This is a genomic window from Bradyrhizobium sp. USDA 372 (assembly GCF_053629095.1).
This window is the reverse complement of sequence record NZ_JBRJHR010000001.1, coordinates 391,158-1,291,038: the sequence shown is the minus strand read 5'-3', so window position 1 is coordinate 1,291,038 and position 899,881 is coordinate 391,158. Positions and strand designations below refer to the sequence as shown.

Annotated in this window: 866 protein-coding genes, 13 tRNA genes and 14 pseudogenes (2 of these 893 only partly in view); 531 read left to right on the top strand and 362 right to left on the bottom strand. The window is 64.4% G+C overall.

All coding sequences use genetic code 11. From position 1 onward, the window contains the following. The 5 genes from AB7M16_RS06355 to AB7M16_RS06335 form a co-directional block, all read right to left on the bottom strand. A protein-coding gene (locus tag AB7M16_RS06355; protein ID WP_453943404.1) for an ABC transporter ATP-binding protein crosses the window boundary here: on the bottom strand, positions 1-648 show its beginning. Its footprint begins 1,002 nt before the window's first position; only the first 648 of its 1,650 coding nucleotides appear in the window; its start codon is at positions 646-648; its stop codon lies off the left edge, out of view. Between the two features lie 133 nt (positions 649-781). After that, entirely contained in the window at positions 782-1,669 is an 888-nt protein-coding gene (locus AB7M16_RS06350) for an ABC transporter permease (protein ID WP_212258103.1), read from the bottom strand. Positions 1,670-1,687: 18 nt separating this feature from the next. After that, positions 1,688-2,629 (bottom strand): ABC transporter permease, encoded by a 942-nt coding sequence (locus AB7M16_RS06345; RefSeq protein WP_172783060.1) that lies wholly within the window; start codon positions 2,627-2,629, stop codon positions 1,688-1,690. 225 nt (positions 2,630-2,854) lie between these two features. Then, the gene (locus AB7M16_RS06340; RefSeq protein WP_453943403.1) at positions 2,855-3,985 is read right to left on the bottom strand and encodes a M20/M25/M40 family metallo-hydrolase; all 1,131 of its coding nucleotides are present in this window, start codon (positions 3,983-3,985) and stop codon (positions 2,855-2,857) included. A 1-nt stretch (position 3,986) separates the two neighbouring features. Beyond that, entirely contained in the window at positions 3,987-4,265 is a 279-nt protein-coding gene (locus tag AB7M16_RS06335; protein ID WP_172783062.1) for a hypothetical protein, read from the bottom strand. Here AB7M16_RS06335 and AB7M16_RS06330 point away from each other — a divergent pair. From AB7M16_RS06330 to AB7M16_RS06320, 3 genes are all read left to right on the top strand, one after another. Next, the gene (locus tag AB7M16_RS06330; RefSeq protein ID WP_212258105.1) at positions 4,252-5,859 is read left to right on the top strand and encodes an ABC transporter substrate-binding protein; all 1,608 of its coding nucleotides are present in this window, start codon (positions 4,252-4,254) and stop codon (positions 5,857-5,859) included. The genes AB7M16_RS06335 and AB7M16_RS06330 overlap by 14 nt on opposite strands. Before the next feature lie 16 nt (positions 5,860-5,875). Further along, positions 5,876-5,998 (top strand): hypothetical protein, encoded by a 123-nt coding sequence (locus AB7M16_RS06325; RefSeq protein ID WP_453943402.1) that lies wholly within the window; start codon positions 5,876-5,878, stop codon positions 5,996-5,998. Positions 5,999-6,072: 74 nt separating this feature from the next. Continuing rightward, positions 6,073-7,662 carry a glycosyltransferase family 39 protein gene (locus tag AB7M16_RS06320; RefSeq protein ID WP_453943401.1) on the top strand — a complete coding sequence of 530 codons (1,590 nt, stop codon included), beginning with the start codon at positions 6,073-6,075 and terminating at the stop codon, positions 7,660-7,662. A gap of 223 nt (positions 7,663-7,885) precedes the next feature. Here the strand turns inward: AB7M16_RS06320 and AB7M16_RS06315 are convergent, their stop codons facing one another. Both AB7M16_RS06315 and AB7M16_RS06310 read right to left on the bottom strand, forming a co-directional pair. Next, positions 7,886-8,026, bottom strand: a complete 141-nt coding sequence (locus AB7M16_RS06315; protein WP_172783065.1) for a hypothetical protein — start codon at positions 8,024-8,026, stop codon at positions 7,886-7,888. 54 nt (positions 8,027-8,080) lie between these two features. Next, on the bottom strand, positions 8,081-9,328 hold the full coding sequence (locus AB7M16_RS06310; RefSeq protein ID WP_212258107.1) for a multidrug effflux MFS transporter: 1,248 nt from the start codon (positions 9,326-9,328) through the stop codon (positions 8,081-8,083). A 340-nt stretch (positions 9,329-9,668) separates the two neighbouring features. On the opposite strand from AB7M16_RS06310, the gene AB7M16_RS06305 reads away from it, so the two are divergent. After that, positions 9,669-10,970: a hypothetical protein gene (locus AB7M16_RS06305; RefSeq protein WP_453947136.1), complete on the top strand. Its 1,302-nt coding sequence runs from the start codon at positions 9,669-9,671 to the stop codon at positions 10,968-10,970. A gap of 9 nt (positions 10,971-10,979) precedes the next feature. Here AB7M16_RS06305 and AB7M16_RS06300 read toward each other — a convergent pair. Then, positions 10,980-11,068: transfer RNA gene (locus AB7M16_RS06300), tRNA-Leu, on the bottom strand. Positions 11,069-11,240: 172 nt separating this feature from the next. On the opposite strand from AB7M16_RS06300, the gene AB7M16_RS06295 reads away from it, so the two are divergent. Beyond that, the gene (locus AB7M16_RS06295; RefSeq protein ID WP_453943400.1) at positions 11,241-11,663 is read left to right on the top strand and encodes a twin-arginine translocation pathway signal; all 423 of its coding nucleotides are present in this window, start codon (positions 11,241-11,243) and stop codon (positions 11,661-11,663) included. Between the two features lie 23 nt (positions 11,664-11,686). Here the strand turns inward: AB7M16_RS06295 and AB7M16_RS06290 are convergent, their stop codons facing one another. Next, entirely contained in the window at positions 11,687-12,889 is a 1,203-nt protein-coding gene (locus AB7M16_RS06290; protein ID WP_453943399.1) for an FAD-dependent monooxygenase, read from the bottom strand. A gap of 20 nt (positions 12,890-12,909) precedes the next feature. Further along, positions 12,910-13,155, bottom strand: a complete 246-nt coding sequence (locus AB7M16_RS06285) for a zinc-finger domain-containing protein (protein WP_007602543.1) — start codon at positions 13,153-13,155, stop codon at positions 12,910-12,912. Between the two features lie 307 nt (positions 13,156-13,462). On the opposite strand from AB7M16_RS06285, the gene AB7M16_RS06280 reads away from it, so the two are divergent. Beyond that, positions 13,463-14,599 (top strand): hypothetical protein, encoded by a 1,137-nt coding sequence (locus AB7M16_RS06280; protein ID WP_172783069.1) that lies wholly within the window; start codon positions 13,463-13,465, stop codon positions 14,597-14,599. A gap of 164 nt (positions 14,600-14,763) precedes the next feature. Further along, positions 14,764-15,519, top strand: coding sequence for an alpha/beta fold hydrolase (locus AB7M16_RS06275; protein WP_453943398.1), 756 nt, complete (start codon positions 14,764-14,766; stop codon positions 15,517-15,519). 15 nt (positions 15,520-15,534) lie between these two features. On the opposite strand, the gene AB7M16_RS06270 is transcribed toward AB7M16_RS06275, so the two are convergent. Continuing rightward, positions 15,535-16,470 carry a LysR family transcriptional regulator gene (locus tag AB7M16_RS06270; protein WP_453943397.1) on the bottom strand — a complete coding sequence of 312 codons (936 nt, stop codon included), beginning with the start codon at positions 16,468-16,470 and terminating at the stop codon, positions 15,535-15,537. Between the two features lie 108 nt (positions 16,471-16,578). Between AB7M16_RS06270 and AB7M16_RS06265 the strand changes: the two genes are divergently transcribed. Then, on the top strand, positions 16,579-16,992 hold the full coding sequence (locus tag AB7M16_RS06265; protein WP_212258113.1) for a hypothetical protein: 414 nt from the start codon (positions 16,579-16,581) through the stop codon (positions 16,990-16,992). 207 nt (positions 16,993-17,199) lie between these two features. On the opposite strand, the gene AB7M16_RS06260 is transcribed toward AB7M16_RS06265, so the two are convergent. Continuing rightward, positions 17,200-18,021 carry a dienelactone hydrolase family protein gene (locus AB7M16_RS06260; protein ID WP_453943396.1) on the bottom strand — a complete coding sequence of 274 codons (822 nt, stop codon included), beginning with the start codon at positions 18,019-18,021 and terminating at the stop codon, positions 17,200-17,202. Positions 18,022-18,155: 134 nt separating this feature from the next. Then, positions 18,156-19,559 (bottom strand): hypothetical protein, encoded by a 1,404-nt coding sequence (locus AB7M16_RS06255; protein WP_453943395.1) that lies wholly within the window; start codon positions 19,557-19,559, stop codon positions 18,156-18,158. Positions 19,560-19,850: 291 nt separating this feature from the next. Between AB7M16_RS06255 and cysE the strand changes: the two genes are divergently transcribed. Then, a complete protein-coding gene (gene cysE / locus AB7M16_RS06250) occupies positions 19,851-20,675 on the top strand; it encodes a serine O-acetyltransferase (RefSeq protein WP_172783075.1) in 825 nt (274 codons plus the stop codon). 131 nt (positions 20,676-20,806) lie between these two features. Then, on the top strand, positions 20,807-21,025 hold the full coding sequence (locus tag AB7M16_RS06245) for a DUF3126 family protein (protein ID WP_007602550.1): 219 nt from the start codon (positions 20,807-20,809) through the stop codon (positions 21,023-21,025). 40 nt (positions 21,026-21,065) lie between these two features. Here AB7M16_RS06245 and AB7M16_RS06240 read toward each other — a convergent pair whose 3' ends face one another. Both AB7M16_RS06240 and AB7M16_RS06235 read right to left on the bottom strand, forming a co-directional pair. After that, the gene (locus AB7M16_RS06240) at positions 21,066-22,898 is read right to left on the bottom strand and encodes a caspase family protein (RefSeq protein ID WP_453943394.1); all 1,833 of its coding nucleotides are present in this window, start codon (positions 22,896-22,898) and stop codon (positions 21,066-21,068) included. Between the two features lie 288 nt (positions 22,899-23,186). Then, on the bottom strand, positions 23,187-23,894 hold the full coding sequence (locus tag AB7M16_RS06235) for a hypothetical protein (RefSeq protein WP_453943393.1): 708 nt from the start codon (positions 23,892-23,894) through the stop codon (positions 23,187-23,189). Positions 23,895-24,117: 223 nt separating this feature from the next. On the opposite strand from AB7M16_RS06235, the gene AB7M16_RS06230 reads away from it, so the two are divergent. Then, positions 24,118-24,447: a DUF6949 family protein gene (locus AB7M16_RS06230; protein WP_212258119.1), complete on the top strand. Its 330-nt coding sequence runs from the start codon at positions 24,118-24,120 to the stop codon at positions 24,445-24,447. 84 nt (positions 24,448-24,531) lie between these two features. After that, a complete protein-coding gene (locus tag AB7M16_RS06225; RefSeq protein ID WP_260379792.1) occupies positions 24,532-25,062 on the top strand; it encodes a gamma carbonic anhydrase family protein in 531 nt (176 codons plus the stop codon). On the opposite strand, the gene AB7M16_RS06220 is transcribed toward AB7M16_RS06225, so the two are convergent. Continuing rightward, the gene (locus AB7M16_RS06220; protein ID WP_212258121.1) at positions 25,063-25,227 is read right to left on the bottom strand and encodes a hypothetical protein; all 165 of its coding nucleotides are present in this window, start codon (positions 25,225-25,227) and stop codon (positions 25,063-25,065) included. A gap of 92 nt (positions 25,228-25,319) precedes the next feature. Between AB7M16_RS06220 and AB7M16_RS06215 the strand changes: the two genes are divergently transcribed. Both AB7M16_RS06215 and AB7M16_RS06210 read left to right on the top strand, forming a co-directional pair. Continuing rightward, the gene (locus tag AB7M16_RS06215; protein WP_453943392.1) at positions 25,320-25,655 is read left to right on the top strand and encodes a hypothetical protein; all 336 of its coding nucleotides are present in this window, start codon (positions 25,320-25,322) and stop codon (positions 25,653-25,655) included. 104 nt (positions 25,656-25,759) lie between these two features. Continuing rightward, positions 25,760-26,116 (top strand): annotated as a pseudogene (locus AB7M16_RS06210) (hypothetical protein). Positions 26,117-26,296: 180 nt separating this feature from the next. Here the strand turns inward: AB7M16_RS06210 and AB7M16_RS06205 are convergent. The 6 genes from AB7M16_RS06205 to AB7M16_RS06180 all read right to left on the bottom strand — a co-directional run bounded on the left by AB7M16_RS06205 (position 26,297) and on the right by AB7M16_RS06180 (position 31,888). Further along, positions 26,297-26,791, bottom strand: a complete 495-nt coding sequence (locus tag AB7M16_RS06205; RefSeq protein WP_453943391.1) for a hypothetical protein — start codon at positions 26,789-26,791, stop codon at positions 26,297-26,299. A gap of 169 nt (positions 26,792-26,960) precedes the next feature. Next, complete coding sequence (locus AB7M16_RS06200; RefSeq protein WP_172783084.1) at positions 26,961-27,692, bottom strand: aspartate/glutamate racemase family protein; 732 nt, start codon at positions 27,690-27,692, stop codon at positions 26,961-26,963. 35 nt (positions 27,693-27,727) lie between these two features. Then, positions 27,728-28,606 carry an ABC transporter permease gene (locus AB7M16_RS06195; RefSeq protein WP_157333548.1) on the bottom strand — a complete coding sequence of 293 codons (879 nt, stop codon included), beginning with the start codon at positions 28,604-28,606 and terminating at the stop codon, positions 27,728-27,730. 3 nt (positions 28,607-28,609) lie between these two features. Further along, positions 28,610-29,563, bottom strand: coding sequence for an ABC transporter permease (locus AB7M16_RS06190; RefSeq protein ID WP_453943390.1), 954 nt, complete (start codon positions 29,561-29,563; stop codon positions 28,610-28,612). 5 nt (positions 29,564-29,568) lie between these two features. Then, positions 29,569-30,858 carry an ABC transporter substrate-binding protein gene (locus AB7M16_RS06185; RefSeq protein ID WP_172783086.1) on the bottom strand — a complete coding sequence of 430 codons (1,290 nt, stop codon included), beginning with the start codon at positions 30,856-30,858 and terminating at the stop codon, positions 29,569-29,571. 43 nt (positions 30,859-30,901) lie between these two features. Then, positions 30,902-31,888 carry an ABC transporter ATP-binding protein gene (locus tag AB7M16_RS06180; RefSeq protein ID WP_172783087.1) on the bottom strand — a complete coding sequence of 329 codons (987 nt, stop codon included), beginning with the start codon at positions 31,886-31,888 and terminating at the stop codon, positions 30,902-30,904. Between the two features lie 258 nt (positions 31,889-32,146). On the opposite strand from AB7M16_RS06180, the gene AB7M16_RS06175 reads away from it, so the two are divergent. Beyond that, positions 32,147-32,854: a GntR family transcriptional regulator gene (locus AB7M16_RS06175; protein ID WP_453943389.1), complete on the top strand. Its 708-nt coding sequence runs from the start codon at positions 32,147-32,149 to the stop codon at positions 32,852-32,854. 38 nt (positions 32,855-32,892) lie between these two features. Here AB7M16_RS06175 and AB7M16_RS06170 read toward each other — a convergent pair whose 3' ends face one another. Next, complete coding sequence (locus AB7M16_RS06170) at positions 32,893-33,870, bottom strand: Bug family tripartite tricarboxylate transporter substrate binding protein (protein WP_257187444.1); 978 nt, start codon at positions 33,868-33,870, stop codon at positions 32,893-32,895. A gap of 703 nt (positions 33,871-34,573) precedes the next feature. On the opposite strand from AB7M16_RS06170, the gene AB7M16_RS06165 reads away from it, so the two are divergent. Next, a complete protein-coding gene (locus AB7M16_RS06165; RefSeq protein ID WP_453943388.1) occupies positions 34,574-36,121 on the top strand; it encodes an FAD-dependent oxidoreductase in 1,548 nt (515 codons plus the stop codon). A gap of 177 nt (positions 36,122-36,298) precedes the next feature. Continuing rightward, positions 36,299-38,059, top strand: a complete 1,761-nt coding sequence (locus AB7M16_RS06160) for a CYTH and CHAD domain-containing protein (RefSeq protein ID WP_453943387.1) — start codon at positions 36,299-36,301, stop codon at positions 38,057-38,059. A gap of 117 nt (positions 38,060-38,176) precedes the next feature. On the opposite strand, the gene AB7M16_RS06155 is transcribed toward AB7M16_RS06160, so the two are convergent. From AB7M16_RS06155 to AB7M16_RS06140, 4 genes are all read right to left on the bottom strand, one after another. Then, positions 38,177-38,803, bottom strand: coding sequence for a transglutaminase-like cysteine peptidase (locus tag AB7M16_RS06155; protein ID WP_212258130.1), 627 nt, complete (start codon positions 38,801-38,803; stop codon positions 38,177-38,179). A 330-nt stretch (positions 38,804-39,133) separates the two neighbouring features. Next, positions 39,134-39,745 (bottom strand): PilZ domain-containing protein, encoded by a 612-nt coding sequence (locus tag AB7M16_RS06150; protein WP_025037137.1) that lies wholly within the window; start codon positions 39,743-39,745, stop codon positions 39,134-39,136. A gap of 138 nt (positions 39,746-39,883) precedes the next feature. Beyond that, positions 39,884-41,101 carry an MFS transporter gene (locus AB7M16_RS06145; protein ID WP_453947135.1) on the bottom strand — a complete coding sequence of 406 codons (1,218 nt, stop codon included), beginning with the start codon at positions 41,099-41,101 and terminating at the stop codon, positions 39,884-39,886. A 301-nt stretch (positions 41,102-41,402) separates the two neighbouring features. Continuing rightward, the gene (locus AB7M16_RS06140) at positions 41,403-41,882 is read right to left on the bottom strand and encodes a GNAT family N-acetyltransferase (RefSeq protein WP_260379786.1); all 480 of its coding nucleotides are present in this window, start codon (positions 41,880-41,882) and stop codon (positions 41,403-41,405) included. Between the two features lie 176 nt (positions 41,883-42,058). Here AB7M16_RS06140 and AB7M16_RS06135 point away from each other — a divergent pair, with 176 nt between their 5' ends. The 4 genes and pseudogenes from AB7M16_RS06135 to AB7M16_RS06120 all read left to right on the top strand — a co-directional run bounded on the left by AB7M16_RS06135 (position 42,059) and on the right by AB7M16_RS06120 (position 46,809). Then, positions 42,059-43,210 (top strand): zinc-binding dehydrogenase, encoded by a 1,152-nt coding sequence (locus tag AB7M16_RS06135; protein WP_260379785.1) that lies wholly within the window; start codon positions 42,059-42,061, stop codon positions 43,208-43,210. A gap of 139 nt (positions 43,211-43,349) precedes the next feature. Then, on the top strand, positions 43,350-43,772 hold the full coding sequence (locus AB7M16_RS06130) for a VOC family protein (RefSeq protein ID WP_453943386.1): 423 nt from the start codon (positions 43,350-43,352) through the stop codon (positions 43,770-43,772). A 218-nt stretch (positions 43,773-43,990) separates the two neighbouring features. Then, a pseudogene (locus AB7M16_RS06125) lies at positions 43,991-45,918 on the top strand (DEAD/DEAH box helicase). A gap of 405 nt (positions 45,919-46,323) precedes the next feature. Continuing rightward, positions 46,324-46,809 carry a phasin gene (locus AB7M16_RS06120; protein ID WP_246708693.1) on the top strand — a complete coding sequence of 162 codons (486 nt, stop codon included), beginning with the start codon at positions 46,324-46,326 and terminating at the stop codon, positions 46,807-46,809. A gap of 432 nt (positions 46,810-47,241) precedes the next feature. Here AB7M16_RS06120 and AB7M16_RS06115 read toward each other — a convergent pair whose 3' ends face one another. Further along, complete coding sequence (locus tag AB7M16_RS06115; protein WP_453943385.1) at positions 47,242-47,748, bottom strand: GNAT family N-acetyltransferase; 507 nt, start codon at positions 47,746-47,748, stop codon at positions 47,242-47,244. A gap of 50 nt (positions 47,749-47,798) precedes the next feature. Next, positions 47,799-48,353: a PAS domain-containing protein gene (locus AB7M16_RS06110; protein ID WP_212258135.1), complete on the bottom strand. Its 555-nt coding sequence runs from the start codon at positions 48,351-48,353 to the stop codon at positions 47,799-47,801. 455 nt (positions 48,354-48,808) lie between these two features. Here AB7M16_RS06110 and AB7M16_RS06105 point away from each other — a divergent pair, with 455 nt between their 5' ends. Then, positions 48,809-49,615, top strand: coding sequence for a rhomboid family intramembrane serine protease (locus AB7M16_RS06105; RefSeq protein ID WP_373569498.1), 807 nt, complete (start codon positions 48,809-48,811; stop codon positions 49,613-49,615). A gap of 189 nt (positions 49,616-49,804) precedes the next feature. Then, entirely contained in the window at positions 49,805-50,233 is a 429-nt protein-coding gene (locus tag AB7M16_RS06100; protein ID WP_453943384.1) for a CBS domain-containing protein, read from the top strand. Here the strand turns inward: AB7M16_RS06100 and AB7M16_RS06095 are convergent, their stop codons facing one another. Next, positions 50,234-51,280 (bottom strand): patatin-like phospholipase family protein, encoded by a 1,047-nt coding sequence (locus tag AB7M16_RS06095; RefSeq protein WP_453943383.1) that lies wholly within the window; start codon positions 51,278-51,280, stop codon positions 50,234-50,236. A gap of 244 nt (positions 51,281-51,524) precedes the next feature. Here AB7M16_RS06095 and AB7M16_RS06090 point away from each other — a divergent pair, with 244 nt between their 5' ends. The 3 genes from AB7M16_RS06090 (at position 51,525) to AB7M16_RS06080 (ending at position 56,825) form a co-directional block, all read left to right on the top strand. Continuing rightward, positions 51,525-52,598, top strand: coding sequence for a hypothetical protein (locus tag AB7M16_RS06090; protein ID WP_172783100.1), 1,074 nt, complete (start codon positions 51,525-51,527; stop codon positions 52,596-52,598). A 322-nt stretch (positions 52,599-52,920) separates the two neighbouring features. After that, positions 52,921-53,160, top strand: coding sequence for a hypothetical protein (locus tag AB7M16_RS06085; protein WP_246571525.1), 240 nt, complete (start codon positions 52,921-52,923; stop codon positions 53,158-53,160). Positions 53,161-54,362: 1,202 nt separating this feature from the next. Continuing rightward, the gene (locus AB7M16_RS06080; protein WP_453943382.1) at positions 54,363-56,825 is read left to right on the top strand and encodes a putative bifunctional diguanylate cyclase/phosphodiesterase; all 2,463 of its coding nucleotides are present in this window, start codon (positions 54,363-54,365) and stop codon (positions 56,823-56,825) included. On the opposite strand, the gene AB7M16_RS06075 is transcribed toward AB7M16_RS06080, so the two are convergent. From AB7M16_RS06075 to thrS, 3 genes are all read right to left on the bottom strand, one after another. Next, positions 56,811-58,079, bottom strand: a complete 1,269-nt coding sequence (locus AB7M16_RS06075) for a serine hydrolase domain-containing protein (RefSeq protein ID WP_453943381.1) — start codon at positions 58,077-58,079, stop codon at positions 56,811-56,813. The two genes, AB7M16_RS06080 and AB7M16_RS06075, sit on opposite strands and share 15 nt — an antisense overlap. Positions 58,080-58,142: 63 nt before the next feature. Next, a complete protein-coding gene (locus AB7M16_RS06070) occupies positions 58,143-58,706 on the bottom strand; it encodes a nitroreductase family protein (RefSeq protein WP_212260297.1) in 564 nt (187 codons plus the stop codon). Positions 58,707-58,799: 93 nt separating this feature from the next. After that, the gene (thrS, locus tag AB7M16_RS06065) at positions 58,800-60,842 is read right to left on the bottom strand and encodes a threonine--tRNA ligase (RefSeq protein WP_172783104.1); all 2,043 of its coding nucleotides are present in this window, start codon (positions 60,840-60,842) and stop codon (positions 58,800-58,802) included. Between the two features lie 187 nt (positions 60,843-61,029). On the opposite strand from thrS, the gene AB7M16_RS06060 reads away from it, so the two are divergent. Both AB7M16_RS06060 and AB7M16_RS06055 read left to right on the top strand, forming a co-directional pair. Continuing rightward, entirely contained in the window at positions 61,030-62,205 is a 1,176-nt protein-coding gene (locus AB7M16_RS06060) for an MFS transporter (protein WP_453943380.1), read from the top strand. Positions 62,206-62,294: 89 nt separating this feature from the next. Beyond that, complete coding sequence (locus tag AB7M16_RS06055; RefSeq protein WP_172783106.1) at positions 62,295-62,672, top strand: hypothetical protein; 378 nt, start codon at positions 62,295-62,297, stop codon at positions 62,670-62,672. Positions 62,673-62,696: 24 nt separating this feature from the next. Here the strand turns inward: AB7M16_RS06055 and AB7M16_RS06050 are convergent, their stop codons facing one another. Further along, positions 62,697-64,019, bottom strand: coding sequence for an alpha/beta hydrolase (locus AB7M16_RS06050; RefSeq protein WP_453943379.1), 1,323 nt, complete (start codon positions 64,017-64,019; stop codon positions 62,697-62,699). A gap of 332 nt (positions 64,020-64,351) precedes the next feature. Between AB7M16_RS06050 and AB7M16_RS06045 the strand changes: the two genes are divergently transcribed. Then, positions 64,352-65,719, top strand: coding sequence for an APC family permease (locus tag AB7M16_RS06045; protein WP_260379778.1), 1,368 nt, complete (start codon positions 64,352-64,354; stop codon positions 65,717-65,719). Positions 65,720-65,721: 2 nt separating this feature from the next. Continuing rightward, a complete protein-coding gene (locus AB7M16_RS06040; protein WP_439366784.1) occupies positions 65,722-66,936 on the top strand; it encodes a hypothetical protein in 1,215 nt (404 codons plus the stop codon). On the opposite strand, the gene AB7M16_RS06035 is transcribed toward AB7M16_RS06040, so the two are convergent. Together AB7M16_RS06035 and yidD are read right to left on the bottom strand one after the other, a co-directional pair. Continuing rightward, positions 66,937-67,143 (bottom strand): hypothetical protein, encoded by a 207-nt coding sequence (locus tag AB7M16_RS06035; protein ID WP_172783110.1) that lies wholly within the window; start codon positions 67,141-67,143, stop codon positions 66,937-66,939. Between the two features lie 90 nt (positions 67,144-67,233). Then, on the bottom strand, positions 67,234-67,572 hold the full coding sequence (gene yidD, locus AB7M16_RS06030; protein ID WP_453943378.1) for a membrane protein insertion efficiency factor YidD: 339 nt from the start codon (positions 67,570-67,572) through the stop codon (positions 67,234-67,236). A gap of 255 nt (positions 67,573-67,827) precedes the next feature. On the opposite strand from yidD, the gene AB7M16_RS06025 reads away from it, so the two are divergent. Then, the gene (locus AB7M16_RS06025) at positions 67,828-68,721 is read left to right on the top strand and encodes a COG3904 family protein (RefSeq protein WP_172783112.1); all 894 of its coding nucleotides are present in this window, start codon (positions 67,828-67,830) and stop codon (positions 68,719-68,721) included. A 164-nt stretch (positions 68,722-68,885) separates the two neighbouring features. Here AB7M16_RS06025 and AB7M16_RS06020 read toward each other — a convergent pair whose 3' ends face one another. Next, positions 68,886-69,341, bottom strand: coding sequence for an iron-sulfur cluster assembly scaffold protein (locus tag AB7M16_RS06020; protein WP_172783113.1), 456 nt, complete (start codon positions 69,339-69,341; stop codon positions 68,886-68,888). Between the two features lie 252 nt (positions 69,342-69,593). Between AB7M16_RS06020 and folE the strand changes: the two genes are divergently transcribed. The 4 genes from folE to AB7M16_RS06000 all read left to right on the top strand — a co-directional run bounded on the left by folE (position 69,594) and on the right by AB7M16_RS06000 (position 73,359). Further along, complete coding sequence (folE, locus tag AB7M16_RS06015) at positions 69,594-70,274, top strand: GTP cyclohydrolase I FolE (RefSeq protein ID WP_172783114.1); 681 nt, start codon at positions 69,594-69,596, stop codon at positions 70,272-70,274. A 26-nt stretch (positions 70,275-70,300) separates the two neighbouring features. Then, positions 70,301-70,723, top strand: coding sequence for a phosphoribosyl-AMP cyclohydrolase (hisI, locus tag AB7M16_RS06010; protein WP_212260310.1), 423 nt, complete (start codon positions 70,301-70,303; stop codon positions 70,721-70,723). 215 nt (positions 70,724-70,938) lie between these two features. Further along, the gene (locus AB7M16_RS06005; protein WP_260379775.1) at positions 70,939-71,958 is read left to right on the top strand and encodes a lytic transglycosylase domain-containing protein; all 1,020 of its coding nucleotides are present in this window, start codon (positions 70,939-70,941) and stop codon (positions 71,956-71,958) included. A gap of 225 nt (positions 71,959-72,183) precedes the next feature. Then, positions 72,184-73,359 carry a DUF2336 domain-containing protein gene (locus tag AB7M16_RS06000; RefSeq protein WP_453943377.1) on the top strand — a complete coding sequence of 392 codons (1,176 nt, stop codon included), beginning with the start codon at positions 72,184-72,186 and terminating at the stop codon, positions 73,357-73,359. A 112-nt stretch (positions 73,360-73,471) separates the two neighbouring features. Here the strand turns inward: AB7M16_RS06000 and AB7M16_RS05995 are convergent, their stop codons facing one another. The 4 genes from AB7M16_RS05995 to AB7M16_RS05980 form a co-directional block, all read right to left on the bottom strand. Then, positions 73,472-74,050: an Hpt domain-containing protein gene (locus tag AB7M16_RS05995; protein WP_172783118.1), complete on the bottom strand. Its 579-nt coding sequence runs from the start codon at positions 74,048-74,050 to the stop codon at positions 73,472-73,474. A 28-nt stretch (positions 74,051-74,078) separates the two neighbouring features. Continuing rightward, on the bottom strand, positions 74,079-74,624 hold the full coding sequence (locus tag AB7M16_RS05990) for a response regulator (RefSeq protein WP_008549760.1): 546 nt from the start codon (positions 74,622-74,624) through the stop codon (positions 74,079-74,081). Between the two features lie 114 nt (positions 74,625-74,738). Continuing rightward, entirely contained in the window at positions 74,739-75,518 is a 780-nt protein-coding gene (locus tag AB7M16_RS05985) for an NAD kinase (protein WP_036010536.1), read from the bottom strand. A gap of 161 nt (positions 75,519-75,679) precedes the next feature. Further along, positions 75,680-77,647, bottom strand: coding sequence for an autotransporter domain-containing protein (locus tag AB7M16_RS05980; RefSeq protein ID WP_453943376.1), 1,968 nt, complete (start codon positions 77,645-77,647; stop codon positions 75,680-75,682). Positions 77,648-78,030: 383 nt separating this feature from the next. Here AB7M16_RS05980 and AB7M16_RS05975 point away from each other — a divergent pair, with 383 nt between their 5' ends. The 3 genes from AB7M16_RS05975 to AB7M16_RS05965 all read left to right on the top strand — a co-directional run bounded on the left by AB7M16_RS05975 (position 78,031) and on the right by AB7M16_RS05965 (position 82,475). Continuing rightward, positions 78,031-80,511 carry a caspase family protein gene (locus AB7M16_RS05975; protein ID WP_453943375.1) on the top strand — a complete coding sequence of 827 codons (2,481 nt, stop codon included), beginning with the start codon at positions 78,031-78,033 and terminating at the stop codon, positions 80,509-80,511. A gap of 49 nt (positions 80,512-80,560) precedes the next feature. After that, positions 80,561-80,815 carry a hypothetical protein gene (locus AB7M16_RS05970; protein WP_453943374.1) on the top strand — a complete coding sequence of 85 codons (255 nt, stop codon included), beginning with the start codon at positions 80,561-80,563 and terminating at the stop codon, positions 80,813-80,815. A gap of 97 nt (positions 80,816-80,912) precedes the next feature. Further along, positions 80,913-82,475, top strand: coding sequence for a S10 family peptidase (locus AB7M16_RS05965; protein WP_453947134.1), 1,563 nt, complete (start codon positions 80,913-80,915; stop codon positions 82,473-82,475). Here AB7M16_RS05965 and AB7M16_RS05960 read toward each other — a convergent pair. Together AB7M16_RS05960 and AB7M16_RS05955 are read right to left on the bottom strand one after the other, a co-directional pair. Beyond that, positions 82,465-83,850 (bottom strand): serine hydrolase domain-containing protein, encoded by a 1,386-nt coding sequence (locus AB7M16_RS05960; RefSeq protein ID WP_453943373.1) that lies wholly within the window; start codon positions 83,848-83,850, stop codon positions 82,465-82,467. The genes AB7M16_RS05965 and AB7M16_RS05960 overlap by 11 nt on opposite strands. 106 nt (positions 83,851-83,956) lie before the next feature. After that, positions 83,957-84,499 carry a tetratricopeptide repeat protein gene (locus AB7M16_RS05955; RefSeq protein WP_260379772.1) on the bottom strand — a complete coding sequence of 181 codons (543 nt, stop codon included), beginning with the start codon at positions 84,497-84,499 and terminating at the stop codon, positions 83,957-83,959. A 250-nt stretch (positions 84,500-84,749) separates the two neighbouring features. Between AB7M16_RS05955 and AB7M16_RS05950 the strand changes: the two genes are divergently transcribed. The 4 genes from AB7M16_RS05950 (at position 84,750) to AB7M16_RS05935 (ending at position 87,304) form a co-directional block, all read left to right on the top strand. Then, positions 84,750-85,175, top strand: a complete 426-nt coding sequence (locus AB7M16_RS05950; RefSeq protein ID WP_453943372.1) for a His-rich protein BRANT — start codon at positions 84,750-84,752, stop codon at positions 85,173-85,175. A 232-nt stretch (positions 85,176-85,407) separates the two neighbouring features. Further along, positions 85,408-85,803 (top strand): hypothetical protein, encoded by a 396-nt coding sequence (locus AB7M16_RS05945; RefSeq protein WP_172783802.1) that lies wholly within the window; start codon positions 85,408-85,410, stop codon positions 85,801-85,803. 285 nt (positions 85,804-86,088) lie between these two features. Beyond that, the gene (locus AB7M16_RS05940; RefSeq protein WP_439403194.1) at positions 86,089-86,796 is read left to right on the top strand and encodes an outer membrane beta-barrel protein; all 708 of its coding nucleotides are present in this window, start codon (positions 86,089-86,091) and stop codon (positions 86,794-86,796) included. A gap of 265 nt (positions 86,797-87,061) precedes the next feature. Continuing rightward, positions 87,062-87,304 (top strand): DUF6719 family protein, encoded by a 243-nt coding sequence (locus tag AB7M16_RS05935; RefSeq protein ID WP_172783126.1) that lies wholly within the window; start codon positions 87,062-87,064, stop codon positions 87,302-87,304. A gap of 27 nt (positions 87,305-87,331) precedes the next feature. On the opposite strand, the gene AB7M16_RS05930 is transcribed toward AB7M16_RS05935, so the two are convergent. Further along, on the bottom strand, positions 87,332-87,586 hold the full coding sequence (locus AB7M16_RS05930) for a hypothetical protein (RefSeq protein ID WP_172783127.1): 255 nt from the start codon (positions 87,584-87,586) through the stop codon (positions 87,332-87,334). 299 nt (positions 87,587-87,885) lie between these two features. Continuing rightward, entirely contained in the window at positions 87,886-88,251 is a 366-nt protein-coding gene (locus AB7M16_RS05925; RefSeq protein ID WP_172783128.1) for a hypothetical protein, read from the bottom strand. A 100-nt stretch (positions 88,252-88,351) separates the two neighbouring features. Between AB7M16_RS05925 and AB7M16_RS05920 the strand changes: the two genes are divergently transcribed. Then, a complete protein-coding gene (locus AB7M16_RS05920) occupies positions 88,352-88,516 on the top strand; it encodes a hypothetical protein (RefSeq protein WP_172783129.1) in 165 nt (54 codons plus the stop codon). A 3-nt stretch (positions 88,517-88,519) separates the two neighbouring features. Here the strand turns inward: AB7M16_RS05920 and AB7M16_RS05915 are convergent, their stop codons facing one another. After that, complete coding sequence (locus tag AB7M16_RS05915) at positions 88,520-88,723, bottom strand: hypothetical protein (RefSeq protein WP_453943371.1); 204 nt, start codon at positions 88,721-88,723, stop codon at positions 88,520-88,522. Between the two features lie 247 nt (positions 88,724-88,970). On the opposite strand from AB7M16_RS05915, the gene AB7M16_RS05910 reads away from it, so the two are divergent. The 4 genes from AB7M16_RS05910 to AB7M16_RS05895 all read left to right on the top strand — a co-directional run bounded on the left by AB7M16_RS05910 (position 88,971) and on the right by AB7M16_RS05895 (position 94,190). After that, positions 88,971-90,668, top strand: coding sequence for a methyl-accepting chemotaxis protein (locus tag AB7M16_RS05910; RefSeq protein WP_212260326.1), 1,698 nt, complete (start codon positions 88,971-88,973; stop codon positions 90,666-90,668). Between the two features lie 258 nt (positions 90,669-90,926). Beyond that, complete coding sequence (locus AB7M16_RS05905; protein ID WP_453943370.1) at positions 90,927-91,640, top strand: class I SAM-dependent methyltransferase; 714 nt, start codon at positions 90,927-90,929, stop codon at positions 91,638-91,640. A 96-nt stretch (positions 91,641-91,736) separates the two neighbouring features. After that, positions 91,737-93,569, top strand: coding sequence for an outer membrane protein assembly factor BamB family protein (locus AB7M16_RS05900; protein WP_453943369.1), 1,833 nt, complete (start codon positions 91,737-91,739; stop codon positions 93,567-93,569). Positions 93,570-93,770: 201 nt separating this feature from the next. Next, the gene (locus AB7M16_RS05895) at positions 93,771-94,190 is read left to right on the top strand and encodes a GFA family protein (RefSeq protein ID WP_453943368.1); all 420 of its coding nucleotides are present in this window, start codon (positions 93,771-93,773) and stop codon (positions 94,188-94,190) included. Positions 94,191-94,565: 375 nt separating this feature from the next. Here the strand turns inward: AB7M16_RS05895 and AB7M16_RS05890 are convergent. Together AB7M16_RS05890 and AB7M16_RS05885 are read right to left on the bottom strand one after the other, a co-directional pair. After that, positions 94,566-94,640 (bottom strand) — tRNA-Thr (locus AB7M16_RS05890). A 169-nt stretch (positions 94,641-94,809) separates the two neighbouring features. After that, positions 94,810-95,280 carry a hypothetical protein gene (locus tag AB7M16_RS05885; protein WP_453943367.1) on the bottom strand — a complete coding sequence of 157 codons (471 nt, stop codon included), beginning with the start codon at positions 95,278-95,280 and terminating at the stop codon, positions 94,810-94,812. A 283-nt stretch (positions 95,281-95,563) separates the two neighbouring features. Here AB7M16_RS05885 and AB7M16_RS05880 point away from each other — a divergent pair, with 283 nt between their 5' ends. Then, positions 95,564-96,046 carry a hypothetical protein gene (locus tag AB7M16_RS05880; RefSeq protein WP_212260333.1) on the top strand — a complete coding sequence of 161 codons (483 nt, stop codon included), beginning with the start codon at positions 95,564-95,566 and terminating at the stop codon, positions 96,044-96,046. A gap of 41 nt (positions 96,047-96,087) precedes the next feature. Continuing rightward, positions 96,088-96,582 carry a hypothetical protein gene (locus tag AB7M16_RS05875; RefSeq protein ID WP_172783137.1) on the top strand — a complete coding sequence of 165 codons (495 nt, stop codon included), beginning with the start codon at positions 96,088-96,090 and terminating at the stop codon, positions 96,580-96,582. Positions 96,583-96,642: 60 nt separating this feature from the next. On the opposite strand, the gene rlmB is transcribed toward AB7M16_RS05875, so the two are convergent. After that, positions 96,643-97,476, bottom strand: coding sequence for a 23S rRNA (guanosine(2251)-2'-O)-methyltransferase RlmB (gene rlmB, locus AB7M16_RS05870; RefSeq protein WP_172783138.1), 834 nt, complete (start codon positions 97,474-97,476; stop codon positions 96,643-96,645). A gap of 207 nt (positions 97,477-97,683) precedes the next feature. Here rlmB and AB7M16_RS05865 point away from each other — a divergent pair. Together AB7M16_RS05865 and AB7M16_RS05860 are read left to right on the top strand one after the other, a co-directional pair. Continuing rightward, a tRNA-Tyr gene (locus AB7M16_RS05865) sits at positions 97,684-97,769 on the top strand. 95 nt (positions 97,770-97,864) lie between these two features. Beyond that, positions 97,865-98,107 (top strand): GIY-YIG nuclease family protein, encoded by a 243-nt coding sequence (locus tag AB7M16_RS05860; RefSeq protein WP_453943366.1) that lies wholly within the window; start codon positions 97,865-97,867, stop codon positions 98,105-98,107. Between the two features lie 24 nt (positions 98,108-98,131). On the opposite strand, the gene AB7M16_RS05855 is transcribed toward AB7M16_RS05860, so the two are convergent. Together AB7M16_RS05855 and AB7M16_RS05850 are read right to left on the bottom strand one after the other, a co-directional pair. After that, a complete protein-coding gene (locus tag AB7M16_RS05855; RefSeq protein WP_260379762.1) occupies positions 98,132-99,163 on the bottom strand; it encodes an LLM class flavin-dependent oxidoreductase in 1,032 nt (343 codons plus the stop codon). A gap of 136 nt (positions 99,164-99,299) precedes the next feature. Continuing rightward, the gene (locus tag AB7M16_RS05850) at positions 99,300-100,223 is read right to left on the bottom strand and encodes a LysR family transcriptional regulator (protein ID WP_172783141.1); all 924 of its coding nucleotides are present in this window, start codon (positions 100,221-100,223) and stop codon (positions 99,300-99,302) included. 113 nt (positions 100,224-100,336) lie between these two features. Between AB7M16_RS05850 and AB7M16_RS05845 the strand changes: the two genes are divergently transcribed. From AB7M16_RS05845 to AB7M16_RS05835, 3 genes are read left to right on the top strand one after another with little or no spacing between them, the layout of a single operon-like run. Beyond that, positions 100,337-101,695, top strand: coding sequence for an MFS transporter (locus AB7M16_RS05845; RefSeq protein ID WP_172783142.1), 1,359 nt, complete (start codon positions 100,337-100,339; stop codon positions 101,693-101,695). Next, positions 101,692-102,195 carry a GAF domain-containing protein gene (locus tag AB7M16_RS05840; protein ID WP_453943365.1) on the top strand — a complete coding sequence of 168 codons (504 nt, stop codon included), beginning with the start codon at positions 101,692-101,694 and terminating at the stop codon, positions 102,193-102,195. Before AB7M16_RS05845 ends, AB7M16_RS05840 begins: the two co-directional genes overlap by 4 nt. 17 nt (positions 102,196-102,212) lie before the next feature. Next, entirely contained in the window at positions 102,213-103,460 is a 1,248-nt protein-coding gene (locus AB7M16_RS05835) for a metal-dependent hydrolase family protein (RefSeq protein WP_172783144.1), read from the top strand. A gap of 48 nt (positions 103,461-103,508) precedes the next feature. Here AB7M16_RS05835 and AB7M16_RS05830 read toward each other — a convergent pair whose 3' ends face one another. Further along, positions 103,509-104,489 (bottom strand): NADPH:quinone oxidoreductase family protein, encoded by a 981-nt coding sequence (locus tag AB7M16_RS05830; RefSeq protein ID WP_453943364.1) that lies wholly within the window; start codon positions 104,487-104,489, stop codon positions 103,509-103,511. A gap of 56 nt (positions 104,490-104,545) precedes the next feature. Further along, positions 104,546-106,603 carry an ATP-dependent helicase gene (locus AB7M16_RS05825; protein WP_453943363.1) on the bottom strand — a complete coding sequence of 686 codons (2,058 nt, stop codon included), beginning with the start codon at positions 106,601-106,603 and terminating at the stop codon, positions 104,546-104,548. 122 nt (positions 106,604-106,725) lie between these two features. On the opposite strand from AB7M16_RS05825, the gene AB7M16_RS05820 reads away from it, so the two are divergent. Continuing rightward, positions 106,726-107,316 carry a TMEM175 family protein gene (locus AB7M16_RS05820; protein WP_212260349.1) on the top strand — a complete coding sequence of 197 codons (591 nt, stop codon included), beginning with the start codon at positions 106,726-106,728 and terminating at the stop codon, positions 107,314-107,316. A 4-nt stretch (positions 107,317-107,320) separates the two neighbouring features. Here the strand turns inward: AB7M16_RS05820 and AB7M16_RS05815 are convergent, their stop codons facing one another. After that, on the bottom strand, positions 107,321-107,701 hold the full coding sequence (locus AB7M16_RS05815; RefSeq protein ID WP_172783148.1) for a YciI family protein: 381 nt from the start codon (positions 107,699-107,701) through the stop codon (positions 107,321-107,323). Between the two features lie 213 nt (positions 107,702-107,914). Between AB7M16_RS05815 and AB7M16_RS05810 the strand changes: the two genes are divergently transcribed. Both AB7M16_RS05810 and AB7M16_RS05805 read left to right on the top strand, forming a co-directional pair. After that, entirely contained in the window at positions 107,915-108,100 is a 186-nt protein-coding gene (locus tag AB7M16_RS05810; protein ID WP_172783149.1) for a hypothetical protein, read from the top strand. Positions 108,101-108,127: 27 nt separating this feature from the next. Further along, positions 108,128-108,331 carry a hypothetical protein gene (locus AB7M16_RS05805; protein WP_212260352.1) on the top strand — a complete coding sequence of 68 codons (204 nt, stop codon included), beginning with the start codon at positions 108,128-108,130 and terminating at the stop codon, positions 108,329-108,331. 11 nt (positions 108,332-108,342) lie between these two features. On the opposite strand, the gene AB7M16_RS05800 is transcribed toward AB7M16_RS05805, so the two are convergent. Next, complete coding sequence (locus AB7M16_RS05800) at positions 108,343-109,056, bottom strand: substrate-binding periplasmic protein (RefSeq protein WP_453943362.1); 714 nt, start codon at positions 109,054-109,056, stop codon at positions 108,343-108,345. 328 nt (positions 109,057-109,384) lie between these two features. Here AB7M16_RS05800 and AB7M16_RS05795 point away from each other — a divergent pair, with 328 nt between their 5' ends. The 5 genes from AB7M16_RS05795 to AB7M16_RS05775 all read left to right on the top strand — a co-directional run bounded on the left by AB7M16_RS05795 (position 109,385) and on the right by AB7M16_RS05775 (position 115,616). Continuing rightward, positions 109,385-111,787 carry an ATP-binding protein gene (locus AB7M16_RS05795; RefSeq protein ID WP_453943361.1) on the top strand — a complete coding sequence of 801 codons (2,403 nt, stop codon included), beginning with the start codon at positions 109,385-109,387 and terminating at the stop codon, positions 111,785-111,787. Positions 111,788-112,119: 332 nt separating this feature from the next. After that, a tRNA-Gly gene (locus tag AB7M16_RS05790) sits at positions 112,120-112,193 on the top strand. A 218-nt stretch (positions 112,194-112,411) separates the two neighbouring features. Next, positions 112,412-113,710 carry a DUF2235 domain-containing protein gene (locus tag AB7M16_RS05785; RefSeq protein ID WP_453943360.1) on the top strand — a complete coding sequence of 433 codons (1,299 nt, stop codon included), beginning with the start codon at positions 112,412-112,414 and terminating at the stop codon, positions 113,708-113,710. Positions 113,711-113,729: 19 nt separating this feature from the next. After that, positions 113,730-115,043 (top strand): pentapeptide repeat-containing protein, encoded by a 1,314-nt coding sequence (locus AB7M16_RS05780; protein WP_453943359.1) that lies wholly within the window; start codon positions 113,730-113,732, stop codon positions 115,041-115,043. 39 nt (positions 115,044-115,082) lie between these two features. Further along, positions 115,083-115,616: a hypothetical protein gene (locus tag AB7M16_RS05775; RefSeq protein ID WP_453943358.1), complete on the top strand. Its 534-nt coding sequence runs from the start codon at positions 115,083-115,085 to the stop codon at positions 115,614-115,616. A gap of 241 nt (positions 115,617-115,857) precedes the next feature. Here AB7M16_RS05775 and AB7M16_RS05770 read toward each other — a convergent pair whose 3' ends face one another. Continuing rightward, complete coding sequence (locus AB7M16_RS05770) at positions 115,858-116,064, bottom strand: hypothetical protein (RefSeq protein WP_453943357.1); 207 nt, start codon at positions 116,062-116,064, stop codon at positions 115,858-115,860. 342 nt (positions 116,065-116,406) lie between these two features. Here AB7M16_RS05770 and AB7M16_RS05765 point away from each other — a divergent pair, with 342 nt between their 5' ends. The 11 genes from AB7M16_RS05765 to AB7M16_RS05715 all read left to right on the top strand — a co-directional run bounded on the left by AB7M16_RS05765 (position 116,407) and on the right by AB7M16_RS05715 (position 127,273). Beyond that, positions 116,407-116,799, top strand: a complete 393-nt coding sequence (locus AB7M16_RS05765; RefSeq protein ID WP_210268127.1) for a DUF2231 domain-containing protein — start codon at positions 116,407-116,409, stop codon at positions 116,797-116,799. Continuing rightward, on the top strand, positions 116,796-118,130 hold the full coding sequence (locus tag AB7M16_RS05760) for a PQQ-dependent sugar dehydrogenase (protein WP_453943356.1): 1,335 nt from the start codon (positions 116,796-116,798) through the stop codon (positions 118,128-118,130). Before AB7M16_RS05765 ends, AB7M16_RS05760 begins: the two co-directional genes overlap by 4 nt. Positions 118,131-118,188: 58 nt before the next feature. Beyond that, a complete protein-coding gene (locus AB7M16_RS05755; protein ID WP_172783156.1) occupies positions 118,189-118,404 on the top strand; it encodes a hypothetical protein in 216 nt (71 codons plus the stop codon). A 13-nt stretch (positions 118,405-118,417) separates the two neighbouring features. Next, positions 118,418-118,588, top strand: a complete 171-nt coding sequence (locus AB7M16_RS05750) for a hypothetical protein (RefSeq protein WP_172783157.1) — start codon at positions 118,418-118,420, stop codon at positions 118,586-118,588. A gap of 374 nt (positions 118,589-118,962) precedes the next feature. Then, positions 118,963-120,360, top strand: a complete 1,398-nt coding sequence (locus AB7M16_RS05745) for an MFS transporter (RefSeq protein WP_439366810.1) — start codon at positions 118,963-118,965, stop codon at positions 120,358-120,360. Between the two features lie 117 nt (positions 120,361-120,477). Next, complete coding sequence (locus tag AB7M16_RS05740; protein ID WP_453943355.1) at positions 120,478-121,305, top strand: 3-keto-5-aminohexanoate cleavage protein; 828 nt, start codon at positions 120,478-120,480, stop codon at positions 121,303-121,305. 131 nt (positions 121,306-121,436) lie between these two features. Further along, positions 121,437-122,657 (top strand): MFS transporter, encoded by a 1,221-nt coding sequence (locus AB7M16_RS05735; protein WP_453943354.1) that lies wholly within the window; start codon positions 121,437-121,439, stop codon positions 122,655-122,657. Between the two features lie 102 nt (positions 122,658-122,759). After that, entirely contained in the window at positions 122,760-124,955 is a 2,196-nt protein-coding gene (locus AB7M16_RS05730) for a pentapeptide repeat-containing protein (protein WP_453943353.1), read from the top strand. Positions 124,956-125,141: 186 nt separating this feature from the next. Further along, complete coding sequence (locus AB7M16_RS05725) at positions 125,142-126,371, top strand: CaiB/BaiF CoA transferase family protein (RefSeq protein ID WP_260379751.1); 1,230 nt, start codon at positions 125,142-125,144, stop codon at positions 126,369-126,371. 200 nt (positions 126,372-126,571) lie between these two features. Next, positions 126,572-126,787, top strand: coding sequence for a hypothetical protein (locus AB7M16_RS05720; RefSeq protein WP_025037058.1), 216 nt, complete (start codon positions 126,572-126,574; stop codon positions 126,785-126,787). 93 nt (positions 126,788-126,880) lie between these two features. Then, the gene (locus AB7M16_RS05715; RefSeq protein ID WP_453943352.1) at positions 126,881-127,273 is read left to right on the top strand and encodes a RidA family protein; all 393 of its coding nucleotides are present in this window, start codon (positions 126,881-126,883) and stop codon (positions 127,271-127,273) included. Positions 127,274-127,455: 182 nt separating this feature from the next. Here AB7M16_RS05715 and AB7M16_RS05710 read toward each other — a convergent pair whose 3' ends face one another. Then, positions 127,456-128,127, bottom strand: a complete 672-nt coding sequence (locus AB7M16_RS05710; protein ID WP_453943351.1) for a TetR/AcrR family transcriptional regulator — start codon at positions 128,125-128,127, stop codon at positions 127,456-127,458. A 207-nt stretch (positions 128,128-128,334) separates the two neighbouring features. Between AB7M16_RS05710 and AB7M16_RS05705 the strand changes: the two genes are divergently transcribed. Both AB7M16_RS05705 and AB7M16_RS05700 read left to right on the top strand, forming a co-directional pair. Continuing rightward, on the top strand, positions 128,335-129,570 hold the full coding sequence (locus tag AB7M16_RS05705) for an acyl-CoA dehydrogenase family protein (protein WP_453943350.1): 1,236 nt from the start codon (positions 128,335-128,337) through the stop codon (positions 129,568-129,570). Between the two features lie 140 nt (positions 129,571-129,710). Continuing rightward, the gene (locus AB7M16_RS05700) at positions 129,711-130,769 is read left to right on the top strand and encodes a phosphotransferase family protein (protein WP_172783167.1); all 1,059 of its coding nucleotides are present in this window, start codon (positions 129,711-129,713) and stop codon (positions 130,767-130,769) included. 152 nt (positions 130,770-130,921) lie between these two features. Here the strand turns inward: AB7M16_RS05700 and AB7M16_RS05695 are convergent, their stop codons facing one another. Then, a complete protein-coding gene (locus AB7M16_RS05695) occupies positions 130,922-132,250 on the bottom strand; it encodes an IS1182 family transposase (RefSeq protein WP_212257604.1) in 1,329 nt (442 codons plus the stop codon). Positions 132,251-132,615: 365 nt separating this feature from the next. Between AB7M16_RS05695 and AB7M16_RS05690 the strand changes: the two genes are divergently transcribed. Next, a complete protein-coding gene (locus AB7M16_RS05690) occupies positions 132,616-133,242 on the top strand; it encodes a LysE family translocator (RefSeq protein ID WP_453943349.1) in 627 nt (208 codons plus the stop codon). A gap of 119 nt (positions 133,243-133,361) precedes the next feature. Here the strand turns inward: AB7M16_RS05690 and argE are convergent, their stop codons facing one another. Both argE and AB7M16_RS05680 read right to left on the bottom strand, forming a co-directional pair. Next, positions 133,362-134,540: an acetylornithine deacetylase gene (gene argE / locus AB7M16_RS05685; RefSeq protein ID WP_453943348.1), complete on the bottom strand. Its 1,179-nt coding sequence runs from the start codon at positions 134,538-134,540 to the stop codon at positions 133,362-133,364. 1,234 nt (positions 134,541-135,774) lie between these two features. After that, complete coding sequence (locus AB7M16_RS05680) at positions 135,775-136,560, bottom strand: SDR family NAD(P)-dependent oxidoreductase (protein WP_212254923.1); 786 nt, start codon at positions 136,558-136,560, stop codon at positions 135,775-135,777. A gap of 133 nt (positions 136,561-136,693) precedes the next feature. Between AB7M16_RS05680 and AB7M16_RS05675 the strand changes: the two genes are divergently transcribed. After that, entirely contained in the window at positions 136,694-137,392 is a 699-nt protein-coding gene (locus AB7M16_RS05675) for a histidine phosphatase family protein (protein WP_212254924.1), read from the top strand. Between the two features lie 33 nt (positions 137,393-137,425). Further along, positions 137,426-138,193, top strand: coding sequence for an SDR family NAD(P)-dependent oxidoreductase (locus AB7M16_RS05670; RefSeq protein ID WP_135169859.1), 768 nt, complete (start codon positions 137,426-137,428; stop codon positions 138,191-138,193). 141 nt (positions 138,194-138,334) lie between these two features. On the opposite strand, the gene AB7M16_RS05665 is transcribed toward AB7M16_RS05670, so the two are convergent. Continuing rightward, positions 138,335-139,570 carry a serine hydrolase domain-containing protein gene (locus tag AB7M16_RS05665; protein ID WP_453943347.1) on the bottom strand — a complete coding sequence of 412 codons (1,236 nt, stop codon included), beginning with the start codon at positions 139,568-139,570 and terminating at the stop codon, positions 138,335-138,337. A 148-nt stretch (positions 139,571-139,718) separates the two neighbouring features. Here AB7M16_RS05665 and AB7M16_RS05660 point away from each other — a divergent pair. Then, a tRNA-Trp gene (locus AB7M16_RS05660) sits at positions 139,719-139,794 on the top strand. A 117-nt stretch (positions 139,795-139,911) separates the two neighbouring features. Here AB7M16_RS05660 and AB7M16_RS05655 read toward each other — a convergent pair. The 3 genes from AB7M16_RS05655 to AB7M16_RS05645 all read right to left on the bottom strand — a co-directional run bounded on the left by AB7M16_RS05655 (position 139,912) and on the right by AB7M16_RS05645 (position 141,835). Next, positions 139,912-140,673 (bottom strand): glycosyltransferase family 2 protein, encoded by a 762-nt coding sequence (locus AB7M16_RS05655; RefSeq protein WP_212254926.1) that lies wholly within the window; start codon positions 140,671-140,673, stop codon positions 139,912-139,914. Positions 140,674-140,813: 140 nt separating this feature from the next. Next, a complete protein-coding gene (locus AB7M16_RS05650) occupies positions 140,814-141,320 on the bottom strand; it encodes a hypothetical protein (protein ID WP_172783174.1) in 507 nt (168 codons plus the stop codon). Positions 141,321-141,328: 8 nt separating this feature from the next. Continuing rightward, entirely contained in the window at positions 141,329-141,835 is a 507-nt protein-coding gene (locus AB7M16_RS05645; protein ID WP_172783175.1) for a hypothetical protein, read from the bottom strand. Between the two features lie 168 nt (positions 141,836-142,003). Here AB7M16_RS05645 and AB7M16_RS05640 point away from each other — a divergent pair, with 168 nt between their 5' ends. Further along, a complete protein-coding gene (locus AB7M16_RS05640; protein ID WP_453943346.1) occupies positions 142,004-143,665 on the top strand; it encodes a hypothetical protein in 1,662 nt (553 codons plus the stop codon). Here AB7M16_RS05640 and AB7M16_RS05635 read toward each other — a convergent pair. From AB7M16_RS05635 to AB7M16_RS05540, 20 genes and pseudogenes are all read right to left on the bottom strand, one after another. Then, complete coding sequence (locus tag AB7M16_RS05635; RefSeq protein WP_453943345.1) at positions 143,649-144,689, bottom strand: Gfo/Idh/MocA family protein; 1,041 nt, start codon at positions 144,687-144,689, stop codon at positions 143,649-143,651. The two genes, AB7M16_RS05640 and AB7M16_RS05635, sit on opposite strands and share 17 nt — an antisense overlap. Positions 144,690-144,692: 3 nt before the next feature. Further along, positions 144,693-145,898: a class I SAM-dependent methyltransferase gene (locus tag AB7M16_RS05630; RefSeq protein ID WP_453943344.1), complete on the bottom strand. Its 1,206-nt coding sequence runs from the start codon at positions 145,896-145,898 to the stop codon at positions 144,693-144,695. A 12-nt stretch (positions 145,899-145,910) separates the two neighbouring features. After that, entirely contained in the window at positions 145,911-146,045 is a 135-nt protein-coding gene (locus tag AB7M16_RS05625) for a hypothetical protein (protein WP_453943343.1), read from the bottom strand. A gap of 42 nt (positions 146,046-146,087) precedes the next feature. Further along, positions 146,088-146,180 (bottom strand): annotated as a pseudogene (locus AB7M16_RS05620) (hypothetical protein); the annotation flags it as partial. 293 nt (positions 146,181-146,473) lie between these two features. Next, positions 146,474-147,055, bottom strand: a pseudogene (locus AB7M16_RS05615) (methyltransferase domain-containing protein); the annotation flags it as partial. Positions 147,056-147,298: 243 nt separating this feature from the next. Beyond that, positions 147,299-149,614 carry a hypothetical protein gene (locus tag AB7M16_RS05610; RefSeq protein WP_453943342.1) on the bottom strand — a complete coding sequence of 772 codons (2,316 nt, stop codon included), beginning with the start codon at positions 149,612-149,614 and terminating at the stop codon, positions 147,299-147,301. A 1-nt stretch (position 149,615) separates the two neighbouring features. Continuing rightward, complete coding sequence (locus AB7M16_RS05605) at positions 149,616-150,596, bottom strand: lysylphosphatidylglycerol synthase transmembrane domain-containing protein (RefSeq protein ID WP_453943341.1); 981 nt, start codon at positions 150,594-150,596, stop codon at positions 149,616-149,618. A 54-nt stretch (positions 150,597-150,650) separates the two neighbouring features. Then, the gene (locus AB7M16_RS05600; protein WP_453943340.1) at positions 150,651-151,226 is read right to left on the bottom strand and encodes a WbuC family cupin fold metalloprotein; all 576 of its coding nucleotides are present in this window, start codon (positions 151,224-151,226) and stop codon (positions 150,651-150,653) included. Further along, a complete protein-coding gene (locus AB7M16_RS05595; RefSeq protein WP_453943339.1) occupies positions 151,204-151,869 on the bottom strand; it encodes a class I SAM-dependent methyltransferase in 666 nt (221 codons plus the stop codon). The genes AB7M16_RS05600 and AB7M16_RS05595 overlap by 23 nt, the downstream gene beginning before the upstream one ends. A 25-nt stretch (positions 151,870-151,894) precedes the next feature. Further along, positions 151,895-152,287: an LIC12192 family sporadic carbohydrate cluster protein gene (locus tag AB7M16_RS05590; protein ID WP_172783184.1), complete on the bottom strand. Its 393-nt coding sequence runs from the start codon at positions 152,285-152,287 to the stop codon at positions 151,895-151,897. Beyond that, positions 152,280-153,086 carry a sporadic carbohydrate cluster 2OG-Fe(II) oxygenase gene (locus tag AB7M16_RS05585; protein ID WP_025037016.1) on the bottom strand — a complete coding sequence of 269 codons (807 nt, stop codon included), beginning with the start codon at positions 153,084-153,086 and terminating at the stop codon, positions 152,280-152,282. Before AB7M16_RS05585 ends, AB7M16_RS05590 begins: the two co-directional genes overlap by 8 nt. Beyond that, positions 153,083-154,201 carry a DegT/DnrJ/EryC1/StrS family aminotransferase gene (locus tag AB7M16_RS05580; protein WP_453943338.1) on the bottom strand — a complete coding sequence of 373 codons (1,119 nt, stop codon included), beginning with the start codon at positions 154,199-154,201 and terminating at the stop codon, positions 153,083-153,085. The genes AB7M16_RS05585 and AB7M16_RS05580 overlap by 4 nt, the downstream gene beginning before the upstream one ends. Next, positions 154,191-155,297: a DegT/DnrJ/EryC1/StrS family aminotransferase gene (locus tag AB7M16_RS05575; RefSeq protein ID WP_453943337.1), complete on the bottom strand. Its 1,107-nt coding sequence runs from the start codon at positions 155,295-155,297 to the stop codon at positions 154,191-154,193. The genes AB7M16_RS05580 and AB7M16_RS05575 overlap by 11 nt, the downstream gene beginning before the upstream one ends. A gap of 8 nt (positions 155,298-155,305) precedes the next feature. Next, complete coding sequence (locus AB7M16_RS05570; protein WP_212254938.1) at positions 155,306-156,265, bottom strand: transketolase family protein; 960 nt, start codon at positions 156,263-156,265, stop codon at positions 155,306-155,308. Between the two features lie 10 nt (positions 156,266-156,275). Beyond that, positions 156,276-157,124, bottom strand: a complete 849-nt coding sequence (locus AB7M16_RS05565; protein ID WP_212254939.1) for a transketolase — start codon at positions 157,122-157,124, stop codon at positions 156,276-156,278. Beyond that, entirely contained in the window at positions 157,099-158,136 is a 1,038-nt protein-coding gene (locus AB7M16_RS05560) for a phosphotransferase (RefSeq protein WP_453943336.1), read from the bottom strand. Before AB7M16_RS05560 ends, AB7M16_RS05565 begins: the two co-directional genes overlap by 26 nt. After that, positions 158,133-158,744: an HAD family hydrolase gene (locus tag AB7M16_RS05555; RefSeq protein ID WP_246708698.1), complete on the bottom strand. Its 612-nt coding sequence runs from the start codon at positions 158,742-158,744 to the stop codon at positions 158,133-158,135. The genes AB7M16_RS05560 and AB7M16_RS05555 overlap by 4 nt, the downstream gene beginning before the upstream one ends. 5 nt (positions 158,745-158,749) lie before the next feature. Next, positions 158,750-159,751: an NAD-dependent epimerase/dehydratase family protein gene (locus AB7M16_RS05550; RefSeq protein WP_453943335.1), complete on the bottom strand. Its 1,002-nt coding sequence runs from the start codon at positions 159,749-159,751 to the stop codon at positions 158,750-158,752. A gap of 29 nt (positions 159,752-159,780) precedes the next feature. Then, positions 159,781-161,346, bottom strand: coding sequence for a PfkB family carbohydrate kinase (locus AB7M16_RS05545; protein WP_172783192.1), 1,566 nt, complete (start codon positions 161,344-161,346; stop codon positions 159,781-159,783). 87 nt (positions 161,347-161,433) lie between these two features. Beyond that, the gene (locus AB7M16_RS05540; RefSeq protein ID WP_453943334.1) at positions 161,434-162,447 is read right to left on the bottom strand and encodes an SDR family oxidoreductase; all 1,014 of its coding nucleotides are present in this window, start codon (positions 162,445-162,447) and stop codon (positions 161,434-161,436) included. Positions 162,448-162,612: 165 nt separating this feature from the next. Here AB7M16_RS05540 and AB7M16_RS05535 point away from each other — a divergent pair, with 165 nt between their 5' ends. The 49 genes and pseudogenes from AB7M16_RS05535 to AB7M16_RS05295 all read left to right on the top strand — a co-directional run bounded on the left by AB7M16_RS05535 (position 162,613) and on the right by AB7M16_RS05295 (position 206,465). Beyond that, positions 162,613-163,200: an SIS domain-containing protein gene (locus tag AB7M16_RS05535; RefSeq protein WP_246570705.1), complete on the top strand. Its 588-nt coding sequence runs from the start codon at positions 162,613-162,615 to the stop codon at positions 163,198-163,200. Between the two features lie 13 nt (positions 163,201-163,213). Continuing rightward, positions 163,214-164,230, top strand: a complete 1,017-nt coding sequence (locus tag AB7M16_RS05530) for a lysylphosphatidylglycerol synthase transmembrane domain-containing protein (protein ID WP_172783194.1) — start codon at positions 163,214-163,216, stop codon at positions 164,228-164,230. Positions 164,231-164,312: 82 nt separating this feature from the next. After that, the gene (locus tag AB7M16_RS05525) at positions 164,313-165,581 is read left to right on the top strand and encodes a class I SAM-dependent methyltransferase (RefSeq protein WP_172783195.1); all 1,269 of its coding nucleotides are present in this window, start codon (positions 164,313-164,315) and stop codon (positions 165,579-165,581) included. A gap of 307 nt (positions 165,582-165,888) precedes the next feature. Then, positions 165,889-166,080, top strand: coding sequence for a preprotein translocase subunit SecE (gene secE, locus AB7M16_RS05520; protein ID WP_026202711.1), 192 nt, complete (start codon positions 165,889-165,891; stop codon positions 166,078-166,080). Next, positions 166,080-166,634: a transcription termination/antitermination protein NusG gene (gene nusG, locus AB7M16_RS05515; protein WP_018647229.1), complete on the top strand. Its 555-nt coding sequence runs from the start codon at positions 166,080-166,082 to the stop codon at positions 166,632-166,634. Before secE ends, nusG begins: the two co-directional genes overlap by 1 nt. 131 nt (positions 166,635-166,765) lie before the next feature. Further along, the gene (gene rplK, locus AB7M16_RS05510) at positions 166,766-167,194 is read left to right on the top strand and encodes a 50S ribosomal protein L11 (RefSeq protein WP_011088164.1); all 429 of its coding nucleotides are present in this window, start codon (positions 166,766-166,768) and stop codon (positions 167,192-167,194) included. Between the two features lie 6 nt (positions 167,195-167,200). Beyond that, positions 167,201-167,893: a 50S ribosomal protein L1 gene (gene rplA / locus AB7M16_RS05505; RefSeq protein WP_025037003.1), complete on the top strand. Its 693-nt coding sequence runs from the start codon at positions 167,201-167,203 to the stop codon at positions 167,891-167,893. Positions 167,894-167,983: 90 nt separating this feature from the next. After that, positions 167,984-168,937 carry a 2-hydroxyacid dehydrogenase gene (locus AB7M16_RS05500; protein WP_453943333.1) on the top strand — a complete coding sequence of 318 codons (954 nt, stop codon included), beginning with the start codon at positions 167,984-167,986 and terminating at the stop codon, positions 168,935-168,937. 583 nt (positions 168,938-169,520) lie between these two features. Then, the gene (gene rplJ / locus AB7M16_RS05495; protein ID WP_025037001.1) at positions 169,521-170,039 is read left to right on the top strand and encodes a 50S ribosomal protein L10; all 519 of its coding nucleotides are present in this window, start codon (positions 169,521-169,523) and stop codon (positions 170,037-170,039) included. Between the two features lie 54 nt (positions 170,040-170,093). Then, positions 170,094-170,471, top strand: coding sequence for a 50S ribosomal protein L7/L12 (rplL, locus tag AB7M16_RS05490; RefSeq protein ID WP_024342440.1), 378 nt, complete (start codon positions 170,094-170,096; stop codon positions 170,469-170,471). A gap of 483 nt (positions 170,472-170,954) precedes the next feature. Further along, entirely contained in the window at positions 170,955-175,079 is a 4,125-nt protein-coding gene (gene rpoB, locus AB7M16_RS05485) for a DNA-directed RNA polymerase subunit beta (protein WP_124157675.1), read from the top strand. Between the two features lie 129 nt (positions 175,080-175,208). Next, complete coding sequence (gene rpoC / locus AB7M16_RS05480) at positions 175,209-179,405, top strand: DNA-directed RNA polymerase subunit beta' (RefSeq protein WP_172783197.1); 4,197 nt, start codon at positions 175,209-175,211, stop codon at positions 179,403-179,405. A 193-nt stretch (positions 179,406-179,598) separates the two neighbouring features. Further along, on the top strand, positions 179,599-181,653 hold the full coding sequence (locus tag AB7M16_RS05475) for an FAD-dependent oxidoreductase (protein WP_453943332.1): 2,055 nt from the start codon (positions 179,599-179,601) through the stop codon (positions 181,651-181,653). A gap of 133 nt (positions 181,654-181,786) precedes the next feature. Then, positions 181,787-183,784 (top strand): ABC transporter ATP-binding protein, encoded by a 1,998-nt coding sequence (locus AB7M16_RS05470; protein ID WP_453943331.1) that lies wholly within the window; start codon positions 181,787-181,789, stop codon positions 183,782-183,784. 884 nt (positions 183,785-184,668) lie between these two features. After that, a complete protein-coding gene (gene rpsL / locus AB7M16_RS05465) occupies positions 184,669-185,040 on the top strand; it encodes a 30S ribosomal protein S12 (protein ID WP_007603006.1) in 372 nt (123 codons plus the stop codon). Positions 185,041-185,055: 15 nt separating this feature from the next. Beyond that, positions 185,056-185,526, top strand: a complete 471-nt coding sequence (gene rpsG, locus AB7M16_RS05460) for a 30S ribosomal protein S7 (protein WP_018647239.1) — start codon at positions 185,056-185,058, stop codon at positions 185,524-185,526. Positions 185,527-185,559: 33 nt separating this feature from the next. Next, positions 185,560-187,633 (top strand): annotated as a pseudogene (fusA, locus tag AB7M16_RS05455) (elongation factor G). A 40-nt stretch (positions 187,634-187,673) separates the two neighbouring features. Further along, entirely contained in the window at positions 187,674-188,864 is a 1,191-nt protein-coding gene (gene tuf / locus AB7M16_RS05450; protein WP_025036994.1) for an elongation factor Tu, read from the top strand. A gap of 81 nt (positions 188,865-188,945) precedes the next feature. Then, on the top strand, positions 188,946-189,254 hold the full coding sequence (gene rpsJ / locus AB7M16_RS05445) for a 30S ribosomal protein S10 (RefSeq protein ID WP_002712302.1): 309 nt from the start codon (positions 188,946-188,948) through the stop codon (positions 189,252-189,254). Positions 189,255-189,306: 52 nt separating this feature from the next. Continuing rightward, on the top strand, positions 189,307-190,020 hold the full coding sequence (gene rplC, locus AB7M16_RS05440) for a 50S ribosomal protein L3 (protein ID WP_025036993.1): 714 nt from the start codon (positions 189,307-189,309) through the stop codon (positions 190,018-190,020). Between the two features lies 1 nt (position 190,021). Further along, positions 190,022-190,642: a 50S ribosomal protein L4 gene (gene rplD, locus AB7M16_RS05435; protein ID WP_018647243.1), complete on the top strand. Its 621-nt coding sequence runs from the start codon at positions 190,022-190,024 to the stop codon at positions 190,640-190,642. Continuing rightward, positions 190,639-190,941 (top strand): 50S ribosomal protein L23, encoded by a 303-nt coding sequence (locus tag AB7M16_RS05430; protein ID WP_025036992.1) that lies wholly within the window; start codon positions 190,639-190,641, stop codon positions 190,939-190,941. Before rplD ends, AB7M16_RS05430 begins: the two co-directional genes overlap by 4 nt. Before the next feature lie 12 nt (positions 190,942-190,953). Continuing rightward, on the top strand, positions 190,954-191,787 hold the full coding sequence (rplB, locus tag AB7M16_RS05425; protein WP_172783201.1) for a 50S ribosomal protein L2: 834 nt from the start codon (positions 190,954-190,956) through the stop codon (positions 191,785-191,787). Between the two features lie 12 nt (positions 191,788-191,799). Next, on the top strand, positions 191,800-192,078 hold the full coding sequence (gene rpsS, locus AB7M16_RS05420; protein ID WP_008136357.1) for a 30S ribosomal protein S19: 279 nt from the start codon (positions 191,800-191,802) through the stop codon (positions 192,076-192,078). Between the two features lie 10 nt (positions 192,079-192,088). Continuing rightward, a complete protein-coding gene (gene rplV, locus AB7M16_RS05415; protein ID WP_024342451.1) occupies positions 192,089-192,475 on the top strand; it encodes a 50S ribosomal protein L22 in 387 nt (128 codons plus the stop codon). A gap of 17 nt (positions 192,476-192,492) precedes the next feature. Further along, positions 192,493-193,218, top strand: coding sequence for a 30S ribosomal protein S3 (gene rpsC, locus AB7M16_RS05410; protein ID WP_061876881.1), 726 nt, complete (start codon positions 192,493-192,495; stop codon positions 193,216-193,218). A gap of 30 nt (positions 193,219-193,248) precedes the next feature. Then, positions 193,249-193,662, top strand: coding sequence for a 50S ribosomal protein L16 (gene rplP, locus AB7M16_RS05405; protein ID WP_008136349.1), 414 nt, complete (start codon positions 193,249-193,251; stop codon positions 193,660-193,662). A gap of 5 nt (positions 193,663-193,667) precedes the next feature. Further along, positions 193,668-193,874 carry a 50S ribosomal protein L29 gene (gene rpmC, locus AB7M16_RS05400; RefSeq protein ID WP_025036989.1) on the top strand — a complete coding sequence of 69 codons (207 nt, stop codon included), beginning with the start codon at positions 193,668-193,670 and terminating at the stop codon, positions 193,872-193,874. Between the two features lie 13 nt (positions 193,875-193,887). Continuing rightward, positions 193,888-194,136 carry a 30S ribosomal protein S17 gene (rpsQ, locus tag AB7M16_RS05395; protein WP_024342452.1) on the top strand — a complete coding sequence of 83 codons (249 nt, stop codon included), beginning with the start codon at positions 193,888-193,890 and terminating at the stop codon, positions 194,134-194,136. A gap of 84 nt (positions 194,137-194,220) precedes the next feature. Beyond that, positions 194,221-194,589, top strand: coding sequence for a 50S ribosomal protein L14 (gene rplN, locus AB7M16_RS05390; RefSeq protein WP_007603030.1), 369 nt, complete (start codon positions 194,221-194,223; stop codon positions 194,587-194,589). Next, entirely contained in the window at positions 194,589-194,903 is a 315-nt protein-coding gene (gene rplX, locus AB7M16_RS05385) for a 50S ribosomal protein L24 (RefSeq protein ID WP_011088142.1), read from the top strand. Before rplN ends, rplX begins: the two co-directional genes overlap by 1 nt. Further along, positions 194,896-195,453 carry a 50S ribosomal protein L5 gene (gene rplE / locus AB7M16_RS05380; RefSeq protein WP_025036988.1) on the top strand — a complete coding sequence of 186 codons (558 nt, stop codon included), beginning with the start codon at positions 194,896-194,898 and terminating at the stop codon, positions 195,451-195,453. Before rplX ends, rplE begins: the two co-directional genes overlap by 8 nt. Positions 195,454-195,499: 46 nt before the next feature. Beyond that, on the top strand, positions 195,500-195,805 hold the full coding sequence (gene rpsN / locus AB7M16_RS05375; protein ID WP_028137018.1) for a 30S ribosomal protein S14: 306 nt from the start codon (positions 195,500-195,502) through the stop codon (positions 195,803-195,805). Positions 195,806-195,819: 14 nt separating this feature from the next. After that, on the top strand, positions 195,820-196,218 hold the full coding sequence (gene rpsH, locus AB7M16_RS05370; protein ID WP_018322269.1) for a 30S ribosomal protein S8: 399 nt from the start codon (positions 195,820-195,822) through the stop codon (positions 196,216-196,218). 16 nt (positions 196,219-196,234) lie between these two features. Further along, on the top strand, positions 196,235-196,768 hold the full coding sequence (gene rplF / locus AB7M16_RS05365) for a 50S ribosomal protein L6 (RefSeq protein ID WP_172783202.1): 534 nt from the start codon (positions 196,235-196,237) through the stop codon (positions 196,766-196,768). 11 nt (positions 196,769-196,779) lie between these two features. Beyond that, a complete protein-coding gene (gene rplR, locus AB7M16_RS05360; protein ID WP_024342458.1) occupies positions 196,780-197,142 on the top strand; it encodes a 50S ribosomal protein L18 in 363 nt (120 codons plus the stop codon). Positions 197,143-197,189: 47 nt separating this feature from the next. After that, complete coding sequence (gene rpsE, locus AB7M16_RS05355) at positions 197,190-197,786, top strand: 30S ribosomal protein S5 (RefSeq protein WP_014494507.1); 597 nt, start codon at positions 197,190-197,192, stop codon at positions 197,784-197,786. A 25-nt stretch (positions 197,787-197,811) separates the two neighbouring features. Then, the gene (gene rpmD, locus AB7M16_RS05350) at positions 197,812-198,006 is read left to right on the top strand and encodes a 50S ribosomal protein L30 (protein ID WP_025036984.1); all 195 of its coding nucleotides are present in this window, start codon (positions 197,812-197,814) and stop codon (positions 198,004-198,006) included. A 75-nt stretch (positions 198,007-198,081) separates the two neighbouring features. Then, positions 198,082-198,567 (top strand): 50S ribosomal protein L15, encoded by a 486-nt coding sequence (rplO, locus tag AB7M16_RS05345; RefSeq protein WP_025036983.1) that lies wholly within the window; start codon positions 198,082-198,084, stop codon positions 198,565-198,567. Between the two features lie 148 nt (positions 198,568-198,715). After that, a complete protein-coding gene (gene secY, locus AB7M16_RS05340) occupies positions 198,716-200,047 on the top strand; it encodes a preprotein translocase subunit SecY (RefSeq protein WP_172783203.1) in 1,332 nt (443 codons plus the stop codon). A gap of 164 nt (positions 200,048-200,211) precedes the next feature. Next, positions 200,212-200,376: pseudogene (locus tag AB7M16_RS05335) on the top strand (preprotein translocase subunit SecY); the annotation flags it as partial. Beyond that, a complete protein-coding gene (locus AB7M16_RS05330; protein WP_453943330.1) occupies positions 200,373-201,584 on the top strand; it encodes a preprotein translocase subunit SecY in 1,212 nt (403 codons plus the stop codon). The pseudogene AB7M16_RS05335 and the gene AB7M16_RS05330, both read left to right, overlap by 4 nt. After that, positions 201,581-202,423, top strand: coding sequence for an adenylate kinase (locus AB7M16_RS05325; RefSeq protein ID WP_172783205.1), 843 nt, complete (start codon positions 201,581-201,583; stop codon positions 202,421-202,423). The genes AB7M16_RS05330 and AB7M16_RS05325 overlap by 4 nt, the downstream gene beginning before the upstream one ends. A gap of 187 nt (positions 202,424-202,610) precedes the next feature. Further along, positions 202,611-202,979 carry a 30S ribosomal protein S13 gene (gene rpsM / locus AB7M16_RS05320; RefSeq protein ID WP_008549231.1) on the top strand — a complete coding sequence of 123 codons (369 nt, stop codon included), beginning with the start codon at positions 202,611-202,613 and terminating at the stop codon, positions 202,977-202,979. Positions 202,980-203,101: 122 nt separating this feature from the next. Next, positions 203,102-203,491: a 30S ribosomal protein S11 gene (gene rpsK, locus AB7M16_RS05315; RefSeq protein ID WP_007603045.1), complete on the top strand. Its 390-nt coding sequence runs from the start codon at positions 203,102-203,104 to the stop codon at positions 203,489-203,491. Positions 203,492-203,606: 115 nt separating this feature from the next. After that, positions 203,607-204,638, top strand: a complete 1,032-nt coding sequence (locus tag AB7M16_RS05310; protein WP_029674561.1) for a DNA-directed RNA polymerase subunit alpha — start codon at positions 203,607-203,609, stop codon at positions 204,636-204,638. 121 nt (positions 204,639-204,759) lie between these two features. Beyond that, positions 204,760-205,176: a 50S ribosomal protein L17 gene (rplQ, locus tag AB7M16_RS05305; RefSeq protein ID WP_025036979.1), complete on the top strand. Its 417-nt coding sequence runs from the start codon at positions 204,760-204,762 to the stop codon at positions 205,174-205,176. A gap of 193 nt (positions 205,177-205,369) precedes the next feature. Continuing rightward, entirely contained in the window at positions 205,370-206,158 is a 789-nt protein-coding gene (locus AB7M16_RS05300) for an SDR family NAD(P)-dependent oxidoreductase (protein ID WP_172783206.1), read from the top strand. A gap of 10 nt (positions 206,159-206,168) precedes the next feature. Beyond that, positions 206,169-206,465 carry a DUF1330 domain-containing protein gene (locus AB7M16_RS05295; RefSeq protein WP_453943329.1) on the top strand — a complete coding sequence of 99 codons (297 nt, stop codon included), beginning with the start codon at positions 206,169-206,171 and terminating at the stop codon, positions 206,463-206,465. A gap of 8 nt (positions 206,466-206,473) precedes the next feature. On the opposite strand, the gene AB7M16_RS05290 is transcribed toward AB7M16_RS05295, so the two are convergent. From AB7M16_RS05290 to AB7M16_RS05280, 3 genes are all read right to left on the bottom strand, one after another. Next, positions 206,474-207,448 carry a Bug family tripartite tricarboxylate transporter substrate binding protein gene (locus AB7M16_RS05290; RefSeq protein WP_453943328.1) on the bottom strand — a complete coding sequence of 325 codons (975 nt, stop codon included), beginning with the start codon at positions 207,446-207,448 and terminating at the stop codon, positions 206,474-206,476. Between the two features lie 25 nt (positions 207,449-207,473). Next, positions 207,474-208,967 carry an amidase gene (locus AB7M16_RS05285; RefSeq protein WP_453947133.1) on the bottom strand — a complete coding sequence of 498 codons (1,494 nt, stop codon included), beginning with the start codon at positions 208,965-208,967 and terminating at the stop codon, positions 207,474-207,476. A 97-nt stretch (positions 208,968-209,064) separates the two neighbouring features. Continuing rightward, complete coding sequence (locus AB7M16_RS05280; protein ID WP_453943327.1) at positions 209,065-210,078, bottom strand: zinc-binding alcohol dehydrogenase family protein; 1,014 nt, start codon at positions 210,076-210,078, stop codon at positions 209,065-209,067. Between the two features lie 122 nt (positions 210,079-210,200). Here AB7M16_RS05280 and AB7M16_RS05275 point away from each other — a divergent pair, with 122 nt between their 5' ends. Then, positions 210,201-210,575, top strand: coding sequence for a winged helix-turn-helix transcriptional regulator (locus AB7M16_RS05275; RefSeq protein ID WP_057029641.1), 375 nt, complete (start codon positions 210,201-210,203; stop codon positions 210,573-210,575). 172 nt (positions 210,576-210,747) lie between these two features. Here the strand turns inward: AB7M16_RS05275 and AB7M16_RS05270 are convergent, their stop codons facing one another. Beyond that, complete coding sequence (locus AB7M16_RS05270) at positions 210,748-212,361, bottom strand: OprO/OprP family phosphate-selective porin (RefSeq protein ID WP_212254955.1); 1,614 nt, start codon at positions 212,359-212,361, stop codon at positions 210,748-210,750. A 312-nt stretch (positions 212,362-212,673) separates the two neighbouring features. Here AB7M16_RS05270 and AB7M16_RS05265 point away from each other — a divergent pair, with 312 nt between their 5' ends. Genes AB7M16_RS05265 through AB7M16_RS05255 form a run of 3 tightly spaced genes read left to right on the top strand, consistent with a single transcriptional unit; the run spans position 212,674 to position 216,690 of the window. Next, entirely contained in the window at positions 212,674-214,080 is a 1,407-nt protein-coding gene (locus AB7M16_RS05265) for a DegQ family serine endoprotease (protein ID WP_453943326.1), read from the top strand. Next, positions 214,077-215,414, top strand: a complete 1,338-nt coding sequence (locus AB7M16_RS05260; protein WP_260379722.1) for a replication-associated recombination protein A — start codon at positions 214,077-214,079, stop codon at positions 215,412-215,414. Before AB7M16_RS05265 ends, AB7M16_RS05260 begins: the two co-directional genes overlap by 4 nt. Positions 215,415-215,466: 52 nt before the next feature. Continuing rightward, the gene (locus tag AB7M16_RS05255) at positions 215,467-216,690 is read left to right on the top strand and encodes an RluA family pseudouridine synthase (RefSeq protein WP_453943325.1); all 1,224 of its coding nucleotides are present in this window, start codon (positions 215,467-215,469) and stop codon (positions 216,688-216,690) included. A 167-nt stretch (positions 216,691-216,857) separates the two neighbouring features. Here AB7M16_RS05255 and AB7M16_RS05250 read toward each other — a convergent pair whose 3' ends face one another. Next, positions 216,858-217,304, bottom strand: coding sequence for a hypothetical protein (locus tag AB7M16_RS05250; protein WP_212254957.1), 447 nt, complete (start codon positions 217,302-217,304; stop codon positions 216,858-216,860). A 75-nt stretch (positions 217,305-217,379) separates the two neighbouring features. Between AB7M16_RS05250 and AB7M16_RS05245 the strand changes: the two genes are divergently transcribed. The 4 genes from AB7M16_RS05245 (at position 217,380) to blaOXA (ending at position 221,017) form a co-directional block, all read left to right on the top strand. Next, positions 217,380-218,174, top strand: coding sequence for an ATP12 family chaperone protein (locus AB7M16_RS05245; RefSeq protein ID WP_453943324.1), 795 nt, complete (start codon positions 217,380-217,382; stop codon positions 218,172-218,174). 55 nt (positions 218,175-218,229) lie between these two features. Beyond that, complete coding sequence (fliK, locus tag AB7M16_RS05240) at positions 218,230-219,864, top strand: flagellar hook-length control protein FliK (RefSeq protein ID WP_453943323.1); 1,635 nt, start codon at positions 218,230-218,232, stop codon at positions 219,862-219,864. Continuing rightward, a complete protein-coding gene (locus AB7M16_RS05235; RefSeq protein ID WP_025036968.1) occupies positions 219,861-220,124 on the top strand; it encodes an EscU/YscU/HrcU family type III secretion system export apparatus switch protein in 264 nt (87 codons plus the stop codon). Before fliK ends, AB7M16_RS05235 begins: the two co-directional genes overlap by 4 nt. Before the next feature lie 74 nt (positions 220,125-220,198). Continuing rightward, complete coding sequence (gene blaOXA, locus AB7M16_RS05230; protein WP_453943322.1) at positions 220,199-221,017, top strand: class D beta-lactamase; 819 nt, start codon at positions 220,199-220,201, stop codon at positions 221,015-221,017. A gap of 921 nt (positions 221,018-221,938) precedes the next feature. Here blaOXA and AB7M16_RS05225 read toward each other — a convergent pair. Both AB7M16_RS05225 and AB7M16_RS05220 read right to left on the bottom strand, forming a co-directional pair. Further along, the gene (locus tag AB7M16_RS05225; RefSeq protein ID WP_453943321.1) at positions 221,939-222,529 is read right to left on the bottom strand and encodes a hypothetical protein; all 591 of its coding nucleotides are present in this window, start codon (positions 222,527-222,529) and stop codon (positions 221,939-221,941) included. Between the two features lie 149 nt (positions 222,530-222,678). Beyond that, the gene (locus tag AB7M16_RS05220; RefSeq protein ID WP_453943320.1) at positions 222,679-223,083 is read right to left on the bottom strand and encodes a DUF4260 domain-containing protein; all 405 of its coding nucleotides are present in this window, start codon (positions 223,081-223,083) and stop codon (positions 222,679-222,681) included. 140 nt (positions 223,084-223,223) lie between these two features. Between AB7M16_RS05220 and AB7M16_RS05215 the strand changes: the two genes are divergently transcribed. From AB7M16_RS05215 to AB7M16_RS05205, 3 genes are all read left to right on the top strand, one after another. Beyond that, positions 223,224-224,756 (top strand): acyl-CoA carboxylase subunit beta, encoded by a 1,533-nt coding sequence (locus AB7M16_RS05215; protein ID WP_172783220.1) that lies wholly within the window; start codon positions 223,224-223,226, stop codon positions 224,754-224,756. A gap of 102 nt (positions 224,757-224,858) precedes the next feature. Continuing rightward, positions 224,859-225,206 (top strand): hypothetical protein, encoded by a 348-nt coding sequence (locus AB7M16_RS05210; protein ID WP_453943319.1) that lies wholly within the window; start codon positions 224,859-224,861, stop codon positions 225,204-225,206. 313 nt (positions 225,207-225,519) lie between these two features. After that, on the top strand, positions 225,520-226,773 hold the full coding sequence (locus AB7M16_RS05205; protein WP_172789764.1) for an IS110 family RNA-guided transposase: 1,254 nt from the start codon (positions 225,520-225,522) through the stop codon (positions 226,771-226,773). Positions 226,774-226,988: 215 nt separating this feature from the next. Here the strand turns inward: AB7M16_RS05205 and AB7M16_RS05200 are convergent, their stop codons facing one another. Beyond that, positions 226,989-227,141: a hypothetical protein gene (locus tag AB7M16_RS05200; RefSeq protein ID WP_192859612.1), complete on the bottom strand. Its 153-nt coding sequence runs from the start codon at positions 227,139-227,141 to the stop codon at positions 226,989-226,991. 75 nt (positions 227,142-227,216) lie between these two features. Next, on the bottom strand, positions 227,217-227,870 hold the full coding sequence (locus AB7M16_RS05195; RefSeq protein ID WP_453943318.1) for a glutathione S-transferase family protein: 654 nt from the start codon (positions 227,868-227,870) through the stop codon (positions 227,217-227,219). 131 nt (positions 227,871-228,001) lie between these two features. Between AB7M16_RS05195 and AB7M16_RS05190 the strand changes: the two genes are divergently transcribed. Both AB7M16_RS05190 and AB7M16_RS05185 read left to right on the top strand, forming a co-directional pair. After that, the gene (locus AB7M16_RS05190) at positions 228,002-228,316 is read left to right on the top strand and encodes a hypothetical protein (RefSeq protein WP_453943317.1); all 315 of its coding nucleotides are present in this window, start codon (positions 228,002-228,004) and stop codon (positions 228,314-228,316) included. A gap of 113 nt (positions 228,317-228,429) precedes the next feature. Continuing rightward, complete coding sequence (locus AB7M16_RS05185; protein WP_453943316.1) at positions 228,430-228,717, top strand: twin-arginine translocation (Tat); 288 nt, start codon at positions 228,430-228,432, stop codon at positions 228,715-228,717. Between the two features lie 154 nt (positions 228,718-228,871). On the opposite strand, the gene AB7M16_RS05180 is transcribed toward AB7M16_RS05185, so the two are convergent. Both AB7M16_RS05180 and AB7M16_RS05175 read right to left on the bottom strand, forming a co-directional pair. Continuing rightward, the gene (locus tag AB7M16_RS05180; protein WP_453943315.1) at positions 228,872-229,123 is read right to left on the bottom strand and encodes a GCG_CRPN prefix-to-repeats domain-containing protein; all 252 of its coding nucleotides are present in this window, start codon (positions 229,121-229,123) and stop codon (positions 228,872-228,874) included. Positions 229,124-229,347: 224 nt separating this feature from the next. Then, entirely contained in the window at positions 229,348-230,037 is a 690-nt protein-coding gene (locus AB7M16_RS05175; protein ID WP_453943314.1) for a metalloregulator ArsR/SmtB family transcription factor, read from the bottom strand. A 164-nt stretch (positions 230,038-230,201) separates the two neighbouring features. On the opposite strand from AB7M16_RS05175, the gene AB7M16_RS05170 reads away from it, so the two are divergent. Genes AB7M16_RS05170 through AB7M16_RS05160 form a run of 3 tightly spaced genes read left to right on the top strand, consistent with a single transcriptional unit; the run spans position 230,202 to position 231,746 of the window. Further along, complete coding sequence (locus AB7M16_RS05170) at positions 230,202-230,510, top strand: NIPSNAP family protein (RefSeq protein ID WP_453943313.1); 309 nt, start codon at positions 230,202-230,204, stop codon at positions 230,508-230,510. Positions 230,511-230,534: 24 nt separating this feature from the next. After that, positions 230,535-230,894, top strand: coding sequence for an antibiotic biosynthesis monooxygenase family protein (locus tag AB7M16_RS05165; protein WP_453943312.1), 360 nt, complete (start codon positions 230,535-230,537; stop codon positions 230,892-230,894). Positions 230,895-230,936: 42 nt separating this feature from the next. Then, on the top strand, positions 230,937-231,746 hold the full coding sequence (locus AB7M16_RS05160) for an isocitrate lyase/PEP mutase family protein (protein ID WP_453943311.1): 810 nt from the start codon (positions 230,937-230,939) through the stop codon (positions 231,744-231,746). Positions 231,747-231,905: 159 nt separating this feature from the next. On the opposite strand, the gene AB7M16_RS05155 is transcribed toward AB7M16_RS05160, so the two are convergent. Then, complete coding sequence (locus AB7M16_RS05155) at positions 231,906-232,298, bottom strand: hypothetical protein (RefSeq protein WP_172783229.1); 393 nt, start codon at positions 232,296-232,298, stop codon at positions 231,906-231,908. A gap of 166 nt (positions 232,299-232,464) precedes the next feature. Here AB7M16_RS05155 and AB7M16_RS05150 point away from each other — a divergent pair, with 166 nt between their 5' ends. Continuing rightward, entirely contained in the window at positions 232,465-233,109 is a 645-nt protein-coding gene (locus AB7M16_RS05150; RefSeq protein WP_172783230.1) for a trimeric intracellular cation channel family protein, read from the top strand. 105 nt (positions 233,110-233,214) lie between these two features. On the opposite strand, the gene AB7M16_RS05145 is transcribed toward AB7M16_RS05150, so the two are convergent. Further along, on the bottom strand, positions 233,215-234,420 hold the full coding sequence (locus AB7M16_RS05145) for a cytochrome c (protein WP_453943310.1): 1,206 nt from the start codon (positions 234,418-234,420) through the stop codon (positions 233,215-233,217). Between the two features lie 282 nt (positions 234,421-234,702). On the opposite strand from AB7M16_RS05145, the gene AB7M16_RS05140 reads away from it, so the two are divergent. From AB7M16_RS05140 to AB7M16_RS05090, 11 genes are all read left to right on the top strand, one after another. Then, positions 234,703-238,194: an indolepyruvate ferredoxin oxidoreductase family protein gene (locus tag AB7M16_RS05140; protein ID WP_453943309.1), complete on the top strand. Its 3,492-nt coding sequence runs from the start codon at positions 234,703-234,705 to the stop codon at positions 238,192-238,194. Between the two features lie 212 nt (positions 238,195-238,406). Then, positions 238,407-239,423: a hypothetical protein gene (locus tag AB7M16_RS05135; RefSeq protein ID WP_453943308.1), complete on the top strand. Its 1,017-nt coding sequence runs from the start codon at positions 238,407-238,409 to the stop codon at positions 239,421-239,423. Positions 239,424-239,465: 42 nt separating this feature from the next. Continuing rightward, a complete protein-coding gene (locus AB7M16_RS05130; RefSeq protein WP_018322308.1) occupies positions 239,466-239,972 on the top strand; it encodes a DUF4262 domain-containing protein in 507 nt (168 codons plus the stop codon). Positions 239,973-240,877: 905 nt separating this feature from the next. Further along, complete coding sequence (locus tag AB7M16_RS05125; protein ID WP_453943307.1) at positions 240,878-242,035, top strand: thiolase domain-containing protein; 1,158 nt, start codon at positions 240,878-240,880, stop codon at positions 242,033-242,035. After that, positions 242,035-242,424, top strand: coding sequence for a Zn-ribbon domain-containing OB-fold protein (locus tag AB7M16_RS05120; RefSeq protein WP_172783234.1), 390 nt, complete (start codon positions 242,035-242,037; stop codon positions 242,422-242,424). The genes AB7M16_RS05125 and AB7M16_RS05120 overlap by 1 nt, the downstream gene beginning before the upstream one ends. 205 nt (positions 242,425-242,629) lie before the next feature. Beyond that, a complete protein-coding gene (locus AB7M16_RS05115) occupies positions 242,630-243,490 on the top strand; it encodes a MaoC family dehydratase (protein WP_172783235.1) in 861 nt (286 codons plus the stop codon). A gap of 182 nt (positions 243,491-243,672) precedes the next feature. Further along, complete coding sequence (locus AB7M16_RS05110) at positions 243,673-244,554, top strand: SDR family oxidoreductase (protein ID WP_453943306.1); 882 nt, start codon at positions 243,673-243,675, stop codon at positions 244,552-244,554. A 153-nt stretch (positions 244,555-244,707) separates the two neighbouring features. Next, positions 244,708-245,661 carry a dihydrodipicolinate synthase family protein gene (locus tag AB7M16_RS05105; protein WP_453943305.1) on the top strand — a complete coding sequence of 318 codons (954 nt, stop codon included), beginning with the start codon at positions 244,708-244,710 and terminating at the stop codon, positions 245,659-245,661. 4 nt (positions 245,662-245,665) lie between these two features. After that, positions 245,666-246,463, top strand: coding sequence for an NUDIX hydrolase (locus AB7M16_RS05100; protein ID WP_453943304.1), 798 nt, complete (start codon positions 245,666-245,668; stop codon positions 246,461-246,463). A 78-nt stretch (positions 246,464-246,541) separates the two neighbouring features. Continuing rightward, the gene (locus AB7M16_RS05095; protein WP_453947132.1) at positions 246,542-247,456 is read left to right on the top strand and encodes a DMT family transporter; all 915 of its coding nucleotides are present in this window, start codon (positions 246,542-246,544) and stop codon (positions 247,454-247,456) included. Positions 247,457-247,574: 118 nt separating this feature from the next. After that, positions 247,575-250,262 (top strand): PAS domain S-box protein, encoded by a 2,688-nt coding sequence (locus AB7M16_RS05090; protein WP_172783239.1) that lies wholly within the window; start codon positions 247,575-247,577, stop codon positions 250,260-250,262. Here AB7M16_RS05090 and AB7M16_RS05085 read toward each other — a convergent pair whose 3' ends face one another. Beyond that, positions 250,263-250,616 (bottom strand): GrlR family regulatory protein, encoded by a 354-nt coding sequence (locus AB7M16_RS05085; protein ID WP_260379699.1) that lies wholly within the window; start codon positions 250,614-250,616, stop codon positions 250,263-250,265. Positions 250,617-250,868: 252 nt separating this feature from the next. Here AB7M16_RS05085 and AB7M16_RS05080 point away from each other — a divergent pair, with 252 nt between their 5' ends. After that, positions 250,869-251,366, top strand: coding sequence for a hypothetical protein (locus AB7M16_RS05080; protein WP_453943303.1), 498 nt, complete (start codon positions 250,869-250,871; stop codon positions 251,364-251,366). 55 nt (positions 251,367-251,421) lie between these two features. Here the strand turns inward: AB7M16_RS05080 and AB7M16_RS05075 are convergent, their stop codons facing one another. Continuing rightward, positions 251,422-251,808 (bottom strand): VOC family protein, encoded by a 387-nt coding sequence (locus tag AB7M16_RS05075; protein ID WP_172783241.1) that lies wholly within the window; start codon positions 251,806-251,808, stop codon positions 251,422-251,424. Positions 251,809-251,987: 179 nt separating this feature from the next. Here AB7M16_RS05075 and AB7M16_RS05070 point away from each other — a divergent pair, with 179 nt between their 5' ends. The 3 genes from AB7M16_RS05070 to AB7M16_RS05060 all read left to right on the top strand — a co-directional run bounded on the left by AB7M16_RS05070 (position 251,988) and on the right by AB7M16_RS05060 (position 253,466). Next, on the top strand, positions 251,988-252,560 hold the full coding sequence (locus AB7M16_RS05070) for a hypothetical protein (protein ID WP_453943302.1): 573 nt from the start codon (positions 251,988-251,990) through the stop codon (positions 252,558-252,560). Positions 252,561-252,720: 160 nt separating this feature from the next. Continuing rightward, positions 252,721-253,239 (top strand): hypothetical protein, encoded by a 519-nt coding sequence (locus tag AB7M16_RS05065; protein ID WP_172783243.1) that lies wholly within the window; start codon positions 252,721-252,723, stop codon positions 253,237-253,239. Positions 253,240-253,389: 150 nt separating this feature from the next. Next, a tRNA-Arg gene (locus AB7M16_RS05060) sits at positions 253,390-253,466 on the top strand. A gap of 67 nt (positions 253,467-253,533) precedes the next feature. On the opposite strand, the gene AB7M16_RS05055 is transcribed toward AB7M16_RS05060, so the two are convergent. The 3 genes from AB7M16_RS05055 to AB7M16_RS05045 form a co-directional block, all read right to left on the bottom strand. Continuing rightward, positions 253,534-254,499, bottom strand: coding sequence for an AraC family transcriptional regulator (locus tag AB7M16_RS05055; protein WP_260379695.1), 966 nt, complete (start codon positions 254,497-254,499; stop codon positions 253,534-253,536). Between the two features lie 245 nt (positions 254,500-254,744). Then, positions 254,745-255,020 carry a hypothetical protein gene (locus tag AB7M16_RS05050; protein ID WP_172783245.1) on the bottom strand — a complete coding sequence of 92 codons (276 nt, stop codon included), beginning with the start codon at positions 255,018-255,020 and terminating at the stop codon, positions 254,745-254,747. A 109-nt stretch (positions 255,021-255,129) separates the two neighbouring features. Continuing rightward, positions 255,130-255,324: a hypothetical protein gene (locus tag AB7M16_RS05045; protein ID WP_453943301.1), complete on the bottom strand. Its 195-nt coding sequence runs from the start codon at positions 255,322-255,324 to the stop codon at positions 255,130-255,132. Between the two features lie 68 nt (positions 255,325-255,392). Here AB7M16_RS05045 and AB7M16_RS05040 point away from each other — a divergent pair. Further along, positions 255,393-255,515, top strand: a pseudogene (locus AB7M16_RS05040) (DUF3775 domain-containing protein); the annotation flags it as partial. Positions 255,516-255,584: 69 nt separating this feature from the next. After that, positions 255,585-256,046, top strand: a complete 462-nt coding sequence (locus AB7M16_RS05035; protein WP_453947130.1) for a host attachment protein — start codon at positions 255,585-255,587, stop codon at positions 256,044-256,046. Between the two features lie 24 nt (positions 256,047-256,070). On the opposite strand, the gene AB7M16_RS05030 is transcribed toward AB7M16_RS05035, so the two are convergent. Next, positions 256,071-256,334, bottom strand: a complete 264-nt coding sequence (locus tag AB7M16_RS05030; RefSeq protein WP_172783249.1) for a hypothetical protein — start codon at positions 256,332-256,334, stop codon at positions 256,071-256,073. Between the two features lie 299 nt (positions 256,335-256,633). Here AB7M16_RS05030 and AB7M16_RS05025 point away from each other — a divergent pair, with 299 nt between their 5' ends. Then, the gene (locus AB7M16_RS05025) at positions 256,634-257,080 is read left to right on the top strand and encodes a hypothetical protein (RefSeq protein ID WP_157280506.1); all 447 of its coding nucleotides are present in this window, start codon (positions 256,634-256,636) and stop codon (positions 257,078-257,080) included. 97 nt (positions 257,081-257,177) lie between these two features. Further along, complete coding sequence (locus AB7M16_RS05020) at positions 257,178-258,050, top strand: DMT family transporter (RefSeq protein WP_172783250.1); 873 nt, start codon at positions 257,178-257,180, stop codon at positions 258,048-258,050. 123 nt (positions 258,051-258,173) lie between these two features. On the opposite strand, the gene AB7M16_RS05015 is transcribed toward AB7M16_RS05020, so the two are convergent. After that, entirely contained in the window at positions 258,174-258,467 is a 294-nt protein-coding gene (locus AB7M16_RS05015) for a histone (protein WP_172783251.1), read from the bottom strand. A 66-nt stretch (positions 258,468-258,533) separates the two neighbouring features. After that, positions 258,534-259,925 (bottom strand): cryptochrome/photolyase family protein, encoded by a 1,392-nt coding sequence (locus AB7M16_RS05010; RefSeq protein WP_453947128.1) that lies wholly within the window; start codon positions 259,923-259,925, stop codon positions 258,534-258,536. 169 nt (positions 259,926-260,094) lie between these two features. Between AB7M16_RS05010 and AB7M16_RS05005 the strand changes: the two genes are divergently transcribed. Beyond that, positions 260,095-261,825: a methyl-accepting chemotaxis protein gene (locus AB7M16_RS05005; protein ID WP_172783253.1), complete on the top strand. Its 1,731-nt coding sequence runs from the start codon at positions 260,095-260,097 to the stop codon at positions 261,823-261,825. 114 nt (positions 261,826-261,939) lie between these two features. Here AB7M16_RS05005 and AB7M16_RS05000 read toward each other — a convergent pair whose 3' ends face one another. Then, on the bottom strand, positions 261,940-262,599 hold the full coding sequence (locus AB7M16_RS05000; protein WP_172783254.1) for a peroxiredoxin: 660 nt from the start codon (positions 262,597-262,599) through the stop codon (positions 261,940-261,942). Positions 262,600-262,991: 392 nt separating this feature from the next. Here AB7M16_RS05000 and AB7M16_RS04995 point away from each other — a divergent pair, with 392 nt between their 5' ends. Then, a complete protein-coding gene (locus AB7M16_RS04995; protein ID WP_172783255.1) occupies positions 262,992-263,564 on the top strand; it encodes a hypothetical protein in 573 nt (190 codons plus the stop codon). A 56-nt stretch (positions 263,565-263,620) separates the two neighbouring features. Here AB7M16_RS04995 and AB7M16_RS04990 read toward each other — a convergent pair whose 3' ends face one another. The 5 genes from AB7M16_RS04990 to AB7M16_RS04970 all read right to left on the bottom strand — a co-directional run bounded on the left by AB7M16_RS04990 (position 263,621) and on the right by AB7M16_RS04970 (position 270,362). Beyond that, the gene (locus tag AB7M16_RS04990; RefSeq protein ID WP_172783256.1) at positions 263,621-265,489 is read right to left on the bottom strand and encodes an alkaline phosphatase family protein; all 1,869 of its coding nucleotides are present in this window, start codon (positions 265,487-265,489) and stop codon (positions 263,621-263,623) included. Between the two features lie 1,152 nt (positions 265,490-266,641). Continuing rightward, on the bottom strand, positions 266,642-266,959 hold the full coding sequence (locus AB7M16_RS04985) for a response regulator transcription factor (protein WP_453943300.1): 318 nt from the start codon (positions 266,957-266,959) through the stop codon (positions 266,642-266,644). Positions 266,960-266,998: 39 nt separating this feature from the next. Next, positions 266,999-268,222, bottom strand: coding sequence for an ABC transporter permease (locus AB7M16_RS04980; RefSeq protein WP_453943299.1), 1,224 nt, complete (start codon positions 268,220-268,222; stop codon positions 266,999-267,001). Continuing rightward, complete coding sequence (locus AB7M16_RS04975) at positions 268,219-268,941, bottom strand: ABC transporter ATP-binding protein (protein ID WP_212254986.1); 723 nt, start codon at positions 268,939-268,941, stop codon at positions 268,219-268,221. Before AB7M16_RS04975 ends, AB7M16_RS04980 begins: the two co-directional genes overlap by 4 nt. Continuing rightward, a complete protein-coding gene (locus tag AB7M16_RS04970; RefSeq protein ID WP_453943298.1) occupies positions 268,938-270,362 on the bottom strand; it encodes an efflux RND transporter periplasmic adaptor subunit in 1,425 nt (474 codons plus the stop codon). The genes AB7M16_RS04975 and AB7M16_RS04970 overlap by 4 nt, the downstream gene beginning before the upstream one ends. 585 nt (positions 270,363-270,947) lie before the next feature. On the opposite strand from AB7M16_RS04970, the gene AB7M16_RS04965 reads away from it, so the two are divergent. From AB7M16_RS04965 to AB7M16_RS04935, 7 genes are all read left to right on the top strand, one after another. Beyond that, positions 270,948-271,589 (top strand): response regulator transcription factor, encoded by a 642-nt coding sequence (locus AB7M16_RS04965; RefSeq protein ID WP_212254988.1) that lies wholly within the window; start codon positions 270,948-270,950, stop codon positions 271,587-271,589. Between the two features lie 134 nt (positions 271,590-271,723). After that, a complete protein-coding gene (locus AB7M16_RS04960) occupies positions 271,724-272,125 on the top strand; it encodes a curlin subunit CsgB (protein ID WP_439366885.1) in 402 nt (133 codons plus the stop codon). A gap of 116 nt (positions 272,126-272,241) precedes the next feature. Then, the gene (locus AB7M16_RS04955; protein WP_453943297.1) at positions 272,242-272,634 is read left to right on the top strand and encodes a curlin; all 393 of its coding nucleotides are present in this window, start codon (positions 272,242-272,244) and stop codon (positions 272,632-272,634) included. A 25-nt stretch (positions 272,635-272,659) separates the two neighbouring features. Beyond that, entirely contained in the window at positions 272,660-273,070 is a 411-nt protein-coding gene (locus AB7M16_RS04950) for a curlin (protein WP_453943296.1), read from the top strand. 45 nt (positions 273,071-273,115) lie between these two features. Further along, positions 273,116-273,577 (top strand): curlin, encoded by a 462-nt coding sequence (locus AB7M16_RS04945; RefSeq protein WP_453943295.1) that lies wholly within the window; start codon positions 273,116-273,118, stop codon positions 273,575-273,577. Between the two features lie 12 nt (positions 273,578-273,589). Continuing rightward, positions 273,590-273,871, top strand: coding sequence for a hypothetical protein (locus tag AB7M16_RS04940; RefSeq protein ID WP_271503012.1), 282 nt, complete (start codon positions 273,590-273,592; stop codon positions 273,869-273,871). A 175-nt stretch (positions 273,872-274,046) separates the two neighbouring features. Continuing rightward, a complete protein-coding gene (locus tag AB7M16_RS04935) occupies positions 274,047-274,496 on the top strand; it encodes a hypothetical protein (RefSeq protein ID WP_260379685.1) in 450 nt (149 codons plus the stop codon). A 1-nt stretch (position 274,497) separates the two neighbouring features. Here the strand turns inward: AB7M16_RS04935 and AB7M16_RS04930 are convergent, their stop codons facing one another. Then, a complete protein-coding gene (locus AB7M16_RS04930) occupies positions 274,498-275,340 on the bottom strand; it encodes a GNAT family N-acetyltransferase (protein WP_453943294.1) in 843 nt (280 codons plus the stop codon). A 115-nt stretch (positions 275,341-275,455) separates the two neighbouring features. Between AB7M16_RS04930 and AB7M16_RS04925 the strand changes: the two genes are divergently transcribed. Beyond that, a complete protein-coding gene (locus tag AB7M16_RS04925; RefSeq protein WP_453943293.1) occupies positions 275,456-276,160 on the top strand; it encodes an SDR family oxidoreductase in 705 nt (234 codons plus the stop codon). Between the two features lie 10 nt (positions 276,161-276,170). Here AB7M16_RS04925 and AB7M16_RS04920 read toward each other — a convergent pair whose 3' ends face one another. Further along, on the bottom strand, positions 276,171-277,226 hold the full coding sequence (locus AB7M16_RS04920; RefSeq protein ID WP_453943292.1) for a serine hydrolase: 1,056 nt from the start codon (positions 277,224-277,226) through the stop codon (positions 276,171-276,173). 275 nt (positions 277,227-277,501) lie between these two features. Between AB7M16_RS04920 and AB7M16_RS04915 the strand changes: the two genes are divergently transcribed. The 3 genes from AB7M16_RS04915 to AB7M16_RS04905 all read left to right on the top strand — a co-directional run bounded on the left by AB7M16_RS04915 (position 277,502) and on the right by AB7M16_RS04905 (position 278,858). Beyond that, complete coding sequence (locus AB7M16_RS04915; RefSeq protein ID WP_212254994.1) at positions 277,502-277,888, top strand: ArsR/SmtB family transcription factor; 387 nt, start codon at positions 277,502-277,504, stop codon at positions 277,886-277,888. 2 nt (positions 277,889-277,890) lie between these two features. Next, positions 277,891-278,382 carry an SRPBCC family protein gene (locus tag AB7M16_RS04910; RefSeq protein WP_172783272.1) on the top strand — a complete coding sequence of 164 codons (492 nt, stop codon included), beginning with the start codon at positions 277,891-277,893 and terminating at the stop codon, positions 278,380-278,382. Positions 278,383-278,591: 209 nt separating this feature from the next. Continuing rightward, positions 278,592-278,858, top strand: a complete 267-nt coding sequence (locus tag AB7M16_RS04905; RefSeq protein ID WP_212254995.1) for a hypothetical protein — start codon at positions 278,592-278,594, stop codon at positions 278,856-278,858. A 57-nt stretch (positions 278,859-278,915) separates the two neighbouring features. On the opposite strand, the gene AB7M16_RS04900 is transcribed toward AB7M16_RS04905, so the two are convergent. Both AB7M16_RS04900 and AB7M16_RS04895 read right to left on the bottom strand, forming a co-directional pair. Next, positions 278,916-279,890 carry a Bug family tripartite tricarboxylate transporter substrate binding protein gene (locus AB7M16_RS04900; RefSeq protein ID WP_453943291.1) on the bottom strand — a complete coding sequence of 325 codons (975 nt, stop codon included), beginning with the start codon at positions 279,888-279,890 and terminating at the stop codon, positions 278,916-278,918. A gap of 36 nt (positions 279,891-279,926) precedes the next feature. Next, the gene (locus AB7M16_RS04895) at positions 279,927-280,811 is read right to left on the bottom strand and encodes an IclR family transcriptional regulator (RefSeq protein WP_172783275.1); all 885 of its coding nucleotides are present in this window, start codon (positions 280,809-280,811) and stop codon (positions 279,927-279,929) included. 217 nt (positions 280,812-281,028) lie between these two features. On the opposite strand from AB7M16_RS04895, the gene AB7M16_RS04890 reads away from it, so the two are divergent. Further along, a complete protein-coding gene (locus tag AB7M16_RS04890; protein WP_453943290.1) occupies positions 281,029-281,871 on the top strand; it encodes a hypothetical protein in 843 nt (280 codons plus the stop codon). A gap of 36 nt (positions 281,872-281,907) precedes the next feature. On the opposite strand, the gene AB7M16_RS04885 is transcribed toward AB7M16_RS04890, so the two are convergent. From AB7M16_RS04885 to AB7M16_RS04870, 4 genes and pseudogenes are all read right to left on the bottom strand, one after another. Further along, a complete protein-coding gene (locus tag AB7M16_RS04885; protein ID WP_453943289.1) occupies positions 281,908-283,119 on the bottom strand; it encodes an ABC transporter substrate-binding protein in 1,212 nt (403 codons plus the stop codon). A 41-nt stretch (positions 283,120-283,160) separates the two neighbouring features. Further along, positions 283,161-284,012: a fumarylacetoacetate hydrolase family protein gene (locus tag AB7M16_RS04880; RefSeq protein WP_453943288.1), complete on the bottom strand. Its 852-nt coding sequence runs from the start codon at positions 284,010-284,012 to the stop codon at positions 283,161-283,163. A gap of 22 nt (positions 284,013-284,034) precedes the next feature. Continuing rightward, positions 284,035-285,558: pseudogene (mhpA, locus tag AB7M16_RS04875) on the bottom strand (bifunctional 3-(3-hydroxy-phenyl)propionate/3-hydroxycinnamic acid hydroxylase MhpA). 72 nt (positions 285,559-285,630) lie between these two features. After that, the gene (locus tag AB7M16_RS04870) at positions 285,631-286,422 is read right to left on the bottom strand and encodes a DNA-binding transcriptional regulator (RefSeq protein WP_453943287.1); all 792 of its coding nucleotides are present in this window, start codon (positions 286,420-286,422) and stop codon (positions 285,631-285,633) included. Between the two features lie 147 nt (positions 286,423-286,569). Here AB7M16_RS04870 and AB7M16_RS04865 point away from each other — a divergent pair, with 147 nt between their 5' ends. Next, positions 286,570-287,553, top strand: a complete 984-nt coding sequence (locus AB7M16_RS04865) for a VOC family protein (RefSeq protein WP_453943286.1) — start codon at positions 286,570-286,572, stop codon at positions 287,551-287,553. Positions 287,554-287,571: 18 nt separating this feature from the next. Here AB7M16_RS04865 and AB7M16_RS04860 read toward each other — a convergent pair whose 3' ends face one another. Continuing rightward, positions 287,572-288,234, bottom strand: a complete 663-nt coding sequence (locus AB7M16_RS04860; RefSeq protein WP_172783282.1) for a response regulator — start codon at positions 288,232-288,234, stop codon at positions 287,572-287,574. Then, positions 288,231-289,613, bottom strand: coding sequence for a histidine kinase (locus AB7M16_RS04855; protein WP_453943285.1), 1,383 nt, complete (start codon positions 289,611-289,613; stop codon positions 288,231-288,233). The genes AB7M16_RS04860 and AB7M16_RS04855 overlap by 4 nt, the downstream gene beginning before the upstream one ends. A 187-nt stretch (positions 289,614-289,800) precedes the next feature. On the opposite strand from AB7M16_RS04855, the gene AB7M16_RS04850 reads away from it, so the two are divergent. Further along, positions 289,801-290,685, top strand: coding sequence for a DUF2380 domain-containing protein (locus AB7M16_RS04850; RefSeq protein WP_453943284.1), 885 nt, complete (start codon positions 289,801-289,803; stop codon positions 290,683-290,685). Here AB7M16_RS04850 and AB7M16_RS04845 read toward each other — a convergent pair. The 3 genes from AB7M16_RS04845 to AB7M16_RS04835 are packed head-to-tail and all read right to left on the bottom strand — an operon-like array spanning position 290,675 to position 293,714. Beyond that, positions 290,675-291,706 (bottom strand): L-idonate 5-dehydrogenase, encoded by a 1,032-nt coding sequence (locus AB7M16_RS04845; RefSeq protein WP_453943283.1) that lies wholly within the window; start codon positions 291,704-291,706, stop codon positions 290,675-290,677. The genes AB7M16_RS04850 and AB7M16_RS04845 overlap by 11 nt on opposite strands. A gap of 28 nt (positions 291,707-291,734) precedes the next feature. After that, positions 291,735-292,502 carry an SDR family oxidoreductase gene (locus AB7M16_RS04840; protein ID WP_453943282.1) on the bottom strand — a complete coding sequence of 256 codons (768 nt, stop codon included), beginning with the start codon at positions 292,500-292,502 and terminating at the stop codon, positions 291,735-291,737. Positions 292,503-292,514: 12 nt separating this feature from the next. Beyond that, a complete protein-coding gene (locus AB7M16_RS04835) occupies positions 292,515-293,714 on the bottom strand; it encodes a mandelate racemase/muconate lactonizing enzyme family protein (RefSeq protein WP_212255007.1) in 1,200 nt (399 codons plus the stop codon). Positions 293,715-293,890: 176 nt separating this feature from the next. Between AB7M16_RS04835 and AB7M16_RS04830 the strand changes: the two genes are divergently transcribed. Both AB7M16_RS04830 and AB7M16_RS04825 read left to right on the top strand, forming a co-directional pair. Further along, positions 293,891-294,658, top strand: a complete 768-nt coding sequence (locus AB7M16_RS04830; protein WP_172783288.1) for a GntR family transcriptional regulator — start codon at positions 293,891-293,893, stop codon at positions 294,656-294,658. A 142-nt stretch (positions 294,659-294,800) separates the two neighbouring features. Continuing rightward, positions 294,801-296,165: an MFS transporter gene (locus AB7M16_RS04825; RefSeq protein WP_172783289.1), complete on the top strand. Its 1,365-nt coding sequence runs from the start codon at positions 294,801-294,803 to the stop codon at positions 296,163-296,165. Positions 296,166-296,174: 9 nt separating this feature from the next. Here the strand turns inward: AB7M16_RS04825 and AB7M16_RS04820 are convergent, their stop codons facing one another. Further along, the gene (locus AB7M16_RS04820; RefSeq protein WP_453943281.1) at positions 296,175-297,425 is read right to left on the bottom strand and encodes an arsenic transporter; all 1,251 of its coding nucleotides are present in this window, start codon (positions 297,423-297,425) and stop codon (positions 296,175-296,177) included. 152 nt (positions 297,426-297,577) lie between these two features. Continuing rightward, the gene (locus AB7M16_RS04815; RefSeq protein ID WP_453943280.1) at positions 297,578-300,043 is read right to left on the bottom strand and encodes a PAS domain S-box protein; all 2,466 of its coding nucleotides are present in this window, start codon (positions 300,041-300,043) and stop codon (positions 297,578-297,580) included. A 229-nt stretch (positions 300,044-300,272) separates the two neighbouring features. Between AB7M16_RS04815 and AB7M16_RS04810 the strand changes: the two genes are divergently transcribed. The 4 genes from AB7M16_RS04810 to AB7M16_RS04795 all read left to right on the top strand — a co-directional run bounded on the left by AB7M16_RS04810 (position 300,273) and on the right by AB7M16_RS04795 (position 304,868). Further along, complete coding sequence (locus tag AB7M16_RS04810; RefSeq protein ID WP_172783292.1) at positions 300,273-301,343, top strand: zinc-binding metallopeptidase family protein; 1,071 nt, start codon at positions 300,273-300,275, stop codon at positions 301,341-301,343. A gap of 189 nt (positions 301,344-301,532) precedes the next feature. Beyond that, positions 301,533-303,548 (top strand): acetyl-CoA carboxylase biotin carboxylase subunit, encoded by a 2,016-nt coding sequence (locus tag AB7M16_RS04805; RefSeq protein WP_453943279.1) that lies wholly within the window; start codon positions 301,533-301,535, stop codon positions 303,546-303,548. Positions 303,549-303,705: 157 nt separating this feature from the next. Then, positions 303,706-304,572 (top strand): isocitrate lyase/PEP mutase family protein, encoded by an 867-nt coding sequence (locus AB7M16_RS04800; RefSeq protein ID WP_453943278.1) that lies wholly within the window; start codon positions 303,706-303,708, stop codon positions 304,570-304,572. Further along, positions 304,569-304,868 (top strand): acylphosphatase, encoded by a 300-nt coding sequence (locus AB7M16_RS04795; RefSeq protein ID WP_172783295.1) that lies wholly within the window; start codon positions 304,569-304,571, stop codon positions 304,866-304,868. Before AB7M16_RS04800 ends, AB7M16_RS04795 begins: the two co-directional genes overlap by 4 nt. A gap of 179 nt (positions 304,869-305,047) precedes the next feature. Here AB7M16_RS04795 and AB7M16_RS04790 read toward each other — a convergent pair whose 3' ends face one another. Next, entirely contained in the window at positions 305,048-306,565 is a 1,518-nt protein-coding gene (locus AB7M16_RS04790) for an ATP-binding protein (RefSeq protein ID WP_453943277.1), read from the bottom strand. Positions 306,566-306,705: 140 nt separating this feature from the next. Between AB7M16_RS04790 and AB7M16_RS04785 the strand changes: the two genes are divergently transcribed. Genes AB7M16_RS04785 through AB7M16_RS04770 form a run of 4 tightly spaced genes read left to right on the top strand, consistent with a single transcriptional unit; the run spans position 306,706 to position 309,820 of the window. After that, positions 306,706-307,263: a GbsR/MarR family transcriptional regulator gene (locus tag AB7M16_RS04785; RefSeq protein WP_453943276.1), complete on the top strand. Its 558-nt coding sequence runs from the start codon at positions 306,706-306,708 to the stop codon at positions 307,261-307,263. A gap of 17 nt (positions 307,264-307,280) precedes the next feature. Next, positions 307,281-307,946, top strand: a complete 666-nt coding sequence (locus tag AB7M16_RS04780; RefSeq protein WP_453943275.1) for a DUF4166 domain-containing protein — start codon at positions 307,281-307,283, stop codon at positions 307,944-307,946. Continuing rightward, positions 307,943-309,379, top strand: coding sequence for a TIGR01777 family oxidoreductase (locus tag AB7M16_RS04775; RefSeq protein WP_453943274.1), 1,437 nt, complete (start codon positions 307,943-307,945; stop codon positions 309,377-309,379). Before AB7M16_RS04780 ends, AB7M16_RS04775 begins: the two co-directional genes overlap by 4 nt. A 33-nt stretch (positions 309,380-309,412) precedes the next feature. Further along, the gene (locus tag AB7M16_RS04770) at positions 309,413-309,820 is read left to right on the top strand and encodes a hypothetical protein (RefSeq protein WP_453943273.1); all 408 of its coding nucleotides are present in this window, start codon (positions 309,413-309,415) and stop codon (positions 309,818-309,820) included. Here AB7M16_RS04770 and AB7M16_RS04765 read toward each other — a convergent pair. Further along, the gene (locus AB7M16_RS04765) at positions 309,817-310,671 is read right to left on the bottom strand and encodes a LysR family transcriptional regulator (RefSeq protein ID WP_453943272.1); all 855 of its coding nucleotides are present in this window, start codon (positions 310,669-310,671) and stop codon (positions 309,817-309,819) included. The two genes, AB7M16_RS04770 and AB7M16_RS04765, sit on opposite strands and share 4 nt — an antisense overlap. Before the next feature lie 111 nt (positions 310,672-310,782). Between AB7M16_RS04765 and AB7M16_RS04760 the strand changes: the two genes are divergently transcribed. After that, on the top strand, positions 310,783-311,205 hold the full coding sequence (locus AB7M16_RS04760) for a tautomerase family protein (RefSeq protein ID WP_453943271.1): 423 nt from the start codon (positions 310,783-310,785) through the stop codon (positions 311,203-311,205). Between the two features lie 45 nt (positions 311,206-311,250). On the opposite strand, the gene AB7M16_RS04755 is transcribed toward AB7M16_RS04760, so the two are convergent. Both AB7M16_RS04755 and lipB read right to left on the bottom strand, forming a co-directional pair. Beyond that, complete coding sequence (locus tag AB7M16_RS04755; protein WP_453943270.1) at positions 311,251-311,964, bottom strand: DNA helicase; 714 nt, start codon at positions 311,962-311,964, stop codon at positions 311,251-311,253. Between the two features lie 200 nt (positions 311,965-312,164). Beyond that, positions 312,165-312,926, bottom strand: coding sequence for a lipoyl(octanoyl) transferase LipB (gene lipB, locus AB7M16_RS04750; protein WP_453943269.1), 762 nt, complete (start codon positions 312,924-312,926; stop codon positions 312,165-312,167). 80 nt (positions 312,927-313,006) lie between these two features. On the opposite strand from lipB, the gene AB7M16_RS04745 reads away from it, so the two are divergent. The 3 genes from AB7M16_RS04745 (at position 313,007) to AB7M16_RS04735 (ending at position 314,238) form a co-directional block, all read left to right on the top strand. Beyond that, complete coding sequence (locus tag AB7M16_RS04745; RefSeq protein ID WP_018647371.1) at positions 313,007-313,249, top strand: FliM/FliN family flagellar motor switch protein; 243 nt, start codon at positions 313,007-313,009, stop codon at positions 313,247-313,249. Positions 313,250-313,417: 168 nt separating this feature from the next. Beyond that, positions 313,418-313,502, top strand: a tRNA-Leu gene (locus AB7M16_RS04740). A gap of 127 nt (positions 313,503-313,629) precedes the next feature. Then, entirely contained in the window at positions 313,630-314,238 is a 609-nt protein-coding gene (locus tag AB7M16_RS04735; protein ID WP_453943268.1) for a cysteine hydrolase family protein, read from the top strand. 57 nt (positions 314,239-314,295) lie between these two features. Here the strand turns inward: AB7M16_RS04735 and AB7M16_RS04730 are convergent, their stop codons facing one another. The 6 genes from AB7M16_RS04730 to AB7M16_RS04705 all read right to left on the bottom strand — a co-directional run bounded on the left by AB7M16_RS04730 (position 314,296) and on the right by AB7M16_RS04705 (position 320,043). Continuing rightward, complete coding sequence (locus AB7M16_RS04730; protein ID WP_453943267.1) at positions 314,296-315,078, bottom strand: Crp/Fnr family transcriptional regulator; 783 nt, start codon at positions 315,076-315,078, stop codon at positions 314,296-314,298. 127 nt (positions 315,079-315,205) lie between these two features. Continuing rightward, complete coding sequence (locus AB7M16_RS04725) at positions 315,206-316,360, bottom strand: DUF305 domain-containing protein (protein WP_453943266.1); 1,155 nt, start codon at positions 316,358-316,360, stop codon at positions 315,206-315,208. After that, positions 316,357-316,536, bottom strand: a complete 180-nt coding sequence (locus tag AB7M16_RS04720) for a CsbD family protein (RefSeq protein ID WP_172783307.1) — start codon at positions 316,534-316,536, stop codon at positions 316,357-316,359. The genes AB7M16_RS04725 and AB7M16_RS04720 overlap by 4 nt, the downstream gene beginning before the upstream one ends. A 165-nt stretch (positions 316,537-316,701) precedes the next feature. Continuing rightward, positions 316,702-318,306, bottom strand: a complete 1,605-nt coding sequence (locus tag AB7M16_RS04715; protein WP_453943265.1) for an alpha-amylase family glycosyl hydrolase — start codon at positions 318,304-318,306, stop codon at positions 316,702-316,704. Beyond that, positions 318,287-318,856, bottom strand: a complete 570-nt coding sequence (locus AB7M16_RS04710; protein ID WP_453943264.1) for a hypothetical protein — start codon at positions 318,854-318,856, stop codon at positions 318,287-318,289. Before AB7M16_RS04710 ends, AB7M16_RS04715 begins: the two co-directional genes overlap by 20 nt. An 11-nt stretch (positions 318,857-318,867) precedes the next feature. Then, complete coding sequence (locus AB7M16_RS04705) at positions 318,868-320,043, bottom strand: zinc-dependent alcohol dehydrogenase (RefSeq protein ID WP_453943263.1); 1,176 nt, start codon at positions 320,041-320,043, stop codon at positions 318,868-318,870. Between the two features lie 183 nt (positions 320,044-320,226). Here AB7M16_RS04705 and AB7M16_RS04700 point away from each other — a divergent pair, with 183 nt between their 5' ends. Continuing rightward, entirely contained in the window at positions 320,227-321,009 is a 783-nt protein-coding gene (locus AB7M16_RS04700) for an SDR family NAD(P)-dependent oxidoreductase (RefSeq protein WP_453943262.1), read from the top strand. 360 nt (positions 321,010-321,369) lie between these two features. Here the strand turns inward: AB7M16_RS04700 and AB7M16_RS04695 are convergent, their stop codons facing one another. Beyond that, positions 321,370-321,765 (bottom strand): response regulator, encoded by a 396-nt coding sequence (locus tag AB7M16_RS04695; protein ID WP_439366921.1) that lies wholly within the window; start codon positions 321,763-321,765, stop codon positions 321,370-321,372. An 87-nt stretch (positions 321,766-321,852) separates the two neighbouring features. On the opposite strand from AB7M16_RS04695, the gene AB7M16_RS04690 reads away from it, so the two are divergent. The 4 genes from AB7M16_RS04690 to AB7M16_RS04675 all read left to right on the top strand — a co-directional run bounded on the left by AB7M16_RS04690 (position 321,853) and on the right by AB7M16_RS04675 (position 327,271). Next, positions 321,853-322,860: a chemotaxis protein CheB gene (locus AB7M16_RS04690; RefSeq protein ID WP_453943261.1), complete on the top strand. Its 1,008-nt coding sequence runs from the start codon at positions 321,853-321,855 to the stop codon at positions 322,858-322,860. A 10-nt stretch (positions 322,861-322,870) separates the two neighbouring features. Continuing rightward, entirely contained in the window at positions 322,871-323,140 is a 270-nt protein-coding gene (locus AB7M16_RS04685; protein ID WP_453943260.1) for a hypothetical protein, read from the top strand. Positions 323,141-323,345: 205 nt separating this feature from the next. Continuing rightward, positions 323,346-326,513: a CheR family methyltransferase gene (locus tag AB7M16_RS04680; RefSeq protein WP_453943259.1), complete on the top strand. Its 3,168-nt coding sequence runs from the start codon at positions 323,346-323,348 to the stop codon at positions 326,511-326,513. After that, a complete protein-coding gene (locus tag AB7M16_RS04675; protein ID WP_439366925.1) occupies positions 326,513-327,271 on the top strand; it encodes a cyclic nucleotide-binding domain-containing protein in 759 nt (252 codons plus the stop codon). Before AB7M16_RS04680 ends, AB7M16_RS04675 begins: the two co-directional genes overlap by 1 nt. A 68-nt stretch (positions 327,272-327,339) precedes the next feature. Here AB7M16_RS04675 and AB7M16_RS04670 read toward each other — a convergent pair whose 3' ends face one another. Further along, positions 327,340-327,528 (bottom strand): hypothetical protein, encoded by a 189-nt coding sequence (locus tag AB7M16_RS04670; protein ID WP_453943258.1) that lies wholly within the window; start codon positions 327,526-327,528, stop codon positions 327,340-327,342. 295 nt (positions 327,529-327,823) lie between these two features. Here AB7M16_RS04670 and AB7M16_RS04665 point away from each other — a divergent pair, with 295 nt between their 5' ends. Continuing rightward, positions 327,824-328,006 carry a hypothetical protein gene (locus AB7M16_RS04665; RefSeq protein ID WP_212255034.1) on the top strand — a complete coding sequence of 61 codons (183 nt, stop codon included), beginning with the start codon at positions 327,824-327,826 and terminating at the stop codon, positions 328,004-328,006. A 137-nt stretch (positions 328,007-328,143) separates the two neighbouring features. Further along, positions 328,144-328,344: a hypothetical protein gene (locus AB7M16_RS04660; protein ID WP_212255035.1), complete on the top strand. Its 201-nt coding sequence runs from the start codon at positions 328,144-328,146 to the stop codon at positions 328,342-328,344. Between the two features lie 21 nt (positions 328,345-328,365). Here the strand turns inward: AB7M16_RS04660 and AB7M16_RS04655 are convergent, their stop codons facing one another. Further along, positions 328,366-328,650, bottom strand: coding sequence for a hypothetical protein (locus tag AB7M16_RS04655; protein ID WP_439366928.1), 285 nt, complete (start codon positions 328,648-328,650; stop codon positions 328,366-328,368). A gap of 276 nt (positions 328,651-328,926) precedes the next feature. On the opposite strand from AB7M16_RS04655, the gene AB7M16_RS04650 reads away from it, so the two are divergent. The 5 genes from AB7M16_RS04650 (at position 328,927) to AB7M16_RS04630 (ending at position 331,619) form a co-directional block, all read left to right on the top strand. Next, positions 328,927-329,136 carry a hypothetical protein gene (locus AB7M16_RS04650; protein WP_453943257.1) on the top strand — a complete coding sequence of 70 codons (210 nt, stop codon included), beginning with the start codon at positions 328,927-328,929 and terminating at the stop codon, positions 329,134-329,136. Continuing rightward, the gene (locus tag AB7M16_RS04645) at positions 329,136-329,336 is read left to right on the top strand and encodes a hypothetical protein (protein ID WP_212255037.1); all 201 of its coding nucleotides are present in this window, start codon (positions 329,136-329,138) and stop codon (positions 329,334-329,336) included. Before AB7M16_RS04650 ends, AB7M16_RS04645 begins: the two co-directional genes overlap by 1 nt. A gap of 65 nt (positions 329,337-329,401) precedes the next feature. Beyond that, positions 329,402-330,478 (top strand): NAD(P)H-dependent oxidoreductase, encoded by a 1,077-nt coding sequence (locus AB7M16_RS04640; RefSeq protein ID WP_439403272.1) that lies wholly within the window; start codon positions 329,402-329,404, stop codon positions 330,476-330,478. Next, positions 330,475-331,374 carry an NAD(P)/FAD-dependent oxidoreductase gene (locus AB7M16_RS04635; protein WP_453943256.1) on the top strand — a complete coding sequence of 300 codons (900 nt, stop codon included), beginning with the start codon at positions 330,475-330,477 and terminating at the stop codon, positions 331,372-331,374. Before AB7M16_RS04640 ends, AB7M16_RS04635 begins: the two co-directional genes overlap by 4 nt. Before the next feature lie 56 nt (positions 331,375-331,430). After that, the gene (locus AB7M16_RS04630; protein WP_453943255.1) at positions 331,431-331,619 is read left to right on the top strand and encodes a hypothetical protein; all 189 of its coding nucleotides are present in this window, start codon (positions 331,431-331,433) and stop codon (positions 331,617-331,619) included. On the opposite strand, the gene AB7M16_RS04625 is transcribed toward AB7M16_RS04630, so the two are convergent. Then, positions 331,616-332,575, bottom strand: coding sequence for a GlxA family transcriptional regulator (locus AB7M16_RS04625; protein ID WP_172783326.1), 960 nt, complete (start codon positions 332,573-332,575; stop codon positions 331,616-331,618). The genes AB7M16_RS04630 and AB7M16_RS04625 overlap by 4 nt on opposite strands. A 92-nt stretch (positions 332,576-332,667) precedes the next feature. On the opposite strand from AB7M16_RS04625, the gene AB7M16_RS04620 reads away from it, so the two are divergent. Beyond that, positions 332,668-333,354, top strand: coding sequence for a DJ-1/PfpI family protein (locus AB7M16_RS04620; RefSeq protein ID WP_453947126.1), 687 nt, complete (start codon positions 332,668-332,670; stop codon positions 333,352-333,354). A gap of 58 nt (positions 333,355-333,412) precedes the next feature. Further along, complete coding sequence (locus tag AB7M16_RS04615; RefSeq protein ID WP_453943254.1) at positions 333,413-334,678, top strand: ABC transporter substrate-binding protein; 1,266 nt, start codon at positions 333,413-333,415, stop codon at positions 334,676-334,678. 43 nt (positions 334,679-334,721) lie between these two features. On the opposite strand, the gene AB7M16_RS04610 is transcribed toward AB7M16_RS04615, so the two are convergent. Then, entirely contained in the window at positions 334,722-334,979 is a 258-nt protein-coding gene (locus AB7M16_RS04610; protein ID WP_172783329.1) for a hypothetical protein, read from the bottom strand. 285 nt (positions 334,980-335,264) lie between these two features. Between AB7M16_RS04610 and AB7M16_RS04605 the strand changes: the two genes are divergently transcribed. Continuing rightward, complete coding sequence (locus AB7M16_RS04605) at positions 335,265-335,639, top strand: hypothetical protein (protein WP_172783330.1); 375 nt, start codon at positions 335,265-335,267, stop codon at positions 335,637-335,639. A 4-nt stretch (positions 335,640-335,643) separates the two neighbouring features. On the opposite strand, the gene AB7M16_RS04600 is transcribed toward AB7M16_RS04605, so the two are convergent. Together AB7M16_RS04600 and AB7M16_RS04595 are read right to left on the bottom strand one after the other, a co-directional pair. Continuing rightward, positions 335,644-336,984: a polysaccharide deacetylase family protein gene (locus tag AB7M16_RS04600; protein WP_453943253.1), complete on the bottom strand. Its 1,341-nt coding sequence runs from the start codon at positions 336,982-336,984 to the stop codon at positions 335,644-335,646. A gap of 157 nt (positions 336,985-337,141) precedes the next feature. Then, positions 337,142-337,948 carry a polysaccharide deacetylase family protein gene (locus AB7M16_RS04595; RefSeq protein WP_453943252.1) on the bottom strand — a complete coding sequence of 269 codons (807 nt, stop codon included), beginning with the start codon at positions 337,946-337,948 and terminating at the stop codon, positions 337,142-337,144. Positions 337,949-338,031: 83 nt separating this feature from the next. Between AB7M16_RS04595 and mgtE the strand changes: the two genes are divergently transcribed. The 4 genes and pseudogenes from mgtE to AB7M16_RS04575 all read left to right on the top strand — a co-directional run bounded on the left by mgtE (position 338,032) and on the right by AB7M16_RS04575 (position 341,836). Next, positions 338,032-339,453, top strand: coding sequence for a magnesium transporter (gene mgtE / locus AB7M16_RS04590; protein WP_172783333.1), 1,422 nt, complete (start codon positions 338,032-338,034; stop codon positions 339,451-339,453). 211 nt (positions 339,454-339,664) lie between these two features. After that, positions 339,665-339,982 (top strand): helix-turn-helix domain-containing protein, encoded by a 318-nt coding sequence (locus tag AB7M16_RS04585; protein WP_453943251.1) that lies wholly within the window; start codon positions 339,665-339,667, stop codon positions 339,980-339,982. Between the two features lie 142 nt (positions 339,983-340,124). After that, positions 340,125-340,943 (top strand): aldo/keto reductase, encoded by an 819-nt coding sequence (locus AB7M16_RS04580; protein WP_453943250.1) that lies wholly within the window; start codon positions 340,125-340,127, stop codon positions 340,941-340,943. A 49-nt stretch (positions 340,944-340,992) separates the two neighbouring features. Then, positions 340,993-341,836: pseudogene (locus tag AB7M16_RS04575) on the top strand (hypothetical protein). A 99-nt stretch (positions 341,837-341,935) separates the two neighbouring features. Here the strand turns inward: AB7M16_RS04575 and AB7M16_RS04570 are convergent. Next, positions 341,936-342,655 carry a DUF599 domain-containing protein gene (locus AB7M16_RS04570; RefSeq protein ID WP_172783337.1) on the bottom strand — a complete coding sequence of 240 codons (720 nt, stop codon included), beginning with the start codon at positions 342,653-342,655 and terminating at the stop codon, positions 341,936-341,938. Positions 342,656-342,778: 123 nt separating this feature from the next. Here AB7M16_RS04570 and AB7M16_RS04565 point away from each other — a divergent pair, with 123 nt between their 5' ends. The 4 genes from AB7M16_RS04565 to AB7M16_RS04550 all read left to right on the top strand — a co-directional run bounded on the left by AB7M16_RS04565 (position 342,779) and on the right by AB7M16_RS04550 (position 345,588). Then, the gene (locus tag AB7M16_RS04565) at positions 342,779-343,441 is read left to right on the top strand and encodes a glutathione S-transferase family protein (protein WP_212255046.1); all 663 of its coding nucleotides are present in this window, start codon (positions 342,779-342,781) and stop codon (positions 343,439-343,441) included. Positions 343,442-343,746: 305 nt separating this feature from the next. Next, positions 343,747-343,950, top strand: coding sequence for a hypothetical protein (locus AB7M16_RS04560; protein ID WP_152033469.1), 204 nt, complete (start codon positions 343,747-343,749; stop codon positions 343,948-343,950). 156 nt (positions 343,951-344,106) lie between these two features. Beyond that, positions 344,107-345,105, top strand: a complete 999-nt coding sequence (locus AB7M16_RS04555) for a hypothetical protein (RefSeq protein ID WP_453943249.1) — start codon at positions 344,107-344,109, stop codon at positions 345,103-345,105. Positions 345,106-345,147: 42 nt separating this feature from the next. Continuing rightward, complete coding sequence (locus AB7M16_RS04550) at positions 345,148-345,588, top strand: DUF1489 family protein (RefSeq protein ID WP_439403278.1); 441 nt, start codon at positions 345,148-345,150, stop codon at positions 345,586-345,588. On the opposite strand, the gene panC is transcribed toward AB7M16_RS04550, so the two are convergent. After that, positions 345,585-346,436, bottom strand: a complete 852-nt coding sequence (panC, locus tag AB7M16_RS04545; protein WP_453943248.1) for a pantoate--beta-alanine ligase — start codon at positions 346,434-346,436, stop codon at positions 345,585-345,587. The two genes, AB7M16_RS04550 and panC, sit on opposite strands and share 4 nt — an antisense overlap. A 283-nt stretch (positions 346,437-346,719) precedes the next feature. On the opposite strand from panC, the gene AB7M16_RS04540 reads away from it, so the two are divergent. From AB7M16_RS04540 to AB7M16_RS04525, 4 genes are all read left to right on the top strand, one after another. Beyond that, positions 346,720-347,643 (top strand): division plane positioning ATPase MipZ, encoded by a 924-nt coding sequence (locus AB7M16_RS04540; RefSeq protein WP_172783342.1) that lies wholly within the window; start codon positions 346,720-346,722, stop codon positions 347,641-347,643. A gap of 346 nt (positions 347,644-347,989) precedes the next feature. Next, positions 347,990-348,850: an alpha/beta fold hydrolase gene (locus AB7M16_RS04535; RefSeq protein ID WP_172783343.1), complete on the top strand. Its 861-nt coding sequence runs from the start codon at positions 347,990-347,992 to the stop codon at positions 348,848-348,850. Positions 348,851-349,025: 175 nt separating this feature from the next. Beyond that, positions 349,026-349,775 (top strand): VWA domain-containing protein, encoded by a 750-nt coding sequence (locus AB7M16_RS04530; RefSeq protein ID WP_453943247.1) that lies wholly within the window; start codon positions 349,026-349,028, stop codon positions 349,773-349,775. Between the two features lie 70 nt (positions 349,776-349,845). Then, entirely contained in the window at positions 349,846-350,571 is a 726-nt protein-coding gene (locus AB7M16_RS04525) for a DnaJ domain-containing protein (protein WP_172783345.1), read from the top strand. A 232-nt stretch (positions 350,572-350,803) separates the two neighbouring features. On the opposite strand, the gene AB7M16_RS04520 is transcribed toward AB7M16_RS04525, so the two are convergent. Next, complete coding sequence (locus tag AB7M16_RS04520; protein WP_172783346.1) at positions 350,804-352,633, bottom strand: serine hydrolase; 1,830 nt, start codon at positions 352,631-352,633, stop codon at positions 350,804-350,806. 386 nt (positions 352,634-353,019) lie between these two features. Here AB7M16_RS04520 and AB7M16_RS04515 point away from each other — a divergent pair, with 386 nt between their 5' ends. Beyond that, positions 353,020-353,358 (top strand): phasin family protein, encoded by a 339-nt coding sequence (locus AB7M16_RS04515; protein WP_172783347.1) that lies wholly within the window; start codon positions 353,020-353,022, stop codon positions 353,356-353,358. 72 nt (positions 353,359-353,430) lie between these two features. Here the strand turns inward: AB7M16_RS04515 and AB7M16_RS04510 are convergent, their stop codons facing one another. Further along, on the bottom strand, positions 353,431-354,792 hold the full coding sequence (locus AB7M16_RS04510) for a pilus assembly protein TadG-related protein (RefSeq protein WP_453943246.1): 1,362 nt from the start codon (positions 354,790-354,792) through the stop codon (positions 353,431-353,433). A gap of 478 nt (positions 354,793-355,270) precedes the next feature. On the opposite strand from AB7M16_RS04510, the gene clpS reads away from it, so the two are divergent. Continuing rightward, positions 355,271-355,603: an ATP-dependent Clp protease adapter ClpS gene (gene clpS, locus AB7M16_RS04505; protein WP_172783349.1), complete on the top strand. Its 333-nt coding sequence runs from the start codon at positions 355,271-355,273 to the stop codon at positions 355,601-355,603. Positions 355,604-355,892: 289 nt separating this feature from the next. After that, positions 355,893-358,301, top strand: a complete 2,409-nt coding sequence (gene clpA / locus AB7M16_RS04500) for an ATP-dependent Clp protease ATP-binding subunit ClpA (RefSeq protein ID WP_453943245.1) — start codon at positions 355,893-355,895, stop codon at positions 358,299-358,301. A gap of 70 nt (positions 358,302-358,371) precedes the next feature. Here the strand turns inward: clpA and AB7M16_RS04495 are convergent, their stop codons facing one another. The 4 genes from AB7M16_RS04495 to AB7M16_RS04480 all read right to left on the bottom strand — a co-directional run bounded on the left by AB7M16_RS04495 (position 358,372) and on the right by AB7M16_RS04480 (position 362,561). Beyond that, positions 358,372-358,833, bottom strand: a complete 462-nt coding sequence (locus AB7M16_RS04495; protein ID WP_025036797.1) for a PEGA domain-containing protein — start codon at positions 358,831-358,833, stop codon at positions 358,372-358,374. A 116-nt stretch (positions 358,834-358,949) separates the two neighbouring features. Further along, the gene (locus AB7M16_RS04490) at positions 358,950-360,371 is read right to left on the bottom strand and encodes an MFS transporter (RefSeq protein ID WP_212255055.1); all 1,422 of its coding nucleotides are present in this window, start codon (positions 360,369-360,371) and stop codon (positions 358,950-358,952) included. 135 nt (positions 360,372-360,506) lie between these two features. Continuing rightward, positions 360,507-361,532 (bottom strand): aldo/keto reductase, encoded by a 1,026-nt coding sequence (locus AB7M16_RS04485; RefSeq protein WP_453943244.1) that lies wholly within the window; start codon positions 361,530-361,532, stop codon positions 360,507-360,509. Between the two features lie 123 nt (positions 361,533-361,655). Continuing rightward, the gene (locus AB7M16_RS04480; RefSeq protein WP_172783354.1) at positions 361,656-362,561 is read right to left on the bottom strand and encodes a LysR substrate-binding domain-containing protein; all 906 of its coding nucleotides are present in this window, start codon (positions 362,559-362,561) and stop codon (positions 361,656-361,658) included. A 227-nt stretch (positions 362,562-362,788) separates the two neighbouring features. Here AB7M16_RS04480 and AB7M16_RS04475 point away from each other — a divergent pair, with 227 nt between their 5' ends. Together AB7M16_RS04475 and AB7M16_RS04470 are read left to right on the top strand one after the other, a co-directional pair. Continuing rightward, entirely contained in the window at positions 362,789-364,111 is a 1,323-nt protein-coding gene (locus tag AB7M16_RS04475; protein WP_453943243.1) for an aspartate aminotransferase family protein, read from the top strand. A 20-nt stretch (positions 364,112-364,131) separates the two neighbouring features. Next, a complete protein-coding gene (locus tag AB7M16_RS04470; protein ID WP_453943242.1) occupies positions 364,132-365,034 on the top strand; it encodes an amino acid ABC transporter substrate-binding protein in 903 nt (300 codons plus the stop codon). Between the two features lie 5 nt (positions 365,035-365,039). On the opposite strand, the gene AB7M16_RS04465 is transcribed toward AB7M16_RS04470, so the two are convergent. Next, complete coding sequence (locus AB7M16_RS04465; RefSeq protein WP_453943241.1) at positions 365,040-365,996, bottom strand: AraC-like ligand-binding domain-containing protein; 957 nt, start codon at positions 365,994-365,996, stop codon at positions 365,040-365,042. Between the two features lie 189 nt (positions 365,997-366,185). Here AB7M16_RS04465 and AB7M16_RS04460 point away from each other — a divergent pair, with 189 nt between their 5' ends. Both AB7M16_RS04460 and AB7M16_RS04455 read left to right on the top strand, forming a co-directional pair. Continuing rightward, positions 366,186-367,202 carry a carbon-nitrogen hydrolase family protein gene (locus AB7M16_RS04460; protein WP_453943240.1) on the top strand — a complete coding sequence of 339 codons (1,017 nt, stop codon included), beginning with the start codon at positions 366,186-366,188 and terminating at the stop codon, positions 367,200-367,202. Positions 367,203-367,223: 21 nt separating this feature from the next. Beyond that, a complete protein-coding gene (locus AB7M16_RS04455) occupies positions 367,224-368,264 on the top strand; it encodes a phenylacetaldoxime dehydratase family protein (RefSeq protein ID WP_453943239.1) in 1,041 nt (346 codons plus the stop codon). Between the two features lie 4 nt (positions 368,265-368,268). Here the strand turns inward: AB7M16_RS04455 and AB7M16_RS04450 are convergent, their stop codons facing one another. Continuing rightward, complete coding sequence (locus tag AB7M16_RS04450; RefSeq protein WP_453943238.1) at positions 368,269-368,907, bottom strand: HAD family hydrolase; 639 nt, start codon at positions 368,905-368,907, stop codon at positions 368,269-368,271. Between the two features lie 88 nt (positions 368,908-368,995). Between AB7M16_RS04450 and AB7M16_RS04445 the strand changes: the two genes are divergently transcribed. The 4 genes from AB7M16_RS04445 (at position 368,996) to tsaA (ending at position 371,782) form a co-directional block, all read left to right on the top strand. Further along, positions 368,996-369,949, top strand: a complete 954-nt coding sequence (locus tag AB7M16_RS04445; RefSeq protein ID WP_453943237.1) for a transglycosylase SLT domain-containing protein — start codon at positions 368,996-368,998, stop codon at positions 369,947-369,949. 222 nt (positions 369,950-370,171) lie between these two features. Then, the gene (locus tag AB7M16_RS04440; RefSeq protein WP_453943236.1) at positions 370,172-370,912 is read left to right on the top strand and encodes an AzlC family ABC transporter permease; all 741 of its coding nucleotides are present in this window, start codon (positions 370,172-370,174) and stop codon (positions 370,910-370,912) included. Beyond that, on the top strand, positions 370,909-371,259 hold the full coding sequence (locus tag AB7M16_RS04435) for an AzlD domain-containing protein (RefSeq protein WP_172783363.1): 351 nt from the start codon (positions 370,909-370,911) through the stop codon (positions 371,257-371,259). The genes AB7M16_RS04440 and AB7M16_RS04435 overlap by 4 nt, the downstream gene beginning before the upstream one ends. 31 nt (positions 371,260-371,290) lie before the next feature. Continuing rightward, the gene (tsaA, locus tag AB7M16_RS04430; RefSeq protein WP_172783364.1) at positions 371,291-371,782 is read left to right on the top strand and encodes a tRNA (N6-threonylcarbamoyladenosine(37)-N6)-methyltransferase TrmO; all 492 of its coding nucleotides are present in this window, start codon (positions 371,291-371,293) and stop codon (positions 371,780-371,782) included. 110 nt (positions 371,783-371,892) lie between these two features. Here the strand turns inward: tsaA and AB7M16_RS04425 are convergent, their stop codons facing one another. The 4 genes from AB7M16_RS04425 to AB7M16_RS04410 all read right to left on the bottom strand — a co-directional run bounded on the left by AB7M16_RS04425 (position 371,893) and on the right by AB7M16_RS04410 (position 375,037). Continuing rightward, positions 371,893-372,321 carry an HIT family protein gene (locus AB7M16_RS04425; protein ID WP_260379443.1) on the bottom strand — a complete coding sequence of 143 codons (429 nt, stop codon included), beginning with the start codon at positions 372,319-372,321 and terminating at the stop codon, positions 371,893-371,895. A gap of 53 nt (positions 372,322-372,374) precedes the next feature. Next, on the bottom strand, positions 372,375-373,616 hold the full coding sequence (locus AB7M16_RS04420; protein WP_453943235.1) for a GNAT family N-acetyltransferase: 1,242 nt from the start codon (positions 373,614-373,616) through the stop codon (positions 372,375-372,377). A gap of 200 nt (positions 373,617-373,816) precedes the next feature. Then, on the bottom strand, positions 373,817-374,563 hold the full coding sequence (locus AB7M16_RS04415) for a glycerophosphodiester phosphodiesterase (RefSeq protein WP_453943234.1): 747 nt from the start codon (positions 374,561-374,563) through the stop codon (positions 373,817-373,819). Positions 374,564-374,569: 6 nt separating this feature from the next. Continuing rightward, entirely contained in the window at positions 374,570-375,037 is a 468-nt protein-coding gene (locus tag AB7M16_RS04410; RefSeq protein ID WP_014494672.1) for a RidA family protein, read from the bottom strand. Between the two features lie 228 nt (positions 375,038-375,265). Between AB7M16_RS04410 and AB7M16_RS04405 the strand changes: the two genes are divergently transcribed. The 3 genes from AB7M16_RS04405 to AB7M16_RS04395 all read left to right on the top strand — a co-directional run bounded on the left by AB7M16_RS04405 (position 375,266) and on the right by AB7M16_RS04395 (position 377,171). After that, on the top strand, positions 375,266-376,111 hold the full coding sequence (locus tag AB7M16_RS04405) for a cell envelope integrity EipB family protein (RefSeq protein ID WP_260379441.1): 846 nt from the start codon (positions 375,266-375,268) through the stop codon (positions 376,109-376,111). 160 nt (positions 376,112-376,271) lie between these two features. Next, complete coding sequence (locus AB7M16_RS04400; protein WP_172783369.1) at positions 376,272-376,673, top strand: RidA family protein; 402 nt, start codon at positions 376,272-376,274, stop codon at positions 376,671-376,673. Between the two features lie 57 nt (positions 376,674-376,730). Further along, a complete protein-coding gene (locus AB7M16_RS04395; RefSeq protein WP_172783370.1) occupies positions 376,731-377,171 on the top strand; it encodes a MerR family transcriptional regulator in 441 nt (146 codons plus the stop codon). Here AB7M16_RS04395 and AB7M16_RS04390 read toward each other — a convergent pair. Both AB7M16_RS04390 and AB7M16_RS04385 read right to left on the bottom strand, forming a co-directional pair. Then, positions 377,148-377,558: a nuclear transport factor 2 family protein gene (locus tag AB7M16_RS04390; protein ID WP_172783371.1), complete on the bottom strand. Its 411-nt coding sequence runs from the start codon at positions 377,556-377,558 to the stop codon at positions 377,148-377,150. The genes AB7M16_RS04395 and AB7M16_RS04390 overlap by 24 nt on opposite strands. A gap of 68 nt (positions 377,559-377,626) precedes the next feature. Further along, positions 377,627-378,034 carry an ACT domain-containing protein gene (locus AB7M16_RS04385; protein ID WP_453943233.1) on the bottom strand — a complete coding sequence of 136 codons (408 nt, stop codon included), beginning with the start codon at positions 378,032-378,034 and terminating at the stop codon, positions 377,627-377,629. A 199-nt stretch (positions 378,035-378,233) separates the two neighbouring features. Here AB7M16_RS04385 and AB7M16_RS04380 point away from each other — a divergent pair, with 199 nt between their 5' ends. After that, complete coding sequence (locus tag AB7M16_RS04380) at positions 378,234-378,389, top strand: hypothetical protein (RefSeq protein WP_008548553.1); 156 nt, start codon at positions 378,234-378,236, stop codon at positions 378,387-378,389. Between the two features lie 16 nt (positions 378,390-378,405). Here AB7M16_RS04380 and AB7M16_RS04375 read toward each other — a convergent pair whose 3' ends face one another. Further along, positions 378,406-379,710, bottom strand: a complete 1,305-nt coding sequence (locus tag AB7M16_RS04375) for a DNA polymerase IV (protein WP_453943232.1) — start codon at positions 379,708-379,710, stop codon at positions 378,406-378,408. Then, a complete protein-coding gene (locus tag AB7M16_RS04370; RefSeq protein ID WP_172783374.1) occupies positions 379,707-380,018 on the bottom strand; it encodes a DUF3572 domain-containing protein in 312 nt (103 codons plus the stop codon). The genes AB7M16_RS04375 and AB7M16_RS04370 overlap by 4 nt, the downstream gene beginning before the upstream one ends. Positions 380,019-380,260: 242 nt before the next feature. Between AB7M16_RS04370 and AB7M16_RS04365 the strand changes: the two genes are divergently transcribed. Next, positions 380,261-380,626 (top strand): response regulator, encoded by a 366-nt coding sequence (locus tag AB7M16_RS04365; RefSeq protein ID WP_008566616.1) that lies wholly within the window; start codon positions 380,261-380,263, stop codon positions 380,624-380,626. A gap of 14 nt (positions 380,627-380,640) precedes the next feature. After that, the gene (locus tag AB7M16_RS04360) at positions 380,641-382,014 is read left to right on the top strand and encodes a PleD family two-component system response regulator (RefSeq protein WP_212255071.1); all 1,374 of its coding nucleotides are present in this window, start codon (positions 380,641-380,643) and stop codon (positions 382,012-382,014) included. A gap of 295 nt (positions 382,015-382,309) precedes the next feature. Here AB7M16_RS04360 and AB7M16_RS04355 read toward each other — a convergent pair whose 3' ends face one another. Then, positions 382,310-382,906, bottom strand: coding sequence for a TetR/AcrR family transcriptional regulator (locus AB7M16_RS04355; RefSeq protein ID WP_453943231.1), 597 nt, complete (start codon positions 382,904-382,906; stop codon positions 382,310-382,312). A 130-nt stretch (positions 382,907-383,036) separates the two neighbouring features. Here AB7M16_RS04355 and AB7M16_RS04350 point away from each other — a divergent pair, with 130 nt between their 5' ends. Beyond that, the gene (locus tag AB7M16_RS04350; RefSeq protein WP_453943230.1) at positions 383,037-384,275 is read left to right on the top strand and encodes an MFS transporter; all 1,239 of its coding nucleotides are present in this window, start codon (positions 383,037-383,039) and stop codon (positions 384,273-384,275) included. 233 nt (positions 384,276-384,508) lie between these two features. Here the strand turns inward: AB7M16_RS04350 and AB7M16_RS04345 are convergent, their stop codons facing one another. Then, the gene (locus AB7M16_RS04345) at positions 384,509-385,519 is read right to left on the bottom strand and encodes a lipoprotein N-acyltransferase Lnb domain-containing protein (RefSeq protein WP_439366980.1); all 1,011 of its coding nucleotides are present in this window, start codon (positions 385,517-385,519) and stop codon (positions 384,509-384,511) included. A gap of 455 nt (positions 385,520-385,974) precedes the next feature. Between AB7M16_RS04345 and AB7M16_RS04340 the strand changes: the two genes are divergently transcribed. From AB7M16_RS04340 to AB7M16_RS04330, 3 genes are all read left to right on the top strand, one after another. After that, positions 385,975-386,178 (top strand): hypothetical protein, encoded by a 204-nt coding sequence (locus AB7M16_RS04340; protein ID WP_439366982.1) that lies wholly within the window; start codon positions 385,975-385,977, stop codon positions 386,176-386,178. A 166-nt stretch (positions 386,179-386,344) separates the two neighbouring features. After that, positions 386,345-387,706, top strand: a complete 1,362-nt coding sequence (locus tag AB7M16_RS04335; protein WP_453943229.1) for an amidohydrolase family protein — start codon at positions 386,345-386,347, stop codon at positions 387,704-387,706. Positions 387,707-388,063: 357 nt separating this feature from the next. Further along, a complete protein-coding gene (locus AB7M16_RS04330) occupies positions 388,064-391,456 on the top strand; it encodes an AAA family ATPase (protein ID WP_453943228.1) in 3,393 nt (1,130 codons plus the stop codon). Positions 391,457-391,598: 142 nt separating this feature from the next. Here the strand turns inward: AB7M16_RS04330 and AB7M16_RS04325 are convergent, their stop codons facing one another. Both AB7M16_RS04325 and AB7M16_RS04320 read right to left on the bottom strand, forming a co-directional pair. Further along, entirely contained in the window at positions 391,599-392,117 is a 519-nt protein-coding gene (locus AB7M16_RS04325) for a hypothetical protein (protein WP_453943227.1), read from the bottom strand. A 160-nt stretch (positions 392,118-392,277) separates the two neighbouring features. Next, positions 392,278-393,186, bottom strand: a complete 909-nt coding sequence (locus AB7M16_RS04320; protein WP_212255076.1) for a LysR substrate-binding domain-containing protein — start codon at positions 393,184-393,186, stop codon at positions 392,278-392,280. A 109-nt stretch (positions 393,187-393,295) separates the two neighbouring features. Here AB7M16_RS04320 and AB7M16_RS04315 point away from each other — a divergent pair, with 109 nt between their 5' ends. Together AB7M16_RS04315 and AB7M16_RS04310 are read left to right on the top strand one after the other, a co-directional pair. Beyond that, positions 393,296-394,669: an FAD-binding oxidoreductase gene (locus AB7M16_RS04315; RefSeq protein ID WP_453943226.1), complete on the top strand. Its 1,374-nt coding sequence runs from the start codon at positions 393,296-393,298 to the stop codon at positions 394,667-394,669. Between the two features lie 105 nt (positions 394,670-394,774). Continuing rightward, on the top strand, positions 394,775-395,674 hold the full coding sequence (locus AB7M16_RS04310) for a GNAT family N-acetyltransferase (protein WP_453943225.1): 900 nt from the start codon (positions 394,775-394,777) through the stop codon (positions 395,672-395,674). A 98-nt stretch (positions 395,675-395,772) separates the two neighbouring features. Here AB7M16_RS04310 and AB7M16_RS04305 read toward each other — a convergent pair whose 3' ends face one another. The 8 genes and pseudogenes from AB7M16_RS04305 to topA all read right to left on the bottom strand — a co-directional run bounded on the left by AB7M16_RS04305 (position 395,773) and on the right by topA (position 404,745). Then, positions 395,773-396,027 (bottom strand): DUF3551 domain-containing protein, encoded by a 255-nt coding sequence (locus AB7M16_RS04305; RefSeq protein ID WP_453947125.1) that lies wholly within the window; start codon positions 396,025-396,027, stop codon positions 395,773-395,775. A gap of 5 nt (positions 396,028-396,032) precedes the next feature. Next, complete coding sequence (locus AB7M16_RS04300; protein ID WP_172783385.1) at positions 396,033-396,263, bottom strand: DUF3551 domain-containing protein; 231 nt, start codon at positions 396,261-396,263, stop codon at positions 396,033-396,035. A 283-nt stretch (positions 396,264-396,546) separates the two neighbouring features. Next, positions 396,547-396,714, bottom strand: coding sequence for a 50S ribosomal protein L33 (gene rpmG, locus AB7M16_RS04295; RefSeq protein ID WP_007603295.1), 168 nt, complete (start codon positions 396,712-396,714; stop codon positions 396,547-396,549). A gap of 126 nt (positions 396,715-396,840) precedes the next feature. Further along, entirely contained in the window at positions 396,841-398,166 is a 1,326-nt protein-coding gene (locus AB7M16_RS04290; protein ID WP_453943224.1) for an LLM class flavin-dependent oxidoreductase, read from the bottom strand. Between the two features lie 255 nt (positions 398,167-398,421). Next, positions 398,422-399,174 (bottom strand): NUDIX hydrolase, encoded by a 753-nt coding sequence (locus tag AB7M16_RS04285; protein ID WP_172783387.1) that lies wholly within the window; start codon positions 399,172-399,174, stop codon positions 398,422-398,424. 32 nt (positions 399,175-399,206) lie between these two features. Then, on the bottom strand, positions 399,207-399,647 hold the full coding sequence (locus AB7M16_RS04280) for a DUF983 domain-containing protein (RefSeq protein ID WP_172783388.1): 441 nt from the start codon (positions 399,645-399,647) through the stop codon (positions 399,207-399,209). After that, positions 399,641-401,990, bottom strand: a pseudogene (gene rnr, locus AB7M16_RS04275) (ribonuclease R). Before rnr ends, AB7M16_RS04280 begins: the two are co-directional and overlap by 7 nt. 7 nt (positions 401,991-401,997) lie before the next feature. Continuing rightward, positions 401,998-404,745 carry a type I DNA topoisomerase gene (gene topA / locus AB7M16_RS04270; RefSeq protein WP_453943223.1) on the bottom strand — a complete coding sequence of 916 codons (2,748 nt, stop codon included), beginning with the start codon at positions 404,743-404,745 and terminating at the stop codon, positions 401,998-402,000. A gap of 322 nt (positions 404,746-405,067) precedes the next feature. Between topA and AB7M16_RS04265 the strand changes: the two genes are divergently transcribed. Next, on the top strand, positions 405,068-405,211 hold the full coding sequence (locus AB7M16_RS04265) for a hypothetical protein (protein ID WP_257187439.1): 144 nt from the start codon (positions 405,068-405,070) through the stop codon (positions 405,209-405,211). A gap of 255 nt (positions 405,212-405,466) precedes the next feature. Here the strand turns inward: AB7M16_RS04265 and AB7M16_RS04260 are convergent, their stop codons facing one another. Both AB7M16_RS04260 and AB7M16_RS04255 read right to left on the bottom strand, forming a co-directional pair. Continuing rightward, positions 405,467-406,048, bottom strand: coding sequence for an NAD(P)H-dependent oxidoreductase (locus tag AB7M16_RS04260; protein WP_439367004.1), 582 nt, complete (start codon positions 406,046-406,048; stop codon positions 405,467-405,469). Between the two features lie 141 nt (positions 406,049-406,189). Next, complete coding sequence (locus AB7M16_RS04255) at positions 406,190-406,657, bottom strand: winged helix-turn-helix transcriptional regulator (RefSeq protein WP_453943222.1); 468 nt, start codon at positions 406,655-406,657, stop codon at positions 406,190-406,192. Positions 406,658-406,778: 121 nt separating this feature from the next. Here AB7M16_RS04255 and AB7M16_RS04250 point away from each other — a divergent pair, with 121 nt between their 5' ends. Both AB7M16_RS04250 and AB7M16_RS04245 read left to right on the top strand, forming a co-directional pair. Next, on the top strand, positions 406,779-407,552 hold the full coding sequence (locus tag AB7M16_RS04250; protein WP_453943221.1) for an SDR family oxidoreductase: 774 nt from the start codon (positions 406,779-406,781) through the stop codon (positions 407,550-407,552). A gap of 155 nt (positions 407,553-407,707) precedes the next feature. Continuing rightward, positions 407,708-407,890, top strand: a complete 183-nt coding sequence (locus tag AB7M16_RS04245) for a hypothetical protein (RefSeq protein WP_172783394.1) — start codon at positions 407,708-407,710, stop codon at positions 407,888-407,890. 63 nt (positions 407,891-407,953) lie between these two features. Here the strand turns inward: AB7M16_RS04245 and AB7M16_RS04240 are convergent, their stop codons facing one another. After that, a complete protein-coding gene (locus AB7M16_RS04240) occupies positions 407,954-408,562 on the bottom strand; it encodes an FMN-dependent NADH-azoreductase (protein ID WP_453943220.1) in 609 nt (202 codons plus the stop codon). Between the two features lie 83 nt (positions 408,563-408,645). On the opposite strand from AB7M16_RS04240, the gene AB7M16_RS04235 reads away from it, so the two are divergent. Continuing rightward, a complete protein-coding gene (locus tag AB7M16_RS04235) occupies positions 408,646-409,086 on the top strand; it encodes a winged helix-turn-helix transcriptional regulator (RefSeq protein ID WP_212255085.1) in 441 nt (146 codons plus the stop codon). A gap of 84 nt (positions 409,087-409,170) precedes the next feature. Here AB7M16_RS04235 and dprA read toward each other — a convergent pair whose 3' ends face one another. Further along, a complete protein-coding gene (dprA, locus tag AB7M16_RS04230; RefSeq protein WP_453943219.1) occupies positions 409,171-410,313 on the bottom strand; it encodes a DNA-processing protein DprA in 1,143 nt (380 codons plus the stop codon). A 91-nt stretch (positions 410,314-410,404) separates the two neighbouring features. Between dprA and AB7M16_RS04225 the strand changes: the two genes are divergently transcribed. Further along, positions 410,405-411,649, top strand: a complete 1,245-nt coding sequence (locus tag AB7M16_RS04225) for an amidase (protein ID WP_453943218.1) — start codon at positions 410,405-410,407, stop codon at positions 411,647-411,649. Here AB7M16_RS04225 and AB7M16_RS04220 read toward each other — a convergent pair. From AB7M16_RS04220 to AB7M16_RS04205, 4 genes are all read right to left on the bottom strand, one after another. After that, positions 411,641-412,840 (bottom strand): patatin-like phospholipase family protein, encoded by a 1,200-nt coding sequence (locus AB7M16_RS04220; RefSeq protein ID WP_453943217.1) that lies wholly within the window; start codon positions 412,838-412,840, stop codon positions 411,641-411,643. The two genes, AB7M16_RS04225 and AB7M16_RS04220, sit on opposite strands and share 9 nt — an antisense overlap. 212 nt (positions 412,841-413,052) lie before the next feature. Continuing rightward, the gene (plsY, locus tag AB7M16_RS04215; RefSeq protein ID WP_439367018.1) at positions 413,053-413,649 is read right to left on the bottom strand and encodes a glycerol-3-phosphate 1-O-acyltransferase PlsY; all 597 of its coding nucleotides are present in this window, start codon (positions 413,647-413,649) and stop codon (positions 413,053-413,055) included. A gap of 44 nt (positions 413,650-413,693) precedes the next feature. Beyond that, on the bottom strand, positions 413,694-414,995 hold the full coding sequence (locus AB7M16_RS04210) for a dihydroorotase (protein WP_212255505.1): 1,302 nt from the start codon (positions 414,993-414,995) through the stop codon (positions 413,694-413,696). Positions 414,996-415,000: 5 nt separating this feature from the next. Next, positions 415,001-415,948: an aspartate carbamoyltransferase catalytic subunit gene (locus AB7M16_RS04205; protein ID WP_197952821.1), complete on the bottom strand. Its 948-nt coding sequence runs from the start codon at positions 415,946-415,948 to the stop codon at positions 415,001-415,003. Positions 415,949-416,173: 225 nt separating this feature from the next. Between AB7M16_RS04205 and AB7M16_RS04200 the strand changes: the two genes are divergently transcribed. The 4 genes from AB7M16_RS04200 to AB7M16_RS04185 all read left to right on the top strand — a co-directional run bounded on the left by AB7M16_RS04200 (position 416,174) and on the right by AB7M16_RS04185 (position 420,910). Continuing rightward, a complete protein-coding gene (locus AB7M16_RS04200) occupies positions 416,174-417,520 on the top strand; it encodes an NADase-type glycan-binding domain-containing protein (protein ID WP_453943216.1) in 1,347 nt (448 codons plus the stop codon). Beyond that, a complete protein-coding gene (locus AB7M16_RS04195) occupies positions 417,517-418,290 on the top strand; it encodes a M15 family metallopeptidase (protein ID WP_453943215.1) in 774 nt (257 codons plus the stop codon). The genes AB7M16_RS04200 and AB7M16_RS04195 overlap by 4 nt, the downstream gene beginning before the upstream one ends. Positions 418,291-418,478: 188 nt before the next feature. Continuing rightward, complete coding sequence (locus tag AB7M16_RS04190; protein ID WP_453943214.1) at positions 418,479-420,122, top strand: acyl-CoA dehydrogenase family protein; 1,644 nt, start codon at positions 418,479-418,481, stop codon at positions 420,120-420,122. A gap of 23 nt (positions 420,123-420,145) precedes the next feature. Next, complete coding sequence (locus AB7M16_RS04185; protein ID WP_453943213.1) at positions 420,146-420,910, top strand: CPBP family intramembrane glutamic endopeptidase; 765 nt, start codon at positions 420,146-420,148, stop codon at positions 420,908-420,910. Between the two features lie 130 nt (positions 420,911-421,040). Here AB7M16_RS04185 and AB7M16_RS04180 read toward each other — a convergent pair whose 3' ends face one another. Beyond that, positions 421,041-421,964 carry an AEC family transporter gene (locus AB7M16_RS04180; protein WP_439367029.1) on the bottom strand — a complete coding sequence of 308 codons (924 nt, stop codon included), beginning with the start codon at positions 421,962-421,964 and terminating at the stop codon, positions 421,041-421,043. A 4-nt stretch (positions 421,965-421,968) separates the two neighbouring features. Continuing rightward, complete coding sequence (gene ruvX / locus AB7M16_RS04175) at positions 421,969-422,454, bottom strand: Holliday junction resolvase RuvX (protein ID WP_212255095.1); 486 nt, start codon at positions 422,452-422,454, stop codon at positions 421,969-421,971. A 46-nt stretch (positions 422,455-422,500) separates the two neighbouring features. On the opposite strand from ruvX, the gene AB7M16_RS04170 reads away from it, so the two are divergent. Then, entirely contained in the window at positions 422,501-422,716 is a 216-nt protein-coding gene (locus tag AB7M16_RS04170; protein ID WP_172783408.1) for a hypothetical protein, read from the top strand. On the opposite strand, the gene AB7M16_RS04165 is transcribed toward AB7M16_RS04170, so the two are convergent. Then, the gene (locus tag AB7M16_RS04165) at positions 422,703-423,593 is read right to left on the bottom strand and encodes a LysR substrate-binding domain-containing protein (RefSeq protein WP_453943212.1); all 891 of its coding nucleotides are present in this window, start codon (positions 423,591-423,593) and stop codon (positions 422,703-422,705) included. The genes AB7M16_RS04170 and AB7M16_RS04165 overlap by 14 nt on opposite strands. A gap of 98 nt (positions 423,594-423,691) precedes the next feature. Between AB7M16_RS04165 and AB7M16_RS04160 the strand changes: the two genes are divergently transcribed. From AB7M16_RS04160 to AB7M16_RS04135, 6 genes are all read left to right on the top strand, one after another. After that, positions 423,692-424,669, top strand: a complete 978-nt coding sequence (locus AB7M16_RS04160; protein WP_453943211.1) for an NAD(P)H-dependent flavin oxidoreductase — start codon at positions 423,692-423,694, stop codon at positions 424,667-424,669. A gap of 188 nt (positions 424,670-424,857) precedes the next feature. Then, complete coding sequence (locus AB7M16_RS04155) at positions 424,858-425,934, top strand: NAD(P)H-dependent flavin oxidoreductase (protein ID WP_453943210.1); 1,077 nt, start codon at positions 424,858-424,860, stop codon at positions 425,932-425,934. 76 nt (positions 425,935-426,010) lie between these two features. Next, positions 426,011-426,298, top strand: a complete 288-nt coding sequence (gene gatC, locus AB7M16_RS04150; protein WP_453943209.1) for an Asp-tRNA(Asn)/Glu-tRNA(Gln) amidotransferase subunit GatC — start codon at positions 426,011-426,013, stop codon at positions 426,296-426,298. Between the two features lie 14 nt (positions 426,299-426,312). Continuing rightward, on the top strand, positions 426,313-426,525 hold the full coding sequence (locus AB7M16_RS04145) for a hypothetical protein (protein ID WP_027547180.1): 213 nt from the start codon (positions 426,313-426,315) through the stop codon (positions 426,523-426,525). After that, complete coding sequence (gatA, locus tag AB7M16_RS04140; protein ID WP_453943208.1) at positions 426,522-427,997, top strand: Asp-tRNA(Asn)/Glu-tRNA(Gln) amidotransferase subunit GatA; 1,476 nt, start codon at positions 426,522-426,524, stop codon at positions 427,995-427,997. Before AB7M16_RS04145 ends, gatA begins: the two co-directional genes overlap by 4 nt. Then, positions 427,988-428,284, top strand: a complete 297-nt coding sequence (locus AB7M16_RS04135) for a hypothetical protein (protein ID WP_453943207.1) — start codon at positions 427,988-427,990, stop codon at positions 428,282-428,284. Before gatA ends, AB7M16_RS04135 begins: the two co-directional genes overlap by 10 nt. A 14-nt stretch (positions 428,285-428,298) precedes the next feature. On the opposite strand, the gene AB7M16_RS04130 is transcribed toward AB7M16_RS04135, so the two are convergent. Then, positions 428,299-429,738, bottom strand: a complete 1,440-nt coding sequence (locus tag AB7M16_RS04130) for an FkbM family methyltransferase (RefSeq protein WP_453943206.1) — start codon at positions 429,736-429,738, stop codon at positions 428,299-428,301. Positions 429,739-429,938: 200 nt separating this feature from the next. On the opposite strand from AB7M16_RS04130, the gene gatB reads away from it, so the two are divergent. Then, positions 429,939-431,423, top strand: coding sequence for an Asp-tRNA(Asn)/Glu-tRNA(Gln) amidotransferase subunit GatB (gene gatB / locus AB7M16_RS04125; RefSeq protein WP_453943205.1), 1,485 nt, complete (start codon positions 429,939-429,941; stop codon positions 431,421-431,423). 1,605 nt (positions 431,424-433,028) lie between these two features. Then, the gene (locus AB7M16_RS04120) at positions 433,029-433,295 is read left to right on the top strand and encodes a hypothetical protein (protein ID WP_122402900.1); all 267 of its coding nucleotides are present in this window, start codon (positions 433,029-433,031) and stop codon (positions 433,293-433,295) included. 61 nt (positions 433,296-433,356) lie between these two features. Here AB7M16_RS04120 and AB7M16_RS04115 read toward each other — a convergent pair whose 3' ends face one another. Further along, positions 433,357-435,378, bottom strand: a complete 2,022-nt coding sequence (locus AB7M16_RS04115; protein ID WP_453943204.1) for an O-linked N-acetylglucosamine transferase, SPINDLY family protein — start codon at positions 435,376-435,378, stop codon at positions 433,357-433,359. A gap of 324 nt (positions 435,379-435,702) precedes the next feature. Here AB7M16_RS04115 and AB7M16_RS04110 point away from each other — a divergent pair. The 4 genes from AB7M16_RS04110 to AB7M16_RS04095 all read left to right on the top strand — a co-directional run bounded on the left by AB7M16_RS04110 (position 435,703) and on the right by AB7M16_RS04095 (position 441,215). Next, positions 435,703-435,796 (top strand) — tRNA-Ser (locus AB7M16_RS04110). Between the two features lie 374 nt (positions 435,797-436,170). Continuing rightward, positions 436,171-438,798: an O-linked N-acetylglucosamine transferase family protein gene (locus tag AB7M16_RS04105; protein WP_453943203.1), complete on the top strand. Its 2,628-nt coding sequence runs from the start codon at positions 436,171-436,173 to the stop codon at positions 438,796-438,798. Positions 438,799-439,298: 500 nt separating this feature from the next. Next, entirely contained in the window at positions 439,299-440,819 is a 1,521-nt protein-coding gene (locus tag AB7M16_RS04100; protein ID WP_172783418.1) for a porin, read from the top strand. Between the two features lie 138 nt (positions 440,820-440,957). Further along, the gene (locus tag AB7M16_RS04095; RefSeq protein ID WP_311739355.1) at positions 440,958-441,215 is read left to right on the top strand and encodes a DUF3551 domain-containing protein; all 258 of its coding nucleotides are present in this window, start codon (positions 440,958-440,960) and stop codon (positions 441,213-441,215) included. A gap of 150 nt (positions 441,216-441,365) precedes the next feature. On the opposite strand, the gene AB7M16_RS04090 is transcribed toward AB7M16_RS04095, so the two are convergent. Beyond that, a complete protein-coding gene (locus tag AB7M16_RS04090; protein WP_453947124.1) occupies positions 441,366-443,786 on the bottom strand; it encodes a lytic transglycosylase domain-containing protein in 2,421 nt (806 codons plus the stop codon). 279 nt (positions 443,787-444,065) lie between these two features. Here AB7M16_RS04090 and dapA point away from each other — a divergent pair, with 279 nt between their 5' ends. From dapA to AB7M16_RS04070, 4 genes are all read left to right on the top strand, one after another. Then, a complete protein-coding gene (dapA, locus tag AB7M16_RS04085) occupies positions 444,066-444,956 on the top strand; it encodes a 4-hydroxy-tetrahydrodipicolinate synthase (RefSeq protein WP_172783421.1) in 891 nt (296 codons plus the stop codon). 53 nt (positions 444,957-445,009) lie between these two features. Continuing rightward, positions 445,010-445,423, top strand: a complete 414-nt coding sequence (gene mscL / locus AB7M16_RS04080) for a large conductance mechanosensitive channel protein MscL (RefSeq protein WP_453947123.1) — start codon at positions 445,010-445,012, stop codon at positions 445,421-445,423. A 73-nt stretch (positions 445,424-445,496) separates the two neighbouring features. After that, entirely contained in the window at positions 445,497-445,970 is a 474-nt protein-coding gene (gene smpB, locus AB7M16_RS04075) for an SsrA-binding protein SmpB (RefSeq protein ID WP_025036727.1), read from the top strand. Between the two features lie 4 nt (positions 445,971-445,974). Further along, complete coding sequence (locus AB7M16_RS04070; RefSeq protein WP_453943202.1) at positions 445,975-446,556, top strand: peroxiredoxin; 582 nt, start codon at positions 445,975-445,977, stop codon at positions 446,554-446,556. On the opposite strand, the gene AB7M16_RS04065 is transcribed toward AB7M16_RS04070, so the two are convergent. Together AB7M16_RS04065 and AB7M16_RS04060 are read right to left on the bottom strand one after the other, a co-directional pair. Further along, positions 446,553-447,227: a uracil-DNA glycosylase gene (locus tag AB7M16_RS04065; protein ID WP_453943201.1), complete on the bottom strand. Its 675-nt coding sequence runs from the start codon at positions 447,225-447,227 to the stop codon at positions 446,553-446,555. The two genes, AB7M16_RS04070 and AB7M16_RS04065, sit on opposite strands and share 4 nt — an antisense overlap. Then, positions 447,208-447,852: a LabA-like NYN domain-containing protein gene (locus AB7M16_RS04060; RefSeq protein ID WP_025036724.1), complete on the bottom strand. Its 645-nt coding sequence runs from the start codon at positions 447,850-447,852 to the stop codon at positions 447,208-447,210. Before AB7M16_RS04060 ends, AB7M16_RS04065 begins: the two co-directional genes overlap by 20 nt. 329 nt (positions 447,853-448,181) lie before the next feature. On the opposite strand from AB7M16_RS04060, the gene rpoZ reads away from it, so the two are divergent. From rpoZ to AB7M16_RS03995, 13 genes are all read left to right on the top strand, one after another. Further along, a complete protein-coding gene (gene rpoZ, locus AB7M16_RS04055) occupies positions 448,182-448,574 on the top strand; it encodes a DNA-directed RNA polymerase subunit omega (protein ID WP_007603391.1) in 393 nt (130 codons plus the stop codon). Between the two features lie 205 nt (positions 448,575-448,779). Further along, complete coding sequence (locus tag AB7M16_RS04050; RefSeq protein WP_172783424.1) at positions 448,780-451,068, top strand: RelA/SpoT family protein; 2,289 nt, start codon at positions 448,780-448,782, stop codon at positions 451,066-451,068. A gap of 45 nt (positions 451,069-451,113) precedes the next feature. Beyond that, on the top strand, positions 451,114-451,866 hold the full coding sequence (locus tag AB7M16_RS04045) for a pyridoxine 5'-phosphate synthase (protein ID WP_453943200.1): 753 nt from the start codon (positions 451,114-451,116) through the stop codon (positions 451,864-451,866). Continuing rightward, entirely contained in the window at positions 451,863-452,282 is a 420-nt protein-coding gene (acpS, locus tag AB7M16_RS04040; protein WP_453943199.1) for a holo-ACP synthase, read from the top strand. Before AB7M16_RS04045 ends, acpS begins: the two co-directional genes overlap by 4 nt. A 249-nt stretch (positions 452,283-452,531) precedes the next feature. Further along, positions 452,532-453,296: a signal peptidase I gene (lepB, locus tag AB7M16_RS04035; protein WP_172783427.1), complete on the top strand. Its 765-nt coding sequence runs from the start codon at positions 452,532-452,534 to the stop codon at positions 453,294-453,296. Next, on the top strand, positions 453,293-454,159 hold the full coding sequence (gene rnc / locus AB7M16_RS04030) for a ribonuclease III (protein ID WP_172783428.1): 867 nt from the start codon (positions 453,293-453,295) through the stop codon (positions 454,157-454,159). Before lepB ends, rnc begins: the two co-directional genes overlap by 4 nt. Further along, complete coding sequence (gene era / locus AB7M16_RS04025) at positions 454,149-455,075, top strand: GTPase Era (RefSeq protein WP_172783429.1); 927 nt, start codon at positions 454,149-454,151, stop codon at positions 455,073-455,075. Before rnc ends, era begins: the two co-directional genes overlap by 11 nt. Before the next feature lie 21 nt (positions 455,076-455,096). Further along, positions 455,097-455,477, top strand: coding sequence for a hypothetical protein (locus AB7M16_RS04020; protein WP_172783430.1), 381 nt, complete (start codon positions 455,097-455,099; stop codon positions 455,475-455,477). A gap of 140 nt (positions 455,478-455,617) precedes the next feature. Further along, positions 455,618-456,370 carry a DNA repair protein RecO gene (gene recO / locus AB7M16_RS04015; protein WP_172783431.1) on the top strand — a complete coding sequence of 251 codons (753 nt, stop codon included), beginning with the start codon at positions 455,618-455,620 and terminating at the stop codon, positions 456,368-456,370. A gap of 101 nt (positions 456,371-456,471) precedes the next feature. Beyond that, positions 456,472-456,759, top strand: a complete 288-nt coding sequence (locus AB7M16_RS04010; RefSeq protein WP_172783432.1) for a hypothetical protein — start codon at positions 456,472-456,474, stop codon at positions 456,757-456,759. Between the two features lie 61 nt (positions 456,760-456,820). Continuing rightward, entirely contained in the window at positions 456,821-459,079 is a 2,259-nt protein-coding gene (gene parC, locus AB7M16_RS04005; RefSeq protein ID WP_453943198.1) for a DNA topoisomerase IV subunit A, read from the top strand. Between the two features lie 392 nt (positions 459,080-459,471). Continuing rightward, the gene (locus AB7M16_RS04000; protein ID WP_453943197.1) at positions 459,472-461,022 is read left to right on the top strand and encodes an ABC transporter substrate-binding protein; all 1,551 of its coding nucleotides are present in this window, start codon (positions 459,472-459,474) and stop codon (positions 461,020-461,022) included. 4 nt (positions 461,023-461,026) lie between these two features. Then, positions 461,027-462,571 (top strand): GMC family oxidoreductase, encoded by a 1,545-nt coding sequence (locus AB7M16_RS03995; protein WP_453943196.1) that lies wholly within the window; start codon positions 461,027-461,029, stop codon positions 462,569-462,571. A gap of 638 nt (positions 462,572-463,209) precedes the next feature. Here the strand turns inward: AB7M16_RS03995 and AB7M16_RS03990 are convergent. The 3 genes from AB7M16_RS03990 to AB7M16_RS03980 all read right to left on the bottom strand — a co-directional run bounded on the left by AB7M16_RS03990 (position 463,210) and on the right by AB7M16_RS03980 (position 465,763). Beyond that, the gene (locus tag AB7M16_RS03990) at positions 463,210-463,467 is read right to left on the bottom strand and encodes a hypothetical protein (protein ID WP_212255116.1); all 258 of its coding nucleotides are present in this window, start codon (positions 463,465-463,467) and stop codon (positions 463,210-463,212) included. 92 nt (positions 463,468-463,559) lie between these two features. Continuing rightward, positions 463,560-464,945, bottom strand: a complete 1,386-nt coding sequence (gene chrA / locus AB7M16_RS03985) for a chromate efflux transporter (protein ID WP_439367068.1) — start codon at positions 464,943-464,945, stop codon at positions 463,560-463,562. Next, positions 464,945-465,763: a chromate resistance protein ChrB domain-containing protein gene (locus tag AB7M16_RS03980; protein WP_212255118.1), complete on the bottom strand. Its 819-nt coding sequence runs from the start codon at positions 465,761-465,763 to the stop codon at positions 464,945-464,947. The genes chrA and AB7M16_RS03980 overlap by 1 nt, the downstream gene beginning before the upstream one ends. A 189-nt stretch (positions 465,764-465,952) precedes the next feature. Between AB7M16_RS03980 and dmeF the strand changes: the two genes are divergently transcribed. The 3 genes from dmeF to AB7M16_RS03965 all read left to right on the top strand — a co-directional run bounded on the left by dmeF (position 465,953) and on the right by AB7M16_RS03965 (position 468,802). Next, positions 465,953-466,936, top strand: a complete 984-nt coding sequence (gene dmeF / locus AB7M16_RS03975; protein ID WP_453943195.1) for a CDF family Co(II)/Ni(II) efflux transporter DmeF — start codon at positions 465,953-465,955, stop codon at positions 466,934-466,936. Between the two features lie 73 nt (positions 466,937-467,009). Next, the gene (locus AB7M16_RS03970) at positions 467,010-467,840 is read left to right on the top strand and encodes an N-acyl homoserine lactonase family protein (RefSeq protein ID WP_453943194.1); all 831 of its coding nucleotides are present in this window, start codon (positions 467,010-467,012) and stop codon (positions 467,838-467,840) included. A gap of 83 nt (positions 467,841-467,923) precedes the next feature. Further along, entirely contained in the window at positions 467,924-468,802 is an 879-nt protein-coding gene (locus tag AB7M16_RS03965) for a DMT family transporter (RefSeq protein WP_453943193.1), read from the top strand. Here AB7M16_RS03965 and AB7M16_RS03960 read toward each other — a convergent pair. Further along, on the bottom strand, positions 468,799-468,990 hold the full coding sequence (locus AB7M16_RS03960; protein WP_260379397.1) for a hypothetical protein: 192 nt from the start codon (positions 468,988-468,990) through the stop codon (positions 468,799-468,801). The two genes, AB7M16_RS03965 and AB7M16_RS03960, sit on opposite strands and share 4 nt — an antisense overlap. 31 nt (positions 468,991-469,021) lie before the next feature. Continuing rightward, on the bottom strand, positions 469,022-470,179 hold the full coding sequence (locus AB7M16_RS03955; protein WP_453943192.1) for an MFS transporter: 1,158 nt from the start codon (positions 470,177-470,179) through the stop codon (positions 469,022-469,024). Positions 470,180-470,357: 178 nt separating this feature from the next. On the opposite strand from AB7M16_RS03955, the gene AB7M16_RS03950 reads away from it, so the two are divergent. Further along, positions 470,358-471,617: an adenylate/guanylate cyclase domain-containing protein gene (locus AB7M16_RS03950; protein ID WP_453943191.1), complete on the top strand. Its 1,260-nt coding sequence runs from the start codon at positions 470,358-470,360 to the stop codon at positions 471,615-471,617. A 113-nt stretch (positions 471,618-471,730) separates the two neighbouring features. Here AB7M16_RS03950 and AB7M16_RS03945 read toward each other — a convergent pair whose 3' ends face one another. Further along, a complete protein-coding gene (locus tag AB7M16_RS03945) occupies positions 471,731-472,975 on the bottom strand; it encodes an MFS transporter (protein WP_453943190.1) in 1,245 nt (414 codons plus the stop codon). A 171-nt stretch (positions 472,976-473,146) separates the two neighbouring features. Between AB7M16_RS03945 and AB7M16_RS03940 the strand changes: the two genes are divergently transcribed. Further along, on the top strand, positions 473,147-474,499 hold the full coding sequence (locus tag AB7M16_RS03940) for an Nramp family divalent metal transporter (RefSeq protein WP_453943189.1): 1,353 nt from the start codon (positions 473,147-473,149) through the stop codon (positions 474,497-474,499). Positions 474,500-474,644: 145 nt separating this feature from the next. On the opposite strand, the gene AB7M16_RS03935 is transcribed toward AB7M16_RS03940, so the two are convergent. Both AB7M16_RS03935 and AB7M16_RS03930 read right to left on the bottom strand, forming a co-directional pair. Beyond that, entirely contained in the window at positions 474,645-475,421 is a 777-nt protein-coding gene (locus AB7M16_RS03935) for an arginyltransferase (protein ID WP_172783447.1), read from the bottom strand. A gap of 68 nt (positions 475,422-475,489) precedes the next feature. Further along, entirely contained in the window at positions 475,490-476,038 is a 549-nt protein-coding gene (locus tag AB7M16_RS03930) for an RDD family protein (RefSeq protein WP_453943188.1), read from the bottom strand. Between the two features lie 183 nt (positions 476,039-476,221). Between AB7M16_RS03930 and AB7M16_RS03925 the strand changes: the two genes are divergently transcribed. Continuing rightward, positions 476,222-476,857 (top strand): DUF6151 family protein, encoded by a 636-nt coding sequence (locus AB7M16_RS03925; protein WP_172783449.1) that lies wholly within the window; start codon positions 476,222-476,224, stop codon positions 476,855-476,857. Positions 476,858-476,945: 88 nt separating this feature from the next. On the opposite strand, the gene hemB is transcribed toward AB7M16_RS03925, so the two are convergent. After that, on the bottom strand, positions 476,946-478,007 hold the full coding sequence (gene hemB, locus AB7M16_RS03920) for a porphobilinogen synthase (protein WP_172783450.1): 1,062 nt from the start codon (positions 478,005-478,007) through the stop codon (positions 476,946-476,948). Between the two features lie 122 nt (positions 478,008-478,129). Between hemB and AB7M16_RS03915 the strand changes: the two genes are divergently transcribed. The 12 genes from AB7M16_RS03915 to AB7M16_RS03860 all read left to right on the top strand — a co-directional run bounded on the left by AB7M16_RS03915 (position 478,130) and on the right by AB7M16_RS03860 (position 488,735). Continuing rightward, positions 478,130-478,621: a DUF6163 family protein gene (locus tag AB7M16_RS03915; protein WP_172783451.1), complete on the top strand. Its 492-nt coding sequence runs from the start codon at positions 478,130-478,132 to the stop codon at positions 478,619-478,621. 505 nt (positions 478,622-479,126) lie between these two features. Next, on the top strand, positions 479,127-479,645 hold the full coding sequence (gene ldtR / locus AB7M16_RS03910) for a transcriptional regulator LdtR (protein ID WP_025036696.1): 519 nt from the start codon (positions 479,127-479,129) through the stop codon (positions 479,643-479,645). Positions 479,646-479,844: 199 nt separating this feature from the next. Further along, a complete protein-coding gene (locus tag AB7M16_RS03905) occupies positions 479,845-480,081 on the top strand; it encodes a hypothetical protein (protein WP_453943187.1) in 237 nt (78 codons plus the stop codon). 37 nt (positions 480,082-480,118) lie between these two features. Next, on the top strand, positions 480,119-480,340 hold the full coding sequence (locus AB7M16_RS03900; RefSeq protein ID WP_025036694.1) for a hypothetical protein: 222 nt from the start codon (positions 480,119-480,121) through the stop codon (positions 480,338-480,340). Between the two features lie 263 nt (positions 480,341-480,603). After that, positions 480,604-481,902, top strand: a complete 1,299-nt coding sequence (glyA, locus tag AB7M16_RS03895) for a serine hydroxymethyltransferase (protein WP_212255127.1) — start codon at positions 480,604-480,606, stop codon at positions 481,900-481,902. A 29-nt stretch (positions 481,903-481,931) separates the two neighbouring features. Next, entirely contained in the window at positions 481,932-482,414 is a 483-nt protein-coding gene (gene nrdR, locus AB7M16_RS03890; protein WP_011087793.1) for a transcriptional regulator NrdR, read from the top strand. Beyond that, positions 482,411-483,559 carry a bifunctional diaminohydroxyphosphoribosylaminopyrimidine deaminase/5-amino-6-(5-phosphoribosylamino)uracil reductase RibD gene (gene ribD, locus AB7M16_RS03885; protein ID WP_453943186.1) on the top strand — a complete coding sequence of 383 codons (1,149 nt, stop codon included), beginning with the start codon at positions 482,411-482,413 and terminating at the stop codon, positions 483,557-483,559. Before nrdR ends, ribD begins: the two co-directional genes overlap by 4 nt. After that, complete coding sequence (locus AB7M16_RS03880) at positions 483,559-484,188, top strand: riboflavin synthase (RefSeq protein WP_453943185.1); 630 nt, start codon at positions 483,559-483,561, stop codon at positions 484,186-484,188. Before ribD ends, AB7M16_RS03880 begins: the two co-directional genes overlap by 1 nt. 62 nt (positions 484,189-484,250) lie before the next feature. Further along, the gene (gene ribH, locus AB7M16_RS03875; RefSeq protein ID WP_172783457.1) at positions 484,251-484,742 is read left to right on the top strand and encodes a 6,7-dimethyl-8-ribityllumazine synthase; all 492 of its coding nucleotides are present in this window, start codon (positions 484,251-484,253) and stop codon (positions 484,740-484,742) included. 4 nt (positions 484,743-484,746) lie between these two features. Then, positions 484,747-485,241 carry a transcription antitermination factor NusB gene (nusB, locus tag AB7M16_RS03870; protein WP_172783458.1) on the top strand — a complete coding sequence of 165 codons (495 nt, stop codon included), beginning with the start codon at positions 484,747-484,749 and terminating at the stop codon, positions 485,239-485,241. A gap of 137 nt (positions 485,242-485,378) precedes the next feature. After that, a complete protein-coding gene (gene thiL / locus AB7M16_RS03865) occupies positions 485,379-486,377 on the top strand; it encodes a thiamine-phosphate kinase (RefSeq protein ID WP_453943184.1) in 999 nt (332 codons plus the stop codon). Positions 486,378-486,614: 237 nt separating this feature from the next. Beyond that, positions 486,615-488,735 carry a sodium-translocating pyrophosphatase gene (locus tag AB7M16_RS03860; protein ID WP_172783460.1) on the top strand — a complete coding sequence of 707 codons (2,121 nt, stop codon included), beginning with the start codon at positions 486,615-486,617 and terminating at the stop codon, positions 488,733-488,735. Positions 488,736-488,907: 172 nt separating this feature from the next. Here AB7M16_RS03860 and AB7M16_RS03855 read toward each other — a convergent pair. Together AB7M16_RS03855 and AB7M16_RS03850 are read right to left on the bottom strand one after the other, a co-directional pair. Next, a pseudogene (locus AB7M16_RS03855) lies at positions 488,908-489,920 on the bottom strand (Bug family tripartite tricarboxylate transporter substrate binding protein). A 201-nt stretch (positions 489,921-490,121) separates the two neighbouring features. Continuing rightward, positions 490,122-490,607, bottom strand: coding sequence for an outer membrane protein assembly factor BamE (locus AB7M16_RS03850; RefSeq protein WP_172783462.1), 486 nt, complete (start codon positions 490,605-490,607; stop codon positions 490,122-490,124). 98 nt (positions 490,608-490,705) lie between these two features. Between AB7M16_RS03850 and AB7M16_RS03845 the strand changes: the two genes are divergently transcribed. The 6 genes from AB7M16_RS03845 to AB7M16_RS03820 all read left to right on the top strand — a co-directional run bounded on the left by AB7M16_RS03845 (position 490,706) and on the right by AB7M16_RS03820 (position 495,234). Next, positions 490,706-491,257, top strand: a complete 552-nt coding sequence (locus tag AB7M16_RS03845; RefSeq protein WP_453943183.1) for a ubiquinol-cytochrome C chaperone family protein — start codon at positions 490,706-490,708, stop codon at positions 491,255-491,257. After that, positions 491,254-491,817 (top strand): YceD family protein, encoded by a 564-nt coding sequence (locus AB7M16_RS03840; protein WP_453943182.1) that lies wholly within the window; start codon positions 491,254-491,256, stop codon positions 491,815-491,817. Before AB7M16_RS03845 ends, AB7M16_RS03840 begins: the two co-directional genes overlap by 4 nt. Before the next feature lie 298 nt (positions 491,818-492,115). Continuing rightward, positions 492,116-493,177, top strand: coding sequence for a phosphate acyltransferase PlsX (gene plsX / locus AB7M16_RS03835; protein WP_439367100.1), 1,062 nt, complete (start codon positions 492,116-492,118; stop codon positions 493,175-493,177). Next, complete coding sequence (locus AB7M16_RS03830; protein WP_453943181.1) at positions 493,174-494,154, top strand: beta-ketoacyl-ACP synthase III; 981 nt, start codon at positions 493,174-493,176, stop codon at positions 494,152-494,154. The genes plsX and AB7M16_RS03830 overlap by 4 nt, the downstream gene beginning before the upstream one ends. A gap of 132 nt (positions 494,155-494,286) precedes the next feature. Then, positions 494,287-494,628 carry an integration host factor subunit alpha gene (locus AB7M16_RS03825; RefSeq protein ID WP_036010431.1) on the top strand — a complete coding sequence of 114 codons (342 nt, stop codon included), beginning with the start codon at positions 494,287-494,289 and terminating at the stop codon, positions 494,626-494,628. 24 nt (positions 494,629-494,652) lie between these two features. Beyond that, positions 494,653-495,234 (top strand): MerR family transcriptional regulator, encoded by a 582-nt coding sequence (locus tag AB7M16_RS03820; RefSeq protein WP_453943180.1) that lies wholly within the window; start codon positions 494,653-494,655, stop codon positions 495,232-495,234. Between the two features lie 160 nt (positions 495,235-495,394). On the opposite strand, the gene AB7M16_RS03815 is transcribed toward AB7M16_RS03820, so the two are convergent. Further along, positions 495,395-496,525 carry a tyrosine-type recombinase/integrase gene (locus AB7M16_RS03815; RefSeq protein ID WP_453943179.1) on the bottom strand — a complete coding sequence of 377 codons (1,131 nt, stop codon included), beginning with the start codon at positions 496,523-496,525 and terminating at the stop codon, positions 495,395-495,397. A 23-nt stretch (positions 496,526-496,548) separates the two neighbouring features. Next, a pseudogene (locus tag AB7M16_RS03810) lies at positions 496,549-496,737 on the bottom strand (helix-turn-helix domain-containing protein); the annotation flags it as partial. Between the two features lie 114 nt (positions 496,738-496,851). Between AB7M16_RS03810 and AB7M16_RS03805 the strand changes: the two are divergent. From AB7M16_RS03805 to AB7M16_RS03785, 5 genes are all read left to right on the top strand, one after another. Beyond that, positions 496,852-497,100 (top strand): helix-turn-helix domain-containing protein, encoded by a 249-nt coding sequence (locus AB7M16_RS03805; RefSeq protein WP_453943178.1) that lies wholly within the window; start codon positions 496,852-496,854, stop codon positions 497,098-497,100. A gap of 258 nt (positions 497,101-497,358) precedes the next feature. Beyond that, entirely contained in the window at positions 497,359-499,509 is a 2,151-nt protein-coding gene (locus AB7M16_RS03800) for an AIPR family protein (RefSeq protein WP_453943177.1), read from the top strand. A 71-nt stretch (positions 499,510-499,580) separates the two neighbouring features. Next, positions 499,581-499,769, top strand: coding sequence for a hypothetical protein (locus AB7M16_RS03795; RefSeq protein ID WP_453943176.1), 189 nt, complete (start codon positions 499,581-499,583; stop codon positions 499,767-499,769). Positions 499,770-499,796: 27 nt separating this feature from the next. Further along, entirely contained in the window at positions 499,797-500,129 is a 333-nt protein-coding gene (locus tag AB7M16_RS03790) for an AAA family ATPase (protein WP_453943175.1), read from the top strand. Next, the gene (locus AB7M16_RS03785) at positions 500,059-501,207 is read left to right on the top strand and encodes an ATP-dependent nuclease (protein WP_453943174.1); all 1,149 of its coding nucleotides are present in this window, start codon (positions 500,059-500,061) and stop codon (positions 501,205-501,207) included. The genes AB7M16_RS03790 and AB7M16_RS03785 overlap by 71 nt, the downstream gene beginning before the upstream one ends. On the opposite strand, the gene AB7M16_RS03780 is transcribed toward AB7M16_RS03785, so the two are convergent. The 7 genes from AB7M16_RS03780 to AB7M16_RS03750 all read right to left on the bottom strand — a co-directional run bounded on the left by AB7M16_RS03780 (position 501,176) and on the right by AB7M16_RS03750 (position 506,057). Beyond that, entirely contained in the window at positions 501,176-502,075 is a 900-nt protein-coding gene (locus AB7M16_RS03780) for a bifunctional DNA primase/polymerase (protein WP_453943173.1), read from the bottom strand. The genes AB7M16_RS03785 and AB7M16_RS03780 overlap by 32 nt on opposite strands. Next, positions 502,072-502,248 carry a hypothetical protein gene (locus AB7M16_RS03775; RefSeq protein ID WP_453943172.1) on the bottom strand — a complete coding sequence of 59 codons (177 nt, stop codon included), beginning with the start codon at positions 502,246-502,248 and terminating at the stop codon, positions 502,072-502,074. The genes AB7M16_RS03780 and AB7M16_RS03775 overlap by 4 nt, the downstream gene beginning before the upstream one ends. Before the next feature lie 20 nt (positions 502,249-502,268). Then, the gene (locus AB7M16_RS03770; RefSeq protein ID WP_453943171.1) at positions 502,269-502,610 is read right to left on the bottom strand and encodes a P27 family phage terminase small subunit; all 342 of its coding nucleotides are present in this window, start codon (positions 502,608-502,610) and stop codon (positions 502,269-502,271) included. 130 nt (positions 502,611-502,740) lie between these two features. Continuing rightward, a complete protein-coding gene (locus tag AB7M16_RS03765) occupies positions 502,741-503,838 on the bottom strand; it encodes a phage major capsid protein (RefSeq protein WP_453943170.1) in 1,098 nt (365 codons plus the stop codon). An 11-nt stretch (positions 503,839-503,849) separates the two neighbouring features. Then, complete coding sequence (locus AB7M16_RS03760; RefSeq protein ID WP_453943169.1) at positions 503,850-504,362, bottom strand: HK97 family phage prohead protease; 513 nt, start codon at positions 504,360-504,362, stop codon at positions 503,850-503,852. After that, positions 504,359-505,540 carry a phage portal protein gene (locus AB7M16_RS03755; RefSeq protein ID WP_453943168.1) on the bottom strand — a complete coding sequence of 394 codons (1,182 nt, stop codon included), beginning with the start codon at positions 505,538-505,540 and terminating at the stop codon, positions 504,359-504,361. The genes AB7M16_RS03760 and AB7M16_RS03755 overlap by 4 nt, the downstream gene beginning before the upstream one ends. Continuing rightward, the gene (locus AB7M16_RS03750) at positions 505,533-506,057 is read right to left on the bottom strand and encodes a hypothetical protein (RefSeq protein WP_453943167.1); all 525 of its coding nucleotides are present in this window, start codon (positions 506,055-506,057) and stop codon (positions 505,533-505,535) included. Before AB7M16_RS03750 ends, AB7M16_RS03755 begins: the two co-directional genes overlap by 8 nt. 682 nt (positions 506,058-506,739) lie before the next feature. Between AB7M16_RS03750 and AB7M16_RS03745 the strand changes: the two genes are divergently transcribed. From AB7M16_RS03745 to AB7M16_RS03730, 4 genes are all read left to right on the top strand, one after another. Then, positions 506,740-507,075, top strand: coding sequence for a hypothetical protein (locus AB7M16_RS03745; RefSeq protein ID WP_453943166.1), 336 nt, complete (start codon positions 506,740-506,742; stop codon positions 507,073-507,075). Between the two features lie 148 nt (positions 507,076-507,223). Then, on the top strand, positions 507,224-508,879 hold the full coding sequence (locus AB7M16_RS03740) for a recombinase family protein (RefSeq protein ID WP_453943165.1): 1,656 nt from the start codon (positions 507,224-507,226) through the stop codon (positions 508,877-508,879). Between the two features lie 508 nt (positions 508,880-509,387). Further along, positions 509,388-509,954 (top strand): hypothetical protein, encoded by a 567-nt coding sequence (locus tag AB7M16_RS03735; protein WP_453943164.1) that lies wholly within the window; start codon positions 509,388-509,390, stop codon positions 509,952-509,954. Further along, positions 509,951-510,736, top strand: coding sequence for a hypothetical protein (locus tag AB7M16_RS03730; protein ID WP_453943163.1), 786 nt, complete (start codon positions 509,951-509,953; stop codon positions 510,734-510,736). Before AB7M16_RS03735 ends, AB7M16_RS03730 begins: the two co-directional genes overlap by 4 nt. A 45-nt stretch (positions 510,737-510,781) precedes the next feature. Here the strand turns inward: AB7M16_RS03730 and AB7M16_RS03725 are convergent, their stop codons facing one another. After that, the gene (locus tag AB7M16_RS03725) at positions 510,782-511,861 is read right to left on the bottom strand and encodes an AAA family ATPase (RefSeq protein ID WP_453943162.1); all 1,080 of its coding nucleotides are present in this window, start codon (positions 511,859-511,861) and stop codon (positions 510,782-510,784) included. Next, positions 511,858-512,160: a hypothetical protein gene (locus AB7M16_RS03720; protein WP_453943161.1), complete on the bottom strand. Its 303-nt coding sequence runs from the start codon at positions 512,158-512,160 to the stop codon at positions 511,858-511,860. The genes AB7M16_RS03725 and AB7M16_RS03720 overlap by 4 nt, the downstream gene beginning before the upstream one ends. Before the next feature lie 224 nt (positions 512,161-512,384). On the opposite strand from AB7M16_RS03720, the gene AB7M16_RS03715 reads away from it, so the two are divergent. Further along, positions 512,385-512,462: transfer RNA gene (locus AB7M16_RS03715), tRNA-Pro, on the top strand. Between the two features lie 180 nt (positions 512,463-512,642). On the opposite strand, the gene AB7M16_RS03710 is transcribed toward AB7M16_RS03715, so the two are convergent. Continuing rightward, the gene (locus tag AB7M16_RS03710) at positions 512,643-512,927 is read right to left on the bottom strand and encodes a helix-turn-helix transcriptional regulator (protein ID WP_453943160.1); all 285 of its coding nucleotides are present in this window, start codon (positions 512,925-512,927) and stop codon (positions 512,643-512,645) included. Between the two features lie 72 nt (positions 512,928-512,999). Here AB7M16_RS03710 and AB7M16_RS03705 point away from each other — a divergent pair, with 72 nt between their 5' ends. The 3 genes from AB7M16_RS03705 to AB7M16_RS03695 all read left to right on the top strand — a co-directional run bounded on the left by AB7M16_RS03705 (position 513,000) and on the right by AB7M16_RS03695 (position 515,761). Next, positions 513,000-513,233: a helix-turn-helix domain-containing protein gene (locus tag AB7M16_RS03705; protein WP_453943159.1), complete on the top strand. Its 234-nt coding sequence runs from the start codon at positions 513,000-513,002 to the stop codon at positions 513,231-513,233. Next, the gene (locus tag AB7M16_RS03700; protein ID WP_453943158.1) at positions 513,230-514,342 is read left to right on the top strand and encodes a dienelactone hydrolase family protein; all 1,113 of its coding nucleotides are present in this window, start codon (positions 513,230-513,232) and stop codon (positions 514,340-514,342) included. Before AB7M16_RS03705 ends, AB7M16_RS03700 begins: the two co-directional genes overlap by 4 nt. Positions 514,343-514,885: 543 nt before the next feature. Further along, positions 514,886-515,761: an outer membrane protein gene (locus AB7M16_RS03695; RefSeq protein ID WP_257187438.1), complete on the top strand. Its 876-nt coding sequence runs from the start codon at positions 514,886-514,888 to the stop codon at positions 515,759-515,761. Between the two features lie 297 nt (positions 515,762-516,058). On the opposite strand, the gene AB7M16_RS03690 is transcribed toward AB7M16_RS03695, so the two are convergent. Further along, the gene (locus AB7M16_RS03690) at positions 516,059-516,565 is read right to left on the bottom strand and encodes a septal ring lytic transglycosylase RlpA family protein (RefSeq protein ID WP_246570722.1); all 507 of its coding nucleotides are present in this window, start codon (positions 516,563-516,565) and stop codon (positions 516,059-516,061) included. A gap of 337 nt (positions 516,566-516,902) precedes the next feature. Next, the gene (locus AB7M16_RS03685) at positions 516,903-517,526 is read right to left on the bottom strand and encodes a TetR/AcrR family transcriptional regulator (RefSeq protein WP_349628387.1); all 624 of its coding nucleotides are present in this window, start codon (positions 517,524-517,526) and stop codon (positions 516,903-516,905) included. 121 nt (positions 517,527-517,647) lie between these two features. Here AB7M16_RS03685 and AB7M16_RS03680 point away from each other — a divergent pair, with 121 nt between their 5' ends. Then, a complete protein-coding gene (locus AB7M16_RS03680; RefSeq protein WP_453943157.1) occupies positions 517,648-518,622 on the top strand; it encodes an alpha/beta fold hydrolase in 975 nt (324 codons plus the stop codon). 152 nt (positions 518,623-518,774) lie between these two features. Here AB7M16_RS03680 and AB7M16_RS03675 read toward each other — a convergent pair whose 3' ends face one another. Beyond that, on the bottom strand, positions 518,775-519,014 hold the full coding sequence (locus AB7M16_RS03675) for a hypothetical protein (RefSeq protein WP_025036674.1): 240 nt from the start codon (positions 519,012-519,014) through the stop codon (positions 518,775-518,777). A gap of 401 nt (positions 519,015-519,415) precedes the next feature. On the opposite strand from AB7M16_RS03675, the gene AB7M16_RS03670 reads away from it, so the two are divergent. Further along, on the top strand, positions 519,416-520,387 hold the full coding sequence (locus tag AB7M16_RS03670) for an SDR family NAD(P)-dependent oxidoreductase (RefSeq protein ID WP_453943156.1): 972 nt from the start codon (positions 519,416-519,418) through the stop codon (positions 520,385-520,387). Positions 520,388-520,638: 251 nt separating this feature from the next. After that, positions 520,639-521,751, top strand: a complete 1,113-nt coding sequence (locus AB7M16_RS03665) for an alpha/beta hydrolase family protein (RefSeq protein WP_453943155.1) — start codon at positions 520,639-520,641, stop codon at positions 521,749-521,751. A gap of 14 nt (positions 521,752-521,765) precedes the next feature. Here the strand turns inward: AB7M16_RS03665 and AB7M16_RS03660 are convergent, their stop codons facing one another. Further along, complete coding sequence (locus AB7M16_RS03660; RefSeq protein ID WP_212255139.1) at positions 521,766-522,272, bottom strand: MarR family winged helix-turn-helix transcriptional regulator; 507 nt, start codon at positions 522,270-522,272, stop codon at positions 521,766-521,768. Positions 522,273-522,683: 411 nt separating this feature from the next. On the opposite strand from AB7M16_RS03660, the gene AB7M16_RS03655 reads away from it, so the two are divergent. After that, positions 522,684-524,171, top strand: coding sequence for a porin (locus AB7M16_RS03655; RefSeq protein WP_172783473.1), 1,488 nt, complete (start codon positions 522,684-522,686; stop codon positions 524,169-524,171). A gap of 273 nt (positions 524,172-524,444) precedes the next feature. Here AB7M16_RS03655 and AB7M16_RS03650 read toward each other — a convergent pair whose 3' ends face one another. From AB7M16_RS03650 to AB7M16_RS03640, 3 genes are all read right to left on the bottom strand, one after another. After that, complete coding sequence (locus AB7M16_RS03650) at positions 524,445-524,924, bottom strand: GcrA family cell cycle regulator (RefSeq protein ID WP_271498798.1); 480 nt, start codon at positions 524,922-524,924, stop codon at positions 524,445-524,447. A 74-nt stretch (positions 524,925-524,998) separates the two neighbouring features. Further along, positions 524,999-525,196 (bottom strand): hypothetical protein, encoded by a 198-nt coding sequence (locus tag AB7M16_RS03645; protein WP_007603456.1) that lies wholly within the window; start codon positions 525,194-525,196, stop codon positions 524,999-525,001. Between the two features lie 201 nt (positions 525,197-525,397). Next, positions 525,398-526,339: an acetamidase/formamidase family protein gene (locus tag AB7M16_RS03640; RefSeq protein ID WP_453943154.1), complete on the bottom strand. Its 942-nt coding sequence runs from the start codon at positions 526,337-526,339 to the stop codon at positions 525,398-525,400. A 194-nt stretch (positions 526,340-526,533) separates the two neighbouring features. Here AB7M16_RS03640 and AB7M16_RS03635 point away from each other — a divergent pair, with 194 nt between their 5' ends. Genes AB7M16_RS03635 through AB7M16_RS03625 form a run of 3 tightly spaced genes read left to right on the top strand, consistent with a single transcriptional unit; the run spans position 526,534 to position 529,320 of the window. Then, positions 526,534-527,301: a YdcF family protein gene (locus tag AB7M16_RS03635; RefSeq protein ID WP_212255511.1), complete on the top strand. Its 768-nt coding sequence runs from the start codon at positions 526,534-526,536 to the stop codon at positions 527,299-527,301. 48 nt (positions 527,302-527,349) lie between these two features. Continuing rightward, positions 527,350-528,132, top strand: coding sequence for a DUF169 domain-containing protein (locus tag AB7M16_RS03630; RefSeq protein WP_172783477.1), 783 nt, complete (start codon positions 527,350-527,352; stop codon positions 528,130-528,132). Positions 528,133-528,141: 9 nt separating this feature from the next. Continuing rightward, entirely contained in the window at positions 528,142-529,320 is a 1,179-nt protein-coding gene (locus tag AB7M16_RS03625; RefSeq protein ID WP_453943153.1) for a saccharopine dehydrogenase family protein, read from the top strand. Between the two features lie 113 nt (positions 529,321-529,433). Here the strand turns inward: AB7M16_RS03625 and AB7M16_RS03620 are convergent. Then, a pseudogene (locus AB7M16_RS03620) lies at positions 529,434-530,632 on the bottom strand (FAD-dependent monooxygenase). 147 nt (positions 530,633-530,779) lie between these two features. Between AB7M16_RS03620 and AB7M16_RS03615 the strand changes: the two are divergent. After that, positions 530,780-531,256, top strand: a complete 477-nt coding sequence (locus AB7M16_RS03615) for a MarR family transcriptional regulator (protein WP_453947122.1) — start codon at positions 530,780-530,782, stop codon at positions 531,254-531,256. Here the strand turns inward: AB7M16_RS03615 and AB7M16_RS03610 are convergent. From AB7M16_RS03610 to AB7M16_RS03600, 3 genes are all read right to left on the bottom strand, one after another. Next, a complete protein-coding gene (locus AB7M16_RS03610; protein ID WP_453943152.1) occupies positions 531,225-532,481 on the bottom strand; it encodes an O-antigen ligase family protein in 1,257 nt (418 codons plus the stop codon). The two genes, AB7M16_RS03615 and AB7M16_RS03610, sit on opposite strands and share 32 nt — an antisense overlap. A gap of 153 nt (positions 532,482-532,634) precedes the next feature. Next, complete coding sequence (locus AB7M16_RS03605) at positions 532,635-534,185, bottom strand: undecaprenyl-phosphate glucose phosphotransferase (RefSeq protein WP_439367124.1); 1,551 nt, start codon at positions 534,183-534,185, stop codon at positions 532,635-532,637. Between the two features lie 118 nt (positions 534,186-534,303). Continuing rightward, the gene (locus AB7M16_RS03600) at positions 534,304-535,437 is read right to left on the bottom strand and encodes a glycosyltransferase family 4 protein (protein WP_453943151.1); all 1,134 of its coding nucleotides are present in this window, start codon (positions 535,435-535,437) and stop codon (positions 534,304-534,306) included. 201 nt (positions 535,438-535,638) lie between these two features. Here AB7M16_RS03600 and AB7M16_RS03595 point away from each other — a divergent pair, with 201 nt between their 5' ends. Beyond that, entirely contained in the window at positions 535,639-537,927 is a 2,289-nt protein-coding gene (locus AB7M16_RS03595) for a GumC family protein (protein WP_453943150.1), read from the top strand. 307 nt (positions 537,928-538,234) lie between these two features. Here AB7M16_RS03595 and AB7M16_RS03590 read toward each other — a convergent pair whose 3' ends face one another. Next, positions 538,235-539,416 carry a GNAT family N-acetyltransferase gene (locus tag AB7M16_RS03590; RefSeq protein ID WP_453943149.1) on the bottom strand — a complete coding sequence of 394 codons (1,182 nt, stop codon included), beginning with the start codon at positions 539,414-539,416 and terminating at the stop codon, positions 538,235-538,237. A gap of 129 nt (positions 539,417-539,545) precedes the next feature. Between AB7M16_RS03590 and AB7M16_RS03585 the strand changes: the two genes are divergently transcribed. Beyond that, the gene (locus tag AB7M16_RS03585) at positions 539,546-540,592 is read left to right on the top strand and encodes a polysaccharide deacetylase family protein (protein ID WP_453943148.1); all 1,047 of its coding nucleotides are present in this window, start codon (positions 539,546-539,548) and stop codon (positions 540,590-540,592) included. Here the strand turns inward: AB7M16_RS03585 and AB7M16_RS03580 are convergent. Continuing rightward, entirely contained in the window at positions 540,576-540,797 is a 222-nt protein-coding gene (locus AB7M16_RS03580) for a DUF2842 domain-containing protein (protein ID WP_453943147.1), read from the bottom strand. The genes AB7M16_RS03585 and AB7M16_RS03580 overlap by 17 nt on opposite strands. A 110-nt stretch (positions 540,798-540,907) precedes the next feature. Between AB7M16_RS03580 and AB7M16_RS03575 the strand changes: the two genes are divergently transcribed. After that, positions 540,908-541,990 (top strand): COX15/CtaA family protein, encoded by a 1,083-nt coding sequence (locus AB7M16_RS03575; protein WP_453943146.1) that lies wholly within the window; start codon positions 540,908-540,910, stop codon positions 541,988-541,990. Here AB7M16_RS03575 and AB7M16_RS03570 read toward each other — a convergent pair whose 3' ends face one another. The 4 genes from AB7M16_RS03570 to AB7M16_RS03555 all read right to left on the bottom strand — a co-directional run bounded on the left by AB7M16_RS03570 (position 541,991) and on the right by AB7M16_RS03555 (position 545,390). Next, the gene (locus AB7M16_RS03570; RefSeq protein WP_271498765.1) at positions 541,991-542,335 is read right to left on the bottom strand and encodes a hypothetical protein; all 345 of its coding nucleotides are present in this window, start codon (positions 542,333-542,335) and stop codon (positions 541,991-541,993) included. 107 nt (positions 542,336-542,442) lie between these two features. Next, the gene (locus AB7M16_RS03565; RefSeq protein WP_260379370.1) at positions 542,443-543,723 is read right to left on the bottom strand and encodes an O-acetylhomoserine aminocarboxypropyltransferase; all 1,281 of its coding nucleotides are present in this window, start codon (positions 543,721-543,723) and stop codon (positions 542,443-542,445) included. Positions 543,724-543,872: 149 nt separating this feature from the next. Beyond that, on the bottom strand, positions 543,873-544,457 hold the full coding sequence (locus tag AB7M16_RS03560; protein ID WP_453943145.1) for a CoA-binding protein: 585 nt from the start codon (positions 544,455-544,457) through the stop codon (positions 543,873-543,875). 108 nt (positions 544,458-544,565) lie between these two features. After that, positions 544,566-545,390, bottom strand: a complete 825-nt coding sequence (locus tag AB7M16_RS03555; protein WP_453943144.1) for an enoyl-CoA hydratase — start codon at positions 545,388-545,390, stop codon at positions 544,566-544,568. Between the two features lie 85 nt (positions 545,391-545,475). Between AB7M16_RS03555 and AB7M16_RS03550 the strand changes: the two genes are divergently transcribed. The 6 genes from AB7M16_RS03550 (at position 545,476) to AB7M16_RS03525 (ending at position 549,156) form a co-directional block, all read left to right on the top strand. Further along, positions 545,476-545,904, top strand: coding sequence for a PaaI family thioesterase (locus AB7M16_RS03550; protein WP_025036650.1), 429 nt, complete (start codon positions 545,476-545,478; stop codon positions 545,902-545,904). Between the two features lie 158 nt (positions 545,905-546,062). Continuing rightward, positions 546,063-546,527, top strand: coding sequence for a 50S ribosomal protein L13 (gene rplM / locus AB7M16_RS03545; RefSeq protein WP_018642440.1), 465 nt, complete (start codon positions 546,063-546,065; stop codon positions 546,525-546,527). Position 546,528: 1 nt separating this feature from the next. Continuing rightward, positions 546,529-547,008 carry a 30S ribosomal protein S9 gene (gene rpsI, locus AB7M16_RS03540; RefSeq protein ID WP_018642439.1) on the top strand — a complete coding sequence of 160 codons (480 nt, stop codon included), beginning with the start codon at positions 546,529-546,531 and terminating at the stop codon, positions 547,006-547,008. Positions 547,009-547,237: 229 nt separating this feature from the next. Next, positions 547,238-548,458, top strand: a complete 1,221-nt coding sequence (locus AB7M16_RS03535; protein ID WP_172783491.1) for a GGDEF domain-containing protein — start codon at positions 547,238-547,240, stop codon at positions 548,456-548,458. Positions 548,459-548,518: 60 nt separating this feature from the next. After that, positions 548,519-548,755, top strand: a complete 237-nt coding sequence (locus AB7M16_RS03530) for a hypothetical protein (RefSeq protein WP_172783492.1) — start codon at positions 548,519-548,521, stop codon at positions 548,753-548,755. Between the two features lie 101 nt (positions 548,756-548,856). After that, entirely contained in the window at positions 548,857-549,156 is a 300-nt protein-coding gene (locus AB7M16_RS03525; RefSeq protein ID WP_439403310.1) for an antibiotic biosynthesis monooxygenase, read from the top strand. Positions 549,157-549,159: 3 nt separating this feature from the next. Here AB7M16_RS03525 and AB7M16_RS03520 read toward each other — a convergent pair whose 3' ends face one another. After that, positions 549,160-550,311: an AI-2E family transporter gene (locus tag AB7M16_RS03520; protein ID WP_453943143.1), complete on the bottom strand. Its 1,152-nt coding sequence runs from the start codon at positions 550,309-550,311 to the stop codon at positions 549,160-549,162. Between the two features lie 136 nt (positions 550,312-550,447). Here AB7M16_RS03520 and AB7M16_RS03515 point away from each other — a divergent pair, with 136 nt between their 5' ends. The 6 genes from AB7M16_RS03515 (at position 550,448) to AB7M16_RS03490 (ending at position 555,621) form a co-directional block, all read left to right on the top strand. Then, positions 550,448-551,152, top strand: coding sequence for a hypothetical protein (locus AB7M16_RS03515; RefSeq protein ID WP_212255160.1), 705 nt, complete (start codon positions 550,448-550,450; stop codon positions 551,150-551,152). 90 nt (positions 551,153-551,242) lie between these two features. Beyond that, entirely contained in the window at positions 551,243-552,001 is a 759-nt protein-coding gene (locus AB7M16_RS03510) for a gamma-glutamyl-gamma-aminobutyrate hydrolase family protein (protein WP_212255161.1), read from the top strand. Between the two features lie 300 nt (positions 552,002-552,301). Next, positions 552,302-553,120: an alpha/beta hydrolase gene (locus AB7M16_RS03505; protein WP_453943142.1), complete on the top strand. Its 819-nt coding sequence runs from the start codon at positions 552,302-552,304 to the stop codon at positions 553,118-553,120. Positions 553,121-553,254: 134 nt separating this feature from the next. After that, on the top strand, positions 553,255-554,637 hold the full coding sequence (locus AB7M16_RS03500; protein ID WP_212255163.1) for an NfeD family protein: 1,383 nt from the start codon (positions 553,255-553,257) through the stop codon (positions 554,635-554,637). Next, positions 554,634-555,395 (top strand): slipin family protein, encoded by a 762-nt coding sequence (locus AB7M16_RS03495; protein WP_172783499.1) that lies wholly within the window; start codon positions 554,634-554,636, stop codon positions 555,393-555,395. The genes AB7M16_RS03500 and AB7M16_RS03495 overlap by 4 nt, the downstream gene beginning before the upstream one ends. A 55-nt stretch (positions 555,396-555,450) precedes the next feature. Beyond that, on the top strand, positions 555,451-555,621 hold the full coding sequence (locus tag AB7M16_RS03490; protein ID WP_453943141.1) for a hypothetical protein: 171 nt from the start codon (positions 555,451-555,453) through the stop codon (positions 555,619-555,621). Between the two features lie 118 nt (positions 555,622-555,739). Here AB7M16_RS03490 and AB7M16_RS03485 read toward each other — a convergent pair whose 3' ends face one another. Further along, the gene (locus AB7M16_RS03485) at positions 555,740-557,227 is read right to left on the bottom strand and encodes an outer membrane protein (RefSeq protein ID WP_453943140.1); all 1,488 of its coding nucleotides are present in this window, start codon (positions 557,225-557,227) and stop codon (positions 555,740-555,742) included. 307 nt (positions 557,228-557,534) lie between these two features. On the opposite strand from AB7M16_RS03485, the gene AB7M16_RS03480 reads away from it, so the two are divergent. After that, complete coding sequence (locus AB7M16_RS03480; protein WP_453943139.1) at positions 557,535-558,497, top strand: AraC family transcriptional regulator; 963 nt, start codon at positions 557,535-557,537, stop codon at positions 558,495-558,497. Positions 558,498-558,588: 91 nt separating this feature from the next. Here AB7M16_RS03480 and glnA read toward each other — a convergent pair whose 3' ends face one another. After that, positions 558,589-559,998, bottom strand: coding sequence for a type I glutamate--ammonia ligase (gene glnA / locus AB7M16_RS03475; RefSeq protein ID WP_172783502.1), 1,410 nt, complete (start codon positions 559,996-559,998; stop codon positions 558,589-558,591). A gap of 153 nt (positions 559,999-560,151) precedes the next feature. Next, complete coding sequence (locus AB7M16_RS03470) at positions 560,152-560,490, bottom strand: P-II family nitrogen regulator (RefSeq protein ID WP_007603495.1); 339 nt, start codon at positions 560,488-560,490, stop codon at positions 560,152-560,154. 380 nt (positions 560,491-560,870) lie between these two features. Between AB7M16_RS03470 and AB7M16_RS03465 the strand changes: the two genes are divergently transcribed. Next, entirely contained in the window at positions 560,871-562,370 is a 1,500-nt protein-coding gene (locus AB7M16_RS03465) for an NAD(P)H-hydrate dehydratase (RefSeq protein ID WP_453943138.1), read from the top strand. A 107-nt stretch (positions 562,371-562,477) separates the two neighbouring features. Here the strand turns inward: AB7M16_RS03465 and AB7M16_RS03460 are convergent, their stop codons facing one another. After that, a complete protein-coding gene (locus tag AB7M16_RS03460; protein WP_453943137.1) occupies positions 562,478-563,779 on the bottom strand; it encodes a multicopper oxidase family protein in 1,302 nt (433 codons plus the stop codon). Positions 563,780-563,933: 154 nt separating this feature from the next. On the opposite strand from AB7M16_RS03460, the gene AB7M16_RS03455 reads away from it, so the two are divergent. The 3 genes from AB7M16_RS03455 to AB7M16_RS03445 all read left to right on the top strand — a co-directional run bounded on the left by AB7M16_RS03455 (position 563,934) and on the right by AB7M16_RS03445 (position 566,467). After that, a tRNA-Leu gene (locus AB7M16_RS03455) sits at positions 563,934-564,018 on the top strand. Between the two features lie 171 nt (positions 564,019-564,189). Then, positions 564,190-565,551 carry a trigger factor gene (tig, locus tag AB7M16_RS03450; RefSeq protein ID WP_212255170.1) on the top strand — a complete coding sequence of 454 codons (1,362 nt, stop codon included), beginning with the start codon at positions 564,190-564,192 and terminating at the stop codon, positions 565,549-565,551. Between the two features lie 280 nt (positions 565,552-565,831). Beyond that, positions 565,832-566,467: an ATP-dependent Clp protease proteolytic subunit gene (locus AB7M16_RS03445; protein WP_027559514.1), complete on the top strand. Its 636-nt coding sequence runs from the start codon at positions 565,832-565,834 to the stop codon at positions 566,465-566,467. 62 nt (positions 566,468-566,529) lie between these two features. Here the strand turns inward: AB7M16_RS03445 and AB7M16_RS03440 are convergent, their stop codons facing one another. Then, a complete protein-coding gene (locus tag AB7M16_RS03440) occupies positions 566,530-566,736 on the bottom strand; it encodes a hypothetical protein (protein WP_453943136.1) in 207 nt (68 codons plus the stop codon). Between the two features lie 182 nt (positions 566,737-566,918). Here AB7M16_RS03440 and clpX point away from each other — a divergent pair, with 182 nt between their 5' ends. The 4 genes from clpX to AB7M16_RS03420 all read left to right on the top strand — a co-directional run bounded on the left by clpX (position 566,919) and on the right by AB7M16_RS03420 (position 571,573). Then, on the top strand, positions 566,919-568,190 hold the full coding sequence (gene clpX / locus AB7M16_RS03435) for an ATP-dependent Clp protease ATP-binding subunit ClpX (protein WP_008547851.1): 1,272 nt from the start codon (positions 566,919-566,921) through the stop codon (positions 568,188-568,190). 322 nt (positions 568,191-568,512) lie between these two features. After that, on the top strand, positions 568,513-570,936 hold the full coding sequence (lon, locus tag AB7M16_RS03430; RefSeq protein ID WP_172783507.1) for an endopeptidase La: 2,424 nt from the start codon (positions 568,513-568,515) through the stop codon (positions 570,934-570,936). 73 nt (positions 570,937-571,009) lie between these two features. Further along, positions 571,010-571,414 (top strand): GFA family protein, encoded by a 405-nt coding sequence (locus AB7M16_RS03425; protein WP_271498726.1) that lies wholly within the window; start codon positions 571,010-571,012, stop codon positions 571,412-571,414. An 82-nt stretch (positions 571,415-571,496) separates the two neighbouring features. Beyond that, positions 571,497-571,573, top strand: a tRNA-Val gene (locus AB7M16_RS03420). A 64-nt stretch (positions 571,574-571,637) separates the two neighbouring features. Here the strand turns inward: AB7M16_RS03420 and AB7M16_RS03415 are convergent. Then, complete coding sequence (locus AB7M16_RS03415) at positions 571,638-572,708, bottom strand: acyltransferase family protein (RefSeq protein ID WP_453943135.1); 1,071 nt, start codon at positions 572,706-572,708, stop codon at positions 571,638-571,640. A 176-nt stretch (positions 572,709-572,884) separates the two neighbouring features. Here AB7M16_RS03415 and AB7M16_RS03410 point away from each other — a divergent pair, with 176 nt between their 5' ends. From AB7M16_RS03410 to AB7M16_RS03380, 7 genes are all read left to right on the top strand, one after another. After that, the gene (locus AB7M16_RS03410) at positions 572,885-573,745 is read left to right on the top strand and encodes a class I SAM-dependent methyltransferase (protein ID WP_453943134.1); all 861 of its coding nucleotides are present in this window, start codon (positions 572,885-572,887) and stop codon (positions 573,743-573,745) included. 165 nt (positions 573,746-573,910) lie between these two features. Next, positions 573,911-574,945 (top strand): acyltransferase family protein, encoded by a 1,035-nt coding sequence (locus AB7M16_RS03405; RefSeq protein WP_453943133.1) that lies wholly within the window; start codon positions 573,911-573,913, stop codon positions 574,943-574,945. Positions 574,946-575,025: 80 nt separating this feature from the next. After that, positions 575,026-575,862, top strand: coding sequence for a class I SAM-dependent methyltransferase (locus AB7M16_RS03400; protein WP_172783511.1), 837 nt, complete (start codon positions 575,026-575,028; stop codon positions 575,860-575,862). Beyond that, entirely contained in the window at positions 575,859-576,725 is an 867-nt protein-coding gene (locus AB7M16_RS03395) for a glycosyltransferase family 2 protein (protein WP_172783512.1), read from the top strand. The genes AB7M16_RS03400 and AB7M16_RS03395 overlap by 4 nt, the downstream gene beginning before the upstream one ends. A 22-nt stretch (positions 576,726-576,747) precedes the next feature. Next, entirely contained in the window at positions 576,748-578,652 is a 1,905-nt protein-coding gene (asnB, locus tag AB7M16_RS03390; RefSeq protein WP_453943132.1) for an asparagine synthase (glutamine-hydrolyzing), read from the top strand. Beyond that, positions 578,592-579,518: a class I SAM-dependent methyltransferase gene (locus AB7M16_RS03385; RefSeq protein ID WP_453943131.1), complete on the top strand. Its 927-nt coding sequence runs from the start codon at positions 578,592-578,594 to the stop codon at positions 579,516-579,518. Before asnB ends, AB7M16_RS03385 begins: the two co-directional genes overlap by 61 nt. A gap of 2 nt (positions 579,519-579,520) precedes the next feature. Beyond that, positions 579,521-581,203 carry a hypothetical protein gene (locus AB7M16_RS03380; protein ID WP_453943130.1) on the top strand — a complete coding sequence of 561 codons (1,683 nt, stop codon included), beginning with the start codon at positions 579,521-579,523 and terminating at the stop codon, positions 581,201-581,203. 13 nt (positions 581,204-581,216) lie between these two features. Here AB7M16_RS03380 and AB7M16_RS03375 read toward each other — a convergent pair whose 3' ends face one another. From AB7M16_RS03375 to AB7M16_RS03350, 6 genes are all read right to left on the bottom strand, one after another. Then, the gene (locus AB7M16_RS03375; protein WP_453943129.1) at positions 581,217-582,188 is read right to left on the bottom strand and encodes a cation diffusion facilitator family transporter; all 972 of its coding nucleotides are present in this window, start codon (positions 582,186-582,188) and stop codon (positions 581,217-581,219) included. A gap of 2 nt (positions 582,189-582,190) precedes the next feature. Next, a complete protein-coding gene (locus AB7M16_RS03370) occupies positions 582,191-585,409 on the bottom strand; it encodes an efflux RND transporter permease subunit (protein ID WP_453943128.1) in 3,219 nt (1,072 codons plus the stop codon). Then, positions 585,402-586,379 (bottom strand): divalent metal ion exporter adaptor subunit IhpB, encoded by a 978-nt coding sequence (gene ihpB, locus AB7M16_RS03365; RefSeq protein ID WP_453943127.1) that lies wholly within the window; start codon positions 586,377-586,379, stop codon positions 585,402-585,404. Before ihpB ends, AB7M16_RS03370 begins: the two co-directional genes overlap by 8 nt. Next, the gene (gene ihpA, locus AB7M16_RS03360; protein ID WP_453943126.1) at positions 586,376-587,650 is read right to left on the bottom strand and encodes a divalent metal ion exporter subunit IhpA; all 1,275 of its coding nucleotides are present in this window, start codon (positions 587,648-587,650) and stop codon (positions 586,376-586,378) included. Before ihpA ends, ihpB begins: the two co-directional genes overlap by 4 nt. A gap of 55 nt (positions 587,651-587,705) precedes the next feature. Further along, positions 587,706-588,068 carry a hypothetical protein gene (locus tag AB7M16_RS03355; RefSeq protein WP_260379352.1) on the bottom strand — a complete coding sequence of 121 codons (363 nt, stop codon included), beginning with the start codon at positions 588,066-588,068 and terminating at the stop codon, positions 587,706-587,708. 119 nt (positions 588,069-588,187) lie between these two features. Further along, positions 588,188-588,418, bottom strand: a complete 231-nt coding sequence (locus AB7M16_RS03350; RefSeq protein ID WP_453943125.1) for a hypothetical protein — start codon at positions 588,416-588,418, stop codon at positions 588,188-588,190. Positions 588,419-588,776: 358 nt separating this feature from the next. Between AB7M16_RS03350 and AB7M16_RS03345 the strand changes: the two genes are divergently transcribed. After that, on the top strand, positions 588,777-589,667 hold the full coding sequence (locus AB7M16_RS03345) for a hypothetical protein (RefSeq protein ID WP_260379350.1): 891 nt from the start codon (positions 588,777-588,779) through the stop codon (positions 589,665-589,667). 56 nt (positions 589,668-589,723) lie between these two features. Here AB7M16_RS03345 and pepT read toward each other — a convergent pair whose 3' ends face one another. The 4 genes from pepT to AB7M16_RS03325 form a co-directional block, all read right to left on the bottom strand. After that, positions 589,724-590,974, bottom strand: coding sequence for a peptidase T (gene pepT, locus AB7M16_RS03340; RefSeq protein WP_453943124.1), 1,251 nt, complete (start codon positions 590,972-590,974; stop codon positions 589,724-589,726). Between the two features lie 114 nt (positions 590,975-591,088). Then, positions 591,089-591,418, bottom strand: a complete 330-nt coding sequence (locus AB7M16_RS03335) for an HU family DNA-binding protein (protein WP_172783522.1) — start codon at positions 591,416-591,418, stop codon at positions 591,089-591,091. 202 nt (positions 591,419-591,620) lie between these two features. Further along, positions 591,621-591,697 (bottom strand) — tRNA-Asp (locus AB7M16_RS03330). A 160-nt stretch (positions 591,698-591,857) separates the two neighbouring features. Further along, entirely contained in the window at positions 591,858-592,061 is a 204-nt protein-coding gene (locus tag AB7M16_RS03325) for a hypothetical protein (protein ID WP_453943123.1), read from the bottom strand. 420 nt (positions 592,062-592,481) lie between these two features. Between AB7M16_RS03325 and AB7M16_RS03320 the strand changes: the two genes are divergently transcribed. Next, positions 592,482-594,740, top strand: coding sequence for a TonB-dependent siderophore receptor (locus tag AB7M16_RS03320; protein ID WP_453943122.1), 2,259 nt, complete (start codon positions 592,482-592,484; stop codon positions 594,738-594,740). Positions 594,741-594,993: 253 nt separating this feature from the next. Here the strand turns inward: AB7M16_RS03320 and AB7M16_RS03315 are convergent, their stop codons facing one another. Then, complete coding sequence (locus AB7M16_RS03315; RefSeq protein WP_453943121.1) at positions 594,994-595,275, bottom strand: hypothetical protein; 282 nt, start codon at positions 595,273-595,275, stop codon at positions 594,994-594,996. Positions 595,276-595,438: 163 nt separating this feature from the next. On the opposite strand from AB7M16_RS03315, the gene AB7M16_RS03310 reads away from it, so the two are divergent. The 22 genes from AB7M16_RS03310 (at position 595,439) to mtnK (ending at position 616,132) form a co-directional block, all read left to right on the top strand. Beyond that, positions 595,439-595,804 carry an NADH-quinone oxidoreductase subunit A gene (locus AB7M16_RS03310; RefSeq protein ID WP_008136158.1) on the top strand — a complete coding sequence of 122 codons (366 nt, stop codon included), beginning with the start codon at positions 595,439-595,441 and terminating at the stop codon, positions 595,802-595,804. Further along, the gene (locus tag AB7M16_RS03305; RefSeq protein ID WP_036025347.1) at positions 595,795-596,385 is read left to right on the top strand and encodes a NuoB/complex I 20 kDa subunit family protein; all 591 of its coding nucleotides are present in this window, start codon (positions 595,795-595,797) and stop codon (positions 596,383-596,385) included. Before AB7M16_RS03310 ends, AB7M16_RS03305 begins: the two co-directional genes overlap by 10 nt. A gap of 11 nt (positions 596,386-596,396) precedes the next feature. Next, positions 596,397-597,011, top strand: coding sequence for an NADH-quinone oxidoreductase subunit C (locus AB7M16_RS03300; RefSeq protein ID WP_172783525.1), 615 nt, complete (start codon positions 596,397-596,399; stop codon positions 597,009-597,011). A gap of 2 nt (positions 597,012-597,013) precedes the next feature. Further along, a complete protein-coding gene (locus tag AB7M16_RS03295; protein ID WP_453943120.1) occupies positions 597,014-598,210 on the top strand; it encodes an NADH-quinone oxidoreductase subunit D in 1,197 nt (398 codons plus the stop codon). After that, the gene (locus tag AB7M16_RS03290) at positions 598,210-599,187 is read left to right on the top strand and encodes an FkbM family methyltransferase (protein ID WP_172783527.1); all 978 of its coding nucleotides are present in this window, start codon (positions 598,210-598,212) and stop codon (positions 599,185-599,187) included. The genes AB7M16_RS03295 and AB7M16_RS03290 overlap by 1 nt, the downstream gene beginning before the upstream one ends. 11 nt (positions 599,188-599,198) lie before the next feature. Beyond that, the gene (gene nuoE / locus AB7M16_RS03285; protein WP_061877839.1) at positions 599,199-599,810 is read left to right on the top strand and encodes an NADH-quinone oxidoreductase subunit NuoE; all 612 of its coding nucleotides are present in this window, start codon (positions 599,199-599,201) and stop codon (positions 599,808-599,810) included. Next, on the top strand, positions 599,810-600,016 hold the full coding sequence (locus AB7M16_RS03280; RefSeq protein WP_172783529.1) for a hypothetical protein: 207 nt from the start codon (positions 599,810-599,812) through the stop codon (positions 600,014-600,016). Before nuoE ends, AB7M16_RS03280 begins: the two co-directional genes overlap by 1 nt. A gap of 15 nt (positions 600,017-600,031) precedes the next feature. After that, positions 600,032-601,357 (top strand): NADH-quinone oxidoreductase subunit NuoF, encoded by a 1,326-nt coding sequence (nuoF, locus tag AB7M16_RS03275; RefSeq protein ID WP_018320146.1) that lies wholly within the window; start codon positions 600,032-600,034, stop codon positions 601,355-601,357. Between the two features lie 5 nt (positions 601,358-601,362). Beyond that, on the top strand, positions 601,363-603,438 hold the full coding sequence (gene nuoG / locus AB7M16_RS03270) for an NADH-quinone oxidoreductase subunit NuoG (protein WP_453943119.1): 2,076 nt from the start codon (positions 601,363-601,365) through the stop codon (positions 603,436-603,438). A 10-nt stretch (positions 603,439-603,448) separates the two neighbouring features. Beyond that, on the top strand, positions 603,449-604,516 hold the full coding sequence (gene nuoH / locus AB7M16_RS03265) for an NADH-quinone oxidoreductase subunit NuoH (RefSeq protein WP_172783531.1): 1,068 nt from the start codon (positions 603,449-603,451) through the stop codon (positions 604,514-604,516). Positions 604,517-604,524: 8 nt separating this feature from the next. Beyond that, positions 604,525-605,019: an NADH-quinone oxidoreductase subunit NuoI gene (gene nuoI / locus AB7M16_RS03260; protein ID WP_210268102.1), complete on the top strand. Its 495-nt coding sequence runs from the start codon at positions 604,525-604,527 to the stop codon at positions 605,017-605,019. A 9-nt stretch (positions 605,020-605,028) separates the two neighbouring features. Beyond that, complete coding sequence (locus AB7M16_RS03255; protein WP_212257264.1) at positions 605,029-605,667, top strand: NADH-quinone oxidoreductase subunit J; 639 nt, start codon at positions 605,029-605,031, stop codon at positions 605,665-605,667. Next, positions 605,664-605,972 carry an NADH-quinone oxidoreductase subunit NuoK gene (gene nuoK / locus AB7M16_RS03250; protein WP_008547737.1) on the top strand — a complete coding sequence of 103 codons (309 nt, stop codon included), beginning with the start codon at positions 605,664-605,666 and terminating at the stop codon, positions 605,970-605,972. Before AB7M16_RS03255 ends, nuoK begins: the two co-directional genes overlap by 4 nt. Before the next feature lie 8 nt (positions 605,973-605,980). Continuing rightward, entirely contained in the window at positions 605,981-608,083 is a 2,103-nt protein-coding gene (gene nuoL, locus AB7M16_RS03245; protein WP_453943118.1) for an NADH-quinone oxidoreductase subunit L, read from the top strand. Beyond that, complete coding sequence (locus AB7M16_RS03240) at positions 608,084-609,592, top strand: NADH-quinone oxidoreductase subunit M (RefSeq protein WP_453943117.1); 1,509 nt, start codon at positions 608,084-608,086, stop codon at positions 609,590-609,592. A gap of 22 nt (positions 609,593-609,614) precedes the next feature. Then, entirely contained in the window at positions 609,615-611,051 is a 1,437-nt protein-coding gene (gene nuoN, locus AB7M16_RS03235; protein WP_172783535.1) for an NADH-quinone oxidoreductase subunit NuoN, read from the top strand. A 1-nt stretch (position 611,052) separates the two neighbouring features. Beyond that, entirely contained in the window at positions 611,053-611,859 is an 807-nt protein-coding gene (locus AB7M16_RS03230; RefSeq protein WP_453943116.1) for a biotin--[acetyl-CoA-carboxylase] ligase, read from the top strand. Continuing rightward, the gene (locus tag AB7M16_RS03225; RefSeq protein ID WP_260379346.1) at positions 611,859-613,529 is read left to right on the top strand and encodes a ribonuclease J; all 1,671 of its coding nucleotides are present in this window, start codon (positions 611,859-611,861) and stop codon (positions 613,527-613,529) included. Before AB7M16_RS03230 ends, AB7M16_RS03225 begins: the two co-directional genes overlap by 1 nt. 42 nt (positions 613,530-613,571) lie before the next feature. After that, on the top strand, positions 613,572-613,976 hold the full coding sequence (mce, locus tag AB7M16_RS03220) for a methylmalonyl-CoA epimerase (protein WP_097662509.1): 405 nt from the start codon (positions 613,572-613,574) through the stop codon (positions 613,974-613,976). 9 nt (positions 613,977-613,985) lie between these two features. Beyond that, entirely contained in the window at positions 613,986-614,261 is a 276-nt protein-coding gene (locus AB7M16_RS03215; protein WP_439367188.1) for a DUF1467 family protein, read from the top strand. Between the two features lie 204 nt (positions 614,262-614,465). Further along, entirely contained in the window at positions 614,466-614,813 is a 348-nt protein-coding gene (locus tag AB7M16_RS03210) for a hypothetical protein (RefSeq protein ID WP_453943115.1), read from the top strand. Between the two features lie 32 nt (positions 614,814-614,845). Then, positions 614,846-616,132: an S-methyl-5-thioribose kinase gene (mtnK, locus tag AB7M16_RS03205; RefSeq protein ID WP_453943114.1), complete on the top strand. Its 1,287-nt coding sequence runs from the start codon at positions 614,846-614,848 to the stop codon at positions 616,130-616,132. Between the two features lie 15 nt (positions 616,133-616,147). On the opposite strand, the gene AB7M16_RS03200 is transcribed toward mtnK, so the two are convergent. Continuing rightward, complete coding sequence (locus AB7M16_RS03200) at positions 616,148-617,089, bottom strand: hypothetical protein (RefSeq protein ID WP_453943113.1); 942 nt, start codon at positions 617,087-617,089, stop codon at positions 616,148-616,150. A 167-nt stretch (positions 617,090-617,256) separates the two neighbouring features. Between AB7M16_RS03200 and AB7M16_RS03195 the strand changes: the two genes are divergently transcribed. The 6 genes from AB7M16_RS03195 (at position 617,257) to AB7M16_RS03170 (ending at position 623,479) form a co-directional block, all read left to right on the top strand. Next, positions 617,257-618,846 carry an ABC transporter substrate-binding protein gene (locus tag AB7M16_RS03195; RefSeq protein WP_453943112.1) on the top strand — a complete coding sequence of 530 codons (1,590 nt, stop codon included), beginning with the start codon at positions 617,257-617,259 and terminating at the stop codon, positions 618,844-618,846. A 54-nt stretch (positions 618,847-618,900) separates the two neighbouring features. Further along, the gene (locus AB7M16_RS03190) at positions 618,901-619,824 is read left to right on the top strand and encodes an ABC transporter permease (RefSeq protein ID WP_172783542.1); all 924 of its coding nucleotides are present in this window, start codon (positions 618,901-618,903) and stop codon (positions 619,822-619,824) included. Continuing rightward, a complete protein-coding gene (locus AB7M16_RS03185) occupies positions 619,821-620,642 on the top strand; it encodes an ABC transporter permease (protein ID WP_172783543.1) in 822 nt (273 codons plus the stop codon). Before AB7M16_RS03190 ends, AB7M16_RS03185 begins: the two co-directional genes overlap by 4 nt. Further along, a complete protein-coding gene (locus AB7M16_RS03180) occupies positions 620,639-621,619 on the top strand; it encodes an ABC transporter ATP-binding protein (RefSeq protein ID WP_453943111.1) in 981 nt (326 codons plus the stop codon). The genes AB7M16_RS03185 and AB7M16_RS03180 overlap by 4 nt, the downstream gene beginning before the upstream one ends. Further along, positions 621,612-622,640: an ABC transporter ATP-binding protein gene (locus AB7M16_RS03175; protein ID WP_453943110.1), complete on the top strand. Its 1,029-nt coding sequence runs from the start codon at positions 621,612-621,614 to the stop codon at positions 622,638-622,640. The genes AB7M16_RS03180 and AB7M16_RS03175 overlap by 8 nt, the downstream gene beginning before the upstream one ends. A 449-nt stretch (positions 622,641-623,089) precedes the next feature. Further along, entirely contained in the window at positions 623,090-623,479 is a 390-nt protein-coding gene (locus AB7M16_RS03170; protein ID WP_172782856.1) for a hypothetical protein, read from the top strand. Positions 623,480-623,788: 309 nt separating this feature from the next. Here AB7M16_RS03170 and AB7M16_RS03165 read toward each other — a convergent pair whose 3' ends face one another. Together AB7M16_RS03165 and AB7M16_RS03160 are read right to left on the bottom strand one after the other, a co-directional pair. After that, positions 623,789-624,775 carry a VOC family protein gene (locus AB7M16_RS03165; RefSeq protein WP_453943109.1) on the bottom strand — a complete coding sequence of 329 codons (987 nt, stop codon included), beginning with the start codon at positions 624,773-624,775 and terminating at the stop codon, positions 623,789-623,791. Positions 624,776-625,318: 543 nt separating this feature from the next. Further along, positions 625,319-627,115 (bottom strand): adenylate/guanylate cyclase domain-containing protein, encoded by a 1,797-nt coding sequence (locus AB7M16_RS03160; protein WP_453943108.1) that lies wholly within the window; start codon positions 627,113-627,115, stop codon positions 625,319-625,321. 551 nt (positions 627,116-627,666) lie between these two features. Between AB7M16_RS03160 and AB7M16_RS03155 the strand changes: the two genes are divergently transcribed. After that, positions 627,667-628,119 (top strand): cupin domain-containing protein, encoded by a 453-nt coding sequence (locus tag AB7M16_RS03155; RefSeq protein WP_453943107.1) that lies wholly within the window; start codon positions 627,667-627,669, stop codon positions 628,117-628,119. A gap of 232 nt (positions 628,120-628,351) precedes the next feature. Here the strand turns inward: AB7M16_RS03155 and AB7M16_RS03150 are convergent, their stop codons facing one another. Together AB7M16_RS03150 and AB7M16_RS03145 are read right to left on the bottom strand one after the other, a co-directional pair. Then, complete coding sequence (locus AB7M16_RS03150) at positions 628,352-628,921, bottom strand: hypothetical protein (RefSeq protein WP_453943106.1); 570 nt, start codon at positions 628,919-628,921, stop codon at positions 628,352-628,354. 276 nt (positions 628,922-629,197) lie between these two features. Next, positions 629,198-629,824, bottom strand: a complete 627-nt coding sequence (locus AB7M16_RS03145) for a LysR family transcriptional regulator (protein ID WP_453947121.1) — start codon at positions 629,822-629,824, stop codon at positions 629,198-629,200. Between the two features lie 130 nt (positions 629,825-629,954). Here AB7M16_RS03145 and AB7M16_RS03140 point away from each other — a divergent pair, with 130 nt between their 5' ends. Together AB7M16_RS03140 and AB7M16_RS03135 are read left to right on the top strand one after the other, a co-directional pair. Beyond that, positions 629,955-630,347, top strand: coding sequence for a RidA family protein (locus AB7M16_RS03140; RefSeq protein WP_453943105.1), 393 nt, complete (start codon positions 629,955-629,957; stop codon positions 630,345-630,347). A gap of 46 nt (positions 630,348-630,393) precedes the next feature. Further along, positions 630,394-631,083, top strand: a complete 690-nt coding sequence (locus tag AB7M16_RS03135) for an L-2-amino-thiazoline-4-carboxylic acid hydrolase (protein WP_453943104.1) — start codon at positions 630,394-630,396, stop codon at positions 631,081-631,083. Positions 631,084-631,388: 305 nt separating this feature from the next. Here AB7M16_RS03135 and AB7M16_RS03130 read toward each other — a convergent pair whose 3' ends face one another. The 4 genes from AB7M16_RS03130 to AB7M16_RS03115 form a co-directional block, all read right to left on the bottom strand. Then, on the bottom strand, positions 631,389-632,414 hold the full coding sequence (locus AB7M16_RS03130; protein WP_453943103.1) for an ABC transporter permease: 1,026 nt from the start codon (positions 632,412-632,414) through the stop codon (positions 631,389-631,391). An 11-nt stretch (positions 632,415-632,425) separates the two neighbouring features. Further along, positions 632,426-633,928 carry a sugar ABC transporter ATP-binding protein gene (locus AB7M16_RS03125; RefSeq protein ID WP_453943102.1) on the bottom strand — a complete coding sequence of 501 codons (1,503 nt, stop codon included), beginning with the start codon at positions 633,926-633,928 and terminating at the stop codon, positions 632,426-632,428. Between the two features lie 19 nt (positions 633,929-633,947). Further along, positions 633,948-634,970, bottom strand: coding sequence for a sugar ABC transporter substrate-binding protein (locus AB7M16_RS03120; RefSeq protein ID WP_172783556.1), 1,023 nt, complete (start codon positions 634,968-634,970; stop codon positions 633,948-633,950). Between the two features lie 143 nt (positions 634,971-635,113). Next, a complete protein-coding gene (locus tag AB7M16_RS03115; RefSeq protein ID WP_453943101.1) occupies positions 635,114-635,518 on the bottom strand; it encodes a globin in 405 nt (134 codons plus the stop codon). 483 nt (positions 635,519-636,001) lie between these two features. Between AB7M16_RS03115 and AB7M16_RS03110 the strand changes: the two genes are divergently transcribed. The 9 genes from AB7M16_RS03110 to AB7M16_RS03070 all read left to right on the top strand — a co-directional run bounded on the left by AB7M16_RS03110 (position 636,002) and on the right by AB7M16_RS03070 (position 645,756). Continuing rightward, positions 636,002-636,376: a DUF2946 domain-containing protein gene (locus AB7M16_RS03110; protein ID WP_260379329.1), complete on the top strand. Its 375-nt coding sequence runs from the start codon at positions 636,002-636,004 to the stop codon at positions 636,374-636,376. Between the two features lie 85 nt (positions 636,377-636,461). Further along, positions 636,462-638,672, top strand: coding sequence for a TonB-dependent receptor family protein (locus AB7M16_RS03105; protein WP_453943100.1), 2,211 nt, complete (start codon positions 636,462-636,464; stop codon positions 638,670-638,672). Between the two features lie 67 nt (positions 638,673-638,739). Further along, a complete protein-coding gene (locus AB7M16_RS03100; RefSeq protein ID WP_453943099.1) occupies positions 638,740-639,270 on the top strand; it encodes a copper chaperone PCu(A)C in 531 nt (176 codons plus the stop codon). Positions 639,271-639,306: 36 nt separating this feature from the next. Further along, positions 639,307-640,083: a DJ-1/PfpI family protein gene (locus AB7M16_RS03095; protein WP_453943098.1), complete on the top strand. Its 777-nt coding sequence runs from the start codon at positions 639,307-639,309 to the stop codon at positions 640,081-640,083. A 15-nt stretch (positions 640,084-640,098) separates the two neighbouring features. Further along, positions 640,099-640,626, top strand: a complete 528-nt coding sequence (locus AB7M16_RS03090; protein WP_453943097.1) for a YcnI family copper-binding membrane protein — start codon at positions 640,099-640,101, stop codon at positions 640,624-640,626. Continuing rightward, on the top strand, positions 640,626-642,188 hold the full coding sequence (locus tag AB7M16_RS03085) for a copper resistance CopC/CopD family protein (protein WP_453943096.1): 1,563 nt from the start codon (positions 640,626-640,628) through the stop codon (positions 642,186-642,188). The genes AB7M16_RS03090 and AB7M16_RS03085 overlap by 1 nt, the downstream gene beginning before the upstream one ends. 165 nt (positions 642,189-642,353) lie before the next feature. Next, positions 642,354-643,673, top strand: a complete 1,320-nt coding sequence (proS, locus tag AB7M16_RS03080; RefSeq protein WP_172783563.1) for a proline--tRNA ligase — start codon at positions 642,354-642,356, stop codon at positions 643,671-643,673. Between the two features lie 90 nt (positions 643,674-643,763). Next, on the top strand, positions 643,764-645,044 hold the full coding sequence (locus AB7M16_RS03075; RefSeq protein WP_172783564.1) for a lipoprotein-releasing ABC transporter permease subunit: 1,281 nt from the start codon (positions 643,764-643,766) through the stop codon (positions 645,042-645,044). 7 nt (positions 645,045-645,051) lie between these two features. Beyond that, positions 645,052-645,756 carry an ABC transporter ATP-binding protein gene (locus AB7M16_RS03070; RefSeq protein ID WP_212257241.1) on the top strand — a complete coding sequence of 235 codons (705 nt, stop codon included), beginning with the start codon at positions 645,052-645,054 and terminating at the stop codon, positions 645,754-645,756. A 93-nt stretch (positions 645,757-645,849) separates the two neighbouring features. Here the strand turns inward: AB7M16_RS03070 and AB7M16_RS03065 are convergent, their stop codons facing one another. Next, the gene (locus AB7M16_RS03065; RefSeq protein ID WP_453943095.1) at positions 645,850-646,929 is read right to left on the bottom strand and encodes an alcohol dehydrogenase catalytic domain-containing protein; all 1,080 of its coding nucleotides are present in this window, start codon (positions 646,927-646,929) and stop codon (positions 645,850-645,852) included. Positions 646,930-647,047: 118 nt separating this feature from the next. On the opposite strand from AB7M16_RS03065, the gene AB7M16_RS03060 reads away from it, so the two are divergent. Then, positions 647,048-647,821, top strand: a complete 774-nt coding sequence (locus tag AB7M16_RS03060) for a helix-turn-helix transcriptional regulator (protein ID WP_453943094.1) — start codon at positions 647,048-647,050, stop codon at positions 647,819-647,821. A 154-nt stretch (positions 647,822-647,975) separates the two neighbouring features. Next, positions 647,976-651,125, top strand: coding sequence for a GAF domain-containing protein (locus tag AB7M16_RS03055; RefSeq protein WP_453943093.1), 3,150 nt, complete (start codon positions 647,976-647,978; stop codon positions 651,123-651,125). Positions 651,126-651,171: 46 nt separating this feature from the next. On the opposite strand, the gene AB7M16_RS03050 is transcribed toward AB7M16_RS03055, so the two are convergent. After that, positions 651,172-652,491, bottom strand: coding sequence for a hypothetical protein (locus AB7M16_RS03050; RefSeq protein ID WP_453943092.1), 1,320 nt, complete (start codon positions 652,489-652,491; stop codon positions 651,172-651,174). Positions 652,492-653,220: 729 nt separating this feature from the next. On the opposite strand from AB7M16_RS03050, the gene AB7M16_RS03045 reads away from it, so the two are divergent. From AB7M16_RS03045 to fabZ, 16 genes are all read left to right on the top strand, one after another. Beyond that, entirely contained in the window at positions 653,221-653,943 is a 723-nt protein-coding gene (locus AB7M16_RS03045; RefSeq protein ID WP_172783568.1) for an outer membrane protein, read from the top strand. Between the two features lie 473 nt (positions 653,944-654,416). Then, a complete protein-coding gene (dnaE, locus tag AB7M16_RS03040; protein ID WP_453943091.1) occupies positions 654,417-657,920 on the top strand; it encodes a DNA polymerase III subunit alpha in 3,504 nt (1,167 codons plus the stop codon). A 96-nt stretch (positions 657,921-658,016) separates the two neighbouring features. Next, on the top strand, positions 658,017-658,556 hold the full coding sequence (locus AB7M16_RS03035; protein WP_439367222.1) for a DUF2846 domain-containing protein: 540 nt from the start codon (positions 658,017-658,019) through the stop codon (positions 658,554-658,556). A gap of 394 nt (positions 658,557-658,950) precedes the next feature. After that, positions 658,951-659,721, top strand: a complete 771-nt coding sequence (locus AB7M16_RS03030; RefSeq protein ID WP_453943090.1) for a carbonic anhydrase — start codon at positions 658,951-658,953, stop codon at positions 659,719-659,721. Between the two features lie 189 nt (positions 659,722-659,910). Then, positions 659,911-662,538 (top strand): caspase family protein, encoded by a 2,628-nt coding sequence (locus tag AB7M16_RS03025; protein ID WP_453943089.1) that lies wholly within the window; start codon positions 659,911-659,913, stop codon positions 662,536-662,538. A gap of 212 nt (positions 662,539-662,750) precedes the next feature. Continuing rightward, positions 662,751-663,746: a 30S ribosomal protein S2 gene (locus tag AB7M16_RS03020; RefSeq protein ID WP_172783573.1), complete on the top strand. Its 996-nt coding sequence runs from the start codon at positions 662,751-662,753 to the stop codon at positions 663,744-663,746. Between the two features lie 133 nt (positions 663,747-663,879). Next, positions 663,880-664,803, top strand: coding sequence for a translation elongation factor Ts (gene tsf, locus AB7M16_RS03015; RefSeq protein ID WP_124158103.1), 924 nt, complete (start codon positions 663,880-663,882; stop codon positions 664,801-664,803). A 60-nt stretch (positions 664,804-664,863) separates the two neighbouring features. After that, positions 664,864-665,580 (top strand): UMP kinase, encoded by a 717-nt coding sequence (gene pyrH / locus AB7M16_RS03010; RefSeq protein ID WP_172783574.1) that lies wholly within the window; start codon positions 664,864-664,866, stop codon positions 665,578-665,580. Between the two features lie 69 nt (positions 665,581-665,649). Then, the gene (frr, locus tag AB7M16_RS03005) at positions 665,650-666,213 is read left to right on the top strand and encodes a ribosome recycling factor (RefSeq protein WP_025036556.1); all 564 of its coding nucleotides are present in this window, start codon (positions 665,650-665,652) and stop codon (positions 666,211-666,213) included. Between the two features lie 12 nt (positions 666,214-666,225). Then, complete coding sequence (locus tag AB7M16_RS03000; protein WP_453943088.1) at positions 666,226-666,984, top strand: isoprenyl transferase; 759 nt, start codon at positions 666,226-666,228, stop codon at positions 666,982-666,984. Beyond that, positions 666,981-667,823, top strand: a complete 843-nt coding sequence (locus AB7M16_RS02995) for a phosphatidate cytidylyltransferase (protein ID WP_453943087.1) — start codon at positions 666,981-666,983, stop codon at positions 667,821-667,823. The genes AB7M16_RS03000 and AB7M16_RS02995 overlap by 4 nt, the downstream gene beginning before the upstream one ends. A 4-nt stretch (positions 667,824-667,827) precedes the next feature. Continuing rightward, positions 667,828-669,051, top strand: a complete 1,224-nt coding sequence (gene dxr, locus AB7M16_RS02990) for a 1-deoxy-D-xylulose-5-phosphate reductoisomerase (protein ID WP_453943086.1) — start codon at positions 667,828-667,830, stop codon at positions 669,049-669,051. A 44-nt stretch (positions 669,052-669,095) separates the two neighbouring features. Further along, positions 669,096-670,247 carry an RIP metalloprotease RseP gene (rseP, locus tag AB7M16_RS02985; protein ID WP_172783578.1) on the top strand — a complete coding sequence of 384 codons (1,152 nt, stop codon included), beginning with the start codon at positions 669,096-669,098 and terminating at the stop codon, positions 670,245-670,247. A gap of 176 nt (positions 670,248-670,423) precedes the next feature. Continuing rightward, on the top strand, positions 670,424-672,949 hold the full coding sequence (bamA, locus tag AB7M16_RS02980; RefSeq protein WP_453943085.1) for an outer membrane protein assembly factor BamA: 2,526 nt from the start codon (positions 670,424-670,426) through the stop codon (positions 672,947-672,949). Between the two features lie 125 nt (positions 672,950-673,074). Next, the gene (gene lpxD / locus AB7M16_RS02975; RefSeq protein WP_172783580.1) at positions 673,075-674,142 is read left to right on the top strand and encodes a UDP-3-O-(3-hydroxymyristoyl)glucosamine N-acyltransferase; all 1,068 of its coding nucleotides are present in this window, start codon (positions 673,075-673,077) and stop codon (positions 674,140-674,142) included. Beyond that, complete coding sequence (fabZ, locus tag AB7M16_RS02970) at positions 674,139-674,600, top strand: 3-hydroxyacyl-ACP dehydratase FabZ (RefSeq protein ID WP_024341283.1); 462 nt, start codon at positions 674,139-674,141, stop codon at positions 674,598-674,600. Before lpxD ends, fabZ begins: the two co-directional genes overlap by 4 nt. 19 nt (positions 674,601-674,619) lie before the next feature. Here the strand turns inward: fabZ and AB7M16_RS02965 are convergent, their stop codons facing one another. Beyond that, complete coding sequence (locus tag AB7M16_RS02965; RefSeq protein WP_260379316.1) at positions 674,620-674,940, bottom strand: KTSC domain-containing protein; 321 nt, start codon at positions 674,938-674,940, stop codon at positions 674,620-674,622. A gap of 176 nt (positions 674,941-675,116) precedes the next feature. Here AB7M16_RS02965 and lpxA point away from each other — a divergent pair, with 176 nt between their 5' ends. From lpxA to lpxB, 3 genes are read left to right on the top strand one after another with little or no spacing between them, the layout of a single operon-like run. Further along, complete coding sequence (lpxA, locus tag AB7M16_RS02960; protein WP_439403343.1) at positions 675,117-675,908, top strand: acyl-ACP--UDP-N-acetylglucosamine O-acyltransferase; 792 nt, start codon at positions 675,117-675,119, stop codon at positions 675,906-675,908. An 18-nt stretch (positions 675,909-675,926) separates the two neighbouring features. Next, positions 675,927-676,796 (top strand): LpxI family protein, encoded by an 870-nt coding sequence (locus tag AB7M16_RS02955; RefSeq protein ID WP_271506460.1) that lies wholly within the window; start codon positions 675,927-675,929, stop codon positions 676,794-676,796. Then, positions 676,796-677,974, top strand: a complete 1,179-nt coding sequence (lpxB, locus tag AB7M16_RS02950; protein ID WP_453947120.1) for a lipid-A-disaccharide synthase — start codon at positions 676,796-676,798, stop codon at positions 677,972-677,974. The genes AB7M16_RS02955 and lpxB overlap by 1 nt, the downstream gene beginning before the upstream one ends. Positions 677,975-677,981: 7 nt before the next feature. Here the strand turns inward: lpxB and AB7M16_RS02945 are convergent, their stop codons facing one another. The 4 genes from AB7M16_RS02945 to AB7M16_RS02930 all read right to left on the bottom strand — a co-directional run bounded on the left by AB7M16_RS02945 (position 677,982) and on the right by AB7M16_RS02930 (position 683,596). Continuing rightward, a complete protein-coding gene (locus AB7M16_RS02945) occupies positions 677,982-679,046 on the bottom strand; it encodes a G1 family glutamic endopeptidase (RefSeq protein ID WP_260379312.1) in 1,065 nt (354 codons plus the stop codon). Further along, positions 679,043-679,861: a phosphatase PAP2 family protein gene (locus tag AB7M16_RS02940; RefSeq protein ID WP_172782857.1), complete on the bottom strand. Its 819-nt coding sequence runs from the start codon at positions 679,859-679,861 to the stop codon at positions 679,043-679,045. The genes AB7M16_RS02945 and AB7M16_RS02940 overlap by 4 nt, the downstream gene beginning before the upstream one ends. A gap of 42 nt (positions 679,862-679,903) precedes the next feature. Then, positions 679,904-681,727 carry an adenylate/guanylate cyclase domain-containing protein gene (locus AB7M16_RS02935; protein WP_172783586.1) on the bottom strand — a complete coding sequence of 608 codons (1,824 nt, stop codon included), beginning with the start codon at positions 681,725-681,727 and terminating at the stop codon, positions 679,904-679,906. Positions 681,728-682,066: 339 nt separating this feature from the next. Beyond that, entirely contained in the window at positions 682,067-683,596 is a 1,530-nt protein-coding gene (locus tag AB7M16_RS02930) for a PAS domain S-box protein (RefSeq protein WP_453943084.1), read from the bottom strand. 313 nt (positions 683,597-683,909) lie between these two features. Between AB7M16_RS02930 and AB7M16_RS02925 the strand changes: the two genes are divergently transcribed. Beyond that, positions 683,910-684,911 (top strand): ABC transporter substrate-binding protein, encoded by a 1,002-nt coding sequence (locus AB7M16_RS02925; protein WP_212257225.1) that lies wholly within the window; start codon positions 683,910-683,912, stop codon positions 684,909-684,911. Between the two features lie 201 nt (positions 684,912-685,112). Here AB7M16_RS02925 and AB7M16_RS02920 read toward each other — a convergent pair whose 3' ends face one another. The 9 genes from AB7M16_RS02920 to gltX all read right to left on the bottom strand — a co-directional run bounded on the left by AB7M16_RS02920 (position 685,113) and on the right by gltX (position 694,993). Next, on the bottom strand, positions 685,113-685,430 hold the full coding sequence (locus AB7M16_RS02920) for a hypothetical protein (protein WP_453943083.1): 318 nt from the start codon (positions 685,428-685,430) through the stop codon (positions 685,113-685,115). 210 nt (positions 685,431-685,640) lie between these two features. Then, the gene (locus AB7M16_RS02915; protein WP_439367245.1) at positions 685,641-686,408 is read right to left on the bottom strand and encodes an SDR family oxidoreductase; all 768 of its coding nucleotides are present in this window, start codon (positions 686,406-686,408) and stop codon (positions 685,641-685,643) included. Further along, positions 686,405-687,514 (bottom strand): ABC transporter ATP-binding protein, encoded by a 1,110-nt coding sequence (locus AB7M16_RS02910; protein WP_453943082.1) that lies wholly within the window; start codon positions 687,512-687,514, stop codon positions 686,405-686,407. The genes AB7M16_RS02915 and AB7M16_RS02910 overlap by 4 nt, the downstream gene beginning before the upstream one ends. Before the next feature lie 10 nt (positions 687,515-687,524). Continuing rightward, positions 687,525-688,382: a carbohydrate ABC transporter permease gene (locus AB7M16_RS02905; RefSeq protein ID WP_172783591.1), complete on the bottom strand. Its 858-nt coding sequence runs from the start codon at positions 688,380-688,382 to the stop codon at positions 687,525-687,527. Beyond that, on the bottom strand, positions 688,375-689,250 hold the full coding sequence (locus tag AB7M16_RS02900; RefSeq protein WP_453947119.1) for a carbohydrate ABC transporter permease: 876 nt from the start codon (positions 689,248-689,250) through the stop codon (positions 688,375-688,377). The genes AB7M16_RS02905 and AB7M16_RS02900 overlap by 8 nt, the downstream gene beginning before the upstream one ends. Before the next feature lie 50 nt (positions 689,251-689,300). Next, on the bottom strand, positions 689,301-690,587 hold the full coding sequence (locus AB7M16_RS02895) for an ABC transporter substrate-binding protein (RefSeq protein ID WP_172783592.1): 1,287 nt from the start codon (positions 690,585-690,587) through the stop codon (positions 689,301-689,303). Between the two features lie 83 nt (positions 690,588-690,670). After that, positions 690,671-691,849, bottom strand: a complete 1,179-nt coding sequence (locus tag AB7M16_RS02890; protein ID WP_453943081.1) for an ROK family transcriptional regulator — start codon at positions 691,847-691,849, stop codon at positions 690,671-690,673. A 270-nt stretch (positions 691,850-692,119) separates the two neighbouring features. Continuing rightward, a complete protein-coding gene (gltA, locus tag AB7M16_RS02885) occupies positions 692,120-693,421 on the bottom strand; it encodes a citrate synthase (protein ID WP_172783593.1) in 1,302 nt (433 codons plus the stop codon). A 144-nt stretch (positions 693,422-693,565) separates the two neighbouring features. Further along, complete coding sequence (gene gltX / locus AB7M16_RS02880) at positions 693,566-694,993, bottom strand: glutamate--tRNA ligase (RefSeq protein WP_453943080.1); 1,428 nt, start codon at positions 694,991-694,993, stop codon at positions 693,566-693,568. A gap of 155 nt (positions 694,994-695,148) precedes the next feature. Between gltX and AB7M16_RS02875 the strand changes: the two genes are divergently transcribed. The 4 genes from AB7M16_RS02875 to AB7M16_RS02860 all read left to right on the top strand — a co-directional run bounded on the left by AB7M16_RS02875 (position 695,149) and on the right by AB7M16_RS02860 (position 700,027). Next, on the top strand, positions 695,149-696,825 hold the full coding sequence (locus AB7M16_RS02875; protein WP_172783595.1) for a glutamine--tRNA ligase/YqeY domain fusion protein: 1,677 nt from the start codon (positions 695,149-695,151) through the stop codon (positions 696,823-696,825). Positions 696,826-696,834: 9 nt separating this feature from the next. After that, entirely contained in the window at positions 696,835-697,221 is a 387-nt protein-coding gene (locus AB7M16_RS02870) for a YybH family protein (protein WP_212257219.1), read from the top strand. A gap of 196 nt (positions 697,222-697,417) precedes the next feature. Continuing rightward, complete coding sequence (locus tag AB7M16_RS02865; protein WP_172783597.1) at positions 697,418-697,651, top strand: DUF2171 domain-containing protein; 234 nt, start codon at positions 697,418-697,420, stop codon at positions 697,649-697,651. A gap of 96 nt (positions 697,652-697,747) precedes the next feature. Continuing rightward, positions 697,748-700,027, top strand: a complete 2,280-nt coding sequence (locus AB7M16_RS02860; protein ID WP_453943079.1) for a ComEC/Rec2 family competence protein — start codon at positions 697,748-697,750, stop codon at positions 700,025-700,027. A 124-nt stretch (positions 700,028-700,151) separates the two neighbouring features. Here AB7M16_RS02860 and AB7M16_RS02855 read toward each other — a convergent pair whose 3' ends face one another. The 6 genes from AB7M16_RS02855 to AB7M16_RS02830 all read right to left on the bottom strand — a co-directional run bounded on the left by AB7M16_RS02855 (position 700,152) and on the right by AB7M16_RS02830 (position 705,410). Then, positions 700,152-700,586 (bottom strand): hypothetical protein, encoded by a 435-nt coding sequence (locus AB7M16_RS02855; RefSeq protein WP_172783599.1) that lies wholly within the window; start codon positions 700,584-700,586, stop codon positions 700,152-700,154. Positions 700,587-700,961: 375 nt separating this feature from the next. Further along, entirely contained in the window at positions 700,962-701,663 is a 702-nt protein-coding gene (lexA, locus tag AB7M16_RS02850; protein ID WP_036009965.1) for a transcriptional repressor LexA, read from the bottom strand. Positions 701,664-701,839: 176 nt separating this feature from the next. Then, a complete protein-coding gene (locus AB7M16_RS02845) occupies positions 701,840-703,048 on the bottom strand; it encodes a molybdopterin molybdotransferase MoeA (RefSeq protein ID WP_453943078.1) in 1,209 nt (402 codons plus the stop codon). A 219-nt stretch (positions 703,049-703,267) separates the two neighbouring features. Next, a complete protein-coding gene (locus tag AB7M16_RS02840) occupies positions 703,268-703,471 on the bottom strand; it encodes a hypothetical protein (protein ID WP_128265692.1) in 204 nt (67 codons plus the stop codon). Positions 703,472-703,628: 157 nt separating this feature from the next. After that, positions 703,629-704,252: an HAD family hydrolase gene (locus AB7M16_RS02835; RefSeq protein WP_212257216.1), complete on the bottom strand. Its 624-nt coding sequence runs from the start codon at positions 704,250-704,252 to the stop codon at positions 703,629-703,631. Positions 704,253-704,276: 24 nt separating this feature from the next. After that, entirely contained in the window at positions 704,277-705,410 is a 1,134-nt protein-coding gene (locus AB7M16_RS02830; protein ID WP_172783604.1) for an alpha-hydroxy acid oxidase, read from the bottom strand. A gap of 305 nt (positions 705,411-705,715) precedes the next feature. Here AB7M16_RS02830 and AB7M16_RS02825 point away from each other — a divergent pair, with 305 nt between their 5' ends. Beyond that, a complete protein-coding gene (locus tag AB7M16_RS02825) occupies positions 705,716-707,053 on the top strand; it encodes a S41 family peptidase (RefSeq protein WP_453943077.1) in 1,338 nt (445 codons plus the stop codon). Between the two features lie 80 nt (positions 707,054-707,133). Here AB7M16_RS02825 and AB7M16_RS02820 read toward each other — a convergent pair whose 3' ends face one another. The 5 genes from AB7M16_RS02820 to AB7M16_RS02800 all read right to left on the bottom strand — a co-directional run bounded on the left by AB7M16_RS02820 (position 707,134) and on the right by AB7M16_RS02800 (position 714,334). Continuing rightward, a complete protein-coding gene (locus AB7M16_RS02820; RefSeq protein WP_453943076.1) occupies positions 707,134-709,866 on the bottom strand; it encodes a bifunctional diguanylate cyclase/phosphodiesterase in 2,733 nt (910 codons plus the stop codon). Positions 709,867-710,042: 176 nt separating this feature from the next. Next, positions 710,043-710,576: a cyclic pyranopterin monophosphate synthase MoaC gene (moaC, locus tag AB7M16_RS02815; protein WP_453943075.1), complete on the bottom strand. Its 534-nt coding sequence runs from the start codon at positions 710,574-710,576 to the stop codon at positions 710,043-710,045. A 1-nt stretch (position 710,577) separates the two neighbouring features. Then, entirely contained in the window at positions 710,578-711,399 is an 822-nt protein-coding gene (gene trpC / locus AB7M16_RS02810) for an indole-3-glycerol phosphate synthase TrpC (RefSeq protein WP_453943074.1), read from the bottom strand. Positions 711,400-711,407: 8 nt separating this feature from the next. After that, a complete protein-coding gene (trpD, locus tag AB7M16_RS02805) occupies positions 711,408-712,421 on the bottom strand; it encodes an anthranilate phosphoribosyltransferase (RefSeq protein WP_172783616.1) in 1,014 nt (337 codons plus the stop codon). A 14-nt stretch (positions 712,422-712,435) separates the two neighbouring features. Next, positions 712,436-714,334 carry a SurA N-terminal domain-containing protein gene (locus AB7M16_RS02800; RefSeq protein WP_453943073.1) on the bottom strand — a complete coding sequence of 633 codons (1,899 nt, stop codon included), beginning with the start codon at positions 714,332-714,334 and terminating at the stop codon, positions 712,436-712,438. A gap of 277 nt (positions 714,335-714,611) precedes the next feature. Here AB7M16_RS02800 and tpiA point away from each other — a divergent pair, with 277 nt between their 5' ends. The 3 genes from tpiA (at position 714,612) to AB7M16_RS02785 (ending at position 717,698) form a co-directional block, all read left to right on the top strand. Further along, entirely contained in the window at positions 714,612-715,370 is a 759-nt protein-coding gene (gene tpiA / locus AB7M16_RS02795; RefSeq protein ID WP_453943072.1) for a triose-phosphate isomerase, read from the top strand. A gap of 146 nt (positions 715,371-715,516) precedes the next feature. Further along, positions 715,517-715,900, top strand: coding sequence for a preprotein translocase subunit SecG (gene secG, locus AB7M16_RS02790; protein WP_036009912.1), 384 nt, complete (start codon positions 715,517-715,519; stop codon positions 715,898-715,900). Positions 715,901-716,066: 166 nt separating this feature from the next. Then, entirely contained in the window at positions 716,067-717,698 is a 1,632-nt protein-coding gene (locus AB7M16_RS02785; RefSeq protein ID WP_212257209.1) for a CTP synthase, read from the top strand. Between the two features lie 42 nt (positions 717,699-717,740). Here the strand turns inward: AB7M16_RS02785 and AB7M16_RS02780 are convergent, their stop codons facing one another. Continuing rightward, the gene (locus tag AB7M16_RS02780; protein WP_453943071.1) at positions 717,741-719,399 is read right to left on the bottom strand and encodes a hypothetical protein; all 1,659 of its coding nucleotides are present in this window, start codon (positions 719,397-719,399) and stop codon (positions 717,741-717,743) included. Positions 719,400-719,611: 212 nt separating this feature from the next. On the opposite strand from AB7M16_RS02780, the gene AB7M16_RS02775 reads away from it, so the two are divergent. The 4 genes from AB7M16_RS02775 to glsA all read left to right on the top strand — a co-directional run bounded on the left by AB7M16_RS02775 (position 719,612) and on the right by glsA (position 724,115). Further along, positions 719,612-719,938 (top strand): NIPSNAP family protein, encoded by a 327-nt coding sequence (locus AB7M16_RS02775; protein ID WP_212257207.1) that lies wholly within the window; start codon positions 719,612-719,614, stop codon positions 719,936-719,938. A 121-nt stretch (positions 719,939-720,059) separates the two neighbouring features. Then, complete coding sequence (kdsA, locus tag AB7M16_RS02770) at positions 720,060-720,923, top strand: 3-deoxy-8-phosphooctulonate synthase (RefSeq protein ID WP_453943070.1); 864 nt, start codon at positions 720,060-720,062, stop codon at positions 720,921-720,923. Further along, positions 720,923-722,131: an MFS transporter gene (locus AB7M16_RS02765; RefSeq protein ID WP_453943069.1), complete on the top strand. Its 1,209-nt coding sequence runs from the start codon at positions 720,923-720,925 to the stop codon at positions 722,129-722,131. The genes kdsA and AB7M16_RS02765 overlap by 1 nt, the downstream gene beginning before the upstream one ends. Before the next feature lie 109 nt (positions 722,132-722,240). After that, positions 722,241-724,115, top strand: coding sequence for a glutaminase A (glsA, locus tag AB7M16_RS02760; RefSeq protein WP_453943068.1), 1,875 nt, complete (start codon positions 722,241-722,243; stop codon positions 724,113-724,115). Between the two features lie 101 nt (positions 724,116-724,216). Here glsA and AB7M16_RS02755 read toward each other — a convergent pair whose 3' ends face one another. The 4 genes from AB7M16_RS02755 to AB7M16_RS02740 form a co-directional block, all read right to left on the bottom strand. After that, the gene (locus AB7M16_RS02755; RefSeq protein WP_453943067.1) at positions 724,217-724,858 is read right to left on the bottom strand and encodes a glutathione S-transferase family protein; all 642 of its coding nucleotides are present in this window, start codon (positions 724,856-724,858) and stop codon (positions 724,217-724,219) included. A 147-nt stretch (positions 724,859-725,005) separates the two neighbouring features. Further along, the gene (locus AB7M16_RS02750) at positions 725,006-725,806 is read right to left on the bottom strand and encodes a substrate-binding domain-containing protein (protein WP_453943066.1); all 801 of its coding nucleotides are present in this window, start codon (positions 725,804-725,806) and stop codon (positions 725,006-725,008) included. 15 nt (positions 725,807-725,821) lie between these two features. Next, positions 725,822-726,274 carry a preQ(1) synthase gene (gene queF / locus AB7M16_RS02745; RefSeq protein ID WP_453947118.1) on the bottom strand — a complete coding sequence of 151 codons (453 nt, stop codon included), beginning with the start codon at positions 726,272-726,274 and terminating at the stop codon, positions 725,822-725,824. A 51-nt stretch (positions 726,275-726,325) separates the two neighbouring features. Continuing rightward, positions 726,326-727,303, bottom strand: a complete 978-nt coding sequence (locus AB7M16_RS02740; RefSeq protein WP_453943065.1) for a Vgb family protein — start codon at positions 727,301-727,303, stop codon at positions 726,326-726,328. A 174-nt stretch (positions 727,304-727,477) separates the two neighbouring features. On the opposite strand from AB7M16_RS02740, the gene eno reads away from it, so the two are divergent. The 16 genes from eno (at position 727,478) to AB7M16_RS02660 (ending at position 743,439) form a co-directional block, all read left to right on the top strand. Continuing rightward, positions 727,478-728,761, top strand: coding sequence for a phosphopyruvate hydratase (gene eno / locus AB7M16_RS02735; RefSeq protein WP_453943064.1), 1,284 nt, complete (start codon positions 727,478-727,480; stop codon positions 728,759-728,761). Between the two features lie 46 nt (positions 728,762-728,807). Then, the gene (locus AB7M16_RS02730) at positions 728,808-729,941 is read left to right on the top strand and encodes a zinc-binding dehydrogenase (protein ID WP_453943063.1); all 1,134 of its coding nucleotides are present in this window, start codon (positions 728,808-728,810) and stop codon (positions 729,939-729,941) included. A 203-nt stretch (positions 729,942-730,144) separates the two neighbouring features. Beyond that, a complete protein-coding gene (locus AB7M16_RS02725; RefSeq protein WP_172783632.1) occupies positions 730,145-730,696 on the top strand; it encodes an NADPH-dependent FMN reductase in 552 nt (183 codons plus the stop codon). 162 nt (positions 730,697-730,858) lie between these two features. Further along, a complete protein-coding gene (locus tag AB7M16_RS02720; RefSeq protein WP_025036496.1) occupies positions 730,859-731,176 on the top strand; it encodes an FtsB family cell division protein in 318 nt (105 codons plus the stop codon). A gap of 216 nt (positions 731,177-731,392) precedes the next feature. After that, complete coding sequence (locus tag AB7M16_RS02715) at positions 731,393-732,352, top strand: helix-turn-helix domain-containing protein (RefSeq protein WP_172783633.1); 960 nt, start codon at positions 731,393-731,395, stop codon at positions 732,350-732,352. A 233-nt stretch (positions 732,353-732,585) separates the two neighbouring features. Then, positions 732,586-734,103, top strand: coding sequence for an aldehyde dehydrogenase (gene adh, locus AB7M16_RS02710; protein WP_453943062.1), 1,518 nt, complete (start codon positions 732,586-732,588; stop codon positions 734,101-734,103). Positions 734,104-734,367: 264 nt separating this feature from the next. After that, positions 734,368-735,390: a pyruvate dehydrogenase (acetyl-transferring) E1 component subunit alpha gene (pdhA, locus tag AB7M16_RS02705; RefSeq protein WP_453943061.1), complete on the top strand. Its 1,023-nt coding sequence runs from the start codon at positions 734,368-734,370 to the stop codon at positions 735,388-735,390. Positions 735,391-735,418: 28 nt separating this feature from the next. Beyond that, complete coding sequence (locus AB7M16_RS02700; protein WP_453943060.1) at positions 735,419-736,801, top strand: pyruvate dehydrogenase complex E1 component subunit beta; 1,383 nt, start codon at positions 735,419-735,421, stop codon at positions 736,799-736,801. An 11-nt stretch (positions 736,802-736,812) separates the two neighbouring features. Continuing rightward, positions 736,813-737,136 (top strand): hypothetical protein, encoded by a 324-nt coding sequence (locus AB7M16_RS02695; protein WP_172783637.1) that lies wholly within the window; start codon positions 736,813-736,815, stop codon positions 737,134-737,136. Further along, a complete protein-coding gene (locus AB7M16_RS02690) occupies positions 737,133-737,435 on the top strand; it encodes a DUF5076 domain-containing protein (protein WP_172783638.1) in 303 nt (100 codons plus the stop codon). Before AB7M16_RS02695 ends, AB7M16_RS02690 begins: the two co-directional genes overlap by 4 nt. A 2-nt stretch (positions 737,436-737,437) precedes the next feature. After that, a complete protein-coding gene (locus tag AB7M16_RS02685; RefSeq protein ID WP_172783639.1) occupies positions 737,438-737,890 on the top strand; it encodes a nucleoside deaminase in 453 nt (150 codons plus the stop codon). 62 nt (positions 737,891-737,952) lie between these two features. Beyond that, the gene (locus tag AB7M16_RS02680; RefSeq protein WP_212257196.1) at positions 737,953-739,305 is read left to right on the top strand and encodes a pyruvate dehydrogenase complex dihydrolipoamide acetyltransferase; all 1,353 of its coding nucleotides are present in this window, start codon (positions 737,953-737,955) and stop codon (positions 739,303-739,305) included. A 22-nt stretch (positions 739,306-739,327) separates the two neighbouring features. After that, on the top strand, positions 739,328-739,561 hold the full coding sequence (locus AB7M16_RS02675; RefSeq protein ID WP_453943059.1) for a hypothetical protein: 234 nt from the start codon (positions 739,328-739,330) through the stop codon (positions 739,559-739,561). Between the two features lie 17 nt (positions 739,562-739,578). Beyond that, a complete protein-coding gene (lpdA, locus tag AB7M16_RS02670; protein WP_453943058.1) occupies positions 739,579-741,000 on the top strand; it encodes a dihydrolipoyl dehydrogenase in 1,422 nt (473 codons plus the stop codon). Positions 741,001-741,144: 144 nt separating this feature from the next. After that, positions 741,145-742,386 (top strand): threonine synthase, encoded by a 1,242-nt coding sequence (locus AB7M16_RS02665; RefSeq protein ID WP_453943057.1) that lies wholly within the window; start codon positions 741,145-741,147, stop codon positions 742,384-742,386. 81 nt (positions 742,387-742,467) lie between these two features. Further along, a complete protein-coding gene (locus tag AB7M16_RS02660) occupies positions 742,468-743,439 on the top strand; it encodes a tripartite tricarboxylate transporter substrate binding protein BugD (RefSeq protein WP_453943056.1) in 972 nt (323 codons plus the stop codon). Between the two features lie 105 nt (positions 743,440-743,544). On the opposite strand, the gene AB7M16_RS02655 is transcribed toward AB7M16_RS02660, so the two are convergent. The 3 genes from AB7M16_RS02655 to AB7M16_RS02645 form a co-directional block, all read right to left on the bottom strand. Continuing rightward, positions 743,545-743,931, bottom strand: coding sequence for a response regulator transcription factor (locus AB7M16_RS02655; RefSeq protein WP_212257297.1), 387 nt, complete (start codon positions 743,929-743,931; stop codon positions 743,545-743,547). 97 nt (positions 743,932-744,028) lie between these two features. After that, positions 744,029-744,700: a response regulator transcription factor gene (locus AB7M16_RS02650; protein WP_172783645.1), complete on the bottom strand. Its 672-nt coding sequence runs from the start codon at positions 744,698-744,700 to the stop codon at positions 744,029-744,031. Then, positions 744,697-746,682 carry a PAS domain-containing sensor histidine kinase gene (locus AB7M16_RS02645; protein WP_453943055.1) on the bottom strand — a complete coding sequence of 662 codons (1,986 nt, stop codon included), beginning with the start codon at positions 746,680-746,682 and terminating at the stop codon, positions 744,697-744,699. The genes AB7M16_RS02650 and AB7M16_RS02645 overlap by 4 nt, the downstream gene beginning before the upstream one ends. Positions 746,683-747,327: 645 nt before the next feature. Between AB7M16_RS02645 and AB7M16_RS02640 the strand changes: the two genes are divergently transcribed. From AB7M16_RS02640 to AB7M16_RS02630, 3 genes are read left to right on the top strand one after another with little or no spacing between them, the layout of a single operon-like run. Beyond that, entirely contained in the window at positions 747,328-747,720 is a 393-nt protein-coding gene (locus AB7M16_RS02640) for a hypothetical protein (RefSeq protein ID WP_172783647.1), read from the top strand. Continuing rightward, on the top strand, positions 747,717-747,905 hold the full coding sequence (locus AB7M16_RS02635; RefSeq protein WP_172782859.1) for a hypothetical protein: 189 nt from the start codon (positions 747,717-747,719) through the stop codon (positions 747,903-747,905). The genes AB7M16_RS02640 and AB7M16_RS02635 overlap by 4 nt, the downstream gene beginning before the upstream one ends. Then, positions 747,902-748,264, top strand: coding sequence for a hypothetical protein (locus tag AB7M16_RS02630; RefSeq protein ID WP_172783648.1), 363 nt, complete (start codon positions 747,902-747,904; stop codon positions 748,262-748,264). Before AB7M16_RS02635 ends, AB7M16_RS02630 begins: the two co-directional genes overlap by 4 nt. Before the next feature lie 75 nt (positions 748,265-748,339). On the opposite strand, the gene AB7M16_RS02625 is transcribed toward AB7M16_RS02630, so the two are convergent. Beyond that, the gene (locus AB7M16_RS02625) at positions 748,340-750,529 is read right to left on the bottom strand and encodes a transglycosylase SLT domain-containing protein (RefSeq protein WP_453943054.1); all 2,190 of its coding nucleotides are present in this window, start codon (positions 750,527-750,529) and stop codon (positions 748,340-748,342) included. Positions 750,530-750,844: 315 nt separating this feature from the next. On the opposite strand from AB7M16_RS02625, the gene AB7M16_RS02620 reads away from it, so the two are divergent. The 7 genes from AB7M16_RS02620 (at position 750,845) to AB7M16_RS02590 (ending at position 757,379) form a co-directional block, all read left to right on the top strand. Then, positions 750,845-752,581: an adenylate/guanylate cyclase domain-containing protein gene (locus tag AB7M16_RS02620; RefSeq protein WP_453943053.1), complete on the top strand. Its 1,737-nt coding sequence runs from the start codon at positions 750,845-750,847 to the stop codon at positions 752,579-752,581. A 117-nt stretch (positions 752,582-752,698) separates the two neighbouring features. After that, a complete protein-coding gene (locus AB7M16_RS02615) occupies positions 752,699-752,875 on the top strand; it encodes a hypothetical protein (RefSeq protein WP_172783651.1) in 177 nt (58 codons plus the stop codon). A 151-nt stretch (positions 752,876-753,026) separates the two neighbouring features. Continuing rightward, positions 753,027-753,239, top strand: a complete 213-nt coding sequence (locus tag AB7M16_RS02610; RefSeq protein WP_260379275.1) for a hypothetical protein — start codon at positions 753,027-753,029, stop codon at positions 753,237-753,239. 189 nt (positions 753,240-753,428) lie between these two features. Next, positions 753,429-753,686, top strand: coding sequence for a hypothetical protein (locus tag AB7M16_RS02605; protein WP_260370635.1), 258 nt, complete (start codon positions 753,429-753,431; stop codon positions 753,684-753,686). Positions 753,687-753,874: 188 nt separating this feature from the next. Further along, a complete protein-coding gene (locus tag AB7M16_RS02600; RefSeq protein WP_453943052.1) occupies positions 753,875-754,456 on the top strand; it encodes a hypothetical protein in 582 nt (193 codons plus the stop codon). A gap of 387 nt (positions 754,457-754,843) precedes the next feature. Then, a complete protein-coding gene (gene ilvD / locus AB7M16_RS02595) occupies positions 754,844-756,565 on the top strand; it encodes a dihydroxy-acid dehydratase (RefSeq protein WP_172783655.1) in 1,722 nt (573 codons plus the stop codon). After that, entirely contained in the window at positions 756,552-757,379 is an 828-nt protein-coding gene (locus tag AB7M16_RS02590) for a tetratricopeptide repeat protein (protein ID WP_172783656.1), read from the top strand. Before ilvD ends, AB7M16_RS02590 begins: the two co-directional genes overlap by 14 nt. 64 nt (positions 757,380-757,443) lie before the next feature. Here the strand turns inward: AB7M16_RS02590 and xth are convergent, their stop codons facing one another. Continuing rightward, a complete protein-coding gene (xth, locus tag AB7M16_RS02585) occupies positions 757,444-758,241 on the bottom strand; it encodes an exodeoxyribonuclease III (RefSeq protein ID WP_453943051.1) in 798 nt (265 codons plus the stop codon). Positions 758,242-758,394: 153 nt separating this feature from the next. Here xth and AB7M16_RS02580 point away from each other — a divergent pair, with 153 nt between their 5' ends. Further along, on the top strand, positions 758,395-760,704 hold the full coding sequence (locus AB7M16_RS02580; RefSeq protein WP_453943050.1) for an ATP-binding protein: 2,310 nt from the start codon (positions 758,395-758,397) through the stop codon (positions 760,702-760,704). A 5-nt stretch (positions 760,705-760,709) separates the two neighbouring features. On the opposite strand, the gene erpA is transcribed toward AB7M16_RS02580, so the two are convergent. From erpA to AB7M16_RS02555, 5 genes are all read right to left on the bottom strand, one after another. After that, the gene (gene erpA, locus AB7M16_RS02575) at positions 760,710-761,039 is read right to left on the bottom strand and encodes an iron-sulfur cluster insertion protein ErpA (protein WP_172783659.1); all 330 of its coding nucleotides are present in this window, start codon (positions 761,037-761,039) and stop codon (positions 760,710-760,712) included. Between the two features lie 515 nt (positions 761,040-761,554). Continuing rightward, on the bottom strand, positions 761,555-762,283 hold the full coding sequence (locus AB7M16_RS02570) for a Crp/Fnr family transcriptional regulator (RefSeq protein ID WP_453943049.1): 729 nt from the start codon (positions 762,281-762,283) through the stop codon (positions 761,555-761,557). 587 nt (positions 762,284-762,870) lie between these two features. Beyond that, positions 762,871-763,089: a hypothetical protein gene (locus tag AB7M16_RS02565; RefSeq protein WP_453943048.1), complete on the bottom strand. Its 219-nt coding sequence runs from the start codon at positions 763,087-763,089 to the stop codon at positions 762,871-762,873. Between the two features lie 278 nt (positions 763,090-763,367). Continuing rightward, entirely contained in the window at positions 763,368-763,592 is a 225-nt protein-coding gene (locus AB7M16_RS02560; protein WP_453943047.1) for a hypothetical protein, read from the bottom strand. Positions 763,593-764,081: 489 nt separating this feature from the next. Further along, a complete protein-coding gene (locus AB7M16_RS02555) occupies positions 764,082-765,338 on the bottom strand; it encodes an nSTAND1 domain-containing NTPase (protein WP_453943046.1) in 1,257 nt (418 codons plus the stop codon). Between the two features lie 750 nt (positions 765,339-766,088). Between AB7M16_RS02555 and AB7M16_RS02550 the strand changes: the two genes are divergently transcribed. The 12 genes from AB7M16_RS02550 to surE all read left to right on the top strand — a co-directional run bounded on the left by AB7M16_RS02550 (position 766,089) and on the right by surE (position 778,105). Then, positions 766,089-767,297 (top strand): deoxyguanosinetriphosphate triphosphohydrolase, encoded by a 1,209-nt coding sequence (locus AB7M16_RS02550; protein WP_453943045.1) that lies wholly within the window; start codon positions 766,089-766,091, stop codon positions 767,295-767,297. A 9-nt stretch (positions 767,298-767,306) separates the two neighbouring features. Next, a complete protein-coding gene (gene argS, locus AB7M16_RS02545; protein ID WP_453943044.1) occupies positions 767,307-769,097 on the top strand; it encodes an arginine--tRNA ligase in 1,791 nt (596 codons plus the stop codon). A gap of 134 nt (positions 769,098-769,231) precedes the next feature. Continuing rightward, a complete protein-coding gene (locus AB7M16_RS02540) occupies positions 769,232-770,797 on the top strand; it encodes an SPOR domain-containing protein (RefSeq protein ID WP_172783662.1) in 1,566 nt (521 codons plus the stop codon). A gap of 46 nt (positions 770,798-770,843) precedes the next feature. Further along, positions 770,844-771,872: a beta-N-acetylhexosaminidase gene (nagZ, locus tag AB7M16_RS02535; RefSeq protein ID WP_453943043.1), complete on the top strand. Its 1,029-nt coding sequence runs from the start codon at positions 770,844-770,846 to the stop codon at positions 771,870-771,872. Further along, positions 771,869-772,708, top strand: a complete 840-nt coding sequence (locus AB7M16_RS02530; protein WP_172783664.1) for a segregation and condensation protein A — start codon at positions 771,869-771,871, stop codon at positions 772,706-772,708. Before nagZ ends, AB7M16_RS02530 begins: the two co-directional genes overlap by 4 nt. Before the next feature lie 21 nt (positions 772,709-772,729). Continuing rightward, positions 772,730-773,485, top strand: coding sequence for an SMC-Scp complex subunit ScpB (gene scpB, locus AB7M16_RS02525; RefSeq protein ID WP_453943042.1), 756 nt, complete (start codon positions 772,730-772,732; stop codon positions 773,483-773,485). 165 nt (positions 773,486-773,650) lie between these two features. Continuing rightward, complete coding sequence (locus AB7M16_RS02520) at positions 773,651-773,884, top strand: twin-arginine translocase TatA/TatE family subunit (RefSeq protein ID WP_018642198.1); 234 nt, start codon at positions 773,651-773,653, stop codon at positions 773,882-773,884. A gap of 91 nt (positions 773,885-773,975) precedes the next feature. Continuing rightward, positions 773,976-774,470, top strand: a complete 495-nt coding sequence (gene tatB, locus AB7M16_RS02515; protein WP_172783666.1) for a Sec-independent protein translocase protein TatB — start codon at positions 773,976-773,978, stop codon at positions 774,468-774,470. After that, positions 774,467-775,279 (top strand): twin-arginine translocase subunit TatC, encoded by an 813-nt coding sequence (gene tatC / locus AB7M16_RS02510; protein ID WP_260379267.1) that lies wholly within the window; start codon positions 774,467-774,469, stop codon positions 775,277-775,279. Before tatB ends, tatC begins: the two co-directional genes overlap by 4 nt. Before the next feature lie 137 nt (positions 775,280-775,416). After that, a complete protein-coding gene (serS, locus tag AB7M16_RS02505; RefSeq protein ID WP_260379266.1) occupies positions 775,417-776,748 on the top strand; it encodes a serine--tRNA ligase in 1,332 nt (443 codons plus the stop codon). Positions 776,749-776,866: 118 nt separating this feature from the next. After that, complete coding sequence (locus AB7M16_RS02500) at positions 776,867-777,229, top strand: hypothetical protein (protein ID WP_260379265.1); 363 nt, start codon at positions 776,867-776,869, stop codon at positions 777,227-777,229. A 108-nt stretch (positions 777,230-777,337) separates the two neighbouring features. Further along, complete coding sequence (gene surE, locus AB7M16_RS02495) at positions 777,338-778,105, top strand: 5'/3'-nucleotidase SurE (protein WP_260379264.1); 768 nt, start codon at positions 777,338-777,340, stop codon at positions 778,103-778,105. Positions 778,106-778,108: 3 nt separating this feature from the next. Here the strand turns inward: surE and AB7M16_RS02490 are convergent, their stop codons facing one another. Further along, positions 778,109-778,480, bottom strand: coding sequence for a response regulator (locus AB7M16_RS02490; protein WP_197959430.1), 372 nt, complete (start codon positions 778,478-778,480; stop codon positions 778,109-778,111). A gap of 228 nt (positions 778,481-778,708) precedes the next feature. On the opposite strand from AB7M16_RS02490, the gene AB7M16_RS02485 reads away from it, so the two are divergent. Continuing rightward, the gene (locus AB7M16_RS02485) at positions 778,709-779,359 is read left to right on the top strand and encodes a protein-L-isoaspartate(D-aspartate) O-methyltransferase (RefSeq protein ID WP_260379263.1); all 651 of its coding nucleotides are present in this window, start codon (positions 778,709-778,711) and stop codon (positions 779,357-779,359) included. Between the two features lie 109 nt (positions 779,360-779,468). Next, complete coding sequence (locus AB7M16_RS02480; protein ID WP_453943041.1) at positions 779,469-780,854, top strand: peptidoglycan DD-metalloendopeptidase family protein; 1,386 nt, start codon at positions 779,469-779,471, stop codon at positions 780,852-780,854. Positions 780,855-781,026: 172 nt separating this feature from the next. Here the strand turns inward: AB7M16_RS02480 and AB7M16_RS02475 are convergent, their stop codons facing one another. Further along, a complete protein-coding gene (locus AB7M16_RS02475; protein ID WP_172783674.1) occupies positions 781,027-782,010 on the bottom strand; it encodes an ATP-binding protein in 984 nt (327 codons plus the stop codon). A gap of 182 nt (positions 782,011-782,192) precedes the next feature. On the opposite strand from AB7M16_RS02475, the gene yajC reads away from it, so the two are divergent. From yajC to AB7M16_RS02445, 6 genes are read left to right on the top strand one after another with little or no spacing between them, the layout of a single operon-like run. Continuing rightward, positions 782,193-782,561: a preprotein translocase subunit YajC gene (yajC, locus tag AB7M16_RS02470; RefSeq protein WP_212257173.1), complete on the top strand. Its 369-nt coding sequence runs from the start codon at positions 782,193-782,195 to the stop codon at positions 782,559-782,561. A gap of 47 nt (positions 782,562-782,608) precedes the next feature. Next, the gene (gene secD / locus AB7M16_RS02465) at positions 782,609-784,213 is read left to right on the top strand and encodes a protein translocase subunit SecD (RefSeq protein WP_172783676.1); all 1,605 of its coding nucleotides are present in this window, start codon (positions 782,609-782,611) and stop codon (positions 784,211-784,213) included. A gap of 10 nt (positions 784,214-784,223) precedes the next feature. Continuing rightward, positions 784,224-785,243: a protein translocase subunit SecF gene (secF, locus tag AB7M16_RS02460; RefSeq protein WP_212257172.1), complete on the top strand. Its 1,020-nt coding sequence runs from the start codon at positions 784,224-784,226 to the stop codon at positions 785,241-785,243. A 60-nt stretch (positions 785,244-785,303) separates the two neighbouring features. After that, complete coding sequence (locus AB7M16_RS02455) at positions 785,304-785,687, top strand: Mth938-like domain-containing protein (RefSeq protein ID WP_453943040.1); 384 nt, start codon at positions 785,304-785,306, stop codon at positions 785,685-785,687. Continuing rightward, on the top strand, positions 785,684-786,547 hold the full coding sequence (locus tag AB7M16_RS02450; RefSeq protein ID WP_271506649.1) for a phytoene/squalene synthase family protein: 864 nt from the start codon (positions 785,684-785,686) through the stop codon (positions 786,545-786,547). The genes AB7M16_RS02455 and AB7M16_RS02450 overlap by 4 nt, the downstream gene beginning before the upstream one ends. Before the next feature lie 45 nt (positions 786,548-786,592). Next, positions 786,593-787,834 carry a threonine ammonia-lyase gene (locus AB7M16_RS02445; protein ID WP_271506652.1) on the top strand — a complete coding sequence of 414 codons (1,242 nt, stop codon included), beginning with the start codon at positions 786,593-786,595 and terminating at the stop codon, positions 787,832-787,834. 25 nt (positions 787,835-787,859) lie between these two features. On the opposite strand, the gene AB7M16_RS02440 is transcribed toward AB7M16_RS02445, so the two are convergent. Continuing rightward, positions 787,860-789,413, bottom strand: a complete 1,554-nt coding sequence (locus AB7M16_RS02440; RefSeq protein WP_453943039.1) for a winged helix-turn-helix domain-containing protein — start codon at positions 789,411-789,413, stop codon at positions 787,860-787,862. 126 nt (positions 789,414-789,539) lie between these two features. Here AB7M16_RS02440 and AB7M16_RS02435 point away from each other — a divergent pair, with 126 nt between their 5' ends. Then, entirely contained in the window at positions 789,540-790,001 is a 462-nt protein-coding gene (locus tag AB7M16_RS02435) for a cupin domain-containing protein (protein ID WP_260379257.1), read from the top strand. 62 nt (positions 790,002-790,063) lie between these two features. Here the strand turns inward: AB7M16_RS02435 and AB7M16_RS02430 are convergent, their stop codons facing one another. From AB7M16_RS02430 to AB7M16_RS02410, 5 genes are all read right to left on the bottom strand, one after another. Next, the gene (locus AB7M16_RS02430) at positions 790,064-791,239 is read right to left on the bottom strand and encodes an aminotransferase class V-fold PLP-dependent enzyme (protein ID WP_453943038.1); all 1,176 of its coding nucleotides are present in this window, start codon (positions 791,237-791,239) and stop codon (positions 790,064-790,066) included. 73 nt (positions 791,240-791,312) lie between these two features. Beyond that, positions 791,313-791,867 (bottom strand): CAP domain-containing protein, encoded by a 555-nt coding sequence (locus AB7M16_RS02425; protein ID WP_172783684.1) that lies wholly within the window; start codon positions 791,865-791,867, stop codon positions 791,313-791,315. Positions 791,868-791,961: 94 nt separating this feature from the next. After that, a complete protein-coding gene (locus AB7M16_RS02420) occupies positions 791,962-793,056 on the bottom strand; it encodes an AMP-binding enzyme (RefSeq protein WP_172783685.1) in 1,095 nt (364 codons plus the stop codon). Positions 793,057-793,063: 7 nt separating this feature from the next. Next, complete coding sequence (trmFO, locus tag AB7M16_RS02415; RefSeq protein ID WP_260379254.1) at positions 793,064-794,491, bottom strand: methylenetetrahydrofolate--tRNA-(uracil(54)-C(5))-methyltransferase (FADH(2)-oxidizing) TrmFO; 1,428 nt, start codon at positions 794,489-794,491, stop codon at positions 793,064-793,066. Between the two features lie 127 nt (positions 794,492-794,618). Continuing rightward, entirely contained in the window at positions 794,619-794,771 is a 153-nt protein-coding gene (locus AB7M16_RS02410; RefSeq protein ID WP_007590701.1) for a DUF1127 domain-containing protein, read from the bottom strand. Between the two features lie 568 nt (positions 794,772-795,339). Between AB7M16_RS02410 and AB7M16_RS02405 the strand changes: the two genes are divergently transcribed. Further along, a complete protein-coding gene (locus tag AB7M16_RS02405) occupies positions 795,340-795,666 on the top strand; it encodes a hypothetical protein (protein ID WP_172783687.1) in 327 nt (108 codons plus the stop codon). A gap of 60 nt (positions 795,667-795,726) precedes the next feature. On the opposite strand, the gene AB7M16_RS02400 is transcribed toward AB7M16_RS02405, so the two are convergent. Beyond that, positions 795,727-796,551 carry a lytic murein transglycosylase gene (locus AB7M16_RS02400; RefSeq protein WP_453943037.1) on the bottom strand — a complete coding sequence of 275 codons (825 nt, stop codon included), beginning with the start codon at positions 796,549-796,551 and terminating at the stop codon, positions 795,727-795,729. A 120-nt stretch (positions 796,552-796,671) separates the two neighbouring features. Further along, positions 796,672-797,580: a DUF2189 domain-containing protein gene (locus AB7M16_RS02395; protein WP_453943036.1), complete on the bottom strand. Its 909-nt coding sequence runs from the start codon at positions 797,578-797,580 to the stop codon at positions 796,672-796,674. A gap of 337 nt (positions 797,581-797,917) precedes the next feature. Here AB7M16_RS02395 and AB7M16_RS02390 point away from each other — a divergent pair, with 337 nt between their 5' ends. Then, positions 797,918-798,319, top strand: coding sequence for a DUF3597 domain-containing protein (locus tag AB7M16_RS02390; protein ID WP_211401963.1), 402 nt, complete (start codon positions 797,918-797,920; stop codon positions 798,317-798,319). A gap of 52 nt (positions 798,320-798,371) precedes the next feature. On the opposite strand, the gene AB7M16_RS02385 is transcribed toward AB7M16_RS02390, so the two are convergent. Further along, on the bottom strand, positions 798,372-798,647 hold the full coding sequence (locus AB7M16_RS02385) for a GNAT family N-acetyltransferase (protein WP_172783691.1): 276 nt from the start codon (positions 798,645-798,647) through the stop codon (positions 798,372-798,374). 325 nt (positions 798,648-798,972) lie between these two features. Between AB7M16_RS02385 and AB7M16_RS02380 the strand changes: the two genes are divergently transcribed. Beyond that, positions 798,973-799,368, top strand: a complete 396-nt coding sequence (locus AB7M16_RS02380) for an SPW repeat domain-containing protein (RefSeq protein WP_172783692.1) — start codon at positions 798,973-798,975, stop codon at positions 799,366-799,368. 51 nt (positions 799,369-799,419) lie between these two features. Here the strand turns inward: AB7M16_RS02380 and AB7M16_RS02375 are convergent, their stop codons facing one another. Both AB7M16_RS02375 and AB7M16_RS02370 read right to left on the bottom strand, forming a co-directional pair. Next, positions 799,420-799,695, bottom strand: a complete 276-nt coding sequence (locus tag AB7M16_RS02375) for a GNAT family N-acetyltransferase (RefSeq protein ID WP_453943035.1) — start codon at positions 799,693-799,695, stop codon at positions 799,420-799,422. A gap of 84 nt (positions 799,696-799,779) precedes the next feature. Beyond that, positions 799,780-800,109: a hypothetical protein gene (locus AB7M16_RS02370; RefSeq protein ID WP_260379250.1), complete on the bottom strand. Its 330-nt coding sequence runs from the start codon at positions 800,107-800,109 to the stop codon at positions 799,780-799,782. A 94-nt stretch (positions 800,110-800,203) separates the two neighbouring features. On the opposite strand from AB7M16_RS02370, the gene AB7M16_RS02365 reads away from it, so the two are divergent. The 3 genes and pseudogenes from AB7M16_RS02365 to AB7M16_RS02355 all read left to right on the top strand — a co-directional run bounded on the left by AB7M16_RS02365 (position 800,204) and on the right by AB7M16_RS02355 (position 803,282). Then, positions 800,204-800,701: a hypothetical protein gene (locus AB7M16_RS02365; RefSeq protein WP_453943034.1), complete on the top strand. Its 498-nt coding sequence runs from the start codon at positions 800,204-800,206 to the stop codon at positions 800,699-800,701. Positions 800,702-800,806: 105 nt separating this feature from the next. Then, positions 800,807-802,412 (top strand): annotated as a pseudogene (locus AB7M16_RS02360) (acyl-CoA synthetase). A 9-nt stretch (positions 802,413-802,421) separates the two neighbouring features. Then, on the top strand, positions 802,422-803,282 hold the full coding sequence (locus AB7M16_RS02355) for a PCC domain-containing protein (RefSeq protein WP_453943033.1): 861 nt from the start codon (positions 802,422-802,424) through the stop codon (positions 803,280-803,282). 13 nt (positions 803,283-803,295) lie between these two features. On the opposite strand, the gene AB7M16_RS02350 is transcribed toward AB7M16_RS02355, so the two are convergent. Next, positions 803,296-805,359 (bottom strand): DUF1217 domain-containing protein, encoded by a 2,064-nt coding sequence (locus AB7M16_RS02350; protein ID WP_453943032.1) that lies wholly within the window; start codon positions 805,357-805,359, stop codon positions 803,296-803,298. A gap of 257 nt (positions 805,360-805,616) precedes the next feature. On the opposite strand from AB7M16_RS02350, the gene AB7M16_RS02345 reads away from it, so the two are divergent. From AB7M16_RS02345 to AB7M16_RS02335, 3 genes are all read left to right on the top strand, one after another. Beyond that, positions 805,617-806,414 carry an AAA family ATPase gene (locus tag AB7M16_RS02345; protein WP_212257157.1) on the top strand — a complete coding sequence of 266 codons (798 nt, stop codon included), beginning with the start codon at positions 805,617-805,619 and terminating at the stop codon, positions 806,412-806,414. An 866-nt stretch (positions 806,415-807,280) separates the two neighbouring features. Further along, the gene (locus AB7M16_RS02340) at positions 807,281-807,844 is read left to right on the top strand and encodes an SRPBCC family protein (RefSeq protein WP_453943031.1); all 564 of its coding nucleotides are present in this window, start codon (positions 807,281-807,283) and stop codon (positions 807,842-807,844) included. Between the two features lie 2 nt (positions 807,845-807,846). Continuing rightward, complete coding sequence (locus AB7M16_RS02335) at positions 807,847-808,800, top strand: YVTN family beta-propeller repeat protein (protein WP_453943030.1); 954 nt, start codon at positions 807,847-807,849, stop codon at positions 808,798-808,800. 111 nt (positions 808,801-808,911) lie between these two features. Here AB7M16_RS02335 and AB7M16_RS02330 read toward each other — a convergent pair whose 3' ends face one another. The 6 genes from AB7M16_RS02330 to AB7M16_RS02305 all read right to left on the bottom strand — a co-directional run bounded on the left by AB7M16_RS02330 (position 808,912) and on the right by AB7M16_RS02305 (position 816,172). Then, entirely contained in the window at positions 808,912-809,553 is a 642-nt protein-coding gene (locus AB7M16_RS02330; RefSeq protein ID WP_453947117.1) for an HAD family hydrolase, read from the bottom strand. A 36-nt stretch (positions 809,554-809,589) separates the two neighbouring features. Further along, positions 809,590-810,153 (bottom strand): DinB family protein, encoded by a 564-nt coding sequence (locus AB7M16_RS02325; protein WP_453943029.1) that lies wholly within the window; start codon positions 810,151-810,153, stop codon positions 809,590-809,592. A gap of 49 nt (positions 810,154-810,202) precedes the next feature. Then, entirely contained in the window at positions 810,203-813,184 is a 2,982-nt protein-coding gene (gene uvrA / locus AB7M16_RS02320) for an excinuclease ABC subunit UvrA (RefSeq protein ID WP_453943028.1), read from the bottom strand. 271 nt (positions 813,185-813,455) lie between these two features. Beyond that, a complete protein-coding gene (locus tag AB7M16_RS02315) occupies positions 813,456-814,208 on the bottom strand; it encodes an outer membrane protein (protein ID WP_172783704.1) in 753 nt (250 codons plus the stop codon). 226 nt (positions 814,209-814,434) lie between these two features. Then, positions 814,435-815,130 (bottom strand): outer membrane protein, encoded by a 696-nt coding sequence (locus AB7M16_RS02310; RefSeq protein ID WP_172783705.1) that lies wholly within the window; start codon positions 815,128-815,130, stop codon positions 814,435-814,437. Positions 815,131-815,371: 241 nt separating this feature from the next. After that, positions 815,372-816,172, bottom strand: coding sequence for an outer membrane protein (locus AB7M16_RS02305; protein WP_260379242.1), 801 nt, complete (start codon positions 816,170-816,172; stop codon positions 815,372-815,374). A 439-nt stretch (positions 816,173-816,611) separates the two neighbouring features. Between AB7M16_RS02305 and AB7M16_RS02300 the strand changes: the two genes are divergently transcribed. Then, a complete protein-coding gene (locus AB7M16_RS02300; protein ID WP_172783707.1) occupies positions 816,612-817,106 on the top strand; it encodes a single-stranded DNA-binding protein in 495 nt (164 codons plus the stop codon). 357 nt (positions 817,107-817,463) lie between these two features. Next, a complete protein-coding gene (gyrA, locus tag AB7M16_RS02295; RefSeq protein WP_453943027.1) occupies positions 817,464-820,202 on the top strand; it encodes a DNA gyrase subunit A in 2,739 nt (912 codons plus the stop codon). Positions 820,203-820,210: 8 nt separating this feature from the next. Here gyrA and AB7M16_RS02290 read toward each other — a convergent pair whose 3' ends face one another. From AB7M16_RS02290 to AB7M16_RS02280, 3 genes are all read right to left on the bottom strand, one after another. Continuing rightward, positions 820,211-821,149, bottom strand: a complete 939-nt coding sequence (locus AB7M16_RS02290; RefSeq protein WP_453943026.1) for a phosphotransferase family protein — start codon at positions 821,147-821,149, stop codon at positions 820,211-820,213. 28 nt (positions 821,150-821,177) lie between these two features. Beyond that, complete coding sequence (locus tag AB7M16_RS02285) at positions 821,178-823,031, bottom strand: potassium transporter Kup (protein ID WP_453947116.1); 1,854 nt, start codon at positions 823,029-823,031, stop codon at positions 821,178-821,180. Positions 823,032-823,238: 207 nt separating this feature from the next. Continuing rightward, positions 823,239-823,496, bottom strand: coding sequence for a hypothetical protein (locus AB7M16_RS02280; protein WP_172783710.1), 258 nt, complete (start codon positions 823,494-823,496; stop codon positions 823,239-823,241). A 268-nt stretch (positions 823,497-823,764) separates the two neighbouring features. Between AB7M16_RS02280 and coaD the strand changes: the two genes are divergently transcribed. The 7 genes from coaD to AB7M16_RS02245 all read left to right on the top strand — a co-directional run bounded on the left by coaD (position 823,765) and on the right by AB7M16_RS02245 (position 827,477). Then, positions 823,765-824,262, top strand: a complete 498-nt coding sequence (gene coaD, locus AB7M16_RS02275; RefSeq protein ID WP_172783711.1) for a pantetheine-phosphate adenylyltransferase — start codon at positions 823,765-823,767, stop codon at positions 824,260-824,262. A 36-nt stretch (positions 824,263-824,298) separates the two neighbouring features. Further along, a complete protein-coding gene (locus AB7M16_RS02270) occupies positions 824,299-824,862 on the top strand; it encodes a peptidylprolyl isomerase (protein ID WP_439367370.1) in 564 nt (187 codons plus the stop codon). Between the two features lie 8 nt (positions 824,863-824,870). Beyond that, positions 824,871-825,296, top strand: a complete 426-nt coding sequence (locus tag AB7M16_RS02265) for a hypothetical protein (protein WP_439367372.1) — start codon at positions 824,871-824,873, stop codon at positions 825,294-825,296. Beyond that, the gene (locus tag AB7M16_RS02260; RefSeq protein ID WP_018642141.1) at positions 825,293-825,757 is read left to right on the top strand and encodes a peptidylprolyl isomerase; all 465 of its coding nucleotides are present in this window, start codon (positions 825,293-825,295) and stop codon (positions 825,755-825,757) included. The genes AB7M16_RS02265 and AB7M16_RS02260 overlap by 4 nt, the downstream gene beginning before the upstream one ends. Positions 825,758-825,880: 123 nt before the next feature. Beyond that, positions 825,881-826,954 carry a tRNA preQ1(34) S-adenosylmethionine ribosyltransferase-isomerase QueA gene (gene queA / locus AB7M16_RS02255; protein ID WP_453943025.1) on the top strand — a complete coding sequence of 358 codons (1,074 nt, stop codon included), beginning with the start codon at positions 825,881-825,883 and terminating at the stop codon, positions 826,952-826,954. A gap of 56 nt (positions 826,955-827,010) precedes the next feature. Further along, a complete protein-coding gene (locus AB7M16_RS02250) occupies positions 827,011-827,253 on the top strand; it encodes a type II toxin-antitoxin system VapB family antitoxin (protein ID WP_453943024.1) in 243 nt (80 codons plus the stop codon). After that, the gene (locus AB7M16_RS02245) at positions 827,253-827,477 is read left to right on the top strand and encodes a type II toxin-antitoxin system VapC family toxin (RefSeq protein ID WP_453943023.1); all 225 of its coding nucleotides are present in this window, start codon (positions 827,253-827,255) and stop codon (positions 827,475-827,477) included. Before AB7M16_RS02250 ends, AB7M16_RS02245 begins: the two co-directional genes overlap by 1 nt. Positions 827,478-827,604: 127 nt before the next feature. Here the strand turns inward: AB7M16_RS02245 and AB7M16_RS02240 are convergent, their stop codons facing one another. The 4 genes from AB7M16_RS02240 to AB7M16_RS02225 all read right to left on the bottom strand — a co-directional run bounded on the left by AB7M16_RS02240 (position 827,605) and on the right by AB7M16_RS02225 (position 831,821). Beyond that, positions 827,605-828,642 (bottom strand): aspartate-semialdehyde dehydrogenase, encoded by a 1,038-nt coding sequence (locus AB7M16_RS02240; protein WP_439367375.1) that lies wholly within the window; start codon positions 828,640-828,642, stop codon positions 827,605-827,607. Positions 828,643-828,896: 254 nt separating this feature from the next. Next, entirely contained in the window at positions 828,897-829,499 is a 603-nt protein-coding gene (locus tag AB7M16_RS02235) for a PepSY domain-containing protein (protein ID WP_172783824.1), read from the bottom strand. Positions 829,500-829,755: 256 nt separating this feature from the next. Then, complete coding sequence (locus AB7M16_RS02230; RefSeq protein ID WP_172783717.1) at positions 829,756-830,502, bottom strand: TetR/AcrR family transcriptional regulator; 747 nt, start codon at positions 830,500-830,502, stop codon at positions 829,756-829,758. A gap of 134 nt (positions 830,503-830,636) precedes the next feature. Next, positions 830,637-831,821 carry a patatin-like phospholipase family protein gene (locus tag AB7M16_RS02225; RefSeq protein ID WP_453943022.1) on the bottom strand — a complete coding sequence of 395 codons (1,185 nt, stop codon included), beginning with the start codon at positions 831,819-831,821 and terminating at the stop codon, positions 830,637-830,639. 218 nt (positions 831,822-832,039) lie between these two features. Between AB7M16_RS02225 and tgt the strand changes: the two genes are divergently transcribed. Beyond that, complete coding sequence (tgt, locus tag AB7M16_RS02220; RefSeq protein WP_453943021.1) at positions 832,040-833,185, top strand: tRNA guanosine(34) transglycosylase Tgt; 1,146 nt, start codon at positions 832,040-832,042, stop codon at positions 833,183-833,185. Between the two features lie 15 nt (positions 833,186-833,200). Here tgt and AB7M16_RS02215 read toward each other — a convergent pair whose 3' ends face one another. Continuing rightward, positions 833,201-833,419: a hypothetical protein gene (locus AB7M16_RS02215; RefSeq protein WP_172783720.1), complete on the bottom strand. Its 219-nt coding sequence runs from the start codon at positions 833,417-833,419 to the stop codon at positions 833,201-833,203. 222 nt (positions 833,420-833,641) lie between these two features. Between AB7M16_RS02215 and cysK the strand changes: the two genes are divergently transcribed. Both cysK and AB7M16_RS02205 read left to right on the top strand, forming a co-directional pair. Further along, a complete protein-coding gene (gene cysK, locus AB7M16_RS02210; RefSeq protein ID WP_453943020.1) occupies positions 833,642-834,619 on the top strand; it encodes a cysteine synthase A in 978 nt (325 codons plus the stop codon). A gap of 3 nt (positions 834,620-834,622) precedes the next feature. Then, the gene (locus tag AB7M16_RS02205) at positions 834,623-834,862 is read left to right on the top strand and encodes a BrnA antitoxin family protein (protein ID WP_172783722.1); all 240 of its coding nucleotides are present in this window, start codon (positions 834,623-834,625) and stop codon (positions 834,860-834,862) included. 242 nt (positions 834,863-835,104) lie between these two features. Here the strand turns inward: AB7M16_RS02205 and AB7M16_RS02200 are convergent, their stop codons facing one another. Together AB7M16_RS02200 and AB7M16_RS02195 are read right to left on the bottom strand one after the other, a co-directional pair. Further along, on the bottom strand, positions 835,105-836,538 hold the full coding sequence (locus tag AB7M16_RS02200; RefSeq protein ID WP_453943019.1) for a caspase family protein: 1,434 nt from the start codon (positions 836,536-836,538) through the stop codon (positions 835,105-835,107). Between the two features lie 200 nt (positions 836,539-836,738). Then, on the bottom strand, positions 836,739-837,614 hold the full coding sequence (locus AB7M16_RS02195; protein ID WP_172783825.1) for a DMT family transporter: 876 nt from the start codon (positions 837,612-837,614) through the stop codon (positions 836,739-836,741). A 145-nt stretch (positions 837,615-837,759) separates the two neighbouring features. On the opposite strand from AB7M16_RS02195, the gene AB7M16_RS02190 reads away from it, so the two are divergent. Then, positions 837,760-838,158, top strand: coding sequence for a RidA family protein (locus tag AB7M16_RS02190; protein WP_453943018.1), 399 nt, complete (start codon positions 837,760-837,762; stop codon positions 838,156-838,158). 49 nt (positions 838,159-838,207) lie between these two features. Here the strand turns inward: AB7M16_RS02190 and AB7M16_RS02185 are convergent, their stop codons facing one another. The 3 genes from AB7M16_RS02185 to AB7M16_RS02175 all read right to left on the bottom strand — a co-directional run bounded on the left by AB7M16_RS02185 (position 838,208) and on the right by AB7M16_RS02175 (position 839,845). Continuing rightward, positions 838,208-838,753, bottom strand: coding sequence for a hypothetical protein (locus tag AB7M16_RS02185; protein ID WP_172783725.1), 546 nt, complete (start codon positions 838,751-838,753; stop codon positions 838,208-838,210). Further along, positions 838,698-839,048 (bottom strand): hypothetical protein, encoded by a 351-nt coding sequence (locus AB7M16_RS02180; protein WP_453943017.1) that lies wholly within the window; start codon positions 839,046-839,048, stop codon positions 838,698-838,700. The genes AB7M16_RS02185 and AB7M16_RS02180 overlap by 56 nt, the downstream gene beginning before the upstream one ends. 209 nt (positions 839,049-839,257) lie before the next feature. Beyond that, complete coding sequence (locus tag AB7M16_RS02175; protein WP_172783727.1) at positions 839,258-839,845, bottom strand: formyltransferase family protein; 588 nt, start codon at positions 839,843-839,845, stop codon at positions 839,258-839,260. 189 nt (positions 839,846-840,034) lie between these two features. On the opposite strand from AB7M16_RS02175, the gene AB7M16_RS02170 reads away from it, so the two are divergent. The 3 genes from AB7M16_RS02170 to AB7M16_RS02160 all read left to right on the top strand — a co-directional run bounded on the left by AB7M16_RS02170 (position 840,035) and on the right by AB7M16_RS02160 (position 841,403). Further along, on the top strand, positions 840,035-840,328 hold the full coding sequence (locus tag AB7M16_RS02170) for a hypothetical protein (RefSeq protein WP_212257141.1): 294 nt from the start codon (positions 840,035-840,037) through the stop codon (positions 840,326-840,328). A 292-nt stretch (positions 840,329-840,620) separates the two neighbouring features. Continuing rightward, complete coding sequence (locus AB7M16_RS02165) at positions 840,621-840,836, top strand: hypothetical protein (protein WP_172783826.1); 216 nt, start codon at positions 840,621-840,623, stop codon at positions 840,834-840,836. A gap of 153 nt (positions 840,837-840,989) precedes the next feature. After that, on the top strand, positions 840,990-841,403 hold the full coding sequence (locus AB7M16_RS02160) for a hypothetical protein (RefSeq protein ID WP_453943016.1): 414 nt from the start codon (positions 840,990-840,992) through the stop codon (positions 841,401-841,403). 25 nt (positions 841,404-841,428) lie between these two features. On the opposite strand, the gene AB7M16_RS02155 is transcribed toward AB7M16_RS02160, so the two are convergent. Both AB7M16_RS02155 and AB7M16_RS02150 read right to left on the bottom strand, forming a co-directional pair. Beyond that, the gene (locus AB7M16_RS02155; RefSeq protein WP_027575377.1) at positions 841,429-841,731 is read right to left on the bottom strand and encodes a hypothetical protein; all 303 of its coding nucleotides are present in this window, start codon (positions 841,729-841,731) and stop codon (positions 841,429-841,431) included. Between the two features lie 102 nt (positions 841,732-841,833). Beyond that, a complete protein-coding gene (locus AB7M16_RS02150) occupies positions 841,834-842,061 on the bottom strand; it encodes a hypothetical protein (RefSeq protein WP_172783730.1) in 228 nt (75 codons plus the stop codon). 229 nt (positions 842,062-842,290) lie between these two features. Between AB7M16_RS02150 and AB7M16_RS02145 the strand changes: the two genes are divergently transcribed. After that, entirely contained in the window at positions 842,291-843,370 is a 1,080-nt protein-coding gene (locus tag AB7M16_RS02145) for an AI-2E family transporter (RefSeq protein WP_373569495.1), read from the top strand. 134 nt (positions 843,371-843,504) lie between these two features. After that, the gene (locus AB7M16_RS02140) at positions 843,505-843,897 is read left to right on the top strand and encodes an NUDIX hydrolase (RefSeq protein ID WP_172783732.1); all 393 of its coding nucleotides are present in this window, start codon (positions 843,505-843,507) and stop codon (positions 843,895-843,897) included. A 4-nt stretch (positions 843,898-843,901) separates the two neighbouring features. Here the strand turns inward: AB7M16_RS02140 and AB7M16_RS02135 are convergent, their stop codons facing one another. Together AB7M16_RS02135 and AB7M16_RS02130 are read right to left on the bottom strand one after the other, a co-directional pair. Next, positions 843,902-844,147, bottom strand: a complete 246-nt coding sequence (locus tag AB7M16_RS02135; RefSeq protein WP_306557883.1) for a hypothetical protein — start codon at positions 844,145-844,147, stop codon at positions 843,902-843,904. Positions 844,148-844,340: 193 nt separating this feature from the next. After that, positions 844,341-844,580, bottom strand: a complete 240-nt coding sequence (locus AB7M16_RS02130) for a hypothetical protein (RefSeq protein WP_172783734.1) — start codon at positions 844,578-844,580, stop codon at positions 844,341-844,343. A 512-nt stretch (positions 844,581-845,092) separates the two neighbouring features. Between AB7M16_RS02130 and AB7M16_RS02125 the strand changes: the two genes are divergently transcribed. Continuing rightward, positions 845,093-848,200, top strand: a complete 3,108-nt coding sequence (locus AB7M16_RS02125) for a DEAD/DEAH box helicase (RefSeq protein ID WP_453947115.1) — start codon at positions 845,093-845,095, stop codon at positions 848,198-848,200. Positions 848,201-849,459: 1,259 nt separating this feature from the next. Beyond that, the gene (locus AB7M16_RS02120; protein WP_453943015.1) at positions 849,460-850,122 is read left to right on the top strand and encodes a hypothetical protein; all 663 of its coding nucleotides are present in this window, start codon (positions 849,460-849,462) and stop codon (positions 850,120-850,122) included. 12 nt (positions 850,123-850,134) lie between these two features. Here AB7M16_RS02120 and AB7M16_RS02115 read toward each other — a convergent pair whose 3' ends face one another. Together AB7M16_RS02115 and AB7M16_RS02110 are read right to left on the bottom strand one after the other, a co-directional pair. Beyond that, positions 850,135-850,305: a hypothetical protein gene (locus AB7M16_RS02115; RefSeq protein WP_260379231.1), complete on the bottom strand. Its 171-nt coding sequence runs from the start codon at positions 850,303-850,305 to the stop codon at positions 850,135-850,137. A gap of 153 nt (positions 850,306-850,458) precedes the next feature. Next, entirely contained in the window at positions 850,459-850,689 is a 231-nt protein-coding gene (locus AB7M16_RS02110) for a type II toxin-antitoxin system HicB family antitoxin (protein ID WP_453943014.1), read from the bottom strand. A gap of 231 nt (positions 850,690-850,920) precedes the next feature. Between AB7M16_RS02110 and AB7M16_RS02105 the strand changes: the two genes are divergently transcribed. Further along, the gene (locus AB7M16_RS02105) at positions 850,921-852,297 is read left to right on the top strand and encodes a DUF6056 family protein (RefSeq protein WP_453943013.1); all 1,377 of its coding nucleotides are present in this window, start codon (positions 850,921-850,923) and stop codon (positions 852,295-852,297) included. 551 nt (positions 852,298-852,848) lie between these two features. Here the strand turns inward: AB7M16_RS02105 and AB7M16_RS02100 are convergent. The 6 genes from AB7M16_RS02100 to AB7M16_RS02075 form a co-directional block, all read right to left on the bottom strand. Next, complete coding sequence (locus tag AB7M16_RS02100) at positions 852,849-853,007, bottom strand: hypothetical protein (protein ID WP_164936882.1); 159 nt, start codon at positions 853,005-853,007, stop codon at positions 852,849-852,851. A 255-nt stretch (positions 853,008-853,262) separates the two neighbouring features. Beyond that, a complete protein-coding gene (locus tag AB7M16_RS02095) occupies positions 853,263-853,457 on the bottom strand; it encodes a hypothetical protein (RefSeq protein ID WP_453943012.1) in 195 nt (64 codons plus the stop codon). Positions 853,458-855,029: 1,572 nt separating this feature from the next. Then, on the bottom strand, positions 855,030-855,185 hold the full coding sequence (locus tag AB7M16_RS02090) for a hypothetical protein (protein WP_453943011.1): 156 nt from the start codon (positions 855,183-855,185) through the stop codon (positions 855,030-855,032). 324 nt (positions 855,186-855,509) lie between these two features. Next, positions 855,510-855,585: transfer RNA gene (locus AB7M16_RS02085), tRNA-Lys, on the bottom strand. 320 nt (positions 855,586-855,905) lie between these two features. After that, complete coding sequence (locus tag AB7M16_RS02080) at positions 855,906-858,575, bottom strand: glycosyltransferase (protein ID WP_453943010.1); 2,670 nt, start codon at positions 858,573-858,575, stop codon at positions 855,906-855,908. Between the two features lie 232 nt (positions 858,576-858,807). Further along, complete coding sequence (locus AB7M16_RS02075) at positions 858,808-859,395, bottom strand: beta-1-3, beta-1-6-glucan biosynthesis protein (protein WP_172783743.1); 588 nt, start codon at positions 859,393-859,395, stop codon at positions 858,808-858,810. A 330-nt stretch (positions 859,396-859,725) separates the two neighbouring features. Between AB7M16_RS02075 and AB7M16_RS02070 the strand changes: the two genes are divergently transcribed. Further along, positions 859,726-861,285, top strand: coding sequence for a glycoside hydrolase family 17 protein (locus tag AB7M16_RS02070; RefSeq protein ID WP_257187430.1), 1,560 nt, complete (start codon positions 859,726-859,728; stop codon positions 861,283-861,285). Here AB7M16_RS02070 and AB7M16_RS02065 read toward each other — a convergent pair. Continuing rightward, positions 861,245-861,625 (bottom strand): hypothetical protein, encoded by a 381-nt coding sequence (locus AB7M16_RS02065; RefSeq protein WP_453943009.1) that lies wholly within the window; start codon positions 861,623-861,625, stop codon positions 861,245-861,247. The genes AB7M16_RS02070 and AB7M16_RS02065 overlap by 41 nt on opposite strands. 151 nt (positions 861,626-861,776) lie before the next feature. Between AB7M16_RS02065 and AB7M16_RS02060 the strand changes: the two genes are divergently transcribed. After that, a complete protein-coding gene (locus tag AB7M16_RS02060) occupies positions 861,777-861,923 on the top strand; it encodes a hypothetical protein (protein WP_453943008.1) in 147 nt (48 codons plus the stop codon). A 22-nt stretch (positions 861,924-861,945) separates the two neighbouring features. On the opposite strand, the gene AB7M16_RS02055 is transcribed toward AB7M16_RS02060, so the two are convergent. From AB7M16_RS02055 to AB7M16_RS02045, 3 genes are all read right to left on the bottom strand, one after another. Beyond that, positions 861,946-862,101 carry a hypothetical protein gene (locus AB7M16_RS02055; RefSeq protein ID WP_172783746.1) on the bottom strand — a complete coding sequence of 52 codons (156 nt, stop codon included), beginning with the start codon at positions 862,099-862,101 and terminating at the stop codon, positions 861,946-861,948. 91 nt (positions 862,102-862,192) lie between these two features. Next, positions 862,193-862,633, bottom strand: a complete 441-nt coding sequence (locus tag AB7M16_RS02050; protein WP_172783747.1) for an MgtC/SapB family protein — start codon at positions 862,631-862,633, stop codon at positions 862,193-862,195. Positions 862,634-862,745: 112 nt separating this feature from the next. Beyond that, entirely contained in the window at positions 862,746-864,107 is a 1,362-nt protein-coding gene (locus AB7M16_RS02045) for a hypothetical protein (protein ID WP_453943007.1), read from the bottom strand. 175 nt (positions 864,108-864,282) lie between these two features. Here AB7M16_RS02045 and glmU point away from each other — a divergent pair, with 175 nt between their 5' ends. Next, the gene (gene glmU / locus AB7M16_RS02040; RefSeq protein ID WP_453943006.1) at positions 864,283-865,638 is read left to right on the top strand and encodes a bifunctional UDP-N-acetylglucosamine diphosphorylase/glucosamine-1-phosphate N-acetyltransferase GlmU; all 1,356 of its coding nucleotides are present in this window, start codon (positions 864,283-864,285) and stop codon (positions 865,636-865,638) included. Positions 865,639-865,711: 73 nt separating this feature from the next. Here the strand turns inward: glmU and AB7M16_RS02035 are convergent, their stop codons facing one another. After that, positions 865,712-866,635, bottom strand: a complete 924-nt coding sequence (locus tag AB7M16_RS02035) for a LysR substrate-binding domain-containing protein (protein WP_453943005.1) — start codon at positions 866,633-866,635, stop codon at positions 865,712-865,714. A 112-nt stretch (positions 866,636-866,747) separates the two neighbouring features. Between AB7M16_RS02035 and AB7M16_RS02030 the strand changes: the two genes are divergently transcribed. After that, on the top strand, positions 866,748-867,761 hold the full coding sequence (locus AB7M16_RS02030) for a zinc-dependent alcohol dehydrogenase family protein (RefSeq protein WP_453943004.1): 1,014 nt from the start codon (positions 866,748-866,750) through the stop codon (positions 867,759-867,761). Positions 867,762-867,794: 33 nt separating this feature from the next. Here the strand turns inward: AB7M16_RS02030 and AB7M16_RS02025 are convergent, their stop codons facing one another. Then, entirely contained in the window at positions 867,795-868,013 is a 219-nt protein-coding gene (locus tag AB7M16_RS02025) for a hypothetical protein (protein ID WP_212257132.1), read from the bottom strand. 224 nt (positions 868,014-868,237) lie between these two features. On the opposite strand from AB7M16_RS02025, the gene glmS reads away from it, so the two are divergent. Both glmS and AB7M16_RS02015 read left to right on the top strand, forming a co-directional pair. Next, entirely contained in the window at positions 868,238-870,064 is a 1,827-nt protein-coding gene (glmS, locus tag AB7M16_RS02020) for a glutamine--fructose-6-phosphate transaminase (isomerizing) (RefSeq protein WP_453943003.1), read from the top strand. Between the two features lie 84 nt (positions 870,065-870,148). Beyond that, positions 870,149-870,919, top strand: coding sequence for a DUF502 domain-containing protein (locus AB7M16_RS02015; RefSeq protein WP_172783754.1), 771 nt, complete (start codon positions 870,149-870,151; stop codon positions 870,917-870,919). 99 nt (positions 870,920-871,018) lie between these two features. On the opposite strand, the gene AB7M16_RS02010 is transcribed toward AB7M16_RS02015, so the two are convergent. Beyond that, a complete protein-coding gene (locus AB7M16_RS02010; RefSeq protein WP_453943002.1) occupies positions 871,019-872,026 on the bottom strand; it encodes a DUF1254 domain-containing protein in 1,008 nt (335 codons plus the stop codon). Positions 872,027-872,097: 71 nt separating this feature from the next. After that, positions 872,098-873,519: an invasion associated locus B family protein gene (locus tag AB7M16_RS02005; RefSeq protein ID WP_453943001.1), complete on the bottom strand. Its 1,422-nt coding sequence runs from the start codon at positions 873,517-873,519 to the stop codon at positions 872,098-872,100. A 305-nt stretch (positions 873,520-873,824) separates the two neighbouring features. On the opposite strand from AB7M16_RS02005, the gene AB7M16_RS02000 reads away from it, so the two are divergent. Next, positions 873,825-874,697, top strand: coding sequence for a DUF1932 domain-containing protein (locus AB7M16_RS02000; protein WP_453943000.1), 873 nt, complete (start codon positions 873,825-873,827; stop codon positions 874,695-874,697). A gap of 177 nt (positions 874,698-874,874) precedes the next feature. Here the strand turns inward: AB7M16_RS02000 and recG are convergent, their stop codons facing one another. The 3 genes from recG to AB7M16_RS01985 all read right to left on the bottom strand — a co-directional run bounded on the left by recG (position 874,875) and on the right by AB7M16_RS01985 (position 879,121). After that, positions 874,875-876,983 (bottom strand): ATP-dependent DNA helicase RecG, encoded by a 2,109-nt coding sequence (gene recG / locus AB7M16_RS01995; protein WP_453942999.1) that lies wholly within the window; start codon positions 876,981-876,983, stop codon positions 874,875-874,877. Between the two features lie 129 nt (positions 876,984-877,112). Then, positions 877,113-877,736 (bottom strand): peptide chain release factor H, encoded by a 624-nt coding sequence (prfH, locus tag AB7M16_RS01990; RefSeq protein ID WP_453942998.1) that lies wholly within the window; start codon positions 877,734-877,736, stop codon positions 877,113-877,115. Next, positions 877,733-879,121 (bottom strand): RNA ligase RtcB family protein, encoded by a 1,389-nt coding sequence (locus AB7M16_RS01985; protein WP_453942997.1) that lies wholly within the window; start codon positions 879,119-879,121, stop codon positions 877,733-877,735. Before AB7M16_RS01985 ends, prfH begins: the two co-directional genes overlap by 4 nt. A 181-nt stretch (positions 879,122-879,302) precedes the next feature. Here AB7M16_RS01985 and AB7M16_RS01980 point away from each other — a divergent pair, with 181 nt between their 5' ends. Both AB7M16_RS01980 and mfd read left to right on the top strand, forming a co-directional pair. After that, positions 879,303-879,593, top strand: coding sequence for an FAD assembly factor SdhE (locus AB7M16_RS01980; RefSeq protein WP_453942996.1), 291 nt, complete (start codon positions 879,303-879,305; stop codon positions 879,591-879,593). Beyond that, positions 879,590-883,108 (top strand): transcription-repair coupling factor, encoded by a 3,519-nt coding sequence (gene mfd, locus AB7M16_RS01975; protein WP_453942995.1) that lies wholly within the window; start codon positions 879,590-879,592, stop codon positions 883,106-883,108. The genes AB7M16_RS01980 and mfd overlap by 4 nt, the downstream gene beginning before the upstream one ends. A gap of 130 nt (positions 883,109-883,238) precedes the next feature. Here the strand turns inward: mfd and AB7M16_RS01970 are convergent, their stop codons facing one another. The 3 genes from AB7M16_RS01970 to AB7M16_RS01960 all read right to left on the bottom strand — a co-directional run bounded on the left by AB7M16_RS01970 (position 883,239) and on the right by AB7M16_RS01960 (position 887,900). Beyond that, a complete protein-coding gene (locus AB7M16_RS01970; RefSeq protein ID WP_453942994.1) occupies positions 883,239-884,462 on the bottom strand; it encodes a GGDEF domain-containing protein in 1,224 nt (407 codons plus the stop codon). A gap of 86 nt (positions 884,463-884,548) precedes the next feature. After that, positions 884,549-886,051: a class I adenylate-forming enzyme family protein gene (locus AB7M16_RS01965; protein ID WP_271506866.1), complete on the bottom strand. Its 1,503-nt coding sequence runs from the start codon at positions 886,049-886,051 to the stop codon at positions 884,549-884,551. 4 nt (positions 886,052-886,055) lie between these two features. After that, a complete protein-coding gene (locus tag AB7M16_RS01960; RefSeq protein WP_453947113.1) occupies positions 886,056-887,900 on the bottom strand; it encodes an extracellular solute-binding protein in 1,845 nt (614 codons plus the stop codon). A 260-nt stretch (positions 887,901-888,160) separates the two neighbouring features. Here AB7M16_RS01960 and AB7M16_RS01955 point away from each other — a divergent pair, with 260 nt between their 5' ends. Beyond that, positions 888,161-888,988 (top strand): invasion associated locus B family protein, encoded by an 828-nt coding sequence (locus tag AB7M16_RS01955; RefSeq protein WP_172783763.1) that lies wholly within the window; start codon positions 888,161-888,163, stop codon positions 888,986-888,988. A gap of 74 nt (positions 888,989-889,062) precedes the next feature. Here AB7M16_RS01955 and hspQ read toward each other — a convergent pair whose 3' ends face one another. Then, complete coding sequence (gene hspQ / locus AB7M16_RS01950; RefSeq protein ID WP_008564941.1) at positions 889,063-889,395, bottom strand: heat shock protein HspQ; 333 nt, start codon at positions 889,393-889,395, stop codon at positions 889,063-889,065. Positions 889,396-889,501: 106 nt separating this feature from the next. On the opposite strand from hspQ, the gene AB7M16_RS01945 reads away from it, so the two are divergent. Then, on the top strand, positions 889,502-890,455 hold the full coding sequence (locus tag AB7M16_RS01945) for an AEC family transporter (protein WP_453942993.1): 954 nt from the start codon (positions 889,502-889,504) through the stop codon (positions 890,453-890,455). A 22-nt stretch (positions 890,456-890,477) separates the two neighbouring features. On the opposite strand, the gene AB7M16_RS01940 is transcribed toward AB7M16_RS01945, so the two are convergent. Continuing rightward, on the bottom strand, positions 890,478-891,662 hold the full coding sequence (locus AB7M16_RS01940) for a UbiH/UbiF family hydroxylase (protein ID WP_453942992.1): 1,185 nt from the start codon (positions 891,660-891,662) through the stop codon (positions 890,478-890,480). An 87-nt stretch (positions 891,663-891,749) separates the two neighbouring features. Here AB7M16_RS01940 and pcsA point away from each other — a divergent pair, with 87 nt between their 5' ends. The 3 genes from pcsA to AB7M16_RS01925 all read left to right on the top strand — a co-directional run bounded on the left by pcsA (position 891,750) and on the right by AB7M16_RS01925 (position 894,310). Next, positions 891,750-892,529: a phosphatidylcholine synthase gene (gene pcsA / locus AB7M16_RS01935; RefSeq protein ID WP_453942991.1), complete on the top strand. Its 780-nt coding sequence runs from the start codon at positions 891,750-891,752 to the stop codon at positions 892,527-892,529. Further along, a complete protein-coding gene (locus tag AB7M16_RS01930; protein ID WP_453942990.1) occupies positions 892,526-893,260 on the top strand; it encodes a TerC family protein in 735 nt (244 codons plus the stop codon). The genes pcsA and AB7M16_RS01930 overlap by 4 nt, the downstream gene beginning before the upstream one ends. 75 nt (positions 893,261-893,335) lie before the next feature. Further along, positions 893,336-894,310 (top strand): NADPH:quinone reductase, encoded by a 975-nt coding sequence (locus AB7M16_RS01925; protein ID WP_439367401.1) that lies wholly within the window; start codon positions 893,336-893,338, stop codon positions 894,308-894,310. Positions 894,311-894,425: 115 nt separating this feature from the next. Here the strand turns inward: AB7M16_RS01925 and AB7M16_RS01920 are convergent, their stop codons facing one another. Together AB7M16_RS01920 and AB7M16_RS01915 are read right to left on the bottom strand one after the other, a co-directional pair. Then, the gene (locus AB7M16_RS01920) at positions 894,426-895,616 is read right to left on the bottom strand and encodes an acetylornithine transaminase (protein ID WP_453942989.1); all 1,191 of its coding nucleotides are present in this window, start codon (positions 895,614-895,616) and stop codon (positions 894,426-894,428) included. Between the two features lie 377 nt (positions 895,617-895,993). Continuing rightward, positions 895,994-897,151, bottom strand: a complete 1,158-nt coding sequence (locus AB7M16_RS01915; protein ID WP_453942988.1) for a tetratricopeptide repeat protein — start codon at positions 897,149-897,151, stop codon at positions 895,994-895,996. A gap of 123 nt (positions 897,152-897,274) precedes the next feature. On the opposite strand from AB7M16_RS01915, the gene AB7M16_RS01910 reads away from it, so the two are divergent. The 3 genes from AB7M16_RS01910 to AB7M16_RS01900 all read left to right on the top strand — a co-directional run bounded on the left by AB7M16_RS01910 (position 897,275) and on the right by AB7M16_RS01900 (position 899,150). Next, on the top strand, positions 897,275-898,222 hold the full coding sequence (locus tag AB7M16_RS01910) for a hypothetical protein (RefSeq protein WP_453942987.1): 948 nt from the start codon (positions 897,275-897,277) through the stop codon (positions 898,220-898,222). Positions 898,223-898,393: 171 nt separating this feature from the next. Then, positions 898,394-898,822 (top strand): MerR family transcriptional regulator, encoded by a 429-nt coding sequence (locus AB7M16_RS01905; RefSeq protein ID WP_172783772.1) that lies wholly within the window; start codon positions 898,394-898,396, stop codon positions 898,820-898,822. After that, complete coding sequence (locus tag AB7M16_RS01900; protein WP_172783773.1) at positions 898,758-899,150, top strand: carboxymuconolactone decarboxylase family protein; 393 nt, start codon at positions 898,758-898,760, stop codon at positions 899,148-899,150. The genes AB7M16_RS01905 and AB7M16_RS01900 overlap by 65 nt, the downstream gene beginning before the upstream one ends. Before the next feature lie 98 nt (positions 899,151-899,248). Here the strand turns inward: AB7M16_RS01900 and rimO are convergent, their stop codons facing one another. Beyond that, positions 899,249-899,881 carry the final stretch of a 30S ribosomal protein S12 methylthiotransferase RimO gene (gene rimO / locus AB7M16_RS01895; RefSeq protein WP_453942986.1) on the bottom strand. The gene runs 687 nt beyond the window's last position, so only the last 633 of its 1,320 coding nucleotides appear in the window; its start codon lies off the right edge, out of view; the stop codon is at positions 899,249-899,251.

Sequence of the window (899,881 nt, the reverse complement as noted above, 5' to 3'; positions counted from 1 at the left end):
GTCGTGGGTGATGAACAGCACGGCGGTGCCGTGATCGCGCTGGAGGTCGCGGATCAGGGTCAGGATCTGCTTCTGCGTGGTGACGTCGAGCGCGGTGGTCGGCTCGTCGGCAATGAGCAGCTTCGGCTCCAGCACCAGCGCCATCGCGATCATGATGCGCTGGCGCTGGCCGCCGGAGAGGCGGTGGGGATAGGAGGCGAAGATGCGCTCGACCTGGGGCAGGCGGACCTGCTCCATCATGTCGAGGATGCGCTTCTTGCGCGCCCTGGCATCGAGCTTGGTGTGCGCGCGCAGCACCTCGTCGATCTGGCGGCCGACCGGCACCACCGGATTGAGCGCGGTCATCGGCTCCTGGAAGATCATCGCCATCTTGGTCGCGCGCAGCTGGCGCAGGCGGCGGTCGGTGGCGGTGAGCAGCTCCTCGCCGACCAGCTTCACGCTGCCGGCGGTCGGCACCAGCGTGCCCTTCGGCAACAGGCCCATCGTGGTGAGCGAGGTCACCGACTTGCCCGAGCCGCTTTCGCCGACGAGGCACAGCGTCTCGCGCTCGCGCACCTGGATCGAGATGCCGTCGATGATCTTTGGCCCATTCGGCTTGTTGCCGACGGAAACGACGAGGTTGTTGATGTCGAGGATGGTGTTGGTCACGTCAATTCTCTCCGCCGTCATTCCGGGGCGCGCGTAGCGCGAACCCGGAATCCATTGAGCCGCGATGCAAGTGGTGAGATGGATTCCGGGCTCGCGACTTCGTCGCGCCCCGGAATGACGAAACGAAGGATCCTCACTTCCCCTCCCGCTGCTTCATGCGCGGATCGAGGGCGTCGCGGGCGGCGTCGCCGATCAGGTTGATGCTGAGGATGGCGATGGAGAGCAACAGGCCCGGCCAGAAGATCAGCGACGGCTTGATCTGGAAGTACTGGCGGCCCTCGGCCATGATGTTGCCCCAGGTCGGCGTCTCCGGCGAGATGCCGGCGCCGAGGAAGGAGAGGATGGCCTCGGTCAGGATGGCGCTGGCGCAGATATAGGTGCCCTGGACGATCAGCGGCGCGATCGTGTTGGGCATCAGGTGGCGCCACATGATCTTCGGCAGGCTCGAGCCGACCGAGATCGCGGCCTCGACGTAAGGCTCCTCGCGCGCCGACAGCACGACGGAGCGGACCAAGCGGGCCACGCGCGGAATCTCGGGGATCGTGATCGCGATCAGCACGGTCCAGAGGCTGGCGCCGGAGAGCGACACCACGGCGATTGCGAGCAGGATGCTCGGCATCGCCATCAGGCCGTCCATGACGCGCATCATCACGGAATCGACCAGCTTGAAGAAGCCGGAGACGAGGCCGATCGCAAGGCCGATGGCGATCGACAGGATCGCCGCGCCGATGCCGATCAAGAGCGAGACGCGGCCGCCATAGATCACGCGCGACAACAGGTCGCGGCCGTAGGCGTCGGTGCCGAGCAGGAATTGCGCGGAGGACGGCTTGAGCCGCTGCGACGGGGCGAGCTGGATCGGATCGTGCGGCGCGATCAGCGGCGCCAGGATCGAGATCAGCACGATCAAGGCGAGCAGGACCGTCGCCGCGGCGATGATCGGCGTCGAGGTGAGGAATCCGAAGCGCGGCCGCAGCGGCGACGTGATCGGAATGGACGACTGGGGAAGGGTATCGACCGACATTCTGTTCTTGTCCTTGCCTCAGTACCGGATCCGGGGATCGAGCAGGGTGTAGGCGACGTCGATGAGAAGATTGACGACGACGTAGATCAGCGACGTCAGCAGGATCATCGCCTGGATCACCGGATAATCGCGCGCCAGCACCGCATCCACGGTCAGGCGGCCGATGCCGGGGATGTTGAACACGCTCTCGGTGACGACGACGCCGGAGATCAAGAGCGCAAAGCCGGTGCCGATCACGGTGATCACGGGCACGGCGGCGTTGCGCAGCGCATGGCGCATCATCACCGCGACCTCGTTGATGCCCTTCGCGCGCGCCGTTCGCACGTAGTCCTCGCCGAGCACGTCGAGCATCGCCGCACGCGTCATGCGCGCGATCAGTGCGATGTAGATGAAGGACAGCGCGCAGGTCGGCAGGATCATGCGCTCGAAGAACGGACCGAAGCCGTTGAAGATGCTACGGAAGCCCTGCACCGGCACCAAGCGCAGCTCGATCGCGAAGACCTGGATGAGGACATAGCCGACCACGAACACCGGCACCGAGAAGCCGAGCACGGACAGACCCATCACGAAACGGTCGATCCAGGTGCCGTGCTTCCACGCCGCGATCACCCCCAAGGGAACTGCGACGATGACGGCGAGGATGATGGTGCACAGCGCGATCGAGATCGACGGCTCGACCCGCTGGCCGATCATCTTCATGACAGGCAGGTTGGAGATCAGCGAGGTTCCGAGATCGCCATGCAGCAGCTTGTTCACCCAGGTGATGAACTGCACGATCAGCGGCTCATTGAGACCGAGCGATTCGCGGATGCGCTCGAGCCGTTCCGGCGTCGCATTGTCGCCGGCGAGGATCGCGGCGGGATCGCCGGGGGTGAGGCGGAGCAGGAGGAACACGAACAGCGCGACCACGCCCATCACGGGCACGGCGGCGAGAATTCGGCGAAGGAGATATCCGAGCAAGGTGGATCCGTCAGTTTAGAGTCAAATCGGCGGCAGCGGCGAGAGGTCAGTTCTGCCACCAGCCTAACATTTCAGCAATTCCCGTGCCATGAGGGCCACAGTTTTTGCGGTGCAGCCAGTCCTGATGGGGTGGTCAAAGCGGAGCGTGCCCACCTCCTTTCACTCAGGAAAAACGGTGGGCCCGGCGCTTTGCGCCTTTGCCCACCCTACGGAATAGCTTCGCGATCACTCCAGCGTCGCCAGCAGCCCCGCCATTAGCCGACCACGCTCAACGAGACTTTCGACTTCGATATACTCCTCCAGCGTGTGGCCATTGCCGCCGCGCACGCCGAGGCCGTCGAGCGTCGGGATTCCCATCGCGCCGGTGAAGTTGCCGTCGGAGCCGCCGCCGGAGCTTGCATGCGGCAGTTCCATGCCAAGGGATTTGGCGATGCCGCGCGCCTTCTCATACAGCGCCATGGTGCCGGCATCCGGCTCCCAGACCGGCCGCGTCACGCCGCGCGTGACCTTGAAGGTGACATCGTTGCTGGTGCCCGACAGCGCCAGCATCCGCTCGACACCGCGATCGAGATCGGCCTGGCGCTTGGCCATCGACAGCGCTTCGCCCGTCGCGGTGGTGGCAACGCAATTGACCCACTGTCCGCCGTGCACGACGCCGACCGAGAAGGTGCAATCCTCCGTCGTCATCGCGTCGATGCTGAGAATCTGCCGCGCCATCTCGCGGATCGCCGAGCGTCCCGCCGACAGCGTGGCGCCGGCGTGGCTCGGCCGGCCCGTCGCCTCGAGGTTGAAGCGTGCGATGGCGTAACGTCCGGTGGTGACGCCGTTGTCGGCGCGACCGGGCTCCGGCACCAGCACGTATTTGTTGCGCGCGGCCTCAGCCTCGATGATGTCGCGCGTCGAGGGCGTGCCGACTTCCTCGTCCGGCGTGAACAGCACCGTGATCGGCAGCGGCGTGGTGAAGGATGCGCGCGCCAGCTGCCGGATCGCTTCCAGCGAGAGATAATTGCCGCCCTTCATGTCGTAGATGCCGGGGCCGTAGCATCTGTTGCCCTCGCGCCGCCATTTCAGCTTCTCGATGGTGCCGACCGGGTGGACGGTGTCCATGTGGCCGGCGATCAGGATGCCCGGCTCGCCCTGCTTCGGGTGGGGAAAGCGCGCGCGGATGACGCCGGCAAAACCCTGGCGGCCGGAGATGCGTTCGATCGTCGCACCCATGATCGCCATATCCCGCGCCGCGATATCGAGCATGCGGTCCACGGCGCCTGCGTTCCAGGTCGGACTTTCGCATTCGACCCAGCCGCGCAAGCCCTCGAGCATGGCCTCGGAATCAAAGGGGAGATTGGCAGGATTCATCTCAATGTCTCTCGAGCTGGAAAGATGGAACGCGCATTGCATCGGCGCGGTCAGGACAAGTGGAGGTGTTGTAGAGCCAAATCGATCCCGGTGGAGCCCGTGCATGCGCCGCAAGGGCTTGCAACGAAACCGGATTGACGCGCTCGGCACTGTCTGCAAGTCTCGAAAAGATAAAGGCATTGCATATGGTTAGTTCGCCCAAAGAACGAACCGGATGCTCAACCAATAATCCGCCTTTGAACAGTTTCACGTCAGGAGAACTTTCTATGTTCCACTTCATGCGCCGGGGGCCTCGTGCGTTCGCCTCCACACTTGCGCTGTCGGTCGTCGCGCTTTCGACCGCGCTGGCCTCGCCAGTGCTTGCGGCCGGCAAGACCCTCACCGCAGTGATGCACTCGGATTTGCGCATCATCGACCCGATCTTCACCACGGCCTACATCACGCGTGACCATGGCTACATGGTTTACGACACGCTGGTGGCCACCGATTCCAACTTCAAGGTCCAGCCGCAGATGGCGGACTGGAAGATCTCCGACGACAAGCTCACCTACACCTTCACGCTGCGCGACGGTCTGAAGTGGCATGACGGTGCGCCGGTTACGGCGGAAGATTGCGTCGCTTCGCTGAAGCGCTGGGCCGCGGTCGACGGCATGGGCCAGAAGCTCTTGGACTTCACCGCCAGCATCGAGGCGACCGACGCCAAGACCATCACGCTGAAGCTGAAGGAGCCCTACGGCCTCGTCCTCGATTCCATCGGCAAGCCGTCCTCGCGCGTCGCCTTCATGATGCCGAAGCGCCTTGCGGAGACGCCGCCGGACAAGCAGATCCCCGAGCAGATCGGCTCGGGCCCGTTCAAGTTCGTGCAGGGCGAATTCCAGCCCGGCGTGAAGGCGGTCTACGTCAAGAACACCGATTACGTGCCGCGCAAGGAGCCGGCGAGCTGGACCTCCGGCGGCAAGGTGGTGAAGGTCGATCGCGTCGAGTGGCTCACCATGCCGGACTCGCAGACCGCGGTGAATGCGCTGCAGTCGGGCGATATCGACTTCATGGAGAACCTGCCGTTCGACATGCTGCCGGTGCTGGAAGCGAACAAGGAGCTCACGATCCAGGTTCTGAACAAGTTCGGCTTTCAGACTCTCGGCCGGATGAACTTCCTTCATCCGCCGTTCGACAACGTGAAGGTGCGGCGTGCAGCGTTGCTGGCGATCAATCAGAAGGACGTGCTCGACGCGCTGGTCGGCAATGCCAAATATCAGAAGATCTGCGGCGCCTTCTTCATTTGCGACACGCCGCTCGCGACCGATGCAGGCTCCGAGACCCTGGTGAAGGGGAACGGCATGGCGGAAGCCAAGAAGGCGCTCGCCGAGTCCGGCTATGACGGCACGCCGATCGTGATCATGGCCCCCGGCGACGTCACGACGCTGAAGGCGCAGCCGATCGTCGCGGCCCAGCTGCTGCGCGAAGCCGGCTTCAAGGTCGACCTGCAGGCGACCGACTGGCAGACGGTGGTGAGCCGCCGTGCGAGCCAGAAGCCGCCGAAGGAAGGCGGCTGGAACATGTTCTTCACCAACTGGGTCGCGGCCGACGTGTCCAACCCGATCGCCAATCTCTCGATCGGCGGGCAGGGCAAGAAAGGCTGGTTCGGCTGGGCGGAGGACGCCAAGATCGAGCAGCTCAAGGACGCTTTCGTCCGCGCGTCCTCGATCGACGAGCAGAAGAAGATCGCCGCCGACATTCAGAAGCAAGCCTATGAGCAGGTGATCTACATTCCGCTCGGGCAGTATCTCATCCCGAGCGGCTGGCGCAAATCGCTGGCCGGCGTGCTCGACGGTCCCGCGACGCCGGTGTTCTGGAACGTCGACAAGTCGGAGTAAGCCGGGGACCTCCTTCGTGACCTCGGACAAAAAGGCGGCGCCGCTGATCAGCGGCGCCGCTGTCTTTTCGGCTAAGAAGGCGCGTGCTTTTATCCCTTCCAATCTGCAATTCTTGCTATTTGCTTCAATCCTGAAATAGATGCGTCGTCCGCGCGCACCTTATTTCCGTCTTCAAATCTGATTCCCGTGCCGATCGATTTTGCACTTCAGGCGATGGCCGAACGGTCAGATCGCGCACCGGCGCGTTGGCGGCGGCCGTTCCTGCGCTGGCTCGACGGTGTCGAGGCCGGCTGGGCCGTGCCGCTTCTCATCGCCTGCTTCGTTGTGATCTGGACGCTCTATCTGGCGATCGCCTATGCCGGCGGCGGTCTGCACCCCGATACGCTCGAGGCCTGGACCTTGGGCCGGCATTTCGCCTGGGGCTATCACAAGCACCCGCCCTTGAGCGGCTGGATTGCCGCCGCCTGGACCTCCGTCTTCCCGCTCAGCGACTGGTCGTTGCAGTTGATGGCGATGGCCAATGCCGGGCTTGCATTGGTCTTCGTCGACCGCATCGCGCGGCAATTCGTGACCGGGCACAGGCGCGTCCTGGTGCTGCTGCTCCTGATGCTGACGCCGGTCTATCAATTTCACGCCCAGCGCTTCAATGCCAATTCGGTGCTGCTGGCAATCTGGCCGCTTGCGACCTGGTGCTTCCTGCGCGCATTCGAGACGCGCGCCTGGCCCTGGGCAATCGCGGCGGGATGCACCACCGCGCTGGCGATGGTCGGCAAATATTACTCGATCTTCCTCGTCGCGAGCTTGGCCTTCGCCGCGCTGGCGCACCCGGCGCGGCGCGCTTATTTCAGCTCGGCTTCGCCATGGATATCGGTGGTCGTGGGGCTCGCGGCGCTGTCGCCCCACATCCATTGGCTCGCGACCACGGGCGCCTCGACCTTCACCTACGCGCTGACGCATGCCAACGGCAACCTCGCAACCTCACTCCACGAGGTGAGAAACTTTCTGCTCGGGCTGGCCGCGGCGATGAGCATATCGGCCGTGATCTGGCTGCTCATCGCAGGACCGCGCCTGAGGCGGTTTCCGGCCGACTTCGCGGCCATGAGCCCGGGCCTGCGGCTTCTGTTCTACGTCGCGATCGGCACGATCGTGCTTCCGGTGCTGACGTCGCTTGTGATGGGTACCGATCTGCCGTCGCTCTGGGCGTTGCAGGGCCTGTTCCTGTTCGCCACTCTCGTGGTCTGCGGCACGAGCTATCCGATCGAGCGCTTCCATACGGTCAACGTCACGATGATCGTTGCCGGCGCTGCGCTCGCCGCCGTCCTGGTCGCGGCGCCGATCCATGCCGTCCATCGCAACGATCACGGCTATGAAGAGGGCCGGAATTTTTACGTGCAGGCGGGCAACGAATTGACGCGCCAGTGGCGCGAGGTGACCGGCGAGCCGCTGAGCGCCGTCAGCGGCGACGATGCACTCGCCTTCGCGACGGCGTTCTACAGCCCCGACCATCCCTATTACGCGCGGCCCTTCGCGCATCAATATACCTGGGGCCTGCCGCGCAGGACGACGCTGGACCGCGGCTGGGCCGCACTCTGTTTCCAGGGGCAGGAGCACTGCAATCGCTGGCTGGAATGGGTGTCCGCCCGTGGCGGACGTTTCGTCAGGCGCGAGTTCACCGTGCAGGCCTCGCTATGGGGCCGGCTTGGCGTGTCTCGCGAGGTGATCGTGCTGATGGCGCTGCCGCAAGCAAGCCCGGCACCGAGCGCTGCGGATGATTTCAGCGCCAGCCGGCGAGGAACCCACTAGACGCCATGCTGAAGCGCGATGAAATGAAATCAATTCGCTGCAGCGACCGGGGTGCGCTCCCTCTCCCGCTTGCGGGAGAGGGTTGGGGGAGAGGGTGCTTCCGCAATGGGATAGTCTCCTAGAGGAGAAAGCCCTCACCCGCGCCGACGGCGCGACCTCTCCCGCAAGCGGGAGAGGTTGCACCGAGCCTGCCGCAATCGATTTGACCTAAACCCATTCCCGCCTAGCAATGGCTGTCGCGCACCTGCTCGAGCCCCTCGCTCGCAAGAGGCGCGGTGAACGTGACCTGCTCGGCCCGCGGTTCAGACGGCTCCACATTTTGAAGCTTTGCCTCAGCGTGGTCTTCGCGATGTTCCAGTTCCATTACAGCATCCTCTAGAATTGCTGCAGGACAACATCGAGGCCGCCTCCTGGTTCCTCAGACGGGACGATGATGCGGCCTGAACAGCCGTCCCTTCTCGACCACCAGCACGATCGCGACCGCGGCGAGGGTGGACAGGAAGAAGCCGATCGAGAAGGGCAGCAGCGTGCCGTCGAAGCTCTGCCCGATCGCCATGCCGACCACGATTCCGATCAGCGTGGTGATCGAACCGTAGAGCGAGGAGGCGGTGCCGGCGATGTGGCCCTGTGGCTCCATCGCGAGCGCGGTGAAGTTGGCGACCATCATGCCGAACGAGAACATCATCAGGGCGGAGAGCACCATGAACAGGGCGAGTGGCAGCACGCCGAGGCATTCCGTCAGGAGCATCACGCCGGCCACGAATGTGTAGAGCATCAGCGCGCCGTGGGAGATCACGCGCATGCCGAGCCGGCCGACCAGCCTCGCATTGAGGAAGCCGGCGATGGCGGTGCCGGCGGCGATCGCGGCGAAAGCGAGCGGGAAATATCGGCCGAGATGATAGATGCCGGTGAAGACCTGCTGGGCGCAGAAGACATAGGCGAACAGCGCGCCGATGACGCTGCCGGCCGCCGTGGCATAGCCGATGGTCTGGCGATGGGTCACGGTCTGCCGGAACGCCGAGAGCACGTCCGCGGGCGCCAGCGATCGGCGCTCGGACTGGGGGAGGGTTTCAGGTAGCCGCAGCACGCACCATGCGAGTGCGAGCAAGCCGTAGAGCATCAGCACCACGAAGATGCCGCGCCACGCCGTCACCAGCAGCACCGCCTGTCCGAACGAGGGGGCGACCACGGGCACCGCGATGAACACCATCATGGCGAGCGACATCACGCTCGCCATGCGGCGGCCGACATAGCAGTCGCGCACGATCGACGTCGCGATCACGCGCGTCGCCGAGGTGCCGAGCCCCTGGAGCGCACGTGCCAGCAACAGCGTCTCGAACGAGGGCGCGGCGACCGCCAGCACGCTCGCCACCGCATAGACCGCCATGCCGCCGAGCAGCACCGGCCGGCGTCCGAAACGGTCCGACAGCGGACCCATCACGAACTGGCCGGCGCCGAATCCGATCAGGAAGGTCGAGAGCACGAGTTGAAGATGGTTCTCGACGGGGATCTTGAAGGCGGCGCCGATGTTCGGCAGCGCCGGCAGCATCATGTCCATGGCGAGCGGATTCAGCGCCATGATGGACGCGATCACGATGACGAATTCCGGAAAACCCATCGGGCGGTGTCCCGCGGACACCCAATCGTCGGCATTGACGTCAGACAAGAAGCTTACCCCTGCAATCGAAGGACTTATCTATCCCTGATGCTGCGTTGCACAACCCATGTTTCGGGATGGCTGGCAGGCGGAGCAGGGGCGATCAAGACCTGGTGAGGCCCCCGCTGCCGGCCTGATGGTCATGCTCGACCGATCGCGGCGCGCATGGAAGCGCTTTCCGAAACCGCGTCAACGAGGGTAGGGCCCGGCAACCAGGGATTCACCATAAGATCGCGCATGGCCCGCCGGGGAGATGAATCGGCAACACGTCCTGTCCATTGTGGCCGGACCGGCTGCCGCAACGGCGCCGGGAGAAGCCAGGCCAAGCAGGGTATCGCCCGTGTCCGACATGTCCGGTGCAGCACGATGGTTGGCGCCTGCGGCGAGTGCCGGCAAGCGCAACGCCTGGCTTGCCTGCCTGATCGCGCTGACGGCGCTGCTGGCGCTCGGCAATCTCGCCAACGATGCCTCGCTCGACCTGCCATATGGCTGGGACGTCCGGGTCAATTGCGCAGCCGTCGGTGCGCATGCCGAAGGGCTCGATCCCTACTTCGTCAAGAACCTGAAGGGCACAAATTATTCTTACCCCTATCTGCCTGTGACGCTGGACGTTTTCCGTCCCCTCTGCGCGGGCGGTGTTCTGGTCGATCATTACAGAAGCATCTATTTCGTCCTCGCCGTGCTCTGCGGGTTGCTTCTGCCCGGCCTCGGCCGGACGCGTCCCAGCGCGCGCGATGCTGGCTTGAAAGTGCTCTGCGCGCTTGGCGCGTTCGTCGGTTTCGAATTTGTGCTGGCGTCGGGGAATTTTGCGCTGCTGAGCGGTGTGCTGACCGCGATCGCGCTGAAGCTCGTGCTACGTCCGCTCGCGTCCGGACGAGATCCGAGTTTTTCCTTGCACCTTGGCGGCGCTGCGCTGCTCGGCCTCGTGACCTCGTTCAAGCTGGTGTTCTTCCCGGTGCTGGCGGCGCTCTATTTCCTGCCGCTGCCGCGCGGCCGCAAGCTAGCCCTGATCGCGGTGGGCGCGGTCGCCTTCGCGTTGCCGGTCACAGTGTCGCGGCTGCTGCATCCCGATCTGTTCGCGAGCTGGCTGCTCGCGATCGCAGGACAGATTCCTGGCCAGCATGCCGTCGGTCTCGTGGAGACCAATCCGTCGCTCTTGCTGCTGGCGCGCGACCTCATGGCCCAGGCCGGCTTCGGCGACAGCAAGCCGGCGATGTTGGCGGCCTATGCGCTCGCGGCACTCGCGCTGGTGCTCGTGCCGTTCGCGCAGTGCGTCCTGCGCGCGGCCGCGAGCGGATCGGCGCGGGGATGGACATCGCTCCCGACCGAGCTCGATCGCTGGCTGATGGATCACCCCCGCACGGCCATGCGCATCACGGTGCTCGCCATGTTCGCGCTCTATCTCTGCTCGCCGCGTCTGAAGGAATATGCCTTCTTCGAGCTCGCGCTCTATGCCGCGATCCTCATCGTCGATCTTCCGCCCCTGGCGCTCGCCGCCATCCTCGGCGTCGGCCTCGCCTTGCCGGCACTGGTCTCGCTTCTGGGAGCGCCGATCGAGGGCACCTTCATCCTCCTCGCCTCCGCGCTGATCTGCTTCTGGATCCTGCTGCTCGATTTCCGCGCGGAGCCGAAGCGCCTCGAGCAGGGATGAGCCAATCGATGGTGCGGGCAGCCGGGGTCGAACCGGCACAGCGCTTGCGCACCGAGGGATTTTAAGTCCCTTGCGTCTACCAATTCCGCCATGCCCGCTTGATCCAACGAGATCAAACACTTAAGTCCGTTCCGGCGGTCTGGAATTGGCGCGTTCGCAGCCGAAAGGACGGTTCTTCCTTAAGCGAGCCGGGCGCACAAGGCAAAGCCTCAATCCGGACATCTGTTGCTGCTTTAGGCATTCTCAATCCACGGGGGCTATTCATCCGGCATGGCTGCTTCGTTTTCCTCTTCGCTGCGCGGCGTTGGCGCGCTGTTCGCGCTGCTTGCGGCTGGCCTTGCGCTGTCCGGCTGCGCCAGCGTGAGCGAGACGATCGCGCCGGCCTTCGCCGATCCCGCCAAATACGAATTGTACGATTGCAAGCAGCTGGAGACCGAGCGCAAGGGGCTCGCAAAGCGCACTGACGATCTGCGGGCGCTGATGCAGAAGGCCGAGACCGGGACCGGCGGGGCGGTCGTGTCCGAGCTCGCTTATCGCAACGACTATGTCGCCGTGCGCGGGCAGGCCCAAATGGCCGAGGACGCCTGGCGCCGCAACAGATGCCGGGAGTCGCCGCCTGAGGAGCCGCCGCCTCCGGCATCGCCCGCGGCCGCCGCCAAGCCCGCATCAAAATCCGGCAAGGCCGCCCGCTGAGGCGTCCTGCCGCGCGGTTCGCATCAGGGTCGCCAGCCGTAGATCCAGTCCTGCCGCGCCAGCATGCGCTCCGGGCCGAGCGCGCGGATCGCAAGATCGCGTGCGAGCGCGAGTGGCCCGCTGAGATGATAGATGCGGCCCTGCTGCCGCGCGGTCCGCTGCACCCGCCGCACCCGCGCCTGGCGCGCACGGCCGTATTGCGTCAGCGCGGCGGCAACCTCTTTGCTGCTCTCGGCGGCCTCGAGGCTCAAATGCCGGGCGAGCACGGCGGCATCCTCGATCGCCATGCCGGCGCCTTGCGCTGCGAACGGCAGCATCGCGTGCACGGCATCGCCGAGCAGCGCCACCGAACCCTTGCTCCAGGGGCAGCCTTCGGGGACGCCGAACAGCGCCCATTTGCGCCAGCTGTCGACCGCGGCGAGCATCATCCGCGCCGCCGGCGGCCAGCGTGGGCCGGCAAAGGCGTCCATCGCCTCGCTGACATCGCCTTGCGTGCTCCAGCCCGGCCGGTTCCAGGTGCCCGGCAGCACCGCGACCACGTTGATCTGGCGCCCGCCCGCGATCGGATAGGCCACCAGATGGGCGTTCGGCCCCATCCAGAGCTGCACCCGGCGCGCGGTATAGTCCTTCGGCAGTTGCGTGGCATCGAGCGTGCCGCGCCAGGCGATCAGGCCGGAGAAGCGCGGCTGCACCTCGGGAAACAGATGCTGGCGCACCGTCGACCAGATGCCATCGGCGCCGATCAGCGCGCTGGCGAGATCGCTGCGGCGGATCGTGCCGCTGCGATGGACCACCGTCAGGCCCTTGGCATGGGGCGCCACATCCTCGAACGTCGCGCCCAGCTTCAGGTCGATGTCGGGATGGTCGGCAACGGCGCCGGCGAGGGCCGATTGCAGGTCGGCACGGTGCACCACCCAATAGGGCGCGCCGGCGCGCAGCGAGGCGGCTTCGCCGAGCGGCATGCGCAGCAGCTCGCCGCCGGCGCGCGCGCTCATGATCGAAACCGCCTCCGGGGTGACGGCGCGAAGCTTGAGGCGTTCGGTCAGGCCGAGCTCGACCAGCACGCGGCTGGCATTGGGGGAGAGCTGCAGGCCGGCGCCGACTTCCTCGAGGCGTTCGGCCTTTTCCAGCACGACGATGCGGAAGCCGCGCGCGGCGAGCGCGAGTGCGGCCGTCAGGCCACCGATGCCGGCACCGGCGATGACAATCGTTCGGGAGAGCGCCACCCCTTAACCGGTGGACGCGGTCAGGCCACCTTGTCCTTCAGCACGCATTCCGGCGGGCGGGCTTCGCCCGCCTTCAGGTCGGCCGCGAAGCGGTACAGCGTCGAGCAATAGGGGCAGATGATCTCGTTGTCGTTGCCAAGGTCGAGGAAGACGTGCGGATGGTCGAACGGAGGGTTGGCGCCCACGCACATGAACTCTTGCGAGCCGATCTCGATGACGGGGACACCGGCATCGTTATGAAAGTGCGGGACGACATGGTCGGACATCGTAGTTCATCCTGGAGTGGCAGAGGCGGCAGACACAATCAACGACTGACGCGGCATCTTTGAGGCGCCGCGGACCATACTGGCGGGTGCAGATGATTGCTAGTCCAATGGAACCGAAAAGCTCCGCAAGCGCCCCATGCTCATTGGCTCATGCAAATTCGACACAATCTTGCGGCCTGAGAGAAGCCCTTCTTTCGTCGGGGACGTTGTGTCGCAATTTTGGCATACTATCTCTGTGGTTGCGTGAAATCGGGACGAAAGGCGTATCGTTCCGCGCGGGCATCCAAGGGCATCCGGGCTTTTCCACATGAAGTGGTTTCGAATCAGTACGGCGTTGGCGGGAGTGGCCGCGTGCGGCTTCATGCTTGCGCAGGTGGCGCCGCATGCCCGCGAGGCCGGCGCGATCCTGGCCGCCCAGGACGATCCGGCCTCACTCTCCGAGCTGAAGCTCGATGCAGTCCTGCGGCACAACGACCGCCTGGTTCAGGACAATATCGAGGCCGCGCTCGCCGCCGGCGATGCCGATCTCGCCGACAGTTTCGTGGCGCTGGCGCGTGACCGCAACATCGCGCTTCCCGACGATCTCCTGAGCCGCGTCGGCGACGCCGTGAAAGCCGAGAATTCGACCTCGCATTTCGCCAAGCGCTTCGCCACCGGTCTCGTCACCGGCAACGCGGACGATGTCGCGAGCCTGTCCGGGACCGTGGCCGGCGATCTCTTCGTGTTCGGCGACATCAGGGACGTGGTGCGCGAGGGCAAGCACCTCGCCATGGGCGAGGACACCGACCGCCTCGTGCTCTCTCTTGCGGCGGCCGGCCTTGCGGTGACGGCGGCAACCTACGTCTCCGTCGGCGGTGCCGCGCCGGTGCGCGCCGGGCTGACGCTGGTGAAGGATGCGCGCAAGCTCGGACGGCTCGGCGAGGGGCTCGCCGCATGGGCCGGCCGGTCCGCGCGCGAGGTCGTCGACACGCCGATGCTCCGGAACGCAGTGGCATCAGGCTCGGTGCTGCGCCCTGGCCAGACCGTGAGCGCGATCAAGGCCGCGTTCCGCGCAGAGAAGGCCGGTGCGCTGGTCCGGCTCGGCAAGGACGTCACGCGCGTCGCCGGAAAGACCGGCACGCGGGGCGCCATGGATACGCTGCGCATCGCCGAAGGCCCGAAGGACGTCGCCCGCGCGGCGCGGCTTGCGGAAGCGCAAGGCGGCAAGACGCGTGCGATCATCAAGCTGCTCGGCCGTGGCGCGCTGCTGCTCGTCGGCGGCGCGTTCGATCTGGCGCTCTGGCTGTTTGGCGCGGTCGTGACCCTGTTCGGCCTGCTCTCCTCCATCAAGGCGACGACCGAGCGCCTGACCCAGGCCTGGTGCGATCGCAGGCGAGCGCGGCGGCTTCGCCGCGCGCAGATCGCCGCCGAAGCTGCGCTGGAAGCTGCGGCTCTCAAGGCCTAAAGCGGACGAAATTGCGGTCAATCGTCGGCGCACTCCGGGTCCTTGTTTGAGCATGATCTCCGCGCAAGCGCGCTCCGCGTTTGTCGCGCGGAAAAACCGCTGCACATCTGTCCGGATCGTGCTCTAAGATCGGCCATTCCCCTCCAGACCTCACGGAACTGATGATGCCGAGCTTTCATAACGGCGCCGTTGAAATTGCCTATCTCGACGAAGGCGAGGGCGATCCGATCATCCTGGTGCACGGCTTTGCCTCCAGCAAGAACGTGAACTGGGTCTATCCGACCTGGGTTTCGGAACTGCGCAAGAACGGCCGGCGCGTGATTGCGCTCGACAATCGCGGCCACGGCGAGAGCGCAAAGCTCTACGAGCCCGCGCAATACTCCATTCCCGTGATGGCCGGCGACGTGCTCGCGCTGATGGATCATCTCGCCATCCCGCAGGCCGACATCATGGGCTATTCGATGGGCGGGCGGATGACGGCCTGGCTCTCCCTCAACGAGCCGCAGCGCCTGCGCTCGGCGATCCTCGGCGGCATCGGCATCGGCGGCCTGATCGAGGGCAGCGGCCCCGGCGAGAACGTGGCGAAGGCGCTGGAGGCGCCCGCGCTGGACGACGTCACCGATCCCGTCGGCCGCACGTTTCGCGCGTTCGCCGACCAGACCCGCTCCGACCGCCGCGCGCTCGCCGCCTGCCTCCGCGGCACGCGCGATCTCATGACCCGCGAGGAAGCCGCGCGCATCGACGTGCCGGTGCTGATCGCCGTCGGCTCGACCGATGACGTCGCAGGAAGCGCCAGCGCGCTCGGCGCCATCATCCCCGGCGCGGAAGTGCTGGACATTCCGAACCGCGACCACATGCGTGCGGTCGGCGACAAGGTCTACAAGACCGGCGTGCTGGAGTTTTTGGCGCGGCGGGGGTGAGGCGGCAAAGCTGCTTCACGCTGCCTCGTCGCTGAACACGGCGGGAAGCGTCTTGAGGAACGAGATGACGCGCTGCGTGCGCAGGGGCGGGCGGCGGTCGGAGGTGCGCACCATCCATAGCGGTTCCTTAGGTGCGCGCCAGGGCGCCAGCACTTCGACCAGCCGGCCGGTGCGAAGGTCTTCGCTGACGAGCCACGCTGGCCCCCAGCCGATCCCAAACCCATTCGCGATCAAAGCGAGCGAAGCATGCGCGTCGTCGCAAATGTGCTTGGGCTTGGGCGTGACGCGCATGGGTCCTTTGCCGCGCGGGTCGGCGAAGCGCCAGGTCAGGATCTGACCGCTCGCGGGATTGCGGAAGCCGACGTGGTCGTGCGCGGAAAGCTCAAAGGGAGTGGCCGGCGCGCCGCGCGCCTTCAGATAGGCGGGCGAAGCGCAAGCGATCCAGGAGAACGTGCAAAGCCGCCGGGCCTGATGGCCGGGCGCGCGGTCGAGGGGCCCTGAGCGGATCGCGACGTCGACGCCTTCCGCCGCGAGATCGAGAATCTCGTTGCGGAATTTGACCTCGATCTCGAGCTCCGGTCGTTCCCGCAGGAACGCGGGCAGCCGCGGCAGGATGCAGGCGCGCGCGAACGAAGCGGGGGCGGTCACGCGCACCCGTCCGCCATCGTCGCGCGCGACTTCGCCGAGCGCAGATTGGACACGGGCGAGACTTTCAACCAAGGCGCGTCCCGCCGCCATCAGCCGGTCGCCCTCCTCGGTCAGAGCCAACGAATGGGTGGAGCGATGCAAAAGCCGCAACCCGTGAGCCTTTTCGAAGCGGGCAACCGCCTTGGACATCGCCGAGGTGGTCGTCCCCGCCCGCCGCGCGGCTTCGGCGAAGGAGCCCGCCTCGACTACGCGGACGAAGGCGAGGAGACGCGAGAGATCGGGAGGCAAGGTCGTTGTGGACATGTAGTCCACATAGCCATGGCCGGGCGATCACTACAAGAGACATTCCCGAACGGCTAATTCAGGAAGCGTCAGCGCGCATTCTGCGGCGCTTAAAACGCGGGAAGTCCCATGAACCCCATCGAGATCACCCTGCAAGCCCTTGACGCCGCCGAGCGCGCGATTCCACCCGGCCAGCCGGTTTATATGCTCAATCTGCTGCGCTACCGCGCGCAGGCGCGTTACGAGGACGGCTTCGACGCCGCGCCCTGCTCGGGCCGCGAGGCTTTTCATGAACGCTACAGGCCGGCATTCCGGCGTCTTGCGGCCGGCAAGCCGCTCGCGCGGATGTTTTCCGGGCCGGTCCTCACGAGCCTCGTCGGCGCGTCAGGCGAACGCTGGGACGAAGCGGCGATCAATGAATACGGCGATTTCGCCACCTTCCGTTCGATCGTCGACACCGAGGCTTACCGGCGCGAAGCCGCCCCGCATCGGCACGCGGCGCTCGAGGATTTCCGGCTGTTCGCGCTCGCCAAGGAGATGTGAAAAATTGCGGATGAATTACGGTGACGGTGCAGCGATCACATGCGTGCGGTCGGCGGCAAGGTCTACAAGACCGGCGTGCTGGAGTTCTTGTCACGGCGCGGGTGAGGCCATGTTGCCTGAGTTGCCCAAGCGCTTCGACGTCCTCGCCCAGTATCTTTTACGTTGTAGACGCTAGCTGCTCGAACGTGCCGACCTGCGCCCAAAGGATCAGTTGCGATCCTTCCGCATTTTTGTCTTGAGATCATCCGTCAGGTGGCGAACGAAAAAATCAATCACTCGTTTTCGGCTGTCGGCCGTGGCGTCGGGGCTGTAGGCGAGCGTGTGTCCTCTGTATTTGAAGGGACGGTCGCGCTGTTGATCGAAGCCATGATGTGCGTTCGGATACTCGACCACGTCAAATTCGGCGCCGGCCACCCACTTGATGTTCTTGGCTCGCAGGCAGCCGTCTGGCAACGTCCAGTCGTCATTCCCGGCAACGAAGATCAACAGCGGCGATTGTATCGCGAAGTTCGGGCTGAATGCGTGGCACTCCGGGTAATAGGCCGCCGCGGCTCTAAATCGGGCTTCGGCTGTCCCCCTGGCGATCTCGATCGCTGCGCTACCTCCGCTGCTCAAGCCGAGCGCAAACAGATTGTCCTTGCTGACTTTCGGGTTCCTCTCCAGAAAAGCCTTCGCGTTAAAGGCATCGTCCTTTCGAAAGCGGGATGCCTCCAGTCCACAACCCTTTCCTCCGCCGAGATTCCGCGGCCCGAAACTATCAAGAATGAATGCGCCAAAGCCGGCCGCTTGCAGGTTCTTCGCGTGCGCCTGAAGGGTCGCCACGCCAAACCGGTCGAGCCCGCCACAGGGATGCATCAAGACGACCACGGGAAAAGGCCCGGGCCCTGGAGGAAGCGACAAGGTGCCAGTCAGAATTGCGGTCCGCTCGGAAGGAGAGACAACGCTCTCGAACGAGAGCGTTTCAGCCTCGAGCCGGGTCGACAATAGGACCGTCAACGCGGCCGCAATGGTGCAGGCGACACGATGCATAGATTTTCCCCCTTTTGAATCCAAACAGCGCGGTTGTTACCGCCGCACAGGGCAGGCGGCAGTCCAGTCGATCCGAGCGACGTAACCGCGCGGCGTTTCTCCATGGAAATACGACCTCGACGAAGCGGAAGCTGCTAATGCCGATGGCGGCCGCCTGGTTGGCGAACGTCCTCGCCCGCATCGCCAGGTCCCCAACGCCGCGCCGCCGCCATCAGCGCCACGAACGTCGCAACCCACACCATGCGCGCGCCGTAGCGGTCGTGGGGCCCTGAGATCACGCCGCAGATGAAGGCGTTGCCGAGCAGCGCCAGCGTCACCGTTCCAGCCAGCAGCGTCAGATCGTCCAGCCGGCGGGTCGCCAGCGCTTGGGCAAGCAGCGCGACCAGCGCCAGCATCGAGGCCAGCGCGACCGGGACATGCAGCCAGTTCACGTAATCGAAATTGATACCCCAGTTCTGCTGCCGCGCCGCGCGCATCGGCGCGGCCTGTGCGGGGATGTAGCGCTCGATGATGCCGCGGGTGTGGGGAATCCAGCCGTTGGTGCCTTCGCCGGTCGCCACATGCAGCAATTGCTGCCCCATCGCGCGGAGCGCCGCGCCGGCCTGCCAGGCCGGATAATCCTTCAGCGACTGCACGACGATGGTGCCCATCTCCTCGTTCATGCCTGCGAAACGGCCGAGCGTGTTGAACATGCTCTTGCCCCACAGGAACTCGTCGGCGCTCGCCGGCAGCTCGTTGCGGTAAGGGCAGAGCTTGTAGTGTTCGCGCGGGCAATGGTCGTTGAGATATTGCGCGACGATGCCGTCCTGCATCATGCGGCCGAAGGCGACGCCGTAACCGCCGGGCGTCCAGGCCAGCTTGCCGGACAGCGCATAATTCGCCGACACCAGCATCAGGCCGCCCGCGACGATGGCGAGACTCGCCTGCGTCAATCCGGCGAGCGGCAGCCGCCCGCCCACGAACGGCCGCATCATCCAGCCGGCGGCGCACAGCCCCAGCAACACGCCGAGCGTGGCGCTGTGGGTCGCCACGGCAAAGGCGGTGAAGATGAACAGCGAAATCTTCTCGAGCGACGAGGTGCGGCTTGCGCCGACCACCAGCAGGAACAGCGACAGCACGGCGAGCCCGGCAAAGATGTCGGTGAGCAGCATGCTCGCAAGCCAGGGCAGCGCGGTCGACAGCATCAGGCAGAAGCTGATCGCGACGAAGCGGAAGGTCTGCATCAAACCAAGCACGCGAAGCGTGAGCTGCAGCAGCCACAGCGTCGCCAGCGACTGGACCGCGAGGTTGATCCAGAAGCCAAAACCCTCGCCATAGTGCAGGTAGAGGCCGAACACCGTGGAGCGGCTGGGGACGAGGTAGCCCTCGTACCAGCGCGCCAGATAGCCGCCGGTATCCCATTGCAACAGCGGATAGCCGTTCCAGACCGCCGGCGCGATCATCAGGAGGGGCAAGAGAAGTGGCAAGGCCACCGCCGCCAGCCGCAGCCAAAACGTGCCAGCTGCGCGCGCGCGCAATTGATCGGTGGTGATGCTCAAATCAGCTCCCGCCCTCGCATTCGGACCAATCACCGCAATAACGGCTCAAAGAGAATTCACCAATAGTTTGAAGCCGCCCGGCTTGAATTTGGCGAAACTCTGACCACTTTGAGCCGACCTTGTCGCGTGGGGCGTCACAAGAAACTGTTATGTTTCAAGGCCTTGGCATGCCCAATGGGGCAAGGTGCTGTTCACTCTCAGGCAAGCCCGTCAGGACTTTCTCGTCTAGACTGTGCTATACAGAGAGCAAAAGACGCCCATTCGTAGAGCAAAATTCCAAAGAGAAAATCCATGGCAGTGCATCAGGTCAATCCGGGAGGAAAGCTCGCATCGCTCGATCCGATCTGGGACCGGATCCGCGGCGAAGCGGAGGACATCGTCCGACGCGAGCCCGAGCTTGCGACCTTCATCTATTCGGCGGTGCTGCATCACGGCCGCCTCGAAGATTCGGTGGTCCACCGCGTCGCCGACCGGCTCGATCATTCCGCGCTGTCGGGAGATCTCGTGCGCCAGGCCTATTCCGAGGCGCTGCGCGACGACCCTGATCTCGGCAACGCCTTCCGCGCCGATCTCGTTGCCGTCTACGACCGCGATCCCGCGACCTCGCGCTTCATCGATCCCTTGCTCTACTTCAAGGGCTTTCATGCCATCCAGACCCATCGCCTCGCGCACTGGCTGTATCTGAAGGGCCGCAAGGATTTCGCCTATTACCTTCAGAGCCGGTCGTCGGCGGTGTTCCAGACCGACATCAATCCCGCCGCGCGCATCGGCCGCGGCATCTTCCTCGACCACGCCACCGGCTTCGTCTGCGGCGAGACGGCTGTGATCGAAGACGACGTCTCGATCCTGCACGGCGTCACGCTCGGCGGCACCGGCAAGGAAAACGAGGATCGTCACCCGAAGATTCGCCACGGCGTGCTGATCGGGGCCGGCGCAAAAATCCTCGGCAATATCGAGATCGGCCATTGCGCGCGGATCGCCGCCGGTTCGGTCGTGGTCAAGCCGGTGCCGCACAATGTCACGGTCGCGGGCGTGCCGGCCAAGATCGTCGGCGAGGCCGGCTGCGCCGAGCCGTCGCGCACCATGGACCAGATGATCAACGCGATGGGGCTCTGAGCGGGCTTTTGACGCTGCGAAGGGCGGGATTTTCCGGCCCTTTTCGTCCCAAATTTCTTTGACAATTCGTGCTGGCGGTTCGCCGCATCTCGTCCTAAAACCCGCCGACCATTTTCGATCGGAGACTTGCCGTGGACGTCAAAGAAGTCAGAAAGTTGGATGCGTATCTGAAGCGCGTATTCGGCAATCCCAAGATCCGCGTCGTGCCGCGGCCGAAGAAGGACGATTCCGCCGAAGTCTATATCGGCGAGGAGTTCATCGGCGTGCTCTTCGTCGACGACGAGGACGACGATCGCTCGTTCCAGTTCCAGATGGCGATCCTCGAGGACGACCTGGTGGACCAGGAGTAGATGCGGCGTCGCGCCCCCGCTTGGGTCTCGCGAAGGCCTCTCAGTCGCACACTTCTACTAGTTGTGATGCCGAATTGGCCTTAATGTCTCGGACTATCCGACATCCGGATTTCACCGGACGACAGCCCGCGTTGTTACAGACCATTTGTCCAGATGCAGACGGCTTCGCGGGTGCAGCTTCGGTCTGCTTCCGCTCCGCATCTCGCTTCTTGGCGTCCTCGCGGGCCGCGACCGGCTTCTTGTCCTGCATCTTCTCGCATTCATTGTCGTCATTGACGCGATAGCCTGCGCGGCAGGTGATCTTCACGCAAGCGTCGCCATCAGCCTTGAACCCGTGGTCGCACACCAGCGGGCAGACCCGGCCCGGCTTGGCCTTGACCGCATCGAGCGCGTCGAAGCTCGCGAGCTTGGCGTCGAATTTCGTGCCGGCATATTTGTTGAAGAGCGTCAGCGAGCGCTGCGATGACGCATTCCAGTCGCCGTCCGCCGGTGTCGCCAGACAGCCGACGCGGCGCAGCTCTGACTGCACCAGTTTGGTAGTCTCCAGCGGCGAGAGAGTGGGCGGCGATTGAGTCGGAGCCACGGCCGCGACCTTCTGCTCACCGTCACGCTGAGCCTTCTCCGCCGCCTGTTTTGCGGCTAGCTCGGATGCTGCCTTTTCGCTGGCCATCTTCTCGGTGAGCGCCTTTTCGGCAGCCTGCTTGTCGGCCAAGGCTTTGGCGACAGCCGCTTCTGCGTCCTTCCTGCGCTGCTCGGCAGCAGCTGCCTTGGCTTCCTCGACCTGCTTGGCCTTCTCCGCCGCAGCCTTGGCGTCCTCAGCCGCCTTCGCGGCCGCAGCGGCTTTCTCCTGCTCGGCCTTCTTGGCGCGGTCGGACGCCAGCTTTGCCTTCTCGTCCTCGGCCTGTCTGGCCTTCTCCGCAGCGGCGGCGCGGGTTTCTTCGGCGGCAATCTTGTTCAACTGACCCTTGGCGAGATCGGCATAGAAACCGCTGGGAAAGCTAGCGAGGAAGGCGGTCCAGCCGTCACGCGTACCAAGCTGAAGCGCCAGCTCATAATCACGACGTACGGTGTCCTGTGGATTGGCTTGAGGGCCGGTGACGATTGGCTTGGCCGGAACCAGGGCCACGTCGTCGCCGCCGAGCGAGCCGTAGACAAACGGCTCCTGCTTGTTGCCGGTGGTCTTGAGCACATCATCGCGAACGAATCGAAAGGCCTTGCCGAGGTCGAGCCCCGGCGTCGGCAGGCGGTCGACCAGAGCCGTGGCAAACGGGCTGTTCTTCGCATCACCATCCGAGGCAGTCGAGCCCGCCTTGGCCGCGAAGGCAACCATCGTGTTCGGGCTGGTCGGCTCGACCTTGGCGAGCCCGCGGCCGACGGCACGCGAAGCGATGGTACGCTTCATCGTCTTGGCGAAGGGATTGTCGCGGCAGGCGTCCAGGATGACGAGGCGCAGCTGCTTGGCCGGCTCGACCGCAAACAGCACCCGGTCGAGCGGGAACGCCTCGTCGAGAACGTCGGTGTCGGTCTCTAGCGCGGCATCGGTCGGGATCAGATAATTGGTGCCGTCAAGCTCGATGCCATGGCCGGCGTAGTAGACGACTGCAACGTCCGCATCTCGGACCTTGCTGCCGAACTCGCGCAATGCCTTGCGCATGTCGACGACGCTCAGGTCGAGCTTGATGTCGACGGTATCGAACCCGGCCTTCCTGAACATGCCACCGACCAGGGCGGCATCGTTAGCGGGGTTCGCCAGCCTCGCCACGTTCGTGTAGGCCGAGTTGCCCATGACGAGCGCGACGCGCTTCTCGGCCAGCGCCGGTCCGGCTCCGACCCAGATCGCAACAATCAACAAAGCAAACAGCCGAAGCCGCATTCCAGCCCCCGAATGCAATAGCGTCAGATTATTCGCAGGATGGCCAAATGCAATCCGCGTTCAGTGATATCAATCACACATCCATGCGGCCATCCGGGCAAACCCCGGTGCCGGTGAAAGACGCCGGCCCCCCTAGTGGGCCACCGCATCGTGGCATCATGCCCTGTTTTGCCCCGACAGGTCAATCATTATTCGAAAAATACGAAAAAGCTCGATGCTGCCCACGCTTGGCTACTGTGCATGGGGTTGTTTTCGATTTTTTGTTTTGGAGGCTCCAGCCGGCCCCGCTCAGCCCCGCGGCCCGCGCAGCTGCGCCGTCAACCTGTCCATCGCCTCCGCCACGTCGCGCCATTGCGACAGCCAGCTTCGTGGAAAGCGGAAGGTGAGGTCGGCGCCGCCGACGCGGCGCTCGGCGAGGCACATGCCCGGGGTGGCCGCATCGCGTGTGCAGCGCGTGGTCAGCGCGGGGCTTGCTGCGGAATAGAGGTCCTCGCTGCCGTAGGGCGTGTCGGTGCGGAACATCCGCATCGTCAGGCCGTCCGCAGGCATCACTGCTGCCTGGTCGAGATAGCGCGGATAGATCGTCGTCGTTCGCTGCTCGGGCGAGAGCGCATCGTGATGGGCCGCGATCGACAGGAAGATGCGGTCGATCGATTGCAGCGCCGCTTCCGCCGTGTCGGAGGTGACGTGCTTGGGCGCGCCGGGCGGCTCCAGCGAAGGATAGAGGAAGTCGAGATCGATGCGTTCCTGCGGCCCCGAGTGCCGCTGGATCTTCATCCGGATCGCGGTGACCGGCAAGTTGAACAACGTGCCGCCGACGCTCACCGGCAGCTTGTCCGGGGCATTCGCGCCGCCGCTGCCCCAGGTCGGCCACAACAGATAGGCGACGAGCGCGACCGCACACGCCGCGGCAGCACCGCCGAGCACGATCGGGACGACGTGCGCCCGGGTGCGCGTGCGAGGGGACCTGAGGGAAGCTGCCGAGAACAAGGTCATGAATTGCGCAAGGTCGACCGGAGGTCGGCCGATGGCCGACGAATCAGCGGCGAATATGCCATGCGACGGCGATTTCGCGGAGCGTTCCCGGCTGCGGGAAGCGGGGACGGCCCCTGCGCGGGCCGGCCGGCCGCGTTAACCTTTCCTTAAGGATAATGTAGCGTTAAGGCGCACTCTTTGTCACAGGAAGGCACGCGCGTTGCGTAAGGGCGGAGCAGTTCCGATGACACCTGAAGCTCTCAACACCTTCTTCTCGATCTGCATCGGTTTCGCGCTCGCGGGCGCGCTCGTGAACGGATATCAGGCGCTTGCGCAGCGGCCCGCCGGTTTCGGCCTGCTGCAGGACGGCGTGGCGCCGAAAACCTTCGCGGCGGTTCCGTTCCTGGTGTTCGCCGCGCCCTTCATCATCATGCGCAACACGCTGCGCGGCATGCGGGTGGAAAGCCGCCGCGTCGAGTTCGTGATGATGGCAACCCTCATCGCCGGGTTCTGGAGCATGATGAGCGGCACCTTCTTCCTGATGACGCTGCGCGCCGCCGGCCTTCTGGCCTGATGCCCGCGCGCTCGAGCGCGGCCGGCCCTTTGCGTCGGGGCGGCCGTTTGGCTATGCCAGTCGTCAACGCGACAGGAGACCCCCATGGCCATCTACGAGCTCGACGGGCAGGCGCCCGACCTTCCCGCCGACGGCAATTATTTCATCGCCGAAACCGCGACCGTGATCGGCCGGGTGCGCCTGAAGCCGGGCGCGAGCGTCTGGTTCGGCGCGGTGCTGCGCGGCGACAATGAGTGGATCGAGATCGGCGAGGGCGCCAACGTGCAGGACGGCTCGACCTGCCACACCGATCTCGGCTTTCCGCTTGTCATCGGCAGGAACTGCACCGTCGGCCACAACGTCATCCTGCACGGCTGCACCATCGAGGAGGGCGCGCTGATCGGCATGGGCTCGATCGTGATGAACGGCGCGAAGATCGGCCGCAACAGCATCGTCGGTGCCGGCTCCGTCATCACCGAGGGCAAGGAGTTCCCCGAGCGCTCGCTGATCATCGGCTCGCCCGCGCGCGTGATCCGCACCCTCGACGACGCGCAGGTGCAGAAGATGGGGAGTGCGGCGAGGTTCTATGTGGCCAACGGTCCGCGCTTCAAGCAGGGCCTGAAGCGGATCGGCTGATCAGCTGCCTTCGGATTGGCGCGCTTCGATCGCGCCTGCCACCTTTTCGTGGCCGGCGGCCCAGAGCGCGTGCTCGTCGCTGCCGTCGCGATAGGGATTGGCCTCAGCCGGAATGTCTTCGCGCGCGGCGCGTTCGCCCTCTGCAAATGGATCGCGATCGGTCATCGTGACTGCTCCTGCGACGTCAAGCTGATGTGACGGCGTTTGTTCCGGAACAGGTCTTCGCGGCGACCGTTGACTGGCAAAGGAGATTTCCGATGGCCAGGTCGTGCGCTTCGATCAAGACCGCGCTTCTGATCCTCGCACTCGCGGCGATGCCGGCCGCGTCATTCGCGCAAACGGCGGGCGGGTCTGCCGGATCGAGCGGAGCCTCGATGGGGTCGACGGGAGGCTCGGTGGGATCGACCGGAGGTATCGCCAATTCGCCAGCATCGCCGCCTGGCACCAACAGCCTGGGGACGGCGCAATCTTCCGGGCCCGGCTCTGGAGTCACGACCGGCAGTGGCGCAGGTGGCGGCGGGGTTGATGCCGCCGTCAACGCCGAGAACCGCCAGCTCGACAGGAAATTGAAGAGCATCTGCCGCGGCTGCTGACGCTCGCGCGGAAGTGAGACAGTGTGGCTGTCACGAATGATCGCCTGACGTTAGCTTGGTCCTGCGTTGAAGCGTGGAGCGTGTCCACGCACAGGAATCGAGTGATGTTACGCAGGATGATGAAAGCGGCGCTGGCCGTTGCAGTGATCGGCTTGTCAGCGCCGCAGGCGGCCGAGGCGCGAGGATTCGGACACGGTGGCTGGGGTCATGGTGGCGGTTGGGGCCATCGCGGCCACTGGCATGGCGGCGGCTTCTGGCCTGGCGTGGCGATCGGAGCAGGCGTCGCCGGTGCCGGCCTGTACAGCGGCTATTACGGATAGGGCTACGGCTATCCGTATTACGCCGTACCCGACGACTATGGCCCCGCCTACAACGATGGCTACGGCGGCTGCTATGTCGCGCGGAAGCGTGTCATGACGCCATCGGGATGGCGCTACCGCCGGGTCGACGTCTGCGAGTGAGGCGGAATAGCTGTTAAAAAACAAGGCCGTTGACGCAGTATACCGTCAACGACCTTGCCAGCCCCGGATATTGAAATCGGCTCACGCCATCCGGTGATTGCGAGCATCGCGCGGAATCACACCGGCGAATGTGATCCAGTTCACAACTGGCTAAAATAAAGTTCCCGCCTTGTGATCGGCTCAGCCGCGCGAGCGCTTGCGCGCGCTGGCCTGGACGCGGTGCCGTGCCGGTTTCCTGCGGGTGACCGATGGCGTCTCGACCTCGGTCGCCCGTGCACTGGCAAAGGACTGCCGCAGGCCGTCGATGGACTCGTTCAAGGCTGTGACCTGCTCGGACAGACGCTTGGTGTCGGCCTGTTGCGCCGCCATCAGCCGCTTCATCGTCTGGAGCTGGTCCTGCACCACCTGAAGCTGGTCGATCGATTCCTGCTGGGTCGCTTCCAGCCCCTTGGTCTTCTCGACCAGCTGCTCGGAGGCCTGGGCGGTGCGGGCCTGAAGCTGCCGCGAGGCCACCACCCGGTCGGACTCGGGGGCGGTGCCGGAATAGGCTCGCCAGATCGCGATCGAGGTCACGCCGGCGATCAGCAGGAGAAGGGCGGCGGCGGTCAGCGCGATCGGCTGGGCGCCGAGGCGAAGGAGGGGGTTGGACGGCGTGTCCTCGGCGAGATCGATCATCGCTGACAAAACCCAAATTGAAACTTGGTGAGTGGCGAAGACCGGCAACCCAGAGGGGTCACCGGGGCGTCCCGAAAGCCTTACGTTTCGGCAAGGAATGGGACCAAAAAGAGGCTGAGCGCAAAAAAACCAGTGTTCAGCGAGCCTTGCCGGCGCCGAACGATACGGATCAAGGCTGAAATTGCGAAAACGGCCCGGAATAGCTCTTCGTGCGCGGGGCCGCATAGGGGCCGAGGCGGGACGTCGTCAGTCCCAGCCGCACCAGTGATTCCGCCAGCGTCACCGCGGCGGCGACGCCATCGACCACGGGCAGGCCGTGCGCGGCGGCGAGCTCGCCCGCGAGATCGGCCATGCCGGCGCAGCCGAGCACGATGGCCTCTGCCCGGTCGTCACGGATCGCGGCGGTGATCTCCGCCGAGATCTTGCCGAGCGCCTCAGCGTTGCGCGCCTCGAGCGCCAGCACCGGGACCTCGGCGGCACGGACGCGGGCGCAGCGTTCGGCCAGGCCGTACTTCCGCAGATTGTGCTCGATCGGAACGATGGAGACGCCGAGCGTGGTCACCACGGCAAAGCGCGCGGCGATCAGGCTCGCGAGGTGGAAGCCGGCCTCGCCGATACCGATCACCGGTGCCTTGGCGGCGGCACGCGCGGCATCCAAGCCGGTGTCGTCGAAGCAGGCGATGATGTGCGCGTCCGCGCCGTCGCGATCGGCCTCGCGGATGCAGCCGAGCATGCCCGGTACCGCAAAAGCTTCGTCGTAAAACCCCTCGATCGAGACCGGGCCCATCGCCGGCTGACGCGCATCGATCACGGTGTCGGCGAGGGCAACGCTGCGCGCGGCAGCGGCGATCTTCGCCGTCATCGACGCCGTTGTGTTGGGATTCACGACGTGAAGCCGCATCAGGTCAGACGAGTCCCTTCTCAGACGAGGCCTTCTCAGACAAGTCCCTTGCCGGCATCCGAGCCCTTGGCCGCCTGCCGCTTGTTGAGCATGTGGATGGTGCCGAGCGCAAGCGTGATGACCGTGAACGAGACCGCCGAGATCACGGTGCCGAGCGCGTAGATGTCGGGATTGGTCACGGTGGTGGTGAGGCCCTGCAGATCGAGCGGCAACGTGTTCACCGCGCCGATCGCCTGGCTGGAGCGCGCGAGCTCGTCCCAGGACAGCGTGAAGCCGAACAGGCCGATGCCGATCACCGAGGGCAGGATGATCGGCAGCACGACGTGACGAAAGGTCTGCCACGGTGTCGCGCCGAGATCGCGCGCGGCTTCTTCCAGCCGCGGATCGAAGCGGTTGAAGATCGCGAACATGATGAGCAGCCCGAACGGCAGCGTCCAGGTCAGGTGCGCGCCGAGCCCGGACGTGAGCAGGCCCATCGACGTCTCGAAATTCTCGTTCCAATGCGCCTTGATCAGGTCGTCGATGATGCGGAACTCGAGCGAGATGCCGAGCGAGGTGATGATCGAGGGCACGATGAGGCTGGCGATCGCCGAGTAGAACAGGATGCTCTGTGCCTTGAACTTGCGGCGGAACGCCATGCCGGCGGCGACCGACAGCACGACGGTGACGATCATCACGATGATGCCGAGCAGCAGCGAGCGGCGGAAGGCGGCGCCGAGATCGACGATGCCGGTGCCCTGGAACAGCTTTGCGATCCAGAACGTCGACACGCCGTTCATCGGGAAGGTGAGGCCGCCCTGCGGCCCCTGGAACGACAGCACGTAGATCGCGATCATCGGCCCGTAGAGAAACAGCACATAGGCCGCGAAGAAGATCGCGAGCACGTAGAACGAGCGCGGGCGTCCTTCCTTCATGCTCTAGAGCTCCTTCTTGATGTCGACGATGCGCGACATCATGGTGATGATCAGGAAGGTGATCGCGAGCAGGATCACGGCGTTGGCCGCGGCGGCGGGGAACTGCAGCGCGTTGACCCGGGTCTCGATGATCTTGCCGGCGGCGGCGATCTGCTGGCCGCCCATCACGCCGATGGTGATGAAGTCGCCCATCACGATGGTGATGACGAAGATCGAGCCGATCACGATGCCGGGCTTGGCGAGCGGAATGATGACGTTGACGAGGGTCTGGAGACCGGTGGCGCCGGCGTCATAGGCGGCCTCGATCAGCGACTTGTCGATGCGCACCATCGAGTTGAAGATCGGCACCACCATGAAGAAGGTGAAGAGGTGCACCAGCGCCAGCACCACCGAGAATTCGGAGAACAGCAGCCATTCCAGCGGATGATTGATCAAGCCGGTCTTGACCAGACCGGAATTGACGAGTCCGTTGCGGCCGAGCAGCGGGATCCAGGCGATCATGCGGATCACGTTGGAGGTCCAGAACGGGATCGTGCAGAGCAGCGACAAGCCCATCTGCCAGGTCTTGGACTTGACGTGGAAGGCGAGGAAGTAGGCGACCCAGAAGCCGACGAAGAGAGTGATGGCCCAGACCATGAAGCAGAGCTTCAGCGTCATCAGATAGGTCTTGCCGATGGTGCAGAGGTCGGGAAGCTGCGCGATGCAGCCCTCGAACGTGTCGGTGTAGCCGCGGCCGGAGAAAGCCGGCAGCAGCTGGTATTCGTTGTAGTCCCAGAACGAGACGATGACGACGAAGACGAGCGGAATGAGGAAGAAGGCGAGAAACACCAGCATCATCGGCCCGGCCTGGAGCCAGGAGATGAAGGACGGCGACAGGCGCGTCGGCTTTGCGGCGCGCGCTGTGCCCGACCCCGGGATCAAGCCCGGGGTAGCCTGTTGCAGGACTTCTTCCGACATGTCCGTTACGCCGCGATGAACTCGTTCCACTTGCGGACCATGTAGTCGTTCTCGTCCATCACGGCGTTCCAGCACGCGACGCCGCCCATGCGGTCCTCGTAGGAGCCGCCGTCACGCACCGCGCCGGCCTTTTCCAGCAGCGAGCCGTCGGGCGCCTTGATGTCCTTCTCGGCCGGCTTGCCTTCCATCCAGTAGGCCCATTCGTAGGGCTCCATGTGGGCCTTCGCGGTGGAGAGCACGGCGGAGTAATAGCCCTGGCGGTTGAGATAGGCGCCGGCAAAGCCGGACAGGAACCAGTTCACGAATTCATAGGCCCATTCGAGCTTTTGACCCGAGACGCCCTTGGAGACGCAGAAGCCGGACGCCCAGGAACGGTAGCCTTCCTTGAGCGGCTGGAAGGTGCAGGGGATGCCCATCGAACGGACCTTCGTCACCGCCGGCGACCACATCGACTGGATCACGGTCTCGCCCGATGCCATCAGGTTGACGCTCTCATTAAAATCCTTCCAGAAGGCGCGGAACTGGCCGGCCTTCTTGGCCTCGGTCATCACCTTCATGGTGAGATCGATCTCTTCCTTGGTCATGTTGCCCTTGTCGGCATATTTGTACTTGCCGGAGGCTTCCACGACCATCGCGGCATCCATGATGCCGATCGAGGGGATATTGAGGATCGAGGCCTTGCCCTTGAACTCGGGGTTGAGCAGCTCGGCCCAGGTGCTGATCGGACGCTTGATCAGGTCGGGGCGGATGCCGAGCGTGTCGGCGTTGTAGACGGTCGGGATCAGCGTGACGAATTCGGTGGCCGACGTCGCGAACTTCTTGGAATCCTTGCCTTCGAGATAGAGCACCTTCCAGGGCGCGGTGCCCTGGCCGCCGATCTTCTTGCCGCCGGGCGTCTCGCCCTTGGTGAAGACGGGCGTGATGTTGTCGAACTCCTTGATCTTCTTGGCGTCGAGCGCGAGGATGTTGCCCGACGGCACCAGCTTCTTCAGCGAGAAATATTCGGTGTCCAGCACGTCGAAGGAGTTCGGCTGGGTCATCACGCGCTTGGTGACGTCGTCGGTGGTCGCGGTGATGTATTCGATCTTGATGCCGGTGTCCTTCAGGCACTGCTTGGAGATGTCGTCGCCCTCGTTCACCGCCGTGCCGAGATAGCGCAGCACCTTCGCATCGGCCGACTTCACGTAGGGAAAGCCGGTGATCGCGCCGGAGCCGGCGGCGAGGCCGGCGAGACCTGCGGTGCCCTTCAATAGCGTGCGGCGGCTGACGCCGGTCTTCCTGGTCGTCTCGGTCATTTCGCTCACTCCTCTGTGTTGCGCATTTCCGTGGTGAAGGGTGCTATTGCAGGCGTTGCGCCTTGGCGGGATCCCAGGTCGCCAGGACGCGATCGCCCGGACGGAACGGATGCACGTCGAAGGTGGCCTCGGGAACGTGAGAGAACAGGGCGGTGCCGTCGTCGAGCGTGAGCGAGACGGCGATGTAGGAGCCCTGGTACTCGGTCTGGGTCAGCAGCGCCGGCGCGCCGAAGGCGCCGTCGGCGAACGGCGCGATGCCGAGCTGATCGGCGCGGACGGCGATGAGATTGCCGGCGTCGCTGAGCACGTTGTGGCCGCCGATGAAGCGGGCCACGAATTCGGTGCGGGGATGATGGAAGATGTCGCGCGCCGTGCCCTGCTGCTCGATCTTGCCGTGGTTCATCACCACGATGTGGTCGGCGAGCGCCATCGCCTCTTCCTGGCCGTGGGTGACCTGGATGAAGCTGATGCCGAGCTCGCGCTGCAGCCGCTTCAATTCGCCGCGCATCTTGACGCGCAGGAACGGGTCGAGCGCCGAGAGCGGCTCGTCGAGCAAGAGGATCTGCGGCTCGGTGATCAGCGCGCGGGCGAGCGCGACGCGCTGCTGCTGGCCGCCGGAGAGCTGCGCGGGAAGACGGCCTGCATATTGGCTCATCGCCACCAGCTCGAGCAATTCGCCGGCGCGCTTGTGCCGCGTCGGCTTGTCGATGCCGCGCATCTTTAAGGCGAACGCGACGTTGTCGATCACGGAGAGGTGCGGAAACAGCGCATAGGACTGGAACATCATCGCGGTGCCGCGCTCGGCCGGCGGCAGGTCGGTGACGTTCTGCGGGCCGAGGAGGATGTCGCCTTCGCTCACAGCCTCGTGGCCTGCGATCATGCGCAGCGTCGAGGTCTTGCCGCAGCCGGAGGGGCCGAGCAGGCAGCAATAGGTGCCGGCCGGGATCTTCAGGTTGACGTTATCGACCGCCAGCGTGGCGTCGTAGCGCTTGGTGACGGCGACCAGTTCGAGAGCGGCGGGAATGGCCATGGCGTATCCGAGGAGGGGCGATGCGTCCCGCCTCTCTCCGCAAGGTCCGTGCCAACAGCCAACGACAGTGCGAATTTCCAAAACTGTGCAACGGAGTCAGATCGTTAGATCGATTCCGGGCCAATTTGTCCGCCCGCCGCCTGTGCAGTCACCTGCACACAAAACGGGCGAAGATTGTATAAAGTTTCGCCTGTGATTGGATACAGCTCGTCGACTAACATTGCAGGCCGAACGTTCGTCGATCGAGCCCTCACAATCATGGCCGCCAAGACCCGCCGGAAACCCGATGCGCCCGATGCGAGCGATCGCGTCAGCCGCATCCGGGAGGGTGTGACCGCCGCGATCCTCGAGCATCGCCTGCTGCCCGGCACGAAGCTCGGCGAGGACGAGATCGGCGACATCTACGGCGCGAGCCGGACGCTGGTGCGCACCGCGCTGCAGCAGCTCGCGCATGAGGGCATCGTCAGCATCGAGAAGAATCGCGGCGCCTTCGTCGCGCGCCCGACCCCGGCCGACGCCCGCGAGGTGTTCGAGGCGCGCCGGCTGATCGAGCCCAGCATCGTCGATCACGCCATCGAGGCGGTCTCGCCGGCCTGGCTCGATCGCCTCGGCCAGCATCTTGATGAGGAGCGTGAAGCGGAATTGCGCGGCGATGCGCGCGCCTCCGTCCGTCTCTCCGGCGAGTTTCATCGCCTCGTCGCCGAGATGAGCGGCCACAGCATCTATGTCGGTTTCCTGAAGGAGCTGATCGCGCGCTCCTCGCTCATCATCCTGCTCTACCGCCGCCACGACACGCCGGCGTGCGGCACCGATCATCACGCCGAGATCGTCGCCGCGATCCGCAAGCGCGACAAGGCGCGCGCGGGCGCCTTGATGCTGTCGCACCTGAACGAGATCGAGGCAGAGCTTTTCCTGAAGGATCCCGCCGCCGACGAGCTGCGGCTGGCGGATGTGCTGGGGGCCTGAGGGCTGCTTGCGTCGGCATGGGACCGGCGAGCCGGGAGCTATTGCGGCTCCAGGCCGAGGTTCTTGATCGACTCCAGCCAGACCGGCCCTTCTTTTTCGTAGAGGGCGATCGAGGATGCGCGATCCATTGCCGGCGAGTCGACGCCGAAGGCGTCGAGCAGCTTCTGGACACGCTCTGTCTTGCCGCCTTCGACCATGAGCTTGGCGAGCAGTTCGATCCGGTCGGGCGGTGTTGCAGCGGGCGCCACCAGGGTCGTGAAGCTCGTGAGCTGGAACACCTTGCCGGTGACCCCCTGCTCGGTGAACGTCTTGGTGTCCGGCAGTTTCTTCATGCGAACCAGTGACGGAACGGCGATCGCGCGGCCGACGCCGGTATCGAGGACAGGAAGCGCAGCCTGATAGCTGCCGGTCGCCGCCTGGATGACGCCGGCCGCCAGGTCCTGCCACATTGGCGCTTCGCCGCGGTAGTGCACGATGGAGATGTCGAGTCCATATTGGCGGTTGAGCTCGGCGATCGCGATGTGTGCGAACGAACCGATCCCATACGAGCCTGCCGTGACCTTGTTACGGCGTGCATAGGCGACGAAATCTTCGATGGACTTTGCACCGGTGGCGGAATGGACGACCAGCGGAAGATGACCCGATGGCGTCACCGAGACGATCGTGAAATCCTTGTCCGGATCATAGGCCAGCGATTTCAGCAGCAGCCGGTTTCCAAGCAACGTGGATGAGATCGTGTACATCAGCGTGTGGCCGTCCGCCGGCGACTCCTTGACCGATTGCGCTGCCAGCGCGCCACTCGCCCCCGTCTTGTTTTCGACGATGACGGGCTGTCCGAGCTTCTGGGAGATGTAATCGCCATAGGCGCGGGCGAATGCATCGGTGATGCCGCCGGCGGGCGTCGAAACGACGATCTTGATGGCTCTGGTGGGCCAGGCTTCGGCTGCGGACCCTTCAGCGGTCGCTATCACAAGGCATGTAATTGCAGCCCCCAATATTCCGACGAATGTCCTCACTTGCCCCTCCCGTTCCGCTCTGCGTCTTGGGCGCCCTGCGGTCGCCGGGCAGAGATGTCACACGAGCGGAGGCAAATAGAAACAACATTTTACTGGGTGAAATGGCGGTCTCCAGACGACGATGACGGGCCTGCCGCAGCAAGGTTGGCGGCGAGCGCCTGGCCAGTGCGAGACGGCGCCGGAGATCTTCCTTGGGACGGAATAATGGCATGGCAGCTCTTTGTGGGGACCGTGCTGCTCGTCCATGAAGCAATCGCCGGATCAGTCAAACATATCCCGGCTGCCCGCCGAGCAAGTCGCGCTCCGACCCCAAGCGCGACAAGCCGCGCGCGGGCACCGCATTGGCTCCTCAGCGGCCGAGTTCGCTCTCGGCGGCAAGCTGCCCCTCTGGCGTGATTTCGTATTCGCCGTCCTGTTTTGTCATCCATCCCGACCTGACCATCTCTCGTGCGAGCTGCACTGAGCAGATCGGATGATTGCCTCCTGGGTAATACAGCCTGTCGTTTCGGACGAGCAAGTGGCCGTACAACTGGGCCTGACGCAATGCCCTTCGCATTCCGGGTGATGGATCTTTCATGCCGGTTCAAGCCTGAGCACGGTGAAGGTTCCTAATGAATGCGGCTATCTCATTGGCGTGTCGTTCGGCCGCGCACGTAGGAACCGTCATTCCGCTGCATCGTTTGTTGTTTCGAGGAGCAGCGCCATGAACGTACGGGATGAGCACACGCAGTCCCTCTGGATGGACGTATCTGTCGCGGAGGCTCCGGTGCTGTCGCGTACGGTCGGCGTGGACGTTGCCGTGGTCGGCTCCGGAATAGCCGGACTTTCGGTCGCATATGAACTTGCCCGCCATGGACGTTCGGTCGCAGTCATCGATCGTGGCCGCATCGGCAGCGGGATGACGGCGCGCACCACGGCGCATCTGGCGACCGCGCTCGATGACGGTTACGATGCGTTCGTGCGAGTCCGCGGCCCTGACTGTGCGCGGCGTTACTATCAGAGCGTTGCTGCCGCGATCGATCGCGTCGAGGCCATCCAGGGCGCCGAGCACATCGATTGCGGTTTCAAACGCGTCGATGGCTATTGGGTACAGGCACCCGAAACGTCCGCATCCGAGCTGGATAGTGAATTGGACCGCTGTCGCAAGCTGCAGATTCCGGTCGAAAATCGCCTTGAGCCGACACCATTCCATGACAGGGGTCAGACGCGTTCGCTGCGCTTTCCGCGCCAGGCGCGCCTGCATCCGACTAAATATCTCGCCGGTCTGGCGAGCGCACTGCAGCGCCGGGGCGCCCAGCTCTACGCCGACACCTGCGTCGAGAGCATCCAGCAACGCCAGGGCAGCATGGTCGTGACCACCGCCTCAGGCTACGAGGTTCACGCCGCCGACGTGGTGGTGGCGACCAACTCGCCCGTCAACGTGCAGGTGGCGATCCATACCAAGCAGGCGCCTTACCGCACTTATGCGCTCGCCGCGAAGATTGCGGCCGGCGCCGTGGAGGATGCGCTCTATTGGGATACGCTCGATCCTTATCATTATGTCCGCCTCCAGCCGTTGTCTGCCGACGAGGACATCGTGATCATCGGCGGCGAAGATCACAAGTCGGGTGAGGCAAATGATGGCGTACAGCGCCTTGACGCGCTTGAGCGCTGGGCGCGCGAGCGATTGCCGGATTTGCGCGAGGTCACTCATCGGTGGTCGGGTCAGGTGCTGGAGCCGGTCGATTTCGCCGGCTTCATCGGCCGCAGCCCCGACGAGGAGCATGTATTCATTGTCAGCGGCGATTCCGGGCAGGGGATCACGAACGGACTCGTGGCGGGCATGCTGATCGCGGATCTCGTCACCAGCGGCGCCAGTCCCTGGGAGGACGTCTACGCTCCGTCACGGAAGATTCAGAGGAATATCGGCGAGTTCATCAGCGAGAACATCACCCCTATCAAGAACTTCGCGGAGTATCTCACCGCAAGTGAAATCGCGAGCGCTGAACATCTGCGGCCCGGCGAGGGGCGTCTCTTCCGAAGTGGCCTGAAGAAGATCGCGGCGTGCCGCGACCGAAGCGGACATTTGCATTTGCATTCGGCGAGCTGCACCCATTTAGGCTGCGTCGTGCACTGGAACTCACTCGAACAGTGCTGGGATTGCCCATGTCACGGATCGCAGTTTGCACCCGATGGCACCGCGCTCAACGGCCCGGCGGTTTCCCCGCTCGGCGAGGCTGAAAAGCCGGCCAATCTTGAAGCGGCAGAATGACCGGCATCCCTCGGCGTGTTGTGGTCAGGCTATAAAAGGGGCTTGCCGCGACGGTTGCAGCTTTTACCTGGCGAGCTGCATGTGAATCATGATGCGCGCCGATCTGATGTGACTAGTCCTCGCAGGCTGTACAGGCTATATCCTGTCGCCTGTCATTGAACTGTCATGTTACCGCAAATGTTAAAGTCAGACGCTGCGTCGGCTCGCAAGACTCCGAGCGCGCCGGAAACCAATCCTGCTCTTGGGAACACCAAGAGAACGCAGCTCCGCACCGGCTTCCTGGGGCAACGAGAGGAAGTCAGCGTGGAACCGGCGACGGCCGAGGAGCGCACTCCCATTGAGCAGACGCCATCGCAGGATGTGGCGCCCGCGCCGAACCCAACGCAGCCCGCTCATCCCGCCGGTGAAATCGAGCTCAAGCTTCTCGTCGATGCCGATCGCATGGCGGATTTCCGCGCAGCGCCCGTCATCGCGGCGAACGCGCGCAACAAGGGCGCACGCAAACGCCTCAAATCCGTCTACTACGACACGCCCGAGCGGGCGCTACGTCGCGCCGGCCTGAGCTTGCGCGTCCGCCAGAGCGGCTCGCGTTTCGTGCAGACCGTGAAGACCGAGGTTGCGGACGATCCGTTGCGTCGGGGCGAATGGGAAGCAAGTGTGCCGTCGCTTGCGCCCGATTTCGCTTTGGCGATGCCGTTCATTCCGGACAAGCTCCGCGGCCATCTCGACGCGCAACCGCTCGAAGCGGTGTTCTCGGCCGATGTGCATCGGCACACGCGCATCGTCGACCTGCCGTCCGGCACGGTCGAGGTCGCCTTCGACCAGGGCGAGCTGAGCGCAGGCGGCAGGTCAATGCCGGTGAGCGAGATCGAGCTGGAGCTGAAGAGCGGCAGCCCGAGCGCGATCTACGAGATCGCGCTGCGCCTTGCAGAGCACGGAACGGTGAAGCCGTCCATCCGCAGCAAGTCCGCACGCGGCTTCGACCTTGCCGGGGACCTGCCGCCCTCGGCGCGCCGGCCGCGCAAGCTTCGCCTCGATCCTTCCGTGACGCTCGACGAGGCCTTCGCGACCATCCTGCGCGCCTGCTTCCTGCACCTGCTGCAATCGCTGCCGGCGGCCGAGGACGGCCGCAATCCGGAAGGCGTGCATCAGCTGCGTGTCTCGTTGCGCCGGCTGCGGTCTGCGCTCGACCTGATGCGATCGGTCGGCGCGCTCAGCCACGTCGATGCGCTGCGCTCGGAAGCCAAATGGCTGGCGCAAGGCCTGTCCGCGGCGCGCGACTGGGACGTGTTCCAGCTCGCCACCTTGCCGGCGATCGCAAAAGCCTGTCCTTCGGTCGCGGGCTTCGATGCGCTTGGGCAGGTCGCGGCTCAGCGTCAGGCGCAAGCCTATCGCAGGGCTCGCAATGCGCTCGATGATCGCCGCTGTGCCGTCTTCCTGATCGGCCTCGGCGGCTGGATCGAGACGCGCGGCTGGCGCAACGGCGTCGCGCCGGAAGATCTCGGCCGGCTCGCCGAGCCCGCCGTCAATTTCGCGCAGCGCGTCCTGTCCGAGCAGTATGCCAAGGTGCTCAAGCGCGGCCGCCGCTTCAAGTCGCTCACGGTCAACGAGCTGCACCGCCTGCGGCTCGCCACCAAGCGGCTGCGCTATCTCAGCGAGTTCCTGCTGCCGCTGTACGAGGATCGCAAGTCCGCCCGAAAATTCGCGCGCCGGCTCGCCGGCTTGCAGGAGGAGCTCGGCGTCTTCAACGACATGGCGGTGACGGCCTCGTTGCTCGACGGGCTCGGTTCCGAAGATCGCGACAGCGCCATTGCGGCGGCCGCGATCGCCGGCTGGCAGGCGCGGGCATCGATCGGCGTGCAGCAGGGCTTGCAGGATAGTTGGCGGGATTTCACCGCCGCGCGCGTGCCCTGGTCGCGCCAGGGCCAGCAGAGCTGATCGCGTCGCCCCAAAAAGTTGCGCCCAGCCATTGGGGGATGGCTGGGCGCGCGCGAACCGGTCTGGGACGGGGAGGGGTGGGGATGTGACCGGGTCGCGTAACCTGTTGTCTCGTTCCTACTGATCTTTGGCGCTGGCGGTGGAGACCGCCGGCTTGGTATCGCCCAGCGAGACCCAGACGTTGGGATCGCCCTGCGACTGGCGCTTGACGAAGCGGTAGCCGGTCTCCGTCCAGGCGAGGACATTCTCGTTCTGATTGTCGAGAATGAACTCGCCCTTGTCGGTCTTTACCGTCAGCACCGCGTGGCCTTCGCCCTTCTTGTCGCGCACCACGGTGATGAGCAGGGCCTGGCGCGGCCAGCCGGCATCCATCAGCATCTTGCGCTTCAACAGCACGTAGTCTTCACAGTCGCCGTAACCGTCTGATGGCAGCGACCACTTCTCGATCACGCCCCAGTGCTCCTGGTCGGTCAGAGGCTTGACGGTCTCGTTGACCCAGCGATTGACCTTGATGAGGTCGCGCCATGCCGCCTGCGACATCACGATGTCGCGCGGCTGCAGCGGCGCGCCCTGGCACTGAGCAGCATTGTCCGCGCAGAACTCGACCCAGCCGATCGGCGCACGCGTGGTATCGCCGAGGCTCGCGTAGAGCAGACGGCCTTCGCCGGCCTGCGCTGCCGCGCTGATCCCGAAGAGCATGGCGGCCAGCGCCAGTCCCTTCCCCTGTCCCCTGAAGTCAAACATTGCGGCCCCCGTTTCTTGTTGGGACCACATTTCGCACGGAGCTTTTGAGTTGCCGCTAAGTCGACCAAGTCAAGTCGAGACGAATACAAGTAAAACGAGCGGCGAATTCGATCTATACTTGAATAGAATTTGCGTAAAATTCGATATGACTGAAATTGATTCAAATTTTATCTGTTAACGCGGACGCGCTGGGCGAAGCGTTGTTTGCGCTCATCTGCAGCCCCTCCGTTAACCGCTGTCCGCTCGCCGCGGGACGTGAAAAAGGCGGCGTCCGCATCGCGGAAGCCGCCTTCGAGCCTGGAAATATCAGGGTTTTCGCGTCCCGGCGCTTTACCGCGCGGTAACGCTCTCTTCGAGTGTCTCCACCGGCTGCTCGTGCATGAACTCGAGCGCAAAGCCGTCTTCGAGGTTTCGGACCACGCGGCCCTGGACCCGGCCGAGCAGAACGGTCGACTTCAGCGGCGGGCGGTTCTCGGCAGCGATCGCCGCGCCCGACAGCGAGAGGTCGATGATGCGGCAGGTCATCTTGGTGCCGTCCTCGAGTGTCAGCACCGCGATCGGATTGCGCGGCACGATACGGTCGTGGCGGCGGTCCTCCGGCAGATTGAGGATGTCGCGATTGGCGAGCCAGGTCAGCTGTGCCGCGAGCTTGTCGCGCTTTCTGGGCGTCGCCCCGATCGTCATGGCGAAGCCGTTGTCGATGATCCGGGTGATCTTGCCCTCGACGCGGCCGATATGGTCGAGATAAGCGACCACGCGGTCGCCGACATTGCCGATGCCGGGGGCGAGCAAGGCGAGGCCGCCCGGCGACATGTTGATCACCTGGCAGGGGAATTCCCGGCGGTCCGGCAGCATGTAGCGGCCGAGCAGGTGCACCTTCACCCGCTGGAAGCGCCTGCGCTCCTCGGCGGCCGGAAGAAATTTTTTGTTCGCTAACGCCATTTCCAACACCCGACCCCCCGCCCGGGCGGAGTCCGGGACGACCCTAAGGTGCATAGGGTTAATGCCGCGTTAGGATCGGGCGCGCCGGTTGCGGACAGACACGATGCGCTCGAAAAGCCACATCAGGGGGAGTGATCGTCACGCCGTCCGTGCCCTGTGCCCATACAGCAGGCACAGCAGCGCCAGCAGCACGGCGGCCGACAGGCCGAGCGACCAGTGGATGCCGATCGCCGCGCCTGCTACCCCGACCGTGATGCCGCTGAAGGCCCGCATGCCGAGCCCGGCCATGTTGTAGAGGCCGACGACGCGGCCGCGGATGTCGTGCGGCGCGTTCAGCTGCACCAGCGCCTGCGCCATGGTGTTGAACGAGAGCTCGAAGAAGCCCGCGAAAAACAATAGCGCGATCGCGACCGGATAGACCGGCACCAGTGCGAAGCCGAGCAGCGCCACGCTCCACAGCATCGCCAGCGTGATCGCGGTGCGCGGGGTGCCCTTCAGCTGTCCCCAGGATTCCAGCGCAATGCCGGCCAGCAGTGCGCCGGCCGCGTCTGCTGCGAGCAGCACGCTGTAGGAGACGCCGGGATCGCCATGGCCGAGATCGCCGGCATAGCCCGGCATCTGGGCGTGATAGGCGTTGCCGATCATGAAGGAAGTGAGGCCGGCAAGCCACGTCATCGCCGACAGCACCGGTTGGGTGCCGATGGCGCGGATGGTCAGCACGATGTCGGCAAGGCCGCGCACCGCGAAGCGGCGCGCCGCCACGCTCTTGTCCCGCACCGGGGCCCAGAACAGCCAGAGCAGCATCGGCAGATAGAAAAGCGTGTTGAAGATGATGCCGTGCGAGGGACCGAGCGTCAGCATGATGAGGCCGCCGACTGCAGGCCCGACCAGGATGCCGAGATAGCGCGCCATCGCGTTCAGCCGCACCGCGCTCGGCAGATCGGCCGGGCCGACGAGGTCGTAGAGCAACAGCTGGTTCGGGGTCTGCCAGAGCACGCCGGCGCAGCCATGGATGACCAGGAGCAGCATCGCGTGCCACATCTGGATCGTATCGGTCAGGAAGAAGTAGCCCCAACCCGCGGAGGCGGCGATGAACAGCAGCATGCCGCACTGGATGATGCGGCGCGGATCGAACCGGTCGGCGAGGCCACCGACCGCGACGGAGAACAGCAGGAACGGCAGCCAGTGCGACAGCACGGCAAACCCGCCGAGCGTCGGCGAATGGAATTTCTGGAACACCACCCAATAGCTGATCACATGCTCGATATTGTCCGCCATCATCGCCAACACGTAAGAGGCGAACTGCAGACGGTAGGGCACGGACCTCATCGCCGCGAACGAGCCGGACGCGACCATGGGATTTTGGGGAAGGGGGTTCAAGCGATCACCTGGGTGGGACTTCAACCGTCCGTACACGGTCGCTGGTGAAGGCTCAAGACACTTGGGTGTGCTCGAACATCAGCCATGCAGTGCCGCCACATGCTCAGCCGTCCATCCCCGCGCAACCGCGAAGCGGCTGTCGCTGGAGGTGCGAGCCTTGCGATGCGTCAGCGTCGCAAGGAGAGCCTCGAAGGATGGACCACGGGTGCCTGCAGCCCATCCTTCGAGGCGCGCAACAGCGCGCACCTCAGGATGACGGCGGTATCTGTGGCCGCAGCTAACCCAGCGACTTCACGTATACCCCATACGGCACGCCCAGAATATCCGGCGCCTCGCCGATCCTCACAAATCCCATCCGCAGATACATCGACTCCGCGACCGTCATGATCTGCGTCGTGTGCAGGGCGATGGCCGGCGACTGGTCGCGCTCGGCGCGGCGCAGGCATTCTTCGGTCAATTGCCGGCCGATTCCCTTGCCGCGCGCACAGGGATCGACGACCAGCATGCGGATGATCGGCCATGACGGCTCGAAGAACGCGGGCTTCGGCGCTTGCGCACCGACATAAGCGACTGCGCCGACGATCTGGCCACCGTCTTCGGCAACGATGATCTCGCCTGTCTTGGCAAGCAGCGGCATCTTCGCGACGTTGGCCGTAAACAGCGGCCAGTCGGAATAGTGCTGCTCGAATTGTGCGAACGCGGACAGCGCGACTTGCACGATTGCTTCGGCATCCGTCGGCTGATAGTCGCGTAGCATCAGCGTTGTCCTCGTAGGCCGGATGGAGCGTAGCGCAATCCGGGGGCCGCGTCCCCGTATTCCGCTGCGCTCCATACGGGCTACGAGGCCGCACCTTGGCACGAGCGCGCATCTCACATACGCTTCGCCTCAGCCCGCATCATCAAAACACAACAAGCGGGCAGCGAGGAAACACCATGGAGCAAATCCGCGTCTGCACCCACGCAGGTCCCGGCTCGGAGCCCGTCATCCGCACCGTGCCGTGGCCGAAGGTCGGCCGGAAGGCCGCACTGATCAAGGTCGGCGCCTGCGGGGTCTGCGGCACCGACCTGCACATCCTCAAAGGACACTGGCCGAAGCCGCTGCCTTGGCCGTTCACGCTGGGACATGAGCTCGGCGGAATCATCGTCGAATGCGGCGATGAATTTTCCGAGGATTTTATGAGCAAGCCGCTTCAAGTCGGCTCCAAGGTGATGATCCCGCCCTTGATGCCGTGCGGCCGCTGCTATTACTGCATCCATTATCCGCAAACCGCGAACAAGTGCCTGACGCCGGTCTATTACGGCCGCTATCTCGGCTTCGACAAGCCGCCGCATTTGTGGGGCGGCTGGGCCGAATATGTCTATGTCGATCTCGAGATGCTGCCGGGCACCAAGATCTACAAGCTGCCGGACGACATGTCGTTGCGCCTGGGTGCGCTATCGGAGCCGTTGACATCCTGCATCCGCGCCTTCAATCGCGCCACGCGCGCCGGCGGATTCAGCTGGGGCGACACCGTGGTGATCCAGGGCTCCGGCCCGATCGGCATTTTGGCGGTCGCGGCCGCCAGGGAGATGGGGGCAGGGCGCGTGATCTGCGTAGGGGCGCCGGAGGAGCCGCGGCTCAAGCTGGCGCGCGAGTTCGGCGCGGAGGCGACCGTGAACATCGAGGAGCTGAAGTCACCCGAGGCGCGCATCGCGCGCGTGCGCGACATCGTCGGCGGCTTCGGCGCCGATCTCGTGATGGATTGCTCGGGACATCCCACCGCCGGCCCCGAAGGCATCGAGATGCTGCGCGACGGCGGCACCTATGTCGAGATGGGCCAGTTCACCGACGCCGGCTCGATCGACACCTCCTGGCACCGCATCTGCACCAAGGACCTCAACGTGCTGGGATCCTGGGGCTTCACCGGCAATGATCTCCCGCTCGGCGTCGACATGCTCTACCGCACGCGTGACAAATATCCGTGGCTGAAGATGCAGACGATCTACCCGTTCACGGAAGCCGGCGTTGCGCAGGCGGTGAAGGACGCGATGGCGATGAAGACGGTGAAGTCGACCATCGTGCCGTGGCCGGAGCTGGTGGAGTAGACAGCGCCGTCCGCGCCTCAAGATATTTCGCGAGTCTTCCCGGATGGAGCGAAGCGCAATCCGGGATTCTCGCCCGCGACTCCCCGTATTCCGCTGCGCTCCATACGGGCTACGAGTCGGAGTTTGGATCAATGACGAAATGACGGACCGGCAGACACCTGGCCAGCACGCTCGCTCCCCCTTCAACGCCATCCGCGCGATCGACTACACCGTCATCTTCGTGCGCGACATGGCGGCGATGCGCCGCTTCTACGAGGACGTCCTCGCCTTTCCACTCTCGCGCGAACTGTCGCCGAACTGGATCGAGTATGGCATCGGCAGCAACACGCTGGCGCTGGCACGGCCGAGCCGCACCTCAGGTGATGCACCAGTGCCGGCGGGCAGCGCCTCGCTGCAGCTCGCGTTCAAGGTCTCTGCGGCTGAGGTCGACGCGTGCGCCGATGAACTCGTGCGCCAGGGCGTGGCGCTGGTGTCGCCGCCGACGGACCAGTCCTTCGGTCATCGCACGCTGTTCTTCCGCGATCCCGACGGGAATTTGCTGGAGGTGTACGGGGAGATCTGAGGTGGCTCCGGATCCAGGAGGCCGTCAGAAATCGCCTGTCCACCTTCAGGCGCGGCTCCCCGTCAAGCCATGCATCAAAGCCATGGTGATTTCCCGGCGCATGGCGTAAAGAGCGCCCAGATCAAATCCAGCGTGCGGCCGGGCCGTTTGCCGCGCACGCAGCTTTAGGCGCCGGTTCACCGTTTGCGCGCCTGAATTCAACCAAGGTTCTCCATCTCGTGTCTCTTCCGGCCCTGACCCCGCCGCTCGCCCGCGCTTTGGCCGAGCGGAACTATGATTCACTGACGCCCGTCCAGCTCGCGGTGCTCGCTCATGAAGCCACCAGCCGCGACCTTCTGGTCTCGGCCCAGACCGGTTCCGGCAAGACCGTCGCTTACGGTCTGGCCATCGCGAAGAACATCCTCGATGACGCCGAGCAGTTCGCACAAGCGGCCGCGCGCCGCTCGCCTTGATCGTGGCGCCGACCCGCGAGCTCGCGCTCCAGGTTCAGCGCGAGCTGGCCTGGCTATATGGGCATGCCGGCGGGCGCGTCGTGTCCTGTGTCGGCGGCATGGATCCGCGGCGCGAGCAGCGGGAGCTCGCCGCCGGCGCGCACATCGTCGTCGGCACGCCCGGGCGTCTGTGCGATCATCTGCGGCGCGGCCGCCTCGATATCTCCGAGCTCGCCGCGGTCGTGCTCGACGAAGCCGACGAGATGCTCAATCTCGGCTTTCGCGAGGACATGGAATTCATCCTCGAGACCACGCCACAGGCGCGTCGCACCCTCTTGTTCTCGGCGACGTTTCCGCGCGGCATCGTCGCGCTGGCGCGGCAATATCAGCGCGACGCATTCCGGATCGAGGTCGCCGGTGACGAGGGCGGCCACGCCGACATCGAATACCGCGCGATCCGCATCGCGCCCGCCGACGTCGAGCATGCCGTCGTCAACGTGCTGCGCTTCTACGAGGCGCCGAGCGCGCTGGTGTTTTGCAGCACGCGCGATGCCGTCAGGCATTTGCAGGCAGCGCTCCTGGAGCGCGGCTTTTCGGTGGTCGCGCTGTCGGGTGAATTGACGCAGAACGAACGCACCCTGGCGCTGCAATCGCTGCGCGACGGCCGCGCCCGCGTCTGCGTTGCGACCGACGTTGCCGCCCGCGGCATCGACCTGCCGAGCCTCGACCTCGTCATTCATGCCGATTTGCCCAACGACGCCGAAGTCATGCAGCATCGCTCAGGCCGCACCGGGCGCGCGGGCCGGAAGGGGACGAGCGTTCTCCTGGTGCCGCCGGCGCGGCGGCGGCGCGCCGAGCTGTTGCTCAATCTCTCCGGTATCGACGCGGCCTGGGGCACGGCACCGCAGGCGGATGACATCCGCAAGCTCGATCACGCCCGCATGAAGGACGTGCTGTTCACGGAGGAGACGACGCCCGACGATCTGGCCCTGGCGCAGGCGCTCTTGGCCGAGCGCTCGCCCGAGGATATCGCCGCCGCGCTCGCGCGGCTTTATCGCGCGCGGCTGCCGTCGCCCGAGGACATCATCGATCCCGGCGAGCGAAGCGGCAAGCCGGAACGCGGACGTCATAGATTGGAAGAGGGCGACGACCGCGGCAAGCCGCGATCGAAGGCCGGGAAGGCGTCGAAGCACGGCATGGCTGAGGGCAGCGTCTGGTTTCGCGCCGCCATCGGGCGCCGCAAGAACGCGGAGGCACGCTGGCTGCTGCCGATGATCTGCCGCCGCGGCGGCATCGACAAGCGCGACATCGGCGCCATCAAGATCATGGACACCACCACCGAGTTCGAGATCTCCGAGCGGGTCGCCGGATCCTTTGCGGGGAAGATCAAGCGTCCGGACAAGGAAGACAGCATCCGGATCGAGCCGATGGCGGATGCGCCGCAGCGCCAAGAAGCTCCCCGGGAGCGCTCTCGCGCGCCGCAGCGCGAGGCCGGCGCTCATCATGAACGGCGCGATGATCGCCCGCGCGAGGCAAGTGGATTCAAGCCACGCAGCAAGCCTCACGCCGAGCGCGCGCCGAAATTCGACGATGCGCGTTCTTTCGCAAAGAAAAAGAAGCACAAGAACAAGCCGGGCCACGCAGAGCCGTCGGTTACGCCATGGCCTGTGAAGGGCGCGCCCGGAAAGAATGCGAAGAAGAAGCGTCGGGGCTGATCTGCCGCTTTCCGTCCACGGCTTGACTAGTGCCGCCGAAGGCTCGCGCGTTGCGCTATGGAGCGCTGCATCCACTCGCAATCAATCGGTAACATGGCGCCATCCGGACGCGTTGCGAGCCCGCGCCTTCTCGAGTTGGCAGAAGCCTTTTCGGCAACTTCAAAGAGGCAATAGCAGCGCCTGCGGCGAGTCGTCGCTTGAATCGAATTTAATCAAGTCGAGAGTCTGAAAGCGAACTGAAGGTCCGATCCTGGTTGGTCATAGTCGGCGGCAGGGGGCGAGAGCAGCTCATCAGCAGCATCCCTCCATTTTGAGAGTAGGGGCACTGGTTTCCCGGTGCGGCCCGCACCCGGGAGCTTCTGAAAGTCTTCAATCCAACAATCTGGTTTCGCGTGAAAGGATGGAATGACGATGAATGATGCCAATGTGAAAGCCGAAACGAATGCCACTCCCGCGGGTGGGAATGGTGACGCAAGGCTCAAGTTCGACGTGCCGTTTTTCAATATCCAGGGGATCTTCGGCGATCTTGCCGAGCAGGGCGCCGCGCGGGCCAAGGCAAATCTCGAGCAGATGAAGGCGGCTTCCGAGGAGATCACCGACGCTCTCCGCGAAGCCTGTGCGACCAATGCCACGCATGCCGCCCACTACGGCACCAAGGTCATCGAAATATCGAAAATCAATACCAGCTCCACGCTGGAATTCCTGTCCCAGCTCGCGGATGCAAGGTCGTTTGCGGATGTCGTGAACCTCTCCACCGCCCACAGCCGCAGGACCTTTGAAATGGCGTCAGGCCAAAACCGGGAGCTTTGGGACCTTGCCCAGAAGGTTGCGACCGAGACGGCCGAGCCGATCAAGAAGAGCTTCAACCGGGTTCTGCATAGGGCTGCCTGAATCGAGGCTATCGGCCGCGTGAATCGGCTGGACGAGCGTCTTCGCCAGAAGAGACGCCGTCCGGCCGATGGCGGCGACGCCTTTTCGTGAAGGGATGCCGAGCTGGAGGAAATCAGATGGGTATGGTGATGATCAAGTGCCCGGAAACGGGCCGGGCCATTTCGACCGGCATCGAGATGGACCGCGAAAGATTTCGGTGCAGTGCAGTATTCTTTTCTCGCACCTATTGCGGGATGTGTGCGGCAACGCACGAGTGGTTTGCCAAGGAGGCCTGGGTCTACGAAACGGCAAGTCCGGGGGCAGGCAGTTCGACGCGGGGGCGGCGTGAAGCGGCCTGACGACGTCCTGCGAAACAATCCGGATCGATCCTCGGGCTCATCACCTTGTAGCGGTTGAGCTTCTGTTGGCGTGAGCCGCCCCCTGGGGGTTGGCTTACGTCGCCGCGAGGTCGCGCAGCATATAGGTCGCGCCGTCGCCATAGGATGCGAGCTTTGCGCGCAACTCAGCATCCGCCGTCACGGCCAGAAAGCCCATGCGCTCCCATAGCGGCCGCGTGCCGTAGACCGAGACCAGCGCGAGTGTTGCGATGCCCGACGCACGCGCCAGCTTCTCGATATCGGCAACATAAGCGCGCACAACACCGCCACGGAAGTCCGGCAATACGGCGACGTCGTGGACGTAGAGACAGTCCGCGCCGTTAGGCAATTCCTGCAGAAAGCCGTCGAGCGGCGGAATCCGGTACTGCATCCAGGGATGCGCCAGTCCGTAGCCGACGATGCCTTGGTCCGTATCGAGCACGCCGCAGCCGTCCGGACATAGCCGCATCTTCTCCGCCAGCACCTCGGCGCGTTCGGGCAACGCCGGATGGATGCGTGCTGCAATCGCGCCGATTGCAGCGAGGTCCGAGGCGCGCGCGGGACGCCAATGCGGCTTGCTCATGTCGGTGCGTATCCTTGCGCGGCCGAGCCGGGACGCGCGACTTCTGACTTCTATCGCAGCCCCTCATACACCATCAGCCCGCGTGCGATCTGCAACTTCCGGATGGCGCGCGGCAGCAGTTTCTCCGGCTGATGCAGGTAGCGCCAGGAGGTGAGGGTGAAGGCGGAAAGCGTGCCGCATTCGTCGTCGAACGGCGCGAGCACGCCGGTGACGCTCACCGGCGTATGTGGGCGGGCGTTGAAGGGCAGCAGCAGGAGCTCGAGATGCGCCTTGCTGCCGTCCTCGCGCGCAGCGGTGACGCCGGCGATCGCGCCCAGCGTCTCGTCGGCGACGATCGTGGTGATCTCCTCGATCTCGCTGCGGCTGGCTGGCGTGAACAGCGCCGCAAAGCTCTGGTCCTTGAGGTCTGTTCCGGCCAGCGCGCAGACGCGCGTGCCGGCGACGCGGAACGGGAAGCCGAGTTTTGGCTCGCAGGACAGCACGAAGATGTCACCGAGCAGGCCGCGGACCGCGGCCGGATCGATGTCGGCCCGGTCAGGGGCCCGTGCAGTGCCGCGCTTCTTGTCCCAATACGCGAAGAACGCGCGGCTCGACGGATGTTTCATGACTGAACGCTCGCCGGGGGTGCGACCTCGAAGAGACAGACCTGTCCCGCTTCAGTGCACCCGCGATCCCTTCTGTTGTTGTGCAGGAGGGGATTTGCAGCGTCCATGCCGCGGGGGCGTTTTCGCGCCCGTTGAGGTGGTCTTTGCGTCGTTAACGTTAAATTAACTATGCGCTTCGTGTCGGCCGCGCGCCTGCTATGGTGATCGCGGTCGCAAGCCTCGCCGCTTTTCTCCAGGTTCTCGGCGGGGCCTGTACTTGAGGGCGTCAAACAGTTTGGTCACGGGCCGCGGGGAGGGGTGGGGATACGCCTTATCTCTCCGGCCATCGGAAGACCGACACGGACAGGCAGGGCTTTCCCAGGCCCTGCCTTTTCCTTTTGTGCACTTGCGCAGGGACGGCAAAGGCGACTATCTCCAAGCCTGTCGCTCCGATGTCGCCTGAAAGCGAAGCTGCCTTGGATTCCCCGCAAGATTCGTCGCCGGATGCGCCGGCCGTCAACGAGGAGGCTCCGCGCGAGCCGATCCTGACGCTGCCTCCGGCGCTGACCGCCTATGTCCTGCTCTTGGCGGCGATCCATCTGCGGGTGCTGTTGCCGCCGGAACTCGAGAACTGGACCATCGACGTCTTCGGCTTCATCCCGAAGCGCTACGATTCCTCGCTGCTCAATCTGCAGATCCCGGGCGGGGCGGGGGCGAAGGTCTGGACTTTCGTCACCTATTCGCTGCTGCACGCCAATCTCACCCATCTCGGCTTCAACGTGCTGTGGCTGCTGCCGTTCGGCAGCGCGCTGGCGCGGCGCTTCGGCACGGTCAGGTTCTTCGTCTTCCTGGCAGTGACGGCGGCGGCCGGCGCGCTCGCCCATCTCGTCACCCACGAGCATGCGGTGGCGCCGATGATCGGCGCCTCGGCCTCGGTATCGGGCGCGATGGCCGCCGCAATCCGCTTCGCCTTCGTGCGCGGCAGCTTCCTGTCGTTCAGCCGATCGGATGCCGATACCGCCGCGAAAGTTCCGGCGCTGCCGCTGTCGCGCGCGCTCCGCGACGGGCGGGTGGTCGGCTTCCTCGCCGTCTGGTTCGGCGTCAACATCATCTTCGGCGTGGGCGCGATCGGCATCGATGCCGAAACCACGAGCGTGGCCTGGCAGGCGCATATCGGCGGCTTCTTCGCCGGCCTGCTGTTGTTCGCGCTGTTCGATCCCGTGCCGCGCGTGCGAAGCGATGCTGCGGATGCGTCATCACGAGACGTTTCAGACCGTATCTGATGCGGCGCTTGCGACGCAGCCCGAATTCATCCATCATTCCGGGCGAGAATGTTCCGAAGCGACACGTCTTTAGCGACGATGCTTCGCAAAGCGCACGAGCGTGAAACCGGCGCTGAAACTGTTAGTTGAAGACTCGCGAACAAGTCCGGACCGCCGAAGGCGGACGGGCTCGGATTCAGGGAGGCGGCAATGACGGTACGTTCCATTCTGAACACCAAGGGCCACCAGATCATGAGCGTCGAGCCCGACGCCAAGCTGGCGGACGCGATCAAGCTGCTGGCTGAGAAGAAGATCGGCGCGGTGCTGGTGATGAACCAGAGCCGGCTCGAGGGCATCCTGTCCGAGCGCGACATTGTGCGCGTGCTCGGCGATCGCGGCGCCGGCGTGCTGGAGGCGCCGGTCTCGGAGGTGATGACCCGCAAGGTCGTGACCTGCAAGGAGACCGACACCGTCGCCGAGCTCATGGAGACGATGACGACGGGCAAGTTCCGCCATCTGCCCGTGATCGACAACGGCAAGGTGGTCGGCCTGATCTCGATCGGCGACATCGTCAAATGGCGTGTCCGCGAATACGAGACCGAGCAGGAAGCCCTGCGCGACTACATCAAGACGGCCTGATCAGGCCTGGTCGTCGGCTTTCGGCGCGGTGCCCGCGGGCGCCGGCGCCAGCACGTGGATCGCCTCCTGGATGGACTCCAATGCGCGCTCGGCGGCGCGCGTGCCATGTGCGATCAGGTCTTCGGAGCGGTGGAAGTCGAACCAGCCGAACTGGCCGACCCGCGGCGTGATCAGCATGTCGGGTGGATCGCCGGCCAGACGGGCGCGGGTGATGCGGTCCTGCATGATGTTGAAGGCGTCCACCATCACCGACGAGATGCCGGGCCGGCCGTTGCCGCCGAAGAACTCGCGCTTCATCGTCTTCTCGGGCGAGAACAGGCGCGGGAAGCGCCGCTTGGCCGCCGGCTCCTCGGTCGCCGGCACGACCGGGGCGGGCGCTGCGCCGTGTGAATAGATCGTGGTGGAATGGGTGAAGATGTCGCTGGAAAGATTTGCGGCGATGACGATTTCGGCGCCGAGCGCGCGGGCGGCCGAGACCGGCACCGGGTTCACCAGCGCGCCGTCGACCAGCCAGCGGTCGCCGATCAGCACCGGCGCGAAGATGCCGGGCAGGGCGTAGGACGCGCGCATGGCGTCGACGACGCGGCCGCGCGTCAGCCAAATCTCGTGGCCGGTGCGAACCTCGGTCGCGACGCTCGCGAATTTGATGGGCAGGTCCTCGATCAGCACGTGCCCGATCGCCTCCTCGAGCCGGGTCGCGAGCTTCTCGCCGCCAAGCAGGCCGGAGCCGTTGAGACGGATATCGAGATAGCCGAGGATGTTGCGCATCCCTTGCAGGCTGCGTCCCCAGTCTTCGAACGTATCGAGCCGGCCGGCCGCATGGAGGCCGCCGACCACGGCGCCGATGGACGTGCCGACCACGACATCGGGCACGATCCCATTGGCAATCAGTGTCCTCAGGATTCCGATATGGGCAAAGCCGCGCGCCGCGCCGCCGCCGAGGGCAAGGCCGATGACCGGCCGGCGGATGCTGCCCAAGCCGACTTTTTCGCCCACCTTCTCGCCGTTCGAGCCGTTCGCGCCCCGGCCTTTCAATCTGTCCAGCACCGCAACTCTCCTACGCCGGGCCAGCCCGCATCGTCAGACTAGGCATCGCACGTGCCCTCCGCCATATCAGGCGCGAGGCATGGTTTATGCCGCTTTGGAAAGGGCACGGGGCAGGAGTATGGCGAGGGTTGCTTGCGAACTAATCACGCAGCCGTCAACCCGGTTCCACAGAACCTTCCGGGGCCGTATTTCCTGGGGTTTCAGAGGCTTGAATTTGCCGCGTTTTCGGTGAAAAGCAAGGAGCATGACACGCGGGGGTGACGGCATCATTGGATGGCGGCGCAGCGGCAGGCTGCTGCCGGCGCTGATCCTTGCCGCGTGCGTCATTATCTCCGGCCGAAATGCTGCCCAGGCGCAGCTTTTCTCGGATCGTCCGCCGCCAGTGCCGCCGGCCTCTGTGCCCGACCCCGGCAACGCCGTCAGCCTCGCGCCGCCCTCCGGGCCGGGCGCGGGACCCCCAAGCCTGCCACCGACCCTGATGCAGCCGGCCACCCCGAGCATGCCGCCGCCCGCGGTCTCGACCGTGCCGCCGGCCGCCCCGCTGAATGCCGCCGTGCCCGGACAGGGCGTGCTGTCGCTGACCGCGAAATACGGCAAGGACTCGGCTCCGATCACCAGTGGCCTGGTCTGGCGCGTGTTTGCCGACCGGCCCGACGAGAACGGCACCTTCAAGCTGATCCGCGAGGACCGCAGCGGGACGCCGAACATCGTGCTGCCGCCCGGCAATTATGTCGTCCACGTTGCCTTCGGCCTCGTCAGCGCGGTGCGCACCGTCAGCCTGAAATCCGAGACCAACCGCGAATCCTTCGTGCTGCCGGCCGGCGGCCTGCGCATCGAGGGCCGCGTCGGCACCAGCCGCATTCCGCAGAACCAGATCTCGTTCGCGATCTACAAGGGCAGCCAGTTCGAATCCGGCGAGCGCGCTTCCCTGGTGCCGAACGTCGCCGCCGGCGACGTCGTGCTGATCCCGGAGGGCACCTACTACATTGTCTCCAACTACGGCGATGCCAATTCGGTGGTGCGCTCGGACATCCGCGTTCAGGCCGGCAAGCTCACAGACGTCACCATCACCCACCGCGCCGCCGTCATCACCCTCAAGCTGGTCAGCGACCGTGGCGGCGAGGCGCTCGCCAACACCGCCTGGTCGGTGCTGACCCCGGGCGGCGACGTCATCAAGGAATCGATCGGCGCGTTCCCGCGCGTCGTGCTGTCCGAAGGCGAGTACCGCGCCATCGCCAAGAACGAGGGCAAGGTCTACGAGCGCGGATTCAACGTCGTCAACGGCGTCGACGGCGAAGTCGAAGTCATCGCGCGCTAAGGCGGGGGCGGCCCGCGGCGAGAAGCTCCGGCACGACAATTCTCATCGCGCGCACGGATGTGCATCCTCCATTACCGTCGGCTTCAGCGGGTTTCTGCCAAGTAACCGTCCCCCACTCTTCTGTGTTCTGTCTTGAACACTGGTAGCGCCACCAGCCCCTGCAGCGGCCAACAAACACCGGCGGCATCGGCTTATTCCAGCAGCGGCGCGTCTCGCTCACGACCGTGGACGATACGTATTTCCGATCATCAATTTTATTCTCTTTCCATCCTGCTGCGCTATATGTCTGGCGTCCGTCCACGGGGGAAGCCGGAGCAGGCGCTTGCCTTGCAGGACCGGCTCGGAGCAGGGGACCAGGCTCGTCGGCATGTTCGAAGTGATCCTCACCAGGCGCAAGCGGTTCGGCTGGCGGTGGCAGGTGTGCGACCAGTCCGGCAAGATATTTGCCGACGGCTTCGAGCGCACGCGTCCGTCCGCCAAATATCAAGGCGAGCGCGCGTTGTTCTTCCTCCTTTCCCAGGCCCATTTGCGCAACCGCTCGGCGGCCTCCAGCGAGGATTAGTCGGGCGGGCTACGATCCCTTGCGTTGCCCGACGGGCAGAACACCCGATTTATGGGTCAATGGGCTCGGTCGAAAATATTCCGCTTTACCGAAATTCGGAAATGACGTATGTGTCGGCTCAACCCGGCCCAAGGAAGAGGGGCGTATCGCGATCGTCACGAACGCGGGCCGGGGGGCGGTGGACGCGAGCCACATCGGCGCGAAAAGCTTCGCAGGGCGGAGAGCCGTGAGCGAAGAGCTCGTGCCAACGACGGGTGCGGTTCGCGTACGGCAAAATCGTGTGGTCCTGACGCCCGGGGTCTGTGCGTCAAGTCTTGTGGTGATGTGGTTGCCCGACCGGGCGATGCGCATCAGCCATCCGCAAGGCGACGGGGGCAATAGTGCATCGCTCCCCGGGGAGAGCGCGACATAAGCCGTAAGACCACTGCGCAGGGAAGGCCGGATGTTTGGCTTCACCTGTATGCCGCTGTGCAAATTCTTGTTGCCACCTTTCGCACAGTGGACCGTGGGTGCCCGGCCGGCACCCGGTCTTCCCTGCGCCCTCTTTCAATTGAGGGTGAGACGACAAGGTATAACTCGGGCGAAATGCGCCGCGAGGATGCGAAGCTGTGTCTGCGACGACACACTCGCTGTCATCGCCCGGTTTAACCGGGCGATCCAGTACTCCGAGACAGTTATGGCTCAATCGATAGGCCGCGGCGTACTGGATTCCCCGCCTTCGCGGGGAATGACAGTAGCATTTGGAAAGCGATTTTCCTGCCACACGCCGTCATTGCGAGCGCAGCGAAGCAATCCAGAGTCTTTCCGCGGATGCATTCCTGGATTGCTTCGCTGCGCTCGCAATGACGGTGTTGAGGCAGGTGTGCGAAAACTCCCGCTCGCGTGCCCCGGACGCAGCGCAGCGTCTCCCCGGCGATGCGAAGCATCGTCCGGTGCGACGATGCGCTACAGAGCCGGGGCCCAGGCATCAGCGACTCCGCAGCGTGCTGGGTCCCGGCTCTGCGCCGCATCACTTGCGCTCCGCGTCGCCTCCGGGACATGAGAGCACCTTTCGCGCAACCGTCACAGTCTCTAACGCCCACTAACCAACACCTGACTTAAAACTGTCATAATCGCCGAATGGAACCCACGCCTTTGCGCTTTTTACACGTCGTTAAGCGCGCCTGCATTGGATGCGGCGGGAAAGTGCGTTGGGGACTGCAATGACTGCCGCGAAGAAGATGCCGGGAAAACCGGCCGCCGAAATGTTCGACGACATCCCGGTGCTTCAGCGCAAATGGCGTGCGGCGTTGAAGCCGGGCGAGCGGCTGCCGCGCTACGAGGACGTCATGCTCGGCAGCCTCGGACGCCTCGCCGACCACATCGCGCTGCTCAAGAACGATGGTGTGCTCGAGCTGTCGCGCAGCGGACGTTACGTGCAGAAATGGCTCGGCGAGGAGCGCTGGGACATTCCCCTTGCCGAGCTGTCGCCCGATTGCGCCACCGCGCTGTCGGAAGCGGCGGCGAGCGCGCTGGCGGCCGGGCGGCCGCACCGCGCCAGCGCGCATTGCGTGCGCGACGGCATGGTCAGGACCTACGACGTGCTGGCGCTGCCGACGTCCTCGCGCTGGGGCGCGACGCTGATCGGCGCCTATGTCAACGAGCGCGGCGCGCAATACAATCTCCTCGACGCCATCTTTTCCGCGACCGACGACGCAGTGGTCTCGCTGGCGACGCTGCGCGACGCCGCCGGCAAGGCGTTCGACCTTCAGGTTGTGCACCACAACAGGAGCGCGGGCGAGCTGCTGAAGGTTGTGGGTGGAAGCCTGCTGTGGCGGCGGATCGGCGAGGGCAGCACGCTGCTGGCCTTGCCCGAGGTGATGGAATTCCTGCTCAAGGCCGTGTCGGGCGGCCGCGGCGAGCAGCTCGAGATCGAGAGCGCGGGGCGCTACCTCAGGCTCAGCGCCACCGCCTTCGCCGACGTGGTCTCGCTGACCATCTCCGATGTCACCGTCTTGAAGCGGCGCGATGCTTCGTTCCGGCTGCTGTTCGACAACAACCCGATGCCGATGTGGGTGTTCGACGCAGAGACCAAGGCGTTCCTCAGCGTCAACGACGCCGCGGTCCAGCATTACGGCTACAGCCGCGCGACCTTCCTGCGCATGAAGCTGCACGAGATATGGCCGGAGGACGAATGGGATAGCCACGCCGCGGCGCTGGAGCGTCTCGGCGACGCCTACCACTCGTCGCGCAACTGGCGACACTTGCGCGCCGACGGTAGCGAGATCGAGGTGCTCACCTTCGGCCGTCGCGTCGCCTTCGACGAACGCGATGGCTATCTGGTTGCCGTGGTCGACATCACCGAGCGGCGCAAGGCCGAAGCGCGCATCGCCTATATGGCGCACCACGACGGGCTCACCGATTTGCCGAACCGCGAACACTTCCAGGAGCGGTTGAAGCAGGCGCTGGACCAGGCCGCGGGAAAACGAGTCGGCGTGCTCTACGTCGATCTCGACCTGTTCAAGAACATCAACGATTCCTTCGGCCATCCGGTGGGCGATCGCCTGTTGAAGCAGGTCGCCGAGCGCCTGACCATTGCGGTCCGCGGCAGCAATCTCGCCGCGCGGCTCGGCGGCGACGAGTTCGCCGTCATCTTGGCAACCGACGTCTCGCCGAACGAGGCAAGCGCCTGCGCGTCCCTGCTGATCGACATGCTGAAGGCGCCTTACGACGTCGATGGACAGGAGATGGTGATCGGCGCCAGCATCGGCATCGCGCTGTCGCCGGGCGACGGCACGACGCCGGAAGAGTTGATGCGCAATGCCGACATGGCGCTGTACCGGGCCAAGGCCGACGGCGGCGACGTGCACCACTTCTTCGAGCGCGAGATGGACCTCCAGGCGCAGAGGCGCCGCGACATGGAGCTGGATCTGCGCCGGGCGTTCGCCAATGGCGAGTTTGAGCTGCACTACCAGCCGCTGGTGTCGATCGCCTCCGACCGCATCTCCGGCTTCGAGTCGCTGCTGCGCTGGCGTCATCCGGACAAGGGCATGATCTCGCCCGCCGAGTTCATCCCGGTCGCCGAGGACATCGGCCTGATCACCCAGCTCGGCGAATGGGTGCTGCGCGAAGCCTGCACCGAGGCGGTGAAATGGCCCGTCGACGTCAAGGTCGCCGTCAACCTGTCGCCGGCGCAATTCCGCAGCCGCAACCTGGTCCAGATCGTGATCTCGGCCCTGGCGCAGTCCGGCCTGTCGCCGAAGCGGCTCGAGCTCGAGATCACCGAGTCGATCTTCCTGGCCGAGACCGATGCCAATGTCGCCACCTTGCACCAATTGCGCGAGCTCGGCGTCGGCATTTCCATGGACGATTTCGGCACCGGATATTCCAGCCTGAGCTATCTCCGCAGCTTTCCGTTCGACAAGATCAAGATCGACCGCTCCTTCGTCAAGGATCTGGCGCAGCGGCCCGATTGTGGTGCGATCGTGCGCGCGATCTCCGGGCTCGGCCGCAGCCTCAACATCACCACGACGGCCGAGGGCGTGGAGACCGAGGATCAGCTCGACTGGCTGCGTGCCGAAGGCTGCAACGAGGTGCAGGGATTTCTGTTCAGCGCCGCGCGGCCCGCGGCCGAGATCGGAAAGCTCCTCGCCGATTTCGGCCAGCGCACCTCACGGGCGGCGTAATGCGGGCGGATAGCAATCGTAGACCAGCGCCTTGAACGCGGGCGTGATGCGGCCGCGCTCGTTCTGGGTCTGCTGCATCATGAGGTAGACCATGTCGAGCTTGGGATCGACGCCGAAATAGGTGCCGCTCCCTGAGTCCCATTTCAGCTCGCCGAGCGAGCCCGGCGGCGGCGGCTTTGCGTTGCCGGGATCGGTGCGTACCGCAAGGCCGTAGCCATAGCCGAAGCCGTCGCCCGGGAAATAGAAATAGTCGCGTCCGACGCCGGAGCCCGGCCCGATCTGATCGCTCGTCATGGCCTTGAACGCGGCGGGGCTGAGATAGCGCCTGCCTTCGAGCTCGCCGCCGTTGAGCAGCATCTGCGCGAAGCGCTGATAGTCGGTGATGGTCGAGAGCAGGCCGCCGCCGCCCGACTGCCATTCTGGATGGTCCAGGCGGTCGCGCTCGCCGGCGAGCAGGATGAAGTCGTTCGGCAGCGGCCGCGCCATCCGCGCCAGCTCGTCCTCGGTCGCGAGCGCGAATTTGGTGCTGTTCATGCCGAGCGGATCGAAGATGCGGGCCTTCAGGAAGGCGTACAGCGTCTGTCCCGAGATGATCTCGATGACGCTGCCGAGCACGTCGGTGGAATGCCCGTAGCGCCACAGCGTTCCGGGCTGCCGCGCCAGCGGCAGTTTGGCGATGCGATCGGCGAATTCCCTGTTGTTGAAGTTCCCCTCGAAAATGTTGGCGGCCTTGTAGGCGTGCTCGACCCATTCGCTGCCGATATAATCGTAGCTGATGCCCGAAGTATGCCGAAGCAGATCCTCGATGTTGACGGGGCGGTCAGGTGGGACGAAGTCGAGCTCCAGCTTGCCACCGGGCCGGGTCACCTCGAGGCCGACCTTGGTCTCGGCAAACAGCGCAACGTATTTCGACACGGGGTCGGTCAGCGCAAGCTTGCCCTCGTCGATCAGCATCATCGCGCCGAGGCACGTGATCGGCTTGGTCATGGAGTGGATGGCGAAGATCGTATCCGGCGTCATCGCGAGGCCGGTCCTGGTGTCGCGCACGCCAAAGGTCTTGAGGTAGACCGGCTTGCCGTGCTGCTGCACCATGATCACCGCGCCCGGCAGGCGGCCGCTTGTCACCTCGTTGTCGAAGAACGCGGTGATGCGGTCGAGCCCGTCGGGCGAGGGGGCGGGGACGTCCGCGGCCCGGCTTCGCGCCATCGTACCGGCGAGCATCGCGGCCCCGACCAGAAATTCACGGCGTCTCATCCGCACCTTCCTTCCTCGGCGGGATCAAGCCGCAAGACGCTCGGTGCGTCAACACGACATCGATTAAAATCGCGTCACGATGTCGGAAAGCGACGGACGCGGACGGTCCTCGCTCGGCTTGGTCGGGGTGCCGACATGAATGAAGCCGGCGAGCTTCTCATCCGGCTTGAGGCCGAGGCCTTCGAGCACGTCGCGGTCGAACGAGAACCAGCCGGTCAGCCAGCAGGCGCCGTAGCCGAGCGCGGTGGCGGCCGTGACGATGTTCATGGCGCTGGCGCCCGCCGACAATTCCTGCTCGAACGCCGGCACCTTCGGATGCGGCTTGGTGAAGCTGACGATGCCGATCACCAGCGGCGCGTCCATGAGGCGCTTGCGCTCGGTCTCGACGTCGGCCGCAGGCGCGCCGGGATTCTTCCTGGCGAAGACCCTCGCGATCACCTCGCCGGCACGTGCACGGGCGTCGCCCTCGAAGATGATGAAGCGCCACGGCGCGAGTTTGCCGTGATCGGGCACGCGCGCCCCGATGGTGAGGATCGTCTCGAGCTCGGCCGGCGAGGGGCCGGGCCCCGTCATCTCGCGCGGCTTGACCGAGCGGCGGGTCTTCAGGAGTTCGATGGCATCGGGCACTGCGATATCCTCTTCAAATGGTCGGCGGGCGTGCCATGCCGAGATAAGCATGCACGCCCGCAACCGGAAGCGAATTTAGATCGATTTCAGGCCTCAGACGGCGCCGCGCGCCCGCTTCACATCCGGCGGCGTCGCCTCGTCGACCAGGGCGGCGATCGCCTCGGCGGTGGTCATCACCTTCTGGCCGTCGCTGCCGAGCCGGCGGACCGAGACCGAATGCGTCTCGGCCTCTTTTTTGCCGACCACGAGCAGGGCCGGGATCTTGGCCAGCGAGTGCTCGCGGACCTTGTAGTTGATCTTTTCGTTGCGCAGGTCGATCTCGACCCGAAGCCCCGCGCGCCGCGCCTGCTCCAGCACCACCTTGGCGTATTCGTCGCCTTCCGAGGTGATGGTGGTGACCACCGCCTGCACCGGCGAGAGCCAGAGCGGGAAGTTGCCGGCATAGTGCTCGATCAGGATGCCGATATAGCGCTCCATCGAGCCGCAGATCGCGCGGTGCACCATCACCGGCGGCTTCTTGCCGCCGTCATGGTCGATGTAGAACGCGCCGAACCGCTCCGGCAGGTTGAAGTCGACCTGCGTGGTGCCGCACTGCCAGTCGCGGCCGATGGCATCGCGCAGAACGTATTCGAACTTCGGCCCGTAGAACGCGCCTTCGCCCGGATTGATCTCGGTCTTGATGTGATTGTTCTGCGACTGGATCTCGCGCAGCACGGTGGCCATCACGCGTTCGGCGTGATCCCACATCGCATCGGTGCCGACGCGTTTCTCCGGCCGGGTCGACAGCTTCACCGTGAGGTCGCCGGTGAAGCCGAAGTCGGCATAGGTCGACAGAATGAGATCGTTGATCTTCAGGCACTCCTCGGCGAGCTGATCCTCGGTGCAGAAGATGTGCGCGTCGTCCTGGGTGAAGCCGCGCACGCGCATCAGGCCGTGCATGGCGCCCGAGGGCTCGTAGCGATGCACCACGCCGAACTCGGCGAGGCGCAGCGGCAGGTCGCGGTAGCTCTTCAGGCCGTGCTTGAAGATCTGCACGTGACCCGGGCAGTTCATCGGCTTCAGCGCAAACCAGCGCTTGTCCTCGGCCTCGTCGCCGGCCGATTGCGCCGCGAACATGTTCTCGCGGTACCAGCCCCAATGGCCCGAGGTCTCCCACAGCACCTTGTCGAGGATCTGCGGCGCGTTGACCTCACTGTAGTCGCCGGTCAGGCGCCGGCGCATATAGGCGATCAGCTGCTGGAAGATGGTCCAGCCCTTCGGATGCCAGAACACGACGCCCGGACCTTCCTCCTGGAAGTGGAAGAGGTCGAGCTCGCGCCCGAGCTTGCGATGGTCGCGCTTCTCCGCTTCCTCGATCTGCTTCAGGTAAGCGTCGAGGTCCTCCTGCTTCGCGAAGGCCGTGCCGTAGATGCGGGTCAGCATCGGGTTGTTGGAATCGCCGCGCCAATAGGCGCCGGCCACCTTCATCAGCTTGAAGGCGCCTCCGACCTTGCCGGTCGATGTCATGTGCGGGCCGCGGCACAGGTCGAACCAGTCGCCCTGGTAGTAGATCTTGATCGGCTCGTTGCCGGGAATGGCGTCGACCAGCTCGACCTTGAAGGCCTCGCCCTTGTCGCGGAACACCTGCTTGGTCTTTTCGCGATCCCAGACTTCCTTGGTGAAGGGCTTGTCGCGCGCGATGATCTCGCGCATCTTTTTCTCGATCGCGGCAAAATCTTCCGGCGTGAACGGCTCGTTGCGGAAGAAGTCGTAATAGAAGCCGTTCTCGATCACCGGGCCGATCGTGACCTGGGTGCCCGGCCACAGCGTCTGCACCGCTTCGGCCAGCACGTGCGCGCAGTCGTGGCGGATCAATTCGAGCGCGCGCGGATCATCGCGATTGACCAGCTCGATCCTGGCGTCTGCCTCGATTGGATCGTTGAGATCGGCGAGAGCGCCGTCGAGCGCCATCGCAACCGTGCGCTTGGCGAGCGAGGGCGAGATACCCTTGGCGATATCGAGGCCGGTGATGCCCTTGTCGAACTGACGCTGGGCGCCGTCGGGGAAGGTGAGGGTGACTTTGGGAGCGGGGGTCACGGGCTTCAAATTGGAGAGGCTGTACTGGAACCCGGACTCGGATTTGGGCTGGTCGGACATTGCTTTTCTCCTGAGGCTCACTCCTGCGAACGAGCGCAGGTAAGCGGGAACGAGCGATATATCAGGCGATTCGGCCCGTGCAATCCGGCATTTCCAAGAAAGTGGCGCGCAAAACCCGGGGCGGAGCCCGCAACTATTTGACGTTGTACCCTTTAACCCGCCGCAGGCCGCCGCTACATGCGTTTGCATGGAAAATGCCCCCGCCGCCGGTCGTTTCGCGCCGACCGCCCTGATGCTCGGCAATCTCGTCACCGGCTGCTCGGTCTTGGCACCGGCGGGCATGCTGCCGGAATTGTCGGCGGGGCTCGGGATCAGCATCCACGCGGCGGGGCTCCTGATCACCTTCGGCGCGGTGACGCTGTGCGTCGGCTCGCCGCTGACGGCGTGGCTGACCAGCCGCATCGAAAGGCGGACCCTGCTCGCCACGACGCTGGCGGTGCTTGCACTCGGCAATCTCGCCTCCGCGTTTGCGCCTGATTACACCAGCCTGCTCATCATTCGCCTCGTGATGCTCGCAGTCGGCGCGCTCTATACGCCCCAGGCCGCCGGCACGGCTGCACTGATCGTGCCGGCGGAACGGCGCGGCAGCACCATTGCGTACGTCTTCCTCGGCTGGTCGCTCGCAGCCGCCATCGGCCTGCCGCTGATCACCTTCATCGCCAGCCGTTATGGCTGGCGCGCGGCCTATGGCGGGATTGGCGCGCTCGGCTGCACCAGCCTGCTGTTGTTGCTGCTGCGTCTGCCGGGCGGCCTGAAGGGCGCACCGGTCGATCTGAAGACATGGGCCACCGTCGGCCGAAGCAGGACGATCCTGCTGCTGCTTGCGATCACGATGCTGCAAATGTCGGGGCAGTTCGTCGTGTTCACCTATATGGGGCCGCTGCTCAACAAGCTCACTGGCGCCGGCCCCGATGCGATCGGCTCGGTCTTCGCGCTCTACGGGATCTGCGGCTTCCTCGGCGTCGTCGTCGCGACCCGCATCGTCGACACTTCGGGGCCCTACCGCACCTCGTTGCTGTTCACGTGCCTGCTGCTCGCCGGGATGAGCGGCTGGGCGCTCGGTGCCGGCTCGCTCGTCATGATGGCGGGCGCGGTCGCGGTCTGGGGCCTTGGCTTCGCCTCGACCAACTCGATGCAGCAGGTCCGGCTGGTCGCGGCTGCGCCGCCGCTGGCCTCGGCCACCGTCGCGCTCAACACGTCCGTCCTCTATATAGGCCAGGCGGTCGGCTCCGCTGTCGGCGGGCTGCTGTTCGCCCGCGAGCTCCTGCACACGCTCGGCTTCGTCGCGGTCGGTTTCGTCGTGCTGGCACTGATCCTGGTGGTCGTGACCCGGCCCCGGCGGGCGGCTGCCGCCACCGCCTGAACGCTGCAGGTCGTATGCGCAAGGCGCTTGGCAAACCTCGCGCCGGAGCGGTAGAAGGCCGGCGTGGGGATCAAAGAGAGTTGACTGAGATGAGGATGATTCTGGCGGTTGCCGCGGTGCTCTATTCAGCCTCCGCGTTTGCGCAGACCGAGAAGCCACCGATGGTGGGGGACAAGCCGCTCGTGCAGGTCAAGCCCAAAGGGACCAAGGAGGCAGCGGCCAAGCCCGCTGCGGCGGCGAAGGGCAAGCCGCAATCGGTCGCCGTCCGTCTCCAGGCCTGCCTCGAGATCGACGACGGTACCAAGGATCGCCTCAACTGCTACGACGCCGTCATCCCGCCGGCGCCGAAGCCGAAGCCGGCCAAGGCCAAGGGCTACGCCGATTGCCGCTTCTTCAAGGAAGAGGACGAGCGACTGTCCTGCTTCAACGGCTTTGCCGAGAGCATTCCGAAGCTGCCCAAGAACTAATATTTGGAACTGATATCTGCGCGGCTAGGGATTTGTGGAGGCGACGCGCGTGAGCGCGAGCGACGGCGTCGCCGCCATCTTCACCAGCACGTCCTTGAGCGGATCGCGCGTCCAGGCGCGGGTGACATAGTCGCGGTGGGTGATGCCCTCGCCGGTCTCCACGAACACCACGCTGCCGGGCCGTAGCGGCCCTTCCATGTCCTCGGCGACGCTGATGCCCTTCTGCCTCAGCATGCTCATCAGCTCGCGGTCGCGCCGCGCGGTGTAGCGGGTGTAGGCGCTGACGAAGAAGCCGGAGCGGTGGCTCTCGATCCAGGACGCAAACTTGTCCATCTCGCCATAGACGGCATCGAGCAGCACCACGCCGCGCACGCGGTCGCTGATGCCGCCGACCTCGAGGCTCCAGGCCGTCGGCAGGAATCCGCCGCTATAGCCGACGATCACGATCGGCATGTTGGCGAAGGCGCGCGCGCTGCTGGGATCGCCGGTGAGGCGGGCGAGGTGGTCAGCCGATTCCGCCATGAAGCGCTTGAAGCCGCCCGGCTGCCAGAACTTGCCGGCGCTGGAATCGGCGGCGTCGACCGCCATCTGCGGCGCAAGCAATATGGCATTGGCGCCGGAATCGGTGATCTGTTTCGGCACCATCTGCCGGTCGCGGACGTCGCGCTCGAGCGTTGCGCCATTGCCGTGGAAGAACACCACGATCACGCCCGGCTTGCGCAGGTCGAAATGCTCGGGCACGTGCACCAGCACGCGGCTGTCGCTGTAGGTCTCGTCCTGCCAGTAGACGCGGCCGGAATAGCTGCGGTGGCCGCGGCGGTCGCCTTTGGAAATGTTGAGGAAGGGCGCGTCGGAGGCAGGGTTGTTGCCGAAATAGGGAAAGGCCGACGACTTCATGCTGACGAGTGTCGTCAGGTCCTCGCGCGCGGGGCGTTTATAGGGGACTTGCGGCTCGAGCGAGGCCACCTTGTAGGGCGCCTGCTCCGGCCCTTGTCGCTGGACCGCGCGCTTGGGCGAGAAGTCCGACATTTGGCGTTGCAGAAAGCCTTCACTCGCCGAGGGAAAGCGCTCCTTGAACTGCGGGGCAGGGAAGCGATCCTCGAACGTGTCGCCGCCTGCCACGCGCGCGTTCGCCGTCTGTGAATTGGTCTTGGCGACCACCTGGACATTCGCCTGGGAGTTCGCCGCCAGCGCCGCCGGATCTGGCGCCTTGCCGCATTGAACCAGCGTCAGCGACAGCGGCACCAGGGTTGAGATCAGACCGGCCCGGAGCGCACGACCATGCCGACCGGACGGTGTCCGATCGGCACGATCATCAGCTCTCAGTTTCGGAGCGGCCCCGACCATCCACCCATGACCCCAAGTCACGACCCAAGTCACACGCCCATCGGCAATCTTGAGACAATTGAGCCGACTGGCGTTTAGGCGACGTTAAGCGTCCGGAGAAACTCCCCACATCCGGAACGCTCAAAAGGACCATGCAATCGTGTCCTGATTGTGGGGAAGGGGAACGGGCTAATCCCGGTTAAATCCAGTGCCCTAGATCAAAAACGCGCGTTTACGGTGTTTCGGTACCTGCTTCCCTTGCCTCATTTAACCCTTGTTAACCCTGCTTGAATTGACTGGCCCAAAGTGCACGATGGGCCCACGAGGCGACGCGCCTGAGGTTAAGGACCCCGATGACGGCATCAGATGCGGGTACCCCGCCCTGGACGGACCGGCTGACCGGGAGCCGGGCCGGGGTCTCCGTTCCGGTCGCAACCGCCATCGTCGTGGCCGACATGATCGGGGTCGGCGTCTTCACCAGCCTCGGCTTTCAGGTCAAGGACATCCCGTCCGGCTTCTCCATCCTCCTGCTCTGGACGGTCGGCGGCATCGTCGCGCTGTGCGGTGTGTTCGCGTACAGCGAGCTCGGTGCGATGTTTCCGCGCTCGAGCGGCGAGTACAATTTCCTCGGCCGCGCCTTTCATCCGGCCTTCGGCTTCCTGGCCGGCTGGGTGTCGGCCACGGTCGGCTTCGCGGCGCCGGTCGCGCTCGCCGCGATGGCGTTCGGCGAATATGCCAAGTCGGTCGTACCCGATCTGCCGGCGATTCCGCTCGCCATCGGCGTCGTGTGGCTGGTTTCCCTCGTGCAACTGACCGGCGTCAGGCACTCATCCACATTCCAGCTGATCTCGACGGTCCTCAAGGTCGTGCTGATCGTCGCCTTCCTGGTCGCCGGCTTCGTCATCGCCGTGCCGCAGCCGATCACCTTCACGCCGCAGCCGGGCGATATCGCCCACATCGTCAGCGCGCCGTTCGCGATCGGACTCGTCTTCGTGATGTATTCGTTCTCGGGCTGGAACGCCGCGACCTACATCATCGGTGAGATGAAGACGCCGCAGCGCAGCCTGCCGCGCGCGCTGCTCGCGGGCACGCTGATCGTGCTCGTGCTGTACGTCGCGCTGAACGCGGTCTTTCTGCATTCCACGCCGGTCAGCGCGCTCGCCGGCCAGCTCGACGTCGCCAGTGTCGCCGGCACCGCCATCTTCGGCAGTCTCGGCGGTCGGATCGTCGGCGCCATGATTTGCTTCGGTCTGATCTCGTCGATCAGCGCGATGATGTGGATCGGCCCGCGCGTGATGATGACGATGGGAGAGGACATTCCTGCCTTGCGCGTCTTCTCGAAGCGGTCGGTAAGCGGCGCGCCGGCGTATGCCATCCTGTTCCAACTGGCCGTCGCCAATCTCCTGCTGTTCACGCGCAGCTTCGAGGCGGTGCTCGACTTCATCCAGTTCGCGCTGTTGTTCTGCTCGTTCTTCACGGTCGCCGGCGTCATCAAGCTGCGTATCACCGATCCCGATCTGCCGCGGCCCTATCGCGCCTGGGGATACCCGTTCACGCCGCTCGTTTTCCTGCTCGTGACCGCGTTCATGATGTACTACCTTTTGACGGAGCGGCCGGTTCAGTCGCTGTCGGGAATGCTGGTCATGCTCTCCGGCCTTTTGATTTACGCTGTTTTCCGCAGGCGGCCCGCTGCTGCTGCCGCCTCACCGCATCGCAAATAGACATGCTCCGCCCCCTGAGAATCGCGGCCGTTGCCTTCGCCCTCCTGGCTGCGGCCGTCTCGTTCGCGCGTGCCGCTGACGTCACCTTCGACGACACGGCGCGCTTCCTTGCGGGCATGCAGCCTTCGGCGGACTCGCCGCTGGTGCCGCTCACCAGGGACCCGGCCTGGCAGCGTCACGCGAAATTCTTTGACGGCGCCTTCGCTCAGCTCGAGCAGCGCCAGCTCTCCAAGATCCGCAGCTGGGCCGACCTCAATCTCGCCGCGCCGCGGCCGACCATGTTCTACATGTTCAGCGGCCCCGATTTCCTCTACGCCAATGCCTTCTATTCCAAGGCCAGCACCTACGTGCTCGGCGCGCTGGAGCCGGTCGGCGCGGTGCCCGATTTGACGCGGCTGCCGCGCGGCTCGGTCAGCGCTGCGCTCTACAACGTCGAACGCTCGCTCGGCTCCATCCTGAGCTTCTCCTTCTTCATCACCAAGCAGATGAAGGTCGACCTGCACGCCAACCAGGTCAACGGCACCTTGCCGATCCTCTACGTCTTCCTCGCCCGCTCCGGCAAGACCATCCGCAATGTCGAGATGGTCGCGCTCGACGACAAGGGCGGAGTACATGTCGGCGACGACAATCCCGGACGAAACGCCACGCGCGGCGTCCGCATCACCTTCGCCGGCAGCGACGGGGAAACGCGCACGCTGTATTATTTCTCGACCGACCTCTCCAATTCCGGCGCACGTGCCGCAGGCTTCCTGAAGTTCTGCGAGACGCTCGGACCCGGCAACAGCCTGCTCAAGAGTGCGTCCTACCTGTTGCATTCCGGCAATTTCACCGTCGTTCGGGACTGGTTGCTCGCCAACAGCGCCACCATCGTCCAGGACGATTCCGGCATCCCGCTCGCGAACTACAATGCGCGGCAATGGCGGTTCTTTCCGTTCGGCCGCTATCTCGGTCCGATTGACGAATTCCCCGGCCGCCACCAGCAGCGCTACGCCGAGCTGTTCACGCGGGCCCAGCCGATCGATTTCGGCGTCGGCTATCGCTGGCGCATGCATGAATCGAATTTGCTGCTGTCGGTGAAGGTGCCGGGCAGCGACGCCGCACCGGCTATGGAGACAACTTCGGCGGCCGAGCCGGCGCCGAAGCCGCCGCGCCCGAAGCGGCTACGGCCGCCGGAATCGGTCCCGCCGTCACAGGGACGTTTTTTCTGGTTCCGGTGATCACCAATGCACGCTCTGGCTTGGCACGATGAAGGTCGTCGTGCTCGGTTGTGTCGCAAGGCTCCTCGTCAGATACCAGCCGGAGCCGAGGACGAGCGCAAGCAAAGCGATGATGGCGAGCAGGTCGATGGTTCTCGGATCGTGGCCCCTGTGATCGAGATTCGGACCAGGCTTGACGTGAAAGTGCGGGCTGATTTTCCAGCGCATTGTTGTTTCCTCCCGTGGGAGTACCAAAACAACGCAAGTGGAAACTTCAAGGTTCCGGTCGAGGCAGCGCCGCACAAGTGCGCGGCAACGTCAGGATGCATTGACCCCGCGCCAGCGGCCGTAGCGCCAGGGCAGATACCAGCGTGCGCCCCGCGGCGCGGTGAGAGGCACGTTGTCGATGCCGGATGTGCCGAAGGGATTGCAGCGGAGCAGGCGCGCGAGCGTCATCCAGCCGCCGGCCCAGAGCCCGAACCGGTCGATCGCCTCATCGCCATAGACGGAGCAGGTCGGTAGGTGCCGGCAATTGTACCCGACCAGAGGCGACAGCGTATGGCGATACAGCCAGATCAGCGCGCGGCCGAATCTGCGCGGCAGCCGGAGCGCACGATCGCCGGAACTGGAACAATGCTCGCAGGCTGAATGCTTCATGTGCGTTATGCTGCAATGTTGAGCGAGGTGTTGCCCGGTTCCGGCGCAGGGAACTGTAAGCTGTTGTTTCCACGCCATATTTTGCATGCTTTTTGGGAGCAGTGCAGCAAGTATCTGTGGACGATCTGTATTCGCCCGGATACCATTTTTATGACGGCCGTGTGTAGAAACATACGCCTGTATGATGGACTCAGATAGCGCTACCGGGGATTGTTTGGGGACCTTGTGGCATTGGGGCTTGGGGAAGGAACCAGATTGAGACTTCTGAACTCCCTTAATCTTCGCGGCTGGTTGCTGGTGGGAACAGCCGTATGTGGAGTCGCGCTGGCTGGCGCCGTCGCAACATTCGGATCGTCGGCCCGCGCCGGCGTTGCCCTCGAAGAGCGCAAGCTGCCGATGAAGTTCAGCTGGGTCGCCTGTGAGCCGAACTGCCGCGGCTGGGTCAGCGCAGTCGGCATCATCACGGCCGATACGCCCAAAGAATTCGAAGAGTTTTCGCGCGGCCGGCAGCTCGGCGGCGCCACTGTGGTGCTCGATTCCAGCGGCGGTTCCGTCAATGACGCGATCACGCTCGGCCGGCGCTTCCGTAACCTCGGGCTTTTGACCACGGTCGGCGTAAGCCTCCGTGGGGGCCCATCGACGCGCCCGGCGGTCGCGCCGGAAGCCTATTGCGAATCCATGTGCGTGTTCCTGCTGCTGGCCGGCAAGAAGCGCTACGTGCCGGAAGCCGCCCATGTCCGGGTTCACCAGATCTGGATGGGCGACCGCGCCGACGATGCCAAGGCGGCGAGCTACAGCGCGCAGGACCTGATGATCGTAGAGCGCGACATCGGTCGCCTCGCCAAGTACACCTTCGACATGGGCGGGGCCGGCGATCTGCTGTCGCTTGCGCTCAGCGTCCCGCCCTGGGAGGACCTGCACGAGCTTGACGCCGGCGAACTCAAGCTCACCAACCTGGTCACGACCGATCTCGTGGCTGACGTGCTCCCGCACGTAGACATCTCGGCGCCGGCAATGGCGGAGCTTGCAGCGAAGACGCAGGCCAGGTTCGGCGCGGAACCGGAGCAGGCTTCCAAGTCGACCAAGACGGCGGAGGCCGTGGTGCCGACCGGTAGCGTTGCCACGCCGGCTGCGGCGACGCAGAAGTAAGCTCTTAAATCCTGGCAGTCATTCCGGGGCTCGCCTCAGCGCGAACCATGGTGCGCAAGTCCGCACCTGGGGTGCGCAAGTCCGCACACCTGAGGATTTCGCGCTGCAATCTCGGGATTTCGGGTTCGATGCTGCGCATCGCCCCGGAATGACGGAGAGGGGCTTCAGCCCTGCGCTGCGGCCGGCTGCTTGGTTCTGGCCTCGATCTGGCCGATGGCATCAACCACGGCATCGAAGGTGAGAAGCGTTGAGGCATGGCGCGCCTTGTAGTCGCGGACCGGCTCAAGGAACTTGATCTCCTCCCATTTGCCTTGAGGAGGCGCGCCGTTCTCCTTCAGCATCTTGCGAACGGTTTCGCGTAACTCACGGAGTTCGCTCGCAGTCGAGCCGACCACGTGACTTGCCATGATGGATGAAGAGGCCTGGCCCAAGGCGCAGGCCTTCACGTCATGGGCGAAGTCGGTGACGGTGTCCCCGTCCATCTTGAGATCGACCTTCACCGTCGAGCCGCACAGCTTGGAGTGGGCGGTCGCGCTGGCATCGGGGGCCGACAGCCGCCCGAGGCGCGGAATATTCCCGGCCAGCTCGATGATCCGCTTGTTATAAATGTCGTTCAGCATGTGATGGAGTCCAACACGTCCACACCCGCGTCCGGGCCGGATCGGCCTTGGCGGGCGCCGCCCACGGTCCTATATAGGGGCGGAACTGGTGGAAAAACAGTCCAGCGGTGCGTCGCCTGCGATCCAGATCTGCACTATCGACGTTGTGACCAAAGGGCCTTTTCGCCAAAACTGTTCTCTTCAGGCGTCTGGCGGCTTGCCGCCCCGTCTGCCGGTGACACTCCGGCCACAAGGCCGTCGAACGGAGTAGACATGGACGCTACAATCAAGCCGATCCGCCCCAACAAGCAGCCCGAGAGCCGCCCGGCCGAGCTTGATCCTGCCGAATTCCTCGCGGCCGCCGTCCGCGCCGACCAGCCGCGCCCTGCGCGCGCCGAGGCGGAAGCGGCGGTGAAGACGCTGCTCGCCTATATCGGCGAGAACACCGAGCGGGAGGGCCTGCTCGACACACCGCGTCGCGTCGTCGAGGCTTTCGACGAGCTGTATCAGGGCTACCACCAGTGCCCGGCCGAGGTGCTCGACCGCACCTTCGGCGAGACCGCAGGCTATGACGATTTCGTCCTGGTGCGCGACATCGAGTTCACCTCGCAATGCGAGCATCACATGATGCCGTTCTACGGCAAGGCGCACATCGCCTATACGCCGGTGGAGCGCGTCGTCGGCCTGTCCAAGCTTGCCCGCCTGACCGACATCTTCGCCCGCCGGCTCCAGACCCAGGAGCACCTCACCGCGCAGATCGCCGCCGCGATCGACGAGGTGCTCAAGCCGCGCGGTGTTGCGGTGCTGATCGAGGCCGAGCATACCTGCATGTCGGTGCGCGGCGTCGCCAAGCACGGCGCCTCCACCTTCACCAGCCGCTTCACCGGCATGTTCCGCGACAATCCGGCGGAGCAGGCCCGTTTCCTGTCCCTGGTGCGAGGCACGACGCGCTGACCTCGCGAAAACCGGCGAGAGTTGCTGTGTCCGCTCACTCCCATGAGATCGAGGAGGGCCTCGCCTTCCTGCCCAGGTTCGATGCCGCTGGCCTCGTGACGGTCGTCGCCACCGACGCCGCTACCGGCGACGTACTCATGGTCGCGCACATGAACGAGGAGGCGCTGCGCAAGACGATTGCGACCGGCGAGGCCTGGTACTTCAGCCGCTCGCGCAATGCCTTGTGGCGAAAAGGTGAGACGTCGGGTCAGACCCAGCGCGTGGTCGAGATGCGCACCGATTGCGATCAGGATGCGGTCTGGATCCGCGTCGAGCAGATCGGCGCGGCCTGCCACACCGGCCGGCGGTCGTGCTTCTACCGCAAGGTCGAGGCCGAGGGCGGAGGAGCGAAGCTGGTCTTCACCGACGCCGAGCGGCTGTTCGATCCGGACGAGGTCTACAAGAAGTAGCAAGCTGTCATTCCGGGGCGCGCGGAGCGCGAGCCCGGAATCCATCGCAAGGCATCACGCGCGGCTCAATGGATTCCGGGCTCATCGCTTCGCGATGCCCCGGAATGACGAGGGCAGCCGAATTAACCCCCCATTAACCATACCTGTCCCACGGTGATACGACGGGCGCCGAATTGCCGGCGTCGCTCAACGCCGCGCGGGGCGGGCACTTCATCATGTCGATCGACAATTTCAGTGCCACGCAGACGGCCGGCCTTGATCCGTCGCGGGCGCGTGTCGCCGGTGCGATCAAGCAGGCCTCGAACATCAGTGGCGTCAGCTTCCAATACATGCTGACCACGGCCAAGATGGAATCGGATTTCGATCCGACGGCCGGTGCCACCACCTCGTCCGCGCACGGGCTCTACCAGTTCATCGACCAGACCTGGCTCGGCACGGTGAAGGAGGCGGGCGCCCAGCTCGGCTATGGCAGCTATGCCGACGCCATCACCAGGACGTCGTCGGGCACCTACAGCGTCGATGATCCCGTCAAGAAGCGGTCGATCATGAAGCTGCGCGACGACCCCGAAGCCGCTTCCGCCATGGCGGCGGCGCTGACGCAGTCGAACAGCTTCAAGCTCACCGGTCTGCTCGGCCGCAGGCCGAGCGATAGCGAGCTCTACATGGCGCATTTCATGGGCGTCGGCGGCGCCGCAAAGCTGATCGCCAACGCCGAGGACAATCCGCAAGCGGTCGGGGCGCGGCTGTTTCCCAACGCGGCGGCCGCCAACCGCCCGATCTTCTACGCCAAGGACGGCCGCGCCCGCAGCGTTTCCGAAGTCTATTCGGTCCTGGACGCCCGCTATGCCGGCGCCGCGAATTCGAAAGTCACGCGCAGTGCGATGGCGATGTATGGCGGCACGCCGTCGACCACGCAGGTCGCGAGTGCCAATACAGTCGTGCCCACTGCACCTGTCATGGACAACGCCGCCTATCTCCAGACCTTCCCGAATACCCGCACAGTGACGCCCGTCAGCGCGACGTCGTCGACACAGGTCGCGGACAATGCGGCGAGTACGCCGGTGTTTCGTTCGATCTATCAGCCCGGCGATGCCACGCAGCCGGTCTCGACCACGGTGCAGAAACTCTGGGGCAACAATGCCTCGCTGACCTCGGTCGCCTCAGTGACGCCGGACGTGCGGCCGCCGCAGCCGCTCGATCTCTTCAGCGATCGCAGCGGGACGTTCTCGAGCTAGCCGAGTTCGCGTGTTCGAGGCCTGGGCCCCGGCTCTGCAGCGCATCGCCTGACGAGGCGCTGCGCTGCGTCCGGGGCACACAGCTGAGGCGGCTTTGTTCCCTTAACAAATCATCAATAAAACCAGCCAGTTATGGTGAACGCTTTGTTAAGCGTCGTGGTTTATTTTGTGTTGCAGGTGACGAGCCGTCACCGTTTTTCGTTTGTTGTGTAAGCCGGAAGCAGCATGATTGTTCGGCAGTTCATCAATTGGATCAGGACGGCGCCCGCAGGCGAGCGGGCCGAGGCAACACGGGCGCTGGCCCGGGCCTGGCTGATCTCGGACCTTTCTGCAGACGACCGCACCGCCGCCGAAGGCGCGCTTTTGATGCTGCTGGACGATCCCTCGCCGCTGGTACGGCAGGCGATGGCCGAAGCCTTTGCCCGCAGCCTCGACGCGCCGGCCGCAATCGTGCGGGCGCTGTCGGCCGATCAGCCGACGGTCGCGCTGCCGGTGCTCGAACATTCCCCGCTCTTGATCGACGCCGATCTCGTCGACATCGTCGCGACCGGCAGCGAGGAGGTGCAGTGCGCGGTGGCCCGGCGCATCGCATTGCCGGTCTCGGTGTGCGCCGCGATCGCCGAAGTCGGCTGCGCGGCTGCCGCGCTGGAGCTGATCGAAAATCCCCATGCCGAGCTCGCCCCGTTCTCCTGGGACCGGATCGTCGAGCGCCACGGCCATCTCGCAGCCATCCGCGAGGCGATGCTGGTGCTGGAGGATCTGCCGGCCGCAACGCGTGCGGCGCTGGTGGCAAAGCTCTCCGAGACGCTGGCCCAATTCGTCGTGGCGCGGAACTGGCTCAGCGCCGACCGCGCCGACCGCATCACCGTCGAAGCGCGCGACCGCTCCACCATGAACATTGCGGCGCGCTCGCGCGGCGATGACATGCAGGGCCTGGTCCGGCACTTGCGCATCACCGGCCAGCTGACCGCGGGCCTGATCCTGCGCGCACTGCTGTCGGGCAATCTGGGCTTGTTCGACGCCGCACTCGCCGAGCTCGCCGAGCTGCCGCTGGCGCGCGTCTCGGCGCTGCTGCACGACCGCGGCGGCAACAGCGTGCACGCGCTGCTCCGTCGCGCCGGGCTTCCGGAGGCGACGTTTGCGGCGTTCCAGGTCGCGCTCGATGCCTGCCACGAGCAGGGCTTCGTCGACAGCGACGATGGCGCGGTGCGGCTGCGCCGGCGTATGGTCGAACGCGTGCTGACCCATTGCGAGTCCGATCGCGGCGCCACCGAGCCCCTGATGGTCCTGCTGCGCCGCTTCGCAACCGAGTCCGCGCGCGAAGAGGCGCGGCTGTTCTGCGAGGAGATTGTCACGGATGATGTGATCGATCCGGTCTACGACGATCTGATCGCGGCGTAGATGGATCCGCAAATTCCGTCATTGCGAGCGCAGCGAAGCAATCCAGACTGTTTCCGCGGAGGGATTCTGGATTGCTTCGCTGCGCTCGCAATGACGAGGAGTGAGTGAAGCCTTACTCCACGGGCGCGATGCTCGGCGCCAGGATCACTTCGAGATGCTCGGGGCGGTCGCGGTTGACGTGGGCAAGATAATCGTCCGCAACCTTGCGCAGGCGGCGGCTGAGCTCGGCTGAGACGCTGATCCTGTCGAGCCTCGTGTTCTCGTGCACGATGGCGAGAATGGCGTTGATGTGGTGCGTGAACAGCTCGGCCGGCACCTTGTCCAGATCAGGCGCGTGCTCGATGACGCGGCACAGGCTTTCGGCGATGCCCGCTGCCGAAGGAAAGCCGAACGTCGCCGCATCGCCCTTGATGTCGTGTGCGGCGTGAAACAGCTCGTCGCGCAGTTTCTTCGTGAAGCCGTCCTTCTGCACGGCCGTCCAGGCGGCGGACAGTCTCTGGACCTCGATCGCCATCCAGTCCTTGAACTCACCGGAGAGGCTCGCGAGCGCCTGCTCGGCGCGGGCGATCGGGTCGTCCATGTCCTTGTCTTCGACACGGCGCAGGACCTTGCGCAGCGGATTCGGCTGCGTGATGACCTGGTGCGTGGCGAAGGCCTTGACCTCGATGTCCTTTGCGCTGTTCTTCGCCATGATGCCTGCCTCGTCTGAAGAGGTTGCGCTAGATGGAGGAGCGGGCCTTGTCGAGCAGCGAGGGCTGCTGCAGCACCTCGTGCTTTTCGCCGACGCGGCGCTCCGGGCCCATATAGGCGGAGTTGGTGTTGCGGCGCCGGTCGGGGCCGAAATAGGTCTTGGTCTTGATGAAGGGGCGGGGATTGGCGACGACGTTGAGGATGCGCTGATAGAGCCCCTTGGCCGAGATCGGCTTGGCCAGAAATTCCGTGACGCCGGCATCGCGGGCGACCGTGACGCGGCGCTTCTCCGAATGGCCGGTCAGCATGATGATCGGTGCGTAAGGATTGCCCTTGGATTCCGGCTGGCGGATCATCTGGGCGAGCTCGAGCCCGTCGAAGATCGGCATGGCCCAGTCCGTGATGACGATGTCGGGCACGTAATGGCTGTACATTTCGAGCGCCGTGGCACCGTCCTCGGCCTCGTAGACCTCGCGCGCGCCGAACGAATGCAGCAGCGTCCGCAGGATGCGGCGCATATGCGGATTGTCGTCGCAGACGAGGAAGCGCAGCTTGTTGAAGTCGATACGGAACATGACGCCCGGGCCAAAAGCGGGTCAACCTTCGTTAACCATATCGTGGCGTGGGTTAACGAAGGGTTGCCGGCAGGCGGGCGGCAGGAGGGCGGCAGGAGGCAGGAGGCAGGAGGCTCAGTAGCCGAACTGCTCCCGCAGGATGCGCTCTTCCAGGCTGTGGCCGGGGTCGAACAGCATCCGCATGGAGATGCTCTTGTCCGAAAGCACCTCGACACGCCGGACCCTGCGCACCTCCTCGTGGTCGGCGACGGCGGCGACGGGGCGCTTGTCATCCTCCAGCACCTCGATCACGACATAGGCCGTATTGGGCAGGAGGGCGCCGCGCCAGCGCCGCGGCCGGAAGGCGCTGATTGGCGTCAGTGCCAGCAGGGCGGCGTTGATTGGGAGAATGGGGCCCTGCGCCGACAGATTGTAGGCAGTCGAGCCTGCCGGCGTCGCCACGATGATGCCATCGGCGATCAGCTCCGGCATGCGCTCGCGCTCGTCGATCAGGATCCGCAAGCGCGCCGCCTGCGAGGTCTGGCGAAACAGGTAGACCTCGTTGATGGCGTGGTGCAGGTGGACGCGGTCGTTCACGTCGGTCGCGCGCATCAAGAGCGGATTGATCTCGGACTCATGCGCAGTCTCGAGCCGTTGGCGCAGATCATGCGTCGAGTACTCGTTCATCAGGAAGCCGACCGTGCCGCGGTGCATGCCGTAGATCGGCTTTCCCGTGCGCATGTGGTGGTGCAGCGTCTGCAGCATCAGGCCGTCGCCGCCGAGCGCGACGACCACGTCGGCCTCGTCGGGATCGCAATTGCCATAGTCCCTGGTCAGCTGGCCAAAGGCGGCCTGCGCCTCGTTGCTCGGGCTGGCGACGAAGGCGATCCGGTCGTATCTCGCGGGCTTGGTCATGGCGTCTCGGCAGGGCCGCTGGCTCGAGGAAGGTTCCGCCGGGCTCGTCTATACGAGGTGGGCCTGCATTGTCGAGGATGACCCGTTGCAAAGCAACCGGGCGGCCCGTTGAGCGGCCGCCCGGTTCAATTCAGGGTAAAGACAGGGTCGATTGCCGCGGATCAATATTTTGCGATGACGGCGCCCGGGGTGAAGCGATAGTTCACGCCGATCTTGACCTGGGACAGGCTGCCACTGTCGCGCATCGTGGTGACGCCGTCGCTCATCAGCGACGTCCGGCTGCCGAGATCGATATAGTCGTACTCGGCCTTTGCCGACCAGTTCTTGCCAAGGTCGAACTCGGTGCCGTAGCCGATCAGCCAGCCGCTGCGATAGCCGCTGCTGCTGAAGCCGTCGGTGGCCCCGCCGAACTGGTTGACGCAGGGACCGAGCTGGAAGACGCCGACGACGGCGCCATTGAGCGGGCCGAACACGCAATTGACGTTGGTGCGGTCCTGAGCCCAGGCGCCGCCGGCCTTTGCGTAGATCAGGGTGCGGTTCCAGGAATAGCCGACGCGGCCGGACAGGGTCGCGATCCAGTCCGACGAGTTCTGGCAATTGAGCAGCAACGCGAGGTTCTGGACCGTGGTGCAGGTGCGCGATCCGCGCAAATTCGTCGCCGCGATGTCGCCCTCGATGCCGAGCACCCAGTTGCTCGGCATCTGGTAATTATAGCCGACCTGGAGGCCGCCGAGGCCGCCGAACACGCGCGGATTGTTGCCGTCGATCGGATCGCCGGCAAAGCGGATGTCCGTCTTGCCGTATTCGACACCGAGCGAGCCGCCGACATAGACGCCGGTCCAGTTGGTCGGCGCAATGACGGTGCCTGCCGCCTTGGCCGGGGCCTTCAGCGGCATGATCGAGGCGATCTGTTCCGGCGTGAACTGGTAGCGAAGGCCGGCATTGGCGGTCCAGCCGTCGATGTTTTCGCCGTTGCGATAGTCACCGCGGACGAAGCCGAGCCAGCCGGTGTTGGCGAGCTGGCCGGCAACACCGAGCGAGTACTGACCATAGGTGCCGACCCGGCTCGTGCTGGTGTTCTGCGAAATCGCGATCGGGATGACGCCGAACACGCTGGCGTTCAGGCTGTTGACCGACGAGGTCACGTCGCCGGCGAACTCGTGGAAGACGCTGACCGAGGCGAAGGGCTGCAGGATCAGGTTGCCTGAGGTGATCGTCGTGCCGCCACGCAGGGTGAGGCGCCCGATCTTGCTCTCGATTGGCGAAGTGGTCACGGTCGAGACGATGCCTTGCGAGACGGCGCCGCCGCTCAAGGTGTAGTCGTCGACATTGGTCCGCGACCAGGTGAAGCCCGCGGACGGCTCGATGAACCAATTGTTGGCCAAGGCGAAGTTGTAGCCGACCGAGGCCGACACGGAGGTGCCGCGCGCGCCGATCTGCTGGTTGAACAGCCCGACGCCGACATTGGTCAGGTCGGCGCGGTAAAACTCTTCGCGCACCATGATGTCCGCGAAGAAGCGGCCGTAAGTTGCGACGACATAGGCGCCGAGGAAGGGAACCTCGAAATTCGTGCTGCCACCCGCGTTGTCGGTGGCCTTGGACGACAGATAGCCGGCGGTGGTGCCGACGTGAACGTTCCAGCCGCGCCAGTTCAGGCGAGAGATGTCCTGGCCGACCTGAACACCCCCGAAGCTCTGATGAACCGAGCCGGCGCAGTTGAAGTTCGATGCAGCACCGAGCACCGGATTGAAGATGCCGGCGTTGACCGTGCCGGTCGAGGTCGAGGTGAACTTGTTGGTGACCTCGCCGCCGACTCCGCGGATCCAGATCCCCCCACCGGGCTGCTCGGGCTTCGGATCGGCGGGCGCCGAGACGAATGCGCTGCCTTGCTGCGTGAGGAATGCGGTGTTGGTGGTGCCGAGCGCACCGGCGACTGACCCGGAGGCCGCGCCTGTCGCCGCCGAGATCGCCGCGAGTTGTGCCCCGAAGAATCCCGCACCAGCGCCTGTGACGGCACCGGTGCATTGCGCGAAGGCTGCCGATGAGCTCAGCGAAAGCGCGATCACGGCACCGGACAAGAGCTTCGTGCTGCTGATCCGCCCGGTCAGCGCGAGCACAAACTGCCTCATTCCCAGCCCCAACAATTCAAAAATCAAGGAATCAACAGACGCAGCAACACTCGGAAACAAAGCTAAAGGAGCCACGCTTGCACCGGAAGCGTAGCGGCGCGCATTCGACGTGATCGGCGGCGATTTCCAATCGGCTGTACCGGAGCCGCCACATGTGGCGGGATGTCGCAGGTTTGACCACGCAGGCTGTGATGGGCATCACGCAGGGACCAAGATGGCTCCGAATACCTTTTGTGAGCAGCCGCTCCGGCGCATTGATCGCGGCGGTCTGCGGCGATAAAACATGAATAGATTTAGCGATTTTCGGGCCAGCGCGTGGATGCCGAGTCCCTTGCAGGGGATCAGGATCGGCGCATTAGCGCACGCTCGGCATGGATTTTATGATGCTCCGGCGTCTGATCGCAGCGATGGCGATGATCGGCGGGACCCTCCTGGCCGTGGTCCTGGCGAGCGATTGCGCGTTCGCCGAGCGGCGCGTGGCGCTGGTGGTTGGCAACTCCCTCTATCAATCCGTGCCGCAACTGCCCAATCCATCGCGCGATGCCGTCTCGGTCGCGCAGATGTTTCGCGATGCCGGCTTCGACACCGTCGAGACGCTGAACAATGTCGGCAACCTCGAGTTCAAACGCGGGATCCGCAAGTTCGAGACGACGGCGGACCAGGCCGACATCGCGGTCGTCTATTATGCCGGACATGGGCTCGAGATCGGCGGCACCAATTATCTCATCCCGGTTGATGCGAGGCTGGCTTCCGACCGCGACGCCGACGACGAGGCCATCCCGCTGGAGCGGCTTGTCTCCTCGGCGGATGGCGCAAGGCGGCTTCGTCTGATCATTCTCGATGCTTGCCGCGACAATCCGTTCGTCGGCACGATGAAGCGCGAGCGGCGCAACCTTCCGACCCGCGCGGTCAGTGGCGGTCTCGGCAAGGTCGAGCCCACAATGACCGACACGTTGATCGCCTACGCGGCGAAGGCCGGCTCGACGGCGGATGATGGCGATGGCGATCACAGTCCGTTCACCACGTCGATCCTCAAGAATCTTCCCGTCCCTGGTCTCGACATTCGCCTTGCCTTCGGCCGCGTCAGGGATGAAGTCTTGAAGGCGACGGCCAATCGCCAGGAGCCGTATGTTTACGGCGCGCTCGGCGGCGGCACGATCTCGCTGGTACCGGCCCCGGCCGTGCCGCGCGAAGCGCCGGTCAGTGACGTCAAGGCGGATTACGACCTGGTGCAGAAGATCGGCACGCGGCGGGCATGGGAGGTCTTCCTCGCGACCCATCCGACCGGCTTCTATGCCGAGCTGGCGCGGGCGCAGATCGAGGCATTGGCGAGCCAGCCGCAAGCGCCGCCGTCCAATATCCAGGTTGCCGCCTATCCACAGTCGGCGCCGCCAAGCCGCGATGCGCCGCCCACCCGCGAACAGATCGAGTGGGACAAGATCAAGGACAGCGTCGACATCCCCGTGCTGCAGCGTTTCATCAGGCGTTTTCCCGACGCGCCGCTCGCGATCACCGCGCAGCAGCGCGTCGATCTGTTGAAACAGGCGATCCAGGAACGCGAGGACAAGGCGCGCGCCGAACGCGAGGCGGCGCGCCAGGCAGCCGAGGAGGCCAAGCGCAAGGCGGACGCGGAGAAGGCCGAACTCGCCGCACAGAAGAAGCGCGAGGACGACGAGCGCCGCGCCCGCGAGGCCGAGGCGGCCGAGAAGGCGAGGGCGGCTGCGGCCGCCGCTGCCGCAGAGAAGAAGCGCCAGGACGATGAACGCCGCGCCGCTGCAGCCGAAGCCGAGCGCCTTGCCAAAGCGGCCGAAGCCGAGCGCAAGGCGCAGGAAGCCAGGCAGAAAGCCGAGCAGGCCGAGCGCGACCGGCTTGCGGCGGAGGCTGCTGCAGCAAAGGCCGCCGCGGAGAAGCAGGCACGCGATGCGGAGGATGCGCGCAAGAAGGCCGAGATCGCCGCCGCCAAGGAGGCCAGCGCAGCCGAGAAGAAGCGTCTCGAGGACGAACGCCGCGCCGCAGCCGCCGAAGCCGAGCGCCTCGCCAAGGCGGCCGAGGCCGAGCGTAAGGCGCAGGAGGCCAGGCAGAAGGCGGAGCAGGCCGAGCGCGATCGTGCGGCAGCCGCGGCTGCTGCCGCGAAGGCGGCGGCCGAGAAGCAGGCGAGGGAGGCCGAGGAGGCGCGCAAGGCGGCCGAACTCGCCGCGTCCAGGGAAGTCGCCTGTAAAGAACAGCAGGGCAAGCTCGATGCGATCATCGCCAAGGGCAGCGAAGGCACGGGCATCGACGACCTCAAGGCATTCTCCAGGACGGTCACCTGCGACCGGCTCGGGCCGCTCGTCGTCGCCGCGATCGATCGTTTCAATGCAGAGGCCGCCAAGCGGGCGGCGACCCTGCCGAACTCGCCCCAGCTCGTCACCTCGGCGCAGACCGAGCTGGTCCGGCTGGGTTGCCTGACCGGCAAGCCCGACGGCAAGCTGAGCGAGCCGACCAAGGCCGCGCTCGTCCGCTATTTCAGCATCGGTGGGCAGCCCACCGAGGCCGACAAGGTCAGCGTGACTCAGGATCTCGTCGGGGAGCTCGCCAAGCGCGCCACGCGGGTCTGCCCGATCCAGTGCAAGGGCGACGAAACGCTGAAGGGCGACCTCTGCGTTGCCAATGAGAAACCGGCGCCGGCGGCGACCGCCTCGCGCAAGAACGAGGACGAGGACAAGCCGCGCCGCAAGCAGACGAGCCGCGAAGCCGACCGCGAGCCGGTCAGGCGTGCGAGGCCCGAGAATGATGCGCCGCGTGCCCGGCAGCAGGCTGTCGCACGTCCGAGCATCGTGAGTGGCGGCGGCGGTCATAGCACCATGATCGGCGTCGGGTTCTGAAACGATCGGCGGCCGGCGGCGTTAGCTGGGGTGAGGGACGGAGCGGGACATGAACCGGTTTCATTCGCTGACGCTTGCTGCGGCCGCCTCGGCGGCGGTCACGATGTCGGCGGCAGCGCCTGCTGCGGCTGATCAAGGCGAGGGACGCATCGCCAGGACCATCACATCGGGGCATCGGGCCTTGCATGCCGCTCGGCCGGCGATCGTGCGCGTCCGCCCACCGACCCGTGTTGCTTCGATACCCATGGATTCCTCCTGCCGCGGATGTCGCGATTTCGTGTTGATACTCGGCATCGGCTTTTAGGGCTCCGATCCCCCAAAGCGTCGCAATTGCCGGCTAGGGTCTCGCGTGCGATCGAGGCTGCGGTGAGCGCCGCCGAACAGGGAGAGCTGTCATGGTGATGCGTCGATCGGCGCTGCGTCGCGTAGGTCTGGCACTCGCTTTGTTCGTGCTCGCAGGCTTTGCGCATGCGGATGAACCGCAACCGCGCTCCGAAGCGGCCGCGCCGGCCGGACAGAAGGGTGGGCGCGGCGGCGGCGCGCAAAACGCGGCGCAGACGGCGCAGACGTCGTCGTCCGCGACCGAGCCGCACCGTCTGCCGCCGGATTCGACCACGAAGCAGACGCTCGATCTGCCCGGCCGGACGCTGAACTTCACGGCCACCGCCGGCTCGATCCGCGTGTTCGACGGCAAGGGCGAACCGCTGGCCGACATCGCCGTCACCTCCTATGAGCTCGACGGTGCCGATCGCGCCACGCGCCCGGTGACGTTCCTGTTCAACGGCGGGCCGGGCGCGTCCTCGGCGTGGCTACAGTTCGGCGCGGCAGGGCCGTGGCGCTTGCCGCTCGACGGCGAGGCGCTGTCGCCGTCGGCGTCGCCCGAGGTGAAGCCGAACGCGGAGACCTGGCTCGACTTCACCGATCTCGTCTTCGTCGACCCGGTCAGCACCGGCTACAGCCGCTTCGTGGCGAGCGGCGAGGACGCGCGCAAGTCGTTCTACTCCGTCGACGGCGACGTCAATTCGATCGCGCTCGTGATCCGCCGCTGGCTCGAACGGCACGAGCGGCTGACCTCGCCGAAATACGTCGCCGGCGAAAGCTATGGCGGCATTCGCGGGCCGAAGGTCGTGCGTCAATTGCAGCTCCAGCACGGCGTCGGCGTCAGGGGCTTGATCCTGGTCTCGCCGCTCTTGGACTTCCGCGAGTTCACCGGAACGAGCCTCCTGCAATATGTCGCGACACTGCCGAGCTATGTGGCGGTGGCGCGCGAAGCCAAAGGCCCGGTCAAGCGCGCCGACCTCGCCGACGTCGAGGCTTACGCGCGCGGTGAGTTTCTTGCCGACCTCGTCAAGGGCGAGGCGGACAAGGAGGCCACCAATCGTCTGGCCGACAAGGTCGCCGAGCTCACCGGCATCGACCAGGCGGTGAGCCGCCGCCTCGCCGGCCGCTTCGACGTCGGCGAATTCCGCCGCGAATTCGACCGCAAGAACGGCAAGGTGACCGGACGCTACGACGCCTCGGTGCGCGGCTTCGATCCCTATCCGGATTCCAGCAGCTCGCGCTTCGGCGATCCCTCCGGCGATGCGCTCCAGGCGCCGCTGACGAGCGCCGCGGTCGACGTGCTCTCGCGCAAGCTCAACTGGCGGCCCGACGGCTCCTATGAAGTCCTGAACGGCGCCGTCGAAGGTCACTGGGATTTCGGCCGTGGCATCAACCCGCCGCAATCGGTCTCCGAGCTGCGCCAGATCCTGGCCACCGATGCCAAGCTGAACGTGCTGGTCGCGCATGGCCTGTTCGACCTTGCCACGCCCTATTTCGGAACGAAGCGGGTGCTCGACCAGCTGCCGGCTTTCGCGACGCAGCGGGTGAAGTTCGTGGTCTATCCCGGCGGCCACATGTTCTATTCGCGCGACGGCTCACGGCAGGCGCTTCGCAGCGAGGTCGAGGCGCTCATCAGGGAGTAGGCCGGCGCTTGCGCGGCGGATACCGGCGCGCGATCTCGCGTGCGACGACTTTTTCCGGCTTCACGTTCGCGCCGGCGATCCAGATGTCGCTGATCTTGCCGCGCTTGTCGCGGATCCGGCGCACCGGCTCGCCATGGCTGGAATACCCGGCAGCCCAGGCGAGCTTGCCCGTGTCGCGGCCGGTCACCTCGATCTCGGCGGCATCCATGAACGGGTTGTTGAACTGCGGGTTGGCGACGAGCACGCGGTTGCCCGCCGGGACGAGATCGGTCGCGCCCCAGATCGTCCACCAGCGGCCGGTCCAGTCGCGCAGGCGCCGGTCGGGCGCGCCGCGGGTTTGGAACACGCGCAGGATCTGCATCGCGCCATCCATCCAGAACGGCGCCGCGCCGTCGATCGAGTTGCTGAGGACGCTGATCGAAAGCTCGCAAGCGGGAATGGAGCAGGTGCGCGAGATATAGCCCTGAAAACCGCCGCCATGGCCGAACCAGTCCCAACCATCGGTCTTGCCGGCATTGACGCCCAAGCCATAATAGGCCTCGAAGCTCTGCGGGATGCGCCAATGGTTTCGCGTCATCTCGCGGCGGCTCGCAGCCGACAGCACGCTCTTCTTCGCATTGGGTGCCAGCTGCGCGAAGAAGCGGGCGGTGTCGGCGGCGGTGGCGACGAAGCCTGCGGCAGATGCCATCGCATGTGCGGGATTGTCACCCGGGATCACGCAGCGCTCTCCAAACGGCACCTTTCGCGTGTGGCCGCGCGCGAACGGGGCGCCCTTGGGAAGCGGTGCGTCCGGCTCCGTCTCGCGCAGGCCGGCCGGCGCAATGATCTCGCGCTTGATCCAGGCGGAGTAGGGCTCCTTTGCAACAGCCTTAATCACGAGGCCGAGCAGACCAAAGCCGTGATTGGAATATTTGAAGCGCGTGCCGGGCTCGATCGCGGTCGGCAGCTTCAATTCCGTAAGCAACTCCCTCGCGTCGAGATAGGGGCGGCTGTCGATGAACTGGCCGGAATCGGTGCCGTCGCGCGTCAGCCCCGCGCTGTGCGACAGCACTTGCGCAATCGTGGTCTCGGCGACACGCGGATGGAGGCCGCCGACATATTGGCCGACATTGTCGTCGAGCCGGAGCTTGCGCTGCTCGCGCAGCTTCATGATGCCGGCCGAGGTGAAGCTCTTGGAGTGCGAGGCGATGCGAAAGCGATGGCGCGGGGTGAGCTTCTCGCCGGTGTCGAGATTGGCGAGGCCGAACGCATGCTCGGCGACGATCTCGCCGCGATGGGCGAAGGCCACGATGACGCCCGGCTGCTGGATCGTCGTCAGCTGGTAGTCGATCCAGGAGCCGATGTAATCGATCGCGGATCGCAGCCACGTGTCCATTGCGCTACCGGTTTGCGAGGGAGGTTGGTGCGCGAGGCTAACCGAAAACGCAGAACGGGCACAACCCTGAGGTTGTGCCCGTCCGCTTCGTTCAAAGATGCAATGATCAGTAGACGAGTGTCGCGCCGGTCGGCTTGTCGAGCGCTTCGGCCAGCGAGCGATACTCTGCGCTGCCGGTGCCGGCGAGCGAGGCGATCTTGCCAAGGTGATATTGCGCCTGCTCGCGGTTGCCCTGCTCGAGCTGCCACAGGCCATAATATTGCCAGGTGCGGACGTGGTTCGGATCGTCCTTCAGCGCCAGCTCGTAATAGACCTTCGACGATTGGTAGTCGCCGAGCTTGCGGTAGGAGTAACCGATCAGGTTGGCGACATCGGCGACGTCGTCACGCCGCAGCGACTTCAGCTGGTCGATTGCGCCCGTGTAATCGTGCTTGTCGTAGATCGCTGCGTAGGCGGTGCGATAGGCCGCGAGGAACTTGGGGTCGCTAACGGAAGAGCTCTTCTTCTTGCCCTTCTTGGTCGAGGAGTCCGAGCTCGGCGGCGACGAAGGGGAGTCGCCGGCCGCGGCATACGCATTGGACAGCACCGGCGCGGCCGCGAGCGTCACGGCGACGAGTCCAGGCACAACGAGCGTTGAGAGTTTGCGCATTCAAGTTCTCCGGTATGGAACGTGGCGATCCTACACGATTGCCCGAAGACCGGAACACCTCTCGGGCAAAAACATTCCCGCTTCGCACGATCTATTCGCCCGGCCGCGGATGACAAACTTGTCATCGAGATGAACGGAAGCCTGCTGAGGGCTTCAGACTGGGTTCAGTGCCCCCCGCCTAGGCTCCCACCCACGATCGATGGGTAGGCGAGAGGGCGCCGCCTGAAGATCCTTCCAAGAGGAGACCACCATGTTGAAGACCATTTCTGCAGCCTTGCTCGCAACGTCCGTGATCGCAGCCCCGGCTTTCGCTGCCGAGGCCGGCAAGACCACCACGGCCGCTCCGGTGATCAAGGCCGACCAGAGCCAGACCAAGGCGGCGACCACGGCCACGAAACCGGAAGCCGGCGTCAAGGCCGACGCCAAGACGACCGACGCCAAGACGACCGACGCCAAGACGGACGTGAAGACGACGGGCGTGAAGGCTCCCGACGTCAAGGCGGACGCCAAGGTGGATGGCAAGTCGAAGGCGCTGAACGCGAACGCCGCGGTCACCACCGACGAGCACAAGACCGTGCGCAAGCATCGCCATCACCGCAAGCAGGTCACGGCCAAGGACGCGCAGAAGGCGCAGCCGGATATCACCAAGCCCGCGACGTCAGACAAGCGCAACTGACGACTGATCCCGCGCGGCGGCATCCCTGGCATTGCCCCGCCGCCGCGCGCGGACGTCAGGCCTGGCCCGTTGCCACGCCTCGTGCGCAAGCCCGAGGCGTCGGCGGCTGGCCGGTGCGCTGTTTTAAGCCTCTGCAAGCGAATTCCCTTCATGCAGGCCAGGGGCTAGAACGTCTCCTGATCTGTTCGAGCGGAGAGCGCGGCCTGTGGGGCGATTGGCGAGATGTGCGGTGATCCTGGCGTTGCCGCTGGCGCTTGCGGCATGTTTCGGCAGCGACGGTGACCGTCCGACTTTCATGGGCGGGACCCAGGCCGGCGGGCCGCAGCCGTTTCCCGACAATTTCCGAAGCGACACGGTGGCGTTGATGCGGGCCTACCTCAACAATCCGGTCGGCGTGCGCAATGCCGGCATGGCCGAGCCGGTACAGCGCGAGGTCGGCGGCCGGCAGTTCTATGTGAGCTGCCTGCACTTCACCCCGCGCGAGACCGATGGCAGTTACAAGGGCGTGCGCGAGCGGGCCGTGATCTTCGTCAACGGCCGTGCGGATCGCGTGGTGGACCAGACCGGCGATCTCTGCGCCGGTGCGGTTTACGCACCCTTTCCGGAACTGGAAAAGATGACGCGGTAGCGCAAAGCCCGCCTTCATCGCCCGGTGTTAGACAGAAGCAGCCGGAGCCGCTGGATCACATTTCGGCGAGCTTTGAACGGGTGGTTTCGACTTGCGACAAATCGTAACGGCGAGCCTTGCGCGGGCGACAAAAACAGCCGGTGCAGCGCGACGTGACGGAACAAAATCGTGTTGTTGCCGACCCGTCACAGTCACGAACGATCAACGTTCCGGCATTGCCGCGAAGCAACCCAATTCACGCCACGTTGTTTCCCGAGTGTCGTTAATGAAAGAACGGGGATGATCATGAAATCGATCTTGCTGGGGGCAGCAGCTCTGCTTGCGCTGGCGGCGCCGGCCGCAGCCGCAGACGTGCAGCCGCGCACCTACACCAAGGCGCCGGCCTATACGCCGCCGCAGGTGATCTACAACTGGACCGGTTTCTACATCGGCGGCCATGTCGGCGGCGCGTTCGCCGGCGACAACAGCTTCCGCTCGAGCGACGCCCGCTTCCTTGGCGGCGTGCAGGGCGGCTTCGACTACCAGTTCGCGCCCAACTGGGTGGTGGGTATCGAGGCCCAGTATTCCTGGCTGCCGACCAACAACAACGGCGTTACCTTCCCGCTGGGCACCCAGGTCACCTCCAACACCGACCAGATCGGGTCGGTGACCGGTCGCGTCGGCTATACCTGGGGACCGACGCTGCTTTACGCCAAGGGCGGTTATGCCTGGCGGAATAACGGCCTTGGCGTGAACATCGCCGGGGTGCCGCAGGCCTTCACCACCACCGGCAACAACAAGGACGGCTATACCGTCGGCGCAGGCCTCGAATACATGTTCGCGCCGAACTGGTCGGCCAAGGCCGAGTACCAGTATTACAATTTCGGCAGCACCACCTTCACCTCCGGCCCGGCCGACATTGTCGGCGTTCGTGGTCGGGAGGACGAACATACCGTCAAGGCCGGTGTGAATTACCGCTTTGGCTGGGGCGGCCCGGCCGCCTCGCGGTACTGACGGTCAGCGCCGATCCAAGACCTGAACATCCAAGACCTGACAAAGGCCGGCTCCGCCGGCCTTTCGTTTGCCGATCTGCGTCCCGGCAGCGCCTTCTTTGCATTCCGTGAACCATCTGGCGCGTCATTTGCTTGCAAACGATGCTGGCGCGCATTCTCACGCGCGTCATGGGGCCGGTGTAAAGCAAAAATAATTTTTGCGATTTACGGAACTCGCGCTCCGGAACGCGTTATATGACAATTACCGGGCAGGTGGGACGACGGACATGCGTATCTTGGTGTCGGCAGTGGCGCTCTCGTGCTTCTCCTGCCTGCCGTGCTCTGCACAGACAATCCTCAAATCCGAGCCTCTGATGTTGGCACCGTATGAGGTGGCCTTCGTCAAGGACGCCTCCTGTCCGTCCGGCAAGGTGCTGAAGGTGACGGGCGCCATCCGCGGGCTGCACCGCCGCAAGGCCTGCGTGCCGATGCCGGGCGAGCAGGCCTCGCTTGCGGCCGCCACCCCCTGAGCTTTCGCTCCGGCTCCGTGCCGGAGCTCAGGAATTCAGCTCGAGCTCCATCCTCGACTGCCGATCGGCCTCCGCCTTGTTCTTTGCGGGGTCCTCGCCCTGGGCCGCCTGGCAGGGCTCGATCTTGTAGTCGTTGTCGAGCACCCGGCGCGGTCCCGGCCGCTCCTCGTCCGCCGTCACGTCCACGACGAGACCACTTCGCTCGGCGAGCTTCCAGACGTCGGCCTCGCTCGGATAGGCCTTGCTGATCTGGGCGTCGTTGCAGAACAGGGCGTAGGGCATGCATCCCGACTCCAGGAAAGCCCGTTAACGAGCTCACGGGGTGAGGGGTTCCGGCCATCGGGCCGATCACGGGGCCGTGATCGTGGCGGGCGGTCCCTGAGTCCTTAACGAGTCCTGAATCCCGGAAAAAAGAATCCCTGGGACTCGTCGGCCGGAATCAGCGGATGTTTTCGGCCATGACGAGCGACCTGAAGACATCCTGCGGGCACATGCTCTTGCCGCTCACGCTGGCGCTGTTCGGCGCCTGCGCGGCCAATCTCTGGCTGGTCTGGTCCTGGCTGTAGGTCCCTGGGCGGGCCTTATTTTTCGGCCGGTGGGCCGGAGGCGTCGCGGATGGCGGCACGCAACTTGGTCAGGGTCGCCGCACAATATTCCTCACGTTCGCGCTCGAAACGTTCCTGGTGCTTGCGGAAATTGGCGATGCGGGCCTGCATCTCGCTGCGGAAATCGCCGCTGGTCCGCGGCAGCAGAGGCGCGGGCCGCGGCGGAAGGGAGGCTTGCGGCGGCTCGACCTCGACCGCCTCCACGGTGACGATCTCCACTGCAACGGCGGGGCCAGATGCAGGCGTCTCCGGCTGAAGGACGTCATCCTTCCTGCTGGTCACCGATTGGACGAACGCCAGTGTCTGCGCGATCAGTGCGTCGCGCTCCCTGATCCATTTCATGATCCACCTCAGCCGCGCGCATTCCAGCAAAGCGGCTGCTTCGAATCAAGGCAGTTTGCAGGGGATTGCATAATTTTCCCGGTGGTCCGACACTGGGCAGATGGATGCATCGAAAGAACGCCCGAACGCGGCGGAGGGCCTGAGGCTCATCCGCGCGTTCCTGACGCTCCCGCCCGACAAGCGGGCGGAGGTGATCGCGTTTGTCGAGGAATTGGCACGTGTTCACGGCCGGCCCGAGGAGGGCGCGAAGGCTTCGCCGAGGTGAGCGCTACCGCTCGCGCGGATTGACGTTGGGCTCGAACGGCGCGCCGACCACCCGAACCGGGATCTGAGCAGGCATGCGCGTGGTGAGGTCGATCACGGCTCGATCGGCGACCAGCTTATCGGGCGCCTGTCCCCGCATTGGCTCGAACAGCGCCAACGTCCCGGCCACGGCGCTGCAGCACAGCGCCACCGCCGCCAGCAGAATCATGTTTCGGTTTTCTTCCTGGATCCGCATGCGCCGACAACGGTTGACGCCGGAGCCGGTTCCGGGCCTGCGCTCTCCGACGCGAAAACAGGCTGAAGCTTACGCCAAGCTTACGACGGAGTCCCAAAGCGTTATTTTTCCGTAAGACTACTCCTGTCACTTGGTATCAATTCTTAACGTCCGCTGGTTCCAATCCCACCGCTGGGAATTGCTCGCGGTGCTGCGAGTCGGAGATCATTGGGCGGCTGAAATGAGCTTTTTGAACAATCTGAAGATCGTGTGGAAGGTGGCGCTGATCGTGGCGGTGATGGGCTGCGCGATGATCGCCGTTGCGGGCTTCGGCCTGCGCGAGCTATCCGCGACGGTCGACGGCTTCGGCGAGCTCGCCGCTGCGCAATCCTCCGCTCTCAGCCTCGCGCGCGCCCAGCGCCGCGCGGAGACTTATCACGCCGCGCTCTATGCCGTCTTCACCGAGGCGACCGAGGCTGGCAATGCCGCCCGCCTGAAGATCGCGAACCAGAACCGCGACGAGATCCGTCAATACCTGGATGCGGCGGAGCAGGATGATCCGGCGCGCGCCAGCCAGATCAAGAGCATCGGTGACCAGCTGAAGGCGGCGTTCGCAGGCTGCGACCCGGTGCTGAAGGCCGGATCGCAGGCCAGCACCACGGAAGAGAACGCCAAGGCCGCCGAGCGGGCGCACAAGGAGTGCGATCCGTTGCTCGATGGGGCCCTGGCACGCGTCGCGCAGTTTACGACCGAGACCGGCCAGGCCGTTGCCAAGCGCAAGGATGCCATCAACCGCGACGCTCATGCCGCGACCTGGACCGTGATCGGCGTCAGCGCCGGCGGCCTGATCCTGGGCATCGCGATCGCGCTCTTCATCGGCCTCAAGGCGATGTCGCAGCCGATCGCCCGGCTCAAGCTCGCCATGGAGGGCCTCGCCCGCAACGATCTCACGACCGAGGTGCCCGAGAAGGATCGCCGCGACGAGATCGGCGACATGGCGAGGACGGTCGAGGTGTTCAAGACCAACGGGCTCGAGGTCGAACGTCTCAAGGCCGCGCAGACCGAAGCAGAGAAGCAGGCGGCCGAGCAGCGCCGCCGCGACATGATCAATCTTGCCGACGGTTTCGAGCGCGCGGTCGGTGAGATCATCGACACGGTCGGTTCGGCCTCCACCGAGCTCGAGGCGTCTTCCTCGACGCTGGCGACCACCGCGCAACGCGCCCAGGAGCTGACCTCGGTCGTCGTCGCTGCCTCCGGTGAAGCCACCGGCAACGTCCAGTCGGTGGCGACCGCGACGGAAGAGCTGTCCTCCTCGGTGAACGAGATCAGCCGCCAGGTGCAGGAATCGGCGCGGATGGCGGGCGAAGCCGTCGCCCAGGCCCGCACCACGACCGAGCGCGTCAGCGAGCTCTCGGTCGCGGCCACGCGCATCGGCGATGTCGTCGAGTTGATCAACACCATTGCCGGCCAGACCAACCTGCTGGCGCTGAACGCCACGATCGAGGCGGCGCGTGCCGGCGAGGCCGGCCGCGGCTTCGCGGTCGTCGCCTCCGAGGTGAAGACGCTGGCCGAGCAGACCGCCAAGGCGACCGGCGAGATCAGCCAGCAGATTTCCGGCATCCAGTCCGCGACCCAGGAATCGGTGAACGCCATCCGCGACATTTCCGCCACGATCGAGCGGCTCTCGGAGGTGTCCTCGACCATCGCTGCGGCCGTCGAGGAGCAGGGCGCGGCGACCCAGGAAATCTCGCGCAACGTTCAGCAGGCCGCGCACGGCACTCAGCAGGTCTCCTCGAACATCACCGATGTGCAGCGCGGCGCCGCCGAGACTGGCTCGGCTTCCTCGCAGGTGCTCTCGACCGCCAAGATGCTGGCGAGCGACAGTACCCGGCTGAAGGACGAGGTCGGAAAGTTCCTGCGCACGGTGCGCTCGGCGTAAGCCGTCGTACCGCGGCTTTCGTCCGCCGGCGCTGACCGCGCTTAATGCGGCAGCACAAGGCCGAGCGCGAACACGAACAGCATGGTCGTCATGACGACGGCCGTCACCGCGCCGGCGACGATCTTGGCCTTCTCTTTGGGAGTGGTGGAGCGCATGGGATCTGGACGGGACGAATACGCTTCGTAGGTTTGCTGCCAGGCAATTTTGAACAGTTCGCCTGGGTTGTATACTGTGCCCGCACCGGAAGAGGCTCGCCCCATGATCCCCGATCGTCCTCCCGTGCTCGCCCACGAGCGCTTCGTCGCCGACCGTGACAATTTCTCAGGGCTGGATCTCGCCGCGCGGTTCGAGCGGATCGAGCGTACGAACCTTTGGGGCGCTGCCGGCTCGGTATCGGGCCTCGGCTCGGAGGACCTTGCCACCGCGGCCATCCAGGACGCGCTTCCGCCATTGCTGCAGCAGCTCGGCGTGCGCTCGCTGCTCGATGCACCTTGCGGCGATGCGGGTTGGATCGGCCGCGTCAAGCTCGACCTCGACTATATCGGCATCGACATCGTGCCCTCGCTGATCGCCACCAACAACCGGCGTGTGGCGGACGGCGAATTCGCCGGCCGATTCCTGGTTGCGGACATCACGCGTGATGCGCTGCCGCGCGCAGATTTGATCCTGTGCCGCGACTGCCTGGTGCATCTGAGCTTTCAGAACATCGCCCGCGCCACCGCCCGTTTTCGCGAGAGCGGCGCGCAATATCTGCTCGTCACGACCTTTCCGGAATGGGACGACAACCACGATTGCGAGGACGGCGACTGGCGGGCGCTGAACCTGGAGAAGGCGCCGTTCGGCTGGCCGGCGCCGCACGCGCTGATCGATGAGCGTTGCGAGGAGGGCGGCGGCGGCTGGCGCGACAAGAGCCTCGGGCTGTGGCGGCTGGACGAATTGCCGGATTCAGTCCGCATGGCCGCGGATATCTGACAGCGGCGGGCACAACGTCCATTGCATCCGCGATCGCGCCGGGGATAGACTTCTGGTTGCGTGAAGCGATCACCCCTCGCATCGCCGGAGCCCACCATGAGCATACGTGCCGTCTTGGCCGCGTTGTTGATCTGGTGCAGCGCGCCGGCGCTGGCGCAGCAGGAAGGCGCCGCACTCTATGCCGCGCATTGCGCGCAGTGCCACGACGGCGATGCGCAGTCCCGCATGCCGGGTCGCGCCGCCCTGCAGGCGATGTCGTTCGACCACGTGCTGGGGACGTTGACGACAGGCAGCATGGCGGCGATGGCGAAGGACCGCAGCGATGCCGAACGCCGCGCGATCGCCTCGTTCGTGACCGGCAAGATGCCGACGGGCAGCGCCGCCGCCGACGCAGAAGGCCGCTGCGTGCAGCAGGCGGGCGGCTTTCCGCAAGCCCTCGACGGTCCGCGCTGGAACGGTTGGGGCGTTGACGCCAACAACAGCCGCTTCCAGTCGGCCGACATGGCCGGGTTGACCGCGGCGCAGGTGCCGCATTTGCGGCTGAAATGGGCCTATGCCTTTCCCGGCGCCTCGGTGTCGTTTGCGCCGCCCACCATCGTGGGCGGGATGCTGTTCATCGGCGGCACTGATCGCAAGGTCCACGCGCTCGATGCGCGAAGCGGCTGCACGCTGTGGACCTTGGCGCTTGATGCGGCGGTGCGCGCCGCGATCAGCTTTGCGCCGCTTCCGGGCTCCGATCAGTTCGCGATCTTCTTCGGCGATTTGCGCGCCAATGTCTATGCGGTGAACGCGCTGACGGGCGCGCTGATCTGGAAGGCCAAGGTGGAGGAGCATGCCGCCGCACGCATCACCGGCGCGCCGACGCTGCATTCCGGCGTGCTCTACGTGCCGGTGTCCTCGCTCGAGGAAGCCGCCGGCTCGCAAGCCTCCTACGAATGCTGCACCTTCCGCGGCAGCGTGGTGGCGTTGCAGGCCTCGACCGGCAAGATGATCTGGCAGGCGTACACGATCCCCGAGATGCCGCATCCGACCAGCAAGAATGCCAAGGGCACGCAGCTGTTCGGACCATCCGGCGCCGCCATCTGGTCGGCGCCGACGATCGATGTCCAGCGCGGCGCGGTCTATGTGGCGACCAGCAATTCCTATTCGAATCCGCCGGCCGCGACCGCCGATGCGATCCTTGCGTTCGATCTTGCAACCGGGAAGCTGCTCTGGACGCAGCAGGCGACGCCAAAGGACGCCTTCGTCGTCGCCTGCTTCAGCATGGACAAGACCAATTGTCCCGACCAGCCCGGGCCCGATCACGATTTCGGCCAGTCGCCGATCCTCGTCGCCTTGCGCGACGGCAGGCGCATTCTCGCCATCGCGCAGAAATCCGGCGTCGTGCACGCGCTCGATCCCGACGATGGCGGCAAGATCCTGTGGCAGACCCGGATCGGGAAGGGCGGTGCGCTCGGCGGCAGCGAATGGGGTTCGGCTGCGGACGGCGAGCGCATCTATGTCGCCAACTCCGACGTGCGCTTCAAGCGCGACGGCACGCGGCAGCTCGATTCCACGCAAGGCGGTGGCCTGTTCGGGCTCGACCTTGCCAGCGGCAGAGTCGTGATGGAGGTGCCGCCGGTCGCCTGCGGCGATCGCCCGCAATGCAGCCCCGCGCTCTCGGCGGCGGTGAGCCTGATCCCGGGTGTCGTGTTCTCAGGCAGCGTCAGCGGCTTCCTGCGCGCCTACGCCACCGACGGCAAGCTGCTCTGGGAGTTCGACACCGCGCGGGATTTCAAGGCGGTGAACGGGGTCCCTGCCCACGGCGGCGCGATCGACGGCCCCGGTCCCGTCATCGCCGGGGGCATGCTCTATACCAATTCCGGCTACGGCCAATGGAGCGGCGTCGCCGGCAACGTGCTGCTGGCATTCGAGGCCGGGACGGAGTGACAATCTCGCCGCGGTGTCCCGGACGCGCTGCAACGGGTTTGCAGACGGATTGAGGTTACCGCCGCGAACGCGTCATTGCGAGCGCAGCGAAGCATTCGGCGGAGGCAGTCTGGATTGCTTCGCTGCGCTCGCAATGACGGAGGTTGAGCGCGAACGTAACCTTTTCAATTCGCAGCCAGCCAATGAGGGAGATCAGATTCGATGATCGATGCCAGATGCAGCTGCGGCGCGCTTTCGCTGTCGCTTCCGGGACCCTCGCGCCTCGTCGTTGCCTGTCACTGCCTCGACTGTCAGCGACGAACCGGCGCGCCGTTCGGCGTCGGTGCCTTCTATGCCGCAGAGACCGTCACGATCTCTGGAGTATCCAAGTCGTATGTCCGAACCGCGATGAGCGGCGGCAAGGTCTGCAGATATTTCTGTCCCGACTGCGGCTCGACGGTCTACTGGCAAGCCGACAATGTGCCTGACATGATCGGCGTTGCCGTTGGCGCGATCGCAGATCCGGATTTTCCGGCCCCGGTCAGATCGGTGTTCGAGCAGTCGAAACATGGCTGGGTCGAGATCGGCGGCTCGGCTGTCGAGCATTTCGAACAGAGCAGCGCGCGCAAGAGTTCAGGCTGAGGCACAGGGTTCGAGCGCTGATGCCGGCGCGGCCGGCGTTCGGTCAAGGCCGCTGCCGATGATTTGCGTTGGACGGCGCTCCTGATGTCTGTATCGCCTCACCAGGAGCACGGTCCAGCGGCGGATGAGGCCTGGCGAGTCCTACCGTTCCGGGAGGTGCGTCGCTGCTGGCCGTACGGGTATTGACGTGCTCTAGCGTGACTGTCGATGCAACCACAATGGCGATGGCCAAGCCGACAGCGGCTAAGACTAAGGCTGTCCGATCATTCGGGTCCATCGCTAGACCTCCGCGAGACGGCTCTATGGTGAACGAGGAAACGCCGAACTGACGATTTGGTTCTTGCGTCAGGCCACGACGGGTGTCGGCTCAACCAATGGTGCCGGCTGAGGGGATTGAACCCCCGACCTTCGGTTTACAAAACCGCTGCTCTACCGCTGAGCTAAGCCGGCGACGCCTGGGAGGCAGGGGCGGAGCTCGGCTCGCGCCGGGGCCGTCCACCCGTGCGCGCCGCAATACCAGACTTGATCGGAAAGTGCCAGAACCGGGAGGTCACCAGCGGAAGACGTGAAACGGGCGGCCTCGCGGCCGCCCGATGTGTGGCGTTCGGATCAAGCCGCCTTACTGGCAGATGTGCCGGCGGCCGTCTGCGCCCTTGAACCAGGTGCCCGGCGTACAGACGAAGCCGTTGCGCTGGGCATAGGTGCGGGTGTCCCAGCTACGATTGTTCCAGCCGCGGTCCCACGAATTCTCATAGGCGTAGGAATTGTCCCAAGCGCGGAATGGGGCGGTGGCAATCGCACCAGCAGTGCCGATGGCGGCGCCGGCGACGCCGGCCGCGACGTCGGTTGGCCAGAACCCGGTGGGGCTCCTGTTCCAGTCGTTATTCCAATCGCGGTTGGTCTGGCGATAGGACATGCGACGGTGGCGGTAGCCGCTATCGGTTGATGCCTTTGCGGGGCCGAGGGTCTGGCAGTTGGCGTTGGGGAATTGCGCCGAACAGCGTGGATTATTGACGGCGGTCTGCGCCATGGCAGAGCCTGCCAGCATGGTCGCTGCGATCGCCGTGGCCCCGAGAAGCTTGATGGTCATGGTTGTTCGCTCCCATTTTGTTGACAGGAGCTAAACGCCGACGGCGCAGGACGTTCCGATGCAACCCTGGGATTTTTCGACTGCGAACCGTCAAACCGATGTGAGCAGCGTGCGCTGTTCCAGCCGCGCGGTTCCGCGCCGTTAACGCTTCGCTAGCTCGCCGTACAGCATTTGAGCGGCGTGCAATCCTTGCACGTTAGGCTTACCGGAATTTGGTGAGCAGGCCTTAACCCTCTCTGCGTCGCGATCGGTTAGGTTGCGCCCGGATAACCGGGGTCTCCTCATGCGTGCCGTGGCGCTCGCCGCCTTTCTGATCGGACTGCCTGCGACGGCGTTTGCCGGCGGCTTCGAGATTGTCGTGCCCGGCCGTCCCGGCGTGCCTGTCATCATCAACAACATCGACGCGTCCTATGCCGTCGTCGAGGGCACCTGGGGTCTCGGCAAGGGCCAGCAGGTGCAGCCCACGATCTATGGCGGACGCTATATCGCCGAGCGGCAGCCCGACGACGTCGGTCATTACTATCCGACGCTCGGCCTGCGGCCGGGCTACGGCCGACTCGAGGTCGAGCCGCCGGCGAACCGCAAATTGCCCAAACCCGCCGAGAGCTATCACCAGAGCTGGGGCGCCTCGTCCGCGCCGCTGCCGGCGCAGATGGACCCGCCCGTCGATCCGCCGCCGGTGATCTACGCGCCCGAGATCAACGACCGTCCTCGGCCTCCGCGGCCGCGGCCGCGCACAGAGATACCCGGCAGGCCGCCGGGTTGAGAAACGTGACAACCAAAAACGGAAATCAACAGGAGAGTATAATGCGTCAGATGATTTCGGGACTGGTCGCGGCAGCTGCCGTGATGTTCGCCGCCACCGCGCCGGCCGCGGCCTGCGGCTTCACCACGTGCGCGCCGGTGGCGCCGGTCTATACCGGCTGCAACACCGGGTGCGGCGGATATGGCTACGGCTACGCCGCCTATGAGCGTCTCGCCGAGCCGACCACGCAGTATTACTACGTCAACCAGGGCCCGACCTATACGGGTCCGGGCGCCTTCGCGCCGTATCCGACCTACCGCGAGGACGCGGTCGTCGCGCCCGCCAATTACGGCTACGGCTATGGCTATCGTGCCGCTGCGGTCGCGCCGCCGGCCGCTTATCCCTATCGCCGCCCGTACTTCCGTCCGTATCGCTACGGCTACGGCCCCCGCTACGGCTACCTGCCGCGCGTGCACTACGGCCCCCGCTACGGCTATGCCCGCCGCGCCGCGCCGTATTATTATGGCGGTCACCGCGTGCTGCGCCGCTATTACTGATCTCTGATCGGTTGAGACTAGCGAGGCGCCCGTTCGCGTGACGCGGACGGGCGTTTTGTTTTAGGAGCGCTTCATCAGCCCGAGCCGGCTCGCGCCGACATAGAGCGCGAGCACTGCAGCATTCGAAACGTTGAGGCTCTTGATCTCGCCGGGCATGTCGAGCCGCGCCACGACGCTGCAGGTTTCGCGGGTCAATTGCCTGAGGCCTTTGCCTTCGGCGCCCAGCACGAGCGCAAGCGGCTCGCGCAGCGCGACGTCGCTGATATCCTCACTGCCTTCACTGTCGAGGCCGACAGTCTGGAACCCGCGCTCGTTCAGCGCCGTCAGCGCACGGGCGAGATTTTGCACGGTGACAACAGGCACCAGCTCGAGCGCGCCGGAGGCTGCCTTCGCCAGCACGCCGGTCGCTTCCGGACTGTGGCGCGCGGTCGTGACGATCGCCTTCACCGCGAACGCGGCGGCCGAGCGCAGGATGGCACCGACATTGTGAGGATCGGTGATCTGGTCGAGCACCAGCACCATGCCGTCCTGCGTCAACGTCTCGATCTCGGGCGAGGGCAGGGGATCGGCCTCAGCGAGGAGGCCCTGGTGCACGGCGTCGGGCGACAGCAGCCGGTCGATCTCCTGGGGCCGCACGATCTCGGGCGCCACCCGCGTCTCGATGTGCTCTTCCGCAAGGCGCCTTGCGGCGTTCTCGGTCAGCGTCAGCTTGCGGATCCGCCGCCGCGGGTTGGCGAGCGCCATGGTGACGGTGTGCCAGCCGTAGAGAATGACCGGGCCGTCGCCGTGCGAATCACGGTCGCGCCAAGCCGGTCGGCCGGCCGATTTTCCGGGTCTGTTGAAGGGCTTAGCCCCGCCGCGAGCCCCCTTGGGGCCGAATTTTCGATCCTTCATGGGCTCGCTTCTGTCACGGGTTCCGGAATATGGCAATTTCGGTGCTTGTGAGGGCGATTTTAGCTGCTTGCCTCGGTTGACTTTGCCCCACCGCTTCGCCCATAAACGCGCCCGGTCGCGCCCCGATCCGGGTTGTCGCGGCCTTCACGTTCCATGGCCGTCTTCGGTCCGCCGGCAAGGTCCGGCCCGATTGTGCTGCCGTCGAGCGGGGGAGTGTCCCGAGTGGCAAAGGGAGCTGACTGTAAATCAGCCGCCTCATGGCTTCGCAGGTTCGAGTCCTGCCTCCCCCACCATCCTGCTTCGCGCTAACGCGCTTCGCAGGATTTGCAGCCTTCCACTGCGCGAAGCAGGATGCCCTCCGAAGCCTTGGCGAAGGAGGGCGGCGTCCATGCACTATGTCTATCTTCTGGAGAGCGAAGCTTTCGGAGGCCAGCGCTACATTGGCCTGACTACGGACCTCAAAAAGCGGCTAGCGGATCATAACGCAGGCAAATCATCGCATACCTCCAGATTCATGCCTTGGAAGTTGGCGGCCTATGTGGCCTTCTCGGATTTGCACAAGGCGAGAGCCTTCGAGCGTTATTTGAAGTCGGGTTCGGGCCACGCGTTCGCGAAGAAGAGACTCTGGTGAGCGAAAGCGAAGACGAACATTCCACTACCCCATCATCTCCCGCACCATCGGCACCACCTTCCGCCCGTAGAGCTCGATGCTCCGCATCAGCTTCTCGTGCGGCAATGGTCCCGCCGAATACTTCAACTGAAACCGCGAAATGCCGAGCGCCTTGGCGGTCTTCGCGATCTTGCGCGCCACCGTTTCCGGCGCGCCGACATAGAGCGAGCCATGCTCGGCCTCATGGACGAACTCGTCGCGTCCCATCGGCGGCCAGCCGCGCTCCTTGCCGATGCGGTCGCGCATCGCCTTGTAGTCGGGCCACAGCTCCTCGCGCGCCTGCGCATCCGTCTCGGCGACATAGCCGGGCGAATGCACGCCGATCGGCTGGGCCGGGCGGCCGAATTCCTTGAAGGCGCGATGATAGAGCTCGACATAGGGCGCAAAGCGGGCGGGATCGCCGCCGATGATCGCGAGCATCAGGGGCAGGTCATAATGCGCAGCGCGCACCACCGATTGCGGACTGCCGCCGACGCCGATCCAGGTTTTCAGCGTGCCGTTCTCGACCGGCGGATAGACCAGCTGATCCCGCAGCGGCGGACGCAGCTTGCCTTGCCAGGTGACCGGCTGCTGCGACAACAGCGCGGCGAACAGATCGAGCTTCTCCTCGAACAGCTCTTCGTATTTGCGCAGGTCGAAGCCGAACAGCGGGAAGGATTCGGTGAACGAGCCGCGGCCGAGGATCACCTCGGCGCGTCCGTTCGAAACCGCATCCAGCGTGGCAAAGCGCTGGAACACGCGGATGGGATCGTCCGAGGACAGCACCGTCACCGCCGAGCCGAGGTGGATGCGTTTGGTGCGCGATGCGATCGCCGCGAGCACGGTTTCAGGCGAGGAGATCGCGAAATCGGCGCGATGATGCTCGCCGAGGCCGATGAAGTCGAGGCCGAGCTCGTCGGCCAGCACCGCTTCATCGACGACGTTGCGGATCACCTGCGCATGCGAGATCAGGGCGCCGGACGCATCTCTCGTGACGTCGCCAAAGGTATCCAGTCCGAATTCGAGCGGTGTGGTCATCGATGAGGTCTCTGTGGGGCGCGACAGGCCCCTTATGGGAGGGAAATAGTTGCCGTCCAGCTAGGGCGGGGAGGCGGCTTCGACAATGCTGATCCGGGAAAGGCAACGTTTCCGATTCTACATCGAACCGGTGGGCTCAATCGGATCTGGCGAACATCTCGACCAGGGTCTCGCGCAGCCAGCGCTGCGCCGGCACGGTGTCGTTGCGCTGGTGCCAGAACAGGCTGACGATGCGTGGCGGCGCTTTGAGCGGAAGCGGCATGGCGTGCAGAAGCGGTGCATGCCTTGATTGCGAGCGCAGATCGCTCGGCAGCACCGCGATCAGGTCAGATTGCCGCACGACCTCGTAGGCGGCGCTGTAATGATTGACGGTCGCGACGAGGTTGCGGGACAGCCCGCGCGAGGCCAGGAAGAGGTCGTAGGACGGCATGGTCTTGCCGGCGAGGCTCACGTCCACATGTCCAGCGTTGAGGAAGGTGCGCGTGCTCAGCCGTTTCTGGGCGGCGAGCGGATGGCCGCGCCGCATGAAGCAGGCATAGTCGACCGTCCACAGCGAGCGCGAGCGGATGGCGGCCGGCTGCTGCGCCTCGTTGACATAGACGCTGAGCACGCAGTCCACCCTGTTGTCCTCGAGTTGGTCGGCGATCTCGACGACGGTATTGGGCACGGTGTGAACGCGCGACTTCGGCGCAACCTTGCCGAGATGGTCGAGCAGGTTCGGCATCACCAGCGAGGAGACGTAGTCCGACATCGACAGGCTGAATTCGGTCTGCGCACGTGCGGGATCGAACACCTGCTCGTCGAGCGCGCCCCGCACGCTTTCCAGCGCCTCGCCAATCGGCTCCCACAGCACCACGGCACGCTGGGTCGGGCGGATGCCGGTGCCGGCCCGCACGAACAGGGGATCGCCGAGCGCATCGCGCAGCCGCGCGAGCGCGTTGCTGACCGCGGGCTGGGTCATCCGCAACGCATTCGCGGCGCGCGTGACGCTGCCCTCGGTCATCAGCGCCTCGAACACTTTCAGGAGGTTGAGGTCGAGCGCGCGGAACGACACGGACATTCACCATCGTGATATATCAGATCATGATTATAAATTATGACGATAATGTCACTTTGTCTATGGTTCCCTCCCGAGCGGCGCGCCGGGGCCCGTGACATCAGAGGGGGACTTTCATGTCGATGATATCGGCGCGCATCGAGCGCCTTCCTTTCGCACGCTTCCACACGCATCTGCTGCTGATGGGCGGGCTCGGCTACATGTTCGACGCGATGGACGCGGCGGTGCTGGCCTTCATCCTGCCGGTGTTGCGCACGGCGTGGAATCTGACGAGCGTGCAGATCGGCGTGCTCGGCAGCAGCACCTATATCGGCTTTCTGTTCGGGGCGTTGCTGGCGGGCACGCTGGGCGACCTGATCGGCCGCCGCGCGGTGATGATGTCGGCGCTGGCGCTGTATTGCGCCGCATCGATCGTGAGCGCGATGGTCGACACATGGCCATCCTTCTTCGCCGCGCGCGTCGTGGCCGGCATGGGCACCGGCGCGGAGAGCGCGATCATCGCGCCTTATCTCGCGGAGTTCGTGGCGCGGCGTTATCGCGGCAGCTTCACCGGGGCGCTCGCGGGCTTCTTCTCCTTCGGCTTCGTTGCCGCGGCCTTGCTCGGTTACTTCATCGTTCCCACCTCCGACAACGGCTGGCGCATCGTGCTGGTGATCACCGCGGTGCCCGTCGTCATGCTGTTGTGGTGGCGCCGGGCGCTGCCGGAATCGCCGCGCTGGCTGGAGAGCAGGGGACGGGAGAAGGAAGCCGAAGCCGTGCTCGACCGGATCGAGGCGAGCTTTGCGCGCGAAGGCCGTGTCCTGCCGCCGCCGGTCGTCGAAGTCGCGGCACCCACCGGGACCGCTGGCACGCTGCTGGCCAATTTCGCGGCGCTTGTTGCGCCCCGCCAGGCGCGCATCACCATCATGACCTGGATCATGTGGCTGGCGATCACCTTCAGCTATTACTCTTTCTTCGTCTGGATCCCGGGCCTGCTGGTCCAGAACGGCATGAGCATCACCAAGAGCTTCGCCTATTCGATCGCGATCTATTGCGCGCAGATCCCCGGCTATTTCAGCGCCGCGTATTTCAACGAGCGCATCGGCCGGCAGGCGACGATCGCGACCTACATGGTGCTCGGCGGTATCAGCGCGCTCGGGCTCGCTTTCGCGCAAAGCGATCAACAAATCATGGCGGCAGGAATCTTCCTGTCCTTCTTCATGAACGGCACCTATGCGGGCGTCTATGCCTATACCGCCGAGGTGTTCCCGACGCCGGTCAGGACCACGGGCGCCGGGCTCGCTTCCGCAATCGGTCGCATCGGCGCGATCGTCTCGCCGATCCTGGTCGGCTATCTCTATCCGAACTTCGGCTTTGCCGGCGTGTTCGGCGTCACAACCACCGTGCTGCTGCTCGGGGCTGTCACCGTCGTGCTGATGGGCGTGCCGACGCGCGGCCGTTCGCTGGAGGAGATCGCGGCGGGCGAGGTGGCATGACGCGGACGAAATTTAAGGCCGATCCGCTGCTCTGCGCCGTCGCGGCGGCGCAGGGCAGGGTGGACCAGCCGGATGCTCTATTCGCTGCGCTCGACCAAGGCTTGAACTTGGCGATCGGGCACAAGCTGTTCACGGTCCTGACCTATGACGAGGCGGCCAGCGAACTGGCGCGGCTCTACTCCAATCTGCCTGGTGCGTACCCGGCTGGCGGACGCAAGTGCCTTGCACCGGGCCCGTGGACCGAGGCCGTGCTGGACCGCGGCGAGGCCTATATCGGCTATACGCGGGATGATCTGCGCACCGTGTTCTCCGATCACGAGCTGATCGCCTCGCTCGGCTGCGAGAGCGTGCTGAACATGCCCGTGCGCTGGCGTGGGCGCACGCTCGGCTCGCTCAATCTGCTTCACGAGGCGGGCTGGTACGGCGAAGATGATGTCGCCGCGTGCCTTCCCTTTGCACAGCTCGCGCTGCCCGCGCTGCTGACAGCGACTTCGTCCTGACCTGACAGGAAACGACCATGACCAGCATCCTCTTCAAGAACGCCGCTCTGCTCGACCCGCTCCAGCCGGATTTGCTGGAGGGACAGCACGTGCTGGTCGAGGACGATGTGATCAAGGAGGTCTCGCACCGGCCGCTCCAGGCCAGCGCAGATCGCATCATCGACCTCAAAGGCAAGACGCTGATGCCCGGGCTGATCGATTTGCATGTTCACGCCATCGCCGTCGAGCTCAATCTGGCGCAGCAGGTGCATATGCCGAACGTGCTGGTGACGCTGCGCTCGACGCTGCTCTTGCGCGGCATGCTGCGGCGGGGCTTCACCACTGTGCGCGACGCGGGCGGCGCCGGCCACGCGCTGAAGCAGGCGATCGACACCGGCCTGACCGACGGTCCTCGGCTGTTCGTCTCCGGCCGCGCGCTCAGCCAGACCGGCGGCCACGGCGACATGCGGGCACGCTCGGATTACCTCGCCAGCGATGCGCCATGTCCCTGCTGCGTGCGGGTCGGCGCGCTGGCGCGCGTCGCCGACGGTGTCGACGGCGTGCGCAAGGCGGCGCGCGAGGAGCTGCAGATGGGAGCCGACCAGATCAAGATCATGGCCTCCGGCGGCGTCGCCTCGCCGACCGATCCGGTCGGCGCCTTCGGCTACTCCGAGGACGAGATCCGCGCCATCGTCGAGGAGGCGCGCGGGCGCCAGACCTATGTGCTCGCCCACGCCTATACCGCTGCGGCCATCGAACGCGCGGTCCGCTGCGGCGTGCGCACCATCGAGCACGGCAATCTGGTCGATGCGCCGACCGCGCGTTTCATGGCCGAGAAGGGCGCCTATGTCGTGCCGACGCTCGTCACCTATGAGGCGCTGGCCAACGAGGGCGCCCAATATGGCCTGCCGCCGGAGAGCGTCGCCAAGATCGCCGATGTCCGCGACGCCGGGCTGCGCTCGCTCGCAATCTATCGCGACGCCGGTGTGAAGATGGGGTTCGGCAGCGACCTGCTCGGGCCGTCGCAGCGCCTGCAGAGCGACGAATTCCGCATTCGCGCCGAGATCCTCGGCCCGCGCGCCGTCATCGCCAGCGCGACATTGATCGGCGCCGAAGTGCTCGGCATGGAGGGCAAGCTCGGCCGGATCGCACCCGAAGCCATCGCGGACCTGCTGGTGGTCGACGGCAATCCGCTGCGCGACGTCGCCTGCCTGCTCGGTCAGGGCGAGCACATTCCGCTGGTGATGAAGGCAGGCAAGGTCCAGTTCGACCGGCTGGGCGCGTAGTTGCCGCCGCATCACGGGCATCTTCGCACCGATGTCGATCTTCGGCTCCTATTTCGAGATGCGCACGACCATCTTACCGAGCGCCCCACGCGTCTGCATGGTCCTGAACGCTTCCCGGAAATCGTCCAGCGCAAAGACACGACCGACCACAGGCTTCAGCTTGCCCTCGGCCAGCCAGCCCGTCAGCTCCGACATCAGGCGCTTCTGCAACTCGGGCTCGCGCGTTGGAAGCTGCGCGAGGTCGACGCCGAGCAGGGCGCCACCTTTCAGCAGCGGCAGATTGAACGGCAGCGCGGGGATGGCACCGGCGGCGAAGCCAACCGCCAGATGGCGTCCGCGCCAGGCGATGGAGCGAAAGGCTTGCACCGAGACGTCGCCACCGACGGGGTCGAAGATCACGTCGGCGCCGTGTCCTCCAGTCGATTCCTTCAGCTTGTCGCGCCAGCCGGTCTGCGTGTAGTCGATCACAGCGTCGGCGCCGTGTTGTTGCGCGAACTCGCGCTTGTCCGGTGTCGATGCCGCTGCGATTACGCGGGCGCGGAGCAACTTGCCGATCTGGACTGCCGCGACTCCCGTACCGCCGGCGGCGCCCAGCACCAGAAGCTGTTCGCCTGCGCAGAGCGAGGCGCGTGCACTGAGCGCATAGAGCGCGGTCAGGTAATTGGCGCGAAACGAGGCGGCGACCTCGGCCGCGACGCCGTCCGGCAGGGGATAGAGCGCCGCGGGGGTGACGACGATCTCTTCGGCAAGCGCGCCCGAGCGCGTCATCCCCATCACGCGCATGCCGGGTTGATAACCTCCCGGCCTGCCCGGGGCTTCGTCCACGATCCCTGCGAACTCCGTTCCGGGGATGAAGGGAAGGGGGTCCTTGGTTTGATAGAGGCCTTGAATCTTTAAGCCATCGACAAATCCGATTCCCGCCGCCTCCACCCGAATGCGCAACTGTCCGGGCTCCATGGACGGGGGCGGGATGTCCTTCAGCTCGATCTGATCGATGGGGGCGTATTGCTCGACGACGACGGCTTTCATGTCGGACCTCGGTTGTTCCAGATATCCTGACAGGTCCCGACACTAGCCTCTTGCGTCTACCGCCACATCCCGCGCATCCTTGCCCCGATGTCGATCTTCGGCCCCTGCGCCGCGGTGCGCGCGGCGCCCGCCGCTGCCTTCGGCCAGGCCGTGCGCTCGAACAAATAGACCAGCTGCTCCGGGATGAACCGGGTGCGCGAGGCGTAGACGTGGCGGTCGCCCTTGGCGGCCTGGCCGTGGACGAAGAAGCGCTGGGGAACGACGAGGTGGAGATCGTCCTTGGCGCGGGTCACGGCGACATAGAGCAGGCGGCGCTCCTCCTCGAGCTCGGCGCTGGTGCCGGCGCCGAGATCGGACGGCATGCAGCCGTCGACGACGTTGAGCACGAACACCGATTTCCACTCCTGGCCCTTGGCGGAGTGGATAGTGGAGAGGATCAGATAATCTTCGTCGCGCAAGGGTGGACCTGATTTGTCGCTGGTCGCATCCGGCGGATCGAGCGTGAGCTCGGTCAAAAACTTCTCGCGCGAGGCATAGCCGCTCGCGATTTGCTCGAGCTGCATCAGATCGGCGCGGCGTGTCTCGGCATCCTCGTGGATGCGATCGAGATGCGGCTCGTACCAGAGCCGCACGCGCTCGAGATCGACGGGCCATTCCGAATAGCGAAGGTTTTCGACCGTGCGGACGAAGCTGGTCCAGTCCTCGCCGGTGCGCGCCGGCACCGGCAGCCGGCTGAGCGCCGCAAGCGGGTCGGTGCTCTCCGCCATCTGGTCGAGCACGCGTTGCGCCGTCGCCGGGCCGACGCCCGGAAGCAGGTGCAGGATGCGAAAGCCGGCGACGCGGTCGCGCGGATTCTCGGCGAAGCGCAACAGGGCCAGCACGTCCTTGACATGCGCGGCATCGAGGAATTTCAGCCCGCCGAATTTCACGAACGGGATGTTGCGGCGGGTCAGCTCGATCTCCAGCGGACCCGAATGCGAGGAGGTGCGGAACAGCACCGCCTGGTGCTTGAGCAGCGCGCCTTGCTCGCGGTTCGCCAGCACCGCCTCGACGATGTAGCGCGCCTGGTCGGCCTCGTCGTGCACGGTGACGAGCTGCGGCTTGCTGCCCGAGGTGCGGTCGGTCCAGAGATTTTTTGTGAAGCGCTCGCGGGCGAGGCCGATGACGCCGTTCGCCGCCGACAGCACTGCTTGCGTCGAGCGGTAATTGCGGTCGAGCGTGATCATCTCCGCGCGCGGCGAGAAGCTCTGCGGAAAGTCCAGGATGTTGCGCACGGTGGCGGCGCGGAACGAGTAGATCGACTGCGCGTCGTCGCCGACCACGGTGAGGCCGCGCCCATTGGGCTTGAGCGCCAACAGGATCGAGGATTGCAGGCGGTTGGTGTCCTGATATTCGTCGACCAGCACGTGGTCGAAGCGGCCGCCGATCTCCTCAGTGATCAGCGCATCGCTCATCATCTGCGACCAGTACAGCAGCAAATCGTCGTAATCGAGCACGTGCTGGGCCTGCTTGGCCTCGACATAGGCGGCGAACAGGCCCTTCAGCTCAGCGGCCCAGCCTGCGCACCAGGGATAATGCTGGGCGAGCACCTTCTCGATCTCCATCTCGGCATTGACGCAGCGGGAATAGATCGACAGGCAGGTGCCCTTGGCGGGAAAGCGGCTCTCGGTCTTCGACAATCCACGCTCGTGCCGCACCAGGTTCATCAGGTCGGCGGAATCCTCGCGGTCATGGATGGTGAAGGCGGGATCGACGCCGATCCGCTCGGCATATTCCCGCAGCAGCCGCGCGCCGATGCCGTGGAAGGTGCCGGCCCAGGTCAGCGCATCGCGCATGATCGCGGCGTTGTGCTCGCCCAGCACCTTGCGGGCGATGCGCTCGACCCGGCCGGCCATCTCCGCGGCGGCTCGGCGGGAGAACGTCATCAGCAGAATGCGGCGGGGATCGGCGCCCGCGACGATCAGATGCGCGACGCGGTGGGCCAGCGTGTTGGTCTTGCCGGAGCCGGCACCGGCGATGACGAGCAGGGGGCCGCCCACGGTCGAGCCCTCGGCCACGCCATGCTCGACGGCGCGGCGCTGCTCCGCATTGAGCGTGTCCAGATATGTCGCCACGAATCGCCCCGGTGAAAGGAAGAGACTCGGCGATCCCGTCGCGAAGCGCAATGCGGCTGGACGGAACTGGAATTAGGATTTAGGGGGGAAGAGGCCCTTTGGTTCCAGCACCCCATGGCGAGATGACCGAGCTCAAGCCCGACCAGTTCGAGATGCGGCGGCTGGAATCGCTCAGCAACACCATTTTCGGCGTCGCCATGACGCTGTTGGCCTACGACCTGCCGAAGGCGGCGGTGTTCACCAGCGCCCCCGGCTGGAGCGAGCTCGCCCATGTCTATTCCGGCAAGCTGGCCGGGCTGGCGCTGAGCTTCATCATCTCCGGCGTGTTCTGGATCAGCCATCACCGCCGGCTGGCACGCCAGCCGATCGGCAGCCGCGGCGACGTGATCCTCAACCTGTTCTTCCTGCTCTCGATCGTGCTGCTGCCTGTCACAAACGGCCTCTACACCAATTACGGCATGAGCAACGCCGTCGCCGTGCTCTACGGCTTGCATCTGACCGCGATCGCCGGCCTCAACGCCTGGCTGTGGTGGACGATCCTCGGCGGCTGGCGCAACGAAATCATGGCCTCGCTGTTTCCGCTGCTGGTGTTCATTCCGGGCACGATCGTTGCGGCGTTCGCGCCGCAGGCAGCACCCTTCCTGTGGTTCGTCGCTTTCGGCGGCATCGTGATCCAGCGCTTCCTTCCCAACCGGACCGAGCCGGGCGCGTAGGACTTTAGCCGGATGTCGCGCCGAACCCATCGGCCGGCACGTAAAGCTTGACCGGGCGGATCTCGTACACCGCCGTCGGATTGACCGCACGCAGCTTCCGCGCCGCTGCGATCGCCTCCTCCTCGGTGGCGCATTGCATCAAATGGAAGCCCAGAAGCTGCTCCTTGGTCTCGGCAAACGGCCCGTCCAGCACCATTCCCGCGCCGGGGCCACGCAAGGTGCGGGCCTTCCGGGTCTCATCCAGCCGGGCCGCCGGTCCAAACTGGCCGCTGGCGCGCAGGGGCGCCTGAACCTCGATGACTTTGGCGACGACCGCGGCGTCCTGCTCCGGTGTCCAGGACAGGACTTCGTCTTCCACGTGGTAGGCCAGGATCGCGTAGAGCATCGTCACCTCTCTTTTTTCTTTTGCGCGTGGTTTTTACCCAAGTCCCAAGGACGCATCACGGCAGCCCCTGCCGACACTCCCGAAGCAGAATATTGCGTGGCCGGCAAGCGGCGAAACCATCCTGAAACCCAATTGCGGCCTTGCCATGTGAACGCCGCCGGAACAGGCCGCGACTGATGAACCACGAACAACAAGCTTTTGCTGGAGGCGGCAATGTCGGGTCAAACCATCAAGATCATCTGCGACGCGCGGCGGGCGGGACAGTCGGAGCCGGCCGATCTGCACGACCAGGCCGGCCATCACCGCTATTACGGGAGCTCCGCCGAGAACGGCGGCGAGCGGATCGTCGAGAGTCGGCGCGGCAAACGGCGGCGCGTGCTCAGCATCTTCGGTTTCTGAAGCCTCCCGGCAAGACCGGCATTCGAAATGGACGTGCTGCAGATATCGATCGCGGCGATGCCGTTCCTGCTCGCGCTGACGAGCCGGACCTGCAAGGCCATCGTCCCCTGCCTTCTGACGAGCCTGCTCACGGTGCTGCTCGGCGAGGAGCCGCACCGCGCGGTCGTGGCCTGGTGCGTCGGCATGCTGATCGCCGCCGTCGCGCTGCGCGAGCGGCTTCGCACCGGCTGACGCAGCATTCGTCATTGCCCGCTCAAGACCTGCCTGACCAGGGCCTCGCGCAGTGAGGCCAGCTCGCCGCTCGCCTGCATCCGAGCGATCACCTTGCCAACCTCAGGCACCAGATCGCGATGGCGTTCATGCAGGTAGTGGTAGATGTGGATGCGCTCGAGCGGCGGGGAGAGCGGGTAGATCCTGGCCTGCAGATTGAGTTTCCGCACCGTGGCGAGCCCGCTGAAGAGGTCGGTGACCATCACGTCGAAGCGGTCGGCATCGAGCATCCTGACCATGTTCTCGAGGCTGCTAGTCGCCGTGACGCGGGCCATGCCGCGTGTGCCGGCTTCCGAGGAGCCGACGCCGCGGACGATGCCGATGCTGTAGTCCTTGATCGAATCCCAACCTGCGACCTCGAACCGGAGCTTGGTCGCGAACACCGCCGGCTCGATGTAGTTGATCGCCGGCGTGACCTGGACCAGCGTCGGGTAGTCGCGCGAGAGCGTTCCGATCCGCTGGATCTCGCCGTCGACCTCGCCGGCGCTCGACAATGCGAGCGCGCGCTTGCCAGGCACGTCCTCGAACTCCAGCCTGATGTTCAGCTTGGCGTAGACGGCCCGCAGCATCTCGCCGCCGACATATTGATCGGGGATGTCGGCGATGCGCGCCAGCCGGATCGTGTCCTGCGCCAACGCAGGATCAGCGGCGAGCAGCGACAGGCAGGCGACGGCTAGCCGCCACATCAGGCGTCTCCTTCGGCCGTGCATCGCTACCCCAGGCATCCGGATGCCGGCGCGATCTACCGGGAGTTGGCGCCTGCACGCCGGCCGCAACGATCGCTGCCCGCTCGTGCCGCGAGCCTACCGGACTTTCACCGATGTCATTCTAGCACGGGCAGTGGTAGCTTGCCCACCGGTCCCGCTGCGGGGCGGAAGACGTGACTTGCCGACCTCGAGCCGCGGGCCGACGGGATGTCGCTTGCATCGGGTGACGAGACGGGCGTCTCATGGATTGCTCGAGACTGCAACCGCTCGACCGCAGCAGCGAGCCGCCATTTCGGGGACATGGTGCATGGCCAACGCAGGTGACGAGGACGCCAAGCGCAGCCACGCCATCTCGCCGATGGCGGCGAAGCCGGGTCTGACCGACATCGGCGCGCTTGCGCCGACGATGCTCTCATCGCTGCCGGCACGCTTCATCAACTGGTCGCGCAGCGGCGTAGGGCCGCGGCTGCTCGCGGCCGTGCTGCTGTTCTCTTCGGCCGTGACGCTGACGCTGACCGCGCTGCAGCTCTATCTCGACTACAATCGCGAGGTCGGTCTCATCGAGACGCGGCTCGACGAGATCGGCCGCAGCACGACCGGCAGTCTCGGCGAAAGCCTGTGGAATCTCGACCAGAACCAGCTCAAGCTCCAGCTCGAAGGTATCCTGCGGCTGCCCGATCTCCGTGCCGCCGAGGTGCGCGAGATTGCCGATCGTCCCAATCCGATCCGCATCGCGGTCGGCGAACCGGGCACGCGTTCGATCGTCACGCGCGACTATCCCTTGAACACCATCGTGCAGGGGACCGCGCGCCCGATCGGCGTGCTTCACGTCGAGGCCACGCTGAGCGAGGTCTATCAGCAATTGCTGAACCGGGCCCTGGTCATTCTGGCGAGCCAGGCCGCGAAGACCTTCCTGGTCTCGCTGTTCATCATCTACATGGTCCATCTGCTGGTGACGCGGCATCTGGTGGCCATCGCCGAGTTCGTCAGCAAGTACAACCTGGCGCGGCCGCCGCCGCCGTTACGGCTGGAGCGCCGGGCGCCCTCCGATGCCGACGAGCTCGACAAGGTGATCGAGGCCTTCAACGCGATGTGCGCGAACCTCCAGCAGGCCTATGGCGAGCTGCGCGAGGCCAATGCCAATCTCGAGCGCGACCTCACCATCCGCCGGCGCGCCGAAGCGGAGGCGCGGGCGAGCGAAGAGCGTTTCCGCGACTACGCCGAGACCGCGTCCGACTGGTTCTGGGAGACCGGGCCGGACCACCGCTTCACCTACCTCTCTGACCGGGTGATTGCCTTCGGCATGGATCCCAAAGTGCGGCTCGGCACGCGTCGCACCGATACGGCGCTCGATCGCGATACCGAGCCCGAGAAATGGCGCGCGCATCTGGCGACGCTGGACCGTCACGAGCCGTTCCGCAAATTCGAATATCGCGGACGCGACACGCGCGGGCGGATGCATCATTTCAGCGTCAACGGCAAGCCGGTTTTCGACGCCGATGGACGCTTCCTGGGCTACCGCGGCTCCGCGACCGACCTCACCGCGCAGCACGAGATCGAGGAGCGGCTGCGTCAATCCCAGAAAATGGACGCGATCGGCCAGCTCACCGGCGGCGTGGCGCACGATTTCAACAACGTGCTTACGGTCATCACCGGCACGATCGAGATCATCCAGGAGGGGCTTGCGGACAAGCCCGATCTCGCCGCGATCGCGCAATTGATCGACGATGCAGCCGCGCGCGGGGCGGAGATCACCTCGCAGCTCCTGACCTTCGCGCGCCGCCAGCCGCTGGAGCCGCGCGAGATAGACATCAACGCCCTCGTGGCCGAGACCGCGAAGCTGCTGAAGCCGATGCTCGGCGAGCAAATCGAGATCGAGGCGCGGCTCGCCGACGAGGCCTGGTCCGCGATGGTGGATCCGTCGCAACTGTCCTCCGCGATCGTCAACCTCGCCGTCAATGCGCGCGACGCGATGCCGGGCGGCGGCAAGCTCACCCTCGAGACCGCGAACCGCGAGCTCGACGGCACGGAGACCGCCGGCGGGGGCGTGCGCGGCGCCTTCGTGATGGTTGCGGTCGGCGACACCGGTCACGGCATTCCGGCCGACATTCGCGAGCGCGTATTCGAGCCGTTCTTCACCACCAAGGGGGTCGGCCGCGGCACCGGGCTGGGACTGAGCATGGTCTATGGCTTTGCCCGCCAGAGCGGCGGCGCCGTCGCGATTGAAAGCGAGGAGGGGCGCGGCACCGTGATGCGGTTGTTCCTGCCGCGGGCAAAGGGCGAGGCGGTGGCCAGGACGGCCCCGGTTCAGGCGCCCGCCACGGCGCGCGGGCAGGAGACGATACTCGTGGTGGAGGACGATCCGCTGGTCCAGGGCTATGTCATCGCGCAACTCGGCGGCCTCGGCTATCGCACGCTTGCCGCGAGCGACGGCGCGTCCGCGCTGGCGCTGGTCGACCAGGGCGCCAGATTCGATCTCCTGTTCACGGACATCATCATGCCCGGCGGCATGAACGGGCATGAATTGGCCGAAGCCGTCAGGCTCCGCCGGCCGGGCGTGAGGGTGCTCTACACCTCCGGCTACACCGACAATACCATCGTCCACGAAGGACATCTCGATCCCGGCGTGGCGCTGCTGTTCAAGCCATACCGGAAGGCGGACCTGTCGCAGAAGATTCGCGAGGTGCTTGCCGGCGAGCCGCCCGCCTGAGCCGCGCCGACAGACGAAAAAGGCGCGGCGGGGAGGCCCCGTCGCGCCCGATTTCTTGCTCGCTGGTCCAGGGCTGAGAGCGCCCCGATGCCAAGCCCTACTCAAAGCCTAGCGGGCGATCCCAGCGAGGTGACAGCGCTTGAGATAAGACACTGGATCACCTCCTTTCGTTGGTTGCGGAAGTCTCCAATATAGGCGGCGATCCCGCCGCTGTTAAGGGGCGGGGCGGCCAAGTCGGAACCAGCCCTCTGCGCAAAGCCCCGGAAAGCCGCCGAAAGCCGCCGTCCCGGCAGTTGAGACCGCCGCCGAGCCGTGTTAGGGGATCGCCCGACGCGGGTGTAGCTCAATGGTAGAGCAGCAGCCTTCCAAGCTGAATACGAGGGTTCGATTCCCTTCACCCGCTCCAAAAGCGTGCCGCGTCAGAATTGTCCGGCACCTGAGCGTATCGGCTGATCCCACGGCAATTGACGCCTTTCGAGTGTTCTTTGGCGCTCGCTGTGCGCTGACAGCGAACCGGCTGGACATCCTCGGAGCAAGTGTAGCATCCTCAAGTTGCCGGCAGGCAGACGATCTCGCTAGATTGATCGAGTTCTGCCGGGCGTGCCGTGAGGCCGGGGGGCTGGGGTGGCGAAGCGGATCATCTTGCTGCTGGACGGCACTTGGAACGACGCCGATGATGGCGGGGCCGACACCAACATCGTTCGCCTCAGGCAGAGAATTGCAGAGCATCTCTCCAACGCGCATTCGCGCGCCACGAGCGACGTCACCAGCACCGCTGCCGTGCCTCAGCAGACGTTCGTCCTGAAGGGAGGCAAGCCGGGCGGCCGGGACAACGTCATCTTTTACGAGCGAGGAGTTGGAACCAGCGGTTTTCTGAACCGGTTTAGCGGGGGTGCCCTTGGCGCAGGCCTGTCGGAAAACGTTCGCCGTGCCTACACTTTTCTGGCCCAGCACTACGACCGGGGAGATGAGATTTTCATCTTCGGCTTCTCGCGCGGCTCATACACCGCCCGGTCGTTGGTGGGTTGCCTGGCAGCCGTCGGTCTGGTCTATCGCAATAAATTCGACGCCAAGGCCTTGTCGCGGCTTTGGGCGCATTATCGCACGCATCCGGCCAACCGCCTCCCCTGTGACGAGATACTCCTCGGGAAGATTTCGTCAGGTCCGAAGAGCGTTCCAGTCAAGTTGCTCGGCCTGTTCGACACCGTGGGTGCCCTGGGGATACCGCTGAATGCGTTTTGGAAAGAGAATCGCGACCTGTACGGCTTCCACGACGTCGGCCTGTCGGAGATCTGCGAGCACAGCCTGCAGGCGCTGGCGATCGACGAACATCGGGAGGCCTTCGAAGCCACCCTCTGGCGGCGATTGCCCTTCACCGCACGGCCGGCAAACGTGGAGCAGGTCTGGTTCGCGGGGGCCCATGCCGACATCGGCGGCGGATATGTGCGGTCCGGGCCGCATCAGCTCGAAGACATCACCCTGGATTGGATGATCAAGCGCGTTCGCCAGATTGCCGGCGACGACTTCCCGTTGGATCCGCCGCCCGCACTCGCTCATGGCTGCATCACCGCGCCTCAGCACGAACCGCGTCAGGGGCTGTATCGCTTCATGCCGTATGTCTACCGCTCGATCGGAAATCTGCCGGTACCTGTCGCGCCCAGACCGTTCGAACGAAACGTCTGCGTCGACAGGCACGCCAAGCCTATCGGAGAGGCGATCCACATCAGCGCGATCGAGCGCCTGGGTCTACCCATCAGGATTGGCGGCGTTGACGCGACATACGCCCCGCGCAACCTCGTGTCGGCCCTCCAGCAATTGGTTCAGCTGAACGGCGATGTTGCCGTCGCGGACTGGAATGCCATATCGACACCGCTCCTGCTGGCGACGGTGTTGATGCGGCAGGGGCTGAAAAGAGTCGGGTAACCGCGAGCGGAGCCTAGTCATGTTTTACTTGATCGTGCCGCTAGTCTTCATTGCGATTTTCCTGCTCGGGGCGTTTTTCTGGTTCTGGTGGGCGGCGCCGCGCGCGCAGGTCCTGCTTCACTTCGATGCCGATCAGATCAAGCAGTTGGAGGTTCAGGATCGCCTGCGTCAGACGAACTATCAGGTCCTGACCGGGCTCGGACTCGTCGCGACCTTCATTGCCGGTGCCGTCCAGCTCTGGTTGACGAGCAATCAGTGGAATGCGGACTACAGGCTTCGTCTGGATCACGAGCGGGGCCAGCAATTTGCGGAGGCGACCCGCAGCCTGGTTGACGCCCCGGACAAACCCTATGCACTGGTGGCCGCGCAGCGGATCACCAGCCTCGTCTCGGAGAGCCCCGGCGCTTTCGGGCAGCAAGCTATCACAATCCTGGAAAGCGTCGTCGTCGATGGAACGAAGGCCAATCGGATGCAAGAATCCGGGACTTGCGACGCGGGAGATCCGACCCGGCCAAGGCCGGTCGTCGAGCGCCGCGAGGAGCCGCCACCTGCTGCTCAGGCCGCCATGCGGCAACTCGGCGGTGGTGTGCTATCGAGGGTCCGCAGTTTACCCAGCGGCAGGTTGTGTGCCGGCGATAGGCGCTTGAATCTGGCCAATCTCGGATTGGACAATTTCGATCTCAGCGGGCTCGACCTTTCTTGTTCGGTGATGACGCAAGCCCAGCTGCGTCGGGTCAGCTTACGATACGCCAATCTTTTTGGTGCTGATCTCGGTGGCGCAAGTCTGGCCGACTGGGATGTCCCAGGCTCGCCGGCGAGTTCGGGTTGGTTGTGGAAGGAATCCGAAAGGACGAAGCAATTTGTGAAGACGCGGTTCACCGCCGAGAGCATCGGCTTCGATGAAACCGATCCGGCTCCGAAGAAGGGAGAGGAAAGAAAGACCAACCCACTTCCTAAATTGGACGTCTGGCAGACCTATCGCTGCTTCATCACCGATTTGCGCGATGCCGATCTTCGCGGCGTCAACTTCGAGAACGCCTCCCTGGGAGGCGCCGATTTCAGGAACGCAGATCTGACCGGCGCCAATCTGTGCGGCGCCACGGTCAGCCGGGCCAATTTCAGGGGCGCCAAGGGTTTGACGACCGCGATGCTGCGACAAGTCTGCGTCGGTAGGTTTGGGGACAATGACGCCACCATCAACGCTGCGCAGCCCCTCGGCCTGGAGCCGTATTTTTCCGGCGAGTTCAGGCGCGTCGAGATGTGCGGAGTTCGGCGTGGTGATTGCCAGCCAACTGCCCAGACGTCGAAAGCTCTGAACCGGCCACGCCGCTGAGAGAGGCATCGGTCACCTAAGCGAATTTCGGGAGGAACGATGTACGCAATCACGTTCGCCGCGGCAGCCATCATCTGGCCGTTCATCGTGGCCATGATTTCGAGCAGGTTCGGCGCCGATGTGAGCGCTCGCTTCCTCGAACGCCCAGGACCCATTCCGTCGACTGGCGAGGCGCTCACCCGAAGATCGCTCGAGCAGTGGCTGCGGTCGCCCGCAAATGGTCCCTCCCGCAGGCCCTATGCTCGATGCATCATGCTTCTGGATCTCGTCTACATTTTCTTTGTCGGAGGGTTTTTCGTCACCGGCTCGCTATGGCTCGTTTCCGCGCTGACATGGCCTGACCCGGCCGATAGGTGGTATTGTGTCGCGGTCTGCATCGTGCCGACCGCCTACATTATTTGCGATCTCGTGGAAGACGCTATGATCGCGCACATCCTCCTGCGCCATGACGTGAGCGACTCCAAATTCACCCTGATGCGTCTGGCGACGACGATCAAGATCGTGACCTTCGGAGCGTCCGCGGCTCAGACCGTTGTCCTCGGCATTTGCGCGCTGCTCCTGAGTGCGGCCTGATGTTCCTTGGAGACGCTGCGTTGCGGCCAGGCCTCCATGCATTCGCCACCGGGTTGTGGTGGAACTAAGTTGACTGTGCACTTTATCGCGACCTGATCGCGGCGAATTGCAAAGCCGCCGGACGATTGAGGACGACGAGGTGCGCGAAAAGCTGGGTCTGACGCGCGTTCTCTGACAATACGCACTAAGGTCGGGCAGATCGATCTCCGTCGGCACCGCGGTCGCGCGCAATTGAGAGCCTCTATTTATCTTTCGAGTTCGCGTTCTCGCGTTCCTTCCGCGCGCGATCGACCGCGCCGCCTTGAGGCTGTCCGCTGACCTTCACGCCGGGGAGATGATCGACCTTGTTCTTGTCGGCCTCGTCGGCGCGCTGAAGTTCGCGATCGATGATGTCGCGTGAACCTTCGGCGGGTTCCTTGTCGAATGGGCTCTTGGTCTCGATGCTCATGAATGATCCTGCTATGTGGCCGCGTTGATTGCTAGGGCAAGTGCTAGGGCAAACCCGGTCCGGCGCTGTCGTTCCTGTCCAAAGCAGTTGCTTTCGTAGCGGCTCTATTCTCATCCACGCCGCGGCCTCCGGAAGTATGATCGAACTCGAGACTTCGGATCTCGCATTCAGTTCCTCGTGAACGGTGTGGCTGGCTCGGTGTGCGATGCAGAGCTCGCGAGGAACCTTCGCCGTGAGCGCGAGTTCGCCGTCGGGGCAAGGCTGAAAATCGCGAGGCCAATCGTGCCACACGACGTGCGCGTGCGTTCCACCGCGCAGATCGCGGGTCATCCGATTCATCCCATGCTGGTGCCGATCCCGATCGCGTGTTTCGTCGGAGCGCTGCTGACCGACATCGCCTATGTCGCAAGCGCCGAGATCATGTGGGCGGATTTTTCGGCCTGGCTGCTGCTCGCCGGCGTCATCTTCGGCGTGATGGCGGCGATCGCGGGTCTGACCGATTTCCTCGGCAACCGGCTGGTGCGGACGCAGGCGCCGGCCTGGCCGCATCTGATCGGCAATGCGGTGGCGCTGATCGTCGCGATCGTCAACACCATGATCCACATGCGTGATGCCTGGACCTCGGTGTGGCCGAGCGGGCTGGTTCTGTCCGCGCTCACCGTGCTGATCCTGCCGATCGCGGGATGGCTCGGCTGGGCCATGGTCTATCGCCACGGCGTGGGAGTTGCGCGATGAAGTCTGCGATTACCTGCGCGCTGATGTGCGCGTCGCTGCTGGTTCTCGCTGGCTGCAACGACGGCAGCGGCGATCCCAATGCGCAAGTCGGCGCCAACCCGGCACTTCCCGAGATCCAGCAATATCTGCTGCCGCCGATCCACATCGCTCGCATCGTCGGCTGGAAGAAGGACGAGACGCCGACGGTCGCGCAGGACTTGCAGGCCAAGGCCTTCGCCACAGGCCTGCAGCACCCGCGCTCGGTGTACGTCCTGCCCAACGGCGACGTGCTGGTGGTGGAATCCAAGGCGCCGACGGGCGCCCCGATCAAGCGGCCCAAGGAGATCGTGATGGGCTTCGTCGAGTCCTGGGCGACCTCCGGCGGCGACAGCGGCGAGAGCAACCGCATCACGCTGCTGCGCGACAGCAATGGCGACGGCGTGCCGGAGACGCAAAGCGTCTTCCTCGACCATCTCAACTCGCCCTTCGGCGTCGCGCTGGTCGGCAACGATCTCTACGTTGCCAACACCGACGCCATCGTCAGATATCCCTACACGGAAGGGGATACGAAGATCACCGCGCCCGGCACGGTGCTGACGCCGCTGCCGGGCGGTCCGATCAACCATCACTGGACCAAGAGCCTGGTCGCCAGCCCGGACGGCTCGAAGCTCTATGCGGGTGTCGGCTCCAACAGCAACATCACCGAGAACGGCCTGGAGGCCGAGCACAACCGCGCCGCCATCCTCGAGATCGATCGCGCCAGCGGCCGCTGGCGCGTCTTCGCAAGCGGCCTGCGCAATCCCAACGGCCTCAGCTTCGAGCCGCAGACCGGCGCATTGTGGACGGTCGTGAACGAGCGCGACGAGCTCGGTCCCGATCTCGTGCCCGATTACATGACCTCGGTGAAGGACGGCGGCTTCTACGGTTGGCCCTACAGCTATTTCGGCCAGCACGTCGATCCCCGCGTCAAGCCGGAGCGGCCGGATCTCGTCGCCAAGGCGATCGTGCCGGACTACGCGCTGAGCTCGCATGTCGCCCCGCTCGGGCTCGCCTTCAACACCGGCACCAGCCTGCCGGCCGCCTATCGCGGCGGCGCCTTCGTCGGCGAGCACGGCAGTTGGAACAGGCAGGTGCTCAACGGCTACAAGGTCGTGTTCGTGCCGTTCACGGACGGCAAGCCGAGCGGACCGGCGCAGGACGTCGTCACGGGGTTCCTCAACAGCGACAACCAGGCGCGCGGCCGCCCGGTCGGTGTCGCCATCGACAAATCAGGCGCGCTTTTGGTCGCGGACGACGGCGGCAACACGGTCTGGCGGGTAAGCGCGACCCATCCGCAGCTGACGCAACGTTAAGCCCGGTCCTGCGTTGAAGGTCAGACGATGTTTTGAACGCAAAGCCAGGAGTTGGACAATGGGTCTCGCTCAATACGCCATCGTGCCGGTGCAGGACGAATGGGGCGTGCTGCATGACGGCGACGTCAAGAGCCGGTACGCCACCAAGGAAGCCGCCTTCGAGTCCGCGGTCGCCGCGGCCTCCCTGGCCCTCCGTGAGGGCCACGAAGTGCATGTCAGCGTGCCCGGCCGCGAGGCGGGAGGCAACGCGCTCGGCGTCCGGGACAACGCTTGAGAAGGACGACGCGATGACCAAGCCCCGTGAGCCCAACGGCGTCGAGCCATCCCGCTCCGAAGACGACATCCAGCGCGAACAGCTCGGCCCGCGCGGCGTGCCGGGCGCGCCCGATCCGGCCAAGATGACGCCGCAGCGCGAGAAGAAGATGCCGAAGCACGTCGATCCCGGCCACACGGCTTGACGCGGCTCTGCGCAGCTAACTGATCAAACGATCAATCGCACGCGCCGCGCGGCAATCCTCCATCATTTCCGTATACGCATTTGAAATCGAGGCAGTCGGCTTCGATGTCATCGCGCGTGCTGCCGCCGGTCTCCGAGCATAGCCGCTGCCCGGGCGGGCGTTCGCCCGCCATAACATCATGTTAGGTTTATCGCATAACTGGGTAATTGTGTTATCCAGGCGAAAGCCTATGCTCCTCCTCACTCAAGACACCGACCGGCAGTGCCAAGCGCTCGCGGAGCCCCGCAGAGCGCGTGGGGATTGCTGCCCAATTTTCCAACGAAGCCCGCCAACGGGACGTCAACAAACAAAACAGATCGGGAGGACATTCTCTGATGGCTACCACGCGTGCGATCCATGACATGAGTCAGTCCAGAAAGGCTGCTGCAAGCGGCTGGATCGGCTCGGCTCTCGAATATTACGACTTCTTCATCTACGCGACGGCGGCGTCGCTGATCTTCCCGCAGATCTTCTTCCCATCCGACAACCCCACCGTTGCGATCGTCGCATCGCTTGCAACCTATGGCGTCGGCTACGTCGCGCGGCCGATCGGAGCCTTCGTCCTCGGTCATTGGGGCGACACGCATGGCCGCAAGACCGTGCTCATCGTCTGCATGTTCCTGATGGGCGTTTCGACCATGGCCGTCGGGTTGCTGCCGACCTATCAGCAAGCCGGCATCCTGGCGCCGATCCTGCTCGTGATGTTGCGCCTCGTGCAGGGGTTTGCCGTGGCCGGCGAAATCTCCGGCGCGAGCTCGATGATCCTGGAGCACGCGCCGTTCGGCCGGCGCGGCTTCTATGCGAGCTTCGCTCTTCAGGGCGTGCAGGCCGGACAAATTCTCGCGGCAGCCGTCTTCCTGCCGCTGGCGGCCTACATGCCGACCGAGGCCTTCAACAGCTGGGGCTGGCGGATCCCGTTCCTGCTCAGCTTCTTCGTCATCGTCGCCGGCTACATTATCCGCCGCGAAGTCGACGAAACGCCGGCCTTTGCCCGAGAGGAGAAGCGCGGAGAAACGCCGCGGGCCCCGATCGTCCAGGCCATCCGCTTGAGCTGGCCCGACATGCTCCGGGTTATCTGCATGGCGCTGATGAACGTGATTCCGGTCGTCGCGACCATCTTCGGCGCGGCCTATGCGGTGCAGCCGGCCTATGGCATCGGCTTTGCGAAGGACGTCTATCTCTGGATCCCGGTGCTCGGCAACATGCTGGCCGTGTTCGTCATCCCCTTCGTCGGCCATCTCTCCGATAAGGTCGGCCGCAAGCCTCCGATCATCGTGGGCGCGCTGCTCTCCGGCCTGCTCGCCTTCGGCTATCTCTATGCCATCAGCATCCGCAACGTGCCGCTCGCCATCCTGCTGTCGCTGCTGATGTGGGGCGTGGTCTATCAGGGCTACAACGCGATCTTCCCGAGCTTCTATCCAGAGCTGTTTCCGACCCGCACAAGGGTGTCGGCGATGGCGATCTCGCAGAACATCGGCACCACGATCACCGCATTGCTGCCTGCGCTGTTCGCGACAGTGGCGCCTCCCGGCTCGGCCAACATCCCATTGACTGTCGGGGCGATCGCCTTCGGCATCACGGTCATCGCGGCGCTGGCGGCTGTCACGGCCCGCGAAACCTATCGGATCAAGATCGACGATCTCGGCAATCCCCAGGCCGTTCCGATGGCCCGGGCCGATTATGAGCGGCAGCGTGCGGCAGCAGCAAGCCGGGCGACCGCACTTCCGACCTGATCCGGACGAACAAGGCCCTGTCGCCGCGATTGACCAATGTTGCGGCGGCAGGGTTTCACGCGTAGCAAGACGAGCCGAACGTTGTGCGCGCGAGCGCGAAGATCATGAGGTCGCTGGATGAACCCCGCTGTCATTGCCGTCGCCATCACCGGCTCCGTTCCGCGCAAGAAGGACAATCCGGCCGTGCCGATCCTGCCCTCCGAACAGATCGAATCGACGCACCAGGCCTTCGAGGCGGGCGCCACGCTCGCCCATATCCACGTCCGCAACGATGACGAGACGCCGTCCTCCGACCCCGGGCGTTTTGCTCAGGTGCAGGAGGGCATCAAGAAGCATTGTCCCGGAATGATCGTCCAGTTCTCGACCGGCGGGCGGGGCCGCGATCCCTCGGCGCGCGGATCGGCGCTCTACCTCAAGCCCGACATGGCCTCGCTGTCGACGGGATCGGTGAACTTTCCGACCATCGTCTACGAGAACAGCGCCGCGCTGGTCGAGACGCTCGCCACCGGCATGAAGGCGAACGGCATCCGGCCAGAAATCGAGATTTTCGATCTGTCGCATCTGCATGGCGCCCGCCGCCTGATCGAGGCGGGCCTCATCGACGCGCGTCCGCACGTGCAGTTCGTCATGGGCGTCAAGAACGCGATGCCGGCGGACGAGCATGTGCTCGACATTCTCCTGGGCGAGCTCAGGCGGCTGATCCCGAAGGCGACCTGGACCGCGGCCGGAATCGGCCGCCACCAGGCGGAGGTCATGGGCTGGGCGCTCGCCCGCGGCGCGGACGCGGTCCGCACCGGGCTCGAGGACAATATCCGCATCGACAAGACCCGCCTTGCTGCCAGCAATGCCGAGCTCGTGACCTTGGCCTGCGAGGCGGTCGCGCGCCATGGCCGGCGCGTTGCGACCGCGACCGAAGCGCGATCGCTGCTCGCCATCGCAGGGTAGGGCGACTTCCTCGCCTGACATGCTTCCGGCTGCCGCCTGCCATTCGGCGGCCGGCGTTCCGGTGCGCCGAGTCTCCGAGTAGACAGGTGCTACAGGCGTACTCGGCGCCTGCCGGGCAGGCGACGTTTGGAATGCAGTTCTTGAAATCTGACGGCAGGCTCATCGGGGTCCTGCTGGTGCTTGCGATCACGCAGCTGGTCGGATGGGGCACGATCGGGCTTCCCGCCATCGTCGGGCGCGACCTCGCCGCCGATCTCGGCATGAGCCTGCCGGCAGTGTTCGCCGGGACGTCCGTCCTCTACGTCTCGATGGGGCTGTGCGGCCCGTTGCTCGCCAAATCGTTTGCGCGGCACGGGGCGCGGACGGTCATGATGGTCGGCACGATCGTCACTGCGCCGGGCTTCGTGCTGCTGTCGCTCGCGCGCGAGCCGATGCTGTATTTCGCCGCATGGATCATCCTCGGCATCGCCGGCAGCGCGACGCTGTCGACCGGCGCCTACATCATGTTGAACGAGATCGCGGGGCGGCAGGCCAAGAACGCGATCGGCGCGCTGATGCTGGTGACGGGCCTGTCCAGCAGCATCTTCTGGCCAACGACCTCGTTCCTGAGCGGTCACCTCGGCTGGCGGGGGACATGCCTGGTCTACGCGGCGATGATGCTCCTCGTCAGCCTCCCGCTCTATGCGTTCGCCGCGCCGCGCCGGAAGATCGCAAAGGACGATGGCGCCGCGCCGGCGAAGCGGCTGCCGCCACCCGCGATTGCACGGAGCACGTTCGGCCTCGTCGTCGCCGCAATCACGCTGAACGCCTTCGTCAATTTCGGCACCGGCGCGATCCTGATCGAGCTGCTCCGGGCGGAGGGGCTGGCGCCGGCTCAGGCGCTTTTGTTCGGCTCGATGCTGGGCGTGATCCAGGTCAGCGCCCGCGGGCTGGATTTCCTCGGCGGCGGGCGATGGGACGGCATCACCACCGGGCTCGTCGCGGGCAGTGCGTTGCCGATCGCCATGCTGCTGCTGATGACAAGCGAGGGCGCCACCTGGGCGGTGGCGGTCTTCATCCTGCTCTATGGCGCCGGCAGCGGCGCAATGGCGGTGGCGCGGGCGACCATCCCGCTCGTGTTCTACGACCAGGCCGAGTTCGCCAAGGCGATGTCGATGATCGCGCTGCCGCTCAATCTGGCCTCCGCGATCTCGCCGCCGCTCCTGGTCGGTCTGCTCACCCAATTCGGCAGCCGCGGCGCGCTCGGCCTGACGCTGGCGTTCTCCTGCGCGACGGTGCTGATCCTGGTCCTGCTCGCTCGACGCCGGCCGCGGGCGGGGGCGGCCGGCGCGGTGTCAGGAATACACCCATAGATTGCCGACCCCCTTTCGGATAAAGTCGGCAGGGCCGCCTTGTGCGGCGATATTGCCGTTTGTTCTTTATTTCGGTCGCTTCGTCCGAAAGCGGTTTCAGCGATGACGGATCCGGTGGTGCCTGAAGGAGGTCCCGAGCCGTCCGCAGGCACCAATCCGGCGCCTGCGGACTCGCCTGCCGGGCATGCGTCTCCCCAGCCGAAGCCGAGCCTGCCGGCATTTGCTTCCAAGGCGAACGATCTCGACGCATTGCGCGGCGCGGTCGTCGATGCGGCAAATGTCAGCGCCGGCCTCTGGCTCAGCTATCTCTTCGTGCTGCTGTATCTCGCCATCGCAGCCGGCAGCGTGACCCATCGCGATCTCCTGTTCGAGAAATCGGTCAAGCTTCCGTTCCTGAATGTCGAACTGCCCCTAGTCGCCTTCTTCATCATGGGGCCGGCCCTTTTCCTCGTCGTCCATGCCTATGTGCTGCTGCATTTCATGCTGCTCGCCGACAAGGCGGGCGCCTTCCACCAGCAGCTCCGGCTGCAAATCGACGATGATGACATCCGCGCGAGCTTGCGCCGGCAATTGCCGAGCAACGTCTTCGTTCAATTCGTCGCCGGGCCTCCCGGCGTCCGATCGGGCGGAGTAGGTTTAATGTTTCGCCTCATTGCGCAGATCAGCTTGATCGTGCTGCCGATCGGGTTGCTGATGCTGTTTCAGCTCCAGTTCCTGGCCTATCACAGCGAGCAAGTCACCTGGTGGCAGCGGGTGGCCGTGGTGATCGACCTCGCTCTCATCTGGGCGATATGGCCCTCGATCAACCGGGGACGGATCGCGCGTCTCAGGTTACGCAATAGCCTGCGGTGGCCTGTTGAGGGGGCGGTTGTGGCAAGCGCGCTGGTGATACTGATGATCGGCGCGCTTGCGACATTCCCGGGGGAATGGCTGCATTCGGCGTTGCCGGCCCTGCGGTTTATCCCGGCCTCATGGGTGTCGCCGGCACTTCCGGCAAAGGCCGAGCAACACTCGCGCGAGGCCAAATTCCTGTCCCTGCATACGCTGCTGGTTGCAGGAGACGTCGATGCGGTGACGCGCAGGCCCGCAAGCGTCTGGTCCAACCGCCTTGTGCTGCCGGAGTTCAGTGCAGCGTCGTCCTCTAGCGAGCCGATGTCCTTGCGAGGCCGGCGACTGGAAGGGGCCGTGCTGACCGCGGCTCGGTTCACGGGTGTCGATTTCACCGGGGCCTATCTTCAGGAGGTCAATTTCGACGGTGCGGACCTGCGAGGTGCGCAATTCGGATGCGGCGAGACGCAGTTTGTCAGGACTGACTCGAACGGCAATGAAAAGCCGTGGGAGCATGACTGGGTCGACGATCTGACTTCGAGACTCGCCAATCCGCACGACAAACATGATTGCACCTGGCTTCGCGCAGCCTCCATGAGAAACGCTTCGCTGCAGGGAGCCCTGTTGGATGGGGCGCAAATGCAGGGGGCCGATCTGACCCGGGCTCATCTGCATGGGGCGTCGATGCAGCTGGCCAATCTGGATGGAGCCTCACTGTTTCGCGCTGAATTGCCGGGCGCCTCGCTCAGCGGCGCGTCCCTGATCGGTGCGGATCTGCAAACGACGAAAATGTACGGTGTAACGTTCCTGCTCTCCGATCTGTCGGCGGCCAAACTGAATTTTGCCGATCTCCAGGGCACCGAGTTCGCCGCGGCCAGATTAGAGGGGGCCAGACTTCAGGCATCATTCTTCTGGAGAAGCAGGCCTCCAAATCCGCTGACCGACGCCGCCGTCCAACCCTGGGTTCGCATTCCGGTTTTCGATCAAACCTATCGGGGCAACAGATTCGTGCCATGCAAGGGGATGGTCGGGAACGCTTGCCCCTGGACGAATGAGACGTTCGAAGCGCTCAAGCAATCGCTTCAGGACGGCATTTCCGATGTCAGGCGCCGAAACGATGCGATCAAGCGCATTAGTGTCCTTGATCCGGCTGTGTCCGACCAGCCTGAGTCTCGCCGGCCCTCAGTCTGGGAAGATCTGGAGCACAAAGCGCCGAGCGAGCCCAATTTCCTGAAGACGCGCGCGAAGCATCTGCATCGAGCGTGTTGCCGCGATGGCGGCATTTACGTCCTGCGCGCGTTGCTGAAGCGCCGGTTCGATGACATTCTGCTCGAGGACAGGGACGTGCTGAAGGAATTCGCGGGCGACTTGCTGGACGGCAAGTCCTGTCCGGAAATGAACAAGCTGAGTTCGCAGGACAGAGCTCTGCTCGAACGTGTGAGGACGAGCACAGCTTCCTTCGCACCGTAGGCCAAGGGGTGTGCCGAAGAACACGCGGGACCGGGCGGAATACCGCCGTGCGGAACGCCCTGCGGAGCAGCGTCCGAGGATAGCCGTATGCCCGGAGCGCAGGACTCAGCGCGAGAAAAATGGTGTATCCGCAAGGGATCCGGCCGCTTTGAGCCGCCAAGATCTAGTTCCCCGGAGGAAATCGACATGTCGGCCCTGCCGCTCTCAGGCATCAAGATCCTTGACCTCACCCGCGTGCTGGCCGGGCCGCTGTCGGCCCAGATGCTGGGCGATCTCGGTGCGGAGGTGATCAAGATCGAGCGGCCGGGCACCGGCGACGACGCGCGCGCCTTCGGACCGCCTTACCTGGCCGACCCCGAGGGCAAGGCCAACAACAACAATTCGTTCTATCTCTGCGCCAACCGCAACAAGAAGTCGGTCACCGTCAACATCGCCAAGCCCGAAGGGCAGGCGATCGTCCGCGAGCTCGCCAAGGATGCCGACGTCTTCATGGAGAACTACAAGGTCGGCGATCTCAAGCGCTACGGCCTCGACTACGAGACCATCAAGGCGATCAATCCCGGCATCATCTATTGCTCGGTGACCGGCTTCGGCCAGACCGGACCCTATGCGCCGCGCGCCGGCTACGACGCCATCCTGCAGGCGATGGGCGGGCTGATGAGCGTCACAGGCCATATCGACGGCGAGCCTGGCGAGGGCCCGATGAAGGTCGGCCCGTCGATCGTCGATTACATGACCGGCATGAACGCCTCGATCGGAATTCTCTCGGCGCTCTACCATCGCGACGCCAGGGGCGGGCAGGGACAGCACATCGACGTCTGCCTGTTCGATACCGTGATCGCATCCTTGTCGCACTGGCTGCAGATCTATCTCGTCAACGGCAAGACGCCGCCGCGCCGCGGCACCTGGGGCAATGGCGGCATGCCGGCCGGCGTGTTCCGCTGCGCCGACGGCGAGCTGATGCTGGTGGTCGGCAATGACGGCCAGTTTCAGCGCACCTGCGCCGTGCTCGGCGCGCCCGAGCTCGCGAACGATCCGCGCTTCGTCAAGAACAACGACCGCGTCGTGCACGGCAAGGAGATCATGGCGATCTTCGCCGGCCTGTTCCTGAAGCAAAAGGTAGCCTACTGGCTGGACAAGCTGGAGGAGGCCGGTGTGCCCTCGGGGCCGATCAACAATTTCGAGCAGGTGTTCTCCGACCCGCACGTCCAGTCGCGCGGGATGCGCGTGAAGGTCAACCACCCCTTCGAGCCCGATCTGTCGCTGGTCCGCAACGCGCTGACGCTCTCGGAGACCCCGATCAAGGACTACCGTGCCCCGCCGCTTCTGGGCGAGCACACACAGGAGGTGCTGGGCGGCAAGCTCGGCTATGATGCCGGCAAGATCGAGGCGCTGAAGCAGCAGGGCATCATCTGACGCTCTCTGTTCCCGCCGCCGAGAAGCCGGAATTCAGGCGCAGCGCGACTGTTGCGACAGCCATGGACGCGCGCGCCATGTTGGGCTTGCGTGAAGCTTGCCCACAATCCCCAGCTAATCCCGGTCCGTAGTCGCACAGGCTTCCGCTTTGCCTCAGACTCTGTTTCGATCTCTCCACTTGAGTTCGGGGAGGGAAGTGAATGTCCTACACGATCGGGTTCCAGGCCAAGGACCAGAAGGCCGTTCTGGCGACCGAGGCGGCCACCGCCAATCAGGCCGTCGCCATCATTGCCGCGCTGCGGCAGAGCGCTGACGAGATCAAGTTCATCCGCTCACCGCAGGAAGGTGAGATGGGAATCGAGATGCTGCTGCTGCTCGCCAAGGAAGAGGCTGAGGAGATGCCGCAGCGGGCGTAGTTCCCCGCATCCACACTTCGAGCTTAAGCGAACCATGCCGGCTACGATTAGTGTAGTCAGCGGATGGACTCGCTCGAACCGAAGGTGGCCGCCATGAAACGCGAAGCGCTCCGCGTCGAACCGATCTCGTCGTTCCTCGATCGCTGGAAGGCGCCGGCCTCGCCGGTGACGCGCGCCGGCAACATGATCTTCGTCTCCGGCCTGCCACCGTTCGACCCCGGCACCGGCGAGATCGCCGTTGCCCCGATCGAGCGCCAGAGCGAGATCATCATGGAGCAGATGAAGCTGTGCCTCGAGACGGCCGGCGCCTCCCTCGACAACGTCATGAAGTGCAACGTCTACTGCACCTCCACAAAACACTTCGCGGCCTTCAACGCGGTCTATGCGCGTTACTTCCCGCATGACCCGCCGGCGCGGATCTTCGTCTGCACGCCGGAATGGTTTGGCCCCTTCGACGTCGAGATCGACCGCATCGCGATGATGTGAGGTGGTGGCTTCACCTCTCCCCGCTTGCGGGGAGAGGTCGGATTGCATCGAAGATGCAATCCGGGTGAGGGGGTACAGGTGCCTCGAAAGTCTCACGCGCGGAGAGAGGCCCCTCACCCCAACCCTCTCCCCGTAAGAACGGGGCGAGGGAGCACACCGTCGCTGCGGCGGCGGCTCGATCTTCAACGCGCATCCCGCACCAATGTACGCGCCGGCGCCTTGCTCTCCGCCCGCCCCGCCGTCAGGGCCATCGTCGCCACGCTGACGACGCGCGCGACCACGTCCTCGACGTCGTCGAGATCGCATTTGCCTTCCGACAGCTTGGTCAGCCGCTCGCTCTCGCGGATGGTGTGATGCGCCATCGCGAGCGCGAAGTTGAGGCCCCAATAGATGTCGACGTCGCTGCGGTCGGGCAGGGATCGTCGCATCGCGCCGACGAATTTGCGCAAATGGTCGATCTCGCGGTTCTTGATGCGCCGGATCGGCGGCACGGATTCGATCGAGGCGCGGATCATAAAGCGCGCGGCGGTCGAGCGCTGGGTCTCCGGCCCCAGGCAACCGCGCAAGGTCGGCCCGACCAGCGCGCGCAGGATCACCTCGATCGGCGCGCGGCCGCCGCCTTGCTCCTCCGCCGCCTTCAATTCGCGCAGGCGCTCGCGGTTGGTGGCGATCGACCGCGTGACGAACAGTTCCGCGATCAGCTCGTCCTTGGAGCCGAAATGATAGTTCACAGCGGCGAGGTTGACGCCCGCCTCCGCGACGATGTCGCGCAGCGTCACGTCGCCGAAGCCGCGGTCGGCATAGAGCCGTTCCGCGGAGGCGAGAATGGCAGACCTCGTATGATCGCTGGCCATGGGTGCCCTCGGGGAGGGGAGTTGCAATTCAAACACTTGTATGAAACTATCGTTTGAAGACCCGGAAAAGTCAATCCGCAATCGGGACTCGTTCGCAACTGCGGCTGGGTTCGACAGGTCCGCATCGCCGGCGCATTCGCGCTTGCGGGCCACGCGATGCGGGAGGACAGTCCGGGCAAAAGGACTAGTGAAAGAGAGGAGCGTCCCATGGACTTCGATATGTCGCCCAAGCAGAAGGAATGGCTCGACCGCGTGCGGTCCTTCATGGCCAAGCACGTGCGCCCGGCTGTGCCGATCTACGATCAGCAGGACAAGAGCGGCGACCGCTGGAAGGTGATCCCGGTCCTCGAGGACCTCAAGAAGAAGGCGAAGACCGAAGGCCTCTGGAACATGTTCATGCCGCCGAGCGAGCATGAGGACGACGAATTCCGCGGCGCGGGACTGACCAATCTCGAATACGCGCTTTTGTCGGAAGAGATGGGCCGCATCACCTGGGCATCGGAAGTGTTCAATTGTTCCGCGCCCGACACCGGCAACATGGAAGTGTTCATCCGCTACGGCACCAAGGAGCAGAAGCGGAAATGGCTGCGCCCGCTGATGGACGGTGAGATCCGCTCCGCCTTCCTGATGACGGAACCGGCGGTCGCCTCGTCCGACGCCACCAACATCGAGACCCGCATCGAGCGCGACGGCGACCATTACGTCATCAACGGCCGCAAATGGTGGTCGTCCGGCGTCGGCGATCCCCGCTGCAAGATCGCGATCCTGATGGGCAAGACCGACTTCAAGGCGGCCAAGCACCAGCAGCAGTCGCAGATCCTGGTTCCGCTCGACACGCCAGGCATCAAGGTGGAGAAGATGCTGCCCGTGTTCGGCTTCGACGACGCGCCGCATGGCCATGCCCAGGTGCTGCTCGAGAACGTGCGCGTGCCGAAAGAGAACATCCTGCTCGGCGAAGGCCGCGGCTTCGAGATCGCGCAGGGCCGCCTCGGTCCGGGCCGTATCCATCACTGCATGCGCACCATCGGCAAGGCCGAGGAGGCGCTGGAGAAGATGGTGAAGCGGCTCGCATCGCGCACCGCGTTCGGCAAGAAGATCGTCGAGCACTCTGTGTGGGAACAGCGCATCGGTGAAGCCCGGACCAACATCGAGATGACGCGGCTTCTGTGCCTCAAGGCGGCCGACATGATGGACAAGGTCGGCAACAAGACCGCGCAGGCCGAGATCGCCATGATCAAGGTCGCCGCGCCCAACATGGCGTTGAAGATCATCGACGAGGCGATCCAGGCCTTCGGCGGCGGCGGCGTCTCGGATGAAGCGGGCCTTGCCAAGGACTACGCCCACATCCGCACGCTGCGGCTCGCCGACGGCCCGGACGAGGTGCACAACCGCGCCATTGCCAGGCTCGAGCTTCGGAAGTATGCAAACTCTCCAAGTCACTGAGAGGGAGGGCCCGACGGCGCTCCCGACCTGAAGCAACGACAGGGCTTGATCCGGTGACCGCTTGACGCAAGTGCGTCAGCGGTTACCGATTAGGATCATGCTCGACCTGAAATGGTCAGGACTGAAGAGGGAGCGTCACCGTGGCTGACGGCGTCAGGAAAGACGAAGAGTTCTCGGGCACCAAGCCGGTCGAGGAGCGGCATCGTTTCGACGAGCTGCGCCTCGAGGCGTGGATGCGCGAGCACGTCGAAGGTTATGAAGGCCCGCTGGTCGTGCTCCAGTTCAAGGGCGGCCAGTCCAACCCGACCTATCGCCTTAACACGCCGAACCGTTCCTACGTGATGCGCCGCAAGCCGTTCGGCAAGCTGCTGCCCTCGGCGCATGCGGTCGACCGCGAATATCGCGTTATCGCGGCCCTTGGAAAGCAGGGCTTCCCGGTCGCGCGCGCCTATGCGCTGTGCCAGGACGACGGCGTCATCGGCGCGGCCTTCTACATCATGTCGATGGAGGAGGGGCGCGTGTTCTGGGATCCGACGTTGCCGAGCCAGGACAACGATGCGCGCCGAAAGATCTTCACCAGCAAGATCGAGACGCTGGCCAAGCTCCACATGTTCGATCCCGTTGCGATCGGGCTCGGCGATTTCGGCAAGCCCGGCAACTATTTTGCGCGGCAGATCGACCGCTGGACCAAGCAGTACCGGGCGTCCGAGACCCAGCACATTCCCGAGTTCGAGAAGGTCGCCGAATGGCTGCCCAGGACCGTGCCGGAGCAGGCGCGCGTCTCGATCGTCCATGGCGATTACCGCCTCGACAACATGATTTTCCACGCGACGGAACCGCGCGTGCAGGCCGTGCTGGACTGGGAGCTGTCGACGCTCGGCGATCCCATGGCCGACTTCACCTATCTGTTGATGCAATGGATCATGCCGGGCCTCGAGGGGGCCGACCTCAAGGCGCTCAACATCCCGAGCCTGGAAGAGGCCGCGCAGATCTATTGCGACGTCACAAAGATGACGGTGCCCGATCTCAACTGGTATTTCGCCTACAACCTATTCCGTCTCGCCGGCATCACCCAAGGCATCGCCGGCCGCGTCCGCGACGGCACCGCCGCCAACGCCAAGGCGCTGGAGTCAGCCAAGCGCACCGTGCCGCTGTCAAAGGCCTCATGGGAATACGCGCAGAAGGCAGGCGCGGTGTAGGAACAACGAAGGCGCGGCTGATGGCCGCGCCTTTTTTCTTCGCGGCTGGTTTCGTAGAGCCTGTGAGCCAATTCGTTTTGTTTCGGCTTCGGCATCAAGGGGTGGTATCGCCCCTTGATGGGGGAAGCCGGCGGCGTCAGGCTGTTGGTTATCTATGCTTTTGCGAGACGATGCCCTTGCAGGATGTTGTTGGTGAGGGCGTACCAGAGCACGACGGCACGGACCTTCTCGATGCCGCGCACGGTCAGTTGCCTGAGGTCCCAGTTGCGCCAGCGGGCATGGATGCATTCGCAGATGGTACGGGCCTGGTACTGTGCCTTGCCGGCTTCGCTGGCCATGCGAGCACGCCAGGCCGCTATGCCAGGACCGTCGCTGCTCCGGGGTAAGAAGGGATCGACACCGCTCCTGGATTGGGGCGGTGGACAGTAAACCTCGATGCCCTCGCCATGCGCCCATTCGATGTCGTCGCCAGTGCAGAACCCGCCATCGGCGAGGTAGCGGCGTGGCAAGCGCTTCAGCCGAGCGCGCGTTCGCTCCAGCATCGGGCGCATCAAGCCACGATCTGAGCCGCTGTTGTCGACATCGATCGCGACCACGATCAGTTCGCCAGCCGCGCTAGCCACCTGCACATTATAGGCCGGACGGAAGCCGGCATCGGCCATCTTCATCACCCTGGCCTGCGGGTCGGTGGTGGAGGCCCGAGGCTCCTTCGGCTTCTTGCCATTGCCGCCCTTGTCGTCGAGCTGTTTTCGCTTGCGCTTGATCTCGGCCAGCGCGGCCTGCGCGGCTTGCACCCGCTCGCTGCGTTCGCGCGCCGCCCGCTCTTTGGCGGCCCGGATCCGCCGATTGCTGGCTTCCGGGTCCGCATCGACCTCGCGCTTGAGCTCTTCCACAATGGCCTCGGCCTGCGCCATCTGCCGATCCAGCGTCGCCTCCCGCCGGAAAGATCCGGTCCCGGCATTCGCTCGTATCCGCACCCCGTCCTGGGTCAGCTTCTCCAGATCGACCAGCCCTGCCTCGTTCAGGGCCACCAGATGTTCAACCAGCAAACGGTCGAGCAAGTCGGCACAGCCGACCCGGAAGTCCGACAGCCCGTGATGGTTCAACGACACGCCACCGCAGAGCCAGCGGTAGACGTCGTGGCTGTCGCAGAGCCGGTCCAGCGCCCGCGCGCTGCCAACGGCATCGCTCGCGGCGTACAGCCAAAGCGCCAGCAACAACCGTGGCGATGGCGCCGGATGGCCCGGCCTGTTTTCCCGTGCCTTGACGCGATCTTCCAGCTCGCTCAGGTCCAGCCCTTCGACATAAGCCCAGATCACCCGCGCTGGATGATCCTGCCCGATCAGGCTGTCGATATCGACCGCTCGCAATTCGACCTGATTGCGCACAGGCTCGCGCAGCCGAGGTGCGCCTTGCGGCACCGCTTCGGTTCGTGCCGACTGCTCCGGCAATTCACCAAAAAGTCCGTCGTCAGCCATCATCCTCTCCAGCAGATCAGTCTGCCCAGAGAATCACATTCGTCTGACGCGCGGTACAAAAGATTCACAGTCTCGTAGGGTGGGCAAAGGCGCGTAGCGCCGTGCCCACCATCTCTCCGCGATCACACGAAAACGGTGGGCACGCTTCGCTTTGCCCACCCTACGGCGCTGCTCCACACGCGCCGTCATTGCGAGCGCAGCGAAGCAATCCAGATTCTTTCCGCGGCGGCAGCCTGGATTGCTTCGCTGCGCTCGCAATGACGAGGAGGCGGAATGCGAGACTCGCAATTCACACCGCGCAAGCGCCTTTCGCAGCGACCGAGTCCTTGTATTCCTTGTGTGCCCAATCCGCTCCGGGAGACCCGCGCATGATCGACCACACTACCCTCATCACTTACGTCCTCATCGTGCTCGGTTTCGTCTTCATTCCGGGACCGGCAACGCTGCTCACCATGGCGCGGGCGGCAAGCTCGGGAACGAAGGTCGGCATCGCCACGGGTGCGGGAATCGCCGCTGGAGACCTGGTACACACGGGGATGGCGATTGTCGGACTCTCGGCGATCATCGCCACATCGGCGTTGCTGTTCAGCATCGTCAAATATGCGGGTGCCGCGTTCCTGATCTATCTCGGCATTCGCGCGATGCTGGACAAGGCGCCAATCGAGCTGAACGGCAGCGCCCCTATGATCAGCGCAGGTCGCGCATTCCGCGAGGCCGTGCTGGCCGAAGTGCTCAATCCCAAGACCGCGCTGTTCTTCCTGGCGTTCCTGCCGCAATTCGTCCAGCCGGAGTCAGGATCAACCGCTCTTCAGCTTGCGATCCTCGGCATGGTCTTCGTGCTGCTCGGCCTCGTCAGCACGGTCGTGTTCGCCGTGGGGGCGGGGCGTCTCGGCCAACTTCTTCGCCGCCACCCGGCTGTCGTCAGATGGCAGGGCAAGGTGGTCGGGACCATTTACTTCGCAGTCGGCGTTCGGCTCGCCCTGCAGGAGCGGTGAGGCGGCCAGGCTGGCTCTCGTAGGGTGGGCAAAAGCGCGTAGCTTGTGCCCACCATCTTTGCGCGATCAGGTAATAGTGGCGGGCACGCTTCGCTTTGCCCACCCTACGGCAATGCCGCCTAAGACGCCGTCTTCGCACAATGCGCGATCAGCCTTTCCACGAAGCCCGCGCATTTCTCCAGCTCCGCCATCTCCACGAACTCGTCCGGCGTATGCGCCTGCGCTATCGCGCCGGGGCCGATCACCACCGAGGGGATGTCGGCGATGCTGGCGAACAGGCTCGCCTCGGTGCCGAAGGCGACCTTGGCGTGGTCGTTGCGCCCTGCGAGGCTCTTGGCCAGCGTGACGATGGCGGCGTCGGCGGCGGTGTCGAGCGCGGGATAGTCGAGGATCTCCTCGAAATCGATGCCGCAGTCGGCATGTCTCGCCTTCATCGCCGGCTCGATCTCGGCCTTGGCCCAGGCGACGATCGCATCGGTCACCTCCTTGGACTCGGTGATGCCGATGCCGCGGCATTCGAAATCCACGGTGCAGGTATCAGGCACGATGTTCAGCGCTGCGCCGCCATGCACGATGCTGGTGAGCAGCGTCGAATGCGGGACGTCGTAGAGGCTGTCCGCCGATCGCGCGGCCTCGAGCGCGACGGCGCGGCGGCGGATCTCGACGATCAGCTCGGCGGCATATTCGATCGCATTGACGCCGTCGGGGGCGATCGAGGAATGACGCGCGAGCCCGCGGAACGTGGCGCGTACGCCATGCTTGCCCTTGTGGCCGATGATGACCTGCATCTGGGTCGGCTCGCCGATGAAGGCGCCGAGCGGCCTGATCGTCTTCTTCTCGACCTCGTGCAGCATCGGCCTCACGCCGACGCAGCCGATCTCCTCGTCATAGGAAATCGCCAGATGAATCGGCGTCTTGAGTCTCGCCTCCGTCATCTCCGGCACCATGGCGAGGCACACCGCGACATAGCCCTTCATGTCGGTGGTGCCGCGGCCGTAGAGCTTGCCGTCGCGCTCCACCAGCTTGAACGGATCATGGCTCCAGTCCTGGCCCACGACAGGCACGACATCGGTATGGCCCGACAGCACGAATCCCGGCCGATCCTCCGGCCCGATCGTGACCCAGAGCGAAGCCTTCTCGCCGGTGTCGTCGACGATGCGCTCGCCCTTGATCCCGAAGGAGGCGAGATAGCCCTCGATATGGGCGATCAGGGGCAGGTTGGTGCGGTCGCTGACGGTGTCGAACGAGACGAGGTCGGCGAGGAGCTTTCGGATGCGGTCGGGTCTTGAGCTTGGCATTGTCATATTCTGTTGGAGAGCAGGAAGGCTGAGGTGCCTGCAGGAACCATACCAACGTGGCGGTGGGATGGGCAAATCAACACCGCAGCCGTCATTCCGGGGCGATGCGCAGCATCGAGCTATGGTGCGCAATTGCGCACCTGAGAATCCATCGGACCGCACGACGCGCTGTGAAATGGATTCCGGGCTCGCGACTTCGTCGCGCCCCGGAATGACGGGGAGGTCTACCAAACCTTGCGTTGTCCGTCGGGCAAAACACCAAGGCATCGGTCAAGACGAGGCCGATGAAATATTCCGCTTTACCGAAATTCGGAAATGACGTATGTGTCGGCTCAACCCGGCCCAAGGAAGAGGGGCGTATCGCGATCGTCACGAACGCGGGCCGGGGGGCGGTGGACGCGAGCCACATCGGCGCGAAAAGCTTCGCAGGGCGGAGAGCCGTGAGCGAAGACCTCGTGCCAACGACGGGTGCGGTTCGCGTACGGCAAAATCGTGTGGTCCTGACGCCCGGGGTCTGTGCGTCAAGTCTTGTGGTGATGTGGTTGCCCGACCGGGCGATGCGCATCAGCCATCCGCAAGGCGACGGGGGCAATAGTGCATCGCTCCCCGGGGAGAGCGCGACATAAGCCGTAAAACCACTGCGCAGGGAAGGCCGGATGTTTGGCTTCACCTGTATGCCGCTGTGCAAATTCTTGTTGCCACCTTTCGCACAGTGGACCGTGGGTGCCCGGCCGGCACCCGGTCTTCCCTGCGCCCTCTTTCAATTGAGGGTGAGACGACGAGCAAAGCTCGGGCGGAATGCGCCGCGAGGATGCGAAGCTGTGTCTGCGACGACACACTCGCTGTCATCGTCCGGTTTAACCGGGCGATCCAGTACTCCGAGACAGTTATGGCTCAATCGATAGGCCGCGGCGTACTGGATTCCCCGCCTTCGCGGGGAATGACAGTAGCATTTGGAAAGCGATTTTCCTGCCACCCCGTCATTGCGAGCGCAGCGAAGCAATCCAGGGTCTTTCCGCGGATGCATTCCTGGATTGCTTCGCTGCGCTCGCAATGACGATGCGGAGGCAGGTGTGCACCAAAACTCCCGCTCTCGTGCCCCGGACGCTGCGCAGCACGAAGTGATGCGCTGCAGAGCCGGGGCCCATGCAGCAGCGAGCGACGTCGCCTGCTGGGTTCCGGCTCTGCGCCGCAACGCTTGCGCGCTGCGTCGCGTCCGGGACACGAGTGCGAACTAAACCGGCTTGCCCGTATACGGCATCGATGCCGTCAAGCCGCCGTCCACCGGGAACGCTTGCCCGTTGACATACGAGGCCTCGTCGCTCGCCAGGAACAGTCCCATCGCCGCGAGCTCGTGCGGCTGGCCGGGGCGCTTGAGCGGATTGAGCTGGCCGATCTTGTCGGCGGTGCCGCGCTCCTTGGCGCGGTCGAAGATCGGCTTGGTCATGCCGGTCTCGATCAGGCCGGGGCAGACCGCATTGATGCGCACGCCGGTGCCGGTGAGCGAATAGGCCGTCGTTTGCACCAGGCTGATCACGCCGGCCTTGCTCGCGGCATAGGGATGCCCGCTCGCGCCAGCCTTGAGACCGGCAACAGAGGCGGTCAGCACGATCGCGCCGGACTGCTGCTTGACCATATGCGGCATCGCGTATTTCACCGCGAGGAACGGCCCGATGAGGTTGACGCGCAGGATCTCCTGCCAATGCTCGACGGTCTGCTCGGCGAGTGGAACGAGCCCGCCGGAGACGCCGGCATTGGCCCAGATGACGTCGAGCCGGCCGTGCGTCTTCACCGCCTTGTCGATCATTGCGATGACGTCCTTTTCGGAGCCGGCATCTGCAACCATCGCTTCCGCGACGCCGCCGGCCTTTTTGATCTCCTCGACCGTCTCCTTCACAGCTTCGGTGCGATCGACCGCGATCAGCTTGCCGCCTTCCCTGGTGAACAGCAGCGCAGCCGCACGGCCGATGCCGCTGCCGGCGCCGGTGATGATGACGGATTTGCCTTGCAGACGGCCCATGCGTTTCTCCCTTTTGCTCGCGCACGACGCTTGCCGTGCGACGGAATTTCAAACAAGATTTCAAACGGCAAAGTGTCTTGAGACACGTTCGCTACTCACGTACAGCGACATCAGACGGGATGGAAGGGTTTCGATGGCAGGTGCAGACAAGCCGAATGTGGTCATCACGCGGTGGTGGTGGGTCCGTCACGCGCCGGTGCGCAATGACGGCGGCAACATCTACGGGCAGAGCGACATCGCCTGTGACACCAGCGATACCTATGTGTTCAATGCTGTCGCCAAGGTGCTGCCACATCAGGCGGTCTGGTATTCGAGCAATCTGATGCGCACCCATCAGACCGCCGAGGCGATCTGGGCCGCAGGTTTTCCAAGGCCGGCATCGATGAAGCGGGAGGCGGATCTCGCCGAGCAGAACCTCGGCCGCTGGCAGGGCATGAACCGCGCCCAGTTCATTGCCAGCCGCCCCGTCGGCGCGAGCTGGTTCGCCGACATCAACGAGCCTGCGCCCGGCGGCGAAAGCTTCATGGACCTCTACAACCGCACGCGACGCACCATCGAGCGGATCAACAGCGAGGCGGCCGGGCAGGACATTATCGCGGTGGCGCATGGCGGCACCATCAAGGCGGCGGTCGGTCTTGCGCTCGGTGACCGGCCGGAGCAGGGGCTCGGATTCGATATCGACAATGTGTCGGTGACGCGGCTCGATCATTTCGCGAGCCCCGAGCGCACCCTCTGGCGGCTGCCGATGGTCAATCAGCAGCCGTGGATCGCGGATCCCGCGCACGCGGCGATGCATCAGCCGGCGGGACCGGAAGTCAAGAAGCTGGCCTGACACTGAATACGAAAATCAATCTGGGAGAGAAGCATGACCTTGTTCGACATGAAGGGGAAAGTCGCCGTCATCACGGGATCGACGCGTGGCATCGGGCTCGCGATCGCCGAGCGCATGGCCGAGCACGGCGCCAAGGTGGTGATCTCCTCGCGCAAGGCCGACGTGTGCGAGCAGGTGGCGAAGGGCATCAACGATAAGTTCGGCAAGGGCACCGCGGTCGCGGTCGCCGCCAACATCTCGTCGAAAGAGAACCTGCAAAACCTCGTCGACGAGAGCAACCGTGCCTTCGGCAAGATCGACGTGCTGGTCTGCAACGCGGCGTCGAATCCGTATTACGGCCCGCTCGCCGGCATTTCCGACGATCAGTTCAGGAAGATCCTGGACAACAACATCGTCGCCAACAATTGGCTGATCTCGATGGTTGTGCCGCAGATGATCGAGCGCAAGGACGGCTCGATCATCATCGTCTCCTCGATCGGCGGCCTGAAGGGCTCGACCATCCTCGGCGCCTACGCCATTTCGAAAGCCGCCGACATGCAGCTCGCACGCAATCTCGCCTGCGAATACGGCAAGCACAACATTCGCGTGAACTGCATCGCGCCCGGCCTGATCAAGACCGATTTCGCAAAGGCGCTGTGGGACAATCCGGAGAACCTGAAAGCCTCGACCTCGCGCTCGCCGCTCTTGCGCATCGGCATCCCCGACGAGATCGCGGGCGCGGCCGTGTTCCTGGGCTCGAAGGCCGGTGACTTCATGACCGGCCAGACCATGGTGATCGACGGCGGCGCGACGATCAGCTGATGGTCTCGTGTCCCGGACAAGCGCGCTTCAGGCGCGCGCCGATCCGGGACCCAGAAGGCTGCCGACGAGATCGTGGATGCATGGGCCCCGGCTCTGCGCCGCAACGCGAAGCGCGTTGCAGCGCGTCCGGGGCACGAGACCTCACTCCACCGCCGCGTACACCAGATCCCGCACCAGGGTCCGCGTGTAGTCGCGCTGGCCCGGCCCCTGGCTCATGAACACCGCAAACAGATCCTCCTTCGGATCGATCCAGAAGAACGTACCGGCAATGCCGCTCCAGAAATACTGGCCGACGCTGCCGGGGAAGGGGGCGATACCGGCCTCGCGGCGCACGGCAAAGCCGAGACCGAAGCCATGGCCCGGCGACAGCAGCGTGCCATTGGTGGGCACGCCAGGGCCGAGGTGATCGGAGGCCATCAGCTCCAGCGTCTTGCGGCCGATGATCCTGTTGCCGTCCAGCGTGCCGCCATTGCGCAGCATCAGGCAGAAGCGGGCATAATCCATCGTGGTCGAGACCAGGCCGCCGCCGCCGGACTCCATCACCGGCTGCTCGAGCATGTTGAACAGCGCGACCTTGTCGCCGGTCCAGGGATCGGTCGCGAACGGCTCGGCAAGGCGGCCGGCATTGGCCTGGCTTGTCGAGAAGCCGGTTTCGGCCATCTGCAGCGGCGCGAGCACGCGCTCGGTGAGGAAGGTGCCGAGCGATATGCCGCTGACGACTTCGATGATGCGGCCCAAAATATCCGTGGAGCGGCTGTAGTTGAATTCCGCGCCGGGCTGGCAGACCAGCGGGAAGCTCGCCACCAGCGCGGCGTGCTCGGCATTGGTGATCTTGCGGCTGCGGACGCGGGACTCCTGGTAAAGCTTGTGCACGGGGCCGTCGCCCTGGTGCTCGTAGGTGAGGCCGGAGGTGTGGCGGAGCAGGTCCTGAACGGTCATGGGCCGCGCCGGCGGCACCAGCTCCAGCTTGCCGTCCTTGACGATGCCGACCTGCTGGCTCGCAAACTCCGGGATGAACTTTGCGACGGCATCGCTGAGCAGGAGCTGGCCGTCCTCGACCAGCGCCATGATGCCGACCGAGACGATCGGCTTGGTCATCGAGAAGATGCGAAAGATCGAATCCCGCGCCATCGGCGCCGCGCCTGCCGGGCTCTGCTTGCCGAGCGCCTCGAACCAGCCGATTTGGCCACGCCGCGCCACCAGCACGGTGACCCCCGGAACGGTTCCCTTGTCGATCTCGCGCTTGAAGGCGTCCGACATGGCCTGCAGACGCGGCCGCGACAGCCTGAGCGTCTCCGGGCGGGCTTCCGGCAAAGCCGGGGTATGGAGCGCGGTCGGGGCCTGTGGGGCGGCTGTGGCGGTCGCTGTAACGGTCATGGGCACTCCCGATTGTTCTTCGTTATGGCCGATGGACTGTGGCCCAGAACCCCCGGCACAAACAAGCGAAGCCGGCGCGGTTCACCCTTGCAAACCGGCTGCTCTCTGTGCTTGAAAGCGCCCCTGATCCGCGGCGACGCGGGTTCGTAGGAGTGTAGCTCAATTGGTAGAGCACCGGTCTCCAAAACCGGGGGTCGCAGGTTCGAGCCCTGCCACTCCTGCCAGTCAAATCAATCACTTAGATTAGGACTTGGTAGGGTCTTGGCGGGAAGGCGTCCCGCGTGCGCGCTGGGATGCTGCAGCCCCTGTGCTGGACGTCCCGTGTCAGGGCCCGGCGAGGCCTAGCGCGCCGGGGTCCGTTCCGCGTCGGCGGGGATCTGACTGAGATTGACGTTCCGGATGGGAACGCGGCGCAGCAGTGAAAGGATGGTCCCGCCGAGCTCGAAATAGGTGCGCAGCCGCAGCGCGCGGGACGAGCCCTTCAGCTCCGCGTTCAGGCTCACCGGAACCTGGACGTAGGTGAGGCCGAGCTGGAGCAGCGAGATCAGGGCACAGATCTGATAGCCGTAGCCGTCGGCCTTGACCGCGATCTGGCGCAGCCATTTCACGGGGTAGACGATCATGCTGTGGTAATCGGACAGCCAGAAGCCGAACAGGCAGTTCAGGATGAACCGCAGCGAATGCGACTGCAATGAGCGGTTGACCGAGCGGTCCGACTGGTTGTCGCGATAGGTAATGACGAGGTCGGCGGCGCCCGCCGCCTTGAACATCCGGGCAATACCTTCGTTCTGGAAGGCGTGATCGCCGGGGATGAGCGTGATGGCATCGAATTTCGCGCGCGACAGCGCATATTCGAAGCCGGCACCGACACCGCGCCGTTCGGCATTGTGATGCACGATGATGCGCGGCTCGCCGGCCGCGAATTCGTCCATGATCGCGCCGGTGGCGTCGGTGCTGCCGTCGTCGATCAGGAAGATCTCGAAATCGTCGAGCAGCTCGCGGGCAAGCGGCAGCACGCCGCCGATCGTATCGGCGATCTTGTCCTGCTCGTTCAGAGCAGGAATGACGATCGTAAGCCTTTTTGCCGCCCTGGAAGGTGTCATTTGATACCGCCGTTGCCGGCCACTCTTTACTGGTGAACCCTCAGCGCAACTCTAGGTCATCTGCGCCGGGCGAACAATGCGACTGGCCGATATGATCCACACAACCGGCACGAAACCGGCGATGTGTGTGTTCCGCGCAACTAGTCGGAAAAATCATAGAGGCTGGTATCACCGATGCCGAAGGCGCGGCGCAGCCGGCCGACGTGAGCTGCCATTTTCCGCCCGGCCGTGGTCGCCGACAAGCCTGAATTGACCCGTTCGACCAGGCCGCGATCGACCAGGATCCCAATTCGTCCCTGGAACAAATCTGGAACCTGCCTTTCGATGATCTCCGAAAGCGGCGCGGTCCGACCGGGGCGGTCGACGAGGCCGAGCAGGATCTCCAGGGACACCGACTTGTACACTGCGCCAAAGGCGAAAACGTAGGCCATGACGCAAAATGCGAATATCGATGCGGCGTCCCAATACTGAAATTGCGGAATCGCGACGATGCCGAGCGCCACGCCGAGACCATGCGAAACGAGTGCGGCGATCGCAAGCAGGGTGACGGGTCCGAGCGGCCATGCGCGAGCGCGGGCCATGATCTGCAAGGCAGGCGCGAGCAGGGCGAAAACGGCAACGGCGATGAGCCCGACGGCGAAGGACATCGTGCCGCTCACCCAAGGCCCGTCGACAAACGAACAAGCTTGGCGAGATGCGCGATCGCTACCCCCTTGGCTGTCGGGACCAGCCTGCCGTCTGCCGTGATCACCATTCCCGCGCCGACCAGGAGCTTCAGGCGGTTGTGCGTGAACGTGCCGAGATCTCCGCCCTGCATGTACGCCTCGGCCCATTGCTCCAGGGTGAGGGGACGTTCGGCCTGGACGAGGGCCGTGAGCAGCGTCAGCGTAAAGCCCCATGCCAGCAGGCTGAACAGGATGTAGCAAAACATCATCGCTGTCCCCAACAGCAGGAGACCGCCAAGCACGTCCGCGAGCTGGCGTTGCCCCGGAAGCGCGAGACAGGCGATCGCGTAGAGCACGACGATGGTGACGCAGCCCAGCCGGAAGCGGCGGCCCGATCCGCCGGTGGCGGCGATGCGCGCGTAGCACAGCAACAGCAATGGAAAGGCGATGCTGAGACCAATCGCAGCGGCTTGCGCAGGGCCAGGGAGCATGTTCATCGTGGAAAATCGTCCCGGACGCCTCTCAGGCCCAGCCAGAGCAAAAGTCTATAGGAGGTCGCATTTTTGCGGTCAAGGGAGCCCCGGCGCCCCGGCCTTGCGGTCGTCCCGTGGGCGTGCGAATCCTCGCCGACGATGTCCTCCCTTTCCCCTCCGAGCTTGCCCCCGTTGCTGCGAGCGATAGCCATCCTGATCGTCGTGTTGCTGGTTGCGCATGCGCCGATGCTCCTCAATGACGGCCTCTTCATGGACGACTGGCTGGTGCTCAAGCCGCGTCCGGACTATTTCATCGACATCGATTTCCTGCTGAATGGCGCCGGCCATCCGATTTTCTACAGCTACGACAGGTTCGCGAACTGGACCGGCGCCCCGGTCGTCGTGATGGTATCGCTGGCGTTCGCCGGAATCGTCTTCGGCGCGGTGTGTCTGATGCTGACGGCGACACGGCTCGGTCTGCTCGATCGCGCCGAAGCGGTCGGCTTCGCGCTGATCGTCTGGACCTATCCCGGCTATCAACTCTGGGCGGGCAAGGCGAACGCGGTCTACGTGTTCAGCTTCGGGCTATTGTTCATCGGTGCATGGCTGTTGACGCTCGCCTTCAGCGCCGTCGGCCTGCGGCGCGTGCTGCTTCGTGTGCTCGCTTCGCTGGTGTTCCTGCTGAGCTTCGCGCTCAACTCGACGATCGTGCTGTATGCCGTCGTGATGTTCGGCCTGTTCGTTGCGATATGGCGGAGCGGAGACGCGGCGCATGGCTTCGTTCGCCGGACATGGCTCGCAGCCTGGCGCGCTGTCCTGCGCTATCCGGAATTGGTGGTGCTTCCGCTGGTCTATTGGGGCACGCTCAATATCTGGTTCAAGCGGATCGGCGTCTACGCACAGCACTATGGCGCCCATTTTCCGACGCTCGGCGAGTTGGCGCGGGGGTGGTCGGCGTTCTTCGCCGCCAGCTACAGGGATGTCCTCACCCACGCGATCCGCGCCGCGATTCAGGTCCCAGCGCTCTTCATCGCGGCTGCAGTCCTCGTTGGAATCGTGTTGTTATTGCTGCGTCGGGACGCGAAGACGACCGCATCCAGAAGCGCGATCACCGTGCCGCTCGCACTCGCCGTGGTCTTGTTCCTCGCATTGTCGTCACCGTATCTGATCGCCGGCCTGCGGCCGTCTTCCGTGCATTTCTATGAGAGCCGTCACCTGCTGATGTTCGGCGTGCCGCTCGCGCTGACACTGCTGGCGTTCAAGCGACAGGCCGAACGATGGATGGGCCCCGGCGCCGCCCTTGCTGCGATATTCGGGGCAAGCCTGATCGTGTCGATCGGCATGCTCTGGAGCGACTACGTCTTCATGCAGGCAAGAACCCTGAAGCAGCAGGCCTTGGCGCGCGACCTTGCCAGCCGGGTGCAGCCGGCGGCGACGGTTTATGCGCTCGATGATGGTTTCTTCGACTACCCGTCGCGGCACGTGCCTTTCGGTGTCGCCGAAGTCACGGGCATGCTCCGCCTTGCCTGGGGCAATCAGCCGGTCTTCGGATTTGCCCTGCGTGCCGAGCGGCCCGACATCCTCCGAGAGATGGACGAGGCGCGGAAGGCTCCGGGAAGTGCGTTCCGTCATTTCGATCCGACGGGGCCGCAGTCAACCATCTCGCTGCAGCCGGGGCCGGGAGCCGCACCGAACCACATTTTGGCGCGGAAGTACTACGTGTGTCGGTTGCTGGCGCGCTGCGATGTTGCGGAATTGCTCTCCCAACTTGCAGAGGTCACGATCAAGCTTGGCCCGATCGGCGGCATCCTGCCGCTCGACGGCGCGAGCAAGAGTGTCACGCCTGGCCGCTGACTTGCCGCTTCCAGATCGCCTCGGCCAGCGCGATGTCGGTCACCGAATCTGCGCCGGACGCAAGCGGCGTCCTTCGTTCGACGATGTCGGCGACGAAAGCATCAGCCTGACGCCGAAACGCCCAGCTGCCTTCACCCGTCAAGCGCGTGATTTGTCCGCCCTGGTCGAGGATGACCCCCGCCTCCCGCTCGGCAAAGGGCGGGGGCAGTTCGATGGTCACTGCGCCGTGCTCGAAATCGATCGACAGCCCCTCGCGCCACGCACCTTCGGGCCCGTTCGCAAGCTGCAGCACACAGGCAACGCCCTCGAAGTCGAGCGTCACCGTCGCAGTGCCAGAAGTCTCGACGGTGCTTTCGGCGACAGTCGGCGATGATCCGAGCAGGTAGCGCGCGAGGTTGATGATATGGCTGAACACGTTCAGAAAGTTGTCGTAGCCAGGCCGCAACGCGCCCGGCATCCAGTCGGGCCCATCCTGCCAGAGCTCGAGTCCGTCCGGCCGGGTCTCGCCGGTCATGACGAAGTTGTCCTGCGATCGGCCGGTGTCGCCGCCGAAGCACCAGCCTCTTGCTCCGACGACGCGTCCGAGCGAGCCGTCCGTGCGCAAGCGCGCGAGCTCGGCCAGCGCGCGTGCCACACCGGCATCGTGACGCTTCATGTAGCCGATGCTGTAGACGCGGTGCTGTCGCCGCGCCGCTTCGACCAGCGACGCGGCCTGAACCGTCGTGTAGGCCATCGGCTTCTCCGACAGCACGTGCCGGCCACTTTTCAACGCGTCCAGCACGATCGGGCCGGTGGCTCGCCGCTTCGTCACGACCACGACGGCGGACACCGCAGCGTCCGCGAGCAACTCGCGGTGCGTGCCGTAGACCCGCGAGATACCGAATTTCTGCGCGGCGGCGGCCGCCAGATCGGGCCGGAGATCGGCGATGGCGACGACGCGGCAGGCGGGATTGGCGACGAAATTGGCGAGGTGGCACATCTGGCCGACCATCCCCGTTCCGATGATGCCAATGCCTGGCCTCACTGGCTATGATCCCCCGAAGCGCTTCCGCATGACGAGGAAGTGCGCCGGCTGTCCCCAGGTGTTGATGAACGCCGCATCAGTCTGGGTGAGGGCAGCGACCGCCGACGCATCCCGCCGCCCGATCGCGCTGAAGATGCGATGGAAGCTGTCGAGCGTGGCAACGATCGTTTCGATGTCCGAAGCATCGTCGGCGAGAATGTCCGTCGTCCGGATCGCCTCGCGTAAGGACGCAAGGTTCGCGACCGCGCGCGGCAGGCTCTCGCCGAAGGGGTCGTCGATCATCGCATCGACGTCGAGAACCAGCGTTTCGATCGATGCCGAAATCGCCGCCGCCGCATCGGCCTTGCCGACCAGGTAGAGCTTGCGTCCGCCGAGGAAGCTGAGACGGCTGCGGTCGAGATGGCGCGCCGCGCGCCGCAGCTTCTCGTCCGGGGAGAGAACCTTCTTGTGCCAGTAGACGTCCAGGCTGTCGCGATAGGCTGGCCAGGCCGAATGGATGTCGAATCCCTGTGCATGCGCCGCCGTGCACAAAGCCGTTGCGTCGAGGAAGTACCGATGCCGGACGAACGGATTTTCGAGCACGTCCATCAGCCAGGATTCGAAGCTGCGGGTGTGCGGAATACTGTTCCACTTCGCCTCGAACAGCGACCTTGCCGTTTCCAGTGCAGGATGGCCTGACAATGCCTTGCCGGCCGCATGGATTGCCTTGAGCGCGAGCTCGAAGAAGCCGCCATAGCGTTCGTAATACGACACGATGGCGAAACCGTCCGGATTGAGCAGCCGGTGGAAGACGCCGAGCCAATTTTCAGTCGGCTGCACGGTGTAAATGAAACCTTCGGCATCGATGATGTCGTAGCGGCGCTCGCTGCGAAATCCTTCGACGTCGGCCAATGCGAGCTCGCGCAGACGCTCGGTCAGGCCAAAATGCGCGAAATAGGCCTCGATTTTCGGATGCGCATGCCGGTTCGGTTCGGCGAGCGTCATGTTCGCGCCCCAGCCGGCGAACACCAGCGCGTTCTCACCGGAATCAGGACCGAATTCGAGCACCTCCGCATCGCGGAACAGCCGCGGCGGCAGCACCAGCTTGTCTGAAAACAGCTCGCGCCGCTGGCTGGCATATGCGTCGAGTTCGGCGGCCGATTTGAAATTCCCGAACGTCGGTAGGACGTCCTGACGTTCGTAGTAATTGAAGAGCTTCTCGTCAGCCATGCCGCGGCGTCCCTAACCCAAGGCCGCGTCGAGCCGGTCGAGCTCGCTCCAGATGTCGGAGGGCGCGAAGATCGAAACGATGTGCAGCGGCCGCTTCGCGTTCTCGCGCAGCCGGCTGCTGACCTTGGCTTCGTTCTCCTGGTTCACGGCGAGGAGGCAGACGAGCGGACCCGACTTGCCGGCGAGCTCGTCCGGCGAACGGATCGGTATGCCGGTGCCGGGCAGGAACAGCCCCTGGCGCTCCTTCTGGTCGTCGACCGAGAGATCGACGAGATCCGCCAGTTCATGCGCGTTGGTGAAGGTGCAGGCGCGCGGCAGCCCGCGCCGTAGATGGCGATCTCGGCGCCGCTCGCGCGGGCCTTGGCGAGGATCGGCCGCAGGCGCGCGCCGTATTCCCTTGCGCGCCGACCGAATTTCTCGCCGACGCCAGCGGGCGCAGGCGGCGGCGTCACGTCACGCGTCGCACGACGGGCGGCGATCGCGAGGCTGCCGCCGCTGAAATTGTACTTCTTCACGGAGACCGCCTCGAAGCCGTGGCGAGCCAGTAGCGCCAGCAGGGTCGGCTCGGTGAAGTAGCTGACGTGCTCCTCCCACAGGACCGAGAGGTCGCCCGCCGTCGAACCGGGATCAAAGTCGGGCACGTCGATGAACAGCAGCCCTTCATCGCTGAGCGCGATCTTCACGCAAGCGAAGAAGTTCTCGAAATCGACGATGTGCTCGAGCACCTGGCGCGAGACGACGAGGTCGAACTTGCCGGACTGAGCCACCGCGTCGTGGGCCATCTCCGGACTGAGCATGTCGGCATAGACCTTGATGCCGCGCTCGCGGGCGATCTTGCCTGAGACCGGATTCGGTTCGACACCGACCATGACCTTGGTGCCGCGCTCGCGAAGCTTGTCCATGAACAGGCCGTCGTTGCAGCCGATCTCGAACACGGATTGATGCTTCGAGAACCTCGCGATGGTGTCGAGCTCGTCGACCTGGTGCGGCTCCGGCTTCCAGCTGCTGAAATTGTAGTTGAACTGGCGATACAGGATGTCTGGATCGATCGGCTTGACGATCTGCGGCAGGCCGCATTCGCCGCACGCCAGCACCTCGAACGGATAGCGTTCCTCCTGCTCGTTTCGGCTATGCCGAAGCCGATGCGCAATCGGCATCAAACCGAGGTCGATGACCGGTCGCAGGTCGGTCGAATGGCAGAGGCGGCAATGGTCGGTCACGGCTCTAGCTCTTTGCAGGAAAGCAAGGGAACATCGGCGCCTCGAAACGGTACGCGGCGCAGTTGAAGCCTATATAGTGCAACGGGCCGTGCTACAATTCTTAAGTTGCCGATGCTGGCGCCGATTCGTGGTCGTCGGACATGGCGCTTCTGGGGAGAGGGCCGGCGGCCGTGGCGAGGCTCAGAAGCATTGGGATAGCTGGCCGAGGACATCGAGATCTCCACGTCTGCTATTCGGTGGTAGACGGTGCTTGACCACCTCGAATGGTTCGACGCCGTATGCCTCCCGGTAGATCTCTTTTGATCTTGTCCTGAGCGCTGAGATCGCGGTCGCGTCTTCCGGACTTAATGATTGATCACCTTGCGTCCACGTCAATAACCAATACTCCGGGGTCTCGCGACGAACAGCAAAACGTCGCACGAGTTCGTCCTTTTGAAACAGGTCGGAGAAACCGTTGACCCAAAAGTCGCAATTGTTCTTCTGGACGTAGAATAGTTTTACGCCCAGTGATCGAAGCGCGGCTTCCGCCGTTTCGGCGCTTCCGAGTGCGATCATCGCGAAATCGCGTGCGACGTCGCTCTCGTAGGTATGAATGATCTTGCCGCGCGTGAGCAGCGACGAGAAATAGCAGGGCACCATGGCGCGATAACCGTTGAGCGCGAGGATGCGATCCGAGCCCGTCGATTGCTCCAGCTCGTCACACCGCTTCCAGTCCTGGGTGACCCGAGGCATATGAGTGAGAGGAGTTCCCCCCACGAAGGTGATGGCCTCATCAACTTTGAAGCTCTTCCAGGGATGCGCTGCCGTCATCCAGGTGCCGGCGAGCAAGATGGCAGCGAGAGCGGCATGGGGAGCGAGGCGGTCGCTGAACCAAGCCGGCTTGAAGCGTCGCGCGACAGCCAATCCCCAGTAGGCCATGCCGACGGTCGCAAGCGGGAAAAGCGCGTTCACGTGGACCGACAATCTCATGAGGCTCGGGATATTCAGCGCCATGTCCAGCAGCCGGACGCTGGCGACATAGGCGACCACGACAAAAAGTCCCGCGGGATTGGGCAGCGGCGCGAGCTTTTGGGATTCCGGGCGATCGGAACGAAGCTTTGAGTCCACGAAAGCGACGGCATAGGTCGCCAGCGCGAGGAGCAGCGCGACCGCGAGAACGGACCTGGCCTCCCTGAGGAAGGCGACGAAGCCCGATTTGCTCAGAAAGTCGGTGACCTCCAGCGACTGTGACACCACGAAATAATCCAGAAGATCGAGGCTGCCGAACTTCGAAAAGCGTTCGAGTGAAACGACGTGCCGGAACAGAGAGTATGGATTCGTCGCGGGGATTCCGAGGTAGAGGTAATTGATCGAGAGACTAAGGATGCAGCCCGCGATCGCCCCCGCGCCCAGCAGGACGCTGGTGATGAAGCCGGATCGGTCGCGCTGAACCGCCTTGGCAAACGCGCCCAACGACGAAATCACGAAGACCAGCGCTGCGTACGGTGGATAGGATGCCGCGACGGCGATGGCGCAAATCCCTGCGGCGAACTTGTCGCGTTTTTGGGACGTTCGCGCAACGACAAGCAGGAAATAGACAAAGAACGCCGCCGTCTGAAGGTGGTACTTGCCGAATTCCATGATGTAGAGGCCGGGCGAGACGCGCGGCATCGTTCGCGGCCACGCAAGTCCGAGGATCGCCAGCGCAAGTGCAATCGGGATCGCCGCATCCTCCCAACGGCGTCCGAGCGCCTGCCACGGCAGAACGATGCGGGCGAGCTCAAAAATGACTGCACCGATCGCGACGAAATAGAGGAAGGAAACAATCTGCGCGACGTGGGGAGGCAAGAACGTCGCAAACATCAAATGCAGGCCGTTGCCGTGGCCGATCTCGAAGTCGGAGAAGATGGGATTGTCAGCTGCAAGCCAGATGCTGTGATTTCTCGCGACCTCTGCAAGATAGGGCGCATAGAGCTGCTGAACGTCGGTCGAAATGACGTCGGGTATGACGGCTCTGTCGATGAACACCGTTACGAGGAGCCAAAGACCCAGTAGCGAAGTTGCCATCAGCGGCAAGGTCAGCGCGAATTTTTGCGGCTTCCTGCAGCTGCGGCTATCCCACAGCAGCACGAGGGTCGCAAATCCGAGGACGATTTGGGGGTACAGGACGGAGAGAGCGCCGAAGCCAAATCCCGTCAAGATGAGCGCGGCCGCGCCGACGAAGAACTCGTCGACACGCTGAGTGGGCTCGTGCTTGATGAGCGAGAACGTCAGGCGTCCGGTCGCCATGACGAGCCAGCCGAGATACGGCGTCAGCACAATCCAGGCGAGGACGTAAAATCGCGTCGTCCAGCCGCCATCGAAGAGCAGGGTGCGGTAGGTGCCCGTTCGGTTGACGAACCAGATGGACAGTGCAGCAGGCACGAGAATGAGGATACGCAACGACCACGTCTCGACGATGGTGCGCAGGCGCAGCTCGGCGGCTACCACCGCTTGATCTTGTCTGGGGTCGCCCATGCTAGACCGGCGCTGCATCGGCTCGTTCGGTGACGGTCCGCGCCTGGTCGGGGCTGAAGCTGGCGCGCTCCGGCGCGATCAGCCATACCAGCCCGCCGAACAACCCGACGATAAGGGCGCCAAGTCCCAGCAAGACCGATATCGCGAGTGCCTTGTCGGATGCGATTCCGGCAAGACCGAGCACCGCGACCATAGCGCCTTCGCGCACGCCCCATCCCCCGATCGAGATGGGAATCGCAGAGGACAGGATGACGAGCGGGACCAGGACGAAGGCGTCGAGTGCGGAGAGCGGCGCCTGCAGTCCGATCGCGAGGACATAGCAGGTCGCGACGGTGATGAGATGGACCGCGATGGCAGATCCGATCAGCATCGCTCGCCCCGCGGTCGCCAGCAACGGAGCTCTGATCAGCATCGCGAACTGCACGACCCTGGCCGGCACGGCCGCGATCACATGCGGCGGCCACCGGTCCAGCGTGACCAGGGCGATTGCGCCGAGGCATGCGGCCGCCAGAATGATCGCGATCGCGAACAGGAGCGAATTGTCGGGGACGCGCGCCAGCAGAAACGGCAATCCCGCCAGGAGGATGAAACCAAGACCCAACAGGCCGAGAAAGCGGTCAGCCACGATGCTGCCGATCGTTTGCGACCATTGCACGCCCTGCCGCCGGAGCATCCAGATCCGAACCGCGTCGCCGCCCGCGGGTAATACTTGATTGAAAAAAGTGCTGACGATGAGAATGCGCCAGCCGGGCAGCCAATCGAGCGGTACGTTCATGGCACGGAGGATCAGCATCCAGCGGTGGCAAAGGACGAAGGTCTGGGCGAACAGCAGCAGCACCGCAAGCGCCAGCACGTTGAGATCGACGGCGAGAAGGTCGGCTTTCAGGGTCGACGGATCCTGACCGCGCAACAGCAACACCAGGATCCCGATCGACACCGCGAACTTGACCAGGGTAACCAGTGCTTTTGCAGGCAACTTCATCGTCTGGTGTCGTCCTCGATCATTCACGGTGCGATCGTCGAAAGCGGTCGAAATCTATGGTCTCGCCAGATGCTCCGCAGCGAGCGCGCCAGTCCGTGTGACGTAGTCCTGGACCTCGGCGGCGTCGCGGCCGTCCGGGGCCCAGTCGGGAAATGCCGTGCGCGAAGGATCGAACGGGCCGGCGGTGGTTTCGTGAAACACCAGCCATTCCGAGGTGATCAGGATCGAGTGGAAGACCTTTTCGGGCATGCGGTAATAGCAGCGTTTGCCCTGACCGTAGGGCGCCATCTCGAGCACTTCGCGAATGCGGCCGTCATCCTCGAAGATCACGACCTGCGCGGTGCCCTCGATCACGTGGAACGATTCAGGCTTGCCAAGGTGCTTGTGCGGCCGCACATACGCCTCGCGATGGTGCACGATCAGCATCTCGTGCAGGCCCGAGGCGGGATCGGGATGCGTGCACAGCCGGCTGCGCAGGCGCGGGTTGCCGGCGGCGATGCGCTTCAGCTCCGCGATCGTGGCATCGTCCGCGGTGACGATGGCGTCGTCGGAATAGTACACTTCCGGATTCTGTGCGCGCAATGAGGTCGGCCGGCGCCGGCCCGTTTCATTCGAAAAAGATGAACCCATGGTCGCCCCGGTACCCGCATTTGTCGTATATCCAGGCCCATGTTTGCGGGCCGTGGAAGCTCAGGCAGGTGAGCTGCCAGTAAAGCAGATTGGCCTTCTCCCGCTCGTTGCGGAAGGATTCGACCATCAGATATTTCGAGGTGCCGCGTCCGACGCGCTCGATCTCAGGTACGGCGCGGAACACGTCCTCGAGCGGAAGATTGTGCAACACGCCGAGCGAGACGACGAGATCGAAGCTGTGGTCGGGGTAGGGGAGGGCGACGGCGCTGCCGACGTTCAAATGCGGCCGCACCTCCTCCTTGGCGTTGGCGATGCCGTACTCGGAGATGTCGATGCCGGCGATCCTGAGGTCGGGGACGAGCTGGGCGAACTCGTAGAGCAGGTAGCCCTTGCCGCAGCCGACGTCGAGCACGCTCATGCCCGGCTTGATGCCGTAGCGCTCGATCAGGGTCTGGGCCAGCGGGCGCCACCGTCCGTCATAGCGATAGCCGCCGTAGCCGTAGCGCCGCTCGCCGTCCCAATAGTCGCGTCCCCATTGCCGGGCGACGGTGGCGGATTCCGCCTTGTCGTGCTCGACCACGCGCTGGACGTAGTCCCGCCTCGTCGATGCGTGCATCGGCTGGAGCAGGTTGATCTCGGTCATGGGGGCCAACCAGTCCGCGGCATCGTCACAGGATGGTTGCGAACTTGTTGACGAGCAGGATGTCCTCGACGGCCTGGATGTCTTTCTGCGACGCCAGCGTGATCTCCTCGACCGCCGCGTGAAGGTCGCAGCCCTCGCGCAGCACGCGGTCGTAGATCTGCCGCCGCCGAGCCTCGTCGGGCGGCAGCATGAAGATGCTGTAGAGAATTAGCCCACGCAGCTGCGGCAGCTCGTCCAGGATATCTTCCAGCACCATGTAGCTGCCGGGCATGGTGTGCTCGGCGGCGCTGAGAAGATATTGCAGGTTCTTCCGCCGCGCATAGTCGCGGATCACGATGTTCTGGACGTGCTGGGGGGTGCGGCTGCCGTTCAGCGGCCTGGCGCCGATATAGCCGCGGTGGCCGGCTCGCTCAGCCATGGAAGCCTCCTGGCAACTTGTACTGCATGCCGACCCGGGTTGCCGGGCGCAGCAGGATCGGCTCGAAGAACTCGCCGAAGCGCTTGTCCGCATAGGGCGACATGATGCTCTTGAAGCGGCAGTTCATGCTCCAGCGCGTGCCGGCTTCCTCGTTGACGCGATTGCCGTGCATCAGGGTCTGGTTGAACAGCATCACGTGACCGTAGGGGATCTCGATGAAGGTCGCGTGCGGCTTGATGGTCTTGTACAGCTCTTCGGCGCTGCGCAAGGCCGCCATGCGGTCCTGCATCTCGCCGTTCAGGGACGGCGGCAGCAGATACATCGATTTGGTGCGGTGGACGTCGACCAGCGGCACCCACACCACGACCTCGAACGGCGAGTCGCCCGACCAGACGTCGGAATGGGTCGCGAGCAGCGAGGAGCTGTCGCCGGGAAGCTGGATGCTGAGATTGACGCGGCGCTGCATGCAGAGCTCGTTGCCGACGATGGTCTCGATCGTCGAGCGCGCCAGGCGGAAATAGGTCGGGCGGAACCAGGGCTCGGCGTTGAGGCCGTTGAAGACGTGCAGCCGCAATCCGTTGAGATCATCCACGCTCACCCGCGTGTGGATCGTGTCCAGCATCGCGTAGGGATCGTTGCTGTGCGGCAACTTCAGGTAGTCGGCCGCGAGCTCGGCGGCGCGGCGCTGGATCCGGTCGAGCCCGGCGCGATCGTCGGCCGGCGTGGTGACGAAGCCATCGTCGATGAAGCGTTGCGCCAGCGCCTGCTCGTCGGCGTGCAGGAAGTCCGTGTCCGTCATGCAAAATACTCCCGGGCGGTCGCGCAAATATAGCTGATGTCGGCGGCCGACAGGAACTGGTTGATGGGAAGCGTGAGGATCTGGTCCGCCTGCCGTTCCGTCACCGGGAACGCGCCGCGGCCATGGCCCAGATGCGCCGCTGCCGGCTGCAGGTGGATCGGGACCGGATAGTGAATCGCAGTCTCGATGCCCTTGTCGGCAAGATATTTCTGGAAGTCGTTGCGCCGCTCGGTCTGCACCACGAAGGTGTGGAAGGTGTTGAACTCGATCTTCCGACAAGGCGGAATGAACAGGGGTAGCCCTGCGAGCTCGGCGCGGTATTGCGCGGCGTTGCGCCGCCGGCGTTCGATCACCGAGGGCAGATGACGCAGGCGAATGCGCAGCACCTCGGCCTGCAGCGTGTCGAGCCGCGACACGATCCCCCATTCCTGGACGTCGCTGCGGTTGATCAGGCCGTGATTGCGCAGCCGGCGGATTCTTGCGGCAAGCTCCGCATCGGCGGTGACGAGGAAGCCGGCATCGCCGGCGGCATTGAGATTCTTCAAGGGGTGGGCGGAGAAGCAGCCGAACGTGCCGAGGGTGCCGCTCATGCGCCCGTCATAGGTCGAGCCGACCGCTTGGGCGCTGTCCTCGATCACGGCGAGCGCGTGCTTGGCCGCTATTGCCATCAGCGGAGCCATGTCGGCCATGCGTCCGGTCAGATGCACCGGCATGATCGCCTTGGTGCGCGGTGTGACGGCGGCCTCGACCGCGGCCGGATCGATGTTCTGGTCGGGCAGCACGTCGGCAAACACCGGCGTGGCGCCGACCGCGATGATCGCGGCGGTCGATGCCACGAACGAGTTCGGCGGCGTGATGACTTCGTCGCCGGGGCCGATGTCGAGCGCCCGCATGGCGAGGATCAGCGCGTCGGTGCCCGAATTCAGCGTCACGACATGCGGCGAGCCGAGATAGGCGGACAATTCCTCCTCGAGCTTTCCAACCGCGGCGCCGCCGATGAAGTCGCCGCGGGAAAACACGCCCTCGACCGCCTGCACGATCTCGGCGCGCTCTTCCTCGAACTGCGCGGGAAGATTGACGTAACCGATGCGCCGGCGGCCGGTGTCAGCGTCCATGGCAGAACTTCCTGACGGTCTCCATGACGCGGTCCTGCTGGGCGCGCGTCAGGTGCTGGTCGACCGGGAAACTGATGACTTCCTTGGCGTGGCGGTCGGTGACCGGGAACGTGCCCGGCGCGTAGCCGAGATGCTTCAGGCCTTCCTGCTGATACAGCGGGATCGGATAGTGGATCTTGGCCTCGATGCCGTTGTCCAGACAGTACTTGTAGAGCTCGTCGCGGCGTTCGGCGAACACCATGTAGAGATGGTAGACGTGCTTCACGTTGGGACGGCGCGGCGGGATGCGCAGGCCGGGCAGGCCGGCGAGACCCGCATCGTAATAGGCCGCATTCTCGATTCTGCGGCGCGTGATCTCGCTGGTCTGGCCGATCAGCCAGTTGCCGACCACGGCCTGCAAGGAATCGAGCCGCGAGTTGCAGCCGAGGATCGCGATCTCGTCGCGGTTCTTCATGCCGTGGTTGCGGATCAGACGCAGCTTCTCGTTCATGCCGTCGTCATTGGTGACGACGACGCCGGCATCGCCCCAGACGTTGAGGTTCTTGAGCGGATGCAGCGAGAAGCCGGCCGCGATGCCGTGGGTGCCGGAGCGTTTCCCCGCAAACTCCGACAGGATGCCCTGGCAGGCGTCCTCGACCACCGGCAGGTTGTGACGCTGCGCGATCGGCATCAGCTTGCCCATGTCGGTGACCTCGCCGGTCAACTGGACCGGCATGATCGCCTTGGTCTTGCCAGTGATCGCAGCCTCGACCTGGTCCACGTTCATGCAGAAGGAATCGTCGCAATCGACCAGGACGGGCGTCGCGCCGGTTTCCGCGATCGCGCCGACGGTGGCGATGAAGGTGTTGGCGGCGGTGATGACCTCGTCGCCATGACCGATGCCGAGCGCCTTGAGCGGCAGCTTGAGCGCGTCGGTGCCCGATCCGACGCCGATGGCGTGACGGACGCCGATCAATTCGGCGAAGCGTTTCTCGAATTCGGCGACGGGCTTGCCAAGGGTGAAGTCACCGGTCGCAACCAGCCGGCCGATCTCGGCGAGGATCGGTGCGGGATCGGCGAATTGCTCGAGCAGATAGGAATATCGAACGTCGTACATGTGACCCGTCAGGTGGAATGAAGTTGAGGAGCGGAAGTGTGCGACGCCGCGAGCGCATGCTCGATCGAGGTCGCGATGGCGCTGGCCGAGAGCCCGTGCTTCTTCAGCAGCGAGTCCTGCGAACCGTAATTGTGCATGAAGCGGTCCGGCAGCGACAGCCGCAGCATCGCAGGGAAACCGGAGCCGAGCTTGTCGATCAGCGCCTCCGCGACCGCGCTGCCGAGGCCGCCGGAGGGCACGTGCTCCTCCAGCGTGACCAAGAGCCTGGTGCCGCGGATCGCCTGCAGCAGCGCTGCGGTGTCGAGCGGTTTCACGGTATGCATGTGCAGGATGCCGGCGCGAATGCCTTGCGCGGCCAGCAGGTCGGCTGCAGCGAGGGCGCGCTGGAGCATGATGCCGGTGGTCACCATGAGGACGTCGCCCTGCGGGCGCATCAGGATGGCCTTGCCGATCTCAAAACCGTGCTCGGCCTTGGAGACGATGGCATCGCCGCCCTTGCCGAGCCGGATGTAGATCGGACCCTTCCAATCCAGCGTCTGCTCCATCATGCGCGCGGCTTCATCGGCATCGCACGGGCAGATCACCGTCATGTTCGGCAGCGCCCGCATGATGGCGATGTCCTCGATCGCCTGGTGGGTGGGACCGAGCGGCGCGTAGACGAGGCCACCGCCATTGGCGATCAGCCGCACCGGCAGATTGTGCAGGCAGAGATCGACAGCCACCTGCTCGTAGCAGCGGCGGGTGAGGAAGGTCGCGATAGTGTTGACGTAGGGCACGAAGCCCTCCATCGCGAGACCTGCCGACATGCCGATGATGTGTGCTTCCGAAATGCCCTCGATCAGATGGCGCTTGGGAAACTCCTTGCTCATCGCGCGCAGCGTGCCGGCACCGGGATCGGAGCCGATGTAGAGCACCCGCTCGTCGCGCGCGGCGAGCTTGTGGACCATGTTCATCGCGGTGTTGCGCATGGGGAGCCGATCAAAAATCGCCGACGGCGACGCGAATGGCGTCGAGCTCGCTGTCGGTCAGCTTGTTCTTGTGATGCCAATCGGCATTGGATTCCGCAGCCGGAAGACCCTTGCCCTTGACGGTATGGCAGATGATGGCGCTAGGCTTGCCGGCCACGGCCGGGACCTGCTTCAGCACCGTGCGCAGCGCGCCGACGTCGTGGCCGTTGACCTCCTGCACCGCGAAGCCGAAGCTGCGCCATTTGTCCGCGAGCGGCTCCAGCGGCAGCACGTAGTCGGTGGGGCCGTAGCTCTGCAGCTTGTTGTAGTCGATCAGCGCGACCAGATTGTCCAGGCCGTGCTTGGCCGCGCCCATCGCAGCTTCCCACACCGATCCCTCGTTGATCTCGCCGTCGCCGAGCAGCACGAAGGTCCGGTAGCTGCGCTCGCGCATGCGGGCGGCAAGCGCAAGGCCGACGCCGATCGACAGACCGTGTCCGAGTGCGCCGGTCGAGGCCTCGACGCCGGGCACCATGCCGTATTCGGGATGCCCGCCCAAAATGCTGTCGGAGCCGCAAAAACCCTCCAGCTCCGTCAGCGGGAAGAAGCCGCGGTCGGCCAATAGCGCGTAGAGCGCCAGACAACCATGTCCCTTGCTGAGGATGGCGCGGTCGCGATCGGGATCGCCCGGGTTCTGCGGGTCGATCCGCAGCACATCGTCGTAGAGCACGCGGACCATCTCGATCAGCGACAGGGCAGGCCCGACATGGCCGCGCCCCGCGGAACGGACCGAACCGAGGACCAGGCGGCGCAAATACAGGCTGCGCTCGTCCAGCGTGCAGGTGAGAGCAGCTTCAGCGTGGGGTGAGATCTGGATCACGTTGGTAAATCGTTTGATGGAGCCGGCGGGCTTTGTCGAGCTGGCCGGCAAGGCGGACCGTCAGATCGCCACCTTGCGCAGCCAGGGCGCGCCGGGAGCGGCTTTCCGGCAAATAGGCATTCAGGACAATCAGGCACCAAATCGCCCCGAACACAGGATACAGTACGTCAAGACGGATCGCAAACGCGTCATCCCCAGCCGCGAAGGCCTGGGAGAGCCGCTCGATCAATCGGTTCGCGTCGGCGTCGGGCAGACCGCTGCCGGGGTGAATCGCAGTGTCGGACACGAGCTTGACCGGGTCGTCCCAGCCGAAATACTCGAAGTCGATGAAGCGCAATTTGCCGTCGTCGGCACGCAGCGCGTTGTGCAGTCCGAAATCCGACGGGCTCAATGCGCGATGGGCGGGCGCAAGGTCCGCGGCGGGATCGAGGCTCAGTTCCGCATAGCGCCTACGCAGTTGCCGGATTGCGACGGCAGTGGTGGGAACGAGGCTGCCGTCCATGAACGCACGCAGGTCCGGATCATCATCCGAGGCCCGCCGAAGGCCGTCGAGGCGTTGCTCGTACTGGGCGATGGCCGCCTCGGGCGAAAAGATGCTGGCCGATGCGTTCCGCAAAGTCTGCGCGCCTTCAGCGTCGCGCAGTCTTTGCAGCGCGATCAGGAAATCGGCCAGCTGGTCGGCGTCGTCGTGCCGGGGATGCAGGACCGCGGCGTCACCGTCGAACCATTGATACAGCGCGCAGAACGCCGCCGGATCCTTCGCGACCGGCCGCGGTGTCGACGTGATGCCGTGGCGCGAGAGAAACGTGAGCGCGTCATATTCCTGTCCCAGGCGATCACGTCCGTCGGACGGGTAGTGCTTGAGGGCGAGGGGCGGACCTTTCGCCATCTCCAGCCGGAACACCCGGTTGTTGCCGCCGGACCGCGCCGGTTGCGCGGCCGCGACCTGCGCCCCGGCGAGACGACTGCCGATCGAGACCGCATCCTGTACGCTGATGTCCGGCTCGCTCATGCCGTGAACACTCCGCGGTGGATATCGGCCCAGGTCGCGAGCGGCTCGCAATGCGCGGGATGCGGCGGCCGCGCCTGCGTGAACAGGATCGATCGCGTCGTCTTCGGAAAATGCGGCTGCGCGAAAACGTCGACGAGATCGTCAATGAAGATGTCGAGCTGCAGGCTTGCGAGCCGCTCGACCTTGGCCGCCAACGTGTCCTCGAAATAGACATTGCCCGCCGAGATCGCCGCGTCGGCGATGTCGATGAGGCCCGCGCTCTTCAGCCAGCCGCGCGCAGCCTCGCGCAAGTCGACCCGATCGGGATCCTGATGGCCGAACTGCGTCTTGTGGCTGACGATATAGACGCTCGCGCCGGCCTTGCGGCACGCGACAAGGAACTCGCGGACTCCAGGGTAGATCTCGGCGCCGCCGATGCCCTTGCCGTAGACGAAGCCTTGCAGCCCCTGCCAGGCAAGCTCGCCGCCGGCGCCGGAGCGCAGATAGTCCCGCACGTCGGTCTTCAGCCCGTCCCAGCCCTCCGGCACCAGCCCGCGCTGGCGCGCGGCCGCGGCAAAGACCTTGTCGTAGCAGATGATCGTGTTGTCGAAATCGATGCCGATCCGCACGCCGCTCACTTCAGGCTGATGTTCTGCATCATCTTGATGTTGAAATACCTGGGATCGTTGAGCGAGTTCGGCAGGCGGCCCGCCTTGAAGGCATCGACGAGGCCGGACACGGCCTGCTCGATCGTATGCGTCGGCGCAAACCCGAGCTCGCGGCGGATCTTCTCCGACGACACGTGGTAGGAGCGCAGATCGTCGGTCGGCTCGACGGCCACGTCGACATTGTTTCCGACCACCGATTTGACGATGTCGGCGATCTTCATCAGCGAGTGGTTTTCGTAGCCGATGTTGTAGGTCTTGCCGTCGATCTTCGCATCGTCCTGCTGCAGCAGGAACAGATAGGCCGCCGACATGTCCTGGATGTGCAAATTGGGCCGCTTCTGCGTTCCGCCGAACACGCGGATGCGGCCGGTGTTGACGGCGAGATTGGTCAGGATGTTGACGACGACGTCGAGCCGCTGCCGCGGAGCGTAGCCGCAGACGGTGGCTGGACGAACCGTGCAGGTGACGAAGCCCGACGCGGCCTCGTCGGCAAGATCGGTCTCGCACATCGCCTTGAACTTGGAGTAGTCGGTGAGCGGCTCGCAGGACAGCTCCTCTGTCACCTCGGCCTCGTCCTTGATGCCGTAGACGCTCGATGAGGAAGCATAGATGAAGCGCTTGATGCCTGCCTTCTTCGCGGCGCGCACCATCGGACGGAAGCAGTCGTAGTTGATGGACTTGCCGAGCCCCGGGTCCAGCTCGAACGAGGGATCGTTGGAGATGCAGGCGAGGTGAATCACCGCGTTGTTGCCGCGCAGGGCCTCGTTGATCGCGGCCTCATCGCGGATGTCGCCCTTGATGAGGCGCAGGTTCGGATTGTCGCGAACGGCGTTGAAGACGTCCTCGCCATACATGAACAAGTCGAGCACGGTGACCTTGTGACCCGCTGCAAGCAGCTGGGGGACCAGCACGCTGCCGACATAGCCGGCGCCACCGGTGACCATCACACTCCATTTTTGACCAATCACTGTCGCTCTCCGGGATTTTTCTTTTTGCGCTATTTCAACAACGCGGTGACGAACTTGACCAGCGGCGCCTTTTCGACCGAGTTGCGGTGACCGACGATGCCGACCTTGATCGCGCCCGCCGCGTTGCCGATGAAGGCGACGTCCTCGATATTGCCGCCGGCCGCGACCAGCGGCGCCGTGATCGTCAGGAAGGCGTCGCCCGCGCCGACGGTGTCGACGACGGTCTTGGTGAAGGCGGGGACGCGCGCAACGCCGGTCTTCGACGAGAAGGGGTAGCAGCCGAAGGAGCCGTGCGTGATGATCATGTTGTCGCAATCGATCTTGCGATGCAGGCCGCCCTCGATCACCGATGCGATGTCGTTGAACTTGTCTGTGGCGGCGAGGCGCGCTTCCGGTGCGTCGATGCAGACGTAGTCGGCCCGCGGATACTTCGTGATCAGGTTGTAGCCGTGATTGCCGCTGTTGCTCTGGGCGTTGACCGCCAGGAACTTGGAATTCGCGATCAGGGTGTCGATCGTGCTGGATGCGATCATGCCGTGACCGAAATCGGTGACGATGACGACGTCCGCCCCGCGGACGCGCTCGGCGGTGACGCGGTCGATCTCCGTGCGCGCGGCTTCGTCGAGCGGCGTGTCGTCCATCGTGTAGACTTCGAACAGCTTGTGCAGATAGCCCATCTCGACGTACCGCAGCTTGCGGGTGGTCGGACGGCCCTGAACGCGGATCGGCGTGAGCTTTACGTTCGGGCGGACATGCGCCCGAATGAACTCTTCGGGGTAGTCGTTGCCGCCCAGCGTCGTGACGATCTCGACCGACTTGCAGAAGCTCGCGACGTGATTGGCGGCGGCAATGACGCCACCGGCAAACTGCTCGCCATTCTTGAGCAGGGTCGCGACGATGTTCTCCTTGGAGGCCTTCCCGAGCGCCGTGACGTACTGGTATTCGTCGATGATGGTGTCGCCGACCAGCACGACGTGCATGTCCTGGATCTTGTCGATCAGCTTCAGCAGGCGTTCGGCGCCGCCGCCATCGCGCACCTTCTGGAGGTAGTCGCGCAAGGGGGGATCGTAGATGTCGAAATAGCGGTTCAGCAGCGACGAGGAGCTGAACGTCACGTCGCGCGTGAAAACGATTCGTCCGCCATGACGCTCGACGGCCTCGCGCTCCACCGCGATCTTGCCGGTCACGTCATCCTCGGGATTCTCGTAGTCCGAGCCCTTCACGTAGATGTCGGGGCGCACGGTATCGAGGACCGGCTCGGCGCTGGAGGTCTGATTGATGCCGACCCAGTCGACCGTGCCGAGCGCGGCCAGCATCTCGGCGCGCATGTTCTCCGGGAAGATCGGCCGTCCCGGGCCCTTGTTGACGTAACGGTCGGCGGTGATGGTCACCACGACCACGTCGGCCTCGTTGCGGGCTGCCAGGATGTGCCGGACGTGGCCGAGATGCACCAGATCGAAGACGCCGTGGCAGAGCGCGACGGTCAGGCCCTTTGCCTGTGCGGTGCGCGCAATCTCGCCGAGCTCCTCGATCGTCTTGATCTTCTCGTGCGGTGCCGGATGGCCGGCCGGCCTGTCTGTCGCAGCATTACCCATGTGAATGACCCAAGGCGCCGGTCGGTCTCAGTTGGCCGACCCGGAAATGATTGGCTGGCGGCAAAATATGCGGGTGAACGAATCTGCTCAACGGCCTGCCTTCTGCGGGGGGACCTCGTCACCGAGATATTTGAACCAGTCCTTGGTGGCGTCGGCGATCTTGTCCACCGTCCAGAGCGGAGCGTCCTTGTACTGGTCCATCGATTTCAACATCGTCGCGACGCCGTCCTCGAACTTCACCTTCGGCGCCCATTTCAGGACGCGCTTGATCTTAGTGATGTCGGCGTAGGTGCAGTCGGGCTCGCCGGGACGCTTGGGAATGTGGACCTTGTCGCCGCCGAGGAGCTCGACCAGGCGGTTCACGCTGTAGGTGTTGTCCGAGCCGACATTGAAGATCTCGTGCGAGACGTCGGATCGGGCGGCGGTCACGAAGGCATCGGCGACGTCGCTGACGAAGGTGAAGTCGCGCGTCTGCTCGCCGTCGCCGACCACCGTGAAGGGCTTGCCAGCGAGCTTCTGTGCCATGAACACGCCGAACACGGCACCGTAGGTGCCGGTGGTGCGATGGCGCGGTCCGAACACGTTGAACAGGCGCAGCGCCACGGCGGGCAGCTTGTAGACCTGGCACCAGTGCATGACGCACTGCTCGCCGACGTTCTTGGTGAGCGCATAGGGATACATCGGCCGGATCTCGGCACTCTCCGGCGTGGGATAAACATCCGGAATGCCGTAGCAGGAGGAGGAAGCCGCATAGATGAAGCGGCGGGCGCCGGCGTGCCGCGCCGCCTCGAGAACGTTGACCGTGCCATCGACATTGGCGCGGTGATAGGGGATCGGCGACTCGATCGAGGGAACGATGTCCGCCAGCGCGGCGAGATGGAAGACCCAATCCACCCCGTGGAAATACGGCTTGATCGCGTCGAGATCGGTGACGTCTGCCCGCACGACCTTCAACTGGCTCGAACCGGCGCGCGCGGCGAGGTTTTCGGCGCGTCCGATCACGAAATTATCGAGCGCGGTGACCTCGTGGCCGTCATCGAGCAGGCGATCGACGAGGTGACTTCCAATGAAACCGGCGCCGCCAGTAACGATGCATTTCATGGGGAACATCCGTGACGCGAATGCCCAGCGAAACAGGCCCGCCAATGTTGAGTGAAACCCGAAAGCCGACTATCAGCCGCTCGCAAACTTTGCAAGTATTATACCTTTGCAATCCTTGGTAATAGCCGGTATCACCCCGTGATGTTGCAATCGAGCCGCCAGCCCATGCCTGCCGAATCCGTCGATCCCGAGCATAAAGCCTTCCTCGACGATTACGTGGGGCGCCTGCATCGCGCGACGGCGGTCGACGACGGTATTTTTGCAAGGATCTCCGCGACACGCGCGTCCTGGTTGCGCACGCGCGAGCAGGGCGGCCGCGTCATCTTCGTCGGCAACGGCGGATCGGCCGGGATCGCCTCGCATCTGGCGATCGATCTGGCGAAGAATGCGTCGGTGCCTGCACTGTGCTTCAGCGATGCGAGCATGATGTCGTGCCTTGCCAACGATTACGGGTTCGAGGACTGGATCGCCCACGCCGTGCGGCTGAATGCGCGCGCCGGCGATTGCCTCGTCGCGATCAGTTCGTCGGGACGTTCGAAGAACATCCTCAACGCGGTTGCGCAGGCGCGCAAGATGAAGCTCGACGTGATCACGTTGTCGGGCATGCACACGGACAATCCGCTGCGCAATCTCGGCGACGTCAATTTCTGGGTCGACAGCCGCAGCTACAACATTGTCGAGACCACGCACCAGTTCTGGATGATGGCCGCAATCGACCTCGTCATCGGTCGTGCGGAATATCCGGCGTCCTGAGGCGGGCATCTTGATGCGGACGCGATTCAAGCATGCGGCCCTGTTTTCGGTGAAGCTGCTGCTGTCGATCGCCGTGCTGGTCTACATCGCGCGTGGTCTCGACCTGCGCCAGTTGCGCAATCATCTCGTCTCGGTCGATCCGGTCCTGTTCGTCGTCGCGCTTGCGCTGATCTTCTTTCAGACCTTCCTGCTCAACGGCCGGTGGGAGCTGATCATGCGCGCGCTCGGCGTGTCGCTGGATTGGCTCGCGGGCTGGCGGATTCTCATGATCAGCCTCTGGTTCAATCAGGTGTTGCCGTCGTCGGTCGGCGGGGATGCGGTGCGGATGTGGCTGCTGCGCCAACGCGACGTGCAGTGGCCCGAGGCGGTCAAGGGCGTTGCAGCTGACCGCTTCACGGCGTTGATCGGGCTGATCGTGCTGATGGTGGCCGGATTGCCGTTTCTGCTGTCACGCGTGTCGAATCAGGCCGCGATCCTGGCCATCGGCGGACTGACGGTGGCGGGCGTCGCCGGCACGGTGGTCCTGTTGACGCTCGACCGTCTGCCGAAGCGTTTCATCGCGCTGCCCGCTATCGCGAGCTTCGTGCGGTTCGGAACGCTGGTCAGGTTCTTGCTCCTGCAGTCCGATCATCGCGCGCTGCTGTTCGGATCGGCGCTCCTCATCCACCTCGTCACCGCCGCGGCCTGTTACGCCCTGGCGCGCGGTGTCGGAGCGCAGCTCTCTGTCCTCGACGCCGGCATCCTGATTCCGCCGGTGGTGCTGCTCACGGCCGTCCCCATCTCGATCAGCGGCTGGGGCGTTCGCGAGGGAGCGATGGTCGCCTGCCTTGGTCTGGCGGGTGTGCCGTCCGAGGAGGCGCTGTCGATATCGCTCCTGCTGGGCGCCATCAGCGTGATCATCGGGCTGGCCGGTGGCGCAATCTGGTTGGCAAGTCGGGAGCGCGGCTCGTATGCGGCCGACAAGGCGGCCAAGGCGGCAGAGGACGCACCCAGTTACGGGCTGGGCAATGAGGCCTCGAGCCACCCATGACCCGCTTCAGCCCGTTGCCGAACTGGTCTTCACAGGGTGGGATGATCTCACTCGCGCGCGTATCTCATTTTTCGGTTGCACGATGAAAAACCTGTTCTACGTCCGCAATACCTGCCGCCTCTGTCATTCGGACAACCAAGAGCTGGTCGTCCCGATGGCAGGCATGCCCATCGGCACGCCGAACTTCCAGGTGCCGAATGCCAGCGTCGACGATCCCGTCTTCCGGGCTGCGGTGCCGATGTCGCTGCATCTGTGCCGGGATTGCGGCCACCTCCAGATTCTCCATGTCGGCAATCCGGAGATCCAGTACCGAAACTACGTCTATACCACCTCGCTCTCGCTCGGCCTGCGCGAGCATTTCGCAGGCTATGCCAACGACGTCGTCAGCCGTTTCGGCATCGCGCCGGGTTCGCTGGTGGTCGAGCTCGGCAGCAATGACGGATCGCTGCTCGGATTCTTCAAGGAGCGCGGCATGCGGGTGCTGGGCGTCGATCCCGCCGTCGACATCGCGCGGCGCGCCACGGAGGCGGGCATTGAGACCATCGGCGATTTCTTCACCGATGCCATCGGTCGCCGCATCCTGCAGAGCCATGGCGCGGCGAGCGTCGTGATCGCCAACAACATGATCGCCAATGTCGACAATCTGGATCCGCTGGTGATCGGGGTTCGTGACGTGCTCGCGCCGGACGGATTGTTCGTCTTCGAAACGCAATACGGCGTCGACGTCACCGAGAAGAACCTGCTCGATACCGTCTATCACGAGCATCTGTCCTACTTTAACATCAAGCCGCTGATCCGTTTCTTCGCCCGGCTGGGCATGGAGCTGATCGACGTCCAGCACATCTGGACCAAGGGCGGCTCGATCCGCGTCACCGTGCAGCGCGCCGGCGGCGCCAAGAAGCCGTCGGCCGAGGTCGCGCGTTTCGTTGCGGAGGAAGAACGGCTCGGTGTCGATCAGCCGGCCTATTATGCGCCGTATGTGAAGAGGATCGCCGCCATCCGCGACGAACTGGTCGCGATGGCCGATGCGGCCCATGCGCGCGGTCAGCTGGTCGCCGGCTATGGCGTGTCGGTGGGAACCACGACGCTGCTGCCGCAGTTCGGCCTGGAGAACAAGATCGACTTCCTGGTGGACGACGACCCCAACAAGGGGAAGGTGATGGCCGGACCCGGCTACGACATCCCGATCCTGCCGCCTGCCGCCCTTTACGAGCGGAAGCCGGCGTTCGTGGTGGTCTTCGCCTGGCGCTATGTCGACCCGATCCGGGCCAAGCACGCCCGCTATTTCGCCGATGGCGGGAAGTTCGTGGTGCCGCTGCCGGGGATTTCCATGGTCGACCGGGCCGACTGACGGGCCGGGCTTCGGATAGCCTCCTGCGGGCGCCTTGCGGGCGGACGACAAGTCCTTGATCCACATGGCTTCTGCATGGCCGTCCGGGGGAGGGCAGCCTGCCCGGGCGAACTCTCTCTACCTTGACCTTTGGCCCCATCCGCAGTAGATACCCCGCACTCGCAGCCGGCCCGTTAGACGCGGATTTCCGGCGCGGCCTTGAAATCCCCGAACAATCGAGCCCGGTTTCCGGCTCATCCTTCGAGACAGAGGGCTGGGCCAACGGCGGCTGTTCGGATCCCTGAAATCCTTATTGGCGTCTCAAGCGATGGCAGTCAGCCCGTTCAAGTTCTTGCAGGAAGTGCGCTCGGAGACCGCCAAGGTCACCTGGCCGACCCGCCGTGAGACCACGATCACCACCATCATGGTGTTCGTGATGGTCGCCGTGGCCTCGATCTTCTTCTTCGCCGCCGACCAGATCATCCGTGTTCTCATCACCTACCTTCTGGGCATTCACTGATGGCAACAGCAACCGCTCAAGTGTCCGACAAGCGCTGGTACATCGTCCACGCCTATTCGAACTTCGAGAAGAAGGTCGCCGAATCGATCCGCGAGCAGGCCAAGCAGCGCGGGCTCGAGGAGCTGTTCGAACTGGTGCTGGTTCCGACCGAGAAGGTCACGGAAGTGCGCCGCGGCCGCAAGATCGACGCCGAGCGCAAGTTCTTCCCCGGCTACGTGCTGGTGAAGATGAAGCTGACCGACGAGGCATTCCATCTGATCAAGAACACGCCGAAGGTCACGGGCTTCCTCGGCGCCGAGAACAAGCCGATGCCGATCTCGGAAGCCGAGGCCATGCGCATCCTGCACCAGGTGCAGGAGGGCGTGGAGCGGCCGAAGGCGTCGGTGTCGTTCGAGATCGGTGAGAACGTGCGCGTGGCCGACGGCCCGTTCGCCTCGTTCTCGGGTGTGGTCGAGGAAATCGACGAGGCGCGTTCGCGCGTGAAGGTCGCGGTGTCGATCTTCGGCCGCGCCACTCCGGTCGAGCTGGAATTCGGTCAGGTCGAGAAGGTCTGATCGGGTAACGCGCGAGGCTTCGGTCTCGCGCAACAAGAGGCCGTGGGAGGACGAGGGCGGTTGCCAGCCGCCCGTTGATCCCGACCACGAACCTGAAACCGCCGGCTCTGCCGGCACAACAGGAGTGATACATGGCAAAGAAAGTGACCGGATACCTGAAGCTTCAGGTCCCGGCCGGTGCGGCGAATCCCTCGCCCCCGATCGGTCCCGCGCTCGGTCAGCGCGGTCTCAACATCATGGAGTTCTGCAAGGCGTTCAACGCCCAGACCCAGAAGGAAGAGAAGAACACCCCGATCCCGGTGATCATCACCATCTATGCGGACCGTTCCTTCACCTTCGAGATGAAGACGCCGCCGATGTCCTACTTCCTCAAGCAGGCTGCCAAGATCCAGTCCGGCTCGAAGGCGCCGGGCCGTGACAAGGCCGGCAAGGTGACCAAGGCGCAGGTGCGCGAGATCGCCGAGAAGAAGATGAAGGACTTGAATTGCGACACCATCGAATCGGCCATGAAGATGGTCGAGGGCTCGGCCCGTTCGATGGGTCTGGAAGTTGCGGGGTAAGCGGCTATGGCAATCGGAAAGCGTTTGAACAAAGCCCGCGAAGGCATTGACCGCGAAAAGCTTTACCCGCTCGCGGACGCCATCAAGATGGTCAAGGAGCGCGCGAAAGCGAAGTTCGACGAGACCATCGAGGTCGCGATCAATCTCGGCGTCGATCCGCGTCACGCCGACCAGATGGTCCGCGGTGTCGTGACCCTGCCGAACGGCACCGGCCGGACGCTGCGCGTCGGCGTGTTCGCCCGCGGCGCCAAGGCCGACGAAGCCAAGGCCGCCGGTGCCGACGTCGTCGGCGCCGAGGACCTGGTCGAGAAGGTGCAGAACGGCACGATCGATTTCGACCGCTGCATCGCCACTCCCGACATGATGCCGCTGGTCGGCCGCCTCGGTAAGGTGCTGGGCCCGCGCGGCCTGATGCCGAACCCGAAGATCGGCACCGTGACCATGGATGTCACCGGTGCGGTGAAGGGCGCCAAGGGCGGCTCGGTCGAGTTCCGCGTTGAGAAGGCCGGCATCCTGCAGGCCGGCGTCGGCAAGGCCTCGTTCTCCGAGGAGAAGCTGGTCGAGAACATCAAGGCTCTGGCCGATGCTGTTTCGAAGGCGAAGCCGGCCGGTTCCAAGGGCACCTACATCCAGCGCGTTGCGGTGTCCTCGACGATGGGCCCCGGCGTGAAGGTCGAGCCGGGCACCATTCTCGGCTGAGGTTTGGAAATTGCATGAGGCGAGGGGCGGAATCGGGTGACCGATTCCGCCCCTCGTCGTTTGTGGCGCCGCTGACCGGAAACAACAACAATGACTGACAAGGTCCTGATCTACTCGCGCTTTCCCAAGTCGATGATGGCGCGTTTCGCCGAGCGGTTCGAGCTGCTCGACACCGGCGGCAAGCCGGCGCGCGAGGTGTTTCCGGTCGAGGAGCTCAACGGCATCCGCGCGCTGCTCACCGCGGGCGGCTCGCCGTTCGGTGCGGAGGCGATGGACCTGTTTCCGAAGCTCGGCGCCATCGTCTGCTACGGCACCGGTTATGACGGCGTCGATCTGAAGGCAGCGGCCAGCCGCAACATCGCAGTCGGCCACAGCCCGGGCGCCAATGCGGCTTCCGTCGCCGACATCGCGATGACCTTGATGCTGGCGACCACGCGGCGGATTTTGGTGGCCGACCAATATGTCCGCAGCGGCGATTGGGCGGCCTCGAAACAATCGCCGATGATGCGGCCCCAGGCCGGCATGCCCGGGCGCCGCATCGGCGTCTACGGCATGGGCGAGATCGGCCGCAAGATCGCGGCGCGCTGCGCCGCCTTCGAGAGCGAGGTCGGCTATTTCAGCCGCACCAAATACGATCTGCCTTATCAATATTTCCCATCGCTGGAGGCGCTGGCCGACTGGTGCAGCGTCCTGATGATCGCGGTGCGGGCAGGGGCCGAGACCCAACATGTCGTCAACGCCGATATCCTCAAGCGCCTCGGCGCGGACGGCTATGTCGTCAACATCTCCCGCGGCTCGGTCATCGACGCGAAGGCCCTGGTCGCGGCGCTCACCGACAAGACCATCGCGGGGGCCGGCCTCGACGTCTTCGAGAAGGAACCGCACGCGCCGGACGCGCTGACGGCCCTTCCCAACGTCGTGCTCGCCCCGCATATCGGCGGCCACACCCTGGATTCGCACGTCGCCATGCAGAACTGCGTGCTGGCCAACCTGACGGCGTTCTTCGAGGGCAAGCCGCTGCCTTATAGGGTCAAATCGGCCTGAATCGGTCCTTGTTGGGCCATCTCAAACCCAACCGGCAATCGATTGGAACTGGTGTGAATTTTGCTCTTGGCAAGCAGGCTCCGAGCGGTTAAAGAACCGCCTCCGGACGTGCCGGCCTCGGCAGGCGCGTTCGTGCACGCATTCCGAAAACCCGACACGACAGGAGATCATTCCTTTTCAGGACGTCCGCAAGGATTTGCCCGAAAAGGAAGGCAAACCCGTCGGTTGGCAGGGATGCGGGCAGAGGTCGGGCGGTTCGCCGGCTGGCCTCGTCCTGTCCAAGACTGCAGGCGCCCGCGAAGAATTTCGATTCCTCAACGGCTTAATCGCATGGCCTGCATAGACGGGTGAAGACCGGATTTCACTTCGCATCCAGCTTTAAGGGCTGACTTTGCGAAACGGGTCTGGTTCGGACCTCGACACGCCGTGGGCCCTTGGGCTCCCGGAGGGCAGGCTTTGAATTGTCGTCTTGCCCGGCGTGTCCGATGGGTTTTTGACCCGGAGGTTCAGGTTTGGGCGGGACGATGGGTGCAACCCGGCGGTCCCGCTTCTCGCGATGACCGCCAACCGGAGAGAGCTTGCTGTGGAACGAGCGGCAAAAAAAGAAGCGGTCGAACAGCTCAATGAGGTCTTCAAGACCACGAGCGTCGCGGTCGTTGCTCAATATTCCGGCCTCACCGTCGCCCAGATGCAGAAGCTGCGCCAGCAGATGAAGCAGGCGGGCGCTGCGGTGAAGGTCTCGAAGAACCGTCTCGCCAAAATTGCTCTTGAAGGCACTGACGTCGTTGCCATCGGCCCCATGCTGAAGGGGCCGACCGTGATCGCGACTTCCAACGATCCGGTGGCGGCGCCGAAGGTCGCCATTGAATTCGCCAAGGCGAACGAGAAGTTCGTCATCGTCGGCGGATCGATGGGCAAGACCGTCCTGAATGTCGACGGCGTGAAGGCGCTTGCCTCGCTGCCGTCGCTTGACGAACTGCGCGGCAAGATCGTCGGCCTCATCGTGGCCCCGGCGACCAAGCTGGCCCAGCTCGCCAACGCGCCCGCGGGCAAGCTCGCGCGCGTCATCCAGGCTCATGCCTCAAAGGGCGAAGCGGCCTGACGCCCTTCGCAAAACTCAAACCCGAACCAGACTTACACTCAAGGAAACTGAACAATGGCTGACCTGCAGAAGATCGTTGACGACCTCTCGAGCCTGACCGTGCTCGAAGCTGCCGAACTCGCGAAGCTCCTCGAAGAGAAGTGGGGCGTTTCGGCTGCCGCGGCTGTCGCCGTGGCCGGCCCGGCTGCTGGTGGCGCTGCCGCCGCTCCGGCGGAAGAGAAGACCGAGTTCACGGTCGTTCTGGCCTCCGCCGGCGACAAGAAGATCGAGGTCATCAAGGAAGTCCGCGCCATCACCGGTCTCGGCCTGAAGGAAGCAAAGGACCTCGTCGAGGGTGCTCCGAAGCCGCTGAAGGAAGGCGTGAACAAGGAAGAAGCCGACAAGATCAAGGCCCAGCTCGAGAAGGCTGGCGCCAAGGTCGAGCTCAAGTAAGCACTGCTTACTGGCGGGGGATCCCGGGCGGGCAACGGCGCTGCCCGGGATCCTGGTCCCCTTCGCGAGGGTGGACCGGATGCAAAAGGCGTGCGACGGAACGATCCGACGCGGGCCGAACACGAAAAAGTGTGGGGATTTGAGGGTTTGACCCTCGAATCTGCACTATTGTCGCCCCATATCGGGTCGGCAGCACGAAAGCGCGGTGGGCAGGGATGCCGGATTTCCCTGTAAGCCGTTGGGAGAGCAGGCTATTTCGGGCTTTTGCAGTCCGTGAAGATGATCGTTGTGACGGGCGGGCGCGCATCTGCGCCCCGCGCGTCGTTTTGCGTTTTGAAGGTCTGAAGAACAGATTCAGGACATCGGCGCCTGAAACTGCGTCTCCGGCCCCCCAAGACGGGTTCGAAAATTCAACCCGGAAAGCGGTGGCAGCCGCGTTCCGGACGGTGCGCCCAGGGCGGGCGACGAAAATGAGAGGCCACGATGGCGCAGCAGACATTCACCGGTCGCAAACGCGTTCGCAAGTTCTTCGGACACATCAAGGAAGTCGCCGAGATGCCGAACCTCATCGAGGTTCAGAAGGCGTCCTATGACCAGTTCCTGATGGTGGACGAACCCCAGGGCGGACGTCTCGACGAGGGTCTGCAGGCGGTGTTCCGCTCGGTGTTTCCGATCTCCGACTTCTCGGGCACCTCGATGCTGGAATTCGTCCGCTACGAGTTCGAGCAGCCCAAATACGACGTCGACGAGTGCCGTCAGCGCGGCATGACCTTCGCGGCGCCCCTCAAGGTGACGCTGCGCCTCATCGTGTTCGATATCGACGAGGAAACCGGCGCGAAGTCGGTGAAGGACATCAAGGAGCAGGACGTCTACATGGGCGACATTCCGCTCATGACGATGAACGGCACCTTCATCGTCAACGGCACCGAGCGCGTCATCGTCTCGCAGATGCACCGTTCGCCCGGCGTGTTCTTCGACCACGACAAGGGCAAGACCCATTCCTCGGGCAAGCTGCTGTTCGCCGCCCGCGTCATCCCGTATCGCGGCTCCTGGCTCGACATCGAGTTCGACGCCAAGGACATCGTCTATGCGCGTATCGACCGTCGCCGCAAGATTCCGGTGACGTCGCTGATGTTCGCCCTCGGTCTCGACGGCGAGGCGATCCTGTCCACGTTCTACAAGAAGATTCTCTACAAGCGGACCAAGGAAGGCTGGCGCGTTCCGTTCGACGCCAACCGCTTCCGCGGCTACTCCACGGTCAACGACCTGATCGATGCCGACACCGGCAAGGTCGTGCTCGAGGCCGGCAAGAAGCTCACCGTCCGCGCCGCCCGCCAGCTCCAGGAAAAGGGGCTGAAGGCGCTGCGCATGGCCGATGAGGAGCTGGTCGGCAACTACGTCGCCGAGGATCTCGTCAACCCCAAGACCGGCGAGATCCACGCCGAGGCCGGTGAGGAGATCACCGACAAGCTGATGAAGGCGCTCAACGAGCAGGGCTACAAGGAGCTGCCGCTGCTCGACATCGACCACGTCAATGTCGGCCCCTACATCCGCAACACGCTCTCGGCCGACAAGAACATGACGCGCGAGGACGCGCTGTTCGACATCTACCGCGTGATGCGTCCGGGCGAGCCGCCGACGCTGGAATCGGCGCAGGCCATGTTCCAGTCGCTGTTCTTCGACGCCGAGCGCTACGATCTCTCCGCGGTCGGCCGCGTCAAGATGAACATGCGCCTCGACCTCGATGCGCCCGATACCCAGCGCACGCTGCGCAAGGAGGACATCCTCTCCGTCATCAAGACGCTGGTGGATCTGCGCGACGGCAAGGGCGAGATCGACGACATCGACCATCTCGGCAACCGCCGGGTGCGTTCGGTCGGCGAGCTCATGGAGAACCAGTACCGCATCGGCCTGTTGCGCATGGAGCGCGCGATCAAGGAGCGCATGTCCTCGGTCGACATCGACACGGTCATGCCGCAGGACCTGATCAACGCCAAGCCGGCGGCCGCCGCGGTGCGCGAGTTCTTCGGCTCCTCGCAGCTCTCGCAGTTCATGGACCAGACCAACCCGCTCAGCGAGATCACCCACAAGCGCCGCCTCTCGGCGCTCGGACCGGGCGGTCTGACCCGCGAGCGCGCCGGCTTCGAGGTGCGCGACGTGCATCCGACGCATTACGGCCGCATCTGCCCGATCGAGACGCCGGAAGGTCCGAACATCGGCCTGATCAACTCGCTCGCGACCTTCGCGCGCGTGAACAAGTACGGCTTCGTCGAGACGCCGTATCGCAAGGTCAAGGATGGTCGTGTCACCGACGAGGTCGTGTACCTGTCGGCGATGGAGGAAGGGCGCTATTCCGTGGCCCAGGCCAACGTGCCGGTCGACGCCAAGGGCCGCTTCACCGAAGACCTCGTGGTCTGCCGTTCGAGCGGCACCCGCGACGTCGTGCCGATGACGCCCGACAAGGTCGACTACATGGACGTCTCGCCGAAGCAGCTCGTTTCGGTCGCCGCGGCGCTGATCCCGTTCCTCGAGAACGACGACGCCAACCGCGCGCTGATGGGCTCGAACATGCAGCGCCAGGCGGTGCCGCTGGTTCGCGCCGAGGCGCCGTTCGTCGGCACCGGCATGGAGGGCGTGGTTGCCCGCGACTCGGGCGCTGCGATCGCGGCGCGCCGTTCGGGCGTGATCGACCAGATCGACGCGACCCGCGTCGTCATCCGCGCCACGGAAGATCTCGATCCGACCAAGTCGGGCGTCGATATCTACCGCCTCATGAAGTACCAGCGCTCCAACCAGTCGACCTGCATCAACCAGCGTCCGCTGGTGAAGGTCGGCGACATCGTCAAGAAGGGCGACATCATCGCCGACGGTCCCTCGACCGATCTCGGCGAGCTCGCTCTGGGGCGCAACGTGCTGGTCGCGTTCATGCCGTGGAACGGCTACAACTTCGAAGACTCGATCCTGCTCTCCGAGCGGATCGTGAAGGAAGACGTCTTCACCTCGATCCACATCGAGGAGTTCGAGGTGATGGCCCGCGACACCAAGCTCGGACCCGAGGAAATCACCCGCGACATTCCGAACGTCTCGGAAGAAGCGCTGAAGAACCTCGACGAAGCCGGTATCGTCTACATCGGCGCGGAAGTGCGCGCCGGCGACATCCTGGTCGGCAAGATCACGCCGAAGGGCGAAAGCCCGATGACGCCGGAAGAGAAGCTGCTGCGCGCCATCTTCGGCGAGAAGGCCTCCGACGTCCGCGACACCTCGCTGCGCGTTCCCCCGGGCGTGCAGGGCACGATCGTCGAAGTGCGCGTGTTCAACCGCCACGGCGTCGACAAGGACGAGCGTGCGCTGGCGATCGAGCGGGAGGAGATCGAGCGCCTTGCCAAGGACCGCGACGACGAGCAGGCGATCCTGGACCGCAACGTCTACAACCGTCTTGCCGAGCTGCTCGAGGGGCGGCAGGGCATTGCCGGCCCGAAGGGCTTCAAGAAGGACACCAAGATCACCCGTGCGGTGCTCGAGGAGTACCCGAAGTCGCAATGGTGGCTGTTCGCTTCGCCGAACGACAAGCTGATGGCCGAGATCGAGGCCATGCGGAAGCAGTACGACGAGTCGAAGAAGGGGCTGGAACAGCGCTTCCTCGACAAGGTCGAGAAGCTTCAGCGCGGTGACGAATTGCCGCCCGGCGTGATGAAGATGGTCAAGGTCTTCGTCGCGGTGAAGCGCAAGATCCAGCCCGGCGACAAGATGGCCGGCCGCCACGGCAACAAGGGCGTGGTGTCGAAGATCGTGCCGATCGAGGACATGCCGTTCCTCGAAGACGGCACGCATGCCGACATCGTGCTCAATCCGCTCGGCGTGCCTTCGCGCATGAACGTCGGACAGATCCTCGAGACCCATCTCGGCTGGGCCTGCGCCGGCCTCGGCAAGCGTATCGGCCAGACCGTCGATGCGTACCTGTCGAAGCAGGACATCAAGCCGCTGAAGGAAACCTTGAAGAAGGTCTACGGCGAGGACGAGACGATCAAGTCGCTCAACGACAACGAGCTGCTTGAACTCGGCCATAACCTCAGCCGCGGCGTGCCGATCGCAACCCCGGTGTTCGACGGCGCCAAGGAAGCCGACATCGAAGAGATGCTGAAGCTTGCCGGTCTCGACGCTTCGGGTCAGTCGACCGTCTATGACGGCCGCACCGGCGATCCGTTCGATCGCAAGGTGACGGTGGGCTACATCTACATGCTCAAGCTGCACCATCTGGTCGACGACAAGATCCATGCGCGTTCGATCGGTCCGTACTCGCTCGTCACCCAGCAGCCGCTGGGCGGCAAGGCGCAGTTCGGCGGCCAGCGCTTCGGCGAAATGGAGGTGTGGGCGCTCGAGGCTTACGGCGCGGCGTACACGCTCCAGGAGATGCTGACGGTGAAGTCGGACGACGTCGCCGGCCGTACCAAGGTGTACGAGGCGATCGTGCGCGGCGACGACACGTTCGAGGCCGGTATTCCGGAATCGTTCAACGTGCTGGTCAAGGAAATGCGCTCGCTCGGCCTCAACGTCGACCTGCACAACTCCAAGATGGGACCAGCGCCGACGTCGGAAGCGGCCGAGTAATTCGACCTGTCATGCCCGGCCTTCGCGGCCGGGCATCGGCGCCCCGCCCGAGGCCTTGAGGGCAGAGTGCCGTGCAGAAGTGATTTTCGAATTTGCGGCCGGAGGCGACCGGCACGCGAGGAGAAGACGATGAACCAAGAAATTATGAATCTCTTCAACCCGACGACGCCGGCTCAGGTCTTCGACCAGATCCGGATCTCGATCGCGTCTCCAGAGAAGATTCTGTCCTGGTCCTACGGCGAGATCAAGAAGCCGGAGACCATCAACTATCGCACCTTCAAGCCCGAGCGCGACGGCCTGTTCTGCGCCCGCATCTTCGGGCCGATCAAGGACTACGAGTGCTTGTGCGGCAAGTACAAGCGCATGAAGTACAAGGGCATCATCTGCGAGAAGTGCTCGGTCGAGGTCACGCTGTCGCGCGTCCGGCGCGAGCGCATGGGCCATATCGAGCTCGCAGCCCCCGTCGCCCACATCTGGTTCCTGAAGTCGCTGCCCTCTCGCATCGGCCTCCTGCTCGACATGACGCTGAAGGATCTCGAGCGGATCCTCTACTTCGAATATTACGTCGTGCTCGAGCCGGGCCTCACCGCGCTGAAGGACCGTCAGCTGCTGTCGGAAGACGAGTATCTGAAGGCCCAGGACGAGTACGGCCAGGACAGCTTCACCGCCATGATCGGCGCCGAGGCGATCCGCGAGCTGCTCAAGGGCATGGACCTCGAGAAGCTCGAGGCCTCGCTGCGTGCCGAGATGCAGGAGACCGACTCCGACATCAAGCACAAGAAGCTCGCCAAGCGCCTGAAGATCGTGGAAGCGTTCCGCCATTCCGGCAACAAGCCGGAATGGATGATCATGACCGTGATCCCGGTGATTCCGCCGGACCTGCGTCCGCTGGTGCCGCTGGACGGCGGCCGCTTCGCGACCTCTGATCTCAACGACCTCTATCGCCGCGTCATCAACCGCAACAACCGCTTGAAGCGGCTGATGGAGCTGCGCGCGCCCGACATCATCATCCGCAACGAGAAGCGCATGCTTCAGGAAGCGGTCGATGCGCTGTTCGACAACGGCCGCCGCGGCCGCGTCATCACCGGCGCCAACAAGCGTCCGCTGAAGTCGCTCGCCGACATGCTCAAGGGCAAGCAGGGCCGCTTCCGCCAGAACCTGCTCGGCAAGCGCGTCGACTATTCGGGCCGTTCGGTGATCGTGGTCGGTCCCGAGCTGCGCCTGCATCAGTGCGGCCTGCCGAAGAAGATGGCGCTCGAGCTGTTCAAGCCGTTCATCTATTCGCGGCTCGACGCCAAGGGCCTGTCCACCACCGTGAAGCAGGCCAAGAAGCTGGTCGAGAAGGAACGGCCCGAGGTCTGGGACATCCTGGACGAGGTGATCCGCGAGCATCCGGTGCTGCTCAACCGCGCACCGACGCTGCACCGCCTCGGCATTCAGGCGTTCGAGCCCGTGCTGATCGAGGGCAAGGCGATCCAGCTTCACCCGCTGGTCTGCTCCGCGTTCAACGCCGACTTCGACGGCGACCAGATGGCCGTGCACGTTCCGCTGTCGCTTGAAGCGCAGCTGGAAGCGCGCGTCCTGATGATGTCGACCAACAACATCCTGCATCCGGCGAACGGCCAGCCGATCATCGTGCCGTCGCAGGACATCGTGCTCGGCCTGTACTACGTCTCGATCATGCGCGAAGGCCTGCCCGGCGAGGGCAAGGTGTTCGGCGACATGGCCGAGCTCGAGCACGCGCTGCACGCGAAGGTCATCCACCTCCACACCAAGATCAAGTACCGGTGGGAGGGCATGGACGAGACCGGCAAGGTCTCCAAGCGCTGGATCGAGACCACCGCCGGCCGCGTCATGCTAGGCAATCTGCTGCCGAAGAACCCGCGCATCTCCTACGAGATCATCAACAAGCTGATGACCAAGCGCGAGATCTCCGGCGTCATCGACCAGGTCTACCGCCACTGCGGCCAGAAGGAGACGGTGATCTTCTGCGACCGCATCATGGCGCTCGGCTTCTACAACGCGTTCAAGGCCGGCATCTCGTTCGGCAAGGACGACATGGTCGTGCCGCACGGCAAGTGGAAGATCGTCGACACCACCCGTACGCTGGCGAAGGATTTCGAGCAGCAGTACAACGACGGCCTGATCACCCATGGCGAGAAGTACAACAAGGTCGTCGACGCCTGGTCGAAGGCCACCGAAGAAATCGCCAAGGCGATGATGAAGGAGATCTCCGCCACCAAGAAGACGGCGAGCGGAGCCGACGCCGACATCAACTCGATCTACATGATGGCTCACTCCGGTGCCCGCGGTTCGCCGGCCCAGATGCGCCAACTCGCGGGCATGCGCGGCCTGATGGCCAAGCCGTCGGGCGAGATCATCGAGACGCCGATCATCTCGAACTTCAAGGAAGGCCTCTCGGTGCTCGAGTACTTCAACTCGACCCACGGCGCCCGCAAGGGCCTCGCGGACACCGCGTTGAAGACCGCGAACTCCGGCTACCTGACCCGTCGTCTCGTCGACGTGGCGCAGGACTGCATCATCACGCAGAGCGACTGCGGCACCAAGCTCGGCATCAAGATGCGGGCCATCGTCGATGCCGGCACCGTGGTCGCCTCGCTCGGCTCGCGCATCCTCGGACGCACGGCCTGCGAAGACGTGCGTGACAGCTCCGGCCAGGTGATCGTCAAGCGCGATACGCTGATGGAAGAGAGCCACGTGGATGCCATCCATCAGGCCGGCATCCAGGAGGTGAAGATCCGCTCGGCACTGACCTGCGAGCTCGTCAACGGCATCTGCGGCAAGTGTTACGGCCGCGACCTCGCCCGCGGCACGCCGGTCAACCACGGCGAAGCGGTCGGCGTCATCGCGGCGCAGTCGATCGGCGAGCCGGGCACCCAGCTCACCATGCGCACCTTCCACATCGGCGGTGCGGCGCAGCTCAACGAGCAGTCCTTCGTCGAAGCCAACTTCGACGGCAAGATCGTGATCAGGAACAAGGCCATCGCCCGCAACAGCGAAGGTCACCTGATCGCGATGGTGCGCAACATGGTTGTCGCGATCGTCGATGCCGACGGCACCGAGCGTGCGACGCACCGTATCCAGTACGGTTCGCGCCTGCACGTCGACGAGGGCGACATGGTCAAGCGCGGCCAGCGCATCGTCGAGTGGGATCCCTACACCCGTCCGCTGCTCACCGAGGTCGAAGGTACCATCGGCTTCGAGGATCTGGTCGAGGGGCAGTCGATCTCGGAAACGCTCGACGAGGCCACCGGTATCGCCAAGCGCGTGGTCATCGACTGGCGCTCGACGCGCGGCGGCTCGGACCTGCGTCCGGCCATCGTGATCAAGGGCAAGGACGGCAAGGTGCTCAAGCTCGCCCGTGGCGGCGACGCCCGCTACATGCTGTCGGTCGACGCCATTCTCTCGGTTGACATCGGAGCCAAGGTCCAGCCGGGCGACATCCTCGCCCGTGTCTCGACCGAAAGCGCCAAGACGCGTGACATCACCGGCGGTCTGCCGCGGGTGGCGGAACTGTTCGAGGCTCGGCGCCCGAAGGATGCGGCGATCATCGCCGAAATCGCGGGCACCATCCGGTTCGGGCGCGACTACAAGAACAAGCGTCGCATCTCGATCGAGCCGATGGACAAGACCGACGAGCCGCGCGAGTACCTGATCCCGAAGGGCAAGCACATCCACCTTCAGGACGGCGACGTCGTCGAAAAGGGCGACTTCATCGTGGAAGGCAACCCGGCGCCGCACGACATCCTTGCGGTCAAGGGCATCGAGGAGCTCGCGGCCTATTTGGTCAACGAGATCCAGGAGGTCTACCGGCTGCAGGGCGTGCTCATCAACGACAAGCACATCGAGGTGATTGTCCGTCAGATGCTCCAGAAGGTGGAAGTCACCGACCAGGGCGACACGGACATGATCTCCGGCGAGCAGGTCGACAAGATCGAGTTCGACGCGCTGAACGAGAAGGCCAGGGAAGAGGGCAAGAAGCCCGCCACGGGAACGCCGGTTCTGCTCGGCATCACCAAGGCGAGCCTCCAGACCCGCTCCTTCTTCTCGGCGGCATCGTTCCAGGAGACCACCCGCGTCCTCACCGAGGCGGCGGTCAACGGCAAGATCGATCCGCTCGAAGGCCTCAAGGAGAACGTCATTGTCGGCCGGCTGATCCCGGCGGGCACCGGCGCCTCCATGGCCAAGATCCGCGAAGTCGCCATGAAGCGCGACAAGCTGATCCTGGACGAGCGCGAGAAGCAGGCCGCCGTCGTGTCGCCGGCGCCGGAAGCCGAGCTTCCTGCGCTGCCGCCTGCGGAATGATCGTTCATCCGTAGGAATACCGAGGACAATGAAAAGGCCGGCTTTTGCCGGCCTTTTTGCTGCTTTCTTTGCTTGCTGCGATGCAGGATCGCCCTTTGTTCATCTTTCCTTCAGCCGCAAAAGCGCTTCTGCTAAGGCGACTTAGACCGGTGGTCCCGTGAAGGGGGCAGGGCCGGAAGACCACGGAACTCTCATGCTTGATCTTGCAATCGTAGGCGGCGGCCCCGGCGGGCTGATGAGCGCCTGGTACCTGAAGCGCAAGCTCGGCGACCTCTGCCGCGTCACCCTCTACGAGGCCTCCGACCGGCTCGGCGGCAAGATCGTCACGCGCACGTTCGATTCGGCGCCCGCGATGTACGAGGCCGGCGTTGCCGAGATCTACGACTACTCGATGACGGGCCCGGACCCCTTGCGCGAGCTGATCCAGCATTTCGGCCTGCAGACCATTCCGATGGATGCCGAGCAGGTCCAGTTCGGCGGTGAGCTGCTCAACGACGTTCCGGGCATGCGCCGCAAATACGGCGCCAAGACTGCGGCCGCGATCGAAGCCTTCCGCAAGCGCTGCGCCGAGGTGATGTCGCCGGTGGAATATTACGAGGGCGTCGGCGCGCACGACAACGAGCATCCCTGGGCCTACAAGACGGCCGAGCAGGTGCTCGACGAGGAGGTCGAGGACGCCATCGCAAAGCGCTTCTTCAAGGTGATGGCGCGCTCCGACATCGCGACCGAAAGCCACAACACCAACGGCCTCAACGCGCTCAAGAACTATCTGATGGACGTCGACGGCTATATCGGCCTCTATTCCATCCAGAACGGCAACGAGCAGCTGATCGAATGCCTGCAGTCGGAGGTCAATGCCGACATCCAGCTCAATCACCGCGTGCTCACCGTCGGCAAGGCGCCGACCGGCCGCTACCAGCTCAAGATGATGAACGGCAAGGGTCCGGAGACGCGCGACTTCGATCTCGTGCTGGTCTGCTTGCCGCATTCCTGGCTCGCCACCATGGGGTGGGAAGGCGAGCAGCTGCGCAAGTCGATGGTCAAGCACGTCTCATACTTCGACCGGCCCGCGCATTATTTGCGCGTCTCGATCCTGTTCGACGAGCCGTTCTGGGGCGACAGGATTCCGGGCGCATGGTTCATGTCGGAAGCCTTCGGCGGCTGCTGCGTCTACAACGAGGGCGCACGTCACGACGTCGGCAAGCATGGTGTTCTGAACTGGCTCATTCCCGGCTGCGACGCGCTGGCTTTTGCCAATCTGTCGGACCAGGAGCTGATCGATGCCGCCCTGAAGTCGCTGCCGGCCTCTCTCGGCGACGCGCGTCTGCACTTCATCGAAGGCAAGATCCACCGCTGGCTGTCCTCGGTGAATGCGTTGCCTGGTGGCTTGCCCGTGCGCGACGTCATGACCAATCACAGGCCCGAGCCGAAGGAGCACCCCGGCATCGTGGTGGTCGGCGACTATCTGTTCGATTCGACGCTGAACGGCCTGCTCGATTCCTCGGACGCGGCGACCGACATCATCCTGACCGAGATGATGCGCTTGCGCCGCGAACGCGCGCAGAGCGAGAAGCCGCTCTCTGACAAGATCGATCGCGATTATTTCGAGAATTATCGCGGCCTCGGCCCCTATCACCAGGCGTGGCGGCACTTCACCGATCCCGACTACCTGACCAAGCTGATCGGCATCGTCTGGGGCAAGGCGGCGGGCGCCAAGCTGCTCATCGCGGGTTCCGCCAGCGGCGAACTGGTCGGCGCGCTGCGCGATCGCGGCATCGATGCATGGGGAATCGAGAACAACCGCGTCATCCATGCCAAGACGCCGAAGGCGCTGAAGAAGTACAACAAGCTCGGCTCGATCACCGACATGCCGTTCAAGGACGGCACGTTCGACTTCGTGTTCGAGACCAGCCTCTGCCACGTTTCCCCGAAGCAGGTGGTCCGCGCCATCCGCGAGTTCAACCGCGTGGTCAAGACCGGTCTCGTGTTCGGCTCCGTCACCTCGGACATGGCGCCGGCATTGATCGACCGCTACGACCTCCTGCGCGGGGTCAAGAAGCTCGGCACCTGGTGGGAATGGTCCGAGCTGTTCTTCGGCAACGGCTTCGACCTGTCGATGCACCGCAAGGATTGCACCGATGCGCTGTGGGAGGCGACACTCGCCGCCAACAAGGGGCCGGGGCAGTGGTACGCCGACGCGGACAGCTTGCGCTATTCCTTCTTCGACAAGGTCGAGGACGAGGACTAGTCCTGGGGAAGGGAAACGAATTCGCCAATTGTTTTGCCGAATTCATCCTGATCGCATAGAATCGGTGCAATAGCGGTTGCCGCTATTCCTGCGTTCTCTGCGGTCATGCCGGCCGTCAGCATCGGTTGGTTTCATGGCGTCCAAACCCCTCCCGCCCGACAAACAGAAGCTCGCCGCGGAAGAAGCGGCCGAGCTCGACGACAAGCTTGCCCTCGCCAAGCCGGACCTCGACGAGGACGACGACGATGAGGCGGATGACGAGCTTGAGCTCGAGGACGACGACGAAGAAGACGAGGACCTCGTCGTCTTTACCGCGCGCGAAGCTGCCGGCGCCCTCGCGACCATCGTCGGGTTCGTCAAGCCCTATCTCTCCAATTACAAGCGGATGCTGTCATTCGTGGCATTCGGCGTCGTGATCGAGACGTTGTTCAACGTCATCATGCCGCTCAGCCTCAAGTTCCTGATCGACGATGCGCTCGGCGAGGAGGATTTTCAGGCGCTCTACAAGATCCTCGGCGTGCTCGCCGTCGCCGGCATCTTCACCTCGATCGTTGCGGTCTGGTACGAACGCTGGGACGCGCGCCTTGCCGCTTGCATCATCTCCGATGTCCGCAAGCGCCTGTTCGAGCACGTTCAGGATTTGCCGGCGGCCTATTTCGGCCGCACCAGGCGCGGCGAGATCCTGTCGCGCTTCTCGGTCGATCTCTCGGCCTTCGAAGGGGCGGTCAAGACGTTCGCCAACAGTGCCGCGCTGCCGTTCCTGGAACTGATCGCCGGCATTATCCTGATGGTCTTCCTCAACTGGCAGCTCGCCGTCGTCGCCCTGCTGGTGTTCCCGATCACGCTGATCGGCCCCCGGATCCTGACGCCGAAGGCGGTGCAGGCCAATTACGAGCAGAAGCTCAACGAATCGGCGCTGCTCGGCCTGGTGCAGGAGAACGTGGCGGCCCAGGCGGTGATCAAGGCGTTCAGCCTGCAACGCAAGATGTTCGGTTTCTTCACCTTGCGCAACGACGAGACCCGCAACAGGATTGCCTCGGCCACATTCCTCTCGACCATGGTGGAGCGGACGGTCACCATCTCGGTGCTCCTCCTGCACCTCGTGGTGCTCGCGATCGGCGCCTATCTGGCGACCAAGGGCCAGATCACCATCGGCACCTTCGTCACCTTCGAGAGCGCGTTCTGGGAGGTCTCCTACAACATCGCCCATGTGATGCATTTCATCCCGGTGTCGATCTCCTCGGCCGCCGCGATCCGTCACATTCAGGAACTGCTCGACGAGCCAACCCGCGGGGCCGATCGTCCCGGCGCGCCGGACCTGCCGCGCATCACCAACGACATCACTTTCGATCACGTCACCTTCCAGTACGAGGGCAGCCAGACGCCGGTGCTGGACAATCTCAGCCTCAAGCTCAATGCCGGCAAGCGCATCGCGATCGTCGGTCCGAGCGGCTCCGGCAAGAGCACGCTGCTGAATCTGATCCTGCGGCTCTACGTGCCCGACGAAGGCCGCGTCGCCATCGACGGCGTCGACGTCCGCAAGGTGACGCTGGACTCGCTGCGCCGGAGCATGGCGGTGGTGTTCCAGGAGAACATGCTGTTCAACATGTCGATCCGCGAGAACATCCGGCTCGGCAAGGAGGGCGCAACCGACGAGGAGGTGGAGGAGGCCGCCAAGAAGGCCGAGATCCACCGCTACATCATGAGCCTGCCGCAGCGCTACGACACGCCGGTCGGCGAGCGTGGCGATACGCTGTCGGGCGGCCAGCGCCAGCGCATCGCGATCGCGCGCGCGATCATCCGGAACCCCTCCGTGCTGCTGCTGGACGAAGCCACCTCGGCGCTGGACCAGACCACCGAGGCCGCGATCAACCGCACGCTGCTCAAGGTCGCCAAGGGCCGCACCATGATCTGGTCGACCCACCGCCTGACCTCGGTGGTCGAAATGGACGAGATCATCGTGATTTCAGGGGGCAGGGCGATCGAGCGCGGCTCCCACGCCGAGCTGCTCGCCAAGAACGGCACCTATCGCAAGCTGTGGAACGATCAGATCCACCAGCCCCACGGCACCGCAGCTCACGCCGCCGACGACCGCGACGATGACGACGATGACGACGACGAGGAGGACTGACCGGGCTGTAGCGAGCCCGTGATTCCGGTCCGTGGCGCGCGGGCCGAACCTGGCGGCGAGTTCTTCGATTCGAAAACGCGGTCAGATGGCTCTCATGCAGACCGGCCGGGCCGTCGAAAAGCGCGTGCAGCCGACACCGCCGTTGTCGGTCGGACCGCACCACCCCACGCCGATCATGGTGATGTTCGTCGCGGATTGCTGCCGACGCGGAGAGATTAACGCGCCTTAACGCATTTCGAGCACAAAAGCCCCTCGACGCCGATAATAAAGTTTCTTTTTGTCCGGATATAAATTGTTTGTGGGCTGGCGAATTGGAGACTTAGGTCCCATATCAGGGTGGCGCGGCGAGGGCGGCAAACAGCGATTTTGGCAAGCGCATGAAGCGCTTTGTGACTGTGGTTTCACCTTGACTTGACCGATTCTCACTTATAGAAAGCGCCTCACTTAACGACAGGCGGTGAGCATCGCCAGCGTCGGAACGGGCCACCCGTTGATCCCCAAAGACTAGATCTGCCAGGGGTCGCAAAGACGGGCACCAACCTCGACGAATGCCGCTCAAACGCTGTCGATCATAGCTAGGCAATGCCAGTGCGACTTTAGTTCTCTCGAGCACGTTCTCTTGAGATCGAATTCGGATGCATGACCTCAGTGCGCGGGCCGCGGCACTAAGCTGAACGGCTTCAAGACTGCGGTCCTCTGTGGCGTCGAAGCGCTTTCCGCTCGTTGATGGAGCGGTTGGCGCAATTTCGCTTTGCGCGGGTTATTTCGCGCAAGGTGGCCTCCTCGGGCGGGTTGGCTCGAACAGAATTTGCGGACCCGGTGACGGGCCGCGGCAAGACAGCGGACCCGAGAGGGGCCGCGGCAGAAAAAGGGTGAAGGCCAGTATGCCGACGATCAACCAGCTGATCGCTCAACCGCGGGAAGTGCAGAAGTCGCGCAAGAAGGTGCCGGCGCTGCAGCAGTCGCCGCAGAAGCGTGGTGTTTGCACGCGCGTCTACACCACGACCCCGAAGAAGCCGAACTCGGCGCTTCGTAAGGTTGCCAAGGTGCGCCTGACCAACGGCTTCGAGGTGATCGGCTACATCCCCGGCGAGGGCCATAACCTCCAGGAGCACTCGGTGGTCATGATCCGCGGCGGCCGCGTCAAGGACTTGCCGGGCGTGCGCTACCACATCCTCCGCGGCGTTCTGGACACCCAGGGCGTCAAGAACCGTAAGCAGCGTCGTTCGAAGTACGGCGCCAAGCGTCCGAAGTAAGCGGGAACCAAGCCTATGTCTCGTCGCCACTCTGCGGAAAAGCGCGAAGTTCTTCCGGATCCGAAGTTCGGGAACATCATCGTCACGAAGTTCATGAACTCGGTGATGTACGCCGGCAAGAAGTCGGTTGCGGAAGGCATCGTCTATGGTGCGTTCGGCATCATCGAATCCAAGACCAAGCAGAACCCGCTCGGCGTGTTCGAGCAGGCGCTCGAGAACGTCATGCCGACCATCGAGGTTCGCTCCCGCCGCGTCGGCGGCGCGACCTACCAGGTTCCGGTCGAGGTTCGCTCGACCCGCCGTCAGGCTCTCGGCATTCGCTGGCTGATCGCGGCTGCGCGCGAGCGCAACGAGAAGACGATGACCGAGCGGCTCTCGGCGGAGCTCTTGGACGCATCGAACAACCGGGGGAACGCCGTCAAGAAGCGCGAAGACGTGCACCGCATGGCGGAAGCCAACCGCGCCTTCTCGCACTACCGCTGGTAACGGCGACACACTCGGACTCGCAAGGAACGACCCATGCCCCGCCAACATGCCATCGAGGACTACCGTAACTTCGGTATCATGGCGCATATCGACGCCGGCAAGACCACGACCACCGAGCGCATCCTCTATTACACCGGCAAGAGCCACAAGATCGGCGAAGTGCACGAAGGTGCCGCGACGATGGACTGGATGGAGCAGGAGCAGGAGCGTGGCATCACGATCACCTCGGCTGCGACCACCGCGTTCTGGAACGGCAAGCGCCTGAACATCATCGACACGCCCGGCCACGTCGACTTCACCATCGAAGTCGAGCGTTCGCTGCGCGTGCTCGACGGCGCCGTCTGCGTGCTCGACTCCAACCAGGGCGTCGAGCCCCAGACCGAGACCGTCTGGCGCCAGGGCGACAAGTACAAGGTTCCGCGCATCGTCTTCGCCAACAAGATGGACAAGATCGGTGCCGACTTCTTCAAATGTCTGTCGGACATCGTCGATCGTCTGGGCGCCAAGCCCGTCGCGATCCAGCTTCCGATCGGTGCCGAGAACAACTTCAAGGGTCTCGTCGACCTCGTGAAGATGAAGGGCGTCGTCTGGAACGACGAGTCGCTCGGTGCCAAGTTCGACTATGTCGACATTCCGGAAGACCTCGTCGACCAGGCCAAGGAATACCGCGAGAAGATGGTGGAAGCCGCCGTCGAGCTCGACGATGACGCCATGGCCGCCTATCTCGACGGCAAGGAGCCGGACGAGGCGACCCTGAAGCGCCTGATCCGCAAGGCGGTGCTGACCGGCGCGTTCTATCCCGTGCTGTGCGGCTCGGCCTTCAAGAACAAGGGCGTGCAGCCGCTGCTCGACGCCGTCGTCGACTACCTGCCGTCGCCGCTCGACGTGCCCGCGATCAAGGGCACCGACGACAAGGGCAACGAAGTCGTGCGCAAGGCGGACGACAAGGAGCCGCTGGCGCTGCTCGCGTTCAAGATCATGGACGACCCGTTCGTCGGCACCATCACCTTCTGCCGCATCTACTCCGGCATTCTGCAGAGCGGCACCGGCGTCGTGAACTCGACCCGCGAGAAGAAGGAGCGGATCGGGCGCATGCTGTTGATGCATGCGAACAACCGCGAGGACATCAAGGAAGCCTACGCCGGCGACATCGTCGCGCTGGCCGGCCTGAAGGAAGCGCGCACCGGTGACACGCTGTGCGATCCCGACAAGCAGGTGATCCTGGAGAAGATGGAATTCCCCGAGCCGGTCATCGAGATCGCGATCGAGCCGAAGTCCAAGGCCGACCAGGAGAAGCTGGGCGTGGCGCTGGCCAAGCTCGCCGCGGAGGATCCGTCCTTCCGCGTGTCGACCGACCACGAGTCCGGCCAGACCATCCTCAAGGGCATGGGCGAGCTCCATCTCGACATCAAGGTCGACATCCTCAAGCGCACCTACAAGGTCGACGCCAACATCGGCGCGCCGCAGGTGGCGTTCCGCGAGCGCATCACCAAGCGGGTGGAGCACAGCTACACCCACAAGAAGCAGACCGGCGGTACCGGCCAGTTCGCGGCCGTGTCGTTCATCGTCGAGCCGAACGAAGCCGGCAAGGGCTTCGAGTTCGAATCGAAGATCGTCGGCGGCGCGGTGCCGAAGGAATACATCCCCGGCGTCGAGAAGGGCCTGGAGAGCGTGCTGTCGTCCGGGCGTGGTCGCGGGCTTCCCCGTGGTCGACGTCAAGGTGCAGCTGGTCGACGGCAAGTATCACGACGTCGACTCGTCGGCGCTCGCCTTCGAAATCGCCTCGCGTGCCTGCTTCCGCGAAGCGCTGCAGATGGGCAAGTCCGTCCTGCTCGAGCCGATCATGAAGGTCGAGGTGGTGACCCCGGAAGACTACACCGGCTCGGTCATCGGCGACCTGAATTCCCGGCGCGGTCAGATCCAGGGGCAGGACATGCGCGGCAACGCCAACGTCATCAACGCGATGGTGCCGCTCATGAACATGTTCGGTTACGTGAACAATCTGCGCTCGATGAGCCAGGGTCGCGCGACCTTCACCATGCAGTTCGATCACTACGCAGAAGCGCCGGCCAACGTGTCGGCAGAAGTCCAGAAGAAGTTTGCCTGATTGTCGTCGGTTGAAAGCTGACGATTGAACGGAGAGTCAAATGGCCAAAGCAAAGTTTGAACGTACCAAGCCGCACTGCAACATCGGCACCATCGGTCACGTCGACCATGGCAAGACGTCGCTGACCGCGGCGATCACCAAGGTTCTCGCCGAAGCCGGCGGTGCGACGTTCACCGCGTACGACCAGATCGACAAGGCGCCGGAAGAGAAGGCCCGCGGCATCACCATCTCGACCGCGCACGTCGAGTACGAGACGCCGAACCGGCACTACGCCCACGTCGACTGCCCCGGCCACGCCGACTACGTGAAGAACATGATCACCGGCGCTGCCCAGATGGACGGCGCGATCCTGGTCGTGTCGGCCGCTGACGGCCCGATGCCGCAGACCCGCGAGCACATCCTGCTCGCCCGCCAGGTCGGCGTGCCCGCGCTCGTGGTGTTCCTCAACAAGTGCGACATGGTCGACGATCCGGAGCTGCTCGAGCTCGTCGAGCTCGAAGTCCGCGAGCTGCTCTCGAAGTACGAATTCCCCGGCGACAAGATCCCGATCATCAAGGGTTCGGCGCTGGCCGCTCTCGAAGACTCCGACAAGAAGCTCGGCCACGACGCCATCCTCGAGCTGATGAAGAACGTCGACGAGTACATCCCGCAGCCGGAGCGTCCGATCGACCAGCCGTTCCTGATGCCGGTTGAAGACGTGTTCTCGATCTCGGGCCGCGGCACCGTCGTGACCGGCCGTGTCGAGCGCGGCGTCGTCAAGGTCGGCGAGGAAATCGAGATCGTCGGTCTCCGCGCCACCCAGAAGACCACCGTCACCGGCGTCGAAATGTTCCGCAAGCTGCTCGATCAGGGCCAGGCCGGCGACAACATCGGCGCGCTGCTCCGCGGCACCAAGCGCGAGGACGTCGAGCGCGGCCAGGTTCTGGCCAAGCCGGGTTCGGTCAAGCCGCACACCAAGTTCAAGGCTGAGGCCTACATCCTCACCAAGGAAGAGGGCGGTCGCCACACCCCGTTCTTCACCAACTACCGTCCGCAGTTCTACTTCCGCACCACCGACGTGACCGGTGTCGTGCACCTGCCGGAAGGCACCGAGATGGTGATGCCGGGCGACAACATCGCGATGGAAGTGCACCTGATCGTGCCGATCGCGATGGAAGAGAAGCTCCGCTTCGCGATCCGCGAAGGCGGCCGCACCGTCGGCGCCGGCGTCGTCGCCTCGATCATCGAGTAATTACGAGAAAAGGGACGGCGAGTAGCGAATGGTGACATTCGCTATTCGCTATTCGCCACCCACTGAAGAGAGACCACGGCAATGAACGGCCAAAACATTCGTATCCGTCTCAAGGCGTTCGACCATCGTATCCTCGATACGTCGACCCGCGAGATCGTGAACACGGCGAAGCGCACCGGCGCGCAGGTCCGCGGACCCATTCCGCTGCCCACCCGCATCGAGAAGTTCACCGTCAACCGTTCGCCCCACGTCGACAAGAAGAGCCGCGAACAGTTCGAGATGCGCACTCACAAGCGCCTGCTCGACATCGTCGATCCGACCCCGCAGACCGTCGATGCTTTGATGAAGCTCGATCTGGCCGCCGGTGTCGACGTCGAGATCAAGCTCTAAGATTTTGGATCCCGTTCGCCAAAAGCGGACAAAGAGAACAGGAAGCAAGCCGATGCGCTCCGGAGTGATCGCACAAAAGGTCGGGATGACGCGGGTCTTCACGGAGGCCGGCGAACATATCCCCGTGACCGTGCTGAAGCTCGGCAATTGCCAGGTCGTAGGCCACCGCACCGAAGAGAAGAACGGTTACGTCGCGCTCCAGCTCGGTTCGGGCAGCCGCAAGACCGTTTACATGCCGAAGGCCGAGCGCGGCCAGTTCGCGGTCGCCAAGGTCGAGCCGAAGCGCCGGGTCGAGGAATTCCGCGTCACCGCGGACGCCATGATCCCGGTCGGCGCTGAGATCCAGGCTGACCACTTCGTCGTCGGTCAGTTCGTCGACGTCACCGGCACCTCGGTCGGTAAGGGCTTCGCCGGCGGCATGAAGCGCTGGAACTTCGGCGGTCTGCGCGCCACGCACGGTGTGTCGATCTCGCACCGCTCGATCGGTTCGACCGGTGGCCGTCAGGACCCCGGCAAGACCTGGAAGAACAAGAAGATGCCCGGCCACATGGGTGTCGACCGCATCACCACGCTCAACCTTCGCGTCGTCCAGACCGATGTCGAGCGTGGCCTGATCCTCGTCGAGGGCGCCGTTCCCGGCTCCAAGGGCGGCTGGATCCGCGTGCGCGACGCCGTCAAGAAGCCGCTGCCGAAGGAAGCTCCGAAGCCCGGCAAGTTCAAGGTTGCTGGCGACGCGGAAGCCGCTCCGGCTGCGCAGGAGGCGTGAGATGGAATTGAAGGTCACCACCCTCGAAGGTAAGGAAGCCGGCTCCGTCCAGCTGTCCGACGCCATTTTCGGTCTCGAGCCGCGCGAGGACATCATCGCGCGCTGCGTGCAGTGGCAGCTCAACAAGCGCCAGGCCGGCACGCACAAGGCCAAGGGCCGCGCCGAGATCTGGCGCACCGGCAAGAAGATGTACAAGCAGAAGGGCACCGGCGGTGCTCGTCACGGCTCGGCCCGCGTGCCGCAGTTCCGCGGCGGCGGTCGTGCCTTCGGTCCGGTGGTGCGTTCGCACGCCACCGACCTGCCGAAGAAGGTCCGTGCGCTCGCACTGAAGCATGCGCTCTCGGCCAAGGCCAAGGACGGCGATCTCGTCGTGATCGAGAAGGCCGCGCTGGAAGCCGCCAAGACCAAGGCGCTGCTCGGCCACTTCTCGGGCCTCGGCCTCACCAACGCGCTGATCATCGACGGTGCCGAGCTCAACAACGGCTTCGCCGCTGCGGCCCGCAACATCCCGAACATGGACGTGCTGCCGATCCAGGGCATCAACGTCTATGACATCCTGCGCCGTCAGAAGCTCGTTCTGACCAAGGCCGCCATCGATGCGCTGGAGGCGCGCTTCAAATGAGCAAGAACATCGAGCCTCGCCACTACGACGTGATCCTGTCGCCGGTCGTGACCGAAAAGGCGACGATCGCTTCGGAGCACAACAAGGTGCTGTTCAAGGTGGCCGCCAAGGCGACCAAGCCGCAGATCAAGGAAGCGATCGAGAAGCTGTTCGACGTCAAGGTCAAGAGCGTCAACACGCTGGTCCGCAAGGGCAAGGTCAAGGCCTTCCGCGGCACCATCGGCTCGCAGTCGAACAGCAAACGCGCGATCGTGACCCTCGAAGAGGGTCACCGGATCGACGTCACCACCGGTCTGTAAGGTCGTACGACGATGGCACTGAAGACATTCAATCCCACGACGCCGGGCCAGCGCCAGCTGGTCATGGTCGATCGTTCGGCCCTGTACAAGGGCAAGCCGGTCAAGGCGCTCACCGAAGGCAAGAAGTCCTCGGGCGGTCGCAACAACACCGGTCGCATCACCGTGCGCTTCCGCGGCGGCGGTCACAAGCAGACGCTGCGCCTCGTCGACTTCAAGCGCGACAAGGTCGATGCGCCCGCGACGGTCGAGCGGCTGGAATACGATCCGAACCGCACTGCGTTCATCGCGCTGATCAAGTACCAGGACGGCGAGCAGGCCTATATCCTGGCGCCGCAGCGTCTGGCCGTGGGCGACACCATCGTGGCCGGGAACTATGTCGACGTGAAGCCGGGCAACGTCATGCCGCTCGGCAATATGCCAGTCGGCACGATCATCCACAACATCGAGGTCAAGATCGGGAAGGGTGGCCAGCTGGCCCGTTCCGCGGGGACGTACGCCCAGCTCGTCGGCCGCGACCAGGACTACGTCATCATCCGCCTGAATTCGGGCGAGCAGCGCCTGGTGCACGGCCGTTGCCGCGGCACGATCGGCGCGGTGTCGAACCCGGATCACATGAACACCTCGATCGGCAAGGCCGGCCGCAACCGTTGGCTGGGCCGCAAGCCGCATAACCGCGGTGTTTCGATGAACCCGATCGACCATCCGCACGGCGGTGGTGAAGGTCGTACCTCGGGCGGTCGTCACCCGGTCACTCCGTGGGGCAAGCCGACCAAGGGCAAGAAGACCCGCTCCAACAAGTCGACCAACAAATTCATTCTCCTAAGCCGCCACAAGCGGAAGAAGTAAGGAACGCCGGACATGGTTCGTTCAGTCTGGAAAGGCCCGTTCGTCGAGGGTTCTCTGCTCAAGAAGGCAGATGCCGCGCGCGCGTCCGGCCGTCACGACGTCATCAAGATCTGGAGCCGTCGCTCGACGATCCTGCCGCAATTCGTCGGTCTGACCTTCGGCGTCTACAACGGTCAGAAGCACGTGCCGGTGGCCGTGAACGAGGAAATGGTCGGTCACAAGTTCGGCGAGTTCTCGCCGACCCGGACCTTCCATGGCCACTCCGGCGACAAGAAAGCCAAGAAGGCTTGAGGATTAAACGATGAGCAAACCTAAGCGCGAACGGAGCCTCGCCGAGAACGAGGCCAAGGCGGTCGCCCGGATGCTGCGGGTGAGCCCGCAGAAGCTCAACCTGGTCGCCCAGCTCATTCGCGGCCGGAAGGCGTCTGCCGCGCTCGCCGACCTGCAGTTTTCGCGCAAGCGGATCGCGGTCGACGTGAAGAAGTGCCTGGAATCGGCGATCGCCAACGCCGAGAACAACCACGACCTCGACGTCGACGATCTCGTCGTGGCGCAGGCCTTCGTCGGCAACGGCCTCGTGATGAAGCGCTTCGCCGCCCGCGGCCGTGGCCGCTCGGGCCGTGTCTACAAACCGTTTTCGCAGCTGACGATCATCGTTCGTCAGGTCGAAGCTGAAGCCGCCGCTTAAGGGCGCAGGAGAACACGATGGGTCAAAAGATCAATCCGATCGGTCTGCGCCTCGGCATCAACCGGACCTGGGATTCCCGCTGGTTCGCCGGCAAGCAGGAATACGGCAAGCTGCTGCACGAGGACGTCAAGATCCGTGAGATCCTGCACAAGGAGCTCAAGCAGGCGGCCGTCGCCCGCATCGTGATCGAGCGTCCGCACAAGAAGTGCCGCGTCACCATCCACTCGGCCCGTCCGGGCGTGGTGATCGGCAAGAAGGGCGCCGACATCGACAAGTTGCGCAAGAAGGTCGCGGACATCACCTCGTCCGACGTCGTCATCAACATCGTCGAAATCCGCAAGCCGGAGCTCGATGCGACGCTGGTGGCCGAGTCGATCGCGCAGCAGCTCGAGCGCCGCGTGGCTTTCCGCCGTGCCATGAAGCGCGCCGTGCAGTCGGCGATGCGTCTCGGCGCGGAAGGCATCCGCATCAACTGCTCGGGTCGTCTGGGCGGTGCGGAAATCGCGCGCATGGAGTGGTACCGCGAAGGCCGCGTGCCGCTGCACACGTTGCGTGCCGACATCGACTACGGCGTTGCGACGGCGTTCACGACCTTCGGCACCTGCGGCGTCAAGGTCTGGATCTTCAAGGGCGAGATCCTCGAGCACGATCCGATGGCCCAGGACAAGAGAATGGCCGAAGGCGAGACCGGCGGCAGTGGCGATCGCGGTGGCCGTCAGCGCCGCGAGACGGCCGCTGCCTAAAGCCAGACAGGAATTTGAGGGCTTAAAGCCATGATGCAACCTAAGAAAACGAAGTTCCGGAAGGCGCATAAGGGCCGCATCCACGGCGTTGCGTCTTCGGGCGCGACGTTGGCGTTCGGCCAGTTCGGCCTGAAGGCGACCGAGCCTGAGCGCGTCACCGCGCGCCAGATCGAAGCCGCCCGCCGCGCGCTGACCCGCCACATGAAGCGCGCCGGCCGCGTCTGGATCCGCGTGTTCCCCGACGTTCCGGTGTCGAAGAAGCCGGCCGAAGTCCGCATGGGCTCCGGCAAGGGTTCGCCGGAATTGTGGGTCGCGCGCGTCAAGCCGGGCCGGGTGCTGTTCGAGATCGACGGCGTCAACACCCAGACGGCGCGTGAGGCGCTGACCCTGGCGGCCGCCAAGCTGCCGATCAAGACGCGCTTCGTCGAGCGCATTGCGGAGTAATGGCCATGGCCCAGATGAAGATCGAAGACATCCGCGCGATGAGCCCCGACCAGCAGGATGAGGCCATCCTGAACCTGAAGAAGGAGCGCTTCAACCTGCGCTTCCAGCGCGCCACCGGGCAGCTCGAGAACACCTCGCGCCTGCGCGAGGCCCGCCGTGACATCGCCCGGATCAAGACCATCGCCGCGCAGACGCGCGCGAAGAAGAAGTAAGAGGCTTACGAAGATGCCGAAACGTACTTTGCAGGGCGTGGTCGTCAGCGACAAGCAAGCCAAGACCATCGTGGTGCGCGTCGACCGCCGCTTCACGCACCCGATCTACAAGAAGACGATCCGCCGTTCCAAGAACTACCACGCGCACGACGAGAGCAACCAGTTCAAGCCGGGCGACATGGTGTGGATCGAGGAAACCAAGCCGATTTCGAAGTTGAAGCGCTGGGTCGTGATCCGGGGCGAACACAAGAAAAGCGCCTGATCTGTTGGCTTTAGCCGACTGACTTCAGGGAAATGTTGAGCGCCGGCTGGGCTGGCGCAAAGAGAAAGAGGACGAGGTGCATCAATGATTCAGATGCAGACCAACCTCGACGTGGCCGACAATTCTGGCGCACGCCGTGTCATGTGTATCAAGGTGCTCGGGGGCTCCAAGCGCCGCTACGCCACGATCGGCGACATCATCGTCGTGTCGATCAAGGAAGCCATTCCGCGTGGCAAGGTGAAGAAGGGCGACGTGATGAAGGCCGTCGTGGTGCGCGTCCGCAAGGACATCCGCCGCGCCGACGGCTCGGTCATCCGCTTCGACCGCAACGCCGCCGTGCTGATCAACAACCAGTCCGAGCCGGTCGGCACCCGTATCTTCGGGCCCGTGCCGCGCGAGCTGCGCGCCAAGAACCACATGAAGATCATCTCGCTCGCGCCGGAGGTGCTGTGATGGCTGCGAAGATCCGCAAGGGCGACAAGGTCGTCGTGCTGACCGGCCGCGACAAGGGCCGCACCGGCGAAGTGTTCGAGGTTCGCCCCGACGCCGGCACCGCGCTGGTGCGCGGCATCAACATGGTCAAGCGTCATCAGAAGCAGACGCAGGCCCAGGAGGGCGGCATCATCTCGAAAGAGGCGCCGATCCAACTGTCCAACATCGCGTATGTCGGCAAGGACGGAAAGCCGACCCGCGTCGGATTCAAGATTCTGGCGGACGGCAAGAAGGTCCGCATCGCCAAGAGCTCGGGAGCTGAGATCGATGGCTGAGGCCGCTTACACGCCGCGCCTGCGCGCGGAATATGACGCGAAGATCCGCACGGCTCTGACCGAGAAGTTCGGTTACGAGAACGTCATGCAGGTTCCGCGCCTGGACAAGGTCGTGCTGAACATGGGCGTTGGCGATTCCGTCAACGACCGCAAGAAGGCCGAGACCGCCGCTGCCGAATTGACCCAGATCGCCGGCCAGAAGGCGATCGTGACCTATTCGCGCATCGCGATCGCGACCTTCAAGCTGCGTGAGAACCAGCCGATCGGCTGCAAGGTCACGCTGCGCAAGGCCCGCATGTACGAGTTCATCGATCGCCTGGTGAACGTTGCGCTGCCGCGCGTGCGCGACTTCCGCGGCCTGAACCCGAAGAGCTTCGACGGCCGCGGCAACTACTCGCTCGGCATCAAGGAGCACATCATTTTCCCCGAGATCGACTTCGACAAGGTCACGGAAGCCCGCGGTATGGACATCACCGTCTGCACCACGGCCAAGACCGACGAAGAGGCGAGGGCCTTGTTGACCGCTTTCAATTTCCCGTTCCGGCAGTGAGACGCTGACTTAGAGCCTCTCAAACGCGGATACCCAGGAGCCAAGCATGGCAAAGAAGAGTTCAGTCGAGAAGAACAACCGGCGCAAGCGGATGGTGAAGAACGCCGCCGCCAAGCGCGAGCGGTTGAAGGCGATCATCGCCGACAAGACGCTGCCGATGGAGGAGCGGTTCGCCGCGACCCTGAAGCTGGCGGAAATGCCGCGCAACTCGTCGGCGACCCGCATCCGCCTGCGCTGCGAGCTGTCGGGCCGTCCGCGCTCGAACTATCGCAAGAACAAGCTGTCCCGTATCGCGCTGCGCGAACTTGGCTCCAAGGGCATGGTCCCGGGCCTCGTGAAGTCCAGCTGGTAAGGAGGGTCGTTTAGATGTCTACGCACGATCCAATCAGCGATCTGATCACCCGTATCCGCAACGCGCAGATGCGCTCCAAGACCAAGGTCTCCACGCCTGGTTCGAAGATGCGCGAGAACGTGCTCGAGGTCCTCAAGTCCGAGGGCTACATCCGCGGCTACGCCACGCTCGAGCACTCCTCGGGCCGCAGCGAGATCGAGATCGAGCTGAAGTATTTCGACGGCGAGCCCGTCATCCGCGAGATCGAACGTGTCTCCAAGCCCGGGCGCCGTGTTTACGCCTCGGTGAAGAACCTGCCGCGGGTGAATAACGGTCTCGGCATTTCGGTGTTGTCGACGCCGAAGGGGATCATGGCCGACCACAGCGCGCGCGACGCGAATGTGGGCGGTGAAGTCCTCTTCACGGTGTTCTGAGAAGGATTTTTCATCCATGTCACGAGTTGGCAAAAGGCCTGTGGCGGTTCCGTCGGGTGTGACCGCGACCGTCGATGGGCAGACCGTCAAGATGAAGGGGCCGAAGGGCCAGCTTCAGTTCGTCGTTCATGACGACGTCGAGGTGAAGCTCGAGAACGGCCAGGTCAAGGTCAAGCCGCGCGCTGAGACCAACCGCGCGCGGGCGCTGTACGGCACCGCTCGCGCCCAGGTCGCGAATCTGGTCGAAGGCGTCACCAAGGGCTTCGAGAAGAAGCTCGAGATCACCGGCGTCGGCTATCGCGCCGCGATGCAGGGCAAGAATCTGCAGCTCGCGCTCGGTTACAGCCATGACGTGATCTATCCGATCCCCGAGGGGATCACGATCACCGTGCCGAAGCCGACCGAGATCACGGTGACGGGCAGCGACGTCCAGCGTGTCGGCCAGGTCGCCGCCGAGATCCGCTCCTATCGCCCGCCGGAGCCCTACAAGGGCAAAGGCGTGAAGTATGTTGGCGAATTCATCTTCCGCAAGGAAGGCAAGAAGAAGTAACGGAGCCGGTCATGTCCAAAGCCAAGGTTACGAATGCCCGGCGCAAGCGGAGTGTGCGGCTGAAGCTGCGCCGTTCCGCCGGCGGCCGTCCGCGCCTGTCGGTGTTCCGCTCGTCCAAGCACATCTACGCCCAGGTCATCGACGACCTGAAGGGCGAGACGCTGGCCTCTGCCTCGTCGCTCGAGAAGTCGATGCGCGACGGCGGCAAGACCGGCGCCGACATCGATGCGGCGAAGGCGGTCGGCAAGTTGCTGGCCGAGCGCGCCGCCGAGAAGGGCGTCAAGGAAGTCGTGTTCGATCGCGGCAGCTATCTCTATCACGGGCGCGTCAAGGCTCTGGCCGACGCGGCGCGTGAGAGCGGGCTGAGCTTCTAACAGAATTTGAGGATTGAGGCGCAAGCCTCTGAAGGATTGGAAAAACCATGGCAGCTGAACGCGAACAACGTGGTGGACGCGATCAACGCGGCGGCGGACGTGAACGCAGGGAGCGCGAGGAGCGCGACAGCGAGTTCGTCGACAAGCTCGTCCACATCAACCGCGTGGCCAAGGTCGTCAAGGGCGGCAAGCGCTTCGGTTTCGCGGCGCTGGTCGTGATCGGCGACCAGAAGGGCCGCGCCGGCTTCGGTCACGGCAAGGCGCGCGAAGTGCCTGAGGCGATCCGCAAGGCGACCGAGTCCGCCAAGCGCAACCTGACGCGGGTGTCGCTGCGCGAGGGCCGTACGCTCCATCACGACATCGCCGGCCGTCATGGCGCGGGCCGTGTCTACCTGCGTGCAGCTCCGGCCGGTACCGGCATCATCGCCGGCGGCCCGATGCGCGCCGTGTTCGAGACGCTCGGCGTCCAGGACGTGGTGGCGAAGTCGATCGGCTCGTCGAACCCGTACAACATGGTGCGCGCGACCTTCGACGCGCTGAAGCACCAGGATTCGCCGCGTTCGGTCGCAGCCCGCCGCAACATCAAGGTGTCCACCCTCCAGTCCCGTCGTATCGGCGGCGATGCCGAGGCGGCCGCCGACTAACGGAAGCTTTTCGGAGTAGACTCCCATGGCCAAGGCCGCAAAGACGATCAAGGTCGAGCAGACCGGCAGCGCGATCCGCCGCCATCACTCGCAGCGTTCGACCCTGATCGGGCTCAAGCTCAACAAGATCGGCCGCACCAGCGAACTGCCGGATACCCCGGCGGTCCGCGGCATGATCGAGAAAGTTCACCATCTCGTCCGCATCATCGACGAGAAGTAAGCAAAGGCGAACGGTCCCGGAAAGCCGGAAGCGGTTTTCGGTGAAGATCGTGCGCAAGACACAAGGAGAAGGGCGATGAAGCTCAGCGATATCGCCGACAACGCCGGCTCGCGCAAGAAGCGTATGCGCGTCGGCCGCGGCATCGGTTCCGGCAAGGGCAAGCAGTCCGGCCGCGGCGGCAAGGGCCAGACCGCGCGTTCGGGCGTGCGCATCAAGGGTTTCGAAGGCGGCCAGATGCCGATGCATCGCCGTCTGCCCAAGCGCGGCTTCAACAACATCTTCCGCGTCGAGTTCGCCGAGATCAATCTCGACCGGCTCCAGGAAGCGGTCGATGCCAAGAAGATCGACGCCGGCAGCGTCGTCAACGTCGAGGCCCTGGTGAAGGGCGGCGTGCTGCGCCGCGCCAAGGCCGGCCTGCGGCTGCTCGGCCGTGGCGAGCTCAAGTCCAAGCTCAACATCGAAGTGCACGGCGCCAGCAAGACCGCGATCGCGGCGGTCGAGAAGGCCGGCGGCTCGGTGAAGATCCTCGCCCAGCCCAAGGAAGAAGGCGAGGCGGCGTAACAACTGCGTCATTGGCCCGCGGCGCGCGGGCCTTTACGCATGCGGGACGTGGACTTATCGAAGCCGAGCCCCAGATAATGTCCGGCGTCCGCTAAACTAGCCCGGCCGCGGGCATGACGGCGCAACAGGCGGCGGGAGAAAGTCCAAGATGGTCTCTGCAGCGGAACAACTGGCAGCCAATCTCAATTTCGGCGCGTTTGCCAAGGCCGACGAACTGAAGAAGCGCATCTGGTTCACCCTGGGTGCGCTGCTCGTTTATCGGCTCGGGACCTACATCCCGCTGCCCGGCATCGATCCCAACGTCTGGGAGCAGGTGTTCCGCTCCCAGGCGGGCGGCATTCTCGGCATGTTCAACATGTTCGCCGGCGGCGGCATCCACCGCATGGCGATCTTCGCGCTGAACATCATGCCGTACATCTCGGCCTCGATCATCATCCAGCTCCTCACCACCGTCTCGCCGCAGCTCGAGGCCCTGAAGAAGGAAGGTGAGGCCGGCCGCAAGACGCTGAACCAGTACACGCGCTATCTGACCGTCATCCTGGCCGCGTTCCAGTCCTACGGCATCGCGGTGGGCCTCGAAGGCGCCGGCAACGTCGTCGCCGACCCCGGCTTGTTCTTCCGCCTGTCCACGGCGATCACGCTGACCGGCGGCACCATGTTCCTGATGTGGCTCGGCGAGCAGATCACCTCGCGCGGCATCGGCAACGGTATCTCGCTGATCATTCTCGCCGGCATCGTCGCCGAGCTGCCCGCGGCGCTCGCCGGCATGCTCGAGCTCGGCCGTCAGGGCGCGATGTCGACCGGCCTGATCCTGGTCGTCATCGTCATGGCCGTCGCCGTGATCGCCTTCATCGTGTTCATGGAGCGCGCCCAGCGCCGGCTCTTGATCCAGTATCCGAAGCGCCAGGTCGGCAACAAGATGTTCGAGGGCCAGTCCTCGCATCTGCCGCTCAAGCTCAACACCTCCGGCGTGATCCCGCCGATCTTCGCATCCTCGCTGCTCTTGCTGCCGACCACGGTTGCGAACTTCAACACGGGAAGTGGGCCGGAGTGGTTCCAGTGGATCACCACCCAGCTCGGCCATGGCCGCCCGCTGTTCCTGATCATGTATCTGGCGCTGATCGTGTTCTTCGCCTTCTTCTACACCGCGATCGTGTTCAACCCGACCGAGACCGCGGACAATCTGAAGAAGCACGGCGGCTTCATTCCGGGCATTCGCCCGGGCGAGCGCACCGCGGAATACATCGACTATGTGCTGTCGCGCATCACCGTGCTGGGCGCGATCTATCTCGCCATCGTCTGCTTGATCCCGGAAATCCTGATCTCCTACGCCTCGGTGCCGTTCTATTTCGGCGGCACCTCGCTCTTGATCGTCGTCAGCGTCACCATGGACACGGTGGCCCAGGTGCAAGGCTATCTGCTGGCGCACCAGTACGAAGGCCTGATCCGCAAGTCCAAGCTGCGGGGCCGCCGTAGATGAGCAGGGAGCTCGCGCGCCGAATCGCTTTCACGATCGGCGCGCTGCTCCTTTTCAGGCTCGGCACACAGATCCCGATTCCGGGACTGGATCTCTCCGACGTCTCGCCGACGCTGGATCTCGTCTCCCGGCTTTCGATCTTTGCGCTCGGCCTCATTCCCTATCTGATCCTGATCTCCTACGCCTCGGTGCCGTTCTATTTCGGCGGCACCTCGCTCTTGATCGTCGTCAGCGTCACCATGGACACGGTGGCCCAGGTGCAAGGCTATCTGCTGGCGCACCAGTACGAAGGCCTGATCCGCAAGTCCAAGCTGCGGGGCCGCCGTAGATGAGCAGGGAGCTCGCGCGCCGAATCGCTTTCACGATCGGCGCGCTGCTCCTTTTCAGGCTCGGCACACAGATCCCGATTCCGGGACTGGATCTCTCCGACGTCTCGCCGACGCTGGATCTCGTCTCCCGGCTTTCGATCTTTGCGCTCGGCCTCATTCCCTATCTGACTGCGGCAATCTTCATCCGGCTGCTCTCCGTGGTGTGGCGCGGCCTGAATTCGCTCGAACGGTCGGGCGAGGGCGGACGGCGCAAGATCGCGCGCGCCACGCTCGGTCTCACACTCGGGCTTGCGGCCTTTCAGGCCTACGGCATCGCCTCGGCACTGACGTCGATCCCGGGCCTGGTCAAAAATCCCGACGGCTGGTTCGTGACGACGGCTACGGCCTCGATGGTCGGCGGCGTCTTCGTGCTGGTGTGGCTCAGCGAACAGATGACCCGCTACGGCATTGGCAATGGCTTGGCGTTGATCTTGAGCGCGGGCTTCATCGTCGCCATTCCGCAAAACATTGCCGGTATCGCGGATCTCGTGCGGAGCGGGGCGATCTCGGGCAATCTTGTGCTCGGCCATGTCGTGTTCTGGATCGCGACCGTCGTCGTGATCGTGCTTGTCGAAGGCGCGCGGCGAAATATCCGGGTCCAGTTCGCCGCACACAGCGTCGGCACGCGGCAACTGCCTGTGCGCGAAGCAATGCTGCCGATCAAGCTCAACAGCGCCGGGTTCCTGATTCCCGTCACCGTAGCGCCGTGGATATTCTATCTGCCGCTTGCCTTTGCAGGCTTCCTTCTGGGCAGCGATCATCCCCTCGTCGCCGCGGCCTACCGGCATCTCCAGCTCGGGCAGCCGGTGCACGTTATTCTGGTGTCGATCGCCGTGTTCGTGCTCGCCTTCGTCTATACCGCCTATGTCGTCGATCCCGAACACACGGCCAAATCCCTGGCGGATCGTGGCGGCACCATTCCTGGTGTCGCTCGGGGTGAAGCCACGGCCGACTATCTCGATCGCGTGGTGTCATTGACGACAGTCGTCGGAGCCGTCTACCTGACGGCGTTGCAGTTGATTCCGGAGGTGTTCGAGCTTTACGGGATCGGGCTGCCTTATAGTATGGTCGTCAATGGCGGTGGGGCGCTGGTTGTGGTTTGCACCGCTCTTGATATCAAAGCACAGGTGCGCGACGTATCGCTCACCAATCCGGGGGGCGTACGCCGATGAGAATTATACTTCTGGGACCGCCGGGGTCGGGCAAGGGGACTCAGGCCCAGCTCTTGGTGCAGCGCTATGGCATCGTCCAGCTCTCGACCGGCGAGATGCTGCGTGCCGCGGTTGCGGCCGGCACCCCGGTCGGGTTGAAGGCCAAGGAGATCATGGCCAGCGGCGGCCTCGTGCCCGATGACGTCGTGGTGGGAATCATTTCCGACCGCATCGACCAGCCGGATGCCAAGAACGGTTTCATCCTCGACGGTTTTCCGCGCACCGTGCCGCAGGCCGAGGCGCTGGACGAGCTGCTCAAGCGCAAGCACCTCAAGCTCGACGCCGTGATCGAGCTCCGCGTCAACGAGAGCGCGCTTCTGAGCCGCGTCGAGACCCGCGTCGCCCAGATGCGGGAGCGCGGCGAGGAGGTCCGACTCGACGACACCCCGGAGGTCCTGACCAAGCGGCTGGCCAGCTACCGCAGCCAGACGGAACCGCTGATTCACTACTATTCCGAGCGTCGGAAGCTCTCGACCATCGACGGCATGATGGCCATCGACGAGGTCACCCGCGCCATCCACCGCCAGCTGCTGGCGCTGGGGGCGGTCGAGCCCAAGACGCATGCCCGGAGCGCCGCCAAGGCAGCGCCGGCCAAGAAGGCCAAGGCGGGGAAGAAATCGCCCCAAAAGCCGGCGAAGGCTGCCAAGAAGGCCGCCAAATCGGCCAAAACCGCCAAAAAGGCCAAGAAAACCGCCAAGAAGACGGTCAAAAAGGCAGCCAAAAAGACCGCCAAGAAGGCCGTCAAAAAGGGTGCCAAAAAGGCTGCAAAAAAGGTCACGAAAAAGCGAGCCAAACGCTAGCAGCGGTTGACGAAAGCCCCTGGAATCCCCTAATAAGCCCCGCATCCAAGTCGGATAGTTTCAGACGATGCCGGGCCCCAGGAAGACCGGGGGTGGGCGTCGTGTTCGCGTTTGTGAACACCTGCCCGAGAACGCAAGCACTTAAAGCCCGATTCCTGACGAGGGGTCGGCAACAGGAGAGAAGGCCGTGGCCCGTATTGCCGGCGTGAACATTCCCACCAACAAGCGCGTGCTGATCGCGCTCCAGTACATCCATGGCATCGGTCAGAAGATCGCCGGTGAGATCCTGGAGAAGGTCAAGATCCCCGTGGATCGTCGCGTCAACCAGCTCAGCGACGCCGAAGTGCTCCAGATCCGCGAAGTCATCGACCGCGACTATCTCGTCGAGGGCGACCTGCGTCGTGAGGTCGGCATCAACATCAAGCGTCTGATGGACCTCGGATGCTATCGCGGCCTGCGTCATCGTCGCGGTCTGCCGGTGCGCGGTCAGCGGACCCACACCAATGCGCGCACGCGCAAGGGCCCGGCCAAGGCCATCGCCGGCAAGAAGAAGTAAGTTTTCGAATCCAGTCACGGCGTGTGGCGATGCGGGGAGGCCCGTTCGCCACGCGCTTTTCGTTCCACAGGTGTAGCCGCTGGCATTACGGCGGCGTTTGAGATCTTCAGGAAAGGGACTCAATGGGCAAGGAAGCCACCCGCGTTCGTCGTCGTGAGCGCAAGAACATCGCCTCGGGCGTCGCGCATGTGAACTCGTCGTTCAACAACACGACCATCACCATCACCGACGCGCAGGGCAACACGATCGCCTGGTCTTCGGCCGGCACGATGGGCTTCAAGGGCTCGCGCAAGTCGACCCCGTACGCCGCGCAGGTTGCCGCCGAGGACGTGTCCAAGAAGGCGCAGGAGCACGGCATGCGCACGCTGGAAGTCGAGGTCGCCGGTCCCGGTTCGGGCCGCGAATCGGCGCTCCGCGCGCTCCAGGCCGCCGGCTTCACCGTCACCTCGATCCGCGACGTGACCACGATCCCGCACAACGGTTGCCGTCCGCGCAAGCGTCGTCGCGTTTGATTTTTGACGAGCTGCGGGCGCATCGGCGCCCGCAGCGACTTTGCAAGAAGCCGCGGGTGCGACCTGCGGCCTTTCTCCAACGCCAGTATTTGCACCGTCAAATCGACTGGCCTGTATGGGTGAAACAGTGACGATCCAGAAAAATTGGCAAGAACTGATTCGGCCGAACAAGCTCCAGGTCACGCCCGGCAGCGATCCCTCGCGTTTTGCGACCATCGTCGCCGAACCGCTCGAGCGTGGTTTCGGCCAGACCCTCGGCAATGCGCTGCGCCGCATCCTGCTCTCCTCGCTTCAGGGCGCGGCCGTGCAGTCGGTGCACATCGACGGCGTGCTGCACGAGTTCTCCTCGATCGCGGGCGTCCGTGAGGACGTCACCGACATCGTGCTGAACATCAAGGACATCTCGATCAAGATGCAGGGCGAAGGCCCCAAGCGCATGGTCGTGAAGAAGCAGGGTCCGGGCGTCGTCACCGCCGGCGACATCCAGACCGTCGGCGACGTGGTCGTGCTCAATCCCGATCTGCAGATCTGCACGCTCGACGAGGGCGCCGAGATCCGCATGGAGTTCACGGTCTCGACCGGCAAGGGCTACGTGCCCGCCGAGCGCAATCGTCCCGAGGACGCGCCGATCGGCCTGATCCCGGTCGACAGCCTGTACTCGCCGGTCCGCAAGGTCTCCTACAAGGTCGAGAACACCCGCGAGGGCCAGATCCTCGACTACGACAAGCTGACCATGACGATCGAGACCAACGGCGCGATCACGCCGGATGACTCGGTGGCTTACGCCGCCCGCATCCTGCAGGATCAGCTCAACGTGTTCGTCAACTTCGAAGAGCCGCGCAAGGAAGTCGCCCAGGAGATCATTCCGGACCTCGCCTTCAACCCGGCCTTCCTCAAGAAGGTGGACGAGCTCGAGCTGTCGGTGCGTTCGGCCAACTGCCTGAAGAACGACAACATCGTCTACATCGGCGACCTCGTGCAGAAGAGCGAGGCGGAAATGCTCCGCACCCCGAACTTCGGCCGCAAGTCGCTGAACGAGATCAAGGAAGTGCTGGCCCAGATGGGTCTGCACCTCGGCATGGAAGTGCCGGGCTGGCCGCCGGAGAACATCGACGAGCTCGCCAAGCGCTTCGAGGATCATTACTGATCGACTTCACCGTCGCGGCCGGAGACATCTGGCCGCGATTTTTATGGGCGAACGCAGGAAGCCCACCTGAGCAACTGGTCCGACGAACCGTCGCGGCAGTTCATACGTAAGGAATAGACACATGCGTCACGGCAAGGTTCATCGGAAGCTCAACCGCACGGCCGAGCACCGCAAGGCGATGTTCGCCAACATGGCGGCCGCGCTGATCAAGCACGAGCAGATCGTCACCACGCTGCCCAAGGCCAAGGAGCTCCGCCCGATCGTCGAGAAGCTCGTCACGCTCGGCAAGAAGGGCGGCCTGTCGCTGCGCCGTCAGGCCATCTCCGAGCTGCGCGACGTCGACATGGTCAAGAAGCTCTTCGACACGCTGGCGACCCGCTACAAGGACCGCCAGGGCGGCTATACCCGCATCATCAAGGCCGGCTTCCGCTACGGCGACAACGCCGCGATGGCCGTGATCGAGTTCGTCGATCGCGACGTCGATGCCAAGGGCCAGGATTCCGGCCCGGTGCAGGAGAAGGAAGCCGAGGCGGCGTAAGCCCGACCGGCATCGAGTTTCAAAAGCGGCGCCTTCGGCGCCGCTTTTTCGTTGCGTAGAAGGGTAGGGTGGGAAAGGCGCGCGCTCTTCGCGCGCCGTGCCCACCATTCACAATCCTCACGCGTCAGTGAGTCCTGATTGCAGCTGAGGGAGCCGCTTCCGATATCTCCATCCACATCCATGGAGATATCGCATGAACATCGACCTTTCCGGAAAGACCGCCCTCGTCACCGGCTCGACCGCCGGCATTGGCCATGCCATCGCCAAGGGCCTTGCCGCCTCGGGCGCCAGCGTCGTCATCAACGGCCGCAGCCAGGACAAGGTCGATGCGGCGGTACGCAAGCTGGAAGGGACGGGCGCCAAGGTCCGCGGAATCGCGGCCGACGTCTCGACCGCGGCAGGCTGCAAAGCACTCGTCGCGGCGCTACCCGAGGTCGACATCCTCATCAACAATGCCGGCATCTTCGAGCCCAAGGATTTCTTCGACATCCCCGACGAGGACTGGAGCCGTTTCTTCGAGGTCAATGTGATGAGCGGCGTGCGGCTGTCGCGGGCCTACATGAAGGGCATGCTCGCGCGCAATTGGGGCCGCATCGTCTTCATCTCCTCGGAGTCCGGGCTCAACATTCCCGTCGAGATGATCCACTATGGCATGACCAAGACGGCCCAGCTTTCCGTCGCGCGCGGCCTGGCGCAGCTCACCGCTGGCACCGGCGTCACCGTCAATTCCGTGCTGCCGGGCCCGACCATGTCGGAGGGCGTCGAGACGTTCGTCAAGGATCTCGCCAGGCAGAACGGCCAGTCCGTGGACGAAGCCGCGGCCAACTTCGTCAGGCAGCATCGCCCGAGCTCGCTGCTGCAGCGTTTCGCCAGCGTCGACGAGATCGCCAACATGGTGGTCTATGTCGCCTCGAAGGAGGCCTCAGCGACCAACGGCGCTGCGCTGCGCGCCGAGGGCGGCATCGTCAACACGATCGCCTGAGGCGATGCGCATGACGGCCTATGTGATCTCCGAGATCGAGGTGCGCGATCCCGCTGCATTCGAGGCCTATCGCGCCTTGGCTGCCGAGACGATCGCGCGGTACGGCGGGCGTTATCTCGTCCGCGGCGGCCAGGCCGAGCTGCTTGAGGGCGGTCCATCACCGAAGGCCATCGTCATCGTCGAGTTCCCGACGATGGCACGGCTGAAGGAGTGGTACGCCTCTTCCGAGTATGCCGAGGCCCTGAAGCTGCGCGCGAGCGCGCTTCAGCGCAGACTGCTGCTTGTCGAAGGCGTATCGACGCCGTAGGCGTCCGGCTACTCGTCCTTGATGCCGGCCTTCTGCGCGATGTCCTTCATCTCGGCCGTCTCTTTGGTCACCGCTCCGGCCCAGTCGTCAAAGCGTGCGAAGCCGGGCTCGAAGCCGACCTTGACGAAGCGCTCCACAACGGAAGGGCTGTTGATGATCTCCTCCAGCGTCGCCGTGAGCTTGTCGCGAACCGGCGGCGGCAGCCCCTTGGGCGCGACCACCGCGCCCCATGACGAAAAGTCGATGGCGGGATAGCCGAGCTCTGCCAATGTCGGTGTGTCGGGCTGGAATGGTGTGCGCTGGCCGGAGAATACGGCCATCACCTTGACGGTGCCGGCCTCGATCTGCGGCTTCACGGCGATCACGGTGTCGACATGGTACTGGATGTGCTTGCCGATGAGATCGTTCATCGCCGGCGCGCTGCCCTTGTAGGGCAGGTGGACCATCTTGATTCCGGCGTTCGACTTGAACAACTCGCCGGCGAAATGCGACACCGTCGCGACGCCGAAGGAGGCCAGCGACAGCTTGTCCGGATTGGCCTTTGCCTCCGCGACCAGCGCAGGCAGATCCTTGACCGGATTGTCCTTGTAGGTGACCAGCGCCAGGGTGATCTTGCCGACCCGGCCGAGCGGCTCGAAATCCTTGGCCGCATCGTAAGGAACGCTCTCCTTCACGGCGGCCGGCAAGGTGAAGCTCGAGTTCGAGCTGAAGAACAGGGTGTATCCGTCGGGCGCCGCGCGCGCCACCTCCTTGGCCGCGATCGTGGTGCCCCCGCCGGGACGGTTCATGATGATGACGGGCTTGCCGAGCCGGGCTTCGAGCTCGCCGCCGATGATGCGGGCCACCACGTCGGAGGCTCCGCCCGGCGGGAACGGGACGATCAATTGCAGTGATTTCTCGGGATACGATTGCGCGGTTGCGAGCGAGTTGACGCTGATCGAGCCGATCGCGGCGAGCACTAGCGTCAGGAACGTTGTTTTCATCGTGTCGTTTTCCGCGGTTGACGTTTCAATCGAAGGCGAGAAATCCCGGCTTGTCCGCAATCGGCGGCTGCCTGGCAAGCCACGCAACGTCGGGAACAGGGCGGGCGGTATCCGGATTGGCAGCGAGCACCGCTTCGATTTCGCGCGCGACCGCGAGCGTGGCGAGATCGCCGCCGCGCGGGCCGATCACCTGGATGCCGAACGGCAGGCCGGCGTCGTCGCGTCCGGCCGGGATTGCGACGGTGGGATGGCCGACATTGGTGACGGCATAGGCGAGCGCGAGCCAGTGGAAATAGCTCTTGGTCGGCCGGCCGTCGATCTCGGCTGGATAGAGCTCCGACCACGGCCGTGGGCTGATGGTGACCGCAGGCGCGAGAATGAAATCGTGATCCGCGAAGAAGGTTTGCCAGCGCCGGTACAGGTCGGTCTGCATCGAGAGCGCACGCGCCACGTCGGCGGCGGAATAGCCGAGCCCCTCCGCGACGTTGTCGCGAACGTTGGGCCCGATCTTGTCCGGAAACTTCTCCACGAGCTCGCGATGGCGGCCGAGGAATGCGACGGCGCGCAGGATGCTGAATACCTCGTCCGCGCCGGTGCAATCAGGATGAGCCCATTCGACTCCGCGAAATACAGTTTCGAACGAATTGAGCTTCTGTCCGAAGGCGCGGGCGACCACCCCCTCGGTCGGCGCAAAGCCGAAATCGCTGGTTGCAGCAATGCGGAGCGCGGAGAGATCGACGCGCGGCGGATTGCGATAGAGCGCCGCCGAGGGCGAACCGCCCGCATGAAGGATCGCCGATAACGGATCGCGGGCGTCACGATCCAGCATGCAGGACAGCATGAGGCAAGCGTCGGGCACGGTTCTCGCCATCGGCCCGAGCTGCGAGATCTGCAGCCAGGCCATGTTGCGGCTGTTGCTGGCGATCAGTCCGGGCGAGGGCCGGAAGCCGACCACGCCGCAAAAGGATGCCGGATTCCGCACGGAGCCACCGGTATCGGATCCGGTCGCGAGCGGCACCATCCCAGTGGCGAGCGCGACGGCCGATCCTCCCGACGAACCGGCGGCCGATCGATTGGGATCGAAGGGATTGCCGGTCGCGCCATACACGGCGTTGCGCGTGTTGCCGCCGGCGCCCCATTCCGGCACGTTGGTCTTGCCGATGACGATCGCGCCCTCGCGCTTGAGCATCGCGACGATGGCCTCGTCCTGCCTGGCGACATTGTCCGCGAACAGCACGCTGCCGAAGCTGGTCGGCAATCCTTCCGCATCGATCAGGTCTTTGACACCGAGCGGCAGCCCATGCACGGCGCCGAGGGTCTCACCGCGCATCACGGCGGCCTCGCGCTCGCGCGCCGTCTTGCGCGCGGTTTCGAACGAGCGCGCAACGACGGCGTTGACCGCCGGATCGACCGCTTCGATGCGGCGGATGCAGCTATCCGTCAGCTCGACGGGGGAGAGCTTGCGTTGGCCAATCAGCGCGCGTGCCGCGACCGCCGACAGGTCGCATGGTTCGGTCATCATCAATCTGCTTGTTGCTGGTCCCGGCGGGCGGGGGTCGGCCCTCTTTTCCGGGACCGCAGACGCATGATGCCTCAATTGACGCGGAGTGCCAAGCCTACCATCCCTCCAGCACGATCTTGCCGCGCGACTTGCCGCTCTCCAGCAGCGCGTGCGCGCGCTTGAGGTTGGCGGCGTTGATCGTGCCGAAAGTTTGGTCGAGCGTGGTGCGCAACACGCCCTTGTCGATGAGGTCGGCCACATCATTGAGCAGATGATGCTGCGCGATCATGTCAGGCGTCTGGAACGAGGAGCGCGTGAACATGGATTCCCAGTGCACCGAGATCGCCTTGCCCTTGAATGCGGCAACCGTGAACTCAGGGGGATCGTCAATCAGGCCGAACTTGCCCTGCGGGGCCATGAATTCCGCGATCGCCTTGTAGTGCTGGTCGGTGTAGGTGAGGCTGGCCACCAGCGCGACCGGCGGCAGCTTCAACTTCTCGATCTGCTCCTTCATCGGCTTGCCATGGTCGATCACCGCATGCGCGCCGAGATCGAGGCACCATTTTTGCGATTCCGGCCGCGTGGCGGTGGCGAGCACCGTCAGGCCGGTGAGGCGGCGCGCGAGCTGGATCAGGATCGAGCCGACGCCGCCGGCGCCGCCCGTGATCAACAGCGTGCGCGGATCGACGCTCTTGCCCGGCACCGCGCCGAGCCGGTCGAACAGCAATTCCCAGGCGGTGATGGAGGTGAGGGGAAGGGCGGCGGCCTGCGCGAACGACAGGCTCGTCGGCTTGTTGCCGACGATGCGCTCGTCGGCCAGGTGGAATTCGGCATTGGTGCCCTGGCGCAGGATCGAGCCGGCGTAGAACACTTCGTCGCCCGGCTTGAACAGCGTGACCTCGGGCCCGACCGCATCGACCACGCCGGCCGCGTCATAGCCCAGGATCTTGGTCTCGCCCTCGGGGGGCGCTGCGCGCTTGCGCACCTTGTAGTCGACCGGGTTGGCCGAGATCGCTTTTACCGCGACGCGGATGTCGCGCCCTTTGGGGTCGGGTTTTGCGGTCTCGAAATCGAACAGTGAATCCGCGTCCTCGATCGGGAGCGATTTTTTGTAGCCGACGGCCTTCATGGCGTGTCTCCATCAGATGGTTTTATTCGCCTGCCGCCCTAACTGTCGCTCTGGCTCCGATTTGGCAAGTACTGTAAATTCGGGGATATAGTCCCTGTTTGGATACTATTGGGAAAACCCGCATGAAACGCCGCAATTTCGCCCGTCGTCCCGGCTGCTCGGTCGAGGCGACGCTGGACCTGATCGACGGCAAGTGGAAGGGCGTGATCCTCTACCACCTGCAGAGCGGCACCCAGCGCTTTGGCGAATTGCGCCGCCGGATGCCCGGCATCACCCAGCGCATGCTGACGAAGCAGCTGCGCGCGCTGGAGGAAGACAAGCTCGTCATCCGCAAGGTCTATGCCGAGGTGCCGCCGCGCGTGGAGTATTGCTTGTCCGAGCTGGGTGAGAGCCTGAGGCCCGTGATCGATATCCTGAAGGCCTGGGGCGAGAGCCACCAGGAGCGGCTGTCCTGCGCGCCGCCACCCGTGGTCGTGAAGAAGAAGCGCGCAGCGTGATGAAGGTGAGGGATGGTGCCGTTACCTCTCCCCGACGGGGAGAGGTCGAATTACGCCTGGCGATGCGCAGCATCGTCCAGAGCAATTCGGGTGAGGGGGCGCGGCATCCTCGATAGAGCGTAACCCCTCACACCGCGCCTTCGCGACTTCTCCCTGCGGGAGAGGTGTAAAGTCAGAACGCGAACTGCGTGCGCATCGCGACCGCGTCGAACTTCGAGCCGACGTCTGCGGTCGATATCGGCGAGGCCTGCCGCGACACCGTGCCGTGCAGATAGTCGAGCATGAAGCGCACGTTGCCGTTGACGTACCAGTTGAGCGCGAGCGTATAGACCGTCTGTCGGCCACCTGCGACGCCGCTCGCCGTGGCGAGCTGATCGTTGAGGTCGATCGTCGAGAAGCGTCCGGCGATCTCCCACGCGCCCCAGCCGCCGCCGTCGAGCGAGAACGGATGCGCCGGCTTGACGCCGCTATAGGCCGCGTTCGCCGCATTGTAGGAGCGGCCTTCGCCGGTCAGCACATAGCCGGCCTGCGCGTAGCCGCCCTGGAATTTCAGGCTCGGTGCGCCGACCAGCGGCACACCGGTGTTGGCGGTGCGATCGACATTGTACCAGAAATACTCGCCCTGGACGATGAACGGGCCGTAGGTCGCCGCCGCCTCGACGCTGTAGACCTGCGCGCCCGAGGCATTGGCGATGGCGCCGGTCGAGATCAGCGTGGTCGGGTCGAGACGCAATTCCGGACGATCGCTCAGCGTGACCGTCTGCGTGTTGGCGATGAGATTGCGCGGCGGCTGGATCAGCCATTGCGCATCGGCGCCGATATGCACCGAATAATCCTTGCCGCTGATGGGATTGCCGGCCACGCGTGCCACGGCGCCATATTGCTCGCTGGTGCCCGCCGGCGCCGCGCTCGAGGCGGAATGGATCGCGCCGGTCGAGGGCCCCGTGACATAGCCGCCGATCCACAGCTGGTCGTTGAACCAGCGCGCACCGGCTGCGGAACGGAAGTCACCGGCGGCGATGTTGGTCGCGATCACGCCGGGCGAGGCGCGCTCCATGAACATGATGTCGTTCGAGCTCGTCGCCTCGTCCATGGTGTAGGGCAAGTCCATGATGCCGGCCTCGATCGCCATCTTGCCGCCGAACGGCTTCAGGCCGGTGTAGCTGAGATACGCGTTCTCGACGCCGGAGACGCCGCCGCCCGGCAGCGATCCCGGAGCTGTGCCGCCAAATCCGTCGGACGAGCCGCCGAAATCGTAGACCAGCGCAAAATTCCAGTCGTTGAAGAACTTGCCGGTGACGCCGATGCGCGCGCGGCGGACATTCTGGCCGCTGTCGAGCTTTTGCGGCACGGTGGCTGCGGTGTTGGGGCGGTAGTCATAGCCGCCGACGTCCCAATGCACGCGGCTGGTGATGGCGACGCAGTTGGCCTGGTCGGCGGTGCAGATCGTCGGCCGGTTGTTTGGCATCGTCACGACGACGCCGGATGCCGGCGCCGGCCCCTTGACCGGGATTGCCGCGTTGGCATTGGCCACCGCGGCCTTTGCCTCCGCGCGCGCCTCCGCTTTGGCCTCTGCCTTGGTTTCGGCTTTTGCCTTTGCCGCGGCTGCCGTGTTCGCCGCGGTCTGGCTCTGCAGCTTGTCTAGCTTCTGCTCGAGCATTTTCAGCTGCTGCTTCAACAGCGCGATCTCCTGCTCGCTGCTGCTTGCCGATTGGGCTTGGGCCTGCGATGCCGCCAGCGCGCCGGCGAGACCAATCGCGGTGGCCGCAATTCTTGTTCTGCTCACGTTACGCTCCATCATTTGACTGTTTCCCCAAGTCGCGAACGGAGAGCCTAGGTGTGATCGATGACTGCCCCGCGACGCTGCGAACGGTTGCGTGGGTTCCCACTGATGCAAATTCGCCGCAACCGAATCCGCCTCACACCACCATGCAAGATGATGCACATCATGCCAATCCGCCGCCCGGGTAAATTGCAGATTCGCACGGCACCCTTGCATGCCGGACACGCCGGAGAAGGGGGCGAATATTGCCCTCCGGCGCCCTTCTATTGGGGGGCGAACGCGCCTATATTCCGGCGTCTTTTCCAAGAGGTAGGAATGTTTCGAGCGACCTGGACTGCCGCCGTCACGGCGCTGTGCGTAGCCCTTTCGGCCACCTTCAATCCGGCTGTTGCGCAGGACCGTCGGGTCCCGTCGTCGCCGGCCGAGCTGCGGATGTCCTATGCGCCGATCGTGCAGCGGGTGCAGCCGGCGGTCGTCAACGTCTATGCCGCAAAGGTCGTGCAGAACCGCAACCCGCTGCTGGATGATCCGATCTTCCGCCGCTTCTTCGGCGTGCCGGGCCAGCAGCCCGAGCAGATGCAGCGCTCGCTCGGCTCCGGCGTCATCGTCGATGCCTCCGGTCTCGTCGTCACCAACGTTCACGTCATCGAGGGCGCCGACCAGGTGAAGGTGTCGCTGTCGGACAAGCGCGAGTTCGAGGCCGAGATCCTGCTCAAGGATTCCCGGACCGATCTCGCCGTGCTGCGCCTGAAGGACAGCAGGGAGAAGTTCCCAACGCTCGACTTCACCAATTCCGATGAACTCCTGGTCGGCGACGTCGTGCTCGCGATCGGCAATCCCTTCGGCGTCGGCCAGACCGTGACCCGCGGCATCATCTCGGCGCTGGCGCGCACGCAAGTCGGCATCACCGACTATCAGTTCTTCATTCAGACCGATGCGGCGATCAATCCCGGCAATTCCGGCGGCGCGCTGGTCGACATGGCCGGCAAGCTCGCCGGCATCAACACCGCGATCTATTCGCGCTCCGGCGGCTCGCAAGGAATCGGCTTTGCGATTCCCGCCAACATGGTGCGCGTCGTCGTCGCCTCCGCCAAGAGCGGCGGCAAGGCGGTGAAGCGTCCCTGGCTCGGTGCGAAATTGCAGGCGGTCACGCCGGAGATCGCCGAAAGCCTCGGCCTGCGCTCGCCGACCGGTGCGCTGGTCGCGAACGTGGTGTCGAACGGTCCGGCGGCGAAAGCCGGCCTGAAATCCTCCGACCTCATCACCGGGATCGACGGCCAGACCGTGGATGATCCCAACGCTTTCGACTATCGCTTCGCAACCCGTCCGCTCGGCGGCACCGCGCAGCTCGACGTGCAGCGCGGCGGCAAGTCGGTGAAGCTGACGGTGGCGCTGGAGACGGCACCCGACACCGGGCGCAACGAGCTCGTCGTCACCGCGCGCTCGCCGTTCCAGGGCGCCAAGGTTTCGACCATCACGCCGGCCGTGGCCGATGAGCTGCGTCTGGATGCCGACACCGAAGGTGTCGTGATCACCGATATCGGCGGCGATACCGCGGCTGCGAGTGTCGGCTTCCAGAAAGGCGACATCATCCTCGCCGTGAACAACCAGAAGATCAGCAAGACCGGCGACCTCGAGAAGGCCGCGGGCGAGCGGCCGCGGATCTGGCGCATTACGCTGGTGCGCGGCGGCCAGCAGATCAACGTCACGCTGGGCGGATGAGTCCGAAGCGACCACAGGAGACGCCGACTCTCTTTGCCGCGGCAGGGCTCGATCACGATGCTCCGCATCCGCTGCCGGACCGGCTGCGCCCGCGCACGCTCTCGGAGGTCGTCGGCCAGGATCACATCCTCGGTCCGGACGGTGCGCTGACGCGCATGCTGGAGACGCGCACGCTGGGCTCGCTGGTGTTCTGGGGCCCGCCCGGCACCGGCAAGACCACGGTGGCGCGGCTCTTGGCTGACGCGACCGATCTGCATTTCGAGCAGATCTCGGCGGTGTTCTCCGGCGTCGCCGATCTGAAGAAGGCATTCGACGCCGCGCGCGCCCGCCGCGAGATGGGCAAGGGCACGCTGCTGTTCGTCGATGAGGTCCACCGCTTCAACCGCGCCCAGCAGGACTCCTTTCTGCCCGTGATGGAAGACGGCACGGTCGTCATGGTCGGCGCCACCACCGAGAACCCGTCGTTCGAGCTCAACGCGGCGTTGCTCTCGCGGGCGCGCGTGCTGGTATTCCGCTCGCTCGATGCGGCCGCGATCGAAAAGCTGTTCGCGCATGCTGAAGCCGTCGAGGGCAGGAAGCTGCCGCTCGATGCGGAGGCGCGCGCGGTGCTGGTCCGCATGGCCGACGGCGATGGCCGTGCGTCGTTGACGCTCGCCGAAGAGGTCTGGCGTTCGGCGCGTGCGGACGAGATCTTCAATGCCGTGCAGCTGCAGGAGATCCTGCAGCGCCGCGCGCCGATCTACGACAAATCGGCCGACGGCCATTACAATCTGATCTCGGCGCTGCATAAATCGGTGCGCGGCTCGGATCCCGATGCGGCGCTGTATTACCTCGCGCGCATGCTGGACGCCGGCGAGGACCCGCTGTTCCTGGCTCGCCGCGTCGTGCGCATGGCGGTGGAGGATATCGGCCTTGCCGATCCGCAGGCGCTCGTCATCGCCAATGCGGCGAAAGACGCCTTCGATTTCCTCGGCCATCCCGAGGGCGAGCTCGCCATCGCGCAGGCCGTGGTCTATCTCGCCACCGCGCCGAAATCGAACGCGGTCTACACCGCCTTCGGCACCGCGATGCAGGTCGCCAAGCAGGCCGGCTCGCTGCTGCCGCCAAAGCACATCCTCAATTCCCCGACCAAGCTGATGAAGTCGGAAGGGTACGGCTCCGGATACGAATACGACCACGACGCGCCGGACGCCTTCTCCGGCCAGGACTATTTCCCGGAAGCCTTGGGTCGCCAGACCTTCTACGACCCGCCCGAGCGCGGCTTCGAGCGCGAGATCAGGAAGCGGCTGGATTATTGGGCCAAGCTAAGGAAGGAGCGGGGCGGCTCGCCCTAGAAGCGGCCATTTCGTCGTGACGGCAGGCGGCTTTTAGGGTACGCAGGCAATCATGAGCCGCCGCATCAAGAGAATGAACCCTAAGCCGCGTTCGCGTGACGAGCGTGACGATTCGCGCCCGCATCAGGCGCGTAGCGCGAAGAAGGCCGGGCCGCGTCCGGGTGGCAAGCCCGGCGGCAAGCCGGGTGCAAAGCCGCGCTTTGTGGGCGAGCGCGCCGAGCGGCGTCCGCCGAAAGCGGTCCAGGAGAGGCCTGCGCCTGAAAAGTCCGTCGAGGCGCTGCTGCCGACCAAGGTGCAGACCGTTACGGTCACGGCCGACGAGAACAACATGCGCGTTGACCGCTTCCTGGAAGCGCGCTTTCCGGGCCTGTCGTTCTCCCACATCCAGCGCGTCGTGCGCAAAGGCGAGCTGCGCGTCGACGGCAAGCGCGTCGACAGCAAGGACCGGCTGGAGGAGGGCCAGAGCGTTCGCATTCCGCCGCTGAAGCTCGACGCGCCGAAGGCGATCGGCGAGCTTTCGGAAGCCGCGCAGAAGACGCTCAAGGCGCTGAAGGAGATGACGATCTGGGAGGACGACGACGTCCTCGTCCTGAACAAGCCCGCCGGCCTTGCCGTACAGGGCGGATCGGGCATGACGCGGCACATCGACCAGATGCTGGAGGTGATGCGCGACGCCAAGGGCCAGAAGCCGCGTCTCGTCCACCGTATCGATCGCGAGACGTCGGGCTGTCTCCTGATCGCCAAGACACGCTTTGCCGCCTCGCATCTGACCGGCGCGTTCCGCTCGCGCTCGGCGCGAAAGGTCTATTGGGCCCTGGTGCCGGGCCTGCCGAAGCCGAAGCAGGGCCGCATCTCGACCTTCCTCGCAAAGGAGGAGGGCGAGGACGACACCATCATGCGCATCGCCCAGCATGGCGATGAGGGCGCGAGCCACGCGGTGACGTACTACGCCGTGGTCGAGACCGCCGGCAACAAGCTGACCTGGGTGTCGCTGAAGCCGGTGACGGGCCGCACCCACCAGCTGCGCGCCCACATGGCCCATATCGGCCATCCCATCGTCGGCGATCCCAAATATTTCAACATCGAGAACTGGCAGCTGCCGGGCGGCCTGCAGAACCGGCTGCATCTGCTCGCACGCCGCATCGTCATCCCGCATCCGCGCGGCGGCGTGATCGACGCCACCGCGCCATTGCCACCGCACATGCAGCAGTCGTGGAACCTGCTCGGGCTCGACGCAACCAGATTTGATCCGATCGAGAACGCGCCAGAGGAGTAGGGCTGAGCTCCGCTGTTAGTCCCGTCATTGCGAGGAGCCCGCGACAAAATTGCGTAGCAATTTTGCGCTGGTGCGACGAAGCAATCCAGACTGCCTCCGCGGAGAGATTCTGGATTGCCTCGCTACGCTCGCAATGACGGTGCGGAGACAGCAATGGTTGGCCACCCTCAATTCCGGAACTGCTCCAGAAACATCCGCAAGGAGTCATGCGGACTCTCGACATCTGTGATCAGCCAGCCCTCGGGCCCGTTGACCACGACAAAGTTCAGCGCCACCCGGCGACCGCGATTGTCGAAATTCGCGGCGACATATGTCTTGTCGTATTGCCTGCGGACGACCGCGATCGTAACAGGGCCGATCTTCCAGCTCTGGCTCTGCACCAGGAAATCATAGGGCTCGACTCTCGGCGCGCTCCAGGCCTTGCGCAGTGGCGGATCGAAGAATTGGCGGGCGGTCACGGCATCCCGCGGCAAGCCTTTTGACAGCTCCGGCGCCCCTTCGCCGTAATGGGCATAGACGTTGCGGACCAGCGATTCCGGGGTGCGGAAGCCGGCCTCCGCCGCGGCCAGCCAAAATCCTGCCAACAGGGCCCCAATGCCCGCAACTTCCCTCATGCCCGCCGCTCGCTTTATCGGCCGCCGGTCTTATCTTAGAAGCCTAGCATCCAGCGACCGGAACCGAAAACCGACATGCGCGAATTGTTCGAAGAAGCAGCAAGCCAGCCCCCGCCGGATCCCCGGGACTCGGCGCGCGCCTCCACGCGCACGCCGCTGCGCAAGCGCTTCTACAAGGAGGCCGGCGTCGCCGATGCCGAGGGCGGCTTCGCCATCACTCTCGACGGCAAGCCGATCCGCACGCCGTCGGGTCGCCAGGTGGTGATCCCGACGCGCGCGCTCGCAGATCGCGTCGCCGCGGAATGGGCGGCCCAGGGTGAGACGATCGATCCCGTGACCATGCCGTTGACGCGGATCGCCAACAGCGTGGTCGAGGGCGTCGTCGATCGCGTCGAACTCGTCAGCGACGACCTCGCCAAATATTTCGAGTCTGACTTGCTGTTCTATCGTGCCGGCCATCCCGAGGGACTGGTCGCCCGCGAGGCTGCGCATTGGGACCCCGTGCTGTTCTGGGCGGCGGAGACGCTGGGGGCGCATTTCATCCTGTCGGAGGGCGTGATGCACGTGAAGCAGCCGGACGAGGCTTTGAAGGCCGCACGGGCCGCGCTGCCCGGCGACCCCTGGTCGGTCGCCGCGCTCCACATGGTGACCACCCTGACCGGCTCGGCGCTGCTGGCGCTGGCGCTGGACCAGGGCGTGCGCGATGCCGACCAGGTCTGGGCCGCCGCCCATGTCGACGAGGACTGGAACGCGGAGCAATGGGGCGTGGACGAGGAGGCGGCCGCCCGCCGCGCCGCCCGCCTGAAGGATTTCCAGGCCGCCGTGACGGTTCTTGCGGCGGTGAAGTCGCCGTCCGTCCAAGGTCCTTAACGAGAGGTTTACGAGGCAGCGGTTACGGTAGCCGGCGCTCCCTAAGGCTGCCGAGATGCCGACGCCGGTCACTTCCATTGCTCCCGTCAACGCTGCCAGCCGCCCGGCTGATGCGGCGACACCGGATCTCGTGCTTCAAGCCGGCAGTGTGGTCGATGCCAGGGTGGTCAGCGTGCTCGCCGACAATCTGGTGCGGATCGCGATCGCCAACCTGTCGATGGACGTGATGTCGGAGGTGGCGCTGACGCCGGGGCAGAACCTCCAGCTCGCGGTCTCGCAGAACAACGGCACCATTCGCCTCGCCGTCATGAGCGGGGCAGGCGAGGCGGCGGGCGATCAGGTTACGCTGACGCCGCGGGCGGCCGCGCTGGTGGACAGCCCGCCGCTGGCGCCGTCAGTGGCAACGGCACGGAACACCCTGACGCCGTCCGAGCAGGCCGCCGTCGCGACGGCCTCTGCCGAGGCCGCGACCAAACAGGGGAGCCAGGCGCCGCTGTTCGCCAACCTGGCCTCCGTCGTGACAGGCAGCAACCTGCCCGCAGGGCTGAAGCAGGCGGTGCTCGACGTGCTTGCGCAACAGACGCCGCTCAACCAGGCCCTCGACGGCGGCGATATCGAATCTGCCTTCCAGAAGTCCGGGCTGTTTTTCGAGGCGTCATTGGCCGCAGGCACAACGCCGTCCTCCGGCGTGATCCCGGACTTGAAGGCCGCACTGCTGGTGTTGCGCCAGACGCTGGCGTCGACCTCCGGCGCGATCGAGACGGGAGTGCCGCAGGCAACTCCGCAAGGTGTGTCGCTGCCGGCGAGTGCTGCGGCCACGACGCGGACCGCAGCCTCCGCGGCTGGGCTGGCGGGCGAGACGGCACAAGCGGCGTTGCCGTCACCGGATGCGGACGTCGCCCAACCGGCGCAATTGTCGCGCGGTGCGCTCGCTGCCGCCGTGCTGGCCGAGGTGACGGGCAACAATCCGCAAGCCGCGGTGCCGCGAACCATGTCCGCCGGCCTTGCCGCGAGCCTGCTGCAAGAGCTCACGCAAAACCTGCCGCGCCTGACCGGCAACGTGCCGGGCTCCAGCAAGGCCGTGCCGGATGCCCATGTCTTCGAGGCTGCCGCACACCCGACGCCTCCGCCAATCCGCAGTGCGCTGCCGGCGCCGCAGTCCATTGCCGCGCCGTCGCTTGCGCCGGACACGCCACTGACTGCGACCGTGCATCGTCTGCTCGATGACACCGATGCCGCGATCGCCCGGCAGACGCTGTTGCAGATTGCTTCGCTCCCCGATCGCACCGACGCCAGCGGCCACCGCACCGATCCGGCCGTGCCGCAGTGGAATTTCGAGATTCCGTTCGCGACTCCGCAAGGCACCGCGATGGCGCAGTTTGAGATCTCGCGCGATGGCGGCAACGAGTCCGCCGATCCCGTCAAGCGCGCCTGGCGCGCGCGCTTCTCGCTCAATGTCGAGCCGGCCGGACCCGTGCATGCGCTGATCACGCTGAACGGCGACAAGACCTTCGTACGGATGTGGGCAGAGCGGCCGGCGACGGCGCAGCAGCTCCGCGCCGGCATCGGTGAGCTCAGCCAGGCCTTGACGAAGGCCGAGCTCAAGCCCGGCGATATCGTGGTCCGCGACGGCACGCCGCCGCCACCGGCGCCGGCCCGCGCCGGCCACTTCCTGGATCGCGCCACATGAGCGATCCGTCCAAGCTCGCGATCGCGCTGCATTACGAGAAGGGCTCCGGCGCGCCGGTCGTCGTCGCCAAGGGCAAGGGCACGATCGGCGAAAAGATCGTCGAGATCGCCAAGGCCCACGACATTCCGATCGAGGAGAACGAGGTTCTGGCCGGCGCGCTGTCGAAGGTCGAGCTCGGTGACGAAATCCCGCCGGATCTCTACAAGGCCGTCGCCGAGGTGCTGGTGTTCGTGCTGCGGCTGTCGGGCCGGGGGCGATAGAAACCACCTGTCATCGTTTCACCACGTCTCGGCTGCATGGTCGCGGCCACTTTCATCATTCGACGGACACTGCCTTGCTCACCCGCCGTTCCACCCTCGGCCTCCTCGCCGCAACCGCGATCCTGCCCCGACGCGCGCGCGCCCATGTCGCGCCACCGCGCAATGAAATCAGCGACACTCTTGCAAAGCGCTTCACCGACCTCGGCACGTCAGGCACCTTCGTCGGCTACAAGGTCGAAGATTATCTGATCGTCGACAGCGACAAGGAACGCTCGGGCGAGGGCAAGCTGCCGGCCTCGACCTTCAAGATTCCCAACGCGCTGATTGCGCTCGAGAGCGGTGTCGTCACTGATCCCGACAAGGACGTGTTTCCCTGGGACGGCGTCAAGCGCCCGATCGAGGCCTGGAACAAGGATCACACGCTGCGCAGCGCGATTCTCGTGAGCGCGGTGCCGGTCTATCAGGAGATCGCGCGCCGCATCGGCGAGGTGCGCATGCAGCAATACGTCGACGCGTTCGACTACGGCAATCGCGACATCGGCGGCGGCATCGACCAGTTCTGGCTCACCGGGGCCTTGCGCATCGATCCGGTCGAGCAAGTCGATTTCGTCGACCGGCTGCGCCGCCGTGCGCTGCCGATCTCAAAGCGCAGCCAGGACCTCGTCTGCGACATCCTGCCGGCGACCAAGGTCGGCAACAGCGTCATCCGCGCCAAGTCCGGCCTCCTGGGCGCCGAGCGCGGCGAGCCGTCGCTCGGCTGGATGGTCGGCTGGGCCGAGAAGGGCGAGGCACACACTGTTTTCGCGCTCAACATGGATTGCAAGGAGCCGCGCCACATCGAGGCTCGCATGACGCTGACGCAAGCCTGCCTTTCCGAGATCGGCGCGATCTAGCGCGACCGTCGTCAAGCCGGCCACCTGAACCTCGGTCGTCGCAATCAGACGCCAATCGGCGAGCGCGGCCAAGCGGTGGGGCTCGGCCTCACGTCGGTAGTCGGAGCTCAAGACGATGGCTCGAAAGGTCGCGAAGTCGGGGTAGCGGACGATTGCGGCGTCGTGCCAGGCTTCGCCTTGCGCCGCTACCAGCAGGGCTCCGACAGAGCCAAGCCAAGTCGGCGTGACCCCTAGCGGAATTGCGACCTTGCGAAATGCGGGGACATAGCGCGTGTAATAGGCTTCGCGCCCGCTGCAGGCCGGAAGCTCGGACTTGTCCCGGTACAAGGCCTCATCCCGATAGCGTAGAAGATTGAGCATGAAGATGGGTTGATCTCCGGGCAAGCTCGAGCCTGCGGTCACGAGTGGTCCATTATCGATATCGACGAACATTGTTCTCTCCGGTCGTGAGTTCTTGCTGCGAGCTGATATCGCTTCGGACGCCCGGCCTTGTAGTGGTTTCGAAGTCACTGCTATGATGACGTCATGGCAACACCACGCAGCCATCAGCAACTCCGGCTGGCGCGTGCCGAATACGCCGATCCACGCCGTCCAGGTCAGCCGCAAACAGATGCCGACACGGATCCGCAGTCTCTTGCGGGTCCTCTCAGAGAGTGCATCGACATGGGATTATCGTGGCTAAAGCATGATGAAACTCGATTGCTGCGACTGAGGTGCGCTCCCTCTCCCGCTTGCGGGAGAGGGTTGGGGAGAGGGTGTTTCCGCAATGGGACAATCTCCAAGAGGAAAGAACCCTCACCCGGCGCTTCGCGCCGACCTCTCCCGCAAGCGGGAGAGGTGAAGGAACCGCGGCCATCGATTCAACCGACGGCCATTTCGCTTTAGGCCGCGGCAGCGCCTGCTTCGGTCGCCGGGCGGAGTTCAGGCAGGGTCAGGCTTCGCCGCCAGCGCCTGGTCAATGGCAAAGCCGCCGATCTCGCTCATGGCCTGCGAGATTGGATCGCCGCGCCGGGCAAAGCCGCTCGAGAGATAATCGAACTGCGTCCGCGCCAGCCGCAGCGCCTCGATCGGCACCGAGACCGCTGTCTCGTTGAAACTGTCGACGGAGGCGCGCAGGCTGTCGAGCTCGCCGGTGATTTTGACGATATGGCTTTCCGCATGCTGCATCAGGCCGACAAGCTTGTTGCGTTCGGCATCGAATGCCGCGCGGTCCGCGGCGGCAGCCGCGGTGACTTCCGCGAGCTGCGCCCGCAGCGCCGCGATCTGGCCGACCATGGCGTCGGAAGCGAGTTCGGCGGACTCGCGCAGCTCGGCGTTGCGCGTGCTCTCTTCCTGAACCTGATGATAGAGCCGCTCGGCCGACATCGCCCGCTGGCTCAGCGACTCGATCATGCTGGCTGCACGCAGCAGCATCTCGCCGTTCCGCCCCGACACCATGCCGGCCATGCGGCGCAGGAAGTCGATGGTTTCGGACGATGGGTTCGGCGGCAGGGGGACGACCGTCGCGGACATCTCGGTGATGCCAGTTGGTGATGCTCGAGCTAAGGCGTAAAGAACCGCCGCCGTACCGACTGGGCTCACGCAACATTCGGCGCCTGATCGTTCCGGAGCAAGCCTGAATCGGTCGGCCCGGTCAACCTGCCGGGCTGCCAAATTTGAGATCAGAAGTCCCTCTGCCGCCCGATCCGCCCCAAATGGGTGAAGCCGAACCCGGCGGAATATTTCAGGCCGTAGCCGAGCGCCCGGTCGAGGCCGATATGGGCAAGCCAGATCAAGGCGATGGAAAGGGTGAGGGGCGAGGCGAGGCCGAAGCCCAGCGTCAGCAACGCCACCGGGGCCATGTAGCTGTGGGCAGCGTTGTAGACCATCGCGCCGAACCTGGCGTCGGACAGGTAGGCCAGGAAGCTCAGATCGGGCACGAAGAACAGCAGGGCAAACACCAGCCACGACCCATCCCAGGCCGCATAGAGCGTCACCATCGCTGCAAACAGGGTCAGGCCCTCCAGCCGCAGCAGGATGTTGACGCCGCCAGTCGCGGCGCCCGTCTCGCCCCTTCCTTCCGTCACGCTCGCCTCCTCGGCAAAACTTTGTAATTCCTTGCGCTTTCCCGCTACGGCAAGCCAGCCCTGCGACGGCGAAAGCGGCTTTCCGGGTCGCAAAATGCCGTGTTAGAACCCGCCCATCACTTAAGAACTGGCGGGAGCAAATGAAACACATCCTGGACGCCCTTGAAGATCGTCGTGCCGGCGCAAAGCTCGGCGGCGGGGAGAAGCGCATCGAGGCGCAGCACGCCCGCGGCAAGCTGACGGCGCGCGAGCGCATCGAGCTGTTGCTCGACAAGGGGTCGTTCGAGGAGTTCGACATGTTCGTCGAGCACCGCTCCACCGAGTTCGGCATGGAGAAGACGAAGGTGCCGGGCGACGGCGTCGTCACGGGATGGGGCACCGTCAACGGCCGCAAGACTTTTGTCTTCGCCAAAGACTTTACGGTGTTCGGCGGCTCGCTGTCCGAGACCCACGCGCTCAAGATCACCAAGTTGCAGGACATGGCGATGAAGGCGAGGGCGCCCATCATCGGCCTCTATGACGCCGGCGGCGCCCGCATCCAGGAAGGCGTCGCCGCGCTCGCCGGCTATTCCTACGTGTTCCGCCGCAACGTGCTCGCCTCGGGCGTGATCCCGCAGATCTCCGTCATCATGGGCCCCTGCGCCGGCGGCGACGTCTATTCACCTGCGATGACCGACTTCATCTTCATGGTGAAGAACACCAGCTACATGTTCGTCACGGGCCCCGACGTGGTGAAGACCGTGACCAACGAGGTCGTCACCGCCGAGGAGCTCGGCGGCGCCTCGGTGCATGCGACGCGATCCTCGATCGCCGACGGCGCCTTCGAGAACGACGTCGAGACGCTGTTGCAGATGCGTCGCCTGATCGACTTTCTGCCCTCCAACAACACCGACGGCGTGCCGGAATGGCCGAGCTTCGATGACATCGAGCGGGTCGACATGTCGCTCGACACGCTGATCCCCGACAATCCGAACAAGCCCTATGACATGAAGGAGCTGATCCTGAAGGTCGTGGACGAGGGCGACTTCTTCGAGATCGCGGAAGCCTTCGCCAAGAACATCGTCACCGGCTTCGGCCGCATTGCGGGGCGCACCGTCGGCTTCGTCGCCAACCAGCCGATGGTGCTGGCCGGCGTGCTCGACAGCGACGCCTCGCGCAAGGCGGCGCGCTTCGTCCGCTTCTGCGACGCCTTCAACATCCCGATCGTCACCTTCGTCGACGTGCCGGGCTTCCTGCCCGGCACCGCGCAGGAATATGGCGGCCTGATCAAGCACGGCGCCAAGCTCCTGTTCGCCTATTCGCAATGCACCGTGCCGCTGGTCACCATCATCACCCGCAAGGCCTATGGCGGCGCCTTCGACGTCATGGCCTCCAAGGAGATCGGCGCCGACATGAACTACGCCTGGCCGACCGCGCAGATCGCGGTGATGGGCGCCAAGGGCGCGGTCGAGATCATCTTCCGCAGCGACATCGGCGACCCCGACAAGATCGCAGCCCGCACCAAGGAATACGAAGACCGCTTCCTGTCGCCGTTCATCGCTGCCGAGCGCGGCTACATCGACGACGTCATCATGCCGCACTCGACCCGCAAGCGGATCGCGCGGGCGCTTTCGATGCTGAAGGACAAGAAGACGGAAATGCCGGCGAAGAAGCACGACAATTTGCCGTTGTGAGGGGAGGCGTAGGGCGGGTTAGCGAAGCGTAACCCGCCACTCATCCGAACCCGCGGATTACGGCTGCGCCTAATCCGCCCTACAATCGGTATCCTCAATCCAATGACCGAAGACGACCCGACCGACGAAATCTCCGACATCGAAGATCGGATCGAGCGGCTCGCCGAGATCGCCGAACGATGCCGGAAGTACATCCTGGCGTCCAAGATCGCGATCGGCGGCGGGGCGGCGCTGCTGCTGGTGACGATCCTCGGTGTGTTCGGCTTCGGTCAGACCGCAGCGCTGGGATCGATCGCACTGGTGCTGGGCGGGATCGTCTCGCTCGGCTCGAACGTCTCGACGTTGCGGCAGACGGACGAGGCCATCAGTGCGGCGGAGGCGCGGCGTTCAGCGTTGATCGGCAGCATTGATCTGAGGGTCGTCGCCGATGCTCCGCTGAAGCTGGTGTGACGGGTAGGGTGGATTAGCGACAGCGTAATCCACCAAGGTATGCGTCACCGGGATGGAGAAGTGGCGGATTACGCTAGCGCTAATCCGCCCTGTACCCTTGTGGGGTTCGTGGCGGCCTTCGGATGTAGACTGGCCGTCCGGGCCGATCCGCCGGGAGCAGCCTTGTCCACCTGTGCCTCGAGCACCGACGTAGGAACCGCGCCCCGGCGGAGCGACCGCGATCGAGATCCGGTAGGAGGTCGCGCCAAGAGCGCCGGTACAGGGACTGATCAGGATCGTGGTGGCCCGCCTTGCGAGCAAGGAGGTCTCAACAATGATCGAAGATGTACGCTGGTTCGTCGGGATCGACTGGGCAACGCGGAGCCATAGCGTTTGCCTGCTGGATGCCGCGGGAAGACAGGTTGCGCAGCACGAGTTCGACCATGGCGGCGCCGGGCTGACGGAGTTGCGTGACTGGCTGCTGGAGAAGACCAAGGCCGCACCGGGACAGATCGCCGTGGCGATCGAGATGCCGCACGGCCCGGTGGTGGAGATGCTGCTCGAGCACGGGTTTGCGGTGTTTGCCATCAATCCCAAGCAACTGGATCGCTTCCGCGATCGCTTCACGGTGGCCGGTGCCAAGGACGACCGCCGCGATGCTCATGTGCTCGGCGCCTCGCTGCGCACTGACCGTGCTGCTTTCCGTCGGCTTGTGGCAGACGATGCGGCGATGATTGAGCTACGGGAGTGGTCGCGCCTGGCGGACGAACTGCAGCAGGAACGCACGCGGCTTGCCAACCGCTTGCGTCAGCAGTTGTGGCGATATTATCCCCAGGCCACCAAGTTGACCGACGATGTCGCCGACGAATGGTTCCTGGCGCTTTGGCAGAAGGTGCCGACCCCCGCCAGTGCGGTCAAGGCCAGCGAGAAGGCCATCGCAGGTGTTCTCAGGGACTATCGTATCCGCCGTCTCAATGCGGCGACGGTGCTCGGGACTTTGCGCGAGGCACCGCTGTTCGTAGCCCCCGGCACGACGGAGGCAGCCTGCGCTCACATCCGCAGCCTGGCGGCACGTCTGCACCTGGTCAATCGGCAGATCAAAGAGGCTCATCAGAACCTGGACCGGCTATGTGCCGAGTTCGAAGGAGAGGAGAAGCCGTCGGGGCAGAGCTCGGAGCAGTGCGACGTGACGATCCTACGCTCCTGGCCAGGAATCGGCAGGATCAATCTCGCCACACTGCTCGCCGAGGCCGCAGAGCCCCTGCGCAGACGAGATTACCATGCTCTGCGCGCCTTGGCAGGGGCTGCGCCGGTGACGCGGCAAAGCGGCAAACAACGCTTCGTGATCCGCCGCCTCGCCTGCAACAGGCGGCTACAGAGCGCCGTCCATCACTGGTCGCGTGTCGCCATCCAACACGACGCTGCCAGCAGGCGACGGTATGATGCCTTGCGCAGAAAAGGACACGGTCACGCGCGGGCTCTGCGCAGCGTGGGAGATCGCTTGCTTTTTGCCCTGTGCACGACGCTCAAGCGACAGACCCCATACGATGCGGACCATAACGGCACAAAGAACTCCGCGAACGGGTGAGCCCCATTCCTTTGTTCGGCCGGGCGACCATTCCTTCGTCCCGACCTGCCGAGCGCCAGAGCGCCGCCCGCAGATGCTGTCCAGGATGCCGAAGGCACCGGCAAAGCCGGCGCGCAGCGTCCTGGACTGCATCGAGCACGGCGCTACCATATTGCCCTATAAGGACGTTCCCCTTGACCAAGGGTAGGAGGTCCTACGTATCTCCCCGGTCCGCCTCACGCGGCGGTCTTGAGCGTCAGCTCCGACAATTCGGCGCGGCATTCGGCGGCGTAGGCCTGGAGGCGCTCGGCGGTCTGCCGGTCGAGGATGGCCTTGGCCAGCCGCTCGGCGCGGGCGATCTGTCGCTTGAGATATTCGATGCGGACCATGCGTCACCTTTCGAATTGGGTCCTTCCGGTGGTGGCGACTCTACGCCCGGCACCGGATCGATTGTGTGAGGCGCATCACGCCCCGCGCGCCCGATCCGCGGCGGCAAAATGCGCCATCTGGTCGGCGTGCGCCTTGGTGAACGCCGGCCGGGCCGTGGCGCGCGTGGCGTAGGCGCGGCAGGCAGGATTGTCCGTCAGCCCTCCAAATCGATCGACGACGCGCAGCACGTCCGCCATCAGGATGTCGGCGACGGAGAAGGAGCCAGCCAGCCAGTCGCGGCCGGCCAGCACCGGCTCGAGACGCCTCAGCCGGAGCTTGAGGAAGTCGTCGACGAATTTCCACGCCGCCGTGTCGGTCGGATGTCCCATGAACTTTGACATCGTCCAGGGCAGGCTGGCCATCTCCACCGAATTGAGCGCCGCGAACACCCATTTCGTCGCTTCAGTGCGGCCGCGCGGATCTGTCGGCATCAGCTTGTCGCTGCGCTCGCCGAGATGCAGCAGGATCGCGCCGGTCTCGAAGATCGAGATGTCGCCGTCGGTCAGCCACGGCACCTGGCCGAACGGCTGGTGCGCGAGGTGCGCAGGCCCGCGATCGTCGAACGGGGTGCTGGCGACGCGATAGGGCAAGGCGGCCTCTTCGAGGGCCCAGCGCACGCGCAAGTCGCGCACGAGCCCACGCGGCGGTTCGGGAACCCAATTGAAGGTGGTCAGGATGAGGTCGGCCATTTGCTGTCTCCGTGTCCTGGTTCGACGCAAAGGACGAGCGAAGGGCGTCCATTCCGACACCAACATCAACTCTTTTTGTCGCGGGCGGCGGAAAGCGGTTAATCTCGCAGCAAACAATGGGAGGAAATTAGATGCCGGCAGCCTTCTTCGTCGTTCGCGCCATCGTCTCCGATGCCAGCAAGCGCGCTGCTTTCGACCGATGGTACGAGACGGAACATTTGCCCGACGCGGTGAAGGACTTCGGCGTAGCTAAGGCGTGGCGGTTCTGGAGCTTCGACGATCCCTCGCTGCACCAGGCGATGTATCAGTTCGAAGACGAGACCAAGCTGAATGCGATGCTGAAAGGTGATGCGCTGCGAAAGCTCGTCGCCGACTTCAACCGCGACTGGCCCGAGGTGAAGCGCTCGCGCGAGACGCTGGTGCTGGCGCAGGAATTTTCCCGGTAGGGCACACCGAATGTCCGCTCGCAGCGAATCTGAACACGCGATTCAGCCTTGGTTCATGTCGTGGCCGCGACACTTCCTCTGCATCACTTGCCAGGTAGCCTAGAGGAATTGCCATGGAGCGCCGGAACTTTTTGAAACTTGCTTTGGGATTGACGGCGGGCGCCGCCGCCTTCGCCGCGACTGCCGCGCAGGCCGCGCCGCTGTCACCGCAGCCGCTCGCTGATCCCGCCCGCACGCCGCAAGGCAATCCCGACGCTCATCCTGCCGTCACCACCAGCGAGGAAGCCGCCAAGCTGACGCCGGAGCAGGTTCACTGGCGTGGGCGTGGCCGCCACTGGGGCTGGCACCGCCGTCATTGGCGCCGGCATCGCCGGCGCTGGCACCGCCGCCATTACTGGTAAGCTCGCGACCATTCGCGGAGGAAACGGGGATCGCCGCTGGCGGTCCCCGTTTCAATTCGGGAAGCGCTCCGGTTCCGCTGCGGATGAATCATCAGCAACAAAAAATGGCCGCGCAGGCTTTCGCCGCGCGGCCATTTTCACGTCATGAAGGAGATCAGAACGGGCGGCAGCGGCCGGCGTACCAGCGGAAGCCGTAGGGGCACACGCGCGCACGAGGCACGACGACGACCGGCGCCGGGGCGACCACCACCGGGGCGGGGCGAACCACGACGGCGCCGCGCATCGGACGGCAGCCGCCGTAGGGGCCGCGATACCAGCCCGGGCCGCAACCGCCGGCGGCGCTGGCCACCTCGCTGAAACCGACGACAGCACTGGCGAGCATCAAGCCGGCAAACAGGTATTTCATTTGGTCTTCCTTCTTGTCCTTGAGGACCAGGCTTAGGGGAATGGCGCTTGCGGGCGCACAATGAATCAAGAGACACGATTCGACACGTTAAATCTGGGACGTGCCGAGACGTCGCGATCCAAACCTGCCAATCATGACCTGAATGCGGCATGAACGTTGGCAGCATTGGGTCTCGGACGACACGCTGCTGTCGCTAGCGGCCGCGAAGGTGACCGATGCCTGCCTCACTTGCCGAACAACGCAGCGAACTGCTTCTCGCCGGTGCGGGTGAAATTCACGACGCGGCTGCCGGGCGCGGGATCGCGCGCCGCCCATTTCAGCTCGGCAAAGCGCTGCATCATGGCAGCCCCCAACGTGCCGGCGAGGTGGTGACGCCGTTCGCTCCAGTCGAGGCAGGCCTTGCAGACCGGGCGGCGCGGGTGGCTGAGCATGTCGGGCGAGATCTGCAGGTGCCTTGCGAGAAAGCGCTCGCCCTCGGCCGTCAGCTCGATCTCCTGCTTCCTCTGCCTGACCAGATGCCGCTCGCGCAAGGAGTCCAGCATCTGCACGCCGAGATCGCCGGCGAGATGGTCGTAGCAGATCCGCGCGCGCCGGAGCGCAGGGTCCTTCGGCCCGGTGCGCACGCGCATATGGCCGGTGCGCGCCGCAAGCCCAGCCAGCCCCTCGAGCACGCCGGCGACGTCGTCGTCGGTGAGGCGGTAATAGCGATGGCGGCCCTGCTTCTCCGGCTCGATGAGGCCGCCGGCCTCGAGCTTCGACAGATGCGAGCTCGCGGTCTGCGGCGTGATGCCGGCCTCCTGCGCCAGCTCGCTCGCCGTGAGCGCGCGGCCGTTCATCAGCGCCGTGAGCATGTTGGCGCGGGCGGGGTCGCCGACCAGCGAGGCGACCATGGCGATGTCGGGTCCTGATTTCATGCTTCGATGGTAACCGAAGCATTGCCGTCGGGCAAGCCGGTAATCTTTCAACACGTCGTCATTGCGAGGAGCGTAGCGACGAAGCAATCCAGACTGTCCCCGCGGAGGGATTCCTGGATTGCTTCGCTGCGCTCGCAATGACGCCATGGAAACAGGAGCCCATCATGTCCGTCACCGTCTTCATCCGCTACCAGCTCGATCCGTTCAAGCGCGCCCAGTTCGAGGAATATGCGAAGCGCTGGCTCACCATCATCCCGAAATGCGGCGGCGACCTGATCGGCTATTTCATGCCGCACGAGGGCACCAACAACATCGCGTTCGGGCTGATCAGCTTCGAGAGCCTGGCCGCCTATGAAGCCTATCGTGCGCGGTTGCGGCAGGACTCCGAGGGCATGGCCAACTTCCACTTCGCCGAGGAACACAGATTCATCCTCGCCGAAGAACGCACCTTCCTGCGCAAGGTGGTATTGTAAGTCCACCAACAGCAGGAGACGCCCATGATCGCCGTGATCTTCGAGGTCTGGCCCAAGCCGGAACACCGCCAGGACTATTTCGACCTCGCGGCCGATCTGAAGCCGCTGCTGCAGACCATCGACGGCTTCATCTCGGTCGAGCGTTTCGAGAGCCTGACTGAGAAGGGCAAGATCCTGTCGGTGTCGTTCTGGCGCGACGAGGCAGCAGTCGCCGCCTGGCGGAACACCATGGAGCACCGCCGCACCCAGGCCAAAGGCAGGGCACAGATCTTCGCCGATTATCACCTGCGCATCGCCAGCGTGATCCGGGACTATGGCATGACCGACCGCGAGCAGGCCCCGAAGGACAGCCGCGCCGTGCACGGCGCGCACTGGCGGAGTTGAGAACGCACGCCTATCTCTGCGCGGCCAACAAGGGAGAGAAACATGCACGTGACGACCGCTGACAAGCGCGCGACGTTCAGGAAGATGCACGAGAGCGGCTGCTTCATTTTGCCCAATCCGGTCGATGTCGGCAGTGCGAAAGCCTTGCAGCATCTCGGTTTCAAGGCGATTGCGTCGTCGAGCGCGGGCTTTGCCTGGACCATCGGCAAGGCCGACAACCACGTCACCGTCGAGGACGTCTGTCAGCATCTGGCAGCATTGAGCTCGGCCGTCGACATCCCCGTGAACGCCGATTTCGAGGGCGGCTTTGCGGTCGAGCCCGACAAGGTCGCCGACAATGTCGAGCGCGGTGTGCGCACCGGCGTCGCCGGCCTGTCGATCGAGGATTCCACCGGCGACAAGGACAAGCCGCTCTACGACCGTGCGCTGGCCGTCCAGCGCATCAAGGCCTCGCGCAAGGCGATCGGCGACAGCGGCACGCTGCTGGTCGGCCGATGCGAGGCGTATCTCTGGGGCGTGACGGATCTCAAGCTCGTCATCGACCGGCTCACCGCCTATGCCGATGCCGGCGCCGACTGCCTCTATGCGCCGGGTCTGAAGAGCCGCGCGGACATCGCCGCAGTGGTGAAGGCTGTCGCACCAAAACCGTTCAATCTTCTGATCGGCGCGTCCGGCCTGTCGCTGCAGGAAGCCGAAGATCTCGGCGTGCGCCGCATCAGCGTCGGCGGCTCGCTGGCTCGCGCCGCCTGGGGCGGCTTCATGCGCGCGGCGAAGGAGATGGCGGAGAAGGGCACCTTCACCGAGCTCGGCGGCGGTTATCCCGGTGGCGAGCTCAACAAGATGTTCGGCTAGACATGATCCGGAAAAGTGTGAAGCGGTTTTCCGAAACGATCATGCTCAAACAAAGATCTAAAGCGCGATGACGATTCGTCCAAATCTCATCGCGCTTTAGACAAACGAAAAGCGGCGGGATGTTGGATCCCGCCGCTCTCGCGCTTTTACTGCGAAATGTTACTTCGCGCCGTCGGACGGAGCCGGCGTCGTCGGGGCCGGCCTGCTCGGCGCGGCACCGGTGGTCGTGCCCGGCTCAGTGTTGCTGCGTGGCGTCACGTCACGCATGCCGGGAGGTGCGGCCGGACTGGCCGGCGCGGTCTGCTGAGCGGTTCGCGATGCCGGCTCGTTGCTCGCCTGGTTGCCGGTGGTCGTGTTGTTCAAGCCGTAGAACACCGCGCCCAGCACCAGGGCGACGGCCACCGCGAACAGTGCGATCTTGCCGCTGGAGGCGGGACCTTCCCCGAGCTCGGGATCGGCCTGCAGGTCGGCATCCCGGCGCGCCGCGCGAGTATACTCATCGTCGGCGAGGTTCGGGCGGTACGGATCGTTGGGAAAACGGTCGTCAGCCATCGATTGGATCTCCTCGGGTTATGACCCCCGGACAACCCACAGCTGCGAGATTCTGTTCCGCGCCACCTGATGCTTTCGTCGCATATTGCCCCCATCCGGGGAATCGGGAACCTGTTCTGTCTGACCCCGGGCCTTGAGTTCCATATCGGGGAGGAGGAACACGGCGATGTGGAGCCTGCCGCCGACGGATAGCGTGCTGCATTTCCTGTCCCTTGTGGCGGTGGCCGCGCAGGGCATGACGGCTGCGCTTGCCGCCGGACGCCGCAGCATGGATTGGCTAGGGGTCTGCTTCCTCGGCTGCATCACCGCGCTTGGCGGCGGCACGTTGCGCGATCTCTTCCTCGGACATTATCCGCTGGCCTGGGTGCAGAGCCCCATCTATCTCGCGCTCGCCGGCGGCGCCGCCTTCCTCACCATCCTGTTTGCGCGTCTCGTGCACCGGCTGAAGGTCGCCTTCATCGTGCTCGATGCCATCGGTCTCGTCGTCTTCACCATGGCCGGCTGCGACGTGGCCTGGCAGATGGATGCGACACTGCCCATCGTCATCGTCTCCGGCATGGTGACGGGCTGCGCCGGTGGCGTGCTGCGCGACGTGCTCTGCAACGACGTGCCGCTGCTGTTTCGCTCCGAGCTCTACGCCAGCGTCTCGGTGGTGACGGGATTGTTCTATGCCACCGCGTTTGGTCTCAAGCTCAATGCGGAGCTCTGGACCATCCTGACCTTCGTCCTCGGCATCAGCTTCCGCCTGCTTGCGGTGCGCTACAAATGGGAGATGCCGAAGTTTGTCTTCACGGGGGATGAGGAGCGATAGCTCCATCCACGCCGTCATTGCGAGCGCAGCGAAGCAATCCAGAGTCCCTCCGCGGAAAGATGCTGGATTGCTTCGCTGCGCTCGCAATGACGGGGAGAGAGCTGACTACTTCTCCTTCCTTGCCTTCGCCACCTGCGCCGGCGTCACCAGCGGGCCCGCATTGCCCCAGGAATTGCGGATGTAGTTCGTCACCGCGGCGATCTCGGCGTCGGACAGCTGCTTGGCGTAAGCAGGCATCTCGCCAATGTTCGGCGCGCGCGGTGTCGTCACGGTGTGAGCACCGTCGAGGATGATGCGCAAGGTCGAGGACGGATTGACCGATTGCAGCAGCGCATTGCCCGGCAGCGGCGGATAGATGCGCGGGCTGCCGGTGCCGTCGGTCTCGTGGCAGGCGACGCAGAGCTTCGCATAGACGGCCTGTCCGGCCGTCATCTCGGCTTCCTCGGGCGGCGTCACGATCGTCTCGCGCCGCGCCGGCGGCAGGCTCTTCAGGTAAACCGCGATCGAACGCACATCGGCATCGCTCATCTTCGCCGTCGAGCCAACGATCACCTCGGCCATCGGTCCGCCGGCATGGCTCCTGGCGTTGCGGCCGCTCTGCAGATATTCGGCGATGTCTGCCTCGCTCCAGGATTTCAGCCCCGTGCGGGTGGCACCGTCGAGCCGCGGCGCGTACCAGCCGCCGACCTCATTGCCCGAGAGCGCCTGCGCCTGCTTGTCGGCGCCGAAATAGTTCTTCGGCGTATGGCAGGCGCCGCAATGGCCGAGCCCGGTGACGAGATAGCCGCCTCTGTTCCACGCCGCGCTCTGGCTCTGGTCCGGCTCGAACAGGCCGGGCTTGAAATACAGGGCGTTCCAGATCCGCATCAGGCCGCGATAGCCGAATGGCCAGCGCAGTTCCGGCGGCTTGTTGCGGCTGACGACGGGCGCAAGGCTGCCGAGATAGGCCCGGATCGCCAGCGTGTCGTCCTTCGTCATCTTCGTGAAGTAGGGGTAGGGGAACGCCGGGTAATAGTTCGAGCCGTCGGGCGCGATGCCATAGCGCAGGGCGCGGGTGAAATCGGCATCCGCCCAGGCGCCGATCCCGGTGTCGCGGTCGGGCGTCAGGTTCGGCGCGTAGATCGCGCCGAAGGGCGTGTCGATGCGTTTGCCGCCGGCAAACGGTTTGGCCGGATCGGCGGTGTGGCAGCCCGCGCAGTCGCCGGCTTCGACCAGCGCCTTGCCATAGGCGATCAGCTCCGGCGCCGGCTCGGCAATCGCCGCGCTGGCGACTGCACTGCACAACGCGATACCGGCCAGAATCGTCCGCATGCTCGGTCTCTCCTGCGACCAATCGACCCCACCCGCATGAACGCAGCGTCGATTCATTTCGCAACGACGGGGGTATGGTGACACAAATTGAAAATCGCCAACGTGTTTCAGGCCACGAAATTGCGATTTTTACCCGAGGCCTCCTTTGGTCCAGATTTGTGGTGCGGATCATGAAATATCCGACATAGAGTGGCGCAGATGGTCGGCGCGCCCTAGCTAAAAACAACGGGCAGGCAACGACTTAAGTCAGCAAGACCTGAACAGGGCGCAAACGAGGACAGCATGGGCATCAACCAGGGTCCGATCAGTCTCGATCAAAAGTACACGCAGCAGACCGGACCTGTCTTCACCACTGGCATCCAGGCCCTGGTCCGCTTGCCGATGGCCCAGATCCGGCGCGACCGCGCCAACGGCCTCAACACCGCGGGCTTCATCTCGGGCTATCGCGGCTCGCCGCTCGGGGGTTACGACCAGCAGCTGTTCGCCGCCCGCAAGCACCTCGAGCAGTACAACATCAAGTTCCAGCCGGGCGTGAACGAGGACCTCGCCGCGACCGCGGTGTGGGGCTCGCAGCAGCTCAACCTCTCGCCGGGCGCCAAATACGACGGCGTGGTCGGGATCTGGTACGGCAAGGGCCCGGGCGTCGACCGCTGCGGCGACGTGTTCCGCCACGGCAATGCCGCGGGCTCGGCCAAGAACGGCGGCGTGCTCTGCCTTGCCGGCGATGACCACGGCGCCAAATCCTCCACCGTCCCGCATCAGTCCGACCACGCCTTCATCTCGGCGCTGATGCCCTATCTCTATCCCTCGAGCATCCACGAGATGATCGAGATGGGCCTGCTCGGCATCGCGATGTCGCGCTATTCCGGCTGCTGGGTCGGCATGAAGGTGATCACGGAGACGGTGGAGACCACCGCCGAGATCGATCTCACCGACGAGATGAAGCCGTTCATCATCCCCACCGATTTCGAGCTGCCACCCGGCGGCCTCAACCTGCGCTGGCCCGACGACCGCTTCGAGCAGGATCGCCGCCTGCAGGACTACAAGGGCTTTGCCGCCATCGCCTTTGCCCGCGCCAACAAGGTCAACCGCGTCACCATGGATTCGCCGAATGCGCGTTTCGGCATCATGGCCTCGGGCAAGAGCTACGAGGACGTGCGCCAGGCGCTGCGCGAGCTCGGGATCACCGAGGAGGTCGCCGCTCGAATCGGCCTTCGCCTCTACAAGATCGGCATGCCCTGGCCGCTGGAGCCGGAGGGCGTGCGCAACTTCGCGGTCGGGCTCGAGGAGATCTTCATCGTCGAGGAGCGCCGCGAGATCGTCGAGAACCAGGTCAAGCAGGAGCTGTTCAACTGGCGCGACGACGTCCGGCCCCGCATCGTCGGCAAGATGGACGAGCACGACAAGCGTTTCCTGACCTTCGCCGCCGAGCTCAGCGTCGCCTCGCTCGCGACCTCGCTCACCGAGCGACTGCTTCGACTTGATCTCAACCCCGAGATCGCGGAGATGCTCCGCGCCAAGGCCGACTGGTTCAACGGCCGCCAGGCCACGCAAATGCAGGCTGTCGCGCCGGTCTCCCGCACTCCTTATTTCTGCTCCGGCTGCCCCCACAACACCTCGACGAAAGTCCCCGAAGGCAGCCGCGCCCTGGCCGGCATCGGCTGTCACTTCATGGCGCTGTGGATGGACCGCTCGACCGAGACGTTTACGCATATGGGCGGCGAGGGCGTGCCCTGGGTCGGCATCGCGCCCTTCACCAACGAGAACCACATTTTCGCCAATCTCGGCGACGGCACCTACTTCCACTCCGGCATTCTCGCCATCCGCCAGGCGATCGCCTCCAAGGCCAACATCACCTACAAGATCCTCTACAACGACGCGGTGGCCATGACTGGCGGCCAGCGTCATGACGGCGATCTCTCGCCGCAGAAGATCATGGCCCAGCTTCATGCCGAGGGCATCAGCGAAATTTATCTGGTCTCGGAAAATCCCGACGCTTACCCGGCAGACACCATCGCGCCCGGGGTGAAGAAGTATCACCGCGACGAGCTCGACAACGTCATGAAGATGTGCCGCGAATACAAGGGCACCTCCGCGATCGTGTTCGTGCAGACCTGCGCCGCCGAGAAGCGCCGTCGTCGCAAGCGCGGCCTGATGGAGGATCCGGCGCGCCGCGTCATGATCAATCCGGCCGTCTGCGAAGGCTGCGGCGATTGCTCGGTGCAGTCGAACTGCATCTCGGTCGAGCCGCTGGAGACCGAGTTCGGCCGCAAGCGCGCCATCAACCAGTCGTCCTGCAACAAGGACTATTCCTGCCTGAAGGGATTCTGTCCGTCCTTCGTCACCATCGACGGCGGCGCGCCGCGCCACCGCGCGCCTGCCGAGTTCGCCGAGATCGGCGCGCTGCCCGAGCCGGCCTCACGCCCGACGCTCGACAAGCCCTATAACATTGCCGTCGGCGGCGTCGGCGGCACCGGCGTGCTCACCATCGGCGCGCTGCTCGGCATGGCCGCCCATATCGAGGGCAAGGCCTCGATGATCCTCGACATGTCGGGCCTCGCGCAAAAGGGCGGGGCGGTGCTCAGCCATGTCCGTTTGTCCGATCATCCTGCCGAGGTGACCTGCTCGCGCATCGTCACCGGCACGGCCGATCTCGTGCTCGCCGCCGATGAAGTCGTCGCGGTCGCCAAGGACACGATCACCCTTTGTGACTCCACCCGCACCCGCGGCATCATCAACAGCCACGTCATTCCCACCGCCGACTTCGTCCTCAACCGCGATTTCAATTTCCAGACCCGCAAGCTGACCGGGCTGTTGGAAACCGCGCTGCACAAGGATTCAGCGTTCTTCGACTTCACCAAGCCTGCCGAGCAGCTGCTCGGCGATGCCATCGCCACCAACATGATGATGATGGGCTATGCCTATCAGAAGGGTCTGTTGCCCCTCTCCGCGGAAGCAATCGAGCAGGCCATCGAGGTCAATGGCGTCTCGATCAAGATGAACAAGGAAGCCTTCCGCCTCGGCCGTCTCGCAGTCGCCGATCCCCAGCGTCTTGCCGACATGCTGAAGGGCGCGGACGGGGTGATCGCGCCGAAGACGCTGGATGCCATGACGCTGGACGAAGTCATCGAGCATCGCGCCAAGCATCTGACCGCCTACCAGAACGCTCGTCTCGCCAAGCGCTTTCGCAAGCTGGTCGACCAGGTCCGCGATGCCGCCGCGAAGGGCGGCTATGGCGATGCGCTGCCGCGCGCAGTCGCGGTGAACTACGCCAAGCTGCTGGCCTACAAGGACGAATACGAGGTCGCACGCCTCTACACCGACGGCGCCTTTGAGCAGCAGCTCCGCGACCAGTTCGAGGGCGACTTCAAGTTCAATTTCAACCTCGCGCCGCCCATCCTGGCAAGCGGTGTCGATGCCTTGGGCCGTCCTAAGAAGCGCGCCTTCGGCCCGTGGATGCTGAACGTCTTCCGCGTCCTGGCCAAGTTCAAGTTCCTGCGCGGCACGCCGTTCGACATCTTCGGCCGCAGCGCCGACCGCAAGCTCGAGCGCGACCTCATCGCCGGCTATGAAAAGGACGTCGCCACCGTGCTCGGCCTGCTGTCGCCCGTCACGATCGACACCGCGGTCGAGCTGCTCTCGCTGCCCGACCGCATCCGCGGCTACGGCCCGGTGAAGGAGAAGGCCGTACACGACGCCAAGGCCCGCTACGCCCAGCTCGCCGCGGATTTGGCGAACCCGCCGCCGGCGCCACGGCAGATCGCGGCGGAGTAGGGCGGTCTCGTAGGACGGATTAGCGAAGCGTAATCCGCCACACCTATTGCCGTGGCGATCAATACGGCGGATTACGCCTTCGGCTAATCCGCCCTACGCCAGCGGACGACAATTCATCCGTTTGACAAGAGTTGTGGCGCCGCGATATCAGCAACTTGCGATAGTGAGGTGCGCCGGGCGATGCGGCCCTGCGCTATGCGGGGCGATGATCGATGTCATTGCGCACTGTGTTGATTCTGTTCCTGGCCGTCGGTGTTTTGGCGGCGTTGGGGATGTTCTGGAATCAGCATGCCATCGAACGCGTCATGCGCGATGGCTATGGCACCACCGGAAAGATCATTTCGGCCAAAGTCGTCTCGCCGCGGTTTCCGTTCGTGTTTGACGGCGGCTGGCCGCGCTATGTCGACGAAAATCTGTCGATCGGATTGCAGTGGACCGGCAGGGATGGCGTCCAGCGCGAGCGCACGGGCATTGCGGTCAGTGCTGCCTATGCGGCGCGGATCATGGTTGGCAATCAGCTCAAGCTCCTGACGATTCCCATTCAGGCTGTTGACGACGATTCATCGCTTCCGGTCATTGTCGAGGATCTCGACGACCATCTGAACCATATCCGGTCCATGTCCAGGTTCATGGCGGCGGGAGCAGGCGTTTGCGCCGTGCTCCTGATGCTCGTGATCGGATGGCAGACATGGTCGGCGCGTCGAGGCGGGCCGGGGAGTGCGACGATCGCCGCCGGAGCAAGACGTCCCTTTCCTTACATCCTCGGGACCCTGACTGCTGTGATGCTTCCGTTCGGCGGCTACATGCTGGTGAACTCCTACATTGAGCAAAGCACGTTGAATGAGATCCTTGCCCATGGCGATGAAGCCACCGCCGATGTGACCCGCGCCTACGGTGAGGTGAACAAGGCCGGTGAGGCCCCGAGCTATCTCGTGACGCTGGCGTGGACCGACAAGAGCGGACGACAGCAGGCCTACGGACCGACCCATATCAGCCCGGCGTTCTGGCGGCAGATCACGCGCAACGGCGTCCAGACCGTCAGACAGATCAGGATCCGCTATCTCACGGGCAGACCTGATGCGCGACCCCTGATCGTCGACGACGCGGCCGAGCGCCAACACCAGGACAGTTTTGGCGTGAAGGGAGGCGCTGTTTTTCTTGTCCTCGGCCTGATAATGGCCGGGCTGACCGCGTTCCGTTATCGCGCGAGCCCGAGCACCGCCTCGTAGCGAAGAGTCTGTCTTTCACCCCTCGTATCGGACGAGCGAGCAATGTTCACAGCTCTTGATGCGCCTCCCGATCGGCTCGATAAGCACGAGCAGAACTTCGTCGAGAAAGTTCGCAATCACGGCTGGTTTGGCACGCATGTCTTCCCCGATGGCGAAGGACCGGGCTTCGCCTACACGACCGGATTCTGGCTGAAGTTCAGGTTTCCGGAGATGATCGTGTTTTCAATGGGGCAGCAGACCGCCCAGGATACGTTCTGGACGATCTACCACGAACTCGACGCAGGACGGCGACCGCTGGTTGGCGAGCCCACCGATGCGCTGTTTGAGAATGTCGCCGCCGTGCTCCTTCCGGTGTCGTTGCAGCACTACCGCTCGCATCTCGGATGGAGCAGATGGTTCTACGGCAATGATGAGTTCGAATGCCTGCAAGTCGCGTACCCCGATCGCGACGGGCATTTTCCCTGGGCTGCGGAGGCATCCGCTGAGGCCCGTGCCGCACAGCCCGACCTGACGGAAGGCAACTGGTTGGGACGGCGCAAGGTCCCGTAGGGTGGGCAAAGGCGCAAAGCGCCGTGCCCACCATCTCGCCGGATGCCACCAAAGACGTGGGCACGCTCCGCTTTGTTCACCCTACGACACCATCGCTTGCGTTGCCCGTCAGGCAAACACCCACGCCGTAGGTCAATCCGGGCGTGCAAAAACATTCCGCTTTACCGAAATTCGGAATTGGCGTATCCATCCGCCACCTCATCCCTCTCAGAGGGGCGTATCGCGATCGTCACGAAACGCGGGATGAGCGGCGGTGGACGCGGGCTGCGTCGCGCGGGGGGATTGTCTCTCGTGCACGACGGGCGCGGTCTCGCGTACGGCAAAATCGTGTGGTCCTGGCGCCCGGGGTCTGTGCGTCAAGTCTTGCGGGTCACTCGCAAGGCGACGGGGGCAATAGTGCATCGCTCCCCGGGGAGAGCGCGACATAAGCCGGATGTTTGGCTTCACCTGTATGCCGCTGTGCATCTGTTCTTCGCGCAATTCGCGCACAGCGGACCGTGGGTGCCAGCCGGCACCCGGTCTTCCCTGCGCCCTCTGTTTCCGGAGGGAGGCAAGACGGGAGCATAACTCGGGCGAGATACGCCGCGAGGATGCGGGACTGTGTCTGCGATCCAGTTGTGAGTGGAAAGAGCGACGTCGGTATCCGCGAACTCCGTCATTGCGAGCGCAGCGAAGCAATCCAGAATCCCTCCATTGCGGGACTCTGGATTGCTTCGTCGCAAGAGCTCCTCGCAATGACGACGTGGCGGGCAGGGTCGCTTCCTATCCAAGGCCGGCTTTGGGATGGACACCACTTGCGCTCACCCGCCGCTCTCTCGCGGCGCGGAATATTTCCGCGCTTGCCAATCAGCCCGGTGCGGTTCAGAAAAAAGAGCCAAGACGAGACGCGAGCGGAGACAGAAGTTTTGACCATCAAGGGCAAGGCCTACATTGCCGGGATCTACGAACACCCGACCCGGCATGCGCCGGACAAATCCACCGCCCAGCTTCATGCCGAGGTCGCCAAGGGTGCGATCGAGGATGCCGGGATCAGCAAGGACGATGTCGACGGCTATTTCTGCGCGGGCGATGCGCCCGGCGGCGCCTGGCCGATGGTCGATTATCTCGGCCTGAACACCAAGAAGCTCCGCCACATCGATTCCACCGAGACCGGCGGCTGTTCCTACATCATCCATCTCGGCCATGCCGCCGAGGCGATCGCCGCGGGCAAATGCTCGATCGCGCTCGTTACGCTCGCCGGCAAGCCGCGCACCGGCGCGATGCCGCCCCGCGCAGCCGGCGCCGAGGCCGATTTCGAATCCGCTTACGGGGCGACCACGCACAATGCCTATGGCATGTGTGCCATGCGCCACATGCACGACTATGGCACCACCAGCGAGCAACTCGCCTGGATCAAGGTCGCGGCCTCGCATCATGCGCAATACAATCCGCATGCGATGCTCAAGGACGTCGTCACTGTCGAGGATGTCCTGAACTCGCCGATGATCTCCGATCCGCTGCATCGCATGGATTGCTGCGTCGTCTCCGACGGCGGCGGCGCGCTGATCGTGACGACACCGGAGATTGCCAAGAGCCTGAAGAAGCCGCTGGTGCGCCTGATCGGCCATGGCGAAGCCATGAAGGGTCCGCGCGGCGGCAAGGATCTCGACCTCACATATTCTGCCGGCGTCTGGTCCGGCCCGCGCGCGTTCGAGGAAGCCGGCATCACGCCGAAGGACATCAAATACGCCTCGATCTATGACAGCTTCACCATCACTGTCCTGATGCAGCTCGAAGACCTCGGCTTCTGCAAGAAGGGCGAGGGCGGCAAATTCGTCGCCGACGGCAATCTGATCTCGGGCGTCGGCAAGCTGCCGTTCAACACCGATGGCGGCGGCCTCTGCAGCAACCATCCGGTCAACCGCGGCGGCATGACCAAGATCCTCGAGGCTGTCAGGCAGCTGCGCGGCGAGGCGCATCCGAAGGTGCAGGTCAAGAACTGCGATCTCGCCATCGCCCACGGCACCGGCGGTCTGCTCGGCGTCCGCCACGCCGCCTCGACGGCCATTCTGGAGCGCGTGTGATGAGCGAAGTGAAAAAGTATCCGGCACCTGTCACGAACCCCGAAACCGCCGCGTTCTGGGACGCGGCGAAAGAGGGCAAGTTCATGATCAAGCGCTGCACCGCCTGCGGCGAGGCGCATTACTTCCCGCGCTCGATCTGTCCGTTCTGCTACTCCGACAAGACGGTGTGGGAGCAGGCTTCCGGCGAGGGCACGATCTACACCTACAGCCTGATGCGGAAATCGCCGACCGGCCCTTATGCGATCGGCTACGTCACGCTGAAGGAGGGGCCCTCGGTGCAGACCAATTTCGTCGACTGCGATCTCGAGAAGCTCAAGATCGGCCAGAAGGTGAAGGTGGTGTTCAAGCCGACCGACGGCGCACCATTGCCGTTCTTCACGGCTGTCTAAGATTCTTCCCTTCTCCCCTTGTGGGAGAAGGTGGCGCGAAGCGCCGGATGAGGGGTCTGTCTCAACGGAGAGAGCTATCGATGTGGAAGCAACCCCTTACCCAAATGAGTTTGCGGCACGGCTCTCGTTGCCCTCTCCCACAAGGGGAGAGGGCACATTAACGAGCGCCGCTGCTCGCGGAGATACCTGGGAGAAAGACAAACAAATGTCCGCCAGATACGAAGAGCTCAAAGGCCTGAAAAACCTCGGCCAGAAATACGCCTACACCGACCGCGAGGTGATGCTCTACGCCTACGGCATCGGGCTCGGCGCCGATCCCATGGACGAGAACGAGCTCGCCTTCGTCAACGAGGGCACATACACGCCGCGCCCGCTGAAGGTGGTGCCGACCTTCGCCTCCGTCGCGGCTTGGGGCTCGGGGCCCGGCGAGATGAATCTCAACCGCGTCATGGTGGTCGACGGCGAACGCGACATCACCTTCCATCAGCCGCTGCCGGTCGCTGCGAACATCACAGCCGACTCCTCCGTGCTCGAAGTCTACGACAAGGGCAAGGACAAAGGCGTCGTCATCGTTCACCAGACCGTGCTGAAGAACGAGAAGGGCGACAAGCTGGCAACGCTGGTCGCCTCGCGCTTTGCCCGCGGCGATGGCGGCTTCGGCGGACCGAACCTGACGCAGCCGGATCCGCACAAGATCCCATCACGCGCGCCCGACAAGACCATCGACATCACCACGCGCCCCGACCAGGCACTGGTCTATCGCCTCTGCGGCGATCGCAACCCGTTGCACTCCGATCCGGAGTTCGCCAGGAAGGCCGGCTTCCCGCGTCCGATCCTGCACGGCATGTGCACCTACGGCATCACCTGCCGCGGCGTGCTGCAGACCTATGCCGATTACGACGCGAGCGCCTTCCGCCAGCACGTCGCGCGGTTCTCCTCGCCGGTCTATCCCGGCGAGACCGTGACCATGGACCTCTGGAAGGACGGCAACGTGATCTCGTTCGAAGCCAAGGTGAAGTCGCGCGGGGTGACGGTGATCAAGAACGGCAAGACGGTGCTGGGTTAGGTCGGTCTCGTGCCCCGGACGCAGCGCAACGTTCCCGGCGATGCGAAGCATCGTCCGGTGCGGTGCGCTGCAGAGCCGGGGCCCAGAGTGCCCGACAAGAACTGGGTCCCGGCTCTGCGACGCAGCGTTTCACGCTGCATCGCGTCCGGGACACGAAAGAATAGAAACAGGGAGACGCCACCATGGGAGGACTACTCGACGGCAAGGTTGCGCTGATCACCGGCGCGGGCGGTGGGCTCGGTGAGGCCTATGCAAAGCTGTTCGCGCGGGAAGGGGCCTCGGTCGTCGTGAACGATCTCGGCGGTCCCCGCGACGGCTCCGGCGCCGACAAGTCCATGGCGCAGCAGGTGGTGGACGCGATCAAGGCCGAGGGCGGCAAGGCGGTCGCCAACGGTGCCGACATCTCCACCATGGAAGGCGGTCAGTCGGTGTTCGACGACGCCATCAAGCACTTCGGCCGGGCCGACATCCTCGTCAACAATGCCGGCATTTTGCGTGATCAGACCTTCGCAAAAGCGTCGGAAGCCGACTGGGACAAGGTCATGAAGGTCCATCTGAAGGGCACCTTTTGTTGCACCCTGCCGGTGTTTCGCTGGATGCGGGAAAACGGCGGCGGCGTCATCGTCAACACCTCCTCGACCTCAGGCCTGATCGGCAATTTCGGCCAGACCAATTACGGTGCGGCGAAGGGCGGCATCTGGGGCCTGTCCAACGTGCTCGCGATTGAGGGTCGCAAGTACAACATTCGGGTCTGGACGCTGGCCCCGGGCGCCCTGACCCGCATGACCGCAGACCTGCCCCGCTATAAGGAGAACCCCGGCGCCGCGCTCGGGCCGGACGGCATCGCGCCGGCCGTGCTATACATGGTCAGCGACTTGTCGGGCGACCAGACCGGCAAGGTGCTGGGCGTGTCCGGGCCCCGCGGCGTACGCGAAATGCGGATGATGGAGATGGAAGGCTGGAAGCCGCCGCACTCGGGCTGGAAGGCCCAGGACATCGTCGATCACGCCAAGGAGATCTTCTTCTCCGAGGAGCAGATCAAGATGGGGGCGCGGCGGTTTTAGCCACACGGTCATTCCGGGGCGCGACGAAGTCGCGAGCTATGATACGCAATTGCGTATCTGAGAATCCATAACCACCAGCCGTGGTTATGGATTCCGGGCCTGGCACTGCGGGCCATCCCGGAATGACGACAAAGAGAGAGACAAGGAAAGACGATGAAACTCACCGCCGACGCCAAGGGCACCTTCGCAATCGCGCCGACGCCGTTCCACGACGACGGCCGGATCGACGAGCGCTCGATCGACCGCCTGACCGATTTCTACGAGGAGGTCGGCTGCGACGGCGTCACGGTGCTGGGCATCCTCGGCGAGGCGCCCAAGCTCGATGCCGTCGAGGCCGAGCAGGTGGCGGTGCGCTACGTCAAGCGCGCCAGGAAGATGCAGGTGATCGTCGGCGTCTCCGCGCCGGGCTTTGCCACCATGCGCTCGCTGGCGAAGGCCTCGATGGACGCGGGCGCGGCCGGCGTCATGATCGCGCCGCCGCCCTCGCTTCGCACCGACGACCAGATCGTCGGCTATTTCAAGCAGGCGGCGGAAGCGATCGGCCCTGATGTGCCCTGGGTGCTGCAGGACTATCCGCTAACCTTGCAGGTCGTGTTCACCCCCGCCGTGATCCGCAAGATCGTCATGGACAATCCGAACTGCGTGATGCTCAAGCACGAGGACTGGCCGGGCCTGGAGAAGATCTCGACGTTGCGCGGCTTCCAGAAAGACGGCTCCCTTCGTCCGCTGTCGATCCTCTGCGGCAATGGCGGCACGTTCCTGGACTTCGAGATGGAGCGCGGCGCCGACGGCGCCATGACCGGTTACGCCTTCCCCGAGCTCCTGATCGACGTCGTGAACCTCTCCAAGGCCGGCAAGCGCGACGCCGCGCATGACATCTTCGACGCGCATCTGCCGCTGATCCGCTACGAGCAGCAGCCCGGCGTCGGCCTGACGGTGCGCAAATACGTGCTCCAGAAGCGCGGCATCATCGCCTCCAGCGCGCAGCGCAAGCCCGGCGCGACGATGACGGCGACGGCCAAGGCCGAGGTCGATTATCTCTTGTCGCGGGTCGCCCGCTTCGACAAGCGCGCCAATCTCGGCCCGCAATCCAGCGCCGCGGGTTAGTTGCATGGCCGAGACATCAGCATCACGCCCGGCCTCGACGATCCTGCTGCTGCGCGACGGCGCAGCACGGGAAATCGAAGTCTTCATGATGGTTCGCCATCATCAGATCGAGTTCAACTCGGGCGCGCTGGTGTTTCCCGGCGGCAGCGTCGATGCCGGCGACAACGAGATCGTCGCCCGCGCCGACCTCTATTCGGGCGGCGAAGGCCTCAGCGAAGCCGACCGCGGCTTCCGAATCGCCGCAATCCGCGAGACCTTCGAGGAGAGCGGCATTCTGCTGGCGCGGTCGAAAGACACTGGCGCGCCAATCGACGCCAAGCGCGCCGGCGAGATCGCCGACAAGCATCGCGTCGCGCTCAACGAGCACAAGATCAGCTTCCTCAGCATTCTCGGCGACATCGGTCTCCAGCTCGCGCTCGACACGCTGGTGCCTTACGCCCACTGGATCACGCCCGAGGGCATGCCGAAGCGATTCGACACCTGGTTTTTCCTCGCGGCGGCACCGCCCGACCAGCTCGGCGCGCATGACGGCCGCGAGTCTACCGATTCGATCTGGATCTCGCCGCGCGAGGCGGTGGAGGGCGGGGAGAGCGGCCGCTTCAAGCTGCCGTTCCCGACCACGCGCAACCTGATCCGGCTCGCCAAGCAGCCGAGCGTGAGTGCGGCGCTGGAGCACGCCCGCGGCCTCTCCATCGTCACGGTGATGCCCGTCATGACCAAGACCGAAACGGGCCGCCAGCTCCGCATCCCTCGCGACGCCGGCTATGACGGCGAGGTGTTCGAGGTTGGGGCGGTCGGCTAGTACACTTCGATATTGAACGAAGTATCGAGGGCCGCGTTGGCGCTAGATTCCGTCCACGAGAAGGACGGAATGCGCACCATGGACACCCGGCAGGACACCAACATCGCGCTCGAGCTGGCCCTGCTGGTCGCGCTCGCAACGCTGTGGGGCGGCTCCTACACTTTCATCAAGCTCGGCGTCGCCACCATCCCGCCGGTCACGCTGATCGCGGCGCGCACGGCCATTGCCGGCCTGCTGCTGCTCGTGATCATGTGGATGCGGGGCATCAGAATGCCGACCGATGTCGCGAGCTGGCAGCGCTTCGCGTTCCAGGCCGTGCTGAACAGCGTCATCCCCTGGACGCTGATCGCCTGGGGCGAGCGCCATGTCGACGCCGCCCTCGCCACCATCCTCAACTCGGCCGGGCCGATCTTCACCTTCCTGCTCACGGCCTTGATCACCCGTCACGAGGCAACCACACCACGAAAGCTGTTCGGCGTGGTCGCAGGCATGGCCGGCATCCTGCTGATCGTCGGCGTCGATGCCTTTCATGAGATCGGCAGCGGCCTGATCGCCGAGGCGGCCATCGTCGCCGCCACCATCTGCTATGCCTGCGCCGCGATCTTCGGCCGCAGCTTCAAAGGCCTCGATCCCATGGCGCCCGCGGCCGGCTCGCTGCTGGCGGGGGCAGCGGTCCTGATCCCGGCCTCCCTGCTCGTCGAGCAGCCCTGGACGCTGTCGCCTTCGCTGAGCTCGGTGCTGGCACTGTCGGCGCTCGCGGTGTTTTCGACCGCGGCAGCGTTCGTGATCTATTTCCGCCTGATCCAGACCCTGGGCTCGGTCGGCACCACCGCGCAGGCCTATCTGCGGGTGCCGATCGGGGTCGCCATCAGCGTCGCCTTCCTCGGCGAGGCCTTGAGCCGGACCGCCTGGATCGGCTTGGCCTGCGTCGTCCTCGGCGTCGCCGCCATGACGATCCCGGCCCGCAGGGCAGCCAGAGTCAAACTGTCGTAAAGCTGAAGGCGGGCGCCAAGTCCCGATATTAACGATATTCCGCGTCCCGAGGCATGTTCCCCCCGGGCAGCAATACGTCGTATATTGGACTTCCAGCAGTCCGGTCCTCAAGCCACCAATGTCCGCCGAATTGACGCCGCCCCCTGAGAAAAGGCGAACCTTCTCGCTCTCCATCGGCCAGCTCACCTTCGGCAGCTTCCTGTTGGTGCTGGCGGTGATCATCGTCACCTCGACGGCGAGCGTGATCGCGATCCGGCACATCGATACGACCTTCGCCGAGCTGCAGCGGCTGCAGAGCGTCGGCGACCTCGCCGAGGACATCGATCGCCGCATGAACGAATTGCGCCTTGCCGCGCGCGACTTCGTCACGGATCCCGGGGCCGGCATCCAGTTCCAGCAGGTCGGCGAGGCGGCCTCGACGCTCAGCGATATCCTGAAGAAGACCCGCATCGAGCTCGCGCCCGAGCAGCAGGACATGATCGACGGCGTCACCGAGCGGCTTGCGACCTATCGCACCGGCCTCGAGCGGATCTCCACCCTGATCGACCGCCGCGCCCAGCTGCTCGCCGGACTGCCGCCGCTGCGCGAACAATTCGACGAAGCCGTCGCAAGCACCCCGGACCGCGAGCTGGCGTCCCGCCTGTCCGAGGCGCAGAGCCGGATCGCGCTCGGACTGCTGGCGCGCAACCCGTCCGCGGCCGAGCAGGCCGCACAGGGAATGCGGGGGCTCGATATTGGCGATGCCAAGCTGAAGTCGGCGGTGAATGACTATGCCGAGGCCATCATGGCCGTCGCCGTCCGCGAGCGGCAGATCGCCGACATCGATCGCGAGGTACTGGGAACGGAAGGCCGGCTGATCGGCCGCGTCACCGAATTGCTGCGTGAGGTCAGCTCCCGGCGCGGCCACGTGCTGTCGCGCGACTTCGCCCGGACGCTGACCGAGGCGCGATGGCAGAGCATCGTGCTCGGCACGGTCGGCGTGCTCATCGGCATCGGCGCTGCGTGGTTCGTGGTGCGCAGGACGGTGCGTCCGCTCGCTCAGATTGCGCGATCCATTCGCGCGCTCGCCGCCGGCCGGAAAGACACGTCGATTCCATCCGCCGACCTCGACAACGAGATCGGCGACATTGCGCGGGCGGCCGAAGTGTTTCGACGCGCGCTGGAGGAGGCCGACACCGCGCGCGAGGCGGCGGTGCGCGCGCTCACCGAGCAGCGCCTCGCCGAGGAGAGCTACCGGAAACTGTTCGAGGGCTCCATCGACGGCATCTATGTGACGACGCCGGCCGGTGACCTCCTCAACGCCAATCCGGCGCTGGCGCGCATGATGGGCTATGACAGCCCCCAGCAGCTGATCGACAGCATCAGCGACATCGCTCACACCATCTACGTCCACCCCGAGGCGCGCGCGGAATATCAGCGGTTGATGGCGCGCGACGGCATGGTGCGCGAGTTCGAGTATCAGGTGCGCCAGCGCAGCGGCGACATCCTCTGGCTCTCCGATAGCGCCACCGGCGTGCGCGACGAAGCGGGCAACATCGTCCGCTACGAGGGCACGCTGCGCGACATCACCGACCAGAAGCGGGCGGAGGAGGCCATCGCCGAAGGCCGGCGCCTGCTCCAGCAGGTCATCGACACCGTGCCCGCGGTGATCAACGTCAAGGATCGCAATCTGCGCTACGTGCTGATGAACCGCTACATGGCCGGCATCTTCGGCATCGAGCCCGGCGAGGCGCTCGGCCGCACCACGGCCGACCTGATGTCGCGCTACGGCGCGGCAAAGTCCGACGAGAGCGACAAGCGGGTGCTCAAGCTTCGCAAGGGGCTCGGTTTCTATGAGGAGGAGTACCAGGACGCTTCCGGCAACATGCGGCAATGGCTGGTCAACAAATTGCCGCTGCTCGACCCCGAGGGCGAGATCGAGCGGATCGTGACCGTTGCGCTCGATATCGGCGAGCGCAAGCGCGGCGAGCAGGAGATGCGCAAGGCCAAGGAAGCCGCCGAGACCGCGCTGCGCAATTTGCGCGAAACGCAGGCCTCGCTGATCGAGGCCGAGAAGCTGGCCGCGCTCGGGCGCCTGGTCGCCGGCGTCGCCCACGAGGTCAACAATCCCGTCGGCATCAGCCTCACCGTCGCCTCCGCGCTGGAGCGCAAGACCGCGATGTTCAGCGCCGAAGTCGAGCGCGGCGAATTGCGCCGTTCCACGCTCAATGACTTCCTCAACACCAGCCGCGATGCGTCCTCGCAGCTCGTCTCCAATCTCAACCGCGCCGCCGAGCTGATCCAGTCGTTCAAGCAGGTCGCCGCCGACCGCAACTATTCGGATCAGCGGACCTTCGATCTCGGCGACCTCACCGAGCAGGTGGTGATGAGCCTGCGGCCGGGGCTGCGTAAGCACAATCTGACGCTCAACGTCGAATGTCAGCCGGATCTGACCATGAACAGCTATCCCGGCCCGTACGGCCAGGTGCTGACCAATCTGTTCCTGAATTCGGTGGCGCACGCCTTCCCGGACGGAAGGCCCGGGACGATCGAGATCCAGGTGCGCGAGTCCGGCAAGGACAACGTCGAGATCATCTTCTCCGACAATGGTTGCGGCATGTCGCTCGACGTCCGCCGCCGCGCCTTCGATCCGTTTTTCACGACGCGGCGCGACCAGGGCGGCACCGGCCTCGGGCTGCACATCGTCTACAGCATCGTCACCAATCGGCTCGGCGGCCGGCTCGATCTCGATTCCGAGCCGGGTGGCGGCACGCGCATCCAGATGATCCTGCCGCGTGTTGCACCGCTCGAACAGGCCGCGGAATAGCTAGTCGACGTCCGCGAGCTTATGCAGGGTGGCGCCGAAAATCAGGCTGGCCTTGCCGACCAGCGCTGTGCCCGTCATTTCCGCGCGCGTGTCGGTGTAGGTGCCGCTGACGCCGATGCCGACCGGGGCAGGGCCGCCGAACAGCGGATTATCATCGCCGCGAGGCGAGGTGTGCCGCTGCACCAGCACCTCGCCTTTGAAGGTGCCGCTGTCCTTCACGGTGTAGCTGCCGGTGTAATAGAGGTAGGCATCGCCGCCGAGAATCTTGCCGTCGCGGAAAAGAATCACGCCGCTGCCCTTGCCGACTCGACCATCGAGCAGGGTCACGTGAATTGAATAGAGGCCGTTCTTCATAACGTCCCGCAGGCCGGCCGCCATCGCCCAATGGCGTAACCGGTCCGGCTTTTATGCCAAAGCCTATCTCCTCGCGCAACGCGGCAGTTTGCCGGCCAGCAGCGGCCTGCGAGCCGTAGTTGTCCCGGCTTGTCCGTGACACGATCATGACGCTCTGATGGTGAGGCGAGGCCTAACGTTGCGAATCAGAGTTGGCCCGCGAAATGCATAACCATTGTTGCACTGGCCGCGGGGTGCTGGAGCAAGACGAACGTGACCAACTGGATCGATTCCGGCGGCGATGAGCCGCGTCTGTACAGTGCGCGTCCCACGAATTGCAAAAGCGAACGACGGCGGATTGGCTATGCGATACGCCGGCGAAACCCGACGAGGCTGGCGTGCGCTTTGGCCTTGATCGCGCTCGCAGCCTCCTCGGGGCATGCGCGCGACCGCGGGCAGTTCGCCAACACCAATCCCGAATTGAAGTCCTGGTTCGATAGTCTGCGCAGCGGCAAAGGGCCTTGCTGCTCTGATGCCGATGGTTCGGCGGTCTCGGACTCCGACTGGGACAGCAAGGACGGGCATTATCGCGTCCGCGTCCCGCGCTATGGCTCTGCGCTCGATGGCCAGCAGCAGGAGCTCGTCTGGGTCGACGTGCCCGAGGAGGCCGTGATCTCGGAGCCGAACCGGGTGGGACGCACCATGGTCTGGCCAATCTACGGCTACATGGGCGTCACCATCCGCTGCTTTATGCCCGGTAGCATGACCTAGCCCCTCGGGCGTGACCTCGTCGCCGGCTCGGATGCCTGTTAGGGCCGGCGGCGCCTCAGGTGTATTTCTTGTCGCGTTCGAGCAGCTCGATCGAGATGCCTTCGGGCCCGCGGATGAAGCAGATGCGTACGCCGGGCCGGATGGTCGTCGGCTCGCGCGTGAAGGTGACACCCTTGGCCTTGATCTCGGCCGCGACGGCGTCGATGTCCTTCACCGTCAAGCCGAAATGATCGAGGCCCTGATGCGGGTGCGGAGGCGGCGGGTTGACCGCGCCATCGCCCTCGAGCGGCGCGATGAAGATCCTGGCGCCGCCGAGATTCACGTCGATCCGTCCGGGCGCGTGCACAATCTCGCCACCAAGGATGTCCCGCAGCCAGGCCGCCGTTGCCTCCGGATCGGGGCTGCGCAGATGGACGTGATCCCAAGTGACGGCGAATGGCATTTCATGGTCTCCAGAGGGTGTTTTCGATGTTGCGGCGCATGTTAGCGGCCTCGGCCGGTGGTCGCCACCGCCTTGCCGACTCGCATGATCCGCGGGAACCTTAGTTCGTTGGCCGGATTAAGGTAAGTTGTGGCCGAGTCCATCTTCGATGGTGCTGCGGCTCCGATCGGTGGGCATCCATGAACGCCAAGATCGACCGAACCGGATTGGGGCGCTTCGCCGGCAGCGGCGAACGACTGGCACGGGCAGTGACGATCGCAAGCGTCTCATTTGGCCGAACCCTTCTGTGGCTGCTGGCGGCTATCATCGTCGGCTCCGGCATCTGGATGCTGTTGCCTCTTTCCAAGGGCAACAGTGCTGAGCCGGTCGGGGCGGAGCTGGCGGCTGTTGAAACGCCTCCCTCCGGCGATGCGTCGGCAATAGCCTCGGGGGCCTCCGAAGCACAGGTGCCGGCGACGGCAGAACTTGGTCGTCTCAGGATTTCATCGCAGACCTGGCGTCGCGGCGGCCTCGGCTCCAAAGCCCTGGTGACGTTCACGCTGCGAAACGACAACGACTATGCCGTAAAGGATGTCGAGATCGTCTGCTCCTTCACACGGCGCGACGGCAGCCATCTGACCGACCGCAGCCGCGTGCTGGCGGATCCGGTCAGCATGAAGAGCCGCAAGACCTTTGTGCGTATCCCAATCGGCGTCGTCAACGTGAATGCCGATCAGGCAAAATGCTCGCTGGTTGCGGCACGCCGCGCATGAAGGCGGCCTGTTCCGGTAGCTGAAAAGTTACCCTCTGCGGTCCTTGGCCAAAAACCATGCATCACCATTTGAACCGAACGGCTGGGCCAGGAACCAATTGGTAGATCGCCTGTTGAGGCGAGGAGAGCCCACGCGGGGTGCGGGGGGCGGAGCGCGGCCAATGCCCATCTTTAGGTATTTCATTTTCGTCGGTGGAGCTTTGCTCGCACTGCTGTTCGCGGCGGATTTCGTTTTCCCGGCGCCGCCCGTGGCGCATGCGGTCGCAACCGCAGGCAACGACCAGCCGCTGATCCGAATCCGGTCCGATCGTCATATGCCTGAGCGTGTCGTCCTCGACACCAGCCAGCCGACGATTGGCGCACCCGCGGTTCAGACCGCCGCAGTGGCAGCTCCCCAGCCAGCGGTACAGGAAAGCCTGTCGCCGGCTCTGGCCGAGATGTCGGCCAAGATGCGGGTGCGCGAGACCTTCGCCCAGTTCACGCCGGCGCCGAGGGCCGGGACCGCCACGGCCAAGACCTCCGAGACCGCTCAGCCCCAGACTTCCCAGGCTCAAGCTTCTCCGGTGCAGGCTCAGCCCAAGCGTAAGATCGTCCGGACGCATCCCGCGCCGCAGCCGGGCCGTCCTATGATGCTGGTCGCGCAGCAGCCGCATTTCGGCCTCTTCAGCACGACCTGGTAACGGCGCTTTCGGCCAGCCTCGATCGAGGTGGGAAGGGCTTTTTATTGGCCGGCCTCTCTGCTAATTCGAACCGATCCGAACGCCGTCGGGTGAGCTGGCTCCTCGCCAGCGCCGGCCGGCGAATCTCGGTGGCCCGCTACCCGGGCCAGGGCGCTCGTAGCTCAGCTGGATAGAGCATCGGATTTCGATTCCGAGGGTCGGAGGTTCGAATCCTTCCGAGCGCGCCAGTCGTCTCTGTTCCGCATATGTTCTGGAACGACGCGAACGGGTCAGCGCCGCGAGGGCGCGGCGTCCTCAGCTTGCCGGGACACCGCTTTGCCGTCCGCGTGCCAGCGTGTCGGAGGGCGCCTCGTGGAAGATCGCGCGGTAGGCCGCCGCAAATTCGCCGAGATGATGGAAGCCCTGGGCACGTGCGCAGCTGGTCACGGTGACGCCGCCGCCCTTGAGCAGGCGGGCGCGGGTCGCCCACAGCCTCTTCAGGCGAATGTACTGGTGCAGGCTCATGCCGCGCACCTTGCTGACGGCGCCGCCGAGCGTGCGGATCGAGACGTCGAATTCGCGGGCGAGATCGGCCGTATAGATCGGAGCGGTCGGGAAGGTCGCGACGTAGTCGTCGATGCGCTGCACGAGCTTGATCGCCCGCTCGCCCTGGACCGAGGTGCTCCGATCCGACATCGGATCGATTCGAAACAGATCGTCGAGCGCGAGCAGCAGGCCTTCCTGGAGATGGGCCGCAACCTCCGTCGTCTCGAACAGGCGCGGCTGCACTGACGCGGTGCGCAGGATATCGAGCAGGAGCTGTCGCGTGTGGAGCAGGGCGGGCCGATTCGCGACATGGGCCCGCAAATGGTCGGCGCGGTCGAACCAGCCACGGTCTCTCAGTTTGGGGGAGAAGATGATCATGGCGTGATGATTGGTCCGGGGCTCGACGAAATGGCACTCATCGTTGCCGCGGAGGGCAGCGAAGAAGCGCGCGTCCAGATCCACACCCTTGAAGTTGGCCTGAAGATCGTCGGTCATCGACAGGATCACCATCCCGCCCGGCATGCGATAGGCAGTGTCGAGGATTCGCGCGAACGATCTCATCATGATGATGCGGCACGCCGGCAGGGAAACGATGGCCCGGGCCGCCGCGAAGTTTGGGATGTCGAGCGGAATGCTCCTCGCATCCTCCATCGTCTCGACCGGCCGAAACGCGTCGACATCGGAAAAGCTGATCAGTTGTAGCGCGGAGGAGGGAACGAGGTTGTCCAACAACATGATTCTGGCCGGCCGCTGAAATGAGACAATCAAATGAACGCCGATGCATCGCCATCAATGCCGAAACATCGCGTTTCAGTAAACGGAATTTCAGGCCGTAGTATTGCGGACATCATGTCATGAAGACCGTCCGGTCAATGTCACCGTCAACCTTCTCGGTCCATCGGTTCGCCGGCGGCGAGGCCAGCGATCGCTCTGCAAGATGATCTCGCAAAAGCGAAGGGGCCCGAGGGCCCCTTCAAACGTCACCAGCGGCGATAGCCGTAGTGCCCATAGTAGCGCGGACCGTAATAGCGCGGCCGATAATACCGCGGGCCGTAGTAAGGCCGCGGCCCGTAGTAGCCATAGTAGTTCGGCCGCCACCAGCACTGTCCCCAGGCGTCGCAGACCATGCGGACCTGCTCGACGCCGGAGACCTGCGGTGTCGCAGGTGCAGGCGCGATGGGCATGGCGGATGCCGTCGACGATGCAGCGAGGGCGCCGAACAAGCACGCGGCCAAAAGGCCAGTCTTGAGATTCATGATGTCTTCCTCCGCTTACGCGATGCAGGATATCGAGGTTGTTCTGATCAAATTGTGGCCGAACCGAAATGTAATACAGATGAACAAACCTTCAGCGAGCTGACCCAAGTCACAGCTCGGCAGCGGGGCGTAGATCGCCGGGCGATGCCGTGACTAGACCTTGATCCTGCGCAATTCGCAAGTTTGCCTTGGCTCTTACTGTCACCGTCATGGCAGCGCCGTGGTGCCTGTTGCCGGCCAAGGTGAGCTGAATGCAAGTCATTCCAGATCTGTCGATCTCGCCGGAGAAGGTCTTCTTCGTCATCTCGAAATCGCGCCGGCCCGACAGCGAAGCGGGCGGGTGTGGCGTCGTCCTGGACTGGCGACGACGACATGAGCTACGGCCGCGGCGGGCGCGGCGAAACCACCGACCGTGCGGAGCTCGCGGGCTTCATCCGCGCTCTCAATGTTGACGAGCAGATCGATCTCGTGGCGCTGGCCTGGCTCGGCCGCGGCGACGGTGATCTCTCGAAGAGCTACTCTGATGCCGGATGCGGCGTCTGCAAGTGTCAAGGAGAAGTTGCAATGGACAAGATGAGAATTGACAAGGGTGACTGGCTGGTCGTGTGCGACGGGCGCAAGGCGCTCATTCTGGAAAACCTCGGCGACGAGATGTTTCCGAACCTCCACACCAGGGAGGTGCACGAGCAGCCCAATCCCGCGACCGCCGCTCAAGGGTTAGCCGCGCCGGGCCGATTGCATGGCGCAGCCGGCGGCGCACGCAGCTCGATCGAGCAGACCGATTGGCACGACGAGGCCGAGCGCGCCTTTCTGCGGAGCCTGGCCGGCCGGCTCGATGCCGCCGTCAGCTCCGGCGAGACCACGGCCCTGACCATGGTGGCCTCGCCGCGCGCGCTCGGCATGATCCGCGCCGACTATTCGGAAGGCGTGCGCAATGCGCTGCAGGGGGAGGTCGGCAAGGACCTCGTCAAGCTGCCGGTCTACGAGATCGAGAAGCAATTGCTGCGGTCGGGCGCAGCCAAATAAGCGACCCGCAGCGGCCGCGGCGCCTCAATAGCAGGGGTGCCGCCGGCCGTCCTGACCGATATAAGCAGCCGCGCTGCGATAACAGTGGTTGGTCGCCGGGCCGTCATAGTATGCGAAGGTGCCAGGGGTGATACCGGGGCCGTAATTGTGCAGGTAGCTGATCGGGTAGGGCAGCGGGTTGGCGTAGGAGCGGTGGTACCGGTGGCGGCCGTGCGCCTCGGCGAGGGCAGGGGCCAGGACCGCAGCCGTCAGGGCCGCAACCGCGGCTACACGCGTCAACTTGCTCATCTCAATTCTCCGGAACCCGCTCGAATAGGTCAGCCGTTATAGCAATTTCGAGCGGTCGGGCATCGCTTCGGGGGGCCGAAATCAATGCCAATGCCGCAGATTTCCGTGTGGGTGTGACAGAATTGCCGGACATGCGGCCAAAAGCTGCCCATTTTTGGCCTTTTCGGGATGCTTAACGAATTCCCCACACAAGTATGACCAAAGACTATTCGGTTCAGAATTCTGCCGCCGGACCTGGGGATCACTTGCCGGTCCCTCGTGTCAGGTGCATTCCTGAAGGCCTTCGCCGTCATCTCGCCATGCGCATCACGCTTCCGAGTCTGCTGTTGCTCTGCCTCGCCGCTGCCACGCCGGCACGCGCCGAGCTGCACATCACCCGCGACCACGGCGGCTATGTCGAGGAGTACAAGGCCAAGTACAAGCGGGTGCGCGAGAAGGGCGAGCGGGTCATCATCGACGGCATCTGCAATTCGGCCTGCACGCTCGTGCTCGGAATCGTGCCGATGAACAAGATCTGCGTGACGCCGCGCGCGAGCCTCGGCTTCCACCAGGCCTATTACGACAAGGCGTTCACCTTCGGCATCAAGGTCACCAGCGCCGAGGGTACCTCCGATCTCATGTCCTACTACCCCGACACGGTGAAGGACTGGATACGCCGCAATGGCGGGCTCACCACCGACATGAAAAAGATCAAGAACGGCGTCGAGCTCTGGAAGATCGTCAATCCCTGTCCGGAAGAATGGTGAGCGGCTGAGCCGGACCGCGATCGTCCGTCGCAGCGCAACATCGTCACGACGAAATTCGCATTGCCGCATGGCCGACGGTCGGGCAATGAGGGCGGCAATGAACCATAATCAAGAAACCCTGGCCGCCCGCGCCGCGCCGATCCTGTTCGTGCTGCTCTGGAGCACCGGATTCATCGGCACCAAATACGTCGTCAACAATGCCGATCCCTTGACCTATCTCGCCATCCGCATGGCGATCGTGGTCGGGTTGATGGCGATCATCGCAGGCATCGCGCGGCCGAAATGGCCGGACCGCGCAGGCATCGCGCACAGCGCGGTCGCCGGCATCCTCGTCCACGGCTTCTATCTCGGCGGCACCGCGATTGCGATCGCGCATTCGATTCCGGCCGGCCTTTCGGCGCTGATTCCGGGCTTGCAGCCGATCCTGACCTCGACCATTGCCAATCGCTGGCTCGGCGAACGGGTCACGCCGCTGCAATGGGCCGGGCTCGTGCTCGGTCTCGGCGGGGTGGTCCTGATCCTGCACAACCGCCCGATGACCGGCGAAGCCGGGCTCGGCTGGCTCGCCTCGGTGGTCTCGCTGGTCAGCATCACGCTCGGCACGCTTTATCAGCGCCGCTACTGCAATCACATCGACTGGCGCGCCGGAAATCTCGTGCAGTACGTGGCGGTCACCATTTTCTTCGCGATCGGCGCCTTCCTGTTCGAGGATCGCGTGGTGCACTGGACGCAGGAGTTCGTGCTTGCGCTCGCCTGGCTCGCGGTCGCGCTCTCGATCGGATCAATCGGGCTGTTGTACTGGCTGATCCGCCACGCCGCGGCGACCTCGGTCGCGAGCCTGTTCTATTTGGTTCCGGCCGTCACGGCCCTGATGGCCTATCTGCTGTTCGGAGAAAAGCTGGACGCGATTGCCATTGCGGGCATGGCGCTCTGCGCCACGGCGGTCTTCGTCGTCAATCGGCGGTCCTGACGGCATGCACAGCCCTGACCCCGAGCGCGAGCATCATCCGGGTCGGCGCGCAGCCAAGCGGCGCGGGTAGGTGTGCGCTGTCTCCGGGGCGCGCCCGCACCCGGAGACGTCTGCACGGTGCGATCAGCGCTTGGTCTTCTTGGCCTTCTTCTTCGACTTGCCGGCTTTCTTGGTCGCCTTCTTCGCAGACTTTTTCGCGGCCTTCTTGGACGACTTCTTGGCGGCTTTCTTCGTCGTCTTCTTCGCAGCCTTCTTGGCCTTCTTCTTGGCTGCCTTCTTCGGCGCTACTTTCTTCGCGACCTTCTTGGCGGCTTTCTTCACCTGCTTGACTGCAGTGACTGCCGCGTCCTTGGTCGTTTCCACGGCACTGGTGATCGTCTCCATCGCCTGTTCGGTGATCGGCTTCTCGTCGTCCATATCGTCCCCCACGGTTTGTATGGAGCGATGACGATAGCGGGTTTCGAAATTGTGTCAAAGCGACGCTCAACCTTTGCGGATCTTTGCGTAGGCGGCGAGCGCGCGTTCGCGTCCCCTGGCATGATCGACGATCGGCTGCGGATAGGTCTTGCCGATCGTGATGCCCGCGCTCGCTAGCTCGATCGGCGTCGCCTGCCAGGGCCGGTGGATCAGCTTGGCCGGCAGGGCCTTCAGTTCCGGAACCCAACGTCGAACGTAGGCGCCGTCAGGATCAAACTTCTCGCCCTGGAGCTGCGGATTGAACACGCGGAAATAGGGCGCAGCGTCTGCGCCGCAGCCGGCGACCCATTGCCAGTTGGCAGGATTGCTGCCGGCGTCCGCGTCGACCAGCGTGTCCCAGAACCAGGCTTCGCCTTGACGCCAGTCGATCAGGAGGTGCTTGACCAGGAAGGAGGCCACCACCATCCGCACCCGGTTGTGCATCACCCCGGTGTGCCAGAGCTCGCGCAGGCCGGCATCGACGATGGGATATCCGGTGCGCCCGCGCTGCCAGGCGGCGAGCGCTTGTTTGTCGGGCTGCCAAGGAAGGCGATCGAAGTTCGTCTGCAGGTTTTCGGCGGCGAGGTTGGGGTGATCGTGGAGGAGGTGGCGGCAGAATTCGCGCCAGCCGAGCTCGCTCAGGAATTTTTCGACGCCTTGCCCGAGTGCCGGATCTTCCGCCGCGGCAAACCGGGCGGCGTGCCAGACCTGACGCGGGCTGAGCTCGCCGAAGCGGAGATGCGGCGACAGCCGTGAGGTGCCCTCTCGGTCCGGGCGATCGCGGTCGCCGGGATACATTCGAACAGTGTGCTTGAGGAAGTCGCGCAGGCGCAGATGGGCGGACGCGGCGCCGGGGGTCCATGCCTCGCGCAGGCCACCCGCCCAATCCGGCGCGGTCGGCTCGAGCTTCCAGCCCTCCAGTCGATCGCTTGCAACGCGCGGCGCAGGGCGCAGCTGCTTCGGCGCGGGCAGGGGCTTGGGCAGGTCGCCGAGCGCCAGCACGCGGCGCCAGAACGGGGTGAACACACGCAGGCCCCGGCCGTCCTTGGTGCGGATCGCCGCGGGCGGGACCAGCAGGTCGCCAGGAAAGCTTTGCGCGTGCGTGCCGAGCTTAGCCAGGGCCGCTTCGAGCTGTCGCTCGACGGCCTGATGAGGCGCCTGCGCGATTTCGTTCCAATAGACGGCGCGGGCGCCGCTCTCTTGCGCCAGCTCTGGGATCACCTTGGCCGCCGATCCCCTGCGCAGGACGAGCGAGCCGCCGCGCGCGGCGATCTCGGCACTGAGCGATCGCAGCGACTGCGCCAGCCACCAGCGTGCCGCGCCGCCTGGCGCTCGCCCCGCCGCCTCGTCCAGTACATAGAGACAAAGCACCGGCGCTCGGGAGTTGGCGGCGGCGTCGAGGGCGGGGTGGTCGGACAGGCGGAGATCGTCGCGAAACCAGACGATGATGGATGGCTGACTTGGCGGGGTCAGGGAGGGCCTCGTTTACCAATTGGAAACCGTACCGCGCGCGGCGGCGGGAACCGCCGTTAATGCGGCCGTAAGTCAATTGCACGAATATGCAGGAATTACGGGGGTCATTCCATCCATGTCCAATCTTCTAACGGCGAAGTTCCTGCCGCGGTTCAAGCTCGGCACCAAGGCCGTCCTGTGCGCGGTGCTGCTGATCGCAATGAACACGGCGCTGGTGGTCGGCGCCGGCTATTGGTCGCTGACATCCGCCTTCAACGACCGCGCCTTGCGCGACATCGAGATCAATCTGCGCACGCTGGCGCTGGCTTTTGCGGAGACCGTTCCCGAAGCCAAGATCACGATCCGGGACGGGGCGGTGGTCCGCGCCGAGATCCCGAAAATGCCCGACCTCAAGGATCACGCCATCGTCGATCGGTCGGTGTCCTATGTCGGCGGCAACGCGACCCTGTTCGTGTTCGACGCGGCGAGCGGACAGTTCGTCCGCCGCTCGACCAACGTGAAAAAGGAAAATGGCGACCGCGCCGTCGGGACCCAGCTTGCCGCGGATCATCCCGGGCAGGCCCCGCTGCGCCGTGGCGAGGCCTATAAGGGGCCGGCCACGCTGTTCGGCAAGACGTTCATGACCGCCTATTTCCCGATTGCGGATGGCACCGGCAAGGTCGCCGGCATTCTCTATGTCGGCATCCCCATGGCGCAGTTCGAGGGCATGCTGTCTCAGGCGATGGAGAGCATGGCGGCCGCCGCCGGGCTTGCCGCGCTTCTGGTGCTGGTCCTGACCCTGCTGGTCGTCCGCCGCATCACCCGGCCGCTGACCTCGGTGACGCATTCGCTCACCGCGCTTGCCAACGGCCAGGGCGACGTCGCGATCGAATGCGAGGACCGGGCCGACGAGATCGGCGAGATCGCCCGCACGGTCGCGGTGTTCAAGAGCAACTCGCAGGAGCGGGCGCGCATGCGCAGCGAGCAGGCGGCGGCAACCGCCGCCGCAGCCGAGCAGCGCAAGGCCGAGCTGCGCAACTTCGTCGAGGGGTTCCGCGGCAGTGTCGGCGGCATTCTCGACAAGGTGCTGGCATCGTCGGGCGAGTTCGAGCGCGCAGCGCGACAACTCACCGACGCCGCGCGCTCCACGGCCGATCTGTCGGCGCAGTCGGCGGGAGCTTCCGAAAGCGCCTCCGAGCATGTGCGTTCGGCGGCGTCGGCTTCCGACGAATTGTCCCAATCCATCTCCGAGATCACCCGCCGGGTGCAGGAATCGAACGAGATCTCCGCCGAGGCGGTGCGGCAGGCCGAAGCGACCGACCAGCGCATTGCGCAGCTCTCGGAAGCCGGCTCGCGCATCGGCGACGTCGTCAAGCTGATCACCTCGATTGCCGAGCAGACCAACCTGCTGGCGCTGAATGCGACCATCGAGGCCGCACGCGCGGGCGATGCCGGTCGCGGCTTCGCGGTGGTGGCTCAGGAGGTCAAGACGCTCGCCGGCCAGACCGCGAAGGCGACCGACGAGATATCGAGCCAGATCGAGAGCATGCAGCTTGCGACCGAGGAATCGGTCGCCGCCATCAAGGCGATCAGCCAGACCATCGAGCGCATCAGCGGCATCGCAGGCTCGATCTCGGCCGCGGTCGAGCAACAGAAAAGCGCGACTCACAACATCGTGGCCAGCGTGCGCGCGGCGGTGTCAGGCACGGCCGATGTCGCGGTCAATGTCCGTCACGCCGCCAAGGGCGCCAGCGAGACGGGCGAGACGTCGAGCCGGATGTTTGCTTCCGCCCAGGCGCTGTCGGGCGAGAGCCTGCATCTGAAGGCCGAGGTCGAGAGCTTCCTCGACCGCGTGCACGCGGCCTGATTCCACGCAGTCGAGGCGGTCCGTTGGACCCCAGGAATCTCGAGATCCCGGGTTCGATGCTGACGCATCGCCCCGGGATGACTTTTTGCGGTCGCTATCCGCGACCGCCAAAAGTCATTTAGGCTGCGGGACGATGCGGATGTAGGGCTTCGGCTCTTTCCAGCCCTGCGGATAGATCGTCTTGGCCTCGTCGTTGGAGACCGAGCCCGCGATGATGACGTCCTCGCCCTGCGACCAGTCGGCCGGGGTGGCGACGCGATGCTTGGCGGTGAGCTGGAGCGAGTCGATGACGCGCAGGATCTCCTGGAAGTTCCGACCCGTCGTCATCGGATAGACCAGCACCAGCTTGATCTTCTTGTCCGGCCCGATGATGAAGACGTTGCGGACGGTCTGGTTGTCGGCCGGCGTGCGGGTGAGGGGATCGCCCGAGGTCGAGGCCGGCAACATTTCGTAGAGCTTGGAGACGTTGAAATCGATGTCGCCGATCATCGGGTAGTTGGGCGCGGCGCCTTGGGTCTCCTTGATGTCATCCGACCATTTGGCATGGCGATCGACCGGATCGACCGAGAGGCCCATCAGCTTCACGCCGCGCTTGTCGAACTCCGGCTTCAGCTTGGCGAGAGCGCCGAGCTCGGTCGTACAAACCGGCGTGAAGTCCTTCGGGTGCGAGAACAAGAGGGCCCAGCTGTTGCCGATCCAGTCGTGGAACTTGATCTTCCCTTCGGTGGTCTCGGCTTCGAAGTCGGGGGCGGTGGCGCCGATCGGAAGTGTCATGGTTCTACCTCATCTCGTTGAATTTACTGAAGAACTCACCTTCGGCCATCGGAGCCATTATAGGGGCTTGGCCGGCCCAAGTGAACGCCAAGTGAACCGCTTCAAGTAAAATGTGAATTCTTTCTCCGAAGGGCCGATTTCCCAGCAACTTTCTGTTACAGCGGCGCCTGCGACGAAACATCTCCACCGGAGCCGCCCGGGGCTCGATTGCCCCGATAATGCCTTTTATGACTTTCATCACGCTCCCCCGGCGCGTCTAGAACCAGATTGGTCCTGATAGCGACCAATTGGCAACCATCTAGAAAAGTCGCGATCCCCGTATCGAATCGTTAACCACCCCTTTACGCCGGCATGAAAATGCTGGTCGATCAGAAGAAGTCTGGAAGTGAACTATGTCTGCCGCTGCGCCTAAGCCTACCGAGTCGTCGTCCCTCGTGCCGTCCTGCCGCGATACCGCAGCCCATGCCCTCTCCATCGTGCGTGACGGCGTGATCACGGGCGAAGGCCCGACCACCAAGGGAAGGGTGCATTTCTCCCGCTCGCTCGATGCCGATGACACCGCCTGGTGCATGCGCATCCTCACCGCGACCGCCGTCAACGACCAGCCGGTCAGCCGCGCCGAGGCCGAAGTTCTGTTCGAGATCAACGAGGCCGCGACCGAACGCACCGACGGCGGCCGGTTCGACGACCTGCTTGCCAAGGCGGTCGCCCATTATGCCGCCAGCGCCTCGGGCCTGAAGGTGCCGCCGCGCAGCGTCGCGCTGTCGGCTGACACCGAGATCGAGAGCTGGGCGCCGTCCTATGCCTCCAAGGTCAATAGCGAGATGCTGGAGTGGATTGCCGGCCAGATGCGCGGCAAGCGCCAGAACAACCGTCGCCTGATGGCGATGGTGGCGACCTTCCTGGGCGCCACTGCACTGCCTCTGGCGGGCCAATTGCCGAACGTGTTCGACATTGGGATGTAAGATTTTGGGGATGTAAGATTTTGCGCCTCACGTGAGGACGCGAGGGAACGGCGGGGTTATTTCCCCGCCGTTTTTTGTTTGCGGTCCTCCAATCCAAGCTTGTCCACCTCGAGCCCCAGCGTGCGGCCCGGGAAACCAGCGGCATCGAAATAGCGCTGGCTGCCGACGCGCTGGAAGTTCAGCACGGTGACGAGGCCGCCCTCGGCGGGCTTCGACTTCACCGTGCCGGCATAGGCCTTCGGCACGATGCCATTGGGCATGGCCTCGGACATCACGCGGCCGATCAGGCCGCCATTGTGCGAGCTGCGCAGACCCATGAGCTGCGCGGCCGTCATGCCGACATCGGCATTGCTGACCGGAATCTCGTCGACATAGCCGGCTTTGAAGTCCGGACCGATGGCGGCCATGAAGTTCATGGTATCGCCGCGGCTGAAGCTGCCATGCATGCCCTGGCCCTGGCGCAGCACGGTGTCGGCGACCTGCACCGAGCAATTGGTCGGCGCCTCGCCGCAATCGCTGGCATAGGAGCGGAAGTTGACGACGATCGACGGCGTCGGGGTCGCCGACTTGCCGCGCAGATTGATGCTCGACAGCGGCAGCGTCCCGGGGAAGCGGCCGAGCGAATCCTCGACGAACAGGCCGGAGACGTAGTCTTGCTCGAGCAGCGCCTTGATGGTCTTCGCGGCGAGCTTCTTGTCCTTGTTCGGCAGGTAGATCAGGTCCGAGCCGCCATTGGTGGCGACGACGAGGTCCGGCTTGGTGGGATCCTTGCCGAGCACGCCGTTGCCGGCCTTGGGATGCTTGTTGCCTTCGATCTTCACGTTCTTGTCGTTGGGATCGAACAAGGGCAGGTCGAGCACTTTCGCAAGGTCGAGCGCCAGGAAGCCCATCGGCAGGAAGTCCTTGGGCGTATCGTCATAGCTGACCTTGGCCGACGGGCTGGTCTTGCTCTCCTTGGAGATGGTCGAGAAGCCGTGGTCGGCCGAGACGATGATGTTGGTCGAGGCCGCGAGCCCGAGCTCGTCGAGCCCCTTGCGGAGCTGGGCGAGGTTGGCGTCGGCGTTCTTGATGCCGGCCATCGAGGTCGGGCCGTTGATGCCCGGCATGATCTGGTTGAGGCTGTCGCCGGTGTTGTGCTGGCTGCCGTCGGGGTCGCGCGACCAGAACACCAGCACGAAGGGCTTGTTGCGCGCCTTGAACATCGGCAACACCACCTTGGTGGCGACGTCGGCAAAATAGGCCTGCTGCGCGACGTTGGCGACAGTGGTGCCCGGCGTCTTGGCGTCGCCCGCCTTGGAATTGTCGCCGCGCGGCGGCGTGGCGAGGGGCAGGCCGGCCTTGGTCAAAGCGTCCTTCACCTCGTCCGACAGTGCCACGCCGTTCTTGCCGCCGGTGGAATCGTCGAACACGATCGAGTGCAGGCCGGGCTTCTCAGGCTTATCGGTGTGGTCGAACTGGTAGGTCGGGCCGACCTTGCCGATCGCCGCGGTGCTCAGCCCCTTGTCGCGGGCCATCTTCAGAACGGTCTCTTCGTTGAGGTAGTCGCCCTTGAAATGCTCGTCGATATCGCCGAGCACGGCGTCGTTCTCGATGAAGGGAACCACGGTGTCGCCGGCGGGTACTGAGGTGTAGTTGGTCCAGATCGTGTTGGAGAACACGCCGGTGTCGCCGAGATAATGGCCGGTCGACATCGCCGAGCCGTTGGCCATGGTGAAGGTGGGAAAGAGCGAATGCGGGTTCTTGAAGTTGACGCCCTTGTCGCGAACCTCGGCCATCGCGGGCGTCGTCTCCGGGGTGACCTTCAGCGCGCGCAGACCGTCCGGAATGAACAGGATCAGGTTGCGGGGCGTGTTGTTCTGGGCGGAGGCAAGTCCGGTGGACAGCACGGCCAGTCCGGCGGACAGCAACACCAGTGAACGGCGCATCAAGGTCTCTCCTGCAGTGAGGCGGCATGGCCGCGCTGGCGGCTCGCAGCTTCGTTTAGTTTCGCTGCATGACGGTTTTGTTACAAGGGCCCCGGCCGATGCAGGAGGGTTGGGGAGGGGGTGATAGCGTCACGCTCGTGTCCCGGACGCGACGCAGCGCGGAAGCGTTGCGGCGCAGAGCCGGGACCCAGCAGGCGACGTCGCTCGCTGCTGCATGGGCCCCGGCTCTGCAGCGCATCGTCGAAGAGACGCTGCGCTGCGTCCGGGGCACGCGACCTGAATTTGCGGCACACAGTTGCCTCAACATCGTCATTGCGAGCGCAGCGAAGCAATCCAGGATGCATCCGCGGAGAGACTCTGGATTGCTTCGCTGCGCTCGCAATGACGGGGTGGCAGGAAAATCGCTTTCCAAATGCTACTGTCATTCCCCGCGAAGGCGGGGAATCCAGTACGCCGCGGCCTATCGATTGAGCCATAACTGTCTCGGAGTACTGGACCGCCCGGTTAAACCGGGCGATGACAGCGAGTGTGTCGTCGCAGACACAGCTTCGCATCCTCGCGGCGCATTTCGCCCGAGCTTTGCTCGTCGTCTCACCCTCGATTGAAAGAGGGCGCAGGGAAGACCGGGTGCCGGCCGGGCACCCACGGTCCACTGTGCGAAAGGTGGCAACAAGAATTTGCACAGCGGCATACAGGTGAAGCCAAACATCCGGCCTTCCCTGCGCAGTGGTTTTACGGCTTATGTCGCGCTCTCCCCGGGGAGCGATGCACTATTGCCCCCGTCACCTTGCGGATGGCTGATGCGCATCGCCCGGTCGGGCAACCACATCACCACAAGACTTGACGCACAGACCCCGGGCGTCAGGACCACACGATTTTGCCGTACGCTGATGACACCGGTCGTATGCGCGACGACCTCGCTCACGGTTGCCCGCCCTGCAAAGCCGTTCGCGCCGACGCCATCCGCGTCCACCGCCCCCCGACCCGCGTTCGTGACGATCGCGATACGCCCCTCTTCCTTGGGCCGGGTTGCGCGACACATACGCGTGTTTCCGAATTTCGGTAAAGCGGAATATTTTCAACCGAATGCATTGACCCATGAATCGGGTGTTTTGCCCGTCGGGCAGCGCAAGGGATTGTGGCCGCAACCATTCAATCCGGCGCGGTCTGCGCCCGTGGATTGGGTGCAAGGGCCTGCGCCGGCTTCGTCGCGGCCGGAAAGAGCGCTGTCTTGGCGAGATCGCGGCGGAGCGACGACGGCGCGGTGTGCAGGGCAAAGGCGATCGCGATCTGCGTTCTGTTCTGAAGCCGGTACTTGCGCATGATGTTGCCGATGTGCGCCCGCACCGTGTTCTCCGAGATGTTGAGCTCGTAGGCGATGTTCTTGTTCTGCATCCCCCGCGCGATCAGCGTCATCAGCTCCCGTTCGCGCGGTGTCGGTGCGATCAAATCTTTCGGATCCGAGCTCACGGCTGCCTCCCTGGCCTTTGCGAACATCCCGGCATGCTCTCACTCCGTCTTGAGCGCCTCGATCGGACTCAGCTTGGACGCCTTGTGAGCTGGATAAAAACCAAAGACGAGGCCGGTCGCGATCGAGAAGACGAGAGACAGGCCGATCGCCTGGCCGTCGATCGAGGTGACCCACCCGGCCATGCGGGCGACCGTCATCGAGAGCGTGATGCCGCCGGCGACGCCGATGGCACCGCCGAGCAGGCAGAGGACGAGCGCTTCGCAGAGAAACTGCAGACGGATGTCGCGCATCCGCCCGCCGAGCGCCCGGCGGATGCCGATCTCCCGGGTGCGCTCGGTGACCGACACGATCATGACGTTCATGATGCTGATGCCGCCGACGAGCAGCGAGACCGAGGCGATGGCGACGAGCAGCAACGCGACGGTGCGGATCGCGCCCTGCTGCGCCTCCATTGCGGCGGCGGGATCCTGGACCTTGAAGTCGTCGTCCTGGCCGGCGGGGATGCGGTGGCGCTGCCGCAGCAGGTTCTCGATCTCCGCTCGCACGCCCGCCATCTGACCGTCTGCGGCCACCTTGGCGATGATGTAGGCGACCGAGTCGCGGTTGATGTTGCTGGCGCTGCCGAGGAAGCGCAGCTTGGCCGTGGTGAGCGGCACGAAGGCGACGTCGTCCTGAGCGGGTCCCTTGCGGTCGAGCACGCCGACCACCTCGAGCGGGACCTTCATGATCCTGATCTGCGCGCCGATGGGATCGTCGCCGGGTGCGAACAGCTCGCGCGCGACCGTGCTTCCGAGGATCACGACCTTGCCGGCGCCGGCTTCCTCGGTGGCGGAGAAATAGCGCCCGGCCGCGAGCTGCCAGTCGCGCACCATGAAGTGGCCGGTGGTCGTGCCGTTGATCGTCGTGTTCCAGTTCTTGCCCTCGTGGATGACCTGCGCCGTCCCGGCGATGGAGCCGGCCGCGGCCTGGATTTCCGGGATCTGCTCGAGAATGGCCTGCACGTCGCTCTCGGTCATCGTCAGCTTGCTGCCGTCCTTGAGACGCACGCCGCCCTGATAGACCGCGCCGGGGGTGATCATCAGCACGTTGGCGCCGATCGAACGGATCTGCTCCTGCAGACGCAGCTGCGCGCCGGCGCCGATCGCGAACACCGTCACGATCGAGGCGACCCCGATCACGATGCCGAGCATGGTGAGGAAGCTGCGCAGCGGATTGAGGCGAAGGGCGTGCAACGCGATCTGAAAGCCCTGGAGTATCGTCATGACGCAGCGCTCCGTCTCGGCAGCAGCTCCGCCACCGTTTCGTCGCTGACGAGCTCACCGTCATGCAGGTGGATCGTGCGCCGGCACTGGGTCGCGATGCCGGGATCGTGGGTGATCATGACGATGGTCTGGCCGGTCCGGTTGAGCGCGGCGAACAGGGAGAGAATCTCGGCACCGGTGCGGCTGTCGAGCGCGCCGGTCGGCTCGTCGGCGAGCACGATCAGCGGGGAGGCGATCAGTGCGCGCGCGATCGCGACGCGCTGCTGCTCGCCGCCGGAGAGCTGCCGCGGGAAGTGATGGGCCCGGTGCAGCATGCCGACGGCCTGAAGGCTCGCTTCCGCGCGCGCCAGCCGTTCCTTGCGCGCGATGCCGCAATAGACCAGCGGCAGTGCGACGTTCTCGATGGCATCGTGGCGCGCGAGCAGATTGTAGGATTGGAACACGAAGCCGATGCTGCGGGCGCGCAGGGACGACCGGCGATCTTCCGTGAGATCGGCGACGTTGGCGCCCTGGAGATAGACCGCGCCCTCGCTCGGCAGGTCGAGCAATCCGATCATGTTCATCAGCGTCGACTTGCCGGAGCCGGAAGGCCCCATCACCGCGACGATCTCGCCTTGCGCGATATCGAAGCTGACATTGCGCACCGCCGCCACCGCGACTCCCTCGGTGCGATAGGTCCTGCTGACCGACTGGAGGCTGATGAGGGGCGAGGCGGTCATGATCCGAACCTGATGCCGAGAATTTCCATGCCGGCCGGACGGATGGCCTGGCCGACGGCGACCTCGCTGCCCTCGACGAGATCTCCGCTCCGGAGCGCGACCTGCTCGGTGCCGGCGGCGCCGACCGTCACCGCGACCCGCTGCAGCGCGCCGCCGGCGGTGCGCACCCACACGCCGCTACGTGCCGCGGTGTCCGGCCGTGTGCCGGCCGGCTGGAACCGCAGCGCTGCGAGCGGCACTTTCAGCACGTCGTCCTGGCGTTCGATGACGATCTTCACCAGGGCGGTCATTCCCGGCAGCAGCGCGCCGTCGAGATTGGCGGTCGCCAGCACCACGGTGTAGGTGACGACGTGCTGCTGGGTCTGCGGCGCCTTGCGCACCTGGCGCACCACCGCCTCGAAGCGGCGATCCGGGTAGGCGTCGACGGTGAAATGCGCGTGCTGCCCGGGCGCGATGCGGCCGATGTCGGCTTCATCGACCTGCGCGTGAATCTCCATGTCCTCCAGGCGGTGCGCCACCATGAAGGTGGTGCGTGCTTCCAGTCCGACCGCGAGCGTCTGCCCCTCGTTGACGAACCGGCCGACCACGACGCCGTCGATCGGCGAACGGATCACGGTGCGGTCGAGATCGGCCTGGGCCGCGGCGAGAACGGCGGCTTTCTCCGGCACCGCCATGCGAGCCTGCTGCAGCTCCGCCTCGATGCGGCGGACGTCGGCCTGCGCGCCCTCCACCGAAAAGGAGTTGAGGGACATCAGGATCTCGGCTTCACGTTCCTGGGCGAGGCGCGCGGTGAACTCGGTCTGCGCGTCGTCGACCGCCGTGGTCGCCACCACGTTCTGCGATTGCAGCGCCAGCTTCCGCTGCAGCGTCTTCTGAGCCGAGGACTTCACCGCCTGCGCGCTCTCGAGCTTGGCCGCGAGCACGTCGCGGCTGCCCCTCGCGTTCTGCAGATCGATCCTGGCGCGATCGAGCTTGGCCCTGGCGATGTCGACCAGGGCATTGGCGACGGCCAGCGACGCCCTGGCCTCGTCGACCTTGGCTGCAAAGCTGCGCGGATCGATCAGAGCGAGCGGCTGATCCTTGGCGACGGGGTCGTTGAAGTCGACATAGACACGGGCGAGCTGCCCCGACAGTTGGGAGCCGACCTCGATCGTCTTGACCGGCTGCAGGGCGCCGGTGACGGTGACGGTCTGCTCGACGCTGCCGCGCTGGATCGAGGCATAGCGGAACATGGGTGCGTCCGACCCGTAGGCCGGAACCTCGCGGGTGGAGGGGATCAGCAGCCGCCTGGTCTGGTCATAGGCGCGAGCCGCCGTGTCTGCCGCGCTCCCGGCGGCGCCGGCGATCATGCCCGGCCCGGCGTAGATCGCAGCGAGGCCGCACGCAGCTCCGAGCAAGGCAAATGCTGGCACAAATCGCATATCAAAACTCGCCGATTGAAATGACTTCGGGGAATCGGGAAAAAGTGGCACGCTCGCTATGGTTGTAAAGTATGGAAAGTCGTATCGAACGTCAGTATGTCGTCCTCGCCGGGCCGACGGTCGGGTGCGCCTCGTCATCCAGTAGTAAAGCAGGTGGGGTGCTACTTTTCGTGATTTGATCGGGATGCATACCGAGCGTATCGATACGAGGCGCGCGGTATCGAACTCGATAAGCTGACTGAACGTCCCGTCTGATCCGGCCAGAGCGGCCAGCAGCAGGCGTGCGAGTCGGCACGTGGGTGGCGATGCCATGACGCAGCCGGCGATCCGACGACGCAGCATTGCCGCATTCTCCAAATCGTCCCGCCGCGATGCCGCCGGCGACAAGATCGAAGCCCTCCCATCACGAAGCCCGATATGTGAACGCCTTCACTCGTCTCCGGCGCGTGTTGGCCCTATGACTTCGAACCGGCGGACCGACGCGCTTCGCTCGATCTGCGCGAATCATCCAAGCACCTTGATCTCGCTTGCAAGAAGAATGGATAGCTCGTTGCGTTTTCATCGAGCCCCAAGCCGGGGAGCCCCATGAGTTCAGATCAAGCCACAGTTTACGTCGTTGACGACGAAGCCCAGATTCGAGCCGCGATCGGAAGTCTCTGCGAGGAGACCGGGCATCAGGTCAAGCTGTTCGCCTCGACCGAAGAGTTTCTCGCCGAGACCGTTTCGCCCGGGCCGTCATGCCTCGTGCTCGACGTGCGGTTTCCCGGCACGTCGCCGACCGGGCTCGAGCTGCAGCGCCGGCTGGCCGAGATGGGCGTGTCAATTCCGATCGTCTTCATCAGCGGCTACTCCGACGTCCGCGTCTCGGTCGAGGCGATGAAGCGCGGCGCGGTGGAGTTTCTGCCCAAGCCCTTTCGCGAGCAGGAGATCCTCGATGCCATCAGGCACGGCATCGAGCGCGACCGCAGGCGGCTGCAACGCGAAGACAGCGTGCGTGAAGCCCGCCAGCGTGTCGAGATGCTGACGGCGAGAGAGCGCGAGATCATGCTGCTGATGGCCGAAGGGCTCGTCGCCAAGCAGATCGCAGCAAGACTTGGCGTGAGCGAAGTGACGGCGAAGGTCCATCGCACCAGGATGATGCGAAAGCTGGAGCTGCGTACGCCGATCGAAGTGGTGCGGCTGGTCGACAGCATGGGGCGCGAAGCGGAGACGACACGCAGCGTCTAGTCCGGAGCGACTAGCATGAACTGCAGTCTGTCGCGCAGGCCAGGATCGGTTCAGAGTCATCCCTACGATGTCGGCCTCTTTTCCGGGAAGGCATCCGAAACCAGTCAGACAACTTGGCCAGAAAGGGATACTCCATGCGTAAATTGTTTTTTGCATCCGTTGCCGTGCTCGCTCTGTCCTCCGCGGCTCAGGCCGCCAACACCTCCACCACGGTGCAGGTCGGCGTCGTGAATACTTCGAGCGTTTCGCAGCAGGGCCTCACCAACGACACGTCCTCGACCAGCCAGCTCGGCATCATCAACAGTGCGACGACGATGCAGGGCACCAGCGCGGCCTCGCTCAACAACGGCAGCACGGTGAACCAGGTCGGCGTGCAGAACTCGGCGGCCACCGGCCAGGTGGCGTTCGGCAACAACGGCAGCTCGATCACCCAGAACTCGTTCGGGCCCGCCGCGCTCCAGAACAACGCCGCCGCCGTCGGCCAGATCAGTGCATTCGGCATCAACGGCAGCACCGTCTCGCAGACGGCGCACTGAAGCCACGGTTCGTTTGGGCCGGACGCATCCAGGTCGGTGCGTCCGGGCCATTCCGGCACCGCAACCGGGCAGGGCGATCAATTGCGACGCTCGCTCATTCTCGCGGAGGACATGACATGCGGATCACCTATTTCATTGCAACGGTTGCGGCATTCGCTGCACTGACGGCAGCCGATGCCCGGGCCGGCAACTCGGCCAGCGTGCTGCAATTCGGCACGACCAACACGTCGTTCATTTCGCAGAGCGGCGGCACCAGCAACAGCGCCACGACGCTGCAGTTCGGCGCCACCAATAACGCGACCACCTTGCAGACGGGCTCGCTGCTCACGGTCAACACAGCGGTGATCGGGCAGGGCGGCACCATTGCGACCGCAACCAATACCGCACTGACCGGCCAGGTCGGCGGCGCCAATTCGAGCCTGATAGGCCAGATCGGCGCGAACAACACCGCCGGAGTCGGACAGCTCGGGATCCTGAACGGATCGACTGTTCTCCAGCAGGCGCCGTGAGCAGATCGAAGTGGTGAGGCATGTCATGAAACGTCATCTGGGCGGCGCATGCGCCGCAACGCTCGCTCTGTATCTGGCCAGCGCCCTTTCGGCGACAGCACAGACCGCCGACATCAAGACCATCGTCTCGGTCGGCGGACCGCCCGTCGTGCTGAACCAGAACAGCCAGCTCAACATGGCGGGTGTGTTCATGATCGGAGGCACGACCAGCGCGACCGTGACGCAGAACGGCAGCAACAACGCCACGGGCGTCCTGCAGTTCGGCGGAACGAGTTCCGCATCGGTCGGGCAGACCGGGGGCAACAACTTCGCCTATGTCGGCCAGGCCGGCCAGTCGGCGACCAGCCTGATATCCCAGCTCGGCGCGATGAATGCGGGCACGGTGGCGCAGTTCGGCACCGTCAACACCTCGACCATCGTCCAGACCGGCCCCTGACGCGCGAGCGATCTCGTCAGTGTCGACAACGAACGGGGAAGCGCGATGCGAGGCGGCAGTCAGGTGCTGAGGCGGGCTTTGGCCCTGGCGGCAATGCTCGCCGCCATCGGTGCGGCGACGCAGGCGTGCGCCGGGACGGTCCAGCGCAGCGTGACCAACCGGAACGTCAGCATCGAAACGGTCGTGCAGTTCGGCGACAATGTTCAGCCTGTCACGATCGAGGAGAACAGCCGCATCAACATCGCGCGGGTGATCCAGATCGGCGGGACCGGCACGGTGGACGCGACCATCATCCAGAACGGCACGCGCAACCATGCCAATGTGATCCAGGTCGGCGGCACCACCAATGCGGCGATCGGTCAATCCGGGGTGAGCAACACCGCCGAGATCACCCAGATCGGCCATTCGACCAACGCGCTCCTGCTCCAGATCGGAGACATGAACACGGGAGCGGTGAGGCAGTTCGGGCGTTTCAACTGGCTGGCGATCTTCCAGTTCGGCCGATGATGGAGGTGTGACATGAAGCTGCTTCTGCTCGCATCCGGACTGGGGTTCATGAGCGTGGTTGCAATGGCGCCGGCCGGGGCCGGCGACGGTCATACCACCGTGGTCCAGGACGAGAACGGCACCTCGGTCATCACGCAGAGCGGTGATCCGGCAGAAGCCGAGGTCAAGATCGAGAAGGAGCCCGGGCGCACGACGGTCTATCGCCGCAGCGGCGGCAATACCGCGATCGTGACACAGGGCAGCGGAAGCCCGCAGGACATGCTCGACTGGCTGCGCAAGCAGCAGGGCCGCTGACGGGACGAAGTCGCTGAAATCAGACGCGAATTCCGGGCGTTCTGCCGCATCCGGTTCCCGGCTAATCGCGTGCCTTAACCAATAATTAATTATACGTTTGCGGGTGGGCGACGGCCCGGCCTAGCCTCCCCGCGGGGAGCTGCTTTCGCAAAGCCAAACCAGTGTGGTGCGTATCATGATTGCCAGATCACATGGGGCGTTGGTCGCCTCGCTCAGCGCCGCTATGCTGCTGCTGAGCTCCGCTGACAGTTTTTCCAGACCTGCTGGCGCCGCGGCGCCAGGCGTCGCAGCAGCAGCCGCCCCGCCGCACGGGGCCCGTCCGCACGTGGGGCCGGGCGCCCGGTTCCACCGCCGCAGCGCGCCATGGGTCTACTGGCCGGGCGGCGGCGGATACTTCTACGACGGCGCCGGCTACAGCCAGCCCTTCGCCGATATGAACCAGTCGCTCTCCGCCGATGTTCGCTACACCTACACCTATGATGTGCCCTGGGATTGGACGCATCGTTATCCGCCGAATGTCGTGCCGTCCGATCGGCCCTATGTGCCGAGCTGCCCGACGGAGCAGGTGACGGTGCCCGGCCGCGGCGGCAGCGAGCACACCGTCAACATCATGCGCTGCTACTGAGTTAACCCAGCTCGAAGCTGGTCACGCCGAAGACGCGGTCGAGCCGCAGCGGCGGGATCGGCCCGGTGTACATCCGCGCCGTCTCGAACACCGGCTTCAGGCCGAGCTCCTCGGCGAGCGCGATTGCGGCGGGATTGACGGCGGGGACGTCGAGGAAGACCTCGCCGGCGCCCGCGCTTCCGAGCAGGGCCTGCACGACTTGATCCGCGGCTGTGCGGTCGTCGGCGACGAGCGGGCCGATCTTGTAGCCCGTCCGGCAGGGGCGGATCACGCCCCATGCGGTGAGCCTGCCGTCGCGCAGCAACGCGCGGCCGACGTGACCTCGTGTGTTGATCCAGGCGCGCAGGAAGGCGCTGCGCCTGGCGGGGAATACGGTGGCGTCATCGGCTTCCACGAGTGCAAACGGGACCTTGTCGAGCGCAACGACATCGGCCGGCGGCTTCGCGGATCCTGCAACAGTGCCGCCATAGCGGATGTTGGCGTAAGCGAGCTGGAATCCCGACTTCTTGTAATTCTCCTGCTGCGCCACCACGCCGTCGAGACCAATCACGCGCGCGCCCGCATGCGCGATCGCTGCATTCCAGATGCGCAGGCCATGGCCGGCGCCGCGAAAGCGCTCGCGCACGATATAGAAGCCCAGGAAGGCGAAGCGGTCGTCGTAATTGACGCAGGAGACGGTCGCGACCGGCTCACCGTCGATCTCGCCGACGAAGAAGCCTTGGCGATCGGGGATCGCAAAGCAGGCGGCATCCGCCAGCCCCGGATTCCAGCCCTCCGCCGCGGCCCAGTCGATTGCGAGGGCGATTTCGTCGGGCCGCAAATTGCGGATCTGCAGATCACTCATTTCAAGCCGCTCGTGATGGATGCCTTGGGCCATGGACCTGCCGACAGGTCTGGCTGTAGAAGGCCTCATGATAGGACGAGCCTGCGGCTCGCCTCAACTGAAGGGATCATCGGTCATGGCAGCGGAGAAGGTTGCGCTCGTTACCGCCGGCGGCAGCGGCATGGGGGCGGGGGCTGCGCGGCGGCTGGCGGCGGACGGGTTTCGCGTTGCGATCCTGTCGTCCTCGGGCAAGGGCGAGGCGCTGGCGGCCGAGCTCGGCGGGATCGGCGTCACCGGCTCGAATCAGTCGAACGACGACCTGATGCGCCTCGTCGAGGCCGCGATGGCGAAGTGGGGGCGGATCGACGTGCTCGTCAACAGCGCCGGGCATGGGCCGCGTGCCCCCATCACCGAGATCACCGACGAGCAGTGGCACACCGGCCTCGACACTTATCTCCTGAACGTGATCCGTCCGACCCGGCTGGTCACGCCGCTGATGCAGGCGCAGAAGGGCGGCGCCATCATCAACATCTCGACCGCCTGGGCGTTCGAGCCCAGCGCGATGTTCCCGACCTCGGCGGTGTTCCGCGCAGGGCTCGCCGCCTTCACCAAGATCTTCACCGACACTTACGCGGCCGACAATGTCCGCATGAACAACGTGCTGCCGGGCTGGATCGACAGCCTGCCGCAGCAGGACGCGCGACGCGACAGCGTGCCGATGAAGCGCTACGGCAAGGTCGAGGAGATCGCGGCGACGATCTCGTTCCTGGCCTCCGACGGCGCCGCCTACATCACCGGCCAGAACATCCGCGTCGATGGCGGGCTGATGCGCTCGGTCTGAGGCGGCCGTCTCAATGTGAGGCTATCAGCCGCGCCAGTTCCGGCAGGATCTTGTAGCGGGCGATCTCGTGCGGATATTCGCCGCGATTGGCCAGCAGAACGATGCCGATCCGCCGCGCCGGCACCAGGCCGATATAGCCGGAGGCGTTGTTGAGCCCGCCGGGCTTGTCGACGATGGTGACACCTGGGAGGCGCACGGTCTCCCAGGCCATGCCTTGGCCGAATTTTTCATCGACATGGAAGGCCTCGCGCTGCGTCAGCCGCAGGGCTTCGCGCAAATGCGGATCGATCGCGGGGCCGTCGACGCAGGCGGCGACGAACGTCGCGAGGTCGCGCGCCGAGGAGAACATCTGCCCGGTGCCGGGAAAGTCGAAATAGCTCTGCTGGTTGCCGATCGGGCCGATTGCCGTGCCCTGGTCGGAATAGCCCTGGACCACGCGCTGTATCGCCGCCCCGTCCAAGATGGCGCGATTGTCCGGGCCGCGCTCGGGGACGAAAGTTGAGTGCATGACGAGGGGGCGGAGAATGCGGTGCTCGATCAGCGCTTGGATAGGCATGCCGTAGCGGCGCTCCAGCACGAGCTGAAGCAGCACGTAGCCGGCATGGGTGTAGACGCGTTGCCGGCCGGGTGCGACGCCGGGCGCCGGCTCGAAGGCGTTCAGCATCGCGATGAACTGCTCGCGCGTAAACTCTTCGTTTGGCCAGGGCGGATGATCGGTCGGGAGCAGCAGCCCCGACGTGTGCGCCGCCAACTCGCCAACAGTGACGTTGCGGATATAGCTGCCGGTCAGCTCGGGCAGATATTTCGGCAGATGATCGTCGAGCCGCAGCTCGCCGCGCAGCATGCCGAGCGCCACGAGCGTGGCCTCGAACGGCTTTCGCAAGGAGGCGAGGTTGAACAGCGTGTCGGGCGTCACCGGCCGCCTGGCGGCATCGTCGGCGAACCCGTAGCTGAAGAACTCGACATGGCGGCCGGCATAGAGCGCGGCGGCGAGGCCGCCCGCATGGTCCGGCATCGCAGTCGGCGCCAGCGCGCCGGCGACGATGTCGCGTATCTGCGCGATCATGTCGGAATCCGCGGAGGCGCGGCGCGGGCAAAGCGCCATTGCAACCGGAATGAATGCGGCGCGGGCGAAGCTTCGCCGGGTGATCGGGGATGAGATGACAACAGGCGGCACGTGCTCTGATCGATCATGCTGATGCGCCCCCGGATATGGTTTAGCGAGGAGGGGGCGAGGTCCCAATTCACAATTGCGCGTTGTGGGTTCCCATCGATCGACGAAACTGAGCCATCAGGCTAACAATTGTTGACGTCCGCGATCCCGGGTGTATAGTTAGCTTCATGGCTAACCAATCGCCCCATCTCGACCAGATCTTCGCAGCGCTCGCCGACCCGACGCGGCGGGCCATCGTGATGCGGCTGTGCGCGGGCGAGGCGTCGGTCGGCGAGCTCGCCGGTCCCTTCGACATGGCGCTGCCGAGCTTCATGAAGCACATCCATGTGCTGGAAACGAGCGGGCTCGTTCAGTCCGAGAAATCGGGGCGCGTGCGCACCTGCCGTCTCAGCGCGGACGCGCTTGTCGGCGCCGAGGATTGGTTCCAGCAGCAGCGCGCGGTCTGGGAGGCGCGGCTCGACCGCTTCGAGGCCTATGTGATGAAGCTCAAGAAAGAGAAAGAAAGGGCGGGCGCCAAGCGGCCGTCCAAGACAACCAAACGGAAAGGTTCCTAATCATGACGAGTTCTGCCAACCCCGCTCTGTCGCAATGGTCGCTCGACCGCGAGATCGTGATGTCGCGCGTGATCGACGCGCCGCGCGATCTGGTGTTCGAGGCATGGTCCGACCCGAAACATCTGCCGCAATGGTTCGGCCCGAAGGGATTCAAGGTCGAGACCTTCGAGATCGATGTGCGTGTCGGCGGCGTCTGGCGCTTCAACATGATCGGGCCCGACGGCACGGTCTATCCGAACCGGATGCGCTTCCGCCGCATCGAGCGGCCGTCGCTGATGGAGATGGATCATGGCCTCGACCAGGACGACGATCCCGGCATGTTCCGTTTCACCGTCACCTTTGCCGAGCAGAGCAACGGCAAGACCGTGCTGATGATGCGGCAACTGGCCTCGAGCGCAGAGCAGCGCGACGGCATGATCGGCTTCGGCGCCGTCGAATACGGCTACCAGACGCTCGACAAGCTGGCGGCTTATGTGGCGGGAATGAAGCGGTGATACGAGGTGATTGTTCGGGCATCGATGTATCGCATCATCCCGAACGACGGATGACCAGTTGAACGCGCTCTGGATTCAGCCTTCAGCGGCTTGCACATGCGATCCGGCTCCGGCGGCAATTCGCCGGGGCCGCATTCACGCGCGGCGCTGCCGGTTCCCTCGCATGCGCGAGCCATAGGAACGATCGCTGCCATCAGGGTTTGGCAGTGATGACGCACATCATCTTCAGCGACTATCGCAATCCCGCGGCGGAGCAGGCCTACGAGATCGCCTGGGACTTTCTGGTGCGGACGGGCGCCATTCGCGACGAATTCGAGGCCTGCGTGTTCCTGGCGCAGCGTATCACCGTGATGGTCGAGAAGGGACACACGAATCGAATCCGCATGGCCAACCGCGCGATCTCCGAATACCAGCGCCACGCCGAGGAACGCGACGGTCTCATCCGCGGCGGTGGCCGTTACGCCGAAGGGCGCTAGGCGCCGGCCAAACGGGCTCTCGCCACCTCAGTCCAGTGCGAGAAGCAGCGCCAGCTCCTACTCGCCCTTGAGACCGGCCTCGCGGATCAATCTGGCCCACTTCTGCGTCTCGGCGTCGATGAACTGGCCGAACTCGGCCGCGGTGCCGGCACGCACCTCGAGGCCCTGGGCCGTCAGCTTGTCCTTGATCGCAGGCTCGGCGAGCGCGCGCAGAACCTCGGCCTGGAGCTTGTCGACGACGGCGCGCGGCGTCGTGGACGGCACCATGAAGCCGTACCAGCCGGCGGCGACGACGTTGGGAAAGCCCTGCTCGCGCAGCGTCGGCGCCCGCGGGTAGAGCGCGCTGCGCTCGGCCGAAGCGACGCCGAGAACGGTGAACTTGCCGCTCTGGATGTAGGGCAGGGCGGTCGGCAGCGCGGTCAGCGTGGCATCGACGCGTCCGGCGAGCAGCTCGGTGTAGGAGGCGGCATCGCCGCGGAACGGGATGTTGAGACCCTTGACGCCGGCATCGCGAAACAGGAGCTCTCCGGCAAGATGCGGCTGCGAGCCGGCGCCGGGAGAGGCGAAGGTCAGTCCGTCCGGCTTCGACTTGCCGTAGGCGATCAAGTCGGGAAGCGTCTTGAACGGCGCATCGGCACTGATGATGAGGAACAGCGGTGCGATCACGGCCATCGCGATCGGCTGCAGATCCCCGCGCTCATAGGTCAGCTTGCCGAATAGCGCCTCGGCGGTGGCGTAGGGCGCCGCGACGTAGAGGATCGTATAGCCGTCGCCAGGCGCATGGGCGACCATGTCGTTGGCGATGCGTGTGCCGGCGCCGGGCTTGTTCTCGACGATGAATTGCTGGCGCAGACTGCGGCTGAACTCCTCGGCCAGCAAGCGCAGCGAGATGTCGTTGGAGCCGCCGGGACCGTAAGGCGAGATCAGCCGCACCATCCGCGACGGCCAGACGTCCTCAGCGTAGGCGGAAAATGACGAGGCCGAGACGCCGACGGCGACGGCGCCCAGCAGTGCTCGGCGTGTGATGGTCATGATGGCCTCCCGGAGATGGGGCGCCAGCTCTTTTGTTCATGTCCTGGCGCTCTTCTTGTTTTGCTTGCGCGTCTCGGCCGTGGGCATCGCCGCTCCGACCACGGCCCGGACGCTGTCGGCGAGCGCCGCGATGCGCGGACCGATTTCGCCCTCGAGCTGCCCGGGCTGGAGCCGGAAGGCAGGGATGCCGCAATTGATCGAGAACGACTGCTTCGATTCGCTTACATGAAACAGCGGCGCGGCGACGGCGTGGATCGAGGCCATGTACTCGCCCCAGCAGGTGCAGAAGCCGCGGCTTTTGCATTGCGCGATCCCGGCGCGGTATTTGTCGCGGACGGCCGACCACAGGCCGGCATCTTCGGCCGCGAGATTCCGTTCCAGCCGGTCTGCATCGGCCGGCGGCAGGGCCGCCGCCGCAGCGCGGCCCATGGCGGTCATCACGACGGGAATGGGCATGCCGATATCGGGCACGTGCGGGCCGACATCCCCGGAGCGCGCGGTCTCGACATAGATCATCGAGGTCGCATCGAGCAGGCCGATGGAGACCGTGCCGCGGACGCTGTGGGCCAGCTCCTGCATCATCGGCCGCGCCAGTTGGCGGAATTGCATCCCGGCGAGCAGAGGATGCGCCATGCGCAGCGCCCGTGCACCGACGCGGTACTTCGACCGCTCGGCGTCGTAGCGGAGATAGCCAAGCTGGGCCAGCGTATGGGTCAGCCTCGCCACGGTCGGGCGCGGGATGCCCGTCAGCGTCGACAGCTCCATGTTGCCCAACAGCGTGCTCCCGGCCTTGAACGCCTCGAGCACGACCAGCCCTTTGGCCAGCGTGGTGGCGAAAGCGGCGTCGTCGGCGCTCTCCGCCAGCACGGCTGCGGCGGAGGAGAGCGGATGCTGCGGTTTGGAGGAGCCGGTCGGAGCCATCCCCGGAATATCAGACGGACAGATTTCGAATGTCCAATAAATTCGCTATCTGCGGCGGAATTGTCCGATATGTGGACGCTCCCTGTCCGCCTGTTTTCCGGTTGCGGGCACCGCTGGAACGACAGGGCACACACAGATTTTTGTCGTGGTTGCATGCCGTTCTGTGACAGGATTATTACGACGACATGTCAGATCGATAAATTTTGCGGAGCGGTTCATGTTGCAGTGGCAGGCGCGGTCAAATCCCCTCGCGTGGTGGTGGGGATCCCTCACGCTTGTGAGCAGTGCCAACATCCTCGTCTGGTTCATGCTGTACCGTGAGTTCTACCCGACGGTCGCAGGCAGCATCAGTGGCGGCTCGGATATCGGGCTGATGTTCCTGCTGTGCGCCGGCTATGTGTTCGGCTGCGCGTTCCGTTCGGTGCTGCCGCGCGCCGACGTGCAGCGCATCTGCCTGTTCGACACCTGGCTCTCCAGCGTCTTCGTCGGACGTTCGGTTGCGACCGTGGCCGAGGTCTGCTTCGCCGCGCAATGGGCGATCATCCTGCATCAGCTGGGCACCATGACCGGCGCCGAGACGGCGGTGAACATCGCGTGGGTGATTGTCCCGGTGATCATCATCGCCGAGTGCTTCTCCTGGTACGCGGTGGTCACCACCAATTATCTCTACAACGCGATCGAGAATTCGCTGTGGGCGGTGACCTTCTTCCTCGCCGGCATCGCGCTGTGCCGCCTGATGCCGGAATTCCACGGCGTGGTGCGCTGGGCGTTGATCGCGGGCATCGTCGGCATCGCCTGCTTCCTCGCCTTCCTCGTCACCGTCGACGTGCCGATGTATCTCAGCCGCTGGCGGGCAGGGCACGCCGAGGGCGGCAGGTTCTTGGGCCTGCTCGAAGGTCTGCACGACGTTGCGACGCGCTGGGTGGTGACCCACGACATCGCGCATTGGAAGGGCGAGCTGACCTGGATGTTCCTGTATTTCAGCGCGGCGGTGTGGTCGAGCCTCGCGCTCTGCGCGCTCTACGCGATGGAAGGCTATCTGGCGCGCTATCTCGCCTGACGGTCAAAGTCTTGTTTGAGGCGTTTTCCAAGCGCCTTACTTGCCGACCAGGCTGCATTTGCTGCGATCGAGCGGGCGGAAGGCCTGGTCGGGCGGGATCGTCGCGACCAGCTTGACGAAGTCCCACGGGCCTTTGGATTCCTCCGGAGTCTTGACCTGCACCAGATAGAGATCGTGCACCATGCGTTGGTCCTCGCGGATGCGGCCGTTGGTGGTGTAGGCGTCCGACACCGGCGTCGCCTTCATTTTGGCCATCACGACGGCGCCCTCGTCGGAATCGGTGTCCTTCACGGCTTGCAGATAGTGGCGCACGGCGGAATAGACGCCGGCCTGGATCTGCGAGGGCATCGCCTTGCGGCGAGCATGGAACGTATCGGAGAATTTCCGGGCTGCCGGCGAGACATCCTCGAAGAAAGAGGTGACGATGAGATCACCGCGCGTCGCTTTGAGCCCAACCGCTTCGATGTCGACGTTCTGGAACGACATCGGCACGATCTTCATGCCCTGGCTGGCGAGCCCGAACTCCTCGGCCTGCTTGATCGCGGTCGCGTTGTCGCCGGCAACGTTGATGGCCAGGATCCTGGCGCCTGACGACTGCGCCTGAAGCAGGAATGAGCTGTAATCGGGCGTGCCGAGCTGCGCCTTGACGCTGCCGGCGACCTTGCCGCCGAGTGCGGCGATGCGCTCGCGCGCGGTCACCTCGATCGAATGACCGAAGGCGTAGTCGCCGGTGATGAAGAACCAGGGCTCCTTGCTGGTCTGCATGATGCCGGAGACCACGGCGGTCGCGGTGGAATAGGCGTCCTGGGTCCATTGCACGCTGGTTGGGGCGCATGCGTCATCGGTCAGCTGGTTCGCGCCGGCGCCGGAGATGAGGAATATCTTGCCGTTGCCGCGCACCAGCTCCTGCACCGCCAGCGCCGCGCCGGAGCTACCGCCATCGGCGATCGCCTGGACCCCGTCGCTGAACCATTTTCGCGCCAGCGACGCGGCGAGATCCGGCTTGTTCTGGTGATCGGCCTGTAGGATCTCGATCGGCTTGCCGTTGATCTTGCCGCCGAACTCCTCGGCGGCCATCCGCGCCGCTTCGACCGAGCCCGGACCCATGGCGGTCGCGAACACGCCGTTCATGTCGGTGAGGACGCCGATGCGGATGGCGTCGCCCTTGATCTCGGCCCGCGCGGCGGAGCCCGCGAGCGCAAGTGTGATCAGGAGCGTGGCGGCGGAGCTGGTGCGGGTCGTGCCCATGGCGTTCCTCAAGTTTATCGTTGATGGATTGGTCTTGGCGGTCAGGCCGGTTCGGCGATCACCGTGTTGCGCAAGGTGCCGATGCCGGAGATCTCGACCTCGACGGTGTCGCCGGGCCGCATCCACAGCGGCGGCGTGCGCTTGGCGCCGACACCGCCCGGCGTGCCCGTGACAATGACGTCGCCGGGCACGAGCGGGCAGATGGTGGAGATGTAGGCGATCAGCTCGGGGATGGCGGTGATCAGGAGATCCGTCGTGGTGTTCTGCACGACGTTGCCGTTCAGCCTTGTCTGCAAGGTGAGCTTTGACGGATCCGGAATCTCGTCCGTCGTCACCAGCCACGGACCGAAACTGCCGCTTTCGGCAAAGGTCTTGCCGGCGAGAAATTGGCTGGTGTGGCGCTGCCAGTCGCGGATGCTGCCTTCGTTGTAGCAGGAATAGCCGGCGACGTAGTCGAGCGCGCGGCCAGGCGGGATGTGACGGCCCGCCTTGCCGATGACGAGCGCGAGCTCGCCTTCATAGTCGAAGTCGTCGCTCACCCCTGGTTTCACGATGGGCTGGAGATGGCCAACGTGGCTGCAGGCGAAGCGCGCAAACAGCGCCGGCCTTTCGGTGACGGTGCGGCCGGTCTCGGCCACGTGATCGCGATAATTGAGGCCGACGCAGATGATCTTGCCGGGATCGGGGATCACGGGCGCGAAGCTGACCTTGTCGAGCGAATGATCGGGGGCCGCGGAGGCGGCCAGTCTTGCCGCCTCGCCGAGGCGACCGGCTTCGAGCAGCTGCCGCAGCGTGGTGCAGCCCGCCATCCGCGCGCCGAGATCGACGACACCACTATCCTTGACGGCACCGAAGGAGGGGCGTCCGTCCACGATGAATGAGAGCAGCTTCATGAAATGTCCTTGAGAGGTTCGGTCAGGCCGCGGACGGCGCTTGGGCTGAAGGAATTTGGGTTGGAGGCGCGATGGCGGCGATGAGGCGGTCGAGCTCGGCCTCGTTGCAGGCGGTGCCGCGGATGTACCGGTCGGGACGAACCAGTGCGGCGATGATGCCGTGCTGGCGCAGCCAGTCTCGGACACCTTCGGCCTCGTCGCCGGCGAGGATCTCGATCCCGGTCTGCGACAGCGCGAGGCGCGATGGCAGTGCGGCCGCCGTCTCGATGAGCAGCACAAGATGATAGCCGGTCCGGTCGTCGCTGCGGCGTCCGTCGCTCAGCATGAATTGGGGTGCGAGATGTCCGGCGAGCGGCAGGTCGCCGAACCCTAGTCCGGGGCCGAGCAGGGGCTTCTTCACTTCCAGCTTGACCGGCGCGTTCTCGCGCGCCTCGCCGGCGGCAAGGCCGGCCTCGATCGCCTTGGTGTTGATGACACCGCCGAGGCGAATGGCGAGCTCGATGAACTCGCGCACATGCGGCAGGCGTTCGCTCTGATAGGTGTCGAGCAGATCGGGTGCGGCGCCGTCGCGGATCACGCTCGCCAGCTTCCAGGCGAGGTTCGCGGCATCACGAATGCCGGCGCACATGCCCTGACCGAGAAAGGGCGGGGTCTGGTGCGCGGAATCGCCCGCGAGCAGCAATCGCCCGTTGCGCCATTGCTGCGCGATGACGGAATGAAAAGTGTAGACCGAAGCGCGCTCGATCTCGGCATCGTCGGGCGTGATCCAGCGCGACAGCAGCTCCCAGACCTTCGCCGGTTGCGTGACGTCCTGCGAGTCTTCGTCCGGGAGAACCGTGATCTCCCAGCGCCGCCGCGTGCCGGTGCCGCGCACGTAAGTTGCGGGCCGCCTGGGATCGCAATGCTGGAGGCTGTAGTCGCCGAGATCGTCGCGCGCGCGGTTGAGCAGAACGTCGATCACCAGCCAGCGCTCGTGGAAGCCGAGGTCGTCCATTCCCGAGCCGATGAAGCGGCGCACCAGGGAGCGGGCGCCGTCGCAGCCGATCACGTAGCCGGCACGGACCTCGCTGAGCCTTCCGTTGGAGAGGTCTTCGTAGCGGACGCGCACGCCGTGCTCGTCCTGATCGAGCGCGAACACATCGCAGCGGCTCTGCAAGGTGACGTGTGGCCAGCGGGCCAGGCCGCCGATCAACACGTCCTCCAGATCCGGCTGGTGGAAGCGGTAGCTGAGATGTCAGCCCATCGGCGTCAACGTCTGCGGACGGGACCAATCCAGCAGCATGCGGCCGGCGGCATCGAGAAAGAGCATGCCAGGACTGAGAATGACATGCGGCAGGATCGCGTCGGCAAGAGCGATGGTCTGGAACACGCGCATGCATTCATCGTCGAAATGCACGGCTCGCGGCAAATGATAGGTCCGCGCTTCGCGCTCCAGCACCAGCGTCCGCACGCCGCACAGGCCGAGCAGGTTGGCGAGCGTGGCACCCACCGGCCCGCGGCCGACGATCACGACGTCAAACTCTTTTGGGGTGGATTTATCTTGCATGGGGTATCTTTTCCCCAGGCAAGGCCGGCCCTTCAACGCCGGCGTGCCAAGTGTCCGCCCAGCGGACGGTCTCTAACCCGCGACAGGAATGGCCGACGCCGTGTCCAGCAGCTGGCTTGCGAACTGCGCCACCGCTTCGTCGATCCCCAGCGCCGAGCGGATCCATATGATCGAGATGCAGCCGAATACGGCGCCGTCCCGCACGATGGCAACGGCAATCGATGCCGTCTTGGGATTGTATTCGCCCTCGCTTCGGATGGCGTAACCTCGCGCGGCGGTCTCGGCGATCATGCGGTCGAGCCGACCCGGGTCGAGGAAGGGGCGGTCGTCGGCCTCGTCGATGCGGCGAAGATGATTGATGATGAGATCGCGTTCGCGCGCAGGACAGGCGGCGAGATAGGCGCCGCCTGCGGACGTGCGCAGCATCGGCAGGCGCTTGCCGATCATGCCGCGGTCGATCGAGAGCGGGCTGCGCGAATGCGTGGTCTCCTGCACCACCATCGCCGCGTTCTCGTAAGTCGAGAGATCGACCGGCCAGACCAGTCTCTTGCTGAGGTCGGCGAGATAAGGCGCCGCTGCCTGGCAGATCACCACGCCGGGATCATAGCCGTCGCCGAGGCTCAGGGCGCGCCGGGTGACCCGAAACCGGTCGTCGCTGGCGCTGCGGGCGATATAGCCGAGCTCCTCCAGGGTTTCGAGCAGGCGGTAGACGGTGGGCCTGGGCAGGTCGAGCGCGCGGGCGACATCGCCGGCGCGAATGCCGCCGGAGCGGTTGACCTCGTGCAGCACGTCGAGCCCGCGCTTGAAGGCGCGGACGCCCTCGGACTGCCGCGGCTGGCCGTTCCGCGTCCGCTCCTTGGACACTCCGTATTTCCTCCCTTGTGGCACGTCGCCGCGCGCGTATTGTCGTTGCGAACGCGAGGCGATTGCGGAACGCCACCGTAGGATCGCGCGCGGCCGGTATCAAGCTCGCCGCAATACGGCGATCGCGATGCCTTCGGGAGGAATTCGATGGAAATCGCAGCGCTCGGCTATATCGGAATCAGCTCGTCCCAGCTCGACCAGTGGAGCCGGATGGCGACCGGACTGCTCGGCATGCAGCAGGTCGATCGCGGCGGCAAGATGCGGGCCTTCCGCATGGACGACCGCAAGCAGCGGCTGATCGTGGACGGGGGCAGCGATGCCGGCCTTGCGGTGATGGGATGGGAAGTTGCTTCGACCACTGAGCTGGACAAGTTGGCAGGACGGCTGGAAAGCCATGGCATCAAGGTGGTGCGAGGCTCGCGCGCGCTCGCTGACGAGCGGCATGTCGGCGAGCTGATCGCGTTCGCCGATCCCGCCGGCAACCGGCTGGAGGCCTTTTGCAAGCCGGAGCTTGCGAGCGAGCCGTTCAGGCCGGGCCGCCCGATCTCGGGCTTCCGCACCGGGGCGCTCGGCATGGGGCATGTCGTGCTCAATGTGGAGGATGTCGAGCCGCTGTTGCCGTTCTATCGCGACGTGCTCGGCTTTCACGTCTCCGATTTCGGGCTGAAGCCTTACGGGCTCTATTTCTTCCACGTCAACGGCCGCCACCACTCCTTTGCGATGGTCGGCTCAGGGCGAAAGGCGATGCATCACTTCATGGTCGAGCTCGGCTGCCTCGACGATGTCGGGCAGGGCTACGACCTCGCGCAAATGGACGAGGGACGCATCGCCTACACGATGGGCCGGCACACCAATGACCACATGACCTCGTTCTATGTGAATACGCCGTCCGGCTTCTTCATCGAGTACGGCTGGGGCGGACGCGTCATCGATCCCGAGACCTGGCAGCCGCACGAGACCTTTGATGGGCCATCGCTCTGGGGGCACGAGCGGCTGAATATGCCGGAAGAGCAGCGCAAGCGCCTGCGCGATATGCGGATGGATGCGGCTGCGCGCGGCGTGCGCGTCGCCGATCCGCGCGTGCCGCCGCTCAACTGCGCGTGGCTGGACTCGGTGGTCGCGCGGGAATGATCTACGGGCGCGCCGCGATCAAGCTTCGCCGAGATCGACCTCGGTCAAAATGCCCTGGCGCAGCGCCAGCCGGACCAGCTCGATGTCGGAGCCGACGCCGAGCTTGTCCTTGATCAGCGAATGCAGGTTCGCCACCGTCTTCGGGCTGACGTGGAGCGTCTCGGCGATCTCCTCCGTCGTGTTCTCGGCGAGCAGCAGCCGCAGCACCTCGAACTCGCGCGGCGTCAGCACGTCAGCGGCCAAGGTCTCGCCGCTGATCCGGCTGAGCGCAAGTTCGTGGTCGATGTCGGGGCTGATGGCGATCTTGCCGGCGAGCACGTCCTTGACCGCGCGCACCAAGGTCTCGGGCGGACTGGTCTTGGTGACGTAACCCCGTGCACCGGCGCGGATCGCCTGCACGGCAAAGCCGGCATTCTCGTGCATGGTGAAAACGAGAATCCGCGCAGTCTTGTCCCACTGCCTGATCCGCCTGACCGCCTCGATGCCGCCGATGCCGGGCATGCTGAGGTCCATGATGACGAGGTCGGGCGTCTCGGATTTGTACAGGCGATAGGCTTCCGCACCGTCGGCCGCCTCGGCGACGACGCGCAAGCCCGGCTGTTTCTGGAGCACCGAGCGATAGCCCTCGCGGACGACGGAATGGTCGTCGACCAGCAGGATCGTCGCTTCAACTGCGCTCATGCCGCATGCTCCAGGGCCCCAGACGCGGCAGCCGCGAGCGGAATGATTACGCGCAGCGCCGAGCCGTGAGGGCCGGTCTCAAAGCTGAGCCGGCCGCGAAGTGCAGCGACGCGCTCGCGCATGCCGAGCAGGCCCATACCGGACTTGGCGGCAGCTTCGTTCGGCCGGCCATCGTCCTCGATCGCGAGTGCGATCTCGCTGTCGGCCATGGTCAGATGCAGGCTGACCTTCGTTGCGCCGGCGTGCTTGGCGGCGTTGGTGAGCGCCTCCTGCACGATGCGATACAGGTTGGCACTGACGGCGGCGGGCACGCTGTCGAAATCGCCATCGAACCGGATCTCGAAGCGGGGCTGGCCGCGGCTGCGGCCGTTCCATCCCGAGACCAGGCCTTCGAGGCTGGCGACCAGGCCAAGCTCGTCGACATCGGGCGGCCGCAGCCGGAACAGCGCGCCGCGCAGCGTCTCCATCATGCCGGTCGCGGTGCGGGCAATGCTGTCGCATTCGCCGAGCAAGCCGGGACAGTCCTGCGCCGCAGTCTGGCGGGCGGATGCGGCCAGGGCGCGAATCGCGGCGAGCGACTGGCCGAATTCGTCATGCAGCTCGCGGGCGAGATGGCGGCGCTCCTCGTCCTGGAGCGCGATCAGCTTCCGCGTCAGTTCGCTCCGCTCGGCGAGCGCGGTGTCGAGGCTTTCGGCGAGATGGTTGAAGACGTCGCGGATGGCGGAGAGCTCGGCGAGGTCGAATGGCGGCAGCCGGGCGGTGAGGTCGCCGGCGGCGATGCGTTCGAGGCCGCTGCCGATCATGCGGGTGGGGCGCAGCGCGCGGGCCAGTGCGGCATAGACCAGCGCGCACAGCAGCGGCAGCGCGATCGCAAGCGCGATCATCAGGCGGCCGGCCTCGTGCCAGGCGTCCGCCGTCTGCACCGCCGGGTCGAGCGAGACCACGGTCTCGCCGAGCTTGGTTCCGCGCACGATCACGGGCCGCGCCGCCTCGCGGCCGGGGTCGAACACGCCGCGATAGAAGGCGGCGAAGGCTTGCGGCGGCGGGCTGGCCGGGGCAGGCGCGCCGCTACAGAAACGCTGCAGCATCTCGCCGCTCGGCCCACGGAATCCAAGACACAGGCCGGGCGTCATGACATGGGCCGACACCGGGTCGAGGTTCGGAAAGTCCGAGCGAGGGCTTGCCGCCCACTGCACCTTGCCTTGCTGCAGCTCCAGCGTCTTCGCCACGATGGCGGCGATACCGTCGATGCGCGCATGCGCGGCGCGGTCAGCCGTGACAAGGAAATAGGTGGAGATCGCGGCGAAGCAGGCGGCCGATATCGCGGCCACGCGCAGCGTCAGACGGACCTTGAGATCGAACCTCGGGCGATTCCACATCGGCTTGCACCTGGTGCGAACGGGCTTGTCGCGCGCTCATTTAAAAGCAGAACGCCAGCGGCGGGAAGCGTTCCCGACTTGCCGCAGTGCAACGTCGTGAAATTTTCCCGGCGTTGGTCGGGACGGCGACGGCTGCGGGGCGTGAGGTGGCCCGCGCAGATTTGCGTTCCATCCACGAGGTCCGTTCATGCACCGCTCCCGGCCGGTTCTCTCTGCCTGTCTCCTCTTCCTCCTCTCCTGCTCGCCCGTCGCTGCGCAGTCCGCCATCGGGGTTGCCATGGACGATTTCAGCTACACCGACACCTCGGCCGAGCCGACCAACCAGACCGCCGCCCACGAGCGGCGGCTGGCGGCGTTCATGGCCGCACTCAGACGAGACATCGGCGAGGGTGGGCGCTATCGGCTGGTGCCCTCGGCCCAGGACGGCGCGGTGTTCAAGGTAGTCGGCGGCATTCAGAAGACGAGCACGCTGGTGCAATGGGCCAAGGTTGCCGTGATCAACGTCGGCGCCAAGACGCTCGTGCTGGACAAGCTCTACAGCTTCCGCGGCGACAATGATGAAGCATGGGAGCGCGCCGAGATCTTTGTGTCTCGCGAGGTCATGGCTGCGCTCGGCACGCCTGCGCCGGTCGAGCTTGCCGTGTTCGATTTCGAGCTCGAGGACATGACGGCCGCTTCAGCGGGCGCGTCCGCTGCGTCAGATGCGTCATATCTCGCGGAGGTCACTGGCGGTGTGCGCGAGGCGCTCGGGCATTCCGGCCGTTACCGGATCGTCGACGTTAGCGGAGAGGCGGAGAAAACCGGCGCTTTGCGGGATTGCGGCGGCTGCGAGGCTTCCATTGCACGCAAGCTCGGTGCGGACCAATCGCTGATCGGCGTGGTGCGCCGCGTCAGCCGCACCGAATACACGCTCGGCTTCCAGGTTCGCGATGCCAGGACCGGCGCGGTGCTGGCGCGGGGCGACAGCGGCCTGCGCATGGGCGCCGACTATTCCTGGAAACGCGGTGCGGTGCGGCTGATCAGCGACCGGCTGATCGACAGCCAGCAGGCCACCGACGCACCTAGAAGGTAAGCTGCACCTTCATCGACTGCGAGCGGTCGCTGGCGAGCTCGAAGGCGGCGACGGCATTCTCGAACGGCATGGTGGCCGTGATCAGCGGCTTGACGTCGATCAGGCCCTCGCCCATCAGGCGTACCGCGAGCTCGAACTCGGGATCGAAACGGAAGGTGCCGCGGAGCTGCAATTCCTTGGCGACGATCGAATTGATCGGCAGCGTCATCTCGCCGCCGAGGCCGAGCTGCACCAGCGTCGCACCGGGCCTGAGCACGTCGAGCGCGGTGCGGAGCGCGGCCTGGTTGCCGGAGGCCTCGAACAGCGTGTCGAACACGCCCTTGTTGGCGCGCCAGGGATCGAGCGCGGCGGCATTGGTCGCGACGTTGATGGCATGCGTGGCGCCGAGCTTTTTCGCGACCGCGAGCGGCGCGTCGGCGACATCGGTCACCACGATCTCGGCGGCGCCGCCGAAACGCGAGACCAGGATCATCAGTGCGCCGATCGGGCCGCAGCCGGTGATCAGCACGCGCTTGCCGAGGAGGGGACCGGCCTGCTTGCCGGCATGAAGGCATACCGCGAGCGGTTCGGCGACCGCGGCCTCGGCCAGCGACAGCTTGTCCGCGATCGGCACGGCCTGCGTCGCATCGACCGTGAGGAACTCACGGAAGCCGCCCTGCACGTGGGGAAAGCGCATCGCGCTGCCGAGGAAGCGCATGTCGAGGCACTGGTTGCGCATGCCTTCCTGGCAATGCAGGCACTGGCCGCACGGCTTGCTCGGATTGACGGCGACGCGCGTGCCTGATTTCACGCTGGTGACGCCGTCACCGACCGCCGCGATCACGCCGGCGATCTCATGGCCCAGCGCCATCGGCTGCTGGATGCGCACGACGCCGAAGCCGCCGTGATGATAGTAATGCAGGTCCGAGCCGCAGATGCCGCCATTGGCGATCTTGACGCGGACCTCGCCCGGGCCGGGTGCCGGATCGGGGTAGCTGTCGATCCGCAGGTCTTTCGGGGCGTGAATGACGACGGCGCGCATGGGCTCGCTCCTCAATATTCTTCGCGGATCACATCGCGGCGATCATGCCGCCATCGACATAGATGATCTGGCCGTTGACGTAAGTGGAGGCGTCCGACGCCAGGAAGATCGCCGCGCCCACCAGCTCGTCCGGCCGGCCCCAGCGCTTCGAGGGAATGCGGCCCATCAGCCAGTTGTTGAAGTCGGCGTTGTTGACCAGGGCCTCGTTCATGTCGGTGAGCATGTAGCCGGGGCCGATCGCGTTGGCCTGGATGCCGTGCTGGGCCCATTCCACCGCCATCGAGCGGGTCAGGTTCTTGATGCCGCCCTTGGCGGCGGTGTAGGGCGCGATGGTGGGACGCGCGAGCTCGCTGCCGAGCGAGCCGATATTGATGATCTTGCCGTGCTTGCGCGGGATCATGCGCTTGGCGGCCTCGCGGCCGATCACGAAGGCGCTGGTCAGGTTGGTCTCGATCACCTTGCGCCATTCGTCGGTGGTGAACTCGACCAGCGGCTTGCGATGCTGGATGCCGGCATTGTTGACGACGATATCGACGGCGATCCCCTTCTTGTCGAAGTCGTTGAACGCCGCCACGATTGCGGCCTCATCGGTGACGTTGAAGGCGGCGCCTTCGGCCTGATGGCCGGCGGCGCGAAACTCGGCGACGGCCTGCTCGACACGCTCGGGATCGACGCCGTTGATGATCAGCTTGGCGCCGGCCTTGGCCATGCCCTCGGCAATGGCGCGGCCGAGGCCGCGGGAGGAGCCGGTCACGAGCGCGGTGCGGCCGGAAAGGTCGAAAAGGGCGGTGCTCATCTCAATAGATCCTCAAGCGTTGGAGCGGCGCACGATGAGATCGGTGCGCGCGAAGACGGCTGGCAGAAGGTCGACGCCCAGGCCGGGACCTTCCATCGGGAAGACATAGCCGTCCTTGATGGTGGGCATCGTGGTGACGAGCTCATTGTACCAGCCCTTGTAGAAGGCACGCACGGATTCCTGGATCAGGGTGTTGGGCTGGCTGAAGGACATGTGGATGGCGGCGATGAAGCCGATCGGGCCGATGCAATCATGCGGTGCGAAGGGCCGGTGATAGGTCTCGGCCATCGCCGCGATCTTGCGGCCTTCGGTGAGACCGCCGGTCCAGCACAGATCGGCCATCACCACATGCATGGCGTCGCGGTCGAGCATGTCCTTGTAGGGGAAGCGCGAACCCAGCGTCTCGCTGGCGCAGACCCAGACGTCGGTCGAGCGGGCATATTCGGCCAGCGCCTGCGGCGAGTTCATCCGGATCGGGTCTTCGTACCAGGTCGGCTTGTACGGCTCGAGCGCACGGGCGATCTGCTTGGCAGTCGGCAAATTCCACAGCGAGTGCAGCTCGACCATGATCTCCATCCTGTCGCCGACCGCTTTGCGGATCTTCTCGAACGGCTCGATCGCCTGCTTCATCTGCGATGCGGTGATGTAGAGGCCCTTGTTCTCCTGCGCCGCCGGATCGAACGGCCAGATCTTCATCGCCGAGATGCCGCTTTCGAGCAGGCTTTCGGCCAGCGCATCGGCATGGTTCATGAAGCCGTCGAGATCTTCATAGGGCCCCTTGGAGGCGCCGAGATTCCAATTGGCCACCGGGCTGATATTGGTCGAGCGCACATATTGGGTGCCGGCGCAGGTGTTGTAGATGCGCTGCTTGTCGCGGCAGAGGCCGCCGAGCATCTGGTGCACCGGCTGGCCGCAGACCTTGCCGAACAGATCCCATAGCGCGATGTCGATCGCGGAGGCCGCGCGGTATTCGACGCCGGTGGAGGACTGCGCCATCGGCAGGTTCAGCATGTCGCGATGGATCGCTTCGATGTGCAGTGGATTGCGGCCGAGCAGGCGGCCGGCAAAGGTGTCGTGGATCTGCGCTTCGACGGCGCCGGCGCCGTAGAAGGTTTCGCCGAGACCGATCAGACCGGTGTCGGTGTGAACGCGGACCCAGATGACGTTGGAAAATTCCTCGGTGCGCAGTGTCTCGATCGACGTGATCTTCACGGCAACTATCCTCCCCTCGAAAGGCGCTTCGCACCCGACGTCTCATTTTGCGCTGCAACATGTTGCAGGCCGTGCCGACGTCTTACGCCTACTTGTAATATATCACAACATGTTTTAAGGGTGCCACAAACAGAGCGCCATCCTGCAACGAGAGCGCGGGCTGACGGGAGGACGACATGGCACGGCGCAAGCGCGCGCTCGAAGTGGTGAAAGACGAGGATGACGGCGGAGGCCGGCGCTCCCGCAGCAATCGTCTCAACTTTTTCGAGTTGGCCTATCAAAGGATCGAAGAGCTCCTGGTTCATTGCGAGCTCAAGCCCGGCCAGTTCATGACCATGCTGGAATTGCAGCAAATCACCGGTTTTGGCCGCACGCCGGTGCATCACGCCGTCAATCGTCTCTCCGCCGACACCCTCATCATCATCCGGCCCCGTCATGGCCTCAACATCGCGCCGATCGATCTGGCGCGCGAACGCATGCTGCTCGGCCTGCGACGCGACATGGAGCGTTTTGTCATTCGCCTCGCGGCGGATCGCGCCAGTCTTTCCCACCGCAATCAGGCCTTGCACATCGAGCGTTTGCTGCGCGAACGTCGCGCCACTTTGACACTCGACGAGTTCAACAGCCTCGACCGCCGCATCGACGCGCTGGTGCTGGAGGCCGCTGGCGAGCCGTTCCTGGTGCACACGCTGCGGCCGCTGCACACGCTGTATCGCCGCATCGGCTACATCCACCACCGCTTCATGCCGGGGCAGGCGGACCTGTCAGGCACGATCGATCACCATCTCGCCATTCTTGCAGCCGTCGCCAACCGCCGCGTCGAGGACGCGGTGAAGGCGAGCGATGCATTGATCGACTACATGGGCGAGATGTTCTCAGGGATGGAGGCCGGGATCGATCCGCGCCTGCTCGATTGCAGCATCGAGCCGCTGCTCGGTGCGTAGAGCATGGTCCGGACCCGAAGGGCCGCGCTCGCGCAAAGTGTGCAGCGGTTTTCCGAAGCGATCATGCACAACACAGCAAGCTAAAGCGCGATGAGATCCTGATCTCATCGCGCTTTAGAGAGTTCTGAAGAAAGGAAGAAGAATGTCAACGATGGCGATGCCACAAGCGACCGCGAGCGAAGCCGCGGTCCGCTACCTCATCACGAACTACAGTCCCAAGGGCAACAAGGTCGGCTGGCTGATGATGGCCTCCATCCTGGTCGAGGCCTGGGACCTCTATTCGATCGCCTTCGTGCTGATCTTCATCAAGGAGCAGTACAATCCCGATCCGCTGATGCTCGGCCTTGCCGCCGCGGGCACGCAAGGTGGGGCGCTGATCGGTGCGCTGCTCGGCGGCTGGCTGTCGGACAAGATCGGCCGCCGCGTGATGTTCCTGGTCACGATGGTGCTGTTCATCGTGCTGGCACTGGCGCAGGCCTTCGTGCCCAGCGTCGGCTGGCTCGTCGTGATCCGCTTCCTGCTCGGCATTCCGCTCGGCTCGGACATCTCGACCGGCTACACCTACATCATGGAATCCATGGCCAAGGGCGAGCGCGAGGTCATGGGCAACCGCTGGCAGTTCATGTTTGCCGTCGGTGAGGTCCTCACCATCGGCGTCATTGTGATCTTCCTTCTGGTCGACATGAACCACGAGATGCTGTGGCGCGTGACGCTCGGCCTCGGCGCGGTGCCGGCGCTGATCATCCTCATCATGCGTCACGACGTGCCGGAGACGGCGGTGTGGCTGGTGCAGAAGGGCCGCTATCGGGAAGCCAAGCAGGTCGCGCGCGAGATGTTCAACGACAATCTCGACATGCTGCCGGATCGGGACGTCGTGGTTCCCAAAACCAGCACCCGCGCGTTCCTCGCCGACCTCAAGAAAGATCCGATTCGCTGGCGCGCCACGTTGTATGGCTGGATCGCCTGCTTCGCGCAGGCCAGCGAGTTCTCGACCTTCGCGTTCTACCTGCCGGTGCTGTTCGTGATGGTCGGCGTGTCGAGCGTGCTCGGCATCAACCTGGTGACAATGGCGCTGTTTTCCTTCGCAGCGCTGTCGGGATGGGTCGGGCCGCTGCTGACGCCGAAAATCGGCCATCGCGGCATCTCCATCGCGGGCTTCTCCATCGTGCTGGTATCGCTGCTGGTCGCCGCGTTCGCGCTCTACACCGACAACAAGATGCTGCTGCCGTTCGCCGCGGCCGGCATGCTGTGGGGCCACTATTGGGACGCCTCGAACTGCATGACCATCCCGACCATGGTCGCCCGTCCGCAATATCGCGGCACCGCCAGCGGCTTCGCCTACATGTTCGTGAAGCTGCCGTCGTTCCTGGCGATCTTCCTGTTCCCGACGGTGTTTGCCGCGATCGGGCAGGCGAATGCCACGCTGATGGTCGCGATCTTCCCGCTGATCGGATTGCTCGCGGCAATCTTCATCCTGCCGGAAGTCTATGGCTACGAGAACGACTGAAGATGAGTGCTATCTGATCGCGGCGGCTAACGCCGCGATCAGGGCCGGCGGCGTCACCAAGAGGCCGAGCTTGAGGAATGGCCAGGCGCCGACCTCGATCTTCTCGCGCCGGAGCGCGACCAGCCAGAGGATCGTGGCGAGCGAGCCGGTGATCGACAGATTGGGGCCGAGATCGACGCCGATCAGAATGGCGCTGACCACCGGCGCGGGCAGATGATCGCCGGCGGCGACCGAGCCGGCGACGAGGCCGACCGGGAGGTTGTTGGCGATGTTGTCGGCGAGCGCGGTGGCAATACCGACACTCCAGGCGGCCTTCGTCACGGACTGCGCAACCGCCTGATGCAGCAGCGCGCTGAGCTGCGCGATCACGCCGGTCTTCACCAGCGCTTCGACCATGACAAAGAGCCCGCCGACCAGCGGCAGCACGCTCCAGGACACGCCGCGCAGCACGGGCAAGGGCGATTGCCGGTTGATCAGCAGCACGATGGCGGCCGTCGCCACGCCGCAGACGAAGGTCGGCAGACCCAGTTGCCTGTCCAGCGCCGACGCAGTGACCAGCACGATGCCGATCGCGACGATGCCTATTGCGGTGAGCTTGCCGCCGCGTCCGAGCTTGGGATGCGGTACGCTGCGCGCGATCGTCTCTTCCTTCAGCGCGCGGTGCTGGGTCAGGCGCAACACGATGTAGGTCAGCAGGATCGACGCCGCCGAGGGCAGGGCGAACAGGCGCAGCCATTCCGTAAGGTGCGGCATGTGCGCGCCGAACACGACGAGGTTGGCGGGGTTGGAGATCGGCAGCACGAAACTCGCGGCATTGGCAATGAAGGCGCAGACGAACAGATAGGGCAGCGGCTTCGCGCCGGCCGCGCGCGTCGCGGCATAGACGGCCGGCGTCAGCACGATCGCGGTGGCATCGTTGGAGAGCAGCACCGTCACCAGCGTGCCGACGAGGTAGATCAGCAGGAACAACCGCTGCGGCGAGCCACGTGCATATTCCACCGCAAGCGCGGCGAGATAATCGAACAGGCCTTCGAGCCGCGCCAGTTCGGCGATCAGCATCATGCCGATCAGGAAGAGATAGACGTCGACACCTTTCTCGATGCCGACAAGGGCGTCCTGCCACGGCAGCAAGCCGAGCAGCACCAGCGCGCTCGCGCCGATCACGGCCCAGAGCGCCTCGGGCAGGGATAGGGGCCGGATGATGACGCCTGCGGTCGCGACGGCGGTGATGCTCCAGGCCCAGATGGCGTTAGACGGCACGGTCAGTCCTTGAGGTTCGGTCAGTCATTCGGCATCGATAACCGATGTCGGAACGGCTGTCTTCCCCCAGAGTCTTGCCGCAGGAACAGTCTGGATTGCTTCGCTGCGCTCGCAATGCCGGAATTTGTGGCTGCTTCTAGCGAATGTCAGGCTCACCGAGCCACCGATAGCTTCTCCGTGATCGCCTTGCGCAGGATGCGCGAGAGCGATTCCACCGAATACGGCTTCTGGATCAGCTCGAAACCGCGGTGGGCGTTCTCGGCGAGCACGTTGCTGTAGCCGGAGGTGAGCACCACGGGCAGGCCTGGATAGCGCTCCCGGATGATCCCGGCGAGCTCGACGCCGTTCATTCCAGGCATGATGACGTCGGAGAACACGAGGTCGACGGCAAATTCGTTTTCGCCGAGGATCGCCAGCGCCGCGTTCGCATTGGCAGCGCGGCGGACGACATAGCCGAGATCCTCCAAGAGCTCGGTGGAGAAGCGGCCGACCTCGTCATCGTCCTCGACCACGAGCACGCGATAGCCACGCCCGGTCGTGGCCGCCTCGTGGCTCAGCGCCGCGGCTTCCTTGTCCGTCGCCGGGCTTTGCGCCCGCGGCAGATAGATGGTGAAGGTCGCGCCCTTGCCCGGCGTGCTCGTCACAGCAATGTCACCCTCGGACTGCTTCGCGAAGCCGAAGGCCTGGCTGAGGCCGAGGCCGGTGCCCTTGCCGACCTCCTTGGTGGTGAAGAACGGCTCGAAGATCGAGTCGAGATGTTCCGGCGCGATGCCGCTGCCGGTGTCGCTGACGGAGATCGCGACATAGTCGCCGCCGCGCGCCGATTGTGCGCGCAGGCTCGGGATTCCCGAGACCTTGCGCACGGCGATGGTGAGGCGGCCTTCGCCGTCCATGGCATCACGGGCGTTGATGGCGAGGTTGATCAGCGCGGCCTCGAACTGGGCGATGTCGGCCACCGTGAAGCAATCGGCGTCCTGAATCTCCACGGCGATCTCGATGCGGCCGCCGACCAGCGGGCGGACCAGCTGCGCCACGCCCTCGACCTGACTGCCGACGTTGAAGATCTGCGGCTTGAGCGGCTGGCGGCGCGCGAAGGCCAGAAGCTGCGCAGTCAGCTTGGAGGCGCGCTCGACCGTCTCGGAGATGGCATCGACGTAGCGGCGGCGGCGCTCCTCCGGCAGCTCGCGCCGGCGCAGGAAATCGGTCGCCGAGCGGATGATGGTGAGGAGATTGTTGAAGTCGTGCGCGACGCCGCCGGTGAGCTGACCGATCGCCTCCATCTTCTGCGACTGCCGCAGCGCTTCCTCGCCGCGACGCCGCTCGGTGATGTCGACCGCCTCGGGCACGGCGCCGGTGATGGCGCCGTGGCGGTCGAGTACGGGGCGCATGCCGAAGTCGAAATCGCGCTCGCCGACGGGAAGGCGCAGGCGCATCTCCAGCCGCACGGGTTCGCCCTTGAGCACCGTCTCGAAGGCCTCGCGCACGGCGGCACTCATACCGTCGGTGCCGGTGAACCAGGGCGTGTCCCAGAACGGCTTTCCGATCACGTCGGCGGAATTCGCCTTGATGCCGGCGAGCGCGGTCTTGTTGGCGTAGACCAGTTCGCCCTCGAGATTGACCAGGCCCTGATACTGATTGCTGGTCTCCAGGATCGCGCGCAGCCGCGCCTGGTTGGCTTCGAGCTCGGCTGTGCGCTCGGCGATGCGCTCTTCCAGCGTCTCGTTCAGCCGCCTGAGCTCGATCTCGGCCTGCTTGGCGACGGTGACGTCGTGGGCGACGCCGATGAAGCCGATATGCTTGCCGGTCGCATCCCAGCGGGGCTGCGATTCCGAGCGCAGCCAGCGCCATTCGCCGCTGGCGTTCTTGTAACGCGCTTCCAGCACGAAGGGCTTGAGGGACGCTTCACCCTGGACGGATTGCTGCAGCACGTGCGGCAGGTCGTCGGGGTGCAGCACCTTGCGCCAGTCGAAATCGATGGCCTGATCGTAGGGCAGGCCGACGAAATCGACATAGGCCTGGTTGGCGAAGGACCGCTTGCGGTCGAGCTTGGTGACCCAGATCGGCACCGGCGCGCTGTCGGCGATCAGCCGGAAGCGCTCCTCGCTTTCGCGCAGTGTCTCGCGCGCCAGCGCCTGGTCGGTCATATCGATATGGGCGCCGACGAGCCGGATGGCGCGGCCGTCCTTGTCGCGCTCGATCTTGGCGACCACCCGGATCCAGCGGGTCTCGCCGTCGCTGGGGCGAATGATGCGGTATTCGGCGCTATAGTCTTCGTTCGCTCCCGCGAGTGCGTCGAAGAAATGCTTGACGGTGGCGTCGCGGTCGTCGGGATGGATGCGGTTGACCCAATCCTCGTGCGACTCCTCGGCGGCTTCCGGCGGAAGGCCGTGGATCATCAGATATTCGGGCGAGCGACGGTTCTTGAAGCCTTCGCGGAAATCGACCTCGACGCCGCCGACCTTGCCGATGCGCTGGATGCGCGCCAGCTCGGCCTCGCGCTCCTGCAGCGCGCGATAGGCGTTGTCGCGCTCGCGCGCGACGTCTTCGAGGTGCTGGCGCAGCCTTTCGGCGGCGATGGTTTCGGGCAAGGGATCGTTCAAGGCATCGGCCGTTGTCATCTAGGTGCGCGCGTGCCGGACCGATATTCACACAGACGGGGCGTGATGGCCATTGTTTAGAGGGCAGGTGGTGCCCGGAAATGGTGGCGCGAGCCTGAACGTGGAGAAGTACGCGGTGGCAACGTCCGGTCTGGCAATTTGTTCCGAATACTGGAACGATCGGCTGATTGATGCGTCGTCGCGAGGCGCCAGCTCTCTTACAAGCTTTCCTTTCCCACGAGGCTAAATCTTGAAGCTCTTTGTCTGCCAGGCCTGCGGCAACGTCCTCTATTTCGAGAACCGCGCCTGCGAACGCTGCGGCCACCGGATCGCCTTCCTGCCGGAGAAGGAGACGATGTCGGCGATCGAGGCCGACGGGGCGGCATGGAGAATCCTCGCCGACAAGGGCGAAAGCCGGATGCTGTGCCGGAATGCCGAGTACGACGCCTGCAACTGGCTGACCGACGCCGCCGATACCACTGGCTATTGCCGCGCCTGCCGTCACAATGGGACGGTGCCAAACCTCTCGGATCCGGCGCAGCTCGCCGGCTGGCGCGAGCTGGAGGTGGCAAAACACCGTCTATTCTATTCCCTGATCCGCTGGAAGCTGCCCCTCCAGACCCGCCAGGACAATCCCGAGCATGGCCTGATCTTTAATTTTCTCGCCGATGATCCGCACAGCGGCGAGAAGGTCATGACCGGCCACGACAACGGCCTAATCACGATCGCACTGACCGAGGCCGACGACATCGAGCGCGAGCGGCGCCGGCTCGAGATGGGCGAGCCGTACCGGACGCTGCTCGGGCATTTCCGCCACGAGGTCGGGCACTATTTCTGGGACGTGCTGGTGCGCGATGGCGGCAAGCTCGACCAGTGCCGCGCGGTCTTCGGCGATGATTCCGTCGATTACGGCCAGGCGTTGCAGCGTCACTACGCCGAAGGACCGCCGCCGGACTGGCAGCAGAACTACGTCTCGGCCTATGCCACGACCCACCCCTGGGAGGATTTTGCCGAGACCTGGGCGCATTACCTCCACATCGTCGACACCCTGGAAATGGCGGCCGAGTTCGGCATGGAGGTGCGTCCCAAGATCGACCGCGGCGGGGAGTTGACCGCGCGCATCCGCTTCAACCCCTACGAAGCGAGGGATGTCGAGGCGCTGGTGAACGCATGGCTGCCCTTCACCTTCGCCATGAACAGCGTCAATCGCGCTATGGGCCTGCGCGACCTCTATCCCTTTATCCTGTCGTCCGCGGTGGTCGGCAAGCTGGGCTTCATCCATGACCTGGTCCGGGACGTGGCCAAGCCTGGGAAGCCCTAGGGATGCCGCACGGCGTGCCCAGGGCGCGCCGGGTGGCCCATTTCGGTCTTGCGCTGGTACGCCAGAGTCCCCGGATTTAGACCGTTGCCTCCGGCCCATTTTGATGTACCACGGGAGCCACACGGCCCCTCCCATAGGCTCGAACGGCCAGGGAAGGGGTCCCGCCCAAGGTCGAGACTCAAGAAAAGCATGTTCAAACGCATTCTGATCGCCAATCGCGGCGAAATCGCCTGCCGGGTCATCAAGACTGCCCGCAAGATGGGAATTCAAACGGTTGCGGTCTATTCTGAGGCCGACCGCGATGCCCTTCATGTCGAGATGGCCGATGAGGCGGTGCTGATCGGCCCGCCGGCCGCGGCCGAGAGCTATCTGGTGATCGAGAAGATCGTGGAGGCCTGTCGCAAGACGGGCGCCGAGGCCGTGCATCCCGGCTATGGCTTCCTGTCCGAGCGCGAGGCGTTTCCGCGCGCGCTGGAAGCCGCCGGCATCGTCTTCATCGGCCCGAACTCCGGGGCGATCGCGGCAATGGGCGACAAGATCGAGTCCAAGAAGGCCGCCGCAAAAGCAAAAGTCTCGACCGTGCCGGGCTATCTCGGCGTCATCGAGGACGACAAGCACGCGGTCCGCATCGCCGACGAGATCGGCTACCCCGTCATGATCAAGGCCTCCGCCGGCGGCGGCGGCAAGGGCATGCGCATCGCCCATTCCAAGGCCGAGGTCGCCGAGGGCTTCAACCTCGCCAAGGCGGAGGCGAAGGCCTCGTTCGGCGACGACCGCGTCTTCGTCGAGAAGTTCATCGTCGATCCCCGCCACATCGAGATCCAGGTGCTGGGCGACAAGCATGGCAACGTGATCTATCTGGGCGAGCGCGAATGCTCGATTCAGCGCCGCAACCAGAAGGTCATCGAGGAAGCGCCGTCGCCGCTGCTGGACGAGGCGACCCGCCGAAAGATGGGCGAGCAGGCGGTCGCGCTCGCCAAGGCCGTGAACTATGATTCCGCCGGCACGGTCGAGTTCGTCGCAGGCCAGGACAAGAGCTTCTACTTCCTGGAGATGAACACGCGCCTCCAGGTCGAGCATCCCGTCACCGAGCTCGTCACCGGCGTCGACCTCGTCGAGCAGATGATCCGCGTCGCCGCCGGCGAGAAGCTCACCATCGCGCAGAAGGACGTCACGCTGACGGGCTGGGCGGTGGAATCGCGCCTCTATGCCGAAGATCCGTTCCGCAACTTCCTGCCCTCGATCGGGCGGCTCGTGAAATATCGCCCGCCGGCGGAGGCCAGCAAGGACGGCATCACCATCCGCAACGATACCGGCGTGCAGGAGGGCGGCGAGATCTCGATCCACTACGATCCGATGATCGCCAAGCTCGTCACCCATGCGCCTTCGCGCGCGGCTGCGATCGAGGCGCAGGCCACCGCGCTGGATTCGTTCTATGTCGACGGAATCCGCCACAACATCCCGTTCCTGTCGGCGCTGATGCATCATCCGCGCTGGCGCGAGGGAAGGCTGTCGACCGGCTTCATCGCCGAGGAATTCCCCAAGGGCTTTGCGGTGCGCGTGCCCGAAGGCGAGGTCGCCCGTCGCATCGCCGCGGTCGGCGCCGCGATCGATCACGTGCTCGGGGCGCGCAAGCGGCAGATCTCCGGCCAGATGGGCGGCCGCGTCGTGCAGCGCGAGCGCCGTCGCGCAGTCTGGCTCGACCGCCAGGAGATCCTGCTCGAGGTCGCGCGCGAAGGCGAGGCGATCGCGATCCGCTTCATCGATGCCGACGGCAAGGCCGGCACTGCGCATCTGTTGCAGTCGCCGTGGAAGCCGGGCGATCCGGTCTGGCAGGGCACCATCGACGGGCAGTTCGTCGCCGTGCAGGCGCGGCCGATTCCGAACGGCATCCGTCTCGCGCATCAGGGCGTCGAGGTCCCGGTCTATGTCTGGACCGAGGCCGAAGCGACCTCCGCACGGCTGATGCCGGTGACGACGGCCTCCGACAGCGGCAAGAAGCTGCTCTGCCCGATGCCGGGCCTCGTCGTCTCGATCGCGGTGAACGAGGGGCAGGAGGTCAAGGCCGGCGAGACGCTCGCCGTGGTCGAAGCCATGAAGATGCAGAACGTGCTGCGCGCCGAGCAGGACGGCACGGTGAAGAAGATTCACGCCAGCGCCGGCGCGACACTTGCGGTCGACGCGCTGATCCTGGAGTTTGCGTAAGCGTGTGAGTGGGGCTCTCGTCGGGCCCCATCAACACCGTCATTGCGAGCGCAGCGAAGCAATCCAGACTGCCTCCGCGGAAAGATTCTGGATTGCTTCGCTGCGCTCGCAATGACGGAGTATGTTGCGGCTGCGTCGCAACAATTGAGAGGGCACCATGGCCTTTCGTTCCCGCCGCGAGAAACTGCGCTCCACCCTGTCGGGCCCAATTTGCGTCCATCCCGGCTCGGTCTATGACGCGATCTCGATCCGAATTGCCGAGGATCTCGGCTTTCCGCTCGGCATGTTCGGCGGATCGGTGGCCTCTCTCGCCGTGCTCGGCGACCCCGATGTCACGCTGATCACGCTCACCGAGCTCGCCGAGCAGATGCGGCGGATGTCCCGCGCCTCCGCGCTGCCGGTGCTCGTCGATGCCGATCACGGCTACGGCAATGCGCTCAACGTGCGCCGCACGGTGCAGGAGCTGGAGACGGCCGGCGCGGCCGGCCTCACCATCGAGGACACGCTGCTGCCGGCGGCATTCGGTGAGACGAAGGCGCAGCTGATCTCCCTCGAAGAGGGCGTCGGCAAGATGAAGGCGGCGCTCGCCGGCCGCAGCGATCCCTCGCTGGTCATCATGGGCCGCACGGGCGCAGCCGCGATCACCTCGATCGAGGATGCGGTGCGCCGCGCCCAGGCTTACGAGGCGGCCGGCGTCGATGCGCTGTTTTTCACCGGCATCAAGTCGCGCGCCGAGCTCGAGGCGATCGCCGCCGCCACGCGCCTGCCGATCGTGCTCGGCGGCGCGTCGGAGGAATTGAGCGGGCTCGATTATCTTGCCGGTCAGCGCGTCCGCATCGCGCTGCAGGGCCATGCGCCGATCGCCGCGGCGACGCAAGCCGTGTACGAGACGCAGAAGGCGTTGCGCGAGGGCACGGCGCCAAAGAGCCTCAAGGGCGTGGCATCGTCGGAGCTGATGGCCCGCGTTGCGCGCGAGGCCGCAGTCAAGGCGCGTAGCGCCGATTGGCTCGGATCGAAGCCATGAGCCGGGTGATTCTCCAGGTCATGATCCGCGGCCGCGTGCAGGGCGTCGGTTATCGGGCCTGGGTGGAGTTCCAGGCCGCCGCGTGTGGCCTCGAAGGCTGGGTCCGCAACCGCCGTGACGGCAGCGTGGAAGCGCTGTTCGCGGGTGCGCCGACGCACGTTGCCGACATGGTCGCGCTGTGCCGCCACGGCCCGCCGCTCTCGCGCGTCGACAGTGTCACCAGTGAAACCGCAAGCGTGGATGAGCTGAATTTGCGCAGGGCAGGGGAGGCGTTTTCCGTACTGCCGACGGTGTAGGTGTTTCTTTCCCCGCAGGCGGTGCGTTCCCTCGCCCCGTTCTTACGGGGAGAGGGTTAGGGTGAGGGGCTTCTCTCAACGCGAGCGGTCGTAGAAAGACCTGTACCCCCTCACCCGAATTCGATCTGCGATCGAATTCGACCTCTCCCCGCAAGCGGGGAGAGGTGAAGAAGAAACATTCACCTTGGCAGTTTCGAGATCGCCTCGCTCAGCTCGTGGATCTCGTAGGGTTTGCGCAGGATCGGGAAATCGCCGCGCACGCCGGCGGCGACCTCGCTGTAACCGGTGGCGAGCAGGATCGGCAGGCCGGGACGGATCTGGCGGAGGTGATGGGCGAGGCTGAGGCCGTCCATCTTGCCGGGCATGACGATGTCCGAGAACACGAAATCGACGCCGTCGCTCTCGATCTCGCGCAATGCCGCTTCGGCATCGGCGACACGGCGCACCTGATAACCGAGCTGCTCCAGAAGACCGATACTGACCAGCGCGACATCGGGATTGTCCTCGACCAGCAGCACCGTGCCGCTGCCGCGGAACGCCGTTCCCGCCGTCTCCCGCGACGGCACATCCGTGCCGCGCGGCAGGACGATGGTGAATGTCGTGCCCTTGCCGAGCTCGCTTGCCACCTTCACCGTGCCGCCGGCCTGGTGGGCGAAGCCGTGGACCTGCGAAAGGCCGAGGCCCGTGCCTTTTCCGATCGCCTTGGTCGTGAAGAACGGCTCGAAGATCTTGTCGAGGACGTCGGAGGGAATTCCAAGCCCGGTATCGCGGACGTCGATCGCGATGAAATCGCCGACGAGGGGCGCCTCATTCAGCACGATGTTGCGTGCCGCGATCGTCACCGTGCCGCCGTCCGGCATCGCGTCGCGGGCATTGATGACGAGGTTGAGCAGCGCGGTCTCGAGCTCGGAGACGTCGGCCTTGATCGGCCAGGTGTCGGAGTGAATGTCGAAGGCGATACGCACGGAGCTGCCGACGCCCGCGTCGAGCACCTCGCGGATGGCCGCGACGCGTTCGGCAAAATCGATCGCCTGCGGGTTGACGCTCTGCCGCCGGGCGAAGGTGAGAAGCTGGTTGGTCAGCGCTGCGCCGCGCTTGGTCGCGGTGTCGATCGCCGAAATGGCGCGCTCGAGCTTGGGGTCGTCGGCGGCGTTCTTCTTCAGGATGTGAAGGCTGCCGCTGATGATCATCAGAAGATTGTTGAAGTCGTGGGCCACCCCGCCAGTGAGCTGTCCGAGCGCATCGAATTTCTGCGACTCGGCCAGCTGCTTCTGCATCGCCTCGAGCTTGAGCTGGGCATTGCGACGCTCTGTGATGTCGCGTGTGATCTTGGCGAAGCCGATCAGCTTGCCGTCCTCGTAGATCGGGTCGATTACGACGCTCGCCCAGAAGAACGTGCCGTCCTTGCGGACGCGCCAGCCTTCCTCCTCGTATCGGCCCTTTTCGCGCGCGATTCCGAGCGCCCGCGCCGGCTTGCCATTGGCCCGGTCGGTCTCGGTGTAGAAACGGGAAAAATGCTGGCCGAGGATTTCTTCGGGGGGGTAACCCTTGATGCGTTCGCCGCCGATGTTCCAGCTGGTGATGGTCCCGTTTGGGTCAAGCATATAGAGGGCGTAGTCGGCGACACCCTCAACCAACAGCCGAAAACTGCGCTCGCTCTCGAACAGGTCTCTCTGTTGACTGAACTTTTCGGCCATTCCGGACCCCGCCTCGACGGGAACAAACGCCGAAGAGGTCGGGATGGTTCCCGCCATCTGGGACATTTTTAGGCAGGCCTGGGGGGCCGTATGCAAGGCTTCTTCTTGACAAGAAATGGGGTTCGTCAGATATTTCTGTCATGACAGAAATAACCGGAAAGAAGAAACTTCCCGCCGCCGTCGAGCGCTTCATCCTGCATTGGGGCGATATGGGCGACGAGTGGGGAGTGAATCGCTCGGTGAGCCAGATTCATGGGCTGCTTTATCTCGCCGAGGCGCCGATGACCGCCGAGGACATCGCCGACACGCTCGGCATGGCACGCTCCAACGTCTCCAACTCGCTGAAGGAGCTGCTCGCCTGGAACCTGATCCGGCGGGTGCCGATCCTGGGCGACCGCCGCGACCATTACGAGGCCGAGACCGACATCTGGGAGATCGCCGCGAGGATCGCGGCGCGGCGCAAGGAGCGGGAGATCGACCCGGCGATCGCAGCGCTTCGCGCCTGCGTGTCCGATGCCACGGACGATCCCGGCATCAGTCCCGTCGCGGCCAAGCGCCTGAACGAGATGCTCGCGTTCACCGAGCTCGCCGACCACTGGTTCACGCAGATGCTGAAAGTGCCGCGGCCGCGGCTGGTCGCGTTGATGCGGCTTGGCGAGAAGATCGCCAACCTGCTGCCGATCGGCAAGGTCAAATAGGATCTGAGGAGGTTGCGATGACGTCGGCAAGACTATCAGGCTCCAACGCATCGACCTCCGCTCACACGAGACTGCTCGACGACCGCCGTTTCCGCGCGCTGCTGTCGGACGAGGATTGGGGCCGCTTGCCGCTGGCGACCTGGCGGCGCTTCTCGAAACGCGTCGCCGACGGCGACAGTGTCGTCTATGTCGGCGTGGTCGACGAGCTCGCCTTCAGCGATTTCGGCTGGTGGTTCGCGCATGCCGCGCGCCTGATCGGCGGACCATTGCCCACCGGCCGCGACATCGGGGTGCCCATGATCGTCACGGTCACCGAGGACGGTGCGACCGGCGGCCAGACCTGGACGCGCATCTGCGCACGCAAGCGCGGCTTTCCGCAGGTGATCCATTCCGCCAAGCGCTTTGCCGGTCCTACCGGGCTCGAGGAATATGTCGGCTTCGGCGTGTCGATGGCGCTGCGCATCGCGGTCGAGGATCAGGTGCTGATCTTTCGCAGCGCCGGCTACGGCCTTCAGCTTGGACGCCTGTGGCTTCCGCTGCCGCGCTGGCTGACGCCGGGCGAGCTGACCGTGACGCATCGAGATCTCGGCGAGGGTGCTTTCCGCTTCACCCTCGATGTCACTCACCCGCGTCACGGCGCGCTGATCCATCAGTCCGTCCTGTTCAGGGAGGCCGTATCATGACGCCGCTGTTGTGGACACTCATCGCCATCCAGATCGTGATGGGTGTGTTCGACACCTTCTATCACCACGAATTCACCGAGCGCCTGGCCTGGCGGTCGTCACAGCGCTTCGAGCTGAAGCTGCACGGCATCCGCAACATGCTCTATGCGCTGCTGTTCCTGGTGCTCGGCTGGCTCGAGGTTCACGGCGTGCTGGCGCTGTTGATCGTCGCGGTGCTGGTCGCCGAGATCATCATCACCTTGATGGATTTCGTCGAGGAGGATCTGAGCCGCAAGCTGCCGCCGAGCGAGCGCATCAATCACACGCTGCTTGCGATCAATTACGGCGCCATCCTGGTGCTGCTGATGCCCGTACTGATCGCCTGGGCGATGCAGCCCGTCGGCGTGATCGTCGTCTACGAGGGTCTGCTCAGCATCGCCGCGACCGCCTGCGCACTCGGCGCTGCGCTGTGCGGCGTCAGGGATTTTGCGGCGATGCGCCGGCTCGCCCGCATGCGAAGCGTGCCGGCGGCGGGACTTGTCGAAAAGCTACCCAGCCGCAAGACCGTGCTGATATCGGGCGCCACCGGCTTCATCGGCAGCCGTCTTGCGGCAAGCCTTAGCGGGGCAGGGCATCACGTCATCGCGCTGATCCGCAATCCCGCGAAAGCCGAGATGCTGCCGCCGCCGGTGACGCTGATCACGAGCCTCGATCAGCTCGCCTCGGACACGCAGATCGATGCCATTGTCAACCTCGCCGGTGAGCCGATCGGCAACGGCCTGTGGACCGAAGCGAAGCGCGCGAAGATCATCGGCTCGCGCATCGGCATGACCGGCGATATCGTCAAACTGATCGCGCGGCTCGCGCGCAAGCCAGAGGTACTGATCAGCGGCTCGGCGATCGGCTGGTACGGCCTTTGGGCGGACCAGGTGCTGACCGAGTCGGCCAAATCTCACGCCTGCTTCAGCCACGAGCTGTGCGCGGCCTGGGAGGCAGCGGCGCGGCCGGCGGAGGAGCTTGGCGTGCGCGTGGTGTATTTGCGCATCGGCCTCGTGCTCGGCACCGAAGGCGGCTTCATCACGCGCATGCTGACGCCGTTCGAGTTCGGCCTCGGCGGCCCGCTCGGCACCGGGCGGCAGTGGATGTCCTGGATCGAACGCGACGATCTGATCCGCCTGATCGCCTATGTGATCGCGACGCCGGATCTGGCGGGTCCCGTCAATGCCACCGCGCCGATCCCGGTCACCAATGCAAAATTCACGGAAGAACTCGGCCGCCGCCTGCACCGGCCTGCGGTGTTCCGTATCCCCGGCGGCCTGCTCCGCCGGATCGGCGGCGGCTTTGCCGACGAGCTGCTGCTCGGCGGCCAGCGCGTGCTGCCGAACAAGGCGCTGAGCCGCGGCTTCGTGTTCCGCCACGAGACGCTGCGCAGTGCGTTCGAGGCGATCTTGTGAGGTGATGTCATGTCTTGCGAGAGCGTTGCTCGAATGACGCGAGGCTGGTTTGGCGCATGCTTGACGGCAACGGCTGTTATCGAGCTATTTCTCCTGCTCCTCCTTGCGCTGCCGCGCGTCGACAGTTTCGCCGTGCGGTCCGTGGCCGATTTCGGCGTGGCGATCCTGATTGGCGTGCCGGCCGTGCTGGTGTTCGTTTGCGCGCTGAGCGGAATTCCGTCAGCGGTGGCAATATGGCTCAGCGAACGGTTCTGCATCCGGTCATTGCCCTTCTTCGTCCTTGCTGGCGGGGTGGCCGGAGCCGTGAGCCAGACAGTGCTCTTCGGAAGGGTCGACGGATCGATCTGGCTCTTTGTCGTGGCCGGGTGCTTTGCCGGACTGGCCTATTGGCATATCGCAGGGCGCCACGCGGGCAAGGAGCGCCCGCGATCTCAGCACTAGTTCGCCGCCACACTCCGAAACGTCGCCGCCACCGCACGCAGCGCGGCGAGTTTTGCCGGATCGCTGATCTTCGAATGCAGCATCACCTTCGAGCTGCCGAGTTTCGGCAGCTTGTGCGCAGGCCCGACGTCGACCAACCCGGCAGGCGCGATCCGCCGCGCCAGCGGCGCGATTGCGAGACCGGCGAGCGCGGCAGCGACCACCGCCGTCACGCCGCCGCCGACGAAGCGTTCGCGCCAGGGGATGCGGGCCTTGTCGAGCGCGCGCACGGCGACGGCGCGCACCCCGCAGGGCGGGGCGAGTGTCGCAAGCGGCAAAGGTTCGCCCTTCGGCAGGGTGAGGCGCCGTGACGCGAACCAGCCAAACTCGTCCTCGGCCAGCTTCTCGCCGCCGCGGCGGCTGCCTTCCTGGCGCACGATCACTGCATCGAGCTCGCCCGCATCATAGGCATCCTGCATCTCGCGCGAGAAGCCGATGGTGACGGCGAGGGTGAGGTTCGACGACATCGCATGCAACCGTTCGAGCAGCGGCACCAGTTCGGGTCCCGCGGCGTGATCGGAGATGCCGAGTGTGAGCGACTGCGCGGCTGACGCGTCGCCCGACAGCGCGCGATCATGCGCCGCCATCAGCGCGCGGGCGCGATCGAGGAAGGCCGCACCATCGGCGGTGAGCCGGACCGCACGCGGCGAGCGCTCGACGAGCCGCTTTGCCAGCAGCGTCTCCAGACGCTGCAGCTTCAGGCTGACAGCCGCCTGCGTCGTGCCGAGCGCTTCGGCGGCGCGGGTAAAGCTCTGGAGGTCGGCGACCAGCAGGAAGGCCTGGACGGTGGCGATGTCGAGCGTGGCTGTCATTACAGATCGTTATCATTGATATCACTAGAGATAAGATACCAAAATGACGCCCGCAGGTCTAGCTTCTCACCAACGCCGCGCAGGTCGCGTGGCATCTTAGGGAGAACCACCATGCCGCTGATCACCGTGTCCTACACCTCGTCCCGCCAGTCGCCGTCGCTGAAGGCCGACATCGCCAATGCCGTGTCCGAGCTCACCGCTGAGATCCTGCACAAGGACCCGAAGGTCACCGCCATCATCGTGAAGTCGGTCGATGCCGGCGACTGGTTCGCCGGCGGCAAGTCGCTCGCGGAGCAGAAGCTCGCCAGCTACTGGATCGACATCCATGTCACCGAGGGCACCAACACCAAGGACGAGAAGGCGGCCTATCTCGCCGCCATGTTCAAGCGCATGGCCGAGATCCTGGGCCCGCTGCATCCCGAGACTTACCTGCATGTCGACGAGGTCAAGGGCGACGCCTACGGCTTTGGCGGCCTGACCCAGGAGCGGCGCTACATCGCCGGCAAGCTCGAGGTTACGCTGCAGGCGGCATGACGTTGCAGGCCGCGGGTGAACGATCTCACCCGCGGCCCGAAGCCATCAGCTGGCGGCGCGGAACTGCACTTCGGCGTTGTTGATGAAGCACGTCTTGTCGAACAGTGTTAGGTCCAGCGGGTTCGGCAAGCGGACATCGCCGAGATCGGGGCAGGGCTTGACCGCGGGATCGTAGGACCGGTCGATTTGCGAGATGAAGACGACGATCAGCCCCATGTCGCGCGCAAACGATTTCAGCGCGCGCACCTGCACCGTCAGATCGGGATTTTCCCGCCTTTGGTCGAGCAGTTGCAGATAGTCGATCACGATGAGCGTGCCGCGCGGCGCCGATGCCATTTGTTTCACGACATAGTCGGCGCTGATGACGTCCGAGCAATCCACCTCGAACAGCTTGTCGAACTGCGCCGGCTCCGCGCCGATGACCCGCAGACGTTCCAGCACATCCTTCTCGGTATATTCGAGCGAGAAGAACGCGGCGCGATGGCCGGACTTCATGGTTTCGACGGCAAGTTCGAGACTCATCAGCGTCTTGCCCTGGCCGGGACGCGCCCCGACCAGCACCAGATCGCCCGGACGGAATTGCGCGAACAGTTTGCTCGCCGGAGTCCGTGCGGCTGCCTTTGCCGCCAGCATGCTCCAGGCGGAAAACCCTTCCGTCGCAGCGACGCGGTCAAGCGCGTCGTGGAGCGGAATGCCGGCCTCGCGGGACAGGCGCTTGGCCGTGCGCTTCAGATGGTAGATGGGTGCAGACAGTTTCATCGTCAAAACCTCCCATTGCGAGCATGGATCGCAACCCCTCCTTATGCCTGGCGCTCGAACAGTCGGCCGATGATCAACTCGCCCGGCATGAGGTCTGCTTTCCCGGCGGAGGGGGGAGGCGTGGGCGACACCGGAATGAAGCATAGCTGATTCCGCCAGGGGCGGAGAGCGTGCGCGGTCAGCTCAAACAGAAAAAAGTATTAGACGGCCGCTTCCGGCAGCAGCGCGCGGGTCGGTCCGAACAGCTCTTCGAACGCCTGCCGAAGCGCGATATCGACATCGGCCATGGTCACGAGCTGGCCGAGATCGACCAGCGAGGTGACTCCGTAGCGGGGGTCGACGACGCCGCAGGGCACGATGCCGGCGAAATGCGACAGCTCCGGCTCGACATTGATCGCGATGCCGTGAAACGAGACCCAGCGCTTCAGGCGGACGCCGATCGCCGCGATCTTGTCTTCGTGCTCAGGCCCCTTGTCGGGGCGTCTGACCCAGACGCCGACCCGGTCCTCGCGCCGTTCGCCGCGGACGTTGAAGGCGGCCAGCGTCTTCAGGATCAGCTCCTCCAGGCTCGCGACATAGGCGCGCACGTCCGGCCGGCGGCGCTTGAGGTCGAGCATGATGTAGGCCACGCGCTGGCCGGGCCCGTGATAGGTGAGCTGCCCGCCGCGCCCCGTCGCGAAGGTCGGGAATCGGGCTTCGAGCAGGTCGCTCTCCTTGCCCGATGTGCCCGACGTGTAGAGCGGGGGGTGCTCGAGCAGCCAGACCAATTCCGGCGCCTCGCCCGCGGCAATCGCCGCGACGCGCGCCTCCATGGTCGCCACCGCCTCCGGATAGGGCACCGGAGCGTCCGAAATCCGCCATTCGACGACTTCGCCGCCCGCGGCGGAAAACGACGTCAAATCGAGGTGTTGACGCTGGTCCTGACGCCGTTCTTGGCCGGGGTTTTGGGGCGAATTAACCATTGGCTAACCATAACGTGGTGATGATCAGGAGCAAATGCCAAGTCCTTTGGCGTAAGTCCCAAGTTGCGGCGGTCCTGACAGTGCCCACTCTCGACAAAGTCACCGTGGATCTCATGGTCGTCCTCGGGACCACCACCATGCCGATCCATCAGGTATTACGCCTTTCCCGCGGCGCCATCATCGAGCTGGACGCAACCGAGGCCGACGAGGTCAAGGTGCTCGCCAATAACCTGCCGGTCGCCTCCGGCGTCGTGCTGGTCGACCGCAACCGAATCGCGGTCGAGGTCAAGCAGATGCTGCCGCGCTCGCCGGGGACCCGGTAGGGCACGCCATTGGCGCCAGGGCCTTGATAGGGCCGATCCGGGCAGGTGAGAATTCCTGCCAAGCTTGTGGAATTCAGGGTCTTTGCAGGCTTGTATCCCCCTGATGGATTTGTTAGATCGGCGGCCGCTGATCCGGCCACCCGAACGACCTCAGGCCGGCATCTCCTAGCGCTCGTGGCGGAACTGGTAGACGCGCTGCCTTGAGGTGGCAGTGGGTAACACCGTGGGGGTTCGAGTCCCTCCGAGCGCACCACCTTCATTTTTATAGCTTTTCTGGGCGGGTTTTCGCCCAGGTTCGCGCCGCATCGCGGCGCTTCGGAACCAAAGCCCTCGCCTTGCATTCGCAACTGGTCGCCGAATGCGCTTGAAGGTGGAGGCTGATGAGGGACGCTACGTCCGATGTTGCCGAGGTCCGCGGCGCGGTTCACTTGTGCATCGACATGCAGAACATTTTCGCTCCGGACGGCCTTTGGGCGACGCCGTGGATGGAGCGCGTCCTGCCGACGGTAGTCTCGGTCGTTTCGCGCCACGCGGAAAGAACGATCTTCACGCGTTTCATCACCCCTGAGGATCCGGAGGATCGACCGGGGCAATGGCAGAGCTATTTCCGCCGCTGGCGCCAAGCGACGCGCAGGCATCTGCCATCATCGGCTCTGGAGCTCGTGCCGGCCTTGGCCCGGTTCATTCCGCCGGCCGCTGTGATCGACAAGCCGGCCTATTCCGCGTTCAGCAATCCCGGTCTTGCGAGCCTGCTGGTCGAGAAGAACGTCGGCACCGTCGTGATATCGGGCGCGGAAACGGACGTCTGCGTGCTCTCGACAGTCCTGAGCGCCGTCGATCTCGGCTTCAGGATCGTCATCATCGAGGACGCGCTGTGCAGCTCGTCCGACGTCGGCCACGATGCGCTCATGACGATGTATCGCACCCGCTTCCACGGCCAGGTCGACTTGGTGACGGCAGAAGAGTTGGGCGAGATCTGGCGGGAGTAGGGAGCTACGATCCGATCTCATCGGCTGCACAAGCTTCCTCGCCGCCATCGAGTCAGATCAAGCGACTGCGACGTCGGCGGTCACCGGTCTCGCATGCGGCGGCTGCGCGTGGTCTGCGCCGGATCGCATGTTCAGATAGGCCGGGTCGAAACCGGCAAGCCGGACCAGGCCCGGCCAGTCCGTGATGGTCAAGGTCTTGCCCTGCCATTGCAGCAGATTGCAGCGGCGCAGCTCCTGGATGGTGCGGTTGGCATGAACCGGGGAGATGCTGCAGGCCGCGGCGAGATCGGACTGGGTGAACGGCGAGGACAATCTGAAGTCTCTGGCGAGCCCGACGGCTTGCAGCCGAACGGTGATCTCGCAAAGCAGATGCGCCACGCGCGTCAATGCGTCCCGGCTGCCGAGGTTCACCGTCCAGTTGCGCTGGATGGCGTGATCGGCAAGCAGAATCAACAGCAGGGCATGCGACATCGCCGGAGAACGCACCGCGAGCTCGCGAAAGAAGCGGTGCGGCACGAGCGCGACGATTGCGGGGCCGAGTGCGGTCAGGTTGCCCTCGATGCGCGGGCGATACAGGCTTTGCAGGTTGGCGATGTCGCCGGGCACGCAGATCGCGGTGATCTGGCCATCCGCGCTTTCGTCATTTAGCCAGGACAGATATCCCTGAAGCACCAGGCAGCATTGCGTTGCCTCATCGCCGTGGCGCAGGATGGTCTGATGCGCGCCGAAATGCGCGATGCTGCTCGGCATGTCCGCGAGCAGATCGAGATGGTCCGGGGTCAGTTCGACGAGGCTCGTCAGGCGGTCGGCGAGTTTCGAGAATGCAAATCCTGCCTGCATTTGATCTCCGATCCCCCATCGCTCCAAGTGTGGCCGAGAACGACGGCGGAAAGCATTAACGTTTGATACGTTCGCTTGGGGTATCGCGGAGGCAGCAAGCCGCTCGCCGATCCAAGGTTCCTCGCACTCAATTGACGTTGTCGCCGAGCATGTTGCGTACGCCTGTGGTCACGGCGGCGACGCCGCTCGTGCCGTGCATCAGTGCGATCTCGCCCTGCTGCGCGTGGCGGATGGCGTGCGCCATGATGCGCAGGCGAGGGTCGCCGCGGCTGTGCCACATCCGGTCGGCCATCCTGACCGCACCGCGGTGGTGCCTGCTCATCGCCTCGACGAACAGCGCGTCGAACTGGTCCGGCGGCGCGGTCTTGACCTGGCGCATCTCGGCCGGTGTCAGAAAGCCCGGCATCGCCGCACGCTCCTCGGTGCTGCAATCGGGCATCTCCGTGTCGAACCAGCTCAGCCACCAATTCTCGAAGATCTGGTTCTCTCCGGTCTGGCTCGCGACCATCAGCATCGCGAGCTTCCGTAGATGTGGATCCTGCGCGCGCTCGGCCGCTGTCCGTGCCAGCTCGATGCCCTGGGCATGATGCGTGGTCATGTGACGGATGTAGGCCTGGTCGTGATCCCTGTCGCGGCCCATCCACGGCGGCTCGTAACCGTGACCGCCGAACATTGCGACCGCACCGAGCACCGCAATCACGGCCAGCGCGCCGGTCATCCACATGTTGGTGAACCGCACGTCGCTGTCAGGCGCAGTCCCGCGCTTCCAGCGCAGGCGCGCGAACAGAGGATACATCACGGCCGAGGAGCCGTGGACCAGCAGGCCGATCCAGTAGGGTTGTTGCAGCGTGAACAGCGGCTGCCAAAACGGAAACAGCGGCACCAGCACGAACCATTCCATGCCTGAAGAGAACACGGCCCAGGGCAGCGCCAGCAGCAGGATCGTCATCGGCCGCAAGTCGGCCGTCCAGCGTCCGAGCACGCCAAAGAAAACCAACGCCCAGGAAAAATCGGCCCATTGGTGAAAGGCGATCCCGGTCAGGATTGCGCTCCAGGATGGCTCGGAGCTGATCGCCCAATCGCGCGCAGGAATTGCGGCAACCGTCATCCAGTCGACGGCGGCATCGCGGCCGATGCGGGCGGCGAAGAGTTGGCTGACGATGGTCGAGAACGTGCTGCTGATCAGGCCGAGGGCGGCCGCGGCAATCCAGCGCGAACGCCGCCGCTCGCCGATGCTGCGCCGCGCCCCACTCGCGAGCGCTGGTCGCGGCTCTGCGTTCACGTCAGCTGCTTGAGCTTCTTCAGCGGATTGAGCTCGCTCGGCTTGTCTTGTTCGGCGCGCCCGCGCTCGGCTTGTGCCTTGCCGTCATCGTGCAGATCCTGGTCGCCGATGATTTCGCCGACGGCCTGCTTGGTCTTGCCGGCGATCCGTTGCTGCAGACCTTTGGTCTTGCCCATGAGCTGCCTCCGATATGTCCTGCCGACGGGCTCACGCCGCTACCCCGGCGCCTGAAGGGGGCGTGGGCGCCGGGGCTGCGGTCTTGCAAACTGCCTCCGGCGGCGGGGGGAGACGCCGGAAAGCATTGATGAGACTCTTCGAAACGCGGATGGTTCCTGCTGATATCACCGAGGTTCGAGCGTGATGATCACGCCTTCGTTGCCGCGGAGCAGGATGGACGCATCCGGCACCGGCTCGGCCTGTCGATCCAGATGCGTCGACATCAAGAGACGGCCGCGACCTTGCCAGTGGAATTTCCGCGGTTCGGCCGCGATATTGAGCGCGACCAGAATCTCGTTATGGCCATCCCTCCGCTTGTAGGCGAGGACATCGTTCTGCGACCGCAGCGGCTCGTATTCGCCCCGTTGCAAACCAATATGCTCGCGCCGCAGCGCCATCAGCGCGCGAAACAGCGCCAGGATCGAACGCTTGTCGCGCTGCTGTCCGGCGACGTTGGCCGCATCATCGGGCGGCTCGAGCGGCAGCCATGGACGGCCCGTGGTGAAGCCGCCGTCGGGACTGTCGTCCCATCGCATCGGTGCGCGTTCGGGATCGCGGCACAGGCCATAGCCGGGCACGAGCTTCTCGAAGGGATCGTGAACGCGGCCCGGCGGGATCGGCACGCGCTTGCGGCCGATCTCGTCGCCCATGAAGAAGAACGGCGTTCCCCGCAGCGTCATCAGCAGCATCGCCAGCACGCGCATCTGCGCCTCGCCGATCTTGCTCGCGACCCGCTGCTTGTCGTGGCCGCCGATGACCCAGACCGGCCAGCCATCGTCCGGGATGGCGTTGAGATAGGCGTCGATCGTGGCCTGCAGCGAGAGGGCGTCCCATTTGGAATCGAGCAGGGCGAAGTTGAGCGGCAGATGCAGGCGCGGCCGGCCGTTGCCGTAGAAGTGGCCGATGCGGTCGGTCTTGCCCTGGACCTCGCCGCACAGCATCCGCCCGGAATAGGCATCGATCACCTCCCGGATGAACTCGATGCAATCCATCGTCTCGGGCCGGTCATCGGTAAACACCGTCGTGTTCCGCTGCGGCGGCGGCTTGCCCTCGGCCTCGGGGTTCGGCGGGTTGTCGCGCAAGAGCCGGTCCTTGATCAGGACCGCGCTGGCGTCGACGCGAAAGCCGTCGACGCCGCGGTCGAGCCAGAACCGCATGGTCTCGGCGATCGCGACGCGCACTTGTGGGTTGCGCCAGTTGAGGTCGGGCTGCTCGACCAGGAAGGAATGGTAGTAAAATTGCCGGCGCGCCTCGCACCATTCCCAGCCGCTGCCACCGAAGCGGCTCAGCCAGTTGTTGGGCGGCCCGCCGTTCTCGGCGGGATCAGCCCAGATGTACCAATCCGCCTTCGCGCTGTTGCGCGAGCTTGCGCTCTCGACGAACCATGCATGATCGTTCGCGGTGTGATTTGGGACGAGGTCGAGAATGAGCCGGATGCCCGCACCGTGCAGCGCCTCGAGCAGCCGATCGAACTCCTCGAGGCTGCCGAAGGCGGGATCGATCGAACAATAGTCGGAGATGTCGTAGCCGAGGTCGCGGAAGGGGCTCTTGTGGATCGGCGTCAGCCACACCGCATCGACGCCGAGCCATTTCAAATAGTCGATGCGCGACATCAATCCGGCAAGGTCGCCCTTGCCGTCGCCGTTGGAGTCCTGAAATGAGATCAGCGCGATCTCGTAGATGACGGCGGATTCCCACCACGCAGCTTCCTCACGGGACTCGACGCTCATCACCTTGCTTCACCTCGTTGTGCCCAACATGCCCCGCGATCTGCCTTGCCGCAGTTCGGACACTCTCGATACCCTTCGGGAATCCGCTGCGGTTCGGATAGAGCTTGCGCCGTGCATCGCGCGGCGGGCGGCGCGGCTTGGTGTCCTGCGCGGCGCGGTAGTCGAGCACGGCGATGCCGCCGACCATCAACAGTGCCAGCGCGATATTGCCCTTCTTGGGATTGTCCGACGTCAGCCCGGACATCAACGCGGCGGCATCGAGGCCGTCGCCGCCGACACGGGCCCATAGGCCGGCGTTCTTGTCGACCGAGAGCGACATGATCCCGGCAAGGATCTCGCGCACGCCGAAGGCGCGGACCAGCGTCTCACGGCCTTCCATGCCCAGCGTGTGCGTGACGCGCCTCGGTGCGAAGAGCTCGACGACGCCGAGGCCGATGCTGAACCAGCCGAGTGCGCGCGCGAGCTGGTCCGCCGGCTGCTTCAGGCTCGGTCCGCCCGCGACGATCTTGGGGTCGCCCTTGGTACGCACGATGTTGGAGAAGTGAAACATGGCTTTGCTCCTCAGGGCTTCAGCACGACCTTGACGCAGGAATCGCGCTTGTCGCGAAACACCTGGTACATCTCCGGTCCCTGGGCGAGCGGGACGGTGTGGGTGATGACGAAGGACGGATCGATCTCGCCTTCTTCGATGCGGCGAAGCAGATCGTCGGTCCAGCGGTTGACGTGGGTCTGGCCGGTTCGCATGGTCAGGCCCTTGTTCATGAAGGCGCCCATCGGGAGCATGTCGGACAGGCCGCTGTACACGCCTGGCACCGAGATGATGCCGCCGGGACGGCAGACATAGATCATCTCGCGCAGTACGTGGGGCCTGTCACTCTCGGCCATCACCATCTGCTTGGCGCGGTCGAGCAGGGTGTCGGGCAGAGATGGCATCACATGCGCCTCCATGCCGACGCAATCGATGCATTTTTCCGGGCCCTTGCCGTCGGTCAGCTCCTGGAGCCGCTCCACCACGCTCTCGGTCTCGAAGTTGATCGTGGTGGCGCCGCCGGCCTCGGCCATGCTGAGCCGCTCCGGCAGGCAGTCGATCGCGATGACCTGGTTGGCGCCGAGCAGGATGGCGCTGCGGATCGCCATCTGTCCGACCGGGCCACAGCCCCAGATCGCGACCGTGTCGGTCGGCTCGATGTCGCATTGCGCGGCGGCCTGCCAGCCGGTCGGGAAGATGTCGCTGAGGAACAGCAATTGCTCGTCGGGAATGCCCGCCGGCACCTTGATGTGGGTGGCGTCGGCAAAGGGCACGCGGAGATATTCGGCCTGGCCGCCGGGATAACCGCCGGTCAGATGGGTGTAGCCGAACAGGCCTGCCGTCGCGTGCCCGAACACCTTGTCGGCTAGATGACGCTTGCGGTTGGTGGTCTCACAGACCGAGAAATTGCCGCGCTTGCACTGGTCGCATTCACCGCAAATGATCGTGAACGGCACGACGACGCGGTCGCCCTTCTTGAGCTTGCCGTTGACGCCCGCGCCGACCTCGACCACTTCGCCCATGGTCTCGTGGCCCATGATGTCGCCGGGCAGCATGCCCGGAATGAAATTGTGGAAGAGGTGCAGGTCGGAGCCGCAGATGGCGCAGCTCGTCACCTTGATGATGGCGTCACGCGGATCCTGAATCTCCGGGTCGGTGACGGTGTCGCACCGGATGTCCTCCTTGCCGTGCCAGACCAGCGCCTTCATCGTCCGTCCTCCCGGTTGAGCCACGTGCCATCTAAGTCCAGGCACGAACGATGGTTGCTATCGCCTGCGCGCAAATTCTTCGCCCTTCGCAACAGGAACGACGACGCAATAGGAACGAGAGAGCGGGGCGGCGATTGAGCGTGATCACCTCGATTCCAAGGACTCAATCGCAAGGATCTGCCTATGCCCGCCAATCATCTCGCAGTCGTCACAGGCGCCTCAACCGGTATCGGTCTGGAACTCGCCAGGTGCTGCGCGCAGGCCGGGTTCAACCTCGTCATCGCCGCGGACGAGCCTCAGATCGAGCGGGTGGCCGTCGATCTGCGCCGGCACGGCGTCAGCGTGGAGCCGGTCGAGACTGATCTCGCCACCACCGAGGGCGTCGACAAGCTGTGCGCGGCGATCGGCGACCGGCCGATCGACGCGCTGCTCGCCAATGCCGGCATCGGCCTCGGCAAGGCTTTCCTCGACCAGGACTTTGCCAGGGTGAAGCACCTCATCGACACCAACATCACCGGCACGCTGTATCTGATCCACCGCGTCGGCAATGAGATGCTCCGCCGCAATGCCGGCCGCATCCTGATCACCGGCTCGATCGCCGGCTTCATGCCCGGCAGTTTCCAGGCCGCCTACAACGCCAGCAAGGCGTTCCTCGATTCATTCTCGTTTGCGCTGCGTGAGGAGCTGCGCGACAGCGGCGTCACAGTGACCTGCCTGATGCCGGGTGCGACCGAGACCGAGTTCTTCCGCCGCGCCGACATGATGGACACCAAGGTCGGCACCGACAAGAAGGACGGCGCCTACGATGTCGCCAAGGCGGGTTTCGATGCGATGCTGCGCGGGGACGCCGATATCGTCACCGGGCTGAAGAACAAGATCCAGACCACGGTTGCGAACGTCACGCCGAACGAGATGCTGGCCAAGCAGCACCGCAAGATGGCGGAGCCGGGTACCGCAAGATCGTAAGCGACGCGCGCGCAATGCTGCGGAGCGGCGCGAACCGTCTTGCGGAGAAAGGAGACCTTCGATTCACATAGCCTAATGCGCCGCGGCGTTCAAACCGTCAAATTGCACGGGCTGAAACAAGCGGGGGCTGCGATGGCAATGGATCGTATCGAACAGGCCTTTGTCGCGACTGCGGTTACGGGTTTTCTCGTAATGATGGTGGCAATCGTCTGGATGATGATGAGCTGAAGTGGGGGAGCTTGCCGTCTTGCGCGTCGCGCTACCTTACGCCGCAGTTGTCCTGTGCTTGGCGGTGACCGCCTGGCTTGCCATCGCGCATTTATTTTGATCGTCGCTGGGTTGCACCCGTTCAACCGCTGTTCACTGGATCGGCTGCTCGGCGATGAGCCCGGCCAGCTTCCGTGCCATCGCCGCAAGATCGATCGGCTTTTCCAATAGCGGCACGTCCTGGAACTCCGGACCGAGCGTGATCTTGTCGTATCCGGTCGTGAACAGGAACGGCACGTTCCGCGCTCTCAGCTCGCGCGCGATCGGGAAGATCATCTCGCTGCGGATGTTCACGTCGAGCACGGCGGCGTCCAGGACGCTACCGTCGTGCAGGATCTTGAGCGCGTCTTCGAGGTGGCCGACGGGACCGGCGATCTCCGCACCCAGCGCGCGGAAGGTCTTGCCGATGTCATCGGCGAGAAAATACTCGTCCTCGACGACGAAGATGCGGCGCCCCTTGAGCTCTGCGCGCTGATGCGACGTCGCCATGCTGTTTCGGCCTCCAAACGCATAGGAACATAGGCCGGCGAACCGCCTTGGTGCAAACTGCAAACGATGCAATTGGAGGCGGGTTCCATGGCCAACCGCGACATCATTGTCATCGGGGGCTCGGCCGGAGCGACCGCTCCATTGAAGCAGATTCTGGGCCGTTTTCCCGCGGATTTGCCGGCAGCCGTCTTCGTCGTCCTGCACATTCCGGCGCAGGGCATCGGCATCCTCTCCACGGTCGCCGGCAGTGCCGGGCCGCTGCCGGTGCGGCAGGCCGAGAACGGCATGAAGATCGAGCCCGGCCAGATCTACCTGGGTGCCCCGGACCATCACCTTCTCCTCACCGAGGACCGCATCTTCCTCGGCCGCGGCCCGCGCGAGAACATGGTGCGGCCGGCGATCGATGCGTTGTTCCGCTCGGCCGCGCTCTATCACGGGCCGCGCGTCATCGGCGTGCTCCTGAGCGGCCTGTTGTCCGACGGTGCGGCCGGCCTCAACGCCATCAAGCGCTGCGGCGGCTTGGCCATGGTGCAGGACCCCGCAGATGCGATCTCCGACGAGATGCCGCGGCGCGCCATGGAGGCGACCACGGTCGACCTCTGCGTTCCCGGTGCCACCATGGGCGACGTGCTGTCCGAGCTGGTCAGGGAGCAGGCCGGCGCCGCGCTGCCGATCCCGCCCGAGATCAGGCTCGAGGTCGAGATCGCGGCCGGTGAGCGGATCGGAAGTGACAGTCTCGTCTCTATGGCTGACCCTGTCGCTCTGACCTGTCCAGCCTGCGGCGGGGTGCTCTCGGAGGTCCAGAACGCCCGCCCGATGCGTTTCCGCTGCCAGGTCGGCCACGGTTTCACCGCCGATGCGCTCGCCAAGGAGCAGGAGGGGCGCGTCGACGAAGCCTTGCGCGTGGCATTGCGGATCATCGAGGAGCGGGCGGAGCTGGTGCACCGCATGGCCGCCGATGGCCGGCGCAGCGGCCGGGCTGCGGTCGCCGAAATGTACGAGGCTCGGGCGCTCGAATACCGCGAATATGCCGACATGATCCGGCGCGTCGTGCTAAAGTCGCTCGATCCTTCCGTGGGCAAACGGGAGGCGTGAAGGCGCGGCCATGGCCATCTCCCTTGCCGAACGCACCGCACAGCTCGATGCCGAGCGACGCCTGCTGGTGAAGGCGGATCAGGATATCGAGAGCGGTTGGCAGCGGGTTCGCGATCAGGAGGACCGGCTGCGCGAGCTCATGGCGGGCGGTCATGACACCTGCCAGGCGGAGCGGCTGGTCGATCTGCTCAAGCAGACGCTGGTCGAATGGGAGCGCCACCGCATCCTGATCGAGCAGCGCGTGACCTATCTCCAGCGCGAGGTCAATTCGGGAGCGTAGGGCGCCGTCCCCCATCTCCCGAACTGCGCTCGACGCAGCGCAGCAGCGGGCGGCCCACTCGCGCTCGTCCCCTGAATCGGGCTAGTTGGATCAAAGAGATGCCCGGGACATTTCTGCCTTTGATGTGTTGGGATAATATCGAATTCTGCTATCTGCAGGGCGGGGCTTCCATCGGGTTCCCGCCAGCCAGTGAGCGACCAGAGCCATGACCGAAAACGGCGACCAGCCGGTCGATGCACAGCGCCAGAGCAAGAACCCGCTGATCATAGGGGTCGGCGCCTCGCCCGGCGCGCGGGACAGCATCGAACGCTTCTTCGCCAAGCTGACTGTCGGGGCCGATCAGGCCATCGTGCTGGCGCTTCAGCACCACGAGGCGTTCGACGAGCCGCAGCTGCGCGACGTCGTGCGGAATTCCAATGGCAGCAAGATCGCCGAGATCGCCGACGGCCACCCGATCGAGGGCGGCACCATCTATCTGTGTCCGCCGGCCATGATCACCACCATCCAGGGCGATCGCTTCGCAATCCGCAAGGCCGAGCAGGCGCCCGGCGAACGCGCCACGATCGACAGCTTCCTGGTCTCGCTGGCCGAGGAGCGCGCCGAGCAGTCCATCGGTGTCATCCTTGCCGGTACCGGGGGCGACGGCACGCTGGGCACGGCGACGCTGAAGGATCACGGCGGCCTCGCCATCGCCGAGAAGATCGCAAACGCGGAGGAGGCCGGCCATCTCGACGGCAACACGCCCGCTGCGATTGCCGACTATGTGCTTCCGCCCGAGGATATCCCCGAGCACATCCAGGTCTATGCCCGTCATCTCAGGCGTCTGGAGGAAAAGCAGGGCTTCGACGAGGTCCTCGCCGCGGCCGCCACCTCGCTGTCGCGCATCGCCGACATCCTGCGAAACAAGACCGGCAACGATTTCCACGGCTACAAGCAGAACACCTTCCTGCGCCGCGTGCAGCGGCGCATGCAGGTGGTCCGGATCGACGACATCGCCGCTTATGTGGATTACCTTCGCAGCGACAAGGACGAGGCGCAGTACCTCTTCAACGACCTCCTGATCGGCGTCACCGAATTCTTCCGGGACAAGCGCGAGTTCGAGGTGCTGGAGACGCAGATCATTCCGAAGATCTTCGAGGGCAAGGCGGCAGGCCAGCAGGTCCGCGTCTGGGTGCTCGGCTGCGCCACCGGCGAGGAGGCCTATTCGATCGGCATCCTCCTGCGCGAGCACATGGCGCGGATGGATTCCGTGCCGCAGGTCCAGATCTTCGCCACCGACATCGATGGACGGGCGCTCGCGACCGCCCGCGTCGGCCGCTATCGCACCAATGTCGAGGCGGATATGACCAGCGAGCGCCTGGCGCGCTGGTTCGTGCGCGAGGGCGATACCTATTGCGTGGTGAAGGAGCTGCGCGAAATGTGCATCTTCTCACAGCACAACGTCATCAAGGATGCACCGTTCTCCAAGCTCGACCTCGTCTCCTGCCGCAATTTGCTGATCTATCTCAACGCCGAGCTGCAGAATCGCGTGATTCCGCTGTTCCATTTCGCGCTGCTATCGGAGCGCTATCTGTTCCTCGGGAATTCCGAGAACGTGACTCGGCATCCGAAGCTGTTCTCTCCGGTCGATCGCCGCGCCCGGATCTTCAAGAAGCTCGAGACCGGAACGCGGCTGCCGCCAGAATTTCCGATCACGACTGCGGCGGGCAGGGTGCCGGTCGAGGTGCCGACGATGCGCTCGTTCGGCCCCGACGTCGGCCTGGAGCGGCGCGCGCATCGCATCGCGGAGCGCTATGCGCCGGCCTATGTCATCACCGACGACAATTTCCAGGTTCTGCATTTCTCCGGGCGCACCGGCCGCTACATCGAACCGACCGCAGGCGCTGCCACGCTCGACCTGCTGCAGCTCGTGCACCGCGATCTCAGGCTGGAACTGCGCACCACGCTCAGCCGCGCCGCCGAAACCAACGAGCCGGTTCATGCCGAGCAGGTGCAGCTTGGCGTGAACGGTCACCGCGTCCTGGTGGACATTACGGTCGAGCCGATCCAGGAGGGCGCCGGCGGTCACCGTAATTTCGTCGTCCTGTTCAAGGACGGCCCGGCGCGAGCCGTCGAAGGCGACAAGAGCAATCCCAACGCGCTGGTGCGCACCGAGCATGTCGAGCGCCTCGAGAACGATCTGCGGGCCACGCGCGAGCGCCTCCAGGCGACGATCGAGGAGCTCGAGAGCACCAACGAGGAGCTGAAATCCTCGAACGAGGAATATCAATCGCTGAACGAGGAGTTGCAGTCGGCCAATGAGGAGCTTGAGACCTCACGCGAGGAGCTGCAGTCGGTCAACGAGGAGCTGACCACCGTGAACGGCGAGTTGGCGCACCGCGTTCAGGAGCTGACGCGTGCCACCAGTGACCTCAAGAACTTCCTCGAGAGCACGCAGATCGCCACAGTATTCCTCGACAACGATCTGCGCGTGATGAACTTCACGCCCGCCATCACGCAGCTCCTGCATCTGGTCGAGACCGACACTGGCCGGCCGATCAGCCATATCAAGGCGCGCATCCCGATCGAGGAGCTTTACGACGACGTTCGCCGCGTTCTGCGCACGCTCGCCAGCGTCGAGCGCGAGCTGAGCGCACCGGACAGCGGCACGCGTTACATCGTGCGCATCCTGCCGTATCGCAGCACCGACAACTTCATCGCGGGCGTCGTCATCACCTTCATCGACGTCACCGCAATCACCCGTGCCGAGGAGCGGCAGCGCCTGCTGCTGGCCGAGCTCCAACACCGGGTTCGCAACACGCTCGGCGTGGTGCGCTCGATTGCCCGCCGCTCGGCGGAAACGAGCTCGACCGTGGAGGAATACGCCTCCCATCTCGACGGGCGTCTCAATGCCTTCGCCCGCACCCAGGCGCTGGTGACGCGTGATCCCGAAGGCGGCGTCGATCTGGAATATCTCGTGGTCGAGGAGCTGCTCGCCTACAATGCTAGGGAAGGCGAGCAGATGCGGGTCTCGGGCCCCAAAATCCGCTTCCAGCCCAAGGCCGCCGAAACCTTCGCGCTCGCCATCCACGAGCTCGCGACCAACGCGCTCAAATACGGCGCCTTAAGTCAGCCGAGCGGGCGCATCGAGGTGACCTGGCGCGTCATTGAGAGCGCCGATCCGGCGGAGCTGGTGTTCGAGTGGCGCGAGCGCGGCGGGCCGCCGGTGACGGCTAGGCCGCGAAAAGGATTCGGGACCGAGCTTCTGGAGCGCACGCTGGCGTTCGAGCTGAAGGGGCAGACCACGATGACATTCAACACCGCCGGGTTGCAATGCACCATCACCATCCCCCTGACCAAGCGTGCCTTCCACACACCGGTGGTGGCCGCCTGATGCCGTTGTCGACAGCCGATCGCACCGTCCTGGAGCCGGTCGTTCGCCGGCTGAGCGCGTTGCGGCCGTTGTCGAGCGAGGCACGCGCATCGCTGGAATACGCCATGCTCGAGGGCCTTCAGCGTGCCGGATCCGGCGAGGATCTGATCACCGAGGGTGATCCCGTCGATGGCGTCCGAATCCTGTTGTCGGGCTGGCTCGGCCGCTACAAGACGCTGGAGGATGGCCGGCGACAGATCGTCAATTTCATCTTCCCGGGCGAGAGCTGCGATGCGCACGCTTACCTGCTTTCGGAAATGGACCATTCAATCGTGGCGCTGACGCCCGTGGTCTATGCCGAGATCAAGCGCGCTCGCTTCGAGAACCTCCTCGCCAACAACCCCACGCTGTCGGAAGCGTTCTGGTGCGAGACGCTGCTCAACAGCGCGATCCAGCGCGAATGGGCGATCAATCTCGGCCGTCGCGTCGCGCTGGAGCGCGTGGCGCATCTGTTCTGCGAAATCATGGAGCGGCTGCGCCCGGTGGGGATGGTCGACGGAAAATCCTGCCTCATGCCCGTGACGCAAATGGATCTCGCCGATGCTACGGGACTTTCCGTCGTCCACCTCAATCGGACGCTCCAGGAGCTGCGCGCGGCGGGGCTGATCGTGCTGCGGGAGCGCACGTTGACCATCCCGGACCTCGATGCGCTCAAGAACGCGGCGCTGTATTCGCCGAGCTATCTGCGGCTGTACCGGACGACCGAAGCGGTCCGTTGACGCCGTTCCGGCGCGGCGCGGACGAGTCTCTTCGCTGACATCGGCCGGCGCAGGCGTCATGCTCGCAATCAGGCCGGTTTATGCCGATGCCCGTCCTGCACATCGTGTTCACTTGGAAAAGGCTCTTGAGTTTGCCGGCCGAGAAACGTATCCGGCAGGGGCAGCTCCAGTGCTGTTCGCGCCTCGCGGATGGTCTTGCGAACCTGCTCGACGTGCTTCTCGTCCGACTGCAACAGACGGCGAATCTGCTTGGCCATCAAGCGCTCCCTGGATCATGCAGGCGGGAGCACCATCGGTCTCTCAGCCACCGGCGCCTACGGGCAGAGCCTCAGCCAGTGATAATGTCACCGTACACCCGCTGCGGCGTTTCAGCTAAGCAAATCGGGGATCTGCCCGTAAATCCCCTTCAGGGCCACCGGGCGCGCGGTTGAGAACGGCCCGGCGGGTTTTGACGGCTTAATCCAGGTTAATCGCCGGCGCTTTTTGAGCGGTTAGCGCGATTTGAGTAACCTATGCAAGCGCGCGCGCTCGAGCATTATGGCACCGTAACGGATGCCTGACGCCCTGTTTGCCCGCGCCACTCGCGCTATCGAAGAGAGCCGCGCCCTCCGGGAGCAGCACAGACGAGTCGCGGGGCGCTACGGCGAGGCGGTGAACGATTTGCGTTTGGCCGTCATGGACAGCGCCATGCTTCGCTCCGAGATCAAGGCGCGCCGCGACAACGAGGAATCGTAACTGCGGTGTTTTCGCAGAAACTGCAACCGTTCCGTTTCTGGAACGTTAGATCATCGGCCCCGCTATGCAGCCGGGAAGCCACCAACCCCGTCGGAACGCAACGGCGCGCTCGACCTCATGCACCAGGAGGACGCCTGATGAGGACGCGACATCGGTTCAAGCAAATCGACACCCTGGAAGCGCGGCTCGCCGCCGAGGCGGAGCGGCTACGCGAACAGGCCAGCTTGCTTCCGCCCGGCGCGGCGCGCGACGAGATCTTGCGCAAGGCGCGCCAGGCGGAAACGGGGTCTCAGATGAGCGAGTGGCTGAGGTCGCCGGGCCTGCAGCCGCCGAGCTAGACTAGCCCGGCGGGTCCGTCGTCAGCGCCGCTTCGCGGCCTTGCTTCGCCGGTTGTAGGGCGAGCGGTTGACCGGCCTCAGCGAAATCCCTTCGCGTTGCGCCTTGCTGCGGATCGCCGCGACGGGGCGCCGCAGCTTGATGCTCATCACGCCGGTCGGCGTGTTGCCCTTGGCAAGCTGCTTCAGCTTGCTCACATCCGCCGCTGTCCAAGGCTCGCGCGCGCGGCGCTTGTAGGCGGGATTTGCCTTGCGCGGGCCTTTGCGGCCGATCGGCGAGCCCGGTCGTTTCCATGCTGCTTTTGCCATGATGATCCTCCTTCAAGTCGTCCTTGAACATACGAATCAGCATTTCGGTTCCGGCGCAGTCCGGATCGATCGGTCCTGCGTTGTGCTTTGCGCAAAATCGCGCAGCGTTAACTTATTGAAATGCTGGAACCGGCCGTTGCGACGGAAGCTACAATCGTTGCCGGGCTGAGCCGCCTCAACCGGCAAGCGACTTGAGTGACAAGAGAACTCGGGCCCCGGCGCCCGATCCCCCGCCGGGGCCTATTTCCCTACAACCGTATTTTCCGCGAAAGTGACATGACCGCCAAACGTAACCGCAGGAAACAGACCCAATCGCTTCAGGAGCGGCTGGCCGCCTTTGCCGAAAGCGCGCGCGAGCGCGCGCTCAGCATGCCGCCGGGCCGGGAACGCGAGATGCTGCTGCGCCGCGCCAAGCAGAACGAAGTGACCTCGAACCTCACGGATTGGCTGAGCGCACCCGTCGCTCCAAGGCGAGGACAATCATAGTGGCAAGCATCAAGCATTACCGCGCATTCCAGATCGATCCGGACGGGCACGTGTTCGGATGCATCAACCTGGTCTGCGACGACGACGAGCAGGCCAAGCGCGAAGCCGCCTCGCTCGTCCTGGTGCATCGCATCGAGCTGTGGCGGCTCGATCAACGGATCGCCAAATTCGATGCGCCGCAGGAGCTTGCTCGCCGGTAAAGTGTTGGGAACCGCACGCTGGGCGCCGGGTTGGTCGGAGGACATCGACTTCGCCAGGAGCCAGCATGACGGATGCCGACATTCGCAAGGGGATGCCGCCCGTCAAGTTGTCGCGCGAGGAGTTCGAGCGGCGCTACAGGCGTCAGTTCGTCGATCCCGTCTTTGCTCCGCTCGGCCGTGAGCTCGATGCCATCATCGCGGCGGCCTGGGACGCCTACAGCCATTCGCGCAAGGCACCATTGACGCGGAAGGCCGGCGCAGGCTTCGCCGACCCCGACTACGATCTCGCCGTCGACTGGCTGGATGCGCGCGCAAAAATCCTGGAGGCGCAGCGGCGCCATGACGATGCCGACGTGGCGCCTCGCATCCTAATCATCAACGGCTCGGCGCGCAGCGAGCACACCTGTCCCGGCGAGATGTCCAAGACCTGGCGGCTGGTCGAGCTGGCCGAGCCCGTCTTCATCGAGATGGGATTTGCCGTCGACATCCTCGATCTGTCGCGCCTCGCCTCGGAATTCGGCAAGACCATTCATCCCTGCAAGTCCTGCGTCGGCACCGCCATGCCGCTGTGCCACTGGCCGTGCAGCTGCTATCCGAACTATTCGCTGGGCCAGACCCAGGACTGGATGAACGAGATCTATCCGCTCTGGGTTGCGGCGCACGGCATTCTGATCGTGACTCCAGTGAACTGGTATCACGTGCCCGCCGGGCTCAAGGCGATGATGGACCGCATGGTCTGCGCCGACGGCGGCAATCCCGATCCGACCTCGACCCACGGCAAGAATGCCGCGGAAGCCAAGGCCATCGAGCTGAAGGGTTGGCCTTATCCGCGGCATCTCGCCGGCCGCCATTTCGGCGTCGTCGTTCACGGCGACGCGGTCGGCGCCGAGGGCGTGCGCCGGACCTTGTCCGATTGGCTGACCGACATGCAGCTGATCTCGGCGGGCCGCTACGCCGAACTCGACGGCTATGTCGGCTACGGGGAGCCATACGCCACATCGCATCGCGAGCTCGACGAGGACCACGAATTCCAGCAGGGGGTGCAGAATGCGGCGCGCGCGCTCGGCAACGCGGTCCGGCTGGCGCGGAGCGGGCACCTCGAGGAGCCCGGCGCCGCTCTTGCGGACCCGAACCCGAAATGACCGGCGCGCAGCTTGAATGCCTGATCGTCGGAGGCGGCCCGGCCGGACTGATGGCCGCGATCTATCTGGCGCGCTTTCGCCGCCGCGTCTGCGTCGTGGACGCCGGCGCGAGCCGGGCGGCGCTGATCCCGCGCAGCCACAATGTCCCGGGCTTCGTCCACGGCCTGTCCGGCACCGAGCTGATCGAGCGGATGTCGGCCCAGCTGCGCGATCTTGCCGTCACGCGCGTGAAGGCCGAGATCAACGCGTTGCAGCGTCACGAACATGGCTTTGAAGCGAGCTGGAATGGCCGCAAGTATACGGCCGCCACCGTCATTCTCGCCTGCGGGATCGTCGACACGCATCCGCCGTTCGACGATTGGCGCGCCGCCGTCGCCGATGGCCTGTTGCGCTATTGCCCGGTCTGCGACGCCTTCGAGGCGACCGGCCGCCGCATCGGCGTCATCGGGCCGCTCGCGCGCGCTGAGGGCAAGGCGCTGTTCCTGCGCGGCTATTCGCGCGACGTGACGCTGCTCGCGACCGGACCGGATGACGATCGGTCGGCAACGTCACGGCTGGCCGAGGCGGGCGTCGAGGTCGTCTTCGCGCCCGATCTGCGTTTGCGGCGAAGAGGCGAGGGCGTCGAAGCCGTCTTCGCCGACGGCCATACGGCGCAGTTCGAGATGGTCTATCCCGCGATGGGTGCGCAGGTGCGCTCGCAGCTCGCGATGGCGCTTGGCGCCGACCATACCGGGGAGGATTATCTAGAGGTCGACGATCATCAGCGCACGTCGATCACCGGACTCTACGGCATCGGCGACGTCGTCACCGACCTGCACCAGATATCGGTCGCGTTCGGCCATGCCGCCGTCGCCGCCTGCACGATCCACAACAGCCTGCCGCCGCGGTTTGCGTGACGGGAACGAAGCGCGGGCTGCCGTCTTGACTGGACGGACCCGCGAAGGAAGAGCCCATGCTGGAAGAGAAGCTCAAGGAAGCCATCGTCGGCGAGTTGCAGCGCCAGGCCGCCGACCGGCCGCAATCGCTGAAGGTCCACGGCGCGGCAGACGCGAAGGGCTCGGAGGAGCTGACCGTCAACGGCAAGATCGACCTCGGCGCGCTGGTCATGGTGATCGCGGGATCGGTCGCCGGCGGGCCTTAAACCCGGTCTTCCGGAGCTCTCGCGATCCGGGCGGAGCGTCGCACCGACTGTGGCGGCTGACCGAAGGCCCGGATGAAGGCCCTCCGCATCCGCTCGGGGTCGCGAAAGCCGGTGGTTCGCGCGACGCGCTCGATCGTCTCGCCGGAGGACTGCACCCGCTCCCGCGCCACCTCGACGCGCAAGCGCTCGACCGCCTTTGTCGGCGTGGATCCTGTTTCGGCGATGAAGGAGCGGACGAAATGCCTTGAGCTCAGCCCAGCGCGCTCGGCGAGCGCCTCGACCGTGAGAGACGCATCCAGATTCTCGCGCACCCACGACAACAGGCTGCCGAAGCGCCCGTTCGGCGTCTTCAGCTCGAGAAGACTCGAGAACTGCGATTGGCCGCCGCTGCGGCGATGGTAGAGCACGAGCTGGCGGGCGGTTGCCTGCGAAATCTCCTCGCCATGGTCCTCCGCGATCATGGCGAGCGCCAGATCGATCCCGGCCGTGATGCCCGCCGAAGTCCATACGCCGCCATCGCGCGTGAAGATCTGGTCCGGTTCGAGCCTGACCTTCGGATAGCGCCCGATGAAGTCGCGGGTACAGGACCAATGCGTGGTTGCGCAGCGGCCATCGAGGACGCCGGCCTCGGCGAGCAGATAGGCGCCGGAGCAAACGCTGGCCATGCGCACGCCACGGCGCGCCAGTCTTTGAATGAAGGAGATCGTGGTGTTGCAACGCGCCGCAGCTTCGACGCCCTCTCCACCAGCCACGAAAAGAGTCGTAACGGAGCTCGCCGATCGCAGGCTGCGCGCCAGCATCTCGGTGCCAGACGAACTGCGCACCGCCCCGGCCTTCGCCGCAACGTTGATCACGCGCGGTGCATTCGGCGTGTGACGTCTTGCGATCTCGAACACCGAGATCGGCCCGGCCGCATCCAGCAGCTGGAATTCGGGAAAGATCAGGAAGCCGATCATGGACGCGTCCAAAAATGAGGGAATTACGCCGTTTCCGACCACAAGGCCAACATGGCACGCTGACGTCGTCAAGCGCGATGTCGAGGTTGGATATGTCGGGTCCGTTGCAGATCGGCCTTCTGGTGTTTCCCCGCGTTACACAGCTCGATCTCACCGGTCCTGCCCAGGTCTTCTCCAGCCTGCCTGACGTCATGGTGCATTTGATCTGGAAATGCATCGAGCCCGTACCGAGCGATTCCGTGATCGCGTTAACGCCGACCATCACATTCGCTGATTGCCCGCAACTCGACGTGATCTGTGTCCCCGGCGGCTATGGCACCGACGAGCTGATGCTGGACGAGGAGGTGCTTGCCTTTCTGCGTCGGCAGGCGCGCGGCGCGAAATACGTCACGTCGGTCTGCACCGGTTCGCTCGTACTCGGCGCAGCCGGTCTCCTGAAAGGCTATCGCGCGGCCACGCATTGGACGGCGACCGATGCCTTGCCGTTTTTCGGAGCGGAGGTGTCGCGGGAGAGGGTGTGCATCGACCGCAACCGCATGACCGGCGGCGGCATAACCGCCGGCATCGACTTTGCACTCACGCTGGTCTCGATGTTGAGAGGCCGCGCGGCAGCGGAAATGGTCCAGCTCCGCATGGAATACAATCCCGCACCCCCATTCAATGCCGGTTCGCCGGATACGGCACCGGCGGCGATCCTGGCCGCCATGAAGGAGCGGGTTGCGCCGGCGCAGGCGCGTCGACTGGAACTCGTCAGGAAAGTTGTTCACCAGGAAGGATAGCCCGGCGATTTCAGGGCAGTCATCGCCAGCAGTCCTCGCGGGCAGAGTGGAGGGGAAGATGGTGGATCGCGCAGGCGCGTCGAAGTCATGGCCTATCCGGCTTTGCCGGTCGGCCTTTGGCCTCATCCTGACGCTCGGGGCGGTCGTATGCGCCGAACGGAGTCAGGCCGGCGATTTTTCCGGCGATGTGATCCGCATCGGCATCATCAACGACCAGGCGGGACCCTTGTCGGACCTTGCCGGACCAGGCTCTGTTGTCGCCGCGAAGATGGCGGTCGAGGATTTTCAGAAGGCCACGCCTGGGCTCAAGGTCAACATTGTCGTCGCCGATCATCAGAACAAGCCGGACATCGGTGCCCAGATCGTCCGCAAATGGTTCGACGTGGACGGCATCGACATGGTGGCCGATGTCGGAAATTCTGCCGTTGCGCTCGCCATCCAGTCGATCGCACGCGACAAGAACAGGATCGTTATCTACTCTGCGGTCGGGACCACCGAAATCGGTGGCAGGCAATGTTCGCCCACCGGCCTGATGTGGTTGCACGACAATTACAATCTGGTCGCCGGCTCGGTCCGCAGGCTGGTGTCGCAAGGATATGACAGCTGGTTCTTCATCGCGTCCGACTACGCGTTCGGACGCAACATGGTCGAAGTGTCACAGCGCGTGCTCGCGGCGAGCGGCGCCAAGTCGCTCGGCGCAGTCTTTCATCCGCTGGGAAATGCCGATTACAGCTCGTTCTTGCTCCAGGCCCAGGCCTCAAAGGCCAAGGTGATCGCATTCGCCAATGCCGGCGAACAGCTCGTGACCTCGATGAAGCAATGGAACGAATTCGGCATGAATACGGGGCCTCAGAAGGCGGTCGCCGAACTCATGTTCCTGACCGATGTTCACGCCATGGGTCCTGAAACCGCCAAGGGCCTTACCACGGTCACCGCTTGGTACTGGGCTCTCAACGAAGCGACGCGGGCGTTCGCCCAGAGGTTCTACAAGCTTCACAACGCCATGCCGACCGCGCCACAAGCCGCCGTCTATTCGGCCGTCCTGCAATATCTGAGGGCCGCGGCTGCCGCGGGCACAGATGAAACCAATGCCGTCCTGGAGAAGATGCGGTCAATGCCGGTAGACGATTTCTATGCACCGGGCGCGCGGCTGCGCGCCGACAACAAGCTGGTGCACGATTTCTATCTCGTCGAGGTCAAGAAGCCTGCGGACGTGAAAGCCCCCTGGGACTACTACAGCGTGGTCGAGACGATCCCTGCCGAGGAAGCCTATCTTCCGCTGAGCCAAAGCGAATGCCCGCTGCTGAAGACCTCGCAAAACTAACCCGCTGCGCCGCGCAGGGCTTGTGCTGCCCTGAGGCGCCGCCTCAGCCATACTCATCGCCGATGCCGTATTCCCGGTAGATCTCCAGCGGGTCGAGCTCGGGAAACAGGCGGCATTTGGCCTGCGCGAGGTGCAGGCTCACCGCTGCCGGCTCCTTGCCGTTCGCGAGCAGCTTGCGGATGTCGTCCATATGCGCGTTCGGCTGGTGCTTCGGCTCGAGCTGCTCCAGCGCGACCAGGGCGGTCGCGAGAGCCTCGGTCAGAACCCAGTCGTCGTGGCCCGTGATTCCCTTCTTCGGCATCGGAAGAACCCCACATCTGGCGGCGGTCGCAGTTTACCGCGCCTTCGGCCAAATCGCTATTGAGCCGTTGCGGGCCCTTCGCGCGCGCGAGGCCAGGGGCCAGGCTCCGGCTTGCCTTATGGCCGCGTCAGGCTAAAAGGCGGCTAGTTGCGGGGGCGGCAGTATCTTTGTTGAAATAAACTTGGCGTAGACGGGCCGTATCCAGGCTCGCCGTTCCGGTCTGGGTCCCGATCCCGCACTTTGCAACATCGTAGAGTTGCGACCCCCCTCAAGGTTCGAGCCAGCATGGTCTTTCTCAGCTTCGTCTATCGCTTCCTCACCAATTTCGCCTTCATGGCTGTGGTCTATTTCAGCCTGAACTTCATGGAGAAGTATCCGAACCGGGCGATCCTGGCGATCCTGGTGCTGGTCTATGCCGCCATGCGCGCGGCCTCGACGCTGCGGGCGTTCTACTTCTTCCAGAAGATCGAGAAGCTGGAGGCCGAGACCAAGCGCCTTCAGGCTCCGATCAACGACGGTTCGGGCGGCACCAGCGCGCGCAAGCAGGTGATCGCCGACGTCGCGCGGCTAAGGCGTGACGGCGAGCTCAAGTCCTACATGGACCTGTTCTTCCTGGCGCTGATCGTGCTGCTCTGCGTCGCCGCGATCATGCGGCAATAGCGGCCTAAGCGCGCTTCTTCAGGCTGGCGACGCGGGTCGGACGGGGCGCTGCGCTCTTGGAAGCGGCACCCTTGGAAGCGGTGCCCTTGGATGCGGCGTTCTTGGGTACGATGTCGACGGGCTGCGCGGCATGATCCGCTGCCGCCGGCGCCGCTTGGGCGGTCCTCCGCCCGTGCAGCTTGGCCGTCTTGCCCTTCGCAGCTCTGCCCTGTGCTGCCTTGTCCTTGGCCGGATGGGGCTTCTCGGCCGCCATGGCAAGCCGGGTCGCGGCGCGCCGCGACAAGGTCGTCGACAGCAGCACCTCGACCGAGCCTTCCGGGATCGCGAACAGATCGCGGCCGGGCACGGGCAGGGTGGATGCGAGGTCCATCTGGCCCTTGCTCCGGCGCGGCAGCAGCGACTGGTGCTCGGCCTGCGCATTGAGGTCGGCGAGCGCGGGCGCCGGCAGCGTCTTGGTCTGCGTGAACACGAAATTCGGCACGCGCGGCCAGCGCGCGATCGGCGTCGTCTCCGATGGCGGATGCAGCAGCCATTCGACCTGCGTGGTCGGCGTCGCCGGCCGCTCGGCGGTGGCGGGCACCACATGCACGATGCGATAGCCGCGCGCCTTGAGGTCGCGGATGATCCTGGGCAGCGCCGCCACCGTGCGGGCCTGAATGTCATGCAGCAGCAGGATGCCCTTACCCTTGGCCTCCAGCCGCTGGATCGCGAGCTGGTAGACGCGGTCGGACGACACGTGCCGCCAATCATCCGCCGGGAAGTCGGCGCTCCAGACCTGGATGCCGCGCGAGATCAGATGGTTCTCCACGCCCTCGGCGCGCATCAGGCCGGGAATGCGGAAGAACGGGGCGAGCTGCGAGGGATCGGTCATCGCGGCTGCGGTCCATTCGATGCCGCCATTGATCTCCGCCTCGGCCTTCTCGATCGGCATCCGGTCGAACGTCAGGGGATGGTCCATGCTGTGCGTACCGACGGTGTGGCCCGCCGCCACCAGCTTGCGCACGCCGTCCGGATTGGCCTTGGCCTGGTTGCCGACGATGAAGAAGGTCGCCTTGATGCATTCGTCGGCGAGGATCTTGAGCACCTGGTTGGAATATTTCGGGATCGGACCGTCGTCGAAGGTCAGGACGACCTCATGGTCCTTCAGCGGCAGCGTCTCGCGGTACTGCATGGTGCCGATCAGCGGATGCTCGCGCGGATCGACAACGAGGGTGCGGGAGGTGCCGAGGGCGTCGGGGTGGCCGGGACAGTCGGCCGCAAGCGCAGCCGGCGAACCGACGGTGAGCATTCCCAGACAAAGGACGAACCACGATCGCGTCCGCAAAACAACGCTACTTCCGATCATGAACCTCGTCTGCCCCCATGCAATTGGCGCCTAGATAGGTCGGAGATGGCTCAAAACGGTTCAGCCGTAGCCGCCCTCATCTTTGCACGCCGTAGCATGAACAGAGTGTTAATTGCCCCCAAATCACCCCATTTTGCCCCGGCGTGACATTCCGGCATCAGCGCGTTTCGGCGCTTTTCTGTGATGCGCCAGCCGGTACGATGTGGACGACCCGATAGCCGTTCTCCCTCAGATACCGCAGAAACCCCGGCATCATTGCGGCCGTGCGCGCCTTGTTGTCGTGGAAGAGGATGATGCCCTTGCCGCTCGCGGTGAGGCGATCGGTGACGAGCTTCAATTGCTGCTCCGGCGTCATCTCCTCCCAGTCGCTGGCCCATAGATCGGCGCCGAACACAATGATGCCCCGCGACTGGAGCAGGTCGAGCTGTGCTTGTGTCGACTCGAAATAGGGGAAGCGGAAGAACGGCGTCGAAGGTGTCGTCGTCGAGGTTCCGTGCAGCGCCATTTCGTCCGCGGCAATGCCCCGGTCGATGTCGGCCATGGCCTTCTCGAACGGAATATGCCCCATGAACGGATGCGAGAAGGAGTGATGGCCGACGGTGTGGCCCTCGCGGGCGATGCGCTTGACCATGTCGGGATGCTCGGAGGCGTGCTGGCCGATCAGGAAAAAGGTCGCGCGCACGCATTCCCGTTCCAGCGCCGCCAGCACCTTCGACGTGGTCGGCGGGTTCGGCCCGTCGTCGAAGGTCAGCACGACCTCGCGATCGGCCAGCGGCAGCGTCTGCGGAAAGCTCTTCACGCCAACGCGCGGGTAGGTCTTGGGATCGACCCTGAGGACGCGCGAGGTGCCGAGTGCGTCCTTGCGCGGGCATTCGGCGGCCTTTGTCGCGGCAGTGCCGATGACGGTCGCGGCGAGCGCGCCCGTCATGGTCGAGGTCCACCTCAGTCGCAGCATCTTTGTCATTGCGCTCGGCTTTGCGTTGTGGGTATTGCCTGAACCCTCAGCTCATACCACCCGTTCCAACCTGTCAAACGGCGAGGCGCGCCATGGATGAACATATGGACGTTGCCCCATCCGCTGCGGATTCGGTACTCGACCACGTGCCGATGCGCAATGAAGACGGCGAAATTCGTCACGAATTCGTCGAGGAAATTGCCCGAGCGATCGAGGCCGGCGACAGTGCTGCGCTGCGTGCCTGCGTCGCGGAGCTGCACGAGGCCGATCTCGGCGATCTGATCGGCGCCCTCGAGCCCGACGATCGCGTCCGCCTGGTCGAGCTCACCGGCCGCGATTTCGACTTCTCGGCGCTGAACGAGGTCGATGAGACCGTGCGCGAGGAGATCCTCGAGGAGCTGCCGCCGGAGACGGTCGCCGAGGGCGTCCGCGAGCTCGAATCCGACGATGCGGTCGAGCTCTTGGAAACCCTCGACGCCGAGGAGCAGGAGGAGATCCTGGAGAAGCTGCCGCTCAAGGAGCGCGTCGCGCTCGAGCGCAGCCTACTGTATCCGGAAAACTCCGCCGGCCGCCGCATGCAAACCGAGTTCATCGCCGTGCCCCAGGATTTCACGGTGGGCCAGGCGATCGACTACATGCGCGAGACGCCGGATCTGCCCGACCGCTTCTACGAGATCTACGTCGTCGACAAGGAGCAGCACTGGCAGGGCGCGGTGCCGCTCGACGTGCTCCTGCGCACGCGCCGGCCGGTGGCGCTGACCGAGCTCACCGACGAGGACCGCCGCCGCGTCTCCGTCCTGGAGGACCAGGAGGAGGTGGCGCGCATGTTCGGCAAGTACAATCTCGTCGCCGCACCCGTGCTCGACACCCAGGACCGCCTCGTCGGTGTCATCACCGTCGACGACGTCGTCGACGTCATCGAGGAAGAGGCCGACGAGGACCTCAAGGCGCTCGGTGGCGTCACCAGCGACGAAGAGCTGTCGGATACCTTCCTCACCATCGCCCGCGGCCGTTTCAACTGGCTGCTGGTGAACCTCGCCACCGCGTTTCTGGCGTCCTCCGTGCTCGGCCTGTTCGAGGGGCAGCTGGAGAAGATGGTCGCGCTCGCGGTGCTGGCGCCGATCGTGGCGAGCCAGGGCGGCAATGCCGCCACCCAGACCATGACGGTGGCGGTGCGGGCGCTGGCGACGCGCGAGCTCGGCTCCTCCAACGCCTGGCGCGTGGTGATGCGCGAGGCCCTGGTTGGCCTCGTCAACGGCCTCGCCTTCGCCGTGATCACGGGCATCGCGGCAGTGGCCTGGTTCAAGATCCCGGGTCTCGGCATCGTCATCGGGCTCGCCATCATCTGCAACCTCGTCGCCGGCGCGCTCGGCGGCATCCTGATCCCGATGGCGCTGGATCGCGTGCGGGCCGACCCGGCGGTGGCATCGGGCACCTTCGTCACCACTGTGACCGACGTCGTCGGCTTCTTCTCCTTCCTTGGAATTGCCACGCTCTGGTTCGGGTTGAAGTAGGGGAGGCGCACGCTCTCTCCACGTCATTGCGAGCGTAGCGAAGCAATCCAGATTCCCTCCGCGGAAAGATCCTGGATTGCCTCGTCGCAAGAGCTCCTCGCAATGACGGGGGGAGGCGGCGGGGGGCACCCCTAACCCTCGTGCCCCGAGTGCGCTGCGTTTTTAATCCGACTTTAAGCGACCTGCCGCATCATCGCCTCTGCTTGGGGGAATGGGCATGCGGTTGCGGCTGAAGGCGGACGGACGGATCGTCGAATTGCGGGATGGGCAGGAACTTCCGGTCCAGCCGCGTTCGGTTGAGCCGAAGGCCCATGCGGCGCCGGCTGATACCGGCCCGCTCGCAGTGCGCGATCTGCGCCGGCGCGCCTGCCTGACCCAGATGGAGTTCGCCGCCAAGCTCGGCGTTCCCGTCGAGACCATCCGCAACTGGGAGCAGGGCAAGCGCGCCCCGCGCGGCCCGGCCCGCGCGCTGCTGGCGGTGATCGCGCATGCGCCCGACACCGTGTTCCAGGCGCTCGCCAAGGCGTGACATCAAGGCGTGAAGCCTCGTGCGAACCTCCTGTTAGCATTGCCCTGAATATCCCTCCCGATAGCACTGACGTCCGTTGGCAACCAACACGGACGAGGTCCATAATGTCGACCGGGGCTGCCGCAACGGAAGAGGATTCCTCATGCTGTTCGTTGAGGCCAATGGCGCAAGGATCCCGGCGATCGGGCTCGGGACCTGGGAGCTGGAAGGGCGCACCTGCGCGCGCGTGGTCGAGCAGGCGCTACGGCTCGGCTATCGTCATATCGACACCGCGCAGGTCTACGACAATGAGCGCGAGGTCGGCGACGGCTTGCGCGCCTCCGGCGTGCGCCGCGACGACGTCTTCCTCACGACCAAGGTCTGGACCAACCATTTCGCGCCCTATGATCTCGAGCGCTCGGTCAAGGAGAGCCTCGCCCGCCTGCGGCTTCCCTCGGTCGATCTGTTGCTGTTGCACTGGCCCAATCCCCACGTGCCGCTGGCGGAGACGCTGGGTGCGCTGTCGCATGCGAAGACGATGGGCCTGACCCGCCACATCGGCGTCTCCAATTTCACCGTGGCGTTGATCGAGCAGGCGGTCGCGCTGTCGGCGGAGCCGCTCGTCTGCAACCAGGTCGAATATCACCCCTATCTCGACCAGGCGAAGGTGAGGTTGGCCTGCGACCGGCATGGCCTTGCCCTCGTCGCCTACAGCCCGATCGCCAAGGGCCGCATCAAGTCCGATCAGACGCTGGCCGATATCGGTCGCGTCCACCGCAAGACGCCGGCGCAGGTCTGCCTGCGCTGGCTGGTGCAACAGAATGTCGCTGCGATCCCGCGCACCTCGCGCATCGAGCGCCTGTCGGAAAACCTCGAGATCTTCGATTTCGAGCTGTCGGAAGATGAGATGAGCCGCATCGCCGCGCTCGCCCATCCGAGGGGACGCCTAACCGATTTCGGCTTCGCCCCGAAATGGGATTGAGAGGGACCCGGGGTATGCTAGGACCACGGCGGCAACCCCAGATCGGTCCATGGAACTGCGGAAGATCATACGGACGGACATCGCGGCGCTCGGCAATCGCCCATCTGACGCTGGTGGCGCTGATCATCGTGATCAGCGAGGTCCGTCCGTTTCAGAGCCGGCCGCCCGAGACTGTCACGGTCGACATCGTCACGCCGGAGCAGGTGAAGCATGAGGAAGCCAAGGCCGAGGAGAAGAAGGAAGAGGCGAAGCCGCCGGAGTCGCTTCCCGATCTGAAGCTGCCGAAGCCGGACGTCACCGACAAGGCCGAGGCATCGAAGCCCGCGGCCAAGCCGCAGGCGGCAGCACCATCACAGCAGGCCTCGCCCGAGCCGCAGCAGAAGCAGCCGCAACCCTCTCAGGCCGCGAAGCAGCGTGAACCCAACGCGCAGCCGCCACCGCAGACCGCGCCGCAGCCGGCCTATCAGGCCCCGCAGCCGGACGTCACCATCAAGTACGGGGTCATGCTGGGCCTGCCGCCCGAATTGCCGGTCGAGCCGAAAGGCGCCAGGGACGACGGCGGCGATGCCAACGATTCAATCGCTGCAAAGCTTCCGTCCGAGGTCATCGCGGAGCTTCGCCGTCATTTGCGTACCTGCGCCAAGCTGCCGGCCGGGGTCGCACCGACCGACAACGTCCGTGTCAAGCTGCGCACGGTGTTCGCCACCGACGGCACGCTGGCGCGCGAGCCCATCCTGATCGCGGCGCCGCCGTCCGCGAAGGGCGTGGCCATCGTCAAGTCCGCGACGAGCGCGCTGCAGAACTGCCAGCCCTACAAGATGCTGCCGGCCAATTTGTACGAGGAATGGAAGGTGCTGGACCTGCCGTTCAGCCCGCGGGATTTTGGCGGGTAGCGCGTAGTCTCGTAGTTGCCTCCGAGCAATCCGTGTGGCGCTGGGTCCCGGCTCTGCGAAGCAGCGCTTCGCGCTGCATTGCGTCCGGGACAAGAGAGATCAATGCCCGCGCTTCATTCCCTCGTCACCATTCACCACCACCTCCGGTGCCATCGCGGCCCAGGCGCTGGACGCGAACTGCCGTCGCCAGGTCACGACCACCACGGCTGCCGTGGTCACGAACAGCACCCAGGGACTGACGAACCAGCCGAGATAGCCGAGCGCGAAGAAGAAGGCGCGCTGGCCGCGGTTGAAGTGCCGGCCGGCGGATTCGAACAGGCGCGAGGTGCGGATGACGTGGGCTTCGGCCTCAGGCGTGTCGCGCTGCGAGGCCGGCGGCATGCCGCCGAACAGGATCGCGACATAGTTGAACAGGCGATAGGCCCAGGCGAATTTGAAGAAGGCGTAGACGCAGATCAGCACGAGGCCGACGCATTTCAGCTCCCACATCGCCGGCGAGGTGCTGAGGTCCATCGGCAGCTTGCTCAGGATCGTGATGGCGTCGTTGGTGGCGTGCAGCAGCGCCAGCGCGCCGCCGAGCGCGAACAGGCTGGTGGAGGCGAAGAAGGCGGTGCCGTTCTGCAGCGAGGCCATGATCTGCATGTCGACCATCCGCGTGTCGCGGTCGAGCAGCCGGCGCACCCAAACCTCGCGATAGCGGTTCATGCGCGCCGACAGGCTGTTGCGGGCATAGGCCGAGTGCTCCAGCGTCAGGGCATAGGCCAGCCATTCGATGATGAAGAAGCCGACGGCGGTAATGTCGACCCAATGCCTGCTCATGTCCGTCTCCTGGCAAGGATCGCAACGATTGCCACGCATGACGGGACGCAGCAACGATTGATTGGCGGCAGGCGATGGCGTTAAAAGCGGCTGCAACCGCAGGACTAATGAAGGACCAGTGACATGACTGCGCTAAAGCTCGCGATCGGCAACAAGAACTACTCGTCATGGTCGATGCGGCCCTGGCTCGCGCTCCGCGCCAACGACATCCCGTTCGTGGAGACGCTGATCCCGCTCTACACCGACGATCCCGCCGACAAGGAGCAGATCCTGTCCTTCAGCCGCGCCGGCAAGGTGCCGGTGCTGGTCGACGGCGACGTCACGGTGTGGGATTCGCTCGCCATCATCGAATACATCGCCGAGCGTTACCCGGAAAAGAAGCTGTGGCCCGACGATGTCGCGGCGCGCGCGCATGCCCGTTCGGTGTGCGCCGAGATGCATTCCGGATTCGTGCCGCTGCGCAACGAATGCGGCATGAACCTGCATCGGCCGATCGGTCCCGTGGCGCTGTCGGCGGACGCCAAGGCCAACATCGCGCGCATCGAGGAGCTCTGGCGCGAGTGCCGTACCCGCTATGGCGCGAAGGGGCCGTTCCTGTTCGGCCGCTTCGGTGCCGCGGACGCCATGTACGCCCCTGTCGTGCATCGCTTCCGCACCTATGCGATCGAGGTGGCGCCGGACACCAAGGCCTACATGGAGACGATGATGGCGCTGCCGGCGTTCCAGGAATGGACGCGCGACGGGCTGGCCGAAACGCTGGTCATTGCCAAGTTCGAGGACGCCTGACCGGAAGGTCTGACGGCGGCGGCCGGCCGCGTGCCGGCTGGCCGCCTCTCGGGGGTTGCAATGGGCGAGGGCCGTGGGATCGGGGGGCTGCGACACCGCCTGCGACATGCCGGGGGGAATGAGCCGCTCCAGCGGTACCATCGGCCCGCCGGCTGTCTCCTATCATTCTGAAATGACTGCAAAATCCGAGCGCGTGCCATGCCGGCATGGCGCTGGCCAAAACGGCGCGACGCGTGCTATACAGCGGCCCGGGTTTCCGGCCGCCATCGCAGTGGGACACTGGGCGAGGCGGCGCTGTTTGAGTGATGGAGAGGGTGTTGAAGCACAAATTCCCCGTGGGAACGCGCGTCCTGTTCACGGCCAGCAATGTCGCGCGTCCGGCTGCGAGCGGCGCGTATGAGGTTATCCGTCTGCTTCCGACCGACGGCGACGACTGCCAGTACCGGATCAAAAGCTCGACCGAAGCCTTCGAGCGCGTTGCCAAGGAAAGCCAGCTCGCGCTCTCCTGAACGCCGACGCCGTCAGCGCATAGGCGCCTCCCGGGGATTGTATTCTGCCGCCGTCAAAAGGCCCGCTTCGCCTTCACAAGGTGAGCCGGGGGCAGTCGCCGACTCGCGGTGCTCGCTTGACCATCCGCTCTTTGCTCGCGTGAGGGGACGTCGCGCATGAACTGGGCATGGGCCACTTCGCTCGACCAAATCTGGCGTTCGCCGGCCTTCCCGATGTGGATGACGCTGGCGGCTGCCGGATTCTTCGGATTGATCCTCCTGATCACGCTGCTGCGCGCCGACAGATCCGTCGCCAACGGGGCGCTGACCGTCATCACCCTGCTATCCATCGTGATCGCCGGTGCAGCCACGATGCGTCTCTATGGACCGGAGGCGTCGTCCGCTCCGGCCGAGGCGCGCGCACAAGCTGTGGTGACGGCGAGCATGCCTGCGCTGTCCTGTCTCGACGATCTCGCTGGCGATGTCGTCGCCGCCGGCTGCGAGAAGGCGCTGTTCGGCGCGCCTGATGCTGCGGCTGCGGCAGTCTCCTCCACGGCGGCCAGGATCGACCGGCTGACCGCACTCGGCGACGCCGCCACGGCCGAGAAGAGCCTGACACTCGACATGAAGGCGCTGCGCAAGTCGCTCGAGCGCGATCGCTACGGCCTCGTTGCGCATGTGCTGGTGGCACGCGATGGCTGCACGCAGTTCGATTGTGCGGCGTTCCGCTCGCTGACCGACCAGCAGCAGGTCGCCGCCAACATGGACTCCCATCTCTACGACACGCTGGTGGCGCGCTATGCGCCGACCTGGAACGCGCCCGCTGCAGCGCCGGCGATGGCGGCCAACGCCGCGCTCGCCGGACTGCCGCCGTCGGTGCCGACGGGCAAGCCGACCAATGCCGAGTTCCCGAGCGCGTCCTCGACGCCGCCGGTGAGCATCATGAATCCGGAGCCCACGGCGGCGACGCGCCAGGCCGCGCCGGCCGCGAATGCGGCGGCGGCACCGCGTGCGCCGGCCGCAGCCTCCGCACAGGCCGCAGCGCCTGCGGCATCAAGCCCGCCGGCTGCGAAAAAACCGCCGGCCCAAAAGGCTGCACGTGCGCCTGCCACGCCGGTTCCGCTCGCGCCGCCGCCGGCCTCGACGGCTGCTCCCGCACCTGCGGATAACGAGTAGATCGGCATTCCAAATGCGCGGCTGCCCGGCTAATGCTTGGGCATGCCACTCCATCTGATCAAGCTCGCCGTCGGCTGCGACTCCGTCAAGGAATTGAAGGAGTGGGTGGCCGAACGGATGCAGACCGCCAAGAAGAAGGGTCTGCCGCAACATCACATCCACATCACCCGCATGGTCCCCAAGCGCGACGCCGAGATCCTCGCCGGCGGTTCGCTCTACTGGGTGATCAAGGGCGAGATCGCCGCGCGCGAAAAGATCATCGCCATCGAGCCGTTCCGCGACAAGGATGGCATCGGGCGCTGCCGCATCGTGATGCAGCCGAAGGTGATCTCGGTGTCGCCGCGGCCGATGCGCCCGTTCCAGGGCTGGCGTTATCTGACCGATGATTCGGTACCGTCCGATCTCGGCAAGTCCGCGGCCGGCTCGATTGCGGCGATGCCGGAACCGATGCGGCGCGAGCTGCGTGACCTCGGGCTGCTCTAAACCGCGATATTGTCGATCAGCCGGGTGGTGCCGAGCTTGGCCGCGACCAGGATCCGCAACGGGCCGTCCTTGCGCGAGGTAACCTTTGCCAACGTCTCGGCGTGGCGCAGCTCGAAATAGTCGAGCGCAAGGCCGGCCGACTTGATCATCGCGGCGCCGCCCGCCATCGCCGGCGCAATCGCATCGCCGGTTCGGATGCGCCCGGCGCTCTCTTTCATGGCGCGGTAGAGGACGGTGGCGGTCTGGCGCTCCTCGGGCGAGAGGTAGACGTTGCGCGAGGACATCGCGAGTCCGTCGCGCTCGCGCACGGTGCGGGAGCCGATCACCTTGACGCCGAGGTCGAGGTCGCGCGCCATCTGCGTCACCACCCGCAATTGCTGGAAATCCTTTTCGCCGAAGATCGCGACATCCGGCCGGCACTGCGTGAACAGCTTGCCGACGACGGTGGCAACGCCGCCGAAGAAGTGCGGACGGAAGCGGTCCTCGAGGCTGGCGAGCGCCGGCCCCTCCGGCACGATGCGGGTGGCAAAGCCCTCCGGATACATGGCCGCGACGCCGGGATGCCAGACGATATCGACGTCCTCGGCCGCGAGCTTGGCGATGTCGGCCTTCCAGGTGCGCGGATAGGCGCCGAAATCCTCGGTCGGGGCGAACTGGGTCGGGTTGACGAAGATCGACACCACGACGCGGCTGGCGCGCCGCCTGGCGAGGCGAACCAGCGACACATGCCCGTCATGGAGCGCCCCCATGGTCGGGACCAGCGCGATCGTGGCCTTTCGCTTGCGGAGATCGTCGACGGCGCGTCGCAGGGCAGGGACCGTGCGAGCGATCAATGGGCGTGCTGACATCGGGACTCGACGGATTGGAAAGCGGCGCAGGTGCGGGCCTTGCGCCCGGCCAGCTAACCTTAACAAGCGGAGATCGTGGACGCTATGCATCCGGATGCGGCACAGCATCCCGCGCAAGGCCGCGCAAAACGTCGCGACATTGTGGGCTGGATCACAGACGAAAGACGGCGCCGCGATACATCGTGAGAACGGCGCATTGCAATTTGCATTACCTGTCACGCATTTCACTTGACCGCTGACGCGGTCAACTCGAAGATATTCGCCAGGGGCGTTGAGGATCACCATGCTTGTGCAGGCTAGCCAAGGCCAATCCGGCTCGGCGCATGTGGTCGTGCTCGGCAACGAGAAGGGCGGCTCCGGCAAATCGACCACCGCCTTGCACATCGCCGTTGCACTCCTGAAGGCTGGTCAGCGCGTCGCCACCATCGACCTCGACTGCCGCCAGCAGAGCTTCACGCGCTACATCGGCAACCGGTCTGCCTGGGCCCAGCGTACCAAGCTCGACCTCGAGCTTCCGGTGCATCGCTGCATCAAGCTCGGCGAGACCATGCAGATTGCCGAGAATGAGAATTCCGAGTTCCAGCAGTTCATGGAAGCCGTCTCGGCGGTCGAGAGCAGCTTCGACTTCATCGTCATCGATACGCCCGGCACCGACAGCTATCTGATGCGGCTCGCGCATTCGATGGCCGATACCCTGGTCACGCCGATCAACGACAGCTTCCTCGATTTCGACGTGCTCGGCACGGTCGATCCCGCGACTTACGCGGTGACGGGCGAGAGCCACTATGCCGAGATGGTGCGCGATGTCAGGCGCAAGCGACGCCAGCTCGACGGCGCCACCACCGATTGGATCGTCGTGCGCAACCGCCTGTCCATGCTCGGCTCGCGCAACAAGCAACTCGTGGCCGAGGGGCTGAAGGATCTGTCGCTGCGGCTCGGCTTCCGCTACGTCGACGGCTTCGCCGAGCGCGTCGTCTACCGCGAATTCTTCCCGCGCGGGCTGACCGCCCTGGACGAGATCGACGAGGCCACACTCGGCATGCGGCCCAATCTCGGCCATCTCACAGCGCGGGAGGAGGTGACGAGCCTGCTCCGCCAGCTCAAGCTCCCGCTCGACGAGCGCGGCCGCCGCCGCGCCGCCAACCGGGCCGAGTGGTTCAGCCAGGTCGACAAGCCGCTCGAGGTCCACGATATCCTCGGCGCCTGACGTCGCGGTATATCGTTACTCCCGACCGATCCGAGTCTGTCGGCTGGCGCGGGAACCCGGGCGGCGCCGCGCGCGTTTTCACCCTGCATTTACTGCGAAGTCGAACCCGGTCGAGACCGGTTGCGTCAAATAGGGACCTGCACGCTGACGTAGCGGTATGAGAATGGGGTGCTTACGAAACGAGTGCGACGCACAATGAAAGGGCTGCCGGTTCACAACATTTAGCCTTCCTGTCACGCTGCTGTGACATATATTAGGGAATAGGCGACAAGGGGACGAAGAGCCCCGGAAGAACACGATTTTCAACAGGGATTCAGGCCGCTTAGGCCTGAGGCTGAGGACGAAAATGAAGCGTGGAATTGCCGTTCTGGTTTCGGTCAGTGCCCTCTGCGGCATCGCCTATTTCACGGCGAGCAAGTGGGCGATCAAGCACGAGACCATCACATTCTACGACGCCTCTCGCGACAACCGTCCGGTGCCCGTCTCTATCGCGGTGCGGCGCGACAAGGAAATGCAGGCCAATGCCGGCATGATCAAGCTGCCCGTCGCAGTGATCAATCACGGCAATACCGTCAAGAACACCGAGTACGGCTTCCTCGCCAACGCCTTCGCTGCGCGCGGCTACATGGTCGTAAGCCCGCAGCACGATCTGCCGACTGATCCTCCGATGGTCACGAAGCCCGGCGAGCTCTATGTCGGCCGGCTGCCGCAAATTCTGCGGGGCGTCGCCAACATCCATCTCGCCATGCAGGAGATGAAGAAGGTTCAGGCCAACGCCGACTACGACAAGGTGACGATGGTCGGCCATTCCATGGGCGGCGACATCACCATGTACTTCGCCAAGCAATATCCGGACGAGGTCAAGAAGGTCGTCACGCTCGACAATCTGCGCGTGCCCTTCGTCACTGCCGGCAAGTTCAAGATCCTGTCGTTCCGCTCCCAGGATCCGCAGTTCAAGGCCGACGCCGGTGTGATTCCGACCGACGAGGAATGCGAGAAGGCGGGCATTCAGGTCGTGAAGACCGAATTCCAGCACAACGACATGCGCGATACCGGTCCGGATGTGGCGAAAAGCTCGATCCAGAGCATGCTCGACAAGTTCCTGAGCACGACGGACAGCGAGATCGCGCCGGTCGACACGCAATCGGCCCCGCCCAAGATCCTCGAGCCGGGCCCTGTCGCTCTAATGGCACCCGCCAAAAGCTGACTGACAGCAGCTGACCGACAGCAGCTAGGCCACAAGAGCTGACCGAGCTGACGTCACCGCTCGGTTGCACCAATCGTCGTCGAAGCCTCCGCCGGCGCCCGCCCGCGGAGGCTTTGCGCATTGACCGGGCCGCATGTGCTGACCACATTAGCTGCTGACGCAAGGTGTAGCTGCGATGTCGGGCGAACCCATCAAACCGCGCGGCCGCGATGCCGTCTCGGCGCAAGCAGACGGCGCATTGCCGCAAGCGAAAACCTCAACCTCGGAAGACATCGCCGCGTTCGTCGCCAAGGCGCGGGCGCTCTCGCCGCATGCGCCGGGCGCGAGGGGACGGCTGATCTTCGCACTGGATGCGACGATGAGCCGGCAGCCGACCTGGGACATGGCGTGCGCGCTCCAGGCCGACATGTTTCGCGAGACCGCGGCGCTCGGCAGTCTCGACATCCGGCTGGTCTACTATCGCGGCTTCAACGAGTGCCGTGCCACGGGTTGGATTTCCGACAGCGCCAGGCTGGCGACACTGATGGGCAAGATCGATTGCCGCGGCGGCGATACCCAGATCGGCAAGGTGCTGAGCGAGGTCAGGCGCGAGGCAGTCGCATCCGGCGTGCGGGCCGTGGTCTTCGTCGGCGATGCCATGGAGGAAGACATCGACGAGCTCTCCGCCAAGGCCGGCGAGCTCGGCATGCTCAAGGTGCCCGTATTCGTGTTTCAGGAGGGCCATGACGCGGTCGCCGAACAGGCCTTCCGGGAGATCGCGCGCCTGACGGGCGGTGCCTGGTGCCGGTTCGATCCTGGTGCGGCGGCGCAGCTGCGCGAACTGCTGCGGGCAGCTGCGGCCTATGCCGCCGGCGGACGCGAGGCGCTGCTGAAACTGGCTGGAAGCGTGAGCGGCGCGGCGAAGCTGATCAGCCAGATGAAGTAGCGGTCGGGGCGGCGCGGCATGCGGCGGTGGACGCCATGCTTTTTGACAAGAGGACGACTATATTCCGGCCATGACCCTGATCGCCGGCGCTGTCGCCGTTATCACGCTTTACCTGCTGCTCCAGACGTTCCGCTCCGCCAATCCGGCGGTGCTGGCGCGCACAATTAAATTCGGCGGCGGCGTGCTGGCGCTGGCGGTTGCGGCCTTCACCGGCTTGCGGGGCGAGCTGGCGGTTGCGATCCCGCTCGGAATTTTCGGCGCCGGGCTGCTCGGCTGGACGCCATTGGCGAATGCCGGCTTCGGCAATGTCGGCGGGCTGTTCGGCGGCGGTGCGACGCGCCCGTCCGGGCAGGCGTCGCGGGTGCGCTCGCAATTCCTGGACATGCGGCTGGACCACGATTCCGGCCAGCTTTCCGGCCAGATCGTCGCGGGGCCTCACGCCGGGCGCAGTCTCGATGAGTTCGATCTCGCCGGCTTGCTCGCAATAGTCCCGACGTTTGACGCCGAGAGCGTGGCCTTACTTGAAAGCTATCTGGACCGCCGGTTTCCCGCTTGGCGTCAGAACGCGCAGGGCGATGCGGCAGGGCGGCAGCGCCGCACGGCGGCGAGCGGCAAAATGACGGCGGAGGAAGCCTATCAGATCCTTGGCTTGCAGCCGGGAGCGGGGCGCGACGACATCAGCCGGGCCCACAAGTCCCTGATGAAGAAACTCCATCCCGACCAGGGGGGCTCGACGTATCTCGCTGCCCGGGTAAACGAGGCCAAGGATACTCTGCTTCGCACGCATAACGGCTAACTCCGGCACTACGCTACAAACGCCCGTACCGCGTGAGCTCCGTTTGCTCTGTCTGACGTCGCCCGCCCTTGTCGGCGTGGTCGATCCCTTGAGCAAAGTTTTAACCGTAAATCCTTGACGAGAGGTTGTCGTGGAACAGCCTCGTCCTGAACAGCCTCGGCGTTACCGCCTCACCAAAACGAAAATGCCCGCGCAAGGCGCGGGCATTTTTGATTTGGAGCGAAGAAGGAGATCAGTTGCGAACGGTGATGCAGGAGATCTCGGCGCGCTTCAAGGTGCGGCAGACGGCTTCGGCCTGGTCGCGCTCGAGCCCGGCGAAGCGGGCGCGGTAGAGCTTGCGATTGTCCTTGGCGACGACGGGCTCGGTGAACGGGTCAGCCTTGCTGAGCAGGCCGCGGGCTGAGTTGCGGGCCGCGTCGATGCGCTGCTGAGCTTCGTTCTCGCTCTCGAGCGCGCCGACCTGGACGATCCAGCCGCTGTGGGTGACGGCGGGCTTCGTGGTCGCGCTCATCTGCATCGGCTGCGGCGCCGGGTCGGCGGACGCGAGCTTCGGAGCGGCGGGAGCGGGCGCGGCAGCGGTTGCGGCCGGGAGCACGCCGAGGATGCCGTTACCGGTGCCGAAGCCGGCCGGCTGACGCGGCAGTTCGGTGCGGGCCATCTCGGCCTTCGGCGCTTCCGGCTGGCTCACCGCCTCCGGCTTGTTGATGAGATCTGCCCTGGCGACGACGGCGCCGGAGGTTTCCGCGACGTCGGAACGGGGCGGGACGGTGCTGGTGACCGGCGGCGCAACGACCTGAGCCGGAGCCGCGGAGGCGACCTTCACGGCGCCGGCCTTGACCTGAACCGTCTTGACCCGAACCGGCTTCATCGGCTCGGACGAGCCGGGGATGATGGAGAGCGGCTGGCTCGAGATCACGCCATTGGTGAGCGGCGCCGGCTCCACCTTGGACTCCGTCGGCCGAACTTCGGGTTTGGGCTGAGCGGGCGGCATCGCCGCAGTCGCTGCGGCCAGCGTCGACAGGCGCGCGGCGAGGCGCGAGGGGGCAGCTTCGGGAGCAGGGGCCTGGACCTGCGGGGCGGGACGTGCCGGCGTGTCCGAGGCATCGGCGACATCGGTGTTGGCTTCAGCGCCGTTGCGCTCCGTGACTGCGACGACGGTGCGGACGGTCGCGCCCTTTTCGAGGTTCTCCGCGAGCAGGTTGCGCATGATGGCGTCGCGCGAGCCGCCGCTGCGGCCGCCGAGCACCACGCCGATCAGGTGGCGGTTGCCGCGCCGCATCGAGCTGACGAGGTTGAAGCCGGAGGCGCGGGTGTAGCCGGTCTTGATGCCGTCCACGCCCTCGACGCTGCCGAGCAGGTGATTGTGGTTGCGGATCGACTGTCCGCGCCAATTGAACGTCGAGGTCGCGAAATAGCGATAGTAGCGGGGGAAGCGCTCCTGAATGGCGCGACCCAGCGTGGCCTGGTCGCGCGCGGTCGTGACCTGCTCGTCGTTGGGGAGGCCGTTGGCGTTGCGGTAGACCGTCTTGGACATGCCGAGCGAGCGCGCCTTCCGCGTCATCATCTGGGCGAAGTCGTCTTCATCTCCGGCGATCGCTTCCGCGATTACCACGGCTGCGTCGTTGGCAGAGCGGGTGACGAGGCCCTTGATTGCGTCTTCGACGCGAATGGTCTGGCCGGCACGCAGATTAAGCTTGGTCGGATCCTGGTCGGCGGCGTGCTTGGACACCGGCATCTCGGTGTCGAGCTTCATCCTGCCGGATTCGAGACGCTCGAACAGCAGATAGAGCGTCATGATCTTGGTCAGCGACGCCGGATGGCGGATTCCGTCAGGGCTTGTCGCCTGGAGCACCGCGCCGGAATTGCCGTCGACGATGATGGACGCGAATTTCGGGCTGGAGCTCTCGGACACATCGCGCTGCACCCGGTGGTGCGCATAGTGTCGACGATGGCGCCGCGCCTCGGCTGCGTCGGTGGTGAAGATGACTGCGGTGGTGACCGTAAGAAGCCCGAAAACGCCAACCCGCGCCAAGCGCGAGGAAGACAAGTTTTTACGAAGCATGGAACCCCGTCCCCGTTTCTGACTTGATCACCGGCTCGTGAGGCGAAATTGTGCCCAACGGACCCGGGATCATTACCTGCTCAGGCTGTCCCTCCGCTGGTGTTCGCCGCGGGGGACGTTGGACCCGAGCCGCTGTTCTGGCTAAGGTGATGTTCTCAAACGGCTTTTGGCCGCTCGCGGAAGTGAACACGTCCAGGGAATCAAAGTAGGGTGGGCCGGTTTCCAAAAGCTTAAGGAACCCTTGCGGGAAACCCCGGGAATCTCTGCAATTTGCGCCTAGTTTTGTGCGACGCACAAGATTCTTGACTTTTTTGTGCGTTGCACTAATTTTGGGCGGAGTCAGGGAGCCGGGGCTTCCCGACGCGAGCCAGGGAAAAGGATCCGAAATGTTCAAGGTTGAAGACTTCCAGAACTACGGGAAAGAGCAGTTCGAGCAGTGCGTTGCCTCCGCGACCTCGGTGCAGCATGGCATCCAGGCGATCGCCAGCGCCTATGGCGACTACACGAAGAAGTCGTTCGAAGACACCAAGTCCTTCGTCGAGAAGCTTTCCGGCGTGAAGTCGCTGGACAAGGCGATGGAAGCGCAGACCGATTTTGCCCGTTCCGCCTACGAAACCTTCGTTGCGGAATCGCAGAAGATCGCCGGCCTCTACAGCGACCTCGCCAAGCAGGCGTTCAAGCCGGTCGAGACCATGGTGTCGAAGTTCACCCCGACCGCCCAGTAACGTCTCGGGACATCCTGGAATCGAAAAGCCCGGCTGACCAGCCGGGCTTTTTATTGGGAGCGATGGGACCCGTCAGCGTGCGACGCGCAGCTTCGACAGTGACGTGCCGATATCCTTGAACACCGATACGGTCTGGCTTGCCGAGGTGACCAGATAGAACTTGTCGCTGCTGCTGGCGCAATATTGCAGCACGCTCGAGGTCGGATCGCTGCCGGTGTTCACCTGCACCGTGTAGATCGTGATGTTGTTGGGCTGGGCTTTGGCGTTGTCGCAGAGCAGCTTCTGTCGGTTGTCGATCTGCGAAGCACCGCTGTACCAGCGGTTTTGTGTGTTGAGACCGTCGGAGAGCAGGACGATCGCGTCCTTGTAGGTGTAGTTCGTGTCTTTGGCCGGAGCATTCATGGGCTCGCCCGTCGACAGTGTCATCCAGCCCCAGGCAAGGCCGATGCCCTGGTTGGTGTTGCCGGTCGGAACCAGATTGTCGATCAGAGACTTGAGCGCGGTCCAATCGTAGCTGAGCGGCATGACGGGCTGGATGTATGCCGAATTGCTGGAGTTGCAGTAGGAATATTGCTCGGCCGGGAAAAGCGTCGCGGAATTGCTGCTCACCGGAGTCGTGTTCTTGGTATCGTAGTCCTGGTCGCGGTCAGTGATGCAGCCGGTCCACTTGTTGTGGTTCTTCGGCGTCCAGGTCTTGCCGGCACTCACGCAGCTTGACTGTTGTTTGTACGAATTGTCGCTGCAGCTGCCATTCACCGCTTCCCAGTCGCTCCAGTCGATCCAGGACTTGTCATAGTTGCTGCTGCCGACGTTGACGTCCTTGGAAAACGGTACGATCGAGATGTAGACGTCGCCGTTGGTCTTCGCGAGCGCGCTGAGTTGATCGACCAGGTTCTTCGCGGCCGTCTGCATCGCCGGCATCTTGCCGTCGGACGCCATCGATCCCGTGACGTCGAGCACCAAGGCCACGCGCATGCGCGTCAGGCCCCAGGCGCTGGTGGATGAGGTGCCGACGTCGAGCGTCGGGAAGCCGGCGATCTTCATGAAGCTGGTCGTGTAGGTGCCGGTTCCGGTCAGCTGGATCGTCGAGCCGATGCTGGTGCTCGAGTTATAGGTGGCGCCGACGCTAACCGACGGCAGGGTCTTGGTGTCCGTGAACAGGGCGTTGAAATAGGTTTGCGCTTTGGTGGAGATCTGTGACGTCGTGATGGTGCCGGCCGACAGATCCCTGGAAAGCATCAGCGCGGTGGAATCGAGGGCTGACTGCATCGCGGTGCGCGCCTGGGCCGCGCGGCTATAGTCGATCGCCGCGCCGACAAAGCTCAGCACCGGAACGAGCGCAATGGCGAAGATCACGGCGATATTGCCTTGCTCGGCCGCTGCGAAACGGGCGAGTTGTCGACCAAGGCGGCTGACGAGGGGCAGACCAGACATGACGATCCCCGAAATCGGTGTTTTGCCCGATTTCGCGCTACGTCATTGAATGGCAGGTAAATTGGACCGTAGAAAACCGGAGCCTTCTGCCGAAAACCGTCCCGTGCGGGCTAACGGCCGGGTTCCTGGTCAACATGTTCTAAGCGTGCCGGCCGGAAATTTTTGTCAAATCGCTCCGGATTGATTAACCTCATCAGGATCGCCCGGACTGGGAATCGGGACTGCTGCGACCGCATGGGCCGGACCCCCGCGTGCTTGCGGCGGGCCGGGGGCAGGGCCATATTGCTGGCGAGCGATCCGGCCTGAACCGGATTTGTCGGGAGCGGCGATCCAAGGCGGCGCGCCTGCGCCAGGCTCCGAAGGAGGGGTCGCGCAGTGACCGCCATTCGCTTCCGTGGGGAATTTGAACGCCTGTGCCATGCTGCAATTGACTTCCAGCCTTGATCTGTCCGCGCCAGCCGCCGCCGACGCGCCTCGTATGAGCAATGACGACAACCGTCCGGGCACTCCCTCGGGTCCGAGCACGTCGGTCATCACCAAGGTCAAGCCGAAGACCAAGCGGCCGAACCTGTACCGCGTGCTGATCCTGAACGACGACTACACGCCGATGGAGTTCGTCGTTCACGTGCTGGAGAAGTTCTTCAACAAGGACGTCGAAGCCGCAACCAAGATCATGCTGCACGTCCATCATCATGGCATCGGGGAGTGCGGCGTGTTCACCTACGAGATCGCCGAGACCAAGGTGACGCAGGTGATGGATTTCGCCCGCAAGCACCAGCACCCGCTGCAATGCGTGATGGAAAAGAAGTAAGCCCGGCCTGCGGCGCGTTTGAAGGCGGGGCTCCTGCAACCCGCGGTGTGATTGTCGCGTGACGGCTGCGCGCGATGGCGGTCGCAGCTGGCAAAACTACGGAATTCTGCGCTGGCGCCGATCCCGCCCAAATCGGAACGGGTTTTGCATTGAAAATAGCCCAGGTGGCTAGCTGCCGAGTCGCGGAACCGGTCTTTCGCCGCGATCTTGTATAACTATATGTGACAAAGGTTGTTGTTGCCTGACCGGGCGATGGCGATCATGATGGTGGGGGCCATAGAGGACGCGAATGCCGACTTTTTCCCAAAGCCTTGAACAATCCCTGCATCGTGCGCTGGCGATCGCAAACGAGCGTCATCACCAATACGCGACGCTCGAGCATCTCCTGCTCTCCTTGATCGACGACTCCGATGCAGCCGCCGTCATGCGCGCCTGTAGCGTCGATCTCGACAAGCTCCGTACGAGCCTCGTCAACTACCTTGAGACCGAATTCGAAAACCTGGTGACGGATGGCGCCGACGATGCCAAGCCGACCGCCGGTTTCCAGCGCGTGATTCAGCGCGCGGTGATCCACGTCCAGTCGTCCGGTCGCGAAGAGGTGACCGGTGCCAACGTGCTGATCGCGATCTTCGCCGAACGCGAGAGTCATGCCGCCTATTTCCTGCAGGAGCAGGACATGACGCGCTACGACGCGGTCAACTACATCAGCCACGGCATTGCCAAGCGGCCGGGCGTCTCCGAGGCGCGGCCCGTGCGCGGCGTCGACGAGGAGACCGAGACCAAGGGCAACGAGGACGCCAAGAAGAAGGGCGAGGCGCTCGAGACCTATTGCGTCAATCTCAACAAGAAGGCGCGCGACGGCAAGATCGACCCGGTGATCGGACGCAATTCCGAAATCAACCGCGCGATCCAGGTGCTGTGCCGCCGGCAGAAGAACAATCCGCTGTTCGTCGGTGAAGCCGGCGTCGGCAAGACTGCGATCGCAGAAGGCCTCGCCAAGCGCATCGTCGACAGCGAGGTGCCGGAGGTGCTGGCGGCCGCGACCGTGTTCTCGCTGGACATGGGCACGCTGCTGGCCGGCACGCGCTATCGTGGCGACTTCGAGGAGCGCCTGAAGCAGGTGCTCAAGGAGCTCGAGGCGCATCCCAACGCCATCCTGTTCATCGACGAGATCCACACCGTGATCGGCGCGGGCGCGACGTCGGGCGGGGCGATGGATGCCTCGAACCTGCTCAAGCCTGCGCTCGCCTCGGGCACGATCCGCTGCATGGGCTCGACCACCTACAAGGAATACCGCCAGCACTTCGAGAAGGACCGCGCGCTGGTGCGGCGCTTCCAGAAGATCGACATCAACGAGCCGACCGTCGAGGATGCCATCGCGATCCTCAAGGGCCTCAAGCCGTATTTCGAGGACTACCACCGGCTGAAGTACACCAATGAGGCGATCGAGGCTGCGGTGCAGCTCTCCTCGCGCTACATCCACGACCGCAAGCTGCCCGACAAGGCGATCGACGTGATCGACGAGTCCGGCGCGGCGCAGATGCTGGTCGCCGAGAACAAGCGCAAGAAGACCATCGGCATCAAGGAGATCGAGACCACGATCGCCTCGATGGCGCGGATCCCGCCGAAGAGCGTGTCGAAGGACGATGCCGAGGTGCTCAAGCATCTCGAGCAGACCCTGAAGCGCACGGTGTTCGGCCAGGACAAGGCGATTGAATCGCTTGCCGCCTCGATCAAGCTCGCACGTGCGGGCCTGCGCGAGCCGGAGAAGCCGATCGGCTGCTACCTGTTCTCGGGGCCGACCGGCGTCGGCAAGACCGAAGTTGCCAAGCAGCTCGCGGCGTCGCTCGGCGTCGAGCTGTTGCGCTTCGACATGTCCGAATACATGGAGCGGCACACCGTGTCGCGCCTGATCGGCGCGCCTCCCGGCTATGTCGGCTTCGACCAGGGCGGCCTGCTCACCGACGGCGTCGACCAGCATCCGCATTGCGTGGTGCTGCTCGACGAAATCGAGAAGGCGCATCCCGACCTCTACAACGTGCTGCTCCAGATCATGGATCACGGCCGGCTCACCGACCACAACGGCAAGCAGGTCAACTTCCGTAACGTGATCCTGATCATGACCACGAACGCAGGCGCTTCGGATCTCGCCAAGCAGGCGTTCGGCTTCACGCGCTCGAAGCGGGAAGGCGACGATCACGAGGCGATCAACCGCCAGTTCGCGCCGGAATTCCGCAACCGTCTCGATGCCGTCGTCTCGTTCGGCCATCTCAGCGTCGAGGTGATCGGCACCGTGGTCGAGAAGTTCGTGCTTCAGCTCGAGGCGCAGCTCGGCGACCGCGACGTCACCATCGAGCTGTCCGAGCCGGCCAAGGCCTGGCTGGTCCAGCATGGCTACGACGAGCAGATGGGCGCACGTCCCATGGCTCGCGTGATCCAGGAGCACATCAAGAAGCCGCTGGCCGACGAAGTGCTGTTCGGCAAGCTGAAGGGCGGCGGCCACGTTCGCGTCGTGCTCGTCAAGGACGAGACCGACGAGGCCAAGGAGAAGATCGGCTTCGAGTTCGTCGAGGGTCCGGTCACGCCGAAGCAGGAGAAGCTGCCCGGCGCCCGCAAGCGTCCGCCGGGCAAGTCCAAGCCGGGCGGCCCCGGCGGCTCGAAGGGGCCGACCTCGAAGGGCCCGCTGGTCAAGGTCTGATCGGCACTGATGAAATCGAAAAGGCCGGCTGCGAAGCCGGCCTTTTTGTTTGCTTGGCAGCTACCGAATTTTAGGTGCCGGTGTCGGGCGGAGGCGGCGCAGGTGCTCGCGGCTTCCGGGGCGCGGGCGGCCGTGCGCTGCGGGGAGGGGCCGCCGGCTGCATCGTCACGATGACCGGGTTCGGCTTGTGATCGGTCGCGGCTCCGGTCGCTGCGTCGACGCCCATGCCGATGACACCGCCCAGCAGGAGATTGCCGGCGAAACCCGCGGCGCCGCCCGTCTGGACGTCCCGGCTGAGCGGAACGATTTGCGGCTCATAGCCTTCCTTCTGGAAGGTGATCGAGATGTCGGCGTTCCGCTTGACGACCACCGAGCAAGGCGTCGTGCAGGTGGTCGGAACGTCCATTCCGCTGACGACGGCTTCCACGCCTGAAGGTGTTGATGAAATGCTGATATTCTCCGTCGTGCCGCGCGTGACCGACGCGCAGCCGCCCAGCATGACGCTGAGCGCCACAATTCCCAATGAACGCATGAAATGCCCCTTGTCCCACCGCCACTATGCGCAACCGGAGCGGGAGGGCAATAGGCTATTGCGCTGAATAGTTAAGCCACGCAAAGGTTGTGCACGACAATGCGCGAACCCGGGTGCTAATCCCCGCGCAGGCGCTGATCGTCCTGCACGCGGACCTGCTCGGCACCGCGCGCGCCGGCCGGGGAAAGCCGCAGCATGCTCAGCATCGCACCGCAGAGCGCAAAACCGACGCCCGCGAGCAGTGCCAGCCTGGTTCCGTCGAGTGGATAGCGGCCGAGCAACAGCGCCACCAGCGCCGCTCCGGTGGTCTGGCCGAGGAGGCGCGCCGTCCCCAGCATGCCGCTGGCGCCGCCGGCGCGCTCGCGCGGCGCGGCTGCGATCATGGTGCGGTTATTGGGGGTCTGGAACAGACCGAAGCCGGCGCCGGCGAGCGCCATCCGCCAGATCACGTCGAGCGGCGTTGGCGTCGCCGGCAGGAAGGCCAGCGCGGCAAGGCCGCAGGCAAACAGCGTGAGCCCAATACCGCCGAGCAGGCCGGCCGGATAATGCTCGACCAGGCGGCCTGCGAGGGGGGCTGCAAACGCCAGCGCGATCGGCCATGGCGTGATCAACAGGCCCATATGGACGGCCGAATAGCCGAAGCGGCTCTGGAGATAGAAGGGGATCGCGACGAAGGCCAGCATCTGCCCGCAGAACGATGCGATCGAGGTCGCAATCGACAGCGCGAACACGGGGATGCGCAGCAGGTCGATCGGCAAGAGCGGCGAGGTCATGTGAGTCTCGCGATAGATCAGCAGCGCACCGGCAACGATCGCGACGGCGAACTGCACGAGGCAGGTGATCGCGGCCTCGCCATGACCGACACTGTCCACCGCAGCGATGCCGACGCCGAAGGTGATCGCCGACAGACCCGCACTTTGCCAGTCGAACGAGCGGCTCGCGGGCTTGGTGTGCGGCAGGCTGCGCAGGCCCAGCACCAGCGTCACCGCGCCGAGCGGCACGTTGATCGCGAACAGCCAGGGCCAGCTTCCGACCGCGAGGATGCCGGCGGCGAGCGTCGGGCCGATCGCGGCCGAGAAGGCGACGACGAGAGCGTTGAGGCCGATGCCACGGCCGAGCAGGCTGCGCGGATAGGTGAAACGTACCAGCGCCGCGTTGACGCTCATGATGCCGGCCGCGCCAAAGCCCTGGAGGATGCGCGCGATCGTCAGCTGCGGCAGCGTGTGGGCCAGCGCGCAGAAAGCGGAGGCCACCGTGAACAGCGCCAGCCCGACCAGGTAGACGCGGCGATAGCCGACGATCTCGCCGAGCGAAGCCAGCGGCAGCAGCGAGATCGTGATCGCGAGTTGGTAGCCGTTGACGATCCAGATCGAGAAGGCCGGGCTCGCATCGAGGTCGGCTGCGATCGTCGGCAGCGCCACATTGGCGATGGCGCTGTCGACCACCGCCATGACGATGCCGAGCGCAATGGTCAGCACCGCCTGGTTGCGTTGCGGCTGCGGCAGGCCGTCGGCATGCTCGATGGTGACTGTCGACATCGTGAGCGGCGTATCGTTGGCGAATCGGACTCGGCCACGGGCCGAGTATTGCGCCAACAGGGCAGGGCCGCGATAGTTCCGGAACCGCACTGTCAGCGCGCCGTCGCCTTACCAAGCGTGCTTGATGCGGCTGTCCTACACCGCCGGCGGATTGCGGTCGCTGAAGGTCACGCGCTGGTGCCAATAGGGGTAGGGCAGCGTCACCGTGCTCGCGGCGTCGAGCTTTGCGACCTGGTCCTTGGTCAAGGACCAGCCGACCGCGCCGAGATTCTCGCGCAGCTGGGTCTCGTTGCGTGCACCGATGATCAGCGTCGAGACCGTCGGACGCTGCAGCAGCCAGTTCAGCGCGATCTGCGAGACGCTCTTGCCGGTCTCCTTCGCGATCTCGTCGATCGCATCGACGACGCGGTAGACATGCTCGTCCGACACGGGCGGTCCGAACTCGGCCGTCTTGGGCAGGCGGCTGACTTCCGGTTTCGGCTGACCGCGGCGGATCTTTCCGGTGAGGCGCCCCCATCCGAGTGGCGACCAGACCACGGCGCCCAGCCCCTGGTCGAGGCCGAGCGGCATCAACTCCCATTCATAGTCGCGCCCGATCAGTGAATAGTAGGTCTGGTTGGCGACGTAACGCGGAAAGCCGTGTGTGTCGGCGACGCCGAGCGACCTCATCAGGTGCCAACCAGAGAAATTCGAGACGCCGACATAGCGGATCTTGCCCGCGCGAACGAGCACGTCGAGAGTCGATAGCACCTCTTCGGGCGGAGTGAAGGCGTCGAAGCCGTGGAGCTGGAACAGGTCGATATAATCGGTGCCGAGCCGACTCAGCGAACCGTCGATCGCCGCAAGCAGATTCTGGCGCGATGAGCCGATGTCGTTCGGGTCGTCGCCGAAGCGGAACGTCGCCTTGGTCGAGATCAGGACCTTGTCGCGGCGCCCCTTGATGGCTTGCCCGAGCACCCGCTCGGATTCGCCGAGCGAATAGACATTCGCGGTATCGAACATCGACACGCCGGCCTCGAGGCAGATGTCCAGAAGACGCCGCGCTTCAGTCGCATCCGTCGTGCCCCACGCCGCAAGGCGGCCGACGCCGCCGAACGTGCCCGTTCCCAGGCTTAAAGCAGGCACCATCAGGCCGGACCGGCCCAAGCGTCGGTATTCCATCGATCTGCTCCTCGGCTGGCCGCTCGTTGATCGGTGCGGCCTTGGTGCCGAGTTTAGCGCAAGCGGGTGCCTTGTCCTATCACGCGCTCACATGGCGGCTCTGCTTGGGTAGTCCGCATTTTGCTAGGCCACGCTCGTGGTCTGCAAGTTTGCAGCCGAGATCTTCGCGCGCAGCCAAGCCTCGAACGCGCTGACATGGCTACGTCCTTTCGCCTCAGCCGAGCGCACCAGATAGTAGGAGACCGTCTCCACCTCGAATTCGGGTTGGCGGAACGGTACGACGAGCGTGCCCTTGTCCAGCTCCTCGGCGGCGAGGATTTCGCTCTCCAGCACGACGCCAAGACCCTCGACGGCTGCATCGATCGCCATGGTGGAGCGGTCGAACCACAATTCGTGACGCGCCTTGATGCTCGCGCCTGTGACCTTGCGCAGATAATCGGTCCAGGTCAGCGCGTTCGAGGAATGGATCAGCGTGGCGCGGGCGAGATCGCCGGGCTCGCGCAGGTCGAGCTGCTCGATCAGCCGCGGGCTGCAGAGTGGGCGCAGGCGCTCGGCGAGGAGCGGCTCAATCTGCCTGTCGTTCACGACCGGTGGGCGCCCATAGGCGATCGCGAGGTCGAAGCGGATGGTTTCGAGATCGCGCAGATCGGCGATGGTCGACAGCCTGATCCCGATCTCCGGATGCTGGCCGATGAAATTGCCGATCCGCGGTTGTAGCCATTTGGCGGCAAAGCTTGGTCCGCTGGCGATGAACAAATGATCGCGCTGCGATTGCGGCGCCACCAGCCGCGTCGCACCCATGATCGTGCCGAACGCGCGCTCGATCTCGCCGGCATAGAGGCGGCCGGCATTGGTGAGCACAGCACGGCCGGCGTGCCGCGAGAACACGCGCACGCCGAGAAAATCCTCGAGGTTCTGGATGTGATGGCTGATCGCAGAAGGCGTGACCCCGAGCTCCTCGGCAGCGCGGCTGAAGCTGCCGTGGCGGGAAGCGGCTTCGAACGCCGACAGCGCCTTCAGCGGCGGCATGCGCGGCCGCCCCGTTGAGCTTGCTTCATCGGCTGCTGAGTTTTTTGAACTGGCGCCCATCATGTCTGCCCGGTTACGAATTTCTCCGTTGCACTGGCAAGTTTCGTACCGCGAACGCCCAGACGCAACAGCTTCGTGCCCACAACCTGACCCGAGACCGGTGAGCGGACTCCGCATCGCCGCGCCATGCCCGCGCGCGGCAGATGCCGCTTGCTTAAGGAGACGCCATGACTTCAGCGCTGAAACAAGCCGCCGACGAATTTCTGGTGCGGTACGGCGGAGACGTGTTCCCGAACCTTTTCACGACCGCGAAGGGGACAATCGTCACCGACAGCGACGGGCGCGACTATCTCGATTTCACCTCGGGGCAGATGTGCGCGACGATCGGCCACAACCACCCTGCCATTGTCGCGGCGGTGGAGCGGGCCGGGAAGAAGGCGTTCCATCTCTTCAGCGGGATGATCCCCGAAGTCGTGGCCGAGCTCGCCCAGGTGCTGGCGACGGATTGGCTGCCCGGCGACCTCAAGCGCTCGATCTTCATCAACACCGGCTCGGAGGCGACCGAAGTCGCGCTCCGGATGGCCAAGATGTACACCGGCGGCTACGAGGTGCTTGTCCTCGGCGGCTCTTGGCACGGTATCACCGGCGGCGCCGCCTCGGTCTCGATGGCGAGCGACCGCAAAGGCTATGGCGTGCCGCCGCCCGGGGTGTTCGTCATCCCCGAGCCGAATGCCTATCGTCCCTACATCGACAAGGGGAGTGAGGAAGCATCCGCACTCGCCAATCTCGAGCTGGCGCTGAAAATGTTCGACATGCAGTCGAGCGGGCGGGGCGCGGCGATCATCGCCGAGCCCGTGATCAGCGCTGGCGGCGTGCTGGTGCCGCCGAAGGCCTTCATGGAGGCGCTGCGCAAGGCCGCCGACCAGCGCGGTATGCTGCTGATCTTCGACGAGGCCCAGACGGCGTTCGGGCGCGTCGGCAAGAAGACGGGATCGGAATATTTCGGCGTCGTCCCCGACATCATGACCATGTCGAAGACGCTCGGTGGGGGCCTTCCGCTCGCGGCGGTCTCGACCACCGAAGCGATCGAGAGCAAGCTGCACGAGGATCACTTCACCTATTACACCAGCCACGTCTCCGATCCGCTGCTGGCCGAGGTCGGGCTCTCGGTGCTGCGTGTGATCGCGGAGGAGAAGCTGGTCGAGCGTGCCAATGTCATGGGCGCCTATCTGCGCCGCCGCTTCGAGGGTCTTCAGCAGAAATACGAGCAGATCGGCGACATCAGGGGCATGGGGCTTCTGCTCGGCGTCGAGCTGGTCACCGACCGCAACAGTCGGCGCGCGGCCCACCAGCTCGGCGGCCTGACGACCAAGAAGTGCTTTGAACATGGGCTGAGCATGAACATCCGCCGTCGCCCCGAGCGCGGATCGGTGTGGCGCATCGCGCCGCCGCTCACCGTGTCGACCGAGGAGATCGACCGCGCCGTCGAGATCCTGGACCGCTCCTTGAGGGAGAGCCTCGACGAATTGTCGCGAAATCCCGCCGCTTGATCGACAGTCCGGAGGCCGACATGATCCGCAGACACGCGCTGACGCTTGCCATTGCCGCACTTTCGCTTGCGCTGTTGGACGTTCCAACAGCGCAAGCGGCCAGCCCGACCCTCGACAAGATCAGAGAGGTCGGCAAGATCACCCTCGGCTATCGGGAGGCTTCGATCCCGTTCGCCTATCTTGGATCGGGTCAGAAGCCGACCGGACTTTCGCTCGATCTCTGCTCCGCGGTGGCCGACAAGATCAGGATCGTGCTGCGCCGGCCGGAGCTGGGGATCGACTACGTCCCGGTGAATGCGTCCAATCGCATTCCGCTGCTCCAGAACGGCACCATCGACGTCGAGTGCGGCAGCACGACCAACACCGCGGAACGTCAGAAGCAGGTTTCGTTCTCCGTCGCGACCTATGTGGCGTCGCCGCGCTGGCTCGTGGCCGTCGCCTCGGGGGTGACGGAGCCGAAGGGGCTCGATGGGCGGACGGTCGTCATCACACAGGGCTCGCTGAATTTTGCGGTCGCAAAGCAGGTCCTCGACGAGCAGAAGCTGAACGTGACGATCGTCCAGGCCAAGGACCATGCCGAGTCGTTGCTGATGCTGGGAACGGGCCGCGCCGCCGCCTGGTTCGAGGACGACATTCTGATCGCCGGGCTCGTCGCGAACGCGACCGATCCGACGGCCTTCCGGATGCTGGGCGTGACCTATGCGCCGTCCTATTACGGATTGATGACCCGTCGGGAAGATCCTGAGTTCAAGGCCCTGGTCGACACCGTGATCAAGGAGAACATGGCCTCCGGCGCGTTCGACAAGCTCTATGCCAAATGGTTCGAGGCGCCGATCCCGCCGAAGGGACAGAACCTCCGGCTTCCGATGAGTGCGGCGATGAAGGCCCGTGTCGCCTCTCCGAGCGATGCACTCGCGCCGTAGGGGCGTCAATGCCGCAACTGGCTGTGCCGGAAGTCGCGGGGCGACGCGCCAAAATGCTCGCGGAAGACGCGGCCGAAATGCGAGAGGTCGTTGAAGCCCCAGGCGAAGGCGATCTCGCTGATGTGGCGATGGGCGAGCAGTGGCGAGGCGAGATCCCGCCGACATCGGGCGAGGCGCTCGGCGAGGACATGGCGCTGGAAGGAGGTGTCCTCGTCCGCGAGAAGATCGTTGACATAGCGCGGCGAGATGCCGAGCGCGGCCGCGGTTTCAGCGAGCGAGAGATCGGGATCGGCGAGGTGCGCGCGGATATGCGCCTTCAATCGGTAGAGCAGGGCCGAGCGGTGGGTCGAGGACGGCAGCGATGACTTGCCGAGCCGCTCGCTCAAAGCCATCGCAAGCAGGTCAACTGCCTGCTCCGACAGCGCTGTGGCGGTGTCCGGAGCCAAACCATCTGCATTCTGGCAGAGCCGGACAATGAAATCATAGGCGAGACGTTCGAGCGGTGCGTCAGTGCCAAATGACATCGCGGTCAACGTCTCGGTGCCGCCGAGCCGCCGCTGCAGCATCTCGCGCGGTACCTTGAAAATGGTCTGCGTGAAACTGTCGTTGAACTTCAGCTCGTACGGGCGCGTGGTGTCGTAGAGCGCAAACTCGCCGGGATGGATCACGGTCTCGCGGCCGTCCTGCACGACGCCACCGTTGCCGCTATTTCCGAGGGCTACGAGAACGAAATCCTGGTGTGAACGCGCGATGCGCGACGGCGTGCGGAATACGTGCTGGCGGTCCGAGCAGACTTCGGAGCAGACGGCTTTGCCGAGCGAAGCCTGGGTGACCGATCCGCGAAAGGCGCTGCCGAGGTCCGACTTGCAGTCGAGCCCGACGAAGACGTCGCAGACGATGTCCTGCCAGAGAGCGAGCCGCCGATAGCCGGGACTGCCGTCCGTCGTGAACTGGATGGGCATCTGAACAGCCTCCCTTTCACATCCTGCAAAATCGCCCTGGGGAGCCAGTCTGACCGGAGGCAAATCCCGTACCGGTCGGTAGCGTCCAGTCGAGTTTTTGTTCCGCCGCGGTCGAGCGGCCGGCTGCCCGGCTTGGCCAAATAGACTGCATCGGACGTGGCTTGGGATCAACCGGCAATGGAGGCAGGAATGGGCATCGAGCATCCGAAATACAAGGTTGCGGTCGTTCAGGCGGCGCCGGCCTGGCTCGACCTCGACGCCTCGATCGACAAGTCGATCGCGCTGATCGGGGAGGCCGCGGAAAAGGGCGCCAAGCTGATCGCCTTTCCGGAAGCTTTCATCCCCGGTTACCCCTGGCATATCTGGCTGGACTCCCCTGCCTGGGCGATCGGGCGGGGCTTCGTGCAGCGCTATTTCGACAATTCGCTATCCTATGACAGCCCGCAGGCCGAGCGCCTGCGCGAGGCCGTGCGCAAGGCAAAGCTCACCGCCGTGGTCGGCCTGTCCGAGCGCGACGGCGGCAGCCTTTACCTCGCGCAATGGTTGATTGGCCCCGATGGCGAGACCATCGCAAAGCGCCGCAAGCTGCGGCCGACCCATGCCGAGCGCACGGTCTATGGCGAGGGCGACGGCAGCGATCTCGCCGTTCATGCGCGGCTCGACATCGGCCGGCTCGGCGCGCTGTGCTGCTGGGAGCATCTTCAGCCGCTGTCGAAATACGCGATGTACGCCCAGAACGAGCAGGTCCATGTCGCGGCCTGGCCGAGCTTCTCGCTCTACGATCCCTTCGCGCCGGCGCTTGGCGCCGAGGTCAACAACGCGGCGTCGCGCGTCTATGCCGTGGAAGGCTCCTGCTTCGTGCTCGCGCCTTGCGCCATCGTTTCGCAAGCCATGATCGATGAGCTCTGCGACCGGCCCGACAAGAATGCGCTGCTACATGTGGGCGGCGGGTTTGCCGCGATCTACGGCCCCGACGGCAGCCAGATCGGGGAGAAGCTGGCGCCCGATCAGGAGGGCCTGCTGATCGCAGAGATCGATCTCGGCGCCATTGGCGTTGCCAAGAATGCCGCCGATCCCGCCGGACATTATTCGCGGCCTGACGTCACACGGCTGCTGCTCAACAAGAAGCGGTACCAGCGGGTCGAGCAGTTCGCGCTGCCGGTCGATGCTGTCGAGCCCATGGACATTGCGGCGGCGGCCAGCTGATCGCTACGAGGGGAGGGCTTCATGGAATCCGCAATCCCTGCGCATCTCGAAACTCCACGCACGCGCCACAAGCGCGTGCCCGACGATTATCAGCCGCCATATCCATCCTTCGTCGCACGCTACAAGCCTGCGGTCAGCCGCGTCGTGATGGCTTATTTCGGTGTCCAGTATGGCGGTGCGGCACCGGCGGCAGCAATGGACGCGTTGAAGGAAATCGCAGGACTGTTCGCAGTGGATGGCGGTCCGTCGCATTGGGACCGGGCGCGTTATGTCGATCAGTGCGCCTGCGAAAATGTTGTCACGGTCGCTTATTGGGACGATCTCGCACGCTTTAATGCCTGGTTCGCTCGGGCGCGCGAGATGTGGACCGGCCGAAAGCGCGAAGGCGTCGGTACCTTCATCGAGGTGCTGCGTCCCAGTGTCGCCCGTCACGAGACGCTTTTCTCATCACCCGATCGGCCCGAAGGTATCGCCGTCGCCGCGGAAGGCATGAGCGGCGAGGTGCAGGAGCACGCTTACTGGGGCGGCATGCGCGATCGTCTCCCGCTGTCACAGACGGATGCGATGGCGCCTGATGGCGCGCCTGAGCTGATCCACGACGGCGCGCGGCTGCGTGTCGTGGCTCATGACAATCTCTGTCTGATCCGCTCCGGGCAGGACTGGAGCGATACCGCAGCGTCCGAGCGCAAGCTCTATCTCGACGACGTCGAACCGGTGCTGCGCGAGGGCATGGACTTTCTGCGCGATGATGGCCTTACCATCGGCTGCTACGCCAACCGGTACATGCAGGTGCTTGCGGCCGACGGCAGCGTCAGCGAGAAGTCCTACGGCCAGAGCTGGTGGAAGAGCCTCGCCGCGCTCGAACGCTGGGCGGAGTCGCATCCGACCCACGTCAAGATCTTCGGCGCGGCTATGAAATATCTCTCGACGCTCGGGCCGTCAGCCAAGCTGCGGCTCTATCACGAGGTGACGGTGGCAGCCGCCGACGAGCAGTTCTTCGAATATCTGAACTGTCATCCAAAGACAGGCATGCTGGCAGCGGTGGAGACCGTCGGAGCCTGACCGACTAGGTCATGCAATGGCCGAGCAACTCGGGATGCGCGGCGCAGATGTGGTGCGCGCCGGCATCGCGTAGCTCGGCTTCGCTGCCATAGCCGTAGAGCACGCCGATGGCGGTCATGCCGTTAGTGCGGGCGCCGACCACGTCGTGGCTGCGGTCGCCGATCATGATCGCGCTGTTGGCATCGACCTTGGCCTCGTCGAGCGCATAGCGGAGCAGGTCGCGCTTGTCGACGCGCGTGCCGTCGAGCTCGGAGCCGAACACGCGTTCGAAATACGGGTTCAGGCCGAAATGATCGACGATGCGGGTGGCGTAGACGGCGGGCTTGCTGGTCGCCACGAACATGCGCTGACGTGTCGCTGCGAGCGACGACAACGTATCCGCAATCCCGCCGTAAGCCTCGTTCTCGAACAGGCCGATATCGCTGAAGCGCTCGCGATAGAGCAACAGTGCGCGGTCGGCGAGCTCATCGGCTCCGGTGAGCTTTCGAAGACTGGCAAGCAGCGGTGGGCCGATGCACCAGGTCAGCTCGTCCTCGCTCGGCACCGGAACGCCGAGCCGTTCCAGCGCATATTGGATCGAGCGGGTGATCCCGGGCTTCGGGTTTGTCAGCGTGCCGTCGAGATCAAAAAAGATTGTCACCATCAGGCTCGACCCGTGTTGATACTGCCGTCCGTTGCTAGTTGGCTCTGGTTCCAAGTCAAGGTCCGATTTGTCCGATGGCGTCAATACCATGCGAATAGCTCGGGTCATTGCTGTCTTGTGCCAGGCCCTCCTGCTGTGGCCGGCGCTCGCGGAGGAGGCGCCGCCCGCCGACGCGCCTGCGAAGGCCGAGGAACCCGCGACGCCGGCGGAGAAGGCGAAAGAGGCCCGCGAGAGCGACACGCGGGAGTCGATCTGCCTGATCGTGGAGGCGGCTGCGCGCGACAATGACCTGCCGCTGGAATTCTTCGCGCGGGTGATCTGGCAGGAGAGCCGCTTCCAGGCCGATGCGGTCGGGCCCATGACGCGCAGCGGCGATCATGCGCGAGGGATCGCGCAGTTCATGCCGGGCACCGCCAGCGAGCGCGGGCTGCTCGATCCCTTCAATCCGGTGCAGGCCTTGCCGAAGTCGGCCGAATTCCTCAAAGAGCTGCGCAACCAGTTTGGCAATTTCGGCCTTGCCGCGGCCGCCTACAATGCCGGCCCCCGGCGCGTGCAGGAATGGCTCGCCGGCACCGGGCCGATGCCGGAGCAGACCCGCAACTACGTCTATGCGATCACCGGCACCAGCGTCGATGCCTGGGCCAAGGCGGGGAGCACCGGCAAGGGGCCGCCGAGCTCGCCACCGACGAGCTGCCGTGACCTGATGGCGTTGCTCAAGCGTGCTCCCAGCCCGTTCGTCGCCGAGCTCGAGCAGCATGTCGAGCTTGCCGCGGCAAAGATCTGGGGCGTCCAGCTCGCGGCCGGCTTCGACCGCAACAAGGCGCTGGCGATGTATTCCCGAGCCGTCACGAAACTGAGCACCGTGATCGGCGAGCGTGATCCGAGCCTGCTAAGCTCGGTGATGCGCAGCCGCGGCACACGCGCGTTCTACCAGGTCCGCGTCGGCGCGGACACGCGCGCCGAGGCCGATGATCTGTGCAACCGCATCCGCAAGGCGGGCGGCGCCTGCTTCGTGCTGAAGAACAGGGGTGTGGCGGGGTAGGATCAGCTGTCATTCCGGGGCGCGACGAAGTCGCGAACCCGGAATCCATCGTGCAGCGATTTCTGTGGCCTGATGGATCCCGGGTTCGCGCCAAGTGGCGCGCCCCGGAATGACGACGGTGGGTCTGGGCCTCGCGCATGCCAGCCCCGCCGCGCCCTTCCTTGACGCGCGCCGCTCTCTCGCCCGTTATGCAGCCACGATTCCTCACCAGCCAAAGCTCCCGTGGCGCTTCCTCCGCTCGATTCACCACAATGGCAAAGTCCCTGGCGCGCCTTCGCTTGGGGACTGCGCTCGATCACGCAGACGATCCTCACCATCGTGCTGTTCGTGACCTATCTCGGCATCGGTGCGCTCGCCCACGACACCCATTTCAGCCTGCTCTGGGCGCTGTGCTCGACGCTGTTCGTCTGGGTAGGTCCGGCGCAGATCATCCTGATCACCACGCTCGGCTCGGGCGCCACCATCATCCAGTCGGCGATCGCGGTGACCGTCAGCGCCATCCGCCTGTTTCCGATGGTGGTCTCGGTACTGCCGCTGATGCGCACACCGAAGACCAAGCGGCGCGAGCTGATTTTCGCCGCGCATCTTACCGCAGTGACGCTGTGGGTCGAATGCCACCGCTTCCTGCCGCAGGTGCCGCGCGAACGGCGGATCGCCTTCGTCCACGGGCTCGGCTGCGGGCTCGTCTCGGTGTGCCTCGTCGCCAACACGGTCGGTTATTTCCTCGCCGCCAACCTGACGCAGACCCTTGGTGCGGCGATCCTGCTGCTGACGCCGCTGTCGTTCCTGTTCTCGACGGCACGCAACAGCCGCGAGGTTGCCGACGTCGTCGCGCTCGTGCTGGGCATCGTGCTCTATCCGCTGGCGGCGAAGATGAACTCCGGTCTCGATATCCTCGTCAGCGGCGTGGTCGCCGGGACGATCGCTTATGGCGTGCATTGGTGGCGGGAGGTGCGCGCATGAGCTTTGCGCAAGCGATCGGCGACTGGCACGCGCTGGCGGTGCTGTTCATTGCCGGGGTCGTTCCCAACCAGATCTGGCGCATGCTGGGCCTGTGGTTCGGCGGCGGCATCGACGAGGGCTCAGAGCTGCTGGTCTGGGTGAGGGCGGTCGCCACCGCGATCCTGGCCGGCGTCATCGCCCAGATCGTGGTCCAGCCACCGGGCGCGCTGGCCAGCGTGCCCGATGTGCTGCGCTATGGCGCGGTCGGCGCCGGGCTCGTCGCCTTCCTGCTGACCCGCCGTTCGATCTTCGCGGGCGTGGTCACGGGCGAAGTCTTCATGCTGGCCGGCAAGTGGTGGTTGGGCTAAAACCGCCGGCGAACAGCCAGGGAACAGGAAAATGGTTCGCGAACAGGAGCTCCGCGAGGGCGAGGTCGCCATCGAGCTGCCGCCGACGCAAGATGCCGGTCTCGTCTTCATCGGTCGTATCCGCACGCCCTGGTCATCCCGGCTGGAGACGCCGCGGCAGGGACGTCAGGACGGCCCGATCTGCCGCCTCGAGATCTTCGAGCCCTTCGTGCCGGCGATCAAAGGAGTCGACTTCTACAGCAATCTCGAAGTGCTCTATTGGCTCGACCGGTCGCGCCGCGACATCATCCTGCAGAGCCCGAAGAACAACGAGAAGACCCGCGGCACCTTCTCGCTGCGCTCGCCGGTGCGGCCCAACCCGATCGGCACATCGATCGTGAAGCTGGTCGGCATCGAGGGCAATGCCATCCTGGTGCGCGGCCTCGACTGCATCGACAACACGCCGCTGATCGACATCAAGCCCGACCGCTGCGAGTTCACGCCGCTGGCCGCGCCGCAGAAGGGCGATTTCGAGACCGAGTGAGGGGCGCTCCGCCGTCATTGCGAGGAGCTCTTGCGACGAAGCAATCCAGACTGTTTCTGCGGAGGCAGTCTGGATTGCTTCGCTTCGCTCGCAATGACGAGTGGAGAGACCTAGCCCGCCTTCAACGCCGCCATCAGCTTCGCCGCGTGCTCTTGCAGCACCTTGTCGTCCTCCTTGCGGCTCGCCGGCGGCAGCATGGCGACGCCGTCATGGCGCGGCATCACGTGCATGTGCAGGTGAAACACCACCTGTCCGCCCGCAGGCTCGTTGAATTGCTGCACGGTGATGCCGTCGGCGTCAAACGCCTTCATTGCGGCGGCTGCGATCTTGTGCGCGCCGCGGGCGACATGGGCGTAGTCGTCGGGCTTGATATCGAGGATGTTGCGGGCAGGGACCTTCGGGATCACCAGCGTGTGACCGGGCACGCGCGGCATGATGTCGAGGAAGGCGAAGACGTGCTCGTCCTCGTACACTTTGTAGCAGGGCAGCTCGCCGCGCAGGATTTTTGCGAAGATGTTGTTGCTGTCGTAGGCGGTCATGGCGGCGGCTCCTCGAACGATTTGCGCTTACTGTCACCAGCAATTGCGAGGCGTCAAGGCGCCTCGTCAGCCCCTTTGCGGAACGGGCCGAGCTCGGCGAGCTCTCGTCCCGCTTCCGCAACATAAGCGCGCTCGCGCTTGAGGTAATCGTCGATGGCGCGGCGCAGGCCGGGATCGGCGATAAAGTGAGCGGAATGGGTGGTGCGCGGCAGGTAGCCGCGCGCGATCTTGTGCTCGCCCTGCGCGCCGGCCTCGACGTGCTTGAGGCCGCGTTTGATCGCGAAATCGATCGCCTGGTAGTAGCAGACCTCGAAATGCAGGAAGGGGTGATGCTCGACCGCGCCCCAGTTGCGGCCGAACAGCGTGTCCGAGCCGATGAAGTTGATCGCGCCCGCAATCCAGCGATTGTTGCGGCGGGCCATCACCAGCAGCACGTCCTCGCTCATGGTCTCGCCGATCAGCGAGAAGAACTCGCGCGTCAGATACGGCCGCCCCCATTTGCGCGAGCCGGTCTCCATGTAGAATGTGAAGAAGGCGTCCCACGCATCCTCGGTGATGTCCTTGCCGGTGAGCCAATGGATCGTGATCCCGGCCGCCAGCGCCTCGCGCCGCTCGCGCTTGATCGATTTGCGGTGGCGTGAGTTCAGCGTCGCCAGGAAGTCGTCGAAGCTCGCAAAGCCCTCATTGTGCCAGTGGAACTGCTGGTCGGTGCGCTGGAGAAAGCCGTGCTCGGCGAGCAGCTTCCATTCTGACTCCCGCGCGAAGGTCACGTGGACGGAGGAGGCCTTGCTGACGCCGCACAGCGCTATGAGGCCACTCGCCAGCGCCTCGGTGATGCGCTCGCGATCGACGCCGTCGCGCACCAGCAGCCGCGGTCCGGTCGCCGGCGTGAAGGGAACCGAGACCTGGAGCTTCGGGTAATACCGCCCGCCGGCGCGCTCATAGGCATCCGCCCAGCCGCGGTCGAAGACGTATTCGCCCTGGCTGTGCGATTTCAGATAGCAGGGCACGATTCCGGCAACGCGGCCATCGAGCTTGGCGATCAGGTGCCGCGGCGCCCAGCCGGTGCGGATCGTGGCCGAACCCGATTTCTCGGCTGCTGAGAGAAAGGCGTGGGAGACGAACGGGTTATAGGCAGGTCTTGAGAGGCCGAGGGAATCGCCTGGAAGGACGGATGAGGTTCCCGGGCCAGCCCCATTGCACAATCCGCCGGGATTGGCGCAGGCGTCCCAATCCTCCGGTGACACGTCGCCAATCGAAGGTACGGCCTCGAGCGTGATTTCCGATGATGCCATCGTGCCCAAGATCGTGCATTGCAGCAGCGACTTCAAGGGGTGGGGAAGGCTCGCTCTCGTGCCCCGGACGAAGCGCAGCGCTTCTTCAGCGATGCGCTGCAGAGTCGGGGCCCAAGTTGCACCGGATTCCTGGAGAGATGGGTCTCGGCTCTGCGCAGCAACGCTGATGCGTTGCTGCTTGTCCGGGACACGGGCAAGCCCTACGGCACGAACCCCTCGAAGATCATCTGGTCCGCATAGCGCCCGACCCGCGTCCGCTGCTCCGCCGTGCGGACGGTCCAGCCGAGCAGGGCGCAGCCGAACAGGTTGCGGGCGATCCAGGGGGCGGGGGCCGGGAGGTGGTCGACCTTGAAGGCAACGAAATGCGGCTGGGTCTGGAAGCCATGGCGCAGGTACAGCATGCTGTCGCGCTGCTCTTGGGTGAGCTTGGCCCAGTACTCGTCCTCATAGCTCCGCTGCGCGACGATGCCGCGGGGGCGAGAGGGGAGCAATTCACGTAGCGCCAGAACCTGGTCGGGATCGAAGGACATGCCGACGGCGGGGCCATCATAGGACGCCAGCACCTCGGCCATCCGCTTCACCAGCTTGCGGTCGCCGCCGAAATGGCTCTTCACCTCGATCACCAGGGGCACACGTCCGGCGACCATGGCGCAGAGGTCTGCGAGCGACATCATCCGCTCATCGGTGTCCTTGAACCTGACGGCCTTGAGGTCGGCCGCGGTCTTTGCGACCACATCGCCGGTGGCCTCGGTGAGTCGGCCCAGGGCATGGTCGTGATGGACCATGGCCTCGCCGTCGGCCGAGAGCTGGATATCGACCTCGATCGCGAAATTGCCGGCAATTGCAGCCTGCACCGCGCCCGGCATGTTCTCGACGATGCCGCGCGAAATGTCGTGCAGGCCGCGATGGGCGACCGGCCGGGCTGTCAGCCAATCCGGAGCGCGCATTTGGCGTCAGGCGACCTCGAACACGCCTTCGACCTCGACCGCCGCATCCGCGGGCAGCGAGGCGACGCCGACGGTGGTACGGGCGTGGCGGCCCTTGTCGCCGAAGGCGGCGACCATCAGGTCGGAGGCGCCATTCAGCACCTTGGGCCCGTCCAGGAAATCCGGGGCCGAGTTGATGAAGCCGCCGAGCCGCACCACGCGTACGACCTTGTCGAGATCGCCGAGCGCCGCCTTGACCTGGGCCAGCAGGTTGACCGCGCAGCCGCGCGCGGCTGCGGCGCCGTCCTCGATCGAGACGCCGGCGCCCAGCTTGCCCTTGGCAATCAGCTTGCCGGCGGGGTCGAAGCAGACCTGGCCGGAGACGAACAGGAGGTTGCCAGTGCGCACGAAGGGCACGTAATTGGCGACGGGGGTGGGGGCCTCGTGCAGCTTGATACCCTGCTCCGCCAGTTTCTGCTCGACCGTGCCCGCCATGTCCGACCTCGTTGTCCAAAAATCCTTCGCTCCGGCGCGACTGCCGGCCGGGCGCGCCCTGTTTCGCCCATCGTGCCGCCACATGCAAGCAACCGGAGGGGCTGCATTTTGTTGAGGCAGGCCAGCAGGTTCAACGTGAGGGGCAAACTTTTAGTGAAACGGCCTCAGTTGCGGCGCAATGGAACGGTCATTAAAATGTCGAATCTGCGCTTTCCTCAGGGAACAGACATGGTGCACCTTTTCCGGACTTCGCTCGGTGTGATGGCGCTCGCCGCGGCCAGTGTCGGCCTTGGCGGCGGGGCTCAAGCCGCCAACGGTCCGTTTCTCGCGCATCAGGCGCTCTATGACCTCAGCCTGGTCAAATCGCGCAGCAATTCGGTGAACAGCGCCCGCGGCCGGATCCTCTACAATTTCACGGGGAACGCCTGCGAGGGCTATACCTCGGAATTCCGCCAGGTCTCCGAGCTCGACAGCGGCGAGGGCAAGGTCACGCTCAGCGACCTCCGCTCCAATTCGTGGGAGGACGCCTCCGGCAAGAGCTACCGTTTCAAGATCGAGACGCGCATGAACCAGACGGATGCGGGCCGGGTCGACGGCTCAGCCGAGCGCGACGGCGACCACATCAACGTCAAGCTGAAGCTGCCGGCGCCGAAGACGTTCACGCTCGACGGCAAGATCGTGTTCCCGACCGAGCAGATCCAGCGCATCATCGCCGCCGCCAAGGACGGCAAGTCGCTGCTGGAGCTCTCGGTCTATGACGGCTCCGATGACGGTCAGAAGGTCTACAACACGCTGACCGTGATCGGCCAGCCGGTCGCCCCCGACCGTGCCACCTCGACCGATCCGTCGACGTCGGACGAGCACATGAAGTCGCTGAAGCGCTGGCCGGTCACCGTCAGCTATTTCGACCGCGACGCCCAGCAGAAGGAAGGCGAGCAGACCCCGGTCTACGCGATGGCGTTCGAGCTCTACGAGAACGGCGTCTCGCGCCAGCTCGTGCTCGACTACAATGATTTCGTCATCTCCGGCGCGATGGGCAAGTTCGACGTCAAGGACAGCAAGCCCTGTAATTGAGGGCTTCTCCGTCATTGCGAGCGTAGCGAAGCAATCCAGAATCCTCCGCGGAAGCAGTCTGGATTGCTTCGTCGCAAGAGCTCCTCGCAATGACGGGGCTAGCTCTCGTCATACTCTCCAGCTACGCTCCTTCCCAACCACAAACTCGGGGAGACAGCCCATGCCCAAGCTCGACCATCTCCGCCCCAGCGGCCTGCATCACAATCCGGCTTATTCCCACGTCGTCACCGCCTCGGGCGCTCGGACCATCTACATCTCCGGGCAGGTCTCCACCGACGAGGAGGGGCGGATCGTCGGCGAGGGCGATATCGCCGCGCAGACCACGCAGGTGATGCAGAATCTTGGGCACGCGCTGAAGGCGGCCGGTGCGAGCTATTCCAACATCGTGAAAATCACGACCTTCGTCGTGAACTACAAGCCGGAGCTGCGCCCCATCATCGGCAAGGCCCGCTCGGCTTTCTTCGAAGGCATGGAGCCGCCGGCCTCGACGCTGGTCGGTGTCACCGCACTCGCCGCGCCGGAATGGCTGATCGAGATCGAGGCGGTGGCGGTCGCGGACTGAGGAGACCTCGCAGGGTAGATTGAGCCTTGCGAGGCGGTTTCGAAGAAAGGAAAGGCCATGTCGCGAGGGCTTCGCATCGGAGAGGTCGCCGGCCGAACGGGCCGCAGCATTCACACCATCCGTTGGTATGAGGCTCAGGGCCTGATCCCCGGCGTCGTCAGGGACCGCGGCGGCCGGCGCGTCTACAGCGATTTTCACGTTGGTTGGCTAGATCTGATGGAACGCCTGCGCGGCACCGGCATGTCGGTCAAGCAGATGCGCGAATATGCGGCGCTTGCGAAACGAGGCGAAGCAGCGCTGACCGAGCGTCACGCGCTGCTCGCAGCGCACCAGCAGCGGGTGCAGGACAACATCCACCGCTGGTCGCAGGCTTTGGCACTCATCGAAGCCAAGGTCGAATTCTATGAGGAGTGGATCGCCAGCGGGGAGAGACCCGCCGTGTCGCCGCATGGACGCCTCAAGGCCGCGCCGGCCTCATTGGTTGCCGGGCGGCCTTAGCACCCGCTCGACCAATGCGGTGTCCATGTATTCGGTCAACTCGCGCAGTTTCCCGTCCGCCATGCGAATGACGAAGCAGTAGGTGTTGGCGTAGAGCTCGCCGGCAAGCGTCGTTGCATTGCCCCGGCACTCGGCGACGACGTAATCGCCTTCGGCGATGATGCGGGATAGCGTGAGGCTGTTGGGGGCAGTGAATTGTCCGCTGAGAGGCTTCATCAGCCGTTCCAGCACGTCGGCCTTGCCGACATAGTCGCCGGACCAGGCCGTCGAGCCGGTGATGCGCCAGACGAAATCATCGGCCATCGCGGCGATGAACGGGCCGGGGTCGCGACGTGCGCGCGCATCCATGATGTCCTGAATGAGCGCCTTGTTGTCGATCACTGTCATAGGCTGTCTCCTTGAATCGAGGCCAGCCATCTCTCTACAGGCTAGAGCATGCTCTAGATCAAGCGCAATCAGCCCTGTTGCGGCTTGAACCTGTCAAGCAGGAGAGCCATCGCCTCATCGGCCTGGTCGACAGGCACAAAGAGATGATCGTGGTGAAAAGCCGACACGGCATTCACGCTAATGCCGGCTTGGGCCAGACGTGCCGTGATGGCTGCCAGAAAGCCCACCGCATCGAGGGCGGAATGAACCGTCAAGGTGATGAGGCGCGAGGGATATTCATGGCGTAGCCCGGCACGTTCGGCCTCCTCCTGCAGCACCACCAGCGTGGTCCCTTCGCGTTCGCGGAACGTCAGGATAGGGCTGATGGTGGCCGGAATGCTCGCGCTCGGCGCAAGCGTGCAAAACGCGAAGATGCCGTCCAGGATCTCCGGCTTCATGTTACTCAGCAGCGCATCGAGATCGCGTTCGCCTGTCACCGTGCCAGCTCCCGAACCGGTAAGATCGGTTGAGCCCTTGCGAAGCTATCGGCGCCAGCGGCTGTTGGAGCCATCGTCAACATACCTTTGTATATCTCCTCCAATCCTTCTCATGCGCTGACCTTACACTGGTACAATTGAGCGACGGCGGGAGATTCTTACAATTTGAGTCCACTCGGGTCACTGCGAAGAGGCTCAAATGAACGTCGTCATTCGAAAGCTCAACGGCTTGTGGCACCTCATCGTCGGGTCTTGTCAGATCCGAACGCCGTTCCTGGAAACTCAGGACCGGCAGTTGGTCGTTCAGTATGCCAGGCGTGCCTATCCGGGTGCACGAATCTTCGAACGCGACTGAGTTGAGCAGGAATAGATCACTCCTGCGCCTTCTCCGGGCCCTCATAGGCGATGCCGCGGATCACCGCGGCGCTGCCGAACTTCTTGCGCAGGCTGTCCACCGCGCGTTCGGCGTGGGCGGCGCGGCGGTCGAGCATGTCGGTGTCGTCGATCGCCGAGCCCTCGCGCAGCGCGCTGACGCCGGCGCCCATCAGGCGAAAGGCGGTGCCGTCGACTTCCTTGGCCAGCATCTCCCGGCAGATCGAGAAGATCTTCGCCGCGAGCTGCGTCGGGGCGGCGATCGACTGCGAGCGCGTGCGCTGGCGGAAATCGGCGGTCTTCAGCTTCAGCGTCACGGTCGAGCCAGCGAGCTCGCTGCTCTTCAGGCGCGTCGATGTCTTTTCGCAGAGCCGCCACAGGATTCTTTCCAGCGTCGCGAAATCGCGGATGTCGGTCTCGAACGTGGTCTCGCTGGAAATCGTCTTGGCGCCGCGGTCGGGCTCGACGCGGCGGTCGTCGATGCCGCGCGCGAGTCGCCACAGCCGGCGGCCGTCGCTCGGAAACTGCCGCATCATCTCGATCTCGTCGGCTTTCTGCAGGTCGGCGATGATGCGAAAGCCGCGCTGCACCAGACGCTCCTGCGTGGCGGGGCCGACGCCGAAGATGAAGCCGACCGGCTTTTCCGCCAGCATCGCGCGCGCTTCCTCCTGATCGAGCGCGGCAAAGCCTCTGGGCTTGTCGAGGTCGGAGGCGATCTTGGCCAGGAACTTGTTGCAGGACAGGCCGACCGAGACAGTGATGCCGATGTCGCGCTCGACGTCACGGGCAAAGCGCGCCAGCACCTTGGCCGGGATCATGCCGTGCACACGCTCGGTGCCGGAGAGATCGAGGAAGGCCTCGTCGATCGAGAGCGGCTCGATCAGCGGCGTCAGCGCCTGCATGGCCTGGCGGACCTCGCGGCCGACCCGGACATATTTCGCCATGTCGGGGCGGATCACGGTCGCATGCGGGCAGGCCTCCAAAGCCTTGAACATCGGCATCGCCGAGCGAACACCATAGGTGCGCGCGATGTAACAGGCGGCCGACACCACGCCGCGCTTGCCGCCGCCGATGATGACGGGCTTGTCGGCGATCTCAGGGTTGTCCCGCTTCTCGACCGTTGCGTAGAAGGCGTCGCAGTCGATATGGGCGATGGTCAGGCTGGCGAGCGCGCGGTGGCGAACGAGGCGAGGGGAACCGCAGGCCGAGCAGCGCCGCACGCCCAAGTTCTGTACGCCCATGTCGAGGCCGGCCAGACAATCCCGGCAGAAGCAGCGGGGCCCGGCCGCCTCAGGGGTGGTCACGGCACGTCGCGCTCCCAGGAGGGGTCGCCGAGCGCATCGCCGAGGACCTGCCGCGCTGCGGCAACGTTGGTTGGATGCAGTTCCGCGGCCTCGGCAAAGGCCTTCACCGTGGCATCGTCCCGCATCACGAAATCGAGCACGCTGAGGAGGAAATTCGGGTCCGCGGCGGCATTGCGCAGGGTCTCCGGACCGACCCCCGTCTCGGCCAGGAACAGGCCCAGCCGCTCAGGCTCGCCCGCGACGAAGGACAGGGCCTGAATCGCAACGATTTCAGCGACTTCGCGGGGGTTGTGAACAGGCTTTTTCACGGGGACGGTTTGCCTTTCCGTTAACTTTCGGTCTCTAATTTGGAATCATCATGCCCGAGTCTCGTCCTCAAGTCTTCCGGCCCCGACAAGCAACTGGAAACCACATCGCAGAAAGTGGGCCGTCGGGTTTAACGAAACTCAAGCGAATCTGCGGCTAGTTTGAATCCAGTTTTCGAAACGCCGGGAAAGCGGCGTCTGAGGCGTCACATGGACCGGTCCTTCGGACCAATCAGGAGGGCGGGATGGCTAAGACCGTCCTGATCGTGGAAGACAACGAGCTCAACATGAAGCTCTTCCGCGACCTGTTGGAGGCGCACGGATACCAGACCTCCGGCACCAGCAACGGCTACGAGGCGCTCGACCTCGTGCGCAAGATGCGGCCCGACCTCGTGCTGATGGACATCCAGCTGCCGCAGGTCTCCGGCCTCGAGGTGACGCGCTGGATCAAGGACGATCCGGAACTGCGTGCCATTCCCGTCGTCGCGGTCACGGCGTTCGCGATGAAGGGCGACGAAGAGCGCATCCGCGAGGGCGGCTGCGAAGCCTATTTGTCCAAGCCGATCTCGGTCGGCAAATTCATTGAGACGGTCCGGCGTTTTATCGGATAGGAAGTGAGTTCACAGTGTCCGCGCGTATCCTGGTCGTCGATGACGTCCCTGCCAACGTCAAGCTGCTCGAAGCCCGCCTGTCCGCCGAATATTTCGACGTGATGACCGCCGCGAACGGCGCCGAGGCGCTCGCGATCTCGAGGCGTGCCGAATGCGACATCATCCTGCTCGACGTGATGATGCCCGACATGGACGGCTTCGAGGTCTGCCGCCGCCTCAAGACCGATCCGGCCACGCACCACATTCCTGTCGTGATGGTCACCGCGCTCGACAGCCCCGCCGACCGCAATCGCGGGCTCGAGGCCGGCGCTGATGACTTCCTGACAAAACCCGTCTCCGATGTCGTGCTGATCGCGCGGGTGCGCTCGCTGACGCGGCTGAAGATGATGACCGATGAGCTGCGCATGCGCGCCATCACCTCGCTCGAGATCGGCATGCAGGCGCCCGAGCGCAGTGCGATCGCCGACACCGGCAAGGGTGGCCGCATCCTCCTGGTCGACGACCGCCAGTCCTCCTACGAGCGGCTGGCGACGATCCTCGCCGCCGAGCACACCATCGACGTCGAGCCGAACCCGACGGAGGCGCTGTTCCACGCCGCCGAGGGCAATTACGACCTGCTGATCGTCTCGCTCGACCTCAACAATTTCGACGGCCTGCGCCTGTGCAGCCAGGCGCGCTCGCTGGAGCGCACGCGCCATGTGCCGATCCTGGCCATCGCCGAGCCCGAGAACTCGACGCGGCTGCTGCGCGGCCTCGAGATCGGCGTCAACGACTATCTGCTGCGCCCGATCGACAAGACCGAGCTCTTGGCGCGCGCCCGCACCCAGATCCGCCGCCGCCGCTACACCGACCATTTGCGCGACAACGTGCAGAACTCGATCGAGATGGCGATCACCGACGCTCTCACCGGCCTGCACAATCGCCGCTACATGGAGAGCCATCTGGCGACGCTCGCCGAACAGGCCGCGACCCGCGGCAAGCCGCTGGCGCTGATGATCCTGGACATCGACTACTTCAAGTCGATCAACGACAATTACGGCCACGACGCCGGCGACGACGTGCTGCGCGAGTTCGCGGTGCGCGTGCGCAAATCGATCCGCGGCATTGATCTCGCCTGCCGCTACGGCGGCGAGGAATTCGTCATCGTGATGCCGGAGACCGATCTCCACGTCGCCGGCATGGTCGCCGAGCGCCTGCGCCGCTCGATCGCGGGCGAGCCGTTCGCCATCCACAAGGGTGCGAAGCGCATCGAGGTCACGATCTCGATCGGCCTCACCACGCTGGAGCACAAGGGCGAGGCGGTTGCCGACGTCCTCAAGCGCGCCGACACCGCGCTCTACCGCGCCAAGCACGACGGCCGCAATCGCGTCGTGTCGCAGGCGGCGTGAGGGCCGCCCGCACAAAGTTGCGAAAACAACCCCATGCACAGTAGCCGGCGGTAGTCGGATCAATGGGTTATGCGGGGTGGCGAGATGGCTGGCGCCGGCAGCGGCGTCGTTTGACCCGTCGGGCAAAACAGGAGCATATTGGTAGGGTCGCGGCGGTCCTCGAAACACCGCTGGATTCCCCGCGAAGGCGGGGAATCCAGTACGCCGCGCCCTCTCGGTCCAATCACAACCGGCTCTGGAATACTGGATCATCCGCCTTCGCGGGTGATGACACCTGACGATACGACGACAGCGGCTATTTCGCGCGCTTGCGTCTCTTCTGCGCATCACCACCCACATCCACGCCCGCATTCCGTAGCAGCACCGTCGCCGCTTCCTTGGCGGCCCTTGCCATCGCCGGATCATCACGCACCAAGTCCTGCGCGATCGAGCCGTCAACCAGCAGCACCAGCTGTGTTGACAGCGCGTCCGCTTCCGCAACGCCGAGCTCGTTCAACCGGTCGCGAAACCAGAGGCGGCGACTTTCCTTGAAGGCGATTGCGATCTTTTTCACGGCGCGGTCTTGAGGGCCGAGCTCGGCGACCGCGTTGACGAACGGGCAGCCGCGAAAATCCTTGGCGGCAAAGCGCCGCTCCAGCGAATCGAAGGTGGCGAGGATCTGCTCGGCGGGCAGCTTGTCGGAAGGGCGTGCGCTGACGAAGCGGCGCTCGAGATAGGCCGCGATCAGCGCGTCCTTGGACGGGAAGTGGTTGTAGAGCGTGCGCTTGGAGATGCCGACCTCGGCCGCGATGGTGTCGACGCCGATGGCGCGAATGCCTTGCAGGTAGAACAGCTTGTCGGCGGTCTGAAGGATCCGCTCTTTCATCGTCTGTGGGGCAGGCGGGGGAGCCATGCGGAGCTAAGCATCCTGTTCGCTTGACAGCAGCGGATATCTATAGCCTAAGTACACAGGTCTGTGTACCAAAAAACATCGGCAAAAGCAGACGACGGCACCCGTGCCGCGCCCAAAAGGGAGAAGAAGAATGCCCCTGCTGCAGGTCCTGCGCCCGACCTTGCCGATCCTGATCGGCGCCTCGATCATGCTGACGTTGAGCATGGGGCTACGGCAGTCGCTCGGCATCTTCATGCAGCCGCTGACGCACGACATCCATATTTCGATCTCGGATTTCACGCTGGCGCTGGCCGTGCAGAACCTCGCCTGGGGCTTCCTGCAGCCGCCCGCCGGCGCTCTCACCGTGCGCTACGGCTTTCGCCCGATCATGATCGTGGGCGCGCTGATGTACATCGCGGGCCTCGCGCTGATGGCGACGGCGAACGGGCTTCTCAGCATCATGATCGGCGCCGGCGTGCTGATCGGCACCTCGCTCGCCTGCACCGCGGCGGCGATCGCGATGTCGGTGGCGGCGCGCGCGGTGCCTGAAACGGTGCGCTCGACGGTGCTCGGCATCGTCTCCGGCGCGGGATCGCTCGGGGCGCTGCTGTCGGCGCCGATCGGCCAGATGCTCAACGAGGGCTTTGGCTGGCGCATCGGGCTTGCCGGCTTCGTCATCATGTCGGTGCTGATGATCCCGGCGGCCTGGTATGCCGGGCGCGTCGACAAGATCCCGCTGCCCAAGCCGGCCGCCGACGACATCGACGATGCCACGGCCGCGACGGCTGCAAGGACCGCGTTCGGCAATGCGTCCTTCGTGGTAATGACCTGCGCCTATCTCGTCTGCGGCATGCAGCTCGTGTTCCTCACCACGCACCTGCCGTCGTACCTTGCAATCTGCGGCCTCGATCCGATGCTGAGCGCGCAGACGCTCGGCATGATCGGCGGCTTCAACGTGCTGGGCTCGCTGTTCTTCGGCTGGGCGGGCCAGCGCTGGAACAAGCTGGCGCTCTTGGGCGGGATCTACATCCTGCGCTCGCTGGCGCTCGCCTGGTACTTCATGCTGCCGGCAACATCGTTCTCCACGCTGCTGTTCGGCGCGATCATGGGCTTCCTGTGGATGGGCGTAGGCCCGCTGGTCGCAGGCGCGGTCGCCGAGATGTTCGGCCTGCGCTGGCAGGCGATGATCCAGGGCCTCGCCTTCATGAGCCACCAGATCGGCAGCTTCCTCGGCGCCTACGGAGGAGGGCTGCTCTACGACGCACTCGGCTCCTACACCATGGCCTGGCGCATCGGCGTCGCGCTCGGCCTTGCCGGCGGCATCGTGCAGGTCGCATTCGCGCTGATCCGCCCATCGCAGCCGCCAGCGCCGGTGTTGCGGACGGCCTAGCAGGGGCAACTGGTCGCTTTCGTCAGCTTGGGAGCTTACCGCGGACGCCGCGCTGTTTAGCCGTCATGGGCCGATTGTAAACCAGCGCAGACTACAACCGTTCAAGCCGGGCAGAGACAGCTTGCCGCCTCCGATCATGGCCAACTGCCGTAGACAAGCAGGACCCGAGATGGACATGGGCAGGAGAGGAGAACCCGGCGGATCGGCGGCGGCTCTTGTGAGCCCAATAGGGGTCAGGGTCGCACCATTGTCGGCAAGGACAAGCGGATCCGCTGTGAGAAATCGGCTGCGCCATCGGCCGCCTGTGCGGCTTCGTTGATCAAGGACCCCCGCCTCAATTCATCAAACGGCAGCGTCGCATCTATCCGGCCGGAGTGGTAGAGATAGCTATCGATCAGTCCGTTGAACAGATGTCGAATGTCGAAGCGCCCCCGTCGGCCCGCCGCATTTGCATAGCGCACGATGTTGATCGTACAGCTGTTGGTCAACAGATGGTAGAACTCCGGCCGATCGGCTAGCTCGTTGATGCGCGTCAAATAGATCATCAGCAGCCGGCGCGCGTCGTCAACCGATGTATTGAGGCGATACAGGTACACCGGCTCGTGGCGATGGTTGGTGCGCACGCCCACAACATCACGCTCTTCACCGACCACGTAGATGAGCTCGAATTGCTTGAACAGGGAGGCGACGGGCGCAAAGCCTTCGCCGACCTCAGGACGCGTCTCGATGGAGATGGCCAGTGGTGGCGCATTGTCGAAGACAAAACTCACAAACGTGTGCCCGACTAGCCCCTCGGTGAAATAGGAAACGTAGAAATCGAGGGCTATCAAGTGCGACAGCGACAGCTCGCGCTCCTCGTAGCGCACCGTGAAGTCGCTTCGACTTCGGTAGTCGAAGTTACGGACGCCGGTCAGGCGCACGCGGTCGCCGTCGATGGCCGCCCGCGGCATCACCGCGACTTCCGGTCGCCAATCCCGATCGTGTGATGGAGGGATTGAGATCCACCATACGACGACACCGAAAAACATGACGAGGAAGAGAGCGGACATGCGCGGTTGGCGCGAACGCCAGAGCGCCCAAATCGCAAAGCCCGCAAACGCTCCGGCCGCAATCGTACGCAGCCAGGACCAAGGCAAGTTCGAGTAGTAGATGGCCAGTACGGCCCATGTGACGAGCAGGACCCGAATGAGAAGGCCAATCGGCTTTCTCGGCCACATGACCAACATTGATACGAATTTGCGCACTGAAGTCACCTGGCTGCTCCTGCCGCGAAGCTGCGGCCATGCCCTTCGACAGCTGCGTTGTGTCAGATCACCTGTCGTTTCATTGTGAGCGGCTACACGCTACAGTAGCTTTTCGCGAACGAGAAGCGATGGCCTCGTTTTTACAGCGCGTTCAAGGGGCTGCGCGACATCACCTTCGTGGCGCGCGTGTTGCTGCCGATGTCCGTCGGTTCGACTCTTTCCGGGCCTCCGCCACTGGAAGGATGCGGGCTGGGTGATGCTGCTGTCCGGCGCATTCGGAATTCTCCCTGGCCTCGCTATGCTCACGGGAATCCCGATGACAGGTCCTTTGCTCGGATTTGTGCTCGGCGTCGATCTGATCTCTCGCGGCATAGCCTGGCTGGCTATGCGTGGCGCCCGGCGGCGAGAACGGCATAACGGAATGAATCGATAAATAGTGAATAGGGAGTGCGCTGATGGCGATCGCAGTTGAAAGACCAATCCTCCTGATCAAGAAGTTCGCGGGTATGCTTCTCCTGCTTTTCGGTTTGCTATTCACGGCGCTCGGCTTGAGTAACGAGTCCAGCGGATTCGCCGCGATCGGTGTTGCCTTCCTTGTTGCCGGCGCGATCTTTCTGGCTCTCAAGATCATCAGGCGCAACCAGGGCGGTCCGCTCTGACCGAGGTCGCAAGATCGTCGCTGCGAGAGCCATGCACAGCATCGCAATCGCAAAGGTCCGGCCGCTTCAACCGGACGCAGCTGACACGCAACGAGAAGGGCCGTGCGCAGTGATGACAGGAACTCTGTTGAATGCGTTGTACAGCGCGCGGCGGATCCGACCGTCGATGAGCGTAACATTTCGTTCGCTGTCGATCGCGGTGATGCTCTCGGCCGGGCCCGGTGGAGCGAGCCTGGCGCAGCAAGCGCTTCAGACAGGTGGCGCGGCCACGCTCTTTCAGAACGTCCGCATCTTCGATGGCAAGAGCGCCACGCTGTCTGCCTCCTCCAACGTCTTGGTGCGCGGCAACAAGATAGAATCAATCTCGCTACAGCCGATAGCGGTGGATAGCCCGGCGGAGATTCGCATTATCGAAGGCGGCGGACGCACATTGATGCCCGGCCTCATCGACAACCATTGGCATGCGATGCTGATCCGAGTCACGCCGGCACAGTCGCTCGGCGACGTCGGCTACGTCAATCTTGTCGCTGGCGACGAGGCCACGCACACTCTGATGCGCGGTTTTACTAGCGTTCGAGATGTGGGCGGGCCGGTGTTCGGGCTCAAAAGCGCCATCGACGAAGGTATCATCAAGGGTCCGCGCATTTATCCGTCCGGCGCGGTCATTACTGTCACGAGTGGGCATGGGGACTTCCGCCAGCTTACCGACCTGCCGCGGACGATCGGCGGCATGCTCACCCGCATGGAGCAGACCGGCGGGGCAATGGTTGCGGACAGTCCCGACGAGGTTCGCGTCCGTGTCCGCGAACAGCTCATGCAAGGCGCCTCCCAAGTCAAGTTGACGGCTGGCGGCGGAGTGTCGTCGCCTTTCAGTCCAATCGACGTGACCACGTTCACCGAACCCGAAATACGCGCGGCCGTCGAAGCGGCTGAGAACTGGGGCACGTACGTCGCTGCGCATGCCTTTACGGCTGCTGCAATTCGGGGAGCCATTGCGGCTGGGGTGAAGTGTATCGAACACGGCTTCCTGATGGACGACGCAACAGCGAAGCTGATGGCAGAGAAGGGTGTTTGGCTGAGTATGCAGCCTCTCCCCGAGGATTTGAGGCTGGGCTTTCCTGTAGGCTCCATCCAGCGAGCCAAGGCGGATGAGGTCTGGCCCGGCATAGCCAGATCCTACGAGTTGGCGAGGAAGTACAAGATCAAGACGGCGTGGGGCACCGACGTCCTGTTCTCTGCAGCGCTCGCGCGCCAACAGGGGGCCATCCTGGCCTCACTCGCTCGCTGGTACACGCCCGCCGAAGCGCTGACCATGGCGACATCGACGAATGCCGAACTGCTGGCGCTATCGGGCAAGCGGAATCCTTATCCCGGCAAACTTGGCGTCGTGGAACAGGGCGCACTCGCGGATTTGCTGCTCGTCGACGGAAATCCCCTGGACAATATCGGCCTTCTTGCCGACCCCGCCAACAATTTCAAGATCATCATGAAAGATGGAATTATCTACAAAGATACGCTTGCCCGTTAGCAGCAACGTCATCGCCCTTTCGATCGACCAGCTCGCGATCGATCCCAACGGTGGGCTGCCAAATTTCGCGTTTGGGTCGTGTCAGGCTGTGGTCGGCCTTCTCAGATTGAAAATGGGCTTGAGTTGCAGAGTGTTAGCCAGTTCATAATCCTAATCGCGCCGGCCAGCTTAAGCTTTTCGAGACAACCGCTCGGGAGGCAACGATGACACCCGGCTGGCTCATTTTCCCTGCGACTATCGCCTGTGTCTGCTTCCTGGCCATTGTGAGTTTGATCATGCTTGGCGCTTGGTAGGCGGCTGACGAAGAATCTTGAAAGAGCGCGCTCTGAAGATTCGTCCATAGACCGACGCGAACTCATGTCGGTCGGAATTCGATCGGGTGCGGCCATGGATTGCGCGAATTGCGGCAGAGTCAACCCGGAGGGAACGAAGGTCTGCGGCGATTGCGGCGCGCCGCTGTTCGTTCGCTGCCCTGCGTGCGGGGGCGACAATCCGACGGGCAAGAACTTCTGTGGCGACTGCGGTGCCGCGCTCACGCCGACCGTATCGCCGCAAGTGACGACAGGGGCCGGCGCATCGACGTCCATCGTGGCACCGGTCACGGAGCGCGCAGGCTTGTTAGCCGCACCAAGTTCTTCCGCCGAGCGTCGTCAGCTCACAGTGATGTTCTGCGATCTCGTCGGCTCGACGGCACTGGCGACAAAGCTCGACCCGGAAGATCTACGGGACATCATTGCTGAGTACCGCGATAGCGTAGCGGCGGTCGTCCGCAAGTACGGTGGCACCGTCAGCCGTTACATCGGCGATGGCATGCTCATCCTGTTCGGTCATCCTTCAGCGCATGAGGACGATGCCGAACGCGCAGTGCGCGCTGCGCTTGAGATCGCCGCGACCAGGCACGCGCCGGGAGCCCCACCGGAGCTCGAGCTGCGGGTTCGTCTTGGGCTCGCAACTGGCCTCGTCGTCGTAGGCGACCTTATCGGCAGCGAAGCGGCGGAGGCGCAGGCAGTCCTTGGCGAGACGCCGAACCTTGCCGCTCGACTGCAAGCGCTCGCCGAACCGGATGGGGTCGTCATCGCTGAGGACACGCGGCGGCTCATCGGCGGGCTCTTTGACTACGAGAATCTCGGCGCCGTGACGCTGAAGGGTTTCGCCGCACCGGTGCAAGCCTGGCGGGTGCTTCATGAGGGAACAGCGGAAAGCCGCTTCGAGGCGTTGCACCCTTCGGTCCTCGCCCCGCTGGTTGGGCGTGAGGAAGAACTCGCGCGGTTGGAGCGGAGCTGGAGCCATGCGCGGGCGGGTACCGGTCAAGTCATGCTGCTCGTCGGCGAGGCGGGGATCGGCAAGTCGCGCCTCGTTGCGGCTCTTCAGGAGCGTATCGAGCGGGAGCCGCACACCTGCTTGCGCTACTTCTGCTCGCCTCATCATCAGGAAAGCGCGCTTTACCCCTTCACCGCACAACTCCAGCGGGCGGCTGGCTTCGATCGTGAGGACACACCGACGACCAAGCTCGACAAACTTCGAGCGCTCCTATCGCCTGCATTGCCGCCCGACGACGACGTGGCGATCCTGGCCGAGTTGCTGTCGATCCCCAACGATAATCTATACTTGCCGGTTACGAGTACGCCGCAACAAAAGAAGGAGAGAAGCTTCGCCGCTCTGGTTCGCCAGCTTGAAGCTCTCGCGCAAAGATGTCCAATCATGATCGTGTTCGAGGACATGCAATGGATCGATCCAAGCTCGCGCGAGCTGCTGGACCGAACCGTCGATCGCGTAGCAAGCCTACCGGTTTTGGTCCTGATCACCTACCGCCCCGAGTTCCAGTTGGTATGGACCGGAAAGCCGCATGTCAGCTCGCTCGTGCTGAACCGGCTTGACCAGAAAGCGGGCGCTGCGCTGATCCGGAGCGTGGCAGGTGGCCAGACGCTGCCGACCGAAATCGTCAATGAAATTGCCGAACGAACGGATGGCGTGCCGCTGTTCGTTGAGGAGTTGACCAAAGCGGTGCTCGAAACGAGCCCCGAGGGTATCGCGCGAGCGATCTCCTTCGCGCCGCTGCCCGGACTTGCCGTACCGGCCACGCTACATGCTTCGTTGATGGCGCGCCTCGACCGGATTGGTCCGATCGCCAAGGAGGTGGCACAAATCGGCGCGGCTATCGGCCGCGAGTTCTCCTACGATCTGCTGGCCTCGGTCGCACAGCGGTGCGACAGCGAGTTGCGGGCGGCGCTCGACCGGCTGATCAACACCGGCCTCGTGTTTGGGAGTGTCGAGCCGCCCGACGCCAATTTCTTGTTCAAACATGCACTGGTCCAGGATGCGGCATACGGCACAATGTTGCGCGGCCAACGCCGCGAGCTGCACGCGCGGATCGCTGGCGCACTGGAGGAGAGGCTCGCCAGGGGCATCCAAGAGCAGCCGGAAATCCTCGCCCACCACTGCGGACATGCGGGCCTGGCCGAAAAGGCGGTTTCCTATTGGCAGGAGGCTGGTGAGCGTTCAAAGGCTCGATCGGCAATGACAGAAGCAATCGCGCAGATGCGAAAGGCGCTCGATCTGCTATCCGAACTGCCGGATACTCCCGCGCGCCAGCGCACCGAAACTGACCTTCAACTCGCGCTCGGCGGTGCACTGATCGCCGCGAAGGGCCACGCGGCCGAAGAGACCGGCAGGGCCTACGCCCGGGCGCGTTGCCTCTGCGAGGCACTCAACGACACGCCGAACCTGCTCAAGGCACTCTGGGGCGAGTTCGTGCATTATCACGTCCGTGGTGAAACGGACCGATCGCATCGCATCGCCGAGAATTTGCTCGATTTGGCCGGACGACAGAACGATGCGGCCATTCTTGTCGCCGGTCATCGGGCAGTCGGCGATAGCTGGCTTCATCGCGGACAATTGGCCTTGGCGCGCAGCCATCTCGAGCGGGGGCTCGCCCTTTACGATCCGGCGCAGCAGCGCTCTCTGACGGCCCTGTTCGCAGAAAACGCCCGCGTGGCGATGCTTTCGTTCCTCTCGCTGACATGTGGCCTTCTTGGCTTCGCCGATCAGGCGCGCGTGCAGAGCAGTGACGCCCTGGCAGAGGCCCGCGATTCGTCGCACCCGATCAGCCTCGCATTCGCGCTGAGCGTTGCCTGCCGGTTGCATTTCGTGCTCGAAGACGCGGGCATGGTTGGGCAACGGGCGGACGAGCTGGTTGCGCTCACCACCGAGCAGCGCTTTGCCTTCTTTCTCGCGATGGGGACGGCATATCGCGGCTGGACGCTGGCCGAAGCCGGCGACCCCGAGGCCGGGGTGGACTTGCTGCGGCGCGGCATCGAGGGATTCCAGGCGTCCGGCGCAGCATGGACTCTTCCGTTCTACCTCGCGCAGCTCGCAGCAGCCGAGGCAAAGGCAGCACGATTTGAAACCGGGCTCGGCCAACTCTCCGACGCCTTGGCACTCACCCAGAAATCGGGGGTGCGGTGGTTCGAGGCCGAGCTGCATCGGCGACGAGGCGAGTTGATGCTGAGGGCTCGGCCAGGCGCCGAGGCCGATGCGGAGACCGAGTTTCGCCACGCCATTGCGATTGCTCACCAGCAGGAGGCGAAACTCTGGGAACTTCGCTCCGCCGTCAGTCTCGCCCGGCTCTGGCGTGATCAGGACAGGGGTGATGAAGCACGCGGTCTTCTCGCGCCGGTCTACGGTTGGTTCGACGAGGGCTTTGATACCCGCGACTTGAAGGAAAGCAAGGCGCTGCTGGAAGAACTCTGAAGCGCGCTCCATTGGAGCTCCGTAGCGTTCTCGTGTTGGGCGACTCCGCTGCACCCGAAAGACACATGAGGGCAACGGTGACCTGCTCGGCGCCGTCAATTCTCGGGGCGGCCCCGTCACTCCGGATTCGCAGCTGGAGTTGTCACCGTTGCGGCGCTGAGAGTTCGTAATTGATGCAGTCCATCTTGATCTCGTATGGACCCGCAAAGGCGCCGTTGCCGACCCACCGAAACACCTTCCGGTACTGGGTCGTCTCCTCAGAGCGCGGCAGACGTCCGGGTGGACGGTAAACATCCGACGTCCTCTTGGACGATATCTCGGTCAGTGTCAGCTTCTCCTCGGGTTCCCCTTCGCGCTTGAACTCCATCTTCTTGTCGAGGCCCGAATTGATGTCGATCGCCTCGAATTTCGCGATCTGGAGATCGTCGTTGACAGCCGTGAGCAACGGCCCGTTCAGCCACGCCTTCGGCAATATCACAAGCGATGACCGGCTAAAGACCACCACCGGTGCATCGTCACTCGGTAGCACGCCTCGGCAACCGTAGCGCCATTGGCCGGCCGTGCTCGGTGAGGCCATGGCAATGAGGGCGACGGCGATCAAGCCCTGCAGGATGCGGATGGCGGGGCAAGCTCTCGCGACGGCAGACATCGGGCTCGGCATGGTGTCGTTTCCAAGAGATCAGCTTTTGGTCGCGCCGAAGCGGCCAAATGTTCATTCTCTGTGGGCGGAGGGCGCATGTTCGTTCTGCTGGTTCACGGGCTTCAGGAAAAGTCTGCACATGACGACTTCGCCGTTTGTGCTGAGCCCTTCCGAACCCGGATCAGGTACTCGACCGCAACCACTGCGAAAAGACCCGAATGGTCCGCGCGCGCGGATGGCTTGGCCTGCTGACCACATAGAAGCCATAGCCGGGCAGGCTCAACGAGAATGCCTTCACGAGCGTGCCGGTGGCGAGGTCGTGCGCCACGAGCACATCACTGAAGATCCCGACGCCCTGCCCACTGATCACCGCCTCGATGGCGTGCAGTTCTTCCCGGAAACTCAAGTGCTGCAGGTCCTTGTATGGGGGCACCTCGCGCCACCGGCGCTGGGCTGCACCAAGCCATCTCTGCCACGTCGGTGGCTCGCGATCGGCCGGCGACCAATAGGAGTGGATCAAAACATGCTTTGCGAGGTCGACTGGTCTCTTCAGGCGTCCCGTTGAAAGCAAATCCGGACTGCAGACCGGCCAGAACGTATCGCTGAAGAGCTCATCGACGATCCCGTCTGTCGGCGGTACGCGGCTGGTCGCATAGCGAATGGCAACGTCACTATCTCCGGCCTGCAGATCGAGCACCGTGTCAGTGCCGATCACTTCCAGCGGCACGTCGGGATGCAACTTCCGCCACAGGGGCAGGCGGGGCACGAGCCAGCGGCTGGCGAAGGCATTGGTCGTCGTCACCCGGAGCGGCTGCTGGTCACCTTCCTCCTTGACGGACGCAATGGCAGCGGCAAACGCCTCGAGCCCGCCGCGAATGGCCGGAAACAGCCGCGCGCCGGCCTCGGTCAACGAAAGCGGACGTGGTCTGCGCCGGAACAAGGCGCGGCCGCAATACTGCTCGAGCAAGCCGATCTGGTGGCTGATCGCGGTTGGCGTGACGCCGAGTTCTGCCGCGGCTTTCTTGAAGCTCAGATGACGGGCGGCAGCTTCGAAAGCGCGGAGCTCGATCAGGGGAGGCAGCTTGTGCATGCGCGGTCAGTCTAGGTGAAATCAGTTCATCGTCACCTGAATTCTTCGGATTTGCTCTGAGACAGCCCAGGATCGAGGATATGGCGGGTCAAGCTGAGGAGCCCATGTCATGTCCATCGCATCTGTCGCCAGCGCTGCCGCCGAACTTGGCGCCTCCTTCGGAGGAGAACTGCTCAAACCAGCAGACGAGGGCTACGATGAGGCGCGCAAGGTCCACAACGGGCTGGTCGACAAACGGCCAGCATTGATTGCCAGGTGCCGCAGTGCGGCCGATGTCGTGGACGCGGTGACACTTGCGACCAAGCTCGGCCTCGAGGTCGCGGTTCGCGGCGGCGGCCACAATGTGGCGGGGCGCGCAACCATCGACGGCGGGATCATGATCGACCTCTCACCCATGAAGGGGGTTCGGGTCGACGCCATCGGCAAGACCGTATGGGCGCAGGGCGGGGTCACCTGGGGCGAGCTCAATCGAGAAACGCAACTTCACGGACTTGCGGTGACCGGCGGCGTGGTCTCGACCACCGGCATCGCGGGCCTGACGCTCGGCGGAGGGCTGGGCTGGCTGATGGGCAAGTACGGCCTCGCATTGGACAATCTGCGGGCTGTCGAACTCGTCACGGCTGATGGCAAGGTTCTGCGGGCCAGCAAGCAAGAGCAGCCCGATCTGTTTTGGGCCGTCCGCGGCGGCGGCGGAAACTTCGGGATTGCCACCAGCCTCGAATACGACCTCCATAAGGTAGGGCCGGTCATCACCGGCGGCCCGATCGTCCACCCAATCGAGCGCTCCCGCGACGTGCTGGAATTTTTCCGGACCAGCACGCGATCGCTCACGGACGAGCACATGCTGTTCGCATCCCTGACCCATGCGCCGGACGGGTCCGGCAGGGAGGTCGCGGCCCTGGTCACCAGCCACTGCGGTGAAGTCGCCGAGGCCGAACGAGAGATGCAGCCGCTGAAACAGTTCGGAACTCCGATTCTGGATGCAGTCGGACCGATGACCTATTGCGAGCTCAACCGGATGCTCGACGCCAACTATCCGAAAGGCGCCTTCAACTATTGGAAGTCGAACTTCCTCGTGGAGCTGAGCGATGGGGCGATTGCGACGATGATCGAATGTTTCGCCCGCTGCCCGACTCCCATGGGGCAGCTGCTGCTCGAGCATATCCACGGTGCCGCGGCCCGCGTGGATGCCGGGGATACGGCATTCGTGCATCGGCAGGAGGGCTACAATTTCCTGATCCTCGCGCAATGGACGCAGGCCAGCGATAGCAGCCGCTGCATCTCGTGGGCACGCGCAACCTATGAAAGGATGCGGCCCTTCTTTGCGCCCGGACGCTATGTCAATTATCTCGATGATGACGAGACAGGCGATCCCGTTGCCGCTGCCTATGGGCGGAATTACCGCCGCCTGCAGCAGATCAAAGCGAAATACGACCCTACGAACTTCTTCCGGATGAACCAGAACATCCGGCCGCTCGCTTGATTGCCGGCTGACGATTCCTCGCTCTCGTCAGGATGTGAGTAGAAACCAAGCCGCGACCTGATCCAAAGTGGGTGGGGCGAGCTGATGCCCGGGAGGGACTTGAGAATGGCGGTCGTGTGCAGGCCCGCTCGCATCGACGACTTGAAGCAGGCCGATGACCTCGTCGTCGCCAGCATCAACGAGCTCACTGAACGGCGGGGGTTCGGGAAGATGGCATCCTCTCGCCCGCCGAATTTTCAGGCCTTCTCGCTGGCGGATGATCCCGAAGGCTTATGGGTGGCCGATGACGACGGAGAGATTGTCGGCTTCGCGTGGAGTTGGGTCTGTGGCGAGCTTTGGTTCTTGGCTCAATTGTTCGTCGCGCCTGATCGTCAGAGCGATGGCATTGGCAATCAACTCCTCAACAAGGCGTTCGCGCATGCAGACATGCGCGGAGCGCCCATCAAGGCACTGATCACCTTCACGTTCAACAACGTATCTCAAGGCCTCTACATTCGCCACGGACTGTTCCCGCGCTTTCCAATCTACATGGTCAGCGTCCCTCGCGACCACCTGGCGCCACGATTGGCTGCGCCGCGGCTCCGTCTTGAATCTCTCACTGCCGACGCAATCGCATACGACGAGCTGGCGGCGATCGATGTCAGTGCTGTCGGCGTTTCCAGGGAGAAGCATCATCGATTTCTCCTGGGCGACAGCACGATTCGCGGATTCACCATCCACGCCGGCAATGAGTGCGTCGGGTATGTCTATATTTCGGGTGGACACATTGGTCCGCTTGCAGTCCGCAGGCCAGATCTCGTTGACGCCGCTTTTGCCACTGCGTTGTCGTTCGCGGCACAGACCGATTGTCCAACCATTTCGGCCTTTGTGCCGGGCGCGAGCGAGCCAGCGCTCAAGGCGGCGACCGACCACGGGATGCGTCTGACGTTCCCGATGCTGCTGATGTCGAACAGACCGTTCGGAGATTGGGGCAGCTACCTCCCGCGCAATCCGGGTTTCATGTAGAGGATTCAACCGAGAAGGCTGGCGTCGCGGGGCAGGCAGGAAGGCCACGGAATGATGGCTGGATCGGCGCTCGTTCCGTGCCGGGTCATGCTCTAGCCTTATCGGGACCGCGGGCTGCGCTCTGGATGGAGCGGCCGTTGCGCATAAGGGTTATCCATGCACATGGCCGAAAGGCCTGCAGCGCTCGCTCTACACTCGTCCCATGAACGATACTGGCAGGAAATCCAGGTGACGCCGCCCCATTCCCATCTCTGCATGCATACCGGATAGTTGCCGCCGAACCGCTGTGCTGCGGCTGGACTGGGCGCGGACATGGTGATCAAGACCAAGAGGAGACAGGCAAGCGCGCGCATCATGATCAGCGCGGCCGGGGCGGAGGCGGCTGCTTGAACCTCACGCGCGGGTTCACGTCGCAATAGGTGTTCCATCGCCCGGACGCCGACGCCAGGCATTGCTCTCGCGTCGAATACATGCATTCGCCGGGAAAACCGAGGTGTCCGCCGACGACGCACCAGGGATAGTCGCGCTCAGCGTTTGCTGCGGGAGAAAATCCGATGACCATGAGGACAATCAGTAGAGCGATGCGCATGCGATCTCCATCATGTCAACTGAGCGGCAACGCCAGAGGTTCGCCTTCGAAAAATAGCCGCTTGATGATCGTGGCTCAAGAATAATGGCCTAAGCTGGTTAGAGGCGCAGGCAACAATTCCGTGTCGCACTGCATCGTTCCTGCCAACGTTCGACGGCTTGTCGCCGGTGCTTAGGAACGTCCGCAGGGCTTGGTAGCTGGCCCAGGGACACGCGAACACGCGCGCCAAAACAGCAACGGGGCCCGCAAGGGCCCCGTAAAAATCCTTGGCGCTGCGCCGATCTTACTTGATCTTGGCTTCGCGGAATTCGACGTGCTTGCGTGCGACCGGGTCGTACTTCTTCTTGACCAGCTTGTCGGTCATGGTGCGCGAATTCTTCTTGGCGACGTAGTAGAAGCCGGTGTCGGCCGAGGACACGAGCTTGACCTTGATGGTGACCGCTTTGGCCATGTTCTGAACCTCAGAATATCAGGGGGAATCTGGAGCCGGCCAAACGGCCCGCGTTGGCCGGCAACCTAGCCAGAAACGGCGGGAAGTCAAGGTTTCAGGGGGCACAAACCGCTCAAATCGGGCCCATCAGGCCTCAAAGAACCGGCTTTTCGGCCGGGGCAGGCCCAGATTCTCCCTCAAGGTGGGCCCTTCATAGTCTTTGCGGAAAATCCCGCGCCGCTGCAGCTCCGGGACCACCTTGTCGACGAAATCGTCGAGGCCGGCGGGCAGGAACGGGAACATGATGTTGAAGCCGTCCGAGCCGCGCCCGACCAGCCATTCCTCCATCTGGTCGGCGATGGTCTTGGCCGTGCCGACGAAGGACAGGCCGCCATAGCCGCCGACGCGCTGGGCGAGCTGGCGCACGGTGAGCTTCTCGCGGGCGGCGAGGTCGACCAGGCGCTGCCGGCCGCTCTTGCTGGCATTGGTCTCGGGGATCTCGGGCAGGGGGCCATCGGGATCGAAGCCGGAAGCGTCGGTGCCGAGGATGACGGAGAGCGAGGCGATGGCGCTGTCGTAATGCACGCGGCTGTCGAGCAGAGCGCGCTTCTCCTTGGCTTCATCGACGCTGTCGCCCACGACGACGAAGGCGCCGGGGAGGATCTTCAGGTGCTCGGGGTCGCGGCCGATCTTCTCCATGCGGCCCTTGATGTCGGCATAGAGTTTTTGGCCGTCGGCGAGGCTGCCGCCGCCGGTGAACACGGCTTCCGCAGTCTCGGCGGCGAGCTGCTTGCCGTCTTCGGAGGCGCCGGCCTGCACGATCACCGGCCAGCCCTGCACGGGGCGGGCGATGTTGAGGGGCCCGCGCACTTTGAAGTATTTGCCCTTGTGGTCGAGCGTGTGCATCCGGGCGGGATCGAAGAACAGACCGCTCTCGACGTCGCGCACGAAGGCATCGTCGGCGAAGGAATCCCAGAGGCCGGTGACGACATCGTAGAATTCGCGGGCACGCTTGTAGCGCTCGGCGTGCTCCATGTGGTCGTCGAGGCCGAAATTCAGCGCCGCATCCGGGTTCGAGGTGGTGACGATATTCCACCCCGCACGGCCGCCGCTGAGATGGTCGAGCGAGGCGAAGCGGCGCGCGACGTGATAGGGCTCGTCGAACGTGGTCGAGCCGGTCGCGATCAGGCCGATGCGCTCGGTCACCGCCGAGAGCGCCGACAGCAGCGTGAACGGCTCGAACGAGGTCACGGTGTGGCTGCGCTTGAGCGCGTTGATCGGCATGTTCAGCACGGCCAAGTGATCGGCCATGAAGAAGGCGTCGAACTTGCCGGCCTCGAGCTTTCGGATCAGCGTCTTGATGTGCGAGAAGTTGAAATTGGCGTCGGGCCAGGCCCCGGGATAGCGCCAGGCGCCGGTGTGGATGCTGATCGGGCGCATGAACGCGCCAAGCTTGAGTTGTCGTTGTGCCATCGCCCGCTGTCCTTCTTCATTGTCGTTCGGAAAGACATAGGTGCGGGCGGGAACTCCGCCATTGGGGGAGGCGGGAAGAATTTTTTGTTTTTCGCAGATCTTTCAGCACGTCATTCTGGGGCGCCGCAAAGCGGCGAACCCGGAATCCATTGGGCCGCAAAGACTGCCGAGCGATGGATTCCGGGTTCGCGCTTCGCGCGCCCCGGAATGACGGAGGATAGAACTCGGACTTCGAACTACGCCGCAGCGCGCCAACTAGCTCAAGACATCCTTCTGCATCTTGCCGCCGTAGAAATGGAAAAACGGCACCGGCGCGTCGTGGCGGAGCGGGCCGGTGGCAAGACGGGTGTCGAGCTCGTTGAGGACGTTACGCGTCATCGGATGCAGATCGGCGAGCGGCTTCGAGCCGAGCTCGACCCAGACCAGCTCGACCAGCTCGGCATCGGCATGGATCACGCCCTCGACGCGGTGGGTGATCGCGGAGGCATCGGCGGTGAAGAAGCGCGTGTCGAAGCGCTTGACGCGGCCGGGCGGGGTGATCGCGCGCGCGATCAGGAACAGGCCGGAGGGATCGGGCAGCAGGCCGGCATCCGCGAACGGCTTCCAGGGGCCGTCGAGCTTCGGCACCTTGCCTTCGGCCTTGCGGCCGAGGCAGAGGCCGGTCTCCTCGCAGGCTTCGCGGATCGCGGCAATGGCGAGCGATTTCGCGCGCGAGGCCGGCGTCTTCGGGCTGCCCTTGGCGAGATTGGCTTCCAGCTCCGCAGTGATGGGCGCAGCGCAGGGCACGCGATAGTCGGCCTTGTCGACGCGCCCGCCGGGGAAGACGAATTTCCCGGGCATGAACACCACCTTGTCGTGGCGCTTGCCGACCAGCACTTTCGGAATGGCGCCGCTGCGGTCGACCAGGATCAGCGTCGCCGCATCCCGGGGACGGAAATAGGGATGGTGGTCGGCTTCCTTTTCCTCGTGGACCTTGGCCTTTTCCGCAACCTGCGCAATATCCGTCATGTCCTCACCCGAACTCTTCTTGCTTATTTTGCCTATACCGGCGGAATACCATCCGGAGGGTTGTCGTCAAACCCGTGCATGCGCAGAGCCCATTGCAAGCCGACCACAGCTCCCTTCACCGGCTGCAAGAGCGCGAGCGAGGCGACGAAGGTGAAGGGCAGATAGGCGGCGAAGCTGATCCAGACCGGCGTGGTGTAATTGGTCTCGATCCACAAAACGGCCGGCACGACGATGTGACCGACAATGACGATGACGAGATAGGCCGGCAGATCGTCGGCGCGATGCGGGGTGAAGTCGAGGCCGCATTTGCCGCAATGATCGGCGGTCTTCAGGAAGGCGCGGAACAGCTTGCCTTCGCCGCAGCGCGGGCAGCGGCCGCGAAAGCCGCGCTTCATTGCCGTCATGACATCGCGCTTCTCGACGAGCCCGCTCTCGCGCGTCCAGATCTTTGGGGCCGTCCTCATCGTCACCACGCCTTGCCCTTCTTGCCCTTACCCTTGTTCTTTGCTTTGGCCTTCTTCCCCTTGCCGGACTTTTGCTTCTCCGGCTTGCGTTTTCTCTCCGGGCTGCGTCCGGGATGCGCTTTGGACGACTTGCGCTGCGGACGCAACGGCCTGCGCTGGCGCGGACCGCTGTCGCTCTCCGACGACAGCAGCTCGAAGCGCAGCGCGCCCGCGATCGGAGCGGCCTCGATCAGGCGGACGTCGACGACGTCGCCGAGCTGGTACATGGTGCCGCTGCGTGTGCCGACGAGAGCATGGCGGCCCTCGTCATAGTTGAAATATTCCGTGCCGAGGGATCGGATCGGGATCAAGCCGTCGGCGCCGGTCTCGGAGAGCTTCACGAACAGGCCGGGCGCGGGTGACGCCGGAGACGCGGCCCTGGAAGCTGGCCCCGATGCGGTCGGCGAGGTGATGGGCGATCAGGCGGTCGACGGTCTCGCGCTCCGCCTTCATCGCGCGCCGCTCGGTCAGCGAGATATGCGCGGCGACTTCGCTCAAGCTTTCCGGCGTCTCGCTGTCGGGCAGGGCGCCTTCGCCGAGCCCGAGCGCACGGACCAGCGCGCGGTGCACGACGAGGTCGGCATAGCGGCGGATCGGCGAGGTGAAATGCGCATAGCGGCGCAGGTTCAGGCCGAAATGGCCGTAGTTCTCGGATGAGTACTCGGCCTGCGCCTGGGCGCGCAGCACGACTTCGCTCACCAGCGGATAGTAGTCATGGCCTTCGAGCTGAGCCAGCACGCGGTTGAACGTGGTGGGGCGGAGCGCGCCCGATTTGGCGAAGGGTACGTCCAGCGTCTCCAGGAATTCCGCGAGCGCGTGGACCTTTTCCAATGTCGGCTCGTCGTGCACGCGGTAGATCAGCGGGAGCGATTTCTTCTCCAATGTCTCCGCCGCGGCGACATTAGCGAGGATCATGAACTCCTCGATCAGCTTGTGCGCATCGAGACGCTCGGGGACCACGACGCGATCGACCGTGCCGTCGCTCTTCAAGAGGATCTTGCGCTCGGGCAGATCGAGGTTGAGCGGATCGCGCTCGTCGCGCGCGCGCTTGGCGCAGGCGTAAGCCGCATAGAGCGGCCTCAGGATCGGATCGAGCAGGGGGCCGGTGGTGTCATCAGGCCGGCCGTCGATCGCGGCCTGCGCCTGCGCGTAAGCGAGCTTGGCCGCCGAGCGCATCAGGATGCGATGAAAACTGTGCGAGCGCTTGCGACCGTCGGGGCCGAGCACCATGCGCACCGCCAGCGCGCCGCGCGGCTCGCCCGGCACCAGCGAGCAGAGATTGTTGGAGATGCGCTCGGGCAGCATCGGCACGACGCGGTCGGGGAAATAGACCGAATTGCCGCGGTCGAGCGCGTCGCGGTCGAGTGCCGTGCCAGGGCGCACGTAGAAGCTGACGTCGGCGATGGCGACGTTGACGATGAAGCCGCCCTTGTTGTTGGGATCAGGATCCGGCTCGGCATGCACCGCGTCGTCATGATCCTTGGCGTCGGGCGGATCGATGGTGACGAGCGGGACGTCGCGCCAATCTTCGCGGCCCTTCAGGTTGGCGGGCTCTGCAGCTTCCGCCTCGCGCTCCGCAGCGGAGGAGAACTGCAAGGGAATGTCGTGGGCGTAGATCGCGATCAGGCTGATCGCCTTCTCGGACTTGACCGAGCCGAGCTTCTCTTTGACCCGGCCGGAGGCGAGGCCGAAGCCGCGGGTGCGGACGATGTCGACGCTGACGAGGTCGCCATCCTCGGCGCCGCCGGTGTCGGTCCTGGCGATGTTCAGCTCGCGGTCGGCGAACTTCTTGTCGACCGGGACCAGCCGCCCGCCGCCCTCGGGCAGGCTGCGGAACACGCCGAGAATGCGGCTCTTGGCCTTGTCGATCACCTTGATGATGCGGCCGCGATAGGCGGGGCCTTCGTCATCATCGCTGCGCTCGACGCGCAGCAGCGCGCGGTCGCCGACGCCGGCGGCGGTGCCGGGCTTGGGCCGGCGCGGCATCTCGATGAGGATCTTTGGCGGCTCGCCGTTCTCGACCTCGTCCCATTCGGCGGGGGAGGCGATCAGCTCGCCATCGGAGTCTCGGCCGGTGATGTCGGCCAGCAGCGTCGGCGGCAGCGCGTCCGGCTCGGAGACCTTGTGGCGCTTCTTCTTGATGATGCCGTCGTCGGCGAGCTCGCGCAGCATGCGCCTGAGCTCGGCGCGATCGGCGTTCTTCAGGCCGAACTCGCGCGCAATTTCGCGAGTCCCGACCTTTCCTGGATTTGCCTTGATGAAGGCGACGATGGCTTGCCTGTCGGGAAAGCCACGGTCTTTCTTTGGTTTCACTTAACCTCTAATTCTTGCCGGCACTCTTCTTGGCCGGAGCCTTGGTGGCGGCTGCCTTGGTCGGCGACGTCTTTGTAGCAGAAGTCTTGGCGGTCGACGGCACGGGAGCGCGCGCCTTGCTGGTGGATTCGGATTTGGATTTGGCCGCGGCTTTTTTCGCAGCCGGCTTCTTCGGCTTCGGTGCGGCGTCCTCGCCGTCCGCAGCCTTCTTGGTCTTGGCGGGCTTTGCAGCCTTCTTGACCTTGCCGCCACCTTTGGCCGCGCGCTCGTCGATCAGCGCGATCGCCTGCGGCAGCGTGATCGTGTCCTTCTCGAACTCGGCCGGAATGGTCGCGTTGACGCCGCCGGCCGTGACATAGGCGCCGTAGCGGCCGCTCTTCACGGTGACGGTGCCGAGCGTCGGATGATCGCCGAGCGCCTTGCCGGGATCGGCGCCGAAGCGGCGGCTCGGGCCCTTGGCGACCTTCTCGGCGATCAGCGTCACCGCGCGGTTGAGGCCGATGTCGAACACCTCGTCGCCGGCTTCGAGGCTCGCATAGGTCTTCTCGTGCTTCACGAACGGTCCGAAGCGGCCGAGGCCGGCGATGATCGGCTGGCCGGTTTCCGGATGCTTGCCGATCTCGCGCGGCAGCGACAAGAGTTTCAGCGCAAGCTCGAGGTCGACGTCGCTGGGCGATGTGCCCTTGGGGATGCCCGCGCGCTTGGGCTTCTCGCCTTCCTCGTAATCCTTCTGCTCGCCGAGCTGGATATAGGGGCCGAAGCGGCCGGCCTTGACCCAGACATCGCGACCTGTTTCGGGATCCTGACCGAGCGAGCGGTCCGCGGTCGTTTCGCCGTCGGCGGCGAGCTGACGGGTGTAGCGGCATTCCGGATAGTTCGAGCAGCCGACGAAGGCGCCGAACTTGCCGGCCTTCAGGTTCAGCCGGCCGGTGCCGCAATTCGGACATTGCCTGATATCGCCGCCATCGGCGCGAGGCGGATAGATGTGCTGGCCCAGCATGTCGTCGAGTACGTCGAGCACCTGCGCGACGCGCAGATCCTTGATGTCGTCGACGGCGCCGATGAAGCCGGTCCAGAAATCCTTCAGCACCTGCTGCCAGGAGATCTCGTTGTTTGAGATGCGGTCGAGCTGCTCTTCGAGGCTGGCCGTGAAATCGTATTCGACGTAGCGGGCAAAGAAGCTTTCCAGGAACGCGACCACGACGCGGCCCTTGTCCTCGCCGTGCAGGCGCTTCTTCTCCAGCTTGACGTAGCCGCGGTCCTTCAGGACCTGCAGGATCGAGGCGTAGGTCGAGGGACGGCCGATGCCGAGCTCTTCCATGCGCTTGACCAGCGAAGCCTCGGAGAAGCGCGGCGGCGGCTCGGTGAAGTGCTGGGTGACCGACAGGCTCTGCCGCTTCACGGCCTCGCCCTGGCTCATCGCGGGCAGGCGGCGGGAATCCTCGTCCTCTTCGTCGTCGCGGCCTTCCTGGTAGAGCGCGAGGAAGCCGTCGAACTTCACGACCTGGCCGGTGGCACGCAGCTCCAGCGTGCGGCCACCTGCCTTCGCCGTGATGTCGACGGTGGTACGCTCGAGCTCGGCGGATTCCATCTGGCTCGCGATGGTGCGCTTCCAGATCAACTCATAGAGCTTCGCCTGATCGGCATCGAGCTTGCGGCTCATGCTGTCGGGGCGGCGGGAGAGGTCGGTCGGGCGGATCGCTTCGTGCGCTTCCTGGGCGTTCTTGGCCTTGGCCTGGTACTGACGCGGGGTATCCGGCACATAGGCGTTGCCGTAATCCTCGCCGATCACCTTGCGCGCCTGGGTGATCGCTTCGGGGGCGATCTGCACGCCGTCGGTACGCATATAAGTAATGAGTCCGGTGGTCTCGCCGCCGATGTCGATGCCCTCATAAAGACGCTGGGCGATGCGCATGGTGTGCGCCGGCGCAAAGCCGTATTTGCGGCTGGCTTCCTGCTGCAGCGTCGAGGTGGTGAAGGGCGCCTGCGGATTGCGCCGGGCCGGCTTGGCATCGACCGCGGTGACGGCGTAGGTCGCTGCTTCCAGCGCCTTCTTGAAGTCTTCGGCTGCCGCGCCGGTGCCGATGTCGAGGCGCTGGATCTTCTTGCCGTCGGCGCCGACGAGGCGTGCCTCGAAGGCATCGCCCCGCGGGGTGAGCAGGGTCGCGATCAGCGACCAATATTCGCGCGGCACGAACTTCTCGATCTCGAGCTCGCGGTCGCAGACGAGACGCAGCGCCACCGACTGCACGCGGCCAGCCGAGCGGGCGCCGGGCAGCTTGCGCCACAACACGGGGGAGAGGGTGAAGCCGACGAGGTAATCGAGGGCGCGGCGCGCCATATAGGCGTCGACCAGCGCGCCGTCGATCTCGCGCGGGTGCTTCATCGCCTCGGAGACCGCCTGCTTGGTGATGGCGTTGAACACCACGCGCTCGATCTTCTGATCCTTCAGCGCGCGCTTCTCCTTCATCACCTCCAGCACGTGCCAGGAGATGGCTTCGCCCTCGCGATCGGGGTCGGTCGCGAGAATCAGGCGGTCGGCGCCCTTCAGCGACTTGGCGATATCATTGAGCCGGCCGGCCGCCTTGGGGTCGACCTCCCAGATCATCTTGAAATTGGCGTCGGGATCGACGGAACCGTTCTTCGCCGGGAGATCGCGGACATGGCCGAACGAGGCCAGAACCTCGTAGGACGAGCCCAAATACTTGTTGATCGTCTTGGCTTTCGCCGGCGACTCCACGATAACGATATTCATGTAGTTCCAGTAACTTACGGGAAAATCTTGGGCCGAAAACGAAAGGATTCGGGTCGGCCGTTTCGACCCGAACATGGGTGGTGAGGCGGTCGCTGTCAAATCGTGGGGTGTTGAAAGCCGCCGCGATGGGAAAAGTTTCATATCGAGAAAGTTGCAAAATACCACCTTGGAGTTGCGGTTGATGTGGGCGTAATGTCCTGTCGGGCATGGATTCGGGTGGGGTCTGGTGACTAGGCCAGGAAAGAAACGGGCGCGCGCTGGATCAGGCGCGCCGGGGGGCTCGCGCAACGAGGAACCGGGGGAGGGCGGCGCGGACGAAGCCGTGGCCTTCATCGCCGAGCAGACCGGCGCCCTGCGCAAGCTGGCCGAGCGCCACAAGCTGGACGTGCTGCATTATCTCTTAGGCATGACTCAGCTCGAGGCCGACGAGCATCTGCGGCTACGGACCAGGCGCAAGCTGTCGTGAGGGTGGGGCCTTCGTTCCCGTCATCCTGAGGTGTGAGGCTTGAGATGCGAATGCATCGCAAGCCGAGCCTCGGCGCCGCTGATGCAGCCGGGCCGTCGCCCTTCGAGGGCCGCTGAAGAACGGCCACCTCAGGGTGACGGTGATAGTATCGAGCGCGCTGCGCTAACCCAGTCATTGCGAGCGCAGCGAAGCAATCCAGAATCCCACCTTGGCAAGACTCTGGATTGCTTAACTGCGCTCGCAATGACGGTGTGGTTAGCCGTTGCGCTTTGCCAGTTTGGCCAATCGCTGGCCGAGATATTCGGCGGTGGTCAAGTCGCTGTGGGGCAATGCACCGTCGATGATGTTTGTTGCCAGTCCAAGCTGGCTGCCCAGACGATTGCGGCCGGTCGGGTCCTCTCCTCCCGGGACGTCCAGACCGCACCAGAGCATGCCGTGCTGAGCAGCCAGGATGGTAAAGTAGGTCAGCGTGTGGAGCTGATCGCCGCTCGCACAGGCGCCCGTGGTGAATCCGGCCGCGATCTTGTTGGCCCATCGCTGCTGACTCCATCGGTCACTTGAAGCGTCTGCGAAGGCTTTGAATTGCGCCGCTGGTCCGCCCATGTAGGTCGGACTGCCAAACGCGACCGCGCTGGCGTGGTCGATCGTTTCCAGGAAGCTCTCGTTCTGGAAGCGGCCTGACATGATGTCGTTGCCCGTAATGCGGCAACGCGCGACGTCCGCTATGCCATCCGCTCCGCGCGCCACCGCATGCGCCAGCTTCTCAGTGGTACCGGTGATGGAGAAATAAATGATGGCGAGCAGGGGCATGGCGGCCACTTTCGGGAATTTAGCCATCTTCGACGCCCTTTATGCTTTGTACAAGTCGCACGACGTCGTCATTGCGAGCGTAGCGAAGCAATCCAGAGTCTTGCCGCGGGAGGCAGTCTGGATTGCTTCGCTGCGCTCGCAATGACGGGGTGGGACCGCTTGGGACGATCACGCCGACTTTCGTCGCGGCGCCGGCCGCGGCTTCAGCGTGGTGTCGGCAGGGTTGAGCAGGCGGCCGTCTTCGGCGTGCATTTCGAGCTTCTTCACCGGACGGCCCTTCTCGCGGTCGACCAGGATGGTCGCGATCTCCTCGGGGCGGTCATCGAACTCCTCGCTCCATTGCCGCAGCGCGACCAGGATCGGGAAGGTGCCGCGGCCCTTCGGCGTCAGCACATATTCCTGATAGGCGCTGCCGTCGGAGGCGGGGGCGGTTGCCAGAATGCCGTGATCGACCAGCGACCGCAGCCGCGTCGCCAGAATGTTCTTGGCCATGCCGAGCTTGTTCTGAAACTCGCCGAAGCGGCGGACGCCGAACAGCGCCTCGCGGATGATCAAGAGCGACCACCAGTCGCCGAGCGCATCCAGCGACCGCGCGATCGGGCAGGCATCGCCAGCAAAGCTCGTCCGTTTCACCATTTCGTCCGTCCCGTCGCCTTCGCACGGCGCCAGCGCCGATCACGCGCTTGTGTGGTTGCATTATAAAACCGAATGCCCTAGATGGCAATGTAGTTTCATAATGCAACTACTGGAGGCGAGCGTGAGACTGAAGGACAAGATGGCCCTGATCACCGGCGGCAATAGCGGCATCGGGCTGGCAACGGCAAAACTGTTCGTGGCCGAGGGCGCCAAGGTGGTGATCACCGGGCGCAACAAGGAGACGCTGGCGGCGGCCGCGAAGGAGCTCGGGCCGAACGCGCTCGCGCTGCCGGCCGACGCGATGGACATCGCGGCGACGGAAGCTGCGATCAAGCAGGGCGCGGAGAAATTCGGCAAGTTCGACATCGTGTTCGCCAATGCCGGCATCGCCGGCGGCACGCCGCTGGGATCGGCGACACCAGAGGTGTTCGAGAAGGTGATCAGCACCAATCTGACCGGCGTGTTCTTCACCGTTCAATCCGCGTTGCCCCATCTCAACGACAACGCCTCGATCATTCTCAACGGCTCGGTGATCTCAGTGCTCGGCATTCCCGGCTATTCGGCCTATGGCGCGGCGAAGGCCGGCGTGCGCGCGATGGCGCGGATCATGGCTTCAGAACTGTCGCCGCGCGGCATCCGCGTCAATGTCGTTGCGCCCGGCGCGATCCGCACGCCGATCTGGGGGCCCGCGACCGCGACGCCCGAAGCCGAGAAAGCGTTCGAGAAGCGGATTGCGCTGTCGACGCCGCTCGGCCGCATCGGTGAAACCGATCACGTTGCGAAGACGGTGCTGTTCCTCGCCTCCGATGATGCCGCGCATGTGCAGGGCCAGGAAATCTTCGTCGACGGCGGCGCGGTGGCCTCGCCGAGCGGCGCGCCGATCTATCGCGGCTGATCAAACCAAGCGCAAATTGAATCGGCCGGCGCAGTGCGGCTGCGCCTGCCGGTTCCTACGTCTTGAGATGCATTGACGAGGCGTTGAACCTTCGCGCAAGCTGCAAAGACTTTTTACGGGCAGGGGACAGACACACTATCTAAGGAGGGTCGATCATGACAAAAGCGGCCCGCATTTTCGCGTCGATTTCATCACCGCGCGTCTTCACCGAACGACCCGCCGTTCCGGCCAAGCGTTCCGACACGGCCGAGTTCGTGGCCATCGCATTGTTCTCCGGGATCGGCCTGTTCGTTTCGCTCGTTGCCGTGATCTTGGGCATGCAGGGCGTCTGGTCTTAGCGTTGCGGATCGTGCCGCCGTCAGCCGCCGCGCAATCCGGCGGCGGCCGATTTCGGCACGGCGTCAGGCCGCGTGCAGGCTGGTGGCTGCCTGAAGCGCGCCCGCAAGTGCTTTCTCGCGGTGATCCGGTCCGACCTGGATGCCGTCGGCGATGATGAACTCGGCATTGTGGATGCCCATGAAGCCGAACACACCGCGCAGATAGCTTTCGAGGTGCTCCAGCGCTGCGGCGGGTGAGCCCGCGCCGTAATAGCCGCCGCGCGAGATCGCGACGATCACGCGCTTGCCGCCGGCGAGCCCCTCCGGCCCGGCCGCGCCATACTTAAAGGTCTTCCCCGCTACAAGGATGCGGTCGATCCAGGCCTTGAGCTGGCTCGGGATGGTGAAGTTGTACATGGGCGCGCCGATCACGACGATGTCAGCAGCCAGGAACTCGTCCAGCGCGGCCGCGCTTGCGGCAAGGTCCGGTCCGAGTTCCGCCGGCGCAGGCACGCCTTGGGCGGCGGCGAGATGCGAGCCGGAAAGGTGGGCTAGCGGCGTCTGGGTCAGGTCGCGGTAGACGATCTCGAGCGAGGGCGTGGCCTGCCGGAGCCGGTCGACGATGGCGGCGGAAACCTGCCGGCTGACGGAGTGGGGGCCGAGCACGCTGGAGTCGATGTGGAGGAGTTTCATGTGGGGTCACCCTGGTATAAGTTTGTAACCAGCGCTACATGAGTGACTGTCGAAATCTCCGCAAGAACGCACTTTTTTGAGCCATGGGCACATCATTGAAACCTGCGAACATCGAAATGCCTGCTCCGCCGCGGCCAAATCCGGGGCCGGATCCAAGGCCCATGCCGGATCCCAACCATGCGGACTGCCGTGGGGTCGCCTCCGTGCTGTCGCGCGTCGGCGACAAGTGGAGCGTGTTCGTCATCATGATGCTGAGCGACGGGCCAAAGCGCTTCAACGAGCTCAAGCGCATGATCAACGGCATCTCGCAGCGGATGTTGACCCTGACGCTGCGCGGCCTCGAGCGCGACGGCCTCGTCACGCGCACGATCTTTCCGACCATCCCGCCACGGGTGGACTATGAGCTGACCGAGCTTGGCCACGGCCTGTCGCGCCCCGTCGAGGCGCTCGGCAAATGGGCGAAGGACCATCTGGATCGGATCGAGGCAGCGCGCACGAAATTCGACCAGCGCAACGAGGGCTAAAGCGCGATATTCATCGCGCTTTGACCTCTTTTTTTTGAGCATGATCTTTTCGAAAAACCGCTGCACACTTTTTCGGATCATGCTCTAAAGCAGCGACACCAATCCGCCGCCGTGACGCTCGAGCTTTCCGGCGAGCTCGAGCTCCAGCAGCACGGTGCGCACGATCGCAGGCGAGGCGCCGGACATCCGTACGAGGTCGTCGATCGAGATCGGGGCCGGGCCGAGCAGGCCGGTGATCTGGTCGCGATCATGGCTTTGCGGATCGCTTTCGAACGGCTCGCTGTCGGGCTCGCCCGCGGGATGCATCAGCGGCCGCTCCATGATCGGCTGAACCGCGTTGACGATGTCGGCGGCCTCGGTGACGAGCGTTGCGCCCTGCTTGATCAGGTCGTTGGTGCCGGCGGCGCGCGGATCGAGCGGCGAGCCCGGAACGGCGAACACCTCGCGTCCCTGTTCGGCCGCCATGCGTGCTGTGATCAGCGAGCCCGAGCGGTGCGCCGCCTCGACCACGACGACGCCGAGCGAGGCGCCCGAGATCAGCCGGTTGCGACGGGGAAAGTCGCGGGCGCGCGGCTCGTGGCCGAGCGGCATCTCGGAGATCGCTGCGCCCGAATGGTCGAGGATCGCGGCGAGCAGGTCGCCATGCTCGGGCGGATAGATGCAGTCATGGCCGCCGGCGAGCACGGCGATCGTGCCGCTCTCGACGCTGGTGCGATGCGCGGCCTGGTCGACGCCGCGGGCAAGCCCGGAGATGACGACGAAGCCGGCCTCGCCGAGCTCGCGCGCGAGCTGGCCGGCGAATTTCAGGCCGGCGCCGGAAGCGTTGCGCGAGCCGACGATCGCGATCATAGGCCGCATCAGGGATTTGGTGTCGCCGCGCACGGCGAGCAGCGGCGGCGCATCGTCGATCATCGCCAGCCGCGCCGGATAGCCGTCCTCGCCGGGCGCACGCCAGGCGATGCCGAACTTGCGGCTCGCGGCGAGCTCGGCCTTCGCTTCATCCGTACTGCAGATGCGCGCCGATCGCGCCGCGCCGCCGCGGCGGGCGAGATCAGGCAGCCGTTCCAGCGCGGCGCGCGGGCTGCCGAAATGATCGACCAGCGAGCGGAAGGTGCGCGGCCCGACATTGTCGGAACGGATCAGCCGCAGGCGGTCGATCCGCTCAGTCTCGGTCAGCTCTATGCTCGGATTGATGGCGTCCACGGCGTCTCCTTGTGGGCGCAGCATGGAACAACCTGAGGGCGTTGCGCAACAGTGACGTGCGCTTGCACGACCTCGCTGCGATGCTAAAAGCGGTCGCAATAAGAAGGATGTTGCCATGATCTCACTTGCCGACCTCCAGCGCCGCATCGAAGCGGGGGAGCTTTCGCCCGATGACGCCATCGCGCAATCACATGCGACGATCGAGGCCAGGGAGAAGGACGTCCGTGCCTTCGTCCGCCATGACAAATCCGCGAGGGCGCAAGCCTCGGGCCCGCTGCGTGGCATCGCGGTCGGGATCAAGGACATCATCGACACCGCCGATATGCCGACCGAGATGGGCTCGGAGATCTATCGCGGCTGGCAGCCGCGCGCGGATGCGCCCATCGTAATGATGCTGAAGCGGGCCGGGGCCACCATCATCGGCAAGACCACCACGACTGCGTTCGCCTCGAGCGATCCGACCCCGACGCTCAATCCGCACAATCCCGGACACACGCCCGGCGGCTCGTCCTCGGGTTCGGCGGCGGCCGTCGGCGCCGGCATGATCCCGCTGGCGCTGGGCACCCAGACCGGCGGCTCGGTGATCCGGCCGGCGGCCTATTGCGGCGCTGCCGCAATCAAACCGTCGTTCCGGATGCTGCCGACGATTGGCGTGAAGTGTTATTCGTGGGCACTCGACACGGTCGGCCTGTTCGGCAGCCGCGCGGAAGATCTCGCGCGCGGATTGCTGGCGATCACCGGCCGCACTGAATTCGACGGCATCGGTCCAGCCAAGGCACCGCGCATCGGCGTGGTCAGGCAGGAGTTTGCCGAAGCCGTGGAGCCGGCGGCAGAGGAGGGCTTGCAGGCTGCGATCAAGGCGGCCGAGAAGGCCGGCGCCCGCGTGCAGACCATCGATCTGCCCGAGGCGGTCAAGGAAGCCTGGCGCATCCACCCCGTCATCCAGAACTTCGAGGCGCATCGCGCGCTGGCCTGGGAGTTTTCCGAGCGTCACGACGAGATCGCGCCGCTGCTGCGCGCCAGCCTCGATGAGACGGTCGGACTGACACCGAAGGAATACGACGATGCGCGCCGCATCGCCCGCCGTGGCCGTCGCGAGCTCAGCGAGCTGTTCGAAGGGTTCGACGTGCTGCTGACCTATTCGGCGCCGGGCACGGCGCCGGCCAAGGAGCTCGCCTCGACCGGCTCGCCCCGTTACAACCGGCTGTGGACGCTGATGGGCAATCCTTGCGTCAATGTGCCGGTGCTGAAGGTTGGCGGCCTGCCTGTTGGCGTTCAGGTGATCGCGCGGTTCGGCAATGATCCTGTCGCGTTGACATCTGCCTGGTTCCTGGAGGACGCGTTGGCGAAATCAGGCTAGCGCGGGTTCGGAACGAGCAGGGGGCTGAGCGGGCGCTGAGGGCGCTGCGCCGGCTCTTGCACCTTGCCCGAGCCAGCGCTCGGCGGCTTCGCGGCCGCTTCGGTGCAAGAGGCGAATGAAGCCGCGGCCGAGATCGGTGGATGAGCGTTGCGCCAGGCCGTCAACGGAGTCTTCCGCCGCGATCCTGGAGAGCCGCAGCGACGGCGCGGCATGGGCCTTTGCCCATTCAATCGCGGCAATCTCGGCGTTGAGCGCGGCGTTGGCCGCGATCTGGTCGAGCCGCCGGTCGATCGCGGCGAGCGTGATCGGCACGTAGCTGTCGCGCGTCGGCGTGACCTGGACCAGCAGCAGATCCGTTGCCGCCGTGTCCTGCACCAGCCGCAGCAGCGGCGGATTGCCGCCAAAGCCGCCGTCCCAATAGGCTTCGCCGTCGATCTCGAGCGCACAATGGACCAGCGGCGGGCAGGTCGAGGCCAGCGCGACGTCGGCGGTGATGGCCTCGTTGCCAAAAACCTGCTGCTGCCCGTCGCGGATCCGCGTCGCCGCGATCAGCAGCTTCGGGCAGCGCGCATCGCGCAAGGCGGAGAAGTTGATGTCACGGCAGACCGCCTGCCGCAGCGGATCGAGGTCGAACGGATCGAACTGGCCGGAGCGCAGGGTCGGGCCGAATGCGACCGAGCTTCCCGCCGGCGAGAAGCCGCCGATCAGCATCAGCGAGCGGAACGAGGCCTCGTGCATCAGCCGGACCCAGAACCGGCTCAGTCGCGACCGGGCGCCTTCGCGGCCGCCTTCGGCCAGGCCGCAAGCAAGCAGCAGCGCGTTGATGGCGCCGGCGCTGGCGCCGCTGATGGTGTCGATCTCGATATCCGTCTCTTCCAGCAGCCGCTCCAGCACGCCCCAGGTGAAGGCGGCAAAGGTGCCGCCGCCCTGCAGCGCCAGCGAAAGTCTTCGCGGCGGCCATTGGTCGGAACGCGCCTGCGCGGGCGCGACCGGTGCAGCCCGGGTGACGACGATGTCGAGCGGAGCGTGGGGTTTAACGGCGAGCTCCGGCTGCGGCGCTGGCCGTGAAGTAGGGACAGGGGTGGGCGCGTCGGACCAGATATTGGTCGCCGAGAGCAGCCGGCTTGCCGCAGTGCCGGAAGCACCGAGCGAACCGATCCCGTCATTTGCGCCGACAATCTTCTCGCTCATTCTGAGCAACCGCCTAATGCCGTTTCCCGTATCAGGATGACAGGCATGGAACCCGTTCGCTACAGCCTGCCGTGACTCGCAGGACAATTGCGAACAGGATTTCGCATATAATGCGGAAGAGGTGCGGCGGTATCCGTACTTTTTCCGGCTTCAGATTCTCGTTTGACGCGTTCTCTTGACGCGAACCGGCATCCACTTCGCTCGAAAACGCTCTAGGCCTTCTCGCCGATCCGGCTTTCCTTGCCTGCTTGCAACCGCTTGATGTTCTCGCGATGCGCGTAGAACAACAGCAGCGTCAGCACCGCTGCCAGCGCCGACAATGCGAGGTGACCGAACCACCACAGGAATATCGGCGTGATGAATGCCGCCACCAGCGCCGACAGCGAGGAATAGCGGGTGGTGAAGGCGGTCGCCAGCCAGAGCAGGCAGAACACGACGGCGCCCGGCCAGAACAGCCCGAGCAGGATGCCGATATAGACCGCCACGCCCTTGCCGCCTTTGAACTTGAGCCAGACCGGGAAGAGATGGCCGAGGAACGCGCCGAGCCCCGCCACCATCGCGGCATTGGGGCCTGCGATGTAGCCGGCGATCACCACCGCCACGGTGCCCTTGAGCGCGTCGAACAGCAGGGTGCCCGCGGCAAGGCTCTTGCGTCCGGTGCGCAGCACATTGGTGGCGCCGATGCTGCCGGAGCCGATCGAGCGGATGTCCTGGGTGCCCGCGAGCCTGGTCAGGATCAGCCCGAATGGAATCGAGCCGAGGAGATAGCCGATGACGAAAGCCACCGGCAGAAACGGTTCAAGCGCCATGGCGGTATCTCCAAAGGCCCATCCACGTCGAACGAATCCGCTGCTCAGACATGCTCATACACCGTTCGTCCGCCGACAATGGTGCGCACCACCCGGCCTGTAAAGCGGGCCTCGTCGAACGGGGTGTTCTTGCAGGGCGACTTGAGGTCGGCGGGATCGACCACCCATGGCACGTCGGGGTCGATCACGATGACGTCGGCCGGGCTGCCGGCGCGCAGGGTTCCGCCCGACAGGCCGAGCAGCTCGGCCGGCCGGGTCGACATCGCGCGGATCAGCGTCTTCAGCTCGATCTCGCCATTATGCACCAGCCGCAGGCCGGCCGGCAGCATGGTCTCGAGCCCGATGGCGCCGGGCGCGGCTTCCGCGAACGGCAGGCGCTTGCCCTCGACGTCCTGCGGATTGTGGTCGGACATGATGACGTCGAGCAGGCCGGAGCCGATCGCCGCCACCAGGGCGCGGCGGTCGTCCTCGGTGCGCAGCGGCGGCGACAGCTTCAGGAACGAACGGTAAGGACCGATGTCGTTCTCGTTCAGAGCCAGATGGTTGATCGAGACCGAGGCGCTGACGGCGAGCCCGGCGTCGCGGGCGCGCTGGAGGATGTCGAGGGAATCGATGCAGGTCAGCGACGCCGCGTGGTAGCGGCCGCCGGTGAGGGCGACGAGGCGCAGATCGCGCTCCAGCATCACGGCTTCGGCGGCATTGGGGATGCCCACCAGCCCGAGCCGCGAGGCGAACTCGCCCTCGTTCATGACGCCCTCGCCGACCAGATCGGGGTCCTCGGTGTAATGCACGATCAGCGCGTCGAAATCGCGCGCATAGGTCAGCGCGCGGCGCATCACCTGCGCATTGATCACGCTTCTGGCGCCATCGCTGAAGGCGACGGCGCCCGCGGCCTTGAGCAGGCCGAACTCGGTCATCTCCTGGCCGTGCATGCCCTTGGTGAGGGCGGCCATCGGCTGGATGTTGACGATCGCGGTGTCGCGGGCGCGGCGCATCACGAAATCGACCGTCGCCGAATTGTCGATCACCGGCGAGGTGTCGGGCTGGCAGATGATGGTGGTGATGCCGCCGGTTGCGGCCGCCTGGCTCGCCGAGGCGAAGGTCTCGCGGTGGCTGAAGCCGGGCTCGCCGACAAAGGCGCGCATGTCGATCAGGCCGGGTGCGACGATCTTCCCGGCGCAGTTGACGATGTCGGTGCCCTCGGGGACGCCGGCAGCGCCAATGCCGCGGCGGGTCTCGCGGATGGTGCCGTCGGCGATCAGGACGTCGCCGACCCCGTCGAAATCCCTGGAGGGATCGACGACGCGGGCATTGGCGAGCAGGATGGGGCGGCGATCGGTCAACATCGGCATCACGCGTTCGGCAGGTTACGGGCGAGCGCTTCCAGCACCGCCATGCGCACGGCGACGCCCATCTCCACCTGCTCGCGGATCAGGGATTGCGCACCGTCGGCGACCGCGGTGTCGATTTCGACGCCGCGGTTCATGGGGCCGGGATGCATCACGAGCGCGTCCGGCTTGGCGTAGGCGAGCTTCTTCTGGTCGAGCCCGAAATAGTGGAAGTATTCGCTCGACGACGGCACGAAGGAGCCGTTCATGCGCTCGCGCTGCAGCCGCAGCATCATGACGATGTCGGCGCCGTTGAGACCCTCGCGCATGTCGCGCGCGACCTCGACGCCCATCCGTTCGATGCCGGGCGGCAAGAGCGTGGACGGACCGACGACGCGAACGCGCGCGCCCATCGTGTTGAGCAGGATGATGTTGGAGCGGGCGACGCGCGAATGCAGCACGTCGCCGCAGATCGCGACCACGAGGCCCTCGATCCGGCCCTTGTTGCGCCGGATGGTGAGTGCGTCGAGCAGCGCCTGGGTCGGATGCTCATGCGCGCCGTCGCCGGCATTGATCACGGAACCGTCGACCTTGCGCGCCAGCAGCTCCACCGCGCCGGAGGCGTGATGGCGCATCACCAGGATGTCCGGGTGCATCGCATTGAGCGTCATCGCGGTGTCGATCAGCGTCTCGCCCTTCTTGATGGACGAGGAGGCGACCGACATGTTCATGACGTCGGCACCCAGCCGCTTGCCGGCGAGCTCGAACGAGGATTGGGTCCGGGTGGAGGCCTCGAAGAAGAGGTTCACCTGCGTCCGTCCGCGCAGGACGGTGCGCTTCTTGTCAACCTGGCGGTTGAGCTCGACGTATTCTTCGGACAGGTCGAGGAGGCCGCTGATGTCGGCCGCGGAAAGGCCCTCGATGCCCAGCAAATGCCGGTGGCCGAGGACGAAGGTCGATTTCGATGTCATTAAAAGCAGAGCTATAGGGGCGGACGGCGGGGGGAGCAAGCTTCAAATCCCGCCGCCGGACTTATCCACGGCGCTTTGCCGGCCGGGACGGGCGCCCCGCCTGTGTTCGGGGCAGCCGCTTTGCGCTAGACTCGTGCCGTTCGTTGCGTCACGGGCTGGATCATGACGAGCATGCGGTATTTTAATCGACTGGCGCGCAATGTTGCTGCGCTCGCGACCGCGTGCATGGCGGGCCTAGCGACACCGGCTTGGGCCGAAAAACGCGTCGCACTCGTGATCGGCAACGATCTCTATCCGAACCTGCCGGCCGACAGGCAATTGAAGAAGGCCGGCAATGACGCGACGACCGTGGCCGACGCGCTGAGGTCGCTGGGGTTCGACATCGTGCTCGGGACCAATCTTGGTCGCCAGGGCATGATCGACCGGCTCGCGGACTTCACGGCGCGGCTCGAGCCGGGCGATACCGCCGCCGTGTTCTATGCCGGACATGGCGTTGCGATCGCGGGGGTGAACTACCTCGTGCCGAGCGACGTTCCCACTGTCAATGAGGGCGCCGAAGCGCGGGTGCGCGGCGCCTCGATCGCCGAGCCCGACGTGATTGCGGAGCTTCAAGCCAAGGCGGTGCGAGTCGCCTTCGTCGTCATCGATGCCTGCCGTGACAATCCGTTTTCGCGCGCCGCTGGGCGTTCGATCGGGAACACGCGCGGGCTCGCCGACGCCCGGCCCGCACGCGGGATCTTCACGCTCTATTCCGCAGGCATCGGCCAGACCGCGCTCGACCAGCTCAGCAGCAACGATACCGCGCACAATTCGGTGTTCACGCGGATCTTCGTCGAGCAGCTCAAGCGGCCCGAGCTGCATCTTGGCGATCTCGCGGTCGAGGTGCGCGAGCGCGTGGCGGCGCTGACCCTGACGGCGACGGATGCCGGCGGACAGCCGGCACCGCACGATCAGACGCCCGCCTATTACGACCAGACGCTCGGCGGGCGCATCTTTCTCTGGAATGCGGGAGCGTCGAACGGGGCGCCGAAAGTGGCGGGCATGCTGGTGAAGCCGCCGGCAAAGCCTGCGGTCGCGGAGCGCGCCACCATGCGTCCGCCGCGTCCCTCCGCGGCAGGCGAAAGCTGCGCCCGCAGCGGCTTCGAGACTTATTGCGTCAGCTCGATGCTGAAGCCGCAATTCGGCAATTCATACGGCGCAGCGAATTTGTTCGACGCCTCGACAGGGACGGCCTGGGTCGAGGGCGCCTCGGGCAACGGCATCGGCGAATGGATCACCATCGAGTTCGAAAGCGTGCGGCGGGTCAAGTCGATCCACGTGCAGAACGGCTACCAGAAGACCCCCGACATCTTCGCCAAGAACAACAGGGTCCGCCAGCTCCGCGTGCTGTTCTCGGGCGGCGAGTCGCGGATATTCATCCTCAACGATGAGCTGTCGGCGCAATTGCTGACATTGCGGACGCCGATTACAGCCTATTGGATGCAATTCATCATCGACGACGTCTGGGCCGGCAACAAATATACGGACACCGCCATCACGAAGCTTCTGGTCAGCTCGGATCCGGTGCAATGATCGCGAGGACCGGAACCGAGGCGCGCGCAACGCTTGTCGCGCTGCTTGCACTATCGTTTCTCGCCCCTGTGCAGGCGCAAACCTTGCCCGGCGACTTCGTCTATCTGCGCGACATCGATCCCAGCATCATCCAGGACATCCGCTACGCCACGTCGAACAATTTCGTCGGGCGTCCGCTCGCCGGCTACAATGCCGGCGAATGCGTGGTGAAGCGCGAGGTGGGGCTGCGGCTGAAGGCGGTGCAGCAGGAGCTGTCGGCGCAAAATCTCTCGCTCAAGATGTTCGACTGCTACCGGCCGGCGCGGGCCTCGCTCGACATGGTGAAGTGGTCGCAGAACGGCCACGAGACCGCTGCGGAGCGGCGCTACAACCCGAAGATTGCGAAGACCGAGCTGTTCCGCCTCGGCTACATTGCGAGCCGCTCCCAGCATTCGACCGGTGCGGCGCTCGATCTCACGCTGGTCGATCTCAAGGCGGACAATTCCGCCAAGTTTGATCCAGCAAAGGCCTATGCGGATTGCACCGCGCCGGTCGAGGCGCGGGCACCGGAGGGCAGCATCGACATGGGCACAGGCTACGACTGTACCGACGCGAAGGGGCATACCGCCGCAACCTCGATCAATGCGGAGCAGCGTACCTGGCGCAAGCGGCTGGTGGCTGCGATGGCCAGGCAAGGCTTTGTGAACTATTCGAAGGAGTGGTGGCATTTTTCCCTGCCGGGAACGGGCGGGGCGGCCTATGATTTCCCGATCCAGCCGCGAAGAAGGTAGAGTTTGATTGAAGCGGATGCAGCCGCGGGTCGGGTTACCTCTCCCAAGGGGAGAGGTCGGCGCGAAGCGCCGGGTGAGGGGATCAACCCCCTCGGTAGACCGTAACCCCTCACCCGCGCCTGCGGCGCGACCTCTCCCGCCGGGAGAGGTGGCACTGCCCGAGCCGAGATAGATTCGATGGAAGCACAATGACCCAGCCCGCATTTGCGACCCACGAGGTCTTCAACCAGTCGCCACCATTCGAGGACGTTGATCTTTTCGCCGTGGACCGGCCGCTGGTCGAGGCGGTCAGGGCCAATGGCGGCGCGGCGGCGGAGCGTGAGCTCTCCGAGTTCGGCCGGCATTGGGGCTCGGCTGCGATGGCCGATCGCGGGCGCGTGGCGAACGAGAATACGCCGAAGCTGCGCAGCTTCGATGCCAAGGGCAACCGCCGCGACCAGGTCGAGTTTCATCCCGCCTATCACGAGCTGATGGCGCACAGTGCGCATGCCGGCGTGCACAATTCCACCTGGACCGCGGATGGTAAGCCGGCGGGCGCTGGCGCCGAGGTCATTCGCGCCGCAAAGTTCTACATGGCAGCCCAGGTTGAAACCGGCCACCTCTGCCCGATCACGATGACGCGCGCTTCCGTCGGTGCCCTGGCGATGCAGCCCGACTTGCTCGCGGGGGTAATGCCCGTGCTGTCGACGAAGAGCTACGACCCGGGGTTTGCACCGTGGTGGGGCAAGCGCGGCATGACGCTCGGCATGGGCATGACCGAGAAGCAGGGCGGCACGGACGTGCGCGCCAACATGACGCGCGCGGTGCGCGACGGGGACGGCTATCGCATCACCGGCCACAAATGGTTCATGTCGGCGCCGATGTGCGATGCGTTCCTCGTGCTGGCGCAGGCCGAGGGCGGGCTGACCTGTTTCTTCATGCCGCGCTTCGCGCCGGATGGTTCGGTCAACGCCATCCAGTTCCAGCGGCTGAAGGACAAGCTTGGCAACCGCTCCAATGCCTCGTCCGAGGTCGAGTTCGTCGGCGCCTACGCCGAAAGGGTCGGCGAGGAGGGCAAGGGCATCCGCACCATCATCCAGATGGTGCAGCTGACGCGACAGGATTGCGCGATCGCCTCCGTCGGCCTAATGCGGTCGGGGCTTGCGCATGCGCTGCACCACGCCCGCCACCGCAGCGTGTTCCAGAAGCATCTGGCCGATCAGCCCTTGATGCAGGCCGTGCTGTCGGACATGGCGCTGCATGTGGAGGCGAGCACGGCGCTGGTGATGCGGCTCTGCCGCGCCTTCGACCGCACGCCGCACGATGCGGCGGAAGCGGCCTATATGCGGCTGCTCACGCCCGCGATCAAATACTGGACCTGCAAGAGCGCGCCGCCGTTCCTTTTTGAGGCGATGGAGTGCCTCGGCGGCAACGGCTATGTCGAGGACGGCATTTTGGCGCGCCATTATCGCGAGTCGCCGGTCAACGCGATCTGGGAAGGTTCGGGCAACGTGATGTGCCTCGACGTACTCCGCGCGCTCTCGCGCGAGCCGGAGCCCGCGATGGCGGTGCTTCAGGCGCTGGCGGTCGAGACCAAGGGCCTGACCGGGGCGGGGGAGGCGGTCAGCTTCATCGGCAAGACTTTCCGGCGCGCCGACGGCGAGCGCGTCGCGCGGCTTGCCGTCGAGAAGCTTTCGCTGCTGGCTGCGGCTGCGGCGCTCAATGGCGTGTCGCCACACCATGCCGAATTGTTCGCGAGCACCCGTCTTGCGGCCAATCACGCTAGCATGTACGGCGCTGTCGAGCTGGAGAGCGGCGACGTGCGCGCGCTGCTGGAGCGGGCGCTGCCGTGAGTCTCCAAAACGAAAGCCTTCCGATGGACTCCCTCAATCCCGATCATCCGCCGCTGACCGAGACGCCGACGACGCCGCGCGTCTGGAAGTTCTGGGGCACGGCGCTGTGGGGCCTCTTCATCTTCGTCGCGATGTTCGTCGGGCAGATCGGTGCCGTAATTGTGCTGGCAGCGCTACGTGGTCTTCCCATGGACCTTTCTTCGCTTCAGCTTGTCGGCCATGAGCCCCAGACTCTCGCGCTCTCGGTCATCATGGGGCTGCCGGCGACGCTGCTTGCGGTCTGGCTCGCCATTCGCATCAAGAAGGTCTCCTTCGTCGACTATCTCGCGCTGCATTGGCCGTCATGGAAGCAGCTGCTGTTCGGCGCGGTCGGCCTCATCCTGATCGTGCTGCTCTGGGAGACGATGTCGCGCGCGCTCGGCCGCGAGGCGACGCCGGGCTTCATGACCGATCTGTTGAAATCGGGCCGCGACAAGGGCGCGGCGCTGCTGCTGCTGGCCGCATTCGCGGTGGCGGCGCCGATGTCGGAAGAGGTGCTGGCGCGCGGCTTCCTCTACCGCGGCTGGTCGGCGAGCTTCTTGCGCGCGCCCGGCGCCATCCTGCTGTCGTCGCTGGTCTGGACGGTAGTCCACCTGCAATACGACATGTACTTCCTGGCCGAAGTCTTCTGCATCGGATTATGGTTCGGCTACATGCGCTACCGCTCCGGCTCGCTGTGGCTCACCATCGCGCTGCATGCGTTGAACAATCTCACCGCGGTGGTGCTGACGATGTGGCTGGGGAGCTAGGGCTTCATACTCCGTCATTGCGAGGAGCCCTTGCGACGAAGCAATCCAGAGTGTCTCCGCGGAGGGATTCTGGATTGCTCCGCTGCGCTCGCAATGACGGCGGAGAGAGTTGCGCTCTTAATGACGCCTGCTAGGCCACCAGCGCGATCGCGATCGGCATCGTGATCGCGGCCAGGATCGTCTGCAGCGTGATGATCTGTGCGAGCAGCGGCGCGTCGCCGCCCATCTGGCGGGCCAGCACATAGGCGCTCGACGAGGTCGGGACCGCCGAGCAGATCGCAACGATCGCCAGGCTGTCGCCGGTTAGTCCGAACCAGACGGCAAGCGCGAGCGCGAGTGCAGGCATCAGCACTAGCTTGAAACCGACGCCGATCGCCGCGGCAGCGCTCGGGCGCAGCAGGCCTTCCAGATGCAGTCCCGCGCCGGTGACGAGCAGGCCGATGGCGAGCGAGGATCGGCTGAGCGCGTCGGCAACCTCATGCCAGAGCTTTGGCAGCGGCAGGTGAGTGACGTTGATCAAGAGGCCGATAGCGCAAGCCCAGATCAGCGGATTGCGGATCACCGTTATGACGATCGTGCGGGCGGACTTCTTTTCGGGCGAAGCATAGTGCGCGAGCACGGCGACGCTGAACACGTTGACCAGGGGAATGATCGCGACCATCGCCACGGAAGCGAGGGCCAGCCCGAGGTCGCCGAACATGTTGGCGGCGACCGACAGCCCGACGAAGGTCTGCCAGCGCGTCGCGCCCTGAAAGATCGAGGTGAAGGCGGGGCCGTCGATGTCGAGCCGGGACAGGGCCGGGCGCAATGCGAGGCAGAGCAGCGACATCGCCAGCGCCGACAGCAGCAGCGCGCCGCCGACGCCGGCGACCGGAACCTTCGTGAGGTCCGCCTTCACCAGCGTCTGGATCAGCAGCATCGGAAACAGCACGAAATAGGTCAGCCGCTCCAGCCCGTGCCATTGCGTGTCCAGCCGCATCAGGCTGCGCTTCAGCACGACGCCGAGCACGATGAGGATGAAGACCGGCAGCAGCGCCGCGACGACGACCGCCATGGGATCAGCCGGGTCCCTTGCGCAGGTTTGCCAGGCGATCGAGCGCGCCTTGCAGGATGAAGATCGCGGCGTGCTCGTCGATGACCTCGGCGCGCTTGGCGCGGCTCACGTCCATCCCGATCAGCTCGCGTTCGACTGCCGCGGTCGAAAGGCGCTCGTCCCAGAGACCGATGGGCAGGGCGGTCAGTCCGGCCAGATTGCGCGCGAAGGCGCGGGTCGATTGCGCGCGCGGTCCCTCGCTGCCGTCCATGTTGATGGGCAGGCCGAGCACGAAGCCGACCGCCTTGCGCTCGGCGGCGATGGCAAGCAGCCTGGCGGCGTCCTGCTTGAACTGCTTGCGCTGGATCGTTTCAACGCCAGTGGCCAAGCGGCGGTCGGGGTCGGACACGGCAACGCCGATGGTCTTGGTGCCCAAGTCGAGCCCGACCAGCGCGCCGCGTTCGGGCCAGTGGGTTGCAGCATCGACCAAGGTGAGGATAAGAGCCGGCATGGATTTAGCGCATATCATGCGTCGCGCTGCAGAGTGAACCCGGAACGTGGATGCGCTGACATTATTCGGCCTGTTCGCCGTCACGGCGATGCTGGTCACTTACGCCTTGGAAGCCCGCAGCCATTGGTTCGTGCTGCTGTTTGCGGTGTCCTGCGCCCTCGGCTCGGCCTACGGCTTCCTTCAGGGCGCCTGGCCGTTCGGTCTCGTCGAAGCCATCTGGGCCGTCGTAGCGCTGCGACGGTGGTCGATCAGGCCGCGATGACGTCGTCATTCTTGGTCAGGCAGGCGATGAAACCGTGCAGCGCGCTGTACTGATGTCCGGTGCTGCGCCGGATGAAGAGTGTCTCGACACGTGCGTGTGACGGGCTCAGCGTGTGGATGGCGACCGCGCCATTCATCGCGCTGCGTTCCACGACGGCGCGTGGCAGCAGCGTCACACCCATGTCGGCGGCAACGCAGCCGATCATGCCGTCGAGCGTGCCGAGCTCGAAGCGCGCCGCCGACGGCCAGCCGAACTCGACGAAGATCTGTTCGAGCCGCTGGCGATAGGTGCAGCCGGTGCGGAACACCAGCGCGGTCGGGCCCGACTCCGGCGTGCCGGCGCGCAGCTCGGCGAGCGAAGTCCAGCGCCGCGCGCTGACGAGCACCAGCTCTTCGCGGAAGGCGCTCGTCGCGGCGAGATCGTCATGGGTGATGGGTCCTGCGACGAAGGCGCCGTCGAGCGTGCCGTCGAGCACGCTGGCGACGAGGTCGGCGGTCGGCGCGGTGCGCAAGGAAAGGCGCACAGCCGGGAAGCGGCGGTGGAAATCGGCGAGCAGCGGCGGCAGCCGCACCGCGGCCGTGGTCTCCATCGAGCCGATCGCGAGTGGACCCTTCGGCTCGCCATCGTCGCGCGCGGCGAGCAAGGCTTCGCGCGAGAGCGCCGCCATCTTTTGCGCGTAGGGGAGAAGGCGCTTGCCGGCACCCGTCAGCGTCATGCCGCGTGAGTGCCGCTCGAACAGCGGCGTGCCGATCTCCGCCTCCAGTGCCTTCACGCGCTGGGTGACGTTCGACTGCACGGTGTTGAGCTCTTCGGCGGCGCGGGTGATGCCGCCGGTGCGGGCGACCGCGGCGAAGGTCTTGATATCGCTGAGTTCCATGGCGTCGTTTCGCTTTTGAGATTGCAGCGTTCGCAACAATTCATTTTTCGAGAATGCTAGTCGCGCCTAGTCTCGCTGTCCAGACCGGGGGAGGAGCCATGCCGATGACGACGCCGCTGACCACGCTGCTTAGGATCAAGCATCCCATCCTGCTGGCGCCGATGGATGTCATCGCCGGCAGCCGTCTGGTCGCGGCGGTGAGCCGCGCCGGCGGGTTCGGCATTCTCGGCGGCGGCTATGGCGAGCGGGCGTGGCTGGAGCAGGAGACGGCGACGCTCGCCGACCTCAGTGCACCGTTCGGGATCGGCTTCATCACCTGGAGCCTTGCCAAGCGGCCCGAGCTTCTCGATGTCGCGCTCGCTGCAAAACCAGCTGCGATCATGTTGTCGTTCGGCGATCCCGCGCCGTTCGCGTCCAGGATCAAGTCCGCCGGCGCGCGCCTGATCTGCCAGGCGCAGGATGAAGCGATGGCTCAGCAGGCGCTCGATGCCGGTGCCGACATCCTGATTGCGCAGGGAACGGAGGCGGGCGGTCATGGCGCGTCGCGCACCACCGTCGATCTCGTGCCTGCTGTCGTCGATCTCGCCGCGGGGCGCGTTCCCGTGGTGGCGGCCGGCGGCATCGCGGATGGGCGCGGCCTCGCTGCCATGGTGATGCTCGGCGCGAGCGGCGTGCTGCTCGGCACGCGCTTCTATGCCAGCCAGGAGGCCGACGGCGCGGAGGAGGCCAAGCGACGCATCTGCGCGGCGAACTCGGGTTCGACCGTGCGCGGCATCATCTTCGATCTCTCCCGCAACAATGTCTGGCCGGCGCCGTTCACGGGACGGTGCCTGGTCAACGATCATGCGAGGCGCTGGATCGGCCGCGAGGTCGAGCTGATGCAGAATGTTGCCGCAGTCGCGGCCGAGTATGCGGCAGCAAGGGCGGCGGGCAATTTCGATGTCGCGGCCGTGATCGCGGGAGAGGCGGTTGGGTTGATTCATGATATCCCACCGGCGGCCGAGATCGTCGAGCGGATTGCGATCGAAGCGGAGCAGTTGATCGCCGGGCGCAGAAATTCGGTGACGGCGGTGTAGACTTCTTACCCTCCCCTGGAGGGGGAGGGTCGATCGCGCGAAGCGCGAGCGGGGTGGGGTGACAGTCTCTCCATTGAGGCGGTGCCCGTGTTGAGAGATCACCCACCCCGCTTCGCATTTCGCTTCGCTACATGCGAACCGACCCTCCCCCTCCAGGGGAGGGTAAGAAAGAACGAGAGAGAACAACCATGTGGCCTGACCGTCGACTGATCGACCTGTTCAAGACCGAATTTCCGATCGTGCTGGCGCCGATGGCGGGCGTGATGGATGCGGAGCTGGTGATTGCCGTGGCGCAGGGCGGTGGGCTCGGCTCGCTGCCAAGTGCGATGATCTCGCCGGAGAAGGCGCGCGAGCAGGTCGGTCTGATCCGCCAGCGCGTCAAGGCCCCGGTCAACATGAACTTCTTCTGCCATACGCCGGTCGAGCTGACGCGCGAAGCGGAGGCGCGGTGGAAGCAGCGGCTCGCGGGCTACTACGCCGAGCACGGTCTCGATCCCTCAGCGCCGATCGCGGCTGCGAACCGCGCGCCGTTCGATGCGGCGTTCTGCGAGGTGGTCGAGGAGCTGAAGCCGGAGATCGTCAGCTTCCATTTCGGCCTGCCGGAGCAAGCGATGCTGAAGCGCGTCAAGGCGGCGGGCTGCCTCGTCATCTCGTCCGCGACGACGGTGAAGGAGGCGGTCTGGCTGGAAGAACGCGGGGCCGATGCCGTGATCGCGCAAGGGGCCGAGGCGGGCGGCCATCGCGGCATGTTCCTGACCGACAAGGCCGCCGAGCAGCCCGGGACCTTCGCGCTGGTGCCGCAGGTCGTCGACGCCGTGAAGGTGCCGGTGATCGCGGCGGGCGGCATCGCGGACGGACGCGGCATTGCCGCAGCCTTCGCGCTCGGCGCCTCGGGCGTGCAGATCGGCAGCGCCTATCTGCGCTGCCCGGAATCCAAGCTCAGCGCGGGCGGCCGCAAGGCGCTCGCCGAGGCGCGGGACGATTCCACCGTCATCACCAATGTCATGACCGGCCGGCCTGCGCGGGGGGTCCAGAACCGGCTGATGCGCGAGGCTGGCCCGCTCTCGCCGGATGCGCCGCCGTTTCCCCACGCCGCGACCGCGCTGGGGCCGCTGAAGGCGGCTGCCGAAAAGCAGGGCAGGGTGGATTTCACCAATCTCTGGGCGGGACAGGCCGTTGCGCTGGGCCGCGAGGTCCCCGCCGCCGAATTGACCCGGGATCTCGCCAAATCGGCGCTCGGGCGCCTGAAGGCCCTCGCCGGATAGGGGGAAGCGCCGGTTGCGGCGCAAAAGCGGCCTCTGCTATACGGCACATAGGTTTTGCCGTGAGAGGCCTTATATAATGTCCGTCGACGCCGCTACCGTCCGCCGCATCGCGCATCTGGCGCGTATTGCGGTTTCCGAGGACGAAGTTCCGCATCTGCAGGGCGAGCTCAACGCCATGCTCGCCTTCGTCGAGCAGCTCTCGGAGGTCAATGTCGAGGGCGTGGACCCGATGACCTCGGTCGCCCCGATGCAGATGAAGAAGCGGCAGGACGTGGTCGATGACGGCGAGATCGCCGACGATATCGTTGCCAACGCGCCCGCGACTGAAGGTCACTTCTTCCTGGTGCCGAAGGTCGTTGAATAAACAGGTTAGGTCCGATGTGCCTGCTTTGCGACGATGAGAAGGCCTATCAGGCCTACATGAATTACCTCGACAAGATGGAGCGGCAGGGCAAGGCTGCCGATCCCAACGTCGCCGTCAATGCCGTGCTCGACGAGATCGAGGCGGCCGCGAAAGCCGCCGCCAAAAAAGACGACCCGGCCAACGACAAGACCCTGTCTCCGTTCTTCTGCAGCCCGATCAATAAATGACCGATTTGACATCGCTGACGCTCGCCGAGGCCCGGAAGGGTCTCGCCGACAAGACTTTCACGTCGCTCGAGCTGACCGACGCACATCTGAATGCGATCGAAGCCGCGCGCGTGCTCAACGCCTTCGTGATGGAGACGCCCGATCGCGCGCGCGACATGGCGAAGGCCGTGGACGCGAAGATCGCCAAGGGTGAAGGCGGCCCGCTCGCGGGCATCCCGCTGGGCATCAAGGACCTGTTCGCGACCAAGGGCGTGCGCACCACGGCCTGCTCGAAGATCCTCGGCAATTTCGTGCCGACGTACGAGTCCACAGTGACCTCGCAGCTCTGGCGCGACGGCGCGGTGATGCTCGGCAAGCTCAACAATGACGAGTTCGCGATGGGCTCGGCCAACGAGACCTCGTGCTTCGGTCCCGTCGGCAATCCCTGGCGGCGCGAGGGCAGCAACACGACGCTGGTGCCGGGCGGCTCGTCCGGCGGCTCGGCCTCGGCCGTGGCGGCGCTGCTGTGCATGGGTGCGACTGCGACCGACACCGGTGGCTCGATCCGCCAGCCGGCCGCGTTCACCGCGACCGTCGGCATCAAGCCGACCTATGGCCGCTGCTCGCGCTGGGGCATCGTCGCCTTTGCCTCCTCGCTCGACCAGGCAGGTCCGATCGCGCGCAGCGTACGCGACGCCGCGATGCTGCTGCGCTCGATGGCCGGACACGATCCCAAGGATACGACGTCGGTCGATATCCATGTGCCGGATTACGAGGCGGCGATCGGCAAGTCCGTGAAGGGCATGAAGATCGGCATTCCCAAGGAGTATCGTCTCGACGGCATGCCGGCCGAGATCGAGAAGCTCTGGAGCGAGGGCGCCAAGTGGCTCAGGAGCGCCGGCGCCGAGCTCGTCGAGGTGTCGCTGCCGCACACCAAGTACGCCCTACCGGCCTACTATATCGTGGCGCCGGCGGAGGCCTCGTCCAACCTCGCGCGCTACGACGGCGTGCGCTACGGCCTTCGCGAGCAGGGCAAGAACATCATCGAGCTCTACGAGAACACCCGCGCGGCCGGGTTTGGCGCAGAGGTGCGCCGCCGCGTCATGATCGGCACCTACGTGCTCTCGGCCGGCTATTACGACGCTTATTATTTGCGCGCGCAGAAGGTGCGCACGCTGATCAAGAAGGACTTCGAGGATTGCTTCGCGAGGGGCGTCGACGCGATCCTGACGCCTGCGACGCCGTCGGCGGCCTTCGGCATCGGCGAGAAGGGCGGCGCCGACCCGGTCGAGATGTATCTCAACGACATCTTCACGGTGACCGTGAACATGGCGGGCCTGCCCGGAATCGCGGTGCCAGCCGGCAAGGATGCACAGGGGCTGCCGCTCGGCCTGCAACTGATCGGCCGTCCGTTCGATGAGGAGACGCTGTTCTCGCTCGGCGAGGTGATCGAGCAGGCCGCCGGCCGCTTCACGCCCCCGAGGTGGTGGTGAATGTCGCCGATTTCATCGCGAGCCTCGGCGGCGCGGCGCCCGCGCCGGACTTGAACGCGCCGCTCGCCGGCCTCTGGTGGGCGGCGAAGGGCGACTGGGACCGCGCGCACACGATCGTTCAGGACGAGAGCAGCCGTGAGGCCGCCTGGGTGCATGCTTATTTGCACCGTGTCGAAGGCGATCTCGGCAATGCCGGCTATTGGTACCGCCAGGCCGGCCAGCCCGCGGCAAGGGATTCATTGGAAGCGGAGTGGGAGCGGATCGCTGTCACGCTGCTCGGGGCTTGACAGGGCCGGCCCGCTCACACGCACGTGTTGGGAACTGCGCCGGCACGCCAAATCGCGTCATTAACGTGGTCGGGTGCCGTCACGCGCAGGCGCGGTGGGACCTCGACCCGTTGGCCCGCGCGCGCCCGCTGAAGAATGCGCCGGCGTTCGATCTCGGCACCAACCAGCGGCTGGCCGGCAAGCCAGTCGAGATCGACGAGGGAGGGAGCAAAGCAGGAGGAGAACGATGCCATCTGCTCGAGCCGCTCGAGTGCTGCGACCACGAACCAGCCGACGGGATTGGTCCCGGGCTCGAGATGGTCGAATCTCGGGCTTGCGGGCCAGAATGGCTCCAGGATTCGGCCCTTGCCGCCCTTGAGTACATCCGCCACGTACCGCAGTGCGTTGACGGCGATGGCGCGGCTGCCGATATCCGAGGCAATGCGGGCGAGCGTTGAAAGGCGCGACAGCGAGGCCTGGTTCTGGCACAGCGCGCCGAGTGTATCGCAGGCGAATTTCAGCGCCGCATAACGCCTGGGCAAGGCGAGTTCCTCGGAGCGCCAGGTCGCATAGGCGGCGAGGGCGTCGCGGTAAACCGGGTCCTGCGCCGTGGCGCCGCCCGACATGGCCGCAAAAATGTGCGCGAAGGGTTGGGCTTCGAACTGGGTGAGTGCCCAGTCCCGCACCGTGTCGTCAGGCTCCCATGACGGGATGGTCTCGATCAAGAAGCCCTCTTCGGCGAGCGCTCTGGCGCGATCGCGCTTGGCTGCGAACAGGTTCAGCTCGTAGGGATCGAGCGGCTCGCCGAGCTTCACCGGCACCAGAACCGGCCCTCCGCCGATCAGCCGATAGATGTCGAAACCCATGCTAGCGAAAGCGGCCGGCAGACCGTCGTTCTGCTTGTCACCGGCTTTTATCTCGAACATGACCAGCGGGGAGCGTTCGGAGAGAAAGCCCTTCGCGCCGGCCAGGATTCGCTCCTCCTCGCCTTCCGCGTCCATCTTGACGAAGTCGATCGGGCCCCACTGCCTGGATCTCTGTTCGGCATCGAGCGAGGTGATCTGAATGCTTTCGGTGGGACCGCTGCCTTGCAGCGAGTTGAGCTCGCTGGAGGCGCCGAGCACCAGACGGCCCTCGCGCTCGCCATCCGACAGCGCCGCGGCGATGATATGCAGGTTGGCGACCTCGTTCTTCGCCTTGCCGAGCGCGAGTAGCCGTCGTGGCTCGCTGGCCGGTTCATAGGCGAACACCTGCCCATGAGGGGCGAGCCGCCGCGCCATTGGCAGGCTGTAGACGCCGAGATTGGCCCCGATGTCGAGCGCGGACATGCCCGGCTTCAGCCAGCTTGCGAGGAACGCCGTCTCCTTCTCGAACCACGTCTCCTGCTCGAGGATGACGTAGGTGGTGATGGCCTCGAGGGAGGCCGTCACGACGATCTGCGTCCCATCGACCATCCGAAGCGTGAGCTCACCCATCTTCCCTCTGGCATTTGATCCCTTGCGCCTTGTCATGACACGGTTCGGGTGCGATTTCACGCCCAATTCCGCCGGGGCTAGAGACGGTGGCGAGGTTGCATCGCCTCCAGCATCGGCTTAATTAGTCGATCGCAGCAGCTCCCTCGCACGATCGCAGCCTGATCGGGGCTTATCCTCCAACGCAGAACGACATCTTCTCCATGAACGCTGACGCGACACCTCACAAGCTTCTCAAGGGTTCAACCGGTGAGTGGGAGATGGTCATCGGCATGGAGATCCATGCCCAGGTGACCTCGAACGCCAAACTGTTCTCGGGCGCGTCCACCGCCTTCGGCGGCGAGCCGAACAGCCACGTCTCGCTGGTCGACGTCGCGATGCCGGGCATGCTGCCCGTGATCAACGAGGAATGCGTCAGGCAGGCTGTCCGGACCGGGCTCGGCCTCAACGCGCAGATCAACCTGCGCTCGGTGTTCGACCGCAAGAACTATTTCTATCCGGACCTGGCGCAGGGCTACCAGATCAGCCAGTACAAGTCGCCCGTCGTCGGCGAGGGCGAGGTGATCATCGATCTCGACGGCGGCAAGACCGCCGCCATCGGTATCGAGCGGCTGCATCTGGAGCAGGATCCCGGCAAGATGCTGCACGACCGGTCGCCGTCGCTCTCCTACATCGATTTCAATCGTTCTGGCGTGGCGCTGATGGAGATCGTCTCGAAGCCGGATATCCGCGACGCCGAGCAGGCCAAGGCCTATGTGACCAAGCTGCGCTCGATCATGCGCTATCTCGGCACCTGCGACGGCGACATGGAGAAGGGATCCTTGCGCGCCGACGTCAACGTCTCCGTGCGCAGGCCCGGCGCGCCGCTCGGCACCCGCTGCGAGATCAAGAACATGAACTCCATCGCCTTCATCGGCCAGGCGATCGAGTATGAAGCGCGGCGCCAGATCGAGATCCTCGAGGACGGGGGCGAGATCGAGCAGGAGACGCGCCGGTTCGATCCCAACAGGGGCGAGACGCGCTCGATGCGGTCGAAGGAAGAGGCGCACGACTATCGCTACTTCCCCGACCCCGACCTGTTGCCGCTGGAGTTCAGCCAGGAATTCGTCGACGAGCTGAAGGCGGAGCTGCCGGAGCTGCCGGACCAGAAGAAGGCGCGCTTCGTCGCCGATTTCGGCCTCTCGGCCTATGATGCGAGCGTGCTGGTCGCCGAGCGCGAGAGCGCGGTGTTCTACGAGACGGTGCTCGACAAGCTCGCCAGCCGTGCCCGCGACGGCAAGATGGCGGCGAACTGGGTGATCAACGAGCTGTTCGGCCGTCTCAACAAGGAAGGCCGGGATATTACGGCCTCGCCCGTCAATGCCGCGCAGCTGGCTGCGATCATCGACCTGATCGGCGACGGCACGATCTCGGGCAAGATCGCCAAGGATCTGTTCGAGATCGTCTGGCAGGAGGGCGGCGATCCCCGCGCGCTGGTCGAAAGCCGCGGCATGAAGCAGGTCACGGATCTTTCCGCGATCGAAAAGGTGGTCGACGACATCATCGCGGCCAATCCCGACAAGGCGGCGCAGGTGAAGGACAAGCCGCAATCGCTCGGCTGGTTCGTCGGCCAGGTGATGAAGGCGTCCGGCGGCAAGGCCAACCCGCAGAGCGTCAACGACCTGCTCAAGTCCAAGCTCGGCGTCTGAGCCTCACGTTCGAACGAGGTGACGGAGACGCGTCGTCACCTCGCTTTCGGTTCTCGCTGCGACGCTCGCGCGCATCCGCGAACGGCAAACTCCATCCCGATCGACGGCGATGCGGCGGCCGAATCGCCGCCGCGCGATTCGCCCGAAACGGCGGCTTGAACGCGCTCCGGCGAGCGCCCGCGCCGTTAAGCATGAAAATATTTTCGTTGCCAAAAATCGCGACTCAGAGTCCGCGAAACGCCTTCGCGAGGCGATCGCGCGATTGCCGATGCGCATCGTGGCGTTGATCGCGCGCGATGCACGCGTGCGAAAAAATACTTGCTGCATAGTGTTTTCGTGCAATCGCATCGTTCGCGAACGTCGATGATGCGAGCGCTCTGCATGATCGCAAGTGCACGTCGAACGAAGCGCCTGCGTCGCGCCCGCCAAGCGCACGCGCCTTGCTGCGTCAACACTTCTTTAAGCGAGAAGCTGTTTTTTTCTTCGTGTTGGTGTATTCGGGGTGAGTGCATTCGATCCCCGAGTGCACGCAGCGATTAAAGCCATCTCACACATCGGAGGGCAACATGGCCAAGAAAGCGAAGAAGGCGAAGAAGGCGAAGAGCGCAGTGAAGAAGACTGCGAAGAAGACCCGCAAGGTCGCGAAGAAGAAGAAGTAACTTCGCTTCTGAAGTTGCCGGCTCCAGATAGCCGGCACGTCATCAGCGCCTCCTAGAGGTTCTGGTCGACGATAGAGGGTGTCGGCGAGACATCAGGTCAACGGTCGGACCGTTCTCTTTCGCGGTTCGGCAGAAGAAACGAGTTTTCTTCGTTCGGTGCGGTTCTCCTCAAACGGGCTCCGCAATTTCACGACAGGCCTTCGGGCCAAAGTGGAATCTGGTCCTGACGTGTTCGCCGACGCCCTCGTTCCCTTGAAGCCGGGGCATTGCCGGCATTCCTTTTCCCCCGACATTGCTGATCTGAAACGCGCGACGTCATCGCGCCCTTGCTCGAACTGCCTTGGGGCACGCCCGGGCTGCGGCCTGATGCACGCTGTTCGCACGCCGCTTCTCCGTTCGCGGTGTCATCGCCCGGCTTGCCGCCTTTGCTGAAGCTTCGGCGCGCCGAGCACCCGTGTAACCCTCGGCGTAGCCTTGGCGGAGCCGGGACCGGGCGATCCAGTACTCCGAGACGGCAGCGATGGAATCGATAAGCTGCGGCGTACTGGATTCCCCGCCTGCGCGGGGAATGACGGCACGGGGTGCGGCCACGACAGTGATCCGCCCTTCACATTCTAACCACACGGCCACGAGCCACCGCGCGTGATGGTTATCGTTCTCCCAAAATCCCGGGGTAAACAGAGTCTGACGAATCGTAGAAGTGCCTGCAAATCAGGGGCTTCTTGAATCCTCCGCGCACGCGCCGCGCGCCCCCGTTTACGTCTGCTTCATCGCGATACTTAAACTGCCATTCAAATTTGCCCGCCATCATCGCCTCCAACAAGCCGGCAAACGGCGATGGGGAAGAGTTGAACAGTGCACGATCCCGGGAAGGGTCATGCACATCAGAATTGGACGGGAGCCGCGCTCGGGGGACGAGGCGGCATAAGAACAAAGGGGATGCGTGATGTTTCAGGGTACATTCGATCTGGAGACGGCAACGCCGGTCGATGCGAGCGCGCTGTCGGACGTGCTGTTCGAGCGCGGGATCTATTGGGCGAGCGGCCGCTCCGGGATCGTCGATCTCGTCGCCGCGCACAAATGGTTCAATCTCGCGGCGCTGAAGGGCCGCAAGGACGCCGTGGCGCTGCGCCAGGAAGTCGCCGGGCAGATGTCGGACGCCGAGATCTCGGTCGCGCAGCGCGAGGCGAGGGCCTGGGTCTGTGCGCACTGAGCGGTTCACTTCGCTTGGGAACCGACCTCGACCGGCCGGCACCATCGCGCCGAGGCGGGCCTCATGGTAAGGTTTGCACGGCAAACGAGGCCGGCGCTTCGCCGGCGCAATGCCTGCGCCAGATTTCGCTCAATGCCTCTTCGATATGTCGCGTCATGCGGACAGTATCGAAAAGCGGCCAAGTGGTCCGGCGCGTCGCCAGCTTGCTCCTGAGCGCGACCCGAAGCTCGGGATCGTGGGCGATCCGCAGTGCCAAGGCCTCGTATTCGTCGAGCGATCGCGTCACCAGCTCGGGAAGGCCGACGGCGTTCAGGAGACTGGCTGCAACGCGTCCGGCAAAGGTGGTGCCAAGGCACGTCAGAACCGGCAAGCCAGCCCAGAGGGCGTCGCTGGCCCCGGTGTGGGCGTTGTAAGGCAATGTGTCCAGGAACAGATCGGCGACCTGGTGGCGCGCCAGATGCTCGTCAGCAGGGACGCGCGGAGCGAACACGATTCTCTCGGCGGCAATCCCCCGCGCAACGGCTTCACGCTTCAGATTCTCCGTGGCGACCGGGTCTCCATCCAGCAGCCAAAGGACGCTTCCGGGGGTCCTGTCGAGCAGCCGCATCCAGACGCCGAACAGCGGGGGGTTGATCTTGGGGTTTCTGTTGAACGCGCAGTAGACCAACGCATCGTCCGCCAATCCGAGCTCGGTGCGGCTTGGTGGATTTGACGGGAGCGCTCGCTTCGCGTCGGTCGCCTGGTAGCTATTCGGAAGATAGATCACCTTCTCGGCGTAATAAAGCTGCTCCGTTTCGGGGATGACGATCCGGTCGGCCATGAGGTAGTCGACATAGGGGGCACCCATCGTGCCGGGAAAGCCGAGATAGCTGACCTGGATAGGAGCCGGCCGGCGCGCAATGATGTTCGGACGCGCACCGGCGGTGAAGCCGCCGAGATCGACGAGAACCTCGATCTCGAGCTGGCGGATCAGCTTGACGACGTCCTCGTCGGCGAGATGGCTGACATCTTCAAAGCGTTCGAATGCGGCCTTCAGGCGGTTGCGCATCTGGCTATCGTCGTCGGGCCCGTAGGAGATGGCGGTGATGTCGAAGCGCTCACGGTCGTGCGCCTCGAAGACTCCGGCCATCAAATACGCGGTGGCATGATTGCGAAAATCGGCCGACATGTATGCGACCCGGAGCCGGGACGCCGGGCTCGGCGTTCCTGGCCTGGCGGCGCGTCCGTCGGGGGCCACCTTGGCGACATAGGTCTTTGCACAGGTCAATTGGCGTGCAGGCGATGAGGAGACATGAAAGAAGGTGAAGGGGTCGATCGGCACGTCCGCCTCGACAGCCTCGTCCATGGCGGCCTGTTCACGTTCGAAACTGCTCCAGTCGGCGCGCTTGCGCCTGCAGGCAACGAGGTTGCTCAGCGCAAACGGGAACGCCTTATCAAGTGCGACCGTTCGTTCCAGCGCCGCGATCGCTTCGTCGTCGCGCCCCAGCTGGCCAAGAACCTCAGACAACGCGAAATGGTTCTGGGGGTCGGCCGGTGCAAGCTCGATGGCGCGGCCGAAGCTGTCACGCGCTTCCTCGAGTCGACCAAGCTGCTGCAACGCGCTGCCTCGGTTGGCGAACGCGGCGCTCGATGGTGCGATCACTATGGCGCGATCAAACTCGGCTATGGCGTCGCGAAGCTGCTGCCGTGCAATGAGAATCGCTCCGCGATTGAGATGCGCGTCCGCGAAGTTCGGGGACAGGGCGATCACTTTCGCAAGCCAGGCGAGCGCATCATCCGGCTTGTTCAGCGCACGCAGCACGTTGGCATAGTTGAAAAGAACGTCGGGATTGCCGGGGTCGACGCGTGCAGCCTTCTTCAGCAAAGGCTCGGCGTCCGCAAATTGGCCGCGCTGGGCGTGCAACAGCCCCAGCATGTGGAGCGCGACGGCATGCGTTCTGCTCGCCTTCAGGATGGCCGTGTAGGCCCGTTCCGCATCCGGCAGATTGCCCGAGCGGTGCGCTGCAATTGCCTGGTCCAGAATAGTGGACGGATGGAGTGAGGAGGGGGCCGAAGCTCCCTTGTTGCGGCCTTGTTGTGGCATGTGATTGGGTATCTCGACCCCGACGTCGGGTCCGTGCTCTGGCGAAGAGGTGCAAAAAACACTAATCGCCTTTGTCGGAGAGAACAACGGCTCGCTGTTTCAGGGCAGATAACGATCAGCTTGTTGCCAGATTGGCGTGCGAAGATGCAGGCCAGCTGGTGGAAATACAGCGGGCGGGACGATGGCGTGACGCGCCTCGGACGTCGCATTCCCGATCCGTCCCTTATATCTGTCGCTCTCAAAGCGTTTCATGTGCAAAGAAACTCGCTCGCCCCAATTCTGCCGCTTGCGGCCCGCCTCCGTGTCGGGCATACCCGGCGTATTGGAGACGTGGCCGAGTGGCTGAAGGCGGCGGTTTGCTAAACCGTTATAGGCTTGTAAAGGCCTATCGAGGGTTCGAATCCCTCCGTCTCCGCCACGTATATCCCATTGAAATAGCAGGTATTTTCCAGTGTGAGGCGCTCGCTTCGGGGTCGGAGGGTCGCCGAAAGCAGGCCGATCATCGCGCCGCTACACAATGGTCCATGGCAACCGGTCTCGCAGCCTGGCGAATCGACACAAGGAAGCCTCCTCACAAGCTCGAATCCGCTGTTCTCGATTGTGGCAAACCCCGGAAGAGGGGCCTATCCGAGTCCTCCCGCTGAAATCATGCTGCCGAGCATATGTTCAACCCGGCCGGCGTGGAGTACGTCACACCGTCCTTCCGCAGGATTGGCAATGTGCACGGTTCGATGCTGAACGCGGCGCCGGTCCATCGGTGTGAGGGGCGTCGCGAAAGGGTCTATTCCGTCGATGAGGAACATCGCAGCAATCTTCAATGAGGCTCTCGCGGCCCTGAATGGGCGCGATCTCAGGAAGGCCGAAGAGGGCTTCAGACGCGTCATCAAGTTTGAGCCGTCGCATGTTCCGGCGCTCAACCTGCTGACCATCGTTCTCATGAACACAAACCGGTTTGCCGAGGCCGAGCCGTTCATCGCGCGCGCCGTCAAGCTCAATCAAGGATCAGATGTCTCCTTCTATAATTACGGGCTGATCGCCAAGCAGCTCGGCAAGCCAGCGCTGGCGCACGAGCAATTCACCAGAGCCCTGCGCCTCAATCCCAATGTGAGAGAGAGCTGGAATAACCGCGGCGCGGTTTGCAACGTGCTCGAGCAATACGAGGCGGCGATATCCGACTTCGACAGAGCGATTGCCCTGGACCCGAACTACGCCGACGCCCATGCGAACAAGGGCAAGTCGCTGCTCGAGATCGGACGGCACGCCGAGGCGTTGACCTCCTACGACCGGGCGCTGTCGGTCAGGCCCGACCTGGCGGAAGCCTGGCTCGGCCGCGGCACGGCACTGGCTCGATCCAGCCGCCGCGATGAGGCTCTTGATGCCTATGACAAGGCGCTCTCCATCAGGGCAGATCTGGCGGAGGCCTGGATAGGCCGGGGCAATGTCCTGTACGGACTGAGGCGTCACGCGGATGCCTTCGCATCCTACGACCGCGCGCTCGATATCGCGCCGCAAGCCGCGGCCGCCTGGCTTGGCAGGGGCAATGCGTACGCTGATCTCAAGCGTTATGACGAAGCGCTTGCAGCCTACGACAAGGCACTCACGATCAGGCCGGATTCGATTGAAGCCATGATTGGTCGCGGCAACGTCTTCGCCGGCCTCAAAGGCCGCGATGACGCTCTGGCGCTTTATGACGCGGCGCTTTCGATCAAGCCCAATTCGGCCGAAGCCTGGCTCGGCCGCGGCAGTGTCTTTCTGGATCTGCGGCGTCGCGACGAGGCGCTCGCCGCCTTCGACAAGGCGCTCTCCATTGCGCCGGACCTGGCCGAAGCTTGGCTCGGTCGGGGGAACGTGTTCGGAGACGTCAAGCGCCACGCGGAAGCGCTCGAGGCCTACGACACGGCGCTATCCATCAGGTCCGACCTGGCGGAGGCCTGGTTCGGGCGAGGGAATATCTTCGCCGACCTTCGGCGCCATGACGAGGCGTTCGCGGCGTTCGACAGAGCGCTCACGCTCGATCGCGACCTGCCCGGAGTAGAGGGCGCGAGGCTCTATTCCAAGCTGAATTGCTGCGACTGGACAGAACTAGAGGCTGAGACAAGGCGCCTTATCGAATCCATTCGTGCGGGCAAGGGGGGCTGCCAGCCGTTCGCGCTGCTGTCGATTGCGGCATTGGCCGAGGACCAGCGACGAAGCGCCGATTTCTGGATCGAAAGGCTGCTTAACCTTGCCGGGCGCAAGGCCATCGACGGCGTCCCGGCGCAGGCTGACAAGATCCGCGTCGGTTACTTGTCGGCGGATTTTCGGACCCACCCGGTGAGCTATCTGGCCGCAGGTCTTTTCGAGGCCCACGATCGCACCAGGTTTGAAACGCACGCTTTCTCGATCGGCCCGGCCGAGGACAGCGATCTGCGCGCAAGATTGGCGCGAAGTTTCGATCAATTCGTCGATCTCCACGGGCGGAGCGATGATGACATCGTCGGCTGCATCAAGGCGGCCAATATCGACATCCTCGTGGATCTGATGGGGCATACGCTCGGGGCGCGGCTCGGTGTTCTCGCGCAGCGGCCCGCCCCCGTTCTTGCGGGCTATCTCGGCTTCGCCGGCACCGTCGGCGGGGCGTTACTGGACTATGTGATCGCCGACGAGAGCAGCATCCCTGCCGAGCATCGCAAGCACTTTTCGGAGAAGGTCGTCTGGCTGCCGCACTGCTTCATGCCCCACGATGCCAAGGGGCGTGAAATCTCGCGTGTCGGGCTCGACAGGCGAGAGCAGGGATTGCCGGCCGAGGGCTTCGTCTTCTGCGGCTTCAACAATGCCTACAAACTGAATCCGCCGACGTTTCAGAGCTGGATGCGAATCCTGAAGGAGGTGGATGGCTCCGTGGTCTGGCTTTCCGATCTCCAGGATGTCGCAAAATCCAACTTGCGAAGAGAGGCCGAGGCGAGCGGCGTCGATCCCCAGCGCCTGGTCTTTGCAACGCGCGTCGCCTCCACTGCGGACCATCTGGCAAGACACCGCCTGGCGGATCTGTTTTTGGACACGGTGCCCTATAACGCCCATACCACCGCAAGCGACGCGCTCTGGGCCGGACTGCCGCTGCTGACGCTGGCCGGAGACGCCTTCGCGGGACGGGTCGCGGCCAGCTTGCTGCATGCCCTCGATCTTCCCGAGCTGATCACGCATTCTCGTGATGAATATGAGGGGCGCGCGATCGAATTGGCTCGCGATCATGAGCGGCTCCGCGGCATTCGAGAAACTCTGGAAGAGCGTCGTCTCACGTCGCCGCTCTTCAATACGCCTTTGCTTACCCGAAGCCTCGAAGAAGCTTTCGAAGCCATGGTCCGGCGGTACCGCGCCGGATTGGCGCCGGGTCACATAGAAGTTCCCGCGGCAGGTTCCGTGCTCTTTATCAGCGAATAAGTCAGCGGCCGGACTGACCAGCCGATTGTCCCCAACCCACCGAGCGCGGACCAGATTCGAAAGATTCGCGCGGCCGGTTCGGAGCGAGTCGACGTTGTAGGGACGCCGAGGGGCTGCGTTGTTCGAACCGGGGATTTTTCAAGGCAAACGGAACCCCAAAAAATTCCTCTGAGTTTTCAAGTGCTTGCTCGGGCGCTTTGATCACAACTGCGTGTTATTTGTGCAACACCCATCGGAAAACAAGCGTTTGAGGCCCGGTCCGAAGCGTTCTTTTGTTGTGTGTGCAAGGACCTTCAGTAATTGTGACTGAGCGACGGAGGGGGGCATCCCGAGGTCGTCCCGTTCTAGGTGGTTCGCTTAAGTCCCTCGCGTTTCAGCGGGTGTGTCCGAAAACGCGAAGCGGCTAAGCGGTGGTTACAAGGGACAAGGGAACCAACCTTAGGGTGTCGTCACCCAGCGGATCCGGAACCTTCCCTATAGAGCAAACTTGGAGGTTTAACATGAAGTTTAAGAGCCTTTTGCTCGGTTCGGCGGCGGGTCTGCTCGCCGTTGGCGGAGCTCAGGCAGCCGATCTTCCCGTGAAGGCCAAGGCGGTCGAATACGTGAAGATCTGCTCCCTGTACGGTGCCGGATTCTACTATATTCCGGGTACCGACACCTGCATCAAGCTCGGCGGCTATGTGCGCGCCGACGTGCTGGCCAACACCAACAGCGACTACGGCATCGGTCAGGGTGCTCCCGGCGGCGCTAACAACCGTCTGGACAACTACTATCAGACCCGCGCTCGTTTCGACTTCAACGTCGATACCCGCACGGCGACCGAGTATGGCGTGGTCCGCACCTACGCCGATACGATTTTCTCCTGGGATACGACCGCGGTCACCGGCAGCAACCCGTCGACGTTCTCGACCGGTTCGGCTTCGCTCGGCCTCTACCATGCGTTCATTCAGTTCGCTGGTTTCACCTTCGGCCGCACGGTCTCGATCTTCGACACACCGTGGCAGAGCTATCCGGCTGGCGGTCCCGACTTCCTTCCGGGCGGCTCCAACAACGTCACCGGTGTGAACCAGATCGCTTATACGGCTGATTTCGGCCAGGGCATCACCGCTTCGGTGGCGTTGCAGGACCTGACGACCGCCGCTGGTGGCCAGACCAACCTCTATAACGCCAGCATCACTGCTGGTGGTCTCAGTGGCTTCACTTCGGCTTCGGCCGCCGGCGCTGCCTTCATCCAGGGCATCTACGGCACCAACGATTGGGGTGGCACGCGTATGCCCGACATCGTCGGTGCGGTTCGTGTCGACCAGGCTTGGGGTCTTGCCCAGTTCTCGGTAGCGGCGCACGAACTCCACACGGCCTACTACGGCACGACGGAACCCACTGGCCATCCCGACGACAAGTGGGGCTGGGCCGTGCAGGGCGCCTTGTCGATCAAGAACATCCCGACCGGTGCGGGTGACTCGATCAACTTGCAGGCGGTCTACACCGATGGTGCATCGCGCTACAACTTCCAGAGCCTGTTCCCGCAGAACATCTACATCTACGGCGGCAGTGGCATCGGTGCCTACCAGAGCCTCGGCTTTGCTGGTATTGCTGATGGCGTGTTCGGCACCGGTACCGGGATCGACACGGTCAAGACCTGGGGCTTCCGCGGTGGTTACACCCACAACTGGTCGCCGAACTGGGTGTCGGCCATCTACGGTGCCTATGCATCGCTTCGCTATGGCAACACGGGCAAGGCTCTGATCTGCGCGAACTTCGTCGCAGCCTACGGTGCCGCCACTGCCACGTGTAACCCCGACTTCAACCTCGCGGTTATCGGCGGTAACGTGGTCTGGACCCCGGTCAAGAACCTCGCCTTCACCGCGGACCTGAGCTATGTCTGGCTCGACCAGAAGTACTCGGGCACGATCGCGGGCGCTGCCACGGCGAACGCCGCGGTTGCGAAGCCGGCAGCCACCTACGAGCTGAAGGATCAGGGCAACCTGCAGCTTCTGCTTCGCGCTCAGCGCACCTTCTAAGATCGATCTTCGAATTGATCAGCGAACCCCGGCAGGAAACTGCCGGGGTTTTTCTTTGCGTGGATTCTAGAGTGATCTAGAAGCTGCGGTGGGGTGCATCTATTGGAGCTTCAGCGCGTGAAGGTTTTGACCGGACGGATGTTGGCCATGACAGCGGCATCGATGATTGCGACGGTCATCGCACTTGTTGCGCCTGCAGCTGCCGAACCCCTCGATCCCCGTTACCCGGTCTGCCTCCAGAAATGGGAGTGGGGTGGCAGCAGCAGGACTTACTGTAGCTTCCTGTCTTGGGAGGACTGCAGGGCCGCGGCTATGGGACTATCTGCGATGTGCCTGGCTAATCCATATTGGTCGCAGCCGGGCCAATCCGGTCCCTCCGGCGCCCCGCCCCGATGACCAGGACGTGGTGAATTGCCCGCGTGTGCCCGGGGCCGGCTTCGGATCTTCCGGCAGCAGAGATAACCGCACGAGAACGGGCTAGACTACCATCTCGGACCGTTCCACTCCTGGAAGGTGTAGGTTGGGTTCAAGCCGCAGGAAGCGCGGCTATTCCACGCTTCCGGCGCCGCGGCGCAGATCGGCCTCGATCTGCAGGCGGGTGCCGCCGCCGAAGCGGGCGCGGTAGACCTGAAGGTTCTCCATGATTCGCTGCACGTAGTTGCGCGTCTCGGAGAACGGAATCAGCTCGACCCAGTCGACGGCGTCGACCTTGGGGTCGCGCGGATCGCCGTAACGCTCGACCCACTTCTTCACGCTGCCGCGGCCGGCATTGTAAGCGGCGAAGGTCATGATGTAGGAGCCGCGATAATCCTCGAGCAGTCCGCCCAGCTCCGCCGAGCCGAGCGTGGCGTTGTAGACCGAATCGTTCTTCAGCCGTCCCAGGTCATAGGTTGCGCCATGGCGCTTGCAGACGTAGCGGGCGGCGTCGGGCGTCACCTGCATCAGCCCGTAGGCCTGCGCCGGCGACACCACCGACGGGTTGAATGCGCTTTCCTGCCGCGCGATCGCATAGACGATGCTGCGCTCGACCTCGGGGCCGATCGGCGTGAACTGAGGAATGCCGTTGACGGGGTAGGCATAGAAATCGAACGGCAGGCCGCGGTTGAGTGCGGCCTTGCCGAGCAGCAGCATGCCGCGCGCATCGCTATAGCGCTGCGTCAGCTCGCCGAGGCCGGCAAGCGCCTCGGGATCGCCGTTCTCGCCCATATCGGCGAGCAGCGGAATCGCCATCTCGCGCTCGTCGAGCTCGTAGAGCAGCTGCGCCGCGCGCACGATCTCGAGCCGCTCGGCGCCGCGCCCGCGCGGCTGGTTGTTGAGCTCGATCTGCGGCAGGCCGAGCTTTGCGCGCGCGAGCTGGCCGTAATAGCTGGTCGATTGCTCGGCCGCCCGCGCATAGGCGTTGCGCGCCTCCTGCTGGCGGCCCATCGCCTCGGCAGCGCGGCCCTGCCAATAGCCGGCACGCGCCAGCGTGGTCGGATTGACGCTGCCGACGCCGATGCGGGCGAAGTGCTGGGCGGCGGTCGTGGGGTCGTTGAGGAAGCGCAGCGCGATCCACCCCGCGGTGAATTCCTGCTCGGTCTTGTAGATGTCGCGCGAGGGCAGGGCGGCGTCGCGCGCGATCAGATAGGCGCTGCGGAATTCCTCGGTGTCGATCATCTTGCGCGCCAAGAGGCGCCGCTCGATCCACCATTCGTCGAGATTGTGGAGGCGACCCGGATCCTTCGGCGCGGACAGCATCAGCTGGGCGGCTTCAGTGAACTTCTCCTCGCGACGCAGGAGCTGGATCTTGCTGAAGACGAAGCCGGGATCGCTGTGCAGCTCGCGCGGCACCGCATCGAGCAGTGCCCGCGCGTTCGGCGCCTTCTTGACCGCGGCGATGCGGGCCTTGGCGAGCGCGACATAGCCGGCGCCGAGGCGCTTGGCGGCGCGCAGCGCCGCCTCGTTCTCGCTGCCGTAGAGCAGGTTGTCCATCCGCGCCTTCTGGTCGCCCGGCGTGAGCAGGGCGCCGAACTGGTCCAGCGCGTTGTTCTCGGTATCCTCCGACATCGGGTCGCCGCGCCAGGCCTCGCGCACCAGCCGCTCGGCATTGGCGCGGTCGCCGCGGGCGAGCATCGCCTTGGCGAGCGTGAAGCGGCCCTTCGCGGAAATCGGCGACTCGTTCTCGAACCACGACCACGCGACCGTCTCGTCGCGCCTGTCGTCCCACATCGCGGCCTCGAGGCGCCGGCGCAGGAAGGTCTGCGACGGCCAGCTCGGATTGGCGGAGAGGAAGGCGCGATAGCGTTCCACGGTCGCGCCATTGTCGTCGCTGCGCAGGATGATCCATTCGGCGAGCTTTCGCGCGACCGGATCGGAGATACCGGCCGCGGCATTGGTGGCGTCGCCGGCCTTGCGCTTGCGCACGAGCTCGATGACGCTCTCCAGCGTGTCCTTGTCGGCCTGCGACGTCGACGATGTCGCCGCGACGGCAGCCGGGATGACCGGCTTGCGCGGCGTTGCATGCTGGCGGGTTGCAGGCGCCAGCATGGGAGCTGCGGCCGGCCTCGCGGGGGCTGGCGCAGCCGGTTTGATCGTGGCCGTCGCGGCCGGGGCGGGGGCTGCCTTGGGCGGCGCGCCGCTCACAGTCGGCGCCGCCTTTGGCGCGGCTGCAGGGGTTGCGGCTGCAGGCTTGGGTTTGTCGTTGGGCTTGTCCTTCGCCGGTTCCTTGCTGGCGTTCTTGCCGGCGTCGGGCTTCTTCGCGGCGTCCTTGGCGGGGGTGCCAGGCGCACCCTTGCTCGCGGCTTTCGCGGCGTCCTTGCCGGTTCCCTTGGCTGTGTCCTTCGCTGTTTCCTTGGTCGATCCCTGGGTCGATCCCTTGGTCGCGCCCTTCGCCGCGTCCTTGGCGGCCGGCTTGGCGGGATCCTTGGTTTCCGCGGCCGTCTCGTTGGACTTGGCGAGGGCGGCGCAGCCCATCGACAGCCCTGCCATCAGGCACACGGCCATACCCAGGGATCGCCATGCGGCAGAAGCAAAGGAGGTCACGGCGTTTCGTCGCCCCGAATCAGTGAAGTGGCTCAAGACCTAGCTGAATTTGCTTGAATATGCGGAGAAAATACCAACAGCCGCTTACCTCCGGCCGATTTGCACCAGCACCGCGGCAAAATCGCGGCCTAAACCCAGCCGCGCACAGACCGCGGGCCTTTTACCGGCCGGATAGACCCGATATGAAGGGAGCTTGCTCAAGAAAGCCGCGTACGGAGGAAGTCCATGGCAGCCAAGACGAAATTCCGAGGGTCGTTCACCGCCTTGGTCACCCCGTTCAAGAACGGCGCGCTGGACGAGGCGGCGTTTCGCTCCCTGGTCAACTGGCAGATCTCCGAGGGCACCAATGGCCTCGTTCCGGTCGGCACCACCGGCGAGAGCCCGACGCTCAGCCATGACGAGCACAAGAAGGTCGTGGAATGGTGCATCGCTGAAGCCAAGGGCCGCGTGCCCGTCATCGCGGGGGCCGGCTCCAACTCGACCAAGGAGGCGATCGAGCTCTCCCAGCACGCCGAAAAGGCGGGCGCGGACGCCGTGCTGATCGTCACGCCCTATTACAACAAGCCGACCCAGGAAGGGATGTACCAGCACTTCAAGGCGATCAACGATGCGATCGGGATTCCGATCATCATCTACAACATCCCGCCGCGCTCGGTGATCGACATGTCGGTCGACACCATGAAGCGGCTGTGGGAGCTGAAGAACATCGCCGGCGTCAAGGATGCCACCGCCAGCATGGTCCGTGTGTCGCAGCAGCGCGCGGCAATGGGCGAGGATTTCAACCAACTCTCCGGCGAGGACGCCACCATCATCGGCTACATGGCCCATGGCGGCCATGGCTGCATCTCGGTGACCTCGAACGTCGCGCCGCGCCTGTGCTCGGAGTTCCACGCCGCCTGGCAGAAGGGCGACACCAAGGCGGCGCTCGCGATCCACGACAAGCTGATGCCGCTGCACAACAACCTCTTCATTGAGAGCAATCCGGCGCCGATCAAGTACGCGATGTCACTGCTCGGCAAGCTGGACGAGACGTTGCGGCTGCCAATGGTTCCGGTGTCCGAGCCGACCCGCGTTGCCGTGAAAAGCGCGATGGTTCACGCCGGCCTGATCAACTGACGCAATAGCCGTTCGGGGGGCCTTTCATGAGCGTGGACGAAAAGGGCGCGCGTATGCTCAAGGAGTTCCGTGAGTTCGCCATGAAGGGCAACGTCGTCGACCTCGCGGTCGGCGTCATCATCGGCGCGGCCTTCGGCGCCATCGTCACCTCGCTGGTCGGTGACGTCATCATGCCGATCATCGGCGCTGCGACAGGCGGCCTCGACTTCTCGAACTACTTCATCCCCTTGTCGAAGGCGGTCACCGCCACCAACTTAGCGGATGCGAAAAAGCAAGGCGCCGTCCTTGCTTACGGCAGCTTCCTGACGCTGACGATCAACTTCATCATCGTCGCCTTCGTGCTGTTCCTGGTGATCCGCGCCATGAACACCTTGAAGCGCAAGGAGGAGGCGGCGCCCGCCGCTTCGCCAAAGCCGTCGGCCGAAGTCGAGCTGCTGACCGAGATCCGCGATCTCCTCAAGAAGTGACGCGCCCACTTCATCCGAACTGTTAGAATCCGAGCGCATCTCGATCAGGTTTGCCCGTCAGGTTTTGTAGGTCATGGCCGATAAGAACGAACGTCCGATCAAGGTGATGGCGGAAAATCGCAAGGCGCGTTTCAACTACGCCATCGAGGACACGATCGAGGCGGGCATTGCGCTGACCGGCACCGAGGTCAAGTCGATCCGCAACGGCAAGAGCACGATCGCGGAATCCTATGCCGATTCCAAGAACGGCGAGATCTGGCTGATCAACGCCACCATTCCCGAATATCTGCAAGGCAACCGCTTCAACCACGAGCCCAAGCGGCCGCGAAAGCTGCTGCTCCACCGCCGGCAGATCAACAAGCTGATCGGCGCGGTCGATCGCGAGGGCATGACGCTGATCCCGCTCAAGCTTTACTTCAACGAGCGCGGCCGGGCCAAGCTGCAGCTGGCGGTTGCGAAGGGCAAGAAGCTGCACGACAAGCGCGAATCCGAGAAGAAGCGCGACTGGAGCCGGGAGAAGGGCCGGCTGCTGCGGGCGAGGGGATGACGAGATGAATCAACGGAACCTGCTCGAGGTCGACTGGAGCCAGATTCCCGCGCCTTCCGACGACGGCGGCGCTGCCCATCTGGAGGGCATGACGTTGCCGCCGATCGCCCTGCTCGCGACCGACGATACGTCGGTCACGCTGTCGGCGCTGCGCCGCCGCACCGTGGTGTTCGCCTATCCCCGCACCGGAGAGCCCGGCAAGATCGCGCTGGTCGACGATTGGGACATGATCCCCGGAGCGCGCGGCTGCACGCCCCAGACCTGCGCATTCCGCGATCTCTACGCCGAGCTGAAAGCCGCCGGCGCCTCGCACGTGTTCGGCCTCTCGACCCAGAGCAACGACTACCAGATCGAGATGGCTTCGCGCCTGCATCTGCCGTTCCCGGTGCTCTCGGACGAGAAGCTGGCGCTGACGCGCGCCTTGAACTTGCCGACCATGGAGGTCGCGGGCCTGACGCTGATCAAGCGCCTCGCGCTTGTTATCGACGACGCCAGGATCACACACGTGTTCTATCCCGTGTTTCCGCCCGATCGGAACGCCGGCGACGTGCTGGCCTGGCTCAAGGCGAATCCCGCCAATAGCTAGTCGAGATCCGCCTTCACCTTCGCGAACACCGATCTGAACATGTCCGGGGTCAGCACGCCGGTATTCGTGTTGTAGCGGGAGCAGTGATAGCTGTCGTAGAGCCTGAACGCGCCGGCCTGATGCACCGCGCCATGGCCGAAGGGAGCTTGTGAGGCCTTCAGGTTCAGCGGCTTGAGCACGCTGTCGTGCGCAATCCGCCCGAGCGCGACGATCGCGCGCAGGTTCGGCATCATCGCCAGATTGGCCACGAGGAACTGGCGGCAGGTGTTGATCTCGACCGGCAGCGGCTTGTTCTGCGGCGGCACGCAATGCACGGCATTGGCGATCCGGCAATCGACGAGTTTCAGGCCGTCGTCCGGGCGCGCCTGATAGGTGCCCCTGGCAAAGCCGTATTCGATCAGCGTGGCGTAGAGCAGGTCGCCGGCATAGTCGCCGGTGAACGGCCGCCCCGTGCGGTTGGCGCCCTGCATTCCCGGCGCGAGGCCCACGATCAGGAGGCGGGCCTTGATGTCGCCGAAGGGCGCAACAGGCGCATTGTGCCACGATGGCTCGCGCGCGCGGTTCGCCTCGCGAAAGGCGACCAGGCGCGGACAGAGCGGGCAGTCGCGGTCGGGAACGACGGTGAGAGGCTGGCGGCTGGACCGTGCCGCCTCACTCCTCGAAGTCGTCATCGCCCCTCGGCGCCATCGTGGTCGCGCGCTGGAGGAATTGCGGGGCGTGATGACGTTCGCCACGCTCGCCGCGGTCACGCGGGGCGGGGCGCTCGGACGGATCGCGGCCGAGCTTGGATTGCAGCTCGACGAGATCGGTGAAGACGTCGGCCTGGCGGCGCAGCTCGTCGGCGATCATCGGCGGCTGGCTGGCAATGGTGGAGACCACCGTGACCCGCACGCCGCGGCGCTGGACGGCCTCGACCAGCGAGCGGAAGTCGCCGTCACCCGAGAACAGCACCATCTGGTCGATGTGCTCGGCGAGCTCCATGGCGTCCACGGCGAGCTCGATGTCCATGTTGCCCTTCACCTTGCGGCGGCCGGAGGCGTCGATGAATTCCTTGGTCGCCTTGGTGACGACGGTGTAGCCGTTGTAGTCCAGCCAGTCGATCAGCGGGCGGATCGAGGAGTATTCCTGGTCTTCGATGATGGCGGTGTAATAGAACGCCCGCAACAACGTACCGCGGCTCTGAAACTCCTTCAGCAGGCGCTTGTAGTCGATGTCGAAGCCGAGGGTTTTCGCCGTCGCGTAGAGATTGGCCCCGTCGATGAAGAGCGCGATCTTGTTGGTAGGAGAAGGTGACATTCAGTTTGCTCGCGTAGCGTTCGTGATTGATCGTTTTTTGTTGGCGCGGCGACAATGGGCCGCGCAGTTCTAGAGTGCCGCAGAGATCCGTCGAAACCGCAAATCCGGAGAAGTCGGGGCAATCAAGGTATAGTTATGGCGGACTTGCATGCACCCGGCGCCGCCCCCAACGGCAGCCCGGAAAACCACCCATCCCAGCCCCAATGTGGGGGTAGCAGAGCCGTTTGGCGAGGCCAAATCACAAATTGGCCTTGCGAAACCGTCCCGGCCCCTATAACTAGCCCCAATCATCCACATATTTCGTCCCACCCACAACGGAGCGACAGTCCATGGCTCGCGTCACCGTAGAAGATTGTATCGACAAGGTCGACAACCGGTTTGACTTGGTCCTGCTGGCCGCCCACCGTGCCCGCATGATCTCGTCCGGTTCACAACTAACGGTTGACCGCGATAACGACAAGAACCCTGTTGTGTCTTTACGTGAAATTGCCGAGACGACGATCTCGCCGGAGGACCTCCGCGAGGAGCTGGTCCACTCGCTCCAGAAGTTCGTCGAGGTGGATGAGCCCGAGCCGGATACGGTGCCGCTGATCGGTTCCGCGGGCGCAAGCGTCGATGCCGACGACACCGAGGTCGCGGTGGAGCGCATGACCGAAGAGGAGCTGCTGAAGGGCCTGGAAGGCCTCGCGCCCCCCGAGGAGCAGCCCGAGGAAGACGAGTAATTCCTCCATCGCGATCATCTTCTTCTTGTGATCATATCAAAGGCCCGAACCGCTGTTCGGGCCTTTGCTTTTGTTGACCTTTTCGTGGTTACCATAGCGCTGCGGTTGGCGCTTTGCCCTGTCACTGAATTGATCGGACACGAGCGCGATCGGAGTTAGGATGTATGCAGCGGGCCGGTTCGAGCCCGTTTGAAGGCAGGACGGCATGGTATATCGGCGCCGCAGATCCACGCAGATGCAGGCCGCAACCGAATCGGTTGCCGTGGCCCCGACTGCGCCGGTCGCGCGCCCGGCCAGGCCCCGCGCCCGCATGATGCGTCAATATGACCTCGTCGAGCGCGTCAGGTCCTACAATCCCAACACCAACGAAGACCTGCTGAACCGGGCCTACGTCTACGCCATGAAGGCGCACGGCTCGCAGACCCGCGCCTCGGGCGATCCGTATTTCTCGCACCCGCTCGAAGTGGCGGCGATTCTCACCGACCTCAAGCTCGACGACGCCACCATCGTGGCCGCGCTGCTGCACGACACGATCGAGGACACCGAGGCGACGCGGGCCGAGATCGACCAGATCTTCGGATCCGAAATCGGGGCGCTGGTCGAGGGCCTGACCAAGCTGAAGCGGCTCGAGCTGGTCTCGCGCGAAGCCAAGCAGGCCGAGAACCTGCGCAAATTGTTGCTGGCCATTGCCGACGATGTCCGCGTGCTTCTGGTCAAGCTCGCCGACCGCCTGCACAACATGCGCACGCTGGATTTCGTGCCCACGGAATCGCGCCGGCGCATCGCCGAGGAGACGCTCGACATCTACGCGCCGCTGGCGGGCCGCATGGGCATGCAGGAGATGCGCGAGGAGCTGGAGGACCTGTCCTTCCGCACCCTCGATCCCGAAGCCTATTCGGTGGTGATGCAGCGGCTCGATGCGCTCGCCGAGCGCAACCGCAACCTGATCGGCGAGATCGAGGACCAGCTCTCCAACAATCTGCGCCATCGGGGTCTGGGGGCGCGGGTCTATGGCCGGCGCAAGAAGCCGTTCTCGATCTGGACCAAGATGGAGCGCAAGTCCGTCGGCTTCGAGCAATTGTCCGACATCTTCGGCTTCCGCCTCGTCGTCAGCGACATCGAGGCCTGCTATCGCGCGCTCGGGATCGTCCACACCACCTGGCCGGTCGTGCCGGGGCGCTTCAAGGACTACATCTCGACGCCGAAGCAGAACGACTACCGCTCGATCCACACCACCGTGATCGGCCCCGGCAATCAGCGCGTCGAGCTCCAGATCCGCACCGAGGCGATGGACCAGATCGCCGAGCGCGGCATCGCCGCGCACGTCTTCTACAAGGAGGGTGTGGGTTCGCCGACCGAATTCCTCAAGCGCGAGTCCAACGCCTTCGCCTGGTTGCGCCACACCATCGGCATCCTCTCGGAAAGCGCGAACCCGGAGGAATTCCTCGAGCACACCAAGCTCGAGCTGTTCCACGACCAGGTGTTCTGCTTCACCCCCAAGGGCAAGCTGATCGCGCTGCCGCGCCATGCCAACGTGATCGACTTTGCCTATGCCGTGCATACCGACGTCGGCAACAGCGCGGTCGGCTGCAAGATCAACGGCAAGTTCGCGCCGCTGTCCTCGGAGCTCCAGAACGGCGACGAGGTCGAGGTGCTGACCTCGGAGGCGCAGTCGGCGCCGCCCTCGGCCTGGGAGACGCTGGCCGTCACCGGCAAGGCGCGCGCCGCGATCCGCCGCGCCACGCGTACCGCGGTGCGCGATCAATATGTCGGGCTCGGCCGGCGCATCGTGGAGCGCCTGTTCGAGCGCGCCAAGATCGAATACGCCGACGACAAGCTCAAGGGCGCGCTGCCGCGGCTCGCGCGCACTTCGATCGAGGACGTCATGGCGGCGGTGGGGCGAGGGGAGATCAAGGCCTCCCATGTCGCACGTGCGATGTACCCCGATTACAAGGAGGAGCGCATCGCGCGCTACGGCGTCAAGAAGGGGCTTGCCGCCAAGCTCAAGGAGAAGGGAGTCTCCGAACCGGCGCGCAGCCCGGTTGCGATCCCCATCCGCGGCATCAATTCCGACCTTCCGGTGAAGTTCGCGCCGAACGGCGGCGCGGTCCCCGGCGATCGCATCGTCGGCATCGTCACCCCGGGCGAGGGCATCACGATCTATCCGATCCAGGCACCGGCCCTGAAGGATTTCGAGGAGGAGCCGGAGCGCTGGCTCGACGTCCGCTGGGACATCGAGGACTCCGCGCCGCAGCGCTTCCCCGCCCGCATCAAGGTCGAGAACGTCAACGAGCCCGGCGCGCTGGCGCAGATCGCGACCGTGATCGCCGAGCACGACGGCAACATCGACAACATCAGCATGCAGCGCCGCTCGCCCGATTTCACGGAGACGACGATCGATCTCGAAGTCTACGATTTGAAGCACCTGAGCGCGATCCTGGCCCAGCTGCGCGCGAAGGCGGTGGTCGCCAAAGTCGAACGTGTTAATGGATAGGCGCATCTCGCATGCGCCGTTCCCTCTGATTTCGCGAGTCCTGAAATGCCCGCTTCGAAGCTCCGCCTCGGCGTCAACATCGATCACGTTGCAACCGTGCGCAACGCGCGCGGCGGCCGCCATCCCGATCCGGTGCGCGCGGCGCTGCTCGCGATCGAGGCCGGCGCCGACGGCATCACCGCACATTTGCGCGAGGACCGCCGGCACATCCGCGACGAGGACATGGCGCGCCTGAAGGCGGAGATCTCCAAGCCGCTCAATTTCGAGATGGCCGCAACGGACGACATGATGCGGATCTCGCTCGCCACCAAGCCGCACGCGGTGTGCCTCGTGCCGGAGCGGCGCCAGGAGGTGACGACCGAAGGCGGGTTGGATGTGGTCGGCCAGCGCGACGCGCTCGCGCCCTATATCGCGCGGCTGAACGAGGCCGGCATCCGCGTGTCGCTGTTCATTGCGGCCGACCCCGCCCAGATCGAGATGGCGGCGCGGCTGCGCGCGCCCGTGATCGAGATCCACACCGGCGCCTGGTGCGATGCCGTCACCGACGGCCACAGCGACAAGGCCGAGGCCGAATGGCGGCGGATCGTAGCGGGAGCGAAGCTGGCCAAGGACGCGGGGCTGGAGGTTCACGCCGGTCACGGGCTGGACTATGCGACGGCGGAGAAGATCGCGGGCTTGTCGGAAATCATGGAGCTGAACATCGGCTATTACATGATCGGCGAGGCGCTGTTCGTGGGGCTGGCCGAGACCGTGCGCAGCATGCGCGCGGCGATGGACCGTGGCCGGAGCCGGGCATGATCATCGGCATCGGCTCCGACCTGATCGACATTACCCGCGTGGCCAAGGTGATCGAGCGCCATGGCGAGCGGTTCCTCGACCGCATCTTCACGGCCGCCGAGCGGGCCAAGGCGGAGCGGCGGGCCAAGAACGAGAAGATGGTGGTGGCGACTTACGCCAAGCGTTTCGCCGCCAAGGAGGCCTGCTCCAAGGCGCTCGGCACCGGCATCAGGCGCGGCGTCTGGTGGCGCGACATGGGGGTGGTCAACCTGCCGAGCGGGCGGCCGACCATGCAGCTGACCGGCGGCGCCCTGGCCCGGCTCCAGGCCCTGACGCCGGAGGGCTTCGAGGCGCGGATCGACCTTTCGATCACCGACGACTGGCCGCTGGCGCAGGCCTTCGTCATCATTTCGGCCGTGCCGCTGGCGAAGCCCTGATGCGATCCGGTCGATTTTATAATTCGTATTTGGAATCAATGTCTTATTCAGTTTTGATGCGATCCTTGATTGCGTGGCCTCCGACAACCGTCTAAAAGTCCGCCGACGCAAACCAGCTTGGGCGAATTCGGCTTTACGCCGGAATTGGCCCCCACTATCAGAATCAGGACAATCTCCATGGGCCGCGAAGCGATGGGCTGTTCGCGCCAGGAGGGCGCTCTGTGACCGCCGGCCGGAATTGAGAGAGCAATGAGCGTGACTTCAGGAACGAAAACTGAGAGCGGCGTCGGCGAAACGATCCGGGTCGTCATTCATGCTCTCCTGATCGCGCTCGTGATCCGCACCTTCCTGTTTCAGCCCTTCAACATCCCGTCCGGCTCGATGAAGGCGACGTTGCTGGTCGGCGACTATCTGTTCGTCTCGAAATATTCCTACGGCTACAGCCATTTTTCGATTCCGTTCTCGCCGCCGCTGTTCTCGGGACGGATCTGGGGCTCGGACCCGGCCCGCGGCGACATCGTCGTGTTCCGCCTGCCGAAGGACGATTCCACCGACTACATCAAGCGCGTGATCGGGCTTCCCGGCGACCGCATCCAGATGCGGGACGGGCTGCTCTACATCAACGATGTGCCTGTCGAGCGGCAGCGCATGAGCGAATATGTCGGCGAGGACCCTTGCGGCTCGGAGGGCGGCGGCATCTCCCGGGTGAAGCGCTGGAAGGAGACGCTGCCGAACGGCGTGTCCTATGAGACGCTGGACTGCGCCGACAACGGCTACATGGACAACACCAACGTCTACACCGTGCCGGCCGGCCGCTTCTTCATGATGGGTGACAACCGCGACAATTCCACCGATAGCCGCTTTCTCGGCCAGGTCGGCTATGTCCCGCAGGAGAACTTGATCGGCCGCGCCCAGATGATCTTCTTCTCGATCGCTGAAGGCGAGCATGCCTGGATGTTCTGGCGCTGGCCGTGGGCGGTGCGCTGGAATCGCTTCTTCAAAATCGTCCGATGAAAGACGAAGCAAAGGACATCGCGACCCAACCAATCGAGGCGCAGGCGGGCCCCGAAGGGGAAGCCGCGACCAAGTCGCCCGCAAACAAAACACCGGCCGACAAGGCATCTGCAGACAAGGCGCCTGCGAAGAAGAAGCGGGCGCGGAGCAGCAAGGCCAAAGGCACGGACGCGAATGCGGCGGTCGAAGCGCGCATCGGCCACAGCTTCACTGACCCGAACCTCTTGATGCAGGCGATCACGCATGTCTCGGCCCTGAAGTCCGGGCGCAAGCGCGGCGACAGTTATCAGCGGCTGGAATTCCTCGGCGACCACGTGCTCGGCCTCGTCGTCTCTGACATGCTCTATCACGCCTTCCCGAACGCCGACGAAGGCGAGCTGTCGAAGCGTCTTGCCGAGCTCGTGCGCAAGGAGAGCTGCGCGGACGTCGCCAAGTCGCTCGGTCTCGTCGACGACATCAAGCTGGGCTCGGTCGGCTCCAGTGCCGATGCCCGCCTGCGCAAATCCATTCTCGGCGACATCTGCGAGGCCGTGATCGGCGCCGTCTATCTCGACGGCGGCCATGCGGCGGCAGCCGAATTCGTCAAGCGTAACTGGACCGAGCGTATGCACAAGCCGCGCCGTCCGTTGCGCGATCCCAAGACCGTGCTGCAGGAATGGGCGCAAGGCAAGGGACTGCCGACGCCGGTTTATCGCGAGGTCGAGCGTACCGGCCCGCATCACGATCCGCAGTTCCGCGTCGCCGTCGATCTGCCGGGCCTGGCGCCGGCCGAGGGCATCGGCGGCAGCAAGCGCGCGGCAGAGAAGGTGGCAGCCTCAGTAATGATCGAACGCGAAGGCGTCGGCGGCGGCAATGATGGTTGAAGCAAGCGGCGAGGCACCCAGCGCGACGCGCTGTGGTTTCGTCGCGCTGATCGGCGCGCCGAATGTCGGCAAGTCCACGCTCGTCAACGCGCTGGTCGGGGCCAAGGTCACGATCGTCTCGCGCAAGGTGCAGACCACGCGCGCGCTGATCCGCGGCATCGTCATCGAGAACAACGCGCAAATCATCCTGGTCGACACGCCCGGCATCTTCTCGCCCAAGCGCCGGCTTGACCGCGCCATGGTCTCGACCGCCTGGAGCGGGGCCCACGATGCCGATCTCGTCTGCGTGCTGCTCGATGCCAAGACCGGGATCGACGAGGAGGCGGAGGCGATCCTCGCCAAGGCGGCCAGCGTCAATCACGACAAGATCCTCGTCATCAACAAGGTCGATCTGGTCCAGCGCGAGAAGCTGTTGGCCCTGGCGCAGGCCGCGAACGAGCGCATGAGCTTCGTGCGGACGTTCATGATATCGGCGATCTCGGGCGACGGCGTCGACGACATCCGCAAGACGCTCGCGGACATGGTGCCGCCGGGCCCGTTCCTCTATCCTGAGGACCAGATGTCGGACGCGCCGATGCGGCAGCTGGCGGCGGAGATCACGCGCGAGAAGATCTATCAGAAGCTGCACCAGGAATTGCCGTACCAGTCCACGGTCGAGACCGACAAGTGGGAGGAGCGCAAGGACAAGTCGGTGCGGATCGAGCAGACGATCTATGTCGAGCGCGAAAGCCAGCGCAAGATCGTGCTCGGCAAGGGCGGCGCCACCATCAAGTCGATCGGCGCCGACTCGCGCAAGGAGCTGATGCAGATCCTGGACGTGCCGGTGCACCTGTTCCTGTTCGTCAAGGTGCGCGAGAACTGGGGCGACGATCCCGATCGCTACCGCGAGATGGGTCTGGACTTCCCGAAAGAATAACCAAGAAAAGATCGGCATTCGATGAGCCTACCCGTCAACGTCCAGCGCTTCGAAGCGCTGCTCTATGCATCGTTGATGCTGGATGCCGTCTCGGTGGCCGTGCAGGACCGCACGCCTAGTGCCGAGGTGAGCGAGCAGATGATCATGACCGGGACGTTGCTCGCCGGGGGCATGATCCTCCTGCTGCTCTATTTCGTCCGGCTGGCTGCGCATCACCGCAAGAACTGGCCGCGCTGGGTGCTGGCGGCGGCCCTCGTGCTGTCGGTGATCTCGCTCGGCCAGATCATCGGCGCGAAGGGACTGGAGCTCGACAGCGCCATCGAGATCGTCTCCTGCGCGCTGACGACGATCGGCCTCTATTTCTCCTTCAGCGGCGACGCGCAGGGCTGGTTCAACGCGTGAGGTTTGGCGCGCTGCCGTAGGGTGGGCAAAGGCGCGCCTTGCGCGCCGTGCCCACCATCTCATCCTGGTCGCAAAAATTGCGTGGGCACGCTTCGCTTTGCCCACCCTACGACAGCTCGAAATGCGATAAGATCTCCCCCATGGAATGGTCCGATGAAGGCATCGTGCTGGGGGTGCGGCGGCATGGCGAGTCTAGCGCCATCGTCGAGCTGTTGACGCGCGCGCATGGCCGGCATCTGGGGCTGGTCCGCGGCGGCGCCGGCGCGCGGATGCGGCCGCTGCTGCAGCCGGGGAATAGCGTCAGTGCGGTGTGGCGGGCGCGGCTCGACGAGCATCTGGGCACTTATACGATCGAGGGATTGAAGCTGCGCGCGGCGACGCTGCTGGGGTCATCCCATGGCGTCTATGGCGTCACCCATCTCGCCTCGATCGCGCGGCTCTTGCCGGAGCGCGATCCGCATGAAGACATCTTTGCGCTGCTCGAACATTCGCTCGACGATTTCGACGACATCGGCAGCGCGGCCGTGCACCTGATCCATTTCGAGCTGGCGATGCTCGCCGAGCTGGGTTTCGGTCTGGCGCTGGACAATTGTACGGTGACCGGCGAGACCACGGACCTGATCTATGTCTCGCCGAAATCCGGCGGCGCGGTATCGCGCGGCGCGGGCGAGCCGTGGCGCGACCGGCTGTTGCGCCTGCCGCCGTTCCTGCGCCAGGGTGAAACCGCGAGCGATCTTACCGAGCAGGATCTCCAGGACGGCTTCCGACTCACGGGCCTGTTTCTGCTCCGCCACGTGTTGGAGCCGCGCGGCCAGGGCCATTCAGATGCGCGGGCCGGCTTCATCAACGCCTTGATGCGGCAGCAGGCGAGGGCGGCGATCCCCGCGCCATGACGTAACGGCTGCCCAGACTTGCACATTGGCATTTGGTTCCGGGGAACCAAATCGGCCCGAGCTGAATTGGGCCCCAGGTTCCACATCGGGGGACAGCCCAAATGTTGATCAAGGGATTCGCCTTGTCCGCGACGCTGCTTGCCTTCGCGCCCGACGCCATGGCCGGCGAGCCGCAGCCCGGGGTATTTCGCCGGGCCTCGTGCACGGTGGTGCGATACTACGTCGCGAAATATTCCGCTGCCGCGGCAGAGACATGGGCGCGGTCCCATGGCGCCACCGAGGCCGAGATCGAGGCCGCCCGGCGTTGCCTAGTCAATGTGCCGGCGCCCGCTCAAGCGCCGGGTGCGGCCAAAACCCAGACGGTCACCGCCGGCTGGGCGGGCCAGTAGGCCGCCCACGGGGAACCATTCGATCCTTGCCCGATTCGCTTCCACGGTTTAACCGGGCGGCATGGGAAAACGAATCGTTCCGCCGGAAGAACCGGCTGAAATCCACGAGGTGCCGCTGCGTGAGGCGCTGGAAGAGCGCTATCTCGCTTATGCCCTCTCCACCATCATGCACCGTGCGCTGCCGGACGCGCGCGACGGCCTGAAGCCGGTGCACCGGCGCATCCTCTACGGCATGCGCCTGCTCAGGCTCGACCCCGGCACGCCCTTCAAGAAGTCGGCCAAGATCGTCGGCGACGTGATGGGCTCGTTCCATCCGCATGGCGACCAGGCGATCTACGACGCCATGGTCCGTCTCGCGCAGGATTTCTCCTCGCGCTATCCGCTGGTCGACGGCCAAGGCAATTTCGGCAATATCGACGGCGATAACCCCGCCGCCTACCGCTACACCGAAGCGCGCATGACCGACGTCGCGCGGCTTCTGCTCGAGGGCATCGACGAGGACGGCGTCGAGTTCCGCGCCAATTACGACGGCCAGTCGAAAGAACCCGTCGTGCTGCCGGGCGGTTTCCCGAACCTGCTCGCCAACGGCGCACAAGGCATCGCCGTCGGCATGGCGACCTCGATCCCGCCGCACAATGCCGCCGAGCTGTGCGATGCCGCGCTGCATCTGATCGAGAAGCCCGACGCGAAGTCGAAGGCGCTCTTGAAGTGGGTGAAGGGCCCGGATTTTCCGACCGGCGGCATCATCGTCGATTCCAAGCAGGCGATTGCGGAGGCCTACACCACCGGCCGCGGCTCGTTCCGCGTCCGTGCGCGGTGGACGCAGGAGGAGGGTGCGCGCGGCACCTGGGTCGTCGTCGTCACCGAGATTCCGTTCCTGGTGCAGAAGTCGCGCCTGATCGAGAAGGTCGCCGAGCTGCTGGACCAGAAGAAGCTGCCGCTGGTCGGCGACATCAGGGACGAGTCGGCCGAAGACGTCCGCATCGTGATCGAGCCGAAGTCGAAGAACGTCGATCCGGCGCTGATGATGGAATCGCTGTTCCGGCTCACCGAGCTCGAAAACAAGATTCCGCTGAACCTCAACGTGCTGATCAAGGGCCGCATTCCCAAGGTCGTGGGGCTCGCGGAATGCTTGCGCGAATGGCTCGACCATCTGCGCGACGTCCTGATCCGTCGCACCAATTACCGCAAGGGCGAGATCGAGCACCGGCTCGAAATCCTCGGCGGTCTGCTGATCGCCTATCTCAACATCGACGAGGTGATCCGGATCATCCGCAACGAGGACGAGCCGAAGCCGGCCTTGATGAAGGCGTTCAAGCTCACCGACCTGCAGGCCGACTCCATTCTCAACATGCGGCTGCGCAATCTGCGCAAGCTCGAGGAAATGGACATCCGCACCGAGGACAAGGATCTGCGCAAGGAGCTGAAGGGCATCCAGGCCCTGCTGGCCTCCGAGTCCGAGCAGTGGAAGAAGGTCGGCGAGCAGGTCGGCAAGGTCCGCGACATGTTCGGGCCGAAGACGCCGCTCGGCAAGCGCCGCACCACCTTTGCGGATGCGCCGGAGCACGACCTCGCCGCGATCGAGGAGGCCTTCGTCGAGCGCGAGCCAGTCACCGTCGTCGTCTCCGACAAGGGCTGGATCCGCACCATGAAGGGCCATGTCGAGGATCTCTCGGGCCTCGCCTTCAAGCAGGATGACAAGCTCGGCTTCGCGTTCTTTGCCGAGACGACCTCGAAGCTGCTGCTGTTCGCCACCAACGGCAAGTTCTACTCGCTCGACGTTGCGAAGCTGCCGGGCGGCCGCGGCCATGGCGAGCCGATCCGACTGTTCATCGATCTGGAGCAGGAGGCCGCGCCCGTCGCGCTGTTCGTCAACAAGGGTGGCCGCAAATTCCTGGTCGCGAGCCACGAGGGCCAGGGCTTTGTGGTCAACGAGGACGATTGCGTCGGCACCACCAAGAAGGGCAAGCAGGTCCTCAACGTCGACATGCCGAACGAGGCGCGCGCGATCACCGAGGTGACGGGCGACACCGTCGCCGTCATCGGCGAGAACCGCAAGATGCTGGTCTTCCCGCTCGACCAGGTGCCGGAAATGGCGCGCGGCCGCGGCGTGCGGCTGCAGAAGTACAAGGACGGCGGTCTCTCCGACGTTGCGGTATTCGACTCCAAGGCGGGCCTGATCTGGAAGGACTCCGCAGGACGCGAATTCTCCGCGACCATGAAGGAGCTCGCGGAGTGGCAAGGCACCCGCGCCGACGCCGGCCGCCTGCCGCCTAAGGGTTTTCCGAAGTCGAACAAGTTCGGCCGGGTGATCGGGTAGGGCGATCTGGTGTCCCGGACGCGCTGCAACGCATCTTGCGTTGCTGCGCAGAGCCGGGACCCACGCTGCACGGATTTCTGGGAGACATGGGCCCCGGCTCAGCAGCGCACCGTCGAAGTGACGCTGCGCTGGTCCGGGGCACGAGGGTGTGGCGCGCATCTGTCCCCACATCGTCATTGCGAGCGCAGCGAAGCAATCCAGAATCCCACCGCGGAAAGACTCTGGATTGCTTCGCTGCGCTCGCAATGACGAGAGGCGATAGCGCTGTTCTCCAACTGACATTGAGTACCCCGCAAACGCGTGGCAGCTAGCCGCGAGCGCATACGTGCGGGCACGAACATTGCTTTTTCCTGGCGACTGCAAACGGCTGGTCGAAAGGCAAAAACATCCCAATGCTCAAACTGAAGGCTTTCATTCCGGCGCTGTTCGGCCTCGCGCTGGTGGCGGCGCCTGCGCATGCGGCGGGCAATCTCGTCGCGGTGCTCGAGGCGGAGATCGTCACGCTCGATCCGCATTTCTCCACGGCCTATATTTCGCGCACGTTCGGCTACATGGTGTTCGACACGCTGTTTGCGAAGGATTCCAAGGGCGACATCAAGCCGCAAATGGTGCAGGACTGGAAGGTCTCGCCCGACGGGTTGACCTATACGTTCACGCTGCGCGAAGGCCTGAAATGGCATGACGGCCAGCCGGTCACATCAGCCGATTGCGTGGCCTCGCTGCGTCGCTGGGGCACGCGCAGCGCGCTCGGCCGCCGCATCTTCGCGATCACGGCTTCCCTCGAGCCGACCGATGCGACAACCTTCGTGCTGACGCTGAAGGAGCCGTCCGGCCTCGTCATCGACGCACTCGGTAATCCCGTCAGCCCGGTCGCGTTCATGATGCCCGAGCGCATCGCGAAGACGCCGGGCGACCAGCGTATCGCCGAGATCATCGGCTCCGGACCGTTCGTCTACAGCAAGGCCGAGCACCGCACCGGCGACCGCATGATCCTGAAGAAGTTCGGCGACTATGTGCCCCGCCCCGAGCCCGCGGACTTCCTGGCCGGCGGCAAGCGCGTCAATGTCGACACACTCGAGATCCGCGTCATTCCCGATGGTGCGACCGCCGCCTCTGCGCTGCAGGCCGGCGAAGTCGATTTCATGCAGTACGCGCCGTTCGATCTGTTGCCGCAGCTTGAGAAGAACACGCGCGTCAAGCTCGTCAACTTCACCGGCGGCAACATGTTCGCCGGTGCCTATCGTCTCAACGCCGCCTCGAAGCCGTTCGATGATCCGGAAATCCGCCGCGTGCTGTGGAAGCTGGTCGACCAGCGCGAAGTGCTGGATGCGCTCGGGCTCGACGCCAAGTACGCCACGCCTTGCGCGACTTACTTCACCTGCGGCACCACCTACGAGAGCAAGGCCGGCACGGAAGTGGCGGCCAAGCCCTCGATAGAAGCAGCGAAGGCTGCGCTGAAGGCGACCAAATATGCCGGCGAGCCCGTCGTCGTGATGCAGGCCAACGACCTCGAAGCCCCGCGCGTTTCGGCGCAGGTGCTCGCCGAGCGGCTGAAGGCTGCCGGCTTCAACGTCGATCTGCAGGTGATGGACTGGGCGAGCGTGCTGGCGCGCCGCGCCAAGAAGGAGGGCTGGAGCGTCTATGGCGTCCACGCCGGCGGCTTCGATCTGGGCTCGCCGCTGACCAATGTCATGGTCGCCTTCAACTGCGCCGACTTCACCGGCTGGCAATGCGATGCGCGCATCACGCCGCTGATGGAAGCCTTCGCCAAGGCGCCGGCCGAGGAGGACCGGAAGAAGATCGCGGGCGAGATCCAGGCCGTCATGTACGACCAGGCGCCCGGAATCCCGTGGGGGCAGTTCGCCCAGCCGGCCGCCTATCGCGCGACTTTGCGCGGTCTGATACCGTCCGCCATCCCGGTGTTCTGGAATGTTGAGAAGTAAGGCGATGTACGATGTCATTGTTGTCGGCGGTGGCTCCGCTGGCGCCGCCGTTGCCGCGCGGCTCTCCGAGGATCCGGCACGGCGCGTGCTGCTGCTAGAGGCGGGGCGCGACTGGCGCGCTGACGAGGCACCCTGGGAGGTGAGGACGCCGAATCCGATCCCGATCATCCACAAGCGCGAGTACCAGGAGAAATGGCAGTGGCCCGATCTGCTGACGCGCCGCGTCGCGGGGCAGGAGCCACGCTTCTACTGGCGCGGCAAGGGCCTTGGCGGCTCGTCGATGATGAACGGCCAGATCGCGATCCGCGGTGTTGCCGATGCCTTCGACGAATGGGCGGCCAATGGCTGCACCGGCTGGTCGGCGAAAGAGGTGATGCCGCTGTTCTCGGTGATCGAGGACGATCTGGAGTTCGGTGACGCCGAGGGACACGGACGCGGCGGGCCGTTGCCGGTCTATCGCGCGCCGCCGGAGACATGGGGCCCGATCGACCGGGGCTTGCGCGATGCGGCGCTGGCGAGCGGCTATCCCTGGTGCGCCGACGTCAATGGTCCGGACGGCGAGGGCGTTGCGTGCTACCCCATCAACAGCCGCAACTTGCGCCGCATCACCACCAACGAGGGCTATCTCGAGCCCGCGCGCGGGCGCGCCAATCTGGAGATCCGCGGGCATGCGCTGGTCGATCGAGTGCTGATCAGCGACGGACGGGCGACCGGCGTCCGCGTTCATATCGAGGGGCAGGGCACCCACGAGATCAGCGCACGCCAGATCGTGCTGTGCGCCGGCGCCATCCACAGTCCGGCGATCCTGCTGCGCTCGGGCATCGGCCCGGCCGAGGAATTGAAGGCGATGGGGATTAAGGTCGAACGCGATCTGCCGGTCGGCCGCCATTTCTTCGACCATCCGCTGTTTCGCGCCACGATCCAGCTGCGGGAGGAGCTTCGTCCCACCGATGCAGATACGCGCCACACCAATTGCTGCGTGACCTATTCCTCGGGCCTCGCCAACGGCGGCAAGCGCGACATGATTCTGATTGCGTTCAATCATCGCGGCATCGGCGTGCCCGGCGCGATCGGCGCCGGGCTGTTCAACGCCTATTCGCGTGGAACGCTCAAGCTGGCCTCGACCGATCCTGCAATCGATCCCGTCGTCGAGGAGAACATGCTGGCCGATCCCCGCGACATGCTGCGCATGATGGATGCGGTGAAACGCCTCGCCGTCATCACCTCGCAGCCGGCCCTGTCAGGGATTGCCGACTGGATCAGGCTCGCCGACACGGATTTGACGCTGCCGCAGGCCGCCGGCCTGCCCGATCACGAGCTCGACTCCGTGCTGCGCCGTGAGACCGGCGACATCCAGCATGCTGCCGGCAGCTGCCGCATGAGCGGCGTGGGCGACGCGGATGGCGTGGTCAACCCCGACGGCAACGTGAAAGGAATCAGCGGCCTGCGCGTCGCCGATGCCTCGATCATGCCGTCCGATTGCCGCGCCAACACGCACTTCACCACGGTGGTGATCGGGGAAGCGATCGCGCGGATGATGATGCGGTAGTCGGCGGTCAGAATTCAAGCCGCATTGGGATGAGTCACGCGCGCTTCGCGGAAGGGTGCGTGGAGTGGCCGCGGGACTGGAATTAATTCAACGTTGCGCAACATCGTTCCTACGAATGTCGAAAGCTTGGGACGAAGGTCCTCAGGAACGTTTGCGCGCCGCTTTGATTGGCATGTCATCGTCAATCGGAGTTTTGAACAATGCGAAAGACAATCTTCTCAGTGGCCATGTGTGCGTTGCTTGCCGGCGCGTCGATCGGGTTCGCTCATGCGCAGGCAGGAGGAGGCGCGGGAGGCGCAGGTGGAGCGGGCGGCGCAGGTGCGGGCGCCAGCGCCGGAGCTGGAGGAACCAGCGGCGGCTCGGGGAGCGGAACGAGCGGCGCGGCGGGTGGAACAGGGGCGGGCAGTGTTGGCGCCGGCACTGGGACGGGATCCAGCGCAGGTACCAGCAGTGGCAATGGCGCGGGTACCGGCCAGGGCGGCCCTCAGACCATCCGTCCCGGCGGCTCCAACGATCCAACCCGAAAGTAACAACATCCTCGCCGGGTGACTTCAAGAACGGGAAGCTGCGGGTTCAACTCAGCAGCTTTCCCACGGCGTCCGTCGCACAACGGGCCCGCCCAAGGTGGTACGGCCTCTTTATGGACTGAACACGCTGTGGAGAAACCGCTCCTTTTCGCCGGGCGCGTAACCTTGAGAGGCGCCAAAATACGGCTCAGTGGCGCCGTGGGGCGCCGATGGAGGCGGCGCGTAGGCAAAACCTGAAGCGGCACCTGGCGGGATCATGCCCTGACCGGAATGAACGGTCGCGTGCCGCCGGTGTGTGTGATGCACCTGTGCCGCGTCGGCAACGCCACCCAAGGTGATCAGAAGACTTAAAGCCAGAATGAAACGCATCGCTGTGTCTCCAAACGCCCCACCTGCTTAGCTGGCGTTCGGCCGCGGCGTTCCAACCCATTCTGGCCTCACGATTGGTCACATCCCTGGCATCAGATGACTCCCGCTAGCCGCAGCGCCACGCCCGCCGCGCAGCTGCCCGCGAGCACCGTCAGCATGCCGAGCTTGAAGCGGAAGATCGCGGTGGCCGCCGCGATTGCCAGCACCAGCGCCGGCACATCGACGCTTCTCAGCACCGGCATGTCGAAGTTCAGCGGAAACGCATGCACCGGCACGGTCTCGCGGAACAGGGTGTGCAGCGCGAACCAGATCGAGAGGTTGAGGATCACGCCGACCACGGCAGCTGTAATCGCGCTGAGCGCGCCGGCGAGGCCGGTGTTGCCACGCAGGCGCTCGATATAGGGCGCGCCGACGAAGATCCAGAGGAAGCAGGGCGTGAAGGTGACCCAGGTCGCGAGCAGGCCGCCGTAGGTTGCCGCCAGCATCGGCGACAGTCCGCCCGGGTCGCGATAGGCCGCCATGAAGCCCACGAATTGCAGCACCATGATCAGCGGGCCGGGGGTGGTCTCGGCCATGCCGAGACCGTCGAGCATCTCGTGCGGCTTCAGCCAATGATAATGCTCGACCGCCTGCTGGGCGACATAGGCCAGCACGGCGTAGGCGCCGCCGAACGTCACCAGCGCCATTTTCGAGAAGAACAGCGCGATCTGGCTGAACACGTTGGCCTGGCCGAAGGCGACGAGCAGCGCGATAACCGGCACCAGCCAAAGCGCCAGCCATACTGCACCGACGCGGATCGTGCGCGCGGTGTTGGGGCGGATGTGATCGGGCGCGGCCTCGCCGAGCATGCTGTCGATCGCGGCGCCGCTGCCGCCATGACCGTGACCGGCCGGCGCGAATTCCGGCCGGCCGCTTCGGGCGCCGGCATAGCCGATGAGGCCGGCGGCGATGATGATGATCGGGAAGGGCACCGCGAAGAAGAAGATCGCGACGAAGGCCGCGGCCGCGAGCGCGACCATGATGCGGTTCTTCAGCGCGCGCTTGCCGACGCGGACCACGGCCTCGACCACGACGGCGAGCACGGCGGCCTTGAGACCGAAGAACAGCGCCTCGACGAAGCTGACATTGCCGAAGGCGGCATAGATGTAGCTGAGGCCCATGATGGCGATGATGCCGGGCAGGATGAACAGCCCGCCCGCCATCAGCCCGCCGGCGGTACGATGCATCAGCCAGCCGACATAGGTCGCGAGCTGCTGCGCTTCAGGTCCCGGCAGCAGCATGCAGTAGTTCAGCGCGTGCAGGAACCTGCCCTCGGAGATCCATTTCTTCTCCTCGACCAGGATGCGGTGCATCACCGCGATCTGGCCCGCGGGCCCGCCAAAGCTCAAGCAGGCGACACGGAGCCAGACGCGGAACGCTTCGTTGAAGCTGATGCCGTGACCGGCATCAGCTCCCGTTTGATCGGCGCGAACGTCCATTACGCCTTCACCTTGTTGGTCGGCCAGTTGTGCGTCTCGGTGGTGGCGTCGCGGCACCAGCGGTAGAAGGCATCATAGAGCAGCATGCCGGCCTCGAGCTGCTCGAGGTCGTCGTCATACATGCGCGACAGCCCGAGCGAGGCTGCGAGCAGGCCGGGCGCCTCTGGCGCCAGGTCCGGTCGCGCGGTGTCGGCGCCGCGCACCAGCGTCGCGAGGCGCAGCAGGGGCGCCGTCGCGATGCCGAACTCCTCGATCATCACGTCGAAGGTGCAGAGCTCGCCGCGGTGGCTCCAGAACACGTTCTCGATGTCGAAGGGCGCTGCGCCAAAGCGCTCGCCGACGGCGACCACCTCGGACGGCGCGACATAGAGGAACACTGCGCCCGGATCGACGAAGCGGCGGATCAGCCACGGGCAGGCGATGCGGTCGACTTTCGGCCGCGCCCGCGTCACCCAGACGGTGCGCCCCTTGGCATCGCGCGGCGGCAGCTTGCGGGCGTCGACCAGCGGCAGCTTGGCTGCCTTCCAGCCCTCGAAGCCGCCCTCCAGCGTCTCGGCCTGCGCGCCGAGCTGGCGCAACCAGGCCGCGGTGCCTTGCGCGAGCTTCTCGCCGCGGAGGCAGGAGACCACGGCGCGGCGGCCGGCGAAGGCGCCGCCCCAGTCCGTCACGTTGTCGTGGCTGAGCTTGAGGGAGCCGGGAATCAGCCGCCGGTCGGCGGCAAAATCCTGCTCGGTGCGCACATCGATCAGAACAGGCGCGTTCGCCGTGCCGATCAGGCGTGCCATTTTGTCGGATGATATGGTCGTGAATGTAGACATGATGCGTCCTCGCAAGAACTAAACGGGACGCGATGCTTGGGCCTGTCGCCTCGTGGGGAGATCGCTCAAATCCCCATGGCGCAGATTACAGCGAAACTAAGAAGCACTGTCAATCCGCGGGGACCTTAGAAAATTGCTGCCTGCCGTCTATATTGCAGGCCAACGGACCTGAATTTTCTGGAGAATTCGATGCATTCCCATTCCGTCGAACAATGGACCCATGACCACGCCTTCCTGGGCGAGAAGCACGACGAGAACGAGCGGCGCACCTGGTTCGTGGTGGTGCTGACGTTGGTCATGATGGTCGGCGAGATCGTCGCCGGCTCGCTGTTCGGTTCGATGGCGCTGCTCGCCGACGGCTGGCACATGGGCACCCATGCGGCGGCGCTCGGCATTGCCGCCTTCGCCTATCGCTTCGCGCGGCGGCATCTGGGCAATGCGCATTTCACCTTCGGCACCGGCAAGTTCGGCGATCTTGCCGCCTTCGCCAGCGCGATCATCCTCGGCCTGATCGCGGTCGAGATCGCCTACGAGAGCGTGCTGCGGCTGATCAACCCGGTGCCGATCGTCTATGGTGAGGCGATCGCGGTGGCCGCTCTCGGGCTGTGCGTCAACCTCGCCAGTGTTTGGCTGCTGCGCGACAGCCACGATCATCACCATCACGGTCATGGCCATGCGCATGACCACGACGATCATGGCCACGACCATCATGGCCACGACCACGATCATCACGGCCATCATCAACATCACCGCGACAACAACCTCCGCGCGGCTTACGTCCATGTCATGACGGATGCCGCAACGTCCGTGCTGGCGATCGCGGCGCTTGCCGTCGCCATGTATTCCGGCTGGGTCTGGGCCGATCCGGCGGTGGGTCTGATCGGCAGCGTTGTGATCGGAAGCTGGGCATTCGGCCTGATCAAGTCATCCGGTGCGGTGCTGCTCGACGTGCGCGCCGACGAGAAGCTGGAGCGGGTGATCCGCGCCCGCATCGAGGTCGGCGAGGATCGCGTCACCGACCTGCATCTCTGGCAGGTCGGACCCGGCCACTGCGCCGTGCTGCTCTCGGTCGTGTCGGACAAGCCGAAGCAGCCGGCCATCTACAAGCGGCGGCTGGCGGGGTTGAAGGGCCTCAGCCACGTCACGGTCGAGGTCGAGACCTGTCCGCATTGACAGGGGCCGGAATTCTGCTGCGCAGCCGGGGTTGATACTCGATCGCAGCCAGCATGGCAGTATGGGAGGACCGATGATGCGCATGACCAGGCTCGCTCTTGCCATGGCTGCACTGGCGCTATCAAACCCTGCGGCGCTGGCGCAATCGGACAAGACCGGCGTCGAGAAACTCTACGTGCTCAATTGCGGGGAGGGCACCGCGGGTGACATCTCGCGCTGGACGCCCGGCCTGAACGAAGGCAAGGCGATGGACTTCGTCGACACCTGCTATCTGATCAAGCACGCCAAGGGCTGGTTCCTGTGGGACACCGGCATCGCCGATGCCGTCGCGGCCATGCCGAACGGCTTGGTACCGGCCGATCCCAAGGCCGTCACCTGGCGCCGGCCGAAGACCCTTGCAGCCCAGCTCGAGCAGCTCGGCATCAAGCCCGACGACGTCAAGGCCATGGCGGTCTCGCACACGCATCCGGACCATACCGGCAATGTCGAGCTGTTCCCGCAGGCTGTGCTCTACGTACAGAAGGCGGAATATGATTGGCCCGGCGCCAACAACACGCCGCGCTTCAAGCCCTCGCACCCGGCCGAGCTGCTCACGGGCGACAAGGATGTCTTTGGCGACGGCAGCGTGACCATCCTGTCGACACCCGGCCACACGCCGGGGCACCAGTCGCTGCTCGTCAAACTGCCCAAGACCGGTGCGGTGGTGCTGTCGGGCGATGCCGTGCATTTCAAAGACAACTGGGACAACCGTCGCGTGCCCAGCATGAACGTCGACAAGGACCACACCGCGGCCTCGATGCAGAAGATCGCCGACACGCTCACCAAGGAGAAGGCGCAGCTCTGGATCAACCACGACAAGGCCCAGCGCGACACCCAGAAGATGGCGCCGGAGTTCTACGATTAGTCTTCCCGGCATCCCTGTTGCCACACCGGTGTCAGCAGGGCCGTGCTAGCCGCTCCCAAAAGCTCCGGGACAGGAGATGACGCGTGGGAGAATGGCTCGGGGTTGCGATCGCGCTGGTCTCGAGCAGCATCGGCGGCACCGCCGCGGCGATCACGCGCTATCTCGTCGGTGGCGCCGATCCGATCCTGCTCGCGATCCTGCGCTGGGGGATCGGCTTCCTCTGCCTGCTACCATGCGCGCTGCTGCTTCGCGTGCGCTGGCCGCAGCGATCCGACTGGCCGGCAGTCATGCTGCTCGGCATCTGCTTCTTCGGCCTGTTCTTCATCCTCTACAATATCGCGGTGTCCTACACGACGGCGGCGCGCGCAAGTCTCGCGCTGGCGACGCTGCCGCTCCACACCATGGTGGTTGGCGCAATCCTCGGCGTGGAGCAATTGACGGTGCGGAAGATGACGGGCGTGGGCATCGCCGTGCTCGGCGTCGCGGCGGCGCTCGCCGCGGGCCTCGCGCAAAGTCCGCCGGGCGCGTGGCGCGGCGAGCTGATCATGACCGCGGCCGTGTTCTGCATGGCGTTCTACAATGTACTGTCGCGCCCTTTGATGCAGCGTTCCAGCGCGCTCGGCTTCCTCACGGTCGGCATGGGCTCGGGCGCTGCGGTGCTGGTGCTAGCGGGTTTCGTGAAGGGCAGCTTTGCGGCGCTCGATCATTTCACCACGGGGCAGTGGATCGCCGGCATCTATCTCGGCGCCGGCGGCGGCGCGCTCGCCTTCATCCTCTGGGTCATGGCGCTGGCGCGGGCGACGCCGACCCGGGTCGCCAACACCATGACGGTCAATCCGATCGCCGCCACAGTGCTGGCCGCGCTGCTGATCGGCGAGCCGATCACGGCAAACCTCTTGATCGGGCTGGTTGCGGTGTTCGCGGGGATCTGGATTGCGACCAGCGAAGCGAAGCCGGCCTAGCTCTTCGGCGCGGTCGCCATCGGCGGGCTCGTCTCCGGCGTCTTCTTCGGCTTCAGCGTGCCGGCGTAGAACGAGAGCAGCCAGACCAGCAGGACGGCGAGCAGATAGACGCCCCAGGCCTGTGGCGGCGTGGTCGCCCAGCGCAAGAGGCCCTTGAAGGTGCGTGGCGGGCTGTTGTCGTCGCTCATGGACCGCTTGTGCGCGAAACCATTGGTGCGGTCAATCCGGCCGCCGGCCGGCGCGGATCAGGAACAGCGCTGCCAGTGCCGAGAGGCTGAGCGCGGATGAGACGATCAGCACCTTGGCGCCCATGAGGTCGATGAGCAGGCCGAAGGCGAGCGGCGCCACCGCCTGCGCCATCCGTGCCGGCGCGCCGATGATGCCGAGGCGATAGCCGAAATCCTTCGGGCCGAAGATCGACAGCGGCAGCGTGCCGCGCGCGATGGTCAGAATGCCGTTGCCGGAGCCATGGAACAACGCGAACGCGCTCGCCGCAGCGCCGCCGAAGATCGCGACGATCACGGCACCGACCGGATGGGTGAGGCAGGCGAGCCGCGTCGACCACAGCGGATGGAAGCGGCTGAGAAAGCCGGCTTCCAGCATGCGGGCACCGACTTGCGCCGGGCCGATCAATGCGCCGGCCGCGATCGCCTCGGCCGGCGAGGCCCCCGTCGTCTCCAGGATGCGCGGGAAATGCGCGGCCATCGCGCCGGTGACGGTCCAGACCGCCGCGAAGATGAAGGCAAGCAAGATCATGGTGCGGTCGAGCGGCACATGCGGCTTCTCGGCCGTGGCCGCCGCCTGCTTGGCGCCCTTGATCGCCGGCAGCATGAAGAAGTTGAGCGGCAGGCCGATCAGAATGTTGGCAGCGGCCCAGGCAAAACAGGTCTCGCGCCAGCCGATATGGGCGAGGCCCCAGGCGGTGAGCGGCCAGCCGACGGTGGAGGCGAAGCCCGCCATCAGCGTGATGCCGGTGATCGGCCGGCGCGCCTCGGTGCCGTAGATGCGCCCCAGAGCGGCGAAGGCGGCATCGTAGAGGCCCATCGCCATGCCGATGCCGAGCACCAGCCAGGCGATCGCCATCACCGTCACGGACTGCGAGAGGCCGAGCAGCACGAGGCCGGCGGCAATGGTCAGGTTGGAGGCCGACAGCACCTGACGGCCGCCGACGAGATCGATCTGCCGTCCGATGCGCGGGCCGAGCATCGCGGAGATCACCAGCGCGGCCGAGAACGCGCCGAAGATCCAGTTGGAGGAGACACCGAGATCGCGCCCCATGGGGTCGGCGAGCAGCGCCGGCAGATAATAGCTGGAGGCCCAGGCCAGGGTCTGCGTGGTGCCGAGCGCCAAGATGATCGGAAGCTGGCGCTGGCTCATCTGCGCATGCTTCCGATTCTGGCCGGCAACGTCATCATCATGAGCATTTGCCGCCCGCGCGGCGAGTGCGTCAACCGGGGCTGCGGCATATTCGACCTGCGCGGGAGGGGGAACCTCGCGCTCGGCTTACGCGTGGCTTGCGCCTTTCGCCCGTCACGAATGCACGCCATAATGGCGCATGCAATTGACCTCGCGCCTTTCGCTGATGAACTGGCTGACCGGCCAGGGGCTCACGGGCCTGCCTGAAAATGAACTGCTCCGCGGCTTCTGCGAGCGCTGCTGCGCCGAGGGGCTGGAACTGTCGCGTGGCCTCGTCGTCATCGACACGCTGCATCCGATCTATGAGGGCCGCGGCTTCCGCTGGAGCGATCGTCCCAGCAACGAGAGCGATGCCTTCGAATACGGCTCGACCGCAGACGGCGACGCCGCCAAGAGCTGGCGCCGCTCGGTGTTCTTCCACATGCTCGAGAATGGCGACGACGAGATGGTGATCGATCTCGCCGATGCGCCGTCGATGGATTTCTCGCAGATCGGCGAGCTCGCCGAGAAGGGCCACAAGCACTATCTCGCCTTCGTCCACCGCTTCGGCGAGAACGGCGCGCTCGGCCTGATGGATTGCCTCTATTCCTGCTGGACCACCCGCCGCGAGAGCGGTTTCTCCGGACTGGAGCTGGAAGCGCTGCGCGATCTGGTTCCGGTGCTGGGGCTCGCAATCAAGTCGGCGCAGCAGGTCGACATCGCGCGCACGCTTGGCCGGGTCTATCTCGGCCGCGACGCCTCCGAGCAGGTGCTGCGCGGGCGCATCTCGCGCGGCGTCACCGAGCGCATCAACGCCGTGCTGTGGTATTCGGATTTGCGCGGCTCGACCGGGATCAGCGAGAGCATCGGTCCCGACGAGATCATCCCATTCCTCAATGACTATGCGCAGGCCGTGATCGATCCGATCCACGAAGCCGGCGGCGACGTGCTGAAGCTGATCGGCGACGGCGTGCTCGCGATGTTCTGGGGCGAGGACATGGCGGATGCGCGGCGTGCGGCGCTCCGCGCCGAGCACCTGTTCCGCAAGAACGTCGCCGCGCTGAACGAGCGGCGGGCAGCGGAGGGCCGTCCGACCACGTCGGCCTATATCGGCCTGCATGTCGGCGAGGTCTTCTACGGCAATATCGGCAGCGAGGACCGGCTTGATTTCACCGTGGTCGGCCCGACCGTCAACGAGGTCAGCCGCATCGCTTCGATGAGCCGCTCTGTCGATCGCGAGCTGCTGGCTTCGTCGGAGTTCTACAAGGGCCTCGACGCCGCCGGTCGCCGCTACCTCGTCTCCACCGGCCGCTATGCGCTGCGGGGAATCGGCCGCGCGCAGGATCTCTATACGCTTGATCCGGAAGTCGATGCGAGCGAGCCGGTAAAGGGAAGCTACGAGCGCTATCTGGCGGTTTAGTCTCCGCGGTCTCAACATGCGTCATTGCGAGGAGCCCTTGCGACGAAGCAATCCAGTCTGTCTCCGCGGAAGGATTCTGGATTGCTTCGCTGCGCTCGCAATGACGGCTGTGGCTAGCACCGCGCCGCCGCTTCATCTCCCACCATGTCCGGCTGCCGGTCCAGTCCCACCGCCGGTGACAGCAGGATCACCAGCGCCTGCACGCCGAACACGGCCGCAGCGAGATAGAGGCACGCTTCCGCGCTCCAGAAGCCGCCGACGATCGCGCCCAGCGCCGAGCCGAGCGGGCGGGCGCCGTAGCTCATGATGTTGATGGCGGAGACGCGGCCGAGCAGGCGCGGCGGCGTCACGGACTGGCGCAGCGTCGTGGTCGAGATCACCCACAGGATCGGGCCAACGCCGAGCAGGAAGAAGCTCAAGCCGGCAAGCCAGGGCGAGGGGACCAGCACCGTCGATGCCATCACCAGGGCGGCGACGAAGCCGCTGACGGGGCCGAGCCCCACCACGGTGCCAAAGGCGATGCGCTGCATCACGCGCGTGGCAAGGAGCGCGCCGATCACCATGCCGACGCCGTACATCGTCAGCACCGTGCCGACACCGGCAGCGCTCAGGCCGAGATGGCGCACGGCGTAGGGCACGAGCACCGCGATCTGCAGGAACCAGCCGGTGTTGAAGATGAACTGGGTGATGAACACCGGCCGCAGGAGCGGATGGTGAAACACGAAGGCCGCGCCTTCGCGGACGTCCTGGAGCGGATCCCGCCGCGGCGCCGGCGCGCGCGCGGGCTCGTAGATGCCGGACAGCAGCACGACGGCAATGGCCGAGAGCGCCGCGGCAAAGCCGAACGCCGGGCTCGCGCCCCACCATCCCACCAGCGCACCGCCGAGTGCGGGGCCGCTGGCGAAGGCGATGGTGCGCGCCAGCTCGATGCGCGCATTCGCTGCCGGCAGCAGGTCGGAGCTCACCAGCGCCGGCACCAGCGCCGGCGCCGCCACGCTGTAGACGACGGTGCCGCACACGGCGGCGAAGCCGAGCAGGGCCAGCAGCGGCAGATTGAGCGCCCCCAGCGCGAGCAGGAGCACGACGGCCGCGAGCGCCACGGCCCGCAGCGCCTCGGCGCTCGCCATCAGCCTGCGGCGGGAGATGCGGTCTGCGAGCACGCCGGCGGGGATGGCGAACAGGACGAAAGGCAGGGTGAGCGCGGTCTGCAGCAGGCCGGTCTGCCCTTCGGCCACCCCCAGCGTCAGCACGGCGACGATGGGCGCTGCCGCGAGCGCAATCTGCTCGGCCGACTGCGCGGCGAGATTGGACCAGGCGAGGCGGTTGAAGGTGTCAGGGAGGCGAGGCGGCGTTGACATGGCGCATATCCTGCAAAGGCGAATTTGCGCCAATGTTCGCCCCCGACGACCACCAAACCAACCCGCTTCCCGACAAGAGGCGATTTCCCCATGCTCCGCGGCGGGAACACTTGCCGCTAGATGCAGTTGCAAATGAGTTGCAATAAGAACGAAGTTGGGTATTCTGCCGACATGGATGCCCGATCACCCCACATGACTCCCGACCTCGCCGGCTGGCGCGCTGATGCGCCCACCACCAAGAGCCTCGCTGAGGTTAATTCCACAGTCGCCATTCCCGCCGCGGGCCGCTGGTGGCGGCGGCTGCTGGCCTTCGTCGGGCCGGGGTACCTCGTCTCGGTCGGCTACATGGACCCCGGAAATTGGGCGACCGACCTCGCCGGCGGGTCGAAGTTCGGCTACACGCTGCTCTCCGTCATCCTGCTCTCGAATTTGATGGCGATCCTGCTCCAGTCGCTGGCGGCGCGGCTTGGCATTGTCACCGACCGCGATCTCGCCCAGGCCTGCCGCGCCACCTATTCGCCGGCGGTGAACTTCCTGCTCTGGCTCGCCTGCGAGGCGGCGATCATCGCCTGCGATCTCGCCGAGGTGATCGGCACGGCGATCGCGCTGAAGCTGCTGTTCGGCATTCCGCTGATCGGCGGCGCATTGCTCGCAGCCCTCGACGCTTTCCTGCTGCTGCTGCTGATGAACCGCGGTTTCCGCTTCCTGGAGGCTTTCGTCATCGCGCTGCTGGCGGTGATCGCGGTCTGCTTCGTGGTTCAAATCGCGGCGGCGGCTCCGCCGGTGGCGGAGGTCTTGCGCGGCTTCGTGCCGAAGAGCGAGATCTTCACCAATTCCGACATGCTCTACATCGCGATCGGCATCATCGGCGCCACCGTGATGCCGCATAACCTCTACCTGCACTCCTCGATCGTGCAGACGCGCGCCTATGAGCGTAACGACACCGGCCGGCGCGAAGCGATCAAATGGGCGACGACGGACTCGACCATCGCACTGATGCTGGCGCTGTTCATCAATGCAGCGATCCTCGTCGTGGCCGCCGCGACCTTCCACAAAAGCGGTCATTCCGACGTCGCCGAGATCGGACAGGCCTTCGAGCTGTTGTCGCCGTTGCTCGGGCTCGGCATCGCCTCGACGCTGTTCGCGGTGGCGCTGCTCGCCTCGGGCCTCAATTCGACGGTCACCGCGACGCTCGCCGGCCAGATCGTGATGGAGGGCTTTCTCAACCTGCGCCTGCCCAGCTGGGCGCGCCGCCTGCTCACGCGCGGCATTGCCATTGTCCCCGTGATCATCGTCACGGCGATCTATGGCGAGCGCGGCACGGCGGATTTGCTGGTGTTCAGCCAGGTCGTGCTGTCAATGCAGCTGCCTTTTGCGGTGATCCCGCTGGTCCGCTTCGTCTCCGACCGCCGCAAGATGGGCCAGTTTGCGATACCGACATCGGTCGCCGCGGTCGCCTGGATCGTCGCCGGCGTTATCGTGATTTTGAACGTGAAGCTGCTGGCCGATACGCTGTTCGGCTGAGTGGCGCCGCCACGTTGCTGTCATCGCCCGCGAAGGCGGGCGATCCAGTACTCCGTGAGGCCTGCGATAGAACCGAGAAGCTGCGGCGTGCTGGATGCCCCGCCTTCGCGGGGCATGACGGAGAGCGAGTGCGCGTTAGCTGAGCTTAGTCCTGCGGCTCGGATGCCGTATCGCCCTGAGCATCGACCCGAAGCCAGCCTGACGGGGCAAGGCGCTGCTGCGGCAGGAAGCGGGCCTTGTAGTCCATCTTCTTGGAGCCCTCGATCCAGTAGCCGAGATAGACGTAAGGCAGGCCCTGACGTCGCGCGCGCGCGATGTGGTCGAGGATCATGAAGGTGCCCATCGAGCGGCTGACCTGGCCAGGATCGAAGAACGAATAGACCATCGACAGGCCGTCGCTGAGGACGTCCGTGAGCGCTACCGCGATCAGCTCCTCGCCGCGGCCGGTGATGCCGCTGTCGGGACCGCGCTTGCGGTATTCGATGATGCGGGTCTCGACATGGCTGTCCTCGACCATCATGGCGTAGTCGAGCACGGTCATGTCGGCCATGCCGCCGTGGCGGTGGCGGGCGTCGAGATAGGCGCGGAACACCGAATATTGCTCGGAGGTCGGCACTGCGCTGCGCTGCTCGCCGATGATGTCGGCGTTGCGGGCCATCACCTTGCGGAAGTTGCGCGAGGGGCGGAACTCGTTGGCGATGACCCGGACCGAGACGCAGGCCCGGCACTGGTCGCAGGCCGGCCGGTAGGCGATCGACTGGCTGCGGCGGAAGCCGCCATGGGTCAGCAGGTCGTTGAGATCACCGGCGCGGTCCCCCACGAGGTGCGTGAACACCTTGCGCTCATGCCGGCCCGGCAAATACGGGCAGGGGGAGGGCGCCGTGAGGTAAAATTGTGGGGTGTCGCGCGAGTGCTGGGTCAAGGGACGTCGTGGGCCTCCAAAACAGGCATCAGCATCGCGCTCCAGAAGCCCCCGGTCAATCGATTAGCTCACCACGTCCGCGCCGCCTGGGGTGCGGGTATGCGAACCGAATTGTTGATTACGACCGTTCCCAGCACGAAGTCGTGCAACAGGCGACGGCGGCCGTTGAACAGGCCGACCAGCACCACGAATGGCGACAGGAACGAGACCGTCACCCAGAACAGCACGGCATGGGTGGCGCCGAGCACGAAATAGCCAGGCGCGCCGTACCAGGTGCGCAGCTCCAGGTCCATCAGGCGCATGCCGACCGTGGCGGAGGACGGACCGCCGATGCTGGCGCCGTAATAGACGATGGCCCAGATCACGGAGGCCGGCCAGGCGATCCAGAACAGCGCCCAGCCGATGCCGAGGGTGACCACGCCGAACAAGGCGATGAAGATGTAGCCGAGGATCACCGGGACCGAGATCACGACCATGTCGATCAGGAAGGCGAACACCCGCCGCGTCGCGACGCCCCGGAACAGGTCCGGATGCAGTGCGGGGTCAAAGGCATGCGGTTGCATGGCGCCGTCATTGCGCCAGGCGCCGCCGTCATTTGGCGAACCAGAATATGACACGAGCTTCCCCTTCCGCTTTTGGATATCTCACCGCAGCACATGGGAACAGCCAGGCCGCACGCCAAGGCTGTCGGCCCAGTACCACCGCAAAATATTCCGGCGATTCGGCGGCCGTGGCCGCTTGCGCGGTCCGTGATTTGCACCATGCTGGGGCGGGGTGATCCCTCACAGGAACGATTTTCAATGGATCGTCAGATCGAATTGCGTTGCCGCTGTGGCGGGGTCTGCGCCGTCGTCACGGGCGTGTCGCGGCAGACCGTCAATCGCGTGGTCTGCTACTGCGACGACTGCCAGGCCTTTGCACACCAGCTCGGTCGCGCCGATCTGTTGAATGCGAAAGGCGGCAGCGACATTGTCCAGGTCGCGCCATCGACGCTTACATTCGTGCAGGGGCAGGACCGGATCGCGGGGGTGCGGCTGACCCCGAAAGGCCTTTATCGATGGTATGCAAGCTGCTGCAACACACCGGTCGGCAACACCCTTTCGCCGAGCATTCCCTTCGTCGGCATCATCGCGCAGGCGTTCGAGGGTGGCACGCCGGCGGTCGACGAAGTCGCGGGAGCGCCGATCGGCGCCATTCTCGGCAAGTACGCGGTCGGCGAGCCACCAGCGGGCGCGACGGGACTTAATCTTTCTCTCATCCTGCGCGCCATCGGCAAGGTGCTGGCATGGAAGCTGCGGGGGAAGGCATCGCCGCATCCGTTCTTCAAGCGGGCGACGCGCGAGCCGATCTATCCAATCACCGTGCTGTCGCGCGAGCAGCGCGAGGCGCTGCGTCCGTTGTGCGGGCCTCAGCCGAACGCGCAAGCGGCGGGTTGAGTGTTGCAGCGGTAAGGTGCGGGCAACTCTGCCCTCGCGTCCCGACAAGCGCCGCGCAGAGCCGGGACCCGGACGCCCGCAAGTGGGATCAAGCCTGGGCCCGCAGCTTCTCCGCGGCCTTCGGCGCAAAATAGCTCAGCACGCCGTCGGCGCCGGCGCGCTTGAAGGCGAGCAGGCTTTCCATCATGGCGCGGTCGCCGTCGAGCCAGCCGTTGTTCGCGGCCGCGGCGATCATCGCGTATTCGCCGGAGACCTGATAGGCGAAGGTCGGCATCGCGAACGTGTCCTTCACGCGGCGGACCACGTCGAGATAGGGCATGCCGGGCTTCACCATCACCATGTCGGCACCCTCGGCGATGTCGAGCTCGACCTCGCGCAGCGCTTCATCGGTGTTGGCGCTGTCCATCTGATAGGTGCGCTTGTCGCCGGTGAGCGTCTTGGCCGAGCCGATGGCGTCACGGAACGGGCCATAAAAGGCGGAGGCGTATTTGGCCGCATAGGCCATGATCTGCACGTCGAGCAGGCCGGCGCGGTCCAGCCCCTCGCGGATCGCGGCGACGCGGCCGTCCATCATGTCGGAGGGCGCGATGATGTCGCAGCCGGCTTCGGCCTGCACCAGCGCCTGGCGCACCAGCACGGCGACCGTCTCATCGTTCAAAATCTTGCCGTCGGAGATCAGGCCGTCATGGCCGTGGCTGGTGAAGGGATCGAGCGCGACGTCGCAGAGGATTCCGATCTCCGGAAACTCCTTCTTGATCGCGCGCACGGCCTGGCAGACCAGGTTGTTCGGGTTGGTGGCTTCGGAGCCTTCCTCGTCGCGCAGGGAGGGATCGGTGTAGGGAAACAGCGCGATGCAGGGAATGGTCAGCTTCATGGCGCGCTCGGCCTCGCGCACGGCCTGATCGACGCTGAGGCGGTCGACGCCGGGCATCGAGGCGACCTGCTCGCGCTTGTTGGTGCCGTCGATCAGGAACAGCGGCCAGATCAGATCGTCGGTGGTGAGGACGTTCTCGCGCACCATTCGCCGGGCCCACTCGGCCTTGCGGTTGCGGCGCGGACGAACGGTCAGATCGAGGGCATGCGGCACTGCCGTGCTGTCCCGGCGCGAAACGTCGCGCAATTCGATCGGACGTCCGTATTTGATCGCCATTACTCTTCCTCCGGCTGGAATTATTCTTATACCAGCTCGCACGGTTCCCGTCACCGCGGCTTGACCTGCCGCAAGGGATGGCAGGCGATTGATTTTGCGGGCCGAAGCAGCCAGAAGGGGCCATGTCCGAGATCTCCACCCGCGATACGGCCCAGGGCGGCGTCAATGCCAGGGACGCTGCCCGAGAGAGTGCACTCTCAGTCGAGGCGATCTCCTCGGAGCGCTCGGAGTCCGACGACAATGTCTGGACCCGCCGACTGGTGCTTTTCCTGCGGGTGATGGCGCTGCTCTCGATCCTCAAAGGCCTCTATCACTGGGCGCAGGTCACGGGCTTCGTTGGCGGCGAGGACGAGGCGTTCGAGAACCAGTCGATGGCCTGGCAGGCCGCGACCGTCTACTTCGCCGTGATCGAGCTCGTCGCCGCCGTCGGCCTCTGGCTGGCAACGCCATGGGGCGCGGTGGTGTGGCTGACGACCGTGGTGTCGATGGCCGTGATCGAGCTGATGTTCCCGGGGATCTACGGCGGCAGCCTCGTCGTGGTCGGCGTCGAGGTCTTCATGCTCGCCGCATATCTCGCGCTCGCCTGGATGGCCGCGCGCGAGCGGCCGCCGTAGCGCGGCAACGGCTTGGATAGATGCTCTCGTGCCCCGGACGCAGCGCGCCGCGCTTGCGGCGTGATGCGTTGCAGAGCCGGGGCCCATCTCTCCGACATCTCGTTTGTGGCTTTGGGTCCCGGATCTTCGCTTCGCTCGTCCGGGACACGAGCGGAGTTGTGCGCGTTTGGTTGACCGCTGGTTGCCTAAAATTCGCGGTAAGTTTTCATTGACCAGCCGGTTCCGCCACAGCTCTTACGCATGCGTTTCGAAACAGGGCGGGGCTGTTCTGGAATGCGACAACAGGGGCGGACGGAGGGTGAACAGGACCTTGCGAAGGTCAACAGAGGCTTTCGAAAAGTGCTTGTGGCACAGGCTTAATGCGCAATTCACTGTCTTAAATTCATGATCTCTTTATTCTCTTATTTAAGCCGATCTTCAAACGCGCCCCTTAAGTTGCAGCTATCAGACGGGACACAAGTTTCGTCGAATAAGTGTCGATAAAAACGACAACAGGGGAAGTGTCATGATGAAAGCCGTCGCAACTGCGGCAGATACCGCAGAGCGCGTCTCCGGCCAGCAGGGTTCGGTGCAGTCGCTCTATCTGGAAGCTTTGACTCTGGTGGAGCGGCTGCATCGCCGTCTCCTCGACGTGATCAAGGATGAATTCGATCGCCGCGGCCGTGCGGACATCAACTCGGTCCAGGCGCTCTTGCTCTACAACATCGGCGACAAGGAGCTGACCGCGGGCGAATTGCGCACGCGCGGTTACTATCTCGGCTCCAACGTCTCCTACAATCTGAAGAAGCTCGTCGAGCTCGGCTTCCTCGATCATCAGCGCTCGCGCGTCGATCGCCGCTCGGTGCGCATCCGACTGACCCCGCAGGGCCAGGAAGTCCGTCGCATCGTCGACGCGCTCTACCAGAAGCACGTCAAGACGGTGGAGCAGGTCGGCGGCATCTCCGGCGACGAGTTCGCGACCCTCAACAAGTCGCTGCACCGTCTCGAGCGGTTCTGGACCGACCAGATCCTCTATCGCCTCTGAGTTTAAATGGGATCAGGGCGATGCCGGCCCGCAACAAGACCGGCAGCCCTCCCGAACGTGCCTGACTTCCCCAAGCGCGCCGGTCCGGAGTTGCCCCCGGACCGGTGCGTTGATGTTTTTGCACCTGCGAAAAAATCCCTGGCTGCCTGGAACCAGTTCCCGGCTCGGCGCTTATCTCCTTCGGATCGGAGAAACGTCGATGCTGGTCGAGCGCGGGCTTCAGGTGATGAACGTGGAACTCGTCAGCGAGGCCTATGCCATCGCCGCGAACTACCTTCGCCGCTCCGGGGCGATCCCGGACACTCTCGCCACCGATGAACGCCTGCTCGGCCTGATCGTCAAGCTGCTTCAACAGGGCGAATTCAACAAGATCAGGCTGGCCAACAAGGCCATCGCCCGGTTCCAGGCGCAGACCGAGGCCAGAGCGGTTGCCTGATCAAAACCCCCAAGATCCCGACGAACCAGAGGATGCCATGGAAGCCGCCATCGACCGCATCATGCAGACCTATGACCTGCTCGCCAACCGCACCGCGGCGGCCAGCGCCGAGGCGCGTGAAAAGGTCACGAATTACCTCAATATCCTGATGGAGGCCGGCGAGACCGACACCCACAGGTTGACCGTCTGCGGCCTGACCTATCTGCGCCAGCTCGACGGCAGCGTCGACCCGGTGAAAGCGGGGTATACGGGGCTGTGAGGAGGGCGCTGGCTGCGCCCGATGGGCAGCTGGCAAAAGATGAGGCCCAAAGCGGCCCCACCCGGATATTGATGGGCAGGGGTCTTGCAAAACCGCTCCCGGGCTGACCCCCCAATCCCACCATATCTTGCATAAATATCAGGCCCGACCCGCAAATGCTTGGCCTGTTGCGGGCGATGTGGTAGATCGCGCGTGCTTCCGACCGCCACACCAGACCCGCCCGTAGCCCGCCAAAAGGCTGCGGCGGTGGAGATATTCGCAAGATGACCCTCGCAAAAACCGCCTCCGCGCCCGATTCGTTTTTCACCGCCTCGCTCGAGCAGGCCGATCCGGAAATCGCCGCCGCCATCAAGGGCGAGCTCGGCAGGCAGCGCCACGAGGTCGAGTTGATCGCCTCCGAGAACATCGTCAGCCGGGCCGTGCTGGAAGCGCAGGGTTCGGTCATGACCAACAAATACGCGGAAGGTTATCCGGGCGCGCGCTACTATGGCGGTTGTGAGTGGGTCGACGTCGCCGAGAACCTTGCGATCGATCGCGCCAAGAAGCTGTTCGGCGCCAATTTCGCCAACGTGCAGCCGAACTCCGGCAGTCAGATGAACCAGGCGGTGTTCCTGGCGCTGCTGCAGCCCGGCGACACCTTCATGGGTCTCGATCTCGCGGCCGGCGGCCATCTCACCCATGGCTCGCCCGTCAACATGAGCGGCAAGTGGTTCAAGGCCGCGCACTACACGGTGCGCCGCGAGGACCAGATCATCGACATGGACGCGGTGGCCAAGCAGGCCGAGCAGGTCAAGCCGAAGCTGATCATCGCCGGCGGCTCCGCCTATTCGCGCGCCTGGGATTTCAAGCGCTTCCGCGAGATCGCCGACAGCGTCGGCGCCTACCTCCTGGTCGACATGGCGCATTTCGCCGGGCTCGTCGCCGGCGGCGTGCATGCTTCGCCCGTGCCGTATGCGCACGTCACCACCACCACGACGCACAAGTCGCTGCGCGGTCCGCGCGGCGGCCTCATGCTGTGGAATGACGAGACGCTGACCAAGAAGCTCAACTCGGCGATCTTCCCGGGCCTGCAGGGCGGTCCCCTGATGCACGTGATCGCGGCTAAGGCGGTCGCCTTCGGCGAGGCGCTGCGTCCGGACTTCAAGGTCTACGCCAAGAACATCGTCGAGAACGCCAAGGCCTTGGCCGAGACCCTGAAGGGTCATGGTCTCGACATCGTCTCCGGCGGCACCGACAATCATCTGATGCTGGTCGATCTCAGGCCGAAGGGCCTGAAGGGCAACGTCTCGGAGAAGGCGCTGGTCCGCGCGGCCATCACCTGCAACAAGAACGGCATTCCGTTCGATCCGGAATCGCCCTTCGTCACCTCGGGCATTCGGCTCGGCACGCCGGCTGCGACCAGCCGCGGGTTCGGCGTCGCCGAATTCCAGCAGGTCGGCGGCATGATCGCCGAGGTCCTCAACGCGATCGCGCAATCCTCCGACGGCAAGGCGCCGCTGGTGGAGGCTGCGATCAAGGAACGGGTCAAGGCGCTCACCGACCGGTTCCCGATCTATCAGTAAGGTCCAAGAAAACCTTTCAAGGTACACGGATGCGCTGCCCGAACTGCAACAGTCTCGATACGCAGGTAAAGGACTCGCGTCCGACCGAGGACTCGTCCGTGATCCGCAGGCGGCGCGTGTGCGTCGCCTGCAATTTCCGCTTCACCACCTTCGAGCGCGTGCAGCTGCGTGAGCTCACGGTGATCAAGCGCAACGGCCGCCGCGTGCCGTTCGACCGCGACAAGCTGATGCGCTCGGTCCAGATCTCACTTCGCAAGCGGCAGGTCGAGCCGGAGCGGGTCGAGAAGATGGTCTCCACCATCGTGCGCGAGCTAGAGACCGGAGGCGAGGCCGAGATCTCCTCGGAGGTGATCGGCGAGACCGTGATGGAGCATCTGCGCACGCTCGACGACGTCGCCTATGTTCGCTTTGCCTCGGTCTACCGCAATTTCCGCGAGGCCAAGGATTTCGCCGACGTGCTCGGCGAGCTCTCCGGTGAGGAGGAAGCGCGGCTCGCCGCGATCCGCAAATGATCTTCCGCATCCTGGAAGACCAGTTCGCGCAGAAGGCCCGCGAGGCCAAGGATGCTGATCGCCGTTTCATGGAGCTGGCGCTCGCGCTGGGCAGGCGCGGGCAGGGGCGGACCTGGCCCAATCCGGCCGTGGGCGCCGTCATCGTCAAGGATGGCGTCATCGTCGGCCGCGGCTGGACGCAGCCGGGCGGACGGCCGCATGGCGAGCCCGAAGCGTTGCGGCGCGCCGGCGAGGCTGCGCTGGGCGCCACGCTCTATGTCACGCTGGAGCCGTGCTCGCATTTCGGCAAGTCGCCGCCTTGCGCCGATGCGGTGATCGCCGCCGGCATCACGCGGGTGGTGGCGGCGATCGAGGACCCCAATCCGGAAGTGGCGGGGCAGGGCCATGCGCGCCTGCGCGCTGCCGGCATCACGGTGGATGTCGGTCTTTGCGCGGCGGAGGCCGCGTTCGACCATGCCGGCCATTTCCGCCGCATCCGGGACAAGCGTCCGCATGTGATCCTGAAGCTCGCGGTCTCGCCCCACGGCAAGATCGGTGCGGCCGGCGGCAAGCCGCTTGCGATCACGGGCGAGGCGGCACGCAATCGCGTGCATCTGCTCCGCGCGCAAAGCGACGCCATCCTGGTCGGCATCGGCACGGTGATGGCGGATGATCCGCAGCTCAACTGCCGCCTGCCGGGCATGGCGGAGCGCTCGCCGGTGCGTGTGGTGCTCGACCGCAGCCTGCGCATACCCGCATCGAGCCAGCTGGTTCGATCCGCGCGCGAGACGCCGCTTTGGGTGATCGCGTCCGAGCTTGCGGAAGCGGCCGCCGCGACACGCCTTGGCGCGGCCGGTGCGCAAATCATGCGCATGCCTCCGGGGAGTGCATCCGGGCTCGATCTGGCGATCGTGCTGCAGGCGCTGGGAGAGAAGGGCATCACGCGGCTGATGGTCGAGGGCGGCAGCCGCGTTGCGGCGTCCTTCGTCGCGGCCGATCTCGTCGACGAGATCTGGCTGTTCCGCGGCGCGGAAGCGGTCGGCGATGGCGGCGTCGATGCGCTCGATGCATTGCCCCTGTCGAAAATCACGCAGTCGCCGGCCTACAAGGTTCATGCTAGCGAGACCTACGGCAAGGATACTCTCACCATCTACGAGCGCGCGTAATGTTCACCGGCATTGTCACCGATATCGGCGAGATCGTCAGCTTCACGCCAACGGCGCAGGGCCAGCTGCACCGGCTCCGCATCGCCTGCCGCTACGATCAGAGCACGATTGCGGACGGCGCCTCGATCGCCTGCAACGGCGTCTGCCTGACCGTGGTCGCCTCGGGCGTTGCGGACGGCAGGGACTCTAAGCAAAGGACCTGGTTCGAGGTCGATACCGCGGCCGAGACGCTGGCGCTGACGACGGCCAAGCACTGGAGGGTCGGGACGAAGCTCAACCTCGAGCGCGCGCTGAAGATCGGCGATGAGCTCGGCGGCCATATCGTCGCCGGCCACGCCGACGGCATTGCAACCATCGTCAGCCGCGAGGACTTGCCGGATATGGCGCGGTTCGTGCTCTCGACGACGCGGGAGCTGGCACGATTCATCGCCACCAAGGGCTCGATCACGCTCGACGGCGTCTCGCTGACGATCAATACGGTTGCAGACGTGACCTTTTCGGTGCTCATCATTCCGCACACGCTTGATGTCACGACGATCGGCAGCTGGAAGGCGGGCTCCGAGGTCAATATCGAGGTCGATTTGATGGCCCGGTATGCGGCGCGACTGACGGAAATGACGGTCTCTTAGAACTTGGCTTACATGCTGCCGGCGACTACATAGCGCCGACCCCATTCGAAACGGATTGAACGATGGCAGACGCGCGGCGCGCACCCCTGAAGGACCAGACCGACATTTCCGGCGCGCGCGCGCTTGTAGTCGAGGCAAGGTTCTATGACGATCTCCAGGACGCGCTGCTGGATGGCGCAGTCGCCGAGTTGAAGGCAGCCGGCCTGACGCACGACGTCATCACGGTTCCCGGTGCGCTGGAGATCCCAGCGGCAGTGGCCATCGCGGTCGATGCCGCCGCGGCGAACGGCAAGCCGTATGACGCGGTGATCGCGCTCGGCTGCGTGATCCGCGGCGACACCATCCATTTCGAGATCGTCTCGCAGGAATCCTCGCGCGCGCTGATGGACCTCGCGGTGGCGCGAAAGCTGCCGCTCGGTAACGGCATCCTCACCGTCAACACCGAGGCGCAGGCCTGGGCGCGGGCGCGCGCCAGCGAGCTCAACAAGGGCGGCGATGCCGCGCGCGCCGCGCTTGCGATGCTGCGCATCAAACGCCGCCTGGCGCAGGCCTGAAGCCATGGCTGAGATCAAGAAACCGGCGGGCGTTCCGGAGAAGAAGGCGAACCGGCGCGGTGCGGCACGGCTCGCGGCCGTGCAGGCGCTGTATCAGATGGACATCGCCGGTGCGGGCATCAACGATATCTTTGCCGAGTTCGAAAGCCATTGGCTCGGCAACGAGGTCGAGGGCGACACCTATCTGCCGGCGGAAGCTGCCTTTTTCCGCGACGTCGTCTCCGGCGTCGTACGCGACCAGAAGAAGCTCGATCCCCTGATCGACGAGGCGCTGTCGAAGGGCTGGCCGCTCAAGCGGATCGAGGCGATCCTGCGGGCGGTGCTGCGGGCCGGAGCCTATGAGCTCCAGCACCGCAAGGACGTGCCCGGCCGGGTGGTGGTCTCCGAATATGTCGACGTCGCCAACGCCTTCGTCGATCGCGAGGAGACCGGCATGGTCAACGCCGTGCTCGACCAGATCGGCCGGCAGTTTCGCGGCGACGAGTTCGGGCGGGGGTAGTCACACATTCCGCTGTCATCACCCGCGTAAGCGGGTGATCCAGTACGCCGCGGCAGCGGTTATTGAGATCGGCTTCTCGGCGTACTGGATCGCCCGGTCAAGCCGGGCGATGACAGCGGAGGGTGGAGTTGGCGCCGATGACGAACGCACAGGATCCCTCCGGCGAAGACTCCCTCATCGCGCGCTATTTCAAGCCGCTGGCGACCGATCCCGGCGCGTTCGGGCTGGTCGACGACGCTGCGGTCCTGTCCTCGTCCGGCGAGGACGTCGTCGTCACCACCGACGCTATCGTCGAGGGCGTGCATTATCTTGCCGGTGATCCGCCTGACACCATCGCGCGCAAGGCGCTGCGGGTGAACCTGTCCGATCTCGCGGCGAAGGGAGCAACCCCAGCAGGCTTCGTGCTGACGCTGGCGTTGCGCAGCAAGGAGGATGCCTGGCTGCGCCCCTTTGCGGACGCGCTGGGCGAGGACGCCAAGACCTTCGCTTGTCCTCTGCTCGGCGGCGACACGGTGTCGACGCCGGGCCCGCAGATGATCTCGATCACCGCCTTTGGCCGTGTGCCTCGGGGGCGGATGGTCGGCCGGACCGGCGCAACGCCGGGCGACCGCATCCTGGTGACGGGGACGATCGGCGATGCCGCGCTCGGCCTCGACGTGCTCAAAGGCGGCGCTGTGGCCGCCGCGCTGGCATCCGATCCCGCGGCACGGGATTTTCTGGTCTCGCGCTATCGGGTGCCGCAGCCGCGCAACGTGCTGGCGCGGGCGGTGCGCGACCATGCCACCGCAGCGATGGACATCTCCGATGGCCTCGCCGGCGATCTGACCAAGCTCTGCGCCGCGTCCGGGGTCTCGGCCTCGGTCGACGTGACGAGCGTGCCAATCTCGGCCGCGGCGGCCGGCCTGCGCGCCCGCAACGTCGGGTCTGTCGAGACGCTGCTTGCCGGAGGCGATGACTACGAGGTGCTGTGCACCGCTCCGCCGGCACAGTGTGACGCGCTGATTGCCGCGGGGCGGGCCCTGGGCGTTGCCGTGACCGCGATCGGTACGATCACGGAAGGGCAGAAGCCGCCGCGCTTCCTGGATGGTCAGGGCCAGGACCTGCTTTTGACGCGGCTGTCCTACAGCCACTTCTAGCAATTGCTCCAACCCGGCATCTTAGTTCTCAGCACTTGGTCCTAAATACCTGCCGAGATCGGCCTTTTCGGCCTTATCCGGCGTTGCACCCTCAATTTGATTTTGGCAAGCTCGCGGCCGACTGGAGCCGCCCCTTAAGGGCAAGGGGGCGGCTTTGTTCAAAATCAAGGCGCCGCACCGCACGACGGAACACAAAAGGCGCCGGGGGTACATCAAGGAATCTGAGGCAAAAATCACATGACAGCATTATGGTTGATAGTGCTCTGCGGAGCGCTTTCCGTCGCCTACGCGATTTGGGCGACGTCTTCGGTGTTGGGCGCGGATGCGGGGTCGCCGCGCATGCAGGAGATCGCAGGGGCCGTGCGCGAAGGCGCACAGGCGTATCTCCGGCGCCAGTACACCACGATTGGTATCGTCGGCATCGTCATCTTCGTGCTGCTTGCCTATTTCCTCGGGCTCTATGTCGCGATTGGTTTCGCCATCGGCGCGATCCTGTCCGGCGCTGCGGGCTTCATCGGTATGAACGTCTCGGTGCGCGCCAATGTGCGCACCGCCCAGGCTGCGACGACGTCGCTCGCCGGCGGCCTGGAGCTCGCCTTCAAGGCGGGCGCCATCACCGGACTTCTGGTGGCCGGTCTCGCGCTGCTGGGTGTGACCCTCTATTTCGGCTTCCTGGTCCACTCGCTGAAGCTCGCGCCCGATAGCCGTGTCGTCGTCGACGCCCTGGTGGCGCTCGGCTTTGGCGCCTCGCTGATCTCGATCTTCGCCCGTCTCGGCGGCGGCATCTTCACCAAGGGTGCGGACGTCGGCGGCGACCTCGTCGGCAAGGTCGAGGCCGGCATTCCCGAGGACGATCCGCGCAACCCCGCGACCATCGCAGACAACGTCGGTGACAACGTGGGCGACTGCGCCGGCATGGCCGCCGACCTGTTCGAGACCTATGCGGTGACCGCGGTCGCCACCATGGTCCTGGCGGCGATCTTCTTCGCCAAGACGCCGATCCTCGCCAACATGATGACGCTGCCGCTCGCGATCGGCGGCATCTGCATCATCACCTCGATCATCGGCACCTTCTTCGTCAAGCTCGGGCCGAGCCAGTCGATCATGGGCGCGCTCTACAAGGGCCTGATCGCGACCGGCATCCTGTCGCTGATCGGCATCGCCCTGGTGATCTACTACCTGATCGGCTTCGGCAAGCTCGACGGCGTCAACTACACCGGCATGGCGCTGTTCGAGTGCGGCGTGGTCGGTCTCGTCGTCACCGCGCTGATCATCTGGATCACCGAATACTATACCGGGACCGACTATCGTCCGGTGAAGTCGATCGCCCAGTCCTCGGTCACCGGCCACGGCACCAACGTGATCCAGGGCCTCGCCATCTCGATGGAAGCGACCGCGTTGCCTGCGATCGTGATCATCGCCGGCATCCTGGTCACCTACAGCCTCGCCGGGCTGTTCGGCATCGCGATCGCGACCGCCACCATGCTGGCGCTGGCCGGCATGATCGTCGCCCTCGACGCCTTCGGCCCCGTCACCGACAATGCCGGCGGCATTGCCGAAATGGCGGGGCTGCCGAAGGAGGTGCGCAAGTCGACCGACGCGCTCGATGCGGTCGGCAACACCACCAAGGCGGTCACCAAAGGCTACGCGATCGGCTCGGCCGGTCTGGGTGCACTGGTGCTATTCGCGGCCTACAACGAGGACCTCAAGTTCTTCGTGGCCCGCTCCGCGCAGCATCCCTACTTCGCCGGCGTCAATCCGGACTTCTCGCTGAACAATCCCTACGTGGTGGTGGGCCTGCTGTTCGGTGGCCTCCTGCCGTACCTGTTCGGCGCGATGGGCATGACCGCGGTCGGCCGTGCGGCCGGCGCGATCGTCGAGGAGGTTCGTCGCCAGTTCCGCGAGAAGCCGGGCATCATGCAGGGCACCGACAAGCCTGACTATGGCAAGGCGGTCGACCTGCTGACCCGCGCGGCGATCAAGGAGATGATCATCCCCTCGCTGCTGCCGGTGCTCTCGCCGATCGTCGTCTACTTCCTGATTTATGCGATCGCGGGCGGCGGCGCGGCCGGCAAGTCGGCGGCGTTCTCGGCCGTCGGCGCGATGCTGCTCGGTGTGATCGTGACGGGTCTGTTCGTCGCGATCTCCATGACCTCGGGCGGCGGCGCCTGGGACAACGCCAAGAAGTACATCGAGGACGGTCATTTCGGTGGAAAGGGCTCTGATGCCCACAAGTCCGCGGTGACCGGCGACACCGTCGGCGATCCCTACAAGGACACGGCCGGACCTGCGGTGAACCCGATGATCAAGATCACCAACATCGTGGCCCTGCTGCTGCTGGCGATTTTGGCGCACTGAGCGGCGCTGGTGAAAGACAAAACCCCGCGGTGCAAACCGCGGGGTTTTTGTTTTATTGATCCGCCGCACTCACCACGTCATTGCGAGGAGCTCTTGCGACGAAGCAATCCAGGGTCTTTCCACGGAGAGATTCTGGATTGCTTCGCTTCGCTCGCAATGACGAGGGAGAGACCTACTGCACGTCCATCTGCAGGCCTTCCTTCTGGATGATGCCGGCGAACTTCTTCGTCTCGGCGTCCACGAAGGCGGCGAACTGCTCCGGCGTGCCGTAGTCGGCACGGGCGCCCATGGCGGCGATCTGCTTCTTGACGTCGTCGCGCTCCAGCATCGCCTTGACCTGGAGATTGAGCGCATTGAGCACCTCGGGCGAGACGCCCTTCGGCAGGAACACGGAGAACCAGGAGGAGATGTCGAAGTTCGCGAGCTCCGGTGCGCTCTCGCGCATGGTCGGCAGGTCTTTCGCGAGCTCGCTGCGCTCGGGCGTGGTGACGCACAGGCCGTTGAGCGTGCCGTTCTGCACCTGCGGCAGGCTCGGATAGAGGTTGTCGAACAGGATCTGGATGTCGCCGGCGAGCGCCGCCTGCAACGCGGGTCCGGCCCCACGGAACGGGATGTGCGTCATCTTCAGGCCGGTGAGCTGGAGGAACCAGGCGCCGGTGAGGTGAGGGCTCTGGCCGACGCCTGAAGAGGCGTAGCTGAGCTTGTCCGGATTGGCCTTCAGGAACGCGATCAGCTCGGGAATCGACTTGATGCCGGTCTTCGGATGCGCCGAGACGATGTTCGGAATCCGGATCATGTTCGAGACCGGCTGAAGCTGCTCCGGCTTGTAGCTGAGGTTCTTGAAGATGCTGTAGGCGATCGCGTTCGGGCCCGGATTGCCGACCAGGATGGTGTGACCATCCGGCTTGGCGCGCACGGCCTCGGCCGTGCCGATGGTGCCGCCGCCGCCGGAGCGGTTTTCCACCACGGCCGACTGGCCCCAGGCGGCTGCAGATGCGCAGCCAGGAGCCGGCCCATCACGTCGGTCGAACCGCCGGCCGCGGCCGGCACGATGAGCCGAACGTTTTCTGTGGGCTTCCAGTCGGCAAGGCTCGATCGCGGCAGAAAAGCTGCGGCCGAAAGGCCGGCAGCACCGGCGAGCACGCGACGGCGCGACAATAAAGTGTTTTGAAATTTCTTGGGCACGAATCCACTCCTGCTTCTTGCTTTGCAGGAAGCGTAGGGAACGCTACGTGCGACCGCAAGTCGCGCGCGACGACAAGTGCCGCGCAGAGGGCGGCACGACGACGCAGGCGCGAAGCCATTTACCTTCCGATGGAATTAGCCGGCTCCGAAGGCTGGTTCGATGCGAAGCGACAAGCGCTTCGATCGAAACCTTCGGCGGCTTCAGTTGAAGCTCAGCAGCTTGAACAGCGGTGTGAGGTAGCTCATCTCCTGACCCGACGTCGGCGTGGTGCGGCTGATGAAGTCGAAGATCTTGCCATCCTGGAGACCGTAATTCGCAAGCCTGCGCACGCGCCGGTTCTTGTCGAAATAGACCGCGATGACGCGCTGATCGACCACCTTCTGGTTCATGAAGGCGACCGGGCGCTCCGAGCGCTGCGAGATGTAGTAGAACACTTCACCGTCGAGGGTCGCGACCGTCGAGGGCGTACCCATCACGATCAGCACCTGGTCCTGGCTCGCGCCGATCGGAATCTGCTCGAGCGCGCCGGGCGGCAGGATGTAGCCCTTCTGGAACTGCTCGCCGGTGCAGGCCGCAAGGGCCACGCCGACCATTGCGGTCGCCGCGAGCATGCGCAAGCCGCGCCAGCAGGCATGAAGGCCGCGCCGCACGTCCGCGCGCGGGCTGATCTGGTTCGTTGTCGTCATAGCGGAACTGATTCCGTCCCCTTGCGTCGCGCGAGGCGCTGAAGTACCGGGCTGGGCGTCTGAATGCAACTCGCGCGCGCCCGCTTGCGGAAACCACAATGCTTTGGCCGTTCAATCACTTCAGGAAACCCCGGCGAACCCCGCCAGGCACCATTGAAGCCATCTATGGCATGATCGTGACGCAGGCGCGAGAACCCATATTTTACCGGGACTTGGGCGTGCCCGATACGGTTAACGGGCGTTTCGACCTGTTGCTGCTGCATCTGTGGCTGCTGCTGCGCCGCCTGCGCGCGGTTCAGGGCGCCACGGAGCTGTCCCAGGCGCTGTTCGATCGCTTCTGCGAGGACATGGACGACAATCTGCGCGAGATGGGGGTGGGCGACCAGACCGTGCCGAAGCGGATGCGGGCCTTCGGCGAGGCCTTCTACGGCCGCGTCCAGGCCTATGACCAGGCGATGGAAGCCGGCGGCGAGGCTCTGGCATCGGCGATCTGCAAGAATATCTTGAATGGGACCGGTTTCGACCAGGCCAGGCGGCTCGCGGCCTATGCGCGGGCCTGCGAGGCCGATCTCGGCCGGGCCGAAGAGGCTGCGCTGCTGCGCGCGTCCTTCACGTTTCCCCCGGCGTTGCCAGAGGGTGTCACGCCATGAGCCGACCAGATTCCGCACCCGATCCGTGGCGGGCGCCCGTCATCGTTGCCCAGATCCCGGACGCCGGGCTGCATCGCGAGCTCGAAGCATCGGCGGCCGAGCGGCAGGCGATGTCGGAGGTCGCGGGCCTGCGCGAGATCCTGTCCGCTCATGCCAGCTTCGATGTCGTGCCGAAAAGCGGCGGACGGGTCCAGGTCACAGGCCTCGTCCGCGGCCGCGTCGGCCAGACCTGCGTCGTCACGCTCGACCCGATCGAGACCGAGATTGAGGAGGAGGTGGACCTGATGTTCGCCCCGGAGGCCGAGGCGCGCCGCCTGGCCGATCTGATCGAGGAGGGGCAGGACGATGAGGCGCCGCCCGAGGTCGTCGACCCGCCCGAGCCGATCACGGGCGGCATCATCGATCTCGGCCGGCTCGCCACCGACGTTCTGTTCCTGGCGATCGATCCCTATCCGCGCAAGGAGGGGGCTGTGTTCGAGGCGGAGGTCACCGCTCCCGACCCCGAGGACCATCCCTTCGCCGTGCTGAAGGCATTGCAGGACAAGAAGAAGGAACAGTGAGGGGCATTTTCCGCTCGCGGCCGCCTTGCCAGGGCACGCGAGCCATTTGCCTCGATGGTTTGAGACAGCCATTTATCCGTCTGATTTCAATGTGTTTCCTGCGAAATCCGCGGCCGGCGGCCGGATCGCCTCGGATGCAAAAGGCTGGGGGCAAGAGGTTGTTTCGGGGGCACAAAACGCTATTGTCGCGCCCCGGTTCGGGTGCGGCGTGGCGCTTGGCCGGTCGCCATCTCGGTGGCAAACCCATTTTGCGGCCCCGCTAGCTCAGACTGCACCAGACCAGGTTTCCAGGACTTTCATGCCAAGCAAGGTTCGCATCGCGCTGGACGCCATGGGGGGCGATGTCGGCCCCGCCGTGGTCATTCCGGGCGCCGCCATCTCGCTTGGCCGGCATCGCGACACCGAGTTCCTGCTGGTCGGCGACCGCGCCCGGATCGAGCCCGAGCTCGACAAGCACCCGAAGCTGAAAGCCGCCTCCAGAATCGTCCATACCGACGTCGCCGTCAGCATGGAGGACAAGCCGAGCCAGGCGCTGCGGCGCGGCCGCAAGACCTCCTCGATGTGGCTCGCGATCGATGCGGTCAAGAAAGGCGAGGCGGATGTCGCGATCTCCGCCGGCAATACCGGCGCGCTGATGGCGATGGCCCGCTTCCACCTGCGCACCCTGCCGGGCATCGACCGCCCCGCGATCTCGGCGATCTGGCCGACCCTGCGCGGGGAGTCCGTCGTGCTCGACCTCGGCGCCACCCTCGGCGGCGATGCCCACCACCTGGTCTCGATGGCGGTGATGGGCGCGGCCAAGGCGAGCGTGCTGTTCAACAAGACCCGGCCCACGGTCGGGCTGCTCAATATCGGCGCCGAGGAGATCAAGGGGCACGAGGAGATCCGCGAGGCCAGCGAGATCCTGCGGGCGCGGAACCTGCCGGAGCTCGACTATGTCGGCTTCGTCGAGGGCGACGGCATCGGCAAGGGCCTGGCCGACGTGATCGTCACCGAAGGCTTCAGCGGCAACATCGCGCTGAAGGCGGCCGAGGGAACCGCACGGCAGATGGCGGAATTGCTCCGTAACGAGATGCAGCGGAGCTGGACGTCCAAGCTCGGCTATCTCTTCGCCCGCAGCGCCTTTCAGGCCCTGCGTAACAAGATGGACCCCAACAAGTCCAATGGTGGCGTGCTGCTGGGACTGAACGGGGTGGTGGTCAAGAGCCACGGCGGAACCAACGCCGAAGGCTTTGCCTATGCGATCGATGTTGGCTATGAGATGGCTCACTACGATCTCCTGAACAAGATCAATCAGATGCTCAACCGCGAGGGTGGTGCACTCAAATCCGTGCAGCCCGCGCCGGAGGATGTTTCGTGACTCAGATTCGTTCGGTCGTGCTCGGCTGCGGCTCTTATCTGCCGGAGCAGGTGGTGACCAACGCCCAATTGGCGGCGCGCATCGACACCTCCGACGAGTGGATCGTGCAGCGCACCGGCATTCGCGAGCGGCACATCGCGGCCGAGGGCGAGTTCACCTCGCACCTCGCCATCAAGGCGGCACAGGCGGCGCTCCGCGACGCCGGCGTGGACGCGCAGTCGATCGAGCTGATCGTGCTGGCGACCTCGACGCCCGACAACACCTTCCCTGCAACCGCGGTTGCCGTGCAGCACGGGCTCGGCATCAATCATGGCGCGGCCTTCGATCTCCAGGCGGTGTGCTCGGGCTTCGTGTTTGCGCTGGCCACCGCCGACAATTTCCTGCGCTGCGGCGCCTACAAGCGCGCGCTTGTGATCGGCGCGGAGACCTTCTCGCGCATCCTCGATTGGAATGATCGCGGCACCTGCGTGCTGTTCGGTGACGGCGCCGGCGCCGTGGTGCTGGAGGCGCAGGAGCAGCCCGGCAATGCCGCGACCGACCGCGGCATCGTGACCACGCATCTGCGCTCCGATGGCCGCCACAAGGCCAAGCTGTTCGTGGACGGCGGGCCGTCCTCGACCCAGACCGTCGGTCATCTGCGCATGGAGGGCCGCGAGGTCTTCAAGCATGCGGTCGGCATGATCACCGACGTGATCGTCGATGCCTTCAAGGCGACCGGGCTCAATGCCGACGGCATCGACTGGTTCGTGCCGCACCAGGCCAACAAGCGAATCATCGACGCTTCCGCGCACAAGCTGCACATCGCGCCCGAGAAGGTGGTGCTGACGGTGGACCGCCACGGCAATACCTCGGCGGCCTCGATCCCGCTGGCGCTCTCCGTAGCGCGCAGGGACGGCCGCATCAAGAAGGGCGACATGGTCCTTCTGGAGGCCATGGGCGGCGGCTTCACCTGGGGCTCCGCGCTGGTGCGCTGGTAAGCCACACCGATAAAATTTTGCCGGAATCCACGCCGATTATCGCTAGGTCTGCATTGATGTGCGGTGTTGACCGCCGTATCGTAAGCTCATAATTTCAGACGAGAATTGTTCGCCGTGAGGTGGGGCAGGGCGATGAGCGAGACCAGCAAAACCGTAACGCGTGTCGATCTGTGCGAAGCCGTCTACCAGAAGGTGGGCCTGTCGCGCACGGAATCGTCCGCCTTCGTGGAACTCGTGCTGAAGGAGATCACCGACTGCCTGGAGAAGGGCGAGACGGTGAAATTGTCCTCGTTCGGCTCCTTTATGGTGCGCAAGAAGGGCCAGCGCATCGGCCGCAACCCGAAGACCGGCACCGAGGTGCCGATCTCGCCGCGCCGCGTCATGGTGTTCAAGCCCTCGGCGATCCTGAAGCAGCGGATCAACGCCCAGCACCGTACCAACGGCGACGCCACCCAGGCTCAGGAAGAGGCGTAACCGCCTTTCGGAAAGGACTGGCATTTGGATAAGGCGCCGGATGCGTTCCGAACCATCAGCGAAGTAGCGCAGGAACTCGACATTCCGCAGCACGTGCTGCGGTTCTGGGAGACCCGCTTCTCCCAGATCAAGCCGATGAAGCGCAGCGGCGGCCGCCGCTATTACCGCCCCGACGACGTCGACCTGCTCAAGGGCATCCGCCGGCTGCTCTACGGCGAGGGCTACACCATCCGCGGGGTGCAGCGGATCCTCAAAGAGCACGGCGTCAAATCGGTGCAGGGCCTCGCCGACAGCGCGGCCGCGGTCTCTTTCGGCGCCATCGAGGACGCCATCGGCGCGAGCCTGATGGAGCCCGAGGACGAGGAGGCGCCCATCAAGGGCGTCACCGACACTGACGATGACGACTTCCAGGGCGACGAAGAGGAAGGCATCGACTTCCGCTTCACCGAGATCGACGACGAGGAGATTCTCACCACCTTCCGCAAGGGTGGTGCCGCCGCCGCGCCCGCCGGCCCCAGCGCGCTCGACCGGGAGCGGCTGGAGCGGGTGCTCGGCGACCTCGTCGCCTGCAGGGACATGCTGGACCAGGCCCTCAAGGACGGCTAGGGGCGGGCCGGCCGGCTTTCCGGGGCAGTTCCGGCCCGCTTGGGCGGATACACCAAAATGCTGCGGCCTCGCCTTGCGCAAAGCGGCGATCCTAGCTAATGGAACGACATTCGGAGCGTGGCGCAGCCCGGTTAGCGCACTAGTCTGGGAGACGTTGGCGCTAACCCGTTTTCGTATTTTCTTCCAATGGGTTAGCGGTGCCTGTGTTCGAATTCCGGGAGTTATTCCGGGACTCGGCGGCTTCCATAGCATCCCGAACATCGTCGATCATGGCGTGAGCGTACTTCGCTGTTGTGGCAATGTCGGCATGCCTCAGTAGCTTCTGAACGGCTTTCAGATTTCCAGTCGCCCGCAGGATGCCTGTAGCGGCCGTATGGCGATTATCGTGAAAGCGGTAGTCGAGAAGCTTTGCGTCGAGCTTAGCCCTTCTCCACTCCGTCTTTAGCCCTTCGCGCGTGGTCGGATACCGATTTCCGCGTACCCTGTCGGATGAGCGCTTCTGAGCAATGTAGGTGAACACGAATTCGTCGTGTTGCCCTTGAAGCGGGAAGAGCAATTCGCGGATGCCTGAGGAAATCGGAATGGTACCGATCACACGGCCTTTGCCAAGCACCGTAATTTGCCGTTCCGCCCAATCGACATCTTTCCACCGAATTCCCGGAAATTCTTTCCCCGGAACTATCTCGCATAGCCTGCATCCCGATAGCATCGCGAAGCGAACCACCGGGTGATAATCGGGTCGGAGGCGGTGGAAGAGTGCCATCTCTTCGGCCTGCGTCATTTCGCGGACGCGTTCTTTCGGCTCCTTGAGGAGATGTCGTTTCCAATCAATCCTGGCTATCTTCTGCGACCAAGTATCGCGCGCCCGGTTCAAAATCTTGCGAAGCGGCTCGATCATGCTCCGGTTGACGGTTGCGGGCTTCACGCCTTCACCGCGCCGAATGCCAACTAGACGAGCTACCAAATCGTCATCGATCGCTGACAATAGAGTGTTGCTGCCGATTTCGCGCTCAAGCCATTCTATGGACCATTTACAGTTGCTCGCGCCGTCGCCTCTAAGGTGCTGGCCTACCTGAATATAGTATTTCGCGGCCGCAGTTGCGAAGGTCAGCGGGGCGGTTTCTCTGGCAATCAGCGCCTTCACTTCTATCCGAGCTTCGTCCCTCCGCCGCTTCTCGAAATTCTCCGCGTCTCGTTTGCTAGTGCAGCCTGTAGAGCCGGTGAACCGAACACCACGGATTTGGAAGTCGAATGCGTAGTACGGACTTTTTGCAGGTTTGTAGACGGACAATCAAATCTCCGCTGTGTGTTCTGAAATTCTGCAAGGTCACGGGCTGCGATCTTGCGCTTCAAGCGCTGGCGTCCCAGCCCCACCACAATGTAGGGCACGGCTCCTTCTGAGAGGTGGCGTTCTAGTGTGCGGCGGCATATCCCAAGCCGTTGTGCCGCCTCATCCAACGACAGCAATCGTTCGTTGTCGTTCGCTGCAATAGGTATTTCCATCCGTTTCCTTCTTTGAAGTGTGTGCGAGCTAAAAGCGCTCGTCAACCATAAAGACTCATAAGATACTAAAAGTTCGGATTGGCGAATGGCGGATTTGGGCTATGGTCACCCACTATGGCTGAAGTTTCGGTGCCCCAAGTAAAGGCTGCCCGCGCACTATTGGGCTGGACGCAAGCTGAGCTTGCCATCGCAGCGAGTGTAAGCCTGCCAACAATCAAGCGTTTCGAAACAGGTACGTCACCAATACCTGTGGTGCGGGCGGCTATAATTCAGGCGCTAGAGCACGCTGGTGTGGTATTCGTGAACGACGTGAAGTATTGCGGCGTGAAGCTGACATTGCGCACCAGATCGGCTCATCGCTAGGACGGCCCCGCAGCGGCAACGCTCGGCTTAGCAATCATCAAGAATGAGCGGCGGAGAGACGATGCCCGCGAACCTAAGGGCTATCGGACGCGCGCCCGAAGAGGCAGGCGTCGAGTTGATTCCGGCGAAGGGCAGAAGGCCGTCGGGGTCCGTTGCATAAGGCTTAAGTCTAAGACTGGTACCAAGCACCCCATCGGCCTTGCGGGCGAATAACCCTTCCGGCTAACTTGTGGTTGTTAGGACATTGGGGGAATTGCCGTGGACGCCTTGCCGGAGCAGAAGATACCAACGTCACAAAGGACTAACTTTGTGAAAGTCTTGGAGCGCCAGTTACAGCGCGAACAGGACGAAGAGCAATTAAGCCCTGAAGCGGCATTCCTCAGCGTTGGTGTCAGGAATCTCGGCTACGATTTGGAAAACGGGTACTTGACAGACGGCCCCAAGGATTACGGGTTCGACTTTTTAGATATTTCAACGGATAGCTGTACGATTTTTCAATCCAAGTCTGTAAGCTATGTCAACGGTATAGACCTGGGCGTGCAAATCGGTCCCAGTTACTTGAATGACGTTCGGCAGATCAAGGAAGTGTTGAGTAATCTCGACAACGTTCCGAAGGATTGCAACAAACAGGTTTCACGCGCACTTACTGCGCTCAGGAATGAGATATCGCGACAGTCACTCAAGAAGATCGCCCAGGGGGATGATCAAGCAACTCTTCCGTTTCCTGTATCGGTTATGCTCCTAGTGATGGGTGAGAAATTTACTCCGCAAGCCAATACCGAATTTGAAATGTTGTCGCAGACGACGGTGCAGTATGCGGGCGTTGATCTTCAGATATCTGTCATACCGGTTTTCATCGACGATCTACTTGAGGAGCTTTGGAGTCAGCGCAATGACGATTGGAAGGATCGGACTGGTGTCAAAAGAGACAAAGTGATCCTTCATGCAGTGGGAGACGTGATCAAAGACGCAAAGACTGCGATCTTCTACGCGAAAGCCTACGATTTCGTCGAAGCCTTTGACATGCTTGGTTATCAGATTTTCGAACCGAACGTCCGCTCGGAAATAAAGGCGTCCAAAGTCAACAAGGCCATCAAAGATACCGTTTCGACGCGCGCTGGTCGGCGAGACTTCAGGCACCTGAATAATGGCATCACAGTTATCTGCGACGGTTACTCGCCGCGTGGTTCTAAGGATCGTCCAACGGCATTCGAATTACGACGGCCTGGGGTGGTTAATGGCTTGCAGACTGTAAAGTCAATGCACGACGCTTTCAGGAAACTGAAGCATGAGGACCAGATTGACTTTCAGGAAAATTGTTTAGTTCTCTGTCGTCTTCATCAACCCGACTCCGTGCGCCACATTGAGGACCTGATTAAGGCGACGAATAATCAGAATCCTATGAAGCCCAGGAATCTTAAGTCTAATGATCCCGAACAACGGGCTTTCGAGACGCTGTTTGCTGAGCTTGGCTGGTTTTACGAACGTAAAGAAGGAGCTTGGAGCGCATTCGCTAGTGATGCGCGTGGTTGGAAGTCCTTGGGCGGAAAGAGGGCCGACTTCTTTAAGAGCCGAGCAAACGGCTATAAGAAGTTGGACAACGCGGATGTGGCGCAGAATTGGCTCGCCTTTATCGGCTTCTCCACTGAAGCGATCAACGACAAGAGATCGATCTTCGCCGAAGATCACTTGTATTCGCTCAGCTTTCTCAGGCGAACTGCGAAGCACGGTTTTGATTATGACTTCAAATTAACGCGAGAGTCACAGGTCTATACGGAAGCGAAGGAAAAATCGCCGGACCCAGCCGCGTTGATTTTGGCGACGCTTCTTCGTGAAGTGGCAGATCAATTGGCGCCGACCCGTAAAGTGAATCGCGAACGCGCTATTGCGAATTTGGACATCGGACGAAAAAGCCGAGACGAGCAGGATCGTGAGTTGGATGCTGATCCCGGTTATCAAAAGGGAAAGATGCTTCGCGGAATGCTCACTCTGTTCGTGGAATTTGTCGGCTTCGCCCTTTTCCGGTCGCTTGGCGACAACGTGCATGAAAGAATTGCCAATCTCCGCAAAACTCCCAGCATGAGCGCAATCTTCGAAGGTTTGGACTACGAACCGCTTGTGCAAGTTTATAAAGAGAGAAATTTCAGGCCCAATGATTTGGTGCCGGTCCTATTCGCTGCGTTTGAGCATTGCGTCGGCGCCCTGTATGAGAATGCTAGCTGGCTACGCGGCTACAACGACGCCCCTGTAAAAAACAAGTACATCTATTCGGCTCAGACGCGAAAACAGTTGCTTGAAGAATTGCTTGAATTGGACAAGCGTTTCAAGCGCGCTGAATGGGTTCGGGACTGGGCTGATGGGTTCAACGAGAAGAAGGGCGTCTTCCGCCAAATCGCGGCCGCGCTCTAGCTGGTCAAGTGAAAGGCCGCCAACTGACGCGGCCTAAAGGCTGATTTATGTGGACGTTGGTGCTTTACACGATGCTGATCAACACCGTTAGCGGCGGTGCTCATTCGACTACCACGACCTTAAAGTTCGAGACCGAAGCGCAATGCAAAGCGGCTTTTGAGCGGCTTATGGTGCTGCCTGTGACGCCGGTCTTCGACCAATCGAACAAGCCGGTTGGAATATTCCGGCTCTCGGCTCAATGCATCGGCGACGCAAAGTAGGACAATGCGGGAATCAACAGGCATTTCATGCTCCGATCAATAACTATCGGCCACATCAAATCTTTTCATGAGCCCCAGACACTAACTTTTTCCGAAGCCAACGGCACGAAGGGAAGCGGCTACAACGTCATTGTCGGCGCAAATAACAGCGGCAAGTCAACTGTCATTTCCCTAGCTGCGCAGTTGCTCGCTCCTGACGAACATCTAACCATCGGTCGAGAGAGCCGCCACGTCGAAAAGCCTCTCATCGAAGTGGCTCTGGGCGTATTCCAACGGCGAAGTAGCTGTGGTGACCATAGATCGCAACGCAGATGGCGCTCTCTTCAGAAAGATGGGCAACTATCAAGGCTTACACAATAGCCTCAGGTTTGTCCCATCTCGGAGACCTTTTGCGCCCGACTACCAGATCAATGGAATCATGCCTTCTCAATATGAGTATGGAGACCTGCTCAATCGTCGGGGAAACCAAAGCTACTTCGACACTCAATTGGCGTCTGCTATCGCAAGACACTTCAACGATCCATCAGACAAGGAGCTATTCTTAGCCGAGCTTCAGGAGGTTGACCCATCTTCCGCTAACTTCATGACAGATAATGTCGGTGGGCGAAACGTGATGCTATATGAGGGGCCGTCGAAAACACCTCACGTACTTTCTGATACCGGTGATGGAATCACGAACCTCCTAAGAATCATCTTCGCGTTGTCAACAAGTCGAGCAGGCGATTGCCTCATTGTTGATGAGCCAGAACTATCTCTACATCCTCAACTGCAAAGAAATCTGTATCAAGTTTTGCTGTCTTACAGCGACGATCGGCAGATAGTCGTAGTTACACACTCGCCGCACTTCGTCGGCTGGAAAGAGATTTCTTCAGTATCCCGCTTATGTCGCGTTTACGTGAACCAAACCGGAAGATCGACTGTATCTTCCCCCAGCGCGACTTCTTTCAACGCTGTGAAAGCTCACGCCAACATCACAAGTAGAAAGTTTTATGATGCAGTTTGCAAAGAATTATTCTTTGCGGATAAGGCGATATTGGTCGAGGGGGCTGACGACGTGCATTACCTCGAAAATTACTTGGATGCGCTCAATGCAAAGCCGCTTCCATTCATGGGGTACGGATGTGGCGGAGCAAGCGCAATAGTCCCTTGGATGCGGCTCTGCGTAGAAATGGGAATAAAATGTGCTGCTCTCTTTGACGGAGACAAGAACGAAGAATACACAGCGGCTCTCGCTGAGTTTGCCACTAAACCGGATAGTGCACGCTCATACATCCTCTTCAAGGATGACATTAGAGATAAGCACAAGCGGACTGACTCTGGCTCAGAGACTAACGAAGTGTTGAAAGAGGGGGTATTCAATCGGCGGGGTCAAATCCATCCTCAGAATGCGACAAGGCTAGACGCTCTTATCGAGTCAATCCGCATATTTCTGGCGTGAATCGACCTGAAAGCCATGTCGTTGCCAACGGTAGATCGAGGTCAAGCGCCCTCATGACGAGATTGATAGGAGTGTGTGCCTCGCCCGCGCCCCAATCACGAATCCCATCGGGATGAAACGACAGGTTCGCGTTCTCGACGCCACGCCAAGCCGCAACTGCTCTGTACCCTCTACCGCAACGGCGCGTACCCGGCAGGCCGAGCGCGGGCACCCATTTATCGAGGTTGCGCAATGCGGTGTCGTTAAGCTCACGCCAGATCGTGTCACCTTCGCCCGCCTGATGAGCTTCAAGCGGCTTGTAGCCAAAAGGCTCCAACGCCGCTTCAAGCCTTAAAGCCATGTCGTCTGGTAGCTCTGGCAATTGATCCATAGGCGTATTCTCAAGGGTGTCACTGCCATTCCAGGCATACGGCATCAGCGTGGTCGGGTGGATTGTCGGCGGAAGCACCGTCTGGCGGCCGTAACAAAGCAGATCGATCACCCGCTCTTTGCCGACGCTGAAAGGCTGAGAGACGATGGAAGAGCTTCCGCGATAGAAGGCGCTGAAGCCCTTCGCGCCACGCTTGATCACATCGCTGAAGGGGATCGCAGACAGCACCGCGCCCATCAAGGCGTGATCGTTAGTGTCGATATCGACCACCTTCAGCTTATGGTCAATTGCAATGCAAACCCCGGCATCAGGCCACTTGTCCCAAATGCCGGTTTCAATGTCAGTCGGAAGCCGGTCACAAAAGCGTTGCCATTCAGTCATTCCGCGCCATTCGTTCATTGAGAACGCACCGGGGCGCTTGGTTAATGGCGCGACTGGAATGGCCGAATAGCCGCAATCGATTAGCCGCCGTCCGGCGCTGGCGTAAGGCGAAGTCATTTCGGCTCCGGGGCGTACATTCCGGGATGCCAATGCATGTTTACGTGGTCGCCATAAGCTTCCCAAAGGGCAATAAGCGTTTCGTCATGCAGAAAGGGAACGAAGCCTGCATTGTCACGGTCTCCTTCCAGCCAAGCCGCTTCTGTGGCTTCAAGGGCAGGGCGGCGTTTCATGTTGCGTCTGCGGACCGGCATTAGCGGTTAGCCTTCAAAGCGGGAGGGCGGGATTCGACGGGTGGCGCTACATCGAGGCCGAGTTCTCGAACCAACCGGGCAAACGCCAAGCGGCTGTCGCGCTCAATGCCAACTTCCGGCCGTGCATGCGGGGCGCCGAACCGGTCTTCGAATGTCATGCCGTATTTGGCGATAGCCTCGCGAGCCTCTTCCGAGCGGTCCCAAGCCTCGCAAGCTTTCACAAGAAGGCGGAAGTGATGTTGATCAAGCTCGAATTCCTGGACGACCGCGTTGAACCACGCGGCCGTATCGGTACGAAGATGGGTAGGCGGCCGATATTCGGCGGTTGCAGTTGCTGTCATCGGTGTTCCAAATTTCAATTTGAACCGGGGAATCCGGCGTACAAATTCGCCTGGGTGCCGGTTTTGGGGTGTTTCTGAAAAGTTTGTAAGGCCGATGGCACAAGGTGCGCCACCGGCTGGCCGTTGTTAGTTAGCTAATCGAGACCTTCAGCTTGCGAAGGGCTTCGGCCCTGCCGATGCCGCCACCGACGCGGCGCCGACCGTAGAAACGAGTCATACCTGTAGCGGCTTGGCTGTAGGGATCGCGCAAGATCGAAAGGCTAACGCGGTCGAAGATACGATAACCATTGCTGAAGTCGCCGAACACGATGGGATTGGTGTTCAGGCCAATATCCGGCAAATCCGGCATTTCGATCACAGGGCGGCCAAGGATCGTTGTAACGGGCGCGTTTGCAATGCCCGCAACGGCCATGAGGTAGTTGTTCGTTGTATCCTTGAGCTTGCGAACGGCGGCCATGGTGTTCGAGTTCATGCCCCACACGGCATTGCTGCGATAGGGCGACTTCACGGCATGATAGAGGTCAATCAAACTGTCGGCGGTGATCGAAGAGGCCGAACCGCTCGGCGTGTACTGCACGGTCGTGTCTTGCATGAAGCCGGAAGGTGCAGTGACGCTCGACCCGTTCACGAACGCGGCTGACTCGGCCCGGCCGAACTCTTCCGCGAATTCAAAGTTGAGCAAGGCACCAATATCAAGCGCGGCATCTTCAAGCATCTGATTGCTAACATCGACATAGGCGCTTAGCTCAAACACTTGATAGCGGCGTTCGCCGAACGTGACATTCGTGCTTGGCCTTGTGGCAGTCTCGCCAACCCATTGCGCTGTCATACCGGCTTGGCGATTAGGCCAAAGAACAGCGGGGCTGCTCGTTTGCACAACTCGCGCGACTGAACGGATAGGGGAGAACAAGACCACATTGCGGTCAAGCTCAGCGTTATAGTAGTCGGGCACGAAGTAGCCGCCAGCCGTGTCATCGGCAACGCGAAGCGCTTTTGCCTCTTCGCCTCGCCGAAGGAAGGCGTCGAATGTTTTCCGTTCCGGTGAGTTCGGGTTGTTGTCATTTGCAGCAACAAGCCCTTGCCTGTTGAGCTTTAGTTCGAGCGCGTCAATGCGATTGTCGTTAGCAGCCGTCTTAGTGTTGACCGTTTCAGTCAGGTGCGAAAGGGCTGTTTCAACGCGTGCAAAATCGTGATCCGCCTTCTCAAGGCGGAGTGCAGTGGTAATCAAAGTAATTGTCCTTAGTGAATTGCCGCGTTTGCGGCGTTGATGGCTTCAACAAGCCGAGCAAGTTCAGATTGCGCCTTCACGCGATCTACTGTCGCGGAAGGGAGCATCGGAAAAGTGACGATAGAAATTTCGAACAAATCAATTTCTTCGAGCCGCCGCACGTTCTTTGTGCGGTCGAATGAGTCCTTCTTGGAAACGTAACCAATTGATAAGCCGTCTAGAGCGCCTGCTCGCAGCAATGCATAAGTATCGCGTCCAAGCGATGTATCTAGCACAAGTTGGCCGGTTACCTTCAGGCCGATTTGGTCTTCAGCAAGCGACTTCCAGACACCGATTGGCTGTGACTGTTCGTGCTGCAAAAGCATCTTGACTTTCGCAGACTGTTGAAGGGTCTTTGTGAAAGCGCCCGGCATCACAACGTCGCGCCCCAGGTCAGTCACACCGAATCTACTGGCGTAGCCGGAGAAGGTGCCGTCGTCGCTCAATGACTTGGTATCGAATTCGAATAATGCGCCTGTATTCATGCGGCGCGATTCCTTTCTCTTAGGTTGTTGTCGTTGGCAGCAACAAGCTTGTCGCCGCCCTCGATGGGCGCGCGGTTTTCTAGTGCGCGTGCTTCGTTCGGTGTCATCCAAGGTCCGCCAACGGCGGCCGAATAGGCTTCGGTGCGGGCTTGGAGGTTGGCGCGGGTAAGAGCGCTCGTATCGAATTCAACCGAATGAGTCAGGCGCTCCTCCGGTGTGAACAGTGTTCGGTTCAGGACTCCCTGCCACTGGAGTAACCAAGGCATGAGGGTGGAGTCCAAGAACGAACGGTTCATTTCGACTGAATTGCCCCACGTCGCCCGCCCTAGCTCGGAGAGAAGGTGCGGTGGCACACGGAACGCGCGGCTGATTTCTTCGATCTGGAACTTGCGAAGTTCGATGAATTGCAGATCGACGCTGGAAAACGTCAGCGGTTGAAAGTCGGCATCGAAGTCGAGAACCGCTGTGCGTCCCGAGTTGGCACTTCCGCCGATGAAATTCTGCCAGTTTTGCTTGAAGCGTTCCATCGACTTGTCATCAAGTCGGTTCTTGATCTTCAGGATTCCACCGGGTCGAGCGCCTTTACCCATAAGCGATGATGCGTGTTGCTCCATTGCCAATGCCAAGCCAATTGCTTCGCGCGCATGCTGGATAGGAGCCGTACCGCTGATCCCGTCAACGCTCACAGCCTTGATGTGGATCATATCGCGGTGACGGATGGTGCGCGTGCGGCCTCCGGCATCCCTCACAGTGTAGAACGGTTCGCCTGTGTCCGCGTCGTATTCGACAGTGACTGTGGCCGGGGGGACTCGGATCAACTCGCGCGGGGTTCCGTCAATGCGATTGACGAAGGCATAGCCGTTTCCCGTCAACAACGTGTCAAGCTGAAGCTGGAGTCGTAGGTCGAAAGACGACTGCCAGTCGTTTGGCTGGTAACGCACTAACCGAAACACTGGATGGTCCCGAGCAGGCGTCTTGCTGTCGCCGTCTAGCTTCAAGATGTTAACAGGTAATGACGCAACGCTTTCCGCGATCACGCGCACCGCCGCATTCACGGCTGGTACCCTCATAGCCGAATGAGGATCGACGGCGAGTCCCGACGTTGTGTTCTGATGGATCGGGAATGGATGGGCTAAGCTATATGACTTCCTGAAAAGCTTGGTGATGAAATCAAACACGCTCTGGCCATTGATTGAAGTGCAGGCCACATGCGAGGTCGAACAAGCATTTGCCGCTGATGGTCATTGACCGACGAACCCTCTCGTCTGCCCACTGTTTTGTCTGACGGCCAAAGAGCAATTCTAGCTGTCCATCCTTTGTTTCGATGGACAGGCAAGCTCGCGGATGACCGCAATCGACTTCGAGACGAGACTTATATGCAACCGTTGCAACGATGCTGCGGTTCTTGAAGCTGTCGATAAAACGTGTGAGTGCTTCGCCGAGAGTGTCACCTTCGTCGTTGATCATGCCGTAATATGAGCAAGCCGTGCTTGCCATGTCCTTGCCGGGAACGTCGGCAAGCAATGCGAGCAAGAGCATAACGAGCGAGTAAGTATTCATTTCTGGTACGTGCGAACCGGTGCTCGACTCCCAAATCCCGGCTTCGATCAAGCGGCGCTTAGCCGATTGAACATGTGCGGGCGGGAGGCCAGTTACCAGCGCTGTACCTTCCATAAGTTCTTTTGCCGTTGCCACGGCGTAATCCTTTCGTAAGTGAGTGTGCTCCGAGCGGCGAGCGTCCGTCGCAAAGCGTTGTAAAAATAAAACCCGGCTGAGGGGCCGGGTATTGAACGGGCGAATGGTCTGAGACTAGAGGCTTCGCCGAGAATCAAAAACCCGCCTCGCGGCGGGTCCGTGACACATTTCGCGCCACTATCTAAGTCTTAGCAAAATTTTGTACGTTTTTCTATGGTGGCCCCCACTATCTCGCGCTTGGCGCTCGACGGCCACCGGGCACACCTTTCGGGTCTAATTATTGTCTACCATAAGACGGTACATTTTTCCATAGTGGCCCCCACTATCTCGCGTTTCTACGCTTCAGTGGCCGAAGCCTAGTGAAGCTTTAGAGGCGTGAACCGCGATGCTGCACCGTTGAAACTGACACTGTGCAATGGACGGCCAACTCTGATGAGCCTCCAGCTAATTGCAAGCCGTGTTTCTTTTAGCTCGCGTTTTGCTTTTAGTCGGGCGAAACGCGACACCCTAAATGCAGTTTTAGACCCTAAAAGCAAATGACTTGCTTTTAGGATTTGTTCAATAGAGTCAGGATGATGATGGAGTCTTATAGTATTAAAAGAAACCCCCCTATACACCCTCTTCTTATATGGAACTCTAGGGGTGGTATCTATTCGCGCGCGAGAAGGAAGAAAGCGTTTCGGTGCTGGAAAGCGCAGAGTATTTGTTGAGCAATCTTGCAACGTGCGTGGCTTGTGGTGATGGCATTTCGTGCGCCGGCCATCCCATCACCAAGATAGCTCAAGAGGCGAACAAGGAGCATGCTCTTGGGCTTTCGGCTGCGCGCCGCCGCTTCGCGCGCAAGGTCAAGCTCTATCAGCGCATCTGCAAGCTTAAGCCCGCAGAAGCACGCGAGTTGAAAGCTACGTTCGCTTTGATCGGAGGCAATCGCGTGTTGGACAGCGGCGGCTTGGAAGATGTTGAGCGTTGGTGCCGAGAGGCGGGAGCGCTGCAAGAGCAGGAGAGGGTACTTACCTGATGTGAAACGTTCGGGCTTTCTAAATGGTGTGCTGAGGTCACAAGCCCCAAAAACATTCATGAAACAGTATTGCTGCGTGACTCGCTTGCTAACGGCTCGAAAGGGGCCTTTGCTATTGCGTTGGGTTGGGTCCTTGATAGGCTTGGGCATGAGTAACGAACTCATCGTTCGAAGGTCCACCATTCCGACGGCTCAAATGATGCGCCGAGCCGCCCAGTACGTGCGTATGTCAACTGAGCGGCAGCAATATTCGATCCAAAACCAAGCCGCTGTGATCGCCGCCTACGCCCATGCGCACCACCTAACAATCGTCCGAACCTATCGAGACGAAGGCGAAAGTGGCCTTCTCCTAAAGAACCGTGCGGGCCTTATTCAATTACTAGAGGACGTACAGAGGGGAGAAGCGGATTTCGGCCAAATCCTAGTTTATGACGTAAGCAGATGGGGACGCTTCCAAGATGCAGACGAAAGTGCCCATTACGAATTCGTCTGCAAGCGTAGCGGCATCAAAGTGGCGTATTGCGCTGAGCAGTTCGATAATGACGGCAGCATGCTCGCAAGCATCGTCAAGAACATCAAGAGAGTTATGGCTGCCGAGTACAGTCGCGAACTTTCGGCAAAGGTCTATGCTGGCCAGTGCCGATTTGCTCGCTTGGGCTACAAAGCTTGTGGCAAAGTGGGCTATGGCTTGGTACGCGAGCTTGTGGACGAGAAAGAACAGTCAAAGGGCATTCTTAGAGATGGTGAACGCAAATACCTCACCACCGACCATATTCGGGTTCGGCCGGGTGAACCGCATGAGGTAGCCACAGTCCGATGGATCTTCTCTCGTTTCGTAGAGACAAAATCTGAGACCGTCGTTGCGTGGGAATTGAACAAGAAGCGGGTGCCGACCCGCACGGGCAAGCCGTGGACGCGGGTGATGGTTGGGGCCATTCTCAGAGACGAAAGTTACATCGGGAATCTAGTTTTCAATCGGCGATCATGGAAGCTACGTCAGACACGAACATACAATCCGCCCGACCAGTGGATTCGTGCGGAAGGATGCCTCGAACCGATTGTTGATCGGGAGGTCTTCACGCAAGCTAATAAAATCATCGAAGAGCGCCGCGTCGATCTCTCGGAAGAAGAGATGCTTGTCCGATTGCGACGGACTTTGGTCAAGGAAGGCCGCTTGAGCATCAGTATAATCGATCGCACACCGGGCTTGCCCTGTGTTGCGACCTGCCAAACGCATTTCGGCAGCATGAGAAATCTTTATCGGTTGCTCGGCTTCTCCCCGAAGCGGAACTATGAGTTCTTAGAATCGCGTCCTCTTTGGTCTGAACAGAAGACAGGGCTGGCATCGCGCATTCGCGCTGCCTTAAGAAAAGCCGGGTGCCGAACGAGTACGGGCGGATGGACAGATTCGTTGCGTGTGAACGGCAGCACCTGCGTATCAGTCCGAGCGGCGCGCTGGACGCCAGGTAGATTGGATTCACATTCGCCACATTGGACGGTTCAATGTGATGCGCATGTTCCCGCTGGATGGATCGCCGCCATCAGACTTTCCGAGCATAACCGGGGCGTGTTAGATTACGTTTTGCTGCCAACCGACGGTAAAGTGAAGCGAACGATTAGGTTCTCGGACGCGGCGCGTGAGCGGCGCAAAGTAGCCTGCTTCAAAACGGCCGACGCGCTTGTTCGGGCTATCACCCGGAGGATAACCAAGAATGGCCGTGCTTCCCGAGCCATGCCAGCGCCGCCGAGCACGCGATCGAAAATAAGCCGGCCCAAAACCAAGAGCGGCCACGCGCGGCGCTGATTGATCGCAGATAGAGGAATGCGCCGAGCAGTGTGCCGTAGTTCCGTTTGAAATCTCCGTTGAGCTTCGCAATCTTGGCCAGTTCCGAAGGTTCAGGGTCGTTCTGCATAAGCTGGCTCCATTCACCAGCACCCTATGAACCACTGTTTTGCCCGACGGCGCAAGTGAATTGTGGTAATTCCGAAAACTCAAATCGGGGAGCCGGGCGTCCGTTCCGATGGGTTCAGTGCCAAGGCCAAAACCGACCGTTGCTTTGACGGCGGCCCAACCGTCACGATCTTGAGCACACCGCTGGCGGCGCGGGGCTAAACCGGCCCCGTCTTCGGACCGGGGCCGGGTTTCGCACCGGCCGGGGGTATATAGGGGGGTGCGAAGCACAAGGGTGCCAAGGGTTCGAAGCAGTGCGAAGGAGAGGGTGCGAAGCACGGCCATATGGCGGCGGTCATATTGAAATTCCCGCTCCAGTTGTCATAGTCTTCCGGTAGTGGGTGAGGGAGCGTGGTCCGCGATGGCAGGGACAGAGAACAAGTCGAACGGCGAAACAGCGCCACAAGCCAAGGCGCCTGAAGCCAAACCGCCGGAAGCCAAACCGTTAGTAGTCAAACCGGCGGAAGCCGGAATCGCAGAAGGCTTCACCAGCGATGACCGGGCAGTTTTGGCAGCTTGGGCGTACCTCAGGTCTCACTGGAAGGAGATCGCAGTTTTGACCGGCAGTGCGATCACGACCTTGGTTGGCGCTGTAATTTGGGTGGTTGCCTATTTTGCTACCCAGGAACAGGTCACGCGCATCGAATGCATTCTGTCAACGAACATATCCATTCAGTCACTGCCTCTGGAGCTTGCGCTGATCAAATATCAGTTGGATGAGTCGATGGTGGAAGCGTCAACTCTCGAAGATCGTCTTAAGAAGACGAAGTACACGCCAGAGGATCAAAAAATGTACGCAAGAGTCTCTAGTGAGAGAAAGAGGCTCGAGTCTCGGCAAGACCGGGCAGAGAAGGAATTGCAAGACGCGCGCGCTCGGCAATTGGAGTGCATCAAGGGTTCAAGGACGACGGAGAAGAAGCAGCCGTGAATCGATTTATCGTCTTCGCTATTATTTCTGCGTTAGGCTCAGCATCGGCAGCGCTCGCACAGGTTCCAGACGAAATTAAAGTAGGAAAGTTTCGCGAGTGCCCATTGGCAAGCGCGTGTACGCGCGATTGCAGTCAAACACTGGAATGTTCGGCCAAAGTTGATACGCGTGAGTGCAGGAATCGCAACCTTATAGTTCAGTGGAACGATCCTGTCTGTGAAGCTACGAAGGCATCCCAAAATGCATTGTACGATGCGCAGAAGGCTGCCTGCGAAGCTCAGAAAGCTCAAATGAAAGCGGTGTGTGAAGCGAAAAAGCAAAGTTGTCGAATAGACGCCGAGCTGTGTTCATCACTTCGGAGTGCGGAGATAGCAAGCACGCAAGATGAAGTAGGTCGTGTTCAAGCGATCTTTGACTCGGCACGACAGCTTCCAAGCGAATTGTTTCCGTCTGAGAGAATGCCAGCCGCTGGCAACTTTGGGTTTCCTTCTGGGTATGAAGTGCGATATTCGACTTTAGAGTCCCCAAAATTTTCAGAAATGAGATGGGGACCGTTCACCGAAAATTCGTTGATCGTGCTTCCCGTTCAGGATCGTCTCATTTTCAAGCAGGTAGCGTCACCCGACTTCAACTCGCCTCAGGTCTGGCGCTCTCTTATATGGCTCGGATTTTTGCAGAGGCTCGGTGCCGAAGGCGTCGTGCAGATACTCAAACTGTCTCCCGGTGTACTCGAGAAATCGGCGGACGAACAATTGGCGAAGTTATGTTCAGGCAAGTGCTAGATCGGAGTGAAGGGGCGGCTGGGATAGCCGCCCGAGAATGGTTTCTCAGTTGGACACGGACGCCAACACGTCATACCGCCTCGAAGGCGGCCCGTGCGTCTCAATACGCAAAACACCGGCATCCAAAAGCCGCTGCATAGCGTCTTTCATCTTGGGCTTGGTGTAGCCCTTCGCGTCTCGGTGCTCAGCAACCATCTTCGGCGCATATGTGGCACACGGCTTGGGACTCAGCCGATGGCCTTGCGCTGTCAGCTTGATGAAGGTCGCAAGGAACACGTCATCAGCCGCCCGTTGCGCCATGCTTGCACCGGCTCCGTCGCCGCCCTGATCAAGCACGAAGGCGCCATTGTTCCAGCGCAAAGCAATCTCTTCACCGACTGCGCCGTAGTTGGCTTTCATGACCTTCAATAGACGGCGGTCAGGATCATCAGCATCGGCTTGCAAATACAAACGAGACCGCACGCTGTTGGACCATGCCGTGGAGCCGCTGGTACCTCGACCTGTCATCATGCCCGAAAGGGACGGGTGGCTTAGCAACAGCACAGCGCATTCGTTATCGAGAGCCAGCTTGGCGAGCTTCTGAACGAACTGGCGCACTTGGACGCGCTTGATTTCGTCCCCCGCGTAAACGTCAGCGGCCGGGTCGATTGCGACCAAGCGTGGCCTGGTATCTGCGACGATCTTTGAAAGCTTCGCAAATTGCGATGACATCGATATGCCGCCCAGATCGTTTCCAGTAGCCAACGTAGCGTCCAAGCCTGCCATTGGAATGATCTGCACCCCGGCTAGATCGGCTAACCGGTGGCCGCTAGAAGCCGTTACAGCGGCAAAGCGACGGTGGAGTTCTTCCGCATCATCTTCAGCCGTGTACAAGAGTGCCGGTCCTTGCTGCACCGGCTTTCCGAACCACGAAAGACCAAGCGACATCGCAGTCATCAACTGGATGGCCGTTAGCGTCTTGCCCGTTCCGCCGTCCCCAGACAGGTTTGTAACAACGCCGTCCGGGATCAGGTCTTGCACAATCCATTTGCGCGGTGGCACCGGCTTGTCTTGCCAATCGCGTGGATCGATGATCGGCAACGGATCACGGGCCAGTTGGGCGTTGACGATGGCGTCCCAACTCATTGCAGCGCCTCAATCAGTTGCCCCGCATAAGCATCGAAGCTGTCGAAGCCGGGCCGCATGCCAACACACCGGCTTGTATCGGACAGGGCTTCGTTCCAGCGCTCTACATCGTCCAGGTGAGGGGCGAGTGCCGTGATTTGGTCGGGCGTGAGCGCCACGTTGCGGGATAGCTCGCCTAGGCGCTCGGCTGCGGCGATGTTCCGGGGGTCGGTAGGAAAGCGCTTGGCTACGGATTGGCGCCAACGCGCGGTTCTTCTAAGGCTGGCGTAAATCGCCGCCTCGACTTCTGTTCTAGTCATTGTTCCTGTTGAAAATGGCCGGGGACGCCCGGCCGAGCGGCGCACGAAAAGAAAAACCCGCCGTACGCGGCGGGCAGGGAACGAGGGAAGAACATGGTCCGGGACTTTTCCGGGACTTTTGGGTCAGAAACCTGCGTTTCGTGTCCCTTATGTTCCCAAAAGGGGCTCAGACGGGCTTGCGCTCGGCAACGATTTTCCCTATGGGATCAAAGCCGTTAGGCATTCGGAGCGTGGCGCAGCCCGGTTAGCGCACTAGTCTGGGAGACTAGGGGTCGGAGGTTCAAATCCTCTCGCTCCGACCAAAAACACCAAAAAAGATCAATAGTTTGATCATTCCGGTCTAACCGTTGAAACGTGGTTCCCTTAGTGCCCAGTTAGGGCTGGGGTAGTGCTCGGTCTTCTTGCCGATCAATATTCACCTGTAAAATCAAGGGCCTTAGTCGTCTAGAGCGCTAGTCTGACGGACTAGGGGTCTAAAATCGCTAGGTTTTGCGCTTGACACGCACCGACGCAGCAGAGCGTCGGCTTATCCGATTGTTGAGCGGCAGAGCCTTGTGCCAAGCCAATACTTCATCCGCATACCAAGCGCGCTTGCCGGCGCTGATACTATGACTGGGCGGAAACACTCCGTCCCGTTCCATTCTGAACAGCGTCGTCCGACTTAGCGGCAGGATTTCCAACACCTGTTCGACGCTCAGCATGCGGCGAGGGGCCTCCGCGTTGGGGCGCGGTTCTTGATCAAGCTCGTTTGCGGCGCTGGCCGACACGGAAATCTCCTCTCTTCGTTTTGTTCAATATATCGAGGTGCTATATACTGAACAATAGCCATCCTTGCCCGCATGGATTTGCGGGACACTTTCGCCAGCAACTTGCGCCGTATACGAGCCGAGAAGGGGTTCTCGCAGGATGACCTCGCCTATGACGCTAAGATCAGTCGAAGCTATTTGAGCCAGATCGAGAAGGGCTCGTTCTATGTAAGCCTCAAGGTAATCGGAAAATTGGCTGCGACGTTGGGTGTTGAACCGGAAGAATTTCTGAAGCGCCGAGTGAAGCGGTCCGGAGTGCCTAAATGACGGTAGACGCAAACTCAGGCACTGAAGAAAAAGTTCAATCGCGCCCGTTTAGGCATTTCCTGCAACATAAAAATCTCGCCGGGCAGATTTATTATCACTACTGCTCGATGGAAACATTTCGCCTGATCTGCGAGATGAAGACGCTCCGCTATAGCGACATCAACATGATGAACGATGTTGCCGAGAACGCTTGGGGGCTCGCCTCGGCGAGTGAACGTTTAGAACGACAATTGTCGGCGGTTCTGTCGGCACCTTTTTGGCAGGGATTTTCAGCGATGCGCGGCCTAACTCTGATGCTGGCCTATTTTCTTTTTATTGACATGGCAGTCGCTGAAGTACTTTCCTTTCGGAGTGAGGTACTTCCAAGTAATTTTACAGCTACCATTGGTGGCGAGCTCACGTTTCCAAAAGGAAACGGACCGTTTCCAGTCGTCATCATGTTACACCCGTGCAGCGGATTGGCGCCGGCGCCGCTCGCCTCACTTCAAGCTCACTCCAGAGAGTTATTGGCTAGCGGGTTCGCTACGCTTATCCTAGATAGCTATGGTCCCCGCAATTTGGGGAATAACAAGGCGTGCGGTTCTCAACCGCTGGGCTTTGTAAGAATAAGCGACGCATCTAACGCGATGACTGTCTTGCAGGGTCTCGCGAAAATCGACAAGGATAATATTTTCCTATTGGGACAAAGTGACGGAGCGAGCGCTGCGATCCTCAGTGCACGAGTGGGAGGATCGAAGGGACGATTTCGCGCAGTCGCAGCATATTACCCGGGATGCGAACGGTTGTTGGGAGTTGGTGTCACCTTTCTCTCCCCAACCATTATTTTTGTCGGGGAAAAGGACACTTGGACGCCGCCCACCGACTGCATTAAAGCCAGACACTCCGGCATCGACACAGGCGCAGAATTACAGGTCATTTCGTATCCCAACGCACACCATAGCTTTGATCAACCACGTTCCGCGCCTCTAAAATATTCGGGCCACATATTAGAGTACAGTCGCGAGGCGACCGTTGACAGCCGCAAAAAATATCTCGAGTTTTTCAAGAAATATCTGACTCCGTCGATTGGAGCTTCGCCTGCAGTGGCGACACCTCAGAGACCCAACTGAAATCTGGTACCGGCACCGTACTCGGCGTCCTATTCCGCCGCTGGCCCAAAGCGGCGGTCCCAGAATGTCTGGTCTCGCGCCGCTGTTGGGGCTTAGCGGACATCACCCCGCTAGATTTATGACGCCCTAGCTAGCCCTGGCTTGGGTGGGGCGGGCTTCTGACACGCCAGATTAGCCTCGTAGGGCTCAGCCCTAATTGCGACGAAACAGAGTAGTGCCCAGCACTAAATGCGACGAAACCTCATGAAACGCCGAGGACCTCGTGGACGCCAATGCACTGAAAATTCAGCATATACTTCGTTTCTGTTTGTTTCACAAACTGTCAAGAAAAAGTCTGGGAGACTAGGGGTCGGAGGTTCAAATCCTCTCGCTCCGACCAAATTCCTCAAGAATCGAATTCCTTTCCGGCCGTCGGTTTACCGCGGGCCGGCCGTTTGCGGTTGATTCTGCAACGTCCCGCAGGTGTTGCCCTCGCGTCACAGCGTCCAGCGTCAACATGATTTATGAATTTCGGGCACTTTGGAATCGCGGAGGGGGCGTCCCGTGAGAAGAGGACTGGCTGCTATAGCAGTCTTGGCGAGCGTCGCGTCGGGGGCGGAAGCTGCTGACCAAAGCCCTGCACTTTTGACGAAGGCGCGCCCGGCTGACTCCAACCCAAGCTGGACGGGATTTTACGCTGGCGGCAACGTTGGCGGCGCATGGGCAGACCGGTCGGTGAATTTCACGAGTGACGCGGCCTCCGCTTTCATCTTCAATCCTGGAGTCCCGCTTTTGCCTCCGTTTGCGGGGCAGGTTGCTCCCAGCCCTCACGATTTTTCGATGAGTGGTGTAACGGGAGGGCTGCAAGCGGGCTACAATTGGCAACTCGATGGCAAATGGCTGGTCGGCGTAGAAGGTGACTTGAGCGCATCCAGCTTGCGCGGCGGCGGTCGTGAAACAACGCCGCTTCTACCCCCAGCTTTCGCACAGACCATCTCGGCTGAGCAAAAGATTGACTGGTGGGGGAGCATTCGTGGGCGTCTGGGGGCGCTGGTCACGCCTAGCGTTCTTTTGTATGGCACCGGCGGCTTTGCTTTTGGTCGAGTAGCGACATTTGACGACTACATCGCGAACGGACCGGGTGGCGCTTTCGATATCTCCGTCGCCGGCACTTCATTCAACTGTACGATCGGATCGACTTGCTTCACGGGGACCGATTCCCGCATTCAGACTGGCTGGACGGTCGGTGGAGGCGGCGAATGGCGCTTTGCGCCTCGTTGGAGCTTCAAGGCCGAATATCTCTACGTTGACCTCGGCAAATCGTCGGTGGCAGTCAACGCACTCGCAACGGGCATCGGTCCGAACCTGTCCAGATACACCGCAAATTTCGGCCGGGCGGATTTCCACGTCGCCCGAGTCGGCGTGAACTATCATTTTTGACCTTTGGAGCAGATCGTGCCCTCGGAATGATAGGGACCTCCGGCAATCGGTCGCGCAAGCCTCGCCGGAATGTTTTCCAGTCACCACATCGTTCTATCTGTAAGGGCCACCTACCTCAAATACCCGCGTCGTCTCGTCCACCAGCGTCCGCATCATCTCCGTGGCCATCACGCCAGCACGGTATTGTGCGCGACGCCTTTTATCGCGCTGACGCCGATGAAGGCGGCGAGTACTGGAAGGGTTATATCCACAAGCGCGTCGGGTTATTTAATGTCACCGCCCTTCAAATGTCATCCGCTACAACACCTCGGCACGAACCTGAGCTACGCCGCGATTCGTAATCCCCAAGCTGCGCGCGGCAGCGAGCGAGAGATCGAGGACGCGGCCACGAATGAACGGGCCTCTGTCATTGATGGTGACGATGACGCTGCTTTCTCCATGGGTCACGCGGACCTTGGTGCCGAATGGCAGGCTGCGATGCGCTGCCGTGAGGTGATTCCGATTGAATGACGAACCGCTCGCTGTCTTGCCTTTGGAATACGAATAATAGGAGGCCTTTCCCGAAAAGACTCGATTGAACGATCGCATGCCCGAGCGATCAGCCGATGGCTCTTGTGCGGTTGGAGGTGGCGCCTCAATCTGATCCTTCTTCGTCTGTTCGACTCCAGCAGGCGCCGGCTCTGCCTGCGCGCTCGGAATGATGGACCATCGGTCCTTGAAATCCTGTGCCGCAGCGCCGTTCGCGTTCAATCCGATCCAAGCAGGGAATGTCGCAATCGCCGCCATTCTGATGAGAAGATGCATTGTCGACCTCATGAACGATTGAAGATCAAGCCGACAATGCAAGCTCCCGAGGTCGCGTTCCTAACAAGCGCGGAACGGTGATGGCATACCGACACCGCGGAGCACCTGACTGAGATTGACCGCGGTCCCGCTCTCCAACCTCAAATAATAAGGCATTTATTTTCCGGAATTAAATATATTTAAATATTTAAATCAACGAGGTGGTCGCGTCCGGGCGGAGGTGGGGCGCGCGATACGATCAGCTTCGGAGGCAGGGAGAGCGATCTTCATCAGGCCAGGTGCGAAGCTAGAAGCGTCGTGCGTAGCTAGATCGCAAGTGCCCTGGCTCGGCGCCCACCTACCTCAAATACCCCACCACCATCCGGGTCGTCTCGTCCACCAGCACCTTCACCATCTTCTCCGACAGCATCTCGGCGCCGTTCAGCACCGTGTTGTGCGCGATGGCTTCGATCGTGCTCACGCACATGAACGCTGCGAGCGCGGGATCGATCTTGCGCATCTCCTTGCGGTGGCGTTCGAGATAGGTGCGCACGAGGGCGTGGATCTCGTGGCTGTAGGCTTCGACCTCCGCGAGGTGGCCGGAGCGGGGGATCTGCTCGGCGAGGACGCGGTGCAGGTTCGGATCGATGTGATGGGCCTCGATCGCGACCGTGACGAGGCGGCGCACGGCCTTCTCGATCGGCAGGTCGGCGACCTCCGCGAAGGCGGCGCGCACGACCGTCATGATCGCATCGTTGTGGCGGTCGATCACGGCGGCGACGAGGGCTTCCTTGCTTGGAAAATATTGATAGAGCGAGCCGACGCTGACCCCGGCGATCTCGGCGATGCGGTTGGTGCTGGCCTTCTCGAAGCCTTCCTTGACCAGAATGCGAGCAGTTGCCTCGACCAGCGCGTCGACGGTGGCGCGGGATCGCTCCTGCGAGGCGTTTTTCCGGGGTTTTGTGGGCGGTTTGCGGGCCACGGTCTTGTGATCTGAATGCGAGTAGGAAAAGCGAGCGAATGCTCGCATTATATCGGCAAGTGGCGGCGGGTCGGCAAGCCTCTTTGTCGCCGGGTCGAAACAGCCGGATGGGGATGTGGCGATGAGCGTTGCGAGACTTGTATCGGCCCTTCAATTCTGTCCGGGCGGCTGCGTATTCGGCGCGCGGGCGCCGCGCGATCCAGCACCAAGCCTGCAAAGCCGGGCCTTCAACCTGCTGCTGCGGCTGCTGCCGTTCAAGAAGCAGCTGGCATCAGCCGAGGTCGTGCAGGCACACGTGCAGAAGCTCGCATTGGATCCGGCCTCGTTCGAGCCGACGGGACTTGGCGGCGGCGTCGAGGTGACCCTGACCAAGATGGGCGGCTGGCCGGTCTATTACACCGCGCCGGCGTCAGGCCACGAGGGCTGCAACTACGTCATGTTCCTGCATGGCGGCGGCTACATCAACGAGATCGTGCCGGCGCATTGGCGCTTCGTCGGCGAGATGACGCGCAAGGCGCGCGTCTGCTGCGTCGTGCCGATCTATCCGCTGGCGCCGCGGGCGACCGCCAAGGACGTCGTGCCGGCGACGGCCGAGCTGCTGCGCATGCTGCTGGAAGACGCGGGCGAGGCGAAGGTGACGGTCGTCGGCAATTCGGCGGGCGCTGGCCTTGCCCTCGCCGCCTGCCAATGGCTGCGCGATCGCGGTCATCGGCAGCCGAGCCGGATGCTGCTGATCTCGCCTGCGGCCGATGCCTCTATCAGCCGTCCGGAGCAGGTTGCGATCGCGGCGCTCGATCCGATCCAGGACATTCCGGGCATCGTCGAGGCGGCACGTCTTTATGCCGGCGAGCTCGATGTCGGCCATCCCTTCGTCAGCCCGCTCAACGGCTCCTTCCGCGCGCTGGCGCCGATGACGATCTTTTCGGGCACGCGCGATCTTCTGTATCCCGACAGCGTCGATCTTGCCGCGAGGGCGAGGGCGGTGGGCGTGCCGGTCGAGCTGCATCTCCTGCGCGAGCAACCGCACAACTTCGCGCTGATGCCGACCCCGGAAGGGCGGCGGGCGCGTGCGATCATCGTGCGTGAGGTGGCTTAGAAGGAGGGCGTGATCATTGTCACAGAGCGCCTGCCGCGATCGGTCTGGCGCTGGCACTGTCCGCACGGAGGGATAAGCGGCCCCCGGGGCGTTTCCTCTTGGCTCGGTCGTCCTGGTATCCGTGGTCTTGGCACCAGTAGTTTTGCGGGGCCTTAAGCGTGGCCCTTGATCTCATAGTGACCCGGCACGCATTTGTAGCGCTCGAGGCGCCAGTTCGCGTGATAGATCGGATGCTCGCCCATCCACTTCGCAAGAGGCGCTTGTGCGCCGATCGCGCACTGCATCAGCGAAATCTCGGGCGTCATGTTGCTGTCGGTCACGATTTCCTCGACGCAACTGCCTGAGCTGGCTGCGCCAAGCCGGCAAAGCACGGCAACGACGGTCACGAACATTCCTATCACCTCGTCGGTTGTTTCTGACCACGAAGAGGATGCAAGCGGAGTGCCAGAGCCTGTGACACGCAAACAACACGCTGGCCCAGTCGATTCAACCCAGCGTCCCCATTTGACGATTCGGATTGTAAAAAAAATGCCATTAACCCGAAGCCGGACAAATACGGGGGACCTGCAGGAAAATACCCGGGAATGATCGATTGTCCGGGCCGCGTTGCCTATGAGCCACTTCACAAGGCCCGCACAGCGTCGCCCGTAGTCCGCCTGCCGAAATAACCGAAGGCGAGGATGGCAGCGCACGCTTTTACCCGTGGATGTCGCGCTGCTACAGTTTTGCGCGCGCCGCGGTCAGCGGCGCCGTGACCAAGAAACACACCGACAAGGGGAGGGACCGAAGTCCCATGAAGGATTTTGCTGGAAAGATCGCAGTCATCACCGGCGGCGGCACGGGAATGGGGCGCGAGCTCGCGCGGCAGCTCGTCGCCGAAGGCTGCAACGTCGCGATGTGCGACGTCTCGGAAGCGGCCATGGCCGAGACCAAGCGGCTCTGCGAAGTCGAGAAGCTGCCGCAGGGCCTGCGCGTCACGACGCACGTCGCCGACGTCGCGATCGAGGATCACCTGAAGCGCTTTCGCGACGAGCTCGCCGAGCAGCAGAAGACGGACAGGATCCATCTGTTGTTCAACAATGCCGGCATCGGCGGCGGCGGCAGCCTGTTCACCAACACCCGCGAGCAATGGGAGCGCACCTTCAACATCTGCTGGGGCGGCGTCTATCTCGGGGTGCGCACGTTCCTGCCGATGCTGGTCGCCGCGGACGAGGCCCACATCGTCAACACCGCGAGCGTCAACGGCTTCTGGGCCTCGATCGGCATGAACCAGGCGCACACCGCCTACAGCGCAGCCAAGTTCGCGGTGAAGGGATTTACCGAAGCGCTGATCAACGATCTTCGCCTGCATGCCCCGCACGTCAAATGCTCGGTGGTGATGCCCGGCCACATCGGCACGTCGATCGTCTCCAATTCGCGCAAGGTGCAGAGCGGCGACGGTTCGGAGAAGCTCAATGCCGACGAGGTGGCGCTGACCCGCAAGCGCATGGCCGCGGCCGGTGTGCCGGATGCCGACAAGATGTCGGACGAGGACATCCAGGCGGCGTTCGCCGAGCGCGCCCGCAGCTTCCTGAAGGACGCGCCGACCACGGCCGCGCAGGCGGCGAAGATCATTCTCGACGGCCTCAAGGCGGAGCGGTGGCGCATCCTCGTCGGCGAGGATGCCAAGCGCCTCGACGAGCGCGTGCGCGCCACGCCGGAGCAGGCTTACGACCGCGCCTTCTACGAAAGTTTGACGCAGGAGGTCGGCTGGCGGCTTGGTTGAGGCCGCCCTTGGGGGCGCGCCAATATGGGTATGATGATCGTCATGGCAAGAGAGGCTCGAACAATTTTGTGTGCCAGCTCCTGCCAACGTTCGCCCCACTCGATGAGCTGTGGGGGAGGTCACGCATGCATCATGACGATGTTCAAGCGATGTTGATCTCAAATGCCTGTAATGGCGCGCGCGGCGGCTTGGTCGGCGATCTGAAATGGTTTAGTCAGTCCTGTGTAAGGCGACATAGAACGTAGCTCCCGATGATCCCCGCATGCCTCTCCGAAGACTGGACCCTTTGCCCGGAACGAGAGGACATCTCGGCTGAGTTCACGCGGCTCCTCACCGCAGCCCAAGAAGGCGGCGCCACGATCGCGGAATGCCTGATGATCGCGCGGCGGCTGAAAGGCGCCGACGACCATTCATGGTATCGCGAGTGGAAGACGCTGGCGCAGACCAATCGGCAGCGCGCGGAGACCGCGTTCGCGGAAGGACACCTGGCCAGCGCGCAGCGCAATTGGCTGCGCGCGATGAACTATTATGGTGCCGCGGCGATGCCGCTCGACCCCTCCGATGAGCGCCGCTGGGTCGCGGTGCTGGCGATGCAAGAATGCGCGCGCCGCTATCTCGCCGCGCGCAGCCCCGCCGGAGAGGTGGTGACGATACCCTGGCTCGACGGGCATTCGCTGCAGGGCTATTTCCTTCCTGCGTCATCGGGGAAGGAGCCGGCTCCGACCGTGATCTGCATCGGTGAGCCCGGCCACCGCAAGGAAGAATTTCTGTTCAAGCTCGTGCCGCATGCGCGCGAGCGCGGCTTCTCGATGCTGGCGCTCGACCTGTTCGGCGACCAGCGCGACGATTTTCTCGATGCGCTGCTGCGGCGCCAGGATCTCGAGAGCGCGATTCCCGGCGTCATGGACTATCTGGAGACGCGGCAGGACGTCGACTTCGCCCGCGTCGGGATCATCGCCGATGGCTGGGGCTCGTCCTTCGTCGCACGTGCGGTGCTGCAGGAGCCGCGGCTTGCCGCCGCCGTCTGCGACGGCGGCCTGTGGGACCTGCACGAGCGGGCCTTCTTCGCCAGCCGATTCGCGATGAGCGACGTCAGCATCGTCCCGGTGCCGCATGCGCCGCTGATGGCCTCCAGCGCCGACTGCCCGGTGCTGATCACGCTCGGCGAGGACGGCTGGCTCAAGGCGGACCGGGCGCGTCAGCTCGTCCGGGACTCCCGGCTCGGCAGCTCGGATGTGATGCTGAAAGTGTTCACCGCGGCGGAGACCGGCGCGGCGCAGGCCCATGCCGACAATCCGAGTCTTGCCAACGAATTCATCTTCGACTGGCTGGAATCGCGGCTCGGCGGCGGCCTGCGAATCTAGCGGCGGCGCGACCGTCAGAAGTCCAGGGTGAGGCGGACGCAGGCCTTTTCCAGGCGGGTCTTCAACGTCGCGAGCTTGGTGGTGAATTCGGTGAGCTCGGCCTCGTCGAACTCCTGGAAGACGAATTCCTTGATGGTCTTGTACTGCTCGTTGAGGCTCACCAGGTGCTTCTGCGTCTTCTCGGTCAGGGAGAGCCGGACCACGCGCGCGTCGGTCGGCGAGGGGCGGCGGCGCAACAGGCCCTTCTTTTCCAGCAGCTTGGACTGGGTGGTGACGAAGGAGGGATCGACGTGAAGGAGCTTGGACACGACGTTGACCGGAATGCCGTCGTCCTTGTCGAGGTCGGAAATCGCCATCAGGATCAGCCATTGCGGCCCGCTGATGCCGAGCGTCCTCGCCCAGAACTGACGCAGCTCCTCAAGATACATGTTGATCGACGATATCTCCCAGGTGAAGCGCCTGATGATATCCAGGTTGCCGATGGTGCGCAGGCGCGCGCCTTCCTTCCTCGTCGCGGACACAGCGTCACTCCCGCAAGCTGATTCTCTTTCCCACGGCTCATATGGGGTGGGCATAGTCCACGCAACTCTGCTCTGATGCAAGTGCAGAGCAGGGTAATCGTGTCACGAAAACTACAAATATGACCCAGTCAGTCTTTTTCGCTCAGCACCGGTGTTGCGCCGCAGACACAGGGTTAGTGAAACCACAAAGCTGATCTAATAAACTATTTTGATTAACGGAACTGTGCGGGCATATTGATCCGTGACGGTGGGGGGTTCTCGATCGTCCCGTTGCAGGTGGTTCGCTCACGTCCCTCGCGAATGCGGGTACGTCCGAAAACGCGAAGCGGCCGAGCGGATTTGATGAAGAGACGGGGATCTGGGGGGCCGCACGGTCCGGTCTCCGTCAAATGAGCAACTTGGAGGTTTTAAATGAAAATGGTGAAGAGCCTTTTGCTCGGCACTGCGGCGACCCTGATCGCCGTCGGTGGAGCTCAGGCGGCTGATCTTCCGGTCAAGGCCAAGGCGGTCGAATACGTGAAGATCTGCTCGCTGTACGGCGCAGGTTTCTACTACATCCCGGGCACCGACACCTGCATCAAGCTGGGTGGTTACGTCCGCGCTGACATGCTTCTCGGCGGCGGCGGCGACTATGGCTTCAGGAACAGCTCGAGCACTGTGAACGGCGGGTCCAACAACCGTCTGACCAACTACTATTTCAGCCGCGCTCGTTTCGACTTCAACGTCGACACGCGCACGGCGACCGAATACGGCGTCGTTCGCACCTACGCCGACGCGGTCTTCAGCTATGACTCTACGAACGTCACCGGCAGCAATCCCTCGGCGTTCTCGGCCAGTTCGGCTTCGCTCGGCCTCTACCATGCGTTCATTCAGTTCGCGGGCTTCACCTTCGGCCGCACGGTCTCGATCTTCGACGCTCCTTGGCAGAGCTATCCGGCTGGCGGCCCCGATACCATTCCGGGCGGCTCCAACCACGTCAACGGCGTGAACCAGGTTGCCTACACGGCTGACTTCGGCCAGGGCATCACTGCTTCGTTTGCGCTGCAGGACGAGACCTCGGCGAATAATGGTCAGTCGAACCTCTGGAACGTGTCCTCGGGCACGGCTGCTCAGTTCGTGACCGGCGTCTATGGCGCCAGCGCCTGGGGCGGCACGCGTTCGCCCGAAATCATCGGTCAGGTTCGTGTCGACCAGGCCTGGGGCATGGCTCAGCTGTCGGTTGCCGCGCATGAGCTCCATGCAGCCTATTACGGCGCGACCGAAGTCTCCGGTCATCCCTCCGACAAGTGGGGCTGGGCCGTGCAGGGCGCTTTGTCGATCAAGAACATCCCGACCGGCGCGGGTGACGTGATCAACCTGCAGGCTGTCTACACGGACGGCGCGACGCGCTACAACTTCCAGAGCCTGTTCCCGCAGAGCTTCTTCATGTTCAGCGGAAGCAGCAATGGCGCGTATCAGAGCACCGGGTTCGCCGGTCTGGCTGACGGCGTGTTCGGAACGGCTACCGGCATCGATACCGTCAAGACCTGGGGCGTCCGTGGTGGCTACACCCACAACTGGAGCCCGAACTGGGCGAGCGCAGTGTACGGTGGTTATGCCCAGCTGAGGTACGGCACGACAGGCAAAGGCCTGATCTGCACCAACTTCGCTGCGATCGCCGTGGCCGGTGCGACCTGCAATCCGGACTTCAACTTCGCGGTGGTCGGTGTCAACACCGTGTGGACCCCCGTCAAGAACCTGGCGTTCACGGCCGACTTGAGCTGGTCGCGTCTGGACCAGAAGTACTCTGGCTCCATCGCCAGCCCGGGCATTGCCTCGGCTGCGAAGCCGGCGGCCGTGTACGAGCTGAAGGACCAGAACTCGGTCAGCATGCTGCTGCGCGCTCAGCGCAACTTCTGATCATCGATCGCGCAATCGATCGGAGAACCTCGGCGGGAAACCGCCGGGGTTTTTTCATGGGCATTTGTCTTCTGAAAAATCGAATTGCCGTTGCGGAACACGAAGGCGAGCCATGCGATTCGATGGCGTCAAACTTATTTACTTACTTGAGCTACTAAGCTATATAGCTTTCAGCCAGATACGAAAGTTGCGGCTCTTAGCTTCATGCTAAGCCTCCAGAAACCTCCGGCGATGCCCCGCCGGAGGTTTTTTGTTGTCGAGATGCGCGCAACGTCAGCCGCGTATCGCGCGCCCGCGCACAGGCGGCCGGTAGGCGAGGCGGCTGTGGCCGGCGCAATAGGGCTGGCCGTCCGGCGCCGCGTTGCCGCAGAAGCAGAAATCGTCTGCGCCCGGCGTCGAGATAGGCCAGCGGCAGCGATTCTCGGACAGCTCCAGCAGCGAGCAGCGGTTGGCCTCGTCGATCGGGCCTGCAAGTACCGGCGCATCGGTCTCGCCATAGATCGTGGCGAGCATCTCGTATTGGAGCCGCGGCACGGCCTTGCGCAGCCGCGCCGGCGCCTGGCCTCTGTCCTGAACCTTGCGGTCGTCGACCGTCCGGCCGCGCGTCAGATTCAGCCGCGACAATTTGCCGATCACCGCGTTGCGGCTGACGCCGATGTCGGCGGCGATCTCGCGGCAGGAGAGGCCGGCCTCGAAGTGCTGCTTCAGGAGTTCAATTCGTTCGTCGGTCCAGGTGGGTGAGAGAACAGGCATTTGTGGACGATCCCAGGTTGCAGATGTCGGCCATCCGCTTCTCGAGATCCGTCCGCCTCACGCCCCAAGCGCGCTCACGTCCTGCCATTGTCGCGAATCGACAGCAGTCCGTCCTTGATGGCGAGACGGATGCCTTCCTCGATCAAGGTACGTGCGACGCCGGGAACGCTGGTGCCGTGGGTGCCCTGTCTCACCAGCTTCTCCAGGTAGGTGATGGTCGAGAGCGCCAAGGTTACGGGAATGCGGTCAGTCTCGGCTTTTTCGGTGGCCATGGCCCGAACGCTAGCCTCTTACTCGGGTACATAAAAGTAACGATTAAGACTCTATTTAGGTTCGGGGGTGGAAGTCAAATGCGGGCTGGGCGTGACGCTCAGCATGTTGGAATCGCACGGGAAATTATCCGCGCCTCGGCGCGCCGCGCGGCAGACCAGGCGGCGGGGGCCGTCAATCGGTCGGGGAAGGGGCGGTCCGGCTCAGCCGTGCACGATCGCCTTTTCGATCATGCAATGGATGCCTTTGGCGCCGTTGACAGTCTGGGTCACCCGGAGATCGGCGGCCAGGCTGCACAGCGTGTAGGCGTCCTCGCGTGACAGATTTCGCGTCTCGCCGAGCAGCGCGATCATGTCGCGCAGCGCGCGCACCACGCATTGGTCGAGATCGGGGTCCATCGCCATGGTCATGTAGTGCGTCGGTGTCTCGGCGCGCGGGTAGTCGAGCTTCAGGTCCTTGCGCAGCGTCAGGCGGAAGCGGCCCTTAAGCGCGGTCTCGATCGCGGTGACGCAGACCTCGCCGTCGCCCTGCACGCCATGGCCGTCGCCGCAGGAGAACATCGCCCCCGGCACGAATACCGGCAGGTACAGCGTCGCACCGGCGCCCAGCTCCTTGTTGTCGAGATTGCCGCCCATGGCGCGCGGGATCAGCGATGAGATGCGGCCCCAGGCCGGCGGCGGCGACACGCCCATCACGCCGAAGAACGGCTTGAGCGGCAGGTCGAGGCCCCACGGCATGCGGCCGACCATCCGCGTCCGGTCGAGCGGGATGTTCAGGATCCGCGTCTCGTGAAAATCGTCGGGCAGGGTGCCGGACAGCGGCTTGATCAAGTTCCAGCCCCAATCCTGCCGGAGCTGCACGTCGAGGATCTCGACCGCAAGCACGTCGCCGGGCTCGGCCCCTTCGACCGCGATCGGACCGGTGAGGATGTGGCCCGGCAGCATGCGCTCGCTTGTGGCATGAACCTCGTGCATTTCGGGCGGAATGTGAAACTTGTCCCGATCAGGCAGCACATCAGGCCCGCCGCTGATGGTGTCGACCGTCACCTCGTCGCCGCTGGCCACGGTGAGGACCGGCTTGAGTGCGGCTTCGAAGAAGCCCCAATGGCAGGTTTGGGGGTTGGAATGCAGGTGATGATGGGTCATGTGCCGCGTCCGCTTTCGTTTCATCAGCGCGGGCTTGACCCGGCGATCGATCCTCTTTCAAGAAGATTTCTGAAGATGGCGGGGCCGGTCAAGCCCCGCACAGACCGGCCAAGTCATTCAGGCCAGTAATTCAGACCAGTGATTTCAGCGAGGCTCCCCTGTTTTTCGTTCTTTCCAAGACCTTGGGCACCGCGCTGCTGCCGATCAATCTCCTGGTCGAGCTCGGAATTGTGGCTGTGGTGTTGATGGGGACACGCTTTGCCGCATTTGGCCGCAGGCTTGCGATAACGACGCTGGTGCTGCTGGCGCTCGCGGCGTTCTCGCCGCTCGGCAATCTCCTGCTCTATCCGCTGGAGTCGCGCTTCCCGCCCTGGGACGCCGCGCGCGGCGCGCCCGACGGCATCATCGTGCTCGGCGGCTCGGTCGACACCGATCTATCGGCGGCGCATCGCACGCCGGTCGTCGCGCGCGCGGCCGATCGCCTGTTTGCGCCGGCCGAGCTTGCGCGCCGCTATCCCCATGCGCGCATCGTCTTCACCGGAGGCACCGCGAACCTGATGTCGACCGAGGCCAGGGAGGCCGACTATTCCGCGCCGATCCTGGAGAATCTCGGCATCGCGAAGGACCGCCTGATCCTCGAACGTCACTCCCGCAACACCTGGGAGAATGCGATCTTCACCAAGCAATTGGTCTCGCCAAAGCCCGGCGAGCGCTGGCTCCTGGTGACGTCGGCCTTCCACATGCCGCGCTCGATGGGAATCTTCCGCAAGGCCGGATTTGACGTCGAGGCCTATCCGGTGGACTGGCGGATGGGAGGACGCGACGATCTGTTCTCCTTCACCAATATGGGCGCGGACGGGCTCGGCCGAACGGAAGTCGCCATCCGCGAGTGGATTGGTCTCGTGGCCTACCGCCTGATGGGCAGGACCGGCGAGTTGCTTCCGGGACCGGGCAAGGACTAGAACGAGGCCACAAGAACACGGCGCGCGATCGCCGGCGCGGAGGAAGCCATGCAACAGCAGAGTGCGGACAGGATCGATCTCGCCGGCCTCGTCGCCGATCTCAACAGCCTCTTGCGGCTGAAGACGAATGTGATCGGCATGAAGCTGTTCGCGAGCGTCGCGGAGATGGAGGCGATCCCGAAGATCCGCCGCCCGAACGCAATTCACACCACCGACCAGATCGTCAGCATGGCCGCGCGCCTGGGCTGGACCGTCGGTATCACCGCCGACGATCTCGTAGGCGCGCAATGCCGCGCGGTGATCGGTCTCAGCCCCCAGGACGAGAAATGGCTCGCCGGCGAAAACTATGTCGGGGTCTGGCACGGCACCGCGGAAGACGCGCGCAAGCGCCAGGAGGCGCTGGACGTGGTTCCGTTCGGACACTATCAGGCGCTCGTCGTCAGTCCGCTGGCGAGCGGCCGGCTCGATCCGCCCGACATCTGCCTCGTCTATGCAACGCCCGGGCAGATGATCATCCTGATCAACGGGCTGCAATATACCGGCTACAAGAAGTTCGAATGGGGTGTGGTCGGCGAGACCGCCTGTGCGGATTCCTGGGGGCGGGCGCTCAAGACCGGGGAGCCCAGCCTGTCCTTGCCATGCTATGCCGAACGGCGCTATGGCGGCGTGCCGGACGAGGAGATGCTGATGGCGCTGAAGCCCTCGCATCTCGCCAAGGCAATTGAAGGCATGAAGGCGCTGGCGAAGAACGGCCTGCGCTATCCGATCCCGCCCTATGGCATTCAAAGCGACGTCCGTGCCGGCATGGGCGTGAGTTATGCGAAGAAGTAAAGGCCGATCATGAGCTCTGCGAAATTCGACATCGTCGTCTACGGCGCGACCGGTTTCACCGGCCAGCTCGTCGCCGAATATCTGGCGGCGCATTACAAGGACGACAAGGCGCTCAAATGGGCGATGGCGGGCCGCAGCCTCGACAAGCTGAAATCGGTGCGCGATACGATCGGCGCGCCGGCCGACACGCCGCTGATCGTCGCGGACGCGTCGGACGCGGCGTCGCTGAAGGCGATGGTAGCGCAGACCAAATCGGTGATCACGACGGTCGGTCCGTATCAGCTCTATGGCGAGGATCTGTTAGCTGCCTGCGTCGCTGCGGGTGCGGATTATTTCGATCTCTGCGGCGAGCCGGTGTGGATGCGGCAGATGATCGACAAGTACGACGCGGCGGCCAAGGCGAGCGGCGCGCGCATCGTGTTCTCCTGCGGCTATGATTCCGTGCCGTTCGAGCTCGGTACCTTCTTCGTGCAGGAGGAGGCAAAGCGCGTGTTCGGCGCGCCGGCACCGCGCGTGAAGGGCCGCGTGCGCGACATGCGCGGCACGCTGTCAGGCGGCACCGCGGCGAGCGCGAAGGCGACCTTCGATGCCGTCGCCAAGGACCTCAGCCTCGTCGCCATCCTCAACGACCATTTCGCGCTGACGCCCGGCTTCACCGGCCCGAAGCAGCCGAAGGGCAACAGGGCCGTCTTTGAGGAGGACCTGCAGTCCTGGGCCGCGCCGTTCATGATGGCGCTGATCAACACGCGCAACGTCCACCGCTCCAACATGCTGATGGGCTTTCCCTACGGCCAGGACTTTGTCTACGACGAGATGGTCCTGACCGGCGCCGGCGAGAAGGGCGAGGCCAACGCCAAGCGCGTCATGGCGGCCAATGCCGAGAAGACCGGGCCGAACGCGCCGAAGCCGGGCGAGGGGCCGTCGAAGGAGGAGCGGGAGAACGGCCGGTTCAACCTGCTCTATGTCGCGATCGCCCCCGACGGCCGCATGGTCCGCGCCGGCGTCACCGGTGATCGCGATCCCGGCTACGGCTCGACCTCCAAGATGATCTCCGAATGCGCGATCTGCCTGCTGCGTGATGCGAGGGACGTTCCCGTCGGCGTCTGGACGCCGGGCGCGGCGATGCAGCACAAGCTGATCAAGCGGCTGCAGGACAACGCGGGGCTGACATTCAAGGTGGAGAGCTAGTTCGGTATCGTAGGGTGGGCAAAGCGGAGCGTGCCCACCGCTTCTATTGCGATTGCGGAGAGATGGTGGGCACGGCGCAAGTGCGCCTTTGCCCACCCTACAGCAGCGGAGTCCTACGCCGCCCGCGCGTCATACGCGTACATGAACTCCATGCTCTTCGATCCCAGCGGCAGCAGCCATTTCAGCATCTGATTGCGGACCCAGGCGCGCCGGTGGCGCTGAACTCGCGCTTGCTGTTGCCGTTGCGGCGGGCCATGGCAACGATCTTCTCGGTGCGCGGGCGGCGCTCGGCCTCGAAAGCCTGGAAGGTGGCGCCGAGCTCCTGGCCCTCCTGCATCAGACGAGCGAGCCGCATCGCGTCCTCCAGCGCGAGCGAGGCCCCCTGGCCGGCATGGGGGCTGGTTGCGTGCGCGGCATCGCCGATCAAGAGCGAACGCTTGCGCGACCAGGTCGGCAGGGTCGCGACATCGAGCGTGTCGGTGACGACGATGCTCTCGGCCGCTTCGATGATGGCGGGAATCGGATCATGCCAGCCGCGATGGAAGCCGCGCAGATGCTGCTTCAGCGTCGCAGGGTCAAGCGCGCGGAACATCGCCGCGTCCATGCCGTGTGCCGGCTGCGTGCTCCACCACATCACGCCGTCCATCGGATCGGGGCCGCAATAGCCGTAGCCGAAGAAGCCGCTCTGGCCGAACGTCGTTTCGACGTGCTGGCCGATGGATCTGCCGTCGAGCACGGCGTGCGGCACGAAGCCGCCGAAGCCGATCAGGCCGGTGTCGAACGGCTGCGGGCCATCCGGCACGACCTGGCGGCGCACGACCGAGTGGACGCCGTCGGCGCCGATCAGGAAGTCGCCTTCGGCGGTGGTGCCGTCGGCGAAGTAGGCGATGATCGGCTGGTCGCCGCGGTCCTCGATCTTGATCAGGCGCTTCTCGAAATAGAGCGAGACGCAGGCGCACCAGGCCTTGTCGATCAGGATCTCGTTCAACGCGGCGCGGGCGATGTTGACGGCCGGCTGGCCGAAGCGCCGCGCCATGTCGCGATTGATCGAGCCGAGCTTCTCGCCGCGCTGCGAGTAGAAGTCGAAGGCTTCCGCGACCGAGCCGCGACTGATCAGCTCCTTCGCAAGCCCGATCTCGTCCAGGACATGCATGCCGTTCGGCGCGATCTGCAGGCCGCCGCCGATACCTTTCGAATAGGGCCACGCCTCGTAGATCGCGGATTCGATGCCGGCGCGGCGCAGCAGGATTGCGGCGACGGGTCCGGCGATGCCGGCGCCGATGATCAGCGCCTTGCGGGGACGGTGGGCCATGGCTTGCTCCGGACGTTTGCGTGGTGCTAGGAGAAAATACGGTCGCTAAATATCTTAGCGACTAAGATATATATCAGCTAAGATAAGAGGCCGGTCTTGTCAAGGACGAAGGCGCGCGCGGCGCTGTTGCTGGAGCTCGAAGAGGCGATGCGCAGGTCGTCGGCGCAAGGCGTGCTCTATGGCCAGACCGTCGCCAACGTTGCCGGAATTGCCAATTCCGACCTCGAATGCATGGACATCCTCTATCTCGAGGGCCGCGTCACCGCGGGCCGGCTCGCGGAGGTCACCGGCCTGACCACCGGCGCGATCACCGGCGTGGTCGACCGGCTCGAGAAGGCGGGCCTCGTGCGCCGCGAGCGCGACGAGAAGGACCGCCGCAAGGTTTTCATCGCGGTCGTGCCCGAGGCGATCGCAAGGCTCAGCCAATTCTACGTGCCGATGCAGCAGGCGATGGAGAAGGTCTTTGGCGCCTATTCCGACAACGAGCTGCGCTTGCTGCTGCGCTTTGCCAATGAGGCTCACAAGGGTGTGCTGACGGCAACCGAGGCGCTGAAGGGGCTGCTCGACACGCCGCCGGAGAAGCGGCCCGAGCTCAAGCTGAAGAAGCGTCCTCGCCAGTCCTAGTCTTGTAGGCCTGCGCGGCCGCGATCATGCCCCACACCGCGCCCAGCATCATCCAGAAGTGCCGCCAGTGGTCGGTGTCGATCACGAAGCTTTCGCCGACGGTGCCGAGGAAGGCGGAAAACACCGCGAGGTATGCGCGCTGCCACGGCACAGGGATGAAGACGTGGCGGAACCCCATGATGACGGTGGTGAAGACCAGCGCGGGATAGCACACGCCGGACAGCCAGCCGCCGGACATGAAGGCGTTGAGGTAGGAGTTGTGAGTGTCTTCGGGGAAGTAGCGGTGGAATTGCAATGGGCCGATGCCGAACGGCAGGTCGAGCGCCATCTCAGCGCCGAGGATGTGGCGGCCGAAGCGGCCGAAGCGGCCTTCGTCATAACTCTGGTCGAAGCTCGCGCGCTGCTTGAACATCTCCGCGGTGGCATCAAGCGACAGCAGCACGGCGATCAGCGCGAGGCCGAGCACCGCGGCGACGATCGCCATGATGACGATGCGCGAGCGCTGCGCGTTGGTGCGGCTGGTCAGCACCATCAGCGCCAGCATGAAGGCGGAGGTCAGCACCAGGCCGCCCCAGGCGGCGCGCGAGAAGGCGAGCAGGATCGCCAGCGACATGATGCCGAAGGCGATGACGTTGCGGAAGGCCTTGGCCAATTTGTCGGAGACCACGCTCTGGAGCGCGAACAGCGCCGGCAGGATCAGGAAGGCGCCGAGCACGTTCGGGTCCTTGAACGTGCCGCGCGCGCGGCCGTAGAGCGTGAGCAGGTCGTTTCCCCCGGGGATCAGGTGGAAGTAGCCGGCGACTGCCAAAAGCGAGGCGATCATCGCGCCGACCACGAGGCCTCGGCGCAGCATGTCGAGCCGCGCCGTCGTGTCCTCCGAGACGACCATCGCGAAGAACACCACCGTCACCGCCATGTACCAGGAGGTCGCGATCCAGCTCACCACCTCTGACTTGTCGAACAGCGGAATCGCGCTGATGGTGTAGCCGACATTGAGCAGGACCAGCAGCAGCACCAGCGGCATCAGCACGAGCTTCAGCCGCAGGCCGGTGGCGAAGAAGGTGACGGTGGCGAGCAGCGTGGCGATCTCGTAGGGGCTCGGCTCGATGAACACGATGGCGCCGGAGGCGCCGACCAGCCACACCATCGCGCGCTGCAGCGCCAGCACGCCGGGCGCAGCCGGTGCGGCTACGTTCACTCCACCGGCTGTCGCCGCATACGTCATCACACGCTCTACGCTACTCTTAACGCTACAAATACAGCTGTCATCGCCCGGCTTGACCGGTCGATCCAGTACGCCCCGGTGGCCATTTGCGGAAAATCACTGGCGCCGCGGCGTACTGGATGCCCCGGTCAAGCCGGGGCATGACAGCGAAACTCAATACGCGTTCTCGTTCTTGGTCAGCAGCGAGATCGGCGTCTTCAGGAGAATGACGAGGTCGAACAGCACCGACCAGTTCTCGATGTAATAGAGGTCGAACTCGACGCGCTTCTGGATCTTCTCTTCGTTGTCGATCTCGCCGCGCCAGCCGTTGATCTGGGCCCAGCCGGTGATGCCCGGCTTGACGCGGTGGCGGGCGAAATAGCCGTCCACGGCTTCGTCGAACAGGCGGCTCTGGAGCTTGCCCTGCACCGCATGCGGGCGCGGGCCGACCAGCGAGAGATTGCCTGAAAACACCACGTTGAAGAGCTGCGGCAGCTCGTCCAGGCTGGTCTTACGGATGAAGCGGCCGACGCGGGTGACGCGCGGATCGTTCTTGGTCACGACCTTGGAGGCGGTCGGATCGGCCTGATGGTGGTACATCGAACGGAACTTGTAGACGTCGATGCGCTCGTTGTTGAAGCCGAAGCGCTTCTGGCGGAACAGCACCGGGCCGGGGCTGTCGAGCTTGACGGCCAGCGCAACCAATCCCATCACCGGCAGGGCTGCGAGCAGCGCGAGGCTGCCGACGATGCGGTCGAACAGCCATTTCATCACCAGGTCCCAATCGGTGATCGGCGCCTCGAACACGTCGAGCGTCGGCACCTCACCTAGATAGGAATAGGAGCGGGGCCGGAAGCGCAGCTTGTTGGTGTGCGCGGAGAGGCGAATGTCGACCGGGAGCACCCAGAGCTTCTTCAGCATCTCCAGGATGCGCGTCTCCGCCGAGATCGGCAGCGCGAATAGAACGAGATCGACGCGGGTGCGGCGGGCGAACTCGACGATGTCGTCGACCTTGCCGAGCTTGCGCGCGCCGGCGCAGGTGTCGAGCGCGCGGCTGTCGTTGCGGTCGTCGAACACGCCGAGCACGTGGATGTCGGAATCTTCCTGCGCCTTCAGCGCCTCGACCAGCTGCTCGCCGTTGCTGTCGGAGCCGACGATGATGGTGCGCCGGTCGAGCCGGCCCTCTCGCGCCCAGGCGCGGACCAGCGAGCGCAGCACCAGACGCTCGGCCATCAGGGCCGCGAGTCCGAGGAAGTAGAAGGCCGCCAACCACAGCCGCGAGACCTCGCTGCCGAACTTGGCGAAGAAGGAAATGCCGATGAAGAGCAGGAAGACGAACGACCAGGACGAGATCATCCGCGTCATCTGCCGGAGCTGACCACGGAACAGCTGCACCTGGTAGATGTCGGCGGCCTGGAAGCAGACCACGGCGGCGATGGCGACGGCGATGACCTCGGCTGGATAGACCCAGCTGAACGCCCCCGCGAGCGGCATGACATAGCCGAGATAGACCGCGATACCGACGAGGCTCAGCAGCGCGAAATCGGCAAGGCGCACGAAACCGGCGATCACGATCGGCGAATAGGCACGCGCGACCTTCTGGTTGACGACGTCGAGCGCCGCAGGCGAGAGCCGGCGACGGCGCTCCACGAAGGGCTGGTCAGCAGGCTTTGCCGCAGCGCTGGCCGCGGCATCGAACATCGAGCGTGCGTTGAGCGGTTCCACGGGCGTCCACGTCCATTCCAAAACCCGCGGCACGGCCTTGCGCGCCCGGGCAAGCATCCCCTGGCGCTTCGATTATCGGACAAATCGGAAGATTCTCTAAAGCCGGACTTAAGGGTGGTTAATGATTGGCAAATGCGTCGCGATAGCCGGCGAGCACGCCCTCGACCATCGCGGCCTGCGAGAAATGCGCCGAGATGCGCTCGCGCAAGGAGACCGCGCGTTGCGCGGTGGTGTGCGGATCATCGAGTGCTGCGGCGATCGCCTCTGCCATGGCTTCGGGATCGCTGGGCGCGAACAGCGCCGGGCTGTCGGCGCCCAGGATCTCGGGGATGCCGCCGATCTTGGATGCGATCATCGGAATGCCCGCGGCGCCGGCCTCGATCACCACGTAAGGCATGGAATCGCCGCGCGAGGGGACGACGAGCAGCCGCCCCTTGGAGAAGCCGTAGCGCGCCTTGACGTGACCGATGAAGCGGATGGCGCTCCCGAGGCCGAGCCGCTCGCTCTGTGCCTTCAGCGCGGCCGTCTCCTCGCCGTCACCGCCGAGCGTGAGCGTGACCTTCTTGCCGCCCTCGTGCAGGCGCGCCACGGCGTCGACCAGCAGGTCGGCGCCCTTGATGTGCCTGAACTCGCCGACATAGCAGAGGTCGGTCGCATCCTCGCCGGTAATGACCGGCTCGAATTCCTCCGGCGTCACGCCGTTGAAGACGCAATGCACCACGCCCTTGGGCGTGCCGACGATGCGCTGATAGGTGTCGCGCGCAAAGGCACTCTCGAACAGGAACAGGTCCGTCGAATCCATCAACGCACGCTCGAGCCGCGCGTAGAACTCGCCCTTGAAGGTATTGAGCGGGTAGTGCAGCGAGCCGCCGTGCGGGGTGTAGATGCGGATCGTCTTGTCCGAGCGTCGCCGCATGCGGATGAAGGCGCCTGCCTTGGCACCGTGGCCGTGCATCACGTCGGGCTTGAGTGCGGCGATGAGCCGCCGCATGCGGAGCCATACCAGGACGTCGTCCGGCGACGGTTCGCGGCGGATCGCCATACGATGCACGCCGAGCTTCAAGCGCGGCGCGAGCTCGGTCAGCGCCTTGTCGGCGCGCTCGCCGCCGGTGAGGCTGTCGGCGAGGATGCCGACATGATGGCCGCGGTCGACCTGGCCGTTGGCGACGTCCAGGATGTGACGGAAGATGCCGCCGACCGGAGCGCGCACGGCGTGAAGGATGCGAAGCGGCCGGTCGGGAGAGGGGGGCATGATCAAAACCAGCTCGACGGCGACTGCCGAACAATTGTCACGAAATAATCGCGATGGATTAAGGGGCCTCGTGGTTAACAAACGGTGACGGGCGCGCGCGCGTCAGGCGCGTGCTGTCGCGATTAACCCAGCGGCAACCTTAATGGAGTGTAATCGCCCCGGTTGAGGTAGAGTCGCAGCGTTGCCCTGCGGGAGTGTTCGATGCGTTTAGCGTTCTGGCGTGCCGGCAAGGACAAGGCTGTAATCGAGCGGGCCGTCGCGAAGTCCAAGGGCGAGGCTGCGCCCAAGATCGAAGCCACCATCGAAAAGATCGACGCCAAGATCGAGGCGAAGCCTGCGTCCGTCAGCGCGAAGCCAGGGCAAGTCGAATCCGGCGATATCGACCTGCACGCGCTCGGTGCCGCCCTGGCGCGCAAGCGCGGCTGGGTCATCGTGCCGACAGTGCTGGCGCTCGTTGCGTCCCTCGCCATCGTCAATCTCGTCACGCCGCGCTACAAGTCCGAAACCCGCATCCTGATCGACGGCCGCGAGAACGTGTTCCTGCGTCCGAACAGCGACCGCACCGAGGAGCGGCAGGCGCTCGATGCCGAGGCCGTCACCAGCCAGGTGCAGCTGGTGCTGTCGCGCGATCTCGCGCGCGAGATCATCAAGAAGAACAAGCTCGCCGAGCGCCCGGAATTCGATCCCGTCCTGCAGGGCATCTCGCCGCTGAAGTCGCTTGCCGCGCTCATCGGCATCGGCCGCGATCCTTTCGCAATGACGCCGGAAGAGCGCGTGCTCGATTCCTATTATGAACGCCTTCAGGCCTACGCCGTCGACAAGTCGCGCGTGATCGTGGTCGAATTCCAGTCCGCCGATCCCGAGCTTGCCGCGCGCGTCGCCAACTCGATCGCCGACGGCTATCTCGTGCTGCAGCAGGCGGCGCGCCAGGAGCAGGCCAAGAACGCCAGCCAATGGCTGGCCGGCGAGATCGAGAGTTTGCGCAAGAAGGTCTCGGAGGCCGAAGCCAGGGTCGAGGACTTCCGTTCCAAGTCCAGCCTGTTCGTCGGCACCAACAACACCACGCTGTCGAACCAGCAGATGGGCGAGGTCAACACCCAGCTCAACAACGCGCGCTCGATGAAGGCGGATGCAGAATCCAAGGCACGGCTGATCAAGGAGATGCTCCAGAGCGGCAAGCCGATCGAGGCATCCGAGGTCGTGAACTCCGAATTGATGCGCCGGCTGTCGGAGCAGAGGGTGACGCTGCGGGCGCAACTCGCCGAACAATCCTCGACGCTGCTCGGCAATCATCCCCGGATCAAGGAGCTGAAGGCGCAGCTCGGCGACCTCGACAATCAGATTCGCGACGAAGCGGCCAAGATCTCGCGCTCGCTCGAGAACGATGCCCGGATCGCCAGCGGCCGGGTCGATGGCCTGACCGTGAGCCTCGAGCAGCTCAAGAAGCAGGCGGCCTCCACCAACGGCCAGGACGTCCAGCTCCGCGCGCTCGAGCGCGAAGCCAAGGCGCAGCGCGATCTGCTCGAGACTTACCTTGCCAAGTATCGCGAGGCCAACACCCGCGAGACCATCGACACCGCGCCGACCGATGGCCGCATCATCTCGCGCGCCATCGTCTCGAACACGCCGGCCTATCCGAAGAAGCTGCCGATCGTGCTGATCGCGACGATCGCCACGCTGCTGCTCTCGTCCGGCGTCGTCGTCACCGGCGAGCTGCTGCGCCAGACCGCGCCGCGCGCGGCGACGGGTCCTGCGCGCGCGCCGGTGCGTGAGGAGCGGCGGGTCGTTCAACGGGCCATCGAGCCCGCGTTCGACAGGGCCGTGGATCCGGTGTTGGCGGAGCCCGCGCCGCTGCAGCCGGAGATGACGGCCGATTTGGACACCGGCGAATTCACCGAGATCGAACGTCTGGCCGACGATCTGCGTGCCGCGGGCGCCGCGGCCAAGAAGGTGACGGTGCTCGGCACCGCGCCGGGCGAAGCCATCACGCTGTCGACGCTGACGCTGGCGCGGAACCTGGCGCGCGATGCCCGCGCCGTCGTGGTCGATCTCGCCGCATCCTCGCCGACGATTGCCGCAGTCTCCGTCGATGCGCAGTCGCCGGGCCTTGCCGAGCTGATGCAGGGCGAGGCCTCGTTCGCGCAAGTCATCACCCGGGACAAGCTGTCGCGGCTGCATCTGGTCATGGCCGGCCGCCCCGGCTTCGATCGCAGCCTGCTGCAATCGCCGCGCGTCGCGCTTGCGATCGACGCGCTGCTGCGGGCCTACGATCACGTGCTGATCGACGCCGGCAGCGCCTCCGACCTTCCGGCCGAGCTGTTGACGGCGCATGCCCGCGCCGTCGTGGTGCCTGACGCCGCGATGGCTCCGGATGCGCGCACGCAGATGTGCGAGCAGCTGAGAGCCGTCGGCTTCAGCGCGGTGACGATGCTGAGCAAGCCGGTGCAGCCGTCCGATGCCGCCGAGACGCCGCGCGTGGTAGCGGCGTAGGCGTTCTTACCCTCTCCCTTGTGGGAGAGGGTGGCTTCGCGTAGCGAAGCCGGGTGAGGGGTCTCTATCCTCACGAACAATCCGGCGAGTCGAGAGAACCCCTCATCCGGCGCTTCGCGCCACCTTCTCCCACAAGGGGAGAAGGGAAGATAGAACTCGTAGGGTGGGCAAAGGCGCCCTTGCGCCGTGCCCACCGCCTGTCCAATGCAGTAACGGAAGAGGTGGGCACGCTTCCGCCTTCGCTCTTCGAGCTACGGCGGACAAGTCGCTTTGCCCACCCTACGAAATTGGCGTTTGTGGAGAGATCTTACCCGAACGCCTGCCGCAGCCGCCGGGCCATGTCGAACAGCATCTGGTTCTGCTTCACCAGCCGCTTGCCATGGCTGAGCGAGGACATCGCCATGGCCGCGAGCTTGCCGCGCGAGGTCAGGGGGACGAAGCTGTCGAAGATCGCATCGTCGTCCTTGCAGAACATCCGCTTGTAATCGTCCGAACCGATGCCGAGGTCGAGCGAGCGGTAGCCGCGCTCGCCATAGCGGTCGATGATGTAGCGCATCAGGATCAGGCCGGGGCTGTAGCGGGCGTGCTCGGTCATCGTGTAGGTGTTGAACATCATCGAGAAGCGCGTCCCGTCGGCGACGCCGGCGAAGATCGCGATCACCTCCTCGTCGCATTCCAGCGCATGAATGTCGATGACATGACCTTCACCGCGCGGTGCAAGACAGGCGCTGCGGACGAATTGCTCGACGCCGGGTTCGGCGAAGACGTTCGGGAGCTTCTGCTCTGCCATCCGCGCCGGCTTGACGCGGAAGAACCAGTCGAGCAGGCGGGTGATGTCTGCGTCTGACGTGGCCAGGTGATAGCGATAGCCGGCGAGGGACTGAAGCTTCTTTTCCTTGCTCTTGAGGCGGCGGCGGAGGGAATTGCTGATCCGCGATGCCGGCGGACCGCCCGGCTCCATCAGCAGCCGCGGACAGGCGTTGATCGCGCGCTGCCGCGGCAGGGCTGCAAAAGGGTTCTGCTGGTCGTGCCAGCGCTCAGGTTGCTGCGTCAGCGCGAGCACGTCGACGTGCTCACCGAGCGGCGCAAGCAGTGCATGGAGATCGGCGCCGGCGGCCTCTGCTGCGAACTCTGCGTTCCACAGGCCCATGTTGAAGGTCGTATGCTTGCCGCCCATGAAGCCGGCGGTGCGCAAGCCGTGGCGCTCGCGCAGCGAGAGCGGCAGCAGCAGCAGCGGCCGGCGCTCGGCGTCGCGGGCGATCACGATGAACGGCCGCGCACCTTCGTGGGCGCCGACCAGTCGCTGCCACGGACTGAGCAGGTCGAAGCGCTGGTAGGGCGTGAAGAGATGGCCGTGTTCCTCGAAGGCACGCCAGACCGCCTCGGCCTCGGCGAGATCGGTGACGATATCGACCTGCGCAATACGGCTCGCTTTCGACCGCGCTGGCGCTTCTGCCGTCCGGCTTTGCATCGCCGCAGCCATGGTCATTCGCGAAACCTGTCGAGAAATCGAAAATACGTATTTCGGCCTGTGGCCGACCTTTGCAAACAAAGGTCAACAAAGGGTAATGACAATGGCAGAGGGAACGGACCGCCGGCGCGCGCGAAGGGTGGGATTTTGGCTTCCGACGACAGATGGCTGGAACGGCTGCGCCTCGAGCTGGCCTGGTTCACCAGCCAGGCCATGCTGCGCAGTCGCGGTGCCGGCGCCATCCTGCGCTTCCAGCACGTGCGGCCGCGGCGGCGCGGATTTCAGCCGCTGCGCGAGCACGAGATCACGCCGCAATTCCTCGATCGCGCCATCCGCGCGCTGAAGCGGTGGAAGTACGATTTCCTCGGCATGGACGAGGTCTGCCGGCGCGCGGTGACGCTGCCGGAGAAGCGGCGCTTCGTGGCGCTGACCTTCGATGGCGCGCCCAAGGATCTCATCACCTTCGCCTATCCTGTGCTGGCGCGTCACGCCGTGCCATTCACGGTCTATGTGCCGACCGCTTTTCCCGACGGCGTCGGCGAGGCCTGGTGGCTCGGGCTGGAGCAGGTGATCGCACGCGAGAGCCGCATCAGCCTGATGATGGGCGAGAAGGAGCAGCGCTTCACCGTCGCCGACAAGGCGGGGAAACAGGCGCTGTTTTCGTATCTGGAGAGCTGGTTGCGCTCGCTGCCGCCGGCGGATCTGTCGGTCGCGATCGCCGATCTCTGCACGCGCTACCGGATCGACCTCGCCGCGCTCTCCCGCGAGGCGTCGATGGATTGGGAAGACCTTGCCAGGCTCGCCGCCGACCCGCTCGTGACGATCGGCAGCGCAACGGTGAACTATCCGGTCCTGGCCAACCTGAAGGACGCAGCCGCGCTGCGCGAGATGACGATGGGCAAGGCCGTGGCGGAATCGGCCTTCCAGCGCGAGATCAGGCATTTCGCCTTTCCGTTCGGCGACCGCGCTTCGTTCCGGCGCGGCCACGTCGTGATGGCGGAGGAGGCGGGCTTCGCCAGCGCCGCCTCGACGATCCCGGGCATCGTTGAGGCGGAGGGACGCACAAACTTGCGCGCGCTGCCGCGGATCCCCTGGGACGGGCGCGTGCGCTCGCTGCGGATGCTGCGCGTGCTGGTCTCGGGCGTCGCCTTTGCGCCGGTGAGGCCGACCGGGAGCGCTAAGAGCCAGACTTGACGCGATCGGGCCGCTGCATCCAGCTCACGATCGGCATCGCCGGCAGCACCCAGCCCATGCCGACCACCACATAGTAGATCGCCTGCCGCCAGCCGGATTCGGCGATCCACGGCATCTGCGCCGCCGCCATGCCGAGCAGGGCCCAGACGGTGGCCAGCACCAGGAGCAGGATGGCGCCGACGAACTTGCGGGTGCGGATCGTCATGGCTGGGACTTTAAGGCTTTCGCGTAACTTGCGCTGCGGGAGCGGGGGACTATAAGGGGCACGCAATCCGGTTCAAGTCTCTTAGCCACAGGCTTGGTTTTGTCTCTGAAATGACGACGATTTCCGCCCCATCCGAGCCGCATCGCGCCGTGCGCTGGTGGCTGATCTGCGTGGCCGTGCTGATCGCGCTGATGGTGCTGGTCGGTGGTGCGACACGGCTGACGGAATCCGGCCTTTCGATCGTCGAATGGAAGCCGGTCACGGGCAGTGTTCCGCCGCTATCGGAGGCGGCGTGGGCCGAGGCGTTCGAGGCCTACAAGAAGATCCCGCAATATCGCGAACTCAATTCAGGCATGAGCCTGTCCGAGTTCAAGGAGATCTTCTGGTGGGAATGGAGCCACCGGCTGCTCGGCCGCTTCATCGGCGTCGCCTATCTCTTGCCGTTCCTGTTCTTCCTCTGGCGCGGCGGGTTGTCGGGTGAGCTGAAGCGCAGGCTGTGGCTGCTGTTCGCGCTCGGCGGGCTGCAGGGGGCGGTCGGCTGGTGGATGGTGGCCTCGGGCCTCACGGAGCGGGTCGAGGTGTCGCAATATCGGCTGGCGACGCATCTTTCGCTCGCGCTCCTGATCTTCGCCGGCATCGTCTGGACGGTGCGGCGGCTCAAGGAGCGCCCGCACATCGCCGTGTCCGCGCGGCTGCGGTTCACGAGCGCGCTGCTGCTCGTGGTGACGTTCGTGCAGATCTATTTCGGCGCGCTGGTCGCGGGCCTGCGTGCCGGGCGGACCTACAACACCTGGCCTGAGATCGACGGGGCGCTCATCCCGTCGGCGGAGCGGCTGTGGTTCGAGACGCCGTGGTGGCGCAACATGTTCGACAATGTGCTGACGGTACAGTTCGAGCACCGCATGACCGCCTATGCGCTGTTCGTGCTCGCGCTGCTGCATGCGATCGACGCGGTGCGTTTGCGGGCAGGGGCGGCAGCCAGCGGCGCGTTGTGGCTGTTCGCGGCGGTGAGCGTGCAGGCGGTGCTCGGCATCCTCACGCTGCTCAACCAGGTGCCGATCGACCTTGCGCTTTCGCACCAGGCCGTAGCGATCGTGGTGTTGACGCTGGCAGTGATGCAGGTCGAGCGGCTCGCCTCACGACAGTCCGCGCAAGCGCAGCCGCGCGCGGTCCCCTTGGGGCAGCCCGGCTGATCAGCAATAGCCGTAGACGCCGCACGCATAGGGCAGGCGCCAGAAATAATCGACCTGCTTGCCGCCGTAATACGCGCCCTGATAATCGTAGCTCCAGGGGCGGCCATAATAGCCGGGCAGCGTGTGCGAGCCCGGCAGCAGCGGCGTACCAGGCAGGTTGCGGATATAGCTGCCGATGCCATAGGCCGGCGAGATCAGCGCATCCGGATCGGTCTCGACATAGACCTGTGGCGGGTCCTGCGGCGGCCCGGCCGCGCGCCGCTTCGGCGTCGCCGGCAGATCGGCGGCAACGGCAGCCGAGACCGTCAGCATCACTGCCAGGGCGGGCACCATCCAGCGCAGCATCGTCGGCTCCGAATCAAAGGGCGATCCAAGCACGATGTATGGGGCAGATATGGTTAATGAGGATTAACCGACGGCGGCCAAAGCGGCCGCCGTCGTTCCGGGGCGCGCTACGCCCCCAGCGCCTGTTCCAGATCCGCGATCAGGTCTTCCTTGTCCTCGATGCCGATCGAGAGCCGGACCACGTCGGGGCCGGCGCCGGACTTGATCTTGGCGGCGTCGTCGAGCTGGCTGTGCGTGGTCGAGGCCGGATGGATCACCAGCGAGCGGGTATCGCCGACATTGGCGAGGTGCGAGAACAGCTGCAGCTTCGACACCAGGCTGACGCCGGCATCATAGCCGCCCTTCAGGCTGAAGGTGAACACCGCGCCGGCGCCCCTTGGTGCGTATTTGCGCGCGAGCTGGTTGTACTTATCGTTCGGCAGGCCAGCATAGCTCACCGAGGCCACCGCAGGATGTCCCGCGAGGTATTCGGCAATGGCCTTGGCATTGTCGCAGTGCTTCTGCATGCGCAGCGGCAGCGTCTCGATGCCGGTCAGGATCATGAAGGCGTTGAACGGCGACAGCGCCGGGCCGAGATCGCGCAGGCCGAGCACGCGGCAGGCGATCGCGAAGGCGAAATTGCCGAAGGTCTCCTGCAGGCGGATGCCGTGATATTCGGGGCGCGGCTCCGACAGCATCGGATATTTGCCCCCCGTGGACCAGTCGAAGGTGCCGGCATCGACGATGATGCCGCCGAGCGAGTTGCCGTGGCCGCCCAAAAATTTCGTCAACGAGTGTACGACGATGTCGGCGCCGTGATCGATCGGACGGATCAAATAGGGCGAGGCCAGCGTGTTGTCGACGATCAGCGGAACGCCCGCCTTGCGTGCCACGGTCGAGATCGCCTCGATGTCGGTGATGCTGCCGCCGGGGTTGGCGATGGACTCGATGAAGATCGCCTTGGTGCGCGGCGTCACCGCGCGCTCGAAGCTTGCGATGTCGTCGGGATCGGCCCACACCACGTTCCAGCCAAAGCTCTTGAAGGCGTGCGTGAACTGGTTGATCGAGCCGCCATAGAGTTTTCGCGCGGCGATGAACTCGTCGCCGGGTTGAAGCAGCTGCTGCAGCACCACGACCTGCGCGGCATGGCCCGAGGCCACCGCGAGCGCGGCCGTGCCGCCCTCGAGCGCGGCGACGCGCTCTTCCAGCACGGCATTGGTGGGGTTGCCGATGCGGGTATAGATGTTGCCGAACGCCTGCAGTCCGAACAGCGAGGCGGCGTGGTCGGCATCGTTGAAGACGAAAGAGGTCGTTTGATAAATCGGAGTTGCGCGCGCGCCGGTGGTGGGGTCGGGCTGTGCACCGGCATGCACGGCAAGCGTTGAAAATCCCGGAAGGCGATCGCTCATTGAGGGCGTCCTGTTCTTGTGGTCTGAAATCGCGCGGCATGCTGATGGGCGGGGCGCCCGCCGTCAAGGCGCCGCTTCACATCAGGATCATTTGGGAATGATCGTGCTACGCATTGTCGCGCTCGCGAAACGAAGCCTTCGCAAGTGCGTCAGCTTTGCTCGCTCTTGTTCTTCGCAGCACGATCCGATGCGGCGGTGTTGCCACCGCTGACGCTCATCCGATTGAGTGATAGCCGCATGCCCTGCGTCGGCGCCGGCGCGCGCTTGGAGCTGAGCGTGCGCGAATTCACGCCCATCCAGGAGATTTCGGACGACAGGCGGCCATATTCGATCTTCGGGCAACGGTTCATGACCACCTTGATACCGACTGATTCCGCTTTCGCCGCAGCGGCATCGTCGCGCGCGCCGAGCTGCATCCAGATCACCTTCGGCAGCGGGTCGAGCGTGAGCGCCTCCTCGACGACCGGCATGATGTGGCTGGAGTTCCGAAAGATGTCGATCATGTCGACGGGACGGCCGATGTCCGAAAGTGACGCGACGAACGGCTTGCCGAGCAGCTCCTTGCCGACATGGCCGGGATTGATCGGGATCATGTCGTAGCCGCGCTGCGCCAGATATTTGAACGCGAAATAGCTCGGCCGCACATTGACCGGCGAGGCGCCGACCATCGCGATCGACTTCACGCTGTTGAGGATGCCGCGGATGTAATTGTCGGGATAGGCGTCGTGGTTCATTTGTCGTTCTTCTTTCTTGTCATTGCGAGGAGCGAAGCGACGAAGCAATTCAGGCTGTTTCCGCGGAGGGATTCCTGGATTGCTTCGCTTCGCTCGCAATGACGAATTTCACTCATCCCGCCATGTCGGCGTGCGCTTCTCGATGAAGGCGCCGATGCCTTCCTCGGCGTCGCGCGCCATCATGTTCTCGGTCATCACCTCTGCGGCATAGCGATAGGCGTCCGCAAGGCTCATCTCGGCCTGGCGGTAGAACGCCTCCTTGCCGAGCTTGATCGTGTAGGCGGATTTCAGCGCGACCTGCTGCGCGAGCTCGATCGCGGCGCCGAGCTCGGTGCCGGCAGGCACCACGCGGTTGACGAGACCGATCTCGCGGCCGCGGTCGGCCGTGACAGGCTCGCCCGTCAGCAGCATCTCCATGGCCTGCTTGCGCGGCACGTTGCGCGACAGCGCCACCATCGGCGTCGAGCAGAACAGTCCGATGTCGATGCCGGGCGTGGCGAACTTCGCCGCCTCCGATGCGATCGCCAGATCGCAGCTTGCCACCAGCTGGCAGCCCGCCGCGGTGGCGATGCCTTGGACGGCAGCGACCACGGGCTTGGGCAGGCGCACGATCGCCTGCATCATGGCACTGCATGCCGTCATGATCTGCGCAAAATAAGCCCGGCCGTGATCCGGATCGGTGCGGCGCGCGGTCAGTTCCTTCAGGTCGTGGCCGGCGGAAAAAGCCGGGCCGTTGGCTGCGATCACGACCGCACGGATGTGCCTGTGTTCCGCGATCGCATTGAGGCTCGCATGCAGCTGTCCGATCATTGCCTCCGACAGGCTGTTGCGCGCGGCTGGTCGGTTCAGCGTGAGCACGGCGACGCTGCCGACGATCTCGCGCAGCAGGATCGGCGGTTGCGGGGAGGGGGCGCGGGCGGCCTGGGAGGACATTGACGCGATTTCCCCTAAATGATTGCAATTGGATGACACCGATAACTTAATGTAACAGGGCAGGCGAAGCGAGGGTGGGGACGGCATGGCGTTAGCGAAAATGAGCGTGGCGGAGCTGGAGCAGTTCCTCCGTGACGAGTTTCCCCAGGCCTTCAGCGGTGACGACATCACGATCGAGAGCGCGGACGGCCAGACCAGCCTCTTGCGCCAGCGCTACAGCGAACGGATGCTGCGGCCGGGCGGAACCGTGTCGGGCCCGACCCTGATGGCGCTTGCGGATTTCGCGATGTACGTGGTGCTGCTGTCCGCGATCGGGCCGATCGGGCTCGCCGTCACCACCAATCTCAACATCAACTTCCTGCGCAAGGGCCAGCCCGGGCAGGACGTGCTGGCCGAGGCGCGGCTGCTCAAGCTTGGCAAGCGCCTTGCTGTGGGGGAGGTGAACCTCCTGTCCGGGACCTCACCCGATCCGATCGCCCACGTTACTTCGACCTATTCCATTCCAAATGTTTGAGCTTTTTGCAGGTAATATCACACCATATTTTTAAGCCATTGATTTTACGTTGCTAATTTGCACTCTGGGGCATTGACCGTTGCGCCTCTCTTCTCTAGAAACCCGCGCAGTCCGGCGCGATGTTCGCGCCGATATCTCCCGTCCACGGAAACTCCGACATGAAAACCTTTTCGGCAAAGCCGGCTGAGGTGACGAAGAAGTGGGTGCTGATCGACGCCAAGGGTCTGGTCGTCGGCCGTCTCGCCACCATTGTCGCCATGCGCCTGCGCGGCAAGCACCTCCCGACCTACACCCCGCACGTCGATTGCGGCGACAACGTCATCATCATCAATGCGCAGCATGCGGTCCTCACCGGTCGCAAGCGCGAGCAGAAGACCTACTACAAGCACACCGGCTATGTCGGCCACGTCAAGGAGCGCACCGCGCGCCAGATCCTCGAGGGCCGTCATCCCGAGCGCGTGCTCGAGAAGGCCGTCGAGCGCATGATCCCGCGTGGTCCGCTCGGTCGCGTCCAGATGGGCAACCTCCGCGTCTACGGCGGGGCTGATCATCCGCACGAGGCGCAGCAGCCCGAGAAGATCGACATCGCCAAGTTGAACCGCAAGAACACGAGGGCCGCATAACATGGCCGAATCCATTCAGTCGCTCGACCAGCTCTCGCAGCTCAAGACGGCGGCCGCGCCCGAGGCGCCCAAGCACGAGAAGAAGGTCGACAAGTTCAACCGCGCCTATGCGACCGGCAAGCGCAAGGATGCGGTCGCCCGCGTCTGGATCAAGCCGGGCGCCGGCAAGGTCACCGTCAACTCGCGCGAGGTCGAGGTCTATTTCGCCCGTCCCGTGCTGCGCATGATGATCGAGCAGCCGTTCTCGGTGGCCCAGCGTTCGGGCCAGTACGACGTGATCTGCACCGTCGCCGGCGGCGGTCTGTCCGGCCAGGCCGGTGCGGTCCGTCACGGTATCTCCAAGGCGCTCACCTATTTCGAGCCGGAGCTGCGCTCTGTGCTCAAGAAGGGCGGCTTCCTCACCCGCGACTCGCGCGTGGTCGAGCGCAAGAAGTACGGCAAGGCCAAGGCCCGCCGGTCCTTCCAGTTCTCGAAGCGTTAATCGCTTCGGTCGCATTCGCCGCGAAAGCGGCTTCAATGAGATGCAAAAGGGCGCTGATTTCAGCGCCCTTTTTGTTGTTCGTTTGTATGCAAATTGATGGCGTGTTTCCCGAAAACTTAGGGATCCGCGAAAACCTGAATGGAACCCGCGCGACCTAGCGTCGCCTTCGGAAGGGCGCGCAAATCGGCTGGGCCGATCGCGTAACTGCTATTTTCTAAAGGGGGCCGACATGATGTCGCTCGATAGCATCACGCTCTATTTGGTCGCCACCATGGTCGCCGCACTGCTCGGCGCCATGATGGTGTTTTTCGGCAAGCAGGAGAACAGCCCGGCGCTGAAATGGTGGGGCACCGCCTATCTGCTCGGTGCCGCCTCCGTCGCGTTATGGACCGCGGCGGGCGACAGGCTGGGGCCGCACTTGTACCTCGCGCTGAACGCCGTCGGTTTCGTCGCCTGCGGCATGGTATGGAACGCGGCGCGCGTCTTCCACGGACGCAAGCCGAACTGGCCCGGGCTCGTGCTCGGCGCGCTCGCCTGGGTCGCGGCTGCGACGCTGCTCGATCCCACGGCATCGATGCTGCGCATGCTCGTCGGTGCCGGCATCGTCTCGGTGTACGCGGCGCTGACTGCGAGCGAGCTCTGGACCGAACGGCGCAAGAGCGTGCAACGGCGCTGGCCGGCCCTCGTGATGCCGGTGATGCACGGCTGCGTGTTGATGCTGCCGATCGTGATCGGCAGCGTCCTGCGTCCGCATGATGCCGGCTTCTCCTCGAGCATCTGGGTTACGGTGTTCGCGGTCGAGCTCATCCTCTATGCCGTCGGTACGGTGTTCGTGATCTTCATGCTGGTGTCGGAGCGCACCGTCACCGCGCACCGGACTGCGGCATCGACCGATCCTTTGACCGGTATGCTCAACCGCCGCGGCTTCTCGGAGGCCTGTGCGCGCGTGATCGAGCGCGAGGCCAAGGCCGGGCGGCCCGTGACCGTGATGATCTTCGACATCGACCACTTCAAGTCGATCAATGACCGTTTCGGCCATCCCGCCGGCGACGAGATGCTCAAACTGTTCTCCACCGTCGTGGTCAGCAACTTGCGCATCTCCGACCTTTCGGGCCGGATCGGCGGCGAGGAGTTCGCCGCGCTGTTGCCGTGCGCGCTGGAGGAGGGCGTGCTGGTCGCCGAGCGCGTGCGCGAGGCGTTCGAGACCTCCGGCGTCGTGGTCGACGAAGGTCCGGTCGACACCACCGTCAGCATCGGCGTCGCCGGCGGTCCGGCCGGCACCGAGCTCGAGGTGCTGCTGGCCTCGGCCGACACCGCGCTCTACCAGGCCAAGCGCGGCGGCCGCAACCGCGTCGAGGCGGCCGAGGAGCTGCCGCTGTCGCTGGAGAACTGGCGGCGCCAGAGCGCGGCGCGGATCGGCGCATCGCAGGCGCGTCCGGTCACCGCGTGAGAATGCAGGGCGGGCTTGCGGTAAATCTCTGTTTACCATTCGATCCCTACCATCGTGGCCATGGAATCGATCCGCCGACAGAATCCGCAAGCCGCCCTGATGTCGCTCGAAGCCGAGGCCGCCTCGGCCCGCGGCGGCTTCGCCTGTCTGTTCTCGACTGCGGACGAATACGAGAGCGCGCTGATCACCGAGCGCCGCGCGCAAGGGCGCTACACGCAGCACCGTAGCTACTGGCCGTTCGTGCTGTTCGTGGGGTGTGCGCTGATCGTGACCGGCACCGTTCTGCTGTTCGCCTGACGCACCCGCAATTCGGCTGGGGCAGGGCGCCGTTCCGGCGCCTTTTTCTTTGGCTCCGGCTACGCTAGACACGGGCATCGAACAAACAGGGTGGAAAGCCGATGATCACCGAGATCGCGCAAATCGACGTCAAGCCGGGCAGCGAGAAGGATTTCGAGGCGGCCGTCGCCAAGGCCAAGGCCGCTTTCGGACGCTCCAAGGGCTTTCACGGCTTCGAGCTGCACAAGTCGATCGAGAAGCCGCAGCGTTACCGGCTGATGGTGAAATGGGCGACGCTGGAGAACCACACCGTGGACTTCCGCGGCTCGGAGAATTTCGCGGAATGGCGCGGCCTGGTCGGCCAGTATTTTGCCGCGCCCCCCGAGGTCGAGCACACCGAGACCGTGCTGACCACGGAATGAGTGTCAGGCCGCCTCCGCCAGAGGCGGCGCCTCATACATCTTGACATGGTCGATCATGACCTTGGCGATGGCGACCAGCGGGAGCGCCAGCGCGAGGCCCCAGATGCCGAAGACGACGCCGAGCAGGATCTGGAACGCGAACAGCGTGGCCGGCGGGATGTCGAGCGCCTGGCGCTGCAGGATCGGCGTCAGCACGTAGCTTTCCATGGCGTGCACGCCCATGAAGAGCAGAAACGCCGACAAGGCGGGAATCCATCCCGAGGCGAGGCTCGCCAGCACCACGATGACGCCGGCGATGATGGCTCCCACCGTGGGGATGAAGGCGAGCAGGCCCGCCTGAATCCCTAAGATGAACGCGCCGGGGATGCCGATGACGGCAAGTCCGATCCAGGTCACGGCACCGACCGCGATCATGACGATGATCTGGGCGATCAGCCAGCGCTCCAGCGTCTCCGCGATACGGTCGATGACGATGGCGACACGGGTACGCTGCCGCGCCGGTGCCAGGAACAGCAGGCCGTCATGATAGACTTTGGGCTGGGCGGCGAAGGCAAGGCCCAGGAACAGCACGATGAAGATGTTGCCCACGCCGTGAATGGTGCCGAGCAGCAGCTTGAGGGTCTGGCTCACGATCGCGCCGCCGCTGGAGGCGAGCGCGCCGGCGCTAGGCAGGGGAGCGCGCGAGGGTGTTGCCGGCGCGGGTGTCGCCTCCGAGGACGCGTTGGTCGCGGAGTCCGGCGCAGCGTTGCCGAGATCGAAGAAGCTGGTGTCGATGCCGTAGTTCTCGAGCAAGGACCTGACATTGGTGATCTGCGACTTGATGGTCTTGCTCAGGAGCGAGGCCTGTTCGGCAATGGTGGCGCCGCCGAGATAGGCGACGCCCGCAAGCAGCAGAGCGAGCGCGACGCAGACGATTGCAAGCCGCATTGTGTGAGGCAGGTGGACCCGTCGACCGAGCGCATTGACCAGCGCGTTGAGACCGAGGCCGAGCAGCATGCCGGTGAAGATCAGCAGCACGGTGGTCGCAAAAAACCAGGTGAAGGCGAGCAGCGCGGTGAACAGCACGACGCCGATGCCGCCGACCGCGATCGCCCAGGCCTGATCCCGCGCGAGGTCGGCACGGGCGCGGGGTCGTTCATCTGCGGGAAAGGTCACATCGTATCCTGTCTTTGGTAGCTGCAATCGGGGCACTCTTTCGACAAACGCGCCTCCGATCAAGAGCGGCAACGCGCCCGTTTGACGCCCCCGCGCGAACGGTGCAGAGCGGTGAGGAAACAGAAGTGAGGGGCGCTTGGGCACTATCAGCAAGTGGGCCGGTCTGCTCGGGCTCTTGGCTTTGCTCGTCGGTGGCGACCAGATCCGGATCAACCGGCCGGACCATAAATTCCGCCTGACGGTCGAGGTGACGACGCCAGCCGGGATCAAGACCGCCTCGGGCATTCTGGCTGTCGTGCCCGATCGCAACTACAACCGCAGTGGCCGCACCACGATGCGCGGGGAGGCCGTGTTCGTCGATCTCGGCCAAGGCAAGAACCTCGTGGTCTTGCTGGCGCATCAGCAGGGCGCCAAGCTCGACCTCGACGACATCAACTATGTGGCGCTCCGCGCCTATGGCATTGCGCGCGGCAGCCGGGTGTCGTTCAAGGACATGAGCCGGCAGACCGGCGTTGTCCCGGTGCAAGGGGAGCTCATCCCCGTGCTCGTGAGCTTCGGCGATCCTAGGGATCCCAAGACCGCGCGCCTTGTCGACAGCGGCCATGCAGAGGCAATCCTGGGAGACGGCTACGCGATCCGCGGCTTCTCCGCCGAGGTGGTGCCCAACGGGTTCTGGCCCATCGACTTCGGGGGCGCGCTCGGAGAGCCCGTGACGCGCGGTATCGAGGCCAGGCTTCCCTGGCTGGACGCGCCGGGCGAGACAGCGGCAATTGCGCTGAAGGCGGCCGGTCTGCCCGTGACCGGCGGGATGGAAGCCCGGGAGGCATTTGCGCGAAAATAGCATTGCCGTCCCGCGATCCCTTCTGTTGAATTTGTTTCATCTGAGGGGCATGTTTGGGGAATCTTCTTATCGGGAGGCGCGGAACGACAGATGAGAAAGCCGGTCGTCGGCGTGATCGGGAATTCCTATCGCGTCGAAAATCGATTTCAGGTCCAGATGGTTGGCGAGCGAAACCTGCGCGCCGTGGCCGAAGTCTCCGGCGGCTTGCCGCTGATGTTCGCGGGCTCGCCCGACATCACTGATATCCCGGCGCTGCTCGATACCGTGGACGGCATCATCCTGACCGGCGCCCGGGCCAACGTTCACCCGACCCGCTTCAACGTCGATCCCTGCGAGAAGCACGAGCCTTACGACATCCACCGCGACGAGGTCGCGCTGGCCCTTTCGGTCGCCTGCGTCGCCCGCGGCATTCCGCTGTTCGGCATTTGCCGCGGCCTGCAGGAGATGAACGTCGCCTTCGGCGGCTCGCTGCATCCCGAGATCCGCGAGATCCCCGGCCGCATGAACCACCGCATGCCCAGGCTCGAGAACGGCGATATCCATCCCGATCCGACCGTGGTGTTCGCCGACCGTCACGACGTCGACCTGACGCCTGGCGGCGCCTTCGCGACGATTCTCGGCTGCGAGAAGATCCGGGTCAATTCGCTGCACGGGCAGGGCATCCTCGATCCCGGCAAGCGCGTGCTGATCGAAGGCATCGCCGAGGACGGCACCATCGAGGCGATCCGCATCGCCGAAGCCCCGAGCTTTGCTCTCGGCGTGCAATGGCACGCGGAGTACGACCCGCAGCACAATCCGATCAACCGCAAGCTGTTCGAGGCCTTCGGCGAAGCGCTGGTGACACGGTAAAAGGCGGCGGCGTAGGCCACGCGGGCGCGAGTCTCGCTCTGTCCTCGTCATTGCGAGGAGCCCTTGCGACGAAGCAATCCAGGATCTTCCAGCGGAGGCAGTCTGGATTGCTTCGCTGCGCTCGCAATGACGGAATACGCGGCATTGCCGGTATTCTCTAGTTCTCAGCTCAACTTGCAAGCACGCGTTGACGATCTCCCGGCGGCTTTTGCCCGAGGCCTGACGTTGCGTGCTCGCGACCCGCGTTATGCAATCATGGTTCGTTCGAAATTCCGCCCGCGATAAACCAATCAGTAGGAATTGGTCCGCCGCGATAATCGCGGCTCTGATTTGTTCTTTGAGAACGAACTGGAGTCAGATGCAGAACGAAAGCTGACATCAGTATCGGCTTGCGGAAAGCCTTGCGAGCTGCAGAAGGCTTTCACGGCGACGTGGTATAGTGGAGGTAGATCCCATCTTAGTTGCGCGGTTGAAGGTGAGGAATTGCCATTGTCGGCTCATGACCATTGTTTCATCAAGGGTGCCGCTCCGGATCACACCCCGTTGCTGATGCTTCACGGTTCGAGCGGCACGGAGCTGGACATGGTGCCGCTGGCTGGGCGGCTCGCCCCGGGCTCGATGGCCGTCGCGCTTCGAGGCGCCGTGCCCTGGGAGGCCGGCTTCGCTTTCTTTCGCCGGTTCGAGGATCGCTCGATCGATGAACGCGATCTACTTGCCCGAGCCGATGTGCTGGCCGGCGAGGTGGTCCGGATCGGGAAGAACTATCGCTTCCCGAGGCCGCCGGTCGCGATCGGCTTTTCGAACGGCGCCATCATGGCCGCTGCGCTGCTCATGCTCTATCCTCGCTGTCTCTCCGGTGCCGTTCTTTTCAGGCCGCTGTCGCCGTTCGCGGTCGCTCCAGACACGCGCCTCTCGCGCGTCCCGGCTCTCCTGGTCGATGGTGACAATGACGAGCGGCGGCTGCGCGGCGACGGGGCTGGTCTGGCACAACGGCTGGCGCACATGGGCGCCGACGTAGCGCATCACGTGCTGCCGACGGGGCATTCGATCACGGAAGACGACATTGGCCTGACGCGCGAATGGTTGAAGCCGCTGCTAGGCCAGGCAGAAAGTGGATAGAGCCGCGCCGCGATCACATCGCAATCCTGCATGGGGCATTCCCATTGCGTTGCACAATGGCAACGTTGATCTCCATGCGCAGCATTGAGGTTTCATGAGAAGAATACCATATGCTCTGCAAGGGAGCCCGTGCCGTGCAGACCATGAAGGCGGCCCTCGTTGCGGCGATCACCGTCGTGGCTTTGATCTGCTGCCTCCTTCCCAGCTCAGCGGAGGAGAGCAAGCGCGTAGCCCTCGTTGTCTCGATCGACGGGGCGATTGGCCCGGCGTCAGCCAGCTACGTGCGGGAGGCCTTGGCCAGCGCGAGCGAACGGCGCGCCGAGGTCGTACTTCTGAGGATGAACACGCCCGGCGGGCTCAATTCCAGCATGCGCGAGATCATCGCGGATGTGCTCGCCTCGCCCGTCCCTGTCATTGGCTACGTCGCTCCCTCCGGCGCCCACGCGGCGAGTGCGGGGACCTATATCCTTTATGCGACCCACATCGCGGCGATGGCGCCAGGCACCAACATAGGTGCGGCGACGCCGGTCCAGATTGGCGGGCCGCTTCCGGGCCTGCCGAGCGGCACACCCGATAAGGATGGCAAAGACAAGAAGCATGAGCCGAAGGACGCGATGACGGCGAAGGCCACGAACGATGCCGTCGCCTTCATCCGAAGCCTCGCCGAGCTGCGCAACCGCAATGTGGACTGGGCAGAGAAGGCGGTCCGCGAGGCTGCAACACTCTCTGCCAACGGCGCGCTGGAGGCACATGCCATTGATCTCGTCGCGCGCGATCAGGCTGAATTGCTGCGGCAGGTTGATGGCCGCGTGGTGGAGCTCGCAGGCGGCAGGACGCAACGCCTCGCAACAAAGGATGCTGTCGTCGAAGCGGTCGAGCCCGGACGGATATCCCGGTTCCTGGCGGTCATCACCGACCCCAACGTGGCGTTCATTCTGCTGATGGTCGGCATCTACGGCCTGATCTTCGAGTTCATGTCTCCCGGAGCCGTCGCCCCGGGAGTCGTCGGCGCGATCTGCCTGCTGATCGGCCTCTATGCGCTCAATTTGCTGCCGATCAACTATGCCGGCCTCGCCCTGATGCTGGTGGGACTCGTGCTTCTCACCATCGAAGCCTTCAACCCGACCGTGGTGGTCGGCTTCGGCGGGATCATCGCCTTCGTGCTCGGAGCAATGATGCTGTTCAGGAGCGAGGCGCCTGGATACCAATTGTCGTGGTGGGTGATCGGTGTCACTGCGGTCGTGTTCAGCGGCTTTGCTCTGGTCGTGCTTGGTTCGCTGCGGCGCGTCCGCAAAGCTCCTGCGCTGGTCGGCGCGCAGGCCATGCGCGGCTTGCCCGCCGAGGTTCTCGACTGGAACGGGAACGAAGGCCATGTCTTCGCCCATGGTGAGCGCTGGCAGGCGCGCGGCGCCGAAACCTTCAAGCCCGGAGAGACGGTGGAGGTCGCCAATGTCGTCGACCTGACGCTGCTGATACGCCGCACACCCGCCCGGACAGGCGAGGGAGGTCCATCATGATGCTGGAATATCTGACGTATGCGGCGCTTGCGCTGCTTGTCATCGTGTTTCTATCCCAGGCTATTCGAATCCTGCGCGAGTACGAGCGCGGCGTCGTCTTCACGCTCGGCCGCTTTACCGGTGTGAAGGGCCCAGGCCTCATCCTGCTCGTCCCGATCGTGCAGCAACTCGTCAAGGTCGATCTGCGGGTGATGGTGCAGGTGGTGCCGCCGCAGGACGTAATTTCGCGAGACAACGTCTCCGTCAAGGTCAACGCCGTCCTGTACTTCCGCATCGTCGACCCCGAGCGCGCCATCATCAAGGTCGGTGACTACATGGCGGCGACCAGCCAGCTCGCCCAGACCACGTTGCGTTCGGTGCTCGGCAAGCACGAGCTCGACGAGATGCTTGCCGAGCGCGACAGGTTGAACGCCGATATCCAGGAGATCCTCGACAAGCAGACCGACGTCTGGGGCATCAAGGTCACCGGCATAGAGATCAAGGACGTCGATATCAACGAAACCATGGTTCGCGCGATTGCCAAACAGGCCGAGGCGGAGCGCCTGCGGCGGGCAAAGGTGATCAATGCGATGGGCGAGCAGCAGGCCGCCGAAAAGCTCGTCGAAGCCGGCCGGATCCTGGCGCAGGAGCCTCAGGCAATGCAGCTGCGTTACTTCGCGGCTCTGCACGACATCGCCGGTGAACGCTCGTCGACAGTGGTGTTTCCGCTCCCCACCGGCCTGCTCGACCATTTGATGCCGCGACCTAACAACCCGTAACGGAAGGCGGCGAGCGCGAGCGCGTCGAGGCCGGCCTTTGCGGGACGGCTGCACCGTGACCATCCGCTTCGGCAAGAAGGCCGGAGCGCCGAGGTCGCTCTCCGGTGACGGCGTGAAGATCGCCTCCGACAACGCGACGCTGGTGAAATGGGCGCCCATGGTGACCGAGATCGGCGTCAACTTTCCGGACAAGTGGCGTGCGCATTCCAAATCTCGATCCGAATAAACCAATCGGTAGGAATTGCTCCGATGCGATTTTTGCGGCTCTGATTTGTTCTTCGAGAACGAACTGGAGTCAGATGCGGAACGAAAGCTGACGGGCGCATCGAAGCCCGGTCATCGGATCAGTAGCGTGCGGTGATGGCTCCGGGCAGCGGATTGAAGTGATAGTTCACGCCTAGCTTGAACAGCTGCAGATCCTGCGTGATCGCGCTGTTGACAGCGGCCGCTGCCGGGGCCCACAGGGGCTGACTGTAAGTGCCGCTCTGACTCGTCTGCTGGTTGAACATGCGGATGTAGTTGTACTCGCCTTTGACCGACCAATTGCCCGCCAATGCATATTCAAGCCCGGTTCCGATCACGGCGCCTGAGTGTAGGGCCTTGCCGCTGGCTGCGAGAGATTCGCTGAGGGCTCCAAAGACTTCTACGCCATTCATTGCGTGGTTTTCATTGGCGAGCGCAAGACCAGCCTTGCCATAGACAAGCAGGCGATCGCCGACGACAAAGCCGGCGCGGCCGCTGGCGATCGCAAGCCAGTCGGTCGAGGTGTTCAGACCGGACGTTACCATCGATCCGCCCAACGGGAACGTGGAGGATCGGCTGCCCTTGATACCCGTCCACATCCATTCGCCTTCCACGCCGAGCACAAACACGCCGGACTGAACGTTGACGCCGCCGTCAAAGCCTCCAAGCCATCCGCTGACATCAAAACTGCCACTGCCCGGCAGGGGTGCGGGAGCTTGGCTCCGCCACTCGCGACCAAAGCCATAGCCACCCTGCACGCCGACAAAGCCGCCGGTCCAGTTCGTGCCGGGCACCGCCCTGACGGGCGGATATTTGGGATCGACCGCAGGATCAGCAATTCGGTAGTTCGCGCCCACCTTGATCAGGTGGATGGAATCCTGCGTGATCGGTACATCAACCGAGAAAGGAGTCGGAAGAGCTGTGGAGCTACCGCTCATCCGCACCGACCGCGTGCCGAAATGCAAGTAGTCGTATTCGGCTTTGACCGACCAATTCCCCTCCAATGCATATTCGGCGCCAAGGCCGATCATCGGTGCCCAACGGTATTCATTCCCGCTGAAGCTCGATGACGAGGTGCCGGCGAAGAAGTCGTTGCTCGCTGCATTGCTACTGTGCTTTTCCCACGCGCCGGCGATGCCACCCTTTGCGAACACCAGCCAGCGGTCGGCCGCCAAGCCGACGCGGCCCGCCGCCGTTGCCAATGCCTCGATCCTCGATGTGACCGTGGCGGTCGTATCGATGAAGAACGGCTCTTCAACGCGCATGTTCTGAGAGCCGCGGATATTGGCCCATGACCCGTCCAGCTCAAGACCGAAAACCAGACTTGCGATCTGCTTGTTGATGCCGATCTGTCCGCCCGCGAGGAAGCCGCTCGCGGCATAATCATTGTTCGGTCCAAACACGTTACCGACCCACCAGTCCTTCATGCCGCCACCATAGCCGGCATGCACGCCGACATAGACGCCGCTCCAGTCGACAGCGGCAGGCGCAAGCGCAACTGCCTTGACGGGCAGATCCGCGGCTGAGGCCGCCTGCGTCAGTGCAAGACCGAACGCAGCGGTCGAAAGAAATCTTTCCGTGATTGCCATTGAGCCCCCTGCAACCGGCGCGCGTATTCGAAAGCGACGTCAGGTAGCTATCCTGGGAGCGGCGCTGCTTCGGCTTGGGGCACGCGCCACACCCACTTGGACGGATCACCACAAATCTGGCGATTGCCATCACCTGTGATCGCATTGCCACATCAGCCGGCGCGCTGGTCCAGCGCCAACGTCGTATCGAGCCGCAGTTGAAGTGGCGTGTGATCCGAGTTGGACCTTGCAATGAAAGGCCTTTGAACACCGCCAGTTTCCTGCGACAAAAGAGCGCCGGGCAATCTCACTTTTATGGAGAGGTGTGTTGGATACTGGCGACGAATTGATTGCACTGGAGCTGTCCAGCTCGGAATTTGCCGATCGCGAGAGGACCGAAGCATTTCACCAGATCTACGGCCGCGAAATTCTCAAGCTGGAAATCGAGCCGTTGCCCGATACGGCGCTTCAGATCGACATGAAGCTGCGTGCGTTGCCTGGAATGTCCGTCGCGGCCGCGACCGCTTCTCCGATTTTCTGTCGGCACACCGAAGCGATGATCGACAACGACGATCCCGTGCTCGTGTTCAACCTCGATGGTACGGCGATCCACAATCAAAATGGTCACGAGACGTGCCTCGGCCCCGGGGAGGCGGTTTTGACAACGAATGGATTGCCGGGGACGGCAACCAATCCCACGACGAGGCGTGTCGTCACCTGGCGGATCAGCCGCGCCCTGATTGCGCCCTTGGTCAGGAATTTCGACGACGCGATCGGCAGACCACTCGACAGAGGCAATCCCGCGCTTTCGCTGTTTCTGGATTATCTCGGCATCGTCAATGAGAGACAGACGCTTGCGAACGCCGCCATGCGGCGGGCGGTTGTGAACCACATGATCGATCTCGGCGCCCTGGTCCTGGGCGCGACTCCGGATGCCGTCGAGCTGGCGAACATGCGCGGCGTTGCAGCCGCCCGAATGCGGAGCATCAAGACCCACATTCGCGCCCAGTTCGGTAATCCTGGCTTGAGCCTGGATTCCGTCGCAGCCAAGCAGGGCATCTCGAAGTCCTACGTCCGCAGGCTCTTCGAAGCCGAAGGCACGAGCTTTACGGAGTTCGTCCTCAACCAGCGCCTGGCCTCTGCCTACAAGATGCTGACGGATCCAGGCCTTGCAGGCCGCTCGATCAGCGAAATCGCACACCAGTCAGGCTTCAACGACATCTCGTACTTCAACCGCAGCTTTCGGCGTGCTTACGGTGCGTCCCCGTCCGATATTCGCATGCGCAAGTGAGCCGCAGGCGGGCGGACGATCTTACAGTTGCAAACGAAAAGGCGCCTCCTTCCGGAAGCGCCTTTTGCTTGTCGCGGATGGTTCGGGCCGCTCAGCCCGAATAGTACATGTCGAACTCGATCGGGTGCGGGGTCATCTCGAAGCGCTCGACCTCGGTCATCTTCAGCTCGATATAGGCGTCGATGAAGTCGTCGTCGAACACGCCGCCGGCCTTGAGGAAGGCGCGGTCCTTGTCGAGGTTTTCGAGCGCCTCGCGAAGCGAGCCGCACACCGTCGGGATCTGCTTCAGCTCTTCCTTCGGCAGATCGTAGAGGTCCTTGTCCATCGCCGGACCCGGATCGATCTTGTTCTTGATGCCGTCGAGGCCGGCCATCAGCATCGCGGCGAAGCCGAGATAGGGATTGGCGAGCGGATCGGGGAAGCGGACCTCGACGCGCTTGGCCTTGGGCGAAGCGGTGTAGGGGATGCGGCAGGAGGCCGAGCGGTTGCGCGCAGAATAGGCGAGCAGCACGGGGGCCTCATAGCCCGGGACCAGACGCTTGTACGAATTGGTCGACGGGTTGGTGAAGGCGTTGATCGCCTTGGCGTGCTTGATGATGCCGCCGATATAGTGGAGGCAGGTCTCCGACAGGTCGGCATACTTGTTGCCGGCGAACACCGGCTTGCCGTCCTTCCAAATCGACTGGTGCACGTGCATGCCCGAGCCGTTGTCGCCGTAGACCGGCTTCGGCATGAAGGTGGCGGTCTTGCCGTAGATGTGGGCGACCTGATGGATGCAGTATTTGTAGATCTGCAGGTGGTCGGCCATCAGCGTCAGCGTGTCGAACTTCATGCCGAGCTCGTGCTGGGCGGAAGCGACCTCGTGGTGATGCTTCTCGACCTTGACGCCCATCTTGGCCATGGCCCCTAACATCTCGGAGCGCATGTCCTGCACGGAGTCCTGCGGCGGGACGGGGAAGTAGCCGGCCTTGGTGCGGATGCGGTGGCCGAGGTTGCCGCCTTCATATTCCGTGTCGGTGTTGGTCGGCAGTTCCGAGGAGTCGAGGCGGAAGCCGGTGTTGTAGGGGGAGGAGGAGAAGCGCACGTCGTCGAACACGAAGAACTCCGCTTCGGGGCCGACGAACACGGCGTCGCCCACGCCCATCGACTTCACCATCGCCTCGGCCTTCTTGGCGATGCCGCGGGGGTCGCGATTGTAGGGCTCGCCGGTGGTCGGCTCGAGCACGTCGCAGGTGATGACCATGGTGGTCTCGGCGAAGAACGGATCGATCGTCGCGGTCACCGGATCGGGCATCAGGCACATGTCGGACTCGTTGATCGCCTTCCAGCCGGCGATCGAGGAGCCGTCGAACATCGTCCCTTCGGCGAAGATGTCTTCATCGATCATGCTGACGTCGAACGTGACGTGCTGCCACTTGCCGCGCGGATCGGTGAAGCGCAGGTCGACGTACTTCACGTCGTTGTCCTTGATCGATTTCAGGACGTCTTTGGCGGTCTTCATGCATACCCCTTATGGCTCTGCGGGTCGGTTTCCAGGTGAGCAAGATTGTTCTCGCTTTTGGCGAGTTCGCGCGCGACCGCACAAACGAAATCAGGCCGCCGAAGCAGCCTTATTTCTTGTCAGAGTGTCGCAAAATGCGGGATAGCACCCGGCTCAGATAGCGTCCAGCCCGGATTCGCCGGTTCGGATGCGGATCGCCTCTTCGATGTTGGAGACGAAAATCTTGCCGTCGCCGATGCGGCCGGTCTGCGCGGCGCGGCGGATCGCGTCGATGGCGCGCTCGACCAGATCGTCGCCGATCACGATCTCGATTTTGACCTTCGGCAGGAAGTCGACGATGTATTCTGCGCCGCGGTAAAGCTCGGCGTGACCCTTCTGCCGGCCAAAGCCCTTGGCCTCGGTGACGGTGATGCCCTGCAGACCGACTTCCTGAAGCGCTTCCTTCACCTCGTCGAGCTTGAATGGCTTGATGATGGCTTCGATTTTCTTCACTGCGCGACTCCCGGCCTTTCGATCCAATAGCAACGTCTTCGTCAGGGCGCGCATTTCTCAACGCACGATCTTGTCTTCTCTATGCCGGGATCCCTGACCGGTCCGGCAACAACGGCCAGCCACACCCTTGAAGACGCCAGTGAGCACGACGAACCGAAGCGGCTTCCTCGAAAGCAGGGTCTATGCCAAGTTGCAAATGCCCTGATTATCGGAGCGTTATCAGCCTTTTAACGAGCATCTCTGAGTGGTGTGCCGACCTGCACAAAATACCGAAGACTACGAAATAGGCAAACGGTTCAATATGTGTGCAGATCGACGTTCCCGCCGCCGGATCGGCGCCAAAGATGCCTGTTCAAGAGGCGATTGTACTAGGAAGTGGCATGGAAGTTCTGACCAACGCCGAAATGCAGCGCGCCGACCAGCTCGCCATCGCGGCCGGCACGCCCGGTTTCAAGCTGATGCTCAGCGCCGGCCAGGCGGTCGCCGAGGCCGCCCAGGGATTGGCAGAGGAGGGGCCGATCCTGATCGTGGCCGGCCCCGGCAATAATGGCGGGGACGGTTTCGTCGCCGCCGCCGAGCTCGCCGCACAGGGGCGGGAGGTCTCGGTGATCCTGATGTGCGAGCGCGACCAGCTCCAGGGCGATGCCGCCTCCGCCGCGCGCGGCTGGAAGCATCCGGTGCTGCCGTTCAACCCGCAGGCGATCGGCAGACCTGCGCTGATCATCGATGCGCTGTTCGGTGCGGGCCTCAGCCGCACCGTGGACGGCGAGGCGCGGGAGCTGATCGAGGCGATCAACGCCAACGGCGCCCCGGTGCTCGCGGTCGACCTGCCGAGCGGCATCAACGGCACCAGCGCGGCCGTGATGGGCGTGGCGGTGAACGCCACCGAGACCGTCACCTTCTTCCGCAAGAAACCGGCGCACCTGCTGCTGCCGGGACGTGTGCATTGTGGCCGCGTCCGCGTTGCCGACATCGGCATCGATGCGCAGGTGCTGGACGAGATCGCGCCGCAGATTTTCGAAAACGATCCCGATGTCTGGGGCGCAGCGTTTCCGGTGCCGCGCATCGATGGCCACAAATATGCGCGAGGGCACGTGCTCGCGGTCTCGGGCGATGCGGCCGCGACCGGCGCGGCACGGCTCGCGGCGCGCGGCGCGCTGCGCGCCGGCGCGGGCCTCGTGACGCTGGCGAGCCCGCGCGATGCGCTCGCGATCAATGCGAGCGCGCTCACCGCGGTCATGGTGCGCCCCGTCGACAGCGCGATCGAGTTCGGCGAGCTGCTCGGCGACAAGCGCTATAACACCTGCATCATCGGCCCCGGTGCCGGCATCGGCGAACGCACTTGCGATTTCGTCCATACCGCGCTTGCCGCGCAGCGGCATCTGGTGCTCGATGCGGATGCGCTGACCAGCTTTGCCGCAACCCCCGAGCGCCTGTTCGAGTTGATCAAGTCCTCGCAGGACAATGCGGTGGTGCTGACCCCGCATGAAGGCGAGTTTCCGCGCCTGTTCTCCGATCTCAGCAACAAGCATCCCGGCCGCTCCAAGCTCGAGCGCGTCCGCGCCGCCGCCGAGCGCTCCGGCGCCGTCGTGCTGCTGAAGGGCCCGGACACCACGATCGCCGCGCCCGATGGCCGCGCCACCATTGCCGCCAACGCGCCGCCCTGGCTCGCCACGGCCGGCGCCGGCGACGTGCTGTCCGGGATCATCGCGGGGCTCTTGGCGCAAGGCGTGCCGGCGTTCGAGGCCGCCAGCATCGGCGTCTGGATGCATGGCGAGGCGGCAAGCGAAGCCGGGCCGGGCCTGATCGCAGAGGATCTGACCGAGACGCTGCCGGCCGTGCACCGGCGGATCTATGATGCGCTCGGCGTGGAGTTTTGAGCTGTTTGCTACCGAGGTAGGATGGGTAGAGCGCAGCGAAACCCATCATCTCAAGCCTGGGCGCGATGGCGATGGGTTTGGCTGCGCTCCACCCAACCTACAAAATCTCACTCCACTCCATACCAGCGCACCAGGCGCGGCGCGGCCCAGTCGGTCACGACGGATTCGATCAGCCAGCGTCCGGGCGAGGTGGCGGCGAAGGCGATGCGCTGGGTCTGGCCGGGCTCGATCGCGAGCGTGTCGAGCCAATAGGGCTTCCAACCGTCGTCGAGCTTGTCGAGCAGGCGGAACGGGTGGCCGTGCAGGTGAAACACCGTGGTGACCGGGGCGGGGTTCTGCAGGGCTAGCACCACGGTGCGGCCGGTCTTGGCGCGGAAGGCGGGGGCAGATTCGGTGGAGAATGTCGCCGGCCGTGCCCAGCCGGAATCGGCGGCGCCGAGCGCGACATCGAACCGCAGGGCGCCTCTCAGATCAAGCTTCTCGGGGAGATCGTTCGACGGGAGCGGTTGGGGAGGCGACAGCGGGGCGCGCTCCAGCTTCCCGGAGATGGTCAGATTTCCGACCTGGCGCGCGTCCTTGCCGTCATGGAGCAGGAATGGGGCCGAGGCGGCCGCATCCACGAAGGCGTCGGCCCGTGCGCCGGGCGCCAGCACCAACGCGCCGTTGCGCGCGGAAAACGGCTCGGCCGGTTGGCCGTCCAGGGCCATCACACGGACCTCGTGGTTCTCCAATTTGATTGCCAGAACAGTACGTTGGGAGCCGTTGATGAAGCGCAGCCGCAGCCGCTCACGAGCCGCGGCTGAGAGTTCGAATGAAGTCTTGCCGTTGACGGTGTAGAGCGGCGTCGTGTCCTTCGGGTCCTGGCCCGCAGGGACCGCGGTGCCATCCGGCCGCAGGCGCCATTCCTCGATCAACAGGATCTCGTCACGGTCGACGGCAACGTGGCTGGTCTCGGCCGCAATAATCGGAAGCGGGCGCGCGGGCTGCTTCAGGCTGCCCTCGAAGAGGCGGAAGTCCGCCAGCAGGGTTCCCGCGCTTGGCATTGAAATATTTGATACTTCTGTCGTAGCTGGCGCTGCCGGCGCGCGCCCTCGGAGCGGGTCGGAAGTGGCCGGGCCATGGAGGCCGTACCAGACGGGTGCAATCGGCACAGGCAGGTCGTTGCGGAAGACCACCTCGCAGCGGTCAAAACGCTTGAGACGGACGTCCCCGAGGTGGCTTACGGCGGCCAACTCCCAGATCGGTGTAGCCGGCTGACCCGATCTCAGAGCCAGCGTTGCCAGCCGCGCCTGCAGCGCGAGCTGGGCCGTCACGGACGGGCCCGCACCCCCTACGATCAGCCCGGCTGCCGAGGCTCCGAGACCTGCCAAAACCTCGCGCCGGGTAGGGTCAGAAATCCGCATTGTCATGGCACGATCCGGACCACGCCGTGCTGGATAAGTCCAGCCGTCGTGCCTATTTGAAGCCTGCCTCCATCAGGCCATTTTTTTGCTGCGAACAGTCAGGCGCATGCTATAAGCCCGGCCGCCCGCGGCATCGCGGCCGGTCTTGATGCAAATTCACGCGGGCGTGGCGGAACTGGTAGACGCGCTGGATTTAGGTTCCAGTGACGAAAGTTGTGGGGGTTCGAGTCCCTCCGCCCGCACCAAGCGCTTATCGCGTTTGCACGGATTACGAGGCCTGCTTCCAAGCGGATGATCCGCCTGGAACGGGTCCGATGAACCACCGGCGTGGAGGCGTTTGCCTCGCGCCGGATCGATTAACGACAGCGTCCCGACGCGCGACGTGCCGGGGCCGAACGAAAAGAAGATTGGACGCCATGCAGGTCACAGAAACCCTCTCGGAAGGTTTGAAGCACGAGTTCAAGATCAGCGTTCCCGCGTCTGATCTTGACGCCAAGGCCGGTGCCAAGCTCGTCGACCTCAAGGACAAGGTCCGCATCAACGGCTTCCGTCCGGGCAAGGTGCCGGTCTCGCACCTGAAGAAGGTCTATGGCCGCTCGGTCATGGCCGAAACCATCGACCAGACCATCCGAGACACCAACACGCAGCTGTTCTCCGAGCGCGGCTTCCGTCTGGCGACCGAGCCGAAGATCACCATGCCGACGGAGCAGAAGGACGTCGAGGAGCTGCTGAGCGGCAAGACGGATCTGACCTACACGGTCGCGATCGAGGTGGTGCCGGCGATCGCGCTCGCCGACTTCAAGACCTTCCAGGTCGAGAAGCCCGTTGCCGAGGTCACCGACGCCGACGTCGACGAGGCGATCAAGCGCATCGCCGATTCCAACCGCACCTATGCCGCCAAGGGCGAGGGCACCAAGGCGGAGTCGGGCGACCGCGTCACCATCAACTTCAAGGGCACCATCAACGGCGAAGTCTTCGAGGGCGGCACCGGCGAGGGCATCCAGGTCGTCATCGGCTCCAACACCTTCATCCCGGGCTTCGAGGAGCAGCTGATCGGCATCGGCGCGGGTGAGACGCGCACGCTGAAAGTGTCGTTCCCGAAGAACTACATGAACGACAAGCTCGCCGGCCAGCCGGCGGAGTTCGAGACCACTGCGACGCTGATCGAGGCGCCGCAGGACCTCGCGATCGACGACGAGTTCGCCAAGTCGCTCGGCCTGGAATCGCTGGACAAGCTGAAGGAGGCCGCGCGCGAGCGGCTGACCGCCGAGTTCGCCACCGCCACGCGCCAGCGCGTCAAGCGCGCGCTGCTCGACCGCCTCGACGAGGCGCATCGCTTCGAGGCGCCGCCCTCGCTGGTGGACGAGGAGTTCAGCCTGATGTGGAACTCGGTCAAGGCCGAGATGGACTCCGCCGGCAAGACCTTTGCCGACGAGGACACCACCGAGGACAAGGCGAAGGAGGAGTATCGCAAGATCGCCGATCGCCGCGTGCGGCTCGGCCTCGTGCTCTCCGAGATCGGCGAGAAGAACAAGATCACCGTGACCGACGACGAGGTCGGCCGTGCCGTGATCGAGCGCGCGCGCTCGATGCCTGGCCGCGAGAAGGAGGTCTGGGACTTTTACCGCAACAATGCCCAGGCGTTGGCCCAGCTTCGTGCGCCGATCTATGAGGACAAGGTGGTCGACTTCATCCTCGAGCTCGCCAACGTGACCGAGAAGAAGGTCTCGCGCGAGGACCTCTACAAGGACGACGAGGCGGAAAAGACCGCAGCCTGAAGGGTTTGAGGCAGCCTTCCATTAATGATGATCAGCGAAGAGGCCCAGCTAGCCAGGTGGCCGGCTGGGCCTCTTTGCGCGAATCAGCTTCAACTGCCCCTCGGGTTAAGCCTTAATGCGCTCCGCACTTGTCAGAAGCGAATTGGGCTATATCTGTCGCTACGCCTTCTACTTCTTACCCAAGTTCCTGCATCACAGGACGTCCATTCGCCTTCCGGCAAATTCAGCCAAAGTGGCAAGCCTGCCCGGCGATGTCCGTCTCCGAAACACTAGGTGACTCATGCGCGACCCGGTTGAAACCTACATGAACCTCGTGCCCATGGTGGTCGAGCAGACCAACCGTGGCGAGCGCGCCTACGACATTTTCTCGCGCCTCTTGAAGGAGCGCATCATCTTCGTGACCGGCCCGGTCGAGGACGGCATGTCGACGCTGATCGTCGCGCAGCTGTTGTTCCTCGAGGCAGAAAATCCGAAGAAGGAAATCTCGATGTACATCAACTCGCCGGGCGGCGTGGTGACGTCGGGCCTTGCGATCTACGACACCATGCAGTTCATCCGCCCGCCGGTCTCGACGCTGTGCACCGGTCAGGCGGCTTCGATGGGCTCGCTGCTGCTCGCCGCCGGCGAGAAGGACATGCGCTTCTCGCTGCCGAACGCACGCATCATGGTGCACCAGCCCTCCGGCGGCTTCCAGGGCCAGGCCACCGACATCATGCTGCACGCCCAGGAAATCCTGAACCTGAAGAAGCGGCTCAACGAGATCTACGTCAAGCACACCGGCCAGACCTACAAGTCGATCGAGGATGCGTTGGAACGCGACAAGTTCCTGACCGCGAACGACGCCAAGGAGTTCGGCCTTGTCGACAAGGTGATCGACAAGCGCGCCGAGGAGCCGGCGCCGGCGAAGGCCCCGTAGCACTACTGGGGCGTCAAGACGACCCCTCAGTTTGCCGTGGACCCGTCAGGGCGGCGTTCACGTTAGGTGCGCGTGCGCGCGGCGCAAAACGCGGTTTTGCGCCCTGCGGCAAGCAGAAAGTTCCGCTTTCGTGCTTGTTTTTCGTGGCAATCCAGCAACGCCGGGGCGTTTTCGATCACTTCGCTCGTGCCAAGACCGGAAATCACGGTATTGTCACGGGTAGCCGGCGACCCCCGATTAGCGAATTCTTGATAGTCGGGTGACAGCATGGTTGGCTACGATTGATCGGCTATGATCGCGGGGGAATCGAGTGACCGTGATTCGCACGGGATGTAGTAAAGCGTAGGGTCTTTTTTGGTACGGAATTTGCTCTACTTAAGCTTCATACCGACCACCGTGTCGGAATGGAGCGATCGAGCGGAACGGGATCGAACCGCGGACGGAGACATGAATGAGTAAGGTCGGCACGAGCGACTCCAAGAACACGCTATATTGCTCGTTCTGCGGCAAGAGCCAGCACGAAGTCCGCAAACTGATCGCGGGTCCCACGGTCTTCATCTGCGACGAGTGCGTCGAGCTCTGCATGGACATCATCCGCGAGGAGAACAAGTCCTCGCTGGTCAAGTCGCGCGACGGTATTCCGACGCCGAAGGAAATCTGCAAGGTGCTGGACGATTACGTCATCGGCCAGAGCCATGCGAAGAAGGTCCTGTCGGTCGCGGTGCACAATCACTACAAGCGCCTCAACCATCAGACCAAGCACAACGACGTCGAGCTCGCGAAGTCGAACATCCTGCTGATCGGTCCGACCGGCTCGGGCAAGACGCTGCTCGCGCAGACGCTCGCCCGCATCCTGGACGTGCCGTTCACGATGGCCGATGCGACGACGCTGACCGAAGCGGGCTATGTCGGCGAGGACGTCGAGAACATCATCCTGAAGCTGCTCCAGGCCGCCGATTACAACGTCGAGCGCGCCCAGCGCGGCATCGTCTACATCGACGAAATCGACAAGATCAGCCGCAAGTCCGACAACCCCTCGATCACGCGCGACGTGTCGGGTGAGGGCGTGCAGCAGGCGCTGCTCAAGATCATGGAAGGCACGGTGGCTTCGGTCCCGCCGCAAGGCGGCCGCAAGCATCCGCAGCAGGAGTTCCTGCAGGTGGATACCACCAACATCCTGTTCATCTGCGGCGGCGCGTTCGCCGGCCTCGAGAAGATCATCTCGGCACGCGGTCGGTCGACCTCGATCGGCTTCGGCGCCCAGGTGCTCGCGCCGGAGGATCGCCGGACCGGCGAGATCTTCCGTCACGTCGAGCCTGAGGACCTCCTGAAGTACGGCCTCATCCCCGAGTTCGTCGGCCGTCTGCCGGTCGTGGCGACGCTCGAGGACCTCGACGAGACCTCGCTGAAGAAGATCCTGACCGAGCCGAAGAACGCGCTGGTGAAACAGTACCAGCGGCTGTTCGAGATGGAGAACATCGAGCTGACCTTCGCCGACGAGGCGCTTGGCGCGGTCGCCCGCAAGGCGATCGAGCGCAAGACCGGCGCGCGGGGCCTGCGTTCGATCCTCGAGGCGATCCTGCTCGAGACCATGTTCGACCTGCCGGGTCTGGAAGGTGTGGAAGAGGTCGTGATTTCCCGCGAGGTCGTGGAAGGAACGGCGCGTCCGCTCTACATCTACGCTGATCGGTCCGATCGCGCCGTCGAGAACGCCAGCGCCTGATCTGACGACGCTGGAACGCTCCAATCGTCTTCTCAAAGTGGGCTGCGGAACTGATATTTCCGCAGCCGGTGTTGCATCGCTTATTGCGTGCGTAAGCGCCTGATGGCGCGCGTCTTTCAATGACTTGACACCCCCCGGGTCGATAGCCACCTAATGTCGGCGGCGAGCGAAAATTCTCTTCAAGATTCGCCTCTGTTCCGTTCCGGCGAGCCGGTCCACCTTGTAGAGGACCGACCGGTTCTGCGGATCACCTCGGCACCTTGTGGCGGTTGCGCATGATCAGCGGGCTGCGTGCAAGGGGGCAAAGCAAAAGGAAAAGGCCATGACCAATCCCAAACCCCGGCCAACCATCGTCCATGGCGAAGCGCACGCTTATCCCGTGCTGCCGCTGCGCGACATCGTCGTCTTCCCGCACATGATCGTTCCGCTCTTCGTCGGTCGTGAGAAGTCGATCCGCGCGCTCGAAGAGGTGATGAAGAACGACGCGCTGATCATGCTCGCGACGCAGAAGAACGCGTCCGACGATGATCCGGCGCCCGATGCCATTTACGAGACCGGGACGCTTGCCAGCGTGCTCCAGCTCTTGAAGCTCCCCGACGGCACCGTGAAGGTGCTGGTCGAAGGGCTCGAGCGTGCGCGCGTGGCGAAGTACACCGATCGCGCCGACTATTACGAGGCGACCGCCGTCGCGCTCGCCGACACCGATGCGAAATCGGTCGAGGCGGAAGCCCTGGCGCGCTCGGTCGTGTCCGACTTCGAGAGCTATGTGAAGCTCAACAAGAAGATCTCGGCCGAGGTCGTCGGCGTCGTGCAGGCGATCACCGATTTCGCCAAGCTCGCCGACACCGTTGCCTCGCATCTCGCCGTCAAGATCGCCGATCGCCAGGGCATCCTGGAGACGCTGTCCGTCACCACGCGCCTGGAGAAGGTGCTGGGCCTGATGGAGAGCGAGATCTCGGTGCTGCAGGTCGAGAAGCGCATCCGCTCGCGCGTCAAGCGCCAGATGGAGAAGACCCAGCGCGAGTATTACCTCAACGAGCAGATGAAGGCGATCCAGAAGGAACTCGGCGACGACGATGGTCGCGACGAGCTCGCCGACCTCGAAGAGAAGATCTCCAAGACCAAGCTCTCCAAGGAAGCGCGCGAGAAGGCGCAGCATGAATTGAAGAAGCTGCGCCAGATGTCGCCGATGTCCGCGGAAGCGACCGTCGTGCGCAACTATCTGGATTGGCTGCTGTCGATCCCGTGGAACAAGAAGTCCAAGGTGAAGAAGGACCTGGAGCAGGCGCAAGCCATCCTGGACTCCGATCACTATGGGCTCGAGAAGGTCAAGGAACGCATCGTCGAGTACCTCGCGGTGCAGTCGCGCGCCAACAAGCTGACCGGGCCGATCCTGTGCCTCGTCGGGCCTCCCGGCGTCGGCAAGACCTCGCTCGGCAAGTCGATCGCGAAGGCGACGGGGCGCGAATTCGTGCGCGTCTCGCTCGGCGGCGTGCGCGACGAGGCCGAGATCCGCGGTCACCGCCGCACCTATATCGGCTCGATGCCCGGCAAGATCATCCAGTCGATGCGCAAGGCCAAGTCGTCCAATCCGCTGTTCCTCCTGGACGAGATCGACAAGATGGGCGCCGATTTCCGCGGCGATCCGTCCTCGGCCTTGCTCGAGGTGCTCGACCCCGAGCAGAACGGGACCTTCAACGACCACTATCTCGAGGTCGACTACGATCTGTCCAACGTGATGTTCATCACCACCGCGAATACGCTCAATATTCCGGGGCCGTTGATGGACCGCATGGAGATCATCCGGATTGCAGGCTACACCGAGAACGAGAAGGTCGAGATCTCGCGCAAGCACCTGATCCCGAACGCGGTGTCCAAGCACGGCCTGGACTCCAAGGAGTTCTCGATCGACGACGAGGCGCTGCTGCTTCTGATCCGCCGCTACACCCGCGAAGCGGGCGTGCGCAATTTGGAGCGTGAGCTCTCTACACTTGCCCGCAAGGCGGTGAAGGAGCTGATGATCTCCAAGAAGAAGTCGGTCAAGGTCACCGAGAAGACTCTGGAAGAGCTGCTCGGCGTGCCGAAGTACCGCTTCGGCGAGATCGAGAGCGAGCCGCAGGTCGGCATCGTCACCGGCCTTGCCTGGACCGATGTCGGCGGCGAGCTGCTGACGATCGAAGGCGTCATGATGCCCGGCAAGGGCAAGATGACGGTCACGGGCAATCTGCGCGACGTCATGAAGGAGTCGATCTCCGCGGCGGCGTCCTACGTCCGCTCGCGCGCGATCAACTACGGCGTCGAGCCGCCGCTGTTCGACAAGCGCGACATCCACGTGCACGTGCCGGAGGGCGCGACGCCGAAGGATGGTCCGTCCGCAGGCGTTGCGATGGCCACCGCGATCATCTCGGTCATGACCGGCATCCCGGTCCGCCATGATGTCGCGATGACCGGCGAGATCACGCTGCGCGGTCGCGTGCTGCCGATCGGCGGCCTGAAGGAGAAGCTGCTGGCCGCGGCCCGCGGCGGCATCAAGACGGTGCTGATCCCCGAGGACAACGCCAAGGATCTCACGGAGATTTCCGATGCGATCAAGGGCGGCATGGAGATCATCCCGGTCTCCCGCCTCGACGACGTCGTCGCCAAGGCGCTGGTGAAGAAGCCGGTGCCGATCGTCTGGGAAGAGGACACCAAGGTGACGGTGAAGCCGGACGGCGACGAAGCCGCCGGCGGCCTGACCGCTCACTGAGTGTGCGGCTCGGAATGATGATAAAACGGCGCCTTCGGGCGCCGTTTTTGTTTGGGGGGATAGGGAGGAGGCAATGCACATCGAAGGGCAATGCCATTGCGCGGCGATCACCTTCGAGGCCGAGGTCGATCCTGAGGCAATCTCGGTCTGTCACTGCACCGATTGCCAGTCGCTGACAGGCTCGCCGTTCCGGGTGACGGCCATCTGCACCAAGGCTGATGTCCGCCTGACCCGCGGTACGCCCAAAATCTACGGCAAGCGCGGCGACAACGGCCGGATGCGCTTCCAGCATTTCTGCGCCGACTGCGGTTCCCCGCTGTTCACCAGCGGCGAGGGCGACCAGGCCGACGATTGGGGCATCCGCTGGGGCTCGATCCGCCAGCGCGATGCGCTGAGGCCCACGCGACAGATCTGGTGCCAGTCTGCGGCGGTGTGGATCGACGCCGTGCCGCTGCTGCCGGGGCGGCCGCAGGATTGAGGCCCAAGTCGGTCCAAGTCGGTCCAAGTCGTTGGGCTGGGGTCTTGCCCGTCCGGGGCCCGTAGGGCTAAAGAGGCGGCGAGGGCGGTTAGCTCAGCTGGTTAGAGCATCTCGTTTACACCGAGAGGGTCCGCGGTTCGAATCCGTGACCGCCCACCAACCTGCATCTGGGTCACGCGTTTGCGTAGCATGCGGATCGTGCGGATCGGGCCCATCCGGCCGGCTATTGGCGCGCGATGTCGCCGCTGTGCTCGGCCGTAGGATAGCCGCGTCCCGCCCCTTGTGGCCGCCATTGTCGAAACCAGGCGACCGGATCGGCCAGCAGTGCGGTGAGCGGTTTGATCGCGGGCTTCTCCACGAAGGCATAGACGAGCCAGGCGATCGCGGCGAGGAAGGCAGGCAGCACGAAGCTTCGAACAAAGAGGTCCGATGCCGTGTCACGGCCGATCTGCGCCCAGCGCAAGATCATGTTCCCGACGTCCTGATGGAGCAGATAGAGCGGATAGCTGATGACGCCGATGAAGGCGAGGGCGCGGAAGGAGCGCGGCAAGACGTGGTCATACCGCGCTGCCAGGTAGACGGCGGCCGTGCCGGACCAGAGCAGCAGGGACCGGTACATCTCGAGCGGGACCGAGGGCTGCTTGACGTTGAATTTCAGATGATAGAGTTCGACGGAGAACGCCACGAGGATCCCCGCTATCGCCTCGCCGGTGCGTCCTCTGACGAGAGCCGCTACGCTCATGCCGGCAATGAAGAACGGGAAGAAATCATTTGATGTGTAATAGTCGGTGCTGGTCGTCAGCGTCCGGAAGATGGTCACGGCGCACAGTAATGCCAGCAGCCGTTGCTTGAGGCCGATCACCATCATCAGGAAGCAGAAGAAGTAGAATTGAAACTCGATCTGCAACGACCAATAGGCACCGTCGGGCAGGTTATAGTTCACCTGCAGGACGTTGAGCGTCGGAAGCGCGATGAGCGTATAGACGTAGTGGGCCCATTTCAGCCCGCGGCCGGACTCGACCAGCTCGGGCGCGAGAATCTTGAACAGCGCCGTCAGGAACCCGCAGACGATCAGCGCGGGAAGCAGACGGCCGAGCCGTTTCGCGTAGAAATGCCAGGCCGTTTTCGACGTCTCGGCACTGAATGCGATGCAGTAGCCGCTGATGATGAAGAAAAGCAGGACGCCGAACGTGCCCCGGTTGAACGCCTGCACCGGGACGAAGTGATAGAGCAGCACCCAGATGATGGAAATGGCGCGCAGGCAATCGATGCCGACCGATCGTTCCGATTTCAACGGGCTTTCTCCTCTCCGGGCCACTTAACACAGCGCCTGGCGCTTTTGTCAATCTGAGGTAGCAGGGGCCAGTGCCCGATCCCGCATCGTGCCGAAATCGGCCTTGCGGCGGCGAAGGACATGCGGCTAAGCCTCTCGGGGCCGATGGGAACGATCGGCATTTCGCGGAGAGGTTGATGCAGCAGCCCGGTGGACAGGCGGAGAATGCCGACCAGATCGCCTATTGGAACGGGCCGAGCGGGCAGCGCTGGGCCGATCGCCACGCGGTGCAGGAAAAGCTGCTCGGACCCATTGCCGACGTGCTGATCGACCGCGCCAAACCGAGGCTGGGCGAGCGCGTGATCGATGTCGGCTGCGGCTCCGGTGCAACGACTTTTGCCTTCGCGAAGGTGGTCGCGCCTGATGGCTTTGCGCTCGGCCTCGACGTCTCCGAGCCGATGCTGTCGCAGGCGCGGGCGCTTGCGCCAAAGGGCCTGCCGCTCGATTTCGTGCTGGCGGATGCGACCGTGCATCCGTTCGAGCCGGCGAGCTTCGATCTGCTCGCTTCACGCTTCGGCGTGATGTTCTTCGCCGATCCGATTGCGTCCTTCGTCAATGTGCGGCGTGCGTTGAAGCCGACCGGACGGCTCGCCTTCGCCTGCTGGCGCGAGCCGAAGGAGAACCCGTGGATGATGGCGCCGCTGATGGCGGTCTACAAGCACGTGCCGAAGATGCCGCCGGTCGGGCCGGAGGAGCCGGGCCCCTTCGCCTTCGCCTCGGAAGAGCGCGTGATGCGCATCCTCAAAGGCGCGGGCTTCGTCGACGTGGCAATGGAGCCGCATGATCTTGCGATGGACATCGCGATCGGCGGCGGCCTCGATGCCGCCGTCGACGGCGCGCTGCAGATCGGCCCGGCCAGCCGCGCGCTCCAGGGCCATCCGGCGGAGACGTACGAGGCCGCCAAGGCCTCGATCCGCGAGATGCTCGCGCCGTTCCTGAAGGGGCAGAGCGTGGTTCTGCAGGGCGCGATCTGGATCGTGACGGCAAGAGTAACGTAGAGGCGAGATACGTTGCCCCATCGGCAGACGACAAAGCTTGGTGCTCCCATGCCGCATGGTCGCAGCCGCAGCGCAAGTTTATCTGGCTGGAACCGGGCTTCCGATGCAAACAGTCGAAGTTGCGCGATATGCCCTTGCCATCTACAGTCCCGGCCCGAGCACGGAATGACACAAAATCAACTTCATGGCCGATTGCCCGGCGTTCAGGTCGGGCGTGCTGTCGCCGCTCTCGCGGTGTTCTACTTTCACACGCACCTTGCGATCGGCTATTTCGATCCAGCACGGCTTCACACCTGGCAGTTTCTGGCGGACCGCGGTGCTGCCGGAGTGGATCTCTTCTTCGCAATTTCCGGTTTCATCGTTTGCTACGTCTCGTCGGCACCGGGCTATACGCCCTTCAACTTCCTCGCCAAGCGCTTCTTTCGCATCTATCCCCTCAATGCGGTCGTGACCATCGTCATGGTCCTGCTCTTCAGCCGCAGCATTGGCGGGCCGCCGCATGAGATCGAGCTGGAGCGCGTACTGCGCTCGCTCCTGATCTTGCCGCAAAAGGCTCCGATGAATGCGGTCGGCTGGACGCTCGAATACGAGGTGATTTTCTACCTCGTCTCCGCCATCCTGATTCCCCTCGGTGGTGTCCGATTGCTGCTGCTCTGGTGCGTTGCCGCCGCCGCGATCGGGGCGGAGATCGACCCACAGCCTCCGATGATTGCTCGTTTCGTCCACGGTCACTATGCGAACTTTGCCGCTGGCGTATTCGCCTACATGATGGTCTCGCGGCTTTCGCCACGCTGGAGCTTCAGTCTGGTGCTGCTGGCTGCCGCGATTGGAGCCTACGCGTATGGGCTGCGACTGACACCCTGGATGACGCCCGTGGCGTGCTGCCTGGCCGTAGCCGGTATGGCGCTCCTGCCATCTGCGCCGCGCCCGGTCGAATGGCTTGGCGACATCTCTTACGGCCTTTACGTGTGGCACTGGCCCCTCTTCATGCTCTCGCCATGGCTGGCGCGTTGGATGCGGCTCGACACCGGAAGCGGCGAGATCTGGCGCTGGTGTCTGCTCTTGATTCTCGTCCTCGTCGCGTCCGCGTCGTGGATCTGGTTCGAGCGCCCGATCAATCGCTGGGCGGCGGGTTGGTTGGCGCGACGCTCGAAGACGGCTGTCGTGGCCGGCGCCGCAAGCTCCGATGTGAGAGGCTAGAGCTGCGATCGGCGATCAGATGCTTGCCGCACCGGCTCGGTGGGACGCACGGCATGCGAGGAAATATCCTCGCAGCCTGATTGCAACTGACGGGTGAACGGACGCCGAACAGCTTGAGAAACCCCGCTCTTGCTGCTAATCCCGAGCCGAACAGAGGTTCAGGATTCATGGCTCAGGTCTCTCGTTTACCGCAGCCGGTGCAGGCCGACCGTCTCAAGACGGGAGCGGCGACGTATTCGAGCGGCATCGCCGATGCGCAGAACTACATGAACTGGGTCATCGAGCAATTCCGCCCGTATCTGAAGGGACGAATCGTCGAAGTCGGGTTTGGTCATGGGCTCTACAGCAGGGTGCTCGGGGAACTCGGTGACTATTGCGGGGTGGACCACGACCGCGACAGCGTCGAGCAGGCCAGTCGGGCCATGCCGGACCGCAGCTTCGCCGTCTGCGACATTTTGGTTGCCGAACAGCTCCACGCGCTGTTTCCCGACGGGGTCGATGCGGTGTTCACCGTCAACGTGCTCGAGCACATCGAAGACGATGCCAAGGCGGTCGCCAATCTCGTCGATGTGCTCAAGCCGGGTGGACATCTTCTCATCAGCGTTCCGGCTCTCATGCTGCTCTACAACGATCTCGACCGGCTTGCGGGGCACTTCCGTCGCTACAGCACCGCGCGGTTGCGCGATATCCTGGCGGGCCAGCCTGTCGAGCTCGTCCGGTTGAGCTATTTCAACCCGATCGGCGGACTGGGGTGGCTGGCCAACCGGTTGAAGCGGCACGACTCGTTGAACGACGACGCCGTGAATGGACAGATCGCGCTGTTCGACAGGTACATGGTTCCGCTGTCGCGGGCACTCGATCCGCTGTCGCGAAGCTTTTTCGGGCAATCCGTCACCTGCATCGCACGGCGCGTATGATTTCGGTCGTCATTCCAGCGCTGAACGAGCGTAATGGCATCGTCGACACGATCACGCGCGCGAAGGCGGTTCTCGACGGAGCCCAGCTCACTCCTTATGAAATCATCGTCGTCGACGACGGATCGACCGACGGGACCGGTGCCCTGGCCGAGCAGGCCGGCGCCAAGGTCCTGAGGCACGCCCACAACATCGGCTACGGGCGCTCGCTCAAGGACGGCATTCGCATGGCGTCCTTTGAAGTGATCGTCATCAGCGATGCCGACGGCTCCTATCCGATCGAGGCCATACCGGCACTGATCGCACGCCTCAATGAGGGCTTCGACATGGTGGTCGGCGCCCGGACCGGTCCGAACTACCGGGAGTCGATGCTGAAGTCGCCGCTGCGCGCGGTGCTCAAGGTCATCGTCGAGTTCACCGCCAATCGCGAGATCCCGGACATCAATTCCGGTCTCCGCGCCTTCCGCCGCCAGGTGGCCATTTCCTATTTCGACCACGTCAGCGACCTCTTCAGCTTCACCACCTCCCTGACCCTCGCGTATATGATGAACGCGAAGTTCGTCGATTACATTCCGATCGATTACGCCGAGCGGATCGGACGGTCCAAGGTCAATCTGTTCCGCGATTCCCTTCGCACGCTTCAATACGTCCTCGAAGCCTGCACCTACTACAATCCGCTGAAGATCTTCGTGCTGCTGGCGATGTTGTGCATGCTGCTCGCGGTGGTTTCGCTGGTCGGCGGCATCATTCTGCAGCTCGTCAGCGGTTTCGTCCTCGGGGTCGGAGCCATCCTTCTCAGCATTCTCGTCGTGGCGATGGGGCTGCTGGCGGTGCTTCTGAAGCAGATCATGAACCAGCGACCATGACCATCGATCACGCCATAGCGCGATGTGCGGCATAGCCGGAATCTTCCATCGCGACGGCCGCCCGGCTGATCGCGGCACGGTCGCGGCGATGTCTGCGGCGTTGATCCATCGTGGGCCGGACGGAGACGGTTTCTGGCTGGACCAGTCCGTCGGCTTCGCTCACCGTCGGCTCGCCATCCGGGATCTGTCGGACGCTGGCCACCAGCCGATGCTCGATCCTTCCGGACGCATCGTCGTGACCTACAATGGCGAGATCTACAACGATGGCGAGCTGCGCCGCGAGCTCGAACGCTCCTTCGGCTTCCAGTTCCGCGGGCACTGCGATACGGAAATTCTGCCCTATGCCTATCTCGCATGGGGAGAGGCGATGTTCGAACGGCTGGAGGGTTTCTTCGCCGTCGGTCTCTGGGACCGGCAGGAGCGTCGCCTGATCCTTGCGCGTGACGGCATCGGCATCAAGCCGCTCTATTACTTCGATGACCGCAGCGATGTCGTGTTCGCGAGCGAGGTGAAGGGAATCCTGGCAAGCGGGCGCGTGGCGGCGGAAATCGATCCCGCTGCTCTGCACACGTTCCTGGCCGCCGGGCACACCGGGACCCGACAGAGTCTTTTCCGCGAGATCAGGCAGGTGCCTCCAGGCACGGTGATCAGCTTTGCCGCCAGCGAACGGACCGAGCGCCGCTTCTGGCGTCCGGTTCGCGCGCCGAGGGTCGACCGGTTGGATGAAGCGGTCGACCGCCTGCGGTCGACGATTCAAACGGTCGTCGAGAGCCAGATGGTGAGTGACGTGCCGCTGGGCGTGCTGCAAAGCGGAGGCGTTGACAGCTCACTCATCACGCTCACGCTGAAGCAGCTCGGATTGAAGCCGCCGTTGTTCACGGCAGGCTTTTCCGAGAAGAGCCATGATGAATCCGCCGCGGCAAAAGAGATCGCCGCAGCTGCGGGCCTGTCGGTCAGCGTGGTCGATGGGGAAGGAGGCGAGGATGCCGAGACGGCCCTTCGCGCGGTCGTCCATCATTTCGACGGGCAGTGCGCCGATACGGGTGCGCTTGGCTTCTACCGTCTGGCCGGTGCAGTCCGTCAGCATTGCAGCGTCGTTCTGTCCGGCGATGGCGGCGACGAGTTCTTCGCTGGATATGAGACCTACGCCGCAACTGCCATGGCGGAGCCCTTGCGCCGCGTCGTGCCGCGCGGCGTTGCGGGCATGACCGGCCGGTTTGCCTATGCCGCCGTTCGCGGCAACGAGAGACGTCTTCCCGCGGCGGCACAACTGGCCCGTTTTGCGCTGGGGCTCAGCGAGGAGGGCGACAGCCCGCATCTGCAATGGCGGCGGCTGGTCCCCCGATTCCTTGCCGCGAAGATCTACGCGCCGGAGATGGTCGATGTCGCAGCGGCCGACCCGTTCGCGGAATATGCGGAATATTATGCGGAGCCGCACGAAAACGTGCTGGATCGGGCGCTGATCGCCGACCAGCGTTTTCATCTCCAAAGCGTGCTCACGAAGGTCGATGCGATGAGCATGGCGCATTCGCTCGAGGTACGCGTTCCGATCCTTGATCGGCGGGTGATGGACCTCGCGGGGACGATCGATGTCGCGCTCCTCAATCCCTGGCCAAAGGGCGCCCCGAAATACGTGCTCCGCAAGCTCGCCGAGCGCCTGGGTATGCCCAGGGAAGCCGCATGGTCGCGCAAGCGCGGGTTCAACGTGCCCATTGCGCAACTGATGAGGCGCGGCGGCCTGCAAGCGATTTGCGATCGCGTCTTCAACAAGGAGCCGGACGTTTTCGTGCCTTATCTCAAGCCGGATGCGATCCGGATGCTGTGGAACGACCATCTGGAGCGGCGCAGCGACAACGCCTTCGCACTATGGCCCATTCTGACGTTGGGGATATGGCTGATGGGGCTCGCGGCCCCCCGGCCGCGTTGAGCGAGCTGGGCGCGCGCATGCCGGATCTGAAGGGACAGACGATCAGCGATTTCGGAGAGCAATGGACTGCTTTCCGGGACAACCCCGGCTATTACGGGTCGGCTGATCTGCTAGGCGACCTGTTCGGCCCGCTGTTGACGCTCGACGATATCAAGGGCGCGAGGGTCGCCGATATAGGCAGCGGCACCGGGCGTATCGTCAACATGCTGCTCGATGCGGGAGCCGATCGCGTCCTTGCGGTCGAACCATCGGCTGCATTCGAGGTCTTGAAGGCCAACACCACCGCCAAGGCGGACCGCATCGAGTATCTCCAGGTGCCCGGCGATCAACTGCCGCCCGGTCTTGGGCTCGACTACGTCGTCTCGATGGGCGTATTACACCATATCCCCGAGCCGGAGCCGGTCGTCCACGCCGCGTTCGCAGCGCTGCGGCCGGGCGGACGCTGCATCGTGTGGCTCTACGGCGTTGAAGGCAACGAGACCTATTTGTCGATCGCAATCCCGCTGCGCAAGCTCACGGTGCGGATGCCGCACCGGATGCTCGTGGCGCTGTCGCATCTGCTGGAGTTCGCCCTGACTGGCTATATCTGGCTCTGCCGGATTATTCCGCTTCCGATGCGCAGCTACATGCGTTCGGTCCTCGCGAAGTTTCCGCGCTCGGTTCGCCGTCTGACCATCTACGATCAGCTCAACCCCGCCTATGCGAAATACTATACCCGCGCCGAGGCGGAGGCGTTGCTGTCCGATGCGGGATTTGCGGATGTTCAGCTCTATCACCGGCATGGTTATAGCTGGACGGTGTCCGGCACCCGCCCGGCGGGGGCGCACGCTCAATCCGCGACCGAACATACCAAGGGCTTGCATTGAAGATGAACGAGGCACGCGCCGGTCGCCCTGGATTGTTGACTGCATTGCTGGGATGGACAAATTCCATCGCGTGGTTCTGGATCTGGGTCGGTGCGATCGGCTTTGTCTTGACCGTTCACCTTGCCTTCCTGGTGGCCTGGCCCGATCACTTCATCCATGAGGACGGCGGCGCCTACATCATTCAGGCGGAATCGATCCTGAAAGGGCAATATATCGAGGATGCGATCAAGCGGCCGTACGGTGTGGCGGTCTTCCTTGTGCTGCTTTCGAAGCTGTTTGGCCCACACATCCTGGTCTTCGTTATCGCCCAGCACCTGATGAGCGTCGGCACCGCTCTTCTCGTTGCCGCGACCGTACGCATGGCCGGTGCGCCCCGCTTCTTCGCGCTCCTGGCCTTTTTTTTCGCGGCGCTGCATGGCCGCATCATCCACTACGACAATACGGTGGGCGCCGAGACGATTTCCAACTTCCTGGTGAGCCTTGCGGCCTTCATTGCCGCCGGCGCAGCGTTCAGGAACTGGCCGCCATTTCTCGCTTCGGCGTGCGTGGGCTTGACGCTCGGGGCGCTCATGGTGTGCCGGTCGGCGGCGATAGGCCAGGCCGTCGTCATTCTGCTGTGGTTGCTTTTGGTGCTCGATGCCCGCTTGCTGCGTCGCCTCGGCGCGCTTGGACTGGCAGCCGTCCTGGCTTCGGCGGTCTACCTCACCCCGACGGCAATCAACGCCGTGATCGGGAAGCGATCCAGCGGCAACGAGATCCTTGCCGTGATCTCCTTCGTGATCGGCTATTCCGGAGATTTCGATCAAGGCATCCATCTCGAGCATAAGGCACAGGCACGCGAGTACGTTGCGAAGATGCGGGCCGCCGACACCAGCCTTGGTTGGCCCGACGTCGGTGAATATCAATGGCCGTTCGGCGCAGTGCACCGATTGAAGATGGCCGGGGAGAACGATGCGGATCTCGAGAGGATCGCGCGTGACATCTTCATCGAGACGCTGACGACGCCTTCGACGCTGTATCGGCATCTGACCAGGCACTTCCTCCGGGAAATGGATTTCCTGCTGTTCGACGCGAATTCGGTTGCGCGGCGGGCGCCGAGTCCACAGGGCTACGAGGCCTTCGTCCAGCGCGAGCCCTATCCATATTTTGGCAGTCCCACCGGTTTCCAACGCGGCCAGCTGATTCAGGACTATTACAAGCCCGGCTGGCCGCTAGCACGGTTTTTGCCGACCGCAGATCAGCTGCAGGGCTACCTGAGCGAAGTCATGCGGCATGGCTACGCGCCGAGTTCGGACCTTGTGCCGTTTTGCTGCGGCGTGAAAGTCTCCACCGAGTACGATGACCGTGCGGGACCGATCGTGTGGCTGTCCTCGGCGACACTCGGGCTGGCACTCGTTCTGCTGATCGGCGTCCCCGCGAGCTATGCAGGCTTCGTTCGCCGCGTTCCGCGCGGCCTTGTTGCGGTCGGCGCCCTGATGATCCTGCTCGCGCTGGTCAGCGCCGCATTTCCAGCCTTCCTCATCTATGGCTTCAATCGCTACGGCTACTACGCCATTCCCTTCCTCGGCGGCTCGAGTGCCGTGCTGCTTTGGCTGCTGTTCGAAAGCATCAGGGGCCACGGCGGCAAGTCTGATCGCGGCAAGGGGAAGGGCGGGCGCGTGACCGACGCCGCGGCTCGGTCATGACGCCAGGAGGTTTTCACACCACATCATCCGGCGCGAGCGCGCAGCCATTGTCGGGATGCGTCTCGACCTGAAGCGTGGTGTGGCCGATGCGGAAGGATGTCTTGAGGAGCTGCGTCGTCTGCATCAGGAATGCGTCGTCGCTGCCGGCCGGCATCACGAGATGGCAGGTCAGCGCCGTCTCGGTGGTCGAGATCGGCCAGACGTGGAGATCGTGAAGCCCTGAGACGCCCGGCCGCGCCAGCAGGAATGCCCTGATTGCGGCGAGGTCGGTGCCCTTGGGCGCGGCCGCCATCGACATGTCGATGGAGCCGCGCAAGAGGCTGGTCGTGCTCCAGAGGATGGTGGCGCAGATGACGAGGCTGGTGATGGGGTCGAGCCAGAGCCAGCCGGTCCAGATGATCAGCGCCGCCGAGACCACGACGCCGAGCGAGACCGCGGCGTCGGCGGCCATGTGCAGATAGGCGCCTTCGATGTTGATGTCGTCCTTGCGGCCGTTCGCGAACAGCAGGGCGGTAAAACCGTTGATGAGGATGCCGATGCCCGCAACCACCATCACGGTGACACCTGCGACCGGCTCCGGCTCGCGCAGGCGCAGGATCGCCTCCCAGCCGATGGCGCCGGTTGCGACCAGCAGGAACACCGCATTGGCCAGCGCCGCCAGGATGGTGGAGGCGCGAAAACCGTAGGTGAAGCGGCCGCTGGGCGCGCGGCGGGCTGCGATCGAGGCGCCCCAGGCAATGACGAGGCCGAGCACGTCGGACAGGTTATGGCCGGCATCGGCGAGCAGGGCGGTGGAGTTGCCGACATAGCCGTAAATCGCCTCGGCCACGACGAGCGCGGTGTTGAGCGTAATGCCGAGCGCGAACGCCTTGCCGAAATTGGCGGGCGCATGGACATGGCCGTGCCCGTGACCATGATCGTGGCCATGCGCATGCGAGTGGCCCGCATGATCATGGTGATGACCGTGGTGGTCGTGGCTGCCCAATTCTAGCGCTCCGCGGACGCCGCCAAATCAGACGCCATTGTAGGCCTTTCATTTGCCACGTCACGGCGGAACAGCACGTAGAGCGCCGGCAGCACCAGCAGCGTCAGGATGGTCGAGGAGATGATGCCCCCGATCACCACGGTCGCGAGCGGCCGCTGCACCTCGGCGCCGGCGCCGGTGGCGAGCGCCATCGGCACGAAGCCGAGCGAGGCGACGAGCGCGGTCATCAGCACCGGGCGCAGCCGCGTCAGCGCACCTTCGCGCACGGCCTCCGCGACCGAGCGCCCCTCGCTGCGCAGACGCTCGATGAAGGCGATGATGACGAGGCCATTGAGAACGGCGACGCCCGACAGTGCGATGAAGCCGACGCCGGCGCTGATCGACAAGGGAATGTCGCGCAGCAGCAGCGCGGCGACGCCACCGGTCAGCGCCAGCGGCACGCCCGAAAACACCAGCGCCGCATCGGCCGCCGATCCCATGCCCATGAACAGCAGCAGGAACACCAGCAGCAGCGCTACCGGCACCACGATCGTCAGCCGCTTGGTGGCCGAGACCAGCTGCTCGAACTGGCCGCCCCAGCCGATGAAGTAACCCGCCGGCAGCTTGACCTTCTCCGCCACTGCCGCCTCGGCCTCGGCCACGAAGGAGCCGAGGTCGCGCGCGCGGACATTGGCGGTGACGACGATCCGCCGCTTGCCGTTCTCGCGGCTGATCTGGTTCGGCCCCGGCGTCGCATCGACGGTGGCGACCGATGACAGCGGCACGTAGCGCATCTGGGCGAGGGAAGAGCTGGCCAGCGCGGTACGAACGGCCGTGCCGGAGCCGGCGTCCTCGGCGGGCGGCAGCGGAATCGGGATCGCGCGGATCGCCTCAAGATTGCCGCGCAAATGCTCGGGCAGGCGCACCACGATGTCGAAGCGCCGATCGCCTTCGAACAGCTTGCCCGCCGACTTGCCGCCGACTGCGATCTCGACGATGCCCTGCACTTCGGCGACGCTGAGGCCATAGCGGGCGAGCGCCTGGCGATCGAGGCGGACGGTGAGGATCGGCAGGCCCGCGACCTGCTCGATCTTGACGTCGCTGGCGCCGCGGATGCCGCGGATCGCGGCCTCCACCTGCCTGGCGGCGCCTTGCAGGATGTCGAGATCGTCGCCGAAGATTTTGACGCCGACGTCCGTGCGCACGCCGGAGATCAGCTCGTTGACGCGGAACTGGATCGGCTGGGAGATTTCATAGGCGCTGCCGGGAATCTCGTCGGCAGCACGCTCGATGGCCTCGATCACCTCCGATTTCGACTTGCCCGGGTCGGGCCATTCGGCACGCGGCTTCAGCATGACGTAGCCATCGGTCTGCGCCGGCGACATCGGATCGGTGGCGATCTCCGCGGTGCCGATGCGGGTGAAGAACTCCTTCACCTCCGGAACCTGCTTGATGCGTTTTTCCAGCGCCTTCTGAAGGTCCAGCGACTGGGTGAGGCTGGTGCCGGGAATCCGGATCGAAGCCAGCGCGACGTCGCCTTCGTCGAGGCTCGGAATGAACTCGCCACCCATCCGCGAAGCGGCGATGCCGCTCGCGACCACGATGACCACGGCCATGATCGCGACCGCGGCCCGATTGTCGATGGCAAAACGGAGCAGGGGGAGATAGCCGCGCTTTGCCGCCCGCATGAACAGGTTCTCATGTTCGGACACCTTGCCGGTGACGAAGATGGCAACGGCTGCCGGCACGAAGGTGATGGAGAACAGCACGGCCGCGCCGAGCGCCATCAGCACCGTCAGCGCCATCGGCGTGAACATCTTGCCCTCGACGCCGGTCAGCGTCAGCACGGGCAGGTAGACCACGGCGATGATCAGCGCTCCGAACAGGCTCGGCTTGATGACCTCGCTCGACCCGCGCAGAATCGCGCGCAGCCGTTCGGCGGTCGTGAGCAGGCCGCCTTTCTCGCGCTGGGCCGCCGCCAGCATGCGCAGGCAATTTTCGACGATGATGACGGCACCATCGACGATGATGCCGAAGTCGATGGCACCCAGTGACATCAGGTTGCCGCTGACCTTGGTCTCGACCATGCCGGTGATCGTCATCGCCATCGACAGCGGAATGACGCAGGCCGTGACCAGCGCGGCGCGGATGTTGCCGAGGATCAGGAACAGCACGGCCACCACCAGCGCCGCGCCTTCAAGCAGGTTGTTCTTGACGGTGCCGATGGTGGCTTCGACCAGGTCGGTGCGGTCGTAGACGGTCCGCGTCACGACGCCCTCGGGCAGCGATTTTGCGATCTCCTCGAGACGGGCCCCGACGCGGCGGGCGACGCTGCGGCTGTTCTCGCCGATCAGCAGCATGGCGGTGCCGAGCACGGTCTCCTCGCCGTTGCGTGTCGCGGCACCCGTGCGCAGATCGCGACCCTCAGTAACGGTCGCGACATCCCTGATCCTGACGGGATTGCCGCCGCGCGAGCCGATCACGATGTCCTGGATCTCGCCGATATTGCCGACCTGGCCCGGCGAGCGAACCAGATATTGCTCGCCGTTGCGTTCGATATAGCCGGCCCCGACATTGGCGTTGTTGGCGGCGAGCGCCGTCATCACGTCGCGAAAGCCGAGCCGGTAGGCCATCAGCTTGCCGGGGTCGGGCAGCACGTGGAATTGCCGCTCGAAGCCGCCGATCGTGTTGACCTCGATCACGCCAGGCACGTTGCGAAGCTGCGGCCGGATGATCCAGTCCTGCACGGTGCGCAAATCGGTCAGGGAATAGTCGCGGCCGCCCTGCGTCTTTGCGCCCGCCCTGGTCTCCACGGTGTACATGAAGATCTCGCCGAGGCCGGTCGAGACCGGACCCATGGCGACCTCGACGCCCGCCGGCAGCTGGTCCTTCACCTGCTGAATGCGCTCGCCGACGAGCTGCCGGGCGAAGTAGATGTCGGTGCCGTCCTTGAACGCGATCGTCACCTGGCTGAGGCCGTAGCGCGACAGCGAGCGGGTGTAGTCGAGCTTGGGCAGGCCGCCCATCGCGGTCTCGACCGGGAAGGTGATGCGCTGCTCGATCTCGAGCGGCGAATAACCGGGGGCGCGGGTGTTGATCTGGACCTGGACGTTGGTGATGTCAGGCACCGCGTCGATCGGCAGGCGCTGGAAATTCCAGGTGCCAAAGGCGAGGGCGCCGAGCGCGAGTACCAGCACCAGCCAGCGCTGATGCAGCGAGATGGCGATGAGACGCTCAATCATGCTCGGCCTCGCCCTTGCCCATCTCCGCCTTCACGACGAAGCTGTTCTCCGCGACGTAATGCTCGCCGGGCGAAAGGCCCGCCTTGATCTCGACGTGGCGCGGATCGGAATCGCCGAGCTCGACCGGGCGGGCTTCGATCTTGTCGCCGTCCTCGCGTACGAACACGATGGTCCTGTTCTCCAGCGTCTGGATCGCGCTCCGGCGCACCGCGACCGCGACATTGCGCGCCGCGAGGATCAGCCGTGCCGTGACGAACAGGCCGGGCCGCAGGCGACCGTCCGGATTGGGCAGCACCACGCGCGCCAGCGCGGTCTGGGTCTCGCTACTGCCGATCGGCGCCATGTAGGAGATCGTGCCCTTGATCTCGCCGCGGCCGTCGTCTGGATCGATCAGCACCTCGTCATTGATGCGGACGCGCCTTAAGTCCTGACGGTAGATCGACAGGTCGACCCAGATGGTGGAGAGATCGGCGACGACGAAGGCCGGCTTCTGCTCGGAGGCGTATTCGCCGAGCGAGATCTGCCGCTCGATGATGGTGCCGGCAATCGGCGCCTTCAGTTCATAGACGGTGAGGCTCTGGTTGCTTTCGATCGCGGCAAGCAGATCGTCCTTGCCGACCTTGTCGCCGATCCGCTTCTGGATGGATTTGGCGAGGCCCGGAAAGCGCGGGGTCACCTGCACCACGGCTTCCTGGTTGGCGCGCAGGATGCCGTTGAAGGCGAGCGTGTCGGTCAGTGTGGCGCTCGCGGCTTCCGCCAGGGTGACGCCCGCGGCGGCCAGCTTCACGTCGGAGATGCGGATGCGGTCGGCGCCGTGCTCGTCCTGCTCGACATGGTCGTTCGGCTTCTTCGGCTCGGAATGCTCAGCGTGCTCGGCGGGCGCGACCTTGCCGGGGGCGAGCAGGGAATAGCCGTAAGCGCCGAGCGCGGCGGCAACGATGGCTATCAGGATGGTCGAGGACGTTTTCATCGTGCGCTCTCCCGCGCCAGCGTGAAGGGATTGCCGACGAGGCCTTCGATGGTCGCGACGCCCGCGTGGAAATTCTGCAGCGCCTCCTGCTCGCGCAGCCGCGCCTGGGTCACGCTGGCCTGGGCGTCCAGCACTTCGAGCAGGGTGAAGCGGCCCTGGCCGTAGCCTTGCGAGATCGCCTCGGACGCTTCGACGGCCTTGGGGATCGCGGTCTCGCGCAGCACCGCGAGCTCGCGCAGCGAGCCCTGGAGCGAATCATAGGCGCGTCCGGCGATCACGATCAGCGCGTTGCGGTTGGCCTCGCGCTCGGCTCTGGTCTTGGCGAGGCTTTCCTGGGCCGAAAGGATGTTGCCCTGGTTCTGGTCGAACACGGGGATCGGCACCGAGACGGACAGACGCAACGCGTCGTCATTGGTCTCGCTATAGTGACGCCATCCGGCCGCGATCCGCACGTCCGGATACGGCTTGAGCCGCGCCAGCAAGAGCTCGGCATTGCGCTGGGCATAGACCGCGGTCCAGCGCACCAGCTGCGGATTGGCGTCGATGGCGGCGACAACCGCCTGGAACGTCGGCGGGCGTCCGGTGGTCTCGAGCCGGCCGGAGACCTCGCCGAATTTTGCGGACGCATCGCCCATCAGCACTGCAAGCTCGCGCCGGGCGCTCGCCAAGGTCGCCTTGAAGCGCTCGCGGTCGGCCTTCACCAGGGCGGAGGCGACCTCGGCGCGGCCGGTCTCGGCCGGCGACGAGGCGCCGGCTTCGACCCGGCGACGCAGGAGCGGCGTCAGCCGGTCGATCGCGGCAATCTGCTCGTCTAGGATCTGGATGCGCCGCTGGGCGCCGAGCACGCTGAGAAAGGCGATCGCGGTCTCCGACAGCACCTCCAGCCTGACGGCTTTGCGCTGGATCGCGGCGACCTCGACGCCGGCTGCGCCTGCGGCAATCCGCGCCTCGCGCTTGCCGAACAGCTCGAAGGCCTGGCTGATCTGCAGCGTGGTCTCGGCCGAGCGCGTTCCGCGATATCTGCCGGAGCCGAATGAATCGTCCTGTTCATAGGACAGCTCCGGATTGAGCAGGGCGCCCGCCTGGATGCGCTGGCCCGTGGCGATGCCGACGTCGCGCTCCGCCGCCGTCAGCCGCGGGCTCGCCGCCAGCGCGCGCGCCAGGGCGCTCCGCATCGTCAAAGTCTGGGCGTGCGATGGTGCAAGCGCCGATGCTGCAATCAGACACGCTGCCGCGCACGCCAGGCGCGCGGCCATTCCCCTGCGAAACATGAAACCGACCTGTGAAGGATGAAGCTAATGGGCGCGGGGCGCCCGACCAATCCGTTCAGGCAATAGGTCTGGGAGGGGGAGAGTCGGTATCGGGAACAATTCCGGCGAGCCGGGAGGCCCGTTGCGGGCTCGGCGCCGACGCAAGCGCGGTCGCTGCCGTCGATGGCATCGGCTGTGCCACGGTCAGCGAGAAGCAGCCGTGGCAATGATGTCCGCCGATGGCCTTGTGGTCGCTATGGCCGCCGGCGCCATCGAGGACCGCGGCGATCTCCGAGCCGCCGCGGGGCGTGGTGACGTCGATATCGTGTGCGCCGTGCAGCACGCCCGCGAGCAGATAGACAGCCGCGATCAGCACGGACAGCAGCCCGCGCCGGGCGCGCGAGCGGCAGGATCCTGAGGGCTGGCGGTTTGCGAGCACGACGTCACTCTGGTTGCGGTCTGTGCTCGGCCTAGCATGGGCGCGGGACAGTGTCGACCCGCAACATTGTTACGTCCCTGGAACAATTGCCGCAGCAGCGCATGCGGTGCCAGCGCCTCTCACTGGCGAACGATGGCGCGCCGAAGTGGCACCATGGCTTCGATCGTGGGGGCCGGAGCTCCGCTGCCGTCGTCACCTTCCATGGTGATGGCGGCCCGACAGCTCGCTTCCATCGCCCGTTCCAGCCACTTGATGGCCTCGTCGATCCATTGGTCGTGGTGCTCGGGATCGGCGAGGGCTTTCTCCCGGAATGCATTCGCCTGATGCAGGCACGCCGTTCTGCGGTCCACGCGCCTCTCCTGATCTGCAGGTTCCGCCTGATCGCATCATTGATGATCCCGGCCCCGGCGTCGTTAACATACGACAGGAGGAGACGCGCCGGCCGCAACGCGGAAAGGCCCCAGCCGGACGAGCCGGCTGAGGCCTCATGTGCTCACAATTTCTATCCTTGGGACTTGGACAGATAACCCGCATCTTCCAAGTTCGTTCCATCCGATCTGTCCAATTAGGAACGTTCCTCATACCTCGCGATTAGCGATCAGAAGATCTGAGGAGGACGGACAATGGACGGATTGATTTATCTGATCGGCTTGATCGTCGTCATCATGGCGATCCTGTCGTTCTTCGGCCTGCGCTGAGAGCGCGGCAATGACCGTAGAAACTCTCATGCGGGAAGAGGTCATGGAAAGCGGCCTGGCAGTCGAGGCGCCTCGAACGATCCAGTGGAGCTCGGTGTTCGCGGGCGCGCTTGCTGCGAGCGCAATGTCATTCATCCTGATCGGTTTTGGTGTCGCGGTCGGCCTCGGTGTGAGTTCGGCCTCGCCGACCTGGCGCGATGCCTCGGCAGCGCTGGCGCTACTCTCCGGGCTCTATCTGATCATCCAGGCGATCGTCAGCTTCGGCTTCGGCGGCTACATCGCCGGCCGGACGACCCGGCCCGAGCCCGTGCTTGCAACGATCGAGGATGACGGCGAGCGGCGGGATGGACTCCATGGCCTGACGGCCTGGGCGCTGGCGGTCCTGGCCGGCGCAGCTCTGCTCGCGCTCCTCGGCGCTGCCGCGATCGACCGTTCGCCGATGCGCAGCTCGGCGAGCAACACCTCGGCGGCCGAGCCCTTGTTGAGCTATGAGCTCGACAAGCTGTTCCGCGCGCCGCGCCGCGCGCCGAACGCTGACCTGAGGGAACCGCGCGCCGAAGCCGGACGTATCCTGATGACCTCGTCCAGCCACAGCGGCGTCAGCACCGACGATCGGGCCTACCTCGTGCAACTGGTCGCCGCGGCGACGGGACTGGCGGCCCCCGAATCCGAGCGGCGGGTCGATGCGCTGATCGCAGACTCGAAGACGGCCATCAACCGCGCGCGACGCAACTCGATCATCGTGGCGTTCTCGGTCGCAGCCGCGACCCTGATCGGCGCCGCAGTGGCCTGGGCTGCAGCCGTTGCCGGCGGCCGGCATCGTGACGGCGCACCGTTGCCGAGCTGGATGGCGAGCGCCAACCGCTTCCATCGCAATCCGCGCGCAATGCCGGTGCCGTAGGCTCTCAATCAATGGCCGGGCGCAAGCCCGGCCATCGTCGACGTCTGCAGGAAGGCTCAGGCCTTCTCTTCCCAGATCATCGCCAGATGCACGATGGTCTCCACCGCCTTTTCCATATCCTGCCGGCTGACCCATTCGAGCCGCGAATGAAACGCGTGCTCGCCGGCGAAGATGTTGGGGCAGGGCAGGCCCATGAAGGACAGGCGCGAGCCGTCGGTGCCGCCGCGGATCGCGGTGCGCATCGGCCGCAGGCCGGCGCGACGGATCGCCTCGATGGCGTATTCGAGCACGTGCGGGTGACGATCGATCACCTGCTTCATGTTGCGGTACTGCTCCTTGACCTCGAACGTGTAGGTCGAGCGCGGATAGTCCTTCATCACGTCCTTGACGATGTCCTCGAGCAGCGCCTCCTTCTCCTTCAGCCCTTCCTCGGTGAAGTCGCGGACGATGAAGGAGAGCGTCGCCTGCTCCAGCGCGCCCTCAATGCCGATCGGATGCAGAAAGCCTTGCTTGCCCGAGGTGGTCTCGGGCGAGCAGCCCTCCTTCGGCAGACGCTCGACGATGGCGGCGGCGATCTTGATCGCGTGCTCCATCTTGCCCTTGGCGTAGCCGGGATGGGCGCTGACGCCGTTGATGGTGATGGTGGCACCGTCGGCCGAGAACGTCTCGTCCTCGACGCAGCCGGCGCTCTCGCCGTCCATGGTGTAGCCGAAATCGGCCCCCAGCTTCTTCAGGTCGACATTGTCGACGCCGCGGCCGATCTCCTCGTCCGGCGTGAACAGGATCTTGATGGTGCCGTGCTTCACGTCGGGGTTGTTGAGGAAGAAATGCGCGGCATCCATGATCTCGGCAACGCCGGCCTTGTTGTCGGCCCCCAACAGCGTGGTGCCGTCGGTGGTGATGATGTCGTTGCCGATCTGGTTCTTCAGCGCGGGGTGCTCATTGAAGCGGATCACCTGGCTGGTGTCGCCGGGCAGGATGATGTCGCCGCCGCGATAGTTCTTCACGACTTGCGGCTTGACGCCCTTGCCGGTGACGTCGGGCGAGGTGTCCATGTGCGAGCAGAAGCAGATCACCGGCACCTTCTTGTCGGTGTTGGCCGGGATCGTTGCGTAGACGTAGCCGTATTCGTCGAGATGCGCGTCCGCAACGCCCATGGCCTTCAGCTCGGCAGCGAGCACGCGGCCGAGATCTTTCTGCTTCTCGGTCGAGGGCGAGTGAGGCGATGCCGGATCGGACTGGGTGTCGATGGTGACGTAGCGCAGGAAGCGCTCGGCCACGGTATGCGAAAAGGAGAGGGAGGACATTTCTGGTCAAACCGCCGAGTTCGGGAAGCAGGCGGTATATCAGAAAAGCGGGCCGTGAAGCGGCCGGAACGGGCTCGGGCCAGGCCTAACGACCAGGCTTAACGAAAAGTGGCCTCAGATCGCCTCCTTCAGTTCCTTTACCGGGCGGAACGCGACCTTCCTGCTGGCCTTGATGTGGATCGCTTCGCCGGTGGTCGGATTGCGGCCGGTGCGGGCGGCGCGCTTGCGGACCTGGAGGATGCCAAGGCCGACGATGCGGACCCGGTCGCCCTTCTTGAGGTGCTTGGCGATCAGATCGACCATGTCGGTCAGGACCGCCTCGGCGTGCTTTTTGGAGACATCCTGGCGGTCGGCAATGTCGGCAGCGAGGTGCTTGAGCGTGATCGTGGCGGGCGCGGCTGTCTTCTTCGCCGAATCCCTCTTAGCCGGATCCTTCTTAGCCATGTCTGGCCTCCTCATCGTCCAATGACAGGGAGTCCCGAAAAAAGCCGAGAATATGGGGGGTCCCTCTAAGCCCTTCTAGGCGTAGACGATTCGGACGCGGGCTGACTATGCCGAGAGTTCCCGGCAGCCGCCTGAAATTGCGCGCAGAGCCGCGAAAAGCGTCGAGAAGTTCGGGCTAAGCTTATGAGGGGATTGCCAAAAATGGCGCGAGAGACGGGGCTCGAACCCGCGACCTCCGGCGTGACAGGCCGGCGCTCTAACCAACTGAGCTACTCCCGCGTGGTTCGCTGAACGCGCGCGGAACGAGGGGGGACTTAAAGGGGGGACATGGTGAAGTCAAGGACGTTGCGCTTCCCCCGGGCGTCCCCGCTAAGCATTGCTCTGGAAAACGAAAAAGGCCGCCCAGCGGCGGCCTATGGTCAGCCCAAAAGGGCAGATATCAGCGAATCTCGGACGTGCCCGCGCTGGTCACCACCACCGGCTTGCCGGCCTTGATCACATGGGTGGACTGGGCGGTCTGGCCGTAATCGGCATTGGTGCGGGCCGCGATCCCGAAGCCGGCCACGGCAATGCCGGCTACCAGCGCCACCACCACGATCTTCAGGTGGGTCGCACGATCAGCAGAATGAATTGAGTGGTTCATCTGAGCCTCCGGGCGGGCTTTGCCGCCGTCTATGGGCTCATCTTCTAGGGGCCATCTGTTTCCGGATGGTTTCGCGGGTTCCGCAAAATGGTTTCATCTCCCCTTTGGAGGGAGTGGAGGCGGCCGGCCTTTCCAAGACGAGGATGTCGATCCGGATTGGCGCGGAGCCCGGTGAGCCGGCAGGGGCCATTGCGACGACCAGTGTCGCAAGCTCGGGAAATCCGAATGCGACCGGAGGAAGCTAAGCTCATTCGCACCTGCCGATTTGTGGATCGCTTCTAAGACCCGTTCTAAGAAGCTTTCAATTAGGGAAATCGCGCGCCCTCACATAAGCGTCACCCCAAGCGCATGCCGTTCCGGGACAGGCGGCATGACGCATCGAACATGCAGCTTTGGGGTGGCGCGTTGAACAGTCTTGGAATGCTGCGGTCGGCCGTGTTGGCGACCGCATCCGCTTGGGTCTTGATGCCGCAGGCATCGCTTGCACAATCTTCCGCGCAGAGTGGCGCGCAAAATCTGCCCTCGGTCACCGTCACCGCGCCGGAAACACGGAAGCGTGCTGCCGCGGCCCCACAGCGCCGCGCGACGCGATCGTCGGTGCAGACCGCCGAGCGAAACAAGCCGCAGCCACGGCGCGAAGTCGGCTTCGTGGAGACGCCGCGCGGGCCGGTGAACGGCTATGTCGCCGGTCGCAGCTCATCGGGCACCAAGACCAACACGCCGATCATGGAGACACCTCAGGCGGTGTCCGTCATCGGTGCCGAGCAGATCCGCGACCAGAAGCCGAACAAGCTCGACGAGGTCCTGCGCTACACCGCCGGCGTCCGGGCAGGGACTTTCGGCACGGACACCCGGAACGATTGGTGGCTGATCCGCGGCTTCAAGTCCGAGGATATCGGTCTGTTCCTCGACGGCATGCAGCTGTTCTACACGTCCTATGCCAGTTGGAAGCTGCAGACTCCCAACATGGAGCGGGTCGAGGTGTTGCGCGGTCCGTCAGCCGTGCTTTACGGCGGATCGAGCCCGAGCGGCATCGTCAACGTCATCAGCAAGATGCCTCCGGCAGAGCCGATCCGCTACATCGAGGCCGGCGTCAACAATTTCGGCAACGCCTATGTCAGCTTCGACATGGGCGGCCCGGTCGCGACCAGTCCTGAGAACGGCAAGCTGTTCGCGCGCGTTGTCGGCCAGGTCCAGAACGGCGGCACGCAGGTCAACTTCACACCTGACAACAACTACTTCATTGCGCCGTCATTCACGTGGAAGCCGGATGCCGACACCACCTTCACGGTGTTGGCCTCGGCCTCGAAGCAGGATACCCGCGGCATCAACTTCCTGCCCTATCAGGGCACGGTGACCAGCGCGCCGTTCGGTAAGATCCCGACCAGCTTCTTCGCCGGCGATCCCAGCGTCGACAAGTTCACGCGCGAGCAGGAGATGCTCGGCTATCAGTTCGAGCGCCATCTCACCGACGATGTGACGTTCCGTCAGAACGCTCGCTTCGCGCATGTCGACATCAGCTACCGCGGCTATGTCGGCAACGATTGGGCCAACATCAATACGGCCACGCTCAATCGCTACAATTGGTACGCGAAGAACACGGCCAATCAGGCCAATCTCGATAATCAGCTCGAGTATCGCTTCAACACCGGTCCAGTCAGGCACACGATGCTGTTCGGTGTCGATCTGCGGGGCTATCAGATCGACGATTATCAGGCCTTCGGGTTCGGTGTGCCCTCGATCAACGTCTTCAATCCGGCCTATGGGGGAGCTGAGGTTCCGTTGCCGGGCTCGCCGTTCCGGAACTTCCTGATCACGCAGAAGCAGGCCGGCACCTATCTTCAGGACCAGATGAAGCTCGGCAATTTCACGCTGGTGCTAAGCGGCCGCAATGATTGGGTCGAGACGACGCAGGAAGCCCGTGACACCGGGGCGACCGTCGCCAGCCGCGACGACAGCAGGTTCAGCGGTCGCGCCGGGCTGATCTACAATTTCGACAACGGCATCGCGCCCTACGTCTCCTACTCGACGAGCTACAACCCGATCATCGGCCTCAATGCGGCGAACCAGCTGTTCCTGCCGGAGACCGGCAAGCAGGCCGAAATCGGCGTGAAGGTCGCGCCTGTCGGATTCGACGGCTATTTCACCGTCTCGGTCTTCGATCTCGTTCGCCAGAACGTGACGACAACCACGGGCGCGGGCATCGTCCCGGTGCTGCAGAACCAGACCGGAGAGGTGACGTCGCGCGGCATCGAGCTGGAAGCGGTGGCCAATGCCACGAAGGAGCTGAAATTCATCGGCGCCTTCACGGCCTATCATCTCTTCAACAGCAAGGACCTGGATCCGGCGCTGGTCGGCAAGACACCGACCAACACGCCCGAACTCCTGGTGTCGGGGTGGGCGGACTACACCTTCAAGGACGGGCCGCTCGCAGGGTTCGGCTTCGGCGGCGGTGTGCGTTATATCGGCTCGTCCTGGGCCGACCAGGCCAACACGCTCGAGGTTCCCGCGGTCGTGCTCGGCGATCTCGCGCTCCATTACGAATGGCAGAACTGGCGCACAGCGCTGAACGTGATCAACCTGACCGACAAGATCTATGTCGCAAGCTGCGCGTCGGCCACGTCCTGCTTCTACGGCGACCGTCGCCGCGTCACCGCCAGCGTCTCCTACAAATGGTGAGGACAGGCGAGGGCAGGGCCGGAAGGCTCCAGGGCTTGGAGCAATTGATCGTGATGTTCGTTCGCCTCCGCCCGGACGACCGCTGATCCGCCGTCACGATGAGCCCGCGGGCCATGCCCCCCGGCCCGAAGCTCATCCGAGCGCGGCGCGCGCGACCAGGAGGTCGCTGCCGCCGCGCTCGCGGCCGGCTTAAAGCCGACCGCCGGCGCATTCGTCAGACCAGCGGTCCCGTCGTGCGGCATGGCTGTTTTGATCACGCACGGCTGTGGAAAGGTGTCTTTCCTGCACCTGATGCGGCGGCATCATCATTGGCGTCCTGGCCGCGCTGGCCACCGGCAAAATAGGTCGCCGGAACGACGGGGGTGCCCCCGCGGCGGCGATTGCCGGGGCTGGAGTGCGCTGCCGCACCAAAAACCTGAGCATTTTGGTCGGTCATCGCACAGCAAATAACTGGCTCGGCCCGAGCGCCGCAATCTCCGAACGGCTGACCTGCGAGGCCGTGGCAGCCCTTGCTGGCCATGGCGATCTGCTCCATACCAGCCGCGGGGTGATTCCGGGATTTTCACGGTTCTGGGGGCGGCTAAGGGCCTGAAAAGAGCGTGTCTTGCGCCCATTGGTGCACTGCGCTAAGGCTCAGAATAATTCCAAATCGGACGAATCCGTGGCTGTCCCGAGGCTGCGGGAAAAAGGGCTCGCCAATGAGCGGCATTCTGCAGAACTATCTTCCACTTGTCGTCTTCATAGGGGTAGCGGGCCTCATCGGCCTCGTGCTGCTGATCGCGCCCTTCATCGTGGCGTTCCAGCAGCCGGACCCGGAAAAGCTGTCGGCCTACGAGTGCGGTTTCAACGCGTTCGACGACGCCCGCATGAAGTTCGACGTTCGCTTCTATCTGGTCGCCATCCTCTTCATCATCTTCGACCTCGAGGTGGCGTTTCTGTTTCCCTGGGCGGTGGCGTTCGGCAAGCTTGGCGCGACCGGCTTCTGGTCCATGGTGGTGTTCCTCGCCGTGCTGACGGTCGGGTTCGCCTATGAATGGAAGAAAGGAGCCCTGGAATGGGATTGAACCCAGCTACGCAGTCCGCAGGTCCGGTGATCGCGCCGGCCCCGAAGGGCATTCTGGACCCGTCCACCGGCAAGCCGGTCGGGGCCAATGATCCGTTCTTCCTCGAGGTCAATTCCGAGCTGTCCGACAAGGGCTTCTTCGTGGCCGCGACCGACGACCTCATCACTTGGGCGCGCACCGGCTCCCTGATGTGGATGACCTTCGGTCTTGCCTGCTGTGCGGTCGAGATGATGCAGGTCTCGATGCCGCGCTACGACGTCGAGCGCTTCGGCTTTGCCCCGCGTGCCTCGCCGCGCCAGTCCGACGTGATGATCGTTGCGGGAACGCTGACCAACAAGATGGCGCCGGCGCTGCGCAAGGTCTACGACCAGATGCCCGAGCCGCGCTACGTCATCTCGATGGGCTCGTGCGCCAATGGCGGCGGCTACTATCACTATTCCTATTCGGTCGTGCGCGGCTGCGACCGCATCGTGCCGATCGACATCTACGTGCCGGGCTGCCCGCCCACGGCGGAAGCGCTGCTCTACGGCGTGCTGCTGCTGCAGAAGAAGATCCGGCGCACCGGCACCATCGAACGCTAAGGTTTTACGTCATGGACGACGCCAAGCTCGACGCCCTGGGGCAGACGATCGTTAGCGCGCTTCCGGGCGCCGCGACCGGTCACTCGGTGGCCTTCAACCAGCTCACCGTGGACGTCGAGGCCGCCAGGATCGTCGAGGTGGTCAAATACCTCCGCGACGACCCGAGCTGCCGTTTCGTCAACATCACCGACATCACGGCGGTGGACTACCCGGATCGCGAGAAGCGCTTCGACGTGATCTATCATTTCCTGTCGCCAACGCTGAACGCCCGCATCCGGCTCAAGGCGCAAGCCGACGAGACCACGCAGGTGCCTTCGTTGATCGACATCTTCCCCGGCGCTGACTGGTTCGAGCGCGAAGCCTACGACCTCTACGGCGTGTTCTTCGTCGGCCATCCCGACATGCGCCGCATCCTCACAGACTACGGCTTCGAGGGCCATCCGCTGCGCAAGGATTTCCCGCTCACCGGCTTCGTCGAGGTCCGCTACGACGACCAGGAGAAGCGGGTGGTGTACGAGCCGGTCCGGCTCAACCAGGAATTCCGCAAGTTCGACTTTTTGTCTCCTTGGGAAGGTGCCGACTATCCGGTGCTTCCGGGCGATGAAAAAGCGGGGCCGAAGGTCTGATCATGAACGAGCAATCTGAACAGCTTCGCAACTTTACCATCAATTTCGGACCGCAGCATCCGGCGGCGCACGGCGTGTTGCGCCTCGTGCTGGAACTCGACGGCGAAGTGGTCGAGCGCGTCGATCCCCATATCGGCCTGCTTCACCGCGGCACCGAGAAGCTGATCGAGCAGAAAACCTATCTGCAGGCGATCCCCTATTTCGACCGGCTCGACTACGTCGCGCCGATGAACCAGGAGCACGCCTTCTGCATGGCCGCCGAAAAGCTGCTCGGCATCGAGGTGCCGCGCCGCGGCCAGCTGATCCGCGTGCTCTATTGCGAGATCGGCCGCATCCTGTCGCATCTGCTCAACGTCACCACGCAGGCGATGGACGTCGGCGCGCTGACCCCGCCGCTGTGGGGCTTCGAAGAGCGCGAGAAGCTGATGGTGTTCTACGAGCGCGCCTCGGGCAGCCGCATGCATGCGGCTTACTTCCGGATCGGCGGCGTGCACCAGGATCTGCCGCAGAAGTTGGTCGACGACATCGAGGCCTGGTGCGATCCGTTCCTCAAGGTGGTGGACGATCTCGATCGCCTGCTCACCGCCAACCGCATCTTCAAGCAGCGCAACGTCGACATCGGCGTGGTGCCGCTGAAGGAAGCCTGGGAGTGGGGTTTCTCGGGCGTGATGGTGCGCGGCTCGGGCGCGGCCTGGGACCTGCGCAAGTCACAGCCTTATGAGTGCTACGCCGAGATGGATTTCGACATCCCGATCGGCAAGAACGGCGACTGCTACGACCGCTATCTGATCCGCATGGAAGAGATGCGCCAGTCCGTGCGCATCATGAAGCAGTGCATCCAGAAGCTGAACGCGCCGGACGGCAAGGGCCCCGTCGTCGTCGCCGACAACAAGGTCGCGCCGCCGCGCCGCGGCGAGATGAAGCGCTCGATGGAAGCGCTGATCCACCACTTCAAGCTCTACACCGAAGGCGTCCACGTGCCGGCCGGCGAGATCTATACCGCGGTCGAGGCGCCCAAGGGCGAGTTCGGCGTCTATCTCGTCGCCGATGGCACCAACAAGCCCTACAAGTGCAAGATCCGCGCGCCGGGCTTTGCCCATCTCCAGGCCATGGACCACATCTGCCGCGGCCATCTGCTCGCCGACGTCTCGGCGATCCTGGGCTCGCTCGACATCGTGTTCGGAGAGGTCGATCGGTGATGGCGCAGGCGCCAATCCAGTTTGACCGCGCCTCGGGGGCCCTTGAAGGGGCCAACCTGTGGGAGCGGACGGCTGCCTTGGCGCTGGTGACGGGATCGAAGATCTCCTCGCACTTCTCGCATATGGGCTACATTGCCTGCGCGAATTTGCTGCGCAAGACGCTGCCCGAGCGCAACATCGCGATCAGGCTCAATTCCGACGCGGTGTTCGAATTCCCCTACGGCGACGGCTATTGGAGCAAGCTGCTCAACCGCTCGTACAACTATGAAGACGAGCTCGAGCTGCTGTTCGCCGATTCCATCGACGTCGACTACACGCTGCTCGATTGCGGCGCCAATTACGGCTATTGGTCGGTGCTGGTCTCGAGCAAGCCGTTCGGCGCGCACAAGGCGATTGCGATCGAGCCGTCGGGCCAGAACTACCCGAAGCTCGCCAACAATGCGCGCGTCAACGCTGGCCGCTTCGAGACGATGAAGTGCGCGATCGGCGCAGCGCGCGGGACCGCGCGTCTATCGGGCACCAAGCACGAGGCCTTCAGCATCGCCGGCGATCAGTCGGCGGGCGGGGAGGAGGTGCCGGTGATCGCGCTCGACAACCTGATCGACGACGGCAAGATCGCCGCGAGCGGCAAGTATCTGATCAAGCTCGACGTCGAGGGCGTCGAGATCGAGGCGATCAAGGGCGGCGTCCGCCTGCTCGAGGCCGACAGCGTCATCATGTGCGAGGAGCACGGCAGCGATCGCTCGCACGCCGTGTCGCGCTTCATCCTCGAACAGACCCCGCTGAAGCTGATCGTGTTCGATCCGCGCAGCAACCGCATGGAGACCGTGACCGAGCTGTCGATCCTCGACCGCATCAAGGTCTCGACCCATGTCGGCTACAACGTTTTCGGCACCGCAAGCGCATTCTGGCAGGACAGGATCGAAGCCCTGAACGCCAAGAACCTGAATGCGAAATCCGCGCGCCGCATGCAGTGAGAGATTGAGCTATGTCCGTTCGCCGATTAGCACCGAAGGAAGTCCAGCCCGCGAGCTTTGCGTTCACGGAGGAGAACCTCGCATTCGCGCGGCAACAGATCGCGAAATATCCCGCCGGACGTCAGGCCTCCGCGGTCATCGCCATCCTCTGGCGCGCGCAGGAGCAGAACGAGGGCTGGGTCTCGGAAGCCGCGATCCGCGTCATCGCCGACATGCTCGACATGCCCTATATCCGCGTGCTGGAGGTCGCGACCTTCTACACCATGTTCCAGCTCGCCCCCGTCGGCAAGAAGGCCCACGTCCAGGTCTGCGGCACCACGCCGTGCCGGCTGCGCGGCGCCGAGGATCTGATCCACGTCTGCGAGCACCGCATCCATCACGAGCCCTTCCATCTCTCCAAGGACGGCAATTTCAGCTGGGAAGAGGTGGAGTGCCTGGGCGCCTGCGTGAACGCGCCGATGGTGCTGATCGGCAAGGACACCTATGAGGACCTGACCAAGGAAAGCTTCGGCAAGGTGCTCGACGGCTTCGCTTCGGGCAATCCGCCGAAGCCGGGTCCGCAGAACGGCCGCCAGTTCTCGGCGCCGATCACCGGACCGACCACGCTGAAGGAGACCACCTGATGCGGGATCTCGCTTCGTCGATAGCGCAGGGGAGCGTTGGCATGAAGAAGTGGGGCTTCATCGCGATGCACGCCGTGGTGGCGGCCGCCTTCATCTTCCTGCTGCAGCGCTTCGGCCTGAACGCATCGCTGGAATCGGCTTCGCTCTGGGCGCTGACGTTTGGCATCTGCGCCGCCGGACTTGCCTACAAGCAGTCCAATCGTTGATCGGAAAGCACTGATATGCTCGAGGACAAGGACCGCATCTTCAAGAACCTTTACGGCCTCCACGATTGGGGGCTCGAGGGTGCGCGGCGCCGCGGCGCCTGGGATGGCACCAAGAACATCATCGACAAGGGCCGCGACTGGATCATCAACGAGATGAAGGCGTCGGGCCTGCGCGGCCGCGGCGGCGCCGGCTTCCCGACCGGTCTGAAATGGTCCTTCATGCCGAAGGAATCGACCGACGGCCGGCCGAGCTATCTCGTCGTCAACGCCGATGAGTCCGAGCCCGGCACCTGCAAGGACCGCGAGATCATGCGGCACGATCCGCATCTCTTGATCGAAGGTTGCCTGATCGCGAGCTGCGCGATGAACGCGCATGCCTGCTACATCTATGTCCGCGGCGAGTTCATCCGCGAGCGCGAGCATCTGCAGGCCGCGATCGACCAGGCCTATGAGGCCAAGCTGGTCGGCAAGGACAACGTCAACGGCTGGCCGTTCGACATCTACGTCGCCCACGGCGCCGGCGCCTATATCTGCGGCGAGGAGACCGCGCTGCTCGAGAGCCTCGAAGGCAAGAAGGGCCAGCCGCGCCTGAAGCCGCCGTTCCCGGCCAACGTCGGTCTGTTCGGCTGCCCGACCACGGTCAACAACGTCGAGTCCATCGCGGTTGCGCCCGACATCCTGCGCCGCGGCGCGGCGTGGTTCGCCGGCATCGGCCGCCCGAACAACGTCGGCACCAAGCTGTTCTGCATCTCCGGCCATGTCGAGCGGCCTTGCAACGTCGAAGAGGCCATGGGAATCCCGTTCCGTGAGCTGATCGACAAGCATTGCGGCGGCATTCGCGGCGGCTGGGACAACCTCAAGGCCGTGATCCCCGGCGGCTCGTCGGTGCGCATGGTGCCCGCCGAGCAGATCATCGACACGCCGATGGATTTCGACTCCTTAAGCAAGCTGCGCTCGGGCCTCGGCACCGCCGCCGTGATCGTGATGGACAAGTCGACCGACCTGATCCGTGCGATTGCCCGCATCTCCTATTTCTACAAGCATGAGAGCTGCGGCCAGTGCACGCCGTGCCGCGAGGGCACGGGCTGGATGTGGCGCGTCCTCACCCGCATGGCCGAAGGCCGCGCCCACAAGCGCGAGATCGACATGCTGCTCGAGGTGACCAAGCAGGTCGAAGGCCACACCATCTGCGCGCTCGGCGACGCCGCGGCCTGGCCGATCCAGGGCCTGATCGCGCACTTCCGTCACGAGATCGAAGCGCGCATCGACCAGTATTCGCACAAGGCAGATGTCGATGACATCGGCGTCCGCGATCCCGTGAACATGGTCGCGGCGGAGTAGGAAGAATGACCAAGCTCATCATCGACGGCAAAGAGATCGATGTCCCCGCCGAGTACACGCTGCTTCAGGCGTGCGAGGCGGCCGGCGCCGAGATTCCGCGCTTCTGCTATCACGAGCGGCTGTCGATCGCCGGCAATTGCCGGATGTGCCTCGTCGAGGTGAAGGGCGGCCCGAAGCCGGTCGCGAGCTGCGCCTGGGGCGTGCGCGACTGCCGTCCGGGCCCCAAGGGCGAACCGCCGGAAATTTCCACGCGTTCGCCGATGGTGAAGAAGGCGCGCGAAGGCGTGATGGAATTCCTTCTGATCAACCATCCCTTGGATTGTCCGATCTGCGACCAGGGCGGCGAGTGCGACCTGCAGGACCAGGCAATGGGCTATGGTGTCGACACCAGCCGTTTCGCCGAGAACAAGCGCGCGGTCGAGGACAAATATCTCGGCGCGCTGGTCAAGACCTCGATGAACCGCTGCATCCAGTGCACGCGCTGCGTCCGCTTCTCGGCGGAAGTCGCCGGCGCGCCCGAGATGGGCGCCACCGGCCGCGGTGAGGACATGGAGATCACGACCTATCTCGAGCACGCCCTGACGTCGGAACTGCAGGGCAACCTCGTCGACATCTGCCCGGTCGGCGCGCTGACCTCGAAGCCCTATGCCTTCGCGGCGCGCCCGTGGGAGCTCGGCAAGACCCAGTCGATCGACGTCATGGACGGCGTCGGCTCCGCGATCCGCGTCGACACCCGCGGCCGCGAGGTGATGCGGATCCTGCCGCGCATCAACGAGGCCGTGAACGAGGAGTGGATCTCGGACAAGACCCGCCACGTCGTCGACGGCCTGCGGACCCAGCGCCTCGACCGCCCCTATATCCGCGAGGCGGGCAAGCTGCGCGCGGCAAGCTGGACCGAGGCCTTCGCCGCGATCGCCGCCAAGGCGGCGCGCACCGACGGCAAGCGCATCGGTGCGATCGCAGGCGATCTCGCCGGCGTCGAGGAGATGTTCGCGCTGAAGGACCTGCTCGCCAAGTACGGCTCGAGCAATCTGGCGGTGCAGGGCGGCGATGCCTTCGACCCCGCGCTCGGCCGCGGCTCCTACATCTTCAATCCGACGCTTGCCGGCGTCGAGCAGGCCGACGCACTGCTCATCATCGGCGCGAACCCGCGGAAAGAGGCGGCCGTGTTCAACGCCCGCATCCGCAAGCGCTGGCGCGCCGGTGGCTTCAAGGTCGGCGTGATCGGTGCCAAGCCCGACCTGACCTATGATTACGACCACCTCGGTGCCGGCACCGAGACGCTGGGTGAGCTCGCGGCCGGCAAGCACTCCTTCATGGACGTGCTGAAGAACGCCAAGCACCCGATCATCCTGGTCGGTGCGGGCGCGGCCGCCCGTCACGACGGCGCCGCCATCCTCGCAGCCGCCGCCAAGCTCGCGCTCGACGTCGGCGCGGTGAAGGACGGCTGGAACGGCTTTGGCGTGCTGCACGAGACCGCCTCGCGCGTCGGCGCGCTCGACATCGGCTTTGCCGCAACCTCAGGCGGCCTGAATGCGGCGCAGATGACGACCTTCGGCACGCTCGACTTGCTGTTCCTGCTCGGCGCCGACGAGATCAAGGCGCCGGATGGCACCTTCGTCGTCTATATCGGCACCCATGGTGATCGCGGCGCGCACCGCGCCGACGTCATCCTGCCGGCGGCCGCCTACACCGAGAAGTCCGCGATCTACGTCAACACCGAAGGCCGCGTGCAGATGACCGGTCGCGCCGCGTTCCCGCCGGGCGAAGCCCGCGAGGACTGGGCGATCGTCCGCGCGCTGTCGGAAGCGCTCGGCAAGAAGCTCGGCTATGACTCGCTCTCGGCGCTGCGCCAGGCGGTGTTCAAGGCCGTGCCGCATCTGATCCGTCTCGACCAGATCGAGGCCGGCTCCGCCGAGCAGATCAAGAAGCTGGCGGGGAAGGGCGGCTCGCCCGAGAAGGCGCCGTTCAAGCCCCTGGTCGAGGACTTCTATTTGACCAACCCAATCGCGCGTGCGTCCGCCGTGATGGCGGAATGCTCGCGCCTCGCCTCCGGGCACATGCTGACCGCAGCAGAGTGAGCGTGATCTGATGGAATTCTTCGAAAGCGCATTCTGGACCGGGTTCCTCTGGCCGCTGATCATCATGGTCGCCCAGAGCGTCCTGGTGCTCGTCGTCCTCTTGGTGGCGATCGCCTACATCCTGCTCGCCGACCGCAAGATCTGGGCGGCGGTGCAGATCCGCCGTGGCCCGAACGTGGTCGGCCCGTGGGGCCTGCTGCAATCCTTCGCCGACCTGCTCAAGTTCGTGCTGAAGGAGCCGATCATTCCGGCCGGCGCCAACAAGGGCGTGTTCCTGCTGGCGCCGCTGGTGTCGTGCGTGCTCGCGCTCGCGGCCTGGGCGGTGATCCCGACCAATCTCGGCTGGGTGATCTCCGACATCAATGTCGGCGTCCTCTTCATCTTCGCGATCTCGTCGCTGTCGATCTACGGCATCATCATGGCCGGCTGGTCGTCGAACTCGAAGTACCCGTTCCTGGCCGCGCTGCGCTCGGCGGCGCAGATGGTCTCCTACGAAGTCTCGATCGGCTTCGTCATCATCACCGTGCTGCTCTGCGCCGGCACGCTGAACCTCTCGGCCGTGGTCGAGGCCCAGCATGCCCGCGGCCTTGCCAGCCTGATCGGGCTGCCGCAGCTGACCATCCTGAACTGGTACGTCTGGCCGCTGTTCCCGATGTTCGTGGTGTTCTACGTCTCGGCGCTGGCGGAAACCAACCGTCCGCCCTTCGACCTCGTCGAAGCGGAGTCCGAGCTCGTCGCCGGCTTCATGGTCGAGTACGGCTCGACGCCATACCTCTTGTTCATGCTCGGCGAGTATGTCGCGATCGTCACGATGTGCGCGCTGGCCACGATCCTGTTCCTCGGAGGCTGGCTGCCTCCGGTGGACCTGCCGCCCTTCAACTGGGTGCCGGGGATCATCTGGTTCTCGCTGAAACTGTTCTTCATGTTCTTCCTGTTCGCGATGGCGAAGGCGATCGTGCCGCGCTACCGCTACGATCAATTGATGCGTCTCGGCTGGAAGGTGTTCCTGCCGCTGTCGCTGGCGATGGTGATCGTGGTGGCCGGCGTGCTGCATTTCGCCGGCATCGCGCCGAAGTGAGGGCCGTCATGGGTATCAACGTCAACGCCACTGCACGCTCGCTTCTGCTGTCGGAATTCGTCTCGGCGTTCTTTCTCGCCATGCGCTATTTCTTCCAGCCGAAGCCGACCCTGAACTATCCGTTCGAGAAGGGACCGATCTCGCCCCGCTTCCGCGGCGAGCACGCATTGCGCCGCTATCCGAACGGCGAAGAACGCTGCATCGCCTGCAAGCTGTGCGAGGCGATCTGCCCGGCGCAGGCCATCACCATCGAGGCCGGCCCGCGCCGCAACGACGGCACCCGCCGCACCGTGCGCTACGACATCGACATGGTGAAGTGCATCTATTGCGGCCTGTGCCAGGAGGCCTGTCCGGTCGATGCCATCGTCGAAGGCCCGAACTTCGAGTTCGCGACCGAGACCCGCGAGGAACTCTATTATGACAAGGCCAAGCTGCTCGCCAACGGCGACCGCTGGGAACGCGAGATCGCGAAGGCGATCGAGCTCGACGCGCCGTACCGGTGAGGTGAGGGCATGATCCTTCCCGCGCTGTTCTTCTATCTGTTCGCCGGCATCTGCGTCGCCTCGGCGGTGATGGTGATTGTCTCGCGCAATCCCGTGCACTCCGTGCTGTACCTGATCCTGGCCTTCGTCAACGCTTCCGGCCTGTTCGTGCTGATGGGCGCCGAGTTCCTCGGCATGATGCTGATCGTCGTCTATGTCGGCGCGGTCGCGGTGCTGTTCCTGTTCGTGATCATGATGCTCGACGTCGACTTCCTCGAGCTGCGCGAGGGCTTCATCGAGTACCTGCCGGTCGGCCTCGTGATCGGCGGCATCTTCCTGTTCGAGCTGCTGCTCACCGTCGGCTTCTGGGTCATCAACCCCGGCGTCTCCAAGACGATCACGGCGGCGATCCCGGCCAACGTCTCCAACACCGAGGCGCTCGGGCTCGTGCTCTATACGAAGTACATCCACTACTTCCAGCTCGCCGGCATGGTGCTGCTGGTTGCGATGATCGGCGCCATCGTGCTGACGCTGCGCCATAAGGCGAAGGTCAAGCGGCAGGACATCAACGTTCAGAACGCACGCACGCCCGACATGGCGATGGCGATGCGCAAGGTGGCGCCGGGGCAGGGGCTCTCGGATGCCGATGCTGCGGAGTGGGTGAAATGACGATCGGGCTCGGACATTATCTGGCGGTCGGCGCGATCCTGTTCACGCTCGGCATCCTCGGCATCTTCCTGAACCGCAAGAACATCATCGTCATCCTGATGTCGATCGAGCTGATCCTGCTCTCGGTCAACATCAACCTCGTGGCGTTCTCGACCTTCCTCGGCGACATCGTCGGGCAGGTCTTCGCGCTGCTGGTGCTGACGGTCGCGGCTGCGGAAGCTGCGATCGGTCTCGCCATCCTGGTGGTCTATTTCCGCAACCGTGGCTCGATCGCGGTTGAGGACGTCAATCTGATGAAGGGCTGAGCTCTCAAATGGTTCAGGCGATCGTTTTCCTGCCTCTGCTGGGCGCCATTCTGGCCGGCCTGATCGCGCTTGTGGGCGCGCATGCCCGCAACCCCTCGGGCGACGAGGTCGAGCATCACGGCGACCATGGTCACGCGCACGCTCATGCGTCCGCCACGATCAACGAGGACGCCTCCGTCATCCACGAGACCCATCACGAGCCCGGCGACGGCCACGACGATCACGGCCACGGACCGACCGAGCCGCCTGCGGCGGGCTCGCGCGCTGCCGAGCTGATCACCACCGGGCTGCTGTTCGTCTCGGCCGCGCTGTCCTGGATGACGCTGGTCGATGTCGGCTTCATGCATCACGACTACCGGATCCAGCTGCTGCCTTTCATCTTCTCCGGCGACCTCCAGGTCTGGTGGACGCTGCGCGTCGACACGCTCAGCGCCGTGATGCTGGTGGTGGTGACGACCGTGTCCTCGCTCGTGCACCTCTATTCCATCGGCTACATGGACGAGGACCCGTACCGGCCGCGCTTCTTCGGCTATCTCTCGCTGTTCACCTTCGCCATGCTGATGCTGGTGACCGCGGACAATCTGGTGCAGCTGTTCTTCGGCTGGGAAGGCGTGGGTCTGGCCAGCTACCTGCTGATCGGCTTCTGGTACCAGAAGCCCTCGGCGAACGCCGCCGCCATCAAGGCCTTCGTGGTCAACCGCGTCGGCGACTTCGGCTTTGCCCTCGGCATTTTCGCGATCTTCATGCTGGTCGGCTCGACCGATTTCGAGACCATCTTCCACGCCGCGCCCGGCCTCACCGGCAAGACCATCAACTTCCTCGGCTGGCACGCCGACGCCCTGACCCTGACCTGCCTGTTGCTGTTCATGGGCGCGATGGGCAAGTCGGCGCAGTTCCTGCTGCACACCTGGTTGCCGGACGCGATGGAAGGTCCAACCCCGGTGTCGGCGCTGATCCACGCCGCGACCATGGTCACCGCCGGCGTCTTCATGGTGGCGCGCCTGTCGCCGCTGTTCGAGCTCGCGCCGACCGCCCAGGCCGTCGTGATGTTCTTCGGCGCGACCACCGCGTTCTTCGCCGCCACGATCGGTCTCGTCCAGAACGACATCAAGCGCATCGTCGCCTACTCGACCTGTTCGCAGCTCGGCTACATGTTCGTGGCGATGGGGGCGGGGGCCTATTCGGTCGGCATGTTCCACCTGTTCACCCACGCCTTCTTCAAGGCGCTGCTGTTCCTGGGCTCCGGCTCGGTGATCTACGCGATGCACCACGAGCAGGACATCCGCAACATGGGCGGCCTCTGGAAGAAGATCCCCTACACCTATGCGGTGATGGTGGTCGGCACGCTGGCGCTGACCGGCTTCCCGCTCACCGCCGGCTATTTCTCCAAGGACGCGATCATCGAGTCCGCCTACGCCTCGCACAATCCGTTCGGGGTGTACGGCTTCCTGATGACGGTGATCGCCGCCGGCCTGACCTCGTTCTACTCCTGGCGCCTGATCTTCAAGACCTTCCACGGCGAGCCGCATGACGAGCATCATTACGAGGCCGCGCATGAGGCTCCGCTCTGGATCCTGATCCCGATCGGCGTGCTCGCGGTCGGCTCGTTCGTCGCGGGCCTGCCATTCAAGGAGCTGTTCGCCGGCCACGGCGTCGAGGAATTCTTCCGCGAGTCCGTGAAGATGAACCCGCACATCATCGAGGAGATGCACCACATCCCGCAGACCATCGCCTTCCTGCCGACGGTGATGATGGTGCTGGGCTTCCTCGTCTCGTACCTGTTCTACATCCGGCGGCCCTACATCCCGGTTCGGCTGGCTCAAGAGCAGCCGATGCTGTACCAGTTCCTGCTCAACAAATGGTACTTCGACGAGCTCTATGACCTCATCTTCGTCCGTCCGGCGAAGTGGATAGGCTACCAGCTCTGGAAGAAGGGCGACGGCTTCATCATCGACGGCTTCGGTCCCGACGGCGTCTCCGCCCGCGTGCTGGACGTCACCCGCAACGTCGTGAAAATCCAGACCGGCTATCTCTATCACTACGCATTCGCCATGCTGATCGGCGCCGCCGGCCTGATCACCTGGTTCATGTTCGGCTTTGGAGGCCAGTAAATGACAACCTGGCCCATTCTTTCGGTCACGACGTTCCTGCCGCTGGTCGGCGCGCTGATCGTCTATTTGAGCCGCGGTGATGACGAGGCGGCGCGGCGCAATTCGCGCTGGATCGCGCTCTGGACCACGCTGATCACCTTCGCGGTGTCGGTGATCCTGGTCATGCGCTTCGACCCCGCCAATCCCGACTTCCAGTTCGTCGAGAAGGCGAACTGGCTCGCCACCGGCATCACCTACCACATGGGCGTCGACGGCATCTCGCTGCCGCTGGTGATCCTGACCACCGCCGTGATGCCGTTCTGCATCATCGCGAGCTGGAAGGCGATCACGAGTCGCGTCCGCGAATACATGATGGCGTTCCTGATCCTGGAAACGCTGATGATCGGCACCTTCTCGGCGCTCGATCTCGTGCTGTTCTACCTGTTCTTCGAGGGCGGCCTGATCCCGATGTTCCTGATCATCGGCGTCTGGGGCGGTCCGCGCCGGGTCTATGCCTCGTTCAAGTTCTTCCTCTACACGCTGCTCGGCTCGGTCCTGATGCTGCTCGCCATCATGGCGCTGTACTGGAACGGCGGCACCACCGACATCCCGACCCTGATGCACACCGCCGTGCCGCGGTCGTTGCAGACCTGGGCGTGGCTGGCCTTCTTCGCCTCGTTCGCGGTGAAGATGCCGATGTGGCCGGTGCACACCTGGCTTCCCGACGCCCACGTCGAGGCGCCGACCGCGGGCTCGGTGGTCCTCGCCGCGATCCTGCTGAAGATGGGCGGCTACGGCTTCCTCCGCTTCTCGCTGCCGATGTTCCCGCTGGCCTCGCACGACTTCGCGCCGCTGATCTTCACGCTGTCGGCCATCGCCATCATCTACACCTCGCTGGTGGCGTTGATGCAGGAGGACATGAAGAAGCTGATCGCGTACTCCTCGGTCGCGCATATGGGCTTCGTCACCATGGGCATCTTCGCCGGCACCATGCAGGGCGTTGCCGGCGGCGTGTTCCAGATGATCTCGCACGGCATCGTCTCCGGCGCGCTGTTCCTCTGCGTCGGCGTCGTCTACGACCGCCTGCACACCCGCGAGATCGCGGCCTACGGCGGCCTCGTCAACCGGATGCCGCTCTACGCGATGACCTTCATGATCTTCACCATGGCCAATGTCGGTCTGCCTGGCACGAGCGGCTTCGTCGGCGAGTTCATGACGCTGCTCGGCACCTTCAAGGTCTCGATCCCGACGGCGTTCTTCGCCACCTTCGGCGTGATCCTCTCGGCAGGCTACGCGCTGTGGCTCTATCGCAAGGTCGTGTTCGGGGCGCTGGTCAAGCCGTCGCTGGCGAGCATGAAGGATCTCACCTTCCGGGAGTGCCTGACGCTGTTTCCGATGATCGCGCTGACGATCCTGTTCGGCGTCTGGCCGAAGCCGGTGCTCGATATGTCGGCCGCCTCGGTCCAGCAACTCGTCGACAATTACAATACCGCCGTGACGGCCGTGAAGGCCGCCGCACTGCTCCAGTGATCGGGCAGGTCAGGATATCGCCATGAGCTTTTCGACTGCAGGTTATCAACTGGCGCCGGTGCTGCCCGAGCTCGTGCTCGCGGTCGGCGCCATGGCGCTTCTGATGCTCGGGGCCTATCGCGGGCAGGAGACGACCAGGACCGTCACGTCGCTGGCGGTGGTGCTCCTGATCGTGGTGGGTGCGCTCGTCTACATGCAGCCCGCGGGCAAGCAGGTGACGTTCGGCGGCAGCTTCATCGTCGACGACTTCGCCCGCTTCATGAAGATCCTGGCCCTGATCGGCTCGGCCGTGACGCTGATCCTGTCGACCGAGTTCCTGTCCGACCCGTCGCGCCGCATCTTCGAATACGCCATCCTCGTGCTGCTCTCGACGCTCGGCATGATGGTGCTGATCTCGGCCGGCGACTTGATCTCGCTCTATCTCGGTCTCGAACTGATGTCGCTGGCGCTCTATGTCGTTGCGGCTTCGAACCGCGACAACGCCAAGTCGACCGAGGCCGGCCTGAAGTACTTCGTGCTCGGCGCGCTGTCCTCGGGCATGCTGCTGTACGGGGCATCGCTGGTCTATGGCTTTACCGGCACCGTGAGCTTCACCGGCATCGCCGCGGCCGCGACGGTCTCGAATGTCGGCCTGGTGTTCGGCCTCGTCTTCCTGCTCGTCGGCCTCTGCTTCAAGGTTTCGGCCGTGCCGTTCCATATGTGGACGCCTGATGTCTACGAGGGCGCGCCGACGCCGGTCACCGCCTTCTTCGCCTCGGCGCCGAAGGTCGCCGCGCTCGCCGTGTTCACCCGTGTCACGCTGACCGCATTCCCCGGCATCGTCTCGCAGTGGCAGCAGATCCTGGTGTTCGTGTCGATCGCCTCGATGGCCCTCGGCTCCTTTGCCGCGATCGGCCAGAGCAACATCAAGCGCCTGATGGCCTATTCCTCGATCGGCCACATGGGCTTCGCCCTGGTCGGCCTCGCCTCTGGCACGGTTGAGGGCGCGCAGGGCGTCTTGATGTACATCGTGATCTATGTCGCGATGACGCTCGGCTCGTTCTCCATCATCCTCGCCATGAAGCGCAACGGCCAGGCCGTCGAGCAGATCAGCGATTTCGCCGGCCTGTCGCGCACCAATCCGCTGCTCGCCTTCATGTTCGCGATGCTGCTGTTCTCGCTCGCCGGCATCCCCCCGCTCGCCGGCTTCTTCGCCAAATGGTACGTCTTCGTCGCCGCGATCAAGGCGAACCTGTTCACGCTTGCCGTGATCGGCGTGCTGACCAGCGTCGTCGGCGCCTACTATTATCTCGCCATCGTCAAGACGATGTATTTCGACGAGCCGGCCGGCCAGGTCGATCCGGTGCGCATCGAGGTGCGGACGGTGCTGGCGGTCGCGGGTCTGTTCAACCTGCTGTTTGCCCTGTTCGCGGGGCCCGTGGTGAGCGTCGCCTCCGCCGCGGCAAAGTCGCTGTTCTAGGATGGCCTTCGCGCTCGGTCCTCGCGCATCGGCCGCGGGCTACAAGCTCGCGGCGTTCGAGCGGACCCGCTCGACCAACACCGAGGCGATCGAGCACGCCCGCGCCGGCGAACGCGGCCCGATGTGGTTCGTGACCTCCGAGCAGACCGCCGGCCGCGGCCGGCGCCAGCGCGCCTGGATCGCGCCGCGCGGCAATCTCGCCGCCAGCATCCTCGAAGTCATGGACGTCGCCCCGGCCGTCGCCGCCACGCTCGGCTTTGCCGCAGGGCTGGCCGAGGAGGCCGCCCTGCAGAAGGTGAGCCTCGAGGCGGCGCTCCGTCTCGGCGAAGGCCGGCCCCGCTACGCGCTGAAATGGCCGAATGACGTGCTCGCCGGCGGCAAGAAGCTGGTCGGCATTGGCCTCGAGGCCGAGGCCGTCGGTAGCGGCCTCGCCGTCGTCGTCGGCATCGGCACCAATGTGGTCGCCGCGCCCGAGGGCACCCCGACGCCCGCCGTGTCGCTGGCGGGCCTCGGCGTCCAGATCAGCGCCGAGGAGCTGTTCGCGGCCCTCTCCGACGCCTGGGTCGAGTTTCGCGGCATCTGGGACAATGGCCGCGGCTTTGCCGAGATCCGCAAGCTCTGGCTGGAGCGCGCCGCCGGCCTCGGCGAGAAGGTTGCGATCCACACGGGAACCACGACGCTGGAAGGTGTTTTTGACACCATCGACGACACCGGCTGCCTGATCGTCCGCACCGCGGAGGGCCGCCTTGTGCCGGTGGCGGCGGGCGAGGTGTTCTTCGGCCCCGTCGCCTCGGTGGGAGCTGCGTGATGGCAAGGCCCGACGAATTGGTGTTTGCGCCGCTCGGCGGCGTCGGCGAGATCGGCATGAACCTGTCGATCTACGGCCTCGGCAACCGTCACCAGCGCGCCTGGCTCGCGGTCGATCTCGGCGTCTCCTTCGGCGACGAGGAGCATCTGCCGGGCATCGACCTGATCATGCCCGACATCTCCTTCCTGGAGAAGGAGCGCAAGAACCTGATGGGCCTGGTTCTGACGCACGCCCATGAGGACCATTTCGGCGCCATCATCGACCTCTGGCCGAAGCTGAAATGCCCGATCTACGCCACCAGGTTCAGCGCCGCGCTGTTCGAGGCCAAATGCGCCGCCGAGCGCAATGCGCCCGAGATTCCGGTCACTGTGGTGCCGTCGGGCGGCCGCGTCGATATCGGGCCGTTCAACGTCGAGTTCATTCCCGTCGCGCATTCGATTCCGGAAGCGCATGCGCTCGCGATCCACACCGACGCCGGCATCGTGCTGCACACCGGCGACTGGAAGATCGACCCGACCCCGACGCTGGGAGCCCCGACCGACGAGAAGCGGCTGCGCGAATTGGGCGAGCAGGGCGTGCTCGCTTTGATCGGCGATTCCACCAATGCGGTGCGCGACGGCCGTTCGCCCTCGGAGGCCGAGGTCGCCAGAACCATCATCGACCTCGTGAAATCCGCCAAGGGCCGCGTCGCGGTGACGACGTTCGCCTCCAACGTCGCCCGCGTCAAAGCGGTGGCCGACGCGGCGAAAGCCGCCGACCGCGAGGTGGTCGTGGTCGGCCGGGCCATGGAGCGCGTGGTGCAGGTCGCGCGCGAGACCGGCTATCTCGACGGCGTGCAGAACTTCCGCTCGCCCGAGGTCTACGGCCACCTGCCGCAGGACAAGGTGCTGGCGCTGTGCACGGGAAGCCAGGGCGAGCCGCGCGCCGCGCTGGCCCGCATCGCCAATGACGACCATCCCGAGATCACGCTGAACCGCGGCGACAGCGTCATCTTCTCCTCGCGGACCATTCCCGGCAACGAGAAGGCGGTCGGCTCGATCATCAACAATCTGGTGCTGCAGGGCGTCGAGGTCATCACCGACCGCGATGCGCTGGTCCACGTCTCCGGCCATCCCCGCCGCGACGAGCTGCGCGATTTGATCTCCTGGGTGAAGCCGCAGCTCCTGATCCCCGTCCACGGCGAGGCCCTGCATCTGCACGAGCACGCCAAGCTCGCCCGCGCCGCCGGCGTGCCGCGCGTGCTGGTCTGCCGCAACGGCGACCTCGTCAAGCTCGGACCCGGCGATCCCGGCATCGTCGGCGAGGTGCCATCGGGCCGTCTCTACAAGGACGGCACGATCCTGGAGGATTCCAAGTCGCGCGCCGTGATCGAGCGCCGGCGCATGGCGTTCTCCGGCTGCGCCTTCGTCGCCATCGCCATGACCGCCCAGGGGGAGCTGGTCGACGAACCCGAGGTCGATCTGGTCGGCATCCCCGAGAAGAACAGGGCCGGCGAGACCTTCGACGACATCGTCTTTGATGCCGTGATGTCGACCATCGAAGGCCTGCCGAGGGCGCGCCGCCGCGATCCGGACGCTCTGGCCGAGTCGGTGCGACGCGCTGTCCGGGCCGTGATCAACGAACATTGGGGCAAAAAGCCCCCCTGTCTGGTACATGTCCTGACGGTGTAGATTAGGCGTGGTCTCCGGATCACGCTCTGAGGGAGAGGAAACATGCTGGGTCGGCTCAACCATGTCGCGATCGCGACCAAGGACGCCGTCAAGGCCGCGAAGATCTACGGCACCGCGTTCGGCGCCCAGATCTCGGAGGCCGTGCCGCTGCCCGAGCACGGCGTCATCACCGTGTTCGCGACCCTGCCCAACACCAAGATCGAGTTCATCGAGCCGCTCGGCGAGGCTTCGCCGATCGCAAAATTCGTCGAACGTAACCCGGACGGCGGCATCCATCACGTCTGCTACGAGGTCGTCGACATCATCGCCTCGCGCGACACGCTGGTGAAGGAGGGCGCAAGGGTGCTCGGCGACGGCGTGCCCAAGATCGGTGCCCACGGCAAGCCGGTGCTGTTCCTGCACCCCAAGGATTTTTCCGGCGCCCTGGTCGAGATCGAGCAGGCATAAGGCCGTCCCATGGCCATCCAGATCTCGACCGCGATCGCGATCTACTTCGTCATCTGGTGGGTCGCGCTGTTCCTGACGCTGCCGTTCGGCGTGCGCAGCCAGCACGAGGACGGCGTCGGCGCCCCCGGCACCGACCCCGGCGCGCCGATCCTGACGCGGATGGGCCGCAAGCTGATCTGGACCACGATCATCTCGGCGGTGATCTACGGCGTCGGCATCGCGGCCTATCACGCCGGCTATCTCTCGATCGAGCGCCTGTCCAAAATGATGGGAATGCCGTTCTAGGTTCTTAGTGCGGCACATCCTTCGAGACGCCCGCTTTGGCGGGCTCCTCAGGATGAGGGCAGAGTGCGCGGCAGCAGTTTCAACGGGCACCAATGTCCGTTAGCCTCATCCTGAGGAGACCGCGAAGCGGTCGTCTCGAAGGACGAGGCGTGCGCGCGCTCTCGCTTGAAATTTTGCGCTTGTTCGATTGTTCGGGGGAAATGAATGACTTTTCAGCGTATCGTCATTGCGCTTCTGGTGCTGATCGTCGCCGGTCTCGGTGCCATCGGCTATATCGAGTGGAAGATCGCCGTTCAGGCCCGCACGCTGAAGGCCTTCGTCGAGGGCTACGTCTTCAACGAAGCCGTCTTGGCCTGCGAGCAGGCCAAGAGCTCGACGCCGTTCAAATGGAACGGCGGCAAGAGCACCTCGGTGATCGGCCTGAACTCGGTCAAGCTGGACAAATACACTGTCAGCGCCAGCTACACGCTGGTGGCGGACAGCGTCTATTGTGATTACGATCCCACCAAAAGAAAGGCCGAGATCGGCTCGAGCTTCCTGGAGCGGGAGTAACGGTCCGGCCCACAGAGATGGGGTGGATCGTCATGGCGCAGGGGCAGGGGGACTACCGGATTCTGCATGAGGCCGACTTGCGGGCCTATCTCGCGGGCCTGCCGGACCTGAAGGAGCTGCTCGGCGGCGAGCCGGCCTCGTGGGCGATCACCGAAGTCGGTGACGGCAACCTCAACCTCGTCTTCACCGTCAAGGGCGCGCGCGGCGGCATCGCCGCGAAGCAGGCGCTGCCTTATGTCCGCCTCGTCGGGGAGAGCTGGCCGCTGCCGCTGTCGCGCGCCCATTACGAATATCTCGCGCTGTCCCGCCAGGCCCAGCTCGCGCCCGGCCTTGTCCCGGCCGTGCTGCATCACAACGACGGTCTGGCGCTGACCGCGATGGAGCTGCTCGAGCCCCACATCATCATGCGCAAGGGGCTGGTCGCGGGAACGCGCTATCCGCGTTTCGTGGACGACATCACGACCTTCATGGCGCGGACGCTGTTCTTTACTTCCGACCTCGCGCTCACGGCGGCCGAGAAGAAGGAGGCCATCGCCGCCTTTGCCGGCAACCACGCGCTTTGCAAGATCACCGAGGATTTGATCTTCACCGATCCCTACCGCATCGCCGAGCAGAACCGCTGGACCGCGCCCTATCTCGACGGCCTCGCCGCGAGCTTGCGCGACGATTTGGACCTGCACGTCGCCGTCTCCCGGCTGAAGCTGAAGTTTATGGCGAGCCCGGAAGCGCTGATCCATGGCGACCTCCACACCGGCTCGATCATGGTCACGGACAGCCAGACCCGGGTGATCGATCCGGAATTCGCATTCTACGGTCCCATGGGCTTCGACGTCGGCGCCGTGCTGGCCAATCTCCTGATGGCCTATTTCGCCTCCGCCGGCCACGAGCGCGCGCCGGGCGAACGGGCGGCATTCGAGGCCTGGGTGCTGGCGACGGTCGAGCAGGTCTGGAACCAGTTTGCCCGAAAATTCCTCGACCTCTGGCGCGCCGGCGCGGCCGGTGACGCCTATCCGGTCTCGCTGTTTCCCGGCGAGAAGGGCGCCGCGCGGCTGGAGACCGAGCGACAGGCCTATATGCAGCGCCTGTTCACCGACACCGTCGGCTTCACCGCCGCAAAGACCATCCGCCGCATCTTGGGCCTCGCCCACAACATCGACTTCGAGCTGATCGAAAATGCGAAGACGCGCGCTGTCAGCGAAGCGCGTGCGGTGCGGCTGGCGCGGGCGATGATGGTGGAGACGGGGACATTCCGGACCATTGCCGACGTCACCGGCGCCGCGCGAAAATTGCGCGACTGGATGCCGGACTTGTCAGGCTGAAGACCTAGTCGAACTCTAATATAGATGCACCGGCAGCAGCACGCCATGCTCCTCGACCAGCAGACCCCAGGTCTCGTTGGCCGTGACCTCGAATGCCCTGCTGCGTGTCTCTTTGCCGTTCACCGTCAGGGTGATCTTGTACGTTCCTGGCGACAGATCGAGCCTTTGGTTGTCAAGCAGCTCGCCGGCTGCCTTGTCCGAGTCCGCCAGGCTCTCTCCGGCGTGCGCGGCCAGCTTGACGATCCGGTCGTTGACGGTGACGACGGCCGCGTCGTCCGTTCTGTTGCCGAGCATCAGCCGTCCGTGCTCCGGCTTTGGCAAGAACCCTGATGCCGCGACACGGCGCTTGCGCTGCGACAGGTCCGCAATCGTCTTGCCGTCCTGTTGGATCAGTCGGAGCGAGGCCGGCCCATCCGAAGTGGTGAAGGCAATCACGGCCCTGTCGGCCTCGATCACCGCGCCCTCGGCCTCCGTCCATCCGCTTTCGGCGAGGGCGGCGCGATAGAAGGTGAGCACGGTCTTAAGATCGAGCGGCATCTCGACATGAGCCGACCGGATGAAGGGCGAGTTGTTCGCGGTCATGAGAGCCCAGCCGCTGGGCAGCGGCAGGCCCACGTCTGCGGACATTTTGCTCTCAAAGGTCCGAATTGCCGACTGCGCCAGCCTCCTGATGGCGTCGCAGAGCAGCCGCTCACCGAGATAGTCCGGAGAGCAACCGTCCCTCATCGTCCACCAGACATCGGAAACGTCCTCGTTCCACCGCGAGATATGGGACCAGCCGGCCTGGACCGTGCCGGTGGCGCCGTCCCGGGCCGGGTCAGGCGTAACGGGGATCGCCATCGCGGCCGTCGCGACGACCAGACTGCCGGCGAGCAGTGCACCCAGCATTCGGCGATTCATTTTTTCCACGGTCCTCGGGTCTGAGATGGCGATCCTGAGCTTGGTCGCGTTGATCACGAAAAATGTTCATCGAACCTGGTCGCCCGATGACGCACCGCGTCAATACCCCCGCCCAGGACTGCCTCAGGAACCGGCATCTTTTGCCGTCAAAACGAAGCTTGCCTTCGGTAGCCGACGAGTGATCAAATCTGGTGTCGGAATACGCCTGCGTTGCCGGGGGACACATGATGTTCAAGACCATCGCGATCGTTGCCGGTTTGGGACTGGCGCTCACTGCCACTGCGGAGGCGCAGACGCCGCGCAAGGGCGGAACCATCCGCATGACGGCGCCCTACGGCTCGAGCTTCACCAGCCTCGACATTCACACCACGCAGCGCGCCCAGGACGAGATCTACGCCAAGGCCCTGCACCGCTCGCTCTACATCTGGAATTCGGCGGAAGGAAAGCCGGTGCTGGAGCTCGCCAAGGAGGACGTGGTGTCGGGCGGAGGCCTCGTTCACACCTTCAAGCTGCGCGACGACGCCTATTTCCACAGCGGCCGCAAGATGACGGCCGACGACGTCATCTGGTCCTACAACCGCATCATGGACGGCAGCAAAGCCTATCCCGGCGCGCGTTACGTCCGTGTCATCGAGGGCGCGGCCGCAGTGGAGAAGGGACAGGCCAAGGAGATCTCCGGCCTGAAGAAGATCGACGACTTCACCATCGAGATGAAGCTGACCGAGAAGGTGGACCCCGGCTTCTATTTCTTCACCGCGCTGACCTCGATCTATCCCGCCGACGAGGCGGCCAAGGAAAGCTTCATCCAGAAGCCGATCGGTCTCGGGCCCTTCAAGTTCGTCGAGCACGTGCCGGGATCGCGCATCGTCCTGGAGCGCTGGGACAGGTTCTACAAGCCCGGCAAGCCCTATGCCGACAAGATCGTCGTGTCGGTCATGGGCGAGGCCGCGGCGCGCGACGTCGCCTTCCGCAACAAGGAGATCGACACCTCGGTACTGGGACCTGCGCAATACGTCGCCTACCAGTCCGACGCCGACCTCAAGGGCACCATCGTCGAGGTCGCCGAGGTCTTTACGCGCTATATGGGCATGAACCCCAATTTCAAGCCGTTCGCCGACAAGCGCGTCCGGCAAGCGATCAACTACGCGATCGACACTGATTTGATCATCAACAAGCTGGTCAAGGGCAAGGCCTATCGCGCCACCAGCTGGCTGCCGCTGACCGCGCCGGGCTACGACAAGGCGATGAAGCCTTACCCCTACGATCCCGCCAAGGCCAAGCAGCTGCTCACAGAGGCCGGCTACGCATCCGGCTTCGAGTTCGAATGGACCACCAGCCAGAATGAGAGCTGGGGCCTGCCGATCGTCTCGGCCGTCATCCCGATGCTGGACAAGGTCGGCATCAAGGCCAAGGTCAAGCAGGTCGAGACCGCGGTGCTGGCGGAGGTGGTTCGCACCGGCGACTACCAGGCTTTCATCTATTCCCAGGCAAGCGGCCCGGATCCGCAAGCCGCGCTGAAATGCTTCCATTCGGCGACGCCGCAGTCGGCCTGTAACTACACGACCTTCAAGAATGCCGAACTCGACAAGATCCTCGACGAGGCCGGCCAGGCCGACGATCCCGCAAAGCGCGTCCAGCTGCTGCAGAAGGCCAATGCGCTGCTCTACGAGGAGGCGCCGGTCTGGTTCTTCAACTACAACAAGGCGGTCATGGCGGTGCAGCCGTGGCTGAAGGGCATTCAGCTGAACGCGACGGAGCTGACCCACCAGAACGTCGAGGACCTCTGGGTCGACGAGACCTCGCCCGCGAAGTGACCCGCGCGCTCCCTCCGCCGCGACGGGCGGGGGAGGGAGCGGGGAAAAGTTGAGATGCTCGCGTTCCTGATCCGCCGCCTTCTGCAGACCATTCCGACCGTGCTCGCCGTCGTGCTGCTGGTGTTCGTGCTGTTCAGCGTCGTTCCCGGCAGCATCGTCTCGACCATGAGCGACGACAGCGATCCGCAGGTCGAGCTGCGCCTGAAGAAGCAGCTCGGTCTCGATCAGCCCGTCTATATGCGTTTCGGCACTTACATCGCCCAGCTCGCGACCGGCGATTTCGGAACCTCGTTCCGGACGCGCGAGCCTGTCACGACCATGATCGCCAAGCGGGCATGGCCGACGCTGCAGCTGATCTTCGCATCCATGGCGTTTGCGGTAGTGGTCGGCGTTCCCCTCGGCTTCGTCGCGGCTCTGCGGCCCGGCGGCCTCGTCGATACGCTCGCAATGATCGTCGCGGTGTCGGGCCTTTCGATCGCCAAGTTCTGGCTCGGACTGATGCTGATGTATCTGTTCGCGCTCAAGCTCGGCTGGCTGCCGAGCTTCGGCTATGGTGATGGGGGATTGAAGTATCTGGTCCTGCCGGCACTCGCCCTCGGCGTCTCGCCGATGGCGTTGCTGGCGCGGACGACGCGCGCCGCGGTGCTCGAGATCATGACCGCCGACTTCGTCCGTACCGCGCGCTCGAAGGGCATGAGCGAGACCAGGGTCGTGAAGTGGCACGTGATGCGCAACGCGCTGGTGCTTATCCTCACGACCATGGGCCTGCAATTCGGCGCGCTGATGGGGCAGGCGGTCGTGGTCGAGAAATTGTTCTCCTGGCCGGGCATCGGCTCGCTGCTGGTCGACAGCGTGCTGCAGCGCGACATTCCCGCCGTCCAGGGCTCCATCCTCGTCGTGGTGCTGTTCTTTCTCGCGATCAATCTCCTGATCGACGTGCTCTACGGCGTGATCGATCCCAGGATCAGATACGCATGAAGCTCCGTGCCAATCTCGTCATCGGGGGAGCGTTGTTCGCGCTGGCGATCGTCGTCGGCCTGCTCGCGCCGTGGCTAGCACACACCGATCCGGTCATGGACGCCAACCTCATGAATGCGGAGGAGCCCCCGAGCTGGACCTGGTGGTTCGGCACCGACGCGCAGGGCCGCGACATCTATTCCCGCGTCCTCTACGGCGCGCGCGTCTCGCTGACGGTCGGCATCGTCTCCCAGCTGATCAACAGCGTCATCGGCGTGGCGCTCGGCCTCAGCGCCGGCTATTTCGGCGGCTGGTGGGACGATTTCGTCAACGGCCTGACCAATCTCATGCTCGCGATCCCCTCGCTGATTTTCGCGCTCGCCATCATGGCGGTGCTCGGTCCCGGCCTGACCAGCCTCCTGATCGCGCTCGGGCTGACCAACTGGTCGTTCACCTGCCGCCTCGCGCGGGCTTCGGCGCTGTCGCTGCGGAGCCAGGGCTATGTGCAGGCGGCCACCGTGCTCGGCTACGGTGATGTGCGCATCATGATCACGCAGCTGTTGCCGAACATGCTGGGGCCGATCGTCGTCATCGGCACGCTGGGCATGGGCAGCGCTGTCCTGTCCGAAGCGGCCTTGTCGTTCCTCGGCCTTGGCGTCCGCCCGCCGTTTCCGAGCTGGGGCAGCATGCTGTCGGAAGCCCGGGAGCAGATCACGACGGCGCCGTGGCTTTCGATTTTCCCCGGCCTTGCGATCTTCCTGACCGTGCTCGGTCTCAATCTGCTCGGCGATGGCCTGCGCGACATCCTCGATCCGCAATCGCGGAGCCGGCGCACATGACAGGCAGCCCGCTGCTCGAGGTCGAGAATCTCCGCATCGATCTCGATGACGGGTCGAGGCGCGTTGCCGCGGCCGAAGGCATTTCATTCCGCATCGACCGCGGCGAGACGTTCGGCCTCGTCGGCGAGTCCGGCTGCGGCAAGAGCATTACCGCGCTTGCCTTGATCGGCCTGCTGCGGCCGCCCTTGTCGATCGGCGGCGGCGTCATCCGGTTCGAGGGACGGGAAATCCAGCATCTGTCCGCGGCGAGGCAACGGCAGCTGCGCGGCGATCGCATCGCCATGATCTTCCAGGAGCCGATGACGGCGCTGAATCCGGTCTCGCCGGTGGGACGGCAGATCGCCGAGATGTTCGTGCTGCACAAGGGCAAGAGTTGGCGGGAGGCCAACCAGCTGGCGGTCGAGGCGCTCGCGAGCGTCCGCGTCCCCGCGCCGGAGCGGCGCGTCAAGGACTATCCGCACCAGCTGTCCGGCGGGATGCGCCAGCGCGTGATGATCGCGATTGCGCTCGCCTGCGGTCCGGACCTGCTGATCGCCGACGAGCCGACCACCGCGCTCGACGTCACTGTGCAGGCGGAGATCATCGAGCTGATGCGCAATCTGTGCGCCGAGCGCGGCACGGCGATCCTGATGATCAGCCACGATCTCGGCCTCGTCGCCAATGTCTGCCGCCGCGTCGCCGTCATGTATGCCGGCCGCATCGTCGAGGAGCGCGGCTCCGCCGACATCTTCCGCGCGCCGTCCCATCCCTATACGCAGGGCCTGGTCGACTCGCTGCCGCGGCTTGGCAGCCGCGCTGCGCTCGGCCGCAGCCGCCTGAAGGAGATCGCGGGCGTCGTGCCGGCGATCACGCGTTTCCCGGATGGCTGCCGGTTCAATCCGCGTTGCGCGCAGGCGACGGAAATTTGCCGAACCACCGCGCCGCAGACGGATGGGCTGGAGGCGGGCGGTTTCGTCCGGTGTCACCACCATGCATGAACCGCGGGGGAGAGTGGATGACGATGTGATCCTCAGCGTGGAGGATCTCGCCGTTCATTTCCCGCTCGGGGGCGGCCTGCTGGGCCGCGGCCGTCGGCTGCTCCGCGCCGTCGACGGCGTCGACCTCAGGCTGAAGCGCGGCGAATGCCTCGGCCTCGTCGGCGAATCCGGCTCGGGCAAGTCGACGGTCGCATTGTCGATCCTGGGCCTGCTGGCGCCGACGCGCGGCCGCATCGTGCTGGACGGGCAGGTCGTCACGAACCGGCAATCCGGCGACCGGAAAGCGCTCGCCCGCATCGTGCAGATCGTATTCCAGGATCCCTACGCCTCGCTCAATCCGCGCCAGACCGTTCGCCGCACGCTCGAGGATCCTCTGCGCGTGCACGGCGTGACCGCGAAAAGCGAGATCGCGGACCGCGTTGCGACCATGCTGCGGCATGTCGGCCTGCGCCCCGAGCAGGCCGACCGCTATCCGCATGAATTCTCCGGCGGCCAGCGCCAACGCATCGGCATCGCGCGCGCCCTGATCCTCAATCCCAAAATCGTCATCTGTGACGAGCCGGTCTCGGCGCTCGACGTCTCGATCCGCGCCCAGATCATCAATCTGCTGCTGGAGCTGAAGGACACGCTCGGCCTGTCCTACATCATGATCAGCCACGACCTCGGCGTTGTCGAGCACATGAGCGACCGCGTCGCCGTGATGTATCTCGGCCGCATCGTCGAGAACGGCCATTGGCGCGAGATCTTCGAACGTCCCGCGCACCCCTACACGCAGGCCCTGATCGCGGCCATCCCCGATCCGCTGCGCCACGCCCCGCTGGCAACGACGGGCGGCGACCTGCCAAATCCGCTCAACCCGCCGAACGGCTGCGCCTTCAGCCCGCGCTGCCGCTACGCGGAGGCGGTGTGCCGGAGCGAGCCAGGGCCAACGCTGGAGACGCGACCCGATGGGCATGCGGTGCGATGCTGGCGGAGCGAGGAGATTGCGGGACGGACGGGGTTAGTCTCGACCGGGGCGTGACCCGAAGCTGATCTTGCGTGTTCGTCTGTTCGGTCTCTCAATAGATGCCGTAAGCGAGGACTGCCAGTTGCCATATTGGGTCAAGCGAATTCTCCTCAAATCAGGGGAGATCGTGACCGAAAGAACTTGGTCGGGATGCAAACTATTTCCCAGGTGCTGCGGCCGTCATGGGCGACGTGATAACGGTTTGCTGTGGCGGTAGGCAATTCGATGCCAAGGTCGTCGAAGAAATTTAGCATGCCCACTGTTGGCCGCTGTCCGGGGGAAACCGGACGCGCCGCCGTGCTCATTTCGACCACCGCTTATGACTCGCACCGGACCTCGTCAAAATTTCAATGCCCGCGGCGGCGGGTCTCCGATACGACATGGGATATAGTTACATTTCTTGATTGAGCTGCTTAACTCTCTAATCGACCAATAAATATTTCAAAAAAATCATAGGAGCCGCAATGTCCTCTCCAGAAGAAGACGATCGGCGCGAGTTTTTAAGTTCCTGCGGCAGGTTCGCTTCCGTAACACCTCCGAAGATCACAGCCTTGCTTTCGACCTCACTTGCTAGCAGCGCAATTACCACCTCCGAAGGCCGGGGTCGTGTATGCCTAATAACCGGCGAACTTGCTTCGGCAGGACGATCGGATCAATGCATTGCCGAAGCAAAGCGATACCGCGACAAGGCTGCCGAGGCAGAACAACTGGCTGAACTCGCGGTGACGGCGGCCCGTCGCCAAACACTGACCATCATCGCTCGCACTTATCTCCGGACGGCGGCGCAGCTGGAGAGCGTCGCGGAAGCGGAGCGATTGCTTGAAGCGATTGCAGAAGTAAAGTCCAGTAGTTGACGATAGCTTCGGGCGCATCTTCGAAGTTGCGTCGCGTCTGTCGAAGGTCCGCTCGGCGCGGCAGCTATGCGCTGCCATAATTGTTTGGCGAAAGGACGGTCAGATCGGCGTAGCTTCACGAGTAACGCCGCATCAGCTAGAGACACTCATCCTTTCGAATGTCCTTGTGGCCCATCGGCGAAGTTGCGCCTTGGCGGTCGGTAGTCCGCTCGTTGACCCAGAGCGGACCAGATTTGCTGACCTGAGTTCTTCGCATTTTGACCGACTGAGACATCGAGGTCCGCAATGCTTTCAACACCGGGCACGAAATTAGCGGGTCTTCCCGCGTATCGCATCCCACCACGGACAGGTGCCCGCCATGCGTTCGTAGTTGCCTTCCATTACCTGAACAGGGGCGCGACGTGGACCGATCTCCGGCGCGGCCGAGGGAGGCGCGCCAATATCTTCAAATAGGCCCTTGTGGCCCCAGAAGCTACCGACACTGGTCATCTCCACCGGCGGCGTTGTGTCGTCGACGTCCTTGCCGCCCCAGCCGCACTCCACGTAGATCTCTGACGGAGTGCGCATGTAATACGACGTCATGAGATCATTCGGGTGGCGGCCGAGAGTGGCGACAATTTTCTCCGGGGTACCCTGTAGCAGGTCATACCCCTGACCGACGTCGTCGAGCAGATAATACTCGACAAGCAGGTGATGCATGCTGCGCACTGGCGCGGCCACGAGAGCCACGCTGTGGTGGCGTGCGTTGACATGCATGAAGTAAGCCTTCAGCGGGGCAACCATGAAGTCGCTAATGCGAAACCCCAGCAGGTCTTTGTAGAAGGCCAGGGCGACATCGATGTCTGGGAATGTCAGAAGGGTGTGGCCCATGCCTAGTGGGCCCGTACGGAAGCCGGAGACGTCGCGGCCAGGCTTAAAGACTGTGTCAGCTACCTGGGCGCCGTGGAAAGCTTCCAAACGATTGCCGGCGGGATCGGCAAAGGAGATCAGCTCCGTCACACAGCGCTGGTCCGCCAGCCCTGCGGGTTCGCGCTTCACGGCGACGCCAGCGGTTTCGAGGCGGGCAGCGAGTGAGTCGAGAGTCGCGGCATTGGCGACTTCCCAGCCGAAGACCTGAGCGCCCGGCTCAATGGTTCGGTCGATGAACAGGCGCTGTTTGCGGTCGTCCATACGGAAGGCACGCATCGAGCTGGCGCGGTCCACCGCCTGCATGCCAATGTTTGATGCGGCGAATGCGGCCCAATCATCGAGGTTCGACGCGCCGACGCCGAGATAACCGAAGGCCTGGATTTCCATGGTGTATCCTCCCCGGTTGTTTTCTTGACAAGGGTAAGAGGCAGCGAACGCCATTGCAATTGGAGTTTTGGGGCGTTCGCTCGTCAAAGGACAGCTAAAATTCCTGTGGTCGTGACAGCCGGAATAGCGAACATCACAAATTCACGCCACCAAGTTGGCAGGGCCCAGGCTGTGTGAGAACCTAATCTCGACGCTGCTTAGGCCTGCTGCTGTCAGCGGACAGCATCGAAATAGTCAAGGCGCGGTTGCGGAGTCGCCTTCCAGCCGACGCCGAAGGTCGGATGACGTACAGCACTCGCGCCAACACGATTAAGTGACGAGTCTCGGTTGGCCCCATGTCGCAATTGTTCGTCCCCTGCCGGGCGCCTGCCCCAGTTATGAATAGATTACTGTCGTGAAAGCGGTGGCCGCATGTTATCGACTTGGGTTCGGTTTGTGGCCGTTCGCGACGGTTTGCGCGGCATGGGGCACGTCCGGAGACAGGGCTGAACCGGAAGTCGTCGGCTCAGGTCCAGACTAGCGCTCGTGACCCCGAGGCGACATTCATCGTCCCTTGTTCTCACATTGCCTCCAGCCGGCCTTACGCAGACCGTCGACGAGATGCGCGTGGTCTTCTGGCCGAAACCACGGAGCTCTGTTGCGGACATACATGTCGAATGCTCCCGGTGCACGCGAGATGGCCTTTTCCAGTTCTTCCTTCGCTTCCGCTACGCGGCCAAGCTGGCCCAGCGCCGCCGCGGTCCAGCGGTAGATCATCGGAAAATCGGGATACGACCGGATCAGACGTTTTGCTGCCTCAATCGAAGCCTCGTATTCGCCGCAGAAATATAAACCGCATGCAATGTGCAACAAGCGGACTGCCAGATAGGGGTCGCGGGGATCGAGCCTGATACACGCGTTGAGAGCCATGACCCCCTCCTTGGGCCGGCCGGCAAAGATCAATGTCGCGCCTCGATGGCCATGCGCGATCGCGAGATTTGGACTCATGGAGAGAGCTCGCTCGATCTCCGCCAACGCATCTTCAGCCTCGCCGCGGGCTTGCAAGGCCCAGCCAAGGCACGAACGGGCCTCCGCATCGGCGCCATCCAGCGCGACCGCCCGGCGGGCCAAGGCCTCCGCCGAGCGTTGCGCGTCCCGCAGTTCCATCTTCTGGTAAAGCGCGGCCGCTTGCAGCTGGTAGAGACCGAGCGCGCTGTAGCTGCCGCCGAAGGTCGGGTCGAGATCGATCGCCTGTCTGAAGAAGTTCTCCGCGATCTCATCGTCGTCTGCGGTCGCTTTGCTCAGATGCCACAGGCCGCGCTGATAGGCTGCCCAGGCATCAAGGCTCCCCGGCGGCCTGCGCATGGCGCGTCGGAGTTCGGCGTCCGCAATGGCGGGGGCGATCGCAGTCGTCACCGCTTCGGTAAGCTCATCCTGCACGGCGAAAACATCAGCGAGGTCGCGGTCGTAGCGCTCGGCCCAGACATGATTGCTGGTCGCCGCCTCTATGAGCTGCGCGGTCACGCGGATCCGGCTGCCGGCCTTGCGCACACTACCTTCGAGCACGTAGCGGACGCCAAGCTCGCGCCCGACCTGTCTCACATCAACCGCTCGCCCTTTGTAAGTGAACGACGAGTTCCGAGCGATGACGAACAACGAGGGATAGCGCGATAGCGCCGTGATCACATCTTCGGCAATACCGTCGGAAACGAATTCCTGTTCGGGGTCGCCGCTCATATTGGTCAGCGGCAGCACGGCGACAGAGGGTTTGTCGGGCAACGCGAGCGCCGGAACCCCGCGTTTGAGCGTTGCGGTCCGCGGGCCTGGGTCGATGATGATGCGGTAAACGTGGACGGGCCGGGCGATGTTCTTGAGAGTTTTCTCGCCCGCTTCCTCGACGTCGAAAGACACCTTGTCGCGCGCGTGATTGAAGACCGTCTGAGAGATGCAGATGCCGCCGGGTTCGGCGATGCTCTCGAGCCGTGCCGCGATGTTGACGCCGTCCCCAAAGATGTCATGGGATTCGACGATGATGTCGCCGATATTGAGCCCCACACGGAAGAGAATGCGCCTGTCCTCTGCATCGTCGCTGGTAAGTTCGTTGATGCGGGACTGGAATTGCATGGCAGCCCGCACCGCTTCGACCGCACTTGGAAACTCCGCCAAAAACCCGTCGCCGGTGTTCTTCACGATGCGGCCGCCGTGCTCCGCAATTGCGGGCTCAACACCTCCGGCGAAGAGTGCTGTCAGCTTGGCGTGGGTCGCCTCTTCGTCATTATGCATGAGCCGAGAATAGCCAGCCACGTCGGCGGCCAAGATCGCCGATAATCTACGCTCGACTCGGACCCGCTCGTGCACCATGCCGCACCACGGCCCACCAACCCACCATATTCTACAATGGATCAGACCGCAGCGCCAAACTGAGCTCTAACATTCGTTGCCGCTAAATTGAAACCCGTCAGCCGGACTGACCGAGGTTTGTCTGGGACATGGAAAGAGCGCGAATGCGCGCCCGTATTGATGCTCGTTCGCGCTCAGACCGAGCTCAGCATGGAAACGAGCAATTTCTTCCCGGTTTACGGTTCTGAGTACGGAGCCTGCGATCGCCGCGACCTTTTGAGGTCCTGCATACTAAACTAATCATGATCCAACCAACCAAATTGCGCGAGGACGCGGCTTCAGCTTCTGGCCCGTTGCCGAGCAAAGTGGCGGGCCTTTGCCGCGTTGGCTATCGGCGGCAGACCGGTCGCAGGGCCGTGCCCGCCATGACCGCTGCTTGTGACCCAATTCGGACTTGGTTTGCGATGGACGATTCAAGCCCATGCAAAAATGAATTTTATGCGGTTCAGTCTGAGTATTTTTGCTGTATCCTATTGGGCCTTCCAGCTCCGCAATATTGGGAGGAGGTTAGGATGAACAAGTCCTTTGTCGCTGCCACTTTGATCGCGTTGGCAAGTTCTGCGATGGCTCAAGATGCGATGAAGGTGGTCAAGCCCGATGGGGTGACGTGGATAGAGCATCCGGTCTTCAGGGGCGTGCAAACCGCCATCTTGATCGGTGACCCAACAAAGGCCGAGACGATAGTCCAGCGGGTGAAATTCCCGCCGAATTATAAAGTTCCGCCGCATACTCATCCCTATGCCGAGGTCGTCACCGTGATGAGTGGCAGCTTTGGGAACGCCATGGGGGAAAGGTTTGATCCCTCGAAAGGCGAGATATTGAAGCCGGGCTCCGTCTTCGCGCTGCCGGCAAAGCACCCCCATTATGTATGGACGACAAACGAAGAAGCGATGGTCCAAATTGTATTCACCGGGCCGGGGGGCATCCAGTTCATCGATCCAGCCGACGATCCGCGCAAGAAGTAAAAACGAAGCGCCGAAGCATAAAAAGAGGCCACCTCAATCGGGCGGCCTCTTTCGTAATTCCGACACCGGCGCGATGTCGGCTGTTGGCCCATCGCTGCCGCATCCCCACGGCCGAGGATATGTCGGCTGTAAGGGGTAGATCGGACCTAACGTAAACCGGGCCAAAACCTCGCGATTGACCCTAAGCGGACTCTAGTCCTGGTGAGCGGCAGATGGAATGAAAGTCGGCGCCTTAGCGTGCCACGGGCGTCTCGCGGACAACCCTGCCATTGCGGTCGGCATAAATCAGTCTGTCGTCAGCGAGGCGAATGGAGGATATCCGCGCAAAGGCCGACCCAGGGTCGCGCGGCGCCACAAAATCATCAGCCAGACGAAACCTCCCCCCTTCCAGCTTTTCCAGAACGAAATAGCGTTCCTTGGCGACTTGCGGGATTTCCACAAAGCGGACGGCAAACTCTCGTCCAACGGCGACCACGTCGTCAGCGCTTCCCATGCCGTAGCCCGGAACCTTGATATTGCTGAGCTGACGCGCGACGTCGTGCCAGTCCGCGAAAAGCGGGCCAACCTTCGCATCTGTCATTAGCTTCTCGACGCGCGGAATTTCCGATGCTGCAAGGTTGGCGGGATCGTTCTTGTAGTCGTCATAATCGACATACTTCTTTGACAGCCGGATCTTCTCGCCGCGGTAATCCATCTCATCGCTGCCGAACGCCTCGACATAGGCCATACGCCCGAGCACCACGGCGCCCACCGACGCCAGAAAGATTCCTAAAGCGACGATCGACCTTCTGGATCGTGTCAACGTTCAATTCTCCAAGCTGCCCTTAAGGCGAGGACTCTATAACAACTAGCCTGCCATGCGGTCAGGCGCCATGATCGCCGTTGGCCCAACTCTGACGTCTGGTGACGCGCGGCTTCTGGGCGGCTATCAGGAGCACAGCGGACCTTATCCGCGTTCCAACTGCGGCGCGGGTTTATGACGACGCGCGCTAGACGGCCACCGCGATTTTTCTCTATACGGGTAAGGGTGCGTGGAGTTGAACGGAAGCCTGGGCTCGGCCCGCAACCTTTAGCCCGGTCAACTCCCGACGCCGCCGACCAGACGCGGGCGGCGATTTGCGAGCGGTTTCGCCGCGGGCAGAGCACGTAGCCACGCGCGAAAACTCACGATCTCTGGACAGTCCGCCGTGCCTTCCGGGGCAACCAGCCAATCACCCGGGCCCGATCCCTTATCGATCCGTTCGCAGCGATAGCCGGGATGGTGGCTCACGCCGCGGGCGATCAAGAGGTCGACCTTGCCCTCGACGAGCTCGTGCAGGCCGGCGGGCTGCAGCACGCGCAAACCGATCTCCGCATGTGCGCTGCGAAACTCCGCAAGTTCGAGGCGGCGCAGGTCGCAGCTGCCGTGGACCCCCACTTGCAGCAGCACGGTGCCTGACGGCTTCAATTGCGTGGTCGCCTCGGCAATGTGGCGGAAGCCTTCGGAGATCCCGGGCAGATAGGACTGGCCGGCCTCGGTGAGGATGAGCTGCTTGTGCAGCCGCTCGAACAGCTGCACGCCCAGGCGCGCCTCCAGCGCTTTCACCTGTTGCCCGACGGCCGCGGGCGTGACGTGCAGTTCGTGCGCGGCCAGCTTGAAGCTGAGATGGCGCGCGGCGGCCTCGAAGGCGCGGAGCGCGTTGAGTGGGGGCAGGGCGTATGTCATCGCAACTGCACTTTGACACCGATGGGCCGCGTCCCTGCAATAGATTTTCTTGCGCTGAACCGCAGCAATGATGCTTTGCGAAAGGATGATGCCGCCGGATACGCTTGACGCGCAAATCCGGAGAAAACCCATGCCCCAAACTCACTTCGTCAGCCACAATCCCGCAACGGTTCACCCGCCCGTCGGCGGCTACTGCATGGGGCTCGAGCTGAAGCAGCATCGCCGCCTGCTGTTCATCAGCGGCCAGGTGCCAGAAAGGTCCGACGGCACCGTGCCTGACGGCTTCGAGGCGCAATGCGAGCAGGCATGGCGCAACGTCAGGGAAGTGCTCGCCGCGGCAGGTCTTGGCGTCGAACACCTGGTCAAGGTCACTACGTTCCTGACCGACCGCAGTCAGGTCGTCCCCAACCGCGCCATTCGCCGCGCCATGCTTGGGGAGCACCAGCCGGCACTGACCGTCGTGGTCGTCGAGACCGTCGACAGCAAATGGCTGCTGGAGATCGAGGCGATCGCCGCGGAATGAGGCGGCGGCGTCGATGTTGCAATGAGCCAATCATATCAGGTGTCCAATGGCTGAGATCCATCCGTTCTACCAGACGCACCGCCGCGCGATGGAAGCCGCCATGCGCGAGCGACTAGACCTTGCCGAAGCGATGCTTCGCGAGCGCGCGCATCTCTCCGACATCGATGGAGTCAGGCAGGACGTGATGGACGAATTCGCGATCGTCCTCACCCAGATGCCCTATGTCGGTGGCGCGGCAAGCCGCATGAGCAATTTCTTCATGCGCCTGACCGGCTTCATGGCCATCAGTCGGGTGCTGCGGCGCCACGGCGTGCCGGTGCCCGTGATCGGCGAGATCGAGCGGGAAACCTACAAGGCGCAGCTGCTGACGATTCCCGAAGCCGAGCGTCTCGCCGCGGGGCATCAATTCATGTCACCGGAGAACCAGGCCTTGATGCGCGAACAGGCGGCAAGAAGCGTTACAAAAGCTCATCAAGCGGAGTTTCCGGAAGATTTCGTCTACGATTTCGTCGAGCCGGGCCCGCAAGACAGCTTTGAGTTCGGCATCGACTACAAGACCTGCGGCTTCTGCAAGCTCGCGGCGCGTCATGGCGACAAGGAGATCCTCCCGAACATCTGCGGCCTCGACTTCGACGCCTACGCCACGCGAGGCATCCGCCTGGAACGGACCCAGACGCTGGCGGGCGGCGCCAGCCACTGCAATTTCCGCTTCTCGCGATTAGACCGCACCCGCTGACCCGCGATAACGGTGATCCCGGACCGCCGTTCTGCCGCCACCTCGTCATTGCGAGCGCAGCGAAGCAATCCAGAATCCCTCCGCAGAAAGACTCTGGATTGCTTCGCTGCGCTCGCAATGACGGGGTAAGCCACGGGTCTTCGAGGCGGCTGCCGATGATGACATCATACCCCTGTTTTGCCCGACGGAGCAAATCCGGCTTCGTAAAATCCGCAAGTTCACGACACCCGCCGGCAAGTCATTGATTCCGCTGGCCTCGCCTACTGTGCATGGGGTTGTTTTCGCACTTTTTGTTTGCCGGCCGCCTACTCCGCCGCTTTCTCCCTCAAGCGCTGCGCATAGACGTTGATGACCAGCGCCGCCAACAGGATCAGGCCGCGGATCAGGATCTTCAGGAAGCTGTCGATGTTGACGTGGTCGAGACCGTTGTTGAGCACGCCGAGGACGAACAGCCCGACGATGGTGTTGCCGATGCCGCCGCGGCCGCCGAACAGGCTGGTGCCGCCGACCACGACGGCGGCGATGGAGTCGAGCAGGTAGGTGTCGAACTCGTTCTGCTGCGCGCTGCCGAAATGGGCAACGCCGAGCATGCCGCCGATGCCGGAGCACACCGCCGAGATCACCATGACCGCACCGAGGATCAGCTTGACGTTCAGTCCCGAATATTCGGCCGCCTCGCGATTGCCCCCGACCATGTAGACGTAGCGGCCGAAGCGCGTGTAGGTCAGGACCAGATGGCCGCCGAGCAGCATGATGGCGGCAACGATGACGATCCAGGGGATGCCGCCGATCGAGCCGGAGCCGAGCGTCGTGATCAGGCTCGGCACCTTGTAGGCGATCTGGCCGCGCACCAGGAGCGCCGAGATGCCGGCGGCGATCTGCATCATCGCAAGCGTCATGATGAAGGAGGGGATGCCGATCACGGTCAGCCCGAGCGCGTTGACGAGGCCGAGCAGGGCGCAGAGCAGGAGCGACAGGATGATTGCGACCGCGCCGGGCAGGGGAACGTTGGCGATGTTGACGTAGGATTCCTGCAGCGTGAAGTAGGCGACCGCAATGCCGGTGACGTTGGCGATGCTGGCGATCGACAGATCGATCTCGGCGCAGAGGATCACGAAGGTGAGCCCGACGGCGATGATGCCCGTCACCGACACCTGCGTCAGGATGTTGCCGAGATTGTCGATCGTCGCGAAGGAGGGGCTGGCGAAGGCGAAGAAGGCGGTGAGGAAGATCAGCGTCAGGAACGGGGCGATATTGCGCATCTGCGAGCGCAGGAAGGGCGCAAGGCCCCGCGCCCGTTGTCCTGTCGCCAAAGCCGTCTCGCTGCTCATGTGCTTCTCCGTCACGCCGCTTCCAGCAGGCGGTCCTTGCTGACCGGCTCGTTCTTGAATTCTCGTACCAATGCGCCGCGCTTGAGCACGAGGATGCGGTCGGCCAGCGACAGCACCGTTTCCGGCTCGGTCGACAGCACGATGATCGCGAGCCCCTTTGTTCTGAGGTCGCGGACGATGTTGATGACGTCGTTCTTGGCGCCGACATCCATGCCGCGGGTCGGCTCGCACAGCACCAGCAGCTTGGGCGGGTAGGTCAGCCATTTTGCGAGGGCAACCTTCTGCTGGTTGCCGCCCGAGAGCATGCCGAGGTCGAGGCCGACCACCGGCGGCCTGATCTGCAGCTGCTCGACCTGGCGCCTCGCGATGTCGCGCTCCTGCGCCGGCTTGAGCAGCAGCGAGGAGATGCGGTCGAGGATGCTGATCGAGATGTTCTTGTAGACCGGCTCCTGGTGAAACAGCATGTCGCGCCGGCTCTCCGGCACCAGCGCCACGCCGGCGCGGCGCGCCGCAGCCGTGCTGGCGAAAGTTTTCGGCACGCCTTCGACTGCAAGCGTGCCGCTGTCCGGCTTCAGCTTGCCGAACAGGATGCGCGACAGCTCCTGCTGGCCGCAGCCCATGAAGCCGTAGATGCCGAGCACCTCGCCGGCGCGGGCCTCGAACGATACGTCTTGAAGGCTGCGGGACAGCGACAGCTGGTCGGCCTTGAGAACGACCTTGCGGTCGCTCGGCTGCGGCAGCATCAGGTCGTCGGTGTAGCTATGCTCGAGCGCCTCGCCGCCGCGGCCGATCATCGCCTCGATCAGCGCGCCCTTGCTGGTCGCCGCGCTCGCCGTCTCCGCAACCTTCCGGCCGTTGCGGAACACGGTCACCGTGTCGGACACCAGCAGGATGTCCTCGATGAAATGCGAGATGAAGACGATGGCGGTGCCTTCCCCGCGCAGTCGCCGGAGCGTTGTGAACAGCCGCTCGACCTCGGGCGGGGAGAGGGCGGAGGTCGGCTCGTCCAGGATGACGATCCGTGCACCGGAGAACAGCACGCGCGCGATCTCGATCAGCTGCTGCAGCCCGATCGGGAGATCCCCGAGCCGAGCCATCGGGTCGACGTCGATGCCGAAGCGGGCGAGCTGCTCGCCCGCCTCGCGCGCCATCCGCCGCCATTGCACGAGGCCGAGGGCGTTGGTCGGCTGATTGCCGAGGAAGACGTTCTCCGCCACCGTCAAGTCGGGCGCGACGCTGAGCTCCTGGTGCACCATGGCGATGCCGGCGGCGTGCGCATCGCGCGCCGAGCGAAAATGCATCTCCCGGCCGTCGACCAGGAAGCGGCCTGAGAACTCGGTGTGCACGCCGGCGATGATCTTCATCAGCGTGCTTTTGCCGGCGCCGTTCTCGCCGACGAGACCATGGATCTCGCCGGGATAGAGCGCGAAGTCGACACCACGAAGCGCTTCGACGCCGCCGAAGCTCTTCGTGATGCCCTGCAGTTCCAGGATGGGCTGTTGTCCCACGATCATGAAAGTTCAGATCTGAGGCTCAGATCAGGAAGTGGTCCTGCATCCACTGCATCCCGGCGGCGTTGGCCTTGGTCACGACAGGGCCATCGGTTACGACGTTCTTGGGAATGCCCTGTCCGCTCTTCTCGCCGCCGACCACGGCCGAGACGCCCGCGATGATGGCGCCGCCATGGATGCGGCAGGAGGGATTGCGGACGGTCGCGAACATGCGGCCTTCGCTGACCGCCTGGATCGCCGGTGGCATGGCGTCGACGCCGCCGATCAGGATGTTGGTGCGATTGCGCGCCTTCATGATGTTGGCGGCGGCCAGCGCCATGTCGTCATTGTGGAAGAACGCCGCGTCGATCTGCGGGTATTTGGTCAGATAGGTCTCCCAGAGACGTGCGGTCTTCGACACGTCCCAATCGGCCGGTTGGGTGTCGAGCACCTCGATCCCCGGGAATTGCTTGACGACCGAGTTGAAGCCCTTCGCCCGTCCTTGCGCGCCGGTATGGCCGAGCGCGCCCTGCGTCATGATGATCTTGCCCTTGCCGCCCATGGCGTTGCACAGCGCCTGCGTCACCGATGCGCCCATGAACTCGTTGTCGGGGGCGAGGAAGGAGTGGACGTTGATCTGGTCGAGTGGCGCGATCAGCGTGTCCATGTCGATCACGGGCGTGCCGGCGTCGATCATCTTCTGCACCGGCTGGGTGAGGGTGCCGATGCCGAAGGCTTGGATCGCCACGAAGTCCCATTTCTGCGAGGCCATGTTGTCGATCGCCGCGCGCTGCTTCACTGCATCGAGCTGGCCGTCGAACCAGGTGACCTCGACATTGAACAGCTTGCCCCAGAATTCCGCGGCCTGCTTGCCTTGCGCGCACCAGGTCGCCTGAAGACCGGCATTGGAGAAGGCCGCCTTCAGCGGCTTTTCGCTGCGTCCGACCTCGGCGGCCAGTGCAGGGTTTATGCCCATGCTGCCGAACAGGGCAGCCCCGGCGCCGGCGGTCGCAGCCGCCTGAAGAAGATCGCGCCTCGTCGTCGAGAAATCTTTCGTCCCGGACATCGCTCGCTCCCATATATATTTGTCGTCGGCGCGTCATTGGTAGCGCTACCGATGTCCGAAAGTCTCTCACAAGAGTTGTTCGCACTCAATCCGCAATCAGCCGCAGCGTCGTCGCGGCCCGCATGTTGGTGCAGCGCAAAGCGTCAAGTGGGCGCGGCGGCGAATGCATCGATCTCGGCGAGCAATGTATCCCAGGCCTGCGCGATCGCCGGCGTCCATTCATCGCCGAGCAGATCGCGGAGCGCATCCCTGATGACGGCGAAGAACGCGACGAACAGCTCGCGCGGCGTGCCATAGGCATCGTGCGAGGCGAGCTCGCAGGCGATCAGCCGGAAATGTCCACGGCGCTCGCCGGCGAAATCGAGAATCGCCTCGATCGTCAGCGCCAGCATCGATCCCTTCACGAGGTCGCCGCCGTCCGAGCGGAACATCGCCTGCGTTTCCGGATGCTGATCGAACAGACGTTGGTAGACCAGGGACGTGAGATCGGCGCAGCGGGAGGCGGCGCGTTCGAAGCTGTCTTCGATGGGATGAGAGGCCGCGTTCATCGACAGTTCAGCCGCGCGGGCAAAAAAAGAGCGGGGCCCTGGCCCCGCTCAAAAATTGTGTCGACCCTATTATCCCCGATCTTAAGATTTGATCTTGATTGACGGGGCGACGCTGCGTTTTGCGCGCCAGGGGCTCCTCCCGAGACTTGGACCACCAGGCCTCGACCTCGCGGTCAGCGCCTGAGCAAGAGGATGCTAGATCAACTTTTCTCACTTGTCATCATTTTCAGCAACGAATGTTCAAAATAACAGCAGCTGACGAAATGATCGGGCTTTTAGCCGCCTAAGCGCATGACAAATATAAGAAATCTGTGGATGGGCGGGGGCGGGGCGGCTGCCTCAAATGCCGGACGCCAGCCGCAGGAGGGGGCTCCGGCCCCAGTTTTTAGCGAAATTTGCGGTGTGCCAAGTAGCCGGCGGAACCGACCTCGACTCGCGGGCCGGCGCGGTGTTTAGTTAGCGCACGAACGAATGGTTCGCCGGATGCGCGCACGCCTGCAAAAATTCCTGCCTCTGGTCCTGCTCGCCCTGGTGATGCAGGTGCTGGCGCCGATCGCCGCCTGTCTCGCGGCGGGCCAGGCCGTTGCCGATCCGCTCTCTGCCGCCATCATCTGCCACGGTGCAACTGAGCAGGGCGGCCCGGTAGACGAGACCGGGACGCCGGCCGCAAAAGCCGGCGCATGTGCGCTTTGCTGCCTCGCGCACGCTGGCGCCTCGCTCGACGAGCCGCCCCATGCGGCGTTCTCAACTCCCGTCCGCCCCATCGCCCGCATCGTCTGGCATGTGGCGAACGCGCCCGTCCTCGCCGCCGTCGACGGTTCGAGCGCCCGGGCACGCGCTCCCCCTCGCATTTCCTGATCCGCGAAACCTTCAGCTCCGAGCCGGCTTCGGCCGCACCGGGATCGCAATGCACCGGCTCTCTGCCGGCATCAGGAATGACCTCATGCCTCGTTCAGGCTATTTTCGACTGCTTTCCGCACTCGGAATTCTGCTTGCCTCAGCTTCTGCCCTCGTTGTGCCGTCCAATGCGATTGCGGAGGAAAACCGAGGCGAGCTTCCTCCCGTCACGGTCGACGCGCCGCGGGAGAAACGGGCCTCACCAGCCCGCGCACAGCGAGCTGCCGCGCGATCAACGCGGGCCCGCGCGCCTGCAACTGCGCCTGCACAACCGACGGCAGCTTCCGAAGGGGGCCCCGGCCCCGGTGCCCTGACGGTTCTCACCGCCCAGCAGGCGCTGAGCGAGATCAACCAGACGCCGGGCGGCGTAGCGCTGGTCACAGCGGAGGCCTACCGGAATTCGACTCCCGCCAGCACGATCAAGGATATCCTGGACTACGTGCCCGGCGTGTTTGCGCAGCCGAAATGGGGCGACGATACCCGGCTTTCGATTCGCGGATCCGGCCTGTCGCGCAATTTCCATCTGCGTGGCGTGCAGCTTTACATGGACGGCATCCCGATCAACACGGCCGACGGCTACGGCGATTTCCAGGAGATCGACCCGACCGCCTACAAATACGTCGAGGTGTACAAGGGCGGGAATGCGCTGCAGTTCGGAGCCAATTCGCTGGGAGGCGCCGTCAACTTCGTGACGGCATCGGGACGCGACCGATTTCCGAATGGCGTCTCGCTCGACGTGGGAGCCTTCGGCTTCAGGCGACTGCAGGCCAATGCAGGGGGCGCCAACGGGCCATGGGATGGTTTCGTCACCGCATCGACGCAGGTCACGGACGGCTTCCGCGATCACAGCTTCGGCTCGGGCAACCGCGTGAGCGGCAATGTCGGCTACCAGTTCTCGCCGGATTTCGAGACGCGATTCTATCTCAACGCCAACGAGGTGCGGCAACGCATTCCAGGAACCGTCACCAAGGTGTCTGCCTTGACCAATCCGGAGGCCGCGGCTCCGGCGAACGTTGCCATGGACCAGCAGCGCAACATCGACACGGTCAGGCTGGCAAACAAAACGACGATCCGATTCGACGACACCAGGTTCGAGTTCGGTGCCTTCGGCGTCGACCGGCACCTCATGCATCCGATCTTCCAGTGGCTCGATTATCGCTACAAGGATTACGGCGGCTTCGCGAAAGTTACGGACGACCGCATTATCGGCGGTTACCGCAACAGGCTTGTCGCGGGCGTCAACTTGTTGAATGGCAGCATCGACAACCAGCAATTTGCCAACATTGCCGGACAGAAGGGGGCATTGCTGTCGTCGTCGGTCGATCGCTCGGAGAACACCTCGGTTTACGTTGAGGACAGCTTCTACTTTCTGCCGAACGTCGCTGCGATTGCCGGCACGCAATTTCTGCATGCGACGCGCAGTCGGCGGGACCGGTTTTTTAGCGACGGCGACCAGTCGGGAGCAACCCGTTTTGATCTTTGGTCGCCGAAGTCGGGTCTGCTGTGGCAGATCGACCCGACGTGGCAGGCCTTCGCCAACGTTTCGCGGAGCGCCGAAGTGCCGAGCTTCGGCGAGAGCGCGCGCGGTCCTGGCATTCCGACGATTCCGTTCACCAGTATCCGTCCGCAGATTGCGACCACCTACGAGATCGGGACGCGCATGCGACGGCCCGACTATTCGTGGGAGTTGACCGCCTATCGCGCCAATATCCGCGATGAGCTGCTGTGCCTCTACAGCGCCTTCGGCAATTGCAACGTGACCAATGCCGACCGAACCGTCCATCAGGGCGTGGAGGCTGGGGCAGGGGCAGCAATCTTCCGCGACATCTTCGTGAAAGGAGGAGCGCCCGACAAAGTTTGGCTCAACCTTGCCTATACTTATAACGATTTTCGCTTCGATAGCGACCCGACGTTCGGCAATAACCAGCTGCCCGGTGCGCCGCGTCACTATTTGCGCGCCGAATTGCTCTACAAGCATCCGACCGGGTTCTATGCCGGTCCGAACGTCGAATGGGTGCCGCAAGCCTATTTTGTCGACAGTATGAACACGTTGACGACTGAGCCGTACGCACTGCTCGGATTGAAAGCGGGCTTCGACAATGGCGGGCCGTTCTCCGCCTATATCGAGGGTCGAAACCTCACCAACAAGACCTACATTGCAAGCGCCAGTATCATCGATCGCGCCACCGCGACGTCGGCGTTGTTCGAGCCAGGAGCCGGCCGGGCGGTCTACACTGGAATAAGGTATCGATGGTAAGCGAACTGAGGCTTCCGAGACCACCACGACCGACCGTGCTCGATCAGATCAAAACCGAGGGAACCGAATGAACAGGATCAAGCTTCCAATTCTCGCCGTCGCCATGCTGCTCGGCACCAGCGCGGCGTTCGCAGCCGAGGACGTCAAGGCCGGCGATCTCGTCATCTCGCAGGCCTGGAGCCGGGCAACGCCGGGCGGCGCCAAGGTCGCCGGCGGCTATCTGACCATCGAAAACAAGGGCAACGCGGCCGACAGGCTGGTCAGCGTGTCCGCCGACATCGCAGGCAAGGCCGAGATTCACGAGATGGCGATGGACAACGGCGTGATGAAGATGCGCGCGCTCGACAAGGGACTCGCGATCGATCCAGGCAAGACCGTGAAGCTCGCGCCCGGCGGCAATCATTTGATGCTTCAGGAGCTGAAGGGGCCGTTCAAGCAGGGCGACAAGGTGCCGGTGACGCTTCAGTTCGAGAAGGCCGGAAAGATCACTGTTGCCCTCGACGTCCAGGGCGTCGGCGCGCAGGCCCCGGGCGATGGCGGGCACTCGGGTCACATGGACATGAAGAAAATGCCGGATCATTCGGGAATGAAGAAGTGATGGGCATGATCTGCTCATAACTGGTGGAGCAACAGCATGGATCGAAGAGAGTTCAACGCGACGCTTGCCGCTGTATCCTTGCTCAACTTCGTCGCGCCGCCTGCACTTGCGCAACTGGCGTCGCCGACACGACCGCGCGTGGGCCTGTTGATCCATTCGGACATGATCCTGCTTGATTTGGCCGGTCCGCTCACCGTGTTCAGCATTATGCAGGCTGATGTCCATCTGATAGCCAAAACAGAGCAGCCGGTCATAACCGACGTCCGCTTGCCGGTTGCGCCGACCGCGACCTTCCAGAGCGCCCCGCAGATGTTCGATGTGTTGTTCGTGCCTGGAGGTCTGAAGGGAACGGTCGCTGCGATGCAGGACCGTGAAACTATCGAATTCCTCAAGCAGCAGGGTGGATCGGCGCGCCTCGTCACTAGCGTTTGTACCGGTTCGCTCTTGCTTGGCGCCGCCGGGCTGCTGAGGGGCTATCAGGCCACGTCGCACTGGTATGTTCGCGATCTGCTCGCGCAGATGGGTGCGGTGGTGCGGACCGATCGCGTCGTCGAGGATCGCAACCGAGTGACGGGTGGCGGCGTGACGGCCGGCATCGATTTTGCGCTCGCGATCGCCGCTCGGTTGGGGGGCGAAGAGGTTGCACGACGAATTCAGCTCGTGATCGAGTACGATCCAAAGCCGCCGTTCGATTCCGGATCACCCGAGCGTGCCGGTCCTGCGCTGGTGGGCGATGTCTTGAAGCGGCGGCAGGACCTTATTCGCGAAGCAGAATCTGCAGCAAAGGCGGCCGGTGCCGCAATGCATCTATGAACAAGTGAGGCTCCAATGCGAATAGGTTCGATTTACGCCACCACGACGGCTGCATGCCTGTTGGCAGCCGTGCCCGCAAGCGCGCATGTCGCGCTGGAGACCAAGCAGGCCACCATCGGCGCATCCTACAAGGCGGTCTTCACCGTTCCGCATGGCTGCGCGGGCTCGCCGACGGTGAAGATCCGCGTGCAGATTCCGGAAGGGGTGATCGCGGTGAAGCCGATGCCGAAGGCCGGCTGGACCATCGACGTCGTCGAGGGAAAATATGCCGGGGAATACGACTATCACGGCAACAAGCTCTCGTCCGGCGTCAAGGAGGTGGCGTGGTCCGGCGGCAAGCTGCTGGACAAGAACTATGACGAGTTCATCATGCACACGGTGCTCACCGACAAGCTCAAGGCCAACACGACTTTGTACTTCCCCGTGGTTCAGGAATGCGAGACCGGCGTCAGCCGCTGGATCGAAATCCCAACCGAGGGGGCAGGGCATTCTCATGAGGGCAAGTCGCCGGCGCCGGGCGTGAAGCTCCTGCCCAAACCCTGATGCGCCTCCTCGCCGCGCTCGCGACGCTGCTCTTCGCTGCGGGCTTTGCGAGCGGTGCGCTCGCGCATGCGGCGCTGATCTCGGTGGAGCCGGCGAGCGGCAGCACGCTCGCGACCGCGCCCAAAGTGGTGGAGCTGCGGTTCAACGAGCCGGTGACGCCGGGCGCGATCCGGCTGATCGACGGGGCGGGCAGGGCGCGGGACGATTCGCGTGTCAGTGCGTCGGGCGAGACGATTTCCGTGGCGATGCCGGCGGATCTGCCTGAGGGAACCGCGGTCATCAGCTATCGCGTGATCTCGCAGGATGGCCATCCGGTGGTCGGATCGGTGATGTTTTCAGTCGGCACGCCGTCGGACACGAAGCCGCCGGCGAGTGCGGGCAACGGGTTGGGCGCGCTGATCTGGCTGGCGCGCGTTGGCCTCTACCTCGGACTGTTCGTTGGTGTCGGCGGTGTGTGTTTCGCGCGCTGGATATCACGGTCGTTGACTGGCACGACCGTGCCGCGCGTGGCGCTCGCGGTCGGCCTTCCGAGCGCCGTGGTATCCCTCGGTGCGCTTGGTCTCGATCTCCTCGGCCTGCCGCCGGCGGCGCTCGCGACGGCCGCGCCTTGGAAGGTCGCGTTCGCGACCAGTGCCGGCCGCGCGTTTCTTTTTGCCACCGCCGCGATGCTGTTCGCTCTGCTGGCGCTGCGCAGCGCATGGCCTTCGAGGGCTCTTGCGATGATGGCGGTGGTCGGTGTGGGCTTGTCGCTCGCCATGAGCGGGCACGCCGCAACGGCGCCGCCTCAGATGATGATGCGCCCGGCGATGTTTCTTCATGGCCTGTGCGTTGCGCTGTGGATCGGCGCTCTTGCTCCGCTGGCGGCTTTACTGTCGAAGCCGACGCCAGCAACATTTGCCGTCGTGAACCGCTTCTCGGCCATCGCCGTGCCGGCCGTCGGCGTGCTGGCATTGACGGGGCTTGCCCTTGTCATTGTTCAGCTCGAAAAGGCGTCGGCGTTGGTCGAGACCCGCTACGGGCTCATCCTCTCGATCAAGCTCGCGCTGGTCCTCATGCTGCTCGCACTTGCGGCGCTCAACCGCTTCCGCTTCACCCCGGCACTCGCGCGTGATCGCGGGGCCCGGTCCATCCTCAAGCGCTCGATCCTTCTCGAATGTGCTGTCGCCCTCGCCATCTTCGCCGTCGTCGCCGGCTGGCGCTTCACGCCGCCGCCGCGAACGATTGTTCCGGAGACGCCTTTGGCAATCCACATCCACAGCGACAAGGCGATGTTCCAGGTGCTGGTGTCTCCTGGAAAGGTCGGCAAGGACGATTTCGTGCTCCAGCTCATGACCGGCGAGGGGACGCCCCTGGCAGCCAAAGAGGTGACGTTGACGCTCAGCCTGCCCGAGCGCGGTATCGAGCCGATGGACCGGGGCGCCTCGCTCGGGCCGGACGGCTACTGGCATGTGCGCAAGGTCGAGTTGCCCTTCGCCGGCCGCTGGCGCGTCCGGATCGAGGCGCTCGTGAGCGATTTCGAGAAGATCACGCTCGCGGATGAACTCGATGTGCCGCCGCCCTAGGCTCGCCGGCTTTGCAGAAACCGCTGCTGTTCGAGTCAAACCTGAAGGCAACGGAAAAATGACAGGAATTTCGTCGCGTTAGCGGCTTTTCCTCATTCCCGGCCTTGTGTTTTCGCTTCCAATCCGGTTTCACTGCAGGCGATCACTGATTCCCAGAGTATTACCATGCGGTTGTCGCGGTTCTTTCTGCCCATCCTGAAGGAAAATCCGAAAGAGGCGGAGATCGTCTCGCATCGGCTCATGCTGCGCGCCGGCATGATCCGGCAGGAGGCGGCCGGCATCTATGCCTGGCTGCCGCTCGGCTTCCGCGTGCTGAAGAAAATCGAGCAGATCGTGCGCGAGGAGCAGAACCGCTCCGGCGCGATCGAGGTCTTGATGCCGACGCTCCAGCTCGCCGACCTCTGGCGCGAGAGCGGTCGCTACGATGCCTATGGTCCGGAGATGCTGCGCATCGCCGACCGCCACAAGCGCGAGCTGCTGTACGGGCCGACCAACGAGGAAATGATCACCGAGATCTTCCGCGCCTATGTGAAATCCTACAAGAACCTGCCGCTGAATCTCTATCATATCCAATGGAAATTCCGCGACGAGCAGCGTCCGCGTTTCGGCGTGATGCGCGGCCGCGAGTTCCTGATGAAGGACGCCTATTCGTTCGATCTCAACGAGGCGGCGGCGCGCGTCGCCTACAACAAGATGTTCGTCGCGTACTTGCGCACCTTCGCACGGATGGGACTGAAGGCAATCCCGATGCGCGCCGAGACCGGCCCGATCGGCGGCGATCTCAGCCACGAATTCATCGTGCTTGCCGAGACCGGCGAATCCGGCGTGTTCATCAATCGCGACGTGCTGGACCTGCCGGTGCCGGGCGAGGACGTCGATTATGAGAGCGACCTGACGCCGATCATCAAGCAGTGGACCTCGCTCTACGCAGCGACCGAGGACGTCCACGACGCCGCGCGCTTCGAGCAGGAGGTGCCCGGGGACAAGCGGGTGAACACCCGCGGCATCGAGGTCGGCCAGATCTTCTATTTCGGCACCAAATATTCCGAGCCGATGAAGGCGCTGGTGGCGGGGCCTGATGGTGTCGACGTGCCGATCCATGGCGGCTCGTACGGCGTCGGTGTCTCGCGCCTGCTTGGTGCCATCATCGAAGCCTGCCATGATGATGCCGGCATCAAGTGGCCGGAGGCGGTGGCGCCGTTCCGCGTCTCGATCCTCAACCTGAAGCAGGGCGATGCCGCGGTCGATGCGGCCTGCGAGAAGCTCTATGCCGAGCTCACCGCCAAGGGCGTCGACGTGCTCTACGACGATACCGACCAGCGTGCCGGCGCCAAATTCGCCGCTGCCGACCTGATCGGCATCCCCTGGCAGATCATGATCGGGCCGAAGGGGCTCGCCGACGGCAAGGTCGAGATCAAGCGGCGCAGCGACGGCGCGCGCGAGACCATGTCTCCTGCCGACGCGGTCGCAAGACTTGTGGGCTGATAAGGCTGGTCGGCTGAATATTGTTCATCGCGCGATATCGCGGCCGCCAATCCGGCCACAATTGACCCCGAATCATGGGATTATCGAGCGATGGATGAGACCATGACCGAAACCGTGCAAACCGCGCCTTTCGCGCCATTCGAGTGGATGCTGTCGGCGCGCTATTTGCGGGCGCGCCGCAAGGAAGGATTCATCTCGGTCATTGCCGGGTTCTCCTTTCTCGGCATCATGCTCGGCGTCGCGACGCTGATCATCGTCATGGCCGTGATGAACGGCTTCCGCAAAGAGCTGCTCGACAAGATCCTGGGCCTCAACGGCCACATCCTGGTCCAGCCCCTGGAATCGCCGCTGACCGACTGGAAGGACGTCGCCGAGCGCGTCAGCCAGGTCGGGGGCATTCGTCTTGCCGCCCCCGTGGTGGACGGTCAGGCGCTGGCGTCATCGCCATGGAACGCCTCCGGCGTCCTCGTGCGGGGCATCCGCTCCGACGATCTCAACAACCTCACCTCGATCGCCAAGAACATCAAGCAGGGCTCGCTCGAGGGGTTTGACGAAGGGCAGGGCGTCGCGATCGGCCGCCGCCTCGCCGACCAGCTTTCGCTGCATGCCGGTGACAGCATCACGCTGGTGGCGCCGAAGGGCGCGGTCACGCCGATGGGCACGACGCCGCGGATCAAGCCGTACAAGATCGTCGCGGTGTTCGAGATCGGCATGTCCGAATACGATCTCGGCTTCGTGTTCATGCCGCTCGCCGAAGCGCAGGCCTATTTCAACCGCAGCAACGACGTCACCTCGATCGAGGTGTTCACCACCAACCCCGACAGGATCGACGCCTTCCGCAAGGCGGTGACGGAGGCGGCGGGCCGGCCGATCTTCCTGGTCGATTGGCGGCAGCGCAACTCGACCTTCTTCAATGCGCTCCAGGTCGAGCGCAACGTGATGTTCCTGATCCTGACCATGATCGTGCTGGTCGCGGCGCTCAACATCGTCTCCGGCCTGATCATGCTCGTGAAGGACAAGGGCAGCGACATCGCAATCCTGCGCACCATGGGCGCCTCGCAGGGATCGATCATGCGGATCTTCCTGATCACGGGCGCTTCGATCGGCGTGGTCGGCACGCTGGTCGGCTTCTGCGTCGGCCTCGTGATCTGCCTCAACATCGAATCGATCCGGCAATTCCTGTCCTGGCTGACCTCGACCGAGCTGTTCTCGCCGGAGCTCTACTTCCTGTCAAAACTGCCCGCCGAGATCGACGTCGGCGAGACCACGGCCGTCGTCATCATGGCGCTGACGCTGTCGTTCCTGGCGACGCTCTATCCGTCGTGGCGCGCCGCGCGCCTCGATCCCGTCGAAGCGCTCCGGTACGAGTGAGGGGCTGATGGAGCAGCAGCAGGGGGCGGAAGATGTACCGGTCATTTATCTCCACGAGATAAAGCGGCAGTACTTGCAGGGCGAGGTGCCGCTGACGATCCTCGACGGCGCCAAGCTGGCGCTGTGGGCTGGCCAATCGGTCGCGCTGGTGGCGCCGTCGGGCTCGGGCAAGTCGACGCTGCTGCACATCGCGGGCCTTCTGGAAGCACCCGATTCCGGCGAGGTCTATGTCTCGGGCGCGCCGACCTCGCAGCTGCCCGATATCGAGCGCACGCAGCTGCGCCGCACCGATATCGGCTTCGTCTATCAGTCGCACCGGCTGCTGCCGGAGTTCTCGGCCCTCGAGAACGTCATGCTGCCGCAGATGATCCGCGGCCTGAAGAAGTCCGAGAGCGTCAAGCGCGCCAAGGAGATCCTCGGCTATCTCGGGCTCGGCGACCGCATCACCCACCGCCCCGCCGAGTTGTCCGGCGGCGAGCAGCAGCGTGTTGCGATCGCCCGTGCAGTGGCCAACGCGCCGCGCGTGCTGTTTGCGGACGAGCCGACCGGCAATCTCGATCCTGGGACCGCCGAGCACGTGTTCCAGGCCCTGATGCAGCTGGTCAAGGCGACGCACGTGTCGATGCTGATTGCGACCCACAACATGGAACTCGCCGGCCGCATGGACCGGCGAGTGTCGCTGTCGCACGGCCAGGTGGTCGAACTCGACTAAGAACCTTCGAAAACAACCCCATGCACAGTAGCCAAGTGCTTGGTGGGGCTTCCAAAAACAATCGACGACGGCGCTCCCCCCGCCGCCTCAGGCTCAGGGCCTGATCACCGTGATTTTGAACGGCCCGCCATTGGCCGCGGCGTGCGCCACGGCTTCATTGGCGTGGTCGAGATCGAAGGCCGTGGTCTCGTACTCCTCCAGCTTGAGCAGTCCCGCGCGCACCAGCGCGATCAGGCGAGCCGCGGAATCGCGCGGATACATCCAGACGCCATGGATCGTGATGCATTCGCGCATGATCCAGTTGTAGGGCAGCTCCAGGCCTGGACCGCCCTGCATGTTGACGCCGCCCATCAGCACGACGCGGCCATTGGGCCGCACCGTCATGATCGCGGCGCGCACCACCGTCGTGGCGACGGAGGGCGGCATGATATCGAACGCGCAATCGATCGGGGCAGGCACTGCGCGCTTCATCAGCTCACGGTCGTCATTCTCGTTGCCGGTCAGCTTCACCGGCCTGACGCGCGCGCCATAGCGACGCACGAGTTCGGCGAGCATCTTCTCGTTGCGGCCCGGCGCCACGACCCAGGCCGCTCCCATTGCGAGCGCCACGGCCACGGCGGCGCTGCCGAAATTGCCGGTCGCGCCGCTCACGAGCACGGTCTCGCCGGGCTGCAGCTTTGCGGCAAGGAAGCCGCCATAGGGCACGAGCATGGTGCCGAGCACGCTCCATCGCGCGGCCTCCGCTTCGCTGAGTCCGCCGAGCCGCGTCACGTTCTCCGTCGGCACCCTCATCCGCTCGGCGAAGGAGCCGTGGTGAAAATATTTCTGTAGCTGCATGCCGCCTTCGCCGCGCGCGCTCACACCCTGCAGGTGAATGTCCGGAGCGATCGCGTCGTCGCGCGAGCGCACTGTCGGATCGCAGAGCACCCAGTCGCCCACGGACAATTTTGTTGCGTCCGGGCCGATCGCGCGCACGCGGCCGACCCCGCCGGCTCCGGGAATGACGGGCAAGTCCAACGCGTACTTGCGTTCACCGCTGAACACTTCATTGGAATAGGACAGCACGCGGGTGGCGACGACATCCACGATCACTTCGCCGGTGCCGAGCACGGGTTCGGGGACGTCCTCGATGACGAGCGGGGATCCGAAAGATTTGAGTACAGCAGCCTTCATGATGTCGACCTTCGTTCGCACCTCATTGTGGGTGCACGGAATATGCGAGGACTGTCGCGCGGCAAGAAGGCCTGGTATTATCCTAGTATTGCCTTGTCCCTCCCCACGGAGCACGTCCATGGCCGACCCCCGCCGCGTCGAATTCGGCGACTTCCTGAGGTCCCGTCGCGAAAAGCTGTCGCCGAAAACGGTCGGGCTGCCCGCGGGTAGCCGGCGTCGCACCGCGGGGCTGCGCCGCGAGGAGGTCGCGCAGCTCGCCGGCATCGGCGTCGACTGGTACATCCGCCTCGAACAGGGCCGCACGGTGAGCCCGTCCATCACCACCGTGGATGCGCTGGCCCGGGCCCTCCGTCTCAGCAAGGCCGAGCACGCGCACCTCAAGGCGCTGGCGCGCGAGCGCGCAAGAAGCCCGTTCACGCGCGAAATCGTGCCACCGCCCATTCGGCGGATGATCGAGAGCCTGCACCAGCCGGCCTACATCACCGGCCGGCGCTGGGACGTGCTGGCTTGGAACGATGCGGCCGAAGAGATCTTCGGCTTCGGGCGATTACCGGAGCAGGATCGCAACACGCTGCTCCTGATGATGACCAACAAGCAGGCGCGAAAATCCTACGGCGCTGGTTGGGAAAACGTCGCCAAGGCCATGGTGGCGATGTTTCGCGCCAATCACGACGTCTGGGCCGGCGATCCCGCCTTCACGGAGCTGCTGACGCGACTGCGCGAGGGCAGTCCGGAATTCGTCGAATGGTGGGAGGCACACGACATCCGCAGCACCATCTCGGGCCGCAAGACCATGAACCATCCGACCAAGGGCGTGCTGCACTTCGAGCACACCAGCTTCCAGGCCAACGACGATCCCGCGCTGAAGCTGGTGATCTATACGCCGGTGTAAGCCGGTCGTTGTTGAAGCGACTTGATCATCACTCGCCTTGGCAGCCGGCGTCTTGATGCCTAGCCGGCCCCCTTGCCGGGAACCTAGGGCTCCCCCTGCGGTTACTGTTTCATCGGTGTGCAGGTGGAGCGAGGGACGTGTTCGGGGTTGACCGATGACGACAGCGACCGGGGGACCCTCGGCCGACCGCAACGCCGTCTTAGCCACCCTCGGCGATCATATTCGGGAGATCGGCAACCCCGACGATCTCGCCTATGCGGCGGCGGAGCTGCTGGGCCGCAGCCTCAATGTCAGCCGGGCAGGTTACGGCACCGTCGATACCTCAGCCGAGACCATCACCATCGCGCGCGACTGGAATGCGCCTGGGATCTCGAGCCTGGCCGGCGTGCTGCGATTTCGCGACTACGGCAGTTATATCGAGGACTTGAAACGGGGTGAGACGGTCATCTGCGCCGATGCCGAAAAGGACCCTCGCGTCGGCGACCGCGCCCGAGCTCTCGAGGCAATCTCGGCCCGCGCATTGGTCAACATGCCAATCTCCGAGCCCGACGGGGTTGTTGCGCTGCTGTACCTCAACAATGCCACACCGCGCGATTGGAGCCCCGCGGAGCTGGAGCTCATCCGCGAGGTTGCCGAACGCACCCGCACCGCCGTCGAACGTCGCCGTGCCGAGAGCGCGGTGCGCGAGAACGAAGCGCGGCTCCTCTTTCTGGACGCTCTCAACAAGGAAACGGCCAAGACGCGCGATGCGGACGGCGTCATGGCGGTGACGACGAGAATGGTCGGTGAGTATCTCGGCGTCTCCAACTGCGCCTATGCCGACATGGATCCTGATCAGGACGGCTTCACCATCCGCGGGGACTGGGCCGCCCCCGGTGCGATGCACATATTGGGGCACTACAGCCTTGCCGACTTCGGCGAAAAGGCGGTGCGAGAGCTGGGCGCCGGCCGCCCCCTCATCATCAACGACAATCTGAAGGAGATCGCCCCCAACGAAGCCGCCACTTTCCAGCGTATTGGGATAGGTTCGACGATCTGCATGCCCTTGGTGAAGGAAGGGCGACTTACCGCCTTGATGGCCATTCATCATCGCGGTCCGCATCTTTGGACGGCGCGCGAACTTGCCTTGCTTACCGAGGTGACGGAGCGATCATGGGCGCATATCGAGCGCGTCCGATCGGAGCAGGCGGCGCGCGAAGCTGCCGAGCGGCTGGTCCTCGCCAACAAGGCTGCCGGAATCGGCACCTGGGACTACGATCCGGTCAACGATATTCTTCGATGGGATAGCCGCTGCAAGGAGGTGTTCGGTCTCTCACCGGATGCCGAGGTCAGCTATGAGGGCTCATTCCTGAAGGGCATCCATCCCGACGATAAGCAGCGCACCCATGAGGCCGTCTCGGCCGCGTTACAACCCCATTCTCCGAGAAGTTACAACATCGAATACCGGACCGTCGGCATCGAGGATGGCCTCGAGCGCTGGATCGCCGCAACGGGTCATACGATCTTTTCCGATGGCCAGGCTACCCGATTTATCGGGACCGTGCTGGATATCTCCGCGCAAAAGAAGACCGAACGTCATCTGAGGATCCTCAACGACACGGGAGCATCGGTTGCCCGCGAACGCGATCTCGACAGGATCGTCCAGATCGTGACGGATGCCGGCGTCGAGCTGACGGGCGCGCAGTTCGGAGCCTTCTTTTATAACGTCGTGGCCGCGGACGGCGGCAGCTACATGCTGTATTCGCTGTCCGGCGTGCCGCGATCCGCTTTCGAAAATTTCCCAATGCCACGCAACACCGCCGTGTTCGAGCCGACCTTCAAGGGCACGGGCGTGGTGAGGTCGGACGACATCCTGCAAGATCCGCGCTATGGCAAGAATGCGCCGGGGAAAGGCATGCCCGAGGGCCATCTTCCGGTCCGGTCCTACCTGGCAGTCCCGGTGATCTCGCGAAGCGGCGAAGTGCTCGGTGGGCTTTTCTTCGGTCATGCGGAGGTCGGTCGATTCCACAAAGAGCACGAGGCCGCATTGCTCGGCATTGCCGGCCACGCCGCGACGGCAATCGACAACGCCCGGCTGCTGACCAGGCTCGAAGCGCTCAATGCCGAACTCGAGCAACGTGTCTCCGACGAGATCGCCGAGCGCATGAAGGCCGAGGAGCAATTGCGGCAATCGCAGAAGATGGAAGCCGTCGGGCAATTGACCGGAGGGATCGCCCACGACTTCAACAACATGCTGGCCGTGATCCTCGGCAGCCTGAATCTCGCCAAACGGCGGCTCGGCAAGGGAGAGCCCAACATTGCCCGCTTCCTTGAGAGCGCCATGGATGGCGCAAACCGTGCCGCCACGTTGACGCAAAGATTGTTGGCGTTCTCGCGACAGCAGCCTCTTGCGCCTGAGGTCATGGACATCAACAGGATGGTCGGTGAGATGAGTGAGCTGCTCGAGCGCTCGCTCGGCGAGCTCGTCCGTCTCGAGACGGTCCTGGCGGCTGGCCTATGGCGCGTCAAGGCAGACCCTGCCCAGCTCGAAAGCGCTCTCATCAATCTGGCAGTCAATGCACGCGATGCCATGCCGAAGGGTGGCAGGCTGACGATCGAAACCGCCAATGCCTCGATAGATCGAAAATATGCCCGTGAATACGCGCTGCAGCCGGGGCAGTACGTTCTCATTGCGGTGACGGACAATGGCACGGGCATTGCGGCGGACGTGCTGGGAAAGGTCTTCGATCCGTTCTTCACGACCAAGGTCGTGGGCAAGGGGACTGGACTTGGCCTCAGCCAGGTCTACGGCTTCGTGCGGCAGTCGGGCGGCCATGTCAAAATCTATTCGGAGGTGGACGTCGGCACGACCGTGAAGATCTATCTTCCACGCTTCGCGGGCGAGGAGGCTGTCTCAACGCCGTCGCAAGGGGTGCCACATCCCGGTGCAAGCCTGCAGAGCGAGACCATCCTTGTCGTCGAGGACGACGAGCGGGTCCGCAGCATCTCATCCGAAAGCCTGCGCGAGCTTGGCTACACCGTTGTCGAGGCCGCGAACGCCAGGGAGGCGATCGGGAAAATCGAAAGCGGTTTCATTCCAGATCTGCTGTTCACCGACGTTGTCATGCCAGATATGACCGGTGCCGAACTCGCGGCCGAACTGTCAAGACGATACCCGGGCCTGAAAGTGCTGTTCACGACCGGCTACACGCGCAACGCGATCGTCCATAATGGCGTGCTCGATGCCGGCAAGCATTTGCTGTCCAAGCCCTTTGCGATCGAAGACTTGGCCGCCAAGGTCCGCTACCTGCTCGACGAAGGTTGAATGATGTTACGAGTTGAATCGCCCCGGGGCGATGGCCGACGGCCTTTCAAGGCGCCAGAGCGCGCGGAGCGTTTGTGCTGACGGCCGGTTGAGGCGCAGGCGTCCACGGGCTCTCGGGCCAAGGAGCTGCCTGCCAGGGAGCCGCTTGCCCAGGCGTCGTCGGCCAGGAGCTTGTCGGGCCCGTCGTCGGCAACGCGCAGGATGCCTTGAGCCGGGCCCACTGTGACGGCAGGCCCGCCAGGTCGAGCTCGAACCTCGTGATGTCCGTCTTGTCGTCCGCTATCGGCGTGGTTTCGCGGACCTGCAGGGAGCGGGAGGCCATTATTGCCTTGACCATGTCGGCGTCGATATTGCCGCGCCAGACCTCGTACTTGCCGGTCCGCAGCGGAGATCCTCCGGCCGCCTTGTCCTTGGCGGCATCCGCCGTGATCAGGATCGTGCTCTTGCCGGCGGCCGTTTCGTCGACCTCGGCCGCAAACGTCAGCGGCGCGCCCTTGCTGCTTTCGCAAGACAGGCGCAGCTCCATCGTTCGGAACGTGGCGGCGCTCTCCTTCTTTGCGGTCGCGATCTTGCGGACGAACGGCCGGGCCTCTTTCTCCAGCGTCCAGTTCGTTTCGGCAAAAGATCGCGTGTCGATGCCGAAACCGTAGAGCTCGGATCGCGTCAGCACGTGCAGGCTTTCGAACTTCACCGTCCGGATGAGCGAATCGAGATCGCGGCTAATTCCCATCGCTGCGATGAACGCGGCGCGATCACGATCGGCCGCCAACAGCCGGCGGCGCCTGTATTCCGCGACGGCCGCCGGATCGGGCCGTCCGTCAAAGGCGAGCACCAGCCTCGAATTATGCACCGCCATTGCGGCATCGGGGGCGACCTCGCGCGACGTCGCACCGAGAAACACGTATCCGCAGGCCGAGTTGCACATGGCACGGTACGTGGTGAGCTCGGCCTCGACCTCGCCGTTTGCGTTCTTGAGCTTCAGGCACGCGGCGTCCACCTGCGTGCCCGCAGCGCAGGCGGTCGCGATCGTCCGGCCGACCCTGGCAATCGCCTTGCGGCTGCGTAGCAACCGCCCGATCGCATAGGACTGCTCGACGTTGCCGCCGGGCGAATGCAGGTAGATCGGACGCTGCAGGTCTTTGACCGCGGCGAGGAAGCGGCGAATGCGCAGCGCAGCCTCCCGATCGATCTCGCCCTCGATGGCGATCCAGCGGTCGCAGCCCGGGCCGCATGCATCGGGTGGCCCCTTGGCGAGGTAGATCGTCAGCCTGGAGGCAAATCCGGCTTTCTCGGTCGGCGCTGCTTCGGCACGCAAAGTGCCCTGGAGCGAGAGCGAGGCCAGGAGGAGCAGGATACGGGCGAGCATGGCAGGATCGACTGCGCGAAGGACAGCTGGACGGACGCTATACGATGACTGGCGCGGTCACAACTTGCGGCCGCCTGCGCCGTGCGCATTCATTTCGGACAGACATCCGGCAAATGTGTGCGAGACGTTCCGGCGCCTCGCGGTTCGCACGTCGCCGCGGCGAACTCGATCATCCGCCGCTCGCCGCAGCGCGGCCCGGGCGGCGGTGGAGATCGGATTGCGCGGATTAAAAGTTTGCGCGCGCGCAGCTCCGCTTGGCGGGAGCATGCCGGTGAGGGCGAGCAGGAGTGCGGCGCGGCGAGCTCAGCGCGCCGGATCTCGAACCTGCAATTGCTCAGTCTCGGCCATTCATCGCCGTGAGACAGAAGGAATGATCCTTGCCGAACGTGCACGAGCGAACTCGCGATTGGTGCGAGTGCGAATGTGATGAATGCGAGCGAAAATATGGCGACAATGGGATGAGTAACTCCACCGCGATTTTCGACTCTCCCATCACGCGAATGTGCGCGCGACGATGTTACGCCCGCATGCAGTTGATCTCGTCTCTCGACGTTGGAACTGCTGAAAACCCCTTGTTTCAAAGGGTTTCGCGCACCTGCGATTAACATTCGTTAATGAGCAGCGTCCTTTGGATTGCACTGTGGCGTCGCGGTTACAGCAATTCCGTCGATCGCTGTTATGACCACGCCACGGCCCGGGGGCCTCTGAAGAAACTGGAACGGGAATCAAATGAAGAAGAAGTTGTTGCTCGCCGCTGTCAGCCTTGTCGCGCTCAGCGCGGCTGCGCCGGCGCTGGCTGCCGATCTCGCGGCACGGCCCTACACCAAGGCGCCGCCGGCGGCGATCGCTGCTGTTTACGACTGGAGCGGCTTCTACATCGGTATCAACGGAGGCGGTGGTTCGTCGCACGCGACCTGGGACTTCGTTGGTCTCGGTCGTGAAGGTTCGCACGACGCGACCGGCGCCACGGTCGGTGGCCAAGTCGGCTATCGCTGGCAGTCCGGGCAGTTCGTGTTCGGCCTGGAAGGCCAGGGCAACTGGGCTGACTTCTCGGGCGACAACGTCAGCGCGCTGTTTGCCACCCGCAACCGCACCAAGATCGACGCGTTCGGTCTGATCACTGGCCAGGTCGGCTATGCCTGGAACAACGTGCTGCTCTACGTGAAGGGTGGTGCGGCTGTGGTCAGCGACAAGTACGAGATCTACGGCCTCGGTGGTCCGCTGCTGGCGTCGACCAGCGACACCCGTTGGGGCGGCACTGTCGGTGCCGGCCTCGAGTACGGCTTTGCGCCGAACTGGTCGGTTGGCGTCGAGTACAACCACATCTTCCTGGCCGACAAGGACGTCACCTTCGCCGGCTTTGCCGGTACGGAGCGCATCCGTCAGGACGTCGACATGGGCCTCGTCCGCCTGAACTACAAGTTCGGCGGCCCGATGTTGGGTCGCTACTAAAACCGACCCGCTCCACGCGAGCGGCCGACGAAAGCCCCGGCCTCAGCCGGGGCTTTTTTATTGCGTGAATTCAGCGAGTTAACCATCGCGCCGCGAGATCTCGGGTTAGGCTTGACTCCTGAGAACGAAATGAGAACAATGTTCTTTATACGTTCTAGCGAGGAGCGAGACCATGTTCAGGATTTTCGTGGAAGAGGCGGCTGCGCTGGCGTCCATCACGCTGTTCGTCGGGATGATCGCGATCTGGGCCCAAGTTATCCCGCAGCTTTGAGCATCCCGCAGCTTTGTCCCCGCGGCTCCGGGGCAGGCCCGGTTGGGGAAAAGCGGGACGACGCGGCGAAGCGGCCGCTCCGGCGTGGACTCTGGCGGCGCGAGACCCCACCATTGCGATGCCGAGTCGGCCGCGCGAGTGCATGATGCCTTGAGGAGCCGGCGACCGCTCCATCTCATCTGCAAGAGGCCGTCACGCGACCATGCCGAGCGCCGGATTTGTCCACCTTCACGTTCACTCGGCCTATTCGCTGCTCAAGGGCTCGATCAAGATCGCCAAGCTTGCCGAGCTTGCCAAGAAAGACCACCAGCCGGCGCTGGCGCTGACCGACACCGACAATCTGTTCGGCGCGCTGGAGTTCTCCGACAAGATGGCGGGCTCCGGCATCCAGCCGATCGTCGGCTGCGAACTGGCCATCGATTTCGGCGATCAGGATCCCAACGCGCGCAACGCGATGGGGCCGTCGCGCGTGGTGCTGCTGGCCGCGCAGGAGCGCGGCTATCGCAGCCTGATGCGGCTGAACTCGCGCGCGTTCCTGGAATCGCCGGACAGCCATGCTCCGTTCATCAAGCTCGACTGGCTCGAGGACGAGACCGAGGGCCTGATCGCGCTGACGGGCGGGCCGGACGGCCCGATCTCGCTGGCGCTCGCCGGTGGCATGGCCGAGCTCGCCGGCGTGCGGTGCGAGCGTCTCGCTGCTCTGTTCGGCGACCGCCTCTACATCGAATTGCAGCGCCACAACGCCGAGAAGGAGCGGCGCGTCGAAGGCGGCTTGATCGACATGGCCTACGCCAAGGGGCTGCCGCTGGTTGCGACCAACGAGCCGTATTTCGCGACCACCGACGATTACGAAGCGCATGATGCGCTGCTGTGCATTGCCGGCGGCCGGCTGATCGCCGAGACCGATCGCGTACAGCTGACGCCGGATCATCGCTTCAAGACCCGCGCCGAGATGGCGGTGCTGTTCGCCGACATTCCGGAGGCACTGGCCTCGACGGTCGAGATCGCCGAGCGCTGCTCGTTCCGGCCGATGACGCGCAAGCCGATCCTGCCGTTCTTCACCGTCGGCGCCGCCGCGAGCTCCGATGCCGCCTCGGTCGAAGCGGCCGAGCTGAAGCGGCAGGCGGAGGAGGGGCTCGCCAACCGTCTGCGCGTGCACGGCCTGTCCCTGGGCACGACGGAAGAGGATTACAACAAGCGCCTGGCGTTCGAGCTCGACGTCATCATGCGCATGAAATACGCGGGCTACTTCCTGATCGTGTCCGACTTCATCAAATGGGCGAAGAGCCAAGGCATTCCCGTCGGGCCGGGCCGCGGCTCCGGTGCGGGCTCGCTGGTGGCGTGGGCGCTCACCATCACGGATCTCGATCCGATCAGGTTCGGTCTGCTGTTCGAGCGCTTCCTCAATCCGGAACGCGTCTCGATGCCGGACTTCGACATCGACTTCTGCCAGGACCGCCGCGGCGAGGTCATCAGCTACGTGCAGCAGCGTTACGGCCGCGATCAGGTCGCGCAGATCATCACCTTCGGTACGCTGCAGGCGCGCGGCGTGCTGCGCGACGTCGGCCGTGTGCTGCAGATGCCCTATGGCCAGGTCGACAAGCTGACCAAGCTGGTGCCGCAGAATCCGGCGGCGCCGGTGACGCTGGCCGCCGCGATCGAGAGCGAGCCGAAGCTGCAGGCGTTCCGCGATGAAGATCCCGTGGTGGCGCGCGCCTTCGACATCGCCCAGCGTCTCGAAGGCCTGACCCGCCACGCCTCGACCCACGCAGCCGGCATCGTCATCGGCGATCGTCCCCTGAGCGAGCTCGTGCCGCTCTACCGCGATCCCAAATCCGACATGCCGGTGACCCAGTTCAACATGAAGTGGGTCGAGCCCGCGGGTCTCGTCAAATTCGACTTCCTCGGCCTGAAGACGCTCACCGTGCTCGACGTCGCCTGCAAGCTGCTCAAGCCGCGCGGCATCGATGTCGATCTCGCCACGCTGCCGATCGACGATGCCGAGAGTTACCAGATGCTGGCGCGCGGCGACGTGGTCGGCGTGTTCCAGGTTGAAAGCCAGGGCATGCGACGGGCGCTGATCGACATGCGCCCCGACCGTTTCGAGGACATCATCGCGCTGGTCGCGCTGTATCGGCCGGGTCCGATGGCGAACATCCCGACCTATTGCGCGCGCAAGCACGGCGACGAGGAGCCGGAATATCTGCATCCCGTGCTGGAGCCGATCCTGAAGGAGACCTTCGGCGTCATCATCTACCAGGAGCAGGTGATGCAGATCGCGCAGGTGATGTCGGGCTATTCGCTCGGCGATGCCGACCTGCTGCGCCGCGCTATGGGCAAGAAGATCCGCGCCGAGATGGACAAGCAGCGCGACATCTTCGTTGCGGGCGCGGTTAAGAATGGCGTGCCGAAGGGGCAGGCCGAGACCATCTTCGAGCTGCTCGCAAAATTCGCCGACTACGGCTTCAACAAGAGCCACGCGGCGGCCTATGCACTGGTGTCCTACCACACCGCCTACATGAAGGCGCATTATCCGGTGGAGTTCATCGCAGCGTCGATGACGCTCGATCTGAACAACACCGACAAGCTCTCCGAATTTCGCTCCGAGGCGCAGCGCCTCGGCATCAAGGTCGAGCCGCCGAACATCAACCGCTCGGGCGCGACCTTCGAGGTCGGCGAGAACACGATCTACTACGCGCTCGCCGCGCTCAAGGGCGTCGGCATCCAGGCGATCGAGCAGATCATCGCGGAGCGCACCCGAGGCGGCCTGTTCACCTCGCTCGCCGATTTCGCCGCGCGCGTCTCGCCGCGCGCGATCAACAAGCGCATCATCGAAAGCCTCGCCGCTGCCGGCGCCTTCGACACGCTGGAGCCGAACCGGGCGCGCGTCTTTGCCGGTGCGGACGCGATCCTCGCCGCCTGCCAGCGGGCGCATGAAGCTGCGACCATCGGCCAGAACGACATGTTCGGCATGTCGGCGGATGCGCCGACCATCATGCTGCCGCAGGTCGAGCCGTGGCTGCCGGCCGAGCGGCTGCGCCGCGAATACGACGCGATCGGCTTCTTCCTGTCGGGACATCCGCTCGACGATTACGCGACCGTGCTGAAGCGGCTGCGGGTGCAGAGCTGGGCCGAGTTCTCGCGCGCGGTGAAGACCGGCGCCACCGCCGGCAAGGTCGCCGCCACCGTTGTCTCGCGCATGGAGCGCCGCACCAAGACCGGCAACAAGATGGGCATCATGGGCCTGTCCGATCCCACCGGCCATTTCGAGGCGGTGCTGTTCTCCGAAGGCCTCGCGCAATATCGCGACGTGCTGGAGCCGGGCGCGGCCGTGCTGCTGCAGTTAGGGGCCGAACTCCAGGGCGAGGACGTCCGCGCCCGCGTGCTGCATGCCGAGCCGCTCGATGACGCCGCGGCCAAGACGCAGAAGGGCCTGCGCATCTTCCTGCGCGACACCAAGCCGCTGGATTCGATCGCCAAGCGTCTCGCCGGACCAGACATGGCTGCGGCCAACGGCGGCGCGCCGAAGATCGGCAGTCCCGGCATCGCACCGCGCGGAAGCGGCGACGGCGAGGTCTCGCTGGTGATGATGCTCGACCTCGAGACCGAGGTGGAGATGAAGCTGCCCGGCCGCTTCAAGGTCTCGCCGCAGATCGCCGGCGCGATCAAGGCGGTCGCGGGCGTGGTGGACGTGCAACAGCTTTAGCTTCTCCGCCGCGCGTTCCGGTTTTTACAAAGTAGTCGTACTGCATCGGTTGCAACCCAGCGCTGATTCCGACTAGCATGTGCCCCGGGGAATGGAATGGGGCGTGTGATGCTGCGACAGGGTGCGTTGTTGTTGGCCGTTTGTGCCATGCTGACGGGGTGCGTCAGCAATCAGGTTGGAACGGACTTTGCGTCGGTGTCTAAAAAGGTCGGTCCTCCGCGCGCGGGGCACGCGCGTGTGGTGTTCCTGCAGGACAAGAGGAACGGCCTGAGCATGGCTATTTGCGCCTGCGAGGTGAAACTCGACGGTGCGCCGCTCGGAAAAATCGTGGCCGGGAAATATGCCTATGCCGACCGGCCTGCCGGACGTCACGACGTGCTGGTCACTGAGCTGATGTTTCCGGGCGAGACCAAGCGTGAGATCGTCATGGAGGCGGGCCGGACGCATTTCTACCTGATCAAGAGCAGCGCCAGGCACGACGCCGCCATGGGCGGCGCCGTGCTCGGCGGTTTGGCCGGGCTTGCGGTCGTGTCGGTCGCGACGGCGGGCGAGGCCAATCTCGGGCCGGGCGAGATCGTTGCTCTGGATGAGGCAACCGCGCGCACGAAACTCGCGGAGCTGGAAGCCGTCGAGTAGGGCGCGCGGTACGATGACGTGCTTCTGATCGCGCCGGGCACGGGGCTTGTGGACGCGGGGCAGCTCTGGAGCGCGAAGAGATCTTGACGAAGCATCGCCGTGATGGATCGTTGCTTGAGCACGATCTGCGCATGAATGCGTGCCGCATTCGTCGAGAAAAAGAATTGTCGCAATTTTTTTGGATCACTCTTTTGGCGGGCGGATCTCGAATGCCTGCAGGCGGACGCAGGTCTGTGCAATCGTCGGGCGCACGATGGGCCACGCGTTTCGGCTTGCAGCATAGCGCGGTGCAGCAATCATCGGTTGCATCAATTAACATTTGTTATTTCTTCATTTCGGCGCACCGATCTTCGCGATACGCTTCATTCGTCCACTGACCCCGAGGAGATGTCACATGTGCGACAAGTGCTCTGCCTCTCTGCATCACAAACCTCTGCCTCAAGACATCGCGCCGTCGCGGCGATCGGCGATGCTGTTTGGCGCCGCCGCGTTCGGCATGGCTTTCGCCGGTGGAGCTTTCGCCAGTAGCGCCTTGGCCAAGGACGCCAAGCAGCCGCCGAAGCCGCAGAATGTGCTGTCGCCCGACGCGTCGCTGAAGCGGCTGATGGAGGGCAATGGGCGCTACGTCGCCGGCGTGTCGCGGCGCCACGATTTCAAGCACGAGCGCGAGGCGCTGGCCGGCGGGCAGAACCCGTTCGCGGCCGTGCTGAGCTGCGCCGACTCGCGCATCGCGCCGGAATACGCTTTCGACACGGGTCGCGGCGACCTGTTCGTCTGTCGCGTCGCCGGAAACTTTGCCGGCACCGAGACCATCGCAAGCATGGAATATGCGGTGGCGGTGCTGAACACGCCGCTGATCCTCGTGCTCGGCCATGATGCCTGCGGCGCGGTGGATGCGACGCTGAAGGCGATCAAGGACAATACGTCGCCGCCGGGGCACATTCCCTCGCTGGTCGATGCGATCGCGCCCGCCGCAAAGGCGGCGATGCAGCAGGGCGGGGACGTGCTCAACAAGGCGATCCGGCAGAACGTGGTCGACAACATCGCCAAGCTGAAGACGGCGGCGCCCATCCTCAATGCCGCCGTGGAGCAGGGCAAGGTGAAGGTCGTCGGCGGCATCTACCGGCTAACGACGGGCACGGTCGATCTGATCGCCCAGGGCTGAACGGGCCGGGGAGCCTCGCGCCGCAGTGCGGTGGCGAGGCTTGCGCCCGACGTGCAGGTTCGACGTGGAGTTGACTTGGGTGGCGGCGCCATGCCACCGCCCCAATCCGGGCATCTCGTTCAAGTGCCATTCAGCTGGCCGCGCGCCTGATACGCGGTGGCCACCTCAACAACAAAAGCGGGCACAGCCATGCGCGGGACGCTCAAAGTCTTACTCTGCCTTCTCCTGGCGGTCCTTGCCGTGGGCGCGCCGCAACAGGCGCGTGCCCAGCAGCAGGAAAAGCGCATCGCGCTCGTGGTCGGCAACGGCGCCTATGCCAAATCGCCGCTGGCGACCACCGCGAACGACGCCGGCCTGATCGCACAAACGCTGCAGGCGGCGGGCTTCGACGTGGTCGGCGCGCGCGATCTCGACGGCGACACGCTGCGCAAGAGCTTGCGCGATTTCATCCAGAAGGCCCAGGCGTCGGGGCCGGGTACCGTCGCGATGATCTATCTTGCCGGCTACGGCGTGCAGCTGGCCGGCGAGAACTATTTCATCCCGGTCGATTCCAACATCAGCCGCGACACCGACATACCGACCGAGGCCTTGCGCATCAGTGACTATGCGCGCCAGCTCGCCTCGATTCCGCTCAAGGCCAATGTCGTGGTGCTCGACGCGGCCCGGGCGCAGCCCTTCATCGAGGGCGGACAGCCGATCGCGAGCGGTTTGGCGCTGGTCGAGCCGGAGCCGAACATGCTGATCGCCTTCAACGCCGCGCCCGGCACGGTGGCGCCGGAGGAGCCGGGGCCCTACGGCATCTATGCGCAGTCGCTCGCCGAGATGATCCGCACCGGCGGCCTGCCGCTGCCCGAGGTGTTCGACCGCGTCCGCCTGCGCGTCAACGAGGCCTCCAAGGGCGCGCAGGTGCCCTGGAACGAGCAGAAGATCTCGGCGCCATTCTCGTTCTTCGAGCGCGCGCCCGATGCGCCGCCGCCGGCGGCTGCGCCCGACCAGGTCGCCGCGATCCGGAGCAAGCCGATCCGCGATCTCGGCGTGCAGGATGCCTATGCCGCCGCGCTCGAGCGCGACACGCTGCCGGCCTATGAGGAGTTTCTCGCGGCCTATCCGAACGACCCGCTCGCCAAGCGCGTGATGGCGATCGTTGCCGCGCGCCGCGAAGCCATCACCTGGCGGCGGACGTACCGGACCGACACGCCGGAGGCCTATTGGTCGTATCTGCGCCGCTATCCGCGCGGGCCGCATGCGGCAGACGCACGGCGCCGCCTTGCGATCCTCACCGCGCCGCCCGAGCCGCCGCCGAGCTTCGCGATGATCGACTACGACGTGCCGCCACCGCCGCCGGAGGAGGTGGTCTATGTCGACCGTCCCGTGCTGTATTTCAGCGATCCCGATTTCGGCTTCGCGCCGCCACCGCCGCCGCCGGTCTATTACCTGCCGCCGCCGCCGCCGGATTTCGTCGTGCTGCCGCCGCCACTGCCCGTGGTCGGCCTGTTCGTGCTGCCGCAGCCGGTGTTCGTGCCGATCCCGGTATTCGTCAGGCCGCCGGTCTATGTCGCGCCGCCGCCGAACAACATCATCTATCAGAACATCCACAACACGACGGTCATCAACACCGTGATCAACCGCCCGCCGGCACCGCCGCCGGCCGCGGGGCCGGCGCCCGGACCGGGCAATCTGGCGCCGGCGGTTGCCGGCCGCGCCACGCCGGCAGGTCCGGCCGTGCCGCAGGCGGTGGTCCAGCGCGCCGCTCTGATCCAGCAGGGCAAGGCGCCGATGCCGCCGAGCGCGACGATCCAGCCGACGGCGAAGCCGGGTCTCGCGGCACCGGCTCCGGCCAATGTTGCGCCTGGCACGACGGCGCCGCCGCCCGCAGGCGCCAAGCTGCCGCAGGCCAATACGGTGCCGGCGCCGGGAGCGCCCGGCAGCCCGCCGGCCGGAGCGGCGCCCGGGACGGGGACGCCGGGCGGCACACCCAGTCCGACCGCGACCGCGCCCGCCGGCAGCGCCGCTACACCCCCGCAAGCGCTGGCGCCGACCAAGCTGCCGCAGGCCAATACGCTGCCCGTGCCCGGCACCCCCGGCGGGCCGCCGCCGGCTGGAGCGGGGGCCGCGCCCGGGACTGTCCCATCCCCAGGCAAGCCCGCCGCGACCGCCACGGCGCCGAGCGGCAACGTCCCACCGCCGCAGCCGAACGCGGCTACGACGCCCAATCACCCACCGGCTTCCGGAAACGCGACGAATCCGTCCGCGGCCCTGCCCAGGCCGGGGACAACGACCCCGCCTGTGCCAGACCTGCGCGGCAGGCCGGGCGGGCCTCCGCCGGGCGCTTTGCCGCCGCCGAGCGCGGCCACCGGCAAGCCCGCCGCCCCGACTGCGGCCAAACCCGTGACACCTCCGCCGCCACCCTTGGCGGCGCGGACACCGTCCGGAGTTCAGGATCGTCGGCCCGCACCACCGCCGCCGCAGGCCGGCAGGCCCGCCGCTGCGCCTCCGCATCCTCAGGCTCTGGCAAGGCCGGCGCCGCCGCCTCCGCCGCGGGTTGCGCCACCCCCGCCGCCGCGGGCCGCGCCTCCGCCCGTCGCCGTGGCGCGGCCGGCGCCACCGCCGCCACCTGTTGCCCGGCCGGCGCCGCCTCCGCCCGCGATGGCGCGGCCGGCACCACCTCCGCCGCCTGTCGCACGGCCAGCGCCGCCGCCGCCACCACCTCCGGTCGCCCGACCGGCGCCGCCGCCGATGGCCGCAGCGCCGCATCCGCCTCCGCGGCCGGCCGGCCCGCCACCGAAGAGCTGCCCGCCGGGCCAGCCAAAGTGTTAGGAGGCTCAAGGGGCAGGGGACGCTCGGAAGCGAGCGCAGCCTAGAGGCGTCCCCAAAGGCCCGTTATTTCCTTGCTTCTGGCCGAAATGGCGCTATATAGCGCGCCATCTCACACGGAAACATGGCTCACAAGGCCGTCCGGTGGCAGCCGGGGCGAGAACGCTCCGTTTTGCTCACACGTTTCCGGAGGAACCAACCGGAGAACTAGAACGATGGCACTACCCGATTTCACTATGCGTCAGCTGCTGGAAGCTGGCGTGCACTTTGGTCACCAATCTCACCGCTGGAATCCGAAAATGGCTCCGTTCATTTTCGGCACCCGCAACAACATCCACATCGTCGACCTCGCCCAGACCGTGCCGATGCTGCACCAGGCCCTCCAGGCCGTCAGCGACACGGTGGCCAAGGGCGGCCGCATCCTGTTCGTCGGCACCAAGCGCCAGGCCCAGGACGGCGTTGCCGACGCGGCCAAGCGCTGCGCGCAGTATTTCGTCAATTCGCGCTGGCTCGGCGGCACGCTGACCAACTGGAAGACGATCTCGGCCTCGATCAAGCGCCTGCGTCACCTCGACGACGTGCTCTCGGGCGGCGAAGCCAATTCCTACACGAAGAAGGAGCGCCTGACGCTGCAGCGCGAGCGCGACAAGCTCGACCGCTCGCTCGGCGGCATCAAGGACATGGGCGGTCTGCCCGACCTGATCTTCGTGATCGACACCAACAAGGAAGACATCGCGATCCAGGAGGCCCAGCGGCTCAACATCCCGGTCGCCGCGATCGTCGACACCAATTCGGACCCCAAGGGCATCACCTATGTGGTGCCGGGCAATGACGACGCCGGCCGTGCCATCTCGCTGTACTGCGATCTGATCGCGCGTGCGGCGATCGACGGCATCTCGCGTGCCCAGGGCGATTCGGGCGTCGACATCGGAGCGTCGGCCAAGCCGCTCGCCGAAGAGCTGCCGGCAGCGTCCTCGAGCGGTTTCCAGGGCCTTGCGGGTCCCCGCGGCACCGCCGACGACCTCAAGAAGCTCCCGGGCGTGTCGGGTGCGATCGAGAAGAAGTTCAACGATCTCGGCATCTTCCACTACTGGCAGCTCGCCGAGCTCGACCACGACACCGCGCACACGATCGGCGAAGAAGTCGGTCTGCCGAGCCGCGCGGATGCCTGGGTGGCCAAGGCCAAGGCGCTGACCGCGGAAGCGGAATAGTCAAAAAGAGCGATGGGTTGGCCGGATAGGATCCGGCCACCATTTCAGTTGACGCGACTTCCTGAGATGGACCGCGGCGGGGCGATTTGATGCCGCGCCGCGGCAAACCAGCAGGCACAAAGGATTTTCAACGATGGCAACGATCACAGCTGCGATGGTCAAGGACCTGCGCGAATCGACCGGCGCAGGCATGATGGACTGCAAGGCAGCGCTCACCGAAAACGACGGCAACATGGAAGCTGCGCAGGACTGGCTGCGCAAGAAGGGTCTGTCCAAGGCCGCCAAGAAGTCGGGCCGCGTCGCGGCCGAGGGCCTGATCGGCGCACTCACCAAGGGCACCAAGGGCGTCGTGGTCGAGGTCAATTCCGAGACCGACTTCGTCGCCCGCAACGGCCAGTTCCAGGGCCTGGTCAAGATGATCGCGCAGGTCGCGTTCGACGTCGGCGCCGACGTCGAGAAGATCAAGGCCGCCAAGGTCGGCGACGTCACGATCGAAACCGCCATCAATGATGCGATCGCCACCATCGGCGAGAACATGACGCTGCGCCGCGCCGCCCAGCTCGAGGTGAGCCAGGGCGTTGTCTCGCACTATGTTCACGGGGCCGTCATCGAGGGCGCCGGCAAGATGGGCGTGATCGTGGCGCTGGAGTCGCCGGGCAAGGCTGACGAGCTCGCAGCGCTCGGCCGCCAGATCGCGATGCACGTCGCGGCTGCCAACCCCCTGGCGCTCGATCCATCCGGCCTCGATCCGGCCGTGGTCAAGCGCGAGAAGGACGTGCTGGCCGACAAGTACCGTCAGCAGGGCAAGCCGGAGAACGTGATCGAGAAGATCGTCGAGTCCGGCCTCAAGACCTACTACAAGGAAGTCTGCCTGCTCGAGCAGGCCTTCATCCACGACACCGGCAAGTCGGTGGCGCAGGCGGTGAAGGAGGCCGAGGGCAAGGTCGGCGGCGCTGTGAAGATCGCCGGCTTTGTGCGCTATGCTCTCGGCGAGGGAATCGAGAAGCAGGAAAGCGACTTCGCGGCCGAGGTCGCCGCGGCCAGCGGCAAGAAGTAAGCGCCGGAACGTTCCTTCCGGCGTGCCGCCGGAAGCGGCGCCCGGACAAGGAAAGTGCTCATGACTGATCCGGTCTATCGTCGCGTCGTGATCAAGCTGTCCGGCGAATATCTCGCGGGACAGCAAGGCTTTGGCATCGATCAGCCGACCGTCGACCGGGTTGCGGACGATCTGATCGCGGCCCGCCATCTCGGCACCGAGGTCGCGGTCGTTATCGGCGGCGGCAACATGGTCCGCGGCGTCGAGGTCTCATCCCGCGGGGTGTCGCGCACCACCGGCGACACCATGGGCATGCTCGCCACCATGATGAACTGCCTCGCGCTGGAAGCGGCGATCGAGCGCAAGGGCACGCCGGCTCGGACGCTGTCGGCCTTCGTCATGCCCGAGATTTCCGAGCTGTTCACCCGCACCGCGGCACACAGATACCTGGCCGAGGGCCGCATCGTGCTGCTCGGCGGCGGGACCGGCAATCCGTTCTTCACCACCGACACGACGGCGGTGCTGCGGGCCGCCGAGATCGGCGCGCAGGCGGTCCTGAAGGCCACCAATGTCGACGGGGTCTACTCGGCCGATCCGAAGAAGGATCCGACCGCCACGCGGTTCGACCGCCTGACGCATTCGCAGGCGATCGAGGGCGGCTACAAGGTGATGGATGCGACCGCCTTCGCGCTTGCCCGCGAGACATCGCTGCCTATCATCGTATTCTCGATCGCGGAGCCGGGCTCGATCGGCGCGATTCTGCGTGGCGTCGGCCACGGAACCATCGTCGCCGGCTGACGGCTCAACTGGCGCGCCCGAAAGGGAACGGCGCGGAGCGGTCGCCGGGATTTTGAAGGAGAAAACGTGATGGCCACGGGTAATTTCGACCTCAACGAAGTGAAGCGCCGCATGCAGGGCGCCGTCGCCTCGCTCAAGCACGAGCTCGGCGGCCTGCGCACGGGACGCGCCTCGGCCTCGATGCTCGATCCGGTGCAGGTCGAGGCCTATGGCAGCCACATGCCGCTCAATCAGCTCGCCACCGTCAGCGTGCCGGAGCCGCGGCTGATCTCGGTTCAGGTCTGGGACAAGTCGATGGTCAAGGCCGTCGAGAAGGCGATCGTCGATTCCAATCTCGGCCTGTCACCGGCGACCGAGGGCCAGGTGCTGCGCCTGCGCATTCCCGAGCTTAACGAGGAGCGCCGCAAGGAGCTGGTGAAGGTCGCGCACAAATATGCCGAAGCCGCCAAGGTCGCCGCGCGCCATGTCCGCCGCGACGGTCTCGACGTGCTCAAGAAGCTCGAGAAGAATCACGAGATGTCGGAGGACGATCAGAAGCGTCACGCCGACGAGGTGCAGAAGGCGACCGACGGCACCATCGCCGAGATCGACCAGTTGCTGGCCGCCAAGGAAAAAGAAATCCTCACCGTTTAAGGCATCGCCTTCATGTCCAACGCCGCCGCGCCCGCAACGGAAGGACCCGACCGGTCCGAGGCGCCTGCGCATGTCGCCATCATCATGGACGGCAACGGGCGTTGGGCGGCCGCGCGCGGTCTGCCGCGCGCGGAAGGGCATCGTCGCGGCGTGGACGCATTGCGCCGTGTGGTGCGCGCCTCGCACGAGCTCGGCATCCGCTATCTCACCATCTTCTCGTTCTCTTCGGAGAACTGGTCGCGTCCGGCGAGCGAGATCGGCGACCTGTTCGGCCTGCTGCGGCGCTTCATCCGCAACGATCTGGCGAGCCTGCATCGCGACGGCGTCAAGGTCCGCATCATCGGCGAGCGCGAGGGGCTCGAGAGCGACATCTGCGCTTTGCTGAACGAGGCCGAGGAGCTGACGCGCGACAATACGCGACTGACGCTCGTCGTCGCCTTCAACTACGGCTCGCGGCAGGAGATCGCGAAGGCGGCGCGGAAGCTCGCCCGCGAGGTCGCGGAGGGCGGGCGGGATCCTGCCACGATCGACGCCGAGACGCTTGGCGCGCATCTCGACGCGCCCGACATCCCCGATCCCGATCTCATCATCCGCACGAGCGGCGAGCAGCGCCTGTCGAACTTCCTGATGTGGCAGGCCGCCTATAGCGAGCTCGTGTTCGCGCCGATCCATTGGCCCGACTTCGACAAGGCGGCGCTGGAAAGCGCGATTGCCGAATTTGCCAGGCGCGAGCGCCGTTTCGGCGGCCTGGTTGCGAAGACCGCCTCGTGAACGAACCCGATTCTGCACCGGTGGGCGCCAAGCCTGCCCCGAGCAATCTGGTGATGCGGGTCCTCGCGGCGCTGGTGCTGGCGCCGCTGGCCATTGCGATCGCCTATGCCGGCGGCTGGCTGTGGGCGCTTTTCGTCACCCTGGTCTCGATCGGGCTGTTTGCCGAATGGCTGATGGTGGTGGGCGCAGGATCGGCCGCGCTGACCGGGGCGGGGACGGTCGTGATCGCCATGATGGGAGCCTCCGTCGCTTTCGGCGCGCTCAAGACCTCCGTCGTCACCGGCCTGATCGGCGGCGCGATCGTGACGCTGATCGCGCGGGGCAAGTTCTTGTGGGCGGCCAGCGGATTTGCCTATGCGGCGGGGGCGCTGCTGGCCTCGATCCTGGTGCGGAAGGATCTCGTCAACGGCTTCTCCGCGCTGATGTTCGTGCTGCTGGTGGTCTGGGCGACCGACATCGGCGGCTATTTCGCCGGACGCAGCATTGGCGGTCCGAAATTATGGCCGCGCGTGAGCCCGAAAAAGACCTGGGCCGGCGCGCTCGGCGGTTTTGCGGCGAGCCTGGCGGTCGCGGCCGGCTTTGCCGCCTGCGGGATCGGAAAAGTGGTTCCACTGCTGCTCGTCGGCGCCGTCCTGTCGGTGGTGTCGCAGCTCGGCGATCTCTTCGAATCCGCCGTGAAGCGGCGCTTCGGTGTCAAGGATTCCAGTCACTTAATTCCCGGCCATGGCGGACTACTGGACCGCCTGGACGGTTTTGTCGCCGCCATCCTTGCGGCATGGATTATCGGCTTTCTCCGCCATGGTGTGCATAGCGCCGGAAGCGGTCTTATGGTTTGGTGAGGATATGAGCGCCGTTCCCTTGCGTAACAACAGGCTTGCTGCGTCTGACATTCGCAGCGTCACAGTCCTCGGTGCCACCGGCTCGATCGGCGACAGCACGATGGACCTCTTGCGTGCCTCGCCCGAGCGCTACCGTGTCGAGGCGCTGACGGCGAACGGCAATGTCGCAGCGCTGGCCAAGCTCGCCAAGGAATTCAACGCGCGCTATGTCGCGATTGCCGACGCCTCCAAGCTCGCCGAGCTCAAGGACGCGCTGGCGGGCACCAGCACCGAATGCGGCGCCGGCGAAAGTGCGGTGATCGAGGCCGGCGCGCGCCCGGCGGACTGGGTGATGGCGGCGGTGAGCGGCGCTGCCGGGCTGAAGCCGGCGCTTGCCGCGGTCGATCGCGGCGCGCATGTCGCGCTCGCCAACAAGGAGTGCCTGGTCTGCGCCGGCGACTTCTTCATGCAGCGCGCGGCAAAAGCCGGCGCCTGCATCCTGCCGGCCGATTCCGAGCACAACGCGCTGTTCCAGGCACTGAGCTCAGGCAATCGCGACGAGCTCGTCCGCGTCATCATCACGGCCTCCGGCGGTCCGTTCAGGACCTGGAAGCCTGCGGACATCGAGCAGGCGACGCTCGAGCAGGCCCTGAAGCATCCGAACTGGAGCATGGGCCAGAAGATCACGATCGATTCGGCCTCGATGATGAACAAGGGCCTTGAAGTGATCGAGGCGTCCTATTTGTTTGCGCTCTCGCCGGACGAGATCGACGTGCTGGTTCATCCGCAGTCGATCATCCACGGCATGGTCGAGTTTTCCGACTGCTCGGTCGTGGCCCAGCTCGGCGCGCCCGACATGAGGACGCCGATCGCCCATTGCCTCGGCTGGCCCGATCGCATCAAGGGCCCGGCCGCCAAGCTCGACCTTGCCAAGATCGGCCAGCTGACCTTCGAGGCGCCGGACTTCGAGCGCTTCCCCGGATTGCGGCTGGCCTACGAATCGCTCCGTACCGGGAAGGGCGCGACAACCGTCTACAACGCCGCCAACGAGGTTGCGGTCGCCGCCTTCATTGCCGGCAAGATCCGGTTCGGCGCGATTGCCCGGCTGGTCGAGGCGACGCTCGAGGATTGGATCAAGGGCGGCAACCAGGCGCCCCTGATGTCGGCGGACGATGCAATCTCTGTTGACCATGTTGCGCGAAATAGGGCCGCCGCCCTATTGCCTCAAATTGCCTTAAAGGCATCCTAGTTGGTTCGGGACCAGGGCCTTGCGGCGCTGGGTGAGGGAATTCGATGATCGACTTTTTCGTCCATAGTTTCAATACGTTGAGCCATGGGCTCCTCGGCTACGCGGTTCCCTTCCTGTTCGTCCTGACCATCGTCGTGTTCTTCCACGAGCTCGGCCATTTCCTGGTCGCGCGCTGGGCCGGCGTGCGCGTGTTAACCTTTTCGCTCGGCTTTGGCCCCGAGCTGGTCGGCTTCAACGACCGTCATGGCACCCGCTGGAAGATTTCGGCGATCCCGCTCGGCGGCTACGTCAAGTTCTTCGGCGACGAGAGCGAGGCCTCGACCCCGTCGGCCCAGACGCTGGCGGCCATGACGGCCGAGGAGCGCGCCGGCAGCTTCCACCACAAGAAGGTCGGCCCCCGGGCGGCGATCGTTGCGGCCGGGCCGATCGCCAATTTCATCCTGGGCGCGCTGATCTTCGCGGGAATGGCCCTCTATTACGGCAAGCCGAGCACGATCGCCCGGGTCGACGGTGTCGTCGCCGACGGCGCGGCGGCTGCGGCCGGCTTCAAGGTCGGCGACGTCGTCGTCCAGATTGACGGCAAGCCGATCGAGAGCTTTGCCGACATGCAGCGAATCGTTGCGATGAACGCCGGTTCGGCGCTTACCTTCCAGGTGAAGCGCGACGGTGCCATCGTCTCGCTGACCGCGACCCCGGCGCTGCTGGAGCGCAAGGACCCGTTCGGCAACAGCCACCGTCTCGGCGTTCTCGGCGTCGAGCACAAGTCGCAGGCCGGGGAGGCCTCGACCACCCCGGTCGGCGTCGGTGAAGCGCTCAAGATCGGCGTCGAGCAGGTCTGGTTCATCATCACCAGCACCTTCAAGTTCCTGGGCTCCCTCTTCGTCGGCCAGGGCAATCCGAACGAGGTCAGCGGAGTCCTGGGAATCGCGAAAATGTCGGGGCAGGCGGCCAGCGCCGGGTTCCAGTTCGTGATCAATCTCTGCGCGGTGCTGTCGGTTTCGATCGGCCTTTTGAACCTGTTCCCGATCCCGCTGCTCGATGGCGGCCATCTGATGTTCTATGCGGCCGAGGTGGTTCGGGGTCGGCCCCTGTCCGAGCGGACCCAGGAAATGGGGTTCCGAATCGGCCTTGGCCTCGTGCTGATGTTGATGGTGTTCGCGACCTACAACGACATCCTGCGGATGGCGGCTTCCTGATAGGGGCTTTTTTGTGGCGTTGCTGTTGAGCAACGTCTTGGAATGAAATTGAAATTACGGCGCTTTCGGCCGTTTGCGGCGTCGGCGAAATTGGCTACAAGCGGCCTGAACTTGGGGAATCTCCGGACCGGCGTTGGGGTTGGGTCTGGCACGGAATGATAAGGGCGCGTTGCGCGATGAAGTTTGGACTGCGACTCCGGGGGGGCTTGATCGCAACCCTGATCTTGTTCGGCGCGCCGGTGGTTGCCCCGGTTGGGGCTGTTTTCGTGTCTTCGTCTGCGCTCGCTCAGACCGTTCAGTCGATTTCCGTCGAAGGGAATCGCCGCGTCGAGGTGGAGACGATCCGCTCCTATTTCAAGCCGGGCCCGGGCGGCCGGCTGGATCAGGCCGCCATCGACGACGGCCTCAAGGCGTTGATCGAGACCGGCCTGTTCCAGGACGTCAGGATCAACCGCGGTTCCGGCGGCCAGCTGATCGTCTCCGTGGTGGAAAACCCGGTGATCGGCCGCATCGCCTTCGAGGGCAACAAGAAGATCAAGGACGAGCAGCTCACCGCTGAAGTCCAGTCCAAGGCACGCGGCACCTTCTCCCGCGCCATGGTGCAGTCGGACACGCTCCGAATCGCCGAAATCTATCGCCGCTCCGGCCGCTACGACGTGCGCGTCACGCCCGAGATCATCGAGCAGCCGAACAATCGCGTCGACCTGATCTTCACGGTCGAGGAGGGCGTCAAGACCGGCGTCCGGTCGATCGAGTTCGTCGGCAACAATGCCTTCTCGTCCTACCGCCTTCGCGACGTGATCAAGACGCGCGAAACGAATCTGCTGAGCTTTCTCGGCAGCGGTGACGTCTACGATCCCGATCGCGTCGAAGCCGATCGCGATCTGATCCGCCGATTCTATCTCAAGAACGGCTTCGCCGACGTGCAGGTCGTCGCGGCGCTCACCGAGTACGATCCGGAGAAGAAGGGCTTCAACGTCACCTTCAAGATCGAGGAAGGTCAGCAATACCGCGTCGGCTCGGTCGATTTCCGCACCAGCATTCCGAACTTCGATCCGAGCTCGATGCGCGGCTATTCGCGCATCAATGTCGGCTCGCTCTACAACGTCGAATTGGTCGAGAAGTCGGTCGAGGAGATGCAGATCGAGGCCTCCCGGCGCGGCTATGCCTTCGCCGTGGTCCGGCCCGGCGGCGACCGCAACTTCGAAGCGCACACCGTGTCCGTCGTGTTCAACGTCGACGAGGGCCCGCGCACCTATATCGAGCGCATCAACCTGCGCGGCAACACCCGCACGCGCGACTACGTAATCCGCCGCGAGTTCGACATCTCGGAAGGCGACGCCTACAACCGCGCGCTGGTCGACCGTGCCGAGCGGCGCCTGAAGAACCTCGACTATTTCAAGAGCGTGAAGATCACGACCGAGCCGGGCTCGTCGAGCGACCGCGTCATCCTGATCGTCGACATGGAAGAGAAATCGACCGGCGACTTCTCGGTCTCGGGCGGTTACTCCACCACCGACGGCGCGCTGGCCGAAGTCTCGATCTCGGAGCGCAACCTGCTCGGTCGCGGCCTGTTCGCCAAGGCGTCGGTGACCTATGGCCAGTATGCCCGCGGCTACTCGCTGTCGTTCGTCGAGCCGTATCTGCTCGACTACCGCGTCGCGCTCGGCCTCGACCTCTATCAGCGTGAGCAGAAGTCCAACAGCTACATCTCTTACGGCACCAGGACGCTCGGCTTCTCGCCGCGACTCGGCTTCTCCTTGCGTGAAGATCTCTCGCTCCAGGTGCGCTACTCGATCTATCGGCAAGAGATCACGCTGCCGAGCTACTTGGCCAACTGTAACAACGACCCGCTGTCATCGGCATTCAACCCCAGTCCGGCCTACTCGGCGGCGACGGGTACGCCCTTGGCTGCATCCACCAACGGCCTCGGCTGCTACAACGATGGCGAAGCCTCGCTGCCGGTCCGCAAGGAGCTGGCCAACGGCAAGACTCTGACCTCGGCGCTCGGCTACACGCTGACCTACAACACGCTGGACAACAACAAGAACCCGACCGATGGTCTGCTCGTCGACTTCCGGCAGGACTTCGCCGGCGTCGGCGGCGACGTCTCCTATCTGAAGTCGGTGGTCGACGCGAAGTACTACACGCCGCTCGTCTCCGACATCGTCGGCCTCGTCCGCCTGCAAGGTGGCATGCTGAACAAGATCGGCAGCGATCTGCGCATGCTCGACCACTTCCAGATGGGCCCGAACCTCGTTCGTGGCTTTGCCCCGAACGGCATCGGTCCGCGCGACTTGAACCCCTTCGGCACGCAGGATGCGCTCGGCGGCACCAAGTATTGGGGTGCTTCGCTCGAATTGCAGATGCCGTTCTGGTTCCTGCCCAAGGAAGTGGGTCTGAAGGGCGCGGTCTATGCCGACGCCGGCGGCCTCTATGACTACAAGGGACCGACGAGCTGGACCGCCACCAACGAGGTCAACGTGCCGGGCTGCATCCCGTCGACCATCAATCCGAACAGCACCGGGACCTGCACCGGTCTCGTATATGACGACAGCAAGGTCGTTCGCTCGTCGGTCGGTGTCGGCGTGATCTGGCAGTCGCCGTTCGGACCGCTGCGCTTCGACTACGCCGTGCCGCTCAGCAAGGGCAAGTACGACCGCACGCAGGAGTTCCGGTTCGGCGGCGGCACCACGTTCTAGTTCGATCAGCACGGCACGATCCGGATCGCCGGAGCCGGTTTCCGAAAGGGATCGTGCCGATCAAAGACATGAGGCATGATGCGGCCTGACCGCTTCATGCCGAAGCCGGACCGCGACGGGGTGGAATGGCGCAGCCGACCTTCTTCACAAAGCCGCCTGCCGCAGCGTTGGCCGACATCGCCACGCTGACCAAGGCGCAGCTGGTCGACCCGGCGAGGGGCGGCCACGTCATCACGGGCCTTGCTTCGCTCGATGAAGCGGGCCCGATGCATTTGGCCTTTTTCGACAACCTCAAATATCTCGAGGAACTCAAAGCGACCCGCGCCGGGGCATGCCTGGTGAGCCCACGCTTCGAGGCCCAGGTGCCTGCCCACGTGGCCGTGCTGCGGGTGGCGCAGCCGTTCCGCGCCTTCGTCCGGATCGCGCGGGAATGGCACGCCGATGCGCTGCGGCCGCAATCCTGGTTCGGCATCGAGGGTATTGCACCGTCCGCCATCATCGATCCCTCGGCCCGGCTCGAGGACGACGTCATCGTCGAGCCCCTGGCGGTCATCGGCCCGGACGTCGAGATCGGGAGCGGCACGGTGATCGGCGCCGGCGCGGTCATCGGCCCCGGCGTCAAGATCGGCCGGGACTGCAATGTCGGCGCCCGCACGGCCATCCAATGCGCGCTGATCGGCAACGACGTGCTGATCCATCCCGGCTGCTCGATCGGCCAGGACGGCTACGGATTCATCTTCTTCGGCCCCGAGGGGCATCTGAAGGTCCCCCAGACCGGCCGCGTGCTGATCCAGAACAATGTGGAGGTCGGCGCCGGCACCACCATCGACCGCGGCTCCCTGCGCGACACCGTGATCGGGGAGGGCACCAAAATCGACAATCAGGTCCAGATCGGCCACAATGTGACGATCGGCCGGAATTGCCTGCTGGCGGCTCAGATCGGCCTCGCGGGCAGCCTGACGATCGGCGACAACGTGGCGCTGGGAGCAAAGGTTGGCATCAACAATCACCTCAAGATCGGTGATGGCGCCCAGGTTACCGCGATGAGCGGGGTCAAGGACGACATCCCGCCGAATGGCCGTTGGGGTGGCCTCTTTGCCAAGCCGACCAAGCAATGGTTCAAGGAGATCATCGCGGTGGAGCGCCTGGTGCGCGACAGCAAGGCCGATCCGAAGGACGAGGGACGGGAATGACGGCGGAATCACCTGTTAAGTTCGAGCTGGTGGACATCAATGCGATCCTCCAGACGCTGCCGCACCGCTTTCCGATGCTGCTGATCGACCGCGTGATCAACATCCGCGCCGATTACAGCGGCATCGGCATCAAGAACGTCACCTTCAACGAGCCGGCGTTCCAGGGGCATTTCCCCGAGCGTCCTGTCTATCCCGGCGTCATGATGATCGAGGCGATGGCGCAGACCGCGGGCGTGATCGGCATCAAGTCGGTCGAGGGCACCGAGAAGCCGCGGGCGGTCTATTTCCTCACCATCGACAAGTGCAAGTTTCGCAAGCCCGTGCTGCCGGGCGACACGATCGAGTATCACATGCGCTCGCTCGGCCGCCGCAAGGCCATGTGGTGGTTTCACGGCGACGCCAAGGTCAACGGGCAGGTCGTCGCCGAAGCCGACGTCGGCGCCATGCTGACCGATTGAGCGGAGCCGGGCGTCCGCCTCAGGTGCAATCGTAGCGGCTGCCGGCCATCTCGCGCCTGATATTCCGGTTGAAGAACTGGCCCATGGACGGCGCGCCGAGGAGGCGCTCCACCGTGTCGGCCGTCACGCCGCAATAGCGGTGATAGGCGCCGTTGCTCGCGACGATCAGGTCCTGCTGCGCACGATCGTAACAGACCCGCTGAAGCACCGTGCTGCGGGTGATGTCCCGGCACTCGAAAGTCTGGAGATCGACCAGGCGGTGTTCGCCGGTCTCGACCGCCTCGGACACGATCGGTGTGCTCGCGAGCTGTGCCAGTAGAAGGATCAGGGTTCTGACCACGATCGTTGAAGCTCCGCATGAACCTGGCGACGGGACGGCAAGGCTGCCTCATCCGGCACTTGAAACACGGCGAGATGATACGTCACTGGACAGATCGGGCATAGTCGCGCTAACCAGCCGAAAACCGAGCGACTTCAATATATAACCAGACCTTCTTGACGAGTAAGATTGGCTTGATGAGCAAGATTGATCCCACCGCACGGATCGCGGACGGCGCCGTGATCGGCGCGGGCACCGAGATCGGACCTTATTGCATCATCGGCCCGAACGTCGTCATCGGCGCGAACTGCAAGCTGATCGGGCATGTGCACGTCACGGCGCAGACCACGATCGGCGACGGCTGCACCATCTATCCGTTCGCTTCGCTGGGCACGCCGCCGCAGTCGCTCAGCTATCGTGGCGAGCTGACGCAGCTCAGGATCGGCTCCGGCTGCACCATCCGCGAATCCGTGACCATGAACGCGGGGACCGTTGCCGGCGGGGGCGTCACCTCGGTTGGCGACCGCGGCTATTTCATGAACTGCAGCCACGTCGGCCACGACTGCCATGTCGGCAACGACGTGATCTTCGCGACCTCGGCAACGCTTGGCGGCCATTGCGAGATCGGCGACTTCGTGTTTATCGGCGGGCTGTCCGCCGTGCATCAGTTCACCCGCATCGGGGCGCAGGTCATGGTCGGCGGTGTGTGCGGCGTGCGCGACGACATCATTCCGTTCGGTCTGGTCAACGGCCAATATGCCGCTCTCGAAGGCCTCAATCTGATCGGCATGAAGCGTCGCAAGTTCACCAAGCAGCGGCTCGCCACCGTGCGCGCGTTCTACCAGAAGCTCTTCCATGGCCCCGGCACCTTCGCCGAGCGGCTGGAGGCGGCGCGGCCGCTCGCGGGCGAAGACCCCGCGATCGCCGAAATCCTCGACTTCATCGGCAAAGGCAAGCGCCCGCTCTGTCTTCCCGCTATCGCGAAGTGATCTTGGAGTGATCTTGGGATGGCCGCGGGCACGACATCGGCGGCTTTGCAGGTTTCGTCACCGGTCGGCATCGTCGCCGGCGGCGGCGCCATGCCGTTCGCGGTCGCCGAGTCGCTCGCCGCGCACGGCATCACGCCGGTGCTGTTTCCGCTGCGCGGGGCCTGCGATCCCGCGCGCGTGGAGAAGTTCCGCCATCGCTGGATCTCGGTCGGCCAGCTCGGCCGCGCGATGCGGCTGTTCCGCGAGGAAGGCTGCCGCGACCTGATCTTCATCGGCACATTGGTGCGGCCGTCGCTGTCCGAGATCCGGTTCGACATCAAGACGCTGCGCCTGCTCGGCAACGTCATCCGCGCCTTCCGCGGCGGCGACGATCATCTGCTGTCGGGTGTCGGGCGCATCCTCGAGCAGGACGGCTTCCGCATGGTCGGCATCAAGGACGTCGCACCGGATCTCTTGATGCCCGAGGGCTGCATCGGCCGCGCCTGGCCGAGCGAGGCCAGCAAGACCGACATCGCGCGCGGTCGGGCGGTGCTGACCGCGCTCGGTCCGTTCGACATCGGCCAGGCTGCGGTCGTGATCGACGGGCATGTGGTGGCGGTCGAGGACATCGAGGGCACCGACGCGCTGCTCGCACGCGTCGCGCGGCTGCGCGAGGAGGGCCGCATCCGCGCCGCCACCGGACGCGGCGTGCTGGTGAAGGCGCCGAAGAGCGGCCAGGATCTGCGCTTTGACCTGCCGACGATCGGTCCGCGCACCATCGAGGGCGTCGCGGCCGCCGGCCTTGCCGGCATCGCGGTCATCGCGGGCAACACCATCGCCGCCGAGCCGCAGGCAATGATCGCGCTTGCCGATGCCAAATATCTCTTCGTCATCGGCTTGCCCGCGTGATGTGGCGTGATCCCAAGCGCAAAATCTTCCTGATCGCGACGGAGGAATCCGGCGACCGGCTCGGCAGCGCCCTGATGAAGGTGCTGCGCCAGCGCCTCGGCGACGGCGTGCAGTTCGTCGGGGTCGGCGGCCGCACCATGGCGCGCGAGGGCCTGGAATCGCTGTTTCCCATCGAGGAGCTGTCGATCGTCGGGTTTGCCGCGGTGGTGCAGCAATTGCCGAAGATCCTGCGGCTGATCCGCGAGACGGCCGATGCCGTGACCGCGGCCGCGCCCGACGTGCTCGTCATCATCGACAGCCCGGACTTTACGCATCGCGTCGCCCGCCGCGTGCGCTCGCGCAGTCAGGCGATCCCGATCGTCGATTACGTCTCGCCGCAGCTCTGGGCCTGGCGGCCGGGGCGGGCGCGGACCATGCTCGGCTATGTCGACCACGTGCTCGGCCTGCTGCCGTTCGAGCCGGAGGAATACCGCAAGCTCGGCGGGCCGCCCTGCAGCTATGTCGGCCATCCCCTGATCGAGCAATTGGGTTCGCTGCGGCCGAGCGCGGAGGAGCAGAAGCGCCGCGACGGTAAGCCGCCGGTGCTGCTGGTGCTGCCCGGCAGCCGCCGCAGCGAGGTCAGGCATCATCTCGACGTGTTCGGCGCAACGCTCGGGCGCTTAAGGGGTGAGGGCTGCGCGTTCGAATTGATGCTGCCGACCATGCCGCATCTCGAAGCCACCATCCGCGAGGGCGTCGCGAACTGGCCGGTCAAGCCGCAGATTGTAATCGGCGAGAACGAGAGGCGGACCGCGTTCCGCATCGCCCACGCCGCGCTGGCCAAATCCGGCACGGTAACGCTCGAGCTCGCACTGTCAGGCATTCCGATGGTGACGGCCTATCGCGTCGGCGCCATCGAGGCCTTCATCCTGCGCCGCGCGATCCGCGTCTCCTCGGTGATCCTCGCCAATCTCGTGATCGGCAAGGATGTCATTCCGGAGTTTTTGCAAGAGGAATGCACGCCGGAGCAACTGGCGCCCGCGCTCTCCGCGCTGCTGACGGATTCGCCGCTCCGCCGCGAGCAGGTCGAGGCCTTCGCCAGGCTCGATCAGATCATGTCGACCGGCAACAAATCGCCGAGCGTGCTCGCCGCCGACATCGTGCTCGCGACGATGCGCCAGGGCCGGCGAACGAGCTAAAAAATCCTCAGCCCACAAACCTGGTTTGTACGGTTTGCTGGTCCAGTTTTTCCGGTTTTGACAATGGCGCGGTCCGATGCGGATTGTCGCGGATCTCGATCATCTTGATCAGCCTGGCATTCTCCAGATCTTGAGGCTGAAAGCCGATCCCGCCGGTGCCCGCGAGCGCGAAGCAATCCACGAACTTCGTCACGCCATACTTGGGCAAGCGATAGAGGTCCGTCGCATGCAAGACGGTGGGGCGCTCCGTGACCCACTCCGCCGTACGGCCCCGCGCCGGAAATTCGATCGGAATTCCGATCGGGCCGGGAAGTGGAATCGTCGGCGCAAGGAGATCGACCGAAAGCGACTTTCCGTTTTTCGATTCATTCTTGATGAAAAAACGGACGTGGTCCTGCGCCATGACGGTCAGAACACATCTGACGTGGTCCCCCGGTTCCACCGGAAAGTTGGGAAGTGTCCACGGACCCGTATCGCGGTCACCGCGAAACCACCATTGAACCCATGCTTCCGCGGTCGGCGTCCCGACGCTGCCGTCGTTGGCGACCACGATCTTTTGCGTCGTCCCGATCTGCGGCAGCGAAGTATCGAATCGCCGATGGCCATCGATCCCGATCCAGGTCGAGCAGCGATAATCGCCCGGCGGAAACGAGTGAGCACTGGGCGTAGGGACCTCCCAGGCCCCCCACACCTGTGTGAACTGGGTGCCCTCCATCGCCGCAATACATGCGCCCGACCAATTGAAGCTGGTTTCGTGTCGGCCGGGATGGCCTGAGCCCAAACGGCCGCGGTTGACACGAAAGTCGGTCGCGGAGCCCGGGTAGATCATGGGCAGAACTTCGATAGGCTTGGAAAGAAGCCTGGCCCACAACGTCTCGGCCCGGCGTCCCGCGACCAGGGGCGGCCTGGGCGGAAGCCGGAAGAATTCGAGCTCCCGCGCATCGGCATTCAGCGCGTCGAAGTCCTTGGGCGGTGGCGGCGGTGGCAGCAATATCTGCCGACGCAGACCCGCGTTCAAATCGTCCCGCGACGGAAGCGTGTGTTGCTGGACATCACTCGCGCGCAGGATCATGGCCACTCTCCCTGCGCGGCCGTGATCAAGGCATCAAAACTCGGCACGGAGGTCTTGTTGATCAAGATCGTGTAGATGTCGCCGGCCAATCCCACGCCGGCGTCCGTGTCACTCTGGTAGTGGAGACCGGCGATCTGGCGGTTTCGCGCAATCCGACCGGCGAGCACGGTGAGATCATCCGCCATCGGCTGCACCGACGCTGGTAGGACCAACTTCAGGCAGCGCGCGATCAAATGCGCTTGAGTCGCGTGCCCGCTGGGATAGGACGCGTGGCCGGGAACCTGAATCGGCGGCAACAGCGCAGGGCAGATTTGCGATGGCCGTGGCCGTTTGTGGTAGCCTTTCCAATGCATCGCGACCTGGAGCGCGATCAGGCTTGCGGTCGCTATCACGCGACAGGTGTTTGGATGCGAGTTCGGCGTGACGTTGAGAAGCGCCATGAAGTAGCTCAGAAACTCCTCGTTCTGCGCAAAAATCTCGCCGAGCGCATCCGCCCGCTCGTCTTTGGCCATTGTTACGAGCGTGTCGATCTCGGCTGCTGTGTTTGCATTGGGTGCGGCGACCGTGATCGAGCTCCACCCGCCATGAATGGCGAATTCGGCCAGCAGCCGCCAAGCGTACCAGTCCGGGGTCCAGCTCCGGTCCGGAAACTCGGTGACGGTGGTGCGGTTGGTGCTGACGCCCGTCTCCGTAATGAACGGCAGGTCCACGCGATCCGGAAAGATCCAACCGCCGCCGCCCGAGCCTGCATTGGCGACGTTTCCCGCATTCCCAGCGTTACCTGCGTTTCCCGCATTTCCGGCGTTGCCTGCCATCGCAGCCTCCCAATGATTTGCCGCCTATCGCTTGCTTAAAACTCAGTCTGGAAATCCTGCCGCCTTGAGCCGCTGTCGAAGATTGTCGCGGGTGGCCGCGTTGAGCGGCGTGCGGTCCGCCCAGGCCTGTAAATGGAAATTCGGATCGATCAGCATATGGCGTTCCGCGATCTGGCGCGCGTCCACAAACTTTCCGATGGCCACCAGGCTGGCTGCGAGGATGCGGAAGTTCGAGGTGAAACGCTCATTATGCTTCGCCGCTCGCCAACCGCAGGCGGCCGCTTCATCGAAATTGCCGTTGATGTAGTGCGCCTGGGAAAGCAGGTGCTCGTGCCAGAACACGTGTGAATCCAGGGGCGACAAGCGCAGGCCGTGTTCGGCGCGCAAGACCGCGGTTGGGCCCTCGCCGAGATAGCCGCAGGTCGCACTGCTCATCGTCCACGCCATGGCCGAATTGGGACCGACCGTGATCGCCCGGTCCAACAGGCGGGTTGCTGTCTCGAAATCCTTGAACAGATACGAATGCACGTGACCGTCGATTGCCAGAGCGAGCGCATCGTTGCCATCGCGCTCGATTGCCCTGGACGCATTGCGCGACGCCTCCATGCTATCGGCAGCGGCATCGGTGGACCAGCCCTGGCCGACCCTGAACATGTACCAGTACGCGAGGTATGAATAGGCCGGCGCATAGTTGGGGTCATGCGTGACGGCCTGCTGCAGCAATCCGCGCGCCCGCGAGAACGAGTCGTAGTCCATACGGTATAGATAGCTCAACGCCTGGAGAACCAGATCGTAGGCCGTCAAATTCTGCGGATGCTTGCGCAGAGCCCGTGCACGCTCCCACTCGCGAACATGTGGAGCGATGGTCGTGACCACGCGCGTCGAGATTTGCTCCTGCAGTGCGAACAGCTCGCTGAGCTCGCCTTCATGACGATCGGAGTAGATGATGTTGCCCGACTCGGTGTCATTGAGCTCGGTATTGATACGCAGCCGCCCGCCGGAGCGGCGAACGCTGCCGTAGAGCACATAGCGCACGCCCAGCTCGCGACCGATGGCGCGGACATCGATGATCTCGCTGCCATAACCCAGCGTCGACCCGCGCGATATCACGAACAGCTCCTTCAGCGCGGAGAGCGCGTGAATGATTTCGTCGACAATCCCTTCGGCAAAATAGGCATCATCCTGACTGGCAAGATTGCGGAATGGCAGAACGACAATCGATGGACGTCCCTGCGCTCTGACCGGACTATCTGCCACCGGATGCGGTGAACGATCGATGCGCAGCCCGAACGCTTTGACGGGGCGCGACAGATTTCGCAGATGCAGATCGCCGAAGTCGACGACGGAGACGCCGGCCTGCTCACTGATCTGATCCGCGACGGCACCTGAGACGACGATGCCGCCGGGCTCGGAGTAGGTCTGAAGCCGAGCGGCGATGTTCACCCCATCGCCATAAATATCTTCGCGTTCAAAGATCGCGTCGGCAACGTTGATCCCCATCCGGAGACTGATGAACCGATGTTCCGGTTCTTCCGCCGACATCGCATTGGCGCCGTGCTGAATTGCAAGCGCACATTGGGAGGCGTCATTTGCGCTGTCAAAAACCGCAAGAAAACCGTCTCCGGTGTTCTTGATCACCTGGCCCCTGTACTTGGCGATCGTCGGGTCGATAGTGGTTGCGCGCAGCAAGAGGACCCGCTTGTGGGTATCTTCCTCGTCCGCTTCCATTAATCGGCTGTAACCCACGATGTCGGCCGCGAGCACGGCCACCAGCTTGCGCTGACCAGGAATAACCTCTCGCGAGGCGTCCGGCCCTACAAGCGGGTCGGGTCTTGGGCTGGCATCGGGTTCACGGGGGAAGGCCATGGTGTATCCGTGGTCACTCTGATGCGTGGGTCCGTGCCGCCGCTTGGACGCTGTTCCCTTAGCTAAGCCTGTTTTTCCAGGTTTCACAAGCCGCGGTTGTTTCGCGCAACTGGATCAATCCTCGTTTTCGCAACCAGCCCGTGAACAACGGTCGGGGCAGATCCCGTGTATGTCGGCAAAAACGGCACCGGCCTATGGCGCGTAAGACACGGTACGGTCGATGCCAATCCGGCTGCTCTCGGCAGATGTGGGTGAGAGCCCTGCGTGCACGCCGGAGAAGCTGGCGCCGGCGCTCTGTGCGCTGCTGACGGATGCGCCGCGCCGCCGACTTGCGACGGCTCAACGGAAGTCATTCGGCTTGGCCGCGACCGGCGGCTCTTCCGAAGGCAGACTAAAGTGAAACACGGCCCCCCGTGGTTCATTCGCACCGGTCCAAAGTCGACCTCCGTGCGCCTCGATGATCGATCGGCAAATCGACAAGCCCATGCCGGTCCCGTCCGGCTTGGTGGTGTAGAAGGGCTCGAACACGCGGTCAACGATTGCGACGTCAAGTCCAGGTCCGGTATCCCGTATGCCGACAACGACGAGATTTGATGCATTTGCGGCCGTGCTGATCCGCAGCTCTCGTCCGCTAACGTCGACGCAGTTCATTGCCTCGATCGCGTTGAGGATCAAATTGAGAACCACCTGTTGCAGCTGAACGCGATAGCCCTTCACGAGCGGCAAGCCCGAAGCGAGGTCGGTCTGAATCGAAACATCATGTTTGATCAGCTCGCTACGGGCTATGGTGATCACGTCCAGGATTGCACCATTGACATCGACGCTCTCCTTCGGCGCCGGAGCTTTCTTGATCAAGGAACGGATCCAACTGATGATCTCGCCGCCTCGCTTGGCTTCTGCAACAATGGATATGAGCGCCTGCTGTGCCTTTTCGAAATTCGGAGATTGTGTTCCCAGCCAGTTCAGTGCGGCCTCTGCGTCGCAGAGCACCGCGGTGATTGGTTGGCTTAATTCGTGTGTCACCGAAGCCGTGACCTGGCCCATTGCCGCGGCGCGATTGGCGTGTGTCAGTTCAGCCTGCATCTCGCGCAACGCCTCGGCGGTTCGCTTGCGTTCGGTGATGTCGCGGCTCAGGCAAATGATTCGGGACTGTCCGCCTACGCAGAATTCCCGCATACGAACTTCGACGGGAAATACGGTGCCGTCTCTTCGGAAATAGCGCCTCTCGAGCGTAGCGATGCCGCCGGTCTTGAGACGCTCGCGGTTGCGACGCCAAATCGTTTCATCCATCTCAAGATCGAACAAGGCCGCACTTGCCCCAACCAGTTCGGTCCGGCTGTAGCCGAGACTTTCGCAGGCATTCCGATTTACATCGAGAACGCGACCATCTTCACTGTGCAGCATGAACGTATCGGTCGCGTGGTCCACGAAGGTACGGAAACGGGCCTCGCTCTCGATCAGCGCCTGTTCGGCGCGCTTGCGCTCCGTGATGTGACGGCCCACACCGCGGTAACCCACGAAGTTCCCTGTCTCGTCAAAGATGGGCAGCCCAGAGACGGAAATATAGCGCTTGCCGCCGTCGGGCGTCGGCCGCGCGAGCTCGAAATCGCGAAACGGGAGGTGAGCGTCGAGTATCTCCCGGTGTTTGCGCCAGCCATCTGCGTCAGGTTCGAGATACGGGACCTCCCATCGTGTCCTGCCGATCTCGGAGACCGGCGGCTCGGGAAGCGTCTCGGCGAACTCCTGGCGGATGAAGCGATGCTGCGCGTCCGTTTCCCAGTACACATCAAAGGAGAATTGCACCAGCGTGCGAAAGCGCTCCTCGCTCTCGCGCAGTGCCTCCTCGGGGCGCTTGCGCTCACTCGACATCGAGCGCGACCGGCGGCGCTTGAATCGGATGTTGCATGATCATCTCTTGCCCACGCGTAATGGACTCAATCGACAGATTTCTCGTACCGGATTGCGTCCCCCCGGAGTCGTCCAAGATCGATCAAGAATATGCCTTTGGGGACTATACTCCCGTATACAGGCCTTCTCTATAGCGACATGACGCGGGACCGCGCTCGCCGAAGGGCGCTTGTAACCAGTCCAGGCCTAAGCTCGGGCCGGAATTCCGCAGCGCAGCAGTCTCCCGCCTTGTCGAGGTGTGCTATCATTTTGGTCAGCGTGCGGAGGCCTGGCAGTGAGGCGACGCGAGCTCATTACTCTGCTGTGCGGCGCGGCGGTCTCGCCGCTGGCGGCGCGCGCGCAGCAAGCGGCGAGACCGCCGCTGCTGGCGATGTTCCATCCGGCAATCCCCCCGACGCTTCTGACTGAAACGGGCGGGGGCAGCGCATGGCGTGCCTTTTTCGGTGAGTTGCGCCGTTTGGGTTACGTAGAAGGACAAAATCTGATCATCGAGCGCTACTGGGCCGAGGGGCGCCACGACCGTTATGCCGACGTGGTCCGTGAAATCGTGACTCGCAATCCGCATGTCATCGTCACCGGAACGAATCCCGTCGTAACCATGTTCAAGGCGGCAACCAGTACGATACCGATCGTTGCTTTCATGCTGGACCCGCTGCAGGCGGGGCTGGTGACCAATCTGCAGCGGCCCGGCGGCAATCTCACCGGCATCACGCTTGATGCCGGCATCGAGATCTGGGGCAAGCGGCTGGAGTTCTTGAAAGAAGCCATTCCTTCGATGCAAAAGGCCGTATTTCTGGGGATGCGCGGCGGATGGGAAGGGTCTGTCGGCCAAGTCTTGCGAAATGCCTCCGCGCGTCTGGGAATCTCACTGGCTTTTGTCTTCCCGCAGGAGGGGAAGCCGTCGGAGATTGAGCGTGTCTTCGATGCGATATCGGAGCAACGGCCGGATGCCGTGCTGGTGAGCGGAGAGGGTGATCTTTACGCCAACCGCCAGCTCATCGCCGAGCTCGCCATGAAAAAACGCCTGCCGACGATATGTCCGTACCGCGATTACGTCGAAGCCGGCGTACTGATGGGTTATGCTCTCAATCTCGCGGAGCTGTTCAGGCAGTTGGCCGATGACGTGCACAAAGTCCTGAAAGGAGCCAAACCGGGTGACATTCCGATTTATCAGGCGACCAGATTTGAACTTCTAATCAATATGAAGACGGCAAAAGCATTCGCCATGACCCTTCCCCCGGCGCTGCTGGCCCGCGCCGACGAGGTGATCGAATAATTTGCTATTGATGGCCCCAACCGAACTGCCTTGAGCAGTGGAAAGGGGCCGCTCCCTGGGGAGAACCGGACCTGACGCGTCGAGCGGCGGACCGCCGCTGGTGGACCCGGAAGGCGATTTGGTCGGCGGCCGATAGTCCAGGACCCGAATGCGAATGGTGAGATGGCCATTTCCGGCCGCCACTCGCCATCACCAGGTATTCTATTTCGGAGTGCTGGTCTGGCCACCCGAACCCGTGGTCTGTTCACTTCCCGGTCGGCCCGGAGGATGCGCAGAAGCGGCCGGCTTGTCTTGATCGGCAACGTATCCGGACTCTCCGGAGTTGCGGGTCTTGATCCCTTTGTCGGCATCGCGCTGCATCTGCTCGTTGGGCTGGCCAGCCTTGAGCCCTTGGTCTACATCGCGGTTCATCTCCTCCTTGGTTTGCTCACTGGGTGCAGCCTTTTGCTGTTGGGCCGTTGCTTGGAAGGCAATTGCGCTCCCGGCAACTACAATCAATGCGAGAGTTGCTGTTCGCATGGTTCTCCTCCATCGCTTGCTCCGGCCCGTAAACGCGCGAACTCCCCAAGGTTTCCTAGCTCTCCAATCGCATTGTCGAAAATCACATCTTGCGATCAGGTGGGCTGCGCTCAAGGCGCCGATTGGCCCAGCGGCATGCATTGACGTGTGTGTTTGACGTCTCACTCGGACAGCAATGCGGACCCGAAACGATTTTTATGAGCACACGCCCTAGGCAAGTCCGCCGTCGACCCGAAAACACTGGCTGGTGATGCGCTGGCTTTCGTCGGAGGCGAGGAATAGCGCCATGTTGGCGATGTCCTCGGGCGTCACCGCATCCGGAACGGCCTGGCGCGAGCGGATCTCGGCGATGACCCGATCGTCCGGATACCACAGCCGGCGCTGGCGTTCGGTGATCACCATGCCCGGCGCGATCGCGTTGACCCGAATGCGGTCGGGACCGACCGACCGCGCCAGCGAGTTCGTGATGCCGACGATCGCCGCTTTCGCCGCGGCATAGACCGGCAGCGCCGGCGCGCCGCGCATCCAGGCGATCGACGACATGTTGATGATCGAGCCGCCGCCGCGCGCCTGCATCTGCGGCACCACCGCTTGCGCTGCGAAGAAGACGTGCTTGAGATTGACGCCGATCATCCAGTCGAACTCGGCCGGCGTCACCTCGGCGAGAACCTGGCGCTGATCGTTGGCGGCGTTGTTGACGAGAACGGCGGCGTCGCCAAGCGAACGGTGCGCCTCCGCCATCGCGCTGCGCAGGGAATCGATGTCGAGGAGATCGCAGGGCACGAACAGCGGCGCAGTCCCGGACGAGGCCGCTATCTCCCGCCCCAGGGCTTCGCCCGCGTCCCTATCGATGTCGAAGAAGGCGATCCGGGCGCCCTGGGTCGCAAAGGCGCGAACGAAGGCGGCGCCGATGCCGCTGGCGCCCCCGGTGATCAACACCACGCGGCCGGCAAGGCTGGAATAGGTCGTCTTCGTCATGCGATCAGGCGCTCCGTCTCGGGGTCGAACAGGCAAATGCGGCGGGTGTCGAGCGCGAAGGCGGCGGACGTGCCGGGCGCGGGGCGGATATCCGGCGAGACCCGCGCCATCGCGGGCTCGCCCCCGAGCCGCAGCAACACCATGGTCTCGGCACCTGTCGGCTCGACCAGCTCCACCGGCGCCTCGACGAGGACAGGCGCTTCGCTGGAAAACGTGCGGCTGCCCTCGGCGATGCATTCCGGCCTGATTCCGAACACCACCTTGCGCCCGACAAAGGGTGCTGCGGCGTCATATCCCCTCAGGCGCAGACGAAGCTCGTCGGGCCGTCCTGCGCCGATCACGACGACCGGCCCGTCATTTTCGGCCTCCAGCCGCGCCGGCATGGTGTTCATCGGCGGCGAGCCCATGAAGCGTGCGACGAACAGATTGGCCGGATAGCGGTACACGGTGTCGGGGTCGGCGAATTGCTGCACGCTGCCCTGATGCATCACGGCGATCCGCGTCGCCATCGTCATCGCCTCGATCTGGTCGTGGGTGACATAGACGATGGTGGCGCCGATGCGCTGGTGCAGGCGCTTGATCTCCATCCGCATCTCGACGCGCAGCTTGGCGTCGAGATTGGAGAGCGGTTCGTCGAACAGGAAGAGCAGGGGATTGCGCACCAGCGCGCGCCCCATCGCCACGCGCTGGCGCTGGCCGCCGGACAATTGCGACGGCTTGCGGCCGAGCAGCGGCTCGATCTGGAGCAGTTTTGCGACATTCGCGACCGCAGCGTCCTGCTCGGCCTTGGGAACGTGACGGCATTCCATCCCGAAGGTGATGTTCTGGCGCACGGTCATGGAGGGATAGAGCGCGTAGGACTGGAACACCATGGCGATGTCGCGGTCCTTCGGCGCGACGTCGTTGACGACGCGGCCGCCGATTTCGATCGTTCCCGCGCTCGGGCGGTCGAGCCCGGCAACGATGTTGAGCAGGGTGGACTTGCCGCAGCCGGACGGGCCAACCAGCACGGTGAACTCGCCGCTCTCGATGTCGAGCGCGATGTCCTTCAGCACTTCCAGATTGGCGTAACGCTTGGAGAGGGCGCGAATGCTCAGTGCTGCCATGACAACTCCATCATTTCACGGCCCCGGCAGTCAGGCCGCGGACGAAGTACTTGCCGCCGAACAGATAGATCAGCAAAGTCGGCAGGGCTGCGATGATCACCGCGGCGCTCTGCACACCTTGCTTGGGGATATCTGCGACTGGGGTAGACAGTGCGATGAGCGCGGCCGTCACGGGCTGCTGCTGGCCGGTCGTGAAGGTCACGCCATAGAGGAATTCGTTCCAGATATGGGTGAACTGCCAGATCACCGTGACGATCAGGATGGGTGCCGAGAGCGGCAGGATGATGCGCCAGAAGATGCGGAAGAAGCCGGCGCCATCGATGCGTGCGGCCCGGATCAGCTCGTGCGGAATGGCGATATAGTAGTTGCGGCAGAACAGCACCGTGAAGGACAGCCCCTGGATGGTGTGGATCAGCACGAGGCCCGTCAGCGTGTTGATCAGCCCGATGTCCCGCAACACGATCGTCCAGGGCAAGAGGCGCATCTGCTGGGGCAGGAAGAGGCCAAGGGTGACGATGCCGTAGATCCAGTTATCGCCCCGAAAGCGCCAGAGTGATATGGCGTACCCTGCAATAGCGCCGAGCAGGGTCGAGATGATCGTCGCAGGAATCGTGACGAGCGCGGAGTTGATCATATAGGGCCGGATGCCGGCGCAGGTCTCGGCAACGCAAAAGCCGCTCCAGGCCAGGGCATAATTGCCAAACGCCCAGTGTTGCGGCCAGCCGATCATCGAGCTCTGCGCGATCTCCTCATTGGTCCGGAGCGAGTTCAGAATGACGACGACCAGCGGCGCGAGGTAGGCGGCCGCGAACAAGGTTACGATCAGATAGATCAGAGCGCGGCTTGGGGCGAAGCTTCGGTCACGCATGGGCCGCCCGCCGTTGTCGGACATAGCGCCACGCCGCATAAGGGAGCAGCACCGCTAGCAGAATGAGCAGCATCAGCACCGCCGCAGCCGCGCCCCGGCCGAGCTGGCTGCGTTGGAACATCAAATCATAGACAACAAGCGCCGGCAGCTGGGTCGCGATTCCTGGCCCCCCATTGGTGAGGGCGCGGACGAGGTCGAAGGCCGAGATCGCAAACTGCAACTGGACAACGATGACCGTGACGGTGATCGGCCAAAGCGTCGGCAGAATGACGCGCCAATAGGTTCGGATTGGCCCGGCACCGTCGATCTGTGCCGCCTTGAGAATCTCGGAATCGACGGAGCGGAGGCCGGCCAGGAAGAGGGCCATGGCAAAGCCCGAGGATTGCCAGATCGCGGCGATGACAATGGTCCAGATGGCCATGTCGCGGTTGACCAGCCAATCGAACTTGAAGGCCATCCAGCCGAGATCATGGACGAGCTTCTCGATCCCGATGCCGGGATTGAGCAGCCAGCTCCACACCGTGCCTGTGACGACGAACGACACGGCCATGGGATAGAGGAAGATGGATCGCAGCACGTTCTCGCCGCGAATGCGCTGATCGAGCAGGATCGCGAGCAAGAGACCGGTAATCAAGCTGAGCAGCACGAAAGCACTGCCGAACAGCAGTAGATTGTCGAAGGCAATCTGCCAATTTCGCGACGTCAGGACCGAATTGTAGTTGCGCAAACCAACCCAGCCCGTAACGGGAACAAGGGTGGAGGGCGTAAACGAAATCCAAATGGTCCATAGCGAAAAGGAGATGAGGTGCGCTGCGGATAACAGCAGCGGCACCCAGATCATCAGAAATTCGGGCAGCCGGCGCACCATCTCCGGGGTCGCCGCCCGGCCCGGCCGTGTTGCTGTCGAGACGACGTCGGTCAACGTGCGCCCTCGACGGCGTCGGCGAGGCGGCTGACGGCCTCCTCCGGCTTGATCGTCTTGTTCTTCACATATTCAGTGATGACGTCGATCATCGCCGCGGTCAGGCCGTTTTCCTGGGCCATGTTGTGCGCGAGGCTCAGGACGGCCTGATTGTTGCCCATGGCATTCTTCAATGCGGCCGCGGTTGTCCGTTGACCATCCGACCAGCCCTCGCCGGACAGGTCGACATCGGTACGCACGGGGATCGATCCCGTGATTTGCGAATACATGGTCTGGATCGCCGGATCCATCACGAGCTGGGCCATCAACATCTGGCCGGCCTGGAGATCGGCCTCCTTGCGCTGCCAGAAGATGAAGGCATCGGCATTCAACAGGAAGACAGGCTTGCCGTTGTCACTGGGGCCGGGGGTGATGACGTAGTCGTCAAACTTGAAGCCGGCGTTTTTCAATACGCCCTGGGCCCAGCCGCCCATGATCAGCATGCCCATGTCGCCGTCGACGAAGCGCTTCAAATTGGTGGCATAGGGCTGGACGCCGACATTGGGATCACACCAGTTGGAGATCTTGCGCGTCTGCGCGAAGGCTGCCTTCATCTCAGGGCCCTCCAGCGCCTTCTTGTCGAGATTCATGCAGGCGGCGCGGTATGCCGTCGGGCTGATGCCGGCCAGGGACGCCTCGAATTTCTGCCCGTCGTCGGCGCGGGTGCCGCCGTTGGCGATGGGGTAGGCCATGCCGGCCGACTTCATTTTCTCGGCAAGGTCATTGAAGTCAGCCCAGGTGACCGGGATCTTGTCGGCCTTGGCCTTATCCATTCCGCGCTTGGAGAGAAACAGCATGTTTGTGCTGTAGATCTGTAGCGGCAGTGCAATCCACTTGCCGGTCGGCTTGTGCAGCTTTGCAAGGTCCGGCGCAACGACCTTCTCGTAGCCGGCAGCCGCGACCACGGCGTCGAGGTCGACGGTCGGCGCGATCTTCGACCAGGCCGCGATCTCGGGGCCCTTGAGTTGCGAACAGGCCGGCGGATCGCCGGCAATGATCTGCGCACGCAACTTGTTCATCATGTCCGTGGTGAAGCCGGGGACGGGCGAGTGCTGCCAGACGCCGCCTTTCTCCTCGAACTTCTTGCCGAGCGCGGTGATGGCGGCGCCGTCGCTGCCGGCGGACCATTGCGAGATTGCGGTGAGGCGCGGCTTGACTGCGCCTTGCGCGCGGGCAAGGTGCGGAAATGCGAGCGCGGCAGCAGATCCCGCGAGCAGACGACGCCTTGTTGTTGTGATCGGCATGGCAGTTCCTCCCGGTGTGAAGTTGCTTACGCCATTTTTGGCGCTGTTGTTGGCGTGCGCGAGCCGCGCGCGGCTTAAGTCATTCAGGCGGCCTCCGTCGATGCGGACGGCATGCCGCCAGATCTCGCCAGGCAAAACGCGGCGAAGGCGAGCGCAGCCTGCGGATCGTTGCCGGTCGACGGCGGCACGAAGGCGACGGAGACCTGCGCCAATTTGCGTCCGCCGAGCAGGCAGGCGTCGATCCCGTCGATCACGGCCTTTCGCTCCTTCTCGGCGAGCAGCGATGGCCAGCCGCTGACGACTACGCCGCGGCATGGTTTGACGTTCAATGTGTTGCCGATGGCGAGACCAAGCCGGAACAGCCGCTGGCGCAATTCCTGGCGCACCCTGGACGTGAGAGGAATCGCGGTCACCCAATCATGGCCGAGCTGTAGCAATTCTGCTTCCGTCATATGCAGCAGCTCGGCCAGCGCCGGCAGCGACGTATAGGCTTCGACGCAGCCATGATGACCGCAGCGGCAGCGGGGGCCGTCGGTGCCGAACACCATGTGGCCGAGCTCGACCGGGTCGAGCGCGTCATCTTCGCTAGGATCATCCACCCAGGCGCCGGCGACGCCCTGGCCGACGAACACGAACAGATGTGGATCGCTAAAGGGATAGTCCTCGTTACGGCAACGATGAAAGGCGGCGTGCGCCACCACCGAATTGGTGAAGGCAACAGGCACGCCCGCGAACATCTCGCCGAACATGCTGCTGATACGTTCGACGTCACAGGGAATGATCGGATTGCCTGATACGCTGAGACGGCCGAGGCCCGGAACGGTCGCGCCGATCTGCACTAGCCTGATGCGGCGCCGCCGTGTCCAGTCGTGCAGCAAGGCCAGTGCCTCGCGAAAGACATCGCCAACGGAGTCGACCGTCGGCTTCTTCGGCAGCGGCACGTGCTCGGTGTAATGCAGTTCGCCGGACAGACTGCCAACGCCGACGCCGAGCCATTGGCCGGTCAGCTCCAGAGCCCCAAGCGCCACCGCGCCGTCGAGCGACACGAGGCCGGTCGGGCCACCAACGTAAGGGGCAGGGCGCCGCACTTCCTCGATCAGGCCTTCGGCCTTCAAGTCAAGCAGGATGCGCGACAGGCTCGCTTCCGACAGGCGCACGGCCTTGGCCAGTGGCGGACGAAACGAGCCGCCCGACTGAAGCAGATGAGTCAAAATGGCAGCGCGCGTCTGCCGCCGACTTCTCGGCTGCTCCGGCATTTCCATCCCTGTCGTCATTCTTACTTAGTGTAAGAATTTGCGCGCGAAGCGTTTCGGCTGTCAAGCGCTGGCTGGCGCGATGATCCGACTTGTTGTTGTGCGCGGCAGCAACCGGTTTCGTAGGGTGGGCAAAGCGAAGCGTGCCCACGACTTCCTATCAGTCGCGAGAGGTGGTGGGCACGCTGCGCTTTGCCCACCCTACAAGGCTGTCTCGCAAACGAAAAAACGGCGCCATCCTGCGATGGCGCCGTTTCGAAAAGGCGTGATGGCCGATTGTTACCGCTTATCGATCGGAACGTAATCGCGCTTGGCGACGCCGGTGTAGAGCTGGCGCGGGCGGCCGATCTTCTGCTGGGGATCCTCGATCATCTCGCTCCACTGGCTGATCCAGCCGACGGTGCGGGCGACCGCGAACAGCACGGTGAACATCGAGACCGGGAAGCCCATCGCCTTCAGCGTGATGCCCGAATAGAAGTCGACGTTCGGGTAGAGCTTGCGGTCGATGAAGTACTGGTCGCTGAGCGCGATCTTCTCGAGCTCCATCGCCACCTTCAGCATCGGATCGTCGCCATGGCCGGTCTCCTTGAGCACGGCATGACACATCTTCTGCATGATCTTGGCGCGCGGATCGTAGTTCTTGTAGACCCGGTGGCCGAAGCCCATCAGGCGGACTTCGGAGTTCTTGTCCTTCACCTTGGCGATGAACTCGGGGATCTTGTCGACCGTGCCGATCTGATAGAGCATGTTCAGCGCGGCCTCGTTGGCGCCGCCATGGGCCGGGCCCCAGAGGCAGGCGATGCCGGCCGCGATGCAGGCGAACGGGTTTGCGCCCGAGGAGCCGGCGATGCGCACCGTCGAGGTCGAGGCGTTCTGCTCGTGATCGGCGTGCAGGATGAAGATCTTCTCCAGCGCATCCGCGAGCACCGGGCTGACCTTGTAGTCTTCGCAGGGCACCGCGAAGCACATGTTCAGGAAGTTTTCGGCGAAACCGAGCGAGTTCTTCGGATAAACGAAGGGCTGGCCGACGGTGTACTTGTAGGCCATCGCGGCTAGCGTCGGGATCTTCGCGATCATGCGCATGGAGGCGATCATGCGCTGCTTCGGATCGTTGATGTCGGTGGAGTCGTGATAGAACGCGGCGAGGGCGCCGACGGCCGCAACCATGATCGCCATCGGATGGGCGTCGCGGCGGAAGCCCTGGAAGAAGCGGGCCATCTGCTCGTGCACCATCGTGTGATGGGTCACGCGGTAATCGAAATCCTTCTTCTGCGCGGCGGTCGGCAGGTTCCCGTAGAGCAGGAGGTAGCAGGTCTCCAGGAAGTCGCCGTGCTCGGCGAGCTGCTCGATCGGGTAGCCGCGGTATTCCAGCACGCCCGCGTCGCCGTCGATATAGGTGATCTTGGACTGGCAGCTCGCGGTCGAGGTGAAGCCCGGATCGTAGGTGAACAGGCCGGACTGGCCGTAAAGCTTGCCAATATCGATGACGTCAGGCCCGACGCTGCCGCTGAGGATCGGGAGATCGAAATTGTTGTTTCCGACCGTCAGCGTCGCGGTCTTTGGGCTTGGTTTTGCGTCCATCAGAGGTCCCCGATGTGTGGTGAAACGGGCCGGAGCCGGAGGCCCCCAGGGCGACCATGGGGGCAGGCCGGATGTTCCAGAATGTGGGGGAGATGGGTATATTATTGCTATGTGCGCTGCAAGATCGCCGCACGCATGGTCGACTTACGTCGTAGCCTGATCCTTGAGCCGGGCGAGGCTTTCCTGGCGGCCCAGCACGTCCAAAACCTCAAATATGCCGGGCGACGTCGTCCGTCCGGTGAGCGCCGCCCTGAGCGGCTGGGCGACCGCGCCGAGCTTGAGATTATTTTCCTCCGCAAAGGCGCGTAGCGCGGCCTCCGTGGTGGCGCCGCTCCACGTCTCGACTTTCTCCAGCGCGGAATGAAGCTGGCCGATCAGCTTGCGGTTCTCGGGCGTCAGCAGCGCCTCCGCCTTGGGATCGAGCGCCAGCGGCCGGTCGGCGAAGATGAAATGGGCGCCGTCGATCAGCTCGATCAACGTCTTGGCACGCTCCTTGAGGGCCGGCATGGCCTTGAGCAGCTGCGCGCGCGTGGTGTCGTTTAATTTGGCCTTAATCTCGTCGCGGCTCGGCACGATGTGGTCGAGCACGTCCTCGAACATCTTCACGAGTGATTGATCGTCGGCGTGACGGATGTAATGGCCGTTGAGGTTTTCCAGCTTGGCGAAATCGAAGCGGGCGGCGGCGCGGCCGACGCTGGCGAGATCGAACGCTTCGATCATCTCCTCGGTCGAGAAAATCTCCTGGTCGCCGTGGCTCCAGCCGAGCCGGACGAGGTAGTTGCGCAGCGCAGCCGGCAGGTAGCCCATGGCGCGGTAGGCATCGACGCCGAGCGCGCCGTGCCGCTTGGACAGTTTCGAGCCGTCCGGGCCGTGGATCAGGGGGATGTGGGACATGCTCGGCAGCGCCCAGCCCATCGCATCGTAGATCTGCTTCTGCCGGGCGGCGTTGATCAGGTGGTCGTCGCCGCGGATCACGTGGGTGACGCCCATGTCGTGGTCGTCGACCACCACCGCGAGCATATAGGTCGGGTTGCCGTCGCCGCGCAGCAGGACGAGATCGTCGAGGTTCTCGTTCTGCCAGACCACGCGGCCCTGGACCTGGTCCTCGATCACGGTCTCGCCGGTCTGCGGCGCGCGCAGGCGGATGGTGGGCTTGACGTCGCTCGGAGCCGCCGCGGGGTCGCGGTCGCGCCACATGCCGTCATAGAGGCGGGTGCGCCCTTCCGCCCGCGCCTTCTCGCGCATGGCGGCGAGCTCCTCGGCGGTGGCGTAGCAGCGGTAGGCCTTGCCGTCGGCCAGCAGCTGCTCGGCGACCTCGCGGTGCCGGGCGGCGCGGGCGAACTGGTAGATGACCTCGCCGTCCCAGCCGAGCTCGAGCCACTTGAGCCCATCCAGAATGGCGCCGATTGCCGCCTCCGTGGAGCGTTCGCGGTCGGTGTCCTCGATCCGCAGCAGCATCTTGCCGCCGTGCTTCTTGGCAAAGAGCCAGTTGAACAGCGCCGTGCGGGCGCCCCCGATATGGAGGAAGCCGGTCGGCGAGGGAGCGAAGCGCGTGACGACGGAATCGGACATTCTTGGCAGGGCCTATGCATTGGAGGCGGTGGTGTATAGCAGGAACGGGACATAACTAAAGGGCGACGGCGGACCTGACAGGCCTTGCTTAAGCTCTTGGCGCGGCCACGCGAATTTGGCAGAAGAACCGCTGATTTCCCTACAGGATTTTCGTAATGACAGAACCGGTGGCAGCTGAGGTTGGGCGCGATTTCATTCGTGACATCATCCAGGCCGACCTCGACCAGGGCAAATACAAGGAGATCGTGACCCGGTTCCCGCCGGAGCCGAACGGCTATTTGCATATCGGCCACGCCAAGTCGATCGCACTCAACTTCGGCATCGCCCAGGAGTTTCCGGGCCGCTGCCACCTGCGCTTCGACGACACCAATCCGGTCAAGGAAGAGCAGGAATATATCGATTCCATCCAGGCCGACGTGCGCTGGCTCGGCTTCGACTGGGGCAAGAACCTGTTTTTCGCCTCGGACTATTTCGACCGCCTGTATGAATGGGCGGAGCAGCTGATCCGCGACGGCCTCGCTTATGTCGATGACCAGACCCAGGAGGAGATCCGCCTCTCGCGCGGCACGCTGACCGAGCCCGGCAAGAACTCGCCGTTCCGCGACCGCTCGGTGGAGGAGAATCTCGACCTGTTCCGCCGCATGAAGGCCGGCGAATTCCCCAACGGCGCGCGTGTGCTGCGGGCCAAGATCGACATGGCCGCGGGCAACATCAACCTGCGCGACCCCGTGCTGTACCGCATCCTGCATGCGCACCATCCGCGCACCGGCAACGCATGGTGCATTTATCCAAGCTACGACTATGCCCACGGCCAGTCGGACGCGATTGAAGGCATCACGCATTCGATCTGCACGCTGGAGTTCGAGGACCACCGGCCGCTCTACGACTGGTTCATCGAGAAGCTGCCGGTGCCGTCCAAACCGCACCAGTACGAGTTTGCGCGCCTCAACCTGACCTACACGCTGCTGTCCAAGCGCGTGCTGACGCAGCTCGTCCGCGAGGGTCATGTCGCCGGCTGGGACGATCCGCGCATGCCGACCATGGCGGGCATGCGCCGCCGCGGCGTGCCGCCGGCCGCATTGCGCGAATTCGTCAAGCGCATCGGCGTCGCCAAGGCAAACAGCGTCGTCGATGTCGGCATGCTGGAGTTCTGCATCCGCGAGGAGCTGAACCGCACGGCGCAGCGGCGCATGGCAGTCTTGAGGCCGCTCAAGGTCGTGATCGAGAATTATCCGGAAGGACAGACCGAGGAGCTCGAGGCGATCAATCATCCGGACGACGCTAGCGCCGGCACGCGCAAGATCACGTTCGGCCGCGAGCTCTATATCGAGCAGGACGATTTCATGGAGAACCCGCCGAAGAAGTTCTTCCGCCTGTCGCCGGGCAACGAGGTGCGGCTGCGTTACGCCTATTTCGTCAAGTGCACCGGCGTGATCAAGAACGACCAGGGCGAGGTGGTGGAGCTGCGCTGCACCTATGATCCCGCGACCAAGGGCGGCAACGCGCCCGACGGTCGCAAGGTCAAGGCGACCATGCACTGGCTGCCGGCGGCGACGTCCAAGCCGGCGGAGATCCGCATCTACAACCAGCTGTTCGCCAATCCGAGCCCGGACGCTTCGAACTTCGCGGCCGATCTCAACCCGAACTCGCTCGAGATCCTCGCCGATGCGCGGGTCGAGGCGTCCGTTGCGGAGAGCAATTCGACCGAGCCGATGCAGTTCGAGCGCCAGGGCTATTTCGTCCGCGACAAGGACTCGACGCCGGGCAAGCCGGTGTTCTCGCGCACGATCGGCTTGCGCGATACGTTCGCCAAGGAAGTCGCGAAGGGCTGAGGCGAGGGCATGAGCAGCGAAGCCGACGCCATCGTTTCCGCCATCATCGCGAAATGGTGCGCCGGCTTCGCGACGCTCGATGCGGCCGCGCTGTCCTCGCTCTATGCGAAGAACGCGTTCTTCTTCGGCTCGAACCCAAAACTCTATCGGGGCAGGGACGGCGTTGCCGATTATTTCAACGGCCTGCCGCGCTGGCGCAGGCCGAGCGCGACCTTCTCCGACGTGTACGCCGCGCAGGCCGGCCCTGACCTGATCAACATGGCCGCGATCATCACGTTCGATCTCGCCGGCGAGCGGGACGACCTCGTCGTCAAGATGAGCTGGGTCATCATCCGCGAGGAAGGCGACTGGAAGATCGTCAATCACCACGCCTCATCGCAGGCGCCGCTGATTTAACGGTCGTTCCATCAGTGTCGTCATTCCGGGGCGCGCCACTCGGCGCGAGCCCGGAATCCATACTCACGATGGTGGTTATGGAATCTCAGATGCGCAATTGCGCATCATAGCTCGCGACTTCGTCGCGCCCCGGAATGACGATTGAAACGAACGCGCGCCTGCCGCGTTGGCCGCGATCCCAACCAAGGATCCCGCCATGCAGAACATCGCAGAGCATATGGAAGTCATCGGCGCCGACGGTGTCCATGTCGGCACCGTCGACAGGGTAGAGGGCAACCGCATCAAGCTGACCAGAAAGGACAGCGGCGAGGGCAGCCACAAGGGCCACCATCATTTCATCGACAAGGGCCTCGTTGCCGATGTTGAAGGCAACAAGGTGCGGCTGTCCGCCAAGGCGGACGTCGCCGTGACGATGGAAGAGGAAAAGTAGGGCGCTCCGTCGCCTGTTCCCGATCTGTACCGCTATTCGCGCAGCCGCACGGTCCGGTAGCCTCCGCACCCGTCGCGTATCGCAAGGTGCAGGGGAATGGCGGAGCCGGGGCGGCCAGGACGCTCCCAGGGAGTTGCCGGGACGTGGCCGGTCGGCCGCGCCGCCCCGGCCGGTGGCTTTGCGCCGGCGGGGTTTGGCATCTGGCCGGCCATCGTCGAAATGCTGCACCAGTGGGCGCGCGCCGAGGCCGGGCCAGGCCGGCTGTTGCCGTGGGTGCCCGTCGCCTTTGGCGGCGGCATTGCGCTTTATTTCGCCGCCGATCATGAGCCGGTGCTGTGGGTGGTTGCCGCGACGGCCATCGCGCTGATGCTCGGCGCGGTGTTGCTCCGGCGGAGCCCGCTGTTTGCTCCTGCCATCATGATCGCGGCGGTCGCCGCCGGATTTGCCATGGCGACCTGGAAGACGGCGCGCGTCGCCCATCCCGTGCTCGCCAAGCCGCTTTATTCGGTGTCGCTGTCGGGCTTCGTGGAAGCGCGCGACATTCGCGAGCGTACCGATCGCTTCGTGCTGCGCGTCAGCGCGATGGAGGCGCAGCGCATTGACGTCAAGCTCGAGCGCGTCCGCCTCTCGGTGCGCAAGGGCACGGCGCCGGAGGTCGGCAGCTTCGTGCAATTGAAGGCGCGGCTGCTGCCGCCGATCTCGCCGGTGCGGCCCGGCAGCTATGATTTCTCGCGCGACATGTTCTTCCAGAGCATCGGTGCCTCCGGCTTCGTGATGGGCGCGATCACGGCGTCCAGGCCGCCGGATGCCGGCGGCCTGCGGCTGCGCTACGCCGCCTTCATGCAGGGCCTGCGCGATGCGATCGACGCGCGCATCCGCGCAACGCTCGAAGGCGACAACCGGGCGATCGCAACGGCGCTGCTCACGGGGCGGCGCGATGCGATTACCGCGCCGGTCAACGATGCCATGTTCGTCTCGGGGCTCGGCCATGTGCTGTCGATCTCCGGCTATCACATGGCGGTCGTCGCGGGCGTCGTCTTCTTCGCGGTGCGCGCGCTGCTGGCCTTGATCCCGGGGCTGGCGGCCGGCTTTGCCATCAAGAAATGGTCGGCGGCCGCTGCGCTGGTCGCGGCGGCGTTCTACCTGTTGCTGTCGGGCGCGGAAGTCGCGACGCAACGATCGTTCTTCATGACGGCAGTGGTGTTGATCGCCGTCATGGTCGATCGCCGCGCCATCACCTTCCGCACGCTGGCGGTGGCGGCGCTGATCGTGCTCGCGGTCGCGCCGGAGGCGCTGGTGCATCCGAGCTTCCAGATGTCGTTTGCGGCGACGCTCGGGCTGGTCGCGCTGGTGCAGATCGGCATGCCGAACCTGCTCGCCTCACCCGATCATTCCGCGACGGCGCGGATCGCGCTGTGGGGCGGCCGCGAGATCGCGATGCTGTTCCTGGCCTCGCTGATCGCGGGGCTCGCGACCACGCCATACGCCGCCTTCCACTTCCATCGCGTGACGCCATACGGCGTGCTCGCCAATCTCGGCGCCATGCCGGTGGTCTCGGCGCTGGTGATGCCGGCCGGGCTGTTGGGACTGCTCGCGGCCCCATTCGGGCTCGACGGCGTGTTCTGGTGGTTGATGGGAATCGGCATCGAATGGATGGTCCTGGTCGCGCGCTGGGTGGCGGCCCTGCCGGGCGCCGTCGGCCGCATTCCGGCGTTTGGGATCGCGCCGCTGATCGCGGCGAGCCTCGGGCTCATCGTGATGGGCCTGTTGCGCACGCCCTTGCGCTGGTCCGGCGCCCTGGTGCTGCTGGCGGCGATCCTCTGGGGGCTGTCGGTGCGCCAGCCTGATGTCCTGATTGCCGGGGATGGCGCGAGCGTCGCGGTCCGGGGCGGGGATGGGCGCTTGCAAGTGATCCGCGCCAGCAAGGACAGCTTCCTGCTGAAGGAGTGGCTGGCCGCCGATGCCGATCCGCGTGATGCCGGCAACGCCTCGTTGGCGAGCAGCGTGTCATGTGACGAGTCCGGTTGCGTGGCGCCGCTCGCGGACGGACGGCTGATCGCGTTGGCGACGCGCATCGACGCGCTGGCCGATGATTGCAGCCGCGCCGCGCTGGTGGTGACGGCGCGGCCCGCGCCGCCCGATTGCGCGGCGATGGTGGTCGATCGGGCGCGTCTTGCCAGTCAGGGCGCGCTGGCTCTGACGCGAAGCGGAGAGGGTTTTTCGGTGCAGGCGGTGAGGGCGAGAGGGGCAAGCCGTCCTTGGCTGCCGGCCGGCGCCGGCGAGGGGGATTTCGACGGCAGCCTCGTGCCGAAGACGGCCGTGCCTCGCAACCGGGACGCAACGCCATCGGAGGCCGACTTGCAGGCCGACGATTGAAGATCGATGCGGGGAAAATCGGTCCGACGGGATCCCGCAGGACGCAAACCATACCATCTCGCCGGCCGCGGCCGGCGATGGCATTTGAATTTGGCCCTCGACTTTTCGGTCGGGGCCGACGGCGTCAGCCGATCGGCAGGCGCGTGATCGTGGGCCGCGTGTCGGCGACGATCTGCGGCTTGTGCTCGCGCTCGATGGCTTGCTGCGTCACCGGCAATTGCAGCACGGTCGCGCGCTGGCCTTCGACGAGCTGCGTCACCAGCACGTACTTGCCGTCCGGGAATTCGATCGCGTCATGATGGCGATCGGGAATGTGCGGGTCGATCTTGCCGAACTTGCCGACGCGGGAGTTGACGGTTCGCGTCCAGATCCAGCGGTTGTCATAGCGGACGTTATCGGCGAAAGCGAGCTCCGTTCCCGGCAGCAGACAGACCGCGACGGAGAGATCGGCTTCGGAGGCGAAGCCGCGCGTCGAGGTGCCGCGGAAGGTTGTCGTGACGATCGTCTCGCCAACTTCGGCGGGGCGCGTCGCGACGGCATGCAGGCTATAGTCACACATCGGGTGCTCCTCATACTGGGATAGCGACCCGCGTCTCTTTCGAGGCGCAGGCCTCTATCAGAGTGGAAGCCTCCAACGCTCTGCTCGGTTATGGGCAAATCTGCGGCTCGCATCCGCAGCACGCGATCACATTATCTTTCCCGGATTCGATAGGAACAAACCTCGCGTCCTTGCATTTGGCCCGCACTATCGGCGCTGTCGGCACAACTCTACCGGCGGAGCGAAATGGCCGCGTGTCCGCATGGGCGAGTGTCGCGCGGGAAGAGGCGCCGAACAGTCAGCGCAGAACCAGAAAGACCATCCAGCCGGAGCGGACAAGTATCCGCTCCAATCTTGGATCGACGATCGAAGCGCGCGTAGCGCTTACTTCCGGTATCAGTACTTCCGGTAAAGCCCGATCAGCTTGCCCTGGATCTTCACGCGGTTCGGCGGAAGAATGCGGACCTCGTAGGCGGCATTGGCGGGCTCGAGCGCGATCGAGGCGCCGCGGCGGCGGAAGCGTTTGAGCGTGGCCTCCTCGTCGTCGATCAGCGCCACCACGATGTCGCCGGTATTGGCGGTCTCGTTGCGCTGGATCAGCGCCATGTCGCCGTCGAGGATGCCGGCCTCGACCATCGAATCGCCGCGCACCTCGAGCGCGTAGTGCTCGCCGGAGCCAAGCATGTCCGGCGGGACGCTGATGGTGTGGCTGCGGGTCTGCAGCGCCTCGATCGGCGTGCCGGCCGCGATGCGGCCCATTACGGGCACCGCGACGGGGCGCTCGCCCTCATCCGCGGGCGGGCTGGAGCTCGCGCGCACCTTGCCGAGATTGCCCTCGATGACGCTCGGGGTGAAGCCGCGGCGATTGCCGGCTGCGGCCTGGAGCTCGGGCAGCTTGATCACCTCGATGGCACGGGCGCGGTTGGGCAGGCGGCGAATGAAGCCGCGCTCCTCGAGCGCAGTGATCAGGCGATGAATGCCTGACTTCGAGCGCAGGTCGAGCGCATCCTTCATCTCGTCGAAGGACGGCGGCACGCCGCTTTCCTTCAGACGTTCGCTGATGAACCGCAGAAGCTCGTATTGTTTGCGCGTCAACATCTCGACCAAAGTCCCCCGGTTGATGTCGTTCGATTCCGAGACGATGAAGTCGGCAATAAGCCGCTACATCCTCGAAACAAATCATGAACGGACACTATATGTTCGATATGTGTTCCGCAACTGCTTAATTTATGGTGAACGAGGCCGAACTCGCGGAATGCGTGTGGCCGGGCATCTCAGACGGGCAGCCGCAGCACCTCGCAAGGTGTGCCGGCCTCGGCCTTTGGCGCGAACGGTGCGCGCACGAGAAGTACCTGTGCCGCAGAGAGATTCGCAAGCAGGGAGGAGTCCTGATGGCTGACGGGAAGGGCGACGCGCGTGCCGTCGTCGCGCACCTCCAGCCGCGCACGCAGATAATCCTCGCGCTGGTCGTTGGCGCCGAGATCGCGGCCCAGCACGGCGCGCTCGCGCTGATGATGAATCACTGAACCGCCCGACAGGGCGCGAATCAAGGGCACCATGAACAGGAAGGCGCACACGTATGACGACACGGGATTGCCGGGCAGGCCGATCACGCGCATCGCGCCGAGGCGACCATGCATCATCGGCTTGCCGGGCCGGATCGCGATCTTCCAGAACGCCATCTCGATGCCTTCGCCCTTGAGCGCCTGCTGGACCAGATCGTGGTCGCCGACCGACGCACCGCCGGTCGTGACCAGGATGTCGGCACCGCTCTCGCGCGCGCGGCGGATGCCGGCGGACGTGGACTCCAGCGTATCGGCGGCAATTCCGAGGTCGATGGTCTCGGCGCCCTCGCTGCGGGCAAGGGCGTGCAGGGCATAGCCATTGGAATAGACGATCTGACCGGGACCAGGCGCGGTGCCCGGCATGACCAGCTCGTCGCCGGTGGCGAGAATCGCGACCCTCGGGCGGCGAATGACCGCGAGCTGCGGATGATTCATTCCGGCGGCGAGGGCGAGATCGCGCTCGGTGAGACGGATTCCCTTGCGCAGCAGCACGTCGCCTTCGCGGAAGTCGACGCCCGCAGAGCGGATGTGCCGGCCGTAAACTGCGGCTTCCTTGATCGTGACATGCTTGCCGTCGGCAATTGTGTCTTCCTGGATCACGACGGCATCGGCGCCGTCGGGAACGACGCCGCCGGTGAAGATCCGCACGGCTTCGCCGGGGCCGACCCTTCCCGCGAACGGCCGACCCGCCGCGACCTCACCCACGACGGTCAGCCTGGACTCGATGGCCGCGTCGGACGCGCGCACGGCATAGCCGTCCATCGCCGACATCGCCTCCGGCGGCTGCGTGCGCCGCGCCGCGACATCGTGCGCGAGCACACGATGGTGGGCCTCGTCGAGGCGAACCATCTCTTCAGCCAGCGGCTCGGCGCCGGTCAGCACCGCGGCGAGCGCGTCAGAAACCGGCATCAGGGCCACGGGCGAACTCCTGCTGAGCACATCGGTAAATGGGCGGCGAGAGTTCTAGCCGAGTGCAGGCGTGAGGCAAAGCAGCACGCGGGATGATTTATCCTGCGTGATCGCTGGGTGGAGGAGGTCGGCTCAACTCCGCCGCGGCATGATGCGGAAGGCGAGGCAGACCGGAACGAGGATAGCCATGGCAAGGACGAGAATGACGAGCGCCACGGCCAACATCGGTCAACGCTCCGTCGGATCGCCCGGACTGAAATCCGCGACGTCGGGCGCCTTGGGGCCCTGATCCTTGTCGGGCAGCGGATCGGCCTGGGATTTCAGGTCGGCGGCCTTGCTGATCAGTTTGGCGGAGAGGTCAGAATCCGAGGTGGTTCTGGCGAATTCGAGCAGGAGAGAAGCCTGCTTGGTGAGATAGGTCTTGCCCAGCACGTCGATCAGTCCAATGTAGAAGGCCCAACGGACTCATGAGTCCGAAGGGCAGGATTCCGTTCCCGGAACTCTGTATAAAAATGCACAAAGTGATTGGGTTCCTCATCTCCACCAAATTTAGCCCCTGGAACTGAGCACGTCCGGGGCTTCCTGTGGCTCAGATCCCCAGCGCTTTCAATGCGTTCCCGACGTCGCGTGGCGAGGTGACATGCACGGCGGTCAAGCCGCGTGCCCGCGCTCCTTCGATGTTCTCGGCGAGGTCATCGAAGAAGACGATGCGCTCGGCCGGCGCGCCGATCGCCGCGACGACATGGTCGAAGGCCTCGGCATCCGGCTTGCGCAGGCCGATGCTGGAGGACAGATACAGCTCGCGGAAATGGCCGAGCAGACCGGCATATTCCTTCGAGAAATAGTCGACGTGCGGCCGATTGGTGTTGGAGAAGGCGTAGAGCGGCATCCGCTTCGCCGCGCGCGGCAACAGTTCGGCGATATCGGGCATCTCACCGGCGAAGATCGCGTTCCAGCCTTCCAGGAACTGCGCATCCGAGATACCGATCCCGAGCGAGGATCGCAGCGAGGCGAAATAGTCCGCGTCGCTGATCTTGCCCATCTCGTGCAGGCGGTAGGCCTCGTCGCGCACATAGCGCGCGATGATGGCCTCGGGCTGGCAGCCGGCATGTCCCGCCCAGCAGGCGATCGCCTTCGAGAAGTCGATGTCGAGCACCACGCGCCCGAGGTCGAACAGCAGCGCATCCGCGCTGCCGGGAGAGAGCGATGTCATTGCGTCCTTTTCACTTCAGTATGCTCAGTAACGATAGGGATCGTGGTCGAACAGCGGGAACGCGCTGAACACGCTGGGCGCGTTGGTGGCGGTCGCCGGATGCAGGCAGGACTTGTCGATCTCGGCGAATGAGGTGGCGCCCAGGAGACCGAGGCAGCGCAGCACCTCGTCTTCGAGCAGCTCCAGCATCCGCGCGACACCGGCTTCGCCAGCTGCGGCCAGCGCCCAGCATTGCAGCCGGCCGATGCCGACGAGGTCGGCGCCCGCCGCGATCGCCTTGACGATGTCGGTGCCCCGGCAGAAGCCGCCGTCGACCATGATCTTCGCGCGGCCCTTCACGGCGTCGACGATCTCCGGCAGGACATGCATGGCACCGCGGCCGTGGTCGAGCTGGCGGCCGCCATGATTGGAGACGTAGATCCATTCGACGCCGTGATCGAGCGCGATCTGTGCGTCCTCGGCGGTGGCGATGCCCTTGAGGATCAGCGGAATCTTGAACTTGTCCTTGATCATCTTCACGGTCCGCCACTCCAGGCCCTTCTGGAAATCGCCGCCGGTGGCGCGCAGGCGGCTTTCGCGAACGTAGCGCTTGGCGATGTCACGTTCACGACGGCTGTAATGGGCGGTGTCGACGGTCAGGCAGAAGGCGGCATAAGCGTTCTTCTCGGCCCGGCTGACGACGTCGGCGACGAAGGCATCGTCGCCGCGGACATAGAGCTGATACAGACGCAGTGCATCCGGGGCAGCCTCGGCGGTCTTCTCGAGACCGGGCTCGGACACCGAGCTCAGCATGTGCGCCGCGCCGAACGTGCCTGCAGCGCGCGCGACGCTCGCCGCGCCGTCCGGATCGAAGATCTCGAGTGCGCCGACGGGAGCCAGCACCACCGGCAGCCGCACCTTGCGGCCGAACTGCTCGACGCTGCCATCGACCTTGCGCACGTCGCGCAGCACGCGCGGGCGGAAGGCGATCTCGTCGAGCGCCATGCGGTTGCGCCGCATCGTGGTCTCGGTCTCGGCGGCGCCGACGATGTAGTCCCAGGCATTCTGGTTGAGGTTGGCGCGCGCCTTCCGGACGAACTCGTGCAGGTTCTGGAACGGCTCGTCGCTGGCACCGAGCTCGACGTTCCGTTCCGGCCGGATGCGGGGCGCTTCATTCATTGTCGTCCTCCCGAGAATTTGAAGTCTTATCGCCATCGCCTATCGCGTCCGGCCCTCCAAAACCATCCTAAAATCGCATAGCTGCGAGGCGTGGGCGGCCCGACCGCTATCGTCTTGCGTCGAAACAGTTTCGGAACGTTGCCAAAAGTTTAGGCCAAGGCGAAGGGATTTCTTCGGTCGACCCGCCTGTGTGGCGTCCCGGCCTTGAAGAAACCAGAATGGTATTGTGAGAGATGGGCTGGATCGCCATTTGCATGGCGCGTCCCAGCCTCAAGAGAACCGCCCAGCAAAAGGCACCCTCATCCATGCGGAAATCCCTGCTGTTCCCCCTGGGCGCTCTCACCGGAGCGTGTCTGACCCTTCTGGTAGCCAGCCCGCAGGGCGGCGTATGGGCGGCGCGGGCGGCAGTGAGCGCGGATGATGCCTATGCCCAACTCAATCTGTTCGGCGCGGTGTTCGAGCGGGTCAAGGCCAGCTATGTCGAGAAGCCCGACAATGCCAAGCTGATCGAGGGGGCGATCACCGGCATGGTGACCTCGCTCGACCCGCATTCGCGCTACATGAATGCCAAGGCCTGGACCGAGATGCAGGAGACCACCTCCGGCGAGTTCGGCGGCCTCGGTATCGAGGTCACGATGGAGGATGGCCTCGTCAAGGTCGTCTCGCCGATCGACGACACGCCGGCTTCGAAGGCCGGCATCATGTCCGGCGACCTCATCAGCAAGATCGACGGCGAGGCCGTGCAGGGCATGACGCTCGAGCAGGCGGTCAACAAGATGAAGGGGCCGGTCGACACCAAGACCAAGCTCACCATCATCCGCAAGGGCGCGGATGCGCCGCTCGACGTCGCGATCACGCGTGAGATCATCCATGTGCGCCCGGTGCGCTTCCACGTCGAGAACGGCGACATCGGCTATATCCGCATCACCTCTTTCAACGAGCAGACCACCGACGGCCTGAAGAAGGCGATCGCCTCGGTCTCCAAGCAGGTCCCGCAGGAGAAGCTCGCCGGCTATGTGGTGGACCTGCGCAACAATCCTGGCGGCCTGCTCGACCAGGCCGTGTCGGTGTCGAGCGCCTTCCTGCAGCGCGGCGAGGTCGTCTCGACCCGCGGCCGCTCTCCGGAAGAGACGCAGCGCTTCACCGCCCATGGCGGCGACCTCACCAAGGGCAAGCCGCTGGTGGTGCTGGTCAACGGCGGCTCGGCCTCAGCCTCCGAGATCGTCGCCGGCGCACTGCATGATCACAAGCGCGCGACGATCATTGGCACGCGCTCGTTCGGCAAGGGCTCGGTGCAGACCATCATTCCGCTCGGCGCCGACCACGGCGCGCTGGCGCTGACCACGGCACGCTACTACACGCCGTCGGGCCGCTCGATCCAGGCCCAGGGCATCGCGCCCGACATCGAGATCCTCCAGGACGTGCCGGCCGAGCTGAAGGGGCGGATGGACACCATGGCGGAGTCCCAGATGCGCGGCCATCTGTCGGCCGCCGACGGCAGCGAGCAGACCGGGTCGCAGTCCTACGTTCCGCCGGAAGAGAAGGACGACAAGGCCCTGCACGCGGCCTACGATTTCCTCCATGGCGTCACCGCAAATGCCGTCGCCGCCAAGCCTGCGACCAAGGCTGCAGTGCCGAACTAGACCTTACGAGCTCCGGATCATGATTGCCCGGAAGCGGATGACCGCTTCCGGGCGATTTCTTTGGAGGCCGTTTCGAAGACCTAGCCGACCTCGCGGCGGCGGCTCTCGCTGCCGTCGCGCTGGGCGAGCCGGCTGCGGTGCAGCGCGAACAGCTCCAGCATCTTGCCGGCGGGCTTGGCGGCGCTGAACAGGTAGCCCTGCATCTCGGAGCAGCCGAGCGTGCGCAGCAGACGCTGCTGCTCCTCGGTCTCGACGCCCTCGGCCGTCGTGGTCATGCGGCGGGCGGTCGCCAGGTTGACGACAGCCTGAACGATGCTGGCTGAGCCGTCGGGGCGGGCGATGTCCTCGACGAAGCAGCGGTCGATCTTGATCTTGTCGAACGGGAAGCGGTGCAGATAGCTCAGCGACGAGTAGCCGGTGCCGAAATCGTCGAGTGCGATGCGTATGCCGATGGCGCGGAGCTGGTGCAGGATCGCGAGCGCGGCATCGTCGTCGCGGATCAGGACCGCCTCGGTGATCTCGAGTTCGAGCCGGCTCGCCGGCAGGTTCGACGCGGCGAGCGCCGCCATGATCTTCAGCGCCAGCGTGCCGCTCTTGAACTGCACCGGCGAGACGTTGACGGCGAGGCGGATGTCGTCGGGCCAGCTTGCCGCATCCCGGCAGGCGGTCGCCAGCACCCATTCGCCGATCTCGTTGATCAGGCCGGTGTCTTCGGCGATCGGGATGAAATCGGCCGGCGAGACCCAGCCGCGCTCGGGATGGCGCCAGCGCACCAACGCCTCGCAGCCGGTGATGCGGTCGTCCTTCAGGCCGAGGCAGGGCTGGTAATAGACCTCCAGCCCGCCTTCGCGACCTGCTTGCGCGATGGCGTGGCGCAGGTCGCCCTCGAGCTGGCGGCGTTCGCGGACCTTGGCGTCCATGTCCGGCTCGAAGAAGCGGTAGGTGTGGCGTCCGGCGGACTTGGCCGCGTACATGGCCATGTCCGCATTCTTCAGGATCTGGTCGAGCGCCGTGCCGTGCTCCGGCGCGAGCGCGATACCGATGCTGGCGTCGCTGGTGAGATGATGGCCCATGCAGTCGAACGGCGTGCGGATGGTGTCGAAGACGCGCGCGACGAGCTCGTTGACCTGATCCAACGACGTCACCGCGCCCTGCACGATGGCAAATTCGTCGCCGCCGAGTCGTGCCACGAAGTCCTCCGGACCCGCACAGCGGCGGAGGTTCGCCGCGATCGATTTCAACAGCTCGTCGCCGACGAGATGGCCGAGCGCGTCGTTGACGCCCTTGAACTCGTCGATGTCGATGTAATGGACCGCGATCTGCTCGCCGTCGCCGACCGCGGCCAGCTCTTGCCGCAGATGCTCGTGGAACATGGCGCGGTTGGGCAGGTCCGTCAGCGCGTCGTAATGGGCGAGGTGGGTGATGCGCTCCTCGATGCGACGGCGCTCCGTGACGTCCTCATGGGTCACCACCCAGCCGCCATCCGTGAGCGGTTCGTTGAGGATGTGGATCGAGCGGCCATCGGCAGTATCGACCACCATGGAGTTGCGGAGATGGATGTCCTTCAGGACGCGCGCGACGTAGGCGTCGACGTCGCCGCTGAACGAGCCGGTCGCCTTGCGATGGGCGATGATGTCGCGGAAGCTTGAGCCGGGCTTCACGACCTCGGCCGACAAACCGTACATCTCGATGTAGCGCTGGTTGCAGACGATGAGCCGCTGCCCGGCGTCGAACAGCAGGAGGCCCTGTGTCATGTTGTTGACGGCGCGGTCGAGCCGCTGCTTTTCCAGCGTCAGCCGTTCGCGCGAAAGGCGGTGCTGCTCCAGCAGCTTGCGCACGACGGCAATCAGCACGCCTGCAATCGCGAGCGCGGAAGAGGCCGCGACCGAGATCAGAATGCCGATCTGCTCGCGCCAATCCGCCAGCGCCGCCGCGCGCGTGGTGGTGGCCATCATCAGGATCGGGAAGTGGGGCAGCGCATGGGAGGAGATCAGCCGGTCCTCACCGTCGATGGGGCTGTTGACGCGGCCGGCGAAATGATCGAGGCCGAACACCCTCTGATGCTCGAAAAGACCGGTCTTGAAGTTTCGTCCCATTAATTCGCCGGAATGCGGATAGCGGGCGAGCAGCGTGCCGTCGCGATGCAGCATCGAGATCGTCGCGCCTTCGCCGAGCACGACGGAGGCGAAGAATTTCTCGAAATTGGCGGGCTCGATGCCGCGTCCGACCATACCGAGGAACTCGCCGCGTGGTCCGACGACCCTCCGCGCCACCAGAATGGTCCATGCGCCGGAGATGCGGCTGTGCAGCGGCTCGATCAGGACATCAGGCGCATAGGGATCGTACTTGAAGGTGCGGAAGTAGGCGCGATCGGCAACATTCACCTTTGGGGCCGGCCATGCCGTCGACGAATTGATCAGATTGCCTTCGGCATCGATGATGTTGACGCCGCCCATATAGGGCAGCGCCTCGATCTTCGACCGCAGCATCCGGTGCACGTCCTCGCCGGAGAGGCGCTTGCGATAGTCCTCTCCGGTCGCAATTCCGGTGGTGCGGACGTGGTCGACGAAATCCTTCTGGATGACCGCGAAGTCCTGCAATTGCTGATCGAAATGATGAGCGAGCAGCAGCACGGTGTTTTCCAGCTCGCGGCTGGAATTGCGCAGCGCCCGCTCCCGGAAGTTCTGCGCCATCAGCACCGAGCCTATGGCGATGGCCGCGATCAGCAGCGTGCCGCCCACCACCAGCCAGCGGATCGGTCCGCTGCGCACGAAGACCTGGTCAAAGAGACGACTGCCGAATTTCATCTTCATGCTGGATCGTTGCCGCGCACACGTCAGGATCAATTCATGAGCCTGAGAACACCCGTTGGTTTACGGGGACGGTGTGGAGGTTAAGTTAGGAAGCGCGGTTAACGAGACGTGAACGGTCGCTCGCAAAAGCAATCCATGCGCGCGGCGCGAAAGCCACGCGTCAACGCAAGCCCGCTTCAGACGCGGTAATGGCCGGATTTGCCGCCGAGCTTCTCGACGAGACGGATGCCCTCGATGCGCACGCCGCGCTCGACTGCCTTGATCATGTCGTAGATGGTGAGGCAGGCGACCGATACCGCCGTGAGCGCCTCCATCTCGACGCCGGTCGGTCCCGTCACCTTCACGCTGGCCCGCACCATGCAGCCCGGCAGCTTTGCGTCAGGCTCGATGTCGACAATGACCTTCGACAGCGCGAGCGGATGACAGAGCGGGATCAGCTCCGAGGTGCGCTTGGCGGCCATGATGCCGGCGATGCGCGCGGTGCCGAGCACGTCGCCTTTCTTGGCGTTGCCGGACACGATCAGATCGAGCGTCGTCCTGGTCATGACGACGCGTCCCTCGGCGACCGCAAGCCGCTCTGTCGCGGGCTTGTCCGAGACGTCGACCATCCGCGCCTCGCCGGAGGCGCCGATATGGGTGAGGGCGGGGCCGGCCTTGGCTTTGGCCTGCTTCGTCTTGGCTGACCTGGTCTTTGCTGGCTTGCGCGCCATCTCAGCGCGTGCCCGCCGCGCGCGCCGTCGCCTCGCGCGCGAGCAGCGCGCGCGTCGCCGCCGTGACGTCGGCCTGCCGCATCAGGCTCTCGCCGACCAGGAACGTCGACATGCCGATGCGCTCCAGCCGGGCGAGGTCTTCTTGCGTGAAGATGCCGCTCTCGCCGACCATCAGCCGATCCGCGGGGATCAGCGGCGCCAGCGCCTCGCTGGTCGCCAGCGTGGTCTCGAAGGTACGCAAATTGCGGTTGTTGACGCCGATCATCGGCGACCGCAACTTCAGCGCCCGGTCGAGCTCGGTACGGTCGTGGATCTCGATCAAGACGTCCATGCCATGGGCGATGGCGGCGTCCTCGAGCTCCCTGGCGGCGGCGTCATCGAGCGCCGCCATGATGATCAGGATGCAGTCGGCGCCGTGTGCGCGCGCCTCGACCACCTGGTAGGGATCGAACAAGAAATCCTTGCGCAGCACGGGGAGCGAGGTTGCTTCGCGCGCGGCCACCATGAAGTCGAGATGGCCCTGGAACGAGGGCGTGTCGGTCAACACCGACAGGCAGGCTGCGCCGCCCGCCTCATAGGCCTTTGCGAGTGCCGGCGGGTCGAAATCGGCGCGAATGAGACCCTTGGAGGGCGAGGCCTTCTTGATCTCGGCGATCAGCGCGTAGCCGCCCTTGGCGTGCTTGGCCTTGATCGCGCGCAGGAAACCGCGCGGCTCGGAGGCGGCCTTGGCTTGCGCCTCGACCGTGGAGAGCGGACGCGCGCGCTTCGCCGCCGCGATCTCCTCGCGCTTGTAGGTCTCGATCTTGGTCAGGATGTCAGACATGCGGGAGTTCAGCTGTTGGAGACCGCGACCAGGTGCTTCAGCTTCGCGTTGGCCGCGCCGCTGTCGATCGAGCGGACGCCGATCGCGACGCCTTCCTTGAGGTCCTTGGCGCGGCCGGCCACGACCAGCGCGGCGGCGGCGTTGATCAGCGCCACGTCGCGATAGGGGCTCTGCTTGCCGTCGAGCACGCTCTGCAACGCGATCGCATTGGCGTCGGCGTCACCGCCTTTGAGCGCACCGGCCTCGCAACGCGGGAGCCCGGCTTCCTCCGGCGTCACCTCGAAATTCCGGATTTCGCCGTTGTGGAGCGCGGAGACGAAGGTCGGACCGGTGAGGGTGATCTCGTCGAGACCGTCGGAACCGTGCACCACCCAGGCGGAGTCGGAGCCGAGGTTCTTCAGCACCTGCGCCAGCGGCTGCACCCATTGCCTGGAGAACACGCCGACCATCTGCCGCTTCACGCCGGCCGGGTTGGACAGGGGGCCGAGCAGGTTGAAGATCGTACGCGTGGCAAGCTCGACGCGGGTCGGGCCGACGTTCTTCATGGCGGGATGGTGGGCGGGGGCGAACATGAAGCCGATGCCGCATTCGCGCACGCAGCGGCCGACCTGCCCCGGCTTGAGATCGATCTTCACCCCGAGCGAGGCCAGCACGTCGGCGGCGCCCGAGCGAGACGACAGCGCGCGGTTGCCGTGCTTGGCCACCGGCACGCCGGCGCCCGAGACGATGAAGGACGCGCAGGTCGAGACGTTGACCGAGCCGGAGCCGTCGCCGCCTGTGCCGACGATGTCGACCGCCTCGGGCGGCGCCTGCACGGTCAGCATCTTCGAGCGCATCGCCGCGACCGCGCCGGTGATTTCGTCCACGGTCTCGCCGCGCACCCGCAGCGCCATCAGAAGCCCGCCCATCTGCGAGGGCGTGGCCTCGCCGCTCATCATGGCATCGAAGGCGGAAGCGGCTTCGTCACGCGACAGGCTGGCGCCGGTCGCCACTTTTCCAATGATAGATTTCAGGTCGTCCATCGCGTGCTTTCAACTCACTGGTTCGCGCCGGTCACCTGCGCGAAGGCGGCCTGATTAATGGTGGTCCCGATGTCGGTTTCAAGCTTGTTGACGTAGGAAGCGACCTGCTCCTCGGTCTGGGCGCGGTCGAGGCTCTCCTTCAGCTTCTTGACCGCGTCCGAGGCAAAGTCGACCGCGGGATCGATGATCTCGGTGACGCGAAAGACGATCATCTCGCTGCCGCCGCTCACGGCCGTCTGTCCGATGCCATCCTTGGCGGTGCGGAAGGCCGCCGCCACGACGGTGCCGGGCACGCCGGCGGGCGAGTCGTCGCGCTTGAAGCCGGTCGCGGCCTCGACCTTGGCGCCGATCGCGGCGGCCTCGTCGGCGAGCTTGCCGCCCGCTTCGAGCTTCTGCACCATCTCGGTCGCCTTGGCCTTCAGCTTGGTCGCGATCTGGTCCTGGCGCCAGCGCGCCTCGACCTGGTCGCGGACCTCGTCGAGATTGCGGTCGCGCGAGGGCGTGATGGCGAGCACGTCGTACCAGACATAACCACCCTTGAACGAGATCGCGTCGTTGTCGACGCCGACGTCGGTGTTGAAGGCCTGCGACACCACGTCGAGGCCTTGCGGGATGTTGGCGATCGGCTGGCCGTTCGGGGCGCGGCCGGAGCGGTCGACGGCTTCGATGGTCACGGCAGTGAGGCCGAGCTTCTGCGCCGCGTCGATGACGCTGGAGCCGCCGCCGCGCTCGTCTTCCATCTTGTCGCGGAGATCGGCGACCTTGAGCCGCGCGCGCTCAGTCGCGATCTCGCGCTTGATGTCGCCGGCGAGCTTGGCGTAATCGGCTTCCACGCCCGGCTCGATCTTGTCGACCTTGACGATCGAGGTGCCGAGGGCGCCCTGAATCGGCTGGCTGATCTCACCAGCCTGAAGCGCGAATGCAGCAGTCCCAACCGCAGGATCGAGCGCCGACTTGGTCACCAGTCCAAGATCGACGTCGGAAGCGCTGAGACCGCGCTCCTTGCCGAGGTCCTCGAACGACATGCCGCCGGCGAGGCGCTCGCGTGCCGCCTTGGCCTCGGCCTCGTTGGGAAACACGATCTGGTGGATCTGGCGCTTCTCCGGCGTGCCGAGCCGGTCCTTGCGCTGCTCGAACATCTTCTTGGCATCCTCATCGGAGACCTCGGTCCATTTGCCGATTTCTTCCGGCGAGATCACGACGAAGGCGATCTTGCGATATTCGGGCGCGCGGAACTGGACCTTGTGGTCCTCGAAATAGGTCGCGAGGGCTTCGGGCGAGGGCGCCTCGATGGTGCCGGCCTGCGCAGCATCGAGCTTGGCGAATTCAATGGCGCGCTGCTCGTTCTGGAACCGCGTCAGCACGTCGATCATGGCCTTGGGCGGCTCGAGGCCGGCACCGACCGTGCCGGTGATCTGCCGGCGCAGCGACACCTTGCGCTGCTCGGCGACATAGCGCTGTTCGGTGTAGCCGAAGTTGCGGATCAAGGCCTGGAAGCGGTTCGCGTCGAAATTGCCGCCGACGCCCTTGAAGTTGGGATCGTTCATGATGAGCTGGCGGATCTGCTCGTCGGACTGGCCAAGTCCGAGCCGGCGCGCCTCTTCGTCGAGGGCGGCCTCGGCAATGGTCTGCTGCAACACTTGGCGATCCAGGCCGAAGGCGCGCGCCTGGTCGGGCGTCAGCGGACGGCCGAACTGGCGGCTGATCTGCTGCAGGCGGTCGGTGTAGATCTGACGGAACTCGTTGAGCGAAATCTCGGTGCGGCCGATCTTGGCCACCGTGGACTGCCCGAAGCCCTTGAAGATGTCGGCGATGCCCCAAATGCCGAAACTGACGATCAACACGCCCATCACCACGGCCATAATGGTCTTGCCGAGCCAGTTCGATGAGGCCTTACGCATTCCTCGGAGCATTTGGTCCAACTTGTTTGGTCAGGAGGGGAACGGAGCGCGTCTTAATGCAGATTCCGCAAAAGCGCGTCACCAAATTGATAGATCATCATAAAGTGGCGGCTTTCCCCCCGCAACCTCGCCTCATGCGACGGCGAGAAGCTGCGGTTAAGAGTCCCAAAGCGTTTTCAAGCGAAGCGGAGCCCGGTTCGCGCCACGAAAACGCGTCAAAACAAGAATCTGGAACTGCGGCAGGTCCTCTGCTAGCGCATGAACAAACCCCGTATCGCTGGAAACTGACATGACCGACGCCATCCGACCGCTGATCGCCGGCAACTGGAAAATGAACGGCCTGAAGGCCCAGGCTGCCGAATTCGACGCCATGCTCAACGGCGCGGCAGACGTGGCTGGCAAGGCGGACCTGCTGGTCTGCCCGCCGGCGACCCTGATTGTGGCGTTTGCCGAGAAGGCGCGCGGCAAGAAGGTTGCGGTCGGGGCCCAGGACTGCCATCCCAAGGCCTCCGGCGCCCATACCGGCGATATCGCTGCCGAAATGCTCGTGGATGCAGGCGCAACGGCCGTTATTGTCGGGCATTCCGAGCGCCGCGCCGACCACGGCGAGGGCGATGCGCTGATCCGGCAGAAGGCCGAGGCGGCCTGGCGCGCCGGGGCCATTGCGATCGTCTGCATCGGCGAAACGCAGGGCCAGCGCGATGCGGGTCAGACCCTGGACATCCTGCGCGGCCAGCTCCAGGGCTCGCTCCCAGATGCCTCCACCGCCGCCAATCTGGTCGTGGCTTACGAGCCGGTCTGGGCGATCGGCACGGGCCTGACCCCCACGGCCCAGGATGTCGAGCAGATTCATGGCTTTATCCGGGAGTCCCTGATCTCCAGGTTCAAGGGCGAGGGGGCCAGGATGCGGCTTCTCTACGGCGGCTCGGTCAAGCCCTCGAACGCAGCCGAGCTGATGGCGGTGAAAAACGTCAACGGTGCCCTGGTCGGCGGCGCCAGCCTGAAAGCGGCCGATTTCCTTGCCATTGCCAAGGGCTGTCCTAACTAAGCGCTGCCAACCCGAACCGTGGGTCCGGGCCCCGATCGGGGGTGGCATTGCCACGTCCGATCGTGTAACACCGCGCAACTTCAGGAAAACCCGCGAAGCGCGATCGGCCGCCGTCAGGCGCCGCCCGCTTGTGACGGAAGGATATCATGCAGACCGTTGTCATCGTCATCCACCTCATGATCGTCGCCGTCATGATCGGTGCCGTCCTGCTCCAGAAGTCGGAAGGCGGCGGGCTCGGCATGGGCGGCGGCGCGGGCTTCATGTCCAGCCGCGGCACGGCGAACCTTCTGACGCGGACCACGGCGATCCTCGCCGTCGGCTTCTTTCTCACCAGCCTGTTCCTGTCCTGGTATGCCGGTTACGACCGCAAGCCGTCGTCGATCATCGGCCAGCCCTCGCAGACCCAGCCGGCCGGCGGATCGCCGATCGCGCCGCCGACCTCGGGCGGCATCCTGGACTCGCTGAAGAAGGCCGACGAGCAGCAGCAAGCACCGGCTCCGACCGGTCCTCAGGTGCCACGCTCGCAATAAAGCAGGGGGGCCATGCAGGGCGATGGCTACCGTCCTGCATCAACAATCCCCATCAAGGCACTGTCACCACTCTCAGTTCTGGATCACCCACAGGCCCGCAAAATCTTTGGGGCGGAATACGAATCGCTTTGGCGAATCGAATTCGAGGGATTAGAGGTTAAGTCCCATGGCGCGGTACATATTCATCACCGGCGGCGTGGTTTCTTCGCTCGGCAAGGGTTTGGCTTCGGCGGCACTGGGTGCCCTGCTGCAGGCCCGGGGCTACAAGGTCCGCCTCCGCAAGCTCGACCCCTATCTCAACCTCGATCCCGGAACGATGTCGCCGTATCAGCACGGCGAAGTGTTCGTGACCGATGACGGCGCGGAGACCGATCTCGATCTCGGTCACTACGAGCGCTTCACCGGCCGGCCGGCGACCAAGGCCGACAACATCACCACGGGACGCATCTACCAGGACATCATCTCCAAGGAGCGCCGCGGCGATTATCTCGGCGCGACCATCCAGGTGGTTCCGCACGTCACCAACGCCATCAAGGAATTCGTTCTCGACGGCAATGACGATTACGACTTCGTGCTGGTCGAGATCGGCGGCACCGTCGGCGACATCGAGGGCCTGCCGTTCTTCGAGGCGATCCGCCAGCTCAAGAACGAGCTGCCGCGCGACCATGCCGTCTACATCCATCTGACGCTGCTGCCCTATATTCCGAGCGCCGGCGAATTGAAGACGAAGCCGACGCAGCACTCGGTGAAGGAGCTGCGTTCGATCGGCATCCAGCCGGACATCCTGCTCTGCCGCACCGACCGCGAGATCCCGAAGGAAGAGCGGCGCAAGCTCGGGCTGTTCTGCAACGTGCGCGAAAGCGCCGTGATCGAGGCGCGCGACGTCGACAACATCTATGCGGTCCCCGAGGCCTATCACAATGCGGGCCTCGACGACGAAGTGCTCGCCGCCTTCGGCATCGCCTCGCGGATTCCGCCGGAGCTGCGCAGCTGGCAGCAGATCAACGAGCGCATCCGCAACCCCGAAGGCAACGTTACCATCGCCATCGTCGGCAAGTATACCGGCATGAAGGATGCGTATAAGTCGCTGATCGAGGCGCTCTCGCATGGCGGCATCGCCAACAAGGTGAAGGTCAATCTCGACTGGATCGAGAGCGAGATCTTCGAGAAGGAAGATCCGGCGCCGTTCCTCGAGCACGTCAACGGCATCCTGGTGCCCGGCGGCTTCGGCCAGCGCGGCGCCGAAGGCAAGATCAAGGCGGCGCAGTTCGCGCGCGAGCGCGACGTGCCGTATTTCGGCATCTGCTTCGGCATGCAGATGGCGGTGATCGAGGCCGCGCGAAACCTCGTCGGCATCGAGGACGCCAACTCCACCGAGTTCGGCCCGACCAAGGAGCCCCTGGTCGGCCTGATGACGGAGTGGCTGCGCGGCAACGAGCTCGAGAAGCGCTCGCAGGCGGGCGACCTCGGCGGCACGATGCGGCTTGGCGCCTATCCGGCAGCGCTCAACCGCGGCAGCCGCGTCTCGCAGGTCTATGGCGGCGCGACCGAAATCTCCGAGCGTCACCGCCATCGCTACGAGGTAAACACCGCCTACAAGGACCGCCTCGAGCAGCACGGCCTGAAATTCTCAGGGCTCTCGCCCGACGGCGTGCTGCCTGAAATCGTCGAATACGAGGATCATCCCTGGTTCATCGGCGTCCAGTTCCACCCCGAGCTGAAGTCGCGGCCGTTCGAGCCGCATCCGCTGTTCGCCTCGTTCATTCAGGCGGCGATGGTGCAGAGCCGGCTGGTGTAGCCGGCTCGGTCTTCCCTGACGAAGTCTTGCTCGCACGTCCGGCTACGCGGCCGCGATGTCCATCCTGCGGCAGAAGCAAGATGCCTTGATCGGCACCTCCGCCCGCGACTGGGCGAGGTCAAGTCGCTGCTTGATCAGCGGCCTTTCGGTCTTGTCGCCACGCCGCATGAGACATTCGTGCAAGCCGTGAAGCGACCACAGATTGTCGGGATGCTGGCAGGCCCGGCTCAGCTTTCCATCGAGGCCGAGATCGGAACGGTACACCGCCTCGGCTTCCTCGATCCGTCCCTGTTCCAGGAGCAGCGCGCCGAGTGCGTGACGCGGTGGCTGCATCCATCCCCACGGCTCGTCATAGGGCAGGGCGTCGCTGAGCGCGACCGATCTGCGCAGCTCAGCGAACGCAAAGTCGTAGTTGGCTTTGCGATATTCCAGTTCGCCATTCAACATGGCTTCGGCCACGCCGAGCAGGGCGACGACATTGTTGTTGTGCACGAGCCGGCTCTCCGGCACGCGCGTCTTCGCCTGTGCGAACAACGCTTTCTCAGTTTCGGCGTCGGCGACGTGGCCAAGCGCCGAATGAGCCACCGCCTTGGCGTAGTGGATCATCGCCGTCACCGAGCAGTATAGCTCGCGATCCTCCGGCAGCTGTTGGGCAATGATGTCGTGCCATTTGCCGAAACGCACGAGAACGTGCTGCTTCATCGTCAAATAGCCTTCCAGGAAGTCCGCCATGGGGGGCGATTGAATGCGCAGCACTGGCTCGGGCACGGTGGCAATGAGTTCCTCGGCCGCTGCGATAGCGGGGGCGTATTGACCCAGGAACATCGCGCCGTAGATGGCGAAGTGGAAGTTGTGGATGACATAGACCAGGTAGACACCCGGATCGTCCGAATAAGCGAGGAACCTGCGGTCGGTCGTCAGCGCCTTCTGATTGTAGAGCAGGACGTCGTTGTACTGCCCGCACAGCACGTCGAGATGCGTCGGCATGTGGATCAGATGGCCGCTATCGGGGACGATCGCGCGCAGCCGGTCGCCGGCCCGCATCGCCCGTTGCGGGAAGGGCGACATCTCCATGAGATGGACGTAGAGATGAAGCAGTCCCGGATGATTCCACGCAGCCGGCCATCGATCGAAAGCTTGTTCGAGCACGGCCCTGCATTCCTCGGTGCCGGCGCCCTTGGTGGGTTCTCCAGACTCAAGGTCCCACATCAGCCACGGCGTTTCGTTCATGATTGATTCGGCAAAGATGGCTCGGACCTCGAGATCGTCGGGATACGTGGCGCAGACCTTTCGCATCTCTCGCGTGAAGGCCTTGTCCCACGGCGCCATGTCCTCGATCGCTTCACGCTGCGGATAGCGCGCAGACAGGGCGCGGATCAGCGCTTGCTCGACCGGGCTCGCCTTGTCCGCCTGCGCGAGTGCGTCCTGCGTCGCATCGTATGATGCAGCGAGCGCCAATTGACGGCCTTGTGCGTCATAGCGGACCCAGGGCAGGTTGTAGTTGGGACCCGCGGCGTAGCCGATGCCCCAGTGCGCCATGGCGCAGCTGTTATCGAACTCGAGCGCCTTGCGAAAACATTTGATCGCCTCGCCGTGGTTGAATCCGAACACCCAGTTGAGCCCTCGGTCAAACCAGAGCTGCGCATCAGGCGAAGTCGTGGTGATTTTGCGGCTGTACGGTCCGAGATCAAAATAGGTCATTGCCTCTGCCTCCTTTGATCGCTTCGGTCGTTTCGCCGATTGCTCTCGGGCCGTCGGCGGCTGATACGCCAGGACCGAGCGCACATTATCAAGAGCGCCGGCCCCCTGCTATCGAGCTATGCACGAAACGCCATGAGGGGCGCCCGGGCGAGGCCCAAGACAGAGTTGTGGCCAGCGGGTATAACCGCCGCTCCTGTCAGGGAGGACCATGAATGATCTACGAAATGCGCGTCTATCGCTGCCTGCCCGGCCGCCTGCCGGCATTGCTCAAGCGGTTCGAGGCTGCCACGCTGAAGATCTGGGAGAAGCACGGCATCAAGCAGGCGGGGTTCTTCACGACCGTGATCGGTGAATCCAACCAGGAGCTGACCTATTTCCTCGCTTGGGACTCGCTTGCCGAGCGCGAGAAGAAGTGGGCCGCGTTCATGACCGATCCGGACTGGATGAAGGCCCGCGCCGAGAGCGAATCCGACGGGCAGATCGTTGCCAATATCGTCAGCCAGATCCTGGCGCCGACCGCTTTCTCGGCGGTGAAATAGCCAACGCCAGCGCGGCTTGGGGGGACCCTGGCGCAACCCTGATATTCGGACCGCCCGGGCGGAAGAGGGGTTGATCCGACCCTCATGGCGGCTATGGTCGCGCCGAAACGAGGGATTTGCCTTGAGCTCTTCGACGTCAGCAGCGCCGGTCGTCACCGTCGGCAGGGTCAAATTCGGCAATGATCTGCCGATCTCGGTCATTGCTGGGCCCTGCCAGCTCGAGAGCCGCCAGCATGCGCTGGAGGTCGCCTCCGCGCTGAAGGAGATCGCGGCGCGGCTGAACATCGGCCTCGTCTACAAGACCTCGTTCGACAAGGCCAACCGCACCAGCGCGGCGGCGGCGCGCGGGCTGGGCCTTGCGCAGTCGCTGCCGATCTTCGCGGAGATCCGATCCTCGCTCGGCTTGCCCGTGCTGACCGACGTGCACGAAGCCACGCAATGTGCCGAGGTGGCGCAGGCGGTGGACATCCTGCAAATTCCGGCCTTCCTGTGCCGGCAGACCGATCTGCTGCTGGCGGCGGCTGCGACCGGCAAGGTCGTCAACGTCAAGAAGGGCCAGTTTCTGGCGCCCTGGGACATGGCCAACGTCGTGACCAAGATCACCAGCGCGAACAATCCGAACGTGCTCGTCACCGAGCGCGGCGCCTCGTTCGGCTACAACACGCTCGTGTCCGACATGCGCGCGCTGCCGATCCTTGCACGCACCACCGGCGCGCCCGTCATCTTCGACGCCACCCATTCGGTGCAGCAGCCGGGCGGGAAGGGGACGTCCTCGGGCGGCGAGCGCGAATTCGTGCCGGTGTTGGCGCGTGCAGCTGTCGCGGTCGGCGTTGCCGGCGTCTTCATCGAGACCCATCCCGATCCCGATCGCGCGCCTTCGGACGGTCCGAACATGGTGCCGCTGCGCGAGTTCGAGGGGCTGGTCGCGCGATTGATGGCGTTCGATGCGCTGGCCAAGACGACGTCGAAGAGCACCACGCGCTGATGCACCAGCCTGTGACCAGGCCGTCGTCCGACCAGAAATTTCCGCCCGCGATCAACATCATTGCGCTCGCCGGCTTCTCGGCCGCACTGTCGACGCGCGCGCTCGATCCCGTCCTGCCGCATGTCGCGGATGATTTCGCGATCAGCATCACGACGGCCGCCAGCATCGCGGCCGGCTTTGCCCTGATCTACGCGCTGGTTCAGCCGGCGATCGGAGCGGCCGCCGATCTGTTCGGCAAGGCGCGATTGATGACGGCGTGCCTGGCGCTGCTGGGCGTTGCCTGCATCCTCGGCGCGCTCGCCACCTCCTTCTCCGGATTGTTCGCAAGCCGCATCCTGGCCGGCATCGCCGCAGGCGGTGTGTTTCCTGTCGCGCTCGGCCTCACCGCCGATCTCGTTGCGCCGGCCAAGCGGCAGGTTGCGATCGGACGCACGATGGCGGGCTCGATGACCGGCAATCTGCTCGGCTCGTCCGCCAGCGGAATCATCGGCGATTTCATCGGCTGGCGCGGCGTGCTGGTGATCCTCGGCGCGCTCGGGCTGATCGCGGCCGTGGCGGTTGCGGCAGGATTTCGCGGGGCCGCGCTGACGTCGCCGCCGAAGACGGATTTCAGGACGTTGCGGCAGGGCTACCGCACGATCTTCTCCAATCCCAACACGCGCTACAGCTATTCGGCCGTGTTCGTCGAAGGCTGCTGCGTGTTCGGCTTGTTTCCCTTCATCGCCGCGTTCCTGTTCGATCTCGGCGAGAAATCGCTGTCGATCGCGGGCATCGTGATCGCGGGATTTGCGGTCGGCGGGTTGCTCTACACGCTCACCGTCTCGCGCATGCTGCCGCGGCTCGGCGTCAAGGGCATGATGATCGCGGGCGCGAGCCTCGTGGCGTTGCAGCTCGGCGCGCTCGCCTTCGGTCCCGGCTGGAAGCTGCAATTCGTCAGCATGCTGGCGATGGGCTGGGGCTTCTACATGATCCATGGCTGCCTGCAGGTGTTCGCCAGCGAGCTGTCGATCGGTGCGCGGGCGACCGCGATGTCGCTGCATTCGTTCTTCTTCTTCATGGGGCAGACGGTGGGGCCGCTCGCCTACGGCTTCGGGCTGCAGCATGCCGGCAAGACACCGACATTGCTCGCAAGCGCCGCGATCATGGTGGTGCTGGGCCTCGTCTGTGCGCGATTCCTCAGGTCGCGCGCTCCGGCGGACGCGCGCTAACGTCGATTCGGCGACGCCAGGGCGGCATTGCTCCCCACCACGACACCATCGGCCCGGTATACATGGCACACGAATTGCTTTGATTCTGGGCAAATCGAGGTGTGAGACCGTGGACGTCCAGACCAGTCATTCGGCCAGCGCAGCCGGTCCAGCCCGCTCGACCGGATATCCCACCAAGCCGCCGCTGCGGCGCTTCCTCACCGATTGCCACGCCGAATTCCGGACCGACAATTCCGGCGAGCTTGCCGACTACATTCCCGAGCTGAAGCGCGCCAATCCCGATCATTTCGGCATCGCGCTCGTCACCATCGACGGCCATGTCTACGAGGTCGGCGACAGCGAGGTGCCGTTCACGATCCAGTCGGTGTCCAAAGCCTTCGTCTTCGCGCTGGCGCTGGAGATGGTCGGCGAGGCGCGCGTCTCGGCCACGATCGGTGTCGAGCCGAGCGGCGAGGCCTTCAACTCGATCCGGCTCACCAACGACAATCGTCCCTTCAACCCCATGGTCAATGCCGGCGCGATCGCCTGCTCGGGCCTTATCTATGAGGTCGAAGGGAAGGGCGCCTTCGAGCGCGTCCGCGCCAAGCTCAGCGCGTTCGCCGGCCGCGAGCTCAGCGTCGACGAGGCCGTACACGCGTCGGAGACCGCGACCGGCAATCGCAATCGGGCAATTGCGTGGCTGCTGCGGAATTACGCGGTGCTGCCCGACGACGTCGATGCCGTGCTCGACGTCTATTTCCGCCAATGCGCGATCCTGGTCACCGCGCGCGACCTCGCGGTGATGGCGGCAACGCTCGCCAATCGGGGCATCAATCCGGTGACGGGCGTGCAGGTGATCACGCCGCATATCGTCGCGCGCACGCTCTCGGTGATGACGAGCTCAGGCATGTACGACTATGCCGGTGAGTGGACCTATCGCGTCGGCATTCCCGCCAAGAGCGGCGTCGGCGGCGGCATCGTCGCGGCGCTGCCCTCGCAGCTCGGGCTCGGCACCTTCTCGCCGCTGCTCGACAACCATTTCAACAGCGTGCGCGGCCTGAAGGTCTGCGAGGCGCTGTCGGCGCGGTTCGACCTGCACATGCTCAATCGCAACGCCGACGTCCGCACCAGCATCATGGCGGATTACGACGTCTACGGCATCTCCTCGCGCCGCAGCCGCCAGCCACACGAGCAGCAGATCCTCGACGAACGACACAGCGACATCCGCGTGCTCGAGCTGGTCGGTGCGATGAATTTCGCCACCATCGACTACGTCACCCGACGGCTCACCAGCGAGCCGCCGAACGCGCCGCTGCTGATCATCGATTTCCGCCGTGTCCCTGACATCACCGCGGCCGGCGCTGCGCTGCTCGGCGAGACGCTGGCCGCGCTCGGCAATGCCGGCGTCACCGCCATCCTGTCCGGCTTCGAGACCAACTCCGCGGTGTGGAGCGCGATCGCCGCGCGCACCGCCGAGCCGCGTCGGCTGCGCCGCTTCGCACTGCTCGACGATGCCATCGAATGGGCCGAAGACCAGGTGATCTACCGCTTCGGCGGCTTCACCGATCTCAAGGAGAGCGCGCATCTCGGCGAGCAGGCGCTGCTGGCCGAGCTCGACGCCGAGGAGATCGCCGCGATCATCAAGCTGTCGACCACGCGGCATTATGCGGCCGGCCAGCGCATCATCGCGGCAGGCGAGCCCGCCAATTCGCTGTTCTTTCTCCAGAGCGGCATGGTCAGCGTGAAGCTGCGCAGCGGCGTTCGGCTCGCTTCCCTCGGCCCCGGCATGGAATTCGGCGAGATGGCGATCCTGGAGCAAAGCCGCAGCGCCGACGTCTTGGCCGACACGCCCGTCACCTGCCTCGAACTGCCGCTCGACAGCTTTGCCGATTACCGCCGGTTGCACCCCGAAACGTCGTTGAAGATCATGCGCAATCTCGCCGCGATCCTGGCGCGGCGCCTGGTGCTGGCGAATGCCAAGGTGGACTTGCTGAGCGCGTATTAGGCCGTAGACTCGTAAGCCTGTTGGGCAGGAGCGGCTCGATCACGCACCACTCGGAAGCCCACAAGGAACTAGGCGCTTGGCCGCTTCCGATGAAGCGAGCACTACAATCCCGGTGATCTCGCCGCCCAAGCCTTGGTGGCCTGGCAGCTTTCCATCGCTCGGGCGTAGGCAGGGCGTGCCGTCGTGCGAGCGAGATAGTCCCGCTCGGTAGAACCGGGGACGTAGTTGCCAGTTCGCAGGCCGAGCAGGAGGGCGTAGCTCACCGAGATATCGGCAGCAGTGAATCGGTCGCCGGCGAGATAGGGGCAATCGGCGAGGCGGCGGATCACCAACCCCAGCCGGCTCTGGAAGGTCTCGAGTGCCCAGCAGGTAACCCGGGCATCTCGTTCGGCTTCGGGCGCCAGGTTGCGACCGACAAGTACGGCGTTCATCGGCCCGGCGAGCCCGGCCTCGCCCAAGTGGAGAAATTGCAGATAGGAAGCGAAGGCGGGATCATGCGGGGCGACGGCCAGCGAATCTGAGCGGTGGCGGGCGAGCAGGTACTCAAGAATCGCGATCGACTCGACCATGATCGTCTCGCCGTCCTGCAGTGCGGGAATGAAGCCGGCGGGGTTGATCGCGAGGAAATCGCGATCAACCTCGGCTGCCAGCAGATCGACCGGGCGCAGCCGATAAGCCAACCCCAATTCCTCAAGCAGCCAAACAACACGGAAGCCACGACCTTCGCCATAGACGGTGAGCATAGCTAAGCGTTCCTAGATTGGGCTAGAAATACTGACTCGCAGAGGTAAGCCACGCGCGCAACGTCGATCTGCTATTCGTCGCGCCGGGTCCGCGCCAGCGGCGCAGCGTTTCACGCTGCACCGCGTCCGGACACGGGCCGGGTTGTCTCACTTCGCCCCGTCAGCCGCCGGAATCGGCTCCATCCCGCTCGCGATGATCGCGTCGCGCGCGGCGGGGGAGGCGAGGAAGTTTATCAAGGCGCGGCCAGCGTCCGGCTCCTTCGCGACCGTCGCAATCCCAGCCGAGAAAATCGTAATCTTCTGCAATTCGTCCGGCAGCGGTCCGACGATGTCGATGCCCTTGACGGGCTTCAATTCGCTGATCTGCTGAAAGCCGAGCTCGGCCTCGCCATGCGCGACGATCTCGCCGACCGGCGTTGCCGGAATCTTGCGGGCCTTGTCCTTCATGACGTCGGCAATGCCGAGCTTGTCGAACATCTCGGTCGAGACGTAGACGCCGCTGGCGCTGTCGGAATAGGCGATCGTCTTCGCCGCCAGCAGCGCGCGCTTGACGGCATCGGCCGAGCTGATGTCCGGCTTCGGCGCGCCCGATTTCACCGCGATTCCGATCGGTGACCTCGTGAGATTGACCTGGCTGCCGGCGACGACCTTGCCTTTGCTCGCGAGGTCGCTCAGGGCATAACCCACCATGATCAGTACGTCGGCCGGCTCGCCGCGCTCGAGCCGGACGGGAATCGCGTTGGCGGTCGTTCCCATCGACGGCCCATATTCCGTGAGCACCTTGTTGCCCGTGGCCTTCTCGAATTCCGGCACGAGCGCCTTGTAGGCGGCCGTCAGTCCGCCGGAGATCATCACCCGCACCTCAGCGGCATCCGATGTGCCGGTCAGCAAGAGGACGCCGAGGACGCCTAGGGCAAAGTTACGGAATGTTGCGGAGATTGATGTCATCGTCGTCGTCTCCAACTAGCCCCGTCCGCGATAGGGCGCGACGCCTTGCTCAGGCACCCACAGGCCCTTCGGCACGCGGCCGGTCTGCCAGAACACGTCGATCGGGATGCCGCCACGCGGATACCAATAGCCGCCGATGCGCAAGAATTTCGGCTTGATCTCGGAAGCGATGCGCTTGCCGATCATCACGGTGCAGTCCTCGTGGAAGGCGCCGTGATTGCGGAAGCTCGCGATGTAGAGCTTGAGCGATTTCGATTCCAGCAGCCACGCCCCCGGCGCGTAGTCGATCATCAGATGCGCGAAATCCGGCTGGCCCGTGACCGGGCAGAGCGAGGTGAATTCCGGCACCGTGAAGCGCACCAGATATTCCGTGCCTTTCTGCGGATTGGGCACGCGGTCGAGCTGGGCTTCTTCCGGCGTGTGCGGCCACTCGACCGCGCGGCCGAGCTGGAGGGATTTTTTCGCCATCATCGTCACATCCTGTTTCGGATGCCGGGATGGACGCAAATGCCGCTGCCGTCAACCGGCGGCGATCGTCTGGATCATGACGATGCGGTCGTTGCCGGACTCGCAGCCCCACAGCTCGCCCGGACGGCCGTCGAGCTGGCGGACATTGGCGTTGGCCTTGTCGCTGGCGAAGACGGTGAACTTCTCGGTGGTGGGATCGAAGCGGACGATGGCGTTGGCGGAGAAATCGGTCAGCCAGACCTTGTCCTTGTCATCGACATACACGGCATAGGCGCGGGGACGTTCGCCCGGCAGCTTCCAGGTCTTCCACGAGCCGTCGTCGGGATCATGCACCGAGACATAGCCGCTGTTCCACTCGCTGACCCAGATCCGGCCTTTCGAATCCGACCAGACGCGCCGCGAGCCCTGGTTCGGGGTCGGCGGCTCGACCACGGTCGCATTGCCGCCCGCGCGGTCGATCTTCGCGATATGGCTGCCGGCGAGGGAGGCGTACCAGACATCGCCCTTGGGCGTTACCGTGATGCCGTAGGGGCCGACCCCCTTCGGCGCCTTGAACACATTCATCTCGCCGGTCTTCGGAGACAGCCGGCCGTAATAGCCGGATTGCCCGGTGAACCAATAGGTGCCGTCCTTGTCGAACACGCCGGTGTTGAGATTGGCTGAGGCGAACTTTGCCGGCAAGCGGAACAGCGTGACGCTGAGATCGGAAGGATCGACGCGCGCGATCGCGTTCTGGCCGCCCTCGGTGATCCAGGGCGCGCCGTCGGGGCCGATCGTCACGCCGTGTGGGGCCGCGCCCTGGCCGAGGCTGACCGTCTTGAAACGGCCATCGCGTGGATCGAGTCTGCCGAGCAGGCCCTTGCCCTGCGCCGTGAACCAGATGGTGCCGTCGGGGGCGGGGGTGAGATCATGCAGGCCGATGCCCGGCCTGATGGGATAGTATCTCGTCCGGAACGGGCCTTCCTGCGCAAAACCTGGGCGGGCGGCAAGCAGCGCGGCGCTCGAAGCAAGAAACTGGCGGCGATTCATGGCGTTACCCCGACTGTTTGAGATTGAGGTTGGGCACGCGGACCAGGTGCGGCGGAGCATAGTCTGAGGCACCTCACGCGTCAGTCAGAGCAGTGCGTCCAAGCGTTCACATTTGCTTGCGGCCCGTGTAAGACCCGCGGCACCGATCAGCCCTAACGAACGGAAGTGGACATCATGACCGCCATCATCGACATCATCGGCCGCGAAATTCTCGATAGCCGGGGCAATCCCACCGTCGAGGTCGATGTCGTGCTGGAGGACGGCGCGCTCGGCCGCGCCGCGGTTCCGTCCGGCGCCTCCACCGGCGCCCATGAGGCCGTGGAACTGCGCGACGGCGACAAGGCCCGCTATCTCGGCAAGGGCGTGACCAAGGCGGTCGGCGCCGTCAACGGCGAGATCTTCGAGGCCCTCAGCGGCCTCGACGTCGAGCAGCAGGCCCAGATCGACCAGATCATGATCGACCTCGACGGCACGCCGAACAAAAGCCGGCTCGGGGCCAACGCCATTCTCGGCGTCTCGCTGGCATGCGCCAAGGCGGCCGCGAACTCGCTCGACATGCCGCTCTACCGCTATGTCGGCGGCACCTCGGCGCGCCTGCTGCCGGTGCCGATGATGAACATCATCAATGGCGGCGTGCACGCCGACAACCCGATCGACTTCCAGGAATTCATGATCCTGCCGGTCGGCGCATCCTCGTTCGCCGAAGGTTTGCGCTACGGCGCGGAAGTCTTCCACACGCTGAAGTCCGAATTGAAGAAGGCCGGCCACAACACCAATGTCGGCGACGAGGGCGGCTTCGCCCCGAACCTGCCGTCGGCCGACGCCGCGCTCGACTTCGTCATGAACGCAATCGGCAAGGCCGGCTTCAAGGCGGGCACCGACATCATGATCGGCCTCGACTGCGCCTCGACCGAGTTCTTCAAGGACGGCAAATACGTCTACGAAGGCGAGGGCAAGACCCGCTCGATCTCCGAGCAGGTGAAATATCTTGCAGACCTCGTCTCGCGCTATCCGATCGTGACGATCGAGGATGGCATGTCGGAAGACGACATGGACGGCTGGAAGGAGCTCACCGACCTGATCGGCAAGAAGTGCCAGCTGGTCGGCGACGACCTCTTCGTCACCAACGTCAAGCGCCTCGCCGAAGGCATCAAGACCGGCCGCGCCAATTCGATCCTGATCAAGGTCAACCAGATCGGCACGCTGACCGAGACGCTCGCCGCCGTCGAGATGGCGCACAAGGCCGGCTACACTTCGGTGATGTCGCACCGCTCCGGCGAGACCGAGGATTCCACCATCGCCGACCTCGCGGTCGCCACCAATTGCGGTCAGATCAAGACCGGCTCCCTTGCGCGGTCCGATCGCACCGCCAAATACAATCAGCTCCTGCGCATCGAGCAGCAGCTCGGCAAGCAGGCGCTCTATGGCGGCAAGGCGGCACTGAAGGCGCTGGCATAAGCCGGCGTCTCGATCCGCGCGAAGAGAAGGACAGGGGAGGATCGACATGAGTGACGGCAAGACCGGACTGGAATTGCGTTCGCTGCTCAAGAAAAGCGGCGAGCTGGAATTGTCTCTCGTGACGGTCCCGACGCCGGAGCCGGCCGACGATGAGGTCGTGGTTCGCGTCGAGGCGACCCCGATCAACCCGTCAGACCTCGGGCTGCTGATCGGGGCGGCCGACATGTCGGCCGCCAAGGCCTCCGGCACCAAGGAGATGCCGGTCATCACCGCGACGATGCCGGAGGCGGCGATGCGGATGATGGCGGCGAGATTCGATCAGTCGCTGCCGGTCGGCAATGAGGGCGCCGGCACGGTGATCCGGACTGGATCGTCGGACGCAGCGAAGGCCCTGATGGGCAAGACGGTGTCGATGATCGGCGGCGCGATGTACACGCAGTACCGCGTGCTGAAGGTCCGCGACGTCATGGAGCTGCCGCCGGGCACCACGGCGGCGGACGGCGCCTCCTGGTTCGTCAATCCGCTGACCGCACTCGGCATGACCGAGACGATGCGGCGGGAGGGCCACAAGGCGCTCGTGCACACGGCGGCCGCATCCAATCTCGGCCAGATGCTCAACAAGATCTGCATCAAGGACGGCATCGGTCTCGTCAACATCGTCAGGAACAAGGAGCAGGCCGACATCCTGCACAAGATCGGCGCCAAATACGTCGTGGATTCCAGCGTGCCGAGCTTCATGGACGATCTCACCAACGCGCTGGTCGAGACCGGCGCCACCATCGCCTTCGACGCCATCGGCGGCGGCAAGCTGGCGAGCCAGATCCTGACCGCGATGGAGATCGCGGCCAACAAGACCGCGAAGGATTACAGCCGCTACGGCTCCAACGTGTACAAGCAGGTCTACATCTATGGCAGCCTCGACACGCGGCCGACGGAGCTGAACCGCTCGTTCGGCCTGAGCTGGGGCGTCGGCGGCTGGCTGCTCACGCCATTCCTTCAGAACATCGGCCCGGCCGAGATCGGCCGCCTGCGCCAGCGCGTGGCATCCGAGCTCAAGACCACCTTCGCCAGCCATTACACCAAGGTGGTGTCGCTCGCCGAGGCGCTCGATCCCGCCAATATCGGGGTCTATGCCAAGCGGGCCACCGGCGAAAAATTCCTCATCAACCCGAACAAGTGATCGGTTCGGTCGGTTGTCGAGACACATCAGGCCGCCGCTTGGCGGCCTGATTGCTTTTGATCGTGGCCCGGGTGGAGCGCAAGCGGACCCATTTTCGGAAACGCAGCGTTTCCAATTCCGACCAGTTCATGCACTTGCATCTATCGGACCGGATGGCTTAAGTGCCGTCCCGGCATTCCCGCTCAAGCCTTCAAGGACACCCAATGGCCTACAACATCGTCACGATCGCTGGCAGCCTGCGCAAGGACGGCTTCTCGCTCAAGATCGCCAATGCGCTCGCCAAGCTCGCGCCTGCCTCGCTCAAGCTCGAGGTGATCACGCCGGCGGGCATCTCGTTCTTCAACCAGGACCTCGAGGGCGCGCCGCCCGCGGACTGGCTCGCCTTCCGCGAGAAGCTCAAGAGTTCGAACGGCGTCCTGTTCGTCACGCCCGAATACAACCGCTCGATTCCCGGCGTCCTGAAGAACGCCATCGACGTCGCCTCGCGGCCCTATGGCAAGAGTTCGTTCCTCGGCAAGCCGGTCGGCATCATCTCCAACTCGCCGGGTCCGCTCGGCGGCGTCAGTGCGGCCAAGCATCTGCAGACCATCCTGCCTGGCATTTCCGGTCCGATCCTTCAGCAGCCGGAAATCTATCTCAATGGCGTCGGCGATGCCTTCGATGCGGAGGGCAACCTGACCAAGGACTCCCTCAAGACGGTGCTGCAGCAATACATCGAGGCCTTCGCCGCGCATGTGGCGAAGAATCAGGGCTGAGTTCTCGCTCTCTCCGTCATGGCCGGGCCTTGTCCCGGCCATCCACGTCTTTGCCGACCTCACTGAAGAACGTGGATGCGCGGGACAAGCCCGGGCATGACGATTGGCGTATTGAGAGGGGCAATTAGCACTCCCTTAACCAACCTGTCCCATCTTCCGAAGATGGTCTCACGCGCGCGCCTGAAGTCGATCCTGACCGGCCTTGCCCTCTATGCGATGGCGGCGGCGATCGTCGGCTATTTCGGCGTCAACGCCTATACCGGCAAATACGGTCTCAACGCTCGCCAGGAACTGGATCAGGAGATCATCGCGTTGACGAGCGAGCTGGCTCAGCTCAAGCGCGAGCGGGCCAGGAGCGAGCAACGGGTGTCGCTGCTGCGGTCGGAGAAGATCGACCCGGACATGCTGGACGAGCGGGCGCGCTTCCAGCTCGACTATGTCCATCCGCGCGATCTCGTTCGGATGATCCCGGCGAACTAGCCATCAGCAGCTTCTGAAAGTCGCAGCGGAAGTCGCTGCTGAAATCCGACCACTCTATCCTTTTGCCTCCTGCGAAGGTCGTAACTCCGGAACCGCGCGGTTGCCTTGACGGCGGCGCCGCGGCGGGCTCATGCCTTTGGTGGCGCTCGCTGAAGTTGACGCAGATCAACCGGACAGCACCGGCACGTCCTACACTGCTATCCGGAGGAAACTGTGATGAATGGGACAATGCCCCGGCATCACGCGGCCCGTGTCGAGGCCGCCATCGCGTCAGGCCAGGCGGCTCGCTCCGCGCTCGTGGCCTCGTGGCGCCGTTCCTCCCGATTGCATCACCTTGATCCAAGCGGTCGCGCCGCGCCGATGCGGCTGACCGAAGCCGAGCTGCAGCAGGCGCGAGAGCGCATCGCGCCGCTTCTGGCGGCCGCGCAGGGCGCGATGGACCGGCTATATCAGGCCGTCGGCGCTGCGGGCTGCTGTGTGCTGCTCGCCGATCGCGAGGGCGTGCCGGTCGATCGCCGCGGCACGGCGGCGGACGATGCGACGTTTCAGTCCTGGGGCCTGTGGACGGGCGCGCTCTGGAGCGAGGAGCATGAGGGCACCAACGGCATCGGCACCTGCCTCGTCGAGCAGCGTCCGCTGACCATCGATCGCGACCAGCACTTCTTTGCCCGCAACACGCTTCTGAGCTGCACCGCCGTTCCGATCTACGACCACGAGGCGGCGCTCGCGGGCGTGCTCGACGTCTCCTCCTGCCGCGCCGACCGCACCGACGCCTTCGCCAGCCTGATCGCGCTCGCGGCGGGCGAGGCGGCCAAGCGGATCGAAGCCGACCTGTTTCGCAAGGTCTTCGCCCATGCCCGCATCGTGCTGACGCAGGCGGCGGACGGAAGCTGCGGCGGCCTCGTTGCGGTCGATGCGGACGATCTGGTGATCGGCGCAACGCGCTCCGCCCGGCTGGCGCTCGGCATCGCGACCGGCGGTGCGTTGCGGCCGATGCCCGCGGCCGATCTTCTCGGCGGTGATGCCGCGCACGATCATCTTGCCGGAGGCCAGCGTGCGGTGCTGCAACGCGCGCTGCTGCGCGCCGGCGGCAACGTTTCCGCCGCCGCCAAGGCCCTCGGCGTCAGCCGCGCCACGCTGCACCGGAAGCTCAAGCGGTTCGAGCTGAACCACTAGGCCGCGCTATTCCTCAATCGTCATTGCGAGCGCAGCTCGCAATGACGGTGGAAGCCGCTGGTGCGCCAATTGCTCCTTGCTTCTGACGGGCGAGTACAACTGTCGCAGAACTGCGACAGGTCCGCTCCGCGATCGCGTCCGCCCGGGCTGACAGAAAACGCCTCCCGCATCATCGTCTGCGCAAGTCGCGAACAGGCGACGACAAGCGCAAACAGCAACATCGGGAGTGATCCATGAACAAGGTGGAATTCCTCAGCGTCACCAAAGTTCCCTTTGCCGAACGCTACGACAATTTCATCGGCGGCAAGTTCATCGCGCCGATCTCCGGGAAATATTTCGATAATGCCTCGCCCCTGACCGGCCAGGTCGTCTGCAAGATCGCGCGGTCCGACGCGCAGGACGTCGAGGCGGCACTCGATGCGGCGCATGCCGCCAAGGCCGCCTGGGGCCGCACAAGCGTCGCCGAGCGCGCCGCGATCCTGAACCGGATCGCCGACCGCATGGAAGAGAACCTCGAGCGCCTCGCGATTGCCGAGACCTGGGACAACGGCAAGCCGATCCGCGAGACGCGCGCCGCCGACCTGCCGCTCGCGATCGACCATTTCCGCTATTTCGCCGGCGTGGTGCGTGCCCAGGAAGGCTCGATCGGCGAGATCGACCACGACACCATCGCCTACCATTTCCACGAGCCGCTCGGCGTGGTCGGCCAGATCATTCCCTGGAACTTCCCGCTTCTGATGGCCTGCTGGAAGCTCGCGCCGGCGCTGACCGCCGGCAATTGCGTGGTGCTCAAGCCCGCCGAGCAGACCCCGGCCTCGATCATGGTCTGGGCCGAGATCATCGCCGACCTGCTGCCGCCGGGCGTGCTCAACATCGTCAACGGCTTTGGCCTCGAGGCCGGCAAGCCGCTGGCGTCGAGCCCGCGCATCGCCAAGATCGCCTTCACCGGCGAGACCACGACGGGCCGGCTCATCATGCAATATGCCAGCCAGAATCTCATCCCGGTGACGCTGGAACTCGGCGGCAAGTCGCCGAACATCTTCTTCAAGGACGTCACCGCCGAGGACGACGATTTCTTCGACAAGGCGATCGAGGGCTTTGTCATGTTCGCGCTGAACCAGGGCGAGGTCTGCACCTGTCCGAGCCGGGCGCTGGTCCACGCCGACATCTACGACCGCTTCATGGAGCGGGCGCTCAAGCGCGTCGCCGCGATCAAGCAGGGCGACCCGCGTGATGCCGCCACCATGATCGGCGCGCAGGCCTCCAGCGAGCAGCTCAGCAAGATCCTCTCCTATATCGACATCGGCAAGCAGGAGGGCGCCAAGGTGCTGGCCGGCGGCGGACGCGCCGATCTCGGCGGCGATCTCTCCGGCGGCTTCTACGTCCAGCCGACCGTGTTCGAGGGCCACAACAAGATGCGAATCTTCCAGGAGGAGATTTTCGGCCCCGTCGTCTCGGTCACGACCTTCAAGACCGACGAAGAGGCGCTCGCGATCGCCAACGACACGCTCTACGGCTTGGGTGCCGGTGTCTGGAGCCGCGACGCCAATCGCTGCTACCGCTTCGGCCGGGAGATCCAGGCCGGCCGGGTCTGGACCAACTGCTACCACGCCTATCCCGCCCATGCGGCGTTCGGCGGCTACAAGCAGTCGGGCGTTGGGCGCGAGACCCACAAGATGATGCTCGATCACTACCAGCAGACCAAGAACCTCCTGGTCAGCTACAGCCCGAAGAAGCTCGGCTTCTTCTGATCGGGTCGGAAAGGGCGGCGCCGCTTCGGCGCTGCCCGCTCCGAATGTTGGGATTGGCGCACGCACCGTTCTTGATCCGGTCACGAATCTGCGCACGCCATGGCGTGCATAGATTTGTTGCCTGATCAGCGCCAAAGATTTTCCAATATTTCGATCACGCTGCAGTGCGGCATAATGAAAGTCGTGCCATGCCGCCGCGGTGCTTTCCAAGGGCGTTTGACTTGGGTTAGAGAGGGCGAAAGTTTTCTCTGACCCGGAATTCCCATGGCCGCACCCAAGAAAGCCGCCGCAAGCGCTCCACAGGACAAGACCGACGGCGGTTCGCCCCCGGAATTTAGCAGGGAGCAGGAGCTCAAGGCGCTCCGCGACATGCTCCTGATCCGGCGGTTCGAGGAAAAGGCCGGCCAGCTCTACGGCATGGGCGCGATCGGCGGCTTCTGCCACCTCTATATCGGCCAGGAGGCCGTGGTGGTCGGCATGCAGATGGCCCTGAAAGAGGGCGATCAGGTCATCACCGGTTATCGCGACCACGGTCACATGCTCGCGACCGGCATGGATGCCAATGGCGTGATGGCTGAGCTGACGGGGCGCCGCGGCGGCTATTCCAAGGGCAAGGGCGGCTCCATGCACATGTTCAGCAAGGAGAAGCACTTCTACGGCGGCCACGGCATCGTCGGCGCCCAGGTCTCGCTCGGCACTGGTCTCGCCTTCGCCAATCACTATCGCGGTAACGGCAATGTCAGCGTCACCTACTTCGGCGACGGCGCGGCCAACCAGGGCCAGGTCTATGAGAGCTTCAACATGGCCGAGCTCTGGAAGCTGCCGGTGATCTTTGTCATCGAGAACAACCGCTACGCCATGGGCACCTCGGTCTCACGCGCCTCGGCGCAGCAGGATTTTTCCAAGCGCGGCGCGTCCTTCAACATTCCCGGCAAGCAGGTCGACGGCATGGACGTTCGCGCCGTGAAGGCGGCGGGCGAGGAGGCGGCGGCCTGGTGCCGCGCCGGCAAGGGTCCCTTCATCCTGGAGATGCAGACCTACCGCTATCGCGGCCATTCGATGTCCGATCCTGCAAAATATCGCACGCGCGAGGAGGTCGAGAAGGTTCGCCACGACCAAGACCCGATCGAGCAGGTGCGCAATCGCCTGCTCGCCGCCAAGGTCAGCGAGGCCGATCTGAAGGCGATCGACGCCGAGGTGCGCGACATCGTCAACGCGTCCGCCGATTTCGCCCAGCATGATCCCGAGCCGGATGCCGCCGAGCTCTGGACCGACGTGTACCGCTGAACGCGCGCAAGCTTTCTTTGGAGAAGACATGCCAATTCAAGTGCTGATGCCCGCGTTGTCGCCCACGATGGAGAAGGGCAACCTCGCCAAATGGCTGAAGAAAGAGGGCGAGATGATCAAGTCCGGCGACGTGATCGCCGAGATCGAGACCGACAAGGCGACCATGGAGGTCGAGGCGACCGACGAGGGCACGCTCGGCAAGATCCTGATCCCCGAAGGCACCGCTGATGTCGCGGTAAACACCCCGATCGCGACCATTCTCGCCGATGGTGAGAGCGCGGCTGATCTGGCGAAAGCACCTGCGCCGGCCGCGAAGGCTGCAGAGTCCGCGCCGCCTGCCGCCGCAAAGGCCGAAGCGCCCGCGCCGAAGGCCGCGCCAGCTCCGCAGGCCGTTGCCGAGCCCGATCCCGAGGTGCCTGCCGGCACCGAGATGGTGACGCAGACCATCCGCGAAGCGCTGCGCGACGCCATGGCCGAAGAGATGCGCCGCGATGCGGACGTGTTCGTGATGGGCGAAGAGGTGGCCGAATATCAGGGCGCCTACAAGGTGACCCAGGGCCTGCTCCAGGAGTTCGGCGCCAAGCGCGTGATCGACACGCCGATCACCGAGCATGGCTTTGCCGGCGTCGGCGTCGGTGCGGCGATGACCGGCCTCAAGCCGATCGTCGAGTTCATGACCTTCAACTTCGCCATGCAGGCGATCGACCAGATCATCAACTCCGCGGCCAAGACGCTCTACATGTCCGGCGGCCAGATGGGCTGCTCGATCGTGTTCCGCGGACCGAACGGTGCGGCTGCGCGCGTCGCCGCCCAGCACAGCCAGGACTACTCGGCCTGGTACTCGCACGTTCCGGGCCTCAAGGTCGTCGCCCCGTATTCGGCGGCCGATGCCAAGGGCCTGCTCAAGGCTGCGATCCGCGATCCCAATCCGGTGATCTTCCTCGAGAACGAGGTGCTGTACGGCCACACCGGCGAAGTGCCGAAGCTCGATGATTTCATCATCCCGATCGGCAAGGCGCGCATCGTCCGCGCCGGCAGCCACGTCACCATCATCTCGTGGTCGAACGGCATGACCTATGCGCTGAAGGCCGCCGACGAGCTTGCCAAGGACGGCATCGAGGCCGAGGTGATCGATCTGCGCACGTTGCGGCCGATGGACACCGAGACCATCGTCAACTCGGTCAAGAAGACGGGCCGCGCCGTGACGGTGGAAGAGGGCTGGGCCCAGAGCGGCGTCGGCGCCGAGATCGCCGCGCGCATCATGGAGAACGCCTTCGACTATCTCGACGCGCCGGTGACGCGCGTGTCCGGCAAGGACGTGCCGATGCCCTATGCCGCGAACCTGGAGAAGCTCGCGCTGCCCTCGGCGGCGGAGGTGGTCGAGGCCGCCAAAGCCGTCTGCTACAGGTAGAATAGGCAACCATGTATAAGCTAACCTGGCATATCTACTGGCGCTGGATATTGGCAGCTCTGGCTTTTACGGCGGCTATTCCGCTCGTGGTCATGGTCGTTGAGTTTCCGGTGATGCTTTTGGTGGCGATCCTGTCGCGCATGCTGGGCTATCCGGAATTTGCGGCCACTGCCACGACCGTCGTCAACGCGATGATCTTCCAGCCGGTCGTTTTGGCTGGTTTGTTTTTCGCCGTTGGTTTCCTTGCGCTCCGGTCCATGCTGAAGCGAGCGATTGGAGTAGAGTTTGACGGGAAGGTTCTTGTCCTCCAGGACGCATCGAGTTCGTCGCAATGAGCGGCCCCAAGGAGCAGCCACTGCCGCCCGACGTCATGACCCGCGACGACGCGGTCGAGATCCTGCGCGTCTTCGTGCTGGATGGCGGGCTGTCGATGGCGTTTCAGCGCGCCTTCGAGGAGCCGGACATGTGGGGCCTCCTGCTGGTCGATCTCGCCCGCCACGCCGCGCGCGCCTATGCGCGCGAGAGCGAATACACCGAGGAGGACGCGCTGAACCGGATCCTCGACATGTTCCAGGCCGAGATCGAGCGTCCCACCGACACCGGCACCACGACGCCGCGCGGCAAGGGGCACTGACCATGGCGATCGAATCCTATCATTACGATTTCATGCTGGAAGCGATCCGCGAGGCCGAAGCCTCGATCGCGCAGGGCGGCCTGCCGATCGGCGCGGTGCTGACGCGCGACAACAAGATCATCGCCCGCGGCCACAACAATCGCGTGCAGGAGAACAATCCGATCCTGCACGGCGAGATGAGCTGCCTGCGCGAGGCCGGCGCGATCTCGTTCCACGATACCGTCATGTACACGACGCTGTCGCCCTGCTCGATGTGCGCCGGCGCGCTCGCGCTGTTCAAGGTCAAGATGGTGGTGATCGGAGAGTCCATCACGTTCCCCGGCTCCAAGGATATCCTCGACAAGTTCGGCATCCCCTGGATCGACCTTGCCGACGATCGCTCCATCACCATGATGAAGAATTGGCGTTCCATCCCTGCCAATGAGCGCCTGTGGCAGGGCGACATCGGCAACTAAACCTGGTCTGTTCGTCGCCGCTGTCGGAGACGACGTTTTGCAAAGTTCTTCTTGAGGTCAGCATGCCCATCAACATCCTGATGCCCGCTCTCTCGCCGACGATGGAGAAGGGCAACCTCGCCAAGTGGCTGAAGAAGGAAGGCGACAAGGTCAAATCCGGCGACGTCATTGCCGAGATCGAGACCGACAAGGCGACCATGGAGGTCGAGGCGATCGACGAGGGCACGATCGCCAAGATCCTGGTGCCCGAGGGCACGCAGGACGTTCCGGTCAACGACGTGATCGCCGTGCTCGCCGGTGAGGGCGAGGACGTGAAAGCCGCAGGGAGCGCCAAGCCCAGCGCTTCGGCCGCGCCGCCGAAGGCCGCCGAAGCCCCAGCGGCCGCACCGGCTGCCGCGCCAGCGCCTGCTGCGCCCAAGGCCGCGCCGCCGCCCGCAGCACCCGCGCCGCAGCCCGCAGCTCCGGCCGCCCAGGCCAATGGCCATGGCGGTCGCGTGTTCTCATCGCCGCTGGCGCGGCGCCTCGCCAAGGAAGCCGGCATCGATGTCGGCATGGTCACCGGCACCGGCCCGCACGGCCGCGTGGTCGCGCGCGACGTCGAGCAGGCCAAATCCGGCAAGGGCCTCAAGGCACCCGCCGCGGCGCCGTCAGGCGCGCCGGCGATCGCGCCGACCATGTCGGACAAGCAGATCCTGTCGCTGTTCGAGCCGGGCTCGTACGACATTGTCCCGCATGACGGCATGCGCCGCACCATCGCGCAGCGCCTGACTGCGTCGATCCAGAACGTCCCGCATTTCTATCTCACCATCGACTGCGACATCGGCAAGCTGCTCGCCGCGCGCGAGGAGATCAATGCGGCTGCACCCAAGGACAAGGAGAAGAAGCCGCTCTACAAGATCTCGGTCAACGACTTCGTCATCAAGGCGATGGCGGTGGCGCTGCAGAAGATCCCGAACTGCAACGTGAGCTGGACCGAAAGCGGCATGGTCAAGCACCATCATTCCGACGTCGGCGTTGCCGTTGCGATGCCCGGCGGCCTGATCACGCCGATCATCCGCAAGGCCGAGACCAAGACGCTCTCGACTATCTCCAACGAGATGAAGGACTTTGCGGCGCGCGCACGTTCCCGCAAATTGAAGCCCGAGGAGTATCAGGGCGGCACCACCGCCGTCTCCAACCTCGGAATGTATGGCATCAGCCACTTCACCGCCGTGATCAACCCGCCGCATGCGACGATTCTCGCGGTCGGCACCAGCGAGGAGCGTCCCGTGGTGCGCGGCGGCAAGATCGAGATCGCGCACATGATGAGCGTGACCCTGTCCTGCGATCACCGTGCCATCGACGGCGCCCTCGGCGCCGAGCTGATCGGCGCGTTCAAGCAGCTGATCGAAAACCCTGTGATGATGATGGTCTGACGCGGCGGCAGAGGGGGCAACCTTGCATGTCCGGACCCGCTGGCCATGGATATCGCTGCTACTCGGAGCCATCGTCGCGCTCAACCCGATCGGGCTCGATTTTCTTCATTCTGCGTTCTTTGCCGGCGAGCAGCTGGCGCGGAACATCGCCCAGCCCATCGTGCTCACCGCGCTGGCCATCATAGTCCTCGTGGTGGTGCTCGAATGGCTGGTGAGGTCTTTTCTGGTCAAGCGCCGCGCTCGCGGCGCTTCTTGAGTTGAACGGGAGCCGCTATGGCCGATACATCCTTCGACGTCATCATCATCGGCTCCGGCCCCGGCGGCTATGTCACCGCAATCCGCGCCGCGCAGCTCGGCCTCAAGACCGCGATCGTCGAAAAGTCCTATCTCGGCGGCATCTGCCTGAACTGGGGCTGCATCCCGACCAAGGCGCTCTTACGCTCGGCCGAGATCTATCACTACATGCAGCACGCCAAAGACTACGGCCTGTCGGCGGAGAAGGTCTCGTTCGATCCGAAGGCCGTGGTGCAGCGCTCGCGCGGCGTCTCCAAGCGGCTGAACGACGGCGTCGGCTTCCTGATGAAGAAGAACAAGGTGAGCGTGATCTGGGGCGCCGCCTCGATCGATGCGCCCGGCAAGGTCACCGTGAAGAAATCCGACGTCGAGGGCCCGAAGGGCGCGCTGGGCGAGGGGACCTATCAGGCCAAGCACATCATCGTCGCGACCGGCGCACGGCCGCGCGTGCTGCCCGGCCTCGAGCCCGACAAGAAGCTGATCTGGACCTACTTTGAAGCAATGGTGCCGGAGCGGATGCCGAAGTCGCTGCTGGTGGTCGGCTCCGGCGCAATCGGCATCGAGTTCGCCTCGTTCTTCCACACCATGGGCTCCGACGTGACCGTGGTGGAAGTGCTGCCGCAGATCCTGCCTGTCGAGGACGCCGAGATCGCAGGCTTCGCCCGCAAGCGGCTGGAGAAGCAGGGCATCAAGATCATGTCCTCCACCAAGGTGACAAAGCTGGAGAAGAAGGCCGACAGCGTCGTCGCCACCATCGACGACGGCAAGGGCAAGCCCGTCACGACCGAGTTCGAGCGCGTAATCTCGGCGGTCGGCGTCGTCGGCAATATCGAGAATCTCGGCCTGGAAAAAGTCGGTGTCAAAACCGATCGCGGCATCATCGTGGTCGACGGCTACGGCAAGACCAACGTTCCCGGCATCTATGCCATCGGCGACGTCTCCGGTCCTCCGATGCTCGCGCACAAGGCCGAACATGAGGGCGTGATCTGCGTCGAGGCGATCAAGGGTCTGCACCCGCATCCCATGGACAAGAACATGATCCCGGGCTGCACCTATTGCCATCCGCAGGTGGCCTCCGTCGGTTTGACCGAAGTCAAGGCCAAGGAGAACGGCCGCGAGATCCGCGTCGGCCGCTTCCCCTTCGTCGGCAACGGCAAGGCGATCGCGCTCGGGGAGGATCAGGGCCTGGTCAAGGTGATCTTCGACAAGAAGACCGGCCAGCTGTTAGGGGCCCACATGGTCGGCGCCGAGGTCACCGAGCTGATCCAGGGCTACGTCGTCGCCATGAACCTGGAGACCACGGAAGAAGAGTTGATGCACACGGTGTTCCCGCATCCGACATTGTCGGAGATGATGAAGGAAGCCGTGCTGGATGCGTATGGACGGGTGTTGAATATTTGATGGCTGGCATCGCCGCCCACCGCCGTCATTGCGAGCGCAGCGAAGCAATCCAGACCGCCTCTGCGGAAAGACTCTGGATTGCTTCGCTTCGCTCGCAATGACGAGCAGAGAGAGCCGTTTGCAGAACAAGAAGGAAATCATCCCATGCACGACAATGACAACCTCACCATCGAGCGCCCGACCTTCGTCACCCATCTCGAATGTGCCATGGAAGGCGACCATTACGCCGCCGACCAGGTCCACAACCTCTCCAAGGCCGGCAAGCCGCTTCTGGTGCGCTACGATCTCGCGGGCGTGAAGAAGGCACTGACCAAGGACGCTCTCGCCCAACGCCCGGGCGACATGTGGCGCTATCGCGAGCTGCTGCCGGTTCGCAAATGCAAGGACATCGTCTCGCTCGGTGAAGTCACGACGCCTCTGATCCGGCTGCCCAAGCTCGGCAAGAAGCTTGGCGGCGGCGAGATCATCGTCAAGGACGAGGGACGGCTGCCGACCGGCTCGTTCAAGGCGCGCGGTCTCGTGATGGCGGTGTCGATGGGCAAGGCGCTCGGCATCAAGCACATGGCGATGCCGACCAACGGCAATGCCGGCGCGGCGCTGGCGGCCTATGCGACCTCCTGCGGCATCAAGACCACGATCTTCTGCCCGGCGGATACGCCTGAAGTGAACGTCAGCGAGATCGAGCTCCAGGGCGCGACCGTCTACCGCGTCAACGGCTATATCGACGATTGCGGCAAGATCGTCGGCGAGGGCAAGGCCAAGGTCGGCTGGTTCGACACCTCGACCTTGAAGGAGCCGTACCGCATCGAAGGCAAGAAGACGATGGGCCTGGAGCTCGCCGAGCAGCTTGGCTGGGACGTGCCCGACGTGATCTTCTATCCGACCGGCGGCGGCACCGGCCTGATCGGCATGTGGAAGGCCTTCGACGAGCTGGAGAAGATCGGCTTCATCGGATCAAAGCGCCCGCGCATGGTTGCGGTGCAGGCCTCGGGCTGCGCGCCGATGGTGCGGGCCTATGAGGCCGGCACCGAGCACGCGACGCGCTGGGAGGACGCCCACACCATCGCCTCGGGCATCCGCGTGCCGCAGGCGATCGGCGATTTTCTCATTCTGCGCGCGGTGCGCGAGAGCAAGGGCTTTGCCATTGCGGTCGACGACGACAATATCTCTGCGGCGCTGAACGAGGTCGCGCGCGAGGAGGGGCTGCTGCTCTGTCCCGAGGGCGCCGCAACCTACGCCGCCTACAAGGAGAGCCTCGCCGACGGCCGCGTCAGCAAGACCGACCGCGTCATGCTGTTCAACTGCGCGACCGGCCTGAAATACCCGCTGCCGCCGGTCACCCGCACGCTCGATCGTCACAAGCCGATCGACTATTCCCAGTTCTAGCGCGGCAATACGCCACGAATGATCCCTCTTCCCGTACGCGGGAAGAGCAAGAACAATATCGACATCGCTGGGGAGAAGACAATGACGAAGGCCGTCTGGGCTGCGCTGATTGCTGTTCTCGCTGTCGCAGGCGTCGCGCGCGCCGACGATTATCCCTCCCGTCCCATCACCATCATCGTGCCGTTCGCGGCCGGCGGGCCGTCGGATGCGATGGCGCGCGTGCTTGCCGAGCGGATGCGCGTTTCGCTCGGCCAGCCCCTGGTGGTCGAGAACGTGACCGGAGCAGGCGGCTCGATCGGGGTCGGCCGTGCCGTGCAATCGCCGCCCGACGGCTACACCATCTCGTTCGGCCATCTCGGCACCCACGTCGCCAACGGCGCCGTCTACAAGCTCAAATACGACCTCGTCGCCGACCTCGAGCCGGTGGTGCTGCTGCCGAGCAATCCGATGATCGTGGTCAGCAAGAACGCGGCGCCCGCGACCTCGCTGAAGGAGCTATTGGACTGGCTGAAGTCGCGGCCGTCGCCGCCGACCGCCGGCACCGCCGGCGCAGGCTCCGGCAGCCACATCGCCGGCGTCTATTTCGAGAGCGTCTCCGGCATCAAGCTGCAATACGTGCCGTATCGCGGCACGGCGCCCGCATTGAACGACCTGATCGCCGGCCAGATCGACATCATCGTCGACCAGACCTCCAACTCCATCAGCCAGGTTCGCGCCGGCACCATCCGCGCCTACGCCGTCACCGACGACAAGCGCCTCGCCTCGGCGCCCGAGATCCCGACCGCGGAGGAGGCGGGCCTCAAAGGCTTCAACATGACGCTGTGGTCGGGCATGTGGGTGCCGAAGGGCACGCCGAAGGAGATCGTCGCAAAGCTCAATGCCGCGGCCGTGGAAGCACTGAACGATCCTGCGGTGAGGAAGCAGCTCGAAAGCCAGGGCCTGGAGATGACGCCCAAGGATCAGCTCGCGCCCGAAGCGCTCGCCACGCGGCAAAAGGCCGAGATCGCGAAATGGTGGCCGATCATCAAGGCGGCGAACATCAAGGTGGATTGAGGCGGTCGGCGCAGGCCTCGCGGTGTGGCGAGGTTCCGCGAATTTTCTGAGTAGGCCGCCAGCGCGGCCATCTCGGTCACTGCCGCGTTTGTGGGCCGCGGGCGCTCACGACGTGGTTTGGTGATCGGGTGCCAGCGCACGATCCAGGCATTGCATCAGATCCGAGGCAGCGAACGGCTTACCGAGAAAACAGATTGCGCCCGCATTGAGTGCCCGCACACGCACGCCGTCATCCGGGAAAGCTGTGATGAATATGAACGGCGTGGCCGAACCCTGCGCCCGCATCTGCGTCAACAGATCGATTCCGCTCATCAGCGGCATCTGCACGTCGGCGATCACGCACGAGGTGTCGCTCGAATCGGTCGAGCTCAAGAACTCTTCCGCCGAGGCGAATGTGTGGACGTTGTATCCGCGCGATTCCAAGAGATTGTTGATCGCGGCCCGAACGTAGGGGTCGTCGTCAAGCACCGAGATGACCGAAGCCACTGACAAGACGTCCGCTCCTCGCCGGGAATTACGCTTGCCGTCGCCCACGGCTACAACATAAAGGCGTAAGGTGGACCTGCCGGTCACGATTGGAAACTCATACTTAGGTTTGTGCATCGGACTTGTTCGGGCCAATCCCGAGCGCCTCGCTCATTCTCACCAGGTCGGCCAGCGACTTCGCGCCCATTTTCCGCATGATCTGGCCGCGGTAGATTTTGACGGTGATTTCGGCCAATCCGAGCTGGGCGGCCACCTGCTTGTTCATCAGGCCAGACGTCACCAGTGACAATACGTCTCGCTCCCGCGAGGACAGTGACTCGAAGCGTGATCTGACGGTCGAGACCGTCCTGTTGAGGTCGCGGCGCTTGCGGTCTCGCTCGATCGCGGCCTGGACTGCGTCGAGAATGTCCTGATCGCGGACCGGCTTGGTCAAGAAGTCGATCGCCCCGCTCTTCATGGCCCGAACCGTCATGGGAATATCGCCGTGACCGGTAATGAAGATGATAGGCGTGTGGATATTTGCCTTGGCAAGATCGGTCTGCAGCTCGAGGCCGCTCGTTCCGGGCAGGCGGATGTCGAGCACCAGGCAGCTTGGGACGTCTGGCGGCTTGGCCTGGAGGAGCTGCGGCGCCGAGCCGAATGCTTCGACCTTGAGACCGACCGACTCGAACAGATTGGTGAGCGCACGGCGCATGGACGCGTCGTCGTCGACGATGAGGACAATGGGCTGATCGCCGTCCTTCTGTGGCGGCGAAGAGTCCGCGCGCTCGGTCACGATGCTTCCTCTCGATGGAGGGGCAAGGTAATCTGAAAAGTCGCGCCGCGCTCCTGATTTGACACGGCGTAAAGTCGTCCGCCATGGGCCTCGATGATCGATCGACAGATCGACAGACCCATGCCCATGCCGGAGGACTTCGTGGTAAAGAACGGCGTGAACAGGCGGTCCATCGCCTGTTCGCTGATGCCGACTCCGCGGTCGGAAACGCTCATTTGCATCGCGCCATCGCCGCTCGCCTCTGAACGGATCGCCAGCTCGCGCGGGCGATCGTGGACGTCTCCCATTGCCTCGATCCCGTTCATGATGAGGTTGATCAGGACCTGCTGCAATTGAATGCGATCGCCAAAGATCCTCGGCAGCGCCGACGACAGCTCCATGCGGACGGACACGGCGTGGCTGGCCATTTCGCGCTGAACGAGTGCGACGGCCTCCCGCACGACCGCATTGGCATCGAGCGGAACCATCTCGATGTCAGACCCCTTGGCGAGCGCCCGAACGTGACGGATCACGTCGCCGGCACGCCTGCCGTCCTCGATGATCCATTCCACGGAGCGGCGGGCCGCTTTGATATCCGGCGGACTGCGCTGCAGCCAGGCGAGGCAGGCGTCGGCGTTAGCAATCACTGCGGCGAGCGGCTGATTGATTTCGTGGGCAATCGAAGCGGTCAGCTCACCCAGTGTCGTGACACGTGTCACATGGGCGAGTTCGGCCTGGGCCTTGCGCAGCGCGTCTTCGGCTTGATTGGCCCGGATGGCCGCGGTCACGTCGGAGCAAACGCCACGGTAGCCCAGGAAAGCGCCGTCGGCGTCGAAGAACGGCTTGCCGCTGGTCCGGACGTAGATTGGCCGTCCATCGCGGTCTCTGCTGCGATACACCAAGTCGCGGAACGGGACGTGGGCGTCGAGCGCCGCTCGATGTTGCCGCCATTTTTCGGGCTCGAGAGCAGCGTCAGGAGCAATGTCCCAGCGTGTGAGCCCGATCAGGCCCGCGGGGACGGTGTTGGTATCGGAGTGTTCCGATATCTGGGTGACGCGATGGTCTGGGCCGGTTTCCCAGAACCAGTCAGATGCGGTTTCGGCATAATCTCGAAAGCGCTGCTCGCTGTCACGAAGCCTACGCTCCGCCTCTTTGGTCGCCGTGATGTCGGTCACCGATCCGACGAACTCCACGCGACCGTTGGAATCTCGCGTCGCTCGTGCCACCGCTCTAACGTATTTGATGGAACCGTCGGGCATCACCAGCCGGTATTCGTGATCATAGTCTTTCCCTTCGCGCGCCGCCTGGCCCGTCGTCTGCTTCACAGCGAGCCGGTCCTCCGGATGGATCCGCTGAAGCATGAATGGGATCGCGGGCTTCGTCCCCTCTTCGCATTCGAAGATGCGATAGGTCTCCTTGGACCAGGTGATCTCGCGGGTTGCGGCCTTCCAGCCGAAACTACCGGTGTGGCTCAATTCCTGCGCCTGGGCGAGGTAAGCCTCGCTCTGTCGCAGCGCGTTCTCTGCCTCCTTGCGCTCGGTGATGTTCTCGCAGGCGACAAGCACGATTGGTCCGCCATTGGCCCGCAGCATGGCCTTGGCGTTCTCGCGGACCCATAACATCGAGCCGTCCTTGCGAACCTTCCGGATTTCCCAGGTGTGTGACTGATCAAGGGTCTTGAGGCACAACGCGACACAGGCGCGGACAGTGGCGCGATCTTCCGCGAGGAAGACATCCAGCACGGATCGGCCGATCAACTCGGCCGGCGTGTAGCCCAGCTGCTCGGCGCCGAACGTGTTCACGTTGATCACGGTACCGGCCGGATCGACCATGAAGTACATGACCGGCGTGTGCTCGAAGACCTGCTGCCACTGCTTGACCGCCTCGAGCAAGTCGGCGGCATTGGAATCGGTGCGCGGCTTGGCGGGAACAGTTTGCCTCAGGCAGCCGACGAGGAATTGCGCGGCTGACTTCCCGAACGTCGCTGCCCGGCCAGGCTTCATCGCAGACGCTCCCGGCACTCTCTGCGTGAAGATGAGTAGAGCACGTTGCGGCGAGAGGAGCAATTCCAGCCAAAGTCGGATCGGCGGTCATGACATTCGCCTTTGGACCGTCCGCTCGCCGCCGGGTCCATTGTGGCGCATCAAGGACACCGTGCCGGCCAAGTTTTCACGGTGACCGTGCAGCCGAAGCGTCGTGCGCCGTCTCGTTGAACTCGAGCCGCGTGGGCCCCCCGGTCGAATACGGGGCAAACCTAGGTATAGCTCCTCCATTCCTAGTCATGTCGGCCATTTTACCTCCGTACAATTGAGCGCTTCGTGCCCGGCGGACTAGCCTCTCGACCATCGAGAGTGTCGAAGGGAACAACTGAGAAAAAGCGCAAGCAACAGAGGGAGACAACAATGTGCGATATGTCGGTACTTCCTGAGCGTCACCGATCGGAGTCCGAAAGTTGCTCCTCGCTCAGCGGATGTGCAGTTTGCGGCGGCAAGTTTGGCCTGATCCGCTACTACTCCTGGCGCACGGCGCTCTGCTCAAAGAAGTGCGTTGATCGTTTCCGCACGCGAAGCGAACGCGACCGGCAGTGGTTGTTTCGGGCTCAGGTCGCATAAGGCTGCATTGGAGAGCTGATCCGGGAGGTTGTGTCGTTGAACCGCTCATGCAAGCTCTTCTGCTGGATCGTTCTCATCACCCCCATCGCGGCCCTCCAGGCGCAGGAGACGGGACACGGTGCCGTTCATCGCCAGCACCCACCTCAGGACCAGGCGCTGCACGAAAAATTCTATTCCACCTGGCACATGCCGGACAACCCGAGCGTCAGTTGTTGCAACAGCGCCGATTGTTATCCGACCGACATCAAGTACATCGAGGGCCAGATCTATGCGCGGCGCCGGGAGGACGGGAGATACATCCTGATCCCACCGCAAAAGGTGGAGCGAAACAGGGATAATCCGGACGGCCGAAACCATCTGTGCGCTCCACCGCCAGCACTGTCTCCGCTCGACAGCGTTTACTGCTTCGCTTTGGGAGGTGCCACATGAGATTCGCGTTCGTGCTGGTCAACGGCCGGACCCCGTTCCGGCAGACCTGGTGCATGCAGTGCTGCGAGCCGATCAGCGGCAGCTATCTGCGCGAGATCGCGACCCGTCTGCCTTACTGCGATCATCAGTGCTACGCGCTGTTCTGCGAGACGCTCGCGAAAGATGGTGTGAGAGCCGCTTCATGAAATTCGTGGTGGTCAATCACGAGCCGCCGTTGCACGCGGCCACGTGCAGCACATGCTCGCGTCCCTTGCGCTCCGGCTATGTCCGCCATGCGCGGATGCAGCGCCGTTACTGCGACGACAATTGTTATCGGCGCGGCGAATTCTCCACGCTGTTCATGCAATGGCCGGTGCCTGGGCGGACAGAACCGGCCCTAGGGAACGTCGAGCTCGCCGCTGGCAGCATGATCGAGATACTGACGGTCATGAGTGCCGTCTGGTGCTGGAGCTGCACGATCAGCGCCTGGACCGTCGCGAGAGCCTTGACCGGCGCATGTTTGGACAGTTGCGATCTGATCACGATGGAAGGAGGTGACACCTAGCTGCGCGACTGCACTCGCGTGGGAGCCGCAGCACCGTATCCTTGCAGGCGTCGCGTCCAGCCCCGGCGGCGTCGATCAGGGAGCGGGTGCTGCGGTCGCCACTGGCGCCGTTGCGCCGGCCTCGTGCGTCACCACGCGCTGGTCGCTCTTGCCGGCGATCATGCCGCTGCCCTCGAATCTTGCGCGGTAGACCAGCACGTTCTCCATCACGCGCTGGACGTAGTTGCGTGTCTCCGACAGCGGGATGCGCTCGACCCAGTCGACCGGATCGACATTGGGATCGCGTGGATCGCCGCGCGCCTGCACCCACTCGCGCACGCGGCCGCGGCCGGCATTGTAGCCGGCGAAGGTCATGATCTGGTTGCCGCGATATTCCGACAGCAGCGCGCTGAGCTCGGCCGCGCCCATCTGGGTGTTGTAGACGGGATCGGACACCATCCTGTCCCAGTCATAGGTCAGGCCGAAACGTTTGGCGGTGTCGCGGCCCGCTTCCGGCGTCACCTGCATCAGCCCGACCGCGTTGGCCGGCGACTTGTCGCGCTGATCGAACGAGCTCTCGGTGCGCGCCACCGAATAGATCACGCTGGTCTCGATCGCAGGCGCAACTTGCTTGTGCTCGGGAATGCCGATGGTCGGGAAGGCGTAATGGTCGAGCGCGAGCCCGCGCGCCAGCGCGGTCTTGCCGACCTCCAGCATCACGCGCGCATCGTTGCGCCGGCCGGCGAGCTCGGCGAGCGCTTCGAGCGCGGTGACATCGGTGCTCGCCTTGGCGAAATCCTCGGCGTAGTAGAACACCATGTCGCGCTCGCCGATGCCGTAGAGCATGTCGGCGGCGCGCACGCGCTCGTCCGCTAGCTGCGTCTCGGCCGAAGCCAGCACGGGCGAGGGCGGACGCAGCTCGATTCCATCGAGGCCGAGCTTGGCGCGGGCGAGCTGGCCGTAATAGGCGGTCTGATAGCGCGCCGCAGCCCGATAGCTCATGCGCGCATCGGCCGTCGCGCCCATGGCTTCGGCGGCGCGGCCGCGCCAGTAATGGGCCCGCGAGAGCGCAATCGGATTGGCGGAGCCTTCGTCGATCGCGGCGAAGTGCATCATCGCCGTCCTGGGATCGTTCAGAAAGCGCAGCGCGATCCAGCCGCACATGAAGTGATAGTCGATGCGATAGACTTCCTTCTCCGGCACCGCGGCCATACGCACGACATCATAGGCGGTCCTGGACTTGCCCTGGTCGAGCAGCTTGCGCGCGAGCAGGCGGCGCTCGCGCCACCACGCGTCGGTGTCCTGGGCCGCCATGGTGTCCGGCGCGGCGGCGAGGATCACCTCGGCGGCATCGTCGATGCGGTCCTTCTGCAGGTGCCATTGGGCGCGGCACAGCACGTAGCCGAGATCGCGGCGTGCTTCGGCCGGGACGTCCTCGAGATAGTCCTTCGCCTTGTTGGCCTTGCCGGTGACGCCGGCGCATGCCTTGACGATCGCGAGCGCATCCTCGCCGAGCCGCTTGGCCGCGCGCCGCGCGCCTACATAATCCTTGGCGCCGAGACGCTTGTCCATGCGGGCACGATGATCGTCCGCCGTGAGCAGATCACGGAAGGCTTCGTAAGAATCCTCTTCGCTGCGCTCGGACAATTCCTCCGCGCGCCAGGTTTCCCGGACCAGCCGCGCGGCCCTGTCGGTCTCGCCTTCGGCGAGCAGCACGCGCGCGAGCGCAAACTTGCCCTTGGCGCTGGTCGGCCGATCCATCGTGAACTTGTGCACGATGGCCGCGTCGGCCTTCTCCTGCCACAGCCGCGCCTCGGCGCGGCGGCGGAGCAGGGCGCTGCTCGGCCAATCGGGATTGGCCGCGAGGAAGGCGGCGTAGCGCTTGAAATTCGCGGTGCTCTCGGAATGGCGCAGCATGAACCAGTCGGCGAGCTTCTGTCCCGCGGGATCGGCAATGCGGTCGCGCGCAGCGCTCGCATCCTCGGTCTTGCCCTTGCGCGTCAGATCGATGGCGTCCTTCAGCGCGGCGAGATCGCCGGTCAGCGGCGGCGGCGCCGGCTTGTCCGTGGGCTTGTCGACCGTCTTCTTCGATTTGCGCTTGGCTTCGGCGTGCTTGCCATGACGCGCTTTGCCGGCGGCGGCGTGGCGGTGCTTGCCGGCCTTGGCCTCGTGCGTCTTCTTCAGCGCGGATGATTTGTGATTGCTCTTCGCCGCCAGCTCGGTGGGAAGGAGGGCCATTGCGGCCACGGCAACGACACACGCGAGCGAGCGTAGGCACTGGTTCATTCGATGGTCCCCCCTGCGAAAACCACTACAAACCAAGGTCCGCACATGCGGCTTGCGAATCAAAGCATCGAACGATGCGCCGGCATCGTGTCGCACCCTCAAGCTGTCGCAACAATGCGGCAAAATACGGATTGGAACTCGGGAACTTCCGAAACGGCGGAAGAGGCAGTGGTTTTAACCTTTGTTAACGATTGGGCTCGCGCGACGATTACGCACGGCGCAGGACGTCACAGCAGCCAGATTGCGCGTGTTCCCTCGGCCAAATCCGGTGTATGAGTTCCCTCGCTTCATCCTTTCAGCGTTTGCCCTGCACCTATGCCGATTTTCAACCAGTCGATCCGGCGCAAGATCGTCGGCATCGCTCTCGGATTGATCGTCCTGATGCTGGTCACCTCGATCCTGTCGATGGTGATGTCCAGCCAGGTCGGCATTTTGCTCGACGAGCTGACCAACCGCTACATCCCCGCCTATAGCCATCTGGCGCGTGCGAACATCCGCTCGCTGGAGCGGGCCCTAGCACTGCGGCGGATGGTGATGAGCAGGATGGAGGCGCCGTCGGACGAGGAGGCCTATGTGGCGCGCCTTCGCGACTTCGAGGCGCTGGACCGCAAGTTCGAGCAGGAGGCCGAGGCCGCACGCAAGCTCATCAACGCGATCATCGACGACCCCAGGACGTATTCCGACAACGCCGCGCTGGCACGGCTCGACGTCCGGATCGAAAGCTCCGTCACCGAGCTGCGGCGCGATCTGGACGAGGGCAATGCGAAACTGCTCAAGCAGGTCGAGGTCAAGGATATGGTTGCGGCCCGCGGCACGCTGGAGCACCTCGACACGCTGCGCGATGCGTTCAACCGGAAGATTGATGCGATCCGCGCCGACATGCTGGCGCAGGTCTATTTCTCGACGTCGCAGGTGATCGGCCGCCAGCATCAGGCGATCATCGTTTCGGGCGTCGTGACCCTGCTCGCGGCGATCGTCGGCTTTGTCTTTGCGCTGCTGGTGAGCAGTGGCATCACGCGCCCGGTGCGGCTGCTGCTGGCCGGCGCCCGCGAGGTCGAGGCGGGCCGGTTCGACAAGCCCATCACCGTCTCGACGCAGGACGAGATCGGCGAGCTTGCTGCCGCCTTCAACCGCATGATCGAGCAGCTCAGGCACAACGAGCGCATTCGCGAGACCTTCGGCCGTTACATCGACCCGAAAGTGGTGCAGGGCCTGATCGACCGGCCGGAGGTCGCCATCGACGGCGAGCGCCGGGTGATGACCATCATGTTCTCCGACATGAGCGGCTTCACCTCGATGAGCGAGGGCATGACCCCCCGCGGTCTCGTCAAGGTGATGAACCACTACTTCACCGTGATGTCCGCTCCGATCAGAAACAATCGCGGCATCATCGACAAATATATCGGCGACGCCATCATGTCCTATTGGGGACCTCCCTTCATCGAGGAGGATGAGCAGGGTCTGCTCGCCGGGCTTGCCGCCGTCGAGATGGCCGATCAGGTGCCTGCGCTGCAGAAGCAGCTGCCGGATCTGCTCGGCATCCGCGCCATGCCGGCGCCGTGCGATCTGCGCATCGGCATCGCCACCGGCGAGGTCCTGACCGGCAGCATCGGGTCCGAGCTGATGATGAGCTTCACCGTGATGGGCGATGCCGTGAACCTCGCCTCGCGGCTGGAGGCCGTCAACAAGGTCTACGGCACCCGCATCCTGATCTCGCAGGCGACCGCGGACGGGATCGGATCGCGGCTCGAATTGCGCGAGATCGATCGTCTGGCGGTCGCGGGTCAAAGCGCGCCGCAGGCGATCTTCGAGGTGATGGCGAGAGCGGGCGCATTCACCGAGGCGCAAGTGACGTTGCGCACGCATTATGCCGATGGTCTCGCCGCCTATCGCGGCCGGCGCTTCGAGGAGGCGCGCGCCGCCTTCAATGCGGCGCTCGAGGCGGTCCCAGGCGACGGCCCCTCGCGCACGATGCTCATCCGCATCGCGCAGTTTGCGGCCAATCCGCCGGATCTCAATTGGGACGGCGTCTGGCGGCTGGAGCAGAAATAGCGGTGCCTTGCGTACGCCGCGCCGGAAAAAAAGATGCTACTCCATAACGATGTTCGCCGTGACCTATTTCCCGGGCTTAGGTTTGATGTCCCTGAGGCGTCTGATGGGGACACGCCGATGACACATCTTGAGGACAGGCTGGAACGGTTCGAGACGCTCACCGCCGAATGCGAGCTGATCGCCAAGCTCGCCACCGAAAGCAGCAAGCGCGAGTTCTATTTGAAGCTCGGGGAACAGTACCGTCAGCTGGCTGTCGATATCCGGCAGGCGATCGCGACGACGGCTGCGGCCTGAGCCGGGCTGAAATCCGTTCTTAACGTTTGGCGCGCATCCTTGCAGCAAGCGAGTATCGCTGATTGGCGACGCTCGTGGTGGGAAGGCCGGGGTTCGCTGCAATGCAGCGCGTCCCGTGAGTGTGATTTGCCATGCTTGACAGGGCAATCCCATGCGCCTCGCTGCAGTGATCATATTCGCGCTCATGACGGCGGCCTGCGATCAGGAGCAGGACATCACCGGCTCGACGACGCCCGCCTGTCCGTTGCGAAACTACAGCTACAATCCGCGCGACATGAACCAGTGTGTCAGCGCCTGCAAAGCATGCGACCGCGGCACGACGGTCACCTGCACGACCTCCTGCACCCTCAAGGGGGCTCGCTGAGCGGGGCACTGGCAGGGGATCGCAATCCCGCGACGCCACGGTGAGCGTCGCAACGCAATCGGCCATCCGACGCTCTGCGGTTGCGCGGAACCGGTAGCGGCCCAAGGCAAGGCCGGCGGTGCTTGGACACCGGAACGATTCACATGGATTAATCATTGAAGGAAGCGGCAGGATTCGGAGTCCGATGGAATGGGTATGCTCGATCCCGGTCGTTTTCTGGTGTCGTGTTCGCATTGCGATGCCTGGCCGATGGCGGCCAATGTGAAGCGGTCGAACTGGTCGGCGTCCCCGCATGAGGTCCGCTTCGTCTGCACACGCTGCCGCCGCGAAGAGACGGCGATCGTTTCGGCCTCCGGCGAATTGACGCCCATCAAGCGCGTCGATGTTCCGCCACGCGACGTCGCAGTCGCCTGGGCCCAGGCGCAACGCTTGCGCGGACGGTCCTGATGATTGCGATCGTCGGGGCGCCGGTGCCCGGCTCGCGGCGATAGCTGCGGCCGTCGCAAGCACTTTCACGCACCGACGTTCCGCCGCCCGGTCGCAGCTACCCCTCAGGGCCGGGGCCACGTTTTGATGCCGATGGGGCTGTCACAAGCCCGCAAACGAACTAGAATTGGATGGGAAGGAGATCATCCATGGCGCTCAGCATCGTGCCGCCACACGCGGACCATCTGCGGCTTGATCTGGTGGTACCGCGCCTTGCGCCGGTGTTCTGCTTTGCGCTGCTGACATTGTCATGCGCGCTTGCAAGCTTCGCGCTCGCCTGCGCAACGCCGTTCGCGGCGTTTGCAGTCGTCGCAGCCGCGATGCTGCCATTGCGCAACGCGCTGCTCGTCATCGCCGGTGCCTGGCTCGTGAACCAGGGCATCGGTTTCGGAGCCTTGCGCTATCCCGTTGACGGCAACACCATCGCCTGGGGCCTCGTGATCGGCGCCGCAGCGCTCCTGTCCACCGCGGCAGCATCCGCGGTGCTCCGCATGCTGCCGCGGCGCCGCACGCCCCTGATGCTTGCGGTCACGCTCATCGCCGCCTACGCGGCCTATGAGATCGCGCTGCTGGCGGCAACGCCGTTCCTCGGTGGCGAGGACGCGTTCACCGCCGCCGTCGTTGCCCGTCTCGGGCTGACCAGCGCCGCCTGGCTCGCCGGGCTCGTTGCCGCCTGCGAGATCGTCCGTCTGTTCGATCCGTTCGGGCGCAGAGGCGCGATGTCGGCCTGAGCGGCTCGCCTCGTACGGCAGAAGCGCTCCGGCGCGGACGCGAGAGGGGGCAGAGGGGACGACTCACTTGCGCGCATGTCATCGCACCACGCATTGCGAAATTAGAGGTTGTAGCTTGCCGTCTGGACGAGAGTATCATGGTAAGCATACCCGTGTCTTCCCGGTAACGATTGTGCTGCCTGTGCAACACCCATCCCGGATTTAACCCTCATAACCGGCGGTTCGCATCGCCGCCGCTTTTTGGCCACACCCGACCATGAATAAAATCGCTCTAAATTTCTAACGGCAACGGCGGTCTTCGAAGGCGACGAGAAAATCCCAAGGTCGATTCAAATCTTGGCTCTGATTTTTCGGGTCTGAAAGGGTTGGCCGGGGAAACTGGTTGCGATGGGCGCGAAGATCGACAAGCAGAGGCTGCCGAGCCGTCACGTGACGGAAGGCCCTGCGCGCGCGCCGCATCGGTCCTATTTCTACGCGATGGGTCTGACCACCGAGCAGATCCACCAGCCCTTCGTCGGCGTCGCCTCGTGCTGGAATGAAGCCGCTCCCTGCAACATCGCCCTGATGCGCCAGGCACAGGCGGTGAAGAAGGGCGTGGCATCGGCCGGCGGTACACCTCGTGAATTCTGCACCATCACCGTGACCGACGGCATCGCCATGGGTCACGACGGCATGCGCTCCTCGTTGCCGTCGCGCGAGTGCATTGCCGATTCGGTCGAGCTGACCGTGCGCGGCCACGCCTATGACGCGCTGGTTGGGCTCGCCGGCTGCGACAAGTCGCTGCCGGGCATGATGATGGCGATGGTCCGCCTCAACGTGCCCTCGATCTTCATCTATGGCGGCTCGATCCTGCCCGGCAATTTCCGCGGGCAGCAGGTCACCGTGCAGGACATGTTCGAGGCTGTCGGCAAGCACTCGGTCGGGGCCATGTCGGACGAGGACCTCGACGAGATCGAGCGCGTCGCTTGCCCCTCGGCCGGTGCCTGTGGCGCGCAGTTCACTGCCAACACCATGGCGACCGTCTCCGAGGCGATCGGGCTGGCGCTGCCGTACTCCGCCGGTGCTCCGGCGCCGTACGAGATCCGCGACGCCTTCTGCATGACCGCCGGCGAGAAGGTGATGGACCTGATCGCCCAGAACATCCGGCCGCGCGACATCGTCACCCGCAAGGCGCTGGAGAATGCCGCCGCCGTGGTCGCGGCGTCCGGCGGCTCGACCAATGCTGCGCTGCACCTGCCGGCGATCGCGCACGAGGTCGGCATCAAGTTCGACCTGTTCGACGTCGCCGAAATCTTCAAAAAGACACCATATGTCGCGGATTTGAAGCCGGGCGGCCGTTATGTCGCCAAAGACATGTTTGAAGTAGGTGGCATCCCGCTTCTGATGAAGACGCTGCTCGACAACGGCTTCCTGCACGGTGATTGCCTTACCGTCACGGGCCGTACGATCGCTGAAAACCTCAAGAGCGTGAAATGGAATCCGCACCAGGACGTGGTGCATCCGGCGGACAAGCCCATCACCGTGACAGGCGGTGTGGTCGGTCTGAAGGGCAATTTGGCGCCAGAAGGTGCGATCGTGAAAGTCGCGGGAATGTCCAACCTCAGGTTTACCGGTCCGGCCAGGTGCTTCGACCGTGAGGAGGACGCGTTCGAGGCGGTCCAGAACCGCACCTACCGCGAAGGCGAAGTCATCGTAATCCGCTACGAGGGGCCGAAGGGCGGTCCCGGCATGCGGGAAATGCTCCAGACCACGGCAGCGCTGACCGGCCAGGGCATGGGCGGCAAGATCGCGCTCATCACCGACGGCCGCTTCTCCGGTGCCACCCGCGGCTTCTGCATCGGCCATGTCGGGCCGGAGGCGGCGGTCGGCGGCCCGATCGGGCTGCTCGAGGACGGCGACATCATCGAGATCGACGCGGTCAATGGGACCCTTGACGTAAAATTGAGCGACGCCGAGCTCGCCCAGCGCAGAACCAAATGGAGCGCCCGCGCGACTAACCACACGTCGGGTGCGCTCTGGAAATATGCTCAGCAGGTTGGACCGGCGATCGGAGGGGCAGTGACCCATCCGGGCGGCGCGCACGAGAAACAGTGCTATGCGGACATTTAGGCGTGCCACAGTTGCGTTTGTGTTGGGGGCGGCCGCGCTGGCCGCGCCGGCGTTCGCCTTCGACGGTGCGCCGGTCAACCCGAAGGACGCCACCATCCCGGTCGTGACGACCTTGCCCGGCGCTGCGGGTGCGGTGCGCACCAAGGTTCCGCCTGCGGTCGCGACCCAGGAAACCTCGCTCAGCGCCTTGCAATATGCTGCCGAGGGCGGCCACCCGATCGCGCAGTGGAAGCTCGGCCGCATGTACGCCAACGGCGACGGCGTCGCCCAGGACGATCTGCGTGCCTTCGAATATTTCAGCCGGATCGCCAACGCGCATGCCGAGGACAGCCCGTCGGCGCCGCAGGCGCAGATCGTGGCCAACGCCTTCGTCGCGCTCGGCCGCTACTATCTGGCCGGCATCCCGAATTCGAAGGTCAAGGCCGATCCGGACCGCGCCCGGGAGATGTTTTCCTATGCCGCATCCTATTTCGGCAATGCGGACGCGCAGTACGACCTCGCTCGTCTGTACCTGAAGACCCCGGACGCCTCGCGGGAGGACTACCGCTATGGCGCGCGCTGGCTTGGCCTCGCCGCGCAGAAGGGCCAGCACCAGGCCCAGGCGCTGCTCGGCCAGATGCTGTTCAACGGCGACCGCCTGCCGCGGCAGGCCGCGCGCGGCCTGATGTGGCTGACGCTGGCGCGCGACAGCGCCGGCGCCGACGAGGTCTGGATCAAGGAAAGCTACAACCGCGCCTTCGCGAAGGCCTCCGACGACGACCGCGCCATGGCCCTGCAAATGCTGGAGCAGTGGGTGCAGGGGCGTAGGGAGTAGGCGCATTCCAGAGTCACGCCGGGGAGATGCGAAGCATCGAACCCGGAATGACAACGCTAATGGCCTAGGCCGCCTCCAGATCCAGATCCGCCCACACCGGCACGTGGTCCGAGGGCTTCTCCCAGCCGCGCACGTAGCTGTCGATGCCGACATTGGCGAGCCTGTCGTTGGCCTGCGGCGACAGCAGCAGATGATCGATCCGCAGCCCCTGGTTCTTCTGCCAGGCCCCGGCCTGGTAGTCCCAGAAGGTGTAGAGCCCGCCCTCGTCGCTGACGGCGCGCAAGGCGTCGGTGAGGCCGAGGCCGAGCAGGGACTGGAAGCTCTCGCGCGTCTCGGTCTTGAACAGCGCGTCCTCGGTCCAGGCAGCCGGATTGTGCACGTCGCGGGCATGCGGGATGACGTTAAAGTCGCCGGCCAGGATCAGCGGGACCTCCTCCTTGAGTCGCTCCTTCGAATAATCAAGAAGCCGCGACATCCATTTGAGCTTGTAGGGATATTTGTCGGTCCCGACCGGATTGCCATTGGGCAGGTAGAGGCAGGCGATGCGCAGCACGCCGGACTTGAGTGTCACCACGCCCTCAAGGAAGCGGGCATGGGTATCCTCGTCGTCGCCGGCGAGGCCCGACCTGGTCTCGTCGAACCGGAGCTTGGAGAGCAGGGCGACGCCGTTGAACGTCTTCTGCCCGTGCGTCACCACGTTGTAGCCGAGCGCCTCGATCTCCAGCCGCGGGAAGGCCTCGTCGACACATTTGATCTCCTGCAGGCAGACGATGTCCGGCTGGCACTCTTTCAGCCAGGTCAGGAGCAGATCGATCCGCTGCCGGACCGAGTTCACGTTCCAGGTGGCTACTCTGATAGGCATTGGGAGGGCTCCGGGCAGGGGGCTTGGTTAGAACAAAATGCAAACGTGCCCGTCAAGACGGCCGCAAAATCTCCCACAAAATTAACCCGGCTTAAGCAGGCCGCAGGCCATTGATCATCAAGAGGTTCCTCGGATGGATAGCCGGACAAGGCGATGAAGCGAACTCAGCCGCGTGACGGCCTGCTCGGCGCGTTCCTGTATTGGCTCGGCGGCTTCGAGATCGAGGACGGTCTGACGGCCGATCTCAGCGAGCGCGAGATCCGCCGCATCCGGGCCAAGCAGATCGACGCGGTGACCCAGCTGATCCCCGTGACGATGGCCGTGACGATGCTGAACGTCGCCATCGTCCTGATCCTGTTCTGGGGCAGGGGCTGGAACGACTTCCTTGCGATCTGGGGCCTGACGCTCGCCGCCACCGCTTCGCTTGCGGTGCGCGCATGGCACAAGTCGCATCAGAACCCGCCGCAGGAAGCATCGCCGCGCGCGGCGCGGCAGACGCTGCGGCAGGCGTTTTTTCTCGCCGCGATCTGGGGCGCGCTGCCGCTCGCTCTGTTCAGCCGCATCGAGCCGACCAGTCAATTGATCCTGGCCTGCCTGATGGTCGGCATGATGTCAGGCGGCGCCTTCACGCTTTCGACCTTCCCGCGCGCGGGCCTCGTCTATCTCGCCACCATGACGATCGCCTGCGCCGGCGCGCTGCTTTTGTGCGGCACCGGACCATATCTGGTGACCGCGGTGTTCCTGCTGCTGTTCGCATTCTTCATGGCGCGCAATATCGTCTCGCAGGGCAACCTCTTCCTCTGCAATCTCAAGGCCCAGCTCGAGCTCGAGCGCCAGACCGAGATCATCTCGCTGCTGCTGAAGGACTTCCAGGAGAACGCCAGCGACTGGCTCTGGCAGACCGATGCCGAGGGACGCCTCGTCGACGTGCCGCAACGCTTCGCCGACGTCGCGCAGCTGCCGCTTGCGCTGCTGAAAGGCTCGCATTTCGCCGACGTGCTCGACATGCTCTGCCCCGAGGACAAGAGCGCTGCCTACAACATCGTCGGCCTGATGGAGCAGGCCGAGCCGCTGCACGAGATGAATCTCAAGATCGTCGCAGGCGGCGAGGCGCGGCTGTGGTCGCTGACGGCGAAGCCGGCCCATGACCGTGAAGGCCATTTCCTCGGCTATCGCGGCTTCGGACGCGACGTCACCGAGCGCTGGCGCGCGGAAAAGGCCGAGGCCGAAAGCCGCGCCAAGTCCGACTTCCTCGCTGTAATGAGCCACGAGATCCGCACCCCCATGAACGGCGTGCTTGGTCTCGCCAGCATGCTGCTCGAAACCGAGCTCGATCCGGAGCAGCGCGAGGCCGTCACCACGATCCGCGAGTCCGGCGACAATCTCCAGCGCATCCTCAACGACATTCTCGACCTCTCCAAGCTGGAAGCCGGCCGCTTCCAATTCGAGGCGATCGACTTCGCGCCGCAGGCGCTGGCCGAGACGGTTGGGACCGTGGTGCGCGCCAGCGCCAAGAGCAAGGGGCTCACGGTCAAGGTCGAGCTCGATCCGAACCTGCCGCCGACGCTCCGCGGCGATGTCACGCGCATCCGCCAGGTGCTGCTCAATCTCGCCTCCAACGCGGTGAAGTTCACCGACGAAGGCGAGGTGACGATATCGGCGACCTGCCAGGCGCGGCGTGACCTGCTGGCGACCGTCGAATGGACGGTGACCGACAGCGGCATCGGCATCGCGCCCGATAAGCTCGACCTGCTGTTCAGCGATTTCGCCCAGGCCGATGCCTCGATCAGCCGCCGCTTCGGCGGCACTGGGCTTGGGCTCGCGATCTCTCGGCGCATCATCGAGCAGATGGGCGGCACTATCGGCGTCAACTCGACGCCGGGCGAGGGCTCGGCCTTCCGCTTCACGCTGGTGCTGCCCTGGAGCCAGGCGCAGGCCTCCGATCAGGCCGGCGGGCGCGACGAAGCCGATGATCTGAAAGCCCGGATCGCCAGCCTCGATCGGCCGCTGAAGGTGCTGGTCGCGGAAGACGATGCGGTCAACCGCATGGTCGTGAGCAAGATGCTGGGGGCTTTCGACGTCGAGCTGCGGGTCGTCACGGACGGGACCGAAGCCGTAGCGGCAGCCTGCGAAGGCAATTACGATGTCGTGCTGATGGACGTGCGCATGCCCGACATGGACGGGCTCGCCGCCACCCACGCGATCCGCGCGCAAGGCGGGCGCTTCGAAGCCTTGCCGATCATCGCGCTGACCGCCAATGCCTTCCCCGAGGACATCAAGATCTGCCGCGAAGCCGGTATGTCGGACTTCCTGGCCAAGCCGCTGCGCAAGCCGGCGCTGATCGGAGCGCTCCTGCGGGCGCTAGACGGTCACGTGATGTCGGAGGACGCACCGCTCCAGCCGGAGTTGATGCCGACCGAGGTGGCGTGGACGGACGAGGAAAGGCAGATAACGGGCGCGTAAGCGCGCTAGACCGAAAAGCTCGTCCCGCAGCCGCAGGACGCGGTCGCGTTCGGATTGTTGACGCGGAACGAGGCGCCGATCAGGTCGTCGACGAAATCGACCTGTGATCCCGCCAGAAACGGCTGCGAGGCGGAATCGACCAGCACCACCGCATTGTCCTGCTCGATCACGAGATCGTCGTCGGTGCGAGCGCGGTCGATGTCGAACTTGTATTGGAAGCCCGAGCAGCCGCCGCCTTCGACCGAGATGCGCAGCATCGCGCCCGACCCTTCGCCCTTGAGGATCTCCCCAATCCGGCGTGCGGCGCGGTCGCTGATGGTCACGGCACTCGTCATTGCTGGTCTCCGATAGTCCCGCGCTCATACCCAATTCATTTGGTATCGCGCGTCCGACATAGTTAAGTGCCACCATACGCAGAATCAAATGGCTAACCTAGAACTATTTAAAATCAAAGGCTTAGCAACTAGTCATTATCAGAATGATTCTCTTTTTCCCATTACGGCCACCTTCGAGGTCCGCTCTGCCCCTCATAGCGGCGCGTCGGCGTACCTAACGCCAGGTCCGCGTTGGGCCAACAGGAGACCTTCAGGCCTCGCCTGCTTTGCATCAGGAACCAGCAGACTATTCGATGGTTTCCGCTGATGCCCCTCTACACCTTTACGATCTCGGCCGGTGAGGACTTCTCAGACACGCAGGACTTGCCGGACGACGAGGCCGCTTGGCAGCAGGCCATTCGTACCTTGAAGGACGCCGAGTCGGCTCTGAGTTCCGGGAAGCTCAGTTGGTCTCTCGTTGCTGAACGTGAAGAATGCGTCTGCTTGCGAATTGACGTGGGAGCGCACAGGAAGGCCTAATTGTCAGGAGCAAGATGAAGATAGGTCGGATCAAATCCCGCGAGAGCTTCGATTTTATCATGGTCCAGTATCTGGAACTCTGATCTGTCTGCCGTTAAGAGACGCTCTCTCCTGAGGTGCTGAAGCACACGGTTGGTGTGGACCACAGAGAGCCCAAGGCAGTCTCCAAGATCGACCTGAGTAATTGGCAAGACGAACTCTCCATCCCGCGCGTGCCCAATGGCTTGGAGCCTTTTGTAAAGCTCGATCAGCAGGTGCGCCATTCGTGGTAGAGCCTCCCGTCGCCCCACGTTGACGAGCCACTCCCTGAATATGGAACCATCAATCAAGCTTTCGCGCCAAAGGGCTGCCGCAAGGTTCGGTCGCTGGCGGGTCAGGTCTCTCAGGTCTTCGTGCGTGATAAAACCCAGCACGCAGGGCGTGACGGTCATCAGGTCATGGTCCATCACCTTGAGATGCAGACTTTGGAGATCAGGCACCTCACCTGGGATATGGATGGAAAGAACCTGCCGCTCGCCATCAAGCGTTGTCTTTGAACGGAAAGCGAACCCCTCCACGATCAGGCAGCAATGTTCAGGTCGTTCGCCATCAGAAACGATTATCTCTCTGCCCCCGAGACGGTGTTGTCGTATCCGAAGCGCCTGGATGGCACGTATATCATCACTGTCGAGACGGTTAGATACAGCCAGTTTCGTGATTAATGCAGAAGCTAGGTTCGCTGACATTGGGTGTTCCTGGTAAGGGGCGGCCCGGATGTCTTCGACACTCCGGCCTCAGTAGGCGGGAGTGTGAACTCTCAGCGCCGGCGCCCAATACTCGTCTGCCCGCGATACGGAACCAACGCAATGTTATGGGATCGTTCCACAAACGTATCATGAACTATGATTTAGCTAACGCAGGATAACTTTAGTCCTCCGTCGAGGAATCGGAGGTACGCCACAAGCTGAAAGAGATTGAACGTGAGTCTTACTTCGGCGCTAATTTGCGAGCCATATCGTCTTGCCCTACCGCCAATCTGTCATAGGCGTCTGCCATCCGGCTGTATTGAGCGCTCGTCTCCGGATCTTTCATCAGATCGCTCTTGGCTCGAAATTCTTCGGCTTGGTCGCGGTACCGCCTTGCGTTCGCTGAGTAATCCATCTAATCGCGATCTTCTCGGTACGCTTTGCTTTCCGTCCGATACATTGCGCTCTCCATCACGCAGAGACGAAGTGCCTCGCGACTATGCAGTTGTTCGGCCTGCAAGGCGTGTTTTGTCTTTTGAAGAGCCTGACTCTCTTCGATGGCTAGCTGAGCTCGATCAAGCAGCGGATCATTCATCTCGCGACAATGCCTGCGGAGAATTTCCGTTGCCACGTCCTATGTTATCTTCCTTGTTTTGCATCGGAAAAGGCTTGTAGGTCTCACGGCCCAGGAAGGTATCGGGCCGCGACTGCCGCAACACCTCCATAGCCTCGCGAACGGTCTCACGCGCCATTTCGATGTGCGCGGCATCGCTTTGCAATGGGTAATGAACTTGACGGATGGGCATGGCGTGCTCCCTGTCTTGCAGGCGGGAGCACAGAAGCGTCTCTCAGCCATCGACGCCTACGGGCAGAGCCACGGCCGATGATGGGGAACAATTATCACAACGGCCTAAAGGTTCCACGGAATTTTGATCCGGCACGGCCGCATCACGGGGCATTCTCTTGGGGTCAAAACGCGAAGAACTCAGATTGAGCAAATCTGTTCTGGCTCAATGGGCGGACCTCCGAGCGCCAAGGCGCAACTTCGCAGATGGGCCAACAGCCGGCGTTCACTCGCCTTCACTCAGGCCGGTGGATTGGACAGCTGTGTTAGAAGGCGCTCAACATCTTGTTCGTGTAGTCGCTGGGTGTCTCGCAGAGTGGCAAGAATCTTCCGGGCTTCCGCCGTGTCGTGGCCGTCCCGGTCGAGCTCGGCAATCAGGCTTTCCTGCCTGGCAATGTGTTTCTCGCCCATGCTTGCGTGCCGTTGGGCCAGAGCAAGGTGCTGTTGGAGAATTTCGCGGTCCATGGCTTTGTCTCAGGCGCTTTCGTTGCGGCATCCACTTTCTCAGAACAGCGCGTTAGTCTTACCCGCGTGGCCCCTTCACCTTACGACAGAAAACCGCGGAGCCGCCAGCTTGTCAGGCGGTACGCGAAGCGGCGTAAACGTTGTATCGGTCTGCTGAGCGCGCTTGCAATTGGGGCAGAGGAAAAGGTGCGCGATGAAGGGCTCGCGGGCGTCTCTCACCAACTCCGAGCGAAACCATCGCATGGCGACATGACAATTGGGGCAGTCCGGTGCTTCGAGGCGCTCCAGCGCGTTCCTTAATCCGTCCATGCCTGCCCCCACGTGATCGGGAAACCTTAGCAAGCAACGAGCCCTCGCAATGTATCAAAAGATACAATCCCAGATTAACAACTTTCTGCAGGCCTGCTTTGGGTCATAAGCCGCCGATCGCAGCTAAGGTGCGAGACTTCCGATGTGCGTTTGTGAGCGGACGGTTCTGAGTACAGGGCCTTAGATGGGAAAAGACCCCTGTTCGCGCTGGAGGAGAATAGCTTTGGCACTCTCAGGAATTAGTTTGTTCTGTATCCCTCTTATGATCACATAAGGCTGCATCATTGGGTCTTTGAAGCGGAACGTTTGCTTCCTATCGCCTCCACGTTTGATGAGGATGTTTCCGCCGTCGTCTGAGGAAAAGCGCCTGAGATGCTTCTCAAAGTGAGCGATGCGCTTTTTCTCCTTCATGATCGCGCTGTATGGCTCCACCACGTCGTTGGCGGTGAAAAAACCTTCCTCGTCAGCTTTGGCTAGTGCGCAAGCTAAGAGGGAATGTTCGAAATTGTTGTCTTGATTGCTACGAAGAGCATCCCGGTACGCTTCCTTGAAAGACTTCTCCGACCCTTCGATGAAGCGGGTCATTGATGCCTCAACGTCTTCATTTGTAACTTCGGTGCGGTGATTATCGATCGCATGAAGGGCGGCAAATTTTGACAGCGTTTGCGTGAAGTAGGGCAACCCCCGTGACAGCACTATAATGGTCCACATGGCATCGCCAGAGAATGTCATCACTGTCCGGTTTGCGCGCTTCTGGATTATTTCCTTAAGTTCAGCATCGGACATTCGGTTAAGCGAAATCTGAACGATCGCGCGATCGATCGAGGCGTGATCTTCAATCAACTCCGAAATGTTTTCGGCGACCCCCACTAGGATGACCGTGGTAGAGATAGTGAAATCGTAGAATTCTTTGATGAGGTTCGCAGTTAGCTTCTTAGCCTCTTCGTCGGATACTTCGCTGTACTCGTCTATGATGATGATTGGCAGGGCATTCGCCTTGCACTTTTGGAGTTCGCGCCGGACTTGCGACGGAGTGATCGTTTCGTAGTCAGCGCTAAACTGGACGTAATCAGATTTTCCGGTAGCGTCACCGGCAGCCTTTAGTTCTTCTAATGCTCGCAGCCAAAGAGACGAAAAACTGTCGTGCGGTCCGGCTTGAACGCGCGCAATGATGAAACTTTTGAGCGTCTTGCTGAAGCGCTTCCAGAATACGTTTGAGAGCGAGGTTTTTCCGACGCCTTTTTCGCCGAAAAGTACGACGTGTTTTGATTTGGAAAAAACGGCTTCGATGATGCGACGCACTTCCGACGATCGACCAGCGAAGAGATCCTCCTCATCGACGGGCGCGCCATCGAACAACTGTTGAATGTCAAACGCGAGCTGTGCCCAGTCGTCCTCGGTTCTCGGCTTTGGGCTCGATGATTTGGCAGGAGGCATGCGTCTGCTTTCAGCTTAGGGCGTTGAGTAAGTTGTCCATGCGTTGAGTAATTAGTAGTTGCATTGAGTATCATGGGGTTGTCGTTGAGTAAACGGCTAAATGCGTTGACTATCTTTTTTAGCCCGAAGCGCCGGGACGGAAATGGCCCCAACCGCTGTCTGGACGGGCTGGCGCGCAGCCAAAGGAGATCACCTCTTCTTCCAGAGATGCGGGGATCGCCCTGTGAGGGATTCACGTTCCGAGACAAGTGTCCTAGTCTGCCGGCGGGGGTCCAATTAGGACAGTCGCAAGGTGTGTTGACCGCCGAGGCCGTCGATCATGCCAATTACACCGAGAGGCATCCTGAACATCTGTGCGGCTGTTGCCCGTTCGCATGGAAAGCAGGGCGAGGTCATTGCCATCGCAATAGGCCGGATCGACCTAAACGAACTTTTCGGAACCGGTCCTGGTAAACTGGCCTTAAAGCGCTTGAAGTACATTTATCGGAAAGTCCAAGGGGGTCGTGAGTACGTTTACTTTCGCATGCCGAACGGCCAGCTCTTTCCTCTCCCGGCGGATGAGCATTCGGCTGAGTTTCATAGGCAATATAAGCGCTGCCTTCGGTTGTTGCCGATACATCGGCGATCATCGAGAGCACTTCCCAAAAACACAGCATGAACGACTATGGAACAAAAATGGGGCAAAAGTTGTGGGAAGTTCTTGAATAAAAACAACAGCTTGCTGACAAATGGATAGGGACTAAATTCGCCGTGTCCGTCGGAATGGCAGCCCCCCGCGCGCCCTATGCCTGCGACCCCGACCGCAGCCGCGGCCGGCTGGTCACCGAGCCCCCGAGCCGGACCCGCAGCCCGTTCCGGCGAGATTGCGACCGGGTGATCCATTCCACCGCGTTCCGTCGCCTGAAGTACAAGACCCAGGTGTTCGTGTTCCACGAGGGCGACCACTACCGCACCCGGCTGACTCATTCGCTGGAGGTGGCCCAGATCGCCCGCGCATTGGCCCGGCAACTCGGGCTCGACGAGGATCTCACCGAGACATTGGCCTTGGCGCACGACCTCGGTCATCCGCCGTTCGGGCATGCCGGGGAACGGGCCCTGGACGCGTGCCTGAAGGAGTTCGGGGGCTTCGACCACAATGCCCAGACGCTGCGCGTCGTGGCTTCGCTCGAGCACCGCTATCCCGAATTCGACGGGCTCAACCTGACCTGGGAATCGCTGGAAGGCATCGTCAAGCACAACGGTCCGCTGACCGACCGCAGCGGCGCCCCGGTCGGGCGCTACCGCGAGCATGGCGTTCCCGTCGGGATTGCCGAGTACATCAAGACCTACGATCTCGAATTGTGGAGCTTTGCCTCGCTGGAGGCGCAGGTCGCCGCGATCGCCGATGACATCGCCTATGACGCCCACGACATCGATGACGGCCTGCGCGCCGGCCTGTTCCACCTCGACGATCTCAAGGTGATGCCGCTGACGGCGGAGATCATCGCCGAGACTGCGGCACATTATCCCGATCTTGAAGACGTCCGCCGCGGTGCTGAACTGGTGCGCGAGCTGATCTCGCACCTGATCGGCGCGGTGTTCGCGGAGACAGGGAAGAAACTCGCTGCCGTGAAGCCGCAATCGGCCCAGGACGTCCGCCGGCAAAGCCAGGCGCTGGTCGCGTTTCCCGCCGAGGTGGCGGAGGAAGAGGCCGCCATCAAGGCCTTCCTGTACCAGCACATGTACCGCCACGAGCGGGTGATGCGGGTGATGGGCGAGGCCGAGCAGATCCTGTTCGACCTGTTCGCAAAATACCTGAAGTCCCCCAGCGAGCTGCCGCCGGAATGGCTGCTGGGGTCGGAGGCGGACGACGAGGGCGACCGGGCCCGCCGGATCGGCAATTTCATTGCCGGAATGACCGACCGCTTCGCCCTGACCGAGCACCAGCGGCTCTTTGACTCGACCCCGGATTTGCGTTAGGCGGCGGCCATGCCCCAGACATCCTCATCGCTGCATCTGTTCGCCGACGTGCTCGCACGCGTGCACGCTGCCTGCCGCGCGCTTGCGGCAGACGCCAACTGGCCCGAGGGCATCGATTTCTCCCGCGTCGTGGTCGAGCCGCCGCGCGATGCCTCCCATGGCGACATGGCGACCAATGCCGCCATGGTGCTTGCGAAAGAGGCAAAGGCAAAGCCGCGCGATCTCGCCGAGCAGATTGCCGAACGGCTGCGTTCCGACGCGCTGATCGCCAAGGTCGATGTCGCCGGTCCCGGCTTCATCAATCTGACGCTGAAGCCGGCTGCCTGGGCCGAGGCGCTGCGTACCGTGCTGCGCGAAGGTGCCGATTACGGCCGCATCGACGGCGGCTCCAAGGTCAATGTCGAATACGTCTCGGCCAATCCGACCGGACCGATGCATGTCGGCCATTGCCGCGGCGCCGTGTTCGGCGACGCGCTGGCGAGCCTGCTCCAGTTCGCCGGCCACGACGTCACGCGCGAATATTACATCAACGATGCCGGCGCCCAGGTCGACGTGCTCGCGCGCTCGGCCTTCCTGAGGTATCGCGAGGCGCTCGGCGAGGACATCGGGGCCATTCCGGAAGGGCTCTATCCCGGCGACTATCTGAAGCCGGTCGGCGAGGCGCTGGCGAAAGAGCACGGCGACAAGCTGCTCGCCAGAAGTGAGGCCGAGTGGCTGCCGATCGTGCGCGCCAAGGCGATCGCGATGATGATGGACGAGATCAAGGACGATCTCGCCGCGCTCAACATCCGCCACGACGTGTTCTTCTCCGAGCGCTCGCTGATCGAGACCGGCAACAACAAGGTTGCCGAGACCATCGACTTCCTGCGCGCCAAGGGCGACATCTATGAGGGGCGCCTGCCGCCGCCGAAGGGCGCGCCGGTCGAGGATTGGGAAGACCGCGAGCAGCTGCTGTTCAGGGCGACCGCCTACGGCGACGACGTCGATCGCCCGCTGATCAAATCGGACAATTCCTACACCTACTTCGCCTCCGATATTGCCTATCACAAGAACAAGTTCGACCGCGGCTTTGCCGAGATGATCGACGTCTGGGGCGCCGATCATGGCGGCTACATCAAGCGCATGCAGGCCGCCGTGAAAGCGACGACCTCGGGCAAGGGATCCCTCGACGTCAAGATCGTCCAGCTCGTGAAGCTCTTGCGCAACGGCGAGCCGGTGAAGATGTCCAAGCGGAGCGGGGACTTCGTCACCTTGCGTGAGGTGGTGGATGAAGTCGGCCAGGACGCCGTCCGCTTCATGATGCTGTACCGGAAGAACGACGCGGTGCTCGATTTCGACCTCGCCAAGGTCATGGAACAGTCGCGCGACAACCCGGTGTTCTACGTCCAATACGGCCACGCCCGCGGCCACTCGATCTTCCGCAACGCCCGCGCCGAGGTGTTCCCGGAACTCCCGGAGGATGCCGGCGCGCGGATCGCCTGGCTTGCTGAGTCGGCGGTTGAGCGGCTGTCGGACCCGGTCGAGCTCGATCTTCTTAAGCGCCTCGCAATTTATCCGCGCATGCTCGAGGCTGCCGCCGCGGCCCATGAGCCACACCGAATTGCCTTCTATCTCTATGACTTAGCGAGCGAATTTCACGCACTTTGGACGAAAGGGCGCGATTTGCCCTATTTACGCTTCATTATCAATAATGATGCAGATCTTACAAAGGCGCGATTGGCAATGGTCCAGGGCGTCGTCTCGGTCCTGGCATCGGGCCTCGCCATCCTCGGCGTCCATGCCCCGGACGAGATGCGGTAGTTTGGGGCGAACTACTTAATTCGGGGGTAACCGGCAGAAGCCGGATCGCTTAGACTTGGTTGAAAGCCTTGTGGGTCGAAAGCCGTGCCTTGGTCGAGGGGCGCGCGGCTTTCCCGAAGGGACGCATCATCACGATGGCCGAACGATATCAGGACAGACCGTTTCCTTCCGATGACTATGGTCGCGGTGGCGATCAGCATGGGAAGGCGGAAAGCGATCCCTTGGCCGAGCTCGCCCGTCTGATCGGGCAGACCGATCCGTTCGCCGCGCAGTCGCGGCCGACGGCACGTCCGCCGGCAGCGCCCTCTCAGAGCTATCAGGACGACGATTACCGCCAGGTCGATGATCAGCAGGATTACGCCGAGCAGGTGCCGCCGCCCGGGCCGCCCTCATGGATGCGGCGCGCCAACGTGCAACCGCAGCCGGCACCGGCGCCGGAGCCTGACTATCCCGTTTCGGTAAGCCCGGTTCACCCGCTGCATCGCTACACGGCCAAGCCTGCCGCGCCCGAGCCTGTCGTTCATCAGCCTCAGGCCTACCAGGACCACTCCTATCAAGATCAGACTTATCAGGAGCAGGCCTATCAGCAGCACGGTCAGGCCCACCAGGAGCAGTCGTATCAGGAGCCGTATGCGCAGCCCGATCCGTCGCGCTACGACGATGCGCTCTATGGTCGGCTGGAGACGGGCGAGCAGGACTTTCAGCGCGAGCCGGCCTATCCCGACGACCCTTATGCCTACCAAAGCGACTTTCCCGAGGACGAGGTCGAGGAGCCGAAGAAGCAGCGCGGCGGCATGATGACGGTTGCGGCGATCCTGGCGCTTGCCGTGGTCGGCACCGGCGCCGCGTTTGCCTACAAGACCTATATCGGCTCGCCCCGCAGCGGCGAGCCGCCGATCATCAAGGCCGACAACACGCCGACCAAGATCGTGCCGGCGCCGACGGACTCCGCGGCCAAGGTGCCGGACCGCATGGTCAGCGGTGACGGCACTGAAAAGATCGTGCCGCGCGAGGAGGCGCCCGTCGACGTCAACGCCAAGGCGGGCGGGCCGCGCGTGGTGTTCCCGCCGCTGAACCAGAATGCGAACCCGCCGTCGGTGGCGAGCGTGTCGCCGTCCACCGTGCCGCCGCCGAGCGCGGGCCCGACTCCAAGCAACGGCACCATGCCGAACAATTCGCCGCGCCCGATCAGGACCGTGGCGGTGAAGGGTGACCAGACCGATAGCGCCGTGCCGCAATCGGCTGCCGCCAAGCCGACGGCCGCCGCGCCGAAGCCTGTTGCCGCGCCAGTTGCGCCCGCCGCGCCGCGCAATCCGCCGACCTCGGCCAATGCCAGTGCCAACCAGCCGATGTCGCTCGCGCCGCAATCGGCACCGGCGGCCGAGCCGCCGCAGCGGATGGCGGCCACCAACCCGACGCAGATTGCGCCCACCAGCAGCGGCGGCGGCTACATCGTGCAAGTCTCCTCGCAGCAGAGCGAGGACAGCGCCGCCGCGTCCTACCGGGTGCTTCAGGGCAAGTACGGCAGCGTGCTCGGATCCCGCTCGCCGGTGATCAAGCGGGTCGATCTGACCGATAAGGGCAAGGGGATCGTCTACCGCGCCTTCGCCGGACCCTATGGCTCGGTCCAGGAAGCGACGCAGGCTTGCAACAATCTGAAGGCCGCAGGGCTGTCCGACTGCTTCGTCCAGAGGAATTAACGGCGGTTTCCTTGACCCCCTGACGGGGCAGGGTTAATCGGCCGTTATGAGCACGCGGGCCTTCATTACCGGCGTATCCGGAACGGAACTGACCGCCGCCGAGCGGGAGTTTATCCGTGCCGAACGCCCATGGGGCTTCATCTTGTTCAAGCGCAATGTCGCGACACCGGCGCAAGTTGCTGCGTTGGTTGCGGAATTGCGTTCAGTCGCGAATGCCCCCGAGGCGCCCGTCCTGATCGACCAGGAGGGCGGACGGGTGCAGCGGCTAGGGCCGCCGCACTGGCCGGTTTATCCGCCGGGAGCCGTTTTCGCGAATTTGTACGACACTGATTCGGCCCTCGGGCTCGCTGCGGCGCGCCTCAGTGCGCGCCTGATCGCAGCCGATCTCGTTGATCTCGGCATCACCGTGGATTGCCTGCCGCTGGCGGACGTGCCGGTGCCGGGCGCTGACGCGGTCATCGGCAACCGGGCCTACGGCACGGAGCCGGGCAAAGTCGCGGCGATTGCCCGCGCAGTCACCGAGGGCCTGGAGCAGGGCGGCGTGCTCCCGGTGCTCAAGCACATTCCCGGGCATGGCCGCGCCACCGCCGACACCCATTTCAAGCTGCCAACCGTCGACACGCCCCTGGACGAGCTGGAGCGGACCGATTTCGCCGCGTTCAAGCCGCTGGCTGATCTGCCGATGGCCATGACTGCACATGTTGTGTTTAGCGCCTTCGACCCCGCCCATCCGGCGACGACATCTGCGACAATGATTGCTGACGTGATTCGCGGCGCAATCGGGTTCCAGGGTTTGTTAATGAGTGATGACGTGTCGATGAACGCGCTGTCGGGAAATATCGCCGAGCGGACCCGCGCGATCTTCGCGGCCGGCTGCGACGTGGCCCTGCATTGCAACGGCAGCATCGAGGAGATGCGCGACGTCGCCAGTCAGGCTCCTGAACTGGCCGGCCGGGCGTTGGAGCGGGCGAAAGCCGCGCTCGCCGCACGCAAGCCGCCGCAGCCGTTCGACCGCGTGGCCGCACGCACTGAGCTGGACGCATTGATCGCACGGGCAAACACGGCATCGGCATGACCGCAGAAATCCTATCGTTCGAAACCGGGCGGCCCGCAGAGCTCGCCGAGGGTGAGCCGGCGTTGGTGGTGGACGTCGAGGGCTATGAGGGCCCGCTCGATTTGTTGCTCGCGCTGGCGCGACAGCAGAAGGTCGACCTCGCCAAGATCTCGATCCTGGCGCTCGCCGACCAGTACCTCCATTTCATCGAAGCCGCGCGAAAGATCCGGCTGGAGCTCGCCGCGGACTATCTGGTGATGGCCGCATGGCTCGCCTTCCTGAAGTCGCGTCTGCTGCTGCCGGAGCCGCCGAGCGCGGAAGGCCCGAGCGCCGAGCAGATGGCCACGGCGCTCGCCAACCGCCTGCGCCGGCTGGAAGCCATTCGCGAAGCCGCCAACCGGCTGATGAACAGGCCGCAATTGCAGCGCGACATCTTCCCGCGCGGCGAGCCCGAGCACATCGCCGAGATCAAGCATCCGAAATACACGGCCACGCTCTACGACCTGCTCACCGCCTATGCCGCGCAGCGCCAGTCGCGTGTGCTGGCGAGCGTGCATCTGGCCAAGCGCACGGTGTGGTCGCTCGCCGAGGCACGCGCCACGCTGGAGCGGCTGGTCGGCAGCATCACCGAGCAGGACGATTGGGGTGTTCTCGACGACTTCCTGATCCGGCATGTCGCCGACCCGACGCAGCGCGCAACGGTGTTCGCCTCGAGCTTTGCCGCCGCGCTCGAATTGGTGCGCGAAGGTCAGCTCGAGCTGAACCAGAAGGAAGCGTTTGCGCCGATCTATTTCCGGAAGGGGCGCCCAAAACCGGTTCCGGACGCAGCTCCTGCGCCTGATGCGCCGGTCGCTTAAGTGCAAGAAGGAGAATCTGCCATGGCAAGCCTGGCTGAAGTGCGGGTAGAAGAGGCCGAGCCGATGGAGAACGAATCCCAGGCGCGCCCCGAGGAATTGCGGCTGCTGGAGGCGCTGCTGTTCGCCTCGAGTGAACCGCTGGACACCGCGACGTTGGCCAAGCGCATGCCCGAAGGCGTCGACGTCAAGGCTGCGCTCGAGCAATTGCAGGCCGATTATGCCTCGCGCGGCGTCAACCTCGTCCGCGTCGCAAACAAATGGACGTTCCGCACCGCCGGCGATCTGGCCTGGCTGATGACGCGCGAGAGCACCGAGACCCGGCGCCTGTCGCGTGCCGCGATCGAGGTGCTGGCGATCATCGCCTATCACCAGCCGGTGACGCGGGCCGAGATCGAGGAGATCCGCGGCGTCGTCACGTCGAAGGGCACGCTCGACGTGCTGCTGGAGACCGGCTGGATCAAGCCGCGCGGCCGTCGCAAGACGCCCGGCCGTCCGCTCACCTTCGGAACCACGGAGGAGTTCCTGTCGCAGTTCACCCTGGAGCAGCTCGGCGACCTCCCGGGCCTGGAAGAGCTCAAGGGCACTGGCCTCCTGGATTCGCGCCTGCCGACCGGCTTCAGCGTGCCGACGCCGTCGGATGATCCGGCCCTGCGTGAGGACGAGGATCCGCTGGAACCGGGCGATGACCTCGATCTCGCGCTCGCGCCTGCGGTCGATCCCGAGAGCCCGCCGGATGGCGGCAATGAGGGGGGCGGCGAGGGCGGCACCGAAGAGTGACGCCCCGGCGAAATACGGGCCCCTGCGACAGTTAACACTAGCAAGATTGCGTAGCGCCGACAGCGAATTGGCGCCGCCTTGGTCCTTGTTTTTGAGACCTGCCAAGCCTAGGTTTCGGTGAAGATCGGCCGGGTCCCCGGCCATGCGCGTTTGGAGGGTTGCAGGATGGGTTCACTCAGCATTTGGCACTGGATCTTGGTGATCGCAGTGGTCCTGCTGCTGTTCGGCCGCGGCAAGATTTCGGATCTGATGGGCGACGTGGCGCAGGGCATCAAGGCGTTCAAGAAGGGCATGCAGGACGACGACAAGCCTGCCGAGAAGCCCGAGCCGGCCAAGTCGATCGAGCACAATGCGGCGCCGACCGCGGCACGGTCCGACGTCGGCAGCAAGGCCGTCTGAGCCGGAAGCAGCACGCGAGACGCGGGTAGCGGCCCCGATCCTGCGCGCAAGGGATTGGGCCGGCTCCGGCTTCGCGTGAACGGAAGACCTCATGTTCGACATCGGGTGGAGTGAACTGGTCCTCATCGGGGTCGTGGCCCTGATCGCCATCGGCCCGAAAGAGCTGCCGGGCGTGCTGCGCATGGTCGGGCAATGGATGGGCAAGGCGCGCAAGATGGCCGCCGAATTCCAGGGCCAATTCCAGGAGGCGATGCGCGAGGCCGAGATGGCCGACCTCAAGAAGAGCTTCGACGAGGTCAAGGAAGCCGCCACGGGATTCAATCCACTGACCTCGCTCCAGAAGGACGTGAGCGACGCGCTTCGCGTCGATGCGCTGGACAAGCCGGCCGAGCCGTCGGCCGCCACGGCGGTCGATCCGCCCGTCACGCCCACGACACCGGAGAGCCCAACGCCTTCGACCTTCATGGAAGCCGAAGCGCATGCGGCCGCGAACGAGCCGCTCGCGATCACCCGTGAGGTCGAACAGGCGACGGTTGCGCAGGACACCGCGCCATCCGAAGCGATCAAGGACGCCAAAGCGTCATGACCGACGCCGATATCGAGGCCAGCAAAGCCCCGCTGATGGACCACCTGATCGAGCTGCGCTCGCGGCTGATCAAGGCGCTGCTCGGCTTTGGCGTGGCCTTCATCTTCTGCTTCTTCTTCGCCAAGCAGATCTACAACGTGCTGGTCTGGCCGTTCGTGTGGATCGCGGGTCCCGAGAACTCGAAATTCATCTACACGGCGCTGCTGGAATATTTCATCACCCAACTCAAGCTCGCCCTGTTCGGCGCAGGCTTCATCTCGTTCCCGATCGTGGCGACGCAGATCTACAAATTCGTCGCGCCCGGACTCTACAAGCACGAGAAGCAGGCCTTCCTGCCGTATCTGGTCGCGACCCCGTTCTTCTTTGTGCTCGGTGCGGCGCTGGTCTATTTCGTCGTGCTGCCGATGCTGGTGCGCTTCTCGCTCGGCATGCAGCAGGCCGGCGGCGACGAGACCGCGCAGATCCAGCTGTTGCCCAAGGTCGGCGAATATCTGTCGCTGATGATGTCGCTGATCTTCGCCTTCGGCATCGCCTTCCAGCTGCCGGTGATCCTGACGCTGCTCGGACGGATCGGCATCGTCACCTCGAAGATGCTGCGCGAGAAGCGGCGCTATTTCATCGTGATGGCCTTCGTGATCGCGGCCGTGCTGACACCGCCCGACGTGCTCAGCCAGTGCTCGCTCGCGATCCCCCTGATGGCGCTCTACGAGGGCTCGATCATCGCGGTGGCGATGGTGGAGAAGAAGGCGGCGGCCTCGTCGCAAGCCACCGGCACCGACGTGTCGACGCCGGCCAAGCCGGCGGAGTAGGGCACTTTCGCACTATCATGTCGCTGCTCAGCCCATGATTCGTCATGCCCGGGCTTGACCCGGGCATCCACGACTTGATCTAAGGCGGCAGACACGTGGATGGCCGGGACAAGCCCGGCCATGACGGGAAGACAGCCATGCACGACATCAAAGCGATCCGCGACAATCCGCAAGCCTTCGACGCCGGCCTTGCCCGGCGCGGCCTGAAGCCGATGTCGGCCTCGCTGCTTGCGATCGACGAGAAGCGGCGTGCGGCGATTCTGGCCTCGGAGCAGGCGCAGGCGCGGCGCAACGCAGCCTCAAAGGAGATCGGCGACGCCAAGAAGGCCAAGGACGAGGTGCGCGCGGCGAAGCTGATGGCCGAAGTCGCCGAGCTCAAGACCACGATGCCGGAGCTCGAAGCGGCCGCGAAAGCCGCTGACGATGAGCTCGCCAGGGAGCTGTCGGCAATCCCAAATCTGCCGCTCGGCGAGGTACCCGATGGCGCCGACGAGCATGGCAACGTGCAGCGCCATGTCTTCGGCAACAGGCGCAACTACGCGTTCGCGCCCAAACCCCACGACGATCTCGGCGGCGCGCTCGGTGACATGGATTTCGAGACGGCGGCAAAGCTCTCCGGCGCGCGCTTCGTCGTGCTGAAGAAGGGGCTTGCGCGGCTCGAGCGCGCGCTCGGTCAGTTCATGCTGAACCTGCATGTCGACGAGCATGGCTATACCGAGATCAATCCGCCGCTGCTGGTGCGCAACGAGATCATGTTCGGTACCGGACAGTTGCCGAAATTCGAGGACGACCAGTTCTGGGCGATCAAGGGCGAGTTGCTCGCCGCGCCCGAATATGAGCGGCTGCAGACTGAACGTCTCGGCATCATTCCGACGGCGGAGGTAGCGCTCACCAACCTGGTCCGCGAATCCATCGTTGACGAGAAGCAGCTGCCGATGCGTCTCACGGCGCTGACGGCGTGCTTCCGCGCCGAGGCGGGTGCGGCGGGGCGGGACACGCGCGGGATGATCCGCCAGCACCAGTTCACCAAGGTCGAGCTGGTGTCGATCACGACGCCGGAGACCAGCAAGGATGAGCACGAACGTATGCTCGCCTGTGCCGAGGAGGTGCTGCGGCGGCTCGGCTTGCACTACCGCGTCATGACGCTGTGCACCGGAGATATGGGTTTTTCGTCGCAAAAAACCTACGACATCGAGGTCTGGATGCCCGGGCAGGGCGAGGGCGGGGCGTTCCGCGAGATCTCGAGCTGCTCGGTCTGCGGCGACTTCCAGGCCCGCCGCATGGATGCGCGCTCGCGCGGGCCCGACGGCAAGCCGCGCTTCGTGCACACGCTGAACGGCTCCGGCACCGCGCTCGGCCGCGCGCTGATCGCCGTGATGGAAACCTATCAGCAGGAGGACGGCTCGATCGCGGTCCCGGACGTGCTCCAGCCCTATATGGGCGGGCTGAAGGTGATCGCACGCGACTAAAGCGTTTCCCGCGAAGTGGGCGCCGGTTCGCGTCCGAAACGCGGCATGACGAGAATCGCGTTGCGAAGATCGGGCGGCCGGCTATCCTGCCGGCCCGTCCACGCGAACCCCTCCGTTCATGGCCTTGCACCGCGACATCTTCTGGGTCGGCCGACAATGGGCGGTGACAGGGGCCGGGATCCAGGCCGTCGATCAGCGCCTCCGCGGCGTTCTCGACATCGAGATCGCGCGGCTCTGGGACGACGATCTCGTGCAGAGCCGGCGGGCCAAGCCCGGGGTCAATGCAGCGGATTTCGACAAGGCGCTGACCGTGGCACGCGAACGCTTTCCGCAGGAGCCGACGTCTGACCCCTTCGTGGCGCAGCTGAAGGCGCTCGGCGTCATTGAGGCTTCCGTCGTGAACCAGGTCGTGCCGACGATGCAACTACGTGCCGAAGGCCGGCTCGCGCGCTTCCTGCCGCAATGGCGCATTCGCCGCTAGCGGGACCAGCCAGGGAACCAGCCGCCGGACCGCAATCGTCCGGTTTGCCTGATCGGCCCTGGCCGGATAAGACGGCTCAGACCCGCTTTCAGGAATCGAACCTTCCGCATGCGCATTCTCTGCACCAATGACGACGGCATCCACGCTCCCGGCCTCAAGGTCGTGGAGGAGATCGCGCGCGCCTTGTCCGATGATGTCTGGGTGGTGGCGCCCGAGCTCGACCAGTCCGGCGTGTCGCATTCGCTGTCGCTGAACGATCCCTTGCGTCTGCGCGAGGTCGGCCCGCGGCACTTCGCCGTGCGCGGCACGCCGACGGACTGCGTCATCATGGGGGCCCGCCATATCCTGGGTGCCAAGCTGCCCGATGTCGTGCTGTCCGGGGTCAACAAGGGCCGCAACGTCGCCGAGGATGTCGTCTATTCCGGCACCATTGCCGGCGCGTTGGAAGGCACCATCCTGGGGTTGCCGTCGTTCGCGCTGTCGCAGGAGTTCAGCGTCGAGACGCGCGAACGGCCGCCTTGGGATACGGCGCGCAAATTCGGACCGGATATCCTGCGCAAGGTGATCGCCGCCGGCGTTCCGAAGGACACCGTTATCAACATCAACTTCCCGTCCTGCGCGCCGGAGGATGTGCTGGGCATCCGGGTCACGCGGCAAGGCAAGCGCAATCTCGGCTTCCTCAGGATCGACGAGCGCAGGGACGGCCGCGGCAATCCCTATTTCTGGATCGGCTTCGAGCGCACCGCGATGCTCGACATGCCCGCCGACGGCACCGATCTCGCGGCGCTGCGCGAGCGCTACGTCTCGGTCACCCCGCTCCGGCTCGACCGTACCGACGAAGCGTTTTCGGAGCAGCTGGGCGTCACCCTGAAATAAAGGCTAGCCGCCGCGAAGCGCGGCCTCGATGGTCTTGCCGAGCGCGTCGAGCTGAAACGGCTTTTGCAGCGCCGGCCGGTCGCGATATTGCTCGGGCAGGCCGGAGGAGCCGTAACCGGTGGCGAAGATAAACGGGCAGCCCTTGGCCATGATGACATCGGCGACGGGCGAGATGACCTTGCCGTTGACGTTGACGTCCAGAATGGCGAGGTCGAAATCGGTGGATTGCGCAAGCCGCATGGCCTCGGTGATGTCACCCGCCTCGGCGGCTACCTTGTAGCCGAGCTCCTCCAGCATATCCGCGACCATCATTCTGATCATGACCTCGTCCTCGACGAGGAAAACAGAGCGGCCCGAAAGCCCTGTCGCAGTCATGGTTGAGTCCTTGCCCATTCTCGTAAACGTTCGCAGATAACGATAGGCGACGCAATGCGCGTTTCGGCGAACGCAAACCCCACAAATGGCTTAGCGCTTTGAATGCCTGTTGTGGTCAAATGCTGCGCCGAAAGGCTATCATGAGTTCCTGAGCCGGAACAAGATTCTCGTCTCGGGTTCTTGCGGTGCAGTACGGCGATCCGCCAGACGAGATGAGCAATAGCAGCAATGACGCCCGACCAGCAGCCGCCGGAAAAGATGATGTTTCAGCTCACGCTGAGGCGTCGTGGCATCAGTGATCAGGCCGTGCTGCGGACCATGGAAGAGGTGCCGCGCGAGCTTTTCGTCGACGAGGCCGATCGCGACGGCGCCTATCGCGACAGCGCGCTGCCGATCGCCTGCGGGCAGACCATCAGCCAGCCCTTCGTCGTTGCCTACATGACCGAGCAGCTCCAGCTCCAGAAGCAGCACCGGGTGCTGGAAATCGGCACTGGCTCGGGCTACCAGGCCGCCGTGCTGTCGCGGCTCGCCGGCCAGGTGCTAACCGTCGAGCGCTATCGCAAGCTGGCCGAGGCGGCACGCGCCCGGCTTGAGAAGCTCGATTGTCACAATGTCGAGGTGATGCTCGGGGACGGTCTCAATCTGCCTCCCAACATCGGCCCGTTCGACCGCATCATCGCCACCGCCGCGATGGAGCAGATTCCGGAGAACCTGGTCGAGCGGCTGGAGGTCGGGGGCATCCTGATCGCCCCCGTCGGCCCGCATCAGGGCGTGCAGACGCTGACCCGCCTGGCCCGGACGGAAACCGGGATCGAGCGCAAGGAACTCGTCGAGGTCCGCTTCGTGCCGGCCCTGCCCGGCGTGGCGCGGGAGCTGTAGAATCCCGGATCGGCAGTGCCGCCAACATCTTATTGTGAGGGTTAAGCCGTTATTTACTCGGCGCGTGTTTACTTAAAACACCAGTTCTGTTGCGTACGAGTGAGTAACCATGTCCGCTGTCGCCGAGTTGCTTTACTCGCGCCGCGTGCCGCAGGTCGCGGTGCTGGCGCTGATCTCCTTCAGCTTTGCAGGGTGCAGCGCCGACATGTCGTCGCGGCTGTCCCAGTCGAACTTCTCCAATCCCTTCGCCTCTGAGCAGACCGGGTCGGTGCAGCAGCCAACGCCGCCGCAGCGTGAGCTGCCGCAATATGCGCGGCCGCAGACGCAGCCCGGTTACTACCAGTCGCAGGCTTTGCCTCCGCCCGCGATGTCCGCCCCGCAATCCTATCCCGTCGCCTCCGGCGGCGGCGTATCCGGCGGTGGACGCGGCGTCAGCTCATATGCGCCTCCGGCGCAACCGCATCTGGAGACCACGGCTACCGTGCCGCCGCGGTCGGTCGCGGCCGCCCAGCCGGTCGGCGGGACCAAGATCATCGTCGGCACCAGCGATACGCTCGACGTGCTCGCCAAGCGCTATCACGTCACGCCGCAGGCGATCCTGGCCGCCAACGGCTACAAGGGTCCGCGGGCGCTCTCGCCCGGCCAGCAGCTGATCATTCCGTCTCCGGCGACGGCAGCTGCACCGGCGCCCGCAATGGCTCCCGTCGCGGCAGCCCCGGCAGCCAAGCCGGTTGCGGCCATCGCCGCACCGCCGAGCACGCACTTCGTCAACCGCGGCGACACGCTCGCCAGCATCGCGCGCAAGAACCACGTCTCGGCGGCAGAGCTCGCCCGTGCCAACGGCCTCGATCCGTCGGCAAAGCTCAAGCTCGGCACCAAGCTGACCGTGCCCGGCGCCAAGACCGCCGCCGTTGCGGCGCCGGTTGCTGCGGCTCCGGTCGCGGCCACACCGGTGGCCGGAACGCTCCAGCCCGTCGCGGCAGCTCCGGCGCCCACGACCAAAATGGCCACTGCCGCCGCGCCCGTGCAGAGCGCGCGTCTCGCCCAGGCCACGAGCAATGTCGAAGAGAAGCCCGCTGAGACGCCGGCGAAGGCTGCGGAGGCCACCGGCGCGCTGCCGACCTTCCGCTGGCCCGTCCGCGGCAAAGTGGTCACGACCTACGGCGCCAAGACCAATGGCAAATCCAATGACGGCATCAATCTCGCGGTGCCCGAGGGGACGCCGGTCAAGGCAGCCGAAGACGGCGTCGTCGCCTATTCCGGCAACGAGCTGAAGGGTTACGGCAATCTGGTTCTGGTTCGGCACTCCAACGGCTACGTCACCGCATATGCCCATGCGAGTGAGCTGTTGGTGAAGCGCGGCGATACCATCAAGCGCGGCCAGGTCATTGCCAAGTCGGGTCAATCCGGGGAAGTGGCGTCGCCGCAGCTCCACTTCGAGATCCGCAAGGGGTCGAGCCCGGTTGACCCGCTTCAATTCCTGAACGGGGCGTGAGGCGCGGGCCCGGAGCAGGGCACGCGATCACCAGAAGCACACTGTCGTCGCCCGGCTTGACCGGGCGATCCAGTATTCCAGAGACAGTTATTGTTGAGCCGATTAGCTGCGGCGTACTGGATTCCCCGCCTGCGCGGGGAATGACAGTTGGGGGTGAGGGCGACACTGTTCGCTACTGCGCCGTCAGCTTCACACCGAGCCGTCCCGCCAGCTCCTGCACGAACTGCCAGGCGACGCGGCCCGAGCGGGAGCCGCGCGTCGTCGACCATTCCAGCGCTTCGCGCTCCAGCGCCTCGTCGTCGATCTTGATGCCGAAATGGCTGCAATAGCCGCGCACCATGGCGAGATATTCGTCCTGGCTGCAGCGGTGAAAGCCGAGCCAGAGGCCGAAACGATCCGACAGCGACACCTTCTCCTCGACCGCTTCGCCCGGATTGATCGCGGTCGAGCGCTCGTTCTCGATCATGTCGCGTGCCAGCAGATGGCGGCGGTTGGAGGTGGCATAGAGGATGACGTTCTCGGGCCGGCCCTCGATCCCCCCTTCCAGCACCGCCTTAAGCGACTTGTAGGAGGCATCGTTGCCGTCGAAGGAGAGGTCGTCGCAGAACACGATGAAGCGGAAGGCGGAGGCGCGCAGCTGCTCCATCAGTGCCGGCAGGGTCTCGATGTCCTCACGGTGGATCTCGATCAGTTTGAGCTTGTCGACCGGTTTGCGCTCCGCGTTGATGCTGGCATGCGTCGCCTTCACCAGCGACGACTTGCCCATGCCGCGTGCGCCCCAGAGCAGGGCGTTGTTGGCCGGCAGGCCGTTGGCGAAGCGCTCGGTGTTCTCCATCAGGATGTCGCGCATCCGGTCGACGCCCTTGAGCAGGAACAGCTCGACGCGACTGACTCGCGGCACCGCCGAGAGGCGTCCGTCAGGGTGCCAGACATAGGCATCGGCCCGCTTGAACGACTCGGGCTCGACGGCCGGCGTGCCCCGGGCGGAAAGGTGCGCCGCAATGGTCTCCAGGGCGCGGACGATGCGCTCCTGGGCAAGGTTGGGGCCTGTCTCGGCGATCGCCGCCGTGGGGCGTTTTGCCGCGACGCGGGCGGGCTTGTTGGCAGGGGTGCGGGGGCCTTTGCCGGCCGGGCTTTTGTCTGGTTTCTTGGGCATGTCCGAAGTTCCTGAGAACGCAGCCTTATCGGGCCTCAGGGGCCGCCGCAAGGTGGCCCAAAAGGGCGGTCTGCCAGCGTTGCAATTGGGGCAATGGCCGCTATAGTCCGCGCGAATTTGACCGAACCGGTCGCCCTTGAGGGCCTGACCGGCTTTCCCCCGTTCTCACGAGGATCGTCCGAATGCTGATTACCCCTGCGTATGCCCAGGCCGCGGGCGCCGGCGACACCAACAGCATGTTGATGTCGCTGCTGCCGTTCGCCCTGATCTTCGTGATCATGTACTTCCTGATTCTGCGCCCGCAGCAGAAGAAGGTCCGCGACCACGCCGAGCTCGTGAAGAACATCCGCCGCGGCGACACCGTCGTGACCTCGGGCGGCCTCGTCGGCAAGGTCACCAAGGTGGTCGACGACGACCAGATCGAGTTCGAGATTTCCGACGGCGTGCGCGTGCGGCAGATGCGCCAGATGATCTCGGGCGTTCGCGCCAAGGGCGAGCCGGCGAAAGAAAGCTCGAAGGAAAGCGCCAAGGACGACAGCGCGGCGAAGTGAGCGCTTCACCGCGAGTCTCAAGTCTCCTGATCTGACAGGTCCAGTCGATGTTGTATTTCACGCGGTGGAAGGCGCTCGGGATCATCCTGACGGCGCTGATCGTGTGCCTCTGCGCGGTCCCGAACTTCTTCCCCGAGGCCCAAGTCAAGACCTGGCCCGCCTGGGCGCAGCGCCGGCTCGTGCTCGGCCTCGACCTCCAGGGCGGCTCCTATCTCTTGCTCGAGGTTGATTCCAACTACGTGAAGAAAGAACGGCTGGACCAGATCCGCGACGACGTTCGCCGGACGCTGCGTGACGCCAAGATCGGCTTTACCGGCGGCGTCACGGTGCGCAACGACGCGGTCGAGGTTCGCATCACCAAGGAAACCGACGTGCAGCCGGCGCTCGCCAAGCTGCGCGAGCTGTCCCAGCCGCTGGGCGGCCTCATGGGATCCAGCGGTCAGCGCGACCTCGAGGTGGCTGATGCCGGCGGCGGTGTGATCCGCCTCAGCGTCCCGCAGGCCGCGATGCTCGACCGCATGCGCAAGACCATCGAGCAGTCGATCCAGATCGTCGAACGCCGCGTCAACGAGCTCGGCACCGTCGAGCCCGTGATCCAGCGCCAGGGCAACGACCGCATCCTGGTGCAGGTCCCCGGTCTCCAGGATCCCACCCGCCTGAAGGAGCTGCTGGGCAAGACCGCGAAGATGGAATTCCGCATGGTCGACACCTCGGTGCCGCCGGATCAGGCGCAAGCGGGCAGGTTGCCGCCGGAATCCGAGCTGCTGACGAGCGCATCGCCGCCGCCCACGCCCTATGTGGTCAAGAAGCAGGTGCTGGTCGCCGGCGGCGACCTGACCGACGCCCAGGCGAGCTTCGACCAGCGCACGGGCGAACCGGTCGTCAGCTTCAAGTTCAACACGTCGGGCGCCCGCAAGTTCTCGCAGGCTACCACCGAGAACGTCGGACTGCCGTTTGCGATCGTGCTCGACAACAAGGTGATCTCGGCGCCGGTCATTCGCGAGCCCATCACCGGCGGCCAGGGCCAGATCTCCGGCAATTTCACCGTGCAATCGGCCAACGATCTCGCGATTCTCCTGCGCGCCGGCGCGCTACCGGCGCCGCTCACGGTCGTCGAGGAGCGCACCGTCGGCCCGGGCCTCGGCCAGGACTCGATCGAGAAGGGCGAGCTCGCCGCCTATGTCGGCTCGATCCTCGTTATCATCTTCATGCTCGTGACCTACCGGCTGTTCGGCGTGTTCGCCAACATCGCGGTGGCCATCAACGTCGCCATGATCTTCGGCCTGCTGTCGCTGCTCAATGCCACGCTGACGCTGCCCGGCATCGCCGGCATCGTGCTCACCGTCGGCATCGCGGTCGACTCCAACGTGCTGATCTACGAGCGCATCCGCGAGGAGCTGCGCGGCGGCCGCAACGCGATCTCGGCGATCGACGCCGGCTTCAAGCGGGCGCTCGCGACCATCCTCGATTCCAACATCACCACCTTCATTGCCGCCGCGGTGCTGTTCTACATCGGCACCGGTCCGGTGCGCGGCTTTGCCGTGACGCTCGGCATCGGCATCATCACCACGGTGTTCACCGCCTTCACCCTGACCCGACTGATCGTGGCATGGTGGGTGCGGTGGAAGCGGCCGCAGAGCGTGCCGATCTAGGAGCCTGATCGTGACTTACACCGTTCTCATCGGGCTCGGCGTCCTCATTGCCATCCTCACCGTGGTCGCGGCCCTCGGCCTGTTGCCGTCGCTGCGCATCGTTCCGGACGAGACGCATTTCGACTTCACGCGATTCCGCCGCATCAGTTTCCCGATCTCGGCCGCGCTGTCGATCGTCGCGATCACGCTGTTCTTCACCCACGGCCTGAACCTCGGTATCGACTTCAAGGGCGGCACGCTGCTGGAGGTGAAGGCGAAGTCCGGCACCGCCGACATCGCGGCGATGCGCACCTCGCTCGACGCCCTGGGCCTCGGCGAGGTCCAGCTGCAGCAGTTCGGCGGTCCCGAGAACGTGCTGATCCGAGTTGCAGAGCAGCCGGGCGGCGACGCCGCCCAGCAGGCAGCCTTGCAGAAGCTTCGCGGCGCGCTCGGCAACAGTGTCGACATTCAGCGCACCGAGGTGCTCGGTCCTCGCGTCGCCGGCGAGCTCCTGGCCTACGGCATGCTCGGCCTGATGCTCGCGATCGTCGCGATCCTGATCTATCTCTGGTTCCGCTTCGAATGGCAGTTCGCGCTGGGCGCCATGATCGCCAACGTGCACGACATCGTGCTGACGATCGGCTTCATGTCGATCAGCCAGGTCGATTTCGACCTGACCAGCATCGCGGCGCTGCTGACGATTCTCGGCTATTCGCTCAACGATACCGTCGTCATCTACGACCGCATCCGTGAAATGCTGCGGCGCTACAAGAAGATGCCGATGCCGCAGCTGCTCAACGAATCCATCAACTCGACGCTGTCGCGCTCGATCATCACCCACGTCACCGTGACGCTAGCACTGCTCGCGCTGCTGCTGTTCGGCGGCCATGCCATCCACAGCTTCACCGCGGTGATGATGTTCGGCGTGGTGCTGGTCGGCACCTACACATCGATCTTCATTGCGGCGCCGATCCTGATCTATCTCGGCGTCGGCGAGCATCGCGAAGATGCGCCCGATACGGCGACGCCGGCGAAGAAAAGCAAGGCATGATCCGAACCTCATGCCCTCGCTGGCGTTTGCGAGGGCAGTAAGCCCATTCGGACGAAGCTCATGGCCGGCGATCCCAACGCTCCGCATTTCCCGCGCTCGGCGCCGATCGATGCCTATGGCAAGGGCGGCTTCGCCTTTGCCGGCATGTCGCATCGGGGCTCGCTGCTCTGCCTGCCCGACGCGATCTGGGCCTGGGACGTGACCGACCCCGCGAAGATCGACCGCTATTCGCTGGATCGGGTTTTCGTGGCGGCCAACAGCATCGACACGCTGCTGGTCGGCGCCGGAACCGGGCTGTGGCTGCCGCCGCCCGAGCTGCGGCAGGCGCTCAAGGCGGTGAGGGTGGTGCTGGACACGATGCAGACCGGCCCGGCCGTGCGCACCTACAACATCATGATCGGTGAACGGCGGCGGGTTGCCGCCGCGCTGATCGCCGTGCCATGAGCACCCCCCCGCCGCCGCCCGACTCAGTTGTCTTTTGCGCCGATCTCGTGCGCAGCCATGACTTTCCGCGCTACGCCGCGACCCTGTTCGCGCCGGCCGCCGAACGCCGCGCGTTGCTGGCACTCTATGCCTTCAACGTCGAGATCGTCCGTGTTCGCGACCAGGTGAGCCAGCCCTTGCCCGGGGAGATCCGCCTGCAATGGTGGACGGACATGCTGTCGGGCCAGGTCCACGGCAGCGCCGAGGGCAATCCGGTGGCGGCCGAGCTGCTCCGCGCGATCCGCGATTTCGACCTGCCGGTCGAGCCGCTGTCGCTGCTTGCGGAGGAACACCAGTTCGATCTCTACAACGACCCGATGCCGACCATGGCCGCGCTGGAAGGTTACCTGGCGGCGACCTCATCGGCGCTGTTCGCCCTCGCAGCGCAGGTGTTGGGACCGCCATCGGAGGCGGCCGAGCATCTCGCCCGCCATGCCGGTCTGGCGCAGGGGATCGTGCAGGTCATCGCCAATCTGCCGCGCGATGCCGCGCACCGGCAATTGTTCGTGCCGCAGCAGGTGCTGGAGAAGCACAATTGCAGCATGGAGGATGTGTTCGCCGGCAAGGAGACACCCAATCTCCATGCGGCGCTGGAGCAACTCGCGGGTGAAGCCCGGCAGCATATGACCGCGGCTTCATCGCTGCTGGCGCAGCTGGCGCCGCCGGTGCGGCCGGCATTTCTGCTGCTGCGGCAGGCGCAGGCCGATCTCGCGCGCCTGTCGCGCCCGGGACGCAATCCGTTTACATTGCAGCCGACCTCGCGGTTGCGCACGCTCTGGACGCTGTGGCGCGCCTCGCGATCGCGTGAATTTACCAAATAGGCGCCGGCTTATCGCCTGGCCCGGCCAAATGCTCTATGCTGTCCTATGGCTGACATGTCCCAAAGTACGTCCGAACTCAGCGGCCTTCCGGTCGCACCGGAAGACATTCACGCCGCCGCCAAGACCATCCAAGGCGCCGTCGTCGAGACGCCCTGCAGCTACAGCCGCACGCTGAGCAGCATCTGCGGCTGCGACATCTGGCTGAAATTCGAGAACCTCCAGTTCACCTCCTCGTTCAAGGAGCGCGGCGCGCTCAACCGGCTCACCGCGCTGACGCCGGAAGAGCGCGCGCGGGGCGTGATCGCGATGTCCGCGGGCAACCACGCGCAAGGCGTTGCCTACCACGCCAAGCGGCTCGGCATTCCCGCCACCATTGTGATGCCGATCGGCACGCCCATGGTGAAGATCGAGAACACCAGGCATCACGGCGCCGAAGTGGTGGTCACGGGCGCGACGCTGGAAGAGGCGGCCGCCTTTGCGCGAAGCCACGGTGAAGCGCACGGCATGGTCTTCGTCCACCCTTACGACGATCCGCTCGTCATCGCCGGGCAGGGCACGATCGGACTGGAAGTGCTGAAGGCGGTCCCGGAGCTCGACACGCTCGTCGTCCCGATCGGCGGCGGCGGTCTGATCAGCGGGATTGCCATTGCCGCGAAGTCGATCAAGCCGTCGCTGCGGATATTGGGCGTCGAGGCCTGGCTGTATCCCTCGATGTACAACGCCATCCATGACGGCAATCTGCCGGCGCGCGGCGATACGCTCGCCGAGGGCATCGCGGTGAAATCGCCGGGCAGGATCACCACCGAAATCGTCCGACGCCTCGTCGACGACATTGCCCTCGTCAACGAAGCCGAGCTCGAGCGTGCGGTCGCGACCCTGATCTCGATCGAGAAGACCGTGGTCGAGGGCGCCGGCGCCGCCGGCCTCGCCGCCCTGATGTCCGATCCGTCTCGCTTTGCCGGCGAGAAGGTCGGCCTCGTGCTGAGCGGAGGCAATATCGACACGCGGCTGATCGCTTCCGTGCTCACCCGCGAGCTGGCGCGCGAGGGGCGGCTGACGCAATTGTCGCTCGATATCCCCGACAGGCCGGGGCAGCTCGCCGCGGTAGCCGCGCTGCTGGCCGAGGCCGGTGCCAACATCATCGAGGTCTCTCACCAGCGGACCTTCTCCGATCTGCCGGCCAAGGCGACGCTGCTGCAGCTCGTCATCGAGACCCGCGATGCCGCGCATCTCGACGAGGTCATGGCGCGGCTCAGCGCGTCCGGACTGAGCGCGCGCTGCACGTGAGCGCCACGCGAGGCCGAGCCGAGCGCTACTCGGGAAGGCCTGCAACGCGGAGGGCGTCGCCCAGCGAAAAGGCAAGCGCAGGCGCGCAGTCGACGCCCTGAAATTGACGGCCATAGCGGAAGGTCGGGTGTAGCTCCAGCACCCGCGCGGCCGCGGCTTTCGCCTCCTGCAATCGTCCCAGCTTTGCCAGCGCTGCGGACAATTGCACATAGGTGATGCTGTGGCGAGGGTTGGCCTGAACCGAGCGGTAAGCGGCGCGGCACGCCTCCTCATATCGGCCGCGATGGAAGTGCCCAAGCGCCTGGGCGTCGAATGCGGCGAAAGCCCAGGAATCGAACGGGCTGAGCCGCAGGCCTTGCTCGCTCCATTCGATGGCGCGGTCGGAATCTCCGCCCCAGCCGAGCACGACACTGCCGAGGATGTAGGTCAAGGCCGATGATGGGCTGATGGCGAGCGCGGCCTCGAACGCGGTGAATGCCGCGGAGCGATCATGCCCGTCCATGCCGACCGAGAAACCCGCGAGCGTAAGCGCAAGCGCGTCGTCCTGGCCATGGGCGATGGCCGAGCGCGCGTGGTGGATCGAAGCCTCGCGATTGGCTTCCTGCAAGCCGGCCCGGAGAAACAAGCAATGATGGCACATCGCCGCATTGCCGTGGGCGAGCGCATACGCAGGCTCGAGCGCGATCGCTCGTTCGAGCAACACGAGCGCCTGGGTCACCTGGGCGGGCATGCCGGAATCGACGTCCGGCTGGGCGCGCAGGACGAGATCATAGGCATCCAGGCTGTCCGGCCGCTTGCGCTTGACCCTGTTGATCTCGGCACGCCGTAGGCTGGGCGCGATGGCACCGACGGTCGACAAAGCGATGTCATCTTGGAGGGCGAAGACGTCTTGGGACCGGCGGTCAAATCGCTCGGCCCATACGTGCATTCCGCTCGCCGCATCGATCAACTGGCCGGTGATGCGGACCAGCGTGCCTGTCCTGCGGACGCTGCCTTCAAGGACGTAGCGTACACCAAGCTCGCGGCCGACCTGCTTCACGTCCACCGCGCGGCCCTTGTAGGCGAACGTGGAATTCCGCGCGATCACGAACAGCCAGTTGATGCGTGAGAGCCCGGTGATGATGTCATCGACCATCCCATCGGCAAAATAGTCCTCGTCCGCATCACCGCTCAAGTTCGTGAAAGGCAACACTGCGATCGACGGCCTGTCGGGCAATGTCAGCGGCGGTGCTTGCGGCGTTGCCTGAGCGCGATCCGGATCGGACGGCCTCACGGTCGGGCCGACATAACGATAGCCGCGGCGTGGCAGCGTTTCGATCCAATGCGTCTCGCCGGAGATGTCCGCCAGCGTGCGCCGCACCGCCGCGATCTGGACCGTCAGATTGCTGTCCTCAACGGCCTGGGCGGGCCAGGCCCCCTCGATCAAGGCGTCTTTCGAAACAGGCGCTCCAGCTTTCCGGACGAGGAGGGCGAGGAGCAGCACGGCGCGCCGGCCGAGTCCGGTCGGCTCGGCACCGTGGAACAGGATCCCTGCCTCGTCATCGAGCCGAAAGGGACCAAATTCAAGGATCGCGGCCATGCCGAAGAAGGGCACATTTCGCAGGTTTTTTGCAACGTTTTCCGAACGGCTTCACCACTTTCGGGCTCGCCTGGATCACTATCGCGCCAGCCGTGAGGAGCGCTGCAACAAGCGATGGAGGGATACATGACCGCGAAACACGTGATCCGCAGGCCCGGCGAGACCGAAGGGGTCGTGCTGCGCGGCCAACCGATGGGCTTCCTGGTGACCGGCGAGGACACCAGGCACACGAGCATGTTCGACTGGACAATTCCGGCAGGATTCGCCACGGGCCGGCACGTGCATCGTGTTCAGGAAGAGACGTTCTACATGCTCGAAGGCGAGTGTGAATGGCACGTTGGGGATGAGGTCGTCCGCGCAACCCCCGGGACCTTTCTCTTCATTCCTCCGGGCGTAGCTCACAACATCACAAATGTGAGCGAGAAGCCCGCGCGCGTGCTCATGACCGTCTCCCCACCGGGACACGAGCATTATTTCGAGGAGCTGGCCAAGCTGACGGCGAGTGGGCCGCCGGATGCGAAAGCCATCAGCGCCTTACGCGCCCGCTTCGATACCGACCAACTCTCGGCATTGACGACAAGAGCTTGATGTCAGGCCGGCGCGATGGTGGAGCGACCTCACGGTCGGCCCGGTCGCGCCGCCTCCTCTTGCTATCGTGTCAGGTCCGCCAGATGCGCGAGCAGCCGATCGACCTCGGCTTCCGTGTTGTAATAATGCGGTGACGCCCGCACGAGATGCGGCAGCGAGCGAAGCTCGGCATCGATGCGCGTGCTCGATGGGTCCGAAGCACCGATCGTGATGCCGGCTGCAGCGGCGCTGGCGACAATGTCGTCCGCCTCGTGCCCGTCCATCGTGAAGCTGACGATCGCACCCGGCGCACGCCCGAGGTCGCGAATGGTGATGCCAGGAAGGGCGGCGAGGCCGCCGCGCAGGCGGCCGGCGAGCGGGCGGCAGCGCTGCTCGATCCGATCGATGCCGATCTCGAGGGCATAATCGACAGCCGCGCCCAGCCCAAGCCGGGCCGCGTAATTATTCTCCCATGTCTCGAAACGGCGGGCATCGTCGCGGAGCCGATATTCATCGCGCGAGACCCAGGGCGCTGCAAAATGGTCGATCATCGGCGGCTCGAGCTGCTGCAGCAGCGCGCGGCGGATGTAGAGAAAGCCAGTGCCGCGGGGGCCGCGCAGGAATTTGCGGCCCGTGGCCGACAACATGTCGCAGCCGATAGCTTCGACATCAACTGTCATCTGCCCGACCGCCTGGCAGGCGTCGAGCAGATAGGGAATGCCATGCGCCCGCGCGATCCTGCCGATTGCCTCTGCCGGATTGACCAGCCCGCCATTGGTCGGAACCCAGGTGATGGCGATCAGTTTCACCCGCTTTTCGATCATCCGTTCGAGCGCGTGGAGGTCGAGCTCACCGCTGGCATCGCTCGGCACCACGTCGATGACCGCGCCGGTTCGCTTGGCGACCTGAAGGAAGGCGACATAATTCGCCGCGTATTCCGCTTCGGCGGTCAGGATCCGGTCGCCCTTCCGAAACGGAAGCGAATAGAACGCCATCTGCCACGCAACCGTCGCATTCTCCACGAGCGCGATCTCGTCGGGCGCGGCATTCAGCAGGCGCGCGACCGAGCCGTAGACCGCATCTAACCGCGGGGCTTCGCGGTCAGCGGCGGCATAGCCTCCGATCTCGCTTTCGAGGTCGAGATGCTGCTTCATTGCGGCGACAACGGGGGTCGGCATGAGCGCCGCGCCGGCGTTGTGGAGATAGGCGAGCCGGCTGGTGGCTGGGGTATCGGCACGTATTCGGTCGAGGTCGATCACTCGCGCCCTCCGCTTCTTGCGATCCCATGAATTAGGCGCGTTGCCGCGCGCGAGCAAGATGGGCTGGCGCGCCTCAGATGCAGAGGCCGAGCAGCTTGACGTGACAATTGCTGGGCTTTGGCTTGCTGGCCGGAGCGACCTCGCGCTTCACGGCAACGACGGGCTCCTTGTCCTTTTTCTTGCCTTTGCCCTTCGGCTCGTAATCGCCGGCGATGACCATGGCCCAATAGATGCGCTTGCCACTCGCATTCTTGGCGCTGGCAATGCCGACGCGGGAGGCGTTGTGCAGCAACAGGTTCTTGCGGTGCCCGGACGAGTCGATCCACTGGCCCAGCGTCTTCTCGAAATTGTCGTAGCCGTAGGCGATGTTCTCGGCGGCGCGGCCCGCACCGGCCGGTGCGACCCGGCGATTGAACGGGCCGAGCGCGTCGTGGCTGAGGTCGTCCTTCGCTGCCATCGCGCGGGCCTGATCCATGGCGATGCGATCGAGGGTGGCGTCGCGGACGACGCGGGCCTCACCATGCTTGAGACGGAAGCTGGAGATCAGCTCGGCCGGAGAGTCCGCCAGCGCGGGCGCGCCCGCCAGCAGCACAAGACCAGCGATGATCCCGCCAACCACACGATGCATCATCGTCCCCCGACCGCCCATGATCTCTGCGAGCCCTGCGTGATCCAAGCGCTTCTCGGTCGCCATTGTGGAGGCTTCAAGGCGCAGATTCCGCTTAGCTCGTTGGGAGCTTCGCTTCGAAATTGAAGCGGTCGCGCAGGTTCTTGCGCTGCTCCAGGATGTCCTTGAGGAAGGCGCGGTCCTGCTCGTTCTTCATCATCGGCTCGATCAGGTCGAGCTGGTTCATGGCGACCAGCTGCAAGACCTCGGTGCGCGGCTTGCCGCTGCTGTTGCGTGGCAGGGCGTGCACGACCTGGATGTGCTCGGGCGGCTTCGGCCCCTTGGCGGCGGCAAGCTCGCTGCGGAGCTGGCCTTCGAGCGCGGCGTGATCGGCCTCGACGAAGGCGTAAAGTCCGACGCCGGAGCGGCGGTCGGCAAAGGCGACGATGGCGGCGTCGCGCACGGCGGGATTGCGGCGGATCAGCTCGGCCAGCACCGGCGCGTCGTTGACGAGCCGGCGGCCGCCGCCCTCGCGGTCGGTGAAATTGAACAGGCCGCGGGTGATGGCGCGATAGACCTTCTTGCCGGTGGCGAGCCACAGGCTCGCGGCGAACGACTTCCTCGCCAGGATCTTTCGCTCGCGCGGCGTCAGCGCCTCCGGCGCGTAGGAGCGCTTGTGCTTGAGCAGATGCCGGAGGTCTTCATAGGCGAGGATGCGATAGAGCCGGCCGCGGCGCTTGAAGCACGCGGCGAGCTGGAAGTCGGTCACATAGGCGCGGCCGTCGCGGCCGACCAGCCAGTTCTGCTCCTTGGCGAGATCGTTGTGGCAGATGCCGGCGCGGCGCAGCCGGCGCAGTGCGGCCTTGGCCGAGCGGAAATAGGCGAGATCGCCATGGGGCTTTGCCAGATGCAGCGCGACGCCGTCGACGAAGCCGCGCACCAGAGCGCGGCGCCCGGCCCATAGCAGCTCGGGACCGACGTCGAGGCCTTTGGCGCGCACCAGGGCATGCTTCTCGCGGGCGAACAGGTGGCGTGCCAGCAGGAACGACCACCAGGGCACCTCGTCCAGCCGGCGCAATACCGCATCGATCTCGCCGCTCTCGCTGCGGAAGCGGCCGCGCTCGACGGTCGAGAACACGTCGCGCTTGAGCAGCACGCCTTCGGTCCAGCGCGCCGACAGCTCTGCGGCGTCGTCTTTGGGCAGGCTCATCGCAAACTCACGCGGCGGCGGCAATGCGCAGGTGATCGGCGATCCAGCGATCGAGATCGGCGAGCGCCCGTGCGCTCAGCGCCTGCTTCTTGGCCACCGTCTTCTCGTTGCCGCGCAGCCGTGTGCCGTCGGGCTTCTTGGTCGGCACGGTCGCGAGCGGCGGGAATAGGCCGAAATTGATGTTCATCGGCTGGAACGAGCGCGTGCCCGGCTCGATGGTCTCGATATGGCCGCCAGTGATGTGGCCGAGCAGTGACCCGAGCGCGGTCGTGCCCGGTGGGCTGACAAGCGCCTCGCCACGTGCGTCCGCGGCTGCGTAGAGACCAGCGATCAAGCCGACGCTGGCGGATTCCACATAGCCCTCGCAGCCGGTCATCTGGCCGGCGAAACGCAGCCGCGGCTGCGCACGCAGGCGCAACTGGCCGTCGAGCAGCTTTGGCGAGTTCAGGAAGGTGTTGCGATGCAGGCCGCCGAGGCGGGCGAATTCGGCGTTCTCCAGCCCCGGAATGGTGCGGAAGATGCGTTGTTGCTCGCCGTATTTCAGCTTCGTCTGGAACCCGACGATGTTGTAAAGCGTGCCGAGCTTGTTGTCCTGACGCAGCTGCACGATTGCGTAGGCCTTGGTCGTGGGATCGTGCGGATTGGTGAGGCCGACCGGCTTCATCGGACCGTGGCGCAGCGTCTCGGGGCCGCGCTCCGCCATAACCTCGATCGGCAGGCAGCCGTCGAAATAGGGCGTGTTGGTCTCCCACTCCTTGAACTCGGTCTTCTCGCCGGCGATGAGCGCGGCGACGAAGCCGTCATACTGCTCCTTGGTCATCGGGCAGTTGATGTAGTCGGCGCCGTTGCCGCCGGGGCCGACCTTGTCGTAGCGCGACTGGAACCAGGCCACCGACATGTCGATGGATTCGCGGTGCACGATCGGCGCGATCGCGTCGAAGAAGGCTAGCGCGCTCTCATCCGTGAGCTCGCGGATGGCGTCAGCCAGTGGCGCGGAGGTGAGGGGGCCGGTGGCAACGATGACATTGCTCCACTCGGCCGGCGGCAGGCCTGAAACCTCGCCACGGGCGATCTCGATCAGGGGATGGTCGTTGAGCGCCTTGGTGACGGCAGCGGAGAAGCCGTCGCGATCGACTGCGAGTGCGCCGCCGGCGGGCACCTGGTTGGCATCGGCGGCGCGCATGATCAGCGAGTCGAGCCGCCGCATTTCCGCATGCAGCAAGCCGACGGCGTTGTTGGCGGCGTCATCCGAGCGAAACGAGTTGGAGCAGACCAGCTCGGCGAGCCCGTCGGTGCGGTGCGCCTCGGTCATGCGGGTCGGCCGCATCTCGTGCAGCACCACGGGCACGCCGGACTTCGCAACCTGCCAGGCGGCTTCGGAACCGGCGAGGCCGGCACCGATCACGTGCACGATGTTGGATTGGGGTCCTGTCATGGGGCGGACAGGTAGCGCTTTTCGACGGAGAGTGGAATCGCCGAGATCGAGTTTTCTGCCATCAGAAACGACAACGCCCGCACGAGGCGGGCGCTATCGGTCCGTTCCGGCGAAGGGCTGAACGATATCAGCCCTGGTACTGACCGGCGGCAACGCGCGGGATGTCCGAGCGATCGAGGCCGATGTCGGCCAGTTCGCGGTCGCTGAGCTGGGACAGCTCGGCAACATTGCGCTGATAGTCCCGGAAGGCCTGGATCATGCGGATGAGCGAGAGCAGCATTGGTAGTCTCCTGTAGTTCGATTCAGCTCTTGCTTCGAGCCTCATCGTTGAAATGAATATAGGTGAGAGTGGTGCAGTGCGAAAGTTCCGATGTTGCGATGCAGCTAAGCGAAGAGCGCATAGCACTGGTAAGAAGCGATTAACCTCTTGGCACTCCCGCCCAACAGCTGGGGGGGAGCGATCGGTTTTCGCAGCAAACGTCCGTGAAATCACGGGCTTATGTTTGGATTTGCGGTGCCGACGGGGGTCGAAGTATGTCGCGTTCCAGTGATCCGCAACAGGATGGGATAGCGTCTGGGCCCAAGTCTCGCATGCGCGAATCGCATGATCTGCTCGGACAAAAAGTGAATCTATATTCATGTGCCGAGAGGCCGAAATTGGATCGCCATTGATCCTGAGGCTCTCTGTTGCGCAGTTGGTGCCGTGTACACACGCGATGCGTTAGGGCCTCCATTACGAAGTTGTAATGAAAATCAGAAATTTCGCATGCGGCTCTGCGCGGCGCGCAGCATCACGCAATTCTCGCGGGGAATTTATTGCGGCAAGTTGCCGCAACCGGAGGAAAGTCATGTCGCAGATTCCGGCAATGTCGCCGGTTCTGGCCCAAGAACAAGAGAAGGAAAGTAACATCATGACGAAGTTACTCGGGGTTATCGCAGTCGCCGCTGTTGCACTCGCCGTCGCGCCGGCCCAGGCCGCCAAGCACGCCATGGGCGGCTGCAGCGGGGCCAATCTGGAGAAAACGGAGACGGCGATCGAAAACATGGCCGACGGTGACAGCAAGTTTGTCGCGCAGAAGGAGATCGCTGCGGCTCAGGACTCCCTGCTCAACGGCAAGATGGGTGCGTGCGGCGCGCATCTGAACAAGGCAATGCTCGCCACCATGGGCAAGTAAACGCACCCAAGCGAGGGCCGGTCGCTCGCGATCGGCCCATGCATTTTGTCGCGTGTTATTTCAGGGAGCGCGTGCGAGCTGGGCGGCAAAATAGGCGACGGTCTTGGAGTAGACCTCGCTCTTGTTCCACTGCTTGAGCACCTCAAAGTTCGGACTGCCCGGCTGCCAATCCTTGCCCTTCTGCCAGCCATAGCCGGCCAGATAATTGGCGGTGGAGGCGAGTACGTCGGGCGCGTTATGCAGCAGATCGCGCTTGCCGTTGCCGTCGAAGTCGACGGCATATTTCATCCAGGATGACGGCATGAACTGGGTCTGGCCGAGCTCGCCGGCCCAGGCGCCTTTCATGTCGGCAGGCGCAAGATCGCCGCGCTGGACGATGCGCAGCGCATCCAGCAGCTCGGCGCGAAACTGCTCGGAGCGACGGCAATCGTAAGCGAGCGTTGCAAGCGAGCGGATCGTTGCGAACTTGCCCGTGTTGACGCCGAAATCGGTCTCCAGACCCCAGATCGCGACCAGGACCTCGCCGGGCACGCCATAGGCCTGCTCGATGCGCGATAGCACCGAGCCGTATTGCTTCATCCTGTTGGCGCCGCGCTCCAAGCGCGGCGGCACCATGCGGCCGGAGAACTCCTCGAAGGTTTGGGTGAAGACCTTTTGCGAGCGGTCGCGGTTGAGCACGCTCGGATCGAGCGTGACGCCGGCAAGCCCGGCGGTGATGGCCTGCTGCGAGATGCCTTTCGCCGCAGCGTCGGTTTTGAAATCAGTCAGCCAGGCGTCGAAATTGCCCGAGCCGCAGGCAACCGCGGCGGGCGCTGGCTGGACTGAGAGAAGGGACGCGGAGACGATGAAGGCTGCGAGAGCAAGACGAGAAATCGTCGGAGTCATCAGATGAAATGGATTTCCGTGAATTGATCTGACCGGCAGCATAATCTCGGCTGTAACCGCGGCCAAAGCAAGGCGTGCGGTCCTGTCCGAAACGGGGCAGGGCCGCACGTCACGAGATTGTCAGGCGTCCGTCCGATTCCGCCACGGGAAGAGGTTTGCCGGGAAGTCGGCGGCCGGCTTGCGCGGCCGATGGGGCGGAGGCGGCACAGGGCGTGCGCCCGGATCCGACACGATCACCTTGCGATAGAGGTGCCACGTGGCGTGCCCAAGCAGGGGGACCACAACGGCAAGGCCGAGGAAGGCCGGGATCGTGCCGAGCGCGAGCAGAACCGCCACGATCAGGCCCCAGGCCGCCATCGGCACCGGGTTTCTCGCGACCACGCGTAGCGAAGTGCTCATCGCCTCGAACGCACCGGCATGGCGGTCCAGCATCAAGGGGAACGACACGGCACTGAGACAGAGTGCGGCGAGCGCGAACAGGAATCCGGTGCCGCAACCAACCACGATCAGCCACCAGCCTTGCTGCGTCGTCAGCACGCGCCTGATGAAATCCGAGAATCCGGTGACGCCCTCGTAGCCGAACGCCGCGACGTAAATCGCTTGTGCGGTTGCCACCCAGGTGACGAACAGGGCGAGCAGCAACGTGCCGAGACCGAGCATCGCACCGAACGAAGGCGAGCGCAGCACCTCCATGGCATCCCAGGCGCTGGCCTCCTCGTAGCGTTCACGTCGGCTGGAGAGTTCGTAGAGGCCGAGGGCTGCGAACGGGCCGATCAGGGCGAAGCCCGCGGCCAGCGGAAACAGCAGCGGCAATACGGAATAGCCCATCACCACGCGGGCGAGCACGAGGCCCAGCACGGGATAGATGACGCAAAGGATGATGGCGTGGCTCGGAATCGCCTTGAAATCCTCCCAGCCGCGCCGGAGCGCCTCGTGCAGATCAGACAGTTGGATGGTTCGGATCACAGGTCCAGCCGCATCCGCGGGCTGGGCCATCGTGGGTACATTGCCCTGGTAGAGTGTCGCCATGGTCGCTAGCTCCCTTGCCGGGCAGCCGCACTCGGCGCCGGCAAACGGCGCAAGCGGCCGCTCTTCTCTGAGTTTCGCGATTCCAACCAGACGCGAATTCCGGACGGGATCGCGAGTTGAACGTAAAGGCTACTCCCAATTCCGAGTCCTGTCCCTCACGCCTGGGTGAAATTCGATGCCGCAGTGCAACCTCGATGATGTCATTCGGTCGTCATTTCGCCGCAGATAAGCTCATGCTGCCTGGTGGTTCGCAGAACTCCGCGGGCGCAACGCGGTGACTTCGTCTATAAGGGGCCACTCAAGGCCCTTCCAATGGATCCTTTTCGGGGAAGCAGACATGAGCATTTTCGGGAAAATCATGAGCGCGATCTTCGGCAGCCAGCCGGCTTCCGCCGCGCCGGCCGGTGGCGCAGCGCCGGGCAGTGCCCCCGCTGGGACCGCGCCGGGCGCATCGGCGCCGGCATCAGCGCCCATGGCGGCCGTCGACGTCGCTGCCATCGTCGACAAGGCCGTCGCCGCGCACAAGGGCGAGAAGCTGGAATGGCGTACCTCGATCGTCGACCTCATGAAGGCACTCGACATCGATTCCAGCCTGGCCGCGCGCAAGGACCTCGCCAAGGAGCTCGGCTATAGCGGGGACATGAACGACTCCGCCAGCATGAACGTCTGGCTGCACAAGCAGGTGATGTCCAAGCTTGCCGCCAATGGCGGCAAGCTGCCGCCTGAGATCAAGCACTGACCCGGCGTCGGTCGTGCCGGAAGGGCCCGCGATCGCGCGGGCCCTTTTGCGTTCAGGCGACGAGGTCCGCATCCTCCGGATGCCGGTCGAGATAGTCGACGACGAAGCCGCAGCCGGCGATCACCTTCTTGCCGTCGCGCCGGATCAGCTCGAGCGCGCCCTTGACTAGCTCGGAGCCGATGCCGCGCCCGCGCAGCGCGCGCGGCGTTTCGGTGTGGGTGATGATCACGGCCGACGGCGTCAACCGGTAATTGGCGAAGGCCATGTCGTTGCCGACATCGAGCTCGAAGCGCCTCCTGTCCTTGTTGTCGCGTACCGAAGCCGCCATGCGGGATCCTTCCAAGCTGCAGATTGCTTCCTGATCTAGGAGCCTGACACGGCCCTTGCCAAGATGAGACCAAGGGAGATCGGCGCAGAGGAGACATCTGCAAATGCGCGCCGACGTCACCGCATTGCAGTATGGACCTGGCGCGCCGCGAGCACGGGTCCCGCGACCCGCAAAAAAAATCCCTGATGCCGCTCTTGCAAGCCGCACTTCGGTTCCCACGTCCTGGAAAGGACATACGCCCGAATGCGGCCGGCAGGGTCGCTAGACATTCGGAGTGTCACGATCGCCAGCCGCAGACGTATGCCTCTTTTGCAGGGAGGGTACGATGTCGGACTCTGGTTTCTTTAATACTCATCGAACGTGGGAAGACTGGTGCGGGATGCTGCTGGGTGCGGTGATCGTGGCCTCGCCGTGGTTTCCGATCCAGGATCAGGCGATCGCCGGTCACCAGACGGCGATCCTGAACACGGTTGCGATCGGCCTGGTCGTGTTTGGTATCAGCCAGCTCGAATACGTCGCTTTGCAGCGCTGGCAAGAGGTGACGACGATCCTGGTCGGACTGTGGCTCATCGCCTCGCCATACGCGCTCGGCTATTCCGGCGAGGGCTTCCTCCGCATCTATCACACGAGCCTTGGTGCGGTGGTGGTGCTGCTCGGCGTTCTCCAGCTGTGGCAGGACTGGGATATGAACGATCAGGACTTGCTCAAGCACGGACAATAGGGCCGTAAGTCAACGACAGGCCTGCCGGCGACTGGCGGCGGGCCTGTGCACTCACCGTGTCACGAGATCCGCATAGTCCGGGTGCTTGTCGATCCATGCCTTCACGAACGGGCATTGCGGGATCAGCTTCAATCCGTTCGCCCGGACCTGGTCGAGCGCGCCTTGCACCAGCTTCGAGCCGATGCCCTTGCCGCCAAGCTCCTTCGACACGTCGGTATGCTCGAAGGTGATGACATCGCCGTCGAGCCTGTAGTGCTCGGTCGCAAGGTGACCCTCCACCTCGAGCTCGTAGCGGTGATGGGCCTTGTTGTTGATGACGTCACTCATATCGTTGCCTTGCAGCTGCCGGCCCCGCGCACGAGATCGTAACGCGCGGTCCGGCCGGCGGTTTCCGATCCGAAGCCGTTCGGTTCAATCGGTCGCTTTGGCCAGCCTGGACTCTTCGGCCTGTGGCGGCGGGCGAAGGCAGCCCTGGCAGATGACCAGGGAGCGGTTGACCCTGGCGTCCTGTTCGGCATCGATGCCGTCCTGCGCCTCGGCTTGCGCCCTGTTGCGCTCGGAGCGGGCGGCAGTCCGGGTTGGCTGTGAGGCGGCGCGCGGCCGATTGGGATCCTTGCCGGCGCCATCCCAGGCATAGCGCGCAGGCTTGAAGGCGGGATCGGACGCAAGATGCGCTTGCGGAGAAGCGGCACATCCGGCGAGCGCCAGCGACAACAGGAGGAGGGCGGGCGCTTTGACCATGATGGGGCACTCTGTACGCGACAATCGATGAACGTTGCGCCGATCATGTTTAAAATTCCCTGAACGAAAGTTGCTGCGCTGGCGACAAACGCGCATGCGCTATCTCATCCTCATGCTCGCTCTGTTCGCCTCGGCTGCGCGCGCCGACGACGCAAAGCCGTTCAATCCGGCCGACTATCCGCCCGGCGTGCAGAAGGCGCTGCGCTACGCCAATGAGGAATGCGATAGCCAGGACGGTGGCGCGGTGACCTTCGCGCCGAACACCGTGCGCAAGATCGACCTGACCGGCGATGGTCGCGAGGACTATGTCGTCGATTTCCAGGACACCAAATGCGGCGATCGCGAGACGACCTATTGCGGAACCGGCGGCTGCGTCATGAAGATCCTGGTGACGCTGCCGGACGGCAGCGTGCGCGAGGTGTTCGACGGCTACGTCCTCCGCTACAAGATCATGGCCCCACCGGTAAAGCGCGGCGCCGCGCGCACCATCCGCTTCGATCTGCATGGCAGCTTCTGCGGCGGCTTTGGTGCGCAGGCCTGCTGGAAGACCAGGACCATCACGGCGACGCCATTTGCATTCAAGCAGCCGTAGGGCAGGTCCGCGGCAGCCGGCCTTGCAGGGCCGCCGGCGTTGGCGATAAATGGGCTGCAATGAACGGACGGCTCGCGTGCCGCCCGTCGCCGAAGAGGAAGCCCGATGCAGCCCCTGCGCATGTCCCGCCGCGTCATGAATCTCGCCTATATGCTGACTCAGAATGCGCGGCGGCATGGATCGCGTCCCGGCTTCGTCTGGGGTGAAAAATCCTGGACCTGGCGCGAGATCGATGCGCAGGTCTCGGCCCTGGCCACGGCGCTCGCCGCTCGAGGCATTGCCAAGGGGGACCGCATCCTCGTCCATTCCAAGAATGGCGACGAGATGTTCTTTTCGATGTTCGCCGCGTTCCGGCTCGGTGCGGTCTGGGTGCCCACCAATTTCCGTCTGATGCCGGATGAGGTCAGTTATCTCGCGCAAGCCTCCGGCGCAAAGGCGTTTCTGTGTCACGTCGATTTCCCCGAGCACGCCGCGGCCGTGAAGGGCGGCGCAATCGAATTCACCTGGAGCATCGACGGCAAGGCCGCGTTCGGCGAGCGCTCGGTCGCCGATGCCATCGCCTCGCAGGCCGGCGCGAACGTCGCGAATGTCGCGGTCGAGCACGACGATCCCTGCTGGTTCTTTTTCACCTCCGGCACCACCGGACGCTCCAAGGCGGCCGTGCTGACCCACGGCCAGATGGGCTTCGTCGTCACCAATCACCTCGCCGATCTGACGCCCGGGACGACCGAGCAGGATGCCTCGCTGGTGGTGGCGCCGTTGTCGCACGGCGCCGGCGTGCACCAATTGATGCAGACCGCGCGCGGCGCGCGCACTGTGCTGCTGCCGACCGAGAAATTCGACATCAACGAGGCGTTCCGCCTGATCGAGGCGCATCGTGTCAGCAATCTCTTCACCGTGCCCACCATCCTGAAGATGATGGTCGAGCATCCCGCCGCCGACAAATACGACCATTCCTCGCTGCGCTACGTCATCTATGCGGGCGCGCCGATGTATCGCGAGGACCAGAAGGCGGCGCTGAAGAAGCTCGGCAAGGTGATCGTGCAGTATTTCGGCCTTGGCGAAGTCACCGGCAACATCACCGTGCTGCCGGCGGCGTTGCACGATCCGGAGGACGGCCCGCACGCCAAGATCGGCACCTGCGGCTTCGAGCGCACCGGCATGCAGGTGTCGATTCAGGACGACGAGGGCCGCGAGCTCAAGGCCAACCAGAGCGGCGAGATCTGCGTGATCGGGCCTGCGGTGTTCGCCGGCTATTACGACAACCCCGAAGCCAATGCGAAGGCGTTCCGCAACGGCTGGTTCCGCACCGGCGACCTCGGCCAACATGGACGAGGAGGGTTTTGTGTACATCACGGGGCGCGCCTCCGACATGTACATCTCCGGCGGCTCCAATATCTATCCGCGTGAGATCGAGGAGAAGATCCTGACCCATCCTGGGATCGGCGAGGTCGCCGTGCTCGGCGTGCCCGACGCGACCTGGGGCGAGGTCGGCGTTGCCGTCTGCGTCGCCCGCGAAGGCGCGAAGGCGGTGAGCGAAGCGGAGATGGCGGCGTTCCTGTCGCCGAAAGTGCCGCGCTACAAGATGCCGAAGCGCTTCTTCTTCTGGGATGCGCTGCCGAAATCCGGCTACGGCAAGGTGCCGAAGCGCATGGTGCGCGACGAGCTCGAGGCGCGCGGGCTGCTCGACCTCGACAAGAAGACGGGCTGAGCGCACCAGATGCGGAGCATCAAGCAGCCGGGCCCGCCACCTCCGGAACGCATCCAATGGGTGGAGGCGAGGGGGCGCGCCTTTGCCTTCACGCTTGAGGCCGGTCTGCCGCTGCTGGAGGCCGCGCGGCGCGGCTTTGCCGCGGAGGGCTTTGCCGGCGGCGTGCTGAACTTTCGCCGCGGCGCGTTGGGGCCGTTCGCCTATGTCATGCCGGCGCTGTCGAAGACCGACGAAAACGCGGCGTTCTACAGCGACACGTTCCGGCCCGACGGCGTGACGCGCCCAAGGCTCGGCAGCATGACGCTCGGCACGCGCGACGGTGCGCCGTTCTTTCATTGCCACGGGCTGTGGACCGAGGCCGACGGCAAGACCAGCGGGGGCCACATGCTGCCGGACGAGACCGTCGTTGCTGAGGCGTTCGAGGTCGAGGCCTTCGGCATCGACGGGGCGATATTCACCGCCGAGCCTGATCCCGAGACCAATTTCAAGCTGTTCGGGCCGGTCGCGGCTGCGAGCAACGGCGCGCGCACGACGAGCCGCGCCTTCGCGCTCCGCCTGCGCCCGAACCAGGATTTTGCTGGGTGCGTCGAAGTGTTCTGCCGCGCGCACGGCATTGCCCGCGCGAAGATTCATGGCGGCGTCGGCTCGACCATCGGCGCGCGCTTCACCCATGGCGGCGTGACCGAGCCGTTTGCGACGGAGCTGGCGATCACAGCAGGAACAATCGCGCCCGGCACGTCCGGCGCGCTGGAAGCTGCGCTCGATGTTGCGCTGATCGACTACACTGGCGGCGTTGCGGAAGGCCGTCTGATCCGTGGCGACAATCCCGTGCTGATGACGATGGAGCTGGTGCTGGAGGTGCTGGGCTAGTCGCGGCGAGCGCTCAATGAGCGCGCAGCTTGGCAATGGCCAGGAACGTCGATTGGCTTATCCCTGAGCTCGATCCTTGAAACAGGTCGAGCAAGGGGGATTGAGCCTGACCGGTGCTCTGGCTGTTCTTGACGTCATACATGGCGGAGAAACGGCCCAGCAGCTTTTCAACCTTCGCGGGATCGGAGAGATCCTTGATCTTCATGAAGCGGTCCACGAACTTGGCTTGCTGATCGATCGGCATCGCAGCCATCGAATCGGGCAGGTTGAACGTGGTCCTGAACACCTCCGACAGCGCCTTGTCGGCAAGGATGTCGTATGCGGACGTGATTTCCCCGGCCTTGCGCTGGAAATAGAGGGCCAGGCGCACGCCGGGGTTCATGTCGCCTTGCTGCTGTTCCAGGCTTTGCCGGAGATAGTTTGCCTGGGTTTCCCGAAACTGATCTCGTTTCTGAGGCCCCATCGTCGGCAGGCGTGCGACGTTGCCCTTGCTGTCGAAATTGAACGAGGCCGCGATTTCAGCAAAGCGCGGATCGCTCTCCGTGTTCGCGAAGCTCTTTCGATTGCTCAGATCGGAATTGAATATCTTCTTGAGATATTCGGTGCTGACTTTCCCTGGCTCCAGACCCTTTGCGACGAGAATGAAATCGACCATTTTCCTGTTTGCGAGCAAATCGGAAACGCTCTCGATGTCTGCGATGGCTTCCCGATAAGATGTCGCGTCTTTCGCGGCTTGGGCCCGAACCGCAGCTTGCTCCTGAGGGCTCGTCTGTCTGATCATCGCGGTGACGTAGTCCTTCGCAATCTGGAGGACCTCGCTCGGGTCCTGGGCCACCAGGGGCGTGGTCAGATTGCCCTTTGCATCGAAGTTGAAGGCGCGCGCGAGCTGAACATATCGATCGTCCTTGAGGGTATACACGAAGCTCTTGGGGTCGTTGAGATCGCTTTCGAGGACGGCTTTGACGGTGTCCTGCGAGACTTCCTTGGAATCGAGTCCGACGGCGCCGAGAGCAAAATCATACACGGCCGGTGTCGATACGAATGTCTGGATCGAATCGATGGTGAGGATGGCCGTTCTGAACTGCCTGATAGCGAAAGCTTCGTTCAGCGGGCTTGCCGCCGAATAGATGGCGGCCTTGCCGTCGTCGAACCGCTGTTTCGTGAGCGCGACGTTTGCAGCAGTCTGCGCAGGCACGCCCGCCGGAAGCGACCCGTCAGGCGCAAACTCGAATGCGCCGGCCAAATCTACAAATTCGCCGATCGTGCCTATCTGGTCATTGAGGTTGGAAATGCTCTTTGTGTACGACTCCAGGTGATATTTTTCGACCAGGATCTGGACCTTCAACTGGGTCACGTCAGCGCCTGGTTGCGACAGTTGGGCCGTGTAGTCGGCGATCTTTGCATTGGCGGCGCTCACGTCCGATTTGGCTTGAGCGAGCTGGGCGTTCAGGCCGGTCAACTGAGACGCGAAGGTGGTGTTGACGTAGCTGTTTGGATCGGATGGATCGCTGCGCAGGACCTGGCTTATGGTGTCGCGCGGCCATTTGCTCTGATCGATCCCGAATGCCGAATAGACGTAGTTGCGGAGACGATCGTTGTTCAGGAGCTGGTCAGCACTGGTGATGTTGCCGATCTGGGCGCTGTAGTAATTGGTGTCGTCGGCAAGTGCGTCGACCTGGCTCTTCTTGGTCGCCGTGTACAGGCCGATCATCTCGTCGGTCTGGTCCGCCGATTGCGCAACAGGCGTTGCGCTGCCGTTGAACGAGAATGCCGCGGCAAACTCCCGGTAGCGCTTGTCGACCAGCTTGTTGACGAAGCTGTTGGCGTCGGAGAGGTCGCTCTCCAGGACCTTTCTCATGAACGCCTTGGCATAGGCCATGTCTTCCAGGCCGTATGCCTTCATGGCAAAGTGGTACAGGCGATAATCCTTCATGAGATCGTCGACCGTCTTCACCTTGCCGATGTTGGCTTTGTAATAGGCGGCCTCTCGCGAGACGTCGGGTTGCTGTTCGACCCTCGTCAGGGACTGCTTGAGATGGCGCGAAATGTAATTGTAGCTGAAATACGTTGATATCATCGCGCATTCCTCGCGGCTTGGCGGTCCCGGACCTCCGTCAATCATTGCGGGGGCGCGAGGTAGGTGCTGGCCTCATGTCAGCAGACTGTCTCGGCAACGCATCCTCAAGGGCGATTCTGCTCCACAACCTGAGATATCGAAGTGCGAGCAGAGGAACGCGTGCCGGGTATATTTCTGCATGTTTCTCAAATGCAGCTTTCGCGAGCATTGTGTTCCTGATATGTTCCGAGCGGCTCCAGCTGAGGTAGGTGGGGGAAATGAGCCGGACACGACGCCGTCAGACCACGTTGGCTGCGCCTTATCTCAGGCGCGTCTGGCTCGACCGTACGCGGGTCGAGGACTGGGAGGCTTATCCGTTCTGTCTTCCCGTGTTCAGGGACGAGTTCGACCAGAGCTTCGACGCCGCGGTCACGATCATCGTCGGCGAGAACGGGACCGGCAAATCGACCATTCTCGAGGGCATTGCGGGGCTGGCCGGCTTCGCCAGCACCGGCGGCCGCAAGGGTTTTCAGGAAATCGACGGCGGCGGCATCGAGGTCAGCGGCGATGAACTGTCCTCTGCATTGCGGGCAGCCTGGGTGCCAAAGGTGACCGACGGCTGGTTCTTTCGTGCCGAGACGTTCTTTTCCATCGCGCGCTATCTGGACCGCTCGGCGGTGGACGCTGCGCACGCCATGGAAGGCGTGTTTGGTGCGAGCGTCCAGGAAGCGCCGGACTATCTTTCCTTTTCCCACGGTGAGGGCTTTCTGGTCTTCTTTGAGGAGCGCTGCCAGAAGCAGGGCATCTACATCTTCGACGAGCCGGAATCCGCGCTGTCGCCGGCACGGCAGATGGACTTCCTCAAGCTCCTGCATCGCATGGATCTCTCCGGTCGTTGCCAGGTGATCATGGCGACCCATGCCCCGTTGCTGATGGCCTATCCGAACGCGCAGCTGCTGCGGCTCGGCAAATACGGCCTTGAGCCTGTTACGGTGGAGCAGACCGATCATTACCGGGTGATGCGGGAGTTTTGCGATGATCCGCGCGGGTTCGTGGAGGCGACGCTGGGGGAGTAGGTGAAGGGGCCTGCGCTCTCTCCATCGTCATTGCGAGGAGCTCTTGCGACGAAGCAATCCAGAGTCTTTCCGCGTAATGAGTCTGGATTGCTTCGCTACGCTCGCAATGACGGAGAGGAGGCGCCTGCATCGAACTCAAAATCGTCCTTATACGGACACAGGCTCGCATCCTCGCGGCAGATTCCGCCCGAGCTTTGCTGCATCCGCCCTCGAAAGTGCCGAGGGCGCAGGGAAGGCCGGGTGCCGGCTGGCACCCGCGGTCCACTGTGCGAAGCGTGTGCTTGAAAAAGCTGCACAGCGGCATACAGGTGAAGCCAAACATCCGGCCTTCCCTGCGCAGTGGGTTGACGGCTTATGTCGTGCTCTCCCCGGGGAGCGATGCACTATTGCCCCCGTCGCCTTGCGGATGACTGACGGTGCGAGCCCGCTCGGGCCGCAACGTCACCGCAAACCTTGGCGCACAGACCCCGGGCGCCAGGACCACACGATTTTGCCGTACGCAGACTGCGCCCGTCGTGTGCGCGCATCGCCTGCTCACGGAGTGACCCGCCCTGCAAACCACCTGCGCGCGACGCTGCCTGCGTCCACCGCCTCCCATCCCGCGTTCGTGACGATCGCGATGCGCCCCTCGGCCCGGGTTGAGGTGGGGGCAACATGCGACAATTCCGAATTCGAGTAAAGCGAATTATTTCGGCATGGCCATGTTGACCCCGGTCTGGTGTTTTGCCCCTCCGGCCACCCAATCAATGGTGTGCGTTGCGCCTGCCACAGCCGCGCCACGAACAGGTCTCCCCACGGTCCAAAAATGCGCTACGATGAATTCAGCGCGCGTTCCAAGTCGCGCAGGTTGAAAACGAGGAAACGACATGAGGATGAGAAGCGGATTGGCGATCGCCGGGGTGGCGGCGCTGGCGGTGGCGGGGATGGCTCTGATGACCGCCTTCGAGCCGGTCCGGGCCCATGGGCCGACGCGGCAGAAGGTTCGGGAATCCATCGAGATCAACGCGGCCCCGGCGAAGGTGTGGGCGGTGATCGGCAATTTCCAGGACATGAGCTGGCTTCAGCCGGTCACCAAGACCCAAGGCGAGAAGGGCAACGAGATCGGTGCGACACGGAAACTCACCATGACGGGCGGCGCCACGGTCGAGGAGGAGCTCTACAAATACGAGCCCGACATGCAGAGCTATTCCTACCGGATCACCAAGGTCGACGTGAAGGTGCTGCCGGTGACCAATTATTCCTCGACCCTGACGGTCTCGCCCGCACCCGACGGCAAGGCGAAGCTGGAATGGGCCGGCGCGTTCTATCGCGGCTATCCCAACAACGACCCGCCGCCGGAGCTGAGCGACGAGGCCGCGATCAAGGCCGTGAGCGGGCTGTACAGAGCCGGGCTCGAGGCGCTCAAGAAGAAGATCGAGAGCGGCAGCTGATCGTGAGGGCGCTGGTTCTGGCGGCGCTCGCCGCCAGCCTTTGTCATGCGAGTCTCGGCAGCGCAGCCGCCCAGGAGGCGTTCGTCACCAACCAGCTCAGCGATGATCTGATGGTCGTGGACCTCGCTGGCGTGCGCAGCGTCACGACCATCCCGATCGGCGGCAAGCCGGCAGGTATCGCCGTCAGCGCGGATGGGCGCTTTGCCTATGTCACGAGCCCGGATGCCAAGGCGGTCACGGTGGTCGACGCGGCGACGCGGCAGGTCGCCGGCCGCGTCGAGGTCGGCGGCGGGCCGCTCGGCATTGCGGTCGCGCCCGATGGCAAGACGGTCTATGTCGCCGATTGGTACGCCGCCGCAGTGCGGGTGATCGATACGGCCTCGCGCAGCGTTGTCGCCAGCATCGCGGTCGGCACGTCGCCCTCGGGCCTTGCGGTGACGCCCGACGGCAAGCTGCTGCTTTCGGCCGACCGCGACGACGACAGCGTCTCGGTGGTGGACACGGCGACGCGCCAGCGCAAGGCGGTGATCAAGGTCGGCACCCGCCCGTTCGGCGTCACCATCGATGCCGAGGGCAAGCGCGCTTACACGGCCAATGTCGGCTCCGACGATGTCTCCGTGATCGATATCGCAGAGGCTCGAGAGATCGGCCGCGTGCCGGCCGGCATGCGCCCGTATGCGGTGGCGCTGACGCCAGGGCGCGGTTTCGTCAGCGACCAATATGGCGGCACCGTCAGCGTGTTCGATCTGGCGAGCCTCAAGCCGGTCAAGCGCATCAATGTCGGCGATTATCCCGAAGGCATCGCGGCAACCGCCGACGGCAAGCGCGTCATCGTTGCCTGCTGGGAAAGCAACACGCTAAGCATCATCGATGCGGCCGATCTCAAGGTGATCAGCGAGATCAAGACCGGCGACGGCCCGCGCGCGTTCGGGGCGTTCTTGCGCAGGACGGAGTAGGTGTGGTCGCGTAAGGTGGGTTAGCGTCAGCGTAACCCACCTCTTTGGTGTCCGCGGTGCCCGAAGTGGTGGGTTACGCCAAGCGGTGTGCGCTTCGCGCAGTCCGCAAGGCTAACCCACCCTACGGATCCGGCACAACACATCCGCAATCTCCTCCATCCGGTCGAACACATGATCCGGCCCCAGCGCCCGCAATGCCGCCGGTGCCGCATAGCCCCAGCACACGGCGCCGCAGGCAATTCCCACGGCCCGCGCCGCCTCGATGTCGCGAACCTCGTCGCCGATCGAAATCACCTTGCTGGGCTCGACACCCGCACGGCGGATGACCCGGCGGAATTTCGCAGCCTTGCCGAACAGCGACGCAGAGCAGTCGAAATGCGCGAACAACGCCGCGGCAGGCCCAAGCTTCTCGCGGGCATTGGCCTCGCTGTCGGAAGTCACCAGCGCCAATTGCACGCCGTTCTCGGCCAGCGTCCGCAGCATCGTCTCGACGCCCGCAAACAGCGAGATCTCGGAAGCGGCCTCCGCCTTCAGCCGCCGCGCATGCCGCGCGATCGCCGGCAGCTTCCACAAGGGCACTTCGAGCCGGGCGAGGATCTCGCGGCTCGATGCATGCCGCAGCTCCTCGACATCCTCGTCCTTTACGCGGCGAAAGTCGAAGCGGTCGGCGACATCGTTGATGGTGCGCAGGAACCAGGGGAAGCTGTCGGCGAGCGTGCCGTCGAGGTCGAAGATGGCGAGGGAATAGGGCACGTGAAAGGGATGCCGTTCGATCATCCAGTTATTGAACTAGGATTTCCACACAGTGCTTTCGGTCCAACCAAGTTCGGCGAATTCGCTGGCGCGGAGCGATGCTTCTCCCTCTGCAAAGAACTCGTCAAGCTGAGGCGGTGCGACGCTTGTTTCGGACAGCATGGCATGCGCCTGTCCGCGATGATGAATTTGATGCTGGAAGAGATGCATGAGCAGCCGGTCGCGGCGTTCGGTCTGCACGGTCGTGTCGCGGTTGATACTCACAACGGTACTGAGACTCTCGGGCGTCAGTGCATCGCAGACAGCAATCAAGCGCTCGTCGACTGCGGCTTGCGCCGGCTTGAGCGTGACGAGGGAAGGGTACGGCACCTCGTTCTTCCAGGCCGCCGGGCCCAACCAACCGCCCTCCAGCGCATCGACATAGAAGAGATCAATGACATGGATGTGGTTTAGCGTGCGCTGAAGACTTGGAAAGAACCCGCTTCGCTCGGCCTCGAACTCAACCTGAGACAGAGCAGCGCAAGCCGTGAGCAGCCGATGGTTTGCCCAGGCATTGTTATGAGCGAACGCACGAAAGGTTTGCACAAGTCCGGCAGGCAAAGTTCATTCTCCCTCAGACATGTGCGTTGTCACATTCCGGACGCGCAACCTACTCCGCCGCCTCGCTCGCCGCACGCCTCCGCTTCGGCTTTCGCGCCTTCTCCAGCACCGGGGCCAGGAATTTCCCCGTATAGCTCCGCGGCGCCTTCGCAATATCTTCCGGCGGGCCCCAGGCGACGATCTCGCCGCCGCCGTCGCCGCCTTCGGGGCCCAAGTCGATGACCCAGTCGGCGGTCTTGATGACTTCGAGATTGTGCTCGATCACGACGACCGTGTTGCCCTGGGCGACCAGCTCGTGCAGCACTTCCAGGAGCTTCTTGACGTCGTGGAAGTGCAGGCCGGTGGTGGGCTCGTCCAGGATGTAGAGCGTGCGGCCGGTGGCGCGCTTGGACAGCTCCTTGGCCAGCTTGACGCGCTGGGCTTCGCCGCCTGACAGAGTCGTCGCCTGCTGGCCGACATGGATGTAATCGAGCCCGACGCGGTGCAATGTCTGAAAAGTCTCGCGCACGCGCGGCACCGCCTTGAAGAACTCGGCGGCTTCCTCGACGGTCATGTCGAGCACGTCGGCGATGCTCTTGCCCTTGAACAGCACCTCCAGCGTCTCGCGGTTGTAGCGCTTGCCCTTGCAGACGTCGCAGGTGACGTAGACGTCGGGCAGGAAGTGCATCTCGATCTTGATGACGCCGTCGCCCTGGCAGGCTTCGCAGCGGCCGCCCTTGACGTTGAAGGAGAAGCGGCCGGGCTCGTAGCCGCGCGCCTTCGCTTCCGGCAAACCGGCGAACCATTCGCGGATCGGCGTGAAGGCGCCGGTGTAGGTCGCAGGATTCGAGCGCGGGGTGCGGCCGATCGGCGACTGGTCGATGTCGATGATCTTGTCGATGTGCTCGAGGCCCTCGATGCGGTCGTGCGGGGCGGCGCCCTCGCTGGCGTTGTTGAGCTTGCGGGCGATGGCGCGGTAGAGCGTATCGATCAGCAGCGTCGACTTGCCGCCGCCGGAGACGCCGGTGACGCAGGTGAACAGGCCGAGCGGAATCTCCGCCGTGACGTTCTTGAGGTTATTGCCGCGCGCGTTCACCACCTTGATGGTGCGGCGGTGGTTCGGCGGACGCCGCTCCGGCACCTCGACCTCGAGCTCGCCGGTGAGGTACTTGCCGGTCAGCGATTTCGGGTTGCGCATGATTTCGGCGGGCGTGCCTTCGGCGACGATGTTGCCGCCATGCATGCCGGCGCCGGGGCCGATGTCGAGCACGTAGTCGGCGAGCCGAATGGCGTCCTCGTCATGCTCGACCACGACCACGGTGTTGCCGAGGTCGCGCAGCCGCTTCAGCGTTTCGAGCAGGCGGGCATTATCGCGCTGATGCAGGCCGATCGAGGGCTCGTCCAGCACGTAGAGCACGCCCGTGAGCCCCGAGCCGATCTGCGAGGCCAGGCGGATGCGCTGGCTTTCGCCGCCGGACAGCGTACCGGAGGAGCGGGATAGCGTCAGATAATTGAGGCCGACGTCGAGCAGGAAGGTGAGGCGCTCGCGGATCTCCTTCAGGATGCGGCCCGCGATCTCGTTCTGCTGCGCGTTCAGCGCCTCCGGCACGGTCTCGAACCATGCGCCGGCGCCCTTCACGGACAGCTCCGAGATTTCGCCGATATGCTTGCCGCCGACCTTGACGCAGAGCGCCTCGGGCTTGAGTCGAAAGCCTTTGCAACCCTCGCAGGGCACGTCGTGGAAATATTTCGCCAGCTCCTCGCGCGCCCACTCGCTTTCGGTCTCGCGGTAGCGGCGGTTGATGTTGGTGATGACGCCCTCGAACGGCTTCTTGGTGTCGTAGGAGCGCACCCCGTCCTCGTAGGAGAACTTGATCTCGTCCTCGCCCGAGCCGTAGAGGATCGCGTTTTGCGTCTTCTTCGGCAGGTCCTTCCACTTGGTGTCGAGTGTGAACTTGTAGTGCTTGCCGAGCGCGGTCAGCGTCTGCACGTAATAGGGCGATGACGATTTGGCCCAGGGCGCGATCGCGCCCTTGCGCAGCGTCAGATCCTTCTCGGGGATGACGAGGTCCTCGTCGACATGCTGCTCGACGCCGAGGCCGCCGCAGGCGGGGCAGGCGCCGTAGGGATTGTTGAAGGAGAACAGGCGCGGCTCGATCTCGGGGATGGTGAAGCCGGAGACCGGGCAGGCGAACTTTTCCGAGAACAGAATGCGCTCGGGGCCGCTCTTGTCGTGGATTTTTGCGGTCTTCTTCTTCTCCTCCGCAGGGGCAGCTGCCGCTGGCGCATCGGCGAACTCGACGACGGCGAGGCCTTCTGCGAGCTTCAACGCGGTCTCGAAGCTCTCGGCGAGGCGCTGGCCGATATCGGCGCGCACCACGATGCGGTCGACCACGACATCGATGTCGTGCGGGAACTTCTTGTCGAGGTTAGGGGCTTCCGCCAGCTCATGGAAGGTGCCGTCGATCTTGACGCGCTGAAAGCCCTTCTTGAGCCACTCGGCGAGCTCCTTCTTGTACTCGCCCTTGCGGCCGCGCACGACGGGGGCGAGCAGATAGAGGCGGGTGCCCTCGGGCAGCGCCAGCACGCGGTCGACCATCTGCGAGACGGTCTGACTCTCGATCGGCAGGCCCGTGGCCGGCGAATAGGGCACGCCGACGCGGGCCCAGAGCAGGCGCATGTAGTCGTAGATCTCGGTGACGGTGCCGACGGTGGAGCGCGGGTTCTTCGACGTCGTCTTCTGCTCGATGGAGATCGCAGGCGAGAGGCCGTCGATCTGGTCGACGTCGGGCTTCTGCATCATCTCCAGGAACTGGCGGGCATAGGCCGACAGCGATTCGACGTAGCGGCGCTGGCCCTCGGCATAGATGGTGTCGAAGGCGAGCGAGGATTTGCCGGAGCCGGATAGGCCGGTGAACACCACCAGCTTGTCGCGGGGAATCTCGACGTCGATGTTCTTGAGGTTGTGCTCGCGCGCGCCGCGGATCGTAATTGCGCGCAGGCTCGAGCCCGCGTTCTGTTGTTGGCGCTTCGCCCTGATCACTTCGTCCATCCCAGAGGTCCTCGAGGAATCCAAAGACGCGCGATCGCGCCAATGCAAAAGGCGCGCTTCGCCCGGAACCGGGATCGGCGCCGATGGGTATGGCAGCGAACGTAGGAAGAACGGCGGCGGATTTCCAGTGGGACTTGCGAATCGTCAACGGAATGTTGGCGCGCTGGCGGCATCTGGCAGCAGGAGCGCTGCGGAACCCCTGTCGGAACAGCCCGCCCAAAGCAAAAGGCCGGCGCGAGGCCGGCCTCTCGTGACGATGTGACTTGGAAGATCAGTACTTCGCGACGACCGGGCCGCCGAAGGTGTAGTTGAGGCGAACGGTGCCCATGTCGACATCCTGCTTGATGCGGTCGGTCCGGTCGTTGATGCCAAGCACCGTGAAATTGACGTTGCGGCCGCCCATGAACAAGTGGTCGTATTCGATCGCAACGGACCAGTTCGGTGCGAAACCGAATTCGATGCCGGTGCCGACTGCGCCGCCCCAGCGCGTCTCGCTCGCGCTATCGAAGACCACGCCGCCGAGAAGGCCGTCGTACTTGGCGTGCGTGACCGCGGCGCCGCCCTTCACGTACCAGAGCACGTTATTCCAGGCGTAGCCGACCTGGCCGGTGAACAGGCCGAGGGCATCGATTCTGGTCTGATTGACCACGGGTGCGAAAGCGGCGAGCGGGCTCGCGTTCGATCCCTTCAGGTTGGCCCAGTCGCCTTGGGCTTCAAGGCCGAACACCCAGTTAGCCGACTGCCAGCGATAGCCAACCTGACCACCGACGAGTCCGCCGGTTGCGTTGTGACAGCCTTCGGACACGACCGGGATTGCCACACCGAGCACGGCATTGAGATCCCAGCAATTGCGGCTCGATGCACCGCCGCCGTTGATGCCGAGGTAGAAACCGCTCCAGTTGTACACCGCGATCGGCGCCACCGGAGCCTTGGCGTAGGGGCGGGCCGCCAAATCGGCCGCCGAGGCCGGTGCCAACGCGCTAAGTGCGAACAAACTGGCCGAAGCCAGCAAAAGCTTCTTCATATCCATTCCCCACTTCCGTTTCTCATTCCGGTCTTCCGGAGAGCGGAAGAGCAGCGGACCTCATGACTCAAGTAACGTCATTGCTTTACACCATTGAAGCCAAAAGTTGTGTCACCCGGCCGCCACATCCGTCCGAAAACGCGAACGAACGGGGCGGCCGCAACAAATACAAAAAGGCCGGCGCGAGGCCGGCCTTTCGTAACGCGGGTGCGTCCAGAGACGAAGCTTAGTACTTCGCGACGACCGGGCCACCGAAGTGATAGTTCACGCCGACCTGCACGGTGTGAAGGTTGAGCGTGCCGGTGTTCACCGGAGCGCCGATACCCGAGAAGTAGGTCTCGCCGCCCAGGCTGCGATAGAGATACTCGCCCTTGACCGACCACTGCGGCGCGAAGAATGCCTCGACGCCAGCGCCGACCGTCCAACCGGAATGCCACTTGCTGTCCGACACGCTTGCGAAGGGCGAGCTGACGGTGATCTTGTTGTCGATCCAGGCGTAGCCGCCCGTAGCGTAGAACAGCACGTTGTTGACGGCCCAACCGATACGGCCGCGCACAGTGCCGAGCGCATCAATGCGCGAGCTCGTGGTCACGGGAACGATAGCGCCGCCAAAGAGAACAGGGGTGGTCACCGAAGCATTGACATCAGCCCACGAGCCGTCGGCTTCCACGCCGAACACGACGTTGCCGGTCTGCCAGTTATAGCCGCCGGTGCCGCCGACGAAGCCACCCTTCATCCGCGGGTCGCCGGAACCGTTCTCCCAAGCGCCGCCGCCGACGATACCGAGGTAGAAGCCGGTCCAGTTGTAGACCGAGGCCACAGCCACCGGAGCCTTGGTGTAGGGGCGGGCTGCCAGATCAGCAGCCGAAGCGGGGGCCGCAAGAGCGAATACACAGGCCGAAGCCAACAAAACCTTTTTCATTTTCAACTTAATCCCAGTCCCAGTTTCTGTTGTTGCCTTCCGTCGCGGAAGGGCATCGGACTCAACGGCCCAACTGACGCCGTCTTTACACCACCAAAGCCGCAAGTTGTGTCTCCGAAAAGCCACAACAGTCGAAAAGGTGATGGTTGCTGACTTATTTACGTTCAGGCATCGTGCCGCAAAAAAGAAGGGCCGGCGCAGCGGGCCGGCCCTTGCATTCACTCACAAAATCAGAGGGATATCAGTACCTCGCGATCAGCGGGCCGCCGAAGCGATAATTCAACCGGACCAGGCCGATATCGACATCCTGGCTGATGCGATCGCTCCCGAACACGGCGCCCGCAGGCGTCGTGAAACCGATTGTGCGGTCGCCGAGAAAGATGTGGTTGTACTCGACGCCGAGCGTCCAGTTCGGAGCAAATCCGAATTCCAGGCCGGCGCCAACGGTGCCGCCCCAGCGGGTCTCGCGAGCCGACGCCAGCAGCGTGCCGGCGCCCGGCGTGCCGGCCGCGGCATAAACGTCGTACTTGTCCCCGACCACGGCGCCGCCGCCCTTCACATAGAACAAGACGTTGTTCCAGGCGTAACCGACCTGGCCGGTGATCAGGCCGAAAGCATCGATGCGCGAGCGGTTGCGGTCACCGGTGACCAAAGCGCTTCCAGGGAAGACGGTGCTGACGTTGTCGCCCGAGAAGTCAGCCCAGTTACCCTGGCCTTCGACGCCGAACACCCAACTGGCCGACTGCCAGCGATAGCCGATCTGGCCACCGACCGTGCCACCGGTCGCGTTGTGGCATCCTTCACCGACGAAGGTACCGGGAACGCCGGTGACGACGCCGGTGGTGTCGAGGAAGTCCCAGCACTTGTGGCTCGTGCCGCCGCCGCCGTTGATGCCGATGTAGAAGCCGCTCCAGTCGTAAATCGCAGCGACCGCCGGAGCGGGAGCCTTGGTGTAGGGCCGCGCGGCAAGATCTGCCGCGCTTGCCGGAGCCGACAGCCCCAATGCCAGTACACTGATTGCGCCAAATAGAACCTTATTCATTGCAGTCTCCCCAGTTACGTCCGCTTCACGAAAGTCCCCGAAGCGGCTGATCAGGCGCGACGCCCATATGAACTAATTCCGAGGCAAAGGTAGCCTAAGGAAAGGGCAGAGTCCGTCTCCGGAATGCCACACTCGCGGCTCAACTGAGGTGGAACAACTTGATGAATGTTAAGCGGTTTTCGTCGTTCACGGGAACCCAAAAAAGTTCCATCGGAGCGCTGCTCTTTTCGTTGGCGGCCGGCCGAATGTTTGCTCTACCGCTATAAAGAACAAATCTGGAACAAATCTGAGCGCGATGCTATATGTGGGGATAACCCTGGGGGTGGCAGGCTGAGCGGTGCCCGCAAGCGTATAGGGTCGCCTCGACGGGCGCAGAGAAACGCGGGCAGCGGGATTGGCCCCTTTTGAAATTCAGTGGCATTCGGAGTGGAGAGCGGCGATGGCGGGAAGCGTCAACAAGGTCATTCTAGTTGGAAATCTCGGCAAGGATCCCGAAATCCGCCGCACCCAGGACGGGCGGCCGATCGCGAATTTGAGCATCGCGACGTCGGAGACCTGGCGCGACAAGAACACCGGCGAGCGCAAGGAGAAGACCGAGTGGCATCGCGTCGTGATCTTCTCTGAGCCGCTTTGCAAGGTCGTCGAACAGTATCTGAAGAAGGGCGCGAAGGTTTACATCGAGGGCGCGCTGCAGACCCGCAAATGGACCGACCAGAGCGGCGTCGAGAAGTACTCGACGGAGGTCGTGCTCCAGGGCTTCAACTCGACGCTGACGATGCTGGATGGCCGCGGTGGCGGCGGCGGAGGCGGCAGCTTCGCCGACGAGCCGGGCGGCGATTTCGGCTCCTCCGGACCCGTGAGCAGCGCGCCGCGCCGTCCGGTTGCCGCTGGCGGCGGCCGCAACAGCGACATGGACGACGACATCCCGTTCTGAGCGGGCGGACCGCTCGGCGGCGGTGCGGCGGCGATTTCGATCGCGCTTCCCGCATCGGGTCAGCAAACCTTACTAATTGGCTGGGCGGGCTCGGATTTTCCGGGCCCGCTTCATGTTTGGGGTGAGGTCCGTTGCGCAGCGGAAAGCTGGCTGACGGGGCGCCGCTTCCCTAGTGTTCAGGCCGGCGTTGCGGGTGGTTCTGGAGGGTCGATTCCGTGGCCGACCAGGGCGCGGCTCTGAGGCCGTAAGTTATTGGAAAAATAAGCGGAAAAAGCGCTTTCCGAGGGGCTGCCAGGGTGGTTATCCGACCCCGGATGCGCTATATGATTCCCAGACAAAACCTCACCGGATTCCCCCTTGGCTGACGACGACAACAAGCCCGGCGACCAGCCGGCGCACCCCTCGGACATTCGCCCCGTTTCCATCTACGAGGAGATGAAGAAGTCCTACCTCGATTACGCCATGAGCGTGATCGTGGCGCGTGCGCTGCCCGATGCGCGCGACGGGTTGAAGCCGGTGCACCGCCGCATCCTGTTCGCGATGAACAATCGCGGCGACACCCCGGACAAGAAGCACAAGAAGTCCGCCGGTGCCGTCGGCGAGGTCATGGGTAAGTACCACCCCCATGGCGACCAGGCGATCTACGACGCCTTGGTGCGCATGGCGCAGGACTTCTCGATGCGCGCGCCCTTGATCGACGGCCAGGGCAATTTCGGCTCGGTCGACGGCGATCCGCCGGCGGCCATGCGCTACACCGAGTCCCGCCTGACCAAGATCGCGCTGAAGCTGCTCGAGGACATCGACGACGACACGGTCGACTTCCAGGACAATTACGACGGCTCCGAAAAGGAGCCGGTGGTTCTGCCGGCGCGGTTCCCGAACCTGCTGGTCAACGGCGCCGGCGGCATCGCGGTCGGCATGGCCACCAACATCCCGCCGCACAATCTCGGCGAGGTGATCGATGCCTGCGTCGCGCTGATCGACAATCCGGCTCTGACGATCGACGAGCTCAATGCCATCATCCCGGGCCCGGATTTCCCGACCGGCGGCATCATCCTCGGCCGCCAGGGCATCCGCAGCGCCTATCATCTCGGCCGCGGCTCCATCGTGATGCGCGGCAAGGTCACCTTCGAGACGATCCGGAAAGAGCGCGAGGCGATCGTCATCACCGAGATCCCGTATCAGGTGAACAAGGCGACGATGGTCGAGCGCATCGCCGAGCTCTACAAGGAAAAGAAGATCGAGGGCATCTCCGACCTGCGCGACGAGTCCGACCGCGACGGCTACCGCGTCGTCGTCGAGCTCAAGCGCGATGCGGTTCCCGATGTGGTGCTGAACCAGCTCTACAAGTTCACGCCGCTGCAGACGAGCTTCGGCGTCAACGCCGTCGCGCTCGATAGCGGCCGTCCGCAGACCATGAACCTGAAGGACATGCTGACGATCTTCGTCGGCTTCCGCGAGCAGGTGGTCACGCGCCGGACCAAATACAAGCTGCGCAAGGCGCGCGAGCGCGCGCACGAGCAGGTCGGCCTGGCCATCGCCGTCGCCAACATCGACGAGATCATCAAGGTGATCCGGCACTCGCCGACGCCGGCTGCGGCGCGCGAGACCCTGATGACGCGCGACTGGGCCGCGCGCGACGTCGAGGACATCATCACGCTGATCGACGATCCCCGTCACCGCATCAACGAAGACGGGACGATCCGCCTCTCGCTGGAGCAGGCGAGGGCGATCCTCGAGCTGCGCCTGGCGCGCCTCACGGCGCTCGGCCGCGACGAGATCGGCGAGGAGCTGTCCAAGCTCGCCGGCGAGATCAGCGATTATCTCGACATCCTGCGCTCGCGCGCGCGCATCCTCGACATCATCAAGACCGAGCTTGCCGAGGTGAAGGCGGAGTTCGCAACGCCGCGCCGCACCGTGATCATGGAGCAGGAGGGCGAGGTCGAGGACGAGGACCTGATCCAGCGCGAGGACATGGTCGTCACCGTCTCGCATGCCGGCTACGTCAAGCGCGTGCCGCTGTCGGCCTATCGCGCCCAGCGCCGCGGCGGCAAGGGCCGCTCCGGCATGCAGACCCGCGACGAGGACTTCGTCAGCCGGCTCTTTGTCGCGTCGACGCATACTCCGGTGCTGTTCTTCTCCTCGCGCGGCCAGGTCTACAAGGAAAAGGTCTGGCGGCTGCCGATGGCCGCGCCGAACGCGCGCGGCAAGGCCATGATCAACATCCTGCCGCTGGAGCAGGGCGAGCGCATCACCACCATCATGCCGCTGCCCGAGGATGAATCGACCTGGGGCCAGCTCGACGTGATGTTCGCGACCACGGGCGGCAACGTCCGGCGCAACAAGCTGTCCGACTTCGTCGACGTGCGCCGCTCCGGCATCATCGCGATGAAGCTCGACGACAACGAAGCGATCGTCGACGTGCAGATCTGCACCGAGCGCGACGACGTGCTGCTGACCGCTGCCGGCGGCCAGTGCATCCGCTTCCCCGTCACCGACGTGCGCGTGTTCACTGGGCGCACCTCGATGGGCGTGCGCGGCATCGCGCTCGGCGAAGGCGACAAGGTGATTTCGCTGGCGATCCTGCGCCACGTCGACACCACCTCGGACGAGCGCTCGGCCTATTTGAAGATGCGCCGCGCGGTCGCGGGCGAAGCCGCCGCGGACGAGGCGCCGGCCGATGCCGAGGTCGAGGAGACCTCGGGCAGCTTCCAGCTCCCGCAGGAACGCTATGTCGAGATGTCGGCGCAGGAGCAGGTCGTGCTGACCGTCTCCGTCAACGGCTACGGCAAGCGGACCTCGTCCTACGAGTACCGCACCACCGGCCGCGGCGGCAAAGGCATCGTCGCCATGAGCGTCAACAACCGCAACGGCAATCTCGTCGCCTCGTTCCCGGTGGAGGAGGCGGATCAAATCATGCTGGTCACCGACAAGGGCCAGCTGATCCGCTGCCCGGTCGAAGGCATCCGCATCGCCGGCCGCTCCACGCAAGGCGTGATCGTGTTCGACACCGCCGAGGACGAGCACGTCGTCTCGGTCGAGCACATCACGGAAGAGGCCGAGAGCGGCAACGGCGAGAACGGCAATGGGGCGTGACGCCCCGTCTATGCGGCGTTTGCAAGCTCTCTCGTCAAATCGGCAAGCGCCTCGTGCTTGCCGATTTGTGCCATCCAGCACCATAGCTCCAGCGTGCAATACACGCGGTAGAGATCGAGCGTCTCCTGCCAGTCAGGGCGCTCGATCTTGCCATAGCCCGCGAGCAATCCTTCTCGCTTCGGCGCGTCCTTCGCTGTGAAATAATAGATCGCCTTCGCGATATCCATCAGCGGATCACCGGACGTCGCATTCTCGAAATCGACGATGCCGGACAGGTGCGGATCGCCCTGCGACGTCACCAGGATATTTCCGGCGTGGAAGTCGTAGTGGCACAGGCGAGGCATGATTGCTGCGTCCAATAGATGCTGGCGCGCCACAACGCTGTTCCGGAGCCGCGCGGCAAGCGCGGGATCACCGCCCCGCGCGCAAAACTCCTTCAGCTTCCTTTCGAGCTGCGCGGACATGTAAGCCTGGTTGCTCGGATATGCAGTCCAGACACCGTGGGGGCCGATATAGCCAAAACTGTCGAGGGTAATGCTATTGATCCCACGGAGCGCCGCCCCCATCGCGGCATAGATCGCAAACAGTTCGGTCTCCGACAGCGTTGCCTCGCGTCGGCCAAGCACGACGCCGTCCAACTTGGTCATGAGCGCATAGTTCAGCTCGATCACCGACCGCGTGTCATCGGCGAGCAGGATTGTTGGGATGGCCGCGCCAAGATCCCGCAAGAGCCTCAGCACATAGACTTCCTTGGCCATCTTCCACTGCAGCGATTCCGGATAGACCTTGAGGATGCAGGCTGGCGCATCCGCCAGCGCGATCTCCAGGACGGTCCCGATTTCGCCGCCATGCAGTTCAGTGATGCTGAGGACCGACGCCTGCGGAGTGATGCGGTTGACGATCGCCTGGGCCTGATCGCGCGAGATCGCCAGTCGGGATTTCAACATGAGAGATGTCTCGTCGCTTGTTCTAGTCTTAAATCTCCAGCTCCGTCCCGAACTCCACCACCTGCTTGGTCGGCACGCCGAAGAACGCGGCCGAGCGTTCGGCGTTGCGCTGCAGGAAGGCGAACACGCCTTCGCGCCAGACCCACATGCCCGGGACGTCCTCGCGCGGGATGATGGTTTCGCGGCCGACGTAATAGGTGATCTCGGAGAGGTCGATGCCGGGCAGCTTGCCCTGCTGGCAAACGAGCTTCAGTCCATCGTAGATCGTCGGGTTCTGCATGAAGCCGTAATGCAGGATTGCGCGGGTGATGCCGGGAATGATCTCGATCACCTCGGCGCGTTCGTCGTCGGGAATGTGCGGGGATTCCTCGATCAGCACGGTGACCAGCAGCACGCGCTCGTGCAGCACGCGGTTGTGCTTGACGAACTGGGTGAGCGCGAGCGGCACGCCGCGCGGCGCCGAGGCCAGGAACACGGCGGTCCCGGGCAGCCTCGCATGGCACCTGTTGACCGCGGTCTCGATCAGATCCTCCTCGGGCTGGCGCAGCTGGCCGCGCGCGGCTTCGACCAGCCTCACGCCGGCGCGCCAGGTCAGCATCAGGAAGGCGACGAGGCCGGCGAGCAGCAATGGAAACCAGCCGCCCTCGAACAGCTTGATCGAATTGGCCGAGAAGAAGATCAGGTCGATGACGAAGAAGGCCCCGTTCACGCCGGCCACCAGCCAGGGCGAATAGCCCCACTGGATCGCCACCAGCGCGGCGAGCAGCGTCGTGATGGCCATCAGCAGCGACACGGCGATGCCATAGGCGCCCGCGAGCGCGTCCGAGGTGCCGAAGCTCAGCACCGCTCCGAGGGTTGCCGCAGCGAGCAGCCAGTTCACCAGCGGCACGTAGATCTGGCCGATCGCGTCGCTGGTGGTGTGGCGGATCTGCATGCGCGGCAGGAAGCCGAGCTGGATCGACTGCTGGGTCAGCGAGAACACGCCGGAGATGATCGCCTGCGAGGCGATCACGGTCGCGACCGCCGAGAAGGCGACCAGCGGATAGTGCAGCGCATCCGGGCAGAGCTGGAAGAACGGGTTCTCGATCATCGAGGGATCGGTGATCAAGAGCGCGGCCTGGCCGAAATAGTTCAGCACCAGCGCGGGCAGGCAGATCGCGAACCAGGCGAGCCGGATCGGCAAGCGGCCGAAATGGCCCATGTCGGCATACATGGCCTCGCCCCCGGTCACCGCGAGAAAGGCGGCGCCGAGGATGGCGAAGGAGACGTGAAAATCCTGGTGGATCAGGAAATTGAACGCATAAAACGGGCTGAGCGCGGCCAGCACCGCCGGCGCCTTGACGATGCCGTGGATGCCGAGTGCGGCGAGCACGACGAACCAGGCCAGCATCACCGGGCCGAAGATGCGGCCGATGAAGCCGGTGCCCTGCTTCTGCATCATGAACAGCCCGATCAGGATGGCGACGGTGACGGGCACGACCACCGGTGCGAGCGAGGGGGCATCGACCTTGAGGCCCTCGATGGCGCTGAGCACGGAGATCGCCGGTGTGATCGCGCCGTCGCCATAGAGCAGGGCCGCGCCGACGAGACCGACGACGAGGAGATGCGCACGCCAGGTGCCGGCTTGCGCGTTACGCGCGTGGAGCAGAGCCAGGAGGGCGACGATGCCGCCTTCGCCGCGGTTGTCCGCGCGCAGGATCAGCAGCGCATATTTCAGCGAGATGATCAGGAGCAGCGCCCACAGGATCAGCGAGGCAACCCCCAGGACAGCGTCGTGAGTGAGTGTACCGCCATGGGCGGCCGCCTTGGCGGCTTCCTTCAGGGCGTAGAGGGGACTGGTGCCGATATCGCCGTAGACCACGCCGAGGGCGCCCATGGTCATGGCAACCGGCAGTGCATCAGGGTGGTGGCCGGAGGCAACTGCAGGTGTGCTGGACAACGGCAAATCCCCCAATGGAATCGCGCCCGGCGGGCCATTCCGACGGGCGCGAGCATAACGCAGTCTGCGACGAGACGTCGCAAATAGCCATGGGATTTATCTTGGGGTTTATCTTGAGGGACCTTCCTGACGCGAAACTGACAACTCCGACTACGGCGTGCGGTCGGCGGTCACGAGGCGCGCCTCCCGGACATTGGCCTTGCTGCCGGCGCGGCGCAGGCAGGACGCCTCGAAATTCGGCCAGGCCTGCTGCGAGCAGTCACGGCCGACGGTGCGGATATCGAGCCGGTCGCTCTTGGCCAGCGGCTGCGGCACGCTGGCTTCGACCGTCGGGGCAAAGCCGGGCAGGAGGGTGAGGGCCGCGGCAACACACGCAGACAGAGCGATCGCTGAAAGAGCCTTGATCATTGACAGTCCCCTGTGATGCGGCCGCCTGCGCCCAGCATGCGACCCGTCGTTCGTTGGCCGGATTAGTAACCATGGCCAGTTTCCGGACGTCTTCGCGGGCGCCGGAAATGGTTTCGTTCGCGGTCCGTTTTGTTTCGTGGCTACCCGCAGGACGAAACAAACCGGCCGTTGCCGACGTCTGGGGAGACATCTACATGTGACTGGACCGGAAACAGACAAGGAACCTGCCCGGCTTGCCGGCCCGGGCGGGGCGCGGTAGGACGGGGCCATGCCGCGCATTGCCTTCTACCCAGGTTCCTTCGACCCCATCACCAACGGCCATCTGGACGTGGTCCGGCACAGCGTTTCCTTGTGCGACAGGCTTGTGGTCGCAATCGGGGTGCACCCCGGCAAGAAGCCGCTGTTCTCGACCGAGGAGCGGTTGAAGATGCTCGAGGACGTCTGCGGCCCGATCGCGGCCCAGGCCGGCTGCGTGCTCGAGGCGACGACGTTTGACGATCTGTCGGTCACCGCGGCGCGCAAGCACGGCGCAACCATCATGATCCGAGGCCTGCGCGATGGCAGCGACCTCGACTACGAAATGCAGCTCGCCGGCATGAACGAGGCCATGGCGCCCGAGGTGCATACGGTCTTCCTGCCGGCCTCTCCCATGGTCCGCCCGATCACCGCCACTTTGGTGCGCCAGATCGCCGGCATGGGCGGGGACGTCTCGGCCTTCGTCCCGCCGCAGGTCGCGGCACAGCTCAAGGCCAAATTCGCCGGATAACGGCGCGCTTCCTCCTCTTTCTGATCCGGAGTTGTCATGATCCGAATTCTCGCAGTTCTTGCCGCGCTTCTGTTCGCGGTGCCGGCGGCGGCACAGCAATTGCCGGCAAATCTCGACAAGGCCAACGCCATCGTCATCGACAGCACCAAGGGCCGCATCGTCATCAAGCTCAGGACCGACATCGCGCCCCAGCATGCCGAGCGCATCAAGCAGCTCGCGCGCGAAGGCTTCTACAACAACGTGCCGTTCCACCGCGTCATGGATGGCTTCATGGCGCAGACGGGCGATGGCCAGAACGGCAACGGCACCGGCGGCTCGAAATATGCGAACCTGAAGCAGGAATTCTCCAAGGTGCATTTTGCCCGCGGCATCGTGGGCATGGCCCGGCGCGGCGACAGCGTCGACAGCGCCAACTCGCAGTTCTTCATCATGTTCGCCGACGGCGGCAGCCTCGACGGCCAGTACACCGTGATCGGCGAGGTCGTGCAGGGCATGGACGTCGTCGACAAGCTGAAGAAGGCGCCCCCCGGCTCGCCCGGCGGCTCCGTCACCGATCCCGACAAGATGGTGAAGGTGCAGGTCGCCTCCGACGTCAAATAGGCGCGGCCATGGCGCGCCGCGGTGGCAGGCTCCTGCTGATTGCCGCGATGCTGCTGCTCGGCACCTCCCGTGCCGCCGCGGAGGCCGCCCGGGTCGACACGATCCAGGACATCTTCCGGCACCTGCGCACCTGCTGGAGACCGCCGTCGCCGGCCAGGGCGCGCCCCCTCGACATCACCGTCGTCGTGAGCTTTAACCGGGCCGGAAACATTCTGGGCCATCCGAGGATTACCTATGAATCCGCGGAGGCCTCCGACAATGACCGGCTGCAATACCGGATCGCGGTGATGGAGGCGTTGCAACGCTGCACGCCGGTGCCATTTACCGATGCAATGGCCGGCGCCGCCGCGGGGCGACCATTCGCGATCCAGTTCCGCAGCCGCAAAACGTCACCCGACAAGACTTCACCCCCAACGCAAGAGAGACGAGCATGAGCGTCACCGAAAACACCCTGATCCTCGAGACCACGCAGGGCCCCGTCACCATCGAGATGCGGCCCGACCTCGCGCCGGGCCACGTCGCACGTATCAAGGAGCTGGTCCGCGAGGGTTTTTACGACGGCATCGTGTTCCACCGCGTGATCGAGGGCTTCATGGCGCAGACCGGCTGTCCGCACGGCACCGGCACCGGCGGCTCGGGCAAGAAGCTGAAGGCCGAGTTCAACAAGGAGCCGCATGTGCGCGGCACCGCCTCGATGGCCCGCGCCGCCAATCCCGATTCCGGCGACAGCCAGTTCTTCATCTGCTTCGACGACGCCCGCTTCCTCGACAACCAGTACACGGTGTGGGGCAAGGTCACCGAGGGCATGGAGAACGTCGACAAGATCAAGCGCGGCGAGCCGGTGCAGAACCCCGACAAGATCGTCAAGGCGCGGATGGCCGCGGACAAGGAGTAAGCGCGGTCCCTGTCATCGCCCGCGCAGGCGGGCGATCCAGTACTCACGATCGTTGTCGTAACTACCACTGGCGGTTACTGGATGCCCCGCCTTCGCGGGGCATGACACCGACCAAGCTCGCTCATGCGCACCGACCTCTTCGATTTCGACCTGCCCGCCGAGCGCATCGCCTTGCGCCCGGCGAGCCCGCGCGATTCCGCGAAGATGCTCATCGTCGAGAACGGCGCGCTGCGCGATCAGACCATCGCCGACCTGCCGCAATGGCTGAGGCCCGGCGACCAGCTCGTCGTCAACGACACCAAGGTGATTGCGGCGCAATTGAAGGGCCGCCGCATTGGCCGCGAGACCGAGCCGAAGATCGAGGCGACGCTGATCAAGCGGCTCGACGGCTCGCGCTGGCAGGCGCTGGTGAAGCCGGCGAAGAAGCTCGTCCCCGGCGATCGCATCCGCTTCGGCAACGAGGGCAAGGTCTGCCTGCTCGGCCATCTCGACGCAGAGGTGGAGGCCAAGGGCACCGAGGGCGAGGTGACGCTGTCGTTCTCGTTCCACGGCCCGGCGCTGGACCAGGCCATCGCCGATCTCGGCAGCCCGCCGCTGCCGCCCTACATCGCCTCCAAGCGCACGCCCGACGATCAGGATCTTGCGGATTACCAGACCATGTTCGCGGCCAATGAAGGCGCGGTTGCAGCGCCTACCGCGGGGCTGCATTTCACGCCGGCGCTGGAGCAGGCGCTGCGCGACCGCGGCGTCGGCCTCAACCGCGTGACGCTGCATGTCGGGGCAGGGACGTTCCTGCCGGTGAAGGTCGACGACACCGAAGCCCACAAGATGCATGCCGAGTGGGGCATGATCTCGGCCGAGACGGCGGAACGCCTCAACGCGGCGCGGAAGAGCGGCGGCCGCATCGTGGCGGTCGGCACCACGTCATTGCGGCTGCTGGAAAGCGCCGCGAGCGAGGACGGCACGATCCAGCCATTCGCCGCCGAGACGTCGATCTTCATCACGCCCGGCTATCGCTTCCGCGCGGTCGATGTCCTGATGACGAATTTCCATCTGCCGAAGTCGACGCTGTTCATGCTGGTATCGGCCTTCTCCGGACTCGAGACGATGAAGCAGGCCTATGCGCATGCGATCGCGCGCGGATACCGGTTCTATTCGTATGGGGATGCGTGTTTGCTGTTTCGGGCTCGGGAGTGACCCGGCGGCATCCGTGTGCTATGCTGTTCACGCCGTTTGCAAGGATCGAGTGGCCGATGAACATCCGTTCCGCGAAAGTCGATGAGCTTGCCCTGCGCCTCGCCCGTCTGACGGGGGAAGACATCGAGACGGCGCTGGAGCGCGCTATTGAGGAGCGCTTGTCTCGCCTCGGCACGCCGACGACGGATAGAAGGGCTGCTCTGACCTCGTTCTTCGAGCGGACCGCTGGCTTGCCGGTTCTGGATTCCCGATCTGCTGACGAAATTCTGGGCTACGATCGTTTCGGGCTACCGTCCTGATGGTAGTGGATACGTCTGCGATCATCGCGACCGTAACCAATGAGCCGGATGGGCAACTCTACCGGACAGCGATGCTGGATGCCGACATCCTGTCGATGTCGGCAGTCGCGGTCCTGGAAGCCAAGATAGTTCTCTCTGCTCGCTTCGGAGCAGCGGCTGTGGCGTTTTTCGACGAGTTACTGGAGACCGCGGGAATTGGCGGCGTTGAGCTGACGGCACGGTAAGCCGCCGCGACTTTGCCCGCGGTAGCTCGAAGAGCGAAGGCGGAAGCATGCCCCCGTCCTTTAAATGCCGGAGCGAAATGGTGGGCACGGCGCTTGCGCGCCTTTGCCCACCCTGCACATCTCGCTGCTACGCCATCACCCGCTGCGGCAGGAGCTCCGCGATCTGCACTGCGTTCAGCGCGGCGCCCTTGAGCAGCTGATCCGCCGCCACGAACATCGAGATCGAATGGCCGCTAGCGTCGCTGAGATCCTTGCGGATGCGACCCACCAGCACGTCGTCCTGGCCCGAAGCGTCGATCGGCATCGGGAAGTAGTTCTTGGCGCGGTCGTCGACTACCTTGACGCCGGGGGCCTGCGCCATGATGGCACGGACCTGGTCCTCGGTGATCGGCTTCTCGCATTCGAAGGTGATGGCTTCGCAATGGGCGCGCAGCACCGGCACGCGCACGCAGGTGACGCCGACGGCGATGCTCTCGTCCTCGAAGATCTTGCGGGTCTCCTTGATGACCTTGGTCTCTTCGTCGTTGTAGCCGGTCTCGGGGTCGATGGCGGTGTTGTGGTTGAACAGGTTGAAGGCGTAGGGGTGCGGCATCACCTTGGGCGTATAGACCTGCCCGTTGAGATTGGCGCGGGTGGATTCGACGAGCTCCTCCATCGCCGCGGCGCCGGCGCCGCTAGCCGCCTGATAGGTCGAGATGATCACGCGCTTGATGCGGTTCTTCTGGTGGATCGGCCAGAGCGGCACCAGGGCGGTGATCGCGGCGCAGTTCGGGTTGGCAATGATGCCCTTGTGGTCACGGATGCGGCTGGCGTTGATCTCGGGGATCACCAGCGGCACGTTGGGGTCCATGCGGAAGGCGGAGGAGTTGTCGACCACGACGGCACCGGCCTTGACCGCGATCGGCGCATACTTCCTGGAGATGCTGCCGCCGGCGGAGAACAGCGCGATGTCGACGCCGTCGAAAGAACGCTCGGTCAACTCCTCGATGACCACACTGTGCCCGCGGAACGACACCGTCTTGCCGGCCGAGCGTGCGCTCGCCAGTGCCTTGAGCTTGCCGACGCGGAAACCACGCTTGTCCATGGTGGCGATGAATTCGGCGCCCACCGCACCGGTGACGCCGACAATCGCGACGACGGGATCGTTACTCACTTTGTCCTCCATTGCGTTTTAGACAACAAAAAAGCCCCGGGCCATCGAGGGCGGGGCTTGCCGTAGAGCTGATGCGTTTAAGTCGACGACCTACGCGCGCACGCCTCCCCGGGCCCCTTCGGCCGTGGTGGTTTTGGTCGTGCGTTTGGTGGTCGTGAACATGGCGGCGACTTATGCGGGAGAGTCTTGCCCCCGTCAATGGCTTTTCGGCCCGGTCGATGCCTGGGGCGGCGTGCCGCTATTCGGCACCCGCTATTTAGCACCCGCTATTTCGCCTTGGCTCCCGGCGGCTCCAGGGTGACCTCCTTGAGATCGTCGCCGCTGACGACGACGATCGAGAAGTTCAGCCGGCCGCGTTCGCGGACCAGCCCGCCGCTGATCGCCTTGCCCGCAGCGGCGCGCTCGGCGACGCGCACGGCATCGGAGAGGCGGTGCCTGATCGCACCTAGCGCTGCGAGGTTGCTGCGGTCCTCGCGGTCGAGCTCGGTAAGGGGGAGGGCGGCTTCCCCGCCGACGAATTCGCCCGTCGCGGCATTGATGGTGTGGCGCCAGATCCGGTCGTTGTGCAGGGTCTTTACCCGGTAGACCGGCACGCCCGAGCCGCCGTCGAAGCTCACATCGGCGGTGGTGGCGCCGGCATGGCGGGCTTCGGCAATCGCCATGGCCTGGCTGATCGTAATCGACGAGCCGCGGAATCGCTCTATTTCGCGGCTGACTGCCTGGCGGTCCGCTTCGGCATCACCATCTGTGTCGCTGTGAAGCGCGGTCGGCGTGCTCGCGGTCACGACGGCCTGTACCGGCGCGGCGAAGAGCAGCGCGGGCATTGCGACCGCAAGCAGGTACGAGGTCCATCGTTTGGCAGTGGTCATGCTCGAAACCCTCGGCCAGCGAGTGTGCCGGATGATCGTAAAGAATTCGCGGCCGGCCTTGGGCATCGGCCGGCCGCCGAGCGCCGCGGCAGGCTGTACTGTACCCGCAATGGCGATCGAAGCGGTCCGGACCTCTTTGGGGCTGGTGAAAAAGCGGCCCGTACCGACTTATAATTAAACCATACCGTATCGTTTTGTTTCGGTCAATGACGCCACGCCATCCGCCTCGGGGAAAGTCCGCAAGCTCACGGAATTGTCAGCGGGCGGAGCGGCGCCGCGGCGTGAGTTTCGGGCCGCCCTGGACGCGGTCGGCAGGTCCCAGCGCGCCCGCCAGGAACAGCTTGATCGCCGCGCGCATGCGCTTCTCGGCGGACTTCATCTCGAGCGCCGTTCCGAACGTCGCCATGCGGTGGGTGTGGCCGACGACGACGTCGAGGAACACCTCGGCTGCGATGGTGGTGTCCTCGACATCGAGCGCGCCTTGCGCCACCAGATGGTCGAAGAAGCGCGCCGTGGTGGCGACGGCCTTGAGCCAGCCTTCCTCCTTGCCGAGCTTGGCGACGTCGGGAAAGTTGATGGCCTGCGCCGTCATCATGCGGCTGAAGGCGACGGCATCGGGGCCGCAGGTGAAGGTCAGCATCTCGCGCCCGATCTCGACCAGCCGCTGCTCGACCGGAATGTTCGAGGCGCTGGAGAGCTGCGTCTCCGCCGCCGCCGACAGCGGCGCAAGCCAGCGCTCGATCTCGCGCCTGAGCACGGCGGCGAACAGGCCGCGCTTGTCGCCATAGCGGGAATAGACGGTGGGCTTGCTGACCCGCGCCGCTTCCGCGACCGCATCGAGCGAGGTCGCATCGAAGCCGCGGTCCAGGAACAGGCGGGTGGCGACCTCGATCAGCCGCTGATCGCGCTCGATCGCGGCGGTCTTGGTCGGCCGGCCGCCGCGCGATTTCGGCACCTCGCGCCGTGGCGCTGCCGGTCTTGCCTTGGTCGCAGTCAATCCCATGCCCAATGATTCCTGCGCGTTTCTGACGGTCGTCTTTGCTCTATAACGCGCAGCAACCGGGGCGTCATCGCGAATCTGGCCGAAATGGCCGTATCGTCAACGGTCTCGATAGGACCTCGTTCCTTCGTGCCCGCCTACGGCAGCGTCGAGGTCCAGGCCTGGCCGGATGCAGCCTTCTCGTATCCGTACTGATACAGCGCCCGCATATAGGCGGTATCGAACCCTTCCGACGGCGGGGCGGGATAGTCGCGCGCGATATAGGAGAGATGGAAGCCGAGGCGGTTGCGCTTGGCGAAATCGTAGGTCGAGAAGATGATCGAGCGGGTCTGCGATTGGGTGATCGCCGACAGGCTGCGTGAGGCGACGTCGATGGTGCCGTTGGACACCAGCTCGAAATTGCGTTCGATCTTCTTGTTGACGAGGATGTAGATGTCCATCTTCGCATTGCCCGGCAAACGGCCGCTCTGGAACAGCAGAGCTTCCGGCAGGGTCAGCACCGGCGCCGTCACGCCGCCGTCGACATGCATCTCCTGAAACTTGCGGCCCTGGCCTTCGGCATCGATCATGATGGGCGGAAACACCAGGGGAATGCTGGCGGAGGCCGCCATCACGTCGCGAAACAGCTTGAGCGCCTCGGGCGTTCCGACCGCGGCGATCTTGCCCATGTCCCAGATCGCGGTGCGCTGCGTGTCGAGGTCGGTCGTCACCACGAGCAGCTTGCGGCCTTTGGCGTGCTCGCGCGCGACCTGCGCCATGATCTCGGGCCCCACGTAGCGCGCGACGAGCTCGCGCAGCCGGGTGTTGCCGAACAGGCCGGATCCGAACAGCACGCGCACGATGCTGGGGTCGTTCAGGAGGCTCTCCGCGATGCCGCTGGTGTAGACCTCCTTCAGCGTGTCGTCATATTGCGGTCCGAGAAACGCAAACGGCGCGATCAGGCCGCCGGTGCTGACGCCCGAGACGACCGAGAAGGTGGGGCGGGTTCTCGCTGCGGTCCAGCCGTTGAGCACACCGACGCCATAGGCGCCGTCAGCGCCGCCGCCGGAGAGGGCGAGATAGGTTCTCGTCGCGGTGCTGTAGTCCTTCTCGAAGCTGAACCTGGTGACCGGCTCGTCGGCGTAGCGCCTGAGCCCGTCGATATCCAGCACGCGCGAGACGCTGGCCTCAGCGGCCGTGTAGGGCGTGCGGGGCAGGGAGGTGCAGGCGCCGAGTGACAGGCTGCAGATCAGGACCACCAATCCGATCAGGCCGAGGCCAATCTGCCTGATCCGGTCGCGCGAGGAGACGGATGCGTCGGTCGAACACGAAGGGTACGGCATTGTCGGTGGCTGGCGATCACGCATCTACCGCCGCCGGCAAGTTACGCCGCGGCATCTCGTCCAGCCCCCATGGACAAAACTACACTGTATCGTTTTGTTTGACAAGTATGCGGAACACATTCCGTGCGTTGGACGGTGTCCCAGTCTGAAGCACCAACCGGGCTTTAGCGCCGCTTGGCGGGTTGATCGGCTTCCTCCGACACGCAATAAGCACCGCCATGAATCCCGACAATGACCTTCCCAATCACTTTGAGTTGCTCGCCACCGACGGGGCCGCACGCACCGGGCGGCTGACCACTCCGCATGGCGTGGTGCGCACCCCGGCCTTCATGCCGGTCGGCACCGCCGGTGCCATGAAGGGCATGCACTGGCGCGAGGTGCGCGATGCCGGCGCCGACATCGTGCTCGGCAACACCTATCATCTGATGCTGCGTCCGAGCGCCGAGCGGATCGCGGCGCTCGGGGGCCTGCAGAAGTTCACCGGTTGGAACGGACCGATGCTGACGGATTCCGGCGGCTTCCAGGTAATGTCGCTGGCGGATTTGCGCAAGGTCAGCGAGCACGCCGTCACCTTCCGCTCGCATATCGATGGCGCCAAGGTCGAGCTGTCGCCGGAGCGCTCCATCGAGGTGCAGCGTTTGCTCGGCTCCGACATCGCCATGCAGATGGATGAATGCGTGCGGCTGCCCGCCGAGCGCTCCGATATCGAGCGCGCGATGCAATTGTCGCTGCGCTGGGCCGAGAGAAGCAAGCGCGCCTTCGAGACCGCCCCGGACGGCTACATGCTGTTCGGCATCGTGCAGGGCGGCGACGTGCCCGAGCTTCGTCATGCCAGCGCGAGAGGCCTGGTCGGGATTGGCTTCCATGGCTATGCGATCGGCGGGCTTGCCGTCGGCGAGCCGCAGGCGGTGATGCTGGCGATGATCGACGAGACCGCGCCGCTGCTGCCGAAGGAGCGGCCGCGCTATCTGATGGGCGTCGGCACGCCCGACGACATCCTCGAAGCGGTGAAGCGCGGCATCGACATGTTCGATTGCGTGATGCCGACGCGCAATGGCCGGCACGGCGTCGCGTTCACGCGCTACGGCCAGGTGAATTTGCGCAATGCGCGCCATGCCGACGATCCGCGCCCACTCGATGAAGAGAGCTCATGGCTGTCGACGCGCAACTGCGCGCGCGCCTATCTCCATCATCTCGTCAAGGCGGGCGAGACGCTGGGGGCGATGCTGCTGTCCGAGATCAATGTCGCATACTACCAGTTCCTGATGCAGGGCATCAGGGACGCGATCGCACACGGAAATTTCGAGGAGTTCTATCAGCGCACGCGCACGGACTGGGCGAGGGGCGATATCGCCCCGCGCTAGATCAACGGTCCAAACTCAGTTGCACACGATCCGCCGCTTCACGGCATGCTTGGTCACGAAGCCGTAGCCGCAATTGTCGCAAGTCCAGAGATAGCTGATCATGTGGTCCGAGACGTAGGCAGATGCTTCAGCGGCGACCATGGAGTCGGCGCAGACGGGACAGGTCGGCAACTCACTGCAACGCGGATCACGCCTTAGCGTTACGGTCGACATCACTTCAGCAACTGCTGACATCGTGCTGACCTCCCTGTTTTAAGACCTAAGTCTAACATAAGCAGAATCAGTTGACGAGGTCGCAACACAAATGCGTTGGTTTTCTGCTAATTAGAGCTCACGTGATTTTGCGATGCAGCGTATTTAACATGTGCTGCATTGCCGCTTGCGTGTCGCCGCAAGCTGTCCGTAACTGCGCAAGGCCGCGACAGACGTGCAGATCGTCGCCTCAGGGAGTTCATCATGGACGCATCGTCCAACACGGGTGCAGCGCACCAACCCGGCCGTGGCCGGATCTACGACTCGATCGTCGATGCCTTCGGCAACACGCCGATCGTGCGCTTGCGCCGGCTGCCCGGCATGCACGGCGTGAACGCGACTATTTTGGCAAAACTTGAATATTTCAATCCTGCCGCGAGCGTGAAGGACCGCATCGGTGCGGCCATGATCATCGCGATGGAGAAGGCGGGCATCGTCAAGCCCGACACCGTGCTGATCGAGCCGACCTCCGGCAATACCGGCATTGCGCTCGCCTTCGTGGCGGCCTCGCGCGGCTACCGGCTCAAGCTGGTGATGCCGGAATCGATGTCGATCGAGCGACGCAAGATGCTGGCCTTCCTCGGCGCCGAGCTGGTGCTGACGCCGGCGGCGCAAGGCATGAAGGGCGCGATCGCGGCGGCCGAGGAGCTCTTGAGGACGACGCCGAACTCGGTGATGCCGCAGCAGTTCAAGAACCTCGCCAATCCCGAGGTGCACCGCCGTACCACCGCGGAGGAGATCTGGAACGACACCGGCGGCAGCATCGACTTCTTCGTGGCCGGCGTCGGCACCGGCGGCACGATCACCGGCGTCGGCCAGGTGCTCAAGCCGCGCAAGCCCGGCTTGCGTGTTGTCGCGGTCGAGCCGGAGGAGAGCCCGATTCTGTCGGGAGGACAGCATACCCCGCACAAGATCCAGGGCATCGGCGCCGGCTTCGTCCCCGACATCCTCGACCGCTCCGTCATCGACGAGATCGTGAAGATCAACTCGACCACGGCCATCGAGACCTCGCGCGCGCTGGCGCGGCATGAGGGCATTCCGGGCGGCATCTCCTCGGGCGCCGCGATCGCCGCCGCGCTCGAGATCGGCAAGCGGCCGGAAGCTGCAGGAAAAACCATCCTCGCCATCGTGCCGTCCTTCTCCGAGCGGTATCTTTCAACGGCTCTGTTTGAGGGGATCTGAGACATGGCAGATCAACCGAGGCGGCCGCGCACGCTTGGCGATGCCAGAACGGAAGCCGAGGCGGCGTTCAAGAAGGTGACGGCGAAGGTCGCCGCGCCGCCGCCCAAGCAAAACGCCGTTCCCGGCATCAAGGAGCAGGTCACGCTGCGGATCGACCAGGACGTGCTGGAGTTCTTCCAGGAGGGCGGTCCCGGCTGGCAGGACCGCATCAACGAGGCGCTGCGCAAGGCGGCGGGGAAATAGGCTCCGACCCGGCATGTCGGACCAGCGGCGTCTCGCCGCGGACTGTGACATCCGCTTGGCGCGCATCCCTATCCTCGTCATTGCGAGGAGCTCTTGCGACGAAGCAATCCAGACTTGTTCCGCGGAAAGATTCTGGATTGCTTCGCTGCGCTCGCAATGACGGAATATGCTGCAACACCGTCCATACCAACGAAAAAGCCCGGCGCGAGCCGGGCTTTTGTCTTCTGAGATCGGCGTCCGTCTCAGCGGCGGAACATGCCACCCATCATGCCGCCGACGACGCCGCCGACGAAGGCCGCGCCGGCCGCATCGCCGGGATTGCTGCGTGGCTGGGGAGCCGGTGCGGGCGCGCTGCTCTGAGCCGGGGCGGTAGCGGCGCGGCGAGCGGCCTTCTGGCTGGTGTCGCTCGCCGTCGCCGGGGCAGCCACGACTTCCGAGAGCAGGGCCTTGTGCTGGTGCTTATTGAGGTAACCCGACGAGGGATAGCCGCGCGCCGTCTGCCAACGCTTGAGCACCGACCGGGTCTCGTCGTTGAATGTGCCGGTCTGGTTGATGTCGAAGCCGAGCGCCGTGAGCCGACGCTGCACGTCGCGGCGCTTGTTCTTGTCGAGGCCGATCTGGTCCTCGGTGACTTGGGTGGCCTCGTCGGTGAAGGTCGCAGGGTCGACGCCGGCGTTCAGCGTGCGGGTCGCGGTCGAGGGGCCGCTCTTGATCGCCGCAAGCCGAGCCAGCGCCAGCGCCTTGAACTGGCCGTTCGGGTAGGCGGTGAGGTAGGCGTTAAGCTCCTCGGGCTTGTTGGACTCCTTGACCGAGCGCCAATATTCCAGCTCGACGCCGTCCGAGCCTCCGGTCGCCGCCGGCACGATGCCGGTCGCGGTCGGGGCCGCAGCGGCAACCTGGGTGGTCGGGGCCTGATTGAGGTAGACGGAGCCGGTCAGGTTGGTGTGGCCCCAGGGCAGCTGGCCCTTGCGCGTCTCCTCATTGACCTGAGCGCGCACCGACGTCATCGCCTGCTGGATCTCGACGCCGGGCTTGGTGATGTTGTCGATCAGCGCACGCGTGAACGGGCTGTTATTGCCCTCCTGGCCGTCGAGCGCGGTCTGGCCCGGGCCGGTTGCGAACGCGATCAGCGTGCCTTCGCCGGACTTCATCTCGGCAAGGCCGCTCTGGACGTTGACGCTGCGGGTCGCCGAATTCGACTTGATCTTGGCGGCGAACGGATTGTCGCGGCAGGCATCGAGGAAGACGAGCTTGACCTTGGCATCGCCCATGGTCTGCTCGAGCGTCAGGTCGATGTTGATGGCGGCGCCCAGCTTGACGTCCATCTCCGACTTGATGTCGGCGTCGACGGGCAGCAGGTAGTTGGTGCCGCTGACAGCGATGCCGTGACCGGCATAGTAGAACAGCGCTATGTCGGAGCCCTGCGCCTTGCGGCCGAAATCGAGCAGCTTCTCCGTCATCTGGTCGCGGCTGAGATTGGAGCCTTCGATCACCTCGAAGCCGACATTGCGCAGCGTCGAAGCCATCGCCTTGGCGTCGATCGGCGGGTTCGGCAATTGCGCGACGTTCTTGTAGGAGCCGTTGCCGACCACGAAGGCGACGCGGCGGTCGGCCTTGGCGGCACTGACCGACAGTGCCACGCACATCAGCGAAGCGAGGAGGGTGAGATAGCGCATTCTGAAATCCCCAGAATCGAATTGCAGGCAGCAACAAATTGGCAACGAACCTACACGAAGTGCCCGACTTCGCGCCACCAAAACGGCAGTCCGTTGCGGCAACCCGCTGCTGTGTGGCCGAATGTGCACGATGGAGTGTCGCTCCAGCGTGATCCAAATCACACGGCCACTTGGTTTTGTCGCGCGGGGCGGCGCCAGGTTCACCGTGCGCGGGCGGGAACCGGCGAAGCCGGCTTCAAGTTAAGGAGATTGCCGAACAGGATCAGCGCGGCGCCGAACACGGTCCAGGCATCGAGCCGTTCGGAATACAGCAGCCAACCAGCGGTTGCGGTCAGTGGAACCCGCAGGAAGTCCATGGGAACCACGATCGTCGCGTCGGCGTAGCGCATCGCGCTTGCGAGGCAATAATGTGAGAACGTGCCGCAGACGGCGATCACGCCGACCCAGGCCCAGACATAGAGCGATGGCCAGGTCCAGACGAAAAGCGTCGGAACGAAGCCTGCGACCGACTGCACCACCAGCATCCAGAACAGGATCGAGAGCGCGCTCTCGGTGCGGGTCAGCGATTTGACCTGCGCCATCGAGACGCCGAATCCCATGGCCGCGCCAAGCGCGATGAGCTGGCCCGGATTGATCTCCCCGGCCGCCGGTCGGACAATGACGATGACGCCGACGAGGCCGAGCACGATGGCGGCGATCTTCCACGGTGTCATCCGCTCGGACAGGAAGCTTGCCGCGAGGAGGGCCGTCCAGATCGGCATGGTGAACTCGATGGCCACCACTTGGCCGATCGGGATCAGCGTCAGTGCGAAGAACCAGCCGAGCTGCGCAACATAGTGCACCAGATTGCGGGCGACATGCTGCGGCAGGCGCGACGTCTTGAGCACCTTCAGGCCGCCGGCGCGGTAGATGATCGGTGACAGCAACACGAAGCCGGCCAGCGACCTCACTTCCATGATCTGAAAAACATTTAGCTCGCGCGTGGTCTCGCGCCCGGCCACCGCCATGACCAGCATCAGTGACAGCCAACCGGCCATCCACAGTGCAGCCATCATTTTCGACGGTGTGGTGCTCATTTGCGGCGGGTGGAATACGAAGGGGCGGCCGGTATCGGCGACATTGCCGCCGTTTGCAACGGCCAAATCTGCGGATGCAGCGATGCAGGGCGGCGTGTTAAGGCATCAGCCGAACAACAACGAGAAACATCGGGAGAGATTGCCCATGCGCATCCTGCAGCCGGCCGAGTGGAAAAAACCGCGCGGCTTTTCCCATGGCGTCGTGGTCGAGGAGCCGGGGCGGTGGGTGGTTCTGGCCGGACAAACCGGCGGCGACGAGGCGGGCAATTACGCGCCCGACATGGCGGCCCAGGTCGCGACTGCGCTGAAGCGGATCGTCAAGCTGCTGGGCGAGGCCGGCGCCGGCCCCGAGCACATCGTCCGCCTGACCTGGTACCTGACCAGCCGCGCCGAGTACGAAGCGGCAGGTGCCGGCATCGGCGCGGCCTGGAAGGAAACGCTCGGGCGCAATTTTCCGCCCTCGACGCTGCTCTATATCGGAGGCCTCGTGGACGAGCGTGCCAAGGTCGAGATCGAGGTCACGGCGTTCGTGCCCGGCACATAAATTTCGACCCGGCGGGGTCGCCGGATCGATCGTCGCATCACCCGGCGTCTTACTTAGACATCGAGATGCTGGCCCCGCGGAACTGGCTGTCCGCGCGCATCGTGACGTTCTGCTTGTTGCCGGACGTCTTCAGAGAGATGTTGGCGTTGAAGCCGGCGGTGGAGGCCACCAGCTCGTAATTTCCGCCGGCGCCGCGGCCCTGGAGCGAACCGGAGATATTGCGGCTGGTCTCGGACCAGCTCCCTGCAATGGCGCCGCCTTCGGCCTTCACGTTGGCGCCGAGATTGAACTTGTAGGCATCGCTGGCGCAGGTCAGCGACATCTCCATGGTCGGTCCGATCGGGGCGTATTTGGCCCGGCAGCGGATCCGCTCGGTGGAGCCGTCATCCAGCGTGACCGTACCAGCGCCGCTCCAGCTGCCCGCCAGCGGGGCGAACGGGCCGGACTGGGCCTTGCTTTGGGTATTGGCGATCCCTGCCGCAAACAAAACGGCGGCCGCGATCAGCAGCCGCCGGTTCCGGGCGCGAGCCTCAATTGACTTATTGGCGCGATGCTTCCCACCGCCCGCTGCACGGTATGCCTGCAGATGCTCCATTCCACTTCCCCGATCCGGCGTTGCCGCTGAGTTGACCGTTGGCATATGCACCATTGATCGAAACTTTCACAAGTCCCCCACTGCCGATGGTGCCGGAAACGTTAGCGCCGGGCGCGGTGATCTTGCCGTCGGCAACCGTCAGCATGGAGCTTGCGGTCGGCTCGCACGAACCGCTCTTGGTCACGATGGTGACCTGCCAATTTCCGTCATAGGGATTTTGGGCGAAGGCGGGGGCGGCGAGGGTGCCGGCGAAAACTGAGGCGGCACAGAACGCCGCAATGCGACCAAAACGCATGAATTCGTCCTTGAACGTGTCTGAGATGCTGACGCTTATTCGGACGAAATGTGACGGAAATTTGTTGCGATGCCAAAACGAAAATTGTTCCTGTGGGAACAATGGTTTATTGCCCTTTTGGCTTCGATTTCCGAAGTGGAATCAGAGGCCCCTCACGTTAAGGGTAAACGTCAGGACGACTCGGGAAAACCTGACTCAGGGAGCTTGGCCTAGGAGAGGCTCGGCGCGGAGGTCGCGAACTGCTCGTCCTGGGCCTTGGCGGGCAGCGCTTTGTGAACCTTGGCGTAGTCGATCACGTCGGCCAGCAGCTTGAGCCCGAGCGGCGCCAGCGCGCGCTCCCAAAGCTCCCGTGCGGTCTCGCCCTTCTTGACGAAGCACCAGTCCTGGGCGGCGATTGCGCCGGCGTCCATGCGGTCGGCGAGATGGTAGATCGTGCCGCCGGCGATCGGGTCGCCTTCCTTGATGGTCCATTCCACCGCGGCCTTGCCGCGGTGGCGCGGCAGCAGCGAGGGATGATAGCCGATCCCGCCGAACCTGGCGGCGGCGAGCGCATCCTTGCCGATCCTGGCATGGCTGTGTGCGGTGATGATCAGATCGGTGTCAGGGGCGATCTCGGAGGCGACCACCAGCTTGGGATTGGCTTGCACCTCCACCTCGATGCCCGCCGCCTTGGCTGCCGCGGCGAGGCGGTCGTCGGCGTCGGCCACCACGACCCGGACGACCGAGACGCTGTGCTCCCGAAGCATGTTCAGGGTGGTCACGCCGAAATGGCGGGAGCCGACGAGGGTAATGCGCATGGGTGTCCGATCCGTCTCGCAACTGCGTACATCCCCCGATAACACGTCCGCACGCCCTGTCACCACCCGCGCAACGTTTGCGAGGGTTATCAACAATGCGCCAGGCGCCGGTTGCGTGAACTCTGGGATTGCGCGGTCGAGCTGTCCGGTGCTTCCATCCGGGCATGACACCGGCTTGGGAGCGAGCGCATGCGCAGCATCGGTTTTTTCGTCGTCGCGACACTGATGGCGGCCACTTCGGCCCAAGCTGGCGGGCCTTACCCGGCGGTCCCGCCCGAGACCGGGGTCGCGCCATCAATAGGGCCGGCTTGGGACGCCTACCGTTGCGCGCAGGGTCCAGTGATCAATTTCTATCATGGCGCCTATTACGGCGAGGAGCCGCCTGCGCTCTATCGCGGCTACGCCTACCGGCCGTACTATCGTTACCGGGCCTATCGAAAATTGCCGCGCACCTATTTCTGCGTCATCGACGAGAGCACGTGACGGGTTCCTGTGTTTCGTTCTTAACAGAGATATCTCGGATTGGCTGATAGAGTGCGCCAACCGGGGCTGGCGACATTTCAACCCGCATCCGTTTTCGAACCCGGCTTTGGCCGCTGGCGTCACCGCCGGCGGCCTTTTCATGCTACGCATCACGAAATCATCGAACGGTAACACGATCTCAACCAGCTTGGCGTATCGACGAATCCGTCGCGGATTTGTATTGCGTACCGCGACACTGAAATCGTCCGCCGGCGTGGGCGCGCCGCCGGGCCGTTTCGCCGGGACAGATTTCATGCCGAACGCGATCGAGCAGATCGTCGACGCCTATGTGCGTCTGAAGAACCGTCGTGGACTCGACGAGCTGATGATGCACAGGCAGCGGCTCGCAGTCGATCTGAAGAGCCGGTCCGGCTATGATTTCAGCCTGCCGATCGGCCAGATCAACGAGGAAATCGCGATCATCGAGGCGGGGCTCAGCCGGCTCAAGGCGGAGAATTCCACGAGCTAGAAAGTCTGCATCGTGCACTGGATTCGGCGCTGACGCATTGTCGCAGCCCGAGCCCGGTTCATGCAGGGTTCAGGCCGGCCAAGTCTCAATGGCCAAGTCGTTTCGTGGGACGCGAACCTGAGAGGCTTGTCCCAGTGATTTGGAGGAATCGTCATGATCGAGCTTGCGCTGGCCGGCCTGCTTGCATTCGCAACCGTGCCTGCAGCATCGACGGTGCCCACGGTGGAGCAAGTTCAATTCAGAGGCGGTCCCGGCGGACAATGTCCGCGCGGCTATGATTTCAACCACTCGAACGGCCGCTGCTATCCCAACGAGCATCACGCGCCGGGTGTCTATACCCGCGATCCCGGGCCCCGTTACGGCGGCGAGCTCTGTCCGCGCGGCTACGATTACAATTACACGAACGGCCGTTGCTATCCAAACGGGGCGCATGCGCCCGGTGCTTATGGCGCTCCCGAACACTACGGACGACGCGGCGAACTTTGCCCGCCCGGCTTCGATTACAACTATTCGCGCGGACAATGCTTCCCGAACAACGCCCACGCGCCTGGCTTGTACGGCCGATAATCCGTCGCCCTGGTAAGGGGCGAGCTTAGTCGCGCCGGCCACCATCGATGACCGTGAACAGCGGCCGCGCCGGCGTCGGCTCGACCAATAGCTCCTCCACCAGTGCGGTCGCCGCATCGACATATTTGCGCGTGGGCTTGTCGAGAGGGCGCTTGGCCTCGTCGTCGAGCGCGACTTTTGCGGCCTCGACCAGCTTGCGCATGCGTGCCGCATGGTCGTCGCCCGCGGTCAAGGTCGCGCGCGCCAGCGAGCGCAGCACGAACAGCTCGCCCTCGAGGCGGAGCAGACGGTCGTTGAGCCTGGTCAGGACGGCGTTGAGGTCGGCCATGGTGTCCGAAGCGGAGGGGTCCGTCCTGATCTAGCCGCGATCGGTGAACGGAGTCCAAACGGCGCCGGTGCAATTCGGCCGATCCAGCTCACCGCGGGCGGCTTACCACTCGATGCCGGCCCAGCGCCTCCCGAACACGGGCGGCTTCGTCTTCACGGCCTGCCAGCCGAAGAAATGATGCTTGCCGGACCAGGCGTGCACGACGCCGTTGCAGATGCCGCATTTGAAGCTGCCGCTGTGGGCCTCACTATGCTCCTCTTTGGTCGCGGTGTAGTTCATGCCGCAACTCGCACAGGTGAATTCTTCGATCGTCCAGATGCTGTTGGCCATGGTCCGGAATGCGTTTCGGTGACTGCGAATGGAAGGTAGTCACCAGCGTTTTCAGCGGCGTAAACCGGCGCCGGGAAATCCGGTTAATGGGCGTTAGCCAAGGCGGGTTGGAGTGCGGCCGATGCGGTATCCGGCAGCCGGTCGTCTTGACGCCAGATGCGTTGCTGGCAATAACGGCTGAGCCCGCAACCGCGGAAGTTGCGTTTATGCCGCAAGGAAAGCTGTGCCCGTGAAAAGCCTCCGTCAGCTGCTGACGGGAGAGGACGTCATCCAGCTCGTGATCCGGCTCGGCCTGCTGGCTCTGCTGATCATCTGGACCTTCCTGATCATCCGCCCCTTCGTGCCGATCCTGGCCTGGAGCGGCGTGCTGGCGGTCGCGTTCTATCCGGCGTTCAGCTGGGTTGCCAAGATCCTGGGCGGCCGGCCCAAGACCGCAGCCGCGATCCTGACCCTGATCACGCTGGGCATCGTCATCGGTCCGGCGACCTGGCTCGGCATCAGCGCGGTGGACGGCGTGCGTGAGCTGGCGCACCAGCTCGGCACCGGCGACCTCGTACTCCAATCGGCCCCGGAGCAGCTCAAGTCCTGGCCGCTGGTCGGCCCCTGGCTCTACGAGCTCTGGGACCAGGCCTACAACAACGTTCGGGCGGTGGTGCGCGAGGTGGCGCCGTATCTCCAGCCGCTGGCCGGCCCGCTGCTCTCGCTCGCGGGCGATGCCGGCGTCGGCACGCTCCAGTTTCTCGTCTCGGTGTTCGTGGCGGGCTTCCTGTTTCCGCATGGGCCGCGCCTGGTCGCCGCCGGCCGCGGCTTCCTGTTTCGGATCGTGCCGGAGCAGAGCGAGCATTTCCTCTCGCTGGCCGGTGCGACCATCCGCGCCGTGGCGCAGGGCGTGATCGGCGTCGCGATCGTGCAGGCGCTGCTCGCCGGCATCGGCTTCAAGCTCGCCTCGGTGCCGAGCGCGGGCCTTCTTGCCTTCATCGTGCTGCTGCTCTCGATCGTGCAGATCGGTGCTTTCCTGGTGCTGCTGCCTGTCATCATCTGGATCTGGACCGCAAAGGACGTCACCACGGCGCTGCTGCTCACCGTGTTCTTCGTGCTGGTCGGCTTCATCGACACCATGCTGAAGCCGCTCGTCATGGGCCGTGGCCTGACAACCCCGACCATCGTGATCTTCGTCGGCGTCATCGGCGGCACGCTGGCCCACGGCATCGTCGGACTGTTCATCGGACCGATCATCCTGTCGGTGGCCTGGGAAATGATGATGGCCTGGATCAGGACCGAGGACCGGGCGGAGCCGGGGAAGGGTTGATCTCGCCCCGCCAGCGCGGTGTCAGCCGCCCCATGCCGGATAGCTCGCGGCCTGTGATCAAGGCGCGCCGCTAACTTGTCTGTTCGACTAGACAAGTTACCATTGGGTCGATTCTGTTTTCGACAACGGCAGCAATGGCGAAGTCTTCCAAGCTGGTCGCCGCCAGGCGCGGCAAGGTATTGTTGGTCAGACGCCGGTCGGACGGCCTGTGGATGTTTCCGGGCGGCCGCAAGCGAGCGCGCGAGTCGGAGAAGGACTGCCTGCGGCGGGAGATCAAGGAGGAGCTGCCCAAGCTGAAGCTCGGCAGGATCAGCCTCTGGAAGGAAGTGAAGACGAGGAACAAACGCTCCGGCCGCAAGATGAGCGACGCGATCTTCATCGCCAAGTCCGCCAAGGGCAGGCTCGCGATCGGCGACAAGAAGGAGATCGACCGCGCCGCCTGGCAGAAGCCCCGCGGCATCCGCCTGACGGCGACCTCGCGCTACATCCGCGACCGCCTGTTTCCCCGCAAGCGGCGGCGAAGCTGAGCTGCTAGTCCTCGCGCGTCGCCGATCGCGTCCGCCCGGCGAATCTCCGCGACTGCGCCACCTGCGGCTCGGGGGCCGTCAGCTTCGCGGCCTGGAGCTCCCGCATCTCCTTGCGGACCTGGCGCGCACTGCGCATCGCCCGCTTGATGAAGGGATGTTGAGAATCCTCGGCGAAGAACAGCACGACTTCGCAGCTCGGACATTGCCTGGAATAGCCGTCCTGCAACCGCCCGGCGCGATCGCGAAACACGTTCTTGCACCGCGTGCACTGAATCTGGACTGAACTCATGCGCGGATGACAATCACTTTGAAGATGGATCGTCAGCTGATCCGAAATGTCTGAAGAAAGCTTGAATGCCGTCGTGGCAGGCTGCCGGCAGACATCGCGCTGCCGCGCCATTTGCCCGTCGCGGACGACGCCGGTTGGAACAGTTGGCCAGCCGTTATTGCTTGGCCGCCATCGTCTCCAGGCAATGGTTGAGAAAGGCGGTGCGATCCCTCGGCAGCACCTTCTCGAGATCGGCCTTCAACGCGCATTCGCGCTGACGCAGCTGCTCGGCCCGGCGCTTCTCGGCGGCCTCGCGGTATTCGGGAGCGACCTTGTTCGGATCGACCAGCGGCTGTGCGTGGGCGGGGACCGTCGCGAGCAGCGCGACGGCGCTGATGAAAATGAATGGTTTCAAATGAGCCTCCGTCAAAGCGGACATCCTAGCGCGCGGCGGGCGCGCGCTCAAACCGGGCGATGCGGTAGCCCGTTCCGGAAGGTCGGAGTGGTCTGATCGGCCGGTCTTGGAACTCTCATGGGCGTGTGAACCAGTTCACAAGCGCGCGGTGAAACCGCTGCTATGAAGACGTCATTGCTTAACCGATTCATTTTGAACGAAACGCCCCAGCGTGGCTCCAAGCGCTGGGGCTTTTTCGTGCCTCCATTCTCCCGACCAAGAGCCAGATCGTCGGGATCGGGCCGCCGTCTCGAACGTTGCCGGGGAGGGGTGCGTTCGCAGGGCAAATCCCATATGCATGGCGGCGAGCTGCCGATTCGAGGATCAAGGCGGCTCGCGTTCAGTTTGCGGCGATTCAAGAGCAGAAGCGGGATCAAGTGAGGCTTTCCAAGAAGGCAGGCGTGACCAAGAAGCCGCCGAAGAGGAGCAAAGGATCGCAGCGCGCCACGATCTCGTCTTCGTCGCCTCTCGGCATGATGGCCCTTCATCTGCTTGCGCAATGGAAGCAGTCCGGACGCAGCGGCATCGTCTTTCTCGCCGAGAGCGAGAACAGGGCGGAGCGGCTCGGCAGCGTCATTCACGCACTCGAGCCCTCCTGCGAGGTGCTGGTGTTTCCGCGCCTCAACACGTTGCCGTTCGATCAGCTGGAGCCGTCGCATGAGCTTGCGGGGCGCAGAGCCTCCGTGCTCAGGCGCCTCGCGAAATCCAAGAAGCCGGTGTTTCTCGTATCGACGGCGGAAGCGGTGATGGAGCGCATGCCGCCGCCGGCCAGCCTGTCGCGCCTGAGCCTGAGCTTGAAGGTCGGCGGCACCTTCTCCGAGCACGACCTCGAGTCCCGCCTCGAATCCCTCGGTTACGATCTCGACGATGAGCCGGACTACCCGGGCGGGGCGCTGTTCCACGGCCAGACCTTCGAGATATTTCCGGCGGGCGCGCTGGGGCCGTTCCGGATCGAGCATTCCCAGCACACGATCAAACGGATCGTGGCGTTCGACCCGCATGAGCACAGGATCATCTTCGAGACCAGGGAGCTGCTGGTCGATCCCATGTCGGAGCGGCTCGGCCTTGCCGGCAAAGGCGGCAAGCGCGGGAGCCTGTTCGACTATTGCGCGGGCGCCAAATGGATCGCCGATGCAAGCGTCCCCTCGCACGCCGACGGATGGCTCGATACGATCGAGGAGGCCGCGCCCCGCAGCGAGCGGCAGCGCGAATATCTCGGGCGGAGCGATTGGAAACGGCTCTCCAAGGGGATGAAGGTGCTGCCGCGGACGGCGCCGTTCCAGGCCATCCCGGAGTTTTCGAAGCTGACATCCTCCCGGAAGGCGTTGCGCGGCTTCGTCGAGGAGACGCGCCGGGCCGGGTCGCGGCTGATCCTGATCGCCGCGCACGAGGACGATCTGCGCGTGATGGAGCGGATGAGCGGCGTCAAGGCGGAGCGCTGCGAAGACTGGGAGGAGGCGGCGCGCGGTCGGGGTGGCGAGGCGGCGCTGCTCGCCGATCTCGATGCCGGCTTCGTCGTGCCGGGGAAGAAGCCTCTGGTCGTGGTGACGGCGTCCGACGTGCTCGGCAGCCGCGCGCATCATCCGCAGCCGATGGCGCGCGCCTGGAGCGCGGCCTTCGACCATGCCGATGCGCCGGAGCAGGGCACGGTGGTCGTTCATCTCCAGCGCGGCCTTGCCGTGCTCGACGGCCTGCAGACGGTCAACACCGGCGGCGGCGCCATGCGCGAGATGATCCGCCTCAAGTTCGCCGGCGACAATGCGGTGCTGGTGCCGCCGCCCGATCTCGCCTTGATGTGGCCCTACGCGGCCGAGCTCGGCAGGCTTTCGCTCGACAAGGCGGACGGCAGCACATGGTGGGCGCGCCGCAGCGAGGCCGAGCGCGAGATCCAGATCGCGGGCAAGGCGCTCGCCAAGCACATCAGCCAGCGCCGGCGGCGGCGCGGCGAAAAGCTGGTGCCGCCGGGATCGGCCTACGAGAAGTTCGTCGCGCGTTTCCCTTACTTCACGACCATCGACCAGGCCCAGGCGATCCGGGACGTGCTGGACGATCTCGCGTCCGGCCATCCGATGGACCGGGTGATCTGCGGCGACGTCGGCTTCGGCAAGACCGAGGTCGCGCTGCGCGCCGCGGCCGCCGTGGTGCTGTCGGGCAAGCAGGTGGCGGTCGCGGTGCCGACGACGGTGCTGGCCCGCCAGCACGTCGCAACGTTCCAGAAGCGCTTTGCGCCGTTCGGCATCGAGGTCGGCAACCTGTCGCGCGCGACCTCGGGCGCGGCGCTGCGGGAGACCAAGGAGGGCCTGCGCAGCGGCCGGATCAAGGTCGTGATCGGCACGCAGGCGCTCACCGGCAAGGACGTCAGGTTCGACGATCTCGGCCTCGTCATCGTCGACGAGGAGCAGCATTTTGGCGCAGCGGAGAAGGCCAAGCTCGCAGGGCTCGCCAAGAACGTCCACGTGCTGATGATGAGCGCGACGCCGATCCCGCGCACGCTGGCCGCCGGTCTTGCCGGCTTCCGCGATCTCAGCGTGATCGCCTCGCCTCCGGTGCACCGGCTTCCGGTGGCGACCCGGATCGCGCCGCTGTCGGATGCGGCCATCGCCTCGGCGCTGCTGCGCGAGCAACGCCGCCACGGCCAGAGTTTCCTGATCTGCCCGCGCATCCAGGATCTCGATCCCATGCTGGCGCGGGTGCGGGCCGTCGCACCGGACCTTCGCATCGTCTGCCTGCATGGCAGGCTGGCGGCCGACGAGATCGATGACCGCATGATGAGCTTCGTCGAAGGCCATGCCGACGTCCTGCTCGCGACCAACATCGTCGAGAGCGGCCTCGACATTCCCCGCGCCAACACCATCGTGGTGTGCTGGCCGGAAAAGTTCGGCCTTGCCCAGCTGCACCAGCTGCGCGGACGCGTCGGCCGCGGCGGCATCCGCGCCTTCGCGCATCTGCTGACCGAGACGGAGTCCGGACAATCCGAGAAGCGCCTCGCCGTGCTCGAGGAGTTCAGCCGGCCGGGCGCCGGCTTTGCCATCAGCGAGCGCGACCTGGATCTGCGAGGCGCGGGCGACTTGTTCTCTGAACAGCAATCCGGCCACGTCCAGGTATTCGGGCCGGTGCTCTACAGCCACCTCCTGAAAATGGCTTCGGAGAAGACCGACGAGCAGCAGGCTGCACTGTGGGTGCCCGACCTCAACCTGCCGGTCGGGGACATGCTGCCCGAGAGCTATGTGCAGTCCGAGCCGGTGCGGCTCGAGCTCTATGCCCGCGCCGCACGATGCAACGACGAGGACGATCTCGACGACCTCGAGGAGGAGACCTCCCGCCGCTTCGGACCTTTGCCGAAAGTGGCTCGCGACTTCTTCGCCGCGGCCAAGCTCAGGATCGAATGCAAACGACGCGGCATCATCCGCCTCGACGTCGGCCCAGAAGCTGCGGCCGCGACGTTCCTGCCAGGACGCTTGCGGAAGTCGCGGGGCAAGTCGCTGCAGCGGGATGGCGACCGCGTCGTTTATCACGCCAAAACGCAGGAGGCGCCGTTCGAGCGGGTGGAGGAGCTGTTCGAGCTGCTGGACGAGGGGTGAGGGGCTCGCGCGTTCGTCAGCGCGGACAGCTGCGAATTCGTAGCGGAAGCCCTGTTCCACCATTATAGTTAATTTGGGCGTGGCGAAGGAGATTGTCCGATGTCACATGCCATTCCTCCGGTCATTGTCGCGATTGTCGCAAGCTCATGTCTGTTGGCTCTGGCGCAAGCGGGCGGCGCAAATGCCGGGCCCGCAGGAGCGGGCATGGGAACGGGACCAGGTAGCGCTGGCGGCTCGGCACCTTCTGGAATGGGGACGAGTGCGGGCAATGCCGGTCCCTCAGCGCCTCCAGGGATGGGGACGAAGGACACCGCGCCCGGAGATCTGGGCACCAACAGCGAGCCGACCAATCCGAACGTTCAGCCGGCAACGCCCGCGAAGTCGCGGGCGGCAGCTCAGGCCGCGAGAAATGCCGGGGCTGGTCACGCTCAAAATGGCCTGCCGATCGGCGCGATCGGGAGCGGCACGAGCAATGAGGATCAAAAGGCCACTGGTTCGGCGTTGTCCCAAAACAGATTCCGGCCGGCAACACAGGCTCAAGGAAGCGCCAATGCAGTTGGTCTGTCAGGGAGAGGCTCGAGCCTTTCGGACCAGGTCAATCGGCCGCGAGCCGCACGGGCTGGAGACAAGGTGCTGGATGCCAAGGCCCGGGTCGAGCGACGAACGACCGTGTCGCCCAAACGCGTTACGAGCCCGACAGGGCCAGGTTTGTAATCTGCGAGCGAAGGGCGAACAGACAGGCTCGGCGCATCGCGCCCGATCACAAGCCCGGTGCGCGAAGCGCCATTCGGCGGATGGAGGAGCTGTTCGGAGGGCTGGACGAGGCGGAGAGCGCCTCAAAATGCGAAAACAACCCCATGCACAGTAGCTAAGTGCTTCTACCATAAGGCTCGGCTCTGCATCGGCGGAACGCGACCAGTGGGGCGGCTCTACGTCACGCCGCGTGTCTCGACGACGTGCCTCCGTTTGACCCGTCGGGCAAAACAGTGGTATTACGCCAACTTCGGAAAATCCGTTGTACGGTCTGGCCGCCGCGTTGCTCCTGCTCGATTGGCGATGGGCGGTGGTCGTACGGGCACCGTGCACAGATCCGTAATCGGCCGGGGCGCCGGGCCGTCTGCCGGCCGGGCCGCTAACGTGGAATTAATCCGAAAAGCTCACAATTTTAGACAGTTGTGTCGATGGGTGCTGCGTAAGGGAGGCGTCGCGAGGACGTTCCGGCGACGGCTTCCTGTCGCTCGCTCATTGAGGTCAAGAACGTGACCACGTCCTTCGAAACGCCAAGCTTCGCCGAAGAGCTCGACGCCGTCGCCCTTGCAGCCGCAGCAGGCGCGCATGAACAAGCACGCCCGGAAGCGCCAACGCCGCCGATCAGGCCCCGCCGCAAAACGGTGCTGCCGCTGGCGGTATGTGCCCTGGCCATCAACGGCGCAGCGGCGATCTATACGTCGCCCTCCGGCCTGCCGTCACTGAATGTTGCCAGCCTGGCTGAACTGCTGCCGCGGCAGGAGGCGCCGGCGCCGAAGCCGGATCCGGTCGTTGCCGTCTTGAGAGAGATCCAGTCGGCGCAGCAGCAGCACACGGCTTCGCTGCAGGAGAACAACCAGGCCCTGCAGCAGAATGCGGCCTTGTTGCAGCAGGATTCACTGGTGCTGCTGTCGCTGCGGCAGAGCATCACGGACGAGCGGGTCGACGTGAAGAAGATCTCGTCGCAGCTGTCGACGCTGATCGCCAAGGTCGACTCCCTGCAGAATGTGATGATGTCGGACGTCACGTCGTCCATTCGACGAGCGAATGCGCGCTACGGACTCTCCGCCGCGATGCGCAAACGGATGGTGCGGGAGCCGAAGCCTCTGGGGCCGGTGTCGATCGGAGGGGCGCCGTTGAGCGTGCCGGCTACGGTGGCGGCTCCGGAGAGCTGAGGACTGGTCGCGCTAGGCGGCTTGCTCCTCGAACGAGGTGTAGACCAGGCCTGTGGGATCGACGACCTGAACGTCCCAGCACCCGTCCTCGACCAGTTCCCTGGCCTTCTTGAGCGCGGCGGCAAGTGACGACCGCTTGAGACTGACGACGCCCGCCGTGTCGAAACCGTTGATTTCAAACATGCCGTTCCTCCGGTTTTGGGGAGCGTACACGTTTCCGGCGGGTTGTCAGCGGATTTTGTGAGGCTAGTGAAGGCTGGGCGAGGGCTAGCTAGCTCAGAACGTCTTGCCGTACTGGCAGGGCGCAGCGTCCCGCAGATGCGTTTTTCATAGGAACTAACCGGCCGCCGCGCGTCGCAAATGTGAAGGGAGGGGGATCGGGCGATGATCTTCCTCGGCAGCTTCAATCCAACACGCGATTGCATCCTGCACGTTCTGCACCGCTTCGAATTCGGTGGCACCGTCGGACATGCAGCCGGGAAGGTCGGGCACGGTCGCAACAATGCCGCCGCCGTCTTCCTCCGACAGCGGCTCGATGATGATCTTGTAGTGCGCACGCTCGCCCATCTGGTCTCAATCTCGCAGAAACGCCCAGCAGTCACGAGCGATGGATTTCGCAAAGGGCTCAACCCACCCCACGTGCTGAGGCCGCGGTCATGAAAGCCGCTTCCTCACCCTGGACGTTGCATCTAGCGATGACTGCAATTCTTCGGTAAATTTGGGTCGAACTTGGGAGCGATTATGGGGCGGCTACGTGATCGGGTTCGTTGGCCATGGGTCGTTGCCGGCGTCGTCCCCATGCTTTTCGCGCTCTTTTTCATAGCGTTGGGCGCATTTGCGGACCCGCAACACGACGACTTCTGCTTCTCATACCGATATGTTGAAGAGGGGCTGTACGTTTCGCTGATGCGATTATACGGGGAGTTGGGCGGACGCGTCCTCCCCTATGTTCTCATCGAAGTGCCCGCGATCATCGCGCAGGCGACGGGCGTAAGCCTCCTTTTTGCATACTCCCTGACAATGATGACAGGCGTGATCCTGTTCGTCATCGGCTGCATGATCGCCATTTGGCGCGCGTGGCCGCGACTTCGCGGGTTGCCCTCGCTATTTCTCGGCATCGCCTTCGCCGCCGCAATCATCGGTGCTTCGCCGAGTGTAAGCGAACTGCTCTACTGGCTTCCGGGGGTCGCGTGTTACGTTCCGCCGGCGATCATCTGCATCCTGATCCTCGGGGAATGCGTTCGCGCACTGGACAACGAGGCCGATTTTTCGGCGTCTGCGATTATCTGGATGGCTGTCGGGGCCTTCATTGCGGGATTGTGCAACGAGTTTACGACCCCGTGGATCGTCGCCATTCTCATCGGCTCCGCGTTCGCGCGTCGCATGTTGGAGCGGAGAATGCAGATCGGTTGCCATCTGCTCATCGCTGTCGCCGCCTTGGCAGGTTGGACAATTGTCGTGACGGCAAGCGGCAATGGCTCCCGCATGTCGCAGATGACAAATGCCGGCCTGTTCGGCCATTCGCTGCTCGAGGCGTTCCGCTTTGGTCTTACGCAGCTGGGGCGATTCCTGCGCGACCCCGGGGTGATCGCCTGGCTGGTTGCCGTCGGCGCATTGACGCTTGCTGCCCCCCTACCGGACCGGCCCGATCATCCCCGCGCGCGGCTGCTGGCGCCCGGCCTGATGATCCTCTGTCTTGGATGCTGCTATTTCGAGTATTTTGTTCACTACTACTCGACAGGTATTCGCCTGGTCGAGCGAGCGCAAAATCAGGCGCTGATTCTGCTGCTCTTCGGTTCGGGACTGAGCGTTTCACTGTTGGTCCGGACCTATCGCCAAGAGCTTGAGCAATTGCTTTCCAGGAGGGGCGTGCTTCTACCGCTCAATTCGACGGCGTTGCCGCTTGCCCTGGCCGTCGTCATGGCGGCCTCACTCCTGCTCGGCAGGACGGGCCGTCTTGTGTATGCCGAGGCATCGAGCCTCTATCCCTACTGGCGTGAGACGGTCGCGCGCCACAAACGCCTCTCCACGACACCTGACTCGGTCGTGATCGTGGCTCAGCACAGATGGAAACCGACCCTCTTGCTGATAGCCGACGTGATGGTGAACAAGGGATGCGTCGCCAGATATTTTGGGAAGACCGATTTTATCGTCGTTGAAGCACCCTCGGAATGAGGGCTGCCACGGCGACGGCCAAGCCTAAAGCGCGATGAGGTTTGGATGAATCCCTAGATGCGGGAGCTGAAGTCTCTGGGGCCGGTTTCGGTCGGAGGGGCGCCGTTGAGCATGCCGGCCGTGGTGGCGGCGCCGGAAAGCTGAAGGCACGTCAAGCAAAGCAGTTGGCAGGTAGCGCGGTAACGTGATCCGAAGTTCACGCTGACGGGCTTATAGCGCCGAGTTGGAAGCGCGCAGCCAGGTAACAACGGTGAGCGCGATTGGATTGGTGGACTGTCGTCGCAATCGAAGTTTCAGTTGCTGGGCCTTGGCCTCCAACCGTATTCCTGATGCGAAATCGTGGCGGTGATGTCGGCCTCTTTGTCTGCCGAGAGGCGCCAGGCTGCCACTCCGAAGCACAACGTCAAGATCAGGGCCGTCGCAAGCAGAAGCATCGAGACGAAATGGCTCACGCGCGTCACCAGCGGTTGGGAACTACGAGAGAGCGAACACGAGTTGCCGATTCGGAAAATACAGACGCGCTGACCTAAACGACCGATTTCCACATCCAGTCACACAGGACCAAAGGCGCTCACGATCCCGATCGTGATCGGGACCAGCGCGACGATTGTCCATAAAGCGGGCGAACTGGAAGATAGACCGGCGAAAAAGATCAAGAGACCGAAGCCCACGAGGGCCGCCGAGATGGCATAGGCGAGTGCTTTTTCCATCGTTCGATCCACGAGGAAGCGGGATGGATTGCGCTTGTAGGACTCACCGCCGGTCGAAACGTTCCTATGCTCAGCTGGATCAGCGGTGCAATGGCAACGTTTGGAGCTTAGCTCAGCATGCCGACTGCAACTGCAACTCCGAAGGCTGGAGGCACCAAATCACTTGGCCATAAATCTCTTGGCCATAAATCTCTTGGCCATGAATCACTTGGCCATGACTGCGCCAGTCTGGCACGGGATCAGCGGCGCGCGCCTCTAAGGTGAAGACGGGTTAGTCCCGGTCTTCCGCTCAAGCAGCGCCATTTCAACCTGGTCAGCAAGGACCGTGAGGTGGCACGCAAGCCGGTCGAACACTTCGCGCTTGGCTGGATCGGTAGCCAAGTCGCGGATCAGGGCGCATTCGGCCGCATCTTTGCGGAGTTTCTCGATCTGCGCCAGATAATCCTTCATCGGCAATTCGCTCCGTTCTGCGCAAACGGAACGTACAGCCAATGTTCGAAAGCGAACAGACGTGATTGCCAAACTTTCCTAGTCTTCGCTGGCTTTGGCCTTCCCCAAAAAGGTCAAGCACCTCCAGCGGCCCCGGCCTCCACACCCCAAAAGCCCCCACGGTCGGGGCCGTCATGGGGCGCTACGCCCGATCTACGATCCCACGCGCAAAGCCCGTGTCTCCAAGCAATTCGCATCGCGCGACCTGCGACAACCGCGCAACACTTTCCACTGGAACTGGCTGCTCGCGAGTGCATTTCTCGATTGCATGGTTTTCCCTGTTATCTCGGTCGGCTCGGGGTGACGGAGGGGGCGTACTATGAGCACTTGCGATCGCACCGCTGTTCTGAAACAGCGTTTCGACGAGCTCGCTTCCGGGCTTTCCGAATTGCAAGATCTGCGCTCGCGCGTATTCGCGGCCGAGCAAAAGCAAGAGAGGCAAAGTCCCGAGGGCAAGCCGCCCCCGACGATTCGCAAGAGTGCCAAACCTAAATCGCGATCAGCAGAAACCGATCGACCGAAGAGGCGCTAGGCGCGGCCCCCCGGTTCACGCTTCAAGAACAAGGGCCGCTGCTCTGGAACAGCGGCCCTACCGGGTTACAATAGATCCGAGATAAAATTTGCCAGCCCCGGTAACGACATGGTTCGTCCTGGAGGATGTTCCTGCATCAACAAATGTGAATCCAAAGGAACGGCCCCGAGCGTCGCGGGGCTGGCTGCGGACACACCGGGGCCGCCCGACGCACCATTCAGTCTGGCACGCCGGGGGATATCGTCTGCTCAAACATTCGAGCGGGGTGTCTCAAAAGATACCGACCAGAAATTAAATTTCCTAGGGGTGCAGAACCAGCCCCAACTCGAATGCGAAGAACCGGGATGAATCCAGGAGGGCCTCAGGTGCGGCAACGCGAACGACGGCCGGTGAACACGTTCGATTGCGGCTGGCGAGAAAGGAGACCGCAACCATTGGGACCGCCGGTTCACGCTGGCGGGCCACTGTCATTCGTCGCAGGTGGCCTCTCGACGCGCGAGGGCATCAGCAGACGTAGCAATTGCTCAGCTCGCTCCTTGGTCAGATTGGCCGCCATGTCGGTCCCGATCAGTGCTGGGCCCTTGCGTTCTCGATCGTAGACCATCCAACCTTTGCCTCCCATTCGAATGAAAAATCGGCTTTGCGACGGAACCTCGTCAGTCAATGAAGCATGCTCCCGGTTTGCTCAGCACTCACAGGAGCGGCATTCATCTTTGTAGCTTCAATCGCATATGTGAATCGTTTCGGGAAAAAGTGGCACCGTCTCTTTCTTGGCGCTAACCTTGCGCGATACGTGAGTCGGGGGATTCATGGATCGGAAGCCCATTGAGAGCATGTGTCTCGAAGAGCTGTGGCGACTGCACACCCTGGTCAACGATGTTCTGGCGGAGAGGCTTGCGGCGAAGAAGCAAGAGCTAGAACGACGACTACAGCTCCTTAACCGCGAAGGCAAAGCTCCCCATTGAGGCCGTCGCCATCGGCTCGCCGGTTCACGCTGGCGGCTAGCCGCTCGGGAGAACCGTCACTGCCGGCGCGAACCGTTCCGAGAATGTTGCGGCCTTTGCATCCCGTGCTGCGGAAAGGGCGGCCGAGATAAACGTGGAACATCCGATGGTTGCCAGCGCGATGAGTGCCGCACCGATAATCAGGCTACGCATTCCACTCTCCCTTCAACGGGCGTTACGATCACAGCATCGGATTGCATTGTTTCAGGTTCGCTTCGTTGTGCGCCTAAAATGGCTTCGTACACGCGGCCGTGAATGCGCTGAACCAGAAGCCAGTAGACCAGCACACGGCGCAATCCCTCCTCGCGCTACTTGCTGTCGTGGCTGTGAAGAAGTGCCGTCACGACGACGGCCCTTCTTCATTTGATTGCGAACGGCGTCGCTTCACGCGCGCGCTCCAGCAGATGACAACGAACAACACGGCGGCGACGGCGACCTGACCAGCGAACGCGACAAGCTTTAAATTGCGGCTAAGTTTGGTGAGCGCGCTGGGGCTCGAACCCAGGACCCCGTGATTAAAAGTCACGTGCTCTACCGGCTGAGCTACGCGCTCCCATGGCCGCTGATGGCTAAGATTAAGAGATCGCCATCGTCTTCGGACATTCGAGAGGCATGTCTTGCCGCTTCGCTGAAAATCGCGTTGCGGGGAAAACCGGTTGTTTCCGGATCATGCCTTCGGCACGGGCTGTGTAGGGGGAGTGGCAGCGGAGGTCAATAGTGCGGGTGGCTGCCGAAGATCGCGGCAGGAGCTGGGATTTGCTTGGGCTATCCGTCGCTTAGGCCAAAATTCTCAACTCAATTGGCGGCCGGTCATCCACGCCGAAGACCACGTGACTTCTAAGCACGAGGTCCGAAGACCGGCGTGGAGCCGGATCAGTTCGTCTCCCGCCGCACCTCGCTCGGCACAGGCTGCGGCGTGCCGGTCGGGTGGGGCAGCGCGACCGGGCGCAGGCCGATCAGCTCGGCGGTGCGGATCGCGCTATCGCGCCAGAACTGGAACGAGTTGATGCGGCTGAGCTCGAGGATGGCGATCGCGACGGCGGCCAGGAACGGCAGGCTCTGCAGCACCAGGACGCCGGCGAAGATGTAGATCTCGGTGATCTGGCGGAAGCTGTTGGAGGCGACCAGGACGCCGGCGCCAACGATGAGCAGGATGCCGATCACGGCCTCCCAGAAGGCCTGGAACTCGATCGACATCCTGCTAAGGCCGCCCTTGGAGGTGCGGGCGAAGGCGATGTGCTCGGTGATCAGGCCCTGCGCCACCGCGCGCGACACCGTCCATTGCACGCTCATCGCCGCGATCATGGCACCCAGCATCTGGCCGGGCTTGATGGCGACGCGGGCGCGGTACATCGACAGGAAATGCACCAGCGAGACGACGAAGGCGCCGATGATCGGCAGCGTCAGGATCTTGTCGGGGATGGCGATGTCGGCGAAGGCGACGATCGGCACCCAGACGAGGTTGAGCAGCGCCACGACCACGCCGAGGCTTTCGGCGCCCAGCCAGTTCAGCCAACCCAGGCCATATTCGCGCTTCTGGTCGGGCGTCAGCCGGCTCGCACCGGGCAGGAAGCGGCGCCAGTGCTTCTTGACGATCTGCAGGCCGCCATAGGCCCAGCGGTGCCGCTGCTTCTTGAAGGCCTCGTAGGTGTCGGGCAAGAGGCCCGCGCCGTAGCGGGTGTTGGTGTAGTGGGTGGTCCAGCCGAGCTCCTGGATCGCAAGGCCGAGATCGCTATCCTCGCAGATCGTGTCGCTCGACCAGCCGCCGGCCATGTCCATCGCGGCGCGGCGGATCAGGCACATCGTGCCGTGCACGATGACGGCGTTGAGCTCGTTGCGCTGGACCATGCCGATGTCGAAGAAGCCGGCATATTCGCCGTTCATGATGTAGTGCATGATCGACAGATTGCCGTCGCGATGCTCCTGCGGCGCCTGCACGAGGCCGACGCGCGGGTCGGCGAAGGCGGGCACGAGGTCCTTCAGCCAGTCGGGTTCGACGACGTAATCGGCATCGAGGATGCCGATGATCTCGGCATCGGCCGCGGTGCGGTCCATCGCGATGCGCAGTGCGCCGGCCTTGAAGCCTTGCACCTTCTCGGCGTTGATGAATTTGAAGCGTTCACCGAGCGCGCGGCAATGGTCCTGGATCGGCTGCCAGAAGGCGGGGTCCGGCGTGTTGTTGATGATGACCACGCATTCGTAGTTCGGATAGTTCAGCCGCGACAGCGCATCCAGCGTCTGCTTCAGCATCTCGACCGGCTCGAAATAGGCCGGGATATGGATCGAGACCTTGGGGCAGTAATTCTCGGGCACGTTCTCGACCGGCTTGTCCTTCGTGATCAGCCGCTGCGGCGGCCGGCCGAAGGCGACCGCGGCGATCTCGTCGATGCGCGCCATCGCGATGAGGACGAGCGGAACAAGGAGGATCATGCCGAGCGTCAGCGCGAAGGCCGAGCCGAAGATGAAGTAGTGGCTGTTCCAGAACGCGAACACGGTCGCGGCCCAGGCGCCGACGCCATTGGCGGTCGCGGACAGCAGGAAGGCCTGCCTGGCGGTCGCTTTCTCGATCCGCAGGATCGGCAGCGATAGCAGCACGCCGACCAACAGCGCGATGCCCATCAGCTTCCAATAGTCGGGATTCTCCACTGGGCCGGTCCAGGCGAATTTCGGCTCGCGGCTGGCATTGAGGACGCCCCAATACGGACCGACGCCGCCTTCGAAGAATTTCCAGGGCTGATCGATGGCTTCGACGATGTTGTATTCCATGCCGATGGCTTCGGCGCGGCTGACGAAGTTGCGCAGCACCAGCGCCTGCTGGAACGGGCCGGGATCGGCGTTGCGCAGATTGTAGCCCTGGCTCGGCCAGCCGAACTCGGCGATCACGATGCGCTTGCCGGGGAACAGGTTGCGCAGCAGGTTGTAGCGGTCGACGGCCTGGTCGACCGCCTGGTCCGAGCGGAAGTTTTCCCAGTAGGGCAGCACGTGCGCGGCGATGAAATCGACACTGGAGGCGAGCTCGGGATTGTCGCGCCAGATGTTCCAGATCTCGCCGGTGGTGACGGGCACGCGGACCGAGCCCTTCACCTTCTTGATCATGTCGATGAGGTCTTCGACCTTCTGCTCGCCGCGGTAGATCACCTCGTTGCCGACGACGACGCCGACGACGTTGCTGTTCTTGCGGGCGAGCTCGATGGCCGCCTTGATCTCGCGCTCGTTGCGATCCTTGTCCTTGTCGATCCAGGCGCCGACGGTGACCTTGAGGCCGAACTCCGCCGCGATCGGCGGCACCAGTTCGACGCCGCCCGTGGACGAATAGAGGCGGATCGCGCGCGTCATGGTCGACAGCGTCTTCAGGTCGGCGCGGATTTTCTCGACCGTCGGGATGTTGTCGATGTCGGGGTGGGCCGAGCCTTCGAACGGCGCGTAGGAGACGCTGGGCAACAGGCCTTTGAAGTCCGGCGCAGGTTCCCTGTCGCGCAGGACTCCCCACACGCCTGCATGGAGCGCAGACACGAGCAACAGAACGGCGGCGACAACGCGCATCGCGGCTAAACCAATAGGGGCTGAGGTGGCAGGGAAGCGGATCTGACCCCGAGATCCGACCGTGTCCGCGGCAAAGGAAGCATACCTCTGCCGCGCGGTTTCACAACTGTCATGGCCTCATGTCCTTATGAGGGCATGCCTTTTCGAACGACGCGCGGCAGTGCCAACCGTGTCTATGGCCGATCGTTCCTGAACGGCAGCTGAAACGACCAGAGCTATTTAAGAGCTCGGGCTATTTCGCCGGCGCCGGGGACGGGCTGGCCGCAGGCGAGGGGCTCGCCGCCGGCTGCGGCTGCGCATTGGCGGCTGGCGCTGCCGGCTGGGAGGCCGCGGCCGCCGCCTGCTGCGGCTGGGCGGCCGGGTTGATCCAGCACGCGTGCACGCGGCTGTCCAGGGTCTCGGCCACCTTGGGATCGATCTGGCCGCCGAAGCGGGTCAGGCAGCGGAACGCGGCCTGGATGTGGCCGCCGGGGCAGCCGAAGCGGTCGTAGAGGTCGAGATGGCGAAACGCGGTATCGAGGTCATCCCGCCACATCAGCCGGACCACGCGCCGGCCGAGCCAGACGCATTCGGGATTGCCGGCCGGGCCGTTGATGACCTGGGCGGCTTCCGCGAACTCGTCGGTGCGGCGCTGATTCTGGGCGGCGTCCTTGGCGGCGTCGGCGGGCTGGGCGGCCGCCTTGCCCTGGTCGGGGGCCGGCGTGCCGCTCTGGGCGGAGGCGCCGCCAACACCGATCAGAACGAGCAGGCAGGATACGGCCAAGGTGGCGGCGAACTGCCGCAGGACCGCATTTCGTGACTCGAACACCCGTTGCCGCATGAATTCCCCAATGTATCCGCTGGCCGTCCGCGTCAGGAGCCCCGCGGACGCGCCAGCTGATGGCGTCCAAATGGGTCTCCAATGCGGCGGAAAAGTCTTTCGGAGTCCATGACCTGTATTTCGAATTTTGTCCAGCAAAGTCACGATCCTAGATCACGGTCGAACGGCCGCAGGTAAATTCCTTTGGGGGCGCGAAGGGGTCCACTGGGGGTGCCCCCTTGGCAGACGGCGTGCGAGAAGGTAATCGACGGCCCTTCGCGGAGGACGGAACCGATTTCTCTTCGTACGCCACTGGCGCTTCTGCTCGTCTCACTGGGTGCGATCGCTGCCGTGTGGTGGTGGCTTGCCACGCCGATCACGCTCGCGCGCGCCCCGATCGACCCCGCCGACAAGGTTCAATGCGTCTCCTACGCGCCGTTCCGCGGCGAGCAGTCGCCGCTGGACGCATGGACCCATATCGAGGCTGACCAGATCGAGCAGGACCTGCGCCAGCTCAAAGAGATCACCGACTGCGTCCGCACCTATTCGATGGAGAACGGGCTCGACCAGGTGCCGGCGATCGCCGCCAAGGTCGGCGGGCTGAAAGTGCTGCAGGGCATCTGGCTCTCCAGCAACCGCACCAAGAATTTCGAGCAGGCCGGGCTCGCCATCCGCCTCATCAAGCAATTCCCCGAAATCATCACCGCCGTCATCGTCGGCAACGAGGTGCTGCTGCGCGGTGAGATGACGACGGCAGACCTGGTCTCCCTCATCCGCCTGGTCAAGACCCAGGTCAGCGTGCCCGTCACCTATGCCGATGTCTGGGAATATTGGCTGAAGAACCGCGAGGTCTATGACGCGGTCGATTTCGTCACGATCCACATCCTGCCTTATTGGGAGGACTTCCCCATCAAGGCGAAGTTCGCCTCCGCCCATGTCGAGGCGATCCGCGAGCGCATGGCGGTGGCGTTTCCCGGCAAGGAGATCCTGATCGGCGAAACCGGCTGGCCGAGCGCGGGGCGCATGCGCGACGGCGCGCTGCCCTCGCGCGCCAACCAGGCGCGTGTCGTCTCGGAAATCCTGAGCCTTGCGAAGGCACAGAAGTTCCGCGTCAACCTGATCGAGTCCTACGACCAGCCGTGGAAGCGCAGGCTGGAAGGCACCGTCGGCGGCTATTGGGGCCTGTATGACTCGGTGCGCCGCAGCCTGAAATATCCGCCGGGCGAGCCGATCAGCAATTTCCCGTACTGGAAATGGTACATGGGGGCGGGCATGGGCCTTTCCGTGCTGGTGTTCGCGGTCGCGGTGATCACGCTGCGCCGGCGGCCGTGGACGCCGCGCTTCCCGGCCTGGCTCGGCGTCGGCATCTCGGCGACGACGGCGGGGAGCCTGCTCGGGATCGGCGCCGACAAGATGTATTACGAGAGCTACGGGATCGGCGGCTGGCTGCTCTGGGGCGCATTGCTGCTGGCCGGCATCCTGTCACCGATCTTCTGCGCGCAGGCGATGGTGATCGGCCGCAGCCTGCCGACCTTCCTCGACCTGCTCGGCCCGCGCGAGGGCCGGAAATGGTCGAAGCTCACCGCCGTGCTCGGCCTGACGCTGGCGGTGACGGCGGTGATCGCGGCCGCGACCGCGCTCGGCTTCGTGTTCGACCCGCGCTACAAGGATTTTCCCTACGCCGCGCTGACGATGGCGGTGGTGCCGTTCGCGCTTTTGATGTTGAACCGGCCGCAGATCGGCCAGCGTCCGATCGCCGAAGCGGTGTTCGCGGGGGTGCTGGCGCTGTCGGCCGTGTACGTGCTGTTCAACGAAGGCCGCGACAATTGGCAGTCGCTGTGGACCTGCGCGATCTATCTGTTGTTCGCCCTCACGCTGTGGCGGGCGCGGGCCGAGCAAAGCCAAGAATGAGCAGGCCGATCGCAAGGCCCGACAGCACGACATTGTAGAGCACGATGCCAAGGCCGGCCGCGATGAGGCCGACCGTGAGCAGCACGATCGAGGGCCGCATCAGGTTCAGCGTTGCGACCACCAGCGCGACGATGCCGAACACCGAATTCTTGAACAGCACGGTCGAGACCGCCCGCGACTTGCAGACCAGCGTCTGCAGCCCGGCGTCGCAGGCGAGCGCGACCTGCGAAAACTCGATCGCGAGATAGCGCACGTAGAGCGCACAGCCGACGGTGACGAATCCGACCACGAGCAGGAACTGCACCTGGTAGGGCGTGAGGCGGAAGGGCTTCTTTGTCATGGCGGCAATATGGTCGGGAAGGCGCGGGCAGGCAACAGGGCAGGCGATGTTTCTTGATCCGGCGGGCCCGCGCATCGTCCAGGAACACGCGAGCATCCCGCCGGTTCTGAACATGGTGTGGCCCAACGCAATTGCCGTCGAGGAGTGAGGCATGGACAAGCCGACGCAGCAGCAGCTGAGCGAGCTCAAGAGGCTGAGCAAGGAGGCGCGGGTGGAGGATTGGTCGGAAATCGTCCAGACCAAGGACGAGGCGGAGATGCGCATCCGCGATCTGAAGGAAAAGGCGCGGATGGAATAGGTCATCGCCTGCGCCAAAGCGATCAGCTGCGACCTTGCGTGTTCCGGCTCTGCTCCGCCAGCCGGCGCTCGTATTTTTCGGCCAATGCGAGCAGTCGCTTCCTGATGTGGGGATCGGCGCGGTCGGCCAGTTCGCGGATCAACGCGAGTTGCTCCCGCAGAAAGTTCGCGTCCGTCATCTCCGCTCCGAATCGAATTCGCCGCGGATAGTGCCTTCTTACGCGAACCTCCTCCGTATCATTTGGTATGTTCCGGCATGTCCCTGGCGCCCTATTTCAAGCCCAGCCGGCGCTCAACCCAGCCGAGAGCGAACAGCACGAGCAGCGTCACCGCGATCGCGGCGCCGACCAGCAGCCACGCGCCGAGTGCGCAGGCGATGCCGAGGCCGGCCGCAATCCACACGGTTGCGGCCGTGGTGAGGCCGTGAACCGTCTTCGCCTTGCTGTCGTGCAGGATGACGCCTGCGCCGATGAAGCCGACACCGGTCAATACGCCGGCAACGACGCCCTGGATGACCCTGGAGATCGCATCCGGGTGGTCGCGCAAATTCTGGAACTCGATCACGGAGATCGACACCAGGGCGGAGCCGAGAGCGACCAGCGCGAGGGTTCGCATTCCCACCGGCTTGTCGTTCATGTCACGGTCGATGCCGATCAGGAGGCCCGTACCTGCGGCGACGAGCAGCCTCAGCACATCATCAAGTTCGTTCATCGAATTCCGCAAAGCTAGGAAAGGCGGGGCGCCGTGAAAGAACGCAAACCTGCTGCAAAAGGCCAGCGTCCGATCGCCGCATGCAAGCGGCTTCCGTCGCGGACGGGGCGTTCTAGCGCCTGAAGAACGACGACAGCGTCGATGTCGCCGACGCGGTCTCCGGCTTGGCCGGCGCCGGCTGCGCCGCGGGTGGGGGCGCGGGCTCCTCGCGCTTCGAGGAGCGCTTTGACGAATAGCTGCGGCGGCGCTTGTCCGGCTTCTCGGGCTTTGCACTCGGCGCCGGCGCGGTTTCGGCTTGCGGAGCGGCGTCCTGGTTCTTCTCGGAGTTCTTGTCCTGAACCCTGTCTTGGGATTTCTCTGGTCCCTTGTCCGGCGTCTTCTCCGAGCCGCGCATCGACAGGCGCTGGCCGTCGAACACGGTGGTCTCGCAGTGACGGTCGCTCTCGGCGAGGCTCGCGCAGAATTTTGCGGCGGCGGCGGCGTTGACCAGAGGGCCGGCACCGAGGCGGAGCTGCATGCCGAGGCCGGTGGTGCCTTCCTTGATCATGATGATCGGCCGCAGCGCTGCGATTTCCGGGTTGGACTTGGTCACGCCGCGCCAGAGCGCGCGCAGGCCGTCGATCGAATTGGCGCCGCCGAGATCGATCGCAAAGCGCGTCTGCTGAACCGCGATGGCAGGGGCTTCGGTCTCGGCTGCGTCCGGCGCTTTCGTTGTTGCCACGACGATTTCGGCCGCGGCGGGTGCCGGGTCGGTCTTCTTCTCGGCGGCCTTCTCAGCCGGCTCGGGTTGAATCAGTTTCGATGCGGCCGGATCCGGTGGGGCCATGAGCGACTTGGCGGGCACCAGCGGAATGGTCGGCAGCGCCGAATTCGTGACTGGATTCTGCTGCACGAGCGAGGCAGCGGCCGCGGTCTGCGGCGGCGTGCTCGGCGGCTCCTTCAGCGCTTCCTTCGGAGTGTCCTTCTGAGCATCCTTGGCGGCTTCGGTGCGCGGCTTCTCGCCCGCCGGCGCCGGCGTCGAGGCGACCGGCGCGATGCTGGGCGCTGGTGCTGCGTCCTGCGGCTTCGCGCCCGGCGGTGTGGCGGCCTGTTTGGCAATGGCGCCGGTGACGGAATCGAGCCCTTGCTCCAGCACCGTGACGCGCGAATACAGCCGGTCGCGGTCGCTGTTCAGCGTCTCGATGGCGGCGGCGAGCCGGCGCGCTTCGTTCTGGCTTTCCTTGGTCAGCAGCTGCAGCCGGTCGGCCTGGCGCACGAGATCGGCGGATGCAACCTGGTCGCGCCGCCAGCCGAGCTGGGCCTGGTTGGCCATCACGGCAACGACGACGGCGCCGACGGCCGCCACGCCCCACGAGCCCACCCGCCACATCAGGCGCCGGTCGAAGGCGCTTTCCTCGGCCAAAAGTCCGGAGAACAGCCCGCCGGTCTCCTTGGTGGAGAAGGCATCCGCCAGTGGGTCGGAATCCTTTGCCATGAATGTTAAGCGCCCAGCCCTGTCCGGCTTCCCCGAATCAATCAGGGAACATTAACAGGAAAAGCGCGCCGCACTTGAATTCCGGGCGTTTGCGGGGGTAGCTAGGCGATAGCTTCCGAGGGCCTCGCCGCCCGTCCGCACCAATTTTGATTCGGCCATAGCTGTCAGGATTTCAATGACCGCCCGTTCCAGCCTTACGATCGTGCTCGCCGCCGGCGAAGGCACGCGCATGCGATCGAGCCTGCCGAAGGTGCTGCATCCGGTCGCTCACCAGAGTTTGCTCGCCCATGTGCTCGCCGCCGCACCCAAGGGAACCGGCACCTCGCTCGCGGTCGTGATCGGCCCCGATCATCAGGCAGTCGCCGACGAGGCCAAGCGTATCCGCCCCGACGCGCTGACCTTCGTGCAAGCCGAGCGGCTCGGCACCGCGCATGCGGTGCTGGCGGCGCGCGAGGCGATCGCGCGCGGCGTCGACGATCTCCTGATCGCGTTCGGCGACACGCCGCTGATCTCGGCCGAGACCTTTGCGCGGCTGCGCGCGCCGCTCGCCCGCGGCGCCGCGATTGCCGCGCTCGGCTTTCGCGCCGCCGATCCGACCGGCTACGGCCGCTTCATCGTCGAGGGCGACCGCCTGGTTGCGATCCGCGAGCAGGCCGACGCCAGCGCGGACGAGCGCAAGATCGATTTGTGCAATGCCGGCGTGATGGCGATCGACGGCCGCCGTGCGCTCGACATTCTCGGGCAGATCGGCAATGCGAATTCCAAAGGCGAATATTATCTGACGGATGCGGTCGAAATCGTCCGCAGGCAGAGATGGGAGGCCGTGGTGATCGAGACCAGCGAGGACGAGGTGCGCGGCATCAACACCAAGGCGCAGCTCGCGGAAGCGGAAAGCGTGATGCAGGCGCGCTTGCGCAAGGCGGCGATGGAGGCCGGCGTCACGCTGATCGCACCCGAGACGGTGTATCTGTCCACGGACACCGTGTTCGGCAAGGACGTCACCATCGAGCCGTTCGTGGTGATCGGCCCCGGCGTGTCGATCGCGGACGGCACCGTGATCCATTCGTTCTCGCATATCGTCGAGACCACGCTCGGCAAGAAGGTCTCGATCGGTCCCTATGCGCGGCTGCGTCCCGGCACCTCGCTCGGCGACGGCGCGCGCATCGGCAATTTCGTGGAGACCAAGGCGGCGACGCTGGAGGCCGGCGTCAAGGTCAACCATCTCTCCTATATCGGCGACGCCACCGTCGGCGCCAATTCCAACATCGGTGCCGGCACCATCACCTGCAACTACGACGGCTTCAAGAAGCACAAGACGGTGATCGGGCAGGGCGCCTTCGTCGGCACCAACTCCTCGCTGGTCGCTCCGGTGACGATCGGCAAGGGCGCCTATATCGGCTCGGGCTCGGTGATCACGAAGGACGTACCCGACGACGCGATGGCGCTGGAGCGCAACCAGCAGACCATCCGCGAAGGCGGCGCGGCGCGCTATCGCGAGCTGAAGACCGGCGGCAAGAAGCCGGAGAAGTGATCCTCGTCAAGACGGAGTTCTAACTAAGGGAATGCGGGCTGGATCACGGAACTGCAAGGAGCGCTTGATCTGCTCAGTGCGCTGCATCCGGCCGAGCTAGCCTGGCCGGCATGCACTGTCTCAGCTCGTTCACCGCCACGCGGACTCTTGAAGGCGCATGTGCCGCCTGGGACCACACGGCGTAGACAGAGTTGCCGAGAGCTCGGTGGTCATTGAGAACCCTCACGAGTTGACCTGATTGGAGCCGGCTGTCGACCAACCAGGTCGGAAGGCAAGCGATCCCAGCGCCATCCACCGCAGCCTCGGCCACGGCCTCCAGGTCGTCCAGCCGAATACGGCCGCCGACGGCGAATTCGATCACGGCACCGTCCTTCGTCGCGAACCGCCAGGGCTCGGCGCGCCCGCCACGACGGGCATAGGGGAGACAATCGTGGCTTGGGAGCTCGCTTAGATCGGATGGGCAGCCCCGCATCGCGAGGTAGGTCGGCGCTGCGCACACCACCATGTCGAATGCGTCGAGGCTGCGCGCGATCAGTCCGGCACGGTCGGGCAAAGGCCCGATCCGCACGGCCAAATCGATCCGCTCCTCGACGAGATCGACAAGATGGTCGGCGAACCGGAGATCAAGCTCCATGGAGGGGTGCCGACGGGTCAGCCCGACCAGGATGGGCGCGACGCAGAGCCGACCCAGCAAGACTGGAGCGCTAACGCGGAGCACCCCTGTTGGCGACCGATCACTGCCACCCAACGCCGCTTCGGCCGCTTGGATATCGGCCAGAATGCGTTGGCAGCGCTCATAGAAGCTCTGGCCCTCGTCGGTCAGGCTTTGCGCGCGGGTTGTACGGTTGAAGAGGCGGACACCCAGCCGCTCCTCCAGGCGGGCGATCGTCTTGCCGACCGCTGATCTGGTGAGACCGAGTTGTTCAGAGGCGCGCGCGAAACTGCCGGAATCCGCGACCTGCACGAAAACGGAAATTCCGCTCAAACGATCGACCATGGCTGCCTCAGGAGAAGATCTATCGCCATTGAACGGACAAATGACCGCCAATGCGGACGTCTGAACCCCAATATAGATCACCTTCGGAGCGTGCGACAGGTTGGAGAGCGCGATGAAGACTTGGCAGGTTCGAGGGCCTGGACGCGATTGTCTGAAGCTTGCAGAGATCCCCAGGCCGTCGCCCGGTACTGGCGAGGTGTTGGTGCGCGTGCACGCTGTGTCACTCAATTATCGAGATCGCCTCTCGATCGACAACAACGGCTATGCGAGCTACGGCCTGCCGTTCACGCCTTGCTCCGATCTTGCCGGAGAAATCGAGGCCTTGGGCGCTGGCGTGTCGCGCTTCACCATGGGCGAGCGGGTGATCAACAATTTCAATACGGACTGGATGGACGGTCCGCCCCCGCGCATCGCCGGCGTGGTGGCGAGCTTCGGGGGACCGGTGCCGGGTGTGCTGGCTGAGTACGTGGTCGTCCCCGAGGCTTGGCTGGTCAAGGCGCCCGAGAGCTTGTCGTACTCAGAGGCGAGCACCCTGCCGTGCTGCGGGCTCACCGCATGGACCAGCCTTGTGGAGCTTGGGCGAATACGGCCTGGCGAGATCGTGGTGGTTCAGGGTACGGGTGGCATGTCGATCTTCGCGATCCAACTCGCCGCAGCCGCCGGTGCAGAGGTGATCGTCACTTCGAGCAGCGACGCCAAGCTCGCGCGGGCCAAGGCACTTGGGGCGCGGCACGGAATAAACCGAACCACGAGTCCGGACTGGGCCGCGGCAGTGTTGGAGCTCACAGGCGGACGGGGCGCCGACCATATTCTGGAGATGGCTGGCGGCGACAACCTCGCAAATTCGGTGAGAGCCATCGCGCCGGGAGGCCGCATCTCCTTGATTGGCGTGATTGACAGCTTCAACTCCAGCTTTCCCTCAGTGCCCGCCATCTTGGCGCAGGCGACGATCCAGGCCATTTACGTGGGACATCGGCGCGGGCTCCAGGACTTGGTGCGCGCGGTTGACCGGATCGGCCTGAAGCCGGTGATCGAAGCCGAGTTCGAGTTCGCCGACTTCCTCTCAGCCCTCGATGTTTTCGCCAAGGGCCCGTTTGGCAAAGTCGTCATCACCGTTGGACGATGATCAAGCAGGTGATGGACGGGACGCTGCGAGAGGCTATTCGTCGTCGGCGAATTCGGAGAAGATGGCGCGGGTCAGGCGCCAGCCGCGCGGCTTGGCGCGCTTCGCCGGCTCGCCTTCGGGATGCTTGATGAAGAGGGGCTTGTTCTCTTTGCCGCGCAGCGGCGGCGGCCAATGCGCAAGGTGCGTGCCCGTGGTCTCGCTGGCGCGTAGATACGTCGACGACAAACCTTTGCGGTCGGACGAGCCCTTCATGACTTTTACTCTCCTGGACGGAAATCGTTGGCCAAATTCGTTGACAAGAGGTTAATCTGCGCGGTTTAAGGCCGGCCAATTCGACGCAGGCGAAAGCAGAGGTCGCGGGCCAGTGCTGTCTCAATCAGCAATAATTATTGAGTATCTGGTTCCCTGGGATTTTCGCTAAAAACCGAGCGCGTCGTTTAGGCGATTTTTCGACGATTTGGGGGATAGTGGTCCGCATGTGCGGGATTGTCGGCATTCTCGGGCGCGAGCCGGTTGCAGAGCAATTGGTGGATTCGCTCAAACGTCTCGAATATCGCGGCTACGATTCCGCGGGCGTCGCCACGCTCGAAGGCAAGCACCTCGAGCGCCGCCGCGCCGAGGGCAAGCTGAAGAACCTGGAGAAGCGGCTGGAGGCCGAGCCGCTCAAGGGCACCACCGGCATCGGTCACACCCGCTGGGCCACCCACGGCAAGCCGACCGTCAACAACGCCCATCCGCACGCGACCGAGCGCGTCGCCGTGGTCCACAACGGCATCATCGAGAATTTCCGCGAGCTGCGCGAGGAGCTCGAGGCGAAGGGCACGGTGTTCCACACCGAGACCGACACCGAGATCGTGCTGCATCTCGTCGACGATTTGCTCACGCGCGGCAACAAACCCGTGGAAGCGGTGAAGCTGACGCTGGCGCGCCTGCGCGGCGCCTTTGCGCTCGGCTTCATCTTCGCCGGCGACAACGACCTCATGATCGGCGCCCGCAACGGCCCGCCGCTGGCGATCGGCTATGGCGACGGCGAGATGTATCTCGGCTCGGACGCCATCGCGCTCGGCCCGTTCACCGACACGATCAGCTATCTCGAGGACGGCGACTGGGCGGTGCTGACCCGCAAGAGTGCAACGATCTTCGACAAGGACGGCCATGCCGTCCAGCGCGACAAGATCAGGCACGCCGCCTCGACCTCGCTGGTCGACAAGGCCAATTACCGCCACTTCATGGCCAAGGAGATTCACGAGCAGCCGGAGGTGGTCGGCCACACCCTGGCGCGCTACGTCGATATGGCGACCGAGCGCGTCGCGCTGCCGGTCAAGCTGCCGTTCGATTTCAAGAATATCCAGCGCATCAATATCACCGCCTGCGGCACCGCGAGCTATGCCGGCTTCGTCGCAAAATACTGGTTCGAGCGCTTTGCGCGCGTGCCGGTCGAGGTCGATGTCGCCTCCGAATTCCGCTACCGCGAGGCACCCTTGCGCAAGGGCGATCTCGCCATCTTCATCTCGCAGTCCGGCGAGACTGCCGACACGCTGGCGGCGCTGCGCTATGCCAAGGCCGAGGGTGTGCACACGATCGCCGTCGTCAACGTGCCGACCTCGACGATCGCGCGCGAGAGCGAGACCGTGCTGCAGACGCTGGCGGGACCCGAGATCGGCGTCGCGTCGACCAAGGCCTTCACGTGCCAGCTCATGGTGCTGGCAAACCTTGCGATCGCGGCCGGCAAGGCGCGCGGCGAATTGTCGGACGAGGACGAGACCAAGCTCGTCCACGGGCTGGTCGAGGTTCCGCGCCTGATGGCCGATGCGCTCACAAGCGAGCTCCAGATCGAGAAGCTGGCGCATCGGATCGCCAAGTCGCGCGACGTGCTCTATCTCGGCCGCGGCACCAGCTTCCCGCTGGCGCTCGAAGGCGCGCTCAAGCTGAAGGAGATCTCCTACATCCACGCCGAGGGCTATGCCGCCGGCGAGCTCAAGCACGGCCCGATCGCGCTGATCGACGAGACCATGCCGGTCGTCGTCATCGCACCCCACGACCGCGTGTTCGAGAAGACCGTCTCCAACATGCAGGAGGTCGCCGCGCGTGGCGGCAACATCATCCTGATGACCGACGCCAAGGGCGCGGCGGAGGCGACCGTCGAATCGCTCGTCACCATCGTCATGCCCGACATGGCGGCAGCCTTCACGCCGATGGTCTATGCCGTCCCGGTGCAGCTGCTCGCCTATCACACGGCTGTCGTGATGGGGACCGATGTCGATCAGCCGCGCAATCTCGCGAAATCAGTGACTGTCGAATAGGCAATCGGGATATCGGTCGGCCGCAGTCTTCCAAAACCTGCTAGAAGACCCTAGCTTGTTGGTAGCGACCGACCTGGAACCCGAATGACCCCCCGCGACGACGCGCCTGCGCCTCTTGATCCCCTCCCGGAACCGCATACCGGCCTGATGGGCCGCTTCCGCAATTATTTCCTGACCGGCCTCGTGGTGACGGGGCCGATTGCGATCACCCTCTATCTGGTCTGGTGGTTCGTCACCTGGGTCGACGGCGTGGTGCGGCCGTTCGTGCCGCTGGCCTATCGCCCGGAAACCTATCTCCCTTACGTCGTTCCCGGCTGGGGACTGATTGTCGCATTCTTCACGCTGACGCTGGTCGGCTTCCTCGCGGCCAATCTGATCGGCCGCACGCTGGTCGATGTCGGCGAGACCTTTCTCGGCCGGATCCCGGCAGTGCGCGCGATCTATCGCGGCCTGAAGCAGGTGTTCGAGACGCTGTTCTCGGGCAAGGGCTCGAGCTTCCGGAAAGTCGGCCTTGTCGAGTTTCCTTCGCCGGGCATGTGGTCGATCGTGCTGATCTCGCAATCGCCGAACGAGGACATCTCGCGCAGCCTGCCGGGGCAGGAGGAGCATGTCTCGGTGTTCCTGCCGTGCTCGCCGAACCCGACCACCGGCTTCTTCTTCTATGTCCCCAAGAGCAAGATCATCGAGGTCGATCTCACCGCCGAAGACGCCGCGACGCTGATCATGTCGGCTGGCGTGGTGCAACCGGGCTCGGCGCCCGATCCGAAGAAGGCGGCCGCGCTTGCCGGCATGGCGAATGCCGCGCGGATCGCCAATGCCTCCACGCTCCGGCCCGAGCCTGCGAAGGCGGAGTAGGGCCATTCCGTCGCGGGATGGTCGCGTTCACGCGGGCGCATTCGTCTCGAAACGACCCGGGGCAGTCGTTCAAGATGCATCTTTGGTCGCAGGTTGCGGCTATCCGGCAGGCTGCGGCTCGGGAAATTTCCATTTGCCGTCGAGGATTTGCGGCCGAGGTCGATAAAGCCGCGCAGTATAATTCCACCCGTCCACGATTGGCAGGCAGTTCGGTATTTTGCCGTCACAGCCGCCGAACTGGACGTCAACCGAGCCATCCGGATTCTTCTTTGCAGTGATGTTGTTCAGCGAATACGCGTTGTACTCGTTCTTCTGGAAAAAACCTTCTTTGTTGTAGGCGCTGATCGACCAGAACGCATCGACCGGAACGTCCTTGACGCGGACCTTGTAGATCGTCTTGCCGTCATTCTTGGCCGGCGTGAAGCTGAGATAGGTCGCATCCTTGTCGGGGTTGCCGCCCCACCCCGCAGCCGTACCGATCAGATGCTTGATCGGATCGACCTCCGCCCTGGAGCCGAAGGCGCGCTTGAACGAGCCGGAGGCGCTGGCGAGCACCAGCAACGCGTCGCGCACCTTCTTCTGGCTAGTCTCGTCCCAGTTCGGCACCTCGAATTTTCCCGCGCTCTTCTGGCTCACCTTGACCTCGTCCTGCAGGGCATGGACGCGATCGAGATCCTTGGGATCGGTCGGATCAACCAGGATGCGGATAAAGGTCGTCACGTAACGCGTGCCGATCTTGTCCTTTGAAAGCGTGATCGGGCCTGGCTTGTAGACGACCATGGGTGTGTACTGATCCTCATCGAGGATCTGCATGGACATGAAGCGCTTGCCCGGATTCGGCAGGGTAATCGTCGCCGGGCCGGCATCGAGATCGAAGACGGCCTGGGAATACAGCGTATCCCGGTTCATCCGGATCACCGTCTGCTTGTCGATATCGGTTGGGGTGCGGTTGTGGACGAATTTGCCTAGACCGCCGTCCCTGACAGATTTGCCCATGTACATGTCTGTCTCAGCGCGGTTGAAATTATCGACGGTGACCGGAACGGGCGATTGCGCAAGAGCGCTCGTCGATAGAATGGCGAAAACGATGAACAGGCTTCGCTTCATCGCATTGGTTCCTTTCCACGAAACATCTTCGACACTTTACCACCACGCGAGTCGTGATCCACGCGAGCCGCTTATTTGTTGCTGTCTGAGTAATCGATCGTTTTGGCAGGCCCTCCGCTGCGGGCGGGGGCGAAACGATCCAACGAGATAGAGCTGGCCACGGCGAGAAGATTCGATTCAACGACCTCCAGAGTGAGCTTATGACCCACGTCCATAGCTTGGAGCAGGCTGGGATCGACCAAGTCGCCGGCGACGCAAAGATTGGTGAGACACCAGTTGTAGGGAATTCGCACGGGCGGCTTGTCATCGACGCTCACCTTGACGCCATGCTGCAGGTAGAGCCCCACCGGAAGCATGATTTGAAGGCGTTTGGCGCTGTCGCCCTGGCGCTCGATCACGTCCACCCTGACCGCCATCTGGCCGGTGTCCCAGTTGCCGGTGGTCGTCGTACGGCACAGCACCTGTCCGACGCTGTCCTTGAAACAAATCTTCTGCCACTCAGAATAGGTGATGTTTCGCGGCATACGCTGTCCGCGCGGGCCGGTTTCCGCCTCCGGCGGCTTATCGTCATTTTGCGCCGCGCTGCTCTGAGCCATCTGCGGCAGCGCCTGGGTTGCGGGATGCTTTTCGAGGAAGTCGCTCACCAACGGCGTCCAAAGCGGCATCGCGTCGGCCACGTCGATCAGGATATGGCCTTCGCCTCCAACGGCGGGCAGCAGATGATACTCCGCATTCCCGCCCGCGGCTGTGAAGGCGTCGTGCATCCTTTTCGAGATCTCGGGGCCGAAGTACGTATCGTTCTTGCTGTAGAGCCACAGCATAGGGATGCGCGACGTGCGTCCGAAGTCGCCGGCGGCTTGCACCAACATGTCGGGAGCGCAGTTGTTGTTCGGTACGCCGTTGACGTGGCCGCCGCGTCCGGCTGCGAAAGTGATGATCGCCCGGATGTTGGGCGGGTTCTCACTGGACAGCGCAATTGCGCCCCAACCACCCGCCGACTGTCCCACCACCAGCACATCGCGCGGCAAGGCCAGCTTCCGTTCGATAAAATAGTCGATTGTCAACTTGTCCAGGGCCGCAACCACCAAACCGACGCCCCGGAAGTTCGGCCTCTCGCAGCCTCCCGGGTCCAGGAAGAATGGACCGTAGACGGCACGTTCCGCGTTGCTGATGCCTGTGCCACCAAATCCGGGTCCGAGCGGCGCAACCACGAGGTATCCGTGGCGGGCAAACCAGAATGCGGCATCGCGAAATTCAACAAGCGGAAAGAAGCTTCGCTCCTTCGGGTCCATGGCAACGCCGTGGTTCATGACGATGAGCGGAAAAGGACCCTCACCAACGGGATGCACGACATACGCGAGCGTGGGGAGATCGAAGGGCAATCCCCACAGCTCTTCCTGAAGCCTAGGTGAATCCGATCCCTGCGTCAGACCGGAATGCATGCTGCCCCAAGTCAGGAGTGCCACCAGCACGGTTCGAGCGAGGCTTCGCATCACGATCCTCCAAGCACGCGCCCTCCCATCCTCACTAGAGGATACTACCTGCAATCGCCGGTTGCGGTCAAAGCCCTTGATACTTCTTCGTAATTTAAATCGCCGAAGTGCCTGCGAAATGGTCCATATCTGTTGATCAACTCAAACACTTTGATCAGGCAAGCTGAATGCCTTCGCGGCGCTCATATTTGATATTACGCAGGCAAAAGCGCACGCTGCCTTTGTGGCATCACGGCGCTGGTTTATGGGTAGGCCTAGTCTCGGATCGACCGAGCGTGCCGCTTGGAATTCGACTGGAGTGCACGATGTCCAGGATGACGTCAAAGACCATTGCGATCCTCGCGCCCGGTGCCATGGGCAGCGCCGTGGCCCGCCGCCTCAGCGAGAACGGCGCGCGCGTGCTGACGTCGCTGCAGGGACGCAGCGAGGCGACGCGGAAACGCGCCGCGGACGCGGGCATGGTCGGCGCCGATGACGATGCGATCGCGGACGCCGACATCATCCTCTCTCTCTCGATCGTACCGCCGGGCGAAGCCGTCGCGCTGTCCGAACGGCTGGCCGCGCTGATCGTCAAGCGCGAGAAGAAGCCAATCGTGGTCGATTGCAACGCCGTCAATGTCGATACCGTGCAAAGAATCGAGGACATCATCGGCTCGGCGCAGGCGCCGTTCGTCGATGCCGGCATCATCGGCTTTCCGCCGCAGCCAGGGGGCAAGAGCCCTGCCTTCTACATGTCGGGCGAACACGCCAACGACGTCGCCTTGCTCGGGGATCTCGGCCTCGACGTGCGGATCGTCGAAGGCCCGGTCGGCGCGGCGTCGGCTTTGAAAATGTCCTATGCCGGCATCGTCAAGGGCCTCGCCGGCATCGGCTCGGCGATGGTGATCGCAGCCACGAAGGCGGGCGCGGCCGATGCGCTGCGCGACGAACTCGCGCTGAGCCAGCCCGCGATTCTGGCGCGGCTCGAAGTCGCGCTGCCCGACATGATCCCGAAGACCTATCGCTGGGTCGCGGAAATGCGGGAGATTTCAGGATTCCTCGGGCCCGATCATCCGGCCAGCCAGATCTATGAGGGGTTTGCGCGCTGGTTCGAGCATCTCGCGGACGATGCGAAGGGGGAGGCTGTGGATGCCACGTTGCTGAAGTCGTTGGCGGAGACGAGCAAGAAGAAGGGATAAGGGCAGTCTCGGCGAACGGACTCGGCCGAGTTGCGATGTCTCTATCCACATCGTCATTGCGAGCGGAGCGAAGCAATCCAGACTGTCTCCGCGGAGGAATTCTGGATTGCTTCGCTCCGCTCGCAATGACGAGGAGGAGACTCTGCGAGTCCCTTTGGGACCAACTTTGCGGAAGCCTCAGCCCGCCCCGATCAACGGAATCGCCTCGTCCCGTTCATAGAGGTACAGCAGGCAGCGCAGCGCCTCGCCGCGCTCGCCTTTCAGCTTGGGATCCTCTTTAAGAATCCGCAGCGCCTCGTCTCTCGCCTGGGCGATGAGCTGACCGTGCACCTCCGGGCGCGCGATGCGGTAGCCGGGCAGGCCGCTCTGGCGCACGCCCAGCACGTCGCCTTCGCCGCGCAGCTTCAAATCTTCTTCGGCGATGCGGAAGCCGTCGGTGGTCTCGCGGATCACTTTCAGCCTGGCTTTCGACATCTCGCCGAGCGGCTCGCCATAGAGCAGAATGCAGGTCGAGGCTTCCGAGCCGCGTCCGATGCGGCCGCGGAGCTGGTGCAGCTGGGCAAGGCCAAAGCGCTCGGCGTTCTCGATCACCATGATGGTGGCGGCCGGGACGTCGACGCCGACTTCGACCACGGTGGTGGCGACCAGCAGACCGATCTCGTGCGCGGCGAACTGGGCCATGACGCGGTCCTTCGCCGTGCCCTTCATCTGGCCGTGGACGAGGCCGACGCGGTCGCCGAAGCGCTTTTGCAGGGACTCGAACCGCTTGGTCGCGTTGGTGAGATGCTCGGTGCCCTCGGCCTCGGATTCCTCGACCAGCGGGCAGATCCAGTAGACCAGCTTGCCGGCTTCGAGCGCGCGGCCGACGCCTTCCATGACCTCGCTGATCCGGCTCATCGGCACGGCGCGGGTATCGATCGGCTGGCGGCCGGCCGGCTTTTCACGCAGCTCGGAAATGTCCATGTCGCCGAAATAGGTCAGCACCAGCGTGCGCGGGATCGGGGTTGCGCTCAGCACCAGCACGTCGACGGCCTCGCCCTTGGATGTCAGCGCAAGGCGCTCGCGCACGCCGAAACGGTGCTGTTCGTCGACGATGGCGAGCGCGAGATCCCTGAAGACGACATCGTCCTGGATCAGCGCATGGGTGCCGACGAGCAGGTCGATCTCGCCCGCGGCGAGCTCAGTGATGATCTCGCGCCGTTCCTTGCCCTTCTCGCGGCCGGTGAGAATGGCAACGCGCAATCCCGCGCGCTCCGCGAGCGGGGCGATGGTCTTGATGTGCTGGCGCGCCAGGATTTCGGTCGGGGCCATCAGCGCGGCCTGCTTGCCGACCTCGGCGACCGCGGCGGCAGCGAGCAGCGCCACCACGGTCTTGCCGGAGCCCACGTCACCCTGCAGCAGGCGCAGCATGCGCACCGGCTGCTTCAGGTCTTCGGCGATCGCCGCCGCAGCGCTGCGCTGGGATGGTGTCAGCGCGTAAGGCAGGGCGTCGATGATCTTGTTGCGCAGATGCCCGTCGCCGGCATTGCGCACGCCGGCGGGGCGGCGCAGCTGCGCGCGGATCAGGGCAAGCGCGAGCTGGCCGGCCAAGAGCTCGTCGAAGGCGAGGCGCGACCAGAACGGGCGGTCGGGCAAGATGTCGGTCAGCTCGACCGGCTGGTGCACGCGATTGAGCGCTTCCGCGATCGGCGGGAAGTCGCAGCGGCGCAGCACCTCCGGGCTGATCCATTCCGGCAAAGCGGGAAGCTTTTGCAGCGCCTGCGCGATCGCGCGGCGGAGCGAGCCCAGCGCGAGCCCTTCCGTCAGCGGATAGACCGGGTCGATCCCCGACAGCTTCGAGATCGCCTCCTCGTCGAGCACGCGGTCGGGATGCACGATCTGCGGGATGCCGTCATACATCTGCAGCGTGCCGGAGACGTAGCGCTTCGCGCCCATCGGCAGCAGCTTCTCGACATAGCCCGGCTTGGCGCGAAAGAAGGTCAGCACGACGTCGCCGGTATCGTCGCTGGCATAGACCAGATACGGCGCGCGCGCATTGCGCGGCGGCGGCGGGCGGTGGCGATCGACGGTGACCTCCAGCGTCACCATGGTTCCAACGGCCGCGTCTCGGATCTTCGGCCGGGCGCGGCGGTCGATGACCTGGCTCGGCAGATGCAAAAGCAGATCGACCAGCCGCGGCGTCTCGCTGCGGCTGAGCAGGTACTGCAGCAGCTTGTCCTGCTTCGGACCGACGCCGGGCAGGCTGGTCACGGGAGCAAACAGCGGATTGAGCAGGCTGGGGCGCATTCGTGGAATCCAGAACCGTTCGCTGTCGTGATGGCCAGTTTTGTGCGGGACGTCCACGGCTTTATTCCGGCCTGGCCATGACGGGCCTGCCTGGACCGGCGGAGTGCTGCCGGTCCAGGCGCGATCATGCTACGCGGCGCGAAACGCCGCGCCTTTGAACCGCTTGACCGGCCGGCCGCGCTCGAGCTGGTCGTGTGCCGCGTGCGCCTCGGTCCGGGCGGCGATCGCGGCCAGCTCACCTTGCAGGCTGAGCAAGGCCGCCAACCGGTCCAGTGCCAGCGCCTTGTTCCGATGCTGCGAACGTTCTTCGCGCGCCACGACCGCAAGCCCGCTCAGCGGGTGGACGGCCCGCACGGCGCTTTCGGTCTTGTTCTGGTGCTGGCCGCCCGGGCCGCCGGCACGGAAAGCTTCAAAGCGAACGTCCCCGGCGCTGATCGCCTTCGGCGCGTCCGGCAGCGCAGGAAGCTCGACAATTCCGATGAACCAGTTCTTGCGCTTGTGATGCGGCCTCAGCGGGCTCTGCGCCGTCCATTGGATCGCGCCGATCCACGGCCGCGCAAAGGCAGCCGCGCCATCGCCATGGACGACAACGACCGCCGATGCCGGACCGTGCTTGTCGGGGCGGGGGCCTTCGAGATGGTCGGTATCGAAGCCGAGCGCGGTCGCTTCGGTGATGAGCGCTGCAACGGCCTTCGCGACCGCGATCCGGCATTCCGCCGGACCGCGTCCGCTGGTGAACAGGAGCCGGATCATCGGCGATCCTCCTTCCAGCTCTTGTCGCGCTTGCCGCTCGCCGCGGCGGTGGACTGGCTCTTCTTGAAGGTCAGCAGCGGCCGGAACGTGGCCACCACGCGCACGAGACCGAACTCCACGAGATCGGCGATGACGCGCTCGATGCTCTTGTAAGCATCCGGCGCTTCCTCCGCGAGCAGGCCGCGATCGCCGCAGACGACGATGCCGCCGAACGGGTTGCGTTCCAGCCTCGCGATGTCCGATTTCTTGACCCGGACGCGGCCATGCATGGACGCCCGGTCGTATTTGCGCCCCGCGCCGTGCGCGAGCGATGCAAGCGCCTCGGCCTGCATGTCCGCCAAAGGCTCGACCAGATACGACAGCGTTCCGCGCGACCCCGGTACCGGCACCAGTCCGCGGTCGGCCGCTGCCGCTCCCTTGCGATGCAGTGCCAGGACGTGACCGGCGGCGTCACGCCCGCACTCGACCATGTTGTGCGCGAGGTCGCTCACCGGACGCAGACTGGCGCGCGCGGCAGCTCCGGTCCGCTCTGCGATGATGCGGCGATTGAGCTTCGCCCATCGCACCGCATGATCGTGGACGGCCAGATAGGTATTTGCCGCGTCACTGCCGATGGACAGGGACGCCTCTCCGCCCTGCAAGGCCCGCTCCAGGATCGAGAAACCGAGGCCCCGCGAGCCGGAGTGAACCAGGACATAGGCCAGGTTCCGGTCGAGGCCGGCGCGTGCAGCTGCGTCCGGCGCCAGGATCTCGTCGAGGGCCTGGAGCTCGCAGAAATGATTGCCGCCGCCGATACTGCCGAGCGCGGTATCGAAGGCGGTGGCGCCGAGGTCTGCGTCGGCCAGCGCGGTCTCGACGTCGCCGTCCCAGGGCTGGTCGAGCGCGTGCATGCGCTCGGCAAGATGATCGAGCCGCAGTTTGCGCGCTGCGATGTCGAGCTCGAACAGGCCCATGCCGCAGCCGATGTCGGAGCCGACCAGTTGCGGGTGGATACGCTCGGACAGAATGGCGCAGCCGACGGGGCCATACTTGCCGGGATGCAGATCAGGCATGGCCGCGACCGCGCGGACTCCGGGAAGACCCGCGACCTGTTCCAGTTGCAGTGTTGCGTTGCCTTCGATCCATGATTTGGACGAGGCGAAGAGGTGGATCGGCGCGCGGCCGTCCACGTTGGGAAAAGTGCCCATTGAAAGCTTTCGGAAGATAGGGATCGTCGACACGCGCGAGGCGCGCGTGGTTTCCCTAACGGCGCGGCCAACGCACGCGCAGCTTAGGCGATGCCCTCGACGGGGCGGCGAGACATGATCGTCATCGAGCCTTCTCCCAGGGATGATCGCGCCAGAAGGGCGCCGGATCGGGCGAGACACATAGCGGCGAAATTGCAAAACCGCAAGTCACGGTTGCTGCGTGTCGGTGGCGCGGCTCTTCCTTTCCGGCGATCGGGCAGGCCACACCCGGCATTTTTGCGCGGATCCTCGCGGGAAGACTGCTGACTTTCCAGGGGGCAGGGCCTATATCACCCCGCCCGGCACGTCCGGGCTTTCTGCGTTTGACTGGATTTGAGACATGACGGGAACGACACGATCGAGCAGCGGGCTGGACGACCGCCGCAAGCGGCTTCTGTTCCGCTGCTGGCATCGCGGCACGCGCGAGATGGACCTGATCCTCGGCCGCTTCGCGGATGCCGAGATCGGCAATTTGTCCGATGCCGAGCTCGGCGAGCTCGAGCGCCTGCTCGAGGTCAACGATCCCGATCTCTATGCGGCCATCACCGGCGACAAGGTGCTGCCAGCCGACGTCACCGGCGCGTTGTTTGCCCGCATCAAGGCGTTTCCGATCGCGGACGGCAACGCATGAAGCAGGGAATGAAATCTCCGGCCGAGCTGCTCGCGCCCGGCCGCGCGCTGACGCTTGCCAATGTCGCCGAGGGCGCCGAAGGCCTCGTCGTCTCGGATCTCGGCCGTGCCATCGCGGCGCGGCCGAAGAAGCCGGCCGTCAGCCTCGCGGTCGTCTGCCGCGACGGCGCGCGCATGCAGTCGCTCGAACGCGGCTTGCGGTTCTTCGCGCCCGATTTACCGGTGCTGACCTTTCCGGCCTGGGATTGCCAACCCTATGACCGGGTCTCGCCGCATGGCGGCATCCTGGCGCAGCGCCTGACCACGCTGGCGCGGCTGGCTTCGCTCACCGGCAGCGACAAGCCGCTGATCGTGCTGACCACGGTGAACGCGATGGTGCAGCGCGTGCCCGCGCGCGAGCTGGTCGCGGCGCAGGCGCTGTCGGTTGCGCCAGGCAACGTCGTGCCGATGGACACCGTCGTCGCCTGGCTCGAGCATAACGGCTACAACCGGTCCTCCACCGTGCGCGAGCCCGGCGAATATGCCGTGCGCGGCGGCATTCTGGACCTGTTTCCGGCCGGCCTCGAGCAGCCGGTGCGGTTCGACTTTTTCGGCGACAGCCTGGAATCGATCCGCTCCTTCGACGCCGAGACCCAGCGCACGCTGCTCGACATGCGCTCGCTCGACCTGGTGCCGGTCTCCGAGTTCCAGCTCGTCACCGACACCATCCGTCGTTTCCGCATGGGCTATGTCGCCGAGTTCGGCGCGCCCGAGCGCGACGATGCGCTGTACGAGGCTGTCAGCGAAGGCCGACGCCAACCCGGCATGGAGCACTGGCTGCCGCTGTTCCAGGACCGGATGGACACGCTGTTCGACTATCTGCAAGGCGCTGCGATCGCGATCGAGCCGCAGGCCGAGGACGCCGTCCGCGAGCGCTTCAAGCAGATCCTCGATTATTACGAGGCCAGGCGCGAGGCGATGGAGCATCCCGGCGGCGGCGCGATCTACAAGCCGCTGCCGCCTGACCGGCTCTATCTGACCGAGGAGGAATGGGGCAAGCGCCTCGGCGAGATCCCACTGGCGCGATTGACGCCGTTCTCGGTGCCGACCGACGGCACCGGCGTGGTCGATGCTGGCGCGCGCAAGGGCCGCGATTTTGCGCCGGAGCGCAACGACAGCAATGTCAACGTGTTCGAATCCGTCGTCAGCCACGTCATGGCGCTGCAGGCGCAGCGCAAGAAGGTCGTGATCGCGCTGTGGACCGAGGGCTCGCGCGACCGCATGATTTCGATGCTGCGCGATCACAAGCTCGCCCATACCACCAGCGTCAATTCCTGGCGGACGGTGCAGGCGACGCCGCGCAACGAGACCATGCTTGCCGTGCTCGGCCTCGAAAGCGGCTTCGAGACCGACGAGATCGCCGTCATCAGCGAGCAGGACATCCTCGGCGACCGCCTGGTGCGGCCGCGCAAGGCCAGCCGCAAGCTCGACAATTTCATCTCGGAGGTGACGAGCCTCACCGCCGGCGACATCGTCGTCCACGTCGATCACGGCATCGGCCGGTTCATCGGCCTGCAGACGCTCGACGTCGCCGGCGCGCCGCACGACTGCCTCGAGCTGCATTATGCCGCCGAGACCAAGCTGTTCCTTCCGGTCGAGAACATCGAGCTGCTGTCGCGCTACGGCTCGGACCAAACGACGGTCGAGCTCGACCGCCTGGGCGGCTCGGGCTGGCAGACCCGAAAAGCAAAACTGAAGAACCGCATCCGCGAGATCGCGGGCGAGCTGATCAAGATCGCGGCCGAGCGCATGCTGCACGAGGCGCCGAAGCTGCCGGTGCAGCAGGGCCTCTATGACGAGTTCTGTGCGCGCTTCCCCTACGACGAGACCGAGGATCAGCTGGGCGCGATCGAGTCGACGCTGAAGGACCTCGAAAAGGGCCGCCCGATGGATCGCCTGATCTGCGGCGACGTCGGCTTTGGCAAGACCGAGGTGGCGCTACGTGCGGCCTTTGCCGTCGCGCTCGACGGCAAGCAGGTTGCGGTCGTGGTGCCGACCACGCTGCTGGCGCGCCAGCACTACCGGACCTTCAGCGAGCGGTTCAAAGGCTTCCCGGTCAACGTCGCACAGGCCTCGCGCCTGATCCCGACAAAACAGCTCAACGAGGTCAAGAAGGGTATCGCCGACGGCTCGGTCGACATCGTCGTCGGCACCCATGCGCTGCTCGGCAAGGCGATCAAGTTCCGCGACCTCGGCCTGCTTATCGTCGACGAGGAGCAGCATTTCGGCGTCAGCCACAAGGAGCGGCTGAAGGCGCTGCGCGCCGAGGTGCATGTGCTGACGCTGTCGGCAACCCCGATCCCGCGCACGCTGCAATTGGCGCTGACCGGCGTCCGCGAGCTCTCGATCATTGCATCGCCCCCGGTCGATCGCCTCGCGGTCCGCACCTTCGTCGCCCCGCACGATCCCCTGATGATCCGCGAGGCGCTGCTCCGCGAGCGCTATCGCGGCGGCCAGGCGTTCTACGTCGTGCCGCGCATCGACGATCTCGCCGAGGTCAAGGACTTCCTCGACAAGAACGTGCCCGAGATGAAGGTCGCGGTCGCGCACGGCCAGATGCCGCCCGCGGTGATCGAGGACATCATGACCGCGTTCTACGACGGCAAGTTCGACATTCTCTTGTCGACCACGATCGTCGAGTCCGGCCTCGACATTCCCAACGCCAACACGCTGATCGTGCATCGCGCCGACATGTTCGGCCTTGCCCAGCTCTACCAGCTGCGCGGCCGCGTCGGCCGCTCCAAGCTGCGGGCCTACGCGCTGTTCACGCTGCCGGCGCAGCAGAAGATCACGGCGCAGGCCGAGCGCCGGCTCACCGTGCTGCAATCGCTGGAGACGCTGGGCGCCGGCTTCCAGCTCGCCTCGCACGACCTCGACATTCGCGGCGCCGGCAATCTCTTGGGCGAGGAGCAGTCCGGCCACATCAAGGAGGTCGGCTTCGAGCTCTATCAATCGATGCTGGAGGAGGCGATCGTCAACCTGAAGGCCGGCGTGTCCGAGCCCGCCGCCGACCGCTGGTCGCCGTCGATCACTATCGGCATGCCCGTGCTCATCCCGGAGGATTACGTCAGCGATCTCTCGGTGCGGCTGTCGCTGTACCGGCGCCTCGCCGATCTCGACACCGAGGAGGAGATCGAGAATTTCGGCGCCGAGATGCGCGACCGCTTCGGCGTGCTGCCGGACGAAGTCCGCTACCTGTTCAAGGTCGCCGCGATCAAGGCGTTCTGCCGCCGGGCCAATGTCGAGAAGATCGACGCCGGCCCCAAGGGCGCCGTCATCGTCTTCCGCGACAATTCCTTCGCCCATCCCGATCGCCTCGTCACCTTCATCCGCAGCCACGGCCAGGCCGCCAAGGTGCGGCCCGACATGAAGGTGGTGTTCCTGCAGGACTGGGAAACGCCGGAAGAGCGCCTCGCCGGCACGACGGAGATCATGCGGCAGCTGGCGCAGCTCGCGGAAAGCAAGAAGGCGGCGTAGGCCCGGCTCTCACCACGTCATTGCGAGGAGCCCTTGCGACGAAGCAATCCAGAGTCTCTCCGCGGCGAGAGTCTGGATTGCTTCGCTGCGCTCGCAATGACGGTGGTTGTTGCTGGCAGCTCGCGAAAAACTACGACGCCGCCCGTGACGCGTCCGCCGACAGCCGCGCCAGCAAGGACCTTGCCGTATCCGACGGCGACAGCGAGTCCACGCTGACCACGGGATCGCTGCGCACCTCGTGCTTGCCGTTCGAGGTGTGCCGCATCACCGCCGACAGGCGGCGGGCGATCATATGCGCGGTGCGGAAGTCGGTCTCGGCGAACACCACGATCACCGAGCCGTCCTTCTGCGCCGCCCCAAAATCCATCTGCCGCATCAGGCGGCTCAAAATGCGCGCGGCGTCGAGCTGGGCGCGGGAATTGTTGGGGTCGAAGGCGAAGCGGGCGACGGAGAGGCCGCCGCCGCGGGCGAGCGTCTGCTCCACTGCCTTGGCGAAATCACGGGCGAAGGCTTCCACCGTGAGCAGGCCGCTGCGCGGATCGAGCCAGCCGCCGCCATCGATCGAGCGCAAGGTGCGGCTCAGCTGCGCTTCCATGGCGTGCTGGTGGATTAGGGGCAGCGCGTTAGCCGCGATCCTCGCCGGCTCGCCCGCGATCAGCTCGAGATTGGGCAGGTCGTAGCTTTGGGTGAGCTGGTGGGCGGTGACGACCACAGGCAGGTTGCGAAATCGAGCGTCCTCCGTAAGCACCGTGAGGAAGGCATCGGTCACGCGCGCGGTAAAACCTTCGGCGAGCACGACGCCGTCGAGATCGCGGGTGTTGAGGTGTTTTGCGGCGGCCTCGATCGAGAGCGCGCCGACCACGCCGATGCGTTCGCCGAGCGCGACGGAGAGCGCGGGATAGGCCGCGCCGCGGCCGATCAGGAGCACGGTGGCGTCGCGTACGGGATCGCCTTGCGGCAGCGCGAACTTCACTTCGGGCAGCCGGCGCAGAACCGTTGCGTGCAATGTACGCACGCGCAGCGCAGCCCGGAGCCGCGCGATCAGCCGGTCAGGATTGCCGCCGCGCGAGGAGAAGGGCAGGGCGTTGAGCGGCAGCGTGCCCGCCGCATCCAGGCCCACGAAGGGCAGGTAAGGCGATTGATCGGCGATCTTCTTAGCAAGCCGCGTCACATGCGGCTCGTGTCCGGCATGGACCGCAGCGAGAACCGCGGCCGGCTGCACCTCGTCGACCGCGCGCGATGCGCTGGTCCAGTCGGTGTCGACGACGGGAAAGAGCCGGGCCTCGTCCAGCGCCGCCACGAAGGCGGGACGTTCGGCATCGGACACAAACAGGATCGGGCCCGCCTGGGACATCGAGTCACTCAAGATCACGCAACAGATGCCGCGTAATCTAGTTTGGCCGCCTTAATGCTGCGTCAACGCAAGCGCTGAAACCGCGCCTAGGCCGCCCCGGAGCGGTCCCGAAAAGCCTCGACCATCAGGGGGTTAAGCCCGAGCTCGCTGAGCGCCTCGCGGGCGCGGGCATTGTCCTGGGCGCGCCCGGCGAGCCGGTGGCCCGAGAGTCGGTCGGGCAGCGCCGTGAGCAGGGCACCCTGGCCGAGCCGGCGCGCCCATTCCTGCAGGTCGTTGGACAGGAAGCGATAGCCGCCGACGGCCATGATGCCGGAGGGCGGCGCGGTGATGCAGATCGCGCCGCTCGGGCGGTCGAGCCGCGCGGCATAGCCGGTGTCGACATAGTCGCGCGGCGGCTGCGCCGTCAGCGTCTCGCCGACCGGCTGCGGCGGGGCGTAGGCTGCGATCGGCACCATCGCGCCGCGCAGGCCGAGCGTGCCCTTCGGCGTCAGCAGGATCTCGCCGGCGATGGAGGAGCCGGACTGCTCGCGCGGGGCGCCGTGCGGCCCCGGCATCACCGGCACCGGCATGCCGTCCTCGCCGCGGCGGGCGCCGAACAAACCGGCCTCGCCGAACAGATAGACGTCGGTCAGCGGCGCGTGCGGCGCGATCCAGGCATCGCTCGCCGCCACCTGCTCGGGCGCGCGCCACAGGCCGATGACGTTGCGCAAAGTGGGCATCCGCGCCGCGAGGTCGGCATCGCCGAGCCGCAGCGCGAGCTGCGCCGGCGCGATCAGCACCTCGCATTCGTGCTCGTTGATCTGCTGCTCCAGCACATCGTTCTCGAACGGATGATGCAGCGCCAGGGTGCCGCCCGAGAGCAACCACACCGCGAGCGAGGAGGCGAGCCCTGCGAACGACATCGGCGTGAACGCCGCCATCACCGTCGCGCCCTGCTTGATGTCGGCTTCGAGCGACATCGCAAGGCCGCCCGCGATCAGGCTGAAATGCGGCCGCGGCACCGGCCGGAAGCCCTCCGCCGTGACATCGAAGGAGATCATGGCCGCCTTGCGGCCGTCCTGAATCACGGCGCGCGTGGTGCCGGGCGGGCGCGCCAGGACGTCGTCGAGCGAAGCCATGCCTTCGGGCAGGTCGCTTCCGAAGCCGTAGACGTGCCGGATCGAGAACGCCTCGGCCGCGGCGTGCATGGCGAGATCGGCATAGCTGACGCCATCGACCGTGCTCATGGTGACGATGGCGCGTGCGGCGGTGCGGTTGAGCGCGGCGGTCAGTTCCGCATGGCGCCACAGCAGCGGCAGCACGGCAACTACGAGGCCGGCGCGATGGGCGGCGAGCACGGTCAGCACGAACTCGACCGTGTTGGGCAACTGGATCGCGATGACCGAATTGGCCGGCAGGCCCGATTCGACGAAATGCGCCGACAGTGCCTCGATGGCGGTATCGGCCTCGGCATAGGTCATCCGCCGCGGCTGGTGCCCGGTAATGCGCGCCTTGTTGAGCGGATCGAGCAGGGCGGTCGCCCGCGGCTGCCGCGTCAGCGTGCGCTGAAACAATGTGTCGAGCGTCGGCGATACGGCTGGCTGGTTCACGGCGTCACTTCGCTTGATGAGCTTGCGGCTGCCCCTTCGACCACCAGGTCTCCGGCAAATAGCCCGAGAGCGAGGTGGTCTTGGGCCGTTCTATCCGATTCCAGCGCGCGATCCATTGCTCCGATACGTTAAACAGCGGGATTGTGTAGACGCCAGCGATCAGGACGCGGTCGAGCGCGCGCACCGCCGAAACGAAATCCGTATGTTCACGGGCCTCGAGCAGGGCGGCGATCATGGCATCGACGGCGGGATCCCTGGCGCCCATGTAGTTGCGCGTGCCCGGATTGTCCGCGGCCGCGCTGCCCCAATAGAAATACTGCTCGTTGCCGGGCGACAGCGACTGGTCCCAGCGGTTCTGGATCATGTCGAACTCAAAGGCGAGCCGGCGCTGGTCAAATTGCACGGGATCGACCGAGCGCACGCTGGCCTCGATGCCGGCGCGCCTGAGGTCGCGCTGGAAGGCGAGCGCGATGCGCTCCTGGTCGCGCGTCGTGACCATGATCTCGAAGGTGAAGGGGGCCTTGGTCGCGCGGTTGCGCAGCGCGGTGCCGTCGAGATCGTAGCCGGCCTCAGACAGCAGCTTCAGCGCGGCGCGCAGCGTGGTGCGGTCGCGGCCTGATCCGTCGGTGACCGGCAGGCGGTAGCTGCCCTCGAGGATGTCGGGCGGGATCTGCGCGGCGAACGGTTTGAGCAGCTCGCGCTCGCGCGCATCGGCAGGCCTGCCATAGGCCGACAGCTCCGAGCCGGCGAAATAGCCGGCCACGCGCGAATAGAGCCCGAAGAAATAGCTGCGGTTGACCAGCTCGAAATCGAACAGCAGCGTCAGGGCCTGCCGCACGCGGATGTCGGCGAAGATCGGACGGCGGGTGTTGAACACCAGGAATTCGGACGGCTGCGGCATGCCGGGCTTGACGGTGTCGCGGATCACCTCGCCGCTTCTGGCGGCCGGAAAGTCATATCCGTCGTGCCAGCGCAAGGGCTCGTGCTCGACGCGGAAATCGTAGAGGCCGCGCTTGAATGCCTCGAACTGGCCGTTTGCCTCGCGAAAATAGTCGAGCCTGATCTCGTCGAAATTGTAGAGCCCGCGATTGATGGCGAGGTCGCGGCCCCAATAATCGGGATTGCGCGTGAGCGTCACGCTGGCGCCCGGCTTCACCGCCGTGACCCGATAGGGGCCCGAGCCGAGCGGCGCCGTCAGCGTCGTTTCCTCGAAGGTCGCAACGTCGATCGCGTGCTTGGGCAGGATCGGCATCAGGCCGAGAATCAGCGGCAGCTCGCGGTCGTTGGCGCCGGTTAAGTCGAATCGGACGGTGAGAGGATCGGGCGCTTCGGCCTTCGCAACCTTGCTGTAATACTGCCGGTGATTGGGACGGCCGCGGTCGCGCAGCAGCAGCCACGAGAACAGCACGTCCTCGGCCGTGACGGGCTTGCCGTCGGAGAAGCGGGCGCGGGGATCGAGACGGAAGGTGACGAAGCTTCGCTCGTCATTGGTTTCGACCGTTCTGGCGAGCAGGCCGTAAAGCGTGAACGGCTCGTCCTGCCCGCGCGCCAGCAGGCTCTCGACCACGTAGTTGCGGACCGGCTGCACCGCCAATCCCCTGACGATGAAGGGATTGAGGCTGTCGAAGGTGCCGAGAATACCCCAGGTCAGGCGGCCGCCCCTGGGGGCATCGGGGTTGGCATAGGGCATGTGGCTGAAAGCGGCAGGCTTCGCCGGCTTGCCGTGCATGGCGATCGCATGGGCCTCCTCGGCCGCGGCGGCGCCGGCCGACAGCAGTCCGCCAAGCGCAAGGGCAAGCGCACAGAGGCGGAGGCCGGGGCCCTCGAAGAGGCGCTGGAACATGAACATCGGCACACGGTGATTCGAGGACCGGCGGGCCCGAATCTTATCACAGGGAATTTGATGGGGCTTTTGCACCAGACCGGCCAAAGACGCTTGTCGGCATTGATCTTTTCGTCGGCCACGTTAAGAAGGCACCCAATCGCGCAAGAGCGTCGAGCCCGTCACTTATCCGCCTCAATTGACGGGAAGAGAGCCGCGCCCAAGGCGGCCAGGTTCGGCGCTTCGGAGCGGTTCGGGCACTTCCCGTTCAGAAAGGGTTTTCCGCAATGAATTTCCGTTACTTGGCCGCGTCCGTCCGGCCGCGCGGGCGACTTCTCGCCCTGTTGACGGCGACGGCGTTGGCCGTTCCGTTTGCCGCCGAGGCCCAGACCCCTGCGCCGGCCCCCGGCGCACCCGCTGCGCCCAAGGCCTCCCCGGCCCCGGCTCCGAAGGCGGCTCCCAAGGCAGCTCCCAAGGCTCCGGCGCCCGCAGCATCCCCGCAGGCTCCCGCGCAGCAAGGCGCCCCGCAGCAGGGCGCAGCCCAGCCCGCCGATCAGCAGATCCAGCTGATCTATGCGCCCTGGACCAAGTTCTGCCTCAAGGGCCAGGACGCCAATGCCAAGCAAGTCTGCTTCACCGGCAAGGACGGCCGCATCGAATCGGGCCAGCCGGTCATCGCGGCCGTGATCATCGAGCCGGAAGGCGAGCCGAAGAAGATCCTGCGCGTGACGCTGCCGCTCGGCATGCAGCTCGTCCACGGCACCCGCATCATCGTCGACAGCAACGCGCCGCTGCAGCAGCCCTATGTGATCTGCTTCCAGAACGGCTGCATGTCCGACTATGAGGCCACGCCCGAGCTCATCAACAACATGAAGAAGGGCCAGAATCTCGTTGTCCAGGCGATCAACGCCAACGGCGCGCCGCTGACCTTGCCGCTGCCGCTCACCGGCGAATTCCAGAAGGCCTATGACGGTCCGCCGACCGATCCGAAGGTGTTCGAGGAAACCCAGAAGAAGCTCCAGGAAGAGCTTCAGAAGAAGGCCGACGAGCAGCGCAAGAAGCTCGAGCAGCAGGGTGGTGGCGCGCCCGGCGCGGCTCCGACTGGTCAGAAGTAATCGGGAGCAAATCCCGGACGTGAAAAAGGCGCTCGGTTCGAGCGCCTTTTTTGCTGGCCGCCGATCGGCGACGATCAGTTCAGCGAGGGATTGCGCGGGCGATAGCCGCCGGCCTTGTCCTTGATGAAGATCTCCGCAACCTGGGAATGCCGGACCGGCTCGCCGGAATCATCCGGCAACAGGTTCTGCTCAGAGACATAGGCGACGTATTCGGATTCAGCGTTCTCCGCGAGCAGGTGATAGAACGGCTGGTCCTTGTGGGGCCGCACCTCCTCCGGGATCGACAGCCACCACTCCTCGGTGTTGTTGAATTCCGGATCGATGTCGAAGATCACCCCCCGGAACGAGAAGATCCGGTGGCGAACGACCTGTCCGATCTGGAATTTGGCGGTCCGCGCTTTAATCATTCCCCGTCGATAGACCAGGATTGTGGCCGATGCTAGTGCCCTGAGCCGGAATTAACCTTCGTTTCCGGGACGGATAGCCCCCAAGCCTTCAGAAAAAACTTCAGCAATGGTCGATATCCTCAATCTGGCGCTACCTTATTTCGGCTTGATCTTCGTCGGTTTCGCCTGCGGCAAGGTCAAGTCCATCCCGGAATCGGGGCTCGCCTGGATGAACTTCTTCCTGCTCTACGTGTCGCTGCCGGCGCTGCTGTTTGCGATCATGTCGAAGACGCCGTTTTCGGAATTGAACAATCCGCCGTTCCTGGTGGCGACGACGCTGTCGACGGTTGCGGCATTCACGCTGGCGCTGGTTGTCGGCAAGCTCTTCGGACGGCTGACGCTGCGCGAAGCGACGCTTGCGGGCCTCTCCGGCGGCTACGGCAATATCGGCTATATGGGCCCGGGCCTCGCGCTCGCGGTGCTCGGGCCGAAGGCGGCCGCGCCGACCGCGCTGATCTTCTGCTGCGACAGCATCTTCCTGTTCACGATCGTGCCGCTCTTGATCGAGCTGTCCGACCGCGACCATCCCTCGTTCGTCCACGCCTTCGGCGTCGTGCTCAAGCAGATCGTGCTCAATCCGCTGATCATGTCAGCGTGCTTCGGCGCGGCGGTGGCCGCATTGCATATCGAGCTGCCGGTCGCGCTCGACCGCACCATCACATTCCTGCAGAACGCGGCCGCGCCGACCGCGCTGTTCGTGCTCGGCCTGACCGTGGCGCTCCGTCCGTTCGATCGGGTGCCGTGGGAGGTGCCGGGCGTGATCGCGGTCAAGCTGCTGATCCATCCGCTCGCGGCGTTCGTCCTGATGCTGGCGTTCGGCCCGTTCGCGCAGCCCTGGGCCGCCACCGCCGTGCTGATGGCCTCGCTGCCGCCGGCGCTCAACGTGTTCGTCATCGCCCGGCAGAACGATGCCTGGATCGAATCCGCCTCCGTGGCGGTGCTGCTTGGCACCTTCGCGTCGGTGGTCACGCTGACCAGCGTGATGTGGGCGATCCAGACGGGAAGGTTGGCGTTTCCGTAAGCGGGCTTGGCCGCCGCCAATCCTACCGCCGCCAGGTCGGCGTCAGTCCCTCGCGCATCGCAAAGCGCCGGAGCGGGCCGATGGCGCCGAGGAGGTGCATGCCGACTGCGCGGACGGGCTGGAGCGGCAGGAAGTCGTTGAGCAAGGAGCGGTTGGCGATGTCGATCGCAAAGGTGCGGCTCAAGATGTCCGGCCGGCGGGCGCGATCATAGCGCTTGAGCACGTCGTTCGCGCCGGGATCCCGTCCCGCGGCGATGGCATCGCCCGCGAGCCGGGCGATGTCCGCGGCATCGCGCAGGCCGAGATTGAGGCCCTGCGCGCCGATCGGCGGCACCACATGGGCGGCTTCGCCGACCAGCGCGATACGGTCGCGACCGAAGGATTTCGGACGCTCGATCGCGAGCGGGAACAGGTTGCGCCCGGGCTCGACATTCATGCGTCCCAGGATCGAATGCGACTGCTTCTCGATCGCCGCCGACAGCTCCTCGTCGCTCAGGCCGCGCAGCCGTTCGGCCTCTGCTGGCGCCGAAACCCAGACGATGCTCGAGCGGTCGCCGGGCAGAGGCACGAACACGCAAGGCCCGTGCGGCGTGTGGAACTCGGTCGAGACATTGCGGTGGGGCCTGCTATGACCGACGTTGAAGGTCAGCGCGGTCTGGCTCAGCTCGCGCCGCGTCACCTCGATGCCGGCGGCCTCGCGGCACAGCGAGTGCCGGCCGTCGGCGCCGACCACGAGGCGAGCCGAGAGAAACTGTCCGGACGCCGTGCGCAATGCGACGTCGTCGGCTTCGATGACCACGCTTTCGGCCTCGTCGTCGAAGCGGACCAGATTGGGCAGCTCGGCCGCGCGCGCTTCCAGCGCCAGCATCAGCGAGCGGTTGTCGATGTTGTAGCCGAACGCGTCGAGGCCGATTTCGTGACAGGAGAAGCGCACCTCCGGCGCGCGGAACAGCCGGCCGGTGTCGTCGACGAGGCGCATGACTTTCAGCGCAGCAGCATTGTCCCGGCAGCGCGACCAGACGTCGAGGCTTTCCAATAGATCGATGGAGGCACCGAGCAATGCGGTGGTGCGATTGTCGGCATAGGGAACGCGGCGCGCCACCAGTGCGGTCCGGGCACCCGCCTGCGCCAGGGCGATCGCCGCGGCAAGTCCGGCCGGTCCGCCGCCGACCACGGCCGCGTCATGGAGTGTCGATGCATCTGTCATGGAGCGACATTTGACACGCCGGGCGGCAAATTCAAGCCCACCTATATTTCCCTGATTTTATGGCGAATTGTGCGATCGTGCGCCGCAATGGCGGATGTGCAAACCGGTCGCATTCTGATAGCAGAAGCCATGGATATTCAGCAGGATTCCCTGAAGCCGAGACCGGCGATCCGCGCCGCGGCCTTCTCCGTGCACATCTTCACCGCGTTCGGCGCGGCGATCGCGCTCCTGGCGATGCTGGAGGCCGTGCGCGAGCACTGGGCGGCGATGTTTCAATGGCTGGGCGTCGCGCTGATCATCGATGCGGTCGACGGGCCGATCGCGCGCCGGCTCGACGTCAAGAACGTGCAGCCCAACTGGTCGGGTGACGTGCTCGATCTCGTGGTCGACTTCGTCACCTATGTGTTCGTGCCGGCCTATTCGATCGTCGCCAGCGGCATGTTGCTGCCGGTCGCGGCTCCCTTGCTGGGCATTGCCATCATCGTCACCAGCGCGTTGTATTTCGCCGACCAGCGCATGAAGGCCGACGACAATCATTTCCGCGGCTTCCCGGCGCTGTGGAATGCGGCCGCGTTCTATCTGTTCCTGCTGCATTGGCCGCCGCTGTGGGCGACGCTGCTGGTCGCCGCGCTGGTCGTGCTGACGTTCGTGCCGTTCCATGTGCTGCATCCGGTCCGCGTCGTACGGCTGCGCTGGCTGACGATGTCGCTGATCGCGATCTGGGCGGTGCTCGCCTTCTACACGCTGCAGATGGATTTTCGCGTCGGCGCCGGGGTGACCCTCGTGCTCTGCGCCATCGCGCTCTGGATCAGCTTCAGCGACGCTTTGATCCGCCTGGCAAGATCCCTGGCGAGATCCTTGGTGTGATGCACCTGTTGACCAGCCCGGAAGCCTGGGCCGCGCTGCTCACCTTGACGGCGCTCGAGATCGTGCTCGGGATCGACAACGTCATCTTCATCTCGGTGATCGTCGCACGCATCCCCAAGCAGCAGGCGCATCGCGCCCGCCAGATCGGGCTGGCGCTGGCGCTGGTCTTCCGCATCATCCTGCTCAGCGTGCTGGTCTGGCTGATCGGCCTGACCGCACCGGTGTTTTCGTTTGCGGGGTTCGACTTCTCCTGGCGCGACCTGATCCTGATCGGCGGTGGACTGTTCCTGATCGCCAAGGCGACGCACGAGATTCACGGCGAGGTCGAAGCCGATGAGGGCGAGGGCGGGGAGAAGTCCGCGGGCAACGCCTTCTTCTGGGTGATCGTCCAGATCGTGATCATCGACATCGTGTTCTCGCTGGACTCGATCATCACCGCGATCGGCATGGCCCAGGACATCGAGATCATGGTCGCGGCAGTCGTGATCGCCTGCCTGATCATGTACATTTCGTCGGGGCCGGTGTCGCGATTCGTCGCGGAGCATCCGACCACCAAGATGCTGGCACTGGCCTTCCTGGTGCTGATCGGCGTCGCGCTTGTCGCGGACGGATTCCACTTCCACATTCCGCGCGGCTACATCTATTTCGCAATTGCGTTCTCGGCGGCAGTGGAGTTCTTCAACGTGCTGGCCAAGCGCAACCGCAAGAAGGCGAGCAAGCCGTCGGCCTAGCCGGTCCTGCGGGCGTCGAGTTGACAAGGCGGGCGCGATGGCTTTCGCTCAGCCGCAAGAAGAGGAGGTCAGGTGATGACCAAAGCCATCCGTGTGCACAAGGTCGGAGGCCCCGAAGCCCTGGTCTATGAGAGCGTCGATGTGCCGGCGCCCGGGCCGGGCGAGGTGCGCATCCGCCAGCATGCGGTGGGCCTCAACTTCATCGACGTCTATTACCGCACCGGCCTCTACAAGGCGCCGGGATTGCCCTTCATCGCCGGCAACGAGGCTTCGGGCGAGGTTGTCGCGGTCGGGCCTGGCGTTACGCATTTTCATCCCGGCGACCGCGTTGCCTACTACCACAATCTCGGGGCCTATACCGGCGAGCGCAACCTGCCCTGGGAGAAGCTGGTCAAGCTGCCCGATCACATCACCTACGAGCAGGGCGCCGTGCTGATGTTGAAGGGGCTGACGGTCTGGTACCTGCTGCACAAGACCTTCAAGGTCGAGCCGCATCATCGCGTGCTGGTCCATGCCGCCGCCGGCGGCATCGGCCTGCTCGCCTGCCAATGGGCGAGGGCGCTCGGCGCGCATGTCATCGGCACGGTCGGCTCGCGCGAGAAGGCCGAGCTTGCGGAGGCCAATGGCTGCGATCACGTCATCCTCTACAACGAGGAGGATTTCGTCGCGCGCGTGAAGCAGATCAGCCGCAACGAGGGCTGCGACGTCGTCTATGACGGCGTCGGCAAGGCGACGTTCCCGGGCTCGCTGTCATGCCTGAAGCCGCGCGGCATGTTCGTCTCGTTCGGCAATGCCTCGGGCCCCGTGCCGCCGTTCGCGATCGCCGAGCTCAACAATCACGGCTCGCTGTTCGCGACGCGGCCGAAGCTCAACGATTATGTCGGCACGCGCAAGGAACTGCTCGAAGGTGCCGACACGCTGTTCGCCGCGGTGATCAACGGCAAGCTGCACGTGCCGATCAACCACGCCTACGCGCTCAAGGACGCCGCCAAGGCGCATATCGATCTCGAAAGCCGCAAGACCACGGGGGCTTCGATCTTGAAGCCGTAACTCTTTCGGAATCGACGGTTTCGTAGGGTGGGCAAAGGCGCGGAGCGCCGTGCCCACCATTTTTCTTTGCGGTGAGAAATGGTGGGCACGCTTCGCTTTGCCCACCCTACGGCACCTACGCCACCCGTCTTGCCGCGCCAGCCTTGGTCAAGATCGCGTCGAGACATTCGATCATCTCGGCGATCTCGCTCTTCGTGACGTTCAGCGCCGGCATGAAGCGCAAGCTGTCGACTTGCGGGGCGTTGAGCAGCACGCCGGCCTCGAACGCCTGCGCGACGATGCCGGGTGCGATCGGCAGCTTGAGATCGAGCGCGAGCAGCAGGCCGCGTCCCCGGACGCCGCCGAGCCCATGCCGGGCCGAGACCTTCTGCAGCTCGCTTTCGAGCAGGAGGCCGGTCTCGGTGACCGCCTTCAGGAAGTCGGGCTTCTTGACCTCCTCAAGCACCGCAAGTCCCGCCGCGCTCATGATCGGGTTGCCGTTGAACGTGCCGCCCTGGTCGCCGTGCTCGAAGCAGGAGGCGCGTTCGGTCGCGAGCAGGGCCGCGAGCGGCACGCCGCCGCCGATGCCCTTGCCGAGCGTCATGATGTCGGGCGCGATGCCTGTATGCTCGTAGTGGAAGAGCTTTCCGGTCCGGCCCATGCCGGTCTGGATCTCGTCGAAGATGAGCAAGAGGCCATGCGCCTCGGTCAGCGCGCGCAGCTGCTGCAGGAACCGATCGGTCGCGGGCCATACGCCGGATTCCCCCTGGATCGGCTCGAGCATCACGGCGACGGTGTTGGCGTTGATCAGCTTTTCCACCGAGGCGATGTCGTTCAGCTTGGCCTTCTTGAAGCCGGCGACCTTCGGCTCGAACAGCGGCTCGAACGCCTTCTTGCCCGAGGCCGACATCGTCGCCAGCGTCCTTCCGTGGAAGCCGCCTTCGAAGCTGATGATCTCGAACGCGCCGCCTTTGTGCAGGCTGCCATATTTGCGCGCGAGCTTGATCGCACCCTCATTGGCTTCCGCGCCGGAATTGGCGAAGAACACTTGATCGAAGGCACTGTTCTCGACCAGCGCCTGCGCAAGCTTGAGGCTCGGCTCGTTGTAGAAGGCCGGGCTCGGCGTCAGCAGCCGCTTGGCTTGAGCGGCGAGCGCATCGGCGATCGTGGGCGGGGAGTGGCCGAGGCAGTTCACGGCCCAGCCCTGCACGAAATCGAGATAGCGCTTGCGGCCGTCGTCCCAGAGGTAGGAGCCGGCGCCGCGGACGAACACGGCCTTGGGCCGTGCGGTGATGTCCATCAGCGCGTCATACGGATGCGTGGTCATGTCGTACTCCTCTGGAGGCGGGTGGAAAAAGGGGCGCAAAAAGCAGAAAGGCCGCACCTTGCGGGTGCGGCCTTTCTCGAAAACTGGCTGAATTCAGTGGTTCAGCGGCGTCCTCGGACATGGCGCACCCTCTCGTCGTCGCGGGAGCGACGGCGGAGCATTTCGGTGCGCTGGCTGGTCCGGGCGTTGATCATGGGGCGCGTCCGTACAGCCTAACGGCAGGACTTGTCAAGCAGGCTTTTGCAAGATGCTCGCCGAGCGTGCATCGCTCAGGTCGGGTGCGCGGCTTCCTCGGCCTCGTCGTCGCCCCAATGCGCGTCCGCAATCGCGGTGACCCCTGCGTGAATGCATTATAGTGTCACATTCCTGCGTGACGCTTACTCGACGCCGTAATGCGAGAACACATCGGCGATGCCGGCGTTGATTGTCTTGGCGGCCGCGATGTCGCGCTCGGCGCCCTCACTGTCACCCTTCTTGCGCTTCGCCAGTCCGCGGCCGTAGAGCGAGCCGTCGAGTCCCGGCTTGATGCTCAGCGCGGCGTCGTAGTCGGCAATCGCCGCGTCGATGTTGCCGAGCTTGAGATGGGCGAGGGCGCGGCTGTCCAGCGTCTCGGCATCGTTGGGAGCCATCTTCAGCGACTGTTCGCAATCGGCCAGCGCCTCTTGCAGGCGGCCGACGATCGCGCGGGTGAAGCAGCGCGAATTGAACACGTCCGCAAGCTTCGCATTCGCTCTGATGGAGCGGTCGTAATCGTCGAGCGCCAGCGCATAATCGTGCGTATCGAAATACATGTTCGCGCGCGCATAGAAGTCGCGGTCGTTGTTCGGACTGAGATCGATCGATCTGGCGAAATCGGCCAGCGCTCGGGGGCGGTCGCCGCGGTCGCGATAGATGCGGGCGCGGTTGCCGTAGGCTGGCCCGTAGTTCGGGTCGAACTTGATCGACAGATCGAAGTCCGCAAGTGCTCTCGCATCGTCGCCGTGGTTGCTGAAGGCGGTGCCGCGATTGAAATAGGCGAGCGCGAATTTCGGATCGAGCTTGATAGCCTGATCGTAGTCGGCCATCGCGAGCTCGTAGGCCTTCTTGTGAATGTGGGAGTTGCCGCGGTTGTTGAAATAGAGCGGGTCGCGGGCGTTCAGCCGAATGGCGCGCGTATAGTCGGCGATGGCGCGGTCGGCGTCGCCGAGATCGTCATAGGCGATGCCGCGATTGTACAGGAGGTCGGGATCCCTGGCATCGAGGTCGATGGCGCGGCTGAAGTCGGCCACGGCGCGCTCGGCCTCGCCACGTCGCCGAAACATTTCGCCGCGATTGGCGAGCGCATGCACATCGTTGGGATTGGCCTTGAGCAGGGCCGAGCAGCCGGCGAAGCGCCGCTCGTCGCTGCCTCCGCCATCGTCGGCGAAGCACCACTGGCGGGCCTGCGCGGGCGATGGCGATCGCGCGTTGGCGGGGGCCGGCAGCGCGAGCAGGGCCATCGTCAGGACGATTGCGGACAGCTTGAGGAAAATCCCTGACGTTTCATCGTGTTTCATTGTTTCCTGCGTCGAAACCATTGCGCCTCTAGCGTGTTTGTGATCGAAGGACGCGACTTGGTTCGAACCGAATGCACCACCGCCCAGACCAAGAAGGCGGGACCAACCAGATAGCTCAAAACCTTGTCCGATACGCCCTATCCGATCGACCTCGACAGCATCCGCGGCGCGTTTCCGCCTGGCATCGAGGCGCCGTCGCTGCTGGTCGACTTTGCGGCCTGGCTCAAGGGGCGTCCCTGGGGCAGCGTCGGCTGCTTCTCGCTGCAGGGCCAATTCTCGGATTCCGCGCCGATCGTCGACGGCAGTCCCTTGCGCGAAAGGTTTTCGCTGTTCATGCGGCTGCCGGACGGCTCGGCCGTCGGCGGCTGGTATGGCGCCGGCCTTGACCGTGACAACCCGCCGATCGTCGGACTGGGATCCGAGGGCGATTACGAATTGCTGGCGCCAAGCCTCGACGGACTGCTTGCCAAGCTGACGTCGCAAGCTTTCGACAAGGCCTGGCGCGATCTCAAGCCGCATGACGAGGTCGAGTGCCAGACCGTCGAGCTGGCGCAATGGCTCGCCGAACGGCCGACGGGCGAGGCGGCTGCGCCGGACGAGGAGGCATCGGAGCTGCCCGACTTCCGCGGCTTCATGGAAAAATGGAGCCGAGACCGCGAGGATTATTGGGCTAACCATCGCATGATGGCCGAACTCGGCTGGCGGCTGGCCGCCCATCTGCCCAAGGGCAAGAATGCCTGGGATAATACGCGTTTCGAGGTCGCGATCGTCGGCAAGCAATACCAGGCGCGAATCCTCAAGCAGGGGCCGCAGCCGTTCGAGGAAGCCACATCGATCGAATCTCTGCTGCGCGAGCTGCGCGAACAGATGTGGAAGGCTCAGCCTGAGCTCGGGTTATGGTATGCGATGAGGTTCGGACTCTACGCCGATGGTCGCGTCATGCCGAGCTTCGAATACGATGCGCGCCCGACAGTCGCCGGCGAACCTGCGAAATTGTCCGAGGCTCAGGCCGATCTCGCCCGCGCTCCGCGCCCGGAGCGCTGGGTGCCGAAATGGCTGACGGAATCCTGAAGCTCGGGATCCGAGTGTTATTGCTGCCCAGCCGGCGCCCCGAAATCTTCTCCTGTCGTGCCATGCCGACCTCGCAGGAATGGCACCTTTCGATCTCGATTGCGATCCCCCTTGACTTAGAGTGCGCTCGAAGGGGTATCTGTACGTGCGTCAGTACGAGAACGGGCACACATGAAGATCGGCGATCTCGCAAAGCGAACCGGCCTGTCGGCTCACACGTTGCGCTATTACGAGCGCATCGGGCTGCTGCCATACGCAGACCGGGATCGTTCCGGCCAGCGTGACTTTGACGCGTCGATCCTCACATGGATCACATTCATCGGTCGGCTCAAGACCACGGGAATGCCGATCCGGGACATGTTGCGCTATGCGGCGCTTCGTGATGAAGGCGAAGCCACCGGGGCAGCCCGACGGCAGATGCTGGAAATCCACCGGGAACGGGTTCGCACGCAGCTTGCCGAACTCAGGGAATGCCTGCTCGTCCTTGATACCAAGATCGCCGGCTATGCCAGCGATGAACAGAGGACGAAGCAAAATGACGCACGCCCAAGAAGCCGAAAGCCGCTTCGATCGCGGCCAGCGGGCCCTGTCGCGCATTGACGGCAGAGCCGGCGAAAAGGTGGTCGCCTCACTCGCCGACATCGCTCCGGATTTCGCACGATACGTGATCGAGTTTCCCTTCGGCGACATTTACAGCCGCCCGGACCTTGGACTGCGCGATCGGGAGATCGCAACGATCGCTGCGCTGACGGCGCTCGGAAATGCCGCGCCTCAGCTCAAAGTGCACATCGAGGCGGGCCTGAACGTCGGGCTGTCTCGCGACGAGATCGTGGAGATCATCATGCAGATGGCCGTCTATGCGGGCTTCCCGGCGGCTGTGAACGGGCTGTTCGCAGCCAAGGAGGTGTTTTCCGCGCGTGAGGCCTGACTGCATCCCTATCGTCATTGCGAGCGTAGCGAAGCAATCCAGACTGTCTCCGCGGAGGGATTCTGGATTGCTTCGCTGCGCTCGCAATGACGGAAGAGTCAGAACCCCGCGACGCTGCCGTGCAAGTCGTACTGATCCGCCCGCTCGATTTTCGCGGTGACGATCTCGCCGACACGGAGCGGGCGGCGGCTGGAGAGATAGACGGCACCGTCGATCTCGGGCGCATCGGCCTTGGAGCGGCCCTTCGCAACGGTCGGACCAACCTCGTCGATGATGATCTGCTGGCGCGTGCCGACCTTGCGCTTCAGCCGGCGCACCGAGATCTTCTGCTGCCGGGCCATCAGCGCGTTGTAGCGCTCCTGCTTGACCTCTTCGGGGACGGGATTCTCGATCGCATTCGAGGTGGCGCCGGCGACCGGCTCGTATTTGAAGCAGCCAACGCGGTCGATCTCGGCCTCATCGAGCCAGTCGAGCAGATAGGTGAAGTCGGCATCGGTCTCGCCGGGGAAGCCGACGATGAAGGTCGAGCGCAAGGCGAGATCGGGACATTGCTCGCGCCAGCGCTTGATCCGCGCCAGCGTCTTGTCCTGCGCGGCCGGACGCTTCATCGCCTTCAGCACCTCGGGGCTCGCATGCTGGAACGGGATGTCGAGATAGGGCAGCACCTTGCCCTCGTTCATCAGCGCGATGACCTCGTCGACATGCGGGTAGGGATAAACATATTGCAGCCG

Bases quoted from the DNA above. Each gene is read 5' to 3' on its own strand.
- AB7M16_RS06350 (WP_212258103.1), bottom strand. From the start codon at position 1,669: ATGTCGGTCGATACCCTTCCCCAGTCGTCCATTCCGATCACGTCGCCG.
- AB7M16_RS06340 (WP_453943403.1), bottom strand. From the start codon at position 3,985: ATGAATCCTGCCAATCTCCCCTTTGATTCCGAGGCCATGCTCGAGGGC.
- AB7M16_RS06330 (WP_212258105.1), top strand. From the start codon at position 4,252: ATGTTCCACTTCATGCGCCGGGGGCCTCGTGCGTTCGCCTCCACACTT.
- AB7M16_RS06335 (WP_172783062.1), bottom strand. From the start codon at position 4,265: ATGAAGTGGAACATAGAAAGTTCTCCTGACGTGAAACTGTTCAAAGGC.
- AB7M16_RS06320 (WP_453943401.1), top strand. From the start codon at position 6,073: ATGGCCGAACGGTCAGATCGCGCACCGGCGCGTTGGCGGCGGCCGTTC.
- AB7M16_RS06315 (WP_172783065.1), bottom strand. From the start codon at position 8,026: ATGGAACTGGAACATCGCGAAGACCACGCTGAGGCAAAGCTTCAAAAT.
- AB7M16_RS06305 (WP_453947136.1), top strand. From the start codon at position 9,669: ATGTCCGGTGCAGCACGATGGTTGGCGCCTGCGGCGAGTGCCGGCAAG.
- AB7M16_RS06295 (WP_453943400.1), top strand. From the start codon at position 11,241: ATGGCTGCTTCGTTTTCCTCTTCGCTGCGCGGCGTTGGCGCGCTGTTC.
- AB7M16_RS06285 (WP_007602543.1), bottom strand. From the start codon at position 13,155: ATGTCCGACCATGTCGTCCCGCACTTTCATAACGATGCCGGTGTCCCC.
- AB7M16_RS06280 (WP_172783069.1), top strand. From the start codon at position 13,463: ATGAAGTGGTTTCGAATCAGTACGGCGTTGGCGGGAGTGGCCGCGTGC.
- AB7M16_RS06275 (WP_453943398.1), top strand. From the start codon at position 14,764: ATGCCGAGCTTTCATAACGGCGCCGTTGAAATTGCCTATCTCGACGAA.
- AB7M16_RS06270 (WP_453943397.1), bottom strand. From the start codon at position 16,470: ATGTCCACAACGACCTTGCCTCCCGATCTCTCGCGTCTCCTCGCCTTC.
- AB7M16_RS06265 (WP_212258113.1), top strand. From the start codon at position 16,579: ATGAACCCCATCGAGATCACCCTGCAAGCCCTTGACGCCGCCGAGCGC.
- AB7M16_RS06260 (WP_453943396.1), bottom strand. From the start codon at position 18,021: ATGCATCGTGTCGCCTGCACCATTGCGGCCGCGTTGACGGTCCTATTG.
- cysE (WP_172783075.1), top strand. From the start codon at position 19,851: ATGGCAGTGCATCAGGTCAATCCGGGAGGAAAGCTCGCATCGCTCGAT.
- AB7M16_RS06240 (WP_453943394.1), bottom strand. From the start codon at position 22,898: ATGCGGCTTCGGCTGTTTGCTTTGTTGATTGTTGCGATCTGGGTCGGA.
- AB7M16_RS06235 (WP_453943393.1), bottom strand. From the start codon at position 23,894: ATGACCTTGTTCTCGGCAGCTTCCCTCAGGTCCCCTCGCACGCGCACC.
- AB7M16_RS06230 (WP_212258119.1), top strand. From the start codon at position 24,118: ATGACACCTGAAGCTCTCAACACCTTCTTCTCGATCTGCATCGGTTTC.
- AB7M16_RS06225 (WP_260379792.1), top strand. From the start codon at position 24,532: ATGGCCATCTACGAGCTCGACGGGCAGGCGCCCGACCTTCCCGCCGAC.
- AB7M16_RS06220 (WP_212258121.1), bottom strand. From the start codon at position 25,227: ATGACCGATCGCGATCCATTTGCAGAGGGCGAACGCGCCGCGCGCGAA.
- AB7M16_RS06215 (WP_453943392.1), top strand. From the start codon at position 25,320: ATGGCCAGGTCGTGCGCTTCGATCAAGACCGCGCTTCTGATCCTCGCA.
- AB7M16_RS06205 (WP_453943391.1), bottom strand. From the start codon at position 26,791: ATGATCGATCTCGCCGAGGACACGCCGTCCAACCCCCTCCTTCGCCTC.
- AB7M16_RS06200 (WP_172783084.1), bottom strand. From the start codon at position 27,692: ATGCGGCTTCACGTCGTGAATCCCAACACAACGGCGTCGATGACGGCG.
- AB7M16_RS06195 (WP_157333548.1), bottom strand. From the start codon at position 28,606: ATGAAGGAAGGACGCCCGCGCTCGTTCTACGTGCTCGCGATCTTCTTC.
- AB7M16_RS06190 (WP_453943390.1), bottom strand. From the start codon at position 29,563: ATGTCGGAAGAAGTCCTGCAACAGGCTACCCCGGGCTTGATCCCGGGG.
- AB7M16_RS06185 (WP_172783086.1), bottom strand. From the start codon at position 30,858: ATGACCGAGACGACCAGGAAGACCGGCGTCAGCCGCCGCACGCTATTG.
- AB7M16_RS06180 (WP_172783087.1), bottom strand. From the start codon at position 31,888: ATGGCCATTCCCGCCGCTCTCGAACTGGTCGCCGTCACCAAGCGCTAC.
- AB7M16_RS06175 (WP_453943389.1), top strand. From the start codon at position 32,147: ATGGCCGCCAAGACCCGCCGGAAACCCGATGCGCCCGATGCGAGCGAT.
- AB7M16_RS06165 (WP_453943388.1), top strand. From the start codon at position 34,574: ATGAACGTACGGGATGAGCACACGCAGTCCCTCTGGATGGACGTATCT.
- AB7M16_RS06160 (WP_453943387.1), top strand. From the start codon at position 36,299: ATGTTAAAGTCAGACGCTGCGTCGGCTCGCAAGACTCCGAGCGCGCCG.
- AB7M16_RS06155 (WP_212258130.1), bottom strand. From the start codon at position 38,803: ATGTTTGACTTCAGGGGACAGGGGAAGGGACTGGCGCTGGCCGCCATG.
- AB7M16_RS06150 (WP_025037137.1), bottom strand. From the start codon at position 39,745: ATGGCGTTAGCGAACAAAAAATTTCTTCCGGCCGCCGAGGAGCGCAGG.
- AB7M16_RS06145 (WP_453947135.1), bottom strand. From the start codon at position 41,101: ATGGTCGCGTCCGGCTCGTTCGCGGCGATGAGGTCCGTGCCCTACCGT.
- AB7M16_RS06140 (WP_260379786.1), bottom strand. From the start codon at position 41,882: ATGCTACGCGACTATCAGCCGACGGATGCCGAAGCAATCGTGCAAGTC.
- AB7M16_RS06135 (WP_260379785.1), top strand. From the start codon at position 42,059: ATGGAGCAAATCCGCGTCTGCACCCACGCAGGTCCCGGCTCGGAGCCC.
- AB7M16_RS06130 (WP_453943386.1), top strand. From the start codon at position 43,350: ATGACGGACCGGCAGACACCTGGCCAGCACGCTCGCTCCCCCTTCAAC.
- AB7M16_RS06120 (WP_246708693.1), top strand. From the start codon at position 46,324: ATGACGATGAATGATGCCAATGTGAAAGCCGAAACGAATGCCACTCCC.
- AB7M16_RS06115 (WP_453943385.1), bottom strand. From the start codon at position 47,748: ATGAGCAAGCCGCATTGGCGTCCCGCGCGCGCCTCGGACCTCGCTGCA.
- AB7M16_RS06110 (WP_212258135.1), bottom strand. From the start codon at position 48,353: ATGAAACATCCGTCGAGCCGCGCGTTCTTCGCGTATTGGGACAAGAAG.
- AB7M16_RS06100 (WP_453943384.1), top strand. From the start codon at position 49,805: ATGACGGTACGTTCCATTCTGAACACCAAGGGCCACCAGATCATGAGC.
- AB7M16_RS06090 (WP_172783100.1), top strand. From the start codon at position 51,525: ATGACACGCGGGGGTGACGGCATCATTGGATGGCGGCGCAGCGGCAGG.
- AB7M16_RS06080 (WP_453943382.1), top strand. From the start codon at position 54,363: ATGACTGCCGCGAAGAAGATGCCGGGAAAACCGGCCGCCGAAATGTTC.
- AB7M16_RS06075 (WP_453943381.1), bottom strand. From the start codon at position 58,079: ATGAGACGCCGTGAATTTCTGGTCGGGGCCGCGATGCTCGCCGGTACG.
- thrS (WP_172783104.1), bottom strand. From the start codon at position 60,842: ATGTCCGACCAGCCCAAATCCGAGTCCGGGTTCCAGTACAGCCTCTCC.
- AB7M16_RS06060 (WP_453943380.1), top strand. From the start codon at position 61,030: ATGGAAAATGCCCCCGCCGCCGGTCGTTTCGCGCCGACCGCCCTGATG.
- AB7M16_RS06055 (WP_172783106.1), top strand. From the start codon at position 62,295: ATGAGGATGATTCTGGCGGTTGCCGCGGTGCTCTATTCAGCCTCCGCG.
- AB7M16_RS06050 (WP_453943379.1), bottom strand. From the start codon at position 64,019: ATGGTCGGGGCCGCTCCGAAACTGAGAGCTGATGATCGTGCCGATCGG.
- AB7M16_RS06045 (WP_260379778.1), top strand. From the start codon at position 64,352: ATGACGGCATCAGATGCGGGTACCCCGCCCTGGACGGACCGGCTGACC.
- AB7M16_RS06040 (WP_439366784.1), top strand. From the start codon at position 65,722: ATGCTCCGCCCCCTGAGAATCGCGGCCGTTGCCTTCGCCCTCCTGGCT.
- AB7M16_RS06035 (WP_172783110.1), bottom strand. From the start codon at position 67,143: ATGCGCTGGAAAATCAGCCCGCACTTTCACGTCAAGCCTGGTCCGAAT.
- yidD (WP_453943378.1), bottom strand. From the start codon at position 67,572: ATGAAGCATTCAGCCTGCGAGCATTGTTCCAGTTCCGGCGATCGTGCG.
- AB7M16_RS06020 (WP_172783113.1), bottom strand. From the start codon at position 69,341: ATGCTGAACGACATTTATAACAAGCGGATCATCGAGCTGGCCGGGAAT.
- folE (WP_172783114.1), top strand. From the start codon at position 69,594: ATGGACGCTACAATCAAGCCGATCCGCCCCAACAAGCAGCCCGAGAGC.
- AB7M16_RS06005 (WP_260379775.1), top strand. From the start codon at position 70,939: ATGTCGATCGACAATTTCAGTGCCACGCAGACGGCCGGCCTTGATCCG.
- AB7M16_RS06000 (WP_453943377.1), top strand. From the start codon at position 72,184: ATGATTGTTCGGCAGTTCATCAATTGGATCAGGACGGCGCCCGCAGGC.
- AB7M16_RS05995 (WP_172783118.1), bottom strand. From the start codon at position 74,050: ATGGCGAAGAACAGCGCAAAGGACATCGAGGTCAAGGCCTTCGCCACG.
- AB7M16_RS05990 (WP_008549760.1), bottom strand. From the start codon at position 74,624: ATGTTCCGTATCGACTTCAACAAGCTGCGCTTCCTCGTCTGCGACGAC.
- AB7M16_RS05985 (WP_036010536.1), bottom strand. From the start codon at position 75,518: ATGACCAAGCCCGCGAGATACGACCGGATCGCCTTCGTCGCCAGCCCG.
- AB7M16_RS05980 (WP_453943376.1), bottom strand. From the start codon at position 77,647: ATGAGGCAGTTTGTGCTCGCGCTGACCGGGCGGATCAGCAGCACGAAG.
- AB7M16_RS05975 (WP_453943375.1), top strand. From the start codon at position 78,031: ATGCTCCGGCGTCTGATCGCAGCGATGGCGATGATCGGCGGGACCCTC.
- AB7M16_RS05970 (WP_453943374.1), top strand. From the start codon at position 80,561: ATGAACCGGTTTCATTCGCTGACGCTTGCTGCGGCCGCCTCGGCGGCG.
- AB7M16_RS05965 (WP_453947134.1), top strand. From the start codon at position 80,913: ATGCGTCGATCGGCGCTGCGTCGCGTAGGTCTGGCACTCGCTTTGTTC.
- AB7M16_RS05960 (WP_453943373.1), bottom strand. From the start codon at position 83,850: ATGGACACGTGGCTGCGATCCGCGATCGATTACATCGGCTCCTGGATC.
- AB7M16_RS05955 (WP_260379772.1), bottom strand. From the start codon at position 84,499: ATGCGCAAACTCTCAACGCTCGTTGTGCCTGGACTCGTCGCCGTGACG.
- AB7M16_RS05950 (WP_453943372.1), top strand. From the start codon at position 84,750: ATGTTGAAGACCATTTCTGCAGCCTTGCTCGCAACGTCCGTGATCGCA.
- AB7M16_RS05940 (WP_439403194.1), top strand. From the start codon at position 86,089: ATGAAATCGATCTTGCTGGGGGCAGCAGCTCTGCTTGCGCTGGCGGCG.
- AB7M16_RS05935 (WP_172783126.1), top strand. From the start codon at position 87,062: ATGCGTATCTTGGTGTCGGCAGTGGCGCTCTCGTGCTTCTCCTGCCTG.
- AB7M16_RS05930 (WP_172783127.1), bottom strand. From the start codon at position 87,586: ATGCCCTACGCCCTGTTCTGCAACGACGCCCAGATCAGCAAGGCCTAT.
- AB7M16_RS05925 (WP_172783128.1), bottom strand. From the start codon at position 88,251: ATGAAATGGATCAGGGAGCGCGACGCACTGATCGCGCAGACACTGGCG.
- AB7M16_RS05920 (WP_172783129.1), top strand. From the start codon at position 88,352: ATGGATGCATCGAAAGAACGCCCGAACGCGGCGGAGGGCCTGAGGCTC.
- AB7M16_RS05915 (WP_453943371.1), bottom strand. From the start codon at position 88,723: ATGATTCTGCTGGCGGCGGTGGCGCTGTGCTGCAGCGCCGTGGCCGGG.
- AB7M16_RS05910 (WP_212260326.1), top strand. From the start codon at position 88,971: ATGAGCTTTTTGAACAATCTGAAGATCGTGTGGAAGGTGGCGCTGATC.
- AB7M16_RS05905 (WP_453943370.1), top strand. From the start codon at position 90,927: ATGATCCCCGATCGTCCTCCCGTGCTCGCCCACGAGCGCTTCGTCGCC.
- AB7M16_RS05900 (WP_453943369.1), top strand. From the start codon at position 91,737: ATGAGCATACGTGCCGTCTTGGCCGCGTTGTTGATCTGGTGCAGCGCG.
- AB7M16_RS05895 (WP_453943368.1), top strand. From the start codon at position 93,771: ATGATCGATGCCAGATGCAGCTGCGGCGCGCTTTCGCTGTCGCTTCCG.
- AB7M16_RS05885 (WP_453943367.1), bottom strand. From the start codon at position 95,280: ATGACCATCAAGCTTCTCGGGGCCACGGCGATCGCAGCGACCATGCTG.
- AB7M16_RS05880 (WP_212260333.1), top strand. From the start codon at position 95,564: ATGCGTGCCGTGGCGCTCGCCGCCTTTCTGATCGGACTGCCTGCGACG.
- AB7M16_RS05875 (WP_172783137.1), top strand. From the start codon at position 96,088: ATGCGTCAGATGATTTCGGGACTGGTCGCGGCAGCTGCCGTGATGTTC.
- rlmB (WP_172783138.1), bottom strand. From the start codon at position 97,476: ATGAAGGATCGAAAATTCGGCCCCAAGGGGGCTCGCGGCGGGGCTAAG.
- AB7M16_RS05860 (WP_453943366.1), top strand. From the start codon at position 97,865: ATGCACTATGTCTATCTTCTGGAGAGCGAAGCTTTCGGAGGCCAGCGC.
- AB7M16_RS05855 (WP_260379762.1), bottom strand. From the start codon at position 99,163: ATGACCACACCGCTCGAATTCGGACTGGATACCTTTGGCGACGTCACG.
- AB7M16_RS05850 (WP_172783141.1), bottom strand. From the start codon at position 100,223: ATGTCCGTGTCGTTCCGCGCGCTCGACCTCAACCTCCTGAAAGTGTTC.
- AB7M16_RS05845 (WP_172783142.1), top strand. From the start codon at position 100,337: ATGTCGATGATATCGGCGCGCATCGAGCGCCTTCCTTTCGCACGCTTC.
- AB7M16_RS05840 (WP_453943365.1), top strand. From the start codon at position 101,692: ATGACGCGGACGAAATTTAAGGCCGATCCGCTGCTCTGCGCCGTCGCG.
- AB7M16_RS05835 (WP_172783144.1), top strand. From the start codon at position 102,213: ATGACCAGCATCCTCTTCAAGAACGCCGCTCTGCTCGACCCGCTCCAG.
- AB7M16_RS05830 (WP_453943364.1), bottom strand. From the start codon at position 104,489: ATGAAAGCCGTCGTCGTCGAGCAATACGCCCCCATCGATCAGATCGAG.
- AB7M16_RS05820 (WP_212260349.1), top strand. From the start codon at position 106,726: ATGACCGAGCTCAAGCCCGACCAGTTCGAGATGCGGCGGCTGGAATCG.
- AB7M16_RS05815 (WP_172783148.1), bottom strand. From the start codon at position 107,701: ATGCTCTACGCGATCCTGGCCTACCACGTGGAAGACGAAGTCCTGTCC.
- AB7M16_RS05810 (WP_172783149.1), top strand. From the start codon at position 107,915: ATGTCGGGTCAAACCATCAAGATCATCTGCGACGCGCGGCGGGCGGGA.
- AB7M16_RS05805 (WP_212260352.1), top strand. From the start codon at position 108,128: ATGGACGTGCTGCAGATATCGATCGCGGCGATGCCGTTCCTGCTCGCG.
- AB7M16_RS05800 (WP_453943362.1), bottom strand. From the start codon at position 109,056: ATGTGGCGGCTAGCCGTCGCCTGCCTGTCGCTGCTCGCCGCTGATCCT.
- AB7M16_RS05795 (WP_453943361.1), top strand. From the start codon at position 109,385: ATGGCCAACGCAGGTGACGAGGACGCCAAGCGCAGCCACGCCATCTCG.
- AB7M16_RS05780 (WP_453943359.1), top strand. From the start codon at position 113,730: ATGTTTTACTTGATCGTGCCGCTAGTCTTCATTGCGATTTTCCTGCTC.
- AB7M16_RS05775 (WP_453943358.1), top strand. From the start codon at position 115,083: ATGTACGCAATCACGTTCGCCGCGGCAGCCATCATCTGGCCGTTCATC.
- AB7M16_RS05770 (WP_453943357.1), bottom strand. From the start codon at position 116,064: ATGAGCATCGAGACCAAGAGCCCATTCGACAAGGAACCCGCCGAAGGT.
- AB7M16_RS05765 (WP_210268127.1), top strand. From the start codon at position 116,407: ATGCTGGTGCCGATCCCGATCGCGTGTTTCGTCGGAGCGCTGCTGACC.
- AB7M16_RS05760 (WP_453943356.1), top strand. From the start codon at position 116,796: ATGAAGTCTGCGATTACCTGCGCGCTGATGTGCGCGTCGCTGCTGGTT.
- AB7M16_RS05755 (WP_172783156.1), top strand. From the start codon at position 118,189: ATGGGTCTCGCTCAATACGCCATCGTGCCGGTGCAGGACGAATGGGGC.
- AB7M16_RS05750 (WP_172783157.1), top strand. From the start codon at position 118,418: ATGACCAAGCCCCGTGAGCCCAACGGCGTCGAGCCATCCCGCTCCGAA.
- AB7M16_RS05745 (WP_439366810.1), top strand. From the start codon at position 118,963: ATGGCTACCACGCGTGCGATCCATGACATGAGTCAGTCCAGAAAGGCT.
- AB7M16_RS05740 (WP_453943355.1), top strand. From the start codon at position 120,478: ATGAACCCCGCTGTCATTGCCGTCGCCATCACCGGCTCCGTTCCGCGC.
- AB7M16_RS05735 (WP_453943354.1), top strand. From the start codon at position 121,437: ATGCAGTTCTTGAAATCTGACGGCAGGCTCATCGGGGTCCTGCTGGTG.
- AB7M16_RS05730 (WP_453943353.1), top strand. From the start codon at position 122,760: ATGACGGATCCGGTGGTGCCTGAAGGAGGTCCCGAGCCGTCCGCAGGC.
- AB7M16_RS05725 (WP_260379751.1), top strand. From the start codon at position 125,142: ATGTCGGCCCTGCCGCTCTCAGGCATCAAGATCCTTGACCTCACCCGC.
- AB7M16_RS05720 (WP_025037058.1), top strand. From the start codon at position 126,572: ATGTCCTACACGATCGGGTTCCAGGCCAAGGACCAGAAGGCCGTTCTG.
- AB7M16_RS05715 (WP_453943352.1), top strand. From the start codon at position 126,881: ATGAAACGCGAAGCGCTCCGCGTCGAACCGATCTCGTCGTTCCTCGAT.
- AB7M16_RS05710 (WP_453943351.1), bottom strand. From the start codon at position 128,127: ATGGCCAGCGATCATACGAGGTCTGCCATTCTCGCCTCCGCGGAACGG.
- AB7M16_RS05705 (WP_453943350.1), top strand. From the start codon at position 128,335: ATGGACTTCGATATGTCGCCCAAGCAGAAGGAATGGCTCGACCGCGTG.
- AB7M16_RS05695 (WP_212257604.1), bottom strand. From the start codon at position 132,250: ATGATGGCTGACGACGGACTTTTTGGTGAATTGCCGGAGCAGTCGGCA.
- AB7M16_RS05690 (WP_453943349.1), top strand. From the start codon at position 132,616: ATGATCGACCACACTACCCTCATCACTTACGTCCTCATCGTGCTCGGT.
- argE (WP_453943348.1), bottom strand. From the start codon at position 134,540: ATGCCAAGCTCAAGACCCGACCGCATCCGAAAGCTCCTCGCCGACCTC.
- AB7M16_RS05680 (WP_212254923.1), bottom strand. From the start codon at position 136,560: ATGGGCCGTCTGCAAGGCAAATCCGTCATCATCACCGGCGCCGGCAGC.
- AB7M16_RS05675 (WP_212254924.1), top strand. From the start codon at position 136,694: ATGGCAGGTGCAGACAAGCCGAATGTGGTCATCACGCGGTGGTGGTGG.
- AB7M16_RS05670 (WP_135169859.1), top strand. From the start codon at position 137,426: ATGACCTTGTTCGACATGAAGGGGAAAGTCGCCGTCATCACGGGATCG.
- AB7M16_RS05665 (WP_453943347.1), bottom strand. From the start codon at position 139,570: ATGACCGTTACAGCGACCGCCACAGCCGCCCCACAGGCCCCGACCGCG.
- AB7M16_RS05655 (WP_212254926.1), bottom strand. From the start codon at position 140,673: ATGACACCTTCCAGGGCGGCAAAAAGGCTTACGATCGTCATTCCTGCT.
- AB7M16_RS05650 (WP_172783174.1), bottom strand. From the start codon at position 141,320: ATGTCCTTCGCCGTCGGGCTCATCGCCGTTGCCGTTTTCGCCCTGCTC.
- AB7M16_RS05645 (WP_172783175.1), bottom strand. From the start codon at position 141,835: ATGAACATGCTCCCTGGCCCTGCGCAAGCCGCTGCGATTGGTCTCAGC.
- AB7M16_RS05630 (WP_453943344.1), bottom strand. From the start codon at position 145,898: ATGGCTGACGAGAAGCTCTTCAATTACTACGAACGTCAGGACGTCCTA.
- AB7M16_RS05610 (WP_453943342.1), bottom strand. From the start codon at position 149,614: ATGGGCGACCCCAGACAAGATCAAGCGGTGGTAGCCGCCGAGCTGCGC.
- AB7M16_RS05605 (WP_453943341.1), bottom strand. From the start codon at position 150,596: ATGAAGTTGCCTGCAAAAGCACTGGTTACCCTGGTCAAGTTCGCGGTG.
- AB7M16_RS05600 (WP_453943340.1), bottom strand. From the start codon at position 151,226: ATGGGTTCATCTTTTTCGAATGAAACGGGCCGGCGCCGGCCGACCTCA.
- AB7M16_RS05595 (WP_453943339.1), bottom strand. From the start codon at position 151,869: ATGACCGAGATCAACCTGCTCCAGCCGATGCACGCATCGACGAGGCGG.
- AB7M16_RS05590 (WP_172783184.1), bottom strand. From the start codon at position 152,287: ATGGCTGAGCGAGCCGGCCACCGCGGCTATATCGGCGCCAGGCCGCTG.
- AB7M16_RS05585 (WP_025037016.1), bottom strand. From the start codon at position 153,086: ATGACGGACACGGACTTCCTGCACGCCGACGAGCAGGCGCTGGCGCAA.
- AB7M16_RS05580 (WP_453943338.1), bottom strand. From the start codon at position 154,201: ATGGACGCTGACACCGGCCGCCGGCGCATCGGTTACGTCAATCTTCCC.
- AB7M16_RS05575 (WP_453943337.1), bottom strand. From the start codon at position 155,297: ATGTACGACGTTCGATATTCCTATCTGCTCGAGCAATTCGCCGATCCC.
- AB7M16_RS05570 (WP_212254938.1), bottom strand. From the start codon at position 156,265: ATGCGCAACACCGCGATGAACATGGTCCACAAGCTCGCCGCGCGCGAC.
- AB7M16_RS05560 (WP_453943336.1), bottom strand. From the start codon at position 158,136: ATGAGCGAGCCGGACATCAGCGTACAGGATGCGGTCTCGATCGGCAGT.
- AB7M16_RS05545 (WP_172783192.1), bottom strand. From the start codon at position 161,346: ATGGGTAATGCTGCGACAGACAGGCCGGCCGGCCATCCGGCACCGCAC.
- AB7M16_RS05540 (WP_453943334.1), bottom strand. From the start codon at position 162,447: ATGAAATGCATCGTTACTGGCGGCGCCGGTTTCATTGGAAGTCACCTC.
- AB7M16_RS05535 (WP_246570705.1), top strand. From the start codon at position 162,613: ATGCCTGCCGAATCCGTCGATCCCGAGCATAAAGCCTTCCTCGACGAT.
- AB7M16_RS05530 (WP_172783194.1), top strand. From the start codon at position 163,214: ATGCGGACGCGATTCAAGCATGCGGCCCTGTTTTCGGTGAAGCTGCTG.
- AB7M16_RS05525 (WP_172783195.1), top strand. From the start codon at position 164,313: ATGAAAAACCTGTTCTACGTCCGCAATACCTGCCGCCTCTGTCATTCG.
- secE (WP_026202711.1), top strand. From the start codon at position 165,889: ATGGCAGTCAGCCCGTTCAAGTTCTTGCAGGAAGTGCGCTCGGAGACC.
- nusG (WP_018647229.1), top strand. From the start codon at position 166,080: ATGGCAACAGCAACCGCTCAAGTGTCCGACAAGCGCTGGTACATCGTC.
- rplK (WP_011088164.1), top strand. From the start codon at position 166,766: ATGGCAAAGAAAGTGACCGGATACCTGAAGCTTCAGGTCCCGGCCGGT.
- rplA (WP_025037003.1), top strand. From the start codon at position 167,201: ATGGCAATCGGAAAGCGTTTGAACAAAGCCCGCGAAGGCATTGACCGC.
- AB7M16_RS05500 (WP_453943333.1), top strand. From the start codon at position 167,984: ATGACTGACAAGGTCCTGATCTACTCGCGCTTTCCCAAGTCGATGATG.
- rplL (WP_024342440.1), top strand. From the start codon at position 170,094: ATGGCTGACCTGCAGAAGATCGTTGACGACCTCTCGAGCCTGACCGTG.
- rpoB (WP_124157675.1), top strand. From the start codon at position 170,955: ATGGCGCAGCAGACATTCACCGGTCGCAAACGCGTTCGCAAGTTCTTC.
- rpoC (WP_172783197.1), top strand. From the start codon at position 175,209: ATGAACCAAGAAATTATGAATCTCTTCAACCCGACGACGCCGGCTCAG.
- AB7M16_RS05475 (WP_453943332.1), top strand. From the start codon at position 179,599: ATGCTTGATCTTGCAATCGTAGGCGGCGGCCCCGGCGGGCTGATGAGC.
- AB7M16_RS05470 (WP_453943331.1), top strand. From the start codon at position 181,787: ATGGCGTCCAAACCCCTCCCGCCCGACAAACAGAAGCTCGCCGCGGAA.
- rpsL (WP_007603006.1), top strand. From the start codon at position 184,669: ATGCCGACGATCAACCAGCTGATCGCTCAACCGCGGGAAGTGCAGAAG.
- rpsG (WP_018647239.1), top strand. From the start codon at position 185,056: ATGTCTCGTCGCCACTCTGCGGAAAAGCGCGAAGTTCTTCCGGATCCG.
- tuf (WP_025036994.1), top strand. From the start codon at position 187,674: ATGGCCAAAGCAAAGTTTGAACGTACCAAGCCGCACTGCAACATCGGC.
- rpsJ (WP_002712302.1), top strand. From the start codon at position 188,946: ATGAACGGCCAAAACATTCGTATCCGTCTCAAGGCGTTCGACCATCGT.
- rplC (WP_025036993.1), top strand. From the start codon at position 189,307: ATGCGCTCCGGAGTGATCGCACAAAAGGTCGGGATGACGCGGGTCTTC.
- rplD (WP_018647243.1), top strand. From the start codon at position 190,022: ATGGAATTGAAGGTCACCACCCTCGAAGGTAAGGAAGCCGGCTCCGTC.
- AB7M16_RS05430 (WP_025036992.1), top strand. From the start codon at position 190,639: ATGAGCAAGAACATCGAGCCTCGCCACTACGACGTGATCCTGTCGCCG.
- rplB (WP_172783201.1), top strand. From the start codon at position 190,954: ATGGCACTGAAGACATTCAATCCCACGACGCCGGGCCAGCGCCAGCTG.
- rpsS (WP_008136357.1), top strand. From the start codon at position 191,800: ATGGTTCGTTCAGTCTGGAAAGGCCCGTTCGTCGAGGGTTCTCTGCTC.
- rplV (WP_024342451.1), top strand. From the start codon at position 192,089: ATGAGCAAACCTAAGCGCGAACGGAGCCTCGCCGAGAACGAGGCCAAG.
- rpsC (WP_061876881.1), top strand. From the start codon at position 192,493: ATGGGTCAAAAGATCAATCCGATCGGTCTGCGCCTCGGCATCAACCGG.
- rplP (WP_008136349.1), top strand. From the start codon at position 193,249: ATGATGCAACCTAAGAAAACGAAGTTCCGGAAGGCGCATAAGGGCCGC.
- rpmC (WP_025036989.1), top strand. From the start codon at position 193,668: ATGGCCCAGATGAAGATCGAAGACATCCGCGCGATGAGCCCCGACCAG.
- rpsQ (WP_024342452.1), top strand. From the start codon at position 193,888: ATGCCGAAACGTACTTTGCAGGGCGTGGTCGTCAGCGACAAGCAAGCC.
- rplN (WP_007603030.1), top strand. From the start codon at position 194,221: ATGATTCAGATGCAGACCAACCTCGACGTGGCCGACAATTCTGGCGCA.
- rplX (WP_011088142.1), top strand. From the start codon at position 194,589: ATGGCTGCGAAGATCCGCAAGGGCGACAAGGTCGTCGTGCTGACCGGC.
- rplE (WP_025036988.1), top strand. From the start codon at position 194,896: ATGGCTGAGGCCGCTTACACGCCGCGCCTGCGCGCGGAATATGACGCG.
- rpsN (WP_028137018.1), top strand. From the start codon at position 195,500: ATGGCAAAGAAGAGTTCAGTCGAGAAGAACAACCGGCGCAAGCGGATG.
- rpsH (WP_018322269.1), top strand. From the start codon at position 195,820: ATGTCTACGCACGATCCAATCAGCGATCTGATCACCCGTATCCGCAAC.
- rplF (WP_172783202.1), top strand. From the start codon at position 196,235: ATGTCACGAGTTGGCAAAAGGCCTGTGGCGGTTCCGTCGGGTGTGACC.
- rplR (WP_024342458.1), top strand. From the start codon at position 196,780: ATGTCCAAAGCCAAGGTTACGAATGCCCGGCGCAAGCGGAGTGTGCGG.
- rpsE (WP_014494507.1), top strand. From the start codon at position 197,190: ATGGCAGCTGAACGCGAACAACGTGGTGGACGCGATCAACGCGGCGGC.
- rpmD (WP_025036984.1), top strand. From the start codon at position 197,812: ATGGCCAAGGCCGCAAAGACGATCAAGGTCGAGCAGACCGGCAGCGCG.
- rplO (WP_025036983.1), top strand. From the start codon at position 198,082: ATGAAGCTCAGCGATATCGCCGACAACGCCGGCTCGCGCAAGAAGCGT.
- secY (WP_172783203.1), top strand. From the start codon at position 198,716: ATGGTCTCTGCAGCGGAACAACTGGCAGCCAATCTCAATTTCGGCGCG.
- AB7M16_RS05330 (WP_453943330.1), top strand. From the start codon at position 200,373: ATGAGCAGGGAGCTCGCGCGCCGAATCGCTTTCACGATCGGCGCGCTG.
- AB7M16_RS05325 (WP_172783205.1), top strand. From the start codon at position 201,581: ATGAGAATTATACTTCTGGGACCGCCGGGGTCGGGCAAGGGGACTCAG.
- rpsK (WP_007603045.1), top strand. From the start codon at position 203,102: ATGGGCAAGGAAGCCACCCGCGTTCGTCGTCGTGAGCGCAAGAACATC.
- AB7M16_RS05310 (WP_029674561.1), top strand. From the start codon at position 203,607: ATGGGTGAAACAGTGACGATCCAGAAAAATTGGCAAGAACTGATTCGG.
- rplQ (WP_025036979.1), top strand. From the start codon at position 204,760: ATGCGTCACGGCAAGGTTCATCGGAAGCTCAACCGCACGGCCGAGCAC.
- AB7M16_RS05300 (WP_172783206.1), top strand. From the start codon at position 205,370: ATGAACATCGACCTTTCCGGAAAGACCGCCCTCGTCACCGGCTCGACC.
- AB7M16_RS05295 (WP_453943329.1), top strand. From the start codon at position 206,169: ATGACGGCCTATGTGATCTCCGAGATCGAGGTGCGCGATCCCGCTGCA.
- AB7M16_RS05290 (WP_453943328.1), bottom strand. From the start codon at position 207,448: ATGAAAACAACGTTCCTGACGCTAGTGCTCGCCGCGATCGGCTCGATC.
- AB7M16_RS05285 (WP_453947133.1), bottom strand. From the start codon at position 208,967: ATGACCGAACCATGCGACCTGTCGGCGGTCGCGGCACGCGCGCTGATT.
- AB7M16_RS05280 (WP_453943327.1), bottom strand. From the start codon at position 210,078: ATGAAGGCCGTCGGCTACAAAAAATCGCTCCCGATCGAGGACGCGGAT.
- AB7M16_RS05275 (WP_057029641.1), top strand. From the start codon at position 210,201: ATGAAACGCCGCAATTTCGCCCGTCGTCCCGGCTGCTCGGTCGAGGCG.
- AB7M16_RS05265 (WP_453943326.1), top strand. From the start codon at position 212,674: ATGTTTCGAGCGACCTGGACTGCCGCCGTCACGGCGCTGTGCGTAGCC.
- AB7M16_RS05260 (WP_260379722.1), top strand. From the start codon at position 214,077: ATGAGTCCGAAGCGACCACAGGAGACGCCGACTCTCTTTGCCGCGGCA.
- AB7M16_RS05255 (WP_453943325.1), top strand. From the start codon at position 215,467: ATGAGCCGCCGCATCAAGAGAATGAACCCTAAGCCGCGTTCGCGTGAC.
- AB7M16_RS05250 (WP_212254957.1), bottom strand. From the start codon at position 217,304: ATGAGGGAAGTTGCGGGCATTGGGGCCCTGTTGGCAGGATTTTGGCTG.
- AB7M16_RS05245 (WP_453943324.1), top strand. From the start codon at position 217,380: ATGCGCGAATTGTTCGAAGAAGCAGCAAGCCAGCCCCCGCCGGATCCC.
- fliK (WP_453943323.1), top strand. From the start codon at position 218,230: ATGCCGACGCCGGTCACTTCCATTGCTCCCGTCAACGCTGCCAGCCGC.
- AB7M16_RS05235 (WP_025036968.1), top strand. From the start codon at position 219,861: ATGAGCGATCCGTCCAAGCTCGCGATCGCGCTGCATTACGAGAAGGGC.
- AB7M16_RS05225 (WP_453943321.1), bottom strand. From the start codon at position 222,529: ATGTCCGCGACGGTCGTCCCCCTGCCGCCGAACCCATCGTCCGAAACC.
- AB7M16_RS05215 (WP_172783220.1), top strand. From the start codon at position 223,224: ATGAAACACATCCTGGACGCCCTTGAAGATCGTCGTGCCGGCGCAAAG.
- AB7M16_RS05210 (WP_453943319.1), top strand. From the start codon at position 224,859: ATGACCGAAGACGACCCGACCGACGAAATCTCCGACATCGAAGATCGG.
- AB7M16_RS05205 (WP_172789764.1), top strand. From the start codon at position 225,520: ATGATCGAAGATGTACGCTGGTTCGTCGGGATCGACTGGGCAACGCGG.
- AB7M16_RS05200 (WP_192859612.1), bottom strand. From the start codon at position 227,141: ATGGTCCGCATCGAATATCTCAAGCGACAGATCGCCCGCGCCGAGCGG.
- AB7M16_RS05195 (WP_453943318.1), bottom strand. From the start codon at position 227,870: ATGGCCGACCTCATCCTGACCACCTTCAATTGGGTTCCCGAACCGCCG.
- AB7M16_RS05190 (WP_453943317.1), top strand. From the start codon at position 228,002: ATGCCGGCAGCCTTCTTCGTCGTTCGCGCCATCGTCTCCGATGCCAGC.
- AB7M16_RS05185 (WP_453943316.1), top strand. From the start codon at position 228,430: ATGGAGCGCCGGAACTTTTTGAAACTTGCTTTGGGATTGACGGCGGGC.
- AB7M16_RS05180 (WP_453943315.1), bottom strand. From the start codon at position 229,123: ATGAAATACCTGTTTGCCGGCTTGATGCTCGCCAGTGCTGTCGTCGGT.
- AB7M16_RS05175 (WP_453943314.1), bottom strand. From the start codon at position 230,037: ATGAAATCAGGACCCGACATCGCCATGGTCGCCTCGCTGGTCGGCGAC.
- AB7M16_RS05170 (WP_453943313.1), top strand. From the start codon at position 230,202: ATGTCCGTCACCGTCTTCATCCGCTACCAGCTCGATCCGTTCAAGCGC.
- AB7M16_RS05165 (WP_453943312.1), top strand. From the start codon at position 230,535: ATGATCGCCGTGATCTTCGAGGTCTGGCCCAAGCCGGAACACCGCCAG.
- AB7M16_RS05160 (WP_453943311.1), top strand. From the start codon at position 230,937: ATGCACGTGACGACCGCTGACAAGCGCGCGACGTTCAGGAAGATGCAC.
- AB7M16_RS05155 (WP_172783229.1), bottom strand. From the start codon at position 232,298: ATGGCTGACGACCGTTTTCCCAACGATCCGTACCGCCCGAACCTCGCC.
- AB7M16_RS05150 (WP_172783230.1), top strand. From the start codon at position 232,465: ATGTGGAGCCTGCCGCCGACGGATAGCGTGCTGCATTTCCTGTCCCTT.
- AB7M16_RS05145 (WP_453943310.1), bottom strand. From the start codon at position 234,420: ATGCGGACGATTCTGGCCGGTATCGCGTTGTGCAGTGCAGTCGCCAGC.
- AB7M16_RS05140 (WP_453943309.1), top strand. From the start codon at position 234,703: ATGGGCATCAACCAGGGTCCGATCAGTCTCGATCAAAAGTACACGCAG.
- AB7M16_RS05135 (WP_453943308.1), top strand. From the start codon at position 238,407: ATGTCATTGCGCACTGTGTTGATTCTGTTCCTGGCCGTCGGTGTTTTG.
- AB7M16_RS05130 (WP_018322308.1), top strand. From the start codon at position 239,466: ATGTTCACAGCTCTTGATGCGCCTCCCGATCGGCTCGATAAGCACGAG.
- AB7M16_RS05120 (WP_172783234.1), top strand. From the start codon at position 242,035: ATGAGCGAAGTGAAAAAGTATCCGGCACCTGTCACGAACCCCGAAACC.
- AB7M16_RS05115 (WP_172783235.1), top strand. From the start codon at position 242,630: ATGTCCGCCAGATACGAAGAGCTCAAAGGCCTGAAAAACCTCGGCCAG.
- AB7M16_RS05110 (WP_453943306.1), top strand. From the start codon at position 243,673: ATGGGAGGACTACTCGACGGCAAGGTTGCGCTGATCACCGGCGCGGGC.
- AB7M16_RS05105 (WP_453943305.1), top strand. From the start codon at position 244,708: ATGAAACTCACCGCCGACGCCAAGGGCACCTTCGCAATCGCGCCGACG.
- AB7M16_RS05100 (WP_453943304.1), top strand. From the start codon at position 245,666: ATGGCCGAGACATCAGCATCACGCCCGGCCTCGACGATCCTGCTGCTG.
- AB7M16_RS05095 (WP_453947132.1), top strand. From the start codon at position 246,542: ATGGACACCCGGCAGGACACCAACATCGCGCTCGAGCTGGCCCTGCTG.
- AB7M16_RS05090 (WP_172783239.1), top strand. From the start codon at position 247,575: ATGTCCGCCGAATTGACGCCGCCCCCTGAGAAAAGGCGAACCTTCTCG.
- AB7M16_RS05085 (WP_260379699.1), bottom strand. From the start codon at position 250,616: ATGAAGAACGGCCTCTATTCAATTCACGTGACCCTGCTCGATGGTCGA.
- AB7M16_RS05075 (WP_172783241.1), bottom strand. From the start codon at position 251,808: ATGCCATTCGCCGTCACTTGGGATCACGTCCATCTGCGCAGCCCCGAT.
- AB7M16_RS05070 (WP_453943302.1), top strand. From the start codon at position 251,988: ATGAACGCCAAGATCGACCGAACCGGATTGGGGCGCTTCGCCGGCAGC.
- AB7M16_RS05065 (WP_172783243.1), top strand. From the start codon at position 252,721: ATGCCCATCTTTAGGTATTTCATTTTCGTCGGTGGAGCTTTGCTCGCA.
- AB7M16_RS05055 (WP_260379695.1), bottom strand. From the start codon at position 254,499: ATGTTGTTGGACAACCTCGTTCCCTCCTCCGCGCTACAACTGATCAGC.
- AB7M16_RS05050 (WP_172783245.1), bottom strand. From the start codon at position 255,020: ATGAATCTCAAGACTGGCCTTTTGGCCGCGTGCTTGTTCGGCGCCCTC.
- AB7M16_RS05045 (WP_453943301.1), bottom strand. From the start codon at position 255,324: ATGACGAAGAAGACCTTCTCCGGCGAGATCGACAGATCTGGAATGACT.
- AB7M16_RS05035 (WP_453947130.1), top strand. From the start codon at position 255,585: ATGGACAAGATGAGAATTGACAAGGGTGACTGGCTGGTCGTGTGCGAC.
- AB7M16_RS05030 (WP_172783249.1), bottom strand. From the start codon at position 256,334: ATGAGCAAGTTGACGCGTGTAGCCGCGGTTGCGGCCCTGACGGCTGCG.
- AB7M16_RS05025 (WP_157280506.1), top strand. From the start codon at position 256,634: ATGCGCATCACGCTTCCGAGTCTGCTGTTGCTCTGCCTCGCCGCTGCC.
- AB7M16_RS05020 (WP_172783250.1), top strand. From the start codon at position 257,178: ATGAACCATAATCAAGAAACCCTGGCCGCCCGCGCCGCGCCGATCCTG.
- AB7M16_RS05015 (WP_172783251.1), bottom strand. From the start codon at position 258,467: ATGGACGACGAGAAGCCGATCACCGAACAGGCGATGGAGACGATCACC.
- AB7M16_RS05005 (WP_172783253.1), top strand. From the start codon at position 260,095: ATGTCCAATCTTCTAACGGCGAAGTTCCTGCCGCGGTTCAAGCTCGGC.
- AB7M16_RS05000 (WP_172783254.1), bottom strand. From the start codon at position 262,599: ATGACACTTCCGATCGGCGCCACCGCCCCCGACTTCGAAGCCGAGACC.
- AB7M16_RS04995 (WP_172783255.1), top strand. From the start codon at position 262,992: ATGTCTGCCGCTGCGCCTAAGCCTACCGAGTCGTCGTCCCTCGTGCCG.
- AB7M16_RS04990 (WP_172783256.1), bottom strand. From the start codon at position 265,489: ATGCGCCGTTCACTGGTGTTGCTGTCCGCCGGACTGGCCGTGCTGTCC.
- AB7M16_RS04980 (WP_453943299.1), bottom strand. From the start codon at position 268,222: ATGACGATACTCCAGGGCTTTCAGATCGCGTTGCACGCCCTTCGCCTC.
- AB7M16_RS04975 (WP_212254986.1), bottom strand. From the start codon at position 268,941: ATGACCGCCTCGCCCCTCATCAGCCTCCAGTCGGTCAGCAGGACCTAT.
- AB7M16_RS04970 (WP_453943298.1), bottom strand. From the start codon at position 270,362: ATGCGATTTGTGCCAGCATTTGCCTTGCTCGGAGCTGCGTGCGGCCTC.
- AB7M16_RS04965 (WP_212254988.1), top strand. From the start codon at position 270,948: ATGAGTTCAGATCAAGCCACAGTTTACGTCGTTGACGACGAAGCCCAG.
- AB7M16_RS04960 (WP_439366885.1), top strand. From the start codon at position 271,724: ATGCGTAAATTGTTTTTTGCATCCGTTGCCGTGCTCGCTCTGTCCTCC.
- AB7M16_RS04955 (WP_453943297.1), top strand. From the start codon at position 272,242: ATGCGGATCACCTATTTCATTGCAACGGTTGCGGCATTCGCTGCACTG.
- AB7M16_RS04950 (WP_453943296.1), top strand. From the start codon at position 272,660: ATGAAACGTCATCTGGGCGGCGCATGCGCCGCAACGCTCGCTCTGTAT.
- AB7M16_RS04945 (WP_453943295.1), top strand. From the start codon at position 273,116: ATGCGAGGCGGCAGTCAGGTGCTGAGGCGGGCTTTGGCCCTGGCGGCA.
- AB7M16_RS04940 (WP_271503012.1), top strand. From the start codon at position 273,590: ATGAAGCTGCTTCTGCTCGCATCCGGACTGGGGTTCATGAGCGTGGTT.
- AB7M16_RS04935 (WP_260379685.1), top strand. From the start codon at position 274,047: ATGATTGCCAGATCACATGGGGCGTTGGTCGCCTCGCTCAGCGCCGCT.
- AB7M16_RS04930 (WP_453943294.1), bottom strand. From the start codon at position 275,340: ATGAGTGATCTGCAGATCCGCAATTTGCGGCCCGACGAAATCGCCCTC.
- AB7M16_RS04925 (WP_453943293.1), top strand. From the start codon at position 275,456: ATGGCAGCGGAGAAGGTTGCGCTCGTTACCGCCGGCGGCAGCGGCATG.
- AB7M16_RS04920 (WP_453943292.1), bottom strand. From the start codon at position 277,226: ATGATCGCGCAGATACGCGACATCGTCGCCGGCGCGCTGGCGCCGACT.
- AB7M16_RS04915 (WP_212254994.1), top strand. From the start codon at position 277,502: ATGGCTAACCAATCGCCCCATCTCGACCAGATCTTCGCAGCGCTCGCC.
- AB7M16_RS04910 (WP_172783272.1), top strand. From the start codon at position 277,891: ATGACGAGTTCTGCCAACCCCGCTCTGTCGCAATGGTCGCTCGACCGC.
- AB7M16_RS04905 (WP_212254995.1), top strand. From the start codon at position 278,592: ATGACGCACATCATCTTCAGCGACTATCGCAATCCCGCGGCGGAGCAG.
- AB7M16_RS04900 (WP_453943291.1), bottom strand. From the start codon at position 279,890: ATGACCATCACACGCCGAGCACTGCTGGGCGCCGTCGCCGTCGGCGTC.
- AB7M16_RS04895 (WP_172783275.1), bottom strand. From the start codon at position 280,811: ATGGCTCCGACCGGCTCCTCCAAACCGCAGCATCCGCTCTCCTCCGCC.
- AB7M16_RS04890 (WP_453943290.1), top strand. From the start codon at position 281,029: ATGTTGCAGTGGCAGGCGCGGTCAAATCCCCTCGCGTGGTGGTGGGGA.
- AB7M16_RS04885 (WP_453943289.1), bottom strand. From the start codon at position 283,119: ATGGGCACGACCCGCACCAGCTCCGCCGCCACGCTCCTGATCACACTT.
- AB7M16_RS04880 (WP_453943288.1), bottom strand. From the start codon at position 284,012: ATGAAGCTGCTCTCATTCATCGTGGACGGACGCCCCTCCTTCGGTGCC.
- AB7M16_RS04865 (WP_453943286.1), top strand. From the start codon at position 286,570: ATGGAAATCGCAGCGCTCGGCTATATCGGAATCAGCTCGTCCCAGCTC.
- AB7M16_RS04860 (WP_172783282.1), bottom strand. From the start codon at position 288,234: ATGAGCGCAGTTGAAGCGACGATCCTGCTGGTCGACGACCATTCCGTC.
- AB7M16_RS04855 (WP_453943285.1), bottom strand. From the start codon at position 289,613: ATGTGGAATCGCCCGAGGTTCGATCTCAAGGTCCGTCTGACGCTGCGC.
- AB7M16_RS04850 (WP_453943284.1), top strand. From the start codon at position 289,801: ATGCACCGCTCCCGGCCGGTTCTCTCTGCCTGTCTCCTCTTCCTCCTC.
- AB7M16_RS04845 (WP_453943283.1), bottom strand. From the start codon at position 291,706: ATGCGCGCCGTCGTCATTCACGCCCCGAAAGACCTGCGGATCGACAGC.
- AB7M16_RS04840 (WP_453943282.1), bottom strand. From the start codon at position 292,502: ATGAGCACCGCCCTTTTCGACCTTTCCGGCCGCACCGCGCTCGTGACC.
- AB7M16_RS04830 (WP_172783288.1), top strand. From the start codon at position 293,891: ATGGCACGGCGCAAGCGCGCGCTCGAAGTGGTGAAAGACGAGGATGAC.
- AB7M16_RS04825 (WP_172783289.1), top strand. From the start codon at position 294,801: ATGTCAACGATGGCGATGCCACAAGCGACCGCGAGCGAAGCCGCGGTC.
- AB7M16_RS04815 (WP_453943280.1), bottom strand. From the start codon at position 300,043: ATGACAACGGCCGATGCCTTGAACGATCCCTTGCCCGAAACCATCGCC.
- AB7M16_RS04805 (WP_453943279.1), top strand. From the start codon at position 301,533: ATGTTCAAACGCATTCTGATCGCCAATCGCGGCGAAATCGCCTGCCGG.
- AB7M16_RS04800 (WP_453943278.1), top strand. From the start codon at position 303,706: ATGGCCTTTCGTTCCCGCCGCGAGAAACTGCGCTCCACCCTGTCGGGC.
- AB7M16_RS04795 (WP_172783295.1), top strand. From the start codon at position 304,569: ATGAGCCGGGTGATTCTCCAGGTCATGATCCGCGGCCGCGTGCAGGGC.
- AB7M16_RS04790 (WP_453943277.1), bottom strand. From the start codon at position 306,565: ATGGCCGAAAAGTTCAGTCAACAGAGAGACCTGTTCGAGAGCGAGCGC.
- AB7M16_RS04785 (WP_453943276.1), top strand. From the start codon at position 306,706: ATGACAGAAATAACCGGAAAGAAGAAACTTCCCGCCGCCGTCGAGCGC.
- AB7M16_RS04780 (WP_453943275.1), top strand. From the start codon at position 307,281: ATGACGTCGGCAAGACTATCAGGCTCCAACGCATCGACCTCCGCTCAC.
- AB7M16_RS04775 (WP_453943274.1), top strand. From the start codon at position 307,943: ATGACGCCGCTGTTGTGGACACTCATCGCCATCCAGATCGTGATGGGT.
- AB7M16_RS04770 (WP_453943273.1), top strand. From the start codon at position 309,413: ATGACGCGAGGCTGGTTTGGCGCATGCTTGACGGCAACGGCTGTTATC.
- AB7M16_RS04765 (WP_453943272.1), bottom strand. From the start codon at position 310,671: ATGACAGCCACGCTCGACATCGCCACCGTCCAGGCCTTCCTGCTGGTC.
- AB7M16_RS04760 (WP_453943271.1), top strand. From the start codon at position 310,783: ATGCCGCTGATCACCGTGTCCTACACCTCGTCCCGCCAGTCGCCGTCG.
- AB7M16_RS04755 (WP_453943270.1), bottom strand. From the start codon at position 311,964: ATGAAACTGTCTGCACCCATCTACCATCTGAAGCGCACGGCCAAGCGC.
- lipB (WP_453943269.1), bottom strand. From the start codon at position 312,926: ATGGTTAATTCGCCCCAAAACCCCGGCCAAGAACGGCGTCAGGACCAG.
- AB7M16_RS04735 (WP_453943268.1), top strand. From the start codon at position 313,630: ATGAGGGACGCTACGTCCGATGTTGCCGAGGTCCGCGGCGCGGTTCAC.
- AB7M16_RS04730 (WP_453943267.1), bottom strand. From the start codon at position 315,078: ATGCAGGCAGGATTTGCATTCTCGAAACTCGCCGACCGCCTGACGAGC.
- AB7M16_RS04720 (WP_172783307.1), bottom strand. From the start codon at position 316,536: ATGGGCAAGACCAAAGGTCTGCAGCAACGGATCGCCGGCAAGACCAAG.
- AB7M16_RS04715 (WP_453943265.1), bottom strand. From the start codon at position 318,306: ATGAGCGTCGAGTCCCGTGAGGAAGCTGCGTGGTGGGAATCCGCCGTC.
- AB7M16_RS04710 (WP_453943264.1), bottom strand. From the start codon at position 318,856: ATGTTTCACTTCTCCAACATCGTGCGTACCAAGGGCGACCCCAAGATC.
- AB7M16_RS04705 (WP_453943263.1), bottom strand. From the start codon at position 320,043: ATGAAGGCGCTGGTCTGGCACGGCAAGGAGGACATCCGGTGCGACACC.
- AB7M16_RS04700 (WP_453943262.1), top strand. From the start codon at position 320,227: ATGCCCGCCAATCATCTCGCAGTCGTCACAGGCGCCTCAACCGGTATC.
- AB7M16_RS04695 (WP_439366921.1), bottom strand. From the start codon at position 321,765: ATGGCGACGTCGCATCAGCGCGCAGAGCTCAAGGGGCGCCGCATCTTC.
- AB7M16_RS04690 (WP_453943261.1), top strand. From the start codon at position 321,853: ATGGCCAACCGCGACATCATTGTCATCGGGGGCTCGGCCGGAGCGACC.
- AB7M16_RS04685 (WP_453943260.1), top strand. From the start codon at position 322,871: ATGGCCATCTCCCTTGCCGAACGCACCGCACAGCTCGATGCCGAGCGA.
- AB7M16_RS04680 (WP_453943259.1), top strand. From the start codon at position 323,346: ATGACCGAAAACGGCGACCAGCCGGTCGATGCACAGCGCCAGAGCAAG.
- AB7M16_RS04675 (WP_439366925.1), top strand. From the start codon at position 326,513: ATGCCGTTGTCGACAGCCGATCGCACCGTCCTGGAGCCGGTCGTTCGC.
- AB7M16_RS04670 (WP_453943258.1), bottom strand. From the start codon at position 327,528: ATGGCCAAGCAGATTCGCCGTCTGTTGCAGTCGGACGAGAAGCACGTC.
- AB7M16_RS04665 (WP_212255034.1), top strand. From the start codon at position 327,824: ATGCCTGACGCCCTGTTTGCCCGCGCCACTCGCGCTATCGAAGAGAGC.
- AB7M16_RS04660 (WP_212255035.1), top strand. From the start codon at position 328,144: ATGAGGACGCGACATCGGTTCAAGCAAATCGACACCCTGGAAGCGCGG.
- AB7M16_RS04655 (WP_439366928.1), bottom strand. From the start codon at position 328,650: ATGGCAAAAGCAGCATGGAAACGACCGGGCTCGCCGATCGGCCGCAAA.
- AB7M16_RS04650 (WP_453943257.1), top strand. From the start codon at position 328,927: ATGACCGCCAAACGTAACCGCAGGAAACAGACCCAATCGCTTCAGGAG.
- AB7M16_RS04640 (WP_439403272.1), top strand. From the start codon at position 329,402: ATGACGGATGCCGACATTCGCAAGGGGATGCCGCCCGTCAAGTTGTCG.
- AB7M16_RS04635 (WP_453943256.1), top strand. From the start codon at position 330,475: ATGACCGGCGCGCAGCTTGAATGCCTGATCGTCGGAGGCGGCCCGGCC.
- AB7M16_RS04630 (WP_453943255.1), top strand. From the start codon at position 331,431: ATGCTGGAAGAGAAGCTCAAGGAAGCCATCGTCGGCGAGTTGCAGCGC.
- AB7M16_RS04625 (WP_172783326.1), bottom strand. From the start codon at position 332,575: ATGATCGGCTTCCTGATCTTTCCCGAATTCCAGCTGCTGGATGCGGCC.
- AB7M16_RS04620 (WP_453947126.1), top strand. From the start codon at position 332,668: ATGTCGGGTCCGTTGCAGATCGGCCTTCTGGTGTTTCCCCGCGTTACA.
- AB7M16_RS04615 (WP_453943254.1), top strand. From the start codon at position 333,413: ATGGTGGATCGCGCAGGCGCGTCGAAGTCATGGCCTATCCGGCTTTGC.
- AB7M16_RS04610 (WP_172783329.1), bottom strand. From the start codon at position 334,979: ATGCCGAAGAAGGGAATCACGGGCCACGACGACTGGGTTCTGACCGAG.
- AB7M16_RS04605 (WP_172783330.1), top strand. From the start codon at position 335,265: ATGGTCTTTCTCAGCTTCGTCTATCGCTTCCTCACCAATTTCGCCTTC.
- AB7M16_RS04600 (WP_453943253.1), bottom strand. From the start codon at position 336,984: ATGATCGGAAGTAGCGTTGTTTTGCGGACGCGATCGTGGTTCGTCCTT.
- AB7M16_RS04595 (WP_453943252.1), bottom strand. From the start codon at position 337,948: ATGACAAAGATGCTGCGACTGAGGTGGACCTCGACCATGACGGGCGCG.
- mgtE (WP_172783333.1), top strand. From the start codon at position 338,032: ATGGATGAACATATGGACGTTGCCCCATCCGCTGCGGATTCGGTACTC.
- AB7M16_RS04585 (WP_453943251.1), top strand. From the start codon at position 339,665: ATGGGCATGCGGTTGCGGCTGAAGGCGGACGGACGGATCGTCGAATTG.
- AB7M16_RS04580 (WP_453943250.1), top strand. From the start codon at position 340,125: ATGCTGTTCGTTGAGGCCAATGGCGCAAGGATCCCGGCGATCGGGCTC.
- AB7M16_RS04570 (WP_172783337.1), bottom strand. From the start codon at position 342,655: ATGAGCAGGCATTGGGTCGACATTACCGCCGTCGGCTTCTTCATCATC.
- AB7M16_RS04565 (WP_212255046.1), top strand. From the start codon at position 342,779: ATGACTGCGCTAAAGCTCGCGATCGGCAACAAGAACTACTCGTCATGG.
- AB7M16_RS04560 (WP_152033469.1), top strand. From the start codon at position 343,747: ATGGAGAGGGTGTTGAAGCACAAATTCCCCGTGGGAACGCGCGTCCTG.
- AB7M16_RS04555 (WP_453943249.1), top strand. From the start codon at position 344,107: ATGAACTGGGCATGGGCCACTTCGCTCGACCAAATCTGGCGTTCGCCG.
- AB7M16_RS04550 (WP_439403278.1), top strand. From the start codon at position 345,148: ATGCCACTCCATCTGATCAAGCTCGCCGTCGGCTGCGACTCCGTCAAG.
- panC (WP_453943248.1), bottom strand. From the start codon at position 346,436: ATGTCAGCACGCCCATTGATCGCTCGCACGGTCCCTGCCCTGCGACGC.
- AB7M16_RS04540 (WP_172783342.1), top strand. From the start codon at position 346,720: ATGCTTGTGCAGGCTAGCCAAGGCCAATCCGGCTCGGCGCATGTGGTC.
- AB7M16_RS04535 (WP_172783343.1), top strand. From the start codon at position 347,990: ATGAAGCGTGGAATTGCCGTTCTGGTTTCGGTCAGTGCCCTCTGCGGC.
- AB7M16_RS04530 (WP_453943247.1), top strand. From the start codon at position 349,026: ATGTCGGGCGAACCCATCAAACCGCGCGGCCGCGATGCCGTCTCGGCG.
- AB7M16_RS04525 (WP_172783345.1), top strand. From the start codon at position 349,846: ATGACCCTGATCGCCGGCGCTGTCGCCGTTATCACGCTTTACCTGCTG.
- AB7M16_RS04520 (WP_172783346.1), bottom strand. From the start codon at position 352,633: ATGCTTCGTAAAAACTTGTCTTCCTCGCGCTTGGCGCGGGTTGGCGTT.
- AB7M16_RS04515 (WP_172783347.1), top strand. From the start codon at position 353,020: ATGTTCAAGGTTGAAGACTTCCAGAACTACGGGAAAGAGCAGTTCGAG.
- AB7M16_RS04510 (WP_453943246.1), bottom strand. From the start codon at position 354,792: ATGTCTGGTCTGCCCCTCGTCAGCCGCCTTGGTCGACAACTCGCCCGT.
- clpS (WP_172783349.1), top strand. From the start codon at position 355,271: ATGAGCAATGACGACAACCGTCCGGGCACTCCCTCGGGTCCGAGCACG.
- clpA (WP_453943245.1), top strand. From the start codon at position 355,893: ATGCCGACTTTTTCCCAAAGCCTTGAACAATCCCTGCATCGTGCGCTG.
- AB7M16_RS04495 (WP_025036797.1), bottom strand. From the start codon at position 358,833: ATGCGTTCATTGGGAATTGTGGCGCTCAGCGTCATGCTGGGCGGCTGC.
- AB7M16_RS04490 (WP_212255055.1), bottom strand. From the start codon at position 360,371: ATGTCGACAGTCACCATCGAGCATGCCGACGGCCTGCCGCAGCCGCAA.
- AB7M16_RS04485 (WP_453943244.1), bottom strand. From the start codon at position 361,532: ATGGAATACCGACGCTTGGGCCGGTCCGGCCTGATGGTGCCTGCTTTA.
- AB7M16_RS04480 (WP_172783354.1), bottom strand. From the start codon at position 362,561: ATGCCGCCGCTGAAGGCGCTGTCGGCGTTCGAAGCCGCTTCCCGCCAC.
- AB7M16_RS04475 (WP_453943243.1), top strand. From the start codon at position 362,789: ATGACTTCAGCGCTGAAACAAGCCGCCGACGAATTTCTGGTGCGGTAC.
- AB7M16_RS04470 (WP_453943242.1), top strand. From the start codon at position 364,132: ATGATCCGCAGACACGCGCTGACGCTTGCCATTGCCGCACTTTCGCTT.
- AB7M16_RS04465 (WP_453943241.1), bottom strand. From the start codon at position 365,996: ATGCCCATCCAGTTCACGACGGACGGCAGTCCCGGCTATCGGCGGCTC.
- AB7M16_RS04460 (WP_453943240.1), top strand. From the start codon at position 366,186: ATGGGCATCGAGCATCCGAAATACAAGGTTGCGGTCGTTCAGGCGGCG.
- AB7M16_RS04455 (WP_453943239.1), top strand. From the start codon at position 367,224: ATGGAATCCGCAATCCCTGCGCATCTCGAAACTCCACGCACGCGCCAC.
- AB7M16_RS04450 (WP_453943238.1), bottom strand. From the start codon at position 368,907: ATGGTGACAATCTTTTTTGATCTCGACGGCACGCTGACAAACCCGAAG.
- AB7M16_RS04445 (WP_453943237.1), top strand. From the start codon at position 368,996: ATGCGAATAGCTCGGGTCATTGCTGTCTTGTGCCAGGCCCTCCTGCTG.
- AB7M16_RS04435 (WP_172783363.1), top strand. From the start codon at position 370,909: ATGAGCTTTGCGCAAGCGATCGGCGACTGGCACGCGCTGGCGGTGCTG.
- tsaA (WP_172783364.1), top strand. From the start codon at position 371,291: ATGGTTCGCGAACAGGAGCTCCGCGAGGGCGAGGTCGCCATCGAGCTG.
- AB7M16_RS04425 (WP_260379443.1), bottom strand. From the start codon at position 372,321: ATGACCGCCTACGACAGCAACAACATCTTCGCAAAAATCCTGCGCGGC.
- AB7M16_RS04420 (WP_453943235.1), bottom strand. From the start codon at position 373,616: ATGGCATCATCGGAAATCACGCTCGAGGCCGTACCTTCGATTGGCGAC.
- AB7M16_RS04415 (WP_453943234.1), bottom strand. From the start codon at position 374,563: ATGCGCGCTCCGGATTGGCTGACAGCCCGGCCGGTCGCCCATCGCGGC.
- AB7M16_RS04410 (WP_014494672.1), bottom strand. From the start codon at position 375,037: ATGGCGGGCACGGTCGAGCAGAAACTGGCGGAGCAGGGTATCAAGCTG.
- AB7M16_RS04405 (WP_260379441.1), top strand. From the start codon at position 375,266: ATGGTGCACCTTTTCCGGACTTCGCTCGGTGTGATGGCGCTCGCCGCG.
- AB7M16_RS04400 (WP_172783369.1), top strand. From the start codon at position 376,272: ATGCCCAAGCTCGACCATCTCCGCCCCAGCGGCCTGCATCACAATCCG.
- AB7M16_RS04395 (WP_172783370.1), top strand. From the start codon at position 376,731: ATGTCGCGAGGGCTTCGCATCGGAGAGGTCGCCGGCCGAACGGGCCGC.
- AB7M16_RS04390 (WP_172783371.1), bottom strand. From the start codon at position 377,558: ATGACAGTGATCGACAACAAGGCGCTCATTCAGGACATCATGGATGCG.
- AB7M16_RS04380 (WP_008548553.1), top strand. From the start codon at position 378,234: ATGAACGTCGTCATTCGAAAGCTCAACGGCTTGTGGCACCTCATCGTC.
- AB7M16_RS04365 (WP_008566616.1), top strand. From the start codon at position 380,261: ATGGCTAAGACCGTCCTGATCGTGGAAGACAACGAGCTCAACATGAAG.
- AB7M16_RS04355 (WP_453943231.1), bottom strand. From the start codon at position 382,906: ATGGCTCCCCCGCCTGCCCCACAGACGATGAAAGAGCGGATCCTTCAG.
- AB7M16_RS04350 (WP_453943230.1), top strand. From the start codon at position 383,037: ATGCCCCTGCTGCAGGTCCTGCGCCCGACCTTGCCGATCCTGATCGGC.
- AB7M16_RS04340 (WP_439366982.1), top strand. From the start codon at position 385,975: ATGGCGATCGCAGTTGAAAGACCAATCCTCCTGATCAAGAAGTTCGCG.
- AB7M16_RS04335 (WP_453943229.1), top strand. From the start codon at position 386,345: ATGAGCGTAACATTTCGTTCGCTGTCGATCGCGGTGATGCTCTCGGCC.
- AB7M16_RS04330 (WP_453943228.1), top strand. From the start codon at position 388,064: ATGTCGGTCGGAATTCGATCGGGTGCGGCCATGGATTGCGCGAATTGC.
- AB7M16_RS04325 (WP_453943227.1), bottom strand. From the start codon at position 392,117: ATGCCGAGCCCGATGTCTGCCGTCGCGAGAGCTTGCCCCGCCATCCGC.
- AB7M16_RS04320 (WP_212255076.1), bottom strand. From the start codon at position 393,186: ATGCACAAGCTGCCTCCCCTGATCGAGCTCCGCGCTTTCGAAGCTGCC.
- AB7M16_RS04315 (WP_453943226.1), top strand. From the start codon at position 393,296: ATGTCCATCGCATCTGTCGCCAGCGCTGCCGCCGAACTTGGCGCCTCC.
- AB7M16_RS04310 (WP_453943225.1), top strand. From the start codon at position 394,775: ATGGCGGTCGTGTGCAGGCCCGCTCGCATCGACGACTTGAAGCAGGCC.
- AB7M16_RS04305 (WP_453947125.1), bottom strand. From the start codon at position 396,027: ATGCGCGCGCTTGCCTGTCTCCTCTTGGTCTTGATCACCATGTCCGCG.
- AB7M16_RS04300 (WP_172783385.1), bottom strand. From the start codon at position 396,263: ATGCGCATCGCTCTACTGATTGTCCTCATGGTCATCGGATTTTCTCCC.
- rpmG (WP_007603295.1), bottom strand. From the start codon at position 396,714: ATGGCCAAAGCGGTCACCATCAAGGTCAAGCTCGTGTCCTCGGCCGAC.
- AB7M16_RS04290 (WP_453943224.1), bottom strand. From the start codon at position 398,166: ATGGCACAACGACAACTCAAGCTTGGCGCGTTCATGCGCCCGATCAGC.
- AB7M16_RS04285 (WP_172783387.1), bottom strand. From the start codon at position 399,174: ATGACGGATATTGCGCAGGTTGCGGAAAAGGCCAAGGTCCACGAGGAA.
- topA (WP_453943223.1), bottom strand. From the start codon at position 404,745: ATGAATATCGTTATCGTGGAGTCGCCGGCGAAAGCCAAGACGATCAAC.
- AB7M16_RS04260 (WP_439367004.1), bottom strand. From the start codon at position 406,048: ATGGCTAAATTCCCGAAAGTGGCCGCCATGCCCCTGCTCGCCATCATT.
- AB7M16_RS04255 (WP_453943222.1), bottom strand. From the start codon at position 406,657: ATGGTGAAACGGACGAGCTTTGCTGGCGATGCCTGCCCGATCGCGCGG.
- AB7M16_RS04245 (WP_172783394.1), top strand. From the start codon at position 407,708: ATGACAAAAGCGGCCCGCATTTTCGCGTCGATTTCATCACCGCGCGTC.
- AB7M16_RS04240 (WP_453943220.1), bottom strand. From the start codon at position 408,562: ATGAAACTCCTCCACATCGACTCCAGCGTGCTCGGCCCCCACTCCGTC.
- AB7M16_RS04235 (WP_212255085.1), top strand. From the start codon at position 408,646: ATGGGCACATCATTGAAACCTGCGAACATCGAAATGCCTGCTCCGCCG.
- dprA (WP_453943219.1), bottom strand. From the start codon at position 410,313: ATGCTGCGCCCACAAGGAGACGCCGTGGACGCCATCAATCCGAGCATA.
- AB7M16_RS04225 (WP_453943218.1), top strand. From the start codon at position 410,405: ATGATCTCACTTGCCGACCTCCAGCGCCGCATCGAAGCGGGGGAGCTT.
- AB7M16_RS04220 (WP_453943217.1), bottom strand. From the start codon at position 412,840: ATGAGCGAGAAGATTGTCGGCGCAAATGACGGGATCGGTTCGCTCGGT.
- plsY (WP_439367018.1), bottom strand. From the start codon at position 413,649: ATGGCGCTTGAACCGTTTCTGCCGGTGGCTTTCGTCATCGGCTATCTC.
- AB7M16_RS04210 (WP_212255505.1), bottom strand. From the start codon at position 414,995: ATGTTGACCGATCGCCGCCCCATCCTGCTCGCCAATGCCCGCGTCGTC.
- AB7M16_RS04205 (WP_197952821.1), bottom strand. From the start codon at position 415,948: ATGACATCGAAATCGACCTTCGTCCTCGGCCACCGGCATTTGCTGGGC.
- AB7M16_RS04200 (WP_453943216.1), top strand. From the start codon at position 416,174: ATGGCGGGCCTAGCGACACCGGCTTGGGCCGAAAAACGCGTCGCACTC.
- AB7M16_RS04195 (WP_453943215.1), top strand. From the start codon at position 417,517: ATGATCGCGAGGACCGGAACCGAGGCGCGCGCAACGCTTGTCGCGCTG.
- AB7M16_RS04190 (WP_453943214.1), top strand. From the start codon at position 418,479: ATGACCCAGCCCGCATTTGCGACCCACGAGGTCTTCAACCAGTCGCCA.
- AB7M16_RS04185 (WP_453943213.1), top strand. From the start codon at position 420,146: ATGGACTCCCTCAATCCCGATCATCCGCCGCTGACCGAGACGCCGACG.
- AB7M16_RS04180 (WP_439367029.1), bottom strand. From the start codon at position 421,964: ATGGCGGTCGTCGTCGCGGCGCTGCTGCCGGTCTTCATCCTCATCGTG.
- ruvX (WP_212255095.1), bottom strand. From the start codon at position 422,454: ATGCCGGCTCTTATCCTCACCTTGGTCGATGCTGCAACCCACTGGCCC.
- AB7M16_RS04165 (WP_453943212.1), bottom strand. From the start codon at position 423,593: ATGGAACTCAGCGATATCAAGACCTTCGCCGCGGTCGCCCGCACCGGC.
- AB7M16_RS04160 (WP_453943211.1), top strand. From the start codon at position 423,692: ATGCCGATGACGACGCCGCTGACCACGCTGCTTAGGATCAAGCATCCC.
- AB7M16_RS04155 (WP_453943210.1), top strand. From the start codon at position 424,858: ATGTGGCCTGACCGTCGACTGATCGACCTGTTCAAGACCGAATTTCCG.
- gatC (WP_453943209.1), top strand. From the start codon at position 426,011: ATGTCCGTCGACGCCGCTACCGTCCGCCGCATCGCGCATCTGGCGCGT.
- AB7M16_RS04145 (WP_027547180.1), top strand. From the start codon at position 426,313: ATGTGCCTGCTTTGCGACGATGAGAAGGCCTATCAGGCCTACATGAAT.
- gatA (WP_453943208.1), top strand. From the start codon at position 426,522: ATGACCGATTTGACATCGCTGACGCTCGCCGAGGCCCGGAAGGGTCTC.
- AB7M16_RS04130 (WP_453943206.1), bottom strand. From the start codon at position 429,738: ATGGGTGAGCTCACGCTTCGGATGGTCGATGGGACGCAGATCGTCGTG.
- gatB (WP_453943205.1), top strand. From the start codon at position 429,939: ATGAACGCTGACGCGACACCTCACAAGCTTCTCAAGGGTTCAACCGGT.
- AB7M16_RS04120 (WP_122402900.1), top strand. From the start codon at position 433,029: ATGTTTCAGGGTACATTCGATCTGGAGACGGCAACGCCGGTCGATGCG.
- AB7M16_RS04115 (WP_453943204.1), bottom strand. From the start codon at position 435,378: ATGCCACAACAAGGCCGCAACAAGGGAGCTTCGGCCCCCTCCTCACTC.
- AB7M16_RS04105 (WP_453943203.1), top strand. From the start codon at position 436,171: ATGAGGAACATCGCAGCAATCTTCAATGAGGCTCTCGCGGCCCTGAAT.
- AB7M16_RS04100 (WP_172783418.1), top strand. From the start codon at position 439,299: ATGAAGTTTAAGAGCCTTTTGCTCGGTTCGGCGGCGGGTCTGCTCGCC.
- AB7M16_RS04095 (WP_311739355.1), top strand. From the start codon at position 440,958: ATGTTGGCCATGACAGCGGCATCGATGATTGCGACGGTCATCGCACTT.
- AB7M16_RS04090 (WP_453947124.1), bottom strand. From the start codon at position 443,786: ATGGCAGGGCTGTCGATGGGCTGCGCCGCCCTCGCCAAGTCCAACGAG.
- dapA (WP_172783421.1), top strand. From the start codon at position 444,066: ATGGCAGCCAAGACGAAATTCCGAGGGTCGTTCACCGCCTTGGTCACC.
- mscL (WP_453947123.1), top strand. From the start codon at position 445,010: ATGCTCAAGGAGTTCCGTGAGTTCGCCATGAAGGGCAACGTCGTCGAC.
- smpB (WP_025036727.1), top strand. From the start codon at position 445,497: ATGGCCGATAAGAACGAACGTCCGATCAAGGTGATGGCGGAAAATCGC.
- AB7M16_RS04070 (WP_453943202.1), top strand. From the start codon at position 445,975: ATGAATCAACGGAACCTGCTCGAGGTCGACTGGAGCCAGATTCCCGCG.
- AB7M16_RS04065 (WP_453943201.1), bottom strand. From the start codon at position 447,227: ATGACGACTTCGAGGAGTGAGGCGGCACGGTCCAGCCGCCAGCCTCTC.
- AB7M16_RS04060 (WP_025036724.1), bottom strand. From the start codon at position 447,852: ATGTCACCTTCTCCTACCAACAAGATCGCGCTCTTCATCGACGGGGCC.
- rpoZ (WP_007603391.1), top strand. From the start codon at position 448,182: ATGGCTCGCGTCACCGTAGAAGATTGTATCGACAAGGTCGACAACCGG.
- AB7M16_RS04050 (WP_172783424.1), top strand. From the start codon at position 448,780: ATGGTATATCGGCGCCGCAGATCCACGCAGATGCAGGCCGCAACCGAA.
- AB7M16_RS04045 (WP_453943200.1), top strand. From the start codon at position 451,114: ATGCCCGCTTCGAAGCTCCGCCTCGGCGTCAACATCGATCACGTTGCA.
- acpS (WP_453943199.1), top strand. From the start codon at position 451,863: ATGATCATCGGCATCGGCTCCGACCTGATCGACATTACCCGCGTGGCC.
- lepB (WP_172783427.1), top strand. From the start codon at position 452,532: ATGAGCGTGACTTCAGGAACGAAAACTGAGAGCGGCGTCGGCGAAACG.
- rnc (WP_172783428.1), top strand. From the start codon at position 453,293: ATGAAAGACGAAGCAAAGGACATCGCGACCCAACCAATCGAGGCGCAG.
- era (WP_172783429.1), top strand. From the start codon at position 454,149: ATGATGGTTGAAGCAAGCGGCGAGGCACCCAGCGCGACGCGCTGTGGT.
- AB7M16_RS04020 (WP_172783430.1), top strand. From the start codon at position 455,097: ATGAGCCTACCCGTCAACGTCCAGCGCTTCGAAGCGCTGCTCTATGCA.
- recO (WP_172783431.1), top strand. From the start codon at position 455,618: ATGGAATGGTCCGATGAAGGCATCGTGCTGGGGGTGCGGCGGCATGGC.
- AB7M16_RS04010 (WP_172783432.1), top strand. From the start codon at position 456,472: ATGTTGATCAAGGGATTCGCCTTGTCCGCGACGCTGCTTGCCTTCGCG.
- parC (WP_453943198.1), top strand. From the start codon at position 456,821: ATGGGAAAACGAATCGTTCCGCCGGAAGAACCGGCTGAAATCCACGAG.
- AB7M16_RS04000 (WP_453943197.1), top strand. From the start codon at position 459,472: ATGCTCAAACTGAAGGCTTTCATTCCGGCGCTGTTCGGCCTCGCGCTG.
- AB7M16_RS03995 (WP_453943196.1), top strand. From the start codon at position 461,027: ATGTACGATGTCATTGTTGTCGGCGGTGGCTCCGCTGGCGCCGCCGTT.
- AB7M16_RS03990 (WP_212255116.1), bottom strand. From the start codon at position 463,467: ATGCGTTTCATTCTGGCTTTAAGTCTTCTGATCACCTTGGGTGGCGTT.
- chrA (WP_439367068.1), bottom strand. From the start codon at position 464,945: ATGGACGTTCGCGCCGATCAAACGGGAGCTGATGCCGGTCACGGCATC.
- AB7M16_RS03980 (WP_212255118.1), bottom strand. From the start codon at position 465,763: ATGTCTACATTCACGACCATATCATCCGACAAAATGGCACGCCTGATC.
- dmeF (WP_453943195.1), top strand. From the start codon at position 465,953: ATGCATTCCCATTCCGTCGAACAATGGACCCATGACCACGCCTTCCTG.
- AB7M16_RS03970 (WP_453943194.1), top strand. From the start codon at position 467,010: ATGATGCGCATGACCAGGCTCGCTCTTGCCATGGCTGCACTGGCGCTA.
- AB7M16_RS03960 (WP_260379397.1), bottom strand. From the start codon at position 468,990: ATGAGCGACGACAACAGCCCGCCACGCACCTTCAAGGGCCTCTTGCGC.
- AB7M16_RS03955 (WP_453943192.1), bottom strand. From the start codon at position 470,179: ATGAGCCAGCGCCAGCTTCCGATCATCTTGGCGCTCGGCACCACGCAG.
- AB7M16_RS03950 (WP_453943191.1), top strand. From the start codon at position 470,358: ATGCAATTGACCTCGCGCCTTTCGCTGATGAACTGGCTGACCGGCCAG.
- AB7M16_RS03945 (WP_453943190.1), bottom strand. From the start codon at position 472,975: ATGTCAACGCCGCCTCGCCTCCCTGACACCTTCAACCGCCTCGCCTGG.
- AB7M16_RS03940 (WP_453943189.1), top strand. From the start codon at position 473,147: ATGGATGCCCGATCACCCCACATGACTCCCGACCTCGCCGGCTGGCGC.
- AB7M16_RS03925 (WP_172783449.1), top strand. From the start codon at position 476,222: ATGGATCGTCAGATCGAATTGCGTTGCCGCTGTGGCGGGGTCTGCGCC.
- hemB (WP_172783450.1), bottom strand. From the start codon at position 478,007: ATGGCGATCAAATACGGACGTCCGATCGAATTGCGCGACGTTTCGCGC.
- AB7M16_RS03915 (WP_172783451.1), top strand. From the start codon at position 478,130: ATGTCCGAGATCTCCACCCGCGATACGGCCCAGGGCGGCGTCAATGCC.
- ldtR (WP_025036696.1), top strand. From the start codon at position 479,127: ATGATGAAAGCCGTCGCAACTGCGGCAGATACCGCAGAGCGCGTCTCC.
- AB7M16_RS03905 (WP_453943187.1), top strand. From the start codon at position 479,845: ATGCTGGTCGAGCGCGGGCTTCAGGTGATGAACGTGGAACTCGTCAGC.
- AB7M16_RS03900 (WP_025036694.1), top strand. From the start codon at position 480,119: ATGGAAGCCGCCATCGACCGCATCATGCAGACCTATGACCTGCTCGCC.
- glyA (WP_212255127.1), top strand. From the start codon at position 480,604: ATGACCCTCGCAAAAACCGCCTCCGCGCCCGATTCGTTTTTCACCGCC.
- nrdR (WP_011087793.1), top strand. From the start codon at position 481,932: ATGCGCTGCCCGAACTGCAACAGTCTCGATACGCAGGTAAAGGACTCG.
- ribD (WP_453943186.1), top strand. From the start codon at position 482,411: ATGATCTTCCGCATCCTGGAAGACCAGTTCGCGCAGAAGGCCCGCGAG.
- AB7M16_RS03880 (WP_453943185.1), top strand. From the start codon at position 483,559: ATGTTCACCGGCATTGTCACCGATATCGGCGAGATCGTCAGCTTCACG.
- ribH (WP_172783457.1), top strand. From the start codon at position 484,251: ATGGCAGACGCGCGGCGCGCACCCCTGAAGGACCAGACCGACATTTCC.
- nusB (WP_172783458.1), top strand. From the start codon at position 484,747: ATGGCTGAGATCAAGAAACCGGCGGGCGTTCCGGAGAAGAAGGCGAAC.
- thiL (WP_453943184.1), top strand. From the start codon at position 485,379: ATGACGAACGCACAGGATCCCTCCGGCGAAGACTCCCTCATCGCGCGC.
- AB7M16_RS03860 (WP_172783460.1), top strand. From the start codon at position 486,615: ATGACAGCATTATGGTTGATAGTGCTCTGCGGAGCGCTTTCCGTCGCC.
- AB7M16_RS03850 (WP_172783462.1), bottom strand. From the start codon at position 490,607: ATGACGACAACGAACCAGATCAGCCCGCGCGCGGACGTGCGGCGCGGC.
- AB7M16_RS03845 (WP_453943183.1), top strand. From the start codon at position 490,706: ATGCTTTGGCCGTTCAATCACTTCAGGAAACCCCGGCGAACCCCGCCA.
- AB7M16_RS03840 (WP_453943182.1), top strand. From the start codon at position 491,254: ATGAGCCGACCAGATTCCGCACCCGATCCGTGGCGGGCGCCCGTCATC.
- plsX (WP_439367100.1), top strand. From the start codon at position 492,116: ATGCCAAGCAAGGTTCGCATCGCGCTGGACGCCATGGGGGGCGATGTC.
- AB7M16_RS03825 (WP_036010431.1), top strand. From the start codon at position 494,287: ATGAGCGAGACCAGCAAAACCGTAACGCGTGTCGATCTGTGCGAAGCC.
- AB7M16_RS03805 (WP_453943178.1), top strand. From the start codon at position 496,852: ATGGCTGAAGTTTCGGTGCCCCAAGTAAAGGCTGCCCGCGCACTATTG.
- AB7M16_RS03795 (WP_453943176.1), top strand. From the start codon at position 499,581: ATGCTGATCAACACCGTTAGCGGCGGTGCTCATTCGACTACCACGACC.
- AB7M16_RS03790 (WP_453943175.1), top strand. From the start codon at position 499,797: ATGCTCCGATCAATAACTATCGGCCACATCAAATCTTTTCATGAGCCC.
- AB7M16_RS03780 (WP_453943173.1), bottom strand. From the start codon at position 502,075: ATGACTTCGCCTTACGCCAGCGCCGGACGGCGGCTAATCGATTGCGGC.
- AB7M16_RS03775 (WP_453943172.1), bottom strand. From the start codon at position 502,248: ATGAAACGCCGCCCTGCCCTTGAAGCCACAGAAGCGGCTTGGCTGGAA.
- AB7M16_RS03770 (WP_453943171.1), bottom strand. From the start codon at position 502,610: ATGACAGCAACTGCAACCGCCGAATATCGGCCGCCTACCCATCTTCGT.
- AB7M16_RS03760 (WP_453943169.1), bottom strand. From the start codon at position 504,362: ATGAATACAGGCGCATTATTCGAATTCGATACCAAGTCATTGAGCGAC.
- AB7M16_RS03740 (WP_453943165.1), top strand. From the start codon at position 507,224: ATGAGTAACGAACTCATCGTTCGAAGGTCCACCATTCCGACGGCTCAA.
- AB7M16_RS03735 (WP_453943164.1), top strand. From the start codon at position 509,388: ATGGCAGGGACAGAGAACAAGTCGAACGGCGAAACAGCGCCACAAGCC.
- AB7M16_RS03725 (WP_453943162.1), bottom strand. From the start codon at position 511,861: ATGAGTTGGGACGCCATCGTCAACGCCCAACTGGCCCGTGATCCGTTG.
- AB7M16_RS03720 (WP_453943161.1), bottom strand. From the start codon at position 512,160: ATGACTAGAACAGAAGTCGAGGCGGCGATTTACGCCAGCCTTAGAAGA.
- AB7M16_RS03705 (WP_453943159.1), top strand. From the start codon at position 513,000: ATGGATTTGCGGGACACTTTCGCCAGCAACTTGCGCCGTATACGAGCC.
- AB7M16_RS03700 (WP_453943158.1), top strand. From the start codon at position 513,230: ATGACGGTAGACGCAAACTCAGGCACTGAAGAAAAAGTTCAATCGCGC.
- AB7M16_RS03690 (WP_246570722.1), bottom strand. From the start codon at position 516,565: ATGCATCTTCTCATCAGAATGGCGGCGATTGCGACATTCCCTGCTTGG.
- AB7M16_RS03680 (WP_453943157.1), top strand. From the start codon at position 517,648: ATGAGCGTTGCGAGACTTGTATCGGCCCTTCAATTCTGTCCGGGCGGC.
- AB7M16_RS03675 (WP_025036674.1), bottom strand. From the start codon at position 519,014: ATGTTCGTGACCGTCGTTGCCGTGCTTTGCCGGCTTGGCGCAGCCAGC.
- AB7M16_RS03670 (WP_453943156.1), top strand. From the start codon at position 519,416: ATGAAGGATTTTGCTGGAAAGATCGCAGTCATCACCGGCGGCGGCACG.
- AB7M16_RS03665 (WP_453943155.1), top strand. From the start codon at position 520,639: ATGATCCCCGCATGCCTCTCCGAAGACTGGACCCTTTGCCCGGAACGA.
- AB7M16_RS03655 (WP_172783473.1), top strand. From the start codon at position 522,684: ATGAAAATGGTGAAGAGCCTTTTGCTCGGCACTGCGGCGACCCTGATC.
- AB7M16_RS03650 (WP_271498798.1), bottom strand. From the start codon at position 524,924: ATGCCTGTTCTCTCACCCACCTGGACCGACGAACGAATTGAACTCCTG.
- AB7M16_RS03645 (WP_007603456.1), bottom strand. From the start codon at position 525,196: ATGGCCACCGAAAAAGCCGAGACTGACCGCATTCCCGTAACCTTGGCG.
- AB7M16_RS03640 (WP_453943154.1), bottom strand. From the start codon at position 526,339: ATGACCCATCATCACCTGCATTCCAACCCCCAAACCTGCCATTGGGGC.
- AB7M16_RS03630 (WP_172783477.1), top strand. From the start codon at position 527,350: ATGCAACAGCAGAGTGCGGACAGGATCGATCTCGCCGGCCTCGTCGCC.
- AB7M16_RS03625 (WP_453943153.1), top strand. From the start codon at position 528,142: ATGAGCTCTGCGAAATTCGACATCGTCGTCTACGGCGCGACCGGTTTC.
- AB7M16_RS03615 (WP_453947122.1), top strand. From the start codon at position 530,780: ATGCGCAGGTCGTCGGCGCAAGGCGTGCTCTATGGCCAGACCGTCGCC.
- AB7M16_RS03610 (WP_453943152.1), bottom strand. From the start codon at position 532,481: ATGACGTATGCGGCGACAGCCGGTGGAGTGAACGTAGCCGCACCGGCT.
- AB7M16_RS03600 (WP_453943151.1), bottom strand. From the start codon at position 535,437: ATGCCCCCCTCTCCCGACCGGCCGCTTCGCATCCTTCACGCCGTGCGC.
- AB7M16_RS03595 (WP_453943150.1), top strand. From the start codon at position 535,639: ATGCGTTTAGCGTTCTGGCGTGCCGGCAAGGACAAGGCTGTAATCGAG.
- AB7M16_RS03590 (WP_453943149.1), bottom strand. From the start codon at position 539,416: ATGACCATGGCTGCGGCGATGCAAAGCCGGACGGCAGAAGCGCCAGCG.
- AB7M16_RS03580 (WP_453943147.1), bottom strand. From the start codon at position 540,797: ATGACGATCCGCACCCGCAAGTTCGTCGGCGCCATCCTGCTCCTGGTG.
- AB7M16_RS03575 (WP_453943146.1), top strand. From the start codon at position 540,908: ATGACGACGATTTCCGCCCCATCCGAGCCGCATCGCGCCGTGCGCTGG.
- AB7M16_RS03570 (WP_271498765.1), bottom strand. From the start codon at position 542,335: ATGCTGCGCTGGATGGTGCCCGCCCTGGCAGTGATGCTGACGGTCTCG.
- AB7M16_RS03565 (WP_260379370.1), bottom strand. From the start codon at position 543,723: ATGAGCGATCGCCTTCCGGGATTTTCAACGCTTGCCGTGCATGCCGGT.
- AB7M16_RS03560 (WP_453943145.1), bottom strand. From the start codon at position 544,457: ATGAACCACGACGCCTATCCCGACAATTACATCCGCGGCATCCTCAAC.
- AB7M16_RS03555 (WP_453943144.1), bottom strand. From the start codon at position 545,390: ATGTCCTCCCAGGCCGCCCGCGCCCCCTCCCCGCAACCGCCGATCCTG.
- AB7M16_RS03550 (WP_025036650.1), top strand. From the start codon at position 545,476: ATGGCGTTAGCGAAAATGAGCGTGGCGGAGCTGGAGCAGTTCCTCCGT.
- rplM (WP_018642440.1), top strand. From the start codon at position 546,063: ATGAAAACCTTTTCGGCAAAGCCGGCTGAGGTGACGAAGAAGTGGGTG.
- rpsI (WP_018642439.1), top strand. From the start codon at position 546,529: ATGGCCGAATCCATTCAGTCGCTCGACCAGCTCTCGCAGCTCAAGACG.
- AB7M16_RS03535 (WP_172783491.1), top strand. From the start codon at position 547,238: ATGATGTCGCTCGATAGCATCACGCTCTATTTGGTCGCCACCATGGTC.
- AB7M16_RS03530 (WP_172783492.1), top strand. From the start codon at position 548,519: ATGGAATCGATCCGCCGACAGAATCCGCAAGCCGCCCTGATGTCGCTC.
- AB7M16_RS03525 (WP_439403310.1), top strand. From the start codon at position 548,857: ATGATCACCGAGATCGCGCAAATCGACGTCAAGCCGGGCAGCGAGAAG.
- AB7M16_RS03510 (WP_212255161.1), top strand. From the start codon at position 551,243: ATGAGAAAGCCGGTCGTCGGCGTGATCGGGAATTCCTATCGCGTCGAA.
- AB7M16_RS03495 (WP_172783499.1), top strand. From the start codon at position 554,634: ATGATGCTGGAATATCTGACGTATGCGGCGCTTGCGCTGCTTGTCATC.
- AB7M16_RS03485 (WP_453943140.1), bottom strand. From the start codon at position 557,227: ATGGCAATCACGGAAAGATTTCTTTCGACCGCTGCGTTCGGTCTTGCA.
- glnA (WP_172783502.1), bottom strand. From the start codon at position 559,998: ATGAAGACCGCCAAAGACGTCCTGAAATCGATCAAGGACAACGACGTG.
- AB7M16_RS03465 (WP_453943138.1), top strand. From the start codon at position 560,871: ATGGAAGTTCTGACCAACGCCGAAATGCAGCGCGCCGACCAGCTCGCC.
- AB7M16_RS03460 (WP_453943137.1), bottom strand. From the start codon at position 563,779: ATGACAATGCGGATTTCTGACCCTACCCGGCGCGAGGTTTTGGCAGGT.
- tig (WP_212255170.1), top strand. From the start codon at position 564,190: ATGCAGGTCACAGAAACCCTCTCGGAAGGTTTGAAGCACGAGTTCAAG.
- AB7M16_RS03445 (WP_027559514.1), top strand. From the start codon at position 565,832: ATGCGCGACCCGGTTGAAACCTACATGAACCTCGTGCCCATGGTGGTC.
- AB7M16_RS03440 (WP_453943136.1), bottom strand. From the start codon at position 566,736: ATGCTGTCACCCGACTATCAAGAATTCGCTAATCGGGGGTCGCCGGCT.
- clpX (WP_008547851.1), top strand. From the start codon at position 566,919: ATGAGTAAGGTCGGCACGAGCGACTCCAAGAACACGCTATATTGCTCG.
- lon (WP_172783507.1), top strand. From the start codon at position 568,513: ATGACCAATCCCAAACCCCGGCCAACCATCGTCCATGGCGAAGCGCAC.
- AB7M16_RS03425 (WP_271498726.1), top strand. From the start codon at position 571,010: ATGCACATCGAAGGGCAATGCCATTGCGCGGCGATCACCTTCGAGGCC.
- AB7M16_RS03410 (WP_453943134.1), top strand. From the start codon at position 572,885: ATGCAGCAGCCCGGTGGACAGGCGGAGAATGCCGACCAGATCGCCTAT.
- AB7M16_RS03405 (WP_453943133.1), top strand. From the start codon at position 573,911: ATGACACAAAATCAACTTCATGGCCGATTGCCCGGCGTTCAGGTCGGG.
- AB7M16_RS03395 (WP_172783512.1), top strand. From the start codon at position 575,859: ATGATTTCGGTCGTCATTCCAGCGCTGAACGAGCGTAATGGCATCGTC.
- asnB (WP_453943132.1), top strand. From the start codon at position 576,748: ATGTGCGGCATAGCCGGAATCTTCCATCGCGACGGCCGCCCGGCTGAT.
- AB7M16_RS03385 (WP_453943131.1), top strand. From the start codon at position 578,592: ATGGCCCATTCTGACGTTGGGGATATGGCTGATGGGGCTCGCGGCCCC.
- AB7M16_RS03380 (WP_453943130.1), top strand. From the start codon at position 579,521: ATGAACGAGGCACGCGCCGGTCGCCCTGGATTGTTGACTGCATTGCTG.
- AB7M16_RS03370 (WP_453943128.1), bottom strand. From the start codon at position 585,409: ATGATTGAGCGTCTCATCGCCATCTCGCTGCATCAGCGCTGGCTGGTG.
- ihpB (WP_453943127.1), bottom strand. From the start codon at position 586,379: ATGAAAACGTCCTCGACCATCCTGATAGCCATCGTTGCCGCCGCGCTC.
- ihpA (WP_453943126.1), bottom strand. From the start codon at position 587,650: ATGTTTCGCAGGGGAATGGCCGCGCGCCTGGCGTGCGCGGCAGCGTGT.
- AB7M16_RS03345 (WP_260379350.1), top strand. From the start codon at position 588,777: ATGACCGTAGAAACTCTCATGCGGGAAGAGGTCATGGAAAGCGGCCTG.
- pepT (WP_453943124.1), bottom strand. From the start codon at position 590,974: ATGTCCTCCCTCTCCTTTTCGCATACCGTGGCCGAGCGCTTCCTGCGC.
- AB7M16_RS03335 (WP_172783522.1), bottom strand. From the start codon at position 591,418: ATGGCTAAGAAGGATCCGGCTAAGAGGGATTCGGCGAAGAAGACAGCC.
- AB7M16_RS03325 (WP_453943123.1), bottom strand. From the start codon at position 592,061: ATGAACCACTCAATTCATTCTGCTGATCGTGCGACCCACCTGAAGATC.
- AB7M16_RS03320 (WP_453943122.1), top strand. From the start codon at position 592,482: ATGCTGCGGTCGGCCGTGTTGGCGACCGCATCCGCTTGGGTCTTGATG.
- AB7M16_RS03315 (WP_453943121.1), bottom strand. From the start codon at position 595,275: ATGGAGCAGATCGCCATGGCCAGCAAGGGCTGCCACGGCCTCGCAGGT.
- AB7M16_RS03310 (WP_008136158.1), top strand. From the start codon at position 595,439: ATGAGCGGCATTCTGCAGAACTATCTTCCACTTGTCGTCTTCATAGGG.
- AB7M16_RS03305 (WP_036025347.1), top strand. From the start codon at position 595,795: ATGGGATTGAACCCAGCTACGCAGTCCGCAGGTCCGGTGATCGCGCCG.
- AB7M16_RS03300 (WP_172783525.1), top strand. From the start codon at position 596,397: ATGGACGACGCCAAGCTCGACGCCCTGGGGCAGACGATCGTTAGCGCG.
- AB7M16_RS03295 (WP_453943120.1), top strand. From the start codon at position 597,014: ATGAACGAGCAATCTGAACAGCTTCGCAACTTTACCATCAATTTCGGA.
- AB7M16_RS03290 (WP_172783527.1), top strand. From the start codon at position 598,210: ATGGCGCAGGCGCCAATCCAGTTTGACCGCGCCTCGGGGGCCCTTGAA.
- nuoE (WP_061877839.1), top strand. From the start codon at position 599,199: ATGTCCGTTCGCCGATTAGCACCGAAGGAAGTCCAGCCCGCGAGCTTT.
- AB7M16_RS03280 (WP_172783529.1), top strand. From the start codon at position 599,810: ATGCGGGATCTCGCTTCGTCGATAGCGCAGGGGAGCGTTGGCATGAAG.
- nuoF (WP_018320146.1), top strand. From the start codon at position 600,032: ATGCTCGAGGACAAGGACCGCATCTTCAAGAACCTTTACGGCCTCCAC.
- nuoG (WP_453943119.1), top strand. From the start codon at position 601,363: ATGACCAAGCTCATCATCGACGGCAAAGAGATCGATGTCCCCGCCGAG.
- nuoH (WP_172783531.1), top strand. From the start codon at position 603,449: ATGGAATTCTTCGAAAGCGCATTCTGGACCGGGTTCCTCTGGCCGCTG.
- nuoI (WP_210268102.1), top strand. From the start codon at position 604,525: ATGGGTATCAACGTCAACGCCACTGCACGCTCGCTTCTGCTGTCGGAA.
- AB7M16_RS03255 (WP_212257264.1), top strand. From the start codon at position 605,029: ATGATCCTTCCCGCGCTGTTCTTCTATCTGTTCGCCGGCATCTGCGTC.
- nuoK (WP_008547737.1), top strand. From the start codon at position 605,664: ATGACGATCGGGCTCGGACATTATCTGGCGGTCGGCGCGATCCTGTTC.
- nuoL (WP_453943118.1), top strand. From the start codon at position 605,981: ATGGTTCAGGCGATCGTTTTCCTGCCTCTGCTGGGCGCCATTCTGGCC.
- AB7M16_RS03240 (WP_453943117.1), top strand. From the start codon at position 608,084: ATGACAACCTGGCCCATTCTTTCGGTCACGACGTTCCTGCCGCTGGTC.
- nuoN (WP_172783535.1), top strand. From the start codon at position 609,615: ATGAGCTTTTCGACTGCAGGTTATCAACTGGCGCCGGTGCTGCCCGAG.
- AB7M16_RS03230 (WP_453943116.1), top strand. From the start codon at position 611,053: ATGGCCTTCGCGCTCGGTCCTCGCGCATCGGCCGCGGGCTACAAGCTC.
- AB7M16_RS03225 (WP_260379346.1), top strand. From the start codon at position 611,859: ATGGCAAGGCCCGACGAATTGGTGTTTGCGCCGCTCGGCGGCGTCGGC.
- mce (WP_097662509.1), top strand. From the start codon at position 613,572: ATGCTGGGTCGGCTCAACCATGTCGCGATCGCGACCAAGGACGCCGTC.
- AB7M16_RS03215 (WP_439367188.1), top strand. From the start codon at position 613,986: ATGGCCATCCAGATCTCGACCGCGATCGCGATCTACTTCGTCATCTGG.
- AB7M16_RS03210 (WP_453943115.1), top strand. From the start codon at position 614,466: ATGACTTTTCAGCGTATCGTCATTGCGCTTCTGGTGCTGATCGTCGCC.
- mtnK (WP_453943114.1), top strand. From the start codon at position 614,846: ATGGCGCAGGGGCAGGGGGACTACCGGATTCTGCATGAGGCCGACTTG.
- AB7M16_RS03195 (WP_453943112.1), top strand. From the start codon at position 617,257: ATGATGTTCAAGACCATCGCGATCGTTGCCGGTTTGGGACTGGCGCTC.
- AB7M16_RS03190 (WP_172783542.1), top strand. From the start codon at position 618,901: ATGCTCGCGTTCCTGATCCGCCGCCTTCTGCAGACCATTCCGACCGTG.
- AB7M16_RS03185 (WP_172783543.1), top strand. From the start codon at position 619,821: ATGAAGCTCCGTGCCAATCTCGTCATCGGGGGAGCGTTGTTCGCGCTG.
- AB7M16_RS03180 (WP_453943111.1), top strand. From the start codon at position 620,639: ATGACAGGCAGCCCGCTGCTCGAGGTCGAGAATCTCCGCATCGATCTC.
- AB7M16_RS03175 (WP_453943110.1), top strand. From the start codon at position 621,612: ATGCATGAACCGCGGGGGAGAGTGGATGACGATGTGATCCTCAGCGTG.
- AB7M16_RS03170 (WP_172782856.1), top strand. From the start codon at position 623,090: ATGTCCTCTCCAGAAGAAGACGATCGGCGCGAGTTTTTAAGTTCCTGC.
- AB7M16_RS03165 (WP_453943109.1), bottom strand. From the start codon at position 624,775: ATGGAAATCCAGGCCTTCGGTTATCTCGGCGTCGGCGCGTCGAACCTC.
- AB7M16_RS03160 (WP_453943108.1), bottom strand. From the start codon at position 627,115: ATGGTGCACGAGCGGGTCCGAGTCGAGCGTAGATTATCGGCGATCTTG.
- AB7M16_RS03155 (WP_453943107.1), top strand. From the start codon at position 627,667: ATGAACAAGTCCTTTGTCGCTGCCACTTTGATCGCGTTGGCAAGTTCT.
- AB7M16_RS03145 (WP_453947121.1), bottom strand. From the start codon at position 629,824: ATGACATACGCCCTGCCCCCACTCAACGCGCTCCGCGCCTTCGAGGCC.
- AB7M16_RS03140 (WP_453943105.1), top strand. From the start codon at position 629,955: ATGCCCCAAACTCACTTCGTCAGCCACAATCCCGCAACGGTTCACCCG.
- AB7M16_RS03135 (WP_453943104.1), top strand. From the start codon at position 630,394: ATGGCTGAGATCCATCCGTTCTACCAGACGCACCGCCGCGCGATGGAA.
- AB7M16_RS03130 (WP_453943103.1), bottom strand. From the start codon at position 632,414: ATGAGCAGCGAGACGGCTTTGGCGACAGGACAACGGGCGCGGGGCCTT.
- AB7M16_RS03125 (WP_453943102.1), bottom strand. From the start codon at position 633,928: ATGATCGTGGGACAACAGCCCATCCTGGAACTGCAGGGCATCACGAAG.
- AB7M16_RS03120 (WP_172783556.1), bottom strand. From the start codon at position 634,970: ATGTCCGGGACGAAAGATTTCTCGACGACGAGGCGCGATCTTCTTCAG.
- AB7M16_RS03115 (WP_453943101.1), bottom strand. From the start codon at position 635,518: ATGAACGCGGCCTCTCATCCCATCGAAGACAGCTTCGAACGCGCCGCC.
- AB7M16_RS03110 (WP_260379329.1), top strand. From the start codon at position 636,002: ATGCGCGCACGCCTGCAAAAATTCCTGCCTCTGGTCCTGCTCGCCCTG.
- AB7M16_RS03105 (WP_453943100.1), top strand. From the start codon at position 636,462: ATGCCTCGTTCAGGCTATTTTCGACTGCTTTCCGCACTCGGAATTCTG.
- AB7M16_RS03100 (WP_453943099.1), top strand. From the start codon at position 638,740: ATGAACAGGATCAAGCTTCCAATTCTCGCCGTCGCCATGCTGCTCGGC.
- AB7M16_RS03095 (WP_453943098.1), top strand. From the start codon at position 639,307: ATGGATCGAAGAGAGTTCAACGCGACGCTTGCCGCTGTATCCTTGCTC.
- AB7M16_RS03090 (WP_453943097.1), top strand. From the start codon at position 640,099: ATGCGAATAGGTTCGATTTACGCCACCACGACGGCTGCATGCCTGTTG.
- AB7M16_RS03085 (WP_453943096.1), top strand. From the start codon at position 640,626: ATGCGCCTCCTCGCCGCGCTCGCGACGCTGCTCTTCGCTGCGGGCTTT.
- proS (WP_172783563.1), top strand. From the start codon at position 642,354: ATGCGGTTGTCGCGGTTCTTTCTGCCCATCCTGAAGGAAAATCCGAAA.
- AB7M16_RS03075 (WP_172783564.1), top strand. From the start codon at position 643,764: ATGGATGAGACCATGACCGAAACCGTGCAAACCGCGCCTTTCGCGCCA.
- AB7M16_RS03070 (WP_212257241.1), top strand. From the start codon at position 645,052: ATGGAGCAGCAGCAGGGGGCGGAAGATGTACCGGTCATTTATCTCCAC.
- AB7M16_RS03065 (WP_453943095.1), bottom strand. From the start codon at position 646,929: ATGAAGGCTGCTGTACTCAAATCTTTCGGATCCCCGCTCGTCATCGAG.
- AB7M16_RS03060 (WP_453943094.1), top strand. From the start codon at position 647,048: ATGGCCGACCCCCGCCGCGTCGAATTCGGCGACTTCCTGAGGTCCCGT.
- AB7M16_RS03055 (WP_453943093.1), top strand. From the start codon at position 647,976: ATGACGACAGCGACCGGGGGACCCTCGGCCGACCGCAACGCCGTCTTA.
- AB7M16_RS03050 (WP_453943092.1), bottom strand. From the start codon at position 652,491: ATGCTCGCCCGTATCCTGCTCCTCCTGGCCTCGCTCTCGCTCCAGGGC.
- AB7M16_RS03045 (WP_172783568.1), top strand. From the start codon at position 653,221: ATGAAGAAGAAGTTGTTGCTCGCCGCTGTCAGCCTTGTCGCGCTCAGC.
- dnaE (WP_453943091.1), top strand. From the start codon at position 654,417: ATGCCGAGCGCCGGATTTGTCCACCTTCACGTTCACTCGGCCTATTCG.
- AB7M16_RS03035 (WP_439367222.1), top strand. From the start codon at position 658,017: ATGGGGCGTGTGATGCTGCGACAGGGTGCGTTGTTGTTGGCCGTTTGT.
- AB7M16_RS03030 (WP_453943090.1), top strand. From the start codon at position 658,951: ATGTGCGACAAGTGCTCTGCCTCTCTGCATCACAAACCTCTGCCTCAA.
- AB7M16_RS03025 (WP_453943089.1), top strand. From the start codon at position 659,911: ATGCGCGGGACGCTCAAAGTCTTACTCTGCCTTCTCCTGGCGGTCCTT.
- AB7M16_RS03020 (WP_172783573.1), top strand. From the start codon at position 662,751: ATGGCACTACCCGATTTCACTATGCGTCAGCTGCTGGAAGCTGGCGTG.
- tsf (WP_124158103.1), top strand. From the start codon at position 663,880: ATGGCAACGATCACAGCTGCGATGGTCAAGGACCTGCGCGAATCGACC.
- pyrH (WP_172783574.1), top strand. From the start codon at position 664,864: ATGACTGATCCGGTCTATCGTCGCGTCGTGATCAAGCTGTCCGGCGAA.
- frr (WP_025036556.1), top strand. From the start codon at position 665,650: ATGGCCACGGGTAATTTCGACCTCAACGAAGTGAAGCGCCGCATGCAG.
- AB7M16_RS03000 (WP_453943088.1), top strand. From the start codon at position 666,226: ATGTCCAACGCCGCCGCGCCCGCAACGGAAGGACCCGACCGGTCCGAG.
- dxr (WP_453943086.1), top strand. From the start codon at position 667,828: ATGAGCGCCGTTCCCTTGCGTAACAACAGGCTTGCTGCGTCTGACATT.
- rseP (WP_172783578.1), top strand. From the start codon at position 669,096: ATGATCGACTTTTTCGTCCATAGTTTCAATACGTTGAGCCATGGGCTC.
- bamA (WP_453943085.1), top strand. From the start codon at position 670,424: ATGAAGTTTGGACTGCGACTCCGGGGGGGCTTGATCGCAACCCTGATC.
- lpxD (WP_172783580.1), top strand. From the start codon at position 673,075: ATGGCGCAGCCGACCTTCTTCACAAAGCCGCCTGCCGCAGCGTTGGCC.
- fabZ (WP_024341283.1), top strand. From the start codon at position 674,139: ATGACGGCGGAATCACCTGTTAAGTTCGAGCTGGTGGACATCAATGCG.
- lpxA (WP_439403343.1), top strand. From the start codon at position 675,117: ATGAGCAAGATTGATCCCACCGCACGGATCGCGGACGGCGCCGTGATC.
- AB7M16_RS02955 (WP_271506460.1), top strand. From the start codon at position 675,927: ATGGCCGCGGGCACGACATCGGCGGCTTTGCAGGTTTCGTCACCGGTC.
- lpxB (WP_453947120.1), top strand. From the start codon at position 676,796: ATGTGGCGTGATCCCAAGCGCAAAATCTTCCTGATCGCGACGGAGGAA.
- AB7M16_RS02945 (WP_260379312.1), bottom strand. From the start codon at position 679,046: ATGATCCTGCGCGCGAGTGATGTCCAGCAACACACGCTTCCGTCGCGG.
- AB7M16_RS02940 (WP_172782857.1), bottom strand. From the start codon at position 679,861: ATGGCAGGCAACGCCGGAAATGCGGGAAACGCAGGTAACGCTGGGAAT.
- AB7M16_RS02935 (WP_172783586.1), bottom strand. From the start codon at position 681,727: ATGGCCTTCCCCCGTGAACCCGATGCCAGCCCAAGACCCGACCCGCTT.
- AB7M16_RS02930 (WP_453943084.1), bottom strand. From the start codon at position 683,596: ATGTCGAGTGAGCGCAAGCGCCCCGAGGAGGCACTGCGCGAGAGCGAG.
- AB7M16_RS02920 (WP_453943083.1), bottom strand. From the start codon at position 685,430: ATGCGAACAGCAACTCTCGCATTGATTGTAGTTGCCGGGAGCGCAATT.
- AB7M16_RS02915 (WP_439367245.1), bottom strand. From the start codon at position 686,408: ATGACGAAGACGACCTATTCCAGCCTTGCCGGCCGCGTGGTGTTGATC.
- AB7M16_RS02910 (WP_453943082.1), bottom strand. From the start codon at position 687,514: ATGGCAGCACTGAGCATTCGCGCCCTCTCCAAGCGTTACGCCAATCTG.
- AB7M16_RS02905 (WP_172783591.1), bottom strand. From the start codon at position 688,382: ATGCGTGACCGAAGCTTCGCCCCAAGCCGCGCTCTGATCTATCTGATC.
- AB7M16_RS02900 (WP_453947119.1), bottom strand. From the start codon at position 689,250: ATGGTGCGCCGGCTGCCCGAATTTCTGATGATCTGGGTGCCGCTGCTG.
- AB7M16_RS02895 (WP_172783592.1), bottom strand. From the start codon at position 690,587: ATGCCGATCACAACAACAAGGCGTCGTCTGCTCGCGGGATCTGCTGCC.
- AB7M16_RS02890 (WP_453943081.1), bottom strand. From the start codon at position 691,849: ATGGAAATGCCGGAGCAGCCGAGAAGTCGGCGGCAGACGCGCGCTGCC.
- gltA (WP_172783593.1), bottom strand. From the start codon at position 693,421: ATGGACGCAAAACCAAGCCCAAAGACCGCGACGCTGACGGTCGGAAAC.
- gltX (WP_453943080.1), bottom strand. From the start codon at position 694,993: ATGTCCGATTCCGTCGTCACGCGCTTCGCTCCCTCGCCGACCGGCTTC.
- AB7M16_RS02875 (WP_172783595.1), top strand. From the start codon at position 695,149: ATGACAGAACCGGTGGCAGCTGAGGTTGGGCGCGATTTCATTCGTGAC.
- AB7M16_RS02870 (WP_212257219.1), top strand. From the start codon at position 696,835: ATGAGCAGCGAAGCCGACGCCATCGTTTCCGCCATCATCGCGAAATGG.
- AB7M16_RS02865 (WP_172783597.1), top strand. From the start codon at position 697,418: ATGCAGAACATCGCAGAGCATATGGAAGTCATCGGCGCCGACGGTGTC.
- AB7M16_RS02860 (WP_453943079.1), top strand. From the start codon at position 697,748: ATGGCGGAGCCGGGGCGGCCAGGACGCTCCCAGGGAGTTGCCGGGACG.
- AB7M16_RS02855 (WP_172783599.1), bottom strand. From the start codon at position 700,586: ATGTGTGACTATAGCCTGCATGCCGTCGCGACGCGCCCCGCCGAAGTT.
- lexA (WP_036009965.1), bottom strand. From the start codon at position 701,663: ATGTTGACGCGCAAACAATACGAGCTTCTGCGGTTCATCAGCGAACGT.
- AB7M16_RS02835 (WP_212257216.1), bottom strand. From the start codon at position 704,252: ATGACATCGCTCTCTCCCGGCAGCGCGGATGCGCTGCTGTTCGACCTC.
- AB7M16_RS02830 (WP_172783604.1), bottom strand. From the start codon at position 705,410: ATGAATGAAGCGCCCCGCATCCGGCCGGAACGGAACGTCGAGCTCGGT.
- AB7M16_RS02825 (WP_453943077.1), top strand. From the start codon at position 705,716: ATGCGGAAATCCCTGCTGTTCCCCCTGGGCGCTCTCACCGGAGCGTGT.
- AB7M16_RS02820 (WP_453943076.1), bottom strand. From the start codon at position 709,866: ATGAAGATGAAATTCGGCAGTCGTCTCTTTGACCAGGTCTTCGTGCGC.
- moaC (WP_453943075.1), bottom strand. From the start codon at position 710,576: ATGGCGCGCAAGCCAGCAAAGACCAGGTCAGCCAAGACGAAGCAGGCC.
- trpC (WP_453943074.1), bottom strand. From the start codon at position 711,399: ATGTCTGACATCCTGACCAAGATCGAGACCTACAAGCGCGAGGAGATC.
- trpD (WP_172783616.1), bottom strand. From the start codon at position 712,421: ATGGACGACCTGAAATCTATCATTGGAAAAGTGGCGACCGGCGCCAGC.
- AB7M16_RS02800 (WP_453943073.1), bottom strand. From the start codon at position 714,334: ATGCTCCGAGGAATGCGTAAGGCCTCATCGAACTGGCTCGGCAAGACC.
- tpiA (WP_453943072.1), top strand. From the start codon at position 714,612: ATGACCGACGCCATCCGACCGCTGATCGCCGGCAACTGGAAAATGAAC.
- secG (WP_036009912.1), top strand. From the start codon at position 715,517: ATGCAGACCGTTGTCATCGTCATCCACCTCATGATCGTCGCCGTCATG.
- AB7M16_RS02785 (WP_212257209.1), top strand. From the start codon at position 716,067: ATGGCGCGGTACATATTCATCACCGGCGGCGTGGTTTCTTCGCTCGGC.
- AB7M16_RS02780 (WP_453943071.1), bottom strand. From the start codon at position 719,399: ATGACCTATTTTGATCTCGGACCGTACAGCCGCAAAATCACCACGACT.
- AB7M16_RS02775 (WP_212257207.1), top strand. From the start codon at position 719,612: ATGATCTACGAAATGCGCGTCTATCGCTGCCTGCCCGGCCGCCTGCCG.
- AB7M16_RS02765 (WP_453943069.1), top strand. From the start codon at position 720,923: ATGCACCAGCCTGTGACCAGGCCGTCGTCCGACCAGAAATTTCCGCCC.
- AB7M16_RS02755 (WP_453943067.1), bottom strand. From the start codon at position 724,858: ATGCTCACCGTCTATGGCGAAGGTCGTGGCTTCCGTGTTGTTTGGCTG.
- AB7M16_RS02750 (WP_453943066.1), bottom strand. From the start codon at position 725,806: ATGACATCAATCTCCGCAACATTCCGTAACTTTGCCCTAGGCGTCCTC.
- queF (WP_453947118.1), bottom strand. From the start codon at position 726,274: ATGGCGAAAAAATCCCTCCAGCTCGGCCGCGCGGTCGAGTGGCCGCAC.
- AB7M16_RS02740 (WP_453943065.1), bottom strand. From the start codon at position 727,303: ATGAATCGCCGCCAGTTTCTTGCTTCGAGCGCCGCGCTGCTTGCCGCC.
- eno (WP_453943064.1), top strand. From the start codon at position 727,478: ATGACCGCCATCATCGACATCATCGGCCGCGAAATTCTCGATAGCCGG.
- AB7M16_RS02730 (WP_453943063.1), top strand. From the start codon at position 728,808: ATGAGTGACGGCAAGACCGGACTGGAATTGCGTTCGCTGCTCAAGAAA.
- AB7M16_RS02725 (WP_172783632.1), top strand. From the start codon at position 730,145: ATGGCCTACAACATCGTCACGATCGCTGGCAGCCTGCGCAAGGACGGC.
- AB7M16_RS02720 (WP_025036496.1), top strand. From the start codon at position 730,859: ATGGTCTCACGCGCGCGCCTGAAGTCGATCCTGACCGGCCTTGCCCTC.
- AB7M16_RS02715 (WP_172783633.1), top strand. From the start codon at position 731,393: ATGAATGGGACAATGCCCCGGCATCACGCGGCCCGTGTCGAGGCCGCC.
- adh (WP_453943062.1), top strand. From the start codon at position 732,586: ATGAACAAGGTGGAATTCCTCAGCGTCACCAAAGTTCCCTTTGCCGAA.
- pdhA (WP_453943061.1), top strand. From the start codon at position 734,368: ATGGCCGCACCCAAGAAAGCCGCCGCAAGCGCTCCACAGGACAAGACC.
- AB7M16_RS02700 (WP_453943060.1), top strand. From the start codon at position 735,419: ATGCCAATTCAAGTGCTGATGCCCGCGTTGTCGCCCACGATGGAGAAG.
- AB7M16_RS02695 (WP_172783637.1), top strand. From the start codon at position 736,813: ATGTATAAGCTAACCTGGCATATCTACTGGCGCTGGATATTGGCAGCT.
- AB7M16_RS02690 (WP_172783638.1), top strand. From the start codon at position 737,133: ATGAGCGGCCCCAAGGAGCAGCCACTGCCGCCCGACGTCATGACCCGC.
- AB7M16_RS02685 (WP_172783639.1), top strand. From the start codon at position 737,438: ATGGCGATCGAATCCTATCATTACGATTTCATGCTGGAAGCGATCCGC.
- AB7M16_RS02680 (WP_212257196.1), top strand. From the start codon at position 737,953: ATGCCCATCAACATCCTGATGCCCGCTCTCTCGCCGACGATGGAGAAG.
- lpdA (WP_453943058.1), top strand. From the start codon at position 739,579: ATGGCCGATACATCCTTCGACGTCATCATCATCGGCTCCGGCCCCGGC.
- AB7M16_RS02665 (WP_453943057.1), top strand. From the start codon at position 741,145: ATGCACGACAATGACAACCTCACCATCGAGCGCCCGACCTTCGTCACC.
- AB7M16_RS02660 (WP_453943056.1), top strand. From the start codon at position 742,468: ATGACGAAGGCCGTCTGGGCTGCGCTGATTGCTGTTCTCGCTGTCGCA.
- AB7M16_RS02645 (WP_453943055.1), bottom strand. From the start codon at position 746,682: ATGAAGCCTGGCCGGGCAGCGACGTTCGGGAAGTCAGCCGCGCAATTC.
- AB7M16_RS02635 (WP_172782859.1), top strand. From the start codon at position 747,717: ATGAGATTCGCGTTCGTGCTGGTCAACGGCCGGACCCCGTTCCGGCAG.
- AB7M16_RS02630 (WP_172783648.1), top strand. From the start codon at position 747,902: ATGAAATTCGTGGTGGTCAATCACGAGCCGCCGTTGCACGCGGCCACG.
- AB7M16_RS02625 (WP_453943054.1), bottom strand. From the start codon at position 750,529: ATGAACCAGTGCCTACGCTCGCTCGCGTGTGTCGTTGCCGTGGCCGCA.
- AB7M16_RS02620 (WP_453943053.1), top strand. From the start codon at position 750,845: ATGCCGATTTTCAACCAGTCGATCCGGCGCAAGATCGTCGGCATCGCT.
- AB7M16_RS02615 (WP_172783651.1), top strand. From the start codon at position 752,699: ATGACACATCTTGAGGACAGGCTGGAACGGTTCGAGACGCTCACCGCC.
- AB7M16_RS02610 (WP_260379275.1), top strand. From the start codon at position 753,027: ATGCGCCTCGCTGCAGTGATCATATTCGCGCTCATGACGGCGGCCTGC.
- AB7M16_RS02605 (WP_260370635.1), top strand. From the start codon at position 753,429: ATGGGTATGCTCGATCCCGGTCGTTTTCTGGTGTCGTGTTCGCATTGC.
- AB7M16_RS02600 (WP_453943052.1), top strand. From the start codon at position 753,875: ATGGCGCTCAGCATCGTGCCGCCACACGCGGACCATCTGCGGCTTGAT.
- ilvD (WP_172783655.1), top strand. From the start codon at position 754,844: ATGGGCGCGAAGATCGACAAGCAGAGGCTGCCGAGCCGTCACGTGACG.
- AB7M16_RS02590 (WP_172783656.1), top strand. From the start codon at position 756,552: ATGCGGACATTTAGGCGTGCCACAGTTGCGTTTGTGTTGGGGGCGGCC.
- xth (WP_453943051.1), bottom strand. From the start codon at position 758,241: ATGCCTATCAGAGTAGCCACCTGGAACGTGAACTCGGTCCGGCAGCGG.
- AB7M16_RS02580 (WP_453943050.1), top strand. From the start codon at position 758,395: ATGAAGCGAACTCAGCCGCGTGACGGCCTGCTCGGCGCGTTCCTGTAT.
- erpA (WP_172783659.1), bottom strand. From the start codon at position 761,039: ATGACGAGTGCCGTGACCATCAGCGACCGCGCCGCACGCCGGATTGGG.
- AB7M16_RS02570 (WP_453943049.1), bottom strand. From the start codon at position 762,283: ATGTCAGCGAACCTAGCTTCTGCATTAATCACGAAACTGGCTGTATCT.
- AB7M16_RS02565 (WP_453943048.1), bottom strand. From the start codon at position 763,089: ATGCCCATCCGTCAAGTTCATTACCCATTGCAAAGCGATGCCGCGCAC.
- AB7M16_RS02560 (WP_453943047.1), bottom strand. From the start codon at position 763,592: ATGGACCGCGAAATTCTCCAACAGCACCTTGCTCTGGCCCAACGGCAC.
- AB7M16_RS02555 (WP_453943046.1), bottom strand. From the start codon at position 765,338: ATGCCTCCTGCCAAATCATCGAGCCCAAAGCCGAGAACCGAGGACGAC.
- argS (WP_453943044.1), top strand. From the start codon at position 767,307: ATGCCCCAGACATCCTCATCGCTGCATCTGTTCGCCGACGTGCTCGCA.
- AB7M16_RS02540 (WP_172783662.1), top strand. From the start codon at position 769,232: ATGGCCGAACGATATCAGGACAGACCGTTTCCTTCCGATGACTATGGT.
- nagZ (WP_453943043.1), top strand. From the start codon at position 770,844: ATGAGCACGCGGGCCTTCATTACCGGCGTATCCGGAACGGAACTGACC.
- AB7M16_RS02530 (WP_172783664.1), top strand. From the start codon at position 771,869: ATGACCGCAGAAATCCTATCGTTCGAAACCGGGCGGCCCGCAGAGCTC.
- scpB (WP_453943042.1), top strand. From the start codon at position 772,730: ATGGCAAGCCTGGCTGAAGTGCGGGTAGAAGAGGCCGAGCCGATGGAG.
- AB7M16_RS02520 (WP_018642198.1), top strand. From the start codon at position 773,651: ATGGGTTCACTCAGCATTTGGCACTGGATCTTGGTGATCGCAGTGGTC.
- tatB (WP_172783666.1), top strand. From the start codon at position 773,976: ATGTTCGACATCGGGTGGAGTGAACTGGTCCTCATCGGGGTCGTGGCC.
- tatC (WP_260379267.1), top strand. From the start codon at position 774,467: ATGACCGACGCCGATATCGAGGCCAGCAAAGCCCCGCTGATGGACCAC.
- serS (WP_260379266.1), top strand. From the start codon at position 775,417: ATGCACGACATCAAAGCGATCCGCGACAATCCGCAAGCCTTCGACGCC.
- AB7M16_RS02500 (WP_260379265.1), top strand. From the start codon at position 776,867: ATGGCCTTGCACCGCGACATCTTCTGGGTCGGCCGACAATGGGCGGTG.
- surE (WP_260379264.1), top strand. From the start codon at position 777,338: ATGCGCATTCTCTGCACCAATGACGACGGCATCCACGCTCCCGGCCTC.
- AB7M16_RS02490 (WP_197959430.1), bottom strand. From the start codon at position 778,480: ATGACTGCGACAGGGCTTTCGGGCCGCTCTGTTTTCCTCGTCGAGGAC.
- AB7M16_RS02485 (WP_260379263.1), top strand. From the start codon at position 778,709: ATGACGCCCGACCAGCAGCCGCCGGAAAAGATGATGTTTCAGCTCACG.
- AB7M16_RS02480 (WP_453943041.1), top strand. From the start codon at position 779,469: ATGTCCGCTGTCGCCGAGTTGCTTTACTCGCGCCGCGTGCCGCAGGTC.
- AB7M16_RS02475 (WP_172783674.1), bottom strand. From the start codon at position 782,010: ATGCCCAAGAAACCAGACAAAAGCCCGGCCGGCAAAGGCCCCCGCACC.
- yajC (WP_212257173.1), top strand. From the start codon at position 782,193: ATGCTGATTACCCCTGCGTATGCCCAGGCCGCGGGCGCCGGCGACACC.
- secD (WP_172783676.1), top strand. From the start codon at position 782,609: ATGTTGTATTTCACGCGGTGGAAGGCGCTCGGGATCATCCTGACGGCG.
- AB7M16_RS02455 (WP_453943040.1), top strand. From the start codon at position 785,304: ATGGCCGGCGATCCCAACGCTCCGCATTTCCCGCGCTCGGCGCCGATC.
- AB7M16_RS02450 (WP_271506649.1), top strand. From the start codon at position 785,684: ATGAGCACCCCCCCGCCGCCGCCCGACTCAGTTGTCTTTTGCGCCGAT.
- AB7M16_RS02445 (WP_271506652.1), top strand. From the start codon at position 786,593: ATGGCTGACATGTCCCAAAGTACGTCCGAACTCAGCGGCCTTCCGGTC.
- AB7M16_RS02440 (WP_453943039.1), bottom strand. From the start codon at position 789,413: ATGGCCGCGATCCTTGAATTTGGTCCCTTTCGGCTCGATGACGAGGCA.
- AB7M16_RS02435 (WP_260379257.1), top strand. From the start codon at position 789,540: ATGACCGCGAAACACGTGATCCGCAGGCCCGGCGAGACCGAAGGGGTC.
- AB7M16_RS02425 (WP_172783684.1), bottom strand. From the start codon at position 791,867: ATGCATCGTGTGGTTGGCGGGATCATCGCTGGTCTTGTGCTGCTGGCG.
- AB7M16_RS02420 (WP_172783685.1), bottom strand. From the start codon at position 793,056: ATGAGCCTGCCCAAAGACGACGCCGCAGAGCTGTCGGCGCGCTGGACC.
- trmFO (WP_260379254.1), bottom strand. From the start codon at position 794,491: ATGACAGGACCCCAATCCAACATCGTGCACGTGATCGGTGCCGGCCTC.
- AB7M16_RS02410 (WP_007590701.1), bottom strand. From the start codon at position 794,771: ATGCTGCTCTCGCTCATCCGCATGATCCAGGCCTTCCGGGACTATCAG.
- AB7M16_RS02405 (WP_172783687.1), top strand. From the start codon at position 795,340: ATGTCGCAGATTCCGGCAATGTCGCCGGTTCTGGCCCAAGAACAAGAG.
- AB7M16_RS02400 (WP_453943037.1), bottom strand. From the start codon at position 796,551: ATGACTCCGACGATTTCTCGTCTTGCTCTCGCAGCCTTCATCGTCTCC.
- AB7M16_RS02395 (WP_453943036.1), bottom strand. From the start codon at position 797,580: ATGGCGACACTCTACCAGGGCAATGTACCCACGATGGCCCAGCCCGCG.
- AB7M16_RS02390 (WP_211401963.1), top strand. From the start codon at position 797,918: ATGAGCATTTTCGGGAAAATCATGAGCGCGATCTTCGGCAGCCAGCCG.
- AB7M16_RS02385 (WP_172783691.1), bottom strand. From the start codon at position 798,647: ATGGCGGCTTCGGTACGCGACAACAAGGACAGGAGGCGCTTCGAGCTC.
- AB7M16_RS02380 (WP_172783692.1), top strand. From the start codon at position 798,973: ATGTCGGACTCTGGTTTCTTTAATACTCATCGAACGTGGGAAGACTGG.
- AB7M16_RS02375 (WP_453943035.1), bottom strand. From the start codon at position 799,695: ATGAGTGACGTCATCAACAACAAGGCCCATCACCGCTACGAGCTCGAG.
- AB7M16_RS02370 (WP_260379250.1), bottom strand. From the start codon at position 800,109: ATGGTCAAAGCGCCCGCCCTCCTCCTGTTGTCGCTGGCGCTCGCCGGA.
- AB7M16_RS02365 (WP_453943034.1), top strand. From the start codon at position 800,204: ATGCGCTATCTCATCCTCATGCTCGCTCTGTTCGCCTCGGCTGCGCGC.
- AB7M16_RS02355 (WP_453943033.1), top strand. From the start codon at position 802,422: ATGCGGAGCATCAAGCAGCCGGGCCCGCCACCTCCGGAACGCATCCAA.
- AB7M16_RS02350 (WP_453943032.1), bottom strand. From the start codon at position 805,359: ATGATATCAACGTATTTCAGCTACAATTACATTTCGCGCCATCTCAAG.
- AB7M16_RS02345 (WP_212257157.1), top strand. From the start codon at position 805,617: ATGAGCCGGACACGACGCCGTCAGACCACGTTGGCTGCGCCTTATCTC.
- AB7M16_RS02340 (WP_453943031.1), top strand. From the start codon at position 807,281: ATGAGGATGAGAAGCGGATTGGCGATCGCCGGGGTGGCGGCGCTGGCG.
- uvrA (WP_453943028.1), bottom strand. From the start codon at position 813,184: ATGGACGAAGTGATCAGGGCGAAGCGCCAACAACAGAACGCGGGCTCG.
- AB7M16_RS02315 (WP_172783704.1), bottom strand. From the start codon at position 814,208: ATGAAGAAGCTTTTGCTGGCTTCGGCCAGTTTGTTCGCACTTAGCGCG.
- AB7M16_RS02310 (WP_172783705.1), bottom strand. From the start codon at position 815,130: ATGAAAAAGGTTTTGTTGGCTTCGGCCTGTGTATTCGCTCTTGCGGCC.
- AB7M16_RS02305 (WP_260379242.1), bottom strand. From the start codon at position 816,172: ATGAATAAGGTTCTATTTGGCGCAATCAGTGTACTGGCATTGGGGCTG.
- AB7M16_RS02300 (WP_172783707.1), top strand. From the start codon at position 816,612: ATGGCGGGAAGCGTCAACAAGGTCATTCTAGTTGGAAATCTCGGCAAG.
- AB7M16_RS02290 (WP_453943026.1), bottom strand. From the start codon at position 821,149: ATGTTGAAATCCCGACTGGCGATCTCGCGCGATCAGGCCCAGGCGATC.
- AB7M16_RS02285 (WP_453947116.1), bottom strand. From the start codon at position 823,031: ATGACCATGGGCGCCCTCGGCGTGGTCTACGGCGATATCGGCACCAGT.
- AB7M16_RS02280 (WP_172783710.1), bottom strand. From the start codon at position 823,496: ATGATCAAGGCTCTTTCAGCGATCGCTCTGTCTGCGTGTGTTGCCGCG.
- coaD (WP_172783711.1), top strand. From the start codon at position 823,765: ATGCCGCGCATTGCCTTCTACCCAGGTTCCTTCGACCCCATCACCAAC.
- AB7M16_RS02270 (WP_439367370.1), top strand. From the start codon at position 824,299: ATGATCCGAATTCTCGCAGTTCTTGCCGCGCTTCTGTTCGCGGTGCCG.
- AB7M16_RS02265 (WP_439367372.1), top strand. From the start codon at position 824,871: ATGGCGCGCCGCGGTGGCAGGCTCCTGCTGATTGCCGCGATGCTGCTG.
- AB7M16_RS02260 (WP_018642141.1), top strand. From the start codon at position 825,293: ATGAGCGTCACCGAAAACACCCTGATCCTCGAGACCACGCAGGGCCCC.
- queA (WP_453943025.1), top strand. From the start codon at position 825,881: ATGCGCACCGACCTCTTCGATTTCGACCTGCCCGCCGAGCGCATCGCC.
- AB7M16_RS02250 (WP_453943024.1), top strand. From the start codon at position 827,011: ATGAACATCCGTTCCGCGAAAGTCGATGAGCTTGCCCTGCGCCTCGCC.
- AB7M16_RS02245 (WP_453943023.1), top strand. From the start codon at position 827,253: ATGGTAGTGGATACGTCTGCGATCATCGCGACCGTAACCAATGAGCCG.
- AB7M16_RS02240 (WP_439367375.1), bottom strand. From the start codon at position 828,642: ATGGAGGACAAAGTGAGTAACGATCCCGTCGTCGCGATTGTCGGCGTC.
- AB7M16_RS02235 (WP_172783824.1), bottom strand. From the start codon at position 829,499: ATGACCACTGCCAAACGATGGACCTCGTACCTGCTTGCGGTCGCAATG.
- AB7M16_RS02230 (WP_172783717.1), bottom strand. From the start codon at position 830,502: ATGGGATTGACTGCGACCAAGGCAAGACCGGCAGCGCCACGGCGCGAG.
- AB7M16_RS02225 (WP_453943022.1), bottom strand. From the start codon at position 831,821: ATGCCGTACCCTTCGTGTTCGACCGACGCATCCGTCTCCTCGCGCGAC.
- tgt (WP_453943021.1), top strand. From the start codon at position 832,040: ATGAATCCCGACAATGACCTTCCCAATCACTTTGAGTTGCTCGCCACC.
- AB7M16_RS02215 (WP_172783720.1), bottom strand. From the start codon at position 833,419: ATGTCAGCAGTTGCTGAAGTGATGTCGACCGTAACGCTAAGGCGTGAT.
- cysK (WP_453943020.1), top strand. From the start codon at position 833,642: ATGGACGCATCGTCCAACACGGGTGCAGCGCACCAACCCGGCCGTGGC.
- AB7M16_RS02205 (WP_172783722.1), top strand. From the start codon at position 834,623: ATGGCAGATCAACCGAGGCGGCCGCGCACGCTTGGCGATGCCAGAACG.
- AB7M16_RS02200 (WP_453943019.1), bottom strand. From the start codon at position 836,538: ATGCGCTATCTCACCCTCCTCGCTTCGCTGATGTGCGTGGCACTGTCG.
- AB7M16_RS02195 (WP_172783825.1), bottom strand. From the start codon at position 837,614: ATGAGCACCACACCGTCGAAAATGATGGCTGCACTGTGGATGGCCGGT.
- AB7M16_RS02190 (WP_453943018.1), top strand. From the start codon at position 837,760: ATGCGCATCCTGCAGCCGGCCGAGTGGAAAAAACCGCGCGGCTTTTCC.
- AB7M16_RS02185 (WP_172783725.1), bottom strand. From the start codon at position 838,753: ATGGAGCATCTGCAGGCATACCGTGCAGCGGGCGGTGGGAAGCATCGC.
- AB7M16_RS02180 (WP_453943017.1), bottom strand. From the start codon at position 839,048: ATGCGTTTTGGTCGCATTGCGGCGTTCTGTGCCGCCTCAGTTTTCGCC.
- AB7M16_RS02175 (WP_172783727.1), bottom strand. From the start codon at position 839,845: ATGCGCATTACCCTCGTCGGCTCCCGCCATTTCGGCGTGACCACCCTG.
- AB7M16_RS02170 (WP_212257141.1), top strand. From the start codon at position 840,035: ATGCGCAGCATCGGTTTTTTCGTCGTCGCGACACTGATGGCGGCCACT.
- AB7M16_RS02165 (WP_172783826.1), top strand. From the start codon at position 840,621: ATGCCGAACGCGATCGAGCAGATCGTCGACGCCTATGTGCGTCTGAAG.
- AB7M16_RS02160 (WP_453943016.1), top strand. From the start codon at position 840,990: ATGATCGAGCTTGCGCTGGCCGGCCTGCTTGCATTCGCAACCGTGCCT.
- AB7M16_RS02155 (WP_027575377.1), bottom strand. From the start codon at position 841,731: ATGGCCGACCTCAACGCCGTCCTGACCAGGCTCAACGACCGTCTGCTC.
- AB7M16_RS02150 (WP_172783730.1), bottom strand. From the start codon at position 842,061: ATGGCCAACAGCATCTGGACGATCGAAGAATTCACCTGTGCGAGTTGC.
- AB7M16_RS02140 (WP_172783732.1), top strand. From the start codon at position 843,505: ATGGCGAAGTCTTCCAAGCTGGTCGCCGCCAGGCGCGGCAAGGTATTG.
- AB7M16_RS02125 (WP_453947115.1), top strand. From the start codon at position 845,093: ATGATGGCCCTTCATCTGCTTGCGCAATGGAAGCAGTCCGGACGCAGC.
- AB7M16_RS02115 (WP_260379231.1), bottom strand. From the start codon at position 850,305: ATGTTTGAAATCAACGGTTTCGACACGGCGGGCGTCGTCAGTCTCAAG.
- AB7M16_RS02110 (WP_453943014.1), bottom strand. From the start codon at position 850,689: ATGGGCGAGCGTGCGCACTACAAGATCATCATCGAGCCGCTGTCGGAG.
- AB7M16_RS02105 (WP_453943013.1), top strand. From the start codon at position 850,921: ATGCTTTTCGCGCTCTTTTTCATAGCGTTGGGCGCATTTGCGGACCCG.
- AB7M16_RS02100 (WP_164936882.1), bottom strand. From the start codon at position 853,007: ATGGAAAAAGCACTCGCCTATGCCATCTCGGCGGCCCTCGTGGGCTTC.
- AB7M16_RS02095 (WP_453943012.1), bottom strand. From the start codon at position 853,457: ATGAAGGATTATCTGGCGCAGATCGAGAAACTCCGCAAAGATGCGGCC.
- AB7M16_RS02090 (WP_453943011.1), bottom strand. From the start codon at position 855,185: ATGCGTAGCCTGATTATCGGTGCGGCACTCATCGCGCTGGCAACCATC.
- AB7M16_RS02080 (WP_453943010.1), bottom strand. From the start codon at position 858,575: ATGCGCGTTGTCGCCGCCGTTCTGTTGCTCGTGTCTGCGCTCCATGCA.
- AB7M16_RS02075 (WP_172783743.1), bottom strand. From the start codon at position 859,395: ATGCGGCAACGGGTGTTCGAGTCACGAAATGCGGTCCTGCGGCAGTTC.
- AB7M16_RS02065 (WP_453943009.1), bottom strand. From the start codon at position 861,625: ATGACAAAGAAGCCCTTCCGCCTCACGCCCTACCAGGTGCAGTTCCTG.
- AB7M16_RS02060 (WP_453943008.1), top strand. From the start codon at position 861,777: ATGGACAAGCCGACGCAGCAGCAGCTGAGCGAGCTCAAGAGGCTGAGC.
- AB7M16_RS02055 (WP_172783746.1), bottom strand. From the start codon at position 862,101: ATGACGGACGCGAACTTTCTGCGGGAGCAACTCGCGTTGATCCGCGAA.
- AB7M16_RS02050 (WP_172783747.1), bottom strand. From the start codon at position 862,633: ATGAACGAACTTGATGATGTGCTGAGGCTGCTCGTCGCCGCAGGTACG.
- AB7M16_RS02045 (WP_453943007.1), bottom strand. From the start codon at position 864,107: ATGGCAAAGGATTCCGACCCACTGGCGGATGCCTTCTCCACCAAGGAG.
- glmU (WP_453943006.1), top strand. From the start codon at position 864,283: ATGACCGCCCGTTCCAGCCTTACGATCGTGCTCGCCGCCGGCGAAGGC.
- AB7M16_RS02035 (WP_453943005.1), bottom strand. From the start codon at position 866,635: ATGGTCGATCGTTTGAGCGGAATTTCCGTTTTCGTGCAGGTCGCGGAT.
- AB7M16_RS02030 (WP_453943004.1), top strand. From the start codon at position 866,748: ATGAAGACTTGGCAGGTTCGAGGGCCTGGACGCGATTGTCTGAAGCTT.
- AB7M16_RS02025 (WP_212257132.1), bottom strand. From the start codon at position 868,013: ATGAAGGGCTCGTCCGACCGCAAAGGTTTGTCGTCGACGTATCTACGC.
- glmS (WP_453943003.1), top strand. From the start codon at position 868,238: ATGTGCGGGATTGTCGGCATTCTCGGGCGCGAGCCGGTTGCAGAGCAA.
- AB7M16_RS02015 (WP_172783754.1), top strand. From the start codon at position 870,149: ATGACCCCCCGCGACGACGCGCCTGCGCCTCTTGATCCCCTCCCGGAA.
- AB7M16_RS02010 (WP_453943002.1), bottom strand. From the start codon at position 872,026: ATGAAGCGAAGCCTGTTCATCGTTTTCGCCATTCTATCGACGAGCGCT.
- AB7M16_RS02005 (WP_453943001.1), bottom strand. From the start codon at position 873,519: ATGCGAAGCCTCGCTCGAACCGTGCTGGTGGCACTCCTGACTTGGGGC.
- AB7M16_RS02000 (WP_453943000.1), top strand. From the start codon at position 873,825: ATGTCCAGGATGACGTCAAAGACCATTGCGATCCTCGCGCCCGGTGCC.
- recG (WP_453942999.1), bottom strand. From the start codon at position 876,983: ATGCGCCCCAGCCTGCTCAATCCGCTGTTTGCTCCCGTGACCAGCCTG.
- prfH (WP_453942998.1), bottom strand. From the start codon at position 877,736: ATGATCCGGCTCCTGTTCACCAGCGGACGCGGTCCGGCGGAATGCCGG.
- AB7M16_RS01980 (WP_453942996.1), top strand. From the start codon at position 879,303: ATGACGGGAACGACACGATCGAGCAGCGGGCTGGACGACCGCCGCAAG.
- mfd (WP_453942995.1), top strand. From the start codon at position 879,590: ATGAAGCAGGGAATGAAATCTCCGGCCGAGCTGCTCGCGCCCGGCCGC.
- AB7M16_RS01970 (WP_453942994.1), bottom strand. From the start codon at position 884,462: ATGTCCCAGGCGGGCCCGATCCTGTTTGTGTCCGATGCCGAACGTCCC.
- AB7M16_RS01960 (WP_453947113.1), bottom strand. From the start codon at position 887,900: ATGTTCATGTTCCAGCGCCTCTTCGAGGGCCCCGGCCTCCGCCTCTGT.
- AB7M16_RS01955 (WP_172783763.1), top strand. From the start codon at position 888,161: ATGAATTTCCGTTACTTGGCCGCGTCCGTCCGGCCGCGCGGGCGACTT.
- hspQ (WP_008564941.1), bottom strand. From the start codon at position 889,395: ATGATTAAAGCGCGGACCGCCAAATTCCAGATCGGACAGGTCGTTCGC.
- AB7M16_RS01945 (WP_453942993.1), top strand. From the start codon at position 889,502: ATGGTCGATATCCTCAATCTGGCGCTACCTTATTTCGGCTTGATCTTC.
- AB7M16_RS01940 (WP_453942992.1), bottom strand. From the start codon at position 891,662: ATGACAGATGCATCGACACTCCATGACGCGGCCGTGGTCGGCGGCGGA.
- pcsA (WP_453942991.1), top strand. From the start codon at position 891,750: ATGGCGGATGTGCAAACCGGTCGCATTCTGATAGCAGAAGCCATGGAT.
- AB7M16_RS01925 (WP_439367401.1), top strand. From the start codon at position 893,336: ATGACCAAAGCCATCCGTGTGCACAAGGTCGGAGGCCCCGAAGCCCTG.
- AB7M16_RS01920 (WP_453942989.1), bottom strand. From the start codon at position 895,616: ATGACCACGCATCCGTATGACGCGCTGATGGACATCACCGCACGGCCC.
- AB7M16_RS01915 (WP_453942988.1), bottom strand. From the start codon at position 897,151: ATGAAACACGATGAAACGTCAGGGATTTTCCTCAAGCTGTCCGCAATC.
- AB7M16_RS01905 (WP_172783772.1), top strand. From the start codon at position 898,394: ATGAAGATCGGCGATCTCGCAAAGCGAACCGGCCTGTCGGCTCACACG.
- AB7M16_RS01900 (WP_172783773.1), top strand. From the start codon at position 898,758: ATGACGCACGCCCAAGAAGCCGAAAGCCGCTTCGATCGCGGCCAGCGG.